At 51.6% G+C, this 922746-nt stretch carries 813 protein-coding genes, 18 tRNA genes, 3 rRNA genes, 3 other RNA genes, 26 pseudogenes, 1 riboswitch and 1 other annotated feature (2 of these 865 cut by a window edge); of the genes and pseudogenes, 471 read left to right on the top strand and 392 right to left on the bottom strand.

Translation table 11 applies throughout. The features are described from left to right. The 5 genes from E6P06_RS24350 to garD form a co-directional block, all read right to left on the bottom strand. Window positions 1–726: the 5' portion of an ABC transporter ATP-binding protein gene (locus tag E6P06_RS24350; RefSeq protein WP_139935805.1), read on the bottom strand. The gene continues 381 nt to the left of window position 1, outside the view; only the first 726 of its 1107 coding nucleotides appear in the window; the start codon lies at window positions 724–726; its stop codon lies off the left edge, out of view. 11 nt (window positions 727–737) lie between these two features. After that, window positions 738–1562: a carbohydrate ABC transporter permease gene (locus E6P06_RS24345; RefSeq protein WP_003024907.1), complete on the bottom strand. Its 825-nt coding sequence runs from the start codon at window positions 1560–1562 to the stop codon at window positions 738–740. Between the two features lie 10 nt (window positions 1563–1572). Then, window positions 1573–2517 carry a carbohydrate ABC transporter permease gene (locus E6P06_RS24340; RefSeq protein ID WP_139935804.1) on the bottom strand — a complete coding sequence of 315 codons (945 nt, stop codon included), beginning with the start codon at window positions 2515–2517 and terminating at the stop codon, window positions 1573–1575. Between the two features lie 78 nt (window positions 2518–2595). Continuing rightward, window positions 2596–3855: a sugar ABC transporter substrate-binding protein gene (locus E6P06_RS24335; RefSeq protein WP_106107804.1), complete on the bottom strand. Its 1260-nt coding sequence runs from the start codon at window positions 3853–3855 to the stop codon at window positions 2596–2598. A 355-nt stretch (window positions 3856–4210) separates the two neighbouring features. Further along, a complete protein-coding gene (gene garD / locus E6P06_RS24330; protein ID WP_139935803.1) occupies window positions 4211–5782 on the bottom strand; it encodes a galactarate dehydratase in 1572 nt (523 codons plus the stop codon). A 403-nt stretch (window positions 5783–6185) separates the two neighbouring features. Here garD and garP point away from each other — a divergent pair, with 403 nt between their 5' ends. The 14 genes from garP (at window position 6186) to E6P06_RS24255 (ending at window position 23570) form a co-directional block, all read left to right on the top strand. Then, window positions 6186–7520 carry a galactarate/glucarate/glycerate transporter GarP gene (gene garP / locus E6P06_RS24320; RefSeq protein ID WP_003024898.1) on the top strand — a complete coding sequence of 445 codons (1335 nt, stop codon included), beginning with the start codon at window positions 6186–6188 and terminating at the stop codon, window positions 7518–7520. Window positions 7521–7535: 15 nt separating this feature from the next. Then, window positions 7536–8306: a 2-dehydro-3-deoxyglucarate aldolase gene (gene garL / locus E6P06_RS24315; RefSeq protein ID WP_048217113.1), complete on the top strand. Its 771-nt coding sequence runs from the start codon at window positions 7536–7538 to the stop codon at window positions 8304–8306. 30 nt (window positions 8307–8336) lie between these two features. Continuing rightward, window positions 8337–9227, top strand: coding sequence for a 2-hydroxy-3-oxopropionate reductase (gene garR / locus E6P06_RS24310; RefSeq protein ID WP_003840019.1), 891 nt, complete (start codon window positions 8337–8339; stop codon window positions 9225–9227). 65 nt (window positions 9228–9292) lie between these two features. Next, window positions 9293–10438, top strand: coding sequence for a glycerate 2-kinase (garK, locus tag E6P06_RS24305; RefSeq protein ID WP_048232845.1), 1146 nt, complete (start codon window positions 9293–9295; stop codon window positions 10436–10438). A gap of 32 nt (window positions 10439–10470) precedes the next feature. Further along, an RNA gene (rnpB, locus tag E6P06_RS24300) (RNase P RNA component class A) lies at window positions 10471–10847 on the top strand. Window positions 10848–11815: 968 nt separating this feature from the next. Beyond that, a complete protein-coding gene (gene tdcA / locus E6P06_RS24295) occupies window positions 11816–12754 on the top strand; it encodes a transcriptional regulator TdcA (RefSeq protein WP_003024882.1) in 939 nt (312 codons plus the stop codon). A gap of 98 nt (window positions 12755–12852) precedes the next feature. Then, entirely contained in the window at window positions 12853–13842 is a 990-nt protein-coding gene (gene tdcB, locus E6P06_RS24290; protein ID WP_003024877.1) for a bifunctional threonine ammonia-lyase/L-serine ammonia-lyase TdcB, read from the top strand. A 22-nt stretch (window positions 13843–13864) separates the two neighbouring features. Continuing rightward, window positions 13865–15196 carry a threonine/serine transporter TdcC gene (gene tdcC, locus E6P06_RS24285; protein ID WP_003024875.1) on the top strand — a complete coding sequence of 444 codons (1332 nt, stop codon included), beginning with the start codon at window positions 13865–13867 and terminating at the stop codon, window positions 15194–15196. Between the two features lie 31 nt (window positions 15197–15227). Beyond that, the gene (gene tdcD, locus E6P06_RS24280; protein WP_003845303.1) at window positions 15228–16436 is read left to right on the top strand and encodes a propionate kinase; all 1209 of its coding nucleotides are present in this window, start codon (window positions 15228–15230) and stop codon (window positions 16434–16436) included. Between the two features lie 28 nt (window positions 16437–16464). After that, window positions 16465–18759 (top strand): formate C-acetyltransferase, encoded by a 2295-nt coding sequence (pflB, locus tag E6P06_RS24275; protein ID WP_003024871.1) that lies wholly within the window; start codon window positions 16465–16467, stop codon window positions 18757–18759. A gap of 13 nt (window positions 18760–18772) precedes the next feature. Continuing rightward, window positions 18773–19168 (top strand): enamine/imine deaminase, encoded by a 396-nt coding sequence (locus tag E6P06_RS24270; protein ID WP_003024870.1) that lies wholly within the window; start codon window positions 18773–18775, stop codon window positions 19166–19168. An 87-nt stretch (window positions 19169–19255) separates the two neighbouring features. Continuing rightward, on the top strand, window positions 19256–20620 hold the full coding sequence (gene tdcG, locus E6P06_RS24265) for an L-serine ammonia-lyase (protein WP_139935802.1): 1365 nt from the start codon (window positions 19256–19258) through the stop codon (window positions 20618–20620). A gap of 283 nt (window positions 20621–20903) precedes the next feature. Then, window positions 20904–22235, top strand: coding sequence for an amino acid permease (locus E6P06_RS24260; protein ID WP_016151027.1), 1332 nt, complete (start codon window positions 20904–20906; stop codon window positions 22233–22235). A 24-nt stretch (window positions 22236–22259) separates the two neighbouring features. Next, on the top strand, window positions 22260–23570 hold the full coding sequence (locus E6P06_RS24255; RefSeq protein WP_003841509.1) for a serine dehydratase subunit alpha family protein: 1311 nt from the start codon (window positions 22260–22262) through the stop codon (window positions 23568–23570). A 54-nt stretch (window positions 23571–23624) separates the two neighbouring features. On the opposite strand, the gene E6P06_RS24250 is transcribed toward E6P06_RS24255, so the two are convergent. Next, window positions 23625–23774: a hypothetical protein gene (locus tag E6P06_RS24250; protein ID WP_086504593.1), complete on the bottom strand. Its 150-nt coding sequence runs from the start codon at window positions 23772–23774 to the stop codon at window positions 23625–23627. A gap of 26 nt (window positions 23775–23800) precedes the next feature. Then, a complete protein-coding gene (locus tag E6P06_RS24245) occupies window positions 23801–24502 on the bottom strand; it encodes a pirin family protein (protein WP_048232841.1) in 702 nt (233 codons plus the stop codon). A 104-nt stretch (window positions 24503–24606) separates the two neighbouring features. Between E6P06_RS24245 and yhaJ the strand changes: the two genes are divergently transcribed. Next, the gene (gene yhaJ, locus E6P06_RS24240) at window positions 24607–25503 is read left to right on the top strand and encodes a DNA-binding transcriptional regulator YhaJ (RefSeq protein ID WP_003024855.1); all 897 of its coding nucleotides are present in this window, start codon (window positions 24607–24609) and stop codon (window positions 25501–25503) included. 37 nt (window positions 25504–25540) lie between these two features. On the opposite strand, the gene E6P06_RS24235 is transcribed toward yhaJ, so the two are convergent. The 11 genes from E6P06_RS24235 to E6P06_RS24180 all read right to left on the bottom strand — a co-directional run bounded on the left by E6P06_RS24235 (window position 25541) and on the right by E6P06_RS24180 (window position 33558). Next, window positions 25541–25906 (bottom strand): DUF805 domain-containing protein, encoded by a 366-nt coding sequence (locus tag E6P06_RS24235; RefSeq protein ID WP_071696779.1) that lies wholly within the window; start codon window positions 25904–25906, stop codon window positions 25541–25543. 864 nt (window positions 25907–26770) lie between these two features. Continuing rightward, complete coding sequence (gene yqjG / locus E6P06_RS24225) at window positions 26771–27757, bottom strand: glutathionyl-hydroquinone reductase YqjG (RefSeq protein ID WP_032950281.1); 987 nt, start codon at window positions 27755–27757, stop codon at window positions 26771–26773. A 71-nt stretch (window positions 27758–27828) separates the two neighbouring features. Next, window positions 27829–28221: a DoxX family protein gene (locus tag E6P06_RS24220; protein ID WP_003024847.1), complete on the bottom strand. Its 393-nt coding sequence runs from the start codon at window positions 28219–28221 to the stop codon at window positions 27829–27831. Between the two features lie 173 nt (window positions 28222–28394). Then, window positions 28395–28694, bottom strand: a complete 300-nt coding sequence (locus E6P06_RS24215; RefSeq protein ID WP_003024845.1) for a YqjK-like family protein — start codon at window positions 28692–28694, stop codon at window positions 28395–28397. Further along, window positions 28694–29089, bottom strand: a complete 396-nt coding sequence (locus tag E6P06_RS24210) for a phage holin family protein (RefSeq protein WP_003024834.1) — start codon at window positions 29087–29089, stop codon at window positions 28694–28696. The genes E6P06_RS24215 and E6P06_RS24210 overlap by 1 nt, the downstream gene beginning before the upstream one ends. A 2-nt stretch (window positions 29090–29091) precedes the next feature. Continuing rightward, entirely contained in the window at window positions 29092–29397 is a 306-nt protein-coding gene (locus E6P06_RS24205) for a YqjD family protein (protein ID WP_003024832.1), read from the bottom strand. A gap of 33 nt (window positions 29398–29430) precedes the next feature. Continuing rightward, a complete protein-coding gene (locus tag E6P06_RS24200; RefSeq protein WP_003024825.1) occupies window positions 29431–29799 on the bottom strand; it encodes a DUF1090 domain-containing protein in 369 nt (122 codons plus the stop codon). Window positions 29800–29947: 148 nt separating this feature from the next. After that, window positions 29948–30316, bottom strand: a complete 369-nt coding sequence (mzrA, locus tag E6P06_RS24195; protein WP_162838710.1) for an EnvZ/OmpR regulon moderator MzrA — start codon at window positions 30314–30316, stop codon at window positions 29948–29950. Between the two features lie 18 nt (window positions 30317–30334). Then, complete coding sequence (gene yqjA / locus E6P06_RS24190; RefSeq protein WP_003024820.1) at window positions 30335–30997, bottom strand: DedA family general envelope maintenance protein YqjA; 663 nt, start codon at window positions 30995–30997, stop codon at window positions 30335–30337. A gap of 348 nt (window positions 30998–31345) precedes the next feature. After that, a complete protein-coding gene (gene exuR, locus E6P06_RS24185; protein WP_003024817.1) occupies window positions 31346–32122 on the bottom strand; it encodes a transcriptional regulator ExuR in 777 nt (258 codons plus the stop codon). A 134-nt stretch (window positions 32123–32256) separates the two neighbouring features. After that, window positions 32257–33558, bottom strand: coding sequence for an MFS transporter (locus E6P06_RS24180; protein WP_003024814.1), 1302 nt, complete (start codon window positions 33556–33558; stop codon window positions 32257–32259). Between the two features lie 470 nt (window positions 33559–34028). On the opposite strand from E6P06_RS24180, the gene uxaC reads away from it, so the two are divergent. The 3 genes from uxaC (at window position 34029) to E6P06_RS24165 (ending at window position 37706) form a co-directional block, all read left to right on the top strand. Further along, on the top strand, window positions 34029–35441 hold the full coding sequence (gene uxaC, locus E6P06_RS24175) for a glucuronate isomerase (RefSeq protein ID WP_003024811.1): 1413 nt from the start codon (window positions 34029–34031) through the stop codon (window positions 35439–35441). 15 nt (window positions 35442–35456) lie between these two features. Beyond that, window positions 35457–36944: a UxaA family hydrolase gene (locus E6P06_RS24170; RefSeq protein ID WP_139935801.1), complete on the top strand. Its 1488-nt coding sequence runs from the start codon at window positions 35457–35459 to the stop codon at window positions 36942–36944. Between the two features lie 207 nt (window positions 36945–37151). After that, window positions 37152–37706: a YgjV family protein gene (locus E6P06_RS24165; protein ID WP_003024807.1), complete on the top strand. Its 555-nt coding sequence runs from the start codon at window positions 37152–37154 to the stop codon at window positions 37704–37706. A gap of 16 nt (window positions 37707–37722) precedes the next feature. Here E6P06_RS24165 and sstT read toward each other — a convergent pair whose 3' ends face one another. The 4 genes from sstT to E6P06_RS24145 all read right to left on the bottom strand — a co-directional run bounded on the left by sstT (window position 37723) and on the right by E6P06_RS24145 (window position 42020). Beyond that, on the bottom strand, window positions 37723–38967 hold the full coding sequence (gene sstT, locus E6P06_RS24160) for a serine/threonine transporter SstT (RefSeq protein WP_049001660.1): 1245 nt from the start codon (window positions 38965–38967) through the stop codon (window positions 37723–37725). A 242-nt stretch (window positions 38968–39209) separates the two neighbouring features. Further along, complete coding sequence (locus E6P06_RS24155) at window positions 39210–40178, bottom strand: TerC family protein (protein ID WP_003828551.1); 969 nt, start codon at window positions 40176–40178, stop codon at window positions 39210–39212. Window positions 40179–40448: 270 nt separating this feature from the next. Next, window positions 40449–41447 (bottom strand): Gfo/Idh/MocA family protein, encoded by a 999-nt coding sequence (locus E6P06_RS24150; protein ID WP_049001658.1) that lies wholly within the window; start codon window positions 41445–41447, stop codon window positions 40449–40451. A gap of 72 nt (window positions 41448–41519) precedes the next feature. Beyond that, entirely contained in the window at window positions 41520–42020 is a 501-nt protein-coding gene (locus E6P06_RS24145; RefSeq protein ID WP_044700945.1) for a M48 family metallopeptidase, read from the bottom strand. Between the two features lie 84 nt (window positions 42021–42104). Between E6P06_RS24145 and rlmG the strand changes: the two genes are divergently transcribed. Continuing rightward, window positions 42105–43241 carry a 23S rRNA (guanine(1835)-N(2))-methyltransferase RlmG gene (rlmG, locus tag E6P06_RS24140; protein WP_003024789.1) on the top strand — a complete coding sequence of 379 codons (1137 nt, stop codon included), beginning with the start codon at window positions 42105–42107 and terminating at the stop codon, window positions 43239–43241. Between the two features lie 118 nt (window positions 43242–43359). On the opposite strand, the gene E6P06_RS24135 is transcribed toward rlmG, so the two are convergent. The 7 genes from E6P06_RS24135 to ebgR all read right to left on the bottom strand — a co-directional run bounded on the left by E6P06_RS24135 (window position 43360) and on the right by ebgR (window position 55472). Next, a complete protein-coding gene (locus E6P06_RS24135; RefSeq protein ID WP_139935800.1) occupies window positions 43360–45378 on the bottom strand; it encodes an NADPH-dependent 2,4-dienoyl-CoA reductase in 2019 nt (672 codons plus the stop codon). A 228-nt stretch (window positions 45379–45606) separates the two neighbouring features. Beyond that, a complete protein-coding gene (ygjK, locus tag E6P06_RS24130; RefSeq protein ID WP_044713668.1) occupies window positions 45607–47958 on the bottom strand; it encodes an alpha-glucosidase in 2352 nt (783 codons plus the stop codon). Between the two features lie 15 nt (window positions 47959–47973). After that, entirely contained in the window at window positions 47974–49035 is a 1062-nt protein-coding gene (gene ygjJ, locus E6P06_RS24125) for a protein YgjJ (protein ID WP_048232835.1), read from the bottom strand. 207 nt (window positions 49036–49242) lie between these two features. After that, window positions 49243–50676 carry an amino acid permease gene (locus tag E6P06_RS24120; RefSeq protein ID WP_003846220.1) on the bottom strand — a complete coding sequence of 478 codons (1434 nt, stop codon included), beginning with the start codon at window positions 50674–50676 and terminating at the stop codon, window positions 49243–49245. 66 nt (window positions 50677–50742) lie between these two features. Continuing rightward, complete coding sequence (locus tag E6P06_RS24115) at window positions 50743–51192, bottom strand: beta-galactosidase subunit beta (RefSeq protein ID WP_003024776.1); 450 nt, start codon at window positions 51190–51192, stop codon at window positions 50743–50745. After that, a complete protein-coding gene (gene ebgA, locus E6P06_RS24110; RefSeq protein WP_139935799.1) occupies window positions 51189–54281 on the bottom strand; it encodes a beta-galactosidase subunit alpha in 3093 nt (1030 codons plus the stop codon). Before ebgA ends, E6P06_RS24115 begins: the two co-directional genes overlap by 4 nt. A 207-nt stretch (window positions 54282–54488) precedes the next feature. Next, window positions 54489–55472: a transcriptional regulator EbgR gene (ebgR, locus tag E6P06_RS24105; RefSeq protein WP_003024771.1), complete on the bottom strand. Its 984-nt coding sequence runs from the start codon at window positions 55470–55472 to the stop codon at window positions 54489–54491. 208 nt (window positions 55473–55680) lie between these two features. Here ebgR and E6P06_RS24100 point away from each other — a divergent pair, with 208 nt between their 5' ends. Continuing rightward, window positions 55681–56013 (top strand): tRNA-binding protein, encoded by a 333-nt coding sequence (locus E6P06_RS24100; RefSeq protein ID WP_003024768.1) that lies wholly within the window; start codon window positions 55681–55683, stop codon window positions 56011–56013. A 73-nt stretch (window positions 56014–56086) separates the two neighbouring features. On the opposite strand, the gene ygjG is transcribed toward E6P06_RS24100, so the two are convergent. Then, entirely contained in the window at window positions 56087–57466 is a 1380-nt protein-coding gene (gene ygjG, locus E6P06_RS24095) for a putrescine aminotransferase (RefSeq protein ID WP_168199055.1), read from the bottom strand. Window positions 57467–57896: 430 nt separating this feature from the next. Here ygjG and E6P06_RS24090 point away from each other — a divergent pair, with 430 nt between their 5' ends. Further along, complete coding sequence (locus E6P06_RS24090) at window positions 57897–59417, top strand: PAS domain-containing methyl-accepting chemotaxis protein (protein WP_003841468.1); 1521 nt, start codon at window positions 57897–57899, stop codon at window positions 59415–59417. 53 nt (window positions 59418–59470) lie between these two features. Here the strand turns inward: E6P06_RS24090 and E6P06_RS24085 are convergent, their stop codons facing one another. Continuing rightward, entirely contained in the window at window positions 59471–60148 is a 678-nt protein-coding gene (locus tag E6P06_RS24085) for a PadR family transcriptional regulator (protein ID WP_161958345.1), read from the bottom strand. 236 nt (window positions 60149–60384) lie between these two features. Between E6P06_RS24085 and E6P06_RS24080 the strand changes: the two genes are divergently transcribed. After that, on the top strand, window positions 60385–61167 hold the full coding sequence (locus E6P06_RS24080) for a siderophore-interacting protein (RefSeq protein WP_054528806.1): 783 nt from the start codon (window positions 60385–60387) through the stop codon (window positions 61165–61167). Here the strand turns inward: E6P06_RS24080 and E6P06_RS24075 are convergent. After that, window positions 61164–62012, bottom strand: coding sequence for an AraC family transcriptional regulator (locus E6P06_RS24075; protein ID WP_003024755.1), 849 nt, complete (start codon window positions 62010–62012; stop codon window positions 61164–61166). The two genes, E6P06_RS24080 and E6P06_RS24075, sit on opposite strands and share 4 nt — an antisense overlap. Before the next feature lie 67 nt (window positions 62013–62079). On the opposite strand from E6P06_RS24075, the gene cfa reads away from it, so the two are divergent. After that, window positions 62080–63234: a cyclopropane fatty acyl phospholipid synthase gene (gene cfa / locus E6P06_RS24070; protein WP_003846231.1), complete on the top strand. Its 1155-nt coding sequence runs from the start codon at window positions 62080–62082 to the stop codon at window positions 63232–63234. A gap of 90 nt (window positions 63235–63324) precedes the next feature. Here the strand turns inward: cfa and E6P06_RS24065 are convergent, their stop codons facing one another. Next, complete coding sequence (locus E6P06_RS24065) at window positions 63325–64983, bottom strand: glycerone kinase (RefSeq protein ID WP_003846233.1); 1659 nt, start codon at window positions 64981–64983, stop codon at window positions 63325–63327. 562 nt (window positions 64984–65545) lie between these two features. Between E6P06_RS24065 and E6P06_RS24055 the strand changes: the two genes are divergently transcribed. Both E6P06_RS24055 and dhaR read left to right on the top strand, forming a co-directional pair. Then, window positions 65546–66643 carry a glycerol dehydrogenase gene (locus tag E6P06_RS24055; protein ID WP_003024745.1) on the top strand — a complete coding sequence of 366 codons (1098 nt, stop codon included), beginning with the start codon at window positions 65546–65548 and terminating at the stop codon, window positions 66641–66643. Between the two features lie 91 nt (window positions 66644–66734). Further along, complete coding sequence (gene dhaR / locus E6P06_RS24050; protein WP_003841455.1) at window positions 66735–68660, top strand: dihydroxyacetone kinase operon transcriptional regulator DhaR; 1926 nt, start codon at window positions 66735–66737, stop codon at window positions 68658–68660. Here the strand turns inward: dhaR and E6P06_RS24045 are convergent. From E6P06_RS24045 to E6P06_RS24030, 4 genes are read right to left on the bottom strand one after another with little or no spacing between them, the layout of a single operon-like run. Next, complete coding sequence (locus E6P06_RS24045) at window positions 68638–69168, bottom strand: cob(I)yrinic acid a,c-diamide adenosyltransferase (protein WP_003846235.1); 531 nt, start codon at window positions 69166–69168, stop codon at window positions 68638–68640. The two genes, dhaR and E6P06_RS24045, sit on opposite strands and share 23 nt — an antisense overlap. Then, window positions 69169–69522, bottom strand: coding sequence for a glycerol dehydratase reactivase beta/small subunit family protein (locus tag E6P06_RS24040; RefSeq protein WP_003846238.1), 354 nt, complete (start codon window positions 69520–69522; stop codon window positions 69169–69171). Window positions 69523–69538: 16 nt separating this feature from the next. Next, window positions 69539–70702, bottom strand: coding sequence for a 1,3-propanediol dehydrogenase (gene dhaT / locus E6P06_RS24035; protein WP_003846240.1), 1164 nt, complete (start codon window positions 70700–70702; stop codon window positions 69539–69541). A gap of 22 nt (window positions 70703–70724) precedes the next feature. Continuing rightward, a complete protein-coding gene (locus E6P06_RS24030) occupies window positions 70725–71153 on the bottom strand; it encodes a heme-binding protein (RefSeq protein ID WP_003024730.1) in 429 nt (142 codons plus the stop codon). Window positions 71154–71545: 392 nt separating this feature from the next. On the opposite strand from E6P06_RS24030, the gene E6P06_RS24025 reads away from it, so the two are divergent. From E6P06_RS24025 to E6P06_RS24005, 5 genes are all read left to right on the top strand, one after another. Further along, window positions 71546–73213, top strand: a complete 1668-nt coding sequence (locus tag E6P06_RS24025; protein WP_003841447.1) for a propanediol/glycerol family dehydratase large subunit — start codon at window positions 71546–71548, stop codon at window positions 73211–73213. 11 nt (window positions 73214–73224) lie between these two features. After that, window positions 73225–73809 (top strand): propanediol/glycerol family dehydratase medium subunit, encoded by a 585-nt coding sequence (locus E6P06_RS24020; RefSeq protein WP_003024724.1) that lies wholly within the window; start codon window positions 73225–73227, stop codon window positions 73807–73809. 2 nt (window positions 73810–73811) lie between these two features. Beyond that, entirely contained in the window at window positions 73812–74240 is a 429-nt protein-coding gene (locus E6P06_RS24015; protein WP_003024721.1) for a diol dehydratase small subunit, read from the top strand. A gap of 10 nt (window positions 74241–74250) precedes the next feature. Further along, window positions 74251–76065, top strand: coding sequence for a diol dehydratase reactivase subunit alpha (locus E6P06_RS24010; protein WP_032937339.1), 1815 nt, complete (start codon window positions 74251–74253; stop codon window positions 76063–76065). Window positions 76066–76174: 109 nt separating this feature from the next. Beyond that, window positions 76175–76498, top strand: coding sequence for a DUF1889 family protein (locus tag E6P06_RS24005; protein ID WP_001573898.1), 324 nt, complete (start codon window positions 76175–76177; stop codon window positions 76496–76498). 220 nt (window positions 76499–76718) lie between these two features. On the opposite strand, the gene E6P06_RS24000 is transcribed toward E6P06_RS24005, so the two are convergent. Beyond that, window positions 76719–76794: transfer RNA gene (locus tag E6P06_RS24000), tRNA-Ile, on the bottom strand. A gap of 125 nt (window positions 76795–76919) precedes the next feature. On the opposite strand from E6P06_RS24000, the gene mug reads away from it, so the two are divergent. Next, entirely contained in the window at window positions 76920–77426 is a 507-nt protein-coding gene (gene mug / locus E6P06_RS23995; RefSeq protein ID WP_048218614.1) for a G/U mismatch-specific DNA glycosylase, read from the top strand. Between the two features lie 30 nt (window positions 77427–77456). On the opposite strand, the gene E6P06_RS23990 is transcribed toward mug, so the two are convergent. The 5 genes from E6P06_RS23990 to rpsU form a co-directional block, all read right to left on the bottom strand. Then, on the bottom strand, window positions 77457–79454 hold the full coding sequence (locus E6P06_RS23990; RefSeq protein ID WP_139935797.1) for a TonB-dependent receptor domain-containing protein: 1998 nt from the start codon (window positions 79452–79454) through the stop codon (window positions 77457–77459). A gap of 10 nt (window positions 79455–79464) precedes the next feature. Further along, entirely contained in the window at window positions 79465–80514 is a 1050-nt protein-coding gene (locus E6P06_RS23985) for a YncE family protein (RefSeq protein WP_003838092.1), read from the bottom strand. Between the two features lie 160 nt (window positions 80515–80674). Beyond that, window positions 80675–82522 carry an RNA polymerase sigma factor RpoD gene (gene rpoD, locus E6P06_RS23980; protein ID WP_003024699.1) on the bottom strand — a complete coding sequence of 616 codons (1848 nt, stop codon included), beginning with the start codon at window positions 82520–82522 and terminating at the stop codon, window positions 80675–80677. 359 nt (window positions 82523–82881) lie between these two features. Further along, complete coding sequence (gene dnaG / locus E6P06_RS23975) at window positions 82882–84627, bottom strand: DNA primase (protein ID WP_003024697.1); 1746 nt, start codon at window positions 84625–84627, stop codon at window positions 82882–82884. 237 nt (window positions 84628–84864) lie between these two features. Continuing rightward, a complete protein-coding gene (rpsU, locus tag E6P06_RS23970) occupies window positions 84865–85080 on the bottom strand; it encodes a 30S ribosomal protein S21 (RefSeq protein WP_001144069.1) in 216 nt (71 codons plus the stop codon). A gap of 236 nt (window positions 85081–85316) precedes the next feature. Between rpsU and tsaD the strand changes: the two genes are divergently transcribed. Then, the gene (gene tsaD, locus E6P06_RS23965; protein WP_003024694.1) at window positions 85317–86330 is read left to right on the top strand and encodes a tRNA (adenosine(37)-N6)-threonylcarbamoyltransferase complex transferase subunit TsaD; all 1014 of its coding nucleotides are present in this window, start codon (window positions 85317–85319) and stop codon (window positions 86328–86330) included. 37 nt (window positions 86331–86367) lie between these two features. Here the strand turns inward: tsaD and ureG (E6P06_RS23960) are convergent, their stop codons facing one another. The 10 genes from ureG (E6P06_RS23960) to ttdA form a co-directional block, all read right to left on the bottom strand. After that, window positions 86368–86985, bottom strand: coding sequence for an urease accessory protein UreG (gene ureG / locus E6P06_RS23960; RefSeq protein WP_003024692.1), 618 nt, complete (start codon window positions 86983–86985; stop codon window positions 86368–86370). Window positions 86986–86994: 9 nt separating this feature from the next. After that, window positions 86995–87666 carry an urease accessory protein UreF gene (locus tag E6P06_RS23955; RefSeq protein WP_044713686.1) on the bottom strand — a complete coding sequence of 224 codons (672 nt, stop codon included), beginning with the start codon at window positions 87664–87666 and terminating at the stop codon, window positions 86995–86997. Continuing rightward, window positions 87666–88124, bottom strand: a complete 459-nt coding sequence (gene ureE, locus E6P06_RS23950) for an urease accessory protein UreE (protein WP_003024684.1) — start codon at window positions 88122–88124, stop codon at window positions 87666–87668. Before ureE (E6P06_RS23950) ends, E6P06_RS23955 begins: the two co-directional genes overlap by 1 nt. A 9-nt stretch (window positions 88125–88133) precedes the next feature. Further along, a complete protein-coding gene (gene ureC / locus E6P06_RS23945) occupies window positions 88134–89837 on the bottom strand; it encodes an urease subunit alpha (protein ID WP_139935796.1) in 1704 nt (567 codons plus the stop codon). Continuing rightward, on the bottom strand, window positions 89830–90150 hold the full coding sequence (locus tag E6P06_RS23940) for an urease subunit beta (protein WP_016150999.1): 321 nt from the start codon (window positions 90148–90150) through the stop codon (window positions 89830–89832). The genes ureC and E6P06_RS23940 overlap by 8 nt, the downstream gene beginning before the upstream one ends. A gap of 9 nt (window positions 90151–90159) precedes the next feature. Further along, window positions 90160–90462 (bottom strand): urease subunit gamma, encoded by a 303-nt coding sequence (locus tag E6P06_RS23935; protein WP_003024678.1) that lies wholly within the window; start codon window positions 90460–90462, stop codon window positions 90160–90162. 10 nt (window positions 90463–90472) lie between these two features. Then, the gene (locus E6P06_RS23930; protein ID WP_199996004.1) at window positions 90473–91297 is read right to left on the bottom strand and encodes an urease accessory protein UreD; all 825 of its coding nucleotides are present in this window, start codon (window positions 91295–91297) and stop codon (window positions 90473–90475) included. A 121-nt stretch (window positions 91298–91418) separates the two neighbouring features. Further along, window positions 91419–92882: an anion permease gene (locus E6P06_RS23925; RefSeq protein ID WP_044713690.1), complete on the bottom strand. Its 1464-nt coding sequence runs from the start codon at window positions 92880–92882 to the stop codon at window positions 91419–91421. Between the two features lie 48 nt (window positions 92883–92930). Beyond that, window positions 92931–93536, bottom strand: a complete 606-nt coding sequence (ttdB, locus tag E6P06_RS23920; RefSeq protein ID WP_032937359.1) for a L(+)-tartrate dehydratase subunit beta — start codon at window positions 93534–93536, stop codon at window positions 92931–92933. Continuing rightward, the gene (gene ttdA, locus E6P06_RS23915) at window positions 93533–94441 is read right to left on the bottom strand and encodes a L(+)-tartrate dehydratase subunit alpha (RefSeq protein WP_016150995.1); all 909 of its coding nucleotides are present in this window, start codon (window positions 94439–94441) and stop codon (window positions 93533–93535) included. The genes ttdB and ttdA overlap by 4 nt, the downstream gene beginning before the upstream one ends. 212 nt (window positions 94442–94653) lie before the next feature. Here ttdA and E6P06_RS23910 point away from each other — a divergent pair, with 212 nt between their 5' ends. Beyond that, entirely contained in the window at window positions 94654–95595 is a 942-nt protein-coding gene (locus E6P06_RS23910) for a LysR family transcriptional regulator (protein ID WP_016150994.1), read from the top strand. 31 nt (window positions 95596–95626) lie between these two features. Here the strand turns inward: E6P06_RS23910 and plsY are convergent, their stop codons facing one another. Next, complete coding sequence (gene plsY / locus E6P06_RS23905; protein WP_003024662.1) at window positions 95627–96244, bottom strand: glycerol-3-phosphate 1-O-acyltransferase PlsY; 618 nt, start codon at window positions 96242–96244, stop codon at window positions 95627–95629. Window positions 96245–96350: 106 nt separating this feature from the next. On the opposite strand from plsY, the gene folB reads away from it, so the two are divergent. Together folB and bacA are read left to right on the top strand one after the other, a co-directional pair. Next, the gene (folB, locus tag E6P06_RS23900) at window positions 96351–96719 is read left to right on the top strand and encodes a bifunctional dihydroneopterin aldolase/7,8-dihydroneopterin epimerase (protein WP_003838117.1); all 369 of its coding nucleotides are present in this window, start codon (window positions 96351–96353) and stop codon (window positions 96717–96719) included. Between the two features lie 86 nt (window positions 96720–96805). Next, window positions 96806–97624, top strand: coding sequence for an undecaprenyl-diphosphate phosphatase (gene bacA, locus E6P06_RS23895; protein WP_003024655.1), 819 nt, complete (start codon window positions 96806–96808; stop codon window positions 97622–97624). Window positions 97625–97685: 61 nt separating this feature from the next. Here bacA and E6P06_RS23890 read toward each other — a convergent pair whose 3' ends face one another. Then, the gene (locus E6P06_RS23890; RefSeq protein WP_003024653.1) at window positions 97686–98927 is read right to left on the bottom strand and encodes a multifunctional CCA addition/repair protein; all 1242 of its coding nucleotides are present in this window, start codon (window positions 98925–98927) and stop codon (window positions 97686–97688) included. Window positions 98928–98988: 61 nt separating this feature from the next. After that, window positions 98989–99609 carry a TIGR04211 family SH3 domain-containing protein gene (locus tag E6P06_RS23885; protein ID WP_003024650.1) on the bottom strand — a complete coding sequence of 207 codons (621 nt, stop codon included), beginning with the start codon at window positions 99607–99609 and terminating at the stop codon, window positions 98989–98991. Window positions 99610–99850: 241 nt separating this feature from the next. Between E6P06_RS23885 and E6P06_RS23880 the strand changes: the two genes are divergently transcribed. The 3 genes from E6P06_RS23880 to hldE all read left to right on the top strand — a co-directional run bounded on the left by E6P06_RS23880 (window position 99851) and on the right by hldE (window position 105611). Further along, window positions 99851–101152 carry an inorganic triphosphatase gene (locus tag E6P06_RS23880; RefSeq protein ID WP_048232820.1) on the top strand — a complete coding sequence of 434 codons (1302 nt, stop codon included), beginning with the start codon at window positions 99851–99853 and terminating at the stop codon, window positions 101150–101152. A 125-nt stretch (window positions 101153–101277) separates the two neighbouring features. Then, window positions 101278–104118 (top strand): bifunctional [glutamate--ammonia ligase]-adenylyl-L-tyrosine phosphorylase/[glutamate--ammonia-ligase] adenylyltransferase, encoded by a 2841-nt coding sequence (glnE, locus tag E6P06_RS23875; protein WP_003846303.1) that lies wholly within the window; start codon window positions 101278–101280, stop codon window positions 104116–104118. A 59-nt stretch (window positions 104119–104177) separates the two neighbouring features. Further along, window positions 104178–105611 carry a bifunctional D-glycero-beta-D-manno-heptose-7-phosphate kinase/D-glycero-beta-D-manno-heptose 1-phosphate adenylyltransferase HldE gene (gene hldE / locus E6P06_RS23870; RefSeq protein WP_003838125.1) on the top strand — a complete coding sequence of 478 codons (1434 nt, stop codon included), beginning with the start codon at window positions 104178–104180 and terminating at the stop codon, window positions 105609–105611. Window positions 105612–105703: 92 nt separating this feature from the next. Here the strand turns inward: hldE and E6P06_RS23865 are convergent, their stop codons facing one another. Both E6P06_RS23865 and E6P06_RS23860 read right to left on the bottom strand, forming a co-directional pair. Further along, window positions 105704–107371, bottom strand: a complete 1668-nt coding sequence (locus tag E6P06_RS23865; RefSeq protein ID WP_139935795.1) for a flotillin family protein — start codon at window positions 107369–107371, stop codon at window positions 105704–105706. A gap of 23 nt (window positions 107372–107394) precedes the next feature. Beyond that, entirely contained in the window at window positions 107395–108024 is a 630-nt protein-coding gene (locus E6P06_RS23860) for an OB-fold-containig protein (RefSeq protein ID WP_139935794.1), read from the bottom strand. A gap of 260 nt (window positions 108025–108284) precedes the next feature. On the opposite strand from E6P06_RS23860, the gene glgS reads away from it, so the two are divergent. After that, a complete protein-coding gene (glgS, locus tag E6P06_RS23855) occupies window positions 108285–108491 on the top strand; it encodes a cell surface composition regulator GlgS (RefSeq protein ID WP_019077704.1) in 207 nt (68 codons plus the stop codon). A gap of 32 nt (window positions 108492–108523) precedes the next feature. Here the strand turns inward: glgS and ubiK are convergent, their stop codons facing one another. After that, a complete protein-coding gene (ubiK, locus tag E6P06_RS23850) occupies window positions 108524–108820 on the bottom strand; it encodes a ubiquinone biosynthesis accessory factor UbiK (RefSeq protein ID WP_003024618.1) in 297 nt (98 codons plus the stop codon). Between the two features lie 132 nt (window positions 108821–108952). Next, window positions 108953–109102: riboswitch (FMN riboswitch) on the top strand. Between the two features lie 106 nt (window positions 109103–109208). On the opposite strand from ubiK, the gene ribB reads away from it, so the two are divergent. Next, a complete protein-coding gene (ribB, locus tag E6P06_RS23845; protein WP_139935793.1) occupies window positions 109209–109862 on the top strand; it encodes a 3,4-dihydroxy-2-butanone-4-phosphate synthase in 654 nt (217 codons plus the stop codon). Between the two features lie 82 nt (window positions 109863–109944). On the opposite strand, the gene dsbI is transcribed toward ribB, so the two are convergent. The 4 genes from dsbI to zupT form a co-directional block, all read right to left on the bottom strand. Beyond that, the gene (dsbI, locus tag E6P06_RS23840) at window positions 109945–110616 is read right to left on the bottom strand and encodes a protein-disulfide oxidoreductase DsbI (protein WP_003838131.1); all 672 of its coding nucleotides are present in this window, start codon (window positions 110614–110616) and stop codon (window positions 109945–109947) included. Window positions 110617–110630: 14 nt separating this feature from the next. Further along, complete coding sequence (locus E6P06_RS23835; protein WP_003838133.1) at window positions 110631–111299, bottom strand: thiol:disulfide interchange protein DsbA/DsbL; 669 nt, start codon at window positions 111297–111299, stop codon at window positions 110631–110633. Between the two features lie 23 nt (window positions 111300–111322). Then, a complete protein-coding gene (locus tag E6P06_RS23830; RefSeq protein WP_096889910.1) occupies window positions 111323–113119 on the bottom strand; it encodes an aryl-sulfate sulfotransferase in 1797 nt (598 codons plus the stop codon). A gap of 639 nt (window positions 113120–113758) precedes the next feature. Beyond that, window positions 113759–114532 carry a zinc transporter ZupT gene (zupT, locus tag E6P06_RS23825; protein ID WP_003024600.1) on the bottom strand — a complete coding sequence of 258 codons (774 nt, stop codon included), beginning with the start codon at window positions 114530–114532 and terminating at the stop codon, window positions 113759–113761. A gap of 147 nt (window positions 114533–114679) precedes the next feature. Here zupT and ygiD point away from each other — a divergent pair, with 147 nt between their 5' ends. Beyond that, window positions 114680–115468 carry a 4,5-DOPA dioxygenase extradiol gene (gene ygiD / locus E6P06_RS23820; RefSeq protein WP_049002555.1) on the top strand — a complete coding sequence of 263 codons (789 nt, stop codon included), beginning with the start codon at window positions 114680–114682 and terminating at the stop codon, window positions 115466–115468. A gap of 85 nt (window positions 115469–115553) precedes the next feature. Here the strand turns inward: ygiD and E6P06_RS23815 are convergent, their stop codons facing one another. The 3 genes from E6P06_RS23815 to tolC all read right to left on the bottom strand — a co-directional run bounded on the left by E6P06_RS23815 (window position 115554) and on the right by tolC (window position 119033). Next, window positions 115554–116714: a glutathionylspermidine synthase family protein gene (locus tag E6P06_RS23815; protein WP_003024594.1), complete on the bottom strand. Its 1161-nt coding sequence runs from the start codon at window positions 116712–116714 to the stop codon at window positions 115554–115556. 5 nt (window positions 116715–116719) lie between these two features. Then, window positions 116720–117397: a DUF1190 family protein gene (locus E6P06_RS23810; RefSeq protein WP_003024591.1), complete on the bottom strand. Its 678-nt coding sequence runs from the start codon at window positions 117395–117397 to the stop codon at window positions 116720–116722. A gap of 157 nt (window positions 117398–117554) precedes the next feature. Next, window positions 117555–119033: an outer membrane channel protein TolC gene (tolC, locus tag E6P06_RS23805; RefSeq protein ID WP_085951568.1), complete on the bottom strand. Its 1479-nt coding sequence runs from the start codon at window positions 119031–119033 to the stop codon at window positions 117555–117557. Between the two features lie 198 nt (window positions 119034–119231). Between tolC and nudF the strand changes: the two genes are divergently transcribed. From nudF to parE, 5 genes and pseudogenes are all read left to right on the top strand, one after another. Further along, a complete protein-coding gene (gene nudF / locus E6P06_RS23800; RefSeq protein ID WP_003024585.1) occupies window positions 119232–119864 on the top strand; it encodes an ADP-ribose diphosphatase in 633 nt (210 codons plus the stop codon). Further along, window positions 119861–120283 (top strand): annotated as a pseudogene (locus tag E6P06_RS23795) (DUF1249 family protein). The gene nudF and the pseudogene E6P06_RS23795 overlap by 4 nt, the downstream one beginning before the upstream one ends. 24 nt (window positions 120284–120307) lie before the next feature. Continuing rightward, window positions 120308–121135, top strand: a complete 828-nt coding sequence (gene cpdA / locus E6P06_RS23790) for a 3',5'-cyclic-AMP phosphodiesterase (protein ID WP_003838143.1) — start codon at window positions 120308–120310, stop codon at window positions 121133–121135. After that, the gene (gene yqiA, locus E6P06_RS23785) at window positions 121135–121716 is read left to right on the top strand and encodes an esterase YqiA (protein ID WP_003024575.1); all 582 of its coding nucleotides are present in this window, start codon (window positions 121135–121137) and stop codon (window positions 121714–121716) included. Before cpdA ends, yqiA begins: the two co-directional genes overlap by 1 nt. Window positions 121717–121744: 28 nt before the next feature. After that, window positions 121745–123637: a DNA topoisomerase IV subunit B gene (gene parE / locus E6P06_RS23780; protein WP_003024571.1), complete on the top strand. Its 1893-nt coding sequence runs from the start codon at window positions 121745–121747 to the stop codon at window positions 123635–123637. Between the two features lie 40 nt (window positions 123638–123677). Here the strand turns inward: parE and E6P06_RS23775 are convergent, their stop codons facing one another. Beyond that, window positions 123678–124529 (bottom strand): AraC family transcriptional regulator, encoded by an 852-nt coding sequence (locus E6P06_RS23775; RefSeq protein ID WP_046670287.1) that lies wholly within the window; start codon window positions 124527–124529, stop codon window positions 123678–123680. 165 nt (window positions 124530–124694) lie between these two features. On the opposite strand from E6P06_RS23775, the gene E6P06_RS23770 reads away from it, so the two are divergent. From E6P06_RS23770 to E6P06_RS23760, 3 genes are read left to right on the top strand one after another with little or no spacing between them, the layout of a single operon-like run. Beyond that, window positions 124695–126515 (top strand): DUF2264 domain-containing protein, encoded by a 1821-nt coding sequence (locus E6P06_RS23770; RefSeq protein WP_139935792.1) that lies wholly within the window; start codon window positions 124695–124697, stop codon window positions 126513–126515. A gap of 10 nt (window positions 126516–126525) precedes the next feature. Further along, window positions 126526–127794, top strand: coding sequence for an oligosaccharide MFS transporter (locus E6P06_RS23765; RefSeq protein WP_003838149.1), 1269 nt, complete (start codon window positions 126526–126528; stop codon window positions 127792–127794). Between the two features lie 23 nt (window positions 127795–127817). Continuing rightward, window positions 127818–129008, top strand: coding sequence for a glycoside hydrolase family 88 protein (locus E6P06_RS23760; RefSeq protein WP_003846324.1), 1191 nt, complete (start codon window positions 127818–127820; stop codon window positions 129006–129008). Window positions 129009–129080: 72 nt separating this feature from the next. Here the strand turns inward: E6P06_RS23760 and E6P06_RS23755 are convergent, their stop codons facing one another. From E6P06_RS23755 to qseB, 4 genes are all read right to left on the bottom strand, one after another. Further along, window positions 129081–129395: a putative quinol monooxygenase gene (locus tag E6P06_RS23755; RefSeq protein ID WP_003024557.1), complete on the bottom strand. Its 315-nt coding sequence runs from the start codon at window positions 129393–129395 to the stop codon at window positions 129081–129083. 30 nt (window positions 129396–129425) lie between these two features. Continuing rightward, on the bottom strand, window positions 129426–130007 hold the full coding sequence (locus E6P06_RS23750; protein ID WP_003838153.1) for an NAD(P)H-dependent oxidoreductase: 582 nt from the start codon (window positions 130005–130007) through the stop codon (window positions 129426–129428). A 109-nt stretch (window positions 130008–130116) separates the two neighbouring features. After that, window positions 130117–131466, bottom strand: a complete 1350-nt coding sequence (gene qseC, locus E6P06_RS23745; RefSeq protein ID WP_003846328.1) for a quorum sensing histidine kinase QseC — start codon at window positions 131464–131466, stop codon at window positions 130117–130119. Further along, a complete protein-coding gene (gene qseB, locus E6P06_RS23740) occupies window positions 131463–132122 on the bottom strand; it encodes a quorum sensing response regulator transcription factor QseB (protein ID WP_003024547.1) in 660 nt (219 codons plus the stop codon). The genes qseC and qseB overlap by 4 nt, the downstream gene beginning before the upstream one ends. Window positions 132123–132272: 150 nt before the next feature. Between qseB and E6P06_RS23735 the strand changes: the two genes are divergently transcribed. The 4 genes from E6P06_RS23735 (at window position 132273) to ftsP (ending at window position 137465) form a co-directional block, all read left to right on the top strand. Continuing rightward, on the top strand, window positions 132273–132671 hold the full coding sequence (locus E6P06_RS23735) for a YgiW/YdeI family stress tolerance OB fold protein (protein WP_003024544.1): 399 nt from the start codon (window positions 132273–132275) through the stop codon (window positions 132669–132671). Window positions 132672–132789: 118 nt separating this feature from the next. Then, window positions 132790–135048 (top strand): DNA topoisomerase IV subunit A, encoded by a 2259-nt coding sequence (parC, locus tag E6P06_RS23730; protein WP_003024543.1) that lies wholly within the window; start codon window positions 132790–132792, stop codon window positions 135046–135048. Between the two features lie 195 nt (window positions 135049–135243). Continuing rightward, window positions 135244–135981, top strand: a complete 738-nt coding sequence (gene plsC / locus E6P06_RS23725; protein WP_003024540.1) for a 1-acylglycerol-3-phosphate O-acyltransferase — start codon at window positions 135244–135246, stop codon at window positions 135979–135981. A 71-nt stretch (window positions 135982–136052) separates the two neighbouring features. Further along, on the top strand, window positions 136053–137465 hold the full coding sequence (ftsP, locus tag E6P06_RS23720; protein WP_139935791.1) for a cell division protein FtsP: 1413 nt from the start codon (window positions 136053–136055) through the stop codon (window positions 137463–137465). A 16-nt stretch (window positions 137466–137481) separates the two neighbouring features. Here the strand turns inward: ftsP and E6P06_RS23715 are convergent, their stop codons facing one another. Further along, a complete protein-coding gene (locus E6P06_RS23715) occupies window positions 137482–138957 on the bottom strand; it encodes a TrkH family potassium uptake protein (protein ID WP_016150983.1) in 1476 nt (491 codons plus the stop codon). Between the two features lie 199 nt (window positions 138958–139156). Between E6P06_RS23715 and E6P06_RS23710 the strand changes: the two genes are divergently transcribed. Next, on the top strand, window positions 139157–141328 hold the full coding sequence (locus tag E6P06_RS23710; protein WP_139935790.1) for a YgiQ family radical SAM protein: 2172 nt from the start codon (window positions 139157–139159) through the stop codon (window positions 141326–141328). A gap of 103 nt (window positions 141329–141431) precedes the next feature. Here the strand turns inward: E6P06_RS23710 and E6P06_RS23705 are convergent, their stop codons facing one another. The 4 genes from E6P06_RS23705 to yqhD form a co-directional block, all read right to left on the bottom strand. Next, window positions 141432–141887 (bottom strand): HIT family protein, encoded by a 456-nt coding sequence (locus E6P06_RS23705; RefSeq protein ID WP_003024529.1) that lies wholly within the window; start codon window positions 141885–141887, stop codon window positions 141432–141434. A gap of 44 nt (window positions 141888–141931) precedes the next feature. Then, window positions 141932–143386, bottom strand: a complete 1455-nt coding sequence (locus E6P06_RS23700; protein WP_016150982.1) for a DASS family sodium-coupled anion symporter — start codon at window positions 143384–143386, stop codon at window positions 141932–141934. 188 nt (window positions 143387–143574) lie between these two features. Then, window positions 143575–144402: a 2,5-didehydrogluconate reductase DkgA gene (dkgA, locus tag E6P06_RS23695; RefSeq protein ID WP_003024520.1), complete on the bottom strand. Its 828-nt coding sequence runs from the start codon at window positions 144400–144402 to the stop codon at window positions 143575–143577. 104 nt (window positions 144403–144506) lie between these two features. Continuing rightward, a complete protein-coding gene (gene yqhD, locus E6P06_RS23690; RefSeq protein ID WP_003838168.1) occupies window positions 144507–145670 on the bottom strand; it encodes an alcohol dehydrogenase in 1164 nt (387 codons plus the stop codon). Window positions 145671–145864: 194 nt separating this feature from the next. Between yqhD and E6P06_RS23685 the strand changes: the two genes are divergently transcribed. Further along, on the top strand, window positions 145865–146764 hold the full coding sequence (locus E6P06_RS23685) for an AraC family transcriptional regulator (RefSeq protein WP_003024513.1): 900 nt from the start codon (window positions 145865–145867) through the stop codon (window positions 146762–146764). A 73-nt stretch (window positions 146765–146837) separates the two neighbouring features. Here the strand turns inward: E6P06_RS23685 and yghB are convergent, their stop codons facing one another. After that, window positions 146838–147497, bottom strand: coding sequence for a DedA family general envelope maintenance protein YghB (gene yghB, locus E6P06_RS23680; protein WP_003024510.1), 660 nt, complete (start codon window positions 147495–147497; stop codon window positions 146838–146840). Between the two features lie 131 nt (window positions 147498–147628). Continuing rightward, window positions 147629–148816 (bottom strand): cystathionine beta-lyase, encoded by a 1188-nt coding sequence (gene metC, locus E6P06_RS23675; protein ID WP_003024509.1) that lies wholly within the window; start codon window positions 148814–148816, stop codon window positions 147629–147631. A 250-nt stretch (window positions 148817–149066) separates the two neighbouring features. Between metC and exbB the strand changes: the two genes are divergently transcribed. Then, on the top strand, window positions 149067–149801 hold the full coding sequence (gene exbB, locus E6P06_RS23670) for a tol-pal system-associated acyl-CoA thioesterase (RefSeq protein WP_003024507.1): 735 nt from the start codon (window positions 149067–149069) through the stop codon (window positions 149799–149801). Window positions 149802–149807: 6 nt separating this feature from the next. Then, window positions 149808–150233 carry a TonB system transport protein ExbD gene (gene exbD, locus E6P06_RS23665; RefSeq protein ID WP_003024505.1) on the top strand — a complete coding sequence of 142 codons (426 nt, stop codon included), beginning with the start codon at window positions 149808–149810 and terminating at the stop codon, window positions 150231–150233. 77 nt (window positions 150234–150310) lie between these two features. On the opposite strand, the gene E6P06_RS23660 is transcribed toward exbD, so the two are convergent. Then, the gene (locus E6P06_RS23660; protein WP_003838178.1) at window positions 150311–150718 is read right to left on the bottom strand and encodes a hypothetical protein; all 408 of its coding nucleotides are present in this window, start codon (window positions 150716–150718) and stop codon (window positions 150311–150313) included. Between the two features lies 1 nt (window position 150719). Then, entirely contained in the window at window positions 150720–151124 is a 405-nt protein-coding gene (locus E6P06_RS23655; protein WP_003024501.1) for a hypothetical protein, read from the bottom strand. A 104-nt stretch (window positions 151125–151228) separates the two neighbouring features. On the opposite strand from E6P06_RS23655, the gene E6P06_RS23650 reads away from it, so the two are divergent. Next, window positions 151229–151732: an ESA_00282 family adhesion-associated protein gene (locus E6P06_RS23650; RefSeq protein ID WP_003024499.1), complete on the top strand. Its 504-nt coding sequence runs from the start codon at window positions 151229–151231 to the stop codon at window positions 151730–151732. Window positions 151733–151802: 70 nt separating this feature from the next. Here E6P06_RS23650 and E6P06_RS23645 read toward each other — a convergent pair whose 3' ends face one another. Next, window positions 151803–152843, bottom strand: coding sequence for an aldo/keto reductase (locus E6P06_RS23645; protein ID WP_003024497.1), 1041 nt, complete (start codon window positions 152841–152843; stop codon window positions 151803–151805). Window positions 152844–152998: 155 nt separating this feature from the next. Between E6P06_RS23645 and yghX the strand changes: the two genes are divergently transcribed. The 11 genes from yghX to hybG all read left to right on the top strand — a co-directional run bounded on the left by yghX (window position 152999) and on the right by hybG (window position 162866). Beyond that, complete coding sequence (yghX, locus tag E6P06_RS23640; protein WP_071684655.1) at window positions 152999–153886, top strand: YghX family hydrolase; 888 nt, start codon at window positions 152999–153001, stop codon at window positions 153884–153886. Window positions 153887–154101: 215 nt separating this feature from the next. Next, entirely contained in the window at window positions 154102–155742 is a 1641-nt protein-coding gene (locus E6P06_RS23635; RefSeq protein ID WP_139935789.1) for a methyl-accepting chemotaxis protein, read from the top strand. 84 nt (window positions 155743–155826) lie between these two features. Further along, on the top strand, window positions 155827–156114 hold the full coding sequence (locus tag E6P06_RS23630) for a DUF2623 family protein (RefSeq protein WP_003838189.1): 288 nt from the start codon (window positions 155827–155829) through the stop codon (window positions 156112–156114). Between the two features lie 188 nt (window positions 156115–156302). Beyond that, complete coding sequence (gene hybO, locus E6P06_RS23625) at window positions 156303–157421, top strand: hydrogenase 2 small subunit (RefSeq protein ID WP_003024486.1); 1119 nt, start codon at window positions 156303–156305, stop codon at window positions 157419–157421. Between the two features lie 2 nt (window positions 157422–157423). Beyond that, entirely contained in the window at window positions 157424–158410 is a 987-nt protein-coding gene (gene hybA / locus E6P06_RS23620) for a hydrogenase 2 operon protein HybA (RefSeq protein WP_003828357.1), read from the top strand. After that, a complete protein-coding gene (gene hybB, locus E6P06_RS23615) occupies window positions 158400–159578 on the top strand; it encodes a Ni/Fe-hydrogenase cytochrome b subunit (RefSeq protein WP_003024479.1) in 1179 nt (392 codons plus the stop codon). The genes hybA and hybB overlap by 11 nt, the downstream gene beginning before the upstream one ends. Further along, window positions 159575–161278 (top strand): hydrogenase 2 large subunit, encoded by a 1704-nt coding sequence (hybC, locus tag E6P06_RS23610; protein ID WP_003024476.1) that lies wholly within the window; start codon window positions 159575–159577, stop codon window positions 161276–161278. Before hybB ends, hybC begins: the two co-directional genes overlap by 4 nt. After that, window positions 161278–161772 (top strand): HyaD/HybD family hydrogenase maturation endopeptidase, encoded by a 495-nt coding sequence (locus E6P06_RS23605; RefSeq protein WP_003024473.1) that lies wholly within the window; start codon window positions 161278–161280, stop codon window positions 161770–161772. The genes hybC and E6P06_RS23605 overlap by 1 nt, the downstream gene beginning before the upstream one ends. Then, a complete protein-coding gene (gene hybE / locus E6P06_RS23600; RefSeq protein WP_003024465.1) occupies window positions 161765–162253 on the top strand; it encodes a hydrogenase-2 assembly chaperone in 489 nt (162 codons plus the stop codon). Before E6P06_RS23605 ends, hybE begins: the two co-directional genes overlap by 8 nt. Continuing rightward, window positions 162246–162587: a hydrogenase maturation nickel metallochaperone HypA gene (hypA, locus tag E6P06_RS23595; protein WP_003024462.1), complete on the top strand. Its 342-nt coding sequence runs from the start codon at window positions 162246–162248 to the stop codon at window positions 162585–162587. The genes hybE and hypA (E6P06_RS23595) overlap by 8 nt, the downstream gene beginning before the upstream one ends. A 30-nt stretch (window positions 162588–162617) precedes the next feature. Then, a complete protein-coding gene (gene hybG / locus E6P06_RS23590) occupies window positions 162618–162866 on the top strand; it encodes a hydrogenase maturation factor HybG (RefSeq protein WP_003024459.1) in 249 nt (82 codons plus the stop codon). A gap of 95 nt (window positions 162867–162961) precedes the next feature. Here the strand turns inward: hybG and yghU are convergent, their stop codons facing one another. Beyond that, window positions 162962–163828 carry a glutathione-dependent disulfide-bond oxidoreductase gene (gene yghU, locus E6P06_RS23585; protein ID WP_003846344.1) on the bottom strand — a complete coding sequence of 289 codons (867 nt, stop codon included), beginning with the start codon at window positions 163826–163828 and terminating at the stop codon, window positions 162962–162964. A gap of 217 nt (window positions 163829–164045) precedes the next feature. Between yghU and E6P06_RS23580 the strand changes: the two genes are divergently transcribed. The 6 genes and pseudogenes from E6P06_RS23580 to E6P06_RS23555 form a co-directional block, all read left to right on the top strand. After that, window positions 164046–166334, top strand: coding sequence for an FdhF/YdeP family oxidoreductase (locus E6P06_RS23580; protein WP_139935788.1), 2289 nt, complete (start codon window positions 164046–164048; stop codon window positions 166332–166334). A gap of 153 nt (window positions 166335–166487) precedes the next feature. After that, on the top strand, window positions 166488–168347 hold the full coding sequence (gene gss, locus E6P06_RS23575; protein ID WP_003838200.1) for a bifunctional glutathionylspermidine amidase/synthase: 1860 nt from the start codon (window positions 166488–166490) through the stop codon (window positions 168345–168347). Between the two features lie 352 nt (window positions 168348–168699). After that, a pseudogene (locus E6P06_RS23570) lies at window positions 168700–170130 on the top strand (N-6 DNA methylase); the annotation flags it as partial. A 369-nt stretch (window positions 170131–170499) separates the two neighbouring features. Beyond that, window positions 170500–170855: pseudogene (locus E6P06_RS23565) on the top strand (IS1 family transposase); the annotation flags it as partial. 5 nt (window positions 170856–170860) lie between these two features. Beyond that, window positions 170861–171607, top strand: a pseudogene (locus E6P06_RS23560) (IS3 family transposase); the annotation flags it as partial. 29 nt (window positions 171608–171636) lie between these two features. Next, window positions 171637–171867 (top strand): annotated as a pseudogene (locus E6P06_RS23555) (hypothetical protein); the annotation flags it as partial. Window positions 171868–172063: 196 nt separating this feature from the next. Here the strand turns inward: E6P06_RS23555 and E6P06_RS23550 are convergent. From E6P06_RS23550 to E6P06_RS23535, 4 genes are all read right to left on the bottom strand, one after another. After that, the gene (locus E6P06_RS23550; RefSeq protein ID WP_045332110.1) at window positions 172064–172870 is read right to left on the bottom strand and encodes an endonuclease/exonuclease/phosphatase family protein; all 807 of its coding nucleotides are present in this window, start codon (window positions 172868–172870) and stop codon (window positions 172064–172066) included. A gap of 86 nt (window positions 172871–172956) precedes the next feature. Further along, the gene (locus tag E6P06_RS23545; protein WP_045332109.1) at window positions 172957–174585 is read right to left on the bottom strand and encodes a PTS transporter subunit IIBC; all 1629 of its coding nucleotides are present in this window, start codon (window positions 174583–174585) and stop codon (window positions 172957–172959) included. 59 nt (window positions 174586–174644) lie between these two features. Further along, window positions 174645–176378, bottom strand: coding sequence for an alpha-glucosidase (locus E6P06_RS23540; RefSeq protein WP_114385764.1), 1734 nt, complete (start codon window positions 176376–176378; stop codon window positions 174645–174647). Between the two features lie 68 nt (window positions 176379–176446). Then, entirely contained in the window at window positions 176447–177412 is a 966-nt protein-coding gene (locus E6P06_RS23535; RefSeq protein WP_139935787.1) for a LacI family DNA-binding transcriptional regulator, read from the bottom strand. A 269-nt stretch (window positions 177413–177681) separates the two neighbouring features. Between E6P06_RS23535 and E6P06_RS23530 the strand changes: the two genes are divergently transcribed. Together E6P06_RS23530 and E6P06_RS28320 are read left to right on the top strand one after the other, a co-directional pair. Then, entirely contained in the window at window positions 177682–178662 is a 981-nt protein-coding gene (locus E6P06_RS23530) for an IS5-like element ISKpn26 family transposase (protein WP_016156491.1), read from the top strand. Further along, window positions 178644–178889: a hypothetical protein gene (locus E6P06_RS28320; protein ID WP_326929774.1), complete on the top strand. Its 246-nt coding sequence runs from the start codon at window positions 178644–178646 to the stop codon at window positions 178887–178889. Before E6P06_RS23530 ends, E6P06_RS28320 begins: the two co-directional genes overlap by 19 nt. A 205-nt stretch (window positions 178890–179094) precedes the next feature. Here E6P06_RS28320 and E6P06_RS23525 read toward each other — a convergent pair whose 3' ends face one another. The 3 genes from E6P06_RS23525 to E6P06_RS23515 form a co-directional block, all read right to left on the bottom strand. Then, window positions 179095–181710, bottom strand: coding sequence for a TOPRIM and DUF927 domain-containing protein (locus E6P06_RS23525; protein WP_162009209.1), 2616 nt, complete (start codon window positions 181708–181710; stop codon window positions 179095–179097). A gap of 77 nt (window positions 181711–181787) precedes the next feature. Beyond that, entirely contained in the window at window positions 181788–182033 is a 246-nt protein-coding gene (locus tag E6P06_RS23520; protein ID WP_114385767.1) for a hypothetical protein, read from the bottom strand. Between the two features lie 144 nt (window positions 182034–182177). Beyond that, window positions 182178–182975: a hypothetical protein gene (locus tag E6P06_RS23515; protein ID WP_114385768.1), complete on the bottom strand. Its 798-nt coding sequence runs from the start codon at window positions 182973–182975 to the stop codon at window positions 182178–182180. A gap of 291 nt (window positions 182976–183266) precedes the next feature. Between E6P06_RS23515 and E6P06_RS23510 the strand changes: the two genes are divergently transcribed. Further along, window positions 183267–183533, top strand: coding sequence for a hypothetical protein (locus tag E6P06_RS23510; protein WP_114385769.1), 267 nt, complete (start codon window positions 183267–183269; stop codon window positions 183531–183533). A gap of 36 nt (window positions 183534–183569) precedes the next feature. Here E6P06_RS23510 and E6P06_RS23505 read toward each other — a convergent pair whose 3' ends face one another. The 3 genes from E6P06_RS23505 to E6P06_RS23495 form a co-directional block, all read right to left on the bottom strand. Next, on the bottom strand, window positions 183570–185222 hold the full coding sequence (locus tag E6P06_RS23505) for a site-specific integrase (protein WP_114385770.1): 1653 nt from the start codon (window positions 185220–185222) through the stop codon (window positions 183570–183572). 129 nt (window positions 185223–185351) lie between these two features. After that, window positions 185352–185427 (bottom strand) — tRNA-Phe (locus E6P06_RS23500). Window positions 185428–185532: 105 nt separating this feature from the next. Continuing rightward, complete coding sequence (locus E6P06_RS23495) at window positions 185533–186240, bottom strand: DUF554 domain-containing protein (protein WP_003838201.1); 708 nt, start codon at window positions 186238–186240, stop codon at window positions 185533–185535. A 468-nt stretch (window positions 186241–186708) separates the two neighbouring features. Here E6P06_RS23495 and E6P06_RS23490 point away from each other — a divergent pair, with 468 nt between their 5' ends. Then, complete coding sequence (locus E6P06_RS23490; RefSeq protein WP_003838203.1) at window positions 186709–188844, top strand: ornithine decarboxylase; 2136 nt, start codon at window positions 186709–186711, stop codon at window positions 188842–188844. A gap of 52 nt (window positions 188845–188896) precedes the next feature. Here E6P06_RS23490 and E6P06_RS23485 read toward each other — a convergent pair whose 3' ends face one another. From E6P06_RS23485 to mutY, 4 genes are all read right to left on the bottom strand, one after another. After that, window positions 188897–190153: a nucleoside permease gene (locus tag E6P06_RS23485; RefSeq protein WP_139935785.1), complete on the bottom strand. Its 1257-nt coding sequence runs from the start codon at window positions 190151–190153 to the stop codon at window positions 188897–188899. A gap of 211 nt (window positions 190154–190364) precedes the next feature. Further along, window positions 190365–191450, bottom strand: a complete 1086-nt coding sequence (gene mltC / locus E6P06_RS23480) for a membrane-bound lytic murein transglycosylase MltC (protein WP_049001609.1) — start codon at window positions 191448–191450, stop codon at window positions 190365–190367. Between the two features lie 86 nt (window positions 191451–191536). After that, window positions 191537–191806: an oxidative damage protection protein gene (locus tag E6P06_RS23475; RefSeq protein ID WP_003027126.1), complete on the bottom strand. Its 270-nt coding sequence runs from the start codon at window positions 191804–191806 to the stop codon at window positions 191537–191539. Between the two features lie 27 nt (window positions 191807–191833). Further along, complete coding sequence (gene mutY, locus E6P06_RS23470; protein WP_003846351.1) at window positions 191834–192886, bottom strand: A/G-specific adenine glycosylase; 1053 nt, start codon at window positions 192884–192886, stop codon at window positions 191834–191836. A gap of 160 nt (window positions 192887–193046) precedes the next feature. Between mutY and trmB the strand changes: the two genes are divergently transcribed. The 4 genes from trmB to ansB all read left to right on the top strand — a co-directional run bounded on the left by trmB (window position 193047) and on the right by ansB (window position 196096). After that, window positions 193047–193766, top strand: coding sequence for a tRNA (guanosine(46)-N7)-methyltransferase TrmB (trmB, locus tag E6P06_RS23465; RefSeq protein WP_003027117.1), 720 nt, complete (start codon window positions 193047–193049; stop codon window positions 193764–193766). Beyond that, on the top strand, window positions 193766–194092 hold the full coding sequence (locus E6P06_RS23460; RefSeq protein ID WP_003027115.1) for a YggL family protein: 327 nt from the start codon (window positions 193766–193768) through the stop codon (window positions 194090–194092). The genes trmB and E6P06_RS23460 overlap by 1 nt, the downstream gene beginning before the upstream one ends. 49 nt (window positions 194093–194141) lie before the next feature. After that, window positions 194142–194861 carry a DUF2884 domain-containing protein gene (locus E6P06_RS23455; RefSeq protein ID WP_048213199.1) on the top strand — a complete coding sequence of 240 codons (720 nt, stop codon included), beginning with the start codon at window positions 194142–194144 and terminating at the stop codon, window positions 194859–194861. A 188-nt stretch (window positions 194862–195049) separates the two neighbouring features. After that, window positions 195050–196096: an L-asparaginase 2 gene (gene ansB / locus E6P06_RS23450; RefSeq protein WP_139935784.1), complete on the top strand. Its 1047-nt coding sequence runs from the start codon at window positions 195050–195052 to the stop codon at window positions 196094–196096. A 97-nt stretch (window positions 196097–196193) separates the two neighbouring features. Here the strand turns inward: ansB and hemW are convergent, their stop codons facing one another. From hemW to E6P06_RS23425, 5 genes are read right to left on the bottom strand one after another with little or no spacing between them, the layout of a single operon-like run. After that, window positions 196194–197330: a radical SAM family heme chaperone HemW gene (gene hemW, locus E6P06_RS23445; RefSeq protein ID WP_139935783.1), complete on the bottom strand. Its 1137-nt coding sequence runs from the start codon at window positions 197328–197330 to the stop codon at window positions 196194–196196. Beyond that, window positions 197323–197916 carry an XTP/dITP diphosphatase gene (locus tag E6P06_RS23440; RefSeq protein WP_003027104.1) on the bottom strand — a complete coding sequence of 198 codons (594 nt, stop codon included), beginning with the start codon at window positions 197914–197916 and terminating at the stop codon, window positions 197323–197325. Before E6P06_RS23440 ends, hemW begins: the two co-directional genes overlap by 8 nt. Before the next feature lie 7 nt (window positions 197917–197923). Continuing rightward, the gene (gene yggU / locus E6P06_RS23435) at window positions 197924–198214 is read right to left on the bottom strand and encodes a DUF167 family protein YggU (RefSeq protein WP_003027101.1); all 291 of its coding nucleotides are present in this window, start codon (window positions 198212–198214) and stop codon (window positions 197924–197926) included. Then, window positions 198211–198777: a YggT family protein gene (locus tag E6P06_RS23430; protein WP_003825417.1), complete on the bottom strand. Its 567-nt coding sequence runs from the start codon at window positions 198775–198777 to the stop codon at window positions 198211–198213. Before E6P06_RS23430 ends, yggU begins: the two co-directional genes overlap by 4 nt. Window positions 198778–198795: 18 nt before the next feature. After that, a complete protein-coding gene (locus E6P06_RS23425; RefSeq protein ID WP_003838215.1) occupies window positions 198796–199500 on the bottom strand; it encodes a YggS family pyridoxal phosphate-dependent enzyme in 705 nt (234 codons plus the stop codon). Between the two features lie 17 nt (window positions 199501–199517). Between E6P06_RS23425 and E6P06_RS23420 the strand changes: the two genes are divergently transcribed. Next, window positions 199518–200498, top strand: coding sequence for a type IV pilus twitching motility protein PilT (locus tag E6P06_RS23420; RefSeq protein WP_139935782.1), 981 nt, complete (start codon window positions 199518–199520; stop codon window positions 200496–200498). Here the strand turns inward: E6P06_RS23420 and ruvX are convergent. From ruvX to metK, 8 genes are all read right to left on the bottom strand, one after another. Beyond that, the gene (gene ruvX / locus E6P06_RS23415) at window positions 200495–200911 is read right to left on the bottom strand and encodes a Holliday junction resolvase RuvX (RefSeq protein ID WP_006686843.1); all 417 of its coding nucleotides are present in this window, start codon (window positions 200909–200911) and stop codon (window positions 200495–200497) included. The two genes, E6P06_RS23420 and ruvX, sit on opposite strands and share 4 nt — an antisense overlap. Beyond that, a complete protein-coding gene (locus E6P06_RS23410; protein WP_003027086.1) occupies window positions 200911–201474 on the bottom strand; it encodes a YqgE/AlgH family protein in 564 nt (187 codons plus the stop codon). Before E6P06_RS23410 ends, ruvX begins: the two co-directional genes overlap by 1 nt. Before the next feature lie 175 nt (window positions 201475–201649). Next, on the bottom strand, window positions 201650–202597 hold the full coding sequence (gshB, locus tag E6P06_RS23405) for a glutathione synthase (protein ID WP_003027083.1): 948 nt from the start codon (window positions 202595–202597) through the stop codon (window positions 201650–201652). Between the two features lie 19 nt (window positions 202598–202616). Further along, entirely contained in the window at window positions 202617–203348 is a 732-nt protein-coding gene (gene rsmE, locus E6P06_RS23400) for a 16S rRNA (uracil(1498)-N(3))-methyltransferase (protein WP_003027080.1), read from the bottom strand. Window positions 203349–203422: 74 nt separating this feature from the next. Further along, on the bottom strand, window positions 203423–204130 hold the full coding sequence (gene endA / locus E6P06_RS23395) for a deoxyribonuclease I (protein WP_016150969.1): 708 nt from the start codon (window positions 204128–204130) through the stop codon (window positions 203423–203425). Window positions 204131–204224: 94 nt separating this feature from the next. Then, on the bottom strand, window positions 204225–204722 hold the full coding sequence (locus E6P06_RS23390) for a SprT family zinc-dependent metalloprotease (protein ID WP_003838223.1): 498 nt from the start codon (window positions 204720–204722) through the stop codon (window positions 204225–204227). A 77-nt stretch (window positions 204723–204799) separates the two neighbouring features. Next, window positions 204800–206194, bottom strand: coding sequence for a galactose/proton symporter (gene galP / locus E6P06_RS23385; RefSeq protein ID WP_003027074.1), 1395 nt, complete (start codon window positions 206192–206194; stop codon window positions 204800–204802). Window positions 206195–206593: 399 nt separating this feature from the next. Next, window positions 206594–207748 (bottom strand): methionine adenosyltransferase, encoded by a 1155-nt coding sequence (gene metK / locus E6P06_RS23380; protein ID WP_003027071.1) that lies wholly within the window; start codon window positions 207746–207748, stop codon window positions 206594–206596. A 418-nt stretch (window positions 207749–208166) separates the two neighbouring features. On the opposite strand from metK, the gene E6P06_RS28140 reads away from it, so the two are divergent. The 4 genes from E6P06_RS28140 to speB all read left to right on the top strand — a co-directional run bounded on the left by E6P06_RS28140 (window position 208167) and on the right by speB (window position 211670). Continuing rightward, window positions 208167–208304 carry a hypothetical protein gene (locus tag E6P06_RS28140; protein WP_305764268.1) on the top strand — a complete coding sequence of 46 codons (138 nt, stop codon included), beginning with the start codon at window positions 208167–208169 and terminating at the stop codon, window positions 208302–208304. A gap of 91 nt (window positions 208305–208395) precedes the next feature. Then, window positions 208396–208527 carry an acid stress response protein YqgB gene (yqgB, locus tag E6P06_RS23375; protein ID WP_003027062.1) on the top strand — a complete coding sequence of 44 codons (132 nt, stop codon included), beginning with the start codon at window positions 208396–208398 and terminating at the stop codon, window positions 208525–208527. Between the two features lie 8 nt (window positions 208528–208535). Next, window positions 208536–210512, top strand: a complete 1977-nt coding sequence (gene speA, locus E6P06_RS23370) for a biosynthetic arginine decarboxylase (protein WP_003027059.1) — start codon at window positions 208536–208538, stop codon at window positions 210510–210512. Between the two features lie 237 nt (window positions 210513–210749). Next, entirely contained in the window at window positions 210750–211670 is a 921-nt protein-coding gene (speB, locus tag E6P06_RS23365) for an agmatinase (protein ID WP_003027056.1), read from the top strand. 196 nt (window positions 211671–211866) lie between these two features. Here speB and E6P06_RS23360 read toward each other — a convergent pair whose 3' ends face one another. After that, window positions 211867–212625 carry a M48 family metallopeptidase gene (locus tag E6P06_RS23360; RefSeq protein ID WP_003027053.1) on the bottom strand — a complete coding sequence of 253 codons (759 nt, stop codon included), beginning with the start codon at window positions 212623–212625 and terminating at the stop codon, window positions 211867–211869. Between the two features lie 279 nt (window positions 212626–212904). On the opposite strand from E6P06_RS23360, the gene tkt (E6P06_RS23350) reads away from it, so the two are divergent. Next, window positions 212905–214896 carry a transketolase gene (gene tkt / locus E6P06_RS23350; RefSeq protein ID WP_003027049.1) on the top strand — a complete coding sequence of 664 codons (1992 nt, stop codon included), beginning with the start codon at window positions 212905–212907 and terminating at the stop codon, window positions 214894–214896. A gap of 59 nt (window positions 214897–214955) precedes the next feature. On the opposite strand, the gene E6P06_RS23345 is transcribed toward tkt (E6P06_RS23350), so the two are convergent. The 5 genes from E6P06_RS23345 to E6P06_RS23325 are packed head-to-tail and all read right to left on the bottom strand — an operon-like array spanning window position 214956 to window position 218001. Further along, the gene (locus E6P06_RS23345) at window positions 214956–215606 is read right to left on the bottom strand and encodes an ABC transporter ATP-binding protein (protein WP_139935781.1); all 651 of its coding nucleotides are present in this window, start codon (window positions 215604–215606) and stop codon (window positions 214956–214958) included. Then, window positions 215600–216277 (bottom strand): ABC transporter ATP-binding protein, encoded by a 678-nt coding sequence (locus E6P06_RS23340; protein ID WP_139935780.1) that lies wholly within the window; start codon window positions 216275–216277, stop codon window positions 215600–215602. The genes E6P06_RS23345 and E6P06_RS23340 overlap by 7 nt, the downstream gene beginning before the upstream one ends. Further along, window positions 216265–216972: an energy-coupling factor transporter transmembrane component T gene (locus E6P06_RS23335; RefSeq protein WP_139935779.1), complete on the bottom strand. Its 708-nt coding sequence runs from the start codon at window positions 216970–216972 to the stop codon at window positions 216265–216267. The genes E6P06_RS23340 and E6P06_RS23335 overlap by 13 nt, the downstream gene beginning before the upstream one ends. Next, window positions 216973–217551, bottom strand: coding sequence for an ECF transporter S component (locus E6P06_RS23330; RefSeq protein ID WP_003027040.1), 579 nt, complete (start codon window positions 217549–217551; stop codon window positions 216973–216975). Window positions 217552–217575: 24 nt separating this feature from the next. Next, a complete protein-coding gene (locus tag E6P06_RS23325; protein ID WP_071687450.1) occupies window positions 217576–218001 on the bottom strand; it encodes a PPC domain-containing DNA-binding protein in 426 nt (141 codons plus the stop codon). A 374-nt stretch (window positions 218002–218375) separates the two neighbouring features. Here E6P06_RS23325 and epd point away from each other — a divergent pair, with 374 nt between their 5' ends. The 7 genes from epd to E6P06_RS23290 all read left to right on the top strand — a co-directional run bounded on the left by epd (window position 218376) and on the right by E6P06_RS23290 (window position 225473). Next, on the top strand, window positions 218376–219404 hold the full coding sequence (gene epd, locus E6P06_RS23320) for an erythrose-4-phosphate dehydrogenase (protein WP_139935778.1): 1029 nt from the start codon (window positions 218376–218378) through the stop codon (window positions 219402–219404). A gap of 39 nt (window positions 219405–219443) precedes the next feature. Beyond that, window positions 219444–220607, top strand: coding sequence for a phosphoglycerate kinase (gene pgk / locus E6P06_RS23315; RefSeq protein WP_003027032.1), 1164 nt, complete (start codon window positions 219444–219446; stop codon window positions 220605–220607). Between the two features lie 88 nt (window positions 220608–220695). Next, window positions 220696–221775: a class II fructose-bisphosphate aldolase gene (fbaA, locus tag E6P06_RS23310; protein WP_003027029.1), complete on the top strand. Its 1080-nt coding sequence runs from the start codon at window positions 220696–220698 to the stop codon at window positions 221773–221775. A 191-nt stretch (window positions 221776–221966) separates the two neighbouring features. Next, entirely contained in the window at window positions 221967–222827 is an 861-nt protein-coding gene (locus E6P06_RS23305; RefSeq protein ID WP_032937416.1) for a small-conductance mechanosensitive channel MscS, read from the top strand. Between the two features lie 150 nt (window positions 222828–222977). Then, a complete protein-coding gene (gene argO, locus E6P06_RS23300; protein ID WP_139935917.1) occupies window positions 222978–223613 on the top strand; it encodes an arginine exporter ArgO in 636 nt (211 codons plus the stop codon). Window positions 223614–223706: 93 nt separating this feature from the next. Beyond that, window positions 223707–224453, top strand: a complete 747-nt coding sequence (locus tag E6P06_RS23295; RefSeq protein ID WP_003027002.1) for an oxidative stress defense protein — start codon at window positions 223707–223709, stop codon at window positions 224451–224453. Between the two features lie 123 nt (window positions 224454–224576). Continuing rightward, complete coding sequence (locus E6P06_RS23290) at window positions 224577–225473, top strand: LysR family transcriptional regulator (protein ID WP_003026999.1); 897 nt, start codon at window positions 224577–224579, stop codon at window positions 225471–225473. Here the strand turns inward: E6P06_RS23290 and E6P06_RS23285 are convergent. The 5 genes from E6P06_RS23285 to argP form a co-directional block, all read right to left on the bottom strand. Beyond that, entirely contained in the window at window positions 225470–226936 is a 1467-nt protein-coding gene (locus tag E6P06_RS23285) for an acetyl-CoA hydrolase/transferase family protein (protein WP_016150958.1), read from the bottom strand. The two genes, E6P06_RS23290 and E6P06_RS23285, sit on opposite strands and share 4 nt — an antisense overlap. A 24-nt stretch (window positions 226937–226960) precedes the next feature. Then, complete coding sequence (scpB, locus tag E6P06_RS23280) at window positions 226961–227746, bottom strand: methylmalonyl-CoA decarboxylase (RefSeq protein WP_003026994.1); 786 nt, start codon at window positions 227744–227746, stop codon at window positions 226961–226963. 10 nt (window positions 227747–227756) lie between these two features. Next, the gene (meaB, locus tag E6P06_RS23275) at window positions 227757–228752 is read right to left on the bottom strand and encodes a methylmalonyl Co-A mutase-associated GTPase MeaB (protein WP_058842378.1); all 996 of its coding nucleotides are present in this window, start codon (window positions 228750–228752) and stop codon (window positions 227757–227759) included. After that, window positions 228745–230889, bottom strand: coding sequence for a methylmalonyl-CoA mutase (gene scpA / locus E6P06_RS23270; RefSeq protein WP_139935777.1), 2145 nt, complete (start codon window positions 230887–230889; stop codon window positions 228745–228747). Before scpA ends, meaB begins: the two co-directional genes overlap by 8 nt. A 232-nt stretch (window positions 230890–231121) precedes the next feature. Then, window positions 231122–232015 (bottom strand): DNA-binding transcriptional regulator ArgP, encoded by an 894-nt coding sequence (gene argP, locus E6P06_RS23265; protein ID WP_003026988.1) that lies wholly within the window; start codon window positions 232013–232015, stop codon window positions 231122–231124. Between the two features lie 170 nt (window positions 232016–232185). Here argP and rpiA point away from each other — a divergent pair, with 170 nt between their 5' ends. Further along, window positions 232186–232845 (top strand): ribose-5-phosphate isomerase RpiA, encoded by a 660-nt coding sequence (gene rpiA / locus E6P06_RS23260; RefSeq protein WP_003026986.1) that lies wholly within the window; start codon window positions 232186–232188, stop codon window positions 232843–232845. Between the two features lie 271 nt (window positions 232846–233116). Next, window positions 233117–234349 carry a phosphoglycerate dehydrogenase gene (serA, locus tag E6P06_RS23255; protein WP_003026984.1) on the top strand — a complete coding sequence of 411 codons (1233 nt, stop codon included), beginning with the start codon at window positions 233117–233119 and terminating at the stop codon, window positions 234347–234349. 379 nt (window positions 234350–234728) lie between these two features. Here the strand turns inward: serA and E6P06_RS23250 are convergent, their stop codons facing one another. The 3 genes from E6P06_RS23250 to zapA all read right to left on the bottom strand — a co-directional run bounded on the left by E6P06_RS23250 (window position 234729) and on the right by zapA (window position 235899). Continuing rightward, complete coding sequence (locus E6P06_RS23250) at window positions 234729–235325, bottom strand: 5-formyltetrahydrofolate cyclo-ligase (protein WP_046670315.1); 597 nt, start codon at window positions 235323–235325, stop codon at window positions 234729–234731. A gap of 19 nt (window positions 235326–235344) precedes the next feature. Beyond that, window positions 235345–235528: non-coding RNA, 6S RNA (ssrS, locus tag E6P06_RS23245), on the bottom strand. Window positions 235529–235569: 41 nt separating this feature from the next. Further along, window positions 235570–235899 carry a cell division protein ZapA gene (zapA, locus tag E6P06_RS23240; RefSeq protein WP_003026980.1) on the bottom strand — a complete coding sequence of 110 codons (330 nt, stop codon included), beginning with the start codon at window positions 235897–235899 and terminating at the stop codon, window positions 235570–235572. Window positions 235900–236066: 167 nt separating this feature from the next. On the opposite strand from zapA, the gene E6P06_RS23235 reads away from it, so the two are divergent. The 8 genes from E6P06_RS23235 (at window position 236067) to E6P06_RS23200 (ending at window position 246284) form a co-directional block, all read left to right on the top strand. Then, a complete protein-coding gene (locus E6P06_RS23235) occupies window positions 236067–236645 on the top strand; it encodes a YecA family protein (RefSeq protein WP_003026978.1) in 579 nt (192 codons plus the stop codon). Window positions 236646–236669: 24 nt separating this feature from the next. Next, window positions 236670–237995 carry a Xaa-Pro aminopeptidase gene (gene pepP, locus E6P06_RS23230; protein ID WP_139935776.1) on the top strand — a complete coding sequence of 442 codons (1326 nt, stop codon included), beginning with the start codon at window positions 236670–236672 and terminating at the stop codon, window positions 237993–237995. Beyond that, window positions 237992–239170 carry a 2-octaprenyl-6-methoxyphenyl hydroxylase gene (gene ubiH / locus E6P06_RS23225; RefSeq protein WP_049001579.1) on the top strand — a complete coding sequence of 393 codons (1179 nt, stop codon included), beginning with the start codon at window positions 237992–237994 and terminating at the stop codon, window positions 239168–239170. Before pepP ends, ubiH begins: the two co-directional genes overlap by 4 nt. Window positions 239171–239309: 139 nt before the next feature. After that, complete coding sequence (gene ubiI, locus E6P06_RS23220; protein ID WP_139935775.1) at window positions 239310–240512, top strand: FAD-dependent 2-octaprenylphenol hydroxylase; 1203 nt, start codon at window positions 239310–239312, stop codon at window positions 240510–240512. Between the two features lie 452 nt (window positions 240513–240964). Further along, window positions 240965–242059 (top strand): glycine cleavage system aminomethyltransferase GcvT, encoded by a 1095-nt coding sequence (gcvT, locus tag E6P06_RS23215; protein WP_003026967.1) that lies wholly within the window; start codon window positions 240965–240967, stop codon window positions 242057–242059. Between the two features lie 25 nt (window positions 242060–242084). Further along, window positions 242085–242474 (top strand): glycine cleavage system protein GcvH, encoded by a 390-nt coding sequence (gene gcvH, locus E6P06_RS23210; RefSeq protein WP_003026965.1) that lies wholly within the window; start codon window positions 242085–242087, stop codon window positions 242472–242474. 131 nt (window positions 242475–242605) lie between these two features. Beyond that, window positions 242606–245479 carry an aminomethyl-transferring glycine dehydrogenase gene (gene gcvP / locus E6P06_RS23205; protein WP_049001572.1) on the top strand — a complete coding sequence of 958 codons (2874 nt, stop codon included), beginning with the start codon at window positions 242606–242608 and terminating at the stop codon, window positions 245477–245479. 61 nt (window positions 245480–245540) lie between these two features. Then, complete coding sequence (locus E6P06_RS23200) at window positions 245541–246284, top strand: SDR family oxidoreductase (RefSeq protein WP_139935774.1); 744 nt, start codon at window positions 245541–245543, stop codon at window positions 246282–246284. Window positions 246285–246378: 94 nt separating this feature from the next. Here E6P06_RS23200 and bglA read toward each other — a convergent pair whose 3' ends face one another. Then, window positions 246379–247812, bottom strand: coding sequence for a 6-phospho-beta-glucosidase BglA (gene bglA / locus E6P06_RS23195; RefSeq protein ID WP_139935773.1), 1434 nt, complete (start codon window positions 247810–247812; stop codon window positions 246379–246381). Window positions 247813–247932: 120 nt separating this feature from the next. Further along, window positions 247933–248661 (bottom strand): MurR/RpiR family transcriptional regulator, encoded by a 729-nt coding sequence (locus tag E6P06_RS23190; protein WP_003026952.1) that lies wholly within the window; start codon window positions 248659–248661, stop codon window positions 247933–247935. A gap of 52 nt (window positions 248662–248713) precedes the next feature. Between E6P06_RS23190 and yqfB the strand changes: the two genes are divergently transcribed. Together yqfB and E6P06_RS23180 are read left to right on the top strand one after the other, a co-directional pair. Continuing rightward, window positions 248714–249025 carry a N(4)-acetylcytidine aminohydrolase gene (yqfB, locus tag E6P06_RS23185; protein ID WP_003026949.1) on the top strand — a complete coding sequence of 104 codons (312 nt, stop codon included), beginning with the start codon at window positions 248714–248716 and terminating at the stop codon, window positions 249023–249025. 162 nt (window positions 249026–249187) lie between these two features. Continuing rightward, entirely contained in the window at window positions 249188–249847 is a 660-nt protein-coding gene (locus E6P06_RS23180) for a hemolysin III family protein (protein WP_096878467.1), read from the top strand. Window positions 249848–249940: 93 nt separating this feature from the next. Here E6P06_RS23180 and ygfZ read toward each other — a convergent pair whose 3' ends face one another. After that, on the bottom strand, window positions 249941–250921 hold the full coding sequence (ygfZ, locus tag E6P06_RS23175) for a tRNA-modifying protein YgfZ (RefSeq protein ID WP_139935772.1): 981 nt from the start codon (window positions 250919–250921) through the stop codon (window positions 249941–249943). A gap of 256 nt (window positions 250922–251177) precedes the next feature. On the opposite strand from ygfZ, the gene sdhE reads away from it, so the two are divergent. Further along, the gene (gene sdhE, locus E6P06_RS23170) at window positions 251178–251444 is read left to right on the top strand and encodes an FAD assembly factor SdhE (protein ID WP_003026938.1); all 267 of its coding nucleotides are present in this window, start codon (window positions 251178–251180) and stop codon (window positions 251442–251444) included. Continuing rightward, the gene (locus tag E6P06_RS23165) at window positions 251425–251832 is read left to right on the top strand and encodes a protein YgfX (RefSeq protein ID WP_003026936.1); all 408 of its coding nucleotides are present in this window, start codon (window positions 251425–251427) and stop codon (window positions 251830–251832) included. The genes sdhE and E6P06_RS23165 overlap by 20 nt, the downstream gene beginning before the upstream one ends. 44 nt (window positions 251833–251876) lie before the next feature. Here the strand turns inward: E6P06_RS23165 and fldB are convergent, their stop codons facing one another. Beyond that, window positions 251877–252398, bottom strand: a complete 522-nt coding sequence (fldB, locus tag E6P06_RS23160; protein WP_003026933.1) for a flavodoxin FldB — start codon at window positions 252396–252398, stop codon at window positions 251877–251879. A gap of 113 nt (window positions 252399–252511) precedes the next feature. Here fldB and xerD point away from each other — a divergent pair, with 113 nt between their 5' ends. From xerD to lysS, 5 genes are all read left to right on the top strand, one after another. Then, window positions 252512–253408, top strand: a complete 897-nt coding sequence (xerD, locus tag E6P06_RS23155; protein WP_003026928.1) for a site-specific tyrosine recombinase XerD — start codon at window positions 252512–252514, stop codon at window positions 253406–253408. A gap of 28 nt (window positions 253409–253436) precedes the next feature. Continuing rightward, on the top strand, window positions 253437–254150 hold the full coding sequence (gene dsbC, locus E6P06_RS23150; RefSeq protein ID WP_003026923.1) for a bifunctional protein-disulfide isomerase/oxidoreductase DsbC: 714 nt from the start codon (window positions 253437–253439) through the stop codon (window positions 254148–254150). 5 nt (window positions 254151–254155) lie between these two features. Further along, window positions 254156–255889: a single-stranded-DNA-specific exonuclease RecJ gene (gene recJ / locus E6P06_RS23145; protein ID WP_016150943.1), complete on the top strand. Its 1734-nt coding sequence runs from the start codon at window positions 254156–254158 to the stop codon at window positions 255887–255889. Window positions 255890–255980: 91 nt separating this feature from the next. Beyond that, window positions 255981–257079 (top strand): peptide chain release factor 2 gene (prfB, locus tag E6P06_RS23140; RefSeq protein WP_096878465.1). Its coding sequence is split into 2 segments (ribosomal slippage): window positions 255981–256055 and window positions 256057–257079, totalling 1098 coding nucleotides; the frame shifts between segments, so codons are not numbered across the junction. Between the two features lie 9 nt (window positions 257080–257088). After that, complete coding sequence (gene lysS, locus E6P06_RS23135) at window positions 257089–258606, top strand: lysine--tRNA ligase (protein ID WP_003026911.1); 1518 nt, start codon at window positions 257089–257091, stop codon at window positions 258604–258606. Between the two features lie 77 nt (window positions 258607–258683). On the opposite strand, the gene idi is transcribed toward lysS, so the two are convergent. Further along, window positions 258684–259238: an isopentenyl-diphosphate Delta-isomerase gene (gene idi / locus E6P06_RS23130; protein ID WP_139935771.1), complete on the bottom strand. Its 555-nt coding sequence runs from the start codon at window positions 259236–259238 to the stop codon at window positions 258684–258686. Window positions 259239–259404: 166 nt separating this feature from the next. On the opposite strand from idi, the gene actS reads away from it, so the two are divergent. Then, window positions 259405–260163, top strand: coding sequence for an amidase activator ActS (actS, locus tag E6P06_RS23125; protein WP_003026902.1), 759 nt, complete (start codon window positions 259405–259407; stop codon window positions 260161–260163). A gap of 79 nt (window positions 260164–260242) precedes the next feature. Then, window positions 260243–260316, top strand: a tRNA-Gly gene (locus tag E6P06_RS23120). 32 nt (window positions 260317–260348) lie between these two features. Here the strand turns inward: E6P06_RS23120 and E6P06_RS23115 are convergent. After that, window positions 260349–260885 carry a GNAT family N-acetyltransferase gene (locus E6P06_RS23115; protein ID WP_003841001.1) on the bottom strand — a complete coding sequence of 179 codons (537 nt, stop codon included), beginning with the start codon at window positions 260883–260885 and terminating at the stop codon, window positions 260349–260351. An 816-nt stretch (window positions 260886–261701) separates the two neighbouring features. On the opposite strand from E6P06_RS23115, the gene pgaA reads away from it, so the two are divergent. The 6 genes from pgaA to E6P06_RS23085 all read left to right on the top strand — a co-directional run bounded on the left by pgaA (window position 261702) and on the right by E6P06_RS23085 (window position 268626). Continuing rightward, window positions 261702–264164 carry a poly-beta-1,6 N-acetyl-D-glucosamine export porin PgaA gene (gene pgaA / locus E6P06_RS23110; RefSeq protein WP_003840999.1) on the top strand — a complete coding sequence of 821 codons (2463 nt, stop codon included), beginning with the start codon at window positions 261702–261704 and terminating at the stop codon, window positions 264162–264164. A gap of 9 nt (window positions 264165–264173) precedes the next feature. Beyond that, entirely contained in the window at window positions 264174–266195 is a 2022-nt protein-coding gene (pgaB, locus tag E6P06_RS23105) for a poly-beta-1,6-N-acetyl-D-glucosamine N-deacetylase PgaB (RefSeq protein WP_003840997.1), read from the top strand. Continuing rightward, window positions 266192–267526 (top strand): poly-beta-1,6-N-acetyl-D-glucosamine synthase, encoded by a 1335-nt coding sequence (gene pgaC, locus E6P06_RS23100; protein WP_003033859.1) that lies wholly within the window; start codon window positions 266192–266194, stop codon window positions 267524–267526. The genes pgaB and pgaC overlap by 4 nt, the downstream gene beginning before the upstream one ends. Continuing rightward, window positions 267523–268029, top strand: coding sequence for a poly-beta-1,6-N-acetyl-D-glucosamine biosynthesis protein PgaD (pgaD, locus tag E6P06_RS23095; protein WP_003840995.1), 507 nt, complete (start codon window positions 267523–267525; stop codon window positions 268027–268029). Before pgaC ends, pgaD begins: the two co-directional genes overlap by 4 nt. 82 nt (window positions 268030–268111) lie before the next feature. Further along, window positions 268112–268342 carry a 4Fe-4S mono-cluster protein YjdI gene (gene yjdI / locus E6P06_RS23090; protein WP_003033864.1) on the top strand — a complete coding sequence of 77 codons (231 nt, stop codon included), beginning with the start codon at window positions 268112–268114 and terminating at the stop codon, window positions 268340–268342. 11 nt (window positions 268343–268353) lie between these two features. Beyond that, complete coding sequence (locus E6P06_RS23085; RefSeq protein ID WP_003033869.1) at window positions 268354–268626, top strand: GNAT family N-acetyltransferase; 273 nt, start codon at window positions 268354–268356, stop codon at window positions 268624–268626. A 42-nt stretch (window positions 268627–268668) separates the two neighbouring features. Here the strand turns inward: E6P06_RS23085 and E6P06_RS23080 are convergent, their stop codons facing one another. Then, window positions 268669–269598 carry a LysR substrate-binding domain-containing protein gene (locus E6P06_RS23080; protein WP_003033874.1) on the bottom strand — a complete coding sequence of 310 codons (930 nt, stop codon included), beginning with the start codon at window positions 269596–269598 and terminating at the stop codon, window positions 268669–268671. A gap of 390 nt (window positions 269599–269988) precedes the next feature. Between E6P06_RS23080 and E6P06_RS23075 the strand changes: the two genes are divergently transcribed. The 7 genes from E6P06_RS23075 to E6P06_RS23045 all read left to right on the top strand — a co-directional run bounded on the left by E6P06_RS23075 (window position 269989) and on the right by E6P06_RS23045 (window position 278492). Next, window positions 269989–270594, top strand: coding sequence for an ankyrin repeat domain-containing protein (locus tag E6P06_RS23075; protein WP_003033877.1), 606 nt, complete (start codon window positions 269989–269991; stop codon window positions 270592–270594). A 126-nt stretch (window positions 270595–270720) separates the two neighbouring features. Further along, a complete protein-coding gene (locus E6P06_RS23070; RefSeq protein ID WP_057102293.1) occupies window positions 270721–271509 on the top strand; it encodes a DUF2877 domain-containing protein in 789 nt (262 codons plus the stop codon). Then, window positions 271487–273034, top strand: coding sequence for an acyl-CoA synthetase FdrA (fdrA, locus tag E6P06_RS23065; RefSeq protein WP_139935770.1), 1548 nt, complete (start codon window positions 271487–271489; stop codon window positions 273032–273034). The genes E6P06_RS23070 and fdrA overlap by 23 nt, the downstream gene beginning before the upstream one ends. Continuing rightward, the gene (locus E6P06_RS23060; protein WP_139935769.1) at window positions 273034–274452 is read left to right on the top strand and encodes a DUF1116 domain-containing protein; all 1419 of its coding nucleotides are present in this window, start codon (window positions 273034–273036) and stop codon (window positions 274450–274452) included. The genes fdrA and E6P06_RS23060 overlap by 1 nt, the downstream gene beginning before the upstream one ends. A gap of 117 nt (window positions 274453–274569) precedes the next feature. Further along, window positions 274570–276120, top strand: coding sequence for a hypothetical protein (locus E6P06_RS23055; protein ID WP_003840986.1), 1551 nt, complete (start codon window positions 274570–274572; stop codon window positions 276118–276120). Window positions 276121–276146: 26 nt separating this feature from the next. Next, entirely contained in the window at window positions 276147–277097 is a 951-nt protein-coding gene (locus tag E6P06_RS23050) for a carbamate kinase family protein (protein WP_061549750.1), read from the top strand. Between the two features lie 12 nt (window positions 277098–277109). After that, window positions 277110–278492: an amidohydrolase family protein gene (locus tag E6P06_RS23045; RefSeq protein ID WP_106902260.1), complete on the top strand. Its 1383-nt coding sequence runs from the start codon at window positions 277110–277112 to the stop codon at window positions 278490–278492. 44 nt (window positions 278493–278536) lie between these two features. Here the strand turns inward: E6P06_RS23045 and E6P06_RS23040 are convergent, their stop codons facing one another. Then, the gene (locus tag E6P06_RS23040) at window positions 278537–279400 is read right to left on the bottom strand and encodes a nickel/cobalt efflux protein RcnA (protein ID WP_139935768.1); all 864 of its coding nucleotides are present in this window, start codon (window positions 279398–279400) and stop codon (window positions 278537–278539) included. A gap of 120 nt (window positions 279401–279520) precedes the next feature. On the opposite strand from E6P06_RS23040, the gene rcnR reads away from it, so the two are divergent. Then, window positions 279521–279793 carry a Ni(II)/Co(II)-binding transcriptional repressor RcnR gene (gene rcnR / locus E6P06_RS23035; protein ID WP_003033900.1) on the top strand — a complete coding sequence of 91 codons (273 nt, stop codon included), beginning with the start codon at window positions 279521–279523 and terminating at the stop codon, window positions 279791–279793. A gap of 53 nt (window positions 279794–279846) precedes the next feature. On the opposite strand, the gene E6P06_RS23030 is transcribed toward rcnR, so the two are convergent. Further along, window positions 279847–281076: an amino acid permease gene (locus tag E6P06_RS23030; protein WP_003840979.1), complete on the bottom strand. Its 1230-nt coding sequence runs from the start codon at window positions 281074–281076 to the stop codon at window positions 279847–279849. Window positions 281077–281218: 142 nt separating this feature from the next. Next, window positions 281219–281674, bottom strand: a complete 456-nt coding sequence (locus tag E6P06_RS23025) for a multidrug/biocide efflux PACE transporter (RefSeq protein WP_003840976.1) — start codon at window positions 281672–281674, stop codon at window positions 281219–281221. A 101-nt stretch (window positions 281675–281775) separates the two neighbouring features. Between E6P06_RS23025 and E6P06_RS23020 the strand changes: the two genes are divergently transcribed. The 5 genes from E6P06_RS23020 (at window position 281776) to araE (ending at window position 287800) form a co-directional block, all read left to right on the top strand. Continuing rightward, on the top strand, window positions 281776–282660 hold the full coding sequence (locus tag E6P06_RS23020) for a LysR family transcriptional regulator (protein ID WP_044713439.1): 885 nt from the start codon (window positions 281776–281778) through the stop codon (window positions 282658–282660). Between the two features lie 102 nt (window positions 282661–282762). Then, entirely contained in the window at window positions 282763–283941 is a 1179-nt protein-coding gene (locus E6P06_RS23015) for an acetyl-CoA C-acetyltransferase (protein ID WP_003033912.1), read from the top strand. Window positions 283942–284411: 470 nt separating this feature from the next. Beyond that, a complete protein-coding gene (kduI, locus tag E6P06_RS23010; protein ID WP_003840972.1) occupies window positions 284412–285248 on the top strand; it encodes a 5-dehydro-4-deoxy-D-glucuronate isomerase in 837 nt (278 codons plus the stop codon). Between the two features lie 56 nt (window positions 285249–285304). Then, entirely contained in the window at window positions 285305–286066 is a 762-nt protein-coding gene (kduD, locus tag E6P06_RS23005; protein WP_139935767.1) for a 2-dehydro-3-deoxy-D-gluconate 5-dehydrogenase KduD, read from the top strand. Between the two features lie 315 nt (window positions 286067–286381). Next, on the top strand, window positions 286382–287800 hold the full coding sequence (gene araE, locus E6P06_RS23000) for an arabinose-proton symporter AraE (protein WP_003033926.1): 1419 nt from the start codon (window positions 286382–286384) through the stop codon (window positions 287798–287800). Between the two features lie 73 nt (window positions 287801–287873). On the opposite strand, the gene E6P06_RS22995 is transcribed toward araE, so the two are convergent. Further along, window positions 287874–288200 (bottom strand): cupin domain-containing protein, encoded by a 327-nt coding sequence (locus E6P06_RS22995; RefSeq protein WP_003033932.1) that lies wholly within the window; start codon window positions 288198–288200, stop codon window positions 287874–287876. A 141-nt stretch (window positions 288201–288341) separates the two neighbouring features. On the opposite strand from E6P06_RS22995, the gene E6P06_RS22990 reads away from it, so the two are divergent. Next, window positions 288342–289049, top strand: coding sequence for an aspartate/glutamate racemase (locus E6P06_RS22990; RefSeq protein WP_044713437.1), 708 nt, complete (start codon window positions 288342–288344; stop codon window positions 289047–289049). On the opposite strand, the gene E6P06_RS22985 is transcribed toward E6P06_RS22990, so the two are convergent. Beyond that, entirely contained in the window at window positions 289021–289956 is a 936-nt protein-coding gene (locus tag E6P06_RS22985) for a LysR family transcriptional regulator (RefSeq protein WP_044699798.1), read from the bottom strand. The genes E6P06_RS22990 and E6P06_RS22985 overlap by 29 nt on opposite strands. A 118-nt stretch (window positions 289957–290074) precedes the next feature. Here E6P06_RS22985 and lysA point away from each other — a divergent pair, with 118 nt between their 5' ends. After that, window positions 290075–291331, top strand: a complete 1257-nt coding sequence (gene lysA / locus E6P06_RS22980) for a diaminopimelate decarboxylase (RefSeq protein WP_087879274.1) — start codon at window positions 290075–290077, stop codon at window positions 291329–291331. Window positions 291332–291438: 107 nt separating this feature from the next. Here lysA and E6P06_RS22975 read toward each other — a convergent pair whose 3' ends face one another. Further along, window positions 291439–292449: a LacI family DNA-binding transcriptional regulator gene (locus E6P06_RS22975; RefSeq protein WP_032937458.1), complete on the bottom strand. Its 1011-nt coding sequence runs from the start codon at window positions 292447–292449 to the stop codon at window positions 291439–291441. Window positions 292450–292462: 13 nt separating this feature from the next. Next, window positions 292463–293491, bottom strand: a complete 1029-nt coding sequence (galR, locus tag E6P06_RS22970) for an HTH-type transcriptional regulator GalR (protein WP_003033945.1) — start codon at window positions 293489–293491, stop codon at window positions 292463–292465. Window positions 293492–294088: 597 nt separating this feature from the next. Here galR and aas point away from each other — a divergent pair. Both aas and lplT read left to right on the top strand, forming a co-directional pair. After that, window positions 294089–296248, top strand: coding sequence for a bifunctional acyl-ACP--phospholipid O-acyltransferase/long-chain-fatty-acid--ACP ligase (gene aas / locus E6P06_RS22960; protein ID WP_139935766.1), 2160 nt, complete (start codon window positions 294089–294091; stop codon window positions 296246–296248). After that, window positions 296241–297434, top strand: a complete 1194-nt coding sequence (gene lplT, locus E6P06_RS22955; protein ID WP_139935765.1) for a lysophospholipid transporter LplT — start codon at window positions 296241–296243, stop codon at window positions 297432–297434. The genes aas and lplT overlap by 8 nt, the downstream gene beginning before the upstream one ends. 82 nt (window positions 297435–297516) lie before the next feature. On the opposite strand, the gene E6P06_RS22950 is transcribed toward lplT, so the two are convergent. The 4 genes from E6P06_RS22950 to mutH all read right to left on the bottom strand — a co-directional run bounded on the left by E6P06_RS22950 (window position 297517) and on the right by mutH (window position 300510). Further along, window positions 297517–298557 (bottom strand): NADP(H)-dependent aldo-keto reductase, encoded by a 1041-nt coding sequence (locus E6P06_RS22950; RefSeq protein ID WP_003033954.1) that lies wholly within the window; start codon window positions 298555–298557, stop codon window positions 297517–297519. Window positions 298558–298663: 106 nt separating this feature from the next. Then, entirely contained in the window at window positions 298664–298882 is a 219-nt protein-coding gene (gene ygdR / locus E6P06_RS22945) for a lipoprotein YgdR (RefSeq protein ID WP_000758660.1), read from the bottom strand. Window positions 298883–299026: 144 nt separating this feature from the next. Further along, a complete protein-coding gene (locus tag E6P06_RS22940; RefSeq protein WP_003033961.1) occupies window positions 299027–299740 on the bottom strand; it encodes a TerC family protein in 714 nt (237 codons plus the stop codon). 74 nt (window positions 299741–299814) lie between these two features. After that, entirely contained in the window at window positions 299815–300510 is a 696-nt protein-coding gene (mutH, locus tag E6P06_RS22935; protein ID WP_139935764.1) for a DNA mismatch repair endonuclease MutH, read from the bottom strand. Between the two features lie 684 nt (window positions 300511–301194). Here mutH and rppH point away from each other — a divergent pair. From rppH to recD, 12 genes are all read left to right on the top strand, one after another. Beyond that, window positions 301195–301725 carry an RNA pyrophosphohydrolase gene (gene rppH / locus E6P06_RS22930; RefSeq protein WP_003033982.1) on the top strand — a complete coding sequence of 177 codons (531 nt, stop codon included), beginning with the start codon at window positions 301195–301197 and terminating at the stop codon, window positions 301723–301725. A 12-nt stretch (window positions 301726–301737) separates the two neighbouring features. Next, window positions 301738–303984, top strand: a complete 2247-nt coding sequence (gene ptsP, locus E6P06_RS22925; RefSeq protein ID WP_003033984.1) for a phosphoenolpyruvate--protein phosphotransferase — start codon at window positions 301738–301740, stop codon at window positions 303982–303984. A 188-nt stretch (window positions 303985–304172) separates the two neighbouring features. Next, on the top strand, window positions 304173–305048 hold the full coding sequence (gene lgt / locus E6P06_RS22920) for a prolipoprotein diacylglyceryl transferase (protein WP_003033987.1): 876 nt from the start codon (window positions 304173–304175) through the stop codon (window positions 305046–305048). Window positions 305049–305054: 6 nt separating this feature from the next. Beyond that, on the top strand, window positions 305055–305849 hold the full coding sequence (gene thyA / locus E6P06_RS22915) for a thymidylate synthase (RefSeq protein ID WP_003033990.1): 795 nt from the start codon (window positions 305055–305057) through the stop codon (window positions 305847–305849). A 183-nt stretch (window positions 305850–306032) separates the two neighbouring features. Beyond that, a complete protein-coding gene (locus tag E6P06_RS22910) occupies window positions 306033–306503 on the top strand; it encodes a prepilin peptidase-dependent protein (protein ID WP_060854993.1) in 471 nt (156 codons plus the stop codon). Continuing rightward, window positions 306494–307057, top strand: coding sequence for a prepilin peptidase-dependent protein (locus tag E6P06_RS22905; RefSeq protein WP_003846466.1), 564 nt, complete (start codon window positions 306494–306496; stop codon window positions 307055–307057). The genes E6P06_RS22910 and E6P06_RS22905 overlap by 10 nt, the downstream gene beginning before the upstream one ends. Next, a complete protein-coding gene (locus E6P06_RS22900; RefSeq protein WP_060854994.1) occupies window positions 307054–307461 on the top strand; it encodes a DUF2509 family protein in 408 nt (135 codons plus the stop codon). The genes E6P06_RS22905 and E6P06_RS22900 overlap by 4 nt, the downstream gene beginning before the upstream one ends. Beyond that, entirely contained in the window at window positions 307446–307769 is a 324-nt protein-coding gene (locus tag E6P06_RS22895) for a prepilin-type N-terminal cleavage/methylation domain-containing protein (protein ID WP_003846470.1), read from the top strand. The genes E6P06_RS22900 and E6P06_RS22895 overlap by 16 nt, the downstream gene beginning before the upstream one ends. 12 nt (window positions 307770–307781) lie before the next feature. Continuing rightward, entirely contained in the window at window positions 307782–311150 is a 3369-nt protein-coding gene (gene recC, locus E6P06_RS22890) for an exodeoxyribonuclease V subunit gamma (protein WP_139935763.1), read from the top strand. A 179-nt stretch (window positions 311151–311329) separates the two neighbouring features. Further along, window positions 311330–314218 carry a pitrilysin gene (gene ptrA / locus E6P06_RS22885; protein WP_003034003.1) on the top strand — a complete coding sequence of 963 codons (2889 nt, stop codon included), beginning with the start codon at window positions 311330–311332 and terminating at the stop codon, window positions 314216–314218. Further along, window positions 314211–317756 carry an exodeoxyribonuclease V subunit beta gene (recB, locus tag E6P06_RS22880; protein ID WP_139935762.1) on the top strand — a complete coding sequence of 1182 codons (3546 nt, stop codon included), beginning with the start codon at window positions 314211–314213 and terminating at the stop codon, window positions 317754–317756. The genes ptrA and recB overlap by 8 nt, the downstream gene beginning before the upstream one ends. Then, on the top strand, window positions 317753–319582 hold the full coding sequence (gene recD / locus E6P06_RS22875; protein WP_086529887.1) for an exodeoxyribonuclease V subunit alpha: 1830 nt from the start codon (window positions 317753–317755) through the stop codon (window positions 319580–319582). Before recB ends, recD begins: the two co-directional genes overlap by 4 nt. A 124-nt stretch (window positions 319583–319706) precedes the next feature. Here recD and argA read toward each other — a convergent pair whose 3' ends face one another. Beyond that, entirely contained in the window at window positions 319707–321038 is a 1332-nt protein-coding gene (argA, locus tag E6P06_RS22870) for an amino-acid N-acetyltransferase (protein WP_003034012.1), read from the bottom strand. Between the two features lie 234 nt (window positions 321039–321272). Here argA and amiC point away from each other — a divergent pair, with 234 nt between their 5' ends. From amiC to E6P06_RS22820, 10 genes are all read left to right on the top strand, one after another. Beyond that, entirely contained in the window at window positions 321273–322526 is a 1254-nt protein-coding gene (gene amiC, locus E6P06_RS22865; protein ID WP_003840937.1) for an N-acetylmuramoyl-L-alanine amidase AmiC, read from the top strand. 373 nt (window positions 322527–322899) lie between these two features. After that, window positions 322900–323469 (top strand): fimbrial protein, encoded by a 570-nt coding sequence (locus E6P06_RS22860; protein ID WP_233622580.1) that lies wholly within the window; start codon window positions 322900–322902, stop codon window positions 323467–323469. 61 nt (window positions 323470–323530) lie between these two features. After that, window positions 323531–324082, top strand: a complete 552-nt coding sequence (locus E6P06_RS22855; RefSeq protein WP_139935760.1) for a fimbrial protein — start codon at window positions 323531–323533, stop codon at window positions 324080–324082. Window positions 324083–324092: 10 nt separating this feature from the next. Continuing rightward, entirely contained in the window at window positions 324093–324641 is a 549-nt protein-coding gene (locus E6P06_RS22850) for a fimbrial protein (protein ID WP_139935759.1), read from the top strand. Window positions 324642–324653: 12 nt separating this feature from the next. After that, window positions 324654–325250: a fimbrial protein gene (locus E6P06_RS22845; RefSeq protein ID WP_139935758.1), complete on the top strand. Its 597-nt coding sequence runs from the start codon at window positions 324654–324656 to the stop codon at window positions 325248–325250. 118 nt (window positions 325251–325368) lie between these two features. Further along, on the top strand, window positions 325369–326055 hold the full coding sequence (locus E6P06_RS22840; protein WP_139935757.1) for a fimbria/pilus periplasmic chaperone: 687 nt from the start codon (window positions 325369–325371) through the stop codon (window positions 326053–326055). Window positions 326056–326096: 41 nt separating this feature from the next. After that, window positions 326097–328709 carry an outer membrane usher protein gene (locus E6P06_RS22835; RefSeq protein WP_139935756.1) on the top strand — a complete coding sequence of 871 codons (2613 nt, stop codon included), beginning with the start codon at window positions 326097–326099 and terminating at the stop codon, window positions 328707–328709. Then, window positions 328706–329278 (top strand): hypothetical protein, encoded by a 573-nt coding sequence (locus E6P06_RS22830; protein ID WP_139935755.1) that lies wholly within the window; start codon window positions 328706–328708, stop codon window positions 329276–329278. Before E6P06_RS22835 ends, E6P06_RS22830 begins: the two co-directional genes overlap by 4 nt. A 14-nt stretch (window positions 329279–329292) precedes the next feature. Beyond that, window positions 329293–329880 (top strand): hypothetical protein, encoded by a 588-nt coding sequence (locus E6P06_RS22825; RefSeq protein WP_139935754.1) that lies wholly within the window; start codon window positions 329293–329295, stop codon window positions 329878–329880. Window positions 329881–329892: 12 nt separating this feature from the next. Continuing rightward, complete coding sequence (locus E6P06_RS22820) at window positions 329893–330939, top strand: fimbrial protein (RefSeq protein ID WP_139935753.1); 1047 nt, start codon at window positions 329893–329895, stop codon at window positions 330937–330939. A 125-nt stretch (window positions 330940–331064) separates the two neighbouring features. Here the strand turns inward: E6P06_RS22820 and E6P06_RS22815 are convergent. From E6P06_RS22815 to E6P06_RS22805, 3 genes are all read right to left on the bottom strand, one after another. After that, a tRNA-Met gene (locus E6P06_RS22815) sits at window positions 331065–331141 on the bottom strand. A 152-nt stretch (window positions 331142–331293) separates the two neighbouring features. Next, a tRNA-Met gene (locus tag E6P06_RS22810) sits at window positions 331294–331370 on the bottom strand. Between the two features lie 48 nt (window positions 331371–331418). Beyond that, window positions 331419–331495, bottom strand: a tRNA-Met gene (locus E6P06_RS22805). A gap of 205 nt (window positions 331496–331700) precedes the next feature. On the opposite strand from E6P06_RS22805, the gene mltA reads away from it, so the two are divergent. Further along, entirely contained in the window at window positions 331701–332798 is a 1098-nt protein-coding gene (gene mltA, locus E6P06_RS22800; RefSeq protein ID WP_046670349.1) for a murein transglycosylase A, read from the top strand. A gap of 109 nt (window positions 332799–332907) precedes the next feature. Next, window positions 332908–333714, top strand: a complete 807-nt coding sequence (gene tcdA, locus E6P06_RS22795; protein ID WP_003846496.1) for a tRNA cyclic N6-threonylcarbamoyladenosine(37) synthase TcdA — start codon at window positions 332908–332910, stop codon at window positions 333712–333714. 77 nt (window positions 333715–333791) lie between these two features. Here tcdA and csdE read toward each other — a convergent pair whose 3' ends face one another. After that, window positions 333792–334238, bottom strand: coding sequence for a cysteine desulfurase sulfur acceptor subunit CsdE (csdE, locus tag E6P06_RS22790; RefSeq protein ID WP_003840390.1), 447 nt, complete (start codon window positions 334236–334238; stop codon window positions 333792–333794). Then, complete coding sequence (csdA, locus tag E6P06_RS22785) at window positions 334238–335443, bottom strand: cysteine desulfurase CsdA (protein WP_086529894.1); 1206 nt, start codon at window positions 335441–335443, stop codon at window positions 334238–334240. The genes csdE and csdA overlap by 1 nt, the downstream gene beginning before the upstream one ends. A 192-nt stretch (window positions 335444–335635) precedes the next feature. Between csdA and E6P06_RS22780 the strand changes: the two genes are divergently transcribed. The 4 genes from E6P06_RS22780 (at window position 335636) to rlmM (ending at window position 338651) form a co-directional block, all read left to right on the top strand. Continuing rightward, window positions 335636–335863, top strand: coding sequence for a YgdI/YgdR family lipoprotein (locus tag E6P06_RS22780; protein ID WP_003840386.1), 228 nt, complete (start codon window positions 335636–335638; stop codon window positions 335861–335863). Between the two features lie 363 nt (window positions 335864–336226). Further along, window positions 336227–337144 (top strand): glycine cleavage system transcriptional regulator GcvA, encoded by a 918-nt coding sequence (gene gcvA / locus E6P06_RS22775; RefSeq protein ID WP_003034035.1) that lies wholly within the window; start codon window positions 336227–336229, stop codon window positions 337142–337144. Window positions 337145–337162: 18 nt separating this feature from the next. Continuing rightward, entirely contained in the window at window positions 337163–337558 is a 396-nt protein-coding gene (locus E6P06_RS22770) for a DUF423 domain-containing protein (RefSeq protein ID WP_003034037.1), read from the top strand. Continuing rightward, on the top strand, window positions 337551–338651 hold the full coding sequence (rlmM, locus tag E6P06_RS22765) for a 23S rRNA (cytidine(2498)-2'-O)-methyltransferase RlmM (protein WP_003034040.1): 1101 nt from the start codon (window positions 337551–337553) through the stop codon (window positions 338649–338651). The genes E6P06_RS22770 and rlmM overlap by 8 nt, the downstream gene beginning before the upstream one ends. A gap of 35 nt (window positions 338652–338686) precedes the next feature. On the opposite strand, the gene fucR is transcribed toward rlmM, so the two are convergent. The 4 genes from fucR to fucI all read right to left on the bottom strand — a co-directional run bounded on the left by fucR (window position 338687) and on the right by fucI (window position 343213). Continuing rightward, complete coding sequence (fucR, locus tag E6P06_RS22760) at window positions 338687–339415, bottom strand: L-fucose operon activator (RefSeq protein ID WP_049015100.1); 729 nt, start codon at window positions 339413–339415, stop codon at window positions 338687–338689. 57 nt (window positions 339416–339472) lie between these two features. Further along, the gene (gene fucU / locus E6P06_RS22755; RefSeq protein ID WP_003840383.1) at window positions 339473–339895 is read right to left on the bottom strand and encodes an L-fucose mutarotase; all 423 of its coding nucleotides are present in this window, start codon (window positions 339893–339895) and stop codon (window positions 339473–339475) included. 1 nt (window position 339896) lies between these two features. Beyond that, window positions 339897–341315, bottom strand: a complete 1419-nt coding sequence (gene fucK / locus E6P06_RS22750) for an L-fuculokinase (protein WP_088903098.1) — start codon at window positions 341313–341315, stop codon at window positions 339897–339899. A 122-nt stretch (window positions 341316–341437) separates the two neighbouring features. Continuing rightward, on the bottom strand, window positions 341438–343213 hold the full coding sequence (gene fucI / locus E6P06_RS22745; protein WP_003034050.1) for an L-fucose isomerase: 1776 nt from the start codon (window positions 343211–343213) through the stop codon (window positions 341438–341440). A 464-nt stretch (window positions 343214–343677) separates the two neighbouring features. Here fucI and E6P06_RS22740 point away from each other — a divergent pair, with 464 nt between their 5' ends. The 7 genes from E6P06_RS22740 (at window position 343678) to fucO (ending at window position 351852) form a co-directional block, all read left to right on the top strand. Then, on the top strand, window positions 343678–345177 hold the full coding sequence (locus E6P06_RS22740) for a sugar ABC transporter ATP-binding protein (RefSeq protein ID WP_003034052.1): 1500 nt from the start codon (window positions 343678–343680) through the stop codon (window positions 345175–345177). Window positions 345178–345180: 3 nt separating this feature from the next. Beyond that, window positions 345181–346164 carry an ABC transporter permease gene (locus tag E6P06_RS22735; protein WP_003034055.1) on the top strand — a complete coding sequence of 328 codons (984 nt, stop codon included), beginning with the start codon at window positions 345181–345183 and terminating at the stop codon, window positions 346162–346164. A gap of 73 nt (window positions 346165–346237) precedes the next feature. Then, window positions 346238–347188: an ABC transporter substrate-binding protein gene (locus E6P06_RS22730; RefSeq protein WP_003034057.1), complete on the top strand. Its 951-nt coding sequence runs from the start codon at window positions 346238–346240 to the stop codon at window positions 347186–347188. Between the two features lie 53 nt (window positions 347189–347241). Beyond that, window positions 347242–348822, top strand: coding sequence for an FGGY-family carbohydrate kinase (locus tag E6P06_RS22725; protein WP_046670355.1), 1581 nt, complete (start codon window positions 347242–347244; stop codon window positions 348820–348822). Window positions 348823–348888: 66 nt separating this feature from the next. Then, complete coding sequence (locus tag E6P06_RS22720) at window positions 348889–349887, top strand: LacI family DNA-binding transcriptional regulator (protein ID WP_003034060.1); 999 nt, start codon at window positions 348889–348891, stop codon at window positions 349885–349887. A 141-nt stretch (window positions 349888–350028) separates the two neighbouring features. Next, complete coding sequence (gene fucA / locus E6P06_RS22715) at window positions 350029–350676, top strand: L-fuculose-phosphate aldolase (RefSeq protein ID WP_003034062.1); 648 nt, start codon at window positions 350029–350031, stop codon at window positions 350674–350676. 27 nt (window positions 350677–350703) lie between these two features. Further along, window positions 350704–351852 (top strand): lactaldehyde reductase, encoded by a 1149-nt coding sequence (gene fucO / locus E6P06_RS22710; protein WP_139935752.1) that lies wholly within the window; start codon window positions 350704–350706, stop codon window positions 351850–351852. A gap of 76 nt (window positions 351853–351928) precedes the next feature. Here fucO and xni read toward each other — a convergent pair whose 3' ends face one another. The 5 genes from xni to queF all read right to left on the bottom strand — a co-directional run bounded on the left by xni (window position 351929) and on the right by queF (window position 358447). Further along, window positions 351929–352684, bottom strand: coding sequence for a flap endonuclease Xni (xni, locus tag E6P06_RS22705; protein WP_003840372.1), 756 nt, complete (start codon window positions 352682–352684; stop codon window positions 351929–351931). A gap of 166 nt (window positions 352685–352850) precedes the next feature. Next, window positions 352851–354218, bottom strand: coding sequence for an L-serine ammonia-lyase (locus tag E6P06_RS22700; RefSeq protein WP_003034070.1), 1368 nt, complete (start codon window positions 354216–354218; stop codon window positions 352851–352853). A gap of 53 nt (window positions 354219–354271) precedes the next feature. Further along, window positions 354272–355561, bottom strand: a complete 1290-nt coding sequence (locus E6P06_RS22695) for an HAAAP family serine/threonine permease (RefSeq protein ID WP_003034073.1) — start codon at window positions 355559–355561, stop codon at window positions 354272–354274. 560 nt (window positions 355562–356121) lie between these two features. After that, entirely contained in the window at window positions 356122–357486 is a 1365-nt protein-coding gene (gene ppnN / locus E6P06_RS22690; RefSeq protein ID WP_003034076.1) for a nucleotide 5'-monophosphate nucleosidase PpnN, read from the bottom strand. A gap of 112 nt (window positions 357487–357598) precedes the next feature. Continuing rightward, window positions 357599–358447 (bottom strand): NADPH-dependent 7-cyano-7-deazaguanine reductase QueF, encoded by an 849-nt coding sequence (gene queF / locus E6P06_RS22685; RefSeq protein ID WP_032938364.1) that lies wholly within the window; start codon window positions 358445–358447, stop codon window positions 357599–357601. Window positions 358448–358515: 68 nt separating this feature from the next. On the opposite strand from queF, the gene syd reads away from it, so the two are divergent. The 7 genes and pseudogenes from syd to E6P06_RS22650 all read left to right on the top strand — a co-directional run bounded on the left by syd (window position 358516) and on the right by E6P06_RS22650 (window position 365516). Then, on the top strand, window positions 358516–359061 hold the full coding sequence (gene syd, locus E6P06_RS22680) for a SecY-interacting protein (protein ID WP_003840362.1): 546 nt from the start codon (window positions 358516–358518) through the stop codon (window positions 359059–359061). Between the two features lie 632 nt (window positions 359062–359693). Next, on the top strand, window positions 359694–360023 hold the full coding sequence (locus tag E6P06_RS22675) for a YqcC family protein (protein ID WP_139935751.1): 330 nt from the start codon (window positions 359694–359696) through the stop codon (window positions 360021–360023). Further along, complete coding sequence (gene truC / locus E6P06_RS22670) at window positions 360023–360805, top strand: tRNA pseudouridine(65) synthase TruC (RefSeq protein ID WP_044699744.1); 783 nt, start codon at window positions 360023–360025, stop codon at window positions 360803–360805. The genes E6P06_RS22675 and truC overlap by 1 nt, the downstream gene beginning before the upstream one ends. Window positions 360806–360824: 19 nt before the next feature. Beyond that, window positions 360825–361274: a flavodoxin gene (locus tag E6P06_RS22665; protein ID WP_003846536.1), complete on the top strand. Its 450-nt coding sequence runs from the start codon at window positions 360825–360827 to the stop codon at window positions 361272–361274. A 342-nt stretch (window positions 361275–361616) separates the two neighbouring features. Then, a complete protein-coding gene (gudP, locus tag E6P06_RS22660; protein ID WP_003034105.1) occupies window positions 361617–362969 on the top strand; it encodes a galactarate/glucarate/glycerate transporter GudP in 1353 nt (450 codons plus the stop codon). 2 nt (window positions 362970–362971) lie between these two features. Continuing rightward, a pseudogene (locus tag E6P06_RS22655) lies at window positions 362972–364292 on the top strand (enolase C-terminal domain-like protein). 81 nt (window positions 364293–364373) lie between these two features. Further along, a complete protein-coding gene (locus E6P06_RS22650; protein WP_048218511.1) occupies window positions 364374–365516 on the top strand; it encodes a glycerate kinase in 1143 nt (380 codons plus the stop codon). A gap of 43 nt (window positions 365517–365559) precedes the next feature. Here E6P06_RS22650 and barA read toward each other — a convergent pair whose 3' ends face one another. After that, window positions 365560–368316: a two-component sensor histidine kinase BarA gene (gene barA, locus E6P06_RS22645; protein ID WP_003840349.1), complete on the bottom strand. Its 2757-nt coding sequence runs from the start codon at window positions 368314–368316 to the stop codon at window positions 365560–365562. Window positions 368317–368373: 57 nt separating this feature from the next. Here barA and rlmD point away from each other — a divergent pair, with 57 nt between their 5' ends. The 8 genes from rlmD to E6P06_RS22605 all read left to right on the top strand — a co-directional run bounded on the left by rlmD (window position 368374) and on the right by E6P06_RS22605 (window position 377821). Continuing rightward, complete coding sequence (rlmD, locus tag E6P06_RS22640; RefSeq protein WP_032938359.1) at window positions 368374–369672, top strand: 23S rRNA (uracil(1939)-C(5))-methyltransferase RlmD; 1299 nt, start codon at window positions 368374–368376, stop codon at window positions 369670–369672. A 100-nt stretch (window positions 369673–369772) separates the two neighbouring features. Then, the gene (relA, locus tag E6P06_RS22635) at window positions 369773–372007 is read left to right on the top strand and encodes a GTP diphosphokinase (RefSeq protein WP_003034123.1); all 2235 of its coding nucleotides are present in this window, start codon (window positions 369773–369775) and stop codon (window positions 372005–372007) included. A gap of 123 nt (window positions 372008–372130) precedes the next feature. Further along, complete coding sequence (gene mazG, locus E6P06_RS22630) at window positions 372131–372922, top strand: nucleoside triphosphate pyrophosphohydrolase (protein ID WP_003840346.1); 792 nt, start codon at window positions 372131–372133, stop codon at window positions 372920–372922. A 224-nt stretch (window positions 372923–373146) separates the two neighbouring features. Next, a complete protein-coding gene (pyrG, locus tag E6P06_RS22625) occupies window positions 373147–374784 on the top strand; it encodes a glutamine hydrolyzing CTP synthase (RefSeq protein ID WP_003034127.1) in 1638 nt (545 codons plus the stop codon). Between the two features lie 87 nt (window positions 374785–374871). Continuing rightward, the gene (gene eno, locus E6P06_RS22620; protein ID WP_003034129.1) at window positions 374872–376170 is read left to right on the top strand and encodes a phosphopyruvate hydratase; all 1299 of its coding nucleotides are present in this window, start codon (window positions 374872–374874) and stop codon (window positions 376168–376170) included. Window positions 376171–376365: 195 nt separating this feature from the next. Then, on the top strand, window positions 376366–376671 hold the full coding sequence (locus E6P06_RS22615) for a hypothetical protein (protein WP_139935750.1): 306 nt from the start codon (window positions 376366–376368) through the stop codon (window positions 376669–376671). A 12-nt stretch (window positions 376672–376683) separates the two neighbouring features. Further along, window positions 376684–377469 (top strand): DUF4225 domain-containing protein, encoded by a 786-nt coding sequence (locus tag E6P06_RS22610; protein ID WP_139935749.1) that lies wholly within the window; start codon window positions 376684–376686, stop codon window positions 377467–377469. Window positions 377470–377473: 4 nt separating this feature from the next. Further along, a complete protein-coding gene (locus E6P06_RS22605; RefSeq protein WP_139935748.1) occupies window positions 377474–377821 on the top strand; it encodes a hypothetical protein in 348 nt (115 codons plus the stop codon). Window positions 377822–378469: 648 nt separating this feature from the next. Here the strand turns inward: E6P06_RS22605 and E6P06_RS22595 are convergent. After that, a complete protein-coding gene (locus E6P06_RS22595) occupies window positions 378470–379294 on the bottom strand; it encodes a MurR/RpiR family transcriptional regulator (RefSeq protein WP_044699736.1) in 825 nt (274 codons plus the stop codon). A 165-nt stretch (window positions 379295–379459) separates the two neighbouring features. Between E6P06_RS22595 and E6P06_RS22590 the strand changes: the two genes are divergently transcribed. The 3 genes from E6P06_RS22590 to queE all read left to right on the top strand — a co-directional run bounded on the left by E6P06_RS22590 (window position 379460) and on the right by queE (window position 382448). Continuing rightward, window positions 379460–381016, top strand: coding sequence for a maltose/glucose-specific PTS transporter subunit IIC (locus tag E6P06_RS22590; RefSeq protein WP_139935747.1), 1557 nt, complete (start codon window positions 379460–379462; stop codon window positions 381014–381016). Further along, complete coding sequence (locus E6P06_RS22585; RefSeq protein WP_139935746.1) at window positions 381016–381705, top strand: N-acetylmannosamine-6-phosphate 2-epimerase; 690 nt, start codon at window positions 381016–381018, stop codon at window positions 381703–381705. Before E6P06_RS22590 ends, E6P06_RS22585 begins: the two co-directional genes overlap by 1 nt. 71 nt (window positions 381706–381776) lie before the next feature. After that, a complete protein-coding gene (queE, locus tag E6P06_RS22580; RefSeq protein WP_003034139.1) occupies window positions 381777–382448 on the top strand; it encodes a 7-carboxy-7-deazaguanine synthase QueE in 672 nt (223 codons plus the stop codon). 91 nt (window positions 382449–382539) lie between these two features. Here the strand turns inward: queE and queD are convergent, their stop codons facing one another. Continuing rightward, window positions 382540–382902, bottom strand: a complete 363-nt coding sequence (queD, locus tag E6P06_RS22575) for a 6-carboxytetrahydropterin synthase QueD (protein WP_003034142.1) — start codon at window positions 382900–382902, stop codon at window positions 382540–382542. A gap of 438 nt (window positions 382903–383340) precedes the next feature. On the opposite strand from queD, the gene cysJ reads away from it, so the two are divergent. The 3 genes from cysJ to cysH all read left to right on the top strand — a co-directional run bounded on the left by cysJ (window position 383341) and on the right by cysH (window position 387670). After that, window positions 383341–385140 (top strand): NADPH-dependent assimilatory sulfite reductase flavoprotein subunit, encoded by a 1800-nt coding sequence (cysJ, locus tag E6P06_RS22570; protein ID WP_139935745.1) that lies wholly within the window; start codon window positions 383341–383343, stop codon window positions 385138–385140. Beyond that, entirely contained in the window at window positions 385140–386852 is a 1713-nt protein-coding gene (cysI, locus tag E6P06_RS22565; RefSeq protein ID WP_003034148.1) for an assimilatory sulfite reductase (NADPH) hemoprotein subunit, read from the top strand. Before cysJ ends, cysI begins: the two co-directional genes overlap by 1 nt. 83 nt (window positions 386853–386935) lie before the next feature. Then, on the top strand, window positions 386936–387670 hold the full coding sequence (cysH, locus tag E6P06_RS22555) for a phosphoadenosine phosphosulfate reductase (protein ID WP_032938355.1): 735 nt from the start codon (window positions 386936–386938) through the stop codon (window positions 387668–387670). A gap of 44 nt (window positions 387671–387714) precedes the next feature. Here the strand turns inward: cysH and E6P06_RS22550 are convergent, their stop codons facing one another. Continuing rightward, window positions 387715–388758: an aminopeptidase gene (locus E6P06_RS22550; RefSeq protein ID WP_032938348.1), complete on the bottom strand. Its 1044-nt coding sequence runs from the start codon at window positions 388756–388758 to the stop codon at window positions 387715–387717. A gap of 254 nt (window positions 388759–389012) precedes the next feature. Between E6P06_RS22550 and cysD the strand changes: the two genes are divergently transcribed. The 12 genes from cysD (at window position 389013) to rpoS (ending at window position 398840) form a co-directional block, all read left to right on the top strand. Then, the gene (gene cysD, locus E6P06_RS22545; RefSeq protein WP_003034152.1) at window positions 389013–389921 is read left to right on the top strand and encodes a sulfate adenylyltransferase subunit CysD; all 909 of its coding nucleotides are present in this window, start codon (window positions 389013–389015) and stop codon (window positions 389919–389921) included. A 9-nt stretch (window positions 389922–389930) separates the two neighbouring features. Next, window positions 389931–391358: a sulfate adenylyltransferase subunit CysN gene (gene cysN, locus E6P06_RS22540; protein ID WP_044713391.1), complete on the top strand. Its 1428-nt coding sequence runs from the start codon at window positions 389931–389933 to the stop codon at window positions 391356–391358. Then, complete coding sequence (gene cysC / locus E6P06_RS22535) at window positions 391358–391963, top strand: adenylyl-sulfate kinase (protein ID WP_003034157.1); 606 nt, start codon at window positions 391358–391360, stop codon at window positions 391961–391963. The genes cysN and cysC overlap by 1 nt, the downstream gene beginning before the upstream one ends. Before the next feature lie 47 nt (window positions 391964–392010). Continuing rightward, the gene (locus tag E6P06_RS22530) at window positions 392011–392334 is read left to right on the top strand and encodes a DUF3561 family protein (RefSeq protein ID WP_003034160.1); all 324 of its coding nucleotides are present in this window, start codon (window positions 392011–392013) and stop codon (window positions 392332–392334) included. Window positions 392335–392549: 215 nt separating this feature from the next. Further along, on the top strand, window positions 392550–392861 hold the full coding sequence (gene ftsB / locus E6P06_RS22525) for a cell division protein FtsB (RefSeq protein WP_139935744.1): 312 nt from the start codon (window positions 392550–392552) through the stop codon (window positions 392859–392861). Window positions 392862–392879: 18 nt separating this feature from the next. Continuing rightward, on the top strand, window positions 392880–393575 hold the full coding sequence (ispD, locus tag E6P06_RS22520) for a 2-C-methyl-D-erythritol 4-phosphate cytidylyltransferase (protein ID WP_003840328.1): 696 nt from the start codon (window positions 392880–392882) through the stop codon (window positions 393573–393575). 55 nt (window positions 393576–393630) lie between these two features. Further along, window positions 393631–394110, top strand: a complete 480-nt coding sequence (ispF, locus tag E6P06_RS22515; protein ID WP_003034167.1) for a 2-C-methyl-D-erythritol 2,4-cyclodiphosphate synthase — start codon at window positions 393631–393633, stop codon at window positions 394108–394110. Next, the gene (gene truD / locus E6P06_RS22510; RefSeq protein WP_057102023.1) at window positions 394107–395156 is read left to right on the top strand and encodes a tRNA pseudouridine(13) synthase TruD; all 1050 of its coding nucleotides are present in this window, start codon (window positions 394107–394109) and stop codon (window positions 395154–395156) included. Before ispF ends, truD begins: the two co-directional genes overlap by 4 nt. Further along, complete coding sequence (surE, locus tag E6P06_RS22505) at window positions 395137–395898, top strand: 5'/3'-nucleotidase SurE (protein ID WP_003825728.1); 762 nt, start codon at window positions 395137–395139, stop codon at window positions 395896–395898. The genes truD and surE overlap by 20 nt, the downstream gene beginning before the upstream one ends. Then, window positions 395892–396518 (top strand): protein-L-isoaspartate(D-aspartate) O-methyltransferase, encoded by a 627-nt coding sequence (locus E6P06_RS22500; RefSeq protein WP_003034172.1) that lies wholly within the window; start codon window positions 395892–395894, stop codon window positions 396516–396518. The genes surE and E6P06_RS22500 overlap by 7 nt, the downstream gene beginning before the upstream one ends. A 184-nt stretch (window positions 396519–396702) precedes the next feature. Then, window positions 396703–397785 carry a murein hydrolase activator NlpD gene (gene nlpD, locus E6P06_RS22495; protein ID WP_223232897.1) on the top strand — a complete coding sequence of 361 codons (1083 nt, stop codon included), beginning with the start codon at window positions 396703–396705 and terminating at the stop codon, window positions 397783–397785. 62 nt (window positions 397786–397847) lie between these two features. Further along, window positions 397848–398840 carry an RNA polymerase sigma factor RpoS gene (gene rpoS, locus E6P06_RS22490; RefSeq protein WP_000081498.1) on the top strand — a complete coding sequence of 331 codons (993 nt, stop codon included), beginning with the start codon at window positions 397848–397850 and terminating at the stop codon, window positions 398838–398840. 142 nt (window positions 398841–398982) lie between these two features. Here rpoS and E6P06_RS22485 read toward each other — a convergent pair whose 3' ends face one another. Further along, window positions 398983–399387 carry a MarR family winged helix-turn-helix transcriptional regulator gene (locus E6P06_RS22485; RefSeq protein ID WP_032938341.1) on the bottom strand — a complete coding sequence of 135 codons (405 nt, stop codon included), beginning with the start codon at window positions 399385–399387 and terminating at the stop codon, window positions 398983–398985. Window positions 399388–399544: 157 nt separating this feature from the next. On the opposite strand from E6P06_RS22485, the gene E6P06_RS22480 reads away from it, so the two are divergent. The 4 genes from E6P06_RS22480 (at window position 399545) to E6P06_RS22465 (ending at window position 402304) form a co-directional block, all read left to right on the top strand. After that, window positions 399545–400138 (top strand): non-oxidative hydroxyarylic acid decarboxylases subunit B, encoded by a 594-nt coding sequence (locus E6P06_RS22480; protein ID WP_003840320.1) that lies wholly within the window; start codon window positions 399545–399547, stop codon window positions 400136–400138. Beyond that, entirely contained in the window at window positions 400138–401565 is a 1428-nt protein-coding gene (locus E6P06_RS22475) for a non-oxidative hydroxyarylic acid decarboxylases subunit C (protein ID WP_003034198.1), read from the top strand. Before E6P06_RS22480 ends, E6P06_RS22475 begins: the two co-directional genes overlap by 1 nt. A 10-nt stretch (window positions 401566–401575) precedes the next feature. Continuing rightward, window positions 401576–401812: a non-oxidative hydroxyarylic acid decarboxylases subunit D gene (locus E6P06_RS22470; RefSeq protein WP_032938336.1), complete on the top strand. Its 237-nt coding sequence runs from the start codon at window positions 401576–401578 to the stop codon at window positions 401810–401812. A 339-nt stretch (window positions 401813–402151) separates the two neighbouring features. Continuing rightward, entirely contained in the window at window positions 402152–402304 is a 153-nt protein-coding gene (locus tag E6P06_RS22465; protein ID WP_003034202.1) for a Hok/Gef family protein, read from the top strand. A 109-nt stretch (window positions 402305–402413) separates the two neighbouring features. Here the strand turns inward: E6P06_RS22465 and mutS are convergent, their stop codons facing one another. The 3 genes from mutS to E6P06_RS22450 all read right to left on the bottom strand — a co-directional run bounded on the left by mutS (window position 402414) and on the right by E6P06_RS22450 (window position 406485). After that, complete coding sequence (gene mutS, locus E6P06_RS22460; protein WP_139935743.1) at window positions 402414–404981, bottom strand: DNA mismatch repair protein MutS; 2568 nt, start codon at window positions 404979–404981, stop codon at window positions 402414–402416. 206 nt (window positions 404982–405187) lie between these two features. After that, complete coding sequence (locus tag E6P06_RS22455) at window positions 405188–405700, bottom strand: hypothetical protein (RefSeq protein ID WP_003846560.1); 513 nt, start codon at window positions 405698–405700, stop codon at window positions 405188–405190. After that, window positions 405700–406485: a winged helix-turn-helix domain-containing protein gene (locus E6P06_RS22450; protein ID WP_139935742.1), complete on the bottom strand. Its 786-nt coding sequence runs from the start codon at window positions 406483–406485 to the stop codon at window positions 405700–405702. Before E6P06_RS22450 ends, E6P06_RS22455 begins: the two co-directional genes overlap by 1 nt. A 455-nt stretch (window positions 406486–406940) precedes the next feature. Here E6P06_RS22450 and E6P06_RS22445 point away from each other — a divergent pair, with 455 nt between their 5' ends. Together E6P06_RS22445 and E6P06_RS22440 are read left to right on the top strand one after the other, a co-directional pair. After that, window positions 406941–407543: a helix-turn-helix domain-containing protein gene (locus E6P06_RS22445; protein WP_106107636.1), complete on the top strand. Its 603-nt coding sequence runs from the start codon at window positions 406941–406943 to the stop codon at window positions 407541–407543. 136 nt (window positions 407544–407679) lie between these two features. Continuing rightward, a complete protein-coding gene (locus E6P06_RS22440) occupies window positions 407680–408522 on the top strand; it encodes an EAL domain-containing protein (protein WP_106107668.1) in 843 nt (280 codons plus the stop codon). An 18-nt stretch (window positions 408523–408540) separates the two neighbouring features. On the opposite strand, the gene sitD is transcribed toward E6P06_RS22440, so the two are convergent. The 6 genes from sitD to E6P06_RS22410 form a co-directional block, all read right to left on the bottom strand. Next, window positions 408541–409389 (bottom strand): iron/manganese ABC transporter permease subunit SitD, encoded by an 849-nt coding sequence (gene sitD / locus E6P06_RS22435; RefSeq protein WP_003846568.1) that lies wholly within the window; start codon window positions 409387–409389, stop codon window positions 408541–408543. Then, window positions 409386–410243, bottom strand: a complete 858-nt coding sequence (sitC, locus tag E6P06_RS22430; RefSeq protein ID WP_003846570.1) for an iron/manganese ABC transporter permease subunit SitC — start codon at window positions 410241–410243, stop codon at window positions 409386–409388. Before sitC ends, sitD begins: the two co-directional genes overlap by 4 nt. 2 nt (window positions 410244–410245) lie before the next feature. After that, a complete protein-coding gene (sitB, locus tag E6P06_RS22425; protein WP_139935741.1) occupies window positions 410246–411061 on the bottom strand; it encodes an iron/manganese ABC transporter ATP-binding protein SitB in 816 nt (271 codons plus the stop codon). Then, window positions 411058–411975 (bottom strand): metal ABC transporter substrate-binding protein, encoded by a 918-nt coding sequence (locus E6P06_RS22420; RefSeq protein ID WP_115490139.1) that lies wholly within the window; start codon window positions 411973–411975, stop codon window positions 411058–411060. Before E6P06_RS22420 ends, sitB begins: the two co-directional genes overlap by 4 nt. A gap of 180 nt (window positions 411976–412155) precedes the next feature. Then, entirely contained in the window at window positions 412156–412929 is a 774-nt protein-coding gene (locus tag E6P06_RS22415) for a DUF4886 domain-containing protein (RefSeq protein WP_003840292.1), read from the bottom strand. A 10-nt stretch (window positions 412930–412939) separates the two neighbouring features. Next, window positions 412940–413980, bottom strand: coding sequence for a porin (locus tag E6P06_RS22410; protein WP_139935740.1), 1041 nt, complete (start codon window positions 413978–413980; stop codon window positions 412940–412942). 405 nt (window positions 413981–414385) lie between these two features. Between E6P06_RS22410 and E6P06_RS22405 the strand changes: the two genes are divergently transcribed. Beyond that, on the top strand, window positions 414386–415756 hold the full coding sequence (locus E6P06_RS22405) for an adenylosuccinate lyase family protein (protein ID WP_003840287.1): 1371 nt from the start codon (window positions 414386–414388) through the stop codon (window positions 415754–415756). A gap of 46 nt (window positions 415757–415802) precedes the next feature. Here the strand turns inward: E6P06_RS22405 and E6P06_RS22400 are convergent, their stop codons facing one another. Beyond that, window positions 415803–416696, bottom strand: a complete 894-nt coding sequence (locus tag E6P06_RS22400) for a MurR/RpiR family transcriptional regulator (protein ID WP_003846582.1) — start codon at window positions 416694–416696, stop codon at window positions 415803–415805. A 353-nt stretch (window positions 416697–417049) separates the two neighbouring features. Between E6P06_RS22400 and dcuC the strand changes: the two genes are divergently transcribed. The 3 genes from dcuC (at window position 417050) to E6P06_RS22385 (ending at window position 420593) form a co-directional block, all read left to right on the top strand. After that, window positions 417050–418417 carry a C4-dicarboxylate transporter DcuC gene (gene dcuC, locus E6P06_RS22395; RefSeq protein ID WP_003846583.1) on the top strand — a complete coding sequence of 456 codons (1368 nt, stop codon included), beginning with the start codon at window positions 417050–417052 and terminating at the stop codon, window positions 418415–418417. 52 nt (window positions 418418–418469) lie between these two features. Further along, window positions 418470–420164 (top strand): NAD-dependent malic enzyme, encoded by a 1695-nt coding sequence (locus E6P06_RS22390; protein ID WP_139935739.1) that lies wholly within the window; start codon window positions 418470–418472, stop codon window positions 420162–420164. 84 nt (window positions 420165–420248) lie between these two features. Next, the gene (locus E6P06_RS22385; RefSeq protein ID WP_049003388.1) at window positions 420249–420593 is read left to right on the top strand and encodes a nitrous oxide-stimulated promoter family protein; all 345 of its coding nucleotides are present in this window, start codon (window positions 420249–420251) and stop codon (window positions 420591–420593) included. Window positions 420594–420695: 102 nt separating this feature from the next. On the opposite strand, the gene flhA is transcribed toward E6P06_RS22385, so the two are convergent. The 6 genes from flhA to hypA (E6P06_RS22355) form a co-directional block, all read right to left on the bottom strand. Beyond that, complete coding sequence (gene flhA, locus E6P06_RS22380) at window positions 420696–422774, bottom strand: formate hydrogenlyase transcriptional activator FlhA (protein ID WP_003840276.1); 2079 nt, start codon at window positions 422772–422774, stop codon at window positions 420696–420698. A 127-nt stretch (window positions 422775–422901) separates the two neighbouring features. Beyond that, the gene (hypE, locus tag E6P06_RS22375) at window positions 422902–423912 is read right to left on the bottom strand and encodes a hydrogenase maturation carbamoyl dehydratase HypE (RefSeq protein ID WP_057102031.1); all 1011 of its coding nucleotides are present in this window, start codon (window positions 423910–423912) and stop codon (window positions 422902–422904) included. Continuing rightward, the gene (hypD, locus tag E6P06_RS22370) at window positions 423909–425030 is read right to left on the bottom strand and encodes a hydrogenase formation protein HypD (protein WP_003037413.1); all 1122 of its coding nucleotides are present in this window, start codon (window positions 425028–425030) and stop codon (window positions 423909–423911) included. The genes hypE and hypD overlap by 4 nt, the downstream gene beginning before the upstream one ends. Beyond that, complete coding sequence (hypC, locus tag E6P06_RS22365; RefSeq protein WP_003037411.1) at window positions 425031–425303, bottom strand: hydrogenase 3 maturation protein HypC; 273 nt, start codon at window positions 425301–425303, stop codon at window positions 425031–425033. Further along, window positions 425294–426166: a hydrogenase nickel incorporation protein HypB gene (hypB, locus tag E6P06_RS22360; RefSeq protein ID WP_003037409.1), complete on the bottom strand. Its 873-nt coding sequence runs from the start codon at window positions 426164–426166 to the stop codon at window positions 425294–425296. Before hypB ends, hypC begins: the two co-directional genes overlap by 10 nt. 103 nt (window positions 426167–426269) lie before the next feature. Then, on the bottom strand, window positions 426270–426641 hold the full coding sequence (gene hypA / locus E6P06_RS22355; protein ID WP_003037406.1) for a hydrogenase maturation nickel metallochaperone HypA: 372 nt from the start codon (window positions 426639–426641) through the stop codon (window positions 426270–426272). A gap of 198 nt (window positions 426642–426839) precedes the next feature. Between hypA (E6P06_RS22355) and hycA the strand changes: the two genes are divergently transcribed. The 9 genes from hycA to hycI all read left to right on the top strand — a co-directional run bounded on the left by hycA (window position 426840) and on the right by hycI (window position 434718). Further along, complete coding sequence (hycA, locus tag E6P06_RS22350; RefSeq protein ID WP_003840271.1) at window positions 426840–427298, top strand: formate hydrogenlyase regulator HycA; 459 nt, start codon at window positions 426840–426842, stop codon at window positions 427296–427298. 143 nt (window positions 427299–427441) lie between these two features. Next, window positions 427442–428053, top strand: a complete 612-nt coding sequence (gene hycB / locus E6P06_RS22345; RefSeq protein ID WP_003037401.1) for a formate hydrogenlyase subunit HycB — start codon at window positions 427442–427444, stop codon at window positions 428051–428053. After that, window positions 428050–429876 (top strand): formate hydrogenlyase subunit 3, encoded by a 1827-nt coding sequence (hycC, locus tag E6P06_RS22340; protein ID WP_139935738.1) that lies wholly within the window; start codon window positions 428050–428052, stop codon window positions 429874–429876. The genes hycB and hycC overlap by 4 nt, the downstream gene beginning before the upstream one ends. 2 nt (window positions 429877–429878) lie before the next feature. After that, window positions 429879–430802 carry a respiratory chain complex I subunit 1 family protein gene (locus tag E6P06_RS22335; RefSeq protein WP_003825914.1) on the top strand — a complete coding sequence of 308 codons (924 nt, stop codon included), beginning with the start codon at window positions 429879–429881 and terminating at the stop codon, window positions 430800–430802. Between the two features lie 17 nt (window positions 430803–430819). Further along, window positions 430820–432529 carry a formate hydrogenlyase subunit HycE gene (hycE, locus tag E6P06_RS22330; protein WP_139935737.1) on the top strand — a complete coding sequence of 570 codons (1710 nt, stop codon included), beginning with the start codon at window positions 430820–430822 and terminating at the stop codon, window positions 432527–432529. 9 nt (window positions 432530–432538) lie between these two features. Next, window positions 432539–433081, top strand: coding sequence for a formate hydrogenlyase subunit HycF (hycF, locus tag E6P06_RS22325; protein WP_003846595.1), 543 nt, complete (start codon window positions 432539–432541; stop codon window positions 433079–433081). After that, entirely contained in the window at window positions 433081–433848 is a 768-nt protein-coding gene (gene hycG / locus E6P06_RS22320; RefSeq protein WP_003037388.1) for a formate hydrogenlyase subunit HycG, read from the top strand. The genes hycF and hycG overlap by 1 nt, the downstream gene beginning before the upstream one ends. Next, complete coding sequence (locus E6P06_RS22315; RefSeq protein WP_044713365.1) at window positions 433845–434255, top strand: formate hydrogenlyase maturation HycH family protein; 411 nt, start codon at window positions 433845–433847, stop codon at window positions 434253–434255. The genes hycG and E6P06_RS22315 overlap by 4 nt, the downstream gene beginning before the upstream one ends. After that, window positions 434248–434718 carry a hydrogenase maturation peptidase HycI gene (gene hycI, locus E6P06_RS22310; protein WP_003037382.1) on the top strand — a complete coding sequence of 157 codons (471 nt, stop codon included), beginning with the start codon at window positions 434248–434250 and terminating at the stop codon, window positions 434716–434718. The genes E6P06_RS22315 and hycI overlap by 8 nt, the downstream gene beginning before the upstream one ends. 56 nt (window positions 434719–434774) lie before the next feature. Here the strand turns inward: hycI and E6P06_RS22305 are convergent, their stop codons facing one another. From E6P06_RS22305 to ascF, 3 genes are all read right to left on the bottom strand, one after another. Further along, a complete protein-coding gene (locus E6P06_RS22305) occupies window positions 434775–435014 on the bottom strand; it encodes a SymE family type I addiction module toxin (protein WP_003037379.1) in 240 nt (79 codons plus the stop codon). A gap of 172 nt (window positions 435015–435186) precedes the next feature. Next, on the bottom strand, window positions 435187–436611 hold the full coding sequence (locus E6P06_RS22300) for a 6-phospho-beta-glucosidase (protein ID WP_061549757.1): 1425 nt from the start codon (window positions 436609–436611) through the stop codon (window positions 435187–435189). A gap of 22 nt (window positions 436612–436633) precedes the next feature. Then, the gene (ascF, locus tag E6P06_RS22295; protein WP_061549719.1) at window positions 436634–438088 is read right to left on the bottom strand and encodes a PTS cellobiose/arbutin/salicin transporter subunit IIBC; all 1455 of its coding nucleotides are present in this window, start codon (window positions 438086–438088) and stop codon (window positions 436634–436636) included. Window positions 438089–438352: 264 nt separating this feature from the next. On the opposite strand from ascF, the gene E6P06_RS22290 reads away from it, so the two are divergent. From E6P06_RS22290 to hypF, 3 genes are all read left to right on the top strand, one after another. Then, window positions 438353–439366: a LacI family DNA-binding transcriptional regulator gene (locus E6P06_RS22290; RefSeq protein WP_016150882.1), complete on the top strand. Its 1014-nt coding sequence runs from the start codon at window positions 438353–438355 to the stop codon at window positions 439364–439366. 145 nt (window positions 439367–439511) lie between these two features. Beyond that, a complete protein-coding gene (hydN, locus tag E6P06_RS22285; RefSeq protein ID WP_003037366.1) occupies window positions 439512–440057 on the top strand; it encodes an electron transport protein HydN in 546 nt (181 codons plus the stop codon). Between the two features lie 143 nt (window positions 440058–440200). Beyond that, window positions 440201–442441 (top strand): carbamoyltransferase HypF, encoded by a 2241-nt coding sequence (hypF, locus tag E6P06_RS22280; RefSeq protein ID WP_139935736.1) that lies wholly within the window; start codon window positions 440201–440203, stop codon window positions 442439–442441. A 161-nt stretch (window positions 442442–442602) separates the two neighbouring features. Here the strand turns inward: hypF and norW are convergent, their stop codons facing one another. Next, on the bottom strand, window positions 442603–443736 hold the full coding sequence (norW, locus tag E6P06_RS22275) for an NADH:flavorubredoxin reductase NorW (RefSeq protein ID WP_139935735.1): 1134 nt from the start codon (window positions 443734–443736) through the stop codon (window positions 442603–442605). Continuing rightward, window positions 443733–445181, bottom strand: a complete 1449-nt coding sequence (gene norV / locus E6P06_RS22270) for an anaerobic nitric oxide reductase flavorubredoxin (RefSeq protein ID WP_139935734.1) — start codon at window positions 445179–445181, stop codon at window positions 443733–443735. The genes norW and norV overlap by 4 nt, the downstream gene beginning before the upstream one ends. A 188-nt stretch (window positions 445182–445369) precedes the next feature. Here norV and norR point away from each other — a divergent pair, with 188 nt between their 5' ends. Beyond that, window positions 445370–446890, top strand: a complete 1521-nt coding sequence (gene norR, locus E6P06_RS22265; protein ID WP_139935733.1) for a nitric oxide reductase transcriptional regulator NorR — start codon at window positions 445370–445372, stop codon at window positions 446888–446890. Here the strand turns inward: norR and gutQ are convergent. The 7 genes from gutQ to srlA form a co-directional block, all read right to left on the bottom strand. Next, window positions 446887–447852 carry an arabinose-5-phosphate isomerase GutQ gene (gene gutQ / locus E6P06_RS22260; RefSeq protein WP_003037353.1) on the bottom strand — a complete coding sequence of 322 codons (966 nt, stop codon included), beginning with the start codon at window positions 447850–447852 and terminating at the stop codon, window positions 446887–446889. The genes norR and gutQ overlap by 4 nt on opposite strands. Then, window positions 447845–448618 (bottom strand): DNA-binding transcriptional repressor, encoded by a 774-nt coding sequence (locus tag E6P06_RS22255; protein ID WP_003037350.1) that lies wholly within the window; start codon window positions 448616–448618, stop codon window positions 447845–447847. The genes gutQ and E6P06_RS22255 overlap by 8 nt, the downstream gene beginning before the upstream one ends. Before the next feature lie 137 nt (window positions 448619–448755). Continuing rightward, window positions 448756–449115, bottom strand: a complete 360-nt coding sequence (gutM, locus tag E6P06_RS22250; RefSeq protein ID WP_003037348.1) for a transcriptional regulator GutM — start codon at window positions 449113–449115, stop codon at window positions 448756–448758. A gap of 55 nt (window positions 449116–449170) precedes the next feature. Further along, complete coding sequence (gene srlD / locus E6P06_RS22245; protein WP_003037345.1) at window positions 449171–449950, bottom strand: sorbitol-6-phosphate dehydrogenase; 780 nt, start codon at window positions 449948–449950, stop codon at window positions 449171–449173. 17 nt (window positions 449951–449967) lie between these two features. Further along, complete coding sequence (srlB, locus tag E6P06_RS22240; RefSeq protein WP_003846051.1) at window positions 449968–450330, bottom strand: PTS glucitol/sorbitol transporter subunit IIA; 363 nt, start codon at window positions 450328–450330, stop codon at window positions 449968–449970. Between the two features lie 13 nt (window positions 450331–450343). After that, a complete protein-coding gene (locus E6P06_RS22235) occupies window positions 450344–451315 on the bottom strand; it encodes a PTS glucitol/sorbitol transporter subunit IIB (protein WP_003840246.1) in 972 nt (323 codons plus the stop codon). Further along, window positions 451312–451875 (bottom strand): PTS glucitol/sorbitol transporter subunit IIC, encoded by a 564-nt coding sequence (gene srlA, locus E6P06_RS22230; RefSeq protein ID WP_003037339.1) that lies wholly within the window; start codon window positions 451873–451875, stop codon window positions 451312–451314. The genes E6P06_RS22235 and srlA overlap by 4 nt, the downstream gene beginning before the upstream one ends. Before the next feature lie 265 nt (window positions 451876–452140). On the opposite strand from srlA, the gene mltB reads away from it, so the two are divergent. From mltB to luxS, 15 genes are all read left to right on the top strand, one after another. Continuing rightward, the gene (gene mltB / locus E6P06_RS22225) at window positions 452141–453220 is read left to right on the top strand and encodes a lytic murein transglycosylase B (protein ID WP_003037336.1); all 1080 of its coding nucleotides are present in this window, start codon (window positions 452141–452143) and stop codon (window positions 453218–453220) included. 192 nt (window positions 453221–453412) lie between these two features. Then, window positions 453413–453910, top strand: a complete 498-nt coding sequence (gene pncC, locus E6P06_RS22220) for a nicotinamide-nucleotide amidase (protein ID WP_049015152.1) — start codon at window positions 453413–453415, stop codon at window positions 453908–453910. Between the two features lie 92 nt (window positions 453911–454002). Then, window positions 454003–455067: a recombinase RecA gene (recA, locus tag E6P06_RS22215; RefSeq protein WP_003037330.1), complete on the top strand. Its 1065-nt coding sequence runs from the start codon at window positions 454003–454005 to the stop codon at window positions 455065–455067. Between the two features lie 86 nt (window positions 455068–455153). Next, window positions 455154–455654, top strand: coding sequence for a recombination regulator RecX (gene recX, locus E6P06_RS22210; RefSeq protein WP_003037326.1), 501 nt, complete (start codon window positions 455154–455156; stop codon window positions 455652–455654). Window positions 455655–455782: 128 nt separating this feature from the next. Further along, entirely contained in the window at window positions 455783–458410 is a 2628-nt protein-coding gene (gene alaS / locus E6P06_RS22205) for an alanine--tRNA ligase (RefSeq protein WP_139935732.1), read from the top strand. 237 nt (window positions 458411–458647) lie between these two features. Beyond that, a complete protein-coding gene (gene csrA / locus E6P06_RS22200; protein WP_000906486.1) occupies window positions 458648–458833 on the top strand; it encodes a carbon storage regulator CsrA in 186 nt (61 codons plus the stop codon). Window positions 458834–459169: 336 nt separating this feature from the next. After that, window positions 459170–459262 (top strand) — tRNA-Ser (locus E6P06_RS22195). A 3-nt stretch (window positions 459263–459265) separates the two neighbouring features. Next, window positions 459266–459342: transfer RNA gene (locus tag E6P06_RS22190), tRNA-Arg, on the top strand. A 90-nt stretch (window positions 459343–459432) separates the two neighbouring features. Next, window positions 459433–459509, top strand: a tRNA-Arg gene (locus tag E6P06_RS22185). A 171-nt stretch (window positions 459510–459680) separates the two neighbouring features. Next, window positions 459681–459757, top strand: a tRNA-Arg gene (locus E6P06_RS22180). Window positions 459758–459928: 171 nt separating this feature from the next. Further along, window positions 459929–460005 (top strand) — tRNA-Arg (locus E6P06_RS22175). 247 nt (window positions 460006–460252) lie between these two features. Beyond that, complete coding sequence (gene yqaB, locus E6P06_RS22170; RefSeq protein WP_044699675.1) at window positions 460253–460819, top strand: fructose-1-phosphate/6-phosphogluconate phosphatase; 567 nt, start codon at window positions 460253–460255, stop codon at window positions 460817–460819. Next, window positions 460816–461244: a YqaA family protein gene (locus E6P06_RS22165; RefSeq protein WP_003839664.1), complete on the top strand. Its 429-nt coding sequence runs from the start codon at window positions 460816–460818 to the stop codon at window positions 461242–461244. Before yqaB ends, E6P06_RS22165 begins: the two co-directional genes overlap by 4 nt. 77 nt (window positions 461245–461321) lie before the next feature. After that, window positions 461322–462878: a glutamate--cysteine ligase gene (gshA, locus tag E6P06_RS22160; protein ID WP_003037314.1), complete on the top strand. Its 1557-nt coding sequence runs from the start codon at window positions 461322–461324 to the stop codon at window positions 462876–462878. 149 nt (window positions 462879–463027) lie between these two features. After that, the gene (gene luxS / locus E6P06_RS22155; RefSeq protein ID WP_086538551.1) at window positions 463028–463543 is read left to right on the top strand and encodes an S-ribosylhomocysteine lyase; all 516 of its coding nucleotides are present in this window, start codon (window positions 463028–463030) and stop codon (window positions 463541–463543) included. A gap of 305 nt (window positions 463544–463848) precedes the next feature. Here luxS and E6P06_RS22150 read toward each other — a convergent pair. Further along, window positions 463849–464543: pseudogene (locus E6P06_RS22150) on the bottom strand (IS1 family transposase); the annotation flags it as partial. Between the two features lie 55 nt (window positions 464544–464598). Between E6P06_RS22150 and E6P06_RS22145 the strand changes: the two are divergent. Beyond that, a pseudogene (locus E6P06_RS22145) lies at window positions 464599–465690 on the top strand (carbohydrate porin); the annotation flags it as partial. A 48-nt stretch (window positions 465691–465738) separates the two neighbouring features. On the opposite strand, the gene emrB reads toward E6P06_RS22145, so the two are convergent. The 14 genes from emrB to E6P06_RS22075 form a co-directional block, all read right to left on the bottom strand. Beyond that, window positions 465739–467277: a multidrug efflux MFS transporter permease subunit EmrB gene (emrB, locus tag E6P06_RS22140; RefSeq protein ID WP_003037306.1), complete on the bottom strand. Its 1539-nt coding sequence runs from the start codon at window positions 467275–467277 to the stop codon at window positions 465739–465741. Window positions 467278–467293: 16 nt separating this feature from the next. Beyond that, window positions 467294–468466, bottom strand: coding sequence for a multidrug efflux MFS transporter periplasmic adaptor subunit EmrA (gene emrA / locus E6P06_RS22135; protein WP_003037303.1), 1173 nt, complete (start codon window positions 468464–468466; stop codon window positions 467294–467296). A 130-nt stretch (window positions 468467–468596) separates the two neighbouring features. Further along, window positions 468597–469127, bottom strand: a complete 531-nt coding sequence (emrR, locus tag E6P06_RS22130) for a multidrug efflux transporter EmrAB transcriptional repressor EmrR (RefSeq protein ID WP_003037300.1) — start codon at window positions 469125–469127, stop codon at window positions 468597–468599. Window positions 469128–469217: 90 nt separating this feature from the next. Further along, a complete protein-coding gene (gene ygaH, locus E6P06_RS22125; protein WP_003037297.1) occupies window positions 469218–469553 on the bottom strand; it encodes an L-valine transporter subunit YgaH in 336 nt (111 codons plus the stop codon). Beyond that, on the bottom strand, window positions 469543–470280 hold the full coding sequence (locus E6P06_RS22120; RefSeq protein WP_139935731.1) for an AzlC family ABC transporter permease: 738 nt from the start codon (window positions 470278–470280) through the stop codon (window positions 469543–469545). The genes ygaH and E6P06_RS22120 overlap by 11 nt, the downstream gene beginning before the upstream one ends. A gap of 122 nt (window positions 470281–470402) precedes the next feature. Further along, entirely contained in the window at window positions 470403–471587 is a 1185-nt protein-coding gene (locus E6P06_RS22115; RefSeq protein ID WP_003839673.1) for an MFS transporter, read from the bottom strand. Window positions 471588–471777: 190 nt separating this feature from the next. Then, window positions 471778–472773, bottom strand: coding sequence for a glycine betaine/L-proline ABC transporter substrate-binding protein ProX (gene proX / locus E6P06_RS22110; protein ID WP_043017315.1), 996 nt, complete (start codon window positions 472771–472773; stop codon window positions 471778–471780). 67 nt (window positions 472774–472840) lie between these two features. Continuing rightward, the gene (gene proW / locus E6P06_RS22105; RefSeq protein WP_003037285.1) at window positions 472841–473905 is read right to left on the bottom strand and encodes a glycine betaine/L-proline ABC transporter permease ProW; all 1065 of its coding nucleotides are present in this window, start codon (window positions 473903–473905) and stop codon (window positions 472841–472843) included. After that, a complete protein-coding gene (proV, locus tag E6P06_RS22100; protein ID WP_003037282.1) occupies window positions 473898–475100 on the bottom strand; it encodes a glycine betaine/L-proline ABC transporter ATP-binding protein ProV in 1203 nt (400 codons plus the stop codon). The genes proW and proV overlap by 8 nt, the downstream gene beginning before the upstream one ends. Window positions 475101–475454: 354 nt before the next feature. Continuing rightward, window positions 475455–476414, bottom strand: a complete 960-nt coding sequence (gene nrdF, locus E6P06_RS22095) for a class 1b ribonucleoside-diphosphate reductase subunit beta (RefSeq protein ID WP_016150870.1) — start codon at window positions 476412–476414, stop codon at window positions 475455–475457. Window positions 476415–476424: 10 nt separating this feature from the next. Continuing rightward, window positions 476425–478569 carry a class 1b ribonucleoside-diphosphate reductase subunit alpha gene (nrdE, locus tag E6P06_RS22090; protein ID WP_139935730.1) on the bottom strand — a complete coding sequence of 715 codons (2145 nt, stop codon included), beginning with the start codon at window positions 478567–478569 and terminating at the stop codon, window positions 476425–476427. Beyond that, window positions 478542–478952 carry a class Ib ribonucleoside-diphosphate reductase assembly flavoprotein NrdI gene (gene nrdI / locus E6P06_RS22085; RefSeq protein WP_003037273.1) on the bottom strand — a complete coding sequence of 137 codons (411 nt, stop codon included), beginning with the start codon at window positions 478950–478952 and terminating at the stop codon, window positions 478542–478544. Before nrdI ends, nrdE begins: the two co-directional genes overlap by 28 nt. After that, window positions 478949–479194, bottom strand: a complete 246-nt coding sequence (nrdH, locus tag E6P06_RS22080; protein WP_003846033.1) for a glutaredoxin-like protein NrdH — start codon at window positions 479192–479194, stop codon at window positions 478949–478951. The genes nrdI and nrdH overlap by 4 nt, the downstream gene beginning before the upstream one ends. A gap of 279 nt (window positions 479195–479473) precedes the next feature. Next, on the bottom strand, window positions 479474–479905 hold the full coding sequence (locus E6P06_RS22075; protein WP_003037267.1) for a carboxymuconolactone decarboxylase family protein: 432 nt from the start codon (window positions 479903–479905) through the stop codon (window positions 479474–479476). Window positions 479906–479995: 90 nt separating this feature from the next. On the opposite strand from E6P06_RS22075, the gene E6P06_RS22070 reads away from it, so the two are divergent. Both E6P06_RS22070 and E6P06_RS22065 read left to right on the top strand, forming a co-directional pair. After that, window positions 479996–481330: a PLP-dependent aminotransferase family protein gene (locus tag E6P06_RS22070; protein WP_139935729.1), complete on the top strand. Its 1335-nt coding sequence runs from the start codon at window positions 479996–479998 to the stop codon at window positions 481328–481330. A gap of 248 nt (window positions 481331–481578) precedes the next feature. After that, on the top strand, window positions 481579–481929 hold the full coding sequence (locus E6P06_RS22065; RefSeq protein ID WP_044699663.1) for a DUF2002 family protein: 351 nt from the start codon (window positions 481579–481581) through the stop codon (window positions 481927–481929). A 36-nt stretch (window positions 481930–481965) separates the two neighbouring features. On the opposite strand, the gene alaE is transcribed toward E6P06_RS22065, so the two are convergent. Further along, window positions 481966–482415, bottom strand: a complete 450-nt coding sequence (gene alaE / locus E6P06_RS22060) for an L-alanine exporter AlaE (protein ID WP_003037259.1) — start codon at window positions 482413–482415, stop codon at window positions 481966–481968. 557 nt (window positions 482416–482972) lie between these two features. On the opposite strand from alaE, the gene stpA reads away from it, so the two are divergent. Then, complete coding sequence (gene stpA / locus E6P06_RS22055; protein ID WP_003839690.1) at window positions 482973–483374, top strand: DNA-binding protein StpA; 402 nt, start codon at window positions 482973–482975, stop codon at window positions 483372–483374. Window positions 483375–483410: 36 nt separating this feature from the next. On the opposite strand, the gene E6P06_RS22050 is transcribed toward stpA, so the two are convergent. From E6P06_RS22050 to E6P06_RS22040, 3 genes are all read right to left on the bottom strand, one after another. Further along, a complete protein-coding gene (locus tag E6P06_RS22050) occupies window positions 483411–483590 on the bottom strand; it encodes a hypothetical protein (RefSeq protein ID WP_003037253.1) in 180 nt (59 codons plus the stop codon). A 90-nt stretch (window positions 483591–483680) separates the two neighbouring features. Next, window positions 483681–484208, bottom strand: a complete 528-nt coding sequence (locus E6P06_RS22045; protein WP_046670391.1) for a rhodanese family protein — start codon at window positions 484206–484208, stop codon at window positions 483681–483683. A gap of 9 nt (window positions 484209–484217) precedes the next feature. Continuing rightward, window positions 484218–484517 carry a helix-turn-helix transcriptional regulator gene (locus E6P06_RS22040; protein ID WP_003037247.1) on the bottom strand — a complete coding sequence of 100 codons (300 nt, stop codon included), beginning with the start codon at window positions 484515–484517 and terminating at the stop codon, window positions 484218–484220. A 184-nt stretch (window positions 484518–484701) separates the two neighbouring features. Here E6P06_RS22040 and E6P06_RS22035 point away from each other — a divergent pair, with 184 nt between their 5' ends. Then, window positions 484702–484860: a YqaE/Pmp3 family membrane protein gene (locus E6P06_RS22035; RefSeq protein ID WP_003037242.1), complete on the top strand. Its 159-nt coding sequence runs from the start codon at window positions 484702–484704 to the stop codon at window positions 484858–484860. 95 nt (window positions 484861–484955) lie between these two features. After that, window positions 484956–485405, top strand: coding sequence for a peptidoglycan-binding protein LysM (gene lysM / locus E6P06_RS22030; protein WP_003037241.1), 450 nt, complete (start codon window positions 484956–484958; stop codon window positions 485403–485405). Window positions 485406–485417: 12 nt separating this feature from the next. Here lysM and csiR read toward each other — a convergent pair whose 3' ends face one another. From csiR to E6P06_RS21995, 7 genes are all read right to left on the bottom strand, one after another. Further along, window positions 485418–486104, bottom strand: a complete 687-nt coding sequence (csiR, locus tag E6P06_RS22025; protein WP_003839696.1) for a DNA-binding transcriptional regulator CsiR — start codon at window positions 486102–486104, stop codon at window positions 485418–485420. Between the two features lie 45 nt (window positions 486105–486149). Further along, window positions 486150–487550, bottom strand: a complete 1401-nt coding sequence (gene gabP / locus E6P06_RS22020) for a GABA permease (RefSeq protein WP_003839698.1) — start codon at window positions 487548–487550, stop codon at window positions 486150–486152. 142 nt (window positions 487551–487692) lie between these two features. Continuing rightward, window positions 487693–488976 carry a 4-aminobutyrate--2-oxoglutarate transaminase gene (gene gabT, locus E6P06_RS22015; protein ID WP_139935728.1) on the bottom strand — a complete coding sequence of 428 codons (1284 nt, stop codon included), beginning with the start codon at window positions 488974–488976 and terminating at the stop codon, window positions 487693–487695. Between the two features lie 25 nt (window positions 488977–489001). After that, window positions 489002–490450: an NADP-dependent succinate-semialdehyde dehydrogenase gene (gabD, locus tag E6P06_RS22010; RefSeq protein WP_139935727.1), complete on the bottom strand. Its 1449-nt coding sequence runs from the start codon at window positions 490448–490450 to the stop codon at window positions 489002–489004. Window positions 490451–490473: 23 nt separating this feature from the next. Beyond that, complete coding sequence (gene lhgO / locus E6P06_RS22005) at window positions 490474–491742, bottom strand: L-2-hydroxyglutarate oxidase (RefSeq protein ID WP_003839703.1); 1269 nt, start codon at window positions 491740–491742, stop codon at window positions 490474–490476. Window positions 491743–491761: 19 nt separating this feature from the next. Further along, on the bottom strand, window positions 491762–492739 hold the full coding sequence (gene glaH, locus E6P06_RS22000) for a glutarate dioxygenase GlaH (protein WP_003839704.1): 978 nt from the start codon (window positions 492737–492739) through the stop codon (window positions 491762–491764). Window positions 492740–493045: 306 nt separating this feature from the next. Further along, window positions 493046–493390, bottom strand: a complete 345-nt coding sequence (locus E6P06_RS21995) for a PapB/FocB family fimbrial expression transcriptional regulator (RefSeq protein WP_168199054.1) — start codon at window positions 493388–493390, stop codon at window positions 493046–493048. Window positions 493391–494044: 654 nt separating this feature from the next. Between E6P06_RS21995 and E6P06_RS21990 the strand changes: the two genes are divergently transcribed. Continuing rightward, the gene (locus tag E6P06_RS21990; protein ID WP_139935725.1) at window positions 494045–494719 is read left to right on the top strand and encodes a hypothetical protein; all 675 of its coding nucleotides are present in this window, start codon (window positions 494045–494047) and stop codon (window positions 494717–494719) included. 124 nt (window positions 494720–494843) lie between these two features. On the opposite strand, the gene E6P06_RS21985 is transcribed toward E6P06_RS21990, so the two are convergent. Next, window positions 494844–495419: a hypothetical protein gene (locus E6P06_RS21985; protein ID WP_071891779.1), complete on the bottom strand. Its 576-nt coding sequence runs from the start codon at window positions 495417–495419 to the stop codon at window positions 494844–494846. Window positions 495420–495438: 19 nt separating this feature from the next. Next, the gene (locus E6P06_RS21980) at window positions 495439–495666 is read right to left on the bottom strand and encodes an adhesin biosynthesis transcription regulatory family protein (RefSeq protein WP_229235785.1); all 228 of its coding nucleotides are present in this window, start codon (window positions 495664–495666) and stop codon (window positions 495439–495441) included. A gap of 819 nt (window positions 495667–496485) precedes the next feature. On the opposite strand from E6P06_RS21980, the gene E6P06_RS21975 reads away from it, so the two are divergent. After that, a complete protein-coding gene (locus tag E6P06_RS21975) occupies window positions 496486–497856 on the top strand; it encodes a sensor domain-containing diguanylate cyclase (RefSeq protein ID WP_139935724.1) in 1371 nt (456 codons plus the stop codon). A 56-nt stretch (window positions 497857–497912) separates the two neighbouring features. Here E6P06_RS21975 and E6P06_RS21970 read toward each other — a convergent pair whose 3' ends face one another. From E6P06_RS21970 to E6P06_RS21960, 3 genes are read right to left on the bottom strand one after another with little or no spacing between them, the layout of a single operon-like run. Continuing rightward, window positions 497913–499427 carry a tripartite tricarboxylate transporter permease gene (locus E6P06_RS21970; RefSeq protein WP_139935723.1) on the bottom strand — a complete coding sequence of 505 codons (1515 nt, stop codon included), beginning with the start codon at window positions 499425–499427 and terminating at the stop codon, window positions 497913–497915. 10 nt (window positions 499428–499437) lie between these two features. Continuing rightward, a complete protein-coding gene (locus tag E6P06_RS21965; protein ID WP_008321484.1) occupies window positions 499438–499872 on the bottom strand; it encodes a tripartite tricarboxylate transporter TctB family protein in 435 nt (144 codons plus the stop codon). Window positions 499873–499886: 14 nt separating this feature from the next. Next, complete coding sequence (locus E6P06_RS21960; protein ID WP_139935722.1) at window positions 499887–500864, bottom strand: tripartite tricarboxylate transporter substrate binding protein; 978 nt, start codon at window positions 500862–500864, stop codon at window positions 499887–499889. Window positions 500865–501017: 153 nt separating this feature from the next. On the opposite strand from E6P06_RS21960, the gene tctD reads away from it, so the two are divergent. Together tctD and E6P06_RS21950 are read left to right on the top strand one after the other, a co-directional pair. Then, on the top strand, window positions 501018–501692 hold the full coding sequence (gene tctD, locus E6P06_RS21955; RefSeq protein ID WP_048217221.1) for a transcriptional regulator TctD: 675 nt from the start codon (window positions 501018–501020) through the stop codon (window positions 501690–501692). Further along, a complete protein-coding gene (locus E6P06_RS21950; protein ID WP_032949875.1) occupies window positions 501679–503130 on the top strand; it encodes a sensor histidine kinase in 1452 nt (483 codons plus the stop codon). Before tctD ends, E6P06_RS21950 begins: the two co-directional genes overlap by 14 nt. On the opposite strand, the gene E6P06_RS21945 is transcribed toward E6P06_RS21950, so the two are convergent. The 4 genes from E6P06_RS21945 to E6P06_RS21930 are packed head-to-tail and all read right to left on the bottom strand — an operon-like array spanning window position 503123 to window position 508101. Further along, window positions 503123–504205, bottom strand: a complete 1083-nt coding sequence (locus E6P06_RS21945; RefSeq protein WP_139935721.1) for a fimbrial protein — start codon at window positions 504203–504205, stop codon at window positions 503123–503125. The genes E6P06_RS21950 and E6P06_RS21945 overlap by 8 nt on opposite strands. Window positions 504206–504215: 10 nt before the next feature. After that, entirely contained in the window at window positions 504216–506774 is a 2559-nt protein-coding gene (locus E6P06_RS21940; RefSeq protein WP_094543323.1) for a fimbria/pilus outer membrane usher protein, read from the bottom strand. A 13-nt stretch (window positions 506775–506787) separates the two neighbouring features. Further along, complete coding sequence (locus E6P06_RS21935; protein WP_139935720.1) at window positions 506788–507459, bottom strand: molecular chaperone; 672 nt, start codon at window positions 507457–507459, stop codon at window positions 506788–506790. A 54-nt stretch (window positions 507460–507513) separates the two neighbouring features. After that, entirely contained in the window at window positions 507514–508101 is a 588-nt protein-coding gene (locus E6P06_RS21930; RefSeq protein ID WP_003839725.1) for a fimbrial protein, read from the bottom strand. Window positions 508102–509142: 1041 nt separating this feature from the next. On the opposite strand from E6P06_RS21930, the gene E6P06_RS21925 reads away from it, so the two are divergent. Continuing rightward, on the top strand, window positions 509143–510531 hold the full coding sequence (locus tag E6P06_RS21925) for an undecaprenyl-phosphate glucose phosphotransferase (protein WP_139935719.1): 1389 nt from the start codon (window positions 509143–509145) through the stop codon (window positions 510529–510531). Between the two features lie 3 nt (window positions 510532–510534). Here the strand turns inward: E6P06_RS21925 and E6P06_RS21920 are convergent. Further along, a protein-coding gene (locus E6P06_RS21920) for an IS3-like element ISAs22 family transposase (RefSeq protein ID WP_088821966.1) occupies window positions 510535–511622 on the bottom strand; the annotation gives its coding sequence in 2 pieces (ribosomal slippage) (window positions 510535–511370 and window positions 511370–511622; 1089 coding nt in all). Between the two features lie 127 nt (window positions 511623–511749). Between E6P06_RS21920 and E6P06_RS21910 the strand changes: the two genes are divergently transcribed. From E6P06_RS21910 to E6P06_RS21865, 10 genes are read left to right on the top strand one after another with little or no spacing between them, the layout of a single operon-like run. Continuing rightward, a complete protein-coding gene (locus E6P06_RS21910; protein ID WP_139935718.1) occupies window positions 511750–513036 on the top strand; it encodes an outer membrane beta-barrel protein in 1287 nt (428 codons plus the stop codon). A 1-nt stretch (window position 513037) separates the two neighbouring features. Beyond that, a complete protein-coding gene (locus E6P06_RS21905; protein ID WP_003037180.1) occupies window positions 513038–513595 on the top strand; it encodes a polysaccharide biosynthesis/export family protein in 558 nt (185 codons plus the stop codon). Between the two features lie 2 nt (window positions 513596–513597). After that, the gene (locus E6P06_RS21900; RefSeq protein WP_139935717.1) at window positions 513598–515727 is read left to right on the top strand and encodes a tyrosine-protein kinase domain-containing protein; all 2130 of its coding nucleotides are present in this window, start codon (window positions 513598–513600) and stop codon (window positions 515725–515727) included. Further along, complete coding sequence (locus tag E6P06_RS21895; RefSeq protein ID WP_032938083.1) at window positions 515724–516935, top strand: lipopolysaccharide biosynthesis protein; 1212 nt, start codon at window positions 515724–515726, stop codon at window positions 516933–516935. Before E6P06_RS21900 ends, E6P06_RS21895 begins: the two co-directional genes overlap by 4 nt. After that, window positions 516932–518302, top strand: a complete 1371-nt coding sequence (locus tag E6P06_RS21890) for a capsular biosynthesis protein (protein ID WP_139935716.1) — start codon at window positions 516932–516934, stop codon at window positions 518300–518302. Before E6P06_RS21895 ends, E6P06_RS21890 begins: the two co-directional genes overlap by 4 nt. A 4-nt stretch (window positions 518303–518306) precedes the next feature. After that, on the top strand, window positions 518307–519296 hold the full coding sequence (locus E6P06_RS21885) for a glycosyltransferase family 2 protein (RefSeq protein WP_044713277.1): 990 nt from the start codon (window positions 518307–518309) through the stop codon (window positions 519294–519296). A 14-nt stretch (window positions 519297–519310) separates the two neighbouring features. After that, on the top strand, window positions 519311–520522 hold the full coding sequence (locus tag E6P06_RS21880; protein WP_044713276.1) for a glycosyltransferase family 4 protein: 1212 nt from the start codon (window positions 519311–519313) through the stop codon (window positions 520520–520522). 1 nt (window position 520523) lies between these two features. Further along, the gene (locus E6P06_RS21875) at window positions 520524–521636 is read left to right on the top strand and encodes a glycosyltransferase family 4 protein (protein ID WP_048218463.1); all 1113 of its coding nucleotides are present in this window, start codon (window positions 520524–520526) and stop codon (window positions 521634–521636) included. A gap of 2 nt (window positions 521637–521638) precedes the next feature. Then, complete coding sequence (locus E6P06_RS21870) at window positions 521639–522046, top strand: hypothetical protein (protein WP_032938074.1); 408 nt, start codon at window positions 521639–521641, stop codon at window positions 522044–522046. A 30-nt stretch (window positions 522047–522076) separates the two neighbouring features. Further along, window positions 522077–523468, top strand: a complete 1392-nt coding sequence (locus E6P06_RS21865) for a DUF4832 domain-containing protein (protein ID WP_139935715.1) — start codon at window positions 522077–522079, stop codon at window positions 523466–523468. A gap of 46 nt (window positions 523469–523514) precedes the next feature. Here the strand turns inward: E6P06_RS21865 and galE are convergent, their stop codons facing one another. The 3 genes from galE to E6P06_RS21850 all read right to left on the bottom strand — a co-directional run bounded on the left by galE (window position 523515) and on the right by E6P06_RS21850 (window position 526404). After that, the gene (gene galE, locus E6P06_RS21860; protein ID WP_139935714.1) at window positions 523515–524531 is read right to left on the bottom strand and encodes a UDP-glucose 4-epimerase GalE; all 1017 of its coding nucleotides are present in this window, start codon (window positions 524529–524531) and stop codon (window positions 523515–523517) included. Window positions 524532–524598: 67 nt separating this feature from the next. After that, entirely contained in the window at window positions 524599–525537 is a 939-nt protein-coding gene (locus E6P06_RS21855; protein ID WP_044713272.1) for a hypothetical protein, read from the bottom strand. Window positions 525538–525768: 231 nt separating this feature from the next. Continuing rightward, a complete protein-coding gene (locus E6P06_RS21850; protein WP_003037157.1) occupies window positions 525769–526404 on the bottom strand; it encodes a carbonic anhydrase in 636 nt (211 codons plus the stop codon). A gap of 258 nt (window positions 526405–526662) precedes the next feature. On the opposite strand from E6P06_RS21850, the gene E6P06_RS21845 reads away from it, so the two are divergent. Further along, window positions 526663–527154: an anti-virulence regulator CigR family protein gene (locus E6P06_RS21845; RefSeq protein WP_003037154.1), complete on the top strand. Its 492-nt coding sequence runs from the start codon at window positions 526663–526665 to the stop codon at window positions 527152–527154. A gap of 78 nt (window positions 527155–527232) precedes the next feature. Here E6P06_RS21845 and E6P06_RS21840 read toward each other — a convergent pair whose 3' ends face one another. After that, window positions 527233–528981: a sigma-54-dependent Fis family transcriptional regulator gene (locus E6P06_RS21840; RefSeq protein ID WP_003839752.1), complete on the bottom strand. Its 1749-nt coding sequence runs from the start codon at window positions 528979–528981 to the stop codon at window positions 527233–527235. Between the two features lie 381 nt (window positions 528982–529362). On the opposite strand from E6P06_RS21840, the gene dpaL reads away from it, so the two are divergent. The 5 genes and pseudogenes from dpaL to E6P06_RS21815 all read left to right on the top strand — a co-directional run. Next, complete coding sequence (gene dpaL / locus E6P06_RS21835) at window positions 529363–530577, top strand: diaminopropionate ammonia-lyase (RefSeq protein ID WP_139935916.1); 1215 nt, start codon at window positions 529363–529365, stop codon at window positions 530575–530577. A 32-nt stretch (window positions 530578–530609) separates the two neighbouring features. Continuing rightward, window positions 530610–531794 (top strand): YgeY family selenium metabolism-linked hydrolase, encoded by a 1185-nt coding sequence (locus tag E6P06_RS21830; RefSeq protein WP_003839756.1) that lies wholly within the window; start codon window positions 530610–530612, stop codon window positions 531792–531794. Window positions 531795–531861: 67 nt separating this feature from the next. Then, the gene (locus E6P06_RS21825) at window positions 531862–533454 is read left to right on the top strand and encodes an amidohydrolase family protein (protein WP_008321492.1); all 1593 of its coding nucleotides are present in this window, start codon (window positions 531862–531864) and stop codon (window positions 533452–533454) included. 78 nt (window positions 533455–533532) lie between these two features. Then, window positions 533533–534819 carry an MFS transporter gene (locus E6P06_RS21820; protein WP_139935713.1) on the top strand — a complete coding sequence of 429 codons (1287 nt, stop codon included), beginning with the start codon at window positions 533533–533535 and terminating at the stop codon, window positions 534817–534819. Between the two features lie 469 nt (window positions 534820–535288). Further along, a pseudogene (locus E6P06_RS21815) lies at window positions 535289–535723 on the top strand (response regulator); the annotation flags it as partial. A 26-nt stretch (window positions 535724–535749) separates the two neighbouring features. Here the strand turns inward: E6P06_RS21815 and E6P06_RS21810 are convergent. Beyond that, window positions 535750–536957, bottom strand: a protein-coding gene (locus E6P06_RS21810; RefSeq protein ID WP_089617520.1) for an IS3 family transposase whose coding sequence is annotated in 2 segments (ribosomal slippage) — window positions 535750–536636 and window positions 536636–536957 — 1209 coding nt in all. Because the reading frame shifts where the segments join, the coding sequence is not laid out codon by codon here. A 90-nt stretch (window positions 536958–537047) separates the two neighbouring features. On the opposite strand from E6P06_RS21810, the pseudogene E6P06_RS21805 reads away from it, so the two are divergent. Both E6P06_RS21805 and E6P06_RS21800 read left to right on the top strand, forming a co-directional pair. Further along, a pseudogene (locus E6P06_RS21805) lies at window positions 537048–537254 on the top strand (LuxR C-terminal-related transcriptional regulator); the annotation flags it as partial. Window positions 537255–537258: 4 nt separating this feature from the next. Further along, window positions 537259–540501, top strand: a complete 3243-nt coding sequence (locus tag E6P06_RS21800) for an ATP-binding protein (RefSeq protein WP_139935712.1) — start codon at window positions 537259–537261, stop codon at window positions 540499–540501. 74 nt (window positions 540502–540575) lie between these two features. On the opposite strand, the gene E6P06_RS21795 is transcribed toward E6P06_RS21800, so the two are convergent. After that, the gene (locus E6P06_RS21795; protein WP_139935711.1) at window positions 540576–541208 is read right to left on the bottom strand and encodes a YfdX family protein; all 633 of its coding nucleotides are present in this window, start codon (window positions 541206–541208) and stop codon (window positions 540576–540578) included. 281 nt (window positions 541209–541489) lie between these two features. On the opposite strand from E6P06_RS21795, the gene E6P06_RS21790 reads away from it, so the two are divergent. Together E6P06_RS21790 and E6P06_RS21785 are read left to right on the top strand one after the other, a co-directional pair. After that, window positions 541490–542086, top strand: coding sequence for a DUF308 domain-containing protein (locus E6P06_RS21790; RefSeq protein ID WP_044699615.1), 597 nt, complete (start codon window positions 541490–541492; stop codon window positions 542084–542086). Then, complete coding sequence (locus tag E6P06_RS21785; RefSeq protein ID WP_008321512.1) at window positions 542086–542433, top strand: HdeA/HdeB family chaperone; 348 nt, start codon at window positions 542086–542088, stop codon at window positions 542431–542433. Before E6P06_RS21790 ends, E6P06_RS21785 begins: the two co-directional genes overlap by 1 nt. 207 nt (window positions 542434–542640) lie before the next feature. Here the strand turns inward: E6P06_RS21785 and E6P06_RS21780 are convergent, their stop codons facing one another. The 4 genes from E6P06_RS21780 to E6P06_RS21765 form a co-directional block, all read right to left on the bottom strand. Then, window positions 542641–545757, bottom strand: coding sequence for an efflux RND transporter permease subunit (locus E6P06_RS21780; RefSeq protein ID WP_139935710.1), 3117 nt, complete (start codon window positions 545755–545757; stop codon window positions 542641–542643). Window positions 545758–545785: 28 nt separating this feature from the next. Beyond that, window positions 545786–546940, bottom strand: a complete 1155-nt coding sequence (locus E6P06_RS21775; protein WP_139935709.1) for an efflux RND transporter periplasmic adaptor subunit — start codon at window positions 546938–546940, stop codon at window positions 545786–545788. A 280-nt stretch (window positions 546941–547220) separates the two neighbouring features. Further along, a complete protein-coding gene (locus E6P06_RS21770; protein ID WP_003845967.1) occupies window positions 547221–547787 on the bottom strand; it encodes a Slp family lipoprotein in 567 nt (188 codons plus the stop codon). Window positions 547788–548031: 244 nt separating this feature from the next. Then, window positions 548032–548886, bottom strand: coding sequence for a MurR/RpiR family transcriptional regulator (locus E6P06_RS21765; RefSeq protein WP_139935708.1), 855 nt, complete (start codon window positions 548884–548886; stop codon window positions 548032–548034). 293 nt (window positions 548887–549179) lie between these two features. On the opposite strand from E6P06_RS21765, the gene E6P06_RS21760 reads away from it, so the two are divergent. From E6P06_RS21760 to iolB, 10 genes and pseudogenes are all read left to right on the top strand, one after another. Continuing rightward, window positions 549180–550685 carry a CoA-acylating methylmalonate-semialdehyde dehydrogenase gene (locus E6P06_RS21760; protein ID WP_044713261.1) on the top strand — a complete coding sequence of 502 codons (1506 nt, stop codon included), beginning with the start codon at window positions 549180–549182 and terminating at the stop codon, window positions 550683–550685. A gap of 11 nt (window positions 550686–550696) precedes the next feature. After that, on the top strand, window positions 550697–552622 hold the full coding sequence (gene iolD / locus E6P06_RS21755) for a 3D-(3,5/4)-trihydroxycyclohexane-1,2-dione acylhydrolase (decyclizing) (RefSeq protein ID WP_139935707.1): 1926 nt from the start codon (window positions 550697–550699) through the stop codon (window positions 552620–552622). A 343-nt stretch (window positions 552623–552965) separates the two neighbouring features. After that, complete coding sequence (iolG, locus tag E6P06_RS21750; RefSeq protein ID WP_003845960.1) at window positions 552966–553952, top strand: inositol 2-dehydrogenase; 987 nt, start codon at window positions 552966–552968, stop codon at window positions 553950–553952. Between the two features lie 38 nt (window positions 553953–553990). Continuing rightward, window positions 553991–554920 (top strand): substrate-binding domain-containing protein, encoded by a 930-nt coding sequence (locus E6P06_RS21745; RefSeq protein WP_139935706.1) that lies wholly within the window; start codon window positions 553991–553993, stop codon window positions 554918–554920. A 51-nt stretch (window positions 554921–554971) separates the two neighbouring features. Beyond that, window positions 554972–556519 (top strand): sugar ABC transporter ATP-binding protein, encoded by a 1548-nt coding sequence (locus tag E6P06_RS21740; RefSeq protein ID WP_139935705.1) that lies wholly within the window; start codon window positions 554972–554974, stop codon window positions 556517–556519. Window positions 556520–556530: 11 nt separating this feature from the next. Beyond that, window positions 556531–557133, top strand: a pseudogene (locus E6P06_RS21735) (ABC transporter permease); the annotation flags it as partial. After that, window positions 557064–558149: a Gfo/Idh/MocA family protein gene (locus E6P06_RS21730; protein WP_371419193.1), complete on the top strand. Its 1086-nt coding sequence runs from the start codon at window positions 557064–557066 to the stop codon at window positions 558147–558149. The pseudogene E6P06_RS21735 and the gene E6P06_RS21730, both read left to right, overlap by 70 nt. 12 nt (window positions 558150–558161) lie before the next feature. After that, a complete protein-coding gene (iolC, locus tag E6P06_RS21725) occupies window positions 558162–560066 on the top strand; it encodes a 5-dehydro-2-deoxygluconokinase (protein WP_003845954.1) in 1905 nt (634 codons plus the stop codon). Window positions 560067–560080: 14 nt separating this feature from the next. Next, a complete protein-coding gene (gene iolE / locus E6P06_RS21720; RefSeq protein ID WP_003845952.1) occupies window positions 560081–560971 on the top strand; it encodes a myo-inosose-2 dehydratase in 891 nt (296 codons plus the stop codon). A 9-nt stretch (window positions 560972–560980) separates the two neighbouring features. Further along, window positions 560981–561799, top strand: coding sequence for a 5-deoxy-glucuronate isomerase (gene iolB, locus E6P06_RS21715; RefSeq protein WP_139935704.1), 819 nt, complete (start codon window positions 560981–560983; stop codon window positions 561797–561799). Window positions 561800–562013: 214 nt separating this feature from the next. On the opposite strand, the gene E6P06_RS21710 is transcribed toward iolB, so the two are convergent. Together E6P06_RS21710 and E6P06_RS21705 are read right to left on the bottom strand one after the other, a co-directional pair. Then, a complete protein-coding gene (locus E6P06_RS21710) occupies window positions 562014–566369 on the bottom strand; it encodes an autotransporter outer membrane beta-barrel domain-containing protein (protein ID WP_139935703.1) in 4356 nt (1451 codons plus the stop codon). A gap of 433 nt (window positions 566370–566802) precedes the next feature. Continuing rightward, window positions 566803–570345: an inverse autotransporter beta domain-containing protein gene (locus E6P06_RS21705; RefSeq protein ID WP_139935702.1), complete on the bottom strand. Its 3543-nt coding sequence runs from the start codon at window positions 570343–570345 to the stop codon at window positions 566803–566805. 782 nt (window positions 570346–571127) lie between these two features. On the opposite strand from E6P06_RS21705, the gene E6P06_RS21700 reads away from it, so the two are divergent. After that, a complete protein-coding gene (locus E6P06_RS21700; protein ID WP_000019445.1) occupies window positions 571128–572108 on the top strand; it encodes an IS5-like element ISKpn26 family transposase in 981 nt (326 codons plus the stop codon). 475 nt (window positions 572109–572583) lie between these two features. Here E6P06_RS21700 and E6P06_RS21695 read toward each other — a convergent pair whose 3' ends face one another. Next, window positions 572584–573936, bottom strand: coding sequence for an SIR2 family protein (locus E6P06_RS21695; protein ID WP_023317204.1), 1353 nt, complete (start codon window positions 573934–573936; stop codon window positions 572584–572586). An 888-nt stretch (window positions 573937–574824) separates the two neighbouring features. Beyond that, window positions 574825–575817, bottom strand: coding sequence for an ankyrin repeat domain-containing protein (locus E6P06_RS21685; RefSeq protein ID WP_063849397.1), 993 nt, complete (start codon window positions 575815–575817; stop codon window positions 574825–574827). A gap of 174 nt (window positions 575818–575991) precedes the next feature. Here E6P06_RS21685 and E6P06_RS21680 point away from each other — a divergent pair. Beyond that, window positions 575992–576139 (top strand): annotated as a pseudogene (locus E6P06_RS21680) (ATP-binding protein); the annotation flags it as partial. Window positions 576140–576205: 66 nt separating this feature from the next. Here E6P06_RS21680 and E6P06_RS27770 read toward each other — a convergent pair. Further along, a pseudogene (locus E6P06_RS27770) lies at window positions 576206–576334 on the bottom strand (IS3 family transposase); the annotation flags it as partial. A 240-nt stretch (window positions 576335–576574) separates the two neighbouring features. On the opposite strand from E6P06_RS27770, the gene E6P06_RS21670 reads away from it, so the two are divergent. The 3 genes from E6P06_RS21670 to E6P06_RS21660 all read left to right on the top strand — a co-directional run bounded on the left by E6P06_RS21670 (window position 576575) and on the right by E6P06_RS21660 (window position 578238). Then, complete coding sequence (locus E6P06_RS21670) at window positions 576575–577429, top strand: DUF6387 family protein (RefSeq protein WP_000800614.1); 855 nt, start codon at window positions 576575–576577, stop codon at window positions 577427–577429. Window positions 577430–577551: 122 nt separating this feature from the next. Further along, window positions 577552–577758: an AlpA family transcriptional regulator gene (locus E6P06_RS21665; protein ID WP_001064738.1), complete on the top strand. Its 207-nt coding sequence runs from the start codon at window positions 577552–577554 to the stop codon at window positions 577756–577758. Between the two features lie 204 nt (window positions 577759–577962). Then, window positions 577963–578238: a hypothetical protein gene (locus E6P06_RS21660; RefSeq protein WP_063849396.1), complete on the top strand. Its 276-nt coding sequence runs from the start codon at window positions 577963–577965 to the stop codon at window positions 578236–578238. Between the two features lie 173 nt (window positions 578239–578411). On the opposite strand, the gene E6P06_RS21655 is transcribed toward E6P06_RS21660, so the two are convergent. Then, entirely contained in the window at window positions 578412–578717 is a 306-nt protein-coding gene (locus E6P06_RS21655; RefSeq protein ID WP_057058141.1) for a hypothetical protein, read from the bottom strand. A 69-nt stretch (window positions 578718–578786) separates the two neighbouring features. Then, window positions 578787–579350: a helix-turn-helix domain-containing protein gene (locus E6P06_RS21650; protein ID WP_000072653.1), complete on the bottom strand. Its 564-nt coding sequence runs from the start codon at window positions 579348–579350 to the stop codon at window positions 578787–578789. 992 nt (window positions 579351–580342) lie between these two features. On the opposite strand from E6P06_RS21650, the gene E6P06_RS21645 reads away from it, so the two are divergent. Next, window positions 580343–580768, top strand: coding sequence for a hypothetical protein (locus E6P06_RS21645; RefSeq protein WP_057058080.1), 426 nt, complete (start codon window positions 580343–580345; stop codon window positions 580766–580768). A 145-nt stretch (window positions 580769–580913) separates the two neighbouring features. Here the strand turns inward: E6P06_RS21645 and E6P06_RS21640 are convergent. The 13 genes and pseudogenes from E6P06_RS21640 to E6P06_RS21580 form a co-directional block, all read right to left on the bottom strand. Beyond that, window positions 580914–581233: pseudogene (locus tag E6P06_RS21640) on the bottom strand (cell wall-binding protein). Window positions 581234–581259: 26 nt separating this feature from the next. Next, window positions 581260–581646, bottom strand: coding sequence for a hypothetical protein (locus E6P06_RS21635; protein ID WP_139935701.1), 387 nt, complete (start codon window positions 581644–581646; stop codon window positions 581260–581262). A 49-nt stretch (window positions 581647–581695) separates the two neighbouring features. Next, window positions 581696–581968 carry a hypothetical protein gene (locus E6P06_RS21630; protein WP_071978083.1) on the bottom strand — a complete coding sequence of 91 codons (273 nt, stop codon included), beginning with the start codon at window positions 581966–581968 and terminating at the stop codon, window positions 581696–581698. 189 nt (window positions 581969–582157) lie between these two features. After that, entirely contained in the window at window positions 582158–583435 is a 1278-nt protein-coding gene (locus E6P06_RS21625; RefSeq protein ID WP_139935700.1) for a relaxase/mobilization nuclease domain-containing protein, read from the bottom strand. Continuing rightward, a complete protein-coding gene (locus E6P06_RS21620; RefSeq protein ID WP_049007389.1) occupies window positions 583432–583836 on the bottom strand; it encodes a hypothetical protein in 405 nt (134 codons plus the stop codon). Before E6P06_RS21620 ends, E6P06_RS21625 begins: the two co-directional genes overlap by 4 nt. A gap of 176 nt (window positions 583837–584012) precedes the next feature. Continuing rightward, window positions 584013–584957: an ankyrin repeat domain-containing protein gene (locus E6P06_RS21615; RefSeq protein WP_063849393.1), complete on the bottom strand. Its 945-nt coding sequence runs from the start codon at window positions 584955–584957 to the stop codon at window positions 584013–584015. 15 nt (window positions 584958–584972) lie between these two features. Next, on the bottom strand, window positions 584973–585413 hold the full coding sequence (locus tag E6P06_RS28315; RefSeq protein ID WP_023337664.1) for a hypothetical protein: 441 nt from the start codon (window positions 585411–585413) through the stop codon (window positions 584973–584975). A gap of 355 nt (window positions 585414–585768) precedes the next feature. Then, window positions 585769–586755 (bottom strand): ankyrin repeat domain-containing protein, encoded by a 987-nt coding sequence (locus E6P06_RS21605; protein ID WP_063849392.1) that lies wholly within the window; start codon window positions 586753–586755, stop codon window positions 585769–585771. Window positions 586756–587253: 498 nt separating this feature from the next. After that, window positions 587254–588225: a Kiwa anti-phage protein KwaB-like domain-containing protein gene (locus tag E6P06_RS21600; RefSeq protein WP_016239773.1), complete on the bottom strand. Its 972-nt coding sequence runs from the start codon at window positions 588223–588225 to the stop codon at window positions 587254–587256. A 10-nt stretch (window positions 588226–588235) separates the two neighbouring features. Continuing rightward, a complete protein-coding gene (kwaA, locus tag E6P06_RS21595; RefSeq protein ID WP_001594372.1) occupies window positions 588236–588829 on the bottom strand; it encodes an anti-phage protein KwaA in 594 nt (197 codons plus the stop codon). 43 nt (window positions 588830–588872) lie between these two features. Then, the gene (locus tag E6P06_RS21590; RefSeq protein ID WP_139935699.1) at window positions 588873–592121 is read right to left on the bottom strand and encodes a type I restriction endonuclease subunit R; all 3249 of its coding nucleotides are present in this window, start codon (window positions 592119–592121) and stop codon (window positions 588873–588875) included. A 58-nt stretch (window positions 592122–592179) separates the two neighbouring features. Further along, window positions 592180–593379, bottom strand: coding sequence for a restriction endonuclease subunit S (locus tag E6P06_RS21585; RefSeq protein ID WP_016239398.1), 1200 nt, complete (start codon window positions 593377–593379; stop codon window positions 592180–592182). Then, window positions 593376–594923 carry a class I SAM-dependent DNA methyltransferase gene (locus E6P06_RS21580; protein WP_023337661.1) on the bottom strand — a complete coding sequence of 516 codons (1548 nt, stop codon included), beginning with the start codon at window positions 594921–594923 and terminating at the stop codon, window positions 593376–593378. The genes E6P06_RS21585 and E6P06_RS21580 overlap by 4 nt, the downstream gene beginning before the upstream one ends. 198 nt (window positions 594924–595121) lie before the next feature. On the opposite strand from E6P06_RS21580, the pseudogene E6P06_RS21575 reads away from it, so the two are divergent. Next, window positions 595122–595399, top strand: a pseudogene (locus tag E6P06_RS21575) (integrase core domain-containing protein); the annotation flags it as partial. A 1089-nt stretch (window positions 595400–596488) separates the two neighbouring features. On the opposite strand, the gene E6P06_RS21570 reads toward E6P06_RS21575, so the two are convergent. The 10 genes from E6P06_RS21570 to E6P06_RS21520 form a co-directional block, all read right to left on the bottom strand. Beyond that, the gene (locus E6P06_RS21570) at window positions 596489–597385 is read right to left on the bottom strand and encodes a plasmid partitioning protein RepB C-terminal domain-containing protein (RefSeq protein ID WP_000614783.1); all 897 of its coding nucleotides are present in this window, start codon (window positions 597383–597385) and stop codon (window positions 596489–596491) included. Beyond that, window positions 597382–598278, bottom strand: coding sequence for a ParB/RepB/Spo0J family partition protein (locus E6P06_RS21565; protein ID WP_139935698.1), 897 nt, complete (start codon window positions 598276–598278; stop codon window positions 597382–597384). Before E6P06_RS21565 ends, E6P06_RS21570 begins: the two co-directional genes overlap by 4 nt. Next, window positions 598268–599824, bottom strand: a complete 1557-nt coding sequence (locus E6P06_RS21560; protein ID WP_047743978.1) for a recombinase family protein — start codon at window positions 599822–599824, stop codon at window positions 598268–598270. Before E6P06_RS21560 ends, E6P06_RS21565 begins: the two co-directional genes overlap by 11 nt. Before the next feature lie 282 nt (window positions 599825–600106). Then, complete coding sequence (locus E6P06_RS21555) at window positions 600107–601336, bottom strand: integrase domain-containing protein (protein WP_023337654.1); 1230 nt, start codon at window positions 601334–601336, stop codon at window positions 600107–600109. A 210-nt stretch (window positions 601337–601546) separates the two neighbouring features. Further along, window positions 601547–602347 (bottom strand): hypothetical protein, encoded by an 801-nt coding sequence (locus tag E6P06_RS21550; protein ID WP_139935697.1) that lies wholly within the window; start codon window positions 602345–602347, stop codon window positions 601547–601549. 44 nt (window positions 602348–602391) lie between these two features. After that, window positions 602392–603564, bottom strand: a complete 1173-nt coding sequence (locus E6P06_RS21545) for a site-specific integrase (RefSeq protein ID WP_139935696.1) — start codon at window positions 603562–603564, stop codon at window positions 602392–602394. Continuing rightward, window positions 603525–603731 carry a hypothetical protein gene (locus tag E6P06_RS28095; RefSeq protein ID WP_024135505.1) on the bottom strand — a complete coding sequence of 69 codons (207 nt, stop codon included), beginning with the start codon at window positions 603729–603731 and terminating at the stop codon, window positions 603525–603527. Before E6P06_RS28095 ends, E6P06_RS21545 begins: the two co-directional genes overlap by 40 nt. A gap of 38 nt (window positions 603732–603769) precedes the next feature. Next, entirely contained in the window at window positions 603770–604339 is a 570-nt protein-coding gene (locus E6P06_RS21535; protein ID WP_139935695.1) for a 3'-5' exonuclease, read from the bottom strand. 1 nt (window position 604340) lies between these two features. Beyond that, a complete protein-coding gene (locus E6P06_RS28090) occupies window positions 604341–605189 on the bottom strand; it encodes a hypothetical protein (protein WP_246862890.1) in 849 nt (282 codons plus the stop codon). Then, complete coding sequence (locus tag E6P06_RS21520; RefSeq protein WP_139935694.1) at window positions 605186–605479, bottom strand: hypothetical protein; 294 nt, start codon at window positions 605477–605479, stop codon at window positions 605186–605188. The genes E6P06_RS28090 and E6P06_RS21520 overlap by 4 nt, the downstream gene beginning before the upstream one ends. Before the next feature lie 51 nt (window positions 605480–605530). On the opposite strand from E6P06_RS21520, the pseudogene E6P06_RS21515 reads away from it, so the two are divergent. Then, window positions 605531–605758: pseudogene (locus E6P06_RS21515) on the top strand (LexA family transcriptional regulator); the annotation flags it as partial. 166 nt (window positions 605759–605924) lie between these two features. Here E6P06_RS21515 and E6P06_RS27700 read toward each other — a convergent pair. From E6P06_RS27700 to E6P06_RS21505, 3 genes are read right to left on the bottom strand one after another with little or no spacing between them, the layout of a single operon-like run. Continuing rightward, the gene (locus E6P06_RS27700) at window positions 605925–606086 is read right to left on the bottom strand and encodes a hypothetical protein (RefSeq protein ID WP_164972480.1); all 162 of its coding nucleotides are present in this window, start codon (window positions 606084–606086) and stop codon (window positions 605925–605927) included. Continuing rightward, window positions 606073–606612: an ImmA/IrrE family metallo-endopeptidase gene (locus tag E6P06_RS21510; protein ID WP_232190549.1), complete on the bottom strand. Its 540-nt coding sequence runs from the start codon at window positions 606610–606612 to the stop codon at window positions 606073–606075. The genes E6P06_RS27700 and E6P06_RS21510 overlap by 14 nt, the downstream gene beginning before the upstream one ends. Next, complete coding sequence (locus tag E6P06_RS21505) at window positions 606613–606963, bottom strand: helix-turn-helix domain-containing protein (RefSeq protein ID WP_065944644.1); 351 nt, start codon at window positions 606961–606963, stop codon at window positions 606613–606615. It lies immediately after the preceding gene. A gap of 416 nt (window positions 606964–607379) precedes the next feature. Between E6P06_RS21505 and E6P06_RS21500 the strand changes: the two genes are divergently transcribed. After that, window positions 607380–608141, top strand: a complete 762-nt coding sequence (locus E6P06_RS21500; RefSeq protein ID WP_139935693.1) for a BRO family protein — start codon at window positions 607380–607382, stop codon at window positions 608139–608141. Window positions 608142–608306: 165 nt separating this feature from the next. On the opposite strand, the gene ssrA is transcribed toward E6P06_RS21500, so the two are convergent. The 6 genes from ssrA to smpB all read right to left on the bottom strand — a co-directional run bounded on the left by ssrA (window position 608307) and on the right by smpB (window position 625869). Then, window positions 608307–608670, bottom strand: a transfer-messenger RNA (tmRNA) gene (gene ssrA / locus E6P06_RS21495). Between the two features lie 72 nt (window positions 608671–608742). Continuing rightward, complete coding sequence (locus E6P06_RS21490) at window positions 608743–609906, bottom strand: HlyD family efflux transporter periplasmic adaptor subunit (RefSeq protein ID WP_085951585.1); 1164 nt, start codon at window positions 609904–609906, stop codon at window positions 608743–608745. A 7-nt stretch (window positions 609907–609913) separates the two neighbouring features. Further along, the gene (locus tag E6P06_RS21485; protein ID WP_139935692.1) at window positions 609914–612100 is read right to left on the bottom strand and encodes a type I secretion system permease/ATPase; all 2187 of its coding nucleotides are present in this window, start codon (window positions 612098–612100) and stop codon (window positions 609914–609916) included. Next, window positions 612097–613506: a TolC family outer membrane protein gene (locus E6P06_RS21480; RefSeq protein WP_003839817.1), complete on the bottom strand. Its 1410-nt coding sequence runs from the start codon at window positions 613504–613506 to the stop codon at window positions 612097–612099. The genes E6P06_RS21485 and E6P06_RS21480 overlap by 4 nt, the downstream gene beginning before the upstream one ends. Before the next feature lie 100 nt (window positions 613507–613606). Then, on the bottom strand, window positions 613607–624802 hold the full coding sequence (locus E6P06_RS21475) for a BapA/Bap/LapF family large adhesin (protein ID WP_139935691.1): 11196 nt from the start codon (window positions 624800–624802) through the stop codon (window positions 613607–613609). Window positions 624803–625386: 584 nt separating this feature from the next. Beyond that, complete coding sequence (gene smpB, locus E6P06_RS21470) at window positions 625387–625869, bottom strand: SsrA-binding protein SmpB (RefSeq protein ID WP_003031211.1); 483 nt, start codon at window positions 625867–625869, stop codon at window positions 625387–625389. A 154-nt stretch (window positions 625870–626023) separates the two neighbouring features. Between smpB and ratA the strand changes: the two genes are divergently transcribed. Further along, a complete protein-coding gene (gene ratA, locus E6P06_RS21465; protein WP_003031213.1) occupies window positions 626024–626467 on the top strand; it encodes a type II toxin-antitoxin system toxin RatA in 444 nt (147 codons plus the stop codon). Continuing rightward, on the top strand, window positions 626451–626747 hold the full coding sequence (locus tag E6P06_RS21460) for an RnfH family protein (protein WP_003839823.1): 297 nt from the start codon (window positions 626451–626453) through the stop codon (window positions 626745–626747). Before ratA ends, E6P06_RS21460 begins: the two co-directional genes overlap by 17 nt. Window positions 626748–626797: 50 nt before the next feature. On the opposite strand, the gene bamE is transcribed toward E6P06_RS21460, so the two are convergent. The 3 genes from bamE to nadK form a co-directional block, all read right to left on the bottom strand. Continuing rightward, on the bottom strand, window positions 626798–627142 hold the full coding sequence (bamE, locus tag E6P06_RS21455) for an outer membrane protein assembly factor BamE (protein WP_003826401.1): 345 nt from the start codon (window positions 627140–627142) through the stop codon (window positions 626798–626800). A 149-nt stretch (window positions 627143–627291) separates the two neighbouring features. Beyond that, entirely contained in the window at window positions 627292–628953 is a 1662-nt protein-coding gene (gene recN, locus E6P06_RS21450; protein ID WP_049014480.1) for a DNA repair protein RecN, read from the bottom strand. Window positions 628954–629038: 85 nt separating this feature from the next. After that, complete coding sequence (nadK, locus tag E6P06_RS21445) at window positions 629039–629917, bottom strand: NAD(+) kinase (RefSeq protein WP_003031220.1); 879 nt, start codon at window positions 629915–629917, stop codon at window positions 629039–629041. Between the two features lie 122 nt (window positions 629918–630039). On the opposite strand from nadK, the gene grpE reads away from it, so the two are divergent. Continuing rightward, window positions 630040–630633: a nucleotide exchange factor GrpE gene (gene grpE, locus E6P06_RS21440; protein ID WP_139935690.1), complete on the top strand. Its 594-nt coding sequence runs from the start codon at window positions 630040–630042 to the stop codon at window positions 630631–630633. A 49-nt stretch (window positions 630634–630682) separates the two neighbouring features. Here the strand turns inward: grpE and E6P06_RS21435 are convergent, their stop codons facing one another. Together E6P06_RS21435 and E6P06_RS21430 are read right to left on the bottom strand one after the other, a co-directional pair. Then, a complete protein-coding gene (locus tag E6P06_RS21435) occupies window positions 630683–631972 on the bottom strand; it encodes an HlyC/CorC family transporter (protein ID WP_008324538.1) in 1290 nt (429 codons plus the stop codon). 18 nt (window positions 631973–631990) lie between these two features. Beyond that, on the bottom strand, window positions 631991–632782 hold the full coding sequence (locus tag E6P06_RS21430; protein ID WP_003031224.1) for an inner membrane protein YpjD: 792 nt from the start codon (window positions 632780–632782) through the stop codon (window positions 631991–631993). 165 nt (window positions 632783–632947) lie between these two features. On the opposite strand from E6P06_RS21430, the gene ffh reads away from it, so the two are divergent. From ffh to rplS, 5 genes are all read left to right on the top strand, one after another. Continuing rightward, a complete protein-coding gene (ffh, locus tag E6P06_RS21420) occupies window positions 632948–634309 on the top strand; it encodes a signal recognition particle protein (protein WP_003031226.1) in 1362 nt (453 codons plus the stop codon). Window positions 634310–634562: 253 nt separating this feature from the next. Beyond that, window positions 634563–634811 (top strand): 30S ribosomal protein S16, encoded by a 249-nt coding sequence (gene rpsP / locus E6P06_RS21415; RefSeq protein WP_003031228.1) that lies wholly within the window; start codon window positions 634563–634565, stop codon window positions 634809–634811. Window positions 634812–634829: 18 nt separating this feature from the next. Continuing rightward, window positions 634830–635378: a ribosome maturation factor RimM gene (gene rimM / locus E6P06_RS21410; protein WP_003031230.1), complete on the top strand. Its 549-nt coding sequence runs from the start codon at window positions 634830–634832 to the stop codon at window positions 635376–635378. 44 nt (window positions 635379–635422) lie between these two features. Further along, the gene (trmD, locus tag E6P06_RS21405; protein WP_003031232.1) at window positions 635423–636190 is read left to right on the top strand and encodes a tRNA (guanosine(37)-N1)-methyltransferase TrmD; all 768 of its coding nucleotides are present in this window, start codon (window positions 635423–635425) and stop codon (window positions 636188–636190) included. A gap of 39 nt (window positions 636191–636229) precedes the next feature. Further along, window positions 636230–636577, top strand: coding sequence for a 50S ribosomal protein L19 (gene rplS, locus E6P06_RS21400; RefSeq protein ID WP_002914145.1), 348 nt, complete (start codon window positions 636230–636232; stop codon window positions 636575–636577). 131 nt (window positions 636578–636708) lie between these two features. Here rplS and E6P06_RS21395 read toward each other — a convergent pair whose 3' ends face one another. The 4 genes from E6P06_RS21395 to E6P06_RS21380 all read right to left on the bottom strand — a co-directional run bounded on the left by E6P06_RS21395 (window position 636709) and on the right by E6P06_RS21380 (window position 639474). Further along, window positions 636709–637191 (bottom strand): OmpA family protein, encoded by a 483-nt coding sequence (locus E6P06_RS21395; protein WP_003839836.1) that lies wholly within the window; start codon window positions 637189–637191, stop codon window positions 636709–636711. 12 nt (window positions 637192–637203) lie between these two features. Then, on the bottom strand, window positions 637204–638430 hold the full coding sequence (gene dgcN / locus E6P06_RS21390; RefSeq protein ID WP_139935689.1) for a diguanylate cyclase DgcN: 1227 nt from the start codon (window positions 638428–638430) through the stop codon (window positions 637204–637206). Further along, window positions 638423–638941, bottom strand: a complete 519-nt coding sequence (locus E6P06_RS21385) for a YfiR family protein (protein WP_003839843.1) — start codon at window positions 638939–638941, stop codon at window positions 638423–638425. The genes dgcN and E6P06_RS21385 overlap by 8 nt, the downstream gene beginning before the upstream one ends. A gap of 158 nt (window positions 638942–639099) precedes the next feature. Further along, window positions 639100–639474: a DUF2799 domain-containing protein gene (locus E6P06_RS21380; protein WP_003845849.1), complete on the bottom strand. Its 375-nt coding sequence runs from the start codon at window positions 639472–639474 to the stop codon at window positions 639100–639102. A gap of 214 nt (window positions 639475–639688) precedes the next feature. Between E6P06_RS21380 and aroF the strand changes: the two genes are divergently transcribed. Next, window positions 639689–640759 carry a 3-deoxy-7-phosphoheptulonate synthase AroF gene (gene aroF / locus E6P06_RS21375; protein WP_003031241.1) on the top strand — a complete coding sequence of 357 codons (1071 nt, stop codon included), beginning with the start codon at window positions 639689–639691 and terminating at the stop codon, window positions 640757–640759. A gap of 10 nt (window positions 640760–640769) precedes the next feature. Beyond that, a complete protein-coding gene (gene tyrA / locus E6P06_RS21370) occupies window positions 640770–641891 on the top strand; it encodes a bifunctional chorismate mutase/prephenate dehydrogenase (protein WP_003031242.1) in 1122 nt (373 codons plus the stop codon). A 96-nt stretch (window positions 641892–641987) separates the two neighbouring features. Here the strand turns inward: tyrA and pheA are convergent, their stop codons facing one another. The 4 genes from pheA to bamD form a co-directional block, all read right to left on the bottom strand. Next, window positions 641988–643148 carry a bifunctional chorismate mutase/prephenate dehydratase gene (pheA, locus tag E6P06_RS21365; RefSeq protein WP_003839850.1) on the bottom strand — a complete coding sequence of 387 codons (1161 nt, stop codon included), beginning with the start codon at window positions 643146–643148 and terminating at the stop codon, window positions 641988–641990. A 22-nt stretch (window positions 643149–643170) separates the two neighbouring features. Next, window positions 643171–643296, bottom strand: a sequence feature (Phe leader region). After that, window positions 643248–643295 carry a pheA operon leader peptide PheL gene (gene pheL, locus E6P06_RS21360; RefSeq protein WP_100250063.1) on the bottom strand — a complete coding sequence of 16 codons (48 nt, stop codon included), beginning with the start codon at window positions 643293–643295 and terminating at the stop codon, window positions 643248–643250. Its footprint overlaps the feature before it by 48 nt. 102 nt (window positions 643297–643398) lie before the next feature. Then, window positions 643399–643737, bottom strand: a complete 339-nt coding sequence (gene raiA, locus E6P06_RS21355; protein ID WP_003031244.1) for a ribosome-associated translation inhibitor RaiA — start codon at window positions 643735–643737, stop codon at window positions 643399–643401. Window positions 643738–644005: 268 nt separating this feature from the next. Next, window positions 644006–644743 carry an outer membrane protein assembly factor BamD gene (bamD, locus tag E6P06_RS21350; protein ID WP_003031245.1) on the bottom strand — a complete coding sequence of 246 codons (738 nt, stop codon included), beginning with the start codon at window positions 644741–644743 and terminating at the stop codon, window positions 644006–644008. A 131-nt stretch (window positions 644744–644874) separates the two neighbouring features. Here bamD and rluD point away from each other — a divergent pair, with 131 nt between their 5' ends. From rluD to E6P06_RS21310, 8 genes are all read left to right on the top strand, one after another. Further along, window positions 644875–645855, top strand: coding sequence for a 23S rRNA pseudouridine(1911/1915/1917) synthase RluD (rluD, locus tag E6P06_RS21345; RefSeq protein WP_003031246.1), 981 nt, complete (start codon window positions 644875–644877; stop codon window positions 645853–645855). After that, window positions 645852–646583, top strand: coding sequence for a purine nucleoside phosphorylase YfiH (yfiH, locus tag E6P06_RS21340; RefSeq protein ID WP_139935688.1), 732 nt, complete (start codon window positions 645852–645854; stop codon window positions 646581–646583). Before rluD ends, yfiH begins: the two co-directional genes overlap by 4 nt. A 129-nt stretch (window positions 646584–646712) precedes the next feature. Then, a complete protein-coding gene (gene clpB / locus E6P06_RS21335; RefSeq protein ID WP_003031249.1) occupies window positions 646713–649286 on the top strand; it encodes an ATP-dependent chaperone ClpB in 2574 nt (857 codons plus the stop codon). Between the two features lie 438 nt (window positions 649287–649724). Continuing rightward, window positions 649725–651266 (top strand): 16S ribosomal RNA (locus E6P06_RS21330). Window positions 651267–651350: 84 nt separating this feature from the next. Continuing rightward, window positions 651351–651426 (top strand) — tRNA-Glu (locus tag E6P06_RS21325). Between the two features lie 221 nt (window positions 651427–651647). Further along, window positions 651648–654553: ribosomal RNA gene (locus E6P06_RS21320) — 23S ribosomal RNA — on the top strand. 90 nt (window positions 654554–654643) lie between these two features. Then, a 5S ribosomal RNA gene (gene rrf / locus E6P06_RS21315) occupies window positions 654644–654759 on the top strand. The 16S, 23S and 5S rRNA genes sit together here with 1 tRNA gene alongside, the layout of an rRNA operon. A gap of 353 nt (window positions 654760–655112) precedes the next feature. Then, window positions 655113–656411: an MFS transporter gene (locus tag E6P06_RS21310; RefSeq protein ID WP_016150786.1), complete on the top strand. Its 1299-nt coding sequence runs from the start codon at window positions 655113–655115 to the stop codon at window positions 656409–656411. On the opposite strand, the gene E6P06_RS21305 is transcribed toward E6P06_RS21310, so the two are convergent. From E6P06_RS21305 to trxC, 5 genes are all read right to left on the bottom strand, one after another. Next, the gene (locus tag E6P06_RS21305; RefSeq protein ID WP_153687927.1) at window positions 656408–656743 is read right to left on the bottom strand and encodes a YfiM family lipoprotein; all 336 of its coding nucleotides are present in this window, start codon (window positions 656741–656743) and stop codon (window positions 656408–656410) included. The genes E6P06_RS21310 and E6P06_RS21305 overlap by 4 nt on opposite strands. A 32-nt stretch (window positions 656744–656775) precedes the next feature. Further along, window positions 656776–658131: a CDP-diacylglycerol--serine O-phosphatidyltransferase gene (gene pssA, locus E6P06_RS21300; RefSeq protein WP_008319601.1), complete on the bottom strand. Its 1356-nt coding sequence runs from the start codon at window positions 658129–658131 to the stop codon at window positions 656776–656778. A gap of 114 nt (window positions 658132–658245) precedes the next feature. Then, entirely contained in the window at window positions 658246–660906 is a 2661-nt protein-coding gene (pat, locus tag E6P06_RS21295; protein ID WP_003037556.1) for a protein lysine acetyltransferase, read from the bottom strand. A 36-nt stretch (window positions 660907–660942) separates the two neighbouring features. Next, entirely contained in the window at window positions 660943–661641 is a 699-nt protein-coding gene (gene tapT, locus E6P06_RS21290) for a tRNA-uridine aminocarboxypropyltransferase (RefSeq protein WP_003847051.1), read from the bottom strand. Between the two features lie 69 nt (window positions 661642–661710). Beyond that, window positions 661711–662130, bottom strand: a complete 420-nt coding sequence (trxC, locus tag E6P06_RS21285) for a thioredoxin TrxC (protein ID WP_032937941.1) — start codon at window positions 662128–662130, stop codon at window positions 661711–661713. 207 nt (window positions 662131–662337) lie between these two features. Here trxC and E6P06_RS21280 point away from each other — a divergent pair, with 207 nt between their 5' ends. Continuing rightward, window positions 662338–663417, top strand: coding sequence for a tRNA/rRNA methyltransferase (locus E6P06_RS21280; protein ID WP_003838362.1), 1080 nt, complete (start codon window positions 662338–662340; stop codon window positions 663415–663417). Window positions 663418–663450: 33 nt separating this feature from the next. Here E6P06_RS21280 and ung read toward each other — a convergent pair whose 3' ends face one another. Next, window positions 663451–664140, bottom strand: a complete 690-nt coding sequence (ung, locus tag E6P06_RS21275) for a uracil-DNA glycosylase (RefSeq protein ID WP_003037561.1) — start codon at window positions 664138–664140, stop codon at window positions 663451–663453. 317 nt (window positions 664141–664457) lie between these two features. On the opposite strand from ung, the gene grcA reads away from it, so the two are divergent. Next, the gene (grcA, locus tag E6P06_RS21270) at window positions 664458–664841 is read left to right on the top strand and encodes an autonomous glycyl radical cofactor GrcA (protein ID WP_003037563.1); all 384 of its coding nucleotides are present in this window, start codon (window positions 664458–664460) and stop codon (window positions 664839–664841) included. A gap of 79 nt (window positions 664842–664920) precedes the next feature. Here grcA and eamB read toward each other — a convergent pair. Next, window positions 664921–665327, bottom strand: a pseudogene (eamB, locus tag E6P06_RS21265) (cysteine/O-acetylserine transporter); the annotation flags it as partial. Between eamB and E6P06_RS21260 the strand changes: the two are divergent. After that, a pseudogene (locus tag E6P06_RS21260) lies at window positions 665327–665938 on the top strand (substrate-binding domain-containing protein); the annotation flags it as partial. The pseudogenes eamB and E6P06_RS21260 overlap by 1 nt on opposite strands. A 17-nt stretch (window positions 665939–665955) precedes the next feature. Here the strand turns inward: E6P06_RS21260 and srmB are convergent. Next, entirely contained in the window at window positions 665956–667284 is a 1329-nt protein-coding gene (gene srmB / locus E6P06_RS21255; protein ID WP_003037569.1) for an ATP-dependent RNA helicase SrmB, read from the bottom strand. Between the two features lie 130 nt (window positions 667285–667414). Here srmB and trmN point away from each other — a divergent pair, with 130 nt between their 5' ends. Next, window positions 667415–668152: a tRNA(1)(Val) (adenine(37)-N(6))-methyltransferase TrmN gene (gene trmN, locus E6P06_RS21250; protein WP_003847060.1), complete on the top strand. Its 738-nt coding sequence runs from the start codon at window positions 667415–667417 to the stop codon at window positions 668150–668152. Here the strand turns inward: trmN and nadB are convergent. Next, the gene (gene nadB / locus E6P06_RS21245) at window positions 668137–669759 is read right to left on the bottom strand and encodes an L-aspartate oxidase (protein ID WP_003037572.1); all 1623 of its coding nucleotides are present in this window, start codon (window positions 669757–669759) and stop codon (window positions 668137–668139) included. The two genes, trmN and nadB, sit on opposite strands and share 16 nt — an antisense overlap. Window positions 669760–670022: 263 nt before the next feature. Here nadB and rseD point away from each other — a divergent pair, with 263 nt between their 5' ends. From rseD to acpS, 12 genes are all read left to right on the top strand, one after another. Next, window positions 670023–670187, top strand: a complete 165-nt coding sequence (gene rseD / locus E6P06_RS21240; RefSeq protein WP_049259737.1) for a rpoE leader peptide RseD — start codon at window positions 670023–670025, stop codon at window positions 670185–670187. Continuing rightward, entirely contained in the window at window positions 670184–670759 is a 576-nt protein-coding gene (gene rpoE, locus E6P06_RS21235) for an RNA polymerase sigma factor RpoE (RefSeq protein ID WP_003037573.1), read from the top strand. The genes rseD and rpoE overlap by 4 nt, the downstream gene beginning before the upstream one ends. Window positions 670760–670790: 31 nt before the next feature. Further along, window positions 670791–671441, top strand: coding sequence for an anti-sigma-E factor RseA (gene rseA / locus E6P06_RS21230; protein ID WP_003037574.1), 651 nt, complete (start codon window positions 670791–670793; stop codon window positions 671439–671441). Then, window positions 671441–672397, top strand: a complete 957-nt coding sequence (gene rseB, locus E6P06_RS21225) for a sigma-E factor regulatory protein RseB (protein WP_003847063.1) — start codon at window positions 671441–671443, stop codon at window positions 672395–672397. Before rseA ends, rseB begins: the two co-directional genes overlap by 1 nt. After that, window positions 672394–672858 carry a SoxR-reducing system protein RseC gene (gene rseC, locus E6P06_RS21220; RefSeq protein ID WP_003037576.1) on the top strand — a complete coding sequence of 155 codons (465 nt, stop codon included), beginning with the start codon at window positions 672394–672396 and terminating at the stop codon, window positions 672856–672858. Before rseB ends, rseC begins: the two co-directional genes overlap by 4 nt. A gap of 270 nt (window positions 672859–673128) precedes the next feature. Then, window positions 673129–674928 carry a translation elongation factor 4 gene (gene lepA / locus E6P06_RS21215; protein WP_003037577.1) on the top strand — a complete coding sequence of 600 codons (1800 nt, stop codon included), beginning with the start codon at window positions 673129–673131 and terminating at the stop codon, window positions 674926–674928. A 15-nt stretch (window positions 674929–674943) separates the two neighbouring features. Next, window positions 674944–675918, top strand: a complete 975-nt coding sequence (gene lepB / locus E6P06_RS21210; RefSeq protein ID WP_016150782.1) for a signal peptidase I — start codon at window positions 674944–674946, stop codon at window positions 675916–675918. 269 nt (window positions 675919–676187) lie between these two features. Next, window positions 676188–676868 (top strand): ribonuclease III, encoded by a 681-nt coding sequence (rnc, locus tag E6P06_RS21205; RefSeq protein ID WP_003037579.1) that lies wholly within the window; start codon window positions 676188–676190, stop codon window positions 676866–676868. After that, a complete protein-coding gene (gene era, locus E6P06_RS21200; RefSeq protein ID WP_003037581.1) occupies window positions 676865–677770 on the top strand; it encodes a GTPase Era in 906 nt (301 codons plus the stop codon). The genes rnc and era overlap by 4 nt, the downstream gene beginning before the upstream one ends. Before the next feature lie 27 nt (window positions 677771–677797). After that, window positions 677798–678526 carry a DNA repair protein RecO gene (gene recO / locus E6P06_RS21195; protein ID WP_003037583.1) on the top strand — a complete coding sequence of 243 codons (729 nt, stop codon included), beginning with the start codon at window positions 677798–677800 and terminating at the stop codon, window positions 678524–678526. A gap of 11 nt (window positions 678527–678537) precedes the next feature. Next, window positions 678538–679269: a pyridoxine 5'-phosphate synthase gene (pdxJ, locus tag E6P06_RS21190; RefSeq protein WP_003838383.1), complete on the top strand. Its 732-nt coding sequence runs from the start codon at window positions 678538–678540 to the stop codon at window positions 679267–679269. Next, window positions 679269–679649 (top strand): holo-ACP synthase, encoded by a 381-nt coding sequence (gene acpS, locus E6P06_RS21185; protein WP_003037588.1) that lies wholly within the window; start codon window positions 679269–679271, stop codon window positions 679647–679649. The genes pdxJ and acpS overlap by 1 nt, the downstream gene beginning before the upstream one ends. 29 nt (window positions 679650–679678) lie before the next feature. Here acpS and E6P06_RS21180 read toward each other — a convergent pair whose 3' ends face one another. Next, a complete protein-coding gene (locus E6P06_RS21180; RefSeq protein ID WP_003037590.1) occupies window positions 679679–679939 on the bottom strand; it encodes a YfhL family 4Fe-4S dicluster ferredoxin in 261 nt (86 codons plus the stop codon). A 55-nt stretch (window positions 679940–679994) separates the two neighbouring features. Continuing rightward, the gene (locus E6P06_RS21175; RefSeq protein WP_003847068.1) at window positions 679995–680843 is read right to left on the bottom strand and encodes a MurR/RpiR family transcriptional regulator; all 849 of its coding nucleotides are present in this window, start codon (window positions 680841–680843) and stop codon (window positions 679995–679997) included. Between the two features lie 117 nt (window positions 680844–680960). On the opposite strand from E6P06_RS21175, the gene murQ reads away from it, so the two are divergent. The 4 genes from murQ (at window position 680961) to tadA (ending at window position 684421) form a co-directional block, all read left to right on the top strand. Next, window positions 680961–681854, top strand: coding sequence for an N-acetylmuramic acid 6-phosphate etherase (gene murQ / locus E6P06_RS21170; protein WP_044714655.1), 894 nt, complete (start codon window positions 680961–680963; stop codon window positions 681852–681854). A 9-nt stretch (window positions 681855–681863) separates the two neighbouring features. Then, window positions 681864–683228 carry a PTS transporter subunit EIIC gene (locus tag E6P06_RS21165; protein WP_049002476.1) on the top strand — a complete coding sequence of 455 codons (1365 nt, stop codon included), beginning with the start codon at window positions 681864–681866 and terminating at the stop codon, window positions 683226–683228. 3 nt (window positions 683229–683231) lie between these two features. Then, window positions 683232–683867: a phosphatidylglycerophosphatase C gene (yfhb, locus tag E6P06_RS21160; protein WP_003037603.1), complete on the top strand. Its 636-nt coding sequence runs from the start codon at window positions 683232–683234 to the stop codon at window positions 683865–683867. An 89-nt stretch (window positions 683868–683956) separates the two neighbouring features. Then, on the top strand, window positions 683957–684421 hold the full coding sequence (gene tadA / locus E6P06_RS21155) for a tRNA adenosine(34) deaminase TadA (RefSeq protein ID WP_229235875.1): 465 nt from the start codon (window positions 683957–683959) through the stop codon (window positions 684419–684421). 12 nt (window positions 684422–684433) lie between these two features. Here the strand turns inward: tadA and mltF are convergent, their stop codons facing one another. Continuing rightward, complete coding sequence (gene mltF, locus E6P06_RS21150; RefSeq protein WP_003838390.1) at window positions 684434–685984, bottom strand: membrane-bound lytic murein transglycosylase MltF; 1551 nt, start codon at window positions 685982–685984, stop codon at window positions 684434–684436. 256 nt (window positions 685985–686240) lie between these two features. On the opposite strand from mltF, the gene purL reads away from it, so the two are divergent. The 5 genes from purL (at window position 686241) to glnB (ending at window position 694692) form a co-directional block, all read left to right on the top strand. Next, the gene (gene purL, locus E6P06_RS21145) at window positions 686241–690128 is read left to right on the top strand and encodes a phosphoribosylformylglycinamidine synthase (RefSeq protein WP_032941156.1); all 3888 of its coding nucleotides are present in this window, start codon (window positions 686241–686243) and stop codon (window positions 690126–690128) included. Window positions 690129–690762: 634 nt separating this feature from the next. Beyond that, complete coding sequence (qseE, locus tag E6P06_RS21140) at window positions 690763–692193, top strand: two component system sensor histidine kinase QseE/GlrK (protein ID WP_003847077.1); 1431 nt, start codon at window positions 690763–690765, stop codon at window positions 692191–692193. Between the two features lie 22 nt (window positions 692194–692215). Beyond that, a complete protein-coding gene (gene qseG, locus E6P06_RS21135; RefSeq protein WP_139935687.1) occupies window positions 692216–692959 on the top strand; it encodes a two-component system QseEF-associated lipoprotein QseG in 744 nt (247 codons plus the stop codon). Beyond that, entirely contained in the window at window positions 692959–694293 is a 1335-nt protein-coding gene (gene glrR, locus E6P06_RS21130) for a two-component system response regulator GlrR (protein WP_304502307.1), read from the top strand. The genes qseG and glrR overlap by 1 nt, the downstream gene beginning before the upstream one ends. A 60-nt stretch (window positions 694294–694353) precedes the next feature. After that, window positions 694354–694692: a nitrogen regulatory protein P-II gene (glnB, locus tag E6P06_RS21125; RefSeq protein ID WP_002914032.1), complete on the top strand. Its 339-nt coding sequence runs from the start codon at window positions 694354–694356 to the stop codon at window positions 694690–694692. 101 nt (window positions 694693–694793) lie between these two features. On the opposite strand, the gene hmpA is transcribed toward glnB, so the two are convergent. Beyond that, window positions 694794–695984: an NO-inducible flavohemoprotein gene (gene hmpA / locus E6P06_RS21120; RefSeq protein WP_003037624.1), complete on the bottom strand. Its 1191-nt coding sequence runs from the start codon at window positions 695982–695984 to the stop codon at window positions 694794–694796. A 326-nt stretch (window positions 695985–696310) separates the two neighbouring features. On the opposite strand from hmpA, the gene glyA reads away from it, so the two are divergent. After that, entirely contained in the window at window positions 696311–697564 is a 1254-nt protein-coding gene (gene glyA / locus E6P06_RS21115; RefSeq protein WP_003037627.1) for a serine hydroxymethyltransferase, read from the top strand. Window positions 697565–697656: 92 nt separating this feature from the next. On the opposite strand, the gene hcaD is transcribed toward glyA, so the two are convergent. Genes hcaD through hcaE form a run of 5 tightly spaced genes read right to left on the bottom strand, consistent with a single transcriptional unit; the run spans window position 697657 to window position 701874 of the window. After that, window positions 697657–698859 carry a phenylpropionate dioxygenase ferredoxin reductase subunit gene (gene hcaD, locus E6P06_RS21110; protein ID WP_139935686.1) on the bottom strand — a complete coding sequence of 401 codons (1203 nt, stop codon included), beginning with the start codon at window positions 698857–698859 and terminating at the stop codon, window positions 697657–697659. 9 nt (window positions 698860–698868) lie between these two features. Continuing rightward, a complete protein-coding gene (hcaB, locus tag E6P06_RS21105; protein ID WP_003838406.1) occupies window positions 698869–699681 on the bottom strand; it encodes a 3-phenylpropionate-dihydrodiol/cinnamic acid-dihydrodiol dehydrogenase in 813 nt (270 codons plus the stop codon). After that, complete coding sequence (gene hcaC, locus E6P06_RS21100) at window positions 699678–699998, bottom strand: 3-phenylpropionate/cinnamic acid dioxygenase ferredoxin subunit (RefSeq protein WP_003838408.1); 321 nt, start codon at window positions 699996–699998, stop codon at window positions 699678–699680. The genes hcaB and hcaC overlap by 4 nt, the downstream gene beginning before the upstream one ends. After that, window positions 699998–700516 (bottom strand): 3-phenylpropionate/cinnamic acid dioxygenase subunit beta, encoded by a 519-nt coding sequence (hcaF, locus tag E6P06_RS21095; protein ID WP_003847085.1) that lies wholly within the window; start codon window positions 700514–700516, stop codon window positions 699998–700000. Before hcaF ends, hcaC begins: the two co-directional genes overlap by 1 nt. Continuing rightward, window positions 700513–701874: a 3-phenylpropionate/cinnamic acid dioxygenase subunit alpha gene (gene hcaE, locus E6P06_RS21090; protein ID WP_003847087.1), complete on the bottom strand. Its 1362-nt coding sequence runs from the start codon at window positions 701872–701874 to the stop codon at window positions 700513–700515. The genes hcaF and hcaE overlap by 4 nt, the downstream gene beginning before the upstream one ends. 135 nt (window positions 701875–702009) lie before the next feature. Between hcaE and hcaR the strand changes: the two genes are divergently transcribed. Then, window positions 702010–702903, top strand: a complete 894-nt coding sequence (hcaR, locus tag E6P06_RS21085; protein WP_003838415.1) for a DNA-binding transcriptional regulator HcaR — start codon at window positions 702010–702012, stop codon at window positions 702901–702903. A gap of 3 nt (window positions 702904–702906) precedes the next feature. Here hcaR and E6P06_RS21080 read toward each other — a convergent pair whose 3' ends face one another. Then, window positions 702907–704100, bottom strand: coding sequence for an ROK family transcriptional regulator (locus E6P06_RS21080; protein WP_044701981.1), 1194 nt, complete (start codon window positions 704098–704100; stop codon window positions 702907–702909). A gap of 114 nt (window positions 704101–704214) precedes the next feature. Here E6P06_RS21080 and E6P06_RS21075 point away from each other — a divergent pair, with 114 nt between their 5' ends. The 4 genes from E6P06_RS21075 (at window position 704215) to E6P06_RS21060 (ending at window position 711073) form a co-directional block, all read left to right on the top strand. Continuing rightward, a complete protein-coding gene (locus tag E6P06_RS21075) occupies window positions 704215–707481 on the top strand; it encodes a DUF5107 domain-containing protein (protein ID WP_139935685.1) in 3267 nt (1088 codons plus the stop codon). Between the two features lie 73 nt (window positions 707482–707554). Beyond that, window positions 707555–708994, top strand: a complete 1440-nt coding sequence (locus E6P06_RS21070) for a sugar porter family MFS transporter (RefSeq protein WP_003838420.1) — start codon at window positions 707555–707557, stop codon at window positions 708992–708994. Continuing rightward, complete coding sequence (locus E6P06_RS21065) at window positions 708994–709836, top strand: aldose 1-epimerase (RefSeq protein WP_057101991.1); 843 nt, start codon at window positions 708994–708996, stop codon at window positions 709834–709836. The genes E6P06_RS21070 and E6P06_RS21065 overlap by 1 nt, the downstream gene beginning before the upstream one ends. A gap of 88 nt (window positions 709837–709924) precedes the next feature. Beyond that, window positions 709925–711073, top strand: coding sequence for a 3-phenylpropionate MFS transporter (locus E6P06_RS21060; RefSeq protein ID WP_003037650.1), 1149 nt, complete (start codon window positions 709925–709927; stop codon window positions 711071–711073). Here the strand turns inward: E6P06_RS21060 and csiE are convergent. From csiE to E6P06_RS21025, 7 genes are all read right to left on the bottom strand, one after another. Then, window positions 711068–712345 (bottom strand): stationary phase inducible protein CsiE, encoded by a 1278-nt coding sequence (gene csiE / locus E6P06_RS21055; RefSeq protein ID WP_003037652.1) that lies wholly within the window; start codon window positions 712343–712345, stop codon window positions 711068–711070. The two genes, E6P06_RS21060 and csiE, sit on opposite strands and share 6 nt — an antisense overlap. A 324-nt stretch (window positions 712346–712669) precedes the next feature. After that, window positions 712670–713269, bottom strand: a complete 600-nt coding sequence (locus E6P06_RS21050; RefSeq protein WP_003838425.1) for an SIS domain-containing protein — start codon at window positions 713267–713269, stop codon at window positions 712670–712672. Continuing rightward, the gene (locus tag E6P06_RS21045) at window positions 713266–714903 is read right to left on the bottom strand and encodes an FGGY-family carbohydrate kinase (protein ID WP_046670152.1); all 1638 of its coding nucleotides are present in this window, start codon (window positions 714901–714903) and stop codon (window positions 713266–713268) included. The genes E6P06_RS21050 and E6P06_RS21045 overlap by 4 nt, the downstream gene beginning before the upstream one ends. Before the next feature lie 17 nt (window positions 714904–714920). Continuing rightward, on the bottom strand, window positions 714921–715874 hold the full coding sequence (locus E6P06_RS21040) for an ABC transporter permease (protein ID WP_003037658.1): 954 nt from the start codon (window positions 715872–715874) through the stop codon (window positions 714921–714923). 1 nt (window position 715875) lies between these two features. Next, complete coding sequence (locus E6P06_RS21035; protein WP_016150763.1) at window positions 715876–716865, bottom strand: ABC transporter permease; 990 nt, start codon at window positions 716863–716865, stop codon at window positions 715876–715878. Further along, window positions 716858–718366 (bottom strand): sugar ABC transporter ATP-binding protein, encoded by a 1509-nt coding sequence (locus E6P06_RS21030; RefSeq protein WP_016150762.1) that lies wholly within the window; start codon window positions 718364–718366, stop codon window positions 716858–716860. Before E6P06_RS21030 ends, E6P06_RS21035 begins: the two co-directional genes overlap by 8 nt. Window positions 718367–718469: 103 nt before the next feature. Next, window positions 718470–719453 carry an autoinducer 2 ABC transporter substrate-binding protein gene (locus E6P06_RS21025; RefSeq protein ID WP_003037665.1) on the bottom strand — a complete coding sequence of 328 codons (984 nt, stop codon included), beginning with the start codon at window positions 719451–719453 and terminating at the stop codon, window positions 718470–718472. Window positions 719454–719873: 420 nt separating this feature from the next. On the opposite strand from E6P06_RS21025, the gene E6P06_RS21020 reads away from it, so the two are divergent. Next, the gene (locus E6P06_RS21020; protein ID WP_139935684.1) at window positions 719874–720512 is read left to right on the top strand and encodes a DUF1007 family protein; all 639 of its coding nucleotides are present in this window, start codon (window positions 719874–719876) and stop codon (window positions 720510–720512) included. Continuing rightward, a complete protein-coding gene (locus E6P06_RS21015; protein ID WP_044714633.1) occupies window positions 720503–721483 on the top strand; it encodes a nickel/cobalt transporter in 981 nt (326 codons plus the stop codon). Before E6P06_RS21020 ends, E6P06_RS21015 begins: the two co-directional genes overlap by 10 nt. A 72-nt stretch (window positions 721484–721555) precedes the next feature. Here the strand turns inward: E6P06_RS21015 and suhB are convergent, their stop codons facing one another. Then, a complete protein-coding gene (suhB, locus tag E6P06_RS21010; RefSeq protein WP_003037670.1) occupies window positions 721556–722359 on the bottom strand; it encodes an inositol-1-monophosphatase in 804 nt (267 codons plus the stop codon). 118 nt (window positions 722360–722477) lie between these two features. Here suhB and trmJ point away from each other — a divergent pair, with 118 nt between their 5' ends. From trmJ to sseB, 11 genes are all read left to right on the top strand, one after another. Then, window positions 722478–723209 (top strand): tRNA (cytosine(32)/uridine(32)-2'-O)-methyltransferase TrmJ, encoded by a 732-nt coding sequence (trmJ, locus tag E6P06_RS21005; protein ID WP_003838431.1) that lies wholly within the window; start codon window positions 722478–722480, stop codon window positions 723207–723209. 173 nt (window positions 723210–723382) lie between these two features. After that, window positions 723383–723874, top strand: a complete 492-nt coding sequence (gene iscR, locus E6P06_RS21000) for a Fe-S cluster assembly transcriptional regulator IscR (protein WP_003037674.1) — start codon at window positions 723383–723385, stop codon at window positions 723872–723874. Window positions 723875–723986: 112 nt separating this feature from the next. Next, on the top strand, window positions 723987–725201 hold the full coding sequence (gene iscS, locus E6P06_RS20995) for a cysteine desulfurase (protein WP_003838433.1): 1215 nt from the start codon (window positions 723987–723989) through the stop codon (window positions 725199–725201). Between the two features lie 25 nt (window positions 725202–725226). Continuing rightward, window positions 725227–725613 carry a Fe-S cluster assembly scaffold IscU gene (gene iscU / locus E6P06_RS20990; RefSeq protein ID WP_002913991.1) on the top strand — a complete coding sequence of 129 codons (387 nt, stop codon included), beginning with the start codon at window positions 725227–725229 and terminating at the stop codon, window positions 725611–725613. A gap of 20 nt (window positions 725614–725633) precedes the next feature. Continuing rightward, on the top strand, window positions 725634–725957 hold the full coding sequence (gene iscA / locus E6P06_RS20985) for an iron-sulfur cluster assembly protein IscA (protein ID WP_003037681.1): 324 nt from the start codon (window positions 725634–725636) through the stop codon (window positions 725955–725957). A gap of 108 nt (window positions 725958–726065) precedes the next feature. After that, window positions 726066–726581, top strand: coding sequence for a co-chaperone HscB (gene hscB / locus E6P06_RS20975; RefSeq protein WP_003838436.1), 516 nt, complete (start codon window positions 726066–726068; stop codon window positions 726579–726581). A 15-nt stretch (window positions 726582–726596) separates the two neighbouring features. Further along, complete coding sequence (gene hscA, locus E6P06_RS20970; RefSeq protein WP_003838439.1) at window positions 726597–728447, top strand: Fe-S protein assembly chaperone HscA; 1851 nt, start codon at window positions 726597–726599, stop codon at window positions 728445–728447. A 1-nt stretch (window position 728448) separates the two neighbouring features. Next, the gene (fdx, locus tag E6P06_RS20965) at window positions 728449–728784 is read left to right on the top strand and encodes an ISC system 2Fe-2S type ferredoxin (protein ID WP_003037690.1); all 336 of its coding nucleotides are present in this window, start codon (window positions 728449–728451) and stop codon (window positions 728782–728784) included. 11 nt (window positions 728785–728795) lie between these two features. Next, window positions 728796–728996 (top strand): Fe-S cluster assembly protein IscX, encoded by a 201-nt coding sequence (iscX, locus tag E6P06_RS20960; protein WP_003037694.1) that lies wholly within the window; start codon window positions 728796–728798, stop codon window positions 728994–728996. A 61-nt stretch (window positions 728997–729057) separates the two neighbouring features. After that, window positions 729058–730341: an aminopeptidase PepB gene (pepB, locus tag E6P06_RS20955; RefSeq protein WP_003037696.1), complete on the top strand. Its 1284-nt coding sequence runs from the start codon at window positions 729058–729060 to the stop codon at window positions 730339–730341. 109 nt (window positions 730342–730450) lie between these two features. Next, window positions 730451–731227 (top strand): enhanced serine sensitivity protein SseB, encoded by a 777-nt coding sequence (sseB, locus tag E6P06_RS20950; RefSeq protein ID WP_016150758.1) that lies wholly within the window; start codon window positions 730451–730453, stop codon window positions 731225–731227. Window positions 731228–731263: 36 nt separating this feature from the next. Here sseB and timP read toward each other — a convergent pair whose 3' ends face one another. Continuing rightward, entirely contained in the window at window positions 731264–731380 is a 117-nt protein-coding gene (gene timP / locus E6P06_RS28080) for a small toxic inner membrane protein TimP (protein ID WP_242670821.1), read from the bottom strand. Between the two features lie 351 nt (window positions 731381–731731). Continuing rightward, window positions 731732–732583 (bottom strand): 3-mercaptopyruvate sulfurtransferase, encoded by an 852-nt coding sequence (gene sseA / locus E6P06_RS20945; RefSeq protein ID WP_003037701.1) that lies wholly within the window; start codon window positions 732581–732583, stop codon window positions 731732–731734. A 206-nt stretch (window positions 732584–732789) separates the two neighbouring features. On the opposite strand from sseA, the gene E6P06_RS20940 reads away from it, so the two are divergent. From E6P06_RS20940 to E6P06_RS20865, 16 genes are all read left to right on the top strand, one after another. Further along, complete coding sequence (locus E6P06_RS20940) at window positions 732790–737724, top strand: alpha-2-macroglobulin (protein WP_139935683.1); 4935 nt, start codon at window positions 732790–732792, stop codon at window positions 737722–737724. Continuing rightward, a complete protein-coding gene (gene pbpC / locus E6P06_RS20935) occupies window positions 737725–740037 on the top strand; it encodes a peptidoglycan glycosyltransferase PbpC (RefSeq protein WP_139935682.1) in 2313 nt (770 codons plus the stop codon). A 148-nt stretch (window positions 740038–740185) separates the two neighbouring features. Next, on the top strand, window positions 740186–740617 hold the full coding sequence (gene ndk / locus E6P06_RS20930; RefSeq protein ID WP_003037710.1) for a nucleoside-diphosphate kinase: 432 nt from the start codon (window positions 740186–740188) through the stop codon (window positions 740615–740617). A 290-nt stretch (window positions 740618–740907) separates the two neighbouring features. Next, window positions 740908–742074, top strand: coding sequence for a bifunctional tRNA (adenosine(37)-C2)-methyltransferase TrmG/ribosomal RNA large subunit methyltransferase RlmN (locus E6P06_RS20925; RefSeq protein WP_003037713.1), 1167 nt, complete (start codon window positions 740908–740910; stop codon window positions 742072–742074). A 284-nt stretch (window positions 742075–742358) separates the two neighbouring features. Beyond that, window positions 742359–743351, top strand: a complete 993-nt coding sequence (gene rodZ, locus E6P06_RS20920; protein WP_003838449.1) for a cytoskeleton protein RodZ — start codon at window positions 742359–742361, stop codon at window positions 743349–743351. Window positions 743352–743377: 26 nt separating this feature from the next. After that, on the top strand, window positions 743378–744496 hold the full coding sequence (gene ispG / locus E6P06_RS20915; RefSeq protein ID WP_003838451.1) for a flavodoxin-dependent (E)-4-hydroxy-3-methylbut-2-enyl-diphosphate synthase: 1119 nt from the start codon (window positions 743378–743380) through the stop codon (window positions 744494–744496). Between the two features lie 110 nt (window positions 744497–744606). Then, complete coding sequence (gene hisS / locus E6P06_RS20910) at window positions 744607–745881, top strand: histidine--tRNA ligase (RefSeq protein ID WP_139935681.1); 1275 nt, start codon at window positions 744607–744609, stop codon at window positions 745879–745881. 13 nt (window positions 745882–745894) lie between these two features. After that, window positions 745895–746515: a YfgM family protein gene (locus E6P06_RS20905; protein ID WP_003037727.1), complete on the top strand. Its 621-nt coding sequence runs from the start codon at window positions 745895–745897 to the stop codon at window positions 746513–746515. A 10-nt stretch (window positions 746516–746525) separates the two neighbouring features. After that, window positions 746526–747704 (top strand): outer membrane protein assembly factor BamB, encoded by a 1179-nt coding sequence (gene bamB, locus E6P06_RS20900; protein WP_003838454.1) that lies wholly within the window; start codon window positions 746526–746528, stop codon window positions 747702–747704. Between the two features lie 117 nt (window positions 747705–747821). Continuing rightward, window positions 747822–749294 (top strand): ribosome biogenesis GTPase Der, encoded by a 1473-nt coding sequence (gene der / locus E6P06_RS20895; RefSeq protein WP_003037733.1) that lies wholly within the window; start codon window positions 747822–747824, stop codon window positions 749292–749294. Window positions 749295–749594: 300 nt separating this feature from the next. After that, window positions 749595–751136: a peptide MFS transporter gene (locus tag E6P06_RS20890; protein WP_003037736.1), complete on the top strand. Its 1542-nt coding sequence runs from the start codon at window positions 749595–749597 to the stop codon at window positions 751134–751136. 63 nt (window positions 751137–751199) lie between these two features. Continuing rightward, a complete protein-coding gene (locus tag E6P06_RS20885; RefSeq protein ID WP_049002460.1) occupies window positions 751200–752234 on the top strand; it encodes a Gfo/Idh/MocA family oxidoreductase in 1035 nt (344 codons plus the stop codon). Between the two features lie 53 nt (window positions 752235–752287). After that, the gene (locus E6P06_RS20880) at window positions 752288–752506 is read left to right on the top strand and encodes a zinc ribbon domain-containing protein (protein ID WP_003838464.1); all 219 of its coding nucleotides are present in this window, start codon (window positions 752288–752290) and stop codon (window positions 752504–752506) included. Window positions 752507–752711: 205 nt separating this feature from the next. After that, window positions 752712–754910: an intimin-like inverse autotransporter SinH gene (gene sinH / locus E6P06_RS20875; protein WP_139935680.1), complete on the top strand. Its 2199-nt coding sequence runs from the start codon at window positions 752712–752714 to the stop codon at window positions 754908–754910. A gap of 58 nt (window positions 754911–754968) precedes the next feature. Next, entirely contained in the window at window positions 754969–755925 is a 957-nt protein-coding gene (locus tag E6P06_RS20870) for a SinI family autotransporter-associated protein (protein WP_086529460.1), read from the top strand. Between the two features lie 133 nt (window positions 755926–756058). Continuing rightward, window positions 756059–762409, top strand: coding sequence for an adhesion domain-containing protein (locus E6P06_RS20865; RefSeq protein ID WP_139935679.1), 6351 nt, complete (start codon window positions 756059–756061; stop codon window positions 762407–762409). 31 nt (window positions 762410–762440) lie between these two features. On the opposite strand, the gene xseA is transcribed toward E6P06_RS20865, so the two are convergent. Then, window positions 762441–763808, bottom strand: a complete 1368-nt coding sequence (gene xseA, locus E6P06_RS20860; RefSeq protein ID WP_003838475.1) for an exodeoxyribonuclease VII large subunit — start codon at window positions 763806–763808, stop codon at window positions 762441–762443. Window positions 763809–763968: 160 nt separating this feature from the next. Here xseA and guaB point away from each other — a divergent pair, with 160 nt between their 5' ends. The 3 genes from guaB (at window position 763969) to E6P06_RS20845 (ending at window position 768522) form a co-directional block, all read left to right on the top strand. Continuing rightward, window positions 763969–765435, top strand: coding sequence for an IMP dehydrogenase (guaB, locus tag E6P06_RS20855; RefSeq protein ID WP_003037756.1), 1467 nt, complete (start codon window positions 763969–763971; stop codon window positions 765433–765435). 63 nt (window positions 765436–765498) lie between these two features. Next, entirely contained in the window at window positions 765499–767076 is a 1578-nt protein-coding gene (guaA, locus tag E6P06_RS20850; protein ID WP_003037760.1) for a glutamine-hydrolyzing GMP synthase, read from the top strand. Window positions 767077–767268: 192 nt separating this feature from the next. After that, complete coding sequence (locus E6P06_RS20845; protein WP_139935678.1) at window positions 767269–768522, top strand: site-specific integrase; 1254 nt, start codon at window positions 767269–767271, stop codon at window positions 768520–768522. An 8-nt stretch (window positions 768523–768530) separates the two neighbouring features. On the opposite strand, the gene E6P06_RS27695 is transcribed toward E6P06_RS20845, so the two are convergent. The 13 genes from E6P06_RS27695 to E6P06_RS20790 all read right to left on the bottom strand — a co-directional run bounded on the left by E6P06_RS27695 (window position 768531) and on the right by E6P06_RS20790 (window position 774916). Continuing rightward, window positions 768531–768698 (bottom strand): hypothetical protein, encoded by a 168-nt coding sequence (locus E6P06_RS27695; protein ID WP_168199052.1) that lies wholly within the window; start codon window positions 768696–768698, stop codon window positions 768531–768533. After that, window positions 768695–769342: an MT-A70 family methyltransferase gene (locus E6P06_RS20840; RefSeq protein ID WP_139935677.1), complete on the bottom strand. Its 648-nt coding sequence runs from the start codon at window positions 769340–769342 to the stop codon at window positions 768695–768697. Before E6P06_RS20840 ends, E6P06_RS27695 begins: the two co-directional genes overlap by 4 nt. After that, window positions 769339–769530: a DUF1382 family protein gene (locus tag E6P06_RS20835; RefSeq protein WP_139935676.1), complete on the bottom strand. Its 192-nt coding sequence runs from the start codon at window positions 769528–769530 to the stop codon at window positions 769339–769341. Before E6P06_RS20835 ends, E6P06_RS20840 begins: the two co-directional genes overlap by 4 nt. Next, entirely contained in the window at window positions 769527–770099 is a 573-nt protein-coding gene (locus tag E6P06_RS20830; RefSeq protein ID WP_139935675.1) for a morphogenetic protein, read from the bottom strand. Before E6P06_RS20830 ends, E6P06_RS20835 begins: the two co-directional genes overlap by 4 nt. After that, window positions 770096–770254, bottom strand: a complete 159-nt coding sequence (locus tag E6P06_RS20825; RefSeq protein ID WP_139935674.1) for a DUF1317 family protein — start codon at window positions 770252–770254, stop codon at window positions 770096–770098. Before E6P06_RS20825 ends, E6P06_RS20830 begins: the two co-directional genes overlap by 4 nt. Then, the gene (locus E6P06_RS20820; protein WP_000041117.1) at window positions 770247–770546 is read right to left on the bottom strand and encodes a PerC family transcriptional regulator; all 300 of its coding nucleotides are present in this window, start codon (window positions 770544–770546) and stop codon (window positions 770247–770249) included. The genes E6P06_RS20825 and E6P06_RS20820 overlap by 8 nt, the downstream gene beginning before the upstream one ends. Before the next feature lie 109 nt (window positions 770547–770655). Then, complete coding sequence (locus E6P06_RS20815; RefSeq protein ID WP_000816432.1) at window positions 770656–770904, bottom strand: AlpA family transcriptional regulator; 249 nt, start codon at window positions 770902–770904, stop codon at window positions 770656–770658. Window positions 770905–770950: 46 nt separating this feature from the next. After that, window positions 770951–771832, bottom strand: a complete 882-nt coding sequence (locus tag E6P06_RS20810) for a RecT family recombinase (protein ID WP_109174198.1) — start codon at window positions 771830–771832, stop codon at window positions 770951–770953. Next, window positions 771829–772650, bottom strand: a complete 822-nt coding sequence (locus E6P06_RS20805) for a PD-(D/E)XK nuclease-like domain-containing protein (RefSeq protein WP_139935673.1) — start codon at window positions 772648–772650, stop codon at window positions 771829–771831. The genes E6P06_RS20810 and E6P06_RS20805 overlap by 4 nt, the downstream gene beginning before the upstream one ends. Then, window positions 772647–772949, bottom strand: coding sequence for a hypothetical protein (locus E6P06_RS20800; protein WP_052930710.1), 303 nt, complete (start codon window positions 772947–772949; stop codon window positions 772647–772649). Before E6P06_RS20800 ends, E6P06_RS20805 begins: the two co-directional genes overlap by 4 nt. A gap of 7 nt (window positions 772950–772956) precedes the next feature. After that, window positions 772957–773949 carry a hypothetical protein gene (locus tag E6P06_RS20795; RefSeq protein WP_139935672.1) on the bottom strand — a complete coding sequence of 331 codons (993 nt, stop codon included), beginning with the start codon at window positions 773947–773949 and terminating at the stop codon, window positions 772957–772959. Then, a complete protein-coding gene (locus tag E6P06_RS27690) occupies window positions 773946–774095 on the bottom strand; it encodes a hypothetical protein (RefSeq protein ID WP_001198622.1) in 150 nt (49 codons plus the stop codon). The genes E6P06_RS20795 and E6P06_RS27690 overlap by 4 nt, the downstream gene beginning before the upstream one ends. 224 nt (window positions 774096–774319) lie before the next feature. Further along, window positions 774320–774916: a helix-turn-helix transcriptional regulator gene (locus E6P06_RS20790; RefSeq protein WP_139935671.1), complete on the bottom strand. Its 597-nt coding sequence runs from the start codon at window positions 774914–774916 to the stop codon at window positions 774320–774322. A 155-nt stretch (window positions 774917–775071) separates the two neighbouring features. Between E6P06_RS20790 and E6P06_RS20785 the strand changes: the two genes are divergently transcribed. From E6P06_RS20785 to E6P06_RS27680, 21 genes and pseudogenes are all read left to right on the top strand, one after another. Beyond that, on the top strand, window positions 775072–775305 hold the full coding sequence (locus tag E6P06_RS20785) for a hypothetical protein (RefSeq protein ID WP_139935670.1): 234 nt from the start codon (window positions 775072–775074) through the stop codon (window positions 775303–775305). A gap of 144 nt (window positions 775306–775449) precedes the next feature. Beyond that, window positions 775450–775653, top strand: coding sequence for a hypothetical protein (locus tag E6P06_RS28075; RefSeq protein WP_015971073.1), 204 nt, complete (start codon window positions 775450–775452; stop codon window positions 775651–775653). Further along, the gene (locus E6P06_RS20775; RefSeq protein WP_139935669.1) at window positions 775650–776702 is read left to right on the top strand and encodes a DNA cytosine methyltransferase; all 1053 of its coding nucleotides are present in this window, start codon (window positions 775650–775652) and stop codon (window positions 776700–776702) included. The genes E6P06_RS28075 and E6P06_RS20775 overlap by 4 nt, the downstream gene beginning before the upstream one ends. Continuing rightward, window positions 776692–777195, top strand: a pseudogene (locus tag E6P06_RS28310) (Pyocin large subunit); the annotation flags it as partial. The gene E6P06_RS20775 and the pseudogene E6P06_RS28310, both read left to right, overlap by 11 nt. Window positions 777196–777203: 8 nt before the next feature. Further along, window positions 777204–777599 (top strand): hypothetical protein, encoded by a 396-nt coding sequence (locus E6P06_RS27685; protein WP_168199040.1) that lies wholly within the window; start codon window positions 777204–777206, stop codon window positions 777597–777599. Next, window positions 777596–777850 (top strand): hypothetical protein, encoded by a 255-nt coding sequence (locus E6P06_RS20760; protein ID WP_139935667.1) that lies wholly within the window; start codon window positions 777596–777598, stop codon window positions 777848–777850. The genes E6P06_RS27685 and E6P06_RS20760 overlap by 4 nt, the downstream gene beginning before the upstream one ends. Beyond that, complete coding sequence (locus E6P06_RS20755; RefSeq protein WP_139935666.1) at window positions 777847–778404, top strand: ead/Ea22-like family protein; 558 nt, start codon at window positions 777847–777849, stop codon at window positions 778402–778404. The genes E6P06_RS20760 and E6P06_RS20755 overlap by 4 nt, the downstream gene beginning before the upstream one ends. A gap of 1 nt (window position 778405) precedes the next feature. Further along, complete coding sequence (locus E6P06_RS20750; RefSeq protein ID WP_125112488.1) at window positions 778406–778681, top strand: hypothetical protein; 276 nt, start codon at window positions 778406–778408, stop codon at window positions 778679–778681. Window positions 778682–778691: 10 nt separating this feature from the next. Next, window positions 778692–779033 (top strand): annotated as a pseudogene (locus E6P06_RS28305) (hypothetical protein); the annotation flags it as partial. After that, window positions 779025–779459, top strand: a complete 435-nt coding sequence (locus tag E6P06_RS28300) for a DUF551 domain-containing protein (protein ID WP_371419218.1) — start codon at window positions 779025–779027, stop codon at window positions 779457–779459. The pseudogene E6P06_RS28305 and the gene E6P06_RS28300, both read left to right, overlap by 9 nt. Continuing rightward, the gene (locus E6P06_RS20740) at window positions 779456–779698 is read left to right on the top strand and encodes a hypothetical protein (protein ID WP_139935664.1); all 243 of its coding nucleotides are present in this window, start codon (window positions 779456–779458) and stop codon (window positions 779696–779698) included. The genes E6P06_RS28300 and E6P06_RS20740 overlap by 4 nt, the downstream gene beginning before the upstream one ends. 270 nt (window positions 779699–779968) lie before the next feature. Further along, window positions 779969–780307, top strand: coding sequence for a hypothetical protein (locus E6P06_RS20735; protein WP_139935663.1), 339 nt, complete (start codon window positions 779969–779971; stop codon window positions 780305–780307). A 22-nt stretch (window positions 780308–780329) separates the two neighbouring features. Next, window positions 780330–781004, top strand: a complete 675-nt coding sequence (locus E6P06_RS20730) for a terminase small subunit (protein ID WP_210420672.1) — start codon at window positions 780330–780332, stop codon at window positions 781002–781004. Further along, window positions 781001–782362, top strand: a pseudogene (locus E6P06_RS20725) (terminase); the annotation flags it as partial. The gene E6P06_RS20730 and the pseudogene E6P06_RS20725, both read left to right, overlap by 4 nt. Continuing rightward, window positions 782355–784442, top strand: a pseudogene (locus tag E6P06_RS20720) (hypothetical protein); the annotation flags it as partial. The pseudogenes E6P06_RS20725 and E6P06_RS20720, both read left to right, overlap by 8 nt. Next, complete coding sequence (locus E6P06_RS20715; RefSeq protein WP_139935662.1) at window positions 784442–784906, top strand: hypothetical protein; 465 nt, start codon at window positions 784442–784444, stop codon at window positions 784904–784906. The pseudogene E6P06_RS20720 and the gene E6P06_RS20715, both read left to right, overlap by 1 nt. Continuing rightward, window positions 784906–785448 (top strand): hypothetical protein, encoded by a 543-nt coding sequence (locus E6P06_RS20710; protein ID WP_139935661.1) that lies wholly within the window; start codon window positions 784906–784908, stop codon window positions 785446–785448. Before E6P06_RS20715 ends, E6P06_RS20710 begins: the two co-directional genes overlap by 1 nt. Before the next feature lie 12 nt (window positions 785449–785460). Beyond that, window positions 785461–787971, top strand: coding sequence for a hypothetical protein (locus E6P06_RS20705; protein ID WP_139935660.1), 2511 nt, complete (start codon window positions 785461–785463; stop codon window positions 787969–787971). Then, window positions 787968–789770 carry a hypothetical protein gene (locus tag E6P06_RS20700; RefSeq protein ID WP_139935659.1) on the top strand — a complete coding sequence of 601 codons (1803 nt, stop codon included), beginning with the start codon at window positions 787968–787970 and terminating at the stop codon, window positions 789768–789770. Before E6P06_RS20705 ends, E6P06_RS20700 begins: the two co-directional genes overlap by 4 nt. Before the next feature lie 4 nt (window positions 789771–789774). Beyond that, entirely contained in the window at window positions 789775–792249 is a 2475-nt protein-coding gene (locus E6P06_RS20695; RefSeq protein ID WP_139935658.1) for a hypothetical protein, read from the top strand. Between the two features lie 10 nt (window positions 792250–792259). Continuing rightward, window positions 792260–792400 carry a hypothetical protein gene (locus E6P06_RS27680; protein WP_045719437.1) on the top strand — a complete coding sequence of 47 codons (141 nt, stop codon included), beginning with the start codon at window positions 792260–792262 and terminating at the stop codon, window positions 792398–792400. 49 nt (window positions 792401–792449) lie between these two features. On the opposite strand, the gene E6P06_RS20690 is transcribed toward E6P06_RS27680, so the two are convergent. Next, window positions 792450–792710, bottom strand: a complete 261-nt coding sequence (locus E6P06_RS20690) for a hypothetical protein (protein ID WP_003847193.1) — start codon at window positions 792708–792710, stop codon at window positions 792450–792452. Window positions 792711–792907: 197 nt separating this feature from the next. Here E6P06_RS20690 and E6P06_RS28070 point away from each other — a divergent pair, with 197 nt between their 5' ends. Then, window positions 792908–795028: a phage tail protein gene (locus E6P06_RS28070; protein WP_246862889.1), complete on the top strand. Its 2121-nt coding sequence runs from the start codon at window positions 792908–792910 to the stop codon at window positions 795026–795028. Between the two features lie 58 nt (window positions 795029–795086). Here E6P06_RS28070 and E6P06_RS20680 read toward each other — a convergent pair whose 3' ends face one another. Beyond that, window positions 795087–796112 (bottom strand): acyltransferase, encoded by a 1026-nt coding sequence (locus E6P06_RS20680; protein ID WP_139935657.1) that lies wholly within the window; start codon window positions 796110–796112, stop codon window positions 795087–795089. A 172-nt stretch (window positions 796113–796284) separates the two neighbouring features. Between E6P06_RS20680 and E6P06_RS20675 the strand changes: the two genes are divergently transcribed. Genes E6P06_RS20675 through E6P06_RS20660 form a run of 4 tightly spaced genes read left to right on the top strand, consistent with a single transcriptional unit; the run spans window position 796285 to window position 798079 of the window. Further along, window positions 796285–796689, top strand: a complete 405-nt coding sequence (locus E6P06_RS20675) for a putative holin (protein ID WP_001275998.1) — start codon at window positions 796285–796287, stop codon at window positions 796687–796689. Continuing rightward, window positions 796676–796984, top strand: a complete 309-nt coding sequence (locus E6P06_RS20670) for a phage holin family protein (RefSeq protein WP_139935656.1) — start codon at window positions 796676–796678, stop codon at window positions 796982–796984. Before E6P06_RS20675 ends, E6P06_RS20670 begins: the two co-directional genes overlap by 14 nt. Next, window positions 796974–797600: a glycoside hydrolase family 19 protein gene (locus tag E6P06_RS20665; protein ID WP_139935655.1), complete on the top strand. Its 627-nt coding sequence runs from the start codon at window positions 796974–796976 to the stop codon at window positions 797598–797600. The genes E6P06_RS20670 and E6P06_RS20665 overlap by 11 nt, the downstream gene beginning before the upstream one ends. Next, window positions 797597–798079 carry a DUF2514 domain-containing protein gene (locus E6P06_RS20660; RefSeq protein ID WP_139935654.1) on the top strand — a complete coding sequence of 161 codons (483 nt, stop codon included), beginning with the start codon at window positions 797597–797599 and terminating at the stop codon, window positions 798077–798079. The genes E6P06_RS20665 and E6P06_RS20660 overlap by 4 nt, the downstream gene beginning before the upstream one ends. Before the next feature lie 222 nt (window positions 798080–798301). Here E6P06_RS20660 and mscS read toward each other — a convergent pair whose 3' ends face one another. Both mscS and E6P06_RS20650 read right to left on the bottom strand, forming a co-directional pair. Beyond that, window positions 798302–799180 carry a small-conductance mechanosensitive channel MscS gene (gene mscS / locus E6P06_RS20655; RefSeq protein ID WP_003838477.1) on the bottom strand — a complete coding sequence of 293 codons (879 nt, stop codon included), beginning with the start codon at window positions 799178–799180 and terminating at the stop codon, window positions 798302–798304. Between the two features lie 364 nt (window positions 799181–799544). Further along, entirely contained in the window at window positions 799545–799748 is a 204-nt protein-coding gene (locus E6P06_RS20650) for a YfgG family protein (protein ID WP_139935653.1), read from the bottom strand. Window positions 799749–800098: 350 nt separating this feature from the next. On the opposite strand from E6P06_RS20650, the gene E6P06_RS20645 reads away from it, so the two are divergent. Next, window positions 800099–802369, top strand: a complete 2271-nt coding sequence (locus tag E6P06_RS20645; RefSeq protein WP_139935652.1) for a sensor domain-containing phosphodiesterase — start codon at window positions 800099–800101, stop codon at window positions 802367–802369. On the opposite strand, the gene ppx is transcribed toward E6P06_RS20645, so the two are convergent. The 4 genes from ppx to purM form a co-directional block, all read right to left on the bottom strand. Continuing rightward, window positions 802349–803890: an exopolyphosphatase gene (ppx, locus tag E6P06_RS20640; RefSeq protein WP_003037914.1), complete on the bottom strand. Its 1542-nt coding sequence runs from the start codon at window positions 803888–803890 to the stop codon at window positions 802349–802351. The genes E6P06_RS20645 and ppx overlap by 21 nt on opposite strands. A gap of 4 nt (window positions 803891–803894) precedes the next feature. Beyond that, on the bottom strand, window positions 803895–805961 hold the full coding sequence (ppk1, locus tag E6P06_RS20635) for a polyphosphate kinase 1 (protein WP_003037917.1): 2067 nt from the start codon (window positions 805959–805961) through the stop codon (window positions 803895–803897). Between the two features lie 214 nt (window positions 805962–806175). Further along, window positions 806176–806817: a phosphoribosylglycinamide formyltransferase gene (purN, locus tag E6P06_RS20630; RefSeq protein ID WP_003838482.1), complete on the bottom strand. Its 642-nt coding sequence runs from the start codon at window positions 806815–806817 to the stop codon at window positions 806176–806178. Next, a complete protein-coding gene (purM, locus tag E6P06_RS20625; RefSeq protein WP_003838485.1) occupies window positions 806814–807851 on the bottom strand; it encodes a phosphoribosylformylglycinamidine cyclo-ligase in 1038 nt (345 codons plus the stop codon). The genes purN and purM overlap by 4 nt, the downstream gene beginning before the upstream one ends. Window positions 807852–808146: 295 nt before the next feature. Between purM and E6P06_RS20620 the strand changes: the two genes are divergently transcribed. From E6P06_RS20620 to E6P06_RS20605, 4 genes are all read left to right on the top strand, one after another. Beyond that, window positions 808147–809577, top strand: coding sequence for a 6-phospho-beta-glucosidase (locus E6P06_RS20620; RefSeq protein WP_139935651.1), 1431 nt, complete (start codon window positions 808147–808149; stop codon window positions 809575–809577). Window positions 809578–809760: 183 nt separating this feature from the next. Continuing rightward, window positions 809761–810387, top strand: coding sequence for a uracil phosphoribosyltransferase (gene upp / locus E6P06_RS20615; RefSeq protein ID WP_003037929.1), 627 nt, complete (start codon window positions 809761–809763; stop codon window positions 810385–810387). Between the two features lie 96 nt (window positions 810388–810483). Continuing rightward, window positions 810484–811773: a uracil permease gene (gene uraA / locus E6P06_RS20610; protein WP_003037932.1), complete on the top strand. Its 1290-nt coding sequence runs from the start codon at window positions 810484–810486 to the stop codon at window positions 811771–811773. 95 nt (window positions 811774–811868) lie between these two features. After that, window positions 811869–812570 (top strand): DnaA inactivator Hda, encoded by a 702-nt coding sequence (locus tag E6P06_RS20605; protein ID WP_211924219.1) that lies wholly within the window; start codon window positions 811869–811871, stop codon window positions 812568–812570. Window positions 812571–812603: 33 nt separating this feature from the next. Here the strand turns inward: E6P06_RS20605 and arsC are convergent, their stop codons facing one another. Both arsC and bepA read right to left on the bottom strand, forming a co-directional pair. Continuing rightward, window positions 812604–812963 carry an arsenate reductase (glutaredoxin) gene (arsC, locus tag E6P06_RS20600; protein ID WP_139935650.1) on the bottom strand — a complete coding sequence of 120 codons (360 nt, stop codon included), beginning with the start codon at window positions 812961–812963 and terminating at the stop codon, window positions 812604–812606. A 123-nt stretch (window positions 812964–813086) separates the two neighbouring features. Next, window positions 813087–814550: a beta-barrel assembly-enhancing protease gene (bepA, locus tag E6P06_RS20595; RefSeq protein WP_003838490.1), complete on the bottom strand. Its 1464-nt coding sequence runs from the start codon at window positions 814548–814550 to the stop codon at window positions 813087–813089. A gap of 226 nt (window positions 814551–814776) precedes the next feature. Here bepA and E6P06_RS20590 point away from each other — a divergent pair, with 226 nt between their 5' ends. The 4 genes from E6P06_RS20590 (at window position 814777) to iadA (ending at window position 818305) form a co-directional block, all read left to right on the top strand. After that, window positions 814777–815841, top strand: a complete 1065-nt coding sequence (locus E6P06_RS20590) for an AI-2E family transporter (protein ID WP_003037941.1) — start codon at window positions 814777–814779, stop codon at window positions 815839–815841. A gap of 166 nt (window positions 815842–816007) precedes the next feature. After that, a complete protein-coding gene (locus E6P06_RS20585; RefSeq protein WP_003847228.1) occupies window positions 816008–816667 on the top strand; it encodes a nucleoside recognition domain-containing protein in 660 nt (219 codons plus the stop codon). A 1-nt stretch (window position 816668) separates the two neighbouring features. Continuing rightward, window positions 816669–817130, top strand: coding sequence for a YjiG family protein (locus tag E6P06_RS20580; RefSeq protein ID WP_003037948.1), 462 nt, complete (start codon window positions 816669–816671; stop codon window positions 817128–817130). 11 nt (window positions 817131–817141) lie between these two features. Then, window positions 817142–818305 (top strand): beta-aspartyl-peptidase, encoded by a 1164-nt coding sequence (gene iadA, locus E6P06_RS20575; RefSeq protein WP_139935649.1) that lies wholly within the window; start codon window positions 817142–817144, stop codon window positions 818303–818305. 153 nt (window positions 818306–818458) lie between these two features. On the opposite strand, the gene bcp is transcribed toward iadA, so the two are convergent. Together bcp and E6P06_RS20565 are read right to left on the bottom strand one after the other, a co-directional pair. Next, window positions 818459–818929 carry a thioredoxin-dependent thiol peroxidase gene (gene bcp, locus E6P06_RS20570; protein ID WP_003037951.1) on the bottom strand — a complete coding sequence of 157 codons (471 nt, stop codon included), beginning with the start codon at window positions 818927–818929 and terminating at the stop codon, window positions 818459–818461. Further along, window positions 818929–819501: a glycine cleavage system transcriptional repressor gene (locus E6P06_RS20565; protein WP_003037954.1), complete on the bottom strand. Its 573-nt coding sequence runs from the start codon at window positions 819499–819501 to the stop codon at window positions 818929–818931. Before E6P06_RS20565 ends, bcp begins: the two co-directional genes overlap by 1 nt. A 145-nt stretch (window positions 819502–819646) precedes the next feature. Here E6P06_RS20565 and dapA point away from each other — a divergent pair, with 145 nt between their 5' ends. The 6 genes from dapA to ypfH all read left to right on the top strand — a co-directional run bounded on the left by dapA (window position 819647) and on the right by ypfH (window position 826199). Continuing rightward, the gene (gene dapA / locus E6P06_RS20560) at window positions 819647–820525 is read left to right on the top strand and encodes a 4-hydroxy-tetrahydrodipicolinate synthase (RefSeq protein WP_139935648.1); all 879 of its coding nucleotides are present in this window, start codon (window positions 819647–819649) and stop codon (window positions 820523–820525) included. A 16-nt stretch (window positions 820526–820541) separates the two neighbouring features. After that, the gene (gene bamC / locus E6P06_RS20555) at window positions 820542–821576 is read left to right on the top strand and encodes an outer membrane protein assembly factor BamC (RefSeq protein WP_032937846.1); all 1035 of its coding nucleotides are present in this window, start codon (window positions 820542–820544) and stop codon (window positions 821574–821576) included. Between the two features lie 111 nt (window positions 821577–821687). Beyond that, entirely contained in the window at window positions 821688–822401 is a 714-nt protein-coding gene (gene purC / locus E6P06_RS20550) for a phosphoribosylaminoimidazolesuccinocarboxamide synthase (RefSeq protein WP_003037964.1), read from the top strand. Window positions 822402–822529: 128 nt separating this feature from the next. Further along, window positions 822530–823396 (top strand): neutral zinc metallopeptidase, encoded by an 867-nt coding sequence (locus tag E6P06_RS20545; protein ID WP_139935647.1) that lies wholly within the window; start codon window positions 822530–822532, stop codon window positions 823394–823396. A gap of 15 nt (window positions 823397–823411) precedes the next feature. After that, a complete protein-coding gene (locus E6P06_RS20540; protein WP_139935646.1) occupies window positions 823412–825427 on the top strand; it encodes a tRNA(Met) cytidine acetyltransferase TmcA in 2016 nt (671 codons plus the stop codon). Window positions 825428–825500: 73 nt separating this feature from the next. Further along, entirely contained in the window at window positions 825501–826199 is a 699-nt protein-coding gene (ypfH, locus tag E6P06_RS20535) for an esterase (RefSeq protein WP_003037972.1), read from the top strand. A gap of 104 nt (window positions 826200–826303) precedes the next feature. On the opposite strand, the gene E6P06_RS20530 is transcribed toward ypfH, so the two are convergent. From E6P06_RS20530 to E6P06_RS20520, 3 genes are read right to left on the bottom strand one after another with little or no spacing between them, the layout of a single operon-like run. Next, the gene (locus E6P06_RS20530) at window positions 826304–826504 is read right to left on the bottom strand and encodes a membrane protein (protein WP_003037974.1); all 201 of its coding nucleotides are present in this window, start codon (window positions 826502–826504) and stop codon (window positions 826304–826306) included. Between the two features lie 27 nt (window positions 826505–826531). Beyond that, window positions 826532–827659 carry a succinyl-diaminopimelate desuccinylase gene (gene dapE / locus E6P06_RS20525; protein ID WP_003037976.1) on the bottom strand — a complete coding sequence of 376 codons (1128 nt, stop codon included), beginning with the start codon at window positions 827657–827659 and terminating at the stop codon, window positions 826532–826534. Between the two features lie 3 nt (window positions 827660–827662). Then, window positions 827663–828019 carry an ArsC family reductase gene (locus E6P06_RS20520; protein WP_003835078.1) on the bottom strand — a complete coding sequence of 119 codons (357 nt, stop codon included), beginning with the start codon at window positions 828017–828019 and terminating at the stop codon, window positions 827663–827665. A 388-nt stretch (window positions 828020–828407) separates the two neighbouring features. Here E6P06_RS20520 and ypfM point away from each other — a divergent pair, with 388 nt between their 5' ends. After that, window positions 828408–828467: a protein YpfM gene (gene ypfM, locus E6P06_RS20515; RefSeq protein WP_001386977.1), complete on the top strand. Its 60-nt coding sequence runs from the start codon at window positions 828408–828410 to the stop codon at window positions 828465–828467. A gap of 75 nt (window positions 828468–828542) precedes the next feature. Here ypfM and acrD read toward each other — a convergent pair whose 3' ends face one another. Both acrD and narQ read right to left on the bottom strand, forming a co-directional pair. Further along, window positions 828543–831656 (bottom strand): multidrug efflux RND transporter permease AcrD, encoded by a 3114-nt coding sequence (gene acrD / locus E6P06_RS20510; protein ID WP_003838507.1) that lies wholly within the window; start codon window positions 831654–831656, stop codon window positions 828543–828545. A 184-nt stretch (window positions 831657–831840) separates the two neighbouring features. Then, on the bottom strand, window positions 831841–833538 hold the full coding sequence (narQ, locus tag E6P06_RS20505; RefSeq protein WP_003838510.1) for a nitrate/nitrite two-component system sensor histidine kinase NarQ: 1698 nt from the start codon (window positions 833536–833538) through the stop codon (window positions 831841–831843). Between the two features lie 260 nt (window positions 833539–833798). On the opposite strand from narQ, the gene aegA reads away from it, so the two are divergent. The 3 genes from aegA (at window position 833799) to E6P06_RS20490 (ending at window position 837677) form a co-directional block, all read left to right on the top strand. Then, window positions 833799–835778 (top strand): formate-dependent uric acid utilization protein AegA, encoded by a 1980-nt coding sequence (gene aegA / locus E6P06_RS20500; protein WP_032937840.1) that lies wholly within the window; start codon window positions 833799–833801, stop codon window positions 835776–835778. Window positions 835779–835934: 156 nt separating this feature from the next. After that, window positions 835935–836510 carry a GDP-mannose pyrophosphatase NudK gene (nudK, locus tag E6P06_RS20495; RefSeq protein WP_003838513.1) on the top strand — a complete coding sequence of 192 codons (576 nt, stop codon included), beginning with the start codon at window positions 835935–835937 and terminating at the stop codon, window positions 836508–836510. Window positions 836511–836633: 123 nt separating this feature from the next. Continuing rightward, on the top strand, window positions 836634–837677 hold the full coding sequence (locus E6P06_RS20490) for a DUF1176 domain-containing protein (protein WP_003838515.1): 1044 nt from the start codon (window positions 836634–836636) through the stop codon (window positions 837675–837677). Here the strand turns inward: E6P06_RS20490 and tkt (E6P06_RS20485) are convergent. Next, on the bottom strand, window positions 837667–839661 hold the full coding sequence (gene tkt / locus E6P06_RS20485) for a transketolase (RefSeq protein WP_139935645.1): 1995 nt from the start codon (window positions 839659–839661) through the stop codon (window positions 837667–837669). The genes E6P06_RS20490 and tkt (E6P06_RS20485) overlap by 11 nt on opposite strands. 280 nt (window positions 839662–839941) lie before the next feature. Between tkt (E6P06_RS20485) and maeB the strand changes: the two genes are divergently transcribed. The 18 genes from maeB to eutR all read left to right on the top strand — a co-directional run bounded on the left by maeB (window position 839942) and on the right by eutR (window position 857257). Further along, window positions 839942–842221, top strand: coding sequence for an NADP-dependent oxaloacetate-decarboxylating malate dehydrogenase (gene maeB / locus E6P06_RS20480; RefSeq protein ID WP_003838520.1), 2280 nt, complete (start codon window positions 839942–839944; stop codon window positions 842219–842221). A 160-nt stretch (window positions 842222–842381) separates the two neighbouring features. Next, complete coding sequence (eutS, locus tag E6P06_RS20475; RefSeq protein WP_003037995.1) at window positions 842382–842717, top strand: ethanolamine utilization microcompartment protein EutS; 336 nt, start codon at window positions 842382–842384, stop codon at window positions 842715–842717. Window positions 842718–842729: 12 nt separating this feature from the next. Continuing rightward, the gene (gene eutP, locus E6P06_RS20470) at window positions 842730–843209 is read left to right on the top strand and encodes an ethanolamine utilization acetate kinase EutP (protein ID WP_003838521.1); all 480 of its coding nucleotides are present in this window, start codon (window positions 842730–842732) and stop codon (window positions 843207–843209) included. Next, a complete protein-coding gene (eutQ, locus tag E6P06_RS20465) occupies window positions 843187–843891 on the top strand; it encodes an ethanolamine utilization acetate kinase EutQ (RefSeq protein WP_003038001.1) in 705 nt (234 codons plus the stop codon). The genes eutP and eutQ overlap by 23 nt, the downstream gene beginning before the upstream one ends. A 9-nt stretch (window positions 843892–843900) precedes the next feature. Continuing rightward, complete coding sequence (eutT, locus tag E6P06_RS20460) at window positions 843901–844704, top strand: ethanolamine utilization cob(I)yrinic acid a,c-diamide adenosyltransferase EutT (RefSeq protein ID WP_003038004.1); 804 nt, start codon at window positions 843901–843903, stop codon at window positions 844702–844704. Further along, window positions 844701–845717 (top strand): phosphate acetyltransferase, encoded by a 1017-nt coding sequence (pta, locus tag E6P06_RS20455; protein ID WP_016150739.1) that lies wholly within the window; start codon window positions 844701–844703, stop codon window positions 845715–845717. The genes eutT and pta overlap by 4 nt, the downstream gene beginning before the upstream one ends. A gap of 37 nt (window positions 845718–845754) precedes the next feature. Continuing rightward, window positions 845755–846048, top strand: coding sequence for an ethanolamine utilization microcompartment protein EutM (gene eutM / locus E6P06_RS20450; RefSeq protein WP_003835054.1), 294 nt, complete (start codon window positions 845755–845757; stop codon window positions 846046–846048). A 114-nt stretch (window positions 846049–846162) separates the two neighbouring features. Continuing rightward, the gene (gene eutN / locus E6P06_RS20445) at window positions 846163–846450 is read left to right on the top strand and encodes an ethanolamine utilization microcompartment protein EutN (RefSeq protein WP_003038011.1); all 288 of its coding nucleotides are present in this window, start codon (window positions 846163–846165) and stop codon (window positions 846448–846450) included. Window positions 846451–846461: 11 nt separating this feature from the next. Then, on the top strand, window positions 846462–847865 hold the full coding sequence (locus E6P06_RS20440) for an aldehyde dehydrogenase family protein (RefSeq protein WP_044714144.1): 1404 nt from the start codon (window positions 846462–846464) through the stop codon (window positions 847863–847865). Window positions 847866–847877: 12 nt separating this feature from the next. Continuing rightward, a complete protein-coding gene (eutJ, locus tag E6P06_RS20435; protein WP_003838530.1) occupies window positions 847878–848717 on the top strand; it encodes an ethanolamine utilization protein EutJ in 840 nt (279 codons plus the stop codon). Then, window positions 848707–849894 carry an ethanolamine utilization ethanol dehydrogenase EutG gene (eutG, locus tag E6P06_RS20430; protein WP_016150738.1) on the top strand — a complete coding sequence of 396 codons (1188 nt, stop codon included), beginning with the start codon at window positions 848707–848709 and terminating at the stop codon, window positions 849892–849894. Before eutJ ends, eutG begins: the two co-directional genes overlap by 11 nt. Window positions 849895–850013: 119 nt before the next feature. Continuing rightward, window positions 850014–851246, top strand: a complete 1233-nt coding sequence (gene eutH, locus E6P06_RS20425; RefSeq protein WP_003038023.1) for an ethanolamine utilization protein EutH — start codon at window positions 850014–850016, stop codon at window positions 851244–851246. Further along, entirely contained in the window at window positions 851243–852646 is a 1404-nt protein-coding gene (gene eutA, locus E6P06_RS20420) for an ethanolamine ammonia-lyase reactivating factor EutA (protein ID WP_003038026.1), read from the top strand. Before eutH ends, eutA begins: the two co-directional genes overlap by 4 nt. 11 nt (window positions 852647–852657) lie before the next feature. Continuing rightward, entirely contained in the window at window positions 852658–854019 is a 1362-nt protein-coding gene (gene eutB / locus E6P06_RS20415; protein ID WP_003038029.1) for an ethanolamine ammonia-lyase subunit alpha, read from the top strand. Window positions 854020–854039: 20 nt separating this feature from the next. Then, window positions 854040–854930, top strand: a complete 891-nt coding sequence (eutC, locus tag E6P06_RS20410; protein ID WP_003038033.1) for an ethanolamine ammonia-lyase subunit EutC — start codon at window positions 854040–854042, stop codon at window positions 854928–854930. 9 nt (window positions 854931–854939) lie between these two features. Then, a complete protein-coding gene (eutL, locus tag E6P06_RS20405; protein ID WP_003838537.1) occupies window positions 854940–855599 on the top strand; it encodes an ethanolamine utilization microcompartment protein EutL in 660 nt (219 codons plus the stop codon). Between the two features lie 11 nt (window positions 855600–855610). Next, complete coding sequence (locus E6P06_RS20400) at window positions 855611–856156, top strand: ethanolamine utilization microcompartment protein EutK (RefSeq protein ID WP_139935644.1); 546 nt, start codon at window positions 855611–855613, stop codon at window positions 856154–856156. A gap of 48 nt (window positions 856157–856204) precedes the next feature. Then, the gene (eutR, locus tag E6P06_RS20395; RefSeq protein WP_003038041.1) at window positions 856205–857257 is read left to right on the top strand and encodes an HTH-type transcriptional regulator EutR; all 1053 of its coding nucleotides are present in this window, start codon (window positions 856205–856207) and stop codon (window positions 857255–857257) included. A 122-nt stretch (window positions 857258–857379) separates the two neighbouring features. On the opposite strand, the gene hemF is transcribed toward eutR, so the two are convergent. Both hemF and amiA read right to left on the bottom strand, forming a co-directional pair. Beyond that, on the bottom strand, window positions 857380–858279 hold the full coding sequence (hemF, locus tag E6P06_RS20390) for an oxygen-dependent coproporphyrinogen oxidase (protein ID WP_139935643.1): 900 nt from the start codon (window positions 858277–858279) through the stop codon (window positions 857380–857382). Window positions 858280–858281: 2 nt separating this feature from the next. Next, a complete protein-coding gene (amiA, locus tag E6P06_RS20385) occupies window positions 858282–859151 on the bottom strand; it encodes an N-acetylmuramoyl-L-alanine amidase AmiA (protein WP_003038046.1) in 870 nt (289 codons plus the stop codon). Window positions 859152–859361: 210 nt separating this feature from the next. Here amiA and E6P06_RS20380 point away from each other — a divergent pair, with 210 nt between their 5' ends. The 10 genes from E6P06_RS20380 (at window position 859362) to cysM (ending at window position 867764) form a co-directional block, all read left to right on the top strand. Next, window positions 859362–859787, top strand: coding sequence for a GNAT family acetyltransferase (locus E6P06_RS20380; protein WP_003038048.1), 426 nt, complete (start codon window positions 859362–859364; stop codon window positions 859785–859787). After that, on the top strand, window positions 859774–860223 hold the full coding sequence (locus E6P06_RS20375; protein WP_003038050.1) for a DUF2919 domain-containing protein: 450 nt from the start codon (window positions 859774–859776) through the stop codon (window positions 860221–860223). The genes E6P06_RS20380 and E6P06_RS20375 overlap by 14 nt, the downstream gene beginning before the upstream one ends. Window positions 860224–860282: 59 nt before the next feature. Next, window positions 860283–860858 carry an RpoE-regulated lipoprotein gene (locus E6P06_RS20370; RefSeq protein WP_016150735.1) on the top strand — a complete coding sequence of 192 codons (576 nt, stop codon included), beginning with the start codon at window positions 860283–860285 and terminating at the stop codon, window positions 860856–860858. 93 nt (window positions 860859–860951) lie between these two features. Further along, entirely contained in the window at window positions 860952–861851 is a 900-nt protein-coding gene (gene yfeX / locus E6P06_RS20365; RefSeq protein WP_003838547.1) for a porphyrinogen peroxidase, read from the top strand. Between the two features lie 172 nt (window positions 861852–862023). Further along, the gene (gene ucpA / locus E6P06_RS20360) at window positions 862024–862815 is read left to right on the top strand and encodes an SDR family oxidoreductase UcpA (protein WP_003038057.1); all 792 of its coding nucleotides are present in this window, start codon (window positions 862024–862026) and stop codon (window positions 862813–862815) included. A gap of 157 nt (window positions 862816–862972) precedes the next feature. Then, window positions 862973–863989, top strand: coding sequence for a thiosulfate/sulfate ABC transporter substrate-binding protein CysP (cysP, locus tag E6P06_RS20355; RefSeq protein WP_003038059.1), 1017 nt, complete (start codon window positions 862973–862975; stop codon window positions 863987–863989). Beyond that, complete coding sequence (cysT, locus tag E6P06_RS20350; RefSeq protein WP_003038061.1) at window positions 863990–864823, top strand: sulfate/thiosulfate ABC transporter permease CysT; 834 nt, start codon at window positions 863990–863992, stop codon at window positions 864821–864823. After that, window positions 864823–865698: a sulfate/thiosulfate ABC transporter permease CysW gene (gene cysW / locus E6P06_RS20345; protein ID WP_003038064.1), complete on the top strand. Its 876-nt coding sequence runs from the start codon at window positions 864823–864825 to the stop codon at window positions 865696–865698. Before cysT ends, cysW begins: the two co-directional genes overlap by 1 nt. Continuing rightward, window positions 865688–866785: a sulfate/thiosulfate ABC transporter ATP-binding protein CysA gene (cysA, locus tag E6P06_RS20340; protein ID WP_003038066.1), complete on the top strand. Its 1098-nt coding sequence runs from the start codon at window positions 865688–865690 to the stop codon at window positions 866783–866785. Before cysW ends, cysA begins: the two co-directional genes overlap by 11 nt. Window positions 866786–866852: 67 nt before the next feature. After that, window positions 866853–867764 carry a cysteine synthase CysM gene (gene cysM, locus E6P06_RS20335; protein WP_086529450.1) on the top strand — a complete coding sequence of 304 codons (912 nt, stop codon included), beginning with the start codon at window positions 866853–866855 and terminating at the stop codon, window positions 867762–867764. Window positions 867765–867855: 91 nt separating this feature from the next. Here cysM and E6P06_RS20330 read toward each other — a convergent pair whose 3' ends face one another. Then, window positions 867856–868572: a type 1 glutamine amidotransferase gene (locus tag E6P06_RS20330; RefSeq protein ID WP_032937821.1), complete on the bottom strand. Its 717-nt coding sequence runs from the start codon at window positions 868570–868572 to the stop codon at window positions 867856–867858. A 13-nt stretch (window positions 868573–868585) separates the two neighbouring features. Then, entirely contained in the window at window positions 868586–869878 is a 1293-nt protein-coding gene (gene ptsJ, locus E6P06_RS20325) for a transcriptional regulator PtsJ (protein ID WP_139935642.1), read from the bottom strand. A gap of 82 nt (window positions 869879–869960) precedes the next feature. On the opposite strand from ptsJ, the gene pdxK reads away from it, so the two are divergent. Together pdxK and E6P06_RS20315 are read left to right on the top strand one after the other, a co-directional pair. Next, a complete protein-coding gene (pdxK, locus tag E6P06_RS20320) occupies window positions 869961–870827 on the top strand; it encodes a pyridoxine/pyridoxal/pyridoxamine kinase (protein WP_139935641.1) in 867 nt (288 codons plus the stop codon). Continuing rightward, complete coding sequence (locus tag E6P06_RS20315; RefSeq protein ID WP_003038077.1) at window positions 870824–871063, top strand: hypothetical protein; 240 nt, start codon at window positions 870824–870826, stop codon at window positions 871061–871063. The genes pdxK and E6P06_RS20315 overlap by 4 nt, the downstream gene beginning before the upstream one ends. A 61-nt stretch (window positions 871064–871124) precedes the next feature. Here E6P06_RS20315 and crr read toward each other — a convergent pair whose 3' ends face one another. From crr to cysZ, 5 genes are all read right to left on the bottom strand, one after another. Further along, window positions 871125–871634: a PTS glucose transporter subunit IIA gene (gene crr, locus E6P06_RS20310; RefSeq protein WP_000522253.1), complete on the bottom strand. Its 510-nt coding sequence runs from the start codon at window positions 871632–871634 to the stop codon at window positions 871125–871127. Window positions 871635–871674: 40 nt separating this feature from the next. Continuing rightward, on the bottom strand, window positions 871675–873402 hold the full coding sequence (gene ptsI, locus E6P06_RS20305; protein WP_003038080.1) for a phosphoenolpyruvate-protein phosphotransferase PtsI: 1728 nt from the start codon (window positions 873400–873402) through the stop codon (window positions 871675–871677). 45 nt (window positions 873403–873447) lie between these two features. Continuing rightward, on the bottom strand, window positions 873448–873705 hold the full coding sequence (gene ptsH, locus E6P06_RS20300; RefSeq protein ID WP_003038086.1) for a phosphocarrier protein Hpr: 258 nt from the start codon (window positions 873703–873705) through the stop codon (window positions 873448–873450). A gap of 383 nt (window positions 873706–874088) precedes the next feature. Further along, window positions 874089–875060, bottom strand: coding sequence for a cysteine synthase A (gene cysK / locus E6P06_RS20295; protein ID WP_003038091.1), 972 nt, complete (start codon window positions 875058–875060; stop codon window positions 874089–874091). Between the two features lie 163 nt (window positions 875061–875223). Next, on the bottom strand, window positions 875224–875985 hold the full coding sequence (gene cysZ / locus E6P06_RS20290) for a sulfate transporter CysZ (RefSeq protein ID WP_003838567.1): 762 nt from the start codon (window positions 875983–875985) through the stop codon (window positions 875224–875226). Window positions 875986–876215: 230 nt separating this feature from the next. On the opposite strand from cysZ, the gene zipA reads away from it, so the two are divergent. From zipA to E6P06_RS20275, 3 genes are all read left to right on the top strand, one after another. Continuing rightward, complete coding sequence (zipA, locus tag E6P06_RS20285; RefSeq protein ID WP_139935640.1) at window positions 876216–877223, top strand: cell division protein ZipA; 1008 nt, start codon at window positions 876216–876218, stop codon at window positions 877221–877223. A 71-nt stretch (window positions 877224–877294) separates the two neighbouring features. Further along, window positions 877295–879310 (top strand): NAD-dependent DNA ligase LigA, encoded by a 2016-nt coding sequence (gene ligA / locus E6P06_RS20280; RefSeq protein WP_060855395.1) that lies wholly within the window; start codon window positions 877295–877297, stop codon window positions 879308–879310. 1 nt (window position 879311) lies between these two features. After that, window positions 879312–879530, top strand: a complete 219-nt coding sequence (locus E6P06_RS20275) for a DUF3820 family protein (RefSeq protein ID WP_003038102.1) — start codon at window positions 879312–879314, stop codon at window positions 879528–879530. Here E6P06_RS20275 and E6P06_RS20270 read toward each other — a convergent pair. Continuing rightward, a complete protein-coding gene (locus tag E6P06_RS20270) occupies window positions 879527–880525 on the bottom strand; it encodes a bile acid:sodium symporter family protein (RefSeq protein ID WP_003038103.1) in 999 nt (332 codons plus the stop codon). The genes E6P06_RS20275 and E6P06_RS20270 overlap by 4 nt on opposite strands. An 89-nt stretch (window positions 880526–880614) precedes the next feature. Here E6P06_RS20270 and E6P06_RS20265 point away from each other — a divergent pair, with 89 nt between their 5' ends. Next, window positions 880615–881541: a LysR family transcriptional regulator gene (locus E6P06_RS20265; RefSeq protein WP_046670126.1), complete on the top strand. Its 927-nt coding sequence runs from the start codon at window positions 880615–880617 to the stop codon at window positions 881539–881541. Here the strand turns inward: E6P06_RS20265 and E6P06_RS20260 are convergent. Further along, window positions 881532–881873, bottom strand: a complete 342-nt coding sequence (locus E6P06_RS20260) for a FlxA-like family protein (protein WP_032937809.1) — start codon at window positions 881871–881873, stop codon at window positions 881532–881534. The genes E6P06_RS20265 and E6P06_RS20260 overlap by 10 nt on opposite strands. A gap of 291 nt (window positions 881874–882164) precedes the next feature. Here E6P06_RS20260 and xapA point away from each other — a divergent pair, with 291 nt between their 5' ends. From xapA to E6P06_RS20245, 3 genes are all read left to right on the top strand, one after another. Then, window positions 882165–882998: a xanthosine phosphorylase gene (gene xapA, locus E6P06_RS20255; protein ID WP_003838576.1), complete on the top strand. Its 834-nt coding sequence runs from the start codon at window positions 882165–882167 to the stop codon at window positions 882996–882998. Window positions 882999–883054: 56 nt separating this feature from the next. Further along, window positions 883055–884311: a nucleoside permease gene (locus tag E6P06_RS20250; RefSeq protein ID WP_061068295.1), complete on the top strand. Its 1257-nt coding sequence runs from the start codon at window positions 883055–883057 to the stop codon at window positions 884309–884311. A 98-nt stretch (window positions 884312–884409) separates the two neighbouring features. Beyond that, entirely contained in the window at window positions 884410–885294 is an 885-nt protein-coding gene (locus E6P06_RS20245) for a LysR family transcriptional regulator (protein ID WP_003838579.1), read from the top strand. 137 nt (window positions 885295–885431) lie between these two features. Here E6P06_RS20245 and E6P06_RS20240 read toward each other — a convergent pair. The 4 genes from E6P06_RS20240 to E6P06_RS20225 form a co-directional block, all read right to left on the bottom strand. Further along, a tRNA-Lys gene (locus tag E6P06_RS20240) sits at window positions 885432–885507 on the bottom strand. Window positions 885508–885511: 4 nt separating this feature from the next. After that, window positions 885512–885587: transfer RNA gene (locus E6P06_RS20235), tRNA-Val, on the bottom strand. 47 nt (window positions 885588–885634) lie between these two features. Further along, window positions 885635–885710, bottom strand: a tRNA-Val gene (locus E6P06_RS20230). Between the two features lie 46 nt (window positions 885711–885756). Continuing rightward, window positions 885757–885832, bottom strand: a tRNA-Val gene (locus tag E6P06_RS20225). Window positions 885833–886090: 258 nt separating this feature from the next. On the opposite strand from E6P06_RS20225, the gene gltX reads away from it, so the two are divergent. After that, window positions 886091–887506 (top strand): glutamate--tRNA ligase, encoded by a 1416-nt coding sequence (gene gltX, locus E6P06_RS20220; RefSeq protein ID WP_057102365.1) that lies wholly within the window; start codon window positions 886091–886093, stop codon window positions 887504–887506. 56 nt (window positions 887507–887562) lie between these two features. Here gltX and E6P06_RS20215 read toward each other — a convergent pair whose 3' ends face one another. Together E6P06_RS20215 and E6P06_RS20210 are read right to left on the bottom strand one after the other, a co-directional pair. After that, window positions 887563–887955: a YfeC-like transcriptional regulator gene (locus E6P06_RS20215; protein WP_003028279.1), complete on the bottom strand. Its 393-nt coding sequence runs from the start codon at window positions 887953–887955 to the stop codon at window positions 887563–887565. A gap of 1 nt (window position 887956) precedes the next feature. After that, on the bottom strand, window positions 887957–888319 hold the full coding sequence (locus E6P06_RS20210) for a YfeC-like transcriptional regulator (protein WP_003028277.1): 363 nt from the start codon (window positions 888317–888319) through the stop codon (window positions 887957–887959). Window positions 888320–888540: 221 nt separating this feature from the next. Here E6P06_RS20210 and E6P06_RS20205 point away from each other — a divergent pair. Together E6P06_RS20205 and E6P06_RS20200 are read left to right on the top strand one after the other, a co-directional pair. Beyond that, a tRNA-Ala gene (locus E6P06_RS20205) sits at window positions 888541–888616 on the top strand. Window positions 888617–888658: 42 nt separating this feature from the next. Further along, window positions 888659–888734 (top strand) — tRNA-Ala (locus tag E6P06_RS20200). A gap of 144 nt (window positions 888735–888878) precedes the next feature. Here the strand turns inward: E6P06_RS20200 and nupC are convergent. Further along, complete coding sequence (gene nupC / locus E6P06_RS20195) at window positions 888879–890081, bottom strand: nucleoside permease NupC (protein ID WP_003028275.1); 1203 nt, start codon at window positions 890079–890081, stop codon at window positions 888879–888881. A 343-nt stretch (window positions 890082–890424) separates the two neighbouring features. Between nupC and E6P06_RS20190 the strand changes: the two genes are divergently transcribed. Then, on the top strand, window positions 890425–891663 hold the full coding sequence (locus E6P06_RS20190; protein WP_003028272.1) for an Nramp family divalent metal transporter: 1239 nt from the start codon (window positions 890425–890427) through the stop codon (window positions 891661–891663). 32 nt (window positions 891664–891695) lie between these two features. Here the strand turns inward: E6P06_RS20190 and ypeC are convergent, their stop codons facing one another. Continuing rightward, window positions 891696–892028: a DUF2502 domain-containing protein YpeC gene (ypeC, locus tag E6P06_RS20185; RefSeq protein WP_003839243.1), complete on the bottom strand. Its 333-nt coding sequence runs from the start codon at window positions 892026–892028 to the stop codon at window positions 891696–891698. Between the two features lie 137 nt (window positions 892029–892165). Beyond that, window positions 892166–893155, bottom strand: coding sequence for an L-glyceraldehyde 3-phosphate reductase (gene mgrA, locus E6P06_RS20180; protein WP_003845004.1), 990 nt, complete (start codon window positions 893153–893155; stop codon window positions 892166–892168). Between the two features lie 181 nt (window positions 893156–893336). On the opposite strand from mgrA, the gene E6P06_RS20175 reads away from it, so the two are divergent. Then, window positions 893337–894989 (top strand): alpha-keto acid decarboxylase family protein, encoded by a 1653-nt coding sequence (locus E6P06_RS20175; protein ID WP_139935639.1) that lies wholly within the window; start codon window positions 893337–893339, stop codon window positions 894987–894989. Here the strand turns inward: E6P06_RS20175 and E6P06_RS20170 are convergent, their stop codons facing one another. Continuing rightward, a complete protein-coding gene (locus E6P06_RS20170) occupies window positions 894990–896225 on the bottom strand; it encodes an ion channel protein (protein ID WP_016150726.1) in 1236 nt (411 codons plus the stop codon). Window positions 896226–896429: 204 nt separating this feature from the next. Here E6P06_RS20170 and E6P06_RS20165 point away from each other — a divergent pair. Together E6P06_RS20165 and E6P06_RS20160 are read left to right on the top strand one after the other, a co-directional pair. Then, window positions 896430–896846 (top strand): annotated as a pseudogene (locus tag E6P06_RS20165) (glucokinase); the annotation flags it as partial. Next, window positions 896845–897885, top strand: a pseudogene (locus E6P06_RS20160) (sigma-54-dependent transcriptional regulator); the annotation flags it as partial. The pseudogenes E6P06_RS20165 and E6P06_RS20160, both read left to right, overlap by 2 nt. 105 nt (window positions 897886–897990) lie before the next feature. Here the strand turns inward: E6P06_RS20160 and E6P06_RS20155 are convergent. Further along, complete coding sequence (locus E6P06_RS20155; protein ID WP_003845026.1) at window positions 897991–898530, bottom strand: DUF2058 domain-containing protein; 540 nt, start codon at window positions 898528–898530, stop codon at window positions 897991–897993. 112 nt (window positions 898531–898642) lie between these two features. Next, the gene (locus tag E6P06_RS20150) at window positions 898643–899596 is read right to left on the bottom strand and encodes an AraC family transcriptional regulator (RefSeq protein ID WP_081309855.1); all 954 of its coding nucleotides are present in this window, start codon (window positions 899594–899596) and stop codon (window positions 898643–898645) included. A gap of 76 nt (window positions 899597–899672) precedes the next feature. Between E6P06_RS20150 and E6P06_RS28295 the strand changes: the two genes are divergently transcribed. Beyond that, a complete protein-coding gene (locus tag E6P06_RS28295) occupies window positions 899673–900176 on the top strand; it encodes a helix-turn-helix transcriptional regulator (RefSeq protein WP_223232865.1) in 504 nt (167 codons plus the stop codon). A gap of 191 nt (window positions 900177–900367) precedes the next feature. On the opposite strand, the gene E6P06_RS20140 is transcribed toward E6P06_RS28295, so the two are convergent. The 12 genes from E6P06_RS20140 to hdeA form a co-directional block, all read right to left on the bottom strand. After that, complete coding sequence (locus E6P06_RS20140) at window positions 900368–901018, bottom strand: MgtC/SapB family protein (protein ID WP_003845032.1); 651 nt, start codon at window positions 901016–901018, stop codon at window positions 900368–900370. An 18-nt stretch (window positions 901019–901036) separates the two neighbouring features. Next, window positions 901037–902029 carry an urea transporter gene (gene yut / locus E6P06_RS20135; RefSeq protein WP_138828837.1) on the bottom strand — a complete coding sequence of 331 codons (993 nt, stop codon included), beginning with the start codon at window positions 902027–902029 and terminating at the stop codon, window positions 901037–901039. A gap of 32 nt (window positions 902030–902061) precedes the next feature. After that, window positions 902062–903012 (bottom strand): urease accessory protein UreD, encoded by a 951-nt coding sequence (locus E6P06_RS20130; RefSeq protein WP_044714092.1) that lies wholly within the window; start codon window positions 903010–903012, stop codon window positions 902062–902064. Continuing rightward, complete coding sequence (gene ureG, locus E6P06_RS20125) at window positions 902987–903646, bottom strand: urease accessory protein UreG (protein ID WP_003845037.1); 660 nt, start codon at window positions 903644–903646, stop codon at window positions 902987–902989. Before ureG (E6P06_RS20125) ends, E6P06_RS20130 begins: the two co-directional genes overlap by 26 nt. A 12-nt stretch (window positions 903647–903658) precedes the next feature. Further along, window positions 903659–904360: an urease accessory protein UreF gene (locus E6P06_RS20120; RefSeq protein ID WP_032939218.1), complete on the bottom strand. Its 702-nt coding sequence runs from the start codon at window positions 904358–904360 to the stop codon at window positions 903659–903661. Between the two features lie 19 nt (window positions 904361–904379). Beyond that, complete coding sequence (ureE, locus tag E6P06_RS20115) at window positions 904380–904943, bottom strand: urease accessory protein (protein WP_003845040.1); 564 nt, start codon at window positions 904941–904943, stop codon at window positions 904380–904382. 13 nt (window positions 904944–904956) lie between these two features. Beyond that, a complete protein-coding gene (locus E6P06_RS20110) occupies window positions 904957–906675 on the bottom strand; it encodes an urease subunit alpha (RefSeq protein WP_003845042.1) in 1719 nt (572 codons plus the stop codon). Window positions 906676–906684: 9 nt separating this feature from the next. Continuing rightward, window positions 906685–907113, bottom strand: a complete 429-nt coding sequence (locus E6P06_RS20105) for an urease subunit beta (protein WP_139935638.1) — start codon at window positions 907111–907113, stop codon at window positions 906685–906687. An 18-nt stretch (window positions 907114–907131) separates the two neighbouring features. After that, the gene (locus E6P06_RS20100; protein WP_139935637.1) at window positions 907132–907434 is read right to left on the bottom strand and encodes an urease subunit gamma; all 303 of its coding nucleotides are present in this window, start codon (window positions 907432–907434) and stop codon (window positions 907132–907134) included. Between the two features lie 3 nt (window positions 907435–907437). Further along, entirely contained in the window at window positions 907438–908697 is a 1260-nt protein-coding gene (locus tag E6P06_RS20095) for an ammonium transporter (RefSeq protein ID WP_139935636.1), read from the bottom strand. Between the two features lie 95 nt (window positions 908698–908792). Further along, window positions 908793–909038: an acid-activated periplasmic chaperone HdeB gene (hdeB, locus tag E6P06_RS20090; protein ID WP_371419216.1), complete on the bottom strand. Its 246-nt coding sequence runs from the start codon at window positions 909036–909038 to the stop codon at window positions 908793–908795. Between the two features lie 154 nt (window positions 909039–909192). After that, window positions 909193–909507 carry an acid-activated periplasmic chaperone HdeA gene (gene hdeA, locus E6P06_RS20085; RefSeq protein ID WP_057102354.1) on the bottom strand — a complete coding sequence of 105 codons (315 nt, stop codon included), beginning with the start codon at window positions 909505–909507 and terminating at the stop codon, window positions 909193–909195. A gap of 262 nt (window positions 909508–909769) precedes the next feature. Here hdeA and E6P06_RS20080 point away from each other — a divergent pair, with 262 nt between their 5' ends. After that, on the top strand, window positions 909770–910339 hold the full coding sequence (locus tag E6P06_RS20080) for an HdeD family acid-resistance protein (protein WP_003845049.1): 570 nt from the start codon (window positions 909770–909772) through the stop codon (window positions 910337–910339). Between the two features lie 214 nt (window positions 910340–910553). Here E6P06_RS20080 and E6P06_RS20075 read toward each other — a convergent pair. After that, a pseudogene (locus tag E6P06_RS20075) lies at window positions 910554–911594 on the bottom strand (efflux RND transporter permease subunit); the annotation flags it as partial. Window positions 911595–911681: 87 nt separating this feature from the next. Here E6P06_RS20075 and E6P06_RS20070 point away from each other — a divergent pair. Then, a protein-coding gene (locus E6P06_RS20070) for an IS3 family transposase (RefSeq protein WP_089617520.1) occupies window positions 911682–912889 on the top strand; the annotation gives its coding sequence in 2 pieces (ribosomal slippage) (window positions 911682–912003 and window positions 912003–912889; 1209 coding nt in all). 37 nt (window positions 912890–912926) lie between these two features. Here E6P06_RS20070 and E6P06_RS20065 read toward each other — a convergent pair. The 6 genes and pseudogenes from E6P06_RS20065 to E6P06_RS20040 form a co-directional block, all read right to left on the bottom strand. Next, window positions 912927–915023, bottom strand: a pseudogene (locus E6P06_RS20065) (efflux RND transporter permease subunit); the annotation flags it as partial. Window positions 915024–915047: 24 nt separating this feature from the next. Continuing rightward, entirely contained in the window at window positions 915048–916202 is a 1155-nt protein-coding gene (locus tag E6P06_RS20060) for an efflux RND transporter periplasmic adaptor subunit (RefSeq protein WP_080975634.1), read from the bottom strand. A 36-nt stretch (window positions 916203–916238) separates the two neighbouring features. Then, on the bottom strand, window positions 916239–916628 hold the full coding sequence (gene crcB / locus E6P06_RS20055) for a fluoride efflux transporter CrcB (protein ID WP_139935635.1): 390 nt from the start codon (window positions 916626–916628) through the stop codon (window positions 916239–916241). 48 nt (window positions 916629–916676) lie between these two features. Further along, window positions 916677–917207 carry a LuxR family transcriptional regulator gene (locus E6P06_RS20050; protein WP_139935634.1) on the bottom strand — a complete coding sequence of 177 codons (531 nt, stop codon included), beginning with the start codon at window positions 917205–917207 and terminating at the stop codon, window positions 916677–916679. Window positions 917208–917737: 530 nt separating this feature from the next. Beyond that, on the bottom strand, window positions 917738–918331 hold the full coding sequence (locus E6P06_RS20045; protein WP_003845054.1) for a Slp family lipoprotein: 594 nt from the start codon (window positions 918329–918331) through the stop codon (window positions 917738–917740). Between the two features lie 123 nt (window positions 918332–918454). Continuing rightward, complete coding sequence (locus E6P06_RS20040; RefSeq protein ID WP_139935633.1) at window positions 918455–918709, bottom strand: DUF1471 domain-containing protein; 255 nt, start codon at window positions 918707–918709, stop codon at window positions 918455–918457. Between the two features lie 518 nt (window positions 918710–919227). Between E6P06_RS20040 and E6P06_RS20035 the strand changes: the two genes are divergently transcribed. Both E6P06_RS20035 and E6P06_RS20030 read left to right on the top strand, forming a co-directional pair. After that, the gene (locus E6P06_RS20035; RefSeq protein WP_139935632.1) at window positions 919228–921126 is read left to right on the top strand and encodes a methyl-accepting chemotaxis protein; all 1899 of its coding nucleotides are present in this window, start codon (window positions 919228–919230) and stop codon (window positions 921124–921126) included. A gap of 174 nt (window positions 921127–921300) precedes the next feature. Continuing rightward, the gene (locus E6P06_RS20030; RefSeq protein ID WP_003839291.1) at window positions 921301–921930 is read left to right on the top strand and encodes a hypothetical protein; all 630 of its coding nucleotides are present in this window, start codon (window positions 921301–921303) and stop codon (window positions 921928–921930) included. A gap of 111 nt (window positions 921931–922041) precedes the next feature. Here E6P06_RS20030 and E6P06_RS20025 read toward each other — a convergent pair whose 3' ends face one another. Next, complete coding sequence (locus tag E6P06_RS20025; RefSeq protein ID WP_023294204.1) at window positions 922042–922242, bottom strand: AlpA family transcriptional regulator; 201 nt, start codon at window positions 922240–922242, stop codon at window positions 922042–922044. Between the two features lie 139 nt (window positions 922243–922381). Next, window positions 922382–922746, bottom strand: partial view of a DUF5420 family protein gene (locus E6P06_RS20020; protein ID WP_139935631.1) — the 3' portion only. It continues 253 nt past the right edge of the window; 365 of the gene's 618 nt are visible here — the last part of the coding sequence; the start codon falls outside the window, past its right edge; its stop codon occupies window positions 922382–922384.

The raw sequence follows: 922746 nt of genomic DNA, 5'->3' as shown, positions 1-922746 counted from the left end.
CGGATTACCAATAAAACCAGCAACAAATTTATTCCTGGGGTGATGGTAGATATTTCCTGGGGTATCCACCTGCATAATACGACCGCCATTAAGAACGCAAATCCTGTCTCCCATCGTCATCGCTTCAATCTGATCGTGCGTGACGTACACCATGGTTGCGCTCACGCCTTCGTGACGCAGTTGTCGATGCAGTTCTGTCAGCCGCACGCGCATTGAAACACGCAGCTTTGCATCCAGGTTGGAAAGCGGCTCATCAAACAAAAAAACGTCTGGCTTACGCACGATGGCCCTGCCAACGGCAACGCGCTGACATTGACCGCCCGAAAGTTGGCCGGGCTTTTTATCGAGTAATGTCTCTATTTCCAGCTTGTGTGCAGCTTCCCGTACGCGGATATCAATCTCTTCTTTGCTCATTTTCCCTAACAGACTGAATGCCATATTTTTATAAATCGTCATGTGGGGATAGAGGGCATAATTCTGGAAGACCATGGCAACGCCTCGCTCCTTTGGTAGCAGGTCGTTGACGCACTTCTCTCCGATTGCGATATGACCATGAGTGATATCTTCCAGACCTGCAATCATGCGCAGCAGCGTTGATTTGGCGCAGCCTGATGGCCCGACAAACACCATGAATTCGCCATCGTGGATTTCAAGATCAACGCCATGGATCGCCTGAAAGCCATTGGGATAGACTTTGCTTACTGCATGTAATTGAATACCTGACATAACACTGCCCCTTATCCTTTAATTCCGGCACCAGCGATGCCGCGAATAAAATAGCGCTGGAAGAAGATATAAAGTAACAACATCGGGATAATCGCCAGCAATGCGCCCGCCATTAACATCGGATATTCCACGCCTGAGCGTCCGGAAAGTGAGGCTAACCCCACCGGTAATGTCATTTTATCCATGGAGGTGTTGACGATCAGCGGCCACATTAAGTTATTCCAGCTCCACAATCCGTTAATAATGACGCAGGCAATCAGCCCTGGTTTAATTAATGGCAGCATAATTTTGAAGAAAATAGTCAGATGGTTATACCCATCCATAATGGCTGCCTCTTCCAGTTCTTTAGGTACTGACAGAAAAAACTGACGCAATAAAAAGGCGCTATATATGCTGAATAAACCCGGTAGCACCAGTCCAGGAATTGAGTTCAGCAAACCGATTTTTTCAACGGTTAAAAACTGTGGGATTAAAAAGATCTGACCGGGCACCATCAGAATTGAAATACACAGCATAAACAGGACATCTCGCCCTTTAAAACGCAGTCGGGAGAAACCGTACGCTGCCATTGCCGCAATCAGCGTCTGCAAAATGACGATGACCAACGTGGAGACGATCGAGTTAAAGTAAAAGCTACCAAAAGGCATTTCATGCAAGATTTTACCGTAAGCCTGAAACCCTGGGTTGGCAGGTAGCAGGATCGGCGGAAAGGCGATGCTTTCTGCCTGGGTTTTAAAAGAGGTGATGATCATCCAGATGAAGGGAACCACAGTTACCAGCGTCGCGAGGATCATCAAGCCGTAAATTAGCCATTTTTCACGTTTAGTCATGAACATCGTGGTTGCCTCACTGTGCTTTAAGTCGTTTACCAATCCATATTTGCAGCAGCGTCAGGACCATCGTGATAACGAAAATCACCACGGCGATCGCTGAGGCATACCCTTTTTCATGGTAGATAAAGGCGTATTTATAGAAGAGATAGGCGATAGTCATCGTCTGATCGTCCACCATGGATGAACTGCCAAACAGCAGATAAACCACATCGAAAATTTGCAGCGTTTCGATAAAAGAGATCACCAGTACGAAAAACAGCGTGGGGATCATTAGCGGTAAGGTAATAGACCAGAATCCACGCAATTTGCTGATGCCATCCAGCGACATCGCTTCATAAATTTGTTTGGGAATCCCCTGCAATCCAGCGAGTAGAATGATCATCTTCAGCGCAATAGCCGACCAGATGATAACCAACGAGGCGCTCAGGCGGACGACATCGGGATCGGATAACCAACCGATGGCCGGAAGATCGAAAAAGGCCAGGATCTGATTAATTAAGCCGAAATTTCGGTTCATCAACCACTGCCAGACCATAGCAATAGCCGCAGGCATAGTGACAGCGGGCAGAAATAACAGCGTGCGAAACAACCACTGACCGCGAATCGCCTGATTCAGGCCAATTGCGAGCAGTAATGACAAAACGGTGATTATCGGTACGCAAATAAAAACATAGGCCAAGGTGTTATATATTGCTGAACGAAACTCATCATCGCTGAATAAATTAATATAGTTATCTAAGCTGATCGTCGTCCAGATCTGAAACTCTCCCAGGTCAGTGAAACTATAAAAAACGTTCTGGAAGAATGGAGTAAAGTAAAAAACAATTAACCCCGCCAGTAACGGCATAATCATTATCCATCCCCAGAAGCGTTCTTCTTTTTCCAGCTTGGTCAGGGATTTTTTTTGCACTTCTCTGGCCGGTAATTGTGGGGATGTAGTTTCATCTGAATAGCTCATACAGACTCCGGGGTGCTCACTGTGCAACCAAAATATATTGCGCGGGAGAAAGCGAGAGGGAGCATGGCTCCCTCAGGATTATTTCTGCATTTCTCGTTCAACGCGTTTAGCAACACCAGGCATGACTTTCTCTGGGTCAGTACCCGTCCACACTTTTTTCAAGCCATCATTCAGAATGCTATTCCACTTAGCGGTATTGGAGCCCGCGGTTGGATATTTATGTGAGAAAGCCAACGAATCGATATAGGCTGAAACATCAATATCCTTAAAGCCTTCAGCCCACTCTTTGGCCACTTTTTGGTTAGCGGGGATCACGACTTTTCCCGTCGCCAGAGTCTGCTGCGCATGCTCAGAACTCATGAACTCAATGAACTTCCACGCCGCATCTTTATGCTGACTTTTGGCTGACATAGCAAATGCCAGACTATGGGATACACCTGCCTGCTCTGCCATTTTTGGCATTGGCAATACGCCGATGTGATCCTTAATCAGCTCATTTTGAGAGAAGGGTAATGCCCACCATGAGCCAGCGTAGACCATGGCTACCCGGTTTGACTGGAAGACGTCTGAGGCTTCCATCTCGCCTGGCGGTTGGATTAGTCCCGCGTTCAGCATGCCTTGAACATCGCGATAGACGGCGATAGCTTTGTCATTGGCAACATCCGTTTTGCCCTCAGGTAGTACAATCTTATCCCCGGCCTGTAATAGTAGGTTAAAGTAACTATCCTGTCCGCTGCTGAATTCCATTGCCAGTGGATAAGACTGTTTATCCAGCCCTTTACGCAACTGCTCTGATTTTTGTTTTAAATCGTCCCATGTCCAGTTTTTATCGGGATAGCTCACACCAGCCTGATCGAACATTTTTTTATTGTACCAGACGGCAATTGCATCAATATCCCTTGGGATGGCATATTGTTGCGACTGGTATTGGTAGGCATCGACTGAGCTTTTAACAAAATCATCCAGTTTCGGCGCTGATTTATCTTTCAGATAATTACTCAGTGGTTCCAGCATGCCATTTTTCACATATTGCTGGAAATTAGGCATGTTCATCCAGAATACATCCGGTGCTACATTTCCACCGACTGCTGAACTGAGTTTGATAAAATACTGGTCATAAGGAGTTAGTTCAATTTCGACCTTAATTCCGGGGTTGTCTTTTTCAAATTCATTAACGAGCTGTTGTTCGCCAGGGAGTTGATTGCGGTCCCATAACGTGTAGCGTAATTTAACAGGCTTTGCGTCTGACTGGCCTTCAGCACTCGCGAAGACAGGAGTTGCCAGTAAACAGGAAATAAGACAAGCCAATGCGACATTATTTTTATTCAGGGTATACATAACTTCCCTCTTTATTCAGGTCAGAATGCTTATGAGGTAAATTACAGCAGCCTATGAATAATCTGTTTTACACCGGAGAAAGTCAAAGCAGTAAAAAAGAGGGGATTATCGTATTAAAACAAGGTCGTCTTTCGGTAGGTTTCTCTTTTATCAAAACGAAAATATAACGTAAAACAATGGTGGTATTATTCCTTTTAATTTCATATCGTTAGGTTCATTTGGCAGGTTTGAATCGAAAAAAACAGATGTTTAAAAAAACCTCTTAAAATGCGAACGTTATCACTTTATTTGTTGAAGCATCGACATTAAAAACGGGGACAAATCCCCGTTTTTTCGTTGGCTTTCGTTTCGATAATCAGGTCACTGGCGCCGGGTTAAACACCGCCAGCTGGTTATGCAGTCCCCACTGATCTGAGAAGGTTTTCTTACGTCCGCTGGCGACGTCGAGAATAAACTCGAACAGTTTCAGACCCACGTCTTCAATGGTTTCTTCTCCGGTAGCGATGGTACCGGCGTTGATGTCCATCAGGTCAAACCAACGATTGGCCAACTCCGTGCGTGTCGCCATTTTAATCACCGGCACGGCCATCAGGCCATACGGCGTACCGCGACCGGTGGTAAAGACTTGTACTGTGATCCCGGAAGCAACCTGTTGCGTACCGCAGACAAAATCGCTGGCGGGGGTGGCAGCGTAAATCAGGCCACGTTTGGTTGGACGCTGTCCCGGCGACAAGACTTCGACAATCGCGCTCTTGCCCGACTTCGCAATAGAACCCAGTGCTTTTTCCACCACGTTTGCCAGACCGCCTTTCTTGTTGCCCGGTGATGGGTTGGCGCTCCGGTCAGTCTTGCCCATATCCAGGTAGTTGTCGTACCAGGCCATCTCCTCGAGCAGGCGTTTACCCACCTCTTCGTTAATCGCGCGCGGGGTCAGAAGGTGGATGGCATCGCGTACTTCGGTGACTTCGGAGAACATCACTGTCGCGCCACAGCGTACTAACAGGTCGGAGGCATAACCTACCGCTGGATTGGCCGTCACGCCGGAAAACGCATCGCTGCCGCCGCACTGCATGCCGACCACCAGCTCTGATGCCGGGCAGGTTTCACGCTGGCGCTGATTGAGCTTTGCCAGATGGCGTTCGGCCACCTGCAAAATATCGGCAACCATTGATTGAAAGCCGACGTGTTTTTCATCCTGCAGGCTGACGATGCTGGCGCTGTCGACCGGAATGCTTTTTACATCGTGGGTGCCTTCCAGCAGGCGCTCTGGCTGCAGTTTTTCACAGCCGAGGCCAATGACCATTACCTCACCGCCAAAGTTAGGGTTCAGCGCAATATTATGAATAGTTCGAATGGGCACGATGGCGGCTGGAGCGTTAATCGCCACGCCGCAACCGTACAGATGATTGAGCCCCACCACACCGTCAACATTCGGGTATTTGGGCAGCAGATCGCGTTCAATGATTTTCACCACATAGTCCACCACGCCCGCCACGCAGTGCACGCTGGTGGAGATGCCGAGCAGATTCTTGGTGCCAACGCTACCGTCAGCATTGCGGTAACCTTCGAAGGTATAACCCTCGAGAGGCGGCAGCGGCTCAGGCACTTTAGTTGCCAACGGCAGCGTCTCCAGCGGCGGAGCCTTGGGCAGCTCAACCATTGATTCATCAATCCAGCTGCCGCGTGGGATGTCGCGAACGGCATAGCCTATCACTTCGCCATAACGCACGATTTCGCCATGAGCAGGAATATCCAATAGCGCCACTTTATGACCCTGGGGAATATGTTCAATGAGTTCCAGTCCGTCCGGAAAACGCGTTCCGGCTTTCAGACCATTGTCATTGACAATTATCGCCACATTATCTGTTTCGTGAACTTTAATATAAAACGCCGTTGGCGATTCTTGTCTAATTTCGATGTCGGCCATTGTCCAGTATTCTCCAACAAGTGGTGATAATAGTGTGGATATTTATATTTTGAATCTCATTTTCAGTAATAAAGATTCGGTATCGTGAAATAAGAATGTCAGGAGTTTATCGTGAAGAATGTGACAATGATCACTTAAACTCAGCAAGACCGCACCAGCAGGGGTAGCAATACGTAAATGTGTGGATTAGCGCCCATGCATGTGTGCATATGCCCAAAACATTATTTTCATAACGCATGTTTAATGAGCGCTTGCACAATGATTAACGTTGCACTGCTGATTATACTAAATCACGGTTTCATAGCGTCTGATAAATTATTATACGTTTTTATTATCGGTAATTTATCACCAGGGATATCTGCCAAATAATAATAAAAACTTTTATGTACCCGAGGTAATTAGAATGATACTGGATACAGTTGTCGAGAAAAAGAAAGGTACGCACACCCGTTACTTAATATTGCTAATAATATTTATTGTTACCGCCGTTAACTACGCGGACCGTGCCACGCTATCTATTGCCGGCACGGAAGTGGCGAAAGAGTTGCAGCTCAGTGCCATCTCAATGGGTTACATTTTCTCCGCCTTCGGTTGGGCTTACCTGTTGATGCAAATCCCTGGCGGCTGGCTGCTGGATAAGTTCGGTTCGAAGAAAGTCTACACTTACAGTCTGTTCTTCTGGTCGCTGTTTACTTTTCTGCAGGGTTTTGTCGACATGTTCCCGCTGGCCTGGGCGGGTATTTCAATGTTCATCATGCGCTTTATGCTGGGCTTCTCGGAAGCGCCGTCCTTCCCGGCGAACGCCCGTATTGTGGCGGCCTGGTTCCCGACGAAAGAGCGCGGTACGGCATCTGCGATTTTTAACTCCGCACAATATTTCTCTCTGGCGCTGTTTTCGCCGCTGCTGGGCTGGCTGACCTTTGCCTGGGGCTGGGAGCACGTCTTTACCGTGATGGGCGTTATCGGTTTTGTGCTCACCGGCCTGTGGGTAAAGTTTATTCATAACCCAACCGATCACCCGCGTATGTCGCAGGAAGAGCTGAAGTTTATCTCTGAAAACGGCGCGGTCGTGGATATGGACCATAAAAAGCCCGGCGATGTGAAATCAGGTGGTCCTAAACTGCATTATATCAAGCAGTTGCTGACAAACCGCATGATGCTTGGCGTGTTCTTCGGACAGTATTTTATCAACACTATCACCTGGTTTTTCCTTACCTGGTTCCCGATTTACCTGGTACAGGAAAAAGGCATGTCGATCCTGAAAGTCGGTCTGGTGGCGTCGATTCCTGCGCTGTGCGGATTTGCCGGTGGCGTGCTCGGCGGTGTGTTCTCTGATTATCTGATTAAACGTGGCTTCAGCATCACCCTGGCACGTAAGCTGCCGATTGTGCTCGGAATGTTGCTCGCGTCGACCATTATTCTGTGTAACTACACCGATAACACCACTCTGGTGGTTGCGCTGATGGCGCTGGCGTTCTTCGGCAAAGGCTTCGGCGCGCTGGGTTGGCCGGTGATTTCCGATACCGCGCCGAAAGAAATCGTTGGTCTGTGCGGTGGAGTATTTAACGTATTTGGCAACGTAGCCTCTATCGTCACCCCGCTGGTGATTGGTTATCTGGTGAGCGAGCTGCACTCATTTAATGCTGCGCTGATGTTTGTAGGGTGTTCGGCGCTGATGGCAATGGTTTGCTACCTGTTTATTGTCGGTGACATTAAACGTATGGAATTGCAGAAATAAACAAAGGTATAGGCGATGAATAACACGATTTTCCCGAATAAGTTTAAAGCGGCCCTCGCGGCGCAACAGATTCAGATTGGCTGCTGGTCTGCATTGGCCAGCCCAATCAGTACCGAAGTTTTAGGCCTGGCGGGTTTTGACTGGCTGGTACTGGACGGCGAACACGCGCCAAACGATATCTCGACGTTTATCCCGCAATTGATGGCGCTGAAAGGCAGCGCCAGCGCGCCGGTCGTACGCGTGCCGACCAACGAGCCGGTGATTATCAAGCGCCTGCTGGATATTGGGTTTTACAACTTCCTGATCCCGTTCGTTGAGACACAAGAAGAGGCGGTGAACGCCGTGGCGTCGACCCGCTATCCGCCGGAAGGTATTCGCGGCGTGTCCGTCTCCCATCGCGCCAATATGTTTGGCACCGTACCGGACTACTTTGCGCAATCGAATAAGAACATCACCATCATCGTGCAGATCGAAAGTCAGCAGGGCGTTGATAACGTTGACGCCATCGCGGCGACCGAAGGTGTAGACGGTGTCTTCGTCGGCCCAAGCGATCTGGCTGCGGCGCTAGGCCATCTCGGCAATGCGTCACATCCTGATGTGCAGAAAGCTATCCAGCACATTTTTGCCCGCGCGAAAGCACATGGCAAACCAAGCGGAATTCTGGCGCCGGTGGAGGCGGATGCGCGTCGTTATCTGGAATGGGGCGCGACCTTTGTTGCTGTTGGCAGCGACCTTGGCGTGTTCCGTTCAGCCACGCAGAAACTGGCTGAATCTTTTAAGAAATAACCACCATCGACAGTAGAGAGAGATAAAGACATGACAATGAAAGTTGGTTTTATTGGCCTCGGTATTATGGGTAAACCAATGAGTAAAAACCTCCTCAAGGCAGGTTACTCGTTGGTGGTTGCTGATCGTAACCCGGAATCCATTGCGGAAGTCATTGCCGCAGGTGCTGAAACCGCCGCCACGGCGAAAGATATTGCTGAGCAGTGCGACGTGATCATCACCATGCTGCCGAACTCGCCGCATGTTAAGGAAGTGGCGCTGGGTGAAGGCGGAATTATTGAAGGTGCGAAACCGGGCACAGTGCTTATCGACATGAGCTCCATTGCACCGTTGGCCAGCCGTGAAATTAGCGACGCGCTGAAAGCGAAAGGCGTGGATATGCTGGATGCGCCGGTCAGCGGCGGCGAGCCAAAAGCGATTGATGGTACGTTGTCGGTAATGGTCGGCGGCGATAAAGCGATTTTCGACAAGTATTACGATCTGCTGAAAGCGATGGCTGGCTCAGTGGTACATACCGGCGACATTGGCGCGGGTAACGTCACTAAGCTGGCGAACCAGGTGATTGTAGCGCTGAACATTGCGGCGATGTCTGAAGCGCTGACGCTGGCGACCAAGGCGGGTGTGAACCCGGATCTGGTGTATCAGGCGATCCGTGGCGGACTGGCCGGAAGCACCGTGCTGGACGCGAAAGCGCCGATGGTCATGGACCGCAACTTTAAGCCAGGTTTCCGTATTGACCTGCATATCAAAGATTTGGCGAATGCGCTGGACACTTCTCATGGGGTCGGCGCGCAGTTGCCGCTGACTGCTGCAGTCATGGAGATGATGCAGGCGCTTCGCGCAGATGGGCTGGGCACCGCCGATCACAGCGCGCTCGCATGCTACTACGAAAAACTGGCGAAAGTGGAAGTCACACGCTAACAAGAAGGGCGCGGATGTGCGCCCTGTATTTCTTGCCTTGCGCGGCACAGTCAGGCTACATAACTATGAAAATCGTAATTGCCCCAGACTCTTATAAAGAAAGTCTATCTGCCACTGAGGTCGCTCAGGCAATAGAAAAAGGATTTCGGGAAATATTTCCCGATGCGCAATATGTTTCAGTTCCGGTGGCCGACGGCGGCGAAGGAACGGTCGAAGCCATGATTGCCGCCACGCAAGGGAGTGAATATTCCGCGTGGGTAACGGGGCCGCTGGGCGAAAAAGTGAATGCCTGCTGGGGCATGTCCGGAGATGGTAAAACTGCGTTTATCGAAATGGCGGCAGCCAGTGGTCTGGCGTTAGTCCCTCCTGATAAGCGTAACCCGTTAGTCACCACGTCACGTGGTACCGGGGAATTGATTTTGCAGGCGCTGGATAGCGGGGCGCAGAGCATTATTATCGGCATTGGCGGTAGTGCAACCAACGACGGCGGCGCGGGTATGGTGCAGGCTCTGGGCGCGAAACTTTGCGACGCTAACGGGACTGAGATTGGCTACGGGGGCGGCAGTCTGATGAGCCTCAACAGCATCGACATTTCCGGTTTGGATCCGCGATTAAAAACCTGCTCCATTCGCGTGGCCTGCGATGTGACCAATCCGCTCACAGGTGATACTGGCGCTTCGCGCATCTTCGGCCCACAGAAAGGGGCGACGGAAGAACGCATTCTCGAACTGGACCGCAATCTTTCTCACTACGCCGACATCATTAAAAAATCGCTGCGGGTAGATGTGAAGGATGTTCCCGGGGCGGGGGCTGCCGGTGGTATGGGCGCCGCGTTAATGGCTTTTTTAGGCGCGGAGCTGCGCAGTGGGATAGAGATTGTGACTCAGGCCCTCAATCTGGAAGAGCATATTCACGACTGTACGCTGGTGGTGACCGGGGAAGGACGCATCGACAGCCAGAGCATTCACGGCAAAGTGCCGGTGGGCGTGGCGATCGTCGCGAAGAAATACCACAAACCGGTAATTGGTATTGGCGGCAGCCTGACGCGCGATGTGGAGGTGGTGCATCAATATGGTATCGATGCGGTGTTTAGCGTATTGACCAGCATCAGTACGCTGGAAGAGGCCTTCCGTGGGGCATTTGACAATATTTATCGCGCCTCAAGAAACATCGCCGCCACGTTAGCGATAGGAATGCGCAGTGCGGGGTGACATTACCCCGCAAACCCTCTATACTGCGCGCCGAAGCTGACCAGACAGTCGCCGCTTCGTCGTCGTCCTCTTCGGGGGAGACGGGCGGAGGGGAGGAAAGTCCGGGCTCCATAGGGCAGGGTGCCAGGTAACGCCTGGGGGGGAAACCCACGACCAGTGCAACAGAGAGCAAACCGCCGATGGCCCACGTAAGTGGGATCAGGTAAGGGTGAAAGGGTGCGGTAAGAGCGCACCGCGCGGCTGGTAACAGTCCGTGGCACGGTAAACTCCACCCGGAGCAAGGCCAAATAGGGGTTCACAAGGTACGGCCCGTACTGAACCCGGGTAGGCTGCTTGAGCCAGTGAGCGATTGCTGGCCTAGATGAATGACTGTCCACGACAGAACCCGGCTTATCGGTCAGCTTCACTCTTTATAAAACCCCGCTTCGGCGGGGTTTTTGCTTTCCGGGTAGGCCAGATGAATGACTGTCCACGACGCTATACTCAAAAGAACGCGGCTTATCGGTCAGCTTCACTCTTTATGAAACCCCGCTTTGATGGGTTTTTTGCTTTCTGGGCAGGTTGTTATGCCTGATGGCGCTGCGCTTATCAGGCCTACAGGGATGGCTGGAACGGGTTTTGTAGGCCGGATAAGGTGTTTACACCGCCATCCGGCAGACGTTATATCTGTCGCGTTACGCTTGGTTTAACACGACTCTGGCGTTTATTTTCTCTTCATCTACTCTTTATTTGACCTTTATTTATGCGCTGAATGTCTTTTATTTGAGGGAATGCGTTGTAGGGTATTTTCGTTTTTGTGATGGCTAGCACAAAACGCTGAGCGATACGTTTTTATCGAGAATAATCGAACGCAATCGATCGCCATCACAAAATTACGCGCTAATAAAGTGTACAAAATTAGTGTTAATGTAATGTTGCATATGATGATTATTTGTATTGTCTAGATTGAATTTTAATAAACGCAATGTTTCTTTACAAACAAATATGGCGAAAAAATGTGATGCATGGCGTTATTTAATCACCACAAACGGTGAAATATAATTATATTTGATAAATTACTCATTAAATTTAAGTGTCATTCTGCCCGATAATTGCGCTGTAATTGATTGAAATATAGCCTTTCCTGGTTTTTAGAAATAACAGATAAAATGGCGATGTTATAGCCATAAAAAATCGTTATCCCCCCATCTTTTTTTGATTAAAGTCAGGGTAAAGTGAGATATGTATTTCGTATCCATATGATTTATAAGTGGTTTCATTTTTTATAATAGTCTTACAAAATGTAAGTCAAGGGGATTTGTGAGGGGTAGCACATATCCTTGTTTGCTTAATTTGGTACACTTCCTGCCGTCAACAAAGTAATTAACGCAGGTCGATATGAATACTATTACACTCCCTAAAACACAGCACTTAGTGGTCTTTCAGGAAGTCATTAGAAGCGGTTCTATCGGCTCAGCTGCAAAAGAATTAGGTTTAACTCAACCCGCTGTCAGTAAAATCATCAACGATGTTGAGGCTTATTTTGGTATTGAGTTAGTTGTGCGTAAAAATACTGGTGTGACATTGACTCAGGCAGGTCAGGTGATGCTCTCATGGTCTGAATCAATTACCCGTGAAATGAAAAACATGGTTGATGAGATGAACAGCATGACGAGCAATGCGGTCGTTGATGTGTCGTTTGGTTTTCCTTCACTGATTGCCTTCACCATCATGTCCGGCATGATTAAAAAATTCAAAGAGGTATTCCCGAAAGCACAGGTTTCTATGTATGAAGCTCAGCTCTCCTCGTTCTTACCGGCAATCCGTGACGGGCGTCTGGATTTTGCCATCGGTACGCTGAGCGATGAGATGAAACTGCACGATCTGCATGTGGAGCCGCTCTTTGAGTCAGACTTTATCCTGGTTGCCAGCAAGTCCCGAACATGCACCGGCATCACCTCGCTGAGCGCGTTGAAAAACGAACAGTGGGTGTTGCCACAAACGAATATGGGGTACTACAGCGAACTTCTTACCACGTTACAGAATAATGGCATCAGCAGTGAAAACATCGTTAATACTGACTCCGTCGTCACCATTTATAATCTTGTTCTCAATGCTGATTTCTTAACAGTAATTCCCTGCGATATGACCACACCGTTTGGCTCAAACCAGTTTATTACTATCCCGGTACAAGAAACCTTACCCGTCGCGCGTTATGCCGCCGTTTGGTCGAAAAATTATCGAATTAAAAAAGCAGCATCTATTTTGGTGGAATTAGCCAAAGAGTATTCATCATATAATTGTCGGAGACGAAGGCAATTAATTGAAATTGATTAAAGATTGAAATTGTTTTAACAAAAAATAAACGCCATCTGTCTATATCTGACAATGGTCACGGCTATCTATTTACTTTAATACCCTAGTAAGAGGTTCTAATGCACATTACATACGATCTCCCAGTTGCAATTGAAGATATCCTCGAAGCGAAAAAAAGACTGGCGGGGAAAATTTATAAAACTGGAATGCCTCGCTCTAACTATTTTAGTGAACGTTGCAAAGGGGAAATTTTCCTCAAGTTTGAAAACATGCAGCGTACCGGTTCATTTAAAATCCGTGGCGCTTTTAACAAGCTCAGTTCCTTAACAGAAGCAGAAAGAATGAAGGGCGTGGTGGCTTGCTCTGCAGGTAACCATGCGCAAGGGGTTTCTCTCTCCTGCGCCATGCTCGGTATCGACGGCAAAGTGGTGATGCCGAAAGGCGCACCGAAGTCTAAAGTAGCGGCAACCTGCGATTATTCCGCGGAAGTTGTGCTGCATGGCGACAACTTCAACGACACCATCGCTAAGGTTAGCGAGATTGTGGAAACGGAAGGCCGTATCTTTATTCCACCATATGATGACCCGAAAGTTATTGCTGGTCAGGGCACTATTGGTCTGGAAATTCTGGAAGATCTGTACGATGTCGATAACGTGATTGTGCCAATTGGTGGTGGTGGTCTGATTGCGGGTATTGCGGTGGCAATTAAATCTATTAACCCGACCATTAAAATTATTGGTGTGCAGTCTGAAAACGTTCACGGCATGGCGGCTTCTTTCCACGCTGGAGAAATAACCACGCACCGAACGACCGGCACCCTGGCGGATGGTTGTGACGTCTCCCGCCCGGGTACTTTAACGTATGAAATCGTTCGTGAGTTGGTGGATGACATTGTCCTGGTCAGCGAAGATGAAATTCGCAACAGCATGGTGGCATTAATTCAGCGAAATAAAGTTGTAACTGAAGGTGCCGGTGCGCTGGCATGCGCAGCATTATTAAGCGGGAAATTAGATAGCTATATCCAGAACAGAAAAACAGTCAGCATTATTTCTGGCGGTAATATCGACCTTTCTCGTGTATCTCAAATTACTGGTTTAGTTGACGCTTAATATACTTCGTTGAGGATAGGATATGAGTACTACTGATAGCATTGTATCCAGCCAGACAAAACAGTCGTCCTGGCGCAAATCGGACACCACCTGGACACTGGGTTTATTTGGTACAGCCATCGGCGCTGGGGTGCTGTTCTTCCCTATCCGCGCAGGTTTTGGCGGACTGATCCCCATTCTGATCATGCTGGTGTTAGCATACCCCATCGCGTTCTATTGCCACCGTGCGCTGGCACGCCTGTGTCTTTCCGGTTCTAATCCTTCCGGTAACATCACAGAAACGGTTGAAGAGCACTTTGGTAAAACGGGCGGCGTGGTTATCACGTTCCTCTACTTCTTTGCGATTTGTCCGCTGCTGTGGATTTATGGCGTCACCATTACCAACACCTTTATGACCTTCTGGGAAAACCAGCTGCAGATGCCAGCATTGAACCGTGGCTTCGTGGCGCTGTTCCTGTTGCTGCTGATGGCATTCGTCATCTGGTTTGGTAAAGATCTGATGGTTAAAGTGATGAGCTACCTGGTATGGCCGTTCATTGCCAGCCTGGTGCTTATCTCTCTGTCACTGATTCCTTACTGGAACTCAGCGGTTATCGATCAGGTTGATATCAGCAATATCGCTCTGACTGGCCATGACGGCATCCTGGTTACCGTATGGCTGGGTATTTCCATCATGGTGTTCTCTTTCAACTTTTCGCCAATCGTTTCTTCCTTCGTGGTCTCTAAACGCGAAGAGTATGAGAAAGATTTCGGTCGCGAATTTACCGAGCAGAAATGTTCTAAAATCATCTCCCGCGCCAGTATGCTGATGGTTGCGGTGGTAATGTTCTTCGCCTTTAGCTGCCTGTTCACGCTGTCTCCGGCAAACATGGCGGATGCGAAAGCGCAGAACATTCCAGTACTGTCTTATCTGGCGAACCACTTCGCTTCACTGTCCGGGACGAAGTCCACCTTCGCGACCGTTCTGGAATACGGTGCTTCTATTATCGCCCTGGTTGCTATCTTCAAATCGTTCTTCGGCCACTACCTGGGTACGCTGGAAGGTCTGAACGGTCTGGTGCTGAAGTTTGGTTACAAAGGCGATAAGACCAAAGTTTCCGCCGGCAAACTGAACACCATCAGCATGATCTTCATCATGGGCTCCACCTGGGTTGTGGCTTACGCCAACCCGAACATCCTGGACCTTATTGAAGCAATGGGCGCGCCGATTATTGCCTCTCTGCTCTGCCTGCTGCCGATGTATGCCATCCGTAAAGCGCCATCACTGGCGAAATACCGTGGCCGTCTGGATAACGTGTTTGTTACCGTGATTGGTCTGCTGACCATCCTGAACATTGTCTACAAACTGTTTTAATCCTTAAGCTCAGGATGAGCGGAGTAGTGAAATGAATGAGTTTCCGGTAGTACTGGTTATTAACTGTGGTTCGTCTTCCATTAAATTCTCAGTGCTGGATGCAGCTAACTGTGAAGTTTTAATGGCGGGAATCGCGGACGGTATTAACTCTGAAAATGCGTTCATAGCAATTAATGGAGGAGAGCCAGCTAAGCTGGCTCACCACAGCTACGAAGACGCATTGAAAGCAATTGCCGTTGAACTAGAGAAACGTAATTTAATGGACAGCGTGGCCTTAATTGGCCACCGCATTGCCCACGGCGGAAATATCTTTACCGAATCAGCAATTATTACTGACGAAGTTATCGATAATATCCGCCGGGTATCGCCGCTAGCACCGTTACATAATTATGCGAACCTGAGTGGGATCGAATCTGCTCAGCACCTTTTCCCTGGCCGGCAGCAGGTTGCGGTATTTGATACCAGCTTCCACCAGACGATGGCCCCTGAAGCCTATTTGTACGGTTTACCGTGGAAATATTTCGAAGAGTTGGGCGTTCGTCGTTACGGCTTCCATGGTACGTCGCATCGCTATGTTTCTCAGCAAGCGCATGACCTTCTCGACCTGCAGAGTGATGACTCGGGTCTGGTTGTGGCTCACCTGGGGAACGGCGCGTCAATCTGTGCGGTGCGTAACGGCCAGAGCGTTGATACCTCAATGGGCATGACGCCGCTGGAAGGGTTGATGATGGGGACACGCAGTGGCGACGTTGATTTCGGCGCGATGGCGTGGATTGCCAGCGAAACCAACCAGACGCTGAGTGACCTTGAGCGCGTAGTGAATAAAGAGTCCGGTTTACTGGGTATTTCCGGTTTGTCCTCTGACTTACGTACGTTAGAAAAAGCCTGGCACGAGGGACATGAGCGTGCGCAGCTGGCGATTAAAACGTTTGTGCATCGTATCGCGCGTCATATCGCCGGGCATGCCGCATCGTTGCATCGTCTTGATGGGATTATTTTCACTGGTGGAATAGGTGAGAACTCAGTATTAATTCGTCGTCTGGTTATTGAGCACCTTGCCGTTTTAGGCGTGAATATCGACAACGAAATGAATAGTCTGCCAAATTCCCATGGTGAAAGAATTATCTCAAATAAAGATGCTCGTGTTATTTGTGCGGTTATTCCCACAAATGAAGAGAAAATGATTGCACGTGATGCCATTGCGTTAGGCAAAATTAATACTCCAGTAGCATTTGCATAATTAATTTTCAGCAGAGAGATTATTTTTCATGAAGGTAAATATCGATACCAGCGATATGCTGTATGCCGAAGCCTGGAATGGCTTTAAAGGTACGGACTGGAAAGAAGAAATTAATGTCCGTGATTTTATTCAGCACAACTATACGCCTTATGAAGGGGATGAATCTTTCCTCGCCGAAGCAACGCCTGCGACCACTGCATTGTGGGAAAAAGTTATGGCGGGCATCCGTATTGAAAACTCGACGCACGCGCCGGTTGATTTCGATACTAATATTGCTACCACGATAACCGCGCATGATGCGGGTTATATTGAACAAGAACTGGAAAAAATCGTTGGTCTGCAAACGGATAAGCCGCTCAAGCGCGCTCTGCATCCGTTTGGTGGCATCAACATGATCAAAAGCTCTTTTGATGCTTATGGTCGTGAGATGGATGCTGATTTTGAATACCAGTTTACTGAACTGCGTAAAACCCATAACCAGGGCGTATTCGACGCCTACTCTCCGGATATGCTGCGCTGCCGTAAATCCGGCGTACTGACAGGTCTGCCGGATGGCTATGGCCGTGGCCGTATTATCGGTGATTATCGCCGCGTGGCGCTGTACGGTATCCGCTACCTGGTGCGCGAGCGTGAACTGCAGTTTGCCGATCTCCAGTCGAACCTGGAGTGGGGCCAGAATCTTGAAGCCACGATTCGTCTGCGTGAAGAGCTGTCTGAGCACCGTCGCGCTCTGCTGCAAATGCAGGAAATGGCGGCGAAGTATGGCTGCGATATCTCCCGCCCGGCACGTAATGCGCAGGAAGCGGTGCAGTGGGTGTACTTTGCTTACCTGGCTGCGGTGAAATCGCAGAACGGCGGCGCGATGTCGCTGGGCCGTACCGCATCGTTCCTCGACATCTACATTGAGCGCGATTTCAAAGCGGGGATTTTAAACGAGCAGCAGGCGCAGGAGCTGATCGACCACTTCATTATGAAGATCCGTATGGTGCGCTTCCTGCGTACGCCGGAATTCGACACCCTGTTCTCAGGCGACCCTATCTGGGCGACCGAAGTTATCGGTGGTATGGGGCTTGATGGCCGCACGCTGGTGACGAAGAACTCGTTCCGCTATCTGCATACGCTGCACACCATGGGCCCGGCACCAGAGCCGAACCTGACGGTGCTGTGGTCTGAACAGCTACCAATCGCCTTCAAAAAATACGCCGCCCAGGTGTCGATCATTACCTCGTCTTTACAGTACGAAAACGACGATTTGATGCGTGCCGACTTTGACAGCGATGACTATGCCATTGCCTGCTGCGTCAGCCCGATGGTTATCGGCAAACAAATGCAGTTCTTCGGGGCGCGTGCCAACCTCGCCAAAACGTTGCTGTACGCAATCAACGGCGGTGTGGATGAGAAGCTGAAAATCCAGGTCGGGCCGAAAACGGCACCGCTGATGGATGACGTGCTGGACTACGACACGGTGATGGAGAGCCTGGACCACTTTATGGACTGGCTGGCCGTGCAGTACATCAGCGCACTGAACATCATCCACTACATGCACGACAAGTACAGCTACGAAGCTTCGCTGATGGCGCTGCACGATCGTGATGTCTATCGCACGATGGCCTGTGGTATGGCGGGTCTGTCCGTGGCGGCGGATTCTCTGTCGGCTATCAAATATGCTCGCGTGAAACCGATTCGCGATGAAAACGGCCTGGCAATTGATTTCGAAATCGAAGGCGACTATCCGCAATACGGCAACAACGACGAGCGCGTAGACAGTATTGCCTGCGACCTGGTCGAACGCTTTATGAAGAAAATTAAAGTGTTGCCAACCTACCGTAACGCGGTGCCGACGCAGTCCATTCTGACCATCACCTCCAACGTGGTGTACGGACAGAAAACTGGTAACACGCCGGACGGACGTCGCGCAGGTACGCCGTTTGCGCCAGGGGCAAACCCGATGCACGGCCGCGATCGTAAAGGTGCGGTGGCGTCGTTAACCTCGGTCGCCAAACTGCCGTTCACCTATGCCAAAGACGGTATCTCGTACACCTTCTCCATTGTACCGGCAGCGCTGGGCAAAGAGGATGGAGTGCGTAAAACCAACCTGGTCGGTCTGCTGGACGGTTACTTCCACCATGAAGCGCATGTGGAAGGTGGGCAGCATCTGAACGTTAACGTTATGAACCGTGAAATGTTGATGGATGCCATTGAGCACCCGGAAAACTATCCGAACCTGACGATCCGCGTGTCTGGCTATGCGGTGCGCTTCAACGCGCTGACCCGTGAACAGCAGCAGGATGTTATTTCACGTACTTTCACCCAGGCGCTCTGACGCCGGAGGGACTATGAGAAAAGTTATTGCAACCGAATGTGCACCAGGGGCGATTGGGCCTTACGTACAGGGTGTGGATCTGGGCAGCATGGTGTTGACGTCAGGTCAAATCCCGGTGTGTCCACAGACCGGTGAAGTGGCTGAAAACGTATCCGATCAGGCGCGTCAAAGCCTGGAAAACGTGAAAGCGATTGTCGAGTCTGCAGGTTTGAAAGTGAGCGATATCGTCAAGACCACCGTTTTCGTTTCCGACCTGAACGACTTCGCCACCATCAATCAGGTGTACCAGCAGTTCTTTGATGAGCATAAGGCAATCTACCCTACGCGCAGCTGCGTGCAGGTCGCCCGCTTACCCAAGGATGTGAAGCTGGAGATTGAAGCCATCGCCGTACGTGGCGACACGCTGTAATCCCTTGCGGGGCGATCTCAGAATCGCCCCGATCCTTAATGAGTGTGAAACCTGGTCTTCACTGAACGGCAATCCGAGGGTGTGGATATGATTAGCGCATTCGATATTTTCAAGATTGGCATTGGACCTTCCAGCTCCCATACCGTGGGGCCAATGAACGCAGGTAAAAGCTTTATCGATCTGTTGGTCAGCAGCGGGGAACTCCCCAAAGCTACGCATATTGTGGTCGATCTTTATGGATCGCTTTCCCTGACCGGAAAAGGTCATGCGACAGATGTCGCCATCATGATGGGACTGGCCGGTAACAGTCCACAAAATGTTAATATAGATTCTATCGCTGGTTTTACTCAGGAAGTGGCCCGTACCGGACGTTTACCGGTTGCAGAGGGCACGCATGTTGTCGATTTTTCCCCAGACGAAAATATTCTCTTTCATACCGAAACGCTGCCGCGCCATGAAAATGGTATGCGTATCACAGCGTGGAACGGCAGCGAGACGCTATTAAGCAAAACCTATTACTCCATCGGCGGTGGTTTTATCGTTGAAGAGGAGCAATTTGGTCAGGCGCATGATGTTGAAGCACACGTGCCCTACAATTTTCATTCCGCCAGCGAACTGCTGAAACTGTGCGAGCGCAACGGGCTGTCTGTTTCCGGCCTGATGATGCAAAACGAACTGGCGATGCGCAGCAAAGAAGAAATCGATGCTGGCTTTGCTGCCATTTGGGACGTTATGCACGCTGGAATTGAGCGCGGCATGAACACCGAAGGCGTTCTGCCGGGTCCACTGAACGTCCCGCGCCGCGCCGTGGCATTACGTCGGTTGCTGGTTTCCAGCGATAACCTGTCCAGCGACCCAATGAACGTTATCGACTGGATCAACATGTTCGCGCTGGCCGTGAGCGAAGAAAACGCCGCCGGATGCCGGGTTGTGACGGCACCGACCAATGGAGCATGTGGGATTATCCCTGCTGTCCTGGCCTATTACGACAAGTTCCGCCGCCCGGTGAATGCAAACTCCATTGCTCGCTACTTACTGGCCGCGGGGGCGATAGGCGCGCTGTATAAGATGAACGCCTCTATTTCTGGTGCCGAAGTGGGTTGCCAGGGGGAAATTGGCGTCGCTTGTTCAATGGCAGCAGCCGGGCTGACCGAGTTGCTCGGCGGTAGCCCGTCTCAGGTGTGTATTGCGGCGGAAATCGCCATGGAGCATAACCTGGGACTGACCTGCGATCCGGTCGCCGGACAGGTACAAATACCGTGTATTGAGCGCAATGCGATCAACGCGGTAAAAGCCGTCAACGCCGCGCGTATGGCGCTACGTCGAACATCTGAGCCACGCGTTTCGCTCGATAAAGTGATCGAGACTATGTATGAAACGGGCAAAGATATGAACGACAAATACCGTGAAACGTCACGTGGTGGTCTGGCTATCAAAGTGATTTGCACTTAACTAAATTTGTGTTTATTTCTCCTTTGGGCGCACTTGAGTGCGCCCTTTTTTTTGTTGTGATCCGCTTCAAAAAGAGAAATTAATCCCATTTTGTAAATATAAAATAGAAAAACTTTATTAAACATTATGAAATGAGGGGGTATTTATGTGAAGTTTTTCTCTGACCCTCGGCGTATGATTTCTCTATTCTAACGAACTCGCCTGCACGACTCGTACCGCGTATCGCATTGATGCGGAACGGAAAAATAATAAAACCTTACCCTACATTTTGAGCGAGATTTTTATGGAAACGGCAACGAATAACAGCGTAATACTCGACGCATCTGCTCCGGCGCGTCGGGCGGGGATGACCGAAAGTGAATGGCGTGAAGCCATTAAATTCGACAGCATGGACACCGGCTGGGTCATTATGAGTATCGGTATGGCGATTGGTGCGGGGATTGTTTTTCTTCCTGTCCAGGTCGGGTTAATGGGGCTGTGGGTGTTCTTACTCTCTTCTATCATTGGCTACCCAGCCATGTATCTGTTCCAGCGTCTGTTTATCAATACGCTGGCTGAGTCCCCGGAATGTAAAGATTACCCAAGCGTGATCAGCGGTTACCTGGGTAAAAACTGGGGCATCCTGTTAGGTGCGTTGTACTTTGTGATGCTGGTAATCTGGATGTTCGTCTACTCCACCGCCATCACCAACGATAGCGCCTCTTACCTGCATACTTTTGGCGTTACTGAAGGTTTACTGTCCGACAGCCCGTTCTATGGCCTGGTGCTGATTTGCATCCTGGTGGCCATCTCGTCACGCGGGGAAAAACTGCTGTTTAAAATCTCCACCGGCATGGTGCTGACCAAGCTGCTGGTAGTGGCAGCGCTTGGCGTATCGATGGTTGGGATGTGGCATTTGTATAACGTAGGTTTACTGCCGCCGATGGCGCTGCTGATCAAAAACGCGATCATAACGTTGCCATTTACGCTGACCTCAATTCTGTTTATTCAGACATTAAGCCCGATGGTTATCTCGTATCGTTCTCGCAACAAATCCATTGAAGTGGCGCGCCATAAAGCCCTGCGAGCGATGAATATCGCGTTCGGTATTCTGTTCGTGACCGTCTTTTTCTACGCCGTTTCCTTCACGTTGGCGATGGGCCATGACGAAGCGGTTAAAGCTTATGAGCAGAATATTTCCGCTCTGGCGATTGCCGCGCAGTTTATCAGCGGTGCGGGTGCTGGTTGGGTGAAAATCGTCAGCGTTGTTCTGAACATCTTTGCCGTTATGACCGCTTTCTTCGGCGTCTACTTAGGTTTCCGTGAAGCGACTCAGGGGATCGTAATGAACGTGCTGCGCCGCAAAATGCCAGCCGAGAAAATCAACGAAACCCTGGTTCAGCGCGGCATTATGATTTTTGCCATCCTGCTGGCCTGGAGTGCAATTGTGCTCAATGCGCCGGTACTGAGCTTCACCTCTATTTGTAGTCCTATCTTCGGCATGGTGGGTTGTCTGATCCCGGCCTGGCTGGTCTACAAAGTTCCTTCACTGCACAAATACAAAGGCGCTTCCCTGTATCTGATTATTATCACGGGCCTGCTGCTGTGCGTTTCTCCGTTCCTGGCATTTTCCTGAGTTATCTGAGCAAAGGTTGTTGTTATGTTTGAGACTACATTGAATCCATTATGGGATAGTTTTATCCGCGCGGTACAGGAAGAGGTTAAGCCTGCGCTGGGTTGTACGGAACCTATCTCTCTGGCGCTGGCGGCAGCGGTCGCATCCTCTGAGCTGGACGGCGCGGTTGAACGTATTGATGCGTGGGTCTCACCGAACCTGATGAAAAACGGCATGGGCGTTACCGTGCCGGGTACTGGAATGGTCGGGTTACCTGTCGCGGCGGCGCTGGGTGCGCTGGGGGGAAATGCCCGTGCTGGTTTAGAGGTACTGAAAGATGCGTCGCCCCAAGCGATCGCTGATGCGAAAGCGATGTTGAGCGCTGGCAAGGTCGCGGTGATGCTGCAGGAGCCTTGCGAGGATATCCTCTTTTCCCGCGCGAAGGTTTACAGCGCTGAAGGATGGGCGTGCGTGACGATTGTGGGCGGTCATACCAACATAGTCCACATCGAGACCAATAAGGGTGTAGTGTTCACCACAGAACAGAATGCTCAGGAAGAGGAGCTGGAGTCGCCGCTGGCGGTACTGTCTCACACCTCGCTGGAAGAGATTCTGGCGTTCGTGAACGCGGTACCGTTTGAGTCGATCCGCTTTATTCTTGATGCGGCAAAGCTGAACGGTGCGTTGTCTCAGGAAGGGCTGCGTGGTAACTGGGGCTTGCACATCGGAACCACACTTGAGAAGCAGTGCGCGCGTGGTCTGCTGGCGAACGATCTCTCCACCTCTATTCTGATCCGCACCAGTGCGGCATCGGATGCGCGAATGGGCGGGGCGACGCTGCCGGCCATGAGCAACTCCGGATCCGGCAATCAGGGGATTACCGCGACTGTTCCGGTCATGGTGGTGGCCGAGCACTTTGGCGCGGATGAGGAGAAACTGGCACGTGCGCTAATGTTGTCTCACCTGAGCGCTATCTACATCCATCATCAGCTTCCTCGTTTGTCTGCGCTGTGCGCAGCAACCACGGCGGCGATGGGCGCTGCAGCGGGGATGGCATGGATCGTGGATGGCCGCTACAACACCATCGCGATGGCGATCAGCAGCATGATTGGCGACGTGAGCGGAATGATTTGCGATGGCGCTTCAAACAGCTGCGCGATGAAAGTCTCAACCAGCGCATCTGCGGCGTGGAAAGCGGTACTGATGGCACTGGATGATACTGCCGTAACCGGAAACGAAGGGATTGTGGCGCATAACGTGGAACAATCTATCGCTAACCTGTGTGCGCTGGCGTGTCGTTCGATGCAGGAAACCGACAAGCAGATCATTGAGATCATGGCCAGTAAGGCGCATTAATCTCCAGGTCGGGTAAGGCGTTGCCGCCACCCGGCATAAGTCTAAGCCGCCTTTTCAGGCGGCTTCTTCGTCTTCCAGCCGTAGCTCGGCATCGGCCACAATCGCTTCCAGCTCTGTCAGCATTTCTTCATAGCCGAAGGGAACCGTTTCCCGTTTTTTCAGCTCAACCTGCGGCTGGCGTTTTTTTGATGATTTCTTGCTCAATAGTCGTACTCCATTGTTTTCCCTGACTATACGGGCAAATCTATCAGCAAAGCGCGCAGCGGGGTATCGGCGACTAACGTTATGTTAGTTTCGTCACGAATAAATGCCCCATCGCCACAGGTGAGCGCTTCTTTTTCGGCGCCAGACGTCACCGCATGGAATCTGCCGTGAATCGACTGTAAATAAGCGCGTGGCCCATGTAACTGAAAACTCAGCGATTCACCTTGCTGCAGTTCAACGTGGTGCACCCATACCTGTTGGCGCAGATGCAGGCTGCCTTGTTCACCGTCCGGCGAGGCCAGCAGCTGATGCTTACTGGTACCCAGCGTGGCTTTCTGTACGCAGGCGTTTTCACGCTGCGGGCAGGCGTCCAGCCAGAGCTGCATCCGCGTTAACGGTTTGTCTTTGCTGATATTGTGTTCGCTATAGCTAATCCCGGGCTGTGTCGCGAGCAGTAAAACTTCGCCTGCTTTGGCCTTGATATGGTTGCCTTCGCTGTCTCGGTACTCCGCTTCCCCTTCGAGGATCAGATTGACGATATCCACCTTCGGATAGGTCCGTGGCTGGAAAGAGGCCCCCGGTGCCAGAACTTCCTGGTTCAGAACACGCAGCGAGGCATAACCCAGCAGTTTAGGATCAAAATAGTGTCCAAAGGAGAAGGTATAACGGGCCTGCAGCCAGCCGTAGTCTGCTTGCCCGCATTGTTTGGCTGTACGGGTAGTAATCATAGTTCTTGACCTCTCTTTACTTCCTTTTATGTTAAATGGCTAGACGCTGCATTGTTAGCCAGATATTCTGCCCGGTATGTTCAAATTTCCTGAATGAGAACGAGATGGCTAAAGAAAGGGCTTTAACGCTTGAGGCGTTACGCGTCATGGACGCAATAGACAGGCGCGGCAGCTTTGCCGCCGCCGCAGACGAACTGGGGCGCGTGCCTTCCGCACTTAGCTATACCATGCAGAAGCTGGAGGAAGAGCTGGACGTAGTGCTGTTTGACCGTTCAGGCCACCGCACAAAATTCACTAACGTCGGGCGTATGCTGCTGGAGCGTGGGCGCGTACTGCTGGAGGCTGCGGATAAGCTGACTACCGATGCCGAAGCGCTGGCTCGCGGATGGGAAACGCATTTGACTATCGTTACCGAAGCACTGGTGCCAACGGCGGCGTTTTTCCCGCTGATCGACAGACTGGCCGGGAAGGCCAATACCCAGCTTTCCGTTATTACCGAAGTTCTGGCCGGGGCGTGGGAGCGTCTTGAGCAGGGGCGGGCGGATATCGTGATTGCGCCGGATATGCATTTTCGCTCATCTTCCGAAATCAACTCGCGCAAGCTGTACTCGCTGATGAACGTGTATGTGGCGGCACCGGATCATCCTATCCACCAGGAGCCGGAACCGTTATCGGAAGTCACCCGCGTGAAATACCGTGGGATCGCTGTGGCGGATACCGCACGTGAACGTCCGGTGCTGACCGTTCAACTGCTGGATAAACAGCCGCGTCTGACGGTGAGTACGATAGAAGATAAACGTCAGGCGCTGTTGGCCGGATTGGGCGTAGCGACAATGCCGTACCCGCTGGTGGAAGAGGATATTGCAGCTGGTCGACTGCGGGTCGTTAGTCCGGAATCGACAAGCGAGATAGATATTATTATGGCCTGGCGTCGTGACAGCATGGGCGAGGCGAAATCCTGGTGTCTGCGAGAAATTCCCAAGCTGTTTGCGGGTAAATAAGAAATACGCCCCTCCAACGGAAGGGGCGTATTTAAATTCAGGACAACTGTTTGGGGTCAGCGCCGAAGCGATTGCTCCCCGGAGTGCCGTTTTGACAGTTGAAAATAATGATGATCAACCAGCCGACGATCGGGATCAGCAGCACCAGCAGCCACCAGGCTGAACGGTCGGTGTCATGTAAACGCCGGAACTGTACCGCCCACCACGGGATAAAGACCAGAACCCCGTAAATCGTCGTTAATATGCCTTCTCCTCCGGCGCGCTCCCAGCCAAACATTCTGTCCAGAATGCCCAGCACGAACGTGAAGATGATGTTGACCAGCACAAACATCCAGTATTCTTTACGACGCGCGCGGCCACCAAAACCAAAGTAATTCTTTAATACGTTTAAATACCAATCCATTTTTGCCTCGTTCTGCGTTCAATTACTTGTTTTTAAAGCAATCAAATTAAGAATAGCTGCGAATGGAATGCTGGTAAATATTTGTGTTGTTAATTATTTGGCCTCCAAACGGGCAATGCCGATCAGTTAAGCATGTATGGTGAACATGTGATTCTTGCTCAGGGTTCCGTTCACCTCATGTGCGTTGCTTCTCTGATATCTTTATACCCGTGAACGGGCAAGGGAGGCTCACCGCCGCCTCCCTTGCAACCCAGGCTCCCGGCGGGAAAATCGTCGCTGCGCGATGTATTCGTCTTATTCCGTCTGCCTGTCGGGTCGGGGCCGAGCCTGCGTCCATGCAGGCCGTCCCCTCTGCCCGCATCCCTGCGGGCAGCCCCGGTCAGCCGTCAACGCCTCATCGATTTTCAGCCGGACCGGGGTCATCGCTGTAATGCTCTGACTTCCAGTTAAATCTGATTTGCTGTTCAGATATATTCAAAAAAAACGCAGATGGTCAGGTGTGGGCTGGTCCGGCTGAAAATTGCCGACGTGTTTCCGTAAGGCCGGGAGAACCCGCATGGATGCGGGTTCAGGGCGCGTTTTACAGGGACGTTTCCTCGCGCCCGACCCGGTAGCCTGGAGGAATAAGCGGAGGGTATTGCATAGCAACAATTTTCCTGCCGGGAGCCGGGATTGTAAAGGGCGTGGCGGAGAACGCCCTTTACACGTTCACAGGAATCGGTGCTTCAGAGAAACGATGAACATGAGGTGAACGGAACCCTTTCCCTGAAATAGCATATTCATTACCTCCGCCAGCACATGTTGATGCCTTTCGAAACTGAGGCGTTAACTGAACAGCATTACCCAAACGGAGGCCAGTGTAAATCAGGCGAAACGCTCGTCACGCCCATGAGGTTCGCTGAGATCCTGCCACGGGCCGATTGAAATAATACCGGTCGGGTTGATTGTTTTGTGGCTACGGAAGTAGTGATGACGGATATGGTCAAAGTTGACGGTCTCCGCAATGCCCGGCATCTGGTAGATATCGCGCAGAAAACCGTACAGATTCAGGTAGTCACTGATGCGGTGTTTGTCGCACTTGAAGTGGGTGACATAAACCGGATCAAAGCGCACCAGCGTGGTCCACAGGCGAATATCGGCCTCAGTTAGCTGGTCACCGGTCAGGAAGCGATGCTGACCCAGGATCTGCTCCAGTCGTGCCAGAGATTGAAAGACTTTTTCCACGGCATCGTCGTAGGCTTCCTGGCTGGTGGCAAATCCCGCTTTATACACGCCGTTATTGACGTTGTCATAAATCCAGCCGTTCAGCTCGTCGATTTTGCTTTGCAGGGCAGGTGGATAGTAATCCCCGGCTTTCGCACCCAGCGCATCAAACGCAGTGTTAAACATGCGGATGATTTCTGCAGATTCGTTGCTGACAATAGTGTGGTTTTTTTTGTCCCACAGTACCGGAACGGTCACCCGGCCGCTGTAGTGCGGATCGGCGTGTAAATAGAGCTGATAAAGAAATTCGTGCTGATACAGGGTATCGCCGGTTGCCGCTGGGAAGTTGTCGTCAAAGGTCCAGCCGTTTTCCAGCATTAGCGGATGCACAACGGAAACGGAAATAAACGGTTCCAGCCCTTTAAGTTTACGCAAAATCAGTGTGCGATGCGCCCACGGACAGGCCAGAGAAACGTACAGATGATAACGGTCTTTTTCGGCAGCAAAGCCACCTTCACCGGTCTGGCCAGGCGTGCCATCTGCGGTGAGCCAGTTACGGAAAGCCGATGCAGAACGTTGAAATTTCCCACCGGTTGATTTGGTATCGTACCAGGTGTCATGCCAGACGCCGTCAATCAGTTGTCCCATTTTATCGTCTCCTCAGATAGCAAAAGCGAGGAGATATCTCCTCGCTTTTTGATGTGTTCAGTATAGTTTGCTTACCACTTTTTATTCAGTACGCGGTCAATACTGAATGCGCCCGGACCGGTGATAGCCAGCAGCAGGAAGCCGCCTGCGATGGTCAGGTTTTTCATAAACATCAGAGAGTTCACACCTTCCGCAAAGTTACTGTGGAAGAGGAACGCCGTCAGCAGCGTGAAGCCTGCGGTGAACAGCGCGGTAGTACGGGTCAGGAAACCGAACAGAATTGCCAGACCGCCGCCAAACTCAAGCAGAATCACCAGCGGCAGCATAAATCCAGGGACGCCCATGGCTTCCATGTACTGTTGGGTACCTGCATATCCGGTGATTTTTCCCCAACCTGCGGTAATAAACAGGATTGGCATCAGAATGCGCGCTACCAGTACACCAACATCTTCTAATTTCTTCATCATACTCTCCAGGAAACCACTCAGGCGGCTTATTGTGTTTTTTTGTGCAACGACGCTGCTGAGCGCGTCGTTGCTGTCGATGAAGAGAATAATAAACGTGGCTAATGAGAATTGTTAGCAAGGAAAACTGTCAGTATTTTTCAAAAATTTTGAGGTTGGGGGTAGGGAAGGGATTAGCCGCGCAGTTGCTGCTGTCTGATGGTCGATTTCACCAGACGCCAGATGCTCCAGACGCTAAAGCCGCGTTTGGCCCAGCGGACCAGCAGATTTGGGTTACGGATGGTGCGAACCGCCATAATACTGCTCCCGACTAACACCCAGCCGCGCAGGTTCAACAGCGTCTTCCAGCCACGATCGTAGACCTCGGTGGCTTCCAGCCAGTCGCGGCGAGTAGCAGACAGATCCAGCCGTTGCTGCTGGATCTGTCCAAGCAGTTGCGCCTTACGTTGTTGACGTTCGACTTTACTGCTCATTATGCGTCATCCTCCAGAGCCCGCCTGTCGTTCGCGAGTTCATTGCGCGTATGGCGTAGCAGCGTTGTTTTACGCGCTTTACGCAGCGTCCATATCCCGCCAATCAGCGCTAACAGCAACAGCACTACGGTGGTGGCAATCATGGCGTTCAGTCGGTATTGAGGGTCAATGGCCCAGATGATAAGTACCATCAGGCTCATCAGGCCAAACGCCGCGAACAGCATAGTCAGCCCAAGCATCAGCAGGATCTGGATGAGGTTGGCTTTTTCCTCTTCCAGCTCGACGACGGCCAGCCGCAGCCGCGTCTCTACGATCTCAACGAGAATCGTCAGGATCCGCTGTCCAATACCCAGTACGCCTTTGCCTGGACCTTGTGCGTGTTGAGAATCAGCCATTGTTAACGGCGCGACAGCAGTACACCAAGCACCACACCGACTGCAGCGCCAATGCCGACGCCTGTCCATGGGTTTTCGCGCACGTAGTTATCGGCTTTAGCCGCGGCCTCACGGGTCTGTTTGGCAATCACATCGCTTGTTTCACTCAGACGATGGCGGCTCTCGCGCAGCGCATGTTCGGCTTTGCTGCGAATTTTACTCATCTCTTCCTTCGACTTATCGCCAGAAGAGCTAAGTACTTCTTCAAGCGTATCCGCAAGAGATTTCAGCTCAGCGCGCAGGTTTTCCGTAGCATTATCTTTCGACATAGTTTTCTCCAGTTGAGTGGCTAGTTACCGTACTTAGTAATCGCGGGTTTCGAGTTCTTTTAGCTCTTTCTGAGCTTCAGCAAGCTTGTGTTCGCGCTTTGCTACCTTATCCGCATCGCCTTTTTGCTTAGCTTCGGCTAAGTCACGTTGACGCTCGGCAATCTCATTTTTCTGCTCGGCGATTTTTTTCTGATGGTTGGCGCGCAGTTTGCTGTCAGTACAGTTTGCCCTGACTTCGCTCAGCGCTTTGTTCAGCCCATTGATGCGGCTCTGATTATTGTGTTTTTCGGCATAGCTAATCTCCCGCTGAATGTCTTGTTCTTTTTCCTGACAGAGGGTGTTGGCGTAGCTGCCGGCACTTAGAGCGAAAAGGCTAATTGCCAAAGCGATGCGGTATTTCATTCTTGAACCTTCCATTGTGATTCGACCTCGTCGTTTAGGGTCGATGCTCCAGAATAATAAAACGTTGGGTCATAAGCCCAGTTTATTAATCATAGGCGCTAAACGATGAAATCACCAAAGTGAGTGATCTAATTCAGATTCCTGGAAATTAACCAAAGCGGTGTGGAGTATCACGTAAGCGGGATAACCACTGCACCGCCTGGTTATCATCATCCTGCTGAGCGATAACGAAACCGTGCGGTAACGTTCGGTCCAGCACGACCTTTGCGGCTGCGCTCTGCGCGCTGGAATCAAAGGTAATCAGCAGTGCGTCATTCTGCGGAGTGATGCTTTTAAAACGAATGCCGTTGGCATCCAGGTGATGCCAGATAGAGAAGCCATCAGGCATGCTGGCTCCCTGGTTTACGGCACGAATGGCGAGTGTTGATTCCTGCTGGCGAATGACAGACCAGGTCAGGAGCAACGCGCCAATGAACAACATAAAAGTGGTGGACCAGGCAAGTCGTCGGAGCGTTATGCATGATTTCAGCATAATTTACCCTCGGTTCCCGTATTTCTTCTTCCAAAGAACAACCAGTGAACCTGCCAGACCAAACACCAGTAACACCACAGGAAGCAGCATCAGACAAGACATCAGCTGATCTTCATACTTGAGAAACACCGGCGTTTTGCCCAGCAGATAACCAAGCGTTGTGAGAATCAAAACCCAAAGCAGCCCACTCATCCAGTTGAAGAACTGAAAGCGCGCATTGTTCAGGCCGGACAACCCTGCGATGGTCGGCAGTAATGTTCTGACAAACGCGATGAAGCGACCGACCAGCAGCGCAGACAAGCCATGCTTATGGAACAGATGATGCGCGCGCTGATGGTAATGCGCGGGCAGATGAGATAGCCAGTTTTGTACTGTGCGGGTATTCCCCAGCCATCGCCCCTGGATATAGCTAAGCCAGCAACCCAGGCTGGCTGCGGTAGTGAGCAGCAGTACCGTTTGCGGGAAACCCATCGCGCCTTTGGCGATAAGTACGCCGACCAGCACCAGTAGACTGTCGCCAGGTAAAAAGGCCGCTGGCAGCAGTCCGTTTTCCAGAAACAAAATGGTAAATAGTACGAAATAGAGCATGCCAATCATGGAAGGATTGGCCAGCGTTTCAAAATCCTGAGCCCATAAAGCATTCAGTAATTGAGTCAGTAGTTCCATTCAATATTCCTGGAGAATCGGTTGTCGTCATGCCGGTTTTCTGGAGTTTGTAACGCCGCAATTTTATTGGTGTTTTTTACATGGATCGCGGTCTGACACAAATTCACGGCCTGAACTATTCCCTGTAAAGTTGTGAAGTAAGCAAGCTCTCAAACACAAAAATTCAAATAGCATCTAATTGTAACAAAGGTCAACGTTGTCCGTTATAGAAATTACGGTTGTTGAACTGTGATTTTGCTTATCGCAATGGAGGGAGGCGAGAGGATTTACACAGGCTGACACTTTATACCTAATGCTTACCAAGCAGGAGAAACAGGCGCTTTGTCGCGCCTGCATCGAAAAGATTGCTTATTTAGCGCTGTTAACCGCCGTATCGAGATGAACGACCGGATTTTCTGCAAAAAGATAACGATCGGCGTTGAACTCAAAATCATCGCTGGTCTCGTTGAACAACATGATTTTGGTATTCTCCAGGTGCTGCCACATCGCCAATTTTGCTGCATTGGGATCCTTACGGATCAGTGCCTTGAGAATTTGATCATGGTCATCACACCAGTTATCGACGGTACGTGCGTCGATATGTTCATGCAGTTTTTTCCAGTACGGGTTGTGGCTACGCTGGGTCCACATTTTTTCTACGATGGCGGCCAGCGCTGAGTTCTGCGTGGCTAGCGCGACCTGAATATGAAACTGCAGATCCCATTCGGAATCGCGGAAGCATTTTTCATTCCGCGCATGCTCTTGAATGTCCATCAGTTTCATGATGTCTTGCTTGGTAACCTGCGTAGCAGCAAATTCAGCGATATTGCTTTCAATCAACTGACGAGCCTGAAGCAGCTCGAAAGGACCATAATTGGCGAATTCAAGCGATTCGTCGGTGGCCTGCTGGTGACGGGCCTGGTTCGAAATGACATGAATGCCAGAACCTTTGCGCACTTCTACATAGCCCTCAACTTCGAGCATGATAATCGCTTCACGAACCACGGTACGGCTGACATTTTTTTCATCGGCGATAAAGCGCTCAGCGGGGAGTTTTTCACCCACCAGATAGACGCCCTGCTCAATGCGTTCTTTCAGATCAGCGGCAAGTTGTTGGTACAAACGTCGTGGTTCAGTGATTTCCATATGCGCTCCAGGCATGATACGGCAGACTCTATTTGTTATACCACTTTTACGATTACGGCTCCACTCGCGACGTCAAAAAAGCCGCCAGATAACTGGCGGCTTAGCATGACAAAACCTTGTTAAATCTTGTCCGGTTAACTTTGCGCAGCGGGATCGCCAGTTTGCGACTCTGACTCTACCTCGCTGGCCGATTTGTTCTGCAATACTGTCCAGATGACTAACGCGCCGAGGAGGTCGAATACCGCCAGTACGGCAAACAGTGGGCTAAAGCCGATGGTGTCAGCCAGTGCGCCGACGACCAGCGCAAACAGCGTACTTGCAAGCCAGGCGGACATACCGGTCAGACCGTTCGCCGTTGCCACTTCATTACGACCAAACACGTCAGAAGAGAGTGTAATCAGCGCACCGGACAGCGCCTGGTGAGCAAAGCCACCGACGCACAGCAAGGCGATAGCAATGTATGGGCTGGTGAACAGACCAATCATCCCTGGGCCAATCATCAGCAATGCACCCATGGTGACGACCATTTTACGTGAAACGATCAGGTTAACGCCGAACCAGCGCTGGAACAGCGGCGGTAAGTAACCCCCAACGATACAGCCCAGGTCAGCAAACAGCATCGGCATCCAGGCAAACATCGCAATTTCTTTCAGGTTAAAGCCGTAGACTTTAAACATGAACAGCGGGATCCAGGCGTTGAAGGTACCCCAGGCCGGTTCTGCCAGGAAACGCGGCAGCGCGATGCCCCAGAACTGGCGGTTACGCAAGATCTGACCGAGCGACATTTTTTTCGAGGTCGCGTTTTTATGCTGTGATTCCTGACCATTCAGAATGTAATCACGTTCCTCATCAGACAGTTTTTTCTGGTCGCGCGGGTGTTTGTAGAATACAAGCCAGCACATCGCCCAGATGAAGCTCAGCGCACCGGAAATAATGAATGCCATCTGCCAGCTGTGCATGACGATGGCCCAGACCACCAGCGGTGGAGCAATCATCGCGCCGATAGAAGAGCCGACGTTAAAGTAACCTACGGCAATTGAACGCTCTTTTGCCGGGAACCATTCAGAACTGGCTTTCAGACCCGCAGGGATCATTGCGGCTTCAGCGGCACCTACCGCGCCACGCGCCAGCGCCAGTCCACCCCAACTGCCAGCCAGTGCGGTCGCGCCACAGAAGACGGCCCACAGAACGGCGAACATCGCATAACCCACTTTTGTGCCGAGCACATCGAGCACGTAGCCGGCAACGGGTTGCATTACGGTGTAAGCAGCAGAATACGCTGCGATGATATAGGAATACTGTTGAGTGGAGATGTGTAACTCTTCCATCAGAGTTGGCGCAGCTGCCGCCACAGTGTTACGTGTCAGGTAACCCAGCACGGTGCCAAGTGTCACCAGTGCAATCATGTACCAACGTAACCCTTTAATTTTACGCATGTAAAACCTCATCGTTTTGTTATGTCCGCGAACGAGCGGTCATCTTCCAGTTCAGGGCGGAGGATGTTCTTTTACGAGGGGGGACCGAAAAAAGCCGGTACTCCCCGAACTTTGCCATGTCAATAATTGTGCTAATTCGGTTTCCGTACCGGTCAATCCGATGGATATCCATCGGTAATTTGCATTCCGTCGGCTTATGTATCGCGACGGCCAAAAGATAACTTGTCATACAGCTTTAAAAGGTGAGTGCCATCACAAAAGTGTGAATCTTCGTGTGGTCATTATTTCGATTCAGCAAAGCCAGAACTGGCGCGGCTTGACGCGTAATTTACCTCTTTGAGAGTAATTTTTTTGTCACCATTTGTTGATCTAACTCACGAAAATATCTTCAGCGTATAGAAATTGGTGTGATAACTTTGTCAACATCAAAACATAAGCAATCTGACGCACTCGTTGAGAGGAAGACGATAATGACCCCGTTTATGACTGAAGATTTCCTGCTGGACACCGAATTTGCCCGCCGTCTGTACCATGATTATGCCAAAGACCAGCCGATCTTCGATTACCACTGCCATTTACCACCGCAACAAATCGCTGAAAACTACCGTTTTAATAACCTGTATGACATCTGGCTGAAGGGTGATCACTACAAATGGCGTGCGATGCGTACCAATGGCGTCGCTGAGCGCTTGTGTACCGGCGATGCGTCCGATCGCGAGAAGTTTGACGCATGGGCCGCCACGGTTCCGCACACCATCGGTAACCCGCTGTACCACTGGACCCACCTCGAATTACGTCGTCCGTTTGGTATTACAGGTAAGCTGCTGTCTCCGGCAACGGCTGACGAAATCTGGAACCAGTGCAACGAGCTGCTGGCGCAGGATAAATTCTCTGCGCGCGGAATCATGCAGCAGATGAATGTGAAAATGGTCGGCACTACCGATGATCCGATCGACTCTCTGGAGCACCATGCGGCCGTTGCTAAAGACGGAAGCTTTGATGTGAAAGTGCTGCCGAGCTGGCGTCCGGATAAAGCCTTTAACATTGAGCTGGCGACCTTTAATGACTACATGGCGAAGCTCGGTGAAGTGTCTGACACGGATATCCGCCGCTTCAGCGACCTGCAAGCTGCACTGACCAAACGTCTTGATCACTTCGCAGCTCACGGCTGTAAAGTCTCTGACCACGCGCTGGACGTGGTGCTGTTTGCCGAATCTAACGAATCTGAGCTGGATAGCATTCTGGCGCGTCGCCTGGCGGGTGAAACCCTGAGTGAACATGAAGTGGCGCAGTTCAAAACCGCCGTTCTGGTGTTCCTCGGCGCTGAATACGCCCGTCGCGAATGGGTACAGCAGTACCACATCGGCGCGCTGCGTAATAACAACCTGCGTCAGTTCAAACTGCTCGGCGCGGACGTCGGCTTCGACTCCATCAACGACCGTCCGATGGCGGAAGAGCTGTCCAAACTGCTGAGCAAGCAGAATGAACAAAACCTGCTGCCGAAAACCATTCTGTACTGTCTGAACCCGCGCGATAACGAAGTGCTTGGGACTATGATCGGTAACTTCCAGGGCGAAGGTATGCCGGGCAAAATGCAGTTCGGTTCCGGCTGGTGGTTCAACGATCAGAAAGACGGGATGGAACGTCAGATGACGCAGCTGGCCCAGCTCGGTTTGCTGAGCCGTTTCGTCGGTATGCTGACCGATAGCCGTAGCTTCCTGTCATACACGCGCCATGAATACTTCCGTCGCATTCTGTGTCAGATGATTGGCCGTTGGGTTGCTGCAGGTGAAGCACCGGCAGATATCCAGCTGCTGGGTGAAATGGTCAGAAATATTTGCTTCAACAATGCGCGCGATTATTTCGCCATTGAACTGAACTAAGGCCTGGGTGAAGGTATGCAATACATCAAGATCCATGCGCTGGATAACGTCGCGGTTGCGCTTGCTGATTTGGCTGAAGGAAACGAAGTCACCGTTGATGGGCAGGCGGTAATCCTGCTTCAGGCGGTCTCTCGTGGCCATAAATTCGCTTTATGCGATATTGCGAAAGGCGAAAACGTCATTAAATACGGTTTGCCAATTGGCCATACGCTGGTGGATGTTGCGGCGGGTGAGCATATTCATGCTCACAACACGCGTACCAATCTGAGCGACCTGGATACGTATCGCTACCAACCTGATTTTCAGGCGGAAGTTGCACAACCGGCGGATCGCGATGTGCAGATTTATCGACGCGCGAACGGTGACGTTGGGGTGCGCAACGAACTGTGGATCCTGCCAACGGTAGGCTGCGTTAACGCCATGGCGCGCCAGATGCAGAACCGTTTTCTGAAAGAGACTAACGACGCCGAAGGAATCGACGGCGTGCATCTCTTCAGCCACACCTACGGCTGTTCACAGCTCGGCGACGACCACATTAATACCCGCACCATGCTGCAAAACATGGTGCGTCACCCGAATGCGGGTGCGGTGCTGGTGGTTGGTCTGGGCTGTGAAAACAATCAGGTGGATGCCTTCCGCGAAACCTTAGGCGAGTACGATCCTGAGCGCGTTCACTTCATGGTCTGCCAGCATCAGGAAGACGAAGTGGAAGCGGGGATTGAACATCTTCACCAGCTGTACAACGTGATGCGTCACGATAAGCGTGAACCGGGTAAGCTGGGCGAGCTGAAGTTTGGTCTGGAATGCGGCGGCTCTGACGGCCTCTCCGGTATTACCGCCAACCCGATGCTGGGCCGTTTCTCCGACTACGTGATTGCTAACGGCGGAACTACAGTGCTGACCGAAGTGCCGGAAATGTTCGGCGCCGAGCAGCTGCTGATGGACCACTGCCGCGATGAAGAAACGTTCGGCAAGCTGGTCACCATGGTTAATGACTTCAAGCAGTACTTCATTGCCCACGACCAACCGATCTACGAGAACCCATCGCCGGGCAACAAAGCGGGCGGTATCACCACGCTGGAAGATAAATCGCTGGGCTGTACGCAAAAAGCAGGCTCCAGTCAGGTGGTGGACGTACTGCGCTACGGCGAACGTCTGAAGACGCATGGCCTGAACCTGCTGAGCGCACCGGGCAACGATGCCGTCGCCACCAGTGCCCTGGCGGGCGCGGGCTGTCATATGGTGCTGTTCAGTACAGGTCGCGGTACGCCGTACGGTGGTTTTGTACCGACGGTGAAAATTGCCACCAACAGCGAGCTGGCAGCGAAGAAAAAGCACTGGATCGATTTTGACGCTGGACAGTTGATCCACGGTAAAGCGATGCCTCAACTGCTGAGCGAGTTTGTCGATACGATCGTTGAGTTCGCCAACGGTAAGCAAACCTGCAACGAGCGCAACGATTTCCGGGAACTGGCTATCTTTAAAAGCGGCGTAACGTTGTAATTACCCTTCATCTTTTGCACCACAGCTGTGTTGGCTGCGTTCGCCCACCCCGGTCACTTACTCATGTAAGCTCTCGGGGATGTGCGAACTTGCCACCTTGCTGTAGCACAAAATCTTTTGGGTAAGTTTGTTTATGGTGGAATCTAAAAACGGCGTTTCATAATATGGAGCGCCGTTTGTTTTTGCATTACCTGACAAGGATCATTCATGACCGCGTATTGGCTGGCCCAGGGCGTAGGTGTCATCGCCTTTCTGATCGGCATTACCACCTTTTTCAATCGCGATGAGCGCCGCTTCCGGCTGCAACTTGCTGTCTATAGCGCCACCATTGGCGTGCATTTTTTTCTGATGGGCGCCTGGCCCGCGGGAATGAGCGCAGAACTCAACACCATCCGCACACTTGTCTCAATGCATACCCGCAAACTGTGGGTAATGACCGTTTTTATTATCCTCACCCTGGTTCTCGGTCTGGCGAAATTACAGCATGCGATGGAGCTGTTACCGATAATTGGCACGCTGGCCAGCACCTGGGCGCTGTTTCGCTGCAAAGGGTTAACCGTGCGTTGCGTAATGTGGTGCGCAACCGCCTGTTGGGTTATCCATAATTTCTGGCTGGGATCGATTGGCGGGACGATGATCGAAGGGAGTTTTCTGGTGATGAATGGCCTGAACATTATTCGCTTCCGGCGGATGCAAAAACGCGGAATTGATCCGTTCAAAATTGAAAAAAGCGTACAAGAAAAGAGCCCCTCCGCCCGATGACGGAGGGGCGCAGGGATTAGCCGCGCAGGGCGTTGTTTGCCAGACGCTCGTCTTCAGCCTGGCAGGCGGCCGCGGTAAACAAGACATCTGTAGAAGAGTTCAGCGCCGTTTCACAGGAATCCTGCAATACGCCGATGATAAAGCCGACGGCAACTACCTGCATGGCGATATCATTCGGGATACCGAACATATTACACGCCAGTGGGATCAGCAGCAGAGATCCACCCGCCACGCCAGATGCGCCACAGGCGCAAAGCGAAGCCACCACGCTCAGTAACAGCGCCGTCGGTAAATCGACCGGAATACCCAGCGTATTCACCGCCGCCAGCGTCAGCACGGTAATGGTGATCGCCGCACCCGCCATATTGATGGTGGCGCCCAGCGGGATAGATACCGAGTAGGTATCACGATCCAGATTCAGCTTCTCACATAGCGCCATATTCACCGGAATGTTGGCGGCGGAGCTGCGGGTAAAGAAAGCGTACACGCCGCTTTCGCGCAGACAGGCCAGCACCAGCGGATACGGGTTACGGCGAATTTTCCAGAAGACCAGCAGTGGGTTGACCACAAACGCCACCAGCAGCATACAGCCTACCAGTACGGTCAGCAGTTGGGCGTAGCCCCAAAGCGTTGCAAAGCCGGTGGTTGCCAGCGTGGATGAGACCAGACCAAAGATACCGATTGGCGCGAAACGAATCACCAGCTTTACCATAAAGGTGACGGCGTTGGACATATCATTGACCAGATTTTTGGTCGTTTCATTACCGTGGCGCAGTGCAAAGCCCAGACCGACGGCCCAGACCAGAATACCAATATAGTTAGCGTTAAGCAGGGCATCAACTGGGTTAGAAACCATGCTCATCAGCAGGCTACGCATTACTTCAACGATGCCGGACGGTGGCACAATATCGCTGGCGCTGCTGGAAAGATGCAGTGTTGATGGGAAAGCAAAGCTGAAGACAACGGCGGCTAATGCCGCTGAAAATGTTCCGAGCAGGTAAAGGAACAGAATGGGGCGGATATTGGTTTTTTGCCCGTGCTGGTGGTTGGCGATAGAGGCCATTACCAGCATCAGAACCAGAATTGGTGCGACAGCTTTTAATGCGCCGACGAACAGCGTACCCAGTAAACCAACGGCTTCTGCCGCAGGTTTTGACACCAGTGCCAGTAAAATCCCCAGTACCAAACCGATCAAAATTTGTTTAACCAGGCTCCCTTGCGCCAAACGCGAGAGTAGCCCCGATGAACGTTGCGTAGTCATGTCGTGATCCTTTCATTGTGTTGTTGCCTTACCTTTGTGCGTTCTGTTGACGCATCTTTCAGGATGGGGCAAATGTTTGCATGGCTGAGTATAAGGAAAGAACGGGGTTCTGGAAGCGAAATATACTGGATTCCGCGCTGAGATCATATTTTATAACTTTGGGTTAACATTATTTTGACATGATAGACAAAAAGCCCGACGCACGCAGTGTGCTGTCGGGCTTTTCAGCTAGCATATGAAACTTACTGTATTTGCTGCTTTTTATCGTGCTGGTGGTTGACCCATGCGTTAACAATTAGCGTCACAAACAGAATGCCAAATACCACGCCTAACGAGATAGCGATCGGAATATGGTAGAAATCGACGATCAGCATCTTAATACCGATAAACACCAGAATGACCGACAAGCCGTACTTCAGCATGGAGAAACGCTCTGCCACGCCCGCCAGCAGGAAGTACATCGCACGCAGCCCCAAAATAGCAAACAGGTTCGAGGTCAACACGATGAACGGGTCGGTGGTAACGGCAAAGATAGCCGGAATACTGTCGACGGCGAAAATCACGTCGCTCAGCTCAACCAGAATCAACACCAACATCAGCGGCGTGACAAACAGCAGACCGTTTTTACGCACGAAGAATTTTTCATCTTCGATGGTATCGGTCATGCGTAAATGGCCGCGCAGCCAGCGTACTAACGGTCTGTCGCCGATACCGGAGGCATCTTCTTTCGCCAGCGCCATCTTCACGCCGGTAAACAGCAGGAACGCGCCGAACACGTACAGCAGCCACTCAAACTGGGTGATAAGCCAGCTGCCGGCGAAGATCATGATCGTACGCAGAACAATTGCTCCCAGCACGCCATACACCAATACCCGGCGCTGCAACGCAGGCGGCACTGAGAAGTAGCTGAAGAGCATCAACCAGACAAAGACGTTATCTACTGCCAGCGATTTTTCGATCAGATAGCCGGTCAGGAACGCCAGTGCCTGTGGGTCGGCAACGGCGCGGCCCTGGGTTTCCGCCAGGTACCACCAGAAGGCGGCGTTAAACAGTAGCGACAGCGTTACCCAGACGATTGACCAGGCCGCAGCCTGTTTCATCGACATCGTATGTGCGCCACGACGACCCTGCAACAGCAGGTCGATGGCCAGCATAATTACCACTACGACAGCGAAGCCACCCCATAACAACGGTGTGCCGACAGTATTCATTGTATTTCCCCATGCATAAAAAAACGGCCAACGCCGAATGACGTTAGCCGCTGCTTTTTATGCATAGACCTTGCCATTCGGCAAGGTCTCACTTACAACAACAAAGGAATACGATGGCGTATTCCTTTGTTATCGCCCGGTGACCGGATGTGGTTTTTCACACATCGTAATGACGATCAACCGACAACGAAGTTACTCCCCTTTGCGGGTTACAAAATATTACAGGCCATGCATTCAGTCAATGGCCTGCAACATTCCATTTACACACTTTTACGCAGTCAGCGAGGTTACCGTCTCGTCTGCCGGGAAAACCACGCCGGTCTGGCGGCGAATCTCCGTTTGCAGTTTAGCGGTGATACGGCTGACGGCCAGTGCCGGGTGATCCACTTCGCCGGATTCAACCAAATGGGCAAAAGCCTCTGCCTCATACAGCATAGTATTGATGTGTTGAGGCGTCGTCAGATCCTGCGTTTTTCCCCCGCGCGGAACAAAGCACACTTTTTGGCATTCGGAAATATGCTCGATGACCAGCGATCCCGACTCGCCCTGAATTTCACTGGCTAATACTGAATCGCTTACTTTTGAGTGCTGGAGCGTAACGCTGAAATCACCGTAATTCAGCACCACCACACCGTGGGCATCCACGCCGCTTTCCAGCAGGCTGGCGCTGGCCTGAACGCTCTGTGGTTCGCCCCATAGCGCAATCGCCGAGGCCAGGCAGTAAAAACCGATATCCATAATCGAGCCATTGGAGAACGCCGGATTAAACGTGTTCGGATTTTCACCATCCAGATAGCGCTGGTAACGCGAGGAGTACTGGCAGTAATTGATAAATGCTTTCCTGATTTTTCCAACTTTTGGGAGCGATTGCTGTAACAGCAGGAAGTTAGGCAGGCTGGCGGTTTTAAACGCTTCAAACAGCACGACCTGGTTTTCACGCGCGCAGGCGATAGCGGCTTCGGCTTGCGCCAGGTTGGAGGCCAGTGGCTTTTCGCAAATAACATGCTTTTTGTGCCGCAAAAACAGCTCGGTCTGCGGGAAGTGCAGGGAGTTTGGACTGGCGATGTAGACGGCGTCGATCGCCTCGCTTTGCGCCATCGCTTCCAGCGAAGTAAACAGATGCTCGACGGGGTAATCGTTGGCGAAGGTCTGTGCCTGCTCAAGGCTACGAGAATAGACTGCGGTTAACTTATACTTGCCGGTTTCATGGGCGGCATCGACAAACTGGCGGGTGATCCAGTTTGTGCCAATTACTGCGAAACGTATCATAAAGGCCTTCAGGCTGCGAAAAGGGATTCTTTCGTCAATTTAGCATGCCCTGAAGACAAAGCCAGTGCGCGACTACGCAGTTTGCTTTAACGATTGTTGCGTTAACCACAGGCGGGTATCGAACTCCAGTTGGTGATACTGAGGCTCCATATGACAGCACAGCTGGTAAAACGCTTTGTCGTGCTCTTTTTCTTTCAGATGCGCCAGTTCATGAACGACAATCATACGCAAAAAGGGTTCGGGGGCATTGCGAAAAACGGTCGCCACGCGGATCTCCGCTTTAGCTTTGAGCTTTCCGCCCTGCACGCGAGAAACGGCGGTATGCAGCCCCAACGCATTCTTCAGAACGTGGATCTTGCTGTCATACATGACTTTATTCAGCGGCGGGGCGTTACGCAGAAACTGATTTTTCAGATCCTGAGTATATTGCCAGAGCGCTTTGTCGGTCGCGAAGTCATGCGTACCCGGATAGCGCTTCTCCAGCACTGCGCCCAGGCGTTGCTCAGCAATCAGCGTTCTCACCTGAGAAAGTAAATTCTCCGGATATCCTTGCAGATAGGTCAACTGACTCATTAGTGCCCCATATAAAGTATAAAAAGTGTATACTCACGCACCCTTTTCAGGGATACGCCGAAATTTTACCATTCAGGAGGGCCGATGAGCCACATAGACAACGGTTTCCGTTCGCTGTCACTTAAACGTTTCCCGGAAACGGATGACGTTAACCCGCTGCTGGCGTGGGAAGCTGCAGATGAATATCTGCTGCAACAGTTGGACGATACCGAAATTAGCGGCCCGGTGCTGATCCTGAATGATACCTTCGGCGCGCTGGGCTGTGCGCTGGCGGAACATACGCCGTACAGCATTGGCGACTCCTATCTCAGCGAGCTTGCCACACGTGAGAACCTGCGTCACAACGATATTGCCGAGTCGAGCGTCAAGTTCCTCGACAGTACCGCTGACTATCCGCAGGCGCCGGGCGTGGTGCTGATTAAGCTGCCAAAAACCATGGCGCTGCTGGAGCAGCAACTGCGCGCCCTGCGTGAAGTGGTCACGCCGCAGACGCGTATCATCGCCGGTGCAAAAGCGCGTGATATCCACACCTCTACGCTGGAGCTGTTTGAGAAAGTGCTGGGACCAACCACCACCACGCTGGCATGGAAAAAGGCGCGCCTGATCAACGGCACCTTTACCAAACCGGCGCTGGCCGATACCGCCCAGACCCTGAGCTGGAAGCTGGAAGGCACCGACTGGACCATCCACAACCACGCCAACGTTTTCTCCCGTACCGGGCTGGACATCGGCGCACGTTTCTTTATGGAACATCTGCCGGAAAACCTGGAAGGCGAGATTGTCGATCTCGGCTGCGGTAACGGCGTGCTGGGCATGACGCTGCTGGCGAAGAACCCAGAAGCCAGCGTGGTGTTTGTTGATGAATCACCGATGGCGGTCGCTTCCAGCCGTCTGAACGTGGAAACCAACCTGCCGGACGCGCTGGATCGCAGCGAATTTATGATTAATAACGCGCTCTCCGGCGTAGAACCGTTCCGCTTCAACGCGGTGTTCTGCAACCCTCCGTTCCACCAGAAGCATGCGCTGACCGATAATATCGCCTGGGAGATGTTCCACCACGCCCGCCGCTGCCTGAAAATCAACGGTGAGCTGTACATTGTGGCTAACCGTCACCTCGACTACTTCCACAAGTTGAAGAAGATTTTCGGCAACTGCGTAACCATCGCCACCAATAATAAATTCGTGGTGCTAAAAGCGGTCAAAACCGGTCGCCGTCGTTAAGACCTTGTGCCGGATAGCGGCTAACGCCTTATCCGGCCGCCTCGTAGGCCTGATAAGCGTAGCGCCATCAGGCAAAGATGTGCGCAGTTGTCTTATCCGACCTACGGGATACAACGTGTTAAATCTCCAGCGCTAAGCGGGTCCCCTGCGCAATAGCGCGTCGGGCATCCAGTTCCATCGCCACATCGCAGCCGCCGATCAGATGCACCGTTTTACCTGCCGCGTGCAGCGGATCGACCAGTTCACGGCGTGGCTCTTGTCCGGCGCAAATCACCACGTTATCCACGTTAAAGATCACCGGTTCGCCGTTCAACACGACGTGTAACCCATCATCATCAATCTTCTGGTAGCTGACTGCCGGGATCATTTTCACGCCGCGTGAGAGCAGGGTGGCGCGATGGATCCAGCCTGTCGTTTTACCTAAACCTTGCCCCGGTTTGCTGGCTTTGCGCTGCAACATCACTATCTGGCGCGGGCTGCGGGATAAGTGCGGACCTTCCGGGCGTAAGCCGCCAGGCTGTTGCAGGCTGGTGTCGATCCCCCATTCCACGCAGAACTCCGCAATGTTCTGGCTGGTGGCTTCACCGGGTTGACTCAGATACATGGCTGTATCAAAACCAATCCCGCCGCAGCCAACGATCGCTACGCGTTTGCCCACTGGCGTTTTATCGCGCAGGACGTCGAGATAGCTCAGCACTTTTGGATGTTCGATCCCCTCGATCTGCGGCATACGTGGCTCGATCCCGCTGGCAAGGATCACTTCGTCGAAAGTGTGCAGATCGTGTGCGCTGACAAAGTGATTCAGCTTCAGGGTCACGCCAGTCACGTCGATCATCCGGCGGTAGTAGCGCAGGGTTTCATAGAATTCTTCTTTGCCGGGGATCTGTTTGGCGATATTAAACTGCCCGCCAATCTCGCCATGTGCGTCAAACAGCGTGACGTGATGCCCGCGTGCGGCGGCATTAATGGCGAAGGCGAGGCCCGCAGGACCCGCACCGACAACCGCCAGATTCTTTGGTACAGCTGCCGCAACGATCGGCATTTTGGTTTCATGGCAGGCGCGCGGATTGACCAGGCAAGAGGTGACTTTGCCGACAAAGATCTGATCCAGACAGGCCTGGTTACAGCCGATACAGGTGTTGATCTCATCCGCTCGTCCGGTTTGCGCTTTTGACAGCAGTTCGGCATCGGCGAGGAACGGACGGGCCATCGACACCATATCGGCATCGCCACGGGCCAGAATGTCATCGGCGACCTGGGGATCGTTAATGCGGTTGGTGGTGACCAGTGGGATTGTCACATGCCCTTTCAGCTTACGCGTCACCCAACTAAACGCGCCGCGCGGTACCGGGGTAGCGATAGTGGGAATACGCGCCTCATGCCAGCCAATACCGGTGTTAATGATGGTGGCCCCGGCGGCTTCTATCGCCTGCGCCAGCTGGACGGTTTCGTCGAAGGTTCCGCCGTTTTCTACCAGATCGAGCATCGACAGGCGGAAGATAATTATAAAGTCATTACCGGCACGCTGACGTACCGCTCTCACCACCTCAACGGCAAAACGCATCCGGTTGGCATACTCACCGCCCCATTGGTCATCGCGCTGGTTGGTACGCAGAGTCAGGAATTCGTTGATGAGATACCCTTCCGACCCCATCACTTCTACGCCATCGTAGCCCGCTTCCCGCGCCAGTTGGGCGCAATGGGCAAAATCTTCAATCAACTGCAGCACTTCATCGTGCGTCAGCTCATGTGGCGTAAAGCGGTTAATGGGGGCCTGAATAGCAGATGGGGCTACCAGATGCGGCTGGTAGCTGTAACGCCCGGTGTGCAGGATTTGCAGGGCGATTTTGCCGCCTTCGTCATGCACGGCATCGGTAATGACACGATGGTGTGCAAGCTGGCTGCTGTCGTTGAGCATCGCGCCGCCTTCCATCCCCACGCCGGAAAGCGCAGGCGCAATGCCTCCGCTCACAATTAACGCTACGCCGTGACGAGCGCGCTCGGCGTAGAACGCGGCCAGCCGTTCTGCACCGTCGGGATACTCCTCCAGCCCGGTATGCATTGAACCCATCAGCACGCGGTTTTTAAGCGTGGTGAAGCCTAAATCGAGCGGGGCGAACAGCGACGGATAGCTCATAAAGGTGTCCAGTATGTAAAATTATTGTTATGTGGTCGGATGAGTTCTAATTTAGCCGTCGCCGCGTAAAAGGGAAAAGGGGAATGCCGTGATTGTGATGGGATTCAAAAAAGGAGTGGAGCCAGAGAATGAATTTGCCGGATATCGGTGCAAGCACCTAATCCGGCCTGTGAAAATGTGTCTTTGTAGGCCGGATAAGCGAAGCACCATCCGGCGGTATGTCACAGATTACTGTTTTTTAAGAAAATCGTTATACAGCATATAGAGATGTGCCGCGCTCCAGGAGAAGTTCGGCGCGCCCTGTTGTGCGCCAGTCAACGGGTTATAGTTCTCCTGAATCGGACCGTCTGCGGTGAGGCCTTTGGCGTGGCTGAAGAAGGTATCCGCCAGTTTTAACGCTTCATCGCGATAGCCATAACGCTCCATCCCTTTTAGCCCAAACCAGAACTGATCCACCCAGACGCGCCCGCGCCAGTAGATGTCCGCGCCGAAGGCGGGGTTGGTTAGCGCTGCAGTACCAAGCGGGACAAAGGTGTTGAACTCTTTGGGATCGAGCATCACCTTAACCACCGCATCCGCATGGGGCTGCGTTGCCGCCCCGTTAAACAGCGGCGACCAGCCTTCCGGCCCTTTGCCACGTTCGACGATTGGTTTACCCGCACAGCCGTTGGTCAACGGGGTATCTTCGATCCTCACGTCATAGAAGAATCGGGTGTCTGGGTCGAACATGCAGGTATTGATGTAATCCGCCAGTTTTTGCGCCAGCTGGCGGTAGCGCTGCGCTTCTTTGTGTTTACCGAGCAGGGTCGCCATCTCCGCCAGATAATGGTTGTCGCTGTACATATAGCTGGCCTGATCGACCGATTCCTGCAGCAGCGAGTAACCCAGCAACTTACCGTCGTTACTGCGGTTTTCGGCAAATTTCACCACCCAGTCGCTGCGTTTCCCACCGTTAGCGACGTATTTATCCAGTTGCTCTTTGTCGATAAAACCAAAGACTGCCGCATCGTCACGCCCGGATTCCCAGGAAGCAGCAACCTGTGCTGGGATCTCGAGGCTGTCATACTGGCCTTTACTGGTGATGTTGGCGTAGTTTTTCAGTCCGGAAAGGGTTTCTTCCTTGTCGCCATTTTTCACCGTAAACAGCATTTCACCGCTGTCGGTATTGTGGGCTTTATCGCGGGTCGCGCCGTATTCCGGTACGCCGTTGCCGTTATGATCGCGGTTTCGCAGCCACCAGTCGTGATATGCAACCAGCTTTGGATACATCTCTTCGAGCCAGGCCTTATCCTTGGTGACGTTGTAGACTTCCATTACCGACCAGGCAGCCAGGCTTGGCTTGGTGTTACGCTCGTTCCAGTTGCCGCCGTCGCCGCCGCGCTCGGGGCTAAGGTTCCAGGCAATCAGGTCGGGAATGAATCCGGCGTCCTGCGGGCGAACGGGATCGCCGGGTTTAATCTGCCATGAAAAGACGGCGCGAATGTTCTCTTTGGCGATCTCCGGGTTAAAGTGCGCCATGGCGAAGGCCTGCTTCCAGGTATCCCACGGCCAGGTCTGGTTGCCGGAGAACCAACGGCCGGTAACCGACGGCGTCACGGTATTGTGTTTTACCGCGCCACCCGGCGAGCGCCAGTTACCGTTCAGCGTTTCGATCGCCTTCACCGCCACTCGGGTTTGTTCTGGCGTGGCGTCCGGGTTGTTTAAGCCTTTCTTGAGATAGTCGTCCCAGCGCTGCTGCGAGGCGAGCATGTAAGAAGAAGGACGCGCCAGAATATCGCGGATCTGCGGCTGCTCTTTTGCCACATCTTCGGCGGTAAGCAGATGAGACCAGGTGGTGTAAATCGTCGTCGAACCGTTGATATGGGTCTTCCCCGTGAAGCGATGACCATTAACCGTGGTTTTCATGGCGACAGATTTATGCACCTGATACTCCGACTCGCCGGAGGTGAGCAGATCCCAGGTTGAACGCACCTTGCCGAAGGTGACTTTCAGGCCGTCGTGCGTGGCGGTGATTTTGCGCTGATAGCCAGGGAACTCGCCATCAATGGTTTTATCCGACAGGGCTTTTCCCTCTTTTGCCTCCAGTTTTTCCAGCAGTTCGCCGTCCCACACCAGATCCAGCGGCGAGTTGCTGGTGATTTTGGTTTCCAGCAGCGAAGTGCGCGGACTGGCGAAGCGTAGCGTCATCTCTACCTGTACATCTTTTGATGACAATTTCTGTACCAGCGCCCCGGGAATGCTGTAAGCCTCGAGGGCAAAATCGACCTTTTTACCGTGCTGATACACCGTCAGCCGGTCAAAATTATTGGCCATAAAGTTGATGTACTCTTCGGTCAGCAGTGCGACGCCAGGAAAGCCGCCCATTGTTGCGGGGCCATCTGGCAACAGATGCCCGTGCCATGATCCGAGGTCGAAAAATGGATTAAAACGCTGGTGGTCGTCGTGATCGTAGTCATGCATGTAGTCCGGCGCACCGGTGCGATTAATGATGTTTTTGAAGTCATTAACGCTGGCGGCATGTGCAGAGACGTTCATCAGCAGGAGGCAGGCCAGCGGCGTAAGAAGAGGTTTGATATTCATGGGTTCCGGTCCTTGTTACCAATAGAAATATTGCATCAGGAAGATTTGGTCGCTCGGGTCACCAGATGCATTCTGCATATAGAACCGGCTGTCGAAGGCGGTAGCGAAACGTCCGCCGCCGTATTCATACCAGATACCGAACTGCATAAAGGACGTGGTTTCTTCCTCGGCGCGATCTGGTCGGTGTTTGGCGTAGCTATATGCGGTGGAGAGGTAAACGCCTTTTAGCGCTTCATACATCGCGCTGACCATATAGCCGGTCTCGGTGCCGGATACATCCAGCCCGTCGGCGCGACCCGTGTGGTGCCACGCGCGGGCGGCGAAGTTGGGCGAGAGGATGCCGGTCAGGAACAGCTGTCCGGTACCGTCCGTTATCTCCAGACCGTTCATCCAGGTTACGCCTTCAGTCAGGTCGTACTGGATGTAACCGTTCATCATGGCCGGATAGGTATATTTATCGTCGTAGCGATCGTATTTACCAAAGTGCAACCAGGCTTTGCTTTCATCGTGATGTCCGGCGGGTGTAGCGGTCACGCTATAGCGCAAAGGGCCGGTTAGATTTTGCACCTTAATGGCGGTCATGATGTCTCGGGTATTCGGAATAACGTAGCCCAGGTCTGGCGTGAAATCCCCCCACCACTGCAGGTCATCCAGCGAGGAGTCCTGGCGCAGGCTGAGCATCACCTCTGTTCCTGCATCGGTACGGTAACCACCGTAAAAGCGGTTGATCCCGCCTTCGAATCCGCCCCAGCTATGGTCAGGAACCCAGGCATTGCCTTGATGGTCGGCCTGCACGGTCCAGCCCTCGCCGTAGATCAGACCAAACCATGAACCGTGTTTTATCTCCAGGCCACCTTCAATGTAAGTACCGTCGCTGTATTTATGCTTATCTTTTCCTTCTAAATCCATATATCCACCCATGCCTAATTCGCCATAAAAACGAAAAGAGGGGGAGGTTATGGCAGGTGTTTTCGTATCGTCGTGTTCAGCAGGGCGAACTTCTTCTGCACCCACAGAAGAGACGCAGAAAAAGGGCAGGGCAATAATTGCCCTGCAATAATGGCTAATGTTATTCATGCTTCGATCCTAAGCAAATAAAATATAATTTTTATTGTTATATACCCTTCATACTTCAAGCTGCATGTGCGTTAGCTACGTTCGTTCACCCCAGTCACATAGTTATCTATGCTCCTGGGAATTCACTCACTTGCCGCCTTCATGCAACTCGAATTATTTTGGTTATAGCCTTGGAGAATATTGTTTATTGTTATTATGTTTTAGTCATTAATTGATATTTGAAGCGGGAGCAGCCTCAATAGCTTTTTCTTCTTTAGTTAGCCCTTTGATGTATTTACTGTATTTCCACCAGGCAAAACCGAGGAAAATAACAATCCCACCGACGTTATAGAAAATAATGGTTATGATATTCCCGCCGCTCGGGAAGGTAGAGGCAATAAATCCGATGGTGAACAGGACGATCAGCATTGATACCACAATAATGCCGGTTTTTTGCGAACCCATACGGAAGTCGCGCGGTAAGTGGTCCAGTTTTGCGCGCAGATTCAGGTAGGCCAGCATAATAAACAGCGGCGGCAGCATCGATGCGGCGGCGGTCATGTTGATGATGGTGTTCATTAAGTCTTGCACGGTATTGGAACCGAGCGTTGGGATAATCATCAGCGGGATAACGATCAGAAACTGGATCCACGCTGCGCGGGCCGGTACGCCGTTTTCATTCAGTTCGACGGTTTTTTTACCGAAAATACCCGCCGGAATTTCAGAGAAGAAGATCTTCACCGGCGTTGCGGTCCACATCAGCAGAGAGCCGAACATCGCGGTAAAGGAGACCAGGCCGACAAAGCGGTTAACGATCAGTTCCGGCAGGCCAAAGTATGCCGCCAGACCGTGGAATACCTGCACCGATCCACCGGTAAACTTCAGCTCTTTGCTGCTGACGAAGACGTTGATCAGCACCGAGGAGATGGAATAAAGCACGCCGATAAAAATCCCGGCAATGATAATGACCTTCACGAACGATTTTGACCCGCCCTTGACGTCGTTGACATATACCGCCACGGACTCCGCGCCGCCTGCCGCCATGAATATCCAGGTGGTAATACCGAGGAACGCCCAGTTAAAATTCGGGATCATTGCATCAACGGTGATGGGGTCAGCAGGCTGCACGCCGCCCACCAACGCAGTACCCGCCAGTAAAATGTAGGACAGCGTCAGCAGCAGCATTAACGTGGAGGTGACGGAGGTAATCGGCCCCAGCATTTTTGCGCCGTTGGTCGAAACCCAGGTCGAGAAGGCAAACAGCACCATACTTAACACGGTTGTGGCGAACGGCGTCAGAATGTATTCGTAGCCTAAAAATGCGTACGAGGCATAGGCGATAACGCGCGGGAGTAACGAGGTAAAAAAGAACAGGTTAACGAACCAGTAGGTGTAGGCGGTAATAAAGGCCCAGCGCCCGCCCAGCGAGCTTTTCACCCATGCGTAGACACCGGCTTCGGAGTTTTTATTCAGCGAAACAAATTCGGCGATGATTAAGCAGAATGGAATAAAGTAGAAAATTGTCGCGAGGAAAAACATCGGTGCGGATGCCAGACCAAGCTCAATATTATTGTTGATAACGTTATTAAAACTATAAACCGCGGCAAAGGTGAGTGAAAGTAAGCCGAACTTGCCGATGGTATTACGTTTGGTATCAGACATAGCACATCTCCGATTCCTGATTATTATAGGGTACTGGCGGCGCAACGTCGGCGCCGCCTGTGTTTTTTATTTATTATGAAAATAACCATCTTCGATGGTGACTTTGAGTACGACTTTCTTCACTACGCTATTACAGATAAAACGATAGGCTTCATGGTTGTCACAAATAACCATTTGTCCTTCGTGCACTTCTACGGTTTTTCCGCAGCCTTTCAAATATTCGCGGTCGGTTTCATCGCGATAATATTCAACCACCTGGAGATCCTCTTTGGCGGCATACTCTATTTTTTGCTGTCCTTGCAGGTAGTAGTGGATCTCAAAATAACGACGATGGCCGGTAAACAGCGCATCGGTTGCAGAGTCCGTCTCTACACGGTAGCTCAGAGAATCACCGATAGAGTGAGCGACGCCTGGCTGAATATTGTCAATATTTTCAATGGCCTCGACGCAGCGTTGCCATTTTCGACCCGAAGCATAGCGTTGCTGGAACTGCTCTAAGTTGTCGATGATCCTCATTTTGTATTCTCGCTGTGCATATTCGTGGAAAAGAACCCGGTGCCAAAGGCACGGTTGGCGGTGGTTTGAGCGCCAGACTCACTGCCGGAAACCGGCAACAACGTGAAGCCGTAGCTGAATGACGTAAACCAGACGCGCCAGGAATCAAGTACCTCGCTTCCCCACGAGTTAGAACCTAAGCCCAGTAGCTGATGGTCCAGATTGAGGGTGATGTCATCGCTGTGCTGCAGCTCATTACAGTGCTGTGCGGCAAAGATATTTTCTGGCGTATAGCGCCAGGCGCTCAGATTGACAGGGCGCTGCGGAATCACTAGCAGACCGTTACCGTGACGATTGGTTAGCGTTGCCCAACGTACGTCCTGACGATTGCCGTTGTTTTGCGGGAACGGATAATTCTCGAACATCTCATCCACGCTGCTGCGCCAAATGTCGATGATGTTGGCCTGCTGACTATCGGCATAGTTTTCACCAGGACCACGTCCGTACCAGGCCACCTGTCCCAAATCACCGCTGATGCCCATCGTGAAGCCGATGCAAGGAATAATATCCCGGTACTCGCCGTAAGGCTGGCCGGAAAGCTCCACATTCAACTGACCGTCTGCGGCAATCCGCCAGCGATAGGTGCAGCGCATACCGAAATCAAATACCGGCGGGGCGATAATCGTCTGGCTGGTTATCAGCAGCGCATCTTCGGTTTGCTCAAAGGTAAAGTCGCGCAGATGCTCCTGCATTATCTGTATATGATTTGGCTGCCAGAGGCCTTCGAACTCTTGCTTGTGGTTATCTATGGTTGGTTTGAAGAAATTAATCTTCGGCTCGCGGGTAATCAGCTCTTCACCATTGACGTTCCAGCTAATGGGTTTACCGGTCAGCTTTGAGAACGTCAGATGGAAGTTATAACCGCGAACGGTGCAGCTCTGGCGGTTCTCTTCCAGCGTCAAAGGGGTGGCGTTTTGCAGACTGAACGGTACGGCAGTCACCGTTCTGGCCTTCAGCGGGAACTGATAAGTCGCGATGTGATGCCCGGCTTCGCTGTATAACGTGCGGGAATCTTTCGTCACGGTGACGTTGAGGAACGTCTCGCGCGCATCCAGCTCCGGCAACGTGCATTGCAGCAGCGTATCGCTGTTGGGAGGAACGTCGCGCAGTTTTATCTGCTGAGCAGAGAGCGTATCTCCTTCGGCGCGAACCTCAATATGCAAGGTGTAGTCGTCAAGCGTGGTAAACCACAGTTTGTTTTCTACCCGCAGCTCGCCGCGAGCCAGATCCTGCGCGCGCACTTTCACTGGTGCAATTACCTGCTTGTACTCTTGCAGACCCGGGCCTGGGGTTTGATCGGAATAAATCAGGCCATCAAGGCAGAAGTTGTAGTTGTTCGGGTAGTCGCCGTAGTCACCGCCATAGTTGTACCAGACGTTACCGTCTTCATCTTTGGCCTGAATCCCGTGATCGCACCACTCCCAGACATAGTGTCCCTGAATGCAATCATGCTGATAGAAGACGTTCTGATATTCCGTTAGCCCGCCGGGGCCGTTGCCCATTGCGTGAGCATATTCGCAGATGATGCGCGGTTTAGGATGTGGGTATTCACCAAACTCATTCATCAACGGTACGCGGGTGTACATGGTGGAAATGATATCCACCACTTCGGCGTCACGATCTTCTTCGTAGTGGATCAGACGCGTGTCATCCAGCGCTTTTGCCGCGTGGTACATGGCGCGAATATTACAGCCGTAGCCGGATTCATTGCCGAGCGACCAGATGACGATCGACGGGTGGTTTTTCTGCGCGTGGACGTGGCGTACGATGCGCTCAACGTAGACATTTTCCCACAGCGGATCGTCGGTGATCCGGCTGATATCGCCGATATTAGCGAAGCCGTGAGATTCAACGTCGGTTTCGGCCATGACGAACAAACCGTAGATATCGCACAATTCATAGAAACGTGGATCGTTCGGGTAATGGGCGGTGCGTACGGAGTTGATGTTGTGCTGCTTCATTAACAGCAGATCTTTTTCCACGCGATCCATACCGACCGCGCGACCCTTGAGATGATCGTTATCATGACGGTTGACGCCATGCAGCATGACATAGCGGTTATTGATGTAAAACAGACCGTTGCGAACGTTGATATCGCGGAATCCGACGCGCTGCGGCACAACCTCAAGGATGTTGCCGCTGGCATCTCTCAGGGTCATTACCAGATGATAGAGATACGGCGATTCCGCCGACCACTGCTGTGGTGCGCTGACCTTGAAATTGAACGCGGTGCGGGTGAGTTTATCCACCGTCAGAGCGTTAATCACACCGCTATGCAGCGTCTGCTCACCGTCAAACAAAGTGTATTCGAGCGATGCCATCGTTGGTGTGGAGGCGATGTTTTCCAGCACGATGTCGCAGGAGAGGGTGGCATCGCGATAGTCATCATCGAAATCGGTACGAACGGTAAAATCCTGGATATGAGTCGCCTGTTTGCCGACCAGATAGACGTCGCGGAAAATTCCCGCCGACCACCACATATCCTGGTCTTCAATGTAGGTGGAATCAGCCCATTGCATGACGCGAACGCACAGCAGGTTGTCACCTGTTTTCACCACCGCGCTGATATCAAACTCGGCCGTCAGGCGACTGCCTTTGCTGAAGCCAACGTACTGACCATTCACGTAAACTTCGAAGTAGGTTTCTACGCCATCAAATTTAATCAGCGTCTGTTTACCCTGCCAGCCTTCGCTGAGAGAGAAAATACGCTGGTAGGCTCCGGTGGGGTTATTGGTCGGTACGTAGGGGACATCAATCGGGAAAGGAAAACCTTCGTCGGTATACTGCAGCTTGCCGTGCCCTTCCATCTGCCACATACCGGGTACGGTGATGTTGCCCCAGTCGCTCATAAACTGCGACGTAAAGGCTTCCGGCACCTGCAGCGGATGCTCAAAGAACTGGAAATTCCACTGACCGCTCAGCAACTGAAAGAGGCTGCTGGTTTCGCGGGCAAACGAGCGAGCCTGCACAACGGAGTCGTAAGAGAAAAAATATGCGCGTGGCGCCAGTCGATTTTCGTGGGTGAGCTGAATGTTTTCCCAGCGATTCATAAGGCCTCCCGGTGGAGAAAAATCGGAACCATTCATTTTAATGGTGAGTAAGTGTAATTGATGGTGATTTTAGTAAAAGTTTTACTAAAATATAGCGAGTGAGGTGATTTACTTTAACTGGATCACGAAAATAATTCGGGCGCAGAAAAAAATGCATGACAATGCGCGCCCGGCTTCAGCAGAAACCGGACGGATTAACGGGGGATTTTAGCGGGTGGTGCCGCGCAGTTTCAGCTTGCTGGGAACAAAAACCAGCAGGGGAAGTGCACGTCCGTCGCGGGCTTTCTCAAACAGCAGGTTGACGCCCTGACTGCCCATCATTTCTGAATGGATGCGTACGGTGGAAAGCGGAGGAAAGGTGAAGCGCGCCGTCGGGATATCATTAACGCTAATCAGCGAAATATCCTGCGGAATGTTCAGTCCACGCTCGTGAATGGCGCGCAGAACGCCAATAGCAATCGAGTCAGAAGCCACAAACAGGGCGCTGGGATAGTCGGCTTTCGCCAGCATTTTTTTGGCCAGTTCATAGCCTGATGAACTGGAGAAGCCGCCGCGATAAATATCCTGTTCTGAAACGACCTGTTGCAGGCGACCGTATTCGACAAACGCGGCTTCGCGGATATCAGCCTTGCCAGGCTGATCTTCGCCGCCGATGAAGCCAATGCGGGTCACGCCCTGGGCGATGAAGTAGTCGATGCTCTCTTTACTGATGCGGGCCAGATCGATATCGACAGCGTCATATTCACTGCCGGGTTCATGAAAATCGATAAAGCAGATGTTGTCGGTAAGCGCTGTTGCCGCCTCGCGCAGCGCAGGAGAAGGCTTGCCGACAATAAGAATGCCGGTAATGTTTTTGCTCTCCGGCAACCCACTGTGCTCATAGCAGTTGGTCAGTTCAATCCCCAGCTTCTCGCACTGGGTTTCAATCCCATGGCGGATCGCGAGATAGTAAGGATCGTTGATTTCCAAATCCTGCTGATAGCTGTAGAGCGCCAGAATATGCTGGGGGCCGAGTGCGCTGGTCTGGTTCTTACGGGCGCTGCTGGTTTTGTACTCCAGCTTTTCCGCGATCTCCAGAATGCGATGCTTGGTCTCTTCTTTTACATTCAGCGTGGGGTCATCGTTTAAAACCCGGGACACTGTCGCCAGGGACACGCCAGCTTCGATTGCGATGTCTTTAAGTGTTGCCATGTTTGCCTTTTCCCTGAGTTACCTGCGCATTGTAAATGAAGTGCTTATCTATTCATCTGTTTTCAGTAAAAAAAGCACGTTTAATTGACATGCTCGGGGTAAAACTGGGCTTGCAGAGTGTGATGGATACGTCATTTCCCCGCTTTTGAGAACAATGCCCGGAAAATAATTTGCTAGTATTTAGTAAAATTTTACCAAGGAGAAAACAATGGATACTGTCGCATTTGCTGATTTTGCCCGCATGGAAATACGTGTTGGAAAAATCGCACAGGTTAAGCGCCATGACAATGCCGATAAGCTGTATATCGTACAGGTTGATGTGGGAGAACGTACGCTGCAAACCGTGACCAGCCTGGTGCCTTATTACAGCGAAGAGGAGCTGATGGGGAAAACGGTGGTGGTGCTGTGTAATCTGCAAAAGGCCAAAATGCGCGGTGAAACATCAGAATGTATGCTGCTGTGCGCTGAGACGGACGATGGCAGCGAAAGCGTGCTGTTAACGCCAGAACGGGTGATGCCTGCAGGCGTGCGGATTGTTTAAATGGTGCTGATGCCGGATGGCGGCTACGCCTTATCCGGCCTACGTTTACTCACGCAGGCCGGACAGACATCTGTTACATCTGCTCCACGCTCACCCGTAATGCTGCCAGGGCTTTGCGTGTTGATCGCAACACCAGATCGCATTGCTCGATCGTTAACGTTAGCGGCGGTTCGATGCGGATCGTCTTGGCATTGTTCAACGTCCCGGCGACCAGCACCCGCTGGCGGAACATCTCACTGGCAAAGTTATAGCCGATTTCATTATCGACAAACTCAATCGCCATCAGCATGCCTTTGCCGCGTACATCATGTACCAGGTCCGGGTATTCCCGCGCAAGCTGACGGAAACCATCCAGCAACATGTCGCCTTTCTGCTCCGCCTGAGCCGGTAAATTTTGCTCCAGCAGGACGTTAATGGTGGCCAGCGCAGCCGCACAAGCGAGCGGGTTGCCACCAAACGTGGTGGTATGCAGGAAAGGATTGTCGAACAGGACGGAGAACACCTCTTCGGTGGCAATGGTTGCGCCAATGGGCATCACGCCGCCGCCTAACGCTTTGGCAAGACACATAATGTCGGGCTGCACATTTTCGTGCTCACAGGCGAACATCTTGCCGGTACGCCCCATCCCGGTCTGCACTTCGTCAAGGATCATCAGTGCGCCGAACTCATCGCAAAGTTTACGAACAGCGGTTAAATAGCCTTGTGGCGGCAGGATCACCCCCCCTTCACCCTGGATGGGTTCGAGGATCACGGCTGCGACATCGTCACCGGTCTTTTTACACTCGCTGAGCATGGTGCGCATCGCGTTAACATCGCCAAACGGCACATGATGGAAGCCCGGCAGCAGCGGCATAAAGGGTTTGCGGAAGGTAGATTTAGCTGTGGCGGACAGCGCGCCAAGTGATTTACCGTGGAATGCGCCGCTGGTGGCAATAAACGTAAATTTACCGCGCGGTGATTGATACGCTTTCGCCAGCTTCAGGGCGGCTTCAACCGACTCGGTCCCGCTGTTACAGAAAAAACTGTATTTCAGTTTACCGGGCGCCAGTGCGGCGAGAGTTTTTGCCAGCATGGCCCGCAGAGGGTCAAGTAACTCCTGGCTGTGCAGAGGTTGTTTCGCGAGTTGATTCTGTACGGCGGAAACCACGACTGGATTACGGTGCCCCACGTTGAAAATTCCAAAACCACCCAGGCAATCGACGAACTCCTGCCCCTGGGTGTCGACAAGCGTATTCAGGCTTCCCGCTTGCCACTCTACGGCTCCGTAATCCCCGCCTGCAGTTACAGATTTTCGATACTCTAAGAACCCCGGATTGACATGCTCCTTGAAGTACTCAATCACCTCTCGGTTTAACGATTTCATTTCCTCATGATCAAGCGTGCGCTTTTCGATGAGATTCAGTGCGTGTGCGCTGCAGGCCAGGGCCGATGCGCTGGAAGGTAACCTGTTCAAAATATGCTCCCGGAGCTCGCGTATCACATGATACTGATTTAAGTATTGCAGGGATTGCGCCATTCCGGCGCGCTTAGCAAAAATCGGGATAAACACCAGGAAACATCTTATTTGCGCAACATTTAATGCCATTATTTAACATTCGCTGGCATTTTGTCCAACTCAGGAGCCTGAAAACAGATCGAATAAACGCAAATTTGCTCTAAAAATGGGCAATATTTGCACTGTGACGGTGCGCTGGTAGAAGTGATATTGAATAGTTACTTGATGAAAGTATTTTAAATCAATGGATTAGAATGCGTACAGTTTTTGAGGTTTAATCGCAAATTGCGATCTAAATCAAATTTAACAACTAAAGATAAAAAAATTATCGCCGAAATAACATAAGCCGAAAGAGTTAACAACCAGATAACCTGCACAGGACGCAATCATGTCTTCTCATCCCTACGTTAGTCAGCAAAATACACCGCTGGATGATGATATCACCCTCATGTCGACCACCGATTTGCAAAGCTATATCACCCATGCGAACGACACCTTCGTTCAGGTCAGCGGCTATCAACTGAATGAGTTGCTCGAAAAGCCGCACAATCTGGTTCGTCATCCGGACATGCCAAAAGCGGCGTTTGCGGATATGTGGTACACCCTGAAGCAGGGCGAGCCATGGAGCGGGATTGTGAAAAACCGGCGTAAGAATGGCGATCACTACTGGGTGAGGGCCAATGCGGTGCCGATGGTGCGGGAAGGACGCGTGACCGGGTATATGTCGATTCGTACCCGGGCAACTGACGAGGAAATTGCAGCGGTAGAGCCTTTATATAAAGCGCTGAACGAAGGACGTTGCAACCGGCGTATCCATAAGGGGTTGGTGGTACGCAAAGGCTGGCTGGGTAAACTGCCGGCGATGCCGATTCGCTGGCGGGTACGCAGCGTGATGGCATTCATGTTTGTCCTGCTAGCGGTCGCATTGCAGCAAATGGGTGCTGAATGGCCGTTACTGTTGATGAGTGCATTGGTGATGCTTTTAGGAACGGCTATTTTCGAATGGCAGATTGTGCGTCCTATTGAGAATGTCACCCGTCAGGCGCTGAAAGTGGCGACCGGTGAGCGGAACAGCGTGTCGCATCTTAACCGCAGCGATGAACTGGGACTGATGCTGCGAGCAGTGGGCCAACTGGGATTAATGTGTCGCTGGCTTATTCATGATGTCTCCAGCCAGGTGAGTTGCGTGCGCAGCGACAGCGAAACGCTGGCAAAAGGTAGCGATGATTTAAATAAGCATACGCAGCAGACCGTTGAGAACGTGCAGGAAACGGTGACCACCATGAATCAGATGGCGGCATCGGTAAAACAAAACTCAGAGACCGCCGCGGCGGCTGATAAGCTCTCTATTGCCGCCAGCAGCGCGGCAACGCACGGCGGTGAGGCGATGGATACCGTCATCAAAACCATGGACGATATCGCCAACAGCACCCAGCGGATCGGCACCATTACCACGCTGATTAACGATATTGCCTTCCAGACCAACATTCTGGCTTTGAACGCCGCTGTTGAAGCCGCGCGGGCGGGCGAGCAGGGGAAAGGGTTCGCCGTGGTGGCGGGAGAAGTGCGTCATCTTGCCAGCCGCAGCGCCAGTGCGGCCAATGATATCCGCAAGCTGATTGATGCCAGCGCCGACAAAGTGCAGTCCGGATCCGACCAGGTTCACGCCGCAGGACGCACGATGGACGATATTGTGGCGCAGGTGCAAAACGTCACTCAGCTGATCGCCCAAATCAGCCACTCAACGCTGGAACAGTCAGATGGTCTTTCCAGCCTGACCCGCGCGGTGAATGAGCTGAGCAACATTACGCAGAAAAACGCCGAACTGGTTGAAGAGAGTGCGCAGATTTCCGCAATGGTGAAGCATCGCGCGGGTCGTCTGGAAGATGCGGTCACGGTGCTGCATTAATACTAATAATACAGGCGGAACGTCGGGCAAACGGGTTCCGCCTGCTGTGCAGATTAATCCAGCTGAGTAATATCCAGTGCAGCGCGATCGATAATACCGATGATTTTTTTGATCTGCGCATCGCTGGTATCACCATGATTAACGCGTAGATCCAACACGGCTTTGAAGTTTTCCAGCGCGCGTTTCATCTGTGGATTTTTGCGTAATTCAAAACCCACGCAGCGGGCTTTGATCCGTTCGTGGATATGTTCCAGATGCTCACGGTTTTCATCCAGCCATTGCTGGCCCTGAGTCGTGATCGCAATCTGTTTACGCCCACCTTCCTCGTCGCTGACGGTGATCAGTGCCTGATCCTGCAAGAAATCCAACGTCGGATAGATAACGCCCGGGCTCGGGGTATAGTTACCCTGAGTCAGGGTTTCAATCGCTTTTATCAGCTCATAGCCGTGGCTGGCGTCGCGGGTCAAGATATCCAGAATGACCAGGCGTAATTCTCCGTGACCGAAGAAGCGTTGGCGACGACCACCGCCGCCGCGACCGTGGCGGTGCCCGCAGCCGTGCTCGTGGTGGTGATCTTTGTTACAGCCTTCATGGCGATGTTCTTCACCTTTGCAGCAACCTGCATGGTGCTCGTTGTGGCGGCCTTCGTGGTGATGTCCTTCACCCTTGCAGCAGCCTTCGCGTTGGTGCTCTGTATTTTTGCAGCAACCTTCATGATGGTTTTGCATCATCGTCTCCTGATGTTATTTAGATATATCTAATTTATATCTAAAGATTGTCATTTTGCAAGTCTACAAATTAGATGTTGTTTAAAGCCATGATTATCTAATGTTTTTATTGGTTTTTGATAGCTGTTTAATCAGACGGTAACTATATCAAAAAAGTCCTTGCAATCTTCTTGATTAGCAATCATTATCATTTAAAAATGAATTTAGATATATCTTATTATTTTCACGAAGGCGAAAACATGACAAAAAACACCTCACGCTACCCGCAGCGCGTTCGCAATGAACTGCGTTTTCGGGAACTTACCGTCCTGCGCGTAGAGCGTATTAGCGCGGGCTTTCAGCGCATTGTACTGGGCGGTGACGCTCTGGACGGTTTTAGCTCACACGGCTTTGACGACCATACCAAGGTCTTTTTCCCTGAACCGGGCAGCCACTTTGTGCCGCCTGTCGTCACCGATGAAGGCATTGTCTGGGCTGACGGTGTGCGTCCGCTTTCCCGTGACTACACGCCGTTGTATGACGAAGCGCGCCATGAGCTGGCGCTGGATTTCTATATTCATGATGGCGGCGTGGCGAGTACATGGTCGATGAATGCCCGCGAGGGCGACAAGCTGACAATCGGCGGGCCGCGCGGTTCTTTGGTGGTGCCAGAGGATTATGCGTATCAGGTTTATGTGTGCGATGAGTCGGGAATGCCCGCGCTACGCCGACGCCTGGAGTCGCTCAGCCGTTTAGCGGTACGTCCAAACGTCACGGCGCTGGTCAGCGTGCAGGATGCGGCGTACCAGGATTATCTTGCCCATCTCGACGGGTTTACTATTGAGTGGTTTATCGGCCATGACGCGCAGGCGGTGAATGAACGCTTATCGCGACTAACCGTGCCCGCAGATGATTATTACGTCTGGATCACTGGCGAAGGCAAGGTGGTAAAAAACCTGAGTGCTCGCTTTGAAACCGAGGCGTTTGACCCTCAACGGGTGCGTGCGGCAGCCTACTGGCATCAGCATAAAGCGGCAGATTAATAATTAGATGGCGGAACGCCAAACGCCTGGCGGAAGGCATAGCTAAATGCCGCGGTGCTTGAATATCCTACGTCGAGCGCCACGGCTGTCACGCTTTTATTTTTTTTCAGCATTAATACGGATTCCAGAATACGCATTTTTTGCTTCCAGACGCTGAAAGGCAATCCGGTTTCTTTTTTGAAATGGCGCGAAAAGGTACGGGCAGACATACCCAGATGATGCGCCCAGTATTCAACTGAATGCTCCAGGGCGGGGGATTCTTGTATGGTTCGGCATACTTTGGTTAATTCGCGATCCTGCGGCCAGGGTAATACAAAGGCGACTTCCGGGAGTTGCAGAATAATATCGACCAGTACGCTAACCAGTTTGCCCTCTTTTGACTGGCTATCATAATGACCTGAAATTGAATTCGTGGCGTAATGAATAAACTCTCTGGCGAAATCACTGATAGCCACAACTTTGCATTCATTGATGCTCTCTTCAAGAAAGCCCGGTTTAATATCCAGATTTTCTAAATACACATCATCCAATGCCCAAACTGCATGCTCAGTATTATTGGGGATCCAGATGCCATAATGCGCCGGGATTATCCAGCACTTACCGGCAACATCAATGCGCATGCTGCCTTTGCGGGCGAAATGAAATTGCATAAAAGAGTGTGAATGCTGCGGTACATGGTGGTTGGCTTCCAGAACATAAGAGCGAAAGAATACATCCTGCGGCAGTTCGGTCATGGAGTTATCCGGGAAGGAGTTCCACTGTTTTTGCGCCAGAGTTTCCATAAATGAATCGTCAATACTCCCGATGATGTGTCCGCTGCTCGATAGATCTTGTCCGCGGATCATAATACATACACTCTTTTTTCCATAATAATCTTGCGTAATAATTTTTAGCCCACTTTTGGTAAATACCATGAACTCGCTTTGTTCAGATGCTGTCATCGTCAATGAAACAAATGATAACTGGACCCGAATGGGAAAAGAGCTGCTTTCACAAGCGGATATCAGAATTAATGGCTCACGCGCCTGGGACATTCAACTTCATCATACCGGTTTCTTTAAACGAGTATTGCAGCAAGGCTCATTAGGGCTTGGCGAAAGCTATATGGAAGGCTGGTGGGACTGCGAACGGCTCGATATTCTGTTCTGCAAAATCCTGAAAGCAAAACTCGACCAGCAGATGCCAGGTAATCTGAAAGATATTTTACGCATTGCCAGCGCGCGCCTGTTTAATTTGCAGTCACGTAGTCGTGCATGGATCGTCGGTAAAGAGCATTATGATATTGGTAACGATCTCTTTGCGCTGATGCTTGATCCGCATATGCAATATTCCTGCGGTTACTGGAAAGATGCAACCACATTAAACGATGCGCAAAATGCCAAATTAAAAATGATCTGCGAGAAGCTGCAGCTTAAACCGGGTATGCGTTTACTCGATATCGGTTGTGGCTGGGGCGGGTTGGCGGAATATGCGGCGCGTCATTATGGCGTGGCAGTAGAAGGCGTTACCATTTCCAAAGAGCAGCAGAAAATGGCGCAGCAGCGCTGTGAAGGGTTGGACGTTAACATTCTGCTACAGGATTATCGCGATCTTAATAAACACTACGATCGCATTGTCTCCGTGGGGATGTTTGAACATGTCGGGCCGAAAAACTACGACACCTATTTCAGTATCGCCGACCGTTGTTTAAAACCAGACGGACTGTTCCTGCTGCATACCATTGGTAGCAATAAAAAAGGGATGAGCGTCGATCCGTGGATCAATAAATACATTTTCCCAAATGGCTGCTTACCGGCGATTTCCCATATTGCCGAGGCCAGCGAATCACGGTTTGTGATGGAAGACTGGCATAACTTCGGCAGCGATTACGATAAAACGCTGATGGCCTGGCATGAGCGCTTTAATCAGGCATGGCCGGAGCTGTCATCACGTTATTCCGCCACCTTCAGAAGAATGTTTAATTACTATTTATGCGCGTGCGCAGGGGCTTTCCGCGCCAGAGATATTGAGCTTTGGCAGGTGCTGTTTAGCCGCGGCGTAGAGGGTGGGATCCGCGTTTATCGTTAACGTTCCGCCGGATGGCTGTGTTGCCTTATCCGGCCTACAAAGCTTTGCACTCGTAGGCCTGATAAGCGCAGCGCATCAGGCACTTATGGCTTATCCCAACTCACTCTCTGCCAGCGCTTTAAACACCATCGCTACGGCGTGCGCGCCGGGGTCCATATTTCCGAGCAGGCTTTCGCTGCTGAGATACGATGCGCGACCGGCATTGGCTTTGCTCGACAAACAGGTTCGTTCGGCTCCCGCTTGCGCGGCGTCGAATGCGGCCTGCAGATTTTGCGGCTGCGTGAGCAGCGAAGCCAGGGCCGGTTGCAGCGCATCTATCATGGTGCGATCGCCTTCGTCTGCGCCGCCGTAGAACTTCATCTGCGCCAGTCCCGTATTCAGGGATTCGGCAACGCTAGCTCCCTGTTCCAGTTTCTGCCCCGCAGCGGTAAAGAAAATAGACATCAGCACACCGCTGGAACCACCCATCACTACGGTCAGACGTTCGCCAATCAGCGCGAACAGCGTGGCAAGGTTATCCAGCGGCAACTGCTGGCGATGCAACAGACTGGCAATTTCACGCGCGCCAGCGGAAAAGGTCGAACCGGTATCGCCATCGCCGACTTTGGCGTCCAGCGCATTAAGATGAGTCTCCAGATCGGAAAGGGTTGTGGTGACAAGTTCCACAATCCCGGCCACCATGGCGTTCGCCGAAGGCTGGAATTCCACGCGTGCGCTACGCTGAGATGACGGTACACAACTGATTTCACGCGGCGGGACCGGCGTCGGCCAGTTGCTGGTTTCCACCTCGGTGAGTAACGCTTTTTCGATGCTCTCTTCCAGCACGATGGCCGTCAGTGAAAAGCCTTTCATATCCAGCGCGGTGACCAGTGAGGCCGGGCCAATCAGCCAGTCGATACGCGGGTGCAGCGGGCTGCTGGCCAGTTCGCGGGTAATGATGGCCATTTCGGCAACGGAAACGCCGCCAAGATTGTTAATCATCACCGCCAGACGGCCGGTTTCAGGCAGGGCTGCCATCAGTTTATCCACCATCAGGTTCACCACCTGCGCACTGTTCTGGGTGTCGATAACCGATGCGCCTGGTTCGCCGTGAATGCCCATGCCCAGTTCCGCGTGGCCCGGATGATGACGCGGGGCGGCGTCGGCTTCTTGCGGCAGATGACAGCTGGAAAGCGCAACGCCCAGGCTGAAGGTGTTATTGGCCGCGTACTGCGCTTCACGCAGGACGGTGGCGAGGTTGTAGCCGCGTTCGGCAAAATAGCCTGCGATTTTATGCACCAGGATGGTTCCCGCAATGCCGCGTGGGTGTTTGTTATCAGGCAGGGAGATGTCGTCGCCAACAATCAGCATTTCAACGTTGTAACCAAGGCGACGGGCTTTCTCGGCGGCGAGACCGAAATTAAGACGGTCACCGGTGTAATTTTTCACGATCAATAAACAGCCCGCCTCACCGGTCACCGCCTGAATGGCGGTCAGTACCGCATCCACGCTCGGGGAGGCGAAAACGTCGCCGCAAACCGCAGCGGTTAGCATACCTTTACCGATAAACCCAACGTGCGCGGGTTCGTGCCCTGAACCGCCGCCGGAAATTACCGCCACGTTATTTTTGTTGAGGTCACGACGGACCACGATGCGAATGGCCGGATCGCTTTCCAGACGCGCCAGGTTATTCCACGGGCTGGCGATAATGGTACCGTCGATGACGTCGCTCACGAGATGGGTGCGTTGATTAAAAAAGAATTGAGACATAACGGCTCCTTGAGGTTGAGTGTAAGACAAACCCCCGGAAGCATGGTCATGGTACGGAGGCGATAGAGAGATTCTGGCGAAGTCAGCGCGGAAAAAAACAACGTTAAAATGAGTTTCATTACGGAACGTTGTCATTGTTTTTTGTTCCATAATGAAACTGAAAAGAACGAGGAACGATCACAATGCGAGCTCGCTCGACTTTTTTCTCTCGCGATGAATGCAGCTGATACGGCACTGTCGGCTTTTTTTTTGCCGGTTTTTTGGCAAGTGAGTAGGTAAAAAAGAAAGTGAGATTCGTCTGTGCCGGAGATTTGGTGGCAAATGAGCGGATCGGGATCGCAAACCTTATCATTTTTGTGGATAAGCGTTCCAATATGGAACGTACTCCGTTTTTATCTGTTTCATATCAGAACAAAAAGACGAAAGATTTTTTTGTGCACGCCTCGCCATACAGTTATTGCATCGCTCCGGTACCTCCCGTTTTCGCCGTCTGCATCAGGCCAAACAGGTTAACGCCAGGGCTCACCATGTAAAAACATGTACTTATTTGAGGATGAAAGGAATGCTAAAAGTTATTCAATCTCCAGCCAAATATCTCCAGGGTCCTGACGCTTCCACCTTGTTTGGTCAATACGCTAAAAATCTGGCGGACAGCTTTTTTGTGATTGCGGATGACTTCGTGATGAAGCTGGCGGGAGAGAAAGTACTCAACGGCCTGCACAGCCACGACATTAGCTGCCATGCGGAACGCTTTAACGGTGAATGTAGCCATGTTGAAATTAATCGACTGATTGCCATTCTGAAACAGCACGGTTGTCGCGGCGTGGTTGGGATTGGCGGCGGGAAAACGCTGGATACCGCCAAAGCGATTGGTTACTACCAGAAGCTGCCGGTGGTGGTGATCCCGACTATCGCGTCTACCGATGCGCCAACCAGCGCGCTGTCCGTTATCTATACCGAAGCCGGTGAGTTTGAAGAGTATCTGATCTACCCGAAAAACCCGGATATGGTGGTGATGGACACTGCGATCATTGCCAAAGCGCCGGTACGTCTGCTGGTGGCCGGGATGGGCGATGCGCTCTCGACCTGGTTTGAAGCGAAAGCCTGTTATGACGCCAGAGCGACCAGCATGGCGGGCGGACAGTCCACCGTGGCGGCGCTGAGCCTGGCGCGCTTGTGCTATGATACCCTGCTGGCGGAAGGCGAGAAGGCACGCTTTGCTGCACAGGCTGGCGTGGTGACCGATGCGCTGGAGCGTATTGTCGAAGCTAACACTTACCTCAGCGGCATCGGCTTTGAAAGCAGCGGTCTTGCAGGGGCGCATGCGATCCACAACGGCTTTACGATTCTGGAAGAGTGCCACCATTTGTACCACGGTGAAAAAGTCGCCTTTGGTACGCTGGCGCAACTGGTGCTGCAAAACAGCCCGATGGAAGAGATCGAAACCGTGCTGAATTTCTGTCAGAAAGTCGGCCTGCCGGTAACGTTAGCGGAAATGGGCGTGAAAGAAGACGTTGACGGCAAGATCATGGCCGTGGCGAAAGCGACCTGCGCAGAAGGTGAAACCATCCACAATATGCCGTTCCCGGTAACGCCTGAAAGCGTACATGCCGCTATCTTGACGGCAGATCTGCTGGGACAGCAGTGGCTGGCGCGTTAATCAGTCGTCGGTAGGTTTTTATCCGGCATCTTCTCCCCCTCTGACAGTTTCTGCCGGAGGGGTTGTCTATGGTTAAACAGCGGAAAGGGATATGACGGCGCACACGCATAGCATCGGGAAGGAAGTCTCTTCAGTCATTGCCCAGTCATGGCATCGTTGCAGCAAGTTTATGCAGCGGGAAACCTGGCAGGCGCCGCATCAGGCGCAGGGGCTGACCTTTGAGTCGATTTGTCGTCGCAAGACGGCGTTGCTGACGATTGCTCAGGCTGCGCTGGAAGATGCCTGGGAGTTTATGGACGGACGCCCGTGTGCGCTGCTGATTCTGGATGAATCAGCCTGTATTCTCAGCCGTTGCGGCGATCCGCAGACGGTAGAACAGCTGGCGGAGCTTGGGTTTCGTGACGGCAGCTACTGTGCGGAAAGCATCATTGGCAGTTGTGCCCTGTCGCTGGCGACGATGCCGGGTCAGCCGACAAAAACCTCTGGCGATCAGCATTTTAAACAGGCGCTGCATCCGTGGTCGTTCTGCTCGACGCCGGTCTTCGATAACCATGGTCGACTGTTCGGCTCCATTTCGCTGTGTTGTCTGGTGGAGCATGAGTGCGTTTCTGATTTATCCCTGACGCTGGCGATTGCCAGAGAAGTCGGCAACTCTTTGCTGACCGACAGCCTGCTGGCTGAATCCAACCGCCATCTGAACCAGATGTACGGGCTGCTGGAGAGTATGGATGATGGTGTGATGGCCTGGAACGAACAGGGCGTATTGCAGTTCCTCAATGCACGAGCGGCGCTGCTTTTGCATCTCGATGCGCAGGCCAGTCAGGGGAAAAACATTCACGATCTGCTCAATCTCCCCATGCTGCTGCGCCGGGCGATCAAACATGCCCGCGGTCTGAATCACGTCGAAGTTACCTTTGAAAGCCAGCATCAGTTTGTTGATGCCGTCATTACCCTGAAGCCGATTGTTGAGGAGCAGGGCAACAGCTTTATTCTGCTACTGCATCCGGTGGAACAAATGCGCCAGCTGATGACCAGCCAGCTCGGCAAGGTGAGCCACACCTTTGAGCAGATGTCGACTGACGATCCGGAAACCCGCCGCTTGATCCATTTTGGACGCCAGGCAGCGAGGGGGAGTTTCCCGATCCTGCTGTGCGGGGAAGAGGGTGTTGGTAAAGAGCTGCTGAGTCAGGCCATCCACAATGAAAGCGAGCGCGCCAGCGGGCCGTATATCGCCGTGAACTGTCAGCTGTATGCCAACAGCGTACTGGGGCAGGATTTTATGGGCAGTGCGCCCACCGACGATGAAAATGGCCGGTTGAGCCGTCTTGAACTGGCGAACGGCGGCACGCTGTTTCTGGAAAAAATTGAATATCTGGCGCCGGAGCTGCAATCCGCGCTGTTACAGGTGATCAAGCAGGGGGTATTAACCCGCCTGGATGCCCGTCGGCTGATTCCGGTGGATGTCAAAGTGATCGCCACCACCACGGTTGATCTCGCCAATCTGGTGGAGCAAAACCGCTTTAGCCGTCAGCTGTATTATGCGCTGCATTCTTTTGAGATAGTGATCCCACCGCTGCGGGCGCGGCGCAGTAGTATTCCCTCGCTGATTTTTACGCGGCTGAATAGCCTGAAAAAACGCTTTTCATACAGTTTGAAGATCGACGACGACGCGCTGGCGCAACTGGTGGCCTATTCGTGGCCGGGCAATGACTTTGAGCTGAACAGCATTATCGAAAACATCGCCATCAGCAGTGATAACGGCCATATTCGGCTGAGCAATCTACCGGATTATTTGTTTGCCGAACGTCCGGGTCTGGAGACGGCGTCTTCACTGCTGCCTGCTAGTCTGACGTTTACCGCTATTGAAAAAGAGGCGATTATCCATGCTGCCCGCGTCACCAGCGGGCGCGTGCAGGAGATGTCGCAACTGTTGAATATCGGTCGCACTACCTTGTGGCGCAAGATGAAGCAGTACGACATTGATGCCAGCCAGTTTAAGCGCAAGCATCTGGACTAGTTTCTTCAATTCTCGCCATCGAGAACAACGCGTCTGACAGTCGGTTGATATAACGCCTGGGTTCATCGCGTAACGTTAGCGATCTGCTCATCGCGATGAGGATCCGCTCCAGTCGGCGCGTCAGGGTTCGCGCAACGTGTAGCTGTGCCGATGCGAGATTTTTCCCCGGAATAACAAACTCTTTGAGCGGGCCGCTTTGCGCCATATTACGGTCAATAAGTTGCTCCAGCGCCTGAGTATCCTCTTCACCAATACGCTGTTGTAAGCGAGCGAGTCCTTTCTCATCGCTGGCGAGTTCCGCACCCAGAACAAACAGCATTTTCTGTATGGCGTGCAGATCCTGGCGTAGCCCGGCCTGACGCGTGCTGGCATAGCAGACGCCAAGTTGGGAAATCAGTTCATCCACCGTGCCATAGGCCTCAACGCGGATGTCGTCTTTGTCGATACGGCTGCCGCCAAACAGTGCGGTCGTGCCTTTATCGCCGGTTCGGGTGTAGATGCGGTACATTTATTTTATCTCGCTGAAGGGAAGCACTTTGACCAGTTGACCAGCATTAGCACCGAGGACGCGGAGCCGGGCTGCACCGGCGCGGATATGACCACGGATCAGCGCCCGATCCTCGGGCAACTGGGCGTGGGTTAAAGCAATATCACCCGTGGCGTTAAGACCCAGACCGACACGTAGCGTTGAGCTTTTGGCCGCAAGTTTGCTCAATGCCAGTGCGCAGTCATGCTCGTTGCAACAGATTGCCCGACAAGGGACGCCTTGCTCTTCCAGTCCCCAGCACAGCTCATCAAGCACGCGAGTATCCTGCCAGCGCGAGTGATAAAACAGATGTACGCCCGGTGATGAAAGTGACATTGCGCCCCCTGTACTATCAGAATGCCTGACGGAAGATCTCGGCAATTTCTTTCTCGTTCCCTTTGCGCGGGTTAGAGAAGGCGTTGCCGTCCTTCAGCGCCATTTCCGCCATGTACGGGAAATCGGCTTCTTTGACACCCAGATCGCGCAGATGCTGCGGAATGCCGATGTCAGCAGAGAGACGAGCAATGGAGTGAATGGCCAGTTCTGCGGCATCCATGGTGGAAAGTCCGTCAGTGTTTTCGCCCATAAACTCTGCAATGTCAGCAAATTTTTCCGGGTTAGCGATCAGGTTATAGCGCGCCACGTGCGGCAGCAGTACGGCATTCGCCACGCCGTGCGGCATGTCGTACAGACCGCCAAGTTGATGCGCCATCGCGTGAACGTAGCCGAGGTTGGCGTTGTTGAAAGCCATACCTGCCAGCAGGGAGGCGTAGGCCATATTCTCGCGAGCTTTCAGGTTGCTGCCCAGCGCTACGGCCTGACGCAAGTTGCGTGCGATCAGGCGAATAGCCTGAATAGCGGCAGCGTCGGTGACCGGGTTGGCATCTTTGGAAATATAGGCTTCTACGGCGTGGGTCAGGGCGTCCATACCCGTCGCGGCGGTCAGCGGGGCGGGTTTGCCGAGCATCAGCAGCGGATCGTTAATGGAGACCGACGGCAGGTTGCGCCAACTGACAATCACAAACTTCACTTTGGTTTTTGTATTGGTCAGCACGCAGTGGCGGGTGACTTCGCTGGCGGTACCGGCAGTGGTATTTACCGCAACGATCGGCGGCAGCGGGTTGGTCAGGGTTTCAATCCCGGCATAGCTGTAGAGATCGCCTTCGTGAGTTGCTGCGATACCGATGCCTTTACCGCAGTCATGCGGGCTACCGCCACCGACGGTAACGATGATATCGCAATGCTCTTTGCGAAAGACTTCCAGACCGTCACGCACGTTGGTGTCTTTGGGGTTAGGTTCAACGCCATCAAAAACCACCACGTCAATGCCCGCTTCACGTAAATGGGCGAGGGTTTTATCTACCGCGCCGTCTTTAATGGCCCGCAGACCTTTATCAGTAACCAGCAGCGCTTTTTTACCGCCTAACAGTTTGCAGCGTTCGCCGACAACGGAAATAGCATTGGGGCCAAAGAAGTTCACATTTGGCACCAGGTAATCAAACATACGATAGCTCATAATATACCTTCTTAGATTTAAATTATAATTCAGAGAAACAATTCAGTGCGGTTTCTGCTAATAATCTGTCTTGTTCAACGGTGCCGCCGCTAACGCCAACGGCACCAATTAATTTACCGTTTAATATGACAGGTAAACCGCCGCCGAAAATAACAATGCGCTGTTGGTTGGTAAGCTGCAAACCATATAGCGAAGCACCAGGTTGTACCGCGTCGGTAATTTCATGGGTACCCTGGCGCAGGCAGCAGGCGGTATACGCTTTATTAAGAGAGATATCACAGCTGGTGACAAACGCATCGTCCATGCGTTGCATTAGCAGCGTATTCCCACCGCGATCCACCACGGAAAAGACCACCGGAACGCTGATCTCAAGCGCTTTAGCCTCAACGGCCTGCGCCATTTTTTTTGCAGCCGCCAGCGTAATGGTGGCAATTTGTTGGCTCTTATTCACAGTTTCTCCTGAAAATGTTGTAGGGCTGAGGTCACGAAACATATCGCGCAACAGCTATTTTTATCATTGGCTTTACCTTATTTTCTCGCCGTGCGTTATTAAGTCAATAGGGCGAAAATTTCAAAGATATTAAATTCACCTTCCTGGTTTTACGTTTATTGATAATGATCATTTAACCTCGTCACAATTCACGATGGATATTCCTGAATTGCGTTTCAATATGAAACGATGCGTTTTTATTAGGTGCCAAATTGGAACGAAATTAATTTTATTTTTTTATTGTTCTGCTCATTTAGAGTTCGACCATTGCTGATGAAAGGCGAATGACGGGTGTTGTGTCCCCGGCAATGCGGCCCGGCGTCCCTATTTTTTATCTTTTGAGTCAATAAATCATGAGAAGATCAAAACGATTCGAAGTACTTGCGAAGCGGCCTGTAAATCAGGATGGGCTGATTGGCGAATGGCCTGAAGAGGGGCTGATCGCCATGGAAAGCCCCTACGATCCAGCGTCGTCGGTGAAGGTGGAAAATGGTCGTATTGTTGAGCTGGACGGTAAGAGCCGCGCCGAGTTCGACATGATCGACCGTTTCATTGCCGACTACGCCATTAACGTGGCTGAGGCCGAGCACGCCATGCAGCTCGACGCGCTGGAGATCGCCAGAATGCTGGTGGATATCCACGTCAGTCGGGAAGAGATTATTGCCATTACCACTGCCATCACCCCGGCGAAAGCGGTGGAAGTGATGGCGCAAATGAACGTGGTGGAGATGATGATGGCGCTGCAAAAAATGCGTGCCAGACGCACGCCCTCCAACCAGTGCCACGTGACCAACCTGAAAGATAACCCGGTACAGATTGCCGCCGACGCTGCTGAAGCGGGGATTCGTGGTTTTTCCGAGCAGGAAACGACGGTCGGGATCGCCCGCTATGCGCCGTTTAACGCTCTTGCGCTGTTGGTCGGTTCTCAGTGTGGTCGCCCTGGCGTACTGACGCAATGTTCTGTTGAAGAGGCCACGGAGCTGGAGCTGGGCATGCGTGGGCTAACCAGTTATGCCGAAACGGTGTCGGTGTATGGCACAGAATCGGTGTTTACCGACGGTGATGACACTCCGTGGTCCAAAGCGTTTCTCGCCTCGGCTTATGCATCGCGTGGCCTGAAGATGCGCTACACCTCCGGCACTGGCTCGGAAGCGCTGATGGGCTATTCCGAAAGTAAATCGATGCTATATCTGGAGTCGCGCTGCATTTTTATCACTAAAGGCGCGGGCGTACAGGGGCTGCAAAACGGTGCGGTCAGCTGTATCGGCATGACCGGCGCTGTGCCTTCGGGGATCCGCGCGGTGCTGGCGGAAAACCTGATTGCCTCAATGCTCGACCTTGAAGTGGCCTCCGCCAATGACCAGACATTTTCTCACTCCGATATTCGCCGTACTGCCCGCACCCTGATGCAGATGCTGCCGGGTACAGACTTTATTTTCTCTGGTTACAGCGCGGTACCCAACTACGACAACATGTTTGCCGGGTCGAACTTCGACGCTGAAGACTTCGATGATTACAACATTCTGCAACGCGATCTGATGGTTGACGGCGGTCTGCGTCCGGTGACTGAAGAAGAAACTATCGCTATACGCAATAAGGCTGCACGCGCCATTCAGGCGGTGTTCCGCGAACTGGGCTTGCCGCTGATTAGCGATGAAGAAGTGGAAGCCGCTACTTATGCTCATGGCAGCAAAGATATGCCTGCGCGCAATGTAGTGGAGGATCTGGCGGCCGTGGAAGAGATGATGAAGCGCAATATCACCGGGCTGGATATTGTCGGCGCGTTGAGTTGCAGCGGCTTCGAAGATATCGCCAGCAATATCCTCAACATGCTGAGACAGCGCGTTACCGGTGATTATCTGCAAACGTCGGCCATTCTGGATCGCCAGTTCGACGTCGTCAGCGCCGTCAACGACATCAATGATTATCAGGGACCTGGTACCGGCTATCGCATCAGTGCCGAACGCTGGGCGGAAATTAAAAATATTGCGGGCGTGGTTCAGCCCGGCTCGATCGAATAAGGCGGAACACTGTGGAATGCACAACTGAACGTAAGCCAGTTTTCACCTTACAGGTGAGCGAAGGCGAGGCGGCGAACGCGGATGAACGCGTGGATGAAGTGGTGATTGGCGTCGGCCCGGCCTTTGGCAAGCACCAGCATAAAACCCTGATTGACATGCCGCACAACGCGATTCTGAAAGAGCTGGTTGCTGGCATCGAAGAAGAGGGACTGCATGCGCGGGTAGTGAGGATCCTGCGCACCTCGGATGTTTCTTTTATGGCATGGGATGCGGCAAACCTCAGCGGCTCAGGCATCGGGATTGGCATCCAGTCGAAAGGAACCACGGTGATTCATCAGCGCGATCTGCTGCCGTTAAGCAACCTCGAGCTGTTCTCTCAGGCTCCGCTGCTGACGCTGGAAACCTATCGTCAGATTGGTAAAAACGCCGCGCGATATGCACGCAAAGAGTCGCCTTCGCCGGTGCCAGTGGTCAATGACCAGATGGTGCGCCCTAAATTTATGGCCAAGGCCGCGCTGTTTCATATCAAAGAAACCAAACACGTGGTGCAGGATGCTGCGCCTGTCACGTTGCACATTGCACTGGTAAGGGAATGACCATGAACGACAACATCATGACTGCGCAGGATTACCCATTAGCGACCCGCTGCCCGGAGAAAATCCAGACGCCTACCGGCAAGCCGCTAACCGACATTACCCTTGAGAATGTGCTGGCGGGCCGCGTAGGACCGCAGGATGTGCGTATTTCTCAGCAAACGCTGGAGTACCAGGCGCAGATTGCCGAGCAGATGCAGCGTCATGCCGTGGCGCGCAATTTTCGTCGTGCGGCTGAGCTGATTGCGATTCCGGATGCCCGCATTCTGGAGATCTACAACGCGCTGCGGCCGTTTCGTTCTTCGTTCGCCGAGTTGCAGGCCATTGCCGATGAACTGGAACACACATGGCATGCCACGGTGAACGCCGGCTTTGTCCGCGAATCGGCAGAGGTATACCAGCAGAGAAATAAGCTGCGTAAAGGCAGCCAGTGACGGAGGCAGCATGCCGTTAATTGCAGGGATCGATATCGGCAACGCCACCACCGAAGTGGCGTTGGCGCAGGATGGCCGGTTTATCGGCAGCGGGATTGTCGCCACGACCGGTATGAAAGGCACGCGGGATAATATCGCCGGGGTAGTCGCGTCCCTGCAGCAGGCGCTGAATAACACGCCGTGGTCGCTGCAGGACGTAGCAAAAATTTGCATCAACGAGGCCGCACCGGTGATTGGCGATGTGGCGATGGAAACCATCACTGAAACCATCATTACCGAATCGACGATGATTGGCCATAACCCGCAAACGCCCGGTGGCGTTGGCGTGGGTATGGGAACCACCATCGCCGTGGAGAAGTTGGCGGCGTTGAGCGAGGATCGATTTGCCCAGGGCTGGATCCCGTTGGTAGGTGAGGAGATGGATTTCCTTGAGGCGGTTTGGTTTATCAATGAAGCGCTGGATCGCGGCGTAAATGTGGTGGCGGCCATCCTGAAAAAAGATGATGGGGTGCTGGTGAATAATCGCCTGCGTCGGCCAATGCCGGTGGTTGATGAAGTCACCCTGCTGGAGAAGGTGCCGGAAGGTGTGCTGGCGGCGGTGGAAGTGGCGGCCCCGGGACAGGTGGTACGGGTGCTGTCGAACCCTTACGGCATTGCGACCTTCTTTGCCCTGACGCCCGAGGAAACGCAAACTATCGTCCCCATCGCCAGAGCGCTGATTGGCAACCGTTCCGCCGTGGTGCTGAAAACCCCGCAGGGCGATGTGCAATCAAGAGTGATCCCGGCGGGTAAGATCTTTATCCGTGGTGAAAAGCGTGGCGGTGAAGCCGACGTAGCGCAAGGCGCGCAGGCCATTATGCAGGCGATGAGCGCCTGCGCGCCCGTGCGCGATATTGCCGGGGAAGCTGGTACGCACGCAGGCGGCATGCTGGAGCGGGTGCGAAAGGTGATGGCCTCGCTGACCGGTCATGACATGAACACGGTGCATATTCAGGATCTGTTGGCGGTCGATACATTTATTCCGCGTAAGGTGCAGGGCGGCATCGCCGGAGAGTGTTCAATGGAGAACGCCGTGGGCATTGCGGCGATGGTGAAAGCCGATCGCTTACAGATGCAGGCCATCGCCAGTGAGCTGAGTGCCCGGTTAAACACGCCGGTTGAAGTTGGTGGCGTGGAGGCTAACATGGCTGTAGCGGGGGCGTTAACAACACCTGGATGCGCTGCGCCGCTGGCAATCCTCGATTTAGGCGCAGGATCTACCGATGCAGCCGTCATCAATAGCGATGGCATAGTGAAAGCGGTACATCTGGCCGGGGCGGGGAATATGGTCAGCCTGTTGATTCAAACAGAGCTGGGCTTAAGCGATGCATTTCTGGCGGAGGAAATTAAAAAATACCCGCTGGCAAAAGTGGAGAGCCTGTTCAGCATTCGCCATGAGAACGGCGCGGTAGAGTTTTTCCGCGAACCGCTCAGCCCGGCGGTGTTTGCCAAAGTTGTGTATTTGAAAGAGGGCGAGTTGATCCCGGTAGATAACCAGACCTCGTTGGAAAAAATACGTCTGGTGCGCCGACAGGCCAAAGAGAAGGTTTTTGTGACCAACTGCCTGCGCGCGTTACGCCAGGTGTCACCCGGTGGATCTATTCGCGATATGACTTTTGTTGTGCTGGTAGGCGGTTCTTCGCTGGATTTCGAAATCCCGCAGATGATCACTGATGCGCTGGCGCATTACGGCGTTGTCGCCGGGCAGGGCAATATTCGAGGTACCGAAGGGCCGCGTAATGCGGTGGCAACTGGACTAGTTTTAGCCGGAGATGCAAAAAAATAGCGCAGAAAACAGCCGCGCAAGCGTTTAGCTGCGGGGTAAGTCAAATAAAGGCGATGTTCTCTTTGATATCCCGGCGGAGTTGGGTACATAGTATAAATGTGTCTCTCACGTGGTTAATTTTAAGGATAAGAGCATGCCAACAGCAATTGAGAAAGCATTGGATTTTATTGGTGGTATGAACACTTCGGCGTCAGTACCCCATTCAATGGATGAAAGCACCGCTAAGGGAATCTTAAAGTATTTGCATGACTTAGGTGTGCCAGCGAGTCCGGAAGTTGTGATGGCACGGGGTGAGCAGGAGGGATGGAATCCCGAGTTCACGAAAAAAGTGGCCGGATGGGCAGAAAAAGTTGCCTCCGGTAACCGCATCCTTATCAAGAACCCAGAGTATTTTTCAACCTATATGCAGGAGCAGCTCAAAGAGCTAGTGTGAGCTGACTATCGAATCAAACTCTAACGGACGTTTCCATCTCGGGATGGCGGCGTCCAAATGTAATGCCAGCGATATGGGCTGGCGTATCGCATGATATATCCTTATTCCCACGCCATCCCCCGCTACGCATTCAGAGCCATCCAATTATTGGCTTTGCCAACAATTGCATATATTTCCAATAACAAAAAGGACCTGCGATTTCTCGCAAGTCCTTGAAGTTTGGTGGCCCCTGCTGGACTTGAACCAGCGACCAAGCGATTATGAGTCGCCTGCTCTAACCACTGAGCTAAGGGGCCGTGGCGGTGGATTATAAAGTAACTCCGCGTTGCAATCCAGACATAAGCGTACGGATGCTGTTTTTATAAACAATGTATTTTCAGTCCGTTATACTTGTTCCTCTGATGTATTGTTCGGAGTAATTATGGTTAAGGACATACTGGCACCGGGGCTGCGGGTGGTATTTTGCGGCATCAATCCGGGGCTCTCTTCTGCGGGTACAGGATTTCCCTTTGCGCATCCCGCGAATCGCTTCTGGAAGGTTATCCATCAGGCGGGGTTCACCGATCGCCAGCTTAAACCTGAAGAGGCACAGCATCTGCTGGATTTCCGCTGCGGCGTGACTAAGTTTGTCGACAGACCAACGGTACAAGCCAATGAAGTGAAGCTACAAGAGATGCGTAGCGGAGGTCGTCTGCTTATTGAGAAAATAGAAGAGTATCAGCCAGCCGCGCTCGCTATCCTCGGGAAGCAGGCATTTGAGCAGGGGCTTAGCCAGCGTGGGGCGCAGTGGGGAAAACAGACGCTGACCATTGGCGCGACGCAAATATGGGTATTGCCGAATCCCAGCGGGTTAAGCCGGATCACGCTGGATAAACTGGTAGAGGCGTATCGGGAAGTGAATGTGGCGTTGAAGGCGCGCGGCCTGTAACTGCCGGAGCCTTAGGCTCCGGCGTCACTGTCAGAACTCGAAGCGTGCGCCCATGTTGTAGCGGCGTCCTTCCAGGATGGAAGACTGGTTATAGGACGTTTTGTAGATTGGGTTCACGTCGAACAGGTTATAAACCCCCGCCATCAATGTGATGCTCTTGTTGAGATGGTAGCGTGCCCCTAAATCGACCAGCGCATAGGCGTCGGTTGACGTTGATTTGCCGATGTCAGGCGTATTGCTGCGCCAGCTGGCTTTGCTCCACAGCTCAAGATCGTTAAGTGCATTCCATGTCAGAGACAGGTTGGCCATGCTCGTCGGGAACTCGTTCAGTGCCTCTCCCTTGTACTGACCACTCTTTTGCTCGCTGTGGGTATAGGTGTAGTTCGCGTTCGCCTTCAGCGCGGTAGTGACCTGCCAGTCGCCGTTCAGCTCCAGGCCATAGATTTCCGCGTCGCTGACGTTGAAATACTGCGAGACTTCTTCCGCTTCATACCCGTTGTAAATGCACTTCTGCGTGGCCGTTGCGGTACAGATGGTGTAGTCGCTGATCTTGTCCTTGAATTTGGTGAAGAACACGGTTGCATCCAGTGCCAGTGTGTCCTGTTGCCAGTAGACGCCCAGCTCGGTGTTGACGCTCTGCTCAGGTTTCAGGTCATCGTTACCGATCCCAATGAAGGAATACGGATACGAACCGTAGACGCTGGTGAAACCTTCATTGTTCTCACGCAGGTCCGGTTTTTTATAGCCCGCCGATACGCCGCCCTTCAGCGCCCAGCTTTCGTCAATCGTCCAGTTACCGTAGAGTTTTGGCGTGACGTGGTAGCCAAAGTAGCTGTCGTGATCGAGACGCGCCGAGGTGGTGAGGGTGAAGTCCGGAACCATCATCCAGGCATCTTCCGCGAAGATGGCCCAGCCGTCACGGGTGATCTTGCTGACTGGCGTTATGCCCGGCACTTCTTTGTTTTCGATGCCGAAAGTGTCGTCCAGCTCATTACGGGTGAAGTTGATCCCCAGCGTCAACTTGTGGTCGCCCAGCGTAAAGGTGTTCGCGCTGTTGGCTTCATAGTTTTTCTGCTTAATGAACTGCGAACTCATGCCCGGCACACGATACTCGGTTTTAGCGTTTTCGTAGCTGATGAAGTTCTTCACTTCCAGCAGATCGTCGCCGTACCAGGCATGCTGCGCAAGTGAAGCGGCATCGCGGTCAAAGTCCCATTGCCAGGCTTTATCATTGTGTGATTTTACCTGATGTCCTTTGACGACGTTCAAATCCCAAAGTTGGGTGTCGGTCGGCGACATGTTGATGGTGGCATCCAGATTGCCAGCCTGGTGCTTCACAAAGCGCTCATCGGAGATGCTGTCGTCATCACGGCGATCAAGATAATCCGTCGCTACGCTCACCCCGAGCTTGCTGGGGATAATTGGCCCCATCAGGAAGACATTAGTCTGGTTGGTGTTACCGTACTCGCTCTTCTCTTGCAGGAAGTAGTTATCTTCCAGCACACCCGTCCATTTATCGAGGTTGTAGCCTTTTTTGGTGATGACGTTGACCACGCCGCCGATGGAGTCAGAGCCATACAGTGAGGACATCGGTCCGCGAATCACCTCTATTCGCTCGATAGCAGCAAGTGGCGGTAAAAAGGCAGCCTCTGTCCCGATATGGTGTCCGTAAGGACGCGATTCGCGGGTGCCTTGTTTGATGCCGTTGACCATGTAGGAGGTATAGGTCGAGTCCATTCCGCGCATCTGCACATCGCCTGTGGCAAGGCTACCGTTGCCATTACCCACCAATACGCCGGGCATCTCGCGAAGGGCTTCGGTGACGTTCTGGTTAGAGCGGGTGTTCAGTTCTTTCTCGCCGACGACGGAGATGGTCGCCGGTGCCTCACGGCGTTCCTGTGCGAAACCGGTGGCGGTGACCACCAGTTGATCTTCATTATCTGGGGTGGTTTCTTCGGCGAAAACGGTCGCCGGGAGGCTGGCAAGGGCGAGCGAAATCGCCAGCGCGGTACGAGTCTGGTTAATCACAACGCATTCCTCAGAACTGGGTTAAATCGAGCTTGAGTACATAGTCAGCCTTGTTGGCTTTTTCATCCTGCTTCACGCTAACGAAGAGCGTTTTGCTGTCAGGAGAAAGCACCATGCTGTTTGGCATTGCTGCCGTTTTGATGGTGTGCTTCAGGCTGTAAGTGTTGGCATCGATAACGCTAATCTGACGGGCATTGCGATGGGTAACATACACTTCGTTGCGGGCAGGGTTATAGACCGCAGCGATAGAGTTTGGCGTGGGAACGCGGTGAACAATTTTACCGCTGTCCAGTTGGACTACCAGCACGTCGGCGGTGTTGGTATCGGCGATAAATCCGACGCCTTTGGCCGTGTTCAACGCGATGTTCAGGAAGTAATGCTTCGGCTCGGAGGGGTCAACCTTCACACGCGACAGAACCTGCGACGTTTTGCCATCCAGGGTAACAAGTTCGCCTTTGCCAGTGACGGCGTAAACTTTATCGCCAGCTTCATCAACGGCGAAACCGACCGGATCCATCCCTTTGAGGGCGTGTAATAGTTTCTGGTTATGCGTGTCGACAACCCACAGCACACCTTTATTTTCACTGCCAATACCGGAGACATACAGACGGTGGTGCTTCTTGTCGAGCACCACTTCACGAACGTGGGCTTTATTTTCTTCGTCTGCAAGCTGAAGCATTTTCACTTCTTTATGGGTGCGGGTATCCAGCAGGGTCAGTGAGCCATCCAGCGCATTACCTAGCCAGAGAATGTGGTTAGGTTCATCCAGTGAGACCGCAAAAGGACGGCGTTCGGTGGCGATCCGCTCATCGACTTTTAATGATTCAGTTGAAAACAGGAACACTTCACCGGCGGTTTTATCTTTGTCGAAAGAGGGGGCAGAGGCTGCATAGATAGCCTGTTGTCCGGCGTCATAAGCCAGTTCGTAAACGCCATGACCAAGCGTCTGAGAGGCGAACTGATCCTCAGTAAAGTCTTTTGCCAGGGCTGAACCGGTATAAAGTGCCAGTGAAATCGCAAGCGCGCAGAGGGACTGATTTTTTAATGTTTTTAAATTCATGTCATTTTTCTTTACAGTTGTTTACGAAAAGAAAATGATAATGAAAATAAATATCATTTACAATTGCATGTGTAGGCAATGCCCCCTACCAATTTTTGTACACTGCGGAAAATCCCAAAAAAAAAGCTCCCCGGAGGGAGCTTCTTAATAACAGAAACGATTAATCGTCGAGGAAGCTACGCAGTACTTCAGAGCGGCTCGGGTGGCGCAGTTTACGCAGCGCTTTCGCTTCGATCTGACGGATACGTTCACGGGTAACGTCGAACTGTTTACCGACTTCTTCCAGCGTGTGGTCGGTGTTCATATCGATACCGAAACGCATACGCAGAACTTTCGCTTCACGGGCGGTCAGGCCAGCCAGAACGTCGTGCGTTGCGGCACGCAGGCTCTCGGTGGTCGCAGAGTCCAGCGGCAGCTCGAGGGTGGTATCCTCGATGAAATCACCCAGATGCGAATCTTCATCGTCGCCGATCGGCGTTTCCATGGAGATAGGCTCTTTAGCGATCTTCAGCACTTTACGGATCTTGTCTTCCGGCATCAGCATGCGTTCAGCCAGTTCTTCCGGCGTAGGCTCGCGGCCCATCTCTTGCAGCATCTGACGGGAGATACGGTTGAGCTTGTTGATAGTCTCAATCATATGTACCGGGATACGGATGGTACGTGCCTGATCCGCGATCGAACGGGTGATCGCCTGACGGATCCACCAGGTTGCATAGGTGGAGAACTTGTAACCACGACGGTATTCAAACTTATCAACCGCTTTCATCAGACCGATGTTACCTTCCTGAATCAGATCCAGGAACTGCAGGCCACGGTTGGTGTATTTTTTAGCGATAGAGATAACCAGACGTAAGTTCGCTTCAACCATCTCTTTTTTCGCACGGCGGGCTTTCGCTTCACCGATGGACATGCGACGGTTGATATCTTTAACCTGCTCGATGGTCAGGCCGGTTTCTTCTTCAATCTGCTGCAGTTTCTGCAGGCCGCGGTGAACGTCATCTGCCACATCGTGCAGTTTTTCAGACCACGGTTTGTTCATCGCGATTGCCGCGTTGAACCAGGTTTCGCTGGTTTCGTTGCCAGTGAACAGGGTGATGAAGTTTTTCTTCGGCATTTTGCACTGCTCAACGCAGAGCTTCATGATCAGACGTTCCTGAGTACGCACACGGTCCATCATGACGCGCATGCTGTTTACCAGGTAGTCGAACTGCTTCGGCACCAGGCGGAACTGTTTGAACACTTCGGACAGCTTCTGAATTTCTTCCTGCGCGGCAGCATGGCTGCGGCCTTTCGCTTTGATGGTGTCACGAGTGATTTCGTACTGAGTACGCAGTTCACCGAATTTTTCACGCGCTAACTCAGGGTCGATGCTGTTGTCGTCATCGCTGCTGTCGTCGTCGCCATCTTCTTCATCTTCGTCTTCATCGTCATCCATCTCTTCCTGAGAGAGTTCAGAACCGACGTGGGTCGCCGTGGGCGCCATGTCTTCTTCCGCGTTTGGATCGACAAAGCCAGTGATCAGATCGGAAAGACGTGCTTCTTCAGCTTCTACGCGATCGTACTGCTCAAGCAGGTAGGTGATAGCTTCCGGGTATTCGGCAACGGAGCATTGAACCTGGTTAATCCCGTCTTCGATGCGTTTAGCGATGTCGATTTCGCCTTCGCGGGTTAACAGTTCAACGGTACCCATTTCACGCATGTACATGCGGACCGGGTCAGTTGTACGACCGATTTCGGACTCAACGCTGGACAGAACCTGGGCAGCCGCTTCTTCCGCGTCTTCATCGGTGCTGTTGGAGGTTTCAGCAAGCAGCAGATCATCGGCATCAGGTGCTTCTTCCATCACCTGAATACCCATGTCATTGATCATTTGGATGATGTCTTCGATTTGATCTGAATCGACGATATCTTCCGGCAGATGGTCATTGACCTCGGCATAGGTCAGATAGCCTTGCTCCTTACCACGTTGGACAAGAAGCTTCAGCTGTGACTGCGGGTTTTGCTCCATAAGACGGTATCCACACTTAATTCGTTTGATTGGTGTTGGGCGGTAAAACCGCCAACGGCAAAACGAGGGCATACTTATATTTTGCCGCTGCCTCTCCGTGCGGCTGTCGGGGGCTTCCCGATCGATATTCGGCAGTTAAGCCGTTAAATACTTCATCTTTCACGTTGTCTCTGCGTTAGCTGCGTTCGTTACTCGGCTCATCCTGAGCCTCGCCCCTTACGGGGCCGCCGCAAGCAGCGTTCAAATCCGCTCCCGGCGGATTTGTCATCCTGGTCATGTACTTATGTACACTCCCAGGCGTTCGTTCACTTGCTGCCTTGATACAACGCGAATGATTTTGTCTTTGTTTTGTCTTTCTCTTATTTCTTGGCCAGTTCCTGGTTCAGCGTCCAGAGTTCCCGGCGTTCTTCGCTGCTTAAACCGTGTGTGCGCTCACGAGCTATCAACTCTTCCTGGCGCAGTTCAAGCATCGAATCAAACATATGGTTGAGTGAGTCGGTGAAGGTTTTTTCTGCGATATCTTTATCTGCTATATCGTCCCACATCGACAGTTTTTCAAGGGTCGCAGCATCATTTGTGCCACGATAGTGTTCTAAAAGTTGCCCGGTGGTCAGACCTGGCTGAGCCAGACAAGTGTTGACCAGTTCTCTGAATAAGCCAAGTCCAGGCAGCTTATTGCTATCCAGTGCCCCTAACGGTGGAACCAGCGGGGCGAGCTCCGGGTTCTGCACCAGCAACCCTATAAGTATACGCATGGTCGTACGTTTTAGCTGTGGAACAGGGCGGGAAGCCCCATTTTCTGCCAGTTTTGGCATTAAACGTTCAAGCTGGCTGTCATCCAGAATGCCGAGCTTGTTTCCCAACTCCTGTCGCAGGTAAATGCGCAACGTTTCGCCTGGTACTTGAGTAATCAGCGGTAATGCCAGCGTGCTGAGCTGTGCGCGTCCGTCTGGGGTACTCAAATCCACCTGCGGCAACAGGCTGTTAAATAAAAACGCAGAGAGCGGCAGCGCCTGCTCCATCCGCGCTTCAAAGGCCTCTTTCCCTTCTTTGCGCACTAGCGTATCGGGATCTTCGCCGTCAGGTAAAAACATAAAGCGTAGCTGGCGTCCGTCTGTCATATAGGGCAGTGCGGTTTCCAGCGCGCGCCATGCTGCGTCGCGTCCGGCACGGTCGCCGTCGTAACAGCAAATTACGTTGTTCGTCGCGCGGAACAACAGTTGGATGTGATCGGCGGTGGTTGACGTCCCAAGGGATGCCACGGCGTAGTTAATGCCGTATTGCGCCAGCGCCACCACATCCATATAGCCTTCTACCACTAACAGGCGCTGTGGATCGGCGTTATCCTGCTGGGCTTCATAAAGACCATACAGCTGGCGACCTTTATGGAAAATATCGGTTTCCGGGGAGTTCAGATACTTCGGCAGGGCATCGCCCAGCACGCGTCCACCAAAACCAATGACCCGACCACGTTTGTCGCGGATGGGGAACATCACCCGTTCGCGGAAGCGATCGTAACTGCGTCCCTGATCGTTGGTGACCAACATCCCCGCATCAACCAGCGATTTGCGATTTTCAGCATTGCCGCCAAACCGTTTCAGGACGTTGTCCCAGCCGGGGGGCGCAAAACCAATAGCAAAACGGGTGATAACGTCGCTACTTAATCCTCGCTTTTCCAGGTACTGGCGCGCAGGGGTAGCGGCGGGTTGCATCAAAGACTGTTGATAAAAAGTGTTCAGGCCATCCATCAATTGATAAAGGCTTTGCCGTTGATGGCGCTCTATCTGACTGGGGCCACTGCCTGCTTCATAGGGCACTTCAAGGTTGTGCATTGCGGCCAGTTCTTCGACGGTTTCCACAAACTCGAGCTTGTCGTAGTTCATGAGAAAGTCGACGGCGTTGCCATGCGCGCCACACCCAAAGCAGTGATAAAACTGTTTTTCACCGTTTACGGTGAAAGAGGGGGTTTTTTCGTTATGGAACGGACAGCACGCGTGATAATTTTTGCCCTGCTTTTTCAGCTTTACCCGCGCGTCGATGAGATCGACGATGTCGGTTCTTGCCAGCAGGTCATTGATAAAAACGCGAGGAATTCGTCCAGCCATAAGCCCCTGTTTTTTGATGACTCATATACACAAAATCATTCAGGATGCATCAAGGCGGCAAGGAAGCGAATCCTCAGGAGCGTACAGCAGTACGTGTCTGGGGTGAGCGACTGCAGCCAACACTGAGGCAGCTTGAATGATGACGTGTATAAACGAAAATAAGCCGCGCATTCCTTCCGGAAGCACGGCCTTACAACTACAACTCAGTCTGAATTGAGAGCTTTGGCTCTCAATAGATTAGTACAGACGAGTACGGCGTGCGTTTTCGCGAGCCAGTTTCTTCGCGTGACGTTTCACAGCAGAAGCTTTAGCGCGCTTACGTTCGGTAGTCGGTTTTTCATAGAACTCACGACGACGAACTTCCGCCAGAACACCTGCTTTTTCGCATGAACGCTTGAAGCGACGCAGTGCTACGTCGAACGGCTCGTTTTCACGTACTTTAATTACCGGCATGTAACTCTCACCTTTAATAAATTCGGTTTGCCGCTGGCATCAACGCCAGCTTATTTCAAAATGGTGCGGAATTTTACTGCAATTGCTGCTGCTTTGTAAAGCACCGACGCGATTTTGAAAGGGACTTTTATAAGGACAAGGAGTATACACGAGCGGAACTCCTGGGGCGAACAAAGTTTTACATCAACCCGCATTGGTCCTACACTGCGCGGTAATAGAGCGAGGTAAAACAAGTCATGCGTGTACTGGGTATTGAAACATCCTGCGATGAAACCGGCATCGCCATTTACGACGATGAAAAAGGTCTTTTAGCCAACCAATTGTATAGTCAGGTGAAATTACACGCTGACTACGGCGGCGTAGTGCCAGAACTGGCCTCGCGCGATCACGTACGTAAAACCGTACCGCTGATCCAGGCCGCGCTGAAAGAGGCGGGACTGACGGCAAAAGAGATTGATGCGGTGGCGTATACCGCAGGTCCTGGTTTGGTTGGCGCGCTGCTGGTTGGCGCAACCGTAGGACGTTCGCTGGCGTTCGCCTGGGGCGTACCAGCAATTCCTGTGCACCACATGGAGGGTCATCTGCTGGCGCCGATGCTGGAAGATAATCCGCCTGCTTTTCCGTTCGTCGCGCTGCTGGTTTCTGGCGGTCACACGCAGCTGATTAGCGTCACCGGTATCGGTCAGTATGAATTACTCGGCGAATCGATTGATGATGCTGCTGGCGAAGCGTTCGACAAAACCGCCAAGCTGCTGGGGCTGGATTATCCTGGCGGTCCAATGTTGTCAAAGCTGGCCTCGCAAGGCGTTGAAAAACGTTTTGTCTTCCCGCGCCCGATGACCGATCGTCCGGGGCTGGATTTCAGCTTCTCCGGGCTGAAAACCTTTGCCGCGAATACCATTCGTAATAACGAAAATGACGATCAGACGCGCGCAGATATCGCCCGTGCCTTTGAAGATGCGGTAGTTGATACGCTGATGATCAAGTGCAAACGCGCGCTGGATCAAACCGGTTTTAAACGTCTGGTGATGGCGGGGGGCGTGAGCGCGAACCGTACGCTGCGCGCAAAACTGGCCGAGATGATGCAAAAACGTCGTGGCGAAGTATTTTACGCGCGTCCGGAATTTTGTACCGACAACGGGGCGATGATCGCCTACGCGGGCATGGTGCGTTTTAAAGCGGGCGCAACGGCGGATCTTGGCGTAACCGTGCGCCCACGCTGGCCGCTGGCGGAATTACCGGCGGCGTGATTTTTTGCCCGGTGGCGCAATGTTACCGGGCAAGACGCTACATCCGCAGCATTCCTTTCTCTTCCAGAAACGCGATAATTTTTTCCAGACCCTCTCCGGATTTTAAATTGCTGAACGTCCATGGACGCTCCCCGCGCATACGCAGGGTATCGCGTTCCATCACCTCCAGCGAGGCGCCGACGTAAGGGGCCAGATCGGTTTTATTGATAACCAGAAAATCGGATTTAGTGATCCCCGGCCCTCCCTTACGCGGGATCTTCTCGCCTTCGGCAACGTCGATCACATAGATCGTCAGATCCGCTAATTCCGGACTAAAGGTGGCGCTCAGGTTATCGCCACCGCTTTCCACAAAAATCAGATCCAGATTGCCGAATTTCTCGCTCAGCGCCTCTACGGCAGCCAGATTCATCGACGCATCTTCGCGGATGGCGGTATGTGGGCAGCCGCCGGTTTCCACACCGACGATCCTGTCTGGCTCCAGTGCGCCCGCCTCGGTGAGAATGCGCTGATCTTCTTTGGTGTAGATATCGTTGGTGACTACCGCCAGTTGATAGCTGCTGCGCATGGATTTGCATAACGCTTCCAGCAGCGCCGTTTTGCCGGAGCCGACCGGGCCGCCAACGCCCACACGCAGGGGATGCTTGTAGTTACTCATTTTTTCTCCTCAGGAGCGGAATAATCGGGAATATTGGGTTTCATGCCGGGCAGACGCGATAGCGGCCAACGGCGTTGCGGAGCCGAGACTGGCGTCAGGCGTCGCCAGCGCCTGTGCCAGACCCTGCGCATAGCGATCGCAGAGCGCAATAATCAAACGCTGGGCCGCCTGTTGTCCAAAAGGAACCAGCTTGACGCCAGCCATCACAGCGCTCTCAATCCAGCTGTAGCCAAGACTTAACGCCAGTTCGGTCAGGGGAATTCTCCAGCGCACGGCCAGCCAGGCCATGCCGCAGAGTTGGCTGTCGGTGAAGAGAGTGCGCCACTCTCGCGAGCAATCCGCCTCCCAGTCGGTGACCAGCCGCGTAAACGCCGCGCCCCGACTGCGTTCTTCATCCCGCAGTTCGCGAGTTTCCCGGCAGGCCAACAGGTAAGCGCTCCAGCGGCGCGCGGCGTCGAGATCGTCCTGCTCGCAGGCGCGATACAGTCTCGCCAGCAGCGGTAGGTCGACGGTAAAAAAGTTCTGCTCCATCTGCTGAATTTGCCAGGCAGAGAAGTCATCGACGCTTTTCACCCAGCCAATCTCCACCGCCCATTCCAGACCCTGGGACCAGGTAAACGACCCCACCGGGAGTGCGCTGCTGGCGAGCTGCATCAGACGCAACTGTTGGGTGTTATGCATCAGTGCGCATGGCCGTGATGATGCCCGTGTGATTCACTGGCATAAGCGCCTGCTTCCGGTTCAAACGGTAGTTGAGCGAACGTCACCTCGAGGTTGAACTGGCGCAGCATGGCGTCCAGCACATGATCGTGGTGGTAGCGCAGTTCATCCGGCAGGATTTGCAGCGGAACGTGGCGATTGCCGAGGTGATAACAGGCTTTGGCGAGTAGGAAAGGATCGGCGCAGCGCACCACGGAAACCGACTCCGGCGCGGCGATCACTTCGATCACCTCGCTGCCATCGTCGGTGGTCAGCAGGTCGCCACCGCGTAACAGCAAACCGCGCGGTAGCATCAGCCCGGCTTCGCGACCGTCGTTCAGCGCCACTCTGGCACGACTTTTTACCCGCATATCAATGGGTAGCGTGACGCTTGCGGTGACGCGGTGAGCGTGGTCAAGGCGTTGGGTCAGGTAGATCATCGTCACTCCTCAAAACAGAAAATAGCGTTGTGCCATCGGCAAAACGTTTGCCGGTTCGCTGGTAATCAGTTCGCCATCAATACGCACCTCGTAGGTCTGAGCATCGACGGTGATATTGGGTTGCAGGTCGTTGTGGATCATGTTGGCCTTTTTCACTGTTCTGCAGCCTTTAACGACGGCGATGGCGCTTTGCAGGTTGAGCTGCTGCACGATGTTTTGCGCATCAGCGGCCTGCGAAATAAAGGTCAGCCGGGTGTGATGCCGTGCTGCGCCAAGTGCGCCGAACATCATGCGGTAATGCACCGGCTGTGGGGTGGGAATAGAGGCATTGATGTCGCCCATCGGCGCACAGACGATCATCCCGCCTTTAACGATCGTCGCCGGTTTTACGCCAAAGAAGGCCGGTGACCACAACACCAGATCGGCCAGTTTGCCAGGTTCAACGGAGCCGACTTCATGGGCGATACCGTGGGTTAGCGCCGGATTGATGGTGTATTTGGCGACGTAACGTTTAACGCGCAGGTTGTCGTTGTCACCGGTTTCTTCTGCCAACGGGCCACGCTGAACCTTCATGCGGTGCGCCACCTGCCAGGTACGCAGGATCACTTCGCCCACGCGCCCCATTGCCTGCGAATCGGACGAGGTCAGGGAAAAGGCGCCAATGTCATGCAGCACATCTTCGGCAGCGATCGTTTCCCGGCGAATGCGTGATTCGGCAAAGGCCACGTCTTCGGCGATATCCGGATCGAGATGGTGGCAAACCATCAGCATGTCGAGATGCTCGTCGATGGTGTTGATGGTATAGGGCAGCGTCGGGTTCGTAGAGGAGGGCAGGATATTCGGATGCGCGCAGGCGGTGATGATATCCGGCGCATGACCGCCGCCCGCGCCTTCGGTGTGAAAAGTATGAATGGTGCGATCGCCAATCGCCGCCAGCGTATCTTCCACGAAACCGGACTCATTGAGCGTGTCGCTGTGCAGCGCGACCTGGATGTCCATTTCGTCGGCCACGGTCAGCGCGCAGTCGATAGCGGCGGGTGTGGCGCCCCAGTCTTCATGGATTTTCAGGCCAATTGCGCCTGCAGTGATTTGCTCGCGCAAGGCGTCAGGATTTGAGCCGTTACCTTTGCCCAGTAAACCGATGTTAACCGGCAACGCGTCCGCCGCCTGCAGCATGCGTGCGATGTACCACGGACCCGGCGTACAGGTGGTGGCGTGAGTGCCCGCGGCCGGACCGGTGCCGCCGCCGATCATCGTCGTCACGCCGGAAACCAGCGCCTCTTGCGCCTGCTGTGGGCAGATCCAGTGAATATGCGTATCCACGCCGCCTGCGGTGACGATCTTGCCTTCCCCGGCGATGACTTCAGTTCCCACGCCTATCGGGATCGTAACGTTGGGCTGAATATCGGGATTACCTGCCTTTCCGATGGCGAAGATCCTGCCGGCTTTGATACCAATATCCGCTTTCACGATCCCCCAGTGATCGACGATCAGCGCGTTGGTTATCACCAGATCCACACATGCATCGGCGCGCATTTGCCCCTGGCCCATGCCGTCGCGGATCACTTTTCCGCCGCCGAATTTGACCTCTTCACCGTAGGTGGTGAAGTCTTTTTCCACTTCGATCCACAGGTCGGTATCCGCCAGGCGCACTTTATCGCCAGTGGTTGGGCCAAACATGTCGGCGTACGCCTGCCGGGAAATGTCACTCATTATCTGCCTCCAGCGCGCCCATCACTTCGCTGCGAAAACCCACGATCCTTTGTGCGCCAGCAACGCGCACCAGTTCGACTTCGCGTTTTTGTCCTGGCTCAAAACGCACCGCTGTGCCCGCAGCAATGTTCAGACGAAAGCCGCGTGCGGCCAGCCTGTCAAAGCGCAGCGCCGGGTTCACTTCGAAAAAGTGATAGTGCGATCCCACCTGGATGGGCCTGTCGCCATGATTTTCCACCACGATCGTGCAGATCTCTCGCCCCTGATTAAGTGCGATACTGCCTTTTACGATCTGATATTCACCTGGGATCATTGTCGCTCCTTAGACGATCGGGTTGTGGACAGTGACCAGCTTCGATCCGTCCGGAAACGTGGCTTCAACCTGAATATCCGGGATCATTTCCGGTACGCCTTCCATCACCTGATCGCGGCGCAGGACGTGACGCCCGTCCTCCATCAGCGCGGCTACAGTTTGCCCGTCGCGCGCCCCTTCCATGATGAAAGCGCTAATCAGCGCCACCGATTCCGGGTAGTTCAGCTTCAGCCCGCGGGCCAGGCGACGTTCCGCCACCAGCGCGGCGGTAAACAGCAACAACTTATCTTTTTCTCTGGGGGTCAGTTCCATAAGGGTTCTCTTAGGTGTGCCAGATTCTCGGTAGTACAGGCGTTTTATGTGTCAGCAGCGGGCGCAAAAATTGCCAGATGTCACGCATAACGCGCTGAACAACCAGGTTGTCGTTAGCAAGAAAACGGATTGTCAGCAGCGAGTCGTTAAGCGTTGCCCCGGCGTAATCGCCAAGCGCCATAAGCCGCTCCCGCGTGCCCTCCAGCATGTGTTCGTTGGCCGGATAACACAGCAACGTGCCGACCCAGGGATGATGCGCGACGCCGCTCAGATTCCCCTCCTGCAATATCAAGCGTTCTATCAGCAGCGGCAGCCCATCTCGCCACACTTCCAGGCGATTTTGCAGCAGGCCGTGGCTGAAAGTTTCCTGCATAACCGGTCGGCCAAGACACAGCAGATCCCAGGCCAGCAGGCGACTTGCGGATGTCAGATGAAAGACGGTCTGAATAGCGGCGTTGGCGCCGGGAAAGAGGATCGTATCCTGCGGCAGCCACTCCAGCGTGGCGTGCGAGGCGAGGGTAAAATGCTGGCGCAGCAACGCTTGTGGCCCTCGACTGCGATAAAACTTGCCCGCGCCGGGCTGGGTGATTAACGCATGGCTGTTTTCGTCGAGCGTGACGGCAATATGGAGCTCATCCCCGCCAACGATCCCCGCAGGTGGATGCAGCAAATAGAGATGGCAGACGTCCCCTTCCGGGTAAAACGGGCGCTGAACCGTCAATGGACCATGATGACGCGCCGAGGCGAGCACCGTTTTGTGCCCGGTGCAGGAAAAATGCAGTTCCAGTTCGGCCTGCCAGCCTCGTGTGAGTGTCTCGTGCGCAACCGTGTCCAGAGCGTTTCCCCTATCAGCATGAGGGTGTTTGCATACAAAAAAGTATGCCTCAGCGCATCGGGAAATCGATCATATGAGAAGCTTATGGATTAAGGGGCGACAATATGCCGCCCAAGGGAGATTACAGTAAAACGAGGGGCATCCAGATCAGACCGGTGATCACCAGCAGCACGAGGAAAATCAGGCCAAAAATAGCGCCGAGTCGCCAGTAATCCACCGTTGGCAAATAACCGCTGCCGTAGTAGATAGGGCTAGGACCGGTGGCGTACGGGGTCAGAATGCTGCCCAGGCCAATGGCGGCGCCGACCATCAGGCAGAAGACCGGTAGCGGGATTTCCGGCATTGCCAGCGCGGCGGCAATCATCATCGGCGCGAGGGCAGAGGTATACGCCGTGGCGCTGGCAAAGAAGTAGCGCAGCAGATAGAACACCACGATCAGCGCCACCATCACCATCATCGGCGAATAGCCGCTCAGTCCTCCCGCCAGCAGCTTGCCGAACCAGGTAATAAAACCGGTGTTATTGAGCCCGGTGGCGAGCGTTATCAGCGAGGCCAGCCAGAAAAAGACGTTCCATGCGGCTTTATTGCTGACGATGTCATCCCAGCTAATGATGCGTAGTACCAGCATCAACGCCACCACGCTGTATCCGACCATTGCGGCGTCAATGTAGTCGCCGCCGAAGATCCACAGCACCAGCGCGCCGACCATCAGTGCCAGCATCTTTTTCTCGCGAGCGCAGAGCGGTCCCATCGCTTTTAGCTCTGTATCCGCCCAACGTGGAACTTGATCGCCGGATTTCAGCACCGGTGGATACAGCAGGTACGCCAGCCACGGCACGATCAGCACCAGTAAAATGCTCAGCGGCAGCATGCCTAAGAACCAGTCGCCCCAGCTTAGCGCCGTGTGGGACGCGCCTTTCATCAGGCCGATCAACAGCAGATTCGGTGCCATCGCCGTTAAGAAAATAGCGCTGGTAACGCAGTCAGCGACAATGCCCATCCACATGATGTACGAGCCAATGGAGCGTGAACTGGCGCTATTGGGCTGCGAGTTATACAGCGGCGGCAGGTTGCGGATAATCGGGTAGATTATTCCGGCTCCGCGCGCGGAGTTGGAAGGAGTGACGGGAGCGAGGATAAGTTCGGAGAACATCACCGCATAGCCGAGAAATAACGTCCGGTGCCCCATCTTTTTCACCAGCATCAGCGCGATTCGCCGACCAAGGCCGGTTTTCTCATAGCCAGTACCAAACATAAAGGCCGCGAAGATCAGCCAGATGACCGAGTTTGAGAATCCAGATACCGCCCACGACAGCGATTTGGCGGTAAATTTAAAACCGTCCTGCGCGAGTTGCTCCGGACTGAACAGCAGCCACGGTGAAAGGACGGCGATGATCGAAATGCCAATCATCGCCACCACCGCGCCCGGTACAGGTTCCAGAATAAGCCCGACAATCACACCGGTAAAGACGGCAAAATAGAGCCAGGTGTGACTCTCAAGACCGGTGGGGACGGGCAGAACAGCAATAATGGCGATGACCACCAGCGGAGCCAGGTATCGCCACCAACCAGCTAAAGGTGCCATTGTTGTATCCCTGCAAAGAGGGAGAGGCGTTACGCCCCTCCGGGAGGGTTATTTGATGTAGTGCACGTGCTCGCAGATTTCTTCGACGATAGGATCGCGACGTTCAGCGAACAGCTTTTTGTTTTCGGCAATCAGGTTATTACCGTGAGTATCGATGGAAACGATCAGCGGGCCGAACTCTTTTACCCGGCATACCCACAGAGATTCCGGCATGCCGAGTTCGGTCCAGTGTACCTCTTCAATTTCTTCAACCTGAGTAGCCGCCACGACTGCACAGCCAGCCGGGAAGATGACGTGCAGCGCTTTGAACTGTTTGCAGCCTTCTTCCGTCAGCGGCCCCATGCCGCCTTTGCCGACCACCAGCTTGACGCCGGTCTGCTCGATAAAGTCTTTCTCAAACGCTTCCATACGCATGCTGGTAGTTGGGCCGACGGAGACCATCTCCCATTTTTCACCGTTCTTACGGACGATCGGGCCCGCATGGAAAATGGCTTTGCCGTTCAGGTCATAAGGAATCGGGCGCTTCAGTTCGATCAGGCGGCGGTGGCAAACGTCACGGCAAGTCACCAGCGTACCGGTCAGGTAAATGACATCGCCAACGCGAATGTCTGCCAGATCTTCGGCTTTGATCGGGGTTGTGAGGATCTTTTTCATAACGCGCTCCGGGTGTGAGACAGGTTTTCGAAGGAGAGGTCGGCATGAACCAACAGCGTGCCGCGACGATGCGCCCAGCAGCCGGTAGAGACGGCAACGCCGATAGTCGACGGGTGGCGCGCGGCGGATTCGATATGTACGCCCATCACTGAGCTATTCCCGGTCAACCCTTGCGGCCCAATGCCCAGACGGTTAAGTCCTTCTTCCAGGCGCAGTTCCAGTTCTGCCGCTTTTGGGTTTGGATGGCGTGATCCGATTGGGCGCAGCACCGCTTTACGAGAAAGCACGGCAGCGGTTTCTACAGAGGTGGCAATACCTACGCCCACCAGCACTGGCGGACAAGCGTTGACTGCCAGCGTGGAGATATTTTCGAAGACAAATTTCACCACGCCTTCGTAGCCTTCAGAAGGCATTAACACTTTCGAGCGCCCCGGCAGCGTACAGCCGCCGCCTGCCATGTAGACTTCGATTTCCGCGTCATCGTTATCAGGGATGATGTCCCATGTGACCCACGGCACACCGGTACCGGTATTTTTTCCGGTATTCACTTCGTCAAAAATCTCAACCGCGTTATGGCGCAGCGGCGCTTTTACCGTGGCATCTTCAACAGCCTGTTTCAGAATGCTTTGCAGTTCGCCAAGTAGCGGAAAACGGGAACCGACCTTCACGAAGAACATAATCTCCCCGGTGTCCTGACAGGCTGGGCGGTTCAGGTCGATAGCTTTCTGCATGTTGTCAAACATGGTGTGGTAGATGATTTTACCCATCGGCGAGGTTTCGCCTTCACGCAGCTGTTTTAATTTATCCACAACATCGTCAGGCATGCGGGTAGAAATCATGGCGGTAAAGTCGGCGACAATGTTCGTCAGCGTAGTTATCGCATGTTGGTTATTTTGATTGCTCATCTTATTAACTCCAGTTCTTTTATTTGTCTGGAAATAAATTCTCCGCCACAAACTACCACTAAAAATGTGGTTTTATATTATTTGGCACTGTGAATATCTAATTAACAGTTCGTGAATGATGTCCAGATAAGGCAATAAAAATTGCGCCAGGGCAGGGTTTAATACGTATGGGAGAATTACACTGCGGTTAATCACATTACGGATTACCGATCATGCTGAATACGTATCCCCTGGCGAAAGACCTACAGGTGCTGGTTGAAATTGTTCATAGCGGCAGCTTTAGCGCCGCCGCTGCGACGCTGGGCCAGACGCCAGCGTTTGTGACGAAGCGCATTCAGATCCTCGAGTCCACGCTAGGGGCTACGTTGCTAAGCCGCTCGGCGCGCGGCGTGGCGCTAACGGAGAGTGGTCAACGTTGCTATGAACACGCGCAGGCGATCCTCGCAGGTTATCAACATCTGGTCGATGACGTTACGCAACTCAAAACGCGTCCGGCAGGGATGATTCGTATCGGCTGTAGCTTTGGTTTTGGGCGCAGTTATATTGCACCGGCAATTACAGAATTGATGCACAGCTATCCTGAATTACAGGTACATTTTGAACTTTACGATCGGCAAATTGATTTGGCGCAGGATAATATCGATTTGGATATTCGTATTAATGATGAAATTCCTGATTATTATATTGCTCATTTGTTAACGAAAAATAAAAGGATATTATGCGCAGCACCGACGTATTTACAAAAATACGGTGAGCCGACGACGTTACAGGAATTAATTCGGCATGATTGTCTGGTCACCAAAGAACGGGATATGACTCACGGGGTGTGGGAACTGGATAACGGTCAGGAGAAAAAGTCGGTTAAGGTGGCGGGACATCTTTCTTCTAACAGCGGTGAGATTGTGCTGCAGTGGGCGCTACAGGGAAAAGGGATCATGCTGCGTTCTGAATGGGACGTACAACCGTTTCTGGCCAGCGGTGAACTGGAGCGGGTGCTGCCGGACTATGCGCAGAGCGCTAATATCTGGGCGGTTTATCAGGAGCCGCTGTATCGCAGCGTGAAGCTTCGCGTGTGCGTGGAGTTTCTGGCGACGTGGTGTCAGAACCGATTAGGCAAACCGGTGGAGGGGTATCACATCCCCGAGGCCGGATAAGACGCCGACGCGTCGCTATCCGACAATAAAATCACTCGGGGTCTTTTTCGCGTTTTTTCTTTAGCTTGGTCCAGATCTTCGGCTCCTGACGACGCCACAGACGCTGAATGTTGTCATGGTGACGAAGCAGAATTAAGCACGACAACATGGACACCGGGAAAGTGAACTGGGGATTGAACCACCAGACGTAAAAAGGGGCGATCAGCGCACTGACGATAGCGCCTAACGACGAATAGCCGCTTAACAGGACGGTTAGTAGCCAGGTTCCGGCCATCACGCCGGTTAAGTCCCAGCCAATCGGCGCAATTGCGCCAAAGGCGGTGGCAACGCCTTTTCCACCTTTAAAGCCGAAAAATACCGGCCAAATGTGTCCCAGACAGGCGGCGATTGCGATCAATCCGAGCCAGAAGGGGCTGACGCCTAGCGCATAGGCACCCCAGACGGGTAACATACCTTTCAGGACGTCGAAAATCAGTACCGCGACGGCGGCTCCCTTGCCACCGATGCGCAGCACGTTTGTCGCGCCCGGATTCCCAGAGCCGCTGTCGCGCGGGTCCGGCAATCCAGCAAGGCGGCATACCAGAATAGCACTGGAAATTGAGCCACAGAGGTACGCGAAGATAATCATTCCAGGCGCGATTGCACTCATAAGCTGTTCCGTTTTGAAAATGTCGTGTAAAACGCTACTTCTGTGGATAATACGCATATTTCGCCGGAAGTGGTATCCGGGTTAGCCAAAAAGCAGGCAGGTCGTGATGGATATTGTATTTATAGAGCAACTTTCTGTAATCACCACTATTGGTGTTTACGACTGGGAACAAACGATCGAACAACGGTTGGTGTTCGATATCGAAATGGCATGGGATAACCGCAAATCAGCTAAAAGCGATGATGTGGCTGATTGCCTGAGCTATGCTGATATTGCTCAAACGGTTGTTAATCATGTGGAAGGTGGGCGTTTTGCGCTGGTAGAACGTGTAGCGGAAGAGGTGGCGGATTTGCTACTTAACCGCTTTAATTCACCGTGGGTGCGGATCAAACTCAGCAAACCTGGCGCGGTAGCCCGTGCGGCAAACGTCGGGGTCGTCATTGAGCGTGGCAATAATCTGAAAGAAAATAATTAATTTAATAATTTCTAAATCAAACGGGTATAAAAGAGTCCTTTCGTCGGCTCTTTTTTGCCGTGTTTTCTCTATCTAGGGGTTTATTAATGAGTGATATGCACTCGCTGCTGGTGGCGGCAATTTTGGGTGTGGTCGAAGGGTTGACGGAATTTTTACCCGTTTCCAGTACCGGCCATATGATTATTGTTGGCCACCTGCTGGGTTTTGAGGGTGACACCGCAAAAACTTTCGAGGTGGTAATCCAGCTAGGTTCTATTCTGGCAGTCGTGGTGATGTTCTGGCGACGTCTGTTTAGTTTGATTGGCATTCACTTCGGCAAAGCCCCGCATGAAGGTACTGGCAAAGGTCGACTGACGCTGGGACATATTCTGTTGGGGATGATCCCAGCCGTAGTGCTGGGGCTGATATTCCACGACACCATCAAATCGCTGTTTAACCCGATCAACGTGATGTATGCGCTGGTGGTAGGGGGCGTGCTGCTGATTGCCGCAGAATGCCTGAAGCCGAAAGAGCCGCGTGCGCCGGGTCTGGATGATATGACCTATAGGCAGGCGTTTATGATCGGCTGTTTCCAGTGTCTGGCCCTGTGGCCGGGCTTTTCTCGCTCCGGGGCGACGATTTCTGGCGGTATGCTGATGGGCGTGAGCCGTTACGCGGCGTCTGAGTTTTCTTTCCTGCTGGCCGTGCCGATGATGATGGGTGCAACGGCGCTGGATCTCTACAAGAGCTGGTCGTTTCTCAGCGCATCAGATATCCCGATGTTTGCCGTCGGTTTCGTGACGGCGTTTATCGTGGCGCTGGTAGCGATCAAAACCTTCCTGCAGCTGATTAAGCGTATCTCGTTCATTCCGTTTGCGATTTATCGCTTTGTTGTAGCGGCTGCCGTTTACGTCGTGTTCTTCTGATGACTTACCGTGGTGCCGGATGGCGGCGTTTCGCCTTATCCGGCCTACGGGTGATATTCGTTCAGGCGGTGGGTTTAGGACACCGCTTCTCCTTCCAGTTGGCCACCGCCGCAATGCGACGCCGGGTCAGTTCCTCGCGAATAGCCTGACCTTTGAATCCCGCTTCCACGACATCTTTCGTGGGAACCGCCTGTGCAACCAGCCAGGCTTCACGCAACAGCCTGCCTTGTGGGTAATCCGCCGCTTCAAAACCGGTTCGCCCACGCACGTCGGCCTCGCTGGTGAGGGCGATTTGCTCCACGCGCTGCGGTTTGCGCCATGCATCGATGGAATCAAACAGCTTAACGATGGTTTTCGGTTGCAGGATCGGGAAGGTATGAATCAGGTCGTGGAACTCGGCCACCAGTTTGGCTAAATCACGGATGTCATTCGGCACGCGCAGGCGCTGACACAGTTGCTCGACCAGCTTAACGCCCGCCGGACCGTGGCCATGATGGCGCGGCCATAGCGCTTTAGGCGTTAATGCTTTGCCAAGATCGTGGCACAGCGTGGCAAAACGCACGTCGACCTCCGGGCTTAACATGGCTGCCATCGACAGCGTCATCAGCGTGTGAATACCGGTATCAATTTCCGGGTGCCACTGCGCGGGCGCGGGAACGCCGAACAGAGCATCCACTTCAGGAAACAGAACGTGCAGTGCGCCGCAGTCGCGCAGGACCTGAAAAAATACCTGTGGGTTGCGGGTGGTTAAGGCGCTTTCCGTTTCTTTCCACACGCGCTCTGGCGTCAAGTGTTCCAGCTCGCCAGCGGCGTTCATATCGCGCATCAGCGTCATGGTTTCGTCGGCAATACGAAAGCCAAGGTGCGCATAGCGGGCAGCAAAGCGCGCTACGCGCAGCACGCGCAGTGGATCTTCGCTAAAAGCCGGGGAAACATGACGCAGCAGGCGGTTTTCCAGATCATCGCGTCCGTTATACGGGTCGATAATCTCCCCGTTGTCATCGCGGGCCATTGCGTTGATGGTCAGGTCGCGCCGCTGAAGATCGGCCTCCAGCGTCACATCTGGCGCGGCGTAGCAGGTGAATCCGGTATATCCCGAACCTGATTTGCGTTCAGTACGCGCCAACGCATACTCTTCCCGGGTTTGCGGATGCAGAAACACGGGAAAATCGCGGCCTACCTGTTGGTAACCCGCGTCGAGCATTCCTTGCGGCGTGGCACCGACAACGACCCAATCTTTATCTTTAATCGGTAGCCCTAATAACGCATCCCGAACAGCACCACCGACCAGATAAATCTTCACGCCACTTTCCTTTTGAAAAAAACATCCCTTAATCATATGTCAGTGTGGCGGAGAAGGCGATTCAGTTCATCCAGCGATCTTTGCGTTTACGGCTTGGGATCATGTGTGGCAGAACCAGACCGAGCAGCAGACCAAGACCCAGCACGCCGCCGCCATACATAAACCATTGCATGATGATAGTACGCTGCTTGTCATCAAGCTGAAGGTTGGCTGCGCTCACCTTCTTTTGCGCCACGATAAGTTCGTTCTTCAGCTTCTGGTTTTCTTGTTTCAGCCCGTCAATCACGCTGTCGCTCTGCGCTACCTTTTGCTGCATGTCGGCGGTACGCTGATTCCATGTGGTATCGATATTATTGAGCTTATCGGTCAAGATCTTAACCTGGTTTTCCAGGTCGGGAACGCGGGTACGCAGGCTCGGCGTACTGTTCAGCTCTTTCAGTGGGATCCAGGCGGTACGTCCGGTGCTGTCTTTCACCTGGGCGTAGTTGGTGTTGGCATCGGTCTGTAATAGCGTGACTTCCTCGCCGGCGTTAACCGTACCCACGAGGCGATAATTATCTCCCGGACCGCTGCGGACCCAGGTGTTCAGTTCGTCAGAGACATAGCGCTTTTCTTCGGCATGAGAGACTGCAGTGGCGCTAAGTGCGAGTAAAGTTAATCCAATCAGGCGTAATTTTGGCATCAGGCTGTCGTTATTGTCATAGAAAGTGGAACGATAGTAGTGGCATCAGTGTCTCTACGCAAAGCATTCGACATCAATCGGAATCATCTGTGTCCTTTTTGCCACCACTCGAAACTTTTACGCCCGTCAAATTGCTCGTTGCATGGCAATTTGGCGCAAAATACTATCTACTGACCATAAAGAACGAACTTAGTTCGCAGTCAGTTTTCTCAACTGTGACATAACCCATAAGTACAAGACCATGGCCCAGGAAATCGAATTAAAATTTATCGTTAATAGTGACGCTGTCGATGCGCTACGTGAACGTCTGAATACGCTGGGGGGAGAGCATCATGCACCCAGCCAGTTACTAAATATTTACTACGAAACGCCGGATGCGTGGTTGCGTGGTCACGATATGGGGCTGCGTATTCGCGGTGAAAACGGTCATTACGAAATGACCATGAAAATTGCCGGACGCGTGACGGGCGGTCTGCATCAACGACCGGAATTTAACGTTGCGCTGGACGCGCCTGAGCTGGATCTCGCCTTGTTCCCAACGGAAGTCTGGCCTGATGGCAAACTGCCCGCTGAACTTGCTTCTCAAGTGCAGCCGTTGTTCAGCACCGATTTTTTCCGTGAGAAATGGTTGGTTGATGTTGATGGCAGCCGGATTGAAATGGCCCTCGATGTGGGGGAAGTGAAAGCGGGCGAGTTTGCAGAACCTATCTGTGAGCTTGAACTTGAACTGCTAAGCGGCGATACCCGTGCGGTACTGAAGCTGGCAAACCAGCTGGTTTCGCAAACCGGTTTACGCCAGGGCAGTTTGAGCAAAGCCGCGCGCGGTTATCATTTGGCCCTGGGGAATGCGCCGCGCGAACTCAAACCGACGCGGATTTTGAAGGTTCCGGCGAAGGCAAGCATTGAGCAGGGGTTGGAAGCGGCGCTGGAGCTGGCATTATCACAGTGGCAGTACCACGAAGAGCTGTGGGTACGCGGCGTTAAAGGGGCGAAAGCCGAGGTGCTGGCGGCAATGGGGCTGGTGCGTCACATTCTGATGTTGTTTGGCGGTAATGTGCCACGAAAAGCGAGCGCTCACTTACGTGATTTGCTGACCCAATCGGAAGCGATCATTACGTCGGACGTTTCTGCTATTTCGGCGGTTTACAGTACGCAAACGGCAATGGCCAAGCTGGCGCTGACCGAATGGCTGGTGACCAAAGGATGGCAGCCGTTCCTGGATGCGAAGGCGCAGGGCAAAATTGCCGACTCCTTTAAGCGCTTCTCTGATACCCATCTTTCACGCCATGCCGCTGAGCTGAAAACCGCTTTTGCGCAGCCGTTGGGCGATCAGTACGCCGATCAGCTTCCACGTTTGACGCGCAACATTGATAGCATGCTGATGCTGGCGGGATACTACGACGAAAATGTCGCATCAGAATGGATCGCTACTTGGCAGGGCTTACGTCGCGCCATTGCGGCCAACCAATATATTGAAATTGAACACTTCCGCAACGAGGCGATCGCGCTGGAACCGTTCTGGCTGCACAGCGGAAAACGATAATCAGGGCCGAGGCCGGGATGCCTGATGGCGCTGCGCTTATCAGGCCTACGCGATGTGTGTAACTGTCATGTAGGTCGGATAAGGCGAAAAGACGCATCCGGCACCATTCAAAGGATAACCCGTAAATGAAGCAGCTCTCTTCACCGTTACAGCAGTACTGGCCGACCGTTGTTGAGCGGCTGCCAGCAGCAATATCTGAGTCCTCGCTTAGCGTTCAGGCGAAGTCAGTACTTACATTCAGTGATTTTGTCCGTGACAGCATTATTGCCCATCCCGAATGGCTGGCTGAGCTGGAAAGCACTCCACCCCTGGCGGATGAATGGCAACACTATGCCAACTGGTTACAGCAAGCATTGGCTGACGTTAGTGACGAAAACACACTGATGCGTGAGTTACGCCTGTTTCGTCGTCGCATTATGGTGCGTATCGCCTGGGCACAGACGCTGTCGCTGGTGACCGAAGAGAGTATTTTGCAGCAGCTAAGTCATCTGGCTGAAACGTTGATCGTTGCCGCGCGCGACTGGTTGTACGCAGCCTGCTGTCGCGAATGGGGAACGCCGTGTAATCCTGAAGGTGTGGCGCAGCCGCTGCTGATTTTAGGCATGGGGAAACTGGGCGGCGGCGAGCTGAATTTTTCCTCCGATATCGACCTGATTTTTGCCTGGCCGGAACACGGCAGCACACAGGGTGGGCGTCGCGAGCTGGATAACGCGCAGTTCTTTACCCGTATGGGCCAGCGGCTTATCAAAGTGCTGGATCAGCCCACAATGGATGGGTTTGTCTATCGGGTGGATATGCGTTTACGCCCGTTTGGCGACAGCGGCCCGCTGGTGCTGAGCTTCTCCGCGCTGGAGGATTATTACCAGGAACAAGGGCGCGACTGGGAACGCTATGCGATGGTTAAAGCCCGCATTATGGGCGATGCCGACGGTACATACGTCAGCGAGCTTCGTGCCATGCTGAGGCCTTTTGTCTTCCGTCGCTATATTGATTTCAGCGTGATCCAGTCGCTGCGTAACATGAAAGGGATGATTGCGCGTGAAGTACGCCGTCGTGGCCTGAAAGATAACATCAAGCTAGGGGCGGGCGGCATTCGTGAAATCGAATTTATCGTGCAGGTATTCCAGCTGATTCGCGGTGGGCGCGAGCCATCGCTGCAATCCCGCTCGCTGTTACCGACGCTTAGCGCCATCAATGCGCTGCACTTGCTTTCTGATACCGACGCGGAACAACTGCGCGCAGCCTATCTCTATTTACGCCGCCTGGAAAACCTGCTGCAAAGTATCAATGATGAGCAGACCCAGACGCTGCCGGGTGATGAACTGAATCGCGCGCGGCTGGCGTGGGGGATGAACGTTGATGACTGGCAGCAGTTAACCGATGTGCTGACCAATCATATGGACAATGTGCGCCGGGTCTTCAACGAGCTGATTGGCGATGACGAAGCTGAAACCCAGGAAGAGTCGCTCTCAGAACAGTGGCGCGAATTGTGGCAGGACGCCTTACAGGAAGATGACACCACGCCAGTGCTGACGCATCTGGCGGATGACGATCGGCGGCGCGTGCTGTCTCTGATTGCTGATTTCCGCAAAGAGCTGGATAAACGCACCATTGGCCCGCGTGGACGCCAGGTGCTGGATCATTTAATGCCGCATCTGCTGAGCGATGTCTGTACGCGTGACGACGCCTCAGTCCCGCTGTCACGCATTACACCGCTGCTGGTGGGTATTGTGACTCGCACGACCTATCTGGAACTGCTGAGCGAATTCCCCGGGGCGCTGAAGCATTTGATTTCGCTCTGTGCGGCCTCGCCGATGGTCGCCAGCCAGCTGGCGCGGTATCCGTTGTTGCTCGATGAACTGTTGGATCCGAATACCCTGTATCAACCTACCGCGACGGACGCCTACCGTGATGAGCTGCGCCAGTATTTGCTGCGTGTGCCGGAAGATGACGAAGAGCAGCAACTGGAGGCACTGCGCCAGTTTAAACAAACGCAGCTACTGCGTATTGCCGCGGCTGATATCGCCGGTACGCTGCCGGTGATGAAGGTGAGCGACCATTTAACCTGGCTGGCGGAAGCGATTATTGATGCGGTAGTCCAGCAGGCGTGGACGCAGATGGTTGCTCGCTACGGCCAACCTACCCATCTTGGCGAACGTGAGGGGCGCGGTTTTGCCGTCGTCGGCTATGGCAAACTGGGTGGCTGGGAACTGGGTTACAGTTCGGATCTTGATTTGATCTTCCTGCATGATTGCCCGATGGACGTGATGACGGACGGTGAGCGTGAGATTGACGGGCGACAGTTCTATCTGCGTCTGTCGCAGCGCATTATGCACCTTTTCAGCACCCGCACCTCGTCCGGTATTTTGTACGAAGTGGATGCGCGGCTGCGTCCATCCGGCGCGGCGGGAATGCTGGTGACATCAACCGACGCTTTCGACGATTACCAGCGCAACGAAGCCTGGACGTGGGAGCATCAGGCGCTGGTGCGTGCTCGTGTGGTATATGGCGACCCGCAGTTGACCTCTCAGTTTGATGCGATTCGTCGCGATATCATGACCCTCGTCCGTGATGGGAAAACCTTGCAGACCGACGTGCGTGAAATGCGTGAGAAAATGCGCGCCCATTTGGGCAATAAGCATCGGGATCGTTTTGATATTAAAGCGGATGAAGGTGGCATCACAGACATAGAGTTTATTACGCAGTATCTGGTGTTGCGCTATGCGCATGAAAAACCGAAGCTGACGCGCTGGTCGGATAATGTGCGCATTCTGGAATTACTGGCGCAAAACGACATTATGGACGAGCAGGAAGCGCTGGCGCTTACCCGTGCTTATACGACGTTGCGTGATGAACTTCACCATCTTGCGTTGCAGGAACTTCCGGGCCATGTGGCGCTGGAGCACTTTGACGCTGAACGTACGCTAGTGCGTGACAGCTGGCAGAAGTGGCTGGTTGCCGAGTGAAGTGTGCTATTATCGCGCGCAAATTTTAAGACCCTCAGAGAATCTCTCAGGAGACAGGAATGAAAGTAACGCTGCCAGAGTTTGAACGTGCAGGAGTCATGGTTGTCGGTGATGTGATGCTGGATCGCTACTGGTACGGCCCTACCAGCCGTATTTCACCTGAAGCGCCGGTTCCGGTGGTGAAGGTCGATACCATCGAAGAACGTCCCGGTGGCGCAGCAAACGTGGCGATGAACATTGCCTCTCTGGGCGCAAATTCCCGTCTGGTGGGTTTGACCGGTATCGACGACGCGGCGCGTGCGCTGAGCAAAACGCTGGCGGATGTGAACGTAAAATGCGACTTCGTTTCCGTGCCGACACATCCGACAATCACCAAACTGCGCGTGCTTTCCCGCAACCAGCAGTTGATTCGTCTGGATTTTGAAGAAGGTTTTGAAGGCGTGGATCCGCAGCCGCTGCACGAGCGTATTAATCAGGCGCTGGGTTCTATTGGCGCTCTGGTGCTTTCCGACTACGCCAAAGGCGCGCTGGCAAGCGTGCAGCAGATGATTGCGTTGGCGCGTAAGGCTGGCGTGCCGGTACTTATCGATCCGAAAGGGACCGATTTTGAACGTTACCGAGGCGCAACGCTGCTAACGCCGAACTTGTCTGAGTTTGAAGCGGTAGTGGGTAAATGCAAAAGCGAAGATGAACTGGTTGAGCGCGGCATGAAATTGATTGCTGATTTCGACCTTTCCGCACTGCTGATTACCCGTTCAGAACAGGGGATGACGTTGCTGCAACCGGGCAAATCGCCACTGCATATGCCGACGCAGGCGCAGGAAGTGTATGACGTGACCGGTGCGGGCGATACGGTAATCGGCGTGCTGGCGGCGACGCTGGCGGCGGGTAACACACTGGAAGAGGCGTGCTATTTTGCCAACGCTGCAGCCGGTGTTGTGGTCGGTAAACTGGGAACCTCCACCGTTTCCCCGATTGAACTGGAAAACGCGGTGCGTGGTCGGGCTGATACTGGTTTTGGCGTGATGAGCGAATCTGAGCTGAAACAGGCCGTTGCCAGCGCCCGCAAGCGCGGTGAGAAAGTGGTGATGACTAACGGCGTGTTCGACATCCTGCATGCGGGCCACGTTTCCTATCTGGCAAATGCGCGCAAGCTGGGCGATCGCCTGATCGTGGCGGTAAACAGTGATGCGTCGACCAAACGTCTGAAAGGCGAAACGCGTCCGGTCAATCCGCTGGAACAGCGCATGATCGTGCTGGGCGCGCTGGAATCCGTCGACTGGGTGGTCTCTTTTGAAGAAGATACACCGCAGCGTCTGATCGCCGGCATCCTGCCGGATCTGCTGGTCAAAGGCGGTGACTATAAGCCAGAAGATATTGCGGGCAGCAAAGAGGTATGGGCGAACGGCGGTGAAGTGCTGGTGCTGAACTTCGAAGATGGCTGCTCAACGACCAATATCATCAAGAAGATCCAGAAAGACAGCGATAAATAGCAATTGGAATGTTTGTCGGATGGCGGTGTCCGGCCTACGAGGTTGTAGGCCGGATAAAACGCGTAAGCGTTGCCATCCGGCATTTCTGTTTCTTATTCTTCAGTCGTTTTCTCAACAGGCTGTGGACTGTTTTTCAGCGGATCGGCCAGTGCCGACAGCGAACCACCGGACAAACCAATTTCATTTAACAGCGAGTCAATCAGCGGCGCTTGTGTACGATAGGCAAGGGCGGCGGATAATGCCTGCTCAGCCAGATTCCCTCCGGTTACGTTACCTGCGGTCACTTTACCGACGGCGCCGCCACGATTCAGACCATCAACCTGGATAATCTTGATCCCATCGATAGATTTCATTGGCTCAACGGATTTCTCAATGACTGCTGGCAGGGACTGCAGCAGGGCCAGCTTAAATTTCAGACTGGTCTGTTCGTCGGAAAGCACGTTGATGGCATCGTTCAGCGCACGCTGGGCTTCGGCTTCCGCCAGACCTTTTTTCCGCGTGGCTTCGGCCAGTTCCACAATTGCCGCCGCCTGCAATTCTGCGGCTTCTTTTTCCGCTTTTGCCCGGACGGTCAGTTCAACCGCCTGGGTTTCTGCATCCTGAGCTGCGGCAATCAACGCCACCTGTTTGGCTCGATCCGCTTCTGCGGTCTGGCGGGTGGTTTCTACGTTCTGCTGGGCGCGAACCGCTTCGGCTAGCGCATCGTTAGCGCGTGCTTCAGCCTGAGACTGCTGTTCGGACTTGGCGGCAATGGCGATAGATTTTGTCTGATTAGCAATCTCCGTTACCTGCTGTTGTTCGATTTCTTTAATGCGAACTTCACGCTCGGCCTCGACTTTTCTGGATCGCACCGCCTGTTCGCGCTCGATTTCTGTTTCCTGAATCTGGCGTTCGGCAAGAATGCGCGTCTGCTCAGCTTCACGATGACGTTCGGCTTCGAAGGCGGCAATTTTGGCGTTTTGCTCGGCCGTGCGGGTCTTCACCTGTTGCTCCTGCTCGAGCGTCATGAAGGCTTCCTGCTGTTCGATTTCCAGCTTGCGTGCCAGCGCATCACGGTTTTTCTCACGAACGGCAACTTCTACGTCCTGCTCGACTTCGTTACGTTCGCGACGACGGCGTTCTGTTTCCTGGGTCAGCTTGGTCAGACCCTCGGCATCAAAGGCGTTATTCGGGTTGAAATGGACTTTTTCGGTCTGGTTAAAGTTGGTGAGTGAAACGCTCTCCAGTTCCAGGCCGTTTTTGGACAGGTCTTCCGCGACGGTATTTTGTACGCCCTGAACGAAGTTTTCACGCGTATCCTGCAGTTCATGCATGGTCATCTGCGACGCAGTGGCACGTAGGGCATCAACAAACTTATCTTCTATTAGCACACGTAAATCCTCTGGTGACAGCGTCCGCTGTCCCAGCGTCTGTGCGGCGGTAGCAATCCCTTCAACAGACGGTTTTACACGCACGAAAAAGGCGACGACGACATCCACGCGCATACGGTCTTTGGTGATGAGACTGTCGACAGTTGAACGGCTCACCTCAAGTTTGAGGGTGTTCATGTTGATAGGAATAATTTCGTGGAAGATAGGCATGACAATTGCGCCGCCGCTCATTACCACTTTTTGTCCACCAAGGCCGGTACGCACAAACGCCTGTTCAGCAGATGCGCGGCGATACAGGCGGGCAAAAATAATCCCGATAATTACTAAGACGACCACCGCCACAATGGCGGTAAACATCCATGAAGGTAACATGCCAAAAACATCATCCATCTATAAGATCCCTCTGTATAAAATTATAAAACAGTCGGCCAGGGGTTTAGCTCGGCCAGGTAACGCGTTGCGGAGAGTCGGCAGATAATCAGCACCTTGTCTCCTTTTTTGAATTCTTTGCCCGCTTCAGGCTCCAGCAGCACATAGTGAGTCTGCCCGAACTTATCGGTAAATTTGCCTTCGCAGGGGGTTCCGGCACTTGCGGAATGTCCGGTAATAATCGCCATGCTGCCGATAAATTCATCTTCAGCGAGGGCGGTGGTTTCATCCCGCGGCAGCCAGGGAGCAATGATTTTTCCGCTGTAATGCACGGCGAAGACCGCAAGAATAAAGCTCACCGGAGCAAGCAGCAGGTTGCTGAGCGGTGCTTGCCACAGCGTGACCCAGCCATGCTGAAGGAGGATGCCGAAGAGTCCAAAGAAGCCAGCGAGTAAGCACAGTACGATCAGTGCCGGGATCCGCCCGATATTGAGATAGTGAAGCGCCTGGCCGATATTGCCGGAAGTCAGGGCATCGTAATGTTCGAGGTGAGCATCAAGCGCACCTGAAAGAAAATGGCCAAAAATAAGAGAGATGCTTTCCAGTAGGCCAATCAACAGTACAAATGAAATAGCAAACAGGTAGGGGCTGTTGTAATCCGTGAATAATGCCAAGTTGTTTCCTCCTGTTACTGCGTTCCCTGTCCGTGTCAAAAGTAATGGTTTTACCTCTTACTTTTACATGACGTTACAATAACATGCGTTACCCTGGTCTTTAATCCGAAAAGGGGCTCATCCCCCTCTTAGATTTCGTAGGAAACTGTGAAGCAGGCGGTTTTTTTGCGCACAATATGTACAGAATAACTTCGTATCCAGGGAAATACTGAAATTAGAAAAAGCATATGGCCTTAGCAGATATTCAATAACTGGAGGGTATGCTCATGAACAGCAACATGTATTCAATGAACAATTTCGATTTCCTGGCCCGTAGTTTTGCCAGAATGCAGGCTGAGGGCCATCCCGTTGATATCCAGGCGATAACCGGGAACATGGATGAAGAACATCGAAGCTGGTTTTGCAAACGCTATGCGCTGTACTGCCAGCAGGCGACGGAAGCCAGGAAGCTAGAACTGGAACACTAACAGAAAAACGGGCCTTGCGGCCCGTTGTCGTTTTACTCTTGCGGATCGACTGACGGGATCGCGGGGGCAGGTTTAACTTCTGCCGTTTTTTCACGCGATTCCAGCTCAGTCAGACGTTGCTCAAGCAGCGCCAGCTTTTCACGTGTGCGCAATAAAACCTGAGTCTGTACATCGAATTCTTCACGGCTTACCAGATCCAGACGGGTCAGCTGTGACTGCAGCGTTTGACGAATTTTCTTCTCGACGTCTTCGCCAAACTCGCGGATCCCTTTCGGCATCGACTCGTGAACCTGACGAGCAATCTGCTCAATTTTTTTCGGGTCAATCATTGTGGTTTCCCTGAACTGGTACGTGTTGCTGCTTATTGTAGTGCGAACTGGCACAGGCATAAACCAGAATTGTGTGAAGCTAAGACGAGTAAAGGCGTTGATGAAGGTAATCAATAGCGTTATAGTTAACCCGCTTATTCTCAGGGCGGGGCGAAATTCCCCACCGGCGGTAAATCAACTGATGTTGAAAGCCCGCGAGCGCTTTTTGTTACGGCAAAAAGGTCAGCAGATCCGGTGTAATTCCGGGGCCGACGGTTAGAGTCCGGATGGGAGAGAGTAACGATCCAGTCGGGCATGGACCCGCTCACGTTATTTTTTTGCCGCTTAGACGGTACTCCTAAGACTGCCCTGATTCTGGTAACCATAATTTTAGTGAGGTTTTTTTACCATGAATCAGACGCTACTTTCCTCTTTTGGTACGGCTTTCGAACGTGTTGAACATGCGCTGTCTGCGCTGCGTGAAGGACGCGGTGTAATGGTGCTTGACGACGAAGACCGTGAAAACGAAGGCGATATGGTTTTCCCGGCAGAGACCATGACCGTTGAACAGATGGCACTGACCATCCGTCACGGTAGCGGTATTGTTTGCCTGTGCATCACTGAAGATCGACGTAAGCAGCTCGATCTGCCAATGATGGTGGAAAATAACACCAGTGCTTACGGTACGGGCTTTACTGTCACCATTGAAGCAGCAGAGGGCGTGACCACCGGTGTTTCCGCAGCAGACCGTGTTACTACGGTGCGTGCGGCAATTAAGGATGGCGCTAAACCTTCCGATCTTAACCGTCCGGGGCACGTTTTCCCGCTGCGTGCTCAGGCTGGCGGCGTGTTGACCCGCGGTGGTCATACTGAAGCGACCATCGACCTGATGACGCTGGCAGGGTTTAAACCGGCAGGCGTGCTGTGCGAACTGACCAACGACGATGGCACCATGGCGCGTGCGCCAGAGTGTATCGAATTTGCTGGCAAGCATAATATGGCTGTAGTCACTATCGAAGATTTAGTGGCTTATCGTCAGGCGCACGAGCGCAAAGCCAGCTAATAGACTATTACCACGTTAGTTGTGGTAAGCATAAAAAACCGAAGCCATCTTCCAGGCTTCGGTTTTTTTATTTTTGCTCAAATTATTTGGCCCTGGCCAGTTTCAATGCCCATGCGCCGCTCATTATCACCAACAGCAATAAACATAAGCCAAAGGCTAGCAGGCATGCCTGCGCCATGTTCATAAATTGCCACGGTGGAAGCAGATACCAGCCTTCAGACTGTTGGTATAGATCGATAAACCACTTTTGCGTACTGCTGAGTGCCACGCCATCAGGCACTATGGGGGCATCATAGCCGCAATCTCCAGTGGGTTTAAACCACTCCGGAGCCCAGTTTGCCAGCGGCAAATTGAAAGGGAATGTCGGATCGGTGGAACACCCCTGGACGCCAAACAGCGAATCCGGGCTATGTACCGCATGATGAATATCATTGAGTTTGAGCGAGAACTTAATGCCCATGATGCTGCCGTAAAATGCCGCAATGCAGCCAATAAGCTTCAGAACAACATTTTTAGGGTTTATTGCCGCGATCAATCCACCGAAAACCATCACAAACATGGCAAAGCGAATGTAGACACACTGCTCGCAGGGGGCCATATAGAGATAGATTTGGAAAAACGAGTGGGCCAATATTATTAACCCGCCCATCGCGCAGGCCATCAGTAGCCACAGAAAGCGCCGTTCCTGCCATCTCACCAGCGTATCAACCGGCGTGGTACGTAAGTCCCGCCACAATCCTTTTATGAAAACCATAGCCTCGTCCCTGTTTATTTTGTTGCCAGCTCTCTGACAAGCTCAGCCATGGAGTCAATGGATTTGATACTCTTGGTGTAGATCAGGTATTTACCGTTAACGACGTAAGCCGGAACCCCCTGAATTTTGGCGACGTCGTATGCCGCTTTCCATTTCTCCAGCGTTTGCTGAACGGTGGGATCTTGCAGCGCGGCGTCAAAATCTGCCTGGCTCATGCCTGCAGCATCCAGGCCTGTTTTAATGAATGCGGCCGGATCTTTACCATCTGACCAGCGCTCTTTCTTGTCGTGGTAAGCAGCGTAATAAGCGAATTTCGCTTTTTTGAACTGTGATTTGGCATCAAATAATGAAATCCCTGCTGCCTGATCTTTAGCAATCATTACTGCAAAAACTTCACTGGCCTGTTTACCATATTCCCCTTTGGTTTCCAGATGAAATGGTGTGAAGGTGACGAGATCGGCAACTTTTTCAGAAACCGGGCCAGTCACGGCTTTATCATATTTGTAACAGAACGGACAGGCGTAGCTGAATACTTTTATTAACGTCTTATCAGCATTAGGAATCGGTTTCTCTAAAACCATATAATCAGTGCCTTCTGTAAAAGCGGAGGCGGCAAACGACGAGGCAAGTGCGGCGGTTAATATCACGCTTTTAAATAATGAAGTAATCCATTTAGATGACATAATTAATCCTTAATCTAACGCGATTATTTAAACATGTGTTGTGGGCGGACCAGTAATGCACGGTAGTGCGTTTGGTTCGGCTTATCTGAAAGAACATCAATCTCAACTTTGACTTCTTTGGTCTTATAATCAATTTCGTTGATCTTGCCGATGGTTGGTTGTCCAACGTCAAATAAATTAATTGAGCCACCAAAGCCAAACATGGTGTCACGGTCTTTCTGATATTCGATAACCGAGGTGATGGGACTATAGAAATCGTAGCCGCGTTCTTTGCCGTATTCCCAAATTTGCTGAACGGTTCCTTTTTTCTCGTCAACTTTATATTCGACGAAACGGGAATATTTCATCGTCGGCAATGCCGGTTGTTCGAGCCCACGACCATCGCCGTTGTCAAAGATGGTTAATGTCCCTTTGCTCGAGAGCCATGCGGTGTGTTGGGTGTAGGTAAAATCGAAATCAGTATTCTCGCACTTACCGTTTTCGTCACATTTTAGCGCGTTGCCCTTATCATCAACCGGTTTTAACAGCTTGCTTGCCAGCGCCTTATTCCAGCCTTTCGACGGTGCCAGAATCCACTTCACCTGTTTATCGCGACCGATTTTGACAACACCCTGATGGCGGGAAGAGATAATAATGGAGTCATCTTTGGCATCATAGGCAATGGAGTTAACGTGCGCCCAGTTACGACCAGCACCCACTCCGAGGGCGTCACCGTAAGGAGTATCTGGCTCCAGTTTCGCCTGTTGACCGGCATGAGCGAGGTCAACGTTGACGCATACCGCGCCTGCGTCCAGTGCACCCAAAAGCGCATCACGCATCGGATCGAGTATCTTTGTCAGATCCCACACATCAACCACACGACCGGACTTGTCTACTTCAATTATCTGATCGCGGATGGTTTGCACATGGATGCCATCTTCTTTGCGATAATCGCGTTTGCCCACGCGAAGCAACACGGTGTCGTTGATTGTTTCGATCGATTCATGCGACGCGTCGAGGAAGCCGCGCGGTAGCTTATGATCGGCCAGAATCTGCCCCATCATATCGAATTCGTACCAATGCTGACCCTGAACGGCTGTGAAGGTGCCGCGCGGCGTTTCCCGGATACCCATCAAGTAACCGCGCTTATTGATATCCATGTCATGGCCATCGTAAAAGGTATCTTGATCCAGCCACCAACGATATTCACCTTCCGTATCGACGACAAAGGTAAAGGGTGCGATATCAAAAGGTAATGCGCCACCGGCTGGACCTGCATCCAGGATGCCGGCATTTTTGTCTTTTTCCCCATGCCAGTGGAATTCTGCCCCCTGTGGGGTGAAAGTATGGGTATTCACCAGATAGAGACGGTCTTCAAAGCCAGGCGCTACCTTAATAACTTTCGTTTGCTGTAAATCGGAAATAGAACGGTTATCCATGTAGTGATTAACGATGGCGGACGTTTGCACCACATAATCATCCTTCATGGCTTTGCCATTTTCTTTATATTCAACGGTGACCTTATTGGCAAACTTTTGATAAAGGCCAAAAATAGGTATGCCATCGTAGGTAGCGAGTGACTCTTTGCCCACGGCATATGTCACAGGAATCCCTTTTTCACCTTTACCATGAACGGTGACTTTGACATCTGAAATAACGTGACTATCTAATTCAACCAGTGCGGTAAGCGGGGCGTTTCCATATGGGTCAACCACTATTGCCCCCAGTTTTCCCGCAGGTTGAGCGGGTTGAAAACCTGCGGCAAACGAATTTCCAGCGGTTAATCCAAACGTCAGTGCGAGTGTGCCAGCGAGAAGTGTTTTTCGGTATTGTCTAAACATGGATATATCTCCTTATATTAACTTTAAATATAATTTCACTGAATATATTATGTTTTTACGATATGGCTAAAAATGAAAATGGTACTACTGATGTCACTTTTATTGTGGGTATATAAATATTGATGAAGTGTATTATTCTACAAAATCTAATTTTTATTGTTTTCTGGATAGTATGAGTGAGGTATTTTAAGGACAATGTTTATTATTGCTTAGTGTGATCTCGTCGACAGAGTTTTATTTTTTATAACTGTTTTAGCTATTGGTATAGCTGCTGGTTTATATGATCGAAATCATATATTTGTTTCTGAAATATGCCACTATAGGGGTATGTCAGAATAAGTTTATGTAAAATTTTAACGTTAAATGTTTAATGATGTTAAATGTTAAGGGTAAAAGAATGTTTATTGCCTGGTATTGGATCGTATTAATTGCACTCGTTGCATTGGGTTATTATTGCCATATGAAGCGTTATTGTCGGGCATTCCGACAAGACAGAGACGCATTGCTTGAGGCGCGAAACAAACTCTTCCGACGTTCTGGTGAAGATAACAGCGTGATTAAGGAACAGGAATAGTCCTTCACGTTCTGCTATGGATGAGCGGATGCTGTAAAATAGCAGGGTGGCATCCGCCCTCTGGATTATCCGATTCCCATGGACTGGAGGATGACGAGACTTAACCCCATCACCGACATTCCGCACAGGACCCCATAGCTGGGATTATTATTTGGGTCGATCTCTTTTGCCAGTGGCATCAATTCATCGACTGACAGCGCCACCATAATACCCGCGACTGCCGCCATTATTGCCGCCATCACCACAGGCGAGATGAGACTCCCCAGAATTAACCACGCCAGTACGCCGCCCAGTATTTCTGCCATGCCCGAGATCCCGGCCCAGAATATCGCCGTACGTTTGGAGCCCGTTGCTGCATAGACCGGACCTGCAACGGCTAATCCTTCAGGAATATTGTGTAATGCGACGGCAAGCGCAATACCAAAGCCCAGCTCGAGGTTGCTGCTGGCGGTAACAAACGTCGCAATCCCTTCCGGAAAATTGTGCAGGCTGATGCCGAGCGTTAATAAAATCGCGGTGCGTTTAATGGATCCGGGTAGAGGCTGCGTTGTTTTTTGTACCAGATCCTGAGGGTGCGCGTGCGGCAATAGACGGTCCAGGCCAAAGTAGCCCAGCAAGCCGACGATAAACATTCCGTAGCCCAGCACTGGCGACATGCCTTCAGCGGCCAGCGCAGCAGGTAGCATTTCCATTAGAGAGATCAGTAGCATAATCCCGGCAGCGAAGCCTAAAGAAAAGGCGAGAACGCGGTTGGAAGGCTTTTGCCCTAACACGCCGAGAAATGCGCCGATAAACGTGGCGGCACCTGCCAGTAAAGTCAGAAGTAAAGGTACTGACATCGACAAATAAAACTCCTTATCAATCTGCTTTCCGGACTAGATCGTCAAAATAACTGATGATCTTCATCATGGTTATCTGAGTTCTTCATCAACCGAATAAGCGTATTGTAATGGTATCAAAATGACTCCCTCAGTAAGGATATCATCATGTCTTCAACTCGTATGCCAGCATTGTTTTTGGGCCACGGTAGCCCGATGAATGTTCTGGAAGATAACGTTTATACCCGTGCCTGGCAGCAACTGGGGGAAACGTTGCCGCGTCCGAAAGCCATTGTGGTGGTCTCGGCGCACTGGTTCACTCGTGGAACGGGTGTGACAGCGATGGAAGCGCCTAAAACGATCCACGATTTCGGCGGTTTTCCGCAAGCCCTGTATGACACCCATTACCCGGCTCCGGGCTCGCCAGAACTGGCGCAGCACCTGGTTGATTTACTTGCTCCTGTACCCGTCGCGTTAGACAAAGAGGCGTGGGGTTTTGACCACGGTTCCTGGGGCGTACTAATCAAGATGTACCCGAATGCCGACATCCCGATGGTGCAGTTAAGCATCGATAGTACAAAACCGGCGGCCTGGCATTTTGAGATGGGCCGCAAGCTGGCGGCACTGCGTGATGAGGGTATTATGCTGGTGGCCAGTGGTAACGTGGTGCATAACCTGCGTACTGCGCGTTGGCACGGTGAGAACACGCCATATCCGTGGGCAACCTCATTCAATGATTATGTTAAGGCTCACCTGACATGGCAGGGACCGGTTGAGCAGCACCCGCTGGTGAACTATCTCGATCATGAAGGTGGATCGTTGTCGAACCCGACGCCAGATCACTATCTGCCGCTGCTGTATGTTCTCGGGGCATGGGATGGTAAAGAGTCTGTTACGATCCCTGTAGATGGTATCGAGATGGGAAGTTTAAGTATGTTGTCGGTGCAGGTTGGGTGATGAACGCCCGATGGCGCTACGCTTACCGGGCATTAAGTTCGTGCCGTAGGCCGGGTAAGGCGGAGCCGCCACCCGGCACTCTCAATCATTCGACAAAAATATGCGGATAGAAACGTGACAGATCCTGCGTGATCAACGCGCGGTCTTCACGAATGCCGATCCCTGCGGGTTGATCGTTGATCAGCCAACTGCCAATCAGCATATAGCTGTCGCCAAACTTCGGTAGCTGATGGAACTGCTGCACGATCATGCCTTCTTCACCGTACGGTCCTTCCACAGATTCGATCGTTTTACCGTTCTCAATGATGGAGACGTTAGCTCCCTCGCGCGAGAAGATCGGTTTGACAACGAATTTATCCATCTGTGGGTAGTCGTCTTCGGCGAAATACGCTGGCAGCAGGTTCGGATGATTCGGGAACATTTCCCATAACAGCGGTAACAGTGCTTTATTGGAAATAATGCTCTTCCAGGCGGGTTCCAGCCAGCGAACGCCAGCGTCTTCCAGCTTGGTGGAGAACATTTCACGCAGCATGAATTCCCACGGATAGAGCTTGAACAGGTTAGCGATCACCTGATCCTGCATATCGGTGAATTGGCCTTTTTCACCAAGACCAATATCTTCTACATAGAGGAATTCTGTAGCGATCTCAGCTTCGGCCGCGCAATCCTGCAGATACTGGATCGTACCGCGATCTTCCACCGTATCACGACAGCAGGTCAGATGTAGCAGTTGAAAACCATACTGTTCACGCAGCTCGGTGAAACGCTCGATAAGCTTTTCCTGCAGACTGTTGAACTGATCGCTGCCTTCCGGCAGGTTGCCCGCATTGAGCTGATCTTCCAGCCAGATCCACTGGAAAAACGCGGCTTCGTACAGCGAGGTTGGCGTATCAGCGTTATTTTCCAGCAGTTTGGGTTCACCGGTTCCATCCCACGCCAGATCGAGACGTGAATAGAGCGACGGTTGCTGTGTCAGCCAGGACTGGCGGACAAAACCCCAGGTATGCTTCGGAATGCGAAACTTGGTCATCAGCTCATCGCTGGCAATGACCTTTTCCACCACTTTGAGGCACATCTGATGCAGCTCTGCGGTGACCTCTTCCAGCTTTTCAACCTGAGCAAGGGTGAGTTTGTAGTACGCGTCTTCACACCAGTACGGCTCGCCGTACATAGTGTGAAAATTAAAACCGTATTCGGTGGCTTTATCGCGCCAGTCCGGGCGCTCAACAATACTGACTCTTTCCATGACGATCAGCCACCCATTGAACGTGTGGTGGTGCCGCTTGCGCTACGCTGCATGGTGCTCTGTTTGGCCACAGACTCACCAAATCCGCCGCGGGTTACGGTAGAGGTGGTGGCTGGTTTCGGTGCCATAGCGGTTTTCGGTACGGTCATGGTGCGACCCGGCGTTGCTGCGCCGTAGTTTTTACCGCTGGCATCTGTGTATTTGCCGTAAGCCGGGCTGGCTGGGTTTTTCGAGCTAAACAGCGGTTGCTGAGCGCCCATTCCGCCACCCATCAGTCGGCCCATCATGTAGCCTGCCATCAGTGGCATCCAGAAGCTGCCGCTGCTTTGATTCTGCGCCTGAGCCTGACCTTCACCGGTCGGCGCCATACCTGCTTGCGCAGGAGCCTGCTGGCACTGGCCTTCGCCGAATTCAGCGATACAGTCTTCACGAGTGGCGTATTTTGGCGCGGTACGTTCAGCTTCTTTCAGCGCATTGTTAAACGCGGTAGTACATTCGGCGCTTTTACCTGGATTCGCTGCAGAGCAGTCGTCAGCGTTCTGATAAAGCGAAACCGTTTCGTCACTCTTTTCACAGCCCGCGAGCATAAACACTGCGGTAACTGCCAGGGCGACAGGAGTCAGATGGCGCGCGCTCCAGCTTTTGCGGAACGAGGCGTGATGTATAGATTTTGTCCGTTTCATTTTTGTCTTCCAGGACCTAGTGGTAAACACAGTAAATAATGCTCAGGATAGAGGATGACTGGTCGAAATTGAAGCGGGAAGAGGCGAGAATGCGCAGGAAGGGGCGGATCTTTACGTTGTCTTACGTTCAGACGGGGCCGAAGCCCCGTCATCAGCATCAGTTACGGAACGGGTTGTTGCCGTTGCTGCTGGTTGAACGTGCTGCTGTCGGCTGAGCCGCAGGCAAATTGCCAGTGCCGTTAAAGTCATTCACGGCGGCATCTTGTTGTGGATTTTGCGGTGCTACGGTATCCGGCGTTGTGGATACCGGTTTACCCAGCGTATTGTTCAGTGCCACCAAATCCTGCTCGTTCAGCGTACCGAGCGCAGATTTGACGTTTAACTGATTGATAAGATAGGTATAACGCGCATTTGCCAGTTGCTGTTTGGCGTTGTACAGCGTGGTGGTGGCATCCAACACATCCACAATGGTACGTGTACCTACGGAATAACCGGCTTCCATCGCATCCAATGAGCTTTGAGCAGAGACAACCGCTTGTTTGTACGCGTTAATGCTACTAATAGAAGCATTAATGTTGTTGAATGAAGAACGAACGGTCTGCACCACGCTGCGGTGTGCGCTTTCCAGTTGTTCACTCGCGCCAACAAAGTTGTACTGCGCTTGTTTCACCTGCGAGTTAACCATCCCGCCCTGGTACAGCGGCAGCGAGAAGCTCAGACCGATTTTGTTCTGGCCCATGTTGCTGTCGTCATACTGGGAGCTGTTGGTTTTAGATCCGCTGTACGAGGTGTCAGATACCCCGGTAGAGGCGGTTAAATCCAGCGTTGGTAAGTGACCATCCTGTGCCTGACGAATCTGCTCACGCGCCAGATCCTGGCTTAAACGCGCCTGCAATAAAGTCAGGTTGCGGTTTTCCGCTTCTTTCAGTAGCGCATTCACCGCCTGCGGTTTGTTGGTTTTGAAACCATCAACGTTCAGCGAAGCCAGTTCCGGGTAATAGTTACCGGTCACCTGACGCAGCTGTTCTACCGCGTTATCCAGATTGTTACGCGCGGTCACTTCGTTCGCCAGCACGGTGTCGTATTGTGAACGGGCGTTCTGCACGTCAGTGATGGCGACCAGACCAACGTTAAAACGCTGAGTGGTCTGATCTAACTGACGATAAACCGCATCTTTCTGTGCCTGGGTGTAAGACAGCACATCAATCGCGTTCAGTACGTTAAAATAGGCCGTAGCGGTATTCAGGATCAGCGTTTGCTGATCGGTCTGATACGTTACGTCCTGGATGCCCGCTGATTTTTCTTGCAGCGTCAGGGCACGCCATTTAGACATGTCGAACAGCGTCTGAGTCAATTGTAATGACGCGCTGGTGGCATTGGAGTTGACGCCGTTTGCATCACGGTAGCCATTGCTGTAGGTGTAATCGGCACCTAAACCCAGTTGCGGCAGTAATGGACTACGCGCTTCGTTAATTTTTTCGAATGCAGCATCGCGATCGGCGGCGGATTTACGCAATTCCGGGTTGCTCAGGCGTGCTTGCTGATAAACCTGCATCAGGTTTTCTGCCTGGCTCAAAGTACTGAACCCCGACAGGCTCAGGCCGATAAGGATGGGGAGCAATTTCTTCATTTGCATTCCTTGTTGTGAAGCAGTATTTAGCGCTGATCAAATGTAAAAATATTTGCTGATTCTAGCAGAATCCGCCACTGCAAAAAGTTGGCGTTACGTGCCATACGGCGTTAATTTGCATCAATTTAACACAAGGGCGTTCAAACATCAGTCAAACGACCTTGAAATTCACATTTTAATCACTATTGGTTTCAGGACAGCACAATGCGTAAACCAGACAACTTACCAATGACTTTCACTAAAAATGATGTAGAAATTATTGCACGAGAAACGCTATACCGCGGTTTTTTTTCACTGGATCTTTATCGGTTCCGCCATCGCCTGTTTAACGGTGGAATGAGCGGTGAGGTAAAGCGCGAAATTTTTGAGCGCGGACACGCGGCAGTCTTGCTACCCTTTGACCCTGAGCGGGACGAAGTTGTACTGGTCGAGCAGATACGTATCGCGGCGTTTGATACCAGCGAAAGCCCGTGGCTACTGGAAATGGTAGCCGGAATGATCGAAGAGGGCGAAACCGTTGAAGATGTGGCCCGTCGTGAAGCGATGGAAGAAGCCGGACTGGACGTTAAACGTACGAAACCCGTTCTGAGCTATCTGGCAAGCCCTGGCGGCACCAGTGAGCGCCTGTCTATTTTAGTTGGCGAAGTGGACGCTACGACCGCGAGCGGAATTCATGGTCTGGCTGATGAAAACGAAGATATTCGTGTTCATGTGGTGAGCCGGGAGCAGGCTTATCAATGGGTAGAAGAGGGGAAAATCGACAACGCGGCTTCTGTCATCGCCTTGCAATGGTTACAGCTGCACTATCAAGAGTTAAAAACTGAGTGGAAAAAATGAAGCGTTACACACCTGACTTTCCTGAAATGATGCGCCTGTGCGAAACCAACTATTCGCAATTGCGCCGCCTGCTGCCACGTAATGATGCAGCCGGTGAAACAGTGAGCTATCAGGTAGCAAACGCACAATATCGGTTAACGATCGTTGAATCGACCCGATACACTACGCTTGTCGCGATCGAACAAACAGCGCCGGCTGTCACATACTAGAGCCTGCCGTCATTGACCGTGCGCCTGTATCATGACGCGAGGGTGGCTGAAGTGTGTTCAAGTCAGCAGATCTTTCGCTTCAAAGCGCGGTATGATTATCCAAATAAAAAGTTGCATCAACGCGACGAAAAGCATCAAATTAATCAGTTTCTGGCCGACTGGCTACGGTACTGTTTAGCACATGGAGCGATGGCGATTCCGGTTTATTAGCGTCGTGAAACCTAAGGACACCATTTGGAAAGCCTGTTAACCCTTCCTTTGGCTGGTGAGGCCAGAGTCAGGATCTTACAAATTACAGACACTCACCTGTTTGCCGAAAAGCATGAAACGCTGCTGGGTGTGAATACCTGGGACAGTTATCAATCCGTACTGGATGCCATACATGCAGAGTCGCCTGAGTACGATCTGATCGTCGCGACGGGTGATTTGGCGCAGGATCAATCCGCTGCGGCCTATCAGCATTTTGCTGAGGGCATCGCAAGCTTTCGTGCGCCCTGCGTTTGGCTACCGGGCAATCACGATTTTCAGCCGGCAATGTACAGCGCGCTGCAGGACGCGGGAATTTCCCCTGCCAAGCGTGTTTTCATCGGTGAGCAGTGGCAAATATTGTTGCTCGACAGCCAGGTGTTCGGCGTTCCCCACGGTGAATTAAGTGAATTCCAGCTCGAATGGCTGGAGCGTAAACTTGCTGATGCACCAGAGCGTAATACCTTGCTGCTTCTGCATCATCATCCTCTGCCTGCGGGTTGTAGCTGGCTCGATCAGCATAGCCTGCGCAATGCCGCTGAGCTGGATAACGTGCTGGTGAATTATCCACGCGTGAAGTATCTGCTGTGCGGGCATATTCATCAGGAACTGGATCTGGACTGGAACGGACGCCGCCTGCTGGCGACGCCATCGACCTGCGTGCAGTTTAAGCCGCACTGTTCCAACTTCACATTGGATACCATCAGCCCCGGCTGGCGGACGCTGGAGCTTTTTGCTGACGGGACGTTGCAGACTCAGGTACGTCGTCTGCAGGGTAATCGGTTCCACCCTGATACCGCTTCAGAAGGCTACTGATGTCTACGCTTCTCTATCTTCACGGATTTAATAGCTCTCCTCGTTCGGCGAAGGCGTGTTTGCTGAAAAACTGGTTGGCGGAGCACCATCCGCACGTTGAGATGATCGTACCGCAGCTGCCGCCGTATCCGGCCCAGGCCGCAGAGATGCTGGAATCGATCATTCTTGAACATGGCGGAGAGTCGCTGGGGATTGTCGGCTCCTCATTAGGTGGTTATTACGCCACTTGGCTGTCGCAATGTTTTATGCTGCCGGCAGTGGTGGTGAACCCTGCTGTACGGCCTTATGAACTGCTGGTCGACTATCTCGGTCAAAACGAGAACCCCTACACGGGGCAGCAATATGTGCTAGAGTCACGCCATATTTACGATCTTAAAGTCATGCAGATTGACCCGCTGGAAGCGCCGGATTTGATCTGGCTGCTCCAACAAACGGGCGATGAAGTGTTGGACTACCGCCAGGCGGTGGCGTATTACGCCTCCTGCCGTCAGACAGTTATTGAGGGCGGAAACCACGCATTCACGGGCTTCGAAGATTATTTCAACCCGATTGTCGATTTCCTTGGACTGCACAGTTTCTGACGATCAATTCGAATTGCTTATTTAAACCATGACGCAAACTTATAACGCTGATGCCATTGAGGTACTCACTGGGCTTGAGCCGGTACGCCGTCGCCCTGGGATGTACACCGATACGACCCGTCCGAACCATCTTGGACAGGAAGTGATTGATAACAGTGTGGATGAAGCACTGGCGGGCCACGCGAAACGCGTGGACGTGATCTTACATGCCGACCAGTCTCTGGAAGTCATTGATGACGGACGCGGCATGCCAGTAGACATTCACCCTGAAGAGGGCGTTCCGGCGGTTGAGCTGATCCTCTGTCGTCTGCACGCGGGCGGCAAGTTCTCCAACAAGAACTACCAGTTCTCCGGTGGTCTGCACGGTGTGGGGATCTCCGTTGTTAACGCCCTGTCCAAACGTGTGGAAGTGAACGTACGCCGCGATGGGCAGGTATACAACATCGCGTTTGAGAATGGCGATAAAGTGCAGGATTTACAGGTTGTCGGTACCTGCGGCAAACGCAATACCGGGACCAGCGTGCACTTCTGGCCGGATGAAAGCTTCTTTGACAGCCCGCGTTTTTCTGTTTCGCGCTTAACGCACGTACTGAAAGCCAAAGCGGTACTATGCCCGGGCGTTGAAATCACCTTCAAGGATGAGGTCAACAACAGCGAACAGCGCTGGTGCTACCAGGATGGTCTGAATGACTATCTGAGCGAAGCGGTGAATGGCCTACCGACGCTGCCGGAAAAACCGTTTATCGGTAATTTCAGCGGTGAGACGGAGACGGTGGACTGGGCGCTGCTCTGGCTGCCGGAAGGCGGTGAGCTGCTGACCGAAAGCTATGTGAACCTGATCCCAACTATGCAGGGCGGGACGCACGTCAACGGTCTGCGTCAGGGTCTGCTGGATGCGATGCGCGAGTTCTGCGAATACCGCAATATTTTGCCGCGCGGCGTGAAGCTGTCGGCGGAAGATATCTGGGATCGCTGTGCTTACGTGCTGTCGGTAAAAATGCAGGATCCGCAGTTTGCCGGACAAACCAAAGAACGCCTCTCTTCGCGTCAGTGTGCGGCGTTTGTTTCTGGCGTGGTGAAAGATGCCTTCAGCCTGTGGCTGAACCAGAACGTACAGTCAGCCGAACTGCTGGCTGAGATGGCGATTTCCAGCGCCCAGCGTCGTCTGCGTGCGGCGAAAAAAGTGGTGCGTAAAAAGCTGACCAGCGGTCCGGCGCTGCCGGGTAAACTGGCGGACTGTACTGCACAGGATCTTAACCGCACCGAACTGTTTCTCGTCGAAGGTGACTCCGCAGGTGGTTCCGCCAAACAGGCGCGCGATCGTGAATATCAGGCGATCATGCCGCTCAAAGGTAAGATCCTCAATACCTGGGAAGTCTCTTCTGATGAAGTTCTGGCGTCTCAGGAAGTGCACGATATTTCGGTGGCGATCGGTATCGATCCGGACAGCGACGATCTGAGCCAGTTGCGTTACGGTAAGATCTGTATCCTGGCGGATGCGGACTCCGATGGTCTGCACATCGCCACGCTGCTGTGCGCACTGTTTGTGAAACACTTCCGCACGCTGGTGAAACACGGTCACGTGTACGTGGCGCTGCCGCCGTTATACCGTATCGACCTCGGTAAAGAGGTGTATTACGCGCTGACGGAAGAAGAGAAAGCGGGCGTACTGGAGCAGTTAAAGCGCAAGAAAGGTAAGCCGAACGTGCAGCGCTTTAAAGGACTGGGTGAAATGAACCCGATGCAGCTTCGTGAAACCACGCTGGATCCGAACACCCGTCGCCTGGTGCAGCTCATTATCGATGATGAAGACGATCAGCGTACCAACGCAATGATGGATATGCTGCTGGCCAAGAAGCGTTCTGAAGACCGTCGTAACTGGTTGCAAGAGAAAGGCGACCTGGCGGATCTCGAAGGCTAATTGACCGTTGAATGCCGGAAAAGCAACGTGCTTTCCGGCGTTATTGTTTATGCCGCTTGCGATACTGCAACGGCGTCTCGCCAATGCCTTTACCGAAGGCGCTGATGAAGTATGTTACCTCTGAAAATCCCACCTTTTGAGCAATCTCCCGCACGCTGATTTCACTGTGTAACAGCGCTTCACAGGCTTTGCGTAACCGCAGCGTATTGAGATAGTCGAGAATGCTCTCGCCCGTTTCCATCTGGAAGCGGCGGGATACATAGCTTTTTGATTTATTCAGCTCCTGCGCCAGCGCTGCCAGACTAAATTTGTGAGTGTAATGTTCATCCAGCCAGAACATCACCTGACTGGCAATTCCGCTGCTAATTTCCGGCATATTGCCATTATCGTCGGGTAACAGGCTGAATAAATTGACTAACAGACAGGCAACCTGCTCAGTGCTCAGCGGTTTTTGAGCGGCCATTTTTTCATAACGGCTGAAGAGAAAATCAACATGTGGATGAACATCCGCCGCGTCGACGACCCATGCTTCACTGCCGCGAATGCTCAGATTTTGCAGATGCTGTTGAGTATGAGGCAAGTCGCGCAGCACCTTCAGTACCGCATGTTGATCGAGATGAATAATGGTACGTCGATAACCATCCCGCGCCTGCTCATCGACCCAGATCTTGTGTAGGGTAAACGGCGGGAAAAAGAACATTCGTCCCGGTCGCATGGTGTATTGCTTATGGTCAACCGTAACCACGCCAAAGCCTTCTTCCACATACAGCACTTCCAGACACTGATGCCAGTGGTGATAACGCACCGTATTGGCGAATAAACGGCTGAACGACGCAACCGCATCATTAAGGGCGATCAGCTCCAGACGTTCTTGCGGTGAGGATAAAGTCATAGTGCAATAAATTTAAATTTTTGCCGCCGAATGGTAATTTATAAACCCTATTTTTAAATTTTCTCAATCACTGTTTTATTTTAATTCTGGTGCTGTGATTGACGTAACATTTCTGCTGCTCTGCGATTCACTATTCTTTAGCCACTTAATTCAGAGGGGCAGATTATGTGGTCAGCAACTGAAGAAAAATCAAATCCATTGTCATCACGCGAAGACGTAACGTGTGCGGTTAACGCCATTTTACGTGCGCTGGATCGGCAGTTTCCGGCGGGACAGGCTCAGTTTTCTCTTGGCAATACCTGTGCTCACTACAGCGCGGATATTGCCTGTATGGAAGGGCTTTCCCGGGCGTTGTGGGGGCTATTTCCTCTGATGGCAGGCGGGGCTAAAGTGCCGTTTGCCGAAAAGTACATTCAGGCGATAAAACTCGGTACTGACCCACAAAGCCCACATTACTGGGGAGACACCGGTCCTTACGATCAGCGTCTGGTTGAGATGGCTGCTTATGGCCTGGGTCTGGCATTGTTACAGACGCAATTAACGGAGCATTTCTCCCTGAGCGAACGCGAGAATCTGCACCGCTGGCTGAATCAGATAACCGACTCGCAAATGCCGGACAGCAACTGGAACTACTTTGCGATTATCGTTCAGCTTGGTTTCAAGCGTGCGGGTCTGCCTTACGATCAGGCGGTTATCGATCGCCGCTTTGAGCTGATGGAAGCCTACTATCTTGGTGACGGTTGGTATTCCGATGGTCCCGGTCGACCGAAAGATTACTACATCTCAATGGCTTTTCACTTCTACGGCCTGTTGTATGCCACCCTCAGCCCGGATGACACCGAACGCGCTGTCGTTCTGCGTGAACGTTCGCGCTTGTTTGCCGAAGATTTTATTTACCTGTCCGCCGCTGACGGCGCATCGGTGCCGTTTGGCCGCAGCCTGACCTACCGCTTTGCCATGGTTGCCTTCTGGAGCGCGGTGGCGTTTGCCGAACTGGATGTTCTTTCGCCAGGCATAATCAAAGGGGTGATCCTGCGTCATTTGCGCTGGTGGCAGAAGCAGCCGATTTTCGATCGTGATGGCATTCTGACGCTGGGGTTTGCCTACCCGAATCTGGCGATGTGTGAAGACTACAACTCGCCGGGATCGCCTTATTGGGCATTGAAGGTTTTTTTGATTCTTGCACTGCCGGAGGATCATCCATTCTGGCAGGCTGAAGAGCTGGCGCTACCGCAACTGGTTGAAAAACGCGTTATCCCCCATGCTGCGCAGATCCTGCAGCATAGTGAGCATTCTGAGCATGTCATGATGTTGACCTCAGGCCAGCTTGAACTGAACAACTACGTTAATACCGAAGCCAAATACACCAAATTTGCCTACTCCAGCCGCTTTGGTTTCACCATTGAGCGCGGCCGTTACGGCATCAAACATGCGGCCTGTGACTCTATGCTGCTGTTGGCGGACGGCGATGGCTACTATCGTGGCCGTCGTCAGTGCGACGAGGTTCGGGTCGATGAGAATTTTATCTGGTCCCGCTGGTCTCCCTGGCATGACGTAATGATTGAGACCTGGCTTGTCCCGTTTGGCGAATGGCATCTTCGCCTGCACCGTATTAACAGTGCGCGAACGCTGCAAACGGTGGAAGGGGGATTTGCGGTGATGAAAGCCGAGCCTCGGTTATGTGAGCGTGGATGCCTCCTTGCGGCATGCAACGGAACCAGCGTTATCGTTGATCTGTCGCCGTCCATAGTTCGCCAGCCAGACAGCGTGGTCACGCCGCCGAACAGTAGCATCATGTTCCCTGAATGTGCGTCGATTCCTGTGTTGACCAGCGAAATCCCGCAGGGCGAAAGCTGGCTTTGCTGCGCCGTGAGTGCCAGCGGGCAGCAAAGACAGTACTCAGCCGTTCCGCAGCTATCCATCAACAATAACCAGGTTGTTATTCAGCAACCTGAAAATGCACGCCAGTTGTCGTTCTTTTTATAGCGAGGGTGGTATGAAAAATAATTCAACGGGAAATCGGACTGAATATTATAAAATAAGCAGTTTTATATTCCTTTATTTCTTTACCTGGTCCGCAAGTATTGGTTTGTTGGCTATCTGGTTGGGGCAAAAAGCGCAGTTGAGCGGTACGGTGATCGGCACCGTATTTGCTGTGAACGGTATTTTCTCGGTTATTCTGAAGCCTATTTATGGCTATATCCTCGATAAAATAGGTATGAGCAAATATCTGCTCTATTTCGTCGTAGTGATGTCAGCGTTAATGGCACCGTTTTTTATTTATATCTATCAGCCATTATTACTCTCCAATACCATGCTGGGTATTATAGTTGGCGCGATTTACTTGAGCTTTGCGTGGTATGCCGGGGTGGCGGCCTGTGAATCTTATTCTGACCGCTACAGCCGTCTGAACGGCATGGAGTTTGGGCAGATCCGTATGTGGGGGTCGCTTGGCTGGGCGGTGGCGTCATCGTTCTCTGGCCTGCTGTTTAACCTCTCACCGGCCTATAACTTTATGCTCGGCAGCCTGACGTCAGTGGTGATGCTGGTTGTTCTGGTGAGTCTGAAAGTCAATGTCAATGCGGCCAACGCCTCGGAGGTGATAACTAAAGAGAAAATCTCCCCGACGGATGTTTACGCCCTGCTGCGTAATCGCAAATTTTGGGCATTCTGCCTGTACGTTGCGGGCGTGGCGTGGATGATGTTTATCGCGGAGCAGCAGTTCTCCCGCTACTTCGTCACTTTCTTTGCCGATGTACATGAAGGGAACGCCGTCTTTGGTTATCTGGGCACCGTGCAGTCGGGAATGGAATTTGTCATGTACATGGTCATTCCGCTATTCGTCAATTATATTGGCGCGAAGCGTGGTCTGCTGATTGTTGGGGCGCTGGTGGGCGCGCGATTGGTGATATCTGGGCTATGTGACTCTCATTTATTAATTTCTGTGCTGAAGCCGCTATACGGTCTGGAGATCTGTTTATTACTGGTTTCCGTCTTCAAATATATTGCCGAGCATTTTGATAAACGTGTCAATGCGACCATGTATTTACTGGGTTATCAGGCGATGCTGTATGTCGGTAACGTGGTGGTTTCCTCTCCTGCCGGATTAATGTACGACCGGATAGGCTTTGAAAAGACATATATCATTATGGGCATTGTGGCGCTGACCTTTACATTGATATCGGCATTTACTTTATCAGCCTGTCAGAGCAAACGTGGCAAAAATATCGCTCTCGATATTGCTGAAAATACCCCTGCAAAATAATTTACGTCATAAGGAACCGAAATATGTTAAATCATATCGTTGAGGAATCGTTGCGCGTATTTCCTGGCAGTCCGGTTAATCCCGGCAGTTTTCAGGATCAAATAAGTTGCGCCCGAGAAGATGTCCTCGAATTGATTAGCCGTCATTTAACGGAATTCGGTGAACAATTTCCTGCCGAAACCTGTGTGCAAGGTTATTACCCACTGACAGAGAATGTGGAATGGACGACCAGCTTCTGGACCGGGCAGTTATGGCTGGCGTGGGAAATGAGTGGTGAGAGCAAATTTCGTGAGATGGCGGAGAAGCATGTGCGTTCGTTTGGTCTGCGTATTGCCGGACGCCACGATACCAACACCCACGACCTGGGATTCCTCTACACGCTTTCCTGTGTGGCGGCCTGGCGATTGACCGGCAATCGCGATGCTCGAGGTTTTTCCCTGATGGCGGCAGAAGCGCTGTTGGAGCGTTTTCATGAAAAGGCGCAGATCATCCAGGCGTGGGGCGATCTTCGCGATCCCGATCAGGCAGGACGGATGATCATTGACTGCAATATGAATCTGCCGCTGCTGTACTGGGCTAGCGAGCAAACGGGCGATCCGCGTTTTGCGAATGCGGCGAAGGCCCACGTTGCGCAGGCAGCCAAATATCTGATCCGCCAGGATGCGTCGACCTTCCACACCTACTATATGGACGTGCAAACCGGCGCACCGCGTTACGGTAATACGCAGCAGGGCTATGCTGATGATTCTTGCTGGTCGCGTGGGCAGGCATGGGGGATTTATGGTTTTCTGCTGAGCTATATTTACACTGGCGATACACAAATGGTGCAGCTGTCGAAAAAGCTGGCCAACTACTTTCTTAATCGCCTGCCGGAAGATGCCGTTTGCCACTGGGATCTGGCATTAGTCGGAACCGATGCGCTGCGCGATTCATCTTCGGCGGCGATTGCCGTCTGTGGTCTGCTGGAGCTGATTAAACATCTGCCGGTGACCGATCCGGATCGCGAGTGCTACCAGCAGTGGGCGATGGGGATCATGTCTTCGCTGACCAGGCATTATCTGATGGGTAAAGATGAACAGGGGAACGGGCTACTGAAACACTCGGTGTATCACCTGTCGAGCAACAAAGGGGTCGATGAGTGTGCAAGTTGGGGGGATTATTTCTACGTTGAAGCGTTAATGCGCTTCACTCAGAGCTGGAAGCTCTACTGGTAAGGAGTGCCCGGTGGCGCTGCGGTTGAATGCCGGATGGTGGCCTAAAACGCCTCATCCGGCAAATCGACAACCTTAAATACCCGACTCCAGAATTCGAATATTCATGTCCAGCACGTCACCTTTCACGGCTTCGCTGTAGGCTTTCATATGCGGGGTCTGCAAATGCGCTTCAAGATGCGCGATGCTTTCCCACTGCTCAACCATCACGATTGAATCTGGCGCTGTGGTCTGAAAACTCACACCTGCGGCATGATCCACCATCGGCGCATAGCCGTGGCAGCCTTCTTCTTTCAGTACGGTCGGAACGATTTTAGCAAACTGATCCAGTACCGCCTGGCGGTGATGTTGACCTGGACGTGTACGGATTTCTGCAATAACGGTAAGCATGGTTAACTCCTTCTAATTCCAGGTTACCAGTTAACCAAAAATTTCGGTCAGATGCTTGCGATATTCTGCGATATAGCGCGGGACGTCCGGCATTTTAATCACATCATTGGTGATAAAGGTCGGCAGCGCTTCCATTCCCAGGAACTGGTTTGCTTTATGGAACGGGAGATAGACGCCATCAACACCAACGCCATGGAAGAACTGGTCTTTTTCAGTGAAGGCTTCCATCGGTGCGTTCCAGGTCAGGGACAGCATGTATTTTTTGCCCTGAATCAGCCCGCCGGAGCCATATTTTTTAGAGGCATCTGAACGTGTGCGGCCATCGCTGGCGTACAGCGTGCCGTGACCTTCGGTAAACACGTCATCGATGTATTTTTTCACGGTCCACGGTGCGCCCATCCACCAGCCTGGCATCTGCCAGATAACCGCATCGGCCCAGACGAAATTCTGCACTTCTGTTTTTACGTCATAATCGCTGTCCGCGCGTACGACTTTAACATCATGCCCGAGGTCGCGCAGGATACCGTCCGCGACCTCGGTCAGGGTGTCATTCAGTTGGCCATTAGAATGGCCGAATTTTTTCGCCCCGTTGATAATCAGAATGTTGCTCATTTTGTGTCCTCAAGGAAATACGTTTGAGGACGATTTTACCCCCACCAGCGGTGCGGTGAAATTAGCAAAATGTGCAAAGTCTTTTGCTATTTGAGCAATAATAATGCAGTTACCAACTGACCTTAGCTTCAAAGCCACCTTCCGAAGCGTTGCCAAACGAGGCTGACATTCCATGCAATGTTGCGATACGGCGGACAATTGACAGGCCGAGACCGCTGCCGGTCACGCTTTGTCCTGGTGGACGATAAAAACGTTCACCGATGTGTGTAAGTACCTCCGGCGCAACGCCAGGACCATTATCTTTGACGCTGAAATTGCGGGCGTTGAGCGTCACTTCCACAATGCTCCCCTGCGGACTGTAGCGAATGGCATTATCCAGCAGATTTCGTACCATCAGGCTCAGCAACAGCGGCTGTCCTGTGCGCATAATATTGTGTGCGTTAATCTGCAAACGTACGTCAATGTGCGCCTGCTGGGCCGGGTGGTAGATATCCATCACCGCGGATTGCAGTAGCTCCTCCAATGAAATTTCCGCCACATCCTGAAGATTATCGAGGGAGTCGAGGCGCGAAAGCGTCAGGAGCTGATCGACCAGTCGGGTGGCGCGTTCAATTCCCGCATGTAGCTGCGCCAGCGCTTTTTCCCGCGTTTGCGGGTCGTCGTCTGACAGTTGCACCACTTCGGTTTGCACCTTCAGCGCGGTCAACGGACTGCGCAGCTCATGGGCGGCATCAGAAGTGAAGCGGCGTTCACGCACCATCATTGAGTGGATGCGGGTAAACAGCTGATTTAGCGATTCAACCAGCGGGCGCACTTCGCTTGGCACACCTTTCGAGTCGAGCGGCTCTTCTGATTCCGGGGCGCGCCAGCGCAGAGCTTGCGCCAGTTTTTTTAGCGGCCTGAGTTCGCGACTCAGCATGACCACCAGGATCAGCAACATCAGCGGCAGCGCAACCAGCCATGGGGTTAATTGTGCAGTAAGGATCGACAGCGCCATATCCTCCCGATATTCCCACTCCTGGCCCACCACAATGCGATATTTCCCATCAGCGGAATTCAGCCACAGGAAGCGCCAGGAATCGCTGTCGCCCCTGAGTTGGCCGTCGCTAAACCCTTCCCGGCTGTAGCTGTAGGGAATATCCTGGCCATTATCGCCATCGTGTAGCACCATTTTGCCGTCGGTGGAGTAGATGGCAAACGCCAGTGCGTCGTCATCAATATGGCCATGCTTCAGTTTCTTTGGCGTGCGGGCCATATTGCTTGAGGTGGTGACATCGCTGATATCCAGCGTGCTAAGCCGCTTGGCGAACAGCATCAGCTGGGTATCAAACAGCTCATCGACATTATCGGTAGTCTGCCTCCAGGCCACAAAACTGGATACGGCCCAGGTGGCTGATGCCAGAATCAGAAAAATAAGCGTTAGCCTGACGCGCAGGCTGAGGCGTTGTGTGAGTTTCATGCGTCACCCAGGGTGTAGCCAATGCCATGCACGGTACGGATAAAGTCGCTGCCGAGCTTACGGCGTAAGTGATGAACGTGGACCTCAACCGCATTGCTGGAGACATTTTCGTCCCAGGTATACAGTTTTTCTTCAATCAGTTTGCGGGGCAGGACGCGACCTTTGTTGCGCATCAGCAGTTCCAGCAGCGCGAACTCTTTAGGTTTGAGTGACAAAGGTTCACCCGCCGCCGTGGCGACCAATGCGCCAGGATCGAGCGTTACCTGGCCATGGCGCAATGTGTTGCTGGCCTGGCCGCTGGCACGACGCACCAGCGCCTCCAGTCTGGCAGCAACTTCGATTAGCGCAAAGGGTTTACACAGATAGTCATCTGCGCCCAGGCGCAGGCCTTCAACGCGTTCCGCCAGCGCGTCGCGAGCGGTCAGAATCAGTACCGGCTCCTGCTTCCCGTTAGCTCGCCATTCGCGCAAAATGTCCCGTCCGTCTATGCCTGGCAGTGTCAGGTCGAGGATTACCGCATCATAAGGTGCGCTGTAGAGTGCTTCTTTCCCCTGGCGGCCTTCGGTAAACCAGTCAATGCTGAAACCCATTTTACTCAGACCTGTTTTCAGGCCATCGCCAATCAACGTGTCATCTTCGATCAGTAAAATACGCATATGTTCTTCCCTGCGATAACTCATTTGCAGTCAGTAAACCTGTGGCTACAGTCTCTGTACAGTAAAAAAAGTATCTTTTTTTGCCTTAAGAACTTGTTAAGGATTAACTTATTTAATAGTCGTAAACCAACATGAAAGGGAGACATGACGATGAAAAAATTAGCTGCAATGGTTGCCGTAATGGCACTGTGTTCCGCACCTGTTCTGGCAGCTCAGCAGGGCGGCTTCTCTGGGCCAACGACAACCACTACGCAGAGCCAAAACGGCGGATTTGTCGGCCCTAACGGTAGCAGCACGACAGTAGAAAGCGCCAAATCACTGCGTGATGACACCTGGGTTACCCTGCGCGGGAACATCGTTGAGCGTATTTCCGACGACCTGTATGTGTTTAAAGATGCGACCGGCACAGTGAATGTGGATATCGACCACAAGCGCTGGAACGGCGTAACCGTCACACCGCAGGATGTGGTTGAAATCCAGGGTGAAGTGGATAAAGACTGGAACTCCGTTGAAATCGACGTGAAACAGATTACCAAAGTTGCTAAGTAATCCCCATCAGGGCCGCATTCGCGGCCCTTTTCTTTGTGACTCAACACGCCAGATAGGGTAGTATCTGCGGCAATATTGCCCTTCAATAGAGGGGTACAAAGTTGAGGAACCACGATTAATGAGCGATATGGCAGAGCGCCTGGCGCTGCATGAATTCACGGAAAACGCCTATCTGAACTATTCCATGTACGTCATCATGGATAGGGCGTTGCCATTTATTGGCGATGGTTTGAAACCCGTTCAGCGTCGCATCGTGTACGCGATGTCCGAACTGGGGCTGAATGCCAGCGCCAAATTTAAAAAATCCGCCCGTACCGTCGGTGACGTGCTGGGTAAATACCATCCGCACGGCGACAGCGCCTGCTATGAAGCGATGGTGCTGATGGCGCAGCCGTTCTCTTACCGTTATCCGCTGGTTGACGGGCAGGGGAACTGGGGGGCGCCGGACGATCCGAAATCCTTCGCGGCGATGCGTTATACCGAATCCCGCCTGTCTAAATATGCGGAAGTCCTGCTGGGTGAGCTTGGTCAGGGCACGTCGGACTGGGTGCCTAACTTCGACGGCACCATGCAGGAGCCGAAGATGCTGCCTGCGCGTCTGCCAAATATTCTGCTCAACGGTACGACCGGTATTGCCGTTGGTATGGCAACGGACATTCCGCCGCACAACCTGCGTGAAGTGGCAAAAGCAGCGATTACTCTCATTGAGCAGCCGAAAACGACGCTGGATCAGTTGCTGGATATCGTGCAGGGGCCGGATTACCCGACCGAAGCGGAGATCATTACCTCGCGCGCGGAGATTCGTAAGATTTACGAAAACGGACGCGGCTCCGTACGTATGCGTGCGGTATGGACGAAAGAAGACGGCGCGGTGGTGATTTCCGCGCTGCCACATCAGGTTTCCGGGGCAAAAGTGCTGGAGCAGATCGCTGCTCAAATGCGCAATAAAAAGCTGCCGATGGTAGACGACCTGCGCGACGAATCGGATCACGAAAACCCGACTCGTCTGGTGATTGTCCCGCGCTCCAATCGCGTGGATATGGAGCAGGTGATGAACCACCTGTTTGCCACCACCGATCTGGAAAAAAGTTACCGCATCAACCTGAACATGATCGGTCTTGATGGTCGTCCGGCGGTGAAAAACCTGCTGGAGATCCTCACCGAATGGCTGGCGTTCCGCCGCGATACCGTGCGCCGCCGCCTGAATTATCGTCTGGAAAAAGTGCTCAAGCGCCTGCACATTCTTGAAGGCTTGCTGGTGGCGTTCCTCAATATTGACGAAGTAATCGAAATTATTCGTCATGAAGATGAACCTAAGCCAGAGCTGATGTCGCGGTTTGGTATTTCTGAAACCCAGGCTGAAGCCATCCTTGAGCTGAAATTGCGCCATCTTGCCAAACTCGAAGAGATGAAAATCCGCGGCGAGCAGGATGAACTGGCGAAAGAGCGCGATCAGTTGCAGGCCATTCTGGCATCTGAACGTAAAATGAATAACCTGCTGAAGAAAGAGCTGCAGGCTGACGCTGAGGCCTATGGCGACGATCGTCGTTCTCCGCTGCAGGAGCGCGAAGAAGCGAAGGCGATGAGCGAGCACGACATGCTGCCGTCTGAACCGGTGACTATTGTGTTGTCCCAGAGTGGCTGGGTGCGTAGCGCGAAAGGCCACGACATCGATGCGCCGGGATTAAGCTATAAAGCGGGCGACAGCTTTAAGTCGGCAGTGAAGGGTAAGAGCAATCAGCCGGTGGTGTTCGTGGACTCGACCGGCCGCAGCTATGCCATCGATCCGATTACGCTGCCGTCGGCGCGCGGTCAGGGTGAACCGCTGACCGGGAAGCTCACTCTGCCGCCGGGCGCGACGGTTGAGCACATGCTGATGGAAGGCGATGATCAGAAACTGCTGATGGCATCGGATGCGGGCTATGGTTTTGTCTGCACCTTCAATGACCTGGTAGCACGTAACCGTGCAGGTAAAGCATTGATTACGCTGCCAGAGAATGCGCGCGTCATGCAGCCGGTGGTGATTGAAGATGAAACCGATATGCTGCTGGCGATTACTCAGGCTGGTCGCATGTTGATGTTCCCGGTGAGCGATTTACCGCAGTTGTCGAAAGGCAAAGGGAACAAGATCATTAATATCCCTTCAGCGGAAGCGGCGAAAGGCGAGGATGGTCTGGCGCAACTTTACGTGCTGCCGCCGCAGAGCACGCTGACTATCCACGTCGGTAAGCGCAAAATCAAACTGCGTCCCGAAGAGTTGCAGAAAGTGACCGGCGAGCGCGGCCGTCGCGGCACGCTAATGCGTGGTCTGCAGCGTATCGACAGCATTGAGATTGACTCGCCTCGACGCGCCAGTCACGGCGACAGCGAAGAATAACGCTACCGTCCGGCTCTCCCTGTTAAAGCCCAGGGAGAGCCAACGTTAAAAATTCCCGTGAAACCGTTGTTTATTCGTGCGTTGCGATTAACAATACGCTTTTCCAGAGAGCCGCCCTTAACAAAGCCCTAACCTGATACCGCGTGATGAATCAGGTGACGTAAAATGCCAGGCTCTTAGGCCTTAGAGGTTGTTATGCTATATATTTTTCGTTTAATTATTACTGTTATTTACTGCGTTCTGGTCTGTATTTTCGGTTGCATATACTGTCTGTTCAGCCCGCGAAATCCAAAACACGTTGCAACGTTCGGTCATATGTTTGGCCGCCTGGCTCCCCTTTATGGTCTGAAGGTCGAGTGCCGCATGCCGGCAGACGCGCAGAACTATGGTAATGCTATCTATATTTGTAACCATCAGAACAACTATGACATGGTTACTGCTGCGAATATCGTTCAACCGCCGACGGTGACGGTAGGTAAAAAAAGCCTGCTGTGGATCCCTTTCTTCGGGCAGCTGTACTGGTTAACCGGTAACCTGCTGATTGACAGAAATAACCGCGCAAAAGCGCACAGCACCATTGCTGCCGTGGTTAATCATTTCAAAAAACGCCGCATTTCTATCTGGATGTTCCCGGAAGGAACGCGTAGCCGCGGTCGCGGTCTGCTTCCGTTTAAAACCGGCGCGTTCCATGCAGCGATTGCTGCTGGTGTCCCGGTCATTCCGGTGTGCGTTTCCACAACCTCGAACAAGATAAAATTAAACAGACTCAATAATGGTCTGGCGATTGTCGAGATGTTGCCGCCGGTGGATATTAGCCACTTTGGCAAAGATCAGGTTCGTGAACTGGCAGCACATTGCCGCACGTTGATGGAACAAAAAATCGCAGAGCTCGATAAAGAAGTTGCTGAGCGGGAAGCCGCCGGTAAGGTTTAATCCGCGCAATTCGGGTTTTTTACAGGAAATGACTTCCTGCGTGTTAATAGCCAGTTTTTTATGGAGTTTATATGTCATTCAGTCGGCGTCAGTTCATTCAGGCATCGGGGATCGCACTGTGTGCAGGTGCTGTTCCGCTGAAGGCTAATGCTGCCGGTCAGCAACAACCGTTACCTGTGCCTCCGCTGCTGGAATCCCGCCGGGGGCAGCCGCTATTTATGACGCTGCAACGTGCGCACTGGTCCTTTACACAAGGCACGCGCGCACCTGTCTGGGGAATTAACGGCCGCTACCTGGGACCGACAATTCGCGTCTGGAAAGGGGATGACGTCAAGCTTATCTACAGCAACCGTCTGACTGAGAATGTCTCGATGACCGTCGCCGGGTTACAGGTACCAGGCCCGCTGATGGGCGGCCCGGCGCGCATGATGTCCCCGAATGCTGACTGGGCGCCGGTGCTACCGATTCGCCAGAATGCCGCCACGTTGTGGTATCACGCCAATACGCCAAATCGTACTGCTCAGCAGGTCTATAACGGCCTTGCCGGGATGTGGCTGGTTGAAGATGAAGTGAGTAAATCACTGTCTATTCCCAACCACTATGGCGTGGATGATTTTCCGGTCATTATCCAGGACAAGCGGCTGGACAACTTTGGCACGCCGGAATACAGCGAGCCCGGCAGCGGTGGCTTTGTCGGTGATACGCTGCTGGTCAATGGGGCGCAAAGCCCGTATGTCGAAGTCTCCCGCGGCTGGGTGCGCTTGCGTTTACTGAACGCTTCAAACTCGCGTCGTTACCAGTTGCAAATGAGCGATGGCCGTGCGCTGCATGTGATTTCCAGCGATCAGGGCTTTTTACCTGCGCCCGTTTCGGTGAAACAGCTTTCGCTTGCGCCTGGCGAGCGTCGTGAGATCCTGGTGGATATGACGAACGGTAATGAGGTCTCTATCACCTGTGGCGAGGCAGCCAGTATTGTCGACAGGATCCGCGGGTTCTTTGAGCCTTCCAGTATTCTCATCTCCACGCTGGTACTGACTCTGCGTCCAACGGGGCTTCTGCCGCTGGTGACTGACAGCCTGCCAATGCGCCTGCTGCCAACGGAAATCCTCAGCGGTTCGCCGATTCGCAGCCGTGATATCAGCCTGGACGATGACCCTGGCATCAACGGTCAGCTGTGGGACGTCAATCGTATGGATATTACCGCTCAGCAGGGCTCCTGGGAGCGCTGGACGGTGCGGGCGGATATGCCCCAGCCCTTCCATATTGAAGGCGTCTCGTTCCTGATCCGTAATGTGAATGGCGCGATGCCGTTCCCGGAAGACAGAGGCTGGAAAGATACCGTCTGGGTTGACGGCCAGGTTGAATTACTGGTTTATTACGGACAGCCTTCCTGGGCCCATTTCCCGTTCTACTTTAATAGCCAGACGCTGGAAATGGCAGATCGTGGCTCAATCGGACAGATGTTGGTGAACCCGGCGCCGTAATGCGCCGGGATTTCCGTTATGCCCGCCAGAACATGCGCGAGAACAGGATCAGAATGGGGTAAATCTCCAGACGCCCCATGATCATGGCCGCGCACATCAGTAGCTTTGCTTCCTCATTTAAGGTGCCAAATGTCGTGGCGGTGACGCCAAATCCTAGCCCCATATTGTTGATGCAGGCGGCGACGGTGGCAAAAGAGGAGAAGAGATCGTAGCCCATCAGATTGAGCGCCCAGATAAAAAAGCTGGTGAACAAAACGTAGAGAAAGAAAAAGCTCCATACCGAACGCACCACCCGGTCGCTTACCACGCTATTGCCCACTTTAATGTTCAGCAGGGCACGGGGATGCGCGAGCTGGTGTAACTCCTGACGGCACTGCTTGAACATAATCAAAAAACGCAGCACCTTAATCCCCCCGCAGGTCGATCCCACACAACCGCCGAAGAAACTGGCGCTGAGCAGCATGAAGATCGTGTGCGAAGGCCACTGCGCATAATCCGCCGTCGACAGGCCATTATCTGTCAGCATCGAACTTGCCAGAAAAAAAGCATGCACCAGGCTGTCCGTTAATCCGTACATGCCTGCCCGCCAAACTTGCCAGGTGGCGATCAGAGTGACAACCAACGCAATAAGCAAAAAGAAACGCAGTTCGGCATTACGACGAAAGGGTTTGAAGGTACGTTTCACGATAGCCACGTACCAGAGGGTGAAGTTAAACGCAGACAACAGGGAAAACACCCCAGCGACCAGCTCGATCGCATGGCTGTTATAGAAGCCGATGCTTTCACTGCGAGTGGAAAATCCGCCGAGAGAAACCGTCGACAGCCCGTGGCATAAGGCATCGAAGAACGACATCCCGGCAGCCCAGTAGGCCAGGGTACAGATAAGACCCAGAATGACATAGGTCAGCCACAGCGTACGTGCAGTATCGGCAAGTCTTGGCGTGAGGCGTTCTTCTTTAAAAGGGCCCGGCATTTCAGACTGATACAGCTTCATGCCGCCGATACCCAAAAGCGGTAATACCGCCACGGCGAGGACAATAACACCCAGGCCACCAATAAAATTGAGCTGGGCCCGATAGTAGAGATACGACTTCGGCATGGCGCTGACGTCGCCAATTACCGTTGCGCCCGTGGTGGTAATCCCGGAAACCCCTTCAAACAGGGCATCCGCAAAGGAGAGGTTTAAGCCATCGTCCATCCACATCGGCATCGCGCTGATAAACGAAAACAACAGCCAGAACAGGACGATAATAACGAAACCATCCCGTGTTCGCAGTTGAATACCCGCATGTTTGGTTGCCAGCCACGCCCCGCCGCCGAGGGTGAAGAAAGTCATAAATGTGCTGAAAAAAGCGAACAAGCTCCGCTCTTTGTTTAACAAAGCGATGGTCATCGGTGGCAGCATAGAAAAGCTGTAGAGAAGAACCAGAAACCCACACAGGTGAACAACAACCCGTAGCTGGGAAATATGCAGTGAATCGTTGAGTCGCAATGAAAAATCCCCCGCCGAAAAAGAGTTATCTCAGCTGGTCGGCATGGTGTTAATTATGATTGATAAAAATGAGCGTCGTAAAATTTAACAATTTATATAACTTTCTACTGCCCTGGTTCAGACTCCACTTCATTTCTTGTCGACATACAGCGTATAATCCCCGGCCTTTGATTATTTTTTTACCATTTTTGGAAGCATTATGAGCGCAATATCCCTGATCCAGCCGGACAGAGACCTTTTCTCCTGGCCGCAGTACTGGGCTGCCTGTTTTGGCCCGGCACCGTTTTTGCCGATGTCACGCGACGAAATGGACCAACTAGGCTGGGATAGCTGCGACATCATTCTGGTTACCGGCGATGCATACGTCGATCATCCCAGCTTTGGCATGGCAATATGCGGCCGTATGCTGGAAGCGCAGGGCTTTCGTGTAGGGATTATCGCCCAGCCGGAGTGGAACAACAAAGACGATTTTATGCGTTTGGGTAAACCGAACCTGTTCTTTGGTGTGACCGCAGGCAACATGGACTCGATGATCAACCGTTATACCGCCGATCGCCGACTGCGCCATGACGATGCATACACACCAGACAACGTAGCAGGTAAACGCCCGGACCGCGCCACGCTGGTCTATACCCAGCGTTGTAAAGAAGCATGGAAAGATGTGCCGGTTATTCTCGGCGGCATTGAGGCCAGCCTGCGCCGTACCGCGCACTATGACTACTGGTCTGATACCGTTCGTCGCTCTGTTCTGGTGGATTCCAAAGCCGACATGCTGATGTTCGGCAACGGCGAACGTCCGCTGGTAGAAGTGGCGCATCGTCTGGCGATGGGCGAAACCATCGATCAGATCCGCGACGTGCGTAACACCGCGATTATGGTTAAAGAAGCGCTGCCGGGCTGGAGTGGGGTGGATTCCACGCGTCTCGACACGCCGGGCAAGATTGATCCGATCCCGCATCCGTACGGCGAAGATCTGCCGTGTGCCGACAACAAACCGGTCGCCCCGAAAAAGCAGGAAGCGAAAGCGGTAACCGTACAGCCGCCGCGTCCGAAACCGTGGGAAAAAACCTACGTGCTGCTGCCGTCCTTTGAAAAAGTGAAGGGCGATAAAGTGCTGTATGCGCATGCGTCGCGTATCCTGCACCACGAAACCAACCCTGGCTGCGCGCGTGCGCTGATGCAAAAGCACGGCGATCGCTACATCTGGATCAACCCGCCAGCTATTCCGCTGTCTACCGAAGAGATGGATAGCGTCTTTGCGCTGCCGTACAAGCGCGTGCCGCACCCGGCGTATGGCGACAGCCGCATTCCGGCCTATGAGATGATCCGTTTCTCGATCAACATTATGCGTGGCTGCTTTGGCGGCTGTTCGTTCTGTTCGATCACCGAGCACGAAGGCCGCATCATCCAGAGCCGCTCTGAAGACTCGATCATCAATGAAATCGAAGCCATTCGCGACACCGTTCCGGGCTTTACCGGCGTGATTTCCGACCTCGGCGGCCCAACGGCGAACATGTATATGCTGCGCTGTAAGTCACCGCGTGCGGAGCAGACCTGCCGTCGTCTGTCATGCGTCTACCCGGATATCTGTCCGCATATGGATACCAACCACGAACCGACGATTAACCTTTATCGCCGGGCGCGTGATTTGAAAGGCATTAAAAAGATCCTCATTGCTTCCGGTGTGCGCTATGACATCGCGGTTGAAGATCCGCGCTATATCAAAGAACTGGCGACCCACCACGTTGGCGGCTATCTGAAGATTGCGCCAGAGCATACTGAAGAAGGCCCGCTGTCGAAGATGATGAAGCCGGGGATGGGCAGCTACGATCGCTTTAAGGAGTTGTTCGATACCTACTCTAAACAGGCGGGTAAAGAGCAGTACCTGATCCCGTACTTCATCTCCGCGCACCCGGGTACGCGTGACGAGGATATGGTGAATCTGGCGCTGTGGCTGAAACAACGTCGTTTCCGTCTGGATCAGGTGCAGAACTTTTATCCATCGCCGCTGGCGAACTCCACAACCATGTATTACACCGGGAAAAACCCGCTGGGTAAAATTGGTTATAAGAGTGAAGACGTGGTGGTGCCGAAAGGTGATAAGCAGCGCCGTTTGCATAAAGCCCTGCTGCGTTACCACGATCCAGCTAACTGGCCGTTAATCCGCCAGGCGCTGGAAGACATGGGTAAAAAGCATCTGATCGGCGGTCGTCGTGAATGTCTGGTTCCGGCGCCTACGCTGGAAGAGATGCGCGAAGCACGTCGCCAGAATCGTCATACCCGTCCGGCCTTGACCAAGCACACCCCGGTGGCGCACCAGCGCCAGACCCCTGCCGTAAACAAAAAACGCGGGAAAGTAGCGGGACGTTAATTTGCTTTGCCCGGTGGTGAAATGCTTATCAGGCCTACGAGCAGCACAGTTTTGTAGGCCGGATAAGGTGCTTGCACCGCCATCCGGCAGAAGTGCTCAGTATTTATGCCTCACGAATTCTGGCCGCTAATGCGGCCAGTTTTGCATCATCCGCCCGTTCATGATCGTGTGATGACAGATACCCTTCATATTGCTCGAAAAATTTGGTCTGCCGCGACTCAATCGGTTTCCAGTGAGTTAGATCGCCAGTGCCGTGCATGGGGCTTAATTTGCTGTGCACATGGTCTACGCCGAAACCTTCGAAGAACATCCCCGTACGACTGACATCCGGGAAAGCCTTATCCAGTTTCTTAGCCACTTTTTGGGTTGCCATCATCAGGTCAGCCAACGCCTGCGGCGGCATATCGAAGGCATAGCTGGGGTAATGCTTTTTCGGGATCACCACGGTAAAACCGTCGGTGTTCGGGAAAATCGACAGAAAAGCCAGATGGTGCTCGTCTTCCCAGACCTTATGGCAGGGTGCTTTACCTTCAACAATTTGACAGAAAATACAGGTCATTCCTTTTCTCCGCAGGTAAGGTGATTCGTCAGGGCGCAGTTAGTTTAGTACAGACCCAACACCTTCCACCACATCAGACCTACGGTGATAAACACCGCCTGGTTAAACAAGCTAATGATAAATCCTGTGCGCCACCAGACGCCCGTTGGAACGTACCCGGCACCAAACAGGATTGGACCGCGAGCGTGGGTGTACTGGGTGAGCGAGCAGTACAAACTGCTGGTGAAGGCCAGCATTAACGCCGTGGGGGCTGCGGGGATATTCAGATGCAGTCCGACGCCGAGGAAAACGGCGTACAGCGCGGCAATCTGTGCATTACCGCTGGCAAAAAAGTAGTGGGTATAGAAGTAGGCGGCATTCAGCAGCAACAGGACGATCACCCAACTGGTACCGTGCATAGTACTGCTCAGGCTATCGCCGATCAGATTGCCAAACCAGGTAGTGAAACCTAGTTTTTTCAGCTGGTTCGCCATCATCAGCAGTGCGGCAAACCAAATCAGCGTGTCCCATGCGCCTTTCTCGCTTTTCACATCTTCCCAGCTCAGAACGCCGCTTAGCAATAAAATGGACAGTCCCACGAACGAGGCTGTAGTGGCGTCGACGCCTAACGTATCGCCAAAAATCCACAGCACCAGCAGTACGCCGACGGTAACCAGCATCAGCCATTCGCCGCGAGACATACTGCCCATTTCAGCCAGCTCTTTGCGCGCCAGGTTCGGGGCATCTGGCGTGTGCTTTATTTCCGGGCGCACGATCCAGTAGACCAGCAGTGGAACCAGCAGTAAGGACACAAGGCATGGCAGCAGCGCCGCCATAAACCAGCTGCCCCAGGTCAGCGTGACGCCCGCATTGGCCGCCAACTTCACCGCCAACAGGTTGCCGGTATAACCGGTCATAAAGAGCGCGGCGGTGACGTCGTTGACGTTGCCAATGCAGGTGATAAGAAAGGTACCGATTTTACTGCGGGACTCATCTTCCGGGTTCGAATGGAAACTGCGTGCCAGAGAGTCGGCAATCGGATAGATGACGCCGCCGCAGCGTGCTGTATTACTCGGCATTGCCGGGGAGAGGATCAGATCGGCAAAAGCCAGACCATAGGCGAGTCCCAGCGTGCGCTTGCCGAGCAGACGGATCATCTGCAGCGCAATGCGTCGTCCGAGGCCAGTTTTGATAAAACCGCGGGCAATCATAAAAGCCACGACGATAAGCCAGATAAGTGAACTGTTCAGTTCGCTTAGCGCTGTGGTGATAGCGCCGCTGGCGGTTTTATCCCCGGCCGCATAGGCGAGTGCAAAAACCGTAATCCCAATAATGCCGACCGCGCCGATGGGTAAAACTTTTGCCACGATAGAAGCAATCGTCGCAACGAAGATAATTGCCGAATGCCAGGCTGGCGCACTTAACCCGGATGGAGGGGTAAGTTGCCACAGCCCGGCAGAAATGAATGTTATAAGAATTAATGGGAGCCATTTGACTCCGCTACCTTTTTTCTCAGTCACGGTTACGCACCCATGGATATGGTGAATACATTCATCAAATAAATATATTTATTTGATAATTAACAGGTTATGTTGCGCAATGCTGCTCCAGTGACTGCAAGAAATACAACAATATATGTGCGTGAATTGTTTCCTGATATTTCAAATCAGTAAAGGCCCGACGAGAGTGTCGGGCTGGAGGGAAGGGGTTAACCGCCGAACTGGTCCGGGTCTGGCCCCAGACGCTTGCCCTGATCGAGTTTCGCGATTTCGCCTAATTCATCTTTATCCAGGCGGAAGTCCCAGACGTTAAAGTTTTCTGCGATACGCGCAGGGGTGACCGATTTCGGAATCACCACCAGGCCGCTATCCAGATGCCAGCGGATGACAATCTGCGCCGGTGATTTGCCATATTTCTCTGCGAGGTCACGGATTATCTTTTGATCGAAGACGTCTTTGCCGCCCTGCGCCAGCGGGCTCCAGGATTCGGTCTGGATTTTATGTGTGGCGTTCCAGGCGTGCAGCTGGCGCTGCTGCATGAGCGGGTGAAGTTCTATCTGATTAATCACCGGAGGTACGCCGGTTTCATCCATCAGCCGCTGGAGATGGTTGATCTGAAAGTTGCACACGCCGATGCTCTTAATCAGCCCTTCTTTTTGCAGGTCGATCATGTTTTCCCACGCTTCAACGTAGTGGTCGATCGCCGGAACTGGCCAGTGCATCAGGTACAGATCGAGGTAATCAAGCTGGAGTTTCTCCATGCTTTCGAGCAAGGCTTCCCGGGGGCGTTTCTGGTCATCATTCCACAGCTTGGTGGTAATGAATAACTCTTCCCGTGGCACGCCTGCGTCACGTATTGCTTTGCCGACACCTTCTTCATTTTTGTACGCTGCCGCGGTATCAATTGAACGATACCCCACTTCCAGCGCTTTATGAATGGCAGTGATGACTTCTTCGTTGCTTGCCTTCCAGACCCCCAGGCCCAGTTGCGGCATGACGTTACCATCCTGTAGTTTGATAATGGTTGGAGTGGTCATAATTCCTCCCCTTAATGACTGTCACCGGAACATACTCCGGTGACATAGGTGTGACTTAAGTCTGGTATAAATACCCAAAAACGAAAGGCGGAGGTTAAAAAACCTTAGCGGGCAGCTTCGTAAATCCGACGGCTGACCTCAAGCGTAATGTCCTGATGTTCGCCCAGTTTCGTACCGCCATGCGCTTGCAGTTTTTCCAGCAGCGCCGGGATGGAGCTACCGTCCAGACCGTAGTCAGACAGGCGAGTCGGTACGCCCATTTGTTCGAAGAAAGCGCGGGTTGCGGCAATGGCGGCGTCGATGCGCTGGTCATCGCTTCCTTCGGTGATATTCCAGATACGCTCTGCGTATTGCAGCAGTTTGGCACGCTTGGTATCACGTTTTTCATTCCACAGCGCTGGCAGAACGATGGCCAGTGTTTGAGCATGATCCAGACCGTGCATTGCAGTCAGTTCATGGCCCAGCATATGCGTTGCCCAGTCCTGCGGTACCCCTGCGCCAATCAGACCGTTCAGCGCCTGGGTTGCCGCCCACATGACGTTCGCACGCACGTTGTAGTTTTCCGGTTCCTGCAAGGCTTTCGGACCTTCTTCTACCAGTGTGAGCAGAATGCCTTCGGCAAAGCGATCCTGAATTTTCCCGTCGACCGGATAAGTCACATACTGCTCAACGGTATGAACGAACGCATCCACGACGCCGTTTGCAACCTGACGTGGCGGCAGGGTGTAGGTGTAAACCGGATCCAGTACGGCAAATACTGGCTGTACAAACGGGGTCATAAAGGCCAGTTTATCGCCGGTGGTTTTACGCGAAATTACCGCGCCGGAGTTAGATTCAGAGCCGGTTGCAGGCAGGGTTAATACGGAGCCCATCGGGATGGCGCTTGTTACGTCGTTGCCGTGGGTTTCCAGAATACGCCATGGATCGATGCCGTCAGCGTACTGTGCAGCAGCCGCGATGAATTTGGTGCCGTCCAGCACGGAACCGCCGCCTACTGCCAGCAGAAACGTCACTTTCTCATCACGCACGATTTTTACCGCGTTCATCAGCGTTTCATAAGACGGGTTTGGCTCGATACCGCCAAACTCCAGCACGTCCAGGCCTTTCAGCGCGTCCTGAACCTGTGCCAGGACACCTGTTTTTTTCACGCTGCCGCCACCGTAAGTAACCAGCACGCGAGCGTCCTGAGGAATTTGATCGCGCAGCTCAGCAATCGCGCCTTTACCAAACAAAATACGTGTTGGGGTATGGAGATTAAAGTTGTTCATTGCTCGTTCCCTTTGGTGGGTAATGAAAGAGGGCAGGAGAGTGTCTGCCGGATGATGAACATTGTGGTCGCCCGCCGCGCTGCTCTCAATGCTCATTTCTGCCGATGTCTTGCCCATTTCTACAGACTGCTGGAGAAAACGGATAAATCTGCGCATTATGTCAGGGTCGAAAAACGATAATGAAATGGTGCCCCATGAACCGTGATGAGATCTGCCTTCTGCTGACAGATAAAATTAAGCATCTGAAAAACAATGAAAATAAACTTAACGAACTGCTGCCAGATGTCCGCCTGCTACACGGTACGGAGCCGGCGGCGCGTACACCAGTCATGTATCAGCCAGGCATCATATTTCTCTTTTCGGGACATAAAATTGGTTACATTAATGAGCGCGTATTTCGCTATGACGCCAACGAATACCTGCTGCTAACCGTACCTTTACCCTTCGAATGTGAAACGTATGCGACGCCGGAGGTTCCTCTGGCCGGTATTTACCTGAATGTCGATATCCTGCAATTGCAGGAGCTGTTGATGGACATTGGGGAAGACGAGCTGTTCCAGCCCGCTATGGCTGCCAGTGGGATTAACTCCGCGACGCTCTCAGACGAAATTCTCTGTGCTGCTGAGCGCCTGCTGGATGTGATGGAGCGACCGCTGGATGCGCGCATTCTGGGGAAACAGATCATTCGCGAAATCCTCTACCATGTGCTGACCGGGCCGCGCGGTGGCGCGTTACTTGCGCTGGTAAGTCGCCAGACGCATTTCAGTTTGATAAGCCGGGTACTCAAGCGGATTGAAACCAAATACACCGAAAACCTCAATGTAGAACAGCTGGCGGCAGAGGCGAACATGAGCGTATCGGCGTTTCATCATAATTTTAAAGCGGTGACAAGTACCTCGCCGCTGCAATATCTGAAGAGCTATCGCCTGCATAAAGCACGGATGATGATGATCCACGATGGAATGAAGGCCAGTGCGGCTGCAATGCGCGTCGGCTATGAGAGCGCATCGCAATTCAGTCGGGAGTTCAAACGTTTCTTTGGCGTAACGCCGGGGGAAGATGCGGCAAGAATTCGTATGATGCAGGGGAGTTGATTTCCTGTCGGCTTTAAAGCTAGCTGTGCGCCATCAATGAAATGCCGGAGTGACTCCGGCATACGGATAATACTCAGGCGCTACAGTATTTTTTTTTAATTACCACGAACAGCGTTCCCAACAGACCTGCGGTTAACAGGGCAATCGGCAGGATCATTAAAAAGGTCATCACCTGATCTTCATGACGTTTGACGAATGGGATCATACTCAGCGCATAGCCGAAACTGGTAACGACGGTGACCCACAGCAGTCCGCTCAGCCAGTTAAAAAACTGGAACCGACGGTTAGGAAGCCCTGAAATGCCCGCCATCGTTGGCAGCAAGGTACGGACGAACGCCAGGAAACGCCCGGCAAGCAGCGCCATCAACCCGTGTTGGTCAAACATGCAGGTAGCGCGTTGATGGTATTTTTCAGGTAATTGCGCCAGCCAGCCTTTCACCGTGCGCGTGTTGCCCAGCCAGCGTCCCTGAATGTAGCTCAGCCAGCAGCCCAGACTGGCTGCGGCAGTCAGAATAGCTATGGTAGGTAAAAAACTCATCACGTCCTGAGCGATCAGCGCTCCTGCCAGTAATAACAGGCTGTCTCCGGGTAAAAAGGAGGCGGGCAGAAGGCCATTTTCTAAAAACAGTGTGGCGAACATGACGAAGTACACCACGCTCACAACGTGCGGATCCGCCAGTGCGGCAAAATCGTGTTGCCAGAGCGCGGAGACAATATCTTGAATGACTACCATGGACTTTCCTGTGGAACAGCGTTTATATGTGGATTGTACTCCTGAATTGCCCGGGATGCCTTGATCCCGGACGCAACAATTGCAGACTTTTCCACCAGAAGTGTCTGCATATATGTCCATCTGTGGCAATTTTACTCGATTCGGGCAAATCCTGCGGCCAAATCGGCAATCAGATCGTCAACATTCTCTAAACCAATATGTAAACGGATGAGCGTTCCGCTGAAGTCAACCTCGCCTTGCGGACGGATTGCCGCAATGTGTTCTGGCTGGTTGGCGAGAATCAGCGACTCAAAACCGCCCCAGGAGTAGGCCATGCTGAACAGGCTGAAGTGATCCAGATACGCGGCCAGCTCCTCATTATTGAGTTTCTTATTCAATACAAAGGAGAACAGGCCGCTGCTGCCGGTGAAATCACGCTTCCAGAATTCATGCCCTTTACTGCCGGGCAGTGCCGGGTGGTTCACGCGGGCGACCTGCGGATGGCTGGCCAGCCACTCGGCGACCTTTAAGCTGCTTTCATGGTGCTGACGCAGGCGTACACTCAGCGTACGCAGCCCACGGCTGGTCATATAGGCGGTATCGGCGTCCAGCATTTGCCCCATCAGATACGCATTTTCGCGAAGTTGATCCCAGCAGCGGGCGTTAGAGACCGCCGTGCCGACCATGCCGTCGGAATGGCCAATCAGATATTTGGTGCCTGCCTGAATAGAAATATCGATACCAAAATCCAGCGCTTTGAACAGCACCCCGGCAGCCCAGGTGTTATCAATCATGATGATTGCGTCAGGTGCTACGCTTCTGACGGCGGCAACAATAGCCGGAACATCATGCACTTCCATGGTGACAGAACCGGGCGACTCCAGAAATACGACTTTGGTGTTCGGCTGCATGTGCTTCACAATATCGGCGCCAATCAGCGGATCGAACCAGCCGGTGGACACGCCAAGCTTGCCGAGAATTTTGGTGCAGAAATCCTGACTGGGTTCATAGGCGGTATTGGTCATCAGCACATGATCGCCTTGCTCCACAAAAGCGAGGATGGTGTTGGCAACGGCAGCCGCACCGCAAGGGAACAAGGCGCAACCCGCGCCGCCTTCCAATTCGCACATCGCTTCCTGCAGAGAGAAATGCGTCAGGGTTCCGCGACGTCCATAGAAAAGCGCACCGTTGGCACGGTTGTGTGTGGCCTGCTTTTTGGCCTCCACGGTGTCAAACACCAGCGAAGAAGCGCGCTGGATCACGCTATTTACCGAGCCCAGCGTGTATTTTTTACTGCGTCCTGCGTGAACGAGCTTGGTTTCAAGTTGCTTATCTGCCATGTTGTCTTACCTGTTTTTATACGTCTGGATGTCTAAACTACCATGAATCAAAGATGACGCATCCTGCAGAACGGTCATACAGTAGAAAATAATCTCAAAATGCTTCTGGTGACTTTTTTACTGCGTAAGCGCAAGGAAAAGAAACCAAAGGTGCGGCAATATGTAAATAGTAATGAGAACGACTATCAATTCGACGTCTTTTTGATATCATTACGCTCAGATTTTGTGATTTGCGTCCTGGAGATACAGAGTGGGTAATAATTTGATGCAGACGGATCTTTCCGTCTGGGGTATGTATCAGCACGCCGATATCGTGGTTAAGTGCGTGATGATTGGGCTGATTTTGGCGTCAGTGGTCACCTGGGCTATCTTCTTTAGTAAGAGCCTTGAGTTCTTTACTCAGAAACGCCGCCTTAAGCGTGAACAGCAACTGCTGGCGGAAGCCCGCTCTTTAGATCAGGCAAGTGAGATTGCCGCAGGATTCGATGGCAAAAGCCTGGGCGCACAGTTGATTAACGAAGCGCAAAACGAGCTGGAACTGTCAGAAGGCAGTGACGATAACGAAGGCATTAAAGAGCGTACCGGCTTCCGTCTGGAGCGTCGTGTGGCGGCGGTAGGTCGTCATATGGGACGTGGTAACGGATACCTGGCCACCATCGGGGCTATCTCTCCATTCGTCGGTCTGTTCGGTACCGTATGGGGCATCATGAATAGCTTCATCGGGATTGCACAAACTCAAACGACCAACCTGGCCGTTGTTGCGCCGGGTATCGCAGAAGCGCTGTTAGCGACCGCAATTGGTCTGGTCGCAGCAATTCCAGCGGTTGTTATCTACAACATTTTCGCACGTCAGATTGGCAGCTATAAAGCGATGCTGGGTGACGTCGCGGCACAGGTGCTGTTACTGCAAAGTCGCGATCTGGACCTGAACGCAAGCGCATCCGCGCATCCGGTACGTGCAGCGCAGAAATTACGTGTAGGATAATGTTCCATGGCAATGAGCTTTAATGAAAACCTGGACGATAACGGTGAAATGCATGAAATCAACGTGACGCCGTTTATCGACGTTATGTTGGTTTTATTGATCATTTTTATGGTGGCCGCACCGTTAGCAACGGTGGATGTGAAAGTGAATCTTCCTGCCTCCACCAGCACGCCGCAGCCGCGTCCGGAAAAACCGGTTTACCTGTCTGTTAAAGCCGATAAAAGTATGTTTATTGGCAACAATCAGGTGACGGATGACACCATGATTAGCGAGTTAAATGCACTGACAGATGGGAAGAAAGACACCACCATTTTCTTCCGGGCAGATAAAACCGTTGATTATGAAACCATGATGAAGGTTATGGATACGCTGCATCAGGCGGGCTTCCTGAAGATTGGTCTGGTTGGCGAAGAGACTGTGAAAGCGAAGTAATCCTCCTCATTGCCGGGTAATGGTTGCCGCCTTACCCGGCGTGCATCTCCTGATTCAACTCTCTCGCATACCTGTTCTTATCTGTTCTCGTCTAACGCGACCGTGGTTATCCTGGTGGGTTCGTAGTTCCCTTCAGACAGCTTTCGTGTCAGGCGTAAGGTGGCCGTTTCCCGCGCGAGTATATGCTGGTAGGTGCTTTCCAGTCGGGCCATGATTTTGTCCCGCAGTTCTGGTTGCTGCTCCATAATGGCTTCGATCGCGGCACCGTAGATCTCTTCTTTAGCCTGTAGCGTGTAAATTTCACGCCGATTTTGCCATTTCATCCGCACCAGTGCAGCGGGAATAGAGACTATCTCCTGAGCAACGCTTTCCAGCGTCGCGTTTTTATTGGCAATTAACACGGCTAGATTTTGCTTTAAGACAAACTCATCGCTTTTATGGTTGTCTAAAGCCAAATAAACATTGTTATCCTCAACATCTTTCATTTTATTTCTCTTCCAGAGAATAAAAAATAGGGTCGCTGGTTTCACGCGTAATTAAATTAAGCCAAATTTTGTTGCCCTGTTCATTTATGATGGCTGTTTTTTGAGTCAAAATTTTACTTAATTCTTGGGCGTTAATATCGCCTTCTGCTTGTAGTGAATTGAGAAGGCGAGAGAATGACTCAATTTTTGCTGCACGAAACAGACGCTCTTTTAAATGACGGTCGCACTCTTCAAATAGCATATTTCGTGATTGACCGGTAGCCGTTGAGCTAATCAAAATATCAGATTCGTAATCGCTTAATGTTCTCTTTCCCTGAGTCAAATTTTCACTATTATCTACGGGATTGGTATTGGTAGCGGGGCTGGATAAGTGAAAGTGCGAGGGAACAAGATGCTCGGGAAGCATGTTGAAATATCCTTTGATGCCAATGATATGTTGTTTTAAATAAACCAGGCCGCGTTGACAATAGCATGGCGTAATTTTAAAATCAAAAAAAATGGAGCCAGTATATGAACAGTATATTTTATTCTGTTATTACCCTGCTATTGCTGACCTGCGGGGTACTTTTGTTAATGCGCAGTGCAAATAAAAACCGACATGCCGAAAATGGGCACTCTGAAAACCAGCCGGAAATGCTGAGTAAAGAAGAAGGCGAGGACCATTTCTCGGTATTGATGAATTCGATTACGCCGGTCTGGTATTGGCGCGTTAATCACGAATATATCGATTTTATCCACTCCACGATCAAGCGGATGACAATGGTGGAGTTGAATGAGACACCTGGATTATTTGATGCGCAGCGGCGTTGTAGCGATCTCAACTCTGCGGTGTATAAATATTACGACAATATTAAAAAGCGCTGTTTGAGCGGTGAGAAGGTCCCGCATGCCGACCTGGACGTGCTCAACCTGCGTCAGTGTTTCAGGGAGTTCAGTCTGGAGGCTTATCCCGCGCTTGTCGCGCTGGTGTGGCCGGAGTATCAACGCCCGGAGATCAAAGCGGAAGAGGTGTGAAGGGGACTGTTTGGCCCGTATTACGTGCCGGGGAGGCTAACGCTGTCACCCGGCACGATGTTACATACGGCTATTTGTCAGATGAGGCCTGCCACAGGTTCAGCTTACCGTCCGCGACGTGCTTATCGATCTGCGCCAGTTCTTCGGTGCTGAACGTCAGGTTCGCCAACGCCTGAACGTTTTCCTCCAGTTGCTCCGGTCGACTGGCGCCAATTAATACCGAAGTCACCCGGTTGTCTTTTAGCAGCCAGCTTAAGGCCATTTGTGCCATCGACTGTCCACGCTGTTGCGCCATCTCATTGAGCAACCGCAGGCTGTTAAGATTTTCTTCCGTCAGCATATTTTCCGTCAGCCCACGAACTTTTTTCCCTTCACGCTGCATGCGTGAACCTTCCGGAATGCCGTTGAGGTATTTCCCCGTCAGCAGTCCCTGAGCCAGTGGCGTAAAGGCGATGCAGCCCATGCCATTGGATTCCAGCGTATCCAGCAGGCCGCTGCTGTCTACCCAGCGGTTAAGCAGGTTGTAAGACGGTTGGTGGATCAGCAGGGGAATTTTCCATTCCCGCATCAGCTCGGCCATTTTCTGCGTACGCTCTGGCGAATAGGATGAGATGCCGACATACAGCGCTTTGCCGCTCTGTACGGCGTGGGCCAGGGCTGAGGCGGTCTCTTCCATTGGCGTATTTTCGTCGACGCGGTGCGAGTAGAAGATATCGACATAGTCGAGGCCCATGCGTTTCAGGCTCTGATCGAGGCTGGCGAGCAGGTATTTGCGCGAACCGCCAGAACCGTATGGCCCTGGCCACATGTCATAGCCTGCCTTGGTGGAGATAATCAGTTCATCGCGATAGTGTGCAAAATCCTCGCGCAGTAATCGGCCAAAATTCTCTTCTGCGCTGCCTGGTGGCGGCCCATAGTTATTGGCTAAATCAAAATGCGTGATGCCTAAATCAAATGCTTTACGCAACAGGGCTCGCTGTGAATCCAGCGCCTGAACGTGCCCAAAACTGTGCCATAAACCCAGCGATAGAGCGGGTAAGCGCAAACCGCTGCGCCCACAGTAGCGATAGAGCATCTGTTCGTAACGTTCAGGATTGGCAAACCAGGCCATGAGATCTCCTTAGTGCAGGTGAATTTCGAAACAACGTTTCTATTCTAGCGGGTTCACGGTGAATATCCCGTTCACCAGGTCACACTGAGATGAAAAACTGGGCAAAAACAGGTCACTGTGCTTTGCTTAAAAAAACATCAATCAGGAGTGCGACGATGCCGCGTTTGACTGCCAAAGATTTTCCGCAAGAACTGCTCGACTACTATGACTATTACGCTCATGGCAAAATAACGAAACGCGAGTTTCTCAATATGGCAGCGAAATATGCAGTGGGTGGCATGACGGCATTGGCCTTATTCAATTTATTGAAACCCAACTACGCTCTCGCAATGCAGGTAGAATTTACCGATCCCGATATTCTGGCGGAATATATTACCTATCCCTCGCCTGAAGGTCATGGTGATGTGCGGGGGTATTTGGTTAAACCAACGAAGGTGACGCGGAAAGTTCCGGCGGTGGTGGTAGTGCATGAGAATCGTGGGCTGAATCCGTATATTGAAGATGTGGCGCGACGGGTGGCGAAGGCGGGCTTTATGGCACTCGCGCCTGATGGGTTAAGTTCGGTAGGGGGATACCCAGGCAATGATGATAAAGGTCGGGAATTGCAGCAGCAGGTTGACCCCGTAAAGTTAATGAACGACTTTTTTGCCGCCATTGAATTTATGCAGCATTATTCAGGGTCGACGGGAAAGGTAGGTATCACCGGATTTTGCTATGGTGGTGGTGTGTCGAATGCCGCAGCTGTGGCTTTCCCTGAACTGGCCTGCGCGGTGCCTTTTTATGGGCGTCAGGTTCCTGCATCAGATGTCCCTAAAATAAGCGCGCCTTTATTACTGCACTATGCGCAATTAGATACCCGAATTAATGAGGGATGGCCTGCATATGAAGCGGCGCTAAAGGCGAATAAGAAAGTCTATGAAGCATATATCTACCCCGGTGTTAATCATGGCTTTCACAATGATTCTACCCCTCGTTATGATAAAGCTACCGCTGAATTAGCCTGGGAACGTACCCTTGCGTGGTTTGATAAATATTTGCGATAGAAAACAATAGATTATTTAATGCTTTTAATTAATTACCTGAATAATAATGCTACCTAATTTCATTAGCATTCATATTGATATAGGGTGGAGAGATAGTGGATGTACTTAAGAAAGTAAAAAAATAAAGAACGCATTATATCTTCTCTACTGCCTGCCGATAACAAGGATAAGTATCGCCTGATGGCGAATTCCTCATCAACGGCAAGGAAATTATTATGCGTTTGCTGAAAAACTTCACTATTCGTATTGTCATGTTGGCAATACTGGGACTTTTCTGCCTGCTCTGGTCGGGCGTGGGTTTATTCAGTCTTCATTCGTTATCAAAAATATCTGAAGGCAATGATATTGACCGTCATCTCGTCCATCAGATGACGGTTCTCAGCCAGGGTAACGATCAGTATTTTCGTTTTGTGACGCGGTTAAGTCGCGCAATGGATGTCAAAATGAGCGGCGGAACACCGGATTTTGCGCCAGCGCAACAGTCCCTGGAGAATATGAGTAAAAAACTCCAGGAGATGAAAACATTGTCTCCAGGCCCCATGGATCCGGAAGTTGCCTCGGCGGTACTGACGAAGTGGCAGGCGCTGCTGGACAATGGCGTGATCCCGCAAATGCAGTTGGCAAAGCAGGGCACGCTCACGGCCTTTGCGGAACATGCCAGTACCGTTACGCCAGCGTTGAGCCGTGAATTTGGCGCCAGTGCCGAGCGTTTTAACGCCACGGCAGGAGAGCGGCTTGATACCACCCGCGTGATGGTCGATGGCAAAACGTCTATCATCCGAACGTTAATTATTACTGCTGTTATCCTCGGTATTGCCCTACTGTTCTTTACCGACCGTTACCTCGTCGCCATGATGGTGAAACCTCTGGGACGCATCCGTCAGCAGTTCCAGCAGATTGCGCAGGGCGATCTCAGCCATCCCATTGAAGATTTTGGTCGTAACTGTGTGGGTCAACTGGTGCCGTTACTGTGCGCGATGCAGGACAGCCTGCGCGAAGCCGTCAGTACCATCCGTTCAGGTAGTGACAACATCTGGCGAGGGGCGACGGAAATTTCCACCGGTAATAACGATCTCTCCTCACGTACTGAAGAGCAGGCCGCGGCGCTGGAAGAGACCGCTGCCAGCATGGAGCAACTGACCGCAACGGTAAAACTGAACGCTGAAAATGCGCGTGAAGCCAGCCAGCTTGCCGATACGGCCACAGAAACGGCAGGTAAAGGGAGCACGCTGGTTTCAGAAGTGGTTGAGACGATGGATGGTATTGCCGCCAGCTCTAAACAGATCGCGGAAATCACGTCAGTTATTAATAGTATTGCTTTCCAGACCAATATTCTGGCGCTGAACGCCGCAGTTGAAGCTGCCAGGGCAGGCGAGCAGGGGCGCGGTTTTGCCGTCGTTGCCGGTGAAGTACGCAACCTTGCCAGTCGCAGCGCCGGAGCGGCGAAAGAGATTGAGACGCTAATTGGCGAGTCATCGCGTCGTGTCGACCAGGGGGCTCGTCTGGTTAAAGAAACGGGATTAACCATGGAGGCAATTCTGCGCGGTGCCACCGAAGTGACGGTCATCATGAAGCAAATTGCCTCAGCCTCGGAAGAACAGAATAAGGGCATCTCGCAGGTGAGCGTGGCGATCACGCAGATGGACAGCGTAACGCAACAGAACGCTGCATTGGTAGAGCAAGTCTCCGCCGCTGCCGTGGCGTTGGAAAGACAAACAGAGGAACTGCAACGCTCGGTGCAACAGTTCCGCCTCTCAGCGAATGATGTGCAATACGCCGCTGCTAATACTGCTTCCCCTTCAGCAGACAACAAAACGTCTGCGGCAGCTAAAACGGATGAATGGGTGTCCTTTTAAGCTGGCATAAAAAGTTCGTGATACCTCTGGTCTTTGCTCAAAAAATCGCTATATAATTTATTATATAGCGATTGGAGGTTATGCATGGACAACCATTTTGGAAAAGGCCTGATGGCCGGATTAAACGCCTCAAGTGCGGACAGCGCACGCTCAGTGGCGAATTTTTGTGCGGATTATAAGCGTGGTTTTGTGTTGGGATTTTCACATCGCATGTTTGAAAAAACGGGCGATCGACAGCTTAGCGCGTGGGAAGCGGGCATCCTCACGCGTCGCTATGGACTGGATAAAGAGATGGTTATGGATTTCTTTAGAGAGAATCAATCCAGTACAACAATTCGTTTTTTCATGGCTGGCTATCGACTCGAAGCTTGATCCGAAAGGGGTATTATCTTGCTTTAATTAATTACACTATTGACCTACGCCTTCGTTTTGTTGCTCCGTCGAAGTATTATAATGCACATAACCATATAAAAAGTGTGGTAATGGCGCGCCGATCGCAATATGCAACATGCGAATGGTGCAAAATAAAAGCCAGGTCTTCGCAACGGAATAACTATAAAATGACTGGAGATAACTCTCTCATCAATTCGAGCGGCATTAATCGCCGTGATTTCATGAAGCTTTGTGCAGCACTGGCCGCTACCATGGGGCTCAGTAGCAAAGCCGCCGCAGAAATGGCCGAATCAGTTTCTCGTCCTCAGCGCCCACCGGTTATCTGGATTGGTGCCCAGGAGTGTACGGGTTGTACTGAATCGCTGCTTCGCGCGACACACCCTACAGTGGAAAACCTCGTTCTGGAGACAATCTCTCTGGAATACCATGAGGTGCTCTCTGCCGCCTTCGGCCATCAGGTTGAAGAGAACAAACATAACGCTCTGGAGAAGTACAAAGGGCAATATGTTCTGGTAGTAGATGGTTCTATCCCACTGAAAGATAATGGTATTTACTGCATGGTTGCCGGTGAGCCGATCGTGGATCACATCCGCCGGGCCGCAGAGGGCGCAGCCGCTATCATTGCCATCGGCTCTTGTGCTGCGTGGGGTGGTGTTGCTGCCGCTGGCGTTAACCCAACGGGTGCCGTCGGCCTGCAAGAAGTTCTGCCAGGCAAAACCATCATCAACATCCCCGGCTGTCCGCCGAACCCGCATAACTTCCTCGCAACGGTCGCCCATATCATCACTTACGGTAAGCCGCCGAAGCTGGATACCAAAAACCGTCCGACATTCGCCTATGGCCGTTTGATTCACGAGCACTGCGAACGTCGCCCGCACTTCGATGCAGGCCGTTTTGCGAAAGAGTTTGGCGATGAAGGCCACCGTGAAGGTTGGTGCCTCTACCATCTGGGCTGTAAAGGGCCAGAAACCTACGGCAACTGTTCAACGCTGCAATTCTGCGACGTTGGCGGCGTGTGGCCGGTGGCTATTGGTCACCCTTGCTACGGCTGCAACGAAGAAGGCGTCGGTTTCCATAAAGGTATTCACCAGCTTGCTCATGTGGAAAACCAAACGCCGCGTTCCGAGAAGCCTGACGTCAATATGAAAGAAGGCGGTAATGTATCTGCCGGAGCGATTGGACTGCTGGGTGGCGTAGTAGGACTGGTTGCCGGCGTCAGCGTGATGGCGGTACGTGAACTGGGGCGTCAGCAAAAGAAAGATAACGCTGACTCACGGGGAGAATAACCGTGAACAGACGTAACTTTATTAAAGCAGCCTCCAGCGGGGCATTGCTGTTGGGCGCAGCGCCGTCCATCAGTCATGCGGCTGCAGAAAACCGTCCGCCGATCCCGGGTTCTCTTGGGATGCTCTATGACTCGACGCTGTGCGTAGGCTGCCAGGCCTGTGTCACCAAGTGTCAGGATATCAACTTCCCGGCCCGTAACCCGGAAGGCGAGCAAACCTGGTCGAACAACGACAAACTGTCTCCGTATACCAATAACATCATCCAGGTGTGGCGTAGCGGAACAGGCGTGAACAAAGACCAGGAAGAAAATGGCTACGCATACATCAAGAAACAGTGCATGCACTGTGTTGATCCGAACTGCGTTTCCGTTTGCCCGGTCTCCGCGCTGAAGAAAGATCCGAAAACCGGCATCGTCCATTATGACAAAGACGTCTGCACGGGCTGTCGTTACTGCATGGTCGCCTGCCCGTACAACGTGCCTAAGTACGACTACAACAACCCGTTTGGTGCGCTTCACAAATGTGAACTGTGTAACCAGAAAGGCGTTGAGCGTCTGGACAAAGGCGGTTTGCCGGGTTGTGTTGAAGTGTGCCCAGCCGGTGCGGTGATTTTTGGTACCCGTGAAGAGTTGATGGCTGAGGCGAAAAAACGTCTCGCGCTGAAGCCTGGCAGCGAATACCACTATCCGCGTCAAACGGTGAAAGCAGGCGATACCTATCTGCATACGGTACCGAAGTACTACCCACACCTGTACGGTGAGAAAGAAGGTGGTGGTACGCAGGTTATGGTGCTGACGGGTGTTCCTTACGAGGATTTGGATCTGCCGAAGCTGGATGATCTTTCAACTGGTGCGCGTTCCGAACATGTTCAACATTCCCTGTACAAGGGCATGATATTACCCCTGGCTGCGCTGGCGGGCTTAACCGTGCTGGTTCGTCGTAACACGAAAAACGACCATCACGATGGAGGAGACGATCATGAGTCATGATCCTAAACCGCTGGGCGGAAAAATAATCAGCAAACCGGTCATTATTTTTGGGCCGCTTATCGTCCTGTGTATGCTCCTGATCGTGAAACGTCTGGTCTTCGGATTGGGCTCAGTCTCCGATCTGAACGGCGGTTTCCCATGGGGTGTATGGATCGCGTTTGACCTGTTGATTGGTACTGGCTTTGCGTGCGGCGGTTGGGCGCTGGCGTGGGCGGTGTATGTTTTCAACAGAGGACAATACCATCCGCTGGTACGTCCGGCGCTGTTGGCGAGCCTGTTTGGCTACTCGCTGGGTGGTCTGTCAATCACCATCGACGTCGGTCGTTACTGGAACCTGCCGTATTTCTACATTCCGGGTCACTTCAACGTGAATTCGGTACTGTTCGAAACGGCGGTCTGTATGACCATCTATATCGGCATCATGGCGCTGGAATTTGCTCCGGCTCTGTTTGAACGTCTGGGGTGGAAAGTTTCTCTCAAGCGTTTGAATAAAGTGATGTTCTTTGTTATTGCCCTCGGCGCGCTGCTGCCAACCATGCACCAGTCTTCAATGGGTTCATTGATGATTTCTGCGGGTTATAAGGTGCATCCGCTTTGGCAAGCTTATGAAATGTTGCCGCTTTTCTCGGTATTAACCGCCTTTATTATGGGCTTCTCGATCGTCATCTTTGAAGGCTCACTGGTACAAGCGGGTCTGAAAGGTAACGGTCCGGACGAGAAAAGTTTGTTCATCAAGCTGACGAACACCATCAGCGTGCTGCTGGCGATTTTCGTGGTTCTGCGCTTTGGCGAACTGATCTATCGCGACAAGCTGTCGTATGCGTTTGCAGGCGATTTCTACTCAGCCATGTTCTGGCTTGAGGTCGTGCTGATGGTCTTCCCGCTGGTGGTGCTGCGCGTCACTAAGCTGCGTAATGACTCGCGCATGCTGTATCTGTCTGCGCTGAGCGCATTGCTGGGTTGTGCAACATGGCGTCTGTCCTATTCGCTGGTGGCGTTCAATCCTGGTGGTGGCTACCACTACTTCCCGACCTGGGAAGAACTGTTGATTTCTATTGGTTTTGTGGCTATTGAGATTTGTGCATACATCGTACTCATTCGTCTACTGCCGATACTTCCTCCTTTAAAACAAAACGATCAAAATCGTCATGAGGCGAGCAAAGCATGAGCCAGAGAATTACTATTGATCCGGTAACCCGTATTGAGGGTCATTTACGCATCGACTGCGAAATCGAAAATGGCGTGGTATCTAAAGCATGGGCTTCCGGTACCATGTGGCGCGGCATGGAAGAGATCGTGAAAAACCGCGATCCGCGCGATGCCTGGATGATTGTGCAGCGTATCTGTGGCGTTTGTACGACCACTCACGCTATCTCTTCCGTTCGTGCAGCAGAAAGTGCGCTGAATATTGATGTTCCGGTGAACGCACAGTATATCCGTAACATCATTCTGGCCGCGCACACCACGCATGACCATATTGTTCACTTCTATCAGCTGTCTGCGCTGGACTGGGTGGATATCACCTCTGCCCTGAAAGCTGACCCAGCGAAAGCATCTGCCATGCTGAACGGCGTGTCCTCCTGGCACCTGAACAGCGCAGAAGAGTTCACCAAGGTTCAGAACAAGATCAAAGATCTTGTTGCCAGCGGTCAGTTAGGCATTTTTGCTAACGGTTGCTGGGGGCACCCGGCAATGCAGCTGCCGCCGGAAGTGAACCTGATTGCGGTCGCTCACTATCTGCAGGCGCTGGAATGCCAGCGTGATGCCAACCGCGTTGTGGCGCTGTTGGGCGGTAAAACGCCGCACATCCAGAACCTGGCGGTAGGTGGGGTTGCTAACCCGATTAACCTCGACGGTCTTGGCGTGCTGAACCTTGAACGGCTGATGTACATCAAGTCATTCATTGATAAGCTGAGCGACTTCGTTGAGCAGGTTTACAAGGTTGATACCGCGGTCATTGCTGCGTTCTACCCTGAATGGCTGGAACGTGGTCAGGGCGCGGTTAACTACCTGAGCGCGCCGGAATTCCCGACTGACGGTAAAAACGGCAGCTTCCTGTTCCCGGGTGGTTACATTACTAATGAAGATCTGTCGACCTATCGTCCGATCACCTCTCACTCCGATGAGTACCTGATCAAAGGGATTCAGGAGAGCGCGAAACACGCGTGGTACAAAGACGAAGCGCCGCAGGCTCCGTGGGAAGGTACAACGGTTCCTGATTACACCGGTTGGTCAGATGACGGCAAGTACTCCTGGGTTAAAGCACCGACCTTCTACGGTAAAACGGTTGAAGTGGGTCCGCTGGCCAACATGCTGTGTAAACTGGCGGCCAAACGCGAGTCTACTCATGCCAAGCTGAATGAAATCATCGCGATTTACACCAAGCTGACCGGTAAAACTATCGAAGTGTCTCAGCTGCACTCTACGCTGGGTCGTATTATTGGCCGTACCGTTCACTGCTGTGAACTGCAGAATGTTCTGCAGGATCAGTACAACGCGCTGATCGTGAACATCGGTAAAGGCGACCATACCACCTTCGTGAAACCGGATATTCCGGCAACGGGCGAATTCAAAGGTGTTGGTTTCCTCGAAGCGCCGCGCGGTATGCTGTCTCACTGGATGGTGATTAAAGATGGCATTATCAGCAACTACCAGGCGGTTGTACCGTCAACCTGGAACTCTGGCCCACGTAACTTTAATGATGAAGTGGGACCGTATGAGCGCTCGCTGGTAGGTACGCCGATTGCCGATCCAAACAAACCGCTGGAAGTGGTTCGTACCATTCACTCCTTCGATCCTTGTATGTCATGTGCGGTGCATGTGGTGGACGTTGACGGGAACGAAGTGGTCTCAGTTAAGGTTCTGTAATGCGGATATTAGTCTTAGGGGTCGGCAATATTTTGCTGACCGACGAAGCCATCGGAGTACGTATCGTTGAGGCATTAGAGCAACGGTACATCCTGCCAGACTTTGTTGATGTTCTGGACGGTGGTACGGCTGGGATGGAGCTTCTCGGCGATATGGCGAACAGAGATCATCTGATCATTGCTGACGCCATTGTGTCGAAGAAAAACACGCCAGGAACGATGATGGTCCTGCGGGATGAAGAGATCCCGGCGCTGTTTACCAACAAAATCTCACCGCACCAGCTTGGCCTGGCCGACGTTTTGTCGGCTCTGCGTTTCACCGGCGAGTTTCCGAAAAAGCTGACGTTAGTCGGCATTATTCCGGAATCACTGGAGCCGCATATCGGGCTAACGCCAACGGTCGAAGCGATGATTGAACCTGCACTTGAGCAGGTTCTTGCTGCGCTTCGCGAATCAGGTGTTGAAGCGATCCCTCGGGAGGCGGCTCATGTCTGAGGAGTTTGTCGGTTTTCAGACGGCCCCGAAGATGCAGATTCAGGCAGCGTTTGAAGAGGTTGCCCGGCGTTCGATGCACGATCTCTCTTTCTTGCATCCGAATATGCCGGTATATGTCTCTGATTTTACGCTGTTTGAAGGGCAGTGGACGGGGTGTGTTATCACACCCTGGATGCTCAGCGCACTGATTTTCCCTGGACCAGACCAGGTCTGGCCGGTACGTAAAGTCAGCGAAAAAATCGGGCTGCGTCTGCCGTATGGCGAGATGACCTTTACCGTTGGTGAACTGGAGGGCGTATCACAATACCTTTCCTGTTCACTGATGTCGCCGCTTTCGCACAGCATGTCTGCGCAAGAAGGTGTGCGCCTGACTGACGATTGTGCGCGAATGCTGTTATCGCTGCCGGTGAGCGATCCTAATGCGCCGCAGCTCAATCGCCGCGCGCTGCTGCTGGGTCGTCGGAACTGCGAAAATGCATGAGCTGTCCCTTTGTCAGAGCGCGGTTGAGATTGTTCAACAGCAGGCAGAGCAGCACGGTGTCAAACGTGTAACCGGCGTTTGGCTGGAAATTGGGGCGCTCTCCTGTGTTGAAGAGAGCGCCGTGCGTTTCAGTTTCGACATCGTCTGTCAGGGGACGCTGGCGCAAGGGTGTGAGCTGCATATTGATTACAAGCCAGCCCAGGCATGGTGCTGGGATTGCAGTCAGGTTGTGGAAATCACCCAGCATGATGCGCAGTGTCCACATTGTCAGGGGGATCGTCTGCGAGTTGATGCGGGCGATTCACTGAAAGTGAAAAGTATTGAAGTCGAATAACCCATAGGTTGCTATGGGGCGGAGTCAGATATGTGTATTGGAGTCCCTGGTCAGGTTCTGGCCGTTGGTGAAGATATTCACCAGCTTGCGCAGGTTGAAGTGTGCGGCATCAAACGTGATGTCAATATTGCCCTGATTTGTGAAGGTGATACGGCTGAGCTGGTCGGGCAATGGGTGCTGGTGCACGTAGGGTTCGCCATGAGCATCATTGATGAAGATGAAGCTAAAGCCACGTTAGACGCACTTCGCCGTATGGAGTACGACGTCACCAGCGCGTGATTTTGTGCCGGATGGCGGCGCAAACGCCTTATCCGACCTACGGCATGACATCTTTGTAGGCCTGATAAGACGCCCCGGCGTCGCCATCAGGCATTTTAAGCCTGGCGCTTATCTTCGGTATTGGTATCGAAGTCGCTGGCGTCATGGCGTTCATGAAGCTGCTCGTTCAGCGGTCCGTTGGTACGGTTCACAATACGACCACGCTTAACCGCCGGACGCGCCGCAATCTCTTTTGCCCAGCGCTGCACGTGCTTGTAGCTTCCTGCATCAAGGAACTCTGCCGCGTCGTACACGTTACCCAGAACCACATTGCCAAACCACGGCCAGACTGCCATATCGGCAATGGTGTATTCATCTCCGGCGACAAACTGATGCTGCGCTAACTGTTTATCCAACACGTCAAGTAAGCGCTTGGCTTCCATGGTGAAGCGATTAATCGCGTATTCAATTTTAACCGGCGCATAATTATAGAAGTGACCAAAGCCACCGCCAAGGAACGGAGCAGCACCCTGTAACCAGAACAACCAGTTTAGCGTTTCAGTACGTTTTGCCAAATCCTGCGGCAAGAAATAACCATATTTTTCCGCCAGATAGAGTAGGATTGCGCCAGATTCAAATACGCGAACCGGTGGGTTTTGCGAGTGGTCACGCAGTGCCGGGATCTTCGAGTTCGGATTCACCTCAACAAAGCCGCTGGAAAACTGATCTCCATCGCCGATGCGGATAATCCAGGCATCGTATTCCGCGCCCTTCACGCCCTGCGCCAGCAACTCCTCCAGCATAATCGTCACTTTCTGCCCGTTTGGCGTACCCAGCGAATAGAGCTGCAGGGGATGCTTGCCAACCGGCAGCGTTTTCTCGTGTGTAGCGCCGGAAACAGGGCGGTTGATATTGGCGAATGCGCCGCCGTTCGATTTTTCCCACGTCCAGACTTTCGCGGGCTGATAGGTATTGTCTGACATAGTGACCTGCCTTCTGAGTGGTTGTTTGATGCAGTGTAGCAGCCAGGTAGAACTGAATTTAACAGATTGGGACTTTATGCCGTTTTGTGCTGAAAGGGGAAGATAAATCTAACCCGTTCATTGTACCTGGCCCGTACTCCATGAAGAGGAAATCATTGTTGCACGGAAATTGCTACCGTATTCACCATCAAAAATTGGCGGTGAATAAGCAGTAATAATGAAAAAGGGTGTTCCAGGAGTAAGCGGTTATCAGGGCCCGGCGGGTGGGTGGGGCGCGGTAAAAGCCGTCACTGCTTCGCTGTTTTCGCAAAAGGCTGTCGCCCGCGACATTATCGCGATGTTTAAAATGAACCAGGTGAAAGGGTTCGACTGTCCGGGCTGTGCATGGCCGGACCCTGGCCATCGGGCACCGATGGAGCTGTGCGAAAATGGCGTTAAGGCGGTTTCCTGGGAGACAACCAACAAGAAAGCGTCACCGGAATTTTTCAGCCGTCATCCGGTTTCTACACTCTGGCATTACAGCGATTATGAGCTGGAAAACATCGGTCGTTTGACGCATCCAATGAAATACGATGCCGCATCAGATACCTGGCAGGCGGTGGATTGGGATATCGCCTTCCAGGAAATCGGGGAGCGTCTGCGCAGTTATGATTCAGCCCAGCAGGTTGAGTTTTACACCTCCGGCAGAACGTCAAATGAGGCAGCGTTCCTGTATCAGCTGTTTGCCCGCGAATATGGCAGCAGCAACTTCCCTGATTGCTCAAACATGTGCCACGGACCGACCAGCGCAGGGCTAACGCCGGCCATTGGCCTTGGAAAAGGAACCGTTGAACTTGAGGACTTTGACCACTGCGATCTGGTGATTTGTATCGGGCATAACCCTGGCACTAACCATCCGCGCATGCTGACCACCTTACGCGACGTTGCCAAACGCGGGGCTAAAATTATCTCCATTAATCCGCTGAACGAAAGGGGGCTTGAGCGCTTTAGCTTCCCGCAAAGCGCGAAAGAGATGTTCACCGGTCAGGCGACGGCGCTGAGCAACGACTACTACCAGGTAAAAATGGGCGGTGACGCTTCGCTGCTCAAAGGCATCATGAAAGCGCTAATCGAAATGGACGAAGCGCGGATCTTATTGGATCAGCAGCCGACGCTCGATCATGCGTTTATCGAAGAGCATACCGCTGGATATGCTGCGTTGTATGATGACTTACGCCAGCGTAGCTGGGCGGAGCTGGAACAGGACTCGGGTCTGACGCGCAGTCAGATGGAAGATCTGGCGCACAGCTACAGTAAATCCCGCGCCACGATTGTTTGTTACGGCCTGGGCATCACCCAGCATAAAAACGGCACTGAGAACGTCCAGCAACTGGTAAACCTGCTGCTGCTGAAAGGCAATATAGGTAAGCCTGGGGCGGGGATCTGCCCGTTGCGCGGTCATTCTAATGTGCAGGGCGATCGTTCTGTGGGGATCAACGAAGCGGCGTCCGAAGATTTCCTGCAACGCCTTGAGACGTATTTTTCTATCCGTGTTCCGCGCAAACATGGTCGTTCCAGCGTGGAGAGTATTCGGGCCATCGAGCGGGGCGATGCAAAAGCACTCATCTGCATGGGTGGCAATCTGGCGGTGGCGATGCCCCAGCCGCAGCGTACCTTTGCGGCGATGAAAAATCTGGATCTGCAGGTCCATGTGGCGACCAAACTGAACAGATCGCACCTGCTGCTGGCAAAACACAACTATTTGCTCCCCGCGTTGGGTAGAACCGAGCGCGATCTGCAAGCTACGGGCATTCAGTCTGTGACCGTCGAAGACTCAATGTCGATGGTCCACGCGTCCTGTGGCGCGCTGAAGCCGGCTTCCCGCTGGCTAAAATCAGAGCCCGCGATTGTGGCGGGCATGGCGCGCGCCACGCTGCCGCTTTCGCCGGTAAACTGGGAAGCGTTGACCGGGGACTACGCGCTGATCCGTAATGCCATTGAAGCCGTGATCCCGGCGTTCCACGACTACAACGCCCGTATTGCCGAGCCGGGCGGATTTCGTATGGATATGCCTGCTTCGCGCCGTGAATGGCGAACGGAGAATGGCAAAGCCAATTTTATCGTCAGCCATCAGCGGGCGGTAGAGCGGGAAAATCAGCCTGCCGATACGCTGATACTGGCGACGCTACGCAGCCACGATCAGTACAACACCACGATTTATGGTATGAACGATCGCTATCGTGGCATTACCGGTCGTCGGGATGTGGTGTTTTTAAGCGCCGAAGAAGCGATGAGCCGCGGTCTGAGCCAGGGTGATGTGGTCAACGTTCAGGCGCTGGACGACAACGGTCAGCCCTGCGCGGATCGCATCATGTACGGTTTAACGGTGGTGATTTACAACATGGCGGCGGGCTCAATTGGCGCGTATCTGCCTGAAGCGAATGTCCTGCTCTCGTTGGACGCGGTGGATACACAAAGTTTGACTCCGGCCTATAAAAGCGTACCGGTAATCCTTACTCAGGTGTAGTTCCTGTTGTGAATTTTTCGCCTCTGAGCGCCAGCCGCTGCGTTGAGGTGTATGATGATGTCGACCTCTGTCCGGTTAGTGTCGCAGAGCAGGCAATCAGAGCGAAAAATTCACGCCAACCTGCTCAGGCTGTATTGTTTTGAGGTAAGGTGCATGAGCAAAGGAACGACCAGTCAGGATGCCCCATTCGGGACATTATTGGGCTACGCCCCAGGTGGCGTAGCAATCTACTCTTCAGATTACAGCTCCCTCGACCCGCGGGACTACGACGATGATGCGGCATTTCGCAGCTATATCGACGACGAATACATGGGCCACAAATGGCAGTGCGTAGAATTCGCACGCCGCTTTCTGTTCCTTAACTATGGTGTGGTCTTCACCGATGTAGGCATGGCCTGGGAGATCTTCTCCTTACGCTTCCTGCGTGAAGTGGTGAATGACAATATCCTGCCGTTACAGGCATTTCCCAATGGTTCACCCCGCGCACCGGTAGCAGGCGCGTTGCTTATCTGGCAAAAAGGCGGCGAATTTAAAGATACCGGGCATGTGGCGGTCGTTACCCAGTTGCTGGAAAACAAAATCCGTATTGCCGAACAGAACGTGCTCCATACGCCGCTGCCTCCCGGACAGCAGTGGACCCGCGAGCTGGAGATGGTGGTTGAAAACGGTTGCTACACCCTGCGGGATACCTTTGACGACACCACCATCCTTGGCTGGATGATCCAGACCGAGGATACTCGTTACAGCCTGCCGCAGCCGGAGATCGCCAGTGACTCGCTGAAAATTGGCGGCGCGCGACTGGAAGATAACGGGCAGTTTGACGGTAAATGGCTGGATGAACAGGATCCGCTGCAAAAAGCCTACGTGCTGGCGAATGGGCATGTGATTAATCAGGATCCGCATCAGTACTTCACTATTACCGAGAGTGCCGAGCAGGAGCTGATCAAAGCCACCAACGAGCTGCACCTGATGTACTTGCACGCGACCGACAAGGTGCTGAAAGACGATAACTTGCTGGCGCTTTTCGATATTCCGAAAATCCTCTGGCCGCGCCTGCGCCTTTCCTGGCAGCGTCGTCGGCATCATATGATTACGGGTCGTATGGATTTCTGTATGGATGAACGTGGACTGAAGGTGTATGAGTACAACGCCGATTCCGCCTCGTGCCATACCGAAGCTGGCTTGATTCTCGAAAGATGGGCCGAGCGTGGCTACACAGGGCAGGGACACAACCCGGCTGAAGGGTTGATCAACGAACTGGCGGGTGCCTGGAAGCACAGCCGCGCACGTCCGTTTGTCCACATCATGCAGGATAAGGATATCGAAGAAAACTATCACGCGCAGTTTATGCAGCAGGCGCTGCGTCAGGCCGGGTTTGACAGCAAAATTCTGCGTGGCCTCGATGAGCTACGTTGGGATGATGCCGGTCAACTGATTGACGGTGACGGCCGCCTGGTGAACTGTGTCTGGAAAACCTGGGCGTGGGAAACCGCGATTGAGCAGGTGCGAGAGGTCAGCGAAACGGAGTACGCCGCGGTACCAATTCGTACCGGGCATACGAATCAGGAAGTGCGTTTAATCGACGTGTTGCTGCGCCCGGAAGTGCTGGTCTTCGAACCTCTGTGGACGGTGATCCCAGGCAACAAAGCGATATTGCCAATCCTCTGGCAGCTTTTCCCGCACCACCGCTATCTGCTTGATACCGATTTCACTGTTAATGAAGAGCTGGCACAAACCGGTTATGCGGTGAAACCCATTGCAGGACGTTGTGGCAGCAACATCGATCTGGTGAGTCATCAGGAAGAGCTACTGGATAAAACCAGCGGTAAGTTTGCCGAGCAGAAGAACATTTATCAGCAGCTTTGGTGTCTGCCAAACATTGCCGGTAAATATATTCAGGTTTGTACCTTCACCGTAGGCGGTAACTACGGCGGTACCTGCCTGCGCGGCGATGAATCACTGGTGATTAAAAAAGAGAGCGATATCGAACCGCTGATTGTGGTGAAAGAATAATCGCAACCCCCTGTGGTGGTGACGTTGCTATCACGGGGTTATTTGATGGGAATAATTTTAGAAATACTCCAAAGCAAAAACCCGCCTTGTGGGCGGGTTCTTTAGAATAGTGGTGCCCGGACTCGGAATCGAACCAAGGATTCGTTTCTATAGCAACGAAATCACCGAATAACAGTGAGTTACCTTTACGCTTCGATTCCGAATGTACCACTATTTTGTACCACCCTCAATGCCTTCTGCTCCTTCTTGATACTTTTAACGCGGTATGGCCCACACATGATCAGGCTCCTTGTTTACCAGAGGGGCGACGGGGTATTCTTGCCAGTAATTTTACACTTTCGGTATCAGCCTAATGACCACTAATATTTCTTCTTTAGCCAGCCTTATCTGGTCCGTTGCCGACCTACTGCGTGGTGATTTCAAGCAATCCCAGTATGGTCGCATCATCCTGCCATTTACTGTACTGCGTCGTCTTGAGTGTGTACTCGCTCCTACTAAGGCACAGATACTGGCAACAGTAGAAAACACAAAGGCGCTGCCAGATCTCGCGAGAGATAAATTACTGCTCAATGCGTCAGGTCAGGCGTTCTATAACACCTCGCCGCTGGAACTGAGCAAACTGGGCGAAAATCATGTGGGTGATAACCTGGACGCCTACGTGCGGGCTTTCTCAAAAGACGCCCGTGAGGTCTTCGAGCATTTCAGCTTCGAGGCCAGCATTACCCTGCTTGAAGATGCGGACCTGCTGTATAAAGTTTCCCGTTCCTTTGCGACGGTAGACCTGTCACCTGAGGCGGTCGACAACTACCACATGGGCCTGGTGTTTGAAGAGCTGATCCGTCGCTTTGCGGAAAGTTCGAATGAGACCGCCGGGGAGCACTTTACCCCACGTGATATTGTGCGTCTGACGACCTCTCTGGTGTTCTCTGGTGATGATGATGTCCTGGCAAAACCCGGTGTTGTTCGCTCCATCTATGACCCAACGGCGGGTACTGGCGGCTTCCTGTCCTGTGGGATGGAATACCTGCATGAACTGAACCCGGCAGCTCGTCTTGCCACCTTCGGTCAGGAGCTGAACCCGGAGTCCTATGCTATCTGTAAAGCCGATATGCTGATAAAGGGGCAGGACATCAGCAACATCAAGCTCGGTAACACGCTCTCCGATGACCAGCTTCGCTTTAACCGTTTCGACTACTGCCTGTCGAACCCACCATTCGGCGTGGACTGGAAGAAAGTAGAGAAGCAGGTGCGTGATGAAGCTGATAAACAGGGCTTTAATGGGCGCTTCGGTCCAGGTCTGCCACGTGTATCTGATGGCTCTCTGCTGTTCCTGATGCACCTCATCTCGAAAATGCAGCCTGGTACTGACAGTACTGGTTCCCGTATCGGTATCATCCTGAATGGCTCCCCGCTGTTTACCGGTGGTGCAGGGAGTGGCGAGAGTGAAATTCGTCGCTATATTCTGGAAAACGATTTGCTGGATGCCCTGGTCGCACTACCAACCGATATGTTCTACAACACGGGCATTGCGACCTATGTCTGGGTACTGTCGAACCACAAACCCGCAGAACGTAAAGGCAAAGTCCTGCTGATTAACGCCAGTGATATGCATTCACCGATGCGTAAGTCTTTAGGCAGTAAGCGTAAGTTTCTGAGCGATGAAGTACTGAAAGAGATTGTCAGTCTGTACAGCCGCTACGAAGAAAGCTCCATCGCCAAAATATTCCCGAGTACTGCTTTTGGTTATCGGCGTATTACAGTAGAACGACCGCTGAAACTGGCGTTCTACCGGGGAGATTGTTCAATATTGAATTACAGCGAGGGTATAAGGGATATAAAAGCTTACCAATAGTGTTACTTTTGTTACCGAGGGGATTTTGAAACGTAACGGGAAAAACCTTGATATGACGGCGTGTTACCGTTGTTACGACTGTTACGGTGAAAAAACATCAATATGGGAAGAGCAGGCCCTCTTCATTTCAGAATGATGCCAGGGGGATATACTGATAATTCGCCGACTTATTGCGAGCATCTTAAACTTCAGCGTTAACAACTTTAATTACAAATACCGGCCCGCTCATTAGCAATCGCCTCATTGGTAATGCTGCCAACTTACTGATTTAGTGTATGATGGTGATTTTAAGGTGCTTGCGTGGCTTCCATTTCCATCAGATGTCCTTCCTGCTCCGCTACTGAAGGCGTGGTGCGTAACGGCAAAAGCACTGCCGGACATCAGCGCTATCTCTGCTCTCATTGCCGTAAAACATGGCAACTACAGTTCACTTACACCGCCTCTCAGCCCGGTACGCACCAGAAAATCATTGATATGGCCATGAATGGCGTCGGATGTCGCGCCAGTGCACGCATTATGGGCGTTGGCCTCAACACGGTTTTACGTCACTTAAAAAACTCAGGCCGCAGTCGGTAACCTCGCGCATACAACCGGGCAGTGATGTGATTGTCTGCGCTGAAATGGACGAACAGTGGGGCTACGTCGGTGCTAAATCAATTCGGCTCAGCGTCCGGCTGCTGACGCGCAGTTGTCTCTACGCATCACAGCGCTGGCACTTGAGCGCCGCCGCTTTGGTTACCGGCGCATCTGGCAGCTACTGCGTCGGGAGGGCCTTCACGTCAACCACAAGCGGGTATACCGCATCTATCATCTCAACGGCCTGAGTGTAAAACGCAGGCGACGCCGCAAGGGGCTGGCGACTGAGCGGCTTCCGCTTCTTCGCCCGGATGCGCCGAACCTGACATGGTCAATGGATTTTGTCATGGATGCACTTGCCAGCGGCCGCAGGATTAAGTGCCTGACCTGCGTGGATGATTTCACGAAGGAGTGTCTGACGATCACCACGGCATTCGGGATTACAGGCGTTCAGGTGACACGCATTCTGGACAGTATTGCGCTGTTTCGTGGCTATCCTGCAACGATAAGAACCGATCAGGGCCCGGAATTTACCTGCCGCGCGCTCGATCAATGGGCCTTTGAACATGGTGTTGAGTTGCGCTTAATCCAGCCGGGCAAGCCAACGCAAAACGGATTTATTGAGAGTTTCAACGGTCGCTTTCGGGATGAATGCCTGAATGAGCACTGGTTCAGCGATATTCTACATGCCCGGGAAATCATTAATAACTGGCGGCAGGATTATAACGAGTGTCGACCACATTCATCGCTGAATTATCTGACGCCGGCTGAATTTGCAGCGGGCTGGCGAAACGGGAAATATGAAGAAAAACCAACCGACATTACTAACTGAAGGTTGTATCTAATCCTGGGGGCAGGTCAATCTCAATGGACACACTCTGGTTATCTAGCGTGCTTAGCAATAAGCAACGTGTTGATGGCAACTACGCATGGCAACAGCGCATTATCAAACTGGCTCGGCGCATTATTGATATCGAAATTCGAGCACGAAAATCAGCTAAAGCAAAGGGTAAAGAAGCAGAAGTTGAACAAGCGGTGCCTTCAACCGATGACGAAATCACTGAAGAGGAAACAGATACCCCCGCCAACTAGCCAACTGGGCTCCCCTCAACTAGCCCCTCTCTAAGGGGCTCTTCAAAATTTGGTGTTGTGGATTTTGTAACACAGTTTTGGGACAAAAACGTGTCAGCGCCTTTACTAAATTAGAAAGTCCTGAATAACTACAGGTATTGCAAAGTCACGTAATTAAAAGTCCAGTATTGCTTAAGGTTTAGTCTATGAATAAACATTAAATAATGTCTACTTCCACCAGAACCCCAAAGTGATCCGATACAACCGGATAAAAATCGTTATTAAAAATCACCTGATGCTGCTTTACCACCATCGGTTGATTACTAAGAACCAAATCAATGCGTAGCGCTTGGCTATTTTGTTCCCAACCGTCAATATTTTTAATTACAGTAGTTCCGGAGTCTTTTATTTCTGCTATTTCATAACAATCTATCAAACCGCACTGTAATACATAATCATAACCTTCATTGCGTATATGGCTTGGGTTGTTGAAATCGCCTAATAGAAAGCTCAACTCTGTTGATAATGTTGCCTTTATTCTGTTGAACTGGTCCTCAAATGAGCTCTCTGAGTCACTCCACCAGCCGCAATGACAATTATAAAGATTGAAATCACCTCGTTGAGAAGTGACCTTAATACGCACTGCTCGCCTATGTTTCCAAAAGTTCACATCATAGTTATCACTTAGGTCAATGACCTCATGCTCGACAATCGGCAGTCGCGTCAAGAATGCCAGTCCCTCTTGATATACGTCATAACTTTGATGAACGAAATCCCATGTAAGTTGGTAGTGATAGCCGTATTCCATGAGTTTTTTCTGTAATAAATATCCATAGTTATCAGCGAGCACGGTGTGATTAGTTAATATATTGGCATCAACAGCCGGGCTATTTTGATGTTGATTCACTTCCTGTAATGCAACGACATCGCACCCTTGCTCGATAATGGCTTGCGCTACCACATCCAACTTTTCTAGTTGTTTCTCTTCTTGCCAACTATGGGTATTTAGCGTCATTAACTTCATTTATTATTCACTTATTCATTGTAGCGAGTTAAACGCAGCTCAAGGCTGCGTTTCTCGAGGTTATTTTATCTAGGGTAGAGAATGAATTACTCAGGTTGTGCTGAAAACTTCTCAACTAATCTAGATTTAATGACATCCACTCCTGGACCATAAATAACTTGTACTCCCTGTTCTTTAATTACAGCACCAAGTGCTCCTGTCGGCTTCCATAATGCATATTCAGCAACCAACTGCGGGTCATTAACTGTAATGCGCAAGCGAGTCATACAAGCATCAATCTCAGCAATATTGGCACGGCCACCTAAATTCTGAATAATAATGTCCATCTTCTCATCTTCTGACATGGATTCTGAACTTTCATCGAGGTAGTTACCCATACGGCCCGGTGTTGGCAATTTAAATTTGACAATGAGCACACGGAATAATCCATAGTTAACACCAAAGAAAACAATAGAAACCAATGCGAAGCGAACCAAATCACCACCGATTCCCGCTGAAACCATCATAGGTATACGAGTGAGTAACTCAATCAAACCAAAGGCATGTATACGTAGGTCCATCACATCGACCAACGCAAATGCAATCCCTGTTAATACCGCATGCGCAACATACAAAACAGGAGCAATAAACATAAACATGAATTCAATAGGCTCTGTCACACCGGTTAATAACACAGCAAGACACGCAGATAAAAACATTGGCTTGTATTGTGCGCGCTTATCACTATCAACACAGTGATACATCGCAAGTCCAATACCAATCAATGAAGACGCTGCGATAATAACTTGGCCCGCTTTAAAACGTGCTGGATGCACCGTATCTAATAGATGTTGGTAAGTTGTCGGATCGCTTAATTTAAGATTATTTAAATCGCTAACCCAAGCTAGCCATAGTGGATCTTGACCATAAACACTTGCCCCCGCATTCACCCCTGTTAAAAGCTCATAAGTACCACCCAACTCGGTGTAATTCATTGGAATAGTTAAAGTGTGGTGTAAACCAAATGGCAGTAATAAGCGCTCTAACGTACCATACAAGAAAGGAGCAGTGATCGGCGCAGTGTCTTTAGAGGTTGCAATCCATTGACCAAAATCATTAAGCGCACCTTGAATTAAAGGCCATACGATTGATAAAGCAAACGCAATAATCATCGAATAGAAAATAACAACAAAAGGTACAAAACGCTTACCGTTGAAAAATGCTAATGCCTGAGGTAAGCGAGCGAAGTCATGATAACGGTTAAATAAGTTGGCACCTAAATAGCCAGACATAATACCGATAAACACACCCATATTTAGAGCAGGAGCACCCAAAATATTAGTGAAGAATTGAGAGACAGGTAGCTCAGAACCAAATAGGCTCATCACAACCGCCTCGGGATCACTGAGCATAGCGTTATCCACGCCTAATATAACCCCAGTGATACGGTTAATTAAGATGAAGGCGATCAGCGCGGCAAATGCTCCTCCTGCACGTTCTTTAGCCCATGATCCACCAATAGCGACAGCAAATAATAGGTGAAGATTAACTATGATCCCCCAGCCTATGTTTTCCATAATAGCGCCTAGTGTTTCAATGGCACCAATACCACCGGCATACATTGCGACAACTTTACCGAGTGATATCATGATACCAGCGGCTGGCATCACCGCGATAACAACGATAAGGGATTTCCCAAATCGTTGCCAAAAATCAAAAGATAGTAACTGACTCATAAATGATTCCTTGGTTTAAATGCAGGGTAGCCTTATCAAGGCCCTGCGATAAATATAATTTAGTGCTTTCTTGCAAATATATACGCAGCATAAGGTGGGGCAATTTGCGTCGCTATAAAATCTGAGCGAACGTGTTCATTGTTGATATTCTGATTATCAAGCATTAACTCGCCTAATTGCATGCGGTCGATATCAACGATGCTCTCTTGTGGACTTAAATTGGTAATAATGGTCCATGTCATATCTTGTGCAACACGTTGATAAGCATAGATATTAGGGTCGTTAGGTAGCAGCAATTGATAGCGGCCAACCACTAAACTTACATTTGACTTACGCAGAGCAATCAGCTGCTTATAGAAACTCAAAATCGAATTTGGATCATTCTGTTGTTGCTCAACATTGATATCTGCGTACTGTTGATTGACGGAGAACCAAGGTTGCACCTCAGAAAAACCGGCAAAATCCTGCGCATTCCATTGCATTGGCAAGCGACTGTGGTCGCGAGATACTTGATTTAACAAGGCTAAGATGTCTGCATCGCTTTGACCTTGTTGAGATAGCTTTTGAATTAAATTTCTAGCAGACACATCATTAAATTCATCAAGAGAAGTAAACTGATGATTTACCATACCAATCTCTTGGCCCTGATAAATAAACGGAGTTCCTTTCATCAAGAAATAACAACTCGCTAACGCGGTAGCACTGGCATACCTAGAGGTAGGGTCGGCAAAAGTATCAATGCTACGAGCTTGATCGTGGTTTTCTAAATAAAGCGCATTCCAGCCTTTACCTTCTAATGCATCTTGCCAACGCGATAAAATGCGTTTGAACTCCACTAGATCTAAAGGCACGTTGCTTTGTTCTTCCGACCATAGCTTCATGTGTTCAAACTGAAAAATCATGTTGAAAACACCGCCTTGATCGTGTTCGGTCGCTTCGGCAACCCAAAGTAATGCATTGTCGGCAGTCACCCCATTAGCCTCACCAACTGTCACTATGTTAAAGGGATCAAACGCCTGCTCTTTTAACTCATGCAGATGTTTTTCAATCCCTGCCACATTCATATGATAATCAAACGAAGAGACATACTTTTCACCCTTTGGATTGGGTAAAGAAGGTAAACCTGGTTGTTTCTGAATATGGCTAATTGCATCCACACGGAAGCCATCAATACCACGCTCCAACCACCAATAAATCATTTTAAATAGTGTTTGTTTAACTTCAGGATTTTCCCAATTCAGATCAGGTTGTTTTTTTGAAAATAGGTGCAAGTAGTACTGTGCAGTTTTTTTATCATATTCCCATGCACTGCCATGAAAAATACTTTCCCAGTTGTTTGGGTCGCAAGTCGGTTTTTCAGCGGTAGGCTCACAACCATCACGCCAAATATACCAATCGCGCTTAGGGCTATTTTTGTTATCTCGAGATTCAATGAACCATGGGTGCTCGTCGCTAGTGTGGTTGATCACTAAATCCATAATAATGCGAATGCCACGTTTATGAGCAGCACTGATTAGTTCATCCACATCCTCAAGGGTTCCAAAGTCAGGATGAATCGCTTGATAGTCACTAATATCGTACCCGTTATCATCATTAGGTGATGCATAGAATGGGCAAATCCATATTAAATCAATGCCCAAATCAGCAAGATAATCGAGCTTAGCAATGATGCCATTGATGTCACCAATACCGTCCTGGTTTGTATCATAAAAACTACGGGGATAAATTTGGTAGGCGGTTGCTTTCTTCCACCACGCGAGTGGTTTTGAGTGCATATTAGGAGCGAGTGTCATCGGTTATACTATATGCGTTATCGTTAACACATATAGTTAAGTAGAACCGATTTGGACTCAACACAATTTCAGAGGAATTGTGAGCTTTCTCTCATCTTTATGTCGAATGTGCCTTCAACAGAACTGAAATCGCGCTTGAGCAATTTTTTGACAGCTTGGTAGCCCACTTGATAGTAGTTAAAAGCGACAGTCGTCAGGCTCGGGACTAACAAATCGCTGTAGTCATAGTCACCCATGCCTACAATCCATACGTTATGACCGATCTTGAGTTGCTGTTCTTTGGCGCGACGATATAAACGAATGGCAATATTATCGGTGGCACAAAAATAGACATGATTAGGCTGTAATTGAACGGCCTGATAGCCAGCTTTGTCCTCCGAGTTGGCTAGGGCTTGTAGTGATAAATTCAACTCAGGGACGGTGTCGGTAATAGTGGCTTGCATCAACTTAGTGCGGCTAGAAAGCATACGCTCATCATAAATATAATGTACGGCAGCCAGCGGTGCCTGCTGCTGTTTTAACTGAGTGATGGTGTGGGAGACGAGGGCTTTAATCGCTGCATGATCGGGGTAATATAAACAGCAATGGTGGGGGGTATTTTTGCCAATAAATACCACATTGTCTAAGGTTCGATAAAAAGTCTCTTCGACACTGTGCTTTGACGCAATAATAATCGTGCCCAATGCATTTAAGCCGTTAAACTCTCTCACAGCTTGGCATTCTGACTCATGGTTAAACCCTGTGGCATGAAACAGCATTCGTACTTGTGATTCATTGGCAGCAGCCAGCGCCCCTTTAATCACTAAACTGGTCGTATATGAATCAATACGAGGCGCGATGAAACCAATAATATTGGATTGGCTACGAATGGAGCGAGCAAATATATTAGGCGTGTAATGGCTCTCTTTGACGATGGCATCAATTTTAAGGCGGTTCTCTTCCGAGACATAACCGCCATTAAAGTAACGCGACACAGTCATTGTTGAAATTCCAAGCTGCCTTGAAATCTCAGCCATGGTCATTTTTTTACTCATTACCTATTTCCTTCAATAATGCACTATTGCCATATCTCCAAGTGACTTCAAGATACAGAATTCAGAGTTGAGTCACTTGGGCATAGTATCCAATATATTGGCTAACAACACAGTAAATAAAACTGGGTGGACGTATGAGTGTTTAATTTTCACTCACAAGATTTAGACCTGAACTCAAGACCAGGGAGCGAGCATACCTTGGGAAGGTGCGAACAAGTTCCTGATATGAGATCATCATATTCATCCGGAGCGCATCCCAGAGGGACATCATGAGCCATCAACTCACCTTCGCCGATAGTGAATTCAGCACTAAGCGCCGTCAGACCCGAAAAGAGATTTTCCTCTCCCGCATGGAGCAGATTCTGCCATGGCAGAATATGACCGCTGTCATCGAGCCGTTTTATCCCAAGGCGGGCAATGGCCGACGGCCCTATCCGCTGGAGACCATGCTGCGTATTCACTGCATGCAGCATTGGTACAACCTGAGCGACGGTGCCATGGAAGATGCCCTGTACGAAATCGCCTCCATGCGCCTGTTTGCCCGATTATCCCTGGATAGCGCCCTGCCGGATCGCACCACCATCATGAATTTCCGCCACCTGCTCGAGCAGCATCAACTGGCCCGTCAATTGTTCAAGACCATCAATCGCTGGCTGGCCGAAGCAGGCGTCATGATGACCCAAGGCACTTTGGTGGATGCCACCATCATTGAGGCACCCAGCTCTACCAGGAACAAAGAGCAGCAACGCGATCCGGAGATGCATCAGACCAAGAAAGGCAATCAGTGGCACTTTGGCATGAAGGCCCACATTGGTGTCGATGCCAAGAGTGGCCTGACCCACAGCCTGGTCACCACCGCGGCCAACGAGCATGACCTCAATCAGCTGGGTAATCTGCTTCATGGAGAGGAGCAATTTGTCTCAGCCGATGCCGGCTACCAAGGAGCGCCACAGCGCGAGGAGCTGGCCGAGGTGGATGTGGACTGGCTGATCGCCGAGCGTCCCGGCAGGGTAAAAACCTTGAAGCAGCATCCGCGCAAGAACAAAACGGCCATCAACATCGAATACATGAAAGCCAGCATCCGTGCCAGGGTGGAGCACCCGTTTCGCATCATCAAGCGGCAGTTCGGCTTCGTGAAAGCCAGATACAAGGGGCTGCTGAAAAACGATAACCAACTGGCGATGTTATTCACCCTGGCCAACCTGTTTCGGGTGGACCAAATGATACGTCAGTGGGAGAGATCTCAGTAAAAACCGGAAATAACGCCAGAAATGGTGGAAAAAATAGCCTAAATAGGCTGATTCGATGTGTTTGCGGGAAAAAAATCGGCCCAGATCCGCGAAATTTTAATCAGCGAGTCAGCTTGGGAAGAAATGACCTGCTTATTCGCACCTTCCCTAGTGGTGTGGTTGCATATGGTAGATGTGACATTTGCATACATCCCGTTACATTTAATCAATGTGTTTTAATAGCATAGACAAAAAAAGCCCTTTGTAGTGGTATAGTGAACTTAGCTACTTCGTCTATTCTGACAACAGAATGGCTGGCGGGATCCCAACTTGATGTTTTTTAACGGTAACAAAAGTAACAGCGTCACACGCCGTCATATCAACGATTTCTCTGTTACCGCCCATGCTGAGCAATCGTAACAAAGTAACAAAGGGGGCAGAGCCCCCAGTGTATTACACGGTGTATTGTGGTTCGTCACTCTGTGCTGGCTCTGTCGTCTCTGGTCCATCCCCCAGAAGCCTCCCCGAAATGACATAGACCTTACGAGTACCCCCGCCGGGTATTCGTCTTGTTATCGCTGCTGTACCAGGAAGAAAATCATTTTCATGCAGCACCTTAGCAACATTTCGGTGGTCTAGTCCTCGGCACAACTCATCCCTGAAAGCGGCAGGGTAAACCCAGAAATCACGCTCGGTTTTTACTCCCCATACAGGACAATTTGTTACCTGTCCAAAACGCGAGTCACCCCATGTCAGCAATTGGGCCTTAACGGACTCAATGGCCTGGTTTGATTCATGGGAGCCTTCCCCACGTCCGGCCAGCCAACTATCGAAGCAAGCCTTAACGCCACGGGAAGATTCACCCTCCGGCCATCCGGTGATCTCCCGGGCCAACTCACCAGCAGCAGCCACGAGAGCAAAGCGGTTAGCGGCACGTTTGATCTGACCATCTGCCCCCTCTGGCACATGAGCAAGAAATTCAGCCATCAGACACTTGAGCCTGGCGGTGAATCCAGCCTTATCCGCCGTAAGCAGCCCCAGAAATGCACGGGCAGCCGTACCATAGAAGCTCTTACTGTCACGGTTCAGAGCCTCGGCGAAGCTGGCACCGTCATTGTAACCATGGAGTTCCTCAAACAGCCCCAACCCCTTACCAGCATCTGCCGGAATATCGATAAAACGCACTTCCTGCCCGGCTTTAACCTTCTTACCATGCTGTTCCATCAGGTTCGACAGAGATACCTCACCCGCTGACATGAAGATTAAACGCCACGTTTTAATCGCTGCTGCACCTCCCGTCCGGTTTGCCCGCGCCTTACTCGACCCATTAGCAACCATGTAGACCGTCATAGCCGCCTCAGCCGGGTTTTCATCCGCCATCTGCCCTAACTCATCAATCACCAGCGTCGCATCGTTATGAGCAAAGCAAACACCTTCCAGCCCGTTCGAAGTGGCACGCCACGTTACGAGCTTATCCGGGGCCCCCCAGACAGACTTACAAACCCGAAGACCTGTTGACTTCCCCCGGCTGCTCTCACTACGGATATGAAACCCACCCGATTCAAGTGAACTGTCCAGTTCCAGCAGCGGCCCGGCAAGCCCTGCAGCAACCATCAGAACTAACCGACTGTTGCCGACACACTTAGCTGCAACGCCTTGCTGCCAGTCCTCCAGGCTACCTGACTGCTGATAGCCTGGGGGGGTCCCAGCAAGCGATTGATAAATTACCGTCTCGCTGGATGCACCTATCGCCTCATCAGGAAGCACGTAAACATCACCGAACCAGCCCGTTTGCGATACGCTCCTGGCCCGGTCTACTGGCTGGACAGTATTGATGTAACTCAAAAGGGACCTGGTCTCTGCGGGGTCATATTGCAGCCCACGCGAGATCAACGGCTCAAGTACGACTGAAAGATCTTTAACTAACGCAGCCCTCGGTAATGCAAACTGGTGCGTATGGTTATCCATATCTGCAAACTGAAGGACTAATCCCCAGTCTTCACTCGCCTTATCACGTGACAACGCGACAGGGTAAATAGCAGTACTAACCTTTGTGCTACCGGACTCACGCTTCTGACACAGCCAGCCATTCAAGAAGAAGAAGCTGGATGGAATTCCCATTCTGGCATGAGCGATAACGGGCCCCAGTTGCCTCTTCAGCTCGTCCATACCCTCCAGTAGCATCAGATCGTTGGCATCAGTGGGTTTACTCGCCTCGTCCTGAAATTCAGGAATGAAAACGGATACCCCCTCAAATGCTTTTGCGACCTTTTCAGCAGCCTCTACCCCTGCGTTTTTCTCCTTATATTTATCGTTATCGGCAACAATGACGATTGGAGCCTTTGTATGTAAGCGAACAGACTCGACAACCGGGTAAATATTCCCGCAGTCGATCGCCATGACGGATGTATATCCCGTGGCATCAAAGCAGGACGCCGTTGTTGCATATCCCTCAGCAATTAAAATGGTGCTGTCATCACCCTGAATAACATGGCAGGCACCTTTCTTTCCGCAATCCTTAAAGAAATATTTGGTTCCATCAGGAAAAATACGCTGAGCATTAACAAACGCTCCTCCGTAATAATGAATAGGAATGATTAACTCATTGCCATCCATTAAAAGGCCATTACCCGACACTTGCTTCTTTAACAAATAAGGATGCTGTGGTGATGCTTGCGGTAGTAATTTAAGATGATTAGCTAGTTCAATACGGTTTTCAATAAATAGACTATCTTTTTCCTGTATCCGTTTTTCCTTTAGCATTTTCAGCTCATTAATCTTTCCCTGCTGTTCTTCTGGTATTAATGAATGCAGGCTATGACTATTCCATATTGCCTCACCCAACCCCTCATGAAAGCTATTAATGTATATCCTGTGAATCTTACCTTCTTCATCACCATATATATTGAAATAACCGCTGGTCTCGTTTGGTTTATCAGATGCATCCTTAAATCTGGGGTGGTCGGTATCGACTGCCTTTAATTCAGCATCCTCTGCGGCAATACCATGATCTATTCCTAACTGTAATGCTCCGATTAGTGCATTTTCGTTATGCTCTTCAATATTCATATTGACTCCCCGCATGACTTTCGCAAGGGGGATTTGACGTTCCCCCTTGCGGGTGAAGTCAATGCGATATTGTATAGTTAATTGCAGGTCAGTTCGAAATGCTCAAAGCTTCCGTAAGGGCTCATCACAAGGCGCATGGTACAGTACCCACTTCTAGAGAAAAACTGATAGTTGTCATGTTCTTCACTGTAAATCACATGCCCGTCCTCAACATGGATGATATCCTTGAGTAATACATAAACGTATTCGCACTTTTCCTCGATGGAAGTGATCTTATTAAATGCACCAACTTTCTCTAAGAAATTCATTTTGTTACTTAGCATATTGATCCCCTCATTGTGGCAGCAGGAAGGCCCCGCAACTCGAACGGAATCTTATTGAAGTTTTCTATGTGATGTCTATCGAAGAGAGGTGGCATATAGCCGTAACGGGAAAATGCCATCAGAAAAAACTTGACATACATAATTTCATTTAGAGTGCTTCAATACATCCTTAATCCATTGAATACTCTGTATTCTAAGATCTCGCCCAGATTTGTTTTTATTTGTTGTTTCCTTCAACTCCCATTGTGAATACTTCCAGTACTTTTTAAGTAGTTCATTGTTGTGACTTAAAAAATCACAATGCCTTTCATAACCAAAGAGTCCACCTTCCATCAGTGCCACTTCGATATATCTATCGATTTTCTTTTTATCTGCATTTTTAAATTCAAAAATATTTTCCAACTCGTCAGAAAGCATTCCATTAAAGACTTTGTCTGGATGAGTTATTTGAAGACTACTGTACATCCGTTCGGAAAACCTCATTCTGAATAATATATACCGTCCTATCTCTGCATCTTTTTTATGTTTTATCTCATCACCATCGCTCTTTCTTAAATGAAATGCTTTTTGTATGTTACTCCCTTTCTTATTAACAGTCTCTTTGAGTCGCGAAGATAAATACTTTTTCATGTCCTTATTTAACTCCCACTCATCATTATCTAAAAACATGGCGATTATAGAGAGGACCTCAAGAGCAGACTCTAAGGGTACGTACTTACCAGTCCTAGATTCACATTTTTTCAGCAAAGGTGATATATAACTGAAGAAAATTGGCTCTGCATCGAATGGAGGTTCAACCGGTACTGAACTAAATTCTTCATCCATCACCGCAAATTTTTTATAATTAATCTGTTTTAAGGCGGTCTCGAATCTCTCTTCAAAATATTTCCGTTTATCTTCATCAGCATCGGGCGGTAGATAAACATCGTTTTCATCACTCATAGAACCCCCTTAAAAAATAGAGATAATAGCCTGCCATAATATTTATTCAGCGGTAGGAAGGAACCTTAGCATCGAACCTACAAAAAGTCTCTGATTTGCTCATAGTAATATCGCTCGATATACCATCAGCCATTTCGAAAAAAGATACAGAATTTCTGGTACTGATACAAGGAAGGACTTCCCCTGAGGGGCTGGTGCTGAATATTCAGCCTTCCAGCTAAACTATTAAAGTAAGATCTCTATGAGGACTTTAGGAAAATAGGCTAAGAATTGGCACTAACAGGAAAAGCTATGAATTTACTCAATCTGATCATTGATCGTCCGAAACACTTCGGCAAAGACCATAGCTGTGCGGTTGACATTGAACTGGACAGCCTTCCTGCTATGGTTACCCGTGCTATGACCCGGCACATCCCTGATTTAATCTACCGGAACCAGCTATCCCATTACCAGGCAGATTTCATCATGCGTGAACTGATCCGTATCCTCGACGGGCAACCCGTTAAGGCTACCGTCACCGACCACTCCCAGCGTAAAACGCAGGTTTATCACTTCTGATTCTCCGGGCAGGGATGCCCGGATTGTCACGAACGGTTAAGTGCTCCGCTGAAGGTTCAGCCTCGGGATTTGCTCGATGGCGCGACGTTGGGCTACCACACTCTTCTCCCCGTAGCCGTGACTGGCTTTCGCTCTGTCGGGTGAGTTTTCGTTATGCCCGAGGATGCTGTCCTGAATTTCCTCACGTACATCCAGATCGCGGAACAGGGTAACGAGAGAGTGGCGGAAGCTGTGGGTAGGCTTGATGCCTTCCCGCGTCAGGCCGTTCTCACGAATGTAATTGCCCCACCAGCGGCCATAGTTGTAGGAGTATTTCCGGTTCACTTCCGACTTATCGACAAAGAGCTGATAGGGACTGGACCGCACGAAATCAAGGAAGCCCAGCTCAATCAGGTGGCTGTGTATCGGGAACTGCCGTGTGTTGCCCATCTTGATCGACTGACCTTCACCCATCGCCAGCCTGAAGCAGGGAGTACCGTCTACTTCCACTATGTCACCTTTACGGAGCTGAGCGATTTCTTCAACGCGAGCACCTGAGTAGTACAGGATTATTGGTATCCAGTAAGCCATAGCACCGTGTGGTGTTTCCTCACCGTGGAAGACGGGCAGGGAGAAAATTCGGCGGATTTCATCGCGGCTGAAAGACCGCACGATTGCAGGGCCAGCGACGGTCTTACGTTTCTTCAGTTTGCCGAGCGGGTTATCGGTGAGCTTGCCGTCCTCTACCGCGACCCGAAAGACTGACGACAGTTCTTTAAGGATATTCTCGACGCGGGTAGGGCTGATTTTTTCCCCTTCGGCGTCTACCTGTTTGTGCAGCGGCAGTACTCGTACCGCTTTCGACGGCCGGGATGGCAACTTTTCGATCAGATTGCGGAAGTCGGCGATGTCGGCAACGGTGATGTCCTCAGCGGCCTTCTTACCGATAAATTCGATGAAGCGATTTGCCGATGTCGTATAGGCGATAATCCGGCTTTCTGCCCGTAGTGGCTCATGGCGTTGAACGTGTTCTTTATAGCGTTCGAAAAGGTCTGCGAAGGTGAGGCTTTTGTGGCTCTCAACAGGTAGTGCATCCAGCCCTTTGCTTTTGGCGTAGAGCCGAGGGCGAATATTCAGGAGATAAGCATTCGTCAGGTCACTGCGTCGTTCAGCCAGTCTCCATGCCAGACGGATTTGCCAGACTGGGGTGAGAACGATGGGTGTATATTCGAGGGCTTCATCCAGCTCTACAACCATCAGTTTACAGATTGATACGTCACGCTCTTCCTGCCATGTCGGTGACTTGTAGCGGGGCTTACGTACGCGGTCTTCCAGCCAATCGTGGATTATCTGGTTTTCCGGCGAGTGGAATAGGCCCGTTTTACCATCTAGCTGATCTTCAACGATGTAACGCTCACGGATAAGTTCATCGTTTTGCATGGTCTTTGAAACCCATACACTGGCAATCAGCTCGATATTCGCGTCAGTCAGCGACTGGTCGGCTTCAAGTTGTTTTTCAGCCAGTTTGAGCGTCATATCTATCTGGATGATTTTTGCGGGCGCACGCTCTCTGGCCTCCTTCACGTCTTTTGTCTCAAGGGTTAGCTTGATTTCACGTTTATTGAGGATGCCTTGCAGATGTTTGGGGACGGCCTTACGGACAAGGTAAACGCCGAAACGGTTCTTTGTTGGCTGTATCATAATGCCCATTTTGTACCACCTTTCTGTACCACCGGGAAGCGGGGCCGGAGGAAATTAAAGAGAGGTAACTACTGGTAAACCAACAAGTTGTTGACTCATAATGCAAAAACCCCCGCCGAAGCGAGGGTTCTAAATGAGTGGTGCCCGGACTCGGAATCGAACCAAGGACACGGGGATTTTCAATCCCCTGCTCTACCGACTGAGCTATCCGGGCAACGAGGCGCATTAAACCCGATTCACTTCGTTTCGTCAACGAAATTTCTTCAAATCAATGCAGACTGCACAATCTATCACCACATTGTTGCTATTGCACGCATTCTCAGGCAAAAAAAGCCGTCCACGCTGCGGAAAGCGGCATTGCCAGTAGAAGGGCAGGAAGCATATTCACCACCGCAAACATTTTGATGCCACAAATCCGCAAACCGGTTGCAAGTAGCAACAGTCCGCCTACAGCGCTGAAATCGGCCATCATGGCTGGGGTTGTCAGCGGTAAAATCAGAGCCGCACAGGTGGCAAGCGTCAACTGAATTGCCAGCATCGGTATGAAAATGGCAGACACGGCGATCCCTAGCGAGCAGGCGAAGATAATAGCGGTGAAGAAATCGAGAAATGACTTGGCGATTAAAATATTAGGATCGCCGGTCATCCCTTCATGGATCGCCCCGAATATCCCGGTCCCGCTGGCGCAAAACAACACGATGATCGCCACATAGCTTTGGATAAAGGATTCGTGTGTTGCATTGGCATCCGATTTGGTGAAAAGCTGTTGCGCTTTGGCAACCGCGGCATTGATTCCTTTTTCCAGATGGCAGAATTCGCCAATTAATGCACCGATCAGTGTCGCCAGAACCATCACCGGCAAGTTAACGCATTTGATAACCAACAAGATACCAATTCCCAACGAGCACAACCCGAATATTGAGGTCATTGAGATCCGAATACGTTCGGGTAAGTGCTGACTGAGCAGCGCGCCGAGAACACCGCCTAATAAAATGGCGCTGGCATTAATAAAGGGTCCGATTACCACGTTTGCTCCTGCATACCCATTATCGTCTTGATGTTAAAGGCAACTGTTTGGGTGAAATTATGTTTCAGATTGCATTATTATGCCGCTATTGTCAGACGAAATGCTTGTTTATCTGTGAGGTTTAAGCACAGGATTTTATCTTGCGCCAGTAGGTGAAAGGTGCCATGATTGCGCGAATTTTCTCCTGTCTGAATGGGGCTGCCTGGGATGATATTACTCCCCCTACATCGCCTTCAACATCGCCTTTTTGCGCGACGTTCGCCCCTTCCTGCGACTTATCTTCACGCTCTCACCATGCGGTGAGGGCAGCGTACGCTCACTGCAGGATAACAGTAAGATCAGAGGCTATCTGCTTTTACTGATGTCTGGCGGTCGGGGCTGGTAACCAGTTTGACCCGTCATTTCGTGGGCAAAGCAATGCGGCTTTGCCCGGGACTTTTGATTTTCCCGAAACGGGTTATTGCGCTTATGAAATCAATGAAAATTGCCGCCAGTGGTGAACTGGCTTCTCGTCTTTCCAGCCATCGCCAGGTGGTTGCGCTGGACAGCACCGATTTTACTGACGTCGCGGCAGTCGTCATTACCGTTGCGGACAGCCGCAGTGGGATCCTGGCTTTGCTGAAACGCACTGGTTTTCATATACCGGTGTTTTTGTTCGCAGAGTCTGATGTCGATGTACCTGCGGGCGTTAACGCGGTGATTTGCGGTCAGGCTCAGGACTGGCTGGAGCTGGAGTCTGCTGCCTGTCAGTATGAGGAAGAGTTGCTGCCGCCGTTCTATGACACGCTTACCCAGTATGTCGAAATGGGGAACAGCACGTTTGCCTGCCCGGGGCACCAGCACGGTGAGTTTTTTAAGAAGCATCCGGCGGGCCGACATTTCTATGAGTTCTTTGGCGAGAACCTGTTCCGCGCGGATATGTGCAACGCTGACGTTAAGCTGGGCGATCTGCTGATTCATGAGGGATCAGCGAAACATGCGCAGAAATTTGCCGCGAAAGTTTTTCACGCGGATAAAACCTACTTTGTGCTGAACGGAACCTCTGCGGCGAATAAAGTGGTCACCAACGCGCTGCTGACGCGCGGCGATCTGGTGCTGTTTGACCGCAACAACCATAAGTCCAACCACCACGGTGCGCTGATCCAGGCGGGCGCGACGCCGGTTTATCTGGAAGCGGCGCGTAATCCGTTTGGCTTTATTGGCGGCATTGACGAGCACTGCTTCGATGAGGCGTATCTGCGCCAGCAACTGCGTGACGTTGCACCGCACAAGGCTGACCAGCCGCGTCCGTTCCGTCTTGCAATCATTCAGCTTGGTACCTATGACGGTACGATCTACAACGCCCGGCAGGTGATCGACAAGATCGGTAGCCTGTGCGATTACATCCTGTTTGATTCTGCCTGGGTTGGCTACGAGCAATTTATTCCGATGATGGCCGATGGGTCACCGCTGCTACTGGAGCTCAATGCTGACGATCCGGGGATCTTTGTCACCCAATCGGTACACAAACAGCAGGCCGGATTCTCGCAAACCTCGCAGATCCACAAAAAGGATAACCATATTCGCGGTCAGGCGCGGTTCTGTCCGCATAAGCGTCTGAACAATGCATTTATGCTGCATGCTTCTACTAGTCCGTTTTACCCGCTGTTTGCGGCGCTGGATGTTAACGCCAAAATCCATGAAGGCGAGAGTGGGCGTCGGCTATGGGCGGAGTGTGTAGCGCTGGGCATTGAGGCCCGTAAAGCGATTCTTACCCACTGTAAGATGATTCAGCCGTTTATTCCTCCGGTAGTTGATGGTAAGCCGTGGGAAAGCTATCCGACGCAGGTGATTGCCAGCGAGCGCCGCTTCTTTAGCTTTGAACCGGGTGCTAAATGGCATGGTTTTTCCGGCTACGCGCGCGACCAGTACTTCGTTGATCCCTGCAAGCTGTTGTTAACTACTCCGGGCATTGATGCGCAAACCGGGCAATATACTGAGTTTGGTATTCCGGCGACGATTCTGGCGCATTACCTGCGTGAAAACGGCATTGTTCCGGAGAAATGCGACCTTAACTCGATTCTGTTCCTGCTGACCCCGGCAGAAAGCACCGAGAAACTGGCGCAACTGGTGGCGATGCTGGCGCAGTTTGAGCAGCATATTGAGGACGATACGCCGCTGGCAGACGTGCTACCCACCATCTTCAATAAGTATCCCGTGCGTTACCGGGATTACACGCTGCGTGAACTGTGTCAGGAGATGCACGATCTCTACGTCAGCTTTGATGTGAAGGATCTGCAAAAAGCGATGTTCCGACAGGAGAGTTTGCCTGCCGTGGCGATGAACCCGCAGGATGCCAACAGCGCCTTTATCCGTGGTGATGTCGAACTGGTGCGTATTTGTGATGCCGCAGGTCGCGTTGCGGCAGAAGGTGCGCTGCCTTATCCTCCGGGCGTGCTGTGCGTGGTACCGGGCGAAATCTGGGGCGGGGCGGTGCAACGTTATTTCCTGGCGCTGGAAGAGGGTGTTAACCTGCTGCCGGGCTTCTCGCCGGAGCTGCAAGGTGTTTACAGTGAAACGGATGCAGACGGTATTAAGCGTCTGTATGGATATGTTGTGAAGTAAGCGCAAAAAAAACGGGTTACCTTTTGGCAACCCGCTTTTCTCTGCGTAAACGTTAGTGCGCGATAGTTTGGGTGCCTGCCGGAACGCGTACGTGTTTATATTTAAACAGCGCCACGAAGGCAAAAGCCAGAACCAGCGAGTAACCTGCGAAGATCAGCCACACGGTCTGCCAGTCGGTAATACCGTTCAGCGTATAGTGTTCAACTACTTTACCGCTCACCAGTCCGCCCAGAATACAACCGAAGCCGTTGGTCATCATCAGGAACATACCCTGTGCGCTAGCGCGGATTTCAGGGCGAACTTCTTTCTCCACGAATACCGAGCCAGAGATGTTGAAGAAGTCGAAGGCGCAGCCGTAAACAATCATCGACAGAACCAGCAGCACAGTACCGAACGGTGTCGGATCGCCGTAGGCAAACAGGCCGAAACGCAGCATCCACGCCACAATACTGATAAGCATTACATTCTTAATACCGTAACGGCTCAAGAAGAACGGGATGGTCAGGATAAACAGCGTCTCGGAAATCTGCGAGATCGACATCATCACCGAGGCGTGTTCAACGATGAAGCTACCGGAGAACAGCGGGTTGTTATCGAAGCTGTGCAGGAAGGTATTACCGAACATATTGGTAATCTGCAGCTCCGCGCCCAGCATCATTGAGAAGATGAAGAAAATCGCCATGCGCTTGTTTTTAAACAGCGCGAAAGCATCCAGGCCCAGCATGGACGACCAGCTCTGGTTTTTCTGCTGGTTAGCCACCGGAATATGCGGCAGCGTCAGCGTGAACAGCGCCAAAACAACGGACAGCGTTGCACCGATATACAGCTGCATATGACTCAGCTCGAAGCCGGAGAAGCTCACGCCCCACATCGCCATGATAAAGCCGATAGTGCCCCAGATACGGATTGGCGGGAAGTCCGTTACGATATCCATCTCGGCTGACTGCAGGCGATAGTAAGAAATGGTGTTGATTAACCCCAGCGTTGGCATATAGGCCAAAGAGTTAAGCAAGATCACAAAGAACATCGCGCCTGGGGTGGTGACTTCGGCTGCGGCGAACAGCGTTGCTGCACCGACCAGGTGACAAATGGCGTACACCCATTTCGCACTGATCCATTTGTCGGCCACGATCCCTAACAGCGTAGGCATAAATACGGCGGCGATCCCCAGCGAGCTATACACTGCGCCAATGGATGCACCATCGAATTTTAGGGTGACAAACATATAGGAGCCGAGGGTAGTGAGCCAACTACCCCATAAGCAGAACTGCAGAAACGAGAGCACTTTCAGCTGCAGCTTAAGATTCATGTTAATTTCCTCACACCGTAATGCGGATGAATGTTTTAAAAGGCACATTTGCCGGGGCTTGATGATGTGATTCTATCAACGAGGGACACTCTTTTTTTGTTACCTGTGACAAATATTTGCAAACAATTTCTGATTGCAAAGCAAAAGAGTGATGGAGTTAACACTTTACCCTCTTCCGGACCCCGTTTCCCGGGGCTGAAGAGGGGATATATTAGCGGCGTCGATATGATTTTTGTGCGGAATTGACCTTGTAAAGGTATCGGCGTGATTCAGCCGACGGATGTCGGGTAGTCAGCGTTTGATAAACGTCCCCCGGGGTCATGCTGTTGATAATATTCGCTGCCTGGATTTTATCGTTCGAGAAAACGCGCAGCACGCTGCCCGCACCGCCGTTATATGCCGTGATCACCGCGTAGCGACGGGATGTTGGATTATCAATGCCGCCTAAATAGACATTGTTGAGCATAGCCAGATAGGCGGTACCGGTATCAATGTTGCTGGCCGGGTCAAACAGGAAGCTACGGCTCGGTGTGCCGGAGCGCCCTTGCGAGCGAAACACATCTTTCCCGGCGCTGTGCTGTACCACCTGCATCAGTCCCAGTGCATCGGCATGGCTGACCGCATATGGGTTAAATGAGGATTCGGTTTGCATGATGGCCAGAATCAGCGACTCATCGACGCCATACTTACGCGAAGCCTGACGCACCATGCCGACGTATTTATGCGCGCGCTTATCAAGGTGGTTCGGTACCAGGTTGATCGTCACGCTATAGATGATGCGAATACCATTGCTGCGGCTTTTCAGGCGTGTTTTCAGCAGATAGTCAGCGAAATTGGTGGCACGTCCCTCCCAACGAATGGGCTGGCCGGTATTATCGACCACCTGCCCGTACAGGAACGGCTCTTTGGAAATCTTAATGTCGTCGACATCGGAATAGAGGTCGATAGAACCCGGATCATCCCCCATCAGCAATGTCTTGATAATCGCCCGACGCAGGTGTCCGGCGGGATCTGTCCCGGCAATGGTCTCGACGGTTATCGTACCGTCATCAAAGTTGATATGGCTGCGGGTTTGATACTGATCGGTATACTTTACGTAGTCCTTTGGACCCGCAATCAGCACTTCCTTAAATCCCCACAAATTCTCAATGTTATGGGCAAATTGCCCCATCAGAATATCAAAACCGTTGGTATCCTTGACCCAGGCTTCGTTATAGGAATCGCCTTTTTTGGTCGAACTGGAACAGGAGATGAGCAACGGCGCAATAACGGCAAGCGCGAGAAATTTTTTCATCATTCCGGGAGTGCGTGTTGTGTTTGTTATTTGCAAGGACCAGAGTAAATCGTAGGCCGGATAAGCGCAGCGCCATCCGGCAACGGTTCTTAAGACTCTGGTGTATAGCCTTCAATATGCACGTCTTTGCCTTCAAACAGGAAGTTGATCATCTCCTGCTCAAGCAGTTTACGATGCTCAACGTTCATCATATTGAGCTTCTTCTCGTTAATCAGCATGGTTTGCTTATGCTGCCATTGCGCCCATGCTTCTTTAGAAATCTCGTTGTAGATGCGTTTCCCCAGATCGCCCGGGTACAGCTGAAAATCCTGGCCTTCTGCTTCGCGTTGCAGGAAAGTGCAAAAAATCGTTCTGCTCATAAAAAATCCTCTCTATCGACCGGTACGTTAAACGTGTGTACCGGCACGTAATTGCTGTAACAAACGCTCCACGGGAGCCGCCAGTCCGACCGACGGCGGTTGCGCTAAGTTATACCAGAGCGCGTTGCCTTCATCCATGCATGAGCCGAATGAAGACACAGGAAGCCACATAGGCACAATGTCTAAGTGGAAATGGCTAAAGGTATGGCGAAACGCATTAAGTTGGGTCAGATTATCTGCGTTAATTTGCCGTTGCGCCAGCCAGTTGCGCAGTCCATCTTCGTCGTCAAACTGTGGAAAACAGTATAAACCACCCCATAAGCCGCTGGGCGGTCGCTGTGCGAGCAGCACTTCGTCATCATGCTGCATCAGTAAAAAATAGCCCGTTCGTTCCGGCAGCGTTTGCTTGGGTTTTTTACCCGGGTACAACGCCCAGCTTGCATTGGCGCTGGCCACACAGCCATTTTCCAACGGACACAGCGAACATTTAGGTTTTGAGCGCGTACAGACCATGGCGCCTAAATCCATCATCGCCTGATTAAAACGTTCAACGCCATGGGCGGGCGTCACCTGCTCGCTCAACTCCCACAGCTTCTTTTCGACTTCTTTTTTACCCGGCCAGCCGTTTACAGCATAACAGCGAGCCAGCACGCGTTTGACGTTACCGTCGAGAATCGGAAAATGCTGACCCAGAGAGAGGGAAAGGATCGCGCCTGCGGTTGAGCGACCGACGCCAGGTAGGGCGGCCACCTCATCAAAAGTTTGCGGAAATATACCGCTATGCAGCGTGACAACCTGCTGCGCGGCTTTATGCAGATTACGCGCTCGGGCGTAATAACCCAGCCCGGTCCACAAATGCAGAACCTCATCCAGCGGCGCATGGGCTAAATCCGTTACCGTTGGGAAGCGCGCCATAAAGCGCTCAAAATAAGGGATAACGGTCGCAACCTGAGTTTGTTGCAGCATTACCTCAGAGAGCCATACTTTGTAAGGCGTCTTATCAATTTGCCAGGGCAGCGTTTTCCGCCCGTATTTGTCGTACCAGCTCAAAACCTGAGCCGAGAATTGAGACGCTTGCATGATTACCGTTTCATTATTGCCGGGGGCAAGATTGCAGCACAGCGGCAACGGGGTGTAAACCGGAACTTTCCGCTGCTCACTTTCTTCCTTTACTTGCATCCGGCAACTAACTTTGGATAATGCCCGTTTTCAGAACTCAAACACAGCAGACTAAACTTTTATGAAGAACGACGTCATTTCACCGGAATTTGATGAAAACGGCCGCCCTCTGCGCCGGATTCGTAGTTTTGTTCGTCGCCAGGGGCGACTGACGAAAGGGCAGGAGCACGCGCTGGAAAACTACTGGCCGGTGATGGGCGTTGAGTTCAGCGAAGAGCCTGTAAATTTCGCAGAACTGTTTGGCCGTGATGCGCCAGTCACGCTGGAAATCGGTTTTGGTATGGGAGCGTCGCTGGTCGCAATGGCGAAAGCGCGTCCGGAACAGAATTTCCTTGGCATTGAGGTTCACTCGCCGGGCGTTGGTGCGTGTCTGGCTTCAGCCCATGAAGAGGGTGTCGAGAACCTGCGCGTCATGTGCCATGATGCCGTTGAAGTCCTGCATAAAATGATTCCTGACAATTCTTTATCTATGGTTCAGCTGTTTTTCCCTGACCCGTGGCATAAAGCACGTCATAATAAACGCCGTATCGTTCAGGTACCGTTTGCTGAGCATATCTTAAGTAAGCTGAAGCTGGGCGGCGTATTCCACATGGCAACCGACTGGGAAGCTTATGCGGAACATATGCTGGAAGTGATGTCCTCCATTGACGGGTATAAAAACCAGTCCGAGAGTAACGATTATGTACCGCGCCCACAATCGCGCCCGGTAACCAAATTTGAACAACGTGGTCATCGTCTTGGCCACGGCGTATGGGACTTAATGTTCGAGAGGGTGAAATAATGGCAAAGAACCGTAGCCGTCGTCTGCGTAAAAAGATGCACATCGAAGAATTCCAGGAAGTAGGATTTTCGGTTGCATGGCGTTTCCCGGAAGGTACATCTGGAGAGCAGGTCGATCAAATCGTTGATGACTTTATCAATGAAGTTATCGAACCGAACAAGCTGGCTTTTGACGGCAGCGGCTATCTGGCCTGGGAAGGTCTGATCTGTCTGCAGGAAATCGGCAAATGCACCGAAGAACACCAGGCAATCGTGCGTAAGTGGCTGGAAGAGCACAAACTAGAAGAAGTGCGTACCAGCGAACTTTTCGATATTTGGTGGGACTAAGTAGCACAGGGTCGGCAAATGCCGGCCCGATTTGTCTTGAGGGAAAGATATGATGCGCAAAACGCTGCTGGCGGCAGTCCTAACGTTCACGGCGATGGCCGCACATGCAGATTACCAGTGCAGCGTCACCCCGCGTGACGATGTGATTTTGAGCCCACAAACGGTGCAGGTGAAGGGCGAGAACGGCGACCTGATTATTACCCAGGCCGGCGATGTCACCTTTAACGGTAAACAGTACAACCTGAACGCCGCACAGCGTGAGCAAGCCAAAGATTATCAGGCGGCGTTGCGTAGCAGCCTGCCGTGGATTGACGAAGGTGCCAGAGCGCGCGTAGAGAAAGGTCGCGTGGCGCTGGATAAAATCATCGCCAAAGAGGTCGGTGAAAGCAGCAACATGCGTGGCCGCTTAACCAAGCTGGATGCGCAATTGAAAGAGCAGATGAACCGCATCATCGAGCATCGAACTGATGGCCTGACCTTCCATTATAAGGCGATTGATCAAGTCCGCGCGGACGGACAACAGCTGGTTAATCAGGCGATGGGCGGTATTTTGCAGGACAGCATCAACGAAATGGGTGCCAAAGCCGTACTCAAAGGCGGTGGTAATCCGTTGCAGGGCGTGCTCGGTAGCCTTGGTGGCTTGCAAACCTCAATTCAAAACGAATGGAAGAATCAGGAACAAGACTTCCAACAGTTTGGCAAAGATGTTTGTGCCCGCGTCGTGACGCTGGAAAACGATCGTAAAACGCTGGTTAGCACTCTGAAATAATCTTCACCTCTTTTTAACGGCGCAGAAACATTCTGCGCCGTTTTATTTTGTACTTTTCTGTTTTTTTGATATCCATCTCTAAGAATAACAATTTGATGGAGATATAAATCTGGTTAATTGGAACTCGTCACATTATTCATCTGTAGGATAGACATAATGCTGCAAATTCAAGTAACTGGAGAAATAACATGGAGTTTTTCAAGAAAACGGCGCTTGCCGCACTGGTTATGGGTTTCAGCGGCGCGGCGCTTGCACTGCCAAATATCACTATTTTAGCGACCGGCGGGACGATTGCTGGTGGCGGTGATTCCGCGACAAAATCTAACTACACGGCAGGCAAGGTTGGCGTAGAAAATCTGGTTGAAGCCGTTCCTCAGTTGAAAGATATCGCTGTCGTTAAAGGCGAGCAGGTGGTGAACATCGGCTCCCAGGATATGAATGACGAAGTCTGGTTAACGCTGGCCAAAAAGATTAATACCGAGTGTGATAAAACCGACGGCTTCGTGGTGACACATGGTACGGATACCATGGAAGAAACCGCCTATTTCCTCGACCTGACCGTCAAGTGCAACAAGCCGGTCGTGCTGGTCGGCGCCATGCGTCCATCTACGGGTATGAGTGCTGATGGCCCGTTCAACCTGTATAACGCAGTGGTAACTGCCGCAGACAAAGCCTCTGCCAACCGCGGAGTGCTGGTGGTGATGAACGACACCGTTATGGATGGTCGCGACGTGACTAAAACCAACACTACCGACGTTGCTACCTTCAAATCCGTTAACTACGGCCCGTTGGGTTACATTCATAACGGTAAAATCGACTACCAGCGTACGCCTGCGCGTAAGCACACCACGTCTACTCCGTTCGATGTTTCTAAGCTGACCGAGTTACCGAAAGTTGGGATTGTTTACAACTATGCTAACGCCTCCGATCTGCCGGCAAAAGCACTGGTAGATGCGGGTTACGCCGGGATCGTCAGTGCGGGTGTAGGTAACGGCAACCTGTATAAAACCATTTTCGATACGCTGGCAACTGCCGCGCATAAAGGTACCGTAGTGGTGCGTTCATCTCGTGTACCAATGGGTGCCACCACGCAGGATGCAGAAGTTGATGATGCAAAATACGGCTTTGTGGCTTCTGGCTCGCTGAACCCGCAAAAAGCCCGCGTGCTGCTGCAGCTGGCGCTGACGCAGACCAAAGATCCTAAACAGATCCAGGAAATGTTTAATCAGTATTAATGGCTGAAGGTGGCTGCGCTTATCGACCTAACCCTGTAGGCCTGATAAGCGCAGTGCCATCCGGCAATTGCCGGATAAGGCCTGGATCATTGCCGTATCACTCCGCCAGAAACAGCTCCAGCAGGGAATTCAAAAACAGCTTACCGTGTTGGGTAATCTGCCAGTATTCATCACATTCACTCAGGTAGCCCTGGGAAATAGCCTCATCGATCTGTCGACGAATAACGTCCTCGGTAAGCCCGGTATATTGCGTGAACTCCGCGCGAGGCGCGGCTTCCAGTAAACGGAAACGGTTCATGAAGAACTCGAACGGCTTATCGGCTTCGGCGACATCACGCTGGCTTTCGAGATAACGCCCCTGCATGTATCCGCGCGGATGCCGCGTTTTGGTGGTGCGCAGAATGCGCCCGTCCGGGAAGGTGACTTTGCCGTGCGCGCCGCAACCAATGCCAAGATAGTCACCAAAGCGCCAGTAATTAAGGTTGTGCTGACACTGATAGCCCGGCTTTGCATAGGCTGAGGTTTCGTACTGTTGATACCCGGCGGCGGTCAGCAACTGGTGGCCTTGCTCAAAAATATCCCACAGCGCATCATCGTCTGGTAAAACAGGCGGTCGGGAACCGAACAGCGTGTTGGGTTCGATGGTCAACTGATACCAGGAAAGATGCGGTGGATTGAGCGCGATGGCCTGCTGTAAATCGCCCAGCGCCTCTTCCAGCGTCTGATCTGGCAAACCATGCATCAGGTCGAGGTTAAAGCTGCGTAGCCCTAGACCGCTCGCCAGGTGTGCTGCTCGTTTGGCTTCTTCCGGCCCGTGAATACGTCCCAGACGCTCGAGTTTGGCGGAGCTAAAGCTCTGTACGCCAATCGAGATACGGTTTACGCCAGCGCGTTGATAATCAACAAAGCGATCGGCTTCCACCGTCCCGGGATTCGCCTCCATTGTGATTTCTGCATCTGCGGCCAGATTCAGCCGTGCGCGCACGCCGTCGAGCAGCGTTTGCATTGCCGGGCCAGAAAGCAGGCTCGGCGTACCACCACCGATAAAAAGTGTCTTTACTTCCCGCCCCTGGGCGTGGGCCACCTCAGTATCCAGATCGCTCAGCAGGTGCTGAACATAGTCGTCATGAGGAACCTCGCCCTTAAGCGCATGCGAGTTAAAGTCGCAGTACGGGCATTTCTGCACGCACCAGGGGATGTGAATATAAAGACTTAGCGGCGGAAGGTTAACCATTGCGCAGGGCATCCAGCAGCAGCTTCAGTGCCTGTCCGCGGTGAGAAATCGCACTTTTTTCTTCGCGGGTCAGCTCAGCAGCTGTTTTTCCTTCGGACGGCACAAAAAAGATTGGGTCGTAACCAAAACCACCGTTTCCGGCCGGTTCACGGGTAATCACGCCCGGCCAGCTTCCGTGGCACACTAAAGGCGTGGGATCGTCCGCATGGCGCATATACACCAGCACGCAGTGGAATTGCGCCTGACGCTGGTCATCCGGGACATCCCGCAGGGTGTGCAGCAGTTTTTCCAGGTTCTGCTGATCGGTCGCATCTTCGCCGGAATAGCGGGCTGAATAGATACCCGGCGCGCCGCCAAGGGCATTTACTGCCAGGCCGGAGTCATCAGCAATGGCTGGCAAACCCGTAATTTGTGCGGCATGACGCGCCTTCAGAATGGCGTTCTCAATAAACGTCAGCCCGGTCTCTTCTGCAGAATCAACACCCAGATCCGTTTGGGCAACAACATCAAGACCGAAATCACTCAGAAGAGAGGCGAGTTCACGCACTTTACCGGCATTGCCGGTCGCGAGGACAACTTTTTGCATGGAATACCTAATCAGTTAGCGCCGCAATTTCGGGCGGGATCTGTTGCGGATGAATAATTTTAACCTGTTTGTGCCGACCAAGCTCGCCCTTCTCAATAACGACTTGGCTTTTCGCTACGCGGAACTGTTTGCCGAGAAACTTCACCAGATGGCTGTTGGCTTGTCCATCGACCGGCGGGGCGGTAATGGCGACTTTAACTTCGTCGCCATGTAAACCCACAATACTGTCACGGCTGGCTTTCGGCTGAATATAGAGCCGTAAAACCAGACCGTCGTCGCAGGGTGTAACGGCACTCATAGCGCCATCCACAGCCCCGGCAGCAGCATGTTGCCTGTCGCCTGTAACACTTCCGCGATACCCATGTTAATGACATAGAGCAGCAGAACCAGAATCATTGGGGAGAAATCGATCCCGCCCATGCCTGGAAGTATGCGACGGATAGGACGCAACAGCGGATCCGCCAGTTGAATCAGCACGTACTCCACCGGGCTGCGACCCTGGCTGACCCAGCTCATAATCGCCATTACCAGCAGCACCCAGAAAATCAGCAGCCCAATGGTCTTCAGGACAATCAGCACGGCGGCGATCCAGATGATCGGCTGGAACGTGACCACCTTAAATAGCACGATGGCTTTGATAAAGCTGAGAACGAGCGCGACTAATGCTGATGCGCTGTCAATGGGCCCCATCGGAGGAATAATACGGCGTAACGGCCCAATAATGGGCTGAGTGATTTTCACAATAAACTGCGAGAACGGGTTGTAGAAATCGCAGCGAGACCATTGCATCCACACGCGCAGCAGCAGCGCCATGGTATACAGCTCAATTACCGTTGAGAGCAGGAAGGTCAACGTATTCATGGTGTTCCTTAATTTTCCTTATTTTTTAGTGTAATCACGAGCACCAAAAATGGCAGTGCCGATGCGCACCATCGTGCTACCCGCCGCGATAGCGGCATCCATATCATCAGACATCCCCAGCGAGAGCGTATCGATATTTGGATAGCGTGTTTTCAACCCGGCAAATGCTACAGCCATTTGCTGTGCAACTTCAAACTGCCTTACATAATCTGACTCAGGAGCGGGAATAGCCATCAAACCACGCAGGGTAATGCGCGGCAGCGCAGCGACTTCAGCGGCCAGTGCATCAAGCTCTGCCAGCGGAATCCCTGACTTACTGTTCTCATCGCTGATATTAATCTGGATCAGCACATTCAGCGGCGGCAGGTCTGCCGGGCGCTGTTCGCTCAGACGGGCAGCGATACGTAGACGGTCGATCGTATGGCACCAGTCAAAGTGCTCGGCGACCAGACGACTTTTGTTGGACTGCAGCGGGCCGATAAAGTGCCACTGCAGATCGTTGACGCCTTTTTCCTGAAAGTAGCGGATTTTATCCACCCCTTCCTGGACATAGTTTTCACCGAAGGCACGCTGCCCTGCGGTAATGGCTTCTTCGATGGCGCTCGCAGGTTTGGTTTTGCTGACTGCAAGCAACATAACTTCTTCTGAAGACCGCCCGCAACGCGTCGCGGCGGCTGAGATTTTGTCCCGGACATGTGCCAGGTTATGCGCGATATCGTTCATTTTCCGAGGATGTTCATATGAATATGGAAGAAATAGTGGCCCTTAGTGTAAAGCATAACGTGTCGGATCTACACCTGTGCAATGCATGGCCTGCGCGTTGGCGCAGACATGGAAAAGTCGAAAGCGCACCGTTTACCGCGCCTGACGTAGAGAATCTGCTGATGTGCTGGCTCAGTGAGCAACAACAGGTACAGTTGCAGGAGCAAGGGCAGATTGATTTTGCCGTTACCCTGACGGACACCCGGCGGCTGCGCGCCAGCGCATTTGTCCATCTGCAGGGAACCTCGCTGGCGCTAAGACTGCTACCGCTGGATTGTCCTCATTTAGACGATCTTCAGCCTCCCGCGGTCATACCTGAACTGCTTCACAGTGAAAATGGGTTGATTCTGGTGACAGGCGCTACCGGCAGCGGTAAATCTACGACCCTGGCGGCGATGGTGGAGTATCTTAATCAGCATATTGAGGGGCACATTCTGACGCTGGAAGATCCTATTGAATATCGCTACACCAGCCGACGTTGTCTGATTCAACAGCGGGAGGTGGGCGCACACTGCGCCTCTTTCGCCGCCGGTTTGCGCGGTGCGCTACGCGAAGATCCCGACGTTATTTTGCTGGGCGAGCTGCGCGACGTGGAAACCATTCGGCTGGCATTAACGGCGGCGGAAACCGGACATCTGGTGCTGGCAACGTTACATACGCGAGGTGCGGCGCAGGCCATCGCGCGGCTGGTGGATTCCTTTGCAGCAACAGAGAAAGATCCTGTGCGTAACCAACTGGCAGACAGCCTGCGGGCGGTTCTTTCGCAAAAACTGGAGGAGGATAAGCAGGGGGGACGCGTGGCGCTATTCGAACTACTCGTCAACACGCCCGCCGTGGGCAATTTGATCCGCGAAGGGAAAACGCATCAGCTACCCGGCGTGATTCAAACCGGGCAGCAGACAGGTATGCAGACATTTGCACAAAGTTTGCAGCAGCGACAGGCGCAGGGGCGGCTTTAATAGCCCTGCTCGAAATAGCTTTCCAGGATAATAACGGCAGAAGCGGAGTCCACTTTGCCTTTATTCAACGCCCGGTAACCGCCTTGCTCAAACAGGCCTGAACGGGCTTCGACGGTGCTCAAACGTTCATCGTGCAGCGTTACGGTTACGCCAAAGCGACCATGAATGCGGTTAGCGAATTTACGTGCGCGCGCGGTAAGGGGCTGTTCGGTGCCATCCATGTTGAGTGGCAGGCCGACAATGATTTCATCCGGTTGCCACTCTTTCAGCAGGCGTTCAATCAAATTCCAGTCTGGCGTACCGTCCTGTGCTTTGATGGCGGGCAATGGCCTGGCCGTACCGGTAATGCGCTGACCCACGGCGACGCCGATACTTTTCGTACCAAAATCAAAAGAGAGTAATGTTCCGCTCATCATGCGTGTCCCGCCACGCCGGGCATGGTCTGAATATCTATCCCGATAAGCTTCGCCGCATCGCGCCAGCGGTCGGCAATCGGTGTTTTGAATAAGATGTTGAGATCGGCAGGGGCCGTAAGCCAGGCGTTATCCAGTAACTCTTGTTCCAGTTGGCCCTTTTCCCATGATGAATAACCCAGCGCAACCAGCACTTCGGACGGTTGTTCCTGCGTACCCAGGGTTTCTAATACATCGCGGGAGGTTGTGATGATGGTGTTATCAGAAATGCGAATACTGGACGCAAAGCGCGACGGTGGGGTATGAAGTATAAATCCACGGTCTTCTGCCAGCGGGCCGCCGAGCATCACGGGCTTATCCAGACGAATGGCCGGATCGCGTTCTTCTGGAGTAATCTTCAGCTTTTCCAGAATCCCTTCAATTTGTAAGTTTTCCAGAGGCTTATTGACGATAATCCCCATTGCTCCGTTCTCATTATGTTCGCAGATATACACCACGGAACGGCGGAAAATTGGATCCTGGAGAGCAGGCATGGCAATTAGAAAGTGATGCTGTAAATTCATTGTCAGAGGTTCTGTTTCCTGGTTCAAAAAAGCAACAGCGCCCAGTATGTGGGCAAAGTGCGAAGATGTCACCCTCTGAAAATAGCTTGCCGGATGTCGGCTTTGCCTAATCCGGCCTACGGGGTGCAATTGTAGGCCGGATTAGACGCGAAATCGTCGCCATCCGGCAACGTATTTACTTCTGCAGACGGGCCTCAATGGCATCCATCAGCATACCGGTAATCGAAACCGGGAACTCCGCTTCAATTTCACGAATACAGGTTGGGCTGGTGACGTTAATTTCCGTCAGACGATCGCCAATGATATCCAGACCGACAAAAATCAAACCTTTCGCTTTCAGCGTTGGCCCAATGCGACGGGCAATTTCCCAGTCACTGTCGGTTAATGGACGCGGCTCACCACGACCACCTGCGGCCAGGTTGCCACGGGTTTCGCCGCCCTGCGGAATACGCGCCAGGCAGTAAGGAACGGGTTCGCCATCGACCACCAGCACGCGTTTATCGCCGTCTTTAATGGCTGGCAGATAGTTCTGCGCCATGCAGTAGCGGGTACCGTGCTCGGTCAGCGTTTCCGCAATAACGCCGAGGTTCGGATCGCCTTCCTTCACGCGGAAAATAGAGGCCCCGCCCATGCCGTCCAGCGGTTTGAGAATGATGTCGCTGTGTTTTTGCCAGAAGGCTTTCAGCTGCGCTTTATTACGCGTGACCAGAGTTTCCGGCGTCAGATCGGCAAACCATGCGGTGAACAACTTTTCGTTGCAGTCGCGCAGGCTCTGCGGTTTGTTGACGATCAGCGTTCCTTTCTCTTCTGCGCGTTCCAGAATATAGGTCGCGTAGATGAACTCGGTATCAAACGGCGGATCCTTACGCATCAGAATAACGTCCAGGTCTGCCAGCGGGAGATCCTGTTCGCTCTTAAATTCATACCATTTGTCGTAGTTCTGCTCTACGCTCAGGGTACGCGTATGGGCGCGGGCTTCACCGTTGATCAGATAAAGATCGGCCATCTCCATATAATGAATTTCGTAACCGCGGCGTTGCGCTTCCAGCAGCATTGCGAAGCTGGAATCTTTCTTGATGTTGATGCTTGCGATGGGATCCATCACGATGCCGAGCTTGATCATGTTCTTCTCCGTTTATGCCTTAGCCCAGATCGCCAAAACGCACCTGAAGCGCGGTAATGGCGGTGAGCGCAGTTGTCTCAGTACGCAGAACGCGAGGTCCTAACAGAATATCAGTAAACTGATACCGTGCGGTCATGGCAATTTCATCTGCCGACAACCCACCTTCCGGGCCAATCAGCAAGCGGATGCGCTCCACCGGGAGCGGCAGCGTGTTAATGCTGGCGCTGGCGCGAGGATGCAGATTGAGCTTCAGTCCTTCGTCCTGTTCTGCGCACCATGCTTCCAGATCCATTGCCGGGCGAATTTCAGGCACCCGATTACGACCGCACTGTTCGCAGGCGGCAATAGCGATTTTCTGCCACTGCTGGAGCTTCTTGTTCAGGCGTTCATTGTCCAGTTTAACGCCGCAACGCTCAGAAAAAAGTGGCGTAATGAGGCTTACACCCAGTTCAATCGATTTCTGGATAGTAAATTCCATTTTTTCACCGCGCGACATTACCTGGCCCAGGTGGATATGCAACGGTGATTCCCGATCGTCGAGTTCAGCGTTAAGCACCTTCACTTCCACACTTTTCTTACTGGCGTGGGTAATTTCGGCGTCGAATACCTGATTGCTGCCATCAAACAGCTGTAGCGGCTGGCCTGGCCCCATACGTAGTACACGGCCGATATGGTTGGCAGCATCTTCACACAGTGAAATTTGGCTACCGGAAGCGAGTGGCTCTGGGTGATAAATGCGAGGAATGCGCATAGTTAAACATCCGCGTCATGGCCCTGGGCTGCAACAGGCCAGGGCATGGTTAAAAATATTGCCGCTAGTGTAGGTTAGCTCTTTTGCGCCTGGCAAGCGCGTTGCACATAGGGGTTATGATTCCCCTGTACCTTCGCGATGCGTTCGTCGCGCTCACACTCCCAGTCGGTGACCGGATACTGCTTATTCCAGGCATTAAAAAGCTGGGTTTGCTGGCGAGAGAGCGTCAGGTTGTATTGGTCGCGCATATAAAAATAGGTACGCGCGATGGCGCCACGGGCGCGGGCAGGCGGCTCGGCAACTTTCTCTTTGAAATCAACCTTCATCGCGCACTGTCCATACTGGCCTTCGCCACCGTTCCACTGGCTGTACATGAAGTTAGCGCGATCGCCATTCACTTCACCTACCGCAGGCTGCAGGTTATGCATATCGCTTTCCATTTTGCGATAGACCGGATCTTTAGCGCAGTTTTTACGCCCTCCGTCCTGCCAGCACTGGCGCTGATGACCAAACTGCCAGGCGGGGACAACGTGCTCCCATTCAATTCGACTGGCGCGGTTTTCGTTTTTTCGCACTTTATAGCCGCAGGATTCGAGGTCCACGACCCCTTTTTTGCCTTGCCAGTTAATTTTACAACCGCAGTAGAAATCGCCTGGCGCATCGGCGTTAACTTTGACGCCCGCCGCTTTTGCCTGAGAAAAACTGTTGATGCCTTCGGCTAAAGCCGGGCCTGAAAATGCTGCGGCTAACAGGGCCGCAGCAAAAGAAAAATTACGGTACATCACGAACTCCGTGTCAAAACGAGCCCGCAACGTAGCGAAAGTCATTCCTGTATGCAATCAGTTAGATCAGAAAAGTTCCTGATAATTCTGAAGATTATTCTGCAATCAGTGGTTCGCCGCAGTGAACGCAGCGGTAGGTGGCTTCGCCGCGTATCACGCGGTTATGGCGGCGTACGGTCAATTGGTGTTCCTGACACTTGCAGCGGTAAGTAAAGGTCTTACGCTGCACGGATTGCAGCTCGAACTGATGCGTGCGTCGGGCTGGTACGCCAAGTACGCTCTCCATCATCCATTTCCACTCTTTGCCGTGCGGCGGCACGCGGCCAAAGTATTTCCACACCAGTAAATGCGCCAGTTCATGGGGCACCACTTCGTTAACGAACGCGTCAACGTTCTCCATCAGCAGGACGGGATTAAGGCGAATTTCATAGGTTTGTAGCCACGCGGTACCCGCGGCGGTTCCGCGCTGTTGGTAAACCAGCTTTGGCTCCGGGTAATTGCGTTCGAGCTTGAGGTTGGCCTGAGCGAGCTTTTCCCGCAGGCTGCGCATAACGGCTTGCTGGATGGCGATAGGGAGACGGGAGGTTTTCATAGCGCCAGAGGATAGTGCGACAGGGAAGGGACTGCAAGAGGAAGGCTTCCTCCCGCGGGGGAGGAAGCTTTTCGTGATTAGTCGTGTGCGCCAATTTCGCGCAGTTTACGACCTTTCATCAGGTTACGTTCAATGTGTTCCAGAGAGACATTTTTAGTTTCAGGTATCAGCCACAGGGTCAGGAAGATGAACAGGACGTTCAAACCACCGTAGACCCAGAAAGTATTGGCGCTGCCCAGCGAGTTCAGCATCGTCAGGAAGGTTGCACCGACGATCATATTGGCAATCCAGTTGGTTGCGGTAGAGCAGGTGATACCAAAATCGCGGCCTTTCAGCGGTTGGATTTCAGAGCACAGAACCCAAATCAGCGGACCGGCGCTCATGGCAAAGCCAACGATAAACATCAGCAGCATCAGTACAGCGAAGTATTGCGCGGCCGCCGAGTGAATACCCACGTGCATCATCGTACCCAGCACGCCCATACCGACGGCCATGACGATAAAGCCGAGGATCAGCGTAGGCTTGCGGCCCCAACGGTCAACCAGGCCAATGGCGATAAAGGTTGCCAGCACGTTGGTCAGACCGACGATAACAGTCCCCCACATCTGCTCGGTGGTGTTGGTGTAGCCCGCCAGCTCAAAGATTTTCGGTGCGTAATACATAATGACGTTCATCCCGGTGAACTGCTGCATCACCTGTAACAGGACGCCAAGGAATACCGCGCGGCGGAAGTTGCTGTTTTCTTTAAACAGCGCCCAGCCGCTCTGCTTCACCTGCAGACTTTCACGAATTTCATCCAGCTCGCGTTTGGCTTCTGCGCTGGTATCACGCAAACGCAACAGAACACGTTCAGCATCGACAAAACGACGTTTAGCAGCAAACCAGCGTGGGCTGTCCGGCAGGAAGATAACGCCAACCAGCAGCAGCAGGGCAGGGATGATGATCACGCCCAGCATCCAGCGCCATGCGCCGCTGTAGCTAAACGCCGTATCGGAAAGATACGCACCCAAAATACCGATGGTGATCATCAACTGATACATAGAGATCATGCTGCCACGAATTTTTTCCGGGGCAATTTCAGACAGGTAAAGCGGCGCGGTATAAGACGCAACGCCTACCGCAAGGCCGAGCAGCACGCGGGAAACCAACAGCACTTCAACGTTTGGTGCCGCGGCGGAGAACAGTGAACCGGCAACAAACAGGATTGCGCCGATCATCAAACTCTTTTTACGCCCCAGTTTGAAGGAGAGCCAACCGCTGCCGACGGCACCCACGGCAGCACCAAACATCATCGAACTCACCACCCATTCCTGAGTGTGGGGGGTAATTTGGAACTCGTCGGTGATGAACGGTAAAGCTCCGGCAATAACACCGATATCCAGGCCAAAAAGTAATCCAGCCAGGGCTGCAAGAAAGCAGACAAAAAATGTCATGGCTTTGTTGGAACGCCCCGTTTTTTTATTGTCAGGCATGATGCCCTCCGGTTGGGTAGCTAGTTTTGTTGATGTTAAGGGTAGGTGAGTACGGGGTAAAAAAATGCGAATCACATCACATTAGTGTAATCGGTTACACTAGCATTCATGTAAGTTATTGGTTATTTGATTGAAAAATAACGTTATTTATTTCGCATGAATAACATTGATTGTCTGGGTTTAAGATAATGCTGAAATATAATGTAACACTGATGCAATCATAGTAACGAAGAGATGTTGATTCATGTTGGATCGAAATTCTACGATATGTAATCGCTTTCATTTGTTGTTTGCAACAAGGGAGATTAGCGTAGCTTTGGCTATGGGGTATGGAAGAGAAAAGGACATAAAAAAGACCAGCGCGAGGCTGGTCTTCATAAGCGTTGAGCCGTGAGGGAATTACTTCAGACCGGCAGCTTCACGCAGCAGAGCGGCTTTGTCGGTTTTTTCCCATGGGAAATGTTCGCGACCAAAGTGACCGTAAGCAGCGGTTTCTTTGTAAATCGGGTGCAGCAGATCCAGCATCTGAATCAGACCATACGGGCGCAGGTCGAAGAACTCGCGCACCAGCAGGGTCAGTTGCTCAGAAGGCACTTTTTCAGTACCAAACGTTTCCACCATGATAGAGGTCGGTTCAGCCACGCCGATTGCGTAGGAAACCTGAATCTCACAGCGATCAGCCAGACCAGCGGCAACAATGTTTTTCGCGACGTAACGAGCTGCATAGGCTGCGGAACGGTCAACTTTAGACGGATCCTTACCAGAGAATGCACCGCCGCCGTGACGCGCCATGCCGCCGTAGGTATCAACGATGATTTTACGACCTGTCAGTCCACAGTCGCCCATTGGACCGCCGATTACGAAACGACCGGTTGGGTTGATGAAGAACTTGGTCGAAGCAGTCAGCCATTCAGTCGGCAGTACCGGCTTGATGATCTCTTCCATAACGGCTTCTTGCAGCGATTTCTGATCGATGTCTTCAGAGTGCTGAGTCGACAGAACAACCGCATCAATACCGACGATTTTGCCGTCGTCATACTGGAAGGTAACCTGGCTTTTTGCATCCGGACGCAGCCAGGATAAAGTGCCGTTTTTACGCACTTCAGCCTGACGCTGCACCAGACGGTGAGCATAGGTAATTGGAGCTGGCATCAGCACGTCGGTTTCGTTGGTTGCATAACCAAACATCAGACCCTGGTCGCCAGCACCCTGTTCCAGCGGATCGGCGCGGTCAACACCCTGGTTGATGTCCGGAGACTGTTTACCAATTGCGCTCAGTACCGCACAAGAGTTGGCGTCAAAACCCATGTCGGAATGCACATAGCCAATTTCGCGCACCGTGTTGCGGGTGATCTCTTCGATGTCGACCCATGCGCTGGTGGTGATCTCACCGCCAACTAAAACCATACCGGTTTTGACGTAGGTTTCGCAGGCAACGCGTGCTTTCGGATCCTGCTCGAGGATTGCGTCCAGTACGGCGTCAGAGATTTGGTCAGCGATTTTGTCAGGATGCCCTTCTGATACGGACTCGGACGTAAAAAGGTGTTTTGCCATATTTAATTTCACCTAAGGAGAATTTGGTTAGCTCAAACTGTCGAGTGGAATAGCCATGTGTAGAAGATTCTACCATGAGTCTGCAGATGACGGACACTGGCAGTCTGAGTGTTAATCGGTATAGATGGATTAACATCTGGACGGCTATTTTAGGACAGTTCTTCGCCTGATTTCCAGCTTTTTTTGATTGAGGTCGCATTGTACTGAAAATGTAACTGGAAATTTTTCCTGACGGTGCTGGCAATGCGCGCATTTATCTTTTGCTTTTTGACTTCCTTATGGGTATAAAACGCGGCGCGCGGCTCATACAAAAGCACACGACGTTTTCATCGTGTTGCCACTTCCAGCCGGGTTAAGACTTTAGCTTTGGCTTGTGGGTTCGTTCCGTAAGGAGCAACCGTGGAGGTGATACGAGATAATGAACCGTTGTATTCTGCTGAATCTGTCGCACCGTTCTGGTGTACATATGTTCCCCACAATCTGCATCTTGCATACCTGCCGATGTTATACCCATCTCGGCGCTTCTCAGGACTCCAGGGCCGGTAACGGTCACTAAGAACTGAACAAGGGCGCTCTTGGTAAACAAGAGTTTTCTCGTGGTTTCGCCGAACCGTCAGCATTAAGTTCGGTTACGTGTTTACATTGATATGAAAAAGAAACCGGTCGCACAGTCGGAGCGTCAGCACTATCTGCTGCAAATTCTGCCTGTATTTGGGTTGTTATCGCGTCTTCGGATTGCGATAGTAGTCAACTGTTTTACACTTGTTAATAAAATTTGAGGTTCGCTATGTCTGACGACATTTCTTTGGGTTCGCCTTCGTCAGCAGGCGAACACGGTGTACTACGCTCCATGCAGGAGGTTGCAATGAGTTCCCAGGAAGCCAGCAAGATGCTGCGTACTTACAATATTGCCTGGTGGGGTAATAACTACTACGACGTCAATGAACTGGGCCACATCAGCGTGTGCCCGGATCCGGACGTACCCGAAGCGCGCGTTGACCTTGCTGAGTTGGTGAAAGCCCGTGAAGCGCAGGGCCAGCGTCTGCCTGCATTGTTCTGCTTCCCGCAGATCCTGCAACATCGTTTGCGTTCGATTAACGCCGCGTTTAAACGCGCCCGTGAATCCTACGGCTACAACGGTGACTATTTCCTCGTTTACCCGATCAAGGTCAACCAGCATCGTCGCGTGATTGAATCGCTGATCCACTCCGGCGAACCGCTGGGGCTGGAAGCTGGTTCCAAAGCTGAATTGATGGCCGTTCTGGCCCATGCCGGAATGACCCGTAGCGTGATCGTGTGTAACGGTTATAAAGACCGCGAATATATCCGTCTGGCGCTGATTGGCGAGAAGATGGGCCATAAGGTCTATCTGGTCATCGAGAAGATGTCTGAAATCGCTATCGTGCTGGATGAAGCTGAACGGCTGAATGTCGTTCCGCGTCTGGGCGTGCGTGCGCGTCTGGCGTCGCAGGGCTCTGGCAAGTGGCAGTCCTCCGGCGGTGAAAAATCAAAATTCGGCCTGGCGGCAAACCAGGTGCTGCAACTGGTAGAAATTCTGCGCGAGCGTGGTCGTCTGGACAGCATCCAGTTGCTGCACTTCCATCTCGGCTCCCAAATGGCGAACATTCGTGATATCGCCACCGGCGTACGTGAATCGGCGCGTTTCTACGTTGAGCTGCACAAGCTTGGCGTCAATATCCAGTGCTTCGACGTGGGCGGTGGTCTGGGCGTGGATTACGAAGGTACCCGTTCGCAGTCTGACTGTTCCGTAAACTACGGTTTGAACGAATACGCCAACAACATCATCTGGGCTATTGGCGACGCCTGTGAAGAACACGGTCTGCCGCATCCGACGGTAATCACCGAGTCTGGCCGCGCGGTAACCGCGCACCATACCGTGCTGGTATCTAACATTATCGGCGTTGAGCGTAGTGAACACACCGAAGCTACACCTCCGGCTGACGATGCGCCACGTGCCCTGCAAAGCATGTGGGAAACCTGGCAAGAGATGCATGAACCGGGAACCCGTCGTTCGCTGCGTGAATGGCTGCACGACAGCCAGATGGATCTGCACGATATTCACGTTGGGTACTCTTCAGGCACCTTTAGCCTGCAGGAGCGTGCGTGGGCAGAGCAGCTGTATCTGAACATGTGCCATGAAGTGCAGAAACAACTCGACCCGAGCAACCGTGCGCACCGTCCGATTATCGACGAGCTGCAGGAGCGTATGGCGGATAAGATTTACGTCAACTTCTCGCTGTTCCAGTCGATGCCGGATGCGTGGGGGATCGATCAGCTGTTCCCGGTAATGCCGCTGGAAGGGTTGAATCAGGTGCCTGAACGCCGCGCGGTGCTGTTGGATATCACCTGTGACTCTGATGGCGCTATCGACCACTACGTTGACGGTGATGGCATTGCGACCACCATGCCGATGCCGGAATACGACCCTGAGAACCCGCCGATGCTGGGCTTCTTTATGGTGGGTGCGTACCAGGAGATCCTCGGCAACATGCACAACTTGTTTGGTGATACCGAAGCGGTTGACGTGTTCGTCTTCCCTGACGGCAGCGTAGAAGTTGAGCTGTCCGACGAAGGGGATACCGTGGCGGATATGCTGCAATACGTGCAGCTGGATCCGAACACCCTGCTGACGCAGTTCCGTGACCAGGTGAAAAACACCGATCTGGACGCTGAGCTGCAACAGCAGTTCCTCGAAGAGTTTGAAGCCGGTCTGTACGGTTATACTTATCTGGAAGATGAGTAACGATAAATGCCAGGTGGCGCTGCGCTTACCGTTCCTACGAAAGTTGGCCGGATAAGGCGAAACCGCCATCCGGCAGTCGGAATCCGCGGGGGCAGCATTTGTGGCACTCACTTGAATCCGTACAAAATAACGGCGATAATTTGCCGTAAATATGCAGTTACCAAATCAATCCCTTCCTCGTCGGGCTTAACGACGCGGAGGGGATTTTTTTTCATCGATTTTTAAAGAGGTCAGTACATGAGCACCTTAGGTCATCAATACGACAACTCCCTGGTTTCTAACGCCTTTGGTTTTTTACGTCTGCCGATGAACTTCATGCCGTACGACAGCGACGCCGACTGGGTGATCACCGGTGTACCGTTTGATATGGCAACGTCTGGTCGTGCGGGCGGGCGTCATGGTCCGGCGGCAATCCGTCAGGTGTCCACCAACCTGGCCTGGGAGCACAACCGATTCCCGTGGAACTTCGATATGCGCGAGCGCCTGAACGTGGTGGACTGCGGCGATCTGGTTTATGCGTTCGGGGATGCGCGTGAAATGAGTGAAAAACTGCAGGCGCATGCTGAGAAGCTGCTGTCTGCCGGTAAGCGCATGCTCTCCTTTGGCGGCGACCACTTCGTCACGCTACCGCTGCTGCGCGCGCACGCTAAGCACTTTGGTAAAATGGCGCTGGTGCACTTTGATGCCCACACCGACACCTACGCGAACGGCTGCGAATTCGACCACGGCACCATGTTCTACACTGCGCCGAACGAAGGTCTGATCGATCCGAATCACTCTGTGCAGATCGGTATTCGTACCGAGTTCGACAAAGACAACGGCTTTACCGTACTGGATGCGTGCCAGGTTAACGACCGCAGCGTTGATGACATTATCGCTCAGGTTAAGCAGATTGTCGGTGATATGCCGGTATACCTGACTTTTGATATCGACTGTCTGGACCCGGCGTTTGCACCAGGAACCGGTACGCCAGTGATCGGCGGTCTGACTTCCGATCGTGCTATTAAACTGGTACGTGGTCTGAAAGATCTGAACATCGTCGGGATGGATGTTGTTGAAGTGGCTCCGGCCTACGATCAGTCAGAGATCACCGCACTGGCGGCGGCAACGTTAGCATTAGAAATGCTCTATATCCAGGCGGCTAAGAAAGGCGAGTAACGGTTTCGGGCTATTTTACTCGCCATTTTGAACCCGGGCAGTGCTCGCCATCCTCACGTACTACGTGTACGCTCCGGTGGCTGCGCGCTGTCCGGTCCCAAACTGGCTTCGCCAATAACGCCCGATCATTGGACTAAATTTGTAATTCTGTAGGCCGGATAAGGCGTTCACGCCGCCATCCGGCACTGTTCGAAGATTATTTGATCCCGTCTGCGCTCATGCGATCGCGAATATGTTGCGCACGTTCTGCGGATGCCGGATGATCGTCAAACATTGAGCTTTGACGTCCTGCTTCCAGTTTTGCCAGTTTCTCAAAACTGGTGGCTAAGCCAGCCGGATTGATCCCACGTTTGCGCAACAGATCATACGAGTAATCATCCGCCTCGGATTCCTGACGCTGGGAGAACTGCGAGTTCACCAGTTTCTCGCCAAGATCGCCCAATTGCGATTGCGACAGGCTGCCGACAATACCGCCAGCGGAAGCCGCAGCTGCGCGCACGGCGTTCGTACCCAGCGCAACCTGCATCCCTTTTTTCACGTGACCCAGCGCAACGTGACCCATTTCGTGGCCGATCACCGCTTCGACTTCGTTGTCGGTCATCATATCCATCAGGCCGCTGTATACGCGGATACAGCCGTTCGCCATGGCAAAGGCATTTACATCTTTCGCCATATAGACTTTGTAGTTCACCGGCTGGCCGTTAATGTTATCGCCAAGCGCGGCGGCGATTTTGCCAAGACGCGTTGCATACTCGCTGCCAGCCGGGGCGATGGTAGCTTTGCTGTCCATATCCTTACAGGCCTGATCGCTCAGCGCTTTTACCTGCGCATCGCTCAGACTGTAGGCCTGAAAAGCCTCTGCGCCTGAGGAAAGCAGTCCGTTTGAGTCCATGTTCTGGCAGCCGGTCAATGCCGCCGCCATGCTCGTAGCAAGCAGTAAAGCGCGAATTTTCATTTTTTCTCTTCCGCACAAAGTCAGGATTATTCTAAAAAATGCGTCGTTTGCAGGTGAACCGACGCTCGGCATAAGTATAAAGAAAAGAACAATAAGCGGGCGAGAAGATTGCGCAACTTGCGCGCATGATCCAGAGATTTCTGAAGCGGTAAAAGGATGCTCCATGTACATGACACGCGGCTTGGGTTACATTGTTGGCACTTTTTTCCGGCGTAGCCCAAAACGCGCTGTCGTCAAGTCGTTTAGGGCGTGGCCTTCATTATCCGATCTGGAGTCAAAATGTCCTCACGTAAAGAGCTTGCCAATGCTATTCGTGCGCTGAGCATGGACGCAGTACAGAAAGCCAAATCCGGTCACCCGGGTGCCCCGATGGGTATGGCTGACATTGCCGAAGTCCTGTGGCGTGATTTCCTGAACCACAACCCGACTAACCCGTCCTGGGCTGACCGTGACCGTTTCGTGCTGTCTAACGGCCACGGTTCAATGCTGATTTACAGCCTGCTGCACCTCACCGGCTATGATCTGCCGATGTCCGAGCTGCAGAACTTCCGTCAGCTGCACTCCAAAACGCCGGGTCACCCGGAAGTGGGTTACACCGCGGGTGTTGAAACCACGACCGGTCCTTTGGGTCAGGGCATTGCGAATGCAGTGGGTATGGCTATCGCTGAAAAAACGCTGGCGGCGCAGTTTAACCGTCCTGGTCACGACATCGTTGACCACTTCACCTATGCTTTCATGGGCGACGGCTGCATGATGGAAGGTATCTCTCACGAGGTATGTTCCCTGGCCGGTACGCTGAAACTGGGTAAACTGGTTGCGTTCTACGATGACAACGGCATCTCTATCGATGGCCACGTTGAAGGCTGGTTCACCGATGACACCGCGAAGCGTTTCGAAGCTTACGGTTGGCACGTGATTCGTGGTGTAGATGGTCACGATGCTGACGCGATTAAACGCGCTGTTGAAGAAGCACGCGCAGTGACCGACAAACCGTCCCTGCTGATGTGCAAAACCATCATCGGTTTCGGTTCTCCGAACAAAGCCGGTACCCACGACTCTCACGGTGCACCGCTGGGCGATGCAGAAATCGCACTGACCCGTGAACAGCTGGGCTGGAAATACGCGCCGTTCGAAATCCCGTCTGAAATCTACGCGCAGTGGGATGCGAAAGAAGCCGGCCAGGCAAAAGAAGCCGCATGGAACGAGAAGTTCGCTGCTTATGCCAAAGCTTTCCCGCAGGAAGCTGCTGAATTCACCCGTCGTATGAAAGGTGAAATGCCGTCTGACTTCGACGCAAAAGCCAACGAGTTCATTGCTAAGCTGCAGGCTAACCCTGCGAAAATCGCCAGCCGTAAAGCGTCTCAGAACGCGATTGAAGCCTTCGGTCCTCTGCTGCCTGAATTCCTCGGCGGCTCTGCTGACCTGGCACCGTCTAACCTGACTCTGTGGTCTGGTTCTAAGGCCATCAACGAAGATACTGCCGGTAACTACATCCATTACGGTGTACGTGAATTCGGTATGACCGCGATTGCCAACGGTATTTCCCTGCATGGTGGTTTCCTGCCGTACACCTCCACCTTCCTGATGTTCGTGGAATATGCCCGTAACGCGGTGCGTATGGCTGCGCTGATGAAACAGCGTCAGGTGATGGTCTATACTCACGACTCCATCGGTCTGGGTGAAGATGGCCCGACTCACCAGCCGGTAGAGCAGGTTGCTTCTCTGCGTGTGACCCCGAACATGAGCACATGGCGTCCGTGTGACCAGGTTGAATCCGCAGTAGCATGGAAATACGGTGTTGAGCGTCAGGACGGCCCGACCGCGCTGATCCTCTCCCGTCAGAACCTGGCGCAGCAGGAACGTACTGCAGAGCAACTGGCGAACATCGCTCGCGGTGGCTACGTGCTGAAAGATTGCGCGGGTCAGCCGGAGTTGATCTTCATCGCCACCGGTTCTGAAGTTGAACTTGCCGTGGCTGCCTGGGACAAACTGACCGCTGAAGGCGTGAAAGCGCGCGTGGTTTCCATGCCGTCTACCGATGCATTCGACAAGCAGGATGCGGCTTACCGTGAATCCGTACTGCCGAAAGCCGTCTCTGCTCGCGTCGCTATCGAAGCTGGCATTGCTGACTACTGGTTCAAATACGTTGGCCTGAACGGCGCTATTGTCGGTATGACTACCTTTGGTGAGTCTGCACCGGCAGAACTGCTGTTTGAAGAATTCGGCTTCACAGTAGACAACGTGGTCGCGAAAGCAAAAGAACTGCTGTAATTTCGATTACAGGTGAAAACGGGTCGCTCAGGCGGCCCGTTTTTTGCTTCTCAGGGGAGTTACGTGCGTAGCTGACCTGCTTCAAGACGTACTATGCGCGAAAAATGGCGCTGCGTAAATGCAACGTCATGACTGATCGCTACAATGCTGGCGCCACGCGTACGACACACTGCCAGCCAGTTTTCGAAGACGCCAAGCCAGTGTGCATCAAAGTCCCGGCTGGGCTCATCCAGCAGTAGAATAGCGGGTTTGAGGGCTTCCAGACTGGCGACGGCAACCATACGTCGTTGTGCAGTATGTAGATCGAGCGGGTGCGAGTCGGCGACATCCTCTAACTGACATAATTGCAGCGCCGCCGTCGTGCGTTGCGCAATTTCAGTCGCCGGAAGCTTCTGTAGCCGTAATCCGAAGGCCACTTCCTCTGCAACCTTGCTGTGAAAGATTTGATTCTCCGCTTCCTGAAACAGTACGCCGAGCACCCTGGCGCGCTCCCGGTTTTTCAGTTGCGCAATCGCACGATTTTGAACGGTTATTGTGCCGGATGAGGGCGTCAGTAGCCCGGCCATGATGCGCAACAGCGTGGATTTTCCTGCGCCATTATCGCCCGTTAGCGCCAGCCATTCCCCCTCCTGGAGTTCCAGCGAAATATTGCGTAAACAGTCATCGGCGGCGTTCGGCCAGCGATAGCTGATCTGGTTTAGCGTCAGCATAGTGATGACAATGCTCCGTCGCGCAGCTGCCATGCCTGCTGGCAGTAGCTGAGAAAAGGTGAAGGGTTGCGTTCGAAAAGTATCACCAAAGCATGCTGTTCCTGTGCCCACTGTTGCAGTCGCGCCAGCAGCATTGCCGTGGCTTGCGCCGTCAGGCGACTGAACGCTTCATCCAGAATCAATATTTTCGGCTGCATGGCGAGTGCGCTGGCAATGACTACCCGCTGGGTTTCCCCGCCGGAAAGGGTGCCGGGATGACGATGGCGCAGAGGCTGACATTCCGTCAGCGTAAGGGCGGCATCTATGCGCTGCATAATTTCAGTCTCGGTAAGGCAGAGATTTTCCGGGCCAAACGCCACTTCTTCCTCCACGCTGAAAGTACAACCTGAAAGCTGCAGGTAAGGTGACTGCTGCACAAGCTGGATGGTACTCGACTGCTCGACCAGCGATAGTTGCCCGATGGGATTATCCAGTAGCGTGCCTGTGCCCTCAATTTCTCCCGGAAGGAAGTCGGGGTACCAGCCAGCCATCAGCTGTGCCAGCGTACTTTTCCCGCTGCCGTTCTCACCAAAAATAGCCACCATACCAGGCTTGGCGTAATGGAAATCGTAACAGGCGGATGGCCGCATAGCGTGCGTCGGAATATAGCGAAACTGCTCTAACGTAACCATATCCAGATTCCTGTCTCAACTGCCATCAGAACCACCATACCGTAGCGGGCCAGACGTTGTAAGGTGCTGTCTGGTGGCGCCCACAGCGTGGTGCGAGTGCGATGCAGGCGAAATCCCCGCATATCGAGCGCTGCACCGCGAACGGCCAAGTCATTGAGCGCGTTATGGGTGAGCGGCACAATTAATGCCGGCATAGCGCGTAAACGTTGGTACCAGGACTCATCCAGCGGTACGCCGCGTGCGCGCTGAGCCTCGTGAATAATCGCCAATTGGTGTTTGAGCTGTTCAACCACCAGCAGCGGGCCTGCGAACAGATAGGCAACGCCTGGCGGCAGGCGAGAAGCAAACAGGGCGCGCATAAAGCGCGCAACCGGCACGTACTGCATCCACATCTGCGATGTCGACACAATGGCGAGGATCCGTAGCCAGAGCGTAACGGCATCGACCCAGCGTTCTGGTGTGCGCGGCTGCCCGCTAATCCACTCGGTAAGCCATCCGCCGTGTACCAGCCATAGCCCCAGTCCTAAGGGGATCATCAGCCAGAGTACGTATTTCGCCCGCGACCGCGTAGCCTTCATACATAGCAAACCGACAAACGTCGCGGCGCTATACAAGCTGAGCGGCACTCCGGTTGGCAGCAGGAGCGTGGAGCAGGCGGCAAGCGCCCACAGAGTTAACGACGTAAACGGATGCATTTAGCGCACGGCAGACATCGTAGGGAAATGGCGCGTGGTGCGCAGCGGAAGCTGTCGCAGCAGCACCCAGACGATGATTGCCGTGAGGATTTTATCGACCAGATTTGCACCGATGACGGTGATGGCGACGGACTCCACCAGGTTCTGACCGACCGAGTGCATCCAGGCGACAAAAAGATCCGCGCCGCTGCCAGTGACACCGCCGAACAGAGTCGTGCGAATCGGCACGGCAACGAGGGTCACGGCAAGCGTGATAATTACGCCGCTGACCACGACTTTGGGTAAGGTGCGAAACCATCCCGCCCGTGCCAGCCAACCGGCGACCAGTCCAATAACCATGGCAACGGGCGCAAAGGCGGCGGCGATCGGATCGGTCAGCAACCCCCACAACAGGTTAGTGAGTAATCCGGTTAGCATCCCCACAACCGGACCTAACAGCACCGCGCTGATCAACGTGCCAATCGAGTCGAGAAAAATAGGTAATTTCAACATGCTGATAAGCTGCCCACCGACCATGTTGATGGCGATAGCAATGACAATAAGAACCAGAGACTGGCTGGAAAATTGGCGACGCGCCATAAAAGACCTCGTATAAGTGAAGCGTTAGCGGGATGAAATAACCAGTTCGTCATAACCGGAAACGGCGCAGGGCTGACGGCTGAATGCCAGAGACGTCAACTCGCCAATCACCAGTTCCAGCGTGGTTCGCACGGTACAGCCCGGCATCATGTGTCCGCCCAGCATCGTGCCGTGTGGGTCAGCAACCGCCAGATGAAGATGCTCGCCGGTAAGTTCCAGCGTGCCGTTCAGAGAGATAATTTCCCACGTACCCGTAAGTAATGTGGTTTCTTCACGTCCGGCGAAGCGCAGAGAAATGTTGGTCAAACTGCCGGTGCAACCCGCTATCCAGGCTGCCTGTAGTTGATGCTGCTGGATAAAAGCGTGTAGCGCTGAAAAGACTTCCTGGCCCGGTAATAAACGCAGCGCATGAAAGCGAGCTTCAGATGGTTGGGGATAGAATGTTGCCATAGTTGAGGGACTCCGAGACTCGGACGTTGCGCTGATAATATAGACGCGGGTTAGGGAGCTTTCTGATATAAATCAGGATTTGTGACATGGCAACGAAATAATCTTGCTACGGTTATTCGTAATTCTGGAATATGGAATAAAAGTCGCGTTGAAGGACGTTAAAATGTGACGTAAGTCAGATAACTGTGTTCTGTTGCTGGACAATCATTCCTTTTATTCCGCGTTTCGCTTATTCTAGCTGAAGCGTTTCAGTCGATTAAATGTTCGACAATTAACCAATTAGTCGCAGTTTGCGACAGGTAAGGTTTCCCTGAGCGATTTGCTGCATTACTCTGTCTGCCACATCGTTTCTGAGAAATCCTTGCAGGAGACCTATGACCGTACGCGTAGCGATTAATGGTTTCGGTCGCATCGGACGCAACGTGGTTCGTGCTTTGTATGAATCCGGGCGTCGGGCGGAAATCACCGTGGTGGCAATCAACGAACTGGCGGATGCTGCAGGCATGGCGCATTTGTTGAAATATGACACCAGCCATGGGCGTTTTGCCTGGGATGTTCGTCAGGAACGAAACCAGCTCATCGTTGGCGATGACGCGATCCGCATTCTGCATGAGCGAACGCTCGATGCGCTTCCGTGGCGCGAACTGGGTGTCGACGTTGTGCTGGATTGTACTGGGGTTTTCGGCAGTCGCGAACACGGCGAGGCGCATATTGCCGCCGGCGCAAAGAAAGTGCTCTTTTCACATCCTGGTAGTCACGACATCGACGCAACCGTTGTGTTTGGCGTTAATCAGGATCAGTTGCGCGCTGAGCACCGGATCGTTTCCAATGCCTCCTGCACCACGAATTGCATAATACCCGTCATTAAATTGCTGGATGATGCTTACGGCATTGAGTCTGGTACCGTCACCACGATCCACTCCGCGATGCACGATCAGCAGGTTATTGATGCTTATCATCCTGACCTGCGTCGCACGCGAGCGGCCAGCCAGTCGATCATTCCGGTTGATACCAAACTGGCGGCGGGCATCACGCGAATTTTCCCGCAGTTTAACGATCGTTTTGAAGCGATAGCGGTGCGTGTACCGACCATAAATGTGACGGCGATCGACTTAAGCGTGACGGTGAAAAAACCAGTAAAAGCCAGTGAAGTCAACCAGTTGCTGCAAAAAGCAGCACAAGGTGCATTTCATGGTATAGTTGACTATACGGAATTACCGTTGGTCTCAGTAGATTTTAACCACGACCCGCACAGCGCCATCGTTGATGGTACGCAAACGCGCGTGAGTGGCGCTCACCTGATCAAAACGCTGGTCTGGTGTGATAATGAATGGGGCTTTGCTAACCGTATGCTCGATACGACGTTAGCGATGGCTGCTATTGGTTTCAGGCTCGACGCTTGAGCGTCGACAAAACTTTATGAATCAACGAGAGGATTCACCATGTCTGTAATTAAGATGACCGATCTGGATCTGGCTGGTAAACGCGTTTTTATCCGTGCGGACCTGAACGTACCAGTTAAAGAAGGGAAAGTAACCAGCGATGCGCGTATCCGTGCTTCCCTGCCAACCATCGAACTGGCCCTGAAACAGGGTGCTAAAGTGATGGTAACTTCCCACCTGGGTCGTCCTACCGAAGGCGAGTACAACGAAGAATTCTCTCTGCTGCCGGTTGTTAACTACCTGAAAGACAAACTGTCTGCTCCGGTTCGCCTGGTAAAAGATTACCTGGACGGCGTTGAAGTCGCTGCCGGTGAACTGGTTGTTCTGGAAAACGTTCGCTTTAACAAAGGCGAGAAGAAAGACGACGAAGCGCTGTCCAAAAAATATGCTGCTCTGTGCGACGTATTCGTTATGGACGCTTTCGGTACTGCTCACCGTGCGCAGGCGTCTACTCACGGTATCGGTAAATTCGCCGATGTCGCTTGTGCAGGTCCGCTGCTCGCTGCCGAGCTGGATGCACTGGGTAAAGCACTGAAAGAACCTGCTCGTCCGATGGTTGCTATCGTTGGTGGTTCTAAAGTTTCTACCAAACTGACCGTTCTTGATTCTCTGTCAAAAATCGCTGACCAGCTGATTGTTGGCGGTGGTATCGCGAACACCTTCGTTGCTGCTCAAGGTCACAATGTGGGTAAATCCCTGTACGAAGCTGACCTGGTTGACGAAGCTAAGCGTCTGCTGACCACTTGCGACATCCCGGTTCCGACCGACGTTCGCGTAGCGACTGAATTCTCTGAAACCGCACCGGCTACCCTGAAATCCGTTAGCGATGTAAAAGAAGACGAGCAGATCCTGGATATCGGCGACGCTTCTGCACAGCAGCTGGCTGACATCCTGAAGAATGCGAAAACCATTCTGTGGAACGGCCCGGTTGGCGTGTTCGAATTCCCGAACTTCCGCAAAGGTACTGAAATCGTTGCTAATGCCATCGCAGACAGCGAAGCATTCTCTATCGCAGGCGGCGGTGACACCCTGGCAGCAATCGACCTGTTCGGCATTGCTGACAAAATCTCCTACATCTCTACTGGCGGCGGCGCGTTCCTCGAATTCGTGGAAGGCAAAGTACTGCCAGCAGTAGCCATGCTCGAAGAGCGTGCTAAAAAGTAAGAATTTAATGGGCAGGGAAACCTGCCCTTATTTTAGCGCGCTTTAGGGCGCGCGCCCTTTCCAAGGCCGAAGATACAGGACTCGTAAAATGTCTAAAATTTTTGATTTCGTAAAACCAGGCGTAATCACTGGTGATGACGTACAGAAAGTTTTCCAGGTAGCTAAAGAAAACAACTTTGCTCTGCCAGCTGTTAACTGCGTGGGTACCGACTCCATCAACGCCGTTTTGGAAACTGCTGCAAAAGTTAAAGCGCCGGTAATCGTACAATTCTCCAACGGTGGTGCTTCTTTCATCGCGGGTAAAGGCGTGAAGTCCGACGTTCCTCAGGGCGCTGCAATCCTGGGTGCTATCTCTGGCGCGCATCACGTTCACCAGATGGCTGAACACTACGGTGTTCCGGTTATCCTGCACACTGACCACTGCGCGAAGAAACTGCTGCCGTGGATCGACGGTCTGCTGGACGCGGGTGAAAAACACTTCGCAGCAACCGGCAAACCGCTGTTCTCTTCTCACATGATCGACCTGTCTGAAGAGTCTCTGGAAGAGAACATCGAAATCTGCTCCAAATACCTGGCGCGCATGTCCAAAATGGGCATGACTCTGGAAATCGAACTGGGTTGCACCGGTGGCGAAGAAGACGGTGTGGACAACAGCCACATGGACGCTTCTGCACTGTACACCCAGCCGGAAGACGTTGATTACGCATACACCGAGCTGAGCAAAATCAGCCCGCGTTTCACCATCGCAGCTTCCTTCGGTAACGTACACGGCGTTTACAAGCCGGGTAACGTCGTTCTGACCCCGACCATCCTGCGCGACTCTCAGGACTATGTTTCTAAGAAACATAACCTGCCGCACAACAGCCTGAACTTCGTCTTCCACGGCGGTTCCGGTTCTACTGCTCAGGAAATCAAAGACTCCGTAAGCTACGGCGTAGTGAAAATGAACATCGACACCGATACCCAATGGGCTACCTGGGAAGGCGTTCTGAACTACTACAAAGCAAACGAAGCTTACCTGCAGGGCCAGTTGGGTAACCCGAAAGGCGAAGATCAGCCGAACAAGAAATACTACGATCCGCGCGTATGGCTGCGTGCTGGTCAGGCAACCATGATCACCCGTCTGGAACAGGCTTTCAAAGAACTGAACGCGGTTGACGTTCTGTAATTTACGCCGTTCCACGTGACATGAGGCCCGCAAATGCGGGCCTTTTTTATTGCTATGTCAACGCTCTGCTGGCAGAGAATTCTGTGATCTGTTTGGCAAAATCCAGGTTTATTGTTTACCCTTGTCAGGTTGCCAGTCCCGTCAGGGCGGCTTTATTTCTCCCGTTTGGGTAAGCAAAAAAGGAATATTGAATGGAAGATTTGAATGTTGTCGACAGCATAAACGGTGCGGGCACCTGGCTGGTGCGCAACCAGGAACTGCTGTTGAGCTATGCCGTCAACATCGTTGCGGCCATCGCGATTGTCATTATCGGTATGATCGTGGCGCGCATTGTATCAAATACCGTTAACCGCCTGATGCTGGCGCGTAAAATTGATGCCACTGTTGCCGACTTCCTCTCTGCACTGGTGCGTTACGGTATTATCGCTTTCACGCTGATTGCCGCTCTGGGCCGTGTTGGGGTGCAAACAGCCTCCGTGATCGCCGTTCTCGGTGCCGCAGGTTTAGCCGTCGGTCTGGCGCTGCAAGGTTCGCTGTCCAACCTCGCCGCAGGTGTCCTGCTGGTAATGTTCCGTCCGTTCCGTGCGGGTGAGTATGTCGATCTCGGCGGCGTGGCTGGAACCGTGCTCAACGTGCAGATTTTCTCCACCACCATGCGTACCGTGGATGGCAAGATTGTTGTGATCCCAAACGGCAAAATCATCGCCGGGAACATCATTAACTTCTCTCGTGAACCGGTTCGACGTAACGAATTTATTATCGGTGTGGCTTACGACTCCGATATCGATCTGGTGAAAAAAATCCTCACCGATATCATTCAGTCGGAAGATCGCATTCTTAAAGACCGTGAAATGACGGTGCGCCTGAATGAGCTGGGGGCTTCCTCAATTAATTTTGTGGTACGCGTCTGGAGCAACAGCAGCGACCTGCAAAGCGTCTACTGGGACGTACTGGAGCGTATTAAGCGCGAGTTCGATGCCAACGGCATCAGCTTCCCTTATCCGCAGATGGATGTGAACTTCAAGCGTGTGAAAGAGCGCGCGGCAGAGTAATTACGCGCCCGGAGGCGCTTTTGCTTTCCGGGCCGATAAGAACTATCTTTCCATTAATTTCCCTAATCTACGATTAAAATTATCCATTTCCGCTAATGTTTTCCCCGCGCTATAGTCTGCTCCTAAGAGAAACAGTTCGGGATGATTAACGTGTTATCGTATTACTTTCAAGGGCTTGTACTTGGTGCGGCCATGATTCTTCCGCTTGGTCCGCAAAACGCCTTCGTGATGAACCAGGGCATTCGCCGCCAGTATCACATCATGATTGCTTTACTCTGTGCTATCAGCGATTTAGTGCTGATTTGTGCGGGGATCTTTGGCGGTAGCGCCTTGCTGATGCAGTCACCATGGCTGATGGCGCTGGTCACCTGGGGTGGGGTGGCTTTTTTACTCTGGTACGGTTTCGGGGCGTTAAAAACGGCGATGAGCAGTAGCCTGGAACTGGCCAGTGCCGAGGTGATGAAGCAGGGGCGCTGGAAAATCATTGCTACTATGCTGGCGGTGACATGGCTCAATCCCCATGTTTACCTGGATACCTTTGTGGTGCTGGGGAGTCTGGGGGGGCAACTGGACGTTGAGCCGAAGCGCTGGTTTGCGCTGGGAACCGTCAGCGCTTCGTTCCTGTGGTTTTTCGGTCTGGCATTGTTGGCGGCCTGGCTGGCTCCGCGTCTGCGCACTGCTAAAGCGCAGCGCATCATCAATACGCTGGTAGGATTAGTGATGTGGTTTATTGCTTTTCAACTGGCAAAAGAAGGTGTTGCGCACGTTCATGCGTTGTTCAACTAAGTGTTGTCTGATGGACAACGCAGCGAGATCGTCTAAGCTTGCCTGCATGTGCCCTGAGTTTCGGGGTAATTGTTGAAACATGGAGGAACGACCGTGAAGTTCAAAATAATGGCCCTGGCGGCATTAGTCGGATTCAGCGCACTATCGGTACAGGCAAATGAGCTGCCAAATGGACCGCACATCGTGACTTCCGGAACAGCAAGCGTGGATGCGACACCAGACATCGCTACGCTGGCAATTGAAGTGAACGTTGCTGCCAAGGATGCGGCTTCAGCGAAGAAGCAGGCCGATGAGCGCGTGGCGCAATATCTGTCCTTCCTTGAACAGAACCAGATAGCGAAGAAAGACATTAGCGCTGCAAACCTGCGTACCCAGCCGGATTACGACTACCAGAACGGTAAAAGTATCCTCAAAGGGTATCGTGCGGTGCGCACCGTTGAAGTCACGCTGCGCCAGCTGGACAAACTTAACGCTCTGCTCGATGGCGCGCTGAAGGCTGGTCTGAATGAGATCCGTTCGGTATCGCTTGGTGTTGCCCAACCGGATGCTTACAAAGATAAAGCGCGTAAAGCGGCAATTGATGATGCTATTCATCAGGCAGAGCAACTGGCTGCGGGCTTCAATAGCAAACTTGGCCCGGTGTACAGCGTGCGCTACCACGTTTCCAATTATCAGCCGAGCCCGATGGTACGGATGATGAAAGCCGATGCCGCACCTGCTGCTTCTGCTCAGGAAACCTACGAACAGCCGGTTATTCAGTTTGACGATCAGGTTGATGTCGTCTTCCAGATTGAGCCGACGGCGGGGCAACCAGCCGCAACGCCAGCCAAAACTCAGTAATTGTTGCAGACCCGGCTTTCCAGCCGGGTTTTTTCTGTGAGCAACTGTAAAAATGAGACTTCACATCCGGTCTTTTTTTTCGCCGTAATGAGGATAGGCCATAGCGATTTTTAAGGGGACGCTATGGATATTTTTATCTCGAAAAAGATGCGTAATTTCATTCTGCTGGCGCAAACCAATAACATCGCCAGAGCGGCAGAAAAAATACATATGACCGCATCGCCCTTCGGTAAAAGCATTGCTGCACTGGAAGATCAAATCGGTTATACGCTGTTTACCCGCAAAGATAACAACATCAGCCTGAATAAAGCAGGACAAGAGCTGTATCAGAAGCTATTTCCCGTTTATCAGCGTCTCTCTGCCATTGATAACGAAATCCATAACGCCTCTCGCCGCTCGCGGGAAATCGTTATCGGCATCGACAATACCTACCCGACGATTATTTTTGACCAGTTGATTAGCCTTGGTGACAAGTATGACGGTGTGACGGCTCAGGCCGTTGAATTCAGTGAGAATGGGGTGATTGATAACCTGTTTGATCGCAAACTGGATTTTATTATCTCGCCGCAGCACGTTTCCCCCCGCGTGCAGGAGCTGGAAAATCTGGCGATCAGCGAACTGCCTCCGCTGCGTCTGGGGTTTCTCGTTTCCCGGCGCTATGAAGAAAAACAGCCGCAGGATCTGCTGCGCGAGCTGCCCTGGCTGCAAATGCGCTTCCAGAATCGCGCCAACTTTGAGGCGATGCTGGATGCATACATGCGACCCTGCGGGATCAACCCGACGATTATCTATCGTCCGTACAGCTTTATGGCGAAGATTAGCGCGGTGGAGCGCGGGCAGTTTTTGACGGTGATCCCTCACTTCGCCTGGCGGCTGGTGAACCCGTCGACACTGAAATATTTCGACGCGCCCGGCAGCCCCATGTATATGCAGGAGTTTCTCTATTCGCTGAAAAATCATCGCTATACCGCCACCATGCTCCAGCATATTGCTGAAGATCGTGACGGTAGTGCAAGTTAACCTAGCATCGAGCCTGTTTCGAGAAGGTTGCGATGCAGATCGAACGCATGGCTGAGATCGTGATGGATATGCCCGCCGGGCGCTTTTTCCAGATAGCGGTGCAAGTAATCTCTGTAAAGCGGATGCGCACAGTTATTGATAATCGTGTGCGCCCGCTGCATCGGAGATAACCCACGCAGATCGGCAATCCCTTGTTCGGTCACGATCACTTTAACGCTATGTTCGCTGTGGTCGACATGGCTGCACATCGGTACGATGGTTGAGATTTTCCCGCCTTTGGCAATCGACGGCGCCATAAAGATAGACAGGTAGGCGTTGCGCTCGAAGTCCCCGCTGCCGCCGATGCCATTCATCAGGTTCACCCCCGCAACGTGCGTGGAATTGGCATGACCGTAGATATCAAACTCCAGACCGACGTTGAGCGCAATAACCCCCAGCCGACGAATGATTTCCGGGTTATTGGAGATCTCTTGCGGGCGCAACACAATCCGGCTGGCGAAGAAGTCCATGTTGTCGTAAATCTTCTGTAGCGACGGGGCTGAAATGGTCAGGCTGGAGGCGCTGGCACCGGTTATCTTGCCCGTTTCCAGCAGATGCACCACCGACTCCTGCAACACCTCCGAATACATCATAAAGGGCGGGATATCCGGGTTCTCGCCCAGTCGAGCCATTACCGCGTTGTTGATATTGCCCACCCCGCTTTGTAAGGGCAGAAACTCAGCTGGAATGCGTTTGTGCGCCATTTCTGCCAGCAGAAAAGAGACTACGTTATCGGCAATTTGTTGGCTGACCGGATTGGTTTTATCCGATGCATTTCCTGCATCGGGCAGTTCGGTATCTACCACCGCAACCACCTTTTTGGGGTCTATCTGTACGCACTGACTGCCTACGCGATCCATGGTATGAAAAATGGGTACGCTGTTACGCCGCGGCGGCGCACCGGGTATCACGATGTCGGCAAACTCCGCCACACGCGGATTATGGTAATGATTCAATTCAATGATCACTTTTTTCGCCCGCAGCAGCCAGGTGGGGGCATTACCGATACCGCTGGACAGCCAAATCCGGCCATCCGGCGCGATGGCTGAGGCTTCAATGACGGCAACATCGATCTCGCCAAAAAAGCCGTAATTAACCATTTGCGCCACTTCGCTCAAATGGAGATCGACAAACCTCACCTGGCCCTGATTAATTTTGTCGCGCAGGCCCGATGACGTTTGATAAGGCGCACGCCAGGAAACGGCATCCGCCGCGGATAGTACGTCATCAGCGGCGGCGCCAATTGATGCTCCGGTCAGCAGGCGGATCTGAAAAGGCTGTCCGTTCTGATGCTGTTCGCAGGCACGTTGGGCAATTGCGGTGGGTAACGCTTTTGGCGAACCCGCGGGGGTAAAGCCGCTAAACGCCACCATATCATCGTGCTGGATAATTTCTGCCGCCTGTTCGGCGCTCATCCGTTTCATGGCCGTCTCCTTCCTCAGACGTGATTAATGGCCGACAAAATTAGGTTTACGTTTTTCCATAAACGCGTTCATCCCTTCCTGATAATCCTCGCTGTCGTACACCGCGCGGCGCATGCCCTGAATGCGCTCGAACTCATCGGAATTCATGGTGTGCGCTTCACCCAGCACGCGCAGCTCTTCTTTAATGACGGCGATCGCCAGCGGCGCTTTCTCCGAGATGTGGTGCGCCATTTGCAGAGTGAAATCCTCCAGTTCGTCTACAGGAACCACATGGTTGAGGATCCCGACGGCCATCGCACGCTGAGCGGTAATCGGTGAGGCGGTAAAGATCAGCTCTTTCACGATGTGAAAACCGGCGTCGCGAGTCAGGTTGTGGATGCCGACCAGGTTATACGGCACGCCGAGGTTGACCGGGGTCATCGAGAAGGTGGATGTTTCAGCGGCGATGATCAGATCGGAACTCATGATCATCTCAAATGCGCCGCCCCAGACGCTGCCTTCAACCATAGAGATCACCGGTTTTGGATATTTTTGGATCATGCGGGTTATCTGACGCAGCGGATCGTCATAGGAGAGCGGATCGCGACGTCCGGTCGGGAGTTCATGAATATCATGCCCGGCGGAGAAAACTTTGGCTCCACTCGGAGCGCGCAGAATGATGCAGCGAATGTCCGCACGATTGAGATCGCTCAGCGCCTGCATCAGATCGTCAATAAACACTTTACTCAGGGCATTGAGCTTGCGGGCGTAATTGAACTCAATAACCGCGACTTTCTGGATGATGACCACGTTGACGTATTGATAAGACATAATGTTCTCTTTATTGAAAGTAATGATGCTGGATAAATTCGCTGATGTGCCGCAGACCGGTGCGCGGCGACAGATCGTTATTTTTGACAGCCTGTAGCGTCTGCTGGAAATAGCGGTCGAAATCAGTCCGCGCAAACAGCAGATGTAGGGCTTCTTCTTCAGCCTGCTGGTGTAACCAGTCCACCGCCTGCTGCTGGCGGACTTTTTCCAGTCGACCGCTGGCAGTAAGGCACGTTTTAAAGTCGGTTATCGCCTGCCAGACCTCCTCAATACCGCGTTTTTCCAGAGCGCTACAGGTCAGAACCAGCGGCTGCCACTCGTCATATTTACGGCGCAGAATATGCAGGGCGGATTCGTACATATGGCGGGCGATGGCCACGCTGGCATGGTTCTCACCGTCGTCCTTGTTGATGACGACCAGATCCGCCATTTCCATCAGACCTTTCTTGATGCCTTGCAAATCGTCGCCACCGCCAGCGATTTGCAGGGAGATAAAGCAATCCACCATGCCTGCGACTTCGGTTTCTGACTGCCCAACGCCGACGGTTTCTACAATCACCACGTCAAAGCCAGCCGCCTCGCACAACAGCATTAATTCGCGGGCGCGCTGGCTGGCTCCGCCTAAATGACCGCTGGAAGGGACCGGGCGAATAAACGCATATTCGGCGCGAGACAGCTCCGTCATGCGGGTTTTATCGCCAAGAATGCTGCCGCCGCTGACCGGGCTGCTGGGATCGACGGCGATCACCGCCACCCGTAATCCGTGACGGATTAACAGCATGCCGAATGCTTCCAGAAAGGTGCTTTTGCCCGCGCCCGGCGTACCGGTTATCCCCAAACGCAGGGCGTTACCGGTGAACGGCATAATTGCGTCCAGCAACTGCGTACTCAGCGGCTGGTGGCGCGGGTGGCTGCTTTCGACCAGCGTCATCGCCTGGGCGAGCGTAGCCCGTTCGCCAAGTCGCAAGCGGCGGACGGTATCCTCAAGCGTGGCGGCGTTAATCATGATGCTGACTGATACGGGTTAACACATCGTGGACACTGTCGAGCATTGGCGTGCCGGGGCCATAAATGGCAGCCACACCATGCTCGTGCAGGAAGGCGTAATCCTGTGGCGGAATAATGCCTCCTGCTACCACGCAGATATCTTCACGCCCCCATTTTTTGAGCGCGGTAACCAGTTCCGGGATCAGCGTTTTATGACCTGCCGCCAGTGACGATGCGCCTATTACATGCACATCGTTTTCTACCGCCAGACGGGCGATCTCTTCTGGTGTGGAGAACATCGGACTGAGATCGACATCGAAGCCGAGATCGGAGTAGGCGCTGGCGATCACTTTCGCGCCGCGATCGTGACCATCCTGGCCCATCTTGGCGATCAGGATCCTCGGTCGGCGACCATTTTCCGCGAGGAACTGTTCGGTTTGCGCAACAATGGCGTCGAACTCATCGGCGGATTTGTCGGACTGGTGATAGCTTTGCGCAATCACGCCGGTGACGCACTGGCTGGGAACCAGATAGCGGTCAAAAGCGGTTTCCAGCGCGTCGGAGATCTCACCGAGCGTGGCGCGAACGCGGGCGGCGTTAACGGCGGCGGCCAGCAGATTTTCATTATGCTGCGCGGCGTGGGTCAGCGCCGCGAGTGCGGCATTGACGGCATCTGTGTCGCGAGTTGCGCGGATATGCTGCAACGAGGCAATTTGCTCGTTGCGCACCTTCACGTTGTCGATCTCCAGTACCGACGTTTCGTCTTCTTTATCCAGCTTGTACTTATTCACGCCGACGATAACGCGTTTACCCTGGTCGATCAGCGACTGCTCGCGCGCGGAAGCTTCTTCGATCATCCGTTTAGGGAGCCCGGCTTCGATCGCTTTCGCCATGCCGCCTGCCTCATCAATTTGTTTGATGATCGTGCGCGCTTGCTTCACGATTTGATCGGTGAGCGACTCGACGTAATACGATCCGGCCAGCGGATCGACGGTGCGGCAGATCTCTGACTCTTCCTGAATGATGATCTGTGTATTACGCGCGATGCGGGCGGAGAAATCGGTGGGTAGCCCGAGCGCCTCATCAAAGGCGTTGGTATGCAGAGACTGGGTGCCGCCAAGCGTAGCGCCGAGCGCTTCAATGGTCGTGCGGATCACGTTGTTGTAAGGATCCTGCTCGGTCAGACTCCAGCCGGAGGTCTGGCAGTGGGTACGCAGAGCGAGAGATTTCGGGTTGTTTGCGCCAAAACCGCTGACTGCTTCACTCCACAAATAGCGAGCCGCGCGCAGCATGGCTACGTTCATAAACAGATCCATGCCGATGCCGAAGAAGAATGACAGGCGCGGCGCGAAGTCATCAATTTTCAGCCCGGCAGACAGCGCGGCTTTGATGTACTCAATGCCGTCAGCCAGCGTAAACGCCACCTGCTGGACGCAGTTCGCCCCGGCTTCCCCCATGTGATAACCGCTGATACTGATGGTGTTATAGCGCGGCATATTGGCGGAACACCAGGCGATGATGTCGGCGATGATGCGCATTGAAGGTTTTGGCGGGTAAATGTAGGTGTTGCGGCACAGGTACTCTTTCAGAATATCGTTCTGAATGGTCCCGGTGAGTTGCTCCGGTGTTACGCCTTGTTCTTCTGCAGCGACGATATAAAACGCCAGTACCGGCAGCACCGCGCCGTTCATGGTCATTGATACCGACATCTTATCCAGCGGAATCTGGTCGAACAGCACCTTCATATCTTCTACAGTATCGATCGCCACGCCCGCTTTGCCGACGTCACCTGCCACGCGCGGGTTGTCAGAGTCATAGCCGCGATGGGTGGCAAGGTCAAAGGCGACGGAAAGTCCTTTTTGCCCGGCGGCGAGGTTGCGGCGGTAAAAGGCGTTGGACTCTTTGGCGGTAGAGAAACCAGCGTACTGGCGAATGGTCCATGGCTGCGCGGTATACATGGTGGCGCGCGGGCCACGCACGTAAGGCGGTAGGCCGGGAAGAGTGCCCGTGACTTCCAGATTATCGAGGTCCGCTTCAGTGTACAGCGGCTTGATGGCAATTCCTTCCGCCGTCTGTCTTTCCAGCGATTCGACGGTTTTTTCCCGTCGACTGAGTTCTTTATTAGCGAGTGTTTGCCACTCCTGCACGTTTGCCATTTTTTGCTCCGTATTACGCAATAAGTTGAATCTTTGCGGATACGGTGAGCTTTTTCATTTGGCTTGTCGCCAGCAAAAAATAGCCAACAGGGCGTCGTTTTTTGCCGCATGGCGTGTTTGATTTTGTGATTTATTTCAAAGACGTGGCGGGAATAGCATGAATAGAGGGTAAAGGCTTGTCGGCCGGATAAGGCGTTACGCCGCCATCCGGCACTCTGGAGCAATAAACGGTTTAATCCTGACGCAACACCTTGTGCCCGTATTCCAGCAGTGCGTCGGTAACGTTGCGCATCATGCGGCTTTCCGGCGCAAAGCGGTGCCAGTACAGCATCCGACGCTGGAACAGACCTGGCGTTAAGTCGATCAGCTCGCCGCTTTCCAGCTCTTTCTCAATCTGTAAGTGCGGGATCATGCAGCAGGTGGTGCCCTGACGCGCCAACTGGACGAAGGCTTCAGACGAGTTAACGATGTGGCACGGCACGCTGCCCGGCGGCAGGTCGAAGTTTTGTTGCAGGAACGCCTGATGCATATCATCAAGATGGTCAAACGCTACCGCCGGGGCTTTCAGCAGGGCGGAGCGGGTGACGCCGTTAGGGAAATAACGCTCGGCGAAAGGTTTGGAGCCAACAAACAGATAGTCCAGCGCGCCGAGTTTATCCACCAGACAGCTTGGCAGCGCCTGATGTTGGATACTCACCGCACCGACCACTTCACCACGACGCAGACGTTCCTGGGTGCGCGTTTCATCCTCAACCTGCAGATTCAGCCGAATCGGTGAATTGGCCAGTACCGGGGCTAACGCCGGAAGCAACCAGGTCGCCAGACTGTCGGCGTTCACTGCCAGTGAGAGCAGCAGCGGCGTCGATCCGGTTTGTTCATCACCCAGCCACTCGTCTTCCAGCAGTTCAACCTGACGCAAAAGCGCCAGTAGTTTCTGCCCCTGTTCGGTTGGGCGTGGTGGTACGGTACGCACCAGCAGCGGTTGTCCGAACATATTCTCAAGCTGTTTTATGCGCTGTGAAACCGCGGATTGCGTGATGCACAGCTTTTGCGCCGCGCGCTCAAATCCTCGTTCACGAATAACCGCATCCAGTGCTTGTAGTGTTCTGTAGTCCGGACGTTTCATTGCTTTGACGCACTCCTGAAAATTTTGCTTGTTCTGCACTATGACACAAATTTAGGTTGGGTAAAGACGAAATCCGCCGCTTGCGAGCGGGTGTGGGGACATTTTTCTGCACAATGTTCTATAATGCGCGTGAATTTTCCCACCATATTCACACCACAGGCGAAACGATCATGACGCAGGATGAACTGAAAAAAGCAGTAGGATGGGCGGCACTTCAGTATGTACAGCCCGGTACCATTGTGGGCGTAGGTACAGGTTCAACAGCCGCACACTTTATTGACGCGCTGGGCACAATGAAAGGTCAGATTGAAGGTGCGGTATCCAGTTCGGACGCTTCAACCGAAAAACTCAAAAGCCTTGGCATCCACGTGTTCGATCTTAACGAAGTTGATAGTCTCGGCGTATACGTTGATGGCGCGGATGAAATCAACGGCCATATGCAGATGATCAAGGGCGGCGGTGCAGCGTTGACCCGTGAAAAAATCATTGCTTCCGTGGCGAAGAAATTTATCTGCATCGCGGATGCGTCCAAAGAAGTCGACATTCTCGGCAACTTCCCGCTGCCGGTTGAAGTCATCCCAATGGCGCGCAGCGCTGTGGCTCGCCAGTTGGTGAAGCTGGGCGGTCGTCCTGAATACCGTCAGGGCGTAGTGACGGACAACGGCAACGTGATCCTTGATGTACACGGTCTGGAGATCCTTGACGCCGTGGCCATGGAAAACGCCATCAATGCGATTCCGGGCGTGGTAACCGTCGGTCTGTTTGCCAACCGTGGTGCGGATGTCGCGCTGATCGGTACCCCAGACGGCGTGAAAACTATCGTAAAATGATCTGATGGGAGTGTCTTCTCCCGTTAAAAAAATTTTGGCAGGGCAAATTTGGTGACTTGTGTCACGTTTATAATATTGTCCTGCCGATCTCTCCAAAGAAAAAGTTATCGCCAGTATTTTCCTCTGACATTTCTCTCTGAATGACATTTCTTCAGCACGGCGACGCAAACGTTCATATTGCCGCAATATTATTTTTTGATATGTTGAAGAGGCGGATGAAAATCCCACACACAACACATCAGTTTGAACAAAAAAAGACAGGGTCGGGGAAATGGCAAAGGTATCACTGGAGAAAGATAAGATTAAATTTCTGCTGGTAGAAGGCGTGCATCAAAAAGCACTCGAAAGCCTTCGTGCAGCAGGTTATACCAACATCGAGTTTCACAAAGGTGCTCTGGACACTGAACAACTGAAAGAGTCCATCCGTGATGCCCACTTCATTGGCCTGCGATCCCGTACCCATCTGACTGAAGATGTGATTGACGCCGCAGAGAAACTGGTCGCGATTGGCTGCTTCTGTATCGGCACCAACCAGGTTGATCTGACCGCTGCGGCAAAGCGCGGGATCCCCGTGTTTAACGCGCCATTCTCTAACACGCGTTCCGTTGCGGAACTGGTGATTGGCGAACTGCTTCTCCTGCTACGCGGTGTACCCGAAGCGAACGCCAAAGCACACCGCGGCGTGTGGAACAAACTGGCTACCGGCTCCTTTGAAGCGCGTGGCAAAAAACTGGGGATCATCGGCTACGGCCACATTGGTACTCAGCTAGGCATTCTGGCGGAATCGCTGGGGATGCATGTCTATTTCTATGATATAGAAAATAAACTCCCACTCGGCAACGCCACGCAGGTGCAGCATCTTTCCGACCTGCTCAATATGAGCGACGTGGTCAGTTTGCACGTACCGGAAAATGCCTCCACCAAAAATCTGATGGGCGCGCGTGAGATTGCGTTGATGAAACCAGGCGCGCTGCTGATTAACGCCGCACGTGGTACGGTTGTTGATATTCCTGCGCTGTGCGACGCGTTAGCGACCAAGCACCTGGCAGGGGCGGCAATCGACGTATTCCCAACCGAGCCGGCAACCAACAGCGATCCTTTCACTTCGCCGCTGTGTGATTTCGACAACGTGATCCTGACGCCGCACATTGGTGGTTCAACGCTGGAAGCGCAGGAAAACATCGGTCTGGAAGTGGCTGGGAAACTGACCAAGTATTCCGATAACGGCTCTACGCTGTCTGCAGTTAACTTCCCGGAAGTTTCGCTGCCGCTACACGGCGGTCGTCGTCTGATGCACATTCACGAAAACCGTCCGGGCGTACTGACCGCGCTGAACCAGATTTTTGCCGAGCAGGGCGTCAACATTGCCGCACAGTATCTGCAGACTTCCGCACAGGTAGGTTACGTGGTTATTGATATTGAAGCGGATGAAGATGTGGCAGAGAAAGCGTTGCTGGCGATGAAAGCCCTCCCGGGTACCATTCGTGCTCGTCTGCTGTACTGATTTCCTCTACATGGGCAGGCAGTTGACCTGCCCATCTTTCCTCTGATTTTCCTGCCTTACTATCTCTTTGTGTAACGCATGCATTCCGTTTTCGACCCTTGCCGCAATTGGTAATTAAAGGCTGCGCTCTGCGTTGTACATCAATAAAAGGAATTTACGATAGGGGCTCAGCATCGTGCTGAAACGGGAAAGCCCCAACCGAAGCAGGGGCTTTAAAAAGGAAAGGGACGATGATGAGATACGTCATCATGCTGCTGCTCCTGTTAATCATCGCTTCGCCAGCATATTAACAGAGAGTACGCAGGAGGGAGGTTCGCCTCCCTCACCCTTCACCGAGAAAGTTAGTTTAAAAAAACGGCGCTGTCAATCGACAAAAAAGTTACCATTCCCATACTTTTGATGGCGTCACCACCGCAGGCAGCGGGATATCCCATTCTTCAACAGGCAGCTTTTCTACTCGCTGACAATCGTGGGCGTAGCCTACGGGCTGGATCTTATGCTGCTGCCAGTTTTGTAGCGTGCGGTCATAAAATCCGCCGCCCATGCCCAGGCGTTGTCCATATTCATCAAACGCCACTAACGGCGTAATCAGTACATCCAGCTGTGACAGTGGTAATACGTCACGTACATCAAGTCGTGGTTCCTGGATCTTTAAGCGATTGGTTACCAGGTCGCTATGCGGATGATAGTGCAGGAACAGCAAATTACCGGCGCTGAAGGGATGAAGAACCGGAAGATAGACGCGCTTGCCCGCTCGCCACAGCTGATCTATTAGCGGCTGGGTATCGAGTTCGCCATCGAACGAGAGGAATACTGCCACCGTATGAGCGAGTACAACAGGGGGAAAGCTGAGCATTCGAGTCGCGGCTTGCTGACCGTATTGTCGTTGCTGTTCGGAGGTAAGCGCACGACGACGCTGCCGAATCAGTTGACGAATTTCTTGCCGGGATAAAGGGAGTTCAGAAAGTAATGTCATGGCTATTGCCAGGTAGAAGGGAATCTCCGAGATGCCGCCGCAGGCTGTAACCCTTGAACCCTTGGTTCAAGGTGAATGTGTCGTCACAGTTTTAAGGCTTCTCGGACGGGCCGAGCATGCTCACCAACCGTGGAGCGCCACATTCTTGTGGTATGAAATATCGGCTCAGGGGACTGGCCCGCTTGCAAACATCTCAGAGAAATTTTGTCTTCACGGTCACTCTACCACAGTAAACCGAAAAGTGTTATTCAAAGTTTTGGCCCGTTTTTTCGGTTATGCGACCCTGATCAAGCAACGCCTGTTCGATGGTCTGTTGTAGCATCCGAATACGTTGTTCCATGCTCGCCGCGTACTCACGCGTCTTCGCTTTTTCCTGAGTTAATTCATAGCTGATGTTCAACGCGGCGATGAAAACCAACTGCTCAGTATTTGTGACTCTAGTGCGAACTTTTAGATCTTGCAATCGCTGATTGAGATCGTCCGCAGCCTGATTCAACGCATCCCTTTGTTCAGGCGGGCAATTCACTCGCAGTGAACGGCCAAATATTTGGATATCGACGGGTTGTGCAGACATGCCACCTTCCTGCTGATTGACTGCGCTGCCTTCGTCTCCAGACCGTGGGTCCGCGAAGGGGCGACACTATAGCTACCCTGGTATCAAGATACAAGCCCTTTTCTGGTCCACCAGGGTCCAAAGTGGTAGCATACCATGAATATTCCTCCCTTTGATGACGAATGCTTATGTCTATACAGAACGAAATGCCTGGTTACAACGAAGTTAGCCAGTTTTTGAACCAACAAGGGGCTGGATTAACCCCGGCCGAAATGCACGGCTTGATAAGCGGAATGATTTGCGGTGGAAACAACGACAGTTCATGGCAGCCGCTGTTGCACGACCTGACGAACGAAGGTCTGGCCTTTGGTCACGAGCTGGCTCAGGCGCTGCTGAAAATGCACTCTGCCACCAGCGATGCCCTCGAAGACGACGGCTTCCTTTTTCAGCTTTATCTGCCTGAAGGGGATGACGTCAGCGTGTTCGATCGCGCCGATGCGCTGGCGGGATGGGTAAACCACTTTTTGCTGGGCCTTGGCGTCACGCAGCCGAAGCTCGACAAAGTAACCGGCGAAACCGGGGAAGCGATTGACGACCTGCGCAATATCGCGCAGTTAGGGTATGACGAAGACGAAGATCAGGAAGAGTTGGAAATGTCGCTCGAAGAGATCATCGAATACGTGCGCGTAGCCGCTTTGCTGTGTCATGACACGTTTACGCGTCAGCAGCCGACTGCGCCGGAAGTCCGTAAACCGACTCTGCACTAAGAACGAAACGCAAAGGAGAGTGTGATGAGCGAGATATCTCAGCAAGAATTCCAGCGTCGTCGCCAGGCTTTACTGGCACAAATGCAGCCCGCCAGCGCCGCGCTGATTTTTGCCGCGCCTGAAGCGACGCGCAGCGCGGACAGTGAATACCCGTACCGCCAAAGCAGTGATTTCTGGTACTTCACCGGTTTTAACGAACCTGAAGCCGTGCTGGTGCTGATTAAAAGCGATGACACTCATAACCATAGCGTTTTGTTCAATCGGGTTCGCGATCTGACGGCGGAGATCTGGTTTGGTCGCCGTCTGGGCCAGGATGCTGCCCCGGAAAAACTTGGCGTTGACCGGGCGCTGGCCTTCAGTGAAATCAACCAACAGCTGCACCTGTTGCTCAATGGCCTGGACGCGGTGTACCACGCACAGGGCGAATATGCCTGGGCCGACGAGATTGTGCACACGGCGCTGGATAAACTGCGTAAAGGCTCCAGACAAAATCTGCACGCACCTGCCGCGATTATCGACTGGCGTCCAATGGTGCATGAGATGCGCCTGTTCAAATCACCGGAAGAGATTGCGGTCATGCGTCGTGCCGGAGAAATCACGGCGCTGGCGCATACCCGTGCGATGGAAAAATGCCGTCCGGGAATGTTTGAATACCAGTTAGAAGGGGAGATTCACCACGAATTTACCCGCCATGGTGCGCGTTATCCGTCCTATAACACGATTGTCGGCAGCGGTGAAAACGGCTGTATCCTGCATTACACCGAAAATGAAAGTGAAATGTGCGATGGCGATTTGGTGCTGATCGACGCTGGCTGTGAATACAAAGGCTATGCGGGCGACATTACGCGTACCTTTCCGGTAAATGGCAAATTTACCCCAGCACAGCGTGAAATCTACGATATCGTGCTGGAATCCTTAGAAACCAGCCTGCGTCTGTATCGTCCCGGAACGTCCATTCAGGAAGTCACTGGTGAAGTGGTGCGCATCATGATTACGGGTCTGGTGAAACTCGGTATTTTGCACGGTGATGTCGATCAGTTGATTACCGAAAATGCACATCGCCCATTCTTTATGCATGGTCTAAGCCACTGGCTTGGGCTGGATGTGCACGACGTCGGCGTTTATGGTCAGGACCGCTCACGTATTCTTGAGCCGGGAATGGTGCTCACCGTCGAGCCGGGACTGTATATCGCGCCGGACGCCGATGTACCGCCGGCTTATCGTGGTATCGGCATTCGTATTGAGGATGACATCCTCATCACCGAGGACGGCAATGAAAACCTGACCGCCAGCGTAGTGAAGAAAGCGGATGACATTGAAGCATTAATGGCTGCGGCGCGACTGCAATGAGCGTGATTATCGTTGGTGGTGGTATGGTTGGCGCGACGCTGGCGTTGGCCATTTCTCAGCTCAGCCATGGGACTCTGCCGGTTCATCTGATAGAAGCGAGCGAACCTGAAACTGACCGCCATCCCGGGTTTGATGCCAGGGCGATCGCTCTGGCGGCAGGAACCTGCCAACAACTGGCGCGAATTGGCGTATGGCAGGCGATTGCCGATTGCGCAACGGCCATTAAAACGGTTCACGTCAGCGATCGCGGTCATGCCGGATTTGTGACGCTGGATGCGCAGGAATACCGTATTCCGGCTCTGGGCCAGGTGGTAGAACTGCACGACGTCGGGCTGCGTCTGTTTGCGCTGCTGCGCAAAGCGCCGGGCGTCACATTGCACTGCCCCGATCGCGTAGCCAGCGTGTCGCGCACGCAGGAGCGCGTAGAAGTTACGCTGGAAAATGGCGAAATGATTGATGGTCGCCTGCTGGTGGCCGCCGACGGTACGCGCTCCGCACTGGCTACCGCCTGCGGTGTTGACTGGCTGCAACAGCCTTATGAGCAACTGGCGGTAATTGCCAACGTCACGACCTCTGTACCGCACGACGGGCGAGCGTTTGAACGCTTCACGCAATATGGTCCGCTGGCAATGCTGCCGATGTCTGACGGTCGCTGCTCGTTGGTGTGGTGCCATCCGCTGGAGCAGCGTGATGAGATTATGGCCTGGTCCGACGAACAGTTTTGCCGTGAACTACAAACCGCTTTTGGCTGGCGACTGGGACGTATTACCCAGGCCGGTAAACGCAGCGCCTACCCGCTTTCGTTAACTACAGCGCTGAAGGCGATTACCCATCGTACCGTGCTGGTAGGGAACGCCGCCCAGACGCTGCATCCCATTGCCGGGCAAGGTTTCAACCTGGGCCTGCGTGACGTAATGAGCCTGGCTGAGACGTTGACGCAGGCGGAAAACGGCGCGGAAGATGTGGGTGATTATGCGGTGCTGGCACGCTATCAGCAGCGCCGCGAAAGCGATCGTGATACGACGATTGGTGTGACCAATAATTTAGTGTATTTGTTTGCCAATCACTGGGCCCCGCTGGTTGTTGGGCGTAATGCCGGGCTGATGGCGATGGAATTATTCCCCCCTGCGCGCGATGCGCTGGCGGAGCGGACCCTGGGCTGGGTTGCGCGCTAAATATAATCTGTAGGCCGAATTAAAGAAGTAGGCCTGATAAGCGCAGCGCCATCAGGCAATGTCGCGGAATTGATGCCGGATGGCGGCTTTGCCTTATCCGGCCTACGGTTTTTGATTGTCCTATTTTCAGGAGCAAACAGTGCAAAGTGTTGATGTAGCAATTGTTGGTGGCGGCATGGTAGGACTGGCGGTTGCCTGCGGCTTACAGGGCAGCGGGTTGCGCGTTGCTGTATTAGAACAACATGTTCCGCAGCCGTTGGCGGCGGATGCACCTCCTCAGCTTCGTGTTTCGGCCATTAATGCCGCCAGCGAAAAACTGCTTACCCGTCTTGGCGTCTGGTCCGACATTGTTGCCCGTCGCGCTTGCTGCTACCACGGCATGGAAGTCTGGGACAAAGACAGCTTTGGGCGTATTGCGTTTGATGACCAGAGCATGGGCTACAGCCATTTGGGGCACATTGTCGAAAACTCAGAGATTCATTATGCGCTGTGGCAAAAGGCGCAGCGTTCAGCGGATATTACGCTGATGGCACCTGCTGAATTACAGCAGGTGGCCTGGGGTGAGAACGAAGCATTTCTGACCCTGAAAGATGGCGCAATGCTGACGGCCCGCCTGGTCGTCGGTGCTGATGGTGCTAACTCCTGGCTGCGCAACAAAGCGGATATTCCGCTCACCTTCTGGGATTATCGTCATCATGCGCTGGTGGCGACTATCCGTACGCAGGAAGCGCACGGTGCGGTTGCGCGTCAGGCGTTTCACGGCGAGGGGATCCTGGCATTCCTGCCGCTCAGCGATCCACACCTGTGTTCTATCGTCTGGTCGCTCTCGCCGCAGGAAGCAGAATGTATGCAGCAGGCAAGCATTGACGAGTTTAATCAGGCGCTGAATATCGCTTTTGATAATCGTCTGGGGCTGTGCAGCCTTGAAAGCGAACGTCAGGCGTTTCCGCTGACGGGACGTTATGCCCGTCAGTTCGCCGCCCATCGTCTGGTGCTGGTGGGGGATGCGGCGCATACCATCCACCCGCTGGCGGGTCAGGGGGTTAACCTTGGCTTTATGGATGCGGCGGAGCTGATCGATGAACTTAAGCGGCTACAGCGTCAGGGTAAAGATATTGGTCAGTATCTTTATTTACGCCGCTACGAACGCAGCCGTAAGCACAGCGCAGCGCTGATGCTGGCAGGGATGCAGGGTTTCCGTGAACTGTTTGCAGGCGAGAATCCGGCGAAAAAACTGCTACGCGATATTGGGCTGAAACTGGCCGATACCCTCCCGGGCGTAAAACCACAACTCATCCGTCAGGCGATGGGACTGAACGATCTTCCCGAGTGGTTACGTTAGTGTCCGTAAGGACAATCTTAAGAGTTTGAGACCCGTCACACTTTCCTCTCCCGGCCTGCGCGCCGGGGTGCTTCTCTCATTTGAAATAATCTAATTCCACGCCTTTTTTCGCATTAGTTTTTTTAATATCACGTTTTTTTCATAACGCCATTTTTGACATTTTTTCCACATTTAATGTGGACTGGTGCTGTAAGTTTGCGCTTATCTTTGTTTGTTATTCTGGTTTATTACTACATACGTGGAGTTTTATTCTGTTGGCGATCAGGCTGTTTTTCGCCATAAGCTAATGTGATGGTTAATTTTGACTTATGGTTTAGCGTCTGTTTCGGTGGTAAGTTCAGGACAAAGAGAACGTTTGCGTCGTAGCCCCTGGAGCGGCTGCGGTGCTGGGTTTCGTGGCGATAATTTCACCGCGAAAGAGTTGATAGCCCCGCTTATTCAACGAGGAAAAGATGGCTCAACAGACTCCTTTGTACGAACAACACACGCTATGTGGCGCGCGCATGGTCGATTTCCATGGCTGGATGATGCCACTGCATTACGGTTCTCAGCTCGATGAACACCATGCTGTTCGCACCGATGCCGGAATGTTTGATGTGTCGCATATGACCATCGTCGACCTGCGCGGTAGCCGCACTCGGGAGTTCTTGCGTTATCTGCTGGCAAACGACGTCGCAAAGCTAACGAAGACGGGTAAAGCCCTCTACTCCGGTATGCTTAACGCTTCGGGCGGCGTGATAGATGACCTGATTGTCTACTACTTCACTGAAGATTTCTTCCGCCTCGTTGTAAACTCCGCCACCCGCGAAAAAGACCTCTCCTGGATTACCCAACACGCTGAACCATACGCTATCGACATCACCGTTCGTGACGACCTGTCGCTGATTGCGGTACAGGGTCCAAATGCACAGGAAAAAGCAGCTACGTTGTTTACTGACGAGCAGCGTCAGGCGGTAGCAGGCATGAAGCCGTTCTTCGGCGTTCAGGCGGGCGACTTGTTTATCGCAACCACCGGTTATACCGGCGAAGCAGGCTATGAAATTGCCATGCCGAATGAAAAAGCGGCAGATTTCTGGCGTGCGCTGGTACAGGCTGGTGTCAAACCCTGCGGTCTCGGCGCACGTGACACGTTGCGTCTGGAAGCCGGTATGAACCTGTACGGTCAGGAGATGGACGAAGGCATTTCTCCGCTGGCGGCCAACATGGGCTGGACCATCGCATGGGAACCGGCTGACCGCGACTTTATCGGTCGTGAAGCGTTGGAAATGCAGCGTGAAAAAGGCCACGAACAACTGGTCGGGCTGGTGATGACCGAGAAAGGCGTGCTGCGTAATGAACTGCCGGTGCGCTTCACCGATGCTTCCGGCAACCAGCAGGAAGGCATTATCACCAGCGGGACATTCTCCCCAACTCTTGGTTACAGCATCGCGTTGGCGCGTGTCCCTGCGGGTATCGGCGAAACTGCGATCGTGCAGATCCGTAACCGCGAAATGCCGGTAAAAGTGACTAAACCTGTTTTTGTGCGTAACGGCAAAGCCGTCGCGTAATTCATCCTTTTTTGGAGATTGATTGATGAGCAACGTACCTGCAGAACTGAAATACAGCAAAGAACACGAATGGCTGCGCAAAGAAGCTGACGGCTCTTACACCGTTGGTATCACCGAACACGCTCAGGAGCTGTTAGGTGACATGGTTTTCGTTGACCTGCCAGAAGTTGGCGCAACCGTCAGCGCGGGCGATGATTGTGCCGTTGCGGAGTCCGTAAAAGCGGCATCCGATATCTATGCGCCAGTAGGTGGTGAGATTGTGGCGGTTAACGACGCGCTCAGCGACTCCCCGGAACTGGTCAACAGCGAGCCGTATGCGGGCGGCTGGATTTTCAAAATCAAAGCCAGCGATGAAAGCGAAATTGAATCGCTGCTGGATGCGACCGCATATGAAGCATTGTTAGAAGACGAGTAAATACGCTTTTGCCGGATGGCGCTGCGCTTATCCGGCCTACAAAGCATGCGTAGACCCGGTAAGCGCTAGCGCTGCCGGGCTCGTAGACAGAGACAATCACGATTCACTGCACGTTTCAGGAACCATCGCCCATGACACAGACGTTAAGCCAGCTTGAAAACAGCGGCGCTTTCATTGAACGCCACATCGGACCGGACGCCGCACAGCAGCAAGAGATGCTGAATGCGGTTGGCGCCGAGTCGTTAAACGCGCTGATCGGCCAGATTGTGCCGAAAGACATTCAGCTCGCAACCCCGCCGCAGGTGGGCGAGGCGGCGACCGAATACGCTGCGCTGGCTGAATTAAAAGCCATCGCTGGGCGTAACAAGCGCTTCACGTCCTACATTGGCATGGGCTACACCGCCGTGCAGTTGCCACCGGTTATCCTGCGCAACATGCTGGAAAACCCGGGCTGGTACACTGCGTATACGCCGTATCAGCCAGAAGTTTCTCAGGGGCGCCTGGAAGCGCTGCTCAACTTCCAACAGGTCACACTGGATCTGACCGGTCTGGACATGGCCTCCGCCTCTCTGCTAGATGAAGCCACCGCGGCGGCTGAAGCGATGGCGATGGCAAAACGCGTCAGCAAACTGAAAAACGCCAACCGCTTCTTCGTTGCGGCTGATGTTCATCCGCAAACGCTGGACGTCGTGCGTACTCGTGCACAAACCTTTGGTTTTGATGTCATTGTTGATGACGCGGCGAAAGCACTGGATCACCAGGATGTGTTTGGCGTGCTGTTGCAGCAGGTTGGCACCACCGGTGAAGTGCATGACTACAGCAAACTGATTACCGAGCTGAAATCCCGTAAAGTTGTGGTCAGTGTCGCAGCCGACTTTATGGCGCTGGTACTGCTGACTGCTCCGGGCAAACAGGGCGCGGATATCGTTTTCGGTTCTGCACAACGCTTCGGCGTACCGATGGGGTACGGTGGCCCACACGCGGCATTCTTCGCCGCGAAAGACGAATTCAAACGCTCCATGCCAGGCCGTATTATCGGCGTCTCCAAAGATGCGGCGGGCAATACCGCACTGCGCATGGCGATGCAGACTCGTGAGCAGCATATCCGCCGCGAGAAAGCGAACTCCAACATTTGTACCTCGCAGGTCCTGCTGGCCAACATCGCCAGCCTGTATGCCGTTTATCATGGTCCGGTTGGCCTGAAACGCATTGCTAATCGCATCCACCGCCTGACTGATATCCTGGCAGCCGGTCTGCAACAGAAAGGATTGAAGCTGCGTCATGCGCATTACTTCGACACTCTGTGCGTTGAAGTAGCCGATAAGGCCGCAGTGCTGGCGCGTGCCGAAGCGGCAGAAATCAACCTGCGTAGCGATATCCATAACGCGGTAGGTATTACGCTCGATGAAACCACCACCCGTGAAAACGTGGTGCAGTTGTTCAATGTTCTGCTGGGCGACAATCACGCTCTGAACATCGATACGCTGGATAAAGACGTGGCGCTCGACAGCCGTTCTATTCAGGAAAGCATGCTGCGTGACGATGCGATCCTCAGCCACCCGGTGTTCAACCGCTATCACAGCGAAACCGAGATGATGCGCTACATGCACTCACTGGAGCGTAAAGATCTGGCGCTGAATCAGGCAATGATCCCGCTGGGTTCCTGCACTATGAAGCTCAACGCCGCTGCCGAGATGATCCCTATCACCTGGCCTGAATTCGCTGAGCTGCATCCGTTCTGCCCGCCAGAGCAGGCTGAAGGTTATCACCAGATGATCGGCCAGCTTTCCGAGTGGTTGGTAAAACTGACCGGTTATGATGCCGTCTGCATGCAGCCGAACTCCGGCGCGCAGGGCGAGTATGCGGGTCTGCTGGCGATTCGTCATTATCACGAAAGCCGTAACGAAGGTCATCGCGATATCTGCTTGATCCCGGCTTCTGCCCACGGTACCAACCCGGCGTCTGCACAGATGGCGGGTATGCAGGTAGTGGTTGTCGCCTGTGATAAGAACGGCAACATCGACCTGGACGATCTGCGAGCAAAAGCAGAACAACATGCCGACAACCTTTCTTGCATTATGGTGACCTACCCATCCACCCACGGCGTTTATGAAGAAACGATCCGTGAAGTGTGCGACGTTGTGCACCAGTTCGGCGGCCAGGTTTACCTTGATGGCGCGAACATGAACGCTCAGGTTGGGATCACCACGCCGGGCTTTATTGGCGCAGATGTCTCGCACCTCAACCTGCATAAAACATTCTGCATTCCGCACGGCGGCGGCGGCCCAGGTATGGGACCGATCGGCGTGAAATCACATCTGGCGCCGTTTGTACCGGGCCACAGCGTAGTGCAGATTGAAGGGATGCTGACCCGTCAGGGCGCAGTTTCTGCGGCGCCGTTCGGTAGCGCATCCATTCTGCCAATCAGCTGGATGTACATCCGTATGATGGGCGCAGAAGGTCTGAAGCAGGCAAGCCAGGTGGCGATTCTTAACGCTAACTACATTGCCAGCCGTCTGAAAGATGCTTATCCGGTACTGTATACCGGTCGCGATGGTCGCGTGGCGCATGAATGTATTCTCGACATTCGCCCACTGAAAGAAGAGACCGGCATCAGCGAACTGGATATTGCCAAGCGCCTAATCGATTACGGTTTCCATGCGCCGACTATGTCATTCCCGGTCGCGGGTACCCTGATGGTTGAACCGACTGAATCTGAAAGCAAAGTGGAACTGGATCGCTTTATCAATGCGATGCTGGCAATCCGCGCTGAGATCGATCGCGTGAAAGCCGGTGAATGGTCACTGGAAGATAACCCGCTGGTTAACTCACCGCACACGCAAAACGAGCTGGTCGCGGAGTGGAATCACGGTTACAGCCGCGAAATCGCCGTCTTCCCGGCGGGTGTGGCGAACAAATACTGGCCAACCGTGAAACGCCTTGATGACGTTTACGGTGACCGTAACCTGTTCTGCTCCTGTGTACCGATGAGCGAATATCAGTAATCTGCTGATTCAACTATCTTTTAAAGGCGCTTCGGCGCCTTTATTTTTTGGGAGAAACGTTATGGCTATAGCATTGGTGACGGGCGGCAGTCGTGGCATTGGTCGAGCAACCGCGCTGCAACTGGCGCAAGAGGGTTACACGGTCGCCGTGAATTTTCATCACAATATTCGTGCGGCAACCGAGGTGGTGAACAACATCGTCGCTGCAGGCGGTAAAGCATTTGCTTTGCGTGCGGATATCAGTGATGAAAGCCAGGTGGTGGCAATGTTTGAGTCTATTGACCGTGAAGGCGAGCAACTGACTGCCCTGGTGAATAATGCCGGGATCTTGTTTGAGCAAAGCACGGTCGAAAACTTAACCGCCGAACGAATTAATCGCGTACTGGCAACCAACGTTACCGGCTATTTTCTGTGCTGTCGGGAAGCGGTAAAGCGCATGTCGTTCAAGCACGGCGGTCAGGGTGGATCGATTGTAAATGTCTCTTCGGCGGCATCGCGGCTTGGTGCGCCATCCGAATATGTTGATTACGCGGCCTCGAAAGGCGCTGTGGACACGCTCACCACCGGCCTGGCGCTGGAGGTTGCGGCACAAGGGATCCGCGTAAACTGCGTGCGACCAGGTCTTATCTACACTGAAATGCACGCATCAGGCGGCGAGCCGGGAAGAGTCGATCGCGTGAAATCACTGTTGCCTATGCAGCGTGGCGGGCAGCCGGAAGAAGTCGCGCAGGCAATTACCTGGCTGTTGAGCGAGAAGGCATCTTACGTAACGGGCAGTTTTCTGGAACTGGCGGGCGGGAAGTAGGGATTTAATTGCCGGATAGCGCTGCGTTTATCCAGCCTACGGGAGTATAACCTGTAGGCTGGATAAGGCGTTTACGCCGCCATCCGGCAAAAAATTACAGATTCTCGCCGTTGCTGGCAATCACCTCTTTGTACCAGTCAAAACTCTTCTTCCGTGAACGTGACATATCGCCGGTGCCGTCGTCATGTTTGTTCACGTAGATAAAGCCGTAACGTTTGCTGTACTGACCGGTGGTAAACGACACGCAGTCGATGCAGCCCCACGGCGTGTAGCCCATCAGGTCTACGCCATCATAGGTCACTGCTTTCATCATCTCTTCAACGTGGGCGCGCAGATAGTCGATGCGATAGTCGTCGTTGATGCTGCCGTCTTCTTCCACTTTGTCGTAGGCACCAAATCCGTTTTCAACGATAAACAGCGGCTTCTGGTAGCGTTCATACAGCTCACATAAGGCATAGCGTAGACCGACGGGGTCAATCTGCCAGCCCCAGTCGGAGGCTTTTACGTGCGGGTTCGGTACGCTGCCCTCAAAACCAGAAATGGCATCGCCGCTGCCACCTTCCGCTTTTACCGCGTTGGTCATGTAGTAACTGAATCCGAGATAGTCACAGGTGCCTTCACGCAGGATTTGCTCATCGCCGGCCTCCATTCGGATGTTGAATTCGCGGCGTTCCCACTCGTTCAGTACATATGATGGATAGTAGCCGCGCAGCTGAACGTCAGTGAAAACGTAGCGCTCACGCATCGATTCCTGCGCGAACATCACATCTTCAGGCTTACAGGAGAACGGGTACAGTGGCACCATCGCCAGCATGCAGCCTACTTTCATTTCCGGGTTGATGCGACGTGCCGCCTTTACCGCCAGCGCGCTGGCCACGAACTGGTGATGCAGCACCTGGTACATAGTCTCTTCAGGGTTTTCATGCTCGGTATACACCACGCCGGAGCAGCAATAGCCAAACAGCGGCGCGCGCCAGTTACGCTGGTTGTTGATCTCATTGAAGGTCATCCAGTATTTGACCTTGTGCTTATAGCGCTCAAAAACGACTTCAGCAAAACGGACAAAGAAATCGACGACTTTACGATTGGTCCAGCTACCGTACTGTTGAACCAGGTGCAGCGGCATTTCAAAGTGGGAAAGGGTGATGACTGGTTCAATGTTGTACTTCAGCAGTTCATCGAACATGTCGTCGTAGAACTTTAGCCCTTCTTCATTCGGTTGGGTTTCGTCCCCTTTGGGGAAGATACGGGTCCAGGCGATGGAGGTACGGAAGCATTTGAACCCCATCTCGGCAAACAGCTTGATGTCTTCTTTGTAATGACTGTAAAAATCGACAGCTTCGTGGTTGGGGTAGTACTTACCGGGCTCAACTTCCTGAGTGATTTCTCGCGGAACACCGTGTGCCCCTCCGGTCAGTACGTCGCAAATGCTGGGGCCTTTGCCACCTTTGTTCCAGCCGCCTTCAACCTGGTGCGCCGCAACCGCGCCGCCCCATAAAAAATCGTTTGGTAAGGTAAGTTTTTTCATCTGCGCTTAGTCTCAAATTAATACAATCTGATTTTGAGTCTAACAAAGGAAAGATAAATGTCACGATATAACAAAATAGCGTAAATGTGATTTGTTACATCAAAAAAACAGATTGTTTTTTTACGCTATTCTTTTCGCCAGCTTGCGACCGAGTGATTCCAGAATATAAATAACGGGGATCTGCGTGGTTATATCGTATACCCCGGCAATACGTGTTTGTGGAACATGCCAGGAGAGGTTAAAGTCGGCGAGTTTCGCCAGGCGAGAGTTTTCATGGCTGGTGACCGACAGAACCTTACAGTTGTGCAGACTGAACTGGCTGGCAAAGCGCAGGATCTCTTCTGTTTCACCAGATACGGAAAGCACGATCGCCAGCGCGTTTCTGGCCATGTCGTTAGTGACCGGGAAATAAGGATCGTCAATGTGATTACTGAATTTACCGACGTTTGAGAAAAAACGTGCGCCATATTTTGCCAGCGCTCCAGACGTTCCCGCTCCGACGAATATAATACGTTCGGACGATAATATAATATCAACAGCCTGATCGAGCAGTTTATCGAATTCGTCGTTATTGACGCCTTTAAAGAAACTGATAATTTCGCTGGCACCGAAATTAGCCTGTTGCGGTTCATTCTGCTCTAAATATAATTTGAAGCGCACGCGAAATTCTGAGTAACCCTCACATTTAAGCTTGCGGCAAAAGCGCAGGACGGTGGTAGTGGAAACACCCACGGCATCGGCCAGTTCGCGAATGGTCATGTACATGACTTTGTCACGGTTTTTGATGACATAGTTGTAGACCAGCATCTCAAGATTGTTGAGACTGGCGATGGCAGCGTGGGAGAACATACTCACAATGGCAAAACTCACTCATCAGACTTCATCTACAGGGAATAATAACATGCAGCCAAATGACATCACTTTTTTTCAGCGTTTCCAGGATGACATTCTGGCCGGACGCAAGACCATCACCATTCGTGACGAGTCCGAATCACACTTCAAAGCCGGGGACATTTTACGGGTTGGGCGCTTCGAAGATGACGGTTACTTCTGCACGATTGAGGTTGTTGGCACCTCAACTGTCACGCTGGATACGCTAACGGATAAACATGCCCAGCAGGAAAACATGACGCTTGAAGAACTTAAACATGTGATTGCCGAGATTTACCCGAATCAGACGCAATTTTATGTGATTGATTTTAAATGCCTTTGATTTAAAGAAACATCTGTTAGTTGAAAAATCACTTACAACACAATGATTTTAAAGGATTAATATTAATGTGATATTTATTTTAGCTAACAGGTGTTCACTGGAACCATTCTCAGTTACGCTAGAGGCGCAATAACGAAAGTGTTCGTTTCTGGGGAGTAACTTATGGTTCAGAAGCCATTAATCGCGCAGGGATATTCGTTGGCAGAGGAAATAGCCAATAGCATCAGTCACGGTATCGGGCTGGTGTTTGGGATTGTCGGACTGGTGTTATTACTGGTCCAGGCAGTAGATACCAACGCCAGCGCTATGGCCATTACCAGCTATAGCCTGTACGGCGGCAGCATGATCCTGCTGTTCCTCGCCTCAACCTTGTATCACGCGATCCCCCATCAGAGAGCGAAAGTCTGGCTGAAAAAATTTGACCACTGTGCGATTTATCTGCTGATTGCCGGGACCTACACGCCATTTCTGCTGGTGGGGCTTGATTCGCCGCTGGCACGTGGACTGATGATTGTTATCTGGAGCCTGGCGCTGATCGGTATTTTATTCAAACTGACCATTGCGCACCGATTTAAGGTTCTGTCGCTGGTAACCTACCTGACAATGGGCTGGCTATCGCTGATTGTGGTGTATCAACTGGCGGTTAAGTTGGAAGCGGGAGGCGTGACGTTGCTGGCTGTTGGCGGTGTGGTGTATTCCCTGGGCGTAATTTTCTACGTCTGTAAGCGTATTCCTTATAACCATGCGATCTGGCACGGCTTTGTGCTGGGCGGCAGCGTTTGCCACTTCCTGGCGATCTATCTGTACGTTGGTCAGGCGTAATCACTGACGCCGGATGGAGGCTAGCGCCTTACCCGGCCTACAAAACAAAAGCCAGCATGCCTGATAGACGCATCGCAATCAGGCATTATTCATTTACTCTTCCAACGAATACGGCAGCGGTACGATTTGCAGCGTTTTTGCGTCGTCACGAACGCGGAACACGCTGTCGGCCTCCATGTCGTTATTCATCACAACCTGCACCAGTACCTGACCATCGGCCAGTTTTACTGCGGCAAGTACGGTACCGGTACGACGCCAGTTCTCGCCCATTTTTAATTCAAGGTCTTCGCCAGCTTCCGGTACTCGACCGGCGGCACCCGCCAAAGTCCACATGGCGCGTTTATTGGCTCCGCGGAATTTTGCACGAGCAACCATTTCCTGACCGGTGTAGCAGCCTTTTTTAATGCTGATCCCGCCCAAAGCCTGCAGATTGGTAGCCTGTGGAATAAACTGTGCACTGTTGGCTGTATCAATAACGGGGATACCCGCTTCGATATCCAGCGCCAGCCACTGCTGGCTGTTATTTAACTCTGCTTCGCCACGCAGCTTTTCAACCAAGGTTTCTGCTGTGGTGGCATCAACGATCAGCAGAAAACGTTCAGCAGGGTGTTCGAACCACAATACCGTGGAGGCACCTTCGGTAATGACCTGCTTATCACTGTTCGGTAATTCGTTAAAGAGATTGGCCAGCGCTGCACGTGCCTGGAATCCCGCTACGCCCAGCAGGACACGCTCGTCATCCGGGGCAATCGCCACCTTCGAGAAGACCGCGTATTTTTTCAGCTCGGTGAGCTGCGCATCACGCAGGCTACGGCGCTCAAGCCATGCAAAACCGTCACCCTGTCGGAACAGACGCAGGTTGCTCCACATTTTACCTTTGGCGTCACAATGTGCAGCTAACAGGTGCTGATGCTCGGTCATCTGGCTGACATCCGCCGTGACCTGACCCTGAATATACTTCTCACTGTCGACACCGGTGATGGTGGCGAGCGCCCAGTCATCGAGCGTCATTAGCGTCAGAGGCAAACGCGTTGACGCGAAAGGCTGGCGAGGAGGAAAAGATGTAAAAGCCATAATAATGTCCTGATTTGCTTAACGCAGTGATAATGACTAATGGTAAAAGAGCTATGGCCCATTGCAAGCGGTTTAAACAGGCTATTTGTGCCATATATTGCGCTTTGCGAGGAAACATCAAAAAATGGTGAATCCTTTGGCTTAATAAGGTTTTATTTAGCGAGCGAGCTTCAGTTTACTGATATTCCCGTAAAAGAGCGGGAAAAACACGTTACAATAGCGGGATACTTCGTTTTCGCGAGACAGGGAGAAGAACATGGATATTAACAACAAAGCACGTATTCATTGGGCATGCCGCCGCGGTATGCGCGAGCTGGACATCTCGATCATGCCGTTTTTCGAACATGAATATGACAGCTTAAGTGACGAAGAAAAACGTATCTTTATCCGTCTGCTAGAATGTGATGATCCAGATTTATTTAACTGGTTGATGAATCATGGGAAACCAGCTGATGCTGAGCTGGAGCAGATGGTGCGACTTATCCAGACACGGAATCGGGAACGTGGTCCAGTGGCAATCTGATTTACGCGTATCATGGCGCGCGCAGTGGCTTTCACTGCTAATTCATGGGCTGGTCGCGGTGTTTATTTTATTGATGCCCTGGCCATTGAGCTACACCCCATTATGGCTGGTTTTGCTCTCTCTGGTGGTATTCGATAGCGTTCGCAGTCAGCGTCGAATCAACGCCTGTCAGGGTGAGATTCGGCTGTTGATGGATGGCCGTCTGCGCTGGCAAGGGCAAGAGTGGTCTATCGTTAGCGCCCCCTGGATGGTTAAAACAGGCATGATGCTGCGTTTGCGCTCTGATGCCGGAAAACGTCAACATTTGTGGCTGGCGGCAGACAGTATGGATGATGCAGAGTGGCGGGATTTACGGCGGTTGATGCTGCAAAAGGCGAAGCAGAAGTAGTACTGACGGTAAGGTTGCGACCTTAGCCGTCAGTCGGCAGAAATTCAGGACCAGTGCTCGGCCATTTCGCCAAGAATTTGCTCGCACCAGGCCTGAATGCGTTCATCGCTGAGATCGTACTGGTTCGTTTCATCCAGCGCCAAACCAACAAACAGCTGCCCATCGGCAATGACGGGTTTATCGCTGGTGAATTCGTAGCCTTCGGTGGGCCAGTAGCCGACAAACTTTACACCTTTGGTGATCAGTTTATCGTGCAACATACCCAGCGCATCCAGGAACCATTCACCGTATCCCAACTGATCACCCATACCGTAAAGCGCGACAATCTTTCCTTCCAGGTTGAGGTCGTCCAGTTGCTCCCAGACCGCTTCCCAGTCCTCCTGAATTTCACCGAAATCCCAGGTTGGGATGCCCAAAATGAGCACGTCATACTGCTCCATTAGGGTCGGGGAATCGTCTTTGAGGTTGTGCAGTGTCACCAGTTCGGGACCCAGGATATCGCGGATTTTTTCTGCTGCCATTTCGGTGTAGCAGGTGCTGGAACCGTAAAAAAGACCCATGTTCATGACGTAAACATCTCAATTCTGCTGTAGCGTTGCGGGTAGTGTAACAGAATCGCCGCAATCCCGGCACAATGAGGCATAATGCATCAAAAATGAGAGTGGAATAAGGGGCGCGAGTGGAACAGGATCTGGCGCGCATCGAGCAGTTTCTTGATGCCCTGTGGCTGGAACGAAATCTGGCGGAAAACACATTAAGTGCGTATCGTCGCGATCTGACCATGCTTGTGGAATGGTTACATCACCGCGGCGCTTCGCTTGCGACCGCGCAAAGTGATGATCTGCAAGCCTTGCTGGCTGAGCGGATGGATGGAGGGTATAAAGCCACCAGTTCTGCACGTTTGCTCAGTGCGACGCGACGTTTTTTTCAGCATCTGTACCGCGAAAAATATCGCGAAGATGACCCCAGCGCCTCGCTTGCATCACCTAAACTTCCGCAGCGTCTGCCCAAAGATCTCAGCGAAGCGCAGGTAGAACGACTGCTGCAGGCGCCGCTTATCGATCAACCGCTGGAGCTACGCGACAAAGCCATGTTGGAAGTGTTGTATGCAACGGGTCTGCGCGTGTCTGAACTGGTAGGACTGACGATGAGTGACGTCAGCCTGCGTCAGGGCGTGGTACGGGTGATCGGTAAAGGTAACAAAGAGCGCCTTGTCCCGTTGGGAGAGGAGGCAGTGTACTGGCTGGAAACATACCTGGAGCATGGGCGTCCATGGTTGCTCAACGGCGTATCGATTGATGTGCTGTTTCCTAGTCAGCGGGCGCAACAGATGACCCGTCAGACCTTCTGGCATCGTATCAAACACTATGCTGTGTTGGCGGGAATCGACAGCGAAAAGCTGTCACCGCACGTCCTGCGGCACGCATTTGCCACGCATCTGCTCAACCATGGCGCAGATCTGCGCGTGGTGCAGATGCTACTGGGGCATAGCGATCTCTCGACAACGCAAATTTATACTCATGTCGCAACGGAGCGCTTGCGGCAACTACATCAACAGCATCACCCGCGAGCGTGAGTGCTGACAGGACAGGATAGGATAGGCTATGAAAAAACGTTTTATGATGTTCACCCTGCTGGCGACGGCGTTTTCCGGCATGGTACATGCAGACGACGCTGCAATTCGCCAGTCATTAGCAAAGCTGGGTGTGCAGAGCACCGAGATTCAACCTGCTCCGGTTGTGGGCATGAAAACCGTACTGACCAATAGCGGCGTGCTGTACGTAACTGAAGACGGTAAACATATTATTCAGGGACCGATGTATGACGTGAGCGGCGCAAGTCCGGTGAACGTCACCAACCAACTGCTGATGAAGCATCTGAACGCGCTGGAAAAAGAGATGATCATCTACAAAGCGCCGCAGGAAAAACACGTCATTACTGTTTTCACCGACATCACTTGTGGTTACTGCCACAAGCTGCATGAAGAGATGAAAGATTACAATGCGTTGGGGATCACCGTACGTTATCTGGCCTTCCCACGTCAGGGGCTGGACAGCCAGGCTGAGCAGGACATGAAGTCTATCTGGTGTGCTAAGGACAAAAACAAAGCCTTTGACGACGCGATGACTGGCAAGGGTGTAAAAGCGGCGACCTGTGATGTGGATATCGCTAACCACTATGCGCTGGGCGTACAGTTTGGCGTCAGCGGTACACCGGCGATTGTGCTGAGCAATGGCTATGTCGTACCTGGCTATCAGGGCCCGAAAGAGATGAAAGAATTCCTCGACGCACATGCAAAACAAACCAGCGGTAAATAATTCGCGTGAAACAACAGATACAACTTCGTCGGCGTGAGGCCGACGAGACCGCCGAGCTACCTGCCGACTTGCCGCCACTGCTGCGCCGTTTATACGCCAGCCGTGGTGTACGTAGCGCGCAGGAGCTTGAGCGTAGCGTGAAAGGCATGCTGCCGTGGCAACATTTGAACGGCGTCGAAAAAGCGGTTGAGATCCTCTACAACGCCTTTCGCGAAGGAACCCGAATCATCGTTGTCGGCGATTTTGACGCTGATGGTGCGACCAGCACGGCGCTAAGCATCCTGGCGATGCGCGCGTTGGGCTGCAGTAACGTTGACTACCTGGTGCCAAATCGTTTTGAAGACGGTTATGGTTTAAGCCCGGAAGTCGTTGATCAGGCCCATGCCCGGGGCGCTCAGCTGATTGTCACCGTAGACAACGGCATCTCGTCTCACGCGGGTGTCGAACATGCCAGAACGTTGGGGATCCCGGTCGTTGTGACCGATCACCACCTGCCAGGGGATACGCTGCCGGGCGCAGAGGCAATCATCAATCCTAATCTGCCCGACTGTGAGTTCCCGTCGAAATCGCTGGCAGGCGTTGGTGTAGCCTTCTATCTGATGCTGGCGCTGCGTACTTTCCTGCGTGACAAAGGCTGGTTTGATGAACGCGGCATTGCACCGCCGAACCTGGCAGATTTGCTCGATCTGGTTGCACTTGGCACGGTGGCGGACGTGGTCCCGCTGGATGCCAATAACCGTATTCTGACGTGGCAAGGCTTAAGCCGTATCCGCGCCGGAAAGTGTCGCCCTGGTATTAAAGCGCTGCTGGAGATTTCCAATCGCGACCCCCTAAAGCTGGCAGCCAGTGATTTAGGTTTTGCCCTCGGGCCACGGCTGAATGCGGCGGGCCGTCTGGACGATATGTCCGTTGGTGTGGCGCTGTTGCTGTGCGACAACATTGGCGAAGCGCGTGTGCTGGCCAATGAGCTGGATGCGCTCAACCAGACGCGCAAAGAGATCGAGCAGGGTATGCAGGCCGAAGCACTGACCTTGTGTGAAAAGCTGGAACGCAGTAGCGATACGCTACCGGGCGGCCTGGCAATGTATCATCCCGAGTGGCATCAGGGCGTTGTGGGGATTCTGGCATCGCGTATTAAAGAGCGATTCCATCGTCCAGTGATAGCGTTTGCCCCGGCAGGTGACGGTACTCTCAAAGGATCCGGGCGTTCGATTCAGGGGCTGCACATGCGCGATGCGCTGGAGCGCCTGGACACCCTTTATCCGGGCATGATCCTCAAGTTTGGCGGTCACGCCATGGCGGCGGGTTTATCGCTTGAAGAGGCGCAGTTTGAGCGTTTCCAGCAGCGTTTTGGCGAGCTGGTAACCGAGTGGCTGGATCCTGCCTTACTGCAAGGTGAAGTGGTGTCGGATGGCCCACTGAGCGCGGCGGAGATGACCATGGAGATCGCACAAATGCTGCGCGATGCCGGACCGTGGGGGCAAATGTTCCCGGAACCGCTGTTTGACGGGCATTTCCGTTTGCTCCAGCAGCGTCTGGTCGGTGAGCGTCATCTGAAGGTGATGGTCGAGCCCGTGGGCGGTGGTCCGCTGCTGGACGGTATTGCGTTTAATGTCGATACCACCTGCTGGCCGGACAACGGCGTGCGCGAAGTTCAGCTTGCCTACAAACTGGATATTAACGAGTTTCGCGGCAACCGCAGCTTGCAGATTATAATCGACAATATCTGGCCACTTTAGCGTCACTAATCGCTATAAAAAAGGGCGTGGATTAGTTACAATCCCGCTCTTATCACCGCATTTTGACTAGTCCAATAAAAGAAATCAGACAATGTTTGAAATTAATCCGGTAAATAACCGCATTCAGGACCTCACGGAGCGCTCTGACGTTCTTAGGGGGTATCTTTGACTATGATGCCAAGAAAGAGCGTCTGGAAGAAGTAAACGCCGAGCTGGAACAGCCGGACGTGTGGAACGAACCCGAACGCGCTCAGGCGCTGGGCAAAGAGCGTTCCTCCCTTGAGGCCATCGTTGATACGCTCGATCAGATGAGCCAGGGCCTGGAAGATGTCTCCGGCCTGCTGGAACTGGCTGTAGAAGCCGACGACGAAGAAACCTTTAACGAAGCCGTAGCAGAACTCGATACGCTGGAAGATAAGCTGGCCCAGCTGGAATTTCGTCGTATGTTCTCCGGTGAATATGACAGCGCGGATTGCTATCTCGATATTCAGGCAGGTTCTGGCGGTACGGAAGCGCAGGACTGGGCAAGCATGCTGATGCGCATGTATCTGCGTTGGGCTGAAGCGCGCGGCTTTAAGACTGAAATCATTGAAGAGTCTGAAGGTGAAGTAGCGGGTATTAAATCCGTGACCATCAGAATTGCTGGTGAATATGCGTACGGTTGGCTGCGTACTGAAACCGGCGTACACCGTCTGGTACGTAAGAGTCCGTTCGACTCCGGCGGACGTCGCCATACGTCGTTCAGTTCGGCGTTTGTTTATCCGGAAGTTGACGATGATATTGATATCGATATCAACCCGGCGGACCTGCGTATCGACGTTTACCGTGCCTCCGGTGCAGGCGGTCAGCACGTTAACCGTACGGAATCTGCGGTGCGTATTACCCACATCCCGACCGGGATTGTGACGCAGTGTCAGAACGACCGTTCCCAGCACAAGAACAAAGACCAGGCCATGAAGCAGATGAAAGCGAAGCTTTATGAACTGGAAATGCAGAAGAAGAATGCCGAGAAACAGGCGATGGAAGACACCAAGTCAGATATCGGCTGGGGTAGCCAGATTCGTTCTTATGTCCTTGATGACTCCCGCATCAAAGATCTGCGTACCGGGGTTGAAACCCGTAACACGCAGGCGGTGCTGGATGGCAGCCTGGATCAATTTATCGAAGCAAGTTTGAAAGCAGGGTTATGAGGAACCAACATGTCTGAACAACACGTACAGGGCGCTGACGCGGTAGCCGACCTTAACAATGAACTGAAAACGCGCCGTGAGAAGCTGGCGAGCCTGCGTGAGCAGGGGATCCCGTTCCCGAACGATTTCCGTCGCGATCATACCTCAGACCAACTGCATGCTGACTTCGACGCGAAAGAAAACGAAGAGCTGGAAGCGCTGAACATTGAGGTATCCGTTGCTGGCCGTATGATGACCCGTCGTATTATGGGTAAAGCATCATTCGTTACGCTGCAGGACGTTGGCGGCCGTATTCAGCTGTACGTTGCTCGCGATGACCTGCCGGAAGGCGTCTACAACGAGCAGTTCAAAAAATGGGATCTGGGCGATATCCTCGGCGCGAAAGGTAAGTTGTTCAAGACCAAGACCGGTGAGCTGTCTATCCACTGCACCGAACTGCGTCTGCTGACCAAAGCGCTGCGCCCGCTGCCGGACAAATTCCACGGTCTGCAGGATCAGGAAGCACGCTATCGTCAACGTTACCTGGATCTCATCTCTAACGATGAATCCCGCAATACCTTTAAAGTGCGTTCACAGATTATGGCTGGCATCCGTCAGTTCATGGTTGCTCGCGGCTTTATGGAAGTCGAAACCCCGATGATGCAGGTGATCCCAGGCGGTGCGGCAGCGCGTCCGTTTATCACCCATCATAACGCGCTGGATCTGGACATGTACCTGCGTATCGCGCCGGAACTTTACCTCAAGCGTCTGGTGGTTGGCGGCTTCGAACGCGTATTCGAAATTAACCGTAACTTCCGTAACGAAGGCATCTCTGTTCGCCATAACCCAGAGTTCACCATGATGGAACTCTACATGGCTTATGCGGACTACAAAGATCTCATCGAACTGACTGAATCTCTGTTCCGTACGTTGGCGCAGAACGTTCTGGGAACGACTGAAGTGCCTTACGGTGAAGAAGTCTTCGACTTCGGTAAGCCGTTTGAAAAACTGACCATGCGCGAAGCGATTCAGAAATACCGTCCGGAAACCAACATGGCCGATCTGGATAACTTCGACTCTGCAAAAGCGATTGCTGAATCTATCGGCATCAAAGTTGAGAAGAGCTGGGGTCTGGGCCGTATTGTGACCGAGATCTTTGAAGAAGTTGCAGAAGCGCACCTGATTCAACCAACCTTCATTACCGAGTATCCGGCAGAAGTTTCTCCGCTGGCGCGTCGTAATGACGAAAACCCGGAAATCACCGATCGCTTCGAATTCTTCATCGGCGGACGTGAGATCGGTAACGGCTTCAGCGAGCTGAACGATGCCGAAGATCAGGCGCAGCGTTTCCAGGATCAGGTTAACGCCAAAGATGCGGGTGATGACGAAGCGATGTTCTACGACGAAGACTACGTTACCGCTCTGGAACACGGTCTGCCGCCGACTGCGGGTCTGGGCATTGGTATCGACCGTATGGTTATGCTGTTCACCAACAGCCACACCATCCGTGACGTGATCCTGTTCCCGGCGATGCGCCCGGTTAAGTAAGATGTGAAATGCCGGATGGCGGCTGACGCCTTATCCGGCCTACGATTCGTAATGTAGGCCAGATAAACGTAGCGCCATCAGGCAATAAATTGTTGGCAGTAATTCTGCAACAGCGCACGCGCTTCTTTGTTTGCAACCTGCATTACCATCCACGGACTGAAAGCCCACGGCGTCGCGTCAATCCCGCTTAAGACATCCTCAAGATTGCTCCACTGGCAATCCATCACTTCATCTGGGTTTAGCTGTAGCTCACTGACGATATGTGCGGCATAAACCGGACATACTTCGTTTTCAACTATTCCACTCGGGTCCGTGGCGCGATAACGAAAGTCAGCGTATACGGGGTTGAGCAAGTCGATGTCTGCACCCAGTTCGAAGCGAGCCCGGCGGACAATAGCGGCTTCGTTGGTTTCACCCAACTGCGGGTGACCGCAGACAGAGTTGGTCCAGACACCTGGCCAGGCTTTTTTGTGCAGCGAGCGGCGGGTGACCAGCAGTTGGCCCTGCTCGTTAAATATCCAGCACGAGAAAGCGGAGTGCAGGGGTGTTGTGGCGGTATGCGCCGCATACTTTTCCAGCGTTCCGCAGGGTTGGTCCTGCTCATTCAATAAAATGACATGTTCCTGTCGCATAGCGTCCACCATCAATCTTAAGCACTCACATTATATGCTTAATTAAGTCAGAGTGATTAACAGAGGGTGTGAAATGCCAGAGCCGCCGGTTCGTTGCGCGATATGATTTGGCATCCGGTTTCTGGCTGCTATGATAAAGCGTCTGAAAATGTTGCGAGGTATTGTTTTGAGTGCAGGACGCCTGAAGAAAAATGGCCTGGGTATCGTGATGCTGCTGTGTGTCGGTCTGCTGTTAGCGGGCTGTTCCGGGAGCAAGTCGTCTGATACAGGAAGTTATTCCGGCTCCGTGTATACCGTGAAGCGGGGAGATACGCTATACCGTATTTCGCGCGCCACCGGTACCAGTGTGAAAGAGATCGCTCGCCTGAATAATATTTCACCGCCCTATACCATTGAAGTGGGGCAAAAGCTGAAGGTCAGCGGCGGCGCGAAAACCAGTTCTGGATCTGGCAAAACAACCAAGAAATCCTCAACCAAAACGGCGGCAGTCAGACCATCTTCTTCTGTGCCGCAGTCGTCCTGGCCACCAGTAGGGCAACGTTGCTGGCAGTGGCCTGCCAGCGGTAAGGTGATCCTGCCTTATTCTACGGCGGACGGCGGCAATAAGGGCATCGATATCTCGGCTGCGCGCGGTACGCCGATTTATGCGGCCGGAGCAGGGAAGGTGGTTTATGTCGGTAATCAGCTGCGGGGCTACGGTAATCTCATCATGATTAAGCACAGTGAGGACTACATCACTGCGTATGCGCATAATGACACCATGCTGGTGAACAACGGTCAAAACGTGAAGGCCGGGCAGAAGATAGCGACGATGGGCAGCTCGGATGCGACGACGGTGCGCCTGCATTTCCAAATCCGCTACCGGGCAACGGCTATCGATCCACTGCGTTATTTACCGCCGCAGGGGAGTAAGCCAAAATGCTGACGGTGAATTAATCGCCAGTCAGTCGGTTAGTCCCTTGCCAAGAAGAGCGTAAGGTTTATAATCCCTTACGCACTTCAATGCGGGCGTAGTTCAATGGTAGAACGAGAGCTTCCCAAGCTCTATACGAGGGTTCGATTCCCTTCGCCCGCTCCAAAACTCTCTCCTGTAGTTATTCTTTATAAATGTTAAATAGCGACACCGAAATCCGGTGGCAGTGTGCTGTTACCTTCACCCAGATTACGTTGTAGCAATACCGTGTCGAGCCATAGTCCATGTTTGAAGCCGATGTTTTTCAGTGTGCCGATTTCCGTAAATCCGGCCTGCTGATGGACTTTTAACGATCCCTGATTATTGCTGTCGCCGACGATGGCAATCAGTTGCCGATAGCCCTGTGCTTCAGCCCAGCCGATCACATGACGCAGTAAAGCTTTTCCTACACCCTGACGCTGAGCCGTTGGAGCAATATAAATCGAATCCTCAAGGGTATAGCGGTAGGCATAACGCTCGCGATAGCGGGTGAGGTAGCAATACCCGATGACCTTACCTTCCTGTAGCGCGACGACCCACGGCAGCCCGAGGCTGCGGATTTTTTCCAGACGAGCAAACATCTGGTGAGCATCCGGCGGGTCGGTTTCAAAGCTGCCGGTACCGTGAAGAACATGATGTGCATAAATATCGCGTATGGCGGGGATGTGCTTTTCTTCTGCGTTAACGATTTTCATTGACCGGCTCCCATTGGCGTCTTTGCCCAGATTACCTGAAAGACTGAGGGGAAGGTAAGTGCAAAAAATTATGCTTCGAACAGTTGCTTGCAATGCTAATAGGCTTTCATATTGTAAGGGGAAATAATTGATTGTGGTTGATGTTGTCAATAATACGCAAGGTTGGTAAATACATTAACGCGCAGAGTAATACACAATTATTCGTGCACGTCTTCGAGCGTGTATCCAAATACCAATTATGGTAGGTTTCGAAAAATGATGAAGAAAGTTATTTGATTTCAATGTGTTGTTTCTGTATCTAATTCTTCTTGCGCCTGTACTCTTATTTTCATTTCATTGGCCCTGTTTGAGCCCTAAAAATTAAGTTATATTTTGTTGTTTGCAGAGAGCCTATTATCAGATTTTTCTCTATTCATCTCTCAAAATAGTTACCATGCAAACAGTTGCGCGGTGTAGCTATGCTAACCAGCAATAGTAAGCATCGTCACATTATGTCACCGGGCAAACTTTGTTTAAATCCAGAATTCAATCCCAAGAGTATTAGGATTATTTAGTCTAAAATACTTTTTTGACTAAGACTTTTCTTATTACGTAGCCATGAACTACATGGAGTGATAAAATTCCCGAGTTTATGCCTCCTGCTCAACGATTAGAGGACGCGGTGCGGGTAGTCAATAAGACGAAAGAATTAATTGCTTTATAACCCTATTACGAAATAAGCGGCAGTGCATCTTACATGGTCGGCAATCGTCAGGGATTGACCTTAACTTATTGAAAACGCTTATTTTTACTCTGATGTAAGATATAAGGGCAGATATGTTCAGTATGCGTCGACATGCCAACTTCATTAAACGTTTTAAGTCCGTAAGCTGTTTATTTACGGCCAGCATTCTTTTCCCTATGCAAATCTCTGCTGCGGTATCTGATTATGATGCTTTGGTTATTGAAGCGCGGGGGGGGAATAGTGCGCCGCTATTGCGCTACCTTGAGGATCAGGGAAAGAAAAGCGCGCTAACGCCAAACCAGGTTGCCGACTGGCTGCAAGTTTCTAGTTGGGTTGAGAACAACGATAAAACAACAATTGAAATCTGGCAGCGGTATCGTGGTCAGATGGATGTGCCTGCACGGGGAAAAGTCGCCGCAGCGCGTGCGTATCGTAACCAGAAAAACTGGAATGATTCATTGGCGGTGTGGGAACGCGTTTTACAGGAAGAACCTGATAACGTGGATGTACGCACCGGCTGGATAATGACGCTGGCAGATGCGCGCTACAATCAGCAAGCCCTTACCGAAGCGAATAAATGGGCTCAGGCGCATCCGGGGGCTGATTCCGATGCGCTACTTGCCTATGTCTATCACTCTCAGGGGAAAAACTGGGACGCGCTGTTGGTTGCCAGCCAGGCGGATGACGTCGATCCTGGCAACAAAAATGCAAAATCCACGCTGCTGTCTGCGCTGTCAGCGAACCGTGTTTCCGGACCAGCCTTAAATATGGCGGAAGTCGTACCCACGGCAGATCCGGTGAAGCGTCGCCTTGAGCTTGATGCGGCGGCTGAAATGGTCCGATCCTCTTATACGTCCGCACGTAATGAAGAAGAACGTTTTATCGTAGCAGATAAAGCGCTGGCCCGTTATGACCAGTTGTTGGCGGCCTGGAAAGATGAGCCGTCTGCGCAGAATGATGTCCGCCGGGCGAGAATAGACCGTATGGGTGCCCTATTGGTGCGTAAACGTACTGCCGAAGTGATCGAGGAATATGAGTCCCTTTCCGCAAGCGGCGAAGTACCAAACTACGCAAAACGTTGGGTGGCATCAGCATGGTTAAGCGAGCGTCAGCCGGAAAAAACCGAAGCGATGTTGGCGAGCATCTACTACCCGAATGGGCCTATTCCGGTGACGCCGCTCAGTCCAGAGGATCAACAAGATCTGTTCTATGCACACATTGATAATGAAAACTTCGATGCTGCCAAAAAACAAGTCGATGATTTGATCAAAGAAAGTCCGTATCTGCGGCGTATCTATGGCTCGCCAACGCCGCAGCCTAACGATAACTGGCTGCTCGGACAGTCGCTGCTGACGCAATATCATATCGCTGCCAATGAACTGCCAGAGGCAGAAAAGCTCGCAGAGCATCTGGCACGAACAGGCTCCGGTAACCAGGGACTGCGCATTTCCTATGCCTCTGTGCTTGAAGCGCGTGGATTGCCGCATGCGGCGGAGAAAGAGCTTAAGCTGGCGGAAGTGATTGAGCCAAGCAACCTGGAGCTGGAGCGTCAGCAGGCTTACGTTGCGCTGGATCTCCAGGAATGGAAGCAGGTCGATGAACTGACGGATGACGTTATTGCCCGTAGCCCGGATGATGAAGCGACGCTGCGCCTCGCGCGTATTCGTGATGTCCACAAAATGTCGGAAGTGCGCATTAGCGGCACGCAGGGGATCTCGTCCGATAGCCCGGTCAGCGGTAAGAATGACTTCAACATCAACACGGCTATTTACAGTCCGCCGATTAATGACAACTGGCGACTGTTTACTGGATTCAACTTCGCTACCGGTGAATTTGAGGAAGGGAAGGGCATCAGCCGCGATCTGGCGGCGGGTGCAGAATGGACTTCCCGTGATTACTGGGCGGAAATGGAAGTGTCTGGCCGAAATTATGGCGATGGTCAGAAGATTGGTGGGCGTCTATCCGGCTGGCATGACTTTAATGACAACTGGCGCGTAGGCGGTTCGGCCGAGCGCTTGTCGCGTAATACGCCATTGCGCGCGCTGCGTAGCGGTGTGTATGCCAACGGCGGCGATATGTTCGTTCGCTGGTATCAAAACGAACGACGTGAATATCAACTGTCGTTTGCTGCATCACATTTCTCAGACGGTAACGATCGCATCGAATACGGACTCAGCGGAAAAGAGCGCATCTGGACCACGCCTCGCTTCACGCTGGACTTTACGCCGGGCATTGGCGGGAGCACCAACACCAAAGAGAATGTGCCGTATTACAACCCGAAGAGTGATTTTTCGGTTGTCCCTGGCCTGAGCGCAGAGCAGGTTCTTTACCGCCACTATGATACCGTCTGGACGCAGCAAGGTCTGGCAGGCGTAGGTGGCTACTGGCAGCAAGGTGAAGATGCAGGCGCTATCGTCCAGGTAGGATACGGACAACGGCTTAAATGGAACAACGTCGTAGATGGCGGGGTGATGCTGATTTGGGATAAACGCCCCTATGACGGTAAACGTGAGCGGAATATCTCCCTCGCTTTCGATTTAAATGTCAGGTTTTAAGGATTGTTCATGCTGAAAAGATGCCTGTGGCTTAGCGCATTAATCGCTGGCTGGTTGATGATTACCGCGTGCAGCAGCGCGCACAATACAACGCCTCGCTATGTTCCTCCTGGGGAGAGAACACCGCTGACGGCGGATCATCAGTGGCCGAAAAATAGTTTCCTGGTACTGGGTTATCACGATGTTGAAGATGGTGCTGCCGACCAGCGTTACCTCTCCGTGCGTACCAGCGCGTTGAGCGACCAAATGGCCTGGCTGCGTGATAATGGCTATCAGCCGATCAGCGTGCAGCAAATTCTGGATGCCCATGACGGTAAAATTGTACTGCCGGAAAAAGCGGTATTACTCACCTTTGATGACGGGTATAGCAGTTTTTATACCCGCGTCTGGCCATTGCTGAAAGCCTACAACTGGCCTGCGCTCTGGGCGCCAGTAGGCAGTTGGGTTGATGCGCCAGCCAACAAAAAAGTCGATTTTGGCGGCTTAATGACAGCGCGAGATAAATTCGCGACCTGGAAAATGGTCGAAGAAATGGGGAAATCGCCGTTGGTGGAAGTCGGTGCGCACACCTGGAACTCGCACTTTGGCGCTGAGGCCAATCCACAGGGGAGTAAAGAGCCAGCTGTAGCGAACCGCCTGTATGATAAGAAAACCGGCACTTACGAAACGGACGAACAGTACACGCGACGTATAAACACGGATATTTCTCTGATCACTAACAAGATAAAATCGGTGACAGGGAAATCGCCGCGCGCGTGGGTATGGCCGTACGGCGCAGCCAACGGCACGACGTTAAACCTGGCCAAAGAGCATGGCTATAAGATGGCCTTTACGCTTAATGAAGGGTTGGCGAATGCCGCGTTTCTCGATGATATTCCGCGCGTGCTGATCTCTGATAACCCATCCCTTAAGCGCTTTGCCAGTCAGGTCGCTCAGGTCCGTGAGCCACAGACAATGCGCGTGATGCATGTCGATCTGGATTACGTGTATGACAAGGACCCTGCTCAGCAGAAGCGAAATATCGATAAGCTGATCCAGCGCGTTTATGACATGCGTATTTCTCATGTCTTCCTGCAGGCGTATGCCGATCCGCAAGGCGACGGGAATATTCGTGAGGTCTATTTCCCCAACCGCTGGCTGCCGATGCGTGCCGATCTCTTTAACTATATCTCCTGGCAATTACAAACGCGGGCAGGGGTGACGGTATATGCCTGGATGCCGGTTCTGGCGTTCGATCTCGACGCGTCTATTCCACGCGTAACCGCATGGGATCCGAAAACGGGACGTACTGCTATCAATCACGAGAACTATGTCCGCCTTTCACCCTGGAGCAGCGAAGCGCGTCAGCGCATCACTGAAATCTATGAAGACCTGGCGAAGCACGCCAGTTTCAAAGGTATTTTGTTTCATGACGATGCTTTCCTGACGGACTTTGAAGATGCGTCACCGGATGCGTTAGCCGCCTACCGTGCCGCAGGGCTTCCGGGCAGTATCGAGCAAATACGTAATAATCCTCAGGCGTTCGAGCGCTGGACGCGCCTGAAAAGTAAGATGCTGATCGACTTCACCAAACAGCTGACCCAGTCTGTGCGTAATATTCGCGGTCCACAGGTGCAAACTGCGCGCAATATTTACGCCATGCCGGTACTGGAGCCTGAAAGTGAAGCCTGGTTTGCACAAAACCTGAATGATTTCCTCAATACCTATGACTGGACGGCGCCGATGGCGATGCCATTCATGGAACAGATCCCGGCCAATGATGCCAACGCATGGCTTGACCGACTGGTGAATGCCGTTGCACAAAACCCTGGGGCGCTGGATAAAACCGTGTTTGAACTGCAGGCACGAGACTGGCGTAAATCCGGGGATCAGGCTGAAATCAGCGGAAAACAAATAGCCGAATGGATGCGCCAGCTGAAATTAAGCGGTGCAGGTAACTACGGCTATTACCCGGATGATTTCATCAGCGACAAACCTGAGATGTCAGAGATTCGCTCGACGTTCTCCTCATACTGGTATCCGCAAAAATGACCGATCGCATTATTGCTTTCCTGATACTTTGCCTGATGTTCAGCCTGCCGTTTGGCGTGGCTGTCATCTTTACAGGTGAAGTGATGTTGAACTTCGTCTTCTTCTGGCCTTTGTTCATGTCTGCTTTGTGGATAAGCGGCGGAGTCTATTTCTGGTTTTACCGTGAACGTCACTGGAAATGGGGAGATGACACGCCACCACCGACCCTGCCGGGGAATCCACTGGTTTCTATTCTGATCCCCTGTTTTAACGAAGGGATCAACGCGCGTGAAACCATTGAGGCCGCACTGGCACAGCGATATAAGAATATCGAAGTGATTGCCATCAACGATGGTTCAACGGATGACACTCACGACGTGCTGGAACAACTGGCAGTGGAATACCCCAGCCTGCGGGTGATTCATCTGGCTGAAAACCAGGGCAAAGCGCTGGCGCTCAAGACTGGTGCGGCCGCGGCGCGCAGCGATTACCTGGTGTGCATTGATGGCGATGCGTTACTGGATCGTGATGCCGTTGCCTATATTGTGGCTCCGCTGATCCAGTTCCCGCGTGTTGGCGCAGTGACGGGGAACCCGCGTATTCGAACCCGCTCTACGTTAATCGGCCGTGTGCAGGTCGGTGAGTTCTCTTCCATTATCGGTTTAATTAAGCGTACTCAGCGAGTCTATGGGCAGATCTTTACCGTTTCAGGCGTAGTTGCGGCGTTTCGTCGTCGCGCGCTGGCCGAGGTCGGTTACTGGAGCCCGGACATGATCACTGAAGATATCGATATCAGTTGGAAGCTGCAATTGCGCCACTGGTCGGTATTCTTTGAGCCGCGCGCACTGTGTTGGATCCTGATGCCTGAAACGTTAAAAGGGTTGTGGAAGCAGCGTTTGCGCTGGGCGCAGGGTGGTGCAGAGGTGTTTATCGTTAACATGCGTCGTCTGTGGTCGTGGGAGTTCCGTCGCATGTGGCCGCTGTTTCTTGAGTTTTGTTTTTCTACCGCCTGGTCGTTTGCCTATGCGATCAGTATCGTGCTGTTCCTGTTAGGGCTGATGATCCCGATGCCGGACTCGCTGTATGTGCAGCATCTGTTCCCGCCAGCCTTTACCGGACTTATCCTCGGCGTGGTGTGCTTGCTGCAGTTTGCGGTGAGCCTGATGATTGAACGACGTTATGAAAAAGGCATTGGCGCCTCGTTGTTCTGGATTATCTGGTTCCCGGTGGTGTACTGGATGCTAAGCCTGTTCACCACGCTGGTCGCGTTCCCGAAAGTGATGCTTAAACGCAAACGCGGCAGAGCGCGTTGGGTGAGTCCTGACCGTGGAATTGGGAGGATCGAATCGTGAATCAGCCACTGATCTTTACGGAGCGGCGTCTGCTGCCTCGCATTATCGATGTGTTGTTGACGCTCATCGCCTGGGTTGGTTTCTTATACCTGATCTATAAAGGATTGATCACGGCCCTGGCGCATTCACCGTATATGGGGGTGCGACCCTTTTTCACCACGCTGGATACGGTCACGTTTTATATCCTTGTCGCCCTGGTCAACGGCCTGGTGCTGATTGGCTGGGCTAAGTACAACCAGTTTCGTTTTCGGGTGGAACGCCGCAGTCGCAGACCCGGGCTGGAAGACCATGAGCTGGCAGAAAGTTTGCGTATTACCCGGGAGCTGGTTACGGAACTGAACAAGGCGAGGGTGCTGACGGTCCACCATCATGAGAATGGCGAAATCAGTCATATCGATGTGGATAGGGATATTGCCGATAACCGCCTCCCGCCGCCAACGCCTGCGATGCTGGAGTATTTGCCACCAGAGCAGCAGCCGTTGTTGCAGAAAAGGCCCGAGTGATATTTCTGCTTTCAGCAGCTTCCTTCAGCCTCGCATAGGTCTATGATTAGACCCAGACAATAAAAAAATGTGAGGCAATGTCGTGGATAAGGAACTACTGGATGCAGGTTACCGGGCCTATACCGGCGAGAAGATTGACGTCTATTTCAACACGGCGATATGTCAGCATTCGGGCAATTGCGTGCGGGGAAGCGCGAAACTGTTTAACCTGAAACGTAAACCGTGGATCATTCCGGATGAAGTGGATGTCGAGACGGTCATCAAGGTCATCGATACCTGTCCGAGCGGTGCGCTGAAATATCGCCAGAAATGAGTGAGGGGACCATGGAAATTCTTGCAGGCCACAACAAGTTTTATGTCAATGATGCTGAGGGCAACCAGGTTGCCGAGATAGTATTTGTGCCGACGGGCGAGCATCTGAGCATCATTGAACATACCGATGTCGACCCCAGCCTGAAAGGTCAGGGCGTCGGCAAACAGCTGGTGGCGAAAGTGGTAGAGAAGATGCGCGCTGAAAACCGCAAAGTTATTCCGCTGTGCCCGTTTGCCAAACATGAATTTGATAAAACCCGCGAGTACGACGATATCCGCGCCTGATCATCTTATGTGTACCGGAAGGTATAACAGCCATCCGGTTCATCACTCCCGATGCAGCAGATCCTGATAAATCCCCGTCAGTATCCCTTGTGGCCCAAACTCTTTTTTAATCCACTGAGTAACACGACCAGTTGCCGAATGCTGGGTTGCCAACAGCATTCGTGAATCCTGACGCGGGTTGTGGATCTGCCGCGTCACCAGCAACGACTTTTCCATCGCCTCGCGCACCATGTAGTCCGGCAGAAAACCGATGCCTTCACCCAGGATCTGGCACTGGCACTTGGTATTAAAATCGGGAACCAGAATCGACTCCTGTCCGTGTAACAGCCAGCCGACCTTCTTGTTGATGGTGTGTGCGGTGTCTTCCACCATGATGTTCGGGTACAGGCGTAACTGGCTCTCAGAAATGGGTTCCGGCATAAAGGCGAGGGGATGATCCGGGGCAATCGCAAACGACCAACGGATCGCGCCGATCTCGGTGTAATCAATTCCGCCGCCATCCAGTAACGTATCGGGTGCGCCAATGGCGATATTAGCCAGGTTGTTGATGATCGAATCCCAGACGCCGTTATACACCTCGGTGGTGACGGTTATCTGGCAGGTTGGAAACTGTTTCTTGAGTACCTGCAGCAGCCGCGCTGTATGTTGAGGGGTATACAACAGCTGGTTAATGCAGATGCGTACCCGGGCTTCAATGCCCTGAGCGATGGTATCAATACTGCGCTTGATGGCGTGGAAATCGTTGAGCAGGTCGGTCGCCTTGCGAAACAGGTAGCGCCCGGACTCGGTCAGTTCAATACTGCGAGTACTGCGGGTAAACAGCACCACGTCGAGACCCATTTCCATGCGCTTAATGGTGTAACTAATTGCCGATGTGGTTAAGCCAAGCTCTTCAGCCGCCTTGCTAAAGCTGCTGTAGCGGGCAGCCATCGTAAACGCCAGTAGGTTTTCCTCGGTAAATATTGAATTCATCTTTCTCCCCTCCGGCGACAATGCGCATCCGCAACACGATGATTGTTGAATGTATTTGTAATCCTTATACAGAGCAATCAGTTTTGAACAAAATTTAACACTAGTTTTACATTTGATTTGAAGGCAATCACACTTCTGTATTTTAATTGCAGGCCGCTATCCGTGCAGCATACCGCCTGATTCACCGGACTACTGATTAGTGGCTAAAAGGGCCCCAGCCATAAGGGAAAGATTGCACTACAGCACGTTTTGTTCTCATTGTTAAAATTGATTCAATAATCGATGCGCTTACGATGAATGAAATTTAAGCGGATGTTATTCTCTGTACTCTGTTGCTATTCTCAGGTTATCGGATATTTAAAAAGTCTAAAAAACTGCAGGAGAGCGATTATGTCAGAGAAAGAACTCATTACTGAATTTCTGCTGGCGGCAGAACAGGGCAATGCCGATGGATTAAAATCCTGTCTGGCAAAAAATGTGGATATTAATGCCACTAACCGCCAGGGGCGTACTGCCATTATTATTGCCAGCCTGAATAAACATTATGACTGTGTTTCTTTATTGATTGCTGAGGGTGCCGATATTAATAAACAAGATCAAACTTGTTTTAACCCCTTTCTGATTAGCTGCCTGACGAATGATTTAACGCTGTTGCGTACGGTATTACCGGCTAACCCCGACCTTAATTGTCTGAGCCGTTTTGGCGGTGTCGGTATTACGCCAGCCAGCGAAAAAGGCCATGTCGAGATCGTGCGTGAGCTGCTGCTGCGTACCGATATCAATGTCAACCATACTAATTTTGTTGGCTGGACGCCGCTCCTGGAAGCCATCGTACTTAATGACGGTGGCGCGAAGCAGCAGGAGATCGTTAAGCTGCTGCTCGACCATGGCGCAAATCCGCACATGACGGATAAATACGGTAAAACCCCGCTGGAACTGGCGCGAGAGAAAGGGTACCACGAAATTGCCGAGCTGCTGATTGCGGCCGGAGCCTGACACAGGAGCGCCATTATCGCTACGCCATCACGGCGATGCGTACGGGCGCTAACCGCAGACAGCGCGTTTCTCACGTTCCGGGGAACGGGACGGGTTGAACAGGTTTTTTCCCACGCGGTAAACCTGTTGATACCTGAACAGCAGCGGCTGCTGACGTTACTGAGTGAAGATTGTGATAACGCACCTAACAGCTGTCGGCTGGCGCTGACGCATTGTGAAGACCTGTTTCACCCCGGTGAGCTGGTCAATTTTAGCGGGTCGGGAATAGTTGTTGGCAATGATAAATGGATAGAAACCGCCGGTTGCCTGCTGTGGCGAATACCACGGTGGACATCTGATGCAGCAAGTCTTGCCGCAGTCGGCTGGCAGCATTGGGAAGAGGTTATCCGCCAACAGCTAAGAAGCGACGACACATTATTTCTGTATCAGGGTGACAATCCGTTTTTTCAGGAAATCACCCGTCAATTACACAACCGCCGACAAACATTACTGACGGCGTTGCGTACAGGAGAAAATATCTCTACAGCGGTCAGCCATTTAATTGGTCTGGGGATTGGTCTGACGCCCTCATCGGATGATTATTTAGTGGGCCTAAGCACTATTCTATTTATTCCCGGGCATCCGCTGAGGAAATATCGTGAAGATTTTTTAGCAGCTTTACAATGTGCCGGAAATAATACGACGCTACTCAGCAAAATAACGTTAGAGGAAGCTTTTCATCAGCGTTATCGGGAAAGCGTTGGACGGCTGCTGAACCAATTTATTACTGAGCAAAAACCCGTTTCTACGCAATATATTACTGACATTAAAAATATTGGCTCAAGTTCTGGCTGCGACATGCTGTATGGCATGGCGGATGCCTGCGCCCTGAGCCACAGGTCTGGAGGGAATTATGTCGATCAGGATAGTTGTTAAAAAGAACACGTATTTTGATTCTGTCTCACTGATGTCTATCTCCACGCGCGCAAATAAGCTCGATGGTGTTGAGCAGGCGTTTGTGGCTATGGCGACAGAAATGAATAAGGGCGTGCTGAAGAATCTCGGCCTGCTCACGCCTGAGCTGGAAGAGGCGAAGAGTGGCGATCTGATGATTGTCATTAAAGGCGCGAGCGACGAAGCAAACGCGCAAACGCTGGTGGCGATTGACGATCTGTTTACGCATAAAGAGCAGGGTGGCCAGCACGAAGCGCGCTATGCCACGCTCGCCAGCGCGAAGAAGCACGTTTCCGACAGCAACCTGGCGGTGATCTCGGTCAATGGCCTGTTTGCCGCGCGTGAAGCGCGTCAGGCGCTGCAAAATAACCTCAACGTGATGTTGTTCTCTGACAACGTCTCTCTTGAAGACGAGCTGACGCTTAAGCAACTGGCGCACGAAAAAGGACTGTTGATGATGGGGCCAGACTGCGGAACCGCCATCATTAACGGCGCGGCGCTGTGTTTTGGCAACGCAGTGCGTCGCGGCAACATCGGAATTATTGGTGCGTCCGGTACCGGTAGCCAGGAGCTGAGCGTACGCATTCACGAGTTTGGCGGCGGAATTTCTCAACTGATTGGCACCGGTGGACGCGATCTGAGTGAGAAGATTGGCGGCCTGATGATGCTTGACGCGATTGGCATGCTGGAGGCCGATCCGCAAACTGAGATCATCGCGCTTATCTCCAAACCTCCTGCGCCAGCGGTGGCGCGCAAGGTGCTGGAACGTGCACGCGCCTGTCATAAGCCCGTGGTGGTGTGTTTCCTCGGACGTGAAGCCGCGCCTGCGGATGAAAAAGGCCTACAGTTTGCCCGCGGTACTAAAGAGGCGGCGTTGAAAGCGGTACTGCTGACCGGCGTGAAAAAAGAGAGCCTGGATCTGCATCCGCTCAACTGGCCGCTGATTGAAGAGGTTCGCGCCCGTCTGACCCCGCAACAAAAGTACATCCGTGGCTTGTTCTGCGGTGGCACGTTGTGCGATGAGGCGATGTTTGCTGCCATGGAAAAACATGCCGAAGTTTACAGCAACATTCATCCGGATCCGGCGTTCCGCCTGCAAGATCTCAACCGCAGCGTGGCGCATACCTTCCTCGATTTCGGTGATGACGATTTTACCAACGGTAAACCGCACCCGATGATCGATCCCACCAACCGCATTAGTCGTCTGTTGCAGGAAGCGCGCGATCCTGAAGTCGGCGTGATCGTGATGGACTTCGTCCTTGGTTTTGGATCGCATGAAGATCCGGTTGGCGTGATGCTCGACGCGATCGTTGAAGCCAAAGCGATCGCCGCCGCAGACGGTCGTCCGCTTGAGATTCTCGGCTATGTGCTGGGAACCGATCTTGATACGCCGTCGCTGGAAAAACAATGTCAGATGCTGACTGATGCGGGCGTTATCTGGGCGAGCAGTAGCACCAACACCGGATTGCTGGCGCGTGAATTTATCTGTAAAGGGGAGGAAGCCTGATGAGCCAGACACTGTTTAACCAGCCGCTGAATGTGATTAATGTCGGTATCGCGATGTTCAGCGATGACCTGAAAAAGCAGAACGTTCCCGTGACCCAGCTCGACTGGACGCCGCCGGGCCAGGGCAACATGCAGGTGGTTGCTGCACTGGACGAGATTGCCGATTCGCCGCTGGCAGACAAAATCGCTGCCGCTAACCAGCAGGCGCTGGAACGTATTATCCAGTCGCATCCGGTGCTGATTGGCTATGACCAGGCAATCAATGTCGTGCCGGGGATGACCCGCAACACCATCCTGCACGCCGGGCCGCCAATCCGCTGGGAAAAAATGTGCGGTGCAATGAAGGGCGCGGTAACCGGGGCGCTGGTGTTTGAAGGACTGGCGAAAGATCTGGATGAAGCTGCCGAACTGGCCTCCTCGGGTGAAATTATCTTCTCACCATGTCACGAGCATGACTGCGTTGGCTCGATGGCGGGTGTGACGTCAGCGTCGATGTTTATGCACATCGTTGAGAACAAAACCTACGGCAACCGCGCATATACCAATATGAGCGAGCAGATGGCGAAGATCCTGCGTATGGGCGCGAACGATCAGAGCGTTATTGATCGTCTGAACTGGATGCGTGATGTGCTGGGACCGATGCTGCGCGACGCCATGAAGCTGGCGGGAGAAATAGACTTGCGCCTGATGCTGGCGCAGGCGCTGCACATGGGCGATGAGTGTCATAACCGCAATAACGCCGGGACGGCGCTGCTGATTCAGGCGCTGACGCCGTGGATTATTCAGACCGGCTATCCCGTTGAGCAGCAGCGTGAGGTGTTCGAGTTCGTCCTCAGCAGCGATTACTTCTCCGGACCGACCTGGATGGCGATGTGTAAAGCCGCAATGGACGCCGCCCACGGCATTGAATACAGCACCGTGGTGACGACGATGGCGCGAAACGGCGTTGAGTTCGGTCTGCGCATCAGCGGCTTACCGGGTCAGTGGTTTACCGGTCCGGCGCAGCAGGTGATTGGCCCGATGTTTGCAGGCTACAAGCCGGAAGATTCCGGACGTGATATTGGCGATAGCGCGATCACCGAAACCTACGGCATTGGCGGTTTCGCCATGGCGACGGCACCGGCCATCGTGGCACTGGTGGGTGGTACGGTCGAAGAGGCCGTTGATTTCTCTCGCCAGATGCGTGAAATCACTCTCGGCGAAAACCCCAACGTCACCATTCCACTGCTGGGTTTTATGGGCGTACCGACTGCTATCGATATTACGCGCGTGGGCAGCACCGGCATTCTGCCGGTGATTAACACCGCCATTGCGCACAAAGACGCGGGGATCGGCATGATCGGCGCCGGAATAGTCCACCCGCCGTTCGCCTGTTTTGAAAAGGCGATCCTCAACTGGCGCGACCGCTACTGCCAATAACAACAATCGGGGCTAACGCGGTTAGCCCCACAGTAGCGAAGCGAAAAACGTTGCTTACCTGCAGGGCTGGGCGATCTCCGCGATCGCAAACGATGCTTAACCTGTTAAGGATATTCCATGAACAGCATAAAACTAGAATGGAAACGTGGTGACTGGGCAGCTTACTTTGGGCTGATGACCAACAACCTGACTAACCTGCTGACAATGATGGGGCTGCTCATTTTTGTCGTCGGGATCCCTACTGAAATTGTCTATGGTCGCATTGCGCCTGCCTTTGGTCTGGCGGTGCTGGTGGCCAGCGTCTGCTACGCCTGGTTTGGCCTGCAGATGGCAAAGCACACCGGGCGTAAAGACGTGACGGCGCTGCCGTCCGGACCGAGCGCACCGTCAATCTTTACCGTAACCTTCCTGGTACTGATGCCGGTTTATCAGCAAACCAAAGATGCCAACTTTGCTATCCAGATAGCCCTGGTGTGGTGCTTTGTCGAAGCGTTGATCCTGGTCGGCGGCTCCTTCCTGGGCGAGACCATCCGCAAGATGATTCCACGTACGGTACTGCTTTCTTGTCTGTCCGGCCTGGGACTGTTGCTGCTGGCGATGAACCCGATGCTGCAGGCATTCGAAGCGCCGACCGTCTCTTTCATCGTCCTGTTGCTGATCTTCATTAACTGGTTCGGTAAGAAGCCGATTTTTGCCCGCATTCCTACCGGCTTGCTGCTGCTGATTGCCGGTACGGCCCTGGCGTGGATCTCCGGTTTACAAAGCCCGGAAGCCATTAAAGCGTCGATGTCTTCCTTTGGCTTCAACCCGCCGGAAATTCATGTCGACAGCTTCTTGCAAGGTTTGCCGCATGCACTGCCGTATCTGGCTTCTGCGGTTCCTCTGGGTCTGGCGAACTACATTTTCGACCTTGAGAACATTGAAAGTGCGCACGCGGCGGGGGATGAGTACAACACCCGTAAGGTGATGATGGCGAACGGCTTTGCCTCCATGCTCGGCTGCATGCTGGGCAACCCGTTCCCGGTGACCGTGTATGTTGGGCATGCGGGCTGGAAAGCGATGGGCGCCAGTATCGGCTATACCCTCGCTTCAGGCATCACCATGTTCCTGGTACCGCTGTTTGGCCTGGGCGCGTTTATGCTCGCCATTATTCCGATGACTGCGATAGTGCCGATTCTGGTGTTTATCGGCGTGGTGACCGCCAACCAGGTGGTGCGAGAAACGCCCAAAGTCGAGGTTCCCGTTATCTTCATCTGCCTGTTCCCGTGGATCGCTAACTGGGCATTGACCATCGTTAACAGCGTGATGGGCGCCGCCGGAACATCCGCGGGGAAACTGGGTAGCGACTTATTGCACAGCAAAGGTGTCTATTACGACGGACTGGTGCATCTGGGAAGCGGCGCGCCGCTGGCCAGCATGCTGTGGGGCTGCGTCGCTATCTTCGCCATTATGAATAAGCCGCTGCGCGGGGCGATTGCCGCAGCCTTTGGGGCACTGTTATCGCTGTTTGGCGTGATCCACTCCCCGGCAGTTGGTTTTGCTGAGGGCAGCTCGATGATGTTTGTTGTGGCCTACCTGATGATGAGCGGCATGTTTGTCCTCAAGCATGTTCTTGATAGCCGTGAAGCGGTGACTGCGCCTGAGCAGGAACCGACGAAAACGACCTGAATCGCCTGTAAGCGGAAGATAACACTATGAAAGAACTTGTGGTCGTTGCCATTGGCGGCAACAGCATTATCAAAGATAACGCCAGCCAGTCGATTGAGCACCAGGCTGAAGCGGTGAAGGCGGTGGCGGATACGGTGCTGGAGATGTTGGCATCGGACTACAACATTGTGCTGACGCACGGTAACGGGCCGCAGGTGGGGCTGGATCTCCGACGTGCGGAAATCGCGCACGAGCGTGAAGGGTTGCCGCTTACCCCGCTGGCAAACTGCGTCGCCGATACGCAGGGGGGCATCGGCTATTTGATCCAACAGGCGCTGAACAACCGTCTGGCACGACGCGGCGAGCAGAAGGCGGTCACGGTGGTCACGCAGGTGGAGGTCGACAAAAACGATCCCGGTTTTGCTAACCCGACCAAGCCTATCGGGGCGTTCTTTAATGCAGCGCAGCGCGATGAGTTGCTGCGGGTCAATCCAGGCTGGCGCTTTGTTGAGGATTCGGGGCGTGGCTACCGCCGGGTTGTGGCTTCCCCTGAACCAAAACGTATTGTTGAAGCAGAGGCGATCAAAACGCTGACCCAGCAGGGGTTTGTAGTGATTGGTGCGGGTGGTGGTGGCATCCCGGTGGTGCGTAGCGATCAGGGGGATTACCAGAGCGTGGATGCGGTGATTGATAAAGATCTCTCCACGGCGTTGCTGGCACAGGAAATCCGTGCCGACATTCTGGTGATCACCACCGGCGTCGAGCAGGTCTGTATTCATTTTGGCAAACCTAACCAGCAGGCGCTGGATACGGTGGATGTCGCCACGATGACCCGTTACATGCAGGAGGGACATTTCCCGCCGGGCAGCATGTTACCCAAGATTGTTGCCAGCCTGGCGTTTCTGGAGCGTGGCGGTAAACGAGTGATCATCACCACGCCGGAATGCCTGCCCGCCGCACTGCGCGGCGAAACGGGCACCCATATTGTCCATTCCTGAGAGGAGATGCGAATGAAGGAAAGTAACAGCCGCCGTGAATTTTTAAGCCAGAGCGGAAAAATGGTCACTGCTGCCGCGCTGTTTGGCGCAGTCGCCCCGGTCGCGTATGCTGCTAATCCTGTCGGGAACACCTGCGGGTCGAAGAGCACAATGACGATTAACGATAAGCACTATTACCTGGATAACGTCCTGCTGGAAGCGGGGTTTGATTACGAAAACTCAGTGGTGGTGCACACCCGTACCGCGCTGCAAACCGTTGAAATCCAGGACGGGAAAATAGTTGCGCTGCGCGAGAATAAGCAGCATCCGGATGCGATGCTGCCGCACTACGATGCGGGTGGAAAGCTGATGCTGCCCGCCATGCGCGACATGCATATCCATCTGGATAAAACCTTTTACGGCGGTCCCTGGCGTTCGCTGAACCGTCCGGCGGGCACCACCATTCAGGATATGATCCGCCTGGAACAAAAGCTGCTGCCTGAACTCCAGCCTTACACCCAGGAGCGCGCGGAAAAGCTGATCGATCTGCTGCAATCAAAAGGTACCTCGATTGCCCGCAGCCACTGCAACATAGAACCGGTTTCCGGACTGAAAAACCTGGAGAACCTGCAGGCGGTGCTGGCGCGTCGCCAGCCGGGTTTTGCCTGTGAAATTGTGGCATTTCCACAGCATGGCCTGCTGTTATCAAAATCTGAACCGCTAATGCGTGAAGCGATGCAGGCGGGAGCGCATTATGTCGGCGGTCTGGACCCAACCAGCGTGGATGGGGCGATGGAAAAATCACTCGATACCATGTTCCAGATTGCGCTCGATTACAACAAAGGCGTGGATATCCATCTGCATGAAACCAGTCCGGCGGGCGTGGCGGCGGTGAATTACATGGTAGAAACGGTGGAGAAAACGCCTCAGTTAAAGGGCAAACTGACCATCAGCCACGCGTTTGCGCTGTCTACGCTGAACGAACAGCAGGTGGATGAACTCGCAACCCGCATGGCGGCGCAGCAGATTACCATTGCCTCGACGGTGCCGATTGGCACGATGCACATGCCGCTAAAACAGCTGCGCGACAAAGGCGTGGAAGTGATTACCGGGACCGACAGCGTGATTGACCACTGGTCGCCGTACGGCCTGGGAGACATGCTGGAGAAGGCGAATCTGTACGCGCAGCTCTATATTCGCCCGAATGAACTCAACCTGTCGCGGGCGCTGTTCCTCGCTACCGGTGATGTGCTGCCGCTTAACGATAAAGGTGAGCGCGTCTGGCCGAAAGCGCAGGATGAAGCCAGCTTTGTGCTGGTAGATGCCTCATGCTCAGCGGAAGCGGTCGCGCGAATCTCCCCACGCACTGCGACCTTCCATAAAGGGCAACTGGTGTGGGGGAATGTCGCAAGCTAGTTTGGTTTTCCGCGCAGCGGCTATCGCTGCTGCGCTCTCATATATTAACCGACGATCCCCATATAGCCGTGAATCCCCATATATAAGCCGACCATTGCAATGAGCACGCTGGAAAAATAGGGCGCTTTGCGTGCCAGCGTGTTAAATCCGCTCCAACGCTTGGCCGCCTGCTGCACGCTGATTGCCGCACCCACGCCCACCGTTACCAGTGTCAGCGCCAGCCCGAGGCTGAAGCACAGCACCATGGTGGCGCCCAGCGTGAAGGCTTTGAGCTGGATGCATATCAGTAGCACCGTAATGGCAGCTGGGCACGGGATCAGCCCGCCAGTCAGACCGAACAGTAATATTTGGCCGTTGGTGACCTCTTTGCCCGCAAAGCGGCGCTGAATATCGGTGGCATGCGCCCGTTCGTGGGCATCCTGATACTCTTTCGAACCCTCGCTCAGCCCTGCTAACGCGGCATGGTTATGATCGTGGTCGTGGTCATGATGATGGTGATGGTCGTCATGATCATGGTGGTGGTGATGCCCGTGATCGTGGTCGTGATGCGTCTGGGCCAGCCAGTTCTGCTCTCCCTGCCAGGTTCGCCAGAACATCCAGAATGCGGTCCCGAGAATAATTATTGCCGAGACAAATTGCAGCCAGGGCTCAACGGCCTGGGCGGTAAACGCTTTGCTGATATACATCCCACCGAGCGCAATCAGCCATACTACGGCGGTATGCGACAGCGTTGCTGCCAGCCCCAGCATCACCGCCTGTTTGATGGTCCCCTTAATAGCAATAATAAAGGCCGCCATCATCGTCTTGGAATGCCCTGGTTCCAGACCGTGCAACACACCTAATAGAATCGCGCTGGGAATGAAAAACCAGGCGTTGCCTTGCTGAAGAAGCGTAGAAAACTCACCCATGAGAATGATTCTTAGTTGTTTAATTTCGTCTGATTCTACTCCCCCCCAGTATCAAATACTACCCCCCAGTAGAATGTCGATGGTATTGTCCCTTCAGCCAGACGTTAAAAAGGTAAAGTTATGTCACATACGATCCGCGACAAACAAAAGCTGAAAGCCCGAACCAGCAAAATTCAGGGGCAGGTAGCGGCGTTGAAAACCATGCTGGATGAACCGCATGAATGCGCGGCGGTATTGCAGCAAATAGCGGCGATCCGCGGGGCGGTAAATGGATTAATGCGCGAAGTGATTAAAGGTCATCTGACCGAGCACATTGTGCATCAGGGCGATGAAATTAAGCGCGAAGAAGATTTGGATGTGATTCTGAAAGTACTGGATTCGTACATCAAATAAGCCAGTTTAACGGCTCATCCACACACTGATGAATGAGCCGTTGATAACGTCATTTAGCCAAAAAACATCACAGATACGCACAGCAGACCGACAATCAGGGTGATCAGGTTACCCACTGAACGGTACGGCTTCAGCGCTGGGATCAGATAGGTAGACAATGTCGGCATGATAAACAAAATCATGGCAATCAGCGGCCCACTAATCGCGTAAATCATTGAAATAGCATTAGGATTGATGCAGCAGATGATAAACGTGATAGCCGAGACCAGCATGATGGACAGGGCGCGGTTAAAGGCCCGGCTTTTCTTCACACCCACCTGATGCAACGATGTTTTTACTACCTCCGTTGCCCCTTCAATCACGCCAAAGTAGGTGCCAAGGAACGATTTTGACATCGCTACGACGGCAACGATGATCCCGGAAATCGACAGCCATGCCGGTGCGTTAGGCATCATCGATAGTGCTGACAGAATGGTCACGCCTTCATTTTTTGCATCCTCGATATAGTTTGTCGGAATCGAAAGCAAACAGCTGAAAACGAAAAACAGCACGCTCAGGCAGATGATGACGTAGGCTACCTTCATGATTTTTTTGCATTTACCCATGGCCTGCTCGCCATATTTCTCACGTCGATCAATGGCAAACGTGGAGATAATTGGCGTATGGCTAAAAGCGAAAACCATCACGGGAATAGATATCCAAACCTGATGAAGCGTGTGCTGATCGACAGACATCTGGCCGGTGAGTAACGTTGGCTGCCAGCTTCCGGTCAGGTAGAGCGAAAGGAATAAAAAATACGCGATGAGCGGGAACACCAGAAAGCCCATCACCCGGATGGTGGCTTGTCGACCCATCAGAAAAATTAAATTCAGCACCAGTACCACGCCCAGACTGACCAGCATACGCACGCGAAGATCTATCTCGATATGTTTTGCCAGCTGTTCGGTGAGTGAGTTGGTTATCGCCACGGCGTAGATCAATACCACCACAAAGAAGGCAATAAAATAGAGGGTGGTGATCAGGCTGCCAATCTTCTTGCCGTAGTAGTGTGTAACCGCGCCAGTGATCCCCTCACCAGCCGACGTTTTTGAAGACAGGATAAACTGGCACAGCGCCTTGTGCGGCCAGTAGGTTAAAGGCCAGGCGACGAGAGCGGTGATAAACAATACCACCGCGCCTGCAGAACCCAGCTGTATGGGGAGGAAGAGGGTTCCTGCGCCGACGGCAGTCCCATATAGTGCGAAGCTCCAGAGAGTCTCTTCTTTTGACCAAAATTTCGACATTATTTGAACGTATCAACTATAAAATAAACAAAAAGAAGCGCAATTTACCACAAATGGCAGGGGCTGGGGGAGGTGTGAACAAGCGGGCTGGTGAATGGATGAATAGCCGGAACCGAGAAAATTCCGACTATTATTTTAATTATCAGGCAGTAACGCGCTGCTGGCGACGCTTCATAACACGCTCGCGTAACGTGTCATAAGCCCAGTTATAGAACATGGTATACGGCAGGAAGAACAGGAAGAAACCTATTTCCAGCGTGAATGCCTGAAACAGGCTGACGTTCAGCACATACGCCACGATGCTCACCCCAATCACAATAAAACCACTCTCAAAACCTAAGGCGTGAAATGCTCGCACTTTTGCCGTACGTTTTACCAGGTGCGACGGCCACAGACGGTCAAACAGGGCGTTATAAATGATATTCCAGATCATCGCTGTAGTGGCGAGAAGAATGGTCAGTCCGCCCATTTCCAGCACCGAGCGCTGCATCAACCATGCGGTGGTTGGTGCGAGAACAGCGGTGGCAATGCCTTCAAAGCAGACGGCATGAAAAATACGCTCTACTAACGAGCGGCGTTGGACTGTATCGTGTTGCATAACCTAAAACCTTCTTTGATGCCCGGATAACGGAATGGTGGCAATTTTATCGTTTAATGTGATATCTAAAAGATAGTACCCATCGATAAAGTAGATAGTTCATGCGTTACTCTCCTGAAGCGTTAACGGCATTTGTGGAGACCGTTTCCTGCGGTTCATTTTCTGCGGCGGCCCGGCGGCTGCGCAAAAGCCAGTCCACCATCAGTACGGCCATTGCGCATCTGGAAGCCGACCTTGGTTTTGCGCTGTTTGACCGTTCATCACGCCAGCCAACGCTGACCGAAGAAGGTAAGCGGGTGCTGGGTTATGTGCAGGCGATTCTGACGGCCAGCGAACGACTGGATGAAGCGGCGATCTCGCTGTCGGGTGAAACGGAAGCGCGTCTGACCTTCGTGTTGTCAGACACGCTGCATCCGGATGTGCTGGAAGAGTTGATGGTGCAGTTTGATCGCAAGTTTCCCCATACTGAGTTTGAATGTCTGATTGGCGAAGACGAGGACGTGATCGATCTGCTGCAAAAAGGACGTGCTCAGGTGGGGTTGATCGAAGCGCGGGAGGATTACCCGACCGACATGGGCGTTACGCGTCTGCCGATGCAAACCTGGATGGGATTATACGTGGCGGTATCGCATCCTTTGGCGGCTCAAGAAAAACTGCAGTGGGAACAGCTGCATACCTGGCGCGAGCTGCGTCTGAATACCTATCTGGAAAGCGGGACTAACGTGGCGCGCGGTCCCGTCTGGTCGGCTCCTAACTACCTGTTATTGCTAAGTATGGCTGTTCAGGGATTCGGCTGGTGCGCGCTCCCGTGTGCGCTGGTGGAGGAGTTTGCGGCAGAAAAACCATTGGTTCAATTAAAGCTGCCCGGCTGGCCAAAGGCTATCTCTATCGATCTGTTGTGGAATAAGAAATCACCGCCTGGCGTGGCGGGAAGTTGGCTGCGCGACCATTTACAGCAGAGTGGCGTTCAGATGACCAATAAATGATACGAATTTCCTTTGTGATAAAAATCACCGTTTTTAAACAACCTTGATAACTCTTTTTAACAATCATCTACTATTGCGGTGTTATTTTGCGCTGAGGTGGTGATGAAAGAGGTTGTGATAGTCGGGGCGTTAAGGACACCGATTGGTTGCTTCCAGGGGACGCTGGCGCGCCATTCTGCCGTTGAATTAGGCAGCATGGTGGTCAGGGCTTTACTGGAACGCACAGGCGTGGACGTTCATGCTGTGGATGAAGTGATCCTCGGTCAGGTGCTTACCGCAGGTGCCGGGCAGAATCCGGCGCGTCAGTCTGCCATCAATGGTGGGCTACCCAATACCGTTTCCGCCATCACCATTAACGATGTCTGCGGTTCGGGCCTGAAAGCGCTGCATCTGGCGACCCAGGCTATCCAGTGCGGCGAAGCCGACATTGTGATTGCGGGCGGGCAAGAGAATATGAGCCGTGCCCCGCATGTCCTTACCGATAGCCGCACCGGCGCACAGCTGGGGAACAGCCAACTGGTCGACAGCCTGGTACATGACGGTCTGTGGGATGCCTTCAATGATTATCACATGGGCGTTACCGCGGAAAACCTGGCGCGAGAATACGGCATTAGCCGCGAATTGCAGGATGCCTACGCGCTGCACTCGCAGCACAAAGCGCGGATGGCAATTGATGCTGGACGCTTTAAAGATGAAATCGTGCCGGTGGTAACACAGCGTAATGGGCAATCATTGGTGGTGGATACCGACGAGCAGCCGCGTACCGATGCCAGCGCCGAAGGGCTGGCGCGTCTGGATCCTACCTTTGACAGGCTCGGTTCGGTAACGGCAGGTAACGCGTCATCCATCAATGACGGCGCCGCTGCGGTGATGATGATGAGCGAGGCCAAGGCGCAAGAGTTGAACTTACCTGTACTGGCCCGTATTCGCGCCTTTGCCAGCGTCGGGGTCGACCCTGCGCTCATGGGGATTGCGCCAGTGTATGCGACGCGCCGCTGCCTTGAGCGTGTGGGCTGGCAACTGGCTGATGTTGATCTTATCGAAGCTAATGAGGCCTTCGCCGCGCAGGCATTATCCGTTGGGAAAATGCTGGAGTGGGATGAACGGCGGGTGAATGTTAACGGCGGAGCCATTGCGCTCGGTCACCCGATTGGCGCATCTGGCTGCCGAATTCTGGTTTCGCTGGTGCATGAAATGGTGAAGCGTCGGGCGCATAAGGGCCTGGCAACGCTGTGTATCGGTGGTGGTCAGGGGGTGGCGCTCGCTATCGAACGAGATTAACGATCTTACATTTACCGTCTTAAACGCCTTTCTAAGAGTTTCCCTGCACCTGTAAAAAAGCCCTCCAGCAGGAGGGCAAGGCCAGTTACAGAAACATACACTCTAAACAAAGTTAACTTATCAAAACATTGTTTCATTTCATGTGATTAACTGCGCACTTTGTTAGAAAAGGTGTCTTTTCGACTGATCATCTCGGCTGAATTTTCCATTTTTTATCCCCGCCCCTAATGAATAAATAAATTTATCGTATTGTTATTCAATCATTTTATTAAAGTCCATTTCGCTATTCATACGCGCTAGCGTGATCGCACTTACACTTTTGATAATAAGATGCGAAAAAAGTGAAACATCGTTTTATTTATAATTGAAAACACATTCAGGGAGGAATATCATGAGTGCATAAGATAAAACGGAACAGCGTTTTGCTATTCGTTTAAGCATTCACGGTCAATTTATCACTGGAGGTAAATGTGGACGTAAGACAAAGCATCCATAGTGCGCATGCGAAAACCCTGGACACTCAGGGGCTGCGTAATGAGTTTTTGGTCGAAGAAGTGTTTGTCGCAGATGAATACACCATGGTCTACAGCCACATCGACCGCATCATTGTTGGCGGCATTATGCCAGTGGCCAAAACCGTCTCTGTGGGTGGCGAAGTCGGCAAACAGCTGGGCGTAACCTATTTCCTCGAACGTCGTGAGCTGGGTGTGATCAATATCGGCGGCCCGGGCACGATTACCGTTGACGGTCAGTGCTATGAAATTGGTCATCGCGACGCGCTGTACGTCGGAAAAGGGGCAAAAGAGGTGGTATTCGCCAGTATTGATACGACAAAACCGGCGAAGTTTTACTACAACTGCGCGCCGGCCCACACGACTTACCCAACTAAGAAAGTCACGCCTGCAGACGTTGCGCCAGTGACGCTGGGCGATAACCTCACCAGTAACCGTCGTACCATCAACAAATACTTTGTGCCGGATGTTCTGGAAACCTGCCAGTTGAGCATGGGTCTGACTGAACTGGCACCGGGTAACCTGTGGAACACCATGCCGTGTCATACCCATGAACGTCGTATGGAAGTCTATTTCTACTTCAATATGGAAGAAGATACCTGCGTATTCCACATGATGGGGCAGCCTCAGGAAACGCGTCATATTGTGATGCACAACGAGCAGGCGGTGATTTCTCCAAGCTGGTCTATTCACTCCGGTGTCGGCACAAAAGCGTATACGTTCATTTGGGGCATGGTAGGCGAAAACCAGGTCTTTGATGATATGGACCATGTTGCAGTAAAAGATCTGCGCTAGTTGCGGGCGACAGCCGTGCCTGCTGCGGCGGGCATTATAAAAATTAAGGATTTACAATGATTTTGAATGCATTCTCTCTTGAAGGTAAAGTCGCCGTTGTGACCGGTTGTGACACCGGTCTGGGTCAGGGTATGGCGCTGGGCCTGGCGGAAGCGGGCTGCCATATCGTCGGTATCAACATTGTTGAACCGACAGAAACCATCGAACGTGTGACCGCACTGGGCCGCCGTTTTTTAAGCCTGACCGCCGATCTGCGTCAAATCGACGGTATTCCGGCGCTGCTGGAGCGCGCAGTGGCAGAATTCGGCCATATCGATATTCTGGTCAACAACGCGGGTCTTATCCGTCGTGACGATGCGATCGACTTCAGCGAAAAAGACTGGGATGACGTGATGAACCTGAACATTAAGAGCGTGTTCTTTATGTCTCAGGCCGCGGCGAAGCACTTTATCGCCCAGGGTAACGGCGGTAAAATTATCAACATCGCCTCTATGCTTTCCTTCCAGGGCGGGATCCGCGTGCCGTCTTACACCGCGTCTAAAAGCGGTGTAATGGGTGTTACCCGTCTGATGGCGAACGAGTGGGCAAAACATAACATCAACGTCAACGCGATTGCACCGGGTTACATGGCGACGAATAACACTCAACAGCTGCGTGCTGATGAGCAGCGTAGCGCAGAAATCCTCGATCGTATTCCGGCGGGGCGTTGGGGTCTGCCGAGCGACCTGATGGGGCCTGTCGTGTTCCTGGCGTCCAGCGCATCTGACTATATCAACGGCTATACCGTTGCGGTAGACGGCGGCTGGCTGGCGCGTTAATTGCTTTCCAGAGCCAACAAACCTTGCTAAATGGCAGGGTTTTTTTTACTTTTGAATCATTAAAATCCATATTGTGGTTATAAATTATTCCATATTAAATTTCATGCGTATCAATTTATTGTTTTTAATATTCTTTAATATCAATAAATTAAATTTAATTGAGTGATTGTCGGTAAATTTTAAAATTGGAATATCCATCACATAACGATGTGGTGTAGCTATTTAATCCATGTTTTTGCCGTTTCCCGCCTGACGCTTCCTGCAAGGGATCCCTTACTTTCAATGGCATGGTTACTCTGTATCTGGCAGGAAAAAATGGTCTCAATAAATAATGATGCTGCTTTAGCGCCGCGCCCAGTGCGCGATACGCGACGTATGAATATGTTTGTTTCTATCTCTGCGGCTGTCGCAGGGTTGTTATTCGGCCTGGATATTGGCGTGATTGCCGGGGCGTTGCCTTTCATCACCGATCACTTTGTGTTGACCAGCCGCCTGCAGGAGTGGGTGGTCAGCAGCATGATGCTGGGCGCGGCAATTGGTGCGCTGTTTAACGGTTGGCTGTCATTCCGCCTGGGACGTAAATACAGTCTGATGGCGGGGGCGATCCTTTTCGTCGTCGGATCTCTGGGCTCGGCGTTTGCCTCCAGCGTAGAAATGCTCATTTTTGCCCGCGTGGTACTGGGCGTTGCGGTGGGGATCGCCTCTTACACCGCACCGCTCTATCTCTCTGAAATGGCCAGCGAAAACGTGCGTGGCAAGATGATCAGTATGTATCAGCTGATGGTGACGTTGGGCATCGTTCTGGCCTTTTTGTCTGATACCGCGTTCAGCTACAGCGGTAACTGGCGCGCTATGCTGGGCGTGCTGGCTCTTCCGGCTGTATTGCTGATTATTCTGGTTGTGTTCCTGCCCAACAGCCCGCGCTGGCTGGCGGAAAAAGGTCGCCACATTGAAGCAGAAGAAGTATTGCGCATGCTGCGCGATACGTCAGAAAAGGCCCGCGATGAGCTGAACGAAATCCGTGAAAGCTTGAAGCTGAAGCAGGGTGGTTGGGCGCTGTTTAAAATTAACCGTAACGTGCGCCGCGCAGTTTTTCTTGGGATGTTACTGCAGGCGATGCAGCAGTTCACCGGGATGAACATCATCATGTATTACGCGCCGCGCATTTTCAAAATGGCGGGTTTTACCACCACAGAGCAGCAGATGATTGCCACGCTGGTGGTTGGCTTAACGTTTATGTTCGCTACCTTTATTGCCGTCTTCACGGTCGACAAAGCAGGACGTAAACCGGCGTTGAAAATTGGTTTCAGCGTAATGGCCATCGGGACGCTGGTGCTCGGATATTGCCTGATGCAGTTTGATAACGGCACGGCTTCCAGTGGACTATCCTGGCTGTCAGTTGGCATGACGATGATGTGTATTGCAGGCTATGCGATGAGCGCCGCGCCGGTGGTGTGGATCCTGTGTTCGGAAATTCAGCCGCTGAAATGCCGTGATTTTGGTATTACCTGCTCCACCACCACCAACTGGGTGTCGAACATGATCATTGGTGCAACGTTCCTGACGCTGCTCGATAGCATTGGCGCCGCCGGTACGTTCTGGCTATATACTGCGCTGAACGTCGTGTTTATCGGTATTACGTTCTGGCTGATTCCAGAAACCAAAAACGTCACGCTTGAGCATATCGAACGTAAGCTGATGGCAGGTGAGAAGTTAAGAGATATTGGGGTGTAAATGTTGAGACGGAGTGTCGGATGACGTCTCATGTAAGCCGGGTAAGCGATACCCGGCTTTTTTATTTAGCGCTTTACCCGTGTAGAAAATCTTCGCGTATGGGCGTAAAGGTATCCAGCAGCGTTCCCGGTTTTAAACAGACGCAGCCATGCATAATGTTGGGTTGTTTATACAGGGTATCGCCCGCCCTAACGACATGCTTTTCTTCGCCGATGGTAAATTCAAACTCACCGGACAACACGTAAGTCAGCTGCTCGTGCGGATGATTGTGCATCGGGCCTATCGCGCCTTGCTCGAAGTTCACCTCAACCGCCATCATGTTACCGTCGTGAGCAAGAATGCGCCGGGTAACGCCATTGCCCAGATCGTCAAGTGTGGTCTCTTTATGAAAAATAAACATCCGGCCTTCCTGTAATTAATTAAAACAATGTTTCATTAAACCTATATCAGAAAATTAAAAAAAGAAATGCACGCCAACATATGTGGAAAGTTGATCACATCTTTGGTTCACTGGAGAGACAACAACGAGTCAGGGGAAATGATGAAAACGATCGGTCTGTTAGGCGGTATGAGCTGGGAATCTACCATTCCTTATTATCGACTCATTAATGAAGGGGTAAAACAGCGCCTGGGCGGCCTGCATTCAGCGCAGATCCTGCTGCACAGCGTGGATTTTCATGAGATTGAGTTGTGCCAGAGTCGCGGTGAGTGGGATAAAGCAGGCGATATTCTGGCGCAGGCGGCGCTGGGGTTACAGCAGGCGGGTGCGGAAGGGATTGTGCTGTGTACCAACACCATGCACAAGGTTGCTGAGGCGATTGAAGCCGCCTGTGATGTGCCATTCCTGCATATTGCCGATGCGACGGGTCGGGCGATACAAAAGCAGCAGATGCGCAATGTGGCGCTACTGGGCACGCGTTACACCATGGAGCAGGATTTTTATCGCGGGCGTTTACAGACTGAATTTGGCATTAGCACGCTGATTCCTGACGCTGATGACCGTCAGAAAATAAACCAAATTATTTTCGATGAGCTGTGTCTCGGTGAATTCAGCGAGTCCTCCCGCGACTATTACCTGAGCGTCATTAACCAGTTAGCGAAACAGGGGGCGCAAGGGGTGATATTTGGCTGTACCGAGATTGGTCTGCTGGTTCCCACCGAGCGAAGCCCACTACCGGTTTTCGACACCGCGGCAATCCATGCGCAAGATGCGGTGGCATTTATGCTTTCGGTTGTGGATGCAAAATAGCCTCCAGCGGGTCAATAAGACTTGGTAGATGGTCCTGAAGATGCGCCGTAAAAGCATCAACCAGCGCCGAGGCGGGGCGATGAAGTGGGTGAATCAGGCTGACCGTAAAGGGTACCGAAATACTGAAGCGGCGGATGACGACCCCGCTACTGGCGTAATCCAGCGCGGTCAGTGGGTTTACCACCGAGATCCCCACGCCTGCCCGCACCATTGCACAAATTGAAGCGGCGCTATGGGTTTCAATCACCATACGGCGCTTCACCTGGTGCTCATTAAACAGGCTATCCAGTAGCTGACGGTAACTGTCGGTCCGTGACAGGCTGATGTAGTTTTCCCCCTGAAAATCCTGCGGCGTTAACACCGCTTTCTTAGTCAGCGGATGCCCCTGGGGCAGCACACACACTTCATCCAGCGCCAGCAATTCGGTGCGTTTTGTTCCGGCTGGCGTATGCAGCGTTTCCGTTAACCCCAGATCGTGGCGCTGCGCCGACAGCCACTCTTCCAGCAGCGGTGACTCCTGCGGCACTATCTGAATATTGACCTGCGGATAGCGTGCGAGGAATGGCTGCAGCAGTGGTGGTAAAAAGGACTGTGAGAATACCGGCAGGCAAACAATCGACAATTCGCCCTGGCGAAACTCGCGCAGGCTTTCGGCGGCGCTCACAATTCTGTCCAGGCCATACCACGAACGTTGCACCTCTTCAAACAGACGTAACCCTTGCACGGTTGGGTGCAGCCGGCCACGCGTGCGTTCAAACAGCGTTAATCCCAGTACTTTCTCGAATCGGGCCAGTTCCCGACTGACGGTGGGCTGCGAGGTATGTAGCATGCGCGCGGCTTCCGTCAGATTGCCTGCCGTCATGATGGCGTGAAAAATTTCGATGTGTCGCAGGTTAACGGCGGGCATGGGCAATCCTCGAATGAACCAATCCATATCATTTTTGCATAGACTCACGATAAAACGATATTTTTTATTCTTTTCGGGCTGTGGCGTAATCATAAAAAAGCCAATACCGGAGCACACCATGCCACGCCCACTCAACAACACAGACACTGACCTGACCGCCGACAACCTGCTGCGCCTGCCTGCCGAATTCGGCTGCCCGGTGTGGGTCTATGATGCGCAGATTATCCGCGCGCAGATTGCCAAACTGAGCCAGTTTGACGTGGTGCGTTTTGCCCAGAAGGCATGCTCGAATATTCATATTCTGCGCCTGATGCGCGAGCAGGGCGTGAAGGTGGATTCCGTCTCGCTGGGCGAAATTGAACGTGCGCTGGCTGCGGGCTTTGAGCCAGGAAAAGATGAGATAGTCTTTACCGCCGATATGATCGATGACGCGACGCTCGCCCGGGTGCATGAATTGAGCATTCCGGTAAATGCCGGTTCAGTGGATATGCTGGAACAACTGGGTCAGGTCTCGCCGGGCCATCGCGTGTGGCTACGCGTAAACCCTGGCTTTGGGCATGGACACAGTCAGAAAACCAATACCGGCGGCGAAAACAGCAAGCACGGGATCTGGTATAGCGATCTTCCCGCGGCGCTGGAGGTGATTCAGCGCTACAAGCTGAAGCTGGTGGGGATTCATATGCATATTGGCTCCGGTGTGGACTACGCGCATCTGGAGCAGGTGTGCGGTGCGATGGTGCGTCAGGTGATTGAATTTGATCAGGATCTGGAGGCGATCTCTGCGGGCGGCGGTTTATCAATCCCGTATCGCGAAGGTGAAGAGGCGATCGATACCGATCACTACTTTGGATTGTGGAACGCTGCACGTGAGCAGATTGCTAAATACCTGGGGCATCCGGTCGCGCTTGAGATTGAGCCGGGTCGTTTTCTGGTCGCGGAAGCCGGCGTGCTGGTAGCACAGGTACGCAGCGTAAAAGAGATGGGTAGCCGTCACTTTGTGCTGATCGATGCGGGCTTCAACGATCTGATGCGCCCGGCGATGTACGGCAGCTATCACCATATCTCCGCGCTGGCTGGGGATGGTCGGTCTCTGGAACACGCCCCGCAACGGGAAACCGTGGTGGCCGGGCCGCTGTGCGAATCTGGCGACGTGTTTACCCAGCAGGAGGGCGGAAATGTGGAAACCCGTCTGTTGCCTGCGGTGGTGCCGGGTGATTATCTGGTCTTGCATGATACCGGGGCGTACGGCGCGTCTATGTCGTCAAACTACAATAGCCGTCCTCTGCTGCCGGAGGTTTTGTTCGATAACGGCGTGGCGCGGCTGATTCGCCGTCGCCAGACCATTGATGAGCTGTTAGCGCTGGAATTAATCTGATTACAGCGTGGTGAAATGCCGGATGGCGCTACGTTTATCCGGCCTACGAAATTAACTGTGGGCGCTGTTGGCCGGATAAGGCACTTGTGCCGCCATCCGGCATTTAATTACTTAAAATACGGCCCGAGCGTTACTGAGTCACGTAGTACCAGTTTGCCGGTAAACGGTGGGATTGGCTCGACGCTCTCGCCGTTGGCCAGCCGGATAGCCTGGTCGATTGCCGTGGTTATCATGGTATCAATCGGCAGATAAACGGTAGACAGCCCCGGCTCCAGCCATTTGGCGCTGGGTGCATCATCAAAACCAAACAGTGAGACGTCCGTTGGGATCCTCAGCCCGGCCTGATGTAACGCTTTTGATGCGCCCAATGCCATGTCATCGTTACAGGCGAACAGTGCGCTGAATTTCACCCCTTCCTCCAGCAGTTCACGACAGGCTTCATAGCCTCGTGTCATCGTGGAGTCGCCGTATTTGACCTTGTCGGGATCCCAGGGAATACCGTTTTTTTCCAGCGCTTTACGATACCCCATCAGGCGGGATTTACCGGTCGGGGTATGGCCTGGCACAGTGATACAAGCAATATCGCTATGGCCCTGGGAGATAAGATAATTGACCGCCTGATAGGCCGCGTCTTCCTGTTCAAAGAAAATCGCGCGATCGCGGGCCTGGCTTACATCACGGTTGATGACCAGCAAGGGCATAGCGATGCTGTTCATCAGCGACATTATCTCTTTTTCACTCATATAGCGGGTATAGAGAATAATGGCGTCGCACTGCCTGTCCGCCAGCATTTGCACGGCTTCCTGCTCACGCTCTGGTGTGTCGTGTCCGTCGGTGACGATCAACTGCTTGCCGTGAGATTCCGTCTGGCGTGAAGCCTGTTGCAGCAGCCGGCCAAAGTAGAATCCATCAAATGTAGAAACCACCAGACCAATGCTGTTGCTGGTGCGGTTTGCCAAAGATCGTGCTAAAAAATTAGGCCGATAATCAAGTGCCTGCATGGCCTTAAACACTTTCTGGCGCGTGCTCTCTTTTACCTGACCCGTGCCATTCAGTACGCGCGAAACGGTCGCTTTTGAGACGCCTGCGCGTCGTGAAACGTCCAACATCGTAGTCATAACGCTATCCTGGTTAATCGTTTGACGATGAATTCCCCGGCTCTGTCAGCGTCGAAACGGAATGGCGACGCACCAGAGTTGGGTTAAAAACGTGGGTAATTTCAGGCACGGGGCGCTTCTCCGCCAGCGCGAGCGCCAGTTCGGCAGCCTGGGTTGCCATCGTCACGATCGGATAGCGTACCGTGGTCAGACGCGGGCGCACGTAGCGAGAAACCAGCACATCATCAAAACCAATCAGCGAGATTTCTCCCGGTACATCAATGCCGTTATCATTTAATACGCCCATGGCACCAGCCGCCATTGAGTCGTTGTAGCAGGCTACCGCAGTGAAGTTTTTGCCACGACCAAGTAACTCGGTCATCGCCTGTTCACCGCCGCTTTCATCCGGTTCACCAAACGTTACCAGGCGATCGCTGACCGGTATATTGCTCTCTGCCAGCGCGTCGTAATAGCCTTGCAGACGATCTTCCGCATCTGAGATTGTGTGATTGGAGCACAGATAGCCAATGCGCGTATGGCCCTGTTGAATGAGGTGGCGGGTCGCGAGCCATGCGCCGAAACGGTCATCAAGGGCAACGCAGCGTTGTTCGAATCCTGGCAGAATTCGGTTAATTAATACCATGCCAGGGATTTGCTTCATTAGTGATGCCAGCTCAGCATCCGGGATGATTTTTGCGTGGACAACAAGGGCTGCGCAGCGGTGGCGAATGAGCTGTTCAATCGCCTGTCGTTCCTTCTGTTCGTTATGGTAGCCGTTGCCAATCAGCAAAAAATTACCGGTGTTATAGGCCACCTGCTCGACAGCTTTAACCATTGCCCCAAAGAATGGATCGGACACATCACCAACTACCAGACCGATGGTCTCTGTGGATTGTTGTGCCAGCGCACGCGCATTGGCGTTGGGGTGGTAGCTGAGTGATTCCATTGCACTCGTTACAGCCAGGCGCGATGCTTCGCTGGCTTTAGGGGAATCATTAATCACTCGAGAAACGGTGGCGACTGATACACCTGCTAGTCGGGCTACATCCTTTATGGTCGCCATGATAGTACCTGTTGTGGGTAAACGCTTACATTCCGTCAGTGTTACGGAAAATGGCTGGCTGTTCAAGCAGATTGCCCGTCAGAACGTCGCAAATGTGAGCGCACACGAGCGAAGTAAGACAGAAAATAGAAAATGCTAATTTTTGCTTACACTTTGCGATGTGCTGTTGCGATTGTTCGCTGGTGAGGGAACTGAGCAGATTGCTAGAGTTGAGATCCCAGAGGTATTGATAGGTGAAATCAACTTTCGGGTTGATCACTAGAATTACACCAGCCTGCGCAGATGCGCAGGTTTTTTTTTACCTTCAGCTTATCTGTAACAGTAACCGATAATTTACACAACTCGTTGCATTTGGGTTCATTCCTTTGCGTTTTCGCACTGGCGTATCTGGCTGCTGACGACCACAATCAAGATCCCAGAGGTATTGATTGGTGAGATTATTCGGTACGCACTTCGTACCTGTCTCTTGCACCAACCTGCGCGGATGCGCAGGTTTTTTTTCGGATTGTATTTAACAGTTACCTGTCGCGCCTATTCCCCAACTCGTATACTCTCCCACCATTGATGTTTATATAATTAATGGCACAGGGAGTTGAGATGCTATTTGGCTTTTTTCGTAATCTGTTTCGCGTGCTTTTCCGCGTTCGCGTCACGGGCGATGTCAGCGCGCTACAGGGAGAACGCGTTCTAATCACTCCCAACCATGTCTCATTTATAGACGGCATCCTGTTGGCGCTCTTTTTACCGATTCGTCCCGTCTTCGCTGTTTACACCTCGATCAGCCAGCAATGGTATATGCGCTGGCTAACCCCGCTGATTGATTTCGTACCGTTAGATCCAACCAAACCGATGTCGATTAAACATCTGGTTCGTCTGGTCGAACAGGGCCGCCCGGTGGTTATCTTTCCGGAAGGGCGTATTTCGACCACCGGCTCGTTAATGAAAATCTATGACGGTGCCGGGTTTGTCGCCGCTAAGTCGGGAGCGACGGTCGTACCTGTGCGCATTGAGGGCGCAGAGCTTTCCCGCTTTAGCCGCCTGAAAGGTTTGGTTAAACAGCGATTCTTCCCGCGCATCCGCTTACACATCCTACCGCCGACACAACTGCCGATGCCGGAAGCACCGCGAGCTCGCGATCGCCGTAAAATCGCCGGAGAGATGCTGCATCAAATTATGATGGAAGCACGCATGGCGGTTCGTCCGCGTGAGACGCTCTACGAGTCGCTGCTGGCGGCGAAATACCGTTTTGGCGCAGGCAAAAACTGCATTGAAGATATTAATTTCACTCCGGACAGCTACCGTAAACTGCTGACGAAAACGCTGTTTGTCGCGCGTATTCTGGAAAAATACAGCGTCGAAGGTGAAAAAATCGGCCTGATGCTGCCAAATGCGGGAATCAGCGCGGCGGTCATTTTTGGCGCCATTGCGCGTCGACGCATTCCGGCCATGATGAACTACACCGCGGGTGTGAAAGGATTAACCAGCGCCATAACTGCGTCTGAAATTAAAACGATCTTCACATCCCGACAGTTTCTCGATAAAGGCAAACTCTGGCATTTACCGGAACAGCTTACCCAGGTGCGTTGGGTTTATCTGGAAGACTTGAAAGCTGATGTGACCTTTGGCGATAAGCTGTGGATTTTCTCACATTTGCTGGCACCGCATCTGGCGCAGGTGAAGCAGCAGCCTGAAGACGCTGCGGTGATCCTCTTTACCTCCGGTTCAGAAGGCCATCCGAAAGGCGTGGTTCACAGTCATAAAAGCATTCTGGCGAACGTTGAGCAGATTAAAACGATTGCCGATTTCACCGCCGATGACCGCTTTATGTCGGCGCTGCCGCTGTTCCACTCCTTTGGCCTGACGGTGGGATTATTCACGCCGCTACTGACTGGCGCAGAAGTGTTTCTTTATCCCAGCCCGCTGCATTACCGCATTGTGCCAGAGCTGGTATACGACCGGAACTGCACCGTGTTGTTTGGTACGTCAACGTTCCTCGGCAACTACGCGCGTTTCGCGCATCCATACGATTTCCATCGCCTGCGCTATGTGGTTGCGGGAGCGGAAAAACTGCAGGACAGCACAAAGCAACTGTGGCAGGAGAAATTTGGCCTGCGCGTCCTTGAGGGCTATGGGGTGACGGAATGTGCGCCGGTTGTGTCGATTAACGTACCGATGGCGGCAAAATCGGGAACGGTAGGGCGTATCTTGCCTGGTATGGATGCTCGACTGTTGGCCGTTCCGGGAATTGAGGACGGTGGGCGTTTACAGCTGAAAGGCCCTAATATTATGAGCGGCTATTTGCGCGTCGAAAAACCTGGGGTGCTGGAAGTGCCGACGGCAGAGAATGCGCAAGGTGAGATTGAGCGCGGCTGGTATGACACCGGAGACATCGTGCGCTTTGATGAAAACGGCTTTGTACAGATTCAGGGGCGCGCCAAGCGTTTTGCTAAAATTGCCGGAGAGATGGTGTCGCTGGAAATGGTTGAGCAACTGGCGTTGGCGGTATCAGCAGACAAAATGCACGCCACGGCGATCAAGAGTGATGCCAGCAAAGGTGAGGCGCTGGTGCTGTTTACCACCGATAGCGAACTCACGCGTGAAAAACTACAGCAGTATGCGCGGGCGCACGGCGTACCTGAACTTGCTGTACCGCGTGATATTCGCCACCAGAAGCAACTCCCATTACTCGGCAGCGGTAAGCCGGATTTTGTTACGCTGAAAAGCTGGGTCGATGAGCCGGAAAAACAACATGAGTGAGTCAGTGCACACTAACACGTCAATCTGGTCCAAAGGGATGATGTCCGTTATCGCCGCGCAGTTTCTGTCGGCGTTTGGCGATAACGCGTTGCTGTTTGCTACGCTGGCGTTGCTGAAGGAGCAATTTTATCCGGACTGGAGTCAGCCTATCCTGCAAATGGTGTTTGTGGGCGCTTACATTCTGTTTGCGCCGTTTGTTGGACAGGTGGCGGATAGCTTTGCCAAAGGCAGAGTGATGATGTTTGCGAACGCTCTGAAACTGCTGGGTGCGGCGAGTATTTGCTTCGGCATTAATCCGTTTATCGGGTATACGCTGGTGGGGATCGGCGCGGCGGCATATTCACCGGCCAAGTATGGCATTCTCGGTGAACTGACTACCGGCGATAAACTGGTGAAAGCCAACGGCCTGATGGAAGCTTCCACCATTGCCGCGATTCTGCTCGGATCTGTCGCCGGCGGCGTTCTGGCCGACTGGCACGTGATTGCCGCGCTTTCTGCCTGTGCGCTGGCCTATGCTGGCGCAGTGGTGGCTAACCTGTATATCCCGAAACTGGCCGCGGCTCGCCCTGGCCAGTCCTGGCATCTGGGGAAAATGACGCGCAGTTTCTTCTGCGCCGCCTCTTCGCTGTGGCGCAACGGTGAAACACGCTTCTCGTTGGTGGGAACCAGCCTTTTCTGGGGGGCGGGCGTTACGCTGCGTTTTCTGCTGGTGCTGTGGGTCCCGGTGGCGCTCGGCATCACCGATAACGCCACGCCGACCTACCTCAATGCCATGGTAGCGATCGGGATTGTGGTCGGTGCGGGTGCGGCAGCGAAGCTGGTGACGCTGGAAACCGTGTCGCGCTGTATGCCTGCAGGGATCCTGATTGGCATCGTGGTGCTGATTTTCTCTCTGCAACATGCGCTGCTTCCGGCCTACGCGTTGCTGCTGCTTATCGGCGTGTGTGGTGGGTTCTTTGTGGTGCCGCTGAATGCGTTACTGCAGGAGCGGGGTAAGAAAAGCGTCGGCGCAGGTAATGCGATTGCGGTGCAAAACCTGGGTGAAAACAGCGCGATGCTGTTGATGTTGGGTATTTACTCACTGGCGGTGCTGGTGGGGATTCCGGCGGTAGCGATTGGTATTGGGTTCGGTGCGCTGTTTGCGCTGGCGATTGCGGCGCTGTGGATTTGGCAGCGCCGCCATTAGTCTGTTATATGCTGTTGCAACCAGGCCTACAGGGAACGCTGTCTGTAGGCCTGATAAGCGCAGCGCCATCAGGCGCTAACTGTTAAGGTGCAGGATAGGTATACACCTGATGCACCGCTTCAATCTCTGCCAGCACTTCCTCGCTCAACTCCAGATGCAGACTTTCAACGTTGGTTTTTAGTTGTTCCATGGTCGTGGCGCCCAGCAAAGTGCTGGCGACAAACGGCTGACGACGCACGAATGCCAGCGCCATTTGCGCAGGATCCAGATTATGGCGTTTCGCGATATCCACATAGGCCGCAACGGCTTTCTGCGTCTGCTCGCCGCTGTAGCGCGTGAAACGGCTAAACAGCGTATTGCGTGCACCGGCAGGTTTCGCGCCGTTCAGGTATTTCCCGGTTAATGTACCGAAGCCCAGGCAAGAGTAGGCCAGCAGCTCAACGCCTTCATACTGGCTCACTTCTGCCAGTCCAACCTCAAAGCTGCGGTTCAGCAGGCTGTATGGGTTCTGGATGGTGGCGATGCGTGGCAGATCGTGTTTGTCCGCCAGGTGCAGATAGCGCATCACGCCAAACGCGGTTTCATTAGAAACGCCGATGTAACGAATTTTCCCGGCGCGCTGAAACTCGGCCAGCGCGTCCAGCGTATCCAGCAGGGAAACGACCGGCGCGGAGTCTGTCCAGCTGTAGCCTAACTTACCAAAGCAGTTGGTCGGGCGCTGAGGCCAGTGAACCTGATACAGATCCAGGTAATCGGTTTGCAGTCTTTTCAGGCTGTCGTGCAGCGCTTCACGGATATTTTTACGATCCAGCGCCTGATTCGGGCGGATGCCGCTGTCGTTGTTGCGTGATGGTCCACTGACTTTAGAAGCGACGATCAGCTTTTCTCGGCTGCCGTGTTTGGCGAGCCAGTTACCTACGTAGGTTTCGGTGAGACCCTGGGTTTCAGGACGCGGCGGTACCGGATACATCTCGGCAACGTCGATCAAATTAATGCCCTGTGCTACGGCATAATCGAGCTGTGCATGTGCGTCGGCTTCGCTGTTTTGTTCACCAAACGTCATTGTGCCCAGCCCCAGTGTACTGACTTCCAGCGAGCTGTGGGGTATACGGTGATATTGCATAGCCGTTTCCTTTTTATAATCACGACATAAGGATTATAAAAATGGCTGAGGGAAGCGAAAAAGGGAAGTAAAATTGTTAAGGCCAGCGCGCTGCTGACCTCAACCATCAGCGTTCAATGATTTGGGACACATCATCGCGGTTAATCTGCATCGCATTGCCCTGCTGGTCGTGATAGCTCACCAGACCGGTATCATCGTCAATTTCTGGTTTTCCATCGGTCAGGATCATTCGACCATCTTTTGTCGCCATTACATAATCGCTGCTGCATCCGGAAACGGCAAAAGCCAGTCCTACGGCGGAAATCAAAACTGCCCATTTTTTCATCTGCTTATCCTCACATGGCCTGCGTCTGACAATAGTTTAGTAATAACGCGAAGTTGTGCAGGGTGAAAGCAGTAAAATCTTAAACTGTGAGAAGAGGTAGGTGTGGCGGGCATTCGCTCCCCTTGCGGGGAGCGATGGATTTCATCAGAGCGGATTTTTTTTATTACGCCACAGGTTCAGGGTCTCTACCGCGATAGAGAAGAACATGGCGAAATAGATATATCCTTTCGGAACGTGGACGTCGAAACTTTCCAGAATCAGCGTAAAACCGACCAGAATCAGAAACGAGAGCGCCAGCATTTTTACCGAAGGGTGGCGATCGACAAACTCACCAATTGGGCGAGCAGCAAACATCATCACACCTACGGCAATCACCACCGCCGCCATCATAATAAACAGATGGTCAGACAGGCCAACCGCAGTAATTACGGAATCCAGGCTGAAGATAATGTCTAACAACATGATCTGCACAATTGCGCCCAGGAAAGAAGATACGCGGGTTTTCAGCCCCTCTTCCTCACCTTCAATGGATTCGTGGATCTCCTTGCTGGCTTTCCAGATCAGGAACAATCCCCCCAGCAGAAGGATCAGGTCGCGTGCTGATATCGCCTCGCCAAACAACTCGAATAGCGGGTTTGTCAGTCGCGTTACCCAGGCGATAGAAGCCAGCAGTGCCAGACGCATGATCATCGCCGCCGCCAGCCCAATACGTCGGGCATGATTGCGTTGCGCTGTCGGGAGTTTGGCTACAACCAGAGAAAGGAAAATAATATTGTCGATCCCAAGAACGATCTCCAGCAGCGTCAGCGTACCGAGCGCAAGCCAGGCGTTAGGATCGGTTATCCATGCAAATAACATCGAACAAAGTCCTGCCAAAAAAAAGAAGCGGTAATTATAGGCCCGTAACGCGGCGGGTGAAAGGCCGGAGGAGGCTATTGCGCCTGGAATAAGAAATGCCGCTCAAGCAATGCGCGGGTGAAGTTCTTTTTCAGGTAAAAACCGCGGGGCAGGGTCAGGATGGGTTCGCCGTGGGCGCCAATGGCCTCGGTAAGTGCGCGGGCGTTGGCGGCTTTAGGACGCAGTTGCAGTACTTCCCCATGGCGAGCGGTGATGTGTTCGACATGACCTAACACAATCATGTCCATTAATTCTTCCCAGTCCAGACGCAATTGCCGGTCCTCTTCTTCATTCGGGCTCCACAGCAGGGGAGAGCCGACGCGGCGCTCAGCCAGCGGAATGCTGCGTTCGCCTTCTACCGGGATCCACAGAACGCGTTTGAGTTTGTGCCGTACATGGCTGGTTTCCCAGGTGACGCCGGTATTGCCGGTTAACGGTGCCACGCACACAAAGGTGGTTTCCAGCGGTCTGCCAAGACTGTCCACAGGGATCGTTTTCAGCTCCACGCCCAGCGCCGCAAAATCCTGCTCTGGTTTACTGCCCGCGCTGGCACCGAGCCAGATTTCCAGTAGCACGCCAATCCAGCCTTTATCGCGCTTAAGATCCTTCGGCGTAACGATTCCCGCCATTGCCGCTAATTCTCCCAACGCGTAGCCCGAAAGCTGTTGTGCCTGGCTCAGCAACTGGGCTTCAGATTCAGGGGGAGAAAGCAACGGACGGAGTTCTGGCATCGGGTTAACCCTTAGGTGAAAAAATGAGCAATGATTTTATACCGTGTGGACAGAGTTTATCTTTTTCCACATGCTTTATTCAATTATATGATTTATATTGGTTTTTAGATTCACGTTCGCAGAGTTGCGCAACAGCGAAGCGGGTTTTCCAATTCTGGTCACTGACAATGAACAGGATCTTACACCATGTTATCCACAGAAAGATGGGATAACTGTGAAAAACCCCCACTACTGTTTCAATTTACAGCCTTGACGTGCGACGAAAATCGAATTTTCACACAAATTGTGCCTAACTTATTGGCATAATCTGTGGATAAAACCAACGCTGGTCGATCTTTCATCAGCGTGAAGATCGTATGCGTGACGTACATCACGTTTCTGTGTGTTTATCTGCGTGGATCAGTTTTAACTTTATGAATATATAAGACTATTTTTTATATGTGACAAATGTCTTATTCGGACTGTTCTGGGTTTTCCCATAGTAATTCCGTACTTCTTCACAACTATATCCACAGAAAAGGTGAATAAAATCGCCTTGCTTGCCCTTCTTCTGTTTATAACTCGGCCTTTAACTGTGAGTTATTCAATTGTTATTAGAATATCGCACCCTTAACAGAGTGGTTTACCGCCCCTCAGGAGTGTGAAACAATCGTTTGTATATAAGGTTTATGTTGAGGTAGTCCGGTGATTGATGACGATGGCTACCGCCCGAATGTAGGGATAGTAATTTGTAACCGCCAGGGGCAGGTCATGTGGGCCCGGCGATTTGGTCAGCACTCCTGGCAATTTCCACAAGGTGGGATCAACGCAGGAGAGACAGCAGAGCAGGCGATGTACCGGGAACTCTTTGAAGAAGTGGGTCTCAGTCGTAAAGATGTACGGATCCTTGCTTCTACTCGTAACTGGTTGCGTTACAAGTTACCGAAACGTTTGGTGCGTTGGGACACGAAGCCGGTTTGTATCGGCCAGAAACAAAAATGGTTTCTTCTGCAATTGGTCAGCAGCGATGCTGAAATCAATATGCAAACCAGCAGTACACCTGAGTTCGACGGCTGGCGCTGGGTGAGTTACTGGTATCCGGTTCGACAGGTGGTGTCATTTAAACGCGATGTCTATCGCAGGGTGATGAAAGAATTCGCAAGTGTTGTCATGGCGCTTCAGGAGAGCACTCCTAAGCCGCAAAGCACACCTGCGTACAGACGTAAAAGAGGTTAAGCTACGCAAATTATGCTCACCCGCCTGCGCGAAATAGTCGAAAAGGTGGCCAGTGCTCCGCGTCTGAATGAAGCGCTGAATATACTGGTTACCGACATCTGTCTTGCGATGGATACAGAGGTCTGTTCGGTTTATCTGGCCGATCACGATCGACGTTGTTATTACCTCATGGCGACCCGGGGACTGAAAAAACCACGTGGTCGCACTGTCGCACTCGCGTTTGATGAAGGTATCGTTGGCCTGGTTGGCAGGCTGGCGGAACCTATCAACCTCGCCGATGCGCAAAAACATCCCAGCTTTAAATACATTCCTTCGGTAAAAGAAGAGCGTTTTCGTGCATTCTTAGGCGTACCGATCATTCAGCGTCGCCAGCTTTTAGGTGTACTGGTGGTGCAGCAGCGTGAACTGCGTCAGTACGATGAAAGTGAAGAGTCTTTCCTCGTCACGCTCGCCACGCAAATGGCGGCCATACTTTCGCAGTCGCAGCTAAACGCGCTGTTCGGTCAATACCGGCAAACGCGCATCCGTGCATTGCCTGCCGCCCCCGGCGTGGCAATAGCTGAAGGCTGGCAGGATGCGACGCTACCGCTGATGGAGCAGGTCTATCAGGCTTCAACGCTGGATCCGGTGCTTGAGCGCGAGCGACTGACCGGTGCGTTGGAAGAGGCGGCGAACGAATTCCGCCGCTATAGCAAGCGTTTTACCGCTGGGGCGCAGAAAGAAACGGCGGCGATCTTTGATCTTTACTCGCACTTGCTTTCCGATACCCGTCTGCGCCGCGAGCTGTTTGCGGAAGTGGATAACGGTTCGGTGGCCGAGTGGGCGGTTAAAACGATCATCGAAAAGTTTGCCGAACAATTTGCCGCGCTTAGCGATAACTACCTCAAAGAGCGGGCCGGAGATTTACGCGCGCTCGGCCAGCGTCTGCTGTTCCACCTTGACGACTCTATCCAGGGGCCGAATGCCTGGCCGGAACGCTTCGTGCTGGTGGCGGATGAACTTTCGGCGACCACGCTGGCGGAGCTTCCTCAGGACCGGTTAGTCGGCGTGGTTGTCCGGGACGGTGCAGCCAACTCTCATGCGGCAATTATGGTTCGTGCGCTGGGTATCCCTACCGTTATGGGGGCCGATATCCAGCCGTCGGTGCTGCATCGCCGCACGCTGGTGGTGGACGGTTATCGCGGTGAACTGCTGGTCGATCCGGAACCGGTATTGATTCAGGAATACCAGCGTCTTATCAGTGAAGAAATTGAGCTGAGCCGCCTGGCGGAAGACGACGTCAACCAGCCAGCACAGTTGAAAAGCGGCGAGCGCGTGAAGGTGATGCTCAATGCGGGTCTCAGCCCGGAACATGAAGAAAAGCTGGGTAGCAGGATCGACGGTATTGGCCTGTATCGCACCGAAATCCCGTTCATGCTGCAAAGCGGTTTTCCTTCGGAAGAAGAACAGGTTGCGCAGTATCAGGGCATGCTGCAAATGTTTAACGACAAGCCGGTGACCCTACGTACGCTGGATGTCGGTGCCGATAAACAGCTGCCCTACATGCCGATCAGTGAAGAGAACCCGTGCCTTGGCTGGCGAGGGATCCGCATAACGCTCGATCAACCAGAGATCTTTTTGATCCAGGTTCGCGCCATGCTGCGTGCCAATGCGGCAACCGGCAACCTCAGCATTTTGCTGCCGATGGTAACCAGCATTGATGAAGTGGACGAAGCGCGACGTTTGATTGAACGCGCCGGACGCGAAGTGGAGGAGATGATCGGTTACGAGATCCCGAAACCGCGCATTGGCATCATGCTGGAAGTTCCGTCGATGGTGTTCATGCTACCGCATCTGACAAACCGGATTGACTTTATCTCGGTCGGAACCAACGATCTTACCCAGTACATACTGGCCGTCGATCGTAACAACACACGGGTAGCCAGCATTTATGACAGTCTGCATCCGGGGATGTTACGTGCGCTGGCGATGATTGCGCAGGAAGCCGAAAGAAGCGGTATCGATTTACGCCTGTGCGGTGAAATGGCGGGCGACCCGATGTGCGTGGCTATTCTGATCGGCCTGGGTTTCCGTCATTTGTCGATGAACGGTCGTTCTGTCGCTCGCGTTAAATATCTGCTGCGTCATATCGATTTTGATGAGGCGCAAACGCTGGCGCAGCGCAGCCTGGAAGCGCAGATGGCAGCAGAGGTACGCCATCAGGTAGCGGCCTTTATGGAGCGCCGCGGCATGGGGGGGTTGATTCGCGGGGGATTGTAGGCCTGATAAGCGTAGCGTCATCAGGCATTACGGGGTAAAGATTACTTATACAGATCTTTTACATCTTCCCGGCATCCGCTTCTAACCCCTTGTGCTATCATTCGCACCTTTGGAGCGCCTGCATTATGCAGGCGCGCTTATCAATTGCTGTCTGACTTCAGCGAAATAACAAGAACTTGTGGTGACAGATGACCAGTAGCTATCTGCATTTTCCGGATTTCGATCCGGTCATTTTCTCAATCGGACCCGTCGCGCTTCACTGGTACGGCTTAATGTATTTGGTGGGGTTTATTTTTGCGATGTGGCTGGCGACGCGCCGCGCGAATCGCCCGGGCAGTGGCTGGACCAAAAATGAAGTAGAAAACTTACTGTATGCGGGCTTCCTCGGGGTTTTCCTCGGTGGGCGTATTGGTTACGTACTGTTCTATAACTTCGAGTTATTCCTCGATAATCCCCTGTATCTGTTCCGCGTCTGGGACGGCGGTATGTCCTTCCACGGTGGGCTTATCGGTGTGATCCTGGTGATGATTATCTTCGCCAAACGCACCAAACGTTCGTTCTTCCAGGTTTCTGATTTCATTGCCCCGCTGATTCCGTTTGGTCTGGGTGCTGGGCGTCTGGGTAACTTTATCAATGGTGAGCTGTGGGGACGCGTTGACCCGAACTTCAAGTACGCCATGCTGTTCCCGGGCTCCCGTACCGAAGATATTTTACTGCTGCAATCTAACCCGCAATGGCAGTCTATTTTTGATACCTACGGCTCGCTGCCGCGCCACGCCTCACAGCTTTATGAGATGGCGCTCGAGGGTGTTGTGCTGTTTATCATTCTCAACCTGTACATTCGTAAGCCGCGTCCAATGGGCTCGGTATCCGGTCTGTTCCTGATTGGTTATGGTGCGTTTCGTATTATCGTTGAATTCTTCCGCCAGCCGGATGCGCAGTTTACTGGCACCTGGGTACAGTACATCAGCATGGGGCAGATCCTCTCTATCCCGATGATTGTCGCAGGCATTATTATGATGGTTTGGGCGTACCGCCGCAGCCCACAGCAACACGTTTCCTGAGGAACCATGAAACAGTATTTAGAACTGATGCAAAAAGTGCTGGATGAAGGCACACAGAAAAACGACCGTACCGGAACCGGAACGCTTTCCATTTTTGGTCATCAGATGCGTTTTAATCTGCAGGAAGGGTTCCCGCTGGTTACGACGAAACGCTGCCATTTACGCTCGATCATTCATGAGCTGCTGTGGTTTTTGCAGGGCGACACTAACGTTGCCTACCTGCATGAAAACAACGTCTCAATCTGGGACGAATGGGCGGATGAAAACGGTAATTTAGGCCCGGTTTATGGTAAACAGTGGCGCGCGTGGCCTACGCCAGATGGTCGCCATATTGACCAGATCACCACCGTGTTAAACCAGCTTAAAAATGACCCGGACTCTCGCCGCATTATCGTTTCTGCATGGAACGTCGGCGAGCTGGATAAAATGGCGCTGGCACCGTGCCATGCGTTCTTCCAGTTTTACGTCGCGGATGGCAAGCTCTCCTGTCAGCTGTATCAGCGTTCGTGCGATGTGTTCCTCGGCCTGCCGTTTAACATTGCCAGCTACGCTTTGCTGGTACACATGATGGCGCAGCAGTGTGATCTGGAAGTGGGTGATTTTGTCTGGACCGGTGGCGACACGCACCTGTACAGCAATCATATGGATCAAACGCATCTGCAGCTTAGCCGTGAACCTCGCGCGTTGCCGAAACTGGTTATCAAACGTAAGCCTGAATCTATCTTTGACTATCGCTTCGAAGACTTCGAAATTGAAGGCTACGATCCGCACCCGGGTATTAAAGCGCCGGTGGCTATCTAACCAGCTTCATGCTGACACAACCGACGCCCGTGAGCGTCGGTTTTTTTTGTCTAAAATCACGTTCCTCGGCGAACATTCCTGAAATAGTGCAACGGTCTGCAACGCGACAAATATTTCCCGTAGCTCGCCGTAGAAACCGAATTTCCCGCTCGTTATTCATTTTCCTCACGCCATACTGGCGACATGAAAAAACAACAAGGTTACACGCTTCTCGAAACCCTGATTGCGATGCTGATCGTCGCGGTGCTTGGTGCATCTGGGCTGTATGGTTGGCAGCGCTGGCAGCAGCAACAGCAGCTGTGGCAGACCGCCTGCCAGGTGCGGGACTACCTGCTGCAACTGCGTGAAGATGCTAACTGGCGCAATCGTGATCACGTCATCAACGTGCTCCGCGAAGGGGGGACATGGTGTCTGGCAAGCTCAGCGACATCACAAGCTTCATGTCAGCCTGTTTCACCGTTGATATTTGCGCCACTCTGGGCTGATGTCGAAATGGCTGATATCACGCCTTCACTGGCTTTTTTTGGACTGCGCAATACGGCATGGGCCGGACATATACGCCTGAAAAATGCGGCAGGGGAATGGCGCGTGGTGGTGTCTGGCTGGGGGCGAATCAGGCTTTGTGAGCGCGATGAGGCCAAATTATGTCAGTAAACGAACGGGGATTTTCACTGCTGGAGGTGCTCATTGCCATGGCGATTAGCAGTATTTTATTACTTAGTTCAGCACGATTTTTACCGGCGCTACAGCGAGAGATTCTGCGTAACACGCGCCAGTTAGCGCTGGAAGATGAAATATGGCAGCGGGCCTACACCGTGGCGAAGCATCTTCAACGGGCGGGATATTGCCGGGGAAACTGTGTCGGAGAGGGACTGGTGATATCGGCTAAGGGGGACTGTGTCATTGCACGCTGGGATGCCAACGGCAACGGCGTTTGGGAGAGCAGTTCCGCGAAAGAGGCTGATGCTATCGGGTTTCGTTTACAGGATAAGGTATTGGAAACCCTGCGTGGAGCCACCGGCTGCACTGGAAAAGGATGGGAGAAAATGACCGATCAGACTACCATCCAGATTCAGGCATTCCAGGTTGAACGGCTGAATTTTAGCGGATATTCACCGCTTCTTACGCTGCGTTTGCGTGGAGTGAGCAATGACGAACCACAAAAAGTTGTTGAAGCGGTCTACAGCGTTACGGGATTCAACCTGTGAACCGTGAGCGAGGCGTATCCTCTCTGGCAATGGTCCTGTTGCTGCTGGCGCTCGGTAGTCTGCTGCTGCAAGGCGTTAGCAGACAGGAGGCTAGTTTTGCTGCGCGTGTGGTCACACAAAGTCAGGCGCTGCAGCGTCAGGCGGTAGTGCAATCCGCGATGGAATGGGGGCGTATACAACCCTGGAGCTTACAACCCGCCGTACAGTGTCGGCGCGATCCCACGCAGAATGCCGCGGTTTGCCTGCGCCTGCTTACCAATAATTTCGTGCTGCTAATCGCCCACTATGAAGGAGTATTTTTATGGCGTCAGGGGGCGGTTATTGATGGCAACATAGAATTCTCGTCGCATGGCTGGAGCGATTTTTGTCCGCTTAAGGAGCAGACGTTATGCCAGATCCCCTGAACAGTCAGCGTGGCTTTAGTCTGCCGGAAGTGATGCTGGCAATGGTACTGATGATCATGATTGTGACCGCGTTGTCAGGATACCAGCGGGTGCTAATGAACAGCTTTATTATCAGAAACCAGTATCAACAACTCTGGCGTCACGCCTGGCAGCAAAGCCAGCTGTACCAGTTTTCATCGCCTGTGAACTGGCAGGTTAACCGAATGCAGACAACGAGAGCGGGATGTGTCAGCATCAACGTCATAATTTCTTCACCCCTCGGCAGGCAGGGTCAGATGACGCGTCTGCATTGCCCGAATCGTCAGTAGTCAGGAGTCGCTATGTTAAGGGTCTACCACTCCAACCGTCTGGATGTGCTGGAAGCGTTAATGGAGTTTATCGTTGAGCGCGAGCGGCTTGACGACCCCTTTGAACCTGAGATGATCCTGGTTCAAAGTACCGGTATGGCGCAGTGGTTACAAATGACTCTTGCACAGAAGTTTAGTATTGCCGCCAATATCGATTTTCCGCTGCCCGCGAGTTTTATCTGGGATATGTTTGTGCGCGTGCTGCCGGATATCCCGAAAGAGAGCGCGTTCAGCAAACAGAGCATGAGCTGGAAGTTGATGACGCTGTTGCCGCAATTACTGGATGGCGATGACTTTGCATTGCTGCGCCACTATCTGACGGACGACACCGATAAACGTAAGCTTTTTCAGCTTTCCTCGCGCGCGGCTGACCTTTTCGACCAGTATTTAGTCTACCGCCCTGACTGGTTGACCCAGTGGGAAGCGGGGCGACTGGTTGAGGGACTCGGCGAGTCTCAGGCCTGGCAGGCACCGTTGTGGAAAGCGCTGGTGGAATACACCGCGGAGTTGGGCCAGCCGCGTTGGCATCGTGCCAATTTATACCAACGATTTATTCAGACGTTGGAAAACGCGTCCGAGTGCCCGCAGGGACTGCCTTCTCGCGTCTTTATTTGCGGCATTTCGGCGCTGCCGCCGGTTTATTTGCAGGCATTGCAAGCGCTGGGTAAGCACATCGATATTCATCTGCTGTTTACCAACCCTTGTCGCTACTACTGGGGAGATATTAAAGATCCTGCCTGGCTGGCGAAGCTGATGGCGCGTCAGCGTCGGCACAGCTTTGAAGAACGGCACCTGCCGCTGTTTCGTGATAACCAGAAAGCCGAAGGATTATTTAACAGCGATGGGGAACAGGATGTGGGCAACCCGATGCTGGCCTCGTGGGGCAAGCTGGGGCGTGATTACATTTATTTGCTTTCGGAGCTGGAAAATAGTCAGGAACTGGATGCGTTTGTCGACATTACGCCTGACAACCTTTTGCATAATATTCAATCGGATATTCTGGAACTCGAAAGCCATGCCGTGGCGGGCGTCACGCTGGAAGAATATTCCCGTAGTGACAATAAACGCCGGCTTGATCTGAACGATACCAGCGTGACTTTCCATGTCTGCCATAGCCCACAGCGCGAGGTGGAAATTCTGCATGACCGGCTGTTGGCCATGCTGGAAGCGGACCCAACGCTGACGCCGCGCGATATTATCGTGATGGTGGCGGACATCGACAGCTACAGCCCATTCATTCAGTCGGTCTTTGGCAGTGCACCAGCCGAGCGTTACTTACCTTATGCGATTTCCGACCGTCGGGCACGCCAGTCCCATCCCGTCTTACAGGCTTTTATTAGTCTGCTGTCTCTACCGGATAGCCGTTTTGTCTCAGAGGATGTCCTGGCGTTACTGGATGTCCCCGTGCTGGCGGCGCGTTTCAACATTGATGAAGAAGGGTTGCGCTATCTTCGCTTATGGGTCAATGAATCCGGGATTCGTTGGGGAATTGACGACGATAACGTGCGTGAACTGGAACTTCCGCCTACAGGTCAGCATACCTGGCAATTTGGTTTAACGCGTATGCTGCTCGGCTACGCGATGGAAAGCGCGCAGGGCGAGTGGCAATCGGTATTGCCTTACGATGAGTCCAGCGGTTTGATTGCCGAGCTGGTAGGACATCTGGCCTCGTTGCTGATGCAGCTTAATCTGTGGCGTAGAGGATTAGCGCAGGAACGACCGCTGGAAGAGTGGCTACCTGTTTGTCGGGAAATGCTTAATGATTTCTTCCTGCCGGACGCGGATACCGAAGCGGCGATGACGCTGATTGAACAGCAGTGGCAGGCTATTATCACTGAAGGTTTAGGGGCCGAGTACGGCGATGCTATACCGCTCTCTCTGTTACGTGATGAGCTGGCCCAGCGCCTTGATCAGGAACGCATCAGCCAGCGCTTCCTGGCGGGTCCCGTTAACATTTGTACGCTGATGCCGATGCGCTCCATTCCGTTCAAAGTGGTGTGCCTGCTGGGTATGAACGATGGCGTTTATCCACGCCAGCTTGCGCCGCTGGGCTTTGATTTAATGAGTCAAAAACCGATGCGGGGCGATCGCAGCCGTCGTGATGATGACCGCTATCTGTTCCTCGAAGCATTGATTTCAGCACAGCAGACGCTCTACATCAGCTACATTGGCCGCTCGATCCAGGATAACAGCGAGCGCTTTCCGTCGGTGCTGGTGCAAGAACTGATGGACTACATTGGGCAAAGCCATTATCTGCCGGGTGACGAATTGTTGACCTGCGATCAAAGCGAGACAAGGGTAAAAGCGCACATTACCCGTTTGCATACCCGGATGCCCTTTGATGCGCAAAACTATCTACCAGGCGAACAGCAAAGCTATGCCCGGGAATGGCTACCTGCGGCGAGCCTGTCAGGAAAAGCGCACACGGATTTTGTGCAGCCTCTTCCCTTTGAGATGCCTGAAACACTGACGCTGGAAACACTGCAGCGATTTTGGGCACATCCGGTACGCGCCTTTTTCCAGATGCGTCTGAGGGTCAACTTCCGCTCTGAAGAGAGTGAGATCCCGGACACGGAGCCTTTCACCCTTGAAGGATTAACCCGCTATCAGCTTAATCAGCAATTGCTTAATACACTGGTTGAAGAGAACGACGCTGAACGACTGTTTCGTCGTTTTCGTGCGGCGGGCACGCTACCCTATGGGCCGTTTGGCGAAATTCTGTGGGATACGCAGCGTCAGGAGATGCAGTCGCTGGCTGAGCGTATTATCGCCTGTCGTCAGCCCTGTCAGAGCATGGAAATCGATCTTAACTGTAACGGCGTACAAATCACCGGTTGGTTGCCGCAGGTACAAGAGGACGGTTTGTTGCGCTGGCGCCCATCTTTGATCAGCATTGCGCAGGGTGTGCAACTTTGGCTGGAACATCTTGTCTATTGTGCGAGTGGCGGTACGGGAGAGAGCCGATTATTCCTGCGTAAAGACGGGGAATGGCGTTTTCCGCCGCTGGATGCAGAACAGGCGTTGCTGTATCTGTCGCAACTCATTGAGGGGTATCGGAAAGGCATGTCGTCACCATTGCTGGTATTGCCCGAAAGCGGCGGTGCATGGATAAAAACCTGTTATGACGCCGCAAATGATGCCATGTTAGATGACGATGCAACGTTGCAAAAAGCGCGCAGTAAGTTTCTGCAAGCCTATGAAGGCAACATGATAGTACGTGGCGAAGGTGATGATATCTGGTATCAGCGTCTTTGGCGTCAACTGGATGCTGATACGCTGGAGACTATTGTTTTACAGTCTCAACGCTACCTGTTACCGATTTTTCGCTTCAATCAGTCATGATGGCTGTATAAAAATTGCGCAACTCGATAGCTTCCACTATGATGCGCATTCTGTCACGGACTGATTCTTACAAAGAGAAGATGCTGGCTCGTTCAGCACATAGTCTTGCCCTGTTCAGACCATGTATTTATGCGTGGTTTGTAGTGAACAGGTGAATACGTTAATGATGAGGTTTGTGAATGCCCCGCAGCACCTGGTTCAGCGCATTACTGTTGTTCGTCGCCCTTTGGGTTCCCGTAAGTCAGGCAGATACCGGTTGGCAGCCTTTAGCTGAAACCATCCGTAAAAGCGATAAAGATACCCGTCAGTATCAGGCCGTGCGCCTTGATAACGGCATGGTTGTGCTGCTGGTATCCGATCCTCAGGCCGTGAAATCCCTTTCTGCACTGGTAGTCCCCGTGGGCTCGCTGGAAGATCCGGACGATCATCAGGGGCTGGCACACTATCTCGAACACATGTGCCTGATGGGCTCGAAAAAATACCCGCAGCCGGACAGCCTGGCTGAATTTCTGAAAATGCACGGCGGTAGCCACAATGCCAGCACTGCGCCTTATCGTACGGCCTTCTATCTTGAAGTCGAAAACGACGCGTTGGTGGGGGCGGTGGATCGCCTGGCGGATGCTATTGCCGATCCATTGTTGGATAAAAAATATGCCGACCGTGAGCGTAACGCGGTTAACTCCGAGCTGACGCTGGCGCGTACCCGAGACGGGATGCGTATGGCGCAGGTGAGCGCTGAGACTATCAACCCGGCGCACCCTGGCTCGCGTTTCTCTGGCGGGAATCTAGAGACATTAAGCGACAAACCGGGCAACCCGGTGGTACAGGCGTTACAAAAATTTCATGAAAAGTACTACTCCGCGAACCTGATGAAGGCGGTGATTTATAGCAATAAACCGCTGCCAGAGCTGGCGCGGATAGCGGCTGACACCTTTGGGCGCGTGCCGAACAGAAATATCGAAAAGCCTGAAATTACCGTACCGGTCGTCACTGATGCGCAAAAGGGCATCATCATCCACTATGTTCCGGCAATGCCGCGTAAAGTATTGCGCGTCGAGTTTCGTATCGATAACAACAGCGCGCAGTTCCGCAGTAAAACCGATGAGCTGGTGACCTACCTGATTGGCAATCGTAGTCCGGGCACATTGTCTGACTGGCTGCAAAAGCAGGGTCTGGTTGAAGGTATTCGCGCAGACTCCGATCCGGTGGTCAACGGGAACAGCGGCGTGTTAGCCATTTCCGCGACGTTAACCGACAAGGGGCTGGCGAATCGCGATGAAGTTGTCGCGGCAATCTTTAGCTACCTCAATTTGTTACGCGAGAAAGGCGTCGATAAACGCTATTTTGACGAGCTGGCGCATGTGCTGGATCTCGATTTCCGTTATCCCTCCATCACCCGTGATATGGACTACGTGGAATGGCTGGCTGATACCATGATCCGAGTTCCCGTCGAGCATACGCTGGATGCGGTGAATATTGCTGACCAGTACGATGCGAAAGCTGTTGAGCAACGTCTGGCAATGATGACGCCGCAGAATGCACGTATCTGGTATATCAGCGCGAAAGAGCCGCATAATAAAACCGCTTATTTTGTCGATGCGCCTTACCAGGTGGATAAAATCAGCGACAAAACCTTTGCCGACTGGCAGCAAAAAGCACAGGGCATTGCGCTGTCGTTACCGGAGGTGAACCCCTACATTCCGGATGATTTCACGCTGATTAAGACGGATAAAAAATACGCTCATCCGGAGCTGATTGTTGATGAGCCGGATTTACGCGTGGTGTATGCCCCGAGCCAGTATTTTGCCAGCGAGCCGAAGGCTGACGTCAGCGTGATCCTGCGTAACCCGAAAGCCATGGACAGCGCCCGCAACCAGGTCTTATTCGCACTTAACGATTACCTGGCGGGGATTGCGCTCGATCAGTTAAGTAACCAGGCATCGGTAGGTGGAATTGGTTTCTCTACCAACGCTAACAATGGGTTGATGCTTAACGCCAACGGCTACACCCAACGTTTGCCGCAGCTTTTTCAGGCGCTGCTGAGCGGCTATTTCAGCTATACCTCAACGGATGAACAACTGGAACAGGCGAAATCCTGGTATGCCCAGATGATGGATTCCGCAGAAAAGGGTAAAGCCTACGATCAGGCTATTATGCCGGTGCAGATGCTTTCTCAGGTGCCTTATTTTTCACGTGATGAGCGCCGTCAGCTGCTGCCTTCCATCACCCTGAAAGAGGTGATGACCTACCGCGACGCCTTAAAAACCGGGGCGCGACCTGAATTCCTGGTCATTGGCAATATGAGCGAAGCTCAGACAACGAGCATGGCGCGGGATATCCAAAAACAGCTTGGTGCGAACGGGTCACAGTGGTGTCGCAACAAAGATGTGGTGGTGGACAAGAAGCAGTCCGTCATCTTTGAAAAAGCAGGCAGCAGCACGGATTCAGCATTGGCGGCGGTATTTGTGCCAACCGGATACGATGAATACGCCAGTTCAGCCTACAGCGCCATGTTGGGGCAGATTGTTCAGCCGTGGTTCTACAATCAACTGCGTACTGAAGAACAGTTAGGTTACGCCGTATTTGCTTTCCCGATGAGCGTTGGCCGTCAGTGGGGAATGGGGTTCCTGCTGCAAAGCAGTGATAAGCAGCCGTCTTACCTCTGGGAGCGTTATAAAGCGTTCTTCCCGACGGCGGAAGCGAAGCTGCGGGCGATGAAACCTGAAGAGTTCGCGCAAATTCAGCAGGCGATTATTGCGCAAATGCTGCAGGCGCCGCAAACGCTGGGGGCAGAAGCCTCACAGTTAAGCAAAGATTTTGATCGCGGCAATATGCGCTTCGATTCACGTGATAAAATAGTGGCTCAGATTAAACTGCTGACGCCGCAAAAACTTGCCGACTTCTTCCATCAGGCGGTGGTTGAGCCGCAAGGCATGGCGATATTGTCACAGGTTTCCGGCAGTCAGAACGGGCAAGCAGAATATGTGCACCCGGAAGGCTGGAAAGTGTGGCAGACCGTCAGCGCGTTGCAGCAAACCTTACCCCTGATGAGTGATAAGAATGAATGATGCCGCTGAGTCCCTTGATCCACTGCGTTTGCCCCTGACGGGCGAGCGTCTGATTGAAGCCTCTGCGGGCACCGGTAAAACCTTTACCATCGCCGCCCTGTATTTACGTTTACTGCTTGGACTGGGCGGCTCTGCCGCCTTTCCTCGTCCTCTGACCGTCGAAGAACTGCTGGTAGTCACCTTCACTGAGGCGGCTACCGAAGAGTTGCGCGGTCGAATTCGTAGCAACATTCATGAACTGCGAATTGCCTGCCTGCGTGAAACCACCGACAACCCGCTATATGCCCGTTTGTTAGATGAAATTGTCGATAAAAAACAGGCCGCTCAGAGGCTGTTATTGGCTGAAAGACAGATGGATGAAGCGGCGGTGTTTACCATCCACGGTTTTTGTCAGCGTATGCTCAGCCTTAACGCCTTTGAGTCTGGCATGCTGTTCGAACAGCAGCTGATAGAAGATGAATCGCTGCTGCGCTATCAGGCCTGCGCGGACTTCTGGCGTCGGCACTGCTACCCGCTGCCCCGCGACATTGCGCAGGTGGTTTTTGAAACGTGGAAAGGGCCGCAGGCGCTGCTGAGAGATATCGATCGCTATCTGCAAGGGGAAGCACCGGTTATCAAGGCTCCTCCGCCCGATGACGAAACGCTGGCCTCCCGGCATGAACAAATTCTTGCATGCATTAACCAGATCAAGCAGCAATGGCGTGATTCTGTTGATGAGCTGGATGGTCTGCTGGAAGCTTCCGGGATCGACCGGCGTAAATTTAATCGCGCTAACCAGGGTAAGTGGATCGAAAAGATCAGCGCATGGGCGCAGGAAGAAACCCAAAGCTATCAGTTGCCTGATGCGTTGGAGAAATTCTCCCAGCGCTTTTTAGAAGAGCGAACCAAACCGGGCGGGATAACTCCTCAGCACCCGCTTTTCGTCGCTATTGATGAACTGCTTAGCGAACCGTTAACCCTGCGCGATCTGGTGATCACCCGGGCGCTGGCGGAGATCCGCGCGGCGGTTGCCGAGGAGAAACGCCGCCGCGGCGAGCTGGGTTTTGACGATATGCTCAGCCGTCTGGATGCAGCGTTGCGCAGTGAAAGCGGCGATGCGCTGGCGACGGCTATTCGCACCCGTTTTCCGGTTGCCATGATCGATGAATTCCAGGATACCGATCCGCAGCAGTACCGTATTTTTCGTCGGATCTGGCAGCATCAGCTGGATACCGCACTCCTGCTGATTGGCGATCCAAAACAGGCGATTTACGCGTTTCGCGGCGCGGATATCTTCACCTATATGAAGGCGCGCAGCGAAGTCAGCGCACACTATACGCTCGATACTAACTGGCGTTCGGCCCCTGGCATGGTCAATAGCGTGAATACGCTTTTCAGCCAGATGGACGACGCCTTTATGTTCCGCGAAATCCCCTTCAGTCCGGTAAAATTCGCAGAAAAAAACCAGTCGCTTCAGTTTGTTTTACACGGTGAAACGCAGCCAGCCATGAGTATGTGGCTGATGGAAGGGGAAAGCTGTGGCGTAGGCGACTATCAGAATTACATGGCGCAGGTGTGCGCCATGCAAATTCGTGACTGGCTTAAGGCTGGGCATTCTGGCGCTGCGCAACTGGTCAGTGGCAACGCCTCCAGCCCAGTACGCGCGTCGGACATCAGCGTACTGGTACGTAGCCGCCAGGAGGCGGCGCTGGTCCGCGATGCGCTGACGCAACTGGCCATTCCCTCCGTCTACCTCTCTAACCGTGACAGCGTATTTGAAACGCTGGAAGCGCAGGAGTTGCTGTGGGTGCTGCAGGCGGTGATGACGCCGGAGCGTGAGAACACGCTGCGTAGCGCGCTGGCGACCTCAATGATGGGGCTGAATGCGCAGGATCTTGAAGCGTTAAATAATGACGAAAATGCCTGGGATGCGGTGGTCGAGGAGTTCGATGGTTATCGTCAGATCTGGCATAAACGTGGCGTGATGCCGATGCTGCGCGCGCTGATGGCTGCCCGCCAGATTGCGGAGAACCTGCTGGCGACGGCGGGGGGTGAACGTCGACTGACCGACATTTTACATATCAGCGAACTGTTGCAGGAAGCGGGCTCGCAGCTGGAAAGCGAGCATGCGCTGGTGCGCTGGTTGTCCCAGCATATTCTTGAACCCGACAGCAATGCGTCCAGTCAGCAGCTCAGGCTCGAAAGCGACAAGCATTTGGTTAAAATCGTCACCATCCATAAATCGAAAGGGCTGGAATATCCGCTGGTCTGGCTGCCATTTATCACCAATTTCCGCGTCCAGGATCAGGCTTTCTACCACGATCGCAGCTCCTTTGAAGCGGTGCTGGATCTCAGCGATGCCGAGGAGAGCGTTGAGCTGGCAGAAGCGGAACGTCTGGCGGAAGACCTGCGTTTGCTGTATGTCGCGCTAACCCGTTCGGTATGGCACTGCAGCCTTGGCGTTGCGCCGTTGGTACGACGTCGGGGCGATAAAAAAGGGGATACCGATGTGCATCAGAGCGCCCTTGGTCGCCTGTTGCAAAAAGGCGAGCCGATGGATGCCGCGGGTCTGCGTGGCGCGATTGAAGCGCTGTGCTGCGACGATATTGCCTGCCAGATTCCCGCGCAGCCTGACGGCGAACCCTGGCAGGTTGCGCAGTCTGTTAGCAGTGAACTGAGTGCAAAAATACTGCAGCGTACGCCCGGCGATAGCTGGCGCGTGACCAGTTATTCCGGTCTGCAACAGCGTGGACATGGTATTGCGCAGGATCTGATCCCTCGACTGGATATCGATGCCGCAGGCGTCGGTGAGGTTATTGAAGAATCAGGACTCACACCGCATCAGTTCCCGCGCGGCGCTTCGCCGGGTACGTTCTTGCATAGCCTGTTTGAAAATCTCGATTTTACGCAACCGGTGGATCCGCATTGGGTCGAGGAGCAACTGGCGTTGGGCGGTTATGACACGCACTGGACGCCGGTTTTGACCGAATGGCTGGACGCCATTTTGCAGGCGCCTCTCAACGAGACGGGTGTGAGTTTGAGCCAGCTTTCCGCGCGAGAAAAACAGGTGGAGATGGAGTTTTATCTGCCGATTTCGCAGCCGCTGATGGCCAACCAACTTGATGCGTTGATTCGCCAGTACGATCCGCTCTCGGCGGGGTGCCCTGCGTTGGACTTTATGCAGGTGCGCGGCATGCTAAAAGGCTTTATTGACCTGGTATTCCGCCATCAGGGGCGCTATTACCTGCTCGATTACAAATCGAACTGGCTGGGTGAAGACAGCTCCGCCTATACGCAGCAGGCGATGACCTCTGCCATGCAGGCGCATCGCTACGACCTGCAGTATCAACTTTATACCCTGGCGCTGCATCGCTACTTGCGCCATCGCATTGCTGATTACGATTATGAACGCCATTTTGGCGGAGTTATCTATCTCTTCCTGCGTGGCGTTGACCGTGAAAATCCGCAGCAGGGAATTTATGCGACCCGACCTGACGGAGAGTTGATCGCTTTGATGGACGAGTTGTTTGCCGGTGTGCCGCTGGAGGAGATGTCATGACAATCCAGAAACGATTACTGGAAGCCGTTGAGCAAAAGCAGCTCCGCCCTCTGGATGCCCAGTTCGCGCTGGCGGTTGCCGGAAATGATAACCCTGCCGTTGCGCTGGCAGCGGCGTTGCTCAGCCGTGAAGCAGGAGAAGGGCACGTCTGCTTACCGCTTTCGCGTCTATCCCGAAGTGAGGACGCCCATCCTCTGTTAAGCGCCTGGCTCGCTGAAGCGGGAGAGCCCGAAGACTGGGCGGAATGCCTGCTGGCCTCCGGGGCGGTAAGCCGTGGTGAGCAGCCCACACCGCTGGTGCTGTACGGCGATCGTTTGTATCTGAACCGGATGTGGCATAACGAACGCGCGGTGGCGCGCTTTTTCGGTGAAGTTAACTACGCCATTGAGGTGGATGAACAACGGCTGACCCACACGCTGGCAGCGCTGTTTCCGCCCGTTGAAGGCGTTAACTGGCAAAAAGTGGCCGCTGCTGTCGCGCTCACCCGGCGTATATCGGTGATCTCCGGCGGACCGGGGACCGGAAAAACAACAACGGTGGCGAGGCTTCTGGCGGCGTTGATTCAGATGGCGGACGGTGAACGCTGTCGTATTCGCCTGGCGGCGCCCACGGGAAAAGCAGCAGCACGTCTGACCGCCTCGCTGGGCGCGGCGTTGCGTGAACTGCCGCTGACCGATGAGCAAAAGAAGCGCATTCCCGATGATGCCAGTACGCTGCATCGATTATTAGGCGCTCAGCCTGGTAGCCAACGCTTGCGGCATCATGCAGGAAACCCGCTGCATCTTGACGTGCTGGTAGTGGATGAAGCCTCGATGATCGATTTGCCGATGATGTCGCGCCTTATCGATGCGCTACCGCCACACGGGCGGGTGATTTTTCTGGGCGATCGCGACCAGCTCGCTTCTGTTGAAGCGGGGGCGGTACTGGGGGATATCTGTGCTTTCGTCGGTGATGGTTTTACCCCAGAGCGTGCCCGCCAGCTTAGTCGCCTGACTGAAACCACTATTCCGGCTGGTTCGGGAACTCAGGCGGCTGCTCTGCGCGACAGTTTGTGCCTGCTGCAAAAGAGCTACCGTTTCGGTAGCGATTCCGGAATCGGTCAGTTGGCTGCGGCGATTAATCGTGGTGACAAAGCCGCGATAAAAACGGTCTTCCAGCAGGGATTTGGCGACATCGAAAAACGCGCTCTGCACAGCAGCGAAGATTACGCTGCGATGCTGGAGGAAGCGCTGGCGGGTTATGGTCACTATCTGGATTTACTGCGCGAGCGCGCCGAGCCGGATGCTGTCATTCAGGCCTTCAATGAGTATCAGCTATTGTGTGCCCTGCGGGAAGGTCCGTTTGGCGTGGGTGGTTTGAATGAACGCATTGAGCAGGTGATGGCGCAAAAACGCAAAATTCACCGTTCGACGCATAGCCGCTGGTATGAGGGAAGGCCAGTGATGATTGCGCGCAATGACAGTTCGCTGGGATTATTTAACGGTGATATTGGCATTGCCCTGGATCGTGGGCAGGGTCTGAGGGTGTGGTTTGCGCTGCCGGACGGTTCTATCAAATCGGTTCAGCCCAGCCGCTTGCCTGAACATGAAACCACCTGGGCAATGACGGTGCATAAATCGCAGGGATCTGAGTTTGACCACGCGGCGTTGATTTTACCCAACCAGCATTCACCTGTGGTGACTCGCGAACTGGTCTATACCGCCGTTACCCGCGCGCGCCGTCGTTTGTCGCTGTATGCCGATGAGCGGATATTGAGTGGTGCCATTGCCACCCGAACCGAACGCCGCAGCGGATTGTCGGCGTTGTTTAATGATGGCATGATGTAGGCCGGACAAGCGTCAGCGCCATCCGGCTGTGTGCCTGATGGCGACGCTATCGCGTCTGATCAGGCCTACGATCTGCATACCAAAGATGTGCCAGCGAACTTTATGCCGCATCCGGCAACCACTCCTATGCCAAATCCGCCATCAGCACTTTTGACCGCCGCTGATAGTTGTACATCTCTTTTTTGCTTTCCGGCAGCAGGTCGATATCTACCGGCGTGAAGCCTCGCTCCTGAAACCAGTGGATGCTGCGCGTGGTCAGCACGAACAGCTTGCTCAGCCCCATCTGCCGGGCCTGCGCGGCGATCCGTTCCAGCAACACTTCCCCGCGCGACGAGCTACGGTAGTCCGGATGTACCGCTACGCACGCCATTTCGCCAATTCTCTCTTCCGGGAAAGGGTACAGAGCGGCACAGGCGATAGTCAGGTTATCACGCTGAATAATCGTGAATTTGTCGATCTCCATTTCCAACTGCTCGCGCGAGCGGCGGACCAGAATACCTTGCTGTTCCAGCGGGCGGATAAGCTCCAGAATCCCGCCGATATCGTTGATGGTAGCGCGACGGATCTGCTCGGCGCTTTCCATCACGATCTGCGTACCGATGCCGTCGCGGGAGAACAGTTCTTGCAACAAGGCGCCATCTTCCTGATAGCTGATCAGATGGCAGCGGCGTACGCCACTGCGACAGGCTTTCACTGCTCCGCGCAGGAAACGCACCGTACCGGAGCTGTAATCGCCTTTCTCTTCCTGCAACTCAACGCGAGCCTGAGCTTCGTTAGGAAACAACTCGGAAATAATATCGCCATCATCGTTGGTGACACCCTGAGACGAGCAAAAACCGATCATTTTCTCTGCCTTCAGTTTGATAGCCAGCTGCGTGGCGACCTCTTCTGACGTCAGATTAAAGCTCTCACCAGTGACGGAAACGGCGACCGGGCCCATCAACACAATCGCGCCGCTATCTAACTGGCGGTGAATGGCATCTTCATCGATGCGACGAATACGCCCGCTATGGCAGTAATCTACGCCGTCATCAACGCCCAGCGGCTGGGAGATAATAAAATTACCGCTGACCACATTGATGTGTGCACCCTGCAATGGCGTATTATTCAGGCTCATCGACAGGCGGGCGGTAATATCAAGCTGAAGTAGCCCCGCAGCCTGTTTGACCAGCTCCAGCGTTTTCGCATCGGTGACGCGCGTGTTTTTGTGGTACACCGGCTCATGATGATGCGCCGCAAGATTGGCATCAATCTGCGGTCGAGCGCCATAGACCACGACCAGGCGGATGCCGAGGCTATGAAGAAGACCAATGTCATTGACGATACTGGAAAAGTTTTCATGCTCGATGGCTTCACCGCCCAGCATAATGACAAACGTTTTTCCCCGATGGGTATTGATATAGGGAACAGAATGGCGGAATCCCTGTACCAGTTCGGTTCTACGCTCCTTCACCACGGCACACCCTCATTGCATGATTATTCGTAATTTGTGTATTTTTATTCTGTTTTGGTTCTGTGCGCAAGCGTAATTTTTACCCATGCTGAAGATTTTTATCAGTAATGCCGTGAATATAAAAAGAATGTTTACCCTTTTATAGATGACAGATTATGCGTCATTCGCTAAAGTTTCCGGTCAATTCGGACGTTTTACGTATTACCTCTAAAAAGATTTCTTTTGCTCGGGAGAAGCATGTCGGGATCCAACTCAGCAATCAGTCGCCGCCGTTTACTGAAAGGTGCGGGTGCTATGTGGCTTTTAAGCGTCAGCCAGGTTGGTCTGGCTGCCGCGAGTCAGGTCGTTGCCGTACGTATCTGGCCTGCGTCCAGCTATACCCGCGTCACGGTAGAATCTAACCGTCTGCTGAAATACAAACAGTTTGCCCTGAGTAATCCTGAGCGTGTGGTTGTGGATATTGAAGACGTTAATTTGAATTCGGTGCTCAAGGGCATGGGAGCGCAGATTCGTCCTGACGATCCGTATATTAAGTCGGCGCGCGTTGGCCAGTTTGATCCAAAGACCGTGCGGATGGTGTTCGAGCTGAAACAGAATGTGAAGCCGCAACTTTTTGCCCTGGCGCCGGTGGCGGGCTTTAAAGAACGTCTGGTGATGGATCTCTATCCCGCAAATGCCCAGGATGTTCAGGATCCGCTGCTGGCATTGCTGGAAGATTACAACAGGGGCGATCTGGATAAACAGGTACCGCCTGCGCAGAGTGGCCCACAGCCGGGCAAAGCGGGACGCGATCGCCCCATTGTTATTATGCTGGATCCGGGCCACGGCGGAGAAGACTCCGGTGCGGTGGGGAAATACAAGACGCGTGAAAAAGATGTAGTACTGCAGATTGCCCGCCGTCTGCGAGCTCTCATAGAGAAAGAGGGCAACATGAAGGTCTTTATGACGCGAAATGAAGATATTTTCATTCCGCTTAAAGTCCGCGTGGCGAAAGCGCAGAAGCAGCGTGCAGACCTGTTTGTTTCTATTCACGCTGATGCCTTTACCAGTCGACAACCCAGCGGTTCTTCGGTGTTTGCGCTCTCGACCAAAGGCGCGACCAGTACCGCAGCGAAATATCTGGCGCAGACCCAGAACGCCTCGGATCTCATCGGTGGCGTCAGTAAGAGCGGTGACCGTTACGTCGACCACACCATGTTTGACATGGTGCAGTCGCTGACCATCGCCGACAGCCTGAAGTTTGGTAAAGCGGTATTGAATAAGCTTGGTAAAATCAACAACCTGCATAAGAATCAGGTTGAACAGGCCGGGTTTGCGGTACTAAAAGCGCCGGATATCCCGTCCATTCTGGTAGAAACAGCGTTTATCAGTAACGTTGAGGAAGAGCGCAAACTCAAAACGGCGACCTTCCAGCAGGAAGTTGCAGAGTCGATTCTGGCAGGGATTAAAGCCTATTTTGCCGATGGGGCGACGCTGGCGAGAAGGGGATAAATACACGTCCTGGCATTCTGATGCGATATAACGAATGATTGTCCAGGACGAAATATTATAGTAGGACTATTTACAGGTTCATTTATTATTATCGGATAAATTACCGATAACATATATTCATAAAGTATCTTGTTGATTATATAATTTTAAAATTAATACATCTGTTTGAAGTTTATTTTTAATTATTTTGCGGTGTTATTTTATTTATTAACTGATAATTATTTCATATTGATGTTTTCCTAAAAATAAATCTGATGATGTTTTCTGGCACATAGTGTCTCTTCACTTGGGATATAATTTTATCGCATCACCTCTGGTAGGAATGCAGACACCATAAATTATGGTATTGGATATTTATCACCAAGGGAAAAAAATGAAAAAATTTACTATTGCAGCCATTGCTATGGCATTTGCAGGAAGCGCTTTTGCGGGCGATCAGGACTCTGCGGATATTCACTTTGCCGGTGAAGTACAGACTAACATCTGTACGGCAGCGCTTTTAGGGGGAGGAACTTCAGTCCAACTGGATCCGACTGACGTTAAGACCGTCTCGGCAGCCACCACTGACTCGGTAATGAAAAAAGACTTCACAGTCTCTCTGGACTGTACGGCCCAGGGTTCCAAAGACAAAATTACCGGTGCGAGCTATGCCACTGTAACAGGCTATCTGGCGGCTGCAAAAGGAACAGCGGTTAATGCCAGCACTTCTGCGCTGGATAACACCGACGTTTCTGCTGCGGGTGCGCAAGGGGTTGGTTTCCAGGTGCAAAACAAAGACAGCAGCAATGCAGTCCAGACGTTTACCACCGCGGATCGCCAGGCGAAAGTGATCGATACTGCGGCGCCAATGATGTTTAACTACAACGTTGGCTACCTGAAAACCGGCACCGTCAGCGGCGGTCTGGTGGCGGCTGACGCCATGTTTATCGCAACGTATCAGTAATATCAAAATAATGTCAGGCAGGGCCGTTGAGCCCTGCTTTTTCATCCAGGAGGGAGGGCGTATGCGTAAAGGAAAACCGTTATTGTTGCTCCTGATGATATTCGGCCTGCTAAGCGGGCAAATATCTTTGGCTAATACCGGTGCCATATTTATCGTGCAGGGGAGTATTTATAAAACGACCTGTACCGTACAAACGCCGGGAGACGGTACTTCGATAGCGTTGGAGGAAGTGACCACACAGGCATTACTTGATGCACGAAGCTTTCCTGTTTCGCCGAAGGAATTTACCATTAATATCAGTTGTTCCACGCCTTCCGGGTGGCATGAAGTGACGGGCAAATTTACCACTGACGGGGAGATCGAAGGTTCCAATGTTTCTGCTCATTTAAAAAATACGATTACCGATACGACTGGCGCAAAATATGTCGGCCTACAAATTAAAGATAAAATTACCGATACTGTTGTTGATTTCAGTGCAACGCAGCAGTTCACGTTAGCTTTTAGCAATGAGAACAGCGCCTCATTTAAGTTTGAAGTGGGTTATATGCCTTATGGTGTGCCGGAAAAGGGCGATGTACATGCGGCGGCGACCTTTACCCTGACCTATGCCTGACGGAGCGTCTGTGAATAAATTAATTGTTCTGCTGTTGGTTGGGCTGGCGTGGGTTAATTCAGCGCGTGCTGCCGATACGCTGGAATATGAATTTACCGGTCGGGTGACGGAGTCAACTTGTAAGGTAGAACTTTATTTCTACACGGGAGGACCATTCAGTGCTCTTTATGTCGGCGAGCTCGTGGTCGGTACTCTGCCAGCCATAGGCGATATTACGTGGGTATCGAATGCGGGAGATTATTATTTCCGCGTTTCCTGCCCGTCCGGGTATAAGGCGTCAGCAGTGACCGGAAAAATAAGTACATCGCAGGAGGTTGATGCCGCCACCCTCGCAATAAAATCTGAAGATAGAAATAATCAGTTTGGATTCGTTTTTAAAGATACCGATCAGAATATGATTATTGATTTTAGCACGGTGGAAAATACGCAGACCCTTGTCCAGGATGGCGATGTAAAAAGGGCTGATTTTAATTTTATGGTGGGGGTTGTGCCTTACGGTGTGAACGTGAACTACGGTGACCTGCAAGCTTCTATTATGTTTACTGCCACATTTCAGTAATCGGGGAAGAAAATGAAATATTTATCATTCCTTTTGTCTCTGATGGCTTTCTGTGCCTATGGCGCAGCGCCGTTTTACGACACGGTACAGACGCCTGAAATTGTTGTTTCGTTTTCCGTCGCGCCTATATCCACACAATGTAAAGTATGGGTCGAGGTGGATGGCGTGAGCAGCACCACTATTGTGTTAGAGACGGCTTCCCTGAAGGAACTTCAGGGGACGACTTCAGGCGCGCTGCATCAAAAGAGTTTCGCTATACGTTCTGAGTGCACTCAGGCCGAGCAATATCATCCGAATATTCGTTGGGTGACGAGCGGAGAGACCGACCCTGCAACCTATGCGTTAAAAAATACCGCCTTATCAGGCGCGGTAAACGTTGGTTTCCAGGTACAGGATCAATCAACACCACCGGGATCAGTCGTGAATTTCCAGGCGGGTAGCCGAAAAGATTATGAATATGTAACACCCGGGAGTTGTTATAGATTATCTGACGATAAGGAAGGTTGCTATAACTGGGCGTCAACCTATTCCGTTGGTTATATCGCCTACGGTACGCCCGGTGCGGGCATTGTTACTGCCGATGCTACCGTAATTATTAATGTTGAATAAAATATCTAAAATATATTTGGTTGGTTTATATATCAGATTTACATAGTGTAAAAATATTGTTTCTGTCAAAGGGATTTATATGAAAAGGTATTCATGTTCGCTATTTATTGCGTGTTTGATGACGCTCACTACAACTTCATCACTGGCCAGCGTGGTGATTCAGGGAACGCGGGTCATTTACCCTGAATCGGCGAAAGAAGTAACGGTAAAAATGGTTAATGAGGGCAAGTCGCCTTTATTGGTCCAATCCTGGCTGGATGACGGTAATGAAAACGGCGATCCGGCCAAAATGAAGCTACCGTTTATTGTCACTCCCCCTGTCTCGCGTCTTGACCCACAAAAAGGCCAGAGCGTGCGTATTACCTGGACCGGTAAGGCGTTAGCGCAGGATAAAGAGAGTATTTTTTGGTTTAACGTGCTGGAAATTCCACCTAAAGATAAGAATGCGGAAGGGAAAAGCAAACTTAATCTGGCTTTACGTTCGCGGATTAAATTCTTTTATCGTCCGGCCTCATTGAAGGGCAGCTTTATTGATGGTTTAAATAATGTTAAGTGGTCGCTGGTCAATGACGCGGGTAACGTGGCGATCGTCCTGAAAAACGACTCGCCTTATTATCTCTCGCTGATTGGCGGCGCGGTGTGGGCAGGGGCGAAAAAATATGACTACAAACCGAAAATGCTGAGCCCTTTTAGTGAGGAACGCTTTGTCGTACCGCAATTAACCACGACTTCCGTTAATAAAGTGTCATGGGTTGCGTTGAATGATTACGGCGCGGATGCGGAAGTCGTCAAAACGGTTAAATAAAAAAGTACCCGCAGAGTAACAGGATTATTAATTAAAAGGGAATGATGGTGCGCCGATTTTCACGATCTATTTATTTATCGACGTTTCTGACTGGCTTTTTTTCGCTGACATCCGCACAGGCAGATGAAGGTACGCCCGATGAAAGCGCCAGCACCGAAATGGTGGAGTTTAGTGACGCCTTTTTAATGGGTGATGCGGGCAGCCAGCTTGACCTGAAGCGTTTTTCACGTGGTAATCCTGTTCTTGCCGGAACATACAACGTTAAAGTTTTCCTTAATGGCAAGGAAATGTTCAAAACTCCGCTGACTTTTCACGAAAACAATACGGATTATGCGTCGGCGTGTTTTACCCATGCGCTGCTGGAACAGCTCAGTGTGGATCCCGAGCCGCTAAATCAGGAGGATGAGGATGGCTGTTATGATCTGGCCACCACCCTGCCGAAGTCTTCCAGCCGCTACGACCCATTGACGCAGGAGCTGAATGTAACCATCCCGCAGGTCTATCTGGCCAGTCATCCTGCCGGCTATATTCCTCCTTCGCGTTGGGATTCCGGGATCCCGATGGCGCTGCTCTCCTATAACGCCAACGCCTGGCATTCCAAAAGCGACAATACCACGCAGGACACCTTTTACTCCGGGTTGATGTTGGGTTTGAACCTTGGCGCATGGCGTTTACGCTCAAATGGCGCATACAACTGGGATAGCGATAACGGCGGAGAGTACAGCAGCTACGATCTTTTTATTGCACGCGACATTGTGCCGCTGCGCGCAAAACTGGAAGCGGGGGAAGTACGCACCAACGCCAACATGATGGATTCCGTTTCGCTGGACGGTGTGCACCTTTACAACGATGCACAGATGGATCCGTCGGCTAACAGCTATGTGCCGGTGATTCGCGGCGTCGCGAACAGCAATGCCAAAGTGACGGTACGCCAGGAAGGTCGTATTGTCACGCAGGTCACCGTCCCGCCGGGGCCGTTCGCCATCAGCGACTACTATGCCGCACAAAACGGCAGCGATCTGGATGTTACCGTTGAGGAGTCTGATGGCAGTACGCGCGTATTTTCTATGCCCTATGCCTCTATTGCCCATTTACTGCGTCCTGGTGAAGTGGATTGGGATATCGGTATCGGCACGGTGGATAAAGACACGGTTGATGAAACGCTGTGGGCGGGAGTCGCCACCGCCTCTTACGGCCTGAGCAATATGTTTACCGCCTACGGCGGTGTGCAAATGGCAGACAACTTATACACCGCCGGAATGCTCGGCGTAGCAATGAACACCAGCATTGGGGCGTTTTCATTCGACGTGACGCACTCACAAACCACCGCCGATGACGTTGGCACTTTAAAAGGGCAGAGCTACAGCCTTAACTACAGTAAAAATTTCACGGCGACGGGGACCACCTTCAGCGTGGTCGGCTATCGTTTTTCCTCTGAAAACTACATGTCGATGAACGATGCGCTATCGCTCAAAAATACGTTGAATAATTATGCTTCCGATAAAAACACCACGACGCAGGAGGCATATCATGCCTATACACGTACGCGCAACGAGATACAGGCCAACGTCTATCAGGATGTGACTATCAATGGTGAAAGTTATGGCTCGTTTTATCTGAACGGGACATGGCGTAGCTATTGGGGCGATGATGGCAATACCTCGCAGTATTCCGTAGGTTATAGCAACTCTGTGGGGAGCGTGAGTTACAGCATTTCCGCCCAGCGCAGCTATGACGAATTTGGCGAAGAAGACGATAGCATCAACCTCGGTTTCTCTATTCCGTTGGGGTCAGGCTCCAGCGTGGACTATCGTCCGTTCTCCAGTATGAGCGTCAACAGCAGTAGCGACTTTAAAGGTAACGACAGCGTCAGCGCGATGGCGACAGGGAGTTCGCGGGACAATATGTATAACTACTCCCTGAACACCACGAGCAGCCGCAACAAAGACAGCGAAGACCTCACCACGATAGGCAGTTGGGTGACGCGCAACGGCGCGTACAGCACCACCTCATTGTCGGCGACGCAGGGGCTTAACGGCGATCAACAGTACTCGCTAAGTACAACCGGTGGCGTGGTGCTGCATAGCGGCGGGCTGACGCTGGCCTCCGGCTATTTAACGCCAGACTCGACGATGGCGCTGGTGCACGCCAGCGGGGCGAAAGGCGCGTCCGCCTCAATGGGCAATGGGCAGATAGACGGTTTTGGCAATATGGTCGTCACCAGCCTGAGTCCCTACCGGGAAAACACCGTCGGTTTGAATATTGACACGATGGAAAACGATGTGGCGATTAGTAATACCACCGGTGTCGTGGTGCCGACCAGCGGGGCGCTGGTGCGTGTGGATATCGAAACCGACGCCCGTAAAGCGTTTATGCTGGAACTGATGCGCGACGATGGCGGGTTTATTCCGCTGGCGGCAGATGTGCAGGATAGTGCTGGCAGCTCGGTCGGCACCGTAGGCCAGGCGGGGATTGCCTTTGTGCGCGGCATGGATGACAGCGGTACGCTCTCCGTCATTTGGGGCAGCGGCGCAGAAAGCCGCTGCCAGGTGAGCTATCAGTTAGATGGCAATGCCAGCATGATCGGTAAAACGCCGCTTATCTCCGGTCTGCGCTGCCGGATGTCCTCAACCAGCGTGAAGGTGACGCCATGATCCATCATCGAATTTTTCGCCATGTAGTATTAGGCCTGTGTTCATTTTGCTTTAGCGCCGTCAGTTTTGCCGCCTGCATCAGTGCTGATGTTTCAAAGTGCGTCGGCAGCAGCAAAGAGGTACAAGTGATGTTTACTGCGCGTATGCAAAGCCCCTCATGCAATGTTTCATTAGGGGGGGAAAGTAATCTTGGCGGGCAATCTATGTCCATTGATTTTGGTCAGATCCGCTATGGCGATCCGAGCAAAACAGATGAGCGCTATAGCCGTCCACTGGGGATCTTTTTTACCGGCTGTAATAGCGCGTTTAAAGCTCAGGCGCAGGTGACGTTCAAAGTAAATAACAAGTGTTCTCCAGATACAGCATGTGATGCCGACCATTATATGGGAGTCAGAATAAAGGCGCGTGCTAATAATGCCTATATCAACTTTGGTGAAACACTAGACATGACGCTAACAGGTAGCGAGACCGGGTATTCGGCTATGTACGATCTTTATCTGGTGAGTGGCGATTACTATCGGACTAAAACGTTTGAACTGCCGATTCAGATTATGGTGCAATATAAATGAGAAAAGGAGGAATAATGCGCCATTATAAGCAGCTACTCTATTTACTGCTACCGCTTTGCCCAACATTTTCCTTGGCGGAAATCTGGATTGAAGCACCAGCGATGGAGGTTACGGTGACCGCTACGCCAACAATTTTCGCCTGTAATATTAGCTTCGATCCAGTAATTAACTTGCCTGATACAAATGTAAGCCTGTTTGCTGTCGGCGGCGCATTGAACGCGTTAACGCCCACTGATTACAGTGGAGGTGATATTTATACGCCGTTTAATATTACGCTCACCAACTGCGGCAGCGAAACGACGCCAATACCCAGAACAATGCGTTTTATGTTTCGTACTACAGACGCCGGACCTATTATTGATGGCGTATTCAGCGATTACTTACAAAACAGTACCAATGTTGGCATTGTTATTTTTAATACGGATGGCACCAGTGCAAGAAATGTCCTGCTGGACGAAATTACCTTCGCTAATCAAATATCGACGAATAGTGAACAAGTCTTCCATTTCGCGACGCGTTTTCAGAAAGTGGGCAACGGTGAAAGTGGCATCGCAAGCGGATTGTATGGAACACGCGTTATGGTGGACGCGGTTTATGAATAAAAAGGATATGTTATGCTGAAAAAAAATGGAATTATCACGCTGCTATTGCTGGGCTTATGTGGCGTTAGCAGGGCATTGGCCAGTTGTTCATTTACCACGCCGGCTACAACATATATTGATCAAACTATGGCATCGTCGCCCGTAACGGCGGTCACACTGACAAGCACAAATTTGCAGCAGTTATTCCAAAGTTCGGTACTGGTTGGCGGACCGGTCATTTCCACCTGTAATCCGTCCACGGGAACCGCCATCAGCGTATCGGGGGATGGTTTTTCTTCGGGTTCACTGCCTGAAACGATGCCTGATGGTGGTTTGCTGATAGGCGGCATCGCCGATGGATTTGGTTATGGATTCTGGTACACCGTGACCTATGGCGACGGCAGCGGAAGCGTTTCGGGGCATCTTAAAAAAGGGGGGATGTTCACCGCGACGCCTGAGCAGCTTAACGGAGCCAGGTGGGAGTTTCGGGCGGAATTATGGTATGTGGGGGGGCTCTATAGCGATAAGAGCAAATCCAAATCGAGCCAGATATCAGCGGTCAACACTACGTATTTTAAGCTGGGTTTTAATGGTGTCATGAAAGGGTTTTATTTTCATTCACCTGTTATTCCGATTACGCCTACCACCTGTAATGTGACAATCGATACGTCGAAAGTCGATTTTGGTACGTTTGATTTTTTTAGCAATATGCCAATAAACCAATATGTCACATTGAAAAATAACGGTTGTAGTATGGTTTCTGATACGGAACTCCGAGTGCTCAGCAATGGGAACCCTATTGACACTAATAACAATTTATTACTCAACAAGCTAACGGGTGATAATGCTGCCAGTGGTTTTGGTGTGAATATTTATAACAAGGTTTCGCGTGAGCAATATATTTTGAATGCCCCGTTAGCAGGGGGGGATTTGGGGACAGGAACAGGCAGTTATGAAGCGAGTAATGGTTTCCTGTTGTGGCAGGAGATTCCCATTGTAGTGCGACTGTTGCAGGATGGAAAAACGTTGAAGGACGGAGATTTCGAGGCGACGGCCACCTTTAACATGAGTTACTATTAATTTGCCGCTACTGTCCGTACAATTGACCGATACGTGCGGATGGCAGACACAAAAAAACCGCATAAAGCGAAACGCTTTTGCGGTTTTTTTTTAAGGTCTTATTTAATAGCCTTAACAAACTATGTTGGTTGCGGGGGCCGGATTTGAACCGACGACCTTCGGGTTATGAGCCCGACGAGCTACCAGGCTGCTCCACCCCGCGTCCGTCTTTTCGCTTCGTATTTCAAACCACATCTGTGTTGGCTTTTCTCTTTCACCTCAGTCACTTACTGGAGTAAGCTCCTAAGGATTCACTGCGTCGCCATCTTGCTGTGATTTGAACTACTTTGCAAAAATATTACATCAGATTTTAATTGGTTGCGGGGGCCGGATTTGAACCGACGACCTTCGGGTTATGAGCCCGACGAGCTACCAGGCTGCTCCACCCCGCGTCCGTCATTACTCTTCCATCGAGTAACGTTACTGCTTCTGATTTTAATTGGTTGCGGGGGCCAGATTTGAACTGACGACCTTCGGGTTATGAGCCCGACGAGCTACCAGGCTGCTCCACCCCGCGTCCGTGGATGCGCACTATACTCTGCTAATGATTTCATGCAACCCTTTTTTCACCTTGATCACGTTTTTAGGGTGAAAACGAACAAAAACAACGCATTCTGGACTGTTTTTTGCGCAAAATTTGCGTTCGGGTAGGTATACGCATTTCATTAGGTTCGGGGGTTTGTTATCTTCGTCTCGCATTCAGGCAACATAAGACGAGAACAATGAAAGGACGTTGGGCAAAATATCTTCTGGCGGGAGCAGTAGTCGCGATGCTCGCCGCGTGTTCCTCAAAACCCACCGATCGTGGGCAGCAGTATAAAGACGGGAAATTTACCCAGCCTTTCTCACTGGTGAACCAGCCTGATGCGGTTGGCGCGCCAATCAATGCCGGTGATTTCGCCGAGCAGGTTAATCAAATTCGCAGTGCATCGCCACGTTTGTACGGTAACCAGAGCAACGTTTACAACGCTATCCAGGAGTGGTTACGTGCGGGTGGCGATACGCGCAGTATGCGCCAGTTTGGTATTGATGCATGGCAAATGGAAGGGGCTGATAACTACGGTAACGTCCAGTTTACCGGTTACTACACGCCGGTTATCCAGGCGCGGCATACGCGCCAGGGCGAGTTTCAGTATCCTATCTATCGTATGCCGCCAAAACGTGGGCGCTTACCATCCCGTGCCGAGATCTACGCGGGCGCGCTAAGCGACAATTATATTCTGGCATACAGCAACTCCCTGATGGATAACTTCATTATGGATGTTCAGGGCAGTGGTTACATCGATTTTGGCGATGGCAGCCCGCTCAACTTCTTTAGCTATTCCGGGAAAAACGGCCACGCCTATCGCAGTATCGGTAAAGTGCTTATCGACCGTGGCGAAGTGAAAAAAGAAGATATGTCGATGCAGGCTATTCGTCATTGGGGTGAAACGCACAGCGAAGCCGAAGTGCGTGAGCTGCTGGAGCAGAACCCATCGTTTGTCTTCTTTAAACCACAATCTTTTGCTCCGGTGAAAGGGGCCAGCGCGGTACCGTTGATTGGCCGCGCATCCGTGGCTTCTGACCGCAGTATCATTCCTGCGGGCACAACGTTACTGGCGGAAGTCCCGTTACTGGACAATAACGGCAAGTTTACCGGCCAGTACGAACTGCGTCTGATGGTGGCGTTGGATGTGGGCGGGGCGATAAAAGGGCAGCACTTCGACATCTATCAGGGTATTGGCGCAGACGCCGGACACCGTGCCGGGTGGTATAATCACTACGGACGCGTGTGGGTGCTGAAAACCGCGCCGGGTGCGGGTAACGTATTTAGCGGCTAGTTGCCTGATGGCGGCTAGCCTTATCAGGCCTACAAATTAGCGCGTAGGCCGGATAAGCGAAGCGCCATCCGGCAGCCATACTGCGTAGTATTAATGAATTTGAGGTGTTATGTCTGTGGTTATAAGTGATGCCTGGCGTCAGCGTTTTGGCGGTACGGCGCGTCTGTATGGCGAAAATGCGCTGCAACTGTTTGCCCAATCGCACGTTTGCGTGGTTGGGATTGGCGGAGTGGGGTCATGGGCGGCGGAAGCGCTGGCACGAACCGGCATTGGCGCCATCACGCTCATCGATATGGATGATGTGTGTGTCACCAATACTAACCGCCAGATCCATGCTTTACGCGATAACGTCGGCCTGGCAAAAGCTGAAGTGATGGCTGAACGTATCCGCCAGATTAACCCGGAGTGCCGGGTGAACGTGGTTGATGATTTTGTCACGCCGGATAACGTTGCTGAATATATGAGTGCGGGATTTTCGTATGTCATTGATGCGATTGATAGCGTGCGCCCAAAAGCGGCACTGATCGCGTACTGTCGGCGTAACAAAATTCCGCTGGTGACCACCGGTGGTGCGGGCGGACAGATTGATCCTACGCAGATTCAGGTCGTTGATTTGGCAAAAACCATCCAGGATCCGTTGGCGGCCAAGCTACGTGAGCGGCTGAAAAGCGATTTTGGCGTGGTGAAAAACAGCAAAGGCAAGCTGGGCGTGGACTGTGTGTTCTCGACCGAAGCGCTGGTGTACCCGCAGGCAGATGGCTCGGTATGTGCGATGAAAGCGACGGCGGAAGGGCCGAAACGTATGGATTGCGCATCCGGGTTTGGCGCGGCCACGATGGTGACCGCCACCTTTGGTTTTGTTGCCGTCTCCCATGCGCTGAAGAAGATGATGGCCAAAGCGGCGCGCCAGCCCTGATTGTGTCGGATGGCGCTATGCTTATCCGACCTACGGTTTGTGCGGTGTTGTAGGCCGGATAAGACGCATCAGCGCCGTCATCCGGCTTTCTGGGCAGCCTCGATAATTGCCTCGTTAAGAGCATGTAGCCCCTGGCTACGCGAGGCGCTGAGCTGCGCGCGTAAACCCAGCTCGTCAAATAATTCCATTGGTGAATGCGCCAGTAACTCGGCGGCCGTTTTACCTTCGACCGCGGTGAGTAATACCGCCAACAGCCCGCGTACTATTCGACCTTCGCTGTCACCAAAGAAATGCAGAGTGCCATTCTCATGAAGAGTATGCCCCAGCCAGACGCGGTTTTCACAACCCGCGATTTCTTTGGCCTGTGCTTTTAGCGCATCCGGAAGTGCCGGCAACTGCTTACCCAGCAGTATCAGCTGACGATATTTATCTTCCCACTGAGTGAGCGGGATAAAGGTATTGCGTAACGTCTCTTCGGTTACGGTTGTGCCAAACGGGTGTCCGGCGAACAGAGGGCTTGTCATTAATCCACCAATATTTCCAGCGCGCGGTCGACGGCTGCGACCAACGCATCCACATCGCTTTGTGTATTATAAGGGGCAAATGAGGCGCGTAGTGTCCCGGATACGCCCAGTTCTGCCAGTAGCGGTTGCGCGCAGTGTTGCCCCGCGCGCAGCGCAATGCCATATTCGGCCAATAGCGTAACCATATCGCTGTGATGAACACCCGAGAAATCAAAGGCTAACAGACTGGAATCCTGGCAGCGGAAGGACCGAAAGCCGGGGCGTTTCGCCAGCGCATCTTCTGCCATCGTCGCCAGACCCCGGCTCCAGTTTTCGGCCTGTGCAACGTCGACGTCCGCCAGCCATTCGAGCGCTGCGCTTAGCCCGATAACGCCAGCAACGTTAGGCGTACCGGCCTCCAGCTTCCATGGGGCTGCCTGGGTGGTGAAACCGTCGAAGCTGACTTCGCTAATCATCTTTCCGCCGCCGAGCCACGGTGACATAGCTTCCAGTAATTCAGGCTTACCGTACAGCACGCCAATGCCGGTTGGGCCATACAGCTTGTGGCCCGAGAACGCATAGAAATCAATATCTAACTGTTGTACGTCGGCAGGAAAATGGACAATCCCCTGGGCACCATCAACCATCACCACCATGCCAGCCGCATGGGCGAGCGTGATGGCGCGGGCCAGATCCGGGCAGCCACCGGTGACGTTCGACATTTGCCCGAGTGCCAGAATGCGGCTGCGCGGGGTAATGAGTTGCGTGAGGCGCTCAACGTCTGGCAATAAATCGGGGGTGAGTGGGAGTTTGACGACCTTAGCCCCCGTTTGCTCCGCGACCATCAGCCAGGGCACGAGGTTGGCGTGATGTTCCGCTGCGCTAACGATAATCTCATCACCCGGCTGAAGGCGTGGACGCGCATAGCTTTGAGCAACCATGTTGATCGCTTCCGTTGTGCCGCGGGTCCAGACGATGGTTTTGTCATCCGGTGCATTAATCAGGCTTGCAACTTTTTCCCGCGCGGCTTCATAGCGTGCGGTCAGGCGCTGGGCTTCAGCAAACTGGCTGCGATGGACGTTTCCGGCGCTCAGGCTATAAAACTGGTGGGTAGCCTCAATCACCGCCTGTGGCTTCAGCGCCGTAGCAGCGCTGTCGAGATAGACGCCAGCATCGTTGAGTGCGGGAAATTGTGCGCGAAACTGCGCGGGGTTAAAAGCGTTCATGGTATTCCTCAGTTCAGTAAACAGATCGTGGCGCAAAAAGGGCATTGATACAAGGGTTGCGCTAACCATCGGAATACTCTGGATATCCTGGCAAAGCCCGCTCAGTGTCTTATGCTAAATAGCGTTAGGCGAGCAATTTTGCCTGTTACGGAGTGTGTTTTTAATAGCATAAATCGCTTTAAGGAGAAGAAGATGAAAAAGACTGCCGCAATTATCTCTGCCTGTATGCTGACTTTTGCCCTGAGCGCCTGTTCCGGTTCGAATTACGTGATGCATACCAACGATGGTCGATCAATCGTAGCTGACGGTAAGCCACAGACCGATAATGAAACGGGGATGATTTCGTATAAAGACGCTAACGGCAACAAACAGCAGATTAACCGCACTGACGTGAAAGAGATGGTAGAACTGGATAACTAACCGGTCATCCATCGACAAAGAGTCGGACAAAAAAAAGCACCGCAATTTGGCGGTGCTACATTAATCACTATGGACAGACAGGGTAAATGTACAGGAAGTGAAAAAGGGTAGCTTTGCTACCATGGTCTGAATCGCAGACCAATTGCAAACACAACAACACAACATCACAACCGTAAGCCAAAAGCCCACCAGAACACGCATTCCGATAAAACTTTTCGTTCCGGCTTCAGGAAGTGCCGCCACTATAGGTATTTGCTGGTAGAACCTCAACGGACAATTTATAATGGCTCAGATAAAAAAAACTAATAGGTTACAGCCTGTTAGCTAATTGTTAAATTCATTTAACATCAAAGCCTAAAAGTCATGTCAAAACGATTACCACCTTTAAATGCGTTGCGTGTTTTTGATGCTGCAGCGCGTCATTTGAGCTTTACTCGCGCAGCAGAAGAGCTTTTTGTGACGCAGGCCGCAGTAAGTCATCAAATCAAGTCTCTTGAGGATTTCCTGGGGCTGAAGCTGTTTCGTCGACGCAATCGATCTTTGCTGTTAACGGAAGAAGGCCAAAGCTACTTCCTCGACATCAAAGAGATTTTTTCGCAATTAACCGACGCGACGCGTAAACTTCAGGCACGTAGTGCAAAAGGTGCACTTACCGTCAGTTTATTGCCCAGTTTTGCGATCCAATGGCTGGTGCCCAGACTCTCTAGCTTTAACTCAGCTTATCCGGGAATCGATGTCAGGATCCAGGCGGTGGACCGTCAGGAAGACAAACTGGCGGACGATGTAGATGTGGCGATTTTCTACGGACGCGGCAACTGGCCGGGTCTGCGCGTTGAAAAATTGTACGCAGAATATTTATTGCCGGTCTGCTCGCCGCTATTACTCACCGGTGATAAACCGTTGAAGACGCCCGACGATCTGGCTAAACACACATTATTGCACGATGCGTCGCGCCGTGACTGGCAAGCCTATACGCGCCAGCTTGGCCTGAATCATATCAACGTACAGCAGGGACCTATCTTCAGCCATAGCGCCATGGTGCTACAGGCTGCTATCCATGGACAGGGGATTGCGCTGGCTAATAACGTCATGGCGCAGTCCGAAATAGAAGCCGGACGTCTGGTCTGTCCGTTTAACGATGTTCTGGTCAGCAAAAACGCATTTTATCTGGTTTGTCATGACAGTCAGGCAGAACTGGGTAAAATAGCCGCCTTCCGTCAGTGGATTTTGGCTAAAGCGGCCACGGAACAAGAAAAATTCCGCTTTCGTTATGAACAATAATTTACGTAGGGTATTCACATGACCAGCCGTTTTATGCTGATTTTTGCCGCCGTAAGTGGCTTTATCTTTGTGGCGTTGGGTGCCTTTGGGGCACATGTTCTGAGTAAAACCCTCGGTGTCGTTGAGATGGGGTGGATCCAGACTGGCCTTGAGTATCAAGCGTTCCATACGTTGGCTATCTTTGGCCTGGCCGTCGCCATGCAGCGACGCATTAGCATTTGGTTTTACTGGAGTAGCGTGTTTCTGGCATTAGGAACGGTGCTGTTTAGCGGCAGCCTGTATTGCCTTGCGCTCTCTCATTTACGCCTGTGGGCGTTTGTTACCCCCGTCGGCGGTTTCAGCTTCCTTGTGGGCTGGGCGCTGATGTTAGTGGGTGCTATTAGATTGAAACGTAAGGGCGTTAGCCATGAATAAGGTTGTGTTGTTGTGTCGCCCGGGTTTTGAAAAAGAGTGCGCCGCAGAAATTACGGATAAAGCAGGGCGCCGGGAAATCTTCGGTTTTGCCCGCGTGAAAGACAATGCGGGTTACGTCATCTTCGAATGCTATCAGCAGGATGATGCCGAAAAGCTAGTGAAAGAGCTGCCGTTTAGCTCACTGATTTTTGCCCGTCAAATGTTTGTGGTGGGCGAACTGCTGCAATATTTACCGCCGGAAGACCGCATTACGCCGATCGTTGGCATGCTGCAGGGCGTGGTGGAAAAGGGTGGCGATCTGCGTGTCGAAGTCGCCGACACCAATGAAAGCAAAGAGCTGGTTAAGTTCTGCCGTAAATTTACCGTACCGCTGCGCGCGGCGCTGCGTGAAGCGGGCGTACTGGCAAAATATGAAACGCCGAAACGTCCGGTGGTTCATGTTTTCTTTATCGCCCCTGGCTGTTGTTATACCGGTTATTCCTGGCCTGACAATAACTCACCGTTCTACATGGGTATTCCGCGACTGAAATTCCCGGCCGATGCGCCGAGCCGCTCAACGCTGAAGCTGGAAGAAGCGCTGCACGTGTTTATCCCTGCCGATGAATGGGATGAGCGTCTGGCGAACGGAATGTATGCGGTGGATTTAGGGGCCTGCCCGGGCGGATGGACCTATCAGCTGGTTAAACGCAACATGTGGGTTTACTCCGTGGATAACGGTCCAATGGCACAAAGCCTGATGGACACCGGACAGGTTACCTGGCTGCGTGAAGACGGATTTAAATACCGTCCGAATCGCAACAATATTTCGTGGATGGTCTGCGATATGGTGGAGAAGCCGGCGAAGGTTGCCGCGCTGATGGCACAATGGCTGGTCAACGGCTGGTGTCGTGAGACAATATTCAACCTCAAGCTGCCGATGAAAAAACGCTACGAAGAGGTATCACAGAACCTGGCTTACATTCAGGCCCAGCTTGATGAACATGGCGTAAATGCCCAAATTCAGGCGCGTCAGTTGTATCATGACCGTGAAGAAGTAACCGTTCACGTACGTCGTCTGTGGGCGGCCGTTGGCGGTCGTCGCGACGAGCGATAAGGCTACAATCCAGGTTGGATGGCGGCGAAATCGCCCTATTCGGCCTGGATTGATTCAATCAGCTGTGTATCTGAAACAATATGCGTCACATCATCCAGATGCCCAATTCTGGCCCCTCCCGAACGATTAAATTTACTTTTATCGATCAACAATAAAGATTGCGATGCGCGCTTAAGCAGAATGGATTTGAAGTCTGCGTTGGTTGCATTTGAGTCCCAGAGCGCGCCGTCGCTGTCGATCCCTTCGCAGGAAAAAATAAACAGGTCGATATCGAGGGATTTTAGCTGCGAGATAAGCGAGGGATTAACGTAGCAACCGTATTTGCGCTCAAGGCGACCGCCGGAGCTGATAAGCTGAATGTGTTCACGTTTAGCCAATTCCTGGCAGATGGGCTGGCTGTTGGTAAAAACGTGAATGTTGATGTCCGGTAGCTGTCGCGCCAGGTACCAGCATGTTGAGCTGGCGTCTAAAGCTATCACCATACCTTCTTCGATCCATGCCAGCGCTTCGCGGGCAATATTTGCTTTGTGGGCATAGTGGCTTTTTAGTCGTATATGGAACGGGTCGCCACTGTCCTGATTTTCCCGATGAATAGCCTTGGCCCGCCCGTGATTGCGTAGCACCTTGCCCTGGGTTTGTAATTCACTGAGATCGCGGCGGATGGTCTCTTTGCTAACGTTTAGCTGCAAAGACAGGGCTTCAGTTGTCAGGCTTTTGTGGTGGGTAAGCAGATCTACGATTGCCTGCTGGCGCGCCGCTTTCATGTTCAGATCCTCATCTGATGATAAATGCCCGTACCAGACGGGCATTCTGACCAGAGATTACGGCGTTACCCCTTTTTTTAAAAGAATATTCCCGTACTTTGCCCGCTCTCCTGTAATAACGATCGCAAACGCCTTTTGCGCTCGTTCGTAAAAGGCATAACGGTCAATACGCGTGATGTCTGGACAGGGGGCCTGCAATGAAAGCGCCTGTCGATAGCGAGCCTCGACGTCAGGATCGAGAGCGTCGCCTTCTACTGCGGCCATCATCACCAGCGGTGGGGCGTAGCTGTCCAGTTCAAAAAGCGGAATAATCGCCTGCAGCAGGTCGCTGACCAGCAGACCGTCGGCGCGAATCACCTGCGGTCCCATGCTATGAGCCGGAAAATGAGCATCGGAAAAGATAATCTCATCGCCGTGACCCATTTCAGCCAGCACCTTCAGCAGGTCGGGGGAAATTAAGGGGGATATTGTTTTGAGCATGTTACTCGACTCCTGTCAGTTCGGATTCGGTTTGCGGATAGAAGTAACGGTACTGGTAGCGCACCTGTGCACGGGCCTGTTCCGGTGAGGGAAATTCCCTAATGCCTGACCAGGCAAACATCGCGGCGCCTGCGACGGTGGTTTCGGCGTCATCCAGCACTTTGACAGGGATCCCGAGAACATTAGCTTTAATCTGGTTCCACAATGCGTTACGGCTTCCCCCGCCAACCAATAACAATTCAGTGGCCTGGAAATGACCGATTTTTTCCAGCGTGTGTAAATTCCGCTGCAACTGTTCTGTCAGTCCTTCCAGTGCGGCGCGATAAAAATGCCCGCGGGTGGTATTGAGCGTAACCCCTTGCCAACCCGCATTCTGAGAGGTCAGCAGGTCGCAGTGCATCTTGACGCCTTCTGCGCCAGCAGGAATGGACCGGGCTTCGTCAATCAGCGTCTGCCAGGGCGATTCGGCAGTCCAAAACAGCTTACGCACCCATTCAAGCACGCCGGAAGCCAGCCACTGCATGCCGGGATTATACAGCCCGACCTGACTGTCTAATTCACAGGTGGAACCCGCATAATGGCTGAGCAGAGAGGTGTCCACCTGTGCGCTGCGTACCATCAGAATTTCCCATGTACCGGAAGAGAGCACCGGTTCGTCTGGCTGAGCTCCTGCGCCAAAGAGCGCAAACTGCGTGTCGTGCCCGGCAGATATCACAGGAATACCCACTGGTAGCCCGAGCTGGCTGGCGGCCTCGTTTTGCAGTACCCCAATCTGTTCGCCCGCTTCCACCAGGCGTGGAAACAGTCGGCGCGGTATGCCGGTCGCCTGCAAAATGTCATCACTGAAATCGCGCTGCTGGATGTTCAGCATCTGGCTGGTGCCCGCCATGGTGATATCTGTGGTGAACTCGCCGGTTAAACGGTGGTTGATAAGCGATGAGATAAACAGCCAGGCGTGCGCCTGTTCCAGTAATTGTGGATGGTTTTCTTTCAGCCACACCAGTTTATACAGCGTGTTAAAGCTAAACGCGCCGACGCCGGAGATTTCCTGCAACTGCTGCGGTGACATGTAGCGATGGATATTTTCCATTACTGCTGCGGTGCGTGGGCACTTCCAACTGATTACCGGATATAACTGCCTGCCGTGTTGATCGACCAGCGCACCGTCTACGCCGAAGGTGGTGACGGCGATCCCGCAGATACGGCAATTGGCCAGTTGCGTGGAGAGCCGCTGACAGCAGCCGGCGAAGCGTTGCAAAATGGCTTCCAGCGACCACTGATGCCAGATACCGTTCTCCGCGGCAATATCACTGGCGTTGGGCGTAGAGGCGCGGGCGATAATTTTTCCCTGACGGTCAACGGCTATGGCCCGCACGTTGGTCGCGCCACAGTCGAGGACCAGGATAACCTCTTGTTTCATAATTGCTCCTGGGAGATTACCTATTGCCGGATGGCGGCTTCGCCTTATCCAGCCTACAAAACCGTGCGCTTCGTAGGCCTGATAAGACGCGTAAGCGCCACCATCAGGCAATTGCTCGATGTTTAACGCTTATACAGCGGACCGTAGTTCTGGCAGGCGCGATAATCCTGGCCTTCCGTATCCATTCCGTGGGCTGCCCAGGCTGAAGGACGGTAAATTTTCTCGTCTTCCACGTTGTGCATGCAAACCGGGATACGCAGCATGGCGGCCAGCGTGATAAAGTCTGCGCCCACGTGACCAATCGTCAGCACTCCGTGGTTTGCACCCCAGTTAGCCATAACCGAATAGACATCGCTGAACGGGCCTTTACCGGTTAAGCGCGGGGCAAACCAGGTGGTCGGCCAGGTAGAGTTAGTGCGCGCATCGAGCTGGTCATGCATATCTTCCGGTAATTCCACGCTCCAGCCTTCGGCGATTTGCAGTACCGGCCCCAGGCCCTTGATGATGTTGATGCGAGTCATGGTGAACGGCACGCCGCCCTCGGTCAGGAAGCGAGAGGAGTAGCCGCCGCCGCGGAAGTATTCGTGAATAGCCGGACACCATTCGGTTGCCGCCAGGCAATCATCGACCTCTTTTTGCGAGATTTCCCAGTGCGGTTTCATGGTCGGTTTCCCTGCGTCGTCGCGCTGTTTGCAGGAGCCGTCCAGTGCTGCCGAGCCGGAGTTAATCAGGTGAATAATGCCGTGCTCAGCAAGGCCGGTCAGCGGTTTACCTGTGACGCGCTCTACCGCTTCTGGCGACCAGTAGGTGCGCACATCGGCAAAGACCTGCGCCGTGCCGGTGAGTTGATGGCCGAACAGCATCGCCACGCCGTTCAGGCTGTCGTTTTCGGTGGCGACAACGAACGGTTCGCGTATGCCATTCCAGTCAAAGGAGCTGTTGAGCAGCGCTTCGGCGGTATCACCATTCGGATATTGATCGGTCCAGTGACGCTGGCCCTGGAAGCCTGCGGCAATCGCGTTGTATCCCAGCGACTCTTCTACCCGACCTTTGTCGGCCAGCTTCTGGTTACCCTGCATCATGTCGCGAATGCACATGGCCATTAGCAGACTCTCTTTCAGCACCGCACGGCTCTGTTCTGCATTGCGCTTATATTGCTGCGCGTTCTGATCCTCACCGTAGCGGAAGTTTTTGTCCGCCCACGCCAGCGCCATTTCCAGCTCAGCTTCGTCATAGATTTTTTGGTCGATGCGACGACGCAGTTCGGTCATATCAACGGGTTGAACTTTCATTCCCAGCCAGGATTCAAAGAAGTTATGATCGACAATAGAGCCGGCAATGCCCATTGAAACGCCGCCTACGGACAGGTAGGTTTTGCCTTTCATACCGGCGACGGCTAAGCCCGCGCGGGCAAAGCGCAGCAATTTTTCTTCCACATCGGCAGGGATCGTGGTGTCGCCGGCGTCCTGTACGTCATGGCCGTAAATAGAGAAGGCAGGAAGTCCTTTTTGATTATGCGCAGCCAGCGCGGCAGCCAGATAAACGGCCCCCGGACGTTCTGTACCGTTGAAACCCCAGATAGCTTTCGGACGCATTGGATCCATGTCGATGGTTTCGCTACCGTAGCACCAGCATGGGGTCACTGTGATGGTCACGCCCACATTCAGGCTGCTGAATTTTTCTTCGCAGGCGGCAGATTCCGCCATCCCGGCGATACAGGTATCGGCAATGACACATTCAATTTGCGCGCCGCAGGCGTGACGAAGTTTCTCAGCGATCAGCGCAGCGGTGGCTTTAGCCATATTCATGGTTTGCTCTTCGAGCGATTCACGAACACCCATACGGCGCCCATCAATCACCGGACGAATGCCAATTTTCGGTAAGCTATTTTTTTTCATTCGAGGTTCCTCATCTCACTTTATGCCGTGCTGCAAAAGCGGATGTTGAACACCACCGTCGCAGTTGGCTGAATAACTCATTTTTGCTAACTCGAGTTAGCTTAGGTATTAGAGAGTTTTTTGCACAACTTTTTTGTTGTGGAACTGTGAGAGGCTTCACGAGAAGTGGTTAAAATTCGATCTGTGTCAAATAAACCAGAACGCATATTTTTGTATAAATTCTTTTAAATTAAGTATTTGCAATAAATTGTTTGTTCAGCGTCACAGATTTAAACCAAATGATTTGGCTAATTTGAGTAGCTAAAATAGCTTTAAAAGGCACTTCGCTAACTCGAGTTAGCATGATTGATAAAACGCATATGAACGTATAAGTAGCATTCGCATTAACGGTGACGATGGCTTCCTGGCAACCTTTTTTCGCCTGATTCACTGATTGCAGTTTCTGTATATTGAGGAAAGCAGCAATGTCTGAAACATTTTTACAGATGAGTCATATTACGAAACGTTTTCCCGGCGTATTAGCGTTGAGTAATGTGGATTTTGCTTTACGCAAAGGCGAGGTTCATGCGCTGCTGGGTGAGAATGGCGCAGGAAAGTCTACGTTAATGAAGATTTTATCCGGTGTTTATCAGCCTGATGAAGGAGATATTATTTTTGAAGGGCAATCTGTTTCTTTTGCGAACCCGTTGAGCGCACAAAGCGCAGGTATCACGATTATTCACCAGGAATTTAATCTTTTCCCTGAACTCACGGTAGAAGAAAATATTTTTATTGGCAGGGAGTTTTGCAAAAATAACCGCTGGCGTCTGGATGAAAAACAACAGCGACAGGCTGCTATCGATATTTTGCAAAAATTAAACCTGAATATCTCCCCAGAAACGCTGGTGGCCGATCTGACCGTCGCGCAACAACAAATGGTTGAGATTGCTAAAGCGATATCGGTGAATGCTAAGATCCTTATTATGGATGAACCGACGGCGGCACTGACGGAAACGGAAATCGACAGCTTATTTCAGGTGACCCGTTTGCTGAAAGAACAGGGAACGGGCATTGTTTATATCTCGCACAGACTGGAAGAACTGGCGCTGATAGCCGATCGCGCTACGGTGATGCGTGATGGTCAGTTTATTGCCACTGTAGATTATGATGCGGTTAAAATTAGCGACCTGATTGCCATGATGGTTGGGCGGGACCTCGGCAATATCTATCCTCGCCGTGGACCTTTGGCTCAACGTAAGCCGGTGTTGGAAGTCAGCGGTCTGACTCGCAATGGTGTACTGAACAACATTGATTTCACCCTGTATCAGGGCGAAATATTGGGCTTTGCCGGTCTGATGGGCGCAGGGCGTACCGAGCTGGCGCGGGCGATTTTTGGCGCGGATCCCATTGATGGCGGTACCCTCAAGCTAAACGGAAAAGTGACGGTAATTAAAGATATTCCTGATGCTATCCAACAGGGTATCAGCTATTTAACCGAGGACAGAAAAAAAGAGGGGCTGGCATTAGGACTGTCCGTTGAGCGTAATATTATGTTGGGCAATTATCCTGAATATTCTGACCGCTATGGCAATGTGGACAGCAAACGTTGTCAGAAAACCAGCGAGGAACAGGTTAAAGCTCTACGGATTAAAACACCACATTTAGAGCAGGCTGCACTGAATTTAAGTGGCGGTAATCAGCAGAAAATTATTATTGCCAGATGGGTATGTAAAGATACCGATATTCTCATCTTTGACGAACCCACTCGCGGTATTGATGTGGGGGCCAAACTTGAAATTTATGAATTAATGAATCGACTGGTGGCAAAAGGGAAGTCAATTATCATGATTTCCTCTGAATTACCGGAAGTGCTGGGTATGTGCGATCGCATTTTGGTTATGCGTAATGGACGTATTACCGGGGAGTTAGCTTCTGATGACGCCACACAAGAAAAAATCATGCAATACGCGACGTTAGAGGACTAATTTATGACTATCTCTGTAACCTCTTCAGACAGCAATAATAAGAAAATAAAAATTAACAAAGAACTTTTAATGCGCCTTGCGCCGCTTTTGAGTCTGATTATTTTAGTAATATTTTTTAGTTTTGGTTCGCCATTTTTCTTTAACACTGAAAACATCATGACAATTGCCTTGCAAACGTCAGTGATTGGCATCATGGCGATTGGCGTTACCTTTGTCATTATCACTTCAGGAATCGATCTTTCTCTTGGCTCGGTAGTGGCCTTTTCTGGTGTTGCGGTAGGCATCAGCGCCACGCTGGGATTGCCTCTGCCCGTATGTATTCTGGCGGGGGTGCTGGCCGGGGGATTATGCGGCTATATCAACGGCCTGCTGGTCACCAAAATGACTATCCCGCCTTTTATCGCCACGCTGGGCCTGATGATGTCAGTCAGAGGCATCAATATGGTGATGACCGATGGTCGTGCGATTTATTTCGCAGATTACCCCACCTTCAAAATGCTGGCCCAGGGACGTTTGTTCGATGTGCTGCCTTATCCCGTTTTTTACCTGGTAGTGGTGGCGTTAATCGCCGCCTACATCCTGAAGAAAACGGTGATTGGTCGCTATGTTTACGCCGTGGGTAGCAATGAGGTGGCCGCACATCTTTCCGGTATTAAGGTTCAGCGCGTCAAAATTTTCGTCTACGCCTTTTGTGGTCTGCTGACCGGGATTGCCGGGGTGATTCTGGCTTCTCGTTTGAACTCTGGTCAGCCAACGGTCGGCGTGGGATATGAGCTGGAAGCCATCGCGGCGGTTGTTATTGGCGGTACGAGCCTGATGGGCGGAATTGGCACCATCGGCGGCACGATCATCGGCGCATTCATTATGAGCGTGCTGAAGAATGGCCTGAACCTGATGGGCGTTTCCCAGTTCTGGCAAATGGTAGCCATGGGAGTGGTGGTCATTGCCGCGGTTTATCTCGACACATTACGCAAAAAAATTCGTTGATTTACGCTCCCGGAAGTCACGGGGCATCATAACCCTGACGTTTAGGGTGACTCACTCAGAACGGAGTAAAACAATGAGAACCAGGAATTTTGTCTATGCGTTATCCCTGCTGGCCTGTATGACATCCAGCGTATTGGCTAAAGATATGAACCTTCCGGTGGTCAGTAAAGGTTTCCAGCATGAATTCTGGCAAACCGTAAAAATGGGGACGGAAGCGGCAGCAAAAGAGTTGGGTGATAAAACCAGCTATGTTGGCCCGGCGGATGAAACTCAGATTGCCGAGCAGATTCAGTTAGTTGAAAACGCGATGGCGCAAAAACCTAATGGGCTATTACTGGCCGCGTTAGATGCCAATGCGCTGGCGCCATTAGTTGAGACCGCAAATTCACGCGGCATTAAAGTTGTGACGTTTGACTCCGGCGTGAATTCCGATATTCCGGTGAGCTTTGTCGCCACGAATAACCGTAAAGCCGGTGCAGAAGCCGCAGACGCGCTGGCAGCGGAAGTGGGCAGTAAAGGGAAAGTGGGCATTATTGCGCACGTAGCAGGGACCTCCTCAGCGATTGAGCGTTCGGAAGGGTTTATTGCCCGTATGAAGGAGAAATATCCGGATATTCAGGTGCTACCGGTCCAGTACAGTGATGGCGATCCGCAAAAGGCGATGGATAAAACCATCGATATGATCCAGGCCAATCCTGATATTGCAGGGATTTATGGCACGAATGAAGGTTCAACGCTGGGCGTAGCAAACGCTATTGATAGTCAGAACCTGAAAGGCAAAGTGAAAGTGATTGGTTTTGATAGCACAGAGGCAATTATTGCCTTTCTGAAGTCCGGAGTGATTCAGGGATTTGTGGTGCAGGACGCTTATCAGATTGGCTACCAGGGTATCAAGACGCTGAATGCAGCGGTATCGGGTCAGTCTGTACCGAAAGAGATTGATATTCCGGTGAAATTTGTCAGTGCGAAGAACATTGATACCCCGGAAATTGACAAATTGTTACACCCATTTGGTAAAAAATAAGACCGTTGGGGCGAGGTACTCGCCCCATCATTAGCCAGCGTCAGGGAGTTACTATGGGCAGTGGATATTTCCTCGGTGTGGATGTCGGTTCCGCCAGCGTCAGGGCTGGTGTCTTTGATGCCAGTGGCACACGGCTGGCTTTTGCGACACGCCCCATCTCGCAGTTTCGACCCGGTCCTGAGCGGGTTGAGCAGTCATCTGCAGAAATCTGGCAGCAGGTTTGCCAGGCAGTGAAGGAGGCGGTGTCGTCATCCGGGGTTTGTATTGAGGATATTCGCTCATTGGGATTTGATGCCACCTGTTCATTGGTGGTACTGGATGAACAGGGGCGGGGCCTGGCGGTTTCACCAGGCGAACCGTCAGACCATAACATCATCATGTGGATGGATCATCGTGCGTCGCAGGAGACGCAGCGTATTAACGCCACGCAGGATCCGTCTCTACGCTACGTTGGCGGTGAAGTCAGCGTCGAAATGGAGCTTCCCAAAGTGCTATGGCTGAAAAAACATTTTCCAGCCACCTGGGAGAGCGCACATCGCTTCTACGATCTGGCGGACTTTCTGGTCTCTAAAGCTACCGCTAATGATGTTGCAGGACTGTGCACGCTGACCTGTAAATGGAACTATCTGGCACATGAACAACGCTTCAGCCACTCCCTGCTCGACGCCGTTGGATTAACGGATTTGTTGGGCAAAATCCCGTCGCGTATTCTTCCGCCAGGCGCTGGCGTTGGAACGCTTAGCAGCGATTCGGCCCAGGCGCTGGGGCTGACGACTGCAGTGGTCGTCGCCAGCGGTATGATTGATGCCCATGCTGGCGGAGTTGCGCTTGCCGGGGTTGAGCCTGAGGGGACGTTGGCGCTGATTAGCGGAACGTCAAATTGCCATATGCTGTGCAGCGAGCAGGAAATTCATACGCCAGGTGTTTGGGGGCCTTATTGGTCAGCCATGCTGCCAGGCTACTGGCTGACGGAAGGGGGGCAGAGTGCTGCTGGGGCGTTAGTCGACTGGACGCTTCAGGAATCAGGAGCCAGTGCTGAGCTGTTTCACAAAGCTGAGGCCCGGGGCTGCCATCCCATTGTTTTAGTTAATGAATGGGTTGCCGCACTTGAGGAGCAGGAGTCTGAGCCTGGTCGTTATCTGCATGTGCTTGCCGATCACCACGGTAATCGTTCGCCGCGCGCACGGCCCGATGCTCGAGGCAGCATCTGTGGTTTGACGCTGGAACGAGGTGAGATGCAGGTAGCTCGTCTGTACCTGGCGACATTACAGGCGATCGCCTGCGGTACGCGGCATATTATGGAAGTGATGCGTGAAAACGGTCACACCATTTCCCGACTGACGCTGTGCGGCGGCGCAACGCATAACCCACTGTGGATGAGAGAATATGCCGATGCTACCGGATGCGATATTCATCTTATGCAGGAAGAGGATGCGGTGACGTTAGGTGCGGCTATCACTGGCGCGGTAGCATGCGGCGCGTGGGCAACTATACCGTCCGCATGCCGGGCGATGGTTCGATCGGGCGAGGTGATTAAGGCGAACCCGGCGCGGCGGAACTTCTATGATCGCAAATACCAGGCTTATCTGATGCTATGGGATCAGCAGCAGGCGATTAACCAACTTATGCAGTAAGACAAAAGTTTAAAATACTTTTATGATTGTAGATTGACGTTTTTGGATGTGGACTGGGGCATATAGATGGCTAAAACAGTAGAACAGATAGCCAGCGATCTGAATTTATCGGTTACGACCGTACGACTGGTGCTGAACGGGAAAGCAGAGCAATATCGAATCAGTGTCAAAACCCAAACGCGTATTAATGAATATGTCGAGCGCTATGGTTACGTCATTAACCATTCAGCACGTAGCCTGAAATTAAATAAAACGGATACTTTGGGATTGATTGTACCCAATATTTCCAACGTCTTTTTTGCCACACTCGCAGAAAAACTTGAGCAACGCTGTCGTCGTTCAGGTTATCAGTTAACGATTAGCTGTACCTATGACGATGTTGATTACGAAAATAAACTGACCAAAGCGTTAATCGCCCGTAATGTCGATGGCCTTTTTATTGTTCCCTCAACGTTAGAGAATCAGCAACACCATTTACGTCAGGTCAGAAAACCGATGGTGTTACTTGACCGTGATTTTAAGTATACCGATAACGCACTGGTAGAAAGTCATAACATCTTGGGCGGCGAGAAATTGACGCAGAGTCTGTTTGACGCTGGAAAGTCGCCAATCTGGTTTTTAGTGGGGGATACCGGATTGCCCAGCATTGGTGATCGTTTGCAAGGTTATCTTAATGCATTGAACAATAATGGCATTTCACATAGAGATTGGGTGCGCGAAGGTCCGGACAACACACCTGAAGGTGGTTATCGACTGATGGATGAGTTGATCGGCGAACAGGGCTGTCCGCAGGCGTTTATCGCCTCATCATTACCGGTACTGGAGGGGGCCATTAACGCTATTCGTAATCGTTTGGGCACAATTCCACCGGAAATTAATATTGGGACATTCGATGAACACCCAATGCTGGGATTCCTCGCCAATAATGTCTGGTCAATGCAACAGGATGAAAATGTCTGGGCGGAAAAAGCATTCGATATGATGATGAGTGCTATTGATGATCACCCAATTAAAGAAACTGTAAAAGTTGAGATGAAACTTATTAAGCGCGTAAGACAACCTTAATATGTCGCTATAAATAAATCGGCCAACTGAATCTGAATAAATACGTTCAGTGGCTGCCTGTACCTAAAACCTGACCCGTCTTATTCTGCGGCTGCATTTTTCGCAATAAAGACGAGGGGAAACTGTACCCGGAGAATCATTATGGAAAGAATGCGTTTGTCGCGAGAAATCATTGAAACCTGTCTGGAAATGACCAGCCTTGGATTGAATCAGGGGACGGCGGGAAATGTGAGTGCGCGTTATGAAAACGGGATGCTGATCACGCCCAGCGGTATTCCTTACGAAAGACTTACTGAAAACATGATCGTGTATGTAGATAACGACGGGAAATATGATAAAGGACAATTACCCTCCAGTGAATGGCGTTTTCACCTGGCGGCATACCAGACGCGTCCGGATGCCAATGCGGTTGTCCATAACCATGCCGTACACTGCACGGCCGTTTCAATTCTTAATCGCCCTATCCCGGCAATTCACTACATGATTGCAGCGGCGGGGGGGAACTCTATTCCGTGTGCGCCTTATGCGACGTTTGGTACACGAGAGCTGTCAGAGCATGTGAGCGTCGCCCTGAAAAACCGTAAGGCAACGCTTTTACAGCACCATGGGTTGATTGCTTGCGAAGCGAATTTGGAAAAAGCACTGTGGTTGGCGCATGAAGTGGAAGTTCTGGCCCGTCTGTACCTGAGCACGCTGGCGATTGTTGACCCGGTGCCGGTGCTGGATGACGAGGAGATCGCTATTGTGCTGGAGAAATTCAAATCTTACGGATTACGCATTGAAGAGTAATTTCGCATAGCGAAAAGGAGAAATACAATGGCGAACAGAATGATTCTGAATGAAACGGCATGGTTTGGCCGGGGGGCTGTTGGCGCATTAACCGATGAAGTTATTCGTCGCGGTTATCGCAAAGCGTTGATTGTGACTGATAAAAATCTGGTGCAGTGCGGCGTTGTTGAGAAAGTGACTTCCCGAATGGATGCTGCAGGTCTGGCATGGGAAATCTATTCAGGCGTTATTCCTAATCCAACCATTGCGGTAGTGCAGGAAGGATTGAGTGTCTTTCAGCAAAGCGGCGCAGACTATCTGATAGCAATCGGCGGAGGCTCCCCGCAGGATACCTGTAAGGCGATTGGCATTATCAATAATAATCCTGAGTTTGCTGATGTACGCAGCCTTGAAGGGTTATCGCCGACACGCAACCCAAGTGTGCCGGTTATGGCTATCCCAACCACCGCGGGAACGGCGGCGGAAGTGACCATTAACTACGTGATCACCGACGAAGAAAATCGGCGCAAGTTTGTTTGTGTTGATCCACATGATATCCCGCAGGTGGCGTTCATCGATGCTGACATGATGGACGGCATGCCTGCTGCGTTAAAAGCCGCTACCGGCGTGGATGCACTGACGCATGCCATTGAAGGGTACATCACGCGGGCGGCGTGGGCATTGACCGATGCGCTGCACATCAAAGCAATTGAAATTATTGCCGGGGCATTACGCGGTTCGGTTGCGGGCGAAAGCCAGGCGGGTGAAGCGATGGCGCTGGGCCAATACGTAGCCGGGATGGGCTTTTCCAACGTAGGTCTGGGATTAGTGCATGGCATGGCGCACCCGTTAGGCGCGTTTTATAACACGCCACACGGCGTCGCGAATGCTATTTTGCTGCCGCACGTGATGCACTACAACGCGGAATTTACCGGGGATAAATTCCGCGATATCGCTCGGGTAATGGGGGTTAAGGTTGAAGGACTCACGTTGGCGCAAGCACGTAAAGCAGCAGTGGATGCCGTCTTCGCCCTTAACCGCGATGTAGGGATCCCACTGCATTTACGCGATGTTGGCGTCCGTAAAGAGGATATTCCTGCGCTGGCGCAGGCCGCATTTGACGATGTTTGTACCGGGGGAAATCCGCGTGAAGCGAGCCTTGGGGATATCGTCGAGCTGTACCATACCGCCTGGTAATCACCTGGCGTTTATCTGGCCTACAGGGTTATACGTTAAGTAGGCCGGATAAGCGCAGCGCCATCCGAAAATAAGACTACCGTGCCAGCCGTAGCTGCTGTAGGTTTCCGTCGATATGTAAGTCCGTTTGCAGCCGCGCGATATCGCGGCACAAAAACGCCATCTCCCGATGTTCTTCGAGTTTCTTGCGCCATTTCTCCGGTACGTCATCCAGATGTTCATACAGTGCTTCCAGCGTTGGAAACTGCGTCAACAATTGTGTGGCGCTTTTAGGACCAATACCGGCAACCCCAGGTATCTTAGAACTGCTGATCCCTGCCAGTCCCCAGTAATCAGGCAACTGTTGCGGCAGTACGCCGAACTCTTTCTCGATAAACGGCGCATCCAGCCAGCGTTTCTGGAAATAATCGCGAATACGCAGCGTTGGGGAGAGTAGCTGACAATAGCCTTTATCGGTTGAGACGATGGTTGCCTGATGTCCGGCCTGGCTAACTTTCACCGCCAGAGTTGCGGCTAAATCATCGGCTTCATTCCCGCTGGATTCCCAGCAGCAGACACCGCGCTGTTCAAAAGCGGCGCGTAAGGCGGGCATTTCCTTGTGTAAATCGTCAGGCATTGGCGGGCGACCGGCTTTGTAGTCAGGTAAGCGTTGGTGACGCCAGCCGCTGTTGCGCGCTTCGTCATCAAATACCGCCACGGCGTGTGTGGGCTGACTGTGCACAATCAACTGATCGAGCGCGTGCTGGCACGTCTCCACGCAGGGGGAGCCCTGTACGGCGTGAATTCGGCGGATAAGATTCAGTGCATCGACAATGAGCAGATGGACGGCCACGGTGTTCTCCCTAACAAATCAGTCTGTAGGGTAACATTCACGGCGAGTGGAGGCGAAGATCTGATACAACATTTTGCTGGATGGCGGCTGAAGCCTTATCCGGCCTACAAATGAATACGGCACTGTAGGCCGGATAAGCTTGCGCCATCCGGCAATGGGGTGGGACTTAATCGCAGGTGACAATTTTCATTGCCAAACCGCCGCGAGATGTTTCGCGGTATTTGGCATTCATGTCTTTACCGGTTTCGTACATGGTCTCGATAACTTTATCGAGGCACACGCGTGGCTCACTGGTACGGCGCAGCGCCATACGTGCGGCGTTCACCGCTTTCACGGACGCGATCGCGTTACGCTCAATGCACGGTACCTGTACCTGGCCGGCAACCGGATCGCAGGTCAGACCCAGGTTATGTTCCATACCGATTTCTGCCGCGATGCACACCTGCATTGGACTACCACCCAGCAGTTCAGCCAGACCAGCCGCTGCCATGGAGCAGGCCACGCCAACTTCACCCTGACAGCCGACTTCGGCACCAGAGATAGAGGCATTCATCTTATACAGAGAACCAATGGCGCTCGCGACCAGCATGTAGCGTGCCAGCGAGTTAGCGTTCACTTCACGGATAAACTTGTCGTAATACGCCAGTACGGCAGGAACAATCCCGCATGCACCGTTGGTTGGCGCGGTAACCACTCGTCCACCTGCTGCGTTTTCTTCGTTCACGGCCAGCGCGAACATGTTGATCCAGTCAACAACCGCCATCGGGTCAGTGGTGGTTTTGTCGCTGCTGACCAGCATGCGACGCAGCGCAGCAGCACGACGCGGGACGCGTAGTTTGCCCGGCAATACACCTTCGGTGGTGATGCCGCGCTCAATCCCGCTACGCATCACTTCCCAGACGTTAGCAAAGTGCTGTTCCAGCTCTTCTTTGCTGTGCAGGGCCAGTTCGTTTTGCATCATCAGACCGGAAAGTGACAGGCCGGTTTCCTGGCAATGACGTTGCAAATCAGCTGCGGATTTATACGGATACGGCACGTTTACCGGAGAGTTGTTCGGTAAACCAAAATGTTCTTCATCAACGATGAACCCACCGCCAATGGAATAGTAAGTCTGGCTGTAAATGGCTTTTTCGCCCGCCAGTGCGGTAATACGCATCCCGTTTTCGTGCAGGGACAGATTGTCCGCATGGAAATTCATGCACTTGTCGACCGGGAACTCGACCTCATGTTGACCGTCTGCCAGCAGCAAACGCCCATGAGTATTCACATCCTGGATAAAGGAAGGGATGGCATCAATGTCTACGGTATCCGGCAGATTACCCGCCAGGCCCATAATAATCGCGATGTCGGTATGGTGACCTTTCCCCGTCAGAGACAAGGAGCCATAGACATCAACCACTACGCGGGTTACGTCAGTGAGAATTCCGCGTGCAATCAGGTCATCCGTGAATTGTTTGCCTGCTTTCATCGGGCCAACAGTGTGGGAGCTGGAAGGGCCAATGCCGATTTTGAAAATATCGAATACGCTAATCATGAGGCGTCCATTGTGTATCGAGATGCGCCGCCCCGAAGAGCGGCGCAGGGGAATTAACTGAACAGAGAGTAGAAAATAGCGGAGATAGCGATCAGGCCCATAATCACAACGAAGACGTTGCTGATATGGCCGCTGTACTTACGCATTGCCGGTACTTTCTGGATGGCATACATCGGCATCAGGAACAGAATCATCGCGATGATTGGGCCACCCAGGGTCTCAATCATACCGAGGATGCTCGGGTTCAGTGTCGCCACAATCCAGGTGGTTACCAGCATGAACAGTGCAGTGATTTTGTTCAGTTTGTTGATTTCGATGGATTTGCCTTTGCCGCGCAGAGACTTAATCACCATCCCGTTGAAGCCTTCACGTGCGCCCAGGTAGTGGCCGAGGAAGGATTTGGTGATAGCGATAATCGCGATGATCGGTGCCATCCAGGCAATAATCGGCGCGTTAAAGTGGTTCGCCAGGTAAGACAGAATCGAGATGTTCTGCTCTTTTGCTGCTGCCAGGTCCGCCGGGGTCAGGCTGAATACACAGCTGAAGACGAAGAACATAACGGTCAGTACCATCATGATGTGAGCGAATGCCAGAATCTTGGAGCATTTCTTCTCAGCTTCATCACCGTACTCTTCACGCTTCGCCACGGCGAAGGAGGAGATGATCGGGGAGTGGTTGAAGGAGAACACCATTACCGGAATCGCCAGCCACAGGGTCAACAGCAGGCCGTTCCCGGTGGTTGCCGCAGAGTCAAAAGACATGGTTTCCAGAATCGCACCGCTCCACTGAGGGATCAGATACAGCGCCAGCAGCATCAGAGCCGCAACGAACGGGAATACCAGGATGCTCATCGCCTTAACGATCATCTGCTCACCGAAGCGCACGATGGTCATCATGCCGACAATCAGGATCAGAGACAGGATTGCACGCGGCGGAGGAGTAATCGCCAGCTGATGGGTCAGGAAGCTTTCAACGGTATTGGTGATTGCTACGCTGTAAACCAACAGAATCGGGTAGATAGCGAAGAAGTAGAGCAGGGTAATCAGTTTACCTGCGCCAACGCCGAAGTGTTCTTCTACAACTTCGGTGATGTCTTCACCCGGATTTTTACCGGACAGCACAAAGCGAGTCAGACCGCGGTGTGCAAAGAAGGTCATTGGGAAGGCAAGGATCGCCATGATGATCAGCGGGATCATACCGCCTACGCCTGCGTTGATCGGCAGGAACAATACACCCGCGCCAATCGCCGTGCCGTAAAGGCCCAGCATCCACATGGTGTCTGTCTTGCGCCATGCGCTGCGGGTCTGGCCCGTAACGATAGTGCTGGTTTGAGTGTTTTCCATCTATTTCTCCTGGAGGAAGCTTAAAAAGCCGGGTTTGAGGTCAATCCAATGAGAAAGTACCCGGCTGTAAATCGAAATTCGTTGAGCGATTTTTATATAATTTTTCGCCGTAATAATTTTCGGGCGGAAAGATACATTTTAGTAATGAATGTATCAGTGATCGGGATCCCAAATGCAATAATCCACCTTTTATGTGGATAAATTTGGGCCATTAATCTGTTAAAAAATAGTCAAAGCGAATTTACGGGCGCGAAGGCTAACATTAACGACATATCTCATGAAAGCGAAGGCGCGAAGATAGGCGTGTTCAGCTGTAAAAACTGTTGTTTTTAGATGATTTCGGCGACTAATAATAATTTACTAAGATAAATCACGGTTGGGTTTTCAAGGTAATCGTTTGCGTGGCACGCTGTTTTTAATGAATCATCACTGGTATTTATGTGATTGTCAGAGCTATGTGACTGGTATCACTAAAAAAAGCCGGGAGGCAAATGCGCCAAACCCGGCTTTGATATGGACAAAACTGTCATCGCTATAGTGCTGCTAGCGGGTGTAGAAGGTTAGGCGCAGATCTCGTAACAAGGGATATACGCAGTGCCCGGTAACTTCATACGATGTTGTGCAACAAAGCCCTGCAGGAGATCGTCCATGCGGCGCATCATTTCGCGGTCACCGTGGATTTTGTACGGGCCAAACTCTTCAATAGCGCGGATGCCGACTTCCTTCACGTTACCAGCGACAATACCGGAGAATGCGCGACGTAGATCGGCCGCAAGTACTTCAACGGGTTGATCCGGGTACAGCTTCAGGTTGGCCATGTTTTCATGGGACGGTTCGAACGGCATCTGCAGATCGGGCGCGATACGAATCGACCAGTTAAAGCTGTAAGCATCACCTGTGTCGCGACGGTTTTCTTTCACCAGCGGCATCGCTTTTTTCATCAGGCGCGCCACTTCCGCTGCATCGTCAATGATAATGCGATAGTGGCGACGCGCATCTTCCCCCAGCGTGTGCACGATAAATTCGTCCAGCACGCGGAAGTAATCCGCACTCTCTTTTGGTCCGGTCAGGATCAGTGGTAGAACCTGATCTTTGTTGGCCGGATTCATCAGGATCCCCAGCAGATACAGCAGCTCTTCTGCTGTCCCTACGCCACCCGGGAAGATGATAATACCGTGGGCGATACGCACGAACGCTTCCAGACGTTTTTCAATGTCCGGCATGATGATCAGTTCGTTTACCAGCGGGTTAGGCGGTTCAGCGGCGATGATTGACGGTTCGGTCATGCCAATAAAGCGGCTGTCTTTGTATCGCTGCTGGGCGTGGCCTACCGCAGCGCCTTTCATTGGCGCTTCCATCGCCCCTGGACCGCAGCCGGTACAGATGTTCAGTTCGCGCAGGCCCAACTGGGTGCCGACGCGACGGGCGTACAGGTACTCATTTTCGTTGATTGAGTGACCGCCCCAGCAGACGACCATGTTCGGCGCTTCACCGACGTGCAGCGCCCGGGCATTACGCAGGATCGAGAATACGAGGTTGGTGATATGGACCGAGCTTTCGAGATCCAGATGCTGAAAACGACCGGCGTTATGGATCTGACCATTGACGAACAGAATGTCGCGCAGCACGGCAAACAGGTTAGCCTGTAGCGCACGAATAATGCGTCCATCAACAAACGCATCTTCAGGTGGGTTGATCAGTTCCAGCTTCACGCCCCGTTCGCGGCGCAGTACGTTAATATCGAAACTTTCAAAGCGTGACAGCAGTTCTTTACTGTTGTCGGTCAAACTGCCGGAGTTCAGAACGGCAAGCGAACAGTTACGAAACAGTTGATACAGGTCGCTGCTGGCCGTGCGTTTAAGCATATCGACTTCCAGCTGCGACAACATGTCCATTGAGCCAAGCGGGCTAATATGTGTAATCAAGTAAACTCCTTATGGGACGCAACACGTCATTCCCTGTGATTACAATAGCCCTGGCTTATGACCTTTCACAACCTTGTGCGCGGAATCCGACACGCAAAATTGAGAAAAAAGATTACTGACGCACCAGACGACCGGTTGCCGGAGTGAAATCGGTGTTGGTGCGCCATGGGTTAATGTCCAGGCCACCACGTCGCGTGTAGCGTGCGTAAACGCTCAGTTTCTCCGGCTGGCAGAAGCGCAGAATGTCATTGAAAATGCGTTCCACACACTGCTCGTGAAATTCATTATGGTGGCGGAAGGAGACCAGATAACGCAGCAGCTTCTCCCTGTCGATTTTCCGTCCGCGATACTGAATTTGTATGGAGCCCCAGTCGGGCTGATGGGTAATCAGACAGTTGGATTTCAGTAGATGACTGACCAGTGTCTCTTCCACTGCCTTTTCACCGCTCACGGCATTTTCCAGATACGCAGTGCTGAACTGGTAGTTATCGATGACGATATCCTGATTGTCGATACAGGTGCCGTTAAAGTGGGCTATCGGCTGCCCTTCCAGTTCGTCAAGGCGGTACAGCGCCACGCTGACATCGCCCTGAGCGCAGGCGCGAAGATCGTTTTCCAGTGTCTGACGTACCGCATCCCAGGAATCAAAACGCGTCTGATTAAAACTGTTCAGGTAAAGCTTAAAGCTTTTCGATTCAATCAGATTTACGCTGGTGTAATCCAGTTCCACGTGACCGACTGCGACCTGGGGTAAGCCGTTGGTATTCAGCCACGACAGTTCATACAGCGTCCAGATATCTGCACCGTGAAAAGGCAGGGTATCGGCCTTTAAATCCAGCGGATCGCGGTTTAGGCTGCGCGGAACGCCCTGCAACAGACTTGCATCGTAATTGTCTCGGTAATACGTTGATTTACCTAGAGTCAGGCCGTCAAGCGCCTGATGATTTTCATAAGAGGACATGTTTCACCGTCATAAACCAGATACACTATGCGACAAGTGTATCCTGGCTTTTGTGAAGAGAGAAATCAGTGGACGAATTGACAGCGCAGGCGTTGGTAGCCTTTACGACGCGTTATTGCGACGCATGGCATGAAAAAAACAACAGTTGGCCACTCAGTGAAGAGCTGTATGGCGTACCTTCTCCGTGCATCATTTCTTCCACAGACGATGCGGTATTTTGGCAGCCTCAACCTTTTGTCGGCGAAAAAAACCTCAATGCGGTTGAACGGGCCTTTGATATTGTGGTACAACCTGCCGCTCACGCTTTTTACACCACCCAGTTTGCCGGGGATATGCACGCGCAGTTTGCGGATGAAAAGCTGACGCTGCTGCAGACCTGGAGTGAAGATGACTTCAGGCGCGTTCAGGAAAACCTGATTGGTCACTTGGTTACGCAAAAGCGACTTAAGCTTTCGCCTACGCTTTTTATTGCCACACAAGATAATGAGCTTGACGTCATTTCGGTGTGCAATCTGTCCGGTGAAGTGTGCAAAGAAACGCTGGGAACCCGTAAACGAACGGTGCTGGCGGCCTCACTTGCGGAATTCCTCACTCAACTTAAGCCAGTTCTGTAATCCTGTTTGCCCTGAATCTTGTGAGAGATCTCTTACATACCCTGTAGGACATTGCCAGGTGATAAGTAAAGACTTAATGAATTGATAAAATAATAATTTATTATTATTCAATTGGTTAGTCTTTTATTGTCAACTTTCATACGAAAATAATCGTAAGGGTAAGCCTGTAAGCATCTTGTAAGACAAAGCGAAACAGGCGATTCTATATCTGTCGACAAGGAGTCGCACAACGAAGAGAACATCAGGATGATGGCTCTTCACCTGGATACACCAGGACGGTGTTGCAAGGACAGGCTTCAGGACGAAGCAAAGAGGAAGACGCTGGATGCGTTAAAGGACACCTCCAGGACGGAGAATGAGAGCCGGTCAGGATGTTCGGCGGGTCAGGATGGCCAGGATACTTCAGGATGAAGTTTTCACATCGGGGTGATGTGAGCAGGATGCAAAAGTTCAGGATGAACAAGGTCGCAAGACCACAGGAAAAGTTGTCACGGATGAGCAGGGAGCACTAAAAGTAGCTGGAATGCTGCGAAACGAACCGGGAGCACTGTTTTTTACAGTGCTCCCTTTTTTTATTTCCCTCCACTAGTGCTATTCTTCGCGCCAGATTTTTCATCATTGAGGTTTATTTCATGACGACTCATGACCGTGTGCGCCAGCAGTTACACGCACTTGAAGCGCTACTGCGTGAACATAATCACTGGCGGATGGATGAGCCAGCAGAGCATCTGTTTACCAGTACGCAGCCTTTTTGTATGGATACCATGGAGCCGGTCGAGTGGCTGCAGTGGGTGTTGATTCCCCGCATGCATACGCTACTCGATAACGCGCAGCTGCTTCCGCAGGCTTTTGCCGTTGCACCGTATTACGAAATGGCGCTAGCAGCCGATCATCCGCAACGCGACATTCTCCTGGCGGCATTGCAGGAGCTGGATGCGCTGTTTACCAGTGATAACGCCTGATGCTGGAAATTCTTTATCAGGACGAATGGCTGGTTGCAGTCAATAAACCTTCGGGCTGGTTGGTTCACCGCAGTTGGCTCGACCGGGATGAGAAAGTGGTGGTGATGCAAACGGTGCGAGACCAAATTGGTCAGCACGTTTTTACCGCCCATCGACTCGACAGACCAACCTCCGGTGTGCTGCTGATGGGACTGTCCAGCGAAGCCGGGCGTTTGTTGTCTCAGCAGTTTGAACATCATCAAATTCAGAAACGCTATCATGCGATTGTGCGTGGCTGGCTGATGGATGATGCCGTGCTGGATTACCCGTTGGTCGAAGAGCTGGATAAGATTGCCGATAAGTTTGCCCGCGATGATAAAGGCCCGCAGCCTGCCGTCACCCATTATCGCGGCCTGGCAACGGTAGAAATGCCGGTAGCGACCGGGCGTTATCCGACCACCCGTTATGGACTGGTGGAGCTGGATCCTAAAACCGGTCGGAAACACCAGCTCAGGCGCCATCTGGCCCACTTACGCCATCCGATAATTGGCGACAGCAAGCACGGTGATTTACGGCAAAACCGCAGCGCCGCAGAGCATTTCGGTTGTCAGCGATTAATGCTGCATGCCAGCCAGCTTGCGCTGACGCATCCATTCACCGGTGAGCCTCTGGTTATTCGCGCCGGGCTGGATGACGTCTGGATGCAGGCATTGTCACAATTTGGCTGGCGTGGACTTCTCCCTGAGAATGAAAGGGTTGAGTTCAGCGGGATGTCAGGTCAGGATGAGCAGATAGATTCTTAAGTCCCAGGAGATTACGGTTATGGCGGAAATTGGAATTTTTGTCGGCACAATGTACGGAAACGCGCTGCTGGTTGCCGAAGAGGCCGAGGCCATTTTGACGGCACAGGGTCATAAAGCCACGGTGTTTGAAGATCCGGAGCTTAGCGACTGGCAGGTATATCAGGATAAATATGTGCTGGTGGTGACCTCAACGACCGGGCAGGGCGATCTGCCCGATAGCATTGTGCCGCTGTTTCAGGGGATCAAAGATAATCTCGGTTTCCAGCCAAATCTGCATTACGGAGTCATTGCGCTGGGCGACAGCAGCTACGTTAATTTCTGCAATGGTGGCAAACAGTTTGATGCGCTGTTACAGGAGCAAAGCGCACAGCGCGTGGGTGAAATGTTGCTGATTGACGCCAGCGAACATCCTGAACCGGAAAGCGAATCCAACCCTTGGGTAGAAAACTGGGGAACCTTGCTCAAATAATCTCTCGCCCGTACGGGCATACAACCCCCATTTGAACCGTAGGCCGGGTCAGGCGAAGCCGCCACCCGGCAATAAAACCCCAATTACGTGAACTAACTTCCACTGCTTTGGGCTTATGCCCCAAACAACTTCTTACTGCCTCCCGAATGTTGTGTTCATGCACGGTGAGGGTAAGAGCCACTCCTTCATATACTTTTCCCGTCAGTTCCCGAAAAGGCAGCGAGTCAGAATAAAACGGCCCTGAGCTGTACCAAAACTGCCACACACTAACCTCTCATTCTGATCACCCTACAGGTGCTGTACAGAATGAACTGGCGAAAGCCAAGATTCAGGAGTGCAACAATGAGTTCATTAAGTCAGGCGGCGAGCAGCGCTGAAAAACGCACTAACGCTCGCTACTGGATAGTGGTGATGTTGTTTATCGTCACATCCTTCAACTACGGCGATCGCGCCACCTTATCCATTGCCGGTTCGGAGATGGCCAAAGATATTGGTCTGGATGCGGTAGGGATGGGTTATGTATTCTCCGCTTTCTCATGGGCCTATGTTATCGGCCAGATCCCTGGCGGCTGGTTGCTTGACCGCTTCGGTTCAAAACGTGTTTATTTCTGGTCCATCTTTATCTGGTCCATGTTTACCCTGCTGCAGGGCTTCGTCGATATCTTTAGCGGCTTCGGCATTATCGTTGCGCTGTTTACGTTGCGATTCCTTGTCGGTTTAGCTGAAGCACCTTCCTTCCCCGGCAATAGTCGTATAGTTGCGGCATGGTTCCCGGCACAGGAGAGGGGCACAGCGGTCGCAATCTTTAACTCTGCGCAGTACTTTGCCACCGTTATTTTTGCGCCAATCATGGGGTGGCTGACCCACGAAGTGGGCTGGTCGCATGTGTTCTTCTTTATGGGCGGCCTCGGGATTGTTATCAGCTTTATCTGGCTGAAGGTGATTCATGAACCAAACCAGCACCCGGGCGTAAACCAAAAAGAGCTGGAGTACATTGCTGAAGGCGGGGCGCTGATCAATATGGATCAGGCGGCCGCCAAAGCTAAAGTGCCGTTCAGCGTGAAGTGGGGGCAAATCAAACAGCTGCTGGGCTCACGGATGATGATCGGTATTTACATCGGGCAATACTGCATTAACGCGCTGACCTACTTCTTTATCACCTGGTTCCCGGTTTATCTGGTGCAGGCTCGCGGTATGTCGATTTTGAAAGCTGGTTTTGTCGCTTCGGTCCCGGCCATTTGCGGATTCGCCGGCGGCGTGCTCGGCGGCATTATTTCCGACTGGCTGATGCGCCGTACCGGTTCGCTAAATATCGCCCGTAAAACGCCAATCGTACTCGGCATGCTGCTGTCGATGGTGATGGTGTTCTGTAACTACGTCAACGTGGAGTGGATGATCATCGGCTTTATGGCGCTGGCCTTCTTCGGCAAAGGTATCGGTGCGTTGGGATGGGCGGTGATGGCTGATACTGCACCTAAAGAGATCAGCGGTCTGAGCGGCGGTTTGTTCAACATGTTTGGCAATATCTCCGGTATCGTCACGCCAATTGCTATCGGCTACATCGTAGGGACCACCGGCTCGTTTAACGGCGCGTTGATTTACGTCGGGGTGCATGCGTTGATTGCGGTGGTGAGCTATCTGGTACTGGTGGGCGATATTAAACGTATCGAACTGAAACCTGTCGCAGGACAATGATGATGACAACACAATCGAGTCCCGTTATTACCGATATGAAGGTCATCCCGGTGGCCGGTCATGACAGCATGCTGCTCAATATTGGCGGTGCGCACAATGCATATTTCACCCGCAATATTGTGGTTCTTACCGATAACGCCGGCAATACCGGCGTCGGTGAAGCGCCGGGCGGCGAGGTGATTTATCAGACGCTGGTTGACGCTATCCCGATGGTATTGGGTCAGGAAGTTGCGCGCCTGAATAAGGTGGTACAGCAGGTGCATAAAGGCAACCAGGCCGCTGATTTTGACACCTTCGGCAAAGGCGCCTGGACCTTTGAACTGCGGGTCAATGCGGTAGCGGCGCTGGAAGCGGCGCTGCTCGACCTGTTGGGCAAGGCGCTCAAAGTACCGGTCTGTGAACTGTTAGGGCCGGGCAAGCAGCGCGATGCGGTCACCGTACTCGGCTAACCGTAAGGCAACGCCGCTGCCGTACCAGAGTCAGCCGGATGAGAAGTGCGACTGGTATCGTCTGCGTCATGAAGAGGCGATGACCCCGGATGCGGTAGTGCGCCTGGCGGAAGCTGCGTATGAGAAGTATGGTTTCAACGACTTTAAACTGAAAGGCGGCGTGCTGGCCGGGGAAGAGGAAGCGGAATCTATCGTTGCGCTGGCGAAGCGTTTCCCGCAGGCCCGCGTCACGCTGGATCCGAACGGCGCGTGGTCGCTAAATGAAGCGATTAAGATCGGCAAATATCTGAAGGGTTCTCTGGCCTATGCGGAAGATCCGTGTGGCGCCGAGCAGGGCTTCTCTGGTCGTGAAGTGATGGCGGAATTCCGCCGCGCCACCGGTCTGCCGACCGCCACCAACATGATCGCCACCGACTGGCGTCAGATGGGGCATACGCTGTCGTTGCAGTCCGTGGATATCCCACTGGCGGACCCGCACTTCTGGACCATGCAGGGTTCTGTCCGCGTGGCGCAAATGTGCCATGAGTTTGGGTTGACCTGGGGATCGCACTCTAACAACCACTTTGATATTTCGCTGGCGATGTTTACGCATGTCGCGGCAGCGGCTCCGGGCAAAATTACCGCGATTGATACCCACTGGATCTGGCAGGAAGGCAATCAACGCCTGACCAAAGAGCCATTTGAAATCAAAGGCGGCATGGTGCAGGTTCCGGCAAAACCGGGTCTGGGCGTGGAGCTGGATATGGATCAGGTCATGAAAGCGCATGAGCTGTACCAGCAACATGGATTGGGGGCGCGTGATGATGCGATGGGAATGCAGTATCTGATCCCGAACTGGACGTTTGATAATAAGCGTCCGTGCATGGTACGCTAAGCGAACTGGGACCGCTCCCATTGAGGGGCGGTTTTTATCCTGGTATATGCTTAACACAGTCAACATGCGTAAGGATGCTTTATGAAAATAGTAATCGCACCGGATTCCTATAAGGAAAGTTTGAGTGCGCTTGAAGTGGCAACGGCTATTGAGCAGGGGTTTCGTGAGATCTGGCCCGATGCGGATTACGTGAAGATTCCGGTTGCAGATGGCGGTGAAGGAACGGTCGAAGCGATGGTTGCCGCAACGCAAGGTCACCTTGTACATGTTGATGTTACCGGCCCTTTGGGCAACACAATTCAGGCATTTTATGGTTTATCCGGTGATGAGCGCTCGGCGTTTATCGAAATGGCGGCTGCCAGCGGACTGGAACAGGTTCCTGCGGGGTTACGCGATCCGCTGAAAACGACATCCTGGGGAACCGGGGAGTTAATCCGTCATGCGTTGGACGCTGGCGTTGAGCATATCATCATTGGAATTGGCGGAAGCGCCACCAATGATGGCGGTGCCGGGATGGTACAAGCGCTGGGAGCAAAATTGCTGGATACGCAAAATAACGATATTGCCCATGGCGGGGCTGGCCTCGAATCGCTCGCTCGGATTGATATTTCTCAGTTAGACCAGCGACTTGCTGCGTGTCGTATTGAAGTAGCTTGCGACGTGACTAATCCGTTGACCGGTGAAGAGGGCGCTTCTGCGGTTTTTGGCCCGCAAAAAGGGGCGACGCCGGAGATGATTACCCGCCTGGATCGGGCACTCACGCACTATGCGCAACTCATTGCCCGCGATCTGGACGTCAACGTGCTGGATCTGGCCGGCGGTGGAGCCGCTGGTGGTATGGGGGCGGCGCTATATGCGTTTTGCGGCGCACAGTTGCGCTGCGGTATTGAGATAGTAACGGATGCGTTGCACCTTGACGCCTGCGTTGCGGATGCGGATTTAGTGGTCACGGGTGAAGGGCGCATTGATAGTCAGACCATTCACGGTAAGGTTCCGGTTGGCGTGGCGAAGGTCGCAAAGCGTTACAACAAACCGGTTATCGGCATTGCCGGTAGCCTGACGGCGGATGTCGGTGTGGTCCACGAGCATGGGCTGGATGCGGTTTTCAGCGTCATCTATACCATCTGTACCCTGGATGAGGCGCTAAAGAACGCGAGCGACAACGTACGAATGACGGCGCGAAACGTGGCCGCAACGCTTAAAGCCGGGCAGCAATTACGCTGAGTTGTAGGTTGGATAAGGCGGTCACGCCGCCTTCCTGCGAATATTACCCCAACAACTTCTTCGCTTCGCGCGCAACGTTGTCCATTTCATCCAGAAGCTCTAAAAACTCAGGCTCCAGCTCTTCTTCCTTGGTCCCGCTACGTAATTGCTGCTCAATAAGCTGACACAGGTTTTTCATGCGGGGAACGCCGCTATAACCGCAGCTACCGTGCAGCTTGTGGATCATATCCACCAGACCTTCAGGGTTTTCACCGACCAGCTGTTCTTCAATTTTGTTACGTACTTCGGGCAGAAAATCGAGCAGCATTTGCAGCATATCCCGCGCCAGATCGTTTTTACCTGCGGCTTGTCTTAATGCTAACTGCCAGTCGAGTGTGGTATTCGGATTGACTACCGGCTCAACGGGTTCAACGGCGATCGCCCTAAGCGCTGTGCTTGCGCCGGGTTTGTAGCGTAACAGCAGATTATGCAGCTTATCTTCCTCGATAGGCTTCGCCAGGTAATCGTTCATCCCGGCGCTGAGCAGCTTCTCTTTCTGCCCGGCCATGGCGTGTGCGGTGACCGCAATGACCGGTGTCTGCTGTTGATGAGGAAGCTGGTGGATTAGTTCACAAGCGCGAATGCCGTCCATGTCTGGCATCTGAATATCCATCAGGATCAGATCAAATTGCATTTGTCTGGCGCGATCCACCGCTTGATGCCCACTGTCGCAGAGCACGACGTGCTGCACCTTATCTTCCAACAGTGCGCCAATCAGCTTGAGATTCGCCGGGTTGTCGTCTACCGCCATAACGGTCATCGCGATTTTGCTATCGTCTAACAGCAGCGGATCCGCGCTGTGATTCACCTGACAATACTCTGTCAGCGCAGGCAGTAAGCGAGTTGAGGTGAGAGGTTTCAACAGACATGCCGCCGCGCCGCCCTGTTTTAACTTCTCGGCGTTAATCTGCGCATGGCAAGGCAGGGCCAGTAACAAAAAGTCGGTCATCGCCGCAGCGTTTGCCAGCCGCTCATGCTGCATGGTGAGCGGTTCGCGTAAAGTAACCGGAATGCCGAGCAGCAGAATATCGTAGTGATCCTTCGGCAGCCCGGAGAATGAAGGGCTGTAAATCACCTCCAACGGCGTTTCGCTCAAGATATCTAATGTGCACTGTGCGGCAGTGGCGTTCGGTTCGACGTAGGCCAGTCGTTTACCGGCCAGGCAGAGCGTGGTTGAGCGGTCAACGAGAACGTTAGGGTTAAGATCGAGGCTGATATGGAACCAGAACGTGGAACCCCGGTTCGGTTGACTATGGAAGGAGATATCCCCGCCCATTTCGTTGACCAGTTTTTGCGTAATGACCAGGCCCAGCCCGGTACCGCCGTGGCGGCGGGAAATACTGGCATCTGCCTGGCGGAAGGCCTGGAACAAGCGTGACTGATCGCGCTCAGGAATACCAATTCCGGTATCGCGGATTTGTACTTCAATCTGCACTTTCGTATTACTAAGGGCGCGCTTCTCGACCAGAATGTCGATATTGCCGCCTTCGGTAAATTTGATGGCATTGCCAACCAGATTAGTGATTACCTGCTGTAAGCGCAGCGGATCGCCGATGACGTTGTCCGGCACGTCATTCTTAATATTCAGCGTCAGCTCAAGCCCTTTATCATGGGATGAATGCGCTAACAGCGTAACGACGTCATCCAGCGTGCTGCGCAGCGGGAAGGGAATGCTTTCCAGAATCAGCTTGCCCGCCTCAAGTTTGGAGAAGTCGAGTACATCATTGATGATAGCCAGCAGATTGTTAGCCGAGCGTTCAATGGTATTCAGGTGATCGCGCTGCGTGGTGTTGAGCTCGGTTTTTAGCGTAAGACGGGTGAAGCCAATCACGCCATTCAGCGGTGTTCGCAGTTCGTGCGACATGTTAGCCAGAAACTCAGACTTAATACGCGCCGCTTCCTGGGCGCGTTTCTTCGCCAGATCCAGTTCGACGTTCTGGATTTCCATCTGCTCCAGCGTTTCACGCAGGTCAGAGGTGGCCTGATCGATGTTGTGCTGCATCTCTTCATGGTAAGCCGCAAGTGACATCGCCATCGAGTTGATACCATTTTTGAGCATATCCAGCTCGCCCAGCATGAAACCTTCCACGCGGCTGTCGAGCTGTCCTCTACGAATTCGGTCAACGGTATTCACCATATTGCGAATCGGGCCGGTTACGTCTCGCATCAGACGCCAGCCAAAAATTAACGCAATACCAATACAAAACAGCATCATTACGCTGGAGATAAAGATCTCTTTGTACTGCTGCAATCGCACGGACTTAAGATCCAGCTCAAGCGCCACATACCCCAGCATATTTTTGGTGTTTTTCGCATCGCTTACGGCGGATTCATCTGGTGAATAGCTTTCCGATATAATCGGGGTACGCAGGATCATGATATCCCCGTGCCGGGTGACGCTTAGCTTACGGGGAAACGGTGAACCTGTCGCCAACTGCATTTCAGACGGATCGAGATGAAAATTAGAGGTGACGAACAGTCGGTTATTTTCGTCATAAACAGAAATTGCCCGCACGATATCGGAATGGCGACGATGCAGCACGCTGATAAGCTGGCCGATAGATTCCCTGTTTTGCAGGTTCATGCCATATTCGCTGGAGACCGCGAGTGGTTCTATGATGCTGGCACCAGCATCTTCCAGTTGACGCTGCAAGTCGTTATAGCGATGCACAACAAAAAAGATACTGAGCAACAAACCTATCAGGACGGTCGGGGCCAGGATCAGAATCATCATGCGTGCGCGCAGGCTGTAGTTGGTCATGGAGTTCCGTTATGGGACAATTAGGGTCACACTGTTAAATAGAGAAATATCTCGTCGATGGCGCAATTCTACTCTGCAAAACGACGCGTGACGACGCGTCAGATCATAACCGTTACCGTCAATGACCTCGATCCTTTTGGTCAGGGCGTCGCTCGCCATAACGGAAAAGCGTTGTTTATACCGGAATTGCTACCCCAGGAAAGCGCCGAGGTGGTGATTACCGAAGATAAAAAACAGTTCGCCCGCGCGCAAGTAAAACGACGTTTGAACAACAGCCCTGAGCGTGAAGTGCCACGTTGCCCGCATTTTGGCGTATGCGGCGGTTGCCAGCAGCAGCATGCCAGCATCTCGTTACAGCAGCGTAGTAAAAGCGCGGCGTTGTCGCGTTTAATGAAATGTGACGTGTCGGATGTTATAGCTGATACGCCGTGGGGCTATCGTCGTCGTGCCCGATTGAGCCTGAACTATCGGCCAAAAGAACAAAAATTGCAGATGGGGTTTCGTAAATCAGGCTCCAGCGACATTATCGATGTCAAACAATGCCCTGTTTTGGTGCCCCAGCTTGAAGCGTTATTGCCCCATCTCAGGGCGTGTCTGGAAAGTCTTCAAGGGTTACGCCACCTTGGACATGTTGAACTGGTGCAGGCAGGGAGCGGAACCCTGATGATTTTGCGCCACACGGCGCCATTAAGTGCAGCGGATAAAGAAAAACTGGAATGCTTTTCGCATTCTCTGGGGCTGTCTTTGTTTCTGGCCCCGCAAAGCGAGATACTGGAATCAATATCAGAAGAATCACCCTGGTATGACTCAAATGGACTACGGTTAACCTTCAGCCCGCGTGATTTTATTCAGGTCAATGAAGGGGTAAACCAGCAAATGGTGGCCCGTGCGTTGGAATGGCTCGATGTTCAACCTGAAGATCGCGTACTCGATCTGTTCTGCGGAATGGGCAATTTTACTCTGCCGCTGGCAACTCGGGCAGCAAGCGTGGTTGGCGTGGAAGGTGTTCCGGCGTTGGTGGAGAAAGGTCGGGAGAACGCGCTGAATAACGGATTACACAATGTGACGTTCTTTCATGAAAACCTTGAGGAAGATGTTACCCGGCAGCCGTGGGCGAAAAACGGATTCGACAAAGTATTGCTCGATCCTGCGCGTGCGGGGGCTGCAGGTGTGATGCAACATATTATAAAATTGGAACCTATACGCGTTGTTTATGTATCCTGTAACCCGGCAACGCTGGCTCGTGACAGCGATGCTTTGCTCAATGCGGGATACGCCATCCGGCGGCTGGCGATGCTCGATATGTTCCCGCACACTGGACACCTGGAATCAATGGTCCTGTTTGAGCGTTTGTAATGAACTTAATACCCATTGGATTTCGCCTTGTAATGCTGTGTGAAAGACAATGGGTTCGGCTTGTCGACTTCGACAGGCCATGCCCCTTAAGGAGAGGACGATGGTTGCGGTAAGAAGTGCACATTTAAATAAAGCTGGTGAGTTTGATCCCAAGAAATGGATCGCGAGTCTGGGGATCTCCAGCCAGCAGTCGTGTGAACGCTTAGCCGAAACCTGGGCGTACTGCCTCCAGCAGACACAGGGGCATCCGGATGCGGATCTGCTGCTGTGGCGTGGCGTGGAGATGGTAGAAATTCTCTCCATGTTGAGCATGGATATCGACACGCTGCGTGCAGCAATGCTGTTCCCTCTGGCTGATGCCAACGTGGTAAGTGAAGACATCCTGCGCGAGAGCGTGGGCAAATCCATTGTTCATCTTATCCACGGCGTGCGTGATATGGCGGCGATACGCCAGCTTAAAGCCACGCATACCGATTCAGTTTCTTCCGAGCAGGTCGATAACGTCCGCCGCATGCTGCTGGCAATGGTAGATGACTTCCGCTGTGTGGTCATCAAGCTGGCAGAGCGGATTGCCCATCTGCGTGAAGTGAAAGACGCGCCGGAAGATGAACGTGTTCTGGCGGCAAAAGAGTGCACCAATATCTATGCACCGCTGGCCAACCGTTTGGGAATCGGGCAATTAAAATGGGAGCTGGAAGATTATTGCTTCCGTTATCTGCACCCGGCTGAATACAAACGCATTGCCAAGCTGCTGCATGAACGTCGTATCGACAGGGAGCATTACATTGATGAGTTCGTTGGTCATTTGCGCTCAGAGATGAAAACGGAAGGCGTCAAAGCTGAAGTGTACGGGCGTCCGAAGCATATCTACAGCATCTGGCGCAAAATGCAGAAAAAGCAGTTGGCCTTCGATGAACTGTTCGATGTGCGCGCAGTGCGTATCGTGGCAGAGCGTTTACAGGACTGCTATGCCGCGCTCGGGATAGTACATACTCACTATCGCCATCTGCCGGATGAGTTTGATGACTACGTCGCGAACCCGAAACCCAACGGCTACCAGTCAATCCATACGGTTGTGCTGGGGCCGGGCGGGAAAACCATTGAAATTCAGATCCGTACCAAACAGATGCACGAAGATGCCGAACTGGGCGTCGCGGCGCACTGGAAGTACAAAGAGGGCACCGCTTCAGGCGCGGCGCGCTCTGGTCATGAAGATCGCATTGCATGGCTGCGTAAGCTGATCGCCTGGCAGGAAGAGATGGCAGATTCCGGTGAAATGCTGGATGAAGTTCGTAGCCAGGTCTTTGATGACCGCGTGTATGTCTTTACGCCGAAAGGCGACGTTGTGGATCTGCCTGCAGGCTCCACGCCGCTCGATTTTGCTTACCACATTCATAGTGATGTGGGGCATCGTTGCATTGGCGCGAAAATTGGTGGACGCATCGTACCGTTTACCTACCAACTGCAGATGGGCGATCAAATTGAAATTATCACCCAGAAACAGCCAAACCCAAGCCGCGACTGGTTGAACCCTAACCTTGGCTACGTAACCACCAGTCGTGGGCGTTCGAAGATCCACGCCTGGTTCCGTAAACAGGACCGTGATAAGAACATTCTTGCAGGTCGCCAGATCCTCGACGATGAACTGGCGCATTTAGGCATCAGCCTGAAAGAAGCGGAAAAACATCTGCTGCCGCGCTACAGTTTCAATGAGCTGGATGAACTGTTGGCGGCGATTGGCGGAGGAGACATCCGCCTCAACCAGATGGTGAATTTCCTGCAGGCGCAGTTTAATAAGCCAAGCGCTGCCGAACAGGATGCCGCCGCGCTGAAACAGCTTCAGCAGAAAACGCACGCACCGCAAAGTCGCCGTAAAGACGACGGTCGTGTCGTGGTGGAAGGGGTAGGTAACCTGATGCACCACATCGCTCGCTGCTGCCAGCCGATTCCAGGCGATGAGATTGTCGGGTTTATTACCCAGGGACGCGGTATTTCCGTGCACCGGGCGGATTGTGAACAGCTGACTGAGCTGCGTTCCCATGCGCCGGAACGTATTGTTGATGCGGTCTGGGGCGAAAGTTACTCTGCAGGGTATTCGCTGGTGGTTCGCGTCCAGGCCAACGATCGCAGTGGCTTGTTACGTGATATCACCACGATTCTCGCCAACGAGAAGGTGAACGTGCTGGGCGTTGCCAGCCGGAGTGATACCAAACAACAGCTTGCCACCATTGATATGACCATCGAAATCTACAACCTGCAGGTGCTCGGGCGCGTGCTCGGCAAGCTGAACCAGGTACCGGATGTGATCGACGCACGTCGTCTGCACGGTAATTAATCATTATGTAGGCCGGATAACCTTGTAGGCCTGATAAGACGCGTTAGCGTTGCCATCAGGCATTGCTATGTTGCCGGATGTCGCCTTATCCGGCCTACTGTATTGAAATTTCAGGATATTCCAATGAATCAAATCGACCGACTGCTCGGTATTATGCAGCGCCTGCGCGACCCGGAGAACGGCTGTCCGTGGGACAAAGAGCAGACATTCGCCACTATTGCTCCTTATACCCTCGAAGAAACTTATGAAGTGCTGGACGCGATTGCGCGAGAAGACTTCGACGACCTGCGTGGAGAGTTGGGGGATCTGCTGTTCCAGGTGGTGTTTTACGCCCAGATGGCTCAGGAAGAAGGGCGCTTCAACTTTGATGATATTTGCGCTGCGATAAGCGATAAGCTTGAACGACGCCACCCGCATGTTTTTGCTGATGTTTCTGCAAGTAACAGCACCGAGGTGCTTACCCGTTGGGAGCAAATCAAAACCGAAGAACGTGCTGAGAAGGCACAGCATTCCGCGCTCGACGATATTCCCCGTAGTTTACCGGCATTAATGCGCGCCCAAAAAATCCAGAAACGCTGCTCAAATGTTGGCTTCGACTGGAAAACATTAGGACCGGTTGTCGACAAGGTTTACGAAGAGATCGACGAAGTCATGTTTGAGGCGAAGCAGGCTGTTGTCGACCAGGCTAAACTGGAGGAGGAAATGGGCGATCTGCTGTTTGCCACGGTCAATATGGCCCGGCATTTAGGCACTAAAGCAGAGACCGCATTGCAGAAAGCGAACGAGAAGTTTGAGCGGCGTTTTCGTGAGGTTGAGCGAATTGTGGCAGCTCGCGGTCTGGAAATGACTGGTGTTGATCTGGAAACTATGGAAGAAGTCTGGCAACAGGTAAAACGGCAGGAAATTGATCTCTAAGGGATTTCGTCGGTCAAGGGCGATTTGTGTGATTTTTTAAATAACAAGCGCTTGATTTACGTCAAAAACATTTACCCCAAAGGGGCTATTTTCTCACTCCCGATGTTAATGTGAGCCTGGTGAAGAGGAGGAATAATGAAAGTTTGTGGCGCTCGTCATGTTCGGGTATACTACTTTCCCGTCTTGGTAATTCCATCGTTTCACCCTAACTTCTCAGGTCCAGCATGACAACGAACTATATTTTTGTGACCGGCGGGGTCGTATCCTCTCTGGGAAAAGGCATTGCCGCAGCCTCCCTGGCAGCCATTCTTGAAGCCCGTGGCCTCAATGTAACCATGATGAAACTGGATCCGTACATCAACGTCGATCCAGGTACTATGAGCCCAATCCAACACGGGGAAGTGTTCGTTACCGAAGACGGCGCTGAAACCGACCTGGACCTGGGTCACTATGAGCGCTTCATTCGTACCAAAATGAGCCGCCGCAACAACTTCACTACGGGTCGTATCTACTCCGACGTTCTGCGTAAAGAACGCCGTGGCGACTACCTGGGCGCGACCGTTCAGGTTATCCCGCACATCACGAATGCCATTAAAGAGCGTGTTCTGGAAGGCGGTGAAGGTCATGATGTTGTTCTGGTTGAAATCGGCGGAACCGTTGGGGATATCGAATCTCTGCCGTTCCTTGAAGCGATTCGCCAGATGGCCGTAGAAATTGGCCGCGAGCACACGCTGTTTATGCATCTGACGCTGGTTCCGTACATGGCGGCGGCAGGTGAAGTCAAAACTAAACCGACTCAGCACTCTGTAAAAGAGCTGCTTTCTATCGGTATTCAGCCAGATATCCTGATTTGCCGCTCCGATCGCGCAGTTCCGGCTAATGAACGTGCAAAAATTGCATTGTTCTGTAACGTTCCGGAAAAAGCGGTGATTTCTCTGAAAGATGTCGATTCCATCTATAAAATCCCGGGCCTGTTGAAATCTCAGGGCCTTGACGATTATATTTGTAAACGATTCAGCTTGAACTGTCCGGAAGCTAATCTGTCAGAATGGGAACAGGTTATCTACGAAGAAGCTAATCCGGCAGGCGAAGTGACTATCGGTATGGTCGGCAAGTACATTGAACTGCCGGATGCCTATAAGTCAGTTATCGAAGCGCTGAAGCATGGCGGTCTGAAGAATCGTGTCACCGTCAATATCAAGCTGATCGACTCACAAGATGTCGAAACGCGTGGCGTTGAGATCCTGAAAGGTCTTGATGCCATCCTGATCCCTGGCGGCTTCGGCTACCGTGGTGTTGAAGGTAAAATCGCGACGGCGCGCTTTGCGCGTGAGAACAATATTCCTTATCTGGGCATTTGCCTGGGTATGCAGGTTGCGTTGATTGAGTTTGCACGTAACGTAGTGGGTATGGACAACGCCAACTCCACGGAATTTGTGCCAGACTGTAAGTACCCGGTGGTGGCCCTGATTACCGAATGGCGCGATGAAGACGGCAACGTCGAAGTCCGTACCGAGAAGAGCGATCTGGGCGGCACTATGCGTCTTGGTGCGCAGCAGTGTCAGTTGAGCGACGATAGCCTGGTTCGTCAACTGTACGGCGCGCCGACAATTGTTGAACGCCACCGCCACCGTTACGAAGTCAACAATATGCTGTTGAAACAGATTGAAGCTGCGGGTCTGCGTATTGCAGGCCGTTCCGGTGATGATCAGTTGGTCGAGATCATTGAGGTACCGAATCATCCGTGGTTCGTGGCCTGTCAGTTCCACCCGGAATTTACTTCCACGCCACGTGATGGGCACCCGCTGTTTGCCGGCTTTGTGAAAGCCGCCAGTGAACATCAGAAGCGTCAGGCGAAGTAAGAAGTAAATAAGTTAGAACGGCAATGCACCCATCAGGGTGCATTGTTTGTCTGGAGTTTTAGTTTAACTTGTACTGAGGAAAATCTAATGTCCAAAATCGTTAAAATCATCGGTCGTGAAATCATCGACTCCCGTGGTAACCCGACTGTTGAAGCCGAAGTACACCTGGAAGGTGGTTTCGTTGGTATGGCAGCAGCTCCGTCAGGTGCTTCTACTGGTTCCCGCGAAGCACTGGAACTGCGCGATGGCGACAAATCCCGTTTCATGGGTAAAGGCGTACTGAAAGCTGTTGCAGCTGTTAACGGCCCAATTGCTCAGGCTCTGCTGGGTAAAGATGCTAAAGATCAGGCTGGCATCGACAAGATCATGATCGATCTGGACGGTACTGAAAACAAATCCAACTTCGGTGCAAACGCCATCCTGGCTGTGTCCCTGGCGAACGCCAAAGCAGCAGCTGCTGCTAAAGGCCTGCCGCTGTATGCACACATCGCTGAACTGAACGGTACTCCGGGTAAATACTCCATGCCGGTTCCGATGATGAACATCATCAACGGTGGTGAGCACGCTGACAACAACGTCGACATCCAGGAATTCATGATTCAGCCGGTTGGCGCTAAGACTCTGAAAGAAGCCGTTCGTATGGGTTCTGAAGTGTTCCACAACCTGGCTAAAGTTCTGAAAGCTAAAGGTATGAACACTGCAGTTGGTGACGAAGGCGGCTACGCGCCGAACCTGGGTTCCAACGCTGAAGCTCTGGCTGTAATCGCTGAAGCGGTTAAAGCAGCTGGCTACGAGCTGGGCAAAGACATCACTCTGGCGATGGACTGTGCAGCGTCTGAATTCTACAAAGACGGTAAATACGTTCTGGCTGGCGAAGGCAACAAAGCGTTCACCTCCGAAGAATTCACTCACTTCCTGGAAGAACTGACCAAACAGTACCCGATCGTGTCCATCGAAGATGGTCTGGACGAGTCTGACTGGGATGGTTTCGCATACCAGACTAAAGTACTGGGCGACAAAATCCAGCTGGTTGGTGACGATCTGTTCGTAACCAACACCAAGATCCTGAAAGAAGGCATCGAAAAAGGCATCGTTAACTCCATCCTGATCAAATTCAACCAGATCGGTTCTCTGACCGAAACTCTGGCTGCGATCAAAATGGCGAAAGACGCTGGCTACACGGCTGTCATCTCTCACCGTTCTGGCGAAACTGAAGATGCTACCATCGCTGACCTGGCTGTTGGTACCGCTGCAGGCCAGATCAAAACTGGTTCTATGAGCCGTTCTGACCGCGTTGCTAAGTACAACCAGCTGATTCGTATCGAAGAAGCTCTGGGTGAACAAGCACCGTACAACGGTCGTAAAGAGATCAAAGGTCAGGCGTAATCCTGTTCTTTAACTCTTAATGTAAAAACCCGCTGCGGCGGGTTTTTTTATGTCTGTAATTTATTCTTAATTGAAAATTTTGATGAACAATTTGATCTTTCTCACTTTGTTATTATTTTACTAAGAGTAATTTAATGATGTGATTATTTTGTATGTATTTTTTATATTTATCATTAACAATAATAGAAATATTGAATGAATAACGAATTGGAAGACATACTGGCGAAAGCGGGCATGAAAAAAAAGGATGCTGCTATCCTAATAAAGTTGGCAAAACTGAAAAATATCAGCTTAAGTCGGGCATTTTTTCTCTATGCCTGGACATATTACGCCTGTTTACTATTGGCTGTGATTTTTGCATCGTTTTCTGAGGGGATAGAGTTCTTTATAGTGAACGTTTTCTTCTGTATGGCTGTAGCTCTTGTTTCACTCTTCTTTACGCCCTTTGTCATAAATTTAATTTGGAGCATTAAGATTCAATATAAATTGCTTGGGAAATAACAGGAGGTTATTTTGAGTAGTTATGGATTAATGAATTTGCAACGTGAAAAAGAAAAGATTGACCGACTTGTCTATGATATCAGTTTTCAATATCTTAATGATCTAGATATACGTTCAAAATATATGTTAGAAGAACGTAGGGTTACATCATATTTTCTTGATGAATATCGTTATGGGAAATTAGATTTTGGCAGAGCGATGGATAGATTACGTGAATATCATATGTCTTTAACTAACCATCATATGAATTTAAGAATGGGGAGTGTTAAATTATATGCAATAGCTGAGCGTGAAAGAGAACGGCACTCTACGCTTACAATAACATTAAAGCGAGTTGGATTCATTAGTGGATCAATGCAAGTTATCGGTGGCTTTGGTTTATGTAAAGCAAGCCTTGGTGCTGCATGTAAAAATTATGGAGTTCCTTTAATGATGCAGGGAAGCGAGAATGTATGGGAAAATGGTTATTATTTACTATATCATGAAGATCCCAAAAAAATGCCTTTGAGGTATGCCTACCGCCAGGCTGCAAAGCTTTTGGGTGGGGATGACAAGGATGGTGATATTGCTTTTTCAACGGGAGATCTTATTCTGTCTTTCGGTTCAGCCTCAACGCGGACGTTGAGAACAGATTCATGGAAATTATTCCGCTATATACAGGAGGATTATATTCGCAACTGGAGAACATTGGGGGTTGCCGGGGGCGCTAGTGAGTTAACCGGTGATGCGGCTAGTGGACTCACTGTTTATCAACTTATTGGAGGTAATAGTACTAACTGGGCCGAGTTGAGGGAATAAGGAAATGCTCTTCAAAACATATGAACAGAATGATAAGTCTTTAACTGAAAGAATTAAGCTTGCGGGTTTAAGTGAGTATAAGGCACAGAAACTAATTCGCTTTGCTAATGAAAAAAAAGTCAACATACAAAAAGCCTATTTATTAACAGATGCAAGTGTTATTAGAGGCGATATTATCATGGCTTTTGCTATGTCATTCTTTATATTTTCAATTGGACAAGAAGATTTTAGTGAGTTACTGGCACTCTTTTTAATATTCGGGTTGTTGTTTTTTGTTATTGAGTTAACTTGTCGACTTCATAAAAATTACTTTAAGGTTTGGAAAATTTATATCAAGTTACGAGGAATTTAAGTGATTAATCTGGTGTTATTTTAAAGGTGAGTTAAGTGATGTTTTATATATTGCAATGACTTTAGCTGATAATTGTTATGAATAATGATATAAAATCCATACTCTTGAATGCTGGAATGAAAGAAAAAAATTCGTTTCTTGCTTAAATTAGCGAGAAAGAAAAATATCAGCGTAAGCCGAGCTTTCTTTCTCTACGCCTGGAAATACTATGCCTGGGGGGGCGCGTTATTCTTCTCTATGCTTTTTCCTGCATCAATGGGAGGGTTTGAGCTATTTATAATGTGCATACTTTGTTGCCTCATCTTAGCCTTGATTTCAGTCTTCTTTAACCCTTTCTTTATCAATCTGGTTTGGAGTATCAAGTTACAGATCAAGCTAATGGGTAAGCGGTAGAAAAACTAAACTCGATATACTTTCTGGTGAACAGGGGAGTCTTACCTTAAACAAGCGCAGCGTACGACCCGTTTCCGGAATCTGTGAAAATTATTGCTTATTTTCATACTGAGAACGCTAACAGTCCCCATTCAAGAGATGTTACAGACCCTGCCAGATGAGGGTTACTTTGTCGGTATCCCCACTATTTTTATACGTAATCCTGTTCTTTAACTCTTAACGTAAAAACCCGCTGCGGCGGGTTTTTTTATGCTTTTAAAGCAGTAGAGGAAGTGTTGCGCTGGCGGTTTGCTGGCTCACATCACTGTACTTTTCATCCAGCGCAATCAGCGACGTGGTGAGAAGTTCTACCAACAGCATCACACCCACCTTGGCGTTTAGCGCACCAGCACTCAACGGACCTTCTGGTTTGGCTGCGACCAGTTGAATATCGCTCAGCGAAGCCAGCGGACTGCGCGGCGTATTACTCAGCGCCAGTACGCGCACGCCTTGCTTACGCGCCAGTTTCACGACATGCAGCAGATCGCGCGTGGAGCCTGAACTGGAGATCGCTACCACGAGCGTATTTTTGCTAAGCGTAGTGGCATTCATGGCTGCGCGGTGCATGTCGCTGAACAGTTGCGCGGGTTTGCCGAGGCGCAGGAGTTTGTAATGTAAATACTCCCCCAGAATAGCGCTGGCCGCTACGCCATAAATCTGTACCGACTGAGCCTGATGTAGCGCCAGAGCGGCGGATTCCAGTAATGTCCTGTCGAGTAACTTTGCTGTGTCCTGCAGCGCTTGCACGGATTCATTGACCACATTGTCAATTTCATCCCCGCTGTGCTCTACCGGCAGCCCTTGCTGGAGATCGAGTGCCAGCGCCATTTTGAATTCGTTATAACCCTTACACCCAAGCGTGCGGCACAGACGTGTGACGCTCGCCTCGCTGGTGTCGCTTTCACGCGCCAGTTCGGTAATCGTCAGGTAGACAACTTTTGCCGGATCACTAAGCACAAACTCTCCCAGCTTCTGCTGTGTTCGGCTATATCCGTCAACGCCCTGGCGCAATCTCAGCAGCAGGTTTTCATTTTCTGACATGCAAAATCCTTAATGCGTTTCTCTGCTGATAGTGTGGCGGAAAGCAGGGGAGAGATGCCAGTCATTTTAAAAAAGTATGATCGGCTTCCTGGTTTTTGATGATAATTTTCATTTATAAAAGTAAATATGGTAAAAATTTTCATCATTAATCGGGGAGATGAAAAAATGATGCAAATGTTTAGCGGCGCCTCATCGGGCGCTTGGTTTGAAAAGGCACAGCGGTTCGGCAAATCGTTCATGCTGCCGATTGCGGTACTGCCCGCTGCGGGGCTGTTGTTAGGGATTGGCGGTGCGCTGTCGAATCCAAACACATTGACGGCGTATCCGTTTTTGGACGTTGACTGGTTACAGGCAATCTTCACGATCATGACCAGCGCAGGTTCTATTGTGTTTGCCAACCTGTCGGTGCTTTTTGCGGTGGGTGTGGCAGTAGGACTGGCGAAAACGGACAAAGGCACCGCCGGGCTTGCTGCATTGCTGGCATTTCTGGTGATGAACGCCACCATCAACGCTTTATTGACACTCAACGGAACGCTGGCGCGCGAGAATCCCGGTGCCGTAGGCCAGGGGATGACGCTGGGTATTCAGACGCTGGAAACAGGCGTATTTGGTGGGGTGGTGATTGGGCTTGTCACCTGCGCGCTGCATAGCCGTTTCAATAAAGTTTCGCTACCTCAGTTCCTTGGTTTCTTCAGCGGTTCGCGCTTTGTGCCGATTATTAGCTCCCTTGCCGCGATTGTAGTGGGTGCGGTCATGACGGTGGTTTGGCCGCATTTCCAGAAACTCATTTTTGGACTGGGTGGTCTGGTGGATGCGACCGGTTATCTGGGTACGCTGTTGTACGGCTTCATCCTGCGTATGCTTGGCCCACTGGGGTTACACCATATCTTTTATTTACCGTTCTGGACCACAGCGCTTGGCGGGAGTGAAATCGTCAACGGCCAGTTGGTTGAAGGTACGCAGCGTATTTTCTTCGCGCAACTTGCCGATCCGAATACGCAGCAGTTCTATGCGGGCACCTCGCGCTTTATGTCCGGGCGCTTTATCACCATGATGTTTGGTCTGCTTGGCGCATGTCTTGCGATGTACCATACTGCAAAACCAGAGAACAGAAAGCTTGTCGCCGGACTGCTGTTGTCGGCGGCCCTGACCTCTTTCCTGACGGGGATCACTGAGCCTATCGAGTTCTCCTTCCTGTTTGTCGCACCTGTGTTATACATCATTCACGCCTTCTTCGATGGTCTGGCGTTTATGATGGCGCATATTTTACATATCACCATCGGGCAAACCTTTTCGGGTGGGCTTATCGATTTCCTCCTCTTCGGTGTGCTACAGGGGGAAGCTAAAACCAACTGGATGTACGTCCCTATGGTGGGGATCCCGTGGTTCTTCCTTTACTACTTCACCTTCCGCTATTTGATTAACCGCTTTAACTGGTTGACGCCTGGTCGTGAAAACGCAGCACCGACTGAATCCGGCCTGCCGCAAAGTGAGCGTGCTGCGGCTGTGATTGCCGGACTGGGAGGTAAAGAGAATCTGGAAGAGGTGGACTGTTGCGCCACACGTCTGCGCGTGACGGTAAAAGAGAGTAGCAAGGTCGATGAAGCGGCGCTGAAAGCGACCGGAGCGCGTGGCGTAATTATTCGCGGCAACGGGGTTCAGGTGATTTATGGCCCGCATGTCACCATCATCAAAAACGAAGTCGAAGAGATCTTATCGTAATGAAAACTGTACTGGATTCCCTGAAAGGTAAATTAATCGTCTCCTGCCAGGCGCTGGAAAATGAGCCCCTGCACAGTCCGTTTATTATGTCGCGTATGGCGCTGGCGGCAGCGCAGGGAGGTGCTGTAGGTATTCGTGCGAACAGCGTGGTGGACATTCGCGCGATCAAAGAGAGCGTCTCCCTGCCGGTGATTGGGATTATCAAGCGCGATTATCCGGGTAGCGATGTGTTTATCACGGCCACCCTCAAGGAAGTGGATGAGCTAATGACCGTTGAGCCGGAGATTATTGCTCTGGATGCGACAGCGCGCCCGCGCCCAGGAGGACAAACGCTGGAAGAATTAGTTATGCAAATCCGCGCTCGCTACCCGTCTGTGCTGCTGATGGCGGATATCGCCACCATAGACGAAGCGGTGACAGCTGAGCGTCTGAGTTTTGACTGCGTGGGCACCACGCTCTACGGCTATACCGCTGACACTGCCGGGCATGTGCTGGCGGAAAACGACTGCGGTTTTTTACGTGAGGTATTGGCGGCGGTCAGCGTACCTGTCGTGGCAGAAGGAAACGTCGATACTCCGGAACGTGCCGCACGATGCCTGGAATTAGGTGCCCATACCGTGGTGGTTGGTGGCGCAATCACGCGTCCGCAGCAGATAACGGCACGCTTTGTCGCGGCGATCGCCTCGTAAAGCATCGATGGGGCATGATACTTTGGCGGGGATCTGCGATAATTATCGTTTATCCCCATATTGAGAGCGCTATGCAGTACCCGATTAACGAGATGTTCCAGACCCTGCAAGGTGAGGGTTACTTTACCGGCGTCCCCGCCATTTTTATTCGTTTACAGGGATGCCCGGTTGGCTGTGCCTGGTGCGATACCAAACACACCTGGGATAAGCTTGAGGATCGGGAAGTCTCCCTGTACAGCATCCTGGCCAAGACCAAAGAAAGCGACAAATGGGGGGCGGCGAGCAGTGAGGATCTGCTGGCGGTCATTTCGCGTCAGGGGTATACCGCCCGTCATGTGGTGATCACCGGCGGCGAGCCCTGCATTCATGACCTGATGCCGCTGACTGACCTGCTGGAAAAGAACGGCTTTAGCTGCCAGATTGAAACTAGTGGTACCCACGAAGTACGCTGTACGCCGAATACCTGGGTGACCGTATCGCCGAAGGTAAATATGCGTGGCGGTTATGATGTGCTGTCGCAGGCGCTGGAGCGCGCGAATGAAATCAAACATCCGGTTGGTCGCGTTCGCGATATTGAAGCGCTGGATGAACTGCTGGCGACGTTGAGCGACGACAAACCACGAATCATCGCCTTACAGCCAATCAGCCAGAAAGAAGATGCGACGCGTTTGTGTATTGATACCTGTATTGCGCGCAACTGGCGTCTGTCGATGCAAACCCATAAATATCTGAATATTGCCTGATAACTGTGCCGGGAGCGTTTCGCTTACCCGGCCAGAGTTTGTTGCTCGTCGCAGGCCGGATAAGACGCATTGCCATCCGGCAAGGCTACAATCACTCGCCGCGGTACACGCAGCCTGCTGTGCAGGTTTCTTTCACCATTACAGCACTTAGCAGAGGGACCACAGGTTTAATCTGATCCCAAATCCATTTGGCCAGCACTTCACTGGTTGGATTTTCTAAGCCAGGAATATCGTTCAAATAGTAGTGATCGAGTCTGTCGTAAGTCGGCTTAAACGCGGCTTTTAACTCAGCAAAATCCATGATCCAACCGGTATGCGGATCGACTTCACCGGTAATTTCAAGACGCACCATAAATGAGTGACCATGCAGGCGGCCACACTTATGCCCTTCCGGTACGTGCGGCAGGCGGTGAGCGGCTTCGAAGGTGAAATCTTTAAACAAGGTGGTGGACATTATTTACTCTCAAGAATGCGAAAAACCGCCGTAGGGTACCGTAAAGCACAATTTTTATCATTAGTTAAAAGGGCGCTAAGCATCAGAACGTCATATTTACGCTGTTAATGTTTGATAACTATTTATATATCATATAGTTATTAAATCGTTTTTGTCGTTAATGACTATAACTAAAACAGGTTAGTCCATTTGGTTATTTGTTATTTCTATCCCTTCTTTAGTTGTTACTATGCCCGCCGTTAACCTAATACTCGTCATACTTCGAGCTGCATGTGCGTTGGCTTCACTCTCTTATCCCAGTCACTTACTTCAGTAAGCTCCTGGGATTCGTTCACTTGCCGCCTTCATGCAACTCGAATTATTTAGAGTATTTTCATTTCTTTTTTTGGTGCCATTTGGGCGCGAAAAACAGCTTTGCTTACTGGAACATGACAACGCATGACGACACAGGCCCCACCTTCCGCTCTGCTACCGCTAAACCCGGAGCAACTGGCACGCCTTCAGGCTGCCACGACCGATTTCACTCCCGCACAGCTTGCGTGGGTTTCTGGCTATTTTTGGGGCGTGCTGAATCAGCAGCCTGGTAGCAATGCAGCGGCGCTTGCGCCTGTCGCTGAAATGCCTGGCATTACGCTTATCTCCGCCTCGCAAACCGGTAATGCGCGTCGTGTGGCGGAAGCCCTGCGCGATGATCTGATCGCCGCGAAGCTCAACGTCACTCTGATCAACGCTGGCGACTATAAATTCAAACAAATCGCCAATGAAAAACTGCTGATCGTGGTGGCGTCGACGCAGGGGGAAGGTGAACCGGCTGAAGAAGCCGTGGCGCTGCATAAGTTCCTGTTCTCGAAAAAAGCGCCGAAGCTGACCGATACCGCCTTTGCGGTGCTGGGCCTTGGCGATACCTCCTATGAATTCTTCTGCCAGGCCGGGAAAGACTTCGACAGCAAGCTGGCCGAGCTGGGCGGTGAGCGCCTGCTTGACCGCGTCGATGCCGACGTGGAATACCAGGCCGCCGCCGCCGAATGGCGCGCGCGTCTGGTTGAGGTGCTGAAAGCGCGCGCGCCTGCTGCACCGTCTGTACAGGTTGCAGCGAGCGGTGCGGTAAATGAAGTACACACCAGTCCGTACACCAAAGAAGCACCGCTGACGGCGTCGCTTGCGGTGAATCAGAAAATCACCGGCCGTGACTCTGAAAAAGACGTACGCCATATTGAAATTGATTTAGGTGATTCCGGCCTGCGTTATCAGCCGGGCGATGCCTTGGGCGTCTGGTATCAGAATGACCCGGATCTGGTTAAAGAACTGGTTGAACTGCTGTGGCTGAAAGGTGATGAACCGGTGACGGTTGAAGGCAAAACCTTGTCGCTCGCTGAAGCGTTGCAGTGGCACTTCGAGCTGACGGTGAATACCGGCAATATCGTGGAGAACTATGCCACCTTAACCCGCAGCGAAACATTGCTGCCGTTAGTGGGTGACAAAGCACAGTTGCAGCATTATGCCGCCACCACGCCCATCGTCGATATGGTGCGCTTCTCCCCGGCGCAACTGGATGCTCAGGCGTTAGTTGATCTTCTGCGTCCGTTGACGCCGCGTTTGTACTCCATTGCCTCTTCTCAGGCGGAAGTGGAAAGCGAAGTGCACGTCACCGTGGGCGTGGTGCGTTATGAGATAGAAGGTCGCGCCCGTGCTGGTGGTGCTTCCAGTTTCCTCGCCGACCGCGTGGAAGAAGAAGGTGAAGTCCGCGTGTTCATTGAACACAACGACAATTTCCGCCTGCCGCCAAACCCGCAGACGCCGGTGATTATGATTGGCCCGGGTACGGGAATTGCACCGTTCCGTGCTTTCATGCAGCAGCGTGCGGCTGATGGAGCCGAAGGCAAAAACTGGCTGTTTTTCGGTAACCCGCACTTTACCGAAGATTTCTTGTATCAGGTGGAATGGCAGCGTTACGTCAAAGAGGGCGTACTGAGCCGTATCGATCTCGCCTGGTCCCGCGATCAAAAAGAAAAAGTCTACGTACAAGATAAACTGCGCCAACAGGGCGCGGAACTGTGGCGCTGGATTAACGACGGTGCCCACATTTATGTCTGCGGCGATGCCAATCGTATGGCGAAAGACGTTGAGCAGGCGTTGTTGGAAGTGATTGCCGAATTCGGTGGTATGGATATCGAAGCGGCGGATGAATTTTTAAGTGAGCTGCGCATTGAGCGCCGTTATCAGCGAGATGTCTACTAATGAGCGAAAAACATCCAGGACCATTGGTGGTCGAAGGCAAACTGTCCGACGCTGAGCGTATGAAGCTGGAAAGCAACTATCTGCGCGGTACCATTGCCGAAGATTTAAACGACGGCCTGACCGGCGGGTTTAAAGGCGACAACTTCCTGCTGATCCGTTTTCACGGTATGTACCAGCAGGACGACCGCGATATCCGCGCCGAACGTGCCGAGCAAAAGCTGGAGCCGCGTCACGCGATGCTGCTGCGCTGTCGTCTGCCGGGTGGAGTGATCACCACCAAACAGTGGCAGGCGATCGACAAGTTCGCCCATGACAACACTATTTACGGCAGCATTCGTCTGACCAACCGTCAGACCTTCCAGTTTCACGGCATTCTGAAGAAGAACGTTAAGCCGGTACACCAGATGCTGCACTCCGTCGGCCTGGACGCACTGGCGACCGCCAACGATATGAACCGTAACGTGCTGTGTACCTCCAACCCGTATGAATCTGAGCTGCACGCCGAAGCCTACGAGTGGGCGAAAAAGATCTCCGAACATCTGCTGCCGCGCACCCGCGCCTATGCAGAGATCTGGCTTGATCAGGAAAAAGTTGCGACCACCGACGAGGAGCCGATCCTCGGTCAAACCTATCTGCCGCGTAAGTTTAAAACCACGGTGGTGATCCCACCGCAGAACGACATCGATCTGCATGCCAATGACATGAACTTCGTGGCGATTGCGGAAAACGGCAAATTGGTGGGCTTTAACCTGCTGGTGGGCGGCGGTTTGTCCATTGAGCATGGCAATAAGAAAACTTACGCCCGGACGGCAAGCGAATTTGGTTATCTGCCGCTTGAGCATACGCTGGCTGTGGCGGAAGCGGTGGTGACGACTCAGCGTGACTGGGGTAACCGTACCGATCGTAAAAACGCCAAAACCAAATACACGCTGGAACGCGTAGGCGTTGAGACCTTTAAAGCTGAAGTTGAGCGCCGCGCGGGGATCAAGTTTGAGCCTATCCGCCCGTACGAGTTCACCGGTCGCGGCGATCGTATCGGCTGGGTGAAAGGGATCGACAATAAATGGCATCTGACGCTGTTTATTGAAAACGGCCGTATCCTGGATTATCCGGGCCGTCCGTTGAAAACCGGTCTGCTTGAGATCGCGAAGATCCACAAAGGTGAGTTCCGTATTACCGCGAACCAGAACCTGATCATTGCAGGTGTTCCTGAGAGTGAAAAGGCGAAGATCGAGAAGATTGCGCAGAAGAGTGGCTTAATGAATGCGGTCACTCCGCAGCGTGAAAACTCGATGGCCTGCGTGTCGTTCCCAACCTGTCCGCTGGCGATGGCGGAGGCCGAGCGCTTCCTGCCAACGTTTATCGACAACATCGACACGCTGATGGCGAAGCACAGCCTGAGTGATGAAAATATTGTCATGCGTGTGACTGGCTGCCCGAACGGTTGCGGCCGCGCGATGCTGGCGGAAGTTGGTCTGGTGGGGAAAGCGCCCGGACGTTACAACCTCCATTTAGGGGGCAACCGTATTGGAACTCGCATTCCCCGGATGTTTAAAGAGAACATCACCGAGCCGGAAATTCTGGCATCGCTGGATGAACTGATTGGGCGCTGGGCGAAAGAGCGCGAAGCGGGTGAAGGCTTCGGTGACTTTACGGTGCGTGCGGGCATTATTCGCCCGGTGCTCGATCCTGCCCGGGATTTCTGGGAATAATGTGAAATTGACTTATCGGGTCTGCTGAATCGGCAGACCTGATAAGCGCAGCGCCATCAGGCAAGGCAAACAGTGAGGAACTTATGTCCAAACTCGATCTCAACGCGTTGAACGAACTGCCGAAAGTTGAACGTGTTATGGCGTTGGCGCAAACCAACGACCAACTGGAAAAATTGAGCGCCGAGGATCGCGTGGCGTGGGCGCTGGAAAACCTGCCTGGCGAATATGTACTGTCATCAAGTTTTGGTATTCAGGCGGCAGTGAGCCTGCACCTGGTAAATCAGGTTCGCCCGGATATCCCGGTGATCCTCACCGATACCGGTTATCTGTTCCCGGAAACCTACCAGTTTATTGACGAGTTAACGGACAAGCTCAAGCTTAATCTGCAAGTCTACCGGGCGAAGGAAAGTGCGGCCTGGCAGGAAGCGCGCTATGGCAAACTGTGGGAGCAGGGCGTTGAGGGCATTGAAAAATACAATGACATCAACAAAGTCGAACCGATGAACCGGGCATTGCTGGAGCTGAACGCGCAGACCTGGTTTGCCGGTCTGCGCCGTGAGCAATCGGGCAGTCGTGCGCATTTACCGGTGCTGGCTATTCAGCGTGGTGTGTTTAAAGTTCTGCCGATCATCGACTGGGACAACCGTACGGTTTACCAGTATCTGCAAAAGCATGGTCTGAAGTACCATCCACTGTGGGATCAGGGCTATCTGTCAGTCGGCGATACCCATACCACCCGCAAATGGGAGCCGGGAATGGCGGAAGAAGAGACGCGGTTCTTTGGGCTGAAAAGAGAGTGCGGGCTGCACGAAGGCTAACTGTTAAAAGCCCGGTAACGTTTACTTATTACCGGGCTTCTTCTTCAGGATTTACCTGCTTTCGCCAGTTCTTTTACCAGCGGCAGCATAATGCGTACTACGTCGCGGCTACGGCGCTCTATCCGGCCCGGTAAGGCTTTATCGATATGCTGCTGGTTATCCAGTCGCACATCATGCCAGCTGTTGCCAGACGGGAACGAGGCGCTTTTGGCGCGCTGTTGGTAGCCATCTTTCTTGCCCAGGTTCCAGTTGGTCGCTTCAACGGAGAGCACAGCAATACCCGCGTCGTCGAAGACCTCCGCATCGTTACAACATCCTGTTCCCTTCGGATAGTCTTTGTTCAGGCCTGGATTGGTGCTGGCTACAATGCCGCGACTATGCGCGATAGCCAGTGCCCGGTCGCGCGTCAGTTTTCGCACCGCTTCCGGGGTTTTCTTACCGCTGTTGAAATAGAGCTTATCACCGACAATCAGGTTATCGAGGTTGATAACCAGCAGCGTGTTTTTCTTCTCGGCGGCGCTCATTCGCTTCAGGATGTTCTCCGCGCCCAGTTTGCCTTCTTCCTCGCCGCTGGTGGCGATAAATCGGATGCCGTACTGCGTCGGCACGTCTTTGAGTTTTTCCGCCAGTTCCAGCATCACGCCAACACCTGCAGCGTTGTCGTCGATCCCTTGCAGGGTTAATCCACCCAGATTGGCATCTGAATCGGCATCGCTTTGTGCGGCGTAGGTGTCGAGGTGCGCCATAATAATAATCTGCTGCGGCGCTTTGCCTTCATGTGCTGCAATAACGGTGCTTCCCGTTACGTTATGCCAGTTTTTACGGTTATCTTTGGCGGTATAAACATAACGGCTATTAAACGTCCGAATATCACTGCTGTAGCCCATCTGCTGAAATTGCTGACGTATATAATCAGCAGATAACATTTCAGCCGGAGATCCCGTCACGCGGCCCGGGAAAAACGTTGCGATATATCGAGCCTGGGTATTTGCGATATCGCCAGGTTTGGAGGATGTTGCCTGTGCAGGAAGGATAAAACACGCGCCGAGCGCCATGGCAGCAATAAGGTGGCGCGTTGCGGAAAACATAATGAGTCCTTAAATACCAAGCAGAAATTTTCAGCCGCTAGTATGAAACTGTGATCGAGGTAAAACAATTTCATTTGCTCCTAAATGCCCGAAATCCGGTAGCTTAAGCACTTTTTGATATTTGCTTTTCCGGATCGTTATTCCTTTGAGGAACTACTCATTCCAATTCGTAATTTCATTCGCCCTCTTGCCCTCCCTATAGTCAGGTTATCTGAGCATCGTTAGCAAAATAACGGCATTACATAGGAACGGTTATGGATCAAAAACGACTTACCCACCTGCGGCAACTGGAAGCGGAAAGCATCCATATCATTCGTGAGGTGGCCGCCGAGTTTTCTAATCCGGTGATGATGTATTCCATCGGCAAAGATTCCAGCGTAATGCTGCATCTGGCGCGTAAAGCGTTTTATCCTGGCACGCTGCCGTTCCCATTACTGCACGTTGATACCGGTTGGAAATTCAGCGAAATGTACGAGTTTCGTGACCGTACGGCGAAAGCCTACGGCTGCGAACTGCTGGTGCATAAAAACCCGGAAGGGGTGGCGATGGGCATCAACCCGTTCGTCCACGGCAGCGCCAAGCATACCGACATTATGAAAACCGAAGGGCTGAAGCAGGCGCTTAATAAATACGGTTTTGATGCCGCGTTTGGCGGTGCTCGTCGTGACGAAGAGAAATCGCGTGCCAAAGAGCGTATTTACTCTTTCCGCGATCGTTTTCATCGCTGGGATCCTAAAAATCAGCGCCCGGAGCTGTGGCACAACTACAACGGACAAATTAACAAAGGCGAAAGTATTCGCGTCTTCCCGCTCTCCAACTGGACCGAACAGGATATCTGGCAGTACATCTGGCTGGAAAACATTGACATCGTGCCACTGTACCTGGCGGCGGAGCGTCCGGTGCTTGAACGCGACGGCATGTTGATGATGATTGATGACGACAGAATCGATCTGCAACCCGGGGAAGTGATTAAAAAACGCATGGTACGTTTCCGTACGCTCGGTTGCTGGCCACTGACAGGCGCGGTGGAGTCGAATGCGCAGACGCTGCCGGAAATTATCGAAGAGATGCTGGTCTCAACTACCAGTGAACGTCAGGGCCGCGTGATTGACCGCGACCAGGCGGGCTCCATGGAGCTGAAGAAACGTCAGGGGTATTTCTAAGGAGCCGCCATGAATACGACACTTGCACAACAAATTGCTAATGAAGGCGGCGTTGAAGCCTGGATGGTTGCCCAGCAACACAAAAGTCTGCTGCGCTTTTTAACCTGCGGTAGCGTGGATGACGGGAAAAGCACCCTGATTGGTCGCCTGCTGCACGACACGCGTCAGATTTATGAAGACCAGCTTTCATCGCTGCACAATGACAGTAAACGTCACGGCACTCAAGGCGAAAAGCTTGATCTGGCGTTATTGGTTGACGGCTTGCAGGCCGAGCGCGAGCAGGGCATCACCATCGACGTGGCTTACCGTTATTTCTCTACCGAGAAGCGTAAATTTATTATTGCGGACACACCCGGACATGAACAGTACACCCGTAACATGGCGACCGGTGCGTCGACCTGCGACCTGGCGATCCTATTGATCGATGCGCGTAAAGGTGTGCTGGATCAGACTCGTCGTCACAGCTTTATCTCCACGCTGCTTGGGATCAAACACCTGGTGGTGGCGATCAACAAAATGGATCTGGTGGACTTTAGCGAAGAGACATTTAACCGTATTCGCGAAGACTATCTTACTTTTGCTGAACAACTGCCGGGCAACCTGGATATCCGGTTTGTGCCGCTCTCTGCGCTGGAAGGCGATAACGTGGCTTCGCAAAGCGCCAGTATGCCGTGGTACAGCGGTCCGACGCTGCTGGAAGTGCTGGAAACCGTTGAGATCCAGCGCAGTATTGATACTCAGCCGATGCGCTTCCCGGTGCAGTATGTGAACCGACCGAATCTGGATTTTCGTGGTTATGCCGGAACGCTGGCCTCCGGTAGCGTGAAGGTCGGGCAGCGCGTCAAAGTGCTGCCGTCCGGCGTTGAGTCCAGCGTAGCGCGGATCGTGACCTTTGATGGCGATTTACAGGAAGCGCATGCAGGTGAAGCGATCACCCTGGTGCTGAAAGATGAGATCGATATCAGCCGGGGCGACCTGTTACTTGATGCCGGTGAGGCGTTGCCGGCGGTTCAAAGCGCTGCCATTGATGTGGTTTGGATGGCGGAACAACCGCTGTCGCCTGGACAAAGCTACGACATCAAAGTCGCAGGCAAGAAGACCCGCGCACGCGTTGATAGCGTGCAATATCAGGTCGATATAAACAACCTGACCCAACGTGACGTTGAAGCGCTACCGCTGAACGGCATCGGTCTGGTTAATCTGACCTTTGATGAGCCGCTGGTGCTGGATACCTATCAGCAGAACCCGGTGACGGGCGGGCTGATAATTATTGACCGCCTGACCAACGTTACCGTTGGCGCGGGACTGGTGCGTGAGCCACTTGTTCAGGAGCTCGCCGCGGCTTCTCAGTTCAGCGCGTTTGAGCTGGAGCTTAATGCACTGGTGCGTCGCCACTTCCCACACTGGGGTGCGCGCGATCTGCTGGGAGGAAAATAATGGCGCTGCATGACGAAAACGTCGTCTGGCATGCCCATCCTGTTACACCGCAACAGCGGGAACAACGCCACGGTCATCGTGGTGTTGTACTGTGGTTTACCGGGTTGTCTGGTTCCGGTAAATCCACGGTAGCAGGGGCGCTTGAAGAAGCGTTGCATAAGCTGGGGGTGAGTACTTATCTCTTGGATGGCGATAACGTGCGTCACGGCTTGTGCAGCGATCTTGGATTTAGTGATGCCGATCGTAAGGAGAATATTCGCCGGGTTGGTGAAGTGGCTAACCTGATGGTGGATGCGGGGCTTGTGGTGTTGACCGCCTTTATCTCACCGCATCGCGCTGAGCGCAAAATGGTTCGTGAGCGAGTTGGCGAAGGGCGTTTTATTGAAGTTTTTGTCGATACGCCATTAGCAACGTGTGAAGCACGCGATCCAAAAGGGCTGTATAAAAAAGCGCGGGCGGGTGAGTTACGCAATTTCACCGGAATTGATTCGGTATACGAAGCGCCTGAATCGCCAGAGATTCATCTTGATGGTGAACAATTGGTAACAAATTTGGTACCCCAATTATTAGACCTGCTGAGGCAGGAAGATATTATCAGATCCTGAGACACCCGAGCTCACATGCCCGGTCAGTCACGGTCACAGGATTAGATATGCGTAACAGCCATAACATTACTATTACAGAGTCAGATACCTTCGCCGCCGACGACGAAACCACCTGGTCACTACCGGGGGCTGTGGTCGGTTTTATCGCGTGGTTGTTGGCGCTGGGATTCCCGTGTCTGATGTATGGCCCTAATACACTGTTTTTCTTCATTTATACCTGGCCCTTTTTCCTCGCGTTGCTGCCCGTGGCGATTGTCGCGGGTATTGCCTTGCACTCGCTATTGAAGGGAAGGTTGCTGCTGAGCATTACCTGTACCCTGCTGGTGGTTGGGGCGATGTTTGGCGCACTGTTTTTATGGTTATTGGGTTAGGCAAACGCCTTTATTTAACAATCGCCGACGTTGTTCACTCTCTGGTCATAATTCAAACCGTAACCAACAATGAGATTATGTTCTCCTTACACGGGGTATACGTAACAACGGGCAAATGTGGTACATTTGCCCGCGTTGTCGCGGCATTCCCGACCGTTGATGTAAAGTTGTCTGCGGAAGTTATGGGATATTAATGCCGTTTTTCAGGGGGCAGGATGGGTAAACTAACGTTGCTGTTGCTGGCTTTATTAGTCTGGCTGCAGTATTCGCTGTGGTTCGGTAAGAACGGCATACATGACTATAGTCGCGTCAACGATGATGTTGCTGCGCAGCAAGTTACAAACGCGAAACTTAAAGCGCGTAACGATCAGCTCTTTGCCGAAATTGACGATCTCAATGGCGGACAAGAGGCTATTGAGGAGCGTGCGCGCAACGAACTCAGCATGACTAAGCCGGGCGAAACCTTTTATCGTCTGGTGCCTGACGCGTCTAAACGCGCTCAGACTGCAGGGCAAAACAATCGATAAACCGTCCAGGGATTTAACATGGCAGCCACTTTATTGGACGTTTGCGCCGTGGTGCCGGCTGCCGGGTTTGGCCGCCGAATGCAAACAGAGTGTCCTAAGCAGTACCTCTCTATTGGCAATAAAACCATTCTTGAACACTCGGTTGATGCGCTGCTGGCTCATCCCCGGGTGACGCGAGTCGTCATCGCTATCAGCCCAGGCGACAGTCGCTTTGCCCAACTTCCACTTGCTGCGCACCCGCAAATTACGGTGGTGGATGGCGGCAACGAGCGTGCCGATTCTGTCCTTGCCGGTTTGCAAGCCGCAGGGGAGGCCCGTTGGGTGCTGGTGCATGACGCCGCGCGTCCGTGCCTGCACCAGGATGATTTGGCCCGTTTGCTGGCAATCAGCGAGTCCAGCCGTACCGGCGGGATCCTTGCCGCACCGGTACGCGACACAATGAAACGCGCGGAGCCGGGGCGAACAGACATCGCCCATACGGTCGATCGCACCGATTTATGGCATGCGTTGACGCCGCAGTTTTTCCCGCGCGAGTTATTGCACGATTGCCTGACACGTGCACTCAACGAAGGTGCAACTATTACAGACGAAGCTTCGGCGCTGGAATATTGCGGCTTTCATCCGCAGCTGGTCGAAGGACGTGCTGACAACATCAAAGTCACCCGCCCGGAAGATCTGGCGCTGGCGGAATTTTATCTGACCCGAACTATCTAGATACATCATCCTTCAGGCTGCCTGGAGGACGCTGTGTATATCAGGAGAAGGCATAATGCGAATTGGACACGGTTTCGACGTACACGCTTTTGGAGGAGTTGGCCCAATTATCATTGGTGGTGTGCGCATCCCGTATGAAAAAGGATTGCTGGCGCATTCTGATGGCGACGTGGCGTTGCACGCGTTAACCGATGCTCTGCTGGGCGCGGCTGCGCTGGGGGATATCGGTAAGCTATTCCCGGACACCGACCCGGCCTTTAAAGGTGCAGATAGTCGTGAATTATTGCGTGAAGCCTGGCGGCGTATTCAAGCCAAAGGCTATACGCTTGGTAATGTGGATGTGACAATTATTGCTCAGGCGCCGAAGATGCTGCCGCACATTCCACAAATGCGTGTGTTTATTGCCGAAGACCTCGGCTGCCATATGGATGATGTTAACGTGAAAGCGACCACCACGGAAAAACTCGGTTTTACCGGGCGTGGGGAAGGGATTGCCTGTGAAGCGGTGGCGTTACTCATTAAGGCAACGAAATGACTGCGTTTGAAGATCTGACGTATCTCCATGGCAAACCACAAGGCCATGGCGTTCTGAAAGCGAATCCGGAAGACTTTGTCGTCGTCGAAGATTTAGGCTTCGAACCCGATGGCGAAGGCGAGCACATTTTGGTGCGTATCCTGAAAAACGGTTGTAACACCCGTTTTGTGGCTGACGCGCTGGCGAAATTCCTGAAAATTCATGCCCGCGAAGTGAGCTTTGCTGGCCAGAAAGACAAGCATGCGGTCACGGAACAGTGGCTGTGTGCGCGTGTGCCGGGCAATGCGATGCCTGATTTAAGCAAATTTGAGCTTGAAGGCTGTAAAGTGCTGGAGTACGCGCGCCACAAGCGTAAGCTGCGTTTAGGGGCGCTGAAAGGCAACGAATTTACGCTGGTGTTGCGTGAAGTGAGCGAGCGAAATGATGTTGAAGCGCGTTTGCAGGCAATTAACGAGCGCGGCGTACCGAACTATTTTGGCGCTCAGCGTTTTGGTATCGGCGGCAGCAACCTGCAAGGGGCGCTGCGCTGGGCGCAAAGCGATGCGCCGGTGCGCGATCGCAATAAACGCAGTTTTTGGTTGTCGGCGGCCCGTAGCGCGTTGTTTAATCAGATAGTCAGTGAACGCCTGAAAAAAACAGACTTTAATCAAGTTGTTGACGGCGATGCGCTACAATTATCGGGGCGCGGAAGCTGGTTTGTCGCCACACAGGAAGAACAAACTGAATTACAGCGTCGCGTCGATGAGAAAGAATTGATGATTACAGCGGCATTGCCGGGCAGCGGTGAGTGGGGAACTCAACGCGACGCGCTGGCGTTTGAAGAAGCCGCTGTTGCTGATGAAACCGCGCTGCAGTTTCTGTTATTGCGCGAGAAAGTCGACGCATCGCGTCGCGCTATGTTGCTGTATCCACAACAATTAAGCTGGAACTGGTGGGATGACGTAACCGTTGAGTTACGTTTCTGGCTACCGGCAGGTAGCTTCGCCACCAGTGTTGTAAGGGAACTTATTAACACAATGGGTGATTATGCGTATATTGCTGAGTAACGATGATGGGGTTCACGCACCCGGTATACAAACGCTGGCGAAAGCGCTGCGTGAGTTTGCTGACGTACAGGTGGTTGCCCCGGATCGTAACCGCAGTGGCGCGTCCAACTCGCTGACGCTGGAATCCTCACTTCGCACGTTCACCTATGATAACGGTGATATCGCCGTACAAATGGGTACACCTACCGATTGCGTCTATCTGGGCGTTAACGCATTAATGCGTCCGCGTCCGGACATTGTCGTGTCTGGTATTAACGCAGGTCCTAATCTCGGCGATGATGTTATCTATTCCGGTACCGTTGCGGCAGCGATGGAAGGTCGTCACCTGGGCTTCCCTGCGCTGGCTGTCTCACTTGATGGGCATAAACACTACGATACTGCTGCCGCAGTAACCTGCCGTATCTTACGGGCGCTGAGTCGTGAACCGCTGCGCACCGGGCGCATTTTGAATATCAACGTGCCGGATTTACCGCTGGATCAGATTAAAGGTATCCGCGTCACCCGCTGCGGTAGTCGCCATCCTGCAGATCAGGTGATACCACAGCAGGACCCGCGCGGTAATACGCTGTACTGGATCGGGCCACCGGGCGAGAAGTGCGACGCCGGACCGGATACTGATTTTGCCGCCGTCGATGAAGGCTATGTTTCCATCACGCCGCTGCATGTCGATTTAACCGCATACGGCGCGCATGAAGTTGTTTCTGACTGGTTAGACAGCGTGGGAGCCGACACGCAATGGTAAGCAGACGCGTACACACTCTTCTTGAACAATTACGTGCGCAGGGCATCAGAGATGAGCTTGTTCTCGATGCACTTGCCGCCGTGCCGCGTGAAAAATTCATTGATGAGGCGTTTGAACATAAGGCCTGGGACAATATTGCCCTGCCGATTGGTCAGGGGCAGACGATTTCGCAGCCCTATATGGTTGCGCGGATGACCGAGCTGCTGGAGTTAACGCCACAGTCCCGGGTGCTGGAAATTGGTACCGGCTCTGGCTACCAAACGGCGATTCTGGCGCACCTGGTGCACCATGTGTGCTCTGTTGAGCGCATTAAAGGTTTGCAGTGGCAGGCGCGTCGTCGACTTAAACAGCTTGATTTACATAATGTTTCTACCCGTCATGGTGATGGATGGCAAGGCTGGCAAGCGCGAGCCCCGTTTGACGCTATCATTGTTACGGCAGCGCCGCCTGAGATCCCAACCGCATTGATGATGCAGTTGGATGAAGGCGGTATTCTCGTCTTACCCGTGGGTGACGAGCACCAGTTTCTGAAACGGGTGCGTCGTCGGGGAGGCGAATTTATTATCGATACCGTGGAGGCCGTACGCTTCGTTCCCTTAGTAAAAGGGGAGCTTGCGTAGATACAGGCTCTGAATACCTGGAGTTTTCCTGGATATTCTGGAATTAGTAAGCGTATCGTGGTCACGTTTCCAGTGCCCAGTCCGATGCCTTGCACGGTGATTACGTCACTGGTTTTAATCAAATTTTCCTGGGGGATAAATGAGCGCGGGAAGCCACAAATTTACCGTTCGCCGCATTGCGGCATTGTCACTGGTTTCATTATGGCTGGCAGGTTGTTCAAATACCTCGAATCCACCTGCACCGGTCAGTTCCGTTGATGGCGGTGCATCAACGAACACCAATTCCGGTATGCTGATTACGCCTCCACCAAAAATGGGCTCGACGTCGACAGTACAGCAAACGCCGCAGATCCAGCCGGTGCAGCGTCCGACCACACAGTCAACACAGATCCAGCCTGTTGCGGAACAACCTGTGCAGATGGAAAACGGTCGTATTGTGTACAACCGTAAGTATGGGAACATTCCGAAAGGTAGCTATACGGGCGGCAGTACCTATACTGTTAAGAAAGGCGATACCCTTTTCTATATTGCCTGGATTACCGGGAACGATTTCCGTGATCTCGCACAACGCAATAACGTTCCGGCCCCGTATGGCCTGAATGTCGGTCAAACTCTGCAAGTGGGCAATGCGTCTGGCGCACCGATTACCGGTGGAAATGCCATCACCCAGGCGGATGCAGCACAGCAAGGAGTTGTGACCAACCCTGCACAAAATTCCACCGTTGCTGTTGCTTCGAAACCAACAATTACGTATTCTGAGGATTCAGGTGAACAAAGTGCTAATAAAATGTTGCCGAACAACAAGCCTGCTGGGACTGTGGTCACAGCGCCTGTAACGGCTCCGGCAGTTAGCGCAACCGAATCAACTGCAAGCTCAACGTCAACCAGCTCGCCAATCTCTACCTGGCGCTGGCCGACCGACGGCAAAGTGATCGAAAACTTTGCGGCTACCGAAGGTGGCAATAAAGGGATCGACATTGCAGGCAGCAAGGGACAGGCTATTGTCGCGACCGCAGATGGACGCGTCGTCTATGCCGGTAACGCGCTGCGTGGTTACGGTAATCTTATTATCATCAAACATAACGATGATTACCTGAGTGCCTACGCCCATAACGATACAATGCTGGTCCGGGAACAACAAGAAATCAAGGCGGGGCAGAAAATAGCTACCATGGGTAGTACCGGAACCAGTTCAACACGCTTGCATTTTGAAATTCGTTACAAGGGGAAATCCGTAAACCCGCTGCGTTATTTACCGCAGCGATAATTCGGCGGAACCAGGCTTTCACGTGCTAGTTCCGTTAGGGATCACGGGTAGGAGCCACCTTTATGAGTCAGAATACGCTGAAAGTTCATGATTTAAATGAAGATGCGGAATTTGATGAGAACGGAGTAGAGGCTTTTGATGAAAAAGCCTTGAGTGAAGAGGAACCCAGTGATAACGACCTGGCTGAAGAAGAGCTGTTATCGCAGGGGGCCACACAGCGTGTGTTGGACGCGACTCAGCTTTACCTTGGTGAGATTGGTTATTCACCACTGTTAACAGCCGAAGAAGAAGTTTATTTTGCGCGTCGCGCACTGCGTGGGGATGTCGCATCCCGCCGTCGCATGATTGAAAGTAACTTGCGTCTGGTGGTGAAAATTGCTCGTCGTTATGGCAATCGTGGTCTGGCATTGCTGGACCTGATTGAAGAGGGCAATCTGGGACTGATCCGTGCAGTCGAGAAGTTTGACCCGGAACGCGGGTTCCGCTTCTCAACATACGCAACCTGGTGGATCCGCCAGACGATCGAACGGGCGATAATGAACCAAACCCGTACGATCCGACTGCCAATTCACATTGTAAAAGAGCTGAACGTCTATCTGCGTACCGCGCGTGAGTTGTCGCATAAACTGGACCACGAACCGAGCGCAGAAGAGATTGCTGAACAACTGGACAAACCGGTTGATGACGTCAGCCGTATGCTCCGACTCAACGAGCGTATTACCTCGGTAGACACCCCGCTGGGTGGCGATTCCGAAAAAGCGTTGCTGGATATTCTGGCCGATGAAAAGGAAAACGGCCCGGAAGACACCACGCAAGACGATGATATGAAACAGAGCATCGTCAAATGGCTGTTCGAACTGAACGCCAAACAGCGTGAGGTACTGGCACGTCGCTTTGGTCTGCTGGGGTATGAAGCTGCGACACTGGAAGATGTGGGCCGCGAAATTGGCCTCACCCGTGAACGTGTTCGCCAGATTCAGGTTGAAGGTCTGCGTCGCCTGCGTGAAATCCTGCAGACTCAGGGACTGAATATCGAAGCGCTGTTCCGCGAGTAAGCACAAGTTCTATCAAGAAAGGCCAGTCTCATTGAGACTGGCCTTTTTCTATGTTTGTTGCCTGATGGCACTGCGTTTATCAGGCCTATGGGGAGCCGGACTTTGTAGGCCGGATAAGACATTTATGTCGCCATCCGACAGATTAGTTCATCATCTTACGCACCAGACGTGTGAACTGCTCACGTTCTTCATCAGATAATCGCCCCAGAAACTCATCATCCACGCTATCGCCTAACGGGGTTGCGCTGGCCAGTAATGCTTCTCCTTGCGCGGTCAAATAAACAAACCGCCGACGCTTATCTGCCGGGTCGTGTTCACGTCTGACCAACTCCCGTTTTTCCATCCGGCTCAGCATTTCCGCAAGCGTTGCCTTGGTACAGACTGCGGCTTCGGTCAGGGCGACCTGCTCAATGCCGGGATGCTCGGCAATGGCGCGCATCACCGCATACTGCGGTTTGGTCAGATCCGGTAATTCATGTTGCCAGCGAGCCGTATGTTGCTGAAAAAGTTGACGTAAAAGGTGAAAGGCTGTGTTTCTTAACGGCATGAGAGCTCCGGAATATCTGTCAGTCTCTATCTTAACGGGTAACGCGTCATAGTTTAACCATTGCTGCTTTAGCAATCTGTGCGAGGTGCTCTTGTCCGGAATGTATCGAGGGAGTATTTTAATAAAATGTTCGTACACGAACAAATTTGAGGGCGAAATGAGACTGATTGTAGGAATGACCGGGGCGACCGGCGCACCGCTAGGTGTGTCGCTATTGTTGGCACTGCGGGAAATACCGGGGGTAGAAACCCATCTGGTGCTGTCAAAGTGGGCCAAAACCACCATTGAACTGGAGACGCCGTACAGCGTCCGTGATGTGTCGGCGTTGGCCGATTATTGCCACAACCCGGCGGACCAGTCAGCGACCATATCCTCAGGATCGTTTCGTACTGACGGCATGATCATTATCCCCTGCAGTATGAAAACGCTGGCCGGTATTCGAGCAGGCTACGCGGAAGGACTGGTGGGGCGCGCTGCTGATGTGGTGCTGAAAGAAGGGCGCAAGCTGGTTCTGGTTCCGCGTGAAATGCCGCTCAGCACTATTCATCTGGAAAACATGCTCGCACTTTCCCGCATGGGCGTGGCGATGGTCCCGCCGATGCCCGCGTTTTACAACCACCCGCAAACGGTCGATGACATCACTCAGCATATCGTTGCGCGTGTGCTCGATCAGTTTGGTCTGGAGCATCCAAACGCCCGTCGCTGGCAGGGTTTACGGCAGGCGCAGAATTTTTCACAGGAGAATGAATAATGGCATTTGATGATTTGCGCAGCTTTTTACAAGCGCTGGACGACCAGGGACAATTGCTGAAAATCAGTGAAGAAGTCAACGCTGAGCCGGATCTGGCTGCGGCGGCTAACGCGACCGGACGTATTGGTGATGGTGCGCCAGCGCTGTGGTTTGACAATATTCGTGGTTTTACCGACGCCCGCGTGGCGATGAATACCATCGGCTCATGGCAGAATCATGCCATTTCATTAGGCCTGCCGCCCAATACGCCGGTGAAAAAACAAATTGATGAGTTTATTCGCCGTTGGGATAAATTTCCGGTTACACCGGAGCGTCGTGCCAACCCGACGTGGGCTGAAAACTGTGTTGATGGTGAGGAGATCAACCTGTTTGATATTCTGCCGCTGTTTCGTCTGAACGATGGTGACGGCGGTTTCTATCTTGATAAAGCCTGCGTGGTGTCGCGCGATCCGTTGGATCCGGACAACTTCGGCAAACAGAACGTCGGCATTTATCGTATGGAAGTGAAGGGCAAACGCAAGCTTGGCCTGCAGCCGGTGCCGATGCATGATATCGCGCTGCATCTGCATAAAGCTGAAGAGCGCGGTGAAGATCTGCCGATTGCCATCACGCTGGGTAACGATCCTATCATCACCCTGATGGGGGCCACGCCGCTGAAGTACGATCAGTCGGAATACGAAATGGCGGGAGCGCTGCGTGAAAGCCCGTACCCGATCGCTACCGCACCGCTTACCGGCTTTGACGTACCTTGGGGTTCGGAAGTGATCCTCGAAGGGGTCATTGAAAGCCGTAAGCGTGAAATCGAAGGGCCATTTGGCGAGTTTACCGGGCACTATTCCGGTGGACGTAATATGACGGTCGTACGTATCGATAAAGTCTCTTATCGCACCAAACCGATTTTTGAATCGCTATATCTGGGGATGCCGTGGACGGAGATTGACTACCTGATGGGGCCGGCAACCTGCGTACCGCTGTATCAACAGCTGAAAGCCGAGTTCCCGGAAGTGCAGGCGGTGAATGCCATGTACACCCACGGTTTGCTGGCGATTATCTCCACCAAAAAACGCTACGGCGGCTTTGCCCGCGCGGTGGGGCTGCGCGCAATGACGACGCCGCATGGCCTGGGGTACGTGAAAATGGTGATTATGGTTGATGAGGATGTTGACCCGTTCAACCTGCCGCAGGTGATGTGGGCGCTGTCTTCGAAGGTCAATCCGGCGGGCGATCTGGTGCAACTGCCGAATATGTCGGTGCTGGAGCTTGATCCGGGTTCCAGTCCGGCGGGGATTACCGACAAGTTAATTATTGATGCTACCACGCCGGTCGCGCCGGATAACCGTGGGCACTACAGCCAGCCGGTATGTGATTTACCGGAAACGAAAGCCTGGGCAGAAAAACTGACCGCCATGCTGGCCAACCGTAAATAAGGAGTAGCAGATGATTTGTCCACGTTGTGCCGATGAACATATTGAAGTGATGGCAAACTCGCCGGTAAAAGGTGTCTGGACGGTATATCAGTGCCAGCATTGTCTGTACACCTGGCGTAATACCGAACCGCTACGTCGTACCAGTCGCGAGCACTACCCGGAGGCGTTTCGTATGACGCAAAAAGATATGGATGACGCACCGATGGTGCCGAGTATTCCACCGCTGCTGGCAGAAGATAAGCGCTAATCAACACGCCGGGTGCGGCTTCGCCTTACCCGACCTACATATAGCGGTATTTTGTAGGCCCGATAAGCATAGCGCCATCGGGAAGGACACACCAATATTAAGCCTCGGAATATCCGGGGCTTGTTATTTTGCGAGCAAGCTCGTAGCGAATGGCTTAATTTATTTGAAGAGATGACACCTGGAATAGAATAGCTGCGGGTGCTTGAGGCTTTCTGGGCTTTGAGCATTTGTAAGGTCCCGGAAAGACAAAAGCCCCAGGAGATAGTTCTATCAACCTGAGGCTAGCGTACAAACCTGAACAATTTGGATGTTAGTCTCTTCTTTGCAGGGAGGCAAGACATGCTGACAAAATATGCCCTTGTGGCAATTGTAGTGCTGTGTTTCACGGCGCTGGGATTCACGTTAATGGTGCGAGATTCGTTGTGCGAGTTAAGTATTAAAGAACGTGGTATGGAGTTTAAAGCTGTTCTCGCTTACGAACCGAAGAAGTAGCAACAACGCGGGGGAAACCCCGCGTCTTGATGGTCTGGTTTCGTCCTCTTGCACCCATTCTCGCGTTGCCGTAGGCCCGATAAGCAAAGCGCCATCGGGCATTACAACGTTACACCAGACTTTTCAACCGGTAGATCCACTCCAGCGCCTGGCGAGGCGTTAGTGAATCCGGGTCGAGGTTTTCCAGCGCTTCAACGGCGGGCGAGGTTTCTTCAGGCACTGAAAGCAGCGACATCTGTGTTCCATCGACCTGGGTCGCAGCAACGTTTGGCGCAATGCTTTCCAGTTCGCGCAGTTTTTGCCGCGCGCGTTTAATAACCTCTTTCGGCACGCCAGCGAGGGCTGCTACTGCCAGACCATAGCTCTTGCTCGCCGCACCATCCTGTACGCTGTGCATGAAGGCGATGGTATCGCCGTGCTCTAACGCATCCAGATGCACATTCGCGACGCCCTCCATTTTTTCCGGTAACTGAGTCAGTTCGAAGTAGTGGGTGGCAAACAACGTTAATGCTTTGATTTTATTGGCCAGGTTTTCCGCGCACGCCCATGCCAGCGACAGGCCATCGTAGGTGGAGGTGCCGCGTCCAATCTCATCCATCAGTACCAGGCTGTTCTCGGTGGCGTTATGCAGAATGTTGGCGGTTTCGGTCATTTCTACCATAAAGGTAGAACGACCGGATGCCAGATCATCCGCCGCGCCCACGCGGGTAAAGATCCGATCGATCGGGCCTATTTCCACTTTCTGCGCCGGAACGTAGCTGCCGATGTAGGCCAACAGCGCAATCAACGCGGTCTGGCGCATATAGGTACTTTTACCCCCCATATTCGGACCGGTGATGATCAGCATCCGTCGCTGAGGCGAGAGGTTAAGCGGGTTGGCGATAAACGGCTCGGTTAGCACCTGTTCAACCACCGGATGACGTCCCTCAGTAATACGAATGCCGGGTTTATCGGTGAAGGTCGGGCAGGTGTAATTCAGGGTATAAGCGCGTTCTGCAAGGTTGACCAGTACGTCCAGCTCCGCCAGCGCGCTGGCGCTCTGTTGCAAATCAGCCAGGTGCGGCAACAGCATGTCGAACAGCTCATCGTACAGCTGTTTTTCCAGCGCCAGTGCTTTGCCTTTTGACGTCAGAACTTTATCTTCGTACTCTTTCAGTTCCGGAATAATGTAGCGTTCAGCGTTTTTCAGCGTCTGGCGACGCACATAGTTAATCGGCGCCAGATGGCTCTGCCCGCGACTGATCTGAATGTAGTAGCCATGAACGGCGTTAAACCCAACCTTCAGCGTATCCAGACCGGTGCGCTCGCGCTCACGGATTTCCAGTCTGTCCAGATAGTCAGTTGCGCCATCAGCCAGCGCTCGCCACTCGTCCAGTTCTTCGTTATAGCCCGGGGCGATGACGCCACCGTCGCGAACCAGCACTGGCGGAGCTTCCACAACGGCGCGTTCCAGCAGTTCACGCAGCTCTGCAAACTCACCCATTTTCTCGCGCAGCATCTGCACGGGGGTACTGTCTACACTTTCCAGTTGCGCGCGCAGTTCCGGTAATTGCTGGAAGGCATGACGCATACGGGCCAGATCGCGCGGACGCGCAGTACGCAGGGCCAAACGCGCCAGGATACGTTCCAGATCGCCTACCTGACGCAGCACGGGTTGCAATTCACTGGTGGAATCCTGTAGCGCACCGATAGTCTGTTGACGCTCGGTAAGGACTTTGGTGTCACGGACAGGCATATGCAGCCAGCGCTTGAGCATACGGCTGCCCATCGGCGTCACGGTGCAGTCGAGTACTGAAGCCAGCGTGTTTTCAACGCCACCCGCCAGGTTCTGGGTAATTTCCAGATTGCGGCGCGTGGCGGCATCCATAATGATGCTGTCCTGTTGACGTTCCATGGTGATGGAACGAATATGCGGCAGCGAGGTGCGCTGGGTATCTTTTACGTATTGCAGCAGACAGCCAGCAGCACATAATCCGCGCGGGGCGTTTTCCACGCCAAAACCAATCAGATCCCGCGTGCCAAACTGCAAGTTCAGCTGCTGGCGAGCAGTATCGATTTCAAATTCCCAAAGTGGACGACGGCGTAATCCGCGACGCCCCTCAATCAGTGAAATTTCAGCGAAATCTTCGGCATACAGCAGTTCAGCGGGATTGGTGCGCTGCAATTCTGCTGCCATGGTCTCGCGGTCGGCCGGTTCGCTGACGCGAAAACGCCCGGAGCTGATATCCAGCGTGGCGTAGCCGTAACCTTTACTGTCTTGCCAGATAGCGGCCAGCAGGTTGTCCTGGCGTTCTTGCAGCAGCGCTTCATCACTGATGGTGCCAGGCGTGACGATACGCACCACTTTGCGCTCAACCGGACCTTTACTGGTTGCCGGATCGCCAATCTGCTCACAAATAGCGACAGATTCACCCTGATTAACCAGCTTGGCGAGGTAGTTCTCGACCGCATGGTGAGGAATGCCCGCCATCGGGATAGGCTCGCCTGCTGATGCGCCGCGTTTGGTCAGGGAGATATCAAGCAGCTGAGACGCGCGTTTTGCATCGTCATAAAACAGTTCGTAAAAGTCGCCCATGCGGTAAAACAACAGTATCTCCGGATGCTGAGCCTTCAGCTTGAGATACTGCTGCATCATCGGGGTGTGGTTCGTGAAGTCCGTATCAAGTGACTCTTTCATATCGCTTTTGCTCTTTTTTTAATCTTTTGGGGTACCTGGGCAGTCTCACGTGAGCCCCTGGAAACTCACATAAACCCACAAATTTGTCATTCGAAAGCCGCCTGAAGGGCAGTAACGACGAGCGTTGGCTCGGCCTGAATGGTCTATCTTATCACCGACAACGGCTGAGATTCATCCGTAGGTTTTGCCGCCAGAACGCTTATTGATTATTCATTTTCCGGCAAAGCATAATTCTGGCAATACAGATAGGGGATCCCCTCTTTGGTAATCAGGTATGTCTCGCTGTTCAGCGCAAAAAAATCGACGTTGGATACGCTGGTGTTGGTCAGGAAAAAGTCGGGGAGGAGTTCCTGAATAAGGCTGGCGGGAGCCGTTTCGCGATTGGAAATTTGGATTTTCTGTGAAATCCAAACCGGGCTTGAGCCGTAGCTGGATTGTGTAAAAAGTACCATGCGTTGCACGGTCTGCTCATTATTTTCGGCATCTTTGATAATACCATCAATATTAACAATACCTTTACTGCCCCCGGTTTTGATATCAATAATCCCTCGGAACGAACTTGTATTGCGTACAATTTCGATGGCAGAGCGGCAGGTAAGATCTTGTAACTCGCCATTGTTCTTACTGTACCGATAAATGACAGTAAGAATTAGCGTAGCAAAACAAAGCAGCAGGATAATACCTGTCTGGATGCGGGAGGTTCGGGGATATAAATTCATTAGCTATCATACCGTGGGTAATATACCGGCTGACAGGCGTTTTCCTGCCTGGCTTTTATCGGTGAGCGACACACCAGCGCGGACAGTTTCTTAGACTCAGGATAGGTTGTGATATAAATAAATTTATGGCTCTGACACAATCCTGGGTTTTTGTCGATAAACGCGGTATGCCGGGAAAAGTTACTGGCATCGCTATTGAAATAATACTGACAGTCTGTTGGTGTTTTGCTCGCGGCGATATAGCCGGAGAAATAATCATCGCTGGCTTGCCACGGATATAGTATAAGCACACAAATTATCAGGGTAAGTGCCAACATTATCGTTTCTGCTGTCGTTATCAAAGGTTGACGCGGCGGGTCAGCCAAAAGTTCCTCAATGGTGGCATCTGGCGCTAAGGATTCTTCAGCAGAAGCAGAGTTATTCTCCGGTGTATCAATGACCTGAATATCAAACTCTTCTTGAATGATCAGCCCTTTGCGGGGAATCGTTGTGATCAGCGGTTGTTCAAGCTCCAGCTGCATCAAGCTTTTACGCAACGAGAGAATACTTTGATAAAAGGCGTTGAAACTTACCTGGCGGTGATTTTTACCCCAACCGAATTCCAGCAATTCGTTTTGAGAAACCACTTGCCCGCGATGTTGAATAAGTAATAAAAGACATAACGACGCTGAGTGTTTGAGTTTTATCCGCTGATTGGGGTGATCTACCCGCGCCAGACATTGTGTGGCTGGCGTAAATATTATTCTATTTTCAATCAGATAACTGACATTGCCAGTCTCAGACATATTGTCTCTACTCTTGATGATGCGTCAGATGGTTGGTTAGTCATGATACCACTGAGCCTATAAAGACCACCAGCATGGACCTAATCCCACAGCGAGAACCGAGAAGTGTTGCAATTTAGTATCATGATATAACAAGAATGATAATTTTTTAATGAAAATAAAATCCATTGAAATCAATTAATTGTATCTTTTTTGCTACTATACAAAGAACAGAAAGATGAAAAAATGTCGACAAAGATGATTGCCATTAATTCTTTATGGACAGCGCCATATACTGCCTGACACCACCACGCGAAAACAGCATGAACTTTAACGCGTCAACGGCACCAGGGAATGCCGGTGGTAGATGTAGATGCGAATAAATGTCAGCTTGTTTGCGGGCTGACATTTATTTTTAGTGCTGAGTAAATTTAACCATCTTTTTGACAAAGCCATAATTTGCGGTAGAGATTCCCATGTTCCAGAAAGAAATTGAAAATGCTGTAGTGCTCGTTGGCGATGAAATGAAGAAGTCGGATAATGCCTGGCTGTCGTTACGTAAAAAACGTCAGCGTATTGATTTGAAGACCGATGGACATATCTTGTTTCTGGAGAAAGGGACTGTCTCTGTGTATCGTGTGGAAAATGATTTAGTCACTGTGAGTATTTCTGCACCTGCCATTCTCGGCCTGCCACAAATGCGTACGGAAGTGGCCGGCCACTATTTACGTTGTGATACCGATTGTGAAATGTGGGCGATGAGCGTACAAAATGCCGATCTCCTGTTTACAGCCAAAAACTTATGGAAGCAGGCGTTTGATATCTTAACGCATCATCTTCAGCGTTATTTCCAGCGTGAGGCGTTGCAGTCGCACCGCACTATACGTGAGCAGATTATTGAACACGTAAAATATATCTGGGCGATGGAGCCTGGGGTACGTGAGAAAACGTCCGTGTATACATTTATTCTCGCTCGAAATCATATCTCACGCAGTGCTATCCATAAAGTACTGCAGGAGTTAGTAAATGACGGAAAAATAATTATGAATCGAGGAAAACTCTCTTTGTTTATCTATTAAAGTTAACATTGATATCGTCTGAAGTGTTTACTGCACTCTACACGAAATGTCCATTTTTATCTATAAATTAGTATTTATTTATTAATTTGATATGAATATGATATTCCTTCCAATAATAACAAAAGTTATATCGCCAATGATCAACGGCAGGCCGGAAAGTCTCGAGTCACAGCATAGCCGATGGTTTGGCAACCCTACTGCCGATACAACGGATATTCGCGCTGCACTGCTGCACGCGTTGGATCACAACACCTTTGTCCTGCTGGCCCAGCCTATCGTCAGCACTCGTGGTGAAGAGCCTTATCATGAGATATTGATCCGCATGCACAATGAGAGCGGGGAATTTATTTCCCCTGACCACTTTTTGTCGGTCGCTCGCGACACGGGGTTAGCGCCTGATATCGATCTTTGGGTTATTGAGAACACCCTGGAGTACATGCGCTACCATCCGCTGAGTTGTTTTTCCATTAACCTGGCGCCAGTGACGTTATGCTGTTCAGGTTTGGTTGCAAAGATCGCGGAGTTGTTGCGGGAATATATGGTGATACCGCAACGGATTATTTTTGAGATAACCGAGGCTGATACCCTGTCAGATAAAGAGCAAACGGTAGAAGCGCTACGCTCACTACGTCAGTTGGGATGCCGGATCGCGATAGATGACTTTGGGGCTGGGTTTGCAAGCTATGAACGTCTGATGAGCATTGAAGCAGATATTTTGAAGATCGATGGGTCTTTCGTTCGTGGGATTACAAAATGTAAGATTAGTCACTATATCATCGAATCTTTCTGCCAGGTTGCGGCAATGAAAGATATGCAGGTTGTCGCCGAATTTGTTGAAAATGCTGAAATCCAGATGTGCCTGGAGCAGATGAATATCGGGTGGTTACAGGGATACCATATTGGCAAGCCAAAACCCTTGCTCACGTTAGAGCAATCTAGCCTCCTGCGGAGGCTATTTAATATCAAAATCATTAGCTGATATATTATGGATCATTATTTATACATCATGCAGGCGTTGCCGTTCTAAACGGCGATCGCGCAGGGTGGAATAAATAAAGGTCATCACAAACAGCAGTGAAAATAGTACGACGATGGTGGGGGCCGGTGCACTGTCGATGAAAAAAGACAGGTACACGCCCATAAACGAGGTAACGACCGACATAATCACCGCCAGCCACAAGGCGTGAGAAAATTTTCGCGTCATTAAGATCGCGATGGCGCCGGGAGCAATCAGTAAAGAAATCGACAAAATAATCCCGACAGATTTTAGCGTGGCGACAATCGTCAGGGCGATCATGCACAGCAGGCCGTAATGTAACAGTGCAGTGTTAAGCCCACTGGCCTTTGCCTGATGCGGATCGAACGCATGCAGTAGCAGATCTTTCCACTTAAGCCCAATAATAAGCGCGATCCCCAAAGCGATCGCCATTGTTTGCATGATATCGGTCAGTGATATACCGAGCATATCGCCGAACAGAATATGATCGAGATGCACTTCCGACTGAATGGAAACATACAGCACCAGTCCCGCACCGAACATCCCGGAGAAAACAATGCCCATGATGGTGTCGCGCTTAATGCGGCTGTTATCGTCGAGGTATCCGGTTGCTATCGCGCAGAACAATCCAGCGACAAATGCGCCAATTGCCAGCGGGATGCCTGCGATATAAGCCAGAACGATCCCTGGAAAAACCGCATGGCTCATGGCATCGCCCATCAGCGCCCAGCCTTTGAGAACTAAAAATACCGACAGCAGCGCGCAGGGCACGGCGACAATGGTGGAGATAACCAGCGCATTGACCATAAAGCTAAACTGAAAGGGTTCCAGCAGCGTTGTCAAGATCATATCAGCTCCTTATTGACCTGACGGGCGCGGCGGCGATTCGCCAGCAGACCATGTTTTGGTGCGAAGACAAATGCCAGCAGGAACAGCAATGTTTGCAGAACGACGATAATTCCGCCGGTTGCGCCGTCCAGCCAGTAGCTCAGCCAGGCGCCGAAAAAGCTGGTCAGGCTGCCGATAGCTACGGCGATGGTGAGCAGGCGTGGAAAACGATCGGTCAGCAGCCAGGCCGTCGCTCCGGGCGTAACCACCAGGCAAATCACCAGAAATGCACCGACGGTTTGCAGGGCGGCTACCGTTGAAACGGAAAGCAGCGTAAAAAACAACAACTTCAACCGACCCGGGTTTAAACCGATAGAGCGCGCGTGGTTTTCATCAAAAAAGACCACCATCAGATCTTTCCACTTCAAAAACAGGATAGTCAGCGAGATAACCCCGATGATGGCCAGTTGCAGAATATCTTCCGGTGCAATCGCCAGCACGTTGCCGAGAATAATGGTCTGAATGTTCACTGACATCGGATTGAGCGACACCATAAACAGCCCGATACCGAAAAAAGACGAAAAAATCAGTCCGATAATCGCATCTTCCTTCAGGCGCGAACGCTGATTAAGAAACAGCATACTGCCCGCCGCCAGGCCGCCGGAAAGGAATGCGCCCAGTGCGAAGGGAAGCCCTAACATATAAGCGCCTGCCACGCCCGGAACAATAGAGTGCGATAGTGCATCGCCAATCAGCGACCAGCCTTTTAGCATCAGATAGCAGGAGAGAAACGCGCACAGACCGCCGACCATCGCTGAGACCCACATGGCGTTGAGCATATACTGGTAACCAAACGGCTCTGTCAGCCAGTTCATGATTATTCCCCCTCGCTTGCCGCACGTCGCGAAATAAACGGGCGTTCATCGTCGGTAATCACGTGTTGTTCGCCGCCGCTCAGCGCAACGTGACGCAGTACGCCGCTGAATGCCAGCTCGAGATTCTCGGGGGTAAAGGTGGTATCGGTTGGTCCACTTGCCAGCACCGTGCCCTTAATCATCACCGTGTAATCACAAAACTCGGTGACGGATCCCAGATTATGGGTAGAGACCAGCATGGTTCGACCCTCATCACGCAGCTCACGCAGCAGGTCGATGATCCGGGCCTCGGTTTTTACATCCACGCCGGTGAAGGGTTCATCCAGTAAAATAACCTGTCCGTCCTGTGCAATGGCGCGTGCCAGAAAGACGCGTTTTTTCTGCCCACCGGACAGTTCACCTATCTGACGATGGCGATAGTCCAGCATATCAACCCGCGCCAGTGCCGCATCCACGCAGGCGTGGTCGATTTGTTTTGGTCGACGCAGCCAGCCCATATGGCCAAAGCGTCCCATCATCACCACATCTTCCACCAGTACCGGAAACGACCAGTCCACCTCTTCTGACTGAGGGACATAGGCGATCAGATTCTGTTTGAGCGCCTTATTTACCGGCAGTTGCAGAATTGAGATTTCCCCTTGCGCCAGGCGGACAAAACCCATCAGCGCTTTAAAAAGCGTTGATTTTCCCGACCCGTTTACGCCGACCAGAGCGGCAATTGAGCCGCCCGGAACCTGAAAAGTGGCATCCCGCAATGCGGTATGACCGTTGCGATACGTCACCGTAACCTGATTCACGGTAATCGCAGATTGACTCATGGTTGGCTCTCCAGACCTTTGTTGATGCCGTTAACAATGGTTTGCGTGGTGACGCGCAGTAAATCCAGATAGGTCGGTACCGGACCATCGGCAGCGCTGAGCGAATCGACATACAGCACGCCTCCGTAATACGCGCCAGATTCACGGGCAACCTGACGCGCTGGTTTGTCGGACACGGTGCTTTCGCTAAATACCGTTGGGATATGATGCTCTCTGATCGCATCGATTACCTTGCGTACCTGCTTCGGCGTACCTTGCTGATCGGCATTGATCGGCCACAGATACAGCTCTTTCAGGCTGTTATCACGGGCCAGGTAGGAGAATGCGCCTTCACTGGTGACCAGCCAGCGTTTATCGGCGGGGAGTTTTACCAGTTCAGCATGCAGCGGCGCCAGGGTCTGCTGGATTTTCGCTTTATAATTCTCCGCATTTTTCTGGTAAGTGGCGGCATTGTCTGGATCGTATTTCATCAGCGCATCGCGAATGTTATCCACGTAGATGAGTGCGTTCTCCGCTGACATCCAGGCATGCGGGTTCGGTTTGCCGTTGTACGGCCCTTCGCTGATACCCATTGGCTGGACGCCGTTTGAGACCATCACTTCTGGTACGCCGGACAAATTTTGGTAGAAGCGGGCAAACCATAGTTCGAGGTTAAGACCGTTGGAGAGAATAAGCTGTGCGCCTTGCGCTCGTTTAATATCACCTGGGGTTGGTTGATATTCGTGAATTTCTGCGCCAGGTTTGGTGATGGAACTGACCTCTGCTGCATCTCCCGCCACATTGCTCGCCATATCGGCAATCACCGTAAAGGTGGTTACTACCTTAAATTTTTCTTTCGCCCAGGCAGGAGACAGCGTCAGCGCCGTGATTACGCTGGCAAGGAGAAACGATTTCAGATGGGGCAGATGCGGCATAGTATCCCTCACAACAAAATGGTTAATTTATCATCGAATATAGCCTTTGCTATGTTATATAGCACATGGCATAAATAAATGAAAATAATTCTTATTTGCGTAGGGCGCTAAGGAATGGATGAGGATAATGCGTTTACGCCGACACGATTGTCGGCGTGTGGGGGAAGACTAACCCGATGATTATGGCTTCTGGAACTCAGTGACGGTTTCCCAGGCCACTTGCTGCAAGGCTTTGGCGTCGCCAGGGCTCATGTCTGTATCAATAGGAAGCGCACCGCCGACCGGAGACTGGTTATACAGAGTAGCGAAAAATACACAGGCGGCGAGATACGTTCCAGAAATCGAAGGGTGTACACCATCTTGATAATACAGGTTAATTTCTGGGTGCGTTTTACGTGCTTTCTCGAAAGCCAGGCCTACCGGAGCCACATATCCCCCCGTTTTTTGCGCAATCGAGAGATAAGCATCTGCCAGTTTTTGGCTATCTTCGGGTTTGTCTTTTTTCGGCCAGGTCATGAAATAGACGACTTTTGCACCGGCTTTATGCGCCATTTCGGCCATTTGGGTTGCAGAGTCCACGAAGTTTTGCCGGGTACTTTCTTTCTTTGAAATCGTTTCTGTTGAGTTTCCCTGCAGGACGACGACATCCCATTTCTGTAGCGTGTTCTGATAGCGCATATTCTCAATTTGCCAGCCTAAATGACCGCTGGAAATCGTGATCCCCCGATATTTATAGCCTTTGGCGTGATCAGGCAGTAAGGACTGCGTCAAATCCCGCAGGCGGGTATTAATATTATTGTTATAGAAAGTGAAAGAGTTACCATAAAGCGCGACAATTTTATTCTCACCATCCATTTTCGCATGTGCGGAAGGCGCTAATAACGTATCCGCGTGAACACAGATACTACTTAATGCGAAAGTCGTCGCTGCGGCAAGTAATGTTATTTTTTTCATTTTTTATCTCTTAGAAATCATAACGGAGCCCAACGATAAGCGCATCATCATTGGTCTTTTTGTTCTTACTTGCGAACTCTTTATCGTAAGTAAATGATAACCACGTGTCTTTAGCCAATGTTAATTGCGCTTCAGCACGCCAGTCTTCTTTTTCAGCAATATCTTTACCATCTTCATTTAAAAAGCTATATCCGGTAAGAACCTTGACGGTGCCAAAGTTGTAGGAAATGAGCGAATCCATCCCTTTGTAATTATTATCGCTTTTGTTATCGCGAGAGATAGACGTACGTAATGCGGTTACTGCGACTTCATAGGCTTTATAACTGAGTTGTAATCCTCCCATGATTTGATCGTTTTGATTACGTCCATCGGTGGTCACTACGCCGTCCTGTCGTTTATAACGGCTGGCCGCTATCGCAGGTGTAATCCTAAAGTCGCCAAATTTGAAAGACTTGCGATAGCTGGCCATCGCGCCGTAATCCAGAGCTTCGTTATCACTGTTGCCATTACCGGAGACCCATGCCAGCTGAATCTCATTGCCGGCAAATTTAGCGTTCCACTGAACGGTGCCGTCCTGTCGGTTGAACTGGTACGAATCATCAATGGTTGTAATGCCATAGCTGTAGATATTAGGGGTGAAATTTTTGTATTTATCGGTCATTTTCATTACCTGATACAACGGGTTTTTGATTCTCCCGGTGATCAGTTCACCCCATGTTTTATTTGACAGGCCGACATAGGAATATCGGGCCTCCATATCGCTTTCACCGGTATTGTTATCATTTTTTTCGGTACGCACCTGCCATTCCAGGCGCCCCACGATTTTGGTCTCTGGCAGAATATCCAAATCTCGCGTGAGATAAATACCTATACGTCCACCCAAATCGCTTCGGCTTTCACTGCCAGCAAATGAATTCTGACCACTCGCGATTTTACCCTCAACGCGGCCATAGATGTCCAGCGTATTTCCATCTTTATTATACACATTTAAGGCGAACGCCGAGGAACTCATACCCATTAGTAATATTAGTGAATAATTTTTTAGCTTCATATCATCCCTCAAACCAGCATTGATTTCCTGACCATAAATAAAGTTTACAGCGGGATAATTGTTCGTGAAAAAGGAATGGTAGTGATATGGGAATCATTTTTTCTCGTGATAAAATGTGATTATTCACGCATAAATATCTCTGTTTTTACTATTGTATTAATGGCTCTAATATTTAATTATGGGGCTTTTAAAATGTTACGGCTCTACAATATATGATCATGAAAATTACTGTGAAGTACGTCTCATTTCTACTGGGTAGAAAAGCTGAAAATGGGAATGTTGTATTCTCATGATTACTATTGAGGTGGGAATACTATTTTCCCCTATAATTTGGCAGACAAATCCCGCAAAATTGATTAATCAAATTTTCTATTATCACGCATTCACTAGCCGGAGAGGCGCTGTATGTACGGGAAGCAAACAACGGTATTTGATTCTGACCTTTATTCATCATTGTTCACTCAGGATAAGATGCGGGAAATATGGTCTGACGACAATCTGCTGCGTTGTTGGTTGCGTTTTGAGGCGGCGGTCGCTCGAGTGCAAAGTGAGTTGGGAATTATTCCTGAACAAGCAGCCGTTGAAATTGAACAAACCTGTCGGGAAATACAGATAGACTGGCCAGCCTTGGCGCAGGAAACACAAACGGTCGGCATGGCGATAAAGCCGCTGATCGATCAGATCTCCGCCAGCGGAACACCGCTGGTCAGTCAGTTTCTGCATTGGGGATGCACCACTCAGGATTTACTCGACTCAGGCATGGCGATGAGATTGCAGCAAACGCTGCGGCTATTGCGTGAGCAATTGCTTGATGTTGGCGAAGCCATGAAAGCGATGGCGTTACGACACGCGCGTACGGTAATGGTTGCGCGTACCAATTCGGTGGATGCCTCTGCAACGACGTGGGGGCTTCATGTTTGCAGTTATCTGGCGGAGATAAACCGCCACCTGACACGACTACAGCAGCTGTATCCGCGTGCCGTAACCGGACTTTTTGGCGGTGCGGTGGGGAATCTGGCTTCTGTAGGTAAGCAGGGAATGGAAACGCGCCAGCGGCTGATGTTGGCACTGGGTCTGAACGTACCCTGCGGCATTAATAATGCCAGCCAGGATGCGGTTGTTGAAGTTGTGCAGTTTTTTGCTCTTGTTCACGGCACGCTGTGTCGTCTGGCCAACGATGTCGAAACCATGGGACGCACGCCGATTGCAGAAGTACTCGAAGGAGAGGGCGGTGGCGGATCCAGCACCATGCCACACAAAGTTAATCCACGCGCCAGTAATATGGTGCAAACGTTGGCAAGAATGGGGTGGATGTATGCTTCCGGCGCGCCAGCAATGCTGGATCAACAGGATGTACGAGCTGCCTCAATGCGGGTATTAAACTGGACGATCCTCCCGGAGGCCTCTAATGCGTTATCGACCAGCCTGACACGCGCAAAGAATCTGCTTTCGCATCTCATTGTTAATGAAGATAAGATGCGCGCTAATTTTGACTGCTCAAAGCACTTTATTATGTCTGAGTCGCTGACGATGAAGCTTGCCGCCAAAATTGGCAGAGAGTCCGCCTATAACCTGGTGAAAAATCTGCTGAAGCATGCAACCGGCGAGTACAGCTTCATGGAGATCGTACAGGCTAGCCCGGAAATCCGCGCGTCATTATCTGGGGCGGAAATTGCTGCCGCCTGCGAGCCGCTGTCATATATCGGGGCTAACGACGCGTTAATCGCTGAGACTATCGCTGAGTTCGATCGCGTGAAAACCGCAGATATTGCCTGATTCGTCATGTCGCCGGGAGGGATAGCTCTCCTGGCGGTTGGTGGCACTAAGTATTGTGGGACGATGCCGAAAATGTTTCGAAAAAGACGAATAATTCTTCCAGTTGGGCAAAATTCCCCTCGCTATCTCCTTTCTCATAAGCCAGATGTAGAATGAGTTCGATAAAAAAGAAGCCAAGAATACGGCTTTGAAAAATGGAATGTACGTCGCTTGGGAGAACAAACTGCAGATCGCAGAACTTACCGTAAGGGTTCGCCTCTGAGTTGGTCACCAACACTACGGCGGCATTCTTTTTTCTGAACCATCTTGCAATATTGAGGGCGACCCGGTTAAATCGATAGTAAGAGAAAACAATCAGGACATCTCCTTCCTCAATGTTGACGAGACATTTGGGGAGTTCGCTGATGTCCGTCGGTAACAGGGAGATGTTACTGCGGAAGTACTTTAGCAGTGTACAAAAATGCGTTGCCATGGCATGAGACGATGAAGGGCCGACGACATAAATATGACGTTTGTTGTTCAGCACCAGATCGATAAATGCATTAAGGCTCTCAATATCGATATTATTTTTAAATTGATTAAATAATTCTGATACTTTGTAGGTGAAATCGGTAACGATACTTTCAGTGGTAATCCCAGGATTGTTACGCAGTTTGATGTTTTTCTCAAACGGTGCGGATATTTTATTTTTTGACAGCGTGATGTCTAATGCCTTGCGGAAAGCAGCATAACCCGTAAACCCCATTTTATTTAAAAATCGGCCAATAGTTGCTTTGCTTACCATCGCATTTTGCGAGAGATCAACAATGCCATGGTAAGGCAGTTCATTGAAGTGTTTATTAATGTACTCATTGAGTCGGCACTCAGATTCAGTTAGAACACCCATATTAAGAGTAAGTAAGTTATACTCATCCAGACTTAATGTGTTTTTATTATACATGGATAACACCCGATTGCTGTTGAATATCAACGTTGTTATAGGGTAATACGCTTTCGACGTCAATCATTGAATGAATATCCTGGAAACCCGCATCCAGCTCTTCCTGGAAGATATGACCATACTCATATAAGTTGCGATCTTACTCACAAAAAGGGGTGGGAAAATATCTTTCCCGTATTTTATAACCACACAACCCATTACAATTAAATCTCAATATTTGAGTGTGTAATACGATAAATTTACGTACATATTATAACTGCTTATATATGGAGGCGCTTTTTTACTATCCTACATAAGCAATGATGATATGACGGGTAACCCTACCAAATTTGTATGGCATAGGAATTGTTATTATGACAGCGTTTATTATAGCAATAGTGATAACAGTTATTGCAGCATGGTTAATTGTAAAAAACTATCAGCCGCAAACTGTTTTATTACTCGCTGGACTGGCATTATTGACCATTACCGTATTGTTTTATCCTGAAAACAGCATTCTCTATGATAAAGCGAAATCCACGGGGTCAACCTGGCTGGACATCTTTAGCTTTGCCAAAGAATCGCTGACCACACAAATTGCGGGTATTGGTCTTATCATCATGGCGGCGGGTGGATTTGCCAGCTATATGGATCACATCAAAGCGTCGAATGCGATGGTGAATATGTGCATTCGTCCGCTACAGGTGATTAAAGCGCCTTACCTGATCCTCGCGTTGGGGTACATCTGCGCACAGCTTCTGCACGTGGCAATTTCAAGTGCGGCGGGGCTGGCGATGTTGCTGCTGGTGACATTCTTCCCGGTACTGGTTCGTCTTGGGGTCAGTAAAGCTTCTGCAGCCGCGATGATCGGTCTGTGCGCATTTATGGATCTAGGGCCTGCGGTTGGTACTGCGAATCTGGCGGCCAAGCATGCTGGCATGGAAAGCGCTATCTACTTCGCTCATTACCAGATGCCGGTGGCGGTGGTGGTGATGTTGGCCGTTGCTGTAGTGATTTACTTCACCGCGAAGTATTTCGACAAAAAGGATGGCTTCATATCAGGCGAGCAAAGCGTCGCGCAAGCAGAAGAAGAGGGCCGCAAGGCACCCGCTATTTACGCGTTGTTACCGGTCCTGCCTGTAGCACTGGTGCTGGTCTTTAGCCCTTTGGTGATCAAATCCATCAAAATTGACGTGGTCACGGCAATGATCCTTGGCGCGGTCGTCGCGTTTTTCTTCGAACTGGTGGCTACCCGAGATTTCAAAAACTGCTGTAAAGGGTTACAGGTCTTTTTCAAAGGCATGGGCAGCATGTTTACCAGTATTGTTTCCTTGTTGGTGTGTGCGGATATCTATGCCCAGGGGCTGCAGAAAATTGGCGCGGTGGACTACCTGTTGCAGTCAGTGCAAAACGCAGGCCTGGGTTTTACCAGTATGACGCTGGTGATGACCGCGCTGGTGGGCGTCACCGCCGTCCTGACAGGCTCTGGCGTAGCCGCCTTTTTCTCTTTCTCCGGCCTGGCTCCCTCCATTGCGGCAAAATTTGGTGAGAGCGCTGTCAATATGATTCTGCCAATGCAGTTGATGGCGGGAATGGGGCGCTCAATGTCTCCTGTGGCTGGCATCATTATTGCGGTAAGCAAAGCAGGGGAATGTTCACCGTTTATGATCGTCAGAAGAACGCTGCTTCCAGCGCTGGCCGGTATCGCGGCGATGCTGGTTGCCAACTATGTCCTGATTTGAATCCCGAGAGCCTGTTAATGCAGGCTCTTATTTTTTTATCTGGTTGTAATTTATGGATGGCAACGTGACAAACGATGTTTTATACGTCCCGTTTACGGGGAAGTTACTGCTTGAGTCTCCGTTATTGAACAAGGGAAGTAGCTTCACGCAGCAAGAAAGACATGACTTTAATCTGAGTGGACTACTGCCTTGCGCCATTGAGAATATTGATGAACAAGCCGAGCGGGCGTATCAACAATATCTTGAGGCTGAATCCCACAACGCTCGACATATTTATCTGCGTAATATTCAGGATACCAACGAAACGTTATTTTATTACCTGCTGAAAAAGCATCTGCCGGAGATGCTGCCCATCGTTTATACCCCGGTAGTCGGGGCCGCTTGCGAAAAATTCTCCTGGATATATCGTCGTGCGCGTGGCGTCTTTATTTCATGGCCCGATCGCGATCGTATTGACGATATTTTGCATGATAATCCACGGCACAATATCAAGGTCATCGTCGTTACAGATGGCGAACGCATTCTGGGACTGGGTGACCAGGGCGTAGGCGGTATGGGGATCCCTATCGGAAAACTGTCGCTCTATACCGTATGTGGCGGGGTAAATCCGGCTAATACGCTCCCCATTCTACTGGATGTCGGGACGAACAATACGCGACTGCTGGACGATCCGCGCTATATCGGCTGGCGTCATCCGCGTATCACCGGTGAAGACTACTTCGCATTTATTGGCATGTTTATTGCGGCCGTAAAACGGCGCTGGCCTGACGTTTTGCTGCAGTTTGAAGACTTCGCTCAACATACCGCAGTGCCTCTGCTGGAGCGTTATCGCGATGATCTGTGCTGCTTTAATGATGACATTCAGGGCACTGCGTCGGTAGCTCTGGCGACCTTACTTGCCGCATGTCGTGGCAGCGGCCGCGATTTCTGCAAGCAACCGATCGTGATTGTGGGCGCGGGCGCAGCCGGATGTGGCATAGCCCGGCATATCATTGCCTGTCGCATCAGTGAAGGGATGAGCCAGTCTGAAGCCAGACGGACAATTTTTATGGTGGATCGCGACGGTCTGGTGATGACCACCAATCATGCTTTAGCGGATTTCCAGCAACCGCTGGCACAACCTCCCGAGGCATTATCTGACTGGCAGTATGAGGGGCAGGCGCCGTCATTACTGGAGGTGATTCATAATGTCAAACCCACGGTGATGCTGGGTGTGTCGGGCCATGCCGGATTGTTCTCGCAGGAGGTGATTAGCACGATGTATCAATACTGCGATCACCCGATTGTTATGCCGCTGTCGAATCCCACCTCGAGAATGGAAGCGCGGCCAGAAGATATTGTTCGCTGGACCAGGGGACAGGCCATCATCGCGACCGGCAGCCCCTGTGATGCAGTTGAATTTAATGGGCGCTCCATTCCGGTTGCGCAATGTAATAACGTGTATGTTTTCCCGGCTATCGGTCTGGGGGCTATCGCCAGTGGTGCGACGCGCATAACAGACGCTATGCTGATGGCGGCAAGCTGCGCACTGGCCGATGCTTCTCCGCTGGTTCGTAACGGGGAAGGCGCTCTGTTGCCGGAGATTGGGACAATCTGCGACGTGACTCGCAGCATTGCTTTTGAGGTCGGTAAGGCGGCACAGCAGTCCGGTGTGGCAGAGAAGATAAGCGACGAGGTGTTGCTGCAGAGCATCAACGATAACTTTTGGCTACCGCACTACCGTCCTTATAAACGCCGGGCAATTTAGTCATTCTTCCTGGAATTGTTAACGGCTATTGGTTGCCTCTATGGTTAAGGTGTATTATTTATGCAACTTAATTGTGGAGGCATTATGTCCGGCAAACGTATTGCACGTGAAAAAATGACGATCCAGAGAATGATCTCACTCTACGAGCGCCAGTGTCCGCAGGCTTCAGACGAGCCGGGGCATTACGATGCGTTATTTACCTATGCGCAAAAGCGCCTGGATAAGTGCGTGTTTGGCGAGGAAAAACCGGCCTGCAAGCAGTGTCCGGTGCACTGCTATCAACCTGCTAAACGCGAAGAGATGAAGCAAATTATGCGTTGGGCTGGGCCAAGAATGCTCTGGCGTCATCCGATTCTGACCGTGCGTCATCTGATTGATGACAAACGCCCTGTCCCGGAATTGCCAGAGAAATATCAGCGCAAGAAGTAATGTAACAATTCTATGCCGGATGGCGGCTGCGCCTTATCCGGCCTACAAATACAAACGCACCAGTGGATAGACCCGATAAGCAAAGCGCCATCGGGCGAACCGTTAAACCAGTGCATCCTTATCAATACCCAATCGCTTCATGCGTGAGAGTAACGTTGTACGTTTCAGCCCCAGCCGTTGTGCCGCGCCTTTGGGACCGGCAACCACACCGTTGGTTTCTTTCAATACGCGCATAATCAACTGGTATTCATCTTCGCCGTCCTGTGCGACTTCGGTTGCCACCGGAGGCGTAGACGGCATCAAAGGGGCAATATCCGGAAGGGACAGCTGCAGCACGTTGCCTCGGGTAAGCAGAACCGCGCGCTCCACCACATTTTCCAGTTCGCGCACGTTGCCCGGCCACTCCATGCTGCTCAGCGTACGCAGCGCCTCGGCGGGAATGCTGTCGATATTGCGCCCCATCCGGCGAGCAATTTTAAAGGTGAAAGCTTTCACCAGCAGCGGGATATCTTCCGGGCGCTCGCGCAGTGGCGGCAGATGGATCGGGAAGACGTTCAGTCGATAGTAGAGATCGTTACGAAATTCGCGATCGGCGACCATCTTCTTCAGATCGCGGTTGGTAGCGGCGATCAAGCGCACGTCGGTCTGGATCAGCTTATTACTGCCCAGACGTTCAAACTCCTGCTCTTGCAGAACGCGCAGTAGCTTAGGCTGAAGCTCCAGCGGCATATCGCCAACTTCATCGAGGAACAGCGAACTTTTATCTGCCAGCTCGAAACGACCAATCCGCTGCGTGCTGGCGCCGGTAAACGCGCCACGCTCATGACCAAACAGATCGCTTTCCAGTAATCCGGCAGGCATTGCCGCACAGTTCATCTTCACCATCCGACGGGCGTTACGTCCGCTCAGGTTGTGAATGGCCCGTGCGATCAGCTCTTTACCCGTTCCGGTCTCACCCAGAATCAGGACGGTGCTGTCGCTTTGCGCCACCATTTCGACCTGCTTGAGTACGCTGTACATCGCTTCGCTGCGGCCAATGATTTCACCGAACTCACTCTCTACATTGTTGAGTTGTTCTGTCAGCGCCAGGTTTTCATCTACCAGACGTTCTTTCAGGCGGTGAATCTCCTGATAGGCAAGCGCGTTATCCACGGCAATTGCCACACGCTCGGCAATTTGGCGCAATAGCTTGAGGTTGGCGGTAGTGAAAACTTTCTCTTCGCACTGTGCCAGCTTGAGTACGCCGAGCATAGTATTGCCGGACATCAGCGGTAACAGACACAGGGTTTGTAGCTGGTTGCCCCAGGTTTCGAACAGCATCCGTTCGTAAGGGGCGAGCGTATCGCGTTCGCTCAGATTAATCAGCAGCATCTCTTTGCTTTTGAAAACGCGTTCAGAGAGCGTGCCCGCTTCGTCCACTTCACTTTGTTCGTGCGCTGGATGATGTTCATCCAGATAGTGGGTGGAATAAATGCTGAGCTTGTTTTTGCGATCGCTGCGTAACACGATGCTGATGGCATCAATGTCGAAGTAGTGATGGATCTCTTTGGCGACTTCGCTGACCAGTTCGTCAATGTCCAGGCGGGAGAGTACCGCATTGGTGATGGCGACCAGGATGCGAAAGTTATCACGCTCGCGGCACAACAGATCGTAATCGACGTTGTTGCTGACCCTGCTTTGAATTTGTTCAGCAACGACGCCGACTATCTGGGTGAAGGTCTGTAGACGGTTATATTCTTTTTCACTCCACGGACGATCCTCGTTACGGATGAACTCGCAACCGCCAAAGATGCGCCCATCTGCCGCCAGCGGCAGCAGGCAGTAGTGGCCAAATTCAGAATACAGTCCACCTGAAGCCAGCTGTGGCCAGGTTTCCGTAAACTCATGATAGTTGCAGTGCAGCGCATCGGGGCGAGACAAAATACGGCGTACCGGGCCATGGGCCAGTACCGTTTCGTCTTCATAATCGATGGGTTTACCATTTTCACGCGTCGCAAAATAACGCGCACGCTGCGTTTGTGCCTGCCATAAGACAATAGCCGCACAGTCGGCCAGCGCTGAACGCTTGACCAGCTGCGAAAGCGCCTCGCTAAGAGACGGGAGATCGGGCTGCTGTAATAATGTACGAGTAATATCGAACAGGCCTTGCTGTCCGAGGTCACTCATCGGTGTATACGACATATTGCTTTTCCAGGAAAAGCACCGCAGAACGGTGCGAAAACGGTAAATGAATTATAGGTATAAGTCGTAAATTATTGCCGGATAGCGATTTCGCTTATCCGGCCTACACGTTGCTGCTAATGGGCAGTTAGCATATACGAGGTAAAGGTTCGGCGTGTGGTAAATCGAGGGTTCGTTTCACGCCGTAAAGTCCGGCCAGACGCACACCTTTGCGTTCTACCACTTCGCCAATCATTGCGGCATCGCGTCCTAACGGATGCGCGCGCAGCGCGGCAAGTACGGTTTCAGCGGCCTGGCGTTCAACGGCAATCACTAGCTTGCCTTCGTTAGCAAAGTTGAGCGCATCCAGACCCAGCAGCTCGCAAACGCCACGCACCGCGGGCTTCACGGGCAGGGCCGCTTCAGACAGCTCAATGCCAAACCCGCATGATGCGGCAAATTCATGCGTTACTGCATTCACGCCGCCACGGGTGGCGTCACGCAGCGCCTTGACGCCAGGAATATCACGCAGCGTCTGGATAAGCGGCGTCAATACCGCACAGTCGCTGACCAGTTCGCCATCCAGACCCAACTGTTCGCGCAGGTTAAGGATGGTTGCGCCGTGATCGCCAAGCGTACCGCTGACCAGCAGCACATCGCCCACGCTCAGGGTCTGTGCGCCCCAGTGAATGTTGGCGGGGATCGCGCCCATTCCGGCGGTGTTGATAAAAAGCTTGTCTGCCGCGCCGCGCTGTACAACCTTGGTGTCACCGGTGACGATGGCGATACCCGCTTCGCGCGCGGTTGCCGCCATGCTGTTAACGACGGTTTTCAGCGTCTCCATTGGTAAACCTTCTTCGAGGATAAAACCGCAGGAGAGATAGCGCGGGATCGCGCCGCTGACCGCCACGTCGTTAGCCGTACCACAGATAGCCAGCTTGCCGATATTACCGCCCGGGAAGAACAACGGATCGATAACATAGCTGTCGGTTGAAAACGCCAGACGATCGCCTTCAGCGACCAGTTGCGCCAGTTCCAGACGTGCCTGATCTTCTTGTTCCGCCAGCCACGGATTCGCGAATGCCTCCATAAACAGACTGTTGATCAACTGCTGCATAGCCTGACCGCCGCTACCGTGGGCGAGTTGTACGCTGCTCATGCTTCACACTCCTGCTGACGATACTGATACCAGGCGGCACATGCGCCTTCTGAGGAGACCATCAGGGCGCCAAACGCTGTCTCCGGGTTACATGTTTTGCCAAATAATGGGCACTGATGTGGTTTACATCTGCCCGTCAGTACTTCCCCACAACGCGCGCGCGGATCGTCATACACCTGCTGCGGCGCTGGCTGGAAATGGGCTTCGGCATCAAAGCGCTGATAGTCAGGCGTCAGGTGAACGCCAGAGGATTCGATAACGCCCAGACCACGCCATTCGCTGTCGCCATTGACGCAGAACACCTCGGCGATGGCCTGTTGCGCTAACGCGTTACCGGCATCCGGTACCACGCGGCGGTACTGGTTTTCTACCTGGCTGTGCGCGGCAATTTTCTGCTCAATTAACATCACCACGCCTTGCAGGAGATCGAGCGGTTCAAAACCGGCGACCACTAACGGACGATGGAAGTCTGAAGCAATGAAATTATAGGCATCTGTGCCAATCACCATGCTGACGTGGCCTGGTGCTAAAAAGGCGTCAATACCGTTGTCCGGCTGTTCCAGCAGGCTGCGCAGCGTAGGGATAAGCGTGATGTGCTGGCAGAAAAAGTAAAAGTTCTGCACGTCACGCTGCTTTGCCTGTTGCAGAGTGATAGCGGTCGTTGGCATTGTGGTTTCAAAACCCAGACCAAAGAACACCACCTTACGCGTTGGGTTTTCCTGTGCCAGCTTCAGCGCATCCATCGGTGAATAGACGATACGGATATCAGCACCGCGCGCCTTGGCTTGCAGCAGGGAGCCTTGCTTACCTGGGACGCGCATCGCATCACCAAAGGTGCAGAAAATCACTTCTGGATGGCTGGCGATTTCTACACAGCTGTCGATTCTACCCATCGGCAGAACGCAAACCGGGCAACCCGGACCATGAATAAACTCCACGTTTTCCGGTAGCAACTGGTCGAGGCCGAATTTGAAGATAGCGTGGGTATGACCACCACAAACTTCCATGATGCGCAGTGGGCGTTCAGCCGTGTAGGGGAGGTGGGCGGCACGTTCAGACAGGTGCTCTATCAGTTGCATCACCTGCTCTGGTGCGCGGTATTCGTCAACAAAACGCATTTATTTTTCCTCGCCGTACAGCAACGCGCCGACATCCGGCTCAACGTCAAACATGTTTTGCAGCGCGTCGAGCGTATCGCGCGCTTCAGCTTCATTAATGATGCTCATGGCAAAACCGACGTGGACCAGTACCCACTGGCCGAGGCGCGGTTGGCCATGTTCATCACAGCTACCGACCAGCGTCAGGTCGACGTCGCGCTGAATACCGCAAACGTCGACTTTGGCCTGGTTGCCATCAATGGTGCGGATTTGACCCGGAACACCTATGCACATCGCTGCGTCTCCAGCCAGGAGAGCCATTGATCCATCCCTTCACCACTGGTGGCGGAAATCAGGATAATCTCAATTCCCGGGTTCACTTCCCGGGCGCTGGCGATGCATTTTTCAACGTCAAAATTGAGGTACGGTAACAGATCCACTTTGTTGAGCAGCATCAGTGATGCGGCGGCAAACATATGTGGATATTTCAGCGGTTTGTCTTCACCTTCGGTGACGGAAAGCACGGCCACTTTATGGCGCTCGCCGAGGTCGAAGCTGGCCGGGCAGACCAGGTTGCCGACGTTCTCAATGAACAGAATGCCGTTATCGTCAAGCGGCAAACGCGGCGCGGCGTCAGCAATCATTTGTGCGTCAAGGTGGCAACCTTTACCGGTGTTGACTTGAATGGCGGGCGTGCCTGTGGCGCGAATACGGGCAGCATCGTTCACCGTCTGCTGGTCACCTTCAATAACGGCGCACGGCACGCTATCTTTCAGCTTCATCAGCGTTTCGGTCAGCAGCGTGGTTTTACCGGAGCCCGGGCTTGAAACAAGGTTCAGCACCAGATGCTGACGGGCCGCAAAGCGGGCACGGTTGCGCTCGGCCAGGCGGTTGTTTTTGTCCAGTACGTCAATTTCCACTTCCAGCATACGGCGTTGGCTCATACCTGGTGCGTGGGTTCCTGCCTCACCGTGACCGTAGTGCAAATCGCCTTCTTCGGTCTGGCTCGGTGTGAAATTTGAGGTCTTCACACCGGTAATATTCAGCGCTGGACGAGCCGCTGGGGCAAATGGCGCGCTGCGAAACGCCGAGTGGGGATTATGCTCATCACCCTCTATATATAGGTTGCCTTCAGCGCAACCACATGTCGTACACATCGCTCACTCCTGATCTTTTTACTTGCGATACATCTGTTGCCGGATGACTGCGTTGCCTTATCCGGCCTACAAACGAGCTCTTTCTGTAGGCTGGATAAGACGCTTAAGCATCGCCATCCGGCGCTGGAGTCTGATCTATTTCAATACGTCGAATCTGTAAGCCGTCATCGGCCACAATTCTCAGCATATCGCTGTTGCATTGCGGACATCGGCGCACGCGTTGCGTCAGTAACGTGACGTATTGCTGACAAGATTCGCACCAACATTCGGCTTCTTGTTCTTCGAGGTGGAGTTTACAACCTTCTGCAAGGGTCCCGCGGCATACCAGATCAAAACAAAAGGAGAGAGCGCTGGTTTCTACGCAAGAAAATGCGCCAATTTTGAGCCAGACCCCAGTTACTCGCTGAGCACCGTGTTGCGTGGCCTGTTGTTCAATCAATTCCAGTGCCCGTTGGCAGAGGGTTATTTCGTGCATACCGCCTCCTGTGAAGTTGCCGTATCAAAAGCAATAAGCATGCCAGGTTGAATTTTTTCATTCGTGACAATGACGACAATGACGAAATGACATGTCGTCACCCGCCTTTGATTTTTTATCTATATGAAAATTAAGTAATTTAATTTTGGCATGAAATGTGCTTAAGGCTGTTCATCTCTGCTAAACGGGTAACCTGACATGACTATTTGGGAAATAAGCGAAAAAGCCGATTACATCGCTGAACGGCATCGTCGCCTACAGGACCAGTGGCGTATTTACTGTAACTCGCTGGTTCAGGGGATCACCCTGTCGAAAGCGCGTTTGCATCATGCAATGAGCTGTGCGCCGGACAAAGATCTCTGCTTTGTCCTTTTTGAACACTTCACTATCTACGTCACGCTGGCGGATGGCTTCAATAGCCACACCATCGAGTACTACGTCGAAACAAAAGATGGTGATGATAAGCAACTGATTGCACAGGCACAGTTGACCATCGACGGTCAAGTCGATGAGCGTTTCAGTAACCGCGATCGCGAACAGGTGCTGGAGCACTATCTTGAGAAAATCGCCACCGTCTACGACAGCCTGTACACCGCGGTTGAGAACAATATGCCGGTGAATTTAAGCCAACTGGTTGAGGGACATAGCCCGGCTTAAGCCTCAGGTGCTGTCCACTTTGTCATGATGCGGTTTACATACTGCGTCACGATGTTTTAGGGAATGGGCATGTCGAAAAATGTCGAAATGACATTTTGCAGACATGTTTTCGTCAAAAATGACTATCACCTGAGGAATGCCTGGTGAATCGTTTTGTAATTGCTGACTCCACTCTTTGTATTGGCTGCCACACCTGTGAAGCCGCCTGCTCAGAGACACATCGCCAGCATGGCCTGCAGTCAATGCCGCGCCTGAAAGTGATGTTAAATGAAAAAGAATCCGCGCCGCAGCTTTGCCACCAGTGTGAAGATGCGCCTTGCGCCACCGTGTGTCCGGTTAATGCCATTAACCGCGTTGATGGCGCCGTACAGCTGAATGAAAGCCTGTGCGTAAGCTGCAAACTGTGCGGGATCGCTTGTCCGTTTGGCGCGATAGAGTTTTCTGGTAGCCGTCCGCTGCATATCCCGGCAAACGCCAATACGCCAAAAGCGCCTCCGGCTCCGCCAGCGCCTGCTCGCGTGAGTTCGCTGTTGGACTGGGTTCCAGGCGTTCGTGCCATCGCGGTGAAATGCGATCTGTGCAGTTTTGACGAGCTTGGTCCGGCCTGCGTTCGCATGTGTCCGACCAAAGCCCTGCACCTGGTGAGCAACATGGATATCGCCCGCGCCAGCAAACGTAAGCGTGAGCTGACTTTCAATACCGATTTCGGCGATCTCACCTTGTTTCAGCAGGCTCAGAGTGGGGATGCAAAATGAGCGCAATTTCACTGATTAACAGCGGCGTGGCCTGGTTTACAGCGGCTGCGGTTCTGGCATTTCTGTTTTCATTTCATAAATCGCTGAGCGGCTGGATTGCTGGAGTTGGCGGTGCGGTCGGCAGCTTGTGTACGGCAGCCGCTGGTTTTACCGTTCTGACTAATGCGCTGGCGGTGAGCAGCGTGATGCCGTTTATTGGGCACAGTCTGCAAATTACTCCACTGAATGCTATCTGGCTGATTACGCTGGGACTGTGCGGCCTGTTTGTCAGCCTGTACAACATTGACTGGCATCGTCATCCGCAGGTGAAAGCTAACGGCCTGCTGGTGAATCTGCTGATGGCCGCGGCGGTATGTGCGGTGGTTGCCAGCAACCTCGGTACGCTGGTGGTGATGGCGGAAATCATGGCGCTGTGTGCCGTGTTCCTCACCGGATGCAATAAAGAAGGCAAACTGTGGTTTGCGCTGGGGCGTATTGGTACGCTGCTGCTGGCGGTTGCCTGCTACCTTGTGTGGCAACGTTACGGCACTCTGGAGCTGCGTCTGCTAGACCTGCGCACCCAGGAGCTGCCGCTCGGGTCTGACATCTGGCTGCTGGGCGTGGCAGGTTTTGGCCTGCTGGCCGGGATTATTCCTCTGCATGGTTGGGTGCCACAGGCACACGCCAATGCCAGCGCACCAGCTGCGGCACTGTTCTCTACCGTGGTCATGAAGGTCGGTCTACTGGGTATTCTCTCCCTGTCGCTGCTGGGCGGTAATGCGCCGCTGTGGTGGGGTGTTACGCTGCTGGTGTTGGGCATGATCACCGCATTTGTTGGCGGTCTGTATGCGCTGATGGAACACAATATCCAGCGCCTGCTGGCGTACCACACGCTGGAAAACATCGGCATTATTCTGCTGGGGCTGGGCGCTGGCGTGACCGGGATTTCCCTGAATCAACCGGCGCTGATTGCGCTGGGTTTGACCGGCGGTCTTTACCACCTGGTAAACCACAGTCTGTTCAAAAGCGTTCTGTTCTTGGGCGCAGGCAGCATCTGGTTCCGTACCGGTCATCGTGATATCGAAAAACTGGGCGGTATCGGCAAACGCATGCCGGTTATCTCTCTGGCGATGTTGGTTGGCCTGATGGCGATGGCCGCGCTGCCGCCGCTGAACGGTTTTGCCGGTGAGTGGGTTATCTATCAATCCTTCTTCAAGCTGGGTAACAGCGGGGCGTTTGTCGGTCGTCTGTTAGGGCCGTTGCTGGCGGTTGGGCTGGCAATTACCGGCGCGCTGGCGGTGATGTGTATGGCGAAAGTCTATGGCGTAACGTTCCTTGGTGCACCGCGCACGAAGGAAGCTGAAAACGCCTGCTGCGCGCCAATCCTGATGGGTGTGAGCGTCGTTGCGCTGGCTATCTGTTGCGTGATCGGCGGCGTGGCTGCGCCGTGGCTGCTGCCGATGATCTCCTCTGCCGTTCCGCTGCCGCTGGAAACTGCGAACACCACCGTTTCTCAGCCAATGATCACGCTGCTGCTGATCGCATGTCCGCTGCTGCCGTTCATCATCATGGCAATTTTCAAAGGCAACCGTCTGCCGTCGCGTTCACGCGGTGCGGCATGGGTGTGTGGTTACGATCACGAGCAGTCAATGGTCATTACCGCGCACGGTTTTGCCATGCCGGTGAAAGAAGCCTTTGCCCCGGTACTCAAACTGCGTAAGTGGTTGAATCCGGTATCACTGGTTCCGGGCTGGCAGAATGCGGCTGCGCCGGTGCTGTTCCGTCGCCTGGCGCTGATTGAGCTGGCGGTGCTGGTGGTGATTGTGGTTTCACGAGGAGCCTGAAAATGAGTGTTTTATATCCGTTAATTCAGGCGCTGGTGCTGTTTGCCGTTGCGCCGCTGCTGTCCGGCGTTACCCGTGTGGCGCGCGCGCGTTTGCACAATCGCCGCGGTCCGGGCGTTTTGCAGGAATACCGCGACATTATCAAACTGCTGGGCCGTCAGAGCATTGCGCCTGCGGATTCCAGTTGGGTCTTCCGCTTGACGCCGTTTGTGATGGTGGGCGTGATGCTGACTATCGCCACTGCGCTACCGGTAGTGACCGTTGGCTCACCGCTGCCGCAACTGGGCGATCTGATCACCTTAATTTACCTGTTCGCCATTGCCCGTTTTTTCTTCTCTATCGCGGGACTGGATACCGGTAGCCCGTTTACCGCCATTGGTGCCAGCCGTGAAGCGATGCTCGGCGTGCTGGTTGAACCTATCCTGTTGCTGGGGCTGTGGGTAGCGGCACAGGTTGCGGGTTCAACCCATATCAGCAATATCGCCGATACCATTTACCACTGGCCTGCTGCGCGCAGCATCCCGCTGATTCTGGCACTGTGCGCCTGTGCTTTCGCCACCTTTATCGAAATGGGCAAACTGCCATTCGATCTGGCAGAAGCAGAGCAAGAGCTGCAGGAAGGTCCATTGACTGAATACAGCGGCAGCGGTTTTGCCGTGCTGAAATGGGGCATTAGCCTCAAGCAACTGGTCGTTCTGCAAATGTTCGTTGGTGTGTTCCTGCCGTGGGGACAGATGGAAACCTTCACCGCGGGTGGGCTGCTGTTGGCGCTGGTGATTGCCGTCGTCAAGCTGGTCCTCGGCGTGCTGGTCATCGCCCTGTTCGAAAACAGCATGGCGCGTCTGCGTTTTTGCGCCACTTCACGCGTGACCTGGGCCGGTTTTGGGTTTGCGTTTTTAGCGTTCGTCTCCTTGCTGGTGGCGTGATTTAAGAGAGTTTGAGCATGTCTGAAGAAAAATTAGGTCAACAATATCTCGCTGCGCTGCATCAGGCCTTTCCGGGCGTGGTGCTGGATGAAGCCTGGCAGACCAAAGATCAGCTGACGATCAACGTCAAGGTGAACTACCTGCCGGAAGTGGTGGAGTTCCTGTACTACAAACAGGGCGGCTGGTTGTCCGTGTTGTTTGGTAACGACGAACGCCAGCTGTGCGGCCATTACGCTGTTTATTATGTGATGTCGATGGAGCAGGGCACCAAATGCTGGATAACCGTCCGCGTTGAAGTCGATGCCAATAAGCTGGAGTTCCCGTCCGTCACGCCGCGCGTTCCGGCTGCGGTCTGGGGCGAGCGCGAAGTGCGCGATATGTACGGTTTGATCCCGGTAGGTTTGCCGGATGAGCGTCGTCTGGTACTGCCCGATGACTGGCCGGACGAACTCTATCCGCTGCGTAAAGACAGCATGGATTATCGTCAGCGCCCGGCGCCGACTACCGATGCTGAAACCTACGAGTTCATCAACGAACTGGGCGACAAGAAAAATAACGTGGTGCCGATTGGCCCGTTGCACGTCACCTCCGATGAACCCGGTCACTTCCGCCTGTTCGTGGACGGCGAGAACATTATTGATGCCGACTACCGTCTGTTCTATGTCCACCGCGGCATGGAGAAACTGGCGGAAACCCGTATGGGTTACAACGAAGTGACGTTCCTGTCAGATCGCGTGTGTGGTATCTGCGGCTTTGCGCATAGCACCGCCTATACCACCTCCGTTGAGAATGCGATGGGCATCGTGGTGCCGGAACGTGCGCAGATGATCCGTGCCATTCTACTGGAAGTTGAGCGTCTGCACTCGCACCTGCTGAACCTCGGCCTGGCCTGTCACTTCACCGGTTTTGACTCCGGCTTTATGCAGTTCTTCCGCGTGCGTGAAACGTCGATGAAGATGGCGGAGATCCTCACCGGGGCTCGTAAAACTTACGGTCTGAACCTGATCGGCGGTATCCGTCGTGATCTGCTGAAAGAAGATATGATCCAGACCCGTCAACTGGCGCAGCAGATGCGCCGTGACGTGCAGGAACTGGTCGATATGCTGCTCAGTACGCCGAATATGGAACAGCGTACCGTTGGTATTGGTCGTCTGGATCCGGAAATTGCCCGTGACTTCAGTAACGTCGGCCCGATGGTTCGCGCCAGCGGCCACGCGCGTGACACCCGCGCCGATCACCCGTTTGTCGGCTATGGTCTGCTGCCGATGGAAGTTCATAGCGAGCAAGGCTGCGACGTTATTTCTCGTCTGAAAGTTCGTATTAATGAAGTCTACACCGCACTGAATATGATCGACTTTGGTCTGGATAACCTGCCGGGCGGCCCGCTGATGGTGGAAGGCTTTACCTACATTCCTCACCGTTTCGCACTGGGCTTTGCTGAAGCGCCGCGCGGAGATGACATTCACTGGAGCATGACCGGCGACAACCAGAAACTGTATCGCTGGCGCTGCCGTGCGGCGACCTACGCCAACTGGCCGACGCTGCGCTACATGCTGCGTGGTAATACCGTTTCCGATGCGCCGCTGATTATCGGTAGCCTCGATCCTTGCTACTCCTGTACTGACCGTATGACCGTGGTCGATGTACGTAAGAAGAAGAGCAAAGTCGTGCCGTACAAAGAACTTGAGCGCTACAGCATCGAGCGTAAAAACTCGCCGCTGAAATAAGGAATCGCCATGTTTACCTTTATCAAAAAAGTCATCAAAACCGGGGCACCGACGTCGTCGTATCCGCTGGAGCCGATCGCGGTCGATAAAAACTTCCGTGGCAAACCGGAACATAATCCGCAGCAGTGCATCGGCTGTGCGGCCTGTGTGAATGCGTGCCCGTCGAACGCGCTGACGGTCGAAACCGATCTGGTCACCAATGAGTTGGCGTGGCAGTTCAACCTCGGTCGCTGCATCTTCTGCGCCCGTTGCGAAGAAGTTTGCCCGACGGCGGCAATCAAGCTGTCGCAGGAGTATGAGCTGGCGGTGTGGAAGAAAGAGGATTTCCTGCAGCAGTCCCGCTTTGCGCTGTGTAATTGCCGCGTATGTAACCGTCCGTTTGCGGTACAAAAAGAGATTGATTACGCCATTGCGCTACTTAAGCACAACGGTGATAGCCGCGCGGAAAACCACCGTGAAAGCTTTGAGACCTGCCCGGACTGTAAGCGCCAGAAATGCCTGGTGCCGTCTGACCGTATTGAACTGACTCGCCATATGAAAGAGGCCAGCTGATGAGCAATTTATTAGGCCCACGTGACGCCAACGGTATTCCGGTACCGATGACGGTGGATGAATCCATTGCCAGCATGAAAGCGTCGCTGCTAAAAAGCATCAAGCGTTCAGCGTACGTTTACCGTGTGGACTGCGGCGGCTGCAACGGTTGCGAAATCGAAATCTTCGCCACGCTTTCTCCGCTGTTTGACGCCGAACGTTTTGGCATCAAAGTGGTACCGTCCCCGCGCCATGCGGATATCCTGCTGTTTACCGGCGCGGTAACCCGTGCCATGCGCTCTCCGGCGCTACGCGCCTGGCAGTCTGCGCCAGACCCGAAAATTTGTATCTCTTACGGTGCTTGCGGTAACAGCGGCGGTATTTTCCACGACTTATACTGCGTCTGGGGCGGCACGGACAAAATCGTACCGGTGGATGTGTATATCCCTGGCTGCCCGCCAACGCCTGCAGCCACGCTGTATGGTTTTGCCATGGCGCTGGGTCTGCTGGAACAAAAAATTCACGCGCGTGCGCCGGGTGAACTGGACGAACAGCCCGCCGAAATTCTGCATCCGGATATGGTTCAGCCGCTGCGAGTGAAGGTGGATCGCGAGGCTCGCCGTCTGGCGGGATACCGCTATGGCCGCCAGATTGCTGATGACTATATGACTCAGTTAGGGCAGGGCGAGCATCAGGTGGCGCGCTGGCTGGAGGCGGAAAACGATCCGCGTCTGACCGAGATCGTCACGCATCTTAACCATGTTGTCGAAGAGGCGCGTATCCGATGAGTGAAACGGTGGTGTTCAGTCAACTGAGCCGTAAGTTTATTGATGAGAACGATGCGACGCCCGCTGAGGCGCAGCAGGTTGTCTATTACAGCCTGGCGATTGGTCACCACCTTGGGATCATCGATTGCCTGGAAGCGGCGTTAACTTGTCCATGGGACGAATATTTGGCATGGATTGCTACCCTTGCTGAGGGAAGCGAAGCCCGCCGGAAAATGGAAGGTGTGCCGAAATACGGCGAGATCGTTATCGATTTCAACCATGTGCAAATGCTGGCACGCGCGTTCGATGATGCGCGTGCCATACAGACCCCGCAGCAGCAGGAGTGGAGCAAGCTGATGCTTAGTATGCTGCACGACATACACCAGGAAAGCGCCATCTATCTGATGGTGAGGAGACACCGTGACTGACGTTTTATTATGTGTGGGTAACAGCATGATGGGCGATGACGGCGCGGGCCCGCTGCTGGCTGAAATGTGTGCTGCAAATCCTCAAGGCAACTGGGTTGTCATCGACGGTGGTAGTGCGCCAGAAAACGATATTGTCGCCATCCGTGAACTGCGTCCGCAACGTTTGTTGATTGTTGATGCTACCGATATGGGGCTGAACCCTGGTGAAATCCGCATTATCGATCCCGATGACATTGCCGAGATGTTCATGATGACCACTCATAACATGCCGCTGAATTACCTGGTCGATCAGTTGAAAGACGACGTTGGTGAGGTGATTTTCCTCGGCATTCAACCGGACATCGTCGGTTTTTACTACCCGATGACACAGCCGATCAAAGATGCTGTTGATACCGTCTATCAGCGATTAGCCGGTTGGGAAGGACACGGTGGATTCTCCGAGCTGGAAGCGCCAGAAGAGTAAACCGTATCAGTGCCGGATGTGAACGACATCCGGCCTGTTTTCCCAGTGTATCCTCGTCATTCAATTGCCTGCTCAATAATTAATTTCCCCTGCATCACTGATACATTCACTGCCGTACCGGTCGGAAATCCAGCTTGTTCCAGCCAGTCGCCGTTCAGCGTGAGCGAGGCGTGCCGACTGATTCGTCGCGTGTAACCCGTTTTTGGATCTTCATGGCGTTTTCTGACATAGCTGACTTTCAAGCGACGTACCGGTTTGGTGATTACCTCTGCTGATTTACCCTTTTTATCAAACATGCACGCTTCCTTGTGGTGAACGGCCAGGATTAAAAACTACTGAATAAAATGCCAGTAAAAAAGGATGAGGGCAAACCTGAAACTGGAAGGACGATTCCACATCTGGAATGTAATAAATGAAATGAAAATATGTAATTCTGCCGGAAGACTGTAACCCCCTCCGGCAGATCTGTTATGCCAGATCGGCGCCGTTGCTGGCGATTACTTTTTTGTACCACCAGAATGATTTCTTACGGGTGCGCGCCAGCGTGCCGTTGCCCGCGTCATCGCGGTCCACATACACAAAACCGTAGCGTTTGCTCATCTCACCGGTTGAGGCAGAAACCAGATCGATACAGCCCCAGGTGGTGTAACCCATCAGGGGCACGCCATCTTCAATCGCGTCTGCCATGGCACGAATATGTTCGCGTAAATAGCTAATGCGATAGTCGTCATTGATCTCACCATTGGCATCAATTTCATCCTTCGCTCCCAGCCCGTTCTCCACCAGAAATAGCGGTTTCTGGTAGCGGTCATACATCATATTCATGGTGATGCGCAGACCAAGCGGATCGATGCCCCAGCCCCATTCGCTGGCCGCAATATACGGATTACGCAGCGACTTCACCACGTTGGCGGCGCTGGTATTGCCGGTGTTCATTTCCGCCGAGGCGCAGCGCGATGCGTAATAGCTGAACGAGACGAAATCAACGGTGTTTTTCAGGATGTCGTCATCTTCTGGGGCTTTTTCTATGACCACGCCTTTGTCGCGAAACACGCGGGCAGAATAAGCCGGGTAAGCCCCGCGCGCCTGCACATCAATAAAGAACAGGTTTTCGCGGTCTTTTTCCAGCGCGGTCCACACATCTTCCGGCTTACACGAATAAGGATAAAAATTACCGCCAGCCAGCATACAACCGACCTGGTTTTGCGGATTAATTTCATGGGCTATTTTAGTCGCCAGGGCGCTGGCTATCAGTTCGTGGTGAGCGGACTGATATTTCACCTGATCCTGATTTTCACCTTCTTCAAATACCAGCCCGGCGCCTGAAAAGGGGCTGTGCAGCATAATGTTGATTTCGTTGAACGTCAGCCAGTACTTCACCAGACCGTCAAAGGCCTCGAAGCAGGTACGGGCGTAGCGGGTAAAGAACTCAACCATTTTGCGGTTACGCCAGGAGCCGTACTCGGTGACCAGATGCATTGGCACATCGAAGTGACACAGCGTGACTAATGGCTCAATACCGTATTTTTTACACTCGGCAAACACGCTCTGGTAAAACGCTATGCCCTCTTCATTCGGCGTCAGCTCATCGCCGTTAGGGTAGAGACGGCTCCAGGCAATGGAAGTACGAAATACCGTAAAACCCATTTCCGCCATCAGCGCGATATCTTCTTTATAGCGATGATAAAAGTCGATCGCCTGATGGCTGGGATAAAATTCGTTATCCCGCAGCGCAAAGCGCTTTTCCTGACCCAGCTTGACGGGCATCCGATGTGTGCCGTGGGGGATCATATCGACGGTAGTCAGTCCTTTGCCGCCTTCCCGGTATGCCCCTTCAGACTGGTTGGCGGCCAGTGCGCCGCCCCATAAAAATCCTTGCGGAAAAACAGACATAATTAACCTCAGTTCATACCAGTCAAATGCTGGCTCCATTGATATTGCCCGGTTGTGCGGCCTGGTTTTTTCTGGCCTGCGCGGCTGCATCTTCGACAGGGATATCTTCAAAGCCGAGAATCAGCGTTAATACAAAGGAAAGCACTACCGCCAGCGCCATCACGCCAAATACCCAAACGATAGTCATCGGATTGGCCGGATCGAAAAACTGGACGCTGGTGAACAGGCCAGGAGCTGCCATGGAGTGGCTTGCAAGTCCGGCCATTCCTGCAACGGCACCGCAGATAAAACCGCTGATAAGACTCGCAATCAGTGGTCGTTTCAGGCGGATCGCTACGCCATACAGCGCAGGTTCGGAAATCCCCGCCATGATGGCGGAGGCGGCTGCCGCTAACGCCGTCTGACGCAGTTCCGGGTTTTTGGTTTTCCATGCTACTGCCAGCGATGAACCACCTAACGACAAGTTGGCGCCGATTTCTGACGGCATCACCATGCCTTCTTTTCCGGTTTCGGCAATGGTCTGAATAATGGTTGGCGTAAAGACACGGTGCATACCGGTCATTACCAGCAGCGGCCACAGTGCGCCCATAATGGCCACCGACAGCCAGCCGAGATAGCCGTGAATGGTATAGACCAGCGCTGAAATTGCGCTACCGATCCAGATACCGATCGGGCCAATGATGACGATGGCGAGCGGCGCGGCGATCAGCACGATTAGCATTGGTTTAAGGAAGTTTTTGGTTACCGCCGGAGTGATGCGATCGACCCAACGTTCGATGTATGACAGGCACCAGGTCATCACCAGCGCCGGGATCACCGTGTAGGTGTATTTCACTGCCGTCACCGGGATTAGGGCAAACTCAACGTGCTCACCCTGCGCAGCCTTCGCCATCAGATCGATGAAGCTGGGATGCACCAGTACGCCCGCGATGGCGATTGCCAGCGACATGTTGGTTTTGAATTTGATAGCGGCCGACGCGGCGACCATCAGCGGCAGGAAGAAAAATGCGCCGTCACCGATAACGGTCAGAATGGTGAGCGTGGACGATCCTTTCTCCAGCACGCCGGTCATTTCGAGGATCATTGCCAGCAGCTTGAGCATTGATCCGCCGATAATTGCCGGGATCAACGGCGACATGGTGCCGATCAGCGCGTCGAGGATCCCCGCGCCAATCCGCTTCAGCGTCAGTCGGGGGTTGGTTTGCGGCTCAGCAGGCTGCATATTGGCAGGCAACAGGCTGACCACTTCGCGATACGCCTGCGAAACGGTGTTGCCGATGATCACCTGGCACTGGTTATCGCTACGCACCACGCCAAGTACGCCAGAAAGCGTTTTCAGCGTCGCGCTGTCGACCTGCGAGTCATCTTTGATAACGAAACGCAAACGGGTCATACAGTGGGTCACTGCTGTGATGTTGTCGACGCCTCCCAGAGCCGTCACAACGGAGCGCGCTAGCGCTGCATAATTCTTGGACATCGGATTTAATCCTGTTTTATCAGTAGGGTACGTTATGTTTTATCCGTTTACGTTGGGTCGCTTTTCTGGGTTATGAAACGCAGATAGGAAACCGGTTCCACAAAATCATGTTTAAAATATAAGTAATGAGCAAGATTTAATTTTGATCATTTTTTGTAATTGTGACTACGATCACCAGATGTCAGCGTCTGCGATTTAGCAGCAAGGACAGCGGCGAAACGGTGCAGTACACTGCGTCACATTGAGAGAATAGGGATGAGTAATATGACCACGATGCTGGAGGTGGCGAAGCGTGCCGGGGTGTCGAAAGCGACAGTTTCCCGGGTGCTTTCCGGGAACGGCTACGTCAGCCAGGAGACCAAAGACCGCGTGTTTCAGGCCATTGAAGAGAGTGGTTACCGCCCAAACTTGCTGGCGCGCAGTCTGGCGGCGAAAACCACGCAGACGCTGGGCCTGGTGGTAACAAATACCCTTTATCACGGCGTCTATTTCAGCGAGCTGCTGTTTCATACCGCGCGGATGGCGGAAGATAAAGGACGCCAGCTGTTACTGGCTGACGGTAAGCACAGCGCTGAGGAAGAGCGCCAGGCGATCCAGTACCTGCTCGACCTGCGCTGTGACGCGATTATGATTTATCCGCGTTTTCTCAGCGTGGATGAGATAGACGATATCATCGATGCCCACAGCCAGCCGATTATGGTGCTTAATCGACGCCTGCGGAAAAACAGTAGCCACAGCGTATGGTGTGATCAAAAGCAGACCAGCTTTAACGCCGTTACTCAGCTCATTGCCGCCGGACATAAAGAGATTGGTTTTATTACCGGCTCGATGGATTCTCCAACCGGCGTGGAGCGACTTTCAGGTTATAAAGACGCGCTGGCACATCATGGTATCGCGCTAAATAATGATCTGATTGTTAAAGGGAAATGGACGCCAGCCTGCGGCGCAGCGGGTGTGGATACTTTGCTTTCGCGCAAGGTCAATTTTACCGCGCTGGTGGCTAGTAATGACGATATGGCGATCGGCGCGATGAAGCAGTTGCACGAGCATGGCGTGAGCGTTCCTGCACAGGTGTCGGTGATTGGCTTTGATGATATCGCCCTCGCGGCATACACTATTCCGGCGCTTTCCAGCGTTAAAATTCCGGTAACAGAAATGATTCAGGAAACGATTGGGCGCCTGATCTTTATGTTGGGTGACGGGGCGTTTACGCCGCCAAAGACTTTCACCGGTGAACTCATCCAGCGCGACTCAGTTGCGCCGCCCGCTTCGCGCTGACGGCTGTCATTTGTCATCGTCACTAGTGACGATGACACGCTCTTCTTGCGTTCTTCAAAATAAAATCCCTTTAATAACAGTAAATTAAATTCTGGCACGATTTGTGAATGCTTCGGCAGATATTCTGTCATTGCTGGAGAAATTGATGAACCGTTTCATCATTGCAGACGCCAATAAATGCATTGGTTGCCGTACCTGTGAAGTGGCCTGCGTGGTATCCCATCAGGATAACCAGGACTGCGCATCGCTGACCCCTGAAACTTTTTTACCCCGCATTCACGTCATCAAAGGCGTTAATGTCTCCACGGCGACGCTGTGCCGCCAGTGTGAAGACGCGCCGTGCGCTAACGTCTGCCCGAACGGTGCGATCAGCCGTGATAAAGGTTTTGTTCACGTAATGCAGGAACGCTGCATTGGCTGTAAAACTTGCGTTGTGGCTTGTCCTTACGGCGCAATGGAAGTAGTCGTGCGTCCGGTTGTGCGTAACAGCGGCGCGGGTCTGAACGTCCGTGCAGAAAAAGCTGAAGCCAATAAGTGCGACCTGTGCCACCATCGCGAGGCCGGTCCTGCCTGTATGGAAGTGTGCCCGACTCACGCGCTGATTTATGTCGATCGCAATAAGCTTGAGCAACTTAGTGCGGAAAAACGCCGTCGAGCGGCGCTGGATTCCACCGCATCTTTGCTGTTCTGATATCTGAAAATCCGCGTAAAATACGGTAGTACTTATGCCGGATGGCGGCTTCGCCTTATCCGGCCTACTGTTCGCATCCCCGTAGGCCTGATAAGCATCGCGCCATCAGGCTAACCGGGATTGATGACTGCGGGAATAATCTAATGACAATAAACACCCTCTCCGGCGTACAGTTGCGTATTCGCGGCAAAGTACAGGGCGTCGGATTTCGCCCCTACGTCTGGCAACTGGCGCAGCGGTTACAACTGCATGGCGATGTGTGTAACGACGGTGATGGTGTGGTTGTGCGTTTACAGGAAGATCCGGCGGAATTTATTGCGCAGTTACATCAACACTGCCCACCGCTGGCGCGCATTGACAGCGTTGAGAGCGAAGCAATCGCCTGGATGCAGCAGCCTGCCGATTTCTCGATTCGTCAAAGTGCTGGCGGTACGATGAATACGCAAATCGTTCCGGATGCCGCGACTTGTCCCGAATGCCTTGTTGAAATGAATACCCCCGGCGAACGTCGCTACCGATACCCCTTTATCAACTGCACCCACTGTGGTCCACGCTTTACGATTATCCGCGCCATGCCCTATGACCGCCCGTTCACCGTGATGGCGTCGTTCCCACTCTGTGCGCAATGCGACAAAGAGTATCGTGACCCGTATGATCGTCGCTTCCATGCCCAGCCCGTTGCCTGTCCGGCGTGCGGCCCTCATCTTGAGTGGTTCAGCACGGATGAGCGGGTGGAGAAAGAAGAGGCGCTGCAGGCGGCGGTATCGCGACTGAAAGCAGGCGGTATTGTGGCGGTTAAAGGCATTGGTGGGTTTCATCTGGTGTGCGATGCGCGCAATGATGACGCTGTCGCGCTGCTCAGGCTGCGTAAACACCGTCCGGCGAAACCGCTGGCGGTAATGCTGCCAGGTGATGACGGACTGCCCGAACCTGCTCGTCGTTTGCTGACTACACCTGCTGCGCCGATCGTGCTGGTGCAGAAACGCTATGTCGCTGCATTGAGCGAGGGCATTGCGCCAGGGTTAACGGAAGTGGGCGTCATGCTGCCCGCGAATCCGTTGCAGCATTTGCTCTTACAAGAGATGAATTGTCCACTGGTGATGACCTCCGGCAACCTCAGCGCCAGGCCTCCGGCCATTACCAACGCCCAGGCGCTGGAAGATTTAAGTGCGATTGCTGATGGTTTCCTGCTGCATAACCGCGAAATTGTGCAGCGGATGGATGACTCCGTGGTGCGTGATAGCGGGGAAATGCTGCGTCGTTCCCGGGGGTACGTGCCGGATGCGGTCGCGCTGCCGCCAGGATTTCGCGACGTGCCGCCGATGCTGTGCTTAGGCGCGGATCTGAAAAATACCTTCTGCCTGGTGCGTGGCGAACAGGCGGTTATCAGCCAGCATTTAGGCGATCTCAGCGATGACGGCATTCAGCAGCAGTGGCGTGATGCGCTACGCCTGATCCAGAATATTTATGATTTTACGCCACAGCGTATCGTACATGATGCCCACCCTGGCTATGTTTCCAGCCAGTGGGCCAGCGAAATGAATCTGCCAACCGAAACGGTATTGCATCACCATGCTCATGCCGCTGCATGTCTTGCCGAGCACGGCTGGCCGCTCGATGGCGGCGATGTGATTGCTCTGACGCTGGACGGCATCGGCATGGGGGAAAATGGCGAGCTGTGGGGCGGCGAATGTCTGCGGGTCAACTATCGTGAATGCGAACACCTTGGCGGCTTACCGGCGGTAGCGCTGGCGGGTGGCGATCTGGCGGCAAAACAGCCATGGCGCAACCTGCTCGCGCAGTGCCTGCGTTTTGTCCCTGACTGGCAGTGTTACCCGGAAACATCGGGGCTACAGCATCAAAACTGGAACGTACTGGCGCGCGCCATCGAGCGGGGAATCAATGCCCCGCTGGCATCGTCGTGCGGACGACTGTTTGATGCGGTTGCCGCCGCGTTGCATTGTGCGCCGGAATCGTTGAGTTATGAAGGTGAGGCGGCCTGTGCGCTGGAGGCGCTGGCATCGCAGTGTGCAGGCGTTGATCACCCTGTTACGGTGCCGCTTAATGGCAATCAACTGGACTTAGCGATTTTTTGGCAGCAATGGCTGATCTGGCAGACCGACCCTGCAGAAAGAGCGTGGGCGTTTCACGACGCGCTGGCGTGTGGTTTTGCCACGCTGATGCGTGAGCAGGCCGAAGCGCGCGGAATTAAAACGTTAGTATTCAGCGGTGGCGTGATGCATAACCGCTTATTGTCGGCCCGGCTGGCGATTTATCTGCGTGATTTTACCTTACTGTTCCCGCAGCGTTTACCGGCGGGCGACGGCGGGTTGTCATTGGGGCAGGGCGTGATTGCCGCGGCGCGGGTGTTGATGCAAAAATAAAAAAAGCCCCGGGACTGGCGGGGCAAGAAAAACATGTCGGGGCATACCGACAAGTGGCAACGCACATCCATGTGCGTGAGGTTAATAAATCAGTAGCACCGTTGCCGGGCAAAGTCGTAGGCCGGATAAGACGCGAAGCGGCGCCATCCGGCATCACAGACTTACACGGGCAACGTTTTCAGCAGCGCAAAGGCCTCTTTCATGCGGTCTTCACTGACGACAAACGCACACAGCTGGCCTTCATCGTTCATCCCTCTGGCGACCATTCCCTGTGCTTCGGCGGTGATGTGCCAGTTCAGATCGCGGCGCTGGGTTTCCCCGGCCAAATGTAAAGGCAGTTCTGGCGTTTTGACTTTTACCAGCATGGCTGGCAGTTTCAATGGCGCATTGCCGCCGAGCAGGTTTTTCGCCAGATACATGGCGCTCAGCTGAATCGGCTGCAGGAACGGGAGCACCTGACCGTTAATCTCCGCACAGTCGCCGAGAGCATAAATGTCCGGGTGGCTGGTTTGCAGGTAGCTGTCGACGCAGACACCACGATTGATGTTCAATCCGGCGCGACGCGCCAGTGCGGTTTCCGGGCGCAGGCCGGTGGCGGCAATCACTGCATCGACTTCTACGTTGCGGCTACGATCGAGCGTGGCGCGAATACCGGTGCTGGTTTTCTCCAGACTCTGGAGCTGTGATTTCAGCAGCAGGTGTACGCCCATATCGGTCAGACGATGCTGTAAGCGACTGCTGACTTCCGGCGGCATCAGCGAAGCCAGAATGCTGGCGGCGTTGTCAATAAGCGTTACCGCTTTACCGGCACGACAAAAATCCATCGCCAGTTCACTACCAATCAAGCCGCCGCCGACAATCAGCACCCGCTGGGCGTCACGCAGTTGCGTTTCACAAGCTCGATACTCTTGTTGGCTGTTTAACGTGAGCATTAACTCACGTCCGGTAACCGGCGGTACAAAGGCTGAAGCGCCCGTCGCCAGCACCAGCTTGTCATACTGCCACTGCTTGTCCTGACTTTTCACTACGTGGGTATCGGCGTCGATGTCGGTAACCCAGGTATGTGGAAACAGGCGCAAATTAAACTGTTCGGCAAACTCCCCCGCCGACTGGCGGGTGAGGTCGTCTGCACGCTGTGACTGACTGATAACATGGCTGAGATCGGGCTTGTTGTACTCATCCATGCTGTCCGCGGCAATTAAGGTCAGCGGAACATTCGCATCCTGCTTACGGATATTTTTGACTAACTGGCGGGCGGCGAAGCCCGAACCAATGATGACAATGCCGTGACTCATTTTGCCTCCGTTGCCAGTACGTCGAAGACGTCTTTACCTAGTGAGCATTCCGGGCACAGGAAGTTGTCCGGAACTTCGCTCCATGGCGTACCCGGTGCAACGTCCTGCAACGGTTCGCCTTTCGCCGGATCGTAAATCCACTGGCACACGCTGCACTGCATGCTTGGACCAAAATCGGCGGCAGCCGCAGAGGCACACGCACAGGCTTCTTCCGGGGCGACGGCTTTCACGGTTGTTTCCGGCAATGGAGCCAGCGCCCACTGACGCGCGATTTCACGGCCGTGCTGGCGGCACAGTTCCAGTGCATCCAGGTCCGGACGCCATTTCGCTTTCAGGCTCAGTGACATCTCGAAACCTGCATCCTGCAAACGCGTGGACAAACGGTCTACTGCACCGCCGCTCCAGCCGTGCGAGCCAAAGGCGCTGGCACGCTTGTTACGAAAACGCAGGCCGGTCATCTCTTCCACCAGACCGGCGATTTTCGGCATCATCACGTTGTTCATTGTGGAAGTCCCGACCAGCACGCCTTTAGAGCGGAAGACGTTGGTCAAAACTTCGTTTTTGTCGCTGCGGGCGACGTTAAAGATTTTTACTGCCACGTTCGGGTCGACTTCGTTGATGCCCTGGGCAATCGCGTCCGCCATCATGCGGGTGTTGTTGGACATGGTGTCGTAGAAAATGGTGATGCGGTCTTCCTGATAATCCGCCGCCCATTTCAGGTACAGCTCAACGATTTGCGTCGGGTTGTCGCGCCATACCACGCCATGGGAAGTAGCAATCATATCGACAGGCAGGTTGAAGCCGAGGATCTCAGTAATTTTCGGTGTAACCAGACGGCTGAATGGCGTCAGGATGTTGGCGTAGTAACGCTGGCACTGTTCGAACAGTTCAGTCTGGTCAACTTCGTCGTTAAACAGACGTTCGTCGCAATAGTGCTGACCGAAGGCGTCGTTACTGAACAGCACCGCATCGCCGGTCATGTAGGTCATCATACTGTCCGGCCAGTGCAGCATCGGCGTTTCAACGAAGATCAGCTGCTTGCCGTTACCAATGTCCAGCGAATCACCGGTTTTCACTACGTTAAAGTTCCATTCCGGGTGATGGTGGTGCCCGTTGATAGAGTCAATGGCGTTGGCGGTGCAGTAAATCGGCGTGTCCGGGATGCAGGACATCAGCTCGGTCAGCGCCCCGGCATGGTCTTCTTCAGCGTGGTTAATGATGATGTAGTCGATATCCGCGAGGTCAATTTCACTGCGCAGGTTCTGCACGAATTCACGACTAAACTTGTGGTCTACTGTATCGATCAGGACATTTTTTTCTTCACGGATGAGATAGCTGTTGTAGCTGCTGCCGCGCAGCGTTTTGTATTCAGTTCCGTGGAAATCACGCACTTCCCAGTCACGTTGGCCAACCCAATGAATGTTATTTTTAACCAGAATAGACATAACAACCTCAATTAATTCAGCGTTTTTCAAAAAAGATGTTTTGCTAATTGCAGGTTGCGTGCCAACTTTTTATTTGTTTGATTTTAAAGGATTAGTTGTTTTACCACCTATAAGGTGGTAGTCAAAATGACTATATGTTTTATTGTCAATATGACAATATGAATTGTCAAAATGACAATGAGGTAGCCATGAGCTTTTCCGTAGACGTGCTGGCGGGCATCGCCATTGAATTACAAAGCGGTATTGGGCATCAGGACCGTTTTCAACGACTGATAACCACCTTACGTCAGGTGCTGGAGTGCGACGCGTCGGCACTGCTGCGCTACGAGTCGCGACAGTTTATTCCGCTGGCTATCGATGGGCTGGCGCAGGATGTTCTCGGCAGACGCTTTACTCTGGAAGGGCATCCGCGTCTGGAGGCGATTGCCCGCGCCGGAGACGTAGTTCGTTTCCCTGCCGACAGCGATTTGCCAGACCCGTATGATGGTCTGATTCCGGGGCAGGAGAGTCTGAAGGTGCATGCCTGTATTGGGCTGCCGTTGTTCGCCGGTCAAAATTTGATTGGTGCGTTAACCCTGGATGGCATGGAGCCCGATCAGTTCGATGTTTTCAGCGATGAGGAGCTTAGGCTGATTGCCGCGCTGGCGGCTGGCGCATTGAGCAATGCGTTGCTGATTGAACAGCTGGAAAGCCAGAATATGCTGCCAGGTTTGTCAACCAACTTTGAGCAGGTGACGGAAACCCAGATGATTGGCCTGTCGCCCAATATGATGCAGTTGAAAAAAGAGATTGAGATTGTGGCGGGGTCCGATCTCAACGTGCTGATTAGCGGCGAAACAGGGACCGGGAAGGAGCTGGTGGCTAAAGCTATCCATGAAGGTTCGCCGCGCGCGGTGAATCCACTGGTGTATCTGAACTGCGCGGCGTTGCCGGAAAGCGTTGCCGAAAGCGAACTGTTTGGTCATGTAAAAGGCGCGTTTACCGGGGCTATCAGCAATCGTAGCGGTAAGTTTGAAATGGCCGACAATGGGACGCTATTTCTCGACGAGATAGGTGAACTCTCGCTGGCGCTACAGGCTAAGCTGCTGCGCGTATTGCAGTACGGCGATATTCAGCGCGTGGGTGACGATCGCAGCTTGCGCGTGGATGTGCGAGTGCTGGCGGCGACGAACCGTGATTTACGCGAAGAGGTGTTGGCCGGGAATTTCCGTGCGGATTTGTTCCACCGGCTGAGCGTCTTTCCCCTTTCGGTACCGCCTCTGCGTGAGCGCGGTGAAGATGTGGTTTTGCTGGCGGGTTATTTTTGCGAACAGTGTCGGCTGCGGCTGGGACTTTCCCGCGTGGTGTTAAGTCCTGGCGCGCGTAGTCATCTGTTGAGCTACGCCTGGCCCGGGAATGTGCGCGAGCTGGAACATGCCATTCACCGCGCGGTGGTTCTGGCAAGGGCGACCAGGGCAGGGGATGAAGTGGTGCTGGAGGCGCAGCATTTTGCCCTGCAGGATGAAGCGCCAGTAACACCGGCGGCGGAAGTTGTTGCGGAGATCCCACAGCATCACAACCTGCGTGAAGCAACAGAGTCGTTCCAGCGGGAGATGATCCGCCGGGCGCTGGCACAAAATAACCATAGTTGGGCGGCAAGTGCGCGGGCGCTGGAAACAGACGTCGCCAACCTGCACCGGCTGGCGAAGCGTCTGGGGTTGAAGGATTAGATAATACCGGCCTGATAGAAATCCTGCAGGTTGATAGCACCGGTGAGTTTACCGTTTTCATCGACCACCGGTGCGGCAGTGATTTTGCGCTTCATCAGGATCTCTTTGGCGTCAATCGCGCGGCTCTGCGCCTGCAGTGTAATGCCATTCTGGGTCATTGCTTCGCTAACCTGAGTGGTGAGCGCTCCGCCGCCAACCAGCCAGCGGCGCAGGTCGCCGTCGGTAAAGACCCCTTTCACCAGTGACTGGTCGTCGCAGACCGCGACCAGGCCAAGACCCGTGCGGCTGAGCTCCAGCATCGCGTCCATGACGCTGGTGGTAAGCGTCACCTGCGGGATGGCATCGTCACGGCGCATCAGATGATGCACTTTATTTAACAGACGAGCGCCCAGCGCACCTGCCGGATGCGAGCGGGCAAAATCTTCCTCGTTAAAGCCGCGCGCCTGCATTACGGCGATTGCCAGCGCATCGCCCATCATCAACGTATTTACGGTACTGGACGTCGGTGCCAGGCGCATCGGACAGGCTTCGCGCTCAACGGAAATATCCAGCACGGCTTTGGCGGCCAGGCCCAACGGTGAGGTCGGTTTTCCGGTCATTGCCAGCAGGGCGACGGATTTGTCTTCCAGGCGCGGAATGATGAGATCCAGCTCTTTCGCACCGCCGGAGTAGGAGATAAACAGCATGACATCACGGCTTTCGATCATCCCTAAGTCACCGTGCAGCGCTTCCGCCGGATGCACAAAAAAGGCAGGCGTGCCGGTACTGGCGAGGGTCGCCGCAATTTTTTTGCCAATATGACCTGATTTACCAATACCGGAGACAATGACTTTGCCTTCACAGTGGATGATAGTATTGGCGGCGCGGACAAAATCATCGCCCAGTCGCTCAGGCAAACGGCTGGCTTCCTGTAGTTCCAGCATTAACGTCTGACGGCCCGCGTTCAGTAGTGCATCACTCATTGGTTTCTCCGGTTATGATCACTTCAATCCCTTTTGCTTCCAGCGCCTGACGAAATGCAGGGTCGATACCTGCATCGGTAATCAGCTTGTCGACGCTTTCCAGACTGCATACAACATTAGGGCTTTTGCGCCCAAATTTTGACGAGTCAGCCATCAGAATCACTTCGCGAGCGGCATTACACATCGCTTTACTGACGCTAAACACCTCATTAAAAGTGGTCACGCCGGCATTGAGGTCAATGCCGTCGGTTCCCATGAAGAGTTTATCAAAGCTGAACTGCTCAAAGGCGTTTTCTGCCAGCTGACCGTGAAATGACGCAGATTTTTTGCGAAAGGTCCCGCCCGGCATCAGGATGGTTTGCTCGTTGTCCAGCTCCGAAAGGGCGTTAACAATGTGCAGGCTGTTGGTCATAACGGTGATGTTGCTAAAGCGCGTGAGCATCGGCACCATCTGCAGTACGGTGCTGCCCGCATCCAGAATAATAGAGTCGCCATCGTGTATAAAACGGACGGCAGCTTCGGCAATCTGCTCTTTTTTATGCGTATTAATTAGCGTTTTGTGATCGATTGGCGGATCTGATTCGTCTTTATTTAATACCACGCCGCCATAGGTACGAATGACGGTTCCGGCGTTCTCCAGAATGACCAGGTCTTTGCGAATGGTCGTGCCAGTCGTGTCAAAGTAGTGGGCCAGTTCTTCAACCGAGCATTTTCCCTGCTTTTGCAGGTGCTCCAATATGGCAGCCTGACGCTGACGAGGTTTCATAGGCGTGATTACCCTGACTTATGTATTTACCCGTCATACTTCAAGCTGCATGTGCGTTGGTCTTCCTGCAACTCGAATTATTTGGGGTATAGGTTGCAAAATGATAATTTCGCAAGCTATTAGCATTCACAACGAAATTACCCATGTTTCAGTTTAAGCGCCAATGATAGTGCATTCTGCGCTAACGGATCATGGGGAAAGATCACATCAGGCTGTAAATCATCAAGATGTTTGCCGGTTATCGTGGCAATTTTGCCGGGTCTGGCGAATACTGTAAGACCTTTCATAAATAACGTGTCAGTCACCCGCTGCTGCTCATTCAGCGCGATGGCCACTACCACGCGCGGTTTAAAACGCCCACCGGAGCGACCAACACCAACCCGACCCTGTTGGCAAAGCCTATCAAACGCCCGGTTAAAGCGGGATATTTGCCAGCCACCAAGCGCCAGTTGCAGGCACCAGGCGATAGCGGCGACGGTAATCAGTGCGGAAACCATTACGTACTCCTTTGATTTTGCCGGATAAGCGCAGACGCCATCCGGCAATTCAACATTAAAACATCACCTGACCGCCGGTGACGTTGATGGACTGCCCGGTACAGTAAGAGGCTTTCGGACTGGCGTAAAACAGCAGCATGTTTAGCACGTCCTGATAATCGCAGCCGCGCTTAAGCGGAACCTTATCAATGTAGTACTGCTCAACTTCATCTGGCTTAAGGCCAAGTTTGGTTGCATATTGCGGTAATAACGACTGGAACATCGGTGATTTCAACAGATTGCCGAGCATCAGTGAATGCACGGTAATGCCGTATTCCGCCAGATCCAGCGCCAGTGACTGGGTTAAGCCCACGCCGCCAAATTTTGCCGCGCTGTAGCCTGAATTGTGTTTGCTGCCCACTTTCCCTGATTTTGAGTTGATCTGGATAATGCGCCCCTGCACGCCATCGCGGATCATCAGGCGTGAGAATTCACGTGCACAGAGGAAGTAGCCAACCAGATTGACCTGCAGCGAGCGGTCGAAATCCCCAAGCTGAAAGTCGCTGATAAACGCGGCTTTAGCGATACCCGCGCTGTAAACCAGCAGATCAACACGACCGAATATTTCATCCACTCCGCGCGACAGCGCCAGCACGCTCTGTTCGCTGGTGGCATCTGCGCCAAAACCGTAGGCTGTACCTTCGCCAAACTCGGCGTTAATTTCTTGCGCCACGTTGGCGGCTTTATCGCTTTGAATATCCACCACCGCGACGCGGTATCCTTCTGTCGCAAGCCCACGGCAAAGGAATGCCCCAAGGGTCTGGCCTCCACCAATGACAACGGCAACTTGATTCATCTTTATCTCCTTCAATCTTAAGCAACAAACTTCAAAATACAGCCCGGCGCGATACCGTCCGGTACGGGACCTGCAACGTGTACGGTACCGGGGAATTCCGCTTCACTCAGTCCGTCAAAGCGCAGAGTGATATGCCCGAGTTCACGTAAGTTTTGTTCCGCCACGCTGCCAACGGCGGTGACCGGGTAGTGATGCTGGCCTAGTTCAAACTGGATCCCAGCTTGCAACGAACCGTTCAGCTCGCCGTGGCAATGGATGAAGCAAAACTCCTCGATATCCGCGGGCGCGCCTTCACGAAAGGTAATCAGCATCTGGTCGCACAATGCATCCGGGGCGCTCTGGCCGATACGGGTGATGGTGGTTTGATAAATCACGGTCATTTTTGAGTGCCTCTTATTGGTAAATAAAGCCGGAAACAAACCAGGCGATGAGAACGGTTGGCGCGCCGGTCAGAAAGCGGCTCACCAGAACAGATGGCACGCCGACGCGGACCGTGTCCTGACGCGCTTCGGCCAGCGACAACCCGACAGGAATAAAGTCACATGCGGCCTGGGCGTTAATGGCGAACAGGGCTGGTAGCGCCAGATGTGGGGGAATATTCCCCAAACCAATCTGTACACCGATTAGCACGCCGATAACCTGGGCGATAACCGCACCGGGGCCGAGGAAAGGCGAAAGCAGTGGGAAAGAGCAGATCAGTGCCAGCGTGACCAGTCCCAGCGGATGGCTGGCCAGTGGTGCGAGTCCATGGGCGATCCAGTCTCCCAGACCCGAAGCCATAATGATGCCGATCAGTGCTGAGACGAATGCCATAAACGGCAGAATGGTTTTCAGGACGGTATCAATAGTGTCGCGCCCGGCCTGGAACAGAACCGCAACGGCTGAACCCATGCCCATTCCGACTTTTGCCAACAGACCATCGCTTTGCTCGGTAATTTTCTTGCTGGTGTCGTAATCGCGTCCCATGCTGCTGCTTGCGGGCGTTGGCGTGGCGGACGCTTCGCCGACAACGGTAATGTTTTCTTCTTTTACGCCAGAGACATAGATATCTTCGACAATGTACTGAGCCAGTGGGCCGGATTTACCCGTAGCGTGAATATTCACCGTCGGTATACGGCGTTTAGGGTAGATCCCACAGCGCAGCGTGCCGCCGCAGTCGATGATCGCCACACCAATTTCGCTCTCCGGCGGCTCGCCCTCTTTGAAGCCATCAACGGCCTGCCAGCCGGTCAGGCTTGCTATCCTGTCGACGATCGCGGGGCGAGTTCCTGCGGTGATATAGACAATTTTCTTGCCCGGAACGGCATCCAGTTCAAGCGGGCCACCCCAGCCGCCGGTGCCTTTTTCAATACGAATACGTGTCATGATGTTGCTCCCGCCAGATGTACCTTTTGCTCAAGTTGAATGCCCATTTTTTTCTCGAAGATAGTGGTGGTGAAATCGGTCACCCAGCCACGGAAGAAGTTGGTCACCAGACCGACCAGCAAATAGCTCACCGCCAGTGGGCCAAGCGGAAGCCCCAGCGTGGTCAGTCCGCTGGCGATCCCCAGATAGACAAACAGTTCGCCGGGGTTGATGTGCGGGAATAAGCCGTTCATGGAATGGCAACTGTAAGACGCGGCGGCGTAGTAACTGGGCTTGTATTTTTCTGGCATAAAGCGACCCAGACTCAGCGTCATTGGGTTACAAAATACAAATGTGCCGATGCACGGCAGTAGCAAATAGCGGGATAGCGGGTTTCCGGCGCAACGCTGGGCAAAACGTTCAATACGCTGCTGACCGATAAAGTTAATCAGCGCATTCATGATGACCAGCAGACTGATCAGCAGTGGCAGAATACCGGTCACCATGCCGGTAAACACTTCTCCGCCTTTCTGGAACAGCCCGATAAACCACTCAGCACCGAGTGTGATGGTGTCGATCATTATTCTCTCCTGTAGGGATTTTTAGTTATCTTGCCAAACGGTGGCTGATTTTAATCAGATTGAAAGATATAAAAGTGTTATTTTGATCTCAAAATAAAAGATAAATATTTTAATTTGAAAGTTTTTGCGTGAAAGCTCGCAAATGTGATGGTCAGAGATGAAAGGGGATGTAAATTCTGTGAAGGAGAGCGACTACCGCTTCCTTGTATGGCGGAGGATGCTTTACCATACTTCTCCCAGGCTGAATTTGTTTAATGGATGTCTCATGTTCAAGCGTCGTTATGTAGCGTTACTCCCCCTTTTCGTACTGCTCGCTGCCTGTAGCAGCAAACCTAAACCTTCAGAGACTCAAACGACTACGGGTGCGCCATCCGGCGGCTTCCTGCTTGAGCCACAGCACAACGTCATGCAAACGGGCGGCGATTTTGCCAATAATCCGAACGCGCAGCAGTTCATCGAGAAAATGGTGAACAAGCACGGCTTTGACCGCCAGCAGCTGCAGGAGATCCTGTCGCAGGCCAAGCGTCTGGACTCGGTATTGCGTTTGATGGACCGTCAGGCACCGACGACTCAACCGCCAGCCGGACCTAACGGCGCATGGCTGCGCTATCGCAAACAGTTCATCACACCTGACAACGTGCAAAACGGCGTGGCTTTCTGGAATCAATATGAAGATGCGCTGAACCGTGCGTGGCAGGTCTACGGAGTTCCGCCGGAAATTATTGTCGGTATTATTGGTGTAGAGACTCGCTGGGGCCGCGTGATGGGTAAAACGCGGATTCTGGATGCGCTGGCGACGTTGTCGTTTAACTATCCTCGTCGTGCGGAATACTTCTCTGGTGAACTGGAAACCTTCCTGCTGATGGCGCGAGATGAAAGCGACGATCCGCTCGATTTGAAAGGTTCTTTCGCGGGGGCAATGGGATACGGCCAGTTTATGCCGTCTTCCTATAAACAATATGCCGTTGATTTCAATGGCGATGGACACATTAACCTGTGGGATCCGGTTGATGCCATCGGTAGTGTGGCGAACTACTTCAAGGGCCACGGCTGGGTGAAAGGCGATACGGTCGCGGTTCCGGCAAATGGTCAGGCACCTGGGCTTGCGAACGGCTTTAAAACCCAGTACAGCATTTCTCAGCTTGCTGCCGCGGGTCTGACGCCGCAGCAGTCGTTGGGGAATCATCAGCAGGCCAGCCTGCTGCGCCTGGATATTGGCACGGGTTATCAGTACTGGTACGGACTGCCGAACTTCTACACGATTACCCGCTATAACCACAGCACGCATTACGCGATGGCAGTCTGGCAGTTAGGTCAGGCGGTGGCGCTGGCGCGCGTACAGTAATTGCTCCACCGGCCTACCGGAAGATATCTCTGGTAGGCCGGATAAGATGTCCTGGCATCGCCATCCGGCAGGTCTTATTTGTGCAACGGAGCAATTTTTGGAATCCCCCTCGTAAAACGTTCTCCCCATCCCCACATTGGTCATGAAAGTGCTATCTTGTCCGGCATATTTTTTTAACTGACAGAGGCTGAAATGACCGACAGTGAACTGATGCAGTTAAGCGAGCAGGTTGGCCTGGCGCTGAAAGCGCGCGGGGCAACCGTGACGACGGCGGAATCCTGCACCGGCGGCTGGGTAGCCAAAGCGATTACGGATATTGCCGGAAGCTCCGCCTGGTTTGAACGCGGGTTTGTGACCTACAGCAATGAAGCCAAAGCGCAGATGATTGGCGTGCGCGAAGAGACGCTGGCCCAACATGGCGCGGTGAGTGAGCCTGTGGTGGTGGAGATGGCGATAGGCGCGTTAAAAGCCGCCCGTGCGCATTTCGCTGTTTCGATAAGCGGTATTGCGGGGCCGGATGGCGGTAGCGAAGAAAAACCTGTGGGAACGGTATGGTTTGCCTTTGCCAGCGCGAGCGGCGAGGGGATTACCCGCCGGGAATGCTTTAGCGGCGATCGCGATGCGGTCCGTCGACAGGCGACCGCCTACGCGTTACACACCCTGTGGCAACAATTTCTACAAAATACTTGATACTGTATGAGCATACAGTATAATTGCCTCAACAGAACATTATCTATCACGTTTCGCGGTTTAACCCGAAAGCGGCATGACAGGAGTAATTAATGGCTATCGACGAAAACAAACAGAAAGCGTTGGCGGCAGCGCTGGGTCAGATCGAAAAGCAATTCGGTAAAGGCTCCATCATGCGCCTGGGTGAAGACCGTTCCATGGATGTGGAAACTATCTCCACCGGTTCGCTTTCTCTGGATATCGCATTGGGCGCGGGCGGTTTGCCAATGGGCCGTATCGTCGAAATCTACGGGCCTGAATCCTCCGGTAAAACAACGCTGACCCTGCAGGTTATTGCCGCTGCGCAGCGTGAAGGTAAAACCTGTGCATTTATCGATGCAGAACACGCACTGGACCCGGTCTATGCCCGTAAGCTTGGCGTTGATATCGATAACCTGCTGTGTTCTCAGCCGGATACCGGTGAACAAGCTCTGGAAATCTGTGATGCACTGGCGCGCTCCGGTGCGGTTGACGTTATCGTTGTCGACTCCGTTGCCGCATTGACGCCGAAGGCAGAAATCGAAGGCGAGATTGGCGACTCTCACATGGGCCTTGCGGCGCGTATGATGAGCCAGGCAATGCGTAAGCTGGCCGGTAACCTGAAGCAGTCCAACACGCTGCTGATTTTCATCAACCAGATCCGTATGAAGATTGGCGTTATGTTCGGTAACCCGGAAACCACCACCGGTGGTAACGCCCTGAAATTCTATGCGTCTGTTCGTCTGGATATCCGTCGTATTGGTGCGGTGAAAGAAGGTGATAACGTGGTTGGCAGCGAAACCCGCGTTAAGGTTGTGAAAAATAAAATTGCAGCGCCGTTCAAACAGGCTGAATTCCAAATCCTTTACGGTGAAGGCATCAACTTCTACGGCGAACTGGTTGACCTGGGCGTGAAAGAGAAGCTGATTGAAAAAGCTGGTGCATGGTACAGCTACAACGGTGAGAAAATCGGTCAGGGTAAAGCGAATGCGACCAACTGGCTGAAAGAAAACCCGGCAACTGCGAAAGAAATTGAGAAGAAATTACGTGAGCTACTGCTCAATAACCAGGATTCAACGCCTGATTTCTCCGTTGATGACAGCGGCGAAGACGTAAAAGAAACGAACGAAGATTTCTGATAATCTGTTTTGAATCGCATGTTTTGAATCGCATATAGTAAAGGGCTGCATATCATGCAGCCCTTTTTCATTTCTGAAGGCTTACTATGACAGAAGCAACTTCCCGCCGTTCCGCTTATTCCCGACTGCTTGACCGCGCCGTACGTATTCTGGCGATGCGCGATCACAGCGAGCAGGAACTGCGGCGCAAGCTGGCCGCTCCGGTGATGGGGAAAAATGGACCAGAAGAAATTGATGCCACGCCGGAGGATTACGACAAGGTCATCGCCTGGTGTATTGAAAGTCGTTATCTGGATGATGATCGCTTCGTGCAGCAGTTTATCGCCAGCCGTAGCCGCAAAGGTTATGGACCTGCCCGGGTGCGCCAGGAATTAAACCAAAAAGGGATCACGCGTGAAGCTATCGAGCGGGCCATGCGTGAGTGCGAAATTGACTGGGCAGTGCTTGCGCGTGAGCAGGCCATTCGGAAGTACGGTGAACCTTTACCTGTCGATTTTTCAGATAAGGTAAAGGTCCAGCGTTTTTTGCTCTATCGCGGCTATCTGATGGAAGATATTCAGGCAATATGGCGAAATTTTGACGATTGACCGCATACGGGATTTTACTTCCCAGTAAAGAAAACTTATCTTATTCCCACTTTTCGATTGCCAGAGGCGCAGTTTGCTTGCCGATGCTGGTAATGACATTTCGTTAGCTTGATTTCTTCAGGATAATTATGAGCAAGAGCACCGCTGAGATCCGTCAGGCGTTTCTCGATTTTTTCCATAGTAAAGGACACCAGGTAGTTGCCAGCAGCTCCCTGGTACCGAACAATGACCCTACTTTGTTGTTTACCAACGCCGGGATGAACCAGTTCAAGGATGTTTTCCTTGGCCTCGACAAGCGTAATTATTCCCGCGCAACCACCTCGCAGCGTTGTGTACGTGCGGGTGGTAAGCACAATGACCTGGAAAACGTCGGTTACACTGCACGTCACCACACTTTCTTCGAAATGCTGGGCAACTTCAGCTTCGGCGATTACTTCAAACACGATGCTATTCAATATGCATGGGAACTGCTGACCGGTGAAAACTGGTTTGCCCTGCCAAAAGAGCGTCTGTGGGTCACCGTCTATGAAACTGACGATGAAGCCTATGAAATCTGGGAAAAAGAAGTCGGTATTCCGCGCGAACGTATCATCCGCATCGGTGATAACAAAGGTGCGGCTTATGCGTCCGACAACTTCTGGCAGATGGGTGATACCGGTCCTTGCGGTCCATGCACCGAAATTTTCTACGACCACGGCGACCATATCTGGGGTGGGCCTCCGGGAAGCGCTGAAGAAGATGGCGATCGCTACATTGAGATTTGGAACATCGTCTTCATGCAGTTCAACCGTCAGGCTGACGGCACCATGGAACCGCTGCCGAAACCGTCCGTGGATACCGGTATGGGTCTGGAGCGTATTGCGGCCGTGCTGCAACACGTTAACTCCAACTATGAAATCGACCTGTTCCGTTCACTGATTGAGTCCGTGGCGAAAGTCACCGGCGCGACCGATCTGAGCAACAAGTCGCTGCGCGTTATCGCCGACCATATCCGTTCCTGTGCGTTCCTGATTGCCGATGGTGTTGTGCCGTCGAATGAAAACCGTGGCTATGTGCTGCGCCGTATCATTCGCCGCGCGGTACGTCATGGCAACATGCTAGGCGCGAAGGATACCTTCTTCTACAAGCTGGTTGGTCCGTTGGTGGACGTCATGGGCTCTGCTGGTGAAGAACTGAAGCGTCAGCAGGCTATGGTTGAGCAGGTTCTGAAAACCGAAGAAGAGCAGTTTGCGCGTACGCTGGAGCGTGGTCTGGCGCTGCTGGATGAAGAACTGGCAAAACTGTCTGGCGATACGCTGGACGGCGAAACCGCATTCCGTCTGTATGACACTTACGGTTTCCCTGTTGACCTGACGGCAGACGTTTGCCGCGAGCGTAACATTAAGGTTGATGAAGCTGGCTTTGAAGCTGCAATGGAAGAACAGCGCCGTCGTGCGCGTGAAGCCAGCGGTTTTGGCGCAGACTACAATGCAATGATTCGTGTTGATGGCGCTTCTGAATTTAAAGGCTACGAGCAGCTGGAACTGAACGGCAAAGTCACCGCGCTGTTTGTTGATGGTAAAGCGGTAGACGCAATTAACGCTGGTCAGGACGCTGTTGTCGTACTGGATCAGACGTCGTTCTATGCGGAATCTGGTGGTCAGGTTGGCGATAAAGGCGAACTGAAAGGCGCAGGTTTTGCGTTTGCCGTTAGCGACACACAGAAATATGGCCAGGCCATTGGCCACATTGGCAAGCTGTCTGCGGGTTCTCTGAAAATTGGTGATGCAGTGCAGGCTGATGTGGATGAAGCGCGTCGTGCGCGTATTCGCCTGAACCACTCCGCAACGCATCTGATGCACGCGGCGCTGCGCCAGGTTCTGGGCACACATGTGGCACAGAAAGGCTCGCTGGTTAACGATAAACTGCTGCGCTTCGACTTCTCTCATACCGAAGCGATGAAGCCTGCTGAAATCCGTGCTGTTGAAGATCTGGTGAATGCGCAAATCCGTCGCAACTTGCCGATTGAAACGAACATCATGGATCTCGAAGCGGCAAAAGCCAAAGGCGCAATGGCGCTGTTTGGCGAGAAATATGACGACCATGTGCGCGTTCTGAGCATGGGTGATTTCTCTACCGAACTGTGTGGCGGTACTCACGCCAGCCGTACGGGTGATATCGGTCTGTTCCGCATAGTGTCCGAGTCAGGTACTGCGGCAGGCGTTCGTCGTATCGAAGCGGTAACCGGTGAAGGCGCTATCCAAACCGTGCATGCTGAGAGCGATCGCTTAAGCGATGTTGCGCAGCTGCTGAAAGGCGATAGCCAGAATATCGCTGACAAAGTTCGTTCCGTGCTGGAGCGTACACGTCAACTGGAAAAAGAATTGCAGCAATTGAAGGAACAGGCTGCGGCGCAGGAGAGTGTAAATCTTTCCAGCAAAGCGGTTGATATCAACGGTGTGAAGCTGCTGGTCAGTGAACTCGCGGACGTTGAGCCGAAAATGTTGCGTACCATGGTTGATGATCTGAAAAATCAACTGGGGTCTACCGTTATCGTTCTGGCAACGGTAGTGGAAGGTAAGGTTTCTCTGATTGCGGGTGTGTCTAAGGACGTGACAGATCGCGTGAAAGCAGGGGAACTGGTTGGAATGGTCGCTCAGCAGGTCGGCGGTAAGGGTGGCGGTCGTCCGGACATGGCGCAAGCCGGTGGTACGGATGCAGCGGCTCTGCCTGCAGCGTTAGCCAGTGTGAAAGGCTGGGTCAGCGCAAAACTGTAATAACTATAAGCGTCAGCGCATGCCGAAACCCTAAGTTACGGCATGCGAATCAACGCTATCGACAATGATAAAGTCAGGTTGAAGTTGTGTATATCGGCTAAACTTAGGTTTAACAGAATGTGATGCCGTGACTGCTTACACTTAGGTGTTTGTCATCGCTTACTTTTTGGCGTTATATGATGGATAATGCCGGGATACAGAGAGACCCGACTCTTTTAATCTTTCAAGGAGCAAAGAATGCTGATTCTGACTCGTCGAGTTGGTGAGACCCTCATGATAGGCGATGAGGTCACCGTGACAGTTTTAGGGGTGAAGGGCAACCAGGTGCGCATTGGCGTAAACGCCCCGAAAGAAGTTTCTGTCCATCGTGAAGAGATCTACCAGCGTATCCAGGCTGAAAAATCCCAGCAGTCCAGTTACTAAGGTTTTCGCGTCTCACCTTTCTGGTGAGGCGCAACCTGATTGAGTTACCCTTTTTCTTCTCTTTTCTTCTTCGTCCTCCCCATTTTTTCGATTCCACTGGGCGTAATGCCTTACCCGACGAAGTTTCCGTTTGTTCACTGCTTCAGGAAATTGCCAATTTATCTGTTGATAAAACACTCTTTTTGCCGTTTTTGCAGACTAATTGCGCGTGAAATGTGCAAACGATAAAAGCTCTGGAAAAATTGTTTGACTTATAAGTCCCAGAAAGTAATATGTGCGCCACGCAGCGACGATGAGCAGAAACAAGTTCTTCGAAGCACTCGCAAGAGGCGTGTTGGTGAGGTGGCCGAGAGGCTGAAGGCGCTCCCCTGCTAAGGGAGTATGCGGTCAAAAGCTGCATCCGGGGTTCGAATCCCCGCCTCACCGCCATTTGCATCCGTAGCTCAGCTGGATAGAGTACTCGGCTACGAACCGAGCGGTCGGAGGTTCGAATCCTCCCGGATGCACCATCTTCTCTGCAATAACGCATTAGCGTTGTTACGGAAATCGATATCACTTTAGCAGCGATATCAAATCTGCAGTAAGTAAGTTTTCCTGATGCATCCGTAGCTCAGCTGGATAGAGTACTCGGCTACGAACCGAGCGGTCGGAGGTTCGAATCCTCCCGGATGCACCATCTTCTCCGAGATAACAGCAAAACTGTTGTTTCATGGTCTGTGAGATAATCGCGAGCACCAGGGAGGATAACGTTGCTTCAGCAACGGCCCGCAGGGCGAGGCGCAGCCGAGTAATCCTCCCGGATGCACCATCTTCTTCGCAGTATCAGTAGTAATCAGCAATTCCCGATGCATCCGTAGCTCAGCTGGATAGAGTACTCGGCTACGAACCGAGCGGTCGGAGGTTCGAATCCTCCCGGATGCACCATCTTCTCCGAGATAGCAGCAAAACTGTTGTTTCATGGTCTGCGAGATAATCGCCAGCACCAGGGAGAATAACGTTGCTTCAGCAACGGCCCGCAGGGCGAGGCGCAGCCGAGTAATCCTCCCGGATGCACCATCTTCTTCGCAGTATCAGTAGTAATCAGCAATTCCCGATGCATCCGTAGCTCAGCTGGATAGAGTACTCGGCTACGAACCGAGCGGTCGGAGGTTCGAATCCTCCCGGATGCACCATCTTCTCCGAGATAGCAGCAAAACTGTTGTTTCATGGTCTGCGAGATAATCGCGAGCACCAGGAAGGATAACGTTGCTCCAGCAACGGCCCGCAGGGCGAACGCTAGTGAGTCATCCTCCCGGATGCACCATCTCCCCCTTTAAATTATTTCCACATACTCTCTGAACCCCCCTCAATTCGCTGTCAGCGACAAAATCAATCAATTACGATAAAATAACGTCTGGTCATTCGGCTTGTGAGAAGACGATGTACGAACGTTATGCGGGTTTGATTTTTGATATGGATGGCACCATCCTGGATACTGAACCAACGCACCGTAAGGCGTGGCATGAGGTATTGGGGCATTATGGGCTGCGGTTTGATGAACAAGCCATGGTCGCTCTCAACGGCTCCCCAACGTGGCGTATTGCCCAGTCGGTAATTGAATTGAATCATGCCGATCTTGACCCCCATGCCTTAGCGCGCGAGAAAACTGACAAGGTGAAAAGCATGTTGCTGGATAGCGTCCAGCCTCTGCCGTTGGTTGACGTCGTGAAAGCCTGGCATGGGCGTCGGCCTATGGCGGTAGGAACGGGGAGTGAAAGCGCAATTGCAGAAGCGCTGCTCGCTCACCTTGGACTGCGTCGCTATTTTGATGCTGTCGTCGCAGCCGATCACGTACAACGCCACAAACCTGCTCCTGATACGTTTTTGCTTTGTGCCGAACGTATGGGGGTTATTCCGGCTCGTTGCGTCGTGTTTGAAGATGCCGATTTTGGAATACAGGCGGCGCACGCTGCGGGAATGGACGCCGTGGATGTCCGGTTATTGTGAGTGATGGACTGTCGCTCCTGTCACTGTTTGCCAGTAGTTTTCTCAGCGCCACGCTATTACCCGGCAATTCTGAAGTTGTTTTAGTTGCTTTGCTGGTCTCCGGGATAAGTCATCCCTGGGTCTTAGTCTTAACAGCAACAATGGGTAATAGCCTTGGAGGGTTAACTAACGTTATCCTTGGGCGTTTCTTTCCTTTGCGTAAAACATCGCGCTGGCAAGAAAAAGCCACTGGCTGGCTGCGGCGCTATGGCGCTGTCACACTATTATTAAGCTGGATGCCGGTTGTAGGTGATTTATTGTGCCTGTTAGCCGGGTGGATGCGCATCTCGTGGGGTCCAGTTCTCTTTTTCTTATGCCTTGGCAAGGCGCTGCGCTATGTTGTTGTCGCAGCGGTTACGACGCAAGGCATTATGTGGTGGCACTAATTGTGTTGTGAGATAGCCTTCAGGGTAACCAATACCATTATGCTAATTAAAACGATTTTGACAGGCGGGAGGTCAATTTGATCCCGGACGTATCACAGGCGCTGGCCTGGCTGGAAAACCATCCTCAGGCGTTAAAGGGGATTCAACGTGGTCTGGAGCGCGAAACGCTGCGTGTTAATGCAGATGGGTCATTAGCAACGACAGGCCATCCTGAGGTGTTAGGCTCAGCGCTAACGCATAAATGGATAACTACTGACTTTGCCGAAGCGCTGCTGGAATTTATCACTCCGCCAGGCGATGACATTGAGAAAATGCTCACATTCATGCGCGACCTGCATCGTTATACCGCCAGAAACCTGGGCGACGAGCGTATGTGGCCGTTGAGCATGCCTTGCTATATTGCCGAAGGCCAGGATATCGAACTGGCGCAGTATGGCACGTCGAACACCGGTCGCCTGAAGACGCTGTACCGTGAAGGCCTCAAAAACCGTTACGGTGCGTTGATGCAGACAATCTCGGGCGTACACTACAACTTCTCGCTGCCAATGGCTTTCTGGCAGGCGAAGTGCGGCGTAACCGAAGGCGAAGATGCTAAAGAGAAGATCTCCGCGGGCTACTTCCGTCTGATCCGCAACTACTACCGTTTTGGTTGGGTGATCCCGTATCTGTTTGGCGCCTCTCCGGCCATTTGTTCCTCTTTCCTGCAAGGAAAACCGACAACCCTGCCGTTTGAAAAAACCGATTGTGGAATGTATTACCTGCCGTACGCGACATCGCTGCGTCTGAGTGATTTGGGGTATACCAATAAGTCGCAAAGCAATCTCGGAATTACGTTTAACGATTTGCATGAGTATGTGGCAGGATTAAAGCGTGCGATTAAGACTCCTTCCGAGGAGTACGCGGCGATCGGTCTGGAGAAAGACGGTAAGCGTCTGCAAATCAACAGCAACGTTCTGCAGATTGAAAATGAGCTGTATGCGCCTATCCGCCCGAAACGCGTTACTCGTCGTGGTGAAACGCCGTCTGATGCGCTTCTGCGTGGCGGTATCGAGTACATCGAAGTACGCTCGCTGGATATCAACCCGTTCTCACCGATCGGCGTGGACGAGCAGCAGGTACGCTTCCTCGATCTGTTTATGGTCTGGTGTGCGCTGGCCGATGCCCCGGAAATGAGCAGTGATGAATTGCTGTGTACACGTAAAAACTGGAATCGTGTGATTCTCGAAGGGCGTAAGCCTGGACTGACGTTAGGTATTGGCTGTGAAACAGCCCAGTTCCCGCTGCCTAAGGTTGGGAAAGATTTGTTCCGCGATCTGAAACGCGTGGCACAAACGCTGGACAGCATCGATGGGGGAGAGGAGTATCAGAAGGTCTGTGATGAACTGGTTGTCTGTTTTGACAATCCTGAACTGACTTTCTCTGCCCGGATCCTACGGTCTATGATTGATGAAGGCATTGGCGGTACGGGCAAAGCGCTGGGTGAGGCTTACCGAAATCTGCTGCGTGAAGAGCCATTAGAAATATTGCAGGAAGCTGAATTTATTGCTGAAACCGAGGCTTCGAAGCGTCGTCAGCAGGAGATTGAAGCGGCTGATACTGAGCCGTTTAGCGTGTGGCTGGAAAAGCACGCTTGATACAAAAGAAAAAGGCCACTCGGGAGTGGCCAAAATTTCATCTCTGAAAACAGGGATGATGATAACAAATGCGCGTCTTTCATATACTCAGACTCGCCCCGGAACAAAGAGTTCAGATTATTTTTAAAAAATTTATCGGAGGTGGCTAAATGCCGTTGTTAGATAGTTTTACTGTCGATCACACCCGGATGGAAGCTCCCGCGGTCCGGGTTGCAAAAACGATGAACACCCCGCATGGCGACGCAATCACCGTGTTTGATCTGCGTTTCTGCATTCCGAACAAAGAAGTCATGCCTGAGAAAGGTATCCATACGCTGGAGCACCTGTTTGCAGGTTTTATGCGTAACCATCTGAACGGTAATGGCGTTGAGATTATTGATATCTCTCCGATGGGATGCCGTACCGGCTTCTACATGAGCCTGATTGGTACGCCGGACGAGCAGCGTGTTGCCGATGCGTGGAAAGCGGCAATGGCGGACGTGCTGAAAGTACAGGATCAGAACCAGATCCCGGAGCTGAACGTTTACCAGTGCGGTACGTATCAGATGCACTCTCTTAGCGAAGCACAGGATATCGCGCGTCATATTCTGGAGCGTGGTGTACGCGTGAACAGCAATGAAGAGCTGGCGCTGCCGAAAGAGAAATTGCAGGAACTGCATATTTAGTCTTATTGATTAGCTGTTCCAGTATTTAAATTAACCCCGGTTTATGTCCGGGGTTTTTTATTTCGTCATATAATCTATATCTATTATATTTACGACGGGAATATAATTTAAGCTAATTAATTGGTGACCTGTTAAATAATAAAACGTGATCTGGTAAACAGAAAATAATGGATAATTAACGATGCCAGCCCACACCGATCACATAAATCAAAAAACATAAATAATTAATAGAAAAACATAATGGAATACGCCAGGTATCCAGGTAATAAAAAGACTCTTTCATCGCTGGTAATGACTCCAACTTGTTGATAGTGTTTTATGTTCAGATAATGCCCGATGACTTTGTCATGCAGCTCCACCGATTTTGAGAACGACAGCGACTTCCGTCCCAGCCGTGCCAGGTGCTGCCTCAGATTCAGGTTATGCCGCTCAATTCGCTGCGTATATCGCTTGCTGATTACGTGCAGCTTTCCCTTCAGGCGGGATTCATACAGCGGCCAGCCATCCGTCATCCATATCACCACGTCAAAGGGTGACAGCAGGCTCATAAGACGCCCCAGCGTCGCCATAGTGCGTTCACCGAATACGTGCGCAACAACCGTCTTCCGGAGCCTGTCATACGCGTAAAACAGCCAGCGCTGGCGCGATTTAGCCCCGACGTATCCCCACTGTTCGTCCATTTCCGCGCAGACGATGACGTCACTGCCCGGCTGTATGCGCGAGGTTACCGACTGCGGCCTGAGTTTTTTAAGTGACGTAAAATCGTGTTGAGGCCAACGCCCATAATGCGGGCAGTTGCCCGGCATCCAACGCCATTCATGGCCATATCAATGATTTTCTGGTGCGTACCGGGTTGAGAAGCGGTGTAAGTGAACTGCAGTTGCCATGTTTTACGGCAGTGAGAGCAGAGATAGCGCTGATGTCCGGCGGTGCTTTTGCCGTTACGCACCACCCCGTCAGTAGCTGAACAGGAGGGACAGCTGATAGAAACAGAAGCCACTGGAGCACCTCAAAAACACCATCATACACTAAATCAGTAAGTTGGCAGCATCACCGGCGACGTTGAGTTTAATATGGATGCGGCAAGCCGCTCTGGTAGTCTGACATCAACCAGAACTTCGGCAAATAAAGATTGGGCGCCAGGAACGAATGAACGTTGGGATATCAACGGGCGTCTACTATTAGGGTTTGATGGCTACCAACGACTGAACAACGGTAATTTCGCCGGATTCTCAGTTCAGCCGCTGGCAGACCTGACCGGAAAAATGAATCTCGATGATGCAGTGTTCTTTTTTGGTCAGGAAAAAGACTGGCAAATTAAGGTCGGACGTTTTGAAGCGTACGATATGTTCCCGCTGAATCAGGATACGTTTATTGAATATTCAGGTAATACGGCGAATGATCTTTACAGTGATGGCTATGGCTATATTTATATGATGAAAGAGGGGCGTGGACGTAGCGACAGCGGCGGTAATTTCCTGATCAGTAAAACCATCGATAACTGGTATTTTGAAGTGAATACATTGATGGAAAATGGCAGTACGCTCTATACCGAGAAGCAGTACCACGGGATGGACTTAACCAATGATAAAAACGTGGCTTACGTGCGCCCGGTGATCGCCTGGCAAAATGGGCGTTTCTCGACGGCAGTGGCGATGGAAAGTAACGTCGTTAACAACGCCTACGGCTATTATGAGAACGGGAAGTGGATCGATCAGTCCGATCGTACGGGGTATGGTTTTACCATGACCTGGGACGGACAAAAAACCGATGCGGAAGACGGCGCGGTGATTAACCTGAATACTGCTTATATGGACGCGACCGATGAGACCGATTTTACCGCTGGGGTGAACGCGTTGTGGCATCGATTCGAACTGGGCTATATCTATGCGCATAACAAAATCGAAGCCTTCAATGCTACCAATATAGATGCCGTTTGTGAGAACGATTGCTGGATCACCGATCCCGGCAATTATGACATTCACACTATTCATGCCTCATATTTATTCCCCAATGTGATGGATATGAAAAACTTTAATATCTATCTCGGTGCTTATGCCTCATGGGTTGAGGCCGATCCGAACAATGGCGACAACAGCGAAGATGCTCGTTACGGCGGACGCCTGAGATTCAAATATTATTTCTGATGCTGGCCACAATAAAAAAGGGATCCGCAGATCCCTTTTATCAGATAGTTAGTGCGCTCCACCGCCGCCGCCGCCCGCGCCGAAGGGCGGTTTAGCGAACCACACCAGACCAAGCAAAACCAGGAAGATCCCCGCCGACATCCAGAAGATTTCGTTGGCGGAAATAATCAGACCCTGATTAGTGATCTGCTGAGCTATCCACCCTGACGCCTGCTGGTGCGTCATCCCTAAATCCTGCAGCTTATCGTACATAGCCTGTGCATTTGGGTTGTAGGGGTTAACAGATTCCGTTAGCTGAGCATGGTGCAGCGACTCACGGTTAGTCCACATCGTTGTTGTAATCGATGTACCAATAGAGCCGGCCAGCGTTCGCGTAAAGTTAGACAAGCTCGATGCAGCCGCCAGACGCTCAGGCGGTAAACCGGACAGCGTAATGGTCGTCAGCGGCATAAAGAAGCAGGCTACTGCGAACCCCTGAATAAACTGCGGCCAGGCCGATGCGCCAAAGTCCATACCCGGCTCGAACGTCCACGCACGCCAGTAGAAACAGACGGCGTACATAATAAAACTGAACGTCACCAGCCGACGCATATCCAGCTTGTGCGCGAAGCGGCCGATAATTGGCGACAGGATCACCGGAATAATCCCTACCGGTGCGGACGCCAGACCGGCCCAGGTTGCCGTATAGCCGTATACCTCCTGCAACAGCTGCGGCAGCAAGACGATGGCACCGAAGTAGAGCATATAGGCCAGGCTAATACACAGGCAGCCGATGGTAAAGTTACGCGATTTAAACAGCGAGAGATCGACAATGGGGTGCTCGTCGGTAAGCTCCCAGACGATCAGGAAGCTGATAGCAACCACGGCGACCACCGTCAGGATGATAATCTCCTGCGAGGCGAACCAGTCCAGCTCTTTGCCGCGGTCGAGCATAATCTGCAAACTGCCGATACCGATGACCAGCAGTGCCAGACCAATGGCGTCAATGCGCCGCTGCTCGGTTTTGGTTTCCCGACCGCGCAGGGTTTGCAGGGTCATCAATACCACCGCAGCCCCGATTGGCACGTTGATAAAAAATATCCAGCCCCAGTGATAGTTGTCGCTGATATAGCCCCCAAGAATAGGACCACATATCGGGGCAACAATCACCGTCATCGACCATAGCGCGAGGGCGATGGAGCGCTTGGCGGGTGGATAGTTATTCAGCAACAGGCTCTGTGACAGCGGAATTAATGGACCGGCGACAATACCCTGGATTACGCGGAAGAAAATCAGCATGTTCAGGCTGGTGGACATCCCGCATGCCCATGACGCAATGACGAAGGCGATAGTTGACCACATAAAGAGTCTTACTTCGCCAAAGCGTTTTGCCAGCCAGCCGGTGATCGGAATAGAGATAGCGTTCGCTACCCCGAATGAGGTGATCACCCAGGTTCCCTGGCTCAATGAAGAGCCGAGGTTCCCGGCGATAGTGGGGATCGCCACGTTAGCAATGGTGGAGTCCAGCACCTGCATGAATGTCGCCAGGGACAGCGCGATCGTCATTATGACGAGCTGCGCGCCTTCCAGCGGTTTTTGCTGTTGCATCACACGCACCTTTGAATTAGCCCGCGTTGGCCCGCACGATCTCTTCGATCATCTTATTGACCGGAGCAAGGTCGATTTCACGTGCATTACTTTCTGATACTGGCGTGGTGCGGACCTGGCTTGCCAGAATTTGTCCGTCACGATTGGAGGTATCGACTGTAACCAGCGTAGACAAACCGATCCGCAAAGGATGCTGTGCCAGTTGCTGCGCATCCAGTTCGATACGCACCGGCAGACGCTGGACGACTTTGATCCAGTTACCGGTCGCGTTTTGTGCTGGCAGCAAGGAGAAGGCGCTGCCCGTTCCCATATCGAGGCCGACAACTTTACCGGTATATTTCACGTCATCGCCATAAATATCGCTGACAACCGTCGCGGGTTGACCAATACGAATGTGGGCGAGCTGTGTTTCCTTGAAGTTGGCATCCACCCACAGGTTGGTGGCCGGAACAACCGCCATTAACGGCGTGGTTGGGCTAATCTGCGCACCAGGCTGTACGGCGCGACGGGATACATAACCGGTCATTGGGCTGACAATTCTGGTACGTTCCAGCGCCAGCCAGGCATCGCGCACTTCGGTGGCGGCCTGTTGTACGGCGGGTTGATCTTCCAGCTTGCTGCCGAGAATCATTGCCTGGTTAGCATTATATTGTTGGATTGCGACATCAAGCTGAGCCTGAGCGCTGGCGACGGCATCACGCGCATGTTGCAGCTCTTCGCGGCCAATCAGGTTGGCGTTGCCCAGCGGGACTCGGCGATTAAAATCGCTTTGTGCCTGCGCCAGAGCTGTTTTCTGCACTTCAATGTTGGCCTGTAACTGCTTGCTGTTGATCATCAACTGGTGCGTCTGACGCACGCTGGAGGCCAGCGCAGTTTTGGCTTTTTCAAATGCCTGTTTGGCATCTGTCTGGTCGAGGGTGACCAGCACATCGCCTTGTTTTACAAAGTCAGTGTTATCAGCCCAGACTTTCGTCACGCTGCCTGATACCTGCGCCATGATTTGAACCTGGTTCCCTGCCACGTACGCATCATCTGTATCTTCGTAATGACGCAGTACTAAAAACCAATAAATCCCATATGCCACGGCAATGATAATAAAGAGCAAGGTCAGAAGGAGAAGCAGACTTTTACGTTTGCCATTCTTCTTGACCGGTTGCTGCGGGGTTTGAGTCTCCGCATTTGCGCTCATGTTTTTCTCCACGATCTTCTTTTTATTCACATCGGCTGAGCCGACCTGTTTATCAGACAGGCCAGCAGTATGCGTGCTGGCCTGTCGGTTTTTTCATTTATAAATCTGGATTTCTGAGCGAGTCGACGCCTTAGCGCAGCGCTTCTAACACCGCGCCATCCTGCTCCATCTGATCAAGACGGGTCAGAAGTTTACGGGTAATTTGCTCAAGCTGATCTTTTTCGGTGGTGCTAAGAGACGACCAGAGCTGGTGCAGGCAATTATGCTGAGGCGGTAACACCTCTTGCAAAAATGCATGGCCTTTCTCGGTCAATTGCAGATGCAGACAGCGGCGATCGTTATCGCTTTCGCGACGTTCGATCCAGCCACGTTTTTCTAACTCATCCGCGATGCGGGTAGCGTTAGTACGTGACGAGCCAAGCGCACAACTCAGTTCAGAAGGCTGAATACTGTGGTTTTCCTGAGACTCCAGCGTAATCAACGCCATAAACAACGTCTCGTTAATCCCTTGAGCTTTCAGCATCTTATTGCGATTTTCCAGCAGCTTGCCCTGCATGTGCATGCATAGACGAGTCAGAAGCACTTCCTGATAAGGGAACTCTTCGTAGCGGCTGGCGCGAAATTTTAGCATTTGTTCAATGGGCGTAAACGAACTATCCATTTGGGTATAACCTCATTAATTTCAGCCGATATAGTAACGACAGTGACAAATAAAGTAAATGTATTATTAATTTAAAATGATTGTTTTTATCTATAAGACAACCAGCATTTTCCAGGCTAATCCATAGCCCAGAGCACTCAGTAACGTTGGAATGATGATGCTGCGGGTCTTATAGAAGCTTGCACCCAGTATGACAAACCCCACCAGAGTAGGCACGAACCGACGAGCGTCGTGCATCACTTCTGGCGCGGTAGACACCACCAGCAGGGCGCAAATTGATGTAATGCCAATAGTGTCGAGTAATATGCCCGTCGCGCCGCGCTTCGTCGGGCGAACATTGCCGACCCCAAGACGGAGCGGCAAATAGCGAAAACAGTAATTTACGCAGCCGACCAACAGGCCAAGTAGCAGAACTTCATAGCTCATCAGGACCTCCTTGCCAAAATGACTGGATGAGCGCCGTCAGGCATCCACAGACAATACCTGCAAGGATAGCGGCAGGGATGGAAAACAGCATGACGCCAGCCAGCGCCCCGGCGAGGGCCGCAGTCACGCAAAGCGCCTGTTTTCGTTGGAATGACGCGAGCAGGAAGCTCATAAACAGCGCCGGGAGCATGAAGCCCAGTGCCGCTTCAACCGCCGGGTAATCTTTGAGTAAACCACTGCCGGAAAACGCGCCGAGCACCGTACCAAACACCCAGGAGGCCCAGGAGCATAGCGCAATGCCGATCATCCAGTTTTCACTCCAGCGCCGGTTATCCCGTACCAGTTTCGCCGTTGCAGCGGCAAAGACTTCATCGGTAAGGCCAAAAGCCCACAGCGCGCTTTTGGGTTTACTCAGTTGCTGGGCGATCCGACTACGCAGGGAAGGGCCGTACAAAACATGACGGACATCCATGGCCATGACGGTCAGCGCGGCGACCCACAGCGAACTGCCTGCGGCGAGCATGGTGGTAATGACAAACTGGCTGGCTCCCGCATAGATAATGCAGGAGAAAAAGACGCTTTCAACCGGCGTAAAGCCAAGGCGAGTGGCATTGAGACCAAATGCAAAAGCGACCGGAATATAGCTGATAACTATTGGCAGGCTGTCTTTGAATCCTTCCGTTAACGTTGCCGAACTGGATTCAGACTGGGGTACAGGGCTTTCCATAGGGTTATAGGTTTCATTACCGAAATTAATATAACTTGGTTCAATGAGTTATAACCTTAGCAGACTGATGGGCTCCTTAACACCCTGTGGAGCCCAATCAGCGGTAAACATGCGTTATACGCTTAATTTACGGCTTCCTGACGGTGAAAACCTCGCCACCAGACCAACAGGTTGAGTATGGCAACGGTCGTACCTGCCAGACAAACGCCAGCCCACCCGGCATGCTGCCAGGCAGAGGCTGAAATCAGCGAACCTGCCGCTCCGCCAATAAAATAGCTGGTCATGTATCCGGCGGTCAGGCGATTACGCGCGTCAGGATGAATGCGATAGATAACCGTCTGGTTGGTGATGTGCACTCCCTGAACGGTGAGGTCCAACACCAGAATACCGATAATCAGCATGGGGACTGAAGCATGCCCAAACCAAATAGCAAGCCAGGAGAGCAGTAGTAACAGCAGCCCCATGGTTGTGGTCAGGTGGGATTTACCTTTATCGGCAAAACCGCCCGCCGGACGTGCGCCTAACGCCCCTGCGGCACCCGCCAGACCGAACAGACCAATCATTCCTTCCGAATAGTTAAACGGCGGCGCGGCGAGCAAAAATGCCATCGAGGTCCACAGAATACTGAAATTGGCAAAAGTCAGGCAGCCCAGCATCGCGCGGGTACGCAGCAATTTATCGTGAATAAACAGGCTGAATACGGAGCCTAACAGCTGCGGATAGTTGAGATGGGTATCGGATTTCATCTTCGGCAGGCCGCGCCACAGTGCAACCGCCATCAGCGCCATTAATACTGATGCGACCCAAAATACAGTGCGCCAGCCGCCAAGATTCGCCAGTAATCCCGCCACGGTTCGCGCCAGTAGAATACCTAGCAACAGGCCGCTCATAATCGTCCCAACAACTTTACCGCGCTTGTCCGGTGTGGCAAGCGTTGCCGCCAGCGGAACCAAAATCTGTGCCACTACCGAGAACAGCCCGGTCAGGGCAGTACCGAGGATCAGCATACCCAGCGACTGGCTGCTGGCGGTGATCAGCATGCCACCAGCCGCTAACAGCGTCATGGAGACAATCAGCATCCGGCGTTCAAACATATCGCCGAGCGGCACTAAGAACAGCAGGCCGGCGGCGTAGCCGAGCTGGGCCGCGGTAACGATAAACCCTGCGGTACTGGCAGAGAGCGAAAAGTTGCGCGCGATGGTGTCGAGCAGCGGCTGCGCATAATAGTTACTGGCGACGGCGAGGCCGGTGGCGATAGACATTAACAGGATTAGCGAAGGGCTAAGTCCCTGAGTTGTTTTCGTCATGGTTTTCAACTGAATAATGGATTGCAGAAAACAATCATAACGGAAGTGATTAAATGTTGCTGATTTGTTGAGTGATGGATTGTGCGATTGGAGGAGGGTGGATATGCCGGATAAGGCGCATCGCGCCACCATCCGGCATTTATGCGGTTACTGGCCTGATAGCAACACGCTCATCAGGCCTATGAGTGGGTTATTTCTGCGCGGCCAGCGCTTCGTTCACCCAGCCGTCAAACTGCTGCTGGTGGGCTTTGATCCAGCCGTCAACGTGACCCTGCACGTCGGCTTCAGACGCTTTCCCGTCGTGCATCATTGCGTTCTGCGCGTTGATATCCGCCAGCGGCAGCTTCATGATGGCAAACAGTTTCGCCGCAGCCGGGTTTTTCTCCGCCCAGGCTTTATTGGCGACAATATGCATCGTGTTCACCGGGAAGCCGTAGTTGGCACCGTTTGGCAGCTTGGTATCAATATCTTTCTGCTCGCCTGGCAGGGAAGAGAACGGCACCTGCAGCCAGACCACATCTTTACCCGGCTTCATTACGTCGCTGACCCAGTACGGTGTCCAGGTGTAGTAAAGAATGGGTTTACCTTCTTTGAAACGGGTAATGGTGTCAGCCATCATCGCTGCATAGTTACCGTGGCTGACCTCGACGGTTTTTTCCAGATCAAAGGCTTTGTTCTGGTGGTTGATTACTGCTTCACAACCCCAGCCCGGTGAACAGCCCATCATATCGGCTTTTCCGTCACCGTTGGTGTCAAAGATTTTGGCGATCTTCGGATCTTTTAACTGGGCGATATTGGTGATTTTGTACTGCTCAGCGGTTTTTTTGTCGATCAGATAACCCTGTGCGGCACCCGTAACGAATACCCCCTCGCGATAAAACTTTTTGTCTCCGCCCGCCGCGGCGTACATATCATCATGCAGCGGCTGCCAGTTCACGGCGGTAAAAGTTGCATCGCCAGAGGCAATGGAGGTATAGCCGACGTTGTAGTCAACTTCGCTGGTTTTGTTAACGGTGTAACCCAGTTTCTCCAGCGCACGAGCGACTAACTGCGTCTGGAAGGATTCTTCAGAGATAGTGCTCTGGATTGGCTGTACGGTAATGCCTTTGCCCGGCAGGTCGGCAGCGAAAGTGCTGGTGGAGACAAGGGTGGCAAACGCTGTGGCAATAATAATTTTCTGTCGCATCGTTGTTCCTTAATTATTGGAGGGACGTGTTGGCCCGGTATGCATGCGCCACCGGGCAACGGGTGAATTACTTCGTGAAAGGGCGAGTGATAAGCCCAACGGGACCAGTGGTGTACCAGCGACGGTTGCCACGGCTACGCGAATCGCGACCAACGGCCTGTGTCAGGCGATCCAGAATGATGGCGAGGATCACAATCCCAACTCCGCCGACGGTGGCAAGCCCCATATCCAGACGACCAATTCCGCGCAGAACCATCTGACCCAGCCCGCCCACGGCAATCATCGACGCGATGACGACCATTGAGAGCGCCAGCATCAGCGTCTGGTTAACCCCAGCCATAATGGTGGGCATTGCCAGCGGGAGCTGCACTTTAAACAGCATCTGACGCGGGCTGGCACCAAACGAACGCGAGGCTTCAATCAGATCGGCTGGAACCTGGTTAATCCCCAGAATAGTCAGACGTACGATTGGCGGCAGGGCGAAGATAATCGTCACCACTACGCCCGGGACGTTACCAATACCGAACAACATGACAATCGGCACCAGATAGACAAACGCGGGTGTGGTTTGCATGGCGTCCAGCAGCGGGCGAACAATTTTTGCGGCCCGTGGACTGCGCGCCAACCAGATCCCCATCGGCAGACCGATCACCACGCAGAACAGCAACGCGGTCAACACCAGCGCCAGGGTTATCATGGCCTGCGACCACGCGCCGATGGCACCGATGGCAATCAAGGAAATCAGCGTAGCAACGCCCATCCCAACGCCGGAAATCTGCCAGGCAATCAGCGCGAACAGGATAATCGCCACCGGGGCTGGCATACCTAACAGCAGCTGTTGAAAACCGTTGAGAATGTAATCCACCGGGACACGAATGCCCTGGAAGACCGGACGGAAATGGGTAACGACCCAGTCGATCCCCTCTGTGACCCAGCTGTCCAGCGGGATCAGCGTTTTATGGAACGGATCCATAATATTGAAATGCTCTGGTGCCGGCGCGGGGGCGCTGGTCAGCCAGTCCGCGCCACCGCCGTCAGTGGGCGCACCGGATGGCGTGCTCCAGGCATCGGCAGTTTGTGCGGCGCTGTCGGCCGCTGGTGTGGTATCCCACGGATTAGTTTGATCAGCCATTGTTTACCCCCTCACGATCTAAAGCCTGTAACAGCATGCGTTTTGAAATGACGCCCACATACTGCTGTTCCTCATCAACAACCGGCACCGCGCACGGGGCCTGGCCGACATGAGAAAGCAACTCGCTGAGAGGAGTTTGTGCATCTACGGCTAACGGCTCATCGATCAATGCTGCTTCAATACCTTGCGCCTGACTTAACGCTGTTTTTAAGGAGTCGATTGAAACAACGCCAACGAATTTATTGCCGCGTTCGATCACGTAACCATATTCGCGATCTTTGTCCTGCAATAATTGCAGCGCCGAACGTGGACCCACCCCGGGCGTTTTACGAATTAAACCTTCGGGGCTACGGCGTGAAATATCTTTCGCACTGAAGACCTGGCTAATATCAACGCCACGGAAGAAGGTGCGTACATAATCATTGGCTGGATTATTCAGGATTTCATCCGGCGTGCCGACCTGGACCACTTCACCGTTTTGCATAATGGCAATTCTGTCGCCAATACGCATAGCTTCGTCGAGATCATGCGATATAAAGACCACGGTGCGTTGATGCTTCGCCTGTAGTTTTACCAGTTCATCCTGCATCTCAGTACGAATTAATGGATCGAGGGCTGAGAAGGCCTCATCCATTAATAAGATATCAGGGTTAATGGCTAATGCGCGGGCGAGGCCTACACGCTGGCGCATACCCCCGGAAAGTTCATCCGGGTATCCGTGAGCATAATTCTCCAGACCAACCTGACGTAGCGCATCTAATGCTTTTTCACGACGTTCATCCGCACCAACACCGGCTAATTCCATGCCGAATGCCGTATTGTCCAGCACCGTCATGTGCGGCATCAGGGCAAAGGACTGGAACACCATCGCAATCTTTTTTCTGCGCACCTCGCGAAGCTCAGCATCGGATATCCGGGCGATGTCTACGCCGTCAATCAATACCTGCCCGCGGGTGGGTTCAATCAGGCGATTGAGAAGGCGTACCATTGTGGATTTACCCGAACCGGATAATCCCATGATGACAAATATCTCGCCTTCTTCAATGGCCAGACTGGCGTTCTTAACGCCAAGCGATAGCCCCGTTTTATCCAGAATCTGCTCTTTTGAAAGTCCTTTTTCAATATATTTGAAGGCTCTCTGCGGATGCTCTCCAAATATCTTATAGAGATTTTTAACTTCTAATTTAATTGCCATGCAATAGAATGATTCCTGTTATTTGTTTATATCGATATATTACCTGATGGAAATAGTGACCTTTTTCTACCCTAACATACTGAGAATCTGAGACAACCCTGAATTTGGTTGTGGCATGAATATTGCCAAAGGTCAGGTGGCGGGACTTCCCGTGATATAAGGGCTGAGCGCGAATGTGAGCGGCTTAATATTTTTTGTAAATGGCAATGAAAAGTCGCCTGAATTGCTGGAATGCAGGCGAATAATGCGTCTGATATTGAGTGTAGATCACACAATTATATTTGCACGACAAAAGTGTGATCCTGTTAAAATATTTCCGCGAAAAATGTACGGTATTTCCCGTGAAAATGAGTGCTAGAAATTCCAGTCGTCATCTTCGGTTTCGACCGCTTTTCCCATCACATAGGATGAACCGGAACCCGAGAAGAAATCGTGGTTTTCGTCAGCGTTGGGCGACAGCGCGGCAAGGATTGCCGGGTTAACCTCCGCCATTTCAGGCGGAAATAGCGCCTCATATCCCAAATTCATTAATGCCTTATTGGCGTTGTAACAAAGGAAGGCTTTGACGTCATCCACCCAGCCGGTCTCTGCATACAATTCTTCCGTATAACGCGCTTCGTTATCATACAATTCCATCAACAGGTCAAAGGCAAAATGCTTTAACTCTTCGCGTGCTGATTCGGAAATATGCTCCAGACCTTTTTGATATTTATAACCAATGTAATACCCATGAACCGCTTCATCACGAATGATCAGACGAATGAGATCGGCGGTATTGGTCAGTTTACCGCGACTGGAGAAATACATCGGTAACCAGAAGCCAGAATAGAACAGGAAGGATTCCAGAAACACGCTGGCTATTTTTTTCTTCAACGGTTCGTCGCTGGCGTAATGTGCCAAAACGATCTGCGCCTTGCGCTGGAGTGGGGTATTTTCTTCACTCCAGGCGTAAGCTGCATCCACATCTTTGGTCTGGCAAAGGGTGGAGAAAATAGAGCTATAGGAACGGGCGTGCACCGCCTCCATAAAGCTGATATTCGACAGCACCGCCTCTTCATGCGGCGTTAACGAATCAGTCATTAACGCTGGTGCTCCGGCAACATTCTGAATGGTGTCGAGCAGCGTCAGCCCGGTAAAAACGCGGATTGTTAGCTGCTGTTCGGCTGCGTTCAACGTTTGCCAGGCCGGAATGTCATTGGAGAGCGGGACCTTTTCCGGGAGCCAGAAGTTACTGGTCAGACGGTTCCATACCTCAAGATCTTTATCATCCTCAATCTTGTTCCAGTTGATGGCGCTCACGCGGGATAATGTCATTTTCTCCTCCTTACAGCGCGCATGACACGCAGCCTTCGATTTCGGTGCCTTCCAGCGCCAGCTGGCGTAGTCGGATGTAGTACAGGGATTTGATGCCCTTACGCCAGGCGTAAATCTGCGCTTTGTTGATATCGCGCGTGGTGGCGGTATCGGGGAAAAAGAGCGTCAGTGAAAGCCCTTGGTCGACATGCCGCGTTGCTTCAGCGTAAGTATCAATGATTTTTTGTGGACCGATCTCGTAGGCATCCTGATACAAGGCCAGATTCTCATTGGTCATAAACGGGACAGGGTAGTAAACGCGCCCGGTTTTGCCCTCTTTGCGAATCTCCACTTTCGACACGATCGGGTGAATGCTTGACGTGGCATGGTTGATGTAGGAGATAGAACCGGTGGGCGGAACCGCCTGTAAATTCTGGTTATAAATACCGTAGCGCATCACATCTTCACGCAGTTGCGCCCACATCTCGCGCGTCGGCAGCGTAATGCCGCTGGCGGCAAACAGTGTGCGGACCTTGTCGGTTTTTGGCTGCCAGTCGCTCTGCAGATACTGGTTAAAATACTCGCCGCTGGCGTAGCGTGACTGTTTGAATCCGGCAAAGGTTTGACCCCGCTCGCGAGCGATCTTCATTGACGTATTCAGCGCATGCCATGTGATGGTGTAGAAATAGAGATTGGTGAAATCCAGCCCTTCCGGCGAGCCGTAGGCGATCCCTTCCCGCGCCAGATACCCGTGCAGATTCATCTGCCCAAGACCAATCGCGTGCGACGCGCTGTTCCCGGCGTCGATCGAAGGCACGCTGCGGATGTGGCTCATGTCCGAAACGGCGGTTAAGCCGCGAACCGCCGTTTCCACGGTGCGACCAAAATCGGGTGAATCCATGGTATGGGCAATGTTCAAGGAGCCGAGATTGCAGGAGATATCGTGCCCGATCTGCGCGTAATTGAGATTTTCATCGTAGGTGGAGGCACTGTTTACCTGCAAAATCTCCGAGCACAGGTTGCTCATATTGATCCGACCGGCAATCGGATTGGCGCGATTCACCGTATCTTCAAACATGATGTAAGGATAACCAGACTCAAACTGGATCTCGGCCAGCCGCTGGAAGAATTCGCGGGCGTTAATGTATTTTTTGCGCACGCGTTCGTCGGCCACCAGTTCGTCATACCGCTCACTCACGGCGATATCACCGAACGGTTTGCCGTAAATCCGTTCCACGTCATAAGGTGAGAACAGCGCCATCCGGGCATTTTCTTTCGCCAGTCGAAAGGTAACATCCGGGATCACCACGCCAAGCGAGAGCGTTTTGATGCGGATTTTCTCGTCGGCGTTTTCGCGCTTGGTATCGAGAAAACGTAAAATATCCGGATGGTGTGCGTGCAGATACACCGCGCCTGCGCCCTGACGTGCCCCGAGTTGATTCGCATAAGAAAACGCATCTTCCAGCATTTTCATTACCGGGATCACCCCAGAGGACTGGTTCTCAATGCGTTTAATGGGCGCACCTGCCTCGCGCAGGTTGGAGAGCAAAAATGCCACGCCGCCGCCGCGTTTGGAGAGCTGAAGTGCGGAGTTGACCGCCCGACCAATAGACTCCATGTTGTCTTCAATACGCAACAGGAAGCAGGAGACCAGCTCACCGCGTTGCTGTTTACCGCAGTTTAAAAAGGTTGGTGTGGCGGGTTGAAAGCGCCCGGAGAGCATTTCATCGGTCAGTTGCATCGCGAGTGCTTCATCGCCCTGCGCCAGCGTGAGTGCCACCATCGTTACCCGATCCTCAAAGTCTTCGAGATAGCGCTTACCGTCGAACGTTTTCAACGTATAGCTGGTGTAGAACTTCCATGCGCCGAGGAACGTCTGGAAACGGAATCCGCTGGCGTGGGCGTAGGTGAATAGCTTCAGCACGAACGCGCGATCGTAGCGGGCTAACACGCTGGCATCGTAATAGCCTTCATCCACCAACGTTTCCAGGCGCTCCTGCTGGCAGGCAAACGCCACCGAGTTGGGGCGGACGTGTGCGGCAAAGAAAGCCTCCACCGCCTGATGGTCTTTGTCGAACTGAATGCGCCCGGCTTTATCATACAGATTCAGCATGGCGTTCAGGGCGTGATAATCCAGCGTTGGCTGCATTACACGTTCTGCGGTTGTCGTTGCCAAAATTCGCTCACTCCTTTTCGAACGTTGTCGATATCGCTTTGGGTGCCCATCAGCTCAAAGCGATAGAGCCACGGCACGCCGCATTTTTGTGAGATGACATCACCCGCGCGACCGTAGGCGTCACCGAAATTACGATTGCCGGAGGCGATCACTCCACGGATTAACGCCCGGTTGTGTGTATCGTTTAAAAAGCGGATCACCTGTCTTGGGACCGCGCCAGCAGTGCCGCCGCCGCCGTAGGACGGCACGATTAATATGTAAGGTTCGTCTACCCGGATCGGCTCGCGTTCGTTAAGCGGAATGCGGATGGCAGGCAGCCCCAGACGCTGCATAAAGCGGTGCGTATTTTCGGAACTGCTGGAGAAGTAGACGAGCTGACTCATGCGCTGACCACACGGTGTTCCGGATGCAGACGGTTGATCATGTCCGGGCGAAACCCTGACCAACTGGTTTCACCCGCGACTACGACCGGTAACTGGCGAAACCCTTGATCGCGCAGGTTATCAGCCAAATCGGGCTGTAAATCGACGTTTACCATCTCAAAGTCAAAACCACGGCTTTCCATTGCCCGTTTGGTGGCATGGCACTGAACACAGTTATTGCGAGTGTAAATAATAATACGCATGATTCGTATTTCCATTTAAAAATAAAAGATCGGCGCGATAGAGGGCGTCGGGTTGTGTGTGTCCTGATAGGAAAGATACTAGATGTAGTTTTAAAAAGATTCAACCATACAAGATATGGGAATTTTAGATTGATGATGGGCTGGGTTATGGGCATGGCAGGGGAAGTGATATGTACCATCGCAGGTTGCCGGATGGCGCGCGTCGCGTCTAATCCGGCCTACAGGAAAGCACTTCCCAGGCCGGATAAGGCGTTTATGCCGCCATCCGGAAGCGCAGAATCACATGCGCATCCCCACCGCCAGGCGGTTAAAGCAGTTCATCAGGCTAATGGCGAATGTCAGGTCGCTAATCTCTTTCGCGCTGAAATGGTCGAGCAGCGGCAGATAAACGTCATCTTCGGCGTGACTAGTGGCAATTTGAGTGACCGATTCGGCCCACGCCAGCGCCGCACGTTCCTGCTCGCTGAAGTGGTGACTCACCCGCCAGCCTGCCAGCGCATCCAGTTTGGCCTGCGCAACTCCGGATTTGCGCAGTGCTTTACTGTGCATTTCCAGACAAAAGGCGCAGCCGTTGATTTGCGAGACCCGCAGGTAAATCAGTTCCGTCAGCGTAGGTTCCAGCGCGCAATTCTCCAGCGCTTTGCTTGCCTGAACCAGAGCGTTATAGATTTCAGGGCTGAGTTCATAATAGGGCTGGCGTAACATGGTCATGGTATTTCTCCTCGTTTGGATGACCCGCAATGTAGCACTATAATGGACTGCTACAGAGAGCCATATTGTTGCCAAAAAAGCAGACCATAAATGCCACGCTATCAGCAAATCGCCCGTCAGTTAAAAAACGCAATTGAGAAAGGTGAACTCAAGCCCGGTACCAGATTGCCCTCCAGTCGGACCTGGGCCCAGGAGCTGGGAGTATCACGCTCGACGGTGGAAAATGCCTATGCAGAGCTGGTGGCGCAGGGCTGGCTCGCGCGGCGTGGACAGGCAGGAACGTTTGTCAGTGAGCAACTGCAACCAGAAAGGGCGTCTGCATCTCCTGCCATCTTTGCCGGAGAAAATCCCAGACCGCAAACTTTTCAGATGGGATTACCCGCACTCGATCTTTTTCCGCGCGAAGTCTGGGCGCGGGTGATGGGACGGCGTTTGCGCACCCAAACGCGTTTTGATCTGGCGGTGGGCGATGTGTGTGGCGAGCGGGCGTTACGTCAGGCGATTGTGGATTACCTGCGGGTCTCACGCAGCATTGAATGCCAGCCAGAGCAGATTTTTATCACTTCAGGTTATGCGGCATCAATGACGTTAATCCTGCGCGCTCTGGCGCATCCCGGAGAGGGAATGTGGGTCGAAGATCCCGGCTTTCCGCTGATTCGGCCCGTGGTGGCTCAAGAACGCATTGAGTTGAAGCCGGTAGCGGTGGATGCCGATGGTCTGGATGTCAGCGCCGGGATTCGCAACTACCCGCAGGCGCGTTTTGTACTGCTCACTCCCGCACATCAAAGCCCACTGGGAGTAGCACTGTCTTTAGACCGTCGCCACCAGTTGCTGGAGTGGGCGACTCGTGCGCAGGCGTGGGTAATCGAAGATGACTATGACAGTGAATTTCGTTACCACGGTAAGCCGTTGCCGCCGCTAAAAAGTCTGGATGCGCCCCTGCGGGTGATTTATGCCGGAACGTTCAGCAAATCGATGTTTCCGGCTTTGCGTACGGCATGGCTGGTGGTGCCCCTGACCCAGGTTGAACACTTTCGCCAACAAGCGGCGCTAACGGCCTGTAGCGTCCCGGTTCTATGGCAGCAAACGCTGGCGGATTTTATGCGAGACGGCCACTTCTGGCGACACTTAAAACGTATGCGACAACATTATGCAGAACGACGACAATGGATGGAAAACGCCCTGACCAAACAAGGATTTAGCGTCATTCCTCAGGAAGGTGGGATTCAACTGGTGATGAGTGTGGACGGAGATGATGTTGCGCTGGTGCGTAAAGCGAATCAGGCCGGGTTAGCTGTTCAGGCGTTAAGCCGCTGGCGAATAACGTCAGAAGGAAAGGGGGGAATATTGCTGTCATTTACCAATATCAGCTCGGCGGAAATGGCGCAACAGGCGGCGTACCAACTGCGGATGGCGCTGACATAAATCTATACCCGTCATACTTCAAGTTGCATGTGCGTTGGCTGCGTTCGTTCACCCCAGTCACTTACTTTAGTAAGCTCCTGGGGATTCGCTCCCTTGCCACCTTCCTGCAACTCGAATTATTTAGGGTATATAAGGTTCTTACGATATGCGTCCCACCATCGCCACCCGTTTATGGACTTTTCTGAAAGCGTTGCTAATGCTGAATCAGGTAAGGTAAGCCCGCAGTAAAAGATAACGAGGAAAATAATATGTATTTACGACCTGATGAGGTGGCGCGCGTACTTGAAAAAGTGGGCTTTACCGTTGATGTAGTGACGCAGAAAACGTACGGCTATCGTCGTGGCGAAAATTATGTGTACGTTAACCGTGAAGCACGCATGGGACGTACCGCATTAATTATCCATCCCACGCTAAAAGAGCGCAGCTCTTCGCTGGCAGAACCGGCGACGGATATTAAAACCTGCGATCATTATCAGCAATTCCCGCTGTATTTAGCCGGAGATACTCATGAGCATTATGGTATTCCGCATGGCTTTAGCTCGCGTATTGCGCTTGAGCGTTATCTGAGCGGGTTGTTTGGCGACGTTAATTCTAACTAATAACGCGACTGGCAGTGCCAGTCGCAAAGAAGCGTGTCAGGCTTTAGCCTGATGATAGCTGCTGACCTTAAACAAGCGGCGGCAATAATCAAGAAAGTAGCCATAGACAGCGCCCATCAGCATTGATACCACGATGTTCGAACTTACTGCAGCCGTAATCTGGTGCCAGTCCGCGCCAACCGTCAGCAGAATAATCACATACACCGGCGACTGGAAGGTGACATAAGCCAGCACATCCGCCAGATTTTTTGCCCATCCTGCCTGCGTGGCTTTACGCGCCGCGCGCATGAACAAATCACGGTACATGCCGTATGGCCACGCGATCAGTATGTTGACAGGGATAGCGACTAATCTGGAATACAGCGACTGTTCGAAGCTCATTCCAGAAAGGAATATTTCGATCAACATGTTCACGACAGAACAATAAACAACCATCGCGAACGTGTCTGCTACTGCATGACGCAAGCGTGACTGCGGAGAGAACATGTTAATGCTCCTTGTAAAAAGGGGGAAAAAGGTTTTGAATACCTTAACTGCTAGTGATTTGTCTTGCTGCTTTCGCGTTTTAATAGGATATCTGCCTGGATAATAACTAGCAACTAGCTTAAAATTTTTATTTATTGTCTTTTTGTCGATAAAATGCTCTGTAATGGTTTGTTTTTTGTTCGTTTTGGTGTTTTCGTTGCTGTGTTAATTAAAATTCTTTTAGATCAAAGAGTTATTTTTTCTTGTTTTTCTGAAATTTTTGCGCTCCTTTTCTGAATGTTGACTGATGTGCAATATGTATACTCGTTGGTTCCACGCGATGCTATGGCCTGTTTCTTAAGTGACGCACTGAGATACCTTGCAGGTATATTCAAAGCTGCAATCAGGGTCATAGAATATATTGTCTGAGCGATAGCAGAATGGATGCTATAAATATCAGAGTTGGCTATTTGTTTAATGACCTGCGAATAAATTAGACTGGAAATATAATAATCAGTTGCATACAATATTTAGCGTAATACCATTTTTATGTTTTACGTTAAAGAGGTTTTGTTAATATGAGTTCAATGTTAAAAAACTTAAATAATATCCGCTCGCTGCGTGCAATGGCTCGTGAATTTTCCGTTGATGTACTGGAAGATATGCTTGAAAAATTCAGGGTAGTGACCAAAGAACGGCGCGATGAAGAAGAACAGCTACAGCGCCAACGCGCAGAACAGCAGGCAAAAATTAATGCCTTGCTGGCGCAGATGCAGGCAGACGGGATCAGCCCGGAGGAGCTGCTGAGCATAACACCTGCTACGACACGTTCAGTTAAAAAACGCCAACCGCGCCCGGCGAAATATCGTTTTATCGATCTCAATGGTGAAACGAAAACATGGACCGGGCAAGGTCGCACACCGAAGCCAATTGCCCAGGCGCTGGCGACCGGTAAATCTCTTGATGACTTTTTGATCTAATTACGAAGGCGGTGAGGAGATCCTCACCGCTTATTTTCAGCAAACGCCGAAATCACCCTCTTCGGTATATCGCGTGACATCAGCTGCTTTCAGCGTGAATTTATCACCGTTTTCATTACTGGCTTGTACCGCCACAATTTGATCGTCATTGACTTCAACAACCTTTAGTTTTGGACCGCCCATACGCGGTTGAACCAGATCGCCAGGTTTAAACATATTGTTGCGCTCCTTTATTTATCATTTATCGCAGAACTCACCATAGATCACGTCAACCGGCGGGTACAGTGTTGTTTCAATGATTACCGCTTAATGAGTACGTCGGTTCCAGGGCATTTTGTCCAGCAGACGCGCCATGCCGCAAAAGCCGGTCACGCCAGCGAGAATCAGCCCGGCCCCGACAAAACCGCTCAGCAGGAAGAAAGCACTGCTGACGGCGTAACCCAGAATAACACCGAGTAAGGCAAGGCTACCCGCGGCTATCTGCACCTGACGCATCAGCGGTAACGGTTGTGAACTGTCTTTCGCCACCGGCAACCCTGCGGCTTTCCAGCCGTCAATTCCACCTTCCAGCAGCCAGACCTGCGCGGGCGCAGCAATGGCGCTCAGTTTTGTTGCCGCATTTTGTGTACGTTTGCCTGACTGGCAGTGAAAAATCACCTGCTCGGCGCGTAAATTCGCAGGCAGCGATCCCTGTTCAAGCGCGGGCAACGGTGCCAGATGAGCCTCAGGAATATGCTCGTGCAGATACTCGTCAGCGTCGCGGATATCAATCAGTTTTGCACCTTGCGCGACCAGTGTCTGCGCCTCGCGCGGGGAAATCGTCCCAATAGTCATGATGGCTCCTTATGGGCAATACAGTGTTTTTAATGTGGCGATCAGCGAATTCACGGCCGCATTTTTAATGGAGTAGAGGATGCGCTGGGCATCGCGCTGGCTTTCTATCAGACCTTCTTCACGCATACGCGCCAGATGCTGGGAAGTGGCGGAAGGGCTAAGGCCGGTAACACGGGCTAACTCGCCTGCGCTGGTACCGGGTGAACCGCAGAGCATGCACAAAATCAGCAACCGTTTCGGGTTACTCATCGCTTTTAGCAGGGCGGCAGCTTGTTCTGCGCTGGCCTGGAGTTGTTCAAGTTCAGTCATATGTATTTAAGCACAATCTAAATTAAGCACATTCTAAAATAAACAACCAACGTACGCCAGCGTAAAGAGCGTAAAGGAGGGTAAAACAGCCGCGGAATGCTGGCGGAGTTGGGTAGAATGGCTACTCTTAGAGATAAAATCTCTTTTTAAACAATGATTAATTTTTTGCTTGTAGGGAGTGTGTATGGGTTTCTGGAGAATCGTTTTTACTATTATTCTGCCCCCGCTTGGCGTGCTGCTGGGGAAGGGGTTCGGCTGGGCATTTATCCTCAATATCGTTCTGACGCTGCTGGGCTACATCCCTGGTTTGATCCATGCCTTCTGGATACAGACGCGTAATTAATTCCTTTCAATTACGGCGCTTTGGCGCCGTTTTCTTTGGCCCCCTTTCTCCTCTGCTACACTTTTGGGTGTTAATTGTTAATTACCGAGGTGGATATGGGACTCTTCAATTTTGTAAAAGATGCGGGTGAAAAACTGTGGGATGCGGTCACTGGAAACCATGACACAGCCGATCTGGCAAAAAAAGTGCAGGAACACCTGAACAAAACTGGCATCCCTGATGCGGATAAAGTGGACGTGCAAATTAACGAAGGCAAAGCCACTGTTTCTGGTGATGGATTAAGTCAGGAGGCGAAAGAAAAAATTCTGATCGCGATTGGTAATATCTCCGGTATTGCCAGCGTAGATGATCAGGTTAAAACCTCTGCGCCCGCGAGCGAAAGCCAGTTTTATACCGTGAAATCAGGGGATACCCTGAGCGCTATTGCTAAACAGGTTTACGGTAATGCCAACCTGTATAACCAGATATTTGAAGCGAATAAACCCATGCTGAAAAGTCCGGATAAAATCTATCCTGGGCAGGTTTTACGTATTCCGGAGCAGTAATATTATTCAGGCTTATTCCGTCAGCAATTTACCGGACATCGCCTGTTGAATAATCGGAATTGGCGTCAGCAGGTGCTGGCGCATTAATTCGCTGGCGCGCGCGGCGTCGCGTGCCAGAATTGCTTCGGTCAACGTTTGGTGCTGATCGTGTTTGTCTTCCAGCATCTCCACCGACAGCACCGTTTTTCGCAGCCAGATAAACCGGTAGCGCGCCGCCAAATCGAACAGTCGTTCGCGCATTTGCAGCAGATATTGTGAACCACAGCCAGCGACAATCGCCGAGTGAAACGCCTGATGGCGCTGATCCCACTCGTCGAGCATCTGTTCGCTGGCATCAATGGCTTCAAGCTTACTAAGCATATGCGCGCGCGCCAGAATTTCAGCTTCCCAGGCGTCGTCGCCGCGTTCAATGGCCAGCGAGACCAGCATGGCTTCCATATTGGCGCGGGCATCGAAAATATCGAGCAACTCCTGCTCTGACATCGGGGCAACACGATACCCTTTCTGATTTACTACCGTCACTAACCGCTCGGCAACTAACTGCGAAAGCGCTTCGCGTAGCGGTCCCACGCCAAGCTCATAGCGTGAGGTCAGCAGGCTCATACGCAGTTTTTCATCAGGCTGATACACACCGCGGATGATGTCGTTCTTCAGCCAGCGGTATCCATCAATGGCCGTCGGTTGGGGAATGGCGGTCATGGTCATACTCCTGAAAGGATTTCCCGGCCTGCGCCGGGAACAGGTTTAATGCGTATTTTGCAATGGTGCTTTTTGCCAAGATAGCAGTTTTTTCCAGCGTGACATAATGGGCACGGTGCAAATAATTCCTATGGCTAACAACCCGGTAGAGATAACTTCCAGCTGTTGTGCCGGGCGAAACAGCATGACCACCAGCACAAAGATAATAAACGCGATGACCAGCCAGGTAAGCCACGGATAGAGCCACATTTTCAGTTTAATTTCGCCGCCTCGCGCCAGCAGGATTTTACGCATCCGCAGTTGAGAAACGGCAATGACCAGATAGACCAGCAGTGCGATGGCACCGGAACTGTCGATCAGGAATTTAAACACCTTGGCCGGGGCGTAATAGTTGACGATGACGGTGAGGAATGCGGCACCGGTAGACAGCAACACCGCCACATAAGGCGTTTTACTGCGGTTCGTTTTACCCATAAAGGCGGGGGCATCGCCACGGCGGCTCAGGGAGTAGAGCATACGCGAGGACGTATACAGCGCGGAGTTGAGGCAGCTAGTCACCGACAGCAAAATGACGCAATCCATGATCAGTTTCGCGTGCGGGATATGCAGTAGCTCCAGTACCGAGCGGTAAGAACCGACTTCTTTCAGTCCCGGCATGTTCCACGGGATCAGCGCCACCACCACAAAAATAGAGCACAGATAGAAGATGGAGATACGCCAGATAACCGAGTTGGTGGCGCGAACGATATGTTTATCCGGGGTATCGGATTCGGCGGCGGCGATGGTAACTATCTCTGCGCCCATAAAGGAGAACATGGTGATTAACATTGCGCTGATCACGGCGCCAAAACCGTTGGGCATAAAGCCGCCCTGATCCCACAGGCGCGAAACCCCGCTGACATCGGCATAAGGGTAGAAACCGCTAATCGCCGCTGCGCCGAGGGTTATAAACGCCAGAATGGCAATCACTTTGCACAGCGCCAGCCAGAACTCGAACTCACCATAATTTTTGACGCTCAGCAAATTACTGCCGGTTAATGCCAGCGTGATAACCAGAGAAAACAGCCAGATAGGAATACCAGGCACCCAGGAGTGAAGAATGATGGCGGCGATATTCGCCTCCAGCGGTATAACCAACACCCAGAACCACCAGTACAACCAGCCGATGGTGTAACCTGCCCAAGGGCCGATGGCCTTATCGGCGTATGTGGAAAAAGAACCGGTATCCGGTGTGGCGACGGCCATTTCGGCCAACATGCGCATAATCATCACCACCAGCAATCCGGCGAACAGATAGGCTAATAATACTGCGGGGCCGGCTTCTGCAATCGCCACGCTTGAACCGACAAACAGACTTGCGCCGATTACCCCGGCAATAGACAGCATGGTGACGTGGCGTGATTTCAGCCCGCCCCCTAAATCATGTGATTGTGACACTTGCCCCATCTTTAAACCTCTCGAAAGTATTTCACTTGGGAGAGCACCCCGGCATTCCCGCGCCGGGGCACGCGTATTATTGTTATTGACCCTGTTTGCCGGATGGCGGCTCCGCCTTATCCGGCTTAAAACTCCCCGTTTTGATACGGGTTTAACCCTGCTTTGCCTCGGCAAAACACTGGGCGATAATGTCCAGCCCCTGGCGGATTTGCGCATCTTCAATAGTCAGCGGGACAAGAATGCGCAGCACGTTGTAGTAAGGTCCGCAGGAGAGCAGGATTAGCCCTTTATCGCGGGCACGAGCGACGATTTCAGCTGTCAGTTTGGCATCGGGCTTCGTGCGATCGCCGTCTTCGAACAGTTCGATAGCAATCATCGCGCCCAGCCCGCGTACGTCGCCAATCTCGCGGTGGGTTTCCGCGATAGCCAACAGGCCTTCACGCAGGGTTTGCCCCAGCTCGTTGGCTTTTTGCAGCAGATTTTCCTGCTCGAAAATGTTTAGTACCGCCAGCGCAGCGGCACAGGCAATTGGGTTACCTGCATAGGTACCGCCCAGACCGCCCGGTGGAATAGCGTCCATGACATCGGCGCGTCCGGTCACGCCTGCCAGCGGGAAGCCTCCGGCGATGGATTTGGCGAAGGTGGTGAGATCGGGCGCAACGCCCATCTGCTCCATGGCAAACAGCGTACCGGTGCGGCCCGCACCGCTCTGTACTTCATCAGCAATCAGCATGATCCCGTGTTCGTCACAAATAGCGCGCAGACGTTGCATAAAAGCAGGAGAAGCGGCGTAAAAACCACCTTCGCCCTGGACGGGTTCAATTACGATGGCGGCGACGTCTTCTGGCGCGGCATCGTTTTTGAAAATGCGGTGAATGCTGGCGATAGCATCGTCGTCACTGATGCCGTGCAGCGGGCAAGGATAAAGCGCGCGATACACGTGGCCCGGCATCAGTCCCATTCCGGCAGAGTATGGGTTCACTTTCCCGGTCAGTGACAAGGTGTAGTGGGTACGGCCGTGGTAAGCACCGCTGAAGGCGATTGTGCTGGTGCGTTTGGTGGCGGCGCGGGCGATTTTCACCGCATTTTCTACCGCTTCAGAACCGGTGGTCACCAGCAGGGTTTTCTTGGCGAAATCACCCGGCACTTTCTTATTCATGATTTCGCACAGCTCCAGGTATGGCTCATAGGCCAGTACCTGGAAACAGGTATGGGACAGCTTTTTCAACTGCGCTTCTACCGCAGAGACGATCTGCGGGTGCAGGTGACCGGTGTTCAACACTGCAATACCGCCAGCAAAGTCAAGGAATTCACGGCCTTCAACGTCCCAGACCCGACAGTTTTCTGCACGCTCGGCAAAAATAGGGTGGATCTGGCCTACGCCACGGGGAACGGCGTTGCTGCGACGTTGCATAAGTTCTTTGTTGGTGCTCATCAGGTGTTCTCCAGTATTTATTTTATTAAAGGCCGATGCACATATATTTGATTTCTAAGTAGTCTTCGATGCCGTATTTTGATCCTTCACGGCCAAGACCGGAGGCTTTGATTCCCCCAAACGGGGCGACTTCGTTGGAGATAATGCCGGTGTTAATCCCGACGATGCCGTACTCCAGCGCTTCGCCAACGCGGAAGACGCAGCTTAAATCACGGGCGTAGAAATAGGCGGCCAGACCAAACTCGGTGTCGTTAGCCTGAGCGATGACGTCGGCTTCGTCTTTAAAACGAAACAGCGGAGCCAGCGGTCCGAACGTCTCTTCTTTGGCGACCTTCGCGTTGTCAGGCACATCCACCAGAATGGTGGGCTGGAAGAAGTTACCGCCGAGCGTATGAGGTTTACCGCCCGCGATAATGCGCGCGCCTTTATCCAGAGCATCGGCGATGTGTTCCTGCACTTTGGCAACCGCTTTCTCGTCGATCAGCGGTCCGGTGGTGACCTCTGGTTGCAGACCATCGCCGAGATGCAGTTTGCTCACTGCATGCTGGAGTTTTTCGGCAAAACGCTCATACACACCGTCCTGTACGTACAGGCGGTTGGCGCAGACGCAGGTTTGCCCGGCGTTACGGAACTTCGAGGCCAGCGCACCTTCCACGGCTTTATCAAGATCGGCATCGTCAAAGACGATAAACGGCGCATTGCCGCCCAGTTCCAGCGATACCTTTTTGATGTCTTTGGCGCACTGCTGCATTAACTGACGGCCAATTTCGGTTGAGCCGGTAAATGACAGTTTGCGCACCAGCGGGTTGCCGGTCAGCTCGTTACCGACCGCGCTCGCAGAACCGGTCACCACGCTGAAAACGCCAGCCGGGATCCCGGCGCGATTAGCCAGTTCTGCCAGTGCCAGTGCGGAGTAGGGGGTCTGGCTGGCGGGTTTAAGCACCATCGTACAGCCTGCCGCCAGCGCGGGACCGGCTTTACGGGTGATCATCGCTGAGGGAAAGTTCCACGGCGTAATCGCGGCGGTAACGCCGATCGGCTGCTTGATGACGATCAGACGCTTATCGGCCTGATGGCCAGGGATCGTATCGCCATAGATGCGTTTACCCTCTTCGGCAAACCACTCAATAAATGAGGCGGCATAGGTGATTTCGCCTTTGGCCTCCGCCAGCGGTTTACCCTGTTCCAGGGTCATCAGGCGGGCGAGATCGTCCTGATGCTCAATCATCAGGTTGAACCAGCGGCGCAGGATATTGGCTCGCTCTTTGGCAGTCAGCGCACGCCAGGCCGGCAGAGCGCGGTTTGCGGCGTTAATCGCTTCGCGGGTTTCATCTGCCCCCATTTTAGGTACGCTACCCAATTGCTGACCGTTGGCGGGATTGGTCACCGCGATGGTCTCGCCGCTGTTAGCGTCACGCCAGTTGCCGTCGATCAGTGCCTGCTGGCGAAATAAGGTTGGATCGTTAAGTTGCATGATTGCTTCCTGTCTTAATCGGTTTAACGGGTAAATGCGGCGTGTAATGTCTCCACGCTACGTGCCGCACGCAGCGTGCGTCCGGGATTACTCTGGTTCTCCAGCAGCGCATGAACTTTGCTGACAATATGTGCACCGATAGGGATTGCCGATGTTGCCGCCGGAGAAGGCGCGTTACAGGTGTGAATTGAGCGTGGCGTGGTGACAAACAGAAAATCGTCGATAAGCTTGCCATCAGGTGATACCGCCTGTGCCCGCACGCCCGCAGGCCACGGTTGCAGATCCTTAAGCGTCAGGCTCGGACAGTACTTTTGTACCAGCCGCAGATAACCGCTTTTGCACAGCGAATTCTTCATTTCGCCAAGCCCTGAGCGCAGGTTGTTTTGCAGCACGCGGCGAATACCAGAAGAGCCGAGGATCTCCAGCGTATCGCTGAGCGAGAAGTCACGCTTACGGTAGCCTTCACGTTTAAATGCCAGCACCGCGTTGGGGCCGACCGTGACGCTGCCGTCAATCATCCGGGTCAGATGAACACCGAGAAACGGCATTGCCGGGTCGGGGATGGGGTAGATCAGATGGTTAACTATCTGATTATGTTCTGGCGCCAGGCGGAAATATTCGCCACGGAACGGGCAGATGATAAAGCCAGGTTCAACGCCGAGCATTTTCACCAGTCGGTCCGCCATCAGGCCAGAACAACTAATCAGCGTCGCGCCTTCATATTCCTGACCCTGACGGGTATGGACAATCACGCCCGTAGCGTGCTCTTTCAGCGCGCTGACCTCGGCGTTGTAAATAATCTCACCGCCTTTGGCCTGGAAAATATTCGCCATCGCGGCGGTGACTTCACGGTAGCTGACGATCCCGCTCGACGGAACAAAAATGCCGCCCAGACCGGTGATATTCGGTTCACGCTCGCGAAGCTCCTGCGCATTCAGCCATTCGCGCTCCAAACCGTTAGCGGCGGTGCGATCCCATAGCGCGCGCATGCGCTCCATTTCCAGAGGGGAGGTGGCAACCAGCATTTTTCCGCAGACGTCGTAGCGGATGCCGTTTTGGTCGCAAAAGGCTTTTGTGGCGCGATTTCCGGCCAGGCAAAACTGCGCCTTCAGGCTGCCGGGAGTGTAATAGACCCCGGCATGAATGACGCCGCTGTTGTGGCCCGTCTGGTGACAGGCCGGGCCGGACTCTTTTTCCAACAGCGCGATTCTGGCGTCCGGATAGACATCAATCAGCTGCATGGCGGTCGACATGCCGATAATGCCGCCGCCAATAATCACAAAATCATACATCCGCTTTTTTCCTTCGCGCTTACTGATGAGTCTGGTAGTGGTTTGTCGCGTAAGCGAAATAACCACGTTGGCGCATCAGTTCGCGGCGCAGGTCAGGATGCGAGGTGAAACGATCGCGACCGTGTAGCCAGAACAGGTTGTTGATCAGCAGGAATTTACCCACTGAAACCGGTACGGAAATAATACTTTTGCTGGTTTCCAGCGCGTCGGACAGGTCGCTCAGCCAGACGCCTTCTTCATAGTCTTTTGGCTGGACGAACTGGTCGATGTAGCGCATCACCGGACGACCCTGCTGGTCAACGTCAAATACCGGATGGAACACTTCCTGGCTCACGTTTTTGCTTGGCGGCGCGGCAAAGCGCATGGGGCGACGCGCCAGCGGATGGGTAAAGTACTGATCCAGATGCTCCCAGTCGTCGAGATGTAGCAGCAGCGAGTTGCCGCCAGTCATGTTCTGCTCGTCAATCTTCATCATCAGCACGTAATCGGTGATTTCTTCGAGATAGGTTCCGTCGTTGTGCAATTCCATCACTCGGTGAGGCTGGCGCAGATAGCTGTCTGAGTTATCGACGTTTTTCACCACAAAACGTGCGTAATATTGACCGCTCATCGCATCAAAATTCGAGCGTCCGATTAGATGCGCTACCGCCGTCGCCAGCTTGACCATCTCTTCTGCCTGCGCCACATCATCCACACCAACGGCATTGATCAGCAGTGCGCCTTCGGCACGATCGAGCAACGTTTTCAGCAGCAGAGGCTGCAACTGATTGCCGCACAGGTCGTCGAGGATCTTGCCCACTTTGAAGCGCAAGAAGGATTTGTATTCCAGCGCCTGCACCGGCCACTGCGCGACGGCCTGCAGAAATTGCTCAGTGGTTTCAGCGGAAAAAGTCAGCTCCAGCAGGCGTGGGGACTGGGCTGATGGTTTCAGCGTGAAACCGCTGTAGTGCTGGGCTGGATCTTCAGCGTTCGGTTTTACGGCAGTCAGTGCGTTCATCAAATCGTTCCTCTCAGTAGATTGTCAGGGAGATATGGCGCAGCTCGTTTCGTAGCCATAAATTAAAAATATCTACATTTTTGAAAAACGCGCACAGAATGAGCTTGTTTGTTTATTATTTGTGATCAAAAGCAACAATTATTTAACATTGTAAACGGTGTGGATATCACGGGGTGAGGCGGGAAGGCGAGCTATCAGGCGTCATACCAGCAGAGTTTTTGTCTATCTAACTTTTTGGATATTAATGAATTTTTTGAGTGGTGCCACGTGTTCCACGTGGCCAATTAGTCTTTTTCTTCTTCAGATTTATGGCGACTGCTTTGATTGCTCAGTTGCTCTATTGGCAGAGACCGAATACGACTGTGAATACTCGGCGTAGAAAGGGTAGATGGTAATAATATCGTCGCTAATACTCTGTAACTGACGCAGTTTAACTGAGAAGTAACTTAATGAAGTTTTATTCGCGTTGCAGGCATCTTTGCGTTTCTTCCCGACGACCAGGAAATCTTTTAGTGCTGCAATATTATTCCTGCTGTTGATGCGAGCGATTTTAATTAAAACATTGAAATGTTCTTCGCTGAGGCTTCCATTTGACAAAGAACGATAGCTACGTGGACGGCAGTGTGACTGAGAAGGATGGCGCTGTGACATAAAAGGATCCATGGCTTTGGTTTCAAAAGTTCATTTTTTGCCATAGAAAAATATAAAATTTAATAATTTGTAATAACTCTAATTTAATCTAAAATCCGTAAAAATCAATAATCTAATTTTATATAAATTTATATAAAAAATGATATATATAACGAGTTCATTATTGTGAAGCATGAGCGAATGATTAAGCGTTTATCGATCCTGGACGGCGATGTATAGAGTAGGTTTTCAAGTGTTTTTATGAAATTTTGCGGTGGTGATTATTTTCCTTTGGTTGATGAAACATATTGTTACATTTTAACTTGAGTTATGGATTATTCTTTGTTTAGCGATATATTTTATTAAATTTATATAACTTTTATTTGTAATAACGATACGTGCATTTTTATATCACAATTTTTTAACTGTTTTATTAACAATTTACTGTATATTTGTTAGGCTGAATAACAAAAAAAATAGCCACTTTTTTTCCATGTTTACACTTGGTCTTATTTTACTATCATAATACAAAGTTAAATATGGCTGGGATAGATGGATGATTAAATGAAGTATACTTTATCAGCAAAGATATTCATTAGTGCTCTGGCTGTAAGCACAGTTTTTATCGCATGCTTGCTTTCCTGGATTGTCACTTTGTAAATGTTGGGTGAAAAAATGAGCTCTAATGAAGAAATTGATTTATTAGATTTTATAAAGTATGCCTTTAATAAATATCTACTAATATCATTTATCGTGTTTTTCTGTATTGTAATAGGTGGCGTGTTTTGTTACATCAATAACGATAAGGTGACGTTAACACTTGATATTACACCGAAAGTTTACTCACCATTTTTTTACACTTCATGCAACGATGATGTTGAATGCCGTAATGAAATATTCAAAACATTATTGGTGTCCAGAGTTGATAGTCGCTTTAGTGTCAATGAAAATAAAAAAAGTAATACCCTGAATCTGAAAGCCTTGGTTTCCAGGAATGAAGCAAATGAAATTGAGAACTCACTGCTCTCTCTTAACGCCGCACTCAATGCATGGTATGCAGATGATGTCGACAACGTATTGCAGGAGTTAAATGCGCGGCACGCTGATAATAAATCAACAGAGACCCTATCGCGTGCCTATCTAATCACAGTGGCAACGAAACGTTATTTGGATAAGGGCGATATTGTTATTATATCAGAGCCGGTAGTGGTGGCTCGATACAATACTACTATGGTTCTTTTATTGTCAGAGCTTGTAGGACTTATTTTTTCTTTGTTATTGGTGATGTTAAGCTACCATAACCGTCAAGAAGAAAATAAATGTATAAATTGTCAGTTTAATATTAAGTAAACTGCTCCACTTAACGTAATTACGCCCCTGATGATTTGCATCGATAAGGGGCGTTAAAATATTCATTAACGTATAGAGGAGAGGAACTTAAAATGGAGTAGAATGATTTTCTCAAGTATCTACATTAAAAGCTAGCTATGACATTTTTGAATTCATGAAGATGATTCAATTTTAAATAGTTTAGACCTGCTTTCCTGTGCGCATACAATGTTGGTGGTGTACGTCCAGTCTTTTCTGCAATCTCTTTTATCTCAACACCTATAAATGAGAGCCATAATGCTTCCCATTGATATTTTGTAAGCCCCAATATGCCGTTAGCACAGTGAGGATGACGGGAGCGAAGATAAGTACTTCTTTCAATGGAATCTTTTAAATCCGCAATCGGCGTTCTGATGTCATAGGCCCTCAGTCCGGTCATATCGACAAAACGTCTTTCATTCGCATTTTTTTGATCATATAACACAATGCCTTTCCAGCCGTAGTTGTTGGAAATCTTACGCGTCATATCGAGCATTTTGATACGTTGTTTAAGGGTACTACCCGTGGTTACTAGCAACATGATGCCGATGCTTGCTGATGGATAGCAAAACGCAGGCGAAAGGTCTGATTCATTTATCCATGTGAAATCCACCAGGTTCTGGATGGCTAACTTCAGATAGCTATTAGCCGATACGCACACGATCTTAATATTATTACTCATTTTATATGAATTAGGTAAGTTAATTAATATTTGCACAATACCAAGGGTACATCTGTACGACGGAGCGACTAATGCGTTGCAATTGCCTGAGTTTAATTGACAGACAACTCTGTGAGATGCCGCTGATAAGACAAGCTTCATTTCGTTTTAATCCATTAACTAAATGAAGTTCGAGTGCGTATATAATCTTTTCACTATATATACTGGATATATCAATAAGCAAATGGAAATGGGTTTTATCTACCATTCCTGGTGTTAGGGTCCCTGGCGCTGGAATAGAAGAGTAATGTTCTGCAAAGCCATCCTTAATGTTCATTTCTTCCTCATGGCGCAAAATGATAACTATTGGCTTGAATGGTTCATTGATGAACTCTTCTTTAATAATAGCTTTAACATTGATTTAGTAAATAGCTCACAGTTTTATATTTGGCATTTTTTCGGGTTGATTTAATTCAGGAGTTACAAAAAATCCAATAAAATCAATTGTGAAGATGTTTTTTTGTTAATTATAACATTATGTGTTTTGATGAATTTGGCGATAATGCTCCTGGTATTTATTAAATAATGATAAAGGTTTAATCAATATAATAGAAAATTGATGTTTATTAAATGTTAAATTTATTAAAAATAATATAATTTGAATAAAGATCTAATAATTACCATGTGGACTAAAATGTGCATCGATCTAACATAAGAAATGTGCAATGCATTGCCAGACAACCGACTGGTGCAAATTAACTCTTTTGTGTGATGAAAGCATAAGTACTTCTAGTAACTGGATGTGTAAGCCATACGAGTATAACTTTTTAAAAATCTCTAAGGCACCTACGTTAATTTTTTTAGGAGGATTACTTGCTATTATGAAAATTATAATTTTTTTTGTGTGTGGTAACAATATCGACACAAAATAGTGAATTTTATGTCAATAATAAATTTTATACATCTGGCTGATGAGTAATTTAATTTTCTTAGAAAACATGCAGTTGTATTATGACTAATAAACTTTATTTGCAAGGGAAAGATAAATAATATAAAAATGCCAGAAATATTCATCACCTGGGTAAGTATGAACAAAAAAACGTATAGATTTAGTAATGGGTGGATTATTGGTTTTTATGTTATATTGATCGTCTTGTATTTGGGCGTGGGGTTATGTCTTTCGCAATTTAAAATAAGTGTAAAAAACGTCCCGCAAACAACATACTTAATCGTCATTGTGGGACTGTTGTTTCTCTATACAATAATGTTTTTGTTTATGCTGTTTCAATATCTATGTCGAAAAGAGTTATCCTATATCTTTATTCTGGGTATAGCATTTATTAGCTGTGATATCTATTTTATTGAAACGATCTATATTGTGCAGGCGCTGATTAATGATAGTGTTTCAATCGAACAGAGAAGCAATGACATTGCTATCTTTTACTACTTTCGGCAATTGAGTTTTATCATTACGCTGTGTATCGGCATTAAAGCGTATAGAAACGATACGATTGTCATTGAGGATAATCAAAAGAAGCCGATACTGGAGATGATAACGGTCATCGTTGTGGTCGCAATAGGTATTCTTGCTCATAATTTATCAAGTTATAATCCCGATGTCGTGATAGATATCACCTGTTTAAAAGACGATCTGGTGACGTTGCATTGGGAATTAAGATACATTTATTCGTTAATTGCAGGTTGGGCCATAGCTTTAGTCTACCTTACGTTGAAAACCCGATTGAACAATGCGTTGTGGGTCAGTATCGCTCTGATGTGCTGCTCGGCGATATTAACCAATTTATTACTTATCACTCTTGATGAGTACAGTATGTATATCTGGTACGTCAGTCGCGGACTTGAAATAATAAGCGCATTATGCGTAATCTCAATTTTAATGTTTAATACTTTCCTGCTACTAAAAAGAGAAACGGAATCCTCTATGAGAGATGCACTAACCAAAATTTATAATCGTAAGCTGTTCTATAAAACACTTAACTCTGCCATGCTACGTGGAAATGTTTGTGTGTTGATGCTTGATATTGATAAATTTAAGAGGATTAACGACACTTATGGACATCAGGAGGGAGATAAGGTGATCGTCTCCATCGTTTATATCATTAATAAATCGATTCGTGACTCCGATGTATTTGCTCGGGTGGGGGGAGAGGAGTTTGGTATTTTATTGAAATGCAATGATAAACAGGAGGCTATGGTGGTGGCTGAGCGGATTCGACAAAATGTAGAAAAACTCACGTTACCGCCAAATGTATTTGGTATTAAAGAACAGATGACAATAAGCATCGGGGTTTATTTTAGTTCTCCGAAAGATGAATCGGGTGATAAAGTCGTTTCCTATGCTGATGCTGCACTTTACGCCGCAAAAAATGCAGGCAGAAATAAAGTGATGTATTACTGCGGTTCCCACGAGCTAACGTGTCCGTGCGTACAGCCATAACCAGCAGTATGTTAGCCGGCCAACAACGCCATCGCGTAGTTGGCCGGCAATATTGACTAACCTGCATCTACCTGCGGTTTGCTGTTGCGTTTACGGAACATGCGCAGCACTGGCGGGACCACGATAACCAGTACCGCCATCACCAGCAGCACTTTCGCCACGCCGCTGGCCCACAGAATATCCATACTCCCGTTACTGATAGACAACGCCCGGCGCAGGTTCTGCTCCAGCATTTCCCCGAGAACGAAGCCCAGAATCAATGGCGACATTGGGAAGTGCATTTTACGCAAAATGTAGCCCAGCACGCCGAGGGCGACCATCAACACCAAATCGAAGGTAGTGCTGTGGACAGCGTACACACCTACCGCGGAGACTGCCGCAATAGCGGGTACCAAAAACCACAGCGGAATGGTCAGCATGCGGGTAAACAGACCGATCAGTGGAATGTTCATCACCAGCAGCATTACGTTAGCGATCAGCAGCGCCGCAATCAGCCCCCAGACGATATCCGGCTGTTCAGTGAACATCGCCGGCCCCGGGGTGATGTTGTACAGCGTCAGCGCGCCCATCATCACCGCCGTGGTACCGGAGCCCGGCACGCCGAGCGTCAGCATCGGGATGAAAGAGCCGCAGGCCGAGGCGTTGTTGGCGGCTTCTGGTGCTGCTACGCCACGAATATCCCCCTTGCCAAAGCTGTCGCTGTTGCCGCTGAGCTTTTTCTCGGTCATGTAGGTGATGGCACTGGCAATGGTGGCGCCAGCGCCAGGCAGAACGCCGACGAAAAAGCCAATCACTGATGAACGCAGGGTGGCCCCTACGCACTGTGCGCCTTCTTTGGCGTTGAACAACATGCGGCCCGTTTTACGCACCAGCGTCTGGCCACTGCTGGTATGTTCCAGCATTAACAGTATTTCAGAGACAGAGAACAGCCCAATCACCACTACGATAAACTGCACACCGTCGGAGAGATGGACACTGTCAAAAGTAAAGCGATAAACCCCGGTGTTGGCGTCTACGCCGACGGTCGCAAGTCCGAGACCGATAAGCGCTGCCAGAAATGATTTCAGCGGATTTTGCGCCATCATGCTGCCAAGACAGGCAATGGCGAAAACCATTAAGGCAAAGTATTCTGCCGGACCGAAGGCCAGCGACCATTGGGCTAACGCCGGGGCAAACAGAATGATGCCGCCGATGGCGATAAGCGAACCAAAGAAAGAGCTGACCGCCGAAATAGAGAGCGCCACGCCGCCGCGTCCTTGCTGCGCCATCGGGTAACCATCCAGCGCGGTCATAATCGCCGCCGCATCGCCGGGAACATTCAGCAGGATGGAGGAGATGCGCCCGCCATATTCACAGCCAATGTAAACCGTAGCCAGCAGGATCAGCGCGGATTCTGCGGGCAGATGCAAAGCAAAGGCCAGCGGCAGCAGGATCGCCACGCCGTTGATTGGCCCAAGGCCAGGCAGCAAACCCACAATGGTGCCTACAAAACAGCCTATCAAGGCGATGACCAGGTTTTCCGGCGTCATTGCCACCGCGAAACCCTGAGAAAGATAAATCCAGGTATCCATCGTTTCTCCGTTAGCCCAGCCAGGCGCCGAGTGGTAAGGTGACGTCAAGCAGTCGGTCAAAGGCATACCACAGCAGAATGCCGAGCACCGCGCCGGAAATACCCGCAGCCGGGATGGTTGCGCCGAACAGCATGCCAATCACCACGGTGAGAATGGCGGTGGCGATGGGAAAACCGAGCCACTCAAAACCCCAGGCGTACATCAACAGAACAATTACCATCGTCAGCAGCTTTTGCAGCACGTGGCGACGGGGCCAACTGATGGTATCCGGATGGCGCAACAGCAGCGCCACGGCGCATACCAACATCAGACTGATAATGCCCAGCGGGAAGGGACGCGGCCCTACGGGTTCATAGCTGTATTCGCTGCTGATTTGCCAGGCCACGAACAGCCCGGCTATGCAGAGCAACAGCCAGATACCTGCAAAAATACGATCGCTCATCATCTTTGCCTCTGCGTTTACTTCGCCAGACCGAAGGCTTTCGCCTGCTCACGATAATCCGTAACCTGTTTTTTCACGTAGTCGTCGAGCTGTTTGCCGCTCATGTTGAACTCAAACAGACCGCGCAGATCGCGTTGTTTTTTAAACTCATCGGTCTGCTGGAGTTTGTTAAAGGCATCAACCCACCACTGATACTCGGCGTCGCTGACTTTTGGCCCAACGTAGAAGCCACGAATGATAGGCCACACGAGGTCATAACCCTGCTCTTTGGCGGTTGGCACGTTGGCTAACTGGCCCGGTAGGCGTTGATCGGAGAACACCGCGAGCACGCGGATTTTGTCGCCGCTGAGGTAGGGCACCATTTCACTGAGATCGCCGGAAACTACCTGCACGTGATTTCCCATCAGCGCGGTAACCGGTTCGCCACCGCCCTCAAAAGCCACATAGCGCATCTTGTGCGGATCGACATTGGCTTTTTGCGCCAGTAGCGCCGACTTCATCCAGTCCTGGCTACCGATAGAAGCTCCTGCGCCAATGACCACGCTGTTAGGGTCTTTCTCCATTGCCGTAAGCAGATCTTTCAGCGTCTTCCATGGCGCATCCTGACGTACGGCAATCATGCCGTAGTCGGTGCCGACACTTGCCAGCCAGCGGACATCATCCACACCGTAGCGACCAAACTTACCCTGTGACAGGTTCAGCAGGGAGCCGCCGGAGAAGGCCACCACGGTTCCCGCTTCAGCCGGGCGTTGAGCGACGATCGCGTTATAGGCCACGGCCCCAACGCCGCCAGGCATATAGGTCACGCGCATCGGTTTTTCGATAGCGCCGGTTTCCATCATGCTCACCTGAATCAACTTACAGGTGAGATCGAAACCGCCGCCGGGCTTAGCAGGGGCGATACATTCAGTGCGCGATGGCGCTTGTTCGGCCAGTAAAGAGGTACTCATCAGTAAAATGCTTGCAGTAAGGGTACGAAGTAACTGTTTTTTCATTGTTTATCCTCACGCCGGAAAACCGGATTTTCGGGTACGGAAGAAGATTTTTGTGATTATGTGAGCCGATGTGTAGCAGTTCGGTTGCGTGATTGTTAAAACATTAACCTTTCAATTCCCTTTCAATGCGGCAGAAACTTTACAGGATGTGATATGCGTCTCTTATTAGCGGAAGATAACCGTGAGTTAGCTCACTGGCTGGAGAAAGCGCTGGTGCAAAACGGTTTTGCCGTTGACTGCGTTTTTGATGGCCTGGCGGCCGATCACCTTTTACATAGTGAAACGTACGCGCTGGCGGTGCTGGATATCAATATGCCGGGGCTGGACGGCCTCGAAGTCGTTCAGCGCCTGCGTAAACGCGGACAGACGCTTCCCATTCTGCTGCTTACGGCGCGCAGCGCGGTGGCCGATCGGGTGAAAGGGTTGAACGTCGGAGCCGATGACTATCTGGCAAAACCGTTTGAGATCGAGGAGTTGGATGCTCGGTTGCGAGCCTTGCTGCGTCGCAGTGCGGGACAGGTGCAAGGCATACAGCAACTGGGGGAGCTGGCGTTTCACGATGAAGGATATTTTCTGTTGCAGGGGCAGCCGTTGGCACTCACGCCGCGCGAACAGGCGCTGTTGACGGTGCTGATGTACCGTCGGTTGCGACCGGTTTCACGCCAGCAGTTGTTTGAGCAGGTCTTCAGCCTGAGTGATGAGGTCAGTCCTGAAAGCATTGAGCTGTATATCCATCGTTTGCGCAAAAAGCTACAGGGAAGTGATGTGCGCATCGCCACGTTGCGTGGTCTGGGCTATGTGCTGGAGCGTAGCGATGAAGTGGGTTAAACCCCAATCGTTATACCTGCAACTGCTGATGTTTTTGGGCCTGCCGCTAATGTTGCTGTGGGGCCTGTCAGCATTTAACAGCTATGTCAGTGCGCTACAGGCGGCGACCCAGGCGTATGACCGCACGCTGCTTTCATCCGCCAGGACCGTCTCCGAGCGGCTGGTGGTGCGCAATAAACAGTTAGAAGTGAATGTGCCATGGGTGGTGCTGGACAGCTTTGAATTGAATATGAACGACCGACTGTATTACAAAGTGGTTGATCCGGCGGGGAAGGTTATCTCTGGTTATGACGATTTACCGGCGATGCCGCCTGCTACCTCGCGCACGCGGCTTTATCCGGCGCTGGCATGGTTTTATCACACTGAATATCGCGGTGAGGCAATCCGTGTGGCGCGTCTGCTGCAGCCTGTCAACGAAGGTGGCATTGTTGGCATGGCGGAGATTTATGTTGCCGAAACGCTGCAATCGCGGCGTTATCTGGCGCGACAGCTGTTGTTTTCCTCGTGGGTCTCGCAAGGGCTGCTGGTACTACTGACTCTGGTGCTGGTTGGCTGGCTGCTGCGCCGGGTGCTACGCCCGATGCGCCAGCTGTCATCGCTGATGGTGCGTCGTGAGCCGGGGCTACTGACGCCGCTGCCGGAGTTGCTGCCGTGGTCGGAAACCCGTCTGCTGATTGTTGCATTCAACCGTTATCTGGATCGACTTCGCGGTCTGATCTCTCGCCAGGAGCGCTTCAGCGCGGATGCTTCCCATCAGCTTAAAACGCCGTTGGCAGTGCTGAAAACTCAGGCGGCGGTGGCTCTCGCCAGTCAGCAGCCGCAGCAGTGGTACGAGAGTCTGCAAGCCATGAGTACCACGCTGGATAACACCATTCAACTGACAGAGAGGCTGTTGCAGTTGTCTGCGGTGAAGCGCAAAGAGCAAGGGGAAAGGCATTTCTCGCCGGTTAATCTGTATGAGGTGGTGCAAACCAGCTGTTTTACCCGACTGGCGCAAGCGCGTAGTAAAGGGATCGATCTGGGCTATGAAGGGGATCAGGACGCGGTATGGGTTGAGGGAGATGAAGTGCTGCTCGGCGAACTGTGTGGGAATCTGCTGGATAACGCACTGAAATACACGCCGACGCAGGGGATGGTGACCGCCCGGCTGCAAAGAGAAGGAGAGGCCGTGGTGCTGGTAGTCGAAGATAGCGGGCCTGGCATTGATGAACAAATGGTGCATCAGGCGCTGCTCCCGTTTCATCGTCTGGATAACGTCGGCAATATTCCTGGGGCAGGAATCGGTCTGGCGCTGGTCAACGACATTGCTCGCCTGCATCGTACGCACCCACAGCTATCCCGGAGTGAAGCATTAGGCGGGTTAAGCGTACGGATGCGGTTTTTATGTCTGGAGCGAGAAGGGCAGGACGATCGGTGTCGTCCTGCGCCCGTTATTTAAAGGTCACTGTCGCATTGACCGGGATACTAAATGCGCCTGGTTGAGGAGGGTTCTTCAGCCAGAACAGGGTCGCCATGAACTCTTTGCGCCGACTGTCGCTCTGGTTGTTAAACGCGCCGCTGGTAAAATCGATGCGGTTGCCGCTGATAATATCCCCGGCGCTGGGCCGTGCAGCATCCTGAAGCGTAACGCCGATATCCGGCGTACCCTGACCGGTAAAAACCGTGCCGCTGTTGTGCGTGGTGCCGGTAAAGGTTATCGCGTAATTGATGCCGCGACATTCATGCTTCCCGGCAGCTTCTGCAGCGATAACGGCAAACTGTTTGCTGTGGCTGTTATCCTTGCCCGCTTTGGCTTCGGTAATGCTGATCCTGCCAAACTCGACGGTATCCGTTCCCTTATCAGAGGCGATCAAGACGATCGGTTCGCAGTTGATATAACTGATGTTATTCAGGCCGGTCAGCGCGGGGCCAAAGTTTTTTGCCGGATTGCTGGCGGAACAATGCGTACTGCAAGAGTTAATGCTGCCAATACCGTCGACGACGAAAACTTTGTTGATGGTGCGACCCGCCAGTGCGGGCAAAGGATCCGGGAGCTTTCCGGTGGCGACCAGACTGAGGTTAAAGGTGAAAGAGAAAGTTTGCGGAAGTGCCAGGCAGGCACTGGTATTTCTGTGGCTGTTACTATTGCAGTAGCCGTTTGAACCTGTTCGGGGCAGCGTTGCCTGATATTGCGTGGTGACGGCCTGCGCGCTCTGATCGTAAGAACGACCATCGATGCTCACCACCAGTTTCATATTGGTTCCCTGCAAAAAATGCGCAAACTCATGGTCGGGATCGATGTAGATTCTGGCCGCTTCGCCCTGGGGCATATGGTCCGTGTCGCTGCAGGTGACGCTAACGGTTTGTGAATTGGACACCCAGACGGTGTCTCCGGCGGCGGTGCTGCGGCTAATTTTAATCGGATCAACGTGTACAGAGACGCTGTTTGCTGTACAGGTAATCGCATAGCTTGTACTACTGAAGATCGGCAAACAAAACAGCACCACGAGTTTAACTATTTTTAACGGATTCATTGATTGCACCTTACGAACCGACGCACTGGGCAGTAATTTGTGTATATCCGATTTTCTTCACCGGCTGGTGATGGTTATCCGGCATTTGAATAAAGCAGTGTTCATTGGTATGTGAGCCCCAGCGCACTTCCAGGCGCGAATTATCTTCCACGCCGCTGGCATACAGAGCGCCATGCAAACCGACCAGGCCGTGATTGCGGCCTTTGGCATCCCGAACGATCGCACCAACCGGCGGGGCTATGTTGCCGGGTATGACTGCATTCACCAGATAGTTGCGCCCGCTGAAAGTTTCAAACACGACTTTGCCGATGGCTTTCTCTGTCGGGACAATTTTTTTCTGTGCCTGGGGAATATCCAGACCGGCGCCAATATCGGCGGTATTCAGACTCACCACGTTGTAATGCCAGGCATCTGCCGCAGTCAGGACCGCATAGCCGTTACCGTCTATCGCCACGCCGTTTTGTTGCTGGATATGGACGCCGTCGGCATTTTGAGCCTCGACCAACACCATGGTGTCACCCGGAGAGTGCATAAGCGTAACGCCGCCTGCGTGCAGCATCGCCCCGCCGCTGATGCCCATATTCATATTCTGGTAGTTGCGCCCGGCGCTATAGCCTCCCTGAACGTTCATCTTGTCGCCTTGCCAGGCGGCGTTAACGCCGGCAGCGGAATCCTGTCGATCGGTGGTACTGCCTTGAACGCCCCAGCTCAGACGATCGTCAAATGCGGTGTTGCTGTAGCTGGTGGAGTAGCTGTCGCCATTCTGCTGGCTATGCATCACGTTGGCAGAGACAAAGCCGTGGCTGTCCATGAAATCAAATGGGATGGATAACGTCAGGTTGATACTGCGGTCCTGGTAGTCGTACTGGTTGCGGGTGTCCTGCACGTATACGCTCCAGTTGATTTTCCCCAGCGTATCGTTGTAACCCAGCTGTATCGTGCGGTCGTGACTCCCGTTGTGCCAGTAGTTTTGCTGGCTGGCGCTGACGTAAAGCGAGGCGTTATCCCACAAACGCTGATTAACAGAAACCTCAAAACGTTGGCGGCGATTATTGTAGTTACTGGTGTAGTAATGCTTTTTGTTGTGCTGCTCGCCAGGGTAACGCAACTGCTGATTGGGGTCGTCATAGGCGATGTCGTAATAACCCGAGGACCAGCTGTTATGCTCGTTAATGGTGTCGCTAAAGCTGTAATAGCCGGATGTATTGTAGCGGTAGCCAACCAGACGAAAATCCGTGCCGTACTGGTTCAGCGATTTAGAATACAGGAAACGGTAACTTTGTCCCGTGGACGCTTCTCCGCTGGCAAGCTGTGCTCGGGCGGTGGTGATATCAAAGGAGATCGCGCCGAACTGATGCAGATCCTGAGCTACCCCGGTGGCAATCGCGTTGTAACTTTCCGCCGCCAGTAAACCGCCGTACAGCGTGGTTCCAGAGCTGAGGCCATAGCTCAACGTTCCCTGGACAAAACGGGGCCGCCAGCCGCCACTGTAACCGTCACGGTATTCCCCGGCCGTAAACTGAAAACGGCTGTTACCTGCGCGCAGCATGTTCGGTACCGCCGAATAAGGCACGCTGAAATTGCGACGGCTGCCATCGGCTTCAATAACGCTAACATCCAGATCGCCACTCTGGTTGCTGGGGTTAATATCGTCGATGTCAAACGCGCCCGGCGCGACGTTTTTACTGTAGATCAGGTAGCCATTTTGCCGGATTTCGATTGTGGCATTGCTGTTGGCGACGCCGCGAACGACCGGGGCAAAATCGCGTTGGCTATCAGGCAACATATTTTCATCGCTGGTGAGCTGCGCCCCGGTAAACTGGATGCTGTCGAACACATTGTCATCCGTGTAGGTTTGCCCGATGCGCAAGCGGCTACGTAGCGCAACAATATTGCGCTCCACCCACGTAGAAACCGCCTGCCACTGGCGGCCTGAACCGCTGGCGTAGCTGAACGTGGACTGGTTACGGAAATGCCATCCCGCCAGGTTGATGCCGTTGGCAAAACTGGCAAAGACGGAGTCATGATCCTGACCCTGTTCGACCAGGCGGGTGGTATTGGCGTTGTAGCCGACAAAAGCGGCATTAATCCCATCGTCATAGGCAGACTCCGGGACTGCATCGTGTGCGGTCGAGAGCAGAAAAGCTTCCGGCACTGAAATATCAATACGCTGGTAGTTTGCATCTGCCGTCAGGCGGCTGTTTGCTATCAGCGCTGTGAGCTCAATGCAGGTATCGCTGCGGTCATCCGGGATTTTAATCCCGTATCTGCGCAGATCGTCAGCGCTTAGGCAGGGTTGTGGCTTGCCTTCTGGCTGACGTCTTTTGAAGGCAACATTGCGCGTCTCAACGAAGCTATGATCAATATAAATATCGTATTCAAACGTCCCTTCGCTAAGCCCATCATTACGGGCGATTTGCACCACGGAGGTGATATTTTGCGCACCATGCACAAAGCGGGTATTAAACTGTGGCGCACCGCTGGCGTAAGCAGGCATACACAGGACCAACGTTGACAGCGTAAAGACCCTTTCCTTAAACCGTTGCGGTTGCTTATTTTTTATCATCATTGCAACCCCTGGCTTAATAACACGATATCGGGACGTTATTGACCGCGTTAGTACCGCCGTAATCATCTACCCAGTTAAAGTCGATGTGGCTAACTTTTTGCTGCGACAGCGTAAACGAGCGTTCGCCATGAGGATTCACCATATCGGCATCAACGTTTTGGCCGTTAATATGCAATTGCGTCAGAGAAATATGTAACGGTGTCGGATTAACGGCACGCAGAGTATTTCCGTGACATTGCCACTGTAATTTCTCGACCGCTTCAGGTAGCGTCATATTCAACCCCGCAGGGCGATAAAAGAGTTTGATGCGAATTCGTTGCGCCAGTTGTAAGGTATTTTCCTCGTTTTCAATGGTGGGGATTTCCTGCACGTTAATCCACAATACCGATTCAACATCCAGGGGAAGCCCGTTGCCCTGGTAAATCGCCCGTAGCACGGCGGATTTATGGCCGTCGAGTTTCAGGATCGGCGGGGTAATTATCATTGGCAGATTGGCCGGCGTCTCATCCGGATTACCCTTATCCAGCCATGTCTGTACCATATATGGCTTGTCTGTATTATTGTTGACGTCAAACATCGCTGCTTTATCGTTCTCATTATAAATAACGCGTGTTTGACCCAAATTAATCGCGCTGTGTGCGGTGCTAACCACGCACAGCAACAGATAAAAGAAGACTTTATTCATCAGGTGCACTTTCCAGATTCAGGGAACAGTGCCATCCATAGCAATCAACGTCCGTTATTTATAAATGACGGTGTAATTCATATCCGCAGTAATTGTGCCTGCCGCAGGCAGCGTTGCGCCTATTTGCTGATATTTGGCGACCAAATCAATATGTGCATCGCCGTTTTGGTTCGGTGTCAATGACACTTCATTCTGACTAGCGGAGAAATCGAGGGCTTTACCTGAGTTACCTTTATTGTCCACTTCAATGCCGACATCGGTGGCTGCTCCTGTTGTACGAGTTGCTTCCAACAATGTGGTATTACTGCCAGGATTTTTACCGGTAAAGACCACCACATAGCTGTGTGCTCCCGTTGCGCCACTACAGCCGGTAAATTGCAACGTAAACTGAGTATCGCCGGTGGTAGAGCCCGCGCCGCCAAATAACTGGTTGGTGACTTGCGGTAATACGACGTTTGTATTTGTTGGATTGGCGGTGTTCACCACGCAGGTGCTGGCAACAATTTCACCGGTAAAATGGACCGTCGCGGTGGCTTTAGAACCTGCTCCCGCGGTGGTGGCGTAATTAGTACTTCCTGCCGCGCCAACATTAGCCGCAAACAAAGCAACCAGCGCGGTGCAGGTGAGTGTAATTTTCTTCATCATAACTCCGTTAAATTTATTATTTACCCAGAAGAGTACTTGTCAGAGGCGCAGATTCAGCCGGAGTACATCAATGTCAAAAAAATGATGCAGGACTTCATTTGAAAGAAACGATTAACGTTTGTAAATTGCTCAACAAGTAATCCACTGCGGATATTATTTATTTGCGAAAAATAAGTAAACATAATTTTTTATGTGTGATGAAAGGGTGTTTCAGTAATCTTTTCAGGTTTTTTAACACGGTGTATACATGATTATAAATAACGTATGGGATTATCGTTGTGGTACATTTAACAAAATATCAATGTTGTCATTTATTCTTTTTTGGTGTTTTGAATGAGCGGGTTGATCTGTGTTGAAATTGCTGTTGTTAGATGTATAAATTCGCAGAATGTTGATATTAGCGAGATGTGATATTCATTTTGGGGTTGATCAGTTACAGTGTGTTTTTTATACCTGTAAAGTCATGTTGGTCATCTCCAGTCATCGGAGTTGCTACAATTATTTAAACTAAATTTTTTGTGCTGAATTTGATTGTTCTTCATTTTTGTACATCAGAATGACGATAATTCTAAGATCCAATCAGTAAGCATTACGCTTACAGTAAGCTTGCTAATCATTTTCTTGTTAATATATTCCCGTGTTATTTTTCTAAAGGATATTATATACGCTTATATATGCTACGGATTTCTCGTTGTGGGAAGGCGGCAAGTGAGAGGCTCCCGATGAGCCTACCCCAGTAAGTGACCCGGGTATTCATCATACAATTGCACTTGCTATTAGTTCATGAATTGTTATCTGTCAATGCGATTTTTGTTGCAGGTAATTATATTTTCTAATGTGGAAAATAAATCGAGCTTGATTTTAATAGTCAATAAAATCATATTGATGCTGATATCTTGTGAGGTGTTTGTCACAACTTACCATCTTTCTTTTTACATTTGCTGACAATCTACCCTTGTGTTTTTTAAGCTTGTGATATAATTAACATCATGAAATAAGAAAAAAACAATTAAAGATCAATCGATAATAGGTTGAGATATGCTTAAAAATTCGCTAAAGATTAGCAGTCAAGGATATCCGGTCTTTTTAAAACTGGTCGATTTCATTGTTATCAATGTGGTGTTAATTTTTAGCGCCCATCTGCTGGGTTTGGTGCCCTTTAACACCATTGCGATTTTGAGTCTTCTCTTCTCGATCTTTTTCTTACTGTTTGCTGAATACATTAAAATGTACCAGCAAAAGATTAAGACGATCGGTTTGCGTAATCAAAAACGCTTGGTTTTTTGTACGCTGCTGGCGATTTTTTTTAACGAACTGGTCAGTATGACGGTGGCTGAGCCTGAATCACTCGGCTACTTAGACAGACTGCCTTCACCGTTTTATTCAGCCATTATTTACTGGTACTTCATTCCATTACCTTTTCTATACTATATCCGCTTTTTTCTTTTCAAATACACCGCCAGAAAAAATATTCGCGTTGCTGTGATTGGGCTTACTGAGAACGGTCTGGCGGCGGAAAACGCATTGACCACTGAATATGCCAATATCAAATTAGACCTGGCATTTTATGATGAACGCAGTCCATCCCGTTGCGGCGATGTGGTGGAGAAAATAAAAAGTCCCTTTCGCGGCTCGGTGAGCAATTTAGTTGAGGAAGCCAGGCAGGGAAATATAGACGAAATCTACATCGCTTTACCGATGGTTGCTTTACACCGAATTCGTCATTTTTTAGCGATGATGTCTGACACCACCGTAGATACCTATATTGTCCCTGACTTTTATACCTATAGTAACAACATGTCCAAGTTACGCTCCATCCACAACCTGCAAACTATCGGTATCTTCAGTTCACCGTTTGAAGGGGCGGGGTCGTTTATTAAGCGGGCGGAAGATCTGGTTCTTGGCAGCATCATTATGGTGATGATTTCCTCGCTGATGCTGGCTATTGCCATTGGTATCAAACTCACGTCCCGCGGGCCGGTGTTTTTCAAACAGGACCGCTATGGTCTTAGCGGGCAAAAAATTAAGGTCTGGAAGTTTCGTTCTATGCGCGTCATGGAGAATTCCGATACGGTTATTCAGGCCACGAAAAACGATCCGCGGGTAACCAAATTCGGGAGCTTTTTACGCCGCACTTCGCTGGATGAACTTCCGCAATTTATTAACGTTTTGCAGGGAAGTATGTCGATTGTCGGTCCCAGACCTCATGCGGTAACGCATAATGAGCAGTACCGCAAACAGGTCGAAAATTACATGATCCGCCATAAAGTGAAGCCTGGGATCACTGGGCTTGCACAGATCAACGGTTTCCGCGGGGAAATCGATGCGCTTTATAAGATGGAAAAACGGGTTCAGTACGATATTGAGTACATTCAAAACTGGTCGTTATGGGGTAATCCCCCCATTTTTTGGAGCACTCAAAAGTAGAGGTCATGCGGCCTGTGCCAAGCGCTGTTTCGGCGTGTAGCCGCCCAGCGCCATATTGGGCCGCTCATGGTTATAAACCCACAGCCAGTTCGTGGCAAATTCCTGTAACTCATTCAGTGACTCAAACAGGTAATGGCCCAACCAGTCGTAACGCACAGTGCGGTTAAATCGCTCTATGTAGGCATTCTGCTGCGGGTTGCCTGGCTGGATATACCTCAGCGCAATCCTCTTCTGCTGCGCCCATTGCTTGAGCTCTTCGCTGATGTATTCCGGACCATTATCACAGCGGATAGCGGCTGGTTTGCCCCGCCACTCGATGACCTGCTCCAGCACCCGTTTGACTCGCGAGGCAGGCAAGGAAAAATCCACCTCGATGCACAGTGCTTCGCGATTGAAGTCATCGATCACATTAAACAACCGCACCGAACGACCATCGCTGAGCTGGTCATGCATAAAGTCCATCGACCAACAGTGATTCGGTTGGTCAGGGACTGCCAACGGCTCCGGCTTGGCCCGCACTAGCCGCTTCTTGGGTTTTATCCGCAGATTGAGCTCTAGCGCCCGATAGATCCGGTAGACCCGCTTGTGGTTCCAGCCAAAGCCTTTGACGTTACGCAGGTACAGGAAGCACAGTCCGAAACCCCAGTTGCGCTGGTTGGCGGTGAGGCGCAGCAGCCAGTCGGCAATCTCCTGGTTTTCATCAGCCAGCACGGGCTGATAACGGTAGCAACCCTCGCTCACCTTGAACACCTGGCAAGCCAGACGGATAGAAATGGCGTAATGAGCCACAGCCTTGGTCGCCATCTCCCTGCGGGCAGATGGCGTCACCACTTTTTTGCCATCGCCTCGGAGATGATCTCAGCCTTTAGGCGCTCCTCGGCATACATCTTCTTAAGGCGACGATTTTCCTCTTCCAGCTCTTTGAGGCGCGCCATGAGAGAGGCATCCATGCCACCGAATTTGGAGCGCCACTTGTAGAAGGTGGCGGAGCTGATGCCATGCTCACGGCAGAGCTCAGGGACGGGTGAACCAGACTCGGCCTGCTTGAGGATGGCGATGATCTGTGCATCGCTAAAGCGTGATGTTTTCATGTAGAACCTCCTGCGTTCAAGATACGAGAAAATTCTACTTATGAGCACCTCAGTTTTTCGGGGGGATTACCATGGCTGGATATAAAAATCATCATTAAAACTATTTTCAAAGGATTTGTCGGTAAGAATGCATACTAAATTGATAGTGATTACCGGAATCGTGATATCGCAGCCCGCATGGGCTGATTTAACCCCGAAATCACACATTGGCTTTGCGGGAATCGACTTCCAGGGCAAGGTTGCTGTGGATTATGGTTATAATGATAACGTTTCTTATCAGCCACATAGCAGCGATGCTATTGGTTCCTCGTTTCAGAGCGCAGCGCCTGTACTGAGTATGATCGGAGAGCGTGGTCAGGATAAGTATTTACTGATGTATTCCGGAGATTATCGTAACTACTCCAGTGATTCCGCTGATAACTATAACGATCATTTTTTCCGTTTTAACGGTGCCTGGCGGTACGGGCTCAAGCATGGTCTAACCCTCAATCTGGAGGATACGCTTGGGCATGAATCCCGTGGTCGCGGTATTACCGAGGGTTTTCTCCCGGGCCAATTCGAGCAGTATGGGATTACATCTCCACTGACGACGAATTTTATCAACAGTGAATTGCGTTACAGTTACGGCGCACCTGATGGGCGTGGGAAAGCGGAACTGGCGTTGTTGTATAAAAAACTCACTTTCGGCAACACGTCTGATGTACGGGACAGCAGTGAAGACTTCTACAATTATATTCAGGAACAGGAATGGCACGAAAATAGCTTGGTGGCAGAAATTTTTGACCAGTACACATCCAGAACGCGCTTTCGCTATAGTTTTATTACTAACCAGCGTCGCTATGATAACAACTCAGAAAAAGACACTAATGAGTACTATTTGCTGTATGGCCTGAAGTCGCAGTTGACGGGGAAAACCAATGTCGACATGAATATTTCATGGCTGTATAAAACATTTGAAAACAACGCAAACTCGCATGATTTTAATGGTCTAAACTGGGACATAAAAGCGGAGTGGAAGCCATTACAACAATCAGTTTTCACGGCCCACTCTGCGCAAAGCATTAAAGACCCATCGGAAGTTGGGGGATATATTTTAGTGACCCAGTATGGCCTTTCTTACCAGCATTTCTGGTTAGGCACTCGTTTTTCTACTTTATTGGACTACTCATTCACTTCGGAAGACTATAAAAAACAGAACAAGGATCGACATGATAAAGATGGTGCGTTTAGCGTAACCATGAGCTATGACTATACGCCGTCGGTTAATTTTGAGATTAAATATCAGATAGATACATTAAATTCGAATAGGGATACTGACTCGTTTTATATCGGTCCCAACGACAATCAGGAAGTTATTAGAACGTTGGGTTATGATAATTCTATGATTATGCTTAAAGCTAAGGTTCAGATCTAAAATGAAAATAATAGAACTGTGCGCGGTTTTGCTTTTCAGTATCCTGTTGGTCGGATGCACAACGTCCAGCCCGCGATTAATGGACGATCCTGCTACTGTTCAGCAGGATTACCGACTTGGGGCGGGGGATACGGTCAATATCGCTGTTCATGGTCAACCCGATATGACGATGCGGTTTATTTTGGATAAGAGTGGGGAAATTAATTTCCCGTTTGTTGGTGCTCTTAAATTACAAGATAAAACCGTTGATCAAGTGACAAAAGAATTAACTCAACGCCTGACCGGAGATTATTTTACCACTCCGATGGTGACGGTGAGCATTGCCGAGTTCCGCAAATACTATGTTTCAGGCGAGGTGAAAAGTCCAAATGGCTTCGCCTATGAGCCAGGGCTTACCGTCGAGAAATCTATTGCGCAGGCGGGTGGGTTTACAGACCGTGCGGACCGTCAAGATATCAACATTCGTCTGTCGGGTAGCAATCAGCTGCTTGAGAATGTCGATTTAACGCACTCTGTTCATCCAGGGGATGTCGTGATTATTGGCATGGGGTTCTTCTAACGATGAAACTATCTATAGTGGAAAACGGCAAAAAACGAGAAAGCAGTGTCGAATTCTCCCGCTTTGCCAAAGAGTTGAAAAAGAACGCCTGGAAAATCGCACTGGCCGGTATCGTTGCCGGGGTCGTCGCGTATCCATTAATCAGCATGATGTCCTCAAAGTATGTTTCAACGGCGACGGTGCTGATTAAGGCGCAAGCTGATAACGTTTCTCCGTTTCCACAGGTTGATGGTTTCGATTCAACGCGTAGTGGTTACTACGAAACACAATATGCGTTGATGCATTCACGTATTGTGCTGGAGAAAGCCATACGTGATATGAAGCTGGATGAAAACCCGGAGTTTACCGGGGAAAAAGCCGGTGCTCGGGGGGCTGATAGCAATGAAAGTCGGCAACTGAGAATGGAACAAGCGCTGAAAACGCTGGCGAAAAATCTGAATGTCATTGGTATTCGTACGACAAACCTGGCGTCTATTACCTATGAATCAACGTCCCCACAGGTTGCGGCTGACATTGCGAATGGCGTCGCGCAGGCTTTCATCAACTACACGGTGGAGCAGAAGCGTCTGAAGGTGGAGAAAGCTCGCGAACTGAATTTTGAAAAAATGGAAGAGATTCAGAAATCGATAGCTAAGCAAAAAGACGAGATGGACAACTATCTGAAAAATGCCGGGCTGCTGACCTTCCGTGGAATCGATGGTTTTGAAACCGAGCAGTTAAGTATCGTAACCAATCGCCTGGCCGATGCAACTCAGCGTCGGGTTGCCGCTGAATCCGTCTATAACGAGGTGAACGGGGGAGGTAAGTCCATTGAGAGCGTTATCTCGCTGCCTTCGGTCTCTAATCATGCTCAGATCCAGGATTTGCGCATTGCGTTGATTCAGGCGCAACGAACGTTGTCCGAACAGCGTAAAGTCTACGGGCCAAAAAATCCCGCCATTTTAAAAGCGGAGGCCGATGTTCAGTCGATCCAAAACCAGACTGGACGAGTGTTGGGTGAGCTGAAAGTCGGTTTACGCCAGCAATATCTGGCGGCGCTGGCGGACGAAAAAAACTATCAACAGCAGGTGACTGAGCAGAAAGAGATCTTCCAGAAAATGGCGTCAAAACGGGATGCCTGGAACAGTCAAAAGCTGTCGTTAGATAAAATGGAAGACCTGTATAAATCGCTTTATCAACGTACTCAAGAGCTGTCGCTGTCCGGCGTGAATGCTGATGCGGTGTTATACGACCCTGCGGTACCCGCCTTAAAACCGGCGAAACCGAATAAATCTTTGCTGTTGCTGATGGTGGTCATGCTGGTGGTGGTGTTCAGTATCATGTATTTCATTGTTAAAGCGGCAATGGATAACTCAATCGGTACCCTCAGTCGCATGAAAAAACGGCTCAATGTTGCTCCGCTGGGTGAAATCCGTCGTTTTAGCGGAACCTCAGGGCGCGCGCAGGTGCGGGACATGATCATGAAGAACCCGCTGAATGCCGATATTGTGCACGGTATCCGTACCCGGATTATGCTGGATAATCGACCTTTACAGACGCTTGCGGTGGCGTCGACGGAGCATGGCGATGGGCGTTCTTTGTTGGCGAATCTGTTAGCTAACTCTTTTAGTTTCGACCAGAAAACTCTGCTTATTGATGCGGATTTCTTTAACACTGACGGGCTCTCTTCTGAACTGGCGTCGGGAACATCCGCAGGTTTGGCGGAACTGTTGCGCGGGGAGGTTCAGCTTGAAAAGGCGCGGATTACGCTCAGTGAACATCTCGATTTTATTCCGCACGGCAAGACAACCATCTCTTCTTTACTGATGCTGTCGTCGGGGCACGTTGAGCCCTTAATGCGTGAACTGAAATCGCACTATCAGCGCATTATTATTGATGTCGCTGCTGTGAATCAGAGTCAGGATGTTCAACTGATTAAACGCGCCGTTGATGGGGTGATTTTCATCGTGAAAGCGGGGACGGGGTCCGCCGGGCAAATCGCCAACGCGCTGGATAAGCTGGAAGAAAATAACGGCGTGGTAATTGGCGCGGTACTCAATGCGGTTGAAGAAAAAGATCTTGAGACGCAAGAAGGTCTGCGTTCACTGAACTTCAGTACCGATCAACTGATGACCACGCCAGGCCGCGTATGAGTCTACTGAAGAGCGCTTCCACGATAGCCGGTTCATCAGTCATCTCGCAGTTGATTGGTGCACTGTCTATTTGGTTGATTTCACACAAGTACGATATGGCTGAGGTGGGGCTTTATGCACTCAACTACAGTATCGCCGTGGTGGGCGCTCAGGTGTGTACATTTGCATCACAGCTGTTAATTCCTAAACAGCAGGATGACGAACTGGTACAGAATGTTGTGTTTTGCCTGATCCAAAGCACGATCATTGCCTTACCTTACGCCGTGCTCACCGCGTGGCTGTTTCACCAGAACATCCTGTTTCTCTATTTGCTGACGTTGGCAACGGCGTGGGTTTTGATCTCGGAAAACCTGTCGCTACGCACGGCCAACTTTCGTTTTCTGATTTTCCAGCGTATTTCTGTTTCAGTGGTGGTATTACTTTCGGTTCTGATTACGCATTATGTACAGCTGTTTTATTGGTCGTGGGCCTGCGCGACGATGGCGCTGACCATAAGCTGTATTTTGCATTCGTTTGATATTCGTTCGGTGGCAGCCAGACATCTGCGACCCGCCAGTAATTGGCATTTTTTCAAACAGAATATTCATCACATTACCAAAGTGGGCAGTGCGGAAGTGCTGGCGATGGCCAGCAGCAATTTGCCGATTATGCTGATTAACTTTTGGTTCTCGGCGCTGACGGCGGGTTATTTTTCCGTGGTTAGCCGCTTTTGCCTGGCACCGGTGGTGATCATCGGCAACGCGGTACGCAATACTATTTTCTCCAAGTGGTCTATCGACTTCAGAAATAATACCTTTAACTATCAGGAATATACCAGGGTACGTATGCTATTGCTGGTACTAGGGGTTATCTGTACCCTTGGGGTTTTTATTTTCTATCCGATTGTGATGCGCCTCGGTTTTAGCGAAGACTGGATTAACTCCATTGAGACGTCGCGCTACATGTTGCCCTATTTATTCCCTGCGCTGGCGATAAGCCCTCTGACGGTGATAGAACTTATTTTTGGTTCCCATCGCTATTTTCTGCGTATCCAACTGGAACAGCTGGCGATTGTACTATTCGCTTTTGTCGTGACGCCCTATTTTTATAAAGATTATGCAACGTCGGTCATCTTGTTTTCTTCACTGACATTTATTCGCTACGCCTTCATTTATCTGAAAATGAATAAGCGAGCCAATCTCCTGAAAGACAAGCCGGTGATAATATGACACTGAATACCGGATACTATTTACAGGTTTATACTTTTGTCACGCTGATCCTGTGTGGCTTGGTGCAATACTTTACCGGTATGCAGTCAGTGCTGTGGATACCTTTTTTCCTCACCTTATTGATGGTGGGATTATTGGTGATGCAGACGCGTGATGGCTCGCTGCAACTGGATGCGCAAGAGACGATTGTTCTGGCGTTGTATTTCTCGTTCCTGGTACTGGCTGGGACATCGACGTTGATTCAGGGCGGGATCACCGTCGCGATTGTGGCATTTAAAAACGAAATTGCATTGTCGCTGGTGATGATCTGTTTGCTGCTAGGGTTTTGCCGGGAGTCGCAGATTTATCGTGTAACACGCTATCTGTACTGGGTTTTTTACGCGCAGATCCCGGTAATGATTTATCAGGTTTTACTGGTCGTTCCCCAGCGCGTCGAGGTGCGCGGCGAAGATGAGAAATGGGACTCCGTGGTTGGCACGTTTGGCGGTGACCCCATGGGGGGCGGGAATACTGCCGCAATGGGGCTGTTTTGCCTGTTAATTATGTTGTTAAAAGTCTCCGAATATAAGCATGGGCTCACCACGTTCAAATCCATGGCGCTGCATATTGTTCTCGGTATCGGGTTATGCATAATTGGTGAAGTGAAGTTTGTCATCCTGCTATCGCCAATATTCCTGGCGTGGGTGTGGCTCTCACCGAGCTACGTCAAAGACGTTAGTAAGGTTAATCTGAAGACGTTATTGGTTATTGTGGCGGGAATGCTGTTGCTCATTAGCCTGTCGATTGTGATCCTAGCGTACTATTATTCTACGGCGTTCGGTGGCGATCCATCGAAAAGCTCGTTAAGTATTTTTATCGACTCCTTAAGCTATATCTTTGATCCAAACTACATTATGTCTACCGGTGAATTAGGGCGCTTTACGACGTTCCTGTTCTGGTTGAAAAATAACGATCTGTGGGGGCTTTCAGGAACGTTATTTGGCTACGGACTCAACGCCACTAACAGTGGTAGTACGGTGTCGCCGGGATTCTTAAATATTATCTACAACTTAATTCTCGACTCGACTTCCCTGAGTATGCTGCTGTGGGAAGTGGGGGCGATTGGTACATTACTCTTTGTTAGCTTATTCATTTATATCCTGAAAGTTTGTCAGCCAAAGCCATTACTGAGACTTGAACAACTGGACCAGCAGGATCTCCAGTTGCTGAGTTTTGCACCGGCGTTTAACGCTTTTGCTATCAGTTGCTTAATTAGCTTACCTTACAGCCAGATACTGATGATTACACCGATGTTACAATTCCTGTTCTATTTATCACTAGGTGCAAGTTTAGTGATTCGTCGAACCGTCCTTCGCTGCGTAGGGTAATTGTATGGACAATAAACCGTTTATTTCAGTGAGTATTAAAACACTCAATGAATCTGAATGTATTGAGAAGACGATTGACAGCATCCGTAAGCAGCTTATTGACTATCCACATAAAATTATTGTGGCAGATAGTCTCTCAACGGATAACACCCAACAGCTTGCGATCGATAAAGGGGTGACCGTAGTGTCCTTAACTGACCCTGGCGATCGCTGCTGTGGCGTCGGGCACCAGTTAGGTTATCTGTATAGTGAAGGGGAATATCTGTTGTTGATGGACGGCGACATGGAGCTGGAAGAAGGATTTGTGGATCAGGCAGTCGCCTTTTTGCAGGCTGAACCAGAATATGCAGGCGTTGCGGGAACCGTTGAAATGGATGATGCCGTTAACTATGAATTTAAGTCTCGTAAGCAACGCATTAATAAAATCTATCCGCTCGGGGATAGTGACCATTTAGGCGGTGGTGGATTATATCGTCGCTCTGCGATTGAGAAAATTGGTTATCTGACTAACCGTAATTTGCACGCGTATGAAGAGGCTGAGCTGGGTCTGCGTTTAATCGAAGCGGGCTATAAACTGCGGCGTCTGGATATTCCTTATTTTATTCATACTTCGCATACCATGCCGACCTTTCAGATGCTCAAGCACCGTTGGAAAAGCGGATACTATCAGGCCCCTGGCGAGCTTTTACGTTGTGCCTGGGGAAAACCTTATTTCGGCAAAGCGTTAAAAATGGTCAGGAACGAGGCGATTTTTTCTGTTTACTTGATTGGCTTGTTCATTGCGGCGGTGACCTTCAATCTTGAACTTTTCGACATTGCATTTCTGCCCTTACTTGCATTTATTGCCCTGAAAACCGTACAGAATCGATCGTTATTAAACGGCCTGCAAAGCGTAATGAACCTGGCCGTGCTTTCTGCCGGGCTGGTTAAAGGGTTGACTAAACCAGTACGCGATCCGTTGACTCCACCCAACAGTAAAATCATTCATGAATAACCGGGGCAGGCGCCATGAAAGTATTATTAGTTAACAAGTTTTTTTTCATTAAAGGCGGCGCGGAAACGGTTTATTTTCAAGAGCGCGATATGCTGAAACAGGCCGGAGTGCAGGTTATTGATTTCTCTATGCATCATGATAATAATCTCCCCTCGGACTATGCGGATTATTTCGTCAGCAATGTGGACTACCACAAAGAGAGCAATCTGCTGGGCGGTATCAAAACGGCGGTTAACTTTATTCATAATTCGCAGGCCTGCAAAAAAATGCTGGCGCTATTAGAAAAAGAGCGCCCGGATATTGTCCACTTTCACAACATCTACCATCAGTTAACACCGGCGTTGATTAAAGTTGCGCGTAATTTTGGCAGCAAAACGGTGCTGACTGCGCATGACTATAAGATTGTGTGCCCCTCGTATTCCATGCTGCGCGACGGCAAAGTGTGCGATTCCTGTATTACCGGGACGGTTTTCAATGCCTTCAGGTATCGTTGCCAGGAAGGTTCAGCCTCAAAAAGCTTACTGCTCTCCCTGGAGGCAACCTGGCAGTACATTGCACAAAACTATCAGGCGCTGGATGTGATTATTTCACCGAGTGTTTTTTTACGAGGTATCCTGCTGCGTACGCTGCCAAATTCGCGCATTGATGTCATCGTCAATGGCGTTGATGACAGTCGTCCCCTGGCCGAAGTAAGCGATGAGGGCTATATGCTGTACTTTGGCCGTCTGAGCCGTGAAAAGGGCGTGGCAACGTTGTTGGAAGCGCATAAAAAAATGCAGAACAGCGCGCCGCTGAAAGTTGTGGGGCACGGTCCGTTGCATGATGAATTAGCCGCCAAATACCCTGATGTTGAATTTTTAGGTTATGTGCAACAAGGAGAAGCCCTCGACAAGCTTATTAAGCATGCGCGAGCGGTGATCCTTCCTTCTGAATGCTATGAAAACTGTTCTATGGCGATATTGGAAGCGATGTCTTTAGGCAAGCCGGTTATTGGATCGCGCATTGGCGGCATCCCGGAACAAATTCGTGACGGTATCGAAGGGATTTTATTCGAACCAGGCAATGCGCAGGAGTTGGCAAATGCGATGGACGCCCTGGCTAACTCGCAAGAGAAGGCGCGGAATATGGGCTTACATGGCCGTGCGCGGTTGAGTGAAAAATATGCGCTCAGTAAACATATGGATACCTTACAGGCGTTGTATAAAGAACTGCTGAGCAGGCCATAGAATGAGTAAAAAAATAACGGTTTTTGGAACGCGTGGTATTCCCGATGTATTGGGCGGTGTGGAGACACACTGTCAGAATCTTTATCCTGCCATTAAGCAGCAGTTCGACGCGGATATTTGCGTGATTGCTCGCTCGCCATATGTAAATTACAAACGATCGGTCTATAAAAAAGTCGAAACCTACGCGCTGTGGGCACCCAAAAAGCGCTCGCTGGAAGCTATTGTCCATTCCGTTTTAGCGGCGTTTAGGACACGTATCGACCATTCGGATATTGTGCATGTCCATGCTATCGGCCCTGGCCTTGTGATCCCACTCTTACGCGTGATGGGTAAGAAGGTGGTTTTCACCCACCACGGACCTGATTACGATCGTCAGAAATGGGGTTTCGTTGCAAAAAAAATATTGCTGCTGGGCGAACGTTGGGCGGTGAGATATGCCAACGAGGTGATTGTGATTTCTGAAGTTATTAATCAACTGATCCAGAAAAAACATGGTCGCTATGATGCGCATTTAATTCACAATGGCGTAAATGAGCCGCGGTTGTTATCAGAGCTCACCATCGACAATACACTCTCCCGCTTTGGGCTGCAGCCGAAAAATTATCTCGTTGTGGTTGGGCGGTTTGTGGAAGAAAAAGGAATGCATGATGCCATTGCCGCCTATCAACACAGTGGTTTGACCATGCCGTTAGTGTTAATTGGTGATGCGGATCATCCAACCGAATACAGCATTCGCCTCAAAAAGCTTGCCGCCGACACGCCTGGTGTCGTGATGACCGGTTTCTTACGTGGTGATGAGCTGCAGGCGGTGTTTTCGCAGGCCAGGCTATTTGTGATGCCTTCATACCATGAAGGATTGCCCATTGCGCTGCTGGAGGCAATGTCATTTTCTCTTCCGGCCGTCGTCAGTGATATTCCTGCTAACCTTGAAGTTCAACTGCCTGCCGAGACCTATTTTAAGGTGGGAGATGTAACCGATCTGGCCGAAAAATTAGGCCAAGGGGTAACAGCAAATAGCGTGGACTATCGTGTATATTTGCAAAACTACAATTGGCATGAAATCGCCAAAAAGACGGTTAACGTCTATCACTCAATTGATAAAGATATAGGTTAATTTTGACCAGTCCTCAAAATCGTCCCCCCGTCATCGAACGATTTTATACTCATCTTGATGAGACGATTGCGCAGGGGTTGACCCCTGAACAAAAAGAAGGGGTGGAAAATGCGATCCTGGCCTCGACGCTGGCTTCGCGGCATCAGATCGATATTCGCAGAAGCTTTCCCTTTTTCAGTAAGCGTTATTATCTGGTTTTTTTGTTTGGCAGAGATTTACGCCGCCAGCACCGCCAGGAATCGACCCTGTCGAGAATGTTGCTCACTTTTTTGCTGCTGATTGCCGTGCTGTTCGTCACCTGCTGCGTATTGTTGACGCTGTATATGATCAAATCCGCGTTAGGTATTGATGTGTTCCAAAATTTTCACGTAGGTATCTGGGATTGGTGGTTAAGTCTGAAAAACCACTAGCGTTAACAAACCTGTGGAGGCATTACTGCGATGAAGTGTAAATGGGTTTCTGCGCTGTTGTTAATGTCCTTTCCGTTAACGGTCATCTCCGCATTAACGACCGTAACCCCCAAAGCATTAACTGGCCCGCTGACCAATCCGGGGATTGGCGTGGCAAGTTTTCATCAGGGATACGGTGAAACGCTGGGGCTGGCGGACTATCCCAATACCGGATTTGAATACGACCGTTTTTACTGGCGGGACCTGGAGCCAGTCGAAGGCCAGTACAATTTTGCGTTGGTGGATGATGCCTTCAAATACGCGGCGGCACATCGTCCAGCGATGAATGTCGGGCTACGATTTATGGTACTGGCAGAGCCGGAAAGCGGCTCGCAAATTCCTGACTGGCTGATTAAAAAAGGCGTGAAAGGTACCTGGACGCCGGATAAAAAGACATTTGCCCCGGATTTAGACGATCCTCTGTTCATTCAATACAGCCAGCGTCTGTTGAACGCATTTGGTAAGCGCTACGATGGTAATGAGAATCTCGCGTTTGTTGATATTGGCATGGTGGGATCATGGGGAGAATGGCATAACAGCAACTTCCCGAACCTGAAGCCATTACTGGAGCGATACACCACGGCGCAACTGGATCGCTACGTCGCGATGCACTTTTCTGCTTTTCCGGTGACGCCAAAAACCATGCTGATAAGCGGCGGACAAAGTCTGGCGAATGCGGTGGAGCGTGGGGCAGGATGGCGTGCGGACTGTTGGGGGGACCTGCGCGTATTTTCGGACTCCTGGAACCATATGACTGATGATTACCCGCAGCGATTGCTGGCTGCGCAGCAGAGTTATTCAGGGTTCAACGACGCCTGGAAACGTGCGCCGGTCAGTCTGGAAATCTGTTCATATATGCAAGACTGGAAGAATACTTTTCATTATACGCGTGCCGAAGTGCAGGGTATTTTTGACTGGGCGGTCAAACAGCACGCCAGTACCATTAACCTGAAATCGAGAGCGATACCCAGCGACTATCGACCGATTGTCGACGATGCGCTGACCAAATTAGGCTATCGATTTCGCCTGGCGTCCCTGAGCCATGAGTCCGTGTGGGACAGCGGACAAACGCTGACATTGAACAGTACCTGGTACAATGAGGGTATCGCTCCGATTTATCTGCCTTATATGCTGGCATTCCGTGTTGTGGACAATGCTAATAAGGTGGTGGCTCAGGGGAATTCCGCGGAGGATATTCGCCGCTGGCTCCCCGGTAAGTATCAGGTCAGTTTTGCGTTATCTATGCCAGGCCGACTGGCAAAAGGGCAGTACGCGATTGAGGTTGCGATGTTGGATAAGTCGGGTGCGGCGAGAATTAACTTTGCCAATGAAGGGAAGCAGAGCAGCGGCTGGTACCGGGTATCAACAATAACAGTACAATAGTCAGACACAGCAGCGAGCCTGACGGTCAGGCTCGCTGCTGTGAACATTAAATTTGATACCCATTCGGGTTGTTTTTTTGCCAGTTCCAGGTGTCACGCATCATTTCATCAAGGCTGTAGATGGCCTTCCAACCTAACTCCTTATATGCCAGCGATGGGTCAGACCAACATTCGGCAATGTCTCCAGGTCTTCTGGCGACAACCTTATAATTAATTTTAGTCTGCGCTGCTTTTTCAAACGCCTTAATCAGATCAATCACGGAATAACCGACCCCGGTACCGAGATTAATCACCTTGTAGGCAGCGCCTTTGTTCTGGCAATCAAGCGCGGCTAAATGACCAGTCGCCAGATCCATGACGTGAATATAATCACGCACGCCGGTTCCGTCAGGGGTTGGATAGTCATTACCATACACCGATACGGTTTTAAGCTTACCAATCGCGACCTGGGAGATGTATGGCACCAGGTTGTTTGGGATACCGTTAGGATCTTCACCAATGCGACCCGATGGATGGGCGCCGACCGGGTTGAAATAGCGCAGGCAGGTAATGCGGAAATCAGGTTGCGCACGTGAGAAATCGGCCAGAATCTGTTCGACCATTAATTTAGAGGTGCCGTAGGGATTGGTGGTACCGCCCGTGCGTGATTGCTCGCTCAACGGCACGCTTTCCGGATTACCGTATACCGTAGCTGATGAGCTAAAAATGAAACGATTAACGCCTGCGGCCAGCATCTCATCCAGTAAAACCAGCGTTCCGGTGACGTTGTTTTCATAGTAGGCAAGAGGTTCTTTTATCGACTCGGAAACCGATTTGAGCCCTGCAAAATGAATGACATCGGTGATGTGATGGTTGGTAAAAATGTTTTTTAAGGCCTGTCTGTCGAGAACATCGGCGATATAGACAATGGGTTCCTTTCCGGTAAGTTCCGCGACCCTGTCCAGCGATATCCGACTCGCATTTGCCAGATTATCGATGACAACGACATCATCGCCTCTTTCCAGTAGTGATAAAACAGTATGTGAACCAATATAACCTGCACCACCTGTGACAAGAATTGCCATACAGACTCCAGAAAAATGCTAGAAACCCGACCAATTTTCTACCAATGTCACCTGAGAATCCAGTGAATCAGTTGTGTTGCCGGGAAAGGTAGATGTTTCTGTATTTTACCATAAATTTATATGATAGTTTTTTTAAGATAGCCAACAGACTGAACTTATTGATTTTTGTATCATAAGCAATGTAATTATTTGAGAAATTCAGCGTATGAACACCGTCACTGTGGTTGATCGATGAATTGATTTGTTCGATCAGATTCTCATCAAAGTTAATATCGTTAAGTGTAACTAGTTCTTTGATATAGATAGATTTTCCATAAGTTTCGGGCGTGCATTCCTGGGTGAGGAAGTACATTTTATTATCGACAAGATAAGGGGTACCAGCTCCTCGATGATGATGATTACTCACCTTTAATGTAGGGGTGATCCGCTGCCACTGACCATGAAGATGCTCTGCGGAATGAATAATTATTTTATTATCCATGGTGGTCGACAAAAGATAGCAAGTCTCATTTATTGAAAGAAAAATGTTATCTGTGACTTCGGTGTCAGAGAGTAGAACTTTAATTTTCTTCCAGCGCGCAGGAAACTCTACCGACTGGAACAGGAGCACTTCTTTTCTTTCTGATGATTCCGGGATCATGAAGAGTTGATTGTTGATATTAATCAGGAAAGGAAATGACAAATGACACCTCAGGTCGTCAAATCCTTCAAGTTTCACATCATCAATTTCAGTTAGTTCACGATCAAGAATGCGGCAGCGGAGCGTGCCTTTCGAGTTGCGGAAGCTAAAAGCTTCATAAAAAACATACAGTTTGTCGTCTTTTTCAATAAGAAAAGGATCGGCCTGAAACGTATATTTCTTTTTTAACTGCTGCGCAGCAGATTTATTCAATATTTCCAGCGTGTTATCAGGAAATAAGTGTGTACCATGATCCTTAATAATCATGATATCCCACGACTCATGATAGAATAACATGTTTATTATTCTTTTTATTTTCGCTTGCATTCGTACCTGCTCCTTTTTATCGCTTGCACCATGTATGAACAGCTACTTGCGGGGCAGCTCATGAGACTTGTCGCAATGTCGCAATGTCGCAATGTCGCAATGTTGTATGAATGTGCGAAAACCGCGTGGTAACACCTGCGGTTATTTTAATGTTAGTGACAAGGATGTTTTTTGTCCATAGCACCAAAGTAGGTAAAAATTATCCAGAGCATCCTTGCTCCAGTGGAGGAATTACTCGAAATGCACTTGCGGGTTTTCTGCAAGGGAAACGTAGGTTTTGCTGTTTTTATCCAGGGTACGGATTTCACCGCTTTCGATGTCATATACCCAGCCGTGCAGACGAAGAGCATTATTTCTCAGTCCAACCGCGACACAAGGATGCGTTTTAATGTTGTTGAGCTGCGCGATAACGTTCTCTTCCACCATGGCGTTAACTTTATCGATTGGGTTAGCCCAGGTTTTTTTCTCGACCACGGCTTTCGCGGCATCGGCATAGTGCAGCCAGTGAGCCACAGCAGGCATCGGATCCAGAGGCTGGCTATCGGCGATGGCTTTCATCGCGCCGCAGTTGGAGTGTCCGCAGATGACGATATCCGTCACGCCAAGTGCCACAACCGCGTATTCGATGGTTGCGGATACGCCACCCGGTTCCGGGCCGAAAGAGGGGACGATATTACCGGCGTTGCGGATAACGAAAAGCTGTCCGGGATCTTGCTGAGTAACGAGTTCTGGCACCAGGCGGCTATCGGAACAGGAGATGAAAAGCGCTTTAGGATTTTGGCTGGATGCCAGGCTGCGAAAGAGTTCCTTGCGTTGAGGGAAAATCTCTTTTTGGAAGTTGAGGAAGCCCTCAATGATATGTTGCATAGCAGTGTCTCTTTTCTCTGTTTAAGCAGGTTATGATGAAGATCACACTTTCCAGTTTAACACCAGCCGACAGAAGAGAAAGACTTTATAGCAGTTCTGCAACATCTTTGGCTAACTTTTCTCCACCGCGGCGAGGCGAATAGCGTGATGTGTGCTATGTGCTTTCCCTTTTTTGCCAATAAATCGGAGTTGTAGCGATAGCCAGTATTCACGCGATACCGTACATTTTTATATGTATCCACATTTTAAGGAATCATCATGTCCAGACTTCGTGCTTTAGCAACAGCTTTAGTCGCCGTTGCCGCGATGACGATGTGCGCCACCCCAGTATTGGCCAACCCCGGTAATGGCAACGGCAATGGTAATAGTGGCAACCATGGAAATAGTAGCAATCATGGTAATAGCGGGAATAAGGGCAATAGCCAGAAAGGCAATTCGCAGGCAGAACAACGTAAAAATTATGGTAAGCCGGACCATGTTGATAGTGACATCAGCTATAACGTGGCCAGACAGTATGCCGTCAGATATGGTTTGACGGGCTATAAGTCACTGCCTCCGGGTATCGCCAAAAATCTGGCGCGAGGAAAGCCGCTTCCTCCGGGGATCGCTAAGAAAAGTGTTCCATCCTCTATGCTGAACCAATTGCCGTATTATCCAGGTTATGAATGGCAGGTTGTGGGCGACAATCTGGTGTTGATTGCACTGAGTACGGCGATTGTCACCGCGGTAATTAATGGTGTGTTTGATTAAGTATTTTCGGGCTTAATTTGCTCTGTTCTACCGATGAGAAGCCCGCGTTGTGCGGGCTTCTCAGTTAATAAGGAAAGCTTACAGTCCGTACAGTTTTATTTTTCTATAGAGCGTGGCAATGCTGATCCCCAGTTCTGTCGCGGCTTGCTTTTTCCCCTCAACGCTTGAGCCGAATCGCTGGATGACGTTTTCGATAGCCTCCCTTTCCGCCTGTTTTCCTTTGCTGGCAAGCTGTCGGGGTTGCGCGGTCATCGTCGTTTTTCTACCGTCAGCGGCGGTAAGCAGGTAAGGGGGAAGATGGCTGGCGTTGATCCCAGCGGCTTCTCCGCGCATCACAAAAATGTATTCGATCACGTTGCGTAATTCACGAATGTTGCCCGGCCAGTGCCAGGCATAAAGGCGATTAATAACGTCATCAGGCAGTTTTTGCGGTGGTCGCTGGTAACTGACCGAAAACTCATCGGCAAAATACTGTGCGAGGACTGCAATATCAGCCCGGCGTTCACGCAGGGAAGGAAGTACCAGAGGGACTACGTTCAGGCGATAGAAAAGATCTTCACGAAACTGATTATTTTCCACCATCGCGTTAATGTTTTTGTTAGTTGCGGCAATAATGCGCACATCAATATTGATGGTGTTATTAGAGCCAACGCGGGTGATCGCCTTTTCCTGCAATACCCTGAGCAGCTTGGCCTGCAGGTGTAGTGGCATATCGCCAATCTCATCCAGAAACAGGCTGCCGCCGTTGGCCAGTTCAAATTTCCCCATTCGCCCTTTAGGATCAGCCCCGCTGAATGCGCCGCGAACATAACCAAACAGTTCGCTTTCCAGCAGTTGTTCTGGGATAGCCGCGCAGTTGATTGTTACGAAAGGCGCGGCTTTACGGGGACTGCTCTGGTGAATGGCAAATGCCACGACCTCTTTCCCCGAGCCACTTTCCCCGGTGATGAGCACGCTGGCGTAACTGTTGGCGATTTTACCTATGGTACTTCTGAGCTGTTCCATTGAGGGAGAGTGACCAATTAGTCGTACCTGTATGTCGGACTCATAAGGGGATGGAGTAAGGTTACTCAGGTAGTCGTGTGCATCACGAAAGATAACCATGGTTAAGCGATCGTTATCCTGTGAGGAGAGCGAAATTTGTTTGCACAGTACATGATGTTTCTGACCTTCAAGCGTCAGCCACGCTTCTTCATCGCCATACAGGCTGTCCCCGGTTGTTTCAATGGTCAGAGGTAATCCCTGAACCTCACGGTTGAGGATGCGATCGGCTGAATGATTGGCATGCCAGATAAGACCCTTGCCATCAATCGCTACCACGCCGCGGTCCATGGCATCGATCAGACGCCGAAATGCGCCAAGCGTTTCCTGTGCGCGTAAACGTTCCAGGCATTCAAAGACCTTACTGGAGATCATTACGGCGATTTGCTCAATAAAGGTGACAAATTTATCAATCTGGCTCAGTAACGTGTCACGCTGTGCCTGGGTTGAGCAAATAATCCCGATCACGCCAATCACGCGATTATTGAGAAAAATAGGTGCGTTCAAATCCAGCATTTCAGAACAGTAGTGGTGTTTTTCACATAACTGACACAGCGGATGTTCGCCGGGGTTTTTGATCAGTACCGTTTCTCGCACCTGCAATACGTGACGATAAATGTAGCCATTTTTGGCCACATTCTCATTGAGCATATGTCGGTATTTCCCGGTACCCGCGATGCGCATTAAAGATTCATCAATGATTTCAACGTCCGTGCCCGTTATGCCAGAAATAGCGTCGGCGTAATTGCATATATCATCCTGAATATTGCTGAGTACTGAAATCATGGTACTTCTCCGGCGGTGTGTCACATTTCTCAAGGAAAATGATAAATAGGCGAAACAATGCAAAAATGATTTGCGAAAAATCAATCTACCACGCTGTTTTTGAATGTTTTTCTTATTTTATCTTCCGCGATCACACTATTTATCAATGATGAGAATTTATCAAAACGAGGCGATAAACTGAGGCATTGATATTTTCGGTTGTCAATTTCAAATTTCATTTAATTTATTGAAATTAAAGCCTTTATTAAAATATTTATAAGAATTTACTCAATTCATAAAAAGCTGGTAAGTATTTTGCTCTATTGCCAATACCGATAACGGAAATATCTCTGTATTGCACCGATTACAGGGAATGAAATACCAGGACAATGAGGTTTTATGATGCAGGAAAACTTATCATTTTTTATCAACCAGACACCGTTTACCGAACATCCGAACGCGCCGCTGGCACCGTTTAGCCGCCAGGAACTGGTAAAAGCGTTGAATTTTCATCGGTCTATTCCGGGCTACGCGCCGACGCCGCTGTATACGCTACCGGCGCTTGCACAAAAACTGGGCGTAAAAAATATCTACCTCAAAGATGAATCTCAGCGTTTTGGCCTGAAAGCCTTCAAAGCGCTGGGTGGCTCCTATGCGATGGCGTGCCATATCGCTGAATTGGTTGGTAAGGATATCAGTGAACTGCCGTTTGACGTGATGACCAGCGAAGAGGTTCATCACGATCTGCAAACTGTCACGTTTGCTACCACCACTGATGGCAACCACGGTCGCGGCGTGGCATGGATGGCGCGCCAACTGAAGCAAAACGCCGTGGTTTATATGCCGAAGGGCTCTTCGCAGCAACGTCTGACTTCTATCCGTAACGAAGGTGCTACCGCTGAGATCGTCGATATGAACTATGACGATGCGGTTCGTATGACCGCGGAGCAGGCCGAAAAGTATGGCTGGATTGTCGTGCAGGATACCGCCTGGGAAGGATACGAAAAGATCCCGCAGTGGATTATGCAGGGCTACGGCACGCTGATGCTCGAGGCGATAGATCAGCTGCATCAGGTTGCGCCGACTCACATTTTTGTGCAGGCAGGCGTCGGCTCGTTTGCCGGCATGGTTCAGGGAATGGTGACGGCAGCCTGGGGGGAGAATCGCCCGAAAGTAATCGTCGCCGAAGCGTTAATTGCCGATTGCCTCTACCGCTCAGCCCGTTCGAAAGAGGGGGATGCCATTGCGGTGGGCGGTGATTTACAAACCGTGATGGCCGGTCTCGCCTGCGGTGAGGCGAACAGTATCGGCTGGAAACTGCTGCGCGACTATGCCAACGCATTTGCTTCCTGCCCTGATGAAGTTGCAGCGTTAGGCATGCGCATGTTGGGCAACCCGCTGGCAGGCGATCCACAGATTATTTCGGGTGAGTCAGGTGCGGTTACTACCGGTCTGCTGGCACTGTTGATGACCTCACCTGAACTGGCGCAAACGCGTGAGCAACTGGGGCTGGATGCGCACTCTCGTGTGCTGTTAGTCAGCACCGAAGGGGATACCGACCCGCAACAATATCTGGATATTGTCTGGGGCGGACAGTACCCGGGCATCAACAAATAATTCCCTGATTAAGAGATATAACGGAGAAACCCATGTTATCTGCAAACCGCATTGAAGAAGTCATTAAAAACTGTCAGGCGCTGATCCAACAAAAAAGTTATTCCGGTCAGGAAGGGGAAGTGGTTAATGCCATAAAAACAATGATGCAGCATTACCAATTCGATGACATCCACGTTGATAAGTACGGCAACATTGTTGGCGGTATTGTCGGCAACCAGCCAGGGAAAACGTTGGTTCTCGATGGTCATATCGATACCGTACCGGTGAATGAAGAGAAGTGGTCCCGCAACCCATACGGCGGCGATATTGAAGATGGCAAAATTTATGGTCGCGGCACAACTGACATGAAAGGTGCCGTGGCGGCGATGATCTCCGCCGTGGGCTTTTTCGGTCAGGACAATCAGCGAAATTTTGCCGGGAAAATCTACGTTGCGTGCATCGTGCATGAAGAGTGTTTTGAAGGTATTGCCGCTCGCCTGGTCAGCGAGCGCTATAAGCCAGACTACGTGATCATCGGTGAAGCTTCCGAGTTAAACCTGAAAATTGGTCAGCGTGGCCGCGCTGAAATTGTGGTCGAAACCTTTGGTAAACCCGCGCACTCCGCTAACCCGCAGGCGGGGATTAACGCGGTGTACAAAATGGCGCAATTGATCGACAAAATTCGCACGATTACGCCGCCAACGCATCCGGTTCTGGGGCCAGGCATTCTGGAACTGACCGACATTAAATCTTCGCCGTACCCGGGGGCCTCGGTGGTACCGGATTACTGTCGCGCAACCTACGATCGCCGTTTGCTGGTGGGTGAAACCAAAGAAAGCGTGATTGCTCCGCTGGAAAATGCGCTTGCGGAACTTATTGCTCAGGATCCGCAGTTTAAGGCCCGAGTGTCCTACGCGGTGGGTCAGGAGTCTTGCTATACCGGCGCCACGATTGAGGGAGAGCGGTTCTTCCCAGGCTGGGTGTACGACGAGTCCGACGAATTCGTGCAGGCAGCGTTGGCGGGCGTTCGTGAGGCTGGCTTTAATCCAACCATTACGCAGTACTCATTTTGTACCAACGGTAGCCACTATGCGGGCGAAGCGGGAATCAAAACCATCGGCTTCGGTCCTTCACGAGAAAACCTGGCACACACCATTGATGAGTATATCGAGATCGAGCAATTAACCGGCTCGGCCAGCGGCTATTACAGCATTATCCAGACACTCTATCGCCAATAAAAATAAAGATAACCACCTCTTACCTTACAGGCGGTGTAGCTCAGCAGCACCGCCATGGAGAATAACGATGAAAACCATTTTCAAAAACGGAAATGTAATTGATGGGACGGGCAGTGAAGGCAGAATTGCCGATGTGATGGTTGATGAAGGACGTATTGTCGCAATCGGCCAAATTGAGGTTGGCGTTAATGAGCAGGTTATTGATGCAACAGGAAAAATAATTTGTCCTGGCTTTATTGATACCCATACGCACTCTGACCTGTCAGCCATTATTAACCCCGCTCTGTCGGCAAAAATTCGTCAGGGTATCACCACCGAACTGTTGGGCCAGGATGGCGTCGCCTTAGCGCCGCTACCGGAAGAATATATTCCAGCCTGGCGTAAAAATATCGCCGGACTGGACGGTGACACCGACAAAATTGACTGGAAATATAAAAATACAGACGGTTATCTCAATCTGCTGGCATCGCGTCATCCGGCGACAAACCTCGCGTATTTAGTTCCTCATGGCAACGTGCGCATGGAAGCGATGGGCCTGGATGGGCGTCCTTCGACCCGTGAAGACGTGGCGAAGATGTGTGAGGTCCTTGAGCGAGAGTTAAAAGCCGGGGCATTTGGACTTTCCACTGGTCTTATCTATATGCCTTGCGCCTTTGGTGATACTGCCGAAATGATTGAACTGTGTAAGGTCACGGCGAAATATGACGGGATTTTTGTGGTGCATCAGCGCAGTGAAGCTGACGATATTATCAACTCAACCCAGGAACTGATTGATATCGCCACAGCCACCGGCGTCTGGCTGCATATTTCGCATATGAAGGTTTGCGGCAAGAAAAACTGGGGGCTGATCGACCAAATGCTGGGCATGCTGGAACAGGCGCAGGAAAAGGGGATTCGTATCTCTTTCGACCAGTATCCGTATGTGGCGGGCAGCACGATGCTCGGCGTGATCCTGCCGCCCTGGGTTCACTCCGGTGGTACGGACAAATTACTTGAGCGTCTCGCCTCGCCCGAACTGCGCGCCAAAATGATTGACGATATTCAGCAGGGCATTCCTGGCTGGGATAACTTTATCGATTTTGCCGGTTTGGACCAGATTTTTGTCACCAGCGTGAAAACGGCAAAAAATCAGGATGCTGTCGGTTTGAACCTCGTCCAGTTGGGCGAGCTGCGTGGAAAAGATCCGTACAACGCCACCTTCGATCTGCTCTTTGAAGAGGAAAACGCCGTGGGGATGGTCGACTTCTACGGTACCGAAGAGCACGTGATTAAGTTTCTCTGTCGACCTGAACAAAACGTCTGTACCGATGGCTTGATGGGGGCTGGCAAACCGCACCCGCGCGTGTTTGGCGCATTCCCTCGCGTGCTCGGTAAATATGTCCGTGAAGAGGGATGTCTGAGCTGGGAAGCGGCAATCCGCAAGATGACGGGGAAACCTGCTGAAGTATTGGGTTTGCAGGATCGCGGACTGCTGAAGGTCGGTTATGCAGCGGATATCGTGATGTTCGATCCGAACACAATTGCGGATAAAGGCACTTTTGTTGAACCCAATCAGTACCCGGAAGGGATTGAAATTGTCATGGTTAATGGGCGCATTGCCTTAATCAATGGCACGGAAAGTTATGCCTGTAGCGGTACGGTTATTAGAAAACAATATTAATAAATAACGCTAAACACGCATGGATCTATCGCGACTATTTATGGCCGCGGTAGATCACTACACCCTAAGGACATCACAATGAACCTACAAACGTCTTTACCTTCAGGTAAACCCAAGACCTGGAAAGCAAGATATACCGTCCTGACACTGATCTGGCTGGCGTGGCTGCTCTCTTTTCTCGACAGAATGGTGATGAGCGTTTCACTCCCTTATATTGGCAAAGATTTAAATCTTGATACGACTCAACAAGGTTTAATTATTAGCGCCTTTTTTATTGGTTATGCCGCGTTTCAAATTCCCGGAGGATTACTGGCGGATAAGTTTGGCTCGCGAAAAATCATGGCCATTGGTATTGCATGGTGGTCTGTGTTCACCAGCTTAACCGGCGCTGTGCTGACGCTGCCGCTGATGTTAGCAGTACGTTTCTTCTTTGGTATCGGTGAGGGATGTTTCCCGTCGGCCTCATGGAAGATGATATCAACCTATTTCCCGTCGAAAGAACGTGGCCGCGCCACGGCGATTCAGTCAACGGTAAACACCTTAGGCCCAGCGCTGGCGGTAGTCGTGGCGGCAAGCATCATCGGGGCATTTGGCTGGCACATGGTTTTTATCGTGCTGGGTATTCCCGGTCTGTTTATCGCCGCAGGTATCTACTTATTTACGCGTGACAACCCGAAAGATCACCCTGCCATTACGCAACAAGACCTGGCGGAGCTGGCTGCTGACAACCAGGGGAGCCTGCAAAACACCAGTGCTATCGCGTTTAAAGACGTACTCAAAATGCCGGTGCTCTGGCAAATGGCCAGTATCTGGTTTTTGTTTGATATCACCTTCTGGGGTTTTTCAACCTGGCTGCCAAGCTACCTGATTACCGTACGAGAGTTTTCTCTGGCAAAGACCGGTGTCATGGCGGCCATTCCCTTCCTGTTCGGGGCCGGTGGAACATTATTAGGCGGTTATTGCTCAGATAAATTCAAACCCCAGCGTAAAACGCTGTATGTCGTAACCTCTGTTATTGCCGCGGGTTTCCTGTATCTGACCTTCAGCGTGAGCAGTGCAGATATGGCGGTGGTTTATCAGTGTATTTCAGCCTTGTTCATGTTCTTCGCTATGGCAACGTTCTGGGGTATTCTGATGGATACCATTCCCAGCAACATCATGGGGCGGGCATCCGGTATTGTTAACTTTGGCGGCCAGATGGCAGGGGTTGTATCAGCGCCCATCATCGGCTGGTTGATCCAAAGCAGCGGCGGAAGCTATAACAGCGCCTTTATCTTTATGATCGCCGCACTGTTGTGTTCTGCCGTCGTTACACTGACTGTGAAAAGCTCGCATGCAGTAGAGGCATTGCCCAGTAAAGCCTGATTAATCGCTGCCTCCCTGTGGCACTGCTGCTCCAGAGCTGCGGGGAGTTTCTCTCTAAATTCAGCAGGTTTGTACTCTTGTTCTCCATATTTGACCTGGTATGAAATTTATTTTTAGATAGCTATTCGCATATCCCCCCTTGCAGTTCTGATGAACAATATGCCGGTTATATGTCCCAAATCATTAAGAATAAATCATAATAAATGAGAGATTTGTCCTACGCGTGTAGGAATATTCCTTTTATGTTGTGTTAATGGTTTGATATTTAGATAGGCTCAAGGTTTAAAATTTGTAAATTACAGTGTTGCGTTTATACTTTGTTCTGCATTTTTATAAAAAATGAATAAAATATACGCGTGATTATGTTAGGATTTACCTGATAAAGCCTTATTTTCAGAAACTATAATGTTGAAGGCTCGCCTACTCTACAGCCATCGCCTCTCTTTATTTATCGGGATTCTTATACGCAATGAACGCGATAATCGTTGACGATCACCCATTGGCACGCATTGCCATCCGCAACTTACTCGATACTAATGGTATCGCTGTGACCACCGAACTCGACAGCGGAGATCAAGTGGTTCAAACCGTTGAAAAAACTAAGCCGGAGCTGTTGATTATCGATGTAGATATTCCCGGTATCAGTGGCATCGAAGTGCTGGAGCAGCTGAGAAAGCGGCACTATGCTGGTGTAATCATTATCATTTCAGCCAAAAATGAATTTTTTTACGGCAAACGTAGCGCCGAATACGGTGCCAACGGATTTGTGAGTAAAAAAGAAGGTATGAATAATATTCTTGCCGCAATCGAAGCAGCAAAAAATGGCTATAGCTATTTTCCCTTTTCCCTTGAGCATTTTACTGGTTCATCCGTCAGCGAGCAGGATAAGCTTGTGATCTTGACCCTCCATCTCCGAACAGCTTTTGTATCTTAAGTTAACGATGTCCGCTGCCGCCGGTATTCCCTCGGGGAGTGATATCCCAGCGCGCTGTGCGGGTGGTTTTCATTGTAATGCGTGAACGCTACTGCAAGGTTTCGCAGTGCTGTTCTCACATCCGGTTTTGGCATGAACGCGATATAGTCTTCTTTCATCGTTTTCACGAACCGTTCGGCCATGCCATTACTCTGCGGGCTGCTCACCGCTGTTGTGCAGGGCTCCAGATTCAGCTCTCTCGCGAACCTCCGCGTTTCATACGCGGTATACGCTGAACCGTTATCCGTCAGCCACTGCACCGCTGTGTCGGGCAACCTGTCGCCGAAGCGCTTTTCCACCGACCTCAGCATCACATCCTGCACGGTCGAACTGTCATAGCCTCCCGTGCTTGCTGCCCAGTCTATGGCCTCACGGTCGCAGCAGTCCAGCGCGAACGTTACCCGCAGTTTTTCGCCGTTGTCGCAGCCGAACTCGAAGCCATCTGAACACCAGCGCATATCGCTTTCTGCCACCGCTATCTTGCCCTTATGTTCACGCTTCGGTCGCTCTGGTTTGTGATGCAACAACAACAGGTTATGCTCGCTCATTATCCTGTAAAGCCGTTTGGCATTCACAGGTGGCTGTCCCTCTGTGCGACGTTGCTTGCGCAGGATGCCCCACACGCGTCGATAACCATAACTCGGCATATCGCTGATAATGTTGAGGATAGCCGACAGTATTTCTGCGTCTGCTTCTTCATTACGCCGGTTACAGCGCCTGTCCTGCCAGTCGGCAGAACGGTTAATCCGCAGTGACAGTTGCGCACGCGACACGCCCATGGTCCGGCTGACCATGGCTATTCCCCGTCCTTTGGCAACAAGGGCGCGTGCGCTATCCATTTTCGCGACTGACCGTACTCCACGGCTTCTTTCAGGATCTCAACTTCCATCGTTTTCTTGCCCAGAAGGCGCTGAAGCTCCCGGACCTGCTTCAGAGCAGCAGTAAGCTCAGAAGCAGGAACGACTTCCTCTCCAGCCGCAACGGCGGTGAGGCTGCCTTCCTGATATTGCTTCTTCCACTTAAACAGCAGGCTGGGCTGGATACCATGCAGGCGGGCGACATGGGAGACATTCATACCCGGCTCCATCGTCTGCTGGATAATGGCGATCTTCTCCTGAGGAGTTTTACGTTTACGGACTTCTTGCCCTAACAGGATCCCGGTCATCTCAAAATTGGCGTTAGTGTTAGACATATATTCAAGCCTATCTCTTATCTGGAGATACAGCTACTGTCCGGTGTTTCAGGGGGCTACATCAAGCAGGATAAGCTTGATACGTTGTCGAATCAGGAAATGAGAGTATTGCGTTATATCCTTAATGGCATGGATTACAGCTCAATTGCCAGCAAAATGAATATCAGTAATAAAACAGTGAGTACCTATAAAAGCCGGTTGATGGAAAAATTAGATTGTTCATCATTAATGGAAATTTATGATTATGCGCAGAGAAATAAAATAGGATAGAGTAATGCTGGAACGCTTGTTTATTTTTTTGATGGTCATATTTACCATCGGGTTGTCTACGGGTGTAAGCTCAGCTCGGCAAGTTGAGCTAAAAAGTAACTATAATACTTCAGTACAAAATATCAGCTTGAACAGGGAAGAAACAAACTGGTTAGCGCATAAAAAAACCTTGGTTGTTGGTACCTGGTTACCTGAAGTCTCCCCCATTGTTTATCAAAATAGCGGCGAATATTATCGGGGAGTCAACGCAGATTACCTCGCGTTAATGCAAAAGAACCTCAATCTAAAAATCATTATAAAGCAGTATGATAATGAGCAAGAGGCGCTGGCCGCGCTCGCCAGTAACGATGTTGATACACTGATTACTCAACTGTCCCGACGCCAGGATGTTGGCGGAAATTTGTTGCGTACTTCGGTATTGCTGACGACGTGGCCGACGCTTGTAACATCGCTAAAAAACACTATGCTGCCGCTGACCACGAACCATCAGGTTAGCGTCGCGTGCGTGCGGGATTGCCCTTTTCTCGATGTTATCCAGGGGGCCTTTCCTGAGGCTAAAGTCTCATTTTATGACGACGAGTATCAGGCCATGGCCTCGGTAGTGAATGGTGATAACCAATATTATATTGGTAACAATATCACCAGCAGCCATTGCATCTCTCGATACTTCTCACAATCACTGGTTATTACGCACTACTTTGATAAGCAAGAACAATATAATTATTTTGTCGTTAACGAAGATCAGCTTGTATTAAGAAATATTCTTGATGGTTTCATTACGTTAATCAGTAATGAAATTCATATGCAAGTCATGCAGAACTGGCTGAACCGCGGCAACCTTGCTTATCTGAATGCACCTATACCTTTCACCGCTCAGGAAAAAGCGTGGTTGAAGAAAAAGCATGTCATCCGCATTTTAATCAACCCAGATTACCCACCCTATACGCTGGTCGATCGCAGCGGTGAATTACGCGGTATTCTTGGCGATTTACTGAATATTATTCATCTGCAAACGGGGCTCGATTTTGAACCCATTTTAGCTAGCTCTAAAAGTGAGCAGACAAAGCAAATAAGCGGCGAACAGTGGGATATGTATCCCACTATCACGCTCACTCATCAAAACCCGCACAATTCGACCTTTAGCGATCCTCTGATGAATGTGGCATTTGTGATGATCACTTCCCGTGAGGAAACCGCCGACTCGCTACTGGAGAAGCCGATTCGTATTGCGCTACCTGCCGGGCATGTGCTGGAAAGCGAGCTGAAGCAACGCTATCCGCAGGCCACCTGGGTTAATGCTGATACTAGCAGTGTTGCGATGGTCATGGTCAAGGAGGGCAGTGCTGATGCGGCAATTGCTACCGAATTGTCAGCAAGGTTTATGGTCGATCATTACTATCAGAAAAATATGCACTTTTTTAGGCTTCCAGATATGCCTGGTGCCTCTGTAAGTTTTGCGATTTCTTCTCACGAGCCTATGTTGAAGTCTGTTATGGATAAAGCGCTACAGGCCATACCGCCACGTGAGATTTTGCAGATGACGGAGAAGTGGTCGAAAATTTCCAATACGCAGGTTGATTTATGGAGTCGATATAGCAAACAGTTCTATCAACTGGGGATATTCGCGCTGCTGCTGATAGCGATTAGCCTGATCTGGGGGATCTCACTCTCCCGTGAGGTAAAGAAAAGGAAACTATCTCAGCGACTACTGGAAGAGCAGCTTCATCTCAAAGAGGCATTATCTCAAGAACTGGAAAACGAAAAGAATAAAGCGATTGAAGCAACCAAGGCCAAAAGTCGCTTTCTGGCGAGTATGAGCCATGAATTACGTACCCCGGTAAGTTCGATTGTTGGCTTTGTGGAATTACTGTCGAGTTCAGAACTCAGCCCGGCACAGCGAAAAGAGGCGATTGCCCTTACCGGGGCGACAGCCCAGTCATTGCTTGGGCTGATCGGTAAGATTCTGGATCTGGATAAGATTGAGTCTGGTAAATACCAGGTTGTTCCTCAATGGACGGATCTCTCGCAGCTCATTGAATTGCAGTGCCACTCTTTCGATGCTTTAGCCAGACAGAAAGGTATTACGCTGGCTTGCGTTAGCCAGTTGCCGGCAAACGAACGGGTATTTGTCGATCAGCAGGCTTTGCGGCAAATTCTCACCAACTTGGTAGGTAATGCGTTGAAGTTTACCGAGCAGGGCAGTATTCATGTGACGACCCGTTTGACGCCTGACGGGGAGAATCACGGTACCCTGACCATTGCCATTAGCGACACCGGTTGCGGGATTAGTGAAGAGGAGCAGGCGGGGCTGTTTCATCGTTACGCTCAGGGGCGTTGCGGGCGTCAACAAACCGGTTCCGGTCTGGGGTTATTTATCTGTAAAGAACTGGTGACGCTGATGGGCGGGACGCTGGAGTTGATGAGCGTCCCGTTGCAAGGAACCACGTTTACCATAACGCTGCCGGTTGAAACTGCTCGACAGTCGATTGTACCGGATGGCGATGCGCCTGGTACTCTGTTACCGCTTCCGTGTCTGTCTATTTTGATTGCAGACGACAACCCAACCAATCGCCTGCTGCTTAAGCGACAGTTGAATGCCATTGGCTACAACGTGGATGAAGCGTGTGATGGGGAGGAAGCAGAAGCAAAACTGGCGAAAAAATCGTACGATCTGCTGATAACCGATGTAAATATGCCGAAAAAAGACGGATTTGATCTCGCGGCTTCGCTACGTCGTCAACAGCCGAATTTACAAATATGGGGACTGACGGCCAGCGCACTTCCACAGTCACGCGATCGATGCCTGCAAAATGGTATGAATTTGTGCCTGTTCAAGCCTGTGTCGATTCAGACACTGACACATGAGTTGAGTAAAATCGAAACCGGTTATTCGTCTCCTTGTTCAATCCGGCATTTGAAATTCAATGTGTTGACGGAGAATACCGGCGGCGATCGCGCACTAATGAACGAGATTCTCGAGACATTTCGCGAGGCAACGCTGAATGATATACAAGCGGCTGAGAAAGCTGTTCTGCAAGATGAACCTCAGCTGTTTTTGCGCGCTCTTCACCGGTTGCATGGCTCGGCGCAAATTCTGGGCATCACTGCGCTACAAAACCTGTGCGAACCTTTCGAATCCAGACGACCTGACGATCTTCCTCTGGCAGTACGCCAGGAGGCATTGCAGAAGATTATTGCTGTTATGCGGGAAATTGAGATTGAGATAGACAGTCTGATTAGCCATTAATCCCCCTGATCGGGTGGCCGTAGCTGCCCGATCAGGAGAGAAAGTCCTGGTTCAACACTCCGTAGTGCTGAGTATTACTGGCCTGCGCCGATCATCTCACTATCGATCACAATACCTTCTTCAGCACCTTTTAACGCAAGGTTTGCTTCATAATACTTACCGGAAGACAGCAGTTTTTGCGCGCTGGCAACGGCTTTACGAGTCTGATTCAGGGGCATCAGGTATTGGGTCTGAAGCACGCTGATACCAGCCAGTTGCAGGGTATCCACTGCACCTTTCCAGTCGCCTTTGGCCATTTTGCCATTCGCTGTTTTGATAGCGGATTCTTTGGCTGGAGTGGCAATATAGTCTTCTGACAGCGCGATCGTAGCGTTAATAACCACGTACTGATCGTCAATCATCTTGGCTTTAGGCGCAGTTTTTACAAATTTCGCCCAATCTTTGCTGTCGCCTGCCAGCAGGGAAGCGGCGTCATCGGTTAATTTTTTAGCGCTTTCAGGCTGTCCATGAAACAGGGCCAAACGAGCAAGCTGAATATCACGCATCGCATTTGCGCCTTGCACTGCGACCTGCATAATATCGGCAGCTTCTTTTTGAACATTTGCGGTAGTAGCTTGCGCCGGAGTGGTTGTGGTAGCAGTAGCAGCCATCACTGGTGCTGAACCCATCATGGTTGCAAGCACACCCGCAAGAATAATCTTTTTCATTACTTTCTCCTGAATAAATTTGGTATATGTCACCAAACGCAATAAGCATATTAAATAATGTTAAAGAGCGAAATCAGAACCACGATAGAATAATGACCGTTTAATCTTACAAGTGTCAGATGTCTGACATGTGTAGGAATATACGCATAGCGACATTCTCTTGTTCTTATATACGCTTCCTTAGCGGAAGTCTTATCATTCCATTGTAAGTAACATATGTTGAGTGAGTAATAATTCTTGTGTCAACAGGTTACATTGCGTTTATGTATAACGGAGGATGTATGTTTGTTTTTAATCAGCGTAGCCTGAGAGCGTTTAATGAAAAAACACTCGTTCATTATAAAAAGCATGCGACGATTATGGCGGTGTTGATGTTGATTTGTGGCATCTGCTGCTTGATTTATCCGATTGCTGCAGGTGTTTATTTAAGCTATGCAACTGGCTTTATGTTTCTGGTATGTGGTTTCTATTCTATTTATAGCCTGTTTAGCTCAAGTAAAAAGCAATTGAAAGCCAAATTTACCTATGCCTTTTTTGCTATCGCGTGGTTACTGCTGGGTTACTGTTTCCTGGTGAATCCTGTGATAGGTATGAATTCATTGGCAATGGTATTTTGCTGCCTGTTTATTCTGGGGGGTATTTTTCGTATCGCATCTGGGGTCAAACTGTTCCACAGTCCGGGTTATGGATGGAACATTTTTATTGGTATTTTTGACCTGCTTATTGCCGGTGTGTGGCTGAATATGGATCCCGACAGATCGTATGTATTTACCTCAATCTTTATTGGTGTCGAGATGATCTTTAGTTCTTTAGCTTTTATCAGTCTGCGTAGAAATGCGACGCTGGTAAAAACTGATAAGCTCGCCGATAAAAATTAATGCTACCTCTGGAGCGCATAGTGAATATTAAGATGATGGTTTCTGCAGCTATTCTTGTGACCTCTGTTATGGCGCCAATGACCCGTGCTTTTGCTACTCAGGCAACGGAAGCTGCGCCACAAGATATGACCTGTAAAGAATTCGTTGATATGAGTCAGCAATACAAGACGGCAATTGCCTTTGTGATTGTTAATAAAAATTCGGACTTTAAAGGCGATGATTATGTTCCCCTGCATGAGGTGGAAACGGAAGCTGTACCGAAAATGGTTAAAATGTGTCATCAGCATCCGAATACAAAACTGGGTGAACTGGCTGTAAATTTGAAAGGTTCCGGTTTGCACTATTGATTAACCGTTTTGATAGCCTGGCTTTAGTTAGAATTGACAACCTCTGTACCTGCCCCAGTTGTTCCCCTACAAGAAAATCTGCGTAATGTTTACCCCGCTATCCACGAGAAACTCGCTGGATAGCCGTGCCCGCTAATAACTGTAGACCTGGCAAATGAAGTCCCATCCCTGGATTTAATAATCTAAACCCAGGGATAGGGCAGGGGATCAACGTCGAGCTTTAAATCGCGCTAACGTATTTTCAACGAGTACAAAGAATACTGGAACAAAATAGATCGCCAGTACCGTCGCGGCCAGCATCCCACCGATAACCCCCGTACCGACGGCATTTTGCGCGCCAGAGCCCGCGCCGTTGCTTATTGCTAGTGGAATTACCCCCAGGATGAAGGCCAGTGAGGTCATCAGAATAGGACGTAAGCGCATTTGCGCGGCTTCCACCGCGGCCTCAAGCGGCGTTTTCCCTTCTTTCTGCATAATCTCGACGGCAAACTCGACGATCAAAATAGCATTTTTAGCCGATAGCCCCATCGTGGTGAGTAGGCCGACCTGGAAATAAACATCATTGCTCAGGCCGCGCAGATCGGTGGCCAGCAACGCGCCGACCACCCCGATTGGCACAACCAGCATCACCGAGAAAGGGATCGACCAGCTTTCATACAGCGCCGCCAGCGCCAGAAATACGACGATCAGCGAAATGCCGTACAGCATTGGTGCCTGGTTTGTGGATAGCGCCTCCTGATAAGACAGGCCGGTCCAGGCATAACCGACGCCTGCGGGCAGTTTATTAATCAGCGATGCCATAAATTTCATCGCATCACCGCTGCTTTTCCCTTCTACCGGCTGGCCCAGAATTTCCATTGCTGGCTGACCATTGTAGCGTTCAAGGCGTGGAGAGCCGTAGGTCCACTCGGTTGATGAGTAGGCGGAAAGCGGGGTCATCGCGCCATAGGCATTACGTACATACCAGTGATTAATATTATCAGGCAACATACGGAATGGCGTATCGGCCTGGACATACACTTTTTTTACGCGCCCCTGGTTCAGGAAATCATTGACATAGCGACTACCGAACGCGGTGGAGATGGTCTGATTAATATCCGATAACGCAACGCCCATAGCTTCAGCCTTTTTGGCGTCGACGTGAATGCGGAACATCGGCGTATCTTCCAGGCCGTTTGGGCGCACCCCGTCGACCTCACCTGAGGACTGATTGGCCAGAGCCAAAAGCTCGTTTCGGGCCTGCATCATTTTTTCATGCCCAAGATTACCGTTATCTAGCAACTCCATATCAAACCCTGATGCGGTGCCCAATTCCGCGACCGCGGGTAAATTGAACGGATAAACGACGGCATTATTGATGGTACTTAAGGCCATCATTGCCCGTCGAATAATGGCGGTAACCGAGTTTTCTTCGCCAACGCGTTCTGACCACGGCTTCAGGCTGATAAACGCCAGGCCATTATTTTGTCCCTGACCGCTGAAACCAAATCCGCCGACGGTGAAAACAGAAGCAACGTTTTTCTGTTCTTTCGTCAGGTAGTAGTCCGTTATTTCCCCGAGCACTTTGCTGGTGTTCACCATCGTTGAACCTGAGGGCAATTGCGCCGTGGTCATGAATACCCCCTGGTCTTCTTCAGGCAAAAAGGAGGTCGGCGTACGTAAAAACAGCACCATCATGCCCGCGCCAATGACTAAGTAAACGACCATGTAACGGCCCGTGCAACGTAACAGTTTTCGGGTGCTGTCCGTGTAGTGCTGAGTGCATTTCTCCATGAAATGATTGAATTGGGTAAACAGAAAATGCGTATTTGCCTGCTCGTCATCATGTGCTTTTAACAGCATGGCGCAGAGTGCTGGCGTCAGGCTCATCGCCACAAACACCGACAGCAGCATGGAGGAGATCAAGGTGATGGAAAACTGACGGAAAATTTCTCCTGTCGCGCCGCTCATAAATGCCATCGGCATAAATACGGCGGATAACACGACGGCAATACCAACCAGCGCCCTCTGGAGCTGGCCCATTGCTTTATGCGTTGCCGCTTTTGGAGACAAGTGCTCTTCAGCAATAATACGTTCTACGTTCTCAACCACCACGATAGCATCATCGACTAACAACCCTATCGCCAGCACCATGCCAAACATCGTGAGCGTATTAATCGAAAAACCGGCGACGTCGAGAATGGCAAAGGTGCCGAGGATAACCACCGGAACGGCGATAGTGGGGATAAGCGTCGCACGAAAACTTTGCAAAAACAGGTACATGACGAGGAATACCAGAATGATTGCCTCGATCAAAGTATGAAAAACACCCTGAATCGAAATTTCGATAAACGGCGTGGTGTCATAGGGGTAAACGGTTTTCATGCTGGCCGGAAACCAGGCTGATAATCTGTTCAGCTCTTGTTTAACAGCCTGGGACGTTTCAAGGGCATTGGCGCCTGCGGCAAGTTTAATCGCAATCCCGGCGGCGGGTTTGCCGTTGTAACGTGCAACCGTGGCATAATTTTCCGCACCCAGCTCAATGCGTGCGACATCGCGCAGCAGAATCTGAGAACCATCTTGCTGAACTTTAAGGAAGATCTTGCCAAATTCATCGGTTGTTTGCAGACGCGTCTGGACGATTATCGACGCATTTAACTGCTGATCGGCTGACTGAGGCATGCCCCCCAGTTGCCCGCCAGATATCTGATTATTCTGTACTTTGAGCTGGGTAATGACGTCCTCGGGAGTGAGGTTATACTTGTCGAGTTTTTGCGGATCCAACCAGATGCGCATGGCGTATTGCGAACCGAATAACTGCACGCTCCCCACCCCGGCAGTGCGGCTTAGCGGATCTTTAATGTTTGAGGCTACATAGTCGGCAATATCATATTGGCTCAGGCTGTTATTATCAGAGATAAAACCGGCGACCATTAAGATATTGCTGCTGGATTTATCAACGCTGATCCCTTGCTGTTGTACTTCCTGTGGCAAGGAAGGCATCGCCAGCTGCAGTTTATTCTGTACCTGAACCTGCGCAATATCGGGTGACGTACCCGTTTTGAAGGTCAGGATAATCGAGGCATTACCTGCCGCATCGCTGGTGGATGACATATACATCAGGCCATCAAGACCATTCATATTCTGTTCAATCACCTGGGTGACGGAGTCTTCAACGGTCTTTGCATCTGCCCCGGGGTAGGCCGCGCTGATGGTAATGGTTGGGGGCGCAATTTGTGGATATTGGGCGACTGGCAGGTTCATTATCGCGATACCGCCCGTAAACATCATGATAATAGCGAGCACCCAGGCGAAAACCGGGCGCTCAATAAAAAAGTTGGCCATAAAGAAAGTGTCCTTAATACCTGAAATATTACTGTTCAGCTACCGTGTCAGGTGTGTTCAGTTTTGAAGGGAGGACCCGGGCTTTGCTTCCCGGACGAATTCTTTGTAATCCGGACACAATGACCCGATCGCCGGGGCGTAATCCCGCGGTCACTAACCATTGATTACCAACGGCCTTCACTGCGTTTATTTCACGCAGTTGCACTACGTTTTCCTGGTCAAGGATCAGCGCGGTGGCTTTTCCTTGTTCGTTGTGCGTAATTCCTTGCTGGGGGACCATCAACACGTTTTGTTGACTGCCTTCGTCCAGCAACGCAGTGACATACATGCCGGGTAAAATTTCACCTTCAGGATTGGGAAATACGGCGCGCAGGGTTACCGAACCGGTGGTCTCATCAACAGCGGGATCGGAAAACTCAAGCGTACCGGTATGGCGATAGGGTTTGCCGTTTTCCAGCATCAGCTCAACCGGAATTCTGCCTTGTTGCTGGGCAATTTTGCCGTTGGCTTTCTCTTCTTTCAGGCGTAAGAAGTCCTGTACTGACTGCGTTAAATCAACATAGATAGGATCTAATCTCTGAACGGTGACCAGTGAGTTTTCCTGATTAGCAGTAACCAGGGCACCCACGGTCACGGAAGATTTGCCGCTAATGCCATCAATGGGCGAGGTAACATTGGCGTATCGAAGATTAATGGTGGCTTGTTCAAGATCCGCTTTAGCGACGGCAACATTGGCTTGCGCTTCATTAAGCTGTGAACGCGTGGTGTCATAGTCCTGGCGGCTGACGTAATTAGATTTTATTAATGCTGACTGCCGATTTAGTGTCAGACGAATATTATTGGCGGTAGCCTGTGCCTTTGCCAACGCGCCTTTGGCTGAGTCCAGCCGTGCCTGCAGCGGGGCTGGATCAATTTGATACAGTGATTCTCCTTTGCTGACTTTATCACCTTCAACAAAGTTGCGTTTTGTGATGATCCCACTAACCTGAGGGCGGATTTCGGCGATCTCGAACGCAAGCGCGCGACCCGGAAGTTCACTTTTAATATTTACTGAGGAGGGGGCTAAGGTAACAACGCCGACCTCGGGCTCCATGGTGGTTTTTACTGCAGGTTTATTATCGCAGGCGGTGATGATGACGCTACTAAAGAATAATGGTATCAACAGTAAGCATTTTCTGTTCATAGTAATCCCTGAATAATGTGTAAACACAAATGTTCTTTTATTGCATGCAGGGTGGGGGAGTTGTCGGTAAATAACAAAAGATGGTCAGGCATGAGAAGGGTAAAGCCCATTTCTTCGCTAAAGAATTAGCGGTTAAAAATTATATGTAACAGGAAGAATGCATGTTAAGCGAAGGATCTCATGAAGCAGGATGGCGCAATAAGATAAACGCGGGGTAATGAGAAGGGTTGTTTGCCAACACCTGACTCCGGAATATAGTCGCGCCATCTTACCTCTGGGATTATTTCACTAGCTCCGGAGTTACCTGAGTTACTGTATTAGCGTAGTAAGGCGCTCCCCACATCGGCTCTGGCCAGAACGCACCGTAACCATAATCCCACATATTATAAGTGGTGTTGACAGACTCAGTTAAATGCCAAACCTGGATACCTTGTAAATCAACTTTAACAAAGTTGTACGGGACTTTGTTGATGAAACCTGACTCATCTCCTTGAATTGTTCCCAAAATAGTCACGAAATAGTTTCTGTAGTTTACCGGATCGAGGAAACCTTTCTGCTGGGCAAGAATACGTCCCTGATAGCTCGCGTCAATTTGTGGCTTAGCAGAGTCGTTCAGTGGCAAAACGGCGATTTCCAGCAACGTATCTTTTTTGGTGTTAATCACATTGATGACTTTACCGCCAAAACGGGCCTGCTGACCGGTATATAAACCGGGCTGGTTATGCACGGAGATAAAGTTTTTTTGGATATCGGGTTGATTATTACCTTTGATATTCTCAGGAATGGCGGCACATGATGCCAGGGTGAAAGCAAGGGCAATAATCATCAACCCTTTTGTATTTTTCATTTTACTTTCCTGCTTAAAAAAGACAGGGCTATAGTAAACCTTTGCGTATTATTGTCAGCACACGCATTGTTGATTATCTAAAATTAATATAATTGTAGCTCATGGTAATAACGGATTGTATTTTATCTGGTCGCTGAATGATGGCGATATTTTCAACGACCATAAAAGTAACTGCAGACATCACGATTTCACGTCACGCTGGCGGGAATGTAATAAAGCGGATCATCAATTTTCGCGGCGCTCATCAACCGACAGAATGATCGAGTTCATTACTCCCGTCACCTAGCCGGTAAGCCAGCGCCACGACTAGTGACTGTACCAGGCAAAGCGTTGCTGACTGGGAACGAAACGCGTCGACCTGCGCCTCTTTCACCACAAAGCAGAGATCGCTGAATGTTGCCAGCGGGCTTATCTGGCTGTCGGTAATCACGATCTGGCGCGCGCCGGCATTGGCCGCAGTTTCGCTGACCATCACCGTTTCTTCTGCATAAGGCGAGAAGCTTATCGACACCACGATATCGCGCGCTTTAATGCGGTTAATCTGCTCGCGCAGCATTCCGCCCATTCCGTCGAGCAAAATAGGGCGACACTCAAGATGGCTCAGGGCGTATGTGAGATAGGCGGCGACGCTAAACGAACGACGTAGACCGGCGATGTAAATGGTGTCGGCTTCTGCCAGCAATTGTACGGCGCGTTCCAGCATTTCAGGTTCGGCACGGGCTGCCAGCTGCTGGAGCGCTTGAGTATTCGAACGGGCGAACTCCTGCAGGATATCGAGTGGGGTTTCCGGCACGGCTTCGCTTTCCATCTCACGGAACATGCGCGCGCGGTCGCTGTAGCTGGCGGTTTCCTCCACCAGGTTCATACGAAACAGCTGTTTCATTTCGTTGAAGCCGGTGAAGTCAAAGGCATTGGCGAAGCGGATCAGCGTTGAGGGTGGAACTCCGGCACGTTCAGCAATGACGGCAACCGTATCAAAGGCCACGCTATTGGTATTATCCAGCACATAGCGGGACACCTGCTGCAGCCGCTTACTCAGGCTATCGTAGCGATCGCGGATTTGCTGCTGCAGCTCGTTCAGGCTGGTTGCTGTTGTCATTTTACCTCCTGGTACATAGTTTTATGATTCTAAACGCAAAACCGCGTCTTTGAAATGTCACTCATTCATCTGGCTGTAAAAACGAAACAAAAGCTTCAGGTTTGCCGTTCGCTGAAACGTTCTGCCAGTGCACGCTAATCATGCGATTCCGCTTGTTAACATAAAAACCCATCCTTGATCACATTAATCATTATTTATTTTATTTCAACTTAAAATGGAATGTTTGTTTCATATATAGTACACAGATAACAGTGTTCAGGTAACAGTCACGTATCAACAGCGAGAGGTTAAGGATGGAGACAGTAGCGAATTTTATCCACGGCGAATGTGTCACCGGTTCAGGCCAGCGCGTTCAGGCAATCTTCAACCCGGCCACCGGCGAGCAGATCCGCCAGGTGGTGATGAGTACGACACAGGAAACCGAGCAGGCCATTGCGGCAGCGCACGACGCATTCCCCGGGTGGGCGCGCCATTCTCCGTTAAAACGTGCGCGAGTGATGTTCCGCTTTAAGGCGCTGTTGGAAGAAAACATGGAGAGGCTGGCTCGCATCATCAGCGAAGAGCATGGCAAGGTGTTCTCTGACGCAGTTGGTGAGCTGACCCGCGGCCTGGAAGTGGTGGAGTTTGCCTGCGGCATCCCACATCTGCAAAAGGGCGAACACTCAGCCAATGTAGGCACCGGCGTCGATAGCCATTCGCTGATGCAACCTCTCGGGGTTTGCGTCGGGATCACGCCGTTTAACTTTCCGGCAATGGTACCGATGTGGATGTTCCCCATCGCGCTGGCAACCGGGAATACCTTTGTGCTGAAACCCTCGGAAAAAGATCCTTCTCTCGCCCTGGCTCTGGCGAAACTGCTGCAAGAGGCGGGCCTGCCGGACGGCGTGTTCAACGTCGTACAGGGAGATAAAGAGTCCGTCGACGTGCTGCTGACTGACCCGCGCGTGCAAGCCGTGAGCTTTGTCGGCTCTACGCCGATTGCGGAATACATTTATCAGACAGCGTCAGCCCACGGTAAGCGTTGCCAGGCGTTAGGTGGTGCTAAAAATCACTGCATTTTAATGCCGGATGCCGACATGGATATGGCGACCAACGCCATTATGGGGGCCGCTTACGGCGCGGCGGGTGAACGCTGCATGGCGCTTTCTGTCGTGCTGGCGGTGGGTGATAAAACGGCAGATGAGCTGTGCTCGAGACTGGAAAAACAGATTGCGGCGCTGCGTGTCGGGCCGGGGCTTGATCAGACACCGGAAAACGAAATGGGACCGCTTATCTCCTCGTTACATCGGAATAAAGTGCTCGGGTATATCGACAGTGGGGAATCTCAAGGAGCCAGTCTGCGCGTGGATGGTCGACGTTTTAGCGTTAAAGGCCATGAGCAGGGTTATTTTGTTGGGCCGACCCTGTTTGATAACGTCACGCCGGAGATGACCATTTATAAAGAAGAGATTTTTGGACCGGTGCTTTCTGTGGTGCGCGTAGCAGATTACAGCAGCGCGGTGGAACTGATTAACCGTCATGAATATGGTAACGGCACGGCAATTTTCACACGTGATGGCGGCTGTGCGCGTCGTTTCTGCGAAGAGGTGCAGGCGGGCATGGTGGGCGTTAACGTGCCTATTCCGGTGCCGATGGCGTTCCACAGTTTTGGCGGCTGGAAGCGGTCCATTTTTGGGGCGCTCAATGTTCACGGCAATGATGGCGTGCGCTTCTACACCCGGATGAAAACCGTCACCGCACGCTGGCCGGAGATGCTGCAGGACACAGGGGCAGCGTTCTCCATGCCAACGCTGGGCTGACAGGAGGGTTTATGCAAACCGAACGTATGACCATGGCTCAGGCGCTGGTCAAATTCCTTAATCAACAATATATCTCTGTCGATGGCGTGGAAACGCCCTTTGTCGAGGGGGTCGCCACCATCTTTGGTCACGGTAATGTGCTTGGCATTGGCCAGGCGCTTGAGCAGGATCCCGGTCATTTGCAGGTGATGCAGGGATGTAATGAGCAGGGAATTGCGCACATGGCGACCGGATTCGCCAAACAGCATCGGCGCCAGCGTATTTTTGCCGTGACGTCATCGGTTGGGCCGGGAGCGGCGAATATGGTGACTGCCGCGGCAACCGCGACGGCGAACCGTATTCCTCTGTTGTTATTGCCAGGCGATGTCTATGCCAGTCGTCAACCGGACCCGGTATTGCAGCAAATTGAGCAATACCATGACCTTGGCATCAGCACCAACGACTGCTTCCGCCCGGTCTCGCGTTACTGGGACCGGATTAACCGCCCGGAGCAGTTAATGAGTGCGATGCTAAACGCGATGCGAACGCTTACTGACCCCGCAGATACTGGTGCCGTGACCATCTGCCTGCCACAGGATGTACAGGGAGAAGCCTGGGACTATCCACAGAGTTTCTTTGCGCGCCGCGTTCATCTGATTGAACGTCGACCGCCCGACCCACAGCGTCTGGCGATGGCGCGGGCGCTGATTGCCCGCAAACGCCGTCCGCTGGTGGTATGCGGCGGCGGGGTACGATATTCCGGCGCGCATGAGGCGTTTCGTACGTTTGTTGAAACGCTGCAACTGCCGTTTGCCGAAACTCAGGCCGGAAAAGGCGCACTGGTTAGTGACCATCCACTTAACCTCGGAGGCATTGGAGTAACTGGAGGGATGGCAGCGAATCAGCTCGCACCGCAAACCGATCTGGTGATCGGCATCGGTACGCGCCTCACCGACTTTACCACCGGTTCGAAAGCGCTGTTTTCTCATCCGGAGGTTGAGTTCCTGCTGCTGAATGTGGCGGAGTTTGACGCGCTGAAGCTTGATGCCACCGCGCTTATCGCCGACGCCCGTACCGGGCTGACGGCGTTAACTGAAACGCTGAAAGACTACCGCAGCGGTTGGGGGAAGGAGGTCACGCAGGCGCAAGAGGCCTGGCGCGATGAGTGCCAACGTTTATGGGATCGCGACTGGCGTCCCGACGACGAACCCGAAGTGGCAGGGCATCTTGACGCTCAGCTGGCGGAATATGGCGACACGCTAAACACCCGGTTGACCCAGACGAAGGTGCTGGGACTTATCAATCAGCACATTGAAGATAACGCTATCGTCGTGGGGGCCGCTGGATCCCTGCCTGGCGATTTACAGCGTATCTGGCAGGTCAAAACCCCGGACAGCTATCACCTGGAATACGGCTACTCCTGTATGGGCTATGAAATTGCGGCTGCTATTGGAGCCAGGCTGGCGAAGCCACGGCAGCCGGTTTATGCCATGGTGGGGGATGGCTCATACATGATGCTGCATTCCGAGCTACAAACCGCCGTTCAGGAGGGGATAAAAGTCACTATCCTGTTGTTTGATAACGCCAGCTTCGGGTGCATTAACAACCTGCAGATGGGGCATGGGATGGGGAGTTTCGGTACGGAAAACCGCCACCGCAATCCGCAAACCGGACGGTTAGATGGACCGTTGGTGAAGGTCGATTTTGCTAAAAACGCGGAAAGCTACGGCTGTCGGGCATGGCGCGTACATGACGAGCAAAGCCTGCTGGCGGCGCTGGAAGCCTCCCGTGTGCATTCGGGGCCTGTGCTGCTGGATATCAAAGTTCTGCCGAAAACCATGACCCACGACTATGCCTCCTGGTGGCGCACTGGCGATGCGCAGGTGGCAGACTCTCCGTCGGTGCGAAAAGCGGCTGAGCAGACGTTTGAGCAGGTGAAAAACGCACGTCAGTACTAAAAGCGATTAATGCCGGATGGTGCTGCGCTTATCCGGCCTACAGCGGATTCTATCTCCTGGCCGGATAAGGCGTTAGCGTCGTCATCCGGCAACCTGCGACAACGAAATTTTCATTTCATTTTTCCTTTCTCTTCATCCATCACCTCCTTCCTGAACGGAAGGGGGCCAATTCCTTCATCTTTCCTGTCTTTATGTTGTGATATTGATAACAAATTTTATCTCGATCATCTCAAAAGTGTTAACTTGCACCCAAAAATATAATTTTCACTATTTATAAAAATGAAATAAATGTTTTATTTAAGGGGTCGTTAGTTCATCGCATTCACCAACACCGGGAGCCGTTATGTTTAACATTGCTTTACTGGGCGCTGGCCGAATTGGCCAGGTACATGCAGCTAACATTGCCAGTCACAGTGCTACTACCCTCTGGTCGGTAGTCGACCCGAATCAGGAATTTGCCACTCGTCTTGCCACACAGTACCAGGCTCGTTTGCAAAGCCTGGATGAGGCGATGACGGACCCTAACGTTCACGCCGTGCTGATTGCCTCCGCGACCGATACCCACGCGGATCTGATTGAAATGGCCGCACGCCACGGCAAAGCCATCTTCTGTGAAAAACCGGTCCACCTGGATCTGGCCCGTGTACGCGACTGTCTGAAAGTGGTCAAAGAGTACGACGTACCGTTGTTTATCGGTTTCAACCGCCGCTTCGATCCGCAGTTTCGCCGCGTGAAAACTGACGCACTGGCCGGGCGTATCGGTAAACCGGAATCGCTGCTGATCATCTCCCGCGATCCGTCGCCGCCGCCTGCGGAATATGTGCGTGTGTCCGGCGGTATGTTCCGCGATATGACCATCCACGATTTTGATATGGCGCGCTTTATCATGGGCGAAGAGCCGGTTTCGGTGTATGCCCAGGGCAGCAATCTGGTGGATCCGGCGATTGGCGAAGCGGGCGATATCGACACCGCGTTCATCGTACTGAAATATGCCTCCGGCGCGATGGCGACCATCGTCAACAGCCGCCGTTCTTCTTACGGATACGATCAGCGCCTTGAGCTGCACGGCTCTGAAGGGCTGCTGTGCGCGGGCAATATTCTCGAAAACCAGGTGCAGCACTACGGCAAACAGGGCTGCACCAGCGCGTTACCTGAACACTTCTTCCTGCAGCGTTATAAATCGGCCTATGCCGCGGAATGGGAACACTTTGTTGCGGTACTGCGCGGCGAAGCGGTCCCTGATTGCAGCGGGGACGATGGCGAGCGTGCGCTGTATCTGGCGGATAAAGCGCTGGAGTCACTGCATAGCCAGCGTGAAGTTCTCCTCTGATTGTCACCACAACCTACCCTACACAGAGAGACATAATAATGAAAAAATTGATCTTAGCTGTCCTCATCGCCATGACATCCGGGGCAGCCATTGCTGAAAATGAGCAAATTGTTTTCAGTACGCCAAACCTGGCGATGCCATTTGAAGTTCACATGCAGCGCACGGCGGTGAAAGCCGCAAAAGAGATGGGCGTGAATTTACAGGTCCTGGACGGGCAGGGTAGCTCGCCAAAACAGGTCGCTGACCTGGAAAACGCCATAACTCGTGGCGCACAGGGCTTTATTGTTTCGCCGAACGATGTCAACGCGGTATCCAGCGCGGTAGATGAAATTCAGGATGCGAAACTGCCCGTGGTCACGCTCGACCGCTCCGTTGACAGCCAGAAAAAAGTGCCACACTTCGGCGCGAACAACTACAAAGGCTGCCAGGCGATTGGCGACTTTGTCAAAACCAAATTCCCAGACGGGGCAGACATTATTCTGCTGACCGGCCAGCCAGGCTCCTCCTCCAACATTGAACGTACTAAAGGTATTCGCGACAGCCTGAAGGCGGGTGGTGAAAAGTACAAGATCGTTGCCGATCAGACCGGTAACTGGATGCGTTCTGAAGGGATGCGCATTGTTGAAAGCGTGCTGCCTTCGCTGCCGAAGCGTCCGCAGGTGATCCTCTCCGCTAACGACGATATGGCGCTGGGCGCGATTGAAGCGTTACAGGGGCAAGGACTGAAGCCGGGTGAAGTTCTGGTCACGGGATTCGATGCCGTGCCGGAAGCACTGGCGCGTGTGCGCGACGGTTGGCTGGCAGTGACGGCGGATCAACGTCCTGGTTTTGCGGTGAAAACGGCCATGAGCCAGTTGGTGAATAACGTCCGTGAGAAGACTGCGATCACCGGGGCTGACTACCCGCCAACGCTTATCACTAAAGAAAATTTGCAGCAGGCTGAGCGTATCGGTGAGGCCGGTAACTGATATGTCCGGAGCCGCCGTTACGGCGGCTCCCTCTAAAGGAGGAGCAGACCGATGTCGCAACCCTTACTGAAAGTGACCGACCTGGCGAAAAGCTTTTCCGGCGTTTGGGCGCTGAGCAGCGCACAACTGACTGTCGGAGCAGGCGAAATTCATGCGCTGTTAGGTGAGAACGGTGCCGGAAAATCGACCCTGCTGAAAGCGCTGGCGGGCGCACAGCCGCAAACACGCGGGGATATTTGGTTCAACGGCGAAACATTGCCGGTAGAAGACTCTCCGGTTGAGCGGCAGAACAAGGGCATTATCACGATTTATCAGGAATTTAATCTGCTGCCCAATATGACCGTCGCCGAGAATATGTTCCTCGGACGCGAACCGCGTAAACGCAATCTGATTGTGGACGAAAAGGCGGTAAATCAGGAGGCGCAGGTAATTTTGGATTACCTGCAACTGAACGTTGCGCCAACCACGGCCGTGGCCCGACTGAGCGTGGCGCAGCAGCAAATGGTGGAAATTGCGCGGGCGCTGACGTTGAACGCGAAGCTGATCATCATGGACGAACCTTCCGCCGCGCTGAGCGACAGCGAAGTAGAAAGTCTGCACCGGGTGGTGCGGGAACTTAAAGGGCGTGGCGTGAGCATTATCTACGTCACCCATCGCCTGCATGAAGTTTTTCAACTCTGCGACCAGTTCACCGTTTTTCAGGATGGACGATTCACCGGGAATGGCGCGGTTGCACAGACCACCGTAGAACAGCTGATCCGCCTGATGGTGGGGCGCGATGTGGCCTTTAATCGCCGCCCGGCCAGCGAAACTCACCATGAAGATAAACCTGTGCGTCTGGCGGTGAAGGGGCTTAGCCGCGAAAAACCGCCGCTGGATCCGCATGGCATCGCGCTGCACGACATTAGCTTCCACGTACATGCTGGCGAAGTATTAGGTATTGCCGGACTGGTGGGTGCCGGGCGCACCGAAGTGGCCCGCTGCCTGTTTGGCGCCGACGGTTTTACCTCCGGCAGCTTTGAACTTGATGGCGTGCCGTATCAGCCGCGCGATCCGCTGTTTGCGCTGGATCAGGGGCTGGCGCTGGTACCGGAAGATCGTAAAAAAGAGGGTGCAGTGTTGGGGCTGTCGATCCGCGACAACCTGTCGCTCTCCAGCCTGTCGTCACTGCTGCACTGGCGCTGGTTTGTGAATACCCGCAAAGAAGATGCCCTGATTGACTCTTACCGCCAGGCGCTGCAGATCAAAATGGTCAACAGTGCGCAGGAGGTGCGCAAGCTCTCCGGCGGAAACCAGCAAAAAGTGATCCTCGCGCGCTGCATGGCGCTTAACCCTCGGGTGTTGATTGTGGATGAACCGACGCGCGGCATCGATGTTGGCACCAAATCAGAAGTCCATCAGGTGCTGTTTGATATGGCGAAAAAGGGCGTGGCGGTGATTGTGATCTCCTCCGATCTGCCGGAAGTCATGGCGGTTTCCGATCGGATCATCACGTTGAGTGAAGGTCGGGTGACTGGCGAGATCCACGGCGATGACGCCAACGAAGAGCGGCTAATGACGATGATGGCCATCAACCATAACGCCCTGAATGCGGCATAACGGAGTGACTCATGACGCAGATTATTTCTAAAACGCAGGTTCCAGCCAAACGCGGTGGACGTCTTGATCCCATTGCCTTTTTTGAGCGCTTTGGGGTGCTGATTTTTATGATCCTGCTGCTGATTTTCTTTCAGTTGCAGAACAGCAATTTTCTTTCTGAACGCAACATTTTCAACATTCTGACCGAAGTCTCCATCTACGGGATCATGGCGGTGGGGATGACGTTTGTCATTCTGACTGCCGGCATCGATCTGTCGGTGGGCTCTATCCTGGCGGTCTGCGCTATGACCGCCGCGTATGTGATCAAGGGCGACAACTTCACCACCGTCGATCCGAACGCCTGGGGCGGCATGAGCTGGCTGATTGGTCTTGGTATCTGTATGGCGATGGGCACCGCGATTGGTTTTCTGCATGGCCTCGGCGTGACCCGCCTGCGTCTGCCGCCGTTTATCGTCACCCTCGGCGGGATGACCATCTGGCGCGGCCTGACGCTGGTGATCAACGACGGCGCGCCGATTGCCGGTTTCGACGCGGGATACCGCTGGTGGGGACGCGGCGAACTGCTCGGCATTTCGATTCCAATCTGGATCTTTGCTCTGGTCGCTATTGGCGGTTAGCGGAAGTTTCTCCGGAGCTGGCCGCCGAGCGGGCGCAGGCGTTTGGCTTCAATCGCTCAACCGGAGACTGGCGGGTGCTGGTGGCCGACCCGGCCATTGATGTGGTGGATATCTGCTCTCCCAACCATCTGCACAAAGAGATGGCGCTGGAAGCGATTCGCCATGGCAAGCATGTGTACTCGGAAAAACCGTTGGCGCTGAACGCCCACGACGCGCGTGAAATGGTTGAGGCCGCACAGCGGGCAGGAGTGAAAACCCTGGTGGGGTTCAACTATATGAAGAACCCAACGGCGCAGCTGGCGAAAGAGATCATTGAGCGCGGCGAAATTGGCGAGGTGATCCATTTCTACGGCACCCACAACGAAGACTACATGGCCGATCCGCTTGCGCCGATCCACTGGCACTGTTTTAAAGAAACGGCGGGTCTGGGGGCACTTGGCGATCTGGCGGCGCATATCGTCAATATGGCGCAGTACCTGGTTGGCGATATTCATCAGGTCTGCGGCGACTTGAAGATCGTGGTGCCACAGCGTCCGGCGCAAGTCGGTTCCTCGCAAATGGTGACGGTAGAGAACGAAGATCAGGCCCACGCGATGGTGCGCTTTGCAGGCGGTGCGCAAGGGGTGATTGAAACCTCCCGCGTCGCCTGTGGCCGCAAGATGGGGTTGTCGTATGTGATTACCGGGACCAAAGGAACCATCAGTTTTACCCAGGAGCGCATGGCTGAGCTGAAGCTCTATTTGCATGACGATCCGGTCAACCGCCAGGGGTTTCGCACTTTACTGGTTGGTCCTTCGCATCCGGACTACGGCGCGTTTTGCATGGGAGCCGGGCATGGTATCGGTTTTAACGACCAGAAAACTGTGGAAGTGCGCGACCTGGTGGACGGCATTGCCGCCGATGCGCCGATGTGGCCGGACTTCGAAGAGGGCTGGAAGGTGTCGCGTGTGCTTGACGCTATCGCACTCTCGCACCTGGAAGGCCGCTGGCTGAATGTGAACGATATTGTCTGAAGAGGTATCAACGTGGAAAAGCAGTTTGATGTGATATGCATGGGCCGCGTGGCGGTTGACCTCTACAGTCAGCAGATTGGCGCACGCCTGGAAGATGTGTCGAGCTTTGCCAAATATCTTGGCGGATCGTCCGGCAACGTGGCCTACGGAACGGCGCGACAGGGACTGCGTTCATCAATGCTGGCGCGGGTTGGCGACGAACATATGGGGCGTTTCCTGCGTGAAGAATTAAATCAGGTAGGCTGCGATACCAGCCATCTGATTACCGATAAAGACCGCCTGACAGCGCTGGTGCTACTCGGCATTAAAGACCGGGACACCTTCCCACTGATTTTTTACCGTGATAACTGCGCGGATATGGCGATTACCGCCAGCGATGTTGATGAACAGTACATCGCTTCTGCTCGTTGTCTTGCCATCACCGGGACGCATCTTTCTCATCCGCAAACCCGCGAGGCGGTGTTGACGGCGCTCGCTTACGCCCGGCGTCACGGCGTGCGTACGGCGCTGGATATCGACTATCGCCCGGTGCTGTGGGGGCTTACATCCTTAGGCGACGGCGAAACACGTTTTATCGCCGCCGATCAGGTCACCCGTCAATTGCAGGAGGTGTTGCATCTTTTTGATGTGATTGTCGGCACCGAGGAGGAGTTTCATATCGCGGGCGGCAGTACCGATACGCTGCAGGCGCTGTCGCAGGTTCGCGGCGTGAGTAACGCGACGCTGGTCTGCAAGCGCGGTGCGCTCGGTAGCTCGGTGTATACCGACGCGATCCCGGCCCGGCTGGACGATGGCCTGACGGTGACAGGCGTACGCGTGGAGGTGCTGAACGTGTTGGGGGCGGGGGATGCGTTTATGTCCGGCCTGCTGCGCGGCTACCTCAACGATGAGGGATGGGAGCAGGCGTGCCGCTATGCTAATGCCTGTGGTGCGCTGGTGGTATCGCGTCACGGCTGTGCCCCGGCGATGCCGAGCAAAATCGAGCTGGATGATTATCTCTCCCGCGCCGCACTCGTTCCGCGTCCGGATCTTGACCCGCGTCTAAACCATCTGCACCGCGTCACCACCCGTCGCCGCGAATGGCCGGAACTGTGCGTGATGGCTTTCGATCACCGCAGTCAGCTTGAAGAGATGGCGCTACAGTGCGGCGCGTCTTTGAAGCGTATTCCGGCATTGAAACAGCTTATTTTGCAGGCCAGCCGTGAAGCGGCCAACAGCGCCGGGCTGGAGGGCAAGGCCGGGCTGCTTTGCGACGGTACGTTTGGTCAGGATGCACTGAATTCGATAACCGGAGAGGGCTGGTGGATAGGTCGCCCTATCGAACTGCCGGGATCTCGCCCGCTGGAGATGGAACACGGCAATATTGGCTCGCAGCTCATCAGTTGGCCGCAGGAACATGTGGTGAAGTGTCTGGTTTTTTTCCATCCGGAAGATGCCCACGCGTTGCGTCTGGAGCAAGAACAGAAAATCGCCGAGGTGTACCGCGCCTGTTGCCAGTCTGGTCATGAGCTGCTGCTGGAGGTGATTTTGCCGGCCAGTATGCCGCGCAGTGATGAACTGTATTTGCGCGCTATTTCCCGCTTCTACAACTTAGGGATTTACCCCGACTGGTGGAAACTCCCACCGCTGACTTCTGCTGGCTGGACGGCGTTGAGTGACATTATCGAACGGCGCGATCCGCACTGCCGTGGCGTGGTGATCCTTGGTCTGGACGCACCGGCAGAGCAACTGCGCGCGGATTTCAAAGCGGCTGCGGGTCATGCGGTGGTGAAAGGATTTGCCGTGGGACGCACGCTGTTTGGCGACGCTTCCCGCGCGTGGTTGAAACACGATATTGACGATGCGCAACTGGTGGCGCGCATTAAAGATAACTACCTGCAGCTTATCGCCTGGTGGCGCGAGCGCGGACAAGCATAATTCAGGAGAAGATAATGACGGTACAATTAGGTATTAATCCACTGACATGGACGAATGATGATCTTCCTTCACTGGGCGCTGAGACGTCGCTTGATACTTGTCTGAGCGAGGGTAAAGAGGCCGGATTTGCTGGTTTCGAACTGGGTAATAAATTCCCGCGCGAGGCGCGACTGCTCGGCCCCATTTTGCAGCGTCACGACCTGCAACTGGTTTCCGGCTGGTACTCTGGACGTCTGCTGGAACGCAGCGTGGAGGAGGAGATTGCCGCCGTGCAGTCACATCTGACGTTACTGCGCGAGTTGGGGGCCAAGGTGCTGGTCTTTGCCGAAGTCAGTGGCTGCATTCACGGCGAGCAGCAGACGCCGGTACATCTGCGTCCGCGCTTCCCGCAAGAGCGCTGGCAAGAATACGGTGAAAAACTTACCGAGTTTGCGCGCTACACCCAGCAGCAGGGGGTACAGATTGCCTATCACCACCACATGGGAACGGTGATTGAATCTGCTGAAGATGTGGGTAATCTGATGACGAATACCGGTGATGAAGTTGGATTACTGCTCGACACGGGACACTTGACCTTCGCCGGAGCCGATCCGCTGGCGGTGGCGCAGCGCTGGGCATCGCGTATCAACCATGTTCACTGTAAAGACGTGCGTGCCGACGTGCTGGCGGATGTCAAAAATCGCAAAACCAGCTTTCTCGATGCGGTACTGAGTGGGGTCTTTACAGTGCCGGGCGATGGCTGCGTTGACTATCCGCCGATCATGGCCTTGCTGAAGGCGAACCAGTATCAGGGGTGGTTAGTCGTGGAGGCGGAGCAGGATCCGGCCATCGCGCATCCGCTGACGTATGCGCGTCTGGGCTATAACAACCTTAGCCGTCTGGCGCGTGACGCTGGTCTTATCTGAGGAGGTGATATGTCACGTTTATTATCACGTTGGCAGCAGCCGGACGCGCAGGGGCGTACGCAGTCAGTGACGCCGGAAAGCGCCGGTTGGGAATATGTTGGCTTTAAAGCGTATGAACTGGAAGAGGGGCAGCAGCTTACGCTGCCCGCCGTCAGCGAAGAACGTTGTCTGGTATTGGTCGCCGGACGCGCGACCGTCACCACGCCGAGTGCAACCTTTACTGATATCGGCGAGCGGATGAGCCCGTTCGAACGGATCAAACCGTGGGCGGTCTATGTCACCGCTGGTGAAACCATACAGGTTCAGGCGGTGACCAGACTGGAGCTGGCGGTCTGCGCTGCGCCGGGGAAAGGCACACACCCAACACGGCTGATTGCACCTAAGGATATCGACGGGGAAGCGCGCGGCAAAGGTCACAACCAGCGTTATGTGCATAACATTTTACCGGAAGATAAACCTGCTGATAGCCTGCTGGTGGTGGAAGTGTGGACCAACGAAGGCTGTACCAGTTCCTGGCCAAGTCACAAGCATGATACCGACAATCCGCCGCAGGAGACCTATCTGGAAGAGACTTACTACCATCGCCTCAACCCGCCGCAGGGATTCTGTCTGCAACGGGTATACACCGACGACCGATCGCTTGACGAGTGTATGGCAGTCTATAACCGCGATGTCGTGATGGTGCCAAAAGGGTATCACCCGGTGGCAACCCTGGCAGGATATGACAGCTACTATCTCAACGTAATGGCGGGCCCGGTACGCAAATGGATGTTCACTTGGGAAGATGAACATGCGTGGATTAATCGCGAGTATCCAGTTCATAAGTAAGGTTTTGAATGGCTTTGTTAAAAGCGAGTCGTTTTTTCCCTCTTCTTGATCAGTAAAATGGGAGGGATGGGATGATGGTTGGTACTATTTAAGTGCTCATTATTCTCATAGCTCGCCTGGCTATGAGAATAATGCAAGCGTCGATATATTTGGGGTTATGGCAGTAGCCTGGGTGCTGTCGAAAACACCCCGGCTATCTTTTGTTGAGGGCTGATTAGAAATGATATTTCAGTCCTAACGTTGCCGCGCTGTTGTTGTAACCGTTGTCTCCCATCTGGACGCCCACATTACCCCACAGATTTAAATCTGGCGTAATCTGGCCTTCGACACCCAGTTTAATCTCTCCCAGATTGCGTGCACCTTCCTGGCTGACGCTAACGTCGTCCATTTTTGTGCTAAAACTGCGTGTATTATGGAGCCAGTTAGCTTCAATAAATGGCTGGAATTCGCGGCCTTTGTCCTCATCCATTTTATTAAAGCTTTTCAGATAGGCTCTGGCTCCAAGACGGGTTTGAATATTACCGTTACCATTCATCTCGATACGCGTTCCGTTAGCTTCCCGATGGTCATCTGATTTGACCCCCATCCAGGTAACCTGCGCCTGCGGTTGAACATACCACTCATTAACGGTTCCTTTGCTGCCAGAGAATTCGCCAACTTTAAAGGTATACCCTGTTTCAACAGATGCCGTCAGACCTTTGGATTTATAGGACTCAGAAGCCAGTCCTTCACCTTTGACATGGTTATCAAACCATCCATATTGTGCCCAACCGTCGAAGTACAGGCCTTTATGGTCAGTGTTATCGGCAAACCATGTGGCATAAAGGCCAGTGCTATAGCCATTGACGCTACCTCGCGAGGCGTAACCCGTTGCTGATGAGCGGGTCTGATTATTGTCATGGCCATACCCAGCCATGATCCCGAGACGCCAGCTATCATGCCCGTTGGTTGAGCCCTGCGCGATATCGCTGCCGAGCTGCATCACATAGCGATTACTTTGAGTACGCAACTGGCTGCTACCGTCATACCAACTTTGGTGGCTTCCTGCCTGACGCATCCACATACCGGTGGTTTTCATCTCTCCGGTTGACACATCTGTGTACTGAGCTTTGCCCGAGCGATCGTGTAGCTGCATGTTGAACATGGTGTTTACTGCAGCATGGTTCGCGGTATAGGTTCCTCCTTCCGGGCGAAGCATATGCTCTGTGGGCGAAACCGGTTTTTCGGGATTTTCAGGCTTAATCAACTGACTGGTCAGATACCAGTGATTATTGTTAGCCCCCTGACCTCGAACCAATGAATAATCATACGCACCCGCAGTGATACGCCCGCTCTGAGCAAAATCACCATCAGAACGGCCATCAACATGAATAAGCTCAATCCCCTCCAGAGTTTGTGAGCCCTGGCCTCCTGCATTGGTGACACTTACTTGAGTATTGCCAGTAGTATCACCTTTTACAGTAAGCTTATCGGTGGCCGAACGATCGTCCCCCAGAACCGTATCAAAATTAATATGACCATTGTTGCCGTGGTAATTTCCTTCAACAATCAGCTGGTTGCTGGCGGACTGTCCTATATTCCCCAAAGATATCGCACCCTGATTGGTGAGATCTCCGCCAACAGTAAAGTGGCCTGATGCTCCATTTCCGGCAACAAACAGTCCGGCATTATGGATACTGCCTAGTACCGTTCCTGCGCCTGAAAGCATACCGGCAGAAGATATATTGACCTGCTGGCTCGCTAAAGTAACAGGCGCATCCTCCTGACCCAGCATCAGCCCCCCTTGTTGAATATCCGTGGTGCCGGTATAGGTGGAATTCGCAGTCAGAGTGACAGTGCCCTGGCCTTGCTTGATGATATTACCGCTGCCATCGACCAGGTTTTGCATTGTCCAGTCATCCATGCTGTTAAGGATCACGTCACCCTGATTGTGAATCGTCGCCTCCCCCAGATGTTCGGCGGCTGACGCCACTAATTGTGTGTTTTTATCCAGGTTAAGCTGGCCGCTAAATCCACTGTTATCCCCCTTAAGAGCGACGTTAGATTCGCTGAATGAAACTTCACCCTTACCGCTAAGGTTGTTGGACAAGTGTCCCTCAACGGCATTGAGGTTGAGATGACCATCGGCAATAATCTTCCCGGTTCCCAATCCCTGAGCATTATCCAGAGTGACCTCTGCGCCGGAGGCAATGGCCGTTGTTGCGTTTAAGGACGCATTACAGCCCTTCACGCTAAAGACACCGTTATCTATATTCAGATTACCGCTGCCGACCAATGCCCCCGCGGATGTTCCGCCGTTAGAAATCGTCAGGCTACCGCCATTAATATTCAGAACTGATCCCGCTGCGCTGGTTAGCTGCCCAATCGTCTGGCTATGCCCATTCATATCCAAAACGGTCTCTTCTGCCATCTGCAGACCTGCTGTATGGCCCAGAACATTATCATTGAGCATCAGTAGATTACCGCTGCGCAAATCGGTCAGACCGGTGTAATCATTATTCAAACCAGATAGTGAAACTGTGTGGCCTTTCTGGCTGTCGAGCGCCAGATCTCCGGAGCCGGTCAGGCGGGAACTCAATTCCGCAGCCGCCCCGACTTTTCCGTTGGCGTTCAGGCTCAGTGCATTCTGACCCTGTCCTTGTAGTTCAATCTGCGTCAGACCGTAGCCCACATAAAGGCCGTCATGGTTTTGCCCGCTGGTCAGGCGATAGTCGTATGTTCCCTTTGCTACAACCTGCCCGTCCTGGCTGATGTCATGCTGAACAGCGTCTGTTATCGCGTTACCGTTCAGATCCTGCAGTTGCAGGTTTCCGGCATCTCCTGTTACAACGGTTGTTGAATTGGTGGAAACCAGTTTAATTTCCGCATTGGCGTCTTCCTGCTCCATTAAGGAGAGACCGGTATCAATACCTTGAGATATGGCGTCCACTACGCCCACAGGATTAACCTGCACAGCACCAGACCCCGTCAGGTCTAACCGGTCTTTAACATTCACCATTTTGTCGGTTTGGTGTATGCCGGGGGTAATGTTACCAAACTCAATGGTACCGCCAGAAAAGGCCAGACTTCCGATGGACTGTGTGCCTGTGCCCAGTGAAATTTCACTCCCTTTTCCTGCAATCAGCCCTGCTTTTGCAAGAGCATCGGTGTTGGTTCCCTGCAGGTTGAATGTCGTATTTTGTAATGCCAGAGCACCAGTGAACCCAGAGGTCGCTGTACTATTTTTAAAAGAGAAAGCGTGATTTCCCGTATCGACCCCCAGGATCCCAGACCCAGAAATCTGGTGGCTAAACAACCAGTCGCTGGTGCTATTGAGCTGCAGTTTCCCGTCAACGGATAACCCGGCAGAGCCCAGGTTTTTCTGATCGGATACGGTTGCAACGGCACCCGATTCAACATTGATCTTTCCTTTAAAGGCGGTGTTATCACCTAATAACGCCACATTTCCGGCGCCGACGGAGATAATTCCGTTCCCCGCAACCTTATTGGTAAACTCCATGTTGTCCTGGGCGTTCAGTAAGAGTTTGCCGCTATTGCTAATATCAGCGGTTCCCAGGTTCTGCGTAACCCCAAGGGTGGCATTCCTGGCAATTTTTACGTTGCCGCTAAATTTTGAGTTGTCACCAGATAAAAACGTTGTGCCATTTAGCGCATTGATATTACCCAGCCCCTCACTGCCGCTTGATATATCAGCTGTTATATTTGCGTTATCACTGGTGTGGTTCAGTGTGATTTTTTTATTGTCCGTGCCAGCCCAGACAAATTCTATTTTCTTGGCGTCAATAACCCCTGCAGATTTAGCTTTCTCACCTTCTTGAGCGCCTAATTCTAATTCTGAGTTCGTACTCAAACTAATTTCTGGGGCAGATATTTTCCCCATGTCAGATACCACCAGCGTGGTATTTGAATCTTGATTATAATACCCCAGGCTTAATTTCTCACTGGCGTTAATTTCACCCTTGTTATTAACCGACAGGAATTGATCGCCACCGTAGCTCTTGAAAACACCCATAAAGAATGTTTGTGTATTTACCTGGCTACCTTCGCCGCTAATGTTTCCCCTTTCATAGGTAAGACGACTGGTCCCTTTAACATGAATCTTACCGCCATCAGACACGTTAAAATAACCACCAGTTCGCCAGTTGTCTGATGCGCTGTCATATAAGTCGTCAGCATAGAGTTCGCTGCCTGCATTGGACACGTTAAGGTAACCCGTACCTCTCAGCAGAACGTTTAGCTCGCCATTGATACGTACTGTTCCTTGGGTAATATCCAGTCCACCACCTGATGTGAAGGTCAGGCGGGGGCGAGAGTCCGGCGCATTGATTACCAGGTTAGCATTATCTTTTACATTGATATGGTAATTAATAGACTGGTTTTTTTCGCCAAAATCAACGGTGCTATCTGTGCTGACATCAATATCATTAGCAAAGGCCATTGATGAACATAGCGCTACAGCACCGGCTAATAACGCCCTGGACTTTTTTTTCGTGTTCTTCCTTCCCAGTTCGGAGCACACACACCAGCAATTACGGACTTTACTCCATTTTATTTGATATATTTTGTTCATAAACTCTCCGCAAAATAATCATAATAAAAATTTAACGCTTTTGGGGTAAGGTATTTATCGGGCTACATTTTTGAGAGTGAAAATGCAGATCTCCGAATTGATGATATATGTCATGTGTCATTAATGTGATGTAAACATCGGTACTGGATACTCGATTCAAGTCTCCCTGCGTAGTTTGTCACGTGATAAATTAATTTTGATAATATAGCCATCAGTCTGAAAATATTTTACCTGAGGCTTTGCTGATATTTCCAGCCCCTTTATTATATTGCTGCTTGTTTTCAAATCAACGGGGGAGGGGGAATCGTCGAGAGTGAACTTAGCTTTGCTATACCTATTATAGTTCTGAGTCTTAGTGGGTAGAAGACGTGTGGGCAATATATAGAAAGGGAGATAGCCGCCATGTTGCGGCTATCTCCTGTTTATATCCCGATCAGGAATTCGGTTGATGATTCTCAACTACCCAGACGGTGAGTTCTTTTTCCAACGTTTTATCTCCCGTCGTTGCCTTCACTTTCACCCAACTTTCACCAGCAGTATCCGTTCTCAGTTCAGAGTAGGCATTTCCTAACTTAAAGTTGGTTTTATCCGGTGTCATCGTAAAGGTTCCGCTGTCGGGTTTGGCTCTGCTGCCTGCGCTAAATTCGACACTGCCGTTTAACGGATTGCCAAATTTATCCCGCAATCGGGCCATAAAGCCCATCGGCTCAAGGTTGGCAACGACGTAGCCAAAATCCTGCTCCAGAGTGAGTACTGGATTCTGGGCATCAGCATTCAGCATCAGCGAAGCATTTGCCGAGACGTTGCTACCGTGTTCAGCCAATGTGGCGGTCAGCGTGTAACGACCCGCCTTTTGACCGTGGACATTTACGGTCGCAGTACCGGAAGCATTGGTGGTGACAAGCGTATTATCAATCACCAGAGGATCGCGTGGCGATGGGCCTGTGGCCGTAATCTTCAGCTTACGGTTGCTGACGCTGTTCCCCGATGTATCGCTCAGATGCAGGGTAAACGCCACGTTATCCACATCACTCACTACGGCGGATGTGGTTGACGGTTCGATCGTCAACGCTGCATTTTGCAGATCTGATACCACCTCAATCGCCTTACCCGCCGTAACGCGTTTACCCTCTTTGATGAAGGTTGCCTGCAATTGATAGTGCCCGGCTTCTGTGGCAACAAAGGTTGTTGATGCCATTCCTTTCTCATCCAATGTCAGTTCTGACTGGCCCAGTTTTAATCCACTGGCAGGGGTACTGGTCAGGTGCACGTTGCCACTAAATGGGTTGTTCTCACCGTCGACAACCTGTACCTGAATTTCATGCGTAGCTGATGCGTTTGCCACGATGTTCTCAGCAGGTGCCGCCAAATTCAGCACTGCGCTGTTAATATCAGGTACGAATTCCAGGTCAACGCTTGAGGACTCAACGCTGTGCTGCCCATCTGTAACCCTGGCATTAACGGTGTAATGACCCGCCTTAACCGTTGTTAACGTTACCGTCGCGTAACCCTCTTTATTGGTGGTGATTTTGTCCGGGTACACGAGCCCTTGTGGCGTTACGATAAGCTCCACTTTCTGTCCTTCAACCGACGCGTTGGTATTGTTGAGCATGATCTCAAGCGTGGCACCATCGCGACCGTTTGCTGCAATATCGGTAATTGCGCCATTGTCTTTGGCTGTCAGAGACAATGTTGCCCCCTCCATTGCAGAGGCAAATGTGACGCTTAGGGATGAGCTGATGTTCCCCACGTTCAGCGTAACCTCATAGGTTCCCGGCGTTGAACTGGTCAGTGAGAATCTTGCTTCACCTTTGGCATCGGTGGTGGCAACGTTCTCGCCATTCGCAACCTTGACCTGTGACGGTAACGCCAGGGTGACCGTGTATCCGGATAGCGCGTTACCATAAGGGTCGGTCAGGGTAACGACCGCGACATTACTCTGTTTGCCATCCGCCAGCGCATTGTCCTTGGTCAGGTTAAAAGCCTGCACCACCGGCTGCGTTTTGTCTGCAATCCAGTTGGCTTGTTTTTCCAGCCCGGAGAAATCATGTTTTTGTGACGTCACACCAATGCGTGTCGCCTGAGCCAGTTCAGACGTTGCCTTAGCGCTGTACACGCCGTCTTTCTCTTCTACTGCAGTAAAACGGATCTCGCCGCTGGCTGAAACAGCATAAAAACGTAAGCTGTCGTCGCCGGTGATGGCAGTCCCGTCTTTATCTTTTGCTTCTAACGCCAGGTTAATCGGGTGCCCTACGACCTGCTCCATGGGCATTACCGTGAATGTCGATTTTGCCGACTCGGCGGAAACCGCTTTTAGTGTCACTGTCAGGGTTTCTGTTTTACCCAGGACTTTAGCGGTTATGCGTGCCGTCCCCGCCGTTAAACCCGGCGTCAGCATAGCGGTATACACCCCTGAACGGGTTTCCTGCACTTCACCAAGCTTTGGAGCCTGTGCCGAACGCTCACGATTTCTCTGTGCGTCAGGCGTAAATGCCAAAGATAATTCAATGTCATGTGCGAGCCCTGTTAACGGATTGCCATTGGTATCTTTAATCACCAGCTTAACCGGATGTTGTGACTTCCCATCAGCCGCGATGATCGGTTGCTGCTCGTCGTTCAATGTAAAATCCATTGTGCCGACAGAGGCTGAATTCCCCGTCACCGTTACGCTCATCACTGCATAGTTAGAGACGTTTCCTTTAACATCTCGCGCCGTTGCGCCGATCTGCCACTGATTGGTGCCGCCGGGTGTATAAGCGGGTAACGTCAGTTGCCATGACGTGCCGCTACCGGAAATGCGCCCGCCAGCGGCGGCAAATGCGCTATCGTTCCACTCTACCGACTGAATGCCCCAGTGGGATTTATCCAGTGAAATAGTCACCGGAACAACGGCGCCACCTTCCCCCTGCACGCTTTCAGGCAGGCGGATTTTCAGAACCGATTTTTTGCGGTATTCCAGAACAATATTGTTATTTCGTTCGACAAAATCGTAGCGTCCGTGCTGAACTTCGCGCATCAACGCAACATTGTCGCTATCCAACTGCTTCGCCAGCGGGATGCCGGGGCGATAGTTAATCTCTACGCCGAAGCGTGAATCATGAGTATTGCTCTGCCCCTGCTTGTGTTCAGCGGAAAGCGTAACTAGCGGAACCGGCGTATAGCTGATCCCGCCTGTAAAGGCGTACGGATTTTCCTGAAGATGATCGCTGCCAAAGAGGCCGACATTCTTGCCGTAATACTTTTCATATTTAAGCGATGCGCCCAGTTGCGGATACGATGGCAACCAACCTTGGGTATAGATATCCCATCCATCCGCCGGACGTTCCTGATAATCATCCAGATCGTGGGAATCCTTCCATTTTGATAATCTTAAATAAGCATTTGCGCCTGCATGTAAATAATCTCGCCAATACTCAACGCCTGCACCCATACGTGCGTGATGACGACTTAAATCGTAGTCATAAAATAAGTTTGCGCCCAGCATTGAATTATCCGCCGTGAAGTAGCGATAACCCATACCGATATTAGTTTGGGTTCTGTCATCGGTACGGTGAAGCGATGTCTGGCTAAATAAAACATGCTGCTTTGTATCAATCCACGGATAAAGGAAATCGAACGACGAATCTTTCAACGAGAAAGCGTCATCGACGTTGAGTTGAATACGCGCATTACCGTACTTCTGTAGCCACTCTACCACCTCCTTCGTTGCCTGTGCTGAGACGGTATTGGCAGCAAAACTGCCCGCATGACCGTTTTCAATACTTCTGCCAGCTTGCGCGGCGAGAGAAGACAGGCCGCGCAGTTCTTGCTGTTCTGCGGCGGTCTGCGATGCCTTAACGGCTGACGCATGGCTAATGGTTGGCGTGAAGCTAAGAAGGGCAGGATACAGGGCCTGCAAAGCGATTGTTGACCATGCGACAACCTTATTAACGGGGCCTGTTGCCCCATTGCTCCGCGAAATTTTCTTATTTGACATTCGTAACTCCAATATCAATTAAAAAAATCAAAGGTTATTCTATGTACTGAACGGGATGCGTAATATATGTATTTAGTAGGAAATTTCAAGAGTTGTTTATGGAGAAGTTAACTGGATGTTTTTACACTATGTGGCGTGGGGGGGGCTAACTATGTCGAACGTTTAAATGACGAATGTATTTAAAAAATATGTTTCTTTTTATCGTGACGATTTTAAGCTTGTAGGGATGTTATTTAACCATGGTCGTTCACTGTTAAATAAAAAGGGGTATCAGGAAATTAATCTGCTTGTTCGTATTCAGCTATCATCACATTCTCCGGATTTAAGTCTGGAACGTGCCAACGCTATTCAGGACGGGTCAAAGAGCATAAAAAAGCCCGCTTAAGCGGGCTTTTATGTCACTCCGGAGCCGCGGCTCCTTTGCGTATCTTTTTTTGTCCCCTCACCGTCTGGTCGGTGTCCTGCTGAGACTGCTAACTTCCTGTTTTTGCTAGTGCTGTCCTGGCACTATCCAATCATGATTGGCTGGCGTCCCTGTGCTTTTAATTATAGTGTATTGATATTTAATATTTTTGTTTAAATTAATTTCGTTATGGGTTCCAAAAAGGAACCATAAAGTAGAACCACAGAACCTCGCATGGTTCCAAAATGCCGAGCGACTTCAAAATAACACGCTCTATGGCATACTAAATGTAAGTGTGGCTGGATATTTAGGGAAGGTGCGAACAAGTTCCTGATATGAGATCATCATATTCATCCGGAGCGCATCCCAGAGGGACATCATGAGCCATCAACTCACCTTCGCCGATAGTGAATTCAGCACTAAGCGCCGTCAGACCCGAAAAGAGATTTTCCTCTCCCGCATGGAGCAGATTCTGCCATGGCAGAATATGACCGCTGTCATCGAGCCGTTTTATCCCAAGGCGGGCAATGGCCGACGGCCCTATCCGCTGGAGACCATGCTGCGTATTCACTGCATGCAGCATTGGTACAACCTGAGCGACGGTGCCATGGAAGATGCCCTGTACGAAATCGCCTCCATGCGCCTGTTTGCCCGATTATCCCTGGATAGCGCCCTGCCGGATCGCACCACCATCATGAATTTCCGCCACCTGCTCGAGCAGCATCAACTGGCCCGTCAATTGTTCAAGACCATCAATCGCTGGCTGGCCGAAGCAGGCGTCATGATGACCCAAGGCACTTTGGTGGATGCCACCATCATTGAGGCACCCAGCTCTACCAAGAACAAAGAGCAGCAACGCGATCCGGAGATGCATCAGACCAAGAAAGGCAATCAGTGGCACTTTGGCATGAAGGCCCACATTGGTGTCGATGCCAAGAGTGGCCTGACCCACAGCCTGGTCACCACCGCGGCCAACGAGCATGACCTCAATCAGCTGGGTAATCTGCTTCATGGAGAGGAGCAATTTGTCTCAGCCGATGCCGGCTACCAAGGAGCGCCACAGCGCGAGGAGCTGGCCGAGGTGGATGTGGACTGGCTGATCGCCGAGCGTCCCGGCAAGGTAAAAACCTTGAAGCAGCATCCGCGCAAGAACAAAACGGCCATCAACATCGAATACATGAAAGCCAGCATCCGTGCCAGGGTGGAGCACCCGTTTCGCATCATCAAGCGGCAGTTCGGCTTCGTGAAAGCCAGATACAAGGGGCTGCTGAAAAACGATAACCAACTGGCGATGTTATTCACCCTGGCCAACCTGTTTCGGGTGGACCAAATGATACGTCAGTGGGAGAGATCTCAGTAAAAACCGGAAATAACGCCAGAAATGGTGGAAAAAATAGCCTAAATAGGCTGATTCGATGTGTTTGCGGGAAAAAAATCGGCCCAGATCCGCGAAATTTTAATCAGCGAGTCAGCTTGGGAAGAAATGACCTGCTTATTCGCACCTTCCTTAGCGTCTGATTACTGAGAGGGTCAATAAAAACTGCTCTATCTCAAATACTGTAGTGGCCCATAAACTTGTCCGCTTGAGTCGATGGTGTACCTCGTCCGTTCAGGCCCGGAGTGGCCAATTAGCAGAGTATTCATGTCTGCTATGAGCGAGGATCGGACGTAAAACAACTGTAAAAAACTATTTAACTCAGGCAGACATGTCAAGATTCAGTGAAAATGTCTAATCACTGGTTCGTTAGAAATGCCCATATGTTGAAAAGGCTGCTGCAAAAAAGGCTCTCGCAGCGGCCTCTTTAATATAACGTCATTGTGTGCATCATCTTTAATTATGGGTTTAACTCAAACTGTTCCCCGTTTATCAATTTTCGCAATAAGTCAAGTGCCTCAGATGAGTATTTTCCGACACCACTTTTCCCAGATTTAATGAAAACATGATAATTGTTGTCTGATGCTTTAATGTTGAAGTCGGTTAGTTTTCTTAATTTTTCGAATTCTTGATTAACATAGTGCCACGATCCCATGTCGAGAATCCTTGCCAGATCAGACATTGTATATGGGAAACTAGCATTTAGTGCCTGCCCATTATTGAGTTCAGCGATACCATACATTTTTGCTAATGCATCATCATGCTCTGCAATATTGCGGAACATCTCAAAATCGTATGGAAGTTCTTGTTTAACAAGGGATTCTGATGCGAATGTGTACGTTCTGGCTAGAAATGCACGCACAAGTTTTGGATTAACACTAATTTCCGGTGTATTAGATGATAACGCATCAAAAATCCAACCAAAATTATTTGCGTATATCACCTTGATTCGAACGCTTTTATTCTCACCAACACCGATTAGCAATTCCTTTTGATGAGAACCAGTGGCCTCGCAGTCCTTACTGAAGGAGACAAGATAAATATTTGGAATCAATGCATTATTGGGAGCGATGATTTCATCTATATCAGAGAGAATTGCCTTTATGTTTTCATCATTGATACTGTACCCAAAGAAAAACAAGGGGTGTTCAGCAAAATATGTTAGCAACTTAGCACTGATATATTTCTTACGTTTATAGAAATCAACATAATCTTCATTTGTAATAACAATACTTTCAACTTCATGACTGCTACCATGAATTTTCATGATTTCGCCATAAGATGAATAATTCACTTTAACAACGTTATGACCAACTATTGCCTGATAATTGTCAAATATTTTTTCTAATGTGTCGTCATAATTTGTTGTGATTATTGCATGAGGTTTTACTTTCCTTAATTTCTGAACTTCCTCTGTATATTCCATGTTCGAGAAATCAACGGAGTTTGATAATTCATTCAGAATGGATGCAATTTCATGCTTAATATAAATATCTTTTGGAGTCGTTCCTTCAAAGTATGTCTCTGGATAGCGATCCTTGCCATCATCCCAAGCCCATTCAGCATAGAAGTCACAAAAATCGCTAGCAATCAGAGGTTTGTTATCACCCTTTGTTTGGCTGTAGTAACCATAAGGGCGTTTGATCAAGGGGCATATTTCCGCTAGTTGCTTTAATAGACCTTCCCAGTCAGGCGCTTTTATATATCGTTGTGAAATACCTGCACCCATGAATAAAATGGGTTGGACTTGTAAGTTTTCAAGGCAAGATTTAACATCTTCGATTATTTCTTCTTGATATTCCGTAAAGTCCATATAGTTACCTCAGGGATAGGTGATTGCTATGTGATGCACCGCGAAACGGTTCGGGGCTTTGTGACACCCAAACTTTACCCCGGTTTCCCAGCGTTTCCTTTGTATATAATATCATTGAAGTTAATTGCGTTTCTCAGAAATCTTCTTAGGATGTGATTGCAATAACGGCAACACAGCGCACACATCGCGGCTGATCAGTGAGTATGAAGTGGTTTACTGAATTTGGCCGCCTGAATCGAGAGACAAAATGTCCGCTCCTGGCACTAAGCAGAAGTTCCCGAACAACGTAAGCTGGCATATGCCCTCGTTCCTCCGTGGGGACTATCGATCTATTTGCCGGTTGTGTTTAAGCAATATCGCCAGCGGCGTGAGCTCTCAGTGCATTCAATCAAGCTCACAAATCACACAGTCTTTACTTTTTTTAGATTCCCTAATGGTTTCGCGTCATAGCCTCAGCCAGATAAACATGAGCTGCTTTAGGGGGATATGCCTTTCCGAGCATAAAGGATACTGTTTCTATGAAAACTGATCGCGAGAGCACGATTAGGAGATCAGAACCTGATTTGACATTGATACTGGCTATCAGCGATGGGCAGTTCTCGAATACATCTGACAATCATTTACCTCATTAAGTTTTATTTCCAGAAGTGCCGTGATCCAGCACGAGTGCTGATAATCAATATCACTTGGGTAATGATTGACAAGTTCACTAAACAACGAGCAGATATTTTAAAATTGCCTGCAGCTTCCACATCACCAGGCAGAGGCGTCAGACCCTTAGCACCATACGATTCATAGAGTAATTCCCAATATAGTTGATGCTGAATTTCTTTGTTCATGTTGAGGCAGTATATTGAAACAATGAGAATGAATCACACATATAAGCTCTCACAATCTTCCGCCGTTTTTGACTGTTGCAGATATACTTTTAGCAGGTTTTAAATGCCTGGAGATTTCTTTCTGTTCTCGACGGATTTTGTATGAATTAATTTCTTCATAATCCTTGTGTTTATTTATTTTTGATAAATCAACCAAGAGATTATTTCTTATCATCCACTTTACAATTCGCTTGTCAATATCTTTATAGAGAGGGCCGCCTTTATATTTATAGAAGTGAATATCATGAATTTCACTGATGAAATCAAGTATGGATAAGATTTCTTTATAATCACCAATGTAACTGTTAATGGTGAAATGGTCTTTATTAAGTTCTATTTTGAATCCATGTTCAGAAAGGTAATACAAGAAAAAGGCTGAGTCGAGATCACAAAAATCTACATGCAGCGTTCTTCTGTCAAATTTATCAATATGCGAGAGAATGATATCATGTAATTCATAATCATATACATTTTCAATAAATCCTTTCCCTGAATGATCAATTTGATTGACATTGCATCCAGCATCTATTGCTACGGATAAAACTTCCGGGGAAAGGGGCAGGAAGAGAATATTCATTCCTTTTTTATCGATGTGATTTATATCACAACCAGCATTAATTAATTCTGTCAATCCTTCAGCATTCCTGTAATGTTCAAAAATGCATGTGTAGCCATTAGTATCCGTATGCGAGGTGTCTAAACCCAGTTCAATCAGTTTCTTCAGTATTTCTGGATTTTTTTGATGAAAGAGCGCATTTTGCCCATGTCCGTTGATATGGTGTATATTAATTCCATAACTGAGCAGGCAATCCATGGCTTCCAGGGTTCTGCAGGCAAAAATGGCATTGTTGCCGTTACTGTTAACAGCATTAATGTCATAGCCTATTTTTAAAGCTTTCTTTATATCATCAGGTGATCTTGCATTGAAGAATGATTCAGAAATGGCAAGGTCTAATGCCTTTTCTAATAATCCCTTTTGTAATAAGGACATGACTAATTCCATAAACACCCCCATGAAAAAATGTTTAAGTCATTAGATATCAGAAATTCTGTGAAATGCAACAGCTGGGGAAAGGTGTTCATGATGTGCGGAATAAAAATTTCCACAAACCACCCGTGGATACATCAGAAACACCTGCAGTAAATTTACGCCTGTAACCTGCCGTCCGGACTATAGGACCAAACCTTCGCGGGAGATGCTACCATTACATCGGCAATGTTGAACCGGATTTTACATCACACACGTCGTACAAATAAAAGGAGAAGGCTATCGGCTGAAGCAAAAACGGAAAGCCGGGGTTATCGCTGAAGCTAATCCTGAGTAAACAAGGTAGATCAACATTAGACCGTCGGTGGTGGCGGTATGCGGATCACTTTTTACCCGTTGTTGACCCCTGGCGCTCCCAAACCATTTCCAGTGCTCTGATGGTAAGTTTGTTGTCAGGTGAGAATTGAATTTCATTGCCCACCCCTCCGGGTTTTCTGGCGAACAGGTCGAGAACAACGACAAGATACGCCCAGAGTAAAGTAAGAGGCAGGGCGTAGTCGGTCCATGTCCCTGCCTCTCCTTTCCTGACAGGACGTAGACCCTGGCAAGTTGCATCAAAAGATAACAAATTTCTCAGTTCAACTTCCTTCTGGCTAGGTTAACTTGCAAGCAGGAACTGCTTTTCATCGATTAGTGAATACGGTAGTTTTTTCAAACTAACTGAACTCTATTCGTATGACTTAAATCTTTAAGAAGGCAGGAGATTTGAATTTTGAAAAACTGGTCACCAGAGCATACTAAAGAAATCAAAGCTTGGCTTGACATAGATAACTATCGCAAGCTCGAAGACATCAGTTTAAATGCCTTGTATCACGAACTTTGGGCAAGAGCACTTCTGTACAAGCCTGGGCCTACTGACGAAGAAAAGAAAGGGCTATGGGTGTACATGACTGAAATTTTCAGTGGGAACCCCCATCTTTTCAAAGGGAAGCATCTCGATTATCCAACAGTTAACGATACTCTCTACAGTCCTCCACACATTTTTATCACGGATATCACCAGGCTTGCTGAACTTAGTGTGATGGCTCTTAGTGTGAATCTTTTCACCTGGGAGGAAGGAAACGATGAATATTGTGTTAATGCGCCTCATCACGAAGCTTATGTGTCACAACTCTTGTCTCCCTTATGTGAGAAAACGGTGTTGCTTGAAATCGATCTTGGTAGTGGTACTGACGATGAAATAGCCGAATCGATAAAAGCGGCCCTGCCACAATGGAGATCGGTAAAAGGAGTGGAAGTTAATGAAACCGGTATCGTTCGTTTCGGCTATGGAACCATTAAAAAAATCATAAATTACAGGTTGGTTGCGATGCTGGACATCTTACTTTGGGCAAAAAGGAAAGAACTAAGAATCTCAGATGATCGCCTCTCCCGGCTTCTTTATACTGATGAAGATGAAGAAACAACTACCCGTTTAGGGTATCACATTAAAGACTCAGATCGTCCGCTTGCGATGAAAGCTGCAACGATAGACTTCATTAGGCAGTTCAATTTTTTCATGAACCGAAATCCCCACCTGAAAAACATGAGAGTTTCAGATGTGATGAAACTCTCTGATTCTAACTGATCTCGAATTCCCGAAGTCTACTACTGCAGGGCAGACCGTAACCCTGCAGTTAGGAAGCTCGCTCCTTTCTTTTCCCAACTGTTCGTATAGTGATCCCATCACAACGACAAAGGGAAAACAAAATGAACAATCAAAATACCCGCCTAATTCGCTTGCCAGAAGTTATGAACAGAACCGGCTATGGCAAGGCCTGGATTTATCGTCTAATCAACGAAGGTTTATTTCCACAACCAATAAAAATTGGTTCGCGTGCAATTGCATTTGTCGAAAGCGAAGTTGATGAATGGATCGCATCTGCAATTGAACGTTCACGTAAAAATGCAGCCTGATTACGGGGCTAATGATGAGTGTATTAAATTTGGTGTGTAAAAATAAATGGTGCTATTCAACAATGAGTCGAGGGCCGCCTGATATTTTATAAGTAGTATTAGGTTAGGCTTTGGTATTAAGAAGTAATAACAATAGTCATTACTGGGAATTATGATGGCATTTTTACTGTGACATTATAAATTAATAAGTACAGGAGATTTAAAATGAATAATTCAATCAGAGTACCTGAAGATAAAGATTTTGTATGTGCATTTGTGACTTCACCGGATAGCTTGTATGAGGCTATTGAAACCTATCGTAATTATGTAGATCCAGTCGAAGAGATAGAGTTTGAGCACGTCCTTCTTTATTTGTTGTGTTCTATACTGGTCGAAGGTGCTACAGATGTTACCATTAATGATGAAGTACGAATGTGTATTGAGCACCTTGTCAATGAAAAAAATATTATCAGAAAGAATAACACAGGTAAAAAGGTGTAAGGTCTGTAATAAATTATCATGGGTACAGACAGCACAAGTCTGTACCTTCTTATTTTAATCCTACTGGTAATGATATATAAAAATTATGTGCTTTTGATAGCGGTCATGTGGTTTTGCTATAGTAAGCATTGCAGGATAGGAATATCCTAAACTTTCATTCTCTGCCCTTTGTTTTATTTAAGATAACTGAAAAATACAGGGTTTAAACGATACTGGTATTTAAACTCAGTAGGTATAATAACATTCGTATCAATCAGTTCATCGATGGCCCGATAAAATCGGGCTGGCGTAATATGTATATCTTCCTGTTGTGCGATGGATGTTGCACGGTGAAAGTTCAGGTAAACAGTGTTTTTATCTGGTGTGTATGAAGCGATTAATGTGAGAAGCCAAAACACATTGTGAGCAGTATTGTTCAGATTGCGTTGTTCATCTGATAATTTATTCTGGTAAAGGTAAGCAGGGAGTCTTTGCTTCATAAAGATATCCTTTATTTTGTTAAGTTTTTCGCTGGTGTGGGGCGTAAAATCACCGCGCTGTTATGTCTTTTAAAAGGGAATGCCGTCAGTTGGATATCTGTTTCTGGATTTTTTTACAGGCTTTGTTTTGCGCCCTGCGCGATAAAAGTTGAATGAAGTGGCAAAATCTTCAGTCTCAAGTCTGGATTTACTGAATTTATCCATCAGATCTTCATTGAAACGATGAGGAATACCTTTTACGCATAAATTAGAATTCAGGTAAACCTGACCATCTTCAGCATTACGGATCAGTATTTTCCTCTCAAATAATTCCCTGAATGCACGTGAAACATTCGATTTATTCAGTCCTAACTCTCTGGCGGTACGTGACTGTGAAAAGTCAGGGATAATATTTCCATAATCAATGACTGAGAAGAGATAAATAACAATTCTGAATGCCGTTGGTGTCAGATCCATTCTGGCGAGCGTGGCCGTATTATCTTTAAAGACCATCGAAAAATCGTCACGAAAGGATGTCTTTTTACAGGCACTTGCTTTAACTTTTATTTCTTCCAGATCTTCGGGCATAACATCTAATGCTTCTGCAATAATTGCTTTTTGTTCTTTAGTTAACATAACACTTGTGTTTGACATAATGGCTCCTTTTTTATTATTGTGATAACAGATATGGCATATTAAATTTGTTTGTCAATATTATTAGTAATAAAATTTAAAAATATTATATTTATTGCTCTGTGATTATTTTTTAGTGAAATATTAAGGGTTGTCAGAGTTATTACGAAGGGTGCTAAATTTCACCATCACCTGTTATGTTATTAATAATTTTTGGTTCTGAAAGATACAACCAATATTCTATCTTAACTTGTTGATGTGATTTATTAATTTTCTTTTTGTATTTGCAAGATAAAAGAGTGATAAAGAAACAAGAAACCGAAATTTAGCTTTAGACTGACACAAAATTCCATTGTACACAGTTTGATAAACACTGCTATTGCTGATTTTCCTTCGTAATATTATTCCTTAAGTGAAGCCCGCGCACCTGTGTGTTGCGCCACTGGGCTTCAGAACATTGCTATAGTGTTTAACTGTCAGTAGAAATACGCTTCGCGCAGGAGTTCAGACAGTTGGGTTTAGCTCTCAGCACAAATACGCTTCGCGCAGAGATTCAGACTGCTGAGTTTAGCGAAAGAGTGGACCCGACTACATGATTTACCCGTTAACTTAATACGGCTCACGCCGGAACCCCTTCGGAAAAATCCTTTTTGCTTCAGCGTGTGAGTGCTGAGGGCACTCAGCGGCGCTGCAAGGGAGATTAAACGTTGGGTTTTCATCTGACGGGTAAAAATAATTAACATATATCTGTCGTCGGGGGCGTGAGCCAGTGCGTAGCACTCTCTCAAAAAAATTCCTGAAGGGGTTTTATCTGAAATCTGGAAACTACCTGGCTTTTGAAAAAAGGAAGTGGTAATGCAATCGATCGGACTCAACATTGCTACAGCGAAAGCTGTTTCCAGTATTATAAGAATAAATAGTTGTCATTTTAAAATAAAATATTTTCAATTTTGTATTGATTTAAATTTTAAAGCTGATAGTACTTAATTATAAAAACAAAAAAGGAGAGGGTTATGAGTAATATTTGTGTTTCATCTCAGGAAGAAAAGTTTATATTTGTTGTTGATAAATATATAACACACCATCGCGACAGTGTTAATAACAATAATTTTTACAGAAAACTTTATGTGCTTTTCGCTGGATACCATCTGAAGTATTTTTATTCACGGGCGCAATATCGCAATTCGTGTTATCACGTTGATAATATCATGCAGATGTTTATGGGTGTCGTTTCTACCCTGAAGGCCCCTCTGCTCAGGCAACTCGCAAACAGTGACACATTACTGCATTGCCTGAATTCGCTCGTGAATTATATTTCAGGCAATCTGGACGAAGCAGAGCATATTTATGCTGATTTGCTGGCTCAGTATGAAAAGAAACGCATTGCAGGCTCTCTGGCTTATACTCCGCCAGTCTCAGTGATCAGGAAAAGACTTTGATAGCGGCAGCAGCGTGTACAAGGAATGGGATGCTGAATGGTGGAGAGAAATGGAGCTGGCGTTTCCGGCAGGTCATAATCGAGTATTAAAAAGGCAGGAGCCACCCAGTTGGCGTCCCGCCTGTCGTGATGGCTTTAAGGTGGGTTTACTTATCAACGACCTGCCAGCCATCATCCGTTTTGACAAGGGTTACAGCAGCATTACGCTTTTCGTTATCGACAATAGCCGTCACATTGCATTTATAGCTTTTATCAGAGACTTCTACGCAGTCATGCTTTTTGACTGATTTTAATTCGCGCAGTGCGTCTTTCGGGACATCTTTACCTGCTATGGATTTAACGATGGCATTCGTCTGCTCCACTACCTTATTCATCGCAGTGTAAATATCCTGCTCAGACGGTTCACCGGTACAACCGCTCAGCAAAAAATGGACGCGATGAGTGTGGTAAATGCATATGTTTTCATAAAATAATCCCAGACTGTAGAGTACGTTATTGAATAAGACCGGTTTTCATCTTGCAGCTGTTTTCAGAGAACGTCCACTTGCTGACCGTTTCGCCTTTAAATTCGATTTCCAGCGTTTTGGCCTGCGTCTGTGAACCCCCTGTCAGCAGCCCAATCATGGGAATGAATGTGGTGGCATCAAACTGATTGTTATCCATGGAATAAGTCCATTCTTCATTGCCACTATCAAGTGTGGTTCTGGTTTCGGGCTCACCTAATGCGGTAATGATTTCTGATTTCGTTGTTTTATTCTTGATGATTTTAGACTGCAGACTTTGTGATGTTTCTTTTTTCAGTTGCTGATTGCCTGATGTTGAACAACCAGAAATAAGGAAAGAAGAAATAAAAAACACAGAAATCATGAATCTTTTCATAAGTTATCTCATATTAATTTTTTATGTTTGCGGTGGTGTAAAATTAATATCACCGTATAAAAACAACTCTGTCTGCATATTTCTTTTTAATAATGCAGATAAGAATAATGACGCTGGCAAAAAACGTAATGACTGAGACAGGAGTGCTGCCGGTTAATGAAAATACTAACCAGGCGATAGCTAATGCCACGAATTGAAACAAGAATGCCACACTGAGCGGGCTTTCACCATAGGCCACTTTTGCATGACAGCCTTTGCAAACCCGCACACCATGTGGGCTTTGTGTAAAGCAGAAGGGGCAGCTAATCATTTTATTATCCATCGTGACTCCAAGGACTGATTTAAGATGATGTATTTTTGAACATTTTCGATGAATGACCCGCTTTAGTAAAATTGCTTGTACCGATCGATGATTACCTCGTGATAGGTTATGACTATCATAACTGCATTATCGATCTATACAAACGATCAATTATTTATTGACAATCATTTTGTTATGGACTATCACACCTTATGGTGTGTGGTGCTGGTTATTCCTAACTGATTGTTCCTGAGGAGAATGAGTGGCTGTGAAAGGAACGGGTGCTAACAGGTGCAGATGAAGAATCTTGCGGAAAGGATGTGTTGTGGCATGCAGCAGTGACAGTCCCCTGGGCTTTAGAAGTACAACAATTTGGTTGAGTAATAAAAGCCACACCTTCAGGCGACGCTGGAGGGGTATCTGGCCGGTTGTATTGTACAGTTTGCTCCTGAGCTGAATGATACCCACTGTCTCCTGTTGTCTTTCCAGACGAATTTTTTCTTCAAGCTGATGGATTTTCTCCAGAATCGTTTCCCGGTTTGCAGCCTGTTCTTCAGACTCGCATGATGGCATTGGCATTGGCATTGGCATTGGCATTGGCATTGGCATTGGCATTGGCACTGGCATTGGCACTGGCATTGGCACTGTTAATGGCACAGGTGCAGGTACTGTTGGCTTTTGTGCTTGTTTCAGTAAAGTCAGATGTTCCGGTACGAAATCAATCAATGTTTGCAGGGAAGACCAGCCATATTTTTTACCCAATTGAGAGGCTTTAAAGGCAATACCTTGGTACTGAAATGAAAAGCCGTTCATTTTTCCCGTTGAGGCGATATTGGGTTTGCAGCTGACGTCTACCTTTTCCAGCATAGCGATAAAAGTCAGCAAATCAGGGCGGCCGGTTAACGCATTATCAATCAGGCTCTGCAGAGTGAACCTGGGGCAGGGAGTTGTCGTTCTTTCAGCCATCATCAGCTCGTTGCGGGAAGGCTTTCTTTTCTCCTGACTATGACTACTGATTGCAGATGTGGTTTGAGTGAGTTTGTGGACTTTCTCCAGCTCGCTGATAATCCGGGTACTGATAAGATTTTCATTTTTCCCAAGGTACAGCTTCCCACCGACCATGTTAATTCTGTTAGCTATTATATGGATATGCTGCCCGTCCGAATCATCGTGCATGATATAGCAGCGAAGATGGGTTTCAGTGAATCCCATCCGGGTCATATAATCGTCAGCGAATGCCGCCCATTGTCTGACTGACAGTGTTTCTCCCTTTGGCAGGCGAAGCGAATTATGCCAGACAGGTTTGGCGACACCGGGGCGCAGTAGTCTTGTGCCTTCAAATTCACTGATAAGTTCAGCAGCAGTGCTTCCCGTCATGTTGCCACCGATAATATAAGGCGTGATTTTGTGGTGAGATCCTGACTTAAGGCTATAGAGAACCACACCTGCAAACTGTTTACCCCGCTTTATTTTCTGCATGCCTTTCACTGGTCTTGCTCCAGAAAGGTTGATGGAATAAGGTGATCCCTGAGAGTTTTGATTTGTCTGCGCAGGGCGAAGAGTTCTGTACGGGTCAGTTCGCTGTCAGGGCTTTTGCTGTCGAGATGATTCAGCAGGCGGTTTAAATCCTGTGAAAGGTAGCCGAGTTTAATCCATGCTTCACGATTGATTTCAGGTAATACCGGTGGGAGTTTGTTGAGGGATGCCATTCTTAGCCATTCCCCTTTTTTATAAGGGCCTCTTTTACTATCGAGAATAGATAATTCTTCTTCGTTTAACCGAACGCTGACGCAGTGATTTCGAACTTCATTAGGTGAATATTTTGCTGTATGGAATTTACCTCTTCTTGAGCTTCTTGATAGATCTTCTTTACTTTCGTTTTTATGCATATCTAACCTTTTTAAAATGTGTTCATGATCTACAGTTAGCGCATTGGTAAAATAAGTCAAGGCAGTGTCGAAATTTATAAATAAGAGAGGTGGAGCAGATTGCTAATTAGGTAATCTGCTCTGGGTAAAAATAGGGTTCATATTAAATTCATTATGACAGTGAGGAGGGGCGGAGGTTACAATCTACGTTTTACTGGCATTAAAGAGATTGTTTGTTTCATAATTTCGCTAAGTTTCTTTCTCTCATGTTCTGCTATATATTTACAAATCTCATCATGTCGAATATGCTGTTCCAGTTGTTTTTTATCTATTTTGATGTCATTGCGGATAAACCATTTAATGGTTTCAATGTCCTCGCGTAAATCATAACCTCGCAGTACAATATGGCGAAAATGTGTGTTGCTGATATCTGTCTTCTTCTTTAGTTCACTGAAGAAAGAGCTCATTTCATTTTCATTGGCACTTAGATAAACCTGGCAGTTATCAGAGATAGTAAAGTTAAGGTTTTTCTTCTGAAGCAAATCCATTATCTGCAGACTTTCGCTGTTGAGGTAGTTGAAAATTACTGGACTGCTATCCTTCATACTAATATGACGAATGAGCATTTTGGCTTTGAAATCGCCTAATGAATAGCAAATTTCAAAAAAACCGTGACCCTGGTTATCTCTATGGTTTATATCGCAACCGGCCTGTACCATCAAATCAAAGATAGAGTGATTTTTTACGTAAAAAAGTATTGTTCTTCCGCATTTATCCACATTGTTGACATTAATTCCAGCATTGATCAGGGTTTTGCAACAGGATATATTATCAGCTAACGAGCATAAACAGGTTTGGCCGAGACCATTTTTGTGGTGTATATCTACGCCGGAATCAATCAATTTTTTCAGTATGTGAGGATTTCGCTGGTTAAACAAAACATTGTGACCATAGTTGTCAGCATGGTTAAAATCTATTCCTGCTTTAACCAGAGTGTCAATCATTCTTGGGTTTTTACAGTAAAACAGTATATTTCTTCCAAACGAATCCAGTGTATTAATATCGGAGCCTGCATTAATGCAAGCCTGAATGTCTTTGGGAGTTTTACAAGAGAGTAATGCATTTATTGCGTTGTTATTCATAATTTTTCTCCTCTGTTAAGCGACTAATCTGATATAGTTGTCATGGTTGGTTTTATATTCCTTTATTTTTTTAATGTCTTCGTAAATTCGAGCGAGTGAAAACCATGAGATCTCTTTCAACATGTTTTTGTTGCTTACATACAAAATGTTACCACCGCGAAATGAAAAAGCATTATGGAATGTACTTTCATTCGTCGTTTTGAGAAATCGAATGAAATTTTTTATTGTCTCTTTTTTGTTCATGTTATAAGAGGTGAATGTATAGATAGAGAATACGGTTAAAATATTTCTCTTCGAGACCATATGTCTTGAGAAATAATCGAAATAAAATCTTTGCTCCTGAGTGTCACTTTTGCAGAAAAGTGAAAATTGTGGATTATATAATCTATAAAGATCTGCGTTCTTTTTTGTTTTGGCGAGATAGTTAGTCAGGCTTGGATAGTTTGTTTTATTCATTTTAGTTCTCCTTTATTTAATTAACAAAGGAAATATATATTATTAAATAAACAAAATGCAAATATATTTTTATATTTATTTAATTAAATAGTTATATTTTTATTATATTTCATATAAGGTGTTGTTTTTCATTGTTATATTATTTTATCAAAAAGTGCTGTGTTTTATTTGATTGATTTGGTTTGAGAGTAGTGATTGATATTGTATGAATTGGCGATGAGGGTGTTTTAAAAAATAAATTTATCAAAGTGCTAAGGTGCAGTGTGGGGCTTTGTATTAAATTAATGATGTTAGCGCCCCTTGGCTATCTAACTAAAGGTTAAAGCCAAGGGGAGAGTGTTCAGGCAGATTCAATTCATAATCTTTTTTTTGTAATTGCTTTACAGGTAACTGGTTGAAGCGTTGTTCGTAAAACCTTTTGCTCTCTCTGTGATTTTTCCTGGAGGATTTCTTCATAGAAGTAGCGTTCTTTTAGCGATTCTATATCAACTTTTATATCATTACGTATTAACCATTTAATTAGCAGTCTTCCTGCATAGTGCGTCAGTAGATATGTACTGCTTATGTAAAACCAAACATGACTAATGTCTGTCAGCTTCTTTAGTTGTAAAATTAATTTTTTAGCGTCGGCATTTGTTGGTGTTATGATACATTTATCACTTATCTCAAATTCATTTTTTTGTTTTATAAGCAATGACAACAGCTCAATTGATTTAAATGTAATGTTCTTGAATACAATTTTTGAACTGTTTGTAAGGTGAATATTACGGATAAGGAAGCGCATGTAGTTATCATTTTTAGATTCCCAGTGCGTATATTTACCAGCTATGCTATTATTTTCTGACTGCCAGTGATCGAATGCTGTCTGTCCACTTATATTTTTATGATTAATGTCGCAACCAGCCTCAATTAGTGCATCGTACACATATCCTTCAAATGGAATGAAAAGAAAGGAATTGCCATAGCTATCTTTGGCATGGATATCTAGTCCTGCTTTGATAAGATATTTTATTAACCCAGGTGAAACATTAATATGCTGTATGGCAAGGGTGCCTGACTTGTTTCTGTGGTTTACATTAATTCCATTGCTGACAAGAAGTTCCACCGTCTCTATATTTTGAGCATAAAACAATGCATTGTTTCCGTCATTGTCTAAGTGGTGAATGTCAATGTCAGCGTAAATCATTGCCTGTATAGCTTCGGGTACATTACAGGTAAAAAGAGCAGTTTGACCTTTGTCATTACAGATATTTATATCCACGCCAGCCTTAAGGCAACGAAGGACACCATTTTTTGACTTTACACGGAAGAGGTTATTTTTATTACTTTCGTTTGGTTTCATTTTTTTATCTCCTTTCTGTTGTTTTCAAGATATTAATAACACCAGATTTTACGGTATTCAAATTTATTTTTGTTTTATTAAGGATGTATCTAATTTGGTTTGTTTGAGGTTATTCTTAGCTTAATGGAACATGGGCCGATAAGGTTATCCTATGTGATGTGGATTGATTATTTTTATAAGATTATTTATCTATGTTTTGGTTTGTGTTTGGATTATTTAAGTAAGTAAAAAGATATTTTAAATGTATGGAAGAATATTGCAGATGGGAGCTGACCTGCATAAAGAACATAATTAGAAGCTAAGATATTAATACTTTGGAAAGTTATGCTATAGGATATATAAAAGATCAAGTAATATAATGGTGATTATTCGTGTTCTTATTGATATTGGAAATTAAATGAGTAGTGTTTTTTATGAGGTTTTTTGCTGTTGATAATGCTTATTAAAATTGGAAGAGCATCCTTTAAGTTATTCGGCTTGAGGATGCTCATTTAAAATTTATGCAGCGGAGTCTTTTTCAACAGCCAGGAAGGGCGAGTTATCAAGTGCTGCAAAAGATGCTTCATTATTTAGAAGTCGGATAAAATATCTCTTTTGATCTTTAGTATTAAGGTTTATTAATCCTCCTGTTAGATCAATATTCCGTTGAAATACAGGGAATTTTTGCATAACTTGTTGTATTTGAGGGACTGAAACTCCCGTTTTTACTAAGTTCCCTTTTGAAACCATAGCAAGTCTACGCATAAATGCTCTGTCTTTATACATATCCTTGAAAATATCTAGTGGCACTGGCATACCTTGTGTATTAACAATTCCAAGGTTTATTATTAATGGCGTTGAGTTATTTGCAAGATTATCTATTACACTTTCTAATCCATACATTCTTTCAAGAAGCTTAATGTTTAGCGCATAGTACTTATTCTGAAAAAAGAAGAAGTCAATAGTGTCATTTATATCAATACTGTCATGAGTGATCTTATCTAAGGTTCTGCCATTTAGACTCAAGAAAGATTTTTTTGTTTTCTTATGTAGAGAAACAGGATATTTATGTTGGTAAATGACTACGCTGTTTCCATTACCATCACAAAGGTGGTAAATTACGGCTTTTACCGATGTGAGGCTTTGTGTTGCAAAATCAAACTGTGTTGCATTCCCATTGACACCGAAATTTAGCACGTTGTTCATTTTAGTAAATTCAATTGGGAGGTGATTAATTGTTAAGTGATCATATTCGAAAACTTGCTTATCTCTTTCTAATAAAGTGGATACAAGTGGAACTGCCACTTTACCTCTGTTAGGTTCAATAATATTATTGATTAAGCTTTTAGAAAATGAAGTGGTCAGATCTTTTTCAGCATCAGGTTCAAGGTTAACCTTAAATATATCTATCGTACCTTGAACATCAGCAACAAAAAAAGCTTCACCAGAGATGCGTTTCGATTTTAAAATATTTTCAATGTTAGTGAACATGTCATGACCTCTACACTATTTTAGCCAAATAAGTTTCATCGTCGATTTTTATATACTTTATATTATCTGTACTCTTTAGAACACTGCGGCAGATTACTGTGCATTTTTTCACTCCACGGTCATGAACATTAGCTTTGTATATTCTGAATCCGAGTATTGCAAGTGATGGGTTAGAATAAAACCGGTTTGTCTTTACGTATATTGCGCCGATTACAAATATCATCAACCCTAAATTTAATACAGTTCTCTTACTATCGACATCAGTGAAAACTAAGGGCATTATATAAGTGGTTAAAAACTCTAAATGTTCATGGTTTTCATTGCTAATATCCGAGACAGTGCATGCAACAGACCAACCCGAACCAAAGCTATTTGCAAGGACTATTAAAATAATTGCACCAATAAAAATGAAAATCAAACTAACTATGAAAACGATATTTCTCACTTTCAATGACGAGATTGAGAAAGTAAAGTTTTCAGTAAAAATATAGTCCCACACATTTTTTATCAAAACCTTATCGTAGGACATAATTAATAATGATAAAAATAGAAGCCATAGTGATAGTATATATAGTACTGTTTTAAGATATGGCCTGCTATCCATTAGCTTCTCCTGTATAACTTAAAATAGTTTGTATGTTAAAAATCTAGGGGAATAATTTTCCTAATTCTCCAGCTAAAAGTTCAGCCTGCTTCAAAATGGTCTCTGTGGCGAGCAAGGACATATCGGGTGGATAACCATATTTTTTGAGCAGACGTTTTACCACCACGCGAATTTTTGCTCTTGCTGCTTCTTTCACTGTCCAGTCAAGACTGACATTGTTGCGGATAGCCTCTGTAAGTACGACTGCCAGTTCTCGTAGTTTTTCCTTTTCCATTAACTCGCGAGCACTGTCGTTATCTGCAACAGCAGAATAGAAGGCATATTCATAAGCGCTGAGGTTTAACTGGCTGGCAAGGCTGTCAGATTCCTGGATAGTCTTGGCAAGCTTGATTAGCTCATCAATTACCTCCGCTGCGGTCAGTACCTTGTTCTGGTAGCCATTGATTGCAGAGGTCAGCATATCAATCAGTTTTTTGCCTTGGGTGATACTTTGATTCGAGCGAACCTTAATCTCGTCAGAAAGCAGTTTTTTAAGCGTTTCCAAAGCAATATTTTTGTGTTGGTAATCCTTCATTTCCTGAAGGAATTCTTCAGAAAGAACGGAAATATCTGGCTTTTGTATCCCAGCAGCGTCAAAAATATCAACAACTTTATCGGTAACCAGAGCCTGATCGATAGTCTGTTTTACCCGAACTTCCAGACTGTCATTGTGTTCTTCTTCTGATCCGGCTGAGTTTTCAGTAAATTTATTCAGTCTGGCTTTTACGGCCTGGAAGAATGCTACTTCGGGTGCCGCTTCCATTGCTTTATCGTGCGGTGTCGCCAATGCAAATGCCTGCGACAAGGCTGCAACCGCAGCCAGGAAACGCATTTTACCTTTACCGTTATCCAGCCCTAAAATATGGTTTTCTGATTCAAGAATAATTGTCAGGCGTTGTGAAGTAGTTGCGGCAAAGTAAGCTTTGTAATCGTAGCCATGCATCATGCCTTCCAGGATTTCCAGCTTTTCCTGCATGAGCGTTACAGCTTCTTCCTGAACCTCAGCAGGATCTCCACGTCCACCTGCATCAGAGTAAAAGGAGAGGGCTTCTTTTAAATCAGAGGCAATGCCCAGATAGTCAACAACCAGACCGCCTATCTTATCTTTATACACACGGTTCACACGGGCAATTGCCTGCATGAGGTTGTGGCCTTTCATTGGTTTGTCGATATACAGCGTATGCATGCTGGGAGCGTCGAAGCCGGTTAACCACATATCACGCACTATCACCAGTTTCAGCTTGTCGTCGTCATCCTTCATACGATTAGCCAGAACCTGACGTTCTTTTTTTGTGGTGTGGTGTTTAGCGATTTCTGGTCCGTCAGCAGCAGAAGAGGTCATGACGACTTTAATCACGCCATCATTTAGATTATCGCTGTGCCATTTAGGTTTTAACTCTATGATTTCTTTATAAAGTTCAGCAGCAATACGACGGGACATGGTGACAATCATGCCCTTGCCATGATCGGCATTAGATTTTAAGCGCTGTTCAAAGTGCTGAACCATATCCGCCGCAATAGCTTTAATACGTTTTGAACTGCCAATCAAACCTTCGATTCTGGCCCATTTAGACCGTTCTTTCTGGGTAAGCGTCAGCTCGTCTTCGTTAAACTCATCGTCGAAGTCTTCAATTAGCTGGCGACCTTCGTCACTGATGGCAATTTTGGCAAGACGGCTTTCATAGAAGATACGCACGGTTGCACCGTCTTCTACAGCCTGTGAGATATCGTAGATATCAACGTAGTTACCAAAAACCGCAGGTGTGTTTACGTCCGTTTTTTCTATGGGGGTTCCGGTAAAGCCAAGATAGGTCGCATTGGGCAAGGCATCACGCATATATTTGGCAAAGCCATAAACGGTACGTTTACCTGTTACGTTGCCTTCGCTGTCTTTCACGTCGACTTCTTTGGCGCTGAAACCGTATTGTGAACGGTGGGCTTCATCAGCGATAACGACAATATTGGTCCTGTCTGACAACAACTCATAGATATTGCTGCCATCATCAGGCTGGAATTTTTGAATAGTGGTAAACACCACACCACCAGAGGCTACGCGCAAATATTCTTTGAGTTCTTCCCGGTTGTCGGCCTGTTTTGGTGTCTGACGAAGTAGCTGTGTCGCGGAAGAGAACGTACCGAACAGCTGATCATCTAAGTCGTTACGGTCAGTGATCACAACAACTGTCGGATTATCCAGCGCCAGCACAATTTTCCCGGTATAAAACACCATCGAAAGCGATTTACCGGAACCCTGAGTATGCCAGACTACGCCCGCTTTGCGATCTCCGGTTTTTTGCGCATTAACAAGATCTTTACTGTTACGTCCCTGCTGGCGCAGTGCCACTTCGGCAGAGGGGGAGTCCGCATTCACCGCTGAGGCACGAATAGTGGAAAGAACTGCTGCATTGACCGCGTAGTACTGGTGATAAGCTGCCATTTTTTTAACAGTACGGATACTGATAATCCCTTTGCTGTCTTCATGTTTGCTGGCCTCAAACACGATAAAGTGGCGGATCATATCCAGCAGCGTTACAGGATTAAGCAACCCCTGTAATAAAACTTCAAGCTGTGGTTGGGTACTGGTGGCTTGCGTTTTACCGTTAGCAGTTTTCCACGTCATATAACGACTGAAATCGGCAGAAACCGTCCCCGCTTTGGCTTCCAGCCCGTCAGATATCACATTAAAAGCATTGTAGTTAAACAGACCGGGGATTTGGTTCTGATAGGTTTTAATCTGATTATAGGCACCTGTTACCGTAGCATTTTCGTCAGCGGCATTTTTAAGTTCGATAACGACTAATGGTAGACCGTTGATGAATAAAATAAGGTCCGGTCGGCGGGTATGGTTGCCTTCTTTGATGGTGAGCTGATTAATGACCAGAAATTCATTATTAGTGGGATCGTTAAAGTCGATCAGGCAGGCCAGCTCTCCTTGTGTATTACCATCCTTGCTGACTTCGATATTGATTCCTTCGGTCAACAGGCGATGAAAGGCCAGATTGTTTGTCATTAGGTCAGGTGTGCTGATCTGCATCATCTGTTTCAAGGCTTCCTCACACTTTTGTTCACTGAGGTGAGGATTCAGGCGTTGTAGGGCAGTACGCACCTTATCTTCAAGGATAACCTGCTGATAGCTACGTAATGTATTGATTCCACTTGGTTCAATGTCCGGGCCGTAAACATATTCATAGCCCATCCCTTGCAGGTGCTCAATCGCCATTACTTCAATATCGGATTCGGTCATCTTTGCCATGCGTACTGTCCTTATTGTCGCTTTATCTGAGAGCGGGCTGTGCACCCGCTTAAATAATTTATGCTACAGATTCAAGTTTTTCTTCTGCATACTGAACTCGTACTTCACCACTCATCAGTTTGGGAAGCAGGGTGTCGCGGAGAGTTTCTAGTGTTTTAATTTGCTGAGTGTTCGTCTCTTTCTTACTAAATATCGGAGATATTTCTTCATTAAATTTCTCAATTGAATTTAAAGAAGGAAACTTCAAGTTTACAGACTCGAAAGTTCTTGTCGTAATAGTGTCAAATACGCTGCCATAAGCTGCTGTCAGCAAATCATCGACAATAAATCCAACCAGAAGATATATGAAGAAAGGATAGTTTCCAATTTTTGAAACAATGCCATAATTGGATTGACTAAAAGCCATATCTCTTGCTAAAAGAGCATACTTTCCCACTGTACCACGAGCACTTATAACGGTTGAGTTTTTAGGCAGCAATTTAGCTGAACTGTTTTGAAGTCCCGCTAAGCTTATAGACTTTTCTGTGCTATACAGATAGCCTTGATGAGCTGCTGAAATATCTCCTCCGGAAATCCAAGGTATCTCATCAGTCCAATATTCAGCAACTGAAGTTTTTGGCGTTCCACCTCCAACTAATGTGAATATATCTAGGACATTTTTTTCTTGCCATTCATCATTGCTATCCACATCAAACCATTGCCTAAACAAGGTTTCAGCCATAGATTCCAGAGTTTTATTCTGACGATGAAGCAGGTCTATTTTTTCATCAATAGAATACAATACAGAACTTATAGCAACTTGCTCATTATAAGGTGGCAGAGATATTGGGATTTTTTTAAGGACAGATGATTTAATCCCGAATACAGTTGTGCCCGAAGCTCGTGATTCAAGTTCATATTGGCCTTGCTCTGATTGCAACCAATATTTAAGAAACTTATTATCAAGGATGTTTTTATACCCTCTAAGGGTAATAATTCGTTGAGCAAGCGCGATATTTTTATTCTTGATTAATGCAACTTCACCCAGTGGAGCCTCGGTGGTTAAAACAACATCGTTGACTTCTGGATAGCCGCGGGTCATCCAAAGTGGATAATCCTCAACCGAAATAAATTCGGTAGCAGTGTTTAAACGCCCATCTTTTATAATTTTAGCCGTGATGAGTGGTATACCTGAATCTTTTTTATCAGGAGTTTTTCCTCTATAATCAATGAAGTATTCAACAACTTCATCTAAGTTTTTAACAACCCACTCACTCATAAAACCACCTTCGCCAGATTATCAGCGATAGCTTTATTAAGACGTGCTTCTTCTTCCAGTTGGGCTTCAAACTCCGCTTTAAGGGTCGTAAAACGTTCTTTGAAGTCGAAATCGTCTTCTTCATCAGCAAGGCCGACATAACGACCCGGAGTCAGCACATAATCGAGTTTAGCAACTTCATCAATGTCTACTGACGCACAGAAACCAGCCACATCTTCGTAGTCGCCACCTTTGTTACGCCAGTTATGGTAGGTATCGGCTATGGTTTTAATATCGTAGTCAGACAGGACTTTGGTTCGACGATTAATTAAATGGCCTAAGTTACGGGCATCAATAAACAGAATTTCTTTACTGCGATCACGATAGTGGCTGCTGTTTACACGATCTCGACGCATAAACCATAGAGCGGCGGGGATCTGGGTGTTCAAGAACAGTTTTGCAGGTAAGTTAACGATACAGTCAATAACATTGGCATCTTTTACCAGTGCGGCACGGATATCACCTTCACCAGAACTTTTAGATGTTAAAGCCCCTTTTGCCAGTACAACACCAGCCTGACCTTTTGGCGACAGGTGATACAGAAAATGCTGCATCCAGGCAAAGTTAGCATTCCCGGTAGGTGGGATACCGTATTGCCAACGGGCATCGCCACGAAGCTGCTCACCGGACCAGTCAGACACGTTAAACGGTGGATTGGCAATGATAAAATCAGATTTTAGATCTTTGTGGGCATCGTTAAGGAATGAGCCTTCACTGTTCCAGCGGACGTGTTCTGAATTGATACCCCGGATAGCCAGGTTCATTTTTGCCAGACGCCAAGTGGTCTGGTTGGATTCCTGACCGTAAATCGAAATATCGTCAATATTTCCCTGATGCGCTTCAACAAATTTTTCTGACTGAACGAACATACCACCGGAACCGCAGCAAGGGTCAAAGACACGGCCTTTATAAGGTTCAAGCATGTTAACAAGCAGGCTTACAATGGATTTTGGTGTATAGAACTGACCACCTTGTTTACCTTCTGCCAGTGCAAATTCACCAAGGAAGTATTCGAATACGTGGCCTAATACATCAGCAGAACGCGCTTTGGCATCTCCCAGTGCAATGTTGCCAATCAGATCTATCAGTTCACCCAGCACAGTTGCGTCGAGGTTCTGGCGAGCGTAGACTTTCGGCAGCACACCCTTTAGCTGTGGGTTACCCGCTTCGATAAGCTCCATAGCATCATCAACCAGCTTACCGATTTCGGGTAGCTTTGCCTTAGATATTAGATAGTTCCAGCGTGCAAGCTCAGGGACAAAGAAAATGTTGTAAGCGGTGTACTCGTCTTTATCTTCCGGGTCAGCGCCTGCGAACTCGCCTTCACCAGCCTTCAGCAACTCATAATGAGATTCAAAAGAATCAGAAATATACTTAAGGAAAATCAGGCCCAGCACGACATGCTTGTACTCGGCTGCATCAATGTTCTTACGTAGCTTGTCAGCCGCTTTCCACAGGATGACCTCTAACGGGTCTGTTTTGATTTCTTTAGGTTTTCTGGCCATTAGCGTAACCTTATGAAGGGGGAAGATGGCCCTATTTTGCCTTAAAGTTCCGCTTGTTACGAGCTTATACAGCGATTAATTATTATCTGGTTTTAGTGTGTTTGTTTAGCTCAGCAAGTGCAATGACTCATGGAGTAAGTGCATTGTAGCGGGATTGTAGCAGGTCATTGCCGTCAATGGAGCCACTGTCATTGGCATAATTGCTGCATAGCCGACGCCACGCGCACATTCGCCAGTTCACTGGGGTTCATCGTGTGTACTACACCAGTACGCATCCGTAAAGTAACGGCATGGAAGAATCGTTTGTAAAGACGTTCAAGCGGGATTACGTGTAAGTAAATGATCTGCCGGATGCAGTCTCAGTGATGGACAAAATGGCAGAATGGATAGAGGATTATAATAATCTGCATCCACACAAGGGGTTGAACATGAAATCGCCACGCGAATATCTTGATGCCATATTAGCAGTTAATTAGCCGTGTCCGTTTTAGCTGGGGCAACTCCATTATTCAAAAAATCTTTCTTAGTGCATATGCATGGGGTGAATAGATGTACAGACTATGACAAACCATATCTATAATTTTTAATGTTTAAAATTCTCCGTTACATTAAGACATTCCTTGTACATTAAATTCCATCTAAGGTTAAATTTTTAATTTAATAAGGTCGCAATCTAAAATGATGTGTGTGGGGTCATTTGTAAGATGATTTTTCTATTTTTGATAGTGGTAGTTAAGGTGGGTGTTTATCTATTCAAAAATATAGATGTTCAAGGTTGGTAGCGGTTTGGTTTCTTTTCTAACCGAAGGGCAGAAAAGCAAGGGGAGCTCGAAGAAGCAAGCGCAGCGGCTTCGCAGAGTTAGCCCTTGCTTCTCTTATAATTTGCATTATTCATTCAAGAACAATAGGATCTTCGCTTGTACAAGCGAAGCTATAATAAAAACAATCAATTTAATTATTTTAAAGAACCTATTGACATTCATAAAATACAAGTTATTTATAATGTATGCCATAAATAAAAAGTTTTATGTCATATGTATCCTGCACTATGTGCAGTTAATGTACCACTTGTCCCATATATTGGGATATTGGAAAGGTTACTTTGTTTTGAAGTAGCCTTTCGTCCTTCAATATTAACGATTTCTTATTGCTATTACCAAGTCCAGTCGAATCGAAGAACATCTTTTATCTGAAACGACTCCTAATACCTGGTTAAAGCCACAATGTCTCTCGCATACGTAGACCAAAGAAAAATTATGATATTAACTATGTGAATTTTTTAGTGTTAAGTTGAATAATTAAATACTGGAGAGTTTTCTGTGCACTACCAATTGCTGGTTCATATGTTCTGCCGCTGATGTTTCTGACTAATCTCCCGGTGACACAGAACTGTCCCTCTCTACCAGCCTTTATTCGACTCAATGTCCGGCGCAGTTATCCCTTCGTATAAATGACTGACACTTAAACGTAATGCTTTGGTTGCTGGCGTATCTGACAGCTTCTCCGGCGTGAAGGTCGTTGTGTAAGTATATTTCTTGGTTTATTTAGGCTATATAAAACCATGACTATGATTTGCTGTTTTCAGTAAGAGTCTTATCATCCAAAGAATTTATTCTAGAAATTCTTTTTAACTCATTAAGATAATCAACCTCGTTTTCTAAGAACCAATGAAGAACTTTAGAGTTGCCAAGTAATTTATTAATATATGACTGGATTATAACGAATTTCAACATATCTGAACCATACTCGGTTTGAAGCTTTTTCGTTTCTTCCGAAGTTGTTGCCATTTCTTGTTCCAGACGAAGTATGGTTTTTTTTATATCCTTTTTATAGGGAGTGTTTTTCCCTTTATTTACTATCATCGATGCCGGTGTTGCATCCAAGATGCTCATTGCAAATTTTTTACTATAATTATCAAAATTAATCATTGTACCGACTGCTTCAATTTGGCGAATTGGCTTCATTTTCCTCAAAACGTCAAATGTAGCCTTAGGTATAGGTTTATCAGAAAGTTTCGCAATTACACTTGGATCTATGCCGTTCATCACATTAGCTTTATCTTTTATGGCATCAACAGATATGCCCAAAGCAGCACTAAGTTTTTCAATTGATACTTTTGCCAGAGACTTAATTATCATTCTATGTTCTTCAACTACATTTATATGATTCACTTGTTTGTTAGGAGTGAAAGCATCATCTATGCTCGAAAGTATACATGGAGCTTTTTCTATACCTAAGTCTTTTAAAGCCTCAACCCTTAAATGGCCATCAAGTATCTTAGTGACATCTTTATCTTTGTCATAGAACACTATTATTGGTTCAATAATACCTAAGCTTTCGATGGAGGTAACTATTTGATGGTATTTATGGCTTCGCTTTACGTTTTCTAATAATTCCTTAGATGGAATTAACTTATTAGTTTCCAGGTAAATAAAATTATCGCCAAAACGTATCTGAATCATTTTGATACCTCTTTGTTTACTGGGTTTAATATCTGAGATGGTAGTTCTGAAAGATTCTCTTGTTCAAGTATATGTTGAAAGCTTTTATTCATCATTATGATGTTAAAAATCTCATTTACTATTAGTAGATTGGTTTTTATGAATTTTGAGTTGTTATAAACAGATTTATGTTCAGCGATACTATTTTCATAAAGCTCAATCAACTCCTCTGCAGTCATCCTTTTTGATGGTTTGTGATAATAAAATCCGGCTGCTTTTGCACCTTTATTCCCAACTGTTCTTTTATTTAGAATGTGTTTTATCTTTATAATGTCCCGACTTTTTATTAATTTTTTATCATATGCTTCGGTAAGAATATCTTGTGCTTCCTCAGTTTCACATCTTGCAAATTGTACTGCAAGATACAGAGGCAAATTACCCCGTTCGACTGCTGAGAGAAGTTTATGCTCTCCCTTATCAAGTAGCATATTAATACTGCTTACCCAGTTCGATGAATATCCAGTAATCTCACTTATTTCGGAGTCTGAAAGCCCTCTGATTTTCATGTCTTTAATCACCTGTAATAACTCATTAGAACGTGGTCTTCTCCTTGCAATGTTTTCAACTAAACTCATAACGTAAGCATCTTCTTCTGATACATCTCTTACAATTGCTGGAATAATAGTTTCACCTAATGCAACGAGAGCCTCTATTCTCCCTTGACCACAAATTAAAGCATATTTGAAATCGTCTTCATCAAAAGCTCTTACGCTTATAGGCTTGCTTAACCCTCTTTTTTTTATGCTTTCCTTTATTTCTTCATGCACTACCTTATTTCTTGTCCGTGGGTTAAGAAATTTTATTTTTGCAATCTCAATTTGAATTATTGGGAATTCATTTTTTTCAGGCAGCATATAGTTCCCTCACTTTCATGCGAGTAATAATTTGTAGAAGTTTATCAAGATTATCAAATCTATAGAGATCTAATCGAATATTGTTTGTTTCCGTCATGCACATTTTACTATATTCGTTTTCAATCTTTGGTATGATATAAAAATCAAGAGGTGAAATATTTTGTGAATTCATTCGTATAACAATTGTTATGTCTGCTTTCTGTGAGTTATCAAACCGGACTTTCCATCTAAGTTTACCTGATTTCATATGTATGCATTTAGTAACAAGGACGGAAATTAAAAACTCATCATTGATGTAAAGCATTGGGGCATATTTATACTCGTCTATATGACAGTTACTTTTTAAAATTTCACCCTTAAAATCCTCAATTATCTCTGAGTAAAATGATCTTAGTGCTTCATTTATTTTGAGATAGCTGTAATCATGATCTGGCTTATAACCAATCAAAGTATATGCTCTTAAAAGACCACCAAATCGGGTTCTATAAACAGAAGATGAAGGGCCTGTATCATCTTCATCAATGATAAAGCCTGATAGTTTTCCATTAGATTCTAATTTTTGTTTTAGTTTTTCTAATAGATCTTCATTAGTCAAATGAATGGATCGGAGCTGAATTATTTCTTGAGCTTTATTATATTTTTTCTTTGAAATAATAGGTTTATATGCCTTGTCACATCTAACCCATTCATGTTTGGGGTTTTTTACAAGCCTACTTTTTAGTTTAGATGAGGTTTTGTTATATATATTGTTTCCAATATATTTTTCATTTGTCAAAATTTGATGTATTTTTGCACGAGTCCATAATGTTCCATTTTCTGCAGGTATGTTCTGTTCATTTAATCTCTCAGCAATAATAAATTCTGGCACATTATTATCTATAAAGAGATCATAGATTCTATTTACAATTTTTATTTCATTTTTTGGTCCCGGAATTAATATTACCCTATCTGTTTGAATACTCTTTCTTTTGCGGAAACTCAATATTTCTTTAGCTATGCCATTTTCGTCTACTAAAAGACGTCTCAGCCCATAACCAGCCATACCGCCTTGATGATAACCAAGCTTTATTAAATTTACTTGCCCTATAAATACCTTTTCAGATAAATTCCTGCTGTGATATGCAGCACTAGATCTTTTTATATTCAGTATAACAGAGGACTCTAAAGGGAAATCTTTAGTGGGTATAGGTTCGGAACAATATATAAGATCTACACCATTTCTCTCAAATAGAAAGGAATAATATGCAGCTTCATCACTATTTTGAAAACGACCAAAACGGCTCACATCATAAAATAATACAGCCTGAATATCTATTTTCTTTTGTTCTACATCGCTAAGTAACTGCTGCAAAGAATGCCTGCCTACGATACTGACTCCGCTCTTACCTGCATCATCGTAGGTATAAGCGATTTCCATATTGTTCTTTTCAGCATAATCTTTGATATATTCGGACTGATTATGTAAAGAATATTGCTGATGGTCGGTAGACATCCTCAAGTACTGTGCGACCCTAACTCTATGATTTTTATCATTTTCTCTAGCCATGCACGAAACCTCATGGATGATTCAATACAATGTAGAGGATAAAATTGATCAAATTTTAACCGAATTCAACTGTTTTATCATTGATTAGAGCGAATTTGGTAGATCTTCGAGGTGTATGATAATCGAGAAGAGATGTGAATTATTTAGTTGATATGACCGACAGCTTTTGTTATTTGGCCTCAAGGTAACCATTTGTAAATGGCTATGCTTAGTCCACATAGGTTAATGGTGTGATCATTAATTCTTCAAATAAATCAAGATAGTTAACCCATCATCGAAGAGTTATGCGGCAATAACTTTGTATTTTTGAGACGAAACATAGTCACTCCACCATTGCATGAGAACCACACGTTCTGTGAGATACTCTGCACGATTGTAGGCTGCAATTATTTCATCTTTTTTCGAGTGGGCAAGGGCGGCTTCTAAGACATCAGTTCTAAACTTGCCACACTCCTCAGCAGCCGTTCTGGCGATTGATCGCATACCATGAGCTACAAGCTCACCTCCGAAGCCCATACGGATTATAGCCGCATTAGCTGTTTGTTCATGCATGTGATTGAGTGGAGCTTTGATACTGGGAAAAACCCACTCTCTATGCCCGCTGATGGCTTTCATTGAATCCAAGACTCGCAAAGCTTCTTTGCTCAGTGGAACTTTGTGAGGTTTCTTCATTTTCATAAACTCCGCCGGGATGTTCCACATGCCGGTTTCTATATCAATATCTGACCATCTTGTGCGAACAGCTTCACCAGGGCGAACCCATGTGAGAAGTTGCCACTCAATCAGTAGCCTTGTTTCTAAACGGACAGAAGCATTGTTTAGAGCAACCAGGAAGCGGGGGAGTTCGGAAGGGGATAATGCTGGCATATTCTGTTTTTTTGGCTTGCTGAACCGTTGCCCCAGGTTGTCAGCCGGATTGAATTCTATGAGTTCTTCTGTTGCTGCATAGCGGAAAATTTCATTCAGGCGGGATATGATGCGGCGAAGTGTTTCAAGGACACCTCGTTTTTCTATAGGTTCTAAATGCTGTTTAAGCATTTTAGGGCGAATCTCCTTAATGGGGGTATCACCCAACGTTGGAAAGATATTTCTCTCTAGGCTTCGCCAGATGTCGTTAGCATGATCCTGGGAGATGCCTGACGTTTTGACTTTCTCATCAAGCCACTTCTTGGCTACTGCTTGAAATGTATGTTCCGTGGCATCCTTAAGGGCATTGGCTTTGTGGGTGTTATGAACTTGTGGGTCTATACCATTTGCAAGCAACGACAAATACTCATCACGTAAAGCTCGTGCCTTCGCAAGTGTAAGGTGAGGATAGGTTCCTAAGCTCACCTTAGTTCGCTTTTTGGTCACAGGCACTGCATATCTGAAATACCAATTTTTCTTTCCTCCCTTCGCCAAGGGGGCGATTCGCAGGAGCAAACCATCGCCGTCAAAAAGGTTAACCTCTTTCTCGGCAGGTTTGGTGCTTTTGATTTCAGTGTCAGTGAGCTTCTTAGCGATTTTTGCCATGTTTGGGACCCTCATGTTTTGGACCCTTTGTGTTGGGTCCCAAAAAGGGTGCCATAACGAGTAGATTCTAGCAATTCTTGGTAGACTACTATAGACGTAAAAAAGCCCGCAAGGCTGGTTCCATGCGGGCTTGATAGACTTCACTGAACTTCAATATATCAAAAATTGGTGGAGCTGGCGGGAGTTGAACCAGCGTCCGAAATGTTACAACTATTTGTTTTTATTGAAATCATGCTCGCTAATAAAATCCGCGTAGCTTTTGCGTATCCTTTGTAGTACATGAGGTGTCCTGCTTTGATTTATGACCTCGAAGCATAAGGTGCCTATGTAGTTATTACTGTATAAATTTGGTATAACCTCACTTACGATAAAGCTACTTTCATATTTTATTGAATACTCATTACCTTCAACATCGTGATACGAAATTTTTAAAGATGGACCTGATATTTTTTTATTAATTCTATCGTCTGTTAACATAATGAAATTAACTTCATTAAGTATTGTGTTCATAATTAGTACGGGTATTTTTATTCTCTCAGTCTTTTTTTCGATGCTTAGAGGTAGAATATAATTAAAGCTATCATGGAGTATTGTCTTAAAAATTACCGTTGTATTCCCTCCTGTTATATCATAGCTTTCTGAATTGCTGCCTTTTGTCACAGTATAAAAAATATTAAAATTTTTTGATATTCTATTGATGTTGTTTTTTAGCCAAGATAATTTTTCTTCCAAAGGATAATCCCATTCAACTCTTACATTGAGTGCGGAACCTAATCCAGCATTAATTATAGTAGGTCCAAGGAGAGATGTTCCAACATTCTCTAATGGTCTGGAAGTGTAATTGTTTTTACTTAGTTTGTTTTCTCTTATTTCAACATCATTTATTATTAACTGAGGCTTTATTGATATTTTTCTCTGGTTTATTGTTTGCCTGATAGCTAGGTAAGCCGCTACAGCAGAGCAAGCACTTGCTAAGAAGCTTCCAACATCAACCCAACTTGAATCTGCCATGCTTAGAGTCCCTACTTCATTATGAAGTAGGGAATTATTTGGGATTACATATTTTTTTTCAATGTTTTCAGTGAAGTATTGTTGTCGTATTCCTTCAAATACCGTCCATAGTGTCGGAATAGCATTTCAGGACCCTTATGCCCCATTTGGGCTGCTAGCCAGAACAAGTTGGCACCACGGCTGATATGGCGTGTGGCAAAGGTATGCCTTGTCTGATATGGGTTACGGTAGCGGATGCCTGCTTTTCGTAGAGTTGGTACCCATGCTTTTTTTCTTATCGCATCAGCACTAGCCCACGGTTTATTACTTTTTGGATCTTCGAAGATAGTTTCATCTTTCATGAAAGTGAATAGTTTCTGGTTGGCTAGAGCTGCCAATGCCTCTTCAGTCAGTTCTACTTTCCTCGTACCGGCTTTTGTTTTTGTTCCTTTGATGACGCCAACTACACTGGCATTTTGAACGTGTGCAGTCTTCCCTACAAAGTCGATATCTCGCCAACGAAGAGCACACAATTCGGAACTACGCATCCCAGTTTGTATCGCGAACCGGAAAAGATTCTCCCACTGCTTATTGCCAGCAGCAGAGAGCAAAGCGTCAACTTCTATTGGTGATAGCGGATCTACCACATAACTACTTTCTGCCTCTGATTTATCACTTTGATACCTTGAGGCTGTTACCAGTGAGACAGGGTTAATCTGAAGCACGCCATCCGTCACCGCTTCATCCAAAGCTGAGCGTAGGAAGGAAAGTTGGTTTCGGATAGTCTTCAATGTTGTTTTCTGGCTCTGGATCCATGTCTTCAATGCGGCCGGCGTCAACTCACTTGCGGGAAAAATATGAAGTGATGACAGCGCGCTTCGGCATTTCTTATATCCACCAATTGTTGAAGGGGATAGTTTCCTCGTTTCGCATATCACCAGATACTCGTCCAGGTACATCTTCACCGTTTTGCCTGCGGCAGCGTTGCCGAAAATTTTTAACCGGGTAGAACGGGGAAAGTATTCCGCATAAACAAATGTTCCCCTTTCGATCTTGTTGTGGATTTCGCCGAGTGTGCGCTCGGCGTATTTGATGTTTTTAGGGGTTACGTCCAGATTAGAAAGGGGCTCACGGCATTTAACCCCTTTATAAGTGAAAGTAATATTGATGGTTTCGCCGTTGCGGTGTTTCCTGATGGTTACGCCGCGCGGGAGCTTAGGCGATTCTGTCGTGCCCATTTTGCAACCTCACTAAGATCAATCCATCTTTCCTTAACGCCGTCGACCTTTAGCACCTGAACCCCTTCACGCCATACTCCACGTTGCACACGTTTGTTGATGGCATCCGGGGTTTCGCCAGTCTCTTTGCAATAAGTTGAGATGGGAACACAATCGAGGCTCAGCATATATTTCTCCATTACCCCGGCTGCACCCGGGGATAATTTTAGCTGTTGCTGGTGGTTGGGATTAGTTTCTGCCAAATCGCTGAAACATATTTCGCCTGGTGGCGGGCATCAGCCAGTGCGTTATGTGCAACCCCATCGAATGGCATATCTCGCTTTGGATCGAAACCCACAACTCTGCCTAATGTGACGATGGTTCTGACGTCGTGATCGTTCCAAAATTGCCACGGACAAACCTGGCCGGCGCGCTCATATGCGCCGCGCAATATAACGTTGTCGAAAGTAGCTCCATTGCCCCAAACCTTTAAATATTTTGGGTTATCAGAATGCCGATTAATGAAATGGCTCAGTTCAGATAGGGCAGACGATATCGGCATCGCATCATCCACACAGATTGCTGATCGTGCTTCTGAGCTTTGTCTTAACCACCACAGAATAGTGTCACCATCTGGCACCGCTCCCTGCTCCATAGCGCTTTCAAGGTTAACGGCGCTGTAAAACTCCTGACCCAGTTCACCGCTTTGCGGATCGAAAAACACGGCACCAATGGAGACGATAGGGGCATTCGGTTTTTTGCCCATGGATTCGAGGTCGATCATTAAATTGTTCACGTTATACATTCTCCTGCTGAGGTGCTGCTTCGAAATGCTCGACACCTTTAGCCCAAATGGCCTTGATGTTCGTCCAACTGACTGGCACTGTTATCTCAATTTGACCGCTGCCGTCGCATGTTTCGCATTCATCATCACCAAAACACTCTGGGCAGTTTATAAATTTCGTTTCTGAAAACTCACCGGACAGTACACCCTTTGCGCCGTTCTCGGCGGTTAGCTTCTTCGGAACCATCACGTAGCCTGGAGGTGCAAGATAGTGAACCTCGACCGAGCGATCAGGTTCAGATGCTAGGTCAAAGCCAATCACCGGAGAGTTGCCAGCCTGTTTGAAGTTTGGCTTCGCATCCTGAACCAACAGAATGTAGCCATTCTTTGCAGTGTCCAGTTCAGATATTTCAGTTACAGTGCCGAAATAACGATGGCCAGCATCTGCATCACAGGTGCTAACGTCTACTGATACTTCCATGCCTTCGATGTGTTTAAGCAGATCGTAAGTATCTATTGCTGGCTTATTGGTAGGCGTGTTCCGGTGATTATTCCATGATCCAATTTCTTCAGTCGCTTGGCGGTGAGCGTAAAGTGGAATCACAGCATCTCCCATTGGCTGAGACAGGCATTTAAGGTGAAGCTCTCCGGCCTTGGCATAAGCCAGAGTTTCATACGCAGCGTAAAGCACAGGCTCAGCACCAAACGCTGCAATCGCCCCATCAATCACCTTCACAGCATCAGTCATTGCGTATCCGAGATTGCCGCCGTCGCTTTGTGCTAATGCTTTGCTGAGTATTTCGCGTATCTGGTGCAGGCGATCGAGTGATACAGGACCGTGCGCCGGGTGGTTAGTTGTCATTGTGTGCTCCAGTTATCTTCAATCGCCACGCCAAGTCGGTGTAGCCAGTCGGCCAGCTTCAGCATCGCTTCTCGTTCGCTTAATCTTTCTGGAAAGTCGGTAAGCTCGACCATCGGTTTAAACCGACCAAACGCATCGTTCTCAACAACAAGTTTTTGCTCAAGCGTGGTCTGCTTAACTTTGCTGTGATGCCGTAGCAGGTAAACTGACTTTGATTTTTTGGTTTCTGGGTCGTATTCGTAGGCAGTGAGTATCATCTGGCTACCGCCGCGATTCGTTCCTCGCCACATATCTCACTCTCCCTTCACGTCAATGCCAGCGAGCCAGTTACGAACGCTGATACTGCCTGCGATGGTTCACTGCTGATATGTGCAATCGACGGGGAATTCAGGATCAAGCGATACCGAACTCACCCTCAGCCCCACCTGATAAATCTGGAGAATGGGAGAAGGGAAGCGCTGCCAGTAGATGATGACGCTTACAGTTCTGCACCCGCAATATTCGGAGTGATTACGTACATCATTAATGATGCTAGGAATGCGGAGTTTGATGATTGTCCTGCTATATAATAAAAAAAGGCCCTGGGGGAAACCAGGGCCTTTGCTTAATGAAGATTAACCACGATACTTAGAAACTGGAATCTTGATCGGAAAGGCGGAAAGACCTTTCTGATGAGCGAAGATTCGCTTACCCTTTACAGTAATAAAAGGGCGATAAATAGTGATATACTCTTCGTTACTGGCGTTTGTAATACTCATGTATAGGTACCTTTAAAGTTTCGCTGTTGACAAAACCTAAGGTAAGCGTATACTCACAACCGCCAAGTTTTTCGTATTCGCTTACGATAGGAGAAGCCAGCGACAGCGGTTCGCTGGCTTTTTCGTTATCTTTTAACATTTTTTCTCATCCACGTTTCAGCTGCCTGCAAGCTAACCCCGAATGTTATGCTAACGTCCTCAGCATTCATCGCTGGAGAGACTAACCTTGCATCTATAAGGAAATGGCTGGCAAAGACATCTGCTTGCCACTCACTGTCCTCATAAATTTTGTGTCCACCATTGCTCTTACTACGAGCGTATGCCCCTTGATTGCGGTGCATAATCAGATGACCAATTTCGTGTGCAACAGTAAATCGTGCATGATTTTCTCCACAACAGAGGGCATCATAAACAGACTGTTGCAAAACAATCTTGTTTTTGTCTGGGTAAGTCACTGCGTACCGTTTAGGCAACTCGTGATCTTCCACAATTTCAAGGTCGATGCTTTCTGAGGCCATAAGACCTTCTAGCAATACATCCAGTCTCAGATATGTATGATTCGATATCTGAAGAACATCCCTCAAACGCTGCGCATAAGATTTAATCATGTCATTGCTGAGAGGTGAAACGCGATGGCCAAGTTCTCGTTTCGCAATAGTCATCATCTAGTCCTTTAACATTTTGTTGAGTTTATCAAGCTGTTCAGGACTCAGATCTTTGAACTTACGGGCAAAGACAAGCATCAATTCTTTATTCTGATCCTCTGCATCGGACATATCGACTTTCAGTGATGGTTGAGAAATCTCAGCCTGTTTCCTAAGGTCGCTGGCTTCTTGACCACTTAATCCGAATGCAGCAGCTACTGAATTTACTAATGAGTCAGGTATGGCTCGCTTACCTAATTCAATGGCTGACAAGTAAGCTGAGCTCACCCCCAACATATCAGCCATATTCTTGAGTACCATACCCCGGTCTATTCTCAGTTTTCTGAGAGCTTTACCAAAGCTAGTTACCATGTTGTGCCTCCTACAAGTCCTGCTTACTTTATACTGAAAGCTAAACTCAAAATCAACAAAATCTGTAGAAATTTTTAAGCTCAACGTGTGCACTTAATTTACAAATTTTTTTCTCAAAGTGCAATGCTTAACCAAAAATAACTATATATTGTATGTGCGTTGGTTTTTGTGCCTGCATATAGTTCACTATCAACCACTATCTTTCAGAACCATGCATTGTGTTTACAGCAGTTCTGGGAAAGAAGAACGGAGAGGTTGGCGATGTGAGTGTGGTTGTTTTTTGAACGGTTCGGGGCTAGGGGGAATTCATCCTAAGTATTCGATTTTTCAGTTTTGTAGGAAAATGCGACTTATTACTATACCCATGACAATTTTGCTGCCGACGGTATAATCAAAAAAAACTAAGGAGGGGTAGCGTGCAAAAAAACTTGTTACAACTTTGCTACGAAGGGGAGTGTGGCGAAAATTACATTCGTAGTATGAACGAAAAAGGACAGCTTTTTGTTTCACTCTCGGACGTTTTGAAGACTCTTTCAGCAGAAAACAGAAAGCTTGATGGTAAAACATCCCAAAGTCTTATCACTGTTCTTAAAGCAGTAATTAAGACGCTAGATCCAGATGAATTCAGAAACGTTCCTCTTATTGTAGATGGCGAGACAATTTCTGAAACTTTCCTCACTGAGCCAGGTTTATACAGGGTCCTTGCTCAAGATACGACGGCAGCAGGGAAAAAATTCCAGCGCTGGCTCTTTCATAGTGTTCTGCCCTCAATTCGCGAGTTTGGTGTTTATCCGCCCCCTCCTAAGCAGGAACGTTCGGAACTGAGTGCTTTCGCAAATAGTCTTCAGCAAACAGTTCAAGCTTTAGTGATGGAGATTGAAAGGCGTGAAGAACTCGAGAGCCGGGTAAACCAGGTTGAACTAAAAGTTAACTCGTTAGAAAGTTTAAGGGATTTATCAAAATTCAGGAGTGTTCCGCAACGCCTGTTAGAACTTGGCCTTGAGGGATACTCTGTCGAGGAGATCTGGCAGTGGTGTGAGAAACTACGTAGCGAAAATGGTGCCGAGAAGATTAAATGCCCTTCAGGGATTAATATCAACACTTGCTATCCATTGGCTCTGGTTGATGAAGCAATCACACTGTATCAAAAAGTTATCGAGGCAAGAATTCGACTTTGAGCTAATGAATACAAAAAAGCCCGCATCAGCGGGCTTTTTTGTCACTCGGGAGCCGCGGCTCCTTTGCGTATCCTTTTTTGTCCCCTCACCGTCTGGTCGGTGTCCAACTGAGACTGCTAACTTCCTGTTATTGCTAGTGATGTCCTATCACTGTCCAATCATGATTGGTGGAGCTGGCGGGAGTTGAACCCGCGTCCGAAATTCCTACATCCTCGGTACTACATGCTTAGTCAGTCTTTACATTCGCCTGGCACCTGCGGACAGACACGCCACTACCAGACTAGCCTGATTAGATTTAACGCTTCAACCCCAGGCAGGGCATCCACGCGATCTCTTTTGGGTTTGACCTCTCTTTGATCCCCGTCTTAAGAGCGGAAGCTAGGGAGAGAGGGCTCAGAGCAGGTTATTAAGCTGCTAAAGCGTAGTTTTCGTCGTTTGCGACTATTTTTTTGCGGCTTTTTACGAGGCCAACCGCCCCTCGGCATGCACCTTGGGTTTCGCGAATCCCGTCGAATCCAGAATCAGCCCCAATGTGTTAGGACAAGTATAACAGACTTGTGACACGCGTGACCAGCCCCCGCAACCCCTAATCCTCAAGGATTTAGCGCTCGCGCAGCGCTTCTTTTGCGCGATTAAACGGTTTGATTAAATAGTCGACGATGGTTTTTTCACCTGTTTTTATATCCACTGTGGCAATCATGCCCGGTACGATGGAGAAATGGCGTCCCAGTTTGTTCTGTAAGAAGTCCTGATGGGTGCGGATAAACACGCGGTAATAGAAGATTTCCGGTTTCACTTTATCCTGAATGGTGTCCGGTGAGATGGTTTCGACTACGCCTTCCAGACCGCCGTAAATGGCGTAGTCATAGGCGGTTATCTTCACCAGCGCCCGCTGGCCGGGATGGATGAACGCGATATCACGCGGCGACAGGCGGGTTTCGATCAGCAGATGATCGTCCAGCGGCACAATCTCCATCATCTCGCCGTTGGGCGGAATAACGCCGCCAATGGTGGTGACCTGGATATTTTTCACAATACCACGCATCGGCGCGCGTACGGTCAGGCGGGTGACGGAATCCTCGCGTCCTTTTAAAATAGCCGCCAGCATATCCACTTCGGCGTTGGCTTTTGACAGCGCTTCCCGCGCCTGCACGAAATATTGCGAGCGCAGGTCGGTGATTTTTAATCCCAAATCGCTTTTTTGTCGTTGCAGGCGCAGCACTTCTACATGGCTGGCGGCACCGCTTTTCTCCAGCCGTTGGGTGATGGCCAGCTCTTTATTGACCGAGACCAGCGCATCCTGCAGTTCCGCCATTGAATCCGCAAGCTGCGCGCGACGGCTTTTATACAGGCGAGTTTCGGAGGCGATGAGATCCGGCCAGGCGCGCAATGAATCGGGAAAGACCAGCGGCAGATCGTTAACTTCAGCATTGAGCCTTGCGCTGGAAGCCAGTGAGGCGCGATAACGGGCGGCGCTCTCCCCAACGTTGGACTCTGAACGGGTGGGGTCGAGGCGAGCAACAATTTGATTAGCCTGGACTTTATCTCCCTCGCGGACCGTCAGTTCGGCGAGAATACCGCCATCCAGTGATTGCAAGACTTGTTCACGCGAGCTGGGGATCACTTTCCCGCTGCCGGTTGAGACTTCATCCAGCTTGCCGAAATATGCCCAGATACCCAGGACGGCAAACAACAGCGTGCTGAGCAGAATAATGCGGCTGGCCCCGGAAAAACGGTGCTCGCGGCGGATATCGAGGTCGTCCATGGCGGCATCATGCGGATTGGTTTTCATTTTTCCACTCCCGACCGTGGGTAGGGGCAGGTGCCCGGCTCGCATTCAACGCCTGCGCTTTCGGGGCATCCATGACCAGTTGACCTTCTTTCAACACCACCACGCGTTCGACCAGTTCCAGAACCGGTACGCGATGGGTGGCGACAATCAATGTGCGGTTTCCCAACCACTGGTTGAGGCGCTGAATAAATTCCCGCTCGGTATGTTCATCCAGCGAGGCGCTGGGTTCGTCGAGCAGCACGATATTGGGCGATCGCAGCAGCATTCTAGCCAGCAGGATCGACTGCCGTTGTCCACCGGACAAACCGTTGCCGCCTTCCATAATGGGATGCGCCAGCCCTTTGGCGAGCTGTTTAACGAAAGCAGCCGCGCCGCTGACCTCCAGCGCTTCGAAGATCTGCGCATCGCTGGCGTGCGGTGCGCCGAGGGTCAGATTCTCGCGTAGGGTGCCGAAAAACAGTCGCGCATTCTGGCTGAGAAAACCGATGTTGCGGCGTAAATCGGCCATATCGATTTGCACCAGACTCAGGTTATCGAGCCGGACATCGCCCTGGATAATCTCCACACCACCCGCCATGGCCTGCAGCAGCGTTGATTTCCCGGCGCCGTTACGCCCGAGGATCGCCACCCGTTCGCCGGGCATGACCTCCAGGCGCGAGATGCGTAGCGGAACGCGCTGATCATCACTGTGGTAGCGAAAGTGTGCGTTTTCAAACAGATAATGGCCGTGAAAAATCTCCTGATGCACCCTGTCTTCGTCGTACTGCGTTTCGGTGGGAAGCTGCATGATGCTGTCTAATCCCATCTTCGCCGCCTTAACCTGTTGCCAGCGGGCCAGCACGCCGCACAGATTAGCCATCGGGGCAATCATTCTGGAACCGAGCATTGAAGCCGCCACCACGGCGCCGGTGGTCATCGTGCCTTCAATGACCATTGGCGCGCCGAACATAATGATGGCGGCGTAGACCAGGCTTTGTACCGACATGCCCCAGCCAATCAGCCCTTGAGTCAGCTTACGCGTGCGTAGCCCTGACTCTCCGGTAATACGGATATAGCTGTTCCACTGCTGTAAAAAGCGGTTTTCCGCCTGCATCAGCTTGATGTCTTCCAGCCCCTGGACGCTTTCGACCAGCACCGCGTTACGCAGGGTGGATTCATGGGCAGCCTGGTTGGCGAGCACCGCCAGCTTCTTCTGTAACAGCAAGCCCGGCAGGATCATCAGCAGGGCCGCGACGGGGGCAATCCACGCCAGCGGCGGGGCGATAAATGCCAGCACCACGATAAACAGAAAGAAAAACGGCAGATCGACAATGGTCGACATGGTCGAAGAGGTGATCATCTCGCGAACTTGTTCCAGCTCGCGCAGTTGAGAAATAAAGCTCCCCGTCGAGCGGGGGACGGCGCTGTTGCGCAGCCGCAATGCGTGGCTAAACACGCGATCGGAAATGCGCATATCGGCGCGTTTGCCGAGCAGGTCCATTATGTGGGTACGCGCTTCGCGCAGCAAAAAGCCAAACAGCACCGCCACCAGAACACCGGTAGAGAGAACATACAGCGTTGGATAAGACTGGGCGGGGATCACCCGGTCATAGACCTGCATGGAAAAGATAATCCCGGCGAGCGACAGGACGTTAATCAGAAAGGCAGCAATCATGACCGGCAGGTAAGGGCGGATGTCCTTTAACACCAGTTCGCGCATCCAGTCGGGCTTGAAGCGCGAAATATAGCGGTCTACCCGACTGTCCTTCAGCGCCGACAGCGGGCGCAGCGCGGTAATGCTCACGATCTCCGGCAGAAGTTCTGCAATCGTTAACCTGTTACGCTGGCCCTCTTCGGCGATGATGAAAACATCTAACGTATCTTCGCCGTTAAAATGTTCTATTACCATCAGTTGGCCGTCGCGCAGTTCCGCCACCACTGGCAGGTGCCATTGACCGAACGCCTGCGTGGCGGTATTCAGCGCATGAAATGACAGTCCCGCCTGACGCGCCAGTTGCGACAGGGCCGTGGCCCGGCTTTTTCCCGCAAACCATGGGGCGTTGGCCTGGATTGCGCCTGGAGAACAGGCCACGCGATAGTGATTGGCAATATGCGTCATCGCCTGCGCCCACTGGCTCAGGGCGTGTTCGCCAATTACATCATCCGCATGTGAATCGAGGTCGCTCATAGCTTGATCTCCACCGATTGAATGCTGCGATTATTTAAGGCGAACGCCTGGCGAAGCGAGCCGGTGTTATAGAGACAGTTCAACTGGAGCTGGCGCAGCTGGTTTTGAGTCTGGAGTTCAGCAAAACGGGCCTGATACACCTCTTGCTCGGCGTTAAGCACGTCGAGCAACGGGCGCGAGCCAAGGTCCAGATATTGCTGTTGATAAAGCTCGCGCGTTTGTTCGCTCAGCCGCTGTTGGCGACGCAGAATCTGCAGGGCGGTGGCGAGGCTCATCGCCTGGCTGCGGGACTCCAGTAATTTCTGCCGTACTTCGAGTCGGGTGCGCTGGATGGAGTATTGTGCAGATTCTACCGCATGGCTGGCGGCGTTGCGTCTGGCGGTGAGTCCGCCTCCCTGATACAGCGGCATCTCAACTTTTACCCATGCAGAATACTGGGTTTTGTCGAGTACCTCATGGCTGGGGTATTTGTCGTTGAGATAGTGCTGAACCGACGGTTCCAGAGAGATGGTGGGCGTCATCTGCGCGTTGGCGTAGTCGAGATTTGCCTGCGCCACATTCGCCTGCGCCCAGGCCGCCAGGACCGCGGGAACCAGTTTATCGTCCGGTTTGACCACATCACAACTGCTGTCCAGTTTGACCGGGAATTCATTGCTGATGCCGTTAAGCGAGTTCCAGCCGAGGAAGCTCATCAGCGTTGCCTTGCTGCTGTCGAGATTGGCCTGATACTGCGCCAACTGAGAACGTGCAGACTCGATACGCGCATCGGTTTGCACCACGTCTGACAGCGAGGTTGCCCCTTCATCATTGCGTTGACGGGTCAGTCGACCAATGCCGTTTAAGGCGGTGAGCTGCTCTTCGGCGGCGTCCACCATTTGCTGCCACGTCTGCACCTGGACTATCGCGTTGGCGGTGGCGTGGGCGATGGTATCAATACTGAGTAACACATTCGCCTGCTGTTGCGCGGCTCCGGCGGTCTCGGCGCGGACCTGGCTTGCCACTTTGCCGAAGTCGTACAGCATTTGCGATACCGAAATCACCAGCGCCGGGCTAAAGCCGTGGTCGGTGTAGGTATTGCTGTAACCGTTGTTCATTCCGGCAGAAACCTGCGGGTAATATTTTGACTTCGCCACGTCGATTTGCTCGTTTTGTGAGAGCAGTTTGCCGATGGATTCACGAATAGAAGGATGCCAGCTCACGGCACGACTCACCGCGTCGTTGAGCGTCAGGCTACCGGGAGCGGCGGCACTTAGCGGCAGATCGGCAACCGCGCCGTCCAGCGAGGGAAGCATCTGGCTAGTGGCCAGTCCTTCCGGCGTAATAATTTGCGGTTCATCTTCGGCATTCACCCGCAGGGTACAGAACGTTAATGCCAGCAGTAAGGCAACAGGCGCGACATTTCTCATAGATTATCCCTTACAAAATACGGCAGCGACGACTGTTATTGCCCCGGATGTCATCGCATCCGGGGCTGTAGTTATGGCGCTTTAACGCTATATGTTCACTTCAGGGCACAATGTGATTTTGTTGCACCAGCTCGTCGAGCGTGGTGTGTACGTTCTCCAGCGTGATGAGATTGGTTGAGTGATAAGTGTTGCCCGTACCGTCACGGTCGATGGCAATAACCGTGTTGTTACCGCTGGTGGTAACGGTGAGGTAGTTGCCGAGCGTCGCGTTCTGCCCGTTCCAGCCCACCAGCAGGTCACCGATATCGATTTTGTCACCCTGGGCCAGCGAGAAGTTGGTCCAGGTGTCCGCTGTTCCGTTACCGCCGGTAGCGTCGTTGGCATTGAGCAGGTGATAAATCAGCGTATCGCCGTAGGCGCTGCCAGTCAGGCGATCGGCATCGACGGTACTCACCACTTGCGGATTCATATTGATGGTCAGCGTAGCGGTATCGGTATGGCCATTCAGGTCGTTAAGGGTGTAGGTAAATGTCTCTTTGGTGACGATGGTGGAGAGCGAGACATCGCTGTTGAGGGCATAGGTGTAATGACCATCAATGCCAATGGTCAGTTTGCCGTACAACCCGTTAATGATGGCGCTGGTCGTGCTGCTCAGCGGATCCAGCGTGGCGGCGCTGCCGCCCGTGCCATTCACCGTTAGCAATGTATGCACGCTGGCAATATGGTCTCCGTCATAAATATTGCCGGTGACGCTATTCGCTGTGGAAGTCTCGAAGTTTTGCAGGTCGATTATCGTGCCTTTCACGCTGGGGGTGATGGTGATATTCCCCAGCCCCAGAGCCCCGACGCTGCCGGTATAGTCGAGGCGATAGTTGCCGGGGTGCAGTACTACCCCGCTGAGGGCAATATCAATATTGCCGCCAATCAGCAATCCGCCATTGAATGAGTTACCGGCAATCTTGACGTTGTTGCTGTCATACAGCGCCCAGGTGACGGTCAGTCCGCCCAGCGTCAGACCTGAAGCGACGTTAAAATGCAGTATGGCGTTTTGCACCGCCGTTCCCGTCGCGACTTCAATGACGCCAGTACCATTTTGTGAGGTGGGTGAAAGGAGTTGGGCGCTCCAGCTGGCGTTCCCAACGCTGTTGTCGGTAAACGACCTGGATGTATCGGCCTGGGTGGTGACCGCCATCTGGCTGCTGATGTCGTTTACGGCATCCAGCGCCTGTGGGGTTGCCGTAATGTTCAGCGACGCGCTGCCGGTATCGCCGTTTGGTGCTTTGACCTTATACACAAAGCTGTCCGGCGTATTGATACCGTCTGCGCCCAGTCCGCTTCTCAGCGTGTAGGTATAGTTCCCTTTCGCATCAATAGTCAGTGTGCCGTACTGTCCGTTAATGGTGGTAGTGCCTGTTGTGTTAACGGTGACACCGTTAACTTCGGTGATAACGGTATTAGCCGGAGCCGAGTCGTTGGCCAGCAGATTTCCATTGGTTGCTGCACTCAGACTGTCGACGGCGTAGGTGTGATCGGCCTGAATATTCAGGGTATAGCTGGTCAGTAGCGTCAGGCCGCCGGAAGCATTAAGCAGGAACAGATAGTCACCGCCCGGCAGTGTAATGGTATACGCCGGTGAGCTGCCGCCCAGCAGGGCGGTGACCCAGTTCGGCTGTACCCGGTACTGCTCATACTGCTGAATAGACTCGTTGAAGCGGTAGACATAGAGATCAAAGCCGCCCAGCGTTACGCCAAGTACGTTGGCCTGAACCGTGATCGTTCGGGTCGCGCCGTCATCAACGTTGAATTTAATCGGGTTGGTCAAACCGTTGACCAGGCTGACATCCAACAATTGTCCCAAACCAACGCTGGCGAGCGTGAAGCCGGTTTGTTGTGATGGATGGTTGTCGACTGCAATGACCTGCGTCCCGTAAGTCAGCACAGCCACATCGTCTGCCGCCGTTACCGTGCTGGTGGTTGGGGCCTGACCCAGCGTGACCACCAGTTTTGCCGAGGAGTGATCGCTGCCATGCGTTAGCGTGTAGGTGAAGCTTTCGGAACGTCCATACACTGAGATTGACGTATTGGTCAGAATATAGGTGTAACTACCATTCTGATTGATATGCAGGGTGCCGTATTTTCCCTGCACATCAATGCCGCCCGCCGGGATGTTCACAACGTTGCCGTTACCGTCAGTGATGGTGGTGACCAGCGTGCCGGAAGGGGCGTTATCCTGCCCGTTGGCGGGATCGGTATCGGTGATGATATTGCCAGACTCGGTAGTACCACCGGTGATGGTCCCTGCGCTGGCTTTTACCACCGAGACATCAAGGCTGGTGTATGCCCCAGTCGCCAGTAGGTTGGTGTTGTAGCTGACCACGCGGTAATCCCCGCCAGTCAGTCCGCTGTAATTGAGCGTTACGCCCGAGGCGCCCAGGGTGAGCAGGCTGGCAAAGTCTGGTTTCCCGGTATCCACCACCGTTACCCAGGCATTCAGCGCGGTGTCGAAGCGCTGGATGACGACTTCAAGCGTGTTTAACAGCGACAGCACCACGCCGGTCGCTGCGGCATTGATTGTAATGGATCCGCTGCCGCCAGAAGCGATGCTGAAATTGACGCTTGCTGTATCGTTCCCCAGCACGTTGGCGACATTTCCCAGCGCATTGACCAACAGGAAACCATAATCGCTTTGATGCTCGGTGCTGACGGTGACATCGGTTTGTAGAGGCAGACTGGTGACATTGTCTTCAGCCAGCAGCGGCAATACCGGCGCGATAGCGCTTGTTGGCAATGAGGTATTTCCCGCCGCATCGGTCGCCGTGGCGGACAGCGACTGACCCTCAATCTGGCGAACCGGCAGGTTGACGCTGTAGACACCGCTGCTGTTGGCGATTGCCGTCACGCTGGTGCCGCCGGGCAGAGAGATGGTAACCGTGCTTCCCGCTTCGGCGACGCCACTGATAGTACCGCCATCGGCGCTGATCAGTATCGTTGGCGCGGTCGGCGGCGTGGTATCCACAATCACGCTGAACGAGCCGGACACCCCGCTTACGCCGTTGGCGTTTGTTGCCGTGGCGGTAAACGCGTGGTTACCTTCGCTGAGCGCGCCGGATGGGGTAAAGTTCCAGAGGCCGTTACTATCTGCGGTCGTACTACCCATGAGTACGCCGTTGTTGTACAGATTGATGATGGCGTTAGCCTGCGCCGTTCCGCTAAGGGCTGGACGGGTATCATTGGTGGTTTTACCTGCCGCGACCAGACCTGTAATTGTGCCCACGTCGTCAAATACGCTGGCAATAACCGGCGCAGGCGGTACACCAGTAAACGGTGCCAGCACGTTACCCGCTGTGCCGATGTTGCCTGCGGCATCCTGTGCGCTGACCAGCAGCGTTTGCCCACTGATTTGCGGTGGGCTCAGCGTGAAGGTGAAATTACCGGAGGCGTTGGCTGTTGCGGTACCAAGTACGGTTCCGCTGCTGGAAGTGATGATCACCGTACTGTTCGCTTCGGCAACGCCGGTCAGCGTGGTGCCGTTGGCGTTGACCGCCAGACCGGTTGGAGTACCCGGTGCGACGGTATCGACCACAATTGCGGAGGCAGATGATAGCCCGCTGGTATTACCTGCGGTGTCTGTTGCTGTGATGGTGAAGGAATGCGTCCCCTGACCCAACGCCGTAGGTGGCGTGTAATTCCAGCTGCCGCTGCCGTCCGCCGTTACGCTGGTTACAAAGGTGCCGTTATCATAAATATCGACCCGAGCGTTGGCTTCCGTGGTGCCGTTTAACGTTGGGCGTGCGTCGTTGGTTGGCTGATTATTGCCAATCGCCCCTATGTTTGGCCCAACATCGTCAATAATGCTGCTGATTGAAGGCTGCGTTGGTGCCGTGGTGTCGACCACTACGCTAAAGCCTGCCGTTGCGCCGCTGGTGTTGCCCGCCGCATCGGTAGCGGTGACGGTGAAGGTGTGCGATCCATTTGCCAGCGGCGTGGTTGGGGTAAACGACCAACTGTTATTGCTTTGCACCAGCGTGGTACCCAACAGGGTGCTGCCGTCATAGATGCTGACGGTGCTGCCCGCTTCGGCGGTACCGTTGAGCGTTGGTCGGGCATCGTTAGTCAGTTGCCCGTTGCTAAGCCCCGCGTTGAACACACCGCCTGCGACGTCATCCACCACCGAGGTCAGGAGCGGCGCTGACGGCGCGATCGTGTCAACGTTGATAATAAATTCGCTTGAGGTGGGGCTGACGTTCCCGGCGGCATCCGTGGCAATGGCGGTAAAGACATGCGGGCCGTTGCCCAGTGTGGCAGGCAGATATTCCCAGGTGCCATCTATTGCCGCTGTCACCGTCGCCAGCAGCGTGCCATTATCGTAGATGGCTACCCGGGCACCGGCTTCCGCCGAGCCGTTCAGTACGGGGCGAGTATCATTGGTGTAAGCGCCGTTCGACAGCGTTCCGGTTCCCGGCACCACGTCATCAAAAGCCTGGATAATCGTTGGCGCAAGCGGGGCAACAGTATCAACAACGATGTTAAACCCAGCGGACGTTGGGCTAACGTTTCCGGCTGCGTCGGTTGCTGTCACCGTCAGCGCGTGGTTACCGTTGCCAAGCGCGGTTCCCGGCGTGAAGCTCCAGGCGCCTGTACTATCCGCTGTGATTGAACCGATAAACGATCCGTTATCGTAAATTCTCACCGTGGAATTGGCTTCAGCCGTACCGCTGAGGGTAGGGCGCGCATCGTTTGTCGCCTGGCCGTTGTTCAGATTTCCGGTCAGCGGGCCGACATCATCGGTGACCTGAGTTATGAGCGGTGCGTTCGGCGATACGGTATCAACCGTGAGCGTAAAGCCGTTGGAGGCAGGGCTGGTATTGCCCGCGCTGTCGGTGGCGGTGACGGTCAGCGTATGCGTACCGTTACCCAGCGCATCCGTTGGGGTAAAACTCCAGGTTCCGCCTGCGCCGACAATGGTGGTGCCAATGGGCTGACCATCGCTCAGGACAGTAATGGTCGCGCCAACTTCACCCGTACCGCTGAGCGCCGGGCGACTTTCGTTACTGATTTGCCCGTTGGAGATTGGCCCGGTTGTCGGCGCGGTATTGTCCTGAACGGTCAGAATTACTGGTGCAGACGGGGCAACTGAATCGACCAAAACGGTGAATGAGGCAGAAGCTCCGCTGGTGTTGCCCGCCGCATCCGTTGCGGTCACCGTAAAGATATTTTCCCCCTGCGCCAGCGCGTTTGTTGGGGTGAAGCTCCAGCTACCGGAGCCATCGGCATTTGCGGTGCCAATGATCGTTCCGTTACTACGAATGGTGACAATAGCATTAGCTTCGGTCGTGCCACTTAGTGTTGGTTGGGCATCATTGGTCAGTTGGCCGTTGGTCAACAGCGTGCTTCCCGGCTGATCGTCGATGACCGAGGTAATACTTGGCGCGGCGGGCGCCAGCGTATCGACAACTACGACGAACGGTGGCGCTGCCGGGCTGATGTTGCCCGCACCATCCGTGACGGTAGCTGTCAGCGAGTGGCTGCCTTCACTGAGCGCAGGGGCTGGCGTAAAGCTCCAGTTACCGCTGGCGTCGCTGGTGGTTGTGCCAATCACTGTGTTGCCATCACGGATGGTGACAATTGAATCTGCCTCGGTAACGCCCGTGAGCGTTGGGGTATTATCGTTAGTTGACTGTCCGGACGTCAGGTTTTGAATGGTGCCAACGTTGTCTGTGACTGTGACAATGGAGGGGGCATTCGGAATTAAAGTATCAACAATGATCAGAAAATCAGCGGAGGCATCGCCTTGGTTGCCAGCAGCATCGGTTGCGCGAGCGGTAAAGAGGTGATTGCCTTCTCCCAGCGCGTCTGTCGGGGTAAAGCTCCAGAATCCGTTGCTGTTTACCGTGGTTGTGGCATAAGCGATACCGTTATCGTAGAGGGTGATGGTTGCTCCTGCTTCGCCGGTTCCGTTTAAGGTCGGGCGTGAGTCATTGGTCATTTGCCCTTTATCCAGCGGCCCACTGCCGGGCGAAACGTCATCGATAATGCTGGTGATGAGCGGTGCCAGCGGCGCGGTGGTGTCGATGGTAATGGCATAATTGGGTGACTGCCCGCTGGGTATTAAGTTGACGGTTTGTGACACTGCGAAGTTATAGGTTGTGCCGTTAGTTAGCGGGGTGAGCAACTGATAACTCCAGGCGCCGGAAACCGCATCGGCGGTGACCGTGGCGATAGACGCGCCATTTTGATAGATAGTCACTGTAGCCCCAGCCGTGGCGGTTCCTTGCAACCGCGGTAAAGTGTCGTTGGTGGTTTTTCCGCTGCCGATTTCGCCCATGCCGGGGGCTACGTCATCCACGATCTCAAGAGTTGGCGGGTGCGGAACGCTGGATATTGAGGCGGTAAACGGTGTTTCTCCGCTTTGGTTACCCGCTGGATCCTGAGCGATCGCGTTCAATGATTCACCCGCCGTCTGCGCTGGTGAAATGGTGACAGAGAAGATACCTGAACCGTCTGCCACCCCCTGGCCGAGAATGGTGCTACCGCTGCGAATAATCACGGTACTACCAGCATCGGCTGTACCGCTAACCAGCGTACCGTTCGGATCAACGCTGGTAACGATAGGCATTGCAGGAGGTAGCGTATCAACAATCAACGTGACAGGATTTCCTGCCGGCAGCACATTACCGGCAGCATCTTGTGCGCCGAAAGCCAGCGTATGAATCATGTTGGGCGTGAGGGGAACATCTATGCTCCAGGAGCCATTCGCGCCCACGGTGGTTATCGCGATGGGAATGCCACCGTCATAAATTAACACCGTACTGCCCGGCGTACCCGTCCCGCTAATAGTTGGGGTGGTATCGTCCGTGACGCTACCGCTGGTGAGCGAGCCGGTAATCACGCCGACGTTATCTTCGATATTCGTCACGAGTGGCGCTGTGAGCGGGGTGGTGTTCACCGTAAACGAAATGCTGTTTGAGCTGCCGCTGATGTTACCTGCCGCATCGGTTGCGGTAGCGGTCAGCGTGTAGTTGCCGTTTGCCAGCGCAGTCCCGGGCGTAATACTCCAGGTGCCGCCAGCCACCGTTGCCGTACCGATCACTACACCGCTGTTATACAGGGTGATGATATCCCCGTCAGTGCCAGTACCGCGAATGGTTGGCGTGGCGTCATCGGTCACGGCATTGGGCAAGAGATCGCCTACCGAGCCACCGACGTTATCATTGGCGGCGATAATCACCGGAGGTGCAGACGGCGTCGTGTCGATGTTCAGTGTTATGGCATTCGACGGCTGGCTAACGTTGCCAGCCGGATCGGTTGCGGTAAGGGTTATCTGGTAAGTACCAGGGGAAACCGGTGCTGATGGAGTAAAGCTCCAGGTTCCGTCTGCACCTACTGTTGCTGTTCCCTGCAAAGGGGGAGTGCCGTTCAGATAAACGGTAATCAAATCCCCAACGTTCCCTGTACCGCTAAAGGTTGGCGTGGTGTCATTGGTGTTGCCATTCGTGACCACGCCCGTTACCGGAGCCACATCGTCAGTAATGATAGGGGCGTCAGGCTGCGCGGGAGGCGTATTGTCTACCGTCAGAGTGAAGCTAGCCGATGGGATCCCCGTATTACCTGCAGCGTCAGTCGCCGTGGCGGTGAATTTGTGTGGCCCCTCGATGAGCACGGGATCTGGGGTAAATGTCCAGGTTCCATTTGGTTGAACGGTGGCGGTGCCAATACTGACGTTATTGTCAAAAATAGTAATGGTTGCGCCCGGCTCGCCCGTACCGGAGAGGGCCGGGGCGGTACTTTTCGTACTACCGCCGTTCGCCAGAGCAACGGTGGCGCTGCCCACGAGTCCTTCACCGGCGATAATCACCGGAGCCGCTGGTGGGGTGGTATCAATGGTCAGCGTGAAATTTCCGGCATTGCTGGCGTTACCCGCTGCATCTGTTGCGATAGCCGACAGCGCATGTGGACCTTCACTCAGCGGTTGAGTGACCTGGAAACTCCAGGTGCCCCCGGACACGACCGTTGCGGTTCCAATAAGTGTGGCGCCATCATAGATAGTGATGGTGGAGTCGACGGTCCCGGTCCCCTTCAGCAGCGGCAGGGTATCGTTTGAACGGCTACCGGTGGGCAGATCGGTTGGTGCATTCCCGACGTCGTCCGTGGCGCTCACAATAACGGGCGCAGCGGGTGCCTGGGTATCAACGGTCACAATGACAGGATTGGGGGAAGTGACGACGTTCCCGGCGGCATCCGTTGCGGTCACCGTAAAACGGTGAGTGCCTTCGGCGAGGGCCTCATCGGTTGTAACGTTATGGCTCCAGGTGCCTGTTCTGTCGATAAAAAAGACTGCCATTTGCAGACCATTATCATACAGCGTCACCAGCGAACCGGGTTCACCGGTTCCTGAGATTGTTGGCGTTTTGTCGTTGGTGAATCCGTTGTTCGCGACGTTGCCGGTGATGCTGCCAACGTCATCGTAGATAAGCGTAATAACCGGTACGCTGGGGGCGATGCTGTCGACAATGATTTTCCAACTGGCGGCGGCGCTGGTGTTATTAGCGGCATCGGTTGCCGTCACTGTAAATACATGTGCCCCCTGGCCCAATGCTGAGGTGGGCGTATAGTTCCAGTTACCGTTGATATCAGCGGTAATGGTCGTAAGCAGAGTTCCGTTATCGTAAATTTTGACCTGAGAGCCGGCCTCAGCTTTGCCCTCAATTTTCGGTTTATCGTCGTTGGTTAACCCATTGTTATTGATGGAGCCTGTGATATCGGCGACGTCGTCAGTAACGGCAATGATAACGGGTTGGTTTGGCGCGGTGAGATCCGGGGCAACAGCCGAAGTTGGCAGGCTTTCGTTACCAGTGCTGTCCGTTGCGGTGACGTTTACTGTTTCATTGTTGATTTTCGACGGGGTGATCTGGACGGTGAAATTGCCGCCGCTGTCAGCCTGACCCACGCCAATAGGAGCCCCGTTGCTGTCTTTGACGATGACGGTACTTCCGGCTTCGGCGTGACCGCTAACCGCTCCACCATTTCCTGCAACTGTGACGCCTGTCGGCGCATCAGGTGCGGTGGTGTCCGGTGCGTTGACAGAGGCGTCGTCGCCCTTGTTGCCTGCGGTGTCGGTCGCATTTGCCGTAAGGGGCTCGCCGTTGGTTTGTGGCGGAACCAGCGTTGCGGTGAAATCCCCATTTGTATCGGCAGTTGCTGTTCCAATGATATTGCCATCCGGATCCAGAATATTGATCGTACTGTTGGGTTCGGCCTTGCCGGTGACCTGGTCCCCAGTGCCATTAACTAGCAGGTTTGTCGGGGGCTGTGGCGCGGTAATGTCTGGTGCAAGCGCAGTTTCTGGTGGGCTTAGGTTCCCAGCTGGATCGGTGGCGATAGCGGTAATGGTTTCGCCATTGGTCTGTGGTGGGTTAATGGTGATGGTAAATGTGCCATCCGGCCCGGCGACGCCGCTGCCGATCTGAGTTCCGCCACTGCCGGTGATAACTACGGTATTGCCTGGCTCGGTCGTTCCGGTGACGACAGTCCCATCCGCAGATACGTTGAGATCATCAGGTGGCAACGGTGGCTGGGTGTCGATGTTGATATTGAACGCTGGTGACATGCCTCCTGTACCTGACTGGTTTGTCGCGGTGGCGGTGAAGGCGTGTAGCTCATCTGATAACGGGGAGCTGGAAGTCCATGTCCAGTTACCGTTACCGTCAGCCAGTACGCTGTCGATAATTGTGCCGTTGTCGTAAATAGTCACCGTGCTGTTGGCATCGGCAGTGCCAGAGAGCGTGGGGGTATTATCGTTGGTGGCCTGATTGTTGCTCAATGGCCCGGTTGATGGGGAGAAGTCATCCATCACGCTGACGATAACCGGTACGCCAGGATAGCCCGAGTTCGTCGCATTGAATGGGGTATCTGGCCCGATGTTACCGGCCTGGTCCTGAATCTTCGCGATTAGCGCTTCACCGTGCGTCTGTGAAGGTGAAATCGCGATGACGAAATTGCCGGTTTGGCCGACCGTTATTGAACCCAGAACCTGATTATTGCTACCGATGATCATCACCAGGCTTCCAGCCTCAGCACTACCGGTTACCTCAGTGCCTTCCAGATTAACGGAGGAAATGACCGCGCCTTCAGGCGGGGTAGTATCGACGGTGAATGTAGGTACGCTCGTTTCCGCGCTCACGTTACCCGCATCGTCAGTTTGCGTCAGCGTCAGATTGTGAACACCGTCGCTAAGCGGTGTGTCCGGTGTAAACGTCCAGTTGCCATTGTCATCCACCTGGACCATACCAATCAGAATGCCGTTATCAGAAATGCTGATGTAAGAACCGGCTTCGCCAGTGCCTGTGAGCGTTGGCGTGGCATCGTCGGTTACGCCGTTAATACCGATCAAGCCTTTAATGGAACCGGAATCGTCAGTTACTTCTGTGACCACAGGGGCGTCGGGGGCAAGCGTATCGACAATAATCTCCCAACTGTCTGACATGCCGCTGCTACCTGTACCGTCTGATGCACTGACGGTAAACTTGTGGGTACCGTCTGCGAGTGGAGAGGATGGCGTAAACGACCAGTTGCCGTTGGCATCGATAGCGACCTGGCCGATTTCTACGCCGTTATCAAAAATATGCAATGTAGCATTTGCGGGGCCGGTACCCTGGAGAGTGGGCGTATTATCGTTGGTGGATTCCTGCTGATTAACAGGACCAGTAATCAGCTCCTGGTCATCGATTACACTGGTAATAACCGGCACATCTGGTGCGTTAGGTGTTGTCGTTGGCGGATCGCCACCATCGCCATCGCCATTACCGTTTCCACCACCATCGCCGTTACCGTTGCCATTACCGCTTCCGGCGTTGTTATCGCTCCCACCGCCGCCACCTCCACCGCCGCCACCTGCGGCAAGGCCAATTCCGCCAGCAACCGCGATCCCGCCAAGAACCCACGGCCAGACGGCGCCGCCTTCATGGCTTCCCTCGGCAGTCATTAACGGAGTGAGATCGTCTAAATGCTGGAAGTGGAACGCTCCATCAGTATCCTGAACCCACCACAGCGCGCCATTGCTGTCTTCCAGAACAAGCTGGTTTTGCGCATCACCTTTTCCGACGTAGAAGTTTTTAATGGTGATGGTTTCACCCGAGCGGAGTGTGACAACCAGATCCTGATTAACGCGTGTTAGTTGACTTACCTCCTCACGCGACACCGACAGTTTCACGATAGAAGGCGAACTGAGCGTAACTTCAGAGGATTCAACATTTGTGGAAACGCCAGTTAATTTTGATACAACGGCGAGTAGACGCATATGTTCACTCCTGATGGCATGTCGGGAGTATTAATCCGCAACAGCGCGCTGGGAAAATGAGCAGACAGGGGCCCCGTTCATTATAAAGATGAATTTACACATGTAATTACATTGATTAGGTCATGCAGATGTTCGTTTACTTAGTAAATACGTTCGGGACCTGCCGACAGAATAGTTCTTTCGTATTAGATGATATAGTCAGAAAGAAAGTATTCTGCAACTTATCCATATTAAAAATATATTTGGCTAATTGAAAAGGATACTTTCCGGTGCGTATTTAATGATTTGTTTTTGGTTAACTTATTGTATTTTAATATTTTTTATTTAAATTGAAATGAAGGGGGGATATAATAAACAACAGTAACAATAGTGTTATAAAATAAGCCTAAATATAGGCGATATGGTCTTGAAGTTTTATTTTATTAGACTATGGGTCGCTACGGTAATGCCATGGCAGTTTATTTCATACCTGAACGATTCAGCACAAATAAACCATAAATTTGATGAATGTATTGGGTGGGTTTCAATAACTAAAAAATAAGAACCAGTCTCAGGGGGAGAGACTGGTCACAGAGGAGTAGCGTTTAGCGACCAGCATTTTTCATAATACGCGCTTTATCTAACTGCCATTCGCGTTCTTTCACATCGGAGCGCTTGTCGTGCTGTTTCTTACCTTTTGCGACGCCAATTTTCACTTTGCACCAGGCATTTTTCCAGTACAGTGAAAGCGCAACGACGGTATAACCGTCACGATTCATGCGACCATACAGGGAGTCGAGTTCACGCTGGTTTAACAACAGCTTACGGGTACGGGTGGGATCACATACCACATGCGTTGAGGCAACAGCCATTGGCGTGAAGTTGGCGCCAAACAGGAACGCTTCGCCGTCTTTAAGGATGACATAGCTATCGCCGATGTTAGCTTTACCTGCGCGTAGAGATTTGACTTCCCAACCTTGCAGAGCGAGTCCTGCTTCGAACTCTTCTTCAATAAAGTATTCGTGTCGTGCGCGCTTGTTAAGCGCGATTGTGGCTGAGCCAGGTTTGTGTGCTTTTTTCTTCGTCATAATGCCGCTCAGTATAGGTAATCTGGAATCGAAAAACACCCCATTTCATCCAGCGGGGCGCAAGGCGCTATCTTAGCACGAGTTAGGCTATAGCGTTTTTTTTAGCGGGGGATAAATGGTATTATTTGTGTGATTGATATTGATGGAAATTGTTATGCCTCAGATTAGCCGGACCGCTTTAGTACCTTACAGTGCGGAACAGATGTATCAGCTAGTGAATGATGTTAAATCCTATCCCCAGTTTTTACCGGGTTGCACCGGTAGCCGTGTGCTGGAGTCAACTCCGGGACAGATGACCGCGGCTGTGGATGTCTCGAAAGCAGGGATTAGCAAAACGTTCACCACGCGCAATCAATTGACCAGTAACCAGAGCATCCTGATGCATCTGGTCGACGGCCCGTTCAAGAAACTCATTGGCGGATGGAAGTTTACGCCACTGAGTCATGAAGCATGTCGTATTGAATTTCATCTCGATTTTGAGTTTACCAATAAGTTAATCGAGCTGGCGTTTGGTCGTATCTTTAAAGAGCTGGCTTCAAACATGGTGCAGGCCTTCACGGTTCGCGCGAAAGAGGTTTACAGTGTCAGCGTCGGCTAAAATTGTCGTTGAAGTGGCGTATGCGCTGCCCGAGAAACAGTATCTACAGCGTGTAACACTGCAACAGGGTGCTACGGTGGAAGAGGCAATCCGCGCTTCCGGTCTACTGGAATTACGTACCGATATCGATCTCAGCAAAAATAAAGTCGGGATATACAGCCGTCCGGTTAAGCTTGCTGATGTTCTGCATGACGGCGATCGGGTGGAAATATACCGGCCACTGATTGCTGATCCGAAAGAGCTGCGCCGACAGCGAGCAGAGAAATCCGCAAAAAAATAGCAGACAATAAAAAAGGTGCTCATTGAGCACCTTTTTTTGATCTGTTAATCCTACTTGTTGTCGGTCAACGCAGGTTTGTTATCGATGTTCGTCAAAACGCCGCTGCTGTTAAAAGTCAGCGTCAGTGTTTGCTGGGTTACGCCTTCATGACCAGGTTGCTGACGGAACACATAAAACCAGGTGTTAGTGCCAAAAGGATCGGACATCATTGGTGTACCCAGAGCATAAGCAACCTGCTGTTGCGTCATACCCGTGCGCACTTTGGCGACATCGGTAGGTGTCAGATAATTTCCCTGGTTGATGTCAGGGCGGTAAACCACTCGCTCCAGAGTGGAACAGCCTGCAGTCAACATCAGTAGTACTGCTGCAGCAGCAGTCAGCGTTTTACAGCGCATAGTGATTTGATTCCTTTTCGGGCCCGAGCAGTACGCGGCTCATATGTAATATGCCGATGATAATAGACCTTTCACCACTTTAAAACCTTTTGCTGTCGGGTCGGTCGGCGATTTTATGTTGAACTCAGACCTTAACAAGGTAAAAAAGTTTATGCCGCCAGCAGTTCTTTTGCATTTGCGAGGGTATTGCGCGTTACTTCGCTACCTCCGAGTAAGCGGGCTAATTCCTGCAGACGAGCGCGTTTATCAAGTGGCTGCATGTGTGTTTCGGTCATCGCGCCGTCAGTTTCTTTGCTGACATAGAAATGTTGATGACCGCAGCCAGCAACCTGCGGCAGGTGAGTAACACACATTACCTGGGTTGACTCGCCCAACTGACGCAGCATTTTTCCCACCACCGCAGCAGTCGGGCCGCTGATGCCGACATCCACTTCATCGAAAATCAGCGCCGGTGTTTCCATTTTACGTGCGGTAATAACCTGAATAGCCAGCGCAATGCGCGACAATTCCCCACCGGAAGCGACTTTCGCAATCGGCTGCAACGGCTGGCCTGGGTTAGTGGTCACTTTAAACTCTACGCGATCGGCACCGTCTGAGCTCAAATGATGTTCCTCAAATTTCACATCAATGCAAAAGACACCGTGCGGCATTGAGAGAGTATGCATGCTCTCTGTAATTAGTTGTCCCAGCTCCTGAGCATAATGCTGGCGCTGTTGGTGCAGCATTTTTGCCGTTTCCAGTGCCTGCTGGTGGTGATTGTTCACCGCCAGGGTTAAGGTTTCGAGAGAGTCGGCCTGATCGTCTAACTGCTGTTGTTCATCCAGCAATGACTGATAGAACTGTGGCAGCGCTTCAGGGGCAACATGATGCTTTCGCGCCAATGAGATTTGTTTGGAAATACGCTGCTCAAGTTCGAACAAACGGTTAGGGTCTAAATCCAGACGATCGCAATAGTGGCGCAGTTCGTCGCTGGCTTCGCTGAGCTGGATAGTAGCCTCTTCCAGCATGTCCAGAATACCGGAGAGCTTACCGTCCATTCCTGCCAGTTCACTAACCAACTGTTTTGCCGTGTACAGTTGGCTTTGCAGATTAACGTCTTCGCCGTCTGCCATGATAGCCAGTGCCTGTTGGCTGGTGGTGAGCAATTGCCCGCTGTTAGCCAGACGCTTGTATTCTTCATCAATTTGCTCAAATTCACCTGGCTGCGGGTTGAATTCGTTCAGTTCTTTTAACTGGTATTGCAATAGCTCTGCCCGGGCTGCGCGTTCCTGACTCTGTTGTTGATGATGTGCCAGGTCACGGCAGCTTTGGTGCCACAGTTGGTAGCGCACAGCCATTTCCTGAGTCAGGGGCGCTTCATTGGCGTAGCCATCAAGCAGGGATTTTTGGTGTTCTGATTTTGTCAGGAGCTGATGCGCATGCTGACCGTGGATTTGAATAAGCAACTGGCCCAACTCGCGCAGCTGTGACAGCGGTACGGCAGTGCCGTTAATGAAGCCACGTGAACGTCCGTCGCTGCTGATAACGCGACGTAGCAAACACTCACGGCCTTCCTCAAGCTGGTTTTCTTCCAGCCAGCGCAGGGCCGCGGGGGTGTCTTTTAAGGTGAAGCGGGCGCAGAGGTCGGCTCGCGTGGCGCCTGCACGTACCATGTCGGCGTCTGCGCGTCCGCCCAGGCACAAACCGAGAGCATCAATGGCAATGGACTTACCCGCACCGGTTTCACCGGTAATAACGGTCATTCCGTTCTGGAAATCGATCTCAAGTTCACGAACGATAGCAAAATTGCTGATGGTCAGTTGTGCCAACATAGCTGTTTTCCTGTATGAAAAACCATAACTGTAATTACATACAGTATAAACTGGTTTTTTATACAGTAAAGAGGTTGGCGTTAAATTAGAATAATTTTTTTGACCAGCCTAACTTAGTGCTTAATGTGTTGAAATAGCTGTAATCTTTTGGGTGTATCAGGTTCAGGTGATAATCACAGCGGCGAATTAATACGTCTTCACCTTCCTGTATAGGCAGGGCGATCTGGCTGTCACAGCTGATTTCCAGATCGTTACGGCGATGAGAGAAGCGCAGGCGAATGGTGCTGCTACTGTTGATCACCAGCGGTCGTGCGGAAAGCGTATGTGGGAACATCGGCACCAGCGTAATGGCATCCAGCGAAGGCGTCAGTATCGGGCCTCCGGCAGAGAGTGAGTAGGCGGTAGAGCCGGTCGGTGTGGAAATAATCAAGCCGTCTGAACGCTGGGAGAAGGCAAAAATTTCATCGATATAGACTTCAAATTCAATCATGTGCGCCACTTTTCCGGGGTGCAACACAACTTCATTGATCGCAGTGCTAATACGCTTCTGGCAGTCCAGTTGGCACACCTGGGCTTCGAGTAAAAAGCGCTTTTCGCTGATGTAGTGGCCTTCCAGCACGTCAGCTAACTGTTGTTGCGCATTGTCTGGGTCAAGGTCGGTCAGGAAACCGAGGTTGCCGCGGTTAATGCCAATAACCTTGATGTCATAACGTGCCAGGGTGCGTGCGGCGCCCAGCATATTGCCGTCGCCACCGACAACCACGGCGAGGTCTGCCTGCTGGCCAATCTCTGCGAGCGTACCGGTTTTCACATTTTTCAGCTGCAGCTCGTGGGCGATTTGTTGCTCAACGATTACCTCATAACCTTTGGCGCACAGCCAACGGTAGAGCATTTCATGTGTGGTCAGTGCAGTGGGGTGACGTGGATGCCCCACAATGCCAATACACTTGAAATGTTTGTTCATTTTCTCGAGGTCCTTGTAACGAAGATTAGTGACAATGTGAGTACTTCCCTTGAAACCCTGAATCTTATCCCCATAATAATCCAGGTTAGCGAGATGAATGCGAAAAAAACGCGGAGAAATTCATGAGTAGTAAAGAACAGAAAACGCCTGAGGGGCAAGCCCCGGAAGAAATTATCATGGATCAGCACGAAGAAGTTGAGGCGGTTGAATCAGACGCTTCTGCTGAACAGGTGGATCCGCGCGATGAAAAAATTGCGAATCTGGAAGCTCAGCTTGCTGAAGCCGAAACTCGCGAGCGCGACAGCGTGTTGCGTATCAAAGCGGAAATGGAAAACCTGCGTCGTCGTACCGAACTGGACGTAGAAAAAGCGCATAAGTTTGCACTGGAAAAATTCGTCAACGAGCTGCTGCCGGTGCTGGATAGCCTGGACCGTGCGCTGGAAGTTGCGGACAAAGACAATGACGCTATGGCGGCGATGGTTGAAGGTATTGAGCTGACCCGTAAGTCAATGCTGGATGTTGTGGCGAAGTTTGGCGTACAAGTGGTTGCGGATATCGACGTGCCGATGGACCCGAACGTGCATCAGGCGATTGCCATGGTAGAGTCTGACGACGTTGCTGCCGGTAATGTGCTGATGGTTATGCAGAAAGGCTATACCCTGAACGGACGTACCATCCGTGCGGCGATGGTCTCTGTGGCGAAAGCCAAATGCTAATCAGCCTCAGACCGGGTAATGCTGATGCGCTACCCGGTCTGGATTACTCTCACTGGTCCGATACGCTTTCCCGCAGCGGTTTGACGGGCAACACCTGCACCTGTTTAATCATATTGTCCTGCACGTCGAGAATATCGATATCGTACTGCCCAATACGCACACGTGTGCCGGCAACCGGGATTTCTTCCAGTGCTTCAAGAATAATACCGTTCACGGTACGTGCATCATCTTCCGGCAGGTGCCAGTTAAACGCCTTATTGATTTCACGAACGTTGGCGCTACCGTCAATGATCACCGAACCGTCATTCTGCGGTGTGACTTCTTCGGCAAGCGTCGGTGACATTGAGGTCGTGAAGTCACCAACAATCTCTTCCAGGATATCCTCGACCGTAACCAGTCCCTGAATATCACCATATTCATTGACGACCAGGCCCACTTTCTTCTTATTACGCTGAAATTTAATGAGCTGGGTGCTGAGTGGCGTGCCTTCCGGAACGTAATAAATTTCGTCGGCGGCGCGTAACATGGTCTCTTTGGTGAACTCTTTTTTCTCGGCCATCAATCGCCAGGCTTCACGTACGCGTAGCATACTGATAGCGTCGTCCAGCGAGTCACGATACAGCACAATACGACCGTGCGGAGAGTGCGAAAGCTGACGCACGATTGATTTCCAGTCATCGTTAATATCAATGCCGATAATTTCATTACGCGGGATCATGATGTCATCGACGCTGACTTTTTCCAGATCCAGCACTGACAGCAGCATATCCTGGTTACGGCGTGAGATTTGCGAGCGCGATTCATTCACCAGCGTTCGCAGTTCATCTTTACTCAGCGAACCGCTCACTACGATATCCGTTTTGATGCCCATCATGCGCATCAGCAGCCGCGTGATGGTGTTGAGTAACCATACCAACGGCATCATCAGAATCTGCAGGGGAGCCAGCAGGACACTGCTCGGATAGGCGACTTTTTCCGGATATAGTGCGGCAATCGTCTTTGGCAGTACTTCGGCAAAAACCAATACCACAAACGTCAGTACCCCAGTGGCAATGGCGACGCCCGCATCGCCATACAGGCGCATACCGACAATAGTACCGAGCGCGGAGGCCAGAATATTCACCAGATTATTGCCGATGAGCACCAGGCTTATCAGGCGATCCGGCTTGCGAAGTAATTTTTCAACGCGTTTTGCCTGTCGATTTCCCTGCTTGGCCCGATGACGTAGACGATAGCGATTCAGGGTCATCATTCCGGTTTCAGAACCGGAAAAATAGGCGGAAATGACCACCATGATGAGGAGCGTGACAATGAGCGTGGTGGTGGAGATGTGTTCCACGTAGGATTCCTTAAAGATTTAACTCACGAACTGCTGCAGGATACGACTGCCGAAATAGGCCAGTGTCAGAATGCCTGCGCCTGCGACGTTAAACCATACGACGCGACGTCCGCGCCAACCTTCATGGTAATGCCCCCACAACAGAACGATATAGACAAACCATGCCACGATAGAGAGAACGGCTTTATCAATGTTCTCGGTACTGAACAGGTTATGCATGTAAAACAGGCCTGTGCACAGGGTGAGTGTCAGCAGAACCACGCCAATTTGGGTGATATGAAACATTTTCCGCTCAATACTCATCAACGGCGGCATCTCATTGCTGAAAGCCAGTTTTTTGTTTTTCAGTTGGTAGTCAATCCATGCAAGCTGTAGCGCATAGAGTGCGGCGATAATCAGCGTGGCGTAAGCGAAAAGCGAAAGCCCGATATGGATCATCATGCCCGGCGTAGCTTCGAGATGGGTGATGAACTCGTTAGGCATAAACGTGGCGAAGGCCAGGTTTATCAGCGCAAAGGCGTAGACAATGGGCAGCAATAGCCAGCCTCGATTGCGGGAAGCGACAATGGTCATTACCGTACAGATCATCAGGCTCACCAGCGAGCCGACGTTCAACAGACTCAGGTTTTGTCCGCTTTCACCGCCGGGCAGAATACGCGCTTCCAGGGCGATAGCATGGCTTACCAGCGCGACAACCGCAGAGAGAATAGCCATACGCCGCCAGCCGCTGTTTTTTTGCAGCAGAGCGGGAATAATCAGCGCGAGGCTGACTGAGTAGGCGACAAGGGCGAGCAGAGCAAAAACGGGCATATAGGTGTCGACAGTTGGCCAGTGATAAAGAAAAGCAGTATAGCGTTACGTGACCGCTGCTCCAACCGTTGCATAACAACAAAGGCGGCTTCATGTTATACTGCGACAAATTTCTGTTGATGTGTCGCTGTCGCGACCGACCGTTTCCACCCCAGGCGAGAGACAATGTTTGATAATTTAACCGATCGTTTGTCGCGCACGCTGCGCAATATCAGTGGCCGTGGACGCCTTACTGAAGACAACGTTAAAGAGACGCTGCGCGAAGTGCGCATGGCGCTGCTGGAGGCTGACGTAGCGCTGCCGGTAGTGCGTGAGTTTATCAATCGCGTAAAAGAGAAAGCGGTTGGTCATGAAGTTAACAAAAGCCTGACGCCGGGTCAGGAATTCGTCAAGATTGTCCGTAACGAACTGGTTGCGGCAATGGGCGAAGAAAACCAGACCCTGAATCTGGCTGCACAGCCGCCAGCCGTGGTGCTTATGGCGGGCCTGCAGGGTGCGGGTAAAACGACCAGCGTCGGTAAGCTGGGTAAATTCCTGCGCGAGAAGCACAAGAAAAAAGTGCTGGTGGTCTCCGCGGACGTTTATCGCCCGGCGGCGATCAAACAGTTGGAAACTCTGGCCGAGCAGGTCGGCGTGGACTTCTTCCCGTCGGATGTTGGCCAGAAGCCGGTCGATATCGTTAACGCCGCGCTGAAAGAAGCCAAACTCAAATTCTATGACGTGCTGCTGGTGGATACCGCCGGTCGTCTGCACGTTGACGAAGCGATGATGGACGAAATCAAACAGGTCCACGCTTCTATCAAACCGGTAGAAACGCTGTTTGTGGTCGACGCCATGACCGGTCAGGATGCCGCGAATACCGCAAAAGCCTTTAACGAAGCGCTACCGTTAACCGGCGTAGTACTGACAAAAGTTGATGGTGATGCCCGTGGCGGTGCGGCGCTTTCTATTCGTCATATTACCGGTAAGCCAATTAAATTCCTCGGCGTCGGCGAGAAAACCGAAGCGCTGGAGCCGTTCCACCCGGACAGGATTGCTTCGCGTATTCTCGGCATGGGCGACGTGCTGTCGCTGATCGAAGATATCGAAAGCAAGGTTGACCGCGCGCAGGCAGAAAAATTAGCCAGCAAGCTGAAAAAAGGCGATGGCTTCGATCTCAATGATTTCCTTGAACAGCTCAACCAGATGAAAAACATGGGCGGTATGGCAAGCCTGATGGGCAAGCTGCCGGGCATGGGTCAGATCCCTGACAATGTGAAATCGCAGATGGACGATAAAGTTCTGGTGCGTATGGAAGCCATCATCAATTCGATGACGATGAAAGAACGCGCTAAGCCGGAAATTATCAAAGGTTCCCGTAAACGCCGTATCGCTGCCGGTTGCGGTATGCAGGTACAGGACGTAAACCGCCTTCTGAAACAGTTCGACGACATGCAGCGCATGATGAAGAAAATGAAGAAGGGCGGTATGGCGAAGATGATGCGTGGTATGAAGGGGATGATGCCGCCCGGCTTCCCCGGTAGATAAATATATCGGGCTACCTTATTTGCCATTTTGACGCCGGAGTGTGCTCGAAATGCTCACGTACTGCGTGTACGCTCCGCTTTCTGCGCGCACGCCGACGCCAAACTGGCTGCAACGGTAACGCCCTGGTATAAAGCTTCATCACATGTTGATTGCTTTTTTCCCAGAAATCAGTAAAATTTTCGGGCTTTTAATATGACACCCGGGCTCCGTTCCTCGATGGGGCCTGGGTGTTTTATTCACACAAGAGGATGTTATGGTTACTATTCGTTTAGCTCGTCACGGCGCTAAAAAGCGTCCGTTCTACCAGGTTGTTGTTACCGACAGCCGTAATGCACGCAACGGTCGCTTCATCGAGCGCGTTGGCTTCTTTAACCCAATCGCTAGCGAAAAAGAAGAAGGCACTCGCCTGGATCTGGATCGCATCGCTCACTGGGTTGGCCAGGGCGCGACTATTTCTGATCGCGTAGCTACGCTGATCAAAGCAGCAAACAAAGCAGCTTAATCTGTCACGGTGGTCATGATGAGCAAGCAACTCGCCGCACAGGCTCCTGTAGAACCCATCGTTTTGGGGAAAATGGGGTCTTCTTACGGTATCCGTGGTTGGCTCAGAGTGTTTTCTTCCACTGAAGACGCCGAAAGCATTTTTGACTATCAGCCCTGGTTTATCCAGAAGGCGGGTCAGTGGCAGCAAGTACAGCTGGAAAGCTGGAAGCACCACAATCAGGATCTGATCATCAAGCTGAAAGGCGTTGACGATCGTGATTCGGCGAATCTACTGACTAATTGCGAAATTGTCGTGGATTCCTCGCAGTTGCCAGCGCTGGAAGATGGTTCCTACTACTGGAAAGACCTTATGGGCTGCCAGGTAGTGACCACTGAAGGCTACGATCTCGGTAAAGTCGTCGATATGATGGAAACCGGTTCGAATGACGTCATCGTCATCAAGGCAAACCTGAAAGATGCGTTTGGTATCAAGGAACGTCTTGTGCCGTTCCTCGATGGGCAGGTTATCAAGAAAGTCGATCTCGCTACTCGTACTATCGAAGTAGATTGGGATCCTGGTTTTTAAACCACCGGATAAACGGTAAAAGTCGGCGTTATGGGGATTGGCTTGTGTTTATAGGTATCGTTAGCCTGTTTCCAGAAATGTTCCGCGCAATTACCGATTACGGGGTAACTGGCCGGGCAGTAAAAAATGGCCTGCTGAACATCCAGAGTTGGAGTCCTCGTGACTTTACTCATGACCGGCACCGTACCGTGGACGATCGTCCGTACGGCGGCGGACCGGGGATGTTAATGATGGTGCAACCTTTACGGGACGCCATTCATGCAGCAAAAGCTGCGGCTGGTGAAGGCGCAAAGGTGATTTATCTTTCACCTCAGGGACGCAAGCTTGATCAAGCGGGCGTTAGCGAACTGGCCACGAATCAAAAGCTGATTCTGGTATGTGGTCGCTATGAAGGAATAGATGAGCGCGTGATTCAAACCGAAATTGACGAAGAATGGTCAATCGGCGATTACGTACTCAGCGGTGGTGAGTTACCGGCAATGACGCTGATCGACTCCGTTTCCCGGTTTATTCCGGGAGTTCTGGGTCATGAAGCTTCAGCAATCGAAGATTCGTTTGCTGATGGATTGCTGGATTGCCCGCACTATACCCGACCTGAAGTGTTAGAGCAGATGGAAGTACCGGCAGTGTTACTGTCAGGAAACCACGCTGAGATACGTCGCTGGCGTTTGAAACAGTCGCTGGGCCGGACCTGGCTTAGAAGACCTGAACTTCTGGAAAACCTGGCTCTGACTGAAGAGCAAGCAAGGTTGCTGGCGGAGTTCAAAAAGGAACACGCACAACAGCAACATAAACATGATGGGCAGGCGTAAGCCCCCAATATCAGTTTACCCAGGATAAGAGATTAAATTATGAGCAACATTATTAAGCAACTTGAACAAGAACAGATGAAGCAGGACGTACCTTCCTTCCGTCCGGGTGATACCGTGGAAGTGAAAGTATGGGTTGTTGAAGGTTCCAAAAAACGTCTGCAGGCATTCGAGGGCGTGGTTATCGCTATTCGTAACCGCGGTCTGCACTCTGCATTCACTGTTCGTAAAATTTCCAACGGCGAAGGCGTTGAGCGTGTCTTCCAGACTCACTCTCCGGTAGTTGACAGCATTGCTGTTAAACGTCGTGGTGCTGTTCGTAAAGCTAAACTGTACTACCTGCGTGAGCGCACTGGTAAGTCTGCTCGTATCAAAGAGCGTCTTAACTAAGATTCGCGCAAGCGACATCCTGTTAGAAAAGGGCTGGCCGAAAGGCTGGCCCTTTTTTTATCCCGACGTTTGCTCTGTTGTTCTTTATGGCAATGGAATGACTGCGCGGCGCGCAGCCAGTTGGGGGATGATTATGGCGTCGTGATCACGACTGCAACGCGACGATTTTCAGCACGACCTTTTGATGTCTGGTTGCTGGCAATGGGATATTTCTTCCCGAGACCCTGAGTCGTCAGGTTGGTGCGGGGAATGTTGGCACCCTGTGCCCAGGCATCGGCAACCACATTCGCGCGTTTGAGTGACAGAGCTTCGTTATAGCTGTCTTCACCGTAGTTATCAGTATGACCGTCCAGGCGAGCATGATTTAGCCCGGTAGCTGCCAGTTTGGATGCCATTTCCTTGATCTGTTTTTCACTTTCAGGACGGAGTTTATAGTCATTTTTATCAAACAGGATGTTATCAGACAGGCCCAGAGACCAGTCTCCTGATGCTTCAGTAAATCCGTATGATTTCATGGCTGCAATTTGCTCTGGGGTAAATTTTCCCTGAGGCGCCTGACAGCCTGCCAGAATCAGTAAAAGCAGAAGAAACGGGGATAATAAACGTTTTAGCATGTGTGTAATTCCTTATTTAATAATAGTGCGTTCAGAACGCAAATTTTTGGCCTGATACATATTTTGATCGGCAAGTTCTTGTAATTTCTCGGCAGAGGCATGTTCCCACGTCAGCGCAAAACCGATGCTGAGTGTCATGCTTGCTAAATGACCATTATGCAGGTCAAAAGGTCGGTCAAACTCTTGTGACAGTGCCGCGCAGATCCGCTGAACCTCATATTCAGAATGAACGCTGTACAGCACCATCGCGAACTCGTCGCCGCCAAGTCTGTATGGCGAATGTCGATTACCGCCAAATTCGGACAGCCTTTTAGCGACTTCAATCAGAACCCGATCCCCCGCAGCGTGGCCCCAGGTATCATTGATAAATTTAAAATTATCACCATCAAGGAATAACAAAGCGGAGCTGCTGTGGGCGGCATCGTCATTCATCAGCGCGTTAATACTGCTACGAAAAGCGGCGCGATTTGCCAGGCCCGTCAGAGGATCATGTAGCGCGGTACGCAAAAGTTGAGCGTTCTTTGCCTGCAGCCGAAGTTGCCACTCCTCCATCTCGTCCAGCAGACTATTAAAGTCCTGGGCAAAAAGATGAAACTCCTCAATGCGTTCCTCGGAAACGCGTCGCGAAAAGTTACGGTTGGTACGTACATCATGTACCACCTCGGTTATATTTTGCAGGGCTTCCACGACGCCATTGTGTAAATAGCGGGTGAGCATTAATGCTATGCCTGATGCCAACAAAATGCACCCGGTAAGAACGGCCAGCGACAAATAGATGAAACGGCTGATAACGCTATCGCGTGCAGTCAATCGTACTTCGCCGATGACGTTGCCATTATGCAAAATAGGCTGAGTGACCGGTTGTGGGAACAGCCAGTGGCTGATCAGTCCGCTGATCTTCTCCGTGGTGTCTTGCGCGTTATAGCGCCAGGTGGCGATCACCTTCTGGTGTTTATTACGAACTTCCGCAACGGAAAATTGCCCTTGCTGGCCCAGTGCCGCCAGTGTTTCAGCTGCTGCAACACTATCAGAAAAGACTAATGCAGCTTCAAGCGTGCGGGTCATGGTAGCGGCAGTCAGATCCAGATTCTTTTGCGCATACTGTCTTAAGGCCAGCACGGAAGAAATGCTGAGCAGCAGCCAGATCAACGTCATCGTCACCAGGACGCTGATTATGCTGATACGCCGTAATGTCCGTTTAAACGTTGGGCGTGTTACAGGAGAATGGCCCTTATCCATGCTTATTATTCCGTGCAAGCATCAATACGTCAGGACTTACCCTTACGCCGCTGCGTGAAAGGGAATCCATATTTACGGAAAATCTCACATCTTCATCTTTAATTATGAGGCAAAAGGCGCTGCCAATAACGCATTCGGGATTTTGTTCTGCAATTAATAGCAATGCCTTAGTCGGATATTTATTCTTTAATTCCACCTGATAAGTAGGTGATTCTTTTCCAAAATAAAAACCGTCACATTGCGAAACTAATATTTCTTGTTCCGTACGAATGATGACGGGAAGATAGGGTAATGCCCCAGTACTGGTATCTTCCAGAACACTGGAAAAACGCGATGAAGAGAAAATACACAGTTTGGGTGGCCCGGAAAGTGCTGGCCAGCGTGTATAACTGACGATGCCGGAAACCATAGCACGTACAGATTTTGCTTCTTCTGTAACGCTTTGGGCGTACAGCGGTAACCCGGTCAGGAGCAGTGCCAGTAGAAGTATGAGTCGGTAAGAATAGCTCATGAATAGTTACCTACCAGCGTTTGCCGTAAAGCGTCGAAATACATTCAAGATTGTTTAAGACAAAATAACATTATTTTCCTAAGTCGTCATTATTCCAGGGGTAAAGCTGATGGCGATTTAAGTTAAATCCTAGTTGGCTGTAAAATTTAAGCCATTGTTTAGTTTAATCTTATTGAGGCAGTACCTTCGTTTGCTCCTTTTTTCCAGGCATCGTGTAACTGGTCAATATTTTCGACCGTATCACAACTTGCAGGAAAGGTTTTCCCGGCCAGACCTCTGGCGTAAACAAAATCTTGCTGGCAGATTTTGCGTTGTCCTTCGGCGTAACCCTTAAGATATTTCGTACGATCGACTTCGGGATCATTGAAGTTGTCGGCAAGAGTTTCATTATCTTTAACGGCATAGCCCGAAATGGCATCTTGTATCCCGGCGTCATACCAGTCAGTACCAGTCCAGGTGGGGGCATGGGTATAGGGATCTATCTGACATCCGCTAAGAAGGAATAGAAATAAGATGCTGATGAGTTGCTTCATTGCCTGTGCTCCCTTGTTTTTTTAAGCATAGCGGATCTTAAAATTCGTGATGTAAATATAAGTGTACGTTTATAAGGGCTGTTTTTGCCTTAAAATAACGCCGTGTAAATTAAAATTTACGGATTGTGGATTGAAATCTTTACCTGTTGTGGTATCGTTATTTCCTCCTCGCTGAGGATCAACTATCGCAAACGAGCTAAACAGGATCACCATCATGCAAAAAGACGCGCTGAACAACGTACATATTACCGACGAACAGGTTCTGATGACCCCGGAGCAGCTGAAAGCTGAATTTCCGCTGAGCCAGGAGCAAGAGGCGCAAATCGCCCAGTCGCGTAAAACCATCTCAGATATTATCTCCGGTCGCGATCCGCGCCTGCTGGTCGTATGTGGCCCATGCTCCATTCACGATCCTGAAATGGCTATTGAGTATGCTCGTCGATTTAAAGCCCTTGCCGCAGAGGTCAGCGATAGCCTCTACCTGGTGATGCGCGTCTATTTTGAAAAACCCCGTACCACCGTTGGCTGGAAAGGGTTAATTAACGATCCTCATATGGATGGCTCTTTTGATGTTGAAGCAGGTCTGAAAATTGCGCGCCAGCTGCTGCTTGAACTGGTAAATATGGGACTGCCGCTGGCAACTGAAGCGCTGGATCCAAATAGCCCGCAATACCTGGGCGATCTGTTTAGCTGGTCCGCAATCGGAGCCCGTACCACGGAATCGCAGACACACCGCGAAATGGCTTCCGGTCTTTCGATGCCGGTTGGCTTTAAGAATGGTACTGACGGTAGCCTGGCGACCGCCATTAACGCCATGCGTGCGGCTGCGCAGTCGCACCGCTTTGTTGGTATTAATCAGGCCGGACAGGTTGCGCTGTTGCAAACTCAGGGGAATCCGGACGGCCACGTGATCCTGCGCGGGGGTAAAGCGCCGAACTACAGCCCGGCAGATGTCGCCCAGTGCGAAAAAGAGATGGAGCAGGCGGGACTACGACCTTCTCTGATGGTAGATTGCAGTCATGGTAATTCCAATAAAGATTACCGCCGTCAGCCTGCCGTGGCTGAATCCGTAATTGCACAAATCAAAGATGGCAATCGCTCGATCATTGGTTTGATGATTGAAAGTAATATTCACGAAGGCAACCAGTCTTCTGAACAGCCGCGCAGCGAAATGAAATACGGCGTGTCCGTAACCGATGCCTGCATTAGCTGGGAAATGACGGATGCGCTGCTGCGTGAAATTAGTCAAGATTTAAACGGTCAGCTGTCGGCGCGTGTAGCATAAGAGGTTGGTTATGGTTGCTGAATTGACCGCATTACGCGATCAAATTGATGAAGTCGACAAGGCGCTGCTGGATTTACTGGCACGCCGCCTGGAGCTGGTTGCCGAAGTTGGTGAAGTAAAAAGCCGTTTTGGGTTGCCGATTTACGTGCCGGAACGGGAAGCCTCTATGCTTGCCTCTCGCCGGGCAGAAGCGGAAGCCCTTGGCGTGCCGCCGGACCTGATTGAAGATGTGCTACGCCGCGTTATGCGTGAGTCCTATTCCAGTGAGAACGACAAAGGGTTTAAAACGCTTTGTCCTTCTCTGCGGCCGGTAGTGATCGTCGGTGGCGGCGGTCAGATGGGGCGTCTGTTTGAAAAAATGCTCACCCTGTCAGGTTACCAGGTGCGGATCCTGGAACAGCAGGATTGGGATCGCGCGCCGGAGATCGTCTCTGATGCTGGGATGGTGATCGTCAGTGTGCCGATCCACATCACCGAGCAGGTGATCGCCAAACTACCGCGTCTGCCGTCTGACTGCATCCTGGTGGATCTGGCTTCAGTGAAAAATGGTCCTTTGCAGGCGATGCTGGCTGCACATGATGGCCCGGTGGTGGGGTTACACCCAATGTTTGGTCCGGACAGTGGCAGCTTGGCAAAGCAGGTCGTCGTCTGGTGTGATGGACGTCAGCCGGAAGCCTATCAGTGGTTTCTGGAACAGATTCAGGTATGGGGTGCACGACTACATCGGATCAGCGCCGTTGAACACGATCAGAACATGGCGTTTATTCAGGCATTGCGTCACTTTGCGACCTTTGCTTACGGTCTGCATTTAGCGGAAGAGAATGTTCAACTGGAGCAGCTGCTGGCGCTCTCTTCGCCGATTTACCGTCTTGAACTGGCGATGGTTGGCCGTCTGTTTGCCCAGGATCCGCAGCTCTATGCCGATATTATTATGTCGTCTGAGAGCAACCTTGCGCTGATCAAACGCTACTACCAACGTTTTGGTGAGGCGATCGGTTTACTGGAGCAGGGCGATAAGCAAGCGTTTATCGACAGTTTCCGTAAGGTGGAGCATTGGTTTGGTGATTATGCGAAACGCTTCCAGAGTGAAAGCCGTACTTTGTTACGCCAGGCGAATGACAGCCGTCCTTAATTAAGACGCAGGATGGCGGCTTCGATTTATCCGGCCTACAAAAATCGCATGAATTGTAGGCCGGATAAGCGTAGTGCCATCCGGCATTGTCAAACGTTAGCTCGGATCGACCGGCACCACGTTCTCACTCGGATAGCATCCCAGTACTTTCATCGAACGTGTAATCTCACCCAGCTCTTTCAATGCTTTTTGCATTTGGGGCGATTCCAGGTTGGCCTGGATATCAAGATAAAACATCTCTTCCCACGGATTGCCGTGAATCGGGCGTGACTCCAGTTTAGTCATAATCAGATTATGGTTACGCAGCACCAGCAATGCTTCTACCAGAGCACCGGCCTGTTGTCCTGTTGCCATCAGCAACGTGGTTTTTGCCGGAACCTGGTCGGATACATTGATTGCTTTACGTGCCAGCACCACGAAGCGGGTGATGTTTTGCGACTGGTTAGCCTCAATATGCTCGAGAACCTGCAAACCATACAGTACGCCTCCGGCTTCGCTCCCCAGGGCCGCCACATGCGGTGAGTTAGCCTGCGCAACTTTTTCCATTGCCGCAGAGGTGCTTTCAGTGTACTCAATCTTCCAGTGCGGGTAGCGATTCAGGAACTTGCTGCACTGCTGGAACGGCTGCGGATGGCTGTATACCGTTTCAATGGTCTCAAGATCCGTAGTGCCGGACACCAGTACACAGTGGTCTATCGTAATGGTCATCTCGCCAACAATAGACAGGCTGGTGTGCTGCAGCAGGTCGTAAACGTCGTTAATCCCACCGGAGCTGGTGTTTTCAATCGGAACCACAGCATAGTCAGCCTGTCCGGTTTCGACCTGATTAAAGATATCGGCAAATTTTGCGCAGCCGCTTTCAATAAATTGTTCAAAATGGCGGGCGGCGTACTGACGTGCTGCCAGATGGGAATATGATCCTTTTGGCCCCAGGAAGGCCACGCGCGCGGAGTGTGGGTTAATTTTGTTCAGGTGTTGCTGGAGCAGAGCCTGTTGAGTCAGGACGGAGTCTTCGATTATGAGCTGGAACAGGCGGGTAATGTAGTGAGCATCGAGATGATGTGCTTTGCCCAACTGAATCAGGCGGTCCAACAGGTCACGTTCACGGTCAATATCTCGTACCGGACGATGTGAAAGCAGTTTAGCTTTACCAACTTCTACGGCCAGTCCACGTCGCTCAGCCAGCAGGGCCAGTAATTTTTCATCCAGCGTGCTGATCTTATCGCGCAGCGCCAGCAATGGGTTTTCCGATGTCATAGTGTTGCCTTTCTTGTTATCAATAAAAAAGGCCCCCCGTTGTGGGAGGCCTTATTGTTCGTCTTCGCATTCTTTATCACACGACGAAACGCCTCCCATTCAGGGGAAGGTAAAAAAGAATGCGAAGAAGAACGGAACAAGTTTCATGTAATTTTCCTTTGGCTACGTCAGTAAAGTACCCGTACTGTTTTCACCCTGTCAACAAAAAACGCGCCCGAAGGCGCGTTGGCGATACACTCAATGTAAGGGACTACTCTTCTTCTGCTTCGACGAAGTTGGCGTCTTTGACTGAAGTTGTTGCACGACGGGCTTCGCCTTTGTGCTGCACTTTATTGAGCTGCCGTTCCAGCTTGTTGATCAAATCGTTAATTGCGGTGTACATATCCTCGTGTTTTGCGCTGGCGACCAGATGTCCGTTCGGTGTATTGATGGTGGCATCAGCAATGAAACCCTGTGGCTCCTTAGACAGAATGATATGTGGATTAATCAGATGAGTTTGCCATTTTTCTAGTTTGGCGAGACGGTCTGCGACATGCTGGCGAATTGCCGGAGTAATTTCCATTTGTTTACTGGTAATGTTCATTGTCATAAATTTTACCTCTTGTCTTTCCCGTCTTGGTGATTCCAGCATACCGTTCCCAATGTCAAAATGCGTGATGTAAATCACATTTTTTTGTCGCTTTTTGTCAAGAAAACCTTTTTGTGAGGCACCGCAGGAACAGGCGATTTTTTACTTGAGGAATACCTGAAAGCAGGCCATATTTGATGGGATGCGTCGGAGCTAAACCGCTTCAGTTGTAGCGTTAACGGATAAAAAAACGGCAGCCCTTGGCTGCCGTTTTGCATTCTGAGGCAAATCAGGTATTGCTGCTGTTAGCGGCAATGATTTTCGCTACTTTTTCTGCCTGCGCATTCATCTGCATCTGGCGATAAGCTTTTTCCATTAACGGCAGAGCATCACGTGTTGCCTGAGTATCAGGGTAGTCGCGCAGCATGCCTTCCACACGGTTTACCACGGCAACCCATGCACCGCGGGCAGTGTAGTATTCCGCAACAGAATATTCATACTTCGCCAGACGATCTTTCAGGAACACCAGACGTTTGGTGGCATCAGTGGTGTACTGGCTGTTCGGATAGCCACGTACCAGTTTGGAAAAGTCATTAAACGCAGCTCGGGCGTGTTGGGGATCGCGATCGCTGCGATCAACACCAAAGAATCCTTGCAGTGCGCTATCATCCAACGCCATATTGGTCAGGCCACGCATATACATGACATAATCAATGTTAGGGTGTGTCGGGTTAAGACGGATAAAACGATCGATAGCAGCCTGAGCAAGTGGCAGATCGGCGTTTTTGTAGTAGGCGTAGATGAGATCTAATTGCACCTGCTGAGAATACGGTCCAAATGGATAACGGTTATCCAACGCTTCCAATTGCGTTATTGCCTGTTTCCAGTTACCGTCCTGCAGCTTTTGCTGAGCAGTCGCGTAGATTTCATTTGGCGGATTATCGGGCACCTCTTCCTTTGAACCAGAGCAACCCGCCAAAAACAGGCTCAACGTGGCTGCTGCCACCAGATATTTCATGCGCGTCATGACGTTTTGACTTTCCTCAAAATGTAATACGGGAGATTCTCTGTTCCTGCTCCCGGTTAAGACCAGCTACAATAGCACACTATATTAAACGGCAAAGCCGTAAAACCCAACGTTAAACGAAGAAGCAGTTTATGGCACAACGAGTAGAACTCACCGCAACAGTCTCCGAAAATCAGCTCGGTCAACGCTTAGATCAGGCTTTGGCCGAATTGTTCCCTGATTATTCGCGATCGCGCATAAAAGAATGGATCCTCGACCAGCGCGTGCTGGTAAATGGCAATCTTTGCGATAAACCGAAAGAAAAAGTGTTGGGTGGAGAGCGTGTCTCCATCAATGCAGAAATTGATGAAGAGGTTCGTTTTGAACCTCAGGATATCCCACTGGATATCGTTTATGAAGATGATGATATTCTTGTCATCAACAAACCCCGTGACCTTGTAGTACATCCGGGCGCCGGGAATCCTGATGGTACGGTATTGAATGCGTTACTGCATTACTACCCGCCAATCGCGGATGTTCCTCGTGCCGGTATCGTACACCGTCTGGATAAAGACACGACCGGATTAATGGTGGTGGCAAAAACGGTTCCGGCACAAACACGTCTGGTTGAGTCATTGCAGCTGCGCGAAATTACCCGTGAGTACGAAGCCGTAGCAATTGGTCACATGACTGCTGGCGGAACCGTTGAGGAACCGATTAGCCGTCACCCGACCAAGCGTACGCACATGGCGGTACACCCAATGGGGAAACCGGCGGTAACGCACTATCGCATTATGGAACACTTCCGTGTGCACACGCGTCTGCGGTTGCGTCTGGAAACCGGACGTACGCACCAGATCCGCGTGCACATGGCACATATCACTCATCCGCTGGTGGGCGATCAGGTCTACGGCGGTCGTCCACGTCCACCGAAAGGCGCTTCTGACGAATTTATCTCCGTACTGCGTAAGTTCGACCGCCAGGCGCTACATGCGACCATGCTGCGTTTGTATCACCCGATTTCCGGTATCGAAATGGAATGGCATGCGCCGATCCCACAAGATATGGTGCAATTGATTGAAGTGATGCGCGCTGATTTCGAAGAACATAAGGATGATATTGCCTGGCTATGAGTAAGCTAATTGTTCCGCAGTGGCCGATACCGCAAGGTGTCGCGGCGTGTAGTTCTACCCGTATTGGCGGAGTCAGTATGCCGCCTTACGATTCGCTGAATCTGGGCGCCCATTGCGGCGATAACCCGGAGCATGTTGAAGAGAACCGCAAACGACTGTTTGCTGCGGGCAATCTGCCGTCAAAGCCGGTCTGGCTGGAGCAGGTCCACGGTAAGGATGTCCTGAAACTGACAGGCGGGCCTTACGCCTCCAAACGCGCAGATGCGTCGTATAGCAACACGCCGGGCACAGTGTGTGCGGTAATGACCGCTGATTGTCTGCCGGTGCTGTTTTGCAATCGCGCCGGGACGGAAGTGGCTGCGGCCCATGCGGGTTGGCGAGGATTATGCGCTGGCGTGCTGGAAGAGACGGTGGCGTGTTTTGCCGACGAACCTGAAAACATTATTGCCTGGCTAGGTCCGGCGATAGGCCCAAACGCCTTTGAAGTGGGAGCAGAAGTTCGCGAGGCATTCATGACGAAAGATCCGCAAGCGGATCTCGCATTTGTACCGCGCGGCAACAAGTATCTGGCGGATATCTACCAGCTTGCCCGTCAGCGGCTGGCAAATGTCGGCGTGGAGAACCTCCACGGCGGCGACCGTTGCACCTTTAGTGAAAGTGAGACGTTCTTCTCTTATCGTCGCGACAATACCACGGGTCGTATGGCAAGTTTTATTTGGCTGATATAACCTAAAGAATCAAGACGATCCGGTACGTGTAATTTTCTTTTCACATAATTCAGGTCATTCACCTTGAATAATTGAGGGATGACCTCATTTAATCTCCAGTAGCAATTTTGACCTGTTATGGGAGGAGTTATGCGTCTGGATCGTCTTACCAATAAATTCCAGCTTGCTCTTGCCGATGCCCAGTCACTCGCATTGGGGCACGACAATCAATTCATCGAACCACTTCATCTAATGAGCGCCTTGCTGAATCAGGAAGGGGGATCGGTACGTCCTTTATTAACGTCTGCTGGCATTAATGCTGGCCAGTTACGTACAGCCATTGACCAGGCGTTGAGCCGTTTGCCGCAGGTAGAAGGTACCGGCGGTGATGTGCAGCCTTCTCAGGAACTGGTGCGTGTACTGAATCTTTGCGACAAGCTGGCGCAAAAACGTGGGGACAACTTTATTTCGTCAGAACTGTTCGTTCTGGCGGTGCTTGAGTCACGCGGTACGCTGACCGATTTATTAAAATCAGCAGGGGCGACGACCGCCAATATCACTCAGGCAATTGAACAAATGCGTGGAGGTGAAAGCGTGAATGACCAGGGGGCTGAAGACCAACGTCAGGCCTTGAAAAAATATACCGTCGATCTGACTGAACGTGCTGAACAGGGCAAACTCGATCCAGTTATCGGCCGTGATGAAGAAATTCGCCGTACCATTCAGGTGCTGCAACGTCGTACTAAAAATAACCCAGTGTTAATCGGTGAACCCGGTGTCGGTAAAACAGCCATTGTTGAAGGGCTGGCCCAACGCATCATCAATGGTGAAGTGCCGGAGGGCTTAAAAGGCCGTCGTGTACTGGCGCTGGATATGGGCGCGCTGGTGGCTGGGGCCAAATATCGCGGTGAGTTTGAAGAACGCTTAAAAGGTGTGCTGAACGATCTCTCGAAACAGGAAGGCAACGTCATTCTGTTTATCGACGAATTGCATACCATGGTTGGGGCGGGTAAAGCCGATGGCGCGATGGACGCCGGGAACATGCTGAAACCAGCGCTGGCTCGCGGGGAACTGCACTGCGTAGGCGCCACAACGCTTGATGAATATCGCCAGTACATCGAAAAAGATGCGGCGCTGGAACGTCGTTTCCAGAAAGTGTTTGTGGCTGAACCTTCAGTGGAAGACACCATCGCAATCTTGCGTGGCCTGAAAGAACGTTATGAGCTGCACCATCATGTGCAGATTACTGACCCGGCGATTGTTGCGGCAGCTACGTTGTCTCATCGTTATATTGCCGATCGTCAGTTACCGGATAAAGCTATCGACCTTATTGACGAAGCGGCATCCAGCATTCGTATGCAGATTGACTCCAAGCCGGAGGAACTCGACAGACTCGACCGCCGTATTATCCAGCTCAAACTGGAACAGCAGGCATTAATGAAAGAGTCTGATGAGGCAAGTAAAAAACGTCTCGATATGCTCAACGAAGAGCTGGACGACAAAGAGCGCCAGTATTCTGAGTTAGAGGAAGAGTGGAAAGCTGAAAAAGCCTCCCTCTCGGGAACGCAAACTATCAAGGCTGAGCTGGAGCAGGCAAAAATCGCCATCGAACAGGCGCGCCGCGTTGGCGACCTGGCGCGGATGTCTGAACTGCAGTACGGCAAAATTCCTGAACTGGAAAAACAGCTGGAAGCAGCCACTCAGTCTGAAGGCAAAACCATGCGTCTGCTGCGTAATAAAGTCACGGATGCTGAAATTGCTGAGGTGCTGGCGCGCTGGACCGGGATCCCGGTTGCTCGCATGCTGGAAGGCGAACGGGAAAAACTGTTGCGTATGGAACAGGAGCTGCACAGCCGTGTGATTGGTCAGAACGAAGCGGTGGAAGCCGTTTCTAACGCCATCCGTCGTAGCCGCGCGGGCTTGTCCGATCCGAATCGTCCGATTGGTTCATTCTTGTTCCTTGGTCCAACCGGGGTCGGTAAAACCGAACTGTGCAAAGCGCTGGCAAACTTTATGTTCGACAGTGACGACGCAATGGTGCGTATCGATATGTCCGAGTTTATGGAGAAACACTCGGTGTCTCGCTTGGTTGGGGCACCTCCGGGATATGTCGGTTATGAAGAAGGTGGGTATCTGACGGAAGCAGTACGTCGTCGTCCTTACTCTGTCATCCTGCTGGATGAAGTGGAAAAAGCGCACCCGGATGTGTTCAACATTCTGCTGCAGGTGCTTGACGATGGTCGTCTGACTGACGGACAGGGAAGAACGGTCGACTTCCGTAATACGGTTGTCATCATGACCTCAAACCTGGGGTCTGATCTAATCCAGGAACGCTTTGGTGAGCTGGATTACGGCCACATGAAAGATATGGTGCTGGGCGTCGTGAGCCATAACTTCCGACCGGAATTCATCAACCGTATAGATGAGGTTGTTGTATTCCATCCGTTGGGTGAGCAGCACATTGCTTCTATTGCTCAGATTCAGCTGCAGCGTCTGTACAAACGTCTGGAAGAACGTGGCTATGAAATCCATATTTCTGACGAGGCGCTTAAACTGCTGAGCGCGAATGGTTACGATCCGGTATATGGCGCACGTCCATTGAAACGTGCTATCCAGCAGCAGATCGAAAACCCGCTGGCGCAGCAAATTCTGTCTGGTGAACTGATTCCGGGCAAAACGATTCGTCTGGAAGTGAATGACGATCGCATCGTGGCAGTGCAGTAAGTCACAAAACAACAATAAACGGGCCCTGCGGGGCTCGTTTTTGTTTAAAATTCAGGCGAAAATAGACGTATTGATTGAAAAGTAATCGCTTGATAAGTTTTTTATATTTTTAACTTGTCAGCCTGAAATAACTCCCTATAATGCGCCTCCACTGACACGGAACAACGGATTATAAGCCGCCGGGTCAGCGGGGTTCCACTGAGAACTCCGGCGAAGAAAGCGAAATTAAATGCTTGACTTCGCAGCGGGATAGCGTAATATGCACACCCCGCGCCGCTGAGAAAAAGCGAAGCGGCACTGCTCTTTAACAATTTATCAGACAATCTGTGTGGGCACTCGAAGATACGGATTCTTAACGTCGCAAGACGAAAAATGAATACCAAGTCTCTGAGTGAACACGTAATTCATTACGAAGTTTAATTCACGAGCATCAAACTTAAATTGAAGAGTTTGATCATGGCTCAGATTGAACGCTGGCGGCAGGCCTAACACATGCAAGTCGAACGGTAGCACAAAGGAGCTTGCTCCTTGGGTGACGAGTGGCGGACGGGTGAGTAATGTCTGGGAAACTGCCCGATGGAGGGGGATAACTACTGGAAACGGTAGCTAATACCGCATAACGTCGCAAGACCAAAGTGGGGGACCTTCGGGCCTCACACCATCGGATGTGCCCAGATGGGATTAGCTAGTAGGTGGGGTAACGGCTCACCTAGGCGACGATCCCTAGCTGGTCTGAGAGGATGACCAGCCACACTGGAACTGAGACACGGTCCAGACTCCTACGGGAGGCAGCAGTGGGGAATATTGCACAATGGGCGCAAGCCTGATGCAGCCATGCCGCGTGTATGAAGAAGGCCTTCGGGTTGTAAAGTACTTTCAGCGAGGAGGAAGGCGTTGTGGTTAATAACCGCAACGATTGACGTTACTCGCAGAAGAAGCACCGGCTAACTCCGTGCCAGCAGCCGCGGTAATACGGAGGGTGCAAGCGTTAATCGGAATTACTGGGCGTAAAGCGCACGCAGGCGGTCTGTCAAGTCGGATGTGAAATCCCCGGGCTCAACCTGGGAACTGCATCCGAAACTGGCAGGCTAGAGTCTTGTAGAGGGGGGTAGAATTCCAGGTGTAGCGGTGAAATGCGTAGAGATCTGGAGGAATACCGGTGGCGAAGGCGGCCCCCTGGACAAAGACTGACGCTCAGGTGCGAAAGCGTGGGGAGCAAACAGGATTAGATACCCTGGTAGTCCACGCCGTAAACGATGTCGACTTGGAGGTTGTGCCCTTGAGGCGTGGCTTCCGGAGCTAACGCGTTAAGTCGACCGCCTGGGGAGTACGGCCGCAAGGTTAAAACTCAAATGAATTGACGGGGGCCCGCACAAGCGGTGGAGCATGTGGTTTAATTCGATGCAACGCGAAGAACCTTACCTACTCTTGACATCCAGAGAACTTAGCAGAGATGCTTTGGTGCCTTCGGGAACTCTGAGACAGGTGCTGCATGGCTGTCGTCAGCTCGTGTTGTGAAATGTTGGGTTAAGTCCCGCAACGAGCGCAACCCTTATCCTTTGTTGCCAGCGATTCGGTCGGGAACTCAAAGGAGACTGCCAGTGATAAACTGGAGGAAGGTGGGGATGACGTCAAGTCATCATGGCCCTTACGAGTAGGGCTACACACGTGCTACAATGGCATATACAAAGAGAAGCGACCTCGCGAGAGCAAGCGGACCTCATAAAGTATGTCGTAGTCCGGATTGGAGTCTGCAACTCGACTCCATGAAGTCGGAATCGCTAGTAATCGTGGATCAGAATGCCACGGTGAATACGTTCCCGGGCCTTGTACACACCGCCCGTCACACCATGGGAGTGGGTTGCAAAAGAAGTAGGTAGCTTAACCTTCGGGAGGGCGCTTACCACTTTGTGATTCATGACTGGGGTGAAGTCGTAACAAGGTAACCGTAGGGGAACCTGCGGTTGGATCACCTCCTTACCTTAAAGAACCTGCCTTTGTAGTGCTCACACAGATTGTCTGATGAAAAGTAAATAGCAAGGCGTCTTGCGATTGAGACTTCACGTCCCCTTCGTCTAGAGGCCCAGGACACCGCCCTTTCACGGCGGTAACAGGGGTTCGAATCCCCTAGGGGACGCCACTTGCTGGTATGTGTGAGTGAAAGTCGCCGACCTCAGTATCTCAAAACTTACCTTCGGGTGACGTTTGAGATATTTGCTCTTTAAAAATCTGGATCAAGCTGAAAATTGAAACGACACACTGTTTCATTTCTCCGTAATAAGAAATGAAAAGCGGTGTGTTCGAGTCTCTCAAATTTTTGCAAGTCGATGATGAATCGAAAGAAACATCTTCGGGTTGTGAGGTTAAGCGACTAAGCGTACACGGTGGATGCCCTGGCAGTCAGAGGCGATGAAGGACGTGCTAATCTGCGATAAGCGTCGGTAAGGTGATATGAACCGTTATAACCGGCGATTTCCGAATGGGGAAACCCAGTGTGATCCGTCACACTATCATTACGTGAATACATAGCGTAATGAAGCGAACCGGGGGAACTGAAACATCTAAGTACCCCGAGGAAAAGAAATCAACCGAGATTCCCCCAGTAGCGGCGAGCGAACGGGGAGCAGCCCAGAGTCTGAATCAGCTTGTGTGTTAGTGGAACGGTCTGGAAAGTCCGACGGTACAGGGTGATAGTCCCGTACACCAAAATGCACAGGTTGTGAACTCGAAGAGTAGGGCGGGACACGTGGTATCCTGTCTGAATATGGGGGGACCATCCTCCAAGGCTAAATACTCCTGACTGACCGATAGTGAACCAGTACCGTGAGGGAAAGGCGAAAAGAACCCCGGCGAGGGGAGTGAAAAAGAACCTGAAACCGTGTACGTACAAGCAGTGGGAGCCTACTTGTTAGGTGACTGCGTACCTTTTGTATAATGGGTCAGCGACTTATATTCTGTAGCAAGGTTAACCGTATAGGGGAGCCGAAGGGAAACCGAGTCTTAACTGGGCGTTAAGTTGCAGGGTATAGACCCGAAACCCGGTGATCTAGCCATGGGCAGGTTGAAGGTTGGGTAACACTAACTGGAGGACCGAACCGACTAATGTTGAAAAATTAGCGGATGACTTGTGGCTGGGGGTGAAAGGCCAATCAAACCGGGAGATAGCTGGTTCTCCCCGAAAGCTATTTAGGTAGCGCCTCGTGAACTCATCTTCGGGGGTAGAGCACTGTTTCGGCTAGGGGGTCATCCCGACTTACCAACCCGATGCAAACTGCGAATACCGAAGAATGTTATCACGGGAGACACACGGCGGGTGCTAACGTCCGTCGTGAAGAGGGAAACAACCCAGACCGCCAGCTAAGGTCCCAAAGTCATGGTTAAGTGGGAAACGATGTGGGAAGGCACAGACAGCCAGGATGTTGGCTTAGAAGCAGCCATCATTTAAAGAAAGCGTAATAGCTCACTGGTCGAGTCGGCCTGCGCGGAAGATGTAACGGGGCTAAACCATGCACCGAAGCTGCGGCAGCGACACTATGTGTTGTTGGGTAGGGGAGCGTTCTGTAAGCCGTTGAAGGTGTATCGTGAGGTATGCTGGAGGTATCAGAAGTGCGAATGCTGACATAAGTAACGATAATGCGGGTGAAAAACCCGCACGCCGGAAGACCAAGGGTTCCTGTCCAACGTTAATCGGGGCAGGGTGAGTCGACCCCTAAGGCGAGGCCGAAAGGCGTAGTCGATGGGAAACAGGTTAATATTCCTGTACTTGGTGTTACTGCGAAGGGGGGACGGAGAAGGCTATGTTAGCCGGGCGACGGTTGTCCCGGTTTAAGCATGTAGGCGGAGGTTCCAGGTAAATCCGGTACCTTTTTAACGCTGAGGTGTGATGACGAGGCACTACGGTGCTGAAGTAACAAATGCCCTGCTTCCAGGAAAAGCCTCTAAGCATCAGGTAACACGAAATCGTACCCCAAACCGACACAGGTGGTCAGGTAGAGAATACCAAGGCGCTTGAGAGAACTCGGGTGAAGGAACTAGGCAAAATGGTGCCGTAACTTCGGGAGAAGGCACGCTGATATGTAGGTGAAGTGATTTACTCATGGAGCTGAAATCAGTCGAAGATACCAGCTGGCTGCAACTGTTTATTAAAAACACAGCACTGTGCAAACACGAAAGTGGACGTATACGGTGTGACGCCTGCCCGGTGCCGGAAGGTTAATTGATGGGGTTATCCGTAAGGAGAAGCTCTTGATCGAAGCCCCGGTAAACGGCGGCCGTAACTATAACGGTCCTAAGGTAGCGAAATTCCTTGTCGGGTAAGTTCCGACCTGCACGAATGGCGTAATGATGGCCAGGCTGTCTCCACCCGAGACTCAGTGAAATTGAACTCGCTGTGAAGATGCAGTGTACCCGCGGCAAGACGGAAAGACCCCGTGAACCTTTACTATAGCTTGACACTGAACACTGGTCCTTGATGTGTAGGATAGGTGGGAGGCTTTGAAGTGTGGACGCCAGTCTGCATGGAGCCATCCTTGAAATACCACCCTTTAATGGCTGGTGTTCTAACGTGGACCCGTAATCCGGGTTGCGGACAGTGTCTGGTGGGTAGTTTGACTGGGGCGGTCTCCTCCTAAAGAGTAACGGAGGAGCACGAAGGTTAGCTAATCCTGGTCGGACATCAGGAGGTTAGTGCAAAGGCATAAGCTAGCTTGACTGCGAGAGTGACGGCTCGAGCAGGTGCGAAAGCAGGTCTTAGTGATCCGGTGGTTCTGAATGGAAGGGCCATCGCTCAACGGATAAAAGGTACTCCGGGGATAACAGGCTGATACCGCCCAAGAGTTCATATCGACGGCGGTGTTTGGCACCTCGATGTCGGCTCATCACATCCTGGGGCTGAAGTAGGTCCCAAGGGTATGGCTGTTCGCCATTTAAAGTGGTACGCGAGCTGGGTTTAGAACGTCGTGAGACAGTTCGGTCCCTATCTGCCGTGGGCGCTGGAGAATTGAGGGGGCTGCTCCTAGTACGAGAGGACCGGAGTGGACGCATCACTGGTGTTCGGGTTGTCATGCCAATGGCATTGCCCGGTAGCTAAATGCGGAAGAGATAAGTGCTGAAAGCATCTAAGCACGAAACTTGCCCCGAGATGAGTTCTCCCTGAGACTTTAAGTCTCCTGAAGGAACGTTAAAGACGATGACGTTGATAGGTCGGGTGTGTAAGTGTAGCGATACATTGAGCTAACCGATACTAATGAACCGTGAGGCTTAACCTTACAACGCCGAAGATGTTTTGGCGAAGAGACGACATTCAGCTTGATACAGATTACATTAACTGGCGAAAAGCGGGTTAATAACAGAATTTGCCTGGCGGCTGTAGCGCGGTGGTCCCACCTGACCCCATGCCGAACTCAGAAGTGAAACGCCGTAGCGCCGATGGTAGTGTGGGGTCTCCCCATGCGAGAGTAGGGAACTGCCAGGCATCAATTAAAGTGAAGAAGCCCATCCTGACGGATGGGCTTTTTTGCGTGTGTGCGGGGTAAAAACCGCCGGGCTGAACGTATTGTGCAGGCCTGATAAGCGCAGCGCATCACGCAATTCCGGCGGCAGATTGCTGGATTCGACCTAACCGCCTTAATCGACTAACAAAAGCACACTGTCTCGATCTACTACACGGATCTCTCCCTCGAACATATCTGAATCCTTTCTCTGCTAATTAAAATCGTGATCTTTCCTGCATAATAATATATAACAATTATATAACATTTAATTCACCAAAAAACACACAACCATCATTGATAAATTCATGCGATCGTTGGCAGGGGTACAATTCTAATGGCTGATAGTAGTGTAACTGAGAACGGGGCGCTGGCAGACGGCGATACCCGCCGTCGTATATGGGCGATTGTCGGAGCATCATCAGGGAATCTGGTCGAATGGTTTGATTTCTATATCTACTCTTTCTGTTCTCTTTATTTTGCTCATATCTTTTTCCCATCAGGAAATACCACCACACAACTCTTACAAACCGCCGGCGTGTTTGCCGCAGGCTTCTTGATGCGACCAATTGGAGGCTGGTTGTTTGGCCGTATTGCGGATAAGCACGGGCGTAAAAAGTCCATGTTGCTGTCCGTTTGTATGATGTGTATGGGATCGTTGGTGATCGCTTGTCTACCGGGATATGAAACTATCGGTACCTGGGCCCCTGCGTTATTACTGCTGGCCAGACTATTCCAGGGGTTATCTGTAGGTGGTGAATACGGAACCAGCGCGACCTATATGAGTGAAGTTGCCGTTGAAGGTAAGAAAGGTTTTTATGCTTCATTCCAGTACGTGACGTTAATCGGCGGGCAGTTACTGGCATTGTTGGTTGTGGTCATATTACAGCACACGTTAGAAGACTCTGCGCTCAGAGCGTGGGGGTGGCGTATTCCATTTGCGTTGGGCGCCGTGCTGGCTATTGTTGCGCTATGGCTGCGTCGCCAACTGGATGAAACCTCGAAACAGGACGTTCGCGCGCTGAAAGAAGCAGGTTCCCTGAAAGGTCTGTGGCGTAATCGCAAAGCCTTTGTCATGGTGCTTGGCTTTACCGCCGCGGGTTCGTTGTGTTTTTACACGTTCACAACCTACATGCAGAAATACCTGGTCAATACCGCTGGTATGCATGCCAACGTAGCCAGCGGGATTATGACGGCGGCACTGTGTGTGTTCATGCTGGTTCAACCGCTGTTCGGCGCTTTGTCAGATAAGATTGGCCGGCGTACTTCAATGCTGTGTTTTGGCGCGTTGGCTGCGATTTTCACTGTTCCCATTCTGACAGCATTGCAAAGCGTAACATCCCCGTATATGGCGTTTGCTTTGGTGATGAGTGCCCTGTTAATCGTGAGTTTCTATACGTCAATCAGCGGTATTTTGAAGGCTGAGATGTTCCCGGCGCAGGTGCGCGCTCTGGGAGTTGGCTTATCTTATGCGGTGGCTAATGCCCTGTTTGGTGGCTCAGCTGAATATGTGGCGTTATCCCTGAAGTCTGTCGGTATGGAAACGACATTCTTCTGGTACGTCACCGCGCTGGCAGTTGTCGCGTTTTTAGTATCGCTGATGTTGCATGGGAAGGGGAAAGGTCTGCGCCTCTAGTAATGTGCCAGTTGCCAGACCGCATAGCCGGTAGACGCGCCTGCAACATCCCAGGCGAAGTCCTTCCAGCTCCAGCCGCTCCCTGCGGGACGGCTGTCCCACAGTTCTTTTGACGCGCCCAGGCTGACTGAGAACATCAGGCCGATAGCCGCACTGCGATCGCGGCTGTTGCCCTGATGTTGGGCATATTCATTGCCGGCTGCGGCAAGCATGGCGGAGGCGATGAAGTGTTGAGCTTTGTCTTGCCCACTCCACTGGTCGTTAGCCATGTGGCTGCAGCCAGAAATGGCCAGGATGCTGGTAAGAATGAACAGGCGCACCGTTGCCTCCATATGAAAAACCCCGTCACTGGACGGGGTCTTGATTACAGAATACGGCTAATTAATCTGTCGATACGAATACGGCGTAGTCGACGAATGAGCTTACGCACTTTGACTGGATAGTCAGCAATACTTTGCAGGTCGCGATAGTGCTTAACGACGGTAGTATGCGTACGGATAAGCTCCAGCTCTTTATCGCGCTGGGGAGTCAGCTCTTGCTTAGGATCGTGGATAAGGATGGCGTTTTCCAGATCCAGACGCCAGGCGCGAGGGTTAAGGTTGTTGCCGGTGAGCAGCATCCATTTATCATCAACCCACATACCTTTCAGATGATAGGTGTTGTCATCATCTTTCCATAGGCGTACGACCAGCTGGTCGGTATTCACGTAATACTGCAATCTGCTCAGGAAACGGCGCAGATTTATTTCATACAGATAAGGCAGCGCGCCGATGATCTTGAATGGCTCATCTTCTGGAATGAAAAAGTCGTTGGCGGTTTTATCACCGACAATGATTTCAACCTTTTTCCCTTCACGCAGCAGTTGAATGATATTGCGCACCAGTATGGCGGGCAGGTTGAAATAAGGGGTACAGATTGTGAGTTTGTGCTCCGCGCAGGGCATAAGATGGAAAATGGTCTTATTTAACAGACTGGATTTCCCAAGGCCCACCAGAGGCGTAACCGAAAGCTGTTCGTTATCAGCATCACCCTGAAAATGGAATGACGCATCACGCAGTTCTTGGCGGTACAGGCGGATATCGTTTTTAATTTCCGGGCTTTTAGGTCGGTTGATATCATCAAGGCGGTTAACGCCGCGACCCTTTATCAGGTTCTGCGTAACCCAATCGAACATGATATCGGCCATTTGCGCATTGCGAATCAACTGATAACGGTCATAGCGATATTTATCATGCTGATGCAGGTAAACATCGTTCAGACTGGCCCCGCTGTACAGGACGCTGTCATCGATAATAAAGCCTTTGAAATGCAGGACGCCAAGCGCTTCACGGGTGTTAATCGGAACGCCATAAACAGGAATATCGATACCAGGGTTTTCTTGCGCCATTCGGCAATACCAGTCAGCATTAGTATTGGATGCCGCAGCCCCAATACGACCGCGCTGAGCTCTGTGCCAGTCGACAAGTACCCGGACATCCAGTTCAGGACGCTGCCGTTTTGCCGCATAGAGAGCGTCAAGTATGCCTTTACCACCGTCATCCTGTTCCAGGTACAGCGCAATAATGCAGATCCGTCGCGTCGCGCTGGCTATTTTTTCCAGCAGAGTCTCCCTGAAATTAGCGGGAGCATAAAAGAAATCTACATCATCAACTGACTGAGAAATCTTGGGTAGTTGGGCAAGGTGTTGTTGATGTTTATTACGCTTAAATTTTGACAACATCACAGTGCATTTCTTCTCTGTTCATTGAAGGGTCCTCTGTGCTATGCAGACGACATAAGCGGGCAATGATACCACCAGTACCCATTAATGTGGTCAACATTTCCAGTACCTTACTCACGATTCCTCACATTGGGCCAGATTAAGCGTTAGCCCAACAATTCCCTCTTCGAGCTGGACGTCAACAACAAACCCGAGTTTTCGGGCCAGGGCGACCATCCCACGATTGTTTGGCATCGTAATACCATTCAAACGTATAAGTCCGTGATCTCGGGTATATGCAATTAATTTTTCCATCAATCGGCGACCCAGTCCAAGCCCTTTGAGATCGGAACGAACCAGTACGGCAAACTCAGCATCTACGTTATCAGGATCCGAGATTGCTCGCGTTACGCCGAGGATCTCTTCGTGATTATCTTTACAACGCACCGCAACAAAAGCCATTTCCCGATCGTAGTCGATCTGCGTCATATTGGCTAAATCTTCGTGGGTAAATTCATTGATCTCACTGAAATAGCGATAATAAAGATCTTCTTTTGTCACTTGAGAAATGAACTGCTGTAGATGAGGTTCATCCTCCGGTAAAATGGGGCGGAACAGACAGCGCTCGCCGTTCTTCAACTCCACCCACTCTTCAAGCTGATGGGGGTAGGGACGTACAGCCAGCCTGCTTTCGTTATCTCCCGCGAAAGGGGCAATATCCAGCGTAACGTCCAGCGCGGTAAATTCTTCGGCGGAGGCCAGCAGAGGATGAATATCCAGACGCTGAATTTCCGGGCAGTCGACGATCAGGTTGGAGACCTGCACCAGAAGTTGGCTCAACCCGGCGATATCCAGCGGACGTAGTGCGCTGCGAGCGCGGATCTTTTTATTTTTGATCCCCTGGATCACCAGATAACGCGCCAGATTCATGTTCAATGGCGGCAAGGCCACCACTGCTTGCTCTTCCGGTCGCCACTCAACACCACCTTCACCCAGCATAATCAACGGACCAAATACCGGGTCGTGTTCAACGACGACGCGAAGTTCTTGAGCACCAGCGCGATTCGCCATACTTTGTACTAATAAACCGTGAATGCGTGCCTGCGGCCAGGCCATTTTTACCCGATCGAAAATTGCATTGGCAGCCTGCTGCACTTCTGTTGCTGTACGCAGGTAGAGCATTACCCCCTGAACTTCCGACTTATGCGGGATATCAGGAGAACGCAGCTTGAGCGCCACCGGGTAGCCGATTTGCTCCGCGATGTGTACGGCCTCCGCGCTGTCGCTGGCGATCCATGTCGGCAGTGTATGTAAGCCATAGGCCTGTAAAATAGGCTGAACTTCATGAGTATCCAGCGACGTTGCGCCTTCTGCAATCGCCTGTTGTAACAGATTATGCGCTTCGGCGGTGTTGGTGGTCAGATTGTCGGGTAGCGCAGGCGTTTCACGCAGTTGCTTCTGGTTACGCCGGTACTCCACCATATGCATAAATGCAGTGATAGTGCCTTCAGGCGTGCGGTAGGTTGGTAATCCGGCTTCGCTAAACAGTCTGCGTGCTTCCTGTGAGGAAAACTCTCCGCACCAGTTGGTCAGCAACGAGACGAATTTTCCTCGGGGATGATGCTTTACCGCTTCAATCAATGCCTGTGCGCTTTCGGTTCCGGGAGCGGCTGCGCTGGGTGAATGAATCACCATCAACGCGTCGAAATCCTGGCTGGCGAGCAAAATATCCAGCGTCTTAACGTAGTGTTCGCTGCTGGCGTCATCACGCAGATCCAGTGGGTTGGCGATATCAACATGTTCAGGCAAGGCATCGCGTAATTTCTGGCAGGTGTCTTCATTCAACGTCGCCAACTTGCCATTTTTTGACCACAGTTCATCTAATGCCAGTGCGGCAGGCGCGGCCCCATTGCTGATGATCATTAGCCTGTCGCCACGTAGTGGACGCATGTGGCTCAAGGTTTCGACTGCTGAGAACAGCTCGTGAGTGTCTTGTACGCGCAGTAAACCGGCGCGCTGAATAGCTGCATCCCACGCAGGGTCCATCCCGGCGCTGGTATGCAGTAAACGCTGCGCTGCAGGGCTGCGACCGCTCTTAATCACCAGAATAGGTTTATTGCGCGAGGCGCTACGGGCGGCGGAAACAAAGCGCCGGGCATCACTTAAATGTTCGAGATACAGCAATATCGCGCTGGTTTTACTGTCGCGTGCCAGGTAATCCAGTAGCTCATCAACGTCGATATCCAGGCTATCACCCAGCGCGATAAAGTAAGAAAAGCCCATTTCTCTCTGCTGTGCCCAGTCGAGTATGGTATTGGACACGGCGGCGGATTGAGAGATGAAAGCCAGCTTGCCGCGCTTAATCGGGACGGGGGAAAAGCTGGCGTTAAGTCCTTGCCAGGGGGCGAGAAGTCCCAGGCTGTTGGGACCCAGAAGACGTATGTTGTAGCGTGATGCGCAGGCCAGCAGCTCCGCGTGCTGCGCCGAGGGTGCTGAGAGAATAATGCAGGTTTTACAACCTTTCTCGCCAAGTGCTTCGAGTAATGCCAGGTTACGGCTGGCATTGGTGCACAACACGGCGAGATCGGGGCTAAAAGGCAGGCTGTTGATATTGGGCCACGCCAGTACGCCCAACACCGCTTTCCATGCGGGCGTCACCGGTAAAACAGGTCCATTGAAACCGCCAGCAAGCAGGTTACGCATCATCAGGTAACCTGCGCGATTAGGCTTCATTGACGCCCCAATCACCGCAATGGATTTCGGTCGCAATAGTGCTTCCAGACCACGCTGACTCATATCGGCTTCCTTAATGACACCAGTGACCGAATGATTTTAAACGTTTTCTGATGAATCTGCTGTGACGTTTCCCTGATGTTGAGTTTTTCCTGCCAGGTAGCGGGTTTTAAAGCGAGTAAAATGATCGCTTAACCCTTCTGCGGCTTGCGTATCTCCCGCCAGATCCAACAAGGCGATGGCCACCTCGGCTGTGCAATATTGCCCTTCGGCGTGAACGCCACGCAGGTGGTAAGCAGAAAGGCGTGATAAATCAACAGAGATCACCGGCAGGTTATCGAGGTACGGGCTTTTGCGGAACATTTTACGCGCCTCAGGCCAGGTGCCGTCGAGCATGATAAACAATGGGGGCTTACCGGCTGGTGGCGTGAAAATCACTTCACGCTCTTCACCCGCATAGGAGGCCGGGAATACAACCATCGGCTGGTAATCCGGATTTTTCACCAGTTCCAGCAGCGCCTGCGGCGGCTCGGTACGCGACCACTGAAAAGCCGTGGTATCGGGCAGAATATCGGCAATTAAACGCCCCGTGTTGCTGGGCTTCATCGGCTCGGTATCAAACATCACCAGACAAAAGCGACTTTTTGCCTCAGAGGGCGCCAGAGTTGCGCACAAGCAGAGCTTCTGCGGCAGCAGGCAGCGTTGACAGCGGCGAACGCGATTACCTCGGGCAAGGAAAGGACGCGTGGCGCGCGCGAGGCGCTCAGCGCGTAACTGAAGAACAGCGTTATCGGTCATGGGGAAACACGTTGAAAAACGCTATTGTCGCAGAGGTGAAAACGGGGCACAAGATGCGCCCCGTAGAGATTATAATGATTCGTTAAGCCAGTTATCAAACGGGGCTTTTGGTACAGCGCCGTTAAGCATGTCGACGATTTCACCTTTTCTGAAGATCATGATGGTCGGAATGCTGCGGATACCGAAACGGGCGCTGAGTTCACGCTCGGCTTCCGTATTCACTTTAACAAAACGCACTTTGCCGCTACGCTCTTCCGCGACATCTTCAAAAATCGGGGCGAAGTTACGACATGGACCACACCAGGGGGCCCAAAAGTCAACGACCACCGGAAGATCGTCTTTTAACAGTTTATCCAGTGTCTCACCGGTCGCATTGATCACCTCCCCATCAAACAGGTCGTGACCACAGCGTCCGCATTTAGCCGCTTCCTGGACACGATCGTCAGGGATGCGGTTGATAGCCTGGCAGCTGGTACAAACGGTATTCATAACTAACCTCTGGATGAGTGGAGTGGACTTCACGGCATAAACGCCAGTATGTTTCTATTATGTTACATATTATCGGAGAGTCTGTTCTAAACAACAATGCGTTTTATTCAATGAGTACAATAGTCCTTAGCTTTTAAATGAAATAATGGCTAACGACGTGCACATCGGGTAATCTGCGCGCTTCGCGCAGAGCAGGTGGAGAAAAACATGAGCGACGAACTGAAGAACAAAAACGGCAAGGTCAAAGTGATGTACGTCCGCAGTGACGATGACTCGGATAAACGCACCCAAAATCCACGTACTGGCAAAGGCGGCGGTCGCCCCGGTACTTCCCGAGCCGAAGGCGGTCGTCGCCCTGCCCGTGATGAACGAAAGGGTCCGAACAGCGAACGTGGTCGTGAACGCGGGCGTGACCGCGATGTAGAACGCGACCGCAGACGTGAAGATTCACCGTGGCGTACCGTTTCCCGCGCACCGAATGATGACGCAGCGGATAAAGCCGATCACGGCGGTATTAGCGGTAAGAGCTTTATCGATCCTGAAGTATTACGCCGTCAGCGCGCGGAAGAAACCCGCGTTTACGGTGAGAATGCCTGTCAGGCTCTGTTCCAGAGTCGTCCGGACGCTATCGTCCGCGCCTGGTTTGTTCAGAGCGTAACCCCGCGTTTTAAAGAAGCATTACGCTGGATGGCGGCAAACCGCAAAGCCTATCACGTGGTTGACGAAGCCGAGCTGGCGAAAGCCTCTGGCACTGAACACCACGGTGGCGTCTGTTTCCTGATCAAAAAACGTAACGGCACCACCGTTAAGCAGTGGGTCAGTCAGGCAGGGGCGCAGGATTGCGTGCTGGCACTGGAAGATATCGCTAACCCGCATAACCTGGGCGGTATGATGCGTAGCTGCGCGCACTTCGGTGTGAAAGGCGTGGTGGTTCAGGATGCGGCGCTGCTGGAATCGGGGGCGGCTATCCGTACTGCTGAAGGTGGAGCAGAGCATGTTCAGCCGATTACCGGTGACAGCATTGTCGATGTGTTGGACGATTTCCGTAACGCGGGTTACACGGTAGTGATGACCTCAAGCGTGAAAGGTAAACCGCTGTTTACTACCGCGCTGCCGGAAAAAATGGTGCTGGTATTAGGGCGTGAGCGTGAAGCTCTGCCAGAAGCAGCATGTTCAGCCGACGACCTGTGCGTGGCGATTGACGGTACCGGCAAGGTAGAAACGCTCAATGTTTCTGTCGCGACCGGCGTTTTGCTCGCGGAGTGGTGGCGTCAGAACAAAGCCTGATAATAAAAATGCCAGCGAATCGCTGGCATTTTTTTACTCGCTTTCTGCGGGTAATACCGGCATCCAGTCAATCGGTTTTTCACCTCGTTGTTCCAGCCATTCATTCGCCAGTACAAAGTGATTGCAACCAAAGAAACCGCGATGCGCAGAGAGTGGTGATGGGTGGGGCGCTTTCAACACATGGTGACGCTGCGCATCAATAATCGCGCCTTTCTTCTGTGCGTGAGAACCCCAGAGCAGGAAAACCACGCCTTCCCGATGTTGGTTAATCAGGCTGATGACTTTATCGGTAAATGTTTCCCATCCAAGGCTGGCGTGAGAATGTGCCTGACCGGCGCGAACGGTGAGTACGGTGTTGAGTAACAGTACCCCCTGGCGTGCCCAGCTTTCCAGATATCCGTGCGTGGGGCGGGTGAAGCCGGGAATTGTTGCTTCCAGCTCTTTGTACATGTTCAGCAACGAAGGCGGAGTGGCAATCCCCGGACGAACAGAGAACGCGAGACCGTGTGCCTGGCCTGGGCCGTGGTAAGGATCCTGACCCAGGATGACAACTTTCACGTCACCAAGCTCGGTAAAACGAAACGCGTTAAACACATCTTTTTGCGGCGGATAAATTGTCATTCCTGACTGACGCTCGCCGGCAACAGTATGCAGTGTGTTAACAAAATAAGGCTGCTGTTTTTCTTCAGCCAGCACATCGTGCCAGGTTAATTCGGTGGCCATCTCGCTCTCCTGCGAATTTTCAATCCCCCTAGCTTAACTGCTTCTTTCGACGTCGCAAAATTCTGTACGTTTCTCAATGGTCTATCCCTTAAAGATAGTTGAAAATTTATGTAAAAAGTTTAGCTGTGTACACGGCGTAAGTTGATGTAAAACAATAAAATCCACCTATCACCACTTTTCATGTGTGGTTTTTATTGATTTAAATCAAAGATTCGAGGGTGTGTGAGGGGTATATATACACTCAAGCAACAATGGTTTTACCAATTGGCCGGATGACGGCCAACCGAGATCAAATAATTTTGCCGGGGAGGCATCAAATGATTACAGGTATCCAGATTACTAAAGCTGCAAACGACGACCTGCTGAACTCTTTCTGGCTGCTGGACAGCGAAAAAGGCGAAGCACGCTGCATCGTTGCGAAAGCAGGTTTCAATGCTGATGAAGTCGTTGCTGTCAGCAAACTGGGCGAAATCGAATACCGTGAAGTACCGGTAGACGTACAGCCGGAAGTCCGCGTGGAAGGTGGTCAGCACCTGAACGTGAACGTTCTGCGTCGCGAAACGCTGGAAGATGCAGTTAAGCATCCGGAAAAATATCCGCAGCTGACCATCCGTGTTTCTGGTTATGCAGTGCGTTTCAACTCTCTGACCCCAGAACAGCAGCGCGACGTTATCGCTCGTACCTTTACTGAGAGCCTGTAAGGCTCACGGGGAATAGCCCCGTTTAGCAAAGAATCAAAAAGCGGAAGATGCCAGTGTGTCTTCCGCTTTTTTGCATCCGTTAGTAAAAGATCCTTACCGCGCAATACACCAACAGCAGCGCCAGAATGATATTCAACTGCCGGCCGTAACGGCGAAAAACGCGCTGAAAAAGATGGCCCGCCAGCGCCCAGCAGGCATTTGTGAAGGTTCCGATCAGCGCCAACAGAATACTCACTCCAATCAGCCAGTGTGCGTCCTGAGTGTACGGTAATACAAACGTGGATAACGCGGTAATGCCGTACAAAATGATTTCACGTTAACAAACTGCAAGCCAAAACTCGCCCAGAAGCTAATCGGCTCTGACCGCAAATCATCGTTTGTAGCCGGGCTGGTGGCGATCTTCAGCGCCAGCCACAGGATATAAGCTGCCCCAGCCCAACTGAGCCAATGGATGATGGCAGGATCCATAACCGCCAGTGAAAATGACGGGCGAAACGCTGCTGGCGTATAAAATGCCGCAGGTTTTACAGCGAGTTAAACAACGTGCGCCCCATGTGCGGTTGTCTTTACAGTCACTCAATTGTTATGTAATTCGCGATGCGTTGCTCAGTGATGAGGTCGATCTGGGGGGGGGTTATCGGGTGGGTAATGACGATGCCCTTGAGTTGATGCCGCTAGGCGATCAGTCACTGGCATTAGTTGCTTCGCCGCTGCTCCAGCACGTTAATTTTACTCAGTATAACCAGCACATTCCCTGCAGTTTTATCATTAATGAGCCGCAATGTATTTTCAGACAGCGCTTCGAGGGGCTACTGCGTAAACGACAGATTACGCTGGAAAATACCATTGAGTTATGGAGCATTGAAAGCATTAAGCAGTGCGTATCGGCAAATCTTGGGGTCAGCTTTTTGCCGCGTTTTGCCGTTGAGAGGGAGCTACGTTCAGGGGAATTGATTGAATTACCGTACAGTGAACAACCTGAGTTAATTACGGCATTGTGTGGTTATCATGCCGGAAAAGTCGTTAGTCCGGCGATGCGGGTGTTTCTTGAGTGTATTGAAGAGAGTTTTGCATCACGTGAAAAAATGCCGGGCTAAACGGCCCGGCATTCGGTTTACTCTTTGTCGGACTGCTGGGTAGCAGCTCCGCTCGGCTTACGACGTTTGCCGATATTTTTTGCATCGCGGTGACGTTTTTTCACCCGCGGTTTCTCTTTCTCTTTCGCTTTTTTCTCGGCGCGCTTCGCCAGCACTTTCTTGGATGGTTTACCGTTGGATTTCTCACTTGGCGCGCGCGTGGTTGGACGCAGTTCGTCGATGACGCGTGCTTTCAGCGGTTCGTCAATATAGCGGCTCGCTTTGCCGAGAAGCAGATGGTCGTGCGCTTCAACCAAAGAGATCGCAGTACCTTTACGACCTGCGCGACCGGTACGGCCAATGCGGTGCAGATAGGCATCGCCACTGCGCGGCATGTCGAAGTTAAACACATGGCTGACGTCAGGAATATCGATCCCGCGAGCGGCAACGTCGGTGGCTACCAGCACGTTCACGCGGCCATCGGTCAGGCGTTTGATCGCTTCATTGCGTTTGTTCTGCACCATCTCGCCTTCGAGATAGCAGTTGTTAATGCCCGCCTGGCGCAGCCAGCCTGCCAGCTCGTGCACACGCTCGCGTTTACGTACGAAGACAATCGAGCGGGTCGCTTCCGGCTGTTTTAACAGATGGATCAGCAGGGCAGTTTTGTGCTCGATGTCATCGGCACGGTAGTAAAACTGATGGATCTTCTTGCGTTCGCGGGTGGACGGATCCGCTGAGACTTCGACCGGATCTTCCAACAGACGCTCGGCAAAATCTTTAATCGCATCGCCTTCCAGCGTGGCGGAGAACAGCATGGTTTGCTTACGCCAGCGGGTTTCACCGGCGATATGTTCGATGTCCTGGGCAAAACCCATGTCCAGCATGCGATCTGCTTCATCGAGAATTAGCGTCTCAACCGCATGGCAGTCGAAGTTTTCTTCTTTAATGTATTGCAGCAGACGACCCGTGGTGGCAACCACGATGTCCTGGTTTTCGCTAAAGACTTCCATGTGGTTCATGTAAGCCACGCCGCCGGTAATGGTCGCGATATCCAGATGCGTATTTTTCGCCAGCTCACGGGCGTGTTCAGCAACCTGCATCGCCAGTTCGCGCGTTGGCGTCAGGATTAAAATGCGCGGCGGACCGGATTTCTTGCGTGGGAAGTCGAGCAGGTGCTGCAACGCTGGCAGCAAATATGCCGCCGTTTTACCGGTGCCTGTCGGCGCAGAACCGAGTACATCACGGCCATCGAGCGCAGGCGGAATGGCGGCAGCCTGAATGGCGGTCGGGCGAGTGAAACCTTTTTCCTGGAGGGCATCCAGAAGGCTTTCATCGAGTTCAAGTTCGGAAAAAGTCGTTACAGTCATGTTCTACCTCTGAGTGGGGCGCTGATTATAGACGTTACGGCTGCAATCTTCATCTGTTTGTATGGATATACCTTCTCAGGTATTGTTTTTATCCTATGTTATCGTTTTTTTTTCAGGAAGGTTGTTCTTCATGCCCCAGTCTACATCCGTACTGAAACGTAATGGATTTACTTTTAAGCAGTTTTTTGTGGCACACGATCGCTGTGCAATGAAAGTCGGAACGGACGGCATTTTATTGGGGGCCTGGGCCCCCGTTGCGGGCGTAAAGCGGATCCTGGATATTGGTACCGGGAGCGGCCTGTTGGCGCTGATGCTGGCCCAGCGCACTGATGAAAACGTCATCATTGACGCCGTGGAGCTTGATGTCGACGCCGCGCAGCAGGCGCAGGAGAACATCGCGCAATCTCCGTGGATGCATCGCGTGAGTGTTCATACAGAAGATGCGCAACAGTGGATACCGCGTCAGACCGTGCGTTTTGATTTGATAATCAGCAATCCTCCCTATTATGAACAGGGCGTGGAATGCGCTACACCGCAGCGCGAGCAGGCCCGCTATACCACCTCGCTCGATCACCAGGCGTTGCTTACGTTGGCGGCGGACAGCATTACGGAAGACGGTTTTTTTTGTGTGGTGCTACCGGAGCAGATTGGTAACGCATTTACTCAGCAGGCGCTTAGCATAGGCTGGCATCTGCGATTGCGCACGGATGTAGCAGAAACCGAGGCCCGTCTACCGCATCGGGTATTGCTGGCATTCTCCCCGCAGGCCGGGGAGTGCTTTAGCGACAGGCTGGTGATCCGTGGGCCAGACCAACGTTACTCTGAAGGTTATACGGCGCTGACCCAGGCGTTCTATCTGTTTATGTGATGACTGAGCGGCGAGAGAATTGACGGGCCCGCCTCTGGAAGCTGTTCTGGGTAATCCAGCGTGTAGTGCAGGCCCCGACTCTCTTTGCGCATCATCGCGCAGCGGACAATCAGCTCGGCAACCTGCACCAGATTGCGCAGCTCCAGTAGGTTGTTCGACACACGGAAATGGGCGTAATACTCGTCGATTTCCTGTTGCAGCATGGTGATACGGCGCAGGGCGCGTTCCAGACGTTTAGTGGTGCGCACAATACCGACGTAATCCCACATGAACAGCCGCAGCTCATGCCAGTTATGCTGGATAACAACCAATTCATCTGGATTTTCTACCCGGCTTTCATCCCAGCCCGGGAGCGTGCTGACGCCGCGTGCATAAGGCATACGCCTGTCGATATCTTCAGCCGCGGACCAACCGTAAACCAGACACTCCAGCAATGAGTTCGATGCCATCCGGTTGGCGCCATGCAGGCCGGTGTAACTCACTTCGCCGATCGCATACAACCCATCGACATCGGTACGGCCAAAGTCATCAACCATCACGCCGCCGCAGGTATAGTGCGCGGCAGGCACGATGGGAACAGGTTCTTTGGTTAGATCAATGCCCAGTCCCAGCAACTTTTCATAAATCATCGGGAAATGCTGACGAACAAATTCTTCCGGTTTATGACTGATATCGAGGAACATGCAATCTGCACCCAGGCGCTTCATTTCATGATCAATGGCGCGGGCGACAATATCGCGGGGAGCCAGTTCGCCACGCTCGTCAAAATCGGGCATAAAGCGTGAACCGTCCGGGCGTTTCAGGTGCGCGCCTTCGCCGCGCAGCGCTTCGGTCAGCAGAAAATTGCGCGCCTGCGGATGATACAGCGCTGTTGGGTGAAACTGGTTAAACTCCAGGTTGGCGACGCGGCATCCCGCACGCCAGGCCATTGCAATTCCGTCACCCGAGGAAATATCCGGATTGGTGGTGTATTGATACACCTTTGACGCGCCGCCAGTGGCCAGCACTACCGACTTAGCATGGCAGGTTTCTACGGCTTCTTTATTACGATTCCAGATCCAGGCACCGACAACCCGACGCGTTCCCGGCAGACCGATTTTATCGGAGACAATCAGGTCGACAGCATTACTGCGCTCGAGAACCCGGATGTTGGGATGATTTTGTGCCTGGCTGACGAGGGTGGTTTCGACTTCTTTGCCGGTAGCATCCGCAGCGTGCAGGATACGTCGATGGCTGTGACCGCCTTCACGGGTCAGGTGATAGCTCTCTTCACCGTTAGGCTGAACCTGCGTATCAAATAAGACGCCCTGATCGATAAGCCATTGAACGCAGGTACGGGCATTGCTGGCGACAAATTCAACCGCATGGCGATCGCACAGCCCGGCCCCGGCAATCAGCGTATCTTCAACGTGGGAGTCGATACTGTCGGTTTCATCGAAAACCGCGGCAATACCGCCCTGGGCATAAAATGTCGAGCCTTCGCTGACCGGCCCTTTGCTCAGGACAATAACCTGATGCTTTTCAGCCAGGCGCAGCGCCAGTGAGAGTCCGGCAGCCCCGCTGCCAATGATCAGCACGTCACAGGATAATTCAGGAGTCGTATTCATGATTTTTGTTTAATTTACTAAACAGTGTTTGGTCACCATAGCACCACATTGCGCGATACTGCACGTTTTATTTTTAAACGTGTTGCAATGACTAAACATGAAAGAAAAACATGATGAGGGCGAAATAGGCAAAAATATTTTGTGAAGCAGGCCGTTAGCACCAGATTATGTGATGAAATAAAGTGCCCGTTGGGTTACTCTGCAAGCGGTGAAATGGGCATTTCTGTACAGATAGTGCGTTGATCGGGTTATGTAGACTTATAATGAGAGATAAGACCTGTCTACAACATGACAAACAAAAAACAATGCGTAACGGAACTTTACGAAACTTGAGCACTCTAAGCATTTGCTTGCTCATAGTGAAGCTGATGGAGTGGCGTTTCGAAGGCGCGTGGAAATTTGGTTTGGGGAGACTTTACCTCGGATGAGCGAGCAGTTAACGGACCAGGTCCTGGTAGAACGGGTCCAGAAGGGAGATCAGAAAGCCTTTAACCTACTGGTAGTGCGCTATCAGCATAAGGTGGCGAGTCTGGTTTCTCGCTATGTACCATCGGGTGATGTACCCGATGTAGTACAAGAAGCATTTATCAAAGCCTATCGTGCGCTGGACTCGTTCCGGGGGGATAGTGCTTTTTATACCTGGCTGTATCGTATTGCGGTCAATACAGCGAAGAATTACCTGGTCGCTCAGGGGCGTCGTCCACCTTCCAGTGATATAGATGCGATTGAAGCAGAAAATTACGAAAGTGGCGGTGCGCTGAAAGAAATTTCGAACCCTGAGAACTTAATGTTGTCAGAAGAACTGAGACAGATAGTTTTCCGAACTATTGAGTCCCTCCCGGAAGATTTACGTATGGCAATAACCTTGCGGGAGCTGGATGGCCTGAGCTATGAAGAGATAGCCGCTATCATGGATTGTCCGGTGGGTACGGTGCGTTCACGTATCTTCCGAGCGAGGGAAGCTATTGATAATAAAGTTCAACCGCTTATCAGGCGTTGACGATAGCGGGATACTGGAAAAGGTATTAGGCATGCAGAAAGAAAAACTTTCCGCTTTAATGGATGGCGAAACGCTGGATACTGAGTTGCTCAAAGAGCTGGCTCACGACCCGGAAATGCAAAAAACCTGGGAGAGTTATCACCTGATTCGCGATTCCATGCGAGGTGATACTGCCGACGTTCTCCATTTCGATATTTCCGCCCGCGTAATGGCCGCCATCCAGGATGAGCCGGTACGTCAGACGGCGCCATTGATTCCTGAGGCCCAGCCAGCACCGCACCAGTGGCAGAAAATGCCGTTCTGGAAGAAAATGCGTCCGTGGGCCGCGCAGCTTACTCAAATGGGTGTGGCCGCGTGTGTATCACTTGCAGTTATTGTTGGCGTCCAGCACTATAATGGGCAATCTGAAACGTCCCAGCAGCCCGAAACGCCGGTATTTAATACATTACCGATGATGGGTAAAGCCAGTCCGGTAAGCCTGGGTGTACCTTCTGACGCGACGGCCAGCGGCGGTCAGCAACAGCAGGTACAGGAGCAGCGTCGTCGTATTAATGCCATGTTGCAGGATTACGAACTGCAACGTCGACTGCACTCTGAACAGCTTCAGTTTGAGCAGGCCCAGACACAGCAAGCCGCTGTGCAGGTGCCAGGAATTCAAACTTTAGGAACGCAATCGCAGTAATGAAGCAACTTTGGTTTGCCATGTCACTTGTGGCTGGTAGCCTGTTCTTCTCTGTCAACGCCTCGGCCAATCCTGCGTCCGGGGCGTTGTTGCAGCAGATGAATCTGGCCAGCCAGTCGCTCACCTATGAGCTGTCATTTGTCAGCATCAATAAGCAGGGTGTTGAATCCCTACGTTATCGCCATGCCCGCCTGGATAACCGTCCGCTCGCGCAACTGTTGCAAATGGATGGTCCGCGCCGGGAAGTGGTGCAACGTGGCAACGAAATCAGTTATTTTGAGCCAGGTCTCGAACCGTTCACGCTGAACGGCGACTATATCGTTGACTCACTGCCCTCCCTGATTTACACCGACTTCAAACGTCTTGCTCCCTACTATGATTTTATCTCAGTAGGCCGCACCCGTATTGCCGATAGGCTCTGTGAAGTGATCCGCGTTGTGGCGCGTGACGGCACCCGTTACAGCTATATCGTTTGGATGGACACTGAGACCAAGCTGCCAATGCGTGTTGATCTTCTTGACCGTGATGGCGAAACGCTGGAACAGTTCCGCGTCATCGCGTTTACTGTTAACAACGGTGTCAGCGACAGCATGCAGACGCTGGCGAAAGCCAATCTGCCGCCGTTGTTGTCAGTTCCTGCGGGTGAGAAAACCAACTTCAACTGGAGTCCGTCGTGGTTGCCGCAAGGCTTCAGCGAGGTGTCCAGCAGTCGACGTCCGCTGCCGACGATGGATAACATGCCGATCGAATCACGGCTTTATTCCGATGGTCTGTTCAGTTTCTCCGTGAACGTAAACCGCGCGATGCAAAACAGTGCCGATCAACTGCTGCGCACTGGACGCCGCACGGTTAGCACCAGCGTGCGAGATAACGCCGAAATCACTATTGTCGGTGAGCTTCCGCCGCAAACGGCGAAGCGTATCGCGGACAATATTAAGTTCAGGGCTGCACAATGATTAAAGAGTGGGCGACGGTCGTCTCCTGGCAAAATGGTCTGGCGACGGTCAGCTGTGATGTTAAAGCATCATGTAGCAGCTGTGCTTCCCGGGCCGGATGCGGGAGCCGCGTGCTGAACAAACTGGGACCACAGACCACACACACCATCGTGGTGCCCTGCGACGAACCCTTGACCCCTGGTCAAAAAGTTGAACTGGGCATTGCCGAAGGTAGCCTGCTCGGTTCGGCGATGCTGGTCTACATGTCTCCGTTGGCGGGACTGTTTCTTTTCGCGGCGCTATTCCAGGTACTGTTTGGTTCCGATCTTGCGGCATTAAGCGGAGCAGTGTTGGGGGGCGTGGGCGGATTCCTGATTGCTCGTGGATACTCTCGTAAGCTTGCTGAACGCGAAGCCTGGCAGCCGGTCATTCTGAACGTTGCTCTCCCACCCGATCTTATTCGCGTCGAAACCCAGCAGTGATATCTTTGCCTGATGGCACTGCGCTTATCAGGCCTACAGCGTCCTCAGATGCAGGCGTAGGTCGGATAAGGCGTTTATGTCGCCATCCGACAAAAGTTTCATCGACTTTGCAAAGTTGTTTCCAGTTCCCGCTATCCTTGCTCTATGAACATTTCCTCGCCTCAGCGTTGTAGTGTAGAATGCGGCGTTTCACTTAAACAGACGTTAAGCTCAGAACAGCGACTTCTCAGAGCCTGCTCAGGCGGGCGTAAGGCACAATAATTACACTATATGAAGAACATACGTAACTTTTCAATCATAGCTCACATCGACCACGGTAAATCGACGCTGTCTGACCGTATTATCCAGATCTGCGGTGGCCTGTCTGACCGTGAAATGGAAGCGCAGGTTCTCGACTCGATGGATCTTGAGCGTGAGCGCGGTATTACTATCAAAGCGCAGAGCGTGACGCTCGATTTCAAAGCATCTGATGGTGAAACCTATCAGCTTAACTTTATCGACACCCCGGGCCACGTTGACTTCTCGTATGAAGTTTCCCGTTCGCTTGCCGCCTGTGAAGGTGCACTGCTGGTGGTTGATGCCGGGCAGGGCGTAGAAGCACAGACCCTGGCTAACTGCTATACCGCCATGGAAATGGATCTGGAAGTGGTGCCGGTTCTGAACAAAATCGACCTACCGGCCGCCGATCCTGAACGCGTAGCGGAAGAGATCGAAGATATCGTCGGTATCGATGCGACAGATGCCGTTCGCTGCTCGGCGAAAACCGGCGTTGGCGTCACTGACGTTCTTGAACGTCTGGTACGCGACATTCCGCCGCCGGAAGGTGATCCGGAAGGCCCATTACAGGCGCTGATCATCGACTCCTGGTTCGACAACTACCTTGGCGTGGTGTCGCTGGTGCGTATTAAAAACGGCACCATGCGTAAAGGCGACAAAATTAAAGTAATGAGCACCGGTCAGGTCTATAACGCCGACCGCCTGGGGATCTTCACGCCAAAACAGGTTGACCGTACCGAGCTGAAATGCGGCGAGGTAGGTTGGTTGGTTTGTGCGATTAAAGACATCCTCGGCGCGCCGGTTGGCGATACCCTGACGCAGGCGCGTAACCCGGCAGACAAACCGCTGCCAGGCTTTAAAAAAGTGAAGCCACAGGTTTACGCCGGTCTGTTCCCGGTCAGCTCTGACGACTATGAAAACTTCCGTGACGCGCTTGGCAAGCTGAGCCTGAACGACGCCTCCCTGTTCTACGAACCGGAAAGCTCTACCGCGCTGGGCTTCGGCTTCCGTTGTGGCTTCCTTGGTCTGCTGCACATGGAGATCATTCAGGAACGTCTGGAGCGTGAATACGATCTGGATCTGATCACTACCGCGCCGACCGTAGTCTACGAAGTCGAAACCACGGCGAAAGAGACTATCTACGTCGATAGCCCGTCCAAGCTGCCGCCGCTGAACAACATCTACGAACTGCGTGAGCCGATCGCTGAGTGTCACATGCTGCTGCCGCAGGCTTACCTTGGCAACGTCATCACCCTGTGTATCGAGAAGCGTGGCGTCCAGACCAACATGGTTTACCACGGTAACCAGGTGGCGCTGACGTATGAGATTCCGATGGCGGAAGTAGTACTCGATTTCTTCGACCGTCTGAAGTCGACCTCTCGCGGCTATGCGTCGCTGGACTATAACTTCAAACGCTTCCAGGCGTCTGACATGGTGCGCGTTGATGTCCTTATCAACAACGAACGTGTCGATGCGCTGGCGCTGATTACTCACCGCGACAACTCCCAGAGCCGTGGCCGTGAACTGGTTGAGAAGATGAAAGATCTAATCCCTCGCCAGCAGTTTGATATCGCGATCCAGGCGGCCATTGGTACGCACATCATCGCGCGTTCAACCGTGAAGCAGCTGCGTAAAAACGTTCTGGCGAAATGCTACGGCGGTGATATCAGCCGTAAGAAAAAGCTGCTGCAAAAACAGAAAGAGGGTAAAAAGCGCATGAAGCAGATCGGTAACGTCGAACTGCCGCAGGAAGCGTTCCTCGCCATTCTGCATGTCGGTAAAGACAGCAAATAATCTTAAGGAGTTGGCATGGCGAACATGTTTGCCCTGATTCTGGTGATTGCCACACTGGTGACGGGCATTTTATGGTGCGTAGATAAATTCATCTTCGCACCAAAACGCCGGGAGCGTCAGGCAGCAGCGCAAGCTGCTGCAGGTGATTCACTGGATAAAGCAACGCTGAAAAAAGTATCCCCTAAGCCGGGCTGGCTGGAAACCGGGGCATCCGTTTTCCCGGTACTGGCGATTGTGCTGGTGGTACGTTCATTTATTTATGAGCCGTTCCAGATCCCGTCAGGTTCGATGATGCCGACGCTGCTTATCGGTGACTTTATCCTGGTGGAGAAATTCGCCTACGGGATTAAAGATCCGATTTACCAGAAAACGCTGATCGAAACCGGTCATCCGAAACGCGGTGATATCGTGGTGTTTAAATACCCGGAAGATCCGCGCCTGGACTACATTAAACGTGCTGTCGGTTTACCGGGAGACAAAGTAACGTACGATCCAGTGGCGAAAGAAGTGACTATTCAGCCAGGATGCCGTTCCGGTCAGGCGTGTGAAAACGCGCTGCCGGTAACGTATTCGGATGTTCAGCCAAGTGATTTCGTACAGACCTTTGCGCGCCGTAACGGTGGGGAAGCGACCAGTGGCTTCTTTGAAGTTCCGCTGAGCGAAACGAAAGAGAACGGTATTCGTCTCTCTGAGCGTAAAGAAACGCTGGGTGAGGTTACGCACCGCATTCTGACCGTGCCAATCGCGCAGGATCAGGTGGGAATGTATTACCGCCAGCCTGGTCAGCAACTGGCAACCTGGATCGTCCCGCCAGGGCACTACTTCATGATGGGTGATAACCGTGACAACAGCGCGGACAGCCGTTACTGGGGATTTGTGCCGGAAGCGAATCTGGTGGGTAAAGCGACCGCTATCTGGATGAGTTTCGATAAGCAAGAAGGTGAATGGCCGACCGGTGTGCGTTTAAGCCGTATTGGTGGCATTCACTAATCACCGATAATCGTTCACGTTGTCGTCATTACGGCGGCAGCGTGAATTATTTCTCGGATAAATTCCCGCAGACTAACGACATCCCTTGTCGTTGTGTATAGAATATTCCCCCGAAGTTTTAGGTTGGCACCGACAGGTTGCCACGGCACACGAAACAGCGTTGGTTTGTATATAAAAGCATGCAGGCGAAGCCAGATGGCTCCGCAAAGTGCGTATATCAGGTCTGTTTCGTGTGCTGAATTGTTGACGCATTCATTTATTGGTATCGCATGAACCCCATCGTAATTAATCGGCTTCAACGGAAGCTGGGCTACACTTTTAATCATCAGGAGCTGTTGCAGCAGGCATTAACTCACCGGAGCGCCAGCAGCAAACATAACGAGCGTTTAGAATTTCTGGGCGACTCTATTTTGAGCTTTGTTATCGCTAATGCGCTGTATCACCGTTTCCCACGAGTGGACGAAGGTGACATGAGCCGCATGCGCGCAACGCTGGTTCGCGGCAATACGCTGGCTGAATTAGCCCGTGAGTTTGACCTCGGTGAATGTTTACGTTTGGGGCCTGGTGAGCTGAAAAGCGGCGGCTTCCGTCGTGAATCGATCCTGGCCGATACCGTTGAAGCCTTGATCGGCGGCGTCTTCCTCGACAGCGATATTCAAACCGTTGAGCAATTAATCCTGAACTGGTATCAAACTCGTCTGGATGAAATTAGCCCAGGCGACAAACAAAAAGATCCGAAAACGCGCCTGCAGGAATATTTGCAGGGTCGCCACCTGCCTCTGCCGTCTTATTTGGTGGTACAGGTCCGTGGTGAAGCACACGATCAAGAATTTACTATCCACTGCCAGGTCAGCGGCCTGAGTGAACCGGTGGTTGGCACAGGTTCGAGCCGTCGTAAGGCTGAGCAGGCTGCCGCCGAACAGGCGTTAAAAAAACTGGAGCTGGAATGAGCGAAGAGAAAACTTACTGCGGATTTATTGCCATCGTCGGTCGCCCGAACGTCGGCAAATCCACCCTGTTGAATAATCTGCTTGGGCAGAAGATTTCTATTACCTCACGTAAGGCTCAGACAACACGTCACCGTATTGTTGGCATCCATACTGAAGGCGCGTATCAGGCGATTTATGTTGATACTCCGGGCCTGCATATGGAAGAAAAACGAGCGATCAACCGCCTGATGAATAAAGCGGCGAGCAGCTCGATCGGTGATGTTGAACTGGTTATTTTCGTTGTGGAAGGCACCCGCTGGACGCCGGACGACGAAATGGTGCTCAACAAGCTGCGTGATGGCAAAGCCCCGGTTATTCTGGCTGTGAACAAAGTAGACAACGTTCAGGAAAAAGCCGATCTGCTGCCGCACCTGCAGTTCCTGGCAAGCCAGATGAACTTCCTTGATATCGTGCCGATTTCTGCCGAAACCGGCTTGAATGTCGATACCGTTGCGGGCATCGTGCGTAAGCATTTGCCGGAAGCTATTCATCACTTCCCGGAAGATTACATCACCGATCGTTCTCAGCGCTTTATGGCCTCAGAAATCATCCGTGAAAAGCTGATGCGTTTTCTGGGTGCTGAATTGCCGTACTCCGTTACCGTGGAAATTGAGCGTTTTATCTCCAATGAGCGCGGTGGTTACGATATTAACGGTCTGATCCTCGTTGAACGTGAAGGGCAGAAGAAGATGGTTATTGGCAACAAAGGGGCCAAAATTAAAACCATCGGCATCGAAGCGCGTAAAGACATGCAGGAGATGTTCGAAGCGCCGGTTCACCTCGAACTGTGGGTGAAGGTGAAATCCGGCTGGGCCGATGACGAACGCGCGCTGCGTAGCCTCGGTTACGGCGACGACGTCTAAACCCATCTTCTGAAACACGGCGAGTATATGGAAGGATGGCAACGAGCCTTTGTCTTGCATAGTCGCCCCTGGAGCGAAACCAGTCTCGTGCTGGACGTCTTCACGGAAGAGTCGGGTCGCGTGCGCCTGGTGGCTAAAGGCGCACGTTCCAAACGTTCTAATCTCAAAGGCGCGCTCCAGCCTTTTACCCCGTTGTTGCTTCGCTTTGGTGGACGTGGAGAGGTAAAAACCCTACGTAGTGCTGAAGCCGTTTCTCTGGCACTCCCTCTTAGCGGCATCACGCTGTACAGCGGCTTGTATATCAACGAGCTTGTCTCGCGCGTACTCGAGTACGAAACCCGCTTTTCTGAACTCTTTTTCGATTACCTGAACTGTATTCAGGCGCTGGCTGGCGCGACGGGTTCGCCAGAACCTGCATTGCGTCGCTTTGAGCTGGCCTTACTTGGACATCTGGGGTACGGAGTCGATTTTACCCACTGTGCGGGCAGCGGCGAGCCGGTAGACGACACGATGACCTATCGTTACCGGGAAGAAAAAGGGTTTATTGCCAGCGTCGTTATTGATAACAATACCTTTACCGGACGCCATCTCAAAGCACTTGAGTCGCGTGAATTTCCTGATGTCGATACGTTACGCGCCGCGAAACGCTTTACCCGCATGGCGTTAAAGCCGTATCTTGGTGGTAAGCCGTTAAAAAGCCGGGAACTGTTCCGGCAATTTATGCCAAAACGCGCAGTAAAAACAAATAATGATTAACGAGGATTGTCATGGCTGAATTACTGTTAGGCGTCAATATTGACCACATTGCCACGTTACGTAATGCACGCGGTACCGCATATCCGGACCCGGTTCAGGCAGCGTTTATCGTTGAACAGGCGGGCGCGGACGGTATTACCGTACACCTGCGTGAAGACCGTCGCCATATCACCGACCGTGACGTGCGTATTTTGCGCCAGACGCTGGATACGCGCATGAATCTGGAAATGGCAGTCACCGAAGAGATGCTGGCGATTGCCGTTGAGACTAAGCCGCATTTTTGCTGCCTGGTGCCGGAAAAACGTCAGGAAGTTACCACTGAAGGTGGTCTGGACGTCGCCGGTCAGCGTGACAAGATGCGCGATGCCTGCAAACGCCTGGCGGACGCAGGCATTCTGGTTTCGCTGTTTATCGATGCCGACGAAGAACAGATTAAGGCCGCTGCGGAAGTTGGCGCGCCGTTTATTGAAATTCACACCGGCTGTTACGCCGATGCGAAAACCGACGCAGAGCAGGCCAGCGAACTGGCGCGTATTGCCAAAGCGGCAACTTTTGCCGCCAGCCTTGGCCTGAAGGTGAATGCGGGCCACGGCCTGACGTATCACAACGTTAAAGCTATTGCACGGATCCCGGAAATGCATGAGCTGAACATTGGCCATGCCATTATCGGGCGCGCGGTGATGAGCGGTCTGAAAGATGCCGTAGTCGAAATGAAGCGCCTGATGCTGGAAGCGCGTGGCTAATGGCGATTTTGGGATTAGGTACGGATATCGTGGAGATTGCCCGCATCGAAGCGGTAATCTCCCGTTCCGGCGACCGCCTGGCAAGACGTGTGCTCAGCGACAACGAATGGGCAATCTGGGAAACGCATCAGCAGCCTGTGCGTTTTCTGGCGAAGCGTTTTGCAGTCAAAGAGGCGGCAGCAAAAGCCTTTGGCACGGGTATTCGCAATGGGCTGGCATTTAATCAGTTTGAAGTCTTTAACGACGAACTCGGTAAGCCGCGTCTGCGATTATGGGGAGAGGCGTTAAAACTGGCGGAAAAACTCGGCGTCGCGCATATGCATGTGACGCTGGCCGATGAGCGTCACTACGCCTGCGCCACGGTGATTATCGAGAGTTAGATTCTGCACGTTGCCGGATGGCGACGCGGTTAAAGTTTATCGGCGTGGTGCATCAGCACAAACTTATCCCACAACTGCTCTTCTGTTTCGACATGTGCCGGATCTTTCAAAATAGTATTGGGGATCGGGCACACCTTCTGGCAGGTTGGCGTGTCGTAATGGCCTACGCATTCCGTACACTTGTCGCTGTTAATCTCGTAAATGCTATCACCCATCGAAATCGCCTCATTCGGGCATTCGGGCTCGCACATATCGCAATTGATACACTTTTTAGTGATTAACAGGGCCATCAGGAAACTCTCAAAACATCACAAACCGGGCGGGCATTATACGCGCATTCTTTGCTCAGACCAGTTTTTTTACCAGAGCTTCGCTGTGGCGAATACGTTCCGGGGCATGCTCCAGATCCTGCTGCACCAGCGCCATAAACAGTAAATCAGTGAGCATCATTTGCGCATGAGTGGAGGAAATCGCTGCGCTGCGCGTGGCCTGCTCCTCGGCAATCGTGTACAGACAATGACTTGCCCGTTGCTGCAGGGCATTGGGTGTAAATCCAGTGATGGCGAGGATTTTCGCGCCGGTACGCAACGTTTCATCCGCAGCCAGGTTGAGCTCGCGGCGCTCTCCGGTATACGAAATGGCCAGCAGCAGATCGTTGGGCGAAAGCGCTTGCACCGTCGCCAGCAGGGCGTGCATATCGCGTTCCACCACCGCGTTAAAACCAATCTTCAGCAACTTCCAGGAAAAATTCTGTGCCACCAGACCCGATGCGCCAATCCCGGTCACGATAATGCGCCGGGCTGAGCGCAACATTGTGACGCTCTCCATCAGTTTCTCTTCGCTGTTGACGTCCAGCGTCGCATGCATCGCCGCCACGTTCTCCTGAATCAACTTTTCCCCCACCAGACGCATAGGATCGTCACCACGAATCTGATTATGTACCGGAATGGAATGGGGGTTGGGATTGCTGGCCAGCGCTTCGCTGATCGCCAGTTTGAGTGCAGGAAATCCTTTAAAACCCATCTTTTGCGCGAACTTCACCACGCTGGACTGGCTGACGCCCGCCTCCGCGGCCAACTGCTGCGAACTGAGATGACGCGCAGTATCCGGCTGGGAAAGGAGATAATCCGCTAATTTTTTATCGCTTTGCGCGAGGTCCGGGTAACGCTGACGAATGCGAATTAAACAGTTCATGCTGTCTCCTGGCGAAAACGTGATGGCGATTACAAAACAAAATTTCATTCGCCTGGATGAATATAATATTCCATTATGGCAGATTATTATGAATTAAAAATTCCTAAGGAACAAAAAATGAATCTCGGTGCATTAGTTTCAGAAACCCGCAATCCCCAGACCATGGACCTGGATGCGCTCTCCACGCTGGAGTTGGTTCATCGTTTTAATCAACAGGATACGCTGGTAGCCGAAGCAGTAAAAGCAACTCTGCCTCAAGTTGCGTGTGCGGTCGATGCGGCAGCTAACGCGCTAAAAGCAGGTGGTCGCATTATTTACATGGGAGCGGGGACCAGCGGGCGTCTCGGGGTACTGGATGCGTCTGAATGCCCACCGACCTTCGGCGTACCACACGGTCTGGTGGTTGGATTGATTGCCGGGGGACCGGGCGCGCTGCTGAAGGCGGTTGAGGGTGCGGAAGATAACCCACAGTTAGGTGAAGACGATCTACGTGCGCTCAATCTTACCGCGCAGGATCTGGTGGTGGGGCTGGCAGCATCTGGTCGCACGCCGTATGTAATTGGTGGGCTGAAATATGCGCGTTCGGTTGGCTGTACGACGGTGGCTATTTCTTGCAATCCGGATTCCCCTATCGCGCATGAAGCGGATATCGCCATTTCTCCGGTAGTGGGGCCAGAGGCGCTGACCGGGTCAACACGACTGAAATCCGGCACCGCGCAAAAGCTGGTGCTCAATATGATCTCCACCGGAGCGATGGTGAAGTTCGGTAAGGTTTATCAGAACCTGATGGTGGACATGCAGGCAACCAACGTCAAACTGGTCGATCGGGCGTGCCGTATGGTGGTTGAAGCCACGGGCATTGCGCGTGAACAGGCGCAAGCGCTGCTAAAGCAGACTGATTTTGACGTTAAGCCAGCTATTTTAATGGCGCTCACCGGCCTTGACGCTGCTGCCGCCCGCGAAAAGCTTGCCGCTCACCAGGGTTTTTTACGCGCGGCGTTAGAACACTAAGAGGTGTATATGGATAAGACGGCGGTGCTGGCCAGCGATATTCTACTGGGCGTTGGCGGAGAGAAAAATATTCTGCGCCTGGAAAACTGTATGACCCGCGTCAGGGTTGAAGTTCAGGATGATGGACAGCTCGATATCCCTCGTCTCAAGCAACTGCCCGGTGTCAGCGGCTACGTGAAGCAGGGCGCGCAGCACCAGATTATTGTTGGCCCCGGTAAAGCGGCCAAAGTGGTGGATGCCATGCGTTCCCTGATTGCCGATGGCGGCGAGCGAGCAGGTGCCAATGATATCGAGCGCACAAAGTCAGAGGCCAAAGCGAAGTACAAAGCGCCGATGAGCGATGCGCTGCGCAAGCTGGCGAACGTCTTTATCCCTCTTATTCCGGCGTTTATCGCCTCCGGTTTGATTACCGGCATTATTAACATCCTTAAGCGCCCGGACATCGTGGGGGATTTTGCGACCCACTATCCGAATATGCTGGGGTTGATGGGCATATTTGGCAGCGCCGTGTTTGCCATTATGAATATTCTGGTCGGGGTGAATACCGCCAAAGTTTTCGGTGGTTCCCTGGCGATGGGCGGGGTGATGGCGGGGATCCTCTCCAGTCCGCAACTGGCACAAATCACGCTGTTTGGCGAAGCGTTGCAGCCGGGGCGCGGCGGAGTGATCGCGGTACTGCTGGTGGTGGCGTTGATGTGTTGGATCGAACGCAAATTCCGCGAGCTGTTGCCAGAATCACTGGAGCTTATCCTTAATCCGCTGCTGACTACCATCATTACCGGCGTAATCGCGATTGTGGCGCTGCAACCGCTTGGCGGCTGGATTTCTGAGTCTATTGCTCACGGCGCATCCTGGGCTATCGATCGCGGCGGTTTTCTGGTCGGTGCCGTGCTGGCAGGAACCTTCCTGCCGTTGGTGCTCACTGGACTTCATCAGGGATTGGTGCCCATCCATGTTGAGCTGGTTCAGGCACACGGTTATAACGCGCTCTTTCCGATCCTGGCGATGGCGGGCGTTGGGCAAATAGGTGCTGCGATCGCGGTTCTGATGAAAACCCGAAATGCGCGGTTAAAAAAAGTAATCAAAGGTGCACTGCCTGTCGGACTGCTGGGTATAGGCGAGCCGCTGATTTTTGGCGTAACGCTGCCGTTGGGTAAGCCGTTTATCGGTGCATGTCTTGGCGGCGCGGTAGGTGGAGCGCTGATTAGCTACTGGAAGGTGGCGACGGTCATCACATTTGGCATCTCCGGATTACCGCTGGCACTGACGATTGTTGCCGGAAAAGTGATGTTCTATCTGTTAGGCTATCTGGTAGCAGTTATCGCCGGGTTCCTGTTTACCTGGCTATTGGGATTCACTGATCCAGAGGAATAAGGTTTGACCAATCACCAGCGCCGCGTTGTCTTTTTTGATTTGGATGGCACGTTACACCAGCAGGATATGTTCGGTAGTTTTATTCGTTATCTGCTGCGTCGCCAGCCGCTGAACGCGTTGCTGGTGCTGCCTCTGCTACCGGTGATTGCGCTGGCATTGCTGATACAAGGGCGCGCCGCCCGCTGGCCAATGAGCCTGCTGTTATGGGGATGCACTTTTGGTCGCAGCGAGGCGCGTCTGAAAGCGCATCAGGCCGACTTTGTGCGCTGGTTTCGCAGTAACGTGACGGCGTTTCCGCTCGTTCAGCAGCGCCTGACAACCTACCTGTTAAGCTCTGACGCTGACATCTGGCTTATCACCGGCTCTCCGCAGTCGTTGGTCGAGCAGGTTTACTTTGATACTCCGTGGTTACCGCGAGTCAATCTGATCGCCAGCAAAATGGCGCGGGGATACGGCGGCTGGGTGCTGACTCTGCGCTGTCTGGGCCATGAGAAAGTGACGCAACTGGAGCGGCAGATTGGCGCACCGTTGTCTCTCTACAGCGGCTACAGCGACAGTAAGCAGGATAATCCGTTACTCTCTTTTTGCCAGCATCGCTGGCGCGTCACGCCGCGCGGAGAGCTGCAACAACTCGAATAGAGTAAACGATAGCGTCTGTGTATAATGCGCCCGCTTTTATTGGTGGAGTAACCCCTTTGTCAGATGTTGAATTTAGCCACGAATACTGGATGCGTCATGCTTTAACGCTGGCTAAGCGCGCCTGGGATGAGCGTGAAGTCCCGGTGGGTGCGGTATTGGTACATAACAACCGAGTGATTGGCGAAGGCTGGAACCGCCCGATAGGTCATCATGATCCGACTGCCCACGCTGAGATTATGGCGCTGCGTCAGGGCGGCCTGGTGCTGCAAAACTACCGTCTGTTAGATGCCACGCTGTACGTCACTCTGGAGCCGTGCGTGATGTGCGCAGGCGCGATGGTGCACAGCCGTATCGGTCGGGTCGTTTTTGGTGCACGCGATGCGAAAACGGGCGCTGCCGGGTCATTAATGGATGTGCTGCATCACCCTGGGATGAATCATCGGGTTGAAGTGACAGAGGGGGTACTGCGGGATGAATGTGCCACGTTGCTCAGTGATTTCTTTCGCATGCGTCGGCAGGAAATCAAGGCCCTGAAAAAATCCGCTAATCAGTAAATACCAATCAGACTACTGGTCCTCTTTCTTCTGTGCCGAAAATAGCAGGGAAGGGGAGTGCGACAGGTAGTTTGACGACGTCTGAGTCAGAAAGGCTGAAAGCGGAAATTTATCTTTACCCAACAGCTCAGCCGGTGACACCGCCGGGTAATCCTGAGCCAGTTGCTGCGTTTCCTGCGCCTGTTTTTCTTTCTCCTGCAGATACCCCACCAGGCTAATCTGGTACTTACGGATATTTTCCACATAGGCGTAAGCTTCGTGGCCACGCGCATAGCCATAGGTCAGCTTGTTGTAATACGGCTTTTGGCTGAGCAGCGGTAGCCGCTGTTTTACGTCGGACCAACTGTTCGGATTGCCTTTGGTTTTCACCGTTAGCGCCCGCGCATCAAGCATGTGCGCATAACCCATGTTATAGGCTGCAAGGGCAAACCAGATGCGTTCTCCTTCGGGGACGGTATCCGGTACTTTACTCATCATATCCTGCAAGTATCGCGCGCCGCCGCTGATACTCTGTTCGGCATCGGTACGGTCGGTCAGCCCGAGACTCTGAGCAGTATTTTTGGTCAGCATCATCAGTCCGCGTACGCCGGTCGGGGATGTGGCCTGCGCGTCCCAGTGCGACTCCTGATAGGATATTGCGGCGAGCAGTCGCCAGTCTATCTCCTGCGCATACTTCTCAAACAGCGGCTTAAGGTCCGGCAACACGCTGTCTACGGCGCGCAAAAAGGTGCGGGTATCGACATAGTCAAAATCATCGCCATGCCCGAGATATTTCTCTTCCAGCCGTGCCAGAGAACCGTCTTCATTCATGGTGTTAAAGAAATCCAACAAGGCGGCAGACAGCGTGTTGTCATCGTCCAGACGACTAAACCAGGTCACCGGCTGTTCGTCAGAGACGTCCAGCGCCACGGCCAGCTCAGGATGCACGCGTTGGTATAAGCTGATGGCGACAGAATCTGCAATGGTGTAATCCAGCTTTCCGGCGATTACATCATCGAGCAATTCGGTGGTGCCCTTTTTGTCATCAACTTTCCAGCTCAGATCGGGAAATTTTTTCTCTTTTAGCTGCTGGAGGTCGTTAACTACCACGTGCCCCGGGGCGATAGTCAGTTGGCTTTCGTTCACGGTGGCAAGCGTGCGCGGGCGATATTGCCCAACCCGGTACACCAGCTGTTGTGAAACCGAATAATAGGTCGGGCCTGGCTGGTAATTTTTCACCCGCTCGCTGTTATAGACCAGGCCTGCGGCTAACAGGTCGGCATTGCCGTTATCCAGGTCGTCAAAAAGCTGGCTGATGTTCTGGCGTACGGTAACTTTTAACTTCACGCCTAAGTAGTCGGCAAATTCCTGGGCCAGTTCATAATCCAGGCCGAATTTTTTGCCGTTGAGGGTCGCGTAAGTTAACGGCGAGTCGATGGTACTGACGCGCAGCTCTCCCCGCGACTGAATGGCGGCGATACGATTTTCGGCTTTACCGAACCAGGGAATAGATGGCCAAAGGGCCGCTGCCAACAACAGCGTCAATATGCCGATGAACAGATAATTAATCTTTAATTTTTTCAATTAGTTAATTCTCTGAACCGTACGTTTTCTCTGCCTGCTGTGGTGCTGATTAAGAAGTGAAGTCGTCATTAATGAACGGCATTTTGCTTAAACTTGCGTCAGTTGGCAACCTATTCAGAAATCTGACCGCATTTGATGATAAGTGACGGTCGTGATTTTATTTCGACGCAAACGGTTTCGTCGGCGCGGTAGATTCTTTATAATGACGCCCGTTTCCCCACTTGGGCACACCGAAAGCTTAGAAGACGAGAGACTTATGATGGAAATTCTGCGTGGTTCACCTGCACTGTCTGCATTCCGTATTAACAAACTGCTGGCACGTTTTCAGGCTGCCAACCTCCAGGTCCACAATATTTACGCCGAGTACGTCCATTTTGCCGATCTGAATGCGCCGTTAAATGAAGATGAGCACGCGCAGCTTGCACGCCTGCTGAAATATGGTCCTGCTCTGCAAAGCCACGCCCCGGAAGGAAAACTGCTGCTGGTTACGCCTCGTCCTGGCACCATCTCCCCGTGGTCTTCTAAAGCGACTGATATTGCCCACAACTGCGGTCTGCACCAGATTAGCCGCCTGGAACGTGGCATTGCCTGGTATGTAGAAGCCTCTACACTGACCGCTGAGCAATGGCAGATGGTGGCCGACGAACTGCACGACCGCATGATGGAAACGGTTTTCTCTGCGCTGAACGATGCCGAAAAACTGTTTGTCCATCACCAACCGGCGCCGGTCTCCAGCGTTGATCTACTGGGTGAGGGGCGTCAGGCGCTGATCGACGCTAACCTGCGTCTGGGTCTGGCGCTGGCGGAAGACGAAATTGACTATCTGCAGGATGCGTTCACCAAACTGGGGCGCAACCCGAACGACATTGAACTGTACATGTTTGCGCAGGCCAACTCCGAGCACTGCCGCCACAAGATTTTTAACGCCGACTGGGTTATCGACGGTAAACAACAGCCTAAGTCGCTGTTCAAGATGATCAAGAATACCTTCGAAACCACGCCGGACCACGTGTTGTCTGCCTATAAAGACAACGCCGCGGTAATGGAAGGTTCTGAAGTGGGCCGCTATTTTGCCGATCACAAAACCGGCCGCTACGATTTCCATCAGGAACCAGCCCACATCCTGATGAAGGTAGAAACTCATAACCACCCGACGGCTATCTCTCCGTGGCCAGGTGCGGCAACCGGCTCCGGCGGAGAAATCCGCGATGAGGGTGCAACCGGTCGTGGTGCAAAACCGAAAGCCGGGCTGGTAGGCTTCTCCGTCTCCAACCTGCGTATTCCTGGCTTTGAACAGCCTTGGGAAGAGGACTTTGGTAAGCCGGATCGTATTGTCACCGCGCTCGACATCATGACCGAAGGCCCGCTGGGCGGCGCGGCGTTTAACAACGAATTTGGTCGCCCGGCGCTGACCGGTTACTTCCGTACCTATGAAGAAAAGGTCAACAGCCATAACGGCGAAGAGCTGCGCGGTTACCATAAACCGATCATGCTGGCAGGCGGGATCGGTAACATCCGTGCCGATCACGTGCAGAAAGGCGAGATCGTCGTTGGCGCCAAGCTGATCGTCCTCGGCGGCCCGGCGATGAACATTGGCCTTGGCGGCGGGGCAGCCTCCTCTATGGCTTCCGGTCAGTCTGATGCCGATCTTGATTTCGCTTCTGTACAGCGTGATAACCCGGAAATGGAACGTCGTTGCCAGGAAGTTATCGACCGTTGCTGGCAGATGGGTGATGCGAACCCAATTCTGTTTATCCATGACGTTGGCGCGGGTGGTCTGTCTAACGCCATGCCGGAGCTGGTAAGCGATGGCGGTCGCGGTGGTAAGTTCCAGCTGCGCGATATCCTCAGCGATGAGCCGGGTATGAGCCCGCTGGAAATCTGGTGTAACGAGTCCCAGGAGCGCTACGTGCTGGCGGTTGCTGCCGATCAATTGCCGCTGTTTGACGAACTGTGTAAGCGCGAGCGCGCGCCGTACGCGGTCATCGGTGAAGCTACCGAAGAACAGCATCTGACCTTGAGCGACAGCCACTTCGACAACCAGCCGATCGACATGCCACTCGATGTGCTGCTGGGTAAAACACCGAAAATGACCCGCGATGTGCAGACGCTGAAAGCCAAAGGCGATGCACTGAATCGTAGTGAAATCTCGATTGCAGATGCGGTTAACCGCGTGCTGCATCTGCCGACTGTCGCGGAGAAAACGTTCCTCGTGACTATTGGTGACCGTACCGTTACCGGTATGGTGGCGCGTGACCAGATGGTTGGTCCATGGCAGATCCCGGTCGCCAACTGCGCGGTCACTACCGCAAGCCTCGATAGCTACTACGGCGAAGCGATGTCTCTCGGCGAGCGCGCGCCAGTCGCATTGCTCGACTTCTCAGCCTCTGCGCGTCTGGCTGTAGGTGAGGCGCTGACCAACATTGCGGCAACGCAGATTGGCGATATCAAACGCATTAAACTGTCGGCCAACTGGATGGCGGCTGCGGGTCACCCTGGCGAAGACGCCGGACTGTACGAAGCGGTAAAAGCCGTTGGGGAAGAATTATGTCCGGCGCTTGGCCTGACCATTCCGGTGGGCAAAGACTCTATGTCGATGAAAACCCGCTGGCAGGAAGGCAACGAACAGCGTGAAATGACCTCGCCGCTGTCGCTGGTGATCACCGCCTTTGCCCGCGTGGAAGATGTGCGCCACACCATTACCCCGCAGCTTTCAACTGAAGATAACGCCCTGTTGCTGATTGACCTTGGTCTGGGTCACAACGCGCTTGGTGCGACGGCGCTGGCGCAGGTTTACCGTCAACTGGGGGATAAGCCTGCCGATGTGCGTAACGTAGCGCAACTGAAAGGCTTCTACGACGCCATTCAGGCGCTGGTCGCACAACGTAAGCTGCTGGCCTACCACGATCGCTCCGACGGTGGCTTGCTGGTGACGCTGGCGGAAATGGCCTTCACTGGTCACTGCGGTATTGAAGCTGATATCCACTCTCTGGGTGAAGATCGTCTGGCGGCGCTGTTTAACGAAGAGCTGGGCGCGGTGATTCAGGTTCGCGCAGGTGATCGTGAAGCGGTTGAGGCGTTGCTGGCTCAACATGGCCTGGCCGATTGCGTTCACTATCTGGGGAAAGCCGTGCAGGGCGACCGCTTCGTGGTCGAAGCAGATGGTCATGCGGTGTTCAGCGAAAGTCGCACCACGATGCGTATGTGGTGGGCGGAAACCACCTGGCAGATGCAGCGTCTGCGCGATAACCCGGAATGCGCCGATCAGGAACACGACGCTAAAACCAACGATGCCGATCCGGGTCTCAACGTCAAACTGACGTTCGATATTAACGACGATGTTGCCGCGCCGTATATCGCCACCGGTGCGCGTCCGAAAGTGGCCGTGCTGCGCGAGCAGGGCGTTAACTCCCACGTCGAAATGGCGGCAGCTTTCCACCGTGCGGGCTTTGACGCCATCGATGTACACATGAGCGATCTGCTGGGGGGACGCATCGGCCTGGGTAACTTCCAGGCGCTGGTAGCCTGCGGCGGCTTCTCTTACGGCGATGTACTCGGCGCAGGGGAAGGTTGGGCGAAGTCAATTTTGTTCAACAACCGCGTGCGTGATGAGTTCGAAACCTTCTTCCATCGCCCGCAAACCCTGGCGCTCGGAGTGTGTAACGGTTGCCAGATGATGTCTAACCTGCGTGAGCTAATCCCAGGAAGCGACCTGTGGCCGCGCTTTGTGCGTAACCACTCCGACCGCTTTGAAGCCCGCTTCAGCCTGGTCGAAGTGACGCAAAGCCCGTCCTTACTGCTTGCCGATATGGTGGGGTCGATGATGCCGATTGCCGTTTCTCACGGTGAAGGTCGTGTGGAAGTGCGTGACGGTGCGCATCTGGCTCAGCTTGAGAGCAAAGGTCTGGTGGCACTGCGCTACGTCGATAACTTCGGTAAGGTGACCGAGGCTTACCCGGCTAACCCGAACGGTTCGCCGAACGGTATTACTGCTGTGACCACTGAAAATGGTCGCGTCACCATTATGATGCCGCACCCGGAACGCGTGTTCCGTACCGTGAGCAACTCCTGGCACCCGGAAAATTGGGGCGAGGACAGCCCGTGGATGCGTATCTTCCGCAACGCGCGTAAACAGCTTGGATAATTAGCCTATGATCATCAAGCCCCTCTTGTGAGGGGCTTTTTTTTGTCTGCCGCCTGATAACGCTACGCTTATCAGGCTTACGGGGAAATGCGGTTGTAGGCCGGATAAGGCGTTCACGCCGCTATCCGGCAATAAACTCAGCGCTTGCACCTAAAGTAAAGTGTCGGGAAATGCCGACATAGGTAAGGTTACATTGTCGCCAAAAAGAGACATTTAATTATTTGATTTAAAACGAATTTATTTTTAAGTGTTACAGGTGTTGCTGATTGGCGACGGTGTGGGCGAAAAATAGACAATATCATTTCTCATATAAATAATCATATTTTCTATATTTATCATTGTGTTAATAAAGTGTTTTGAATATTGGCACAGATGCTGCATAATATTAACCAGTGGCTCATTCACCTTCTTATGTCAGCCCCTTCGGGACGTGCTACATAAACTTCGAATGACGCACAACAAGGTGCCTGCCGTCCAACATCTGATATTAGCGAAGCTCATATCAACCTCCGGGCGAAACGTCGAGTTAGGCACCGCCTTATTCCGCAACAAAGCCGGGTTAATCCCGGCTTTGTTGTATCTGGCGTTCCCCTCAGTTAGCATCAACCTATTCCTGTCCATTGAGAGTAACGCCTTGAAGCGCTGGTCAGTTTTCCCCCGATCTTTACGTCAATTGGTGATGTTGGCATTTTTGCTGATCCTGTTGCCGTTGTTAGTTTTGGCCTGGCAGGCATGGCAAAGTCTGAATGCCCTGAGCGCGCAGGCTGCGCTGACGAACCGCACCACGCTGATTGACGCCAGACGCAGTGAAGCGATGACCAATGCTGCGCTGGAGATGGAGCGCAGCTATCGGCAATACTGTGTGCTTGATGACTCAACGTTGGCCAAGGTCTACCAAAGTCAGCGTAAACGCTACAGTGATATGCTGGATGCGCATGCGGGGGTGTTGCCAGATACCAAGCTCTACCAGGCGTTGCGTCAGGATCTTAACGATCTCGCGCAGTTGCAGTGTAAAAACAGCGGCCCTGACAGTGTGTCGGCTGCACGGCTGGAAGCGTTCGCCAATGCCAATACCGAGATGGTGCAAGCGACGCGTACCGTCGTCTTTTCTCGTGGCCAGCAGTTACAGCAGGAAATAGCCGAACGCGGGCAGTTTTTTGGCTGGCAGGCACTGGTGCTGTTTCTCCTTAGCCTGGCGATGGTGCTGTTGTTTACCCGTATGATTATCGGTCCGGTGAAGGGCATCGAACGGATGATCAACCGTCTGGGAGAAGGGCGCTCGTTGGGCGATAGCGTATTATTAACTGGGCCCCGCGAGCTGCGATCCGTGGGGCAGCGTATTATCTGGTTAAGTGAACGCCTCTCCTGGCTTGAGTCGCAACGGCATCAGTTTTTACGCCATCTTTCTCATGAGCTGAAAACACCGCTGGCGAGTATGCGTGAAGGTACCGAATTGCTGGCCGATCAGGTAGTGGGCCCGTTAACACCGGAGCAAAAAGAGGTGGTCGGCATCCTCGATGACAGCAGCCGCAACTTGCAAAAACTGATTGAGCAACTTCTCGATTACAACCGCAAGCTGGCGGATGATGAGGCTGAGCTTGAAAGTGTGGAAATCGCGCCGCTGGTGGAAAGCGTTGTTTCTGCGCATAGCCTGCCCGCTCGCGCCAAAATGATACATACTGATGTTGCGCTTGCGGTGAACGCCTGCCTGGCAGAACCGATGCTGTTGATGAGCGTGCTGGACAATCTTTATTCCAATGCGGTGCACTACGGCGCTGAATCCGGTAACATTTGGATCCGCAGCAGTTTGCATGGATCAACGGTATACATCGATGTAATGAATACCGGCACACCGATCCCTGAAGCAGAACAGACCATGATCTTCGAGCCTTTTTTCCAGGGTAGCCATCAGCGAAAAGGGGCGGTAAAAGGAAGCGGGTTGGGGCTAAGCATTGCCAGAGATTGCATTCGCCGTATGCGGGGCAAACTGTATCTGGTTGATGACCACGCGCAAAACGTTTGTTTTCGCATAGAACTGCCGCTAGCTGCTGCGAAAAATCACTAAAATAAACCTAAGTCTGGTGAGTATGCCATACGTTGTTGCCCGAATGCTTAAACGACATTTTCTTCATCGCGTCATCCTCGCAAGCCTGCCGTGCCTGGCACTGGTTGGTTGCGTCCCGAACGCGGTGAATCATATTATCGGCGATCCTTCGCAGGAGAAAATTCCGCCTAATCAACTGGCGGACTACCTTGCAACCGACTGTACGGATATCTGGTCGCTGTCTGGCCAGTCCACAGATACCAACCCGTTGTACTGGCTGCGGGCGATGGACTGTGCCGATCGCATGATGCCGGTACAGGCGCGCAGTGAAGCCAGTGCTCAGCTCACGGATACCTGGCAGGGCGCTTTCAAACGCGGGATCCTGCTTGATAACGCCCGCATTACCCCGCCTGAACGGCGAGAGGCAGTTACGCGTCTCGACGCGTTAAGCCCACAAATTCCAAGTCAGGTTCGACCGCTTTATCAGGCCTGGTTCCGTAATCAAATGTTGCAGTTACAGCTTGCCGAAGAGCGCCTGCGCTACAGTAAGCTCCAGCAGTCGTCAGATAGCGATCTCGATACGCTGCGTCAACAGCAACAACATTTGCAGTCCCAGCTCGATCTCACGACCCGCAAGCTGGAGAATCTGACCGATATTGAGCGCCAGCTTTCAACGCGCAAACCCGCCGGTAACTACAATCCTGATGCGCCGCACGGGAACGATAAACTCACTACGCCTGATAACGAAGAAGGCGCAGCGCCGTCTGCCGATGAGGTTACGCCATGATAAGCCGTAAGCCCGCACATCTGCTGCTGGTGGATGACGATCCGGGCCTGTTGAAATTACTTGGAATGCGGCTGACCAGCGAAGGCTACAGCGTCGTGACCGCGGAAAGTGGGCAGGAAGGGTTACGGGTACTGAACCGTGAAAAAGTGGATCTGGTTATCAGCGATCTGCGCATGGATGAAATGGACGGCATGCAGCTGTTTACTGAAATCCAGAAAGTGCAGCCGGGCATGCCGGTGATTATCCTGACCGCTCACGGCTCCATCCCGGACGCCGTTGCGGCGACCCAGCAAGGGGTGTTCAGTTTTCTCACTAAGCCAGTCGACAAGGACGCGTTATATCACGCGATTGACGGGGCGCTGGAACAGTCTGCGCCTGCTACTGATGACAGTTGGCGTGAGTCCATTGTCACCCGCAGCCCGCTGATGCTACGTCTGCTGGAACAGGCGCGAATGGTGGCGCAATCGGATGTTAGTGTCTTGATCAACGGCCAAAGCGGAACCGGGAAAGAAGTTTTCGCCCAGGCTATTCACAACGCCAGCCCGCGCAGTCACAAGCCCTTTATTGCCATTAACTGTGGCGCGTTGCCGGAACAACTGCTGGAGTCTGAACTGTTTGGTCATGCGCGCGGCGCTTTTACCGGCGCGGTGAGTAATCGTGAAGGGCTGTTTCAGGCCGCTGAAGGCGGCACGCTTTTTCTCGATGAGATTGGCGATATGCCTGCGCCGTTACAGGTGAAACTGCTGCGCGTATTGCAGGAACGAAAAGTCAGACCGTTGGGCAGTAACCGCGATATCGACATTGATGTGCGGATCGTTTCTGCGACCCACCGCGATTTACCCAAAGCGATGGCTCGGGGCGAATTTCGCGAGGATTTGTACTATCGCCTCAACGTGGTGAGCCTGAAGATCCCTGCGCTGGCCGAGCGTACGGAAGATATTCCGCTGCTGGCGAACCATCTGCTGCGCCAGTCTGCTGAACGGCACAAACCGTTCGTACGCGCCTTTTCAACCGATGCCATGAAGCGGTTAATGACCGCCAGCTGGCCGGGCAATGTGCGTCAGCTGGTCAACGTAATTGAGCAGTGCGTGGCGTTGACCTCTTCGCCAGTGATCAGCGACGCGCTGGTGGAGCAGGCGCTGGAAGGGGAAAACACCGCGCTGCCGACATTTGTTGAGGCGCGTAACCAGTTTGAGCTCAACTATCTGCGTAAGCTGCTGCAAATCACCAAGGGCAATGTGACTCACGCGGCAAGAATGGCGGGGCGCAATCGCACCGAATTCTATAAGTTGCTTTCTCGACACGAGCTGGATGCAAACGATTTCAAAGAATAAATCTGCGGATTATGTTAGCTTTATTCGATCAAAAGACAGGCGACCTTTTCAAGGAATAGCATGAAAAAGATTGATGCGATTATTAAACCCTTCAAGCTGGACGACGTCCGCGAAGCGCTGGCAGAAGTCGGTATCACCGGGATGACGGTAACGGAAGTGAAAGGCTTTGGCCGTCAGAAAGGCCATACCGAGCTGTACCGTGGCGCGGAATATATGGTGGATTTTCTGCCGAAGGTAAAAATTGAAATTGTGGTTACCGACGACATCGTCGATACCTGCGTCGACACCATTATCCGTACTGCCCAGACCGGCAAGATCGGCGATGGTAAGATTTTTGTCTTCGACGTGGCTCGCGTTATTCGTATTCGTACCGGTGAAGAAGACGACGCGGCAATCTAAGCCGCGCCGTTAATTTGTCGGCCTGATAAGCGTAGCGCATCAGGCCGAGTGATTGCCGGATGGCGGCGTAAGCGCCTTATCCGGCCTACTCGCATAATACATTACAAGACTTTATGCGGACCGAAGCATTCGTAATGAATGTTCTCGTTTTTCACGCCCAGGCCGACCAGCTGCTTCGCGGCGAACTGCATGAAACCAACCGGACCGCACAGATAAAACTGCATCGCCGGATCGCTGATTGCGCTTTCCAGTTTGTTCAAATCCATCAGACCTACGCTATCAAACGCACCTTTCGCGCGATCGGCTTCGGTTGGCTCACGATACCAGGTGTGTGCACTAAAGCGTGGCAGCGTTTTGCCGAGTTCATTTACTTCATCAGCGAAGGCATGTACATCGCCATTTTCTGCCGCGTGGAACCAGTTAACCTGCGCCGTATGCTTCGCTTTCGCCAACGTGTCCAGCATCGCCAGCATTGGGGTTTGTCCCACGCCCGCGGAGATCAGAGATACCGGGGTGTCGGTCGCGACGTCCATAAAGAAATCGCCCGCAGGTGCGGCCAGGTGAACAACGTCGCCAACATTCGCATGGTTGTGCAGCCAGGTGGAAACCTGACCACCGTCTTCACGCTTAACGGCAATACGATAGCCTTTGCCATCAGGTTTACGGGTCAGTGAGTACTGACGAATTTCCTGATGCGGGAAACCTTCCGGCTTTAACCAGACGCCCAGGTATTGTCCCGGATGATATTCAGCTACTGCGCCACCATCGACAGGTTCAAACTCAAAGCTGGTGATCAGTGCACTGCGTGGGGTTTTTGCCACGATGCGGAAAGGACGGGTACCTTCCCAGCCGCCATTTTTATTGGCATTTTCGCTGTAGATTTGCGCTTCACGGTTGATGAAAACGTTCGCCAGTACGCCATACGCTTTACCCCACGCATCCAGAACTTCCTGGCCTGGGCTGAACATCTCGTCCAGCGTTGCCAGCAAATGACCACCCACGATGTTGTACTGCTCTGGTTTAATCTGGAAACTGGTATGCTTTTGCGCGATTTTCTCAACCGCTGGCAACAGCGCCGCCAGGTTTTCGATATTGCTGGCATACGCGGCAATCGCGTTAAACAGCGCCTCGCGCTGATCGCCATTACGCTGGTTACTCATGTTGAAAATTTCTTTCAGCTCTGGGTTATGCGTAAACATGCGATCGTAGAAATGGGCGGTCAGCTTCGGACCTGTTTCAACCAGCAGGGGAATGGTGGCTTTCACTGTAGCGATGGTTTGTGCGTCAAGCATACGGTCTTCCTTTATCTGAGACTTTAATGATGTATGTCAAATACATCTTATAAAAAATACCCCTGCATTGTAAATGGTTCTTTGTAACTTTGCGTTGTAAAGGTTACATCGTGAAAAATCTGCATCACAAACCTGAAAAGAAATCCGTTGAAATTCAGCAGACCTTTGTTCTCCAAAGCCTTGCGTGCCGTGAAGGTAATCGTTTGCGTAAAATCCTTTGTCAAGACCTGTTATCGAAGAATGATTCGGTTATACTGTTGGCCGTCGTCCAACGGGACTGCCTTTTTAGGCCGAAATTCTATTGTTAGCTGAGTCAGGAGATGCGGATGTTAAAGCGTGAAATGAACATTGCCGATTATGATGCCGAACTGTGGCAGGCTATGGAGCAGGAAAAAGTACGTCAGGAAGAGCACATCGAACTGATCGCCTCCGAAAACTACACCAGCCCGCGTGTTATGCAGGCACAGGGTTCTCAGCTGACCAACAAATATGCTGAAGGTTATCCGGGCAAGCGCTACTACGGCGGTTGCGAGTACGTTGATATCGTTGAGCAACTGGCTATCGATCGTGCAAAAGAGCTGTTTGGCGCTGACTACGCTAACGTACAGCCGCACTCTGGTTCTCAGGCTAACTTCGCTGTTTACACCGCTCTGCTGCAACCGGGCGATACCGTTCTGGGTATGAACCTGGCACAAGGCGGCCACCTGACTCACGGCTCCCCGGTTAACTTCTCCGGCAAACTGTACAACATCATCCCTTACGGTATTGATGAGTCCGGCAAAATTGACTACGAAGACATGGCGAAGCAGGCCAAAGAGCACAAACCGAAGATGATCATCGGTGGCTTCTCTGCTTACTCCGGCGTTGTTGACTGGGCAAAAATGCGTGAAATCGCTGACAGCATCGGTGCATACCTGTTCGTCGATATGGCGCACGTTGCGGGTCTGATTGCCGCTGGTGTTTATCCGAACCCGGTTCCACATGCACACGTTGTGACCACCACCACCCACAAAACCCTGGCGGGTCCACGCGGTGGCCTGATCCTGGCGAAAGGCGGTGACGAAGAGCTGTACAAAAAACTGAACTCTGCTGTGTTCCCAAGCGCGCAGGGCGGCCCGCTGATGCACGTGATCGCAGCGAAAGCCGTGGCGCTGAAAGAAGCGATGGAGCCTGAGTTCAAGGTTTACCAGCAGCAGGTTGCTAAAAACGCCAAAGCGATGGTGGAAGTGTTCCTGAACCGTGGCTACAAAGTGGTTTCTGGCGGTACTGAAAACCACCTGTTCCTGCTGGATCTGGTTGATAAAAACCTGACCGGTAAAGAAGCTGATGCCGCGCTGGGCCGTGCTAACATCACCGTTAACAAAAACAGCGTACCGAACGATCCGAAGAGCCCGTTTGTGACTTCCGGTATCCGTATCGGTTCTCCGGCAATCACTCGCCGTGGCTTCAAGGAAGCGGAAGCGAAAGAGCTGGCTGGCTGGATGTGTGACGTGCTGGACAACATCAATGACGAAGCCGTAATCGAGCGCGTCAAAGGTAAAGTTCTGGATATCTGCGCACGCTTCCCGGTTTACGCGTAAGCCATACTGATTGCTGGATGGCGGTGTAAACACCTTATCCGGCCTACAGGTAACTCACATGTAGGCCGGATAAAAGAAGTGCCATCCGGCAGTTATATTGACTTAAGCAAGATTGTTTCATCGACTAAAGCCGCCATTGGTGGCTTTTTCTTTGCCTGAATCCATTTTCTCAATAAACGTATTTCTCGGCCCTGATTCAACGTTACTGCGCCGACAATCACGCCATCCTGAAGGTTAAACCATATTGCTTTATGCGCATCTGAATTGCCGCGTATGAACCAGCTTTCTCCCTGCATTTCGCCAACAAATTGTAGGTTGTCATTAAATTGGTCGGTCCAGAACCAGCCAGGTGTCTTCTCCGGCAACGGCAGATTTAGCATTGCGGCGGCAGCAATCTGCGCCTGGAAGTTAGCATTTTCCCAGCTTTCTACCCGGCGCAGTGAACCGTCCGGTTGGCGAGTGAGCGCTACGTCACCGGCGGCGAAAATGTCCGGATCGGAGGTGGTGCAGGCGCTATCAACGATAATGCCGTTCGCCGTCTCCAGCCCCGCTTCGCGGGCCAGCGCATCATTGGCCACGATACCGATGCCGTAAACCATCGCATCGGCCAGCAGCGTCTCGCCGTTTTGCAGGGTGAGCGAGAGACACTCTCTCGCTTCGGCGTGTTCAATGGCGCTGTTGAGTAACACCCGCACGCCCGCCTGCTGGTGGCGGGCAAGCAGGTAGTCGCGCACCGGAGCAGGCGCGTTACGGCCCATGACCGTTGGTGCCAGCTCCACCACTGTCACCTGACAGCCTCGTTGAGTCGCGCTGGCCGCCAGTTCCAGACCAATGGTGCCCGCACCGACAATGACAATCGACTTACCCGGCAACAAAGTGTCGCGCAGGCGCTCGGCATCAGCGGCATGACGCAGAGTAAAGCATCGATCGCCCAGCTTATCTAACAGCGGAAGGGGGCGTGCCGCAGCGCCCGTCGCAATCAGTAGCCGATCCCACGGATAACTCTGCCCATCAGCCAGCACCAACTGATGCGTTTGGCGGCCGAGCGTCTGTACAGTAACACCCAGATGCAGCTGTACGTTGTGTTCCCGCCACCAGTCAGCGGGGAGTATCGGCTGAAGTTGCGGATTGTCGTCCAGCAGCATCGCTTTGGAGAGCGGTGGACGTTCATAGGGCAGATGCTGCTCATCGGAAAACAGGTGTAATTCGCCGTTAAATCCCTGCTGGCGCAGTGCGGCAGCAGCCATAGCAGCAGCCTGGCCGCCGCCGACGATAGCGATAGTTTTTTGGTTCATAACGCCTCCTCAGAGATCCAGTCCGGCGGCAACGTGACGAATACCGCGAATACCCAGACCGGCGTCGGCATTGATCATTACGCCACTTAATGTGCGGTTGTTGCGTTTTGACGCCAGCATCACATACGGACCGGTAAAATCCGCAGGCTCAGGGAAAAACTGTAGCGGCAAAATAGCGGCGATTTTTTCTGGCGTCAGCGACTGCATAATCGATGTATCGTTTTGTCCCAACGCTTGCGGGCCGCGTAGATCTGTCGCCATACCGCACGGACCGACACCGTTAACACGTACCTTTGGCGCCAGCTCGTAGGCCAACTGGCGAATCAGCCCGGTAGCCGCATGTTTAGAGGCGGTATACAGAGGGCCGCCGCCGCCGGGATACCATGACGCATTGGACAAGGTAAAGATGATGCTGCCTTCGCTGGCGATAAGTGCGGGGGCACAGGCTTTCGCCCCCAGCAGATAACCCAGCACGTTGACGTTAAACAGCTCATGAAAGCCGCTCTCCAGTACGTCTGCAGGCGTATTGACCAGCGAGGCGTTGTGATCCCATATGCCCGCATTACCGATAAAACAGTCCAGCTTGCCAAACGCTGTGAGGATTTGATCCACCGCGCGCTGATAGTCGGCGTAGCAGGTGACGTTGCCTTCGATTGCCAGTACATGTTCGCCAAAGCGCTGACGCAGACTGGCAACTTTAGCTGGCGACAGTTCCAGCGTGGCGACCTGCGCACCTTCTTCGATGAAACGCTCGACCAGCGCCAGGCCAAGGCCGGAGCCGCCGCCAGTGATAAAGACCACGTTATCGCGTAAATCGCTCATCTGGCGTCCTCCGGAATATCAACAAACACATCGCTACCGTCCACATATACTGCGTAGGTGGTTAGCGGATCGGTGGCGGGTAAACACAACGCCTTGCCGGTTTTCAGGCAGAAGCTGGCGGCATGCAGTGGGCATTCCACCGTAGCGTCTTCTTCCAGATAACCTTCCGACATCGAGGCGTTACCGTGGCTACAGCGATCGTTAATGGCATAGAACTCGCCGCCAACATTGAACAGCGCGATGACGGGCGAGGTATCAAGCCGGAGCGCTTCACCCTCCGGCAAATCCCCTACAGGGCAGGCAAATACACGGCTCATCAGAACAGTACACTCAGGTTATGGGAGGTGATCACCGCTTGATCCAGCACGATCTCCCGCGCCAGTAAGCGCCACTCATCGCCGGGCAAATGACGGACTTTGTCCACGCGCGTGCCGACGTAAAAGGTTTCATCGCGCTCTTTTTGCGCGCGATACAGCAGATAGTTGAGGCGCACGGCGAACACGTCGGGCACGTCGGTTTCGCTGATTTGTAAGTTACTAATCAGATGACGGGTACGCGACGGCGGTTCTTCCGCCCAGGCCATGCCGGTTTCCAGCCGCGCGATGCGGCGCTCAAGCTGGTCTTTGTTGTCGTTGAAAATCCAGGTGGTCGGCGGCTGCACGCCTTTGCGGCGGTCGCGCGTCTGGGCGTTGACCGTGGTACGCATGGTGTAGCGAATGTCGTCATCCAGCTGCGCCAGCCAGTCGCGAAACTGCCAGTCGTCGAGCATACGCGCTTCTTCATACAGAAACTGGCTGATGCGATGATGCAGTTCGAGAGAAACTAAAGTGCTCATTTCATCACCTCCTGCTGGTAGGCGGCGGTTTTCTCGTGCACTTCCTGCCAGCTTTCGCTGCTGAGCAAATCGGCCCAGCGTTGGTACATGCCACGCGCGGCGGTTTCAGAAAAGATGTAGTTGGTGATCCCCGGAATGCCGTCTTCACGACGTTTCTCCTGGCCAAGCCCCATTTCCAGACACAATTTCGTGTTGCGTGCGCGATGACCTTTCAGCAGTTTTTGAATTTCACACCAGTTTTCCGAGTCGTCCTGCTCCAGGAACCCGGCGGGGCCAAAAGCCCGCGTGGCGCTGTTTTCAAACGCGGCTTTCACTTCATCAGAGGCGGCTTTGTCGGTAATACAGAACGCCCACACCTCAACCTGATCCGGCCCACGCGGGTGCCAGACGCGCAGCGTGGCGGTACCGTTGAGCCAGGAAAGCGTGGGGAAAATGTTGTTGTGACCGGCCAGACGCAGGGCGCGAACCTTGCCCAAGCGTTGTTCGGCTTCCGCGTAGGTGTCGCGGTAGTAGCTGGAGACCTCACCATCGACCCAGACGTTGGCATCAGGATTCTCAGTAAAGAAAAATCCGCTGCCGTGCCCATCCTGACCGAACTGTAGCGCGTCTTTGGCGGTTTCCCACACCGGGCGGGCGGTCTGACCATCGCCGAGGCGCTTATCGCTACCGTCGTCTTTCGCCCCCAGCACCTGCACCGCAGAGGCATGGCTGAACAGCGCGTGATACTGGTCGCTGGCAAACTGTTCGGCGGGGAATTTCCAGTTACAATCGATGGTCCACTTCTGGACGCCACCGACGATTTCGGTGCCGCCTTCACGACGATCGAGTACGCCGTCGAGATACCAGGCGATGTCGCCGAGATAATCGCCAAGCGCAGGCGCGGAGGTATCCCAGTTACCGAAAATCAGTCCCTTGTAGCTCTCTACGCCAGGCACTTCGTTCAGCCCCCAGTGCGATTTGCATAAACCTTGCGGATAAGCGCGCGGCTCCAGCGGGACGTCGATCAGCTCGCCGTTAATACCGTAAGACCAGCCGTGATACGGGCAGGTGAAGGCGCGGGTATTGCCGCAGTCGGCGTAGCTGACGCGCATCGCACGGTGGCGACACTGGTTGAGAAACGCTTTGATGCTGCCGTCTTTCTGGCGAACCACCACCACCGCATCCTCGCCCATGTAGGTGTTAAAAAAATCACCGGGTTTAGGGATTTGGCTTTCGTGGGCGAGAAATAGCCAGCAGCGTCCGAAGATGCGTTCCAGCTCCAGTTGGTAAATTTCAGGGTCGGTATAAATTCGTGGGGTTACGCGACCGTTTTGCGTGTCGATCAGTTGGTAGATGTCTAAATTTGAGGGTGTGGTCATATTTTTTAATCCTGAAAGCTAAGATGTATTGACCTTCTTTTTTTGTACCCTAAGGATGTTGCTGGTTAGTTATCAATCTGTGAAATAGTAAATTTCTACCAGTTGAGACATTTTTTCGATAACAAGGAGAAGGGCATGGAACTGAGGCACTTACGCTATTTCGTAGCAGTGGCGCAGGCGCTGAATTTCACCCGAGCGGCAGAAAAGCTGCATACCTCTCAGCCGTCATTAAGCAGCCAGATCCGCGATCTTGAAACCTGCGTGGGCGTTCCGTTGCTGGTGCGGGATAAACGAAAAGTTGCGCTGACGGCGGCCGGTGAGTGCTTTTTACAGGATGCGCTGGCGATCCTCGAACAGGCGGAAAACGCCAAAGTTCGTGCCCGTAGAACGGTGCAGGAAGATAATCATTTCTCCATTGGCTTTGTCCCTTCTGCAGAGGTCAATCTGTTGCCGAAGGTGCTGCCTTTGTTTCGTTTGAAGCAACCGGATACGCACATTGAACTGGTGAGTCTGATCACCACCGAGCAGGAAGAGAAGATCCTCAGCGGAGAGCTGGACGTTGGCTTAATGCGCCATCCGGTGTACAGCCCGGATCTGGACTATCTGGAGCTGATTCATGAGCCGTTGGTAGTTGTGTTACCGGTGAATCATCCGTTAGCTGATGAGCAGGCAATCTCCGCAGAACAACTACACGGCGTGAATTTTGTCAGCACCGATCCGGCCTATTCCGGCGCGTTAGCGATGATTGTCAAAAACTGGTTTCAGCAGCAAAAAAGCCAGCCTAACATTGTGCAAGTGGCAACCAACATTCTGGTGACCATGAACCTGGTCGGCATGGGGTTGGGGGTGACTTTGATACCCGGTTATATGAATAATTTTAATACCGGACAGGTGGTTTTTCGGCCAATTATTGGTGATGTCCCAACCATCGCGTTGCTGATGGCGTGGAAAAAAGGATCGCTCAAACCGGCACTGACCGATTTTATCGCCACGGTACATGAACGTTTGGCCGTGAGTCTGACGATGTAATGGTTACAACTCGCTGAGCTGTGACTCGACATACAGATAGCCAATTCCCATGAGTTGCTGGGCACGATTGAGCTGGCCGAAGCTTATCTGAGTCGCTCTGGCGCGCGGGTTATCACCGTGATCAAACGGGTTAAACCCGGTTTGCTGCACCAAGGTATTGAGCCAGCTATCGCCAAAAGCACAGCTACGACCGTACAACCATATCTGATTAATATTCAGTATATTCAGAAAGTTATATAAACTAAGCCCAATGGCGTTGGCTGCATGCTCGGCCCAGGCCTGAATACGAACATCACCGTTCTGCCAGGCAGTAATAAGCTGGTCGGTGGTGAGCGTTTCCGGATCGTAAAGGGACGTCGGCTGCGATTTCATCCACACGCGGGCCTGTTTTTTTAACGCGCTCAATGACGCCACCGTTTCCAGACAGCCATAGCGACCGCAGTCACAGGCAATTCCATCGGGATGAACGATGGTGTGTCCAATCTGGCCGCTGCCATACAGACTACCGCGCCAGATATTGTCGTTAATCACAAACGATGAGCCGATACCGTAATCAACGTTAATCACGCAAAAATCACCGTTAGCCGCTGGGTTTTGCCATTTTTCGGCCAGCGCCAGCATCACGCAGTCATTGTCCAGGCGGACCTGTACGCCGAGCATCTCTTCCAGCAGATATTTTATTTCTACCGGTGTTTTCCACGGGGCCTGGGGCATGGTTTTTGATGCGCCGGTGATCGGATCAACCTGGCCGTGAACGCCGAGCGCCAGATTAATCGTGACCTCGGGAAATTGTCGACGGTATTCCCGCCAGTGTGCAGCCAGGGCTGACAGCAGCGCTTTGGGGGTTTCCGGCTTAATGACCTCATGACGCCAGTCGCCGATGGCAACCAGCCGTGCGTCCGCCAGTTGGCTGGTGATACTGGTAGGGGTGACGTTGATACATAGCGTCCATGCGCCTTTTTCTGGCAAATGATAGCTGCCGCTGCTCAAACCGCGCTGGCTTAAGGTTTTTCGCGAATGACTGATTCTCCCCTCATCCATCAGCTCTTCGAGGATATTGCTGACCGCCGGGATCGACAGGCCGGTGAGCTGCGCCAGCTGTGACTTGCTGAGCTGCTTTTCCCGCCACAGGTGCGACAAAAAGATCTGCTTATTCGCCTGACGAACCCTGGCGTTGTTGAACCCCGAACGCTGCATTCACTTAACTCCCTTAACTATATTGCGTGAGCGTTGCGCATTTTAGCGCCACTTAACTGCCGCAGAATAGCATCAAGTTGAATTTTTACTTTTGCTTATTGAGTGGAGAGCGGCATGTACGGTTCAGTTAAAGTCTGGCAAGAAACGATAACCCTCCCAACGTGGACGGCGGGTGAAGAAGATGCCAACCCAATGTTTCTGGAAAAGCGGGTTTACCAGGGATCTTCTGGCGCGGTGTATCCGTATGGCGTGATTGATACGCTGACTGGCAAACGTGAAATGCGCGACTATCAGGCGGTGTGGATGGAGAATGACTTCATTCGCGTCATGCTGTTGCCGGAGTTAGGCGGGCGTATTCATCGAGCGTATGACAAAGTTCAGCAGCGCGATTTTGTCTACTACAACGAAGTGGTGAAGCCCGCTCTGGTTGGTTTGCTTGGGCCGTGGATCTCTGGTGGCATTGAATTTAACTGGCCGCAGCATCATCGCCCAACCACTTTTATGCCAGTCGATTTTACGCAGCAGCAGGGTGAGCATGGCGAATATACCGTATGGATGGGTGAGGTAGAACCTATGCGCGGTTTACAGGTGATGACCGGATTTACGCTGTATCCGGATCGCGCCCTGATCGAGATAACCGGGAAGGTGTTTAACGGTAACGCTACGCCGCGCCATTTTTTATGGTGGGCGAATCCAGCGGTGAAGGGCGGCGACGATCACCAGAGCGTGTTTCCGCCGGATGTGACCGCAGTATTTGACCACGGTAAGCGTGATGTTTCTGCGTTTCCTATCGCCACCGGCACATACTATAAAGTGGACTACTCGGCTGGCGTGGATATCTCGCGCTACAAAAACGTGCCGGTACCGACCTCCTACATGGCTGAAAAATCAGATTATGATTTTGTTGGCGCATGGCATCACGGTGAGCGAGGCGGGCTGCTACATGTGGCTGACCACCACGTTTCGCCAGGGAAAAAACAGTGGACCTGGGGCTATGGCGACTTTGGCGTTGCCTGGGATCGTAACCTTACCGATGACAACGGTCCTTATATTGAACTGATGACCGGGGTCTTTACTGACAACCAGCCGGATTTCACCTGGCTTGCGCCGTACGAAGAGAAAGTCTTCGTACAAAACTTCCTGCCCTACAGCGAACTGGGCATGGTGCAAAACGCCAGTACGCAGTTGGCGCTTCGTCTGGTACGTGAGAGTAACCAGCTTTCTGTGGGCGTTTATGCCATTGCGCCGCTGCACGACGTGCAGATTACGCTTTCTGCCGATGGACAACCGTTCTATGAGCATACGCTGACCCTGGAGCCCGGACAAAGCTGGCTGGCTGATGTGTCTGACGATAACCATGCGCGGGTAACGATGACTGTCACTGGCGCCGATGGCATTACGCTTTTGCAGTACGAAGAGCACATCGAGCAAGAGTTACCACTGCCATCGGCGGCCGTCGCGCCAGCGCTGCCAGAAGCGCTTTCTAATACCGATGAACTCTATTTTATTGGTCAGCATCTGGAGCAGTACAACCATGCCAGCCGCTATGCCGAAGATTATTATCGCCGCGCGCTGGACGTTGATCCGCTGGACTACCGCAATAATGTGGCCCTGGGGACGCTGGCGCTAAACCGCGCGGACTGGGCGCTGGCGGCACAATGTGCCGGCAAGGCGCTGGAGCGGGCGCATAAGCTCAATAAAAATCCGCGTGATGGCGAGGCGAGTATGCTGCTGGCCGCCGCACAGGAACGTCAGGGCGATGATGACAGCGCGTGGGATAATTATTATAAGGCCAGCTGGAGCGGCAACTGCCGGGATGCGGCTTTCTGGTCGTTAGCGCGTCTGGCGATGAAGCGTCAGGACTACGCTGGCGCATTGGAAAAGGTGGAGCAGAGCCTGCGCTTTAACGGTAGTAATAACCTGGCGATGGGGCTGAAAGCGCTGGCGCTGGCAAAGCTTGATCGCAATGCGCAAGCGCTGGACTACATTCGCCAACAGCTGGTGGATTATCCGCTGAGCTATACCCTGCATTATGCACGCTGGGCAATCTGCCAGGACGAAGCGACAGCGCTTGCGCTGATCTCGATTACCGGGCGTCGCGGGACCAACGCGTGTGAACTGGCAGGCTGGCTGACTTCTTTGGGGCAAAAGGATGCTGCCCGTGGCGTGCTGGAACTGCTTGACAGCCAGGAAACGCTGCCGATGCTGTGGCGCGCCTCGCTGAGCGATAATCCACAATCCTTCATTGAACGTGCTCGTGAGTGTCTGCAAAACCGCGTGCGTTTCCCCAATACGCTGGATGAAGTGCAGATGCTGCAAACTCTTGAGCAATGCGCTTTTGCCCGCTATTTACTCGGCTGTTTCTGGTACAGCAAACGGCGTTATGCCGAGGCGGTTTCCTGCTGGCAGTTCACGCTTGCGCAGGAAGCGGATTTCGCTCCGGCGCATCGTTTACTGGGGATTTACGCCTGGAACAAACTGCACGATGCGCAGCAGGCGAAACAGTATCTGTCGCAAGCCGTGGCGCTAGAGCCGCAAAATGCCCGCTTCCTGTTTGAACTCGACTATCTCAACAAGCTGATGGCACAACCGGCTGAACAGCGTCTGCAGCGGCTGGAAGCCAGCAAAGAGATTGTCTTCCAGCGTGATGATCTGACGGTGGAACTGCTCAGCTTGTGGAATGGGTTGGGGCGCTATGACGATGCCACCGCAGTATTACGTGAGCGGGTGTTCCATCCGTGGGAAGGCGGTGAAGGTAAAGCCACCGGGCAATATCTGCTTAATCAATTACATCGTGCGCTGGCTGCCGTGCAGTCCGGCGACCCGCAAACTGCTATTACGCAACTGCAACAGGCGCTGCACTATCCGCAAAACCTCGGAGAAGGCCGTTTGCCAGGGCAAACGGATAACGACATCTGGTATTTGCTGGGGTATTGCGCGCAGCTGCAAGGCCATTTCGAAGAATCTCAGCGCTACTTCTCCCGTGCGACGCGCGGCGGAAGCTCACTGGATGCCGGACGTTACTATAACGACCAGCCAGTGGACTATCTCTTCTGGCAGGGTATGGCGCAGAGAAAACTTGGCGATGATGCAGAGGCGGACGCTCTGTTCAATAGCTTCCTGCAATGGGTTGAGTCGCATCACGACAACGTGCCGGATGTCGATTTCTTTGCCGTATCGCTACCCGACCTGGTGGTGCTGGATACCTCAGCACAAGCAAAACACCAGCAACACTGCCTGTTTATCAATGCGCTCGGGCATCTGGGGCTAGGAAATAGCGCCGCCTGTCAGCGTGAACTTGATGAACTCCTGCAACTCAATCCGGCACATGACAAGGCATTACTGCTGCGTCACGCCATTAACGTAAGGCTTTTCCAGTAATACCCGAAACGGGTGGGGGATAACCTCACCCGAAAACTACTGTACCCTGCGTTTCCCTGAAAGAGGAATCATAATGAATAACGCGCAGACACATTTAAAGATTGGTTATGTCTGGACTATCTGCCTGGTTGCGGCCTGCGGAGGTTTACTGTTTGGCTATGACTGGGTGGTGATCGGCGGGGCAAAACCCTTCTATGAAGCATATTTCTCGATTACCGATCCGGCGCAATCCGGCTGGGCGATGAGTTCCGCGCTGGTTGGTTGTATCTTTGGCGCACTGATTTCCGGCTGGTGCGCCGATAAATTTGGCCGAAAAATGCCGCTGATTCTCTCAGCTATCCTGTTTAGCGCTTCTGCCTGGGGAACTGCCGTCGCCAGCAATTTCGACATGTTTATTGTCTATCGCATTGTGGGCGGCGTGGGGATTGGTCTGGCGTCTGCGCTAAGTCCGCTGTATATCGCCGAGGTCAGCCCCGCTGAAAAGCGAGGTCGCTTTGTTGCCGTTAACCAGCTCACCATCGTCATTGGCGTGCTGGCGGCGCAGCTTATCAACCTGATGATTGCCGAACCTGTTGCCACAGGCGCTACGCAGCAGGCAATTGTTGAAAGCTGGAACGGTCAGACAGGCTGGCGCTGGATGTTTGGTGCTGAATTAGTGCCTGCGGTAATTTTCCTGGTGCTGATGTTCTTTGTACCTGAATCGCCGCGCTGGCTGGTGAAAGCGGGCAAAGCCGATCGTGCGCGTGCCATGCTGCAGCGCATTGGTTCGGCGGAATATGCCGGGCAAACGCTGAAAGAGATTGAACATACGCTGCAAAAAGATAATCACAAGGTCGCGTGGTCAACGCTGTTACAACCGCAGATCAAACCGATCGTGATTATTGGCATGGTGCTGGCAGTGTTCCAGCAGTGGTGTGGGATCAACGTTATTTTCAACTATGCGCAGGAGATCTTCGCCTCTGCCGGATTCGACATCAACGGTACGTTAAAATCGATCGTGGCGACAGGGATCATCAATTTGGTCTTTACCCTTGCCGCTCTGCCGTTAGTGGACAAAATTGGCCGTCGTAAACTGATGCTGTTCGGCGCGTCAGGATTGACGGTTATCTACGTACTGATTGCCGGGGCGTACGGGTTGGGCATTATGGGCTGGCCGGTTCTGGTTCTGGTGCTGGCGGCAATCGCGATTTATGCTCTGACGCTGGCGCCGGTGACCTGGGTGCTGCTATCAGAAATTTTTCCCAACCGCGTGCGCGGGCTGGCAATGTCGCTGGGGACGCTGGCGCTGTGGATTGCTTGTTTCCTGCTGACCTATACCTTCCCGCTGCTCAATGCGAGTCTGGGCGCGTCGGGAAGCTTCCTGCTGTACGGTGTGATTTGCGCGATGGGCTTCATCTATGTTCTGCGTAATGTACCGGAAACCAAAGGCGTGACGCTGGAAGCGCTGGAAGAACAGCTGGCGGCGCAGCATACAAAAGTTGGTGCATCAACCCAACCGCGAAGCGCCCGCTAATGGATGGTCTGCTGACGCTACAAAACGCACATCTGCGGATGTGCGTCGATCCGCAGGGCGGTTCTCTATTAAGCCTGGTTTCGTTACAACATCAACAGGCCATTTTACGCGAAGGTCATGGTCAGCGGCCTGGTGATTGCGGCCTGTTCCCGATGCTGCCGGTCGCGAATCGGGTGGCGGGAAATCGTTTTATGCTGCGCGGTGAAGAGGTGGTTTTACCTCAGCATGGCGCAGACGACACTTTCTTCCTGCACGGTGACGGCTGGCTGCAACGCTGGCAGATTATTACCGCTACCCAAAGCGGCTGTTTGCTGCAGTTGCGCAGTTGGCACCCCTGCGGCTACGACTATACGGCGCGGCTTTGTTATCAACTGGAAACCTCAAGCCTGCACGCCTCGTTGACGCTCACCCATTGCGGTGAGCAGCCAATGATTTACGGCTGTGGGTTCCATCCATTTTTCGCCTTTGATAAGCGCAGCACGGCGCAGTTCACCGCCGGCGGTTACTGGCCGGAGGGGGAACAGCATCTGCCGCTGGAATGGCAACGCGATATCCCTGCAGTGGCGGATTTCAAGCATGCGCAATACGGTGAGGATAGCTGGCTGAATGTCGGATATTCTGGCTGGAGCGGGCGGGCTGTTATTCAGCGAGATGTGATGAAAGTCACGATTTTAGCGCAAACTCCGTGGTTGATGCTGTTCAGAATGTCGGGTGAGGAGTTCCTGTGCCTGGAGCCGCAAACGCATCCGGTGAATGCCCACAACATGCAGGGGCAGCCGGGATTGCAGGTTTTAGCGCAGGGAGAACGCTGCCATTTTGCGATGCAAATTAGCGTCGAATAGGGCAAAAATCATGTTATCTGCCTGTTAATGCTCTCTTGCGCCAGCCTGCGTTTGTCGCCAGACTATCGCCTCCAAACGGGAGGGATTCATGGCTTTGCATTCCACGCGCTGGCTGGCGCTCGGTTATTTCACCTACTTCTTTAGCTATGGTATCTTTCTGCCTTTCTGGAGCGTCTGGCTCGAAGGGTTAGGGCTGACGCCGGAAACCATCGGTTTACTGCTGGGCGCGGGGCTGATTGCCCGTTTTCTCGGTAGCTTGCTGATTGCACCGCGTGTGAGCGATCCCTCTCGGCTGATCTCAGCGTTACGTATTCTGGCCTTATTGACGTTGGTGTTTGCGCTGGCCTTCTGGGCGGGGACCAACGTGGCGTGGCTGATGGTGGTGATGGTCGGCTTTAACCTGTTTTTCTCGCCGCTGGTGCCGCTGACCGACGCACTGGCCAACACCTGGCAAAAACAGATAACCATGGATTACGGTCGGGTGCGACTGTGGGGATCCGTGGCCTTTGTGATCGGCTCTGCGTTGACCGGCAAACTGGTGAGCCTGTTCGACTATCGGGTGATCCTGGTCCTGTTATCGCTTGGCGCCGCCTCAATGCTGCTGGGCATGATGATTCGCCCGAGCGTGCAACCAGCGGGTGAAAACCGTCAGCAGGAGAGCGCAGGATGGCCCGCCTGGCGCGCGCTAATAACCCAAAGCTGGCGTTTTCTGGCCTGCGTGAGTCTGCTGCAGGGCGCACATGCAGCTTATTACGGTTTCAGCGCCATTTACTGGCAGTCTGCCGGGTATTCCGCTTCGGCGGTGGGCTATTTATGGTCATTAGGCGTGGTGGCGGAAGTGATTATTTTTGCGCTCAGCCACAAGCTGTTCCGCCGCTTTAGCGCTCGCGATCTTCTGCTGCTTTCCGCCGTTTGCGGCGTGGCGCGTTGGGGGCTGATGGGCTGGAGCACAGAGCTGCCATGGCTGATTGTGGTGCAAATCCTGCATTGCGGAACGTTTACCGTCTGCCACCTGGCGGCGATGCGTTACATTGCTGCGCGACAGGGCAGTGAAGTGATTCGTCTCCAGGCGGTATATTCTGCGGTGGCGATGGGCGGCAGTATCGCCATCATGACCGTTTTCGCCGGCTATCTGTACCAGAACCTGGGCAGCGGCGTATTCTGGGTGATGGCGCTGGTGGCGCTCCCGGCAATTGTTCTGCGCCCGAAAGTGGTGGCGCAGCCTGCGACGTTATGATTCAAGGATTTTGCGGATCTGCTGCTGCTGGTGAGACGTAAGCGCCAGATCCGCATGAATCAGCGGGGGAGAAAACAGCGGTAGCGGCGTGGTGTACGGTGTAATAATCAGCGTTACGCCACGCGGCGCTCCCTCTTTTTGAAAGTCCTGCATCGGCATATGCTTTACGTTGAGCGGCAGCAGCGTCAGTTCGCGCAGCTGTTGCTCTATATGCGCTTCAAGTTGTTCGTTACTACCGGTCAGCAGGATAATCTGCTTTTCGTGCAAATCCTTCTCCTGCATCAGCCAGGCGCCGAAAATAACGGCGACCAGGCCGATCTCTTCTTCTGAAAACTGGACATCGTATTCCGCTTCAAAGCCGTGAATCGCCTCGCGGGTAGTTCGAACCAGCCGGGGATAAAGTCGGCTGAACTCCTCCGGTAGTGTGTTATCAATGCCGATGGCAAACACGCTGCGGTTCAGTGCCTGGGCCAGGTGGATATACAACTGGTCATTCAGCCCTTGCTCGTCGCTGAAGCGCACGTTGCCATACTCGCGAAAACGCAACACCAGCCGCGCAATAGCAAGGCGCAGGCGGCGATCCTGCTGGTGATTATCGCGGATCGGGTCGGGGATGCGGATCATTGAGAATAACAACGCCATAAACAGCGATTCGCCCAGCGGCGCACTTTGCATGACGTGGCGCTGCCAGTGGCGGCCAATTTCCTCGGCGAGCGGATACTCAGCGCAGGATTGTGCCCACCGTTGCTGGAGTGGATTAAACTCCGGGGTGATCCCCGCGTGGTGCTGTAGCAGACAATATTGTAAATACAAGCGCAGGAACTGGATGTCACGACACTCAAACGGCTTCTGTAAGCGCCGGGAGCACAGATTGATGAGCGCATGCAGATTGGTGTCGTCATACAGCGTACGTGCGATACCTTGTTGTTTAAGAGCAATTTTTAAAGTGGGCGTGAAATGCTGAGCGATAAAAGTAGGGCAAATCCGCAGGCCACGGCGCAGCCACTGCAACAGACACAGACGCTGATTTAGCGGGGTTCCTTCGATCGCATAGCCACCATTCTGCGCGGTGGCTATCGTGAGCCGGTGATAGCGCTGGATTTCGAGCCCTGCGCCAATAATATCTTCCTGAACCGTGGCATCATCGACACCATTGAGGCTGCTGAAGGTTTGTGTAGTCGCGATTTGCCCTGGCAGGAAAAGCGTCAGCAGAACCTGGCAACGGCGCTGGGGAGCGGAAAGTACAGATGGCGGAGCAAGCGTTGACATCATCTGTAGGGTCTCCCGTAAGTATGTTTGATAAGAATAGCTAAAGTTTGCTCATAGATTTGAGGAATGGAATGCTTTCCACCAGGAATGCTGGAGAGCGTCACAGAATTTTTAACGTGCGGAACAGATAGCGGGAGTGGAACGCAGCGCGTTAATCCGCTTTTTCACTGTTTTATCTTTTTGTTGAGATATAAAAAAATGCCAGAGGGGGGAATGCTGGCGGAGGGAGGTATGAACATGCTATCGCAGAGAAGTGAAAAACCTAAAGTGAACGTAGCAATACGACGGAGGCAACAGATTCATTACCTCCGTAACAGCTGTCTGGCGTTACTTCTCACGACTCAACGTTAATCCCACATCGCCGCCCGGATGTACCGCCAGCAGCGTTTCCTTTGAGTAGCCGCTTTCGCTCATCAGACAGGCACAGGCGGCGTCAAAGATAGCCAGCACCAGTAAAATAGAGGTGGTAGCCAACATGTTCAGCGGGTCGGCCTCTCGCTGAACGCCTGTGGAAATCACTAGCTTCGATGCTTTCGCGATGGCCGAATCCGCGTTTTCAGTCACGCTCAGTATGGGCACATTCCTCGCAGCCAGTCCGGGCAGCAGCCGGGTGAGCTCGTCCGAATTACCCCCGCGTGACAGCATAATCACCAGGTCGTCGGCGCGTAAAAAACCGAGATCGCCATGCGCTGCATCCGTCGCGTTGAGGTAAATCGCTGGACGTTCCACGCAGGCAAGCATATGCGCGACTTTACGCGCAGCAATGCCAGAGGTGCCGACGCCGGTGACGACGATTTTGCCCTGACAACCGCGCAGCTCCGCCATCAGCGACTGCCAGACAGGTTCAGTCAGATGCTGCCCCAGACCCGCCAGGGCATCGCTATAGAGCTGGAATACGCCGCTGGCCTGAGACCAGGAGTTACTCATGCGTCCTCCTGCATCAACTGGCGGTATTTCATATGATCCTGATACATCTCGTGGAATACCCGATATTTGCGATCGTAGTACTGCTTAATGCGATTAGTCTGCGGGGTAACCGTTTTACCAATCCGGCTCATCGCTGACATTGCTTCCGGGAAGGTATCGAACACGCCCGCGGCGATAGTTCCCATCATGGCGCCACCCAGCAGCATGGCTTCGCTCTCTTCAGGCAGCAGCATCGCACAGCCGGTGGCGTTGGCATGCTCCTGAACGAAGATCGGGTTTTTCGTCCCGCCGCCGCTGGCCATAATGGTATCGATGGTGTAGCCGCTTTGATTCATCGTTTCAATGATATGACGGGTTCCCAGCGCAATGGCCTGGATGGTCGCGAGGTACTGTAACGCCATATCTTCCGGCGTGCGCGACAGCTTCAGTCCGGTGATAGCGCCTGTGAGCGTTGGGTTGGCGCGAGGTGAACGGTTGCCGTGGAAATAGGGCAGGATGTGCATGTCACGGGTTAAAAATGCGATATCTTCCGGCTCACCGGCCATTTTACGCAGCAGCGCATTCAGCACTTCATAAATGGTCTGCCCTTGAGATTTCGCCTGGGTCAACAAGGTTTCGTAACAAGGATGCGACTGAATAACGTGGTCGATTAACGCCCCGGTTGCCGACTGTCCACCTTCGTTAAGCCAGTATTCTGGCAGCACTGCTGAGTAGTAAGGACCCCAAACGCCGCCGATAAAACGCGGCTCTTTGGAAATCGCCATGTGTCCGGTAGAGGTGCCGCCAATCAGCGCGACGCGGCGGTCAAAATCCGCCACCTCGCCAGAGACACCGCTCGCGCCGAGCGTGCCGAGCGTACCGGCGTGGGCATCGATGATCGAGACGCTGACAGCGGTCCCCGGAATCAGCCCCATTTCGCTGGCGGCGCGCGGAGAAAGACCATGACCGAGCGGTTCGCCCATGGTTTTCACGTAGCGACCAATTTTGGCAGCATCATGTTCCAGCAAGTCTTCCAGCCCAATCTGGCGGAAATAGCTGTCATCCCATTTGTCTTCATGGCCCATATAGGTCCATTTACACACCGTCGAGCACAGTGAGCGCGTGTCATCGCCCGTTGCGCGCCAGGTCAGGAAATCGGGCAGGTCAAAGTAGTATCCCGCATTGGCCCAGGTGTTGGGCATATGTTGCTTCAACCACAGCAGTTTGGGCGTTTGCATTTCCGGGGAGATAATACCGCCAACGTAGTCCAGCACCCGATGATGCAGGGCGTTAATGCGCTCAGCCTGAGTAATGGCGCGGTGATCCATCCACACAATGATATTCTGTTCGCTGCGCCCGGACGGACTAATGGTCAGCGGTTTACCTTCTTTATCCAACACCACCAGTGAACAGGTCGCGTCAAAGCCCAGACCTTTCACCTGAATAGGGTTGATATCCGACTGGTTAATCGCATCGCGAACCGCGTTACACACTGCCTGCCAGATGTTATCGGAAGACTGCTCAACAAAATCGGCCTGCGGGCGGTAAATCTCGATGGCCCGACTGGCCTGGCCGACCATTCTGCCGTTGAGATCAAACACGCCAGCACGGGCGCTACCGGTTCCGACATCCACACCAATAAAGTAACTTGCCATAATTTTTTCTCCTGAAATCAGGCTTTACGATTCTGTAATGCGATAAAGAGGATCAGCACCGCGCCCCACAGCGCCATCGTCAGATAGCTGCTGACCCCCAGCAAGTTAAGGCCGCTTTCCAGCATTTGCAGCACAATCAGCGCCAGTACCAGGCCGATAATGCGTCCGAAGCCGCCATCCGGATTGATGCCGCCGAGTACGGAGGCAAGGATGGTGACCAGCAGGTAGGACTCACCGTATCCGGCTTTTGCCGAGTTGAATTTCGCCATCATCAGAATGGCGGCGACCCAGCCGAGCAGAGCTGAAATCACGTACACGGAAATTTGTACCCGTACGGTATTAACACCACTGTAGCGGGTAGCCTGTTCATTGGAGCCGACGAGATAAAGACTGCGCCCCAGCGTGGTGTGCTCCAGCAGTACCCATAGCAGGATTGCCACCAGGAAAAAGAGCAACAGCGCCACCGGAATACCCGCAATCGTGGCGTTGCCAAGGTACTGAATGGCGGTCGGGAAACCCGAAATCACCGTCCCGTTGGAGAGCAGAATATTCAGCCCGGAGATAAGTGTCATCGTGCCGAGGGTGGCGAGAATCGGTGAGACGCCGACCCAGGCAATCAGCGCGCCGTTGAGCGTACCGATAGCCACCGCCACGGCTGCGCCTGCCAGCAGCGCCAGCACCAGAAACAGCGGGTTATCCGGATGGGTAACGATAATCGCTGCCATTACCAGCGAGCAGGCGTTCGCCCCGGCAATAATTGACAGGTTAATGCCGCCGGTCAGCATGGTCATACCCATCCCGAGGGCCAGCATGCCGAGGATCGGTAACTGTGAGCCTATCGACTGGAAGTTAGCGACGCTAAAAAAACGGCTGCCGAGCAGGGCTGAGAAAACCAGGGCGACGACCACAATAATGACGCATTGCAGACGAATGATGGCATCACCGGGTAAAAATCTGGCGATTGTTTTCATCTCAAAGCTCCCTTGCCAGTTTGCGTTTTTCGTTCCAGGCCGTGGCACTGATGCTGACCAGGATAATGGCGCCGCTGAATACGGTGTGCCAGTAAGAGGAGACGCTGAGTAGCGTCAGACCATTTTGTAAGAAGGCGAGCAAGACAACGCCGAGCAGGGTTCCGGTCAACGTACCGCGCCCGCCGCTCATGCTGGTTCCGCCGAGCACGACCGCCGCCAGCACCGTCAGCTCAAAGCCGAGCAGCGAATTGGGTGCAACTGACTGGGTGATTTGCGCCTGAACCACGGCGGCAACACCTGCCAGAATGCCCATATAGCCATAGACGTAGAAATGCAGTTTCAGCAGATTCAGCCCCAGGCGTGAGGCCGCGTCGCGGTTGCCGCCCATGGCGTAAACCTGACGGCCAAGACGGGTATAGTTCATCAGCACTGCGGTAAAGACGATCACCGCCGCCAGGCACAGCAGGGGCAGGGTCAGGCCGTAGTCGTAGCCATCTGCCGCGGTGAAGGAGAACCAGTTAATGCCGTTCATAAACCAGTCAGGGAAACCGTACAGCCAGGTGCCTTTGGTGGCGTAAACCAGAAGGCCGTAGTAGACGTTCAGCGTGGCGATGGTAATGATGATTGCCGGAACGCGCAGCCAGTAGACCAGGAAGCCATTAATGAGCCCAAGCAGCAGGCCCACCGCAATCGCAATGGTTAACGCCAGAGCGAAGTTGCCGCCGTGGCCGATCACCCAACTGGCCATCACATACTGGGCAATCGCGGTCATCGCCGGAAAGGAGATATCGATCCCACCGGAAATCAGCACCACAAACAACCCGCAGGCAAGAATGCCGAGAATCGCGTAGCTGGTGGCCACATCTGTCAGATTGCCGAGCGAGAGGAACTCATCGGTGCTGACACTTAGCCCAACCGCGAGCGCTACGACCAGCAGGCCCAGCCAGAATTCATGTTGCCCGATTAAACGGGACAGATGCATCTTATTCATTGATTACCTCGACCACTTCAGCAATCTCCTCTTCACGGCAGTGATGAGGATTAAATTCCGCCACCAGTCTGCCGCGACGCATCACCAGCACGCGGTGGCTGTTGTAATATGCTTCCGGAATTTCATCGCAAATCATCAGCACCGCCATACCTTGTTCCGCCAAATCGCGGGCTATCTGGTAAATGCCCTCTTTGTTGGCGATATCCACGCCGACGGTAGGCGAGTCGAGGATCAGGATGCGGGGATTGGTCGCCACCCATTTGGCAATGGCGATACGCTGGGCATTGCCGCCGGAAAGCGTTTTGACCGGCAGGTGCGGATCGGACACTTTGATATTCAGTTCGCGGATTAAATCGGCGACCAGCTTTTGCGCTTTACGATGATCGAGCAAGCCGCTACCGGTGTGCAGTTGATCAAACACCGTGACGATGGTGTTGTCGTAAATCGACTGCTCCATGATCAGCCCCTGCGTCAGGCGATCTTCTGAGACGTAGCCGATCCCGTGCTTAATGGCGTCGTGGTTATTACGAAGCGTGACTGGCTGACCGTTAATACGCATCTCGCCGCTTTCCGGGTGCGTCATGCCAAACAGGCTCAAACAAAGCTCGGTACGCCCGGCGCCCAACAGGCCGACAATCGAGACAATCTCGCCGCCATGCAGCGACAGATTAATGTTCTGGTATTTGCCTCTGCGGCTGAGGTTGCGCAGCTCCAGCAGGGGTTCTCGATCGTCGAATGATTTCTCCGGCAGCGGGCTGTAGTGGAAGCGTTGTCCGGTCATCAGGAAAGCCAGCTCGTGGCTGTCGAGTTCGCTGGCAGGATATGTGCCCACCAGTTTGCCGTCGCGCATGACGCTGATACGGTCTGCCACTTCCATTACTTCATCCAGACGATGGCTGACAAACACCACGCAAATGCCGGCCGCTTTAAGTTCGTTAACCACCTTCAGCAGTCCATTGACCTCCTGGCGGGTTAGCGAGGCGGTGGGCTCGTCCATAATAACCAGACGCGCATCTGCGGCAATTGCCCGGCAAATAGCGACCAGCTGTCGGTCGGCAATCGAGAGTTTTTCTACTTTTTTATCGGGATCGATATTCACCCCGATACGTTTCATGGCTGCCAGCGCCTGCTGTTTCATAGCACCACGACGCACCCAGATATCACCGCCCGGCAGATAGCGGTTGACCGCGATATTTTCTGCGACGCTAAAGTTGGGGAACAGCGACAGGTCCTGATAAATAACCTGAATGCCATAATGGGAAGAGAGCTGCGGCGTCAGGTGATGGAACAATTTTCCGTCGAGTAAAATCTGCGCGCCTTTTTCCGGGTGATAAACCCCGGAGATCACTTTAATAATGGTACTTTTACCACAGCCGTTTTGACCCGCCAGACAGTGAACTTCGCCTTTTCTCAGCGTCAGATTCACGTTATCCAGCGCCAGCACGCCCGGGAATTGTTTGCTGATATTCTCAAGAGTGATAAATGCGGTGGTGTCTGCCATGGACAATACCCCTGCGAGCGCCCTGACGGACGCTGAGTGTTAGTTTGGTTGATAGCGCCGACCAGACGGTCGGCGTTAAGGTTCCCTGGTGTTGGCTAAAGCCTTAGAAACCAAGTGATTGTGCGTTGTCTTTGGTGACTTCGAGGATCTTGTTAAAGCGGATCACTTTCTTCTCCGTGTCGATATCGGCTTTCCCTAAACCGTCGATACTCAGATCTGCATTGACTTCTTTGCCCTGCAACAGCTGATCGGCAACCGTTACCAGCGCATAGCCCGCATCTTTTGGATCCCACAGCAGCGCTTTTTTGATATCTCCACGCATCAGGTAAGGCGCAGCCTGCGCTGGCATGGCGATCCCGACAACGGCGATCTTATCTTTGGCGCGTTTTTTCTGCACAGCCTGACCCGCACCAATTGGACCCAGTGAGCCGAAGCCGATAATGCCCTTCATCTGCGGATAGGTTTTCATCAGATCCAGCGTTGTGGCGTAGGATTTATCAATGCTTTCCGCGACCGGCAGGCGTGAAGTGACCTCGAACATTTCCGGATATTTTTCTTTCTGGTACTTAATTGCATAATCAGCCCACGCGTTATGCAGTGGGACCGTCAGCGAACCAACATAGATTGCATACCCGCCTTTGCCGCCCATATTTTTCGCTAACTCATCGACGTTGGCTTGTGCGTATTTTTCACTATCGATGGTTTCGATATCCCACTGACCGATTTGCTCGTCCGGGGATTCGTGCGTCAGGACCACAATGCCTTTATCGCGCGCTTTTTTCAGTACTGGCTCAAGAACCTTGGCATCGTTCGGTACCACGATGATTGCGTTGACGTTTTTGGCGATCAGATCCTCAATCACTTTGACCTGCTGTGCCGGGTCCGGCGTAGACGGACCGGTCTGGTAAGCGTTCACATCCAGTTTTTTTGCTGCTTCGTTAACACCGGTTTCCATGCGGTTAAACCAGGGAATACCAGTGACTTTGGCAACCACAGCAATTTCATATTTTTCCGCCGCAAAGGACGTGCCGGACAACATGCATGCAGAAACCAGGGTTGCACTGAGTAATGCGAGTTTGAATTTCATAGTTGTACCTTTCGTAGGGGGCAGGACATGTCACGGCGTGAAGTTAACAACGAATGGAAGAGGGAATGAATCATAAGTTTGGAGAATGTGATGTATGCCCATTATTGTTAATTTATGGAAATGAAATGGTTAATAATTGGTTAAATTTACATGATTTTAGATTCAGACATTCAAATTAAGTGTTAATAAAACATTAAAATGAAACTTTTAATTAACATTTTGTTATCATTTAACTTAAGATTTAACGCCGAAAAGGTGTTTGGGTGGAATTTCCCGAAGAAGAAATTATCGAAATTGAGAACTGAATCGATACCGGAAAAGGGTGCTCAACTTTTTTTCGTTCAATGATATCCTCGGCACACTTGCGCCAAATACGGCATCATTATTTGTGGCGGTGTTGATTTTTATCGTGGAGAACTCATGCAAGGCGTTAAACGTATCTTTATGACGTTGTTTCTCGCTGTCCTGTCTTTTGGCGCAGGTGCGCATCCCCACAGCTTTATTCATCTGAAAACCGAAGTTGTGAGCGAAAATGATCGGTTCGTCGCGCTAAAAATGCGCTGGATGATGGATGAAATCACGTCGGCGGATCTGCTTTACGACGCGGGGAATGCTAAACCTGGTGATGAAATTTGGAAAAAACTGGCGGCGGAAGTGATGGCCAACGTTCTCGGGCAGCACTATTTCACCGAAGTGTGGCACGATGGGAAAAAGGTAAAGTTTAAAAACAGACCGACGGAATATGGCATGGCGCGTGAAGAACACCAGGCGGTGCTGACGTTCGTTCTGCCGCTGGCCGAAGCTCAACCACTGAGCGGTCAAAAATATACTATTTCAACCTTCGATCCGACCTACTACGTCGATATGAGCTATGACAAAGACAGCGACGCCCTACTTTCGCAGACCATAAGCCAGCAATGCCATATTTCAATGCATACGCCGACGCCGAATGAACACATGTTAAGTTTTGCGCAGTCGCTGGATAAAGAAGACGCACCGCCGGAGGATATGGAGTTGGGTAAACAGTTTGCACAGACGGTGACGCTGCAATGTCAGTAGTTTATCAACAACGCGCAGCCAGACGCCGTTGGCTCACGCTATGGCCGCTGGCGGTCTTTTTGTTGCTGGCGACAGGCGGGGGGCTGTGGTTGTGGCAAGCCTGGCCTCAGGTAATGATGCACAGTGTCGTCTGGCAGCGCGACGTTAACCAGCAGATGAGCGGGTTGCTGAAAGCGGTTGCCGCCAACCCCACACGTGCGGGCGGATCTCTGCTGTTGTTTAGCTTTATATATGGGGTATTGCACGCATTGGGGCCGGGGCACGGCAAAATCGTCATCACGACCTGGCTTGCGACGCATCCGTCGAAGCTCAAGTCGAGCATTGGGCTGACGCTGGCGTCTTCCCTATTGCAGGGGCTGGTGGCAATAGGACTGGTGGTTGTAGTCCTCACGGTGCTGCAACTGCCTGCCCGACAGCTGCATATGAGCAGTTTCTGGCTGGAGAAAGGAAGTTATGCGCTGGTTGGCATGTTGGGCGTTTTATTGTGTGTCCGTGCGCTGAAGAAATTGCGCCAGCTGCTGATGCGCCCGAAATTCACCGCCTTTACGCCGCACCATGTGCATCACGAGGGCTGCGGCTGCGGGCATCAGCATTTGCCCAACCAGGAACAACTGCAAAGCGGCGATGACTGGCGCGCCCGGTTGATGATTATTCTCTCTATGGGCATGCGTCCCTGCTCTGGCGCAATTATGGTGCTGCTGTTCAGTAAAGTGGTTGGCGTCTTTAGCTGGGGTATGGCGTCGGCGTTGGCGATGGCGGCAGGAACCTCTTTGACGATTACGTCATTGGCTTTGCTAGTACATAGCTTTCGCTCATTGGCGGTGAAAATTAGCGGGCACAAAGCGCCGGTGCTGTGGCGACAGATTGGCTGGACGACGCTGGCGTTAGCCGGTGGTGCGGTGCTTATTGTTGCTGCGGTAGTGATGTGGATGAGCGCGGTGCCGGTAGGGCGCGGGATAAGACCGTTTTAGGTTAGTGAGCGGAATGGTATGACTTGTATGCCGGATAAGACGCGAAAGCGTCGCATCCGGCACCACAGCAGATTAGCGCTTCAGCGCATCGCTCAGTTCGTCACGCATGTTAGCCAGCATGGCTTTAACAACGCGCGGGTTACCTGCAACGATGTTGCCGGTTGCCAGGTAGTTATGACCACCGGTGAAGTCGCAAACCAGTGCGCCAGCTTCACGTGCAATCAGCTCACCTGCTGCGAAATCCCATGGTTTCAGACCGATTTCGAAGTAACCGTCAACGCGCGCAGCGGCAACGTAAGCCAGATCCAGCGCAGCAGAACCTGTGCGGCGGAAGTCAGCGCACTCGGTAAACATTTTACCAAGAATTTTCATGTAAGAAGCGGCGTGCTGCTTCGCTTTGAACGGGAAACCGGTGGCGATGATGGTGCCGTCCAGATCGCGGGCGGTGCTGCCACGCAGACGATAGCCGTTCAGCTGTGCGCCCTGGCCGCGAGTGGCGGTGAACAGTTCGTTACGCATTGGATCGTAAACAACGGCGACTTCAGTACGGCCTTTAATGCGTACTGCGATAGATACCGCGAAGTGCGGCAGACGTTTTACGAAGTTGGTAGTACCATCCAGTGGATCGATAACCCATTGAACATCCTGATCTTCACCTGCGTGCTCACCGCTTTCTTCGGTGATGATGGTGTGCTGTGGGTAAGATTTGCGAATAGTTTCGATAATAATCGCTTCGGCGGCTTTATCGACGTTAGTCACGAAATCATTGCTGCCTTTCTGGCTGGTTTCTACAGAGTCTGGGGTTTCGTAGTGTTTGGCAATTACATTACCCGCCTTGCGCGCTGCGCGCACGGCGATGGTCAGCATCGGATGCATCGGTCTCTCTCACTGGATGTTAAAGAACGGGAAAACGGCGCAGAGTATAGCAGCGAGTTCGGAATATGTCTTCGTTTTATGATAATATGCCCGAATAATCTTTAGCCGAAGAAATACAATGCTGCAAAATATTCGAATCGTGCTGGTGGAAACCTCTCACACTGGCAACATGGGCTCTGTAGCCCGTGCAATGAAAACCATGGGTTTAACCAATCTGTGGCTGGTAAATCCACTGGTTAAACCGGACTCTCAGGCCATCGCTCTGGCGGCAGGTGCCAGTGATGTAATTGGCAGCGCGCAGATTGTCGATACTCTCGATGAAGCGCTGGCAGGTTGCAGCCTGGTAGTAGGCACCAGTGCGCGCTCCCGTACGCTACCGTGGCCGATGCTGGATCCGCGTGAATGCGGTTTAAAAAGCGTCTCTGAAGCGACGAATTCGCCCGTAGCGCTGGTGTTTGGTCGTGAACGTGTTGGCCTGACGAATGAAGAACTGCAGAAGTGCCATTACCACGTCGCTATTGCCGCGAACCCGGAATACAGTTCGCTGAACCTGGCGATGGCGGTGCAGGTCATCTCTTATGAAGTGCGCATGGCCTGGCTGGCAACGCAGGAAAGCGAGAAGACCGCAGAATACGAAGAAGCTGAGTATCCGCTGGTCGATGATTTAGAGCGTTTTTACGGTCATCTGGAACAAACGCTGCTGTCGACCGGGTTTATCCGCGAAGGGCATCCGGGACAGGTGATGAACAAGCTGCGCCGTCTGTTTACGCGTGCGCGTCCTGAGAGCCAGGAGCTGAACATTTTGCGCGGAATTTTAGCTTCAATTGAGCAACAGAATAAAGGCAAGTAAACGTAACGCCTCCGGCAAGTAAAAATGGCACTGAAGGTTAAATACCTGACTAAATTAGTCAAGTAAATAGTTGACTGATTTAGTCGGGAATGTCAGACTTGCCCCTGCTATGCAATACCCCCATTTTACAATAAAAAACCCCGGGCAGGGGCGAGTTTGAGGCTAAGTAAGACATGAGACTGACATCAAAAGGGCGTTATGCCGTGACCGCAATGTTGGACGTTGCGCTCAACTCCGAAACGGGCCCGGTACCGTTGGCTGATATTTCTGAACGTCAGGGAATTTCCCTGTCATATCTGGAGCAGCTGTTTTCCCGTTTGCGTAAAAACGGTCTGGTTTCCAGCGTACGTGGACCAGGCGGCGGGTATCTGTTGGGTAAAGACGCCGGCAGCATCGCAGTAGGTGAAGTAATCAGCGCTGTGGACGAGTCTGTAGATGCGACCCGTTGCCAGGGCAAAGGCGGTTGTCAGGGCGGCGATAAATGCCTGACCCACGCGCTGTGGCGCGATCTGAGCGATCGTCTGACCGGTTTCCTCAACAACATTACGTTGGGCGAACTGGTGAATAATCAGGAAGTCCTCGATGTGTCTGGTCGCCAGCACACGCATGACGCTCCACGCACTAATCGTGCACAAGACGCGATCGACGTTAAGTTACGCGCATAATAAAAGTATTTTAGAATCAGGCCGGGGTGTTACACACCCCGTTAACTCGGTCGTACATCCAGCCGGTTGCCTGATTCCTTGCATTGAAGCGATGTACGGAGTTTATAGAGCAATGAAATTACCGATCTATCTCGACTACTCCGCAACCACGCCGGTGGACCCGCGTGTTGCCGAGAAAATGATGCAGTGTCTGACCCTGGACGGAAACTTTGGTAACCCAGCGTCTCGTTCACACCGTTTCGGCTGGCAGGCTGAAGAGGCGGTAGATATCGCCCGTAACCAGATTGCTGACCTCGTGGGCGCTGACCCGCGTGAAATCGTCTTTACTTCCGGTGCGACTGAATCCGATAACCTGGCGATTAAAGGTGCAGCCAACTTTTATCAGAAAAAAGGCAAGCACATCATCACCAGCAAAACCGAACACAAAGCCGTGCTGGACACCTGTCGTCAGCTGGAGCGCGAAGGATTTGAAGTCACCTACCTCGCCCCGCAGCGTAACGGCATTATTGACCTGAAAGAACTTGAAGCGGCAATGCGTGACGACACCATCCTCGTGTCCATCATGCACGTGAATAACGAAATCGGCGTGGTGCAGGATATCGCGACTATCGGCGAAATGTGCCGTGCGCGCGGCATCATCTATCACGTTGATGCGACCCAGAGCGTGGGCAAACTGCCTATCGATCTGAGCCAACTGAAAGTTGATCTGATGTCCTTCTCCGGCCACAAAATCTATGGTCCGAAAGGTATCGGTGCGCTGTACGTGCGTCGTAAACCGCGTATTCGTATTGAAGCGCAGATGCACGGCGGCGGTCACGAGCGCGGTATGCGTTCCGGTACGCTGCCTGTGCACCAGATCGTCGGCATGGGTGAAGCTTACCGTATCGCTAAAGAAGAGATGGAAACCGAGATGGCGCGCCTGCGCAGTCTGCGTAACCGTCTGTGGGACGGCGTGAAAGATATGGAAGAAGTGTATCTTAACGGCGATCTCGAGCAGGGCGCACCGAACATTCTCAACGTTAGCTTCAATTATGTTGAAGGCGAATCGCTGATTATGGCGCTGAAAGATCTGGCTGTATCCTCCGGTTCTGCATGTACTTCTGCAAGCCTGGAGCCATCCTACGTGCTGCGCGCGCTGGGGATGACCGACGAGCTGGCACACAGCTCAATTCGTTTCTCTTTAGGTCGTTTCACTACCGAAGAAGAGATTGACTACGCCATTAATCTGGTTCGCAACTCCATCGGCCGCCTGCGTGACCTTTCTCCGCTGTGGGAAATGTACAAACAGGGCGTGGATCTGAACAGCATTGAATGGTCACATCACTAATCGGTACCGATAAGGAGAATTCAGCATGGCTTACAGCGAAAAAGTAATCGATCATTATGAGAATCCACGTAACGTGGGTTCTTTTGACAACAGCGACGAGAACGTGGGCAGCGGCATGGTGGGTGCACCAGCCTGTGGTGACGTGATGAAGTTGCAGATTAAAGTCAACAATGAAGGTATCATTGAAGACGCGCGTTTCAAGACTTACGGCTGCGGTTCCGCTATTGCTTCCAGCTCTCTGGTTACCGAATGGGTAAAAGGGAAATCTCTGGACGAAGCACAGGCGATTAAAAACACCGATATCGCCGACGAGCTTGAACTGCCACCGGTGAAAATTCACTGCTCTATTCTGGCTGAAGACGCGATTAAAGCCGCGATTGCGGATTACAAAAGCAAACGTGAAGCAAAATAATTAAGAGTTGAGGTTTTATTATGTCGATTACCTTAAGCGACAGTGCAGCAGCGCGTGTAAATACCTTCCTGGCAAACCGCGGTAAAGGGTTTGGTCTGCGTCTGGGCGTGAGAACCTCCGGCTGCTCAGGTATGGCCTATGTACTGGAATTTGTTGACGAGCCGGCGGCTGAAGATACCGTGTTTGAAGACAAAGGCGTTAAAGTTGTGGTCGACGGTAAGAGCCTGCAATTCCTCGACGGTACGCAGTTAGACTTCGTCAAAGAAGGTCTGAACGAAGGGTTTAAGTTTACTAACCCGAACGTGAAAGACGAATGTGGATGCGGCGAAAGCTTCCACGTGTAACGCGCTTACCGATAACCCCACCGTGGTCGCCTGCGCGTGGGGTTTGTTTTACCTGACTCTCTGGTTTTGCTCCCGTGAACAACAGAGAATCGATGCCCTGAGAATGTTATGGACTACTTCACCCTCTTTGGCTTGCCGGCCCGTTATCAGCTCGATACTCAGGCGCTGAGCCTACGTTTTCAGGATCTACAACGTCAGTATCATCCTGATAAATTTGCCAGCGGTTCCCAGGCGGAACAACTTGCTGCGGTTTCGCAGTCCGCCACGATCAACCAGGCCTGGCAAACGCTGCGTCATCCTTTGATGCGCGCCGAATACTTATTGTCTTTACACGGCTTTGACATCCGTAGCGAGCAGCACACGGTGCGCGATACCGCGTTCCTGATGGAACAACTGGAGCTGCGGGAAGAGCTGGACGAAATTGAACAGGCAAAAGACAGTCAACGTTTAGATGCGTTTATGCAGCGCGTCAGCGAAATGTATAACGTTCGTCATCAACTGATGGTGGAACAGCTGGATAGCGAGACGTGGGACGCAGCGGCAGATACCGTGCGTAAGCTGCGTTTTCTCGATAAACTGCGAAGCAGTGCAGAACAACTCGAAGAAAAACTGCTCGATTTTTAATTTCCGGAAGCGAAAATGGCCTTATTACAAATTAGTGAGCCTGGTCTGAGCGCCGCGCCGCATCAGCGTCGTCTGGCGGTAGGTATCGATTTAGGCACCACCAACTCCCTGGTTGCGACCGTACGCAGCGGCCAGGCCGAAACGTTGGCAGACCATGAAGGTCGCCACCTGTTGCCGTCAGTGGTTCACTATCAGCAGCAGGGTTATTCTGTCGGTTACGATGCCCGCGCCAATGCTGCGCTGGATACGGCAAACACCGTCAGTTCGGTAAAACGCATGATGGGCCGCTCTCTGGCGGATATCCAGGCGCGTTACCCGCATCTGCCATATACGTTCCAGGCAAGCGAAAACGGCTTGCCGATGATTGAAACCGCTGCCGGATTGCTTAATCCGGTGCGCGTCTCCGCGGATATTCTGAAAGCGCTGGCCGCGCGGGCAACCGAATCACTGTCCGGCGAACTGGATGGCGTGGTAATCACCGTTCCGGCTTACTTTGACGATGCACAGCGTCAGGGGACCAAAGACGCCGCGCGTCTGGCGGGCCTGCACGTATTGCGTCTGTTGAACGAACCGACCGCAGCAGCGATTGCCTATGGTCTGGACTCCGGTCAGGAAGGCGTGATTGCTGTCTACGATCTTGGCGGCGGTACTTTTGATATTTCTATTCTGCGTCTGAGCCGCGGCGTGTTTGAAGTGCTGGCGACCGGCGGTGATTCCGCGCTCGGCGGCGACGATTTTGACCATCTGCTGGCCGATTATATTCGCGAGCAGGCTGGCGTGGCCGACCGTAGCGATAACCGCGTACAGCGCGAACTGCTGGATGCTGCTATTGCAGCGAAAATCGCGCTTAGCGACGCTGATTCTGTAACGGTTAACGTGGCGGGATGGCAGGGTGAAATCACCCGTGAAACCTTTAATGAACTCATTTCCGCACTGGTCAAGCGTACGCTGCTGGCCTGCCGTCGCGCGCTGAAAGATGCGGGCGTGGAGCCGCAGGATGTGCTGGAAGTGGTGATGGTCGGTGGTTCAACTCGCGTGCCATTGGTGCGTGAACGCGTCGGTGAATTTTTTGGCCGTACGCCGCTGACTTCTATTGACCCGGACAAAGTGGTCGCTATTGGTGCGGCAATCCAGGCAGATATTCTGGTCGGAAATAAACCGGACAGCGAAATGCTGCTGCTGGACGTTATCCCGCTGTCCCTGGGACTGGAAACCATGGGCGGTCTGGTGGAGAAAGTGATCCCACGTAACACCACGATTCCGGTGGCGCGCGCGCAGGACTTTACCACCTTTAAAGATGGCCAAACCGCGATGTCCATTCACGTAATGCAAGGCGAGCGTGAGCTGGTGCAGGACTGCCGTTCACTGGCGCGTTTTGCGCTGCGCGGCATCCCGGCATTGCCAGCTGGCGGCGCACACATCCGCGTGACCTTCCAGGTGGACGCCGATGGCCTGCTGAGCGTCACCGCTATGGAAAAATCCACCGGCGTTGAGTCCTCAATTCAGGTTAAACCGTCCTACGGTCTGACCGACAGTGAAATCGCCTCCATGATTCAGGATTCGATGAGTTTTGCCGAGCAGGACGTTAAAGCCCGTATGCTGGCAGAACAGAAAGTCGAAGCGGCACGCGTACTGGAAAGTTTATCCGGTGCGTTGAACGCTGATGCCGCGCTGTTAAGCGCCGCAGAACGTCAGGCTATCGACACCGCCGCCGCGCATTTGAGCGAGGTTGCACAGGGTGACGATGTTGACGCGATAGAACAAGCCATTAAAAACGTAGACAAACAAACCCAGGAATTCGCCGCTCGCCGCATGGACAAATCCGTCCGTAGCGCGCTGAAAGGCCATTCCGTGGACGAGGTTTAATATGCCAAAGATTGTTATTTTGCCTCATCAGGATCTCTGTCCCGATGGCGCAGTTCTGGAAGCTGAGACCGGCGAAACCATTCTTGACGTTGCCCTGCGTAACGGTATCGAGATTGAACACGCCTGTGAAAAATCCTGTGCCTGCACAACCTGCCACTGCATCGTACGTGAAGGTTTTGATTCTTTGCCGGAAAGCACAGAAGAAGAAGACGACATGCTGGATAAAGCCTGGGGACTGGAGCCGGAGAGCCGTTTAAGCTGTCAGGCACGTGTCACCGAGGACGATTTAGTGGTCGAAATCCCACGTTACACAATCAATCATGCACGTGAGCATTAACAGAGGGTAGTATGGGACTGAAGTGGACCGATAGCCGTGAAATCGGCGAGGCGCTGTACGACGCGTTCCCCGATCTCGACCCCAAGACCGTTCGTTTCACCGATCTGCACCAGTGGATCTGTGACCTGGAAGAGTTCGATGATGATCCACAGGCATCGAACGAAAAAATCCTTGAGGCCATTTTACTGGTCTGGCTGGACGAAGCCGAATAAGTCAACGGGCTGCCCACGGGTGGCCCGTTTTCCTGTATGCGCGAAAATAAGGATAAATAAAATGACAGAAGCCATGAAAATTACGCTTTCCACGCAACCCGCTGATGCCCGCTGGGGTGAAAAGGCGACATACAGCATTAATAATGATGGCATTACCCTGCACCTGAACGGAAAAGATGACCTCGGTCTTATCCAGCGCGCCGCCCGTAAAATTGACGGCCTGGGTATTAAACATGTCCAACTGGATGGTGAAGGCTGGGATACTGAACGTAGCTGGGCGTTCTGGCAGGGCTACAAAGGACCAAAAGGCACCCGCAAAGTTGAGTGGGCCGCTCTGGATGAGGCGCAGCGCAAAGAGCTGGATAACCGCCTGAAAATTATTGACTGGGTGCGCGATACCATTAACGCTCCGGCAGAAGAGCTGGGCCCGGAACAGCTGGCGCAACGCGCAGTAGACCTGCTGTGCTCTGTTGCCTGCGATAACGTCTCTTACCGCATCACTAAAGGCGAAGATCTGCGCGAGCAGAACTACATGGGACTGCATACCGTAGGTCGTGGCTCCGAACGTCCTCCGGTGCTGCTGGCGCTGGATTACAATCCAACTGGCGATAAAGAAGCCCCGGTTTATGCCTGCCTGGTGGGTAAGGGAATTACCTTTGACTCCGGCGGATACAGCATCAAGCAAAGCGCATTTATGGACTCGATGAAGTCTGATATGGGCGGCGCGGCAACGGTGACCGGCGCGCTGGCGTTCGCCATCACCCGTGGTCTGAACAAGCGCGTGAAGCTGTATCTGTGCTGCGCGGATAACCTGATCAGCGGCAACGCCTTTAAACTCGGCGATATTATTCACTATCGCAACGGTAAAAAAGTTGAAGTGATGAATACCGATGCCGAAGGGCGTCTGGTACTGGCCGATGGACTGATCGACGCCAGCGCGCAAAAACCAGAATTGATCATTGATGCCGCCACGCTGACCGGCGCGGCGAAAACTGCGCTGGGCAACGATTACCATGCGCTGTTTAGCTTTGACGATCAACTGGCTGCCCGTCTGCTGGCAAGCGCGGCGCAAGAAAACGAGCCGTTCTGGCGTCTGCCGTTGGCAGAGTTCCACCGTAGCCAGCTGCCGTCTAACTTTGCCGAGCTGAATAATACTGGCAGTGCGGCCTATCCGGCGGGTGCTAGCACCGCGGCGGGTTTCCTGTCCCATTTCGTGGAAAACTATCAGCAAGGCTGGCTGCACATCGACTGCTCTGCAACCTATCGCAAAGCGCCAGTTGAGCAGTGGTCTGCGGGCGCAACTGGTCTGGGTGTGCGCACGATTGCAAATCTGCTGATTGCCTGAACGGTGTTTTTGTAGGCCGGGTAAGCGAAGTGCCACCCGGCATTTTGCCTGATGGCGACGCCGTGCGTCTTATCAGGCCTACAACCCATATACATAATTTGTGATCTCTATGTCCGAAACGAAAAACGAATTAGAAACCCTGCTGGAGCAAGCGGCGACAGAGCCTGCGCATCGTCCGGCATTTTTCCGTACTTTACTGGAGTCTACCGTCTGGGTGCCGGGTACAGCCGCAGAAGGCGAGGCGGTGGTTGAAGACAGCGCCCTCGATCTTCAGCACTGGGAAAAAGAAGACGGCACGACCGTGATCCCGTTCTTCACCTCCCTGGAAGCTCTGCAGCAGGCGGTTGAAGATGAGCAGGCGTTTGTCGTCATGCCGGTGCGTACATTGTTTGAAATGACGCTCGGCGAAACGCTGTTTCTCAACGCGAAACTGCCGACTGGCAAAGAATTTATGCCGCGTGAAATCAGCCTGCTGATGGGGGAAGAAGGGAATCCGCTCAGCACCCAGGAAGTACTGGAAGGCGGTGAATCGCTGATCCTCTCTGAAGTCGCTGAACCTCCGGCGCAGATGATTGACTCGCTGACTACGCTGTTTAAAACCATTAAGCCAGTAAAACGCGCGTTTCTCTGCTCAATCAAAGAAAGCGCGGAAGCCCAGCCGAATCTGCTGATTGGCATTGAAGCGGATGGCGATATTGAAGAGATTATTCATGCCACGGGGAGTGTTGCAACGGATACGTTACCGGGTGATGAACCGATTGATATTTGCCTGGTGAGGAAAGGTGAGAAGGGTGTGAGCCATTTTATCACTGAGCACATCGCACCGTTCTATGAACGTCGCTGGGGCGGTTTCCTGCGCGACTTTAAACAGAATCGGATTATCTGAGTGAAGGAAAGCCGCCCCGAAAGGCGGCTACCAAGCTTACTTGCTCTGGGCGCTGAGCGTCATGCGTGCAGAATTACCTGAGTAACTCTGATCACCGTGAAGACACAATGCACCAGATACAACAAGCACGATACAGAAGTATCGTATCTTCATTGCGCGGTCCATGCGAAGACCGCATCACGACAGCACCACTGGCGATAATGCCGTGATAGCAAGCACTGATGTACGCTTGCTTATACGGCCATGGGACATCCTTTCCTGAAACCAGTGCCCGCTTGCGAGGCGGCGAAAAGGGCCGGAAAAGATAATACCTCAAATAGTGAATAGTTTCGCAGCTAATTAACTTGACATTCACTCCCTTAAAAGGGACTATTTGCCCCCTGATGTACGCTTGCATTGCTATGGTGACATAGCCTGCTGGAAAGGCCGCGAACCGGACCAGCACAAAAAAACCGCTCATTTGAGCGGTTTTTTTGTGGACGAAAAAGATGAATAAATCAGATTTTATTTAGCCTCAGATGGTTCTACCGGTAAATCGTTGCGAGCACCCCACTCGCTCCATGCGCCGTCATACAATGCGACGTTAGAAACGCCCAGCGTGGCAAGCGCCAGCACCACCACGGCAGCCGTTACGCCGGAGCCGCAGCTGGCGATAATCGGGCGGTCAAAGCTCACGCCGTGACTGAAGAAAATAGCATCCAGTTCGTCGGTAGTTTTCAGCTCGCCGTCACGAACCAATTCTGTCCACGGTACATTAAGCGCACCGGGCACATGACCACGCTTCAGGCCAGGACGAGGTTCGTCAACTTCTGCGTTAAAACGCGCAGCCGGACGGGCATCGACGATCTGTGCGGTTTTTTCATGACTGGCCAGCAGTACATCGGTAACACGCACAACAGCGCCAGGCGTAAAGGCCACGTTAAATTCACCTTCAGGTAAATCCTCATCGCCTTCTTTGAGCATTAGATCATCGCGCTTCCAGCCTGCCAGACCGCCCGCCAGAATGGAGACATTTTCGACGCCAAATGTCCGCAGCATCCACCATGCGCGTGGCGCGGAAAACAGATTACCGTCATCGTAGATAACCAGATGCTTATCCTGATCAACGCCCAGCTCGCGCATCGCAACGGCAAAAGCTTCCGGGCGTGGCATCATATGCGGTAGCGGTGAGGTATGATCTGAAAGCGCTTCAATATCAAAAAAGACTGCGCCAGGAATATGGCCCGCACGATACTCCTCGCCAACATCGCGATCTTCCTGTCCTGGAGGTGCCATCCGGGCATCAAGAATTTGTATTTCCGGGTCGTCAATGTGTTCGGCAAGCCAGTCGGCAGCGACAAAGAAGGCGGTGGTCATAGGCATCTCCATTTTTACCAGGTTTTGGCAAATTGTCGGATGTTTACCGTAAAGCGACAAGTAAAACAGGCTGATTTGTCAGGTGAATCCACATTAATCACTAAAATTAAGACAACGTTGTTCAGTTACTGACTTCCACCGCCGGAAATCTGACGCATAATAGTTGTTCTACGTAGCTAACGGGCCACTACGGCCAGGGATGAAAAATGAAACATTTACGCGTAGCGGCCTGCATGCTGATGCTGGCACTGGTCGGGTGCGATAATAATAACGAAAAATCACCGACGGCTGCGAAGCCTGATGCGCCTGCGCCACAGACAGCGCCAGCAAAAGATAAGGCTCAATTACAAAAACTGATGCAGCAAAGCCAGGGCAAGTCGCTGACGCTGCTGGATGCCTCAGAGGTCCAGCTCGACGGTGCGGCAACGCTCGTGTTGACCTTCTCCATTCCCCTCGATCCGGAACAAGATTTTTCCCGCGTCGTGCACGTTGTTGATAAAAAAAACGGCAAAGTGGATGGTGCCTGGGAGCTGGCGCCAAATCTGAAAGAGCTACGCTTACGCCATCTGGAACCTAACCGGGAACTGGTCGTTACCATTGAGCGTGATTTGCTGGCGCTGAATAAAGCGACGTTCGCTATTGATTATGAAAAAAACATTACCACTCGCGACGTCCAGCCAAGCGTAGGGTTTGCCAGTCGCGGTTCGCTGCTGCCGGGAAAAGTGATTGAAGGGCTGCCGGTGATGGCCCTTAACGTTAATAGCGTAGATGTGAACTTCTTTCGCGTGAAGCCTGAGTCGCTCGGTGCGTTTGTCAGCCAGTGGGAATACCGCAATTCGTTGACTAACTGGGAATCTGACAATCTGCTGAAAATGGCGGAACTGGTGTATACCGGACGCTTTGACCTCAATCCTGCGCGCAACACCCGTGAGAAGCTGCTGTTGCCACTGAGCGATATCAAGCCGTTGCAGCAAGCAGGTGTTTACATCGCGGTGATGAATCAGGCTGGACAATACAACTACAGTAATGCCGCTACGCTGTTCACGCTCAGCGATATTGGTGTGTCTGCACACCGTTACCATAATCAACTGGATGTCTTTACGCAGAGCCTGGAAAACGGCGCCGCGCAGCAGGGGATTGAGGTCACGTTACTCAATGAAAAAGGACAGACGTTGGCGCAGGCTACCAGCGACGCTCAGGGTCATGTCAAACTGGAGACTGATAAAGACGCGGCTTTATTGCTGGCCCGCAAAGACGGGCAAACCACGCTGCTGGATCTGAAGCTCCCGGCGTTGGATCTGGCTGAATTTGATATTGCCGGTGCGCCGGGATACAGCAAGCAGTTCTTTATGTTCGGCCCACGCGATCTCTATCGTCCTGGCGAAACGGTGATCCTCAACGGATTACTGCGTGACAGCGATGGCAAAACGTTGCCCGACCAGCCGGTGAAGCTGGAGGTCGTGAAGCCCGACGGACAAGTGTTACGCTCGGTGGTTAGCCAACCGGAAAACGGCTTGTACCGCTTTAGCTGGCCGCTGGACACCAACGCGCCAACCGGCATGTGGCATATTCGGGCTAATACGGGCGACAACCAGTCACGGATGTGGGATTTCCACGTCGAAGACTTTATGCCGGAGCGAATGGCGCTCAATCTCACCGCCAATAAGATCCCGGTGGCACCAACTGATGACGTGAAGTTTTCGGTAGTGGGCTACTACCTGTACGGTGCGCCCGCTAACGGCAATGCTCTGCAAGGGCAGCTTTTCCTGCGCCCGCTGCGCGAAGCGGTGCAGGCATTGCCGGGCTTCCAGTTTGGTAATATTGCCGAAGAAAATCTTTCCCGCAGCCTCGATGAAGTTCAGCTCACGCTGGATGACCACGGACGCGGCGAAGTGACCACCAACAGCCAGTGGCAGGAGACGCATTCCCCGTTACAGGTGGTTTTGCAAGCCAGTCTGCTGGAGTCGGGGGGCCGTCCGGTGACGCGTCGGGTTGAGCAAGCCATCTGGCCTGCGGATACGTTGCCGGGCATTCGTCCGCAGTTTGCAGCAAAAGCCGTCTATGACTACCGCACCGATACTACCGTGAATCAGCCTATCGTTGATGAAAACAGCAACGCCGCTTTCGACATTGTGTATGCCGATGCGCAAGGCGAGAAAAAAGCGGTGTCCGGTTTGCAGGTGCGTTTGATCCGCGAGCGACGAGATTATTACTGGAACTGGTCTGAAGGCGAGGGCTGGCAATCACAGTTCGATCAAAAGGATCTGGTTGAAGGTGAGCAGACTCTGGATCTTAAGGCCGATGAAACCGGTAAAGTCAGCTTCCCGGTTGAGTGGGGCGCCTATCGTCTGGAAGTGAAAGCTCCAAATGATGCGGTGAGCAGCGTACGCTTCTGGGCCGGTTATAGCTGGCAGGATAACAGCGACGGCAGTGGGGCTGTGCGTCCCGATCGCGTGACGCTGAAACTGGACAAACCCAGCTATCGTCCCGGTGATACCATGAATCTGCACGTTGCCGCTCCCGCTGCTGGCAAAGGTTATGCGATGGTGGAATCCAGCGAAGGCCCGCTGTGGTGGCAAGAAATAGACGTACCGGCGGATGGTCTTGATATCTCCATCCCAATCGATAAAACCTGGAATCGCCACGATTTGTATTTTAGTGCGCTGGTGGTTCGTCCTGGCGACAAGTCCCGTTCGGCAACGCCAAAACGGGCGGTCGGTTTACTGCATTTGCCGTTAGGTGACGAAAACCGTCGTCTGGCGCTGGCGCTGGAAAACCCGGCGAAAATACGTCCAAACCAGCCGTTGACCGTCAAGATTAAAGCCAGCGTCAAAAATGGCGACGTACCAAAACAGGTTAACGTGCTGGTCTCTGCCGTTGATAGCGGGGTACTGAACATTACCGATTACGCCACGCCGGATCCGTGGCAGGCGTTTTTCGGGCAAAAACGCTATGGCGCAGATATTTATGATATTTACGGCCAGGTGATCGAAGGGCAAGGACGCCTGGCGGCGCTGCGCTTTGGTGGTGATGGCGATGAATTAAAACGCGGCGGTAAGCCACCGGTTAATCACGTCAATATCGTGGCGCAACAGGCGCTGCCGGTCACGCTTAACGAGCAGGGCGAAGGTACGGTGACGTTACCTATTGGTGATTTCAACGGCGAGCTGCGGGTAATGGCGCAGGCCTGGACGACGGATGACTTTGGCAGCAGCGAAAGCAAAGTGATTGTTGCGGCGCCGGTGATTGCTGAACTGAATATGCCGCGTTTTCTGGCGGGAGGCGATACCTCGCGCCTGACGCTGGACGTGACTAACCTGACTGACAAACCGCAAACGCTGAATATTAAGCTCGCGGCCAATGGTTTACTGGAGCTGATGGGGCAAGATCCCGCGCCGGTAAATCTGGCGCCAGGCGTAAGGACTACGCTGTTTATTCCGGTGCGCGCGCGGGAAGGGTTTGGCGATGGCGAAATTCAGGCAGAAATTAGCGGTCTGACTTTACCGGGTGAAACGCTGCCTGTTCAGCATAAACAGTGGAAGATTGGCGTGCGTCCGGCGTTCCCGGCGCAAACCGTTAATAACGGTGTCGCACTTCAGCCGGGCGCGACCTGGCAGCTTCCGGGCGAAGAACTGATCAATTTCTCCCCTGTGACGATGCAGGGGCAACTGCTGTTCAGCGGTAAGCCGCCGCTAAACCTGGCGCGCTATATCCGCGAACTGAAAGCGTACCCTTACGGTTGTCTGGAGCAAACGGCGAGCGGGTTGTTCCCATCCTTATACACCAACGCTGCGCAATTGAAGGCGTTAGGTATTGTGGGCGACAGCGATGAAAAACGTCGCGCGGCAGTTGATATTGGGATTTCCCGTTTAGTGCAGATGCAGCGTGATAACGGCGGTTTTGCGCTGTGGGATAAAAACGGGTCGGAAGAGTACTGGCTGACCGCGTATGTCATGGATTTCCTCGTCCGGGCAAATGAACAGGGCTACAGTGTCCCGGTAGAGGTGATTAACCGGGGCAACGAGCGGCTACTGCGCTATTTGCAGGATCCGGGCATGATGTCGATTCGCTATACCGACGACTCTTCAGCAAGCCGGTTTGCCGTACAAGCCTACGCCGCGTTGGTTCTGGCACATCAGCAAAAAGCTCCGCTCGGCGCATTGCGTGAGATCTGGGAGCGTCGTGCGCAAGCAGCCTCTGGTTTACCGCTGTTACAACTGGGGATCGCGCTGAAAAATATGGGCGATGCCAATCGCAGTGAACAGGCGTTGACGCTGGCCCTGAATACACCGCGCCGCGATACGCAACAGTGGATGGCGGATTACGGCAGTGCCTTACGGGATAACGCGTTGATGCTGGCCTTGCTCGAAGAGAACAAGCTCAAACCTGACGTGCAGAATACGCTGCTGAACACGTTGTCAGAACAGGCCTTTGGACAGCGCTGGCTCTCGACTCAGGAAAATAATGCGTTGTTCCTTGCCGCGCGTACGTTACAGGATTTGCCTGGTACGTGGCAGGCGCAAACGTCACTCTCGGAACAACCATTAGCAGGGGATAAATCGCTAACCCGCAATCTGGATGCCGATGCGCTGTCTACGCTGAGCGTCACCAATACCGGTAATCTACCGCTGTGGTTGCGTCTGGATGTGAGTGGTTATCCACAAACCGCACCGACGCCTGCCAGCAACGTTCTGCATATTGAGCGGCAAATCCTGGGAACTGACGGAAATAGCAAATCGCTGGATTCGCTGCGTAGCGGCGAACTGGTGCTGGTCTGGCTGGAGGTAAAAGCCAGCCAGAACGTGCCGGATGCGCTGGTGGTCGATTTACTGCCAGCAGGACTGGAACTGGAAAACCAGAATCTGGCCAACGGCAGCGCCAGCCTGCAGGATAGCGGCAGCGAAGTGGCGAATCTGCTTAATCAGATGCAGCAGGCAGATATCCAGCACGTTGAGTTCCGTGACGATCGCTTTGTCGCCGCGGTGGCGGTCAACGAAGGACAGCCAGTTACGCTGGTGTATCTGGCGCGGGCGGTAACGCCGGGGACCTACCAGGTTCCTGTCCCGCAGGTGGAATCAATGTATGTTCCGCAGTGGCGCGCGACCGGTGCGACAGAGGGACTTTTGATTGTCAGACCGTAAATGATACGCGAGTTGGGTAAACGCGGCTGCTGGCTCTGGCTGGCAGCCGTTGCACTATTGTTTGTGGCGGCGGTTTGGGCGGCAGATAAAATCTGGCCGCTGCCGCTGCACGAAGTCGATCCGGCGCGGGTCGTGGTGGCGCATGATGGTACGCCGCTGTGGCGCTTCGCCGATGCGGATGGTATCTGGCGGTATCCGGTAACGATTGATGAGGTGTCGCCCCGCTACCTTGAGGCGTTAATTAACTACGAAGACCGCTGGTTCTGGAAGCATCCCGGCGTCAATCCGTTTTCAGTACTGTGCGCGGCATGGCAAGACCTCTCCTCTGGGCGTGTGGTTTCTGGCGGCAGTACGCTCACCATGCAGGTCGCACGATTACTCGATCCCCATCCGCGAACCTTTGGCGGCAAGTTTCGCCAACTCTGGCGCGCATTGCAGCTGGAATGGCATCTCTCCAAACGCGACATCCTGACACTGTATCTCAACCGCGCGCCGTTTGGCGGTACGCTGCAGGGCGTGGGGGCGGCAAGCTGGGCTTATCTTGGTAAATCACCCGCGCAATTGAGTTACTCCGATGCCGCGCTGCTGGCTGTTTTGCCACAGGCGCCGAGCCGTCTGCGTCCGGATCGCTGGCCGGACCGTGCTGAAGCGGCGCGTAATAAAGTGCTCGAACGTATGGCGACCCAGGGCATTTGGCCTGCCAGACAGGTGCAGGAGTCGCGTGAAGAACCGGTCTGGCTGGCACCCCGGCAAATGCCGCAGTTAGCACCGTTATTCTCGCGCATGATGCTGGGAAAAAGCCGAAGCGATAAAATCGTGACTACCCTTGATGCCGGATTGCAGCGTCAACTGGAAGAGCTGGCGCAAAACTGGAAGGGGCGCTTACCTGCGCGCAGTTCGCTGGCGATGATTGTGGTCGATCACACCGATATGAGCGTGCGTGGCTGGGTGGGGTCGGTAGATATGAATGACGACTCCCGCTTTGGTCATGTGGATATGGTGAATGCGATCCGTTCGCCTGGCTCGGTGCTGAAGCCGTTTGTTTATGGCCTGGCGCTGGATGACGGACTCATTCATCCCGCTTCGTTATTGCAGGATGTCCCGCGGCGAACCGGGGACTATCGACCGGGGAATTTTGACAGCGGTTTTCATGGCCCGGTGAGCATGAGCGAAGCGCTGGTGCGCTCGCTGAATTTACCCGCCGTGCAGGTACTCGAAGCCTATGGCCCGAAGCGTTTTGCCGCATCGTTACGTAACGTCGGCTTACCGTTGTATCTGCCCGCAGGAGCTGCGCCGAATCTGTCGCTGATTTTAGGTGGCGCGGGGGCAAGGCTGGAAGATATGGCCGCAGCGTACAGCGCCTTTGCCCGCCAGGGAAAAGCGGGAAAACTGCGTCTGCAGCCGGGTGACCCACTACTGGAACGTCCGTTGATGTCGGCGGGCGCGGCGTGGATTATTCGCCGCATTATGGCTGACGAAGCGCAACCGCTGCCGGATAACGCGCTGAGCAGAGTGGTTCCTCTGGCGTGGAAAACGGGCACCAGCTATGGCTATCGCGATGCCTGGGCGATTGGCGTTAATGCGCGTTATGTGATCGGTATCTGGACCGGCAGGCCCGACGGTACGCCAGTGGTGGGGCAGTTTGGTTTCGCCAGCGCCGTACCGTTGCTCAATCAGGTCAACAATCTTTTGCTCTCTCGCGGGACAAATCAGCCGGAAGATCCACGCCCTGAATACGTGAGTCGCGGTGTGGTGTGCTGGCCGGGCGGGCAATCTCTTGCCCCCGGTGACAGCAACTGCCGTCGCCGTCTGGCAACCTGGTTACTGGATGGCAGTCAGCCGCCAACGTTATTATTGCCCGAGCAGGAAGGGGTTAATGGCATTCGTTTTCCTGTCTGGCTGGATGATGAAGGCAAACGTGTGGCGGCGGATTGCCCGCAGGCGCACGAGCAAACGTTAATCGTTTGGCCGTTGCCGCTGGAGCCATGGCTACCGGAATCAGAACGTCGTGGGGCGAGATTACCGCCAGTTTCTGCCACATGTCCGCCGCTGGGACAAGACGCTTCGCAGCCGTTGCAGTTGACAGGCATTCGTGATGGCGCGATTGTGAAGCGTTTACCCGGTTCTGCTCAAGCCTCATTGCCGGTGCAAACCAGCGGTGGGAGCGGTGAACGCTGGTGGTTTCTTAACGGTGAAAGGCTGGATGAACGCGGACGTCGTCTTACGTTACGGCTGGCGACTAAAGGGGATTATCAACTGCTGGTGATGGATGATGCAGGCCAGGTAGCGACGGTGAGATTTTCGATGCAGTAGACCAGTTAGTGACTGTTTGTTGCTAAAATTCATCTTATTTTAAAGAAATGTTACCTTCATCAATAGTCAATTGCCGGGATGCTCTTTATAATCCGCGCCAGGTCGTACATCTATATAGACAACAACAGAACACATTACAGAGGTTATCATGGCTATTGAACGTACTTTTTCCATCATCAAACCAAACGCGGTGGCAAAAAACGTTATTGGGAGCATCTTTGCGCGCTTTGAAGCAGCAGGGTTCAAAATCGTCGGGACTAAAATGCTGCACCTGACCGTTGAGCAGGCGCGTGGTTTCTATGCTGAGCACGATGGCAAACCGTTCTTTGACGGTCTGGTTGAATTCATGACCTCTGGTCCGATCGTTGTTTCTGTTCTGGAAAGCGAAAATGCCGTACAGCGTCATCGCGATCTGCTGGGCGCAACCAACCCAGCGAATGCGCTGGCCGGTACTCTGCGTGCAGACTATGCTGACAGCTTCACCGAGAACGGTACTCACGGTTCCGACTCCGTTGAGTCAGCGGCGCGCGAAATCGCCTATTTCTTTGGTGAAGGTGAGGTTTGCCCGCGCACTCGCTAATCTCCTGCGTCTTTCACGTCGCAGATGCGTTGGCTGCATTCGTTTACCCCGGTCACATAGTTTTCTATGCTCCCGGGGATGCTCGAACTTGCCGCCTTCCTGCGACGCGAAATCCTTTGGAGATGAATTAGCGATTTACATATTATTTTCGCTAATGCTTCGTGCAAACGTGGCATCCCTGCGCCAGACTTTGTACAATGCAACGCCCCGGAAGAGCAGATCGCTTGCCGGGGCGTTTCTTTTTAACCCTCCACGGGCCACAACGTGTAACAACGAGGCCGGAAAAAATTATGTCTGAATTAGTTAACACCTCTGAAGTCGTCATTCCTGCGGTTCCAAATAAAAATGGAAAAATTAACCTGCTGGATCTGAACCGTCAGCAAATGCGAGAATTCTTCAAAGAGATGGGCGAAAAACCGTTTCGTGCCGATCAGGTCATGAAGTGGATGTACCACTATTGCAGCGACAACTTTGATGACATGACTGACATCAATAAGGTGCTGCGTAACAAGCTGAAAGAAGTGGCTGAAATTCGCGCCCCGGAAGTGGTGGAAGAGCAGCGTTCTTCTGACGGTACGATCAAATGGGCTATCGCTGTTGGCGATCAGCGCGTTGAAACGGTGTATATCCCGGAAGACGATCGTGCGACCCTGTGTGTTTCTTCACAGGTCGGTTGCGCATTAGAGTGTAAATTCTGCTCTACGGCGCAACAGGGCTTTAACCGTAACCTGCGGGTATCGGAGATCATTGGCCAGGTCTGGCGCGCGGCGAAAATCGTCGGCGCGGTCAAAGCAACGGGCGTGCGTCCTATCACCAACGTGGTGATGATGGGGATGGGTGAGCCGCTGCTCAACCTGACCAACGTAGTGCCGGCGATGGAAATCATGCTGGATGACTTCGGTTTTGGGTTGTCCAAGCGTCGCGTCACGCTCTCCACCTCGGGCGTTGTCCCTGCGCTGGATAAGCTGGGTGATATGATTGACGTCGCGCTGGCGATTTCTCTGCATGCGCCGAACGATGAAATTCGTGACGAAATTGTACCGATCAACAAAAAGTACAATATCGAAACATTCCTTGGCGCGGTTCGTCGTTATCTGGAGAAATCCAATGCTAACCAGGGCCGTGTGACCATTGAGTATGTGATGTTAGATCACATCAATGATGGCACTGAACACGCGCATCAGCTGGCAGAACTGCTGAAAGATACGCCGTGTAAGATCAACCTGATCCCGTGGAACCCGTTCCCGGGCGCGCCGTATGGCCGTAGTTCTAACAGCCGTATCGATCGTTTCTCTAAAGTGTTGATGAGCTATGGTTTCACCACCATTGTGCGTAAAACACGTGGCGATGACATCGATGCAGCCTGTGGTCAGTTGGCGGGCGACGTTATCGACCGTACCAAGCGTACTTTGCGTAAGCGTATGCAGGGCGACGCTATCGACATTAAGACCGTTTGATGTTGGCGCACTACGGTATAATTCTTGTACCGTAGTGCAACGTAAGCCATATGAGGTTTTTTGTTGTCGTCGTCAGGTCAATAATAACGGTGCGTTTTTGTCGACTTTAAGGCAGTATGTAACGGCGTAACAAGTGTTTAGCCCTCAGGTTTACGCCGTTTTGTCATTGATAGTCTGACCGTTTTATACTGTCTGACGAAGGTTAACTGACCAGATGTTTCGCGGTGTGGGTGAGCATTGTGGCTCGCCGGCATCAGAACCCAAATATTACGCAGCTGTAGCGAATGAATACTGAAGCCACGCACGACAAAAATGAAACACTATCCACCGGCATTCGTCTGCGCAATGCCCGTGAACAACTCGGATTCAGCCAGCAGGCAGTCGCGGAGCGACTTTGCCTGAAGGTCTCCACGGTACGCGATATTGAAGAAGATAAGGCGCCAGCCGATCTTGCTTCAACATTCCTGCGCGGGTATATCCGTTCTTATGCGCGTCTGGTGCATATTCCTGAAGAAGAACTGTTGCCAGGGCTGGAAAAACAGGCTCCGATTCGTCCTGCCAAAGTCGCACCGATGCAGAGCTTCTCGCTCGGTAAGCGTCGTAAGAAACGCGACGGCTGGTTAATGACCTTTACCTGGCTGGTACTGTTTGTCGTTGTCGGACTGACTGGCGCCTGGTGGTGGCAGAACCATAAAGCGCAGCAGGAAGAGATCACCACCATGGCCGATCAATCCTCCGCTGAGTTGAATGCCGGTAAAGAGGGTGCGCAGAATGTACCGTTAGATACCAGCGCTGCAGCAAGCCAGGATACCACGTCGGCTGCTGAAAATGGCGCGGTAACGGATTCAGCGCCAGCGCAACAAGATACCGCAGCGGCTCAGGCCCCGGCTGCTGATGCGCAACAAAACGCCGTCGTTGCCCCTTCTCAGGCTAACGTCGATACTGCAACCACAGCGCCAGCTACCGCGGCACCGCTGCCGACCGATCAGGCAGGTGTGACTACACCTGCAGCCGATCCTAACGCGCTGGTGATGAACTTTACCGCCGATTGCTGGCTGGAAGTCACCGATGCGACCGGTAAAAAACTGTTCAGCGGGATGCAGCGTAAAGATGGCAATCTGAATTTGACCGGTCAGGCACCGTACAAACTGAAGATTGGTGCTCCGGCGGCAGTGCAGATTCAGTTCCAGGGTAAACCTGTCGATCTGAGTCGTTTTATCAGAACTAACCAGGTTGCGCGTCTGACCGTTAATGCCGAACAATCACCGGCTCAGTAACAGACGGCAATGCGGGAGATTTTTTAATGCATAACCAGGCTCCAATTCAACGTAGAAAATCGACACGCATTTACGTTGGGAACGTGCCGATCGGCGATGGTGCGCCCATCGCCGTACAGTCTATGACTAATACGCGTACCACGGACGTGGAAGCGACGGTTAATCAGATTAAAGCGCTGGAACGCGTAGGCGCAGACATTGTTCGTGTCTCTGTACCGACAATGGATGCCGCAGAAGCGTTCAGGCTTATCAAACAGCAGGTTAACGTCCCGCTGGTTGCCGATATACACTTCGACTATCGTATCGCACTGAAGGTGGCGGAATACGGCGTTGATTGCCTGCGTATTAACCCAGGTAATATCGGCAGTGAAGAGCGTATTCGCATGGTGGTGGATTGCGCTCGTGATAAAAATATTCCTATCCGTATCGGTGTCAACGCCGGATCGCTGGAAAAAGATCTGCAGGAAAAATACGGTGAACCGACGCCTCAGGCGCTGCTGGAATCCGCGATGCGCCACGTGGATCACCTCGATCGTCTGAACTTCGATCAATTCAAAGTTAGTGTTAAAGCGTCTGACGTTTTCCTCGCCGTAGAATCCTATCGCCTGCTGGCGAAACAGATCGATCAACCGTTGCATCTGGGGATCACCGAAGCTGGTGGCCTGCGTAGTGGTTCGGTGAAGTCCGCGATCGGCCTTGGCCTGCTGTTATCTGAAGGGATCGGCGATACGCTGCGTGTTTCTCTGGCGGCCGATCCGGTGGAAGAGATCAAAGTTGGTTTCGATATCCTGAAATCGCTGCGCATTCGCGCGCGCGGGATCAACTTCATCGCTTGCCCAACCTGTTCGCGTCAGGAGTTTGACGTTATCGGTACGGTTAACGCGCTGGAGCAACGCCTGGAGGATATCATTACGCCAATGGACGTTTCGATCATCGGCTGCGTAGTAAACGGCCCTGGTGAAGCGCTGGTTTCTACGCTGGGCGTGACGGGCGGTAACAAGAAAAGCGGCCTGTATGAAGACGGCGTGCGTAAGGACAGACTCGATAACGACGACATGATTACGCAGCTTGAAGCCCGCATTCGTGCCAAAGCAAGTATTCTGGACGAAGCGCGTCGTATCGACGTGCAGCAGCTTGAAAAATAACAACGTGATGGGAAGCGGCATGCTTCCCGTGTATGATTGAACCCGCATGGCGCCCGCATTGTTCGGGTTAGCGCTGAGGGTTCATTTTTATATTCATAAAGAGAATAAACGTGGCAAAAAACATTCAAGCCATTCGCGGCATGAACGATTATCTGCCTGGCGAAACCGCCATCTGGCAGCGCATTGAAGGCACTCTTAAAAACGTGCTCGGCAGCTACGGTTACAGTGAAATCCGCTTGCCGATTGTAGAGCAGACCCCGTTATTCAAACGCGCGATCGGTGAAGTCACCGACGTGGTTGAAAAAGAGATGTATACCTTTGAGGACCGTAATGGCGACAGCCTGACGTTGCGTCCTGAAGGGACTGCGGGCTGCGTACGCGCCGGCATCGAACATGGTCTCCTGTACAATCAGGAACAGCGTCTGTGGTATATCGGGCCGATGTTCCGCCACGAACGTCCGCAGAAAGGACGCTATCGTCAATTCCATCAGCTGGGTGTCGAAGTGTTTTGCCTGCAAGGCCCGGACATCGATGCAGAACTGATTATGCTGACCGCTCGCTGGTGGCGCGCGCTGGGTATTTCTCAGCATGTCAGGCTGGAGCTGAACTCGATCGGTTCGCTTGAAGCCCGCGCTAACTACCGTGATGCGCTGGTTGCCTACCTGGAACTGCACAAAGAGAAACTGGACGAAGACTGCAAGCGCCGTATGTACACCAACCCGCTGCGCGTTCTCGACTCCAAAAACCCGGAAGTACAGGCGCTGCTCAACGACGCGCCTGCACTGGGCGACTATCTTGACGACGACTCGCGCGAGCACTTCGCGGGTTTGTGCAAACTGCTGGAGTCCGCAGGCATTGCCTACACCGTCAATCAGCGTCTGGTTCGTGGTCTTGATTACTACAACCGCACCGTATTTGAGTGGGTCACCAGCAGCCTGGGCTCTCAGGGTACCGTGTGTGCCGGTGGTCGTTACGACGGTCTGGTAGAGCAACTTGGCGGTCGTGCAACGCCTGCCGTGGGCTTTGCTATGGGTCTGGAACGACTTGTTTTGTTAGTTCAGGCAGTTAATCCGGAATTTAACGCAGATCCTGTTGTCGATATATACCTGGTCGCTTCAGGGGCGGACACGCAGTCGGCAGCAATGACGCTTGCAGAACGTCTGCGCGATGAAGTTCCTGGTGTGAAACTGATGACAAACCACGGTGGCGGCAACTTTAAGAAACAGTTTGCTCGTGCCGATAAGTGGGGCGCCCGCGTTGCACTGGTACTGGGCGAGTCCGAAGTGGCTGACGGTACTGTTGTAGTGAAGGATTTGCGCTCTGGTGAGCAAACGGCAGTAGCGCAGGATAGCGTTGCCGCGCATTTGCGCACTTTACTGGGCTAAGGAGAAGGACAGCGTGGAAATTTACGAGAACGAACACGACCAGGTTGATGCGGTAAAACGCTTCTTTGCTGAAAACGGCAAGGCGCTGGCTGTTGGGATCATTTTAGGGGTTGGCGCGCTGGTTGGTTGGCGTTACTGGACCAGCCATCAGACGGAGTCCGCACGCTCTGCTTCTCTGGCGTATCAAAATACGGTAACTGCGGTTAGCGCGGGTAAACCGGACAGCATTCCTGCCGCTGAGAAATTTGCTGCAGAGAATAAAAATACCTATGGCGCGCTGGCTTCACTGGAACTGGCGCAGCAGTTTGTTGACCAAAATGAACTTGAGAAAGCCGCAAGCCAGCTGCAACAAGGCTTGGCTGCGACCAGCGATGAAAATCTCAAAGCAGTGATAAACCTGCGTCTGGCTCGTGTTCAGGTTCAGCTTAAACAGGCTGATACCGCGCTGAAAACACTCGAAACCATTAAAGGTGAAGGGTGGGCGGCCATTGTTGCCGATCTGCGTGGTGAAGCGTTGTTGAGTAAAGGCGACAAACAAGGTGCGCGTAGCGCATGGGAAGCGGGTGTGAAAAGCGATGCCTCTCCTGCTCTGAGCGAAATGATGCAGATGAAAATCAATAATTTGTCCATCTGAGAGGGACCCGATGCAATTGCGTAAATTACTTCTGCCAGGGCTGCTTTCCGTTACCCTATTGAGCGGCTGTTCACTGTTTAGTGGCGAAGAAGATGTCGTTAAGATGTCCCCATTACCGGTGGTTGAAAACCAGTTTACTCCGTCTACGGAATGGAGCACCTCTGTAGGAAACGGTATTGGTGATTTCTATTCCAATCTTCATCCTGCGCTGGCGGATAACGTTGTCTATGCTGCCTCTCGCGCTGGTGTAGTTAAAGCGTTGAACGCAGGCGACGGCAAAGAAGTCTGGTCTGTGAATCTGGGTGAGAAAGATGGCTGGTTCTCCCGTGCATCTGCACAGCTTTCTGGCGGTGTAACCGTGGCCGGCGGTCATGTTTATATCGGCAGTGAAAAAGCACAGGTTTATGCGCTGAACACCAGTGACGGTACTACCGCATGGCAGACGAAAGTCGCTGGTGAAGCGCTGTCTCGTCCTGTTGTGAGCGATGGCGTGGTATTGATCCACACCAGCAACGGTCAGTTGCAGGCCTTAAACGAAGCCGACGGCGCCATCAAATGGACCGTTAACCTCGACATGCCTTCTCTGTCTCTACGTGGCGAATCCGCTCCGGCAACCGCCTTTGGCGCAGCTATTGTTGGCGGTGATAACGGTCGCGTAAGCGCTGTGCTGATGCAGCAGGGCCAGATGATTTGGCAGCAGCGTATCTCTCAGGCGACAGGCCCAACGGAAATCGATCGTCTGAGCGACGTTGATACCACGCCGGTTATCGTCAATGGCGTTGTTTACGCGCTGGCTTATAATGGTAACCTGACGGCGTTGGATCTGCGCAGTGGTCAGATCATGTGGAAACGCGAACTGGGCTCGGTGAATGATTTCATCGTCGACGGTAACCGTATCTACCTGGTTGACCAGAACGATCGCGTGCTGGCACTGACCACCGATGGCGGCGTGACGCTGTGGACGCAAAGCGATCTGCTGCACCGTCTGCTGACGTCCCCGGTATTGTATAACGGCAATCTGGTCGTCGGTGATAGCGAAGGCTACCTGCACTGGATTAACGTTGACGATGGCCGTTTTGTTGCCCAGCAGAAAGTTGACAGCTCAGGTTTCCTGACCGAGCCGGTCTCTGCTGATGGTAAACTGCTGATCCAGGCGAAAGACGGTACGCTGTACTCTATTACGCGTTAATCGTCGCGGCCGCTCGCTTTGAAAAACGGCTCCTGGTGCAGGGGCCGTTTTACTGTTTTTAACAACGGAGCAAAAATGTGCCCGTTGTCTGATGATTTTTTAAATGAGGCTTTAAACATGGTACCTGTGGTCGCGCTTGTCGGGCGCCCTAACGTTGGCAAATCCACGTTATTTAACCGTCTAACTCGCACCCGAGATGCGCTGGTTGCGGATTTCCCGGGTCTGACTCGTGACCGTAAGTACGGTCGTGCGGAAATTGAAGGCCGCGAGTTTATCTGTATTGATACCGGCGGTATTGATGGCACCGAAGACGGTGTTGAAACCCGTATGGCGGAACAGTCGCTGTTGGCTATCGAAGAAGCGGACGTTGTGCTGTTCATGGTGGACGCGCGTGCTGGCCTGATGCCAGCGGATGCAGCTATTGCGAAACATCTGCGCTCGCGCCAGAAACCGACGTTCCTGGTAGCCAACAAAACTGACGGACTCGATCCTGACCAGGCGGTTGTTGATTTCTACTCTCTGGGTCTGGGTGAAATTTATCCGATCGCGGCGTCCCATGGTCGTGGCGTTCTCAGCCTGCTGGAGCATGTTCTGCTGCCGTGGATGGATGACGTTGCTCCGCAGGAAGAAGTCGACGAAGACGCGGAATACTGGGCGCAGCTGGAAGCCAAAGAAAATGGCGAAGAAGAGCCTGAAGATGATTTCAATCCGCAGGATTTGCCGATCAAACTGGCGATCGTGGGTCGCCCGAACGTAGGTAAGTCCACACTTACTAACCGTATTCTTGGCGAAGATCGTGTGGTGGTTTACGACATGCCGGGGACCACGCGTGACAGTATTTATATTCCGATGCAGCGCGATGAGCGCGAATATGTGCTTATCGATACCGCGGGCGTGCGTAAGCGCGGCAAAATTACCGAAGCGGTAGAAAAATTCTCAGTTATCAAAACGCTGCAGGCGATTGAAGATGCCAACGTGGTGATGCTGGTGATTGACGCGCGCGAAGGGATTTCCGATCAGGACCTGTCGCTGCTGGGCTTTATCCTCAACAGTGGGCGCTCACTTGTTATCGTTGTGAACAAGTGGGATGGTCTGACGCAGGAAGTAAAAGAGCAGGTCAAAGAGACGCTGGACTTCCGTCTGGGCTTTATTGATTTTGCACGCGTACACTTTATCTCTGCGCTGCACGGCAGCGGTGTGGGTAATCTGTTTGAATCGGTCCGTGAAGCGTATGACAGCTCCACCCGTCGCGTGAGCACCGCGATGCTGACGCGCATCATGACCATGGCAGTAGAAGATCATCAGCCGCCACTGGTGCGTGGTCGTCGTGTGAAGCTGAAATACGCCCACGCGGGCGGTTATAACCCGCCAATCGTGGTGATTCACGGCAACCAGGTCAAAGACCTGCCGGATTCCTACAAGCGTTATCTGATGAACTATTTCCGCAAATCTCTGGACGTAATGGGGACGCCGATCCGTATTCAGTTCAAAGAAGGGGAAAACCCGTTTGCAAACAAACGCAATACGCTGACTCCGACTCAGATGCGTAAACGTAAGCGTTTGATTAAACACATTAAAAAAAGCAAGTAATCGTTGCTGATGCAGATGAAAACCCGCGCTTGTCGCGGGTTTTTTTTCGTTATTCCAACGTCAACCTCAGCCCGCGCAATGTCAATCACTATTCGTTTTTTACCAAGTTTAAATCTAAGAAAGTAGACAATTGTCGAGTTTTCATCTTAAAGTCCCCCGGTTGGTACTAGACAAAACTACTGCCAGGTTATCAAATGGTTAAATAAATCTTCGCCGCATGTAAAAAATCGACCAGCTACGTAACTGGTCGGCGTACATCGCGGTGTTTACACGCACGACGACATAACTTTCGGGAGAATTATGCAATCCTCTGTTAATCAAAAAGAAAGCCGAACGTTCTTCGGTCACCCTTATCCGCTCGGCTCATTGTTCTTTACTGAGATGTGGGAGCGTTTTTCGTTTTATGGCATTCGTCCGTTACTGATCCTGTTTATGGCGGCTACCGTTTATGACGGCGGCATGGGACTGGCGCGTGAAAATGCCTCGGCGATTGTCGGTATCTTTGCCGGTACCATGTATCTTGCTGCGCTGCCAGGTGGCTGGCTGGCGGATAACTGGCTTGGTCAACAAAAAGCGGTATGGTATGGCTCCATCCTGATAGCACTTGGTCACCTGTCGATTGCACTCTCGGCCATCATGGGTGACAACCTGTTTTTTATTGGCCTGATGTTCATTGTGCTCGGTTCTGGCCTGTTCAAAACCTGTATCTCGGTGATGGTGGGTACGCTGTATAAAAAAGGCGATGCGCGCCGTGACGGCGGTTTCTCGCTGTTCTACATGGGTATCAACCTGGGTTCCTTCATCGCGCCATTGATCTCCGGCTGGCTGATTAAAACTCACGGCTGGCACTGGGGTTTTGGTATCGGTGGTATCGGAATGTTGGTGGCGTTGCTCATCTTCCGTATCTTTGCCGTTCCGGCGATGAAACGCTACGATAGCGAAGTGGGCCTGGACTCGACCTGGAACAGCCCGGTTGTGAAACGTAATGGTGTGGGCGCGTGGCTGCTGGCGCTGGCAGTTGGTGTAGCAATTGTTGTTACCCTGATTGCGCAGGGAGTGATTGTGATTAACCCGGTCGCGGTTGCCAGCATGCTGGTGTACGTGATTGCCGCGTCAGTTGCGCTTTACTTTATCTATCTGTTCGTCTTTGCGGGGCTGAACCGTAAAGAACGCGCCAGGCTGCTGGTTTGCTTTATCCTGCTGGTTTCCGCTGCGTTCTTCTGGTCTGCCTTTGAGCAGAAACCTACCTCGTTCAACCTGTTCGCCAACGACTACACTAACCGTATGATCGGCGATTTTGAAATCCCGGCAGTATGGTTCCAGTCGATTAACGCTTTGTTCATCATTCTGCTGGCCCCGGTATTCAGCTGGGCGTGGCCAAAACTGGCGAGCATGAATATTCGCCCAAGCAGTATCACCAAGTTTGTCATCGGCATTCTCTGCGCAGCGGCGGGCTTTGGCGTGATGATGCTGGCGGCGCAAGACGTGCTGGCAAATGGCGGCGCGGGTGTTTCTCCATTCTGGCTGGTAGGCAGTATCCTGATGCTTACGCTCGGCGAGCTGTGTCTGAGCCCAATTGGTCTGGCGACCATGACGCTGTTGGCACCGGAAAGAATGCGTGGACAGATGATGGGTTTGTGGTTCTGCGCCAGTGCGTTGGGTAACCTGGCCGCGGGTCTGATTGGTGGTCATGTGAAGGCCGACCAGCTTGATATGCTGCCAGATCTCTTCGCGCGCTGCTCGATTGCGCTGCTTATCTGCGCCGCGGTACTGATCGTTCTCATTGTTCCGATTCGTCGCATGCTGGAGAATACACAGACTAAACCGGCAACTAGCGCCTGATAGTACCTCGATGATGCCGGGGCAGACGTTATGCCCCGGTAATTCAACTTTTGAGGTGAGAACATGCTGTTAGGGTTTGTTGGGTTGGGCGCAGTCGTTGAAACGGCATACTTGCCCGCATTACGTAGCCTCTTCGGTGATTCATTACGCTGTGTGGGGTTTGATGTTCAACCCACAAAACAGCCAGCAGGCGTGACGCGTTGTACGTCGCTCGAAGAGCTGCTTACTCAGCCTCTTGATACCCTGTTCATCACGACCGCATCCTTGCATCACCTTGAGGTGCTTGAACAGGCCCTGGCCTCTCCCATCGCACGTATCGTGGTTGAAAAACCTATTGTCGCCACGCTCTCCCAAATTGAAAAACTGAAAATGCTGCTGGCTCAACCAGGCGCTGCCGATCGTGTACTGGCACTCGACCACTGGATGGCGCGCATCGAAACGGTGAAACGAGGGTTGGTCAGCACTTTTGCCGAGATTGTGAAAATCGAAGGTTTCTTGCAGGAGCCAAGTGGATTTAACGCTGCAGGTGAGCCGATAGCGCTTAACTTTGCCACCGGTGAACCGGACACGCGTGAACTTCGCCACCCGGATGGCGTGATTCTGGATATCGGTACGCACGTGTTAGCAATGCTGCGGGAAACGGTACGGTATCTGGGAGGGAATAATGAGATGGTGCTGCGGTTAGTGAGTGCTAAAGACCGTCTGGGACGTGATATCCCCCAGAGTGACCTGACCACGGCAGAAGGCGAGGCGCATCTTCAGGGGCAGATTAGCGGCATTCCACTGGATATCTGGCTCAACAAATATGCGGGGCCAGCTGGTGGGCAAAAAGGTCTGCGGCTTTATCTGCGTGACGGACGTATTATCAGCCATGACCGACGCGGTACAGAAGATGTACTGGAAGTGATTGACGGCAAGGTGGTACAACGCTGGAGCATTACTGGTACGATTTACGCCCATTGTCTCGCTGAGCAAATTCTGGGAGCGCAAAGTTTGTTTGAACGTTGTCCGCAGGAGGTGAGCCAAACGACACTGCGCAGGCTGGAAGAAGTGGAGTGCCTGTTAACATTGCAGCAGCAGTTACGTGGGCCACATTAAGCGCATGGTGTTAATATAAAAGCAGCAATACATTTTCTGTATAAGGACACGATATGTCGATTACCTGCCCGGATTGTCATGCAGAGCTGGAGCCGCAAAATGGTGTGGCGCACTGCGAGCATTGTCACAAAGATATTCAACTGGAAGCGCGTTGTCCGGAATGCCATCTGCCACTGCAAGTATTAAAAGCCTGCGGAGCGGTGGATTATTTCTGTCAGAACGGCCATGGCCTTATTTCGAAGAAACGCGTGGAATATAATGTCATAATATAAATTATATTATGAATAATTTTTGCTGATTAATATTTATTATGAATGCTAATCAGCTTTAATCATTATTATTACAAATATTTTATCTTGCTTTGATAATCTGGCTGATTTTTTAGGATTATATTTAGGTTATAAAGGCATTCATTAGCGTGAATCATAAATATAATGTTCCTGCTGTACAGTAACTTTGTTAATACAGGAACATGTTATGGCCCGAAGGGCGCGCTTTGTTATCTTGCTTGTTCTATTCGTTTCTGGCGCAGTTATTGCCGGGGACAATATTGTTGCGCCTGCAGCAACCAATAACATAAGTGAGTCTACGTTGCCCGATCTCGGCAGTGAGTCGGTACTAAAAGAACAGCATAATAACGAAGATCAATCCATTAAAGAGAAAGGTGTCGACTATTTTATTAACTCTGCGACACAAGGCTTTGAAAACCTGACGCCTGACGCGTTGAAATCACAGGCGCAAAGCTATTTGCAAAATCAAATTACCTCCTCCACGCAATCGTATATAGAAGGGTTAATGTCACCGTACGGAAAAGTACGGACCAGTTTATCTGTTGGTGAAGGGGGCGATCTTGATGGTAGCTCTCTCGACTATTTTGTTCCCTTATACGACAACCAATATACATTGATTTTTACCCAAATCTCCGCGCAGCGTAAAGAGGACCGGACCATTGGAAATATCGGTTTTGGCTTGCGTCAAAATGTGGGGGATTGGTTACTCGGCGGCAACGCTTTTTATGACTACGATTTTAGCCGTGGGCACCGTCGCTTAGGTTTGGGCACTGAGGCATGGACAGATTATCTGAAGCTCTCTGGCAACTATTACCATCCACTTTCTGACTGGAAAGAGTCTGAGGATTTCGAGTTTTATGAAGAGCACCCCGCCCGGGGATGGGATATTCGGGCTGAAAGCTGGCTGTCATTTTATCCACAGATCGGTGGGAAATTAGTCTACGAGCAGTACTATGGCGATGAAGTGGCATTATTTGGTACCGACAATTTACAAAAAAATCCCCATGCGGTAACCGTTGGTCTCAATTACATGCCTGTGCCGATGGTCACGTTAGGTGCAGATTACAAAGCCGGTACCGGAGATAATGCCGACCTTAGCATCAACGCAACCGTCACTTATCAGTTAGGTACGCCCCTGGCGGCTCAGCTTGATCCGGAAAACGTAAAAATTCAGCGCTCTTTAATGGGCAGTCGTACCGATTTTGTCGAGCGTAATAATTTTATCGTTCTTGAATACCGTGAAAAAGATCCCCTTGATGTTGCGTTATGGCTCAAAGCCGATGCGACCAATGTCCATCCTGAATGCGTAATTGAAGACACGCCTGAGTCTGCGGTGGGACTGGAGAAATGTAAGTGGACGATCAATGCGCTTGTCTCTCATCACTACAAAATCATCTCCGCCTCCTGGCAGGCAAAAAATAATGCCAATCGCACATTAGTGATGCCAGTGGTAAAAGCTGATGCCCTCACTGAAGGGAATAATAACCGCTGGAATCTGGTCCTCCCTGCGTGGGTCAATGCGGATACAGAAGCACAGCGTACAGAGTTAAATACCTGGAAAGTGCGCATGACCCTGGAAGATGAAAAGGGGAATAAGCAAAACTCGGGTGCTGTGGAAATTACCGTCCAGCAGGATCGTAAAATCGAATTGATTGTCGATAACGTCGCTGACGCCGATCGTACCGATCATAGCCATGAGGCCAGCGCTTTGGCGGATGGCGTCGATGGTGTTGTGATGGACCTGGTGCTGACCGATTCATTTGGGGATACGACCGATCGTAACGGTAAAGTGCTGGTGGATGAGGCTATGGCGCCTGAACTCTATGACAGCAATGACAAAAAGGTGTCGCTTTCCTCCACAGCTTGTACCGCCGAATTGCCCTGCGTCTTCATTGCCAGCCGTGACAAAAAGGCGGGAACCGTCACGCTCTCCAGTACGCTTCCTGGTACGTTTCGCTGGAAAGCGAAGGAAGACGCCTACGGCGACAGTAACTATGTTGACGTGACGTTTACCGGTGATGCGCTTGATGCGTTGAATGCGCTCATTTATCAAATGAAAACATCTTCTCCCGTTAATTTGAGCGGCAAACAAGATAGGCATCCTGTCGTCAATAATACCTATCGATTTGTACTGTGGCGTGATGCCAATAAAGACGGCGTTTTCCAGATGTCAGAACAACTGGCAGAAGATGAAATGGCGCTTTATGACTATCAATGGGAATTTACCGGGCAAAGCGTGACGGGAAATACTGGAGCACAAGCCAATACCCGCAATGAAGATCTGGTGTTGCCAGCAACAAATAGAGAGGCTGCGCAAAAATTCGCTGCTCATGAGCAGGATGGTATTCAGGGCTATGGCATACGCGTGGTGTATAGCCAGAAATAGTGTCAGCGTAGTGGCTGACCAGCCAGTCGCTGAATGTTGAAGAAAAAGGAGAGTCTTGATGCAATTAGTATTAAAACGGCGGCTGACGAAGGTCGCACTGGCGTTGGCTGTGGCAGGGTATTGTGCTGTGCCTGCAGTCGCGGCTAATGGGAATCTGAAAGCCGGTCAGTGGCAAAGCGCGACAGAAAGTACCGGTACTATTCAAGGGACTATCCCGTGGATTACACGGGCTGCAGATAAAACGGCGGAAACGGATAAAGCACATGTCACGGTGACGATTGACCGTGGTAGTCGAACCGTGGCAACTGAAGGTGACCGGCAGTTTCACGCGGGCGACAAAGTGACGGTCAACTGGGCTATCGGCGATACGGAAGGTGACCTGGATGCGGATAACACGGCGACCAAAGCAACCGTGCAGTGGATGAGCTATAGCGATCAGAATGGCGGCGATGCACAAGAGATAGGTACAAAAGGCAGCGACACCTATGAAATTCAGGCTGCGGATGCCGATCGCTACATCGGTATTAAAATTACGCCTACCACAACTACCGGCGATCCGAATGTTGCCACAGAATTGCTGCTAAACGATCTGTCGACCAACGCTGGCGGTGGTTCTGACGATGATGACATTCCGGAAGGTCCGGTGGTCGATGAAAATGTCCACGTCGTCATCTACGAGGCGGGTACAACAACCAATCTGTTGGGCACGAGCACCAAACTTAAAACTAACACCACCTATAAAGTGCTGCTGTGGAAAGATAAAAACGCCAGTCGCTCTTACGATGCAGGTGAAGAAGTTACCAGTGATTACAACTACCGCTGGAAATTCACCGGTAACAGTCTGCAGTTGGGCACTGTGGGTGGGATTGTCAACGCTACCTACAACAATAGCGATCTGGTTATTCCGCTTACCAACGCCGAAGCGAAGGCTGCCTTCGATAATGCCGATGGCGTTACCCTCGGCAACGATGGCGTCCAGGGATATGGCTTGTCTATCGACTACCAACGTAAATAAAACCGTGCAAGACCGCTTCCTTAGGGAGCGGTTTTTCCGCGCCCTTTGTTTAGCTCGGGGTTAAGCAAAGTGTGTTGAAACGCGAACACAGAATAAATGGGTAGTGACTGCTCAAGGATGGGGGATCTGGCAGGTGAATAAAGTTTATCGCTCTTTACTGGCGTTAGCTCTGTTAATGGGTGCAGTGCCGGTACTTTCTGCACTAAAAAGTGGGGCATGGCAGGAGTTGCGCACAGCTACGGATGCGATAAACGGCACCCCGCCGACGGCGGACAGCGCGTTCGTTCCGGTTTATCAGGGCAGCGTTGTGCTCTCTCCCGGTGAAGCGCACGCTGTGGCCTTCAGCGCGATGCCCCGCGACTTCAGCGTTGACGATTCAGCCAGCGCACTGCAGCTGGCTAATCCGCTCGATACCGAGGGCGATCTGTTCGCCATACCGCCGCTGCGCTGGGAAAGCGAACAGACGCCCGCTATCAGTTTAGTCTGGGCAGATGCCGCCACACCGGATGAACCGCTTAACCCGCAGCCGGTCGCCAATAAAACGTTCTGTGCGCAGAATATGGCCGGCGGGCATTACGTGGTCTGGCCACAACTGGAAGATAGCAGTGCGCTACCCGCGCTTTACCTCATTACGTCGACGGGAACACCGAACAGCAATACGGTTGCTTTAACCGAACAAAAAGTGGCGATTGACGTAGCTACCGCCGTGGGCGAGCCACTGTCACTCAGCGCCGTGCCGATGGACGACACGTTAAAAGCAGCCAAGGTCAAAGCAGGGGAAAGTATCACGCTGACCGTTACCACCCGCGATTGCGCCGGTAACGTGGTGGGCAATACCGCATTTATTATTACCCGCAGCGATGCGCTTAACCGCCAGAACATCGTCAACAATAATGCACCGGTACACGTTGGTGATACGGAACTGACCACCACGGCGACGGAATACCACGGTGTTACGGGCGCTGACGGCAAAGCGACAGTGACCGTCACCCAGGCAAACGGTCCCGGCGTAAAAACTACCCTGACGGTGATGCCGGCAAACAATACGGCGCTAAAAGACAGCGTCGATGTCATTTTCACCACCCAGACCAGCCCGGACAGCGACAAAGCGGCGATGTGGGGGCATATGGAAGAAAGCGCTACGGCAAACGTCGATGGCGTCATCTATACCTTCACGCGTCCAAAACTGGCGGCGGAAACCAGTGGCACTAGTGCTACTTTTGCTGCCAGCAATGAAAGCTGGGCGCAGTTTACCTGGGACAGCGCGGATAACCACTGTGCCATTTTGCCGGATGCCGAACAGCTGGTGGCGCTGCGTGCCGCCCACAGCACCGCGGCGGCCTATCCCGGTTGGCCAATTGATACCTACTGGTCGTCCACGAAAGATCAGCTCGATATTTACCACTACGCCACCAGTATGGGGAGCGGGGCGGTGATACGAGAAAGCAACAGTACTGCTTTACTGGTGAGCTGCGTGGATAAAGCACTGCCTTTAGCGTATCCACAAATCACGCTTTCTCCCGATGCGCCATACAAGGCGGAAGTCGGTGAGACGATTGATGTGATAGCCAGCGTGGTTGACCGGAATACCAATAAACCGTTGCCTTATCGCTATCTTGAACTGTTTGTCGACCCCGCCTCTAACCGTAAAGGGGAGCATAAAGATGAGTGGGATAATCTGCGGGTCGTTGTCCGTAGTGATGATATGCGTGCATCGTCCCCGGAACACTATACCGGGGTAACGGACGCGAACGGTCAGGTACATTTGTCGTTAAGTCATGACAGTGGGGTAGGGGTAGAAACGCCGATCCGCATTGTGATGGCGGATGATGAAGGCGCAAGCATCACGTTCCCCTTTAATGTGATTTTTACGGTGATAACCAGCCCGGACGTTGACGGGGCGAATATGTATGGCCATATGCAACGGGGTATTGTGGAGAAGGGTAATCTCTACAAGCGTCCGCTATTGGCGTTCGAAACAAGTCATAAAACCGGTCAGCAAAGTGAAAATAGCGAAGAATGGGCCACCTTCGATTCTCTGATCTCTGCCACGAATCAGTGCGGCGCAGGTCAGGTCCCCGACACGGGTTCTCTTGAAACGCTCTACAGCGCACATCCTGATAATAAAATCCTGACAGAACACGGCTGGCCGACGGCGTCTGATGCTTATATGGCCGATGATGCCACGCAGATGGCGTACTTTAATCTGGACGATGGTAGCAAGGGGGTCGGTGGCTCAGCCCACTATTTGACCTGTTCGGCGAATGAGATGGTGTCCCAACTGGAGGTTTATTTCAATGATGATACTTCGTTGCGGTTGCCCGTAGCCAAAACAGGCGATCAAATCAAAATGAACGTCCATTCACAAAATGCGTTGAACGGAGCAACGATAGCGAATGTGAAGTTTTCAGTCACCATGGGGCTCGGCAAAAATCGCAGCGGGATGACCACCGGCTTTACTGACCCAAGTCAGGGGGAATTGCTATTTGACAGCGTTGCCTATGGCGCGGGTACATCTTCAATGACGTATGAGGGGATGACGGATGCGAACGGTGACGCGCAAATTATTCTTGAGCAGCCACGCGGCGTGGGGTTAATCACACAGCTAAGCGTAGTACCGATTGATTCACTGCTGAACTCGCCTATCTCGCGTAGCGTGAAGTTTACCGTTCCGACAAGCCCGGATACGCCAAAAGCCCATATGTGGGGGCATATGGCGGACGTCATAACCGTGGATAATCTCACGTTTGAACGCCCGAAACTGGCGGCAGAGTCAGGGGCAACCCGAACCCAGGATGAAGCGAATGAAACCTGGGCTCGCCTCACACATGCCGATGCGCTGGGAAATACCGCAGCCGGGGGATGTGCGCTTAATCGTCTGCCACGTATCGACCAGCTTACCACTTTGTACAATGCCAACAATGACGGCGAGATACATACGGTTGCCGGATGGCCTGTGGGGCTGGGCTACTGGTCCGTCACGTACGCCAGCCAGTCCAGCTGGCAACAGATATCGTTGTCGGGTGGTGAGGTGACGGCGGGGGGCGATGTTTCGGATTACGTCAGTTGCCTGACCAGCGATAACCCGGCGGCGGCGTCCATCACCATTGAACCGGTGGATGCGTCGCAGTGGTATGACAACAACGTTAATAGTGTACATGCGGTAAGAGTGAAGAAAGGCGAGACGCTACAACTGAAGGTCACGGTGAAAGACGCCAATGGAAACCCTGTGCCGCAAGCGCCTTTTGTCATGAGCCGTGGTGATGGTTTTACCCGACAGAATGTTAAACATGCCGCTGGCAGCGGTGATGGTATTGTGTCGCCGGTGGTCATTGACGGCGAATCTGTTAACGACACGGCGACAAAAATCGGCGGCCTGACGGGCGTGGACGGCAGCAAAATCATCAATGTGACCCGCCCGGATACGCATGGCACTAAAGTGGCGATAACGGCGGCGCTGTACGGCAATGCCAGCGTGAGTGCCAGCCTCGACACCATCTTTACGGTGGTCACCAGCCCCGACTCGGACAAGGCGACGCTGTGGGGGCATATGACGGACACGCTGACGGCGGCAGACGGTACGAACTACCACCGGCCGCAGCTGTACGGGGAGTTAAGCAGCACCAACAATGTGACGAGCTATACGGAAGATAAAGAGGTGTGGGCCGGGTTCTATGGGCCTGATAGCGGTAAGAGCAATCCGGACAGTTGCGCCAAAGGCTACTATCCCACGGTCAGTTCGCTGGATTCTCTGTACAGTAAATATCCTGACAGAAGTATCAAAACAGTGCAGGGCTGGCCTATTGACCGTTCTTACTGGAGCGGCACCTACAGTAGCTCGTTCTCGACTGAAACGTTCTCACGTTATTCGGCAGTTGACCTGGACGATGGCAGCCATCAGACATTATCCGCGACGGACGCTAACGGGAGACAGTACCAGATTTGTTCGGATACGCAGACGGCGCAGGCGGTATTGATTACGCTCACGTCAACGCTGACGCAGGATGCCACTGCGCAGGCGGTGAAGGTAAAAACGGGCGATACCATTCCACTGCTGATCACCACCACCGATGCCGCTGGCAACCCGGTGGGGAATATCCCATTTACCCTTAAACGTGACAAAGGAACAGCCCGTACCACTACTTATACCACCTGGAGTACGCCAACGATGCAACTGACGCAGAGCGGGCAGGCGTCGCAGAGCTGGAGTTTCAACGGAACATACTACGGCGTGACGGGCGCAGACGGTACGCTGGCTGTCGATTTGGCTGAGAGTAGTGGGCCAGGCGTCAAAAACGTGCTGACCGCCGGTCTATATAACAGCACAACGGTTACTGCGTCGCTGCCTGCGGTGTTTACGACAATCACCAGCCCGGACAGCAATAAAGCCAATATGTGGGGTCATATGCCGGAGACTTTCACCGCCAGCAACGGTGCGGAATTTATGCGTCCCAGACTTATGGATGAGCTGGATTCAGCCACTGATACGACTGCCGTTATAGAGAATAATGAAAAGTGGTATACGGTGAAAAACATCGAGAAAGGACGTGGCGCCTGCGCAATGAACCGGATGCCGCGAGCCGCTGATTTGACCTCATTGTCTCAAGGTCATCCGAATGGCGCGTTAGCGACAGATTTAGGCCTCCCGATGATAACGTCGAAATCATGGTGGGCGGGTGATATGGCGATAAAAAGTCAAACCTCGCTGGCGTATCAATATATGAGTCTGAAGGCGGGTGTTATCAACACGAACTCAGCATCGACCGTAAGTAATGTTGCACAATTGTGTCTGACCACGACGTATGAGTCGTTCATCTCCCTTGACTCCAGCGCGTGGGATGAAGAAAAACAGGCTTTTGTGGCGAAAAAAGGCGAGGCGATACCGGTAACCGTAACCGTGACGGACGCAGCCGGCAGGCCGCAGGCGAATACGGTTGTGAGGGTGATGCGCGGCTTTTCATCCTCCCGCAGCAATACATCGGTATCCACCAGTGCGGCAACCATGACGCTCACCCCCACTTCGCCATTGGGGACGGTACTGACCAACTTCACTGGCAACAGTAGCTTGTATGAAGCGACCGGTGAGGATGGTATGTTGCAGTTAACATTAAATCAGGACAATACCACCGGGCTGAAAACGACTATTACCGCCAGCCTGGCAAGTGACAGCCTGGTGAAGGCCAGCAAAGACACCACCTTTACCGTCATTACCAGCCCTGATGTGGCGTCAGCAGATTACTGGGGGCATATGCCGGAGACGGTGCCGGGACCGGATAACGTTGTTTATCAGCGTCCCCACTTGCAGGCAGAAGCACCGTCGGGGGTAGGTTATCTCCTGTACAATAACGAAAAATGGGCCGCGCCGACGCCTGGGCAGGTGCTTTCGACGGATAAATCCGTATGCGGTATTGCGTTTACGCCGATGATGAGCGACCAACAGGCGCTGTATCAGCGTTATCCTCATGGTACGCTGGAAGCGCAGTATGGCTGGCCGGTGAAATCCGATCAGCTCTGGTGGCCGGCTGATTTAAAGTCAGGAAATGCCTATCACACTCTGAACCTGAATACTGGTCAGGTATCCAAGCAGACGAATTCCTCAACGAAAGAGATGCAGGCTTGTCTGGTTGACGCGCGTAATATCCCTGGCTTAATCACGCTGACCTCGACGGTGATGGATGTGGCGAAAGCAGCAGCTGTAGTGAAGAAAGGCGAAGCTATTCCGCTGACGGTGACGGTGAAAGACCGCGCTGGTAATCCAATGCCAAATGAGCCGTTTACCCTGAGTCGATCTGATGCGGAAAGTCGGAACGGTACTGCATACACAGTGAATGGCGCAGACGATTTAACATTGCAGGCGCTGTCTCCTTCGTTGTCAACGACATCAATGACGACAACCAGCGTCGTGTTTAGCGGTGTAACTGGGGCTGACGGTACGGCAACCTTTACGGTGCGCCAGGATGCGAGCCTGGGGTTAAAAACGGCGCTAACGGTTACCGCGACCAATGATGTGTTGCTAGCAACCACCTCAACGCTTGACGTGATATTTACCGTAATAACCAGCCCGGACAGCAACAGCGCCGCTATGTGGGGTCATATGCCGGACACTCTAAGTGTTGATAGCATAACGCTACACCGGCCGTTGCTGTATAGGGAATCCCCTGGAGCAACGGACCAGAGGACGGATAATTATGAATCATGGGCCGGTGTCTATTCTCGAGATACTGGTACTGGCTATGATATGAGCAATAACTGTGGTGGGGTGGCCTATTTCCCGGAAAAAAGTTTACTGGAGAAAATGAGAGACGAACAGATAGCAACAGCTAACGGATGGCCTGTGTCTGTACTGCGTTATGTGAGCCGTACACCTTCGACGTATAACTATTGCGAGGTTTCGTTAAATGAAGGGGGCATCACAAATTGCCCAACAACCCCGACGGGGTCGAATTCGGGCGGGATAGGCTATGGGGCCTGTATTGTGCCGTAAATGCTCACATAGAACGAGGCAAGTAAGAACGTTATTGCGAACGGCGTGGCTTTTTAGTTGGGGTAATGTTGTGAACTTCGCTGGTAATCCAGCCGTCCTCCAGTCGGGTGGTCAGTAGATCGCCCGCTTTCACCTGTTTTACTTTCTTCAGCACCTCTCCATTCTGTGCGGTGGAGACGCTATAGCCGCGCGCTAACGTTGCCAGCGGGCTGACGGCTTCCAGATGGGTGACCGCGTTGCCGAAACGCTCGCGCTGCTCGCTTAGCCGCGCGCGGATATTTTCCGCCAGTCGATATTCCAGTTGCTGCACCCGTGACTGCGCGCGATGAATGCGCGGCTGTGGATTCTGCTGGTTCAGCCGCTGCAGCATGCGCTGCTGACGCTGATTGGCCTGTTTAATCTTATTCTCAAGTGCGAAGTTCATTCTCTGACGCAGTCGTTCCAGCACGGTCTGCTGACGGGCCAGACGCAGTTGCGGATGCTGCTGTTGCAAGCGGTGATTAAGCTGGGTAAATCGGCGAGTTCGGTTGGCGAGATAGTAATCCATCGCCATTTCCAGACGTTGTTGACCATGCTGAATTTGACGCAGCAGCTCGAGCTGATTGCGGCTGACAATTTCTGCAGCCGCCGACGGCGTTGGCGCGCGCAGATCGCCGACAAAATCGGCAATGGTCACATCGGTTTCATGGCCGACGGCGCTGACCACCGGAATGCGGCTGGCAAATATCGCCCGTGCTACGCGCTCGTCGTTAAAGCTCCACAAATCTTCCAGCGAGCCGCCGCCGCGCCCGACGATTAATACGTCACACTCGCCACGGGCGTTTGCCAGCTCAATTGCGCGCACAATCTGCCCCGGCGCATCGTCGCCCTGGACAGCGGTTGGATAGATAATAACGGGCAGGGAAGGGTCGCGGCGTTTCAATACGTGGAGAATATCGTGTAGCGCTGCCCCGGTTTTCGAGGTTATCACCCCGACGCAGTGGGCCGGTGAGGGCAGCGTTTTTTTGAACTGCTGATCGAACAGCCCTTCAGCCTGTAGTTTGGCCTTCAGTTGCTCATACTTCTGTTGCAACAGACCTTCACCCGCAGGCTGCATGCTCTCAACAATTATCTGGTAGTCCCCACGCGGCTCATACAATGTAATGTTGGCGCGCACCAGCACCTGTTGCCCGTGCTGCGGGCGGAACGTTACCCGGCGGTTGCTGTTGCGAAACATCGCGCAGCGAACCTGAGCGGTGTCATCTTTGAGCGTGAAGTACCAGTGACCGGAGGACGGCTGAGTGAAATTGGAGATTTCACCGCTGATCCACACTTGCCCCATTTCCTGTTCAAGCAGCAAACGAACCGTCTGATTCAGGCGGCTTACGGTAAAAATTGAGGTGGTCTGAGAGGATAACATGTGAGCGGGATCAAATTCTAAATCAGCAGGTTATTCAGTCGAAAGTAACATGCTCACAGAGGAGCGCAAGGTTTTTTTGCAAAAAAGTGTGGATGCAATCGGTTACGCTCTGTATAATGCCGCGGCAATATTTAATAACCTCCCAGGTGAGATATTGCCCATGCTACGTATCGCAAAAGAAGCCCTGACGTTTGACGACGTCCTCCTCGTTCCCGCTCATTCTACCGTTCTGCCGAATACTGCTGACCTCAGCACCCAGTTGACGAAAACCATTCGCCTGAACATTCCTATGCTCTCCGCAGCAATGGACACCGTGACGGAAGCGCGCCTGGCAATTGCCCTGGCCCAGGAAGGCGGCATCGGTTTTATCCACAAAAACATGTCCATCGAGCGCCAGGCTGAAGAAGTTCGCCGCGTGAAAAAACACGAATCTGGCGTGGTAACTGACCCACAGACCGTACTGCCAACCACTACTCTGCGCGAAGTGAAAGAACTGACCGAGCGTAACGGCTTTGCAGGCTACCCGGTGGTGACTGAAGATAACGAACTGGTCGGTATCATCACCGGCCGTGACGTGCGTTTTGTGACTGACCTGAACCAGCCGGTTAGCGTATATATGACGCCAAAAGAGCGTCTGGTGACCGTTCGTGAAGGCGAAGCGCGCGATGTCGTTTTCGCCAAAATGCACGAAAAACGCGTTGAGAAAGCGCTGGTTGTTGATGACAGCTTCCATCTGCTCGGTATGATCACCGTTAAAGATTTCCAGAAAGCTGAACGTAAACCTAACGCCTGTAAAGACGAGCATGGTCGTCTGCGCGTGGGCGCTGCGGTTGGCGCGGGCGCAGGTAACGAAGAGCGTGTTGACGCGCTGGTTGCCGCGGGCGTTGACGTACTGCTGATTGACTCCTCTCACGGCCACTCTGAAGGCGTACTGCAGCGTATTCGTGAAACTCGCGCTAAATATCCTGATCTGCAGATTATCGGCGGTAACGTTGCTACGGGCGCAGGTGCTCGCGCGTTGGCTGAAGCTGGCTGCAGCGCTGTTAAAGTGGGTATTGGCCCTGGCTCCATTTGTACTACCCGTATCGTGACCGGCGTCGGTGTTCCGCAGATCACCGCCGTTTCTGATGCCGTTGAAGCGCTGGAAGGCACCGGTATTCCGGTTATCGCCGATGGCGGTATTCGTTTCTCCGGCGACATCGCTAAAGCGATTGCTGCTGGTGCTGCCGCAGTGATGGTTGGTTCCATGCTGGCGGGTACTGAAGAATCCCCGGGCGAAATCGAACTGTACCAGGGCCGTTCTTACAAATCTTACCGCGGTATGGGTTCTCTGGGCGCGATGTCCAAAGGGTCTTCTGACCGTTACTTCCAGAGCGATAACGCCGCTGACAAACTGGTCCCGGAAGGTATCGAAGGCCGCGTAGCCTATAAAGGCCGCCTGAAAGAGATCATTCACCAGCAGATGGGCGGCCTGCGCTCCTGTATGGGGCTGACCGGCTGTGGTACTATCGACGCGCTGCGAACGAAAGCAGAGTTTGTACGCATCAGCGGTGCGGGTATTCAGGAAAGTCACGTTCACGATGTGACCATCACCAAAGAGTCCCCTAACTACCGCATGGGCTCCTGATAAGTTTCCGCGCCCGGCTATATGCCGGGCGAATTTGTTTCACTTGCCTCGGAATTAGCGTCAATGACAGACAATATTCATAAACATCGCATTCTCATCCTCGATTTCGGCTCGCAGTACACTCAGTTGGTTGCACGTCGCGTACGTGAACTGGGCGTCTACTGTGAACTGTGGGCATGGGATGTTACGGAAGCACAAATTCGCGAATTCAACCCAAGCGGTATTATTCTTTCCGGTGGCCCGGAAAGTACCACTGAAGAAAACAGCCCGCGTGCGCCGGAATACGTTTTCAATGCGGGCGTGCCGGTGTTCGGCGTGTGCTACGGCATGCAGACCATGGCAATGCAGCTCGGTGGTCATGTTGAAGGTTCTAACGAACGTGAATTCGGCTATGCGCAGGTTGAAGTTCAGACCGACAGCGCGCTTGTCCGCGGTATTGAAGACTCCCTGACCGCAGACGGTAAACCGTTGCTGGATGTGTGGATGAGCCACGGCGACAAAGTGACTGCCATTCCGGAAGGTTTCGTGACTGTTGCCAGCACCGACAGCTGCCCGTTTGCTATCATGGCGCACGAAGAAAAACGCTTCTATGGCGTGCAGTTCCACCCGGAAGTTACCCACACCCGTCAGGGCATGCGCATGCTGGAGCGTTTTGTGCGCGATATCTGCCAGTGTGAAGCGCTGTGGACGCCGGCAAAAATTATCGATGACGCCGTTGCCCGCATTCGTGAGCAGGTTGGCAATGACAAAGTTATCCTCGGTCTGTCCGGTGGCGTTGACTCCTCTGTGACTGCGATGCTGCTGCACCGTGCGATCGGTAAAAACCTGACCTGCGTGTTCGTCGACAACGGTCTGCTGCGCCTCAACGAAGCCCAGCAGGTAATGGATATGTTTGGTGACCATTTCGGCCTGAACATCGTTCACGTTGAAGGCGAACAGCGTTTCCTCGACGCGCTGAAAGGCGAGAACGACCCGGAAGCGAAACGTAAGATCATCGGCCGCGTATTCGTTGAAGTGTTCGACGAAGAAGCGCTGAAGCTGGAAGACGTTAAGTGGCTGGCACAGGGAACTATCTATCCGGACGTGATCGAATCCGCGGCATCTGCCACCGGTAAAGCGCACGTTATCAAATCTCACCACAACGTGGGCGGTTTGCCGAAAGAGATGAAGATGGGTCTGGTTGAGCCGCTGCGTGAGCTGTTCAAAGACGAAGTGCGTAAGATTGGTCTGGAGCTGGGCCTGCCGTACGACATGCTGTACCGTCACCCGTTCCCGGGACCGGGGCTGGGTGTACGTGTGCTTGGCGAAGTGAAGAAAGAGTACTGCGACCTGCTGCGTCGCGCGGATGCTATCTTCATTGAAGAACTGCACAAAGCTGACCTGTACAACAAAGTCAGCCAGGCGTTCACCGTGTTCCTGCCGGTACGTTCCGTTGGCGTCATGGGCGATGGCCGTAAGTACGACTGGGTTGTTTCCCTGCGTGCAGTAGAAACCATCGACTTTATGACCGCGCACTGGGCACACCTGCCGTATGATTTCTTAGGCCGTGTCTCTAACCGCATCATTAACGAAGTGAACGGCATTTCCCGCGTGGTGTATGATATCAGCGGTAAGCCGCCGGCTACCATTGAGTGGGAATGATGTACAGCTAACTCACAGCTAATCATTTCTATTCAGTTATGCAATCAACCCTCTGTTTTTACAGAGGGTTTTTCTTTATATCACATCATATCTATTCACTCTATCTCACATTTTTCATCGGTACAGGTGACGGTATTACCTTAAAGGTATACTCTTCATACCGTCAAACCATGGATGCTTTACGGGTGAATTGTGCTTACTGATACCAAACTGAAAAACCTCAAGCCGCAGGACAAACTGTATAAGGTTTCGGATCGTGACGGGCTGTATGTTGCGGTGCTTACTTCCGGATCTGTCTCTTTCCGGTACGACTACCGCATTAACGGACGCCGGGAAACGCTGGTCATCGGTCAGTACGGGCGTGACGGTATCAGCCTGGCGGAAGCACGAGAAGAACTCATTGCTGCAAAAAAACTGTTAAAGGCAGGCCAGTCACCAGCTGCGGCTAAACGTGACGGTATCAAAAAGATCCGCGGGGCTGAGACATTCTCGGTACATACCGACAGCTATATGAAGCACGTCATTCTGGCTGACAGTACCCGGGAGATGAAACAGGCCGTTATCGATCGCGACATCATGCCGGTGCTGGGTAACAAAATGATGGCTGAGATAACCACTGGAATGGTGCGTGACCTGTGCGATCGCATTGTTGAACGTGGCGGCCGGGCTACGGCAGTGCAAGCCAGAGAGATAATCAGCAGTGTATACCGTCACGCTAATGATCGTGGCCATGGTCTGTTTAACCCTGCTGCTGATATCAAGCCTTCATCGATAGCCATGTTCAAGCCGCGCGACCGCACGCTACAGCCTGAAGAGATAGGTGTATTCTTCCGGGCGCTGGATAATGTCGCGGCTATGGCAACGATGAAGCTGGCAACTAAACTGGTGCTGCTCACCATGGTTCGCAAAAGCGAGTTCACCCACGCCACATGGTCAGAAGTCGATTTCAAAAAATGGACATGGACGATACCGGCGGAACGAATGAAGGGAAGCCGTGCGCACGTTATCTACCTGCCAAAGCAGGCGCAGGATCTGATGATTGGCCTGCAAATGTGCGCTGGTGGGAGTGAATTCCTTTTGCCCGGGCGATACTCAGTCAGCAAGCCGTTATCCAATGGCGCACTGAACAGGCTGATCAATACCACCGTCGAAGCGGTGAACGAGGCTGGCGGGCATCTTGATGAATTATCTGTGCACGACCTTCGTCGCACAGCCAGCACGTTGTTGCATGAGGCTGGTTATCCATCTGACTGGATTGAAAAGGCGCTGGCGCATGAGCAAAAGGGAGTGCGTGCGGTATACAACAAAGCGGAATACGCCAGGCAGCGCGCCTACATGTTGCAGCAGTGGGCGGATATGGTTGATTCCTGGATTAACGGGGAGCACACCGATCTGGTGCCGTTTTCCCCGTCGAAGTTTGAGCGATGGATGAATGAAGATGATTAATTTCTGGATTATATAAATTCTCGCTGTAGATCAACTGTCATTTGCAGTTCTTCGCATTTTTTGTGCAAGACATTGTTTTCAGTTTGCAACCAGTTAACTTGAGCACTTTTCTGCACAATCACAGCGCGTTGCTCTTCCAGTTGGCGGATTAACTCCGCCTCATTGAACATGGTCATGCTGCACGCTCCCTACCCTGATTATCTGATGGTGATAGCGGAGCATTTGAGAATGCCTGCGCCATTCCTGCAACATCCAGCGCATAACCTGGATGAAGTTGCACTGCCGGACCGTCGCACTGATTACCCCATACATCGAAGCCATGCGACGACTGGCGGGCAAATAGCTCAATGCGAGGTACATCACCCAGCAACTGCACCAGTTTTTCGCGGATAATGTCCGGCTTGCGCGAGTTTTCCATGCGCGGTGCCGTGACGTGCTGGCATATTGAAGCATCCATGCGGGCAGGAAGTTTGCCGCGCACCGCAAACAGACAGTCTTCACTGTTCGCCCTGGTCATGTGGCCCATACCGATCGCGCTGTTGCCTTTGTGCTTGTTCGTCTTGTGCCAGGTGAATCCCTTCATGGTCATCAGCTTGAATCCCCACGATTCGACCACCTTCAACGCCTCAACCGGCTGAGTCGGAACCCACCACATAGCCAGAAGGCAATCGTCGGCGGCAAGATCCCACACTGGCAGGCGGCAGATATCCAGCACGTTCATCACTGGGTATTTGAACCCGGCGCCGCGCTCGCCGTCGGCTGCTTTGTCGCGGTATACCCAAGGCGGATCTGCGTAGATAAGAGTGTATTTTCCGGTCATGCTGCACCGCCTTCCGACTTCTCAGCTTCTACAGCAAGAGACTCCAGCTTATCCATAAACATTGCGGACAGCATTGCGTATTCCGCGTCTGTGGCTGCTGGCATTGGAACAAATCGGATGCCGAAAGAGGCGAGCATATTTGCAGCCTCGAGGCACTTTCTTAAATCTGCTGGTGATGCTTTGTTCATGCTGTACCGCCTTCAATGCGCTTAAATTCGATTACCCAGACCCAAGGGTTATGTTTGAAGCTTTGCTCTGGATAAATGCTGTCCCACAACTGGCGGAACCACAGCCATTTATCCATGCGGCCGCCGAACGGAGACGGGTCAGCGGGATACCCTTCCTTTCCTGCCTCTTCATCGCTGACGCTGGCTAGCTTTTCCACGCGAACATCAGTTATCTCCAGCAGAATTCTGCTTGCCCAGCGCGGCATGTGGATTGATGGTGTCCAGCGATTAACTTTACATTTGGCACCGTCATCTGTGTCAGCCAGGTAAACAAGCCGAATGCCGCAATCACCGTAAGTCTCCCGCACCCAAATGCGATCGCCGACTGTCCCGAACGGACAATTGAAGATGCTGCTTTCACCGTAATGACCGTGCCACTGAAAACCATCCCCAACACTTCTAACAAGTGCTGGAGTTTCTGCGCAGTCGCCGGCAGGCTGGTTTTTCATGATGCGGCGCGTCTGCGTCTTGCGGCCGGATAAAATCGCGTTCACCATTTCAGCGTTAAAAATCATTCCGCGCTCTTTCATGCCGCCACCTTCTTACTGTTCATCAGCTCAGCAATGCGCTGAGCCTTTAATGGGTTTCTGATAACCTTTCTGCCTGGCACAATCCATCCGCAACGAAGAGATGAATAAACCAGCGTGATACTTCCGACGCTGATATTGTCGTGCGGGTTAGTCATACACCACCCCGCGACATCCGATCCCTGCATATTCGCCTCGGCGCAGGCCGTTACCTTTCGATATGCACTGATCGCGGCGTATCGCTATTCTGGCGCGTTCAACTTCACCGACTGCTGCATCCATGCACAGCAACCAGAGTCTGGCCGCAATGCGGTACTGGCCTTTCGATTCACGCTCAACTGCGCGTTTTTCTACCTCCATCGCTGCCGGGGTTACGGCGACTACTTTTGACGCCTGACGCTGAGACACATAGTTCAGGTGATACTTTTCAAGACGGGTTAATTTGCTCATCGGATCCAGCCTTCTCTGAAAATTACCGCCAGCAGATACAGCCAGGCGGAAACGGCGGTCAGGAATAAGTACCATCCTGACCATTTTTCCCAGTGCCTGATCAGCGCTGTCATGCGGCGTTACTTACTGGGCGGTAAACGCGCTGATCAACCGGCGGCTTTTTTCCGGTGAACTCTGCGGGGCTGGTGGCCTGACGTTCATCAAGCCAGTTCTCAACCTCTTCAGCGTTCCATGCACAACGCTTATCAGTGATCCAGAAACGCTGCGGGAACTCGCCATTGCGCTCCATGCGGTCAATGGTGCTCATAGATACCGGCACCACTGCCATCAGTTCCTTTTTGCCAAATGCTCTTTTCATCATTACCTATCTTGCATTTGCGACGCGCGCGGCGCCGCAGTGGTGGTTACATCGGTACTTCGTTCAGTTCGTCGCAGCGGATGGTGTAAACGTCGGTTGCTTTTGCCAGCAGGTCATCATCTCCTGCCAGTTTCTGAGCAACGTATTTGTACGCTTTGTCCAGGTCTGCCTGGGTGTTGTAGTTCATCGCCGCACCGGAAAATGCGTGCAGAATCTCTTCAGGACCGCGATCGTCTTTATGCTGCTGACGATCTTCCTGCTTCTGCTCAGGCTTTGAGTTGATCAGGCTGTTCATGCCTTGAGCCGTTGCCGCTGGTGGCGTGATGTCACGCTCAACACGCGGTGTTGTCTCCTGCAACTCGTCAGGGGTGTAAACGCCGAGCAGAACATCAGGGGCATGCAGGCGCGCCCAGCGCTTAACGCACAGATAAGCAAGCTGCTGACGTGGATCCTGTTCCCACAGTGGAGAGTTACGGACGCCGGCCTGAGCCATGCTGATGGTAAGTTCACGCGGCTCTGCTTCGCCTTTCAGGACTGCCGATACTGTTACAGTCAGTGATGGAGATTTGTCGCTCTTGCCATTCACCTTTGACCAGTCGCCATCCCAGCGGTAATTCAAGCGGGTTGAAAGCAGGTTTGAAGACGAAACGACGGCGTTAACCAGTTGTGCTTCATAGCCAAGAGTGCCGTTTACAACGTGCGTCTTCTGGGCCACAGCGAACGGGTTCATGCCCCACTGCGCCGCCTGCATGGTTACTGCCAGGCAGTCGGCAGGCTTTCCTGCCAGGTGCTGCGGAACGGTTGCTTTACTGTCTGCCATCAGGGTTGCGAAACGAACCAGACGATCCATACCCTCAGGGCTGAAGATTGCCGCAGCGGTCCCTACGGTAGCGCCTGGCTGTGATGTGATTGCAATATCGTTGCTCATACGTACATATCCTGTTTGCGTGCCCATTCAGGGCGTTTAATAATTTCCACGCCACCCCATTCATCGCTGATGCGGCATTCGTGATAGGTGTTCAGATCCCGGCGGAATAACTGGTGCCCGGCGTCAACGTCCGTTGCATCCAGCTCGAACACGCGGACGGGATATCGACCGCAGTCGATGGTTTCGCTCACAGCCAGGAAGAAGAATCCGTGTGGCTTCCCAGTTACTTTCAATGCGCCTTCTCTGTACATGGCGTCCTGCACGTGGTAGCGGAATTCCTCGATGTGACGTGCAAAGCGATCCATGTCTGCAACCTTTTTCACGTCGACGATCACGTTGTGCTCGTTCAGCCACTTATCCGGACGGATTCGGCACAGTTCGCCAGTCTCATCGTCATTCCAGTACATCGATGCTTCACAGTGGCCTGGTGCTTCCAGCATCCAGCGCGCCGCCGGATGAGCCATTGCGCTGTCGCGCATCAGTTTCAGCTTCCGGCCCTGTTCGGCATCCATCACCGTCATACCCATACCGGCAACGTCTTTCAGGAATGCGGCTTCATCCGCTTTTCCTTGATTGGTGCGACGGTTAAATTCCGGCGCTACGATGAAACGTTTATCGAATTCCTCCGGCTCAAGCAGCAGGCAGTGCAGAGCAGTACCCATGTCCAGTGCGGATTTCTTCTCTTCATCTTCCGGAGCAGCCTTTACCCATTTCAGAAGGGCGGGGTTCTTGGCCACCATATCCAGTTGTGACTTACTCACGCCGTCACCGGCGTGGTAGTCCTCGTTGCTGATGTCGAAATAGATGCCGGTATTCATGCCGCATTCCTTTTGCTGTCGATCTGGTCAGCCAGATCAAGGCGGGCGATGACGCCAGTTAATTCACGTTTGAATGACGACATCAGCTCTTCGAAATCATCGCTTTCAAATGCCGCCTCGAGAACTTCATAACGAACACCGGCACGGAGAATGGCGCGTTTGAATGACTCTTCCATTTCGCAACCAGCAACTGCTTCGATCAGCTCAACGTGGCGGTCGTACAGTTCAGATGACAGCTGGTAGTCATTACTGAACTGAGTTGCTATTTTTTTCAGGTTATTGAATTGCTGAATGTGCATAGCCACCTCAGTAGTTGATGGTTGTTGCCGGAATTTTCCCGCGAGCGATAGCGACTACGCAGGCTTTGGCCCAGTCTTCTGGAATGCCCTGATCGATAAGAGACTGAACGGCAGCAGCATTAATTGCCCGACGGTGCTCCACATCAGCAGCGCGTGCTGCAGCTTCATCAGCGATTCGCTTCTCTTCAGCCAGGCGAGCAGCCTCTTTTGCTTCGGCTTCGTGCTTAATGCGATCTGCTTCTTCCTGTGCTTTGCGTTGTTCGGCTGCGATAGCTTCCTGCTTTTCGCGCTCGGCACGATCAGCGGCTTCCTTCTTCTCTGCTTCAGCTTTTTGCTCTGCGGCAATACGGTCACGCTCTGCTTGCTCAGCCTTGAACTTTAATTCAGCCTCGCGACGTGCTGATTCAGCACGTTCTCGCTCGATCTTCTCTTCAGCTTCACGCTTGGCCTTTTCTTCTGCCTGGCGCTTCAACTCTTCTTCATGAGCAATGCGCTGGCGCTCGACTTCCGCTTTCTTCTCTGCCACTTCACGGTCGAATGCGTCATTCATAAGCAGGGCCATCTCGTGGTCCGCTTCGAACTTGGCCGCCAGCTCCTGGTCGAACTTAATGTTCATCTCCAGCGCTTCGACGTGCATCGCGTTCATGGCTTCTTCTGCCTTGATGCGTTCCTGTTCTGCTTCCCATTCGGTAAGCGGGCGGCGAACCTCATCGCGCATCTCATCGCAGGCCGATACAAATCGACGAAGTTCAGCCTCAGCAGGTTTGACGACTTCTTTCAGATGACGAAGGTAATCGCGACCAGGCTTTTCAACTGCTGTTTTACTGCGTGAAACCTGCGCTGCCAGAGATGCAATGCGGGCACGACCTTTGGCAGTACTCAGGTCAGGAACTTCCTTAACGCTTTCGCGGATCTGTTCGAGGAATTTTTCCAGACCGTTTTCTACGTAAATGCTTGGCGCCATGTCCGGCGCAATTTCGATAATTGCTAATTCGCTCACTTGCTCACCCCCATATCCATTTCCGTTTTTACCGCCAGCTTGCTGACGAATACCCAGTTCATTGCTTCACCCAGCGTGCGAAACTTCCAGCTCATCAGCCCGCAAGCTGTAACGCAGTACCAACCGTTGATGATTTTCCACTGCATACAAACCTCGCTATTACCGTTTTGGTAATACTTGTAGATACAGGAAAGCCACGAAGTGGTGGTTTCTGCCTGAGCAATGCGCTCTTGTATTACCTTTTGGGTAATAATCAGATCAAAAAGTGATTGTGTCAATAGGTATGACGAGAAAAAATTACCATTTTGGTAATTGAGTGAGGCGTGAGCCTACCGCCATTGGGCAGGTAAAGCGTCAGAATGGCGGGGGATTACTTGCTTTTGTTCTGCTCAAACACGAAGTTGATGAATGAGGTGATCTTGTTTTTCTCTTCCTGTGGCAGAGCTGCATACATCAGGTGGTCATAGTCGATAACACCAGGGGCGCCGACGGGAATAATCATCTCGTATGCTTCATGCCCGAACGCACGCGCAAGGGAGGAAAGAACGCCGATGGTTGTGCTGACTTCCGCTTTCATAATCCGGTTAACGGTGGCCGGGCCAATGCCAGCTGCAACAGCAACTTTCTTTTCGGATGTCATTTCACTGTTCTTTCTCATCCAGGCATTGAGCGTGGCTGCAGCCTGTTTCTCTACAGTCCATTCGCCATCATCAGTGGCCGGAATAAAGATATCATCCTGTACTGCGTCCAGTTCGTGATCAACATCGAGCCAGAACTTTTCTTTGCGGGCTGCTTCTTCGATGATACGCGCGGCATTCGGTCCGATATTTTTGATACCAGTACACCACCTGTTTACCAGGTTCTGCGAACGCCTCACCCGTTCTGCAAAGCGTAACTGGGTGTCATCGAAATCCCTGCGAATGATTTCGTTAAGGTTTTTGCGTCTTATGTCATAAATACTTTTCATAGCTATTGTATTTGCCCATTTATTATTACCTAACCTTCTAAATTTAAATGAATATTACCATAAAGGTAAAGTTACCATAATGGTAATAATCATTGATTTTTTCACCAGAAAGGTAATAATTCAGATATGAATAGACAGGCTGAGATAAGCAAAATATGAGTGACGAAAAAAAATTTGATTTCAAAAAGCACTGGCTGGGGCTGTCTCCTGATGAGCGTGAAGAGTTTGCAGCAGAAGCCGGAACCACCAGTCATTACATCCAGACTCACCTGACAGGGCGCCGTAAAATGCCGGGTAAGCGTCTGATGGAAGGTCTTTTTAAAGCGTGCCGCTCCCGCGAATGGACAAGGTCTAAACCTGAATTAGTGCTCTTCTTCTACGACAGATAATCCCTCTGAACCCATCAATGCCGTCATCACCTGGCGGCTCCTTCCTGCATAAAACACCTTTCTGGTAATAAAAAACCATATACGGTTGATCTTTTTTCGTCTTAGTGCAAAATTACCAAAGATAAATAACAAAGAGGTAATCCGATGAAGCGAATCACCCAGCGTGAGGCTCTAGATTTGGGCCTTACTCGCTTCTACACCGGGAAGAAATGCATCCACGGTCATGATAGCGAGCGCTACACCCTGAGCGGGGAGTGTGTGCAGTGCAATAACGAACGGGCACGCCGACAGGCAAAGCTTCGTTCCGAAAAAATGAAGGCAGCCAGAATGGCAAGAGAGGCAGCATGATCCCAGCAGCCTACTACAACGAAATTGACCAATTTGCAGCTCAATGGCTGCGTAACCTGATCGCCGGCGGCCACATTGCACCTGGTGAAGTTGATGAACGGAGTATTGAAGATGTCACACCTGACGACCTTAGAGGATTTACCCAATGCCACTTTTTTGCCGGAATTGGCGTCTGGTCGCATTCCCTGCGTCTCGCTGGCTGGCCCGACGATAAGCCAGTCTGGACTGGTTCCTGCCCGTGCCAGCCTTTCAGCGCGGCAGGCAAAGGAAATGGGTTTGATGACGAGCGGCATCTATGGCCTGCTTTCTTCCACCTCATCAGCGAGTGCAGACCTCAGCACATCTTTGGCGAACAGGTTGCAAGCGGTAACGCAAATACATGGTTCGACCTTGTACAAGCTGACCTGGAAGGAATGGGATACGCATTCGGGCTTGTGCCGTTTGCGGCAGCGGGCGTCGGTGCGCCGCACATCAGAGAGCGGGCCTGCTGGGTGGCCCACTCCTGTAGCGAATACGAATCCGCAGCCGGAAACGAAACGGGGATTGCAGCATGTCTCCGGAGCTGCGCGATTGACGGGATGGCCAACTCCGCAGGTGAGCAATATTACCAACGCAACGACAGTTCAGATGAGCGGGGATGGTCGAGCAACTCCGAACAAAATCGGATGGGCGGCGGCTTTAGCGGGATGGGTTACACCAACAACTCGCGACTGGAAAGACACGTCGGGAATGACAGCGCAGCGGGATGGGAAAGAACGGCTGGATCAGTTACCTCGGCAGGCTTACACAGCAGGCCCCTTGAGGTTAACGGTTTTTGGCGAGATGCGGACTGGCTATTTTGTCGAGATGGGCAATGGCGTCCAGTTGAACCCGGCACATTCCCGCTGGTTGATGGGGCTGCCGCGCGCCTGGGACGAGTCGAGCCCGGGGTGGCAAGAGTGGCAAGCAGCAACCGCGTCGGCAGACTCAAAGGCTACGGTAACGCCATAAACGCACAGGCTGCGGCTGAATTCATTCGTGCTTACATGGGGGTTAGCTATGGCCGGTGACTGGATAAAAATGCGTGCCGACCTGCACACGCATCCTAAAGTTGTCCGCATGGCGTCCGCATTGAAAGCGGACAGATTGCGGATAGTTGGCGGACTACATTCCGCATGGTGTCTTTTTGATGTCCACTCTGTTGACGGTTTTCTTGACGGATACAGTGCGGAGACTCTAGACGACCTGATCGGCTTCCCCGGGTTTGCGCGTGCAATGATGGCTGTAGGATGGCTTGAAGAAGACGGTGAAAGCCTAGTAATGCCGCGCTTTGAAGCCCATAACGGACAGTCTGCCAAGCGTCGTGCACAGGACGCAGACAGGAAGAGAAACGTCCGCAAAGCGTCCGCATCTGAAGCGGACAAAAAGCGGACCAGAGAAGAGAAGAGAAGAGAAGATCTAAAAGATAAAACCCCACACATAGGCGACGAGAAAAATCAGCCTGTGGATAACTCAGGAGGTGAAGAGCCAGATCCACATGCAACAAATTTTGTTATTGATGGACAACCAACATGGCAGTACAGCTCGCTAATGCCGAGAGCAAGTGCAGGGAGCTGGCGGCGGAGAATGCGTGGCTTAAAAATCCAGATAACTGGTTGTCACAGAGTGACTACGGTTACGAGGCATCTGAGGTTGCCACTCAAAATGGAGCAACTGAAGATGAATCACTGATGGCCGGGATGATCGCAATTATTAATCGAATCGGAACCCCAGCCACCGACGCTTTCCTGGCTGAAGTGCGGGCGCAGGAATCAGCGCCATTAGTCCGAGCTTTAACGGTTATCGCTAACTCCGAACAGCATGATGGTGAAACAGTAGTGTGTGATTTTGACACGCTAATCTCTGTTGCTGCCGGAGCGCTTAGTGAACACTACGCAGCCCAACTTCGCAAAGGAGCCGCGCTATGAGCATTGATTATTTCGAAGTGGAAGAATTACTGAGTGCCATTTACGGAATCACCGACGAACAGCGCAATGACGGTTTTGATTTTGATGAGCTTCTCTATGAGAAATTCGAAATCGGCTTTGACGAATTCATGAAGGTAATTGGCATCTTACTTCCCCTAACTCCTCTGGTTGAGTCAGCGATAACTGGCAAGAAGTATCACGCATTTATCAAAGATGGCTTAGCGCTCGTTAAGCAGGAGGCAGCCCAATGACAGCACTCAACAAACAGGCGCTGCGTGAAGCGGCGGAGAAAGCCACCCCAGGTCGAGTCGGTGACCGTATCGACGGAAGCTGTAGCATCAAATACGAATGCCATGGTTACGATGGGTCTTTGGTATTACGTACCGACCATAAAAACATGGAGTACGGATTCATTGGTGATAACGGTAATGCCGATGAGCTTTTCTTCAGGTTGTGTGTGCCTGATGTGGTGCTGGCGCTGCTGGATGAGCTGGAAGCCGCAGAGAAGCGGATTGAAGAGGGAATTTGCCGAGCTAATCGTGAGCATCATCGCGGCTTCATGATGGCCTGTAACCACCTGAAAGAGCATGCAAACATCCACTACGCAGACGCTGCCGAGATGGAAATTTCTGCACTTCGCCAGTGGATTAATGAACTGGAGGCTCGGACGGTGACCATGCCGCCAAAAGAGCATGATAACGGCACTGATTCGCAAATTGATATTAAAGCCGGATTCGCGAATCGAATGTGGCAGAAGTGCGCCGACGCAATCCGCGCTGCCGGCATTGGCGTGAAGGGGGAGTGATATGGAAAACGTTAACTTTGTAGTGCAACTACTGAAGAGTGACGAATGCGTAACGCTCATGGCCCACGCAGAAGTCAGTAAAGATGAACTTATCGACGAAGCGATTCGCCAAGGTGAGATTGAAGAAGATGACCGCGAACGCTTCAATAAGGCTGAGTTTTGCGCCAATAAGTGGATGAAGGCAGTTCCGCGCGAAGGATATTCAACTTATTACTACGAATCACGTGAAGGTGTTCGCGGCGCATTCAAAGCAACCTGTCTACAGTATCTCTGGTGAGGACTAACCCATGACAACTAACCACCCGGCGAACGGTCCTATATCCCTCGATCGCCTGCACCAGATAAGCGAAATACTCAGCAAAGCAGCAGCACAAAGCGACGGCGGTAATCTCGGCTACGCAATAGCTGATGCTGTGAAGGTGATTGATGAAGTGCTGGAAATACCTGAAACGCTGCCATGCCCCGTATTTCTTGAGCCAGGACTTAAGTTTGGTAAAGGTGTGCCGACTCGGTTTGTGTTCGGTGCGTTGCGCCGCCGCGCTGACTACTACGCCGAACTGGAAGCTATGACTCCGGAACAGCAAGCAGAGCACGATGCAGGGATAGCAGAGTTTAAAGCGATGATTGGTACCAGCAAGCGCGACAGTTTTAAAATGCTGGAGGAATTGCTATCTGCAATGGAGGAAGTGCTGCGCATTTCCGACCGAGATCACGAGGCATGGCATAAGGCAAGAAATGGTATCGCGTCCTGCCGCGCCGCCATGCTTCAGGCTAATTACCGAGACTTGTCGCAACCAGTAGACCCGCAAGTAGCAGAGTACGAGGAAATGATGAATCAGTCTGGCAACTCTCCGGTAACTCCGGATGGTTGGATTACGGTAAGCGAAAGGATGCCTGAAGGCATGAAAACTGTAATCACATCCAATGGTTTCGATATTGGACAAGGTTGGTGGGATGGAGAATGCTGGAAGTCATTTGACTGTCATGATGTCGTTCCCGGAAAGGTAACCCACTGGATGCCGCTGCCAGCAGCACCTAATGGTGAGTCACAATGAAAATAACAAAATTCGGAACAGTTTTTGTTGATGAGGATGGTGACATTGTCATTAAAAACTTCAATTTAGAAACTGAAAGTGACGATGAAATGTTTGATAAAGAAGTCCATGCGCTAAATGCCATCATCAAATTCATGGTGGACAAAAGGAATTTAAGCGGAGGAAAAGAGACATCTACTGACATTGACTCTGATTTTATTGTGCTTAGAGCAATTGAAAAAGCGAGGCTGTCAAAATGATATGGTGTCAATGTGCAGAATGCGGAAGACAGTCTTCTTATGAAAAGATTCTTATGGTGGCTTGTAAATACTGTCAATCAAACAATCTTGAAAAGCTTGTAATTGGTAACAGGAAACCAGATTGGTTTAAAGATGACGATATAAATACGTCCGGCGTTGAAGCACTGCAGCAGGAGGTGAAGTGATGCCACCAGTCAAAGTGGTAGTTATTACGTTGGCTATGTGCGCTATCTGCCAGTTGATTGCTGTCTCTGGAATGGGGATTTGGTGATGGCTAAATCCGAAGCAGAACGCAAAGCGGCGCAGCGGGCCCGCCTGGCTGAGGCAGGTAACCGCAAACTGGAATTGCAACTCGACGAGCAGGAACTGGAAATGCTGGCGCGTAACTGCGCCGCCCGTCGCCCTGGTCGTGCGCCGTATGATATGAGCGAGTACATCGCATTGCTTATCCGCCAGGACGATGCGCGAGTGCGTGGGCGCATCAAGTCAATCAGTGCGAACCGCTGCGGGAAGTGCGGAGATGCGCTGCCGGTTAAGTCGTGTCCGTGCGACGGGGATTCGGCATGCTGGGTTACGCGTGGCTGGCATGAAACTAAATTATCAGTGTGACATGTCACGATATCGACAATAAATTGCAATGGCCGCCGACTATGGCGGCTTTGTTTTGCGTGTTACTATTACCAAAACGGTAATTATTACTTCGGTGGTAACAATGCCCGCAGAACCAAAAGCACCAAAACGCAAATCAACGCAGTACAAGCCACTAACAGCGATGCAGGAGGCTTATGCTCAGGAATATACCAAATGCCCTGAGAATCAGACGCAGGCGGCGATTAACGCAGGATTCTCGCCTAATACGGCAGCAGTCAAAGCCAGCGTCATGATGCGTGATGAGCGCATCCAGAAACGGATCGCCGAGTTGATGGAGGAACGCAACAAGCGCCTGCGCGTCAGTGCTGATTACGTGTTGCTTCGCCTGGTGGAAATAGACCAGATGGATGTGATAGACATCCTGAACGATGACGGCACCCTGAAGCCAATCCGCGAGTGGCCAAAGATATGGCGTACCACGCTGAGTGGTTTCGACCTGTCATCGACCATCATGAATATGGATGAGACATCAATCGAGACGATCCTCAAAAAAATCAAATGGCCTGACAAGGTGAAGAACCTCGAGTTAATAGGTAAGCACGTCGACGTCAACGCGTTCAAAGAGCGCCTGGAGGTTTCCGGTACCGTCACGATTGCCGACCGAATGGCGAAGGCCCGCCGCCGCGTCAAAGAGCAGGCTGGTGGTGAAGAATGACAGCCTCAGCCATGTCTCCGGAAGAGCAGCTCGTCGAGGATATCGCATCGTTCACGTATGACCCGTTGGGCTATTCGCTGTATGCGTTCCCGTGGGGCGAAGAGGGAACAGAACTGGCGCACGCCACCGGGCCCCGCAAATGGCAGGCCGACGCATTTCGCGAGATACGAGACCACCTACAGAATCCTGCTACCCGTCACCAGCCACTAATGCTGGCACGCGCATCCGGTCACGGCATCGGTAAATCTGCGTTCATCTCGATGCTGATTAACTGGGGCATGTCCACCTGCGAGGATTGCAAGGTGGTGGTGACCGCCAACACCGACAACCAGCTGCGCACCAAAACATGGCCGGAAATCATCAAATGGTCGAACCTGGCTATCACGAAAGAGTGGTTTACCTGCACCGCCACAGCGATGTACAGCAACGATCCCGGTCACGACAAACGCTGGCGCGCTGACGCCATTCCGTGGTCTGAACACAACACAGAAGCATTCGCAGGGCTGCACAACGAGCGTAAGCGCATCATCGTGGTATTCGACGAAGCATCCAACATTGCCGATCTGGTGTGGGAAGTAGCAGAAGGCGCGCTGACGGACGAAGACACCGAAATCATCTGGGTGGCGTTCGGGAACCCGACGCGTAACACCGGGCGATTCCGCGAGTGCTTCCGCAAATACAAGCATCGCTGGAAGTGCGCGCAGATCGACAGCCGCACCGTCGAAGGCACCAACAAGCAGCAACTGCAGAAATGGGTGGACGACTACGGCGAGGACAGCGACTTTGTGAAGGTCCGTGTGCGCGGGATCTTCCCTGACGCCTCAGAACTGCAATTTATCCCTACCGGGCTGACAGACGAGGCGATGAAGCGCGTGGTAACAGCGGCGCAGGTGGCACATGCACCGGTGATTATCGGCGTCGACCCGGCTTATTCCGGCGTGGATGATGCGGTGATATACCTTCGGCAAGGGCTGCACAGCAAAGTGCTCTGGACCGGAAACAAGACAACCGATGATCTGATTATGGCGAAGCGCATAGCCGACTTTGAAGACCAGTACCAGGCTGATGCTGTATTTATCGACTTCGGTTACGGAACCGGTCTGAAGTCTATCGGTGATGGCTGGGGGCGTTCTTGGCAACTGATACCGTTTGGCGGCGGATCCACAGATCCGCAGATGCTCAATAAGCGCGGCGAGATGTTCAACAGCTGCAAAACGTGGCTGAAAATTGGTGGTGCACTGGATGACCAGGAAACGGCTGACGACCTGTCGGCTGCTGAGTACAAAGTCAGGGTGGATGGAAAGATCGTCATTGAGCCTAAGGAAGATATCAAAGAGCGTTTGGGACGCTCATCCGGCATACCCGCCGAAAGAGCTGCGCCGCTACGCGCATGACAACTGGCAAATCGTCGATGTCACCACCAAAAACGGCCCGTTCGAAGATATCAACGTTGATCAGTCCATCAAAGTGTATGCCAGCGCCAGCACCGGCACCGTCACGCTGACGGCAAACGCCTCTATTTTTGGTGCCGAGCAGGTGGGGAAGCTCTTCTATCTTGAACAGCCTGCCGTTGATTCTGTTCCAGTATGGGAGACCGGCAAGACGACAGTTATCAATGATATTCGCCGTGCTGACAGCAACTACTACCGGGCGAATACTGCAGGAAAGACAGGAACTCTCAGGCCTTCTCATACTGAAGGTATGTCGTGGGATGGCTGGGGCGGTACGGGTTCAGATGATACCGGAATCCAGTGGGAATACCTGCACAGCGGTTTCGGAATTGCCAGAATCACAGCAGTGGATGGTGATGGTCTGACCGCAACTGCCGATGTGGTTTCGTTCATTCCATCTCAGGTTGTTGGATCCGCTAACGCCAGTTATAAGTGGGCGAAATATGCGTGGAACAGCGTTAACGGTTACCCTAGTACCGTTGTTTACTACCAGCAGCGCCTGTACTTTGCCGCGTCTTCTGCGTATCCGCAAACCATCTGGGCAAGCCGAACCGGAGATTATAAAGACTTCGGCAAGAACAACCCGATTCAGGATGACGATCGCATCATCTACACCTACGCCGGGCGTCAGGTGAATGAGATCCGCCACCTTATTGATGTTGGTAACCTGGTCGCTCTGACATCTGGGGGGGAATATACGATATCCGGGGACCAGAATAAGGTCCTCACGCCATCGGCGTTCTCGTTCAGCTCTCAGGGGAATAACGGATCAAGTAACGTGCCACCTATCGCTGTGGCTAACATCGCATTGTTCATCCAGGAGAAAGGCAGTGTTGTGCGTGATCTGGCCTACTCTTTCGATGTCGACGGGTATCAGGGAACCGACCTGACCATACTGGCCAACCACCTTTTCCAGAAGCATAGCATTGTCGACTGGTCATTCTGCATTGTGCCGTACAGCAGCGCTTTCTGCATTCGTGATGACGGCAAATTGCTGGTGCTCACCTATCTGCGCGATCAGCAGGTTTTCGCCTGGGCACCGCAGTCCAGTACTGGTAAATACGAAAGCACCTGCTCAATCAGTGAAGGCAGCGAGGATGCTGTTTACTTCGTGGTTAACCGTACTATTAACGGACAGACAAAACGTTACATAGAACGCCTGTCAAGTCGTCTGTTCACCAACGATGAAGATGCGTTCTTTGTAGACTGCGGACTGAGTTACGACGGGCGCAATACATCATCACGCACAATGACCATCAGCGGTGGCACAGGTGACTGGAGCTATCAGGTTGATTACCCGGTTACAGTAAGCGGTGGTGCGTATTTCGTTAATACTGATGTAGGTGCTCAGATTCAGTTCCCATATACCGGTACAGATCCAGACACCAACGAACCGGTGGCTAAAGAGCTGCGCGGCGACATTATTTCAGTGACCAGCAATACTGCGGTTGTCGTGCGCTTCAACCGTAACGTTCCTCCTGTGCTTCGCAATGTGGCCACAACTAACTGGCAGATGGCGCGCCAGACGTTCGGTGGCTTATCGCACCTCGAAGGTCAGACAGTAAACATCCTGTCAGATGCCAGCGTTGAGCCTCAGAAGATTGTCACTGGTGGTTCAGTCACGCTGGAGTCACCAGGTGCAGTTGTGCATATCGGACTTCCTATCACTGCTGAATTCGAAACTCTGGACATCAATATCAACGGGCAGGAAACGCTGCTGGATAAAAAGCAGGTCATTCCTACTGTCACGATGGTGGTCAACGCGAGCCGTGGAATCTGGGCAACAACGCCTGGCGGAACATGGTATGAGTATCCGCAGCGTGAATTTGAGTTCTACGACGATCCTGTTGATGACGCTACCGGCAAGGTTGAAGTGAAACTCGACAGCAACTGGGATAAAAACGGACGCGTTAAGGTTCGCCAGCTTGACCCACTTCCGCTTTCTGTTCTTGCTGTATTGCCTCGCCTTCCCGTCGGAGGATTCTGATGATTAAAGCTCAGATCGTACCCGCTACAGCAGAGCATATCGAAGCCATTATTCCGCTTGTTCGCCAGGCTGATATCGATGAATTTATGGCAACCAACGGTTGGAGTCCGCGCCGCGTGCTGGAGACCGGTCTGCGCACGTCAACATTCTGCTGCGCCGGGTTGATTAACGGCGAAGTGGTGACTGTCTTTGGCGTAGCGCCAGCATCGATGATCGGCGGTAGTGGCATCCCATGGCTGGTTGGCACTGACGCGCTGGAGAAATACCAGCGTACCTTCCTGCGCCGGTGCGGAAAAGTGGTCAATGCAATGCTGACCGTTTACCCGTATCTTGAAAATTATGTTGATGCACGCAACCACACAGCGCGCATCTGGCTTCACTGGCTTGGGTTCACCATCGATGAACCACAGCCATACGGCATTAAAAACCTACCGTTTCACCGTTTCCACATGGAGAGAAAATAATGTGCAGCCCGGCTATCGCTCTCGCTGGCGCCAGTGTCGCATTAAGTGGCGTTTCAGCATACAACCAGTACCAGCAAGGTAAGTATTCGTCTGCTGTTGCCGAGCAAAATGCAGAAGTGGCCACGGCACAGGCACAGGATTCTATCAACCGTGGCAACGCTCAGGCTGATGAGGTTCGTCGTCGTAACCGTCAGGCTGCTGGCACCCAGGCGGCAACAATGGGCGCAACTGGTGCTGATCTCTCCACTGGTGGCGCATTGGATATCTTCGGTTACACGGCTCAGTTCGGCGCGCTTGATGCTCTTACTACCGTGAATAACGCACAGCGTGAAGCGTATGGCTATCAGGTTCAGGCTGAAAACTACAAAGCTCAGGCCAGCTCAGCACGCAAGCAGGGGAATATGGGCGCATTTACCACACTGCTGACTGCTCCACTTCAGGCATACGGTGCTTACCAGATGGGCGGCGGAACGTGGTCACCATTCACTCAAAGCAAAGCGGCTCCGATTAGCGCTGCTATCGGCACACCAACCGGTCGATAAGGAGAATTCGAAATGCCAACAGTACCAACTGTCACCGGTCGCCAGGTAGAAAGCAGAGGATTTCAGTCACCAGGTTTTCAGGCTTTCGAACAGCCAAACATTGGTGATGCGCTGACGCAGGTAGGGCCAAAGGCCATGGATGTTTTTGCTCAGGCAAAACAGCGCACTGATGTTGCTCAGGCACAGGATGCATCATTGCAACTCAGTCAGGTATCCAGTGACTTGCTGACTAACCCGGATACCGGCCTGCTCAACATGCAGGGCAAGAACGCCCTTGGCAAGGGACAGGTTTATACCCAGCAATTCGATGCTCAGGCAGAGCAGATCGCGATGACATTGCCGGAAGGTGCCCGGGCTGGTTTTATGCAGCAGGCTCAGCAGCAGCGCATTCAGTTCACCACCCAGGCTGGCAGGCATGAGATAAGCCAACTCAATGCCTATGAAGAAGGTCAGTTCCAGGCGACTCTGGCGAATAACGGTAAACTGGCTGCTGCCGCCTATGGTGATAATGCCAATTATGTTCTCTACAACCAGCAAACTTTCCAGCAGATCGAAGATTATGGCGCCGCTCATGGCTGGAGTTCTGAACAGATTCAGGCCAAAAAGATTGAGTTTAAAGAGAAGGTCGCCGATGCTTCCCTTTCTCAGTGGTCGGCAAATAATTCGATCGAGTTCATCCAGAGCAATGGCGAGTTAAGCGATACGGTTACTGGTTCCCGCCGTGCAGTATCAGAAGGTGGTTCTGGTGATAGCTCCCGTGGTATTCGCAACAATAACCCAGGAAACCTCGAATACAGCAAAACCAATCCGTGGGTAGGCCAGACCGGTGATGATGGTCGATTTGCCAAATTCGAAACGCCAGAGCACGGCATTCGGGCGCTTGGTCGCAACTTGCTGTCATACCAGAGACAGGGCATTGATACTGTAAACGACATCATTAATCGCTGGGCACCGCCTTCTGACAATAACAACACCGAAGCATACATTCAGGCAGTATGTGCTCAACTCGGCGTGACTCCTGACCAACCGCTTGACGCATCAAACCCTGATACGCTAAAGGCTTTGTGTGCCTCCATTATCCAACATGAGAACGGCAGTCAACCGTACAGTGATCAGCAACTTGCTACCGGTGTTAGCGCGGCTATCGGTCTGTCACAACTGCCTACCAGCACCAAACGCTACACAGGCAACGCGGCATTTGACGCTGCATCTCCGGAGGCCCAGGCGACATTCCTTCGTCAGGCTGACCAGATCCGTAAGCAGCAGCAGGCGGAATATCGCACTAATATCGACAGTCGTGTGCGTGATGCCAGCGCAGCATACATGCGCGGCGTTGACTTCCCTGATGCTCCTACGCAGAACGACTTCCTCGCCGCCTACGGCGTGCGGGAGGGAAATCTACGCTATACCGAGTTTCGCAACACGCAGATCGCCGGGCAGTACATCGGATCGTTTCGCAACATGCCGACCAGCAGCATTCAGGCGGCAGTAGAAAACCTGAAGCCAGATACCGGTGAAACTGGTGAAGGATATGCAGCACGCGCCCAAACCTATGACGCCGTTGTCTCTGCGGCAAGTACTGTCCTCGCGCAACGTAAAGCAGACCCAATTCAGTTTTCACTTTCTTCCGGGCAAACAAAGCCTATCGATATGACCAACCAGAACAATTTCAGCCAGACGATTGCCCTTCGGGCTTCTCAGGCTGTAGATCTGGCTAAGTCATACGGTACGCCGCTGACGTTCTTTTCCAAAGAAGAGGCGAATCAGATCGGGGCTTTCTTCCGCGATGCACCAGTTTCTCAGCAGTCTGCATACCTCGACACCATTCGGCAGAGTACTGGCGGTGGTCAGGTATATATGTCGGCGCTTCAGCAGATCAGCACCAATGCTCCATCGGCAGCTGTCGCCGGGATCCTTATGGATAAGCCTGGCGGTGTTGTGGCTGAGAAAAACTGGTTTAACCCTGATGTTTCTGTATCACCTGAATCGGCAGCACAAACCATCCTTTCTGGTGCTGCAGCTCGCAAAGGTACAGATGATGTGAAAGGCATACCAATGCCGAAAGATAACGATCTTCGTCTTGAGTTCTCTGACATGGTGAAGGATGCGTTTGCCGGTGACGCGCATGGCGCATCAATGGCCTACGAAATAGCCAAGGACTATTACGCTGGCGTGATGGCGAAGAAGGGCGTTGTATCAGGTGAGATTGACAGTGACACATGGAAGCAGGCTGTTAACGTAGCTACTGGCGGCGTACATGACTATAACGGCATGGGAAGCGTGCTGTTACCGTGGGGTATGTCTGCCGAGCAATTTGATAAACAAGTTGATCAGGCCTGGAAAACACAGGTGACTGATGCAGGAATAAAAGCCCCACCAGGGCAGTATGGGCTGCAAAGCTATGGAGATAGCCAGTATCTGGTGAAGCTCGGAACCGGGTATTTGCTGAAAGATGATGGAACTCCTGTCGTTATCGATCTCACACAACAGCGCCAGAGGTTCTCAGGGGGGATCCCGCAATGAGTTACTTTGGTCTCAACGCAGTTAACCAGAATCAGCAACTGGATGAAGCGGCATCTAACCCAGCAGGGTTTAATACCGATGTCGGTTTCTTCGATAACTCAGGTACTGCTGCTGTTTCTGGCCTGTACTCTGGACTGGTTGCCAAACCAGACCAACTTCTTTGGGCTGGAATGGATAAGATCGTTTCACCCATCGCTAAGTTTGTTAACGAAAACACTTCCATCAATGATACATCGGCTGAATACATCGGCGAACAGCGAAAACTCGCAGAGCAGCAAGTTAAGCGCCTGACTCCTGACGCCGCCACAACAGGAACTGCTGGTCAGGTACTGAATGGTCTGTTCGATATGGGCGGGCAGGCTGTCGTTGGTACGCTGCTGGCCGGTCCAGCCGGTGGTGCTGCTGCCGTCACTGCACTGCAGGGCTTCTCTGAGTTTGAGAAATTGACTGCTCAGGGCGTAGATTTCAGGACCGCTCAGGAAGCTGGTCTGGTGCAGGGTGTCACTGCTGGCGCTGGCACATTGATCCCTATGAGTTTGGGTTTACGTGCCGGTGGGGCGCTGGCAGAAAGTGTTGGCGCACAACTGGCGAGGACAGGTGAAAGTGCAGTACGTAATGCTGCTGCTACTGCTGTTCGCGCAGCTCCAGATATTGCATACGCAGCCGGAACTAACATTGCCTTTGGCATGGCCCAGCGCGGTCTGACTGCAAAGACGCTGCGTGATGGTGGTTATAACGAAATGGCGGCTCAGTACGATGTGTTTGATCGCCAGTCTATCGCCATCGATGCGGTTCTTGGTGTGGCATTTGGTGGTGTTGGCCGGTTCCTTAATGCCCGCGGTGAAACTGCTTCAACTCCTGAATTTTCCCCAGCGGAGGTGGATGCAGCGCTGGCAGCAAATGCCTCACATCACGCTGAGATTGATGTTGCTCCTGGTGTTCCGGTTAATGTTCTGTCACGTGATGCGCATATACAGGCGCTACAGAAAGCAATGAACGATGTAAGCCAGGGTCGTGCAGTTGATGTGGCCAGCATTGCCGAACCAGCATCATTTAGCGACATTCCTGGGAGGAGAAACCTTATTTCTCAGGCCATAGATGAAACCCTGTATCGCTCTGAAGAAGGAAGCACTCAGATAGCTGTTGATACCAGAGCGCTGGAACAGCAAGCGGCTCAGGCTTTAGACGTTGAGCAGGTTAATCAGTTGCAGACTGATATCGCTGGCATCGAGAGATCCATTGAAACACTCAACCAGGAACGCTCCGGAGTCCTGAACGAACAACCTTCAGGCAGCGGACGTGAATTATCACGTTCACGTGCAGCTCGTCAGGAAAGGCTGCGTGATATTGACCAGCGTATCAATGACGAGTCGGTCAGACTACAGACGGCAAAGGATAATCTGGCGGCGAATGTTGAGGGAGGGGTTAACTTTGAAGCGCGGGCTGAATTAGCCAGACGCCAGCAGGCAGAAAGCGATCTTAATGCACAGGCCATGTCATTCTATAAAACAGCAGAAGTGCGGACTCCTGACGAGGCTGCACCTTTTGAACCAGGTGCCATATTACAGCAGGCAGAACAAAGACCAACAGCGGAGCAGGCCGGAGATATGGATCTACGTATCGCTGAAGACTCGCTTGTTGAGTCACCTGACATGATGATCACCATTCTCGATGATGACGGAAACCCACAGTCGCGCAGCGCTCGGGAAGTGCTGGACGAAGTGAGCAGAGAGAATGAGCAGGCAGTACAGGATTCCAGCCTTTTTGACGTGGCTGTAGCGTGTTTCTTGAGAGGATAATTGAATGAGACAGGAATGTATTCAGGCCGTGCAACAGGCAGCACAGCGTACTCTTACAGCCCGAGAAATACAGAATATCGAAGACCGCATTTACCGCAATATGCGATCTATTGCCCGTGACGATCCGATGTCATGGCGTCAACTTAACGACGCTGAACGCCTGCGCCGAGCCGGGCAACTGGCGGCTGAAGAGTTGCAGCGAGAAGCGGCACTGAAAAAACGCCGTGTCGCGCTTACCATCGCAGCGCGTCAGCGCCTTGACAACTTCATTAACAGTTATCAGGGTGCTGACGGAAAGCTAGGCGCACTCAACCGCACGATCGCCTTCAGCGCTGACGGGAAATCAAACTTTCTGTCTGTTGAGTCCCGCACGAAAGCGACCCGTGATTACGCATTAAGCCAGTTACAGGAGGCGTTCGAGGCTGTTGATCCTCGTTTCTTCGGTCTATTCGAAGATGAAGCCGGAGTCCGTGATCTGGTGTTTGAGATGCGCGGCCAGAAAACAGGTAATGCGAAAGCCATGAAAGGGGCGAAAGCCTGGGGCGAAGTTACTGAGCTACTGCGCCGCAGGTTTAATGATGCTGGTGGTGATATCGGCTATCTGGAAAACTGGGGTATACCTCAGCACCATTCTATGGAAAAGGTTGGGGCAGTATCGAAGGATAAGTGGGTAAGTGATGTGATTGGTAAACTCGATCGCAAATATTACACACGCGCCGACGGCCAGTTGATGAATGATACTGAGTTATCAGCTTTTATCGGTGAAGCCTATAACACGATTGCCACAGGTGGCCTGAATAAACTCACTGATACCGGTATGCGTATTTCCGGTGCGCGGGCAAACCGTGGCAACGCCTCACGCCAGATCCACTTTAAAGACGCTGATTCATACCTTCAGTACCAGCAGATGTACGGCGACCGGTCACTCTGGGAAATCATGGTAGGGCACCTGGAAGGTATCAGTAAAGACATTGCGCTGGTGGAAACCTACGGACCAAACCCGGATCATGTGTTCCGCTCACTGCTGGATCAGACTAAATCAGAGACAGCTACGGCTAACCCGCAGGATACCGGTCGCATAGAGCGCCAGGCAAACAATACTGAGAACCTGTATAACTTTATTTCTGGTAAAACTCAGCCTGTTGCAAACCCGCATATTGCGCGCTGGTCGGATAACATCCGCAACTGGATGGTTGCCAGTCGTCTCGGTTCTGCGCTGTTGTCATCGTTCTCTGATCTTGGAACCATGTACCTGTCAGCGAAGGTTACCAACCTTCCGATGAATCAGTTATTACGTAACCAGCTTGAAGCTATGGACCCAACGAATCGCACTGAATTGGCCAGGGCTCGTCATGCTGGCTTGGCTATGGAATCACTGCTCGGTAGCGTTAACCGCTGGGCGATGGATAATATGGGGCCGTCTGTCTCCCGGTGGGCTGCAACTGCAGTTATGCGCGCCAGTGGATTAACTGCGTGGTCCGACGCGCACAAGCGTGCCTACGGTGTCACTATGATGGGCAGTCTTGGTGATGTTGTCACCAGAACACCGGATCTGAAAAGCCTGTCTAATGACGATTTCCGCATACTGAAAAGCAAAGGAATCACCGATACCGACTGGAGCGTGTGGAAGATGGCGCAACAGGAGGACTGGGGGAAAGGCAACGATACGATGCTGACTCCGGAAAGCATCATGCGTATACCCGATGCTGCTGTAGAGCACCTCGGATCACCGGAGCGCGTGAAGTTTGAAGCAATGCGTAAGCTGCTCGGAGCGGTGACAGAAGAAGTTGACATGGCTGTGATCACTCCTGGTGCTCGTGAGCAGATGGTTACCGGTTCAGGTATCCAGCGCGGAACATGGAAAGGTGAATTAACCCGCAGCGTATTCTTGTTCAAGTCATTCCCAATCTCTGTTGTGATGCGCCACTGGTCTCGGGCTATGGGTATGCCTTCTGCTGGTGGTCGGGCTGCTTATATCGCGACGTTTATAGCCAGCACGACAATACTTGGCGCGCTTTCTCAGCAACTAAATGACATGGCATCAGGCCGTAATCCGCGGGATATGGCCGGTGAAGATGCTGCTAAATTCTGGCTTGGTGCGCTGCTTAAAGGCGGTGGCCTTGGCCTGTACGGTGATTTCCTTCTGTCTGATCACACCCGGTACGGGAGCGGCGCGCTAGCGTCTATGCTTGGCCCTGTGGCTGGTCTCGTTGATGACGTCATTAAGATCGGTCAGGGCATCCCGCTGAATGCGGTAGAGGGTAAGAGCGAGCAAACTGGTGGTGATCTGGTTAAGCTTGGTAAAGGTCTGACGCCTGGTGCCAATATCTGGTACCTGAAAGCAGCGGTTGATCATATGATCTTTAACCAGATGCAGGAGTATTTTTCTCCTGGCTATCTGCGTAAGATGGAGCAGCGTTCGAAGAAAGAATTTAACCAGACATACTGGTGGCGACCTCAGGATGTCACTCCGCAATAAGGATTCGACAATGATTGCTTTTATTCTTGTTGTGTTGGCACTTGTCGCGCTTGGCGTAATGAACCGTAAAGGTATCATTGAAGATGGGGAATTTTCCGTCGCAGTTGTTCTAATATTATCTGGTGTCGCAGGATACATAGGCATGTCATAGCATGAAGGTGACATGTCACGAGGCCGCAATAGCGGCCTTTTATTTTTCATTAAGTGGTTTGCTTACGTAACTGTTCCGCACAGTAATCGAGATGCGTTTGCAGATCCTGCATGGTCATTTGAGAACTTGTGACGTAATTCACAAGCGCAACCAGTTCAGCTAATGGCCCGTCAACATTGAAGCCATCTTTATCGAGTTCCCGCAGCAACTTCATCAGATGCGAGTCCTCCACCAGGGACCTAACGCCTACCGGCGTGTGTATTCTTTCCTCAAATCCTTCTTCCAGCGGATGGTGATACTGCCGTTGCATCTATTCTTCTCCATGCAATCACTGTATAAACATACAGTAGCAGAAGATATCAGGACTATCCAGCATGAAATGCAAATTACCTGTAAGGTAATAAAACATATGTTCAATCTTCATTTGGTTCATATAAGGTTTTTATGGTAATACAATGATTCAGAGTGCATGCGCGCCGGGCGCATAAGCAATCTGGAGATACTTACATGACGGTCTCAACCGAAGTTGACCATAACGACTACACGGGGAATGGGGTCACAACTTCTTTCCCTTATACCTTCCGAATTTTTAATAAGTCTGATCTGGTTGTGCAGGTTGCAGACCTGAGCGAGAACATCACAGAATTAGTCCTTGATACTGATTACGCCGTTACTGGTGTGGGAGGGTACACAGGAGGGAATGTAATACTGTCAACGCCACTGACAAGTGGATACCAAATCTCAATTTCACGTGAGCTTCCAGTTACACAGGAAACAGATCTTCGAAATCAGGGTAAGTTCTTCGCAGAAGTGCATGAGGATGCTTTTGATAAACTGACTATGCTGATTCAGCAGGTGCGCAGTCGGTTAAGACTGGCTCTACGTAAGCCGTCGTTTGTGGCTAATTATTATGATGCGATGAACAACTACATCCGTAATTTGCGCGATCCCAGGGACCTTCAGGATGCCGCCACCAAAAATTATGTAGATAGTGTTTCAGGTTCAAATCTTAGCAGAACCCTTCGAACACCAGATGCTATACCTGAATTACCATCAGTGGAGGATCGTAAAAACAAAATAGTTGCAATGAATGATTCAGGAAATCCAATTATGATTTTACCTGAATCAGGAACAGCATCCGATGTGTTTATAGAATTAAATAAAAATAATGGGTTCAAATATATAGGGAAATGTGAATCAATATCCAAACTAAGAACTATTGTTGCTGATAGTAATGGTCAGTTCATATTAGTTGACTCATATAGACATGGAAGCAATAAAGGTGGCGGTATATTCCAATGGAATTCCGCATCTAACGATCCTGACGATGGCGGGGCAGTCATTGCCGTGACAGGGGTAGCTACAGGACGGTGGGTTAGACAGGTAAACGGTCGGTATACACCTGAAATGTACGGAGCAGATGGTACAAAGACAAACGACCCGTCAGCCATTAAATCGGTACTGGAGCACCAGAAATATGTGCTTTTTTCTGGCGTTTATTATATGAATGATGAGTTTGTTACCAATGGGCATAATATTGAAGGCGGTTCAACTGGAGAATATTATGGTGATGGTTCTAAAACAAAAATAGTTTTCTTTGGTGGGTTCTCTGCAAAGCAAGCAGTTCGCAATGAAATAACAAAAAGCTCTTATAAAAACATCACCTTTGAACCTGAATCATGGGATCCTGTTAATGGGTATACAGGTACCGGTTTGCGTGTTGGCAGAACTCTTGATGCTGAAAACTGCAACTGGTTTAAGTTCAAGGAATTTGGGATGGATTTATGGGCATCTATTACAACTGAACTTGTCCATTATCCATATGGTAGTCAGTTCAGGAATTGCAGGTTTGAATTTAATGGGTTTAATGGCATAAGATTCACTAACGGGGCAAATTCAGTTCAAGTATATGGTGGGACGGCAAGCTGGAATGGTTCTCCAGCCTATGGCGTGAAACCAACAGATTCAAGTACTGGGTGGGACGGAATTCTATTTACAAAAATAACAGATGGATCAGTTCCACCAATGGATAATGATTTTGATATACAAGGAAACATTATTGAGGGGATTGATTGTAGCTACAATGCAAGATATGGTTTTAATGCTGATTATGCCAATCAATCAATTTTCAACATAGGATACTCAGAGGCAAATTTCGGACCTGTTGATGTACATGTAAGAGACGTTGTAGCATGCACTATTAATATACAGGTTTCTCAAAGAGGAGAGGATATCGAGGTACCGAACTACTCGCCAAGCATTCCAAGGTCATCAGCAAATTATCCAAACAGTATCGTAGTGGCTGGAGTAGATTATGGGAGTGGTTCAAAGGATGATGGAGATAGATACATCACATGGAGAAACCCGAGATATGGGATAACCCCTTTTTCATTTGGCTCTCTAGGTAACTCTGGATTCAGAGCTTACAAAGACAAATCTGGATCATTCGAAACTTACAACGAAGGTGGTGGCGCGCTCCCATTGATTAGAGCAAACTCCGGGACATTGCCTGTAGCAAAAGAAAAGTACTTAGGAACATTGTGGCGTGATACATCAACTGGTCCAAATGGTGTATATATGTGTGTGGAAAGTGCTCCAGGTGCATACTTATGGAGTAAATTGAATTAATGTATGCGCCGCCAGAAATAAATAATCTGGCGGTGCCTATAATGCAATGATACTTAAGCTATACAGCAAACGATAGAATTTTTGTTTTCTTTATTATAAATGAAACTAACATACAGATGACAAATGTTGCCACTGAAGATAATAAAACGTAAATTGAATTCATTTTATACCCCCACCAATATATAAACATTGTATAGAAATAGTCCACAAACAATAGGTGCATACAATATACACCAAGAGTCAATTGGCTTACTTTAGATATTTGACCATCAAATCTTGATAAGATATTACCATTTTTTAAAAATAAAATAAAAATTGAAGATGCACCAATAATAACAAATGGTGAAGTATATGAATAAAGGCTTTGGTCTATGTTTTCAGACTTTATTGACATAAAGTAAACAAATAATGATGTTGCTGCAACTGATAAAAAGAACGCAACTATAAAAGGTAATGACTTTATTTTTGATTCATTTTTGCATACGAAGTCAAAAATCAGCCTGCCAAGAATCAAGTATCCCATCACATCAGCAAGATATGAAAGATTGAATGTTTGCACGTAGTTATTGTAAACCCCAATCATGTTCTTGAATGTCATGAATGTGCACAAGATAAACCATATAAACAAATAAGAAACAGAGCTTTTTAGTGATGAGTTGTGATAAGCCTTGGATAAGAAAGGTATTGCCACATATGCTCCAACTATAAAATACAGATACCACAAATGATATTTAACAGGTCCAGAAAGGATGCCTCCAATTGAATCAAATAGCATACCTAAACTAAGTGTAGCGTTTTTGTCTCTCCATATGTACACAATAGACCAAAAGAACAAACACGACATTATAATTATTATTCTTTTGGCAATCTTTGTTTTTGAATCTGGTTTTTCTCTAATGAGAAGTGCGCCACTTAACATTATAAATAATGGTACACAAACCCTTGTCATTGAGTCAATTATATTTAATTGCCCCCAGGAATCATTTGTTTTATATAATCCCATGGCGGATGTGTGAAGTAATATCACAAAAAAACAAGCCACTATCCTTGTGACATTTAAACCTATAGATATATCTTTATTCATATTAAAACTACCTATTGTATATTTTATGTTTTTTCATGGATTATTTAATTTTATCACCTTTAAGGTAATTTTTCCAAGTGCAATGAAGGTTGATTGCAACCATATATGGTTTATTGTGTATGATGAGCTCACCAACTAAGGGGGATTTTATGCACAGTAAACGGTGGTTGATATGTCAGCTCAGCTAACCAGTGAGTCTTTAAATCAGTGGCTTAGCATGGGTTCCTTGGCTGCGGTTATCGCCGGGGTCCCTCCAGAAGTGGCGCTTGGTGCTTTATCTGGCGCGGTAATATTTATTACCTCTGCCGTTGAGTATCCAATTCGCCGCCGGGTTCTCCTGTCGATGCTCAGCTTCCTATGCGGGCTTCTCTTCTACAAACCAACTGCATCAATCCTTATCGGCGTAGCCAGCCTGATCCCAACTATCACGCAGGATTCATTCGAGAAAGGGATCGTCTTCTCTGCTGGCGCGTTCGTGTCGGCAATCGTCGCAGTACGTATTGGTATCTGGCTCTATCACCGCTCCGACAATCCACGCGATTTAATCCCGGGGAGAAAAGACGATGACAACTCATGAGCTGCTTTTACTCATTGCCAATGCGGTTATCTGTTCTGCGATAGCAATCCGTGTCGGAACCTTCCGGCGTAATGGATCTCAACACCGCAGGTTGGGCGGATGGATAGCCTACTTCCTTATCGTGGCATCAGCCAGCATCCCCGTCCGCGCCGCATATGCAATCTGGTATCACACGCCAATGGTCGCTGATTTATCAGAGGTCATCATCAATGCTGTCATGCTTGCCGCCGTACTGAAGACGCGCGGTAACGTCGTGCAGATATTCAAAATATCGAGGTCTCAACATGGACATTAACCAGTTCCGGCGGGCAGCCGGTATCACTGAGCAACTGGCAGCGCGCTGGTACCCACATATCACCGCCGCCATGAATGAATTTGGTATCACTAAACCAGATGACCAGGCGATGTTTATCGCACAGGTCGGGCATGAGTCCGGAGGATTTACCCGGTTACAGGAAAACTTCAACTACAGCGTATCAGGGTTGTCAGGTTTCATCCGTTCCGGGCGTATCACTCCAGACCAGGCTAATGCGCTTGGCCGCAAAACATATGAGAAATCCCTTCCTCTGGAACGCCAGCGCGCGATCGCCAATCTGGTGTACAGCAAACGCATGGGCAACAACGGTCCTGGTGATGGGTGGAACTACCGAGGGCATGGGCTTATCCAGATCACAGGTCTGAACAACTACCGGGATTGCGGTAACGGTCTGAAGGTTGATCTGGTAGCGCAGCCTGAACTGCTGGCACAGGATGAATACGCGGCCCGTAGTGCGGCGTGGTTCTTCGCCACCAAAGGTTGCATGAAGTACACAGGCGATCTGGTTCGCGTCACGCAGATCATTAACGGTGGCCAGAACGGTATCGACGACCGGCGGTCGCGTTACGGTGCTGCCCGTAAGGCGCTGTTATGATCTGGGCATTCGTCAAAGCATACTGGAAACAGTTGCTTATAGTGGCGATGCTTGCTGCGCTGGTCGTCGGCGGGCGTTTAGCCTGGGTTAACCATGGTGAAACGCAGTACAAAGCTGGGTATGCGCAGGCAAAAGCAGACCGTAAAGCCGAAGATGATAAAGCTCGTCAGCACGACGAACAGGAGAAAGCGACCAATGAACGTGAAGCGCAGCGTGCACTCGACCGGGCGCGCAATGATGCTCTTGATGCTGCCGCTCGCGCTGGCAGGCTGCAGCAACAGCTCGTTGCCATCCGTGAGCAGCTCAGGCAGTATAACGCCACTGTCGGCGCTGGGACGTCAGCCGCAGATACCGGCGTTTTGCTTGCCGACGTGCTCAGCAAATCTCTCGAGCGAAACCGACAACTGGCAGAGTACGCTGACCGGGTCGCCGAAGCCGGAAGAGTCTGTGAAAAGCAGTACGATTCGTTGACCCGGTGACATGGCATTTTTCATGGTACTGATTTCCGGTGACGGTATATAAAACGGTATGGAAAATATCATTGCTTTAAAAGTTGTTATCAGTCAATTAGTTATGTTACCCGTAAATAATTGAGTGGGAATAATAGCCCTTTCTGTTAGCGGTTTCTGAACCGGTAATATGTAAAAAAACCCTCTTTTTATAGAGGGTTTTTTATTGCGCTCATACCGAAGCGCTGTGAATTAATCAACCAACTGTAGCTGGGGTTGAGATTGGGGGGCTACGTTCTCAACGCGAATATCCATCTGCGGATACGGCAGGGAGATATGGTTGGCGTCCAGGGCTTCTTTAATGTTTTCCAGCAAATCGTAATAGGTATTCCAGTATTCGATGTTGGGCACCCATACGCGGACGTAAAAATTCAATGCTGAAGCGCCCAGTTCGCCCAGACGAACGGTTACCCCACGTTGCTTATCGATGCGGGTATCCTGATCGATAATATGGTTAATCACGCGCTTAACGTCAGCTATCCGGCTCTGATAGCCGACGCCAATCACCAGATCGATACGGCGGAAAGGGTGGCGGGAATAGTTAATGATATTGTCAGCGATGATCTTACCGTTTGGAATGACCACTTCTTTGCTGTCGGCGGTGAGCAGGGTGGTGGAGAAAATATGCACCTTTTCCACCGTTCCGGTGACTGCCCCAATTTGTACCACTTCTCCGGCGCGGAATGGACGCAGGGAGACCAATAGTACGCCAGCGGCAAAGTTGGAAAGCGATCCTTGTAGCGCGAGTCCAATGGCCAACCCGGCGGCACCAATGACGGCAATAATGGAGGATGTTTCGATACCGACGCGACCCAATGCGGCAACAACGGCAAAGGCGAGGGTAATGTAACGTACCAGCGCGGTGAAGAACTGGATAATGGTTCGGTCAACTTTACGTTTTAAAAGTAATTTTTCCAGACCACTGGAGATCAGGCGAGAGACAAATTTACCGACAAACAGTAAAATTACGGCGGCAACGATATTCCAGCCGAATTGAATAACCGCATCGCTGTGTCCAGCGATCCATTCAAGACCGCTGCTTATTTTCGGAAATAATGAAAAACCACTCATGGTATTACCCTGTAGAATTTAAAATGGTAATGATTCAAATAAGCATTTAATTTCATACATAATATTAATGCTTTCACCTGTGATATTTTCTGGTGATATTAATTGGCGTCTATTTGAACACAGTGTGTCTTTTTATACCCAGTAAATCGGAACGTAAAAATGAGCGCGAATGGTGCAGTGAAGTGAGATTAAAAGATTGTGAATTTGTGCGAAAAACACGGTCTGTCATCGGATAACTCCGTGCGTGTGGTGGGTAAGGCAGCGTATTGTTTCATCACTCAAATCCCTTACCGGATGGTTAAATGTCAGGCGATTAGCCATCCGGTAAGGAATCTTAATGCTGAGATATTACAGGCGCGAGCGATCAGCGCGCGTCGGTTTGAGCAGGAGATGCCTGTTGCGGCTGGGTGATCTGCTGAGAGTCTTTTTTGTTCTGGTGGTGGTGCCACGCACCTATAGCGGAGTAGACGAAGCGTCCGAAGAAGAAGAGAAAGCTGATAAGCAGTATGATCCGGATCATGCGACTATTAAATCGGTGTCGTTTGCGTAGGCTGGTAACCTGGCTCACAAAAGGTTCCTTGTAGTGTACCCAACTGAGGGCGATACTCACATTAAGGCATACTGTGAGGCAATGGTCAATTTTTCGTTATGTAAAATTGCTTCAGTTGTTTTATCCTCATATGTTATGAAAATTAATATTATTATTTGCATTAATAATGAATTAACGATAAGAAACGATGAAAATAGTAATAATTGATTAATGAGGGGCTTTTTTTTTGATATATATCAAACGTCACCCTTTACTGATAACTAAAATTGATGAGACATAGTAATGTATTTAACTTCATCATTTTAGAGTCAGGTGGGATGCCTGTCTGAATACCCCCTGCAGGATGTGCGGGATTCTACTGAGCATCTATGAAACTCAATAAAAATTATATTTGTATGAGAGATAGATGGTGGGCGTTACCTCTCATCATACCATCTTTGCTGTTGCCTATATTGAGCACTGCCAATACCTATGCCCATATTAGTACTGGGACCGTAATTCTTTTCTACATGCCTTTGGCGTTGATGATTAGCCTGATGCTATTTTTTGGCTGGGCGGCATTGCCGGGAATTATCATTTCCATTATCTGCTACAAATATCCGCAGGTTGGGTTATTTGAAACGCTCTCAATAATTTCGCACTTTATTGTAACGATAGTGCTGAGTTGGGGAGGGTATAAAGTATTTGCACCCCGGCGGAACAACGTATCTCACGGTAACTCCCACCTGATGTTTCAGCGCATGTTTTGGCAGGTCTTCTGCCCAGCGACGCTGTTTCTGATCCTCTTCCAGTTTGCCGCATTTGTGGGCGTTTATGAGAGTAAATCCGGCATGGTGGGGGTTATGCCCTTTAATACTGGCACGTTGATCAACTATCAGGCTATGCTGGTCGGGAATCTGATTGGGGTTCCTTTGTGCTACTTTATTATTCGCACGATCCGCAACCCTTTGCATGTCAGAGGCTATTTTTCTCAATTAAAGCAGCAGTTTGATACCAAAGTTACCAAAACTGAGGTTGCGGTCTGGCTGATTATATTGGCTGTACTTATGGCATTGCTGTGTATGCCGTTAAATGAACAAAGCTCAATATTCAGCACAAATTATACTCTGTCGTTGTTGCTACCTGTCATGCTCTGGGGAGCAATGCGTTACGGTTACAGATTTATTTCGCTGATATGGTCTGTCGTACTTATTACCGCAATTCATTATTACCAGCGCTATATGCCCTGGTATTCTGGCTACGATACCCAGCTTGCCATTACCTCATCGAGTTATCTTGTTTTCTCCTTCATCGTGAACTTCATTGCCGTACTGGCAACGCGCCAACGCTTTGTTACCCGGCGCAACCATCGTCTGGCATTCTTTGATCCGATGGTGCATCTGCCAAATTTGCGCGCATTGAACCGGGATTTGAAAAAAACGCCATGGTCAGTGCTCTGCTTTTTGCGTGTTCCGGGCATGGAGCTACTGGTAAAAAATTACGGCATTATGCTGCGTATCCAGTACAAGCAAAAACTCTCACAGTGGATAACGCCACTGTTGGCACAGGATGAGCATGTCTATCAGTTATCGGGTAATGACTTAGTTTTGCGTTTTAACACTGAGTCGTATCAGGAGCGCATTGAAGCCCTGGATAGGCATATCAAGCAGTTCCGTTTTATTTGGGATGGCATGCTTTTACAGCCGCAGGTGGGGATCAGTTTTTGCTGTGTCCGTTCTCCTGTTAACCATATCTATCTGTTACTGGGAGAGTTAAGCACCATTGCCGAGCTTTCTCTGGCGACCAATTCACCAGAGAACTTGCAGCGCCGAGGCGTCATGCACTTGCAACGTGACCTGAAAGATAAGGTTGCGATGATGAATCGTCTACAGCTGGCGCTGGAGCACAATCGTTTTTTCCTGATGGCGCAGCCGATTTTTGGCGTACGCGGCGACGTTTATCATGAAATCCTGCTGCGCCTTGAGGGAGATGACGGTGAAACCATCCCGCCTGATTGCTTCTTGCCGATCGCACATGAGTTTGGCTTGTCGTCCAGCATCGATATGTGGGTGATTGAAAATACGCTGAAGTTTATGGCACAGAATCGGGAAAAAATGCCCGCCCGTCGGTTTGCCATTAACTTGTCACCCACGTCGATATGTCGCGCCCGACTTCCGCATGACATCAAGCAGCTACTGGTTAAGTATAAGGTTGAAGCGTGGCAGTTGATTTTTGAAGTCACGGAAAGCAACGCCTTAACCAATGCGGAACAGGCACAGGAAACGTTACTGCAGCTGCAATCACTGGGCTGTCAGATTGCGATTGATGATTTTGGTACGGGTTACGCCAGCTATGCGCGGCTGAAGAATGTGAGTGCCGATATCCTGAAAATTGATGGCAGCTTTATTCGCAGTATCGTTTCGAATAGCCTCGACTACCAGATCGTGGCCTCTATTTGCCATCTGGCTCGGATGAAAAGAATGCTGGTGGTTGCGGAGTACGTCGAAAGTGAAGAAATACGCAGTGCGGTAATTTCGCTGGGGATTGACTACATGCAGGGGTACTTGATTGGCAAACCACAGCCATTGCATGAAACGCTGGAAGAACAGGCACCAGACGCGCTGGCACCTGTTCTGAGTTTATGCGGCGATATCGGGTGAGGTTTCTTCTTCAATTTTGAGACGCCAGCCGGTTACGCCCTCCCAGTATTGCTGCTCTTTTTCCAGATCGAGCAGCACCAGCGCATTTTGGCTAAACCAGTCATGCGGGAAACGTAAGGTCCAGTGGTTGTCGTCGGTTATCAGAGTCAGGGTTGGCGGCGTGGTGGTCGCCTGACGCTGATTATTCAGCAGCACGCCGAGGCGTAACAGTTGAATTAATGGCAGAAACTGTTTTTTCTTGAACAGTGTAAAGCGGGGCAAATCATCCAGTTTCACCGCTTTGCGATGATAACGAACTAATGTTGCCATCATCAGTTGTTGCTCCTGATTAAACCCCGGTAAATCGCTGTTTTGTAAGATATAAGCAGAGTGGCGATGTAAGCCGCTGTGGTTGATGTTCAGCCCAACCTCATGCAGCATCGCTGCCCAGCGCAGTAATGCTTCCAGTTGAGGATTGGCCAGTTTGGGCTGTTGCGTATGCCACTGGTCGTACATTTGCATCGTTGTTTCCAGTACGCGCCGGGCCTGTTCACTGTCAATGTTGTACTGGTTCGCCAGACTGCTGGCGGTACGGCTGCGAACGTCCTGGTGGCGAAAACGTCCTTCCATCTCGTACAGTACGCCTTCGCGTAGTGCGCCATCAGAAAGGCGAAGTTCGCGGATAGCCAACGCGTCAAAAACGCCGCACAGAATCGCGAGTCCGGGTACAAACACTGCTTTTCGTTCTTCTGACAATCCCGGCAAGCTGAGCGCATCAAATGACGCATGCTTCAGCACTTCAGATGTCAGTTTGTCCAGGCGTTCGGGGGTGATAAAACCGTCTTTTTCACCCATCTCCAGCAGCACTTCGTGTGCCGCTTTAATCGTGCCTGACGCGCCCATTGCGACGTTCCAGCCCTGAATGCGAAACTGCCACGTTAAGGTTTCAAGCTTTTGCGCTGCCGCCATGCGGGCACGCTGGAAGTTTTCCCGGCTGATAACACCGCCCGGGAAATACATCTGGGCAAAACTGACGCAGCCCATACGGCGGCTTTCGACCAGCTTGGGTTCGAAATCTTCGCCGATCACCAGTTCTGTTGAGCCACCGCCGATATCGATAACCAGCTTGCGGCCTTTTTCCGGCTGAGTATGCTCCACGCCCATAAAAATCAGTCGGGCTTCTTCGTTACCGGAGATAATCTCAATCGGGTAGGGGATGACTTTTTCCGCTCGCTTGAGAAAATCGGTCGCATTCAGCGCCTGACGCAAAGTATGGGTTCCCACGATGCATACGCTTGACGGGGGAAAGCCCTGCAGGCGTTCGGCGAACAGCGACAGGCAGCTTAATCCGCGTTCCATTGCCTCTTCGCTCAGCTTGTTATCTTCGCCGAGACCATCCGCCAGATGAACGCGCTGTTTCAGCCGCCCGATAATCTGCATTGCGCCATCAACCACGCGGGCAATGACCATATGGAAACTGTTTGAACCAAGGTCGACCGCAGCAAATTCCTGCGGTCGTGGAGTCTTGTCGTGTATTGGCATAGCGTTAGTCAGGTTGCTCGAGTGATTTGATGTAGTCGTAAATCGCCAATTGTGACTGAACTTTACGGCGGTTTCCGCGTGGTACGTAGCGATTACTGAGTTCTTTATCGATGAAGCGAGCCTTCACCGTGTCGCTGAACAGGATATCGATAATATCCAGCACGCGCTGCTTAAGGCGCGGGTCCAGCAGCGGAGTGGCGACCTCGATACGATAGTCGATATTGCGGGTCATCCAGTCTGCAGAGGAGAGGTATACCTGCTTATCGCCACCGTTTTCGAAAATATAAACCCGGTCGTGTTCAAGGTAGCGATCAACGATGCTGATAACACGAATATTGTCGCTAATGCCTTCCAGGTTCGGGATCAGAGAGCACATACCGCGAATCAACAAATTAACCGGTACGCCTGAGCTTGAGGCCGCATAGAGACGATCAACCAGGCCTTTATCGACCAGGTTGTTCAGTTTTAGCGTGATACCGGAAGGCTGGCCTTGCTGCGCATTGGCGATTTCTTTGTCGATCATCGCGTACAGCAGACGGCGTGAGTTCTGCGGAGAAACCAGCAGATAATCGAACGTCACCGGACGATACGGGTTTTCGATGAAGTTGAACACCCGACGAACCTCGTTGGTGATGCGTGAATCAGCGGTAAGCAACGAGTAGTCGGTGTACAGGCGCGCCGTTTTTTCGTTGAAGTTGCCCGTCCCGATATGCGCATAGCGCACGACTTCATCACCTTCTTTACGCGAGATAAGGAACAGTTTGGCGTGAATTTTCAGACCCGGCGCGGAGAAGATGACGTGAACGCCCGCTTCGGTCAGACGCTTGGCCCAATGAATGTTGGCTTCTTCATCAAAGCGCGCCTGTAATTCCACTACCACGGTGACTTTTTTACTGTTATGCGCGGCATGGATCATCGCGTCGATGATGCGCGAGTCTTTCGCCACACGGTAGATGTTGATCTTTATTGCCAGTACGCTCGGGTCGAAAGACGCCTGGCGCAACAGTTCAAGAACGTGCTCAAAGGTGTGGTACGGGTAATACAGCAGCACATCGCGCTCGCGGATTGCATCAAATCCGTTACGGAATTTCTCATTGTCGAACCAGATGTGGCGCAGACGCGGCAGCGGCTTATTCACCAGGTTGGCTTTGCCAACGTTGGGGAAGTTAATAAAGTCTTTGAAGTTATGGTAACGGCCGCCGGGAACAATCGAGTCGTAGCGAGAAATCGTCAGTTTTTCACGTAGCACCTCGACCAACGCATTGGGCATGTCGCGCTGATAGACGAAACGCACAGGCTCTGCGGTCAGACGCTGTTTCAGGCTGGAGGACATCAGCTCCATCAGGCTCGATTCCATCTCGTGCACCAAATCGTATTCGGCGTCACGGGTCATTTTCATCGAATAGGCGTTAAGTGCGTCGTAATCAAAGAACCCTTTGAAAATATCGTCAAGGCAATAACGTAAAATGTTGTCCAACAGGATCATCGGCTTGCGACGACGCGGAGTTTCCGGCGGCAGATTCACAAAACGGGGAACCTTGTCAGAAGGGATTTCCAGCAGCGCGTAGCGGATTGTATCGCCGCGGATAATCTCTACCGCCAGATATGTGTAGTCATCTTTCAAAAACTGGACTAAATCCGTCTCGCGGTTAATCAGGATCGGCGTGATGTGCTGGCGAAGATATTGCTTGAAGTAATGACGCAACCAGCTCTGCTGATTGGCCGATAGCTGGCGTTCATTGATTAAGAAAATCTGATTGCGCGCCATCTCCAGCAGCAACTCGTTGTACAGACCGTCAAATTCCTGATCGGCTTTTAATACGCGGGCCTGGATTTTGCCTAACAGATGGCGGGAGTGAGAGTTTGAACCCTGTTCTTCGCTAATAATGATTCGGCGCTTCAGTTCGGCAAAACGAACCTTATAAAACTCGTCGAGGTTATTGGAATAGATGCCTAAGAAACGCATCCGTTCGATCAACGGGTTTGACTTATCAGCAGCTTCCTGGAGTACGCGTTCGTTGAACGCTAACCAACTGAGTTCTTTCTCGATGTATAGCTTTTCCTGACCCATTACCACTTTTACTCCGTTTCATTCACGGGACACTACCGATTTATTATGGCGAGCATTGCTCTCAGATGTCCAACTGTGCCAGAAAAATATGACAATAAACCGTCTGATAGCAAAGAGAAAGGGGGAGCGTAGATGAATACCGGTGGTATTAACCGGAAAAGGTAGTTATGCCTGTAAGCCGGATGGTGACATGCGGCTTACAGGTTGAATTTTATTATTCGTCGGCGGCGTAGCCTTGTGGCGGTAGGCGGATGCCATCCAGCCATGCGGCGTTATCACGCATTTTCAGGCGACCATCAATAAACCAGCTTACCACCAGTGGGTAAATGGTATGTTCCTGAGCCTGAACCCGCGCCGTGACATCATCTTCGCTGTCGCCTTCAAATACCGGAACCTTGGCCTGGAGAATAACCGGTCCGCCGTCCAGTTCATCAGTGACGAAGTGGACGGAGGTACCATGCTCTTCATCGCCGTTTTCCAGTACCTGGCGGTGCGTATGCAGGCCGGGATACTTTGGCAATAAAGACGGGTGGATATTCAGCAATCGTTCAGAATAGTGCGCGACAAACGCCGGGCTGAGGATGCGCATATAACCGGCCAGCACCACTACATCCGGCGCCCAGGCGTCAATTTCTTGCATCAGTTGGCGGTCGAAGGCTTCGCGACTGGCAAACTGGGCGGCTTCCAGCGAGTGTGCCGGAATATTCGCTTCGCGTGCGCGCTCAAGGCCGAACGCATCGGCCTTGTTACTGAATACTGCACGTATGGTGCCATTGATTTTTTTCTGTTCACAGGCGTCTATTATCGCCTGCAAATTGCTTCCGTTACCGGAAATGAGCACCACAATGTTTTTCATTCAATGACCACACGCTGTTCGGAATCAGAAGCTTTGATGATACCGATTTTCCATGCGTTTTCACCTTTCTCATTGAGCAAAGCCAGGGCTTTGTCCACTTCCGGAGCTGGCAGGGCGATAACCATACCTACGCCGCAGTTAAAGGTGCGATACATCTCATGCTGGCTGACGTTACCCGCCGTTTGCAGCCAGTTGAAGACGGCTGGCCACTGCCAGGAAGACTCGTCGATCACGGCCTGCGTGTTGTCTGGCAGAACGCGTGGAATATTTTCCCAGAAGCCGCCGCCGGTCAGGTGGGCAATGGCGTGCACATCAACCTTCTCGATCAGTTCCAGAATGGATTTTACGTAAATGCGGGTCGGAGCCAGCAAGTGGTCGGCCAGCGATTTACCTTCAAGCTCGGTGGTTTCCGGGTCACAACCGCTGACTTCAACGATTTTACGCACCAGAGAGTAACCGTTGGAGTGCGGACCGCTGGAGCCGAGCGCAATCAGTACGTCGCCGTCAGCCACTTTAGAACCGTCGATAATCTCTGATTTTTCGACGACGCCAACACAGAAACCTGCCACGTCGTAATCTTCGCCGTGGTACATCCCCGGCATTTCAGCTGTTTCCCCACCGACCAGCGCACAGCCAGACTGCAGGCAGCCTTCGGCAATCCCGTTAATGACGCTGGCTGCGGTGTCCACATCCAGTTTGCCGGTTGCATAGTAGTCGAGGAAGAACAGCGGCTCAGCGCCCTGAACCACGAGGTCGTTGACGCACATTGCGACGAGGTCAATGCCGATAGTGTCGTGGCGTTTCAGATCCATCGCCAGACGCAGTTTTGTACCAACGCCATCAGTGCCGGAAACCAGTACCGGTTCACGATATTTTTGCGGCAATGCGCACAGCGCACCGAAGCCACCCAGACCACCCATAACTTCCGGACGACGCGTTTTCTTTACTACGCCTTTGATTCGATCAACCAGAGCATTACCTGCATCAATATCAACACCGGCATCTTTGTAGCTAAGAGAGGTTTTATCGGTCACAGCCTGCTTCCCCACATGTTTACTTGCAGTAAAAGTTAAATTCGGCGCAATTCTAACAGGGAAAGCAAACGTTTGCGAGCCTGCTCTGCATCAAGTTTTATCTGCTGGTTTTTTCAGCATTTTACAATCATTTATCTATTTGTTTGAACTGCGCCACGAAAATGAAACCGGGTACAGCCTTGTGCTTGAAACCTACCAGCCGAATGCACAGTATCGTACTGAAACCGGTTTCTGTTTTTTGTTGCGGGCCTCATTTGGAGCGTTTTGCGCAGAGTCATCACGATAGGGGAAGGGGATGTCAGGATTTAAAGCAGATTTCATGTGGGGTGGCGCTGTCGCCGCTCATCAACTGGAAGGTGGCTGGCAGGAGGGCGGTAAAGGAATTAGCGTTGCCGATGTCATGACGGCGGGGGTGCATGGTGTGGCGCGTGAAATCACTGACGGTGTGATTGCCGGTAAAAACTACCCTAACCACGATGCCATCGATTTTTATCATCGCTATAAAGACGACATCAAGCTGTTTGCCGAAATGGGGTTTAAATGTTTTCGCACTTCTATTGCCTGGACGCGGATTTTCCCTTTAGGTGACGAAGCGCAACCTAATGAAGCTGGCCTGCAGTTCTATGATGATCTGTTCGACGAATGTCTGAAATATGGCATTGAACCGGTGATTACGTTGTCGCACTTCGAGATGCCCTACCATCTGGTGACGGAATATGGCGGCTGGCGCAACCGTAAGCTTATCGACTTTTTTGTCCGTTTTGCCCGGGTGGTTTTCACTCGTTACCAGCACAAAGTGAAGTACTGGATGACGTTTAATGAGATTAACAATCAGGCAAATTATCACGAAGACTTCGCGCCCTTTACTAACTCTGGCCTGAAATATCTGCCTGGTGAAGACCGCGAGCCGGTCATGTTTCAGGCTGCGCACTACGAGCTGGTGGCAAGCGCGCTGTCGGTGAAGGTCGCGCGTGAAATTAACCCGGCGCTGCAAATTGGCTGCATGATTGCGATGTGCCCAATTTATCCGCTGACCTGTGCGCCGAACGACATGATGATGGCGATGAATGCTATGCACCGGCGTTACTGGTTTACTGACGTCCATGTGCGCGGCAAATACCCGCAGCATCTTCTCAATTACTTTGCCCGTCTTGGCTTTGAACTGGATATCACCGAGGAAGACCGTCAGGCGCTGACCGAGGGCTGCGTTGATTACATCGGCTTTAGCTATTATATGTCTTTCGCGACCCAGGCAACGGCGGACAACCCACAGCTGGATTACGACGAGTCGAAAAGCCTGGTTTCTAACCCGTACGTGCAGAAGTCGGACTGGGGCTGGCAGATTGATCCCGTCGGTCTGCGCTATTCGCTGAACTGGTTCTGGGATCATTATCAGTTGCCGCTGTTTATTGTAGAAAACGGCTTTGGGGCGATTGACGTGCAGCAGGCCGACGGTTCGGTGGATGATTCCTATCGTATTGACTATATGGCCGCGCATATCCGCGAAATGAAAAAAGCGGTGGTGGAAGATGGCGTGGATCTGATGGGCTATACCCCGTGGGGCTGTATTGATTTAGTCTCGGCCGGGACGGGGGAGATGAAAAAACGCTACGGCTTTATCTATGTTGATAAAAATAATGACGGGAGTGGGACATTAGCACGCTCGCCGAAGAAATCTTTTTCATGGTATCAAAACGTCATCCAGAGTAATGCTGAAAATCTATAAAATTCATAGCATTGATAACAACCCCCGCACTTATTGTGGGGGTTGTTTTATACTCATCATCCAGACGCAAACGATTTTGGTTGATCCATATCAAGCGTATGCAGTGTTGCGCCAGAGACGAAAAGCGGTATAATCCGGCGATTTTTTTTGTGGTTGCCACTCGTCTGAGGAAAGGAGAAGAGTATGAAGATCGTGGAAGTCAAACACCCACTCGTCAAACACAAGCTGGGACTGATGCGTGAAAACGACATCAGCACTAAACGCTTTCGTGAACTCGCCTCGGAAGTTGGCAGCCTGCTGACTTATGAAGCAACCGCCGGTCTGGAAACCGAAAAGGTGACCATTGAAGGCTGGAACGGTCCGGTTGAAGTTGACCAAATCAAAGGTAAAAAAATCACCGTTGTGCCAATCCTGCGTGCGGGCCTGGGCATGATGGAAGGCGTTCTGGAAAACGTTCCGAGCGCGCGTATCAGCGTGGTCGGTATGTACCGTAATGAAGAGACGCTGGAGCCGGTTCCGTACTTCCAGAAGCTGGTTTCTAACATTGATGAGCGTATGGCGCTGATCGTTGACCCGATGCTGGCAACCGGCGGTTCCGTTATCGCTACCATCGACCTGCTGAAAAAAGCAGGCTGCAGCAGCATTAAAGTCCTGGTGCTGGTTGCTGCGCCGGAAGGTATCGCGGCGCTGGAAAAAGCGCACCCGGATGTTGAGCTGTACACTGCCTCCATCGATCAGGGACTGAACGAGCACGGATACATTATTCCGGGGCTCGGCGATGCCGGCGATAAGATTTTTGGTACCAAGTAAACGAATAAGTGAAAAGAAGCCGACTTTAAGAGTCGGCTTTTTTTTGAATAAAACAACCCAATCGCTAATAACAAACAACACTCAGAGGAAAACACTATGACGCGCCGTGCTATCGGGGTGAGTGAAAGACCGCCGCTTTTACAGACAATCCCGCTTAGTTTACAGCACCTGTTCGCCATGTTTGGCGCAACGGTACTGGTGCCAGTCCTGTTTCATATCAACCCAGCTACCGTTCTGCTGTTTAACGGTATTGGTACTTTACTGTATCTCTTTATTTGTAAAGGTAAAATTCCGGCTTACCTCGGTTCAAGCTTTGCGTTCATTTCCCCGGTTCTGCTGCTGCTGCCGCTAGGGTATGAAGTGGCGCTGGGCGGTTTCATTATGTGTGGCATCCTGTTCTGCCTGGTTTCGTTCATCGTTAAGAAAGCCGGTACTGGCTGGCTGGATGTAATGTTCCCGCCTGCGGCGATGGGCGCAATCGTTGCCGTTATCGGTCTGGAGCTGGCGGGTGTCGCTGCGGGTATGGCGGGATTGCTGCCTGCGGAAGGACAAGCGCCAGACTCAACAACCATCATCATCTCAATGGTGACGCTGGCTGTGACGGTATTTGGTTCCGTGCTGTTCCGTGGCTTTATGGCGATTATCCCGATTTTGATTGGGGTGCTGGCCGGGTACGCGCTCTCCTTCGTGATGGGCGTCGTGGACACCACGCCGATAGCGCAGGCTCACTGGTTTGCTCTGCCGACGTTCTATACGCCGCGCTTTGAATGGGTCGCTATTCTGACCATTCTGCCTGCGGCGCTGGTGGTTATTGCTGAACACGTCGGCCACCTGGTGGTAACGGCGAATATCGTGAAAAAAGATTTGATTCGCGATCCTGGCCTGCATCGTTCTATGTTTGCTAACGGCCTGTCGACGGTGATCTCCGGCTTCTTCGGTTCTACGCCGAACACCACGTACGGCGAAAACATCGGCGTCATGGCGATTACCCGCGTTTACAGTACCTGGGTTATTGGCGGTGCGGCGATTTTCGCCATTCTGCTCTCCTGCGTGGGTAAACTGGCTGCGGCGATCCAAATTATTCCACTGCCGGTCATGGGCGGTGTGTCTCTGCTGTTGTACGGCGTGATTGGCGCTTCCGGTATTCGCGTGCTGATCGAGTCAAAAGTTGACTACAACAAAGCACAGAACCTGATCTTGACCTCGGTCATTTTGATCATCGGCGTCAGCGGCGCGAAAGTTCACATCGGTGCTGCTGAGCTGAAAGGCATGGCGCTGGCGACCATTGTGGGTGTCTGTCTGAGTCTGATTTTCAAAGTTATCAGCCTGCTGCGTCCAGAAGAAGTGGTGCTCGACGCCAAAGATGCCGACACTGAGCAACAGTAAACCTTTGACCGGGCGGCGATGCTGCCCGGTTCTATCGCGACGCATTTCTGTGTTAAACTCAACGCGATTTTATGAAATCCTGGGTTGAGGTATCTCTGAACACACCGGCACAGCTCTCTTTGCCACTTTATCTTCCTGACGACGAAACTTTCGCAAGTTTCTGGCCGGGGGATAACTCCTCTTTACTGGCTGCACTGCAAAACGTGCTGCGTCAGGAACATAGCGGGTATATTTATCTCTGGTCGCGTGAAGGCGCTGGCCGTAGTCATTTGCTGCATGCAGCCTGTGCGGAACTGTCCGCGCGCGGCGATGCGGTAGGCTACGTGCCGCTCGACAAACGCACCTGGTTCGTCCCCGAGGTGCTCGACGGGATGGAGCATTTATCGCTGGTATGCATCGATAACATCGAATGTGTGGCCGGTGATTCACTGTGGGAAATGGCGATCTTTGATCTCTACAACCGTATCCTGGAGTCGGGGAAAACACGCCTGCTGATCACCGGCGATCGTCCACCAAGACAGTTGAATCTGGGATTGCCGGATCTCGCTTCGCGTCTGGACTGGGGGCAAATCTACAAGCTGCAACCACTTTCCGATGAAGATAAGCTGCAGGCGTTGCAATTACGCGCCAGACTTCGCGGATTTGAACTGCCGGAAGATGTGGGCCGCTTTCTGCTTAAGCGTCTGGATCGGGAAATGCGTACGCTGTTTATGACGTTGGATCAGCTTGATCACGCATCGATCACCGCCCAGCGTAAGCTGACCATTCCGTTCGTAAAAGAAATTCTGAAGCTGTAAGCGCCGCAGCCAAATGACTGCGGCAGGTTTCGGTTAACCGACGATTTCCAGTACCTGCTCCGGCGGGCGTCCAATTCGAGCCTGACCTTTGGCAACTACGATCGGGCGCTCCATCAGTTTTGGGTTTTCCACCATTGCCTGAATCAGCGCATCTTCACTCAGATTTTTGTCCGCCAGGTTAAGCGATTTATAGAGATCCTCTTTCTGGCGCATCAGCTCACGCGCGCTGGACATACCCAGCATCTGCAGAAGTTCACGCAGGGTCGCGGCGTCAGCCGGGGTTTCCAGATACAGCATCACTTCCGGGTCCACGCCATTGGACTTCAGTAATTCCAGCGTTTCACGGCTCTTGGAGCAGCGTGGGTTATGGTAGATTTTAATCGCGTCTGACATGACTTCTCCTTGCATAACAATACTGCCGGATGGCGGCCAAAAGACCTTATCCGGCCTACATATCGTGTCTGACGTAGGCCGGATAAGACGCTACAGCGCCGCCATCCGGCAAGGGTTCGATAATTACATCTTCGTGTAGGGTTTAAAGCGTTCTTGCAGCTGGCGTAGCTGGTCGATACGAGCATCGTATCTGGCCTGCTGCTGGCTACCCAGTTTCACCTGAGAGCTTGCGCTGCTGAGCATCGAAATCGCCTGATCCAGACGTCCAGCGAGGGCATACCCCTCCGCCCGCGCCGCCAGCTCCTGATCGCGGTTATTCAGGTTGGCTTCCGTTTGCGCTAACAGATCCCAGCCGTTAGGGTCGTCCTTATGGTTAAACGTATAGCGATTCAGGATGGTTGCCGCCTCTTTGGCTTGCCCGCCCTGTAGATACGCATTCGCCAGGTTAAGCTGCAGTACCGGATTGTTACGCAGGTCACGGGCGTTTTTCAGGCGGTTAATGGCATCACTGGTTTTCTTCTGGCCGAGATCGATATCCGTTGCCAGGTCGAGATACCAGGCATTGTTCGCGTCTGCTGCCAGCAGCGGTTGCAGCGCTTTACGCGCCTCGTCATATTTGCTGGCTTCCATCGCCTGCAATGCCCGACCATATTGCGCCGCACGTTGCTCACGTACGTTGCCTTTCGACCAGTTACTCAGCAGGTCATCGGTCAACTGGTTACGACCAGAGTTGTACATGCCCAAGGTTCGTGCCTTAGCCAGATAAAAATCTTCTGACGACTGGACGACCACCGGACGCATCTGGTTGGCGCGGTTACGGGCATCCGACAGGCGGCTTTCAGGCAGGGGGTGAGTCAGCAAAATTTCCGGCGGACGCGAAGAGTAACGGGCCTGATCGAGCAGTTTTTCGAGGAACGTCGGCATGGCCTGGGGATCGAATCCCGAGCGTTGCAGCACCTGAATACCGATGCGATCTGCTTCCTGTTCGTTTTGTTGCGTAAAGCTAATCATCCCCTGACGTGTTCCCGCCAGCGTACCGGTCAGCGCCGCCATACCCGCCTGCGGGCTAGCCATCGCTAATAAAATTGAACCTAACGCACCTACCCATGTTAGCGGCGCACTGCGTTTCTGATCTTCCATTGCACGAGCCAGGTGGCGCTGAGTGACGTGGGAGATTTCGTGCGCCATGACCGATGCTAACTGGCTTTCGTTGTCGGAATAGCGGAACAATGCGGAGTGCAAGACAACGTTGCCGCCAAAGAAAGCAAAGGCGTTGATTTCATCGTTGTTGATCAAAAAGAATGTGAAGGGTGTTTTTACCGAGTCGGCGTGCGAGACCAGACGCATCCCCAGCGCATTAATGTATTGGGTGAGCAATGGATCATTAATTAATGGCGCACTGCCGCGCAGTTGGCGTACGTAATAATCGCCCATCTGCATTTCCTGTCCTATGGAAAGCGTACTGCCTGCCGACGTTCCCATATCAGGCAGGGTGTCCGCAGTATCAGCAAATGCGGGCGCAACCTGACCGATAGTCAGTGCGGCAATGAGGGTAGCAACCAGGTTTTTTTTCAACTGCCTGAACATAACCTCTGTCCTGTATTCTTTTTTGAGATAGCCATTTGACCAATGCTGTGAAGTATCGTTCACACTCCGCAAGCTTACGGAGTGTAACTGCGAAACCTGACGATGAACACCCAGGAAAAATGTCTTTTCACTTTGCGTAATCAGCCATAAAAAGCGAAGTCTTTTTTGTGACATTTCGATACAATTCGGGATCGCAATCCCGCTATTGGGTTCATGGAAGGGTTTTATGCTCGAAATGTTGATGCAATGGTATCGCCGCCGCTTTAGCGACCCCGAAGCCATCGCCCTGCTGATTATTCTTGTTGCCGGTTTTGGCATCCTGTTCTTTTTTAGCGGTCTTCTGGCGCCGCTACTGGTCGCCATAGTGCTGGCGTACCTGCTTGAATGGCCGACTGTGCGGCTGGAACATATTGGGTGTTCACGGCGTTGGGCGACATCGATTGTGCTGGTGGTGTTTGTCGGTATTTTGCTGCTGATGGCGTTTGTGGTGATGCCCGTTGCATGGCAGCAGGGGATCTATCTGATCCGCGACATGCCCGGCATGCTTAATAAATTGTCTGATTTTGCTGCCACCTTGCCGCGGCGTTATCCGGCGCTGATGGATGCGGGCATCATTGATGCGATGGCGGAAAATATGCGCTCGCGAATGCTCACCATGGGCGATTCGGTGGTGAAATATTCGTTAGCCTCACTGGTTGGATTGCTGACCCTGGCGGTCTATCTGGTTCTCGTCCCGTTGATGGTGTTCTTCCTGATCAAAGATAAAGGACAGATGCTGAACGCCGTGCGCCGGGTGCTGCCGCGTAATCGTGGGCTGGCGGGGCAGGTGTGGAAAGAGATGAACCAGCAAATCACCAACTATATCCGCGGAAAGGTGCTGGAAATGGTGGTGGTCGGCGTGGCGACCTGGCTCGGCTTCCTGCTGTTTGGTCTCAACTATTCGCTGCTGCTGGCGGTGCTGGTAGGGTTCTCTGTGCTGATCCCGTATATCGGCGCTTTTGTGGTGACGATTCCGGTAGTTGGCGTGGCGCTGTTTCAGTTCGGGCTTGGCACCGAGTTCTGGAGCTGTTTTGCCGTGTACCTGATTATCCAGGCGCTGGACGGCAATCTGCTGGTTCCCGTGCTGTTCTCCGAGGCGGTCAATCTGCATCCACTGGTGATTATTCTCTCCGTGGTGATTTTCGGCGGTCTGTGGGGATTCTGGGGCGTATTCTTTGCGATCCCTCTGGCGACGTTAATCAAAGCGGTAATGCACGCCTGGCCGGATGGTCAGGTCGTTGACGAACCCTAATCTGCAAGATCCGGCGATATCATGTCGCCGGATCCGAACTTGTCTGACCTCTATCCACACTTTCTGAATAATCTCTTCTGCTGTCGTTTTTCTCCGCATTTGTCTTTAACTTGACCTGCGTGATGTCTTTCTGTCACGCAAGGAATAAGACCAACAGGAGAACAAAATGGGTCACAACACACACACGCAGCAAAAGGTGGGATGGGGCGGTTATCTCGCTTTTTTTATTACGATTATCCTTTTTTCCGGCATGTTTGCGAAAAGTACCGAATGGTGGCGGGTCTTTGACTTCACCGTCCTCAACGGCGCGTTTGGGCAGATTAATGCCGCAGGCGATACGGCGGTCTCTTTTCGCGGCTCTGGAGGGATGGGAGCCAAAGACGGCTTCTTATTCGCGCTTGAACTGGCACCTTCCGTCATTCTTTCACTCGGGATTATTTCCGTCACCGAAGGATTGGGGGGGTTACGTGCGGCACAACAGCTGATGACGCCGGTCCTGCGCCCGTTACTCGGTATTCCGGGAGTTTGTTCGCTGGCGCTAATTGCGAATTTGCAAAATACCGATGCCGCGGCCGGGATGACCAAAGAGATGGCGGAAGAGGGCATTATTACTGAACAGGAGCGTGCCATTTTTGCCTGCTGGCAAACCAGCGGCAGCGCGTGTATTACCAACTATTTTTCCTCTGGCGCTGCGCTGTTTACGGTGGTTACCGTTCCGGTGATTACGCCGCTGGCGGTGATCCTTGTCTTCAAATTTGTGGGAGCGAACCTGCTGCGTTTGTGGATTGCGCAGCTGGAAAATCGCCGTCTGCAGCAGGAGGTATGAGGTGACAACGCAGGTACGTAAAAACGTCATGGATATGTTTATCGATGGCGCGCGGCGCGGGTTTACAATTGCTACAACCAGCCTGTTACCTAACGTGGTGATGGCGTTTGTGATTATTCAGGCGCTGAAGGTGACGGGATTGCTCGAGATTGTCGGGCGGGTGTGCGAACCGGTGATGGCGTTGTGGGGGCTACCGGGGGAATCTGCCACCGTGCTGCTGGCGGCGGTGATGAGTATGGGAGGCGGCGTCGGCGTTTGTGCCAGTCTGGTTGTTGCTGGTACGCTTTCGGGACATGATGCGACTGTATTGCTACCGGCAATCTACCTGATGGGCAATCCGGTGCAAAATGTGGGACGCTGCCTGGGAACTGCGGGGGTCCATCCCCGTTACTACCCGCTGATTATTGCGGTATGCGTCATTAATGCGCTGCTCTCTATTTGGGTTATGCAGGTAATTGCCTGACAAGGAAGGTTATGAACTGTTCAATTCTTAATTTGACGTTGTTCCAGCAGGGACACGTGTACGCACCGGAAGATTTAGGGCGACAGGATATACTGGTCTCCGGCAGTAAAATTGTTGCCATCGCCCCGTCAATTTCTCCTGAAGACTTTCCCGGTTGCGAGTGTATCAATCTTGACGGCGCGATTGTGTGCCCAGGATTTATCGATCAACACGTCCATCTGATTGGCGGCGGCGGGGAAGCAGGGCCGCATACCCGCACGCCGGAAGTGCGCTTGTCACGCCTGGTTGAAGCTGGTGTAACTTCGGTGGTGGGTTTGCTGGGTACCGATGGCATTACCCGTCATCCGGAATCGCTGCTGGCAAAAACCCGCGCGCTGGAGTTTGAAGGCATCAGCGCATGGATGCTTACTGGGGCGTATTCTCTGCCTTCCCCGACGATCACCGGCAGCATCGATCGTGACGTGGCGCTGATCGATAAAATCATTGGCGTAAAATGTGCGATTTCGGACCATCGTTCCTCAGCCCCAGATACCTCGGTGCTGGCAAACATGGCAGCGCAGTCGCGCGTCGGTGGATTGTTAGGACGCAAACCGGGGATCAGTGTATTCCATATGGGCGATAGCCCGCGCATGCTGGAACCGTTGTACCAGATCCTCAACTGCTGCGATGTGCCGATTACTAAACTGTTGCCGACACACGTTAACCGTGCGGAACCGTTGTTCCAGGCGGCGCTGGAGTATGCCCGTAAAGGCGGTTATATCGACATTACCAGCAGCATTGATGAGCCCGTCGACCCCGCCACGGCTATCGCCACGGCGCTGCGGCAGAACGTGCCACTGTCGCGCATTACGCTTAGCTCGGATGGCAACGGCAGCCAGCCGGAATTTGATGAGTTAGGTAATCTCATCGGTATCGGTGTCGCGGGGTTTGAATCACTGGCTGAAACGGTGCGCCAGTTGGTGAAAGTTCATGCCATACCGCTGGAACAGGCGCTCTGTCCGCTGACGCGTACGGTCGCAGAATTTTTGGGGCTCGAACATAAGGGTCGCCTGGCGGTGGGATGCGATGCGGACATTCTGGTGCTTAATGATGCGTTGGAGGTTAATCACCTTTGGGCGAAGGGAAAAGCCGTGGCCAGAGAGAAGAAAGCCTGCGTAAAAGGGACGTTTGAATAAACGTTTATGAGGATGTCAGCCTGAAAAAGTACAGATTCACGTTTATGCCGGGTGGCGGCTACGCCTCACCCGGCCTACAAGTTTCGCAATATTAATAAGCTGCGTAGGCCTGATAAGCGAAGCGCCATCAGGCTTTTTCCAGCAAAACGTAAATCAGGCGTTCTCTTTCAGCCAGTTCAGTACCACGTCGTGGTGATTGCTGGTTTTGAAGTCATCGAACACGTGCTCAATTTTGCCTTCGGCATCAATCAGGAAGCTGATGCGGTGGATGCCATCGTAGGTTTTGCCCATAAATGACTTCTCACCCCAGACGCCGAACTGCTCGCAAACCTGATGATCTTCATCGGACAGGAGCGTGAAATTCAGGACTTCTTTCTCCGCGAATCGGGAAAGCTTCTCTGGTTTGTCGGTGCTGATCCCCAGCACTTCAACACCAGCTTTTTTTAACTCATCCATGTTATCGCGCAAGCCGCAGGCCTGTACGGTACAGCCGGGTGTCATGGCTTTCGGGTAAAAATAAACCAGAACACGCTGTCCCTGGAAGTCGGTTAAATTTACTTGTTCTCCGTCTTGATCCGGCAAGCTAAATTTCGGTGCGATATCACCGGCTTTCAGTGGGTTCATTACTTAACTCCATCCTGTTCATCATGCTGTGAGTAATTGACGACGTTAATACTGCCTTGCGCATTGAGTTCTGTACAGAGTGCTTTAAACGCATCTTCAATATTTGCCGAATCATGTGACGCAGGACTATGTGCGGTAATTTGAATAAACAACTGCGCCGCCTTTCCATTCTCAGCCGGTTGCGTGCGTGAAACCAGTTCCGCAATATTCATTTGGTGGCTGTCAAACAGTGCGGTGAAGCGTTCAATCAAATGGGGAGAATCAGGGACATCGACCTGCACCCATACCGTAGCAGGCATCGCCGGACGAGGGCGCGCGGTCGTGCGCTTCATCACAATGAGTAAATCCAGCTCTGCGCCTTTTAATGGCAGGGTTGATTCAATCAGGGTGATGGCATTCCAGGTGCCCGACAGCAACATGATAAACGTGAACTCATCACCCAGCATGGCCAGTCGGCTGTCTTCGATATTACAGCCGCAACTGCTGACATGACGTGTGATGGTGTTCACAATTCCTGGGCGGTCGGCACCCAGCGCAGTAATGACCAGATAGTGTTGCGATGACGATGTCAAACCTGTTCTTCCTTTGAGCGGTGAGGTAATCATAAGGAAAGCATAAAAAAAACATGCATACAACAATCAGAACGGCTCTGGTCGCTTGCTTTTATTGTCGTACCAAACGTACCATTGAGACACTTGTTTGCACAGAGGATGGCCCATGTTCACGGGAAGTATTGTCGCGCTTGTTACGCCGATGGATGAGAAAGGTAAAGTCTGCCGGTCGAGCCTGAAAAAACTGATTGATTATCATGTCGCCAGCGGCACCTCGGCGATCGTTTCTGTTGGCACCACCGGTGAGTCCGCTACCCTGAGTCATGATGAACATGGCGATGTGGTGATGATGACGCTGGAGCTGGCTGACGGGCGTATTCCGGTTATTGCCGGAACCGGCGCCAATGCGACCGCGGAAGCCATTAGTCTGACGCAGCGTTTCAACGACAGCGGTGTTGTTGGCTGCCTGACGGTGACGCCTTACTACAACCGCCCAACCCAGGAAGGTTTGTTCCAGCATTTCAAAGCCATCGCTGAGCATACTGACCTGCCGCAAATTCTGTATAATGTGCCGTCCCGTACTGGCTGCGATATGCTGCCGGAAACCGTTGGTCGTCTGGCGAAAGTTAAAAATATTATCGCTATTAAAGAGGCCACGGGGAACTTAACTCGCGTTCACCAGATCAAAGAGCTGGTTTCGGACGACTTTATTCTGCTCAGCGGTGATGACGCGACCGGACTGGATTTTATGCAGCTCGGTGGTCATGGCGTGATTTCTGTAACGTCTAACGTTGCGGCACGTGATATGGCTGAAATGTGCAAACTGGCGGCAGCCGGGCAATTTGCCGAGGCGCGGGTGATTAACCAGCGTCTGATGCCGTTACACAACAAACTATTTGTCGAACCCAATCCTATTCCCGTGAAATGGGCGTGTAAGGAGTTGGGACTTGTGGCGACCGATACGCTACGTCTGCCGATGACGCCAATCACGGACAATGCTCGTGAAATCGTCAAAGCGGCACTTAAGCATGCCGGTTTGCTGTAAAGTTTAGGGAGATTTGATGGCTTACTCAGTACAAAAGTCGCGCCTGGCCAAGGTTGCGGGTGTTTCGCTTGTTATGTTGCTCGCGGCCTGTAGCTCTGACTCGCGCTATAAGCGCCAGGTGAGCGGTGATGAATCCTATCTGGAGGCCGCACCGCTTGCTGAGCTTCATGCTCCAGCTGGGATGATTTTGCCGGTTATGTCGGGCGACTATAATATCCCGGTAACCAACGGCAGTGGTGCCGTGGGTAAAGCGCTGGATATTCGTCCACCGGCTCAGCCGTTAGCGTTAGTCACTGGCGCTCGCACGCAAATCGCAGGCGATACCTCAACGTTGCTGGTGGAAAATGGTCGTGGCAACACGCTGTGGCCGCAGGTCGTGAGCGTCATTCAGTCTAAAAACTACACGATCACCAAACGTGATGATGCCAGCCAGACGCTGACCACCGACTGGGTTGACTGGAACCGTCTGGATGAAGACGAGCAGTACCGTGGACGTTATCAAATCTCGGTTAAACCGCAGGGCTATCAGCAAGCGGTAACGGTGAAACTGGTTAACCTCGAGCAGGCGGGTAAACCCGTAGCCGATGCGGCATCAATGCAGCGTTACAGCGCTGAGATGATGAACGTTATCTCTGCTGGTCTGGATAAGAACGCCACCGACGCCGCGAATGCCGCGCAGAACCGCTCTGCAGCCACCATGGATGTTCAGAGCGCAGCCGATGACACCGGTTTACCAATGCTGGTGGTACGCGGACCGTTCAACGTGGTGTGGCAGCGTCTGCCAGCAGCGCTTGAGAAAGTGGGGATGAAGGTAACCGACAGCACCCGTTCTCAGGGTAGCATCGCGGTGACCTACAAACCTCTGTCTGATAGCAGCTGGCAGGAGCTGGGCGCAAGTGACCCAGGTCTGGTATCCGGCGACTATAAACTGCAGGTCGGTGATTTAGACAACCGCAGTAGCTTGCAGTTTATCGATCCGAAGGGGCATACCCTGACGCAAAGCCAGAACGACGCGCTGGTCGCCGTCTTCCAGGCAGCGTTCAGTAAGTAAAAATAAAGGGCTGGATAACTCCAGCCCTTTTTTTCTGATATGATACGCAAACGTGTGCGTCGGCAGAAAAACGCAATATTTATCGTTAATTCACACCCAGGAGTAATAAAGATGCAAAAGCAAGCTGAGTTGTATCGTGGTAAAGCGAAGACCGTATACAGCACGGAAAACCCGGACCTGTTGGTGCTCGAATTCCGCAATGATACGTCAGCAGGGGATGGCGCGCGCATTGAACAGTTTGACCGTAAAGGTATGGTGAACAACAAATTCAACCATTTCATTATGACTAAACTGCAAGAAGCGGGTATTCCTACCCAGATGGAGCGACTGCTTTCTGATACCGAATGTCTGGTGAAAAAGCTGGATATGGTACCGGTTGAATGTGTGGTACGTAACCGCGCAGCAGGCTCTTTGGTTAAGCGTTTAGGCGTTGAGGAAGGTATTGAACTGAATCCGCCGCTGTTTGATCTGTTCCTGAAAAACGATGCTATGCACGATCCAATGATTAACGATTCCTATTGCGAAACTTTTGGTTGGGTGAGCAAAGAGAATCTGGCACGTATGAAAGAGCTGACCTACAAAGCTAACGACGTGCTGAAAAAGATGTTTGATGATGCTGGTCTGATTCTGGTCGACTTCAAACTTGAGTTTGGTTTGTATAAAGGTGAAGTCGTCCTGGGTGATGAATTCTCACCGGACGGTAGCCGCCTGTGGGACAAAGAAACGCTGGATAAAATGGACAAAGATCGCTTCCGCCAGAGTCTGGGCGGCCTGATCGAAGCCTATGAAGCCGTCGCGCATCGCCTGGGTGTGAAGTTAGACTAATCTTCCCCTGAGCCGGCGATCGCTCTCCGGCTCATTAACCCCACCTGATTTGATTACTATTTCTTATGGTAATCCTGTTCCGAACCGCCTACGATCATCATCATAATGAATAAAAAGTTGAGGTGATTATGCGCTGGCAAGGGCGTCGTGAAAGTGACAACGTGGAAGACAGACGAAACAGCTCTGGCGGCGGCCCCTCTATGGGGGGGCCTGGTTTTCGTCTGCCCAGTGGTAAAGGCGGTATCATCCTGCTGATTGTGGTGCTGGTGGCGGGTTATTATGGCGTGGATCTCACCGGATTAATGACCGGCCAGCCGGTCACCCAACAACAATCATCACGCTCCATCAGCCCAAACGATGATGAAGCGGCAAAATTTACCTCGGTGATTCTGGCTACAACAGAAGATACCTGGGGACAGCAGTTTGAAAAAATGGGCCGCACCTACCAACAGCCGAAGCTGGTGATGTACCGGGGTGCGACGCGCACCGGCTGCGGCGCGGGCCAGTCCGTGATGGGGCCGTTTTATTGTCCGGCAGATGGTACGGTATATATCGACCTTTCATTCTATGATGACATGAAAAACAAGCTGGGCGCGGATGGTGATTTTGCGCAGGGCTATGTTATCGCCCATGAAGTGGGTCACCACGTGCAGAAACTGCTGGGTATTGAACCGAAGGTTCGCCAGATGCAGCAGAACGCCTCACAAGCTGAGGTGAACCGTCTTTCCGTTCGTATGGAACTGCAGGCGGACTGCTTTGCCGGTGTCTGGGGCCACAGCATGCAGCAGCAGGGCGTGCTGGAGTCTGGTGACCTGGAAGAGGCACTAAACGCCGCACAGGCCATTGGTGACGATCGCCTGCAACAGCAGGGACAAGGACGCGTCGTACCGGACAGCTTTACTCACGGAACCTCTGAACAGCGTTTTACCTGGTTCAAACGCGGTTTTGATAGCGGCGATCCGGGACAATGTAATACCTTTGGTAAAGGTATTTAAGATACAGAGGCAGGGATGTCCGATAACACTGCGCTGAGGGCGTTAACCGAACAGATGGCTCGTGAGGGGATCCGTCGCTTGCTGATTATCAGCGGCGAGGAGAACTGGTGTCAGGGGCAGGCGTTAGCGCTACGCGACATATTACCCGGCGACTGGTTGTGGGTAGGGGCGAATGCCCCTGCTGAACCGAACTGTACGCCACAGGCGCTGCAAACGTTACTGGGGCGCGAGTTTCGTCATGCAGTTTTCGACGCCGGGCAGGGATTTGACGCTGCGGCGTTTGCCGCCTTAAGCGGTACACTGCTTGCCGGCAGTTGGCTGGTTTTGCTGACCCCACCCTGGCATTCCTGGCACACGCATCCGGACGTGGATTCACTACGCTGGAGCGATTGCGCTAAGCCCATTCCCACACCGCACTTTGTTGAGCACGTCAAACGGGTGATTTCCCTCGATAGACAGGCTCTGCACTGGCAGCAGCATCAGCCGGTTTCCTGTCCGCACTTTCCTGCTCGCGCAGCCTGGCTCGCGGCAACCGGCGAACCCCAACCAGAACAGGCGATGATATTAAATCATTTGCTGGCTATGTCTCCCGGTGTGGTTGCGGTGACGGCCGCACGGGGTCGGGGCAAATCCGCTCTGGCAGGGCAACTTATAGCGCGGATTAACGGCACAGCGATTGTGACCGCACCTGCCAAAGCTGCAACGGATGTGCTGGCACAATTTGCCGCAGAGCGTTACCGCTTTATGGCGCCGGATGCACTATTAAGCAGTTCTGAGACCGCAGACTGGCTGATTGTGGATGAAGCCGCCGCGATCCCCGCGCCGCTGCTACACCAACTGGTGGCGCGTTTTCCTCGTACGCTGTTAACCACTACAGTACAAGGCTACGAGGGAACGGGTAGAGGCTTCTTGCTGAAATTCTGCGCCCGCTTCCCCCATCTTCGACGCTATGAGTTGCAACAACCCGTGCGCTGGGCGCAGGGATGTCCGTTGGAGCAAATTGTCAGCGATGCCCTGGTGTTTGATGACGAAATGTTTACGCATGCCCCATCGGGGGAGTTGCACTTTTCGGCGTTTGAGAAACTCGCCTGGCATACAAACCCGGCGCTGCCATTAGCGGTGTATCAGTTGCTTTCCGGGGCGCATTACCGTACCTCACCGCTGGACCTGCGACGCATGATGGACGCGCCGGGGCAGCATTTTCTGCATGCTTCGGCTGCTGGCTCGGTGGCGGGGGCCGTCTGGTTGGTCGATGAGGGTGGATTATCCGCAGAATTAAGCCAGGCCGTCTGGGCCGGATATCGCCGACCCAGAGGTAATCTGGTTGCGCAGTCGCTGGCGGCGCACGGCGGTGACCCCCTGGCGGCGACGCTCGTCGGGCGACGAGTCAGTCGAATTGCGGTTCATCCTGCGCGCCAAAGAGAAGGTATTGGGCAACAGCTGATTGTGCTGGCCCACCACTATTCCACATCGTGTGACTATCTCTCGGTCAGTTTTGGGTATACGGCTGAACTATGGCGTTTCTGGCAGCGCTGCGGTTTTGTGCTGGTGCGAATGGGGAATCACCGGGAAGCCAGCAGCGGCTGTTATACCGCCATGGCGTTGCTGCCCATCAGCGAAGCGGGGAAACGCCTTGCCGAGCGGGAGCACCAGCATTTGCGGCGTGACGCGGAAATCCTTGCGCGATGGAACGGTGAGAGCATTCCGCTGGTCCCGCTGAAAGAGACTACGCTTAATGAGGATGACTGGGCTGAGCTGGCTGGGTTTGCCTTCGCGCATCGGCCATTATTGACGTCGCTAGGCTGTCTGAGTCGTCTGCTTGAGCACAGTGAATTACCTCTTCCGGCATTGCGCGGATGTATACAGGCTAAACGCAGCGACGCCGAATTGTGCCAACAGCTGAAGATCTCAGGTCGTAAAGCGCTGCTGGTCGTTCAGCGCGCCGAAGCGGCACAAGCGTTAAATCAGCTGGATGCTGAACGTGAACAGCGGCTACATAATCGCATTATGCAATGGCAATTTTTTCACTAACATCTTCAATTTCCTGGCATGGTCATTGCGGTTAAGCGGCGTAGAATGATTCTCATCAGTTAAGGAGATCGCCATGAAACATGACCATTTTGTTGTTCAAAGTCCCGATAAACCCGCTCAACAGCTACTGCTGCTGTTTCATGGCGTCGGCGATAACCCGGTTGCCATGGGTGAAATTGGCTCCTGGTTTGCGCCGCTGTTTCCGGATGCGTTAATCGTCAGCATTGGCGGGGCAGAGCCTTACGGTACGACTTCCGGACGTCAGTGGTTTTCGGTACAGGGCGTAACGGAAGAGAACCGCCAGGCGCGTATTGACGCGATTATGCCGGTGTTTATCGAAACCGTGCGCTACTGGCAGAAACAAAGCGGCGTTTCACCGCAGGCCACCGCGCTGATTGGTTTTTCTCAGGGTTCGATTATGTCGCTTGAGAGCATCAAAGCCGAGCCGGGGCTGGCGTCGCGGGTCATTGCCTTCAATGGTCGCTATGCCACCTTACCGGAGGTTGCAACTACCGCAACGACGGTGCATTTGATTCACGGTGGTGAAGACCGGGTGATAGAGCTCTCCCATGCCGTTGCCGCGCAGGAGGCATTAATTGCTGCGGGTGGGGATGTGACGCTGGATATCGTCGAAAACCTGGGGCACGCCATTGATGAACGCAGCATGCAGTTTGCGCTCGATCATCTGCGTTTTACCGTACCGAAGCACTATTTTGATGAAGCGCTGAGCGGTGGTAAGCCTCACGATGATGATGTGATTGAGATGATCTGATTGATAACCGTAGGCCGGATAAAACGCGAAGCGTTGCCATCCGGCACTTAACGCCCGGTGGTGCTAACGCTTACCGGGCCTACGTGACTTATCCGGCCTGGAAATTATTTCTTCGGTTGATCCTTGTTCGGCCAATCGTCGTCGTCATCCCATTTATCGTTAAAGTCACGATGCGGGGGAAGCTCCGGTTTGTTGGCCAGATATTTCTTTGGATCGACGCGCTTGAGATCTTTGATAACGTTAAGCAGCACGCCTACCAGAAACACCAACACCAGAATCCACCAATATTTTGCTAGCCAGTCCATGTATTTTTCCTCTTGCAGGAACACTCATCAGGCGACGAGTTGCTCCATGATACGTTGATACATACGGGCAAGCAGCTGCAGGTCGGCGGCATTAACACATTCATTTATTTTATGAATAGTGGCGTTGACCGGCCCAAGTTCGACTACCTGTGCCCCCATGCGGGCAATAAAGCGCCCGTCGGACGTCCCGCCTGTAGTCAGTAACTGCGGTTTAATTTCATTATAGTGCTCAATGGCGTTCACTACTGCATCCACCAGTTTACCGCGTTCCGTCAGGAACGGCTGACCGGAAAGCCACCAGTCGACGGTATAGCGCAACTGATGTTTCTCCAGCAGCGCGTGAACCCGTGCTTTAATCATCTCATCGGTCAGCTCAGTGCTGAAACGGAAGTTGAACTGGATAAACAGTTCTCCGGGGATAACGTTGTTGCTGCCGGTACCTGCCTGAATATTGGCAATCTGCATGCTGGTCGCCGGGAAAAACTCGTTACCCTGGTCCCACTCAATCGCCACCAGTTCGTTGAGCATTGGCGCCGCGCGGTGTACCGGGTTATCGGCCAGATGCGGATAGGCTACGTGCCCCTGCACGCCATGAATGGTCAGGTTGCAGGTCAGTGAACCACGACGTCCATTCTTGACTACGTCGCCAACGATTTCCGTGCTGGACGGCTCGCCAACCAGACAATAATCCAGTCGCTCATTACGCGCCATCAGTGCTTCAACCACCTTTACGGTGCCGTTTTTGGCGCTGGCTTCTTCGTCGGACGTTATCAAAAATGCCAGACGACCCTGATGGTTTGGATGCTGGGCGACAAAACGCTCTGCGGCCACGACCATCGCTGCCAGTGAGCCTTTCATATCGGCAGCGCCACGCCCGAACAGCATGCCATCGCGAATGGTCGGTTCGAACGGTGGATTGATCCAACGATCGACATCGCCGGCGGGCACTACGTCGGTGTGACCGGCAAATGCCAGGGTCTCACCTTTACCGCGCCATGCCCAAAAATTCTGTGTGTCACCAAAATCCATACGCTCAACGGTAAAACCTACCGCGCGCAGGCGTTCAATCATTAACGCCTGGCACCCGGCATCATCCGGGCTCAGGGAAGGACGGCGAATAAGCTGCTGTGTCAGCTCAATAACCGGGCACGACATAGACTACACCTCATTAAAAAACAGAGTATAACTGGATTCACTGAAACCAAGCAGCATAGGCTTACCCGGCGCGCAGAGCAATGGGCGTTTGATAATTGCTGGCATTTCAATCATCAATGCGGCGGCGGAAGCCGCATCGGTGATTTGACTGCGCGTGGATTCATCGAGTTTACGCCAGGTGGTTCCACGTGTATTGAGCAGCGCTTCCCAACCTAATTCGCTGATAAAGGACTGTAATAGCGTATTGTCAAGACCGTCGACGCGATAATCATGAAAGCGATAGTCAATACCTTGTGCTTCCAACCAGCGTCTGGCTTTTTTAATCGTGTCGCAATTCTTAATGCCGTAGAGGGTGATCATTTGAATCCTTATTGACGTAATTTGAATATTTATTCTTTTATTATGTGGCAATGAATAATACATATTGTCATTCAATCGTTATAGAAAAATATAACATTGTTGAACAACAGTGAATAATGATTCCTGAAAGCTCCAAAAATACCGTATAACTAAAAATCAGAATCTGCCTGTTTGCATCAGCCTGTTTTTCCATCAGAATTGCAAAAGTAGTAGATGATGTATGAATATTTCAAAATATTGCAGTAAGTCACATAAAATTTATGGGTATGGCGCATAGTGATCACATAAACCCCAAACACGGGAGGATGTAATCACAACCATCGGTTAAATGTTCTTCTTTTGATGATGATGATTTTGTAGAATGCTCATAATAATAAGAGAGGTTGTTATGATTGAACGTGAACTGGGGAACTGGAAAGACTTTATCGAAGTGATGCTTCGTAAATAATTTTCTGGAAGAAATTCATATCCTGTAAAGGATAAAAAAAGGCGACTCAACGTAAGTCGCCTTTTTTGTGCCCGATTATTCCGGGCGCGGTTTCAACGGGAAGCGTCTGCGTACCAGCACAAAGAACAGGGGCACGAAGTAAATCGCCAGGATAGTGGCTGAAATCATCCCGCCCATTACGCCTGTTCCCACCGCATGTTGACCGCCAGAACCTGCGCCACTGCTGATGGTCATCGGCAGAACCCCAAAGATAAACGCCAGCGAGGTCATCAGAATCGGACGCAAGCGCTGGCGACAGGCGTGGAGCGTGGCATCGAGCAGATCGTGTCCTTTCTCGTTCATCTCATTGGCGAATTCAACAATCAATATTGCGTTCTTCGCCGATAGCCCGATAACGGTAAGTAACCCGACCTGGAAGTACACGTCGTTTTCCAGACCGCGCATCCAGGTCGCCAGCAGAGCACCAATGACCCCCAGCGGCACAACCAGCATGACGGAGAAGGGAACTGACCAGCTTTCATACAGGGCCGCCAGACACAGGAATACCACCAGCAGAGAAATGGCGTACAGGGCGGGGGCCTGAGAACCCGACAGCCGTTCCTGATAAGACATCGCAGTCCATTCGAGACCGAATCCGGTCGGCAACTGGCGCACCAGCGATTCCATTATGTCCATCGCTGTACCGGTACTGACGCCGGGCGCGGCTTCTCCGACAATCTCGACCGCGGAGTAGCCGTTGTAGCGTTCCAGACGCGGTGAACCGGTTTCCCAGCGCGACGTGGCAAAGGCCGAGAAAGGCACCATGCCACCGTTGTTATTACGGACGTACCACAAATTGATGTCGTCAGGGAGCATGCGATATTTTGCTGCCGCCTGCACGTAAACCTTCTTCACGCGACCGCGGTCCATAAAGTCATTGACGTAGCTGGAACCCCAGGCCGTTTGCAATGTATCGTTGATGTCGTCGATGGAAACGCCCAGTGCCTGGGCTTTGCGCTGATCGATATCAATTTGCAACTGCGGGCTGTCGTCCAGACCGTTATGACGAACGCGGGTCAGGGAAGAATCCTTCCCGGCCAGCTCAATCAGCTTGTCGCGCGCGGCCATTAACGCGTCATGTCCCGCTCCAGCGTGATCCTGCAGCTCCATATCGAAACCGGCAGAGCTTCCGAGGCCACTGATAGCCGGAGGGCTACTGGCGAAGACGCGGGCTTCTTTAATCTTATTAAAGGCTTTGGTCGCACGTTCAATGATGGCGAAAGAGGTTCCGGTAGTGGTGTCGCGCTCATCCCAGTCTTTTAAACGGACAAACATACGCGCCACGTTTTGACCGTTCCCGCCAGGGCCTGAACCGACCGTGGAAAAGACCGACATAATGTTGTCTTTCTCATGGGTGAAGTAATACTTCTCTACTTCCTCAACCACTTTCAATGTTTGTTGCTGTGTGGAGCCGCTGGGCAGCTGTACCGAGGTGGTAAACATGCCGCGGTCTTCCAGCGGCAGGAAGGAGGTTGGCAGGCGCAGGAACAGGAAAACCATTCCGCCGAGCAGCAGGCCGTAGATCAGTATCCAGCGCAGGCTGCGGTGCAGGATCCTGGCAACGCCTTTTTCGTAGCGCTCGGCGTTGCGATTAAACATTCGGTTAAACCAGCCGAAGAAACCGGTTTGTCCGTGATGCTCGCCCTTATGCAGCGGTTTGAGCAGGGTGGCGCACAGAGCAGGAGTGAGGATCATCGCCACCAGAACAGACAGCACCATTGCGGAGACGATAGTAATCGAGAACTGGCGGTAAATAGCCCCGGTAGTGCCGCCGAAGAAGGCCATCGGGATAAATACCGCCGACAGCACCATGGCAATACCAACCAACGCGCCCTGGATTTGCCCCATCGATTTCCGCGTCGCTTCCCGCGGTGTGAGCCCTTCCTCACTCATAATACGCTCGACGTTTTCCACTACCACTATGGCGTCATCGACCAGCAGGCCGATCGCCAGCACCATCGCAAACATCGTCAAGGTGTTAACGCTATAGCCAAAGGCGTAAAGCACGGAGAAGGTACCCATCAGGACGACGGGAACGGCGATGGTGGGAATCAGCGTGGCGCGGAAGTTTTGCAGGAACAGGTACATCACGAGGAATACCAGCGCGATCGCTTCCAGCAGGGTTTTTACCACGTCGATGATTGAGGCTTTGACAAAGGAGGTGGTTTCATATGCCACCTTATATTCCAGCCCATGTGGAAAATACTGTGACAGTTCGTCAAGGCGGTTGAGCACCAGTTCCGCCGTCGCCATTTCATTGGCGCCTGAAGCCAGTTTCACGCCCAGACCGGAAGCCGGGTTGCCGTTAAACCGGCTGAGGTAGTCGTACTTCTCGGCCCCCATTTCGACCGTCGCCACATCACCCAGTTTAACTTCTGATCCATCCTGGTTGACACGTAGAGTAATGGCGCGGAATTCATCCGGAGTCTGCAGTAGCGACTGGGCGTTGATCGTCGCGTTCAGCGCCTGCTTGTCCACCGAAGGCGTACCGCCAAGTTGTCCGACCGCAATCTGCGCATTCTGTGACTCGATAGCGTCGGTCACATCTTTAGCGGTCATCTGGAAACTGTTCAGTTTGGCCGGGTCAAGCCAGATACGCATGGAGTACTGTGAGCCGTAAGCGTCAATATCCCCCACGCCGTTAATACGGCTGAGCGGATCCTGAATGTTACTGGCGACATAGTCGGCGATGTCCTGCTTATCCATTGAGCCATCGGTGGAGACAAAGGCGATTGTCAGAATATTGGTGTCCCCGGTCTTACGCACCGTGACCCCCTGATCCTGTACCGCCTGCGGCAGTTTACGCATTGCCGATTGCAGCTGGTTTTGCACCTGCTGGACGGCCTCATCAGGATCGGTTCCGGCGACAAAGCTCAGCGTAACTGACGCCTGGCCTGTCCCGCTGCTCTGCGACGACATGTACATCAGGTTATCGAGACCAGTCATGTTCTGCTCGATCACCTGGGTGACGGTGTTTTCCAGAGTCTGAGCCGAGGCGCCAGGATAGTTGGCGGTGACCCGTACGTTTGGCGGCGCCAGATCGGGATATTGCTCAACGGGCAGTGAAAAAATAGCCAGGGCTCCTGTCAGGCACAACAGGATAGCTAACACCCAGGCAAAAATGGGGCGATCGATGAAAAAATTCGCCATTAAAAGAGGACCTCGTGTTTCTGCGTATCGTTATGGGTATGGCTTGCTTCACTTTAGCGGCAAGGTACGGGTCAAACGTGGAGAAAAAAAGAAGATAATGTAAATTATCATGCCCGTTTACAGCATACCTTTCGTGCCAACGCCGTCAGGCCAGGATCCAGACCCGACGGCGCTTTGCGGTTCTTTACGTTAGATCACTGTCTGATTCAGCCGAGCGGAAACTGATGCTTACCAACGTTCCTCCTCCGGAAGGTTGAGAGAAGGTCAACGTGCCGCTTAGTCTTTCCGCCCGCTCACGCATAATATTTAGTCCATAGTGCCCTGTAGGCTCATGCGGCTCGCCAATGCCGATGCCGTTATCGCGGATATAAACCGTGTGGTTGCCGTCCGGAGCCGTTACGCAACTGACGGCAATTTCGCTCGCACTGGCATGCTTAATGGCGTTCAGCACCGCTTCGCGGATGATCTGCAACAGGTGCACTTGCATTTGCGCATCCAACGCCAGCGTGGGTAACCGACAGTCGAGTGTGAGTTTAGCTGAGGTTTGATTTTGCAGAGTTTCCAGCATTTCATGCAGGGCGGAGGGTAAGTCTGCCTGTTGTAAGGTCAGACGGAAGGTGGTGAGCAGTTCGCGTAGCTGGCGGTAGGCATCGTTCAGCGCCTGGGAGAAATCCGCCATGATGCTTTGCGCTGGGGCGTTATCTTCCGGAATTGACCGCTTCAGCAGCGTCAACTGAATGCGTAAATAAGAGAGCACCTGTGCCAGCGAGTCGTGCAGTTCGCGTGCAATCGTCGCTCGCTCCTCCATTAACAACAGTTGCTGAAAATGTTTTTGTGCCTGGTTGAAGTACAACCCGCGTCCCAGCATTGAGGAAACGCTGTTAAGCAGTGGAATAGAAGCATTGACGTTTGGACTTTGCCAGTGCAGTTCGCCGTAGACGGTTTCCTGCATAGTGACCGGCAGGATCTGCATCGGCAGCTCCAGGCTTTTAGTCCCTTCGCTAATCCGCCAGTTATCACCGACGGTGAGCTCAAGGAAATACGCGGCGTCATGTTCGCGGACGATCTGTAAAATATGGCGGAAGCAGTGCACGTCAATCTGGCTGGTATTTAACGCCTGGGAGCACTGATACAACACCTCCAGACGGCGATTGGCTTCATGGAGATCGTGAGTTTTCTCGGCAACAGACGCTTCCAGCGAGCGATACAGCTTGTGTAATTCACTCGACATCTGACTAAACGTTTTGCCCAGCAACCCCAGTTCATTGGGCAAACCGGTATCCAGCGGTGGGATATTAAACTGACCGTGTTCAATTTGCTGACTGGCCATCACCAGTTTATTCAGCGGACGCACTACCTGCTGGCGAATGCGCCGCAGGGTAAAGAAGACGAGGGTGAATATGCCGATCCCGCCTGCCAGCGAGATGCCAAATACCAGCATGACTTTACGCTCGGCATAATGTTGCAACGCCAGCACGAAGAGATCGATTTGATCGACGTAGTTGTTGATATTGGCCTGGTACCATTTTAAATCGCCGTCGATCAGGCGGGCATTCATTTCCAGCCAGTTAGCATGCAGACGTCCATAGCGGCTTTTTACCGCTTGTGGCACATACCACGCATTCAGATTCTGTAATGCCGGTGCGTTTAGCGCCTGCTGGAAAAGCTGGCGGTGGGCGTTAAGCTGCGGGCTCTGGCTTTGCAGATCGTAACCCAGACGGTAGCTTTGCATGCGCAATGAGCCAGCAACGTTGATGGCTTCGGCATCTCGCAAGCTGCTGGTCAGCGTGAGCAGCGCAATACCTGTTGAGAGAATTGACAGCAGCACTATGTAGAAAAAAGCTTTAGCCAGACTGGCCGAGACCGGACGCTTTACCGTCACTTGTGCATCCTCACACAATACACGTCGCGCCTGAAAACAGCGTGAACGATGCGGTGTATTTGATAAAGGTTAATAAAACGCCATGAAACTGGATGGTAACTGAAACACAATTTCATATGCGATGAAATAAATTGATCTGCCACAGGTTCTGCATAAATAGTTGTGCTTCCTGGGCAAATGAACATTGCCGCTTCCTTCCGTGTCGGTTAATAACACTCTTATAAAGAATAAGGTTTTTGCAACCAAAAAAGAAGGAAGCCATGAATCGTTTTATTATGGTCAATAGCCAGCAGTGCCTGGGATGCCATGCCTGTGAGGTCGCCTGCGTCATGGCTCACAATGGCGAACAGCATGTCCTGAGCCAACGGCATTTTCAGCCCCGAATTACCGTCATTAAACATCAGCAGCAGCGCAGCGCGGTGACCTGTCACCACTGCGAAGATGCACCCTGCGCCAGAAGTTGCCCAAATGGGGCAATTAACCATGATAACGACAGCGTTCAGGTGAACCCGCAAAAGTGCATTGGCTGTAAATCGTGCGTCGTTGCCTGTCCTTTCGGCACGATGCAGATCGTACTCACTCCCGTCGCCAAAGGGAAGGTGAAAGCCACCGCGCACAAATGCGATCTGTGCCAGGGGCGTGAACAGGGGCCCGCCTGCGTAGAGAACTGCCCGGCGCAGGCGTTACAGTTGGTGACGGAAAACTCGCTTACCGGTCTGTCAAAAGCGCGCAGGCTGCGTACCGCAAGTCTGGAAAGCCAGCCATGGCACGCCAGCACTACCGATTTTGTTCCACATGTCATCACCAAACGTGAGCAAATGCAGGCAACGCCTGCGCGTGGTGAACCGGATAAACTGGCGATTGATGCCCGGAAAACCAGCTTTGAAGAGATCTATCTGCCGTTTCGTACGGCGCAGGCGGAGCGGGAAGCCTCTCGCTGCCTGAAATGCGGCGACCACAGTATTTGTGAATGGACCTGTCCGTTGCATAACCACATTCCGCAGTGGATTGAGCTGGTCAAAGCCGGAAACATCGATGCCGCGGTTGAGCTTTCACATCAAACCAACTGCTTGCCGGAGGTGACCGGGCGTGTATGCCCGCAGGATCGACTCTGCGAAGGGGCATGCACGGTGCGTAATGAGCATGGCGCAGTCACTATCGGTAATATTGAGCGTTACATCTCCGATCGGGCGCTGAGTAAAGGATGGCGACCGGACTTAAGCCATGTGCAGAAAGTGGACAAGCGTGTTGCCATTATCGGCGCGGGTCCGGCGGGTCTGGCCTGCGCGGATGTGCTGGCGCGTAGCGGTATCAGTGCCACCGTTTACGATCGCCATCCTGAAATTGGCGGTTTGCTGACGTTCGGTATTCCGGCCTTCAAACTGGACAAATCGCTGCTGACGCGTCGCCGTGAAATCTTCAGCGCTATGGGGATTCATTTCGAACTTAATTGTGAAGTGGGTAAAGACGTCGCACTTGAAAAGTTGCTGGAGGATTACGATGCCGTGTTCGTGGGGGTGGGAACCTATCGTTCCATGAAGGCGGACCTGCCAAATGAAGACGCGCCAGGCGTATATGATGCGCTGCCGTTCCTGATTGCCAACACCAAGCAGGTGATGGGGCTGGATGAGTTGCCTGAAGAACCGTTTATCGATACCGCCGGACTGAACGTGGTGGTTCTGGGCGGAGGCGATACGGCCATGGACTGTGTACGTACCGCGCTGCGCCACGGTGCAAGCCAGGTGACCTGCGCCTATCGTCGTGATGAAGCCAACATGCCGGGTTCGAAAAAAGAGGTGAAGAACGCCCGGGAAGAGGGGGCAAACTTCGAGTTTAACGTCCAGCCGGTTGAGCTGGTGTTGCATGCCGATGGGCGAGTCAGCGGCGTGCGTTTCTTACGTACCCAACTTGGCGAACCTGATGCGCAGGGGCGTCGTCGCCCTGTTCCCATCGCCGGGAGTGAGTTTGTGATGCCCGCAGATGCGGTGATCATGGCGTTTGGTTTTCACCCACACGGCATGCCGTGGCTGGAGTCGCATGGCGTTAAGGTCGATAACTGGGGGCGCATTGCCGCCGATGTTGAAAGCGCATACCGTTACCAAACCAGTAACCCGAAAATCTTTGCCGGTGGCGACGCGGTACGCGGTGCGGATCTGGTGGTGACGGCCATGGCGGAGGGGCGGCACGCCGCCCAGGGGATCGTCGACTGGCTGGGCGTAAAATCAGTCAAATCTCACTAATCGGCGTCCAGGCCGGATAAGACGCGTTAGCGTTGTTATCCGGCAATGTGCCGCATGAATGCCTGATGGCGCTTTGCTTATCAGGCCTACATTGTTCCAAGACAAACCCGGTTTCACGGCGTAGTATTATTTCTCACTTCTTGCTGTGGAGCCGGTATGTCGCAAAAAATTACCCTCATCAAAGATAAAGTCCTCTCCGATAACTACTTCATCCTGCGCAATATCACCTATGACCTGACCCGTAGCACTGGGGAGGTGATTCGTCATAAACGCGAGGTTTACGATCGCGGTAACGGTGCCACAATCCTGCTGTATAACCCGGAGAAGAAAACGGTGGTCTTAATTCGCCAGTTCCGCGTCGCCACCTGGGTCAACGGTAATGAAGATGGTCAACTGATTGAAACCTGCGCCGGGCTGTTGGATAACGACGAACCGGAAGCGTGCATTCGCAAAGAGGCCATTGAAGAGACCGGCTTTGAAGTGGGCGAAGTGCGCAAACTGTTTGAGTTATACATGTCGCCGGGCGGCGTGACGGAAATAATCCACTTCTTCATTGCACAATACAGTGACAGCCAGCGAGCAAACGCTGGTGGCGGTGTGGAAGATGAAGACATTGAAGTTCTGGAACTGCCGTTCACACAGGCGCTGGAAATGATCAAAACGGGTGAGATCCGTGACGGTAAAACGGTGCTATTGTTGAACTATTTGCAGTCGTCGCATCTCATGGACTAATGCGTGGGATTTATATTTCTTTACAAATTTACGGCCAATCCGACAATTCTTATTGAGCCACATCAGTCGCGCAAGGAAGATACCGCTTAGGCTGTGTGTTTTGACTTCGGGGTTGTACCGTCCATGCGCTATCGCGTTATTCTCCTTTTCCTGCTTGGGTTGCTACCAGCCCGATTGCTCTGGGCTGCGCCCGCGCAACAGGCGTTTTCTGACTGGCAGGTGACGTGTAATAACCAAAATTTTTGCGTGGCGCGCAATACCGGAGAGCACCACGGCCTGGTCATGACCTTGAGCCGCAGCGCCGGGGCACATACTGATGCCGTGTTGCGTATTGAGCTGGGCGGGCTGGAATCGTCCAACGTCAAAGAGAGCGATATTGCGCCGCGTCTGTTGTTGGATGGTGTGCCGCTCTCGCTGAGCGGCGAGCACTGGCGTGTTACCCCATGGCAACTGATGACCGATGATCCCGCCACCATTAGCGCATTTTTACAAACCGTACAGGACGCGAAGGCGATTACCCTGCAAAAAGGTGCGCAAAATCTTTCGCTGGTCGGGCTAAAAGCCGCATTGTTGTTTATCGATGCCCAGCAAAAACGGGTTGGCAGCGAAACCGCATGGATCGAAAAAGGTGACGAGCCTCCGCTCAGTGTACCTCCTGCCCCCGCGCTGAAAGGCGTAGCGGTCATTAACCCAACACCAACGCCTCTCACACAGCAAGAGCGCAGTGAACTGCTGGACTATGGTAACTGGCGAATCAACGGTATTCGTTGCTCTATCGATCCGCTGCGTCGCGAGATGCGCGTCACGGCCCTAACGGATGATAAAGCGCTGCTGATGATTGGCTGTGAGGCCGGAGCGTATAACACTATCGATCTGGCGTGGGTGGTTTCACGTACAACCCCGCTGACTTCACGCGCGGTACGGTTAAGCCTGCCTTTTAAAACGGATGCGGAAAGTCGCGATATGGAGCTGACCAACGCTACGTTTGACGAAAAGTCGCGGGAGCTGGTTACCCTCGCTAAAGGACGAGGGTTGGCAGATTGCGGTATCCAGACCCGCTGGCGCTACGATGGTCAGCGTTTTCGCCTGGTGCGCTATGCCCAGGAGCCAAGTTGTGATAACTGGCATGGGCCAGATGCCTGGCCCACACTGTGGATCACACGTTAAGCACCTTGTGTGCTTTGTCGACGATGTTATCTACCGTAAAGCCGAAGAACGGGAACAGCTTGTCTGCCGGCGCCGACTCCCCATAGCCCGTCATCCCAACAATCGCCCCTTTCAGCCCAACATACTTGTACCAGTAGTCGGCAATACCGGCTTCTACCGCCACGCGCGCGCTGACGTTTGCCGGCAGGACCGACTCCCGGTACGTCTCATCCTGGGCGTCGAAGATATCGGTTGAAGGCAGAGAAACTACCCGCACGTTACGGCCTTCGCCGGTCAGTTTTTCCGCAGCCAGCAGCGTGATTTCCATTTCTGAACCGGTAGCAATCAGGATAACATCCGGCTTACCGCCGCCGTCCTTCAGCACATAGCCGCCGCGGGCAATTTGCTGCACTTGCTCAGGCGTGCGCTCAACCTGCGCCAGATTCTGCCGCGAGAGGATCAGCGCCGTTGGCCCGTCATGGCGTTCGACCGCCAGCTTCCAGCCTACTGCCGCCTCAACCTGATCGCACGGTCGCCAGGTACTGAAATTAGGTGTCAGGCGTAGGCTGGCGAGTTGTTCGACGGCCTGGTGCGTGGGACCATCTTCCCCCAGGCCAATCGAGTCGTGGGTATAAACCATGATTTGTCGGGCTTTCATCAGCGCCGCCATGCGCGCGGCATTACGGGCATATTCAACAAACATCAGGAACGTGGCAGTGTAAGGTACGAAGCCCCCGTGGTGCGCGATACCATTGGCAATGGCGGTCATGCCAAATTCCCGCACGCCGTAGTGGATGTAGTTTCCTGCATGATCCTCTTTAAGAGAGGAGGAGCCTTTCCAGATGGTCAGGTTGCTGGGTGCCAGATCCGCCGAGCCGCCGAGCAGTTCTGGCAGTATCGGCCCATAGACGTTCAGGGTATTTTGCGAAGCTTTACGGGTGGCTATTTTGGCTGGGTTGGCTTGCAGGTCGGTAATATATTTCTGGGTTGTTGCTTCCCACTCCTTAGGCAGTCCGCCGCTCATCCGGCGAGTAAACTCTGCCGCCAGTTCTGGGTAGGCTTGTTCGTAAGCTGCGAATTTTTCCTTCCAGCCCTGTTGCGCTTTTTCGCCTTTCTCGCGTGCGTCCCAGGCCCGGTAAATCTCTTTGGGGATTTCAAAAGCAGGATGATGCCACCCCAGTTTCTGCCGGGTCAGCGCCACCTCTTCTTCGCCCAGCGCAGCGCCGTGTGCTTCCTCTTTCCCGGCTTTATTCGGTGAGCCAAAACCAATCACCGTGCGGCAGATAATCAGCGACGGTTTATCGGTAACAGCCTGCGCTTCCTGAATGGCTTTTTTCACCGCCTCAGGGTCATGACCGTCAATATCGTGCACTACATGCCAGTGGTAAGCCTCAAAGCGTTTTGCAGTATCGTCGGTAAACCAGCCTTCGGTTTCGCCATCAATTGAGATGCCGTTGTGATCGTAGAAGCCGATGAGTTTGCCAAGCCCCAGCGTGCCCGCCAGCGAACAAGCCTCGTGTGAAATACCCTCCATCAGACAGCCGTCGCCCATAAAGACCCAGGTAAAGTGGTTAACAATCTCATGGTCCGGCTGGTTAAACTGCGCTGCCAGCGTGCGCTCGGCAATGGCCATGCCGACGGCGTTGGCCAAACCCTGGCCCAGCGGTCCGGTGGTGGTTTCCACGCCCGGCGTGTAGCCAATTTCCGGGTGACCTGGCGTCTTCGAATGGAGCTGACGGAAGTTCTTTAATTCTTCGATCGGCAGGTCGTAACCGGAAAGATGCAATAGGCTGTAAAGCAGCATTGAGGCGTGGCCGTTGGACAGAATAAACCGGTCACGATCGTACCAGGTGGGATCTGTCGGGTTATGGCGTAGAAAATCGTTCCACAGCACTTCGGCGATATCGGCCATCCCCATTGGTGCTCCTGGGTGGCCGGAGTTAGCTTTTTGGACGGCATCCATACTCAGCGCACGAATGGCATTGGCAAGCTCTTTACGGGGCATAGGAAATACTCCTTGAAAAGTAAAGTGTTAGATGCGTGTTGTGATTCACACTTTTGGGAAAATTGCGGGCGTTGTCAGCAAAAAGCATAGCAGACAAGCATGGTATTGCTGGATTAAGCAGGTAACATGGCTGTTATAAATTGATAACAAATTCTTTCTTTGAATGGTGAGAGTTTGGGGACCTTCAAAGTTTGTGCCGTTGACTGAGGTGATAATGTGCGGCTCAGTAGAATGGTTACCCGCGCCACTTTTTTGATAGATACGTGAAAGGAACAACAAGATGGATGACCAGTTAAAACAAAGCGCCCTCGATTTCCACGAATTTCCAGTACCCGGTAAAATCCAGGTTTCTCCGACCAAGCCTCTGGCAACGCAGCGCGACCTGGCGCTGGCCTACTCGCCGGGCGTGGCTGCACCGTGTCTTGAAATTGAAAAGGACCCGCTGGCAGCCTACAAATACACCGCGCGCGGCAACCTGGTTGCGGTTATCTCTAACGGTACGGCGGTGCTGGGTCTTGGCAACATTGGCGCACTGGCCGGCAAACCGGTGATGGAAGGTAAAGGCGTTCTGTTTAAGAAATTCGCCGGGATCGACGTGTTCGACATTGAAGTCGATGAACTCGATCCGGATAAATTTATCAATGTGGTTGCGGCCCTGGAACCCACGTTTGGCGGTATCAACCTCGAAGATATCAAAGCGCCGGAGTGCTTCTACATTGAGCAAAAGCTGCGCGAACGCATGAATATTCCGGTCTTCCACGATGACCAGCACGGTACAGCAATCATCAGTACTGCCGCAATTCTGAACGGTCTGCGGGTGGTTGAGAAAAATATCTCCGACGTGCGCATGGTGGTGTCTGGCGCAGGCGCGGCGGCGATTGCCTGTATGAACCTGCTGGTAGCGCTGGGTATGCAGAAACACAATATTGTGGTCTGTGACTCCAAAGGCGTGATTTACAAAGACCGCGAACCGAACATGGCGGAAACCAAAGCGGCTTATGCGGTGGTGGATGACGGTAAGCGTACGCTGGATGATGTCATTGACGGCGCAGATATTTTCCTCGGTTGCTCCGGTCCGAAAGTGCTGACGCAGGAAATGGTTAAGAAGATGGCGCGTGCGCCAATGATTCTGGCACTCGCTAACCCGGAACCGGAAATCCTGCCGCCGTTGGCAAAAGAGGTGCGTTCCGACGCAATCATTTGTACTGGTCGTTCAGACTACCCGAACCAGGTTAACAACGTCCTGTGCTTCCCGTTCATCTTCCGCGGTGCGCTGGATGTCGGTGCAACGGCCATCAACGAAGAGATGAAACTGGCGGCGGTGCACGCCATTGCTGAGCTGGCGCATGCCGAGCAGAGTGAAGTGGTGGCCTCTGCTTATGGCGATCAGGACCTGAGCTTCGGCCCGGAATACATCATTCCGAAACCGTTCGACCCGCGTCTGATCGTCAAAATCGCCCCTGCTGTGGCGAAAGCAGCGATGGACTCTGGTGTGGCAACGCGTCCGATTGCCGACTTTGACGCTTACATCGATAAGCTGACTGAATTCGTCTACAAAACCAACCTGTTCATGAAGCCAATTTTCTCCCTGGCACGCAAAGCGCCGAAGCGTGTGGTGCTGACGGAAGGGGAAGAAGCGCGCGTACTGCATGCTACCCAGGAGCTGATTACTTTAGGGCTGGCAAAACCAATCCTGATCGGTCGTCCGAGCGTTATTGAAATGCGTATCCAGAAACTGGGGCTGCAGATCAAAGCGGGCGTCGATTTTGAAATCGTCAACAACGAATCCGATCCACGCTTTAAAGAGTACTGGAGCGAGTACTACCAGATTATGAAGCGCCGTGGGATCACCCAGGAGCAGGCGCAGCGTGCGGTGATTGCCAACACTACGGTGATCGGTGCAATCATGGTGCAGCGTGGCGAAGCGGATGCGATGATCTGCGGTACGATTGGTGACTACCATGAGCACTTCAGCGTGGTGAAAGAGGTGTTTGGTCATCGTGACGGCGTGCATACTGCCGGGGCGATGAACGCCTTGCTGCTGCCAAGCGGTAACACTTTTATCGCCGATACTTACGTCAACGACGATCCTACGCCTGAGCAACTGGCGGAAATCGCCGTTATGGCGGCAGAGACTGTGCGTCGCTTTGGTATTGAACCGAAGGTGGCGTTGCTATCTCACTCCAACTTTGGTTCCTCTGACTGCCCGTCGGCCAGCAAAATGCGCGAAGCGCTGGAGCTGATTAAGGCGCGCGCGCCAGAGTTGATGATTGACGGCGAAATGCACGGCGACGCCGCGCTGGTGGAAAGTATCCGTAATGACCGCATGCCGGACAGTCCGTTGAAAGGCTCAGCGAATATTCTGGTGATGCCGAATATGGAAGCGGCCCGTATTAGTTACAACTTACTACGCGTTTCCAGTTCTGAAGGCGTAACGGTTGGCCCGGTGCTGATGGGGGTTGCGAAACCTGTTCATGTATTAACGCCGATCGCCTCTGTTCGTCGTATCGTTAATATGGTGGCGCTGGCGGTTGTAGAAGCACAGACTCAGCCGCTGTAATTTCACTTTAATTAATTTCCGGCGCGGGTTTCTCTCGCGCCTTTTTATTTTCCCTTTCTTAGTGATCTACTTCACCTTTTAAACCTGGTTGCCGAATTTTGTTATTTACTCTGACAAAAAATTGCCACGATAAGGGCAGTTTTAGCGGAGGCGGTGAGCAATGGAAAAAGAACGCATTATTCAGGAATTTGTGCCGGGGAAACAGGTCACGCTGGCGCATCTCATTGCGCACCCCGGCGAGGAATTAGCGAAAAAGATCGGCGTTCCCGAAGCGGGCGCTATCGGCATCATGACGCTGACGCCAGGCGAAACCGCGATGATTGCCGGTGACTTAGCCATGAAGGCGGCGGATGTACATATCGGTTTTCTCGATAGATTCAGCGGCGCACTGGTGATCTACGGCTCGGTAGGCGCAGTAGAAGAAGCGTTATTACAGACGGTAAGCGGTCTGGGTCGATTATTAAATTTCACTTTGTGCAACCTGACAAAAAGTTAATCAGAGGCGGCGATGAAACGTATTGCGTTTGTCGGTACGGTGGGGGCGGGGAAAACAACGCTCTTTAATGCGCTACAGGGGAATTATTCCCTCGCCAGAAAAACACAGGCCGTGGAGTTTAATGAAAATGGCGATATCGATACGCCAGGGGAATATTTTAGCCATCCGCGCTGGTATCACGCCTTAATTACCACGCTGCAGGATGTTGATACGTTGATTTATATACACGCGGCAAATGATAAAGAAAGTCGCTTACCTGCCGGGCTGTTGGATATCGGTGCCAGTAAACGACAAATCGCCGTTATCAGTAAAACGGACATGCCGGATGCCGATGTCGCCGCAACGCGACAACTACTTCGCGGGATGGGGTTTCAGGAGCCGATTTTTGAGCTCAATAGCCATGACCCGCGCAGTGTGCAGCACCTGGTGGATTATCTGACTGAGCTCAGCCAAAAGGAGGAAAGGGCAGGTGAAAAAACTTATCACAGCTAACGATATTCGTGCGGCCCACGCACGCGGCGAACAGGAAATGTCGGTTGTTCTGCGCGCCAGCATCATCACCCCGGAGGCGCGCGAAGTTGCGGAGCTGCTGGGCGTTACCATCAGTGAATGCGATGAATCCGCGCCAGGCGCCGTCGCTGCTGCTCCGGCTGCGGTGATTGATGGCAAAACGGAAAGCCAGCGTATTCGCGAAACCATCATTGCGCAGTTACCGGAAGGGCAGTTTACCGAAAGCCTGGTCGCGCAGCTGATGGACAAAGTCATGAAGGAAAAGCAGTCGCTGGAGCAGGGCGGAATGCAGCCGAGCTTTAACTCGGTGACCGGCAAAGGCGGTGTGAAAGTCATCGACGGCAGCAGCGTGAAGTTTGGTCGTTTTGACGGCGCGCAGCCGCACTGCGTGGGCTTAACCGATCTGGTGACCGACCAGGACGGTAGCAGCATGGCCGCCGGGTTTATGCAGTGGGATAACGCCTTTTTCCCATGGACGCTGAACTACGACGAAATCGACATGATTCTGGAAGGAGAGCTGCATGTTCGCCACGAAGGCGAAACCATGATTGCAAAAGCCGGGGACGTGATGTTTATCCCGAAAGGCTCCAGCATCGAATTTGGTACGCCATCGACGGTGAAGTTTCTGTATGTGGCCTGGCCTGCGAACTGGCAGTCCTGCTAAGGCGGATGTATGAAGGATTTCATTACCGAAGCATGGCTCAGAGCGAATCATACGCTCAGCGAAGGGGCTGAAATTCATCTCCCCGCTGACGCTCGCCTGACGCCGTCTGCCCGGGAATTACTGGAAAGCCGACATCTGCGCATTAAGTTTATTGACGAGCAGGGCAGCCTGTTTATTGATGACGAAGAACAGCAGCCGCAGCCGGTTCATGGATTAACCAGCAGTGATACGCATCCACAGGCCAGCTGCGAACTGTGCCATCAACCGGTGGCGAAGAAACCGGACACCCTGACGCATCTGACAGCGGACAAGATGGTCGCCAAAAGTGACCCTCGGCTGGGATTTCGCGCCGCGCTGGACAGCACCATCGCCCTGGCTGTGTGGTTGCAGATTGAGATGGCAGAACCGTGGCAGCCGTGGCTGGCGGATATCCGCTCGCGCCTGGGCAATATTATGCGCGCAGACGCCATGGATGAGCCGCTGGCAGCACAAGCTGTCGTGGGTTTGAGTGACGAAGATTTACACCGTCTTTCACATCAACCGCTGCGCTATCTGGACCACGACCATCTGGTGCCTGAAGCCAGCCATGGACGTGATTGTGCGCTGCTTAATCTGCTGCGTACCAAAGTCCGTGAAACGGAGACGGTGGCGGCCCAGGTATTCATCACTCGCAGTTTTGAGGTTATGCGACCGGACATTATGCAGGCGCTCAACCGCCTTTCCAGTACGGTCTACGTGATGATGATTCTGAGTGTTGCAAAGCATCCGCTGACGGTTAGTCAAATTCAACAGAGACTGGGGGAGAAGCAATGATCATTGAACGTGCTCGTCAACTCGCCCAACGCTCACCTGCACGAGTAGTGTTCCCGGATGCGCTGGATGTCCGGGTGCTGAAGGCGGCCAATTACCTGCATCAGCACGGTCTGGCGCGCCCCATTCTCGTCGCCAGCCCGTTTGCGCTACGCCAGTTTGCGCTCAGTCATCGCGTAGCCATGGATGGTATTCAGGTTATTGATCCACAAAGCAATGTACAGATGCGTGAAGAGTTTGCCCTGCGCTGGCTGGCCCGTGCGGGTGAAAAAACGCCGCCGGATGCGCGGGAGAAGCTCAACGATCCGCTGATGTTTGCCGCCGCGATGGTCAGTGCCGGTAAAGCCGATGTGTGTATTGCGGGCAACTTGTCATCAACGGCAAACGTGCTGCGTGCAGGATTGCGCATTATTGGATTACAGCCTGGTTGCAAAACGCTGTCGTCAATTTTCCTGATGCTGCCGCAGTATCTCGGGCCGTCATTAGGATTTGCAGACTGTAGCGTTGTGCCGCAGCCCACTGCTGCACAGCTGGCGGATATCGCCATCGCCAGCGCTGAAACCTGGAAGGCGATCACAGGTGAAGAGCCGCGCGTGGCCATGCTGTCGTTTTCAAGTAATGGCAGTGCTCGCCATCCTAACGTCGCTAACGTGCAGCAGGCGACCGAGATCGTTCGTGAGCGTGCCCCGCAGCTTACCGTGGACGGTGAACTGCAATTTGATGCCGCCTTTGTTCCGGATGTCGCTGCGCAAAAAGCGCCAGCAAGTCCGTTAAAGGGCAATGCCAATGTGATGGTCTTCCCATCGCTGGAGGCGGGCAATATTGGCTACAAAATCGCTCAGCGTCTGGGAGGGTATCGCGCAGTAGGGCCATTGATTCAGGGGCTTGCCGCACCGCTTCATGATCTCTCTCGTGGCTGTAGCGTACAGGAAATTATCGAACTGGCGTTGGTGGCAGCAGTGCCGCGCCAGACTGACATGAGTCGTGAAAACGCCTCGCACACACTGGTTGTATAAGGTCCCGTTCAGGACCCCTTAATGAGAGGAAAACACAATGGAAGCATTAGGAATGATTGAAACCCGGGGCCTGGTTGCACTGATTGAGGCTTCTGACGCAATGGTTAAAGCGGCACGTGTGAAACTGGTTGGCGTGAAGCAGATCGGTGGCGGTCTGGTCACTGCCATGGTCCGTGGCGACGTAGCGGCATGTAAAGCTGCAACGGACGCAGGTGCTGCGGCAGCACAGCGTATTGGCGAGCTGGTTTCAGTGCACGTGATCCCGCGTCCGCACGGCGATCTGGAAGAAGTGTTCCCGATCAGCTTTAAAGGCGACAGCAACGACATGTAAGTCGTCCATGTGACGCCACAGACTTCATTGCTGGCGTCACCCTCTCTCCTTTTCACATTACCTTCTGCGGAGGGTAGGGGGAGGTTTTACCTGAAATATGCCACGGAGGCGCGTATGAAACTGGCAATCGTTACAGGACAAATTGTTTGTACCGTACGCCATCAGGGGCTCGCGCACGACAAGTTGCTGATGGTGGAAATGATTGACGCCCAGGGAAATCCCGACGGGCAATGTGCTGTTGCTATCGACAGCATCGGGGCGGGAACCGGAGAGTGGGTGCTGCTGGTCAGCGGAAGCTCCGCCCGTCAGGCGCACCGGAATGAATCATCGCCTGTCGATCTGTGCGTGATTGGCATTGTCGATGAAGTGGTGGCAGGTGGTCAGGTGATCTTCCATAAATAAGGCAGAAAATCATGAATCAACAGGATATTGAACAGGTCGTGAAAGCGGTACTGCTGAAAATGAAAGACAGCAGCCAACCCGTCAGTGCCGTTCAAGAAATGGGCGTTTTTGCCTCCCTGGATGACGCAGTGGCGGCAGCAAAACTGGCCCAGCAGGGGCTGAAAAGCGTCGCCATGCGCCAACTGGCTATCACGGCGCTACGTGAGGCGGGCGAAAAGCACGCCAGAGAATTAGCGGAACTTGCCGTCACTGAAACCGGCATGGGACGCGTCGAAGATAAATTTGCCAAAAACGTGGCGCAGGCGCGCGGCACGCCGGGTGTGGAATGCCTGTCTCCACAGGTTCTGACCGGCGATAACGGTCTGACGCTGATTGAAAACGCGCCGTGGGGCGTGGTGGCCTCGGTAACCCCATCCACCAACCCGGCCGCGACCGTTATTAACAACGCCATCAGCCTGATTGCCGCTGGTAACAGCGTGGTTTTCGCACCGCATCCGGCGGCGAAAAAAGTCTCTCAGCGCGCTATCACTCTGCTTAACCAGGCGGTAGTTGCCGCAGGCGGTCCGGCAAACCTGTTGGTGACGGTTGCCAACCCAGATATCGAGACTGCCCAACGTCTGTTCAAGTACCCTGGTATCGGCCTGCTGGTGGTGACCGGTGGTGAAGCCGTAGTAGATGCCGCGCGTAAGCACACCAACAAACGTTTGATTGCCGCTGGCGCAGGTAATCCGCCGGTGGTGGTTGATGAAACGGCTGACCTGGCACGCGCGGCGCAGTCGGTAGTCAAAGGCGCATCGTTTGACAACAACATCATCTGCGCTGACGAAAAAGTGCTGATCGTGGTCGATAGCGTCGCTGATGAACTGATGCGTCTGATGGAAAGCCAGCATGCGGTGAAACTCACCACGGCCCAGGCCGAACAGCTGCAGCCGGTGCTGCTGAAAAATATCGATGAGCGCGGTAAAGGCACGGTCAGTCGTGACTGGGTAGGTCGTGACGCAGGCAAAATCGCTGCGGCGATTGGTCTGAACGTACCGGATCAAACCCGTCTGTTATTCGTCGAAACCTCCGCGACGCATCCGTTTGCCGTCACCGAACTGATGATGCCGGTTCTACCAGTCGTGCGGGTCGCTAACGTCGATGAAGCCATTGAACTGGCGGTCAAGCTTGAAGGTGGTTGCCACCATACGGCGGCGATGCACTCGCGCAATATCGACAACATGAACCGTATGGCAAACGCCATTGATACCAGCATCTTCGTTAAGAACGGACCGTGCATTGCCGGTCTTGGACTCGGCGGCGAAGGCTGGACCACGATGACCATTACCACACCAACCGGGGAAGGGGTGACCAGTGCGCGTACGTTTGTGCGTCTGCGTCGCTGTGTGTTGGTAGACGCCTTCAGAATTGTATAAGGAGTAAATGAGATGGCGCACGACGAACAACGTTGGTTGACACCCAGACTGCTAAAAGCGGCAACGCTATGTAACCAGACGCCCACAAAGAGCGATTCACCGCTGTGGTTGGGCATTGATTTGGGAACGTGTGATGTGGTGTCGATGGTTGTGGACAGTGACGGACAGCCGGTCGCGGTTTGCCTGGACTGGGCCGATGTCGTGCGCGATGGCATCGTCTGGGATTTCTTTGGTGCGGTGACCATCGTTCGTCGCCATCTCGATACGCTCGAACAACAGCTGGGTTGCCGCTTTACCCATGCGGCAACCTCATTTCCACCGGGAACTGACCCTCGCATCTCTATTAACGTGCTGGAGTCTGCCGGGCTTGAAGTGAGCCATGTGCTCGACGAACCGACAGCGGTGGCGGATCTGTTGCAGCTCGATAACGCCGGCGTGGTGGATATTGGTGGTGGCACTACCGGGATTGCGATCGTTAAACAAGGCAAGGTGACCTACTCCGCTGATGAAGCAACCGGTGGGCATCATATCTCTCTGACGCTGGCCGGGAACCGTCGTATCCAGTTAGAAGAAGCCGAGCAGTACAAGCGTAGCAATGGCAAAGAAATCTGGCCGGTGGTGAAGCCTGTCTACGAAAAAATGGCGGAAATCGTCGCCCATCATATTGCGGGTCAGGGCGTTACCGATTTATGGCTGGCCGGTGGTTCCTGCATGCAGCCGGGCGTTGATGAGCTGTTCCGTAAGCGTTTCCCGGAACTGCAGGTGCATTTACCCCAGCACAGCCTGTTTATGACCCCGCTGGCGATTGCCAACAGCGGAAAAGAAAAAGCGGAAGGAATCTATGCAAGCTGAATTGCAGACCGCGCTCTTTCAGGCATTCGATACCCTGAATCTGCAACGCGTAAAAACGTTTAGCGTTCCACCGGTCACCCTTTGTGGGCTGGGAGCGCTCAGTACCTGCGGACAGGAAGCACAAACGCGCGGATTGACGCATATGTTCGTCATGGTGGACAGCTTCCTGCATCAGGCGGGGATGACCGCCGCACTGGAGCGCAGTCTGGCGATGAAAGGCGTGGCGATGACGCTGTGGCCATGTCCGGTGGGCGAACCGTGCATTACAGACGTCTGCGCGGCGGTCGCGCAATTGCGTGAATCGAAGTGCGATGGCGTTGTGGCCTTTGGTGGTGGCTCCGTACTGGATGCCGCCAAGGCAGTGGCGTTGCTGGTGACCAACCCCACTCAGACGCTGGCAGGCATGGACGAGCGCAGCGCGTTACGCCCACGTCTGCCGCTGATTGCCGTACCGACTACCGCCGGAACGGGCTCAGAAACCACCAACGTCACGGTGATAATCGACGCCGCGACTGGACTCAAAAAAGTGCTGGCCCACGCAACCCTGATGCCGGATGTGGCGATCCTGGACGCTGCATTGACGGAAGGCGTGCCTGCACATGTAACGGCAATGACCGGGATTGATGCACTGACGCACGCCGTTGAAGCGTATAGCGCGCTGAACGCGACGCCGTTTACCGACAGTCTGGCGATTGGCGCGATTGCGATGATAGGTAAATCGCTGCCGAAGGCCGTCGGCTACGGTCAGGATCTGGCGGCGCGCGAAAGCATGCTGCTGGCTTCCTGTATGGCCGGGATGGCGTTTTCCAGCGCAGGGCTGGGCCTGTGCCATGCGATGGCGCACCAGCCGGGAGCGACGTTGCATATCCCACACGGACAGGCTAACGCCATGCTGCTTCCTACGGTAATGGGGTTCAACCGCATGGTGTGTCGTGAGCGCTTCAGCCATATCGGACGCGCGTTAACCAACAAGAAATCGGACGATCGTGATGCTATCAACGCGGTCAGCGAGTTGATTAGCGAAGTGGGCCAGACCAAACGACTCTCAGACGTTGGAGCAAAACCCGAGCATTACAGCGCATGGGCACACGCCGCGCTGGAGGATATTTGTATTCGCAGTAACCCACGCATCGCCACGCAGGAACAGATTATCGACCTGTACGCGGCTGCCGGGTAATGCCTGTAGGCCGGATAAGGTGCTTGCACCGCCATCCGGCAATAACACGGCGTTAATGCCGGAGGCGACGTAAACGTCTTATCCGGCCTACAAATCACAAATGACAGGGAGTAGGGGCTATGGGAATTAACGAAATCATCATGTACATCATGATGTTCTTTATGCTGATTGCCGCCGTGGACAGGATCCTGTCGCAGTTCGGCGGTTCGGCGCGCTTCCTCGGTAAGTTCGGTAAGAGCATTGAGGGATCGGGCGGTCAGTTTGAAGAAGGCTTTATGGCAATGGGCGCGCTGGGCCTGGCGATGGTCGGTATGACCGCGCTGGCACCGGTACTGGCGCATGTGCTCGGGCCGGTAATTATTCCGCTGTACGAAATGCTGGGCGCGAACCCGTCGATGTTTGCCGGAACGCTGCTGGCGTGCGATATGGGCGGCTTCTTCCTGGCGAAAGAGCTGGCGGGCGGCGACGTGGCGGCATGGTTGTACTCTGGGCTGATTCTCGGCGCGATGATGGGACCGACGCTGGTGTTCTCCATTCCGGTTGCGCTGGGAATTATTGAACCGTCTGACCGTCGTTATCTGGCGCTGGGCGTGCTGGCCGGTATTGTCACCATTCCGATTGGCTGTATTGCGGGTGGTCTGGTCGCGATGTACTCCGGCGTGGAAATCAACGGTCAGCCGGTGGAGTTCACCTTTGCGTTGATCCTGATGAACATGATCCCGGTGCTGATCGTAGCCGTGCTGGTGGCGCTGGGACTGAAATTCATCCCGGAAAAAATGATCAACGGCTTCCAGATCTTCGCCAAGTTCCTGGTAGCGCTGATCACCCTCGGTCTGGCTGCGGCAGTCATCAAGTTCCTGCTCGGCTGGGAGCTGATCCCAGGTCTTGATCCTATTTTCATGGCGCCAGGCGACAAGCCGGGTGAAGTGATGCGCGCCATCGAAGTTATCGGTTCTATCTCCTGTGTGCTGCTGGGTGCCTACCCGATGGTGCTGCTGCTGACCCGCTGGTTTGAAAAACCGCTGATGAGCGTCGGCAACCTGTTAAAAGTCAATAACATTGCGGCTGCGGGTATGGTGGCAACGCTTGCCAATAACATCCCAATGTTCGGCATGATGAAAAACATGGATACCCGCGGCAAAGTGATCAACTGCGCCTTTGCGGTTTCCGCGGCCTTCGCTCTGGGTGACCACTTAGGTTTCGCCGCTGCCAACATGAACGCCATGATCTTCCCGATGATTGTCGGCAAGCTGATCGGCGGCGTGACGGCGATTGGCGTGGCTATGCTGTTAGTACCGAAAGACGAAGATGTTCCGGCACCAGCAGAAACCAATCCGGAGGCGCAATCGTGAATACTCGCCAGCTACTCAGCGTCGGTATCGATATCGGCACCACCACCACTCAGGTGATCTTCTCGCGCCTTGAGCTGGTTAACCGTGCGGCAGTGTCGCAGGTGCCGCGCTACGAATTCATCAAACGCGAAATTAGCTGGCAAAGCCCGGTGTTCTTTACCCCTGTTGATAAGCAGGGCGGGTTGAAAGAGGCCGAACTGAAAGCACTGATCCTCGCCCAGTATCAGGCGGCGGGCATTGCGCCGGAAACGGTTGATTCCGGCGCGATCATCATTACCGGGGAAAGTGCCAAAACGCGCAACGCGCGCCCGGCGGTGATGGCGCTCTCCCAGTCGCTGGGGGATTTCGTGGTTGCCAGCGCCGGTCCGCATCTGGAATCGGTGATTGCTGGTCACGGTGCGGGGGCACAAACCCTGTCCGAGCAGAAGTTGTGCCGCGTACTGAATATCGACATCGGCGGCGGTACGTCGAACTACGTTCTGTTCGATGCCGGAAAAGTCAGCGGATCGGCCTGTCTGAACGTCGGCGGACGGCTACTGGAAACGGACGGTCAGGGGCGCGTGGTGCATGCGCATCAGCCGGGACAAATGATTGTGGATGACGTATTTGGTCCAGGCACTGATGCCCGAACCCTCAATGCGGCGCAGCTTGTTCAGGTGGCCCGACGGATGGCGGCGCTGATTGTGGAGGTGATTGACGGCACGTTATCACCGCTGGCACAGGCGCTGATGCAAACCGCTCTGTTACCGGCGGGCGTGAAGCCGGAAGTGATTACGTTGTCCGGCGGGGTGGGCGAGTGCTACCGCAACCAACCTGCCGATCCGTTCTGTTTTTCCGACATTGGGCCGCTGTTAGCGACGGCGCTGCATGAACATCCGCGCCTGCGTGAGATGAACGTGCAGTTCCCGGCGCAAACCGTGCGCGCCACAGTGATTGGCGCCGGTGCGCATACGCTGTCGCTTTCGGGCAGCACTATCTGGCTGGAAGGTGTGGCGCTTCCGCTGCGCAATCTGCCGGTGGCGATTCCGGTTGATGAGGCTGATCTGGTGGCCGCCTGGCAACAGGCACTAATGCAGCTCGATCTGGACCCGCAAACGGACGCCTACGTGTTGGCGCTGCCCGCTTCTCTGCCGGTGCGCTACGCCGCGCTGTTAACGGTGATTGATGCGTTGCTGGCCTTTGTCGCGCGCTATCCGAATCCGCATCCCCTGCTGGTGGTAGCCGAGCAGGATTTTGGTAAAGCCCTGGGCATGCTGTTACGCCCACAGTTACAGCAACACCCGCTGGCGGTCATCGATGAGGTGGTTGTCCGGGCGGGGGACTATATCGACATTGGTACGCCTCTTTTTGGCGGATCGGTTGTGCCGGTGACGGTGAAATCACTCGCATTTCCTTCCTGAGGGAACGACTTATGAAACTAAAGACCACATTGTTCGGCAATGTTTATCAGTTTAAGGATGTTAAAGAGGTGCTGGCAAAAGCCAACGAACTGCGTTCGGGGGATGTGCTGGCAGGTGTCGCTGCAACCAGTTCGCAAGAGCGCGTGGCGGCTAAGCAGGTATTGTCGGAAATGACGGTAGCGGATATCCGTAATAACCCGGTGATTTCCTATGAAGAGGACTGCGTGACGCGTCTTATTCAGGATGACGTCAACGAAACGGCCTATAACCGCATCAAAAACTGGAGTATCAGCGAGCTGCGCGAGTACGTGCTGAGCGATGAAACCTCTGTTGATGATATTGCGTTTACGCGTAAAGGGTTAACGTCGGAAGTGGTCGCTGCGGTAGCAAAAATCTGCTCTAACGCGGACCTGATCTACGGCGGTAAGAAAATGCCGGTGATCAAAAAGGCTAACACCACCATCGGTCTACCGGGCACCTTTAGCTGCCGTTTGCAGCCGAACGATACCCGTGACGATGTACAGAGTATTGCGGCGCAAATCTATGAAGGACTGTCTTTCGGTGCGGGCGATGCGGTGATCGGTGTCAACCCGGTCACGGATGACGTGGAAAACTTAAGCCGCGTGCTCGATACCGTGTATGGCGTTATCGACAAGTTCAATATTCCGACCCAGGGCTGCGTACTGGCGCACGTCACCACCCAGATTGAAGCGATTCGTCGCGGTGCGCCGGGCGGGCTGATTTTCCAGAGTATCTGCGGTAGCGAAAAAGGCTTAAAAGAGTTTGGCGTTGAGCTGGCCATGCTGGATGAAGCGCGTGCAGTGGGTGCTGAATTCAACCGTATCGCCGGGGAAAACTGCCTGTACTTTGAAACCGGGCAAGGGTCTGCGCTCTCCGCTGGCGCTAACTTTGGTGCCGATCAGGTGACGATGGAAGCGCGTAACTACGGGCTGGCGCGTCACTACGATCCGTTCCTGGTGAACACCGTGGTGGGCTTTATCGGGCCGGAATATCTATACAACGACCGTCAGATTATTCGCGCGGGCTTAGAAGATCACTTCATGGGCAAGCTGAGCGGCATCTCAATGGGCTGCGACTGCTGTTACACCAACCATGCTGATGCTGACCAGAACCTCAATGAAAACCTGATGATTCTGCTCGCCACCGCTGGCTGCAACTACATCATGGGCATGCCGCTCGGTGACGACATCATGCTCAACTACCAGACCACCGCCTTCCACGACACCGCGACCGTGCGCCAGTTGCTGAACCTGCGCCCGTCGCCGGAGTTTGAACGCTGGCTGGAAACCATGGGCATTATGGCAAACGGTCGCCTGACCAAACGGGCGGGCGATCCGTCACTGTTCTTCTGATGACGCGGGGATGACACACGATGGATCAAAAACAGATTGAAGAAATTGTACGCAGCGTAATGGCGTCAATGGGAGAGCCGCAGGTTCAAGCGCCATCAGCGGAAGTGAAATGCAGCACTACGCAGTGCGCCGCGCCGACCGGTGAAAGCTGTGCGATGGACTTAGGTTCAGCTGAAGCGAAAGCGTGGATTGGCGTTGAGAATCCGCATCGTGCAGAGGTATTGACCGAACTGCGCCGTAGCACCGCTGCGCGTGTATGTACCGGTCGTGCCGGTCCACGTCCGCGTACCCAGGCGCTGCTGCGCTTCCTTGCTGACCACTCGCGTTCGAAAGATACGGTATTGAAAGAAGTGCCGGAAGAGTGGGTAAAAGCCCAGGGACTACTGGAAGTGCGCTCGGAAATCAGCGACAAAAACTTGTATCTGACGCGCCCGGACATGGGACGTCGTCTGAGTGCGGAAGCCATTGAAGCACTGAAATCACAGTGTGTAATGAATCCGGATGTGCAGGTGATTATTTCTGATGGTCTGTCTACTGACGCCATCACCGCCAACTACGAAGAGATCCTGCCGCCGTTGTTGTCGGGCTTAAAACAGGCCGGATTGAAGGTCGGGACGCCGTTCTTTGTTCGCTATGGGCGCGTGAAAATTGAAGATCAGATCGGCGAACTGCTGGGTGCAAAAGCGGTGATCTTGCTGGTTGGTGAGCGTCCGGGCCTCGGCCAGTCGGAAAGTCTTTCTTGCTACGCCGTCTATTCGCCGCGTGTGGCAACCACCGTTGAGGCTGACCGTACCTGCATCTCGAACATTCACCAGGGCGGTACGCCACCGGTTGAAGCGGCGGCGGTGATTGTGGATTTGGCCAAGCGCATGCTGGAGCAAAAAGCATCCGGCATCAATATGACCCGTTAAGGAGGCATCATGCCAGCATTAGATTTGATTAGACCTTCAGTCACCGCGATGCGTGTGATTGCCTCGGTAAATGACGGTTTTGCCCGCGAACTTAAATTACCGCCACATATACGTAGCCTCGGACTCATCACAGCAGACTCTGATGACGTGGCGTATATTGCCGCAGATGAAGCGACAAAACAGGCGATGGTGGAAGTGGTTTATGGCCGCTCGCTGTATGCCGGTGCGGCGCACAGTCCCTCTCCAACCTCGGGCGAAGTGCTGATTATGCTCGGTGGACCAAACCCGGCCGAAGTTCGCGCGGGTCTGGACGCGATGGTGGCCAATATTGAAAGCGGTGCGGCATTCCAGTGGGCGAATGACGCAGAAGATACCGCCTTCCTGGCGCATGTGGTTTCGCGTACCGGTTCGTATCTTTCCGCGACCGCGGGATGCCGACTGGGCGATCCGATGGCGTATCTGGTAGCACCGCCGCTGGAAGCGACATTTGGTATTGATGCCGCGCTGAAATCTGCCGATGTACAACTGGTAACCTATGTACCACCGCCGTCAGAAACCAACTATTCAGCAGCGTTTTTGACCGGTAGCCAGGCCGCTTGTAAAGCCGCATGTAACGCCTTTGCCGATGCCGTTCTGGATATTGCCCGTAATCCAATCCAGCGCGCGTAAGAGAGGTAGTGATGATCAATGCACTGGGATTACTGGAAGTGGATGGCATGGTGGCTGCCGTGGACGCGGCCGATGCCATGCTGAAAGCCGCGAATGTGCGCCTGCTTAGCCACGAAGTGCTCGATCCTGGTCGGCTGACGCTGGTGGTGGAAGGCGATCTGGCGGCATGCCGAGCAGCGCTGGATGCTGGCAGTGCAGCTGCAGCGCGTACAGGCCGTGTTATCAGCCGTAAGGAAATAGGCCGGCCGGACGATGACACCCAGTGGCTGATCGGCGGTTTTAAACGCCAGCCGAAGAAACCTGAACCGAAGAAACCAGAACAGAAGCCTGAAGTGAAGTCAGATGTGGCCCCAGAGAAGACGCAGGAAGCACCTGTGTCATCTGAATCCTCTGGTGAATTGCTGGCGCTGTTAACATCGGTCCGTCAAGGAATGACGGCAGGGGAAGTGGCTGCCCACTTTGGCTGGTCACTTGATGAAGCCAGAAATGCGCTGGAACAGCTCTTTTCTGACGGAGCGTTGCGTAAACGCAGTAGTCGCTATCGCTTAAAAAATTAACCTGTCGGAGGGCCGGGGGCTTCGTTGAAGCTTCCGGCTTAAAAGATCATGAAAAAGAACCGTACTGCAAACTTGCACCATCTTTATCATGAAGTATTACCCGAAGACGTTAAATTGACGCCGAAAGTGGAAGTGGACAACGTTCACCAACGGCGAACAACGGATGTGTATGAGCACGCGCTGACGATTACAGCCTGGCAGCAGATCTACGACCAGCTGCATCCGGGAAAATTTCATGGCGAGTTCACGGAAATCCTGCTCGATGATATTCAGGTGTTCCGTGAATACACCGGACTGGCGCTGCGTCAGTCATGCCTTGTCTGGCCAAACTCATTTTGGTTTGGCATTCCGGCCACGCGCGGCGAGCAGGGATTTATTGGTACTCAGTGTTTGGGTAACGCTGAAATTGCCACCCGCCCAGGCGGGACGGAGTTTGAACTAAGTACGCCGGATGACTACACCATTCTGGGTGTCGTCATTTCTGAAGAGGCCATTGCTCGTCAGGCCAACTTCCTGCATAACCCGGAAAGGGTGTTGCATATGCTGCGCAACCAGTCGGCGCTGGAAGTGAAAGAACAACACAAAGCCGCGCTATGGGGCTTTGTGCAGCAGGCGCTGGCGACGTTTAGCGAAAACCCGGAAAACCTTCGCCAACCTGCGGTACGCAAAGTGTTGGGCGATAACCTGCTGCTGGCGATGGGGACTATGCTGGAAGAAGCGCAGCCGATTATGACTGCGGAGAGCATCAGCCATCAGAGCTATCGTCGCTTGCTGTCGCGTGCGCGCGAATATGTGCTGGAAAATATGTCAGAGCCGCTGACTGTGCTCGACTTATGCAATCAACTGCACGTTAGCCGCCGGACGTTGCAAAACGCCTTTCACGCGATCCTCGGTATTGGCCCGAATGCCTGGTTGAAACGTATTCGCCTGAACGCCGTGCGCCGTGAGTTGATAAGCCCGTGGTCGCAGAGTGCGACGGTGAAAGACGCCGCCATGCAGTGGGGATTCTGGCATTTAGGGCAGTTTGCTACCGACTACCAGCAACTGTTTGCGGAGAAACCGTCGTTGACGCTGCATCAGCGTATGCGCCAGTGGGCGTGATGGTATAGCTTGAGTAGGCCTGATAAGGCGTTAGCCGCCATCAGGCAATTGTGCTTGCTACGCTGCCGGATGGCGACGCCTTGCGTCTTATCCGGCCTACGAATTGTGTCGCTATCAGGCCATTACACCCAGTCGCGGACCTGAATAAACTCGCTAAGGGCGGCTTCCGGGCTGTTCGCTTCTGGCTGCCAGTCATACTCCCAGCGTACCAGCGGCGGCATCGACATCAGAATCGATTCCGTGCGCCCGCCGGTTTGCAAACCAAATAATGTGCCGCGATCCCACACCAGGTTAAATTCCACATAGCGTCCGCGACGATAAAGCTGAAAATTGCGTTCACGCTCGCCCCAGCTCATTGCTTTGCGGCGCTCGACGATGGGCAAATACGCCTCGGTATAACCCTTTCCAACAGCCTGCATAAAGGCGAAGCAGTGGTCGAAATCTGGCGTATTCAAATCATCGAAGAACAGCCCGCCAATGCCGCGCTGCTCGTTACGGTGCTTGAGGAAGAAGTAGTCATCGCACCACTTTTTGTAACGGGGATAAACATCTTCGCCGAACGGCTGGCATAGATCCCGCGCCGTGCGGTGCCAGTGAACTGCATCCTCATCAAAGCCGTAGTAGGGCGTTAAGTCAAAGCCGCCGCCAAACCACCACACCGGGTCGGCGCCCGGTTTCTCCGCGATAAAAAAACGTACGTTGGCATGGCTGGTCGGAATGTAAGGATTCTGCGGATGCACCACCAACGAGACGCCCATCGCTTCAAAGCTACGCCCGGCAAGCTCCGGGCGATGCGCAGTAGCCGAGGCCGGCATTGCATCGCCATGGACATGAGAGAAGTTGACGCCTGCTTGCTCGAAAATACCGCCGTTACGCAACACTCGACTGCGCCCGCCGCCGCCCGCTTCGCGTTGCCAGTTATCCTCAACAAATTCGGTGCCGTCTACGGTGGATAACTGCTGACAAATCTCATCCTGCAGGCTGAGCAGGAACTGTTTTACGCGTTGTACATCGGGCTTCATGGTTAACGTTTCTTCGAGTGTGCTTTCTGGTTATCAAACCAGTGGAAATAGCTGATGATGCCATTGGCGATAGCGGTGGCGATTTTCTGACGAAACGCAGCCGTCCCCAGTAATCGTTCTTCTTCCGGGTTGGTGATGAACGAGGTTTCGACCAGGACCGACGGAATTGAAGGTGATTTTAGCACCACGAAGGCGGCTTGTTCCGTGCTGCGACTGTGCAGACGGTGTACCGGCTTGATCTTCTTAAGAATATGCGAGCCTAACGTCAGGCTGTTTTTTATAGTGTCAGTTTGCACCAGATCGAACAGCACCTGCTGCAACAAATGATCTTTGTCGGTGGCCTTCTTCCCGGCGACTTCATCGGCCCGGTTTTCACGATCGGACAAATATTTCGCCATGGCGCTACTGGCACCGCGATTGGATAAGGCAAAGACCGAAGCACCCGCAGCGCTCGGATTGGTAAAACCGTCGGCGTGGATCGACATGAAAAGATCGGCGCCATGTTTGTGGGCGATCTCGACGCGATCGTAGAGCGGAATAAACGTATCGCCGGAGCGGGTCAGGCGTGCATCAATCCCCTGGTTGCGTAGGATCGAGCGCACGTTTTTGGCAATCGCCAGCACCACGTGCTTTTCTTTCGAGCCGTTGCGACCAATTGCACCGGTATCAATCCCGCCGTGCCCCGGATCAAGAACAACAACACGCTTAGCGCCTGATTTTTTCGCTTTCGGTTTGCTGTGTCCATTACTGGTCTTTAACGCTTCTTCTTTAGCGATGGCTTGCGACATGCCTGACAGCGTCAGGGCGGCCAGCCCGGCTTTCAGCACCTGGCGGCGCGATGTGAGTGTTTTTAGTGGTTTAAAAGTGCTCATACGGCCTGAGTTGTAAAAAAGGTTCTAAACGTTATATCGTATCGCGTAGTCCGTTGCGACGGATCGAGATAAGAATTGTTTTACTTTTCATTTCAATACGTGACAATTCCGTATTATGCCATTTTTTCCGCCGCTTCGCGTCAGATATTGGCTAAATCAGCCGTTCGCGCCATAATCGCTTTTTAACGTCCTGAAAAGGTAACCAATACCATGGAAATACGCGTTTTTCGCCAGGAAGATTTCGAAGAGGTGATCACCCTCTGGGAGCGTTGTGATTTGCTGCGTCCATGGAACGACCCTGAAATGGACATCGAACGTAAAGTCAATCATGACGTCAGCTTATTCCTCGTCGCTGAAGTGAACGGTGAGGTGGTCGGTACGGTGATGGGCGGATACGACGGGCACCGCGGTTCCGCCTATTACCTGGGCGTGCATCCTGAGTTTCGCGGTCGCGGTATCGCTAATGCGCTACTCAACCGGTTGGAGAAAAAGCTCATTGCCCGCGGTTGCCCGAAGATTCAAATCATGGTGCGTGACGATAACGATGTCGTCCAGGGCATGTATGAACGTCTGGGCTATGAACATGCGGATGTACTCAATCTGGGCAAGCGTTTGATTGAAGATGAAGAGTACTGAGTTTCATCCGGCCGACTATGACGGTCATGGGCGTCTGCGCCTGCCTTTTCTCTTCTGGTGCGTACTGTTGTTACAGGCACGCACCTGGGTTTTGTTTGTGATAGCCGGTTCTTCTCGTGAGCAGGGCAACACGTTGCTGAATCTGTTTTATCCCGATCATGACGCATTCTGGCTGGGTTTGCTCCCCGGCGTTCCCGCCGTGTTGGCGTTTTTACTCAGCGGGCGACGCTTTGCGTTTCCGGTAATCTGGCGCTGGCTGCGCGGATTATTGATTCTCGCTCAACTGGTGCTGCTGTGCTGGCAGCCGGTGATGTGGCTGACAGGCGATCCGCTCAACGGTGTCGGGCTGGCGCTGCTGGTGGCGGATATCGTCGCACTGATCTGGCTGTTAACCAATCAACGTCTGCGCGCCTGTTTTTCCCTTGAGAAAGAATAACGGCACTTTTTGGGGAAACCGGACTCCAAGCAACGTTGATAAATAAGGAAGGAAGTGAAATGAAATCACTGCGTTTGACTTTATGCGCGATGCCGCTGCTACTGGCCGGGTGTTCAACGTTGTCCTCGGTGAACTGGTCTGCCGCTAATCCGTGGAACTGGTTTGGTTCTTCAACGCAGGTCACAGAGCAGGGCGTCGGAGCGTTAACGGGCGCGACACCGCTGGATGAAAAAGCCATTGCTGATGCGCTGGACGGTGATTACCGCCTGCGTAGCGGGATGAAGACTGATAACGGAAATGTGGTGCGCTTCTATGAAGCGATGAAAGACGACAAGCTGGCGATAGTCATCAATGGCAGCCAGGGAACCATTAGTCGTATTGATGTGTTAGACCACGATATTTCGTCAGTCGCGGGTGTCGAAATCGGTACACCGTTTAGCGACCTTTACACTAAAGCTTTCGGTAATTGCCAAAAGGCAACCGGCGATGACAGCGCGGGCGTTGAGTGTAAAGCTGAAGGAAGTCAACATATTAGCTATATTTTTTCCGGTGAATGGAGCGGGCCTGAGGATATAATGCCGTCTGACGACACGCTGAAAGCGTGGAAAGTAAGCAAAATTATCTGGCGGCGTTAATTTGCGTCTGAACAAATCGGCTTGTTAAAAAAACAGGTAGAATAGCGCCCATCAATGCCACGATGTCGTGGCATCTTTTTTTCAGGAGGAACAATGTCTCAGGTTCAGAGTGGCATTTTGCCAGAACATTGCCGTGCGGCGATTTGGATTGAAGCCAATGTTAAAGGCGACGTTGAGGCCCTGCGTGCGGCCAGCAAAACCTTCGCCGATAAGCTGGCGACCTTTGAAGCTAAGTTCCCGGATGCGCATCTGGGCGCGGTTGTCGCTTTTGGCAACAACACCTGGCGTGCATTGAGCGGCGGCGTCGGTGCTGAAGAGTTAAAAGACTTTATCCCTTATGGTAAAGGTCTGGCACCAGCAACCCAATATGACGTGTTGATCCATATTCTCTCTTTGCGTCATGACGTGAATTTCTCCGTTGCGCAGGCGGCAATGGAAGCATTTGGCGACTGTATTGAAGTCAAAGAAGAAATCCACGGTTTCCGTTGGGTCGAAGAGCGCGATCTCAGCGGCTTTGTTGACGGTACGGAAAACCCGGCAGGCGAAGAAACGCGCCGTGAAGTCGCCGTTATCAAAGATGGTGTGGATGCCGGTGGCAGCTATGTGTTTGTGCAGCGTTGGGAACATAACCTGAAGCAGCTTAATCGCATGAGCATCCATGACCAGGAAATGATGATTGGCCGCACCAAGGAAGCCAACGAAGAGATCGACGGTGATGACCGTCCGGTCACCTCTCACCTGAGCCGTGTTGACCTCAAAGAAGACGGTAAAGGGCTGAAAATTGTACGCCAGAGCCTGCCATACGGCACTGCCAGCGGCACGCATGGTCTCTATTTCTGCGCCTACTGCGCCCGTCTGCACAACATTGAACAACAGTTGCTGAGCATGTTTGGTGACACCGACGGTAAGCGTGATGCAATGCTGCGCTTCACCAAACCGGTAACCGGCGGCTATTACTTTGCACCGTCGCTGGACCGTTTAATGGCGCTGTAATGGCGATCTGATCCTGTTATCGGCCACGAAATAGACATCCCCGCATCGTCGGGGATTTTTTTTACCTGAGATTAACCTGATTTAGTGAGCTATTCCTCAGCACTAATTTGTTATTGCTGTATCTTCTGCGTGAATGAAGCGAAGGCTTCATATTCAAAAGGAGAATATTGAAATGGGAAAACTCACGGGCAAAACAGCATTGATTACGGGCGCATCTCAGGGTATTGGCGAGGGTATCGCCAGAACGTTTGCCCGCCATGGTGCGAACTTAATTCTGCTGGATATCTCCGATGAGATTGAAAAACTGGCGGATGAGTTGGCTGGGCGAGGGCACCGTTGCACAGCCGTTCACGCTGACGTCAGAGATTTTGCGTCGGTCAAGGAAGCGGTGATGCGCGCGAAGCAGATTGAAGGCAAAATCGATATTCTGGTGAACAATGCCGGCGTATGCCGCCTCGGCAACTTCCTTGATATGAGCGATGAAGATCGCGATTTCCACATTGATATCAACATTAAAGGCGTCTGGAATGTGACGAAAGCCGTTCTGCCGGAGATGATTGCGCGCAAAGACGGGCGCATCGTGATGATGTCATCGGTGACCGGCGATATGGTTGCCGACCCGGGCGAAACGGCCTACGCACTGTCGAAAGCCGCAATCATCGGTTTGACCAAATCCCTGGCGGTAGAATATGCGCAGTCAGGCATTCGCGTTAATGCCATTTGCCCAGGCTACGTTCGTACGCCGATGGCGGAAAGCATTGCGCGTCAATCTAACCCGGAAGATCCTGAATCCGTTTTAGTCGAAATGGCGAAAGCGATCCCGATGCGTCGTCTGGCCTGTCCGCTTGAGGTCGGTGAACTGGCGGCGTTCCTGGCCTCGGATGAGTCCAGTTACTTAACTGGCACGCAAAACGTGATTGATGGCGGTAGCACCCTGCCTGAAAGCGTTAGCGTCGGCGTCTGATTGATGCCGGTCTCCTCCTCACTCGGTGTGGGGAGGGATTCTCTTATTCTCTTTTCAACTTTCAAATCATCAAACGGTATATAAAACCGTTACTCCTTTAGCACTGGTTATAAATATGATGACCATAAGAAAGTCATTAAATTTATAAGGGTGCGCAATGGCCGTTAACTTACTGAAAAAAAGAACACTGACGCTGGCAGCCATGCTGTTGCTGGTGGGGCAGGCGCAGGCAACGGAACTGCTGAACAGTTCATACGATGTTTCCCGTGAGCTTTTTGCCGCCCTTAATCCGCCGTTTGAACAGCAATGGGCGAAGGATAACGGCGGTGACAAACTGACGATTAAACAATCTCATGCCGGGTCATCAAAACAGGCGCTGGCGATTCTGCAGGGGCTGAAAGCCGATGTGGTGACCTATAACCAGGTCACCGACGTGCAGATCCTGCATGACAAAGGCAAACTGATCCCTGCCGACTGGCAAAGCCGCCTGCCGAATAACAGCTCGCCGTTCTATTCCACCATGGGTTTCCTGGTGCGTAAGGGGAACCCGAAAAACATTCATGACTGGAATGACCTTGTGCGTTCTGATGTGAAACTGATTTTCCCGAACCCAAAAACCTCCGGTAACGCGCGCTATACCTATCTGGCGGCGTGGGGTGCTGCGGATAAAGCTGACGGTGGTGATAAAACCAAAACCGAACAGTTCATGACCCAGTTTCTGAAAAACGTCGAAGTGTTTGATACCGGCGGTCGCGGTGCTACCACCACCTTTGCAGAGCGCGGTCTGGGCGATGTGCTGATCAGCTTCGAATCAGAAGTGAACAACATTCGTAAACAGTATGAAGCGCAGGGTTTTGAAGTGGTTATCCCGAAAACCAATATCCTCGCCGAATTCCCGGTGGCCTGGGTAGATAAAAATGTGCAAGCCAACGGTACTGAAAAAGCAGCTAAAGCGTACCTGACCTGGCTGTACAGCCCGCAGGCGCAAACCATTATTACCGATTTCTACTACCGCGTGAATAACCCGCAGGTGATGGACAAACAGCAAGATAAATTCCCGCAGACCGAATTGTTCCGTGTGGAAGATAAGTTTGGTTCGTGGCCTGAAGTGATGAAAACACACTTTGTCAGCGGTGGAGAGCTGGACAAACTGCTGGCGGCGGGGCGTAAGTAAATGTTTGCTGTTTCTTCCCGACGCGTGCTGCCCGGCTTCACTTTAAGCCTGGGCACAAGCTTACTGTTTGTCTGCCTGATATTGCTGCTGCCGCTGAGCGCGCTGGTGATGCAACTGGCGCAAATGAGCTGGGCGCAATACTGGGATGTGATTACCAATCCGCAGGTGGTGGCGGCTTATAAAGTGACGCTGCTGTCGGCGTTTGTGGCGTCGATTTTTAACGGCGTGTTCGGTTTGCTGATGGCGTGGATCTTAACCCGCTATCGCTTTCCGGGCCGTACGCTGTTGGATGCACTGATGGATCTGCCGTTTGCGCTGCCTACAGCGGTGGCGGGTCTGACGCTGGCGTCGCTGTTTTCGGTTAATGGCTTCTACGGCGAGTGGCTGGCGAAGCTGGATATCAAGGTGACCTACACCTGGCTTGGTATCGCGGTGGCGATGGCGTTTACCAGCATTCCGTTTGTGGTGCGTACCGTCCAGCCGGTGCTGGAAGAATTAGGTCCCGAATATGAAGAAGCCGCAGAAACGCTCGGTGCTACGCGCTGGCAGAGTTTCCGTAAAGTGGTGCTGCCGGAGCTGTCCCCCGCGCTGGTGGCGGGCGTTGCGCTTTCGTTTACCCGAAGCCTCGGTGAGTTTGGCGCGGTTATCTTTATCGCTGGGAACATCGCATGGAAAACGGAAGTAACCTCGCTGATGATTTTTGTTCGCTTGCAGGAGTTTGACTACCCGGCCGCCAGCGCGATTGCTTCTGTGATCCTCGGGGCTTCGTTGTTGCTGCTGTTTTCAATTAACACCCTGCAAAGTCGCTTTGGTCGACGTGTGGTAGGTCACTGATGGCAGACATTACCCAATTGAAACGCTATGGCGCACCCCGCATCAACTGGGGTAAATGGTTTCTGATCGGCACGGGCATGCTGGTCTCCGCGTTTATTTTGCTGGTGCCGATGATTTACATCTTCGTGCAGGCGTTCAGCAAGGGATTAATGCCGGTATTACAGAACCTGGCAGACCCGGACATGCTGCATGCCATCTGGCTGACGGTGCTGATTGCGCTGATTGCGGTGCCGGTGAACCTGGTGTTTGGTGTGTTGCTGGCCTGGCTGGTGACCCGTTTTAACTTCCCAGGACGCCAACTTCTGCTGACGTTACTGGATATTCCGTTTGCCGTCTCGCCGGTGGTTGCCGGCCTGGTGTATCTGCTGTTTTACGGCTCTAACGGTCCGCTGGGTGGATGGCTGGATGAGCATAATCTGCAAATTATGTTTGCCTGGCCGGGGATGGTGCTGGTGACGGTATTCGTGACCTGTCCGTTTGTGGTGCGCGAGTTGGTGCCGGTGATGTTAAGCCAGGGTAGTAATGAAGATGAAGCGGCTGTGTTGCTGGGCGCGTCCGGCTGGCAGATGTTCCGCCGCGTTACGCTGCCGAATATTCGTTGGGCGCTGCTGTACGGCGTGGTGTTGACCAACGCCCGTGCGATTGGCGAGTTTGGCGCGGTGTCGGTGGTATCCGGCTCGATTCGCGGCGAAACCCTATCGCTACCGCTACAAATTGAATTACTGGAGCAGGACTACAACACGGTCGGCTCTTTTACCGCCGCGGCGCTATTAACGCTGATGGCGATTATTACCCTGTTTTTGAAGAGCATGTTGCAATGGCGTCTGGAGAACCAGGAGAAACGCGCGCAGCAGGAGGAAAATCATGAGCATTGAGATTGCCAATATTAAGAAGTCTTTTGGTCGCACCCAGGTGCTGAACGATATCTCGCTGGATATTCCTTCAGGTCAGATGGTCGCGCTGTTGGGGCCATCCGGCTCGGGCAAAACCACGCTGCTGCGCATTATTGCCGGGCTGGAGCATCAGTCCAGCGGGCATATCCGTTTTCACGGCACCGACGTCAGTCGTTTGCATGCTCGCGACCGTAAAGTGGGATTCGTATTCCAGCACTATGCGCTGTTTCGTCATATGACCGTTTTCGACAATATCGCGTTTGGTCTGACGGTCCTGCCACGGCGTGAGCGCCCGAATGCGGCGGCCATCAAAGCAAAAGTCACCAAACTGCTGGAGATGGTTCAATTGGCTCATCTGGCGGACCGCTTCCCAGCGCAGCTTTCTGGTGGGCAAAAGCAGCGTGTGGCGTTGGCGCGTGCGCTGGCGGTAGAGCCGCAGATCCTGCTGCTCGACGAGCCGTTTGGCGCGCTCGATGCGCAGGTACGTAAAGAACTGCGTCGTTGGCTGCGTCAGCTGCATGAAGAGCTGAAGTTCACCAGCGTGTTTGTTACCCACGACCAGGAAGAAGCGACGGAAGTTGCCGATCGCGTGGTAGTGATGAGTCAGGGTCATATCGAGCAGGCCGATGCGCCCGATCAGGTATGGCGCGAACCAGCTACCCGTTTTGTGCTGGAATTTATGGGCGAGGTTAACCGCCTACAAGGAACGATTCGCGGTGGACAATTCCACGTGGGCGCACACCGCTGGCCGCTGGGTTATACGCCTGGTTATCAGGGACCGGTGGATTTGTTTCTGCGTCCGTGGGAAGTGGACGTCAGCCGTCGTACCAGCCTGGATTCGCCGTTGCCGGTACAGGTACTGGAAGCCAGCCCGAAAGGACACTACACCCAATTAGTTGTGCAACCGCTGGGGTGGTATAACGAACCGCTGACGGTCATCATGCAGGGCGATGATTCCCCAAGCCGCGGCGAGCGGCTGTTTGTCGGGCTGCAAAATGCGCGTCTGTATAACGGCGACCAGCGCATTGAAACGCGTGAAGAGGAACTTGCTCTGGCGCAAAGTGCCTGATAGGTTAAAAAGTATGTTTATCGCCCGGTAAGCGCTGCGCCCCCGGGCTTTTTTACGAGCTCAAAACGTGAACACATTAGAACAAACAATTGGCAATACGCCTCTGGTGAAACTACAACGTCTGGCGCCGGATAACGGCAGTGAAATTTGGGTCAAGCTGGAAGGGAATAATCCCGCGGGTTCGGTGAAAGACCGGGCTGCGCTGTCGATGATTGTCGAAGCGGAAAAACGTGGAGAAATTAAGCCTGGTGATGTGCTGATCGAGGCTACCAGCGGTAATACCGGAATTGCTCTGGCAATGATCGCCGCGCTGAAGGGCTACCGCATGAAGCTGCTGATGCCAGACAACATGAGCCAGGAGCGCCGAGCGGCGATGCGTGCTTACGGGGCTGAACTGGTTCTGGTGACCAAAGAGCAGGGGATGGAAGGCGCGCGTGACTTAGCTCTTGAAATGGCGCAGCGCGGAGAAGGTAAACTTCTCGACCAATTTAATAATCCGGATAACCCGTACGCGCATTACACCACCACCGGACCGGAAATCTGGCAGCAGACGTCAGGTCGTATTACCCACTTTGTCTCCAGTATGGGAACAACAGGCACCATTACCGGTGTGTCGCGTTTTCTGCGTGAGCAAGAAAAAGCGGTTACCATCGTTGGCCTGCAGCCGGAAGAGGGCAGTAGTATTCCGGGAATTCGCCGCTGGCCTGCGGAATATATGCCGGGCATTTTTAACGCCTCGCTGGTGGATGAGGTATTGGATATTCTTCAGAACGATGCGGAAAACACCATGCGCGCGCTGGCGGTGAAAGAGGGTGTATTCTGCGGCGTTAGTTCCGGCGGCGCGGTAGCCGGAGCGATTCGCGTGGCCGAACAAAATCCGGGAGCGGTGGTGGTGGCGATCATCTGCGATCGCGGCGATCGCTACCTTTCAACCGGCGTGTTTGGCGAAGAGCACTTTAACCAGGGATCAGGGATTTAGTTTGTAGGCCTGATAAGCATAGCGCCATCAGGCAAACGTACGGCACGATCGCCGGATGACGACGTAAAGCGTCTTATCCGGCCTGCCATAATCAATCGTTACGTTTTTCCACAAGCTTATCAAGGAATTGCCACAGCTTCTCATTCATCTGCTGATAATCCCATGCGCGCATCTCTTCAACGGAGCGGATGAAGCGCTTGCCTTTAGCTTCCGCCAGTTCTTGTTCGGAGTGTTGAATAAGCCCTTCTATAGCATCAGCCGTAAATTCCATATGGCACTGAAAACCATAGACGAAATTACCGTATTGTACGATTTGTCGCGGGCAGCCCTCGCTTGTGGCGAGAATTGTCGCCTGGTCGGTTAATCCAGGCATATCGTTGTGCCAGTGACCGACGGTAAGCGGTGAACCAAAATGGCTGAACAACGGATGCTGTTGGCCTGCTTCGGTCAGGGTGATCGGGTAGTGACCAATCTCTTTTTCCGGACTCTGGCACACCTTCGCACCCAGCGCTTCGCCGATTAACTGTGAACCCAGGCAGATCCCCACCACAATTTTACGTGCCGCAATCGCCTGATTGATCAGATGCTGCTCGGCCTGAGAATCAAAGTACGGACACTCTGCCAGCGTGGTTCGTGGTGACTGCGGACCGCCAAACACCACCAACATATCGAAGCCATCCGCGTTCGCAGGGACCGTTTCCCCGGCGTAAACGTGCGACCAGGTGATGGTATAGCCGCGTGATTCAGCCCACGGCAGATACGCGCCAGCAGATTCAAAAGACTCATGAATAACAAAATGAACTCGCACTTTTTCTCTCCTGTTAGCGCTTTAGCGCCTGATGGATATCAGTCGCCAGCTTATCAATGTCGCTGTCTGATAATGTTGACAGCGTAATGCGCAGGCCGTGCGCAGGCGTATTGACACCAAACACTTCGCCTTCGCGTACCAGCCAGCCGGACTTTGCCAGCGCAAAAGCGATCGCCTGGCTGTTATCTTCCAGCGGTAGCCACATATTCAGACCGTCACCAACGGGCAACTCAATGCCATGTCGCCGCAGAGCTGCCGTCAACTTTTGCTGCTGGGCGGCGTAAAATTGCTGAGTTTGCGCCAGCGTGTGTTGGTAAGTCTCGTCATTCAGGCAGGCGCAGGCCAAATCCTGCAGCAGATGGCTGACCCACTGACTGCCGGAGTTAAGCCTTAAACGTAGCTTCCCTGAAGTGAGCGGATCGCTGGCCACAATGGCCAGGCGTAAATCTGGTCCTAACGTTTTTGACATCGAGCGGACAACCGCCCAGTGCGTGGTTTCCTTCGCAATCACCGGATACCAGCGGCAAGCAGATAGCAGCGCAAAGTGGTCGTCGACAATCACCAGCGTCTGCGGATAGCGGGCCAGAATTTCCTGCAATTGCGCCGCGCGTGAGGCGCTCAGGCTGCATCCTGTCGGGTTATGCGCGCGCGGTGTCAGAATTACTGCCCGCGCGCCTTTCTGTAGCGCGAGTTCCAGCTGGTCCGGCAGCATGCCTTCGCGGTCAACGCTGGCCGGGTTTGCTGAGAATCCGGCATAGCGCAGCATGTTGATGCTGCTTAAAAAGCATGGATCTTCTACGACAACGCTATCACCAGGCAGCAAATGGGCGCACAGTAGCCGTTCGATAGCATCAATGGCACCGCTGGTAATATCAATTTCCCCTTTGCCGGGCATTGCATTTTGTATCCATTCTGATGCCCACGCCTTAAGTCCAGGTGACACAGCGGCATCGCCGTACAAGCGCGGACTCTTATTTATCTTCGCAAAATAATTACTCAGGTCAGGAAGTCGCGAGGGCGCTGGATTACCGCCGGAAAGATCGATAAGCGGGGTATCCGGATTACCACCTTCCAGTGCTACGGGGGCAGTAATCCCCTTAATCACCGTACCGTTGCGTCCCAGGCTCTGTGCCAACCCGGAGGTGACCAGGCGTTTGTAAGCCGCCGCGACAGTATTGCGGTTCACGTTTAATTCCGTTGCCAGTTCCCGCACTGGCGGTAACGTTTCTCCCACTGCCAGCGTGCCTGTAGTGACATGTTGACGGATACTGTCAAAAATTTCGTTAGCGGTTTTTCCGTCGATCATTATTGACCTATGACAAAATGAATTTTAGCATATGACGATAATAGTGAGGCGTAGTCCCGCTGTCCAGCGAGAGGAGAAATTTATGGAGCAGGAGAGTGATATCCAGTCAGTGCTCTTCGACGACACGCATCGGGCGTTACAGACCGATATCGTCGCCGTTCAGTCACAGGTGGTTTATGGCAGCGTAGGTAACAGCATCGCCGTCCCGGCCATTAAAGCGCAGGGATTACGCGTGACGGCAGTACCTACGGTGCTGTTCAGTAATACCCCGCATTATGAAACCTTCTACGGCGGCGTTATTCCAGCAGACTGGTTTAGCGGTTATCTCCGCGCCTTAAACGAGCGTGATGCCTTGCGCGAGCTAAAGGCGGTGACGACAGGTTACATGGGCAGCGCGGAACAAATCGCCTTGCTGGCACAGTGGCTGAAAACCGTTCTGACCACGCATCCGGACCTGTGCATTTTGGTCGACCCCGTGATTGGCGATACGGATAGCGGTATGTATGTTAAAGCCGAAATTCCGGAGGCTTATCGTCAGCACCTGCTGCCGCTGGCTCAGGGGCTGACTCCAAATGTGTTCGAGCTGCAAATGCTGAGCGGAAAGCCGTGTCGTACGCTTGATGAAGCCATTACGGCGGCACAATCACTGCTCACCGACACCCTGAAATGGGTAGTGATCACCAGTGCGCCGGGGGAGACGGAAGAGATTATTCATGTTGCGGTGGTGACGGCTGAAACGGTTGAGGTGTTAGCTCATCCGCGAGTGAAAACGGATCTGAAGGGGACTGGCGATCTGTTCTGTGCCGAGCTGGTGAGCAGCCTTGTGATGGGGAAAGCGCTGACGACCGCGACGCACGATGCTGCACAGCGGGTGCTGGATGTGATGACGTGGACGCACCAGTGCGGTTGTGATGAATTAATTCTGCCACCGGCAGGGGAGGCGCGATGAAGAGTTACCGGCTGGTAGTTCGCCAGAATGGGCGTATGGTTGGACACTTTGATACCTGCGGGACAGCGGCGCTGGAAGATATCTGCGTGGCGCGGGCTATGTTCGGCATTGCGGGTGGTTACGACTGTGAGTTGTTAGTGGCGGATTCGGAACGACGGATGCTGGAGAGCGGGCCGGAAGGGATGAAGATCCTGATGCGCGAGGCGTGTTATCGCCCGGTGACTGCACACATTTAATGGCGGATGAAGTGTATAAAAAAATGGCGCCAATCGGCGCCATTTTTCTCTGCGGCAAGAATTACTTCTTGATGCGGATAACCGGGGTTTCACCCACGGTCACGCTACCGGACAGTTTGATCAGTTCTTTGATTTCGTCCATGTTGGAGATAACAACCGGAGTCAGGGTAGACTTGGCTTTTTCTTCCAGCAGCGGCAGATCGAATTCAATAACCGGGTCGCCCACTTTCACGCGCTGACCTTCTTCAGCGATGCGTTTGAAGCCTTCGCCTTTCAGTTCAACGGTATCAATACCGAAGTGAACAAACAGCTCAATGCCGCTGTCGGATTCGATAGAGAAAGCGTGGTTGGTTTCAAAGATTTTGCCGATGGTGCCGTCAACAGGAGCAACCATTTTGTTACCGGTTGGTTTGATAGCGATGCCATCACCAACGATTTTTTCAGCAAAAACTACATCCGGCACGTCTTCGATGTTGACGATCTCGCCAGAGAGCGGAGCAACAATCTCAATAGTTCCGGTGTCTTTCTTATCATCAGAAACCAGAGATTTCAGTTTATCGAACAAACCCATGATCTTCTCCTAAGCAGTAAATTGGGCCGCATCTCGTGGATTAGCAGATTGTTTTTTCTTCAATGAACTTGTTAACCAGCGTCATTAACTCGTCCGTTGTCGGTTGAGCAAGAGCCTGCTCTGCTAACACCTTCGCATCTTCGAAGTTCGTGTTACGGATAATCTTCTTAATGCGCGGGATAGAAATGGCGCTCATAGAGAATTCGTCCAGACCCATCCCCAGCAACAGAAGTGTAGCACGTTCGTCGCCTGCAAGCTCACCACACATGCCAGTCCATTTGCCTTCAGCATGAGAAGCATCAATAACTTGCTTGATCAGCGTCAGCACAGATGGCGACATTGGTTGGTAAAGGTGTGAAATCATATCATTACCACGGTCAACTGCCAGGGTGTACTGCGTTAAATCATTGGTGCCGATACTAAAGAAATCAACTTCTTTGGCTAAATGACGCGCAATTGTTGCCGCAGCCGGTGTTTCCACCATCACGCCAATCTCAATGCTCTCGTCAAATGCTTTACCTTCGTCGCGCAGTTCCTGTTTGTAGATTTCAATCTCTTTGCGCAGTGCACGCACTTCTTCAACAGAGATGATCATTGGGAACATGATGCGCAGTTTACCGAAAGCAGAGGCGCGCAGAATCGCGCGAACCTGGTCACGCAGGATCTCTTTACGATCCATGGCGATACGCACGGCACGCCAGCCCAGGAACGGGTTCTCTTCTTTCGGGAAATTCATGTACGGCAGTTCTTTATCGCCGCCGATGTCCATGGTGCGAACGATGACCGCCTGAGAGCCACAGGCTTCAGCAACGGCTTTATACGCAGCAAACTGTTCTTCTTCAGTTGGCAGCGATTCACGGTCCATGAACAGGAATTCGGTGCGGTACAGACCCACACCTTCAGCGCCGTTACGTTCAGCGCCTTCAACGTCACGAACGGTACCGATATTGGCGCAAACTTCAACCTGATGTCCGTCCAGCGTGATAGCCGGCAGATCTTTCAGCTTAGCGAGTTCCGCTTTCTCGGTTGCAACCTGCTCCTGAACGGCACGCAGTTGCTCGATAACGTCGTTGGTCGGATTGACGTAAACCTGATTGTTTACGGCATCCAGAATCAGATAGTCGTCGTTTTTAACCTGAGAGGTGACGCTACCCGTACCGACGATGGCAGGCAGTTCCAGAGAACGCGCCATGATAGAGGTATGGGAGGTACGTCCGCCCGCGTCAGTAATGAAACCCAGCACCTTGTTCAGGTTCAGCTGTGCGGTTTCTGACGGGGTCAGGTCTGCGGCTACCAGGATAACCTCTTCCTGAATAGCGCTCAGGTCGATAATTGCCAGACCCAGGATGTTACGCAGCAGGCGTTTACCGATGTCACGTACGTCAGCCGCACGTTCTTTCAGGTATTCATCATCCAGCTCTTCCAGGGCTGTGGCCTGACCTTCGATAACTTCATGCGCGGCTGCATCAGCCGTCATGTGCTTATCTTTAATCAGGGCTATGATTTCCTGCTCCAGCTCCTCATCTTCGAGCAGCATGATATGCCCTTCAAAGATGGCTTCTTTTTCTTCACCGAACGTTTCACCAGCTTTGGTTTTGATCGCTTCCAGTTGCGCAGATGCCTTGGCACGACCGCTCAGAAAACGTTCAACTTCCTGATCAACCTTGTCGGCAGAAATTTTTTTCCGGTCAATGACGATTTCGTCTTCTTTCAGTAGCAATGCTTTACCGAAAGCGATACCCGGGGATGCTAAAATGCCTGAAATCATAACCCTACCTTACTTGTGACTGATATTTAAAAGAACTCGTTGAACTTACTCGAGTTCAGCCATCAGTTTAACCAGATGCTCAACTGCTTTCTGCTCGTCTTCACCTTCTGCGGACAGGGTAACAACGGTACCCTGAGTCAGGCCCAGAGTCTGCAGTTTAAACAGGCTTTTGGCGCTAGCGCTTTTGCCGTTGGAAGTCACAGTAATATCAGAAGTAAAGCCTTTTGCTTCTTTAACAAACTGAGCAGCAGGGCGAGTATGCAGACCGTTCGGAGCGGTAATGGTAACTTCTTGCTGGAACATTATATTTCCCCAACTTATAGGTTTAGTGTTGTGGAACTAAAGTCTAGCCTGGCGGTTCAACTTTAGCCTGTATTGTTAGCATCGGCGTAAACTGGACGCGACACAAAAGGAGTTCGGTGCAATCCGTTGCTGGCAACTTCTTGCCGCTGACGTTTCGTTCGTCATTAAACATTATGCCGCGAAAGGAAGAGTTGAACCAAATCATAAAATCGATTCAGCTAACGCTTTTCCTGTAACGATTAATTTCGCGCATCAAAATAATTAGCTTGGTTAAATACCAGTTCTGGTGGGTTGAATCAATGCCAGGCGAGTTGAAACTTTGAAGCAGGCCACAAAAAAGCACCCAAAAGGGTGCTTTTTTACGCGTTTTTAACATGCTGGCATTACTGTTGCAGTTCTTTCTCTGTGAAGAGATCGGCAAACAGTGCAGTGCTCAGATAACGCTCACCCGATGACGGTAGAATAACCACTATATTCTTATTGGTAAAGGTTTCATCTTCCTGCAGCTTAAGCGCGGCAGCAACAGCAGCGCCGGAAGAAATGCCCGCCAGAATACCTTCTTCTTCCATCAGGCGACGCGCAGTAGAGATTGCTTCATCATTGGTGATGGCGACGACTTTATCGATAAGTTTCAGATCAAGGTTGCCTGGAATGAAACCCGCACCAATCCCCTGAATTTTATGTGGGCCCGGTTTAAGTTCTTCACCCGCCAGCGCCTGGGCGATAACCGGGGAGTCGGTAGGTTCAACCGCGACGGTGATCAGATCGGTTTTGCCTTTAGTGCCTTTGATATAACGGGTCACACCAGTCAATGTACCGCCGGTACCTACGCCGGAAATAAAGACATCAACCTGGCCATCGGTATCTTCCCAGATTTCCGGGCCGGTGGTTTTTTCGTGAATTTCCGGGTTCGCCGGGTTGCTGAACTGCTGCAGCAGCAGGAACTTCTCCGGATCGCTGGCGACAATTTCTTCCGCTTTCTGGATTGCACCCTTCATCCCTTTTGCGCCTTCGGTCAGCACCAGGTTCGCACCCAGAGCTTTCAACAGCTTGCGGCGCTCAATGCTCATCGTTTCCGGCATGGTCAGAGTCAGTTTGTAACCGCGGGCTGCGGCAACGTAGGCTAGCGCAATCCCCGTGTTGCCGCTGGTCGGTTCTACCAGCTCAACACCCGGTTTCAGTACACCACGTTTTTCGGCATCCCAAATCATATTGGCACCGATACGGCATTTGACGCTAAAGCTCGGGTTACGAGATTCCACCTTCGCCAGAATGCGTCCGTTACCGATACGGTTCAGTCGAACCAGCGGCGTATGACCGATAGTCAGCGAGTTGTCTTCAAAAATCTTACTCATGGCCTGTCCTTAACTGTATGAAATTGGGATACCGCTTCAGCATACCTGTTGAGAAAGTATGGGGAAGTAAGGAAATCGCATATCTATATGCTGATGGGAAATAATGCCTTGCAGTATGGAATAAGAGCGGGCATAAGCCAGCCCGCTTTTACACATTTTTGCATTACTTCCATAACGCGTGCTTAGCACGATAGCAGTCTACCCACATCGCCGTGGCACCACAAACCGCGACCGGCATGATGAACAGATTGAGCACCGGAATCATGGTGAACAGGCTGGTCAGCGCGCCGAACTGCATATTGGTGACCTTGCGTGTACGCAGCGCGACGCGCATCTCCTTAAAAGGCACCTTATGGTTATCAAACGGATAATCGCAGTACTGAATGGCCAGCATCCATGCGCTGAACAGGAACCACAGCACCGGGGCGACGGTCTGCCCAATACCTGGAATGAAATAGAGGATCAGCAACACGATGGCGCGCGGGAGATACCACGCCAGCTTTTGCCATTCACGTTTCATAATACGGGGAACATCTTTCATGATGCCGAGAACACCGGTGTCAGGCGGTGTTGCGCCCGTTAAGCGCGCTTCCAGTTGTTCAGCCAGCAGACCGTTAAACGGCGCGGCAATCCAGTTGGCTATGGTGGAAAAGAGGTAGCCGAACACCAGTAGTACGGAGATAGTGACAATCGGCCACAGCAAGTAGCTGAGCCACTGAAGCCAGTCAGGGACGTGACTCATCAGCGCGGGGATCCAGCTATCGAGTTGTGTGAATAGCCACCAGAATGCGCCGCCCATCAGCAGGATATTCACCAGCAAAGGCAGGATGACAAAGCGACGAATGCCCGGTTGGGTGATGAGCTTCCATCCCTGTGAAAAGTAATAAAGGCCGCTGCGAGGTACGACTGCAGATGATGAAACCATGGTCAGGACATACTCCTTGTTATATAAGCTCTGGTAAACTTTGCGTATCTTACCGGGTTGTTGAGCGTTAAGCTGTTCAGAAATGTTTGAAAAAACAGCAAAAAGCACAATTTTGTTCATCTTTATGCCGTGAAAGCCAAGAGTGCACTTGCACTTGGCGTAATCGACAAATACTCTTAGTGAGTAAATGTTTGCCGTGGTGGCAAGGTGTTAGAACAACAGAGAATATAATGATGCAGGATTTGCGTCTGATATTAATCATTGTTGGCGCGATCGCCATAATCGCTTTACTGGTACATGGTTTTTGGACTAGCCGTAAAGAGCGGTCTTCTATATTCCGCGATCGCCCATTGAAACGCATGAAGTCTAAACGTGAAGACGAGGATTCGTTCGACGACAACGTCGAGGAAGACGAAGGCGTGGGCGAAGTTCGCGTTCATCGTGTGAATCATGCTCCCGGTAACGCGCAGGAACATGGTGTTCCTCCTCAGTCGCCGCAACACCAGTACCAGCCGCCTTATGCGTCGGCTCAGCCGCGTCAACCCGCGCAGCAGCCTGCACAAGCGCCGGTACCGCCGCCGCATGCTCAGCCGCAGCCTGTACAACCGCAGCAGCCGGTGCAACATCAGCCTGTTCAGCAACAACCTGTACAGCAGCCGATGCAGCATCAGCCCGTTGCTCCGCAGGTTCAGCAGCCCGTGCAGCAAGCACCGCAACCTGCGCCGCAGACTTTCCAGCCCGCAGAGCCTGCCGTTGAACATCAACCGCAGCCTGAGCCGGTAGTTGAAGAAGCGCCTGTTGCTGAAAAACCTCAGCGTAAAGAAGCGGTCATTATTATGAACGTTGCGGCGCATCACGGTAGCGAGCTCAATGGTGAAGTGCTGCTCAATAGCATTCAGCAAGCCGGTTTTAAATTTGGCGATATGAATATTTTCCATCGTCATTTGAGCCCGGATGGCAGCGGTCCGTCGCTGTTCAGCCTTGCCAATATGGTTAACCCAGGAACGTTTGACCCCGAAATGACGGGTGAGTTCAGCACCCCTGGCGTAACTATTTTTATGCAGGTTCCGTCCTATGGGGACGAGCTGCAAAACTTTAAGCTGATGCTGCAGTCCGCACAGCACATTGCCGATGAAGTGGGTGGTGTGGTGCTTGACGATCAACGTCGCATGATGACGCCGCAGAAACTGCGCGAGTATCAGGACCGCATCCGCGAAGTTAAAGAATCTCGCGCCTGATTCTCCTTTGGCGTGACATCTCCTTGCTAAACCCCCGCCTGTCGGGGGTTTTTTATCATTGATGGTGCGATATGGAATCAATCGAACAACAACTGACAGAACTGCGAACCACGCTTCGCCATCATGAGTATCTCTACCATGTGATGGACGCGCCGGAAATTCCCGATGCGGAATACGATCGTCTGCTGCGCGAACTCCGCGAGCTGGAAGCGCAGCATCCGGACCTTATTACCCCTGACTCGCCAACCCAACGCGTTGGCGCCGCCCCGTTAACGGCGTTCAGTCAGATTCGCCATGAAGTGCCGATGCTGTCGCTGGATAACGTGTTTGATGAAGAGAGTTTTCTCGCCTTTAACAAGCGCGTACAGGACCGACTGAAGAGTACGGACAAACTAACCTGGTGCTGTGAGCTGAAGCTTGACGGGCTGGCGGTGAGTATTCTCTATGAAAACGGCGTGCTGGTTAGCGCCGCAACGCGCGGCGATGGCACCACCGGGGAAGACATTACCTCGAACGTGCGCACCATTCGTGCGATCCCGTTAAAACTGCGCGGCGATAACATTCCGACGCGTCTGGAAGTGCGCGGCGAGGTGTTCCTGCCGCAGGCCGGGTTTGAAAAAATCAACGAAGAGGCCCGCCGTACTGGCAACAAAGTGTTTGCTAACCCGCGAAATGCGGCGGCTGGGTCATTACGCCAGCTCGATCCGCGTATCACAGCGAAGCGACCGCTTACTTTCTTCTGCTATGGCGTTGGTGTGCTGGAAGGTGGTGTGTTGCCCGATACCCATCTGGGCCGTCTGCTGCAATTTAAAGAGTGGGGATTGCCGGTGAGCGACAGAGTGGCGCTTTGCGACTCTCCGGAGGAAGTACTTGCTTACTATCATAAGGTTGAAGAAGACCGACCGACGCTGGGCTTCGATATCGACGGCGTGGTGATTAAAGTCAACTCCATGGCGTTGCAGGAGCAACTGGGCTTTGTTGCCCGCGCGCCGCGCTGGGCGGTGGCCTTTAAGTTCCCGGCACAGGAGCAGATGACCTTTGTCCGCGATGTTGAGTTTCAGGTAGGACGTACAGGGGCGATTACGCCTGTCGCCCGCCTTGAGCCAGTTCAGGTTGCCGGGGTGTTGGTCAGTAACGCCACCTTGCACAATGCGGATGAAATTGAGCGTCTTGGTTTGCGTATTGGCGATAAAGTCGTCATTCGCCGTGCGGGCGATGTCATCCCGCAGGTAGTGAACGTCGTGATTTCCGAGCGTCCGGACGATACCCGCGAAATCGAGTTTCCCACCCACTGTCCGGTATGCAACTCTGACGTTGAGCGTGTGGTAGGCGAAGCGGTTGCTCGCTGTACCGGAGGTTTAATCTGCGGGGCACAGCGGAAGGAATCATTGAAACACTTCGTTTCCCGCCGTGCGCTGGACGTCGACGGCATGGGCGACAAAATTATCGATCAACTGGTCGAGAAAGAGTATGTCCATACGCCAGCGGATCTCTTCACGCTGACCGCAGGTAAGCTGACCGGTCTTGATCGCATGGGGCCGAAGTCGGCGCAAAACGTAGTGAATGCGCTGGAAAAAGCGAAAGAGACCACGTTTGCCCGTTTCCTCTATGCGCTGGGTATTCGTGAAGTCGGCGAAGCGACGGCTGCAGGTCTGGCTGCATATTTCGGCACGCTCGACGCGCTGGAAGCCGCCTCTGTTGAAGAGCTGCAAAAAGTGCCGGATGTCGGCATCGTGGTGGCGACCCACGTGTTTAATTTCTTTGCCGAAGAGAGTAACCGCGAGGTGATCGTCCAGCTTTTGGAGCAGGGGATTCACTGGCCAGCGCCGGTGGTTATCAACGCTGAAGAAATCGACAGCCCCTTCGCGGGTAAGACGGTGGTGCTGACCGGGAGCCTGAGCCTGATGTCGCGTGATGATGCCAAAGCACGACTGACCGAGCTGGGGGCAAAAGTGGCCGGTAGCGTGTCGAAGAAAACCGATCTAGTGATTGCGGGGGAAGCAGCGGGCTCTAAACTGGCAAAAGCGCAGGAGCTGGGCATTGAAGTGATCGACGAAGCTGAAATGATTCGCTTACTGGGTGCCTGAGATGGAAAAAGAGCAGCTGGTTGAAATCGCCAATACCGTGATGCCCTTTGGCAAATATAAAGGGCGTCGGCTGATTGATGTACCGGAAGAGTATCTGCTGTGGTTTGCCCGTAAGGATGAATTCCCGCCGGGCAAGCTCGGCGAACTGATGCAAATCACGCTGCTGATTAAAACTGAAGGGCTGACGCAACTGGTGCAGCCCCTGAAACGCCCGCTTTAAGCCTTTGCGGCGCGGCTTTTCTGCTGCGCCTGCAATGCGTCCGTCTGTTGCTTGTAGCGACGTGCCAGCACCGCACAAACCATCAACTGAATTTGATGGAAGATCATCAGCGGCAGCACCATCATTCCTATCACTGACGTCGGGAACAGAATATTTGCCATTGGGATCCCATTCGCCAGGCTCTTTTTCGATCCGCAAAAGACAATGGTGATCTCATCGGCCTTGTTGAAGCCGCATTTACGCGCAACAAAGACGTTGATGCCAATCACGATTGCCAGCAATACGATGCTGACCACCACGATAAACAGCAGTGAGCCAATCCCCACTTTGTGCCAGATCCCGTTAACCACGGCTTCACTGAAGGCGGAGTAAACCACCAGTAAAATGGATGATTGATCCGTTTTTGCAATCCATTTTTTATGTCGGGACACCCAGTTACCAATCCACGGACGCGAAAGATGTCCCAGTACGAACGGCAGCAGCAGCTGCAGCATGATTTTCCCCACCTGCTCCAGGCTGCCTTCTGCGCCATGCATATTCATGACCAGGCCAACAAGCAACGGCGAGAGAAAAATACCCAGCAGGCTGGAGGCCGAAGCGGAACACACGGCGGCGGCAACGTTCCCCCCCGCCAGCGACGTAAAGGCGATTGCCGACTGCACCGTGGCCGGCAAAATACACAGGTACAGGAAACCGGTGTACAGCATCGGGTCAACATTAACCGGCGCCCACCAGGCGAACAGAACGCCCAGCACCGGGAAAACAACAAACGTGCTGCACATCACCCACAGATGCAAACGCCAGTGACTACCGCCGGCAATAATTGCCTCACGAGAGAGCTTGGCCCCGTGCATAAAAAACAGCAGGGCAATGGCGGCGGTGGTTAAGCCTTCAAAGAAAGGCACAAAGCCACCTTCGGCTGGGAAAAAGGACGCCAGTAATACGACCGTAATCAACGTAATCGTGAACGGATCAAGGATACGAAAAAGTTTCATAAAAGCTCCTGAAATTCAGTAGCAACATTTTGCGTTTTTCCATTTGAGAAATAAAATTGATTTATTGCATCCATATATGAATCGAATAGATGAATTACTCTCTGCGTCAGCTCCGTATCTTTGTTACCGTCGCTCAGGCCAAAAGCTTTAGCCGGGCGGGGGATATTATTGGCTTAAGCCAGTCTGCGGTCAGCCACAGCGTTAAAGAGCTTGAAGCTCAGACGGGGGTGCGGTTGTTAGATAGAACAACGCGGGAAGTGGTGCTGACGGAAGCGGGGCACCAGTTGGCGACGCGGCTGGAACGTATTCTGGATGAACTGCACAGCACGCTGCGTGAAGCAGGCCAGGTGGGGACACAGTTAACCGGAACGGTGCGTGTTGCCGCCAGCCAGACAATCTCTGCTCACCTTATTCCACAGTGTATTGCCCAGAGTAATGAGCTTTATCCTGCGATCGATTTTGTGCTGCACGACAGGCCCCAGCAGTGGGTGCTGGAAAGTATTCGCCAGGGAGAAGTCGATTTTGGCATTGTGATTGATCCCGGAGCGGTGACCGATCTGCAGTGTGAAGCCGTACTGTCCGAACCGTTCCTGCTGCTGTGTCGCGAGGATCATCCGTTAGCCCAACGTGAGTGGGTGAACTGGCAGGATTTGTATCACGAACGTTTGGTGTTACAGGATTACGCTTCCGGTAGTCGACCGCTGATCGATGCGGCGTTGGCCCATTTTTCCATTGATGCCAACATCGTTCAGGAGATTGGTCATCCCGCCACGCTGTTCCCGATGGTGGAGGCGGGGATTGGCATCAGTGTGCTGCCCGCGCTGGCGCTCCCCTTACCGCAGGGCAGTCACTTGCAGGTTAAGCGCCTGACGCCGGTAGTTGAACGGCAACTGATGCTGGCTCGACGTAAAAACCGCTCTTTATCAACCGCGGCTCAGGCGCTGTGGGACGTGGTGCGTATGCAGGCCAGTGAATTAACCGCTGGTCGTGCCCGTGATCCGTTGTATCAGATATAAATATCGACCTGACGTTGGTCGGAAGCCGTGTTGATGCCCTCAGCTTTTCTCTGATCGGCGCTTTGCTTTTGCTGTGACTCCTCAGCCTGGCGTCGCAACAGTTGAGCCAGCTGTGCTTGTAACATCTTGATTTGTGTCTGAATAAGTTCCTGCTGTTCGCGCTTCTGCTCAACACTGCCACTACTATTGGGAATATCTTTGAGCTGCTGAGTTAGCTTGGTTATCTTTTGAGTGACTTGTGCAATCTGAGCGGAGATGTCATTCCCGGCTGGGGCTTTTCCACCACCACTACTGCTTTGAACAGTTGGGGTGGAAACGTTAATCGTTGTCATACGGATTCCTCACGCCATAAAACATGAGTATCGGCATTAGTGAACAGAACTTCAGTTACAATATGGCGGAGCGGAGTTTAATAATACAAGTTCCAAATCTTCATGTATCTCTATTCCTGTGCCATTTCTGGCCCGAAAAAAATGTGATTTCAGGCTGGTTTAGTGCGACTCATCGATACCGATTTACTATCGGTTGTCGGGATAAACGGTATTGGTAATCGATTGCGTAGTCTCGCTATAACAGTGCGGTACGCGACATTATTTTCGACTACTCAGTATTAAGGATATCTCATGAGTCACTCTCTTTTCTCGCAAAATCCCTGGTATAGCGCCGACATCATTCGTAGTTACAAACCCGATTTCACCCCGCGCGTAGCCTTTATTCTTGGCTCTGGCCTCGGTGCTCTGGCGGATCAAATCGAGGATGCAGTGGCCATCTCTTACGAAAAATTGCCGGGATTCCCTGTCAGTACTGTACATGGTCATGCCGGTGAGCTGGTGCTGGGAAATCTGGCGGGTATTCCGGTGGCTTGTATGAAAGGGCGTGGGCATTTTTATGAAGGTCGCGGCATGACGGTGATGACCGATGCCATTCGCACCCTGAAGCTACTGGGCTGCGAACTGTTATTTTGTACTAATGCCGCAGGTTCTTTGCGCCCCGAAGTCGGACCAGGTAGTCTCGTTGCGCTTAGCGATCACATTAATACGATGCCAGGTACACCAATGGTCGGACTAAACGATGAGCGTTTTGGTGAGCGATTCTTTTCGCTGGCGAATGCCTATGATGCTGACTATCGTGCGATCCTGCAAACCGTCGCCGCAGAAGAAGGGTTTCCGCTGAGCGAAGGGGTGTTTGTTTCTTATCCGGGACCGAACTTTGAAACGGCGGCAGAAATCCGCATGATGCAAATTATTGGTGGCGACGTGGTGGGGATGTCGGTGGTGCCTGAAGTTATCTCTGCGCGTCACTGCGGTCTGAAAGTGGTTGCGGTGGCTGCCATCACCAACCTGGCGGAAGGTTTGGGGGATGTGAAGTTATCTCACGCACAGACGTTGGCTGCAGCGGAACTCTCCCGGCAGAACTTCATCAATCTGATCTGTGGCTTCTTGCGCAAACTGGCCTGAATAATTAAAACATGACCCCGCTTGCGGGGTCTTACTTTATGGCAAGGAACGGAAAAATGGGTATCGCATCTCGCTTAAAGCTCATGTCGTTTTTGCAATATTTCATCTGGGGAAGCTGGCTGGTAACCCTGGGTTCTTACATGATTAACACCCTGGATTTTACCGGCGCGAATGTGGGTATGGTCTACAGCTCGAAAGGGCTGGCAGCGATTATTATGCCGGGCATTATGGGGATCATTGCCGATAAGTGGCTGCGTGCCGAGCGCGCTTATATGCTGTGCCATCTGGTGTGTGCTGGCGTGTTGCTGTACGCCACAACCGTTACCGATCCACAGACTATGTTCTGGGTAATGTTGGTTAACGCGATGGCGTATATGCCGACGATTGCGTTATCGAACAGCGTCTCATATTCATGCCTTGCACAATCGGGTCAGGATCCGGCCACCGCATTCCCGCCAATTCGTGTATTTGGCACGATAGGTTTTATTGTGGCGATGTGGACGGTCAGCTTAATGGGGCTGGAACTGAGCAGCGCACAGCTTTATATTGCTTCAGGCGCATCGCTGCTGCTGGCTCTGTATGCGCTGACGTTACCAAAAATACCGGTTGCGGAGAAAAAAGAGTCCGCCACGCTGGCCAGTAAACTGGGGCTGGATGCGTTTGTTTTGTTTAAAAATCCGCGCATGGCAATTTTCTTTTTGTTTGCCATGATGCTGGGGGCGGTGCTGCAAATCACCAACGTCTTTGGCAATCCGTTTCTGCATGATTTTGCCCGTAACCCTGAGTTTGCCAACAGCTTTGTGGTGAAATATCCCTCCATTTTGCTGTCAGTTTCGCAGATGGCGGAAGTGGGCTTTATCCTCACTATCCCGTTCTTCCTCAAACGTTTTGGCATCAAAACGGTGATGCTGATGAGCATGCTGGCGTGGACGCTGCGCTTTGGCTTCTTTGCCTTTGGCGATCCGTCCCCGTTTGGCTTTGTGTTGCTGCTTATGTCGATGATCGTTTACGGCTGCGCGTTTGATTTCTTCAACATCTCCGGGTCGGTATTTGTCGAGCAGGAAGTTGACTCAAGCATTCGCGCCAGCGCCCAGGGGCTGTTTATGACGATGGTAAATGGCATTGGCGCGTGGGTGGGTTCAATCCTGAGCGGGATGGCGGTGGACTATTTTTCTGTCGATGGCGTCAAGGATTGGCAAACTATCTGGCTGGTGTTTGCCGCTTACGCGCTGGTCCTGGCGGTTATCTTTGCATTGTTCTTTAAATATAAGCATGAGCCTGAACGACTGGCGCAGAAATCACCGGCACATTAATGCTCCTTTAGCGGCGGGTTCTGATACCCGCCGTTTCATTTTCTGCGATGCAATGTGGTAACTTTGCGCATTATTCTTCACTCAGGAGCGCATTATCCATGGAACGCACGCACCGCATCGATCTGAAGTTACTGCGTTATTTTCTTGCCGTCGCAGAAGAACTGCATTTTGGACGCGCTGCTGCTCGCCTGAATATGTCGCAACCGCCTCTCAGTACACATATTAAAGAGCTGGAACAACAGCTCGGCACGTTGCTATTTATCCGTCATTCCCGCAGCGTGGCGTTAACCCACGCCGGAAAAATTTTGATGGAAGAATCGCGCAGACTGTTATCCAGTGCTAATCAGGCGCTGGCACGAGTGGAACAGATTGGTCGCGGTGAGGCAGGGCGAATTGAGCTAGGCGTCATTGGTACCGCAATGTGGGGAAAAATGCGTCCGGTGATGCGACGTTTTCTGAAGGAAAATCCCAACGTTGAGGTGCAGTTTCGCGAGAACATGCCCGCAATGCAGATGACGATGCTGGAAAGACGTGAACTGGATGCGGGGATTTGGCGCATGGCTACTGAACCCTCTCCCGGATTTACCAGCCTGCGCTTACATGAGTCCTCATTTTTGGTGGCCATACCAGAAGAACATGCTCTTACCGCCTGTGAATCCGTACCGCTGGAAGCGTTGAGAAATGAATATTTTGTCACGATGCCCTCCATTCATACCGACTGGGCATTTTTGCAGCGAGTTTGCCTGAGCGCTGGATTTTCCCCGATGATTATCCGTGAGGTGAGGGAGCCGCAAACGGTGCTGGCGATGATCAGCATGGGGATTGGTATTACGTTAATTGCTGACAGTTATGCGCAGATGAGTTGGCCAGGCGTGGTATTCCGACCGTTAGAGGAACGTATTCCGGCGGATTTATATATTGTGTATGACCAACAGCAGGCGACACCCGCGCTGGAGAAACTGGTAGCGGCATTGACGATGTGAATCTGTGCCGGATGGCGACTAACGTCTTATCCGGCCTACGAAGGGAGTATTGTCGGTAGGCCTGATAAGCGTAGCGCATCAGGCAGTTGTATAAATCGCAGATAGCAAAAAAGCGCCTTTAGGGCGCTTTTTTACATTGGTGGGTCGTGCAGGATTCGAACCTGCGACCAATTGATTAAAAGTCAACTGCTCTACCAACTGAGCTAACGACCCGAAGTGGTGGGTGATGACGGGATCGAACCGCCGACCCCCTCCTTGTAAGGGAGGTGCTCTCCCAGCTGAGCTAATCACCCACTTCGGTACTTCAATTTTATCGTAAGAAATCCAGCTGGCGAGAAAGTGGTGGGTGATGACGGGATCGAACCGCCGACCCCCTCCTTGTAAGGGAGGTGCTCTCCCAGCTGAGCTAATCACCCACTTCTCAATTTCTTACTCTACACGGCGGAGACTACATAAAGTAGTTGGTGGGTGATGACGGGTTCGAACCGCCGACCCCCTCCTTGTAAGGGAGGTGCTCTCCCAGCTGAGCTAATCACCCCCGCTGTGTGGAGTCGCATTATAGGGAGAGTTGAAAATGAGTCAACGCATTTTCTAAAGAATTTGTTCGTTCGTCGTAAATTTAAACAAAACGATCGCAAATCAATCCATGCAGCATGATTTGTATACGAAAATGGCAAAGCGTGATGTTCCAACCTGAACAACATTGAGGAATCAGACCACAGTGATAGAATACGAGCCTGATAATCTTCCCAGGATTTGCCGGTTGTCGGCATCTTTATAAACGTAAGGCCATTTCATGAAAATCAAAACTCGCTTCGCGCCAAGCCCGACAGGTTACCTGCACGTCGGTGGTGCGCGTACTGCTCTATATTCCTGGCTTTTTGCACGTAACCATGACGGTGAGTTTGTGCTGCGTATTGAAGACACCGATCTCGAACGCTCCACTCCGGAAGCTATTGAAGCCATTATGGATGGCATGAACTGGCTGAATCTGGAATGGGATGAAGGTCCGTACTTCCAGACCAAACGTTTTGATCGCTACAACGCCGTGATTGATGAGATGCTGGAAGCCGGTACCGCGTACAAATGCTACTGCTCCAAAGAACGTCTGGACGCGCTGCGTGAAGAGCAGATGGCAAACGGTGAGAAGCCTCGTTATGACGGTCGCTGCCGCCACGGTCATGAACATCATGCTGATGATGAACCATGCGTGGTGCGTTTTGCCAACCCGCAGGATGGATCCGTTATTTTTGATGACCAGATCCGTGGGCCGATCGAATTCAGCAACCAGGAGCTGGACGATCTGATCATCCGCCGTACCGACGGTTCCCCGACCTACAACTTCTGTGTGGTGGTCGACGACTGGGATATGGAAATCACTCACGTTATTCGTGGTGAAGACCATATCAACAACACTCCGCGTCAGATAAACATCCTGAAAGCGCTGAATGCGCCGGTACCGGTTTATGCACACGTGTCGATGATCAACGGCGACGATGGTAAAAAACTTTCAAAACGTCACGGTGCGGTCAGCGTTATGCAGTATCGCGACGACGGTTACCTTCCGGAAGCGCTGCTGAACTATCTGGTGCGTCTGGGCTGGTCCAGCGGCGATCAGGAAATCTTCACCCGTGAAGAGATGATCAAATTGTTCTCCCTTGGTGCGGTGAGTAAGTCTGCCAGTGCGTTCAACACCGAAAAACTGCAGTGGCTTAACCATCACTACATTAATGCGCTGGCACCGGAATATGTGGCAACGCATCTGCAATGGCACATTGAGCAGGAAAATATCGATACTCGCGTCGGCCCGCAGCTGTCGGAGCTGGTTAAACTGCTGGGTGAGCGCTGCAAAACGCTGAAAGAGATGGCGCAGAGCTGCCGTTACTTCTACGAAGATTTTGCTGAGTTCGACGCGGACGCCGCGAAGAAACACCTGCGTCCGGTAGCACGTCAGCCGCTGGAAGTGGTTCGCGATAAACTGGCTGCTATCAGCGAGTGGACGGCAGAAAACGTGCACCACGCGATTCAGGAGACCGCTGATGAGCTGGAAGTGGGTATGGGTAAAGTTGGGATGCCGCTGCGCGTAGCCGTAACCGGTGCGGGTCAGTCTCCGGCGTTAGACGTCACAGTGCATGCGATTGGTAAATCCCGCAGCATTGAGCGTATTAATAAAGCGCTGGCGTTTATTGCTGAGCGTGAAAGCCAGCAGTAAGATCGGTTGAGCGATGAAACAACGGCAGGAGCGCATCCTGCCGTTTTTTTTGCCTGTTATTCAGACTCATCAATACCCAGACGGGTAAGGAAAGTGCGAATACCTTCGCGAGAAATATACATTGCCAGCTTTTCTTGTTCCGTTGGGGACATGTTGTCCAGTGCGCTAATTATCTGGCGACAGGCGTGGCTACGCACCACGTGGTTGTATTCTGCCAACGGTTCCTCTGCCTGATAAATTTCAGGTACTTTACGAAAAGCCGGAATATTGAGCAGAAACGTGCGGACGCTGGAGTCGATATGAATCAGCCTTGCACGACCCCCTTTAACGCCGGGAAACTTTTCGGTGGTCCAGTTTTGTTCTCTGATCCAACGATTGACGGTTTGTTTGGCAACTCCGAGACAGTCCGCCAGTTCTTCGGTCGTCATTTTGCTGCGTAATTTTTTCATATTATTTGTTGTCGCGGATCCCTAAGCGTTGTAATAAACCCGTAATGCCTTCACGCAGGATCAGTGACGTAAACATTTTCTGTTCTGACGGAGTCATCTCTTTGGCGAGCCTAATCAGTAGAGCTTCGATAGAGGTATCGCCTGATAACGATAAATTATCTGATAAACCTTCGGCTGAACGCTCAGCACTGCGAATGTATTCACGAACTTGTTCGGTGACGTGAACCAGACGCGCTTTACCGCCCTGTACGCCTGGTTTTGGTGATGTAGCCCAACCCTCCTTGCGCACCCATTTATTGATGGTCTGTCGGCTGTATCCGGTCAGATTAGCAAGTTCTTCTGGCGTCATCCGTTCCTTGAACATAACGATTCCCTGAATAGTCGTGGGGTTAATTAGTGGCTCATTTTATAGCACCATTTTAGTAGAAACCGTGACGCGTTTAACTACTGAATGCGAGTTGTTGCGCAATGTTCTTCATTTGACTGCTTTTTCAGCGATTGAATTCTATGAGTTAATTTTGCCGTTGACACACGCGAAGGGAATTCATATGATGCCGCCCGTCAACTCGACAAGCTTTACGTAATGGGGCTATAGCTCAGCTGGGAGAGCGCTTGCATGGCATGCAAGAGGTCAGCGGTTCGATCCCGCTTAGCTCCACCAAATTTTATCCCAACGAATTTGGTATATACGTAAAAGCATCGTGGGGCTATAGCTCAGCTGGGAGAGCGCTTGCATGGCATGCAAGAGGTCAGCGGTTCGATCCCGCTTAGCTCCACCAAAATTTAAACCCTCGCTGAAAAGCGGGGGTTTTTTGTTTCTGCATCCTGTCGATTCTTACCGATATCTCCCTGCTCTGCTGAATAGCAGGCATAAAAAAGCCGGGGAAATTCCCCGGCCTTATCACTACGACGTTGTCTTACGCTTACAGCACCAGTGCTGCGATAGATGCAGACAGTACGCTCACCAGCGTAGAGCCGTACACCAGCTTCAGACCAAAGCGGGAAACTACGTTACCTTGCTCTTCGTTCAGGCCTTTAATCGCACCGGCGATAATACCGATAGAAGAGAAGTTAGCGAAGGAGACCAGGAACACAGAGATGATGCCTTCAGCGCGCGGAGAGAGCGTAGAGGCGATTTTCTGCAGGTCCATCATCGCAACGAATTCGTTGGAAACAAGTTTTGTCGCCATGATACTGCCCACCTGCAGCGCTTCGCTGGACGGAACACCCATTACCCATGCAACCGGATAGAAGATGTAACCCAGGATGCCCTGGAAGGAGATGCTGTAGCCAAACCAGCCGGTCACGGTGGCAAACAGTGCGTTCAGGGCAGCAATCAGCGCGATGAAACCAATCAGCATCGCCGCAACGATAATTGCCACTTTGAAACCTGCCAGGATGTATTCACCCAGCATTTCGAAGAAGCTCTGACCTTCATGCAGGTTAGACATCTGGATATTTTCTTCGCTGGCATCAACGCGGTAAGGGTTGATCAGCGACAGCACGATAAAGGTGCTGAACATGTTCAGTACCAGCGCCGCAACAACGTACTTCGGCTCCAGCATGGTCATGTACGCGCCGACGATAGACATGGAAACGGTAGACATCGCCGTTGCAGCCATGGTGTACATACGGTTGCGAGACATTTTGCCGAGAATATCTTTATAGGCGATAAAGTTCTCGGACTGACCCAGGATCAGAGAGCTGACGGCGTTGAAGGATTCCAGCTTGCCCATACCGTTCACTTTGGAAAGCAGGTAACCAATTGCGCGGATAATAACCGGCAGCACACGGATATGCTGAAGGATACCGATCAGGGCGGAGATAAAGACGATAGGGCACAGCACTTTCAGGAAGAAAAATGCCAGTCCTTGATCATTCATGCTGCCGAAGACGAAGTTCGTCCCCTCGTTGGCAAAACCGAGCAGTTTTTCGAACATTTCGGAGAAGCCTTTTACGAAGCCCAGGCCGACGTTGGAGTTCAGGAAGAACCACGCCAGTAACACTTCAATAACAAGCAGTTGAATAACATAACGAATGCGAATCTTTTTACGGTCACTGCTTACCAGCAGCGCAAGGATCGCAACAACGGCCAATGCCAATACAAAATGAAGGACGCGGTCCATATTTGCTCCAAATATGAGGCAGGTTTAGTTTTCGTGCACATTCTATGTAACAACCATAAAGAAAACGAGATCAAACACACACTATAATAAGGACCTGTGACGAGATTCAAAATTAGTGATCGGTGATACACTTCCGTTATGCTTTGTATCGAAGTGAAAAGTTATGTCATTGTGCTAATCTATAACAATAATTAAACATTTTACCGTTTTTCCCAGAATCCTTATCGATCCATAGACAAACACTATCAGAGAAATCAACTTCACCCATCAAAATGAATTTGATAATCATTCTCAATAGGCGTAGCTTGAAACATAGCAAAGGCTATGTTTCTGAGGCACTAAAATGACTAACGATCGCGTTGAGAGTAGCAGTGGACGGGCAGCGCGCAAGTTGAAGCTCGCATTAATGGGACCTGCGTTCATCGCGGCGATCGGCTATATCGATCCGGGCAACTTCGCCACCAACATCCAGGCAGGGGCCAGCTTTGGCTATAAACTGTTGTGGGTGGTGGTCTGGGCAAACCTGATGGCGATGCTGATCCAGGTGCTATCGGCAAAGCTTGGCATTGCCACGGGTAAAAATCTGGCGGAACAAATTCGCGATCACTATCCTCGTCCGGTGGTGTGGTTCTACTGGGTGCAGGCCGAAATTATCGCCATGGCGACAGACCTTGCTGAATTCATTGGTGCCGCGATTGGCTTTAAGTTGATCCTCGGCGTGTCGTTATTGCAGGGGGCCGTGCTCACCGGTATCGCGACTTTTTTGATTCTGATGTTGCAGCGCCGCGGGCAAAAACCGCTGGAAAAAGTGATTGGCGGCTTGCTGCTGTTTGTGGCTGCGGCTTACATTGTGGAATTGATCTTTTCCCAGCCGAACTTCGCGCAACTTAGCAAGGGGATGGTTATCCCGAGTCTACCTAATTCCGAAGCGGTGTTCCTCGCCGCTGGCGTGCTCGGCGCGACTATCATGCCGCATGTCATTTATCTGCACTCTTCCTTAACCCAGCATCTGCACGGCGGAACACGTCAACAGCGCTATGCGGCCACGAAATGGGATGTGGCTATCGCCATGACGATTGCCGGATTTGTCAATCTGGCGATGATGGCGACGGCTGCCGCTGCATTTCATTTTAGCGGGCATACCGGTATTGCCGATCTCGATCAAGCGTATCTGACACTTGAACCGCTGTTGAGTCACGCTGCGGCGACAGTGTTCGGTTTAAGCCTGGTGGCTGCGGGACTTTCTTCTACTGTGGTCGGTACGCTGGCGGGGCAGGTGGTGATGCAAGGGTTTATTCGTTTTCACATTCCGCTTTGGGTTCGCCGTACGGTCACCATGATGCCATCCTTTATTGTGATTCTGATGGGATTAGATCCAACGCGTATTCTGGTGATGAGCCAGGTGTTGCTCAGTTTTGGTATTGCACTGGCGCTGGTGCCGCTGTTGATTTTCACCAGCAACAGTCAGCTGATGGGCGATTTGGTGAATACCCGATGGGTAAAACAGGTAGGCTGGGTGATTGTTGTGCTGGTGGTGACGCTCAATATCTGGCTGTTGGTAGGAACCGCGCTCGGTTTGTAAAAACAAAAGGGCCTGCGGGCCCTTTTGTTACATTAATGATGGTGGCCATGACCTCGGCCCTTTCCGCGACCGCGGTGGTCGTCACGGTCATTCCAGCCTTCACGGTAGCCGCGCTCATAAGCTTTGCGTTTATCCCAGCCACGATGATAGCCATTGTCATGACGCCACCAGCGATTTTTGCGCCACTCATAGTTATGGTGCCAGTAATCCCGGTCGCGCCAGCGGCCGCCATCCCAGTAGTTACCGTAGTTATCGCGATCGCCAATTTGCAATTTTATTGATGGCAGCAGGGTGATTTCGCCGGCGTTCGCGGCCAGCGGTGTAAAAGCCAATAAGACTGCCGCCAGAATCAGTGACCTGAACATGTTTTCTCTCCTTCACGATCGAGCCGTAGCCGGCCTGTTAATACAATATTACGGGGCAGTAAAGCCCCGTTTCATCGCCTTAACTCTTAAATCGCAAGTGAGAGCACTTTTTGTTAATAAATGTGTCTTTATTTCAATCAACTCAGGATAGCATCAATCTCCGCGCACTCTTCAGACGTAAAGTGACGGTTTGCCAGCATGCCGACAGCGTCTTCAATCTGCGCCGTTTTACTCGCGCCAATCAGCACTGACGTAACTTTGTCATCCCGTAACACCCATGCCAGCGCCATCTGGGAAAGCTTTTGCCCGCGTCGTTCTGCCAGCGCATTCAGCGCCCGCACCTTCTCCAGTTTCTCTGGCGTAATGTGATCCGGGTTCAGGAAACGGCTGCCGCTTGCCGCACGAGAATCAGCAGGAATGCCGTTCAGGTAGCGGTCGGTTAACTGTCCGCCAGCAAGCGGTGAGAAGGCGATGCTGCCGACACCTTTTTCCTGTAACAACGACAGCAGACCGCCTTCGACCCAACGTTCAAACATGGAATATTTGGGCTGGTGAATAAGGCATGGCGTACCTAAATCGTCGAGTATTTCAATCGCCTGCCTGGCAAGATCTGCCGGATAGTTAGATAACCCGACGTACAGGGCTTTGCCCTGACGGACGATGTGATCCAGTGCGCGCATGGTTTCTTTTAGCGGTGTTTCAGGGTCGGGGCGATGGTGGTAGAAAATATCGACATACTCCAGTCCCAGGCGCTTCAGGCTTTGATCGAGACTGGCAATCAGATATTTGCGTGAACCCCAGTCACCGTAGGGACCTTCCCACATGGTGTAGCCCGCTTTAGTGGAGATAATAAGCTCATCTCGCCACGGTAAAAAATCTTCCTGCAGGATCCGACCAAAATTCCGTTCTGCCGAACCCGGCGGTGGACCATAGTTATTTGCCAGATCAAAATGGTTGATCCCCAGATCGAATGCGCGCTGTAATAATGCCCGACTGTTTTCGACCTGTGTGGTATCGCCAAAATTGTGCCACAAACCCAGCGAGACAATCGGCAGTTTAAGGCCGCTCTGACCGCAGCGGCGGTACTCCATTGTCTGATAACGATTTTCATCTGCGTGATAAACCATGTTACCCCCTTCCACAATGCGTGTGTCTTTCAGTGTATACGGTTACACCGTCTATTCTTCAATGAATTTTTACCGCCAAAACTGTAAATCCTGCTTTCCACCCCTTCACAGCGACTTTCCTGGACAGTCATCACAGTTCTTCGATACTCAACATGAGGTTACCGTCAGAAGGATAGCTGTCATGCAAACCCCGTATTCCGTTGCTGATTATCTGCTGGACAGGCTGGCAGGCTGTGGCGTCGGCCATCTCTTTGGTGTGCCTGGCGATTATAATTTGCAGTTTCTTGACCACGTGATTGAACATCCCAATGTATGTTGGGTCGGGTGTGCGAACGAGTTGAATGCGGCTTATGCGGCAGATGGCTATGCACGGGTCTCTGGGGTAGGGGCGCTGCTCACCACGTTTGGTGTGGGCGAGTTAAGTGCGATTAACGGTATTGCAGGAAGTTATGCGGAATATGTTCCTGTTTTGCATATTGTTGGCGCGCCCTGTCGCGGTGCACAGCGTCGTGGGGAGTTGATGCATCACACGCTGGGTGATGGTGACTTTCAACATTTTTACCGTATGCAGCAGGCGGTGACGACGGCGAGCGCGGTACTGGATGAACAAAACGCCTGTTATGAAATTGACCGCGTGTTGCGAGCAATGCTCATCGAACGCAGACCGGGCTATCTGATGTTACCTGCTGATGTGGCAAAACAGCCCGCCACACCACCGAATGACATTCTGATTGTTCCTCTGAGCGAGCCGGAGAGCAGTGTGGCAGAAGCGTTTCGCTACCATGCCCGTGAACGATTGTTGGACAGCCCGCGCGTCGCGCTGCTCGCGGACTTTCTCGCGCTACGTTTTGGTTTGCAGCCGGTTTTACAGCGCTGGATGGCGGAAACGCCGATGGCCCACGCTACGTTGTTGATGGGCAAAGGGCTGTTCGATGAACGTCATCCGGCGTTTGTTGGCACTTACAGTGCCGGAGCCAGTAGCGATTATGTTCGTCTGGCTATCGAAGATGCCGACACGATATTTTGTGTCGGCACACAATTTGTCGACACCCTGACCGCCGGGTTTACGCAACAGCTACCGCAGGAGCGCACCATTGATGTTCAGCCACATGCCTCACGGATTGGAACCAGCTGGTTTAACATCCCGATGGAGCAGGCGGTCACCACATTGCGGGAGCTGTGTCTGGAAATGTCGTTTTCACTGCCGCCAGAACGTCCGCCAGTTGCGCGCATTCAGGTTGAGAAGGGGCCTCTGACGCAGGAAAACTTCTGGCATACGGTGCAGCAGTATCTGGCGCCTAATGACATTATCCTCGTCGATCAGGGAACCGCCGCCTTTGGCGCGGCTGCGCTCTCGCTACCCGGCGGGGCGGAGGTGCTCGTTCAGCCTCTGTGGGGATCGATAGGCTATGCGCTACCGGCGGCATTCGGCGCGCAAACGGCCTGTCCGGACCGTCGGGTGATCCTGATTATTGGCGATGGCGCGGCGCAGCTCACCATTCAGGAGCTGGGCTCCATGCTCAGAGACGGGCAATCACCCGTTATTTTACTCCTCAACAATGACGGCTATACCGTGGAGCGGGCCATACACGGGGCAAATCAGCGCTATAACGATATCGCCGCCTGGAGCTGGACGTTGGTGCCGCAGGCGTTTAGTCGTGAATGCCAGGCGGAATGCTGGCGGGTGAGGCAGGCGGTACAGCTGGAGGAAGTTTTGGCCAGGCTGTCCCATCCGCAACGATTATCGTTAATTGAGGTGGTGCTACCGAAAGCCGATCTTCCTGAATTATTGCGCACGGTGACCCGTGCGCTGGAATCTCGCAACAGCGGATAGCTATTTATCAGGGCGCTCAGCGACCATCAACGGCTTGCCTGCCAGCAGCAGCCAGGCGGGCAGCATGACGATGCACAGCAGCGGCAGCAGGGTGGTATCTGGTACCACCACTGCTGCCATAAACAGGCTCAGCCAGGCGTCGCGGGTGACGACCAGCACCAGCCCGAGGATAGAGCAAGAAACCGTGATGGCAGCCGGCACCGCTTCAACATGGGCGTGCAGCATCAGACCCAAGGCGACACCAACGAATACCGCCGGGAATATTCGCCCTCCGCGAAAACCACTCGCTGCCGCAACTACTAACGCCGCCAGCTTAATTACGGCGAGCATGAAATAATCCGATGTCCCCAGCGTTTGGCTAAACGCCATCTGCTGCATTTCGTCCAGTCCCTTAAACAAGGTAAGCGGCCCGCCGATAACACCCAAAATTCCAAGGATAAAACCGCCTGCCCCGAGGATCAGTACCGGGTGTTTTAATCGATGCATTAAATGGTGCAAACGTGGCAGACACCAGACGGCTACCATTCCGGCAGCAATAGCGATTGCGGCAACAACCGCGCCGCTGAGGATATCGATCAAGTGCATCTGCGTGTAGTGCGCGATGGGCAGTGAAAAATGGGGGTGAAAAAACAGGCTGGTGGTTAGCGAACCCGCGGCGGCGGCCATTAACGGCGCAAACAGGCGATCCCACAAGGGCACATCGTTTGAGCTATTCAGCGTTTGCGAAAATATCAGCGCAGCGGCAACGGGGGTGCCAAATAGCGCGCCGATGGTGCCGGCAGAGGCGAGAATGGTCCAGTCCAGTTTCGCAATGCGGGGAAACATGCGGCTACCAAGTGCCACTGCCAGAGCGATATTTACGGTCATGATGGGGTGTTCCGGACCCAGACTGACGCCACCCGCGAGGCCAAGGATTAGCGCTGCCAGCAGGCCCGGTAGTGCTGACGTTGGCACCGGCATACCAATTAACGGTTCACAGGCCGGATCCGGACCTGCGTGACCATGGCTGTAACGGATAACTAACCCGACCATGATCCCCGTGAGCGTCAGCATACCGATAATCCAGACCGGAGAGTCCTGGGCTATACCGATGCTAACAGGCAGACGTTCCCACAAAAACTGCTGTAAAACGGAAGCCACTTTCATCACAACGATCAACACCAGGCTGGACGCTATGCCAATGATTAGCGCTGGGGTTGATAGCAAGAGCATCGTTCTGGCTCGCGGATGGAGCATTTTGTATTCCTTAAAACAGAGTCATAGACATAGTTTGCACAGCATGCCTGACGGCATCGCTGCAAATGATGCTGAAACGATAAAGTAATTGTGTGATCTGGATCGATTTTCCACGGGCATCAGCCTTCAGACCGTTGTTGTTATGTCCCCATGAATTTACAGTGTGGCAAAGATTTAATCTGACTTTAGCGGAGCAGTGGAAGAATGACAAAATATGCTTTAGTAGGGGATGTTGGCGGCACCAACGCGCGTCTTGCTCTGTGCGATATTGCCAGCGGCGAGATTTCGCAGGCAAAAACCTATTCCGGGCTGGATTACCCTAGTCTGGAAGCCGTGGTGCGCGTGTACCTGGATGAGCATAGCGTCAGCGTCGAAGATGGCTGCATTGCCATTGCCTGTCCGATTACTGGCGACTGGGTGGCAATGACCAACCATACCTGGGCATTCTCTATTGCTGAGATGAAAAAAAATCTGGGCTTTAGCCATCTGGAAATCATCAATGATTTCACCGCCGTGTCGATGGCGATCCCGATGCTGAAAAAAGAGCATTTGATCCAGTTTGGTGGCGCGGAACCTGTTGAAGGTAAACCGATAGCCGTCTATGGCGCAGGAACCGGGGTTGTTTCATCAGGATGACAATCAGCTTCCGATCCTGTTGATCACCGGGCATGGCGATGTTCCGATGGCGGTGGACGCGGTGAAGAAAGGGGCGTGGGACTTTCTGCAAAAACCGGTTGATCCTGGCAAACTGCTGGTGTTGGTAGAGGATGCGTTGCGTCAGAGAAAATCTGTGATTGCACGTCGTCACTATTGCCAGCAAAAGCTACAAGTTGAACTGGTCGGCTACAGTGAGTGGGTTAATCAGTATCGCCAGCGTTTACGGCAACTGGCGGAAACGGATATTGCCGTCTGGTTTTATGGCGAGCCGGGAACCGGGCGTATGACCGGGGCCCGTTATTTACATCAACTTGGGCGCAGCGCTGAAGGAGCGTTTATTCGCGGTGAACTGACGCCCGGGAACTCGGAACAACTCAATGCCCTTATTGCCCAGGCGCAAGGGGGAACGCTGGTTCTGAGCCATATTGAGTGCCTGACGCGTGAACAGCAGCACCATCTGGTGCATTTGCAAAGCCAGGAGCGACGTCCGTTTCGCCTAATTGGCATTGGCGCCACTTCGTTGGTGGAACTGGCGGCAACCAACCAGATTGTGGCCGAACTCTATTACTGTTTTGCGATGACGCAAATTGGTTGCCAGCCGTTGTCTCAGCGCCCGGATGATGTTGAACCGCTGTTTCGCCATTATCTGCAGAAAGCCTGTCTGCGTCTGAACCATCCTGTGCCTGAGATTGACGGGGAATTACTAAAAGGTATGCGGCGTCGCGTGTGGTTAAGCAATGTTCGGGAACTGGCCAATGCCGCCGAGCTTTTTGCCGTTGGGCTATTGCCACTGGCTGAAACCGCGAATCCGCAACTGCATTTGCCTCAACCGACACCGCTCGATCGTCGGGTCGACGAGTACGAGCGGCAGATCATTACTGAAGCGCTAAATATCCATCAGGGGCGTATTAATGAAGTCGCGGAGTATCTACAAATCCCGCGTAAAAAACTCTATTTACGCATGAGAAAATACGGACTGAGCAAAGAACACTATAAGTTTTAGCAGGCGGAATGTGGTGATGAAGAGACGTTGACAGTATTTCGGTGGCGGCGTGAGCGTTCACCGAAATATGTGACGAAATTCCGGGTGATTATTGAGGGGGTTTGCTTACCACATCAGATCATCAGGAATGACAAAATCAGCATACGGATCGTCTTCATCCTTAGCTTCCTGGCTCAGTTCGCAATTAAGCACGATATAGCTTGCATCGCGCTGGGCAATCTTGTCGGCGACGACTGCCGGAATGATGGCGTATTCGTTCTCGCTACCACTTTCAGCCGTCAGACGGGCAATAGCCAGACGGCCCTTGATCAACTGAGACTGAGTCACCTTATCAACATAGATTTTTTTGATCAGATTATTGTCAGTAAAGTTGTAACCAATATCGCCACGGGTAATGGTGATTTTATTCATTTCAATTAGTTGCTTGATCTGCGCTTTATACTCTTTAGACAACGTGGCCTGCTTCTGTTGTTCGCTGAGTTGCTTATCACGCTCGATCTGCGCTTTTTTATTCTCTTCAACCGCTTCTCTGGCTTCACGAGCCTGAACGCGCGATTTTTTCGCTGTTCTCTGCACTTTCGCCATTTTTTTGCTGCTGACCAGACCCGCTTTAAGCATCTGTTCTTGTAGGGTAAGTTTTGTCATTGTCGCTTCTAATCCAAAAAATTGTTGTAAGGATTATAACCTTAACGTTCGGCGGGATGCCAGAATGTGGAAGCGTTCTCCAGATAGACCAGGGATTTACCCCATGGGTAGTTTATTTGCAAGATGAGAGATGGTCTCCAGGCGCGGTACCCATAACGCGCTTAAATGCCTGATAGAATCCAGATAATGATTCATATCCGACTCTGCTGTAAATATCCTCATTTTTTATACCTCTTCTAAGCAGGTTTAATGAGACATAAATCCTTAATTTACTTAATACCAGATTCGGTGTGTAGCTTGTCGCTTTCAATATACGGCGAATAAATGTCGAGCGCGACATATAGGTGAAGCGAGCCATATCATCCAGTGACCATGAATATTGTGGGTTGTCTATTATCGCAATGATTAATTTGGCTAAGGCTTCATCATTTGCGGCATTCAAGAGATTTACGTCAATATCATATAAGGAAGAAGATTCGCTAATGACATAATGCAATATAGCATCGGTCAGGTGTGCAATAATGCAATTGTTTTCATCGGCAGATGCGTTTACTTCAGTCAGTAGTAACTCAAAGAGAGAGTGTATTTTATTGCTGACGTCGTCTTTTTGTTTGATCACAAAAATGTCCGGAAGTAAGGCAAATAGCAATTGGCTGGCGATGGTTCTGGGTTGAATGAAACCACAAAGTAGATCGGTGGATTCTGAAGATGAGTCTTCAATTTTACTCATCTGTTTGCGGGGTAAATCATCAAGGTTTATATCAGGAGATGAGGCCAGAAAAAAAGGGAAGTTATTAAAAAAGAAGAGGATATCTCCCTTTTCCAGCTTAATACGTGGCTTTTGGTTAAACAAATCCAGCCAGCACTCCCCACTCAGGACGATATGAAAACTCGGTTCACCATAGGAGTATGTTGATGCTTTCCATTCGCTACAATACCTACCGAGGTGGAAGACGGATGTTTTCGCTTCTCCTCCCTTTAGTAGCCAGCCTGCAGTATTCATATTTTCCCCAATATTGTCATTAATAGACTGATTTTGAAACGATGGTGTATAGATAGTTGCCATTAGTGATTATAAGATTTGTTAACTAAGATACGCATTACAGGAGAGGATAGTGTTTCTGATATTTACTAAAGATATTATGTTGTTACAGGCTATTTATCATCTTTTTAAGAATGATGTGATCGTTCATGTTCAGCACGTACATGAGCTATGTGCTGTAGAAAATCACAATGCGAAAGTGATCATTGATACATTGAATAACAATATTTTCCATACTCGTTTAGCGTATCAATTGGAGAAAATTAAGCCCTCAAAAATTTATATACTCTCACCGTTTAGAATCAAACGTTGCTTCGGTGATACCCCCGTTTTTTTTGTAAATCGAAACGTTTCGCTGAGTAGCTTCATTTCTTTGCTAAATTGCAATGAAAATTATGCTATTACTCCGGAATTATCGCTTTCTCGACGACAGCACCAGATTCTTACCTATATTCTGCAGCAAAGATCATGTTCTTCAATTGCTGAGCAAATGCATATCACATTGAAGACCTATCATTGCCATAAGTATAATATAATGTTACTGCTTAAACTCAGAAAAATGAGTGATTTAGTACGGCATAAGATTTCATGTTATCTATTGTGAAAAAACACCGCAGGTCATTTTTAAAGACCAGGATTAAGTTGTTAAAGTGCAGGGGAAAGCACGTATTGTATAACACAGCTTTCAAAGCATGTATCTCCTAATATAATAGTTAAATCCTATTTTAAATGTAAAAACAACCAATGATAAATAAGATAACTATCGCACATAATATAATTAACATGTGAATAGTGTTATGCCACAGAAACCTCTTTAATTGCAGGGTTTTCTTTAAGTGAAGAAAGTATCTGATTCACTGAGGTTGCGTCCGTATACTCAACGTTTGCCGTGAGAACATGACAATCGGACGTATCATTAGCCAGTGAACGCAATTGGATGCGATATCCCTGTTCAGTAATCCAGGCCAGAACAACCTGCGTAGTCCCGGCTGCAATTCGCATACGTAGATGCAGATGGCGATTTAAAAAGCGGTAGGTAAGCTGACGGAACAACTCCAGCACGATGAGCGCCATAATCGTACCTATGATGCCAACTTCATACATTCCACTGCCGATAACCAGGCCTATTGCCGCGGTGACCCACACATCCGCGGCTGTTGTTAATCCTTTGATGGTTTGTTTTTGTACCAGAATATTTCCTGCACCGAGAAATCCCACGCCAGTGACAACCTGAGCTGCGATTCTGCTGGGATCTAATCCTATATGGGTATGTTCAATAACATCATAGAAACCGTATTTAGAAACTATCATGAACATAGCACTACCAATACCAATCAAGATATGTGTGCGTACACCTGCTTCTTTAGCGCGAATTTGACGCTCCAGACCAATTACGCCACCGAGCAGACTGGCTAATATAAGTCGGAAAAGAAATTCTTCAGTCATGATGATTCTCTCATTGATTCAGGAATGACGATGCTCGGGCATAAATTCTTTATTTGGTACCAGGAATAACCATGATGAAATAACAAATGGCATGGTTAATGTTGGTATACCAAAAGGCATTAAAAGCACATTCATGGCGGCCTGAATAAAAACTGTAAAAATGATCCCTGAGATAGTATAAATAAATACTCGCCAACCAGGTTGATTAAATACGGTGCCCAAGGCAACTGATGTCAGAACGGCACTAAAGGCATACAACCCTGAAGAAATGTCATGAGCATTAGCACCCAGATAATAAGCAAGCAGTGTCGCGATTAGAGAGCCGACGACGGCATAGCAGGCGCATACAACAGATTCTACGGCCAGACCTGCAATGAAGAATAAACTTGCAAGGATCCCAGGAAACAAAAATACCTGTGATATCCCATGCAGGGTGCCGTCAATAAAAAAGCTAAACGAGTAACTGCTTGGAGTTGTCGGGATATAATGTTGGGGCAGCTCTGGTAAGGGCAAACCCGAACCATAGATTTCATGAAAGGCGTAGCTGGCCAGTAGAATTACCCATGTTGTTAGCACAAACGGCGCTGTTAATGCAGCTACTTTCCACGTTTTTAATATATCGGCAATACACACTGTAGCAATAACTGACACGACACTACCAACGATCAGGCAGAACCACATTAACGGCGTTGCAGTGATAAATACCGGAATAGCAATGCCTACCAGACAGCCATTATAGCTATAGAGACCGTCCCGCCAACCTTTTACATCATGAGTTATGGCTCCTGTTATTGAAGCAAGGACAGTTCCAATTACGCATCCCCATGCAGCCAAAGGATTATTATTGCTATAAGCAGCGATAAATATAGCAATAAAAAACAATACCCCTGTGATGGGGTTGTTTTGAAACATTACCTGGGCACAACCACGTAGTGATATATCAATGATTTTGAGAATGTAGTGCTTATCAATATTATTCTTCCATAATACTGGGATTGGATGTGTTGTCATCATTATTTACCAGGGTAAAGTAGGGGCGAGGATTATTTTTTCCAGATAAAGGGGGCCGGTAATTCTGCATTCAGAACGACTTTTCTGGTCGTGGCCCACACGGTACGAATATGTTTTTTTATAATACTACTGTCATTAGCTAATATCTTGAATATAAGACCCGATTCCGCAGGGAGTGTTGACATCCCATAGCAACAATCTTTGCCGTAATGAGCTTTGAAGGTCGACAGAATAGATGCAATATTTTCTACTGGGGTTAATATAAAAATAGTGCCGATAATTTGAAAACTTCCAATAATCCCAATTTCTGTCATGGGATGCTCCTTGGGGCTTAGCACAATCTGTTCCTTGAAAAGGATATTCCCCGACTCATCTTTTGCAGATACAGTTGAGGAATAATAATCAAAACCATTAAGCTCGTTTTTATGATGATAACGACGTCCCGGTATAATAACTTCTGAATAAATAAGTGTTGCGTTTCTTTTATAATCAATAACGGTATCGTTAATAAATCTTGCATTGCGATGCAGGATTAAAGGATCGGGTAGGTATTCCAGATAGGAATTCTCGTTAAGTTGGATAAATTGAATCTGCGCGCCATAGTTTTTATCCATCGAATGTACTTTGGTTGCTGATTGTGTGTTGACGCTGGCGAAAGCATTTTCACCCACATTAATGGATAACACCATGCGATCTCCCTGCAGAACACAGCCTGAAGTCGATATCACGGTCACGCAGGGAAGATCAGGCAGTGCCTCGTCATGATACAATGCCTTTTGCGCAAATAATGGTGTGCGCTTTTCCATACGATGAAGAATGCTTTTTCTCCCGGAACGCGTGAAACCCAGGTGCAAAAAACCCTCTTTACCGATTGCCCCACTGGGCATTTGCTCCGGCTCCTGACGATACTCTTTTGGGATTTGCTTGTCCCAACGTTTCCGGGTCTTCTCTACCTCGTCATTTATATTCTGTGGATGAGTCATCTTGTTTTCCTTCAATAGTGTGACCAAATAAAAAATCGCGCTCAATCATATCCACCAGTTGTTCAATGCCTTCACCTGTTTTACAGTTAGTTAAAATATAAGGACGATTATTTCTGACATAACGGGTATCCGCTTCCATTACCTCCAGACTGGCACCTACATAGGGCGCTAAATCAATTTTATTGATGATTAATATATCGGCCTGTACCAGGCCTGGACCATTTTTACGTGGAATCTTTTCACCTTCAGCGACGTCAATAACATAGATATAAAAGTCAGCTAATGCAGGACTGAAAGTGAGGGTAAGGTTATCTCCACCGCTTTCAATCATGATTAAATCGCTATCCGGGAATTTATCTTCCATTTCTTCCACGGCCGCAATATTCATACTGGGATCTTCGCGCACTGCTGTGTGTGGACATGCCCCTGTTTCAACGCCAATGATTTTTTCTTCTTCTAATATTCCTTTCAGTGTTCTTTTGACCTGCTTTGCATCCTCCGTAGTGACCACATCATTAGTCACAATCAGAGGTTTATATCCGCGACGAATAAGAACGGGAGTAATAACTTCAATAATGGCCGTTTTTCCTGAACCCACGGGACCACCAATGCCAATTCGAGTAATTTTTTTCATTTCTAACCTCAGTTAATTCATAAACAAACGTACATGGGCATCGACATGAACAGCTGCCAGAATGTCGATCATCGGTGAAAAAGAAGACATTTCTTCCGGTCGGGTGTTGAGCGCCATTTCAGCGTAATCAGGAAAAAGTGACGTGACTTCGGCCAGAATTTTTTGGCTATCCAGATGTGTGATCCGCATCAGTCTTTGCGCGGCACTGAGAATGGTCATTGCTACGCCATAAAAATGCATGGCCAGCATCGCATCTTCATCAAGATCTAAATGGCTCATGAGTAGCCCATGGGAAACAGGGTAGGTGCCAACAACCGTTCCCTGGCGAATTTGCTCGAGCCACCAGTTAAATACCGGATCAGGGTAAATAGCGGCTGAAAGTTCAGTTAATTTTTTTCCCATTCTTTGGGTCATCAGTCTGGGTTCTGGAGATAATTTTCTACTGATCAAATCATTATCAATTGAGATAAGCTCATTTAACCTGTTACTGCGGCAGGCGCGCATGGTTTGTATTTGCGCGACAGCATCGCACTTTGCGGCCTGCAATAGGGCGGTACAGACATACTGCTTCAGGGTTTGCCGATTGTAGACAATGCCGCAAGATATGGCAGATTCAACTCCACAGGAAAAAGTAAATGCCCCGACAGGAAGGACTGAATCGCCAAATTGTAGTATCCGAGCGATATTAAGTAACCTATGTGAGCTCTCTGACATGATTGGCAACCTTATTACGTTAGTGGTCAATGTGTACATGCGTATGCGCTTCTTCTGTGCCACCAAAAAGAAGTCGGGATTCAGACGGTGTTAAGAGCGGGATGACTTTTTCACCTTCCGTAAAATAGTATTGCCCTTCAATGTAACCATGAGATTTCATGACTGAAGCCAACATTTTGTCGGCTACAACAATAGGAATAAAAACACAGTATCCTTTTATGACGGCTTTCCAGTGCTGATTTCCTAAAGCGTGACCTAGTTCAAACGCTCGGGTGAGAAGGTCAGTGATTTTTTCTACGCCAAATAATCCAAGATCGACAACCATTACGCGCCGTAGCTGTATTTTTACCGTAAGTAAATATCGGTTGGCTTTATCATATAAAAGAATATCACCATCATTTAGGCGGATATGACGGTCCAGCGATAAACCGATATCGTAGCCGAATTGACTTTTTTTCCGGCAACGGCTTTTCTGTGCTTCCCATTGTTCAAGAACCAGTACATCGTGTTTAATTCCTTCAGCGGAGAGATCAAGCTCGCCACGGGAATTTATATTTCCGAGGGTTTTTTCGATTAAATACATAACAGCTTTCCTTTTAACCAAAGAAATATTTTTGATTCATAACAGCAGTTTGAATGGGCTGGCAGGTTGCATGCACACCATCAACCTTTACGGCAAATGTTTCTGGGTTCACATCAATGTGTGGGGTTGCATTGTTTCTGATAAGGTCATGTTTGCTAATGCTACGACAGTTATTAACTGCAACCACCTGTCTCTCAAGCCCGGCTTTTTCTTTAACACCATCCTCAAGGGCAGCCTGTGATACGAAGGTAATGCAGGTATCCTGCAACGTTTTTCCCATAGCACCAAACATAGGGCGATAGAAGACGGGCTGAGGAGTTGGCAGAGAAGCGTTAGGATCACCCATTAAGGACCAGTTAATCATCCCCCCTTTAATAATAAGTTTCGGCTTGGCCCCAAAAAATTGAGGTTCCCAGAGTACAAGGTCAGCCATCTTACCCACTTCAACAGAACCAAGAATATGGCTAACACCTTGTGTAATGGCAGGGTTGATCGTAATTTTGGCAACGTATCGAAGAACACGGAAATTGTCGTTATTCGGATTGTCTTCCGGTAATTTCCCGCGAGCGACTTTCATCGCATGCGCAGTTTGCACCAGACGCAGCCAGTTTTCTCCTACGCGACCCATTGCCTGAGAATCGCTGGAGAACATGGATATAACACCCATATCATGCAGAATGTTTTCTGCTGCAATCGTTTCAGGACGAACGCGGCTTTCTGCAAATGAAACATCGGCAGCAACGTTAGGATTCAGGTTGTGGCACACCATAATCATATCGAACAGTTCTGCCTGGCTGTTAATACCAAAAGGTAACGTTGGATTGGTCGAACTTGGCAGAACGTTTGGTTGGCTGGCGACCTTAATAATATCCGGAGCATGACCACCGCCAGCGCCTTCTGTATGAAAGGTGTGAATTGTCCGTCCTTCAAAGGCCGCAATCGTATTTTCAACATATCCGGCTTCATTGAGGCTGTCAGTATGTACGGAGACCTGAATATCCATATCATCGGCGGTGCGAAGTGCGTGGCGGAGCGAGTTTGGTGTGGCACCCCAGTCCTCATGCACTTTCAGCCCAACGGCACCGGCAATAATTTGCTCCTGCAGGGGAGCTTTACTGTAGGCATTGCCTTTGCCCAGTAGGCCAATGTTGACTGGAATACCTTCCCATGCACGTAGCATGGCACGCATATTCTTTGGTCCAGCGGTCACAGTGGTACCATTTGTACCATCAGTTGGCCCAATTCCTCCACCGAAGAAGGTGGTGATACCGTTAGACAATGCGGCATATGCTTGCTGAGGGGAGATCAGATGAATATGAGAGTCGATACCTGCCGCAGTCAGAATCAAGTGCTCACCAGAAATAGCGTCGGTACTAAGCCCGACCGTCATCCCTGGCGTGACGCCAGACATAATTGCTGGGTTGCCGCTTTTACCAATGCCCGATATCAATCCATCCTTAATACCAACATCTGCTTTAATAACCCCTAGTTTGGCATCAACTATCGTGACATTGGTAATAACTAGATCGAGAACGCCCTGGTCGCGGGAACACTGATTATTAGCACCCATACCATCGCGTAATGATTTTCCGCCGCCATAAACCGATTCGTCACCATAACCGCGTAGATCTTGTTCGATTTCAATATATAAATCAGTTTCACCTAAACGAATTTTATCACCGATCGTTGGACCAAACAGGCTGGCATATTCCTTTCTGGATATTGTTGGCATAATAGGTCCTCAGCTAGGATTAGTAGGCATTTTGAAACCGGCTTGCCGGGCGTTATCAATGAGTGATTTTAACTTCGTGGGATCGTTGATCACTTCAGCGAGCTGTTCACCGGTCATGTCGACAAGGTTATTAAAACCAAAAATATCGTTATTACCGCTATAGGGGATAAGTTCTATTTCTATCTCATCACCGGGTTCAAAGCGTATGGCTGTTGTGGCGGTAATATTTAAGCGTTTACCCAGTGCGCTTTCGCGATCAAACTCCAGTGCTTTATTAACTTCAAAGAAATGAAAATGTGATCCTACCTGGACCGGTCGATCCCCTGTATTCTTGACACGTACTTTGGTTACAGGTTTCTCGGTATTAAATGAAATAGGGGAGGCTCCCAGAACGTAGCCACCATAGGGTACATTTTCTGCTTCTTTGTTCTGCGACATAGTCTATTTCTCCCGCTCTTAACGAATAGGGTCGTGCACGGTTACCAGTCTGCTGCCATCGGTAAAAATAGCCTCAACCTGTATTTGTGGGATAAGGTCAGCGACGCCTTCCATAACGTCGTCTTTAGTCAAAACATCTCTTGATTTATTCATGACGGTTTCCAGATCATTTCCTTCTCTGGCACTTTCCATGGCAGTTGACGCAATAATAGAAACGGCTTCCGGATAATTTAACTTAATTCCTTTTTCTTTCCGACTTTGCGCCACGTTGGCAAGTGAGTAAATCATGATTTTCTCTATTTCTCTGGGGCTAAATTTCATAAATTACTCCTTACCTGAAAGGGTATAGGCATCTTCGCCAAACGCTGAATAATCAGGAGATTGGCGGGCGTCATTGGTCGAAATTCGCACTGGGGTGAATTTGTTAATTATCCACAAGATTAGAAGGGTAAAGATAAAAGACCATATGCTGGTAATAAGCACAGCGGCGAGTTGTTTTGCAACTTGCAAAATGCCACCACCTTCCAGCAAACCTGAAGGTCCTTTGCTATTCCATGCCTGTGATGCGAAAACACCAAGCAGGATTGAGCCTGTAATTCCTCCCATACCATGTACGCCAAAAACGTCCAGTGCATCATCAACATACTTTTTAACGAACAGTGAGCAGTAGTAGCAGACAAAACCGGCAATAATGCCAATTAATGCGGCAGATTGAATTGAAACATACCCCGCAGCAGGGGTTATGGTGGCAAGGCCTGCGACAGCTCCTGTCAGAAAGCCAACAAACTTTGGTTTACCGGTATGCATTTTCTCAATGAGTAGCCATGTCGCACCGGCAAAAGCAGCTGCAATGTCGGTGGTGACAAATGCAGAAACAGTAATTGTGTTAACCTGTAATTCAGAGCCTGCGTTAAACCCATACCAGCCAAACCACAGTAATCCCGCCCCCAGAGCAATATAAGGAATGTTGTGGCTACCATCGGGTTGAATGACTCGACGCCCGACGTATAAAGCGGAAGCAAGCGCAGCGAATCCTGCTGTCGCGTGGACAACAATACCACCGGCAAAATCAACTACTCCCCATTTAGCCATCACGCCCTGCGGGCTCCAGACCATATGCACAAACGGGCAGTAAACGAATAATGTCCAAAGGGTAATAAAAATCAGGTACGCCTTGAATTTTACCCGTCCGACAAAAGCGCCAGTAATAAGGGCCGGAGTGATAATGGCGAACATCATCTGGTAGACGAAATGTACCAGGATTGGGATCCCTGCCTCATTGCCGGTGAATAGCGTGTTCGCATTGATATTTTGTAAAAACGCATAATGAAGCGGATTGCCAATAATGCCATTGAGGCTGGGACCGAAGGCCAGGGAATAACCCACAGCAAACCATAATATGGCTACCCAGCTCATAGAGACAAAACTCTGAAACATAATGGTGAGTATGCCTTTACGCTGGACTAACCCCCCGTAAAAAAAAGCGAGTCCCGGTGTCATTAACATGACCAGACTGGTGCATAACAGCATAAATGCTGTATTCGCTGGATCCAGTATTTGAAATTGTACAGGTAATATTCCCATATACCCTGTGCCCCTTGCTTAAGGTTTATAAAAAGATGTAACTTGGCTATTTTCCATACGAAAGATAAATTACTACTTAATTTATTAATGGATAATTACTTGTCTTTGAATGAATATAATTTTGATTGTGGGTTGCGTTTACAATATTCAATGACTTGCGGGATGCTGGTAAGGTCTGTTTCATTCAGAGAAACAGAATCACCACCCTTATAAACCGTTTCTTCATTGAGCATCCACCATGCAACTGGAAGCATGGCCTTAGGATTCAGATTGATAAACTCCTGACAGGTCATTTTATCAGGACTGTTGTCTGCCGCATGCGTAACAGGGACGTTTAGCATAAATAAGGATAACAGGGGAGTAAGTGTGATAAGTACGCGTTTCATATATAACCTCATAGTGTCTTTAGTACAATTAATTTACTGAAGCGGGAACTGTTGGGGTACAGTTCTCGCTTCAGTGATATCAATAAAAAAATTACTGGTGTTGGTTTAATTACAGATCTTTTTTGATTTTGTCCCACTCACTGTCAGCTTTTTTCTTAAAATTGGCTTTTTTATCCTGCATACATGCCTGCACCAGTGCAGGGGTCACTGTTTCAACCCCTTTAACATCCAGTACCGCGTCTTCTGGTTTGTCCTTTTTATTCAACGCCTCGGCAAAGCCAACCACTGTGGGTTGGAATGTGGTATCTGTGGCAAGAAAATCTTCACACGTCCATTGACTGACGGGTTTGTGATTTTCTGCCGCCTGACCCAGAGCAGGGATCATGAGTAGGGAGCCAACGATCATGCTTAATGTTTTATTCATCTAACGTACCTCGTGTATCAATTAATATCTATGGGTGAAAAGTCTGATTGCGACATTAAATATATATCCTGGAACAGCGTGGATGTCATATTTTGAATTGAATGGGGTTTTTAATATGTCCAATATTCTCTTTTGTTATTAGATAGTTGTAAGGCGTTTAAGAAGAAATCATCGGACTATATTATTAATGACGTAGTATTTATTGATGATATTTAGAATAAATTAATGTTGTCAGTAGTACTCTGACTAACAGGAGAAGCAAATGTTAAATGTAACACGAGATATTCTATCTAAGCTTGACGATGATGTGCTGGTCAAACAGCGGCGGTTTCTTAAGTTCTTGGCATGCCTGATGTTCTTGGGTGGGGTGCTTTTTATCCTTTTCCCTTATGTGTCTGGAGGCGTGCTCAGTATCATTGTCGGTGGGATTTTGATGTGCAGTGGTGTAGCGTTAGCAGTGGGTATGTTTAAAAACAGGGTGCATAATTTTTGGCCAGTTGTTTCTGGGGTAGTCGTCAGTATTGCATATTTTTTGATGGGGTATTTTTTTATTACTGCACCTGAATTGGGTGTTTTTGCTATCGCAACTTTTTTGGCATGTCTATTTTGTTTAGGTGGAATTATCCGACTGACCAACTTTTTTAAGCACAGAAAAGAGAAAAAGGTATGGTTACAGGGTGTTATCGGTATATTGGATCTCTTTATCGCATGGTGTTTTATTACTGCCACTCCGCAGGCATCAATTTATATGGTGTCAATGGTGACGGGAATTGAGCTTATGCTGAGTGGTATTAGTTGCGCATATATTGCTAATCAGTTTCGTAAAACCTGAAACTAAGTAGTTAGTTGTTACTATTATCTGGCCCCGATAGCGGGGTCATTACATTAAAAAAACTGCCCTCGCGGGCAGTTAAAATCGGAAGCATACCAAATGTTTTCTCAGGGGATCAGTCTGCACTGATACCCGTATTATCGTAAACACTCTTGCGATATGTTGCAAAACTTCCGGCGCTTGTTTTTAATAAATAAATCCTAACTAATATTGTTTATTTTCTTATCGCTATTTTTGTAAAAAAGCGATGTACAACAATAAAGAACACGGGGACAAAGAATATCGCCAGGATAGTTGCGGCGATCATACCGCCCATCACGCCTGTGCCTACTGCGTTTTGTGCGCCTGAACCCGCGCCGTTGCTAATGACTAATGGAAGCACACCAAGAATGAATGCCAAAGAGGTCATCAGAATCGGTCTTAAGCGCATTCTGGCTGCGTCTAATGTCGCTTCAATATCGCTTTTACCCTGTTTTTGCATAATTTCAACGGCAAATTCTACAATCAAAATCGCGTTTTTAGCCGATAACCCAATTGTTGTCAGTAGACCAACCTGAAAGTAGACATCGTTGGATAACCCACGCAACCAGGTCGCTGATAAGGCGCCAACAACGCCAAGTGGAACAACCAGCATTACGGCAAAGGGAATTGACCAGCTTTCATAGAGTGCTGCCAGACACAGAAAAACAACGATGATTGAAATAAGGTATAGCATAGGGGCCTGGTCTGTGGATAAACGCTCCTGATACGACATTCCTGTCCAGTCATATCCGATGCCAGCAGGCAGTTTTTCGATGAGTGAGACCATAAATGCCATTGCATCTCCAGTGCTTTTTCCCGGTGCGGCTTCGCCAAGAATCTCCATTGAAGGAGAGCCGTTATAGCGTTCAAGACGCGGTGAACCATAAGTCCAATCTGTATAGGCAAATGCGCTAAACGGTACCATGTCCCCAGAAGCGTTACGGACATACCAGCTATCAATACTTTCCGGAAGCATGCGATAAGGAATGGCTGCTTGTACGAAGACCTTTTTGACGCGTCCATTATCCAGAAAGTCGTTAACGTAGCTGCTACCAAACGCGGTTGAGATCGTCTGATTTATATCGTTGAGAGATACGCCCATAGATTCTGCTTTTGCCGCATTGACATGCACCCGAAACATGGGCGTATCTTCCAGTCCATTGGGGCGAACGCCGACCACCTGTTCGGGATGCTGTTTTGCCATTCCGAGGAGCTGATTTCTTGCCTGAGTGATGTAGCCCCCTGAAACACCGGACAGTAGCTGTATCTCCAGATAAGAGATAGGCTTGAATATATGTCTAACACTAACGCCAATTTTGAGATGACCGGGATCCTGTTAGGGCAAGAAGTCCGTAAACGTAAAACTCCTCAGGAGAAGATCGCCATTATCCAGCAGACGATGGAGCCGGGTATGAATGTCTCCCATGTCGCCCGCCTGCATGGTATCCAGCCCAGCCTGCTGTTTAAGTGGAAGAAGCAATATCAGGAAGGCAGCCTCACCGCCGTTGCGGCTGGAGAGGAAGTCGTTCCTGCTTCTGAGCTTACTGCTGCTCTGAAGCAGGTCCGGGAGCTTCAGCGCCTTCTGGGCAAGAAAACGATGGAAGTTGAGATCCTGAAAGAAGCCGTGGAGTACGGTCAGTCGCGAAAATGGATAGCGCACGCGCCCTTGTTGCCAAAGGACGGGGAATAGCCATGGTCAGCCGGACCATGGGCGTGTCGCGTGCGCAACTGTCACTGCGGATTAACCGTTCTGCCGACTGGCAGGACAGGCGCTGTAACCGGCGTAATGAAGAAGCAGACGCAGAAATACTGTCGGCTATCCTCAACATTATCAGCGATATGCCGAGTTATGGTTATCGACGCGTGTGGGGCATCCTGCGCAAGCAACGTCGCACAGAGGGACAGCCACCTGTGAATGCCAAACGGCTTTACAGGATAATGAGCGAGCATAACCTGTTGTTGTTGCATCACAAACCAGAGCGACCGAAGCGTGAACATAAGGGCAAGATAGCGGTGGCAGAAAGCGATATGCGCTGGTGTTCAGATGGCTTCGAGTTCGGCTGCGACAACGGCGAAAAACTGCGGGTAACGTTCGCGCTGGACTGCTGCGACCGTGAGGCCATAGACTGGGCAGCAAGCACGGGAGGCTATGACAGTTCGACCGTGCAGGATGTGATGCTGAGGTCGGTGGAAAAGCGCTTCGGCGACAGGTTGCCCGACACAGCGGTGCAGTGGCTGACGGATAACGGTTCAGCGTATACCGCGTATGAAACGCGGAGGTTCGCGAGAGAGCTGAATCTGGAGCCCTGCACAACAGCGGTGAGCAGCCCGCAGAGTAATGGCATGGCCGAACGGTTCGTGAAAACGATGAAAGAAGACTATATCGCGTTCATGCCAAAACCGGATGTGAGAACAGCACTGCGAAACCTTGCAGTAGCGTTCACGCATTACAATGAAAACCACCCGCACAGCGCGCTGGGATATCACTCCCCGAGGGAATACCGGCGGCAGCGGACATCGTTAACTTAAGATACAAAAGCTGTTCGGAGATGGAGGGTCAAGATCAATTTCTTGCCTGAGTGAGCTTTTGGTGACCCAGATTGGCTTTATCTATAAGTTCCAGATCAAAACCTGAGGCCGTGCCAAGTTCCGGGACGGCGGGTAAATTGAAGGGATAAACAATAGCCTGATTTATTGTAGCCAGACCTCTGGTGGCACGTTGAATGATCGCATTAATACCATCGGCACTTGCCGTGCGTTCAGACCAGGGTTTCAGGCTTACAAAGGCCAACCCGTTGTTCTGACCTTGCCCGCTAAATCCAAAACCGCTGACAGTAAAGACTGATTCCACATTACTTTTTTCTTGCGTCAAGTAATAGTGGCTGACGTCTTCAAGTACTTTATTAGTTTTCACCAGCGTAGCACCCGGTGGCAACTGGGCCATGGTCAGCAAAACGCCCTGATCCTCCTCAGGTAAAAATGAGGTCGGAATGCGTAGAAACAGTAGCACCATGGCAATAATGATCAGTAAATACAGAATCATATATCGAGAAGTGACTCGCAGAATCTTGCGCGTACTGTCGCTGTAATGCTGGGTAAAACGCTCAAAGTGCTGGTTAAACAGTGTGAAAAAACGAGGTGCAGAATGGGAGGTATCATGATGCGCTGGTTTGAGCAGCGTGGCACATAATGCGGGCGTTAACGATAATGCGGTTAATAAAGAAAGCGCCATGGCGGCGACAATCGTTACCGAGAATTGCCGGTATATCTCTCCGGTTGAACCGCCGAGTAACGCCATCGGTACAAATACAGCCGACAGGACCAGTACAATTCCTACCAGCGCCCCCTGTATTTGTGACATCGATTTATGCGTAGCCTCTTTGGGGGAAAGGTGTTCCTCTGCAATCACGCGCTCAACATTTTCCACCACCACAATAGCATCATCAACGAGCAGACCAATGGCCAGGACAAGGCCAAACATTGTCAGAGTATTGATGGTAAAGCCAGCAACGGAGAGAACGGCAAATGTGCCTAGTATGACAACCGGGACTGCTATTGTTGGAATAAGTGTTGCCCGAAAATTTTGTAAGAATAAATACATAACAATGAAAACTAAAACAATGGCCTCAACCAGCGTTTTAACGACTTCTTGTATGGATATCTTAATGAAGGGCGTGGTGTCATAGGGATAGACGGTTTTGAGACCTGGCGGGAACCAGGGCGAAAGTCGGGCTATTTCCTCTTTGACTAACTTTGCGGTATCCAGGGCATTGGCACCTGTGGCCAACTTAATCGCAATCCCTGCTGCAGGGTTCCCGTTGTATTTTGCTACAGTGCCATAACTTTCAGCACCCAGTTCAATGTGAGCAACGTCGTTCAATGTAACGTGTGAGCCATCTTGTTGAACTTTCAGTAGAATATTTCCAAACTCCTGTGTGTTTTGTAATCGGGTCTGGACGATAATTGAAGCATTCAACTGCTGGTTATTTGCCTGAGGTGCACCACCTAACTGTCCTCCCGATATTTGATTATTCTGTATTTTGACTTTCTGAATGACATCCTGAGGGACAAGCTGATATTGGTTGAGTTTGACCGGATCAAGCCAAATTCGCATGGCATGCTGTGAACCAAATAGTTGAATGCTGCCCACCCCTGCGATTCTGCTAAGCGGATCTTTGATATTGGACGCAACATAGTCGGCAATATCGTACTGGTTAAGCGCCCCATCCTCTGAAATAAATGCGGCAACCAGTAAAATATTGCTGCTGGCTTTATCAACACTAATACCTTGCTGTTGTACTTGCTGCGGTAATGACGGCATCGCCAACTGTAATTTATTCTGCACCTGTACCTGAGCGATATCAGGGTTGGTCCCCGACTCGAACGTGAGGGTCAGGGTGGCATTGCCAGAGGCGTCGCTGGTTGAGGACATATACATTAATCCATCCAGACCATTCATATTCTGTTCAATAATCTGCGTCACCGAGTTTTGTACAGTCTGTGCATCGGCTCCTGGGTATGATGCGCTGATAGTTACCGCCGGTGGGGCAATGTTGGGGTATTGAGCAATGGGCAACTGAGTAATAGCAATGACGCCGCTTAGCATCATGATAATAGCAAGAACCCAGGCGAAGACCGGGCGCTCAATAAAAAAATTAGCCATAGAAAAAACTCCTGTTACCCGGCCTTACTGAGGTAAAGGGGGATTTGAATCTAAAGGGGAGGGGAGAGCATGAGCTTTAATGCCAGGCCGAATCTGTTGGAGCCCAGAAATAATGACCCTATCGCCAGGGTGCAAACCGGAAGTCACCAGCCACTTATCTCCTATTGCTTTAGTGGCAATAATTTCACGCGACTGGACAATGTTTTCCGGATCAAGAATAAGCGTTGTTGCTTTGCCGCTGGCATTGCGAGTTACCGCTTCTTGTGGAACCAACAATACATTGCGCTGGATACCCTCACTGAGCACGGCAGTGACGTACATGCCAGGTAATAGCGTGTTATCTGGATTAGGAAAAATTGCTCTGAGCGTAACAGACCCCGTTGTTTCATCCACTGTGAGGTCGGAAAACTGCAATTTCCCTGTGTGAGCATATTGCTTACCGTTATCAAACTCTAATATGGCCGTTGCCTGGCCCTGGCTTTGCTCTATTATGCCTTGCTCCATGTCTGTTTTTAGCCGGAGAAAATCATTGGCGGACTGGGTAACATCCACGTATATAGGATCAAGACGTTGAACTGTGACCAGTGCTTGCCCCTGATTGGCGGTGACAAGTGCGCCGATGGTGACAGTTGACTTGCCGCTTAATCCACTCAGCGGCGAGGTGACGCTGGCATAGTTCAGGTTGATTCTGGCGCTTTCAACCGCCGCTTTCGCCACTTGCAAGTTTGCCTGCGCTTCCTTCGCGTTAGTCTGGGCCTCGTCGTAGTCTTGTTGGCTGACATAATGTGATTTAAGCAATGACGTAAAACGATTCAACGTTAAGCGGCTGTTATCTGCTGCTGATTGAGCCTTAGCCAGACTTCCCTTCGCCCGATCCAGTTCTACCAGTAAAGGGGCCGGGTCAATCTGGTACAGCGGTTCTCCGGCATTAACCGTGCTGCCTTCTTTAAACTGACGGCTGAGAATAATCCCCCCAACCTGCGGGCGTATCTCAGCAACTTCATAAGGTACAATTCGCCCGGGTAATTTACTGGTGATATTCACGGATTCTTCTTTAAGCGTAATAATACCGACATCCGGTATCACGGTATGTGGTGGGGCATTCTTACTATCATCACACCCCACAACGAATAGAATATTAACCAGGCCAATTACCGCAAATTTTCTTTTTATCTGCATTATATCCCTCACATATACGTTACGAAGGTTTACGGTTCATCGGTACCAATAGATAATAAATGACGCAATTAAGAAGCCGGTATACACGGCGAGTAAGGAGAACAGCACGTGAACCGCGATTTCAGTACCGGCCCAAATGTAATCTTCGTTTTGCAAATGCGAAAATACCTCCTCTGAAAAAGTAGAAAATGTCGATAAACCACCACATAGCCCTGTGGTGACCATCACCTTCACTGCCGGAGAAAATGATGTTAGTCGGGTAAAAAAAACTGTAGCAAATCCAATAATGAATCCGGCAATTATATTTGAAACGAGCGTTCCGGGGGGTAATAAAGGGAATAGTGCATTCAATCGCTGGGAAATGCCCCAACGTAAAGCACTACCGACACCACCACCAACCATAATGGCAATTAAAGATGCGAGCATAAAACCTTCTTTTCTAATGGATGTTTTTGAATGTCAATCACTTGTATTCTAAAAATAAGGTGATATCTTCAGGGTAACAAGATCGCTTATTCTTCTAAGTTTTAGCTTGAGCATGATATTAAATTTTTGAATGCGCATTGTTTGCTCTGAAATGTTCAGGGACTGAGTGATTTCATTTATGTTATGTTGGTTAATTATGGAGTTGACAAGTTTAAGTTGGTTGTGCGAGAGTGCCACGTTAGGTTTTTGATATGAAATTTTTTCATCTATGATGAGGGAGAGTAAATTTAATATCTGCTCTTTTCTGCTTACGAACAGTAAAGGCGACTGGCTTTTTAATTTGCTAATGTGAAAGGGGGCCAGGATGATGATCCTTTCAACATTGATGTCATTGAGTAGCTTGACCGTAGTTTCATCAATAATATTATTATGATAAGTGTCAATAATGATTTTTACATTGTGATCAAGATCATTAAAGTTAATATCTGAAAGTTGATTGATTTTGATGGTTTTTTCCTTTTCCTGTAGGTTAAAAACACCCTGGAAAAGGAAAAAATCCTTTGTGATAATGAAAATCATAAAAATGCTCCTTTGGTGCAGATGTCTAGTTATAATGTTTGTAGAAAACAGAGTTTTAACATTGGTGATCGAGTTTGATATGTAGGGGTAATTATCCCGTGTTATGCTTAGATAATAATATAAACATAATCTATTTTTATAATTTATCCAGAGATGTACCTATATAATAATCCTAAGTAAAATTCTTAATCCTGCAAAATATATGGTTTTTTGTTTTTAGTATAAGAATAATCCTGGTATTGCAGATACTCCTTAGGTATTACTATGAGATATTATGTTTTATCTTATCCAGGATTAATTTATATAAGAGTAACTTGTTGTGTATCTGCCAGAGTATTAGGATTACTATGTCACTTGTATTGGTGACAAACTCGAGACTCCTTTACAGACTTTTGCTGGCGATGGATTCGCCAGCTTTTTTTATTCATCTTTAACAAGATAATTAACGGATGATTACTGATAATGCCCGGAAACGTGGGCCATCCAGGCATTGAATGGAGACGAGGTTATGAAGGGGGAGGTACCGAAACTTAAGGAGATAGCGTCTTTTCCACTTGCAGCGGCGGATCGTACCATCCCCAGCCAGGATACATCATACCATTCCAGTCGGCAGGCCAAACGGGTCCAATACCGTAATCAAAACCCGGTGCTGGCATAATACGTGTTTCTTCCTGCCATACCTGATACCCAAGAATATTCATTGTAACAAATGGGTAACTGGAATTACCGACCCGACCAGAACGGCTCCCGGTCAGGTTACCCAAAACGGTAACGTAGTGATTGCGGAAATTAACAGGGTCGAGAAAAGTTGAACTCCGGGCTAATAATCGTCCTTGATATGGTGTCCCGATTTCTGGTTTCGCATTATAATTAAGCGGTAGTACCGCTATTTCGAGCAACGTTTCATGCGGTTGGTTAACGACATTGATAACCAGTCCACCCAGTCGCGCTTGCTGTCCTACATAGAGATTGGGAGTTTGCTTCAGTTTTAGAAAATCTTTCTGCAGGTCTGGTTGGCCATTACCTTTAATTGATGAAGGAATGGAGGCACAACCTGATAGCAAGAGTGTCATCGCGGAGAAGGCGATATACGTCAGTTTTCCAGAGATATAAATTCTGGGCATATTATCTCCTTAAATATATTCAACGAAAAACAATAATTACATGCAATTACTTGACTCTCCTGTTTAGGGAGGGTCAAGTAATCATGGCGGTGCAGATTGGTAATGATTTATTTCTATTATGGTTTATTTATAAATATCAGCATTGATCGTTTTGTGTTCCGATTGCCCTTCAATTGAGGTAATTACATAGTATTTGCCACCCTTTTCATCCACCTTTTTGCTGAGCCCGTCATCTGTCATTGTAAAGCCGTCTTCAGTTACGCTAAGTTCTCCTGTTTTTGTATATTTGCTGGCTTGCTCTGGTGAGATTTGTTCAGCTGCATATGCTGAAAATGCTAATGTTGAACCTAACAATGCAATAATGCTGAGTTTTTTCATAAGTTTATTCTCTTATAGATTAGTGATAAGCAATAATTATGTTAGATAACTTATTTTTTAATTCAATATAAATGTTGTTCGGATTTATCAGTAGTAATTCATTATGCTAATAATTATTTGATTTGAATGTGTTTTTCTCTTGTTGAATATTTAATATAATAATCTTAATGCAGAATGATAATAGCACTTTGCAAAGTGTATTGTGTATTGCATCAATTAAATTACTGCTCTTTTGAGCATTGTTTAAGGGAACACGAGATAAACCGGATGTCTGTGCCTGTATCGAACGGATAAACGCGCAACAAGAATAAAATAATAATCTATATTATTCAGAAAGATGAAATATAAGTTTGAATTACTGTGATTGGGCAAACATTAATTCTGAGTAATATAGCCCAATAGAGGTATTCTGGTGAATATTAGGCCTAAAAACAATCACTTGTCTCATGGGGGGGTTAAAGAGAGGCTGTTTGATGCCGATAACCATGGTGAAAATATGGTTAATGGAGGGAAGTGGCATGTGGTGGGTTTATCGAATGCCGATGAAAATGAAGTTAATAATCGCGCTACAACCACTATTGCTGGCGTTGTGTTGGTTTGCAGGTTCAGGAATATTGGCGCGTATAGAAACAGAACGACAGATGGAGAATATTGCCCAACTGACAGCGCTCGCACACAGTGCCGGAAATGTGGTGCATGAACTGCAAAAAGAACGGGGAATGAGTGTCGGATTTCTGGGGGCTGCAGGGACTACGTTCAAAGATGAGTTAAACGCACAGCGGGCTTTGACCGATCGCGAGATCGAGGTATTCGTGCGCTCGTTGTCCGATACTGCATTACCGGAAGGGGATGTTGCTACCTCTGTCGCTGCGTTTAAGAAAAACATTCTTTCGCTCGCCACCATCCGGGAAAATGTCACGCAGTTGGGGCTTCCAGCCGCAGATGTGGTCAAGTTTTACACCAACGTCATTGCTGATGTGCTGAGTTTTGTCGGTAAGTTGGGGCAGTTGACGGATTCTGGCGAAATGGCAAACGCATTCGCCGCCTACTACAATCTGCTGAATTTGAAAGAACAAGCGGGTATTGAACGGGCACTGTTATCAAATATCTTTTCCTCCGGTCATTTCGCCGACGGACAGTTACATCAGCTCAGTGATGTCGTCAGTAAACAGAACGTCTGGCTGGCACAATCGTTGCGCCTGAGCTCGCCTGAACAGGCGGCCATGTTGAAAAATCGCTTACAATCTGCAGAAGCGTCAAAAGCCCTCTCATTTCGTGAAACCGCGTTTAATCATGTCGAGAACGGTGGATTTGGTGTCGATCCTACTACCTGGTTCAAAGTACAAACTCAGCGTATTGAAGTGATGCGGCAGATAGAAAATGTGACGGCGAATCTTCTGTTGGCGAATGCAGAAAAACTCGCGCAGGATGCACGAAAAAACTGGCAAATATATATGGTCGTCAGCTTGTTAGCGCTACTGGCATCATTGACCTTCGCTGGAGCCATCGCAATCAATATGCATCGACAATTCAGCGACACGCTGCGCAAGATTGCGGGGATGAATGGCGATCTGACTCAACGTCTGGCGACGCCGGGTAAAGATGAGCTTTCCTCACTTAATCGTGCCTATAACACGATGCTGGAAAGTATTCAGCATATCGTACAGGAGATTAAACAAGGCGCCGTGGTTTTGTCCGATGCCAGCAGCAGTATTACGGTGGGAAATCAGGATTTGGCTCAACGTACAGATGAACAGGCTGCATCAATAGTACAAGCCGTGGCCAGTATGGAGCAGCTATCAACTGCGATTACGCAAACAGCGGATAATGCCCGCGAAGCGGAGCATCTGACAATCAGGTTGGAAAAAGAGGTCCGACAGGCCAGTAACGTTGCCACTGCGGCGAACCAGAGTATGGGGGATATTCGCGCTTCCAGTGAGAAAATATCGAATATTGTGACCTCAATTGATGATATCTCGTTTCAGACTAACTTACTGGCGCTGAATGCGGCAGTGGAAGCTGCGCGGGCAGGAGAGATGGGCAGGGGGTTTGCGGTTGTGGCCAGTGAAGTGCGGAATCTTTCCCAGCGTTGCGCCAAAGAAGCTAACCAGATCCGCGAGCTGGTTGCGCAGAACATGGTTAAAATTAGTGAGGGCGTAGAGCGGGTCACGGCATCAGCTACCGCGCTGGAAGCGGCAGCGGACAATACCACCAGTATGAAGCAATATATTGCGGATATCGCGCGCGTGGCGACAGAACAGTCGCAAGGGGTAACCCAGATAAACCAGGCTCTGCGACCGATGGAGCAGGTTACGCAGCAAAATGCGGCGCTGGTTTCTCAGGCCGCGAGCGACAGCCAGCGGCTGGACAATCTGTCGGTCACCATGAAGGGGCTGGTCAATCGTTTTGTTGTCTGACATGACGCCGCTGTACCGATCCGGTAAACGCGCCGGATCGGTCAGTTGTCGTCATCTTAGTGTGATGGTATGAAGCAAATATTGGGCGGGTTAAGCAAAGATTCCTGACATAGCAATCTTGTCGCTGGTAAAGTGAACAACCGATACCGAGATGTGGCCAGAAGGGAATTCCGTGTGACTGAACGTATTGATTATGAGACTGAAAAATACAGCTTTACTGAGGCGACTGAGAGCTCCCGCCTTACCGGCCAGTGGGCTGATGTTATTACTGAATGTCGCGAATTGAAGGCGGGACCGCAAGAGCGTCTGCGTATTGCTTTATTGAATGTGGACTACGTGACCAGTTTTGAGTTGCCTTTCCGCCTGTTATTACTCCGTACCCCGCAACTGATTGCCAGCGTGCGTGAAGAGCTGCAGCTTAGTCAGAAAAACGTCATCTTTAACGGCAAACGCTTTGGTTGTGTTTACAGCCTGAAAGCGAGTCTCGGTGGGATACCGGATGAATTTCAGTACCGCCTGTCGCATCGAATCCGGCGCATTAGTCCTGCAGGTTCAAGCGAAGCGCCGTATCAGCAGATTGCTAAAACAGTAAAAGCACCACGCGAACGTCTGAAGCTGGCACTTGAATCAGGCCTTGATGTCACTGCGCTGGACGGGCTTTTCTGGTTTGGCAGCCAGCGTATTGCCGCTGATGTGTTGAGGCTGAGAAAAGCAGGGATGCGGATAGCTACCAAGCAGACAATGGTGTCCGACAATCTTACTGCAACAGTGAGGAATGTGCCGTTTTATCGCCTGGCTAATTAATGGATGAACATGAGAAGTATATATGGTGTCCCCTGCATACATCGAATTGGCATGGCAGGGGATTGTATGGGAAGGGAAATTTCAGAAGTGGATTTTATTTTACCCGCAATTTTACCCATCGAGGCGGCTTAAGAGTTTTTGTTTGAACTCGCAGTGTTCACTATATAGCCAGCGTGCGCGGCCGTGGATGAGTTTACTTTTTGGCAGGGTTCCGTCTTTGATACGGTCATAGATGAAGGTCTTTCCGAAACCAGTATCTGCCATGATGAATTTCAGATCAACCAGTGAATCGGGCTGTAATTGGTGTTGCATGGGTTTCATCTCCGGTTTGGAAATCGAACCTGGAATCCAGGCAAAAAGAACCCGGCACTATTGGCCGGGCAAATGGGGGGATAGCGTGGCAGTGCATTCGCACCCAATAGCCGACTCAGTGAATCAGCTATCAGTTGCGTCATTCATTCGGATGGTTAGCGATGTCGTAAAACTGCCCGTAAGTGATTTTCTGGAAGGTTTCCGGTATCTCTACTTCTCCGTGCCGCTCTTCTTTATTGTTCGGGATAGCGAATACCAGGCAATCATCACGACATGGGTGCTTACCGCCATAGGTGGATAGCATCGCGAAACCGAAGCCACGACCAGACTGTCCTCCTATGCCAGTTCGCATAATGCCGTAGTGGTTAACGATGTAGTCTTTCCACTCAGGCAAAGATTTCAGCTTTTTGTTGGCCTCTTCCATTACCGCATCGAGCTCTTTGTTGAAAGCCCGCCCCTCTTTTGTATTCCCTTTCCCTCTCCCAAGCACTACTCGCTTACCAT

Origin of the sequence: Citrobacter sp. CF971, assembly GCF_006385635.1 — a bacterium.
GTDB lineage: Bacteria > Pseudomonadota > Gammaproteobacteria > Enterobacterales > Enterobacteriaceae > Citrobacter > Citrobacter freundii.
Note: the sequence above shows the minus strand (reverse complement) of the source record. Positions and strands in the feature narration are given on the sequence as shown.

Bases quoted from the DNA above. Each gene is read 5' to 3' on its own strand.
- E6P06_RS21570 (WP_000614783.1), bottom strand. From the start codon at position 597,385: ATGATTCAGATACGTTTTGGCGATAATTTTATTTACCTGGAAACTAAT.
- E6P06_RS23485 (WP_139935785.1), bottom strand. From the start codon at position 190,153: ATGAATCTTAAGCTGCAGCTGAAAGTGCTCTCGTTTCTGCAGTTCTGC.
- tdcB (WP_003024877.1), top strand. From the start codon at position 12,853: ATGCACATTACATACGATCTCCCAGTTGCAATTGAAGATATCCTCGAA.
- nrdH (WP_003846033.1), bottom strand. From the start codon at position 479,194: ATGCGTATTATTATTTACACTCGCAATAACTGTGTTCAGTGCCATGCC.
- ligA (WP_060855395.1), top strand. From the start codon at position 877,295: ATGGAATCAATCGAACAACAACTGACAGAACTGCGAACCACGCTTCGC.
- fucU (WP_003840383.1), bottom strand. From the start codon at position 339,895: ATGCTCAAAACAATATCCCCCTTAATTTCCCCCGACCTGCTGAAGGTG.
- eno (WP_003034129.1), top strand. From the start codon at position 374,872: ATGTCCAAAATCGTTAAAATCATCGGTCGTGAAATCATCGACTCCCGT.
- smpB (WP_003031211.1), bottom strand. From the start codon at position 625,869: ATGACGAAGAAAAAAGCACACAAACCTGGCTCAGCCACAATCGCGCTT.
- E6P06_RS23755 (WP_003024557.1), bottom strand. From the start codon at position 129,395: ATGCTTACCGTTATTGCAGAAATCCGTACACGTCCAGGTCAACATCAC.
- gcvP (WP_049001572.1), top strand. From the start codon at position 242,606: ATGACACAGACGTTAAGCCAGCTTGAAAACAGCGGCGCTTTCATTGAA.
- yghX (WP_071684655.1), top strand. From the start codon at position 152,999: ATGCCGCGTTTGACTGCCAAAGATTTTCCGCAAGAACTGCTCGACTAC.
- E6P06_RS21925 (WP_139935719.1), top strand. From the start codon at position 509,143: ATGCTTAAAAATTCGCTAAAGATTAGCAGTCAAGGATATCCGGTCTTT.
- E6P06_RS20130 (WP_044714092.1), bottom strand. From the start codon at position 903,012: ATGACTCATCCACAGAATATAAATGACGAGGTAGAGAAGACCCGGAAA.
- E6P06_RS28140 (WP_305764268.1), top strand. From the start codon at position 208,167: ATGAACCGTTGTATTCTGCTGAATCTGTCGCACCGTTCTGGTGTACAT.
- lepB (WP_016150782.1), top strand. From the start codon at position 674,944: ATGGCGAACATGTTTGCCCTGATTCTGGTGATTGCCACACTGGTGACG.
- E6P06_RS22040 (WP_003037247.1), bottom strand. From the start codon at position 484,517: ATGACTGAACTTGAACAACTCCAGGCCAGCGCAGAACAAGCTGCCGCC.
- ftsB (WP_139935744.1), top strand. From the start codon at position 392,550: ATGGGTAAACTAACGTTGCTGTTGCTGGCTTTATTAGTCTGGCTGCAG.
- hybC (WP_003024476.1), top strand. From the start codon at position 159,575: ATGAGCCAGAGAATTACTATTGATCCGGTAACCCGTATTGAGGGTCAT.
- E6P06_RS23775 (WP_046670287.1), bottom strand. From the start codon at position 124,529: ATGACTTTATCCTCACCGCAAGAACGTCTGGAGCTGATCGCCCTTAAT.
- galP (WP_003027074.1), bottom strand. From the start codon at position 206,194: ATGCCTGACAATAAAAAAACGGGGCGTTCCAACAAAGCCATGACATTT.
- E6P06_RS24340 (WP_139935804.1), bottom strand. From the start codon at position 2,517: ATGAGCTATTCAGATGAAACTACATCCCCACAATTACCGGCCAGAGAA.
- tdcG (WP_139935802.1), top strand. From the start codon at position 19,256: ATGATTAGCGCATTCGATATTTTCAAGATTGGCATTGGACCTTCCAGC.
- crr (WP_000522253.1), bottom strand. From the start codon at position 871,634: ATGGGTTTGTTCGATAAACTGAAATCTCTGGTTTCTGATGATAAGAAA.
- E6P06_RS22315 (WP_044713365.1), top strand. From the start codon at position 433,845: ATGAGTGAAACGGTGGTGTTCAGTCAACTGAGCCGTAAGTTTATTGAT.
- E6P06_RS20190 (WP_003028272.1), top strand. From the start codon at position 890,425: ATGACTAACGATCGCGTTGAGAGTAGCAGTGGACGGGCAGCGCGCAAG.
- E6P06_RS21050 (WP_003838425.1), bottom strand. From the start codon at position 713,269: ATGAGTAACTCCTGGTCTCAGGCCAGCGGCGTATTCCAGCTCTATAGC.
- E6P06_RS21685 (WP_063849397.1), bottom strand. From the start codon at position 575,817: ATGGAATTAGTCATGTCCTTATTACAAAAGGGATTATTAGAAAAGGCA.
- sitB (WP_139935741.1), bottom strand. From the start codon at position 411,061: ATGAGTCAATCTGCGATTACCGTGAATCAGGTTACGGTGACGTATCGC.
- E6P06_RS20315 (WP_003038077.1), top strand. From the start codon at position 870,824: ATGAAGAGTTACCGGCTGGTAGTTCGCCAGAATGGGCGTATGGTTGGA.
- E6P06_RS24090 (WP_003841468.1), top strand. From the start codon at position 57,897: ATGTCTTCTCATCCCTACGTTAGTCAGCAAAATACACCGCTGGATGAT.
- E6P06_RS21480 (WP_003839817.1), bottom strand. From the start codon at position 613,506: ATGAGAAATGTCGCGCCTGTTGCCTTACTGCTGGCATTAACGTTCTGT.
- E6P06_RS28300 (WP_371419218.1), top strand. From the start codon at position 779,025: ATGATTGGTACCAGCAAGCGCGACAGTTTTAAAATGCTGGAGGAATTG.
- acpS (WP_003037588.1), top strand. From the start codon at position 679,269: ATGGCGATTTTGGGATTAGGTACGGATATCGTGGAGATTGCCCGCATC.
- yut (WP_138828837.1), bottom strand. From the start codon at position 902,029: ATGACAACACATCCAATCCCAGTATTATGGAAGAATAATATTGATAAG.
- cysP (WP_003038059.1), top strand. From the start codon at position 862,973: ATGGCCGTTAACTTACTGAAAAAAAGAACACTGACGCTGGCAGCCATG.
- E6P06_RS22115 (WP_003839673.1), bottom strand. From the start codon at position 471,587: ATGACGAAAACAACTCAGGGACTTAGCCCTTCGCTAATCCTGTTAATG.
- uraA (WP_003037932.1), top strand. From the start codon at position 810,484: ATGACGCGCCGTGCTATCGGGGTGAGTGAAAGACCGCCGCTTTTACAG.
- hmpA (WP_003037624.1), bottom strand. From the start codon at position 695,984: ATGCTTGACGCACAAACCATCGCTACAGTGAAAGCCACCATTCCCCTG.
- E6P06_RS23425 (WP_003838215.1), bottom strand. From the start codon at position 199,500: ATGAACGATATCGCGCATAACCTGGCACATGTCCGGGACAAAATCTCA.
- E6P06_RS24100 (WP_003024768.1), top strand. From the start codon at position 55,681: ATGGATACTGTCGCATTTGCTGATTTTGCCCGCATGGAAATACGTGTT.
- fdrA (WP_139935770.1), top strand. From the start codon at position 271,487: ATGTCGATCAGGATAGTTGTTAAAAAGAACACGTATTTTGATTCTGTC.
- mug (WP_048218614.1), top strand. From the start codon at position 76,920: ATGGTTAAGGACATACTGGCACCGGGGCTGCGGGTGGTATTTTGCGGC.
- amiC (WP_003840937.1), top strand. From the start codon at position 321,273: ATGTCGGGATCCAACTCAGCAATCAGTCGCCGCCGTTTACTGAAAGGT.
- srmB (WP_003037569.1), bottom strand. From the start codon at position 667,284: ATGACTGTAACGACTTTTTCCGAACTTGAACTCGATGAAAGCCTTCTG.
- E6P06_RS21025 (WP_003037665.1), bottom strand. From the start codon at position 719,453: ATGAAATTCAAACTCGCATTACTCAGTGCAACCCTGGTTTCTGCATGC.
- E6P06_RS21635 (WP_139935701.1), bottom strand. From the start codon at position 581,646: ATGAAAAGATTCATGATTTCTGTGTTTTTTATTTCTTCTTTCCTTATT.
- E6P06_RS24180 (WP_003024814.1), bottom strand. From the start codon at position 33,558: ATGCGTAAAATTAAAGGGTTACGTTGGTACATGATTGCACTGGTGACA.
- E6P06_RS20735 (WP_139935663.1), top strand. From the start codon at position 779,969: ATGGCTAAATCCGAAGCAGAACGCAAAGCGGCGCAGCGGGCCCGCCTG.
- plsY (WP_003024662.1), bottom strand. From the start codon at position 96,244: ATGAGTGCAATCGCGCCTGGAATGATTATCTTCGCGTACCTCTGTGGC.
- lhgO (WP_003839703.1), bottom strand. From the start codon at position 491,742: ATGTATGATTTTGTGATTATTGGCGGCGGCATTATCGGCATGTCGACC.
- nrdF (WP_016150870.1), bottom strand. From the start codon at position 476,414: ATGACATTATCCCGCGTGAGCGCCATCAACTGGAACAAGATTGAGGAT.
- sstT (WP_049001660.1), bottom strand. From the start codon at position 38,967: ATGACTACGCAACGTTCATCGGGGCTACTCTCGCGTTTGGCGCAAGGG.
- E6P06_RS22585 (WP_139935746.1), top strand. From the start codon at position 381,016: ATGAAAACTGTACTGGATTCCCTGAAAGGTAAATTAATCGTCTCCTGC.
- flhA (WP_003840276.1), bottom strand. From the start codon at position 422,774: ATGTCGTATACACCGATGAGTGACCTCGGACAGCAAGGCCTGTTCGAT.
- raiA (WP_003031244.1), bottom strand. From the start codon at position 643,737: ATGACAATGAACATTACCAGTAAACAAATGGAAATTACTCCGGCAATT.
- E6P06_RS21280 (WP_003838362.1), top strand. From the start codon at position 662,338: ATGAGCGACGAACTGAAGAACAAAAACGGCAAGGTCAAAGTGATGTAC.
- srlB (WP_003846051.1), bottom strand. From the start codon at position 450,330: ATGACCGTGATTTATCAAACCACCATCACCCGTATCGGCCAGAGCGCC.
- E6P06_RS22730 (WP_003034057.1), top strand. From the start codon at position 346,238: ATGAGAACCAGGAATTTTGTCTATGCGTTATCCCTGCTGGCCTGTATG.
- E6P06_RS23530 (WP_016156491.1), top strand. From the start codon at position 177,682: ATGAGCCATCAACTCACCTTCGCCGATAGTGAATTCAGCACTAAGCGC.
- E6P06_RS23630 (WP_003838189.1), top strand. From the start codon at position 155,827: ATGGACAACCATTTTGGAAAAGGCCTGATGGCCGGATTAAACGCCTCA.
- E6P06_RS23735 (WP_003024544.1), top strand. From the start codon at position 132,273: ATGAAAAAATTAGCTGCAATGGTTGCCGTAATGGCACTGTGTTCCGCA.
- eutL (WP_003838537.1), top strand. From the start codon at position 854,940: ATGCCAGCATTAGATTTGATTAGACCTTCAGTCACCGCGATGCGTGTG.
- E6P06_RS21785 (WP_008321512.1), top strand. From the start codon at position 542,086: ATGCTACCTCTGGAGCGCATAGTGAATATTAAGATGATGGTTTCTGCA.
- dcuC (WP_003846583.1), top strand. From the start codon at position 417,050: ATGACAGCGTTTATTATAGCAATAGTGATAACAGTTATTGCAGCATGG.
- E6P06_RS21790 (WP_044699615.1), top strand. From the start codon at position 541,490: ATGTTTGTTTTTAATCAGCGTAGCCTGAGAGCGTTTAATGAAAAAACA.
- E6P06_RS23335 (WP_139935779.1), bottom strand. From the start codon at position 216,972: ATGCATCCGTTTACGTCGTTAACTCTGTGGGCGCTTGCCGCCTGCTCC.
- E6P06_RS23020 (WP_044713439.1), top strand. From the start codon at position 281,776: ATGCGTTACTCTCCTGAAGCGTTAACGGCATTTGTGGAGACCGTTTCC.
- rsmE (WP_003027080.1), bottom strand. From the start codon at position 203,348: ATGCGCATTCCTCGCATTTATCACCCAGAGCCACTCGCTTCCGGTAGC.
- emrA (WP_003037303.1), bottom strand. From the start codon at position 468,466: ATGAGCGCAAATGCGGAGACTCAAACCCCGCAGCAACCGGTCAAGAAG.
- proV (WP_003037282.1), bottom strand. From the start codon at position 475,100: ATGGCAATTAAATTAGAAGTTAAAAATCTCTATAAGATATTTGGAGAG.
- E6P06_RS21580 (WP_023337661.1), bottom strand. From the start codon at position 594,923: ATGGCCAGAAAACCTAAAGAAATCAAAACAGACCCGTTAGAGGTCATC.
- E6P06_RS20755 (WP_139935666.1), top strand. From the start codon at position 777,847: ATGACAGCACTCAACAAACAGGCGCTGCGTGAAGCGGCGGAGAAAGCC.
- E6P06_RS21015 (WP_044714633.1), top strand. From the start codon at position 720,503: ATGTCAGTAGTTTATCAACAACGCGCAGCCAGACGCCGTTGGCTCACG.
- E6P06_RS21795 (WP_139935711.1), bottom strand. From the start codon at position 541,208: ATGAAAAAGATTATTCTTGCGGGTGTGCTTGCAACCATGATGGGTTCA.
- E6P06_RS20270 (WP_003038103.1), bottom strand. From the start codon at position 880,525: ATGAAACTTTTTCGTATCCTTGATCCGTTCACGATTACGTTGATTACG.
- yggU (WP_003027101.1), bottom strand. From the start codon at position 198,214: ATGAGTGCCGTTACACCCTGCGACGACGGTCTGGTTTTACGGCTCTAT.
- E6P06_RS21555 (WP_023337654.1), bottom strand. From the start codon at position 601,336: ATGGCAAAAATCGCTAAGAAGCTCACTGACACTGAAATCAAAAGCACC.
- E6P06_RS23710 (WP_139935790.1), top strand. From the start codon at position 139,157: ATGAGCGCAATATCCCTGATCCAGCCGGACAGAGACCTTTTCTCCTGG.
- E6P06_RS22415 (WP_003840292.1), bottom strand. From the start codon at position 412,929: ATGAAAAAAATAACATTACTTGCCGCAGCGACGACTTTCGCATTAAGT.
- trmN (WP_003847060.1), top strand. From the start codon at position 667,415: ATGCCCCAGTCTACATCCGTACTGAAACGTAATGGATTTACTTTTAAG.
- E6P06_RS22735 (WP_003034055.1), top strand. From the start codon at position 345,181: ATGACTATCTCTGTAACCTCTTCAGACAGCAATAATAAGAAAATAAAA.
- der (WP_003037733.1), top strand. From the start codon at position 747,822: ATGGTACCTGTGGTCGCGCTTGTCGGGCGCCCTAACGTTGGCAAATCC.
- nudF (WP_003024585.1), top strand. From the start codon at position 119,232: ATGCGTAAACCAGACAACTTACCAATGACTTTCACTAAAAATGATGTA.
- E6P06_RS22780 (WP_003840386.1), top strand. From the start codon at position 335,636: ATGAAAAAGACTGCCGCAATTATCTCTGCCTGTATGCTGACTTTTGCC.
- E6P06_RS23660 (WP_003838178.1), bottom strand. From the start codon at position 150,718: ATGAAAGATGTTGAGGATAACAATGTTTATTTGGCTTTAGACAACCAT.
- E6P06_RS23345 (WP_139935781.1), bottom strand. From the start codon at position 215,606: ATGCTGACGCTAAACCAGATCAGCTATCGCTGGCCGAACGCCGCCGAT.
- E6P06_RS21060 (WP_003037650.1), top strand. From the start codon at position 709,925: ATGGCTTTGCATTCCACGCGCTGGCTGGCGCTCGGTTATTTCACCTAC.
- speA (WP_003027059.1), top strand. From the start codon at position 208,536: ATGTCTGACGACATTTCTTTGGGTTCGCCTTCGTCAGCAGGCGAACAC.
- E6P06_RS20590 (WP_003037941.1), top strand. From the start codon at position 814,777: ATGCTCGAAATGTTGATGCAATGGTATCGCCGCCGCTTTAGCGACCCC.
- metK (WP_003027071.1), bottom strand. From the start codon at position 207,748: ATGGCAAAACACCTTTTTACGTCCGAGTCCGTATCAGAAGGGCATCCT.
- upp (WP_003037929.1), top strand. From the start codon at position 809,761: ATGAAGATCGTGGAAGTCAAACACCCACTCGTCAAACACAAGCTGGGA.
- E6P06_RS21165 (WP_049002476.1), top strand. From the start codon at position 681,864: ATGGATAAGACGGCGGTGCTGGCCAGCGATATTCTACTGGGCGTTGGC.
- E6P06_RS21385 (WP_003839843.1), bottom strand. From the start codon at position 638,941: ATGAGCTATTCTTACCGACTCATACTTCTACTGGCACTGCTCCTGACC.
- iolD (WP_139935707.1), top strand. From the start codon at position 550,697: ATGCAAACCGAACGTATGACCATGGCTCAGGCGCTGGTCAAATTCCTT.
- E6P06_RS21875 (WP_048218463.1), top strand. From the start codon at position 520,524: ATGAGTAAAAAAATAACGGTTTTTGGAACGCGTGGTATTCCCGATGTA.
- nadB (WP_003037572.1), bottom strand. From the start codon at position 669,759: ATGAATACGACTCCTGAATTATCCTGTGACGTGCTGATCATTGGCAGC.
- E6P06_RS24025 (WP_003841447.1), top strand. From the start codon at position 71,546: ATGAGAAGATCAAAACGATTCGAAGTACTTGCGAAGCGGCCTGTAAAT.
- E6P06_RS22450 (WP_139935742.1), bottom strand. From the start codon at position 406,485: ATGTCTGAGACTGGCAATGTCAGTTATCTGATTGAAAATAGAATAATA.
- E6P06_RS22990 (WP_044713437.1), top strand. From the start codon at position 288,342: ATGAAAACGATCGGTCTGTTAGGCGGTATGAGCTGGGAATCTACCATT.
- gcvA (WP_003034035.1), top strand. From the start codon at position 336,227: ATGTCAAAACGATTACCACCTTTAAATGCGTTGCGTGTTTTTGATGCT.
- E6P06_RS20680 (WP_139935657.1), bottom strand. From the start codon at position 796,112: ATGAATAAAGATATATCTATAGGTTTAAATGTCACAAGGATAGTGGCT.
- E6P06_RS20215 (WP_003028279.1), bottom strand. From the start codon at position 887,955: ATGAAAAAATTACGCAGCAAAATGACGACCGAAGAACTGGCGGACTGT.
- clpB (WP_003031249.1), top strand. From the start codon at position 646,713: ATGCGTCTGGATCGTCTTACCAATAAATTCCAGCTTGCTCTTGCCGAT.
- hypD (WP_003037413.1), bottom strand. From the start codon at position 425,030: ATGCGTTTTGTTGACGAATACCGCGCACCAGAGCAGGTGATGCAACTG.
- hcaD (WP_139935686.1), bottom strand. From the start codon at position 698,859: ATGAACCAAAAAACTATCGCTATCGTCGGCGGCGGCCAGGCTGCTGCT.
- aas (WP_139935766.1), top strand. From the start codon at position 294,089: ATGCTATTTGGCTTTTTTCGTAATCTGTTTCGCGTGCTTTTCCGCGTT.
- ruvX (WP_006686843.1), bottom strand. From the start codon at position 200,911: ATGAGCGGAACATTACTCTCTTTTGATTTTGGTACGAAAAGTATCGGC.
- E6P06_RS21180 (WP_003037590.1), bottom strand. From the start codon at position 679,939: ATGGCCCTGTTAATCACTAAAAAGTGTATCAATTGCGATATGTGCGAG.
- queF (WP_032938364.1), bottom strand. From the start codon at position 358,447: ATGTCCTCTTATGAAAATCATCAGGCGCTTGACGGCCTGACTCTAGGT.
- dnaG (WP_003024697.1), bottom strand. From the start codon at position 84,627: ATGGCTGGACGAATTCCTCGCGTTTTTATCAATGACCTGCTGGCAAGA.
- E6P06_RS23535 (WP_139935787.1), bottom strand. From the start codon at position 177,412: ATGAGTAAAAAAATGACCATGGCTGAGATTTCAAGGCAGCTTGGAATT.
- E6P06_RS21820 (WP_139935713.1), top strand. From the start codon at position 533,533: ATGAACCTACAAACGTCTTTACCTTCAGGTAAACCCAAGACCTGGAAA.
- csdE (WP_003840390.1), bottom strand. From the start codon at position 334,238: ATGACAAGCCCTCTGTTCGCCGGACACCCGTTTGGCACAACCGTAACC.
- E6P06_RS21035 (WP_016150763.1), bottom strand. From the start codon at position 716,865: ATGAATAAGATGCATCTGTCCCGTTTAATCGGGCAACATGAATTCTGG.
- E6P06_RS21545 (WP_139935696.1), bottom strand. From the start codon at position 603,564: ATGGGCACGACAGAATCGCCTAAGCTCCCGCGCGGCGTAACCATCAGG.
- E6P06_RS21865 (WP_139935715.1), top strand. From the start codon at position 522,077: ATGAAGTGTAAATGGGTTTCTGCGCTGTTGTTAATGTCCTTTCCGTTA.
- fucA (WP_003034062.1), top strand. From the start codon at position 350,029: ATGGAAAGAATGCGTTTGTCGCGAGAAATCATTGAAACCTGTCTGGAA.
- hemF (WP_139935643.1), bottom strand. From the start codon at position 858,279: ATGAAGCCCGATGTACAACGCGTAAAACAGTTCCTGCTCAGCCTGCAG.
- guaB (WP_003037756.1), top strand. From the start codon at position 763,969: ATGCTACGTATCGCAAAAGAAGCCCTGACGTTTGACGACGTCCTCCTC.
- E6P06_RS21990 (WP_139935725.1), top strand. From the start codon at position 494,045: ATGAGCTCTAATGAAGAAATTGATTTATTAGATTTTATAAAGTATGCC.
- cysN (WP_044713391.1), top strand. From the start codon at position 389,931: ATGAATACGACACTTGCACAACAAATTGCTAATGAAGGCGGCGTTGAA.
- garL (WP_048217113.1), top strand. From the start codon at position 7,536: ATGAATAACACGATTTTCCCGAATAAGTTTAAAGCGGCCCTCGCGGCG.
- E6P06_RS22650 (WP_048218511.1), top strand. From the start codon at position 364,374: ATGAAAATAGTAATCGCACCGGATTCCTATAAGGAAAGTTTGAGTGCG.
- E6P06_RS23440 (WP_003027104.1), bottom strand. From the start codon at position 197,916: ATGCAAAAAGTTGTCCTCGCGACCGGCAATGCCGGTAAAGTGCGTGAA.
- E6P06_RS23655 (WP_003024501.1), bottom strand. From the start codon at position 151,124: ATGCTTCCCGAGCATCTTGTTCCCTCGCACTTTCACTTATCCAGCCCC.
- E6P06_RS21030 (WP_016150762.1), bottom strand. From the start codon at position 718,366: ATGGCAGACACCACCGCATTTATCACTCTTGAGAATATCAGCAAACAA.
- E6P06_RS20775 (WP_139935669.1), top strand. From the start codon at position 775,650: ATGATCCCAGCAGCCTACTACAACGAAATTGACCAATTTGCAGCTCAA.
- E6P06_RS21850 (WP_003037157.1), bottom strand. From the start codon at position 526,404: ATGCAACATATCATTGAGGGCTTCCTCAACTTCCAAAAAGAGATTTTC.
- E6P06_RS23360 (WP_003027053.1), bottom strand. From the start codon at position 212,625: ATGAAAATTCGCGCTTTACTGCTTGCTACGAGCATGGCGGCGGCATTG.
- E6P06_RS22065 (WP_044699663.1), top strand. From the start codon at position 481,579: ATGTATTTACGACCTGATGAGGTGGCGCGCGTACTTGAAAAAGTGGGC.
- E6P06_RS20245 (WP_003838579.1), top strand. From the start codon at position 884,410: ATGGAACGCACGCACCGCATCGATCTGAAGTTACTGCGTTATTTTCTT.
- E6P06_RS24220 (WP_003024847.1), bottom strand. From the start codon at position 28,221: ATGAAGAAATTAGAAGATGTTGGTGTACTGGTAGCGCGCATTCTGATG.
- gabT (WP_139935728.1), bottom strand. From the start codon at position 488,976: ATGAGCACCAACAAAGAACTTATGCAACGTCGCAGCAACGCCGTTCCC.
- zapA (WP_003026980.1), bottom strand. From the start codon at position 235,899: ATGTCTGCACAACCCGTCGATATCCAAATATTTGGCCGTTCACTGCGA.
- cfa (WP_003846231.1), top strand. From the start codon at position 62,080: ATGAACTCGCTTTGTTCAGATGCTGTCATCGTCAATGAAACAAATGAT.
- ptrA (WP_003034003.1), top strand. From the start codon at position 311,330: ATGCCCCGCAGCACCTGGTTCAGCGCATTACTGTTGTTCGTCGCCCTT.
- dsbI (WP_003838131.1), bottom strand. From the start codon at position 110,616: ATGGTTTTCATAAAAGGATTGTGGCGGGACTTACGTACCACGCCGGTT.
- hcaB (WP_003838406.1), bottom strand. From the start codon at position 699,681: ATGAGCGATTTACGCGATAACGTGGTCTTTATCACTGGCGGCGGCTCC.
- E6P06_RS22820 (WP_139935753.1), top strand. From the start codon at position 329,893: ATGCTGAAAAAAAATGGAATTATCACGCTGCTATTGCTGGGCTTATGT.
- hemW (WP_139935783.1), bottom strand. From the start codon at position 197,330: ATGGTTAACCTTCCGCCGCTAAGTCTTTATATTCACATCCCCTGGTGC.
- E6P06_RS21585 (WP_016239398.1), bottom strand. From the start codon at position 593,379: ATGAGTGAGTGGGTTGTTAAAAACTTAGATGAAGTTGTTGAATACTTC.
- norW (WP_139935735.1), bottom strand. From the start codon at position 443,736: ATGAGTCACGGCATTGTCATCATTGGTTCGGGCTTCGCCGCCCGCCAG.
- scpA (WP_139935777.1), bottom strand. From the start codon at position 230,889: ATGGCAAACGTGCAGGAGTGGCAAACACTCGCTAATAAAGAACTCAGT.
- ttdA (WP_016150995.1), bottom strand. From the start codon at position 94,441: ATGAGCAATCAAAATAACCAACATGCGATAACTACGCTGACGAACATT.
- ygaH (WP_003037297.1), bottom strand. From the start codon at position 469,553: ATGAGCTATGAAGTTCTGCTACTTGGCCTGTTGGTCGGCTGCGTAAAT.
- E6P06_RS20810 (WP_109174198.1), bottom strand. From the start codon at position 771,832: ATGAGCAACGATATTGCAATCACATCACAGCCAGGCGCTACCGTAGGG.
- E6P06_RS22720 (WP_003034060.1), top strand. From the start codon at position 348,889: ATGGCTAAAACAGTAGAACAGATAGCCAGCGATCTGAATTTATCGGTT.
- purL (WP_032941156.1), top strand. From the start codon at position 686,241: ATGATGGAAATTCTGCGTGGTTCACCTGCACTGTCTGCATTCCGTATT.
- E6P06_RS22590 (WP_139935747.1), top strand. From the start codon at position 379,460: ATGATGCAAATGTTTAGCGGCGCCTCATCGGGCGCTTGGTTTGAAAAG.
- era (WP_003037581.1), top strand. From the start codon at position 676,865: ATGAGCGAAGAGAAAACTTACTGCGGATTTATTGCCATCGTCGGTCGC.
- E6P06_RS22500 (WP_003034172.1), top strand. From the start codon at position 395,892: ATGGTAAGCAGACGCGTACACACTCTTCTTGAACAATTACGTGCGCAG.
- tcdA (WP_003846496.1), top strand. From the start codon at position 332,908: ATGTCTGTGGTTATAAGTGATGCCTGGCGTCAGCGTTTTGGCGGTACG.
- E6P06_RS20585 (WP_003847228.1), top strand. From the start codon at position 816,008: ATGGGTCACAACACACACACGCAGCAAAAGGTGGGATGGGGCGGTTAT.
- folB (WP_003838117.1), top strand. From the start codon at position 96,351: ATGGATATTGTATTTATAGAGCAACTTTCTGTAATCACCACTATTGGT.
- E6P06_RS23060 (WP_139935769.1), top strand. From the start codon at position 273,034: ATGAGCCAGACACTGTTTAACCAGCCGCTGAATGTGATTAATGTCGGT.
- hypF (WP_139935736.1), top strand. From the start codon at position 440,201: ATGACAATAAACACCCTCTCCGGCGTACAGTTGCGTATTCGCGGCAAA.
- E6P06_RS23030 (WP_003840979.1), bottom strand. From the start codon at position 281,076: ATGTCGAAATTTTGGTCAAAAGAAGAGACTCTCTGGAGCTTCGCACTA.
- dapE (WP_003037976.1), bottom strand. From the start codon at position 827,659: ATGTCGTGCCCGGTTATTGAGCTGACACAGCAGCTTATTCGCCGTCCT.
- E6P06_RS20035 (WP_139935632.1), top strand. From the start codon at position 919,228: ATGTGGTGGGTTTATCGAATGCCGATGAAAATGAAGTTAATAATCGCG.
- E6P06_RS21485 (WP_139935692.1), bottom strand. From the start codon at position 612,100: ATGAGCGACCTCGATTCACATGCGGATGATGTAATTGGCGAACACGCC.
- E6P06_RS21590 (WP_139935699.1), bottom strand. From the start codon at position 592,121: ATGGCAAAGATGACCGAATCCGATATTGAAGTAATGGCGATTGAGCAC.
- gabP (WP_003839698.1), bottom strand. From the start codon at position 487,550: ATGGGGCAAGTGTCACAATCACATGATTTAGGGGGCGGGCTGAAATCA.
- pflB (WP_003024871.1), top strand. From the start codon at position 16,465: ATGAAGGTAAATATCGATACCAGCGATATGCTGTATGCCGAAGCCTGG.
- E6P06_RS23635 (WP_139935789.1), top strand. From the start codon at position 154,102: ATGCGTTTGCTGAAAAACTTCACTATTCGTATTGTCATGTTGGCAATA.
- thyA (WP_003033990.1), top strand. From the start codon at position 305,055: ATGAAACAGTATTTAGAACTGATGCAAAAAGTGCTGGATGAAGGCACA.
- E6P06_RS24270 (WP_003024870.1), top strand. From the start codon at position 18,773: ATGAGAAAAGTTATTGCAACCGAATGTGCACCAGGGGCGATTGGGCCT.
- E6P06_RS23250 (WP_046670315.1), bottom strand. From the start codon at position 235,325: ATGACATTACTTTCTGAACTCCCTTTATCCCGGCAAGAAATTCGTCAA.
- E6P06_RS23200 (WP_139935774.1), top strand. From the start codon at position 245,541: ATGGCTATAGCATTGGTGACGGGCGGCAGTCGTGGCATTGGTCGAGCA.
- sseB (WP_016150758.1), top strand. From the start codon at position 730,451: ATGTCCGAAACGAAAAACGAATTAGAAACCCTGCTGGAGCAAGCGGCG.
- dgcN (WP_139935689.1), bottom strand. From the start codon at position 638,430: ATGGATAAGGGCCATTCTCCTGTAACACGCCCAACGTTTAAACGGACA.
- E6P06_RS27680 (WP_045719437.1), top strand. From the start codon at position 792,260: ATGATTGCTTTTATTCTTGTTGTGTTGGCACTTGTCGCGCTTGGCGTA.
- bamB (WP_003838454.1), top strand. From the start codon at position 746,526: ATGCAATTGCGTAAATTACTTCTGCCAGGGCTGCTTTCCGTTACCCTA.
- E6P06_RS20080 (WP_003845049.1), top strand. From the start codon at position 909,770: ATGTTAAATGTAACACGAGATATTCTATCTAAGCTTGACGATGATGTG.
- E6P06_RS23390 (WP_003838223.1), bottom strand. From the start codon at position 204,722: ATGAAAACCTCCCGTCTCCCTATCGCCATCCAGCAAGCCGTTATGCGC.
- E6P06_RS21995 (WP_168199054.1), bottom strand. From the start codon at position 493,390: ATGTCACAGCGCCATCCTTCTCAGTCACACTGCCGTCCACGTAGCTAT.
- cysK (WP_003038091.1), bottom strand. From the start codon at position 875,060: ATGAGTAAGATTTTTGAAGACAACTCGCTGACTATCGGTCATACGCCG.
- pssA (WP_008319601.1), bottom strand. From the start codon at position 658,131: ATGTTGTCAAAATTTAAGCGTAATAAACATCAACAACACCTTGCCCAA.
- E6P06_RS23285 (WP_016150958.1), bottom strand. From the start codon at position 226,936: ATGAAACGGATGAGCGCCGAACAGGCGGCAGAAATTATCCAGCACGAT.
- E6P06_RS23580 (WP_139935788.1), top strand. From the start codon at position 164,046: ATGAAAAAGGGTGTTCCAGGAGTAAGCGGTTATCAGGGCCCGGCGGGT.
- E6P06_RS22120 (WP_139935731.1), bottom strand. From the start codon at position 470,280: ATGGAAAGCCCTGTACCCCAGTCTGAATCCAGTTCGGCAACGTTAACG.
- mgrA (WP_003845004.1), bottom strand. From the start codon at position 893,155: ATGGTTTATCACGCAGATGAAAATCGTTATCAGACAATGGAGTACCGC.
- hypC (WP_003037411.1), bottom strand. From the start codon at position 425,303: ATGTGCATAGGTGTTCCGGGTCAAATCCGCACCATTGATGGCAACCAG.
- norR (WP_139935733.1), top strand. From the start codon at position 445,370: ATGAGCTTTTCCGTAGACGTGCTGGCGGGCATCGCCATTGAATTACAA.
- E6P06_RS21490 (WP_085951585.1), bottom strand. From the start codon at position 609,906: ATGGACGACCTCGATATCCGCCGCGAGCACCGTTTTTCCGGGGCCAGC.
- surE (WP_003825728.1), top strand. From the start codon at position 395,137: ATGCGTATATTGCTGAGTAACGATGATGGGGTTCACGCACCCGGTATA.
- galR (WP_003033945.1), bottom strand. From the start codon at position 293,491: ATGGCGACCATAAAGGATGTAGCCCGACTAGCAGGTGTATCAGTCGCC.
- gudP (WP_003034105.1), top strand. From the start codon at position 361,617: ATGAGTTCATTAAGTCAGGCGGCGAGCAGCGCTGAAAAACGCACTAAC.
- E6P06_RS23190 (WP_003026952.1), bottom strand. From the start codon at position 248,661: ATGTTCTCCCACGCTGCCATCGCCAGTCTCAACAATCTTGAGATGCTG.
- E6P06_RS20815 (WP_000816432.1), bottom strand. From the start codon at position 770,904: ATGAAAAGAGCATTTGGCAAAAAGGAACTGATGGCAGTGGTGCCGGTA.
- hcaR (WP_003838415.1), top strand. From the start codon at position 702,010: ATGGAACTGAGGCACTTACGCTATTTCGTAGCAGTGGCGCAGGCGCTG.
- fbaA (WP_003027029.1), top strand. From the start codon at position 220,696: ATGTCTAAAATTTTTGATTTCGTAAAACCAGGCGTAATCACTGGTGAT.
- meaB (WP_058842378.1), bottom strand. From the start codon at position 228,752: ATGATTAACGCCGCCACGCTTGAGGATACCGTCCGCCGCTTGCGACTT.
- ygjJ (WP_048232835.1), bottom strand. From the start codon at position 49,035: ATGAATAACATTAGCCATTATTGCAGGGCAATTATTGCCCTGCCCTTT.
- E6P06_RS20490 (WP_003838515.1), top strand. From the start codon at position 836,634: ATGCGCTATCGCGTTATTCTCCTTTTCCTGCTTGGGTTGCTACCAGCC.
- ygdR (WP_000758660.1), bottom strand. From the start codon at position 298,882: ATGAAAAAATGGGCAGTTTTGATTTCCGCCGTAGGACTGGCTTTTGCC.
- E6P06_RS20400 (WP_139935644.1), top strand. From the start codon at position 855,611: ATGATCAATGCACTGGGATTACTGGAAGTGGATGGCATGGTGGCTGCC.
- E6P06_RS24150 (WP_049001658.1), bottom strand. From the start codon at position 41,447: ATGATACGTTTCGCAGTAATTGGCACAAACTGGATCACCCGCCAGTTT.
- bglA (WP_139935773.1), bottom strand. From the start codon at position 247,812: ATGAAAAAACTTACCTTACCAAACGATTTTTTATGGGGCGGCGCGGTT.
- E6P06_RS22595 (WP_044699736.1), bottom strand. From the start codon at position 379,294: ATGTCAGAAAATGAAAACCTGCTGCTGAGATTGCGCCAGGGCGTTGAC.
- xapA (WP_003838576.1), top strand. From the start codon at position 882,165: ATGAGTCACTCTCTTTTCTCGCAAAATCCCTGGTATAGCGCCGACATC.
- recB (WP_139935762.1), top strand. From the start codon at position 314,211: ATGAATGATGCCGCTGAGTCCCTTGATCCACTGCGTTTGCCCCTGACG.
- E6P06_RS20100 (WP_139935637.1), bottom strand. From the start codon at position 907,434: ATGAAATTTAGCCCCAGAGAAATAGAGAAAATCATGATTTACTCACTT.
- dapA (WP_139935648.1), top strand. From the start codon at position 819,647: ATGTTCACGGGAAGTATTGTCGCGCTTGTTACGCCGATGGATGAGAAA.
- aroF (WP_003031241.1), top strand. From the start codon at position 639,689: ATGCAAAAAGACGCGCTGAACAACGTACATATTACCGACGAACAGGTT.
- hypA (WP_003024462.1), top strand. From the start codon at position 162,246: ATGCATGAGCTGTCCCTTTGTCAGAGCGCGGTTGAGATTGTTCAACAG.
- queD (WP_003034142.1), bottom strand. From the start codon at position 382,902: ATGTCCACCACCTTGTTTAAAGATTTCACCTTCGAAGCCGCTCACCGC.
- E6P06_RS27700 (WP_164972480.1), bottom strand. From the start codon at position 606,086: ATGTTAAAAGATAACGAAAAAGCCAGCGAACCGCTGTCGCTGGCTTCT.
- garR (WP_003840019.1), top strand. From the start codon at position 8,337: ATGACAATGAAAGTTGGTTTTATTGGCCTCGGTATTATGGGTAAACCA.
- E6P06_RS23460 (WP_003027115.1), top strand. From the start codon at position 193,766: ATGGCAAAGAACCGTAGCCGTCGTCTGCGTAAAAAGATGCACATCGAA.
- E6P06_RS24335 (WP_106107804.1), bottom strand. From the start codon at position 3,855: ATGTATACCCTGAATAAAAATAATGTCGCATTGGCTTGTCTTATTTCC.
- E6P06_RS22440 (WP_106107668.1), top strand. From the start codon at position 407,680: ATGATCAACGGCAGGCCGGAAAGTCTCGAGTCACAGCATAGCCGATGG.
- E6P06_RS20825 (WP_139935674.1), bottom strand. From the start codon at position 770,254: ATGACTAACCCGCACGACAATATCAGCGTCGGAAGTATCACGCTGGTT.
- E6P06_RS20705 (WP_139935660.1), top strand. From the start codon at position 785,461: ATGCCAACAGTACCAACTGTCACCGGTCGCCAGGTAGAAAGCAGAGGA.
- E6P06_RS21695 (WP_023317204.1), bottom strand. From the start codon at position 573,936: ATGGACTTTACGGAATATCAAGAAGAAATAATCGAAGATGTTAAATCT.
- zipA (WP_139935640.1), top strand. From the start codon at position 876,216: ATGATGCAGGATTTGCGTCTGATATTAATCATTGTTGGCGCGATCGCC.
- ratA (WP_003031213.1), top strand. From the start codon at position 626,024: ATGCCTCAGATTAGCCGGACCGCTTTAGTACCTTACAGTGCGGAACAG.
- E6P06_RS20060 (WP_080975634.1), bottom strand. From the start codon at position 916,202: ATGCAGATAAAAAGAAAATTTGCGGTAATTGGCCTGGTTAATATTCTA.
- rcnR (WP_003033900.1), top strand. From the start codon at position 279,521: ATGTCACATACGATCCGCGACAAACAAAAGCTGAAAGCCCGAACCAGC.
- sdhE (WP_003026938.1), top strand. From the start codon at position 251,178: ATGGATATTAACAACAAAGCACGTATTCATTGGGCATGCCGCCGCGGT.
- E6P06_RS24055 (WP_003024745.1), top strand. From the start codon at position 65,546: ATGCTAAAAGTTATTCAATCTCCAGCCAAATATCTCCAGGGTCCTGAC.
- E6P06_RS21780 (WP_139935710.1), bottom strand. From the start codon at position 545,757: ATGGCCAACTTTTTTATTGAGCGCCCGGTTTTCGCCTGGGTGCTCGCT.
- yghB (WP_003024510.1), bottom strand. From the start codon at position 147,497: ATGGTAGTCATTCAAGATATTGTCTCCGCGCTCTGGCAACACGATTTT.
- grcA (WP_003037563.1), top strand. From the start codon at position 664,458: ATGATTACAGGTATCCAGATTACTAAAGCTGCAAACGACGACCTGCTG.
- E6P06_RS20150 (WP_081309855.1), bottom strand. From the start codon at position 899,596: ATGGCAACTATCTATACACCATCGTTTCAAAATCAGTCTATTAATGAC.
- E6P06_RS21910 (WP_139935718.1), top strand. From the start codon at position 511,750: ATGCATACTAAATTGATAGTGATTACCGGAATCGTGATATCGCAGCCC.
- E6P06_RS22910 (WP_060854993.1), top strand. From the start codon at position 306,033: ATGAAAAAACAACAAGGTTACACGCTTCTCGAAACCCTGATTGCGATG.
- rodZ (WP_003838449.1), top strand. From the start codon at position 742,359: ATGAATACTGAAGCCACGCACGACAAAAATGAAACACTATCCACCGGC.
- ygfZ (WP_139935772.1), bottom strand. From the start codon at position 250,921: ATGGCTTTTACATCTTTTCCTCCTCGCCAGCCTTTCGCGTCAACGCGT.
- E6P06_RS20710 (WP_139935661.1), top strand. From the start codon at position 784,906: ATGTGCAGCCCGGCTATCGCTCTCGCTGGCGCCAGTGTCGCATTAAGT.
- E6P06_RS21760 (WP_044713261.1), top strand. From the start codon at position 549,180: ATGGAGACAGTAGCGAATTTTATCCACGGCGAATGTGTCACCGGTTCA.
- E6P06_RS21660 (WP_063849396.1), top strand. From the start codon at position 577,963: ATGAATAATTCAATCAGAGTACCTGAAGATAAAGATTTTGTATGTGCA.
- cysD (WP_003034152.1), top strand. From the start codon at position 389,013: ATGGATCAAAAACGACTTACCCACCTGCGGCAACTGGAAGCGGAAAGC.
- E6P06_RS20170 (WP_016150726.1), bottom strand. From the start codon at position 896,225: ATGCTCCATCCGCGAGCCAGAACGATGCTCTTGCTATCAACCCCAGCG.
- iolB (WP_139935704.1), top strand. From the start codon at position 560,981: ATGTCACGTTTATTATCACGTTGGCAGCAGCCGGACGCGCAGGGGCGT.
- kduD (WP_139935767.1), top strand. From the start codon at position 285,305: ATGATTTTGAATGCATTCTCTCTTGAAGGTAAAGTCGCCGTTGTGACC.
- fldB (WP_003026933.1), bottom strand. From the start codon at position 252,398: ATGAACATGGGTCTTTTTTACGGTTCCAGCACCTGCTACACCGAAATG.
- E6P06_RS21740 (WP_139935705.1), top strand. From the start codon at position 554,972: ATGTCGCAACCCTTACTGAAAGTGACCGACCTGGCGAAAAGCTTTTCC.
- hypB (WP_003037409.1), bottom strand. From the start codon at position 426,166: ATGTGTACGACATGTGGTTGCGCTGAAGGCAACCTATATATAGAGGGT.
- nudK (WP_003838513.1), top strand. From the start codon at position 835,935: ATGTCGCAAAAAATTACCCTCATCAAAGATAAAGTCCTCTCCGATAAC.
- E6P06_RS20040 (WP_139935633.1), bottom strand. From the start codon at position 918,709: ATGAAAAAACTCAGCATTATTGCATTGTTAGGTTCAACATTAGCATTT.
- lepA (WP_003037577.1), top strand. From the start codon at position 673,129: ATGAAGAACATACGTAACTTTTCAATCATAGCTCACATCGACCACGGT.
- E6P06_RS20690 (WP_003847193.1), bottom strand. From the start codon at position 792,710: ATGCAACGGCAGTATCACCATCCGCTGGAAGAAGGATTTGAGGAAAGA.
- E6P06_RS23520 (WP_114385767.1), bottom strand. From the start codon at position 182,033: ATGCTAAGTAACAAAATGAATTTCTTAGAGAAAGTTGGTGCATTTAAT.
- rseA (WP_003037574.1), top strand. From the start codon at position 670,791: ATGCAGAAAGAAAAACTTTCCGCTTTAATGGATGGCGAAACGCTGGAT.
- argP (WP_003026988.1), bottom strand. From the start codon at position 232,015: ATGAAACGTCCGGACTACAGAACACTACAAGCACTGGATGCGGTTATT.
- E6P06_RS22740 (WP_003034052.1), top strand. From the start codon at position 343,678: ATGTCTGAAACATTTTTACAGATGAGTCATATTACGAAACGTTTTCCC.
- yhaJ (WP_003024855.1), top strand. From the start codon at position 24,607: ATGGCTAAAGAAAGGGCTTTAACGCTTGAGGCGTTACGCGTCATGGAC.
- yqiA (WP_003024575.1), top strand. From the start codon at position 121,135: ATGTCTACGCTTCTCTATCTTCACGGATTTAATAGCTCTCCTCGTTCG.
- E6P06_RS23885 (WP_003024650.1), bottom strand. From the start codon at position 99,609: ATGCCAAAATTACGCCTGATTGGATTAACTTTACTCGCACTTAGCGCC.
- glyA (WP_003037627.1), top strand. From the start codon at position 696,311: ATGTTAAAGCGTGAAATGAACATTGCCGATTATGATGCCGAACTGTGG.
- ptsH (WP_003038086.1), bottom strand. From the start codon at position 873,705: ATGTTCCAGCAAGAAGTTACCATTACCGCTCCGAACGGTCTGCATACT.
- gshB (WP_003027083.1), bottom strand. From the start codon at position 202,597: ATGATCAAGCTCGGCATCGTGATGGATCCCATCGCAAGCATCAACATC.
- lgt (WP_003033987.1), top strand. From the start codon at position 304,173: ATGACCAGTAGCTATCTGCATTTTCCGGATTTCGATCCGGTCATTTTC.
- cysZ (WP_003838567.1), bottom strand. From the start codon at position 875,985: ATGGTTTCATCATCTGCAGTCGTACCTCGCAGCGGCCTTTATTACTTT.
- iadA (WP_139935649.1), top strand. From the start codon at position 817,142: ATGAACTGTTCAATTCTTAATTTGACGTTGTTCCAGCAGGGACACGTG.
- E6P06_RS22725 (WP_046670355.1), top strand. From the start codon at position 347,242: ATGGGCAGTGGATATTTCCTCGGTGTGGATGTCGGTTCCGCCAGCGTC.
- E6P06_RS20050 (WP_139935634.1), bottom strand. From the start codon at position 917,207: ATGATTTTCATTATCACAAAGGATTTTTTCCTTTTCCAGGGTGTTTTT.
- luxS (WP_086538551.1), top strand. From the start codon at position 463,028: ATGCCGTTGTTAGATAGTTTTACTGTCGATCACACCCGGATGGAAGCT.
- E6P06_RS23055 (WP_003840986.1), top strand. From the start codon at position 274,570: ATGAACAGCATAAAACTAGAATGGAAACGTGGTGACTGGGCAGCTTAC.
- E6P06_RS22940 (WP_003033961.1), bottom strand. From the start codon at position 299,740: ATGTTATTTGCATGGATAACCGATCCTAACGCCTGGCTTGCGCTCGGT.
- E6P06_RS23305 (WP_032937416.1), top strand. From the start codon at position 221,967: ATGGAAGATTTGAATGTTGTCGACAGCATAAACGGTGCGGGCACCTGG.
- E6P06_RS20380 (WP_003038048.1), top strand. From the start codon at position 859,362: ATGGAAATACGCGTTTTTCGCCAGGAAGATTTCGAAGAGGTGATCACC.
- E6P06_RS22235 (WP_003840246.1), bottom strand. From the start codon at position 451,315: ATGACACGTATTCGTATTGAAAAAGGCACCGGCGGCTGGGGTGGCCCG.
- E6P06_RS20740 (WP_139935664.1), top strand. From the start codon at position 779,456: ATGAAAATAACAAAATTCGGAACAGTTTTTGTTGATGAGGATGGTGAC.
- E6P06_RS23940 (WP_016150999.1), bottom strand. From the start codon at position 90,150: ATGATCCCAGGTGAATATCAGATCGTAAAAGGCAGTATCGCACTTAAT.
- hscB (WP_003838436.1), top strand. From the start codon at position 726,066: ATGGACTACTTCACCCTCTTTGGCTTGCCGGCCCGTTATCAGCTCGAT.
- tkt (WP_139935645.1), bottom strand. From the start codon at position 839,661: ATGCCCCGTAAAGAGCTTGCCAATGCCATTCGTGCGCTGAGTATGGAT.
- E6P06_RS22420 (WP_115490139.1), bottom strand. From the start codon at position 411,975: ATGCCGCATCTGCCCCATCTGAAATCGTTTCTCCTTGCCAGCGTAATC.
- E6P06_RS24115 (WP_003024776.1), bottom strand. From the start codon at position 51,192: ATGAGGATCATCGACAACTTAGAGCAGTTCCAGCAACGCTATGCTTCG.
- E6P06_RS23325 (WP_071687450.1), bottom strand. From the start codon at position 218,001: ATGGCAACATTCTATCCCCAACCATCTGAAGCTCGCTTTCATGCGCTG.
- ucpA (WP_003038057.1), top strand. From the start codon at position 862,024: ATGGGAAAACTCACGGGCAAAACAGCATTGATTACGGGCGCATCTCAG.
- iolE (WP_003845952.1), top strand. From the start codon at position 560,081: ATGACGGTACAATTAGGTATTAATCCACTGACATGGACGAATGATGAT.
- truC (WP_044699744.1), top strand. From the start codon at position 360,023: ATGCTGGAAATTCTTTATCAGGACGAATGGCTGGTTGCAGTCAATAAA.
- tdcA (WP_003024882.1), top strand. From the start codon at position 11,816: ATGAATACTATTACACTCCCTAAAACACAGCACTTAGTGGTCTTTCAG.
- hcaC (WP_003838408.1), bottom strand. From the start codon at position 699,998: ATGAGCCGTGTATTTGCCTGCCCTGTAGGGGATTTGCCGGAGGGTGAA.
- ureE (WP_003845040.1), bottom strand. From the start codon at position 904,943: ATGTATTTAATCGAAAAAACCCTCGGAAATATAAATTCCCGTGGCGAG.
- mutS (WP_139935743.1), bottom strand. From the start codon at position 404,981: ATGAAAGAGTCACTTGATACGGACTTCACGAACCACACCCCGATGATG.
- E6P06_RS24045 (WP_003846235.1), bottom strand. From the start codon at position 69,168: ATGTACCGCATCTACACCCGAACCGGCGATAAAGGCACGACCGCACTG.
- E6P06_RS20870 (WP_086529460.1), top strand. From the start codon at position 754,969: ATGCAATTAGTATTAAAACGGCGGCTGACGAAGGTCGCACTGGCGTTG.
- E6P06_RS20660 (WP_139935654.1), top strand. From the start codon at position 797,597: ATGATCTGGGCATTCGTCAAAGCATACTGGAAACAGTTGCTTATAGTG.
- E6P06_RS22070 (WP_139935729.1), top strand. From the start codon at position 479,996: ATGCCACGCTATCAGCAAATCGCCCGTCAGTTAAAAAACGCAATTGAG.
- E6P06_RS20120 (WP_032939218.1), bottom strand. From the start codon at position 904,360: ATGTCAGAGAGCTCACATAGGTTACTTAATATCGCTCGGATACTACAA.
- E6P06_RS21975 (WP_139935724.1), top strand. From the start codon at position 496,486: ATGAACAAAAAAACGTATAGATTTAGTAATGGGTGGATTATTGGTTTT.
- E6P06_RS22455 (WP_003846560.1), bottom strand. From the start codon at position 405,700: ATGAATTTATATCCCCGAACCTCCCGCATCCAGACAGGTATTATCCTG.
- E6P06_RS24245 (WP_048232841.1), bottom strand. From the start codon at position 24,502: ATGATTACTACCCGTACAGCCAAACAATGCGGGCAAGCAGACTACGGC.
- pgaC (WP_003033859.1), top strand. From the start codon at position 266,192: ATGACCGATCGCATTATTGCTTTCCTGATACTTTGCCTGATGTTCAGC.
- gcvH (WP_003026965.1), top strand. From the start codon at position 242,085: ATGAGCAACGTACCTGCAGAACTGAAATACAGCAAAGAACACGAATGG.
- guaA (WP_003037760.1), top strand. From the start codon at position 765,499: ATGACAGACAATATTCATAAACATCGCATTCTCATCCTCGATTTCGGC.
- iscA (WP_003037681.1), top strand. From the start codon at position 725,634: ATGTCGATTACCTTAAGCGACAGTGCAGCAGCGCGTGTAAATACCTTC.
- E6P06_RS20670 (WP_139935656.1), top strand. From the start codon at position 796,676: ATGACAACTCATGAGCTGCTTTTACTCATTGCCAATGCGGTTATCTGT.
- E6P06_RS23910 (WP_016150994.1), top strand. From the start codon at position 94,654: ATGCTGAATACGTATCCCCTGGCGAAAGACCTACAGGTGCTGGTTGAA.
- E6P06_RS23330 (WP_003027040.1), bottom strand. From the start codon at position 217,551: ATGGCGCGTCGCCAATTTTCCAGCCAGTCTCTGGTTCTTATTGTCATT.
- E6P06_RS21645 (WP_057058080.1), top strand. From the start codon at position 580,343: ATGAGTAATATTTGTGTTTCATCTCAGGAAGAAAAGTTTATATTTGTT.
- E6P06_RS21175 (WP_003847068.1), bottom strand. From the start codon at position 680,843: ATGAACTGTTTAATTCGCATTCGTCAGCGTTACCCGGACCTCGCGCAA.
- gcvT (WP_003026967.1), top strand. From the start codon at position 240,965: ATGGCTCAACAGACTCCTTTGTACGAACAACACACGCTATGTGGCGCG.
- endA (WP_016150969.1), bottom strand. From the start codon at position 204,130: ATGTACCGTAATTTTTCTTTTGCTGCGGCCCTGTTAGCCGCAGCATTT.
- hycG (WP_003037388.1), top strand. From the start codon at position 433,081: ATGAGCAATTTATTAGGCCCACGTGACGCCAACGGTATTCCGGTACCG.
- queE (WP_003034139.1), top strand. From the start codon at position 381,777: ATGCAGTACCCGATTAACGAGATGTTCCAGACCCTGCAAGGTGAGGGT.
- relA (WP_003034123.1), top strand. From the start codon at position 369,773: ATGGTTGCGGTAAGAAGTGCACATTTAAATAAAGCTGGTGAGTTTGAT.
- E6P06_RS23420 (WP_139935782.1), top strand. From the start codon at position 199,518: ATGAATATGGAAGAAATAGTGGCCCTTAGTGTAAAGCATAACGTGTCG.
- speB (WP_003027056.1), top strand. From the start codon at position 210,750: ATGAGCACCTTAGGTCATCAATACGACAACTCCCTGGTTTCTAACGCC.
- E6P06_RS21940 (WP_094543323.1), bottom strand. From the start codon at position 506,774: ATGATGATAAAAAATAAGCAACCGCAACGGTTTAAGGAAAGGGTCTTT.
- rimM (WP_003031230.1), top strand. From the start codon at position 634,830: ATGAGCAAGCAACTCGCCGCACAGGCTCCTGTAGAACCCATCGTTTTG.
- yfiH (WP_139935688.1), top strand. From the start codon at position 645,852: ATGAGTAAGCTAATTGTTCCGCAGTGGCCGATACCGCAAGGTGTCGCG.
- E6P06_RS21930 (WP_003839725.1), bottom strand. From the start codon at position 508,101: ATGAAGAAAATTACACTCACCTGCACCGCGCTGGTTGCTTTGTTTGCG.
- ebgA (WP_139935799.1), bottom strand. From the start codon at position 54,281: ATGAATCGCTGGGAAAACATTCAGCTCACCCACGAAAATCGACTGGCG.
- ptsP (WP_003033984.1), top strand. From the start codon at position 301,738: ATGCTCACCCGCCTGCGCGAAATAGTCGAAAAGGTGGCCAGTGCTCCG.
- mltA (WP_046670349.1), top strand. From the start codon at position 331,701: ATGAAAGGACGTTGGGCAAAATATCTTCTGGCGGGAGCAGTAGTCGCG.
- yqgB (WP_003027062.1), top strand. From the start codon at position 208,396: ATGAAAAAGAAACCGGTCGCACAGTCGGAGCGTCAGCACTATCTGCTG.
- E6P06_RS23045 (WP_106902260.1), top strand. From the start codon at position 277,110: ATGAAGGAAAGTAACAGCCGCCGTGAATTTTTAAGCCAGAGCGGAAAA.
- E6P06_RS21045 (WP_046670152.1), bottom strand. From the start codon at position 714,903: ATGGCAAGTTACTTTATTGGTGTGGATGTCGGAACCGGTAGCGCCCGT.
- cysC (WP_003034157.1), top strand. From the start codon at position 391,358: ATGGCGCTGCATGACGAAAACGTCGTCTGGCATGCCCATCCTGTTACA.
- E6P06_RS23810 (WP_003024591.1), bottom strand. From the start codon at position 117,397: ATGAAACGGACAAAATCTATACATCACGCCTCGTTCCGCAAAAGCTGG.
- E6P06_RS20375 (WP_003038050.1), top strand. From the start codon at position 859,774: ATGAAGAGTACTGAGTTTCATCCGGCCGACTATGACGGTCATGGGCGT.
- E6P06_RS28095 (WP_024135505.1), bottom strand. From the start codon at position 603,731: ATGCTGAGCCTCGATTGTGTTCCCATCTCAACTTATTGCAAAGAGACT.
- E6P06_RS20265 (WP_046670126.1), top strand. From the start codon at position 880,615: ATGAATTACTCTCTGCGTCAGCTCCGTATCTTTGTTACCGTCGCTCAG.
- mazG (WP_003840346.1), top strand. From the start codon at position 372,131: ATGAATCAAATCGACCGACTGCTCGGTATTATGCAGCGCCTGCGCGAC.
- E6P06_RS23075 (WP_003033877.1), top strand. From the start codon at position 269,989: ATGTCAGAGAAAGAACTCATTACTGAATTTCTGCTGGCGGCAGAACAG.
- E6P06_RS23765 (WP_003838149.1), top strand. From the start codon at position 126,526: ATGAAAAATAATTCAACGGGAAATCGGACTGAATATTATAAAATAAGC.
- recA (WP_003037330.1), top strand. From the start codon at position 454,003: ATGGCTATCGACGAAAACAAACAGAAAGCGTTGGCGGCAGCGCTGGGT.
- E6P06_RS21395 (WP_003839836.1), bottom strand. From the start codon at position 637,191: ATGCTAAAACGTTTATTATCCCCGTTTCTTCTGCTTTTACTGATTCTG.
- E6P06_RS28070 (WP_246862889.1), top strand. From the start codon at position 792,908: ATGACGGTCTCAACCGAAGTTGACCATAACGACTACACGGGGAATGGG.
- E6P06_RS20620 (WP_139935651.1), top strand. From the start codon at position 808,147: ATGTCAGGATTTAAAGCAGATTTCATGTGGGGTGGCGCTGTCGCCGCT.
- E6P06_RS23835 (WP_003838133.1), bottom strand. From the start codon at position 111,299: ATGTCATCTAAATGGATTACTTCATTATTTAAAAGCGTGATATTAACC.
- iscX (WP_003037694.1), top strand. From the start codon at position 728,796: ATGGGACTGAAGTGGACCGATAGCCGTGAAATCGGCGAGGCGCTGTAC.
- E6P06_RS24120 (WP_003846220.1), bottom strand. From the start codon at position 50,676: ATGTCTGATACCAAACGTAATACCATCGGCAAGTTCGGCTTACTTTCA.
- E6P06_RS20790 (WP_139935671.1), bottom strand. From the start codon at position 774,916: ATGAAAAGTATTTATGACATAAGACGCAAAAACCTTAACGAAATCATT.
- yqhD (WP_003838168.1), bottom strand. From the start codon at position 145,670: ATGAACAACTTTAATCTCCATACCCCAACACGTATTTTGTTTGGTAAA.
- hypA (WP_003037406.1), bottom strand. From the start codon at position 426,641: ATGCACGAAATAACCCTCTGCCAACGGGCACTGGAATTGATTGAACAA.
- E6P06_RS22835 (WP_139935756.1), top strand. From the start codon at position 326,097: ATGATGGTGCGCCGATTTTCACGATCTATTTATTTATCGACGTTTCTG.
- hdeB (WP_371419216.1), bottom strand. From the start codon at position 909,038: ATGCTAAACGTCCCTGTTACGCATGCGGCAGACAACAGTCCTGATAAA.
- E6P06_RS21895 (WP_032938083.1), top strand. From the start codon at position 515,724: ATGAGTCTACTGAAGAGCGCTTCCACGATAGCCGGTTCATCAGTCATC.
- tkt (WP_003027049.1), top strand. From the start codon at position 212,905: ATGTCCTCACGTAAAGAGCTTGCCAATGCTATTCGTGCGCTGAGCATG.
- ureG (WP_003024692.1), bottom strand. From the start codon at position 86,985: ATGAGTAACTACAAGCATCCCCTGCGTGTGGGCGTTGGCGGCCCGGTC.
- ptsI (WP_003038080.1), bottom strand. From the start codon at position 873,402: ATGATTTCAGGCATTTTAGCATCCCCGGGTATCGCTTTCGGTAAAGCA.
- E6P06_RS23525 (WP_162009209.1), bottom strand. From the start codon at position 181,710: ATGAATATTGAAGAGCATAACGAAAATGCACTAATCGGAGCATTACAG.
- ureC (WP_139935796.1), bottom strand. From the start codon at position 89,837: ATGAGTGACATTTCCCGGCAGGCGTACGCCGACATGTTTGGCCCAACC.
- E6P06_RS22465 (WP_003034202.1), top strand. From the start codon at position 402,152: ATGCTGACAAAATATGCCCTTGTGGCAATTGTAGTGCTGTGTTTCACG.
- trmJ (WP_003838431.1), top strand. From the start codon at position 722,478: ATGCTGCAAAATATTCGAATCGTGCTGGTGGAAACCTCTCACACTGGC.
- E6P06_RS22860 (WP_233622580.1), top strand. From the start codon at position 322,900: ATGAAAAAATTTACTATTGCAGCCATTGCTATGGCATTTGCAGGAAGC.
- E6P06_RS21665 (WP_001064738.1), top strand. From the start codon at position 577,552: ATGAACAATCAAAATACCCGCCTAATTCGCTTGCCAGAAGTTATGAAC.
- eutR (WP_003038041.1), top strand. From the start codon at position 856,205: ATGAAAAAGAACCGTACTGCAAACTTGCACCATCTTTATCATGAAGTA.
- E6P06_RS24165 (WP_003024807.1), top strand. From the start codon at position 37,152: ATGACCGCGTATTGGCTGGCCCAGGGCGTAGGTGTCATCGCCTTTCTG.
- E6P06_RS22695 (WP_003034073.1), bottom strand. From the start codon at position 355,561: ATGGAAAACACTCAAACCAGCACTATCGTTACGGGCCAGACCCGCAGC.
- E6P06_RS21620 (WP_049007389.1), bottom strand. From the start codon at position 583,836: ATGCATAAAAACGAAAGTAAAGAAGATCTATCAAGAAGCTCAAGAAGA.
- E6P06_RS23605 (WP_003024473.1), top strand. From the start codon at position 161,278: ATGCGGATATTAGTCTTAGGGGTCGGCAATATTTTGCTGACCGACGAA.
- purC (WP_003037964.1), top strand. From the start codon at position 821,688: ATGCAAAAGCAAGCTGAGTTGTATCGTGGTAAAGCGAAGACCGTATAC.
- rseD (WP_049259737.1), top strand. From the start codon at position 670,023: ATGAGAGATAAGACCTGTCTACAACATGACAAACAAAAAACAATGCGT.
- parC (WP_003024543.1), top strand. From the start codon at position 132,790: ATGAGCGATATGGCAGAGCGCCTGGCGCTGCATGAATTCACGGAAAAC.
- E6P06_RS23880 (WP_048232820.1), top strand. From the start codon at position 99,851: ATGGCCCAGGAAATCGAATTAAAATTTATCGTTAATAGTGACGCTGTC.
- timP (WP_242670821.1), bottom strand. From the start codon at position 731,380: ATGAAGATACGATACTTCTGTATCGTGCTTGTTGTATCTGGTGCATTG.
- E6P06_RS22390 (WP_139935739.1), top strand. From the start codon at position 418,470: ATGGATGGCAACGTGACAAACGATGTTTTATACGTCCCGTTTACGGGG.
- purN (WP_003838482.1), bottom strand. From the start codon at position 806,817: ATGAAAAACATTGTGGTGCTCATTTCCGGTAACGGAAGCAATTTGCAG.
- E6P06_RS21430 (WP_003031224.1), bottom strand. From the start codon at position 632,782: ATGCCCGTTTTTGCTCTGCTCGCCCTTGTCGCCTACTCAGTCAGCCTC.
- E6P06_RS21020 (WP_139935684.1), top strand. From the start codon at position 719,874: ATGCAAGGCGTTAAACGTATCTTTATGACGTTGTTTCTCGCTGTCCTG.
- hydN (WP_003037366.1), top strand. From the start codon at position 439,512: ATGAACCGTTTCATCATTGCAGACGCCAATAAATGCATTGGTTGCCGT.
- amiA (WP_003038046.1), bottom strand. From the start codon at position 859,151: ATGAGCACTTTTAAACCACTAAAAACACTCACATCGCGCCGCCAGGTG.
- E6P06_RS21380 (WP_003845849.1), bottom strand. From the start codon at position 639,474: ATGAAGCAACTCATCAGCATCTTATTTCTATTCCTTCTTAGCGGATGT.
- E6P06_RS24200 (WP_003024825.1), bottom strand. From the start codon at position 29,799: ATGAAATACCGCATCGCTTTGGCAATTAGCCTTTTCGCTCTAAGTGCC.
- E6P06_RS27685 (WP_168199040.1), top strand. From the start codon at position 777,204: ATGGCAGTACAGCTCGCTAATGCCGAGAGCAAGTGCAGGGAGCTGGCG.
- iolG (WP_003845960.1), top strand. From the start codon at position 552,966: ATGTTTAACATTGCTTTACTGGGCGCTGGCCGAATTGGCCAGGTACAT.
- mscS (WP_003838477.1), bottom strand. From the start codon at position 799,180: ATGAGTGGTTTTTCATTATTTCCGAAAATAAGCAGCGGTCTTGAATGG.
- E6P06_RS21700 (WP_000019445.1), top strand. From the start codon at position 571,128: ATGAGCCATCAACTCACCTTCGCCGATAGTGAATTCAGCACTAAGCGC.
- E6P06_RS21655 (WP_057058141.1), bottom strand. From the start codon at position 578,717: ATGAAGCAAAGACTCCCTGCTTACCTTTACCAGAATAAATTATCAGAT.
- E6P06_RS20820 (WP_000041117.1), bottom strand. From the start codon at position 770,546: ATGAGCAAATTAACCCGTCTTGAAAAGTATCACCTGAACTATGTGTCT.
- E6P06_RS22830 (WP_139935755.1), top strand. From the start codon at position 328,706: ATGATCCATCATCGAATTTTTCGCCATGTAGTATTAGGCCTGTGTTCA.
- E6P06_RS20370 (WP_016150735.1), top strand. From the start codon at position 860,283: ATGAAATCACTGCGTTTGACTTTATGCGCGATGCCGCTGCTACTGGCC.
- E6P06_RS23410 (WP_003027086.1), bottom strand. From the start codon at position 201,474: ATGAATTTACAGCATCACTTTCTAATTGCCATGCCTGCTCTCCAGGAT.
- E6P06_RS21965 (WP_008321484.1), bottom strand. From the start codon at position 499,872: ATGATGAGCGATCGTATTTTTGCAGGTATCTGGCTGTTGCTCTGCATA.
- hdeA (WP_057102354.1), bottom strand. From the start codon at position 909,507: ATGAATAAAACATTAAGCATGATCGTTGGCTCCCTACTCATGATCCCT.
- E6P06_RS23455 (WP_048213199.1), top strand. From the start codon at position 194,142: ATGATGCGCAAAACGCTGCTGGCGGCAGTCCTAACGTTCACGGCGATG.
- rluD (WP_003031246.1), top strand. From the start codon at position 644,875: ATGGCACAACGAGTAGAACTCACCGCAACAGTCTCCGAAAATCAGCTC.
- E6P06_RS21475 (WP_139935691.1), bottom strand. From the start codon at position 624,802: ATGCGTCTACTCGCCGTTGTATCAAAATTAACTGGCGTTTCCACAAAT.
- E6P06_RS21745 (WP_139935706.1), top strand. From the start codon at position 553,991: ATGAAAAAATTGATCTTAGCTGTCCTCATCGCCATGACATCCGGGGCA.
- E6P06_RS22605 (WP_139935748.1), top strand. From the start codon at position 377,474: ATGCTCTTCAAAACATATGAACAGAATGATAAGTCTTTAACTGAAAGA.
- E6P06_RS28075 (WP_015971073.1), top strand. From the start codon at position 775,450: ATGAAGCGAATCACCCAGCGTGAGGCTCTAGATTTGGGCCTTACTCGC.
- E6P06_RS23505 (WP_114385770.1), bottom strand. From the start codon at position 185,222: ATGGGCATTATGATACAGCCAACAAAGAACCGTTTCGGCGTTTACCTT.
- E6P06_RS23015 (WP_003033912.1), top strand. From the start codon at position 282,763: ATGAAAGAGGTTGTGATAGTCGGGGCGTTAAGGACACCGATTGGTTGC.
- E6P06_RS20520 (WP_003835078.1), bottom strand. From the start codon at position 828,019: ATGATCACCCTCTACGGCATTAAGAATTGCGACACGATTAAAAAAGCC.
- E6P06_RS23340 (WP_139935780.1), bottom strand. From the start codon at position 216,277: ATGGTTACGTTAGAGCAGTTTCGCTATATTCCGACGCACGCTATGCGG.
- pta (WP_016150739.1), top strand. From the start codon at position 844,701: ATGATCATTGAACGTGCTCGTCAACTCGCCCAACGCTCACCTGCACGA.
- E6P06_RS22050 (WP_003037253.1), bottom strand. From the start codon at position 483,590: ATGTTTAAACCTGGCGATCTGGTTCAACCGCGTATGGGCGGTCCAAAA.
- recC (WP_139935763.1), top strand. From the start codon at position 307,782: ATGTTAAGGGTCTACCACTCCAACCGTCTGGATGTGCTGGAAGCGTTA.
- E6P06_RS23985 (WP_003838092.1), bottom strand. From the start codon at position 80,514: ATGAATTTAAAAACATTAAAAAATCAGTCCCTCTGCGCGCTTGCGATT.
- E6P06_RS21845 (WP_003037154.1), top strand. From the start codon at position 526,663: ATGTCCAGACTTCGTGCTTTAGCAACAGCTTTAGTCGCCGTTGCCGCG.
- iscS (WP_003838433.1), top strand. From the start codon at position 723,987: ATGAAATTACCGATCTATCTCGACTACTCCGCAACCACGCCGGTGGAC.
- E6P06_RS24255 (WP_003841509.1), top strand. From the start codon at position 22,260: ATGTTTGAGACTACATTGAATCCATTATGGGATAGTTTTATCCGCGCG.
- pbpC (WP_139935682.1), top strand. From the start codon at position 737,725: ATGATACGCGAGTTGGGTAAACGCGGCTGCTGGCTCTGGCTGGCAGCC.
- pgaA (WP_003840999.1), top strand. From the start codon at position 261,702: ATGTTCAGTATGCGTCGACATGCCAACTTCATTAAACGTTTTAAGTCC.
- recD (WP_086529887.1), top strand. From the start codon at position 317,753: ATGACAATCCAGAAACGATTACTGGAAGCCGTTGAGCAAAAGCAGCTC.
- hcaF (WP_003847085.1), bottom strand. From the start codon at position 700,516: ATGAGCACTTTAGTTTCTCTCGAACTGCATCATCGCATCAGCCAGTTT.
- rpiA (WP_003026986.1), top strand. From the start codon at position 232,186: ATGACGCAGGATGAACTGAAAAAAGCAGTAGGATGGGCGGCACTTCAG.
- E6P06_RS22855 (WP_139935760.1), top strand. From the start codon at position 323,531: ATGCGTAAAGGAAAACCGTTATTGTTGCTCCTGATGATATTCGGCCTG.
- eutJ (WP_003838530.1), top strand. From the start codon at position 847,878: ATGGCGCACGACGAACAACGTTGGTTGACACCCAGACTGCTAAAAGCG.
- hycE (WP_139935737.1), top strand. From the start codon at position 430,820: ATGTCTGAAGAAAAATTAGGTCAACAATATCTCGCTGCGCTGCATCAG.
- E6P06_RS23040 (WP_139935768.1), bottom strand. From the start codon at position 279,400: ATGGGTGAGTTTTCTACGCTTCTTCAGCAAGGCAACGCCTGGTTTTTC.
- E6P06_RS24040 (WP_003846238.1), bottom strand. From the start codon at position 69,522: ATGTCACTTTCATCACCGGGCGTACATCTGTTTTATCACTCGCGCTGG.
- eutS (WP_003037995.1), top strand. From the start codon at position 842,382: ATGGAAAAAGAACGCATTATTCAGGAATTTGTGCCGGGGAAACAGGTC.
- maeB (WP_003838520.1), top strand. From the start codon at position 839,942: ATGGATGACCAGTTAAAACAAAGCGCCCTCGATTTCCACGAATTTCCA.
- pgk (WP_003027032.1), top strand. From the start codon at position 219,444: ATGTCTGTAATTAAGATGACCGATCTGGATCTGGCTGGTAAACGCGTT.
- stpA (WP_003839690.1), top strand. From the start codon at position 482,973: ATGAGTTCAATGTTAAAAAACTTAAATAATATCCGCTCGCTGCGTGCA.
- E6P06_RS21505 (WP_065944644.1), bottom strand. From the start codon at position 606,963: ATGGTAACTAGCTTTGGTAAAGCTCTCAGAAAACTGAGAATAGACCGG.
- yqjG (WP_032950281.1), bottom strand. From the start codon at position 27,757: ATGGGACAACTGATTGACGGCGTCTGGCATGACACCTGGTACGATACC.
- eutT (WP_003038004.1), top strand. From the start codon at position 843,901: ATGAAGGATTTCATTACCGAAGCATGGCTCAGAGCGAATCATACGCTC.
- plsC (WP_003024540.1), top strand. From the start codon at position 135,244: ATGCTATATATTTTTCGTTTAATTATTACTGTTATTTACTGCGTTCTG.
- E6P06_RS20785 (WP_139935670.1), top strand. From the start codon at position 775,072: ATGAGTGACGAAAAAAAATTTGATTTCAAAAAGCACTGGCTGGGGCTG.
- aegA (WP_032937840.1), top strand. From the start codon at position 833,799: ATGAATCGTTTTATTATGGTCAATAGCCAGCAGTGCCTGGGATGCCAT.
- ispF (WP_003034167.1), top strand. From the start codon at position 393,631: ATGCGAATTGGACACGGTTTCGACGTACACGCTTTTGGAGGAGTTGGC.
- eutN (WP_003038011.1), top strand. From the start codon at position 846,163: ATGAAACTGGCAATCGTTACAGGACAAATTGTTTGTACCGTACGCCAT.
- exbD (WP_003024505.1), top strand. From the start codon at position 149,808: ATGGCAATGAGCTTTAATGAAAACCTGGACGATAACGGTGAAATGCAT.
- E6P06_RS21040 (WP_003037658.1), bottom strand. From the start codon at position 715,874: ATGAAAACAATCGCCAGATTTTTACCCGGTGATGCCATCATTCGTCTG.
- E6P06_RS24010 (WP_032937339.1), top strand. From the start codon at position 74,251: ATGCCGTTAATTGCAGGGATCGATATCGGCAACGCCACCACCGAAGTG.
- E6P06_RS22400 (WP_003846582.1), bottom strand. From the start codon at position 416,696: ATGTATAATAAAAACACATTAAGTCTGGATGAGTATAACTTACTTACT.
- tdcC (WP_003024875.1), top strand. From the start codon at position 13,865: ATGAGTACTACTGATAGCATTGTATCCAGCCAGACAAAACAGTCGTCC.
- E6P06_RS23550 (WP_045332110.1), bottom strand. From the start codon at position 172,870: ATGAAGTTAATGACGCTAAATACCCATAGTTGGCAAGAAGAGAAACAA.
- E6P06_RS21830 (WP_003839756.1), top strand. From the start codon at position 530,610: ATGTTATCTGCAAACCGCATTGAAGAAGTCATTAAAAACTGTCAGGCG.
- bcp (WP_003037951.1), bottom strand. From the start codon at position 818,929: ATGAACCCACTGAAAGCCGGTGATATCGCACCGAAATTTAGCTTGCCG.
- lysA (WP_087879274.1), top strand. From the start codon at position 290,075: ATGCCACGCCCACTCAACAACACAGACACTGACCTGACCGCCGACAAC.
- zupT (WP_003024600.1), bottom strand. From the start codon at position 114,532: ATGTCAGTACCTTTACTTCTGACTTTACTGGCAGGTGCCGCCACGTTT.
- E6P06_RS21980 (WP_229235785.1), bottom strand. From the start codon at position 495,666: ATGGTAGATAAAACCCATTTCCATTTGCTTATTGATATATCCAGTATA.
- E6P06_RS22770 (WP_003034037.1), top strand. From the start codon at position 337,163: ATGACCAGCCGTTTTATGCTGATTTTTGCCGCCGTAAGTGGCTTTATC.
- ffh (WP_003031226.1), top strand. From the start codon at position 632,948: ATGTTTGATAATTTAACCGATCGTTTGTCGCGCACGCTGCGCAATATC.
- kwaA (WP_001594372.1), bottom strand. From the start codon at position 588,829: ATGGATAGCAGGCCATATCTTAAAACAGTACTATATATACTATCACTA.
- E6P06_RS20025 (WP_023294204.1), bottom strand. From the start codon at position 922,242: ATGCAACACCAATTACAGCCCGATTCACTGGTTGATCTGAAATTCATC.
- metC (WP_003024509.1), bottom strand. From the start codon at position 148,816: ATGGCAGATAAGCAACTTGAAACCAAGCTCGTTCACGCAGGACGCAGT.
- E6P06_RS21510 (WP_232190549.1), bottom strand. From the start codon at position 606,612: ATGATGACTATTGCGAAACGAGAACTTGGCCATCGCGTTTCACCTCTC.
- E6P06_RS21775 (WP_139935709.1), bottom strand. From the start codon at position 546,940: ATGAACAGAAAATGCTTACTGTTGATACCATTATTCTTTAGTAGCGTC.
- araE (WP_003033926.1), top strand. From the start codon at position 286,382: ATGGTCTCAATAAATAATGATGCTGCTTTAGCGCCGCGCCCAGTGCGC.
- E6P06_RS22445 (WP_106107636.1), top strand. From the start codon at position 406,941: ATGTTCCAGAAAGAAATTGAAAATGCTGTAGTGCTCGTTGGCGATGAA.
- E6P06_RS20260 (WP_032937809.1), bottom strand. From the start codon at position 881,873: ATGACAACGATTAACGTTTCCACCCCAACTGTTCAAAGCAGTAGTGGT.
- murQ (WP_044714655.1), top strand. From the start codon at position 680,961: ATGAATCTCGGTGCATTAGTTTCAGAAACCCGCAATCCCCAGACCATG.
- E6P06_RS23235 (WP_003026978.1), top strand. From the start codon at position 236,067: ATGTCTATACAGAACGAAATGCCTGGTTACAACGAAGTTAGCCAGTTT.
- E6P06_RS23650 (WP_003024499.1), top strand. From the start codon at position 151,229: ATGAACAGTATATTTTATTCTGTTATTACCCTGCTATTGCTGACCTGC.
- E6P06_RS23935 (WP_003024678.1), bottom strand. From the start codon at position 90,462: ATGGAACTGACCCCCAGAGAAAAAGATAAGTTGTTGCTGTTTACCGCC.
- ubiK (WP_003024618.1), bottom strand. From the start codon at position 108,820: ATGATTGACCCGAAAAAAATTGAGCAGATTGCTCGTCAGGTTCACGAG.
- E6P06_RS22385 (WP_049003388.1), top strand. From the start codon at position 420,249: ATGTCCGGCAAACGTATTGCACGTGAAAAAATGACGATCCAGAGAATG.
- cysT (WP_003038061.1), top strand. From the start codon at position 863,990: ATGTTTGCTGTTTCTTCCCGACGCGTGCTGCCCGGCTTCACTTTAAGC.
- E6P06_RS21960 (WP_139935722.1), bottom strand. From the start codon at position 500,864: ATGAAAAAACAGTTACTTCGTACCCTTACTGCAAGCATTTTACTGATG.
- tctD (WP_048217221.1), top strand. From the start codon at position 501,018: ATGCGTCTCTTATTAGCGGAAGATAACCGTGAGTTAGCTCACTGGCTG.
- E6P06_RS21880 (WP_044713276.1), top strand. From the start codon at position 519,311: ATGAAAGTATTATTAGTTAACAAGTTTTTTTTCATTAAAGGCGGCGCG.
- E6P06_RS21945 (WP_139935721.1), bottom strand. From the start codon at position 504,205: ATGAATCCGTTAAAAATAGTTAAACTCGTGGTGCTGTTTTGTTTGCCG.
- truD (WP_057102023.1), top strand. From the start codon at position 394,107: ATGACTGCGTTTGAAGATCTGACGTATCTCCATGGCAAACCACAAGGC.
- qseG (WP_139935687.1), top strand. From the start codon at position 692,216: ATGCCATACGTTGTTGCCCGAATGCTTAAACGACATTTTCTTCATCGC.
- recO (WP_003037583.1), top strand. From the start codon at position 677,798: ATGGAAGGATGGCAACGAGCCTTTGTCTTGCATAGTCGCCCCTGGAGC.
- ispD (WP_003840328.1), top strand. From the start codon at position 392,880: ATGGCAGCCACTTTATTGGACGTTTGCGCCGTGGTGCCGGCTGCCGGG.
- yqfB (WP_003026949.1), top strand. From the start codon at position 248,714: ATGCAGCCAAATGACATCACTTTTTTTCAGCGTTTCCAGGATGACATT.
- E6P06_RS20095 (WP_139935636.1), bottom strand. From the start codon at position 908,697: ATGGGAATATTACCTGTACAATTTCAAATACTGGATCCAGCGAATACA.
- mltB (WP_003037336.1), top strand. From the start codon at position 452,141: ATGTTCAAGCGTCGTTATGTAGCGTTACTCCCCCTTTTCGTACTGCTC.
- E6P06_RS24065 (WP_003846233.1), bottom strand. From the start codon at position 64,983: ATGTCTCAATTCTTTTTTAATCAACGCACCCATCTCGTGAGCGACGTC.
- mltC (WP_049001609.1), bottom strand. From the start codon at position 191,450: ATGATGAAAAAATTTCTCGCGCTTGCCGTTATTGCGCCGTTGCTCATC.
- E6P06_RS23290 (WP_003026999.1), top strand. From the start codon at position 224,577: ATGGATATTTTTATCTCGAAAAAGATGCGTAATTTCATTCTGCTGGCG.
- E6P06_RS22075 (WP_003037267.1), bottom strand. From the start codon at position 479,905: ATGACCATGTTACGCCAGCCCTATTATGAACTCAGCCCTGAAATCTAT.
- eutP (WP_003838521.1), top strand. From the start codon at position 842,730: ATGAAACGTATTGCGTTTGTCGGTACGGTGGGGGCGGGGAAAACAACG.
- E6P06_RS21825 (WP_008321492.1), top strand. From the start codon at position 531,862: ATGAAAACCATTTTCAAAAACGGAAATGTAATTGATGGGACGGGCAGT.
- yqaB (WP_044699675.1), top strand. From the start codon at position 460,253: ATGTACGAACGTTATGCGGGTTTGATTTTTGATATGGATGGCACCATC.
- csiR (WP_003839696.1), bottom strand. From the start codon at position 486,104: ATGACCGCCATTCCCCAACCGACGGCCATTGATGGATACCGCTGGCTG.
- pgaB (WP_003840997.1), top strand. From the start codon at position 264,174: ATGCTGAAAAGATGCCTGTGGCTTAGCGCATTAATCGCTGGCTGGTTG.
- hypE (WP_057102031.1), bottom strand. From the start codon at position 423,912: ATGAGCAGCGTACAACTCGCCCACGGTAGCGGCGGTCAGGCTATGCAG.
- cysJ (WP_139935745.1), top strand. From the start codon at position 383,341: ATGACGACACAGGCCCCACCTTCCGCTCTGCTACCGCTAAACCCGGAG.
- E6P06_RS21650 (WP_000072653.1), bottom strand. From the start codon at position 579,350: ATGTCAAACACAAGTGTTATGTTAACTAAAGAACAAAAAGCAATTATT.
- E6P06_RS22845 (WP_139935758.1), top strand. From the start codon at position 324,654: ATGAAATATTTATCATTCCTTTTGTCTCTGATGGCTTTCTGTGCCTAT.
- yqjA (WP_003024820.1), bottom strand. From the start codon at position 30,997: ATGGAACTACTGACTCAATTACTGAATGCTTTATGGGCTCAGGATTTT.
- E6P06_RS21305 (WP_153687927.1), bottom strand. From the start codon at position 656,743: ATGGAGGCAACGGTGCGCCTGTTCATTCTTACCAGCATCCTGGCCATT.
- epd (WP_139935778.1), top strand. From the start codon at position 218,376: ATGACCGTACGCGTAGCGATTAATGGTTTCGGTCGCATCGGACGCAAC.
- E6P06_RS23115 (WP_003841001.1), bottom strand. From the start codon at position 260,885: ATGAAAATCGTTAACGCAGAAGAAAAGCACATCCCCGCCATACGCGAT.
- csdA (WP_086529894.1), bottom strand. From the start codon at position 335,443: ATGAACGCTTTTAACCCCGCGCAGTTTCGCGCACAATTTCCCGCACTC.
- E6P06_RS22825 (WP_139935754.1), top strand. From the start codon at position 329,293: ATGCGCCATTATAAGCAGCTACTCTATTTACTGCTACCGCTTTGCCCA.
- E6P06_RS23760 (WP_003846324.1), top strand. From the start codon at position 127,818: ATGTTAAATCATATCGTTGAGGAATCGTTGCGCGTATTTCCTGGCAGT.
- cysH (WP_032938355.1), top strand. From the start codon at position 386,936: ATGTCCAAACTCGATCTCAACGCGTTGAACGAACTGCCGAAAGTTGAA.
- E6P06_RS20545 (WP_139935647.1), top strand. From the start codon at position 822,530: ATGCGCTGGCAAGGGCGTCGTGAAAGTGACAACGTGGAAGACAGACGA.
- E6P06_RS21560 (WP_047743978.1), bottom strand. From the start codon at position 599,824: ATGGCTAGAGAAAATGATAAAAATCATAGAGTTAGGGTCGCACAGTAC.
- E6P06_RS21630 (WP_071978083.1), bottom strand. From the start codon at position 581,968: ATGGATAATAAAATGATTAGCTGCCCCTTCTGCTTTACACAAAGCCCA.
- galE (WP_139935714.1), bottom strand. From the start codon at position 524,531: ATGGCAATTCTTGTCACAGGTGGTGCAGGTTATATTGGTTCACATACT.
- E6P06_RS23705 (WP_003024529.1), bottom strand. From the start codon at position 141,887: ATGACCTGTATTTTCTGTCAAATTGTTGAAGGTAAAGCACCCTGCCAT.
- emrB (WP_003037306.1), bottom strand. From the start codon at position 467,277: ATGCAACAGCAAAAACCGCTGGAAGGCGCGCAGCTCGTCATAATGACG.
- cysI (WP_003034148.1), top strand. From the start codon at position 385,140: ATGAGCGAAAAACATCCAGGACCATTGGTGGTCGAAGGCAAACTGTCC.
- hybE (WP_003024465.1), top strand. From the start codon at position 161,765: ATGTCTGAGGAGTTTGTCGGTTTTCAGACGGCCCCGAAGATGCAGATT.
- E6P06_RS21710 (WP_139935703.1), bottom strand. From the start codon at position 566,369: ATGAACAAAATATATCAAATAAAATGGAGTAAAGTCCGTAATTGCTGG.
- E6P06_RS22530 (WP_003034160.1), top strand. From the start codon at position 392,011: ATGCGTAACAGCCATAACATTACTATTACAGAGTCAGATACCTTCGCC.
- nrdI (WP_003037273.1), bottom strand. From the start codon at position 478,952: ATGAGTCAGCTCGTCTACTTCTCCAGCAGTTCCGAAAATACGCACCGC.
- pepP (WP_139935776.1), top strand. From the start codon at position 236,670: ATGAGCGAGATATCTCAGCAAGAATTCCAGCGTCGTCGCCAGGCTTTA.
- dhaR (WP_003841455.1), top strand. From the start codon at position 66,735: ATGACGGCGCACACGCATAGCATCGGGAAGGAAGTCTCTTCAGTCATT.
- rpoS (WP_000081498.1), top strand. From the start codon at position 397,848: ATGAGTCAGAATACGCTGAAAGTTCATGATTTAAATGAAGATGCGGAA.
- E6P06_RS20210 (WP_003028277.1), bottom strand. From the start codon at position 888,319: ATGTTCAAGGAACGGATGACGCCAGAAGAACTTGCTAATCTGACCGGA.
- iscR (WP_003037674.1), top strand. From the start codon at position 723,383: ATGAGACTGACATCAAAAGGGCGTTATGCCGTGACCGCAATGTTGGAC.
- E6P06_RS20675 (WP_001275998.1), top strand. From the start codon at position 796,285: ATGTCAGCTCAGCTAACCAGTGAGTCTTTAAATCAGTGGCTTAGCATG.
- dpaL (WP_139935916.1), top strand. From the start codon at position 529,363: ATGCAGGAAAACTTATCATTTTTTATCAACCAGACACCGTTTACCGAA.
- bepA (WP_003838490.1), bottom strand. From the start codon at position 814,550: ATGTTCAGGCAGTTGAAAAAAAACCTGGTTGCTACCCTCATTGCCGCA.
- E6P06_RS23955 (WP_044713686.1), bottom strand. From the start codon at position 87,666: ATGCATAACACCCAACAGTTGCGTCTGATGCAGCTCGCCAGCAGCGCA.
- E6P06_RS20840 (WP_139935677.1), bottom strand. From the start codon at position 769,342: ATGACCGGAAAATACACTCTTATCTACGCAGATCCGCCTTGGGTATAC.
- E6P06_RS24205 (WP_003024832.1), bottom strand. From the start codon at position 29,397: ATGTCGAAAGATAATGCTACGGAAAACCTGCGCGCTGAGCTGAAATCT.
- garK (WP_048232845.1), top strand. From the start codon at position 9,293: ATGAAAATCGTAATTGCCCCAGACTCTTATAAAGAAAGTCTATCTGCC.
- ypfH (WP_003037972.1), top strand. From the start codon at position 825,501: ATGAAACATGACCATTTTGTTGTTCAAAGTCCCGATAAACCCGCTCAA.
- E6P06_RS23645 (WP_003024497.1), bottom strand. From the start codon at position 152,843: ATGGCCTGGTTTGCCAATCCTGAACGTTACGAACAGATGCTCTATCGC.
- E6P06_RS23080 (WP_003033874.1), bottom strand. From the start codon at position 269,598: ATGAATTCAATATTTACCGAGGAAAACCTACTGGCGTTTACGATGGCT.
- hybG (WP_003024459.1), top strand. From the start codon at position 162,618: ATGTGTATTGGAGTCCCTGGTCAGGTTCTGGCCGTTGGTGAAGATATT.
- xseA (WP_003838475.1), bottom strand. From the start codon at position 763,808: ATGTTATCCTCTCAGACCACCTCAATTTTTACCGTAAGCCGCCTGAAT.
- eutH (WP_003038023.1), top strand. From the start codon at position 850,014: ATGGGAATTAACGAAATCATCATGTACATCATGATGTTCTTTATGCTG.
- ribB (WP_139935793.1), top strand. From the start codon at position 109,209: ATGAATCAGACGCTACTTTCCTCTTTTGGTACGGCTTTCGAACGTGTT.
- E6P06_RS23475 (WP_003027126.1), bottom strand. From the start codon at position 191,806: ATGAGCAGAACGATTTTTTGCACTTTCCTGCAACGCGAAGCAGAAGGC.
- E6P06_RS20800 (WP_052930710.1), bottom strand. From the start codon at position 772,949: ATGCACATTCAGCAATTCAATAACCTGAAAAAAATAGCAACTCAGTTC.
- fdx (WP_003037690.1), top strand. From the start codon at position 728,449: ATGCCAAAGATTGTTATTTTGCCTCATCAGGATCTCTGTCCCGATGGC.
- E6P06_RS28315 (WP_023337664.1), bottom strand. From the start codon at position 585,413: ATGAATAAAACAAACTATCCAAGCCTGACTAACTATCTCGCCAAAACA.
- E6P06_RS21855 (WP_044713272.1), bottom strand. From the start codon at position 525,537: ATGCAAGCGAAAATAAAAAGAATAATAAACATGTTATTCTATCATGAG.
- bamE (WP_003826401.1), bottom strand. From the start codon at position 627,142: ATGCGCTGTAAAACGCTGACTGCTGCTGCAGCAGTACTACTGATGTTG.
- E6P06_RS21885 (WP_044713277.1), top strand. From the start codon at position 518,307: ATGGACAATAAACCGTTTATTTCAGTGAGTATTAAAACACTCAATGAA.
- E6P06_RS22475 (WP_003034198.1), top strand. From the start codon at position 400,138: ATGGCATTTGATGATTTGCGCAGCTTTTTACAAGCGCTGGACGACCAG.
- srlD (WP_003037345.1), bottom strand. From the start codon at position 449,950: ATGAATCAAGTTGCCGTTGTCATTGGTGGAGGCCAGACCCTTGGGGCA.
- grpE (WP_139935690.1), top strand. From the start codon at position 630,040: ATGAGTAGTAAAGAACAGAAAACGCCTGAGGGGCAAGCCCCGGAAGAA.
- ygiD (WP_049002555.1), top strand. From the start codon at position 114,680: ATGTCTTCAACTCGTATGCCAGCATTGTTTTTGGGCCACGGTAGCCCG.
- ftsP (WP_139935791.1), top strand. From the start codon at position 136,053: ATGTCATTCAGTCGGCGTCAGTTCATTCAGGCATCGGGGATCGCACTG.
- E6P06_RS21705 (WP_139935702.1), bottom strand. From the start codon at position 570,345: ATGTCAAATAAGAAAATTTCGCGGAGCAATGGGGCAACAGGCCCCGTT.
- sinH (WP_139935680.1), top strand. From the start codon at position 752,712: ATGGCCCGAAGGGCGCGCTTTGTTATCTTGCTTGTTCTATTCGTTTCT.
- hscA (WP_003838439.1), top strand. From the start codon at position 726,597: ATGGCCTTATTACAAATTAGTGAGCCTGGTCTGAGCGCCGCGCCGCAT.
- E6P06_RS23750 (WP_003838153.1), bottom strand. From the start codon at position 130,007: ATGAGCAACATTCTGATTATCAACGGGGCGAAAAAATTCGGCCATTCT.
- E6P06_RS20105 (WP_139935638.1), bottom strand. From the start codon at position 907,113: ATGTCGCAGAACAAAGAAGCAGAAAATGTACCCTATGGTGGCTACGTT.
- tolC (WP_085951568.1), bottom strand. From the start codon at position 119,033: ATGCAAATGAAGAAATTGCTCCCCATCCTTATCGGCCTGAGCCTGTCG.
- E6P06_RS20700 (WP_139935659.1), top strand. From the start codon at position 787,968: ATGAGTTACTTTGGTCTCAACGCAGTTAACCAGAATCAGCAACTGGAT.
- gss (WP_003838200.1), top strand. From the start codon at position 166,488: ATGAGCAAAGGAACGACCAGTCAGGATGCCCCATTCGGGACATTATTG.
- yghU (WP_003846344.1), bottom strand. From the start codon at position 163,828: ATGTCAGACAATACCTATCAGCCCGCGAAAGTCTGGACGTGGGAAAAA.
- hycA (WP_003840271.1), top strand. From the start codon at position 426,840: ATGACTATTTGGGAAATAAGCGAAAAAGCCGATTACATCGCTGAACGG.
- proX (WP_043017315.1), bottom strand. From the start codon at position 472,773: ATGCGACAGAAAATTATTATTGCCACAGCGTTTGCCACCCTTGTCTCC.
- ispG (WP_003838451.1), top strand. From the start codon at position 743,378: ATGCATAACCAGGCTCCAATTCAACGTAGAAAATCGACACGCATTTAC.
- E6P06_RS22485 (WP_032938341.1), bottom strand. From the start codon at position 399,387: ATGCCGTTAAGAAACACAGCCTTTCACCTTTTACGTCAACTTTTTCAG.
- E6P06_RS22550 (WP_032938348.1), bottom strand. From the start codon at position 388,758: ATGTTTTCCGCAACGCGCCACCTTATTGCTGCCATGGCGCTCGGCGCG.
- E6P06_RS20110 (WP_003845042.1), bottom strand. From the start codon at position 906,675: ATGCCAACAATATCCAGAAAGGAATATGCCAGCCTGTTTGGTCCAACG.
- yfeX (WP_003838547.1), top strand. From the start codon at position 860,952: ATGTCTCAGGTTCAGAGTGGCATTTTGCCAGAACATTGCCGTGCGGCG.
- E6P06_RS20760 (WP_139935667.1), top strand. From the start codon at position 777,596: ATGAGCATTGATTATTTCGAAGTGGAAGAATTACTGAGTGCCATTTAC.
- E6P06_RS23540 (WP_114385764.1), bottom strand. From the start codon at position 176,378: ATGACACTCGCTCCTAATATGCACTCAAAACCACTCGCGTGGTGGAAG.
- ypeC (WP_003839243.1), bottom strand. From the start codon at position 892,028: ATGTTCAGGTCACTGATTCTGGCGGCAGTCTTATTGGCTTTTACACCG.
- E6P06_RS23815 (WP_003024594.1), bottom strand. From the start codon at position 116,714: ATGGAAAGAGTCAGTATTGTTGAGCGCCCGGACTGGCGCGATAAAGCC.
- E6P06_RS21800 (WP_139935712.1), top strand. From the start codon at position 537,259: ATGCTGGAACGCTTGTTTATTTTTTTGATGGTCATATTTACCATCGGG.
- rlmM (WP_003034040.1), top strand. From the start codon at position 337,551: ATGAATAAGGTTGTGTTGTTGTGTCGCCCGGGTTTTGAAAAAGAGTGC.
- hybB (WP_003024479.1), top strand. From the start codon at position 158,400: ATGAGTCATGATCCTAAACCGCTGGGCGGAAAAATAATCAGCAAACCG.
- rlmD (WP_032938359.1), top strand. From the start codon at position 368,374: ATGGCGCAATTCTACTCTGCAAAACGACGCGTGACGACGCGTCAGATC.
- E6P06_RS21935 (WP_139935720.1), bottom strand. From the start codon at position 507,459: ATGAATAAAGTCTTCTTTTATCTGTTGCTGTGCGTGGTTAGCACCGCA.
- alaS (WP_139935732.1), top strand. From the start codon at position 455,783: ATGAGCAAGAGCACCGCTGAGATCCGTCAGGCGTTTCTCGATTTTTTC.
- ascF (WP_061549719.1), bottom strand. From the start codon at position 438,088: ATGTCCAAGAATTATGCAGCGCTAGCGCGCTCCGTTGTGACGGCTCTG.
- eutB (WP_003038029.1), top strand. From the start codon at position 852,658: ATGAAACTAAAGACCACATTGTTCGGCAATGTTTATCAGTTTAAGGAT.
- E6P06_RS20645 (WP_139935652.1), top strand. From the start codon at position 800,099: ATGAAACTCAATAAAAATTATATTTGTATGAGAGATAGATGGTGGGCG.
- pheA (WP_003839850.1), bottom strand. From the start codon at position 643,148: ATGACATCGGAAAACCCATTGCTGGCGCTGCGCGATAAGATCAGCACG.
- garD (WP_139935803.1), bottom strand. From the start codon at position 5,782: ATGGCCGACATCGAAATTAGACAAGAATCGCCAACGGCGTTTTATATT.
- glnB (WP_002914032.1), top strand. From the start codon at position 694,354: ATGAAAAAGATTGATGCGATTATTAAACCCTTCAAGCTGGACGACGTC.
- E6P06_RS20175 (WP_139935639.1), top strand. From the start codon at position 893,337: ATGCAAACCCCGTATTCCGTTGCTGATTATCTGCTGGACAGGCTGGCA.
- eutC (WP_003038033.1), top strand. From the start codon at position 854,040: ATGGATCAAAAACAGATTGAAGAAATTGTACGCAGCGTAATGGCGTCA.
- E6P06_RS20940 (WP_139935683.1), top strand. From the start codon at position 732,790: ATGAAACATTTACGCGTAGCGGCCTGCATGCTGATGCTGGCACTGGTC.
- E6P06_RS21950 (WP_032949875.1), top strand. From the start codon at position 501,679: ATGAAGTGGGTTAAACCCCAATCGTTATACCTGCAACTGCTGATGTTT.
- E6P06_RS23685 (WP_003024513.1), top strand. From the start codon at position 145,865: ATGAACCGTGATGAGATCTGCCTTCTGCTGACAGATAAAATTAAGCAT.
- pdxJ (WP_003838383.1), top strand. From the start codon at position 678,538: ATGGCTGAATTACTGTTAGGCGTCAATATTGACCACATTGCCACGTTA.
- eutG (WP_016150738.1), top strand. From the start codon at position 848,707: ATGCAAGCTGAATTGCAGACCGCGCTCTTTCAGGCATTCGATACCCTG.
- E6P06_RS22290 (WP_016150882.1), top strand. From the start codon at position 438,353: ATGACCACGATGCTGGAGGTGGCGAAGCGTGCCGGGGTGTCGAAAGCG.
- idi (WP_139935771.1), bottom strand. From the start codon at position 259,238: ATGCGACAGGAACATGTCATTTTATTGAATGAGCAGGACCAACCCTGC.
- E6P06_RS22470 (WP_032938336.1), top strand. From the start codon at position 401,576: ATGATTTGTCCACGTTGTGCCGATGAACATATTGAAGTGATGGCAAAC.
- E6P06_RS24170 (WP_139935801.1), top strand. From the start codon at position 35,457: ATGCAATACATCAAGATCCATGCGCTGGATAACGTCGCGGTTGCGCTT.
- recX (WP_003037326.1), top strand. From the start codon at position 455,154: ATGACAGAAGCAACTTCCCGCCGTTCCGCTTATTCCCGACTGCTTGAC.
- gltX (WP_057102365.1), top strand. From the start codon at position 886,091: ATGAAAATCAAAACTCGCTTCGCGCCAAGCCCGACAGGTTACCTGCAC.
- E6P06_RS28295 (WP_223232865.1), top strand. From the start codon at position 899,673: ATGTTGTTACAGGCTATTTATCATCTTTTTAAGAATGATGTGATCGTT.
- E6P06_RS22665 (WP_003846536.1), top strand. From the start codon at position 360,825: ATGGCGGAAATTGGAATTTTTGTCGGCACAATGTACGGAAACGCGCTG.
- E6P06_RS20140 (WP_003845032.1), bottom strand. From the start codon at position 901,018: ATGACTGAAGAATTTCTTTTCCGACTTATATTAGCCAGTCTGCTCGGT.
- E6P06_RS23025 (WP_003840976.1), bottom strand. From the start codon at position 281,674: ATGCAACACGATACAGTCCAACGCCGCTCGTTAGTAGAGCGTATTTTT.
- tyrA (WP_003031242.1), top strand. From the start codon at position 640,770: ATGGTTGCTGAATTGACCGCATTACGCGATCAAATTGATGAAGTCGAC.
- E6P06_RS21770 (WP_003845967.1), bottom strand. From the start codon at position 547,787: ATGAAAAATACAAAAGGGTTGATGATTATTGCCCTTGCTTTCACCCTG.
- E6P06_RS22410 (WP_139935740.1), bottom strand. From the start codon at position 413,980: ATGAAGCTAAAAAATTATTCACTAATATTACTAATGGGTATGAGTTCC.
- alaE (WP_003037259.1), bottom strand. From the start codon at position 482,415: ATGTTCTCTCCGCAGTCACGCTTGCGTCATGCAGTAGCAGACACGTTC.
- E6P06_RS24085 (WP_161958345.1), bottom strand. From the start codon at position 60,148: ATGATGCAAAACCATCATGAAGGTTGCTGCAAAAATACAGAGCACCAA.
- E6P06_RS24080 (WP_054528806.1), top strand. From the start codon at position 60,385: ATGACAAAAAACACCTCACGCTACCCGCAGCGCGTTCGCAATGAACTG.
- E6P06_RS22300 (WP_061549757.1), bottom strand. From the start codon at position 436,611: ATGTCTGTTTTTCCGCAAGGATTTTTATGGGGCGGCGCACTGGCCGCC.
- proW (WP_003037285.1), bottom strand. From the start codon at position 473,905: ATGGCTGATCAAACTAATCCGTGGGATACCACACCAGCGGCCGACAGC.
- hycF (WP_003846595.1), top strand. From the start codon at position 432,539: ATGTTTACCTTTATCAAAAAAGTCATCAAAACCGGGGCACCGACGTCG.
- E6P06_RS21765 (WP_139935708.1), bottom strand. From the start codon at position 548,886: ATGACAACAGCAACCAGCCTGAACGAGCTGCAGCAGCAAATCCGCGAT.
- E6P06_RS20715 (WP_139935662.1), top strand. From the start codon at position 784,442: ATGATTAAAGCTCAGATCGTACCCGCTACAGCAGAGCATATCGAAGCC.
- E6P06_RS21070 (WP_003838420.1), top strand. From the start codon at position 707,555: ATGAATAACGCGCAGACACATTTAAAGATTGGTTATGTCTGGACTATC.
- ubiH (WP_049001579.1), top strand. From the start codon at position 237,992: ATGAGCGTGATTATCGTTGGTGGTGGTATGGTTGGCGCGACGCTGGCG.
- ansB (WP_139935784.1), top strand. From the start codon at position 195,050: ATGGAGTTTTTCAAGAAAACGGCGCTTGCCGCACTGGTTATGGGTTTC.
- garP (WP_003024898.1), top strand. From the start codon at position 6,186: ATGATACTGGATACAGTTGTCGAGAAAAAGAAAGGTACGCACACCCGT.
- ung (WP_003037561.1), bottom strand. From the start codon at position 664,140: ATGGCCACCGAATTAACCTGGCACGATGTGCTGGCTGAAGAAAAACAG.
- nadK (WP_003031220.1), bottom strand. From the start codon at position 629,917: ATGAACAAACATTTCAAGTGTATTGGCATTGTGGGGCATCCACGTCAC.
- E6P06_RS21310 (WP_016150786.1), top strand. From the start codon at position 655,113: ATGGCTGATAGTAGTGTAACTGAGAACGGGGCGCTGGCAGACGGCGAT.
- E6P06_RS20890 (WP_003037736.1), top strand. From the start codon at position 749,595: ATGCAATCCTCTGTTAATCAAAAAGAAAGCCGAACGTTCTTCGGTCAC.
- tsaD (WP_003024694.1), top strand. From the start codon at position 85,317: ATGCGTGTACTGGGTATTGAAACATCCTGCGATGAAACCGGCATCGCC.
- E6P06_RS20440 (WP_044714144.1), top strand. From the start codon at position 846,462: ATGAATCAACAGGATATTGAACAGGTCGTGAAAGCGGTACTGCTGAAA.
- E6P06_RS23830 (WP_096889910.1), bottom strand. From the start codon at position 113,119: ATGTTTAGACAATACCGAAAAACACTTCTCGCTGGCACACTCGCACTG.
- E6P06_RS24235 (WP_071696779.1), bottom strand. From the start codon at position 25,906: ATGGATTGGTATTTAAACGTATTAAAGAATTACTTTGGTTTTGGTGGC.
- E6P06_RS23545 (WP_045332109.1), bottom strand. From the start codon at position 174,585: ATGAGTCAGTTACTATCTTTTGATTTTTGGCAACGATTTGGGAAATCC.
- arsC (WP_139935650.1), bottom strand. From the start codon at position 812,963: ATGTCAGACGCGATTAAAATCTACCATAACCCACGCTGCTCCAAGAGC.
- E6P06_RS20925 (WP_003037713.1), top strand. From the start codon at position 740,908: ATGTCTGAATTAGTTAACACCTCTGAAGTCGTCATTCCTGCGGTTCCA.
- fucI (WP_003034050.1), bottom strand. From the start codon at position 343,213: ATGAAAAAAAATAGCTTACCGAAAATTGGCATTCGTCCGGTGATTGAT.
- E6P06_RS23180 (WP_096878467.1), top strand. From the start codon at position 249,188: ATGGTTCAGAAGCCATTAATCGCGCAGGGATATTCGTTGGCAGAGGAA.
- hcaE (WP_003847087.1), bottom strand. From the start codon at position 701,874: ATGACCACACCCTCAAATTTAGACATCTACCAACTGATCGACACGCAA.
- E6P06_RS20045 (WP_003845054.1), bottom strand. From the start codon at position 918,331: ATGCCCAGAATTTATATCTCTGGAAAACTGACGTATATCGCCTTCTCC.
- E6P06_RS20835 (WP_139935676.1), bottom strand. From the start codon at position 769,530: ATGAACAAAGCATCACCAGCAGATTTAAGAAAGTGCCTCGAGGCTGCA.
- E6P06_RS21550 (WP_139935697.1), bottom strand. From the start codon at position 602,347: ATGGCAGATTCAAGTTGGGTTGATGTTGGAAGCTTCTTAGCAAGTGCT.
- qseC (WP_003846328.1), bottom strand. From the start codon at position 131,466: ATGAAACTCACACAACGCCTCAGCCTGCGCGTCAGGCTAACGCTTATT.
- E6P06_RS20155 (WP_003845026.1), bottom strand. From the start codon at position 898,530: ATGACAAAACTTACCCTACAAGAACAGATGCTTAAAGCGGGTCTGGTC.
- E6P06_RS21840 (WP_003839752.1), bottom strand. From the start codon at position 528,981: ATGATTTCAGTACTCAGCAATATTCAGGATGATATATGCAATTACGCC.
- tdcD (WP_003845303.1), top strand. From the start codon at position 15,228: ATGAATGAGTTTCCGGTAGTACTGGTTATTAACTGTGGTTCGTCTTCC.
- E6P06_RS22305 (WP_003037379.1), bottom strand. From the start codon at position 435,014: ATGTTTGATAAAAAGGGTAAATCAGCAGAGGTAATCACCAAACCGGTA.
- E6P06_RS22995 (WP_003033932.1), bottom strand. From the start codon at position 288,200: ATGTTTATTTTTCATAAAGAGACCACACTTGACGATCTGGGCAATGGC.
- E6P06_RS22840 (WP_139935757.1), top strand. From the start codon at position 325,369: ATGACGCTCACTACAACTTCATCACTGGCCAGCGTGGTGATTCAGGGA.
- glnE (WP_003846303.1), top strand. From the start codon at position 101,278: ATGAAGCAGCTCTCTTCACCGTTACAGCAGTACTGGCCGACCGTTGTT.
- lysM (WP_003037241.1), top strand. From the start codon at position 484,956: ATGGGACTCTTCAATTTTGTAAAAGATGCGGGTGAAAAACTGTGGGAT.
- bamD (WP_003031245.1), bottom strand. From the start codon at position 644,743: ATGACGCGCATGAAATATCTGGTGGCAGCAGCCACGTTGAGCCTGTTT.
- barA (WP_003840349.1), bottom strand. From the start codon at position 368,316: ATGACCAACTACAGCCTGCGCGCACGCATGATGATTCTGATCCTGGCC.
- gutQ (WP_003037353.1), bottom strand. From the start codon at position 447,852: ATGAGTGATGCACTACTGAACGCGGGCCGTCAGACGTTAATGCTGGAA.
- rpsP (WP_003031228.1), top strand. From the start codon at position 634,563: ATGGTTACTATTCGTTTAGCTCGTCACGGCGCTAAAAAGCGTCCGTTC.
- ygjK (WP_044713668.1), bottom strand. From the start codon at position 47,958: ATGAATATCAAACCTCTTCTTACGCCGCTGGCCTGCCTCCTGCTGATG.
- gabD (WP_139935727.1), bottom strand. From the start codon at position 490,450: ATGCAACTTAACGATCCAACCTTATTTCGCCAGCAGGCACTGATCGAC.
- dsbC (WP_003026923.1), top strand. From the start codon at position 253,437: ATGAAAAAACGTTTTATGATGTTCACCCTGCTGGCGACGGCGTTTTCC.
- ndk (WP_003037710.1), top strand. From the start codon at position 740,186: ATGGCTATTGAACGTACTTTTTCCATCATCAAACCAAACGCGGTGGCA.
- E6P06_RS23050 (WP_061549750.1), top strand. From the start codon at position 276,147: ATGAAAGAACTTGTGGTCGTTGCCATTGGCGGCAACAGCATTATCAAA.
- E6P06_RS22045 (WP_046670391.1), bottom strand. From the start codon at position 484,208: ATGACTATTGGGACGATTTCCCCGCGCGAGGCGCAGACACTGGTCGCG.
- mutY (WP_003846351.1), bottom strand. From the start codon at position 192,886: ATGCAAGCGTCTCAATTCTCGGCTCAGGTTTTGAGCTGGTACGACAAA.
- rseC (WP_003037576.1), top strand. From the start codon at position 672,394: ATGATTAAAGAGTGGGCGACGGTCGTCTCCTGGCAAAATGGTCTGGCG.
- E6P06_RS21615 (WP_063849393.1), bottom strand. From the start codon at position 584,957: ATGAATAACAACGCAATAAATGCATTACTCTCTTGTAAAACTCCCAAA.
- E6P06_RS23515 (WP_114385768.1), bottom strand. From the start codon at position 182,975: ATGAGTGATGAAAACGATGTTTATCTACCGCCCGATGCTGATGAAGAT.
- rnc (WP_003037579.1), top strand. From the start codon at position 676,188: ATGAACCCCATCGTAATTAATCGGCTTCAACGGAAGCTGGGCTACACT.
- E6P06_RS22950 (WP_003033954.1), bottom strand. From the start codon at position 298,557: ATGCAATATCACCGTATACCCCACAGCTCGCTGGAAGTCAGTACACTG.
- E6P06_RS24260 (WP_016151027.1), top strand. From the start codon at position 20,904: ATGGAAACGGCAACGAATAACAGCGTAATACTCGACGCATCTGCTCCG.
- sseA (WP_003037701.1), bottom strand. From the start codon at position 732,583: ATGACCACCGCCTTCTTTGTCGCTGCCGACTGGCTTGCCGAACACATT.
- E6P06_RS24135 (WP_139935800.1), bottom strand. From the start codon at position 45,378: ATGAGCTATCCGTCGCTGTTCGCCCCGCTCGATTTAGGCTTCACCACG.
- recN (WP_049014480.1), bottom strand. From the start codon at position 628,953: ATGTTGGCACAACTGACCATCAGCAATTTTGCTATCGTTCGTGAACTT.
- E6P06_RS22480 (WP_003840320.1), top strand. From the start codon at position 399,545: ATGAGACTGATTGTAGGAATGACCGGGGCGACCGGCGCACCGCTAGGT.
- ttdB (WP_032937359.1), bottom strand. From the start codon at position 93,536: ATGAAAAAGATCCTCACAACCCCGATCAAAGCCGAAGATCTGGCAGAC.
- E6P06_RS20540 (WP_139935646.1), top strand. From the start codon at position 823,412: ATGTCCGATAACACTGCGCTGAGGGCGTTAACCGAACAGATGGCTCGT.
- rplS (WP_002914145.1), top strand. From the start codon at position 636,230: ATGAGCAACATTATTAAGCAACTTGAACAAGAACAGATGAAGCAGGAC.
- E6P06_RS20250 (WP_061068295.1), top strand. From the start codon at position 883,055: ATGGGTATCGCATCTCGCTTAAAGCTCATGTCGTTTTTGCAATATTTC.
- E6P06_RS20530 (WP_003037974.1), bottom strand. From the start codon at position 826,504: ATGGACTGGCTAGCAAAATATTGGTGGATTCTGGTGTTGGTGTTTCTG.
- E6P06_RS23770 (WP_139935792.1), top strand. From the start codon at position 124,695: ATGTGGTCAGCAACTGAAGAAAAATCAAATCCATTGTCATCACGCGAA.
- E6P06_RS21520 (WP_139935694.1), bottom strand. From the start codon at position 605,479: ATGTGGCGAGGAACGAATCGCGGCGGTAGCCAGATGATACTCACTGCC.
- ureG (WP_003845037.1), bottom strand. From the start codon at position 903,646: ATGAAAAAAATTACTCGAATTGGCATTGGTGGTCCCGTGGGTTCAGGA.
- E6P06_RS22895 (WP_003846470.1), top strand. From the start codon at position 307,446: ATGCCAGATCCCCTGAACAGTCAGCGTGGCTTTAGTCTGCCGGAAGTG.
- serA (WP_003026984.1), top strand. From the start codon at position 233,117: ATGGCAAAGGTATCACTGGAGAAAGATAAGATTAAATTTCTGCTGGTA.
- E6P06_RS20830 (WP_139935675.1), bottom strand. From the start codon at position 770,099: ATGAAAGAGCGCGGAATGATTTTTAACGCTGAAATGGTGAACGCGATT.
- hldE (WP_003838125.1), top strand. From the start codon at position 104,178: ATGAAAGTAACGCTGCCAGAGTTTGAACGTGCAGGAGTCATGGTTGTC.
- E6P06_RS21890 (WP_139935716.1), top strand. From the start codon at position 516,932: ATGACACTGAATACCGGATACTATTTACAGGTTTATACTTTTGTCACG.
- E6P06_RS24145 (WP_044700945.1), bottom strand. From the start codon at position 42,020: ATGAGTCAGTTGACCTATCTGCAAGGATATCCGGAGAATTTACTTTCT.
- fucK (WP_088903098.1), bottom strand. From the start codon at position 341,315: ATGAAACAAGAGGTTATCCTGGTCCTCGACTGTGGCGCGACCAACGTG.
- srlA (WP_003037339.1), bottom strand. From the start codon at position 451,875: ATGATCGACACCATCACACTCGGTGCTGAGTGGTTTATCGGGCTGTTC.
- fucO (WP_139935752.1), top strand. From the start codon at position 350,704: ATGGCGAACAGAATGATTCTGAATGAAACGGCATGGTTTGGCCGGGGG.
- E6P06_RS21065 (WP_057101991.1), top strand. From the start codon at position 708,994: ATGGATGGTCTGCTGACGCTACAAAACGCACATCTGCGGATGTGCGTC.
- rlmG (WP_003024789.1), top strand. From the start codon at position 42,105: ATGAGCCACATAGACAACGGTTTCCGTTCGCTGTCACTTAAACGTTTC.
- pdxK (WP_139935641.1), top strand. From the start codon at position 869,961: ATGGAGCAGGAGAGTGATATCCAGTCAGTGCTCTTCGACGACACGCAT.
- E6P06_RS22405 (WP_003840287.1), top strand. From the start codon at position 414,386: ATGTACGGGAAGCAAACAACGGTATTTGATTCTGACCTTTATTCATCA.
- E6P06_RS21565 (WP_139935698.1), bottom strand. From the start codon at position 598,278: ATGCTGCCTGAAAAAAATGAATTCCCAATAATTCAAATTGAGATTGCA.
- sitD (WP_003846568.1), bottom strand. From the start codon at position 409,389: ATGATCTTGACAACGCTGCTGGAACCCTTTCAGTTTAGCTTTATGGTC.
- E6P06_RS21075 (WP_139935685.1), top strand. From the start codon at position 704,215: ATGTACGGTTCAGTTAAAGTCTGGCAAGAAACGATAACCCTCCCAACG.
- E6P06_RS20805 (WP_139935673.1), bottom strand. From the start codon at position 772,650: ATGAATACCGGCATCTATTTCGACATCAGCAACGAGGACTACCACGCC.
- E6P06_RS20880 (WP_003838464.1), top strand. From the start codon at position 752,288: ATGTCGATTACCTGCCCGGATTGTCATGCAGAGCTGGAGCCGCAAAAT.
- E6P06_RS23430 (WP_003825417.1), bottom strand. From the start codon at position 198,777: ATGAATACGTTGACCTTCCTGCTCTCAACGGTAATTGAGCTGTATACC.
- lysS (WP_003026911.1), top strand. From the start codon at position 257,089: ATGTCTGAACAACACGTACAGGGCGCTGACGCGGTAGCCGACCTTAAC.
- trxC (WP_032937941.1), bottom strand. From the start codon at position 662,130: ATGAATACCGTTTGTACCAGCTGCCAGGCTATCAACCGCATCCCTGAC.
- E6P06_RS22700 (WP_003034070.1), bottom strand. From the start codon at position 354,218: ATGATTAGCGTATTCGATATTTTCAAAATCGGCATTGGCCCTTCCAGC.
- rseB (WP_003847063.1), top strand. From the start codon at position 671,441: ATGAAGCAACTTTGGTTTGCCATGTCACTTGTGGCTGGTAGCCTGTTC.
- E6P06_RS24210 (WP_003024834.1), bottom strand. From the start codon at position 29,089: ATGGCTGATTCTCAACACGCACAAGGTCCAGGCAAAGGCGTACTGGGT.
- E6P06_RS20750 (WP_125112488.1), top strand. From the start codon at position 778,406: ATGGAAAACGTTAACTTTGTAGTGCAACTACTGAAGAGTGACGAATGC.
- qseB (WP_003024547.1), bottom strand. From the start codon at position 132,122: ATGCGTATTTTACTGATCGAAGATGACACGTTGATTGGCGATGGCCTG.
- E6P06_RS23510 (WP_114385769.1), top strand. From the start codon at position 183,267: ATGAATTTACTCAATCTGATCATTGATCGTCCGAAACACTTCGGCAAA.
- E6P06_RS23865 (WP_139935795.1), bottom strand. From the start codon at position 107,371: ATGGATGATGTTTTTGGCATGTTACCTTCATGGATGTTTACCGCCATT.
- ebgR (WP_003024771.1), bottom strand. From the start codon at position 55,472: ATGGCAACACTTAAAGACATCGCAATCGAAGCTGGCGTGTCCCTGGCG.
- iscU (WP_002913991.1), top strand. From the start codon at position 725,227: ATGGCTTACAGCGAAAAAGTAATCGATCATTATGAGAATCCACGTAAC.
- E6P06_RS23085 (WP_003033869.1), top strand. From the start codon at position 268,354: ATGGAAATTCTTGCAGGCCACAACAAGTTTTATGTCAATGATGCTGAG.
- rpsU (WP_001144069.1), bottom strand. From the start codon at position 85,080: ATGCCGGTAATTAAAGTACGTGAAAACGAGCCGTTCGACGTAGCACTG.
- fucR (WP_049015100.1), bottom strand. From the start codon at position 339,415: ATGAAAGCGGCGCGCCAGCAGGCAATCGTAGATCTGCTTACCCACCAC.
- E6P06_RS20665 (WP_139935655.1), top strand. From the start codon at position 796,974: ATGGACATTAACCAGTTCCGGCGGGCAGCCGGTATCACTGAGCAACTG.
- bamC (WP_032937846.1), top strand. From the start codon at position 820,542: ATGGCTTACTCAGTACAAAAGTCGCGCCTGGCCAAGGTTGCGGGTGTT.
- E6P06_RS27695 (WP_168199052.1), bottom strand. From the start codon at position 768,698: ATGACCATGTTCAATGAGGCGGAGTTAATCCGCCAACTGGAAGAGCAA.
- rpoE (WP_003037573.1), top strand. From the start codon at position 670,184: ATGAGCGAGCAGTTAACGGACCAGGTCCTGGTAGAACGGGTCCAGAAG.
- gutM (WP_003037348.1), bottom strand. From the start codon at position 449,115: ATGGTTTCCGCACTGATTACCGTCGCCGCTATCGCCTGGTGCCTGCAA.
- E6P06_RS23490 (WP_003838203.1), top strand. From the start codon at position 186,709: ATGAAATCAATGAAAATTGCCGCCAGTGGTGAACTGGCTTCTCGTCTT.
- E6P06_RS22675 (WP_139935751.1), top strand. From the start codon at position 359,694: ATGACGACTCATGACCGTGTGCGCCAGCAGTTACACGCACTTGAAGCG.
- ureE (WP_003024684.1), bottom strand. From the start codon at position 88,124: ATGATCTACCTGACCCAACGCCTTGACCACGCTCACCGCGTCACCGCA.
- cysA (WP_003038066.1), top strand. From the start codon at position 865,688: ATGAGCATTGAGATTGCCAATATTAAGAAGTCTTTTGGTCGCACCCAG.
- hybO (WP_003024486.1), top strand. From the start codon at position 156,303: ATGACTGGAGATAACTCTCTCATCAATTCGAGCGGCATTAATCGCCGT.
- E6P06_RS22985 (WP_044699798.1), bottom strand. From the start codon at position 289,956: ATGCCCGCCGTTAACCTGCGACACATCGAAATTTTTCACGCCATCATG.
- E6P06_RS28090 (WP_246862890.1), bottom strand. From the start codon at position 605,189: ATGACAACTAACCACCCGGCGCACGGTCCTGTATCACTCGATCGCCTG.
- csrA (WP_000906486.1), top strand. From the start codon at position 458,648: ATGCTGATTCTGACTCGTCGAGTTGGTGAGACCCTCATGATAGGCGAT.
- nupC (WP_003028275.1), bottom strand. From the start codon at position 890,081: ATGGACCGCGTCCTTCATTTTGTATTGGCATTGGCCGTTGTTGCGATC.
- E6P06_RS21985 (WP_071891779.1), bottom strand. From the start codon at position 495,419: ATGAGTAATAATATTAAGATCGTGTGCGTATCGGCTAATAGCTATCTG.
- E6P06_RS24155 (WP_003828551.1), bottom strand. From the start codon at position 40,178: ATGAATACTGTCGGCACACCGTTGTTATGGGGTGGCTTCGCTGTCGTA.
- uxaC (WP_003024811.1), top strand. From the start codon at position 34,029: ATGACCCCGTTTATGACTGAAGATTTCCTGCTGGACACCGAATTTGCC.
- E6P06_RS21970 (WP_139935723.1), bottom strand. From the start codon at position 499,427: ATGGATACCTGGATTTATCTTTCTCAGGGTTTCGCGGTGGCAATGACG.
- E6P06_RS20885 (WP_049002460.1), top strand. From the start codon at position 751,200: ATGCTGTTAGGGTTTGTTGGGTTGGGCGCAGTCGTTGAAACGGCATAC.
- ptsJ (WP_139935642.1), bottom strand. From the start codon at position 869,878: ATGATCGACGGAAAAACCGCTAACGAAATTTTTGACAGTATCCGTCAA.
- acrD (WP_003838507.1), bottom strand. From the start codon at position 831,656: ATGGCGAATTTTTTCATCGATCGCCCCATTTTTGCCTGGGTGTTAGCT.
- E6P06_RS21905 (WP_003037180.1), top strand. From the start codon at position 513,038: ATGAAAATAATAGAACTGTGCGCGGTTTTGCTTTTCAGTATCCTGTTG.
- glgS (WP_019077704.1), top strand. From the start codon at position 108,285: ATGCTCATGAACAGCAACATGTATTCAATGAACAATTTCGATTTCCTG.
- E6P06_RS22035 (WP_003037242.1), top strand. From the start codon at position 484,702: ATGGGTTTCTGGAGAATCGTTTTTACTATTATTCTGCCCCCGCTTGGC.
- E6P06_RS27690 (WP_001198622.1), bottom strand. From the start codon at position 774,095: ATGCAGTGGAAAATCATCAACGGTTGGTACTGCGTTACAGCTTGCGGG.
- crcB (WP_139935635.1), bottom strand. From the start codon at position 916,628: ATGCTCGCATCTTTAATTGCCATTATGGTTGGTGGTGGTGTCGGTAGT.
- pncC (WP_049015152.1), top strand. From the start codon at position 453,413: ATGACCGACAGTGAACTGATGCAGTTAAGCGAGCAGGTTGGCCTGGCG.
- E6P06_RS22335 (WP_003825914.1), top strand. From the start codon at position 429,879: ATGAGTGTTTTATATCCGTTAATTCAGGCGCTGGTGCTGTTTGCCGTT.
- ppx (WP_003037914.1), bottom strand. From the start codon at position 803,890: ATGCCAATACACGACAAGACTCCACGACCGCAGGAATTTGCTGCGGTC.
- E6P06_RS23925 (WP_044713690.1), bottom strand. From the start codon at position 92,882: ATGGCACCTTTAGCTGGTTGGTGGCGATACCTGGCTCCGCTGGTGGTC.
- sitC (WP_003846570.1), bottom strand. From the start codon at position 410,243: ATGAACTGGCTGACAGAGCCGTTTGGTTACCAGTATATGCTCAACGCC.
- E6P06_RS21080 (WP_044701981.1), bottom strand. From the start codon at position 704,100: ATGCAGCGTTCGGGGTTCAACAACGCCAGGGTTCGTCAGGCGAATAAG.
- trmB (WP_003027117.1), top strand. From the start codon at position 193,047: ATGAAGAACGACGTCATTTCACCGGAATTTGATGAAAACGGCCGCCCT.
- E6P06_RS21600 (WP_016239773.1), bottom strand. From the start codon at position 588,225: ATGTTCACTAACATTGAAAATATTTTAAAATCGAAACGCATCTCTGGT.
- lplT (WP_139935765.1), top strand. From the start codon at position 296,241: ATGAGTGAGTCAGTGCACACTAACACGTCAATCTGGTCCAAAGGGATG.
- bacA (WP_003024655.1), top strand. From the start codon at position 96,806: ATGAGTGATATGCACTCGCTGCTGGTGGCGGCAATTTTGGGTGTGGTC.
- E6P06_RS24215 (WP_003024845.1), bottom strand. From the start codon at position 28,694: ATGAGCAGTAAAGTCGAACGTCAACAACGTAAGGCGCAACTGCTTGGA.
- E6P06_RS22905 (WP_003846466.1), top strand. From the start codon at position 306,494: ATGTCAGTAAACGAACGGGGATTTTCACTGCTGGAGGTGCTCATTGCC.
- E6P06_RS22975 (WP_032937458.1), bottom strand. From the start codon at position 292,449: ATGACTACGATGTTGGACGTTTCACGACGCGCAGGCGTCTCAAAAGCG.
- E6P06_RS22255 (WP_003037350.1), bottom strand. From the start codon at position 448,618: ATGAAACCTCGTCAGCGTCAGGCTGCCATATTGGAGCACCTGCAAAAG.
- tapT (WP_003847051.1), bottom strand. From the start codon at position 661,641: ATGACCGATAACGCTGTTCTTCAGTTACGCGCTGAGCGCCTCGCGCGC.
- hycC (WP_139935738.1), top strand. From the start codon at position 428,050: ATGAGCGCAATTTCACTGATTAACAGCGGCGTGGCCTGGTTTACAGCG.
- parE (WP_003024571.1), top strand. From the start codon at position 121,745: ATGACGCAAACTTATAACGCTGATGCCATTGAGGTACTCACTGGGCTT.
- pyrG (WP_003034127.1), top strand. From the start codon at position 373,147: ATGACAACGAACTATATTTTTGTGACCGGCGGGGTCGTATCCTCTCTG.
- E6P06_RS20275 (WP_003038102.1), top strand. From the start codon at position 879,312: ATGGAAAAAGAGCAGCTGGTTGAAATCGCCAATACCGTGATGCCCTTT.
- rpoD (WP_003024699.1), bottom strand. From the start codon at position 82,522: ATGGAGCAAAACCCGCAGTCACAGCTGAAGCTTCTTGTCCAACGTGGT.
- E6P06_RS24075 (WP_003024755.1), bottom strand. From the start codon at position 62,012: ATGATCCGCGGACAAGATCTATCGAGCAGCGGACACATCATCGGGAGT.
- eutM (WP_003835054.1), top strand. From the start codon at position 845,755: ATGGAAGCATTAGGAATGATTGAAACCCGGGGCCTGGTTGCACTGATT.
- E6P06_RS21900 (WP_139935717.1), top strand. From the start codon at position 513,598: ATGAAACTATCTATAGTGGAAAACGGCAAAAAACGAGAAAGCAGTGTC.
- E6P06_RS24345 (WP_003024907.1), bottom strand. From the start codon at position 1,562: ATGTTCATGACTAAACGTGAAAAATGGCTAATTTACGGCTTGATGATC.
- mutH (WP_139935764.1), bottom strand. From the start codon at position 300,510: ATGCCAGAACTCCGTCCGTTGCTTTCTCCCCCTGAATCTGAAGCCCAG.
- E6P06_RS22615 (WP_139935750.1), top strand. From the start codon at position 376,366: ATGAATAACGAATTGGAAGACATACTGGCGAAAGCGGGCATGAAAAAA.
- exuR (WP_003024817.1), bottom strand. From the start codon at position 32,122: ATGGAAATCACTGAACCACGACGTTTGTACCAACAACTTGCCGCTGAT.
- dhaT (WP_003846240.1), bottom strand. From the start codon at position 70,702: ATGAGCTATCGTATGTTTGATTACCTGGTGCCAAATGTGAACTTCTTT.
- cysW (WP_003038064.1), top strand. From the start codon at position 864,823: ATGGCAGACATTACCCAATTGAAACGCTATGGCGCACCCCGCATCAAC.
- scpB (WP_003026994.1), bottom strand. From the start codon at position 227,746: ATGTCTTATCAATACGTCAACGTGGTCATCATCCAGAAAGTCGCGGTT.
- suhB (WP_003037670.1), bottom strand. From the start codon at position 722,359: ATGCATCCGATGCTGACCATCGCCGTGCGCGCAGCGCGCAAGGCGGGT.
- emrR (WP_003037300.1), bottom strand. From the start codon at position 469,127: ATGGATAGTTCGTTTACGCCCATTGAACAAATGCTAAAATTTCGCGCC.
- E6P06_RS24015 (WP_003024721.1), top strand. From the start codon at position 73,812: ATGAACGACAACATCATGACTGCGCAGGATTACCCATTAGCGACCCGC.
- pat (WP_003037556.1), bottom strand. From the start codon at position 660,906: ATGAGTCAGCGTGGTCTGGAAGCACTATTGCGACCGAAATCCATTGCG.
- E6P06_RS20695 (WP_139935658.1), top strand. From the start codon at position 789,775: ATGAGACAGGAATGTATTCAGGCCGTGCAACAGGCAGCACAGCGTACT.
- pepB (WP_003037696.1), top strand. From the start codon at position 729,058: ATGACAGAAGCCATGAAAATTACGCTTTCCACGCAACCCGCTGATGCC.
- tadA (WP_229235875.1), top strand. From the start codon at position 683,957: ATGCGTCATGCTTTAACGCTGGCTAAGCGCGCCTGGGATGAGCGTGAA.
- dkgA (WP_003024520.1), bottom strand. From the start codon at position 144,402: ATGACCACTCCAACCATTATCAAACTACAGGATGGTAACGTCATGCCG.
- glaH (WP_003839704.1), bottom strand. From the start codon at position 492,739: ATGAACGCACTGACTGCCGTAAAACCGAACGCTGAAGATCCAGCCCAG.
- norV (WP_139935734.1), bottom strand. From the start codon at position 445,181: ATGTCTATTCTGGTTAAAAATAACATTCATTGGGTTGGCCAACGTGAC.
- ppk1 (WP_003037917.1), bottom strand. From the start codon at position 805,961: ATGGGTCAGGAAAAGCTATACATCGAGAAAGAACTCAGTTGGTTAGCG.
- E6P06_RS21605 (WP_063849392.1), bottom strand. From the start codon at position 586,755: ATGAAACCAAACGAAAGTAATAAAAATAACCTCTTCCGTGTAAAGTCA.
- csiE (WP_003037652.1), bottom strand. From the start codon at position 712,345: ATGATGTCAACGCTTGCTCCGCCATCTGTACTTTCCGCTCCCCAGCGC.